The organism is Streptomyces sp. NBC_00631 (assembly GCF_045206895.1).
Lineage (GTDB): Bacteria > Actinomycetota > Actinomycetes > Streptomycetales > Streptomycetaceae > Streptomyces.
Genome location: NZ_CP107734.1, coordinates 909318 through 1832063, shown reverse-complemented (window position 1 = coordinate 1832063; position 922746 = coordinate 909318). Strand labels below are relative to the sequence as shown.

Sequence of the window (922746 nt, the reverse complement as noted above, 5' to 3'; positions counted from 1 at the left end):
CTGCGCGATGTCCGCCACGGCACGCTCGGCGACCAGCGTGAGCAGCCCCCGCGGCCGTTCCTCGATCACCAGCAGCCGGCGCCTGCGCGGCTCGGCGGCCGCCGTCGGCGCGGTCAGCGCACGCGGCGCCGACGGCTCCTCGCCGTCGGCCTCGTCAGGGGACTGCTCCACCGGCCGGACCCCGGTCTCCAGGAGTTCCTCGAAGTCGGCGCGAGCGACGGGCAGATACAGCGTGAACGTGCTGCCCTGACCGGGCGTGCTGTCCACGGTGACGGCACCGCCGAGCAGATGGGCGATCTCGCGGGTGATGGACAGGCCGAGCCCGGTGCCGCCGTACTTGCGGCTGGTGGTGCCGTCGGCCTGCTGGAACGCGCCGAAGATCGTCTCCAGCTGCTGCTGGGGGATGCCGATGCCGGTGTCGACGACCCGGAAGGCCACCGCGGGACCGCCGCGCTGGACCTCCGGCGGCACCTCGCGGTCGGCGGCCGGCTCGATCCGCAGCTGCACACCGCCCTGCTCGGTGAACTTCACCGCGTTCGACAGCAGGTTGCGCAGGATCTGCCGCAGCCGGGAGTCGTCGGTGAGCAGGTCGGCGGGTGTTCCCGGGGCGGTGGCCACCGCGAAGTCCAGGCTCTTCTGGGAGGTCATCGGACGGAACGTCGCCTCGACGTACTCCAGCAGCTGGCGCAGCGGGACCCGCTCCGGAGCGACGTCCATCTTTCCGGCCTCCACCTTGGAGAGGTCGAGGATGTCGTTGATCAGCTGGAGCAGGTCCGAGCCCGCCGAGTGGATGATGCCCGCGTACTCGACCTGCTTGGGCGTCAGGTTGCGCGACGGGTTCTGCGCCAGCAACTGGGCGAGGATCAGCAGGCTGTTGAGCGGTGTGCGCAGCTCGTGGCTCATGTTGGCCAGGAACTCCGACTTGTACTTGGAGGCCAGCGCGAGCTGCTGCGCCCGGGTCTCCAGCTCCTGCCTGGCCTGCTCGATCTGGAGGTTCTTCGCCTCGATGTCCCGGTTCTGGTCGACCAGCAGGGACGCCTTCTCCTCCAGCTCCGCGTTGGAGCGCTGCAGTTCCTCCTGCTGCACCTGCAACTCCTCCGACCGGGACTGCAGTTCGGCGGTCAGGCGCTGGGACTCCTCCAGCAGCTCGTCGGTGCGGGCGTTGGCCACGATGGTGTTGAGATTGACGCCGATGGTCGGCATGAGCTGCGCCAGGAAGTCCTGGTGGATCTGGGTGAAACGGGTCAGCGAGGCCAGTTCGATGACGCCCAGGACCTGCTCCTCGACCACGATGGGCAGCACCGCGAGGGCGCGGGGCAGCGCCTGCCCGAGGCCGGAGGAGATGGTGACGTAGCCCTCCGGGAGCTCGTCCACGGCGATGGGACGCCGGTTGCGCGCGGCCTGCCCGACCAGGGAGCGGCCGACCGGGATCCGGGTCGGCCGCTCCGCGTCGTCCGGAGCTCCGTACGAGCCCACCAGCCGCAGTTCGTGCCCGCGCTCGGTGTCCTCCGCGAGGTAGAACGCGCCGTACTGGGCCGACACCAGCGGGGTGAGTTCGTCCATGATCAGCTCGGCCACGACGGGCAGCTCGCGATGGCCCTGCATCAGGCCGGAGATGCGGGCGAGGTTGGTCTTGAGCCAGTCCTGCTCCTGGTTGGCCCGGGTGGTCTCGCGCAGGGACCCCACCATGGCGTTGATGTTGTCCTTGAGCTCCGCGACCTCGCCGGACGCCTCCACGGTGATCGAGCGGGTCAGATCGCCCTCGGCCACGGCGCTGGCGACCTCCGCGATCGCGCGGACCTGCCGGGTGAGGTTCCCGGCCAGCTCGTTGACGTTCTCCGTCAGCCGCTTCCAGGTGCCCTCGACGCCCTCCACCTCGGCCTGGCCGCCGAGCCGGCCCTCGCTGCCGACCTCGCGGGCGACGCGGGTGACCTCGGCGGCGAACGAGGACAGCTGGTCGACCATCGTGTTGATGGTGGTCTTCAGCTCCAGGATCTCGCCCCGGGCGTCCACGTCGATCTTCTTCGACAGATCGCCGCCCGCCACCGCGGTCGTCACCAGGGCGATGTTGCGCACCTGCCCGGTGAGGTTGTTGGCCATCGAGTTGACGTTGTCCGTCAGGTCCTTCCAGGTGCCGGCCACGTTCGGCACGTGCGCCTGCCCGCCGAGGCGCCCCTCGGTGCCCACCTCGCGCGCCACCCGGGTGACCTCGTCGGCGAACGCCGACAGCGTGTCGACCATGGTGTTGATGACGTCCGCCAGCGCGGCGACCTCGCCCTTGGCCTCCACGGTGATCTTCTGCGAGAGGTCGCCGCGCGCCACGGCCGTGGCGACCTGGGCGATGGAGCGGACCTGCCCGGTCAGGTTGGACGCCATCACGTTGACGTTGTCCGTGAGGTCCTTCCAGGTCCCGGAGACGCCCCGGGCGATGGCCTGCCCGCCGAGATTGCCCTCGGTGCCGACCTCGCGGGCGACGCGGGTGACCTCGTCGGCGAACGCGGAGAGCTGGCCGACCATCGTGTTGATGGTGTTCTTGAGTTCGAGGATCTCGCCGCGGGCGTCGACGGTGATCTTCTGGGAGAGGTCGCCCTGCGCGACCGCGGTGGCCACCTGGGCGACGTTGCGGACCTGCGCGGTGAGGTTGCCCGCCATGAAGTTCACGGAGTCCGTGAGGTCGCGCCAGGTGCCCTTGACGCCCTTGACGTCGGCCTGGCCGCCGAGGCGCCCCTCGGTGCCCACTTCCCGGGCGACGCGGGTGACCTCGTCGGCGAACGCGGAGAGCTGGTCGACCATCGTGTTGATGGTGTTCTTGAGTTCGAGGATCTCGCCGCGGGCGTCGACGGTGATCTTCTGGGAGAGGTCGCCCTGCGCGACCGCGGTCGTCACCTGGGCGATGTTGCGGACCTGGGAGGTGAGGTTGCCGGCCATGAAATTGACCGAATCGGTGAGGTCGCGCCAGACACCGCCGACCCCGGGCACCTGCGCCTGGCCGCCGAGGCGCCCTTCGCTGCCGACCTCGCGGGCGACGCGGGTGACCTCGTCGGCGAACGCGGAGAGCTGGTCGACCATCGTGTTGACGGTCTCCTTCAGCTGCAGGATCTCGCCGCGGGCGGGCACGTCGATCTTCTGGGACAGGTCGCCCTTGGCCACCGCCGTCGCCACCTGGGCGATGTCGCGGACCTGCGTGGTGAGGTTGCCCGCCATGGCGTTGACCGACTCGGTCAGGTCCGCCCAGGTGCCGGAGACCCCGGGCACCTCGGCCTGACCGCCCAGCGTGCCCTCGGTGCCCACCTCGCGGGCGACCCGGGTCACCTCCGAGGTGAAGACGGACAACTGGTCGACCATGCCGTTGAACACCGTGGCGATGTCACCGAGCAGCCCCGACCCGTCGGACGGCAGGCGGGTGCCGAAGTCACCGTCGCGTACCGCCGTCAGCCCGGCGAGCAGTTGCCGGAGCTCCTGCTCACCCGGGCCGCCCTGCACCTGGGCGTCCATCGCAGTGCCGGTCATCCCCACCCTCGTTCCACTTCGCAGGGTCCCCACCCCGAGGACCCGGGACCAGGCCGGCGCCGTGAAGCCCCACCACCAGGTGGCGACGCCCGTTCGACGGCTCCGGACCGACGAGAAATCGATCGCAGACTAACTCAGTTGTCGTGCGGCAACAAAAGCCTGGCCGGAAAGCCCTGGCCCGCACAAATGACCCCGGAAACAAGCGGCATGACAAGGCGGAACCGGGGTACTCGGCTTGTTTTCGGCCACGGGGCAGGCCGACGCCGGCCGGGCGGATCGGGCGGCTCACGAGGTCCCGGGCGTCACGCCGCGAGGGCCTCCTCGACGGTCGGATGACAGGGGGCGACGGCGTCGAGTCCCACCAGCTGCATGGTGCGCAGCACAGCGCCGTGGGCGCCCGCCAGACGCAGCCATCCGTGCGCGGCCCGCGTGGCGTGGTGGGCGGCGACGAGCGCGTTGATGCCGCTGGAATCCATGAAGGTGACCCCGCTCAGATCGACGACGACCCGGGAGCCGGAGCCGGTGGCGGGATCCGCGGGAGGTATCGCCCGCGTCAGTGCGCCCACACTCTGGTAGTCGATCTCTCCGCGGACGCCGAGCACGACGATGCCGTCGACATCCGCGCGGACCACGGACAACTGGCCGCGTCCCACTGCTTCCTGGTTGCCTGCGTTGTCTGTCACTGCCGTCCTTCACACCCTCGGTCCGGGCTGAGCCCCCTTCCTGTAGCCAACGTTGCCCCGGATTCCCCGGGTGATGCGCCCGCTGCCCCGACCGACTTCCGGGGCACAGGCATACGGTCGCGAGTACCGGGTAGACGCGCGCCCATGAACGGGGTATCGCATGTCAGTGGCAGGGCGGAGCCTGTCCCGCCCGAGGAGTGTTCCCGGATGCCGGATGCCGCACCTGCCGACGTCACCATCGCTCTGGACGGGGCGGCCGGCTGTATCGCCGACGCGCGGGACCGGACGTCGGAGTTCCTGACCAGGGCCCAGACCGAGCACGGGCTGCCGGTCACCTCACGCACCATGGACCTGGCGCAGCTCGTGGTCAGCGAACTGGTCACCAACGCGCTGAAGTACGCACCCGGACCGGTGCTGCTGCACCTGCGCGTGGTCGACGGCATGGTGGAGATCGAGATCTGGGACACCGATCCCACGCTGCCGCTGGCCCGGGCCGCCGACGCCGGACGGGTGGGCCAGCACGGTCTGGAGATCGTGCTCGCGGTGGTGCAGGGCTTCGAGGCGCGACGCGAGCCCGTGGGCAAGTGCGTCACCGCCCGGCTCGCGCTCTTCGACGATCCGCTGCTGGGTTTCGGCCGGCCGACTCATGGCGGGGGCCGCGCGGCCCCCGGGTGACAGCCGTCGAAGGAATGAAGTTCCGGGACCGGGGCAGCCGGGCCGTTGCATGATCCATGCGAACCGTTGACAGGCAGGAGGCTTGCGATGCTCATGGCACACCCCGCAGTGCTGACGGACCTGATGGAGCAGTACGAGGCGCTGCGCACCCTGCACGCGGACCAGGGCGACGAGGCCGTACGCCGACGGATGGCCGACATCGCCTACACGCTGTGTGTGGCGACCGGTACCAGTGACGTCGACGCCGCCCTCGTCGTGGCGCGGTACCGCCTGCCCGGCGCCCGTGTCGAGGACGACTCACTGCTGTCTGCCTGACCGCGTACGTGCACGGGCGCTTCGCTCAGTCGTGCAGATGCTGTGGAGGCCGAGGGCTCCGGGGGCTTGCCCCGCCGTCGGCCGGGTACCGCGCGAGGAGACAAAGGTGGTACCCGCATGGGCGGGGCGATGTCTGAAAGCGATGCCTCGTGACTGGTCTGGATGGTTCCGCTGACGGCCGATCGGGCGGACCGCGGGACGGCCCCATGGCACTGGCCCAGGCGATGGCCGACGCCGTGGACAGTCTCGCGACCCTGTGGGCGGTCGCCGCGCAGGGCGCGAGTCCGCGCCTGTCACCGCACCAGCTGCGCGCCCTGCGGACCCTGGAGCGGGAACCGGGACTCAACCTCACCGCCCTCGCCGGGGCCATGGACATCGGGCCGCCCACCGCCAGCCGGCTCTGCGACCGGCTGGAGGCGGCCGGCCTGGTGGAGCGGGAATCGCATCCGCGCAACCGGCGTGTGGTGCGGCTGCACCTGACGAGACAGGGCCGGCAGGCGCTTGAGGAAGTGGCGCGGCGCAGAACCCGCAGGCTGGCCGTCGTGCTCGGCGCCATGGATCCGGCCGAGCGGGAAGCCCTCGGGCGAGGGCTCCGGGGATTCCTCGACGCGCAGGACACCAGGACCGGAGAAGAGAACGGCACCGGATCCTGACGTGCGGTCCCGCGCCGACCGCCACGAGACGCACGTGCCCCCGCAGCACCACCTTCAGCCGCCGGCCCGGGGTTCCCCGGGCCGGCGGCCGGCGTGTCACGACCGCTGCCGTCCCCGCCAGTCCAGGCAGACCACCAACGCGTCGTCCTCCGCCACGGCGGCCGCGCCGCGATGACCCGCCAGTTCGCGCAGAATGGCGCGCGGCACCTCGGCGGCAGGCAGCAGCCGAGTGGAGTGGATGGCCCGGGCGAGCGCCCGCTCGCCGTACGTCTCGCCCTTGGGCGAGTGCACCGCGTGGACGCCGTCGCTGACGAAGATGAGCCGGTCCCCGGGCTCGGCGGCGAATTCCTGCGCCACGTAGTCCGTCTCCTCGAACATGCCCAGCGGCAGCTGGGCCTCGAAGGGCACGTGCTCGACGGTGCCGCCGCGCAGCCGCAGCAACTGCGGGGAGCCGGCGTCCACGACACTGCCCCGGCCGGTCGCCAGGTCGAGGTCCAGCATCAGGACGGACAGGTAGCGGTGGCCCTGGTAGTGGGCGTAGACGGCCTGGTCGGCCAGGGCCGCCTGGTCCGCGATGGGGATTCCGGCGCGCCGCGCGTTGCGCAGGGCGTTGACGGCGAGGCTGGTCAGCAGGGCCGCCTCTATGCCCTCGCCCATGCCGTTCGTGACGTACACCATCAGCCGGTCGGCCGTGGCGGACCAGTCGAAGTTGTCGCCGTAGACGGCATAGGCCGGCTCCAGCTGACAGGCCAGGTCGTACTCGGGCCGGGAACAGGAGCGCCCGGGGAGCAGGTGCCACTGCATCTCCGCGGCCAGGGTGAGCCGGTCCTTGCGCCGGGCCTGGAGGTACAGGTCCGTGTCGCGCTCGGCCACGACCACCTCGTGCGCCAGCGCGTCGGCGATCTCGGCGAGTTCCGCGACGCACGCGGATGCCGCCTCGCTGTCGCGCAGGGTCACGGACAGCACGCCGAGCCGGTCGCCGCGCACGCTCACCGGCAGATGGACCCGTGTCGGCCGGCCCCGGCCGTCCTCGCGGTAAGGCACCTGAGAACCGAAGGCGCGGCCGGCCGGACTGCCGTGCACCGGGACCGGTTCCAGGTTGTGCGGCGCCACCGACACCGGCTGAAGCACGGTCAGGCCGTAGTCGGCCATGAACAGCTCGACGTCCTCCGCGTCGTATCGCTCGGTCAGCACGACGCGGACGACGTCCAGCAGTTCGTGGGGAGCCGCTGTGCGCAGGGCGCGTTCAGCGGTTTCGAATCTGTTCACGACGGTGAGTGCACCATTCCTTCTCCTGACAAGGGCCCGGCCGAGACCGGGCTCCGCGACGAGCCGCGTCTGTCGTCCCGGGCTGGCCGTGGCCGGCGTCGGCTGCTAGTACGCTGAGAGGCGCCCCAGTGCCTGCGAGAGTGTGACCGTGACTGCCTTCCGCCGCCGCGCAGAGCCCGACGAGGTGGCACGCGTGACCACGCGGGCCGTCGAGCTGCTGGAGGTCGTCTGGGGGCGGGCCTCGACCGCGCCCACCTCCGCCTCCCAGCTGCGCGTGCTGCACATCCTTGAGCACCACGACGGCATCAATCTGCGCACCCTCGCCGAGTTCCTCGCCTCCACCCCTCCGTCAACGAGCCGGCTGTGCGACCGGCTGCAGGCCGCGGGGTTCGTCGAGCGCGTGATGAGCCCGGAGGACCGGCGCGAGGTACGGCTCCATCTCAGCGCCCGGGGGCGCATCTTCCTCGCCGATCTGCGCGCCCGCCGGGAGAGCGAGTTGCAGAAGGTGCTGGCCGACATGCCCGCGGCCAAGCGTGTCGCCCTGCTGGAGGGCCTGGAGGCGTTCTGCGCGACCGCGGCCACGCAGATACCCGACGCGGCCCCGGACTCCGGCAGCCGGACCGCCTGAAGAGCCTTCACGGCACCGGTGCCTCCACCTCTTCACGAGGGTGGCGGAGGGTGCCGGAGCGGTCTCCGTCCACCGGATCATTCCAGGTCCTTCCCCGTGTACGTCCGACGCGGCTACTCTCTTGCCTCATGGCTATTGTTGTCAAACGGCAACTGTTCTTCGGATTGCCCTCACATCCTTCGGCTGTGTCCCGTCGGCACGAGCGACGGTGACCGTGCGGTACGTCTCGAACGCCCGAGACCTGGAAGCGATGGGAAGCGCTTCCCGGCATACGGCCGTGACGGCCGCCCACGCGCCGCGCTCGGACGACGGCGTTCGCCTGCCTGGGAACCTCGCAGCCATCCGTGTACCCGCAGAGACGGTCCGCATGACGATCGTCGCCCCGTCCGTGGCGACGCCCGGAGGAGACGGCCCGGCCGGCCGGTCCGGCCCCGCCCGTGCGTCCGAGACCGGTGACGGGAGGATGGCGCCATGCACCCGGCCTGTTGTCTGAGTGTGCGCATCGACCGTGGTGAGCAGACCTTCGTGCTCACCGTGCGAGGCGAGGTCGACTACGACGACGCCGGTGAGTTCGAGCGGGCCTGGGAGGCGGCCGACCGGGCGGCGATGCCCGTCACGGCGGTGGACCTCGCCGAGGTCACCTTCGCCGACAGCATGCTGCTCAACGCACTCATCCGGGCCCGCCACCGTCACCAGGCCGACGGCAGGACCCTGGTGCTCGTGGGCCCGCTGCAAACCGCCGTCAGCCGGCTCCTGGAGATCAGCGGCACCCGGGAGCTGTTCACCGTCACCGACGCCCGTCCCCGGGAAGACGGCGCGGACCCCTCATGAAGAACGCCATCACGGGTATCCGAACCCGGAACCACCAGTACACGGGGTGCACACACGACACGGACCACACCTGCCGGAGACAGATCCATGGCCGTCCCGATCAGGAAGCAGGAAGCGGATGAAGAACCCCTTGCGCGACCGGGGCGGTGCAGCGTGGCCTGGGGCGGAGCCCGCACGTCCGTCGCCGAGGCGCGATGCGCGGTACGCGCCTTTCTGGCCCGTCAGGGACACCGTCCCGAGGACCGGACGAGCCAGGACGCCCAGCTCGTGGTCAGTGAACTCGTCACCAACGCGGTCCGGCACGCGCCAGGCCCGGGGGAGCTGGTCCTGGAACTGGAGCCCGGAGCGGGGCGCCTGCTGATCGCCGTCCGCGACTGTTCCCCGGCCCCGCCCGCCCTGCGCCAGGACGACCCGGCCCGGGTGGGCGGCCACGGGCTGCGTCTGGTCCGGCGGCTGTGCAGCCAGGTATGGACCGTTCCCGCACCACCGGGAAAAAGGGTCGTGGCCGTCCTGGATCTGCGTGGCCACGGATAGCGTCACGGCCATGGCGAAGGCACGGCACGGCTCCGCGAACACCGGCTCACCGTTGGATCGGGGAGGTGCTGCCGGACCCTCGATGTCCAGTGGCGCGCTCACGGTGCCGCCGGCTTGGCCACGCCGACCATCGCGTCCCTGGTGATCAGTGAGGCGCTCGGTGCCGGGTGGGCGCTCGGGCAGTACGAGCCAGCCCACCTCGCTGGTGGAGTCCCGGACGATGATCTGCACGTCGTCGTCGAGCGTGAGCCCCATCCCGGCCGGCACCGCACGCGGCTCCCCGACCACGCGCGCGGTGGGCGGGGTCCTTGTACCAGCTCGGCGGCAGGCCGGGGACCGGCCAGGGGCAGCACGGGCACAGCGTGCACACCACGACGTTGTGGACGGTCGGGGGGTTCTCGACCACGGCGATGTGCTCGCCCTGCTGTCCACGTGTTTCGCCGTGGAGGTCGCGGGCGCGGGCCGCGGGAGCCCGTCTGCCGGCGAGCGCTTGCACAGGGGCCGGCGACCACGTCTGGGACGTGTCGGGCCGCCCCGTGCTACGGCGTGGTGGGCAGGTGCGGGGAGCGGAGTACCAGCAGGGTGATCTCGCTGGGGGCGAAGACGCGGAACGGCGGGCCCCAGAAGCCGGTGCCGCGGCTGGTGTAGAGGAGGGTGCGGGCGCCGTGGTGGCTGAGGCCGGCGAGGACGGGCTGGTCGATGCGGACCAGGTGGTGGAAGGGCCAGATCTGGCCGCCGTGGGTGTGGCCGGAGAGCTGGAGGTCGACACCGGCGGCTGCCGCCCGGTCGATGAACTTGGGCTGGTGTGCCAGGAGCAGGACGGGAAGGTCGGGGTCGGCGCCGTTCAGGGCTCCGGCGAGATGGGCGCGGTGCCCTGCCAGGCCGGAGGACTCGGCGGTGACGTCGTCCACGCCTGCCACCACGAGGGTGTCGCCGCCGCGTTCGAGCAGCAGGTGGCGGTTGCGCAGCGGCTCCCAGCCCAGCTCGTCCATCAGGTCGACCCAGCCCTGGGCCTCGCTGTAGTACTCGTGGTTGCCGGTGACGTATACCCGGCCCCAGGTGGCTCGCACGGTACTGAGGGGGACGGCCTGGGCGCGGCGGCGTTCGGCCGTGCCGTCCGCGATGTCGCCGGTGTGGCAGACCAGGTCGGCTTCCAGGGTGTTCACCGTTTCGCATACCCGTGCCGACCAGCGGGCGCGATCGAGCGGGCCGTAGTGGGTGTCGGTGATGAGGGCGACCCGGACACCGTCCAACCCGGCGCCCAGCCGTGGGAGTTGAACGTCGAGCCGGCGCACCCGTGGCACGCGGCGGGCCTCGGTGTATCCCCAGGCGAGCAGCCCGGCGGTTACGCCGAGGACGGCCCAGGTGACGATTCGGGCCCGGTCCTGACTTGCGCCGACGCCGGCCACAGTCAGGGCGAGCCGCAGGAGGACACCGAGCAGAACGGACCAGGTGAACAGCACCCAGCTGGTGCCCAGCAGGGTGTCACCCACGATCGCCGCCCGGTCCTGCTGGCGCCGGCCGTGACCGCGCACCATCGCGAGGGGCATACCGATGAGACCGAGGGTGAACAGCGCGGTGCCGATCAGCGTGACGGTCAGCGGCCAGTGCTGGCCGCTGTACAGGAGCACCCAGCAGGGCACGGCCCACAGCAGCACGGGGGCGATCAGGGGGATGTAGCGCATCAGGCGATGCAGTCGGCTCGGCCGCGGCGCCTGTGCTTCACCTTCGGCGGGCCGGGTGTTGCTGGTGTCGGTCACGGTTTCCCTCGCTAACCAGGCTGCCCTTTCGCGCACTGTATCCGGTCGCCCCCGGGCCGTCCGGACCGGCGGTCACGGGGGCGGCCTCCTCGGGGTGATGCAGTGGCGAGGGCCCTGCTCCGCAGTTCACCGTTCAGGCCACAAGCCGGCCGACGTCATGGCCTGATATGCGAATCGACGACAAAGGGTGTGATCGCCCGCGTGCACGTCCATGGGAAGGGAGACGACCACTTGCCCCCAGGGGTCCGGCCCGTGAGAGCGGCGCCGTTCTCGTCGGCAGGCAGACGCAGGTCGAGTGTCTGTCCGCGGTCGTACAGGATCTGACCGAAGGCCGGGGAGCGGTCCTGGAGGTCCCTGGGGAGCCGGGGATCGGCAAGACCGCCCTGCTCGGCCTGCTCGCCGAGCGGGCGGCGGGGGCAGGGGCACTGGTGGCGCGAGCCCATGCGGTGCGCGGTACGCCACAACTCGGCCAGGTCATCGGAGAGGCGCTGGATGCCCTGGAGACGGGGGATTCCCCGATCACCCGGGAGCTCGGCGTCGGGGCGGGCGCCGAGGGGCGGAGCTCTTCCGCACCGGTCGTCACCGGTCGCCGGCCGTGCGGGCCGTCGGCGTGCGCCCGGAGGGGGGCGTGGAGCCGACCGGTGTCGGTGGAGGCCGTTACCGTACCGGTCATGTCTGATGCTCTTCAGGATCACGGCCCGCGAGAACTCACTCTGGTGTGGGAGAGACCGGCGGGCCGGGTGCGGCCTTCGGCGACGTTGCGCGCGTTCGGGGACGGTCTGGGTGTGGCGGTCGCGGTGCCCGTCGGGGACGGCCGTGTCCTGCTCGCCGCGTCGGGCGACGACGAAGAGGACGACGTGGTGCGGCTGTGGGACCCGGTGACCGGCGAGCAGGTGGGCGGCCCCCTGCGGGAGAACTCGAAACAGGGCGGGCTCGTCGTGGCGATGGCGGCCCTGCCCCTCGTCGGCGGTCACACCAGGCTCGCCACGGCGCACTACGACGAGGTCGACGACGGGCACGTGGTGTACCTGTGGGACACGGTCACCGGCGAGCAGGTCGGCGGTCCGCTGCCGGGCCCGGGAAGCGCAGCGGATCTGGTCGCCGTATCCACGCCGGACGGGCGGAGCCTGCTGGCCGTCACCCCCTACGACGAGGAAGAGGTATGGCTGTGGGACGCGGCCACGGCCGCGCGGGCCGCCGGTCCGCTGAGTGCCCCCGCCGGTGTGGACGGCCCGAGCGCGATGACGGCGGTGACGCTCGCCGACGGCCGCACGCTGCTGGCGACCGCCCATGGTCACGAGGAAGGCGCCGTGCTGTGCCTGTGGGACCCGGTGACGGGCGAGTCGGTGCAGACGCTGCTCTGCCCGCACGAGGACGAGGGCTGGCCGAGCGGACTTGCGGCGGTGCGGCTGCCCGACGGAGGCAGCCTGCTGGCCTTGTCCGTCAATGACGACGACCACGAGACGGTGCGGCTGTGGGACGTCGCGACCGGTGCTCCGGCGGGCGGGCCGTTCACCGGCCGCGGGTTGCGTCCCATCCCGATGGCCGACGGGACGACGCTGCTGTCGATCGGGTCGGGACTGTGGGATCCGGCATCCGGGCGCCGCATCGGTGACCTGGGGACGAACCGTGTACCCGCCGCGGCCGCGGCGGTTCCGTTGCCGGGTGGTCCCACCTTGCTCGCCGGCGAAGTGCCCGGTGGTGCGGTCTGGTTGTGGGATCCCACCACAGTGGAGACGCCGGCCGAGCAGCCGGAAGCCGGCTGGGACGGCCTGGTGACACTTCCGATCGTCCCCGGCGGGCGGACACTGCTGGCCACCCGCAGCGACACCGCTGTCTGGCTGTGGGACCTGCGCACCGGCGAAGCCGCCGGGCAGCTCCACACCGGCGACACGGACGTCCTCACGGCGATGGGGGCCGCGGCCCTGCCGGACGGGCGCACCGTGCTCGTCACCGGCCACAGAAGCGGCGCCCTGCGGTCATGGGACGTGGCGACGGGCGGGCCGGTCGGTTCCCTGCCGCCCGGTCGCGCCGGCGAGATCCGCACCATGGTGCCGATCGCGTCGCCCGACGGGCGGATACTCATGGCCACCGGTAGTCACTCGGGCATCATCCGTCTCCGCGACCCCGAGACCTGCGAAACCGCGAGTGATGTCTTCAACCGGCCCGACCGGATACCGCTGGCACTGGCCCGCGTTCCGATGCCGGACGGACGCAGTCTGCTGGCAAGCAGCGAAGCCACCCCGGCCCGGGGCGGCAGCAGGGCGGTCCGGCTGTGGGACCCGGCCACGGGGCTACCGGTCGGCGCCCCCTTCGAACACCACAGGTACGTGACGCACCTCGTGGCGCTGGCCTTGCCGGACGACCGGACACTCCTGGCGGTTCGGGACTTCGACGACTCGATCCGCGTCTGGGACACCGACAGCCGTGAGCTCGTGGGCGAACTCACCGGCGGCCCGATGGCCGCGGTCGCCCCGGCCGGCGGGCACGGCCTGCTGGCCGTCTCCAGGCGGGGGGCGATCGAGCTGTGGGATCCCCTGACCTGCCGATGGGTGGGCTCCCGTGTGGTGGAGCGACCGATCACGGCCCTGGCAGGTGTCGGCTCGAACCTGGTCGTCGGATGTGCCGACGGCCTCGGCCTCCTCGCCCTCCGCGGCTGAGGGGCGTGATGGTGGCGGATCGGCCCGGTGGGGGAGACCGTGGAAGTACGTATCCCACTACCGAAGTTCGCTTTGGTGTGTGCGGCGGCGCGGGTGATGCGGTTACGGTGCCGGACATGTCTGGTGATCTCCGAAGCGATGGTCCGGCGGCCCGTGAAGTTGCGGGAGCGGGTGGGCGGTTGACCGATCCGGGGTGGCTGGTGAACGGCGACCCGGAGCAGGTCCTGACGGCGTTGGACGGCGCTGCCGGGCGCGAGGAGTTGCTGGCGGCTGCCGTGTACCGGGCGTCAGGGCATGTGCACCGTGACGCCGGTGCGGGCGTGCGGCGGCAGGTACTGGCGCTGGACGCCGCCCGGTACGGAGCCCGGGACCTGGCGAGAGACCTCGCCGACGTGGCGGCCGGTCAGGAGACCGACGGCCCCTGGGCCGTGCAGTGGGCGACCGGTACCGGCCTGGACTCCCGGCTGCGGTATGCGTTGCCCGCGCCGGCCGAGGTGGGTGTGGTGGCGACCGTGGTCGCACGGGGCCGTGGACTCGCTGTCGCCGGTTGCCGGGACGGCACGCTGCACTGGTGGGATCTGGTGACGGGCGGGAAGCTCGGCGAGGTGGTGGCCGGGCAAACCGGCGCGGTGAGTGCTCTGGCGACGGCGGTGCTGGACGGCCGTCCCGTCGCTGTGACCGGCGGCTCCGACGGGACGGTCCGGGTGTGGGACCTCGCCGCGGGAGAACTGGCCGGCGAGATCCGCCCGGAATACGATTCCTGGGTCAGCTCGCTCGCCACCGCGTCGGTCGAGGGCCGGCCGGTCGTGGTCGGCGGCAGCACCGACGGGATGGTGCGGGTGTGGGACCTTGCCACCCTCGCCCGGAGCGGTGAGCTCCTGACCGTTCACACCGGCATCGTGAGTGCTCTGGCGACGGCGGTGCTGGACGGCCGTCCCGTCGCTGTCACCGGCCATTCCCACGCAGCCGTCCGGGCGTGGGATCTGATCACGGGACAGGAGGTCGGCGCCCGCAGCGCCGAAGCCGAGGAGTCCGGCATGGTCACGGACCCGGCCGACGACCACCCGACGACCTCCGGTGGTGACGGTGACGGGGAGGGACGCGTCTGCATCACCCTGGAGGTCAACGCCATGACGCACGTCGTGGCGACGGACCCGACGGCCGAGTGCCCGACGGTCCTGAGCGCCGACGCCTATGACGTGCGCGTCCGGAACCTGGGCACGGGCGAGCAGGTCGGTGAGCCCGTGCCGGTGGGGTTCGTGGAGACGGCGGCCGTCCGGATGCTCCACGGCCGCCCCGCCGCCGTCCTCGGACACGGCGGCGGCCACGGGGCGGTCGGGGTGTGGGACCTGTCCGCCCTCAGGCCTCTGTGCCCACCGCTGATCGGCCATGAGACGAGCGTGCGAGGAGCGGCGACAGCGGCGGTGAAGGAGCGTCACTTCGCCGTCACCGGTGGCGACGACAGATCGGTTCGGATCTGGGACCTCGACGGCGAAAGGGAGCCGGACAGCCGGCCGACCGGACATGCAGGGCCCGTGCAGGAGTTCACCACGGCCGTCGTGGACGGCCGTTCTGTCATCGTCACCTGCGGCTCGGACGGAAAGGTGCGGATCTGGGACCTCGACAGCGGGGGACAGCTCGGTGAGCCGCTGACAGGCCCCACCGGCGCCGTGGACGCGTTGACGGTGGGCCTGGTGGAGGGACGACCCACTCTCATCGTGCGTGACCGGAACAAGGCGGTGCTGATCTGGGACCTGACCACCCGGGAACAGCTGCCCGGACGGTCGACGTCGGAGTACACCAGCTCGTTCATCGAGTTCTTCGCGGTGCTGGAGGGCCGCTTCGTCGCGGTGACCTCGGAAGGGCGCGTGTGGGACCTGACCGCGAGGAAATGGATCGGGGTGCAGCCGCAGCAAGAGGGCGGCCGGGCCTGGGCCATGGCCCTGGCAGAGCTCGAAGGCCGCCATGTCATCCTCACCGGCCGGGGGGAGGAAAAGGTCCGCCTGTGGGACATGGCCACCGGCGAACCGATGGGGCCGCCCATGGCAGGCCCCGCCGGCGAAGCGAAGGCAGCGGCGGCGGGGATGCTGGACGGCCGCATGGTCGTCGCCGCCGGGGGCGGCGACAGGACCGTGCGTATATGGGACGCGACCACCGGGCAGCAGATCGGCGCGTACGCCTTTCCTGCCAATATCAGGCGGCTGGCAGTAGCGCCGGACGGCCGGCTGGTGGTCGGTTTCGGCACGGACATCGCGGTCCTGGCCCATCCTTGCAGCAACAGATCGGTGTGAGGCCTCAGGCACCCGGCGACGGCTGACCGGACGTGCGAGTCGATGTAGTCTCCGGCCCAACGCCCCTGACCTGCACAGACAGGCAGGGGCAGACGAACCGGGAGTTCCCTCATCGCCGCGGGTCGACGGTCCGTGCCGCGGCGGCAGCGGGCGCCCGGCCGGGAAGCGCAGATGCGCGCAAGTCCTCGATCAGCCGCAGCGCCCGCAACTCGCCGTAGCGGGCGATGAGCTCGTCCGCGCAGGCCTCCGCATCGTCCTTCGGGAGACAGCCGAGGGAGCGGGCAGGCTCCCCAGACCGCCAGGCACAGGTGTTGGCCGCGATGCCGGTCACCGTGGCGTTAACCCACTGCGGCGCCCGCAGCAGCGCGTCGGACGCCTGGACGGCGTCGCCGAGACGGGGCCATGTGGCCAGGTACTTGACCTGGGCTGCTCGATCGAGCCGACGTCCGGTCCGCAGACAGGCGACTTCGAGGCCGTATCCGATCACCCCGCGCACCAAGGGCCAGATCCTCGGGCGCACGACGGGGATCCGCCACCTGGTGCACTCGGACGACAACGGTCGTGAGTCGCTTGTCTTCTCCGGCCCCGACGCCTGCATCGTGCCCATCGAGCACCCGGCTTCCGTCTGAGGCCTGTCCACTTCGGTTCAACGCAGGTCGCGCCGGATCGCATCGGCGATGACCTCTCCTATGAGAACGGCGGTGGCGGCCGGGCCGCGCTGCGGTGCGTCGGGAAGGATCGAGGTGTCGGCGACTCGCAGGCCCTTGACGCCGTGTACGCGGCCGTACTGGTCGACGACGGCTTCGGGGTTGTCCTCCGGTCCCATCGGCGCCGTGCCGCAGGTGTGCTGGGCGGTTCCCAGGTTCTCGCCGATCCATCGGTCCAACTTGTCGTCGCGCTCCAGGATTGCACTGCCGGGACCGCGCAGGCCGGGGCCTCGGTCAGTGAACGCGGGCGCCTCCAGCAGCACGGCGGCGGCACGCACGACTTCTCGCATAAGCCGACGGTCCTCGGCGGATCCCAGGTAGCCGTAGGCGATGTCGGGAGCGGTGAGCGGATCGGCGGTCCGCAGCCGTAGCCGGCCGGTCGGACGCGGTGCGAGTGACGAGGCCAAGAACGGCAGCGCGGCACCGTCCGACGCCGTCGTGCCCGACGTGAGTGAGGCCAGGGGAATGAGGGACTGCAGGATCTCAAGCTCGCCCGGCCCGGATCGCGCGTCGCGGGCGCGAAGGTGCAGGCAGCCGCCGAGCCAGGATTCCCGAGGCTCACCCCATTCAGCCCGGCCGCCGCACTCCAGTGCGATCTGGGGATGGTCGCTGAACCGCGTACCGAGACCTGCGGCATGCCGGATCACGGGGATGCCCACCCGCTCCAGATCCGCGCGCGGTCCGACGCCTGAGAGCAGCAGCAGGTGTGCCGTGCCCAGCGCGCCCGCGCTGACGACGACGCTGCCCGCGTCGAGTGTCAGGAGCCTGTCGCCGTGTTCGACGAGCACGCCGGTCGCCCGCCCTCGCGCGAACAGGACGCGTCGGACGGCGCAGTCACCCAGCACCCTGAGATTCGGGCGGGCCCGGACCTCGGCGCCGAGGTAGGTCAACGCCGTGTTCTGGCGAACACCGTGGACGACATTGGAGGGCACGGGTCCGAAACCGGGCTCTGCCTGGTCGTTCTTGTCGGGGTCGTCCAGGTGGTTGAGGCTCCTCGCCGCGTCGGCGAAGGCGACGGCCGCGGGGTGGTCCAGGGCTTTGCGGCGGACGGGCACCGGTCCGGAGCCTCCGTGCACGTCGCTCGCCCCGAAATCCAGGTCGCATTCGAGATCCCGTAGGAAGGGCAGGACGCGCTCGTACGTCCACGCGGGATTGCCCGCGTCCGCCCAGCGGCTGAAGTCCTCCCGCCGGGCCCGGATGAAATAGCCGCCGTTCACAGTCGTCGATCCGCCGAGCACCCGCCCGCGGGGCACCGTCCACGGCCGCTCCGGGGTGAGGCGAACCGGCCATTCGGCGCTCGTCGGCTGCCGCGGTCGCGCCCCGGGCACGAGCCGGGCGTCGAGCAGGTCCGCGCCGAATCCGGCGGCGTCGCGCGGGGCCGGACCGGCCTCAAGCAGTAGCACGCCGCAGTCGGGATCCTGGCTCAACCGAGCAGCCAGCACTGCCCCGGCCGCTCCGCCGCCGACCACGATCACATCGGGTGTTGACACAAGCTGCCCGCCGATCCGTCGCATTCCATTATCACGTCGTCAACGGCCAGTTCGGAGCGCCGGAGTCGGTGCTGGGCAACAGCGCGCCGGCGTCGACCTTCAACTGCTGACGGTCACGTAGCGCGACATGTCCGAGGCGAGGAAGAGAACCGCCTCGGAGATGTCGGACGGCGCGATGGTCGTCACCGGCAGCTTGTGAACCGCACGGACGCCCGGTGCGACATCCTCCCACGCCGGGCTTTCGAGATCCGGTCGGAACAACTGGTACAGCGCGTCGTGGTGGGTCATGGTCGTGTCCACGTTGCCCGGGTGGATCGCGTTGACCCGGATCGACGCCGGTGCCAGCTGCAGGGCGAGATCGTGCACCAACCTCGCGACGTGGCGCTTCGCGTGGGCGTAGCCGGCGCCGCCCGGACCCGCGGTGTCCACGGAACCGGCGAGCAGCGCGGCCATCGAGCCGATGCAGACGATCGACGCACCCGGGCCGAGGTGCGGGTAGGCGGCCTCGACGGTGTTGATCACGCCGACCAGGTTGACGGCGGCGGTGTCGAACCATCCCTTCACCGGCAGGTCGGGGCCCAGCGTCGTGATGCCGGCGTTGGCGATCACGACGTCGAGCCGTCCGAGCTCACTGGCACCGGCGTCGACCGCCTCCGAGAGCTCGCGGCGCTCCCGCACGTCGGCGACGTACGTCACCACGCGCCGGCCGTGCTCCCGGACCAGCCGCGCGGTCTCCTCCAGGCCGTGGACGGGGGTGAGGACCAGGGGGTCGGTGCGCCCGATGGTGTAGCGAGCTACACCATCGGCTCGGGAGCGCGCTCCCTCGTTGCGCCGTGCGGGGGAAGGCAACGTAGACGGCAGAGATTCCGAGAGTGCCGAGCTCCCGTCCCGAAGGAAGCCCCATGAGGTCGAAGTCGCCGCTGGCCCGTGTGAAGTCGTTCATCGCCGATCTGCTGCTCTGGTCGTTCTTCATCGTCGGCCTGGCCGCCGCCACGGGAGCGGCCGGCCTGTTTCTGGACGGTACGGAGAAGAAGATCGCGACGTTCGCGGGTATCGCCGTCTCGCTGGTGACGGGTTCGCGGATCACGAAGAAGCCGAAGATCAAGGCGTTCCTGGCGTCGCGGCCGGTGCTGTGGTTCCTGTTCCTGTTCAACGGCGGTGTGGCCGCGGTCTCGTACTTCACGATGGACGGCGCCAAGGGCATAGCCACCGCCGCCGGTATGGGCCTGGTCTCGCTCGGCGCGCTCGGCGGCCTCATCTCCAACTACCGCCACGGGGCCAAGGCCGCCGCCGAGGCCGCGTACGACGCTCAGTACGAGCAGCCGACATACGGGACCCCTTACCCGCAGCAGTCCATCCACGGCGCTAACCGGCCGACGGACGACTCCCACTGGGCGTGAACCGGTCCTGCGGGTCTACGTCACGATCGAAGTCACCGGTGCCGGGTGATCGACGAGTGCGACCGCCGGGCATCCGAAACCGGCGATGTGCGGCCATGTTGCGCGCCGCCGGATCAGATGGCGGATCTTGTCCGACCTGATGGTCGGGTGGTCGAGCCCTGCTGTGGTGAGCGTCACGACAGTCCTCGGGAGCCGTTGCGTACGCTGATCGCGGCCGTTCGCGAAGACGACCTGTCCTGAAAAACCTGGGGAAAGCTGCCTGGACATGCGACTCGTTGTAGGGTGTGGAAACAGCCCTTGACCTGCAAAAACGCAGGCAGGGAGCCTACCTGTGGGAGTGCTCCGATGTTGCGTACCATGTTCAAGTCCAAGATCCACCGGGCCACCGTCACCCAGGCCGACCTGCACTACGTGGGATCCGTGACCATCGACGCCGACCTGCTCGACGCCGCCGACCTGCTGCCCGGCGAGCTGGTCCACATCGTCGACATCACCAACGGCGCCCGGCTGGAGACGTACGTCATCGAGGGCGAGCGGGGCTCCGGTGTCGTCGGGATCAACGGGGCGGCCGCCCACCTCGTCCACCCCGGCGACCTGGTGATCATCATCAGCTACGCTCAGGTCACCGACGCCGAGGCGCGTACGCTTCGGCCGCGGGTCGTGCACGTCGACCACGGCAACCGGATCGTGGCGCTCGGCGCCGACCCGTCCGAGCCGGTACCGGGCTCGGACCAGGAGCGCAGCCCGCAGGCCGTATCGGCCTGACCGACGGACCAGGAGGGCGACATGAGCGACATCGAGATCCGCGACGACCGGGCGGCCGGCCGTCTGGAGGCGGTAGCCGGCGACGAAGTCGTCGGCCACATCGAGTACTTCGTCCTGGAGTCGCCCTCCCCGGCCCTCGTGCCGGTGCACACCATCGTGGAACCCGAGCACGAGGGAAAGGGCATCGCGGGTTCCCTCGCCCGCGAGCTGTACGCGATCTCCGAGCGTGAGAAGACCCCGGTGGCCCCGCTCTGCCCCTACGTCGTCAGGTGGGCCGAGCGCCACCCCGACGTGGCCCCGGCGCCGGACCCCGAGCTGCTGCGCGCGGCGAAGGAGTGGCTGGTCGCCCACCCCGACCGCTTCTGACCCCGTGCTCGCCCTCCTCCACACCTCCCCCCTCCACGTCCCGGTCTTCGACGCCCTGCGCGACGAACACCACCCGGGCCTGGAGCTGCGCCACTCGGTGGCCCCGGACCTCCTGTCCCGGGCCCGCCGGGAGGGCCCCGAAGCGGTCGCCGCAGACGTGACGGCGGCTTTCCGCCGGGCGGCGGCGGACGGCATACGCGCCGTGCTCTGCACCTGCTCGACGATCGGCGAGGTGGCGGAGCGGGCCGCCGGCGAGGTCGGCGTACCGGTCATCCGCGGCGACCGCCCGATGGCGGCCGCGGCAGTGGCGGCGGGGCCCCGTATCGCCGTCCTGGCGACGGTGGAGAGCACCCTGCCGCCCACCCTGGCCCTGCTCGACGACGAGGCCCGCCGCGTGGGCCGCCCGGTCCGTGCCCGCGCCCAGGTCGTACCGGCCGCCTGGACCCGCTTCGAGGCCGGTGACGTCGAAGGATGCGCCCACCTGGTGGCAGCCGCGGCGGACGCGGTGACCGACGCCGACGTGATCCTCCTGGCCCAGGCCTCCATGACCTCGGCCGCGAGCCTCACGACCACGGCACTCCCGATCCTGTCCAGCCCGCGCCCGGGCCTGGCAGCGGCCGCGGCAGCGGTCCGCACGGGGAGTGCGTGAGCGACGGTCGGGTAGGTGACCCAGTAGACCCCCAGAGGTGACATCGAGCCACTGGCCGGAGGACACCATGACAACCCCCCACCCGGACCCCACCCCTCCCGACCCCTACCCCTCCCCGGTCCCCACCCCCCAACCACCCCCCGCTCCCGAACCAACCCCACCACCCCCGCCCCCCAACCCCACACCCCCCGCCCCGCCAAACCCAGACCCCACCCCCGAACCGGGCCCGCCCCTCACCTGAGCCCCACAAGGCAGCTCAGAGACGCGGCGACCTCCCCGCCGGCCGCCTTCGAGGCGGCACTGGGGCTGCCACTGGCCGTGCGACAGCGCAGAATCCCACCACCCACCCGCCCCCGGGCCACCCCCTTCCAGGAGCGCGGGAAACTACGCAAAACCCCACCCCACACCCGCACCAGACCGACAACCCCAGCCCCCTCAGAGGCCTGGGGAACCGTGCAAAACCCCAAGACGGCCCGCACGGGACCGACAACTTCAGCCCCCCTCAGGGGCGCGGGGAACTGCGCGAAACCCCAAGACGGCCCGCACGGGACTGACAACCTCAGCCTCCCTCAGGGGCGCGGGGAACTGCGCGAAACCCCAAGACGGCCCGCACGGGACTGACAACCTCAGCCTCCCTCAGGGGCCCGGGGAACCGCGCAAAACCCCAAGACGGCCCGCACCGGACCGACAACCTCAGCCTCCCTCAGGGGCGCGGGGAACTGCGCGAAACCCCACCGCGTACCCGCGCCCGACCACCAGGGCCAGCCCTCCCGGGCACGGGAACCCGCACCCGAGAACGACCGGTGCTACGAAGTGACCTCCGAGCGGTCCCCGCCCCACAGCGTGTGGAACGTCCCCTCCCGGTCCACCCTCCGGTACGTGTGCGCCCCGAAGAAGTCCCGCTGCCCCTGCGTGAGCGCCGCAGGCAACCGCTCGGCCCGCAGCGCGTCGTAGTACGCCAGCGCCGCCGAGAACCCCGGCACCGCCACCCCCTCCCGCGTCGCCGCGATGATCACCTCACGCCAGTCGTCCTGCGCCTCGGCGATCTCCCGCGCGAACGTCTCGTCCGACAGCAGACTCGGCAGGTCCGCCCGCGCGTCGTACGCCGCCCGGATCCGGTCCAGGAACGCCGCCCGGATGATGCAGCCGCCCCGCCAGATCGAGGACACCGCCCCGAGGTCGATGCCCCAGTCGTACTCCTCGCTGCCCGCCTGGATCTCGTGGAAGCCCTGCGTGTACGACACGATCTTCGACGCGTACAGCGCCTGCTCCACCCGGTCCGCGAAGGCCGCCGCCTCCGCCTCGGAGAGCGCCGTCGGCTTCGGGCCGGCCAGGTCCCGGGAGGCGGCCCGCAGACCCGCGTGACCCGACAGGGACCGCGCGAACACCGCCTCGGCGATGCCCGACACCGGCACCCCCAGATCGAGCGCGATCTGGACCGTCCAGCGGCCGGTCCCCTTCTGCTCCGCCTGGTCCACCACCACGTCCACGAACGGCTTGCCGCTCGCCGCGTCCACGTGCGCCAGCACCTCCGCCGTGATCTCGATCAGGTACGAGTCGAGCCGGCCCGTGTTCCAGGTACGGAAGATGTCCGCGATCTGCGCGGGGGAGTACCCGGCGACATCACGCAGCAGCTGGTACGCCTCGCCGATCAGCTGCATGTCGGCGTACTCGATGCCGTTGTGCACCATCTTCACGAAGTGCCCGGCGCCGTCGGGGCCGCAGTGCGTCACACAGGGCGCGCCGTCCGCCGCCTTCGCCGAGATCTTCTCCAGCATCGGGCCGAGCGAGTCGTACGACTCCTTCGGCCCGCCCGGCATGATGCTCGGTCCGTGCAGCGCGCCCTCCTCACCGCCGGACACGCCCATGCCCACGAAGTGGATGCCCTGTTCGCGCAGCGCCTTCTCGCGGCGCCGGGTGTCCGCGAAGTGCGCGTTGCCACCGTCGATGATCATGTCGCCGGGCTCCAGGAGAGGCGCGAACTCCTCGATCACCGCGTCCGTCGGACCACCCGCCTTGACCATGATGACCAGCCGGCGCGGCCGCTCCAGCGCCGCCACGAACTCCTTGGCGGTCTCGGCCGCGATGAAGTCGCCCTCGTCCCCGAAGTTCTCCACCAACTCGCGTGTCTTCGACACCGTGCGGTTGTGCAACGCCACCGTGTAGCCGTTGCGCGCGAAGTTCCGGGCGAGGTTGCGGCCCATGACCGCCAGACCCGTGACGCCGATCTGCGCCGAAGTGCTCATACCGCCTGCTCCTCAGGAATCAAGTCGATCCGATAGCACGTGCAAGGGATGCTGCCGCCGCTCATGCCCGCCAGTATTGCCCAAAGGCCATCCTGACTCGCCGTTCGACCGGCCGCACTTGCAGATACGGGCCACAGGGCCCCGACGCCTCAGCAACCTCGTGAAACGCTTTCCCGGGGACGGAGCGCGACCCGCGGAACTGACGGCACGTCAACGCCTTTCCGTCCCGCATGACTTCGGGCCGGGACGGCCGTGCCACGGGAGGCGAGAGGCGGCTGATTGCCGTCTTGTCATGGCCTGTTCGGGACGCTTACTTTTGGCCTTCCTGACGCGCGTGGCGAGGGGGATTCAGACATGGCCGAACGCGGCCGGCACCGCCGGTACCAGCCCAACAGGATCAACCGCGCCTCGCTCACCGTCACGGCGGGCGGCGCCGGCCTCGCGCTCCCGCTCGCCGCCGCCGGCAGCGCCGACGCGGCCTCCGTGTCCACCTGGGACAAGGTCGCCGCCTGCGAGTCCAGCGGCGACTGGGGCATCAACACCGGCAACGGCTTCTACGGCGGGCTCCAGTTCACCCAGTCCACCTGGGAGGCCTACGGCGGCACGAGGTACGCGCCGCGCGCCGACCTCGCCACCAAGGACCAGCAGATAGCCGTGGCCGAGAGGGTCCTCGACGGCCAGGGGCCGGGCGCCTGGCCGGTCTGCTCGGTGCGGGCCGGGCTCAGCCGCGGCGGCGACACCCCCGACGTGCACACCGACAGCGCCGCCACCCACCCCGTGACGCACTCCTCGAAGAGCTCTGTACGGGATGTACAGCCGCAGACCACACCGCAGTCCCGGGCCGGCAGGGCCGAGATGTACACGGTGGTGCACGGCGACACGCTCTCCGGGATCGCCGAGGAACACGACGTGGCCGGTGGCTGGCACCGGCTGTACGCGGCGAACCGCACGACGGTCGGCTCCGACCCCGACCTGATCCTGCCAGGGCAGCGGCTCAGCCTGACGGCCCAGGCCGCGAAGGCCGGGTCCCACCCGAAGACCGAGGCCAAGGGCAAGGCGAAGACCCAGGAGAAGGCCAAGGCCAGGACCACGAAGGCCGCCACCCGCACCGGTCACTCACTCGTCGCCCCGGTCGACGCCCCGATCGGCACCCCGTACCACGCGTCCGGTTCGCACTGGTCGAAGGGCTACCACACCGGCGTCGACTTCCTCGCGCCCACCGGCACCTCCGTCAAGGCGGTAGAGGCCGGGCAGGTCGTCACGGCGGGCTGGGGCGGCTCGTACGGCTACCAGGTGGTGATCCGGCACGCCGACGGCCGCTACACGCAGTACGCCCATCTCTCGGCGATCTCCGTGCGGGCCGGGCAGAGTGTCGCCACGGGCCAGCGGATCGGCCGCTCGGGGTCCACCGGAAACGCCACGGGCCCGCATCTGCACTTCGAGGTGCGGACGGGGCCCGGTTTCGGCACGGACATCGACCCGGTCGCCTATCTCCGGGCCGGCGGCGTCACGATGTGATCCGCGTACGGCGCCGCTCCCGGAGCGCACCGTGCACGTAGTCGGCGGCGGGCAGCAGCACCTCGACCACGTCCGGCGCCGGAGCCGCGGACCCCGTCCGCTGCTGGGGCATCTGGACCAGTGACGCCGGCACCGGACGCGTGTCGCCGTCGACGTCACCCGCCGGCAGGACCTCCGCCGCACCGGCCGGTGCCAGGGCCGCCTCGGCCAGTTCCACCAGCGCCTCGACCAGCGGCTCGGGCGACGCCTCGGCCACGGCCGGCTCCGGCGCGGGGTGGGCCGGGTGCGGGGTGCGCTCGATGCGCTCGGTCGTCAGCAGGATCAGGCCGCCCGCCGCCACCACACCGCAGCCGAGCGCCAGCAGGGTGCCCGTCGCGCCGTAGCGGAACGTCTCGCCGAACATCGTGATGCCGACCGCTGCGGCCAGCACCGGATTGACCACGGTCAGCGTGGCCAGCGGCGCGGCGAGGCCGCCGCCCCGGTAGGCGGCCTGGGAGATCAGGACGCCCGCGACGCCGTAGGCGCCGATCACGAACAGCCAGAGCAGGTCGGCGGTGGCGATCCCGCCGTCCCAGTCGATCGCCACGACCTTGGTGAACACCGAGGACATGCCGAAGGCTATGCCGGACGCGGTGGCGAGCAGCACGCTGCGCGCCGCCGGGTGCCGGTGCGCGGCCCGGCCCGCGATCATCAGCGCGACGACCGCGCCGCCGGTGACCAGCGCGACCCCGATCCGCCCCGCGGATTCCAGGGTATGCGAGTCGGAGGAGCCGACCAGGGAGAGCAGACCGGCCAGACCGACGGTCGCCATGATCGCGCCCCGCCAGGCGGTCGTCCCGGCCCGGCGGCCGACGAAGAGGGCCGCCATGGGCAGCGCGAACACGATGGTGAGCGCCCCCAGCGGCTGCACCAGGCTCAGCGGGCCGTAGGCCAGAGCCACCACGTGCAGCAGGCCGCCGAGGCCGTTCAGCGCCATCGCCCCCCACCAGCTCGGGCGGCGCAGCGGCGCGTACTGCTCGTCGGGGGAGGAGACCGCCACCTGCTCCTGCACGATCGCCCCGCCGGCGTAGGCGACGGCGGAGACGAAGGAAAGCAACACGGACAACGCGAGGGCGCTCATACTCGGCTCCTCTGCGTCTGGCGGTGCCGCTTGGCCCCGCGCGGTGATCGGTCGGCTTCCATGAGCAACACTCTGCCCGCCCGGGTGCTTCCCGTCGTCGTACCTGAGCACCTAATGGGTCCTACTACCGATGGAGTACGGCGGGATCCTGATCATCCCCAGGGTGGGGACCGCCGGGTGGAGAGGGTGTGCGCACGGGATCCGGCGGAGCCTGGTACTACTGCTGTTCGTGGAGCTGTTCGCGGACCTGGACCCCGATCTCGCCGCGCTTCGGCAGGTCGGCGGCTTCTTCGGCCTTCGGACGGTCCGACCGGCGGTCGGAGGTCCCGAGGCGGCGCGGATCGGCGAACTGCCGACTCTGGCAAAGGCGTATGAAAAACTCACATCGGATGTTTACCGAAATGCTCTGACGTTCCGTGTCGATGCCGTTTCGGGGCGTCTGCGCACCGCCGAGCCCCGGGTCGCCGCCTCCATCGCCCACCAGGCGCTCGCCGCCCGGCTCTGGTCCGTCGCCCTCGGCTGCGCCGTCCGCTACGGCCGTCTCCCCGACCTCGACCCGGCCCTGCTCCGCTGGGACCACGGCGCCGCCGCCCCCGACGACCTCTGGCTCACCGAGCTGCGGGTGCGGCCGGGCGGCGCCGACCCGGTCACGCTCGCCGACGTCGTCGGACGCACTGTCGTACACGGCCATCTCGGACCCCTGGGGGAGGCGCTGCGGGACCGCTACGGCCTCGCGGCCGGTCTGCTGTGGGGCAACGCCGGCTCCGCGCTGGCCGGCGCCGCACGGGAGCTGGACCGCTGGGCGCGCGCGAACGGCCGTACGGATGCGGCCACCCGGACCCGCGCTCTCACCGACGCCCTCTTCGCGCACCCGCTGCTGAGCGCCACCGGCACCCGTGCCGGGCCGGCCTTCCGCCGCCGCAGCTGCTGTCTCTACTACCGGGTACCGGGCGGCGGGGTCTGCGGTGACTGTTGTTTCACACAACCACCGCGCTCTTCCCCGCGCGCCGCATCTGGGTGACCATGGAACAACCGGCCGTGGAGAGCGAGGGGTTGCGGGTGCGAGTCGGACTGCTGACCCGGGAGTACCCCCCGGACGTGTACGGCGGCGCGGGTGTTCACGTGGAGTTCCTCGCCCGGGAGTTGCGGCCCCTGGTCGACCTGGAGGTGCACTGCTGGGGGGAGGGCCGCGGGGTCGGCGTCGTCCGGCACCGCCCCTGGTCCGCCCTGGACACCGCCAACGACGCGCTGCGCACCTTCTCCGTGGACCTGGCCATGGCCGCGGGCCTCGAGGGCCGCGAAATCGTCCACTCCCACACCTGGTACGCCAACCTGGCCGGTCATGTGGCCAAGCTGCTGTACGGCGTCCCGCATGTGGTGACCGCCCACTCGCTGGAGCCGCTGCGGCCCTGGAAGGCCGAGCAACTCGGCGGCGGCTACGCCCTGTCGAGCTGGGCCGAGCGCAGCGCGATCGAGGCCGCCGACGGCGTGATCGCGGTGTCCGGGGCGATGCGCGCGGACATCCTCGACTGCTATCCCGCCCTGGATCCGGCCAAGGTGCACGTCCTGCACAACGGCATCGACACCGCCCTCTACCGCCCGGACCACGCCACCGACGTCCTCACCCGGATCGGCATCGACCCGGGCCGCCCCTACGTGCTGTTCGTCGGCCGGATCACCCGCCAGAAGGGCGTGCCCCATCTGCTGCGCGCGGTGCGGGACATCGACCCGGCCGCGCAGGTCGTGCTGTGTGCGGGCGCGCCCGACACTCCGGAGATCGACCGGGAGTTCCGCGAGCTGTTCGCGGAGCTGAGCCGGGCCCGTGCGGGCGTGCACTGGATCCCGCAGATGCTGCCGCGCGCCGACGTCATCCAACTCCTCACCCACGCCGCCGTGTTCGCCTGCCCCTCGGTGTACGAGCCGCTCGGCATCGTCAACCTGGAGGCGATGGCCTGCGGCACGCCCGTGGTGGCGTCCCGGGTGGGCGGCATCCCGGAGGTCGTCGAGGACGGCAGGACCGGCCTGCTGGTCGATCTGGACGACGACTTCGAGGAAGGCCTGGCGCGGGCGCTGGACGCCGTCGTCGGCGACCGGGAGACGGCCCGCCGGATGGGCGAGGCCGGACGGGAGCGCGCCGTGGGGGAGTTCGGCTGGGACGCGGTGGCCCGGCGAACGGTCCGGCTCTACGAGGAGATCCTCAAACAGACGTAACGAACAGGCCGCCTGTTCGACGTGATCCCGGTGCAGGCTTAGCGGATGTGCTCCCAGGGCAGGCATGGAGCACCAGGTGAGGGGAGCGGCCATGCGTCGTGGTGGACCTTCGGTTCTCGGGATCGTGCTGGCGGGCGGGGAGGGCAAACGCCTGATGCCGTTGACCGCGGACCGTGCGAAACCAGCTGTGACCTTCGGCGGTACCTACCGCCTGGTCGACTTCGTGCTGTCCAACCTCGTCAACGCGGACGTGCTGCGCATCTGCGTGCTGACGCAGTACAAGTCGCACTCGCTGGACCGCCACATCACCACCACCTGGCGGATGTCCAGCCTGCTCGGCAACTACGTCACCCCGGTCCCGGCCCAGCAGCGGCTGGGCCCGCGCTGGTACCTGGGCAGCGCCGACGCCCTCCTGCAGTCCCTGAACCTCGTCCACGACGATCAGCCCGACTACGTCGCGGTGTTCGGCGCCGACCACGTCTACCGCATGGACCCGAGGCAGATGCTCCAGCAGCACATCGAGGGCGGCGCCGGCGTCACGGTCGCGGGCATCCGCATCCCGCGCGTGGAGTCCTCGGCGTTCGGTGTGATCACCCCGGGCTCCGACGGGCAGACGATAGAGACCTTCCTGGAGAAGCCGGCCGACCCGCCCGGCCTGCCGGACGCGCCGGACTGCGTCTTCGCCTCCATGGGCAACTACATCTTCACCACCAAGGCCCTGGTCGAGTCACTGCACCGGGACGCCGAGGACGACGGCTCGGTGCACGACATGGGCGGCTCGATCCTGCCCCAGCTCACCGCCCGCGGCGAGGCCCAGCTCTACGACTTCGGCGCCAACCACGTCCCCGGCGAGACCAGTCGCGACCGCGGCTACTGGCGGGACGTCGGCACCCTCGACGCGTACTACGACGCCCATATGGACCTGATCGCCGAGCGCCCCGCCTTCAACCTCTTCAACCGGCAGTGGCCCATCTACACCCACTCCTACCAGCTCTCCCCGGCCCGCTTCAACGCCGGCGGCATGGCGAGCGAGTCCATCATCAGCGCGGGCTGCCTGATCCGGGGCCAGGTCACCCGGTCCGTGCTGTCGCCGGGCGTGCGCGTCGACCCGGGCGCGGTGGTGCAGGGGTCGGTGCTGCACGACAACGTCGTCGTGGGGCGCGGAGCCGTGGTGCGCGGCGCCGTCCTCGACAAGAACGTCGAGGTCCCGCCCGGCGCGACGATAGGCGTCAACCCGGACCGGGACGCGGAGCTGTACACCGTCTCCAAGGGCGGGGTGATCGCTCTCGGCAAGGGGCAGCTGGTCTCCTAGAACCCCGACCCGTGTGCGACCGACTCCTGTGCGACCCCCTTCTGCGTGACCCAACTCGCGGGCGACGCGCTGCGAGTGAAAAACCCTCATTTGCCGGACTTTGCCGCTCTCTCCCCTCACGATGCAGACAGCAATGTCGAGCTTCGGAGGTCATCCGACATGAGAGGGACCCGGCGCACGCGGCTGTGTATCGCCGGGGTGCTGACAGCGTCCGCGCTGTTCACCGCACCCGCCGCAGGGGCCGCCGAACCGGCGGACGGCCGCCTCACCGACCTGGTGAACCCCTTCATCGGCAGCCAGGACGAGGGCAACACCTTCCCCGGCGCGGCCGTGCCCTTCGGCATGGTGCAGCTCTCCCCGGACACCGGGCACAGCACCGGCTACGACCACTCCCAGCACCGGATCCGCGGCTTCTCCCTGGTCCACCTCTCCGGCGTCGGCTGCGCCATCGGCGGTGACCTGCCCGTGCTGCCCACCACCGGAGACGTCACACAGACGGACTACGCCCGGTACGCCGCCGGGTTCGACCACGCCGACGAGGCGGCGAGCCCCGGCTACTACCGGGTCGGCCTCGACTCGGGCGTGACGGCCGAGCTGACCGCGACCGCCCGCACCGGCGTCCAGCGCTACACCTTCCCGGCCACCGGCAAGGCGAACGTCCTGATCGACGCGGCCCAGGCACTGCACAAGCCGGCCGGCAGCCAGGTCGAGATCGTCGACGACCACACCGTGCGCACCAGGATCAGCGGCCACGGCTTCTGCCGCGAGACCGCCCCCTACACCGTCTACACGGTCACCCGCTTCAGCCGCCCCTTCACCGCGTACGGCACCTGGAACGGCACCGCGATCACCCCCGGCTCCCGCACCGGAGCCGACGGCGCCTACGTCCGCTTCGACACCACCCGGGACCGTACGGTCGAGGCGACCACCGCCCTGTCGTACGTCGACGCGCACGGCGCCGAGGTCAATCTGCGCGCCGAAGGCGGACGTTCGTTCGACGCGGTGCGGCGGCAGGCCCGGGAGGCGTGGGAACGGCGGCTCGCCGACGTGCGCGTCCAGGGCGGCTCCCCGACCCTGCGCCGTACCTTCTACTCGTCCCTGTACCGGACCTTCCTCGCGCCCAACGTCGGCGGTGACGCCGACGGCCGTTACACCGGCTGGGACCGCCGGATCCACCGCGCCCGGGGGTTCACCTACTACCAGAACTGGTCGCTCTGGGACACCTACCGCACCCAGGCCCAGGCGCTCGCCCTGCTCGCCCCGCGCGAGGCACGGGACATGGCGCTGTCGGTGCTGAAGATCGACGAGGAGGGCGGCTGGCTGCCCAAGTGGGGCTACGGCACGGTCGAGACGAACATCATGACCGGCGACCCGGTCACCCCCTTCCTGACCACCGCCTACCAGCTGGGCCTGCTCAAGGGCCACGAGGAGCGGGCCTACCGGACGCTGCGGAAGAACGCCGACGGCGTACCGCCGGCCGCCAACGCCGGGGTCGGCCGCGAGGCCAACGCCGAGTACCTCGCCGACGGGTTCGCGCCGTACCTCAAGGGCCGCCCGCACACCAAGGTGGGCGACTCCGACTACGACCACGGCGCCTCCGTCACCCTGGAGTACGCGCTGTCCGACGCGATGCTCGGGCAGATGGCCCGGGACCTCGGGCACGGCGCCGACGCGGCCCGCTATGCCACCCGGGCGCAGAACTACCGCAACGTCTTCGACCCCTCCACCGGCTTCTTCCGCGCCCGCGACGCCTCCGGCGCCTTCGCCGGCGACCCCGACCCGGCCCGCGGCATCGGCTTCCACGAGGGCACCGCCTGGCAGTACCAGTGGCTCGTCCCGCAGGACCTGCCCGGCGTGATCTCCCTGATCGGCGGCGAGCGCGCCACCAACCGGCGGCTCGACTCCTTCTTCGCCTACGACAAGCTGCTCGCCGACCCGGAGAAGACCGCGCGCGAGGTGTGGGTGCACGGCAACGCGTACGCCTACTACAACGCGGCCGTCTACAACCCCATGAACGAGCCCGACCTCATCGCCCCGTACACCTATCTCTCCACCGGCCAGCCCTGGAAGACCACCGACGTGGTGCACGCGGCGCTGACCCTGTTCACCGACGGCCCGACCGGGATGACCGGCAACGACGACCTCGGCACCATGTCCGCCTGGAACGTCCTGTCGTCCCTCGGCCTCTTCCCGGTGCAGCCCGGCTACGGCACCTGGGGCCTGTCCACGCCCGTCTTCGACCGGGCCGACGTCCGTCTCGACCGCCGCTTCTGGCCGAGCGGCGGGTTCACGGTGACCGCGCCGGGGACCTCCGCCGGGCACCGGTACATCCAGAAGGCCCGCGCCGACGGAAAGGAGTACGGCCGTACCTACCTGACGACCGGTGCGCTGCGCTCCCTGCGGTCGCTGGCGTTCACGGTCGGCCCGCGCCCGTCGGAGTGGGGTACGTCACCCGATGCGGCGCCACCGGCGCTGAAGTGACCTCAGGTCTCCCTTGAGCCCCGCCTCTCTCCGAGGAGGCGGGAGTTGATCTGTTGTTAACTGAGCGTAGCCTGATCGTACTTGACCGTAATCCCGAGACGGCGTTTGACTGCTGATCCACCCTCCGTCAACGCGAGGCACCCTTTTCGATGACTGCGACTGCTGACCTGCTCGCCCCGCTGGATCTGGCCTTCTGGAACATCGAGTCCGACCGGCATCCGATGCACCTCGGCGCGCTGGGCGTCTTCTCGGCGCACTCGCCGACCGCCGGCGCGCACGCCGCCGACCTGCTCGCCGCCCGGGCCGCCGCCGTGCCCGGACTGCGCATGCGTATCCGCGACGTCTGGCAGCCGCTCGCGTTCGGCGGCGCCGCCCGTGAGACCGATCCGGACTTCGACCCCCTCAACCACGTCCGGCTGCACGCCCCGACCTCGGACTTCCACGCCGTCGCGAGCCGGCTGATGGAGCGTCCGCTGGAGCGCGGCCGGCCGCCGTGGGAGGCGCATGTGCTGCCCGGCGAGGACGGCATCTCCTTCGCGGTGCTGTTCAAGTTCCACCACGCCCTCGCCGACGGGCTGCGCGCCCTCAAGCTGGCCGCCGGCGTCATGGACCCGCTCGACATGCCCGCGCGCACGCCCCGCTCGATCGAGCCGCCGCGCCCGATGCTCGCGCTGCCCGACGTGCGCAGGCTGCCCGAGCTGATGCGCGGTGCCCTCTCGGACGTGGGCAGGGCCCTCGACATCGGCGCCTCCGTCGCCCTGTCCGCCCTCGGGGTGAGCTCCTCGGCCGCCCTGAAGTCCGAGCCGACCGGTACCCGGAGCATCGCCGGGGTCGACCTCGACATCGACGACGTGCACCGGGTCCGCAAGGCCGTCGGCGGCACCGTCAACGACGTCCTGATCGCCGTCGTCGCCGGTGCGCTGCGCCGCTGGCTGGACGAGCGCGGCGACGGCACCGACGGCGTCGCACCGCGCGCCCTGATCCCCGTCTCCAAACGCCGCCCGCGCACCGCCACCCCACAGGGGAACCGGCTCTCCGGGTACCTGATACGGCTTCCGGTCGACAACCCCGACCCGCTCGCCCGCCTCGACCGCGTTCGCACGGCGATGGTCCGCAACAAGGACGCCGGCCCCAACCGGGGCGCCGGTGCCGTCGCCCTGCTCGCCGACCACGTGCCCGCGCTCGGGCACCGGCTCGGCGGGCCGCTGGTCGGTCAGGCCGCCCGGCTCTGGTTCGACATCCTGGTCACCAGCGTGCCGCTGCCCGGCATCGGCCTGCGCCTCGGCGGCCACCCGCTCACCGCCGTCTACCCGCTGGCCCCGCTCGCGCCCGGCCAGTCCCTGGCCGTCGCGGTCTCCACCTACCGAAACCACGTCCACTACGGCCTGGTCGCCGACGCGAGCGCCGTCCCCGACCTCGACGTGCTGGCCCGCGCGGTCACCGACGAGGTGGACTCGCTGATCGCGGTCTGCGATCCATGATGCGGTCGAGTTTGGAGGTAATGCCCGGCGCTCCGTAAAATTCCCGGTTCGAAAGCGGGCGCGAGTCGGAGCGCCGCTGGTGGACCAGGGAAAGCGGCAGCGCGATGACGGTGACACAGGACGGCCCGGCGGCCGAGGACACGGTGGAGGCCGTGGTCTACGGCCCCGGCATCGACCCCGAGCGGCTCGCCGTCTGCCTCAGCGTGCTCGCGGAGCTGGACGAGCTGGAGGTCGACCACCCGGACGCCATCGCGGTGCGCCGTGCCACGGCCGGCCTCTACCGCACGGTCAAGCAGCGCCGCCGCCAGGAGCGCCGAGCCGCCAAGACCGCCCACGACAAGGCGGTCACGGAGGCCACCGCGACCGGCTCCGCCCAGCGCATCGACGACGAGACCGAGGGCCTGCTGCCCTCATCCCGGACCGACGAGGGCAGGGTCGCGGGGATACTCCAGCGTCCGCGCTCCTGCTACACCTGCAAGACCCGCTACGTCGAGGTCGACTACTTCTACCACCAGCTCTGTCCGGACTGCGCCCGGCTCAACCGCGCCAAGCGCGACGCCCGCGCCGACCTGACGGGCAAGCGCGCCCTGCTCACCGGCGGCCGCGCCAAGATCGGCATGTACATCGCGCTGCGGTTGCTGCGCGACGGCGCCCACACCACGATCACCACCCGTTTCCCGAAGGACGCCATCCGCCGGTTCACGGCGATGGAGGACTCCGCGGAGTGGCTGCACCGCCTGGAGGTCGTCGGCATCGACCTGCGCGACCCCGCCCAGGCCGTGGCCCTCGCGGAGCAGGTCAGCGCGGCGGGCCCACTGGACATCCTGATCAACAACGCGACCCAGACCGTACGCCGGCTGCCCTCCGCGTACGCGGCCCTGGTCGAGGGCGAGAGCGCCCCGCTGCCCGCCGGTGAGCTCCCCGCCCACCACGTCATCGGCGCCTTCGGGTCCGGTGCCGTCGACGGCATCGCCGCGCTGCCGCTGGGCACCGGCGGCCTGGACGCCCAGAAGGTCGCCGACCTGGCGCTCGTCGCCGGCAACGCCAGCGTCGCCCGGCACCTCGACGGCACCGCCATCGACGCGGGCGGCCTCGTCCCCGACGTCGTCGACACCAACACCTGGGTGCAGACCATCGACCAGATCTCCCCGGTGGAGCTCCTGGAGACCCAGCTCTGCAACTACACGTCGCCGTTCATCCTGATCAGCGCGCTCCGGCCGGCCATGGCCGCGGCCGCGCGGAAGGCGGCGCGCGGCCGGTCGTACGTCGTCAACGTCTCCGCGATGGAGGGCGTCTTCGGCCGTGGCTACAAGGGCGCCGGGCACCCGAACACCAACGCGGCCAAGGCCGCCATGAACATGGTCACGCGGACCAGCGCGACGGAGATGTTCGAGTCCGACGGCATCCTCATGACCTCCGTCGACACCGGCTGGATCACCGACGAGCGCCCGCACTACGACAAGCTGCGGCTGGCCGAGGCCGGCTTCCACGCGCCGCTCGACCTGGTCGACGGGGCGGCCCGGGTCTACGACCCGATCGTGCGCGGCGAGGAGGGCGAGGACGTGTACGGGGTCTTCCTGAAGGACTACGAGTCCGGCAAGTGGTGACCCCCGCTTGATCCTCCGGTGGTTCGGCCGCTGGGGTGCGAGCGGCTGCGGCTGCGGCTGCGGGTGCGTGGCGGCCGGCCGCGCCCGCGGCGGAGCCGCACCGGGATCCAGCCCCGGGAGACGGTGCCGGTCCCGCTCACGCGGCGGTGGCCGCAGGTCGGGACGGCACCGCGTCCTAGGGTGCCGTGCGCGCCGCTCGTACCCGGGTGCCGCCATCCACCACCAGATCCGCTCCGGTCACCCACTCCGCAGCGTCCGAGGCCAGCCACAGCACCGCCCCCGCCACATCCTCCGGCTCGCCGATGCGCCCCATCGGCAGCCCCGCCGCGATCTCGTCCTCCCGGGGCTCCCACATGAAGCGGGCCATCTCCGTGCGGACCAGCCCCGGCGAGACCGAGTTGACGCGTACCCGGGGGGCCAGTTCGCCCGCCAGTTGCTGGGTCAGGTGCAGGAGCGCGGCCTTGCTGGTGCCGTACGCGCCCACATGGGGGCCGACATGCGCCGCGCCCTCCGTGCAGATGTTGATCACCGAGCCGCCGTGCTCCCGCATCCAGCCCCGCCACGCGCACTGCGTCAGCCGCAGAGGTGCCTCCACGTTGACCGTGAACGCCTCCCGCCACACACCCAGGTCGGCGTCCATGAGCGGGCCGTACGGGCGGTTGGTCGCCGCGTTGTTGACGAGGATGTCCAGCCGCCCGAACTCGGTCAGGGCCAGCCGGGTCAGCTCCCGGGCGTGCCCCGGCTCGGCGACGCTGCCGGGCAGGCCGACCCCGCCCAGCTCCGCGGCCGTGCGCCGCACCTCGTCCGCGTCCCGCGCGCTCACGCACACCAGCGCACCCGCCGCCGAGAGCGCCTCGGCGACCGCGCGCCCGATCCCGCGCGTACCGCCGGTGACGACGGCCGCCCTGCCCCTGAGCCCGTACGACGACGCCATCGCCGTACCGTCTCATGACGCGTCGTCAGTCAACAGCCCCCAGGCGGGAGTTGCGGGCGGCGACCAGTGCCAGGACGGTCCGCCAGTCCTCCAGGACACCCGCGTCGATGCCCGTGGTGCGGCTCTCCTCGTCGGCCTGGCGCAGTCGCAGCACGTCGTCGTGGCCGGCGGCGCCGTCCTCACGGACGAGGTGGTAGACGCGGTCCCCGAGCAGGTGGCGTACCGCGTGCGCGGCGCCGTCGGCGGGGCCCAGCAGTTCCTCGATGCCGTGCACCAGGCCCGCGACCTGGAGCTCCTTGTCGGCGGGGCGGCCGCGGCGCAGCAGTGCCGCGGTGCGCAGGGCGCGCTGGTGCCGGCAGGCGTACAGCAGATCCATCAGCTCCTCGACGCTGCGCAGCTCCATGCGTCAGTCCTTCCGCGAGACAGCCGTTGTCCTGCGTCATCGGACCATGTGGAGTTTTCGGCCCGGCCAACGCAACCTGAACTGCGCAGCCCTTCACAGCGTGGGACGGCGATCGCACCGGATGGCCGTCCCACGTGTCAGCGCTGGTTCGCTCCGCCGTTCGGGAACGGGCGGAAACAGCGTCAGGAGAACAGCAGACGCCAGGTGAGGGGGCCGGGGGTGCCGTCGGCGTCACCGCGCAGGTTCAGCGCCCTGGGCGCAGAGCCGTCGGCGCCGTCGGACCGGCCGCCTGGCGGTGCCGGTCCAGACGGGCCGGGTCGGTGTCGGCACGGTTCGCCAGCGCACGGGCGAGCGCGGCGTGCCGCAGCTGCCGGGAGGACGGGGACAGGGTGCTCAGCACCACGTCGCGGGGCAGCTCGGGCAGCCGGTAGCGGCCGGTGCCGGCCGTGCCGGGGTCGGCGTCCCAGACCAGGATCCGTGCGGTCACCGCGGCGTCGATCAGGTGCAGCAACTCGTCCGGGGTGAGGCCTTGGACGTCGGCGAGCAGGTCGAGGTCGAGCGGATCGCCGTCGGCTGCGGCGTAGGTGAGCATCGTCCGGGCCGGCTCGGGCAGTTCGACCAGACGCGCGTGCATGACGTTGCGTACGGCGGCCGGGATCTGCGCTTCGGGGCCGAGCCGCCGGTCGGCCGGGAGCTTGAGCAACTCGGCCAGGGCGAACGGGTGTCCTTCGGCGCGCCGGCGCAGGGCCTGTGCTGCTTCGGGCGGCACGTCCTCACCGCTCGCCGAGAGCATGTCGGCCACGTCGTCGGTGGTCAGCGGCTCCAGGGTCAGCCAGGTCGCGCCGAGCAGGGCGAGGTCGGCGAGCAGCACGCTGGAGACCGGGGCGTCGGGGTTGCGCAGGGTGCACACGAAGACGACGGGGGCCTCGCGCAGTACCTGGGCCAGGCGACGCAGCAGACGGTGGAAGCCCTGGGGCGCCCGGTCGAGGTCGTCGACGAGGACCAGGGTGGGACCCTGGGTCAGTTCGCGGACGACCGTGGCGAGGGGGTCCTTCTGGGCGACCTCGTCCTCGGCGGAGTCCTTGCCGTCCTGCCGCAGCGCGTCCAGCAGCTGGACGGTGGGACAGGTCTGGGATATCCCCCGGTTCCCGCTGAGCGCCTGACCGGCCCTGGTGCGGGCGACGGCGAACCCGGCCGCCGCGGCCCTTGCGGCGAGCTCCTCCACCAGCCGGGTCTTGCCGAATCCCTGCTCGCCGTCGAGGACGGCCCACTGCGGCTGGTTCGCGGTGGCGGCCGACAGCAGGGCGGCCAGCTGCGTCATCTGCTCGGCCCGGCCCACGAACGGGGCGAGCGCCGAGGCCGGTTGCGGGTGGGCGCCGACGGCCGTGAGGTCGCCACCGGCGGCCGGGGACAGGGGGCTCGAAGCGCCGAGGACGACGACGTCGTGCCGCAGGATCGCGGTGTGCAGGTCGCGCAGTTGGGGGCTGGGATCCAGGCCGAGCTCCGTGGCCAGCATGTCGCGGAACCGCTCGTACTGCTTCAGCGCGTCCACGGGCCGTCCCGCCGCGTACAGCGCGCGCATCAGCAGTGCCCAGGAGGTCTCACGCAGCGGGGCCTTGAGGACGAGGCCCTCGGCCACGCCGATCGCCTGTTCCGTCTCGCCCTGCTGGGCGAGGATCGCGGCGCGCAGTTCCTTGGCGTCGTGCAGGGCGCCGTCGAGCCGGTTCCGCTCGCGGAGGGCGAAGGCGTGCTCGGCGGCCTCGGCCAGCGCCTCGCCGCGCCACAGCCCGAGCGCCGTGTCGATCTCCTGCCGGGCGAGCGCCGGCTGACGGCTCTTCAGAGCTTCGCGTGCCCTGCTCACGCCCTCCTCGAAGAGGGTGGTGTCCCGGGCCTCGGGGGGGAGTTTCAGGGCGTATCCGGCCGGGCCGCTGACCAGCAGCGTGGACCTGCCCTGCAGTACCGGGTCGAGGACCGCGCGCAGCCGGCTGATGTGGGCGCGCACGGAGGAGCCGGCGCCGGTCGGCCGGTCGGTGGGCCACAGGTCTCGCAGGATGGTGTCCTGCGAGACGGGCCGGCCGTTCTCGATGAGCAGTCGCAGGAGCAGCAGCCGGCGCTGCCGGGGACCCAGGTCGAGGGCGATGCCGGCCCTCTGCACCTCGACGGGCCCGAGCACGCCGAACCGCATCTCCTGTCTGTGCCGGGCGTTCATCGGGGTGGGCCCTCCTGGGCGGTGCTGGGGTGAAGGGCCTCGCCGGTTGGGGCCTCGGGGCATGCGGGGCACGAAGAGTACGCGACGACTTCATGTGACGGTTCGGTAAAGCAGTCAACCAATGCTTGGTTGCTCGCCTGTTGTCGGGATGTTGTTTCCGCGATTGTTCGTGGTCCGGTTCGTGGTCCGGTTCGTGGTTCTGTGATCGGTGTCGTGTGCGGTGGCCGTTGCTCGTGGTCGGTAACTCGGTGCCGCCCAGGCCGGTCATCGGTGTGCGGCGGGCGGCGCGGTTCCCGCGACGACCGGCGCGGCGGATCCCACCGGGCAGCCCGGCGCGGACAGAGGCGAGGGTGACGTCCGCGTCCGAGCAGTGGCCGTTGGCCCGGTCCGCGATCCGCCGGACCTCCTTGACGGAGGGCTTGCCGTCGCCCTTGGCGCGCACGGTCGCCCAGTACTCGTACTGGGCGATGTCGTAAGCGAGGTGTCCGTCCTTCATCTGCGCGTGGCGCAGTTTCATCGTGCTCTTCTCCCACTGGTCGACGGCTTTCCTGCCGCTGGGGAGTCGCTGCGCCTCGTCGGTGATTTTCTGCGCCAGCGCGCAGTCGGCCTTCGACGCCTGGCTGGGCAGACCGTGCCGGTGCCACCAGGAGCCGCCGGCGATGGCGACGGCCGTGCAGAACAGCAGCGCGACGGTGCAGAGAAGAATTGCCTTGTTGTGTCGCCTGGGCGTGGAAACGGTCATCATGACCTCCGGGAATTCACTCCGGCGCTTTTCGCCGTGCGGTATGAGGGAATCCTCGGAGGCCGGGCTCCGCGGCACATCGGTTCGGGACAGAGGCGGGCGGCGATCTCGCTGTTGGACAGGCCTCGGCGACCAGTTCCAGGACTTCCCGTTCGCGCAGGGTCAGCGAGCCCAGCCGCTCGTCGTGGCGTTCGGCGGGCGCCGGCTTGCCCGCGAACCGGTCCAGCAGCACGGCGGCCCCGGCCACATAGGTGTGCCACATCGTCCGGGCGTGGGTGACCACGGACACCATCGCCACCAGCGCCGCCCCGTCGTAGACGGCGGCGATGCCGGCCAGCGACGGGAACGGGAACACCGCCAGCGAGTACTGGACCAGCGCCAGTCCGCAGATCACGGTCAGCACCGTCATGGGCCACCGCCGCCGCCACAGCAGTGCCAGCGCCATCGCCCAGCCGATGACCCAGTCGTACTCCTCGCCGTAGCGTTCGGTCGCCCACACCACCAGCACCACGAGCGCGATGCCGTAGGCCCTGTGCATCCACGGCGGCAGGGTCTGTATCCGGCGCAACATGCCGCACTGGCTACGGAACTCCGTATTTCCTGACGTGAATTGAATTTCCGACAACAAAGGGGCAACCGACGGACAACAGGCGTCTGAGTAGGATCCGAGCGCTGTGATCCACAAGGAAATCAAAGGTACTCATGCGTAAATTGACGTCGGCCGTCGCCGGTACGGTGATGGCTTTCGCCGGAATGGCCGGGATGATGAGCACGCCCGCCCAGGCGGCGACCGGTTCGGAATACGTGGCTCTGGGTGATTCGTACGCCTCCGGGGTCGGCGCGGACTACTACGACAGCGCCAGCGGCGACTGCAAGCGCAGCAGCGTGAACTACCCGGCCCTGTGGGCCGCCGCGCACTCCGACTACACGCTGACGGACGTCTCGTGCAGCGGTGCGACCATCGCGGACGTGCGTGACAAGCAACTGTCCGCGCTGAGCGCCGGCACAGACCTCGTCACGCTCACCGTGGGCGGCAACGACGCCCAGTTCTCCTCCGTGGTCCAGGCCTGCCTCACCCAGAGCGACAGCTACTGCGACACGGCCACGCTGTGGATGTCGTACTACGCCAGGAACCAGATGGCCACGGACCTGGCCGGGCTGTACAAGGACATCAAGACCAAGGCGCCCAACGCCCGGATCATCGTCCTCGGCTACCCGCAGACGCTCTCCACGACCGGGACCTGCCCGGTGATCGACCTGGACTCCGCCAAGCGCACCGCCATGAACGGACTCGCCGACGCGCTGGCCGACGGCACCAAGGCCGCGGCGGCCAAGGAGCCGGTCGAGTTCATCGACATGCGCGACACGTTCAAGGGCCACGGGGCGTGCGGATCCGACCCGTGGATCAACAACCTGAACGCCGGTACCGCGGTGTTCCACCCGACCCTGATGGGCTACCTGGCGGGCTACGACGCCAGGCTCAACGAGGTCACGGGCTGACTCCGGCCCTCCCCGCGGGCCGGCACGGACGCCGGCCCGCCCGTTCTTCCCGCAGGCCGAAGCGGAGGCCTGCGGGAACCGGGGCCGTACCGCCGTTCGCGGCGGGCTTCACCATGGCGTGTCCGCCCGCCGCAGGGCCGGTCCCCGGGCTATCCGATGACGGTGCCGGGGTCGACGCCGGTCAGGTCGCGGCTCGCGTCCCACAACCGCTCCGCCACCGACGTGTCGGCGACATGACTCCACACCGGTTCGGGCCGGGGCTCGCCGCGCAGCCCGAAGGCGCGTGGTCCCCACAACTGCCCGCCACCCACGGACGGGTCGAGAACCGCCCGGACCGCAGGCCACGCGCCGGCGTCCTTGCCGTGGACGAGGAGCGCCGCAGGTGCCGCGCCCAGCCGGGCGCCGACCGTGGTCCGCGGGTGGACCGAGGGCCGTGACGGGGTGAGGGCGTCCAGTGCGCCGCCGGGATGGACCACCACGCTCGCCACCGTGCTGCCGGCCGCGCGCAGCCGCCGGCCCAGTTCGACACCGAAGGACATCTGCGCCAGCTTGGAGCGTCCGTAGGCCCGCTTGGGCCGGTAGCCCTTCCTGGACTGCAGGTCGTCCAGGTCGAGCCGCTCGGACTTGGCCGCGAAGCTGCCCGTGGTCACCACTCGGGCCCCCGGTGCGGCCGAGAGCAGCGGCATCAGCCACCGGGTCAGCGCGAAGTGCCCGAGGTGATTCGTCGCGAACATGAGTTCATGGCCGTCCGCCGTCTCCCGGCGCGGCGGATCGTCGAGGGCGACACCGGCGTTGTGGACCACCGCGTCCAGGCGGTCCACCCCCAGTGCCCCCACCGTCGCTTCGAGCGACGGGAGGTCGGCGAGGTCCAGCGGTACGGCCCGCACCCGCGCGTCAGGGACATGGACGCGTATCGAGGCGATGGCGGCCTCGGCTTTCGCGGCGTCCCGGCTGCCGAGCACGACGGTGGCTCCGGTCGCCGACAACTGCTCCGCGACGAAGTACCCGATCCCGGCGTTGCCGCCGGTGACCAGGAAGACACTGCCGTCGGCACGCGGCAGCCGTCGCACATTCCAGGGCCGGCGGGCGGAGGGGGACGACATGGCGAGGGGCTCCCTTGCGGTCGGAGGCGGTGGGGTCTCGGCTGCTCCACTGGGCAGCTCGGCATCCACGGTTCCAGCTAGCACCGACACAGGGCCGACGGATCACCGACAGTCCCCGCCGACGGCCGACATCCCGCCGACACGCACCCCCGGTGGCCGCCGGCGCAGAGGCATGGGCAAGGGAACCGCGTCCTGTCCGTTCGAAGGTGCGTTCGCATGAGCAGGCCGAGCGGGTGGATCGCAACCGGGGCATGATGGTACGAAAAGGTGTAAGCCTTCGTCATCGAGATGCGCGGCGACTCGCGATAGTTACACCTTGTTTGCACTCCCTATCGAGCGGACCCCTGCTCATTTGGTTAACCTATAGAGGACGGACAGCAACTAGGGGTCCCACCCACACCCACGGTCCGTCCCGGGACAAGCCGGTCGACAACGGCCTGCTCTCTTGTGAAGCACCGGCGCCACCGCGTCCGAACTGGCCTTCCATCCAGACCCGAGCGGGCGCCGAGCACCGGAACGCAGACCGTCCGGTACGCCCCGAGGGTGACCGACACATAAGGAGTGCGCGGTGACACCTGAGAAGACGAATCGCGAGCAGCGCCCCAAGGAACGCACGGAGCGCGCGGGCACCCGGCCCGGACAGCTCGGCAGCCTCGACGTGTGGGCGCGGTCCGCCCCGATCCGCCTCGCGGGTTACGAGGAGGACCTCGCCGAGCCCCACATCCTGCCGAGCGTGGACTGACCGCAGGCCGGTCCTGTCGCGATCGCCGACGTGCATGGGCGTGCGAGACTCACGCCCATGCTGATCAGAGAAGCCACCGCGGCCGACTGGCCGCAGATCTGGCCCTTCTGGCACCGGATCGTCGCCGCCGCCGAGACGTACGGATGGGACCCCGACACCTCGGAGGAGGCGGCCCGCGCCCTGTGGATGAGCCCGGCGAAACGTGTCTACGTCGCCGAGGATCCCACCGGAGCGGTCGTCGGCTCCGCCTATCTGACCCCCAACTACGGGGGCCCCGCCGCCGGCGTGGCCAACGCCGGCTTCATGGTCGACCCCGACCAGGGCGGCCGGGGCATCGGGCGCGCGCTCGCCGAGCACATCCTCACCGAGGCCCGGGCGCACGGCTACCGGGCGATGGTCTTCAACGCCGTCGTCGAGACCAACCCTGCCGTGGCCCTGTGGACCTCCCTCGGCTTCACGATCCTCGGCACGGTCCCGCGCGCCTTCGACCACCCGGCCCACGGACCGGTCGGCCTGCACATCATGTACCGCGCCCTGGACGCCCCCTAGGGGCTCTCCGGCGGCGCGGGGTCTTCCACGTCCTCCCCAGAGGGGGTGCCCCCAGCGGCGTTGTCGTCGGTCGCCGACGTCCCCCGGGCTCGGCCGGGAGGTGCCCCCACCGCGTCGTCCGCCGGGGCAGCGGCTGATGGCCTACGCCTCCTCCGCCTTGCGGTCGGACGCTCCCCCCCCCGGCGCTCGCACACGCTCGCGCGGGAGGGCCCCCATGACCCCGCTCACCTAGGCCGTAAGCCACCGCTGCTTTCCTGCGACCTGATCCGCCGGACAGCCCTAGCCGAGTGGTGCCGTCCGCTGCCACGGTCGCAGGGTCTCCAGTTGCCGGGCCACGTCCAGCAGGACCGCCTCCGAGCCCGGCCGGCCCACCAGTTGTACGGCGCAGGGGGCGCCCGAGGGCAGCGTGCCGAACGGGACCGACATCGCCGGCCAGCCGGTCAGGTTCCAGGCCGGGGTCAGGGGCGAGTAGTTGGACCCGGCCAGGGCGTTGCGCAGCCAGCCCCGCCGGTGCCAGGGGGCGGCCTGCGGAGCGTGCCGGGCCAGGGCCGGGGTGAGCAGCACGTCGTACTCGGCGAAGAACGGGGCGAGCCGGGCGCGCAGCCGCTCGCGGGCGTCACCCACCTGCACCCCACGCAGGAAGCGGCGCCCGACGGCCGCGTGCACGCGGGTCCGCCGGGCCAGCAGGGCCGGGTCCAGACCGGCCGCGTCCACGGCCGTCCCGGCGGTCCAGTGCCGGAGCGCGGTGACCCCGATCGACGCCGGGTACGGCGGCTCGGCGCGCCCCACCTCGTGACCGGAACCCGCCAGCAGACCGGCCGCCTCCGTCACCGCTTTCGTATACGGCCTGCTCACGGTCACCCCGACCAGCGGGCTGCGCAGCGAGACGGCGATCTTCCGCGGGGTGTGCTGTTCGGCGCTCTCGAACTCCTTCCGCGCCAGCACCGTGAGCATCAGCCGGGCGTCCGCCACGGTGGTCGCCAGCGGCCCGTTCTCCGACATGCCGAACCAGTCGCCGTTGCCGATCCCGGCCGGCACCACCCCGAACCCCGGCTTGATGGTGACCAGACCGCAGTTGGCCGCCGGGATGCGCAGCGAGCCCATACCGTCGTTGCCGAGGGCGATCGGCGCGAGCCCGGCGGCGACCGCGGCCGCGCTGCCGCCCGAGGAGCCGCCCGCGCTGCGCCGGGTGTCCCACGGGTTGCGGGTGATGCCGTGAGCCCCCTCGGTGGTGCCGAAGACGCACAGCTCGGGCACGTTGGTCAGCCCGATGACCACCGCGCCCGCCGCCCGCAACCGTGCCACCGTGACATGGTCGGCGTCGGCGGGCGTGTCCGGCATCGCGGCGGAGCCGTCCAGGTGCGCCTCGCCGCGCACCGCCAGATTGTCCTTCACCGCCAACGGCACTCCGGCGAGGGGGAGTTCGGCGAGGTCGGCGCGGGCCGCGACCTCGTCCGCCTCCGCGAGCGCCGCGTCCGCCCGGACCTTGCGGAACGCGCCGATCTGCCCGTCCAGCCGGGCGATCCGCTCCAGATGCCCGGCGACCACCTCCCGGGGAGTGACCCGCCTCTCGCGCACGGCGGCGGCGATGTCGGCGGCGGTCCGGCCGGCCCAGTTGGTCACGGGCGCTCCTCGGGGTGCGGAAAGGCGGCTTACTCGTCGGTACGAAAGGGCACTCTGCCCGGCCGGAGGCTCCGCGTCGAGAGTCTCGGCCGCTGGTCACACGGAGCGGACGCGCCGCGGCGCGGCCGTCGTCAACAGCACTCTTCTCGCAGGTCATCCGATCACTGAGTCAACTCCTGTTGGTGCACGCCCCATTGACAGGATTCAGGGCCCGCTCAATCATCAGACATCCGATGAATGGAGCCGCGCAATGAGCATGTCTCCTTGTCCAAGACGTCAGGTCCTGGGGATAGCGGCGGGCGCCGCCGCGGCGGCCGCCCTGCCCCTCGCCGCGCCGACCGAAGCGTACGCCGCCGCGCCGGACGCGGCCGGCGCGGCCGGGACGCAGGTCCAGGCGGGGGAAGCATCGTCCTGGGTTCCCGTACCCGATCCGATTCCGGTACCGCTCGACTCCCTCTATGACAACGATGGCATCGACACCGCCGCCGCCCGGGGCGGTGACTTCGACGGCTCCGGCTACACGTTCCCGGGCGAGGAACTCCCGGCCGGCCGCATCGAGGTCGACGGCATTCCCTTCGACTTCCCGGCCGCCACGGCGGGCACCAAGAACAACGTTGTCGCGCTGGGCCAGCGCCTGGACCTCCCCAGGGGCCGCTACCTGGCGGCCGTCTTCCTCACCGCCGGCAGCTACGGCAACGCCTCGGGCACGGCCACCGTCCACTACGCCGACGGCACGACCAGCACCGCCTCCCTGAGCGGCGGTGACTGGTACGCGGTGGGCGGCACCCTGTCGGCGCCGTACCGCTATCAGCCGGACGGCGGCAAGGACGAGCACGGCGTCGGGATCGGCACCTCGGAGGTGTGGCTCGACCCGGGCCGCGAGGCCGTCGCCCTCACCCTGCCGGTCACCGGTCCGGCCGAGGCGGGCAGGACCGCCCTGCACGTCTTCGCGCTCTCCCTCCAGCCCGCCGCCCAGGGGCGGGCACTGGTCCTGCGCGACGCCCGGTCCACCAGCTCCCTGCTCGCCGCCACCGGCGCCCAGAGCGTCGAGGCCACCGTCGTCAACGCGGGCACCGTGGCGATCCTGGCGGGCGACGCGGTGTCCGTACGCGTCGACGTCCCCGGCGCCCGCACCGTCGAGCCCGCCCGCATCCGCCGCCTGGACCCCGGCGAGCAGGCGCGCGTCCACGTCGGCATCCGCAACCGCAGGGGCACCGCGCCCGGCACCGCCCAGGACGGCACGGTGAGCGTGCGCGGACGCGGCAGGCAGGTCACCGCCCGCAACAGCACGCTGACGCTCGGCACCGCCGACTACCGGCCCAACGAGACCTCCTTGGCCGGCCACCGGGCGCCGTACTGGTTCAACGACGCCAAGTTCGGCATCTTCATCCACTGGGGCGTCTACTCGGTGCCCGCGTGGGCGCCGGTCGGGGTGCAGTACGCCGAGTGGTACTGGGACCAGATGCAGGACCCGAACAACCCCACCTATGCCTACCACCGGGACACCTACGGCGCGGACTTCGCCTACGACGACTTCATCCCGCGTTTCACGGCCGAGAAGTTCGATCCGCGTGCCTGGGTGGAGCTGTTCCGTGACGCCGGAGCCCAGTACCACGTCCTGACCTCCAAGCACCATGAGGGCTTCGCCCTGTGGGACACCAGGGTCTCCGGCCGCAACGCCGTGCGACTGGGCCCCAAACGCGACCTGGTCAGGGAACTGTTCGACGCGTCCCGGCGCCACACGCCCGAACTCCACCGCGGCCTCTACTTCTCCATGCCCGAGTGGTTCAACCCCGACAGCCCCTGGATGGGACACGCCCCGCGCAACCCGTACACCCTGGACCCGCTGCCGTACACCGGATACACCGCGGGCAAGGACTTCGTGCGGGACTACCAGGCCCCGCAGCTGCTCGAACTGATCCACGGCTACGACCCGGAGATCATCTGGTGCGACATCGGCGGCGCCAACGACAGCGTCGATGTCCTCGCCGAGTACTTCAACCATGCCAAGAACCGGGCCCGCCCCATCGACGTGACCGTCAACGACCGATCGGGCATCGGCTTCCACGACTACACGACGCCGGAGTACACGACATACGCCGACACGGTCGTCGCCAAGTGGGAGGCCAGCCGGGGCCTGGACCCCCGCAGCTACGGCTACAACCGGGAGACCCCGGACGACGCCTACATGACCGCCGAGGAGGTCGTGCACAGTCTCGTCGACATCGTCTCCAAGAACGGCAACTTCCTCCTCGACATCGGCCCGCGTGCCGACGGCACCATCCCGGAGATCATGCAGACACGGCTGCGCGAGACGGGTGCCTGGCTCGCCGTCAACGGCGAGGCGATCTACGACACCACGTACTGGTCGCGGATGGCCCAGCTCGGCGACGACCTGCGGTTCACGGTCCGTCCGAACGAGGCCTTCTACATCCACTCCCTGGCCCGGCCCGGTGCCAGGCTCACCGTCGAGGCACCGGTGCCCGTCCGCGCCGGCGACCAGGTGACCATGCTCGGCCACGGCCGCCCACTGACCTGGACGGTCGCGGGCGGAGCCCTGGTGATCGACGTGCCCGAGGCGGCCCGCAGGGCGGGACGGCATGCGTGGGTGTTCAAGGTGAAGTGGCATGGGTGAGGTCAGGAAGAGGCTGCTGCGCCTCCTCGGGGCCACGGCGGCGCTGACCCTGCTGGTGGCACCGGCCTCGGCGGTGGCGCGGGAGCGGCAGGCGGCCACGCCGGTCACCGTGCCCGCGCTGACCGACTGGACCCCGGCGCGGGGGAGTTACGGGTTCAGCTCGCGGACGCGTCTGGTCGCCTCCGACGCTGCCGGGCGCAGAGTCGCCGACACCCTCGCCGACGATCTCCGGGCGGCCGGACACGGCGTGGTCCCGGTCGTCGGCGGCGCCTCCAGGCCGGACGACATCGTCATCGACGTCCGCCCGTCGGCGCGGCGGGCGTTGGGCACCGAGGGCTACGAACTCGGCTCCGGCCGCCGGCTGTCGATCACCGGCGCGACCGAGACCGGGGCCTTCTACGGCACCCGCACCCTGCTCCAGCTGCTCGCCCAGGGCGACCGGATCCCCGCCGGGCACTCGACCGACGTACCGCGCTACCGCGAGCGGGGCGTCGGCGTCTGCGCCTGCTACATCCATGTCTCCCTGCCCTGGCTGGAGAACCTGGTCCGCGAGATGGCGTACCACAAGCTCAACCAGCTGCTCCTGGAGCTGAAGGTGAAGAGCGACGCCCATCCCGAGGCGAACACCTGGGGCTACTACACCAAGGACGAGATACGGCGACTCGTCGCCCTCGGCGACCGCTACCACGTCGAGATCATCCCGGAGATCAACTCGCCGGGCCACATGGACCCCTGGATCGAGAACCGCCCGGACCTGCAACTGACCGACTCCGACGGGAACAAGCAGCCCGCCCGGCTCGACGTCACCCAGCAGGCCGCCTTCGACTACTACACCAGCCTGATGGACGAGTACGCCCAGGTCTTCACCGCGAGGTCCTGGCACATGGGCGCCGACGAGTACATGCTCGGCTCCGACTACGCCAAGTACCCCCAGATGCTCCAGTACGCGCAGGAGAAGTACGGCCCGGACGCCACCCCGCAGGACGCGTACGTCGACTTCGTCAACCGCGTCCAGGCCTACGCGGCGAGCAAGGGCAGACGGCTGCGCATCTGGAACGACGGCCTCACCGGTGCCAACACCGTTCCCGTGGCCGCCGGCGTCACGGTGGAGCACTGGCTGAACGTGGCCGTGAAACCGAGCCGGCTCATCGCCCAGGGCTACGCGGTGATGAACGCGTCCTATTCCCTCTACCTGGTCCGCGGGGGCTTCCACAGCGACACCGAGGCGCTGTACGACCAGAGTTGGGACCCGCGCTCCTTCGAGGGTGAGAAACTCGCCTCCGCCGACGGCATCACCGGCGCGAAGATCAGCCTCTGGCCGGACAACGGCAGCGGCGAGACCGAGAACGAGGTCGCGGCCGAACTCTGGCCCGCCCTGCGGCACATCGCCCAGGCCACCTGGGGCGATCCGCATCCCGACGCCACCTACGCGCGGTTCACGGCGCGCGGCACGGCGGTCGGCCACGCGCCGGGTTGGCGTGACCTGACCCGGACACCGGTGCCGGACGGCTCGTACACCCTCAGCGCGGACGGGCGGTCCTACCGGGTGGAGGTCACCCGCACCGCCGACGGCTACGCCGGCCTGCGTACCGCCGACGGCTGTCTGGAGATCCGCGGCGGCAAGCTCACGCTCAACGTCCCCCTCCAGCCGGGCGTGACGGCGACCTGGCAGCCGTGCGACAGCGAGAACACCCTGCAGCGCTGGGAGTTGGCGCCCGTGGCGGACGGTTACCGGCTGGTCGACGCGATCACGCAGATGGCGGTGTCCGTGACGGACGACGGCCGGCTCGTCCAGTACCCGCCGGATCAGCGCACCCCCGCCCTCTGGCACCTCTCCTGACCCGAGGAGCACGCCCATGGATCTCTCACGACGTGTCTTCGTCACCTCGGCCGCCGCCCTGGCGGTGACGGCCGGCCTTCCGGCCGTCCCCGCCACCGCCGCCGGCACCGATCTCTCCCGTATTCCGGTCAGCCCCGACGACACCCCGGCCGAGCTGGTCCGCAAGGCCTCCCAAGTCCGCCCCACGGCACGGCAGATCGCCTGGCAGGCCCTGGAACGCACCGCCTTCCTGCACTTCGGCGTCAACACCTTCACCGGCCTGGAGTGGGGCACCGGCGACGAGGACCCGAACGTCTTCCAGCCGACCGGCCTCGACACCGACCAGTGGGCCCGTGCCCTGCGCGACGGCGGCTTCCGGCTGGCCATCCTCACCGTCAAACACCACGACGGATTCGTGCTCTACCCGTCCCGGTACACCAAACACACCGTGGCCTCCAGCAGTTGGCGGGACGGGCACGGCGACGTGCTGCGCTCCTTCGCGGACTCCATGCGCCGCCACGGCCTGAAGGTCGGCGTCTACATCTCCCCGGCCGACGAGAACCAGTACCTGCACGGCGTCTACGCCAACGGCAGCGCCCGCACCGAGCACACCATCCCGACCCTGGCGGACGGCGACGACCGCACCCCCGACCGCTTCTTCACCCTCGACGCCACCGACTACGGCGCCCACATGCTCAACACCCTCTACGAGGTGCTCACCGAGTACGGCCCCGTCGACGAGGTCTGGTTCGACGGCGCCCAGGGCCACATCCCGCCGGACAAGGTGGAGGACTACGACTGGGACAGCTGGTACGCGCTGGTGCGCTCGCTCGCCCCGGCCGCGGCGATCGCGGTCACCGGCCCCGACCTGCGCTGGGTCGGCAACGAGGGCGGGCTGGCCCGGGAGGACGAGTGGAGCGTCGTCCCGGTCAAGGAGAACCAGTACGGACGCACCGACTGGGCCCTGTCCTACGACACCGCCGACGAGGGCAGCCGGACCGCCCTGGTCACGGCCCAGCCCAGGACCGACTACCTCCAGTGGTGGCCGGCCGAGTGCGATGTGTCGATCCGGGACGGCTGGTTCTACCACGCCGACCAGCAACCCAAATCCGTCGACGACTTGGCCGAGATCTATTTCGGCTCGGTCGGTCGCAACGCCGTACTGCTCCTGAACGTCCCACCGGACACGGACGGGGTGCTGCACGCCACGGACGTGGTCCGGCTGCGCGAGTTCCGGGAGCGGGTGGACCGGGAACTGCCCGAGGACCTGGCACGCGGGGCGCGGCGTTCGGTGACGCCGGGCGGGGCCGGCGTGGACCTGGGCCGGGAGCTGGAGGTGGACCGGGTCCGGCTGGCGGAGGACATCCGGTACGGGCAGCAGGTGGAGGGTTTCGTGGTCGAGGCCCACGCGGCCGGCTCCTGGACCCAGGTGGCCGCGGCCGGGACGATAGGGGCGAGCAGGATCCTCCGGCTCACCGAGCCGGTGCGGGCCCGCCGGTGGCGGGTCCGGGTCACGGCGTCCCGGGGCACGGTGCGGCTGGCGGAGTTCGCGCTGTTCCGATCGTCGCTGCACCACGCCCCGTAAGGGGCATGGGCGGTATCAACGTGCGGCTCCGCCGCGTGGGCGCGACCAGCCACGACGATGCCGCAGCCGACAGACGGCATCTCGCGGCACCCCCAGCGGAGCGCTCACGCACGAGCGGGTGCCGTGCTGCCCCGGACCGTCAGCCGGGGCACCGGCACCCGTACCGCCCGTGCCGCACCGCCGTCCAGCAGGGACGTCAGCTCCCGTGCCGCCGTGCGGCCGAACTCCGCGCTGTCCCGGGAGAGGGCGGAGAGCCAGGGCTTGACCATGCGGCACAGGGCCGAGTCCTCCCAGGAGACGACGGAGACGTCGTCCGGTACCGCGTAGCCGAGTTCGGCCGCCGCCGCGACCCCGGCCACCGCCATCACGTCGTTGTCGTAGATCAGGGCCGTCGGGTGCGGGTTCGCGCGCAGGACGCGGCGGGTGACGGCGGCGCCCTCGGCGTCGGAGTAGTCGGTGGTCACCGAGTGGACCTCGCCGAGACCCCGCCGGTCGGCCTCGGCGCGGAGGGTGCGGACCCGGCGCTGGGTGTGCGCGAGGCCGGGCAGGCCGGCGATGTGCACGATGCGCCGGTGGCCCAGCCCGGTCAGCTCGTCGACCACGGACGCCATCGCGGCCGCGTCGTCCGCCCACACCGTGGACAGTCCGGGGTGCCGGTCGTCGGGTGCGCCGCCGATCACCACGGCGGGCAGGCCCAGTTCGTCGAGCAGGTCGGGGCGGGGGTCGTCGGCGCGCGGATCCACCACGAGGACGCCGTCGACGCGGTGCTCCGCCCACCAGCGGCGGTAGACCGCGCACTCGTCGGCCACGTCCTCCGCCATCTGGAAGAGCAGACCGAGATGGCGTTCGGCGAGCACCTCCTGGATGCCCGAGACCAGTTGGAGGAAGAAGGAGTCCACGCCCAGGGAGTGCGCCGGGCGGGCGAGGACGAAGCCGACCGTGGCCGCACCCTCGCCGGAGAGCGCGCGGGCGGCCGTGCTGGGGCGCCAGCCGAGCTGCTCGGCGACCCGCTGGACCCGGGCCCTGGTCGTCTCGGACACCCCGGGGCGGCCGTTGAGCGCGAAGGAGACCGCGCTCTCGGAGACTCCGGCGCGGCGTGCGATGTCCTTCATCGTCGGCCGGCGCGCGGGGATGCGTTTCTCCGCCAACTCACTTCCCCATTCGACTGGCGACCGTGACCTGCTAAAGCGCTTGAGTCCTCACACCCTAAAGCGCATTAGTGATCCCCGGCAATGCATGGGTGTCACTTTTTTGACCAGGGGGTTTGAGCCACTAATGACTTTAGCTGCGCCGAATCCATTGACGTGGTGCGGAAGCGACGTGCAAGGTCTGGCGCGGCACCTTCGGCCGACCCCGCTGCAAAGGAGCAACGGACCATGCGCATCTCCCGCAGAGCCTTCGCCCTCGCCGCTGCCGCCGTCCTCGCCCTGCCGCTGAGCGCCTGCGGTTCCGGGGGAGACGACGGCGGTTCCACCGACGCCTCGGGCAAGGTCGAGGGCGACATCACCTTCCAGACCTGGAACCTGCGCGCCAACTTCAAGTCGTACTTCGACAGCCTGATCGCGGACTTCGAGAAGAAGTACCCGGGCACCCATGTGAAGTGGATCGACCAGCCGGCCGAGGGCTACGCCGACAAGATCAGCGCGGACGCGGCCGGCGGCACCCTCCCCGACGTCGTCAACGTCTCCCCGGACCTGGTCGCCCCGCTCGCCAAGGCGGGCCTCGCCCTCGACCTCGACAAGGTGGCGGCCACGTACAAGCCCGAATATCTGGCAGGCGCCTGGGCCAGCCACCGGATACCCGGCACGAGCGGGACGTACGCCTTCCCCTGGTACCTGAACACCGGGCCGCTGTTCTACAACAAGACGCTGTTCAAGCAGGCCGGGCTCGACCCCGACCAGCCGCCGAAGACCTACGACGAACTCTTCGCCGACGCGCTGAAGATGGCGAAACAGAGCGACGGCAAGGTCGCCACCCTCGCCAACGTGCCGACGATCGAGGACTTCGGGCGGTACGGCTCGCAGCTGATGAACAGGTCCGGGACCGGCTTCGCCTTCAACGACGCCAAAGGCATCGAACTGCTGACCAGGTACAAGGAGTTGTACGACGCGAAGGCGCTCGACCCGCAGGCGCTGACCGCTACCCCCGAGTCCACCGGCAAGAAGTTCCTCACCGGGGCCGTCGCCATGAACCCGGGCAGCGCTCTCGACCTCGACAACTTCAAGAAGCAGGCGCCGAACCTGTACAAGAACATCGGCATCACCGACCAGATCACCAGCACCGGGCACGTCAACATGTACGTGATGGGCGTGATGGTCAACTCGAAGACCAAGCACACTCCGGCCGCCGTCGCCTTCGCGCACTTCGTGACCGACGCGCAGAACCAGATGTCCTTCGCCAAGAAGGTCGCCATCTTCCCCAGCACCGCCGGCTCCCTCGACGACCCGTACTTCACCAAGGAGGACGGCACCGACGAGACCCGGGTGCGCATCGCCGCCGCCAAGTCGCTGAAGAACGCGGTCAACTACACGCCGGTGCTGTTCAGCGACCAGATGAAGACCGCGCTGCGCAACGAGGTCGCCAAGACGCTGCAGGGCAAGGAGAGCCCCAGGACGGCCCTCGACAACGCTGTCAGCGCCTGCGACCGGCTGCTCCAGCAGGAGGGCTGAGGACCCGATGGCCGGCGTGTCTCGCGTGCGGCGCCAACTGCCCACCAGCCCGTGGCTGTTCGCCGCCCCCGGGCTGCTGGTCGTCGGTGCCTTCGTGCTCTACCCGTTCGTCTCGACGGTGGTCAACTCCTTCACGGACCGCCGCACCCTGATCCCGGGCCGGTTCGTCGGCCTCGCCAACTTCCGCGAGCTGATCCACGACGACATGTTCTGGACCGGCCTGCGCAACAGCACCCTGTACATCGTCGGGGTGGTACCCGCCCTCGTCGTGCTGCCGCTGCTGCTCGCCCTGCTGGTCCAGAAGAACATCCCCGGCATCACCTTCTTCCGGTCCGCCTTCTACACCCCCGTCGTCGCCTCGATCGTCGTGGTCGGCCTCATCTGGGTGTGGCTCCTCGACGAACGCGGCCTGGTCAACTCGCTGCTGGAGACCGTCGGGATCGGCCGGGTCGGCTTCCTCAGCGACCAGTGGCTGCTCCTGCTGAGCGCGATGGCGGTCACGGTCTGGAAAGGCCTCGGCTACTACATGATCATCTATCTGGCGGCGCTCGCCAACGTGCCGCGCGAGCTGCACGAGGCCGCCGCCGTGGACGGCGCCGGAGCGGTCCGCCGCTTCCTCACCGTCACCGTGCCCGCCCTCCGCTCCACCATGGTGCTGGTCGCCGCGCTCTCCTCGGTCGCCGCCTTCAAGGTGTTCTCCGAGGTGTACCTGATGGCGGGGCCGGACGGCGGCCCGGCCGGCGAGGACACCACCCTCGTCATGCTCGTCCAGCGCACCGGCACCGGACTGACCGGCCGGGTCGGCTATGCCTCGGCGCTCTCCGTCGTCGTCTTCGTCGTGACGGTCGCGCTGATGCTCCTCGTCCTGCGCGCCGACCGGAGGGAGCGGACATGACCGTCACCGAGGAACGCGTACGGACCCTGCCCCCGGCGAGGGAGGCACGCGTCACCGACGAGCACGGCCGCCGGATCCGGGCGGGCGAACTGGTCTGGCGCTACGTCCTGCTGCTGCTCGTCCTGGCCGTCACCGTCGGCCCCTTCCTGTGGCAGCTGTCCACCTCGCTCAAGGGCCCCACCGAGGACGTCTTCAGCTCGCCGCCCAGCTTCCTGCCGGAACACCCCACCCTGCACAACTACCGGCGGGTCGCCGACACCATCCCCGTCTGGGACTACGCCCTCAACTCCCTGAAGGTCGCGAGCGCGAGCGTGGTCACCAACTGCGTCGGATCGGCACTCGCCGGCTACGCCCTGGCCCGGCTGCGCTACCGCGGCCGCCGGATCGCCACCCTCGTCTTCATCCTCGCGATGCTCGTGCCGGTGGAGGGCATCATCATCGCCCAGTTCACCACCATGCGCGAACTCGGCCTCAACAACACCCTGATCGGGGTGGTCCTGCCCGGCTCCATCGGCGCCATGAACGTGCTGCTGATGCGCAACGCCTTCCTCAACCTGCCGTACGAGATCGAGGAGGCCGCCTACGTCGACGGCGCCAACGCGTGGCAGCGGTTCCTGCGGATCGCCCTGCCGTCGGTGAAGGGCACCCTCGCCGTCGTCGCGATCTTCGCCTTCATGGGCGCCTGGGACGACTTCCTGTGGCCCCTCATCGTGCTCAGCGACCCCTCCAGGTTCACCCTCACCATCGGCCTCAACTACCTGCACGGCACCTTCGCCAACGACGAACGCCTCGTAGCCGCCGGCACCGTGATCGCCGTGGCCCCTCTCATCGCCCTGTTCGCCTGCCTCCAGCGGTACTTCTTCCGCGGGGTCGGCGAAGGCGCCGTCAAAGGCTGAACACCCCCGTTCCCGCGAGGAGACCGCATGCCTCCTGCCGTGCGCTTCGGCGTCAACTACACCCCCAGCGAAGGGTGGTTCCACCACTGGCTCGACTTCGACCTCGACTCCGTACGCGCCGACCTCGACTCGATCGCCGCGCTCGGCCTGGACCACATCCGGGTCTTCCCGCTGTGGCCCTACTTCCAGCCCGACCGCACCCTGATCCGCCCCCGCGCCGTCGAGCAGCTCCTCGCCCTCGCCGACGCGGCCGCCGAGCGCGGCCTGGACGTCAACGTCGACGGTCTGCAAGGACACCTGAGCAGCTTCGACTTCCTGCCGGCCTGGACCCGCACCTGGCACCGGCGCAACCTCTTCACCGACCCGGACGTCGTCGAGGGCGAGGCCGCCTATCTGCGCACCCTCGCCGGGGCCCTCGCGGACCGGCCCAACTTCATCGGGATGACCATCGGCAACGAGGTCAACCAGTTCGCCGCCGGCCCCCACCCGGATCCGGACCGGATCAGCGCGGCGCAGGCCGAACAGTGGCTGGTACGGCTGCTGGCCGCCTGCGCCGACGGCGCCCCCGGCCGGCCGCACCTGCACGCCTCCTACGACGCCGCCTGGTACCAGGACGACCAGCCCTTCACCCCCGCCCACTCGGCCCGCCTCGGCGAGATCACCGCAGTGCACTCCTGGGTGTTCAACGGCACCGCCCAGCGGCACGGCCGCACCGCTCTGCAGACCGAGCAGCACGCCGCGTACCTCGTCGAGTTGAGCAAGGCCTGGGCCGAGGAGCCGCACCGGCCCGTCTGGCTCCAGGAAGTGGGGGCGCCCGCGCCGCTGATCCCCGCCGAACACGCGGCCGCCTTCGCCGAGGCGACGGTCACCGCCGTACTGGACTGCCCCGACCTGTGGGGCATCACCTGGTGGTGCTCCCACGACGTCAGCCGGAGCCTCGCCGACTTCCCCGAACTCGAATACGGGCTGGGCCTGCTGACCAACGACCGCAAGCCCAAGGACATCGCCCACGTCCTCGCGGCGGCCGAGACCACGACGGCGAGGACGCGCGGCACGGCGCTCGTCGTGCCCGCCGACCCCGCGCTGCGCTCCCGGTGCGCGCCCGGCGGACCCGTCTTCGACGCCTGGTTCCGGCTCGCCGCCGACGGCGCCCGCCCCACCACCGTCCTCGACACCCGCGCGGCCGACCGGGACCATCTCACCGCGCGCGGCATCACCCAAGTCGTCACTCCCGATCAGGCACTCCCCACCCCACGAGGAGGCACCCGCTCGTGAACCCCAGCAGACGCACCGTCCTGATCGCCGCCACCGCGGCGGCCATCCTGCCCGCCCCGGCCGCCGCCGCTGCCACCCCGAAGGCAGCGGCGGCGGCCGGGGCGCCCTACGCCTCCTACTGGTTCCCGGACTCGTTCCCCTCCGGCAGCCCGGGCGCCGGCATCACCTGGCGCAGCCTGAAGACCTGGACGGCGGCGGGCGACCCCGACCTCGCCTTCAACACCGCCTCCGTGCCGCTCGCCGCCCGCTTCACCCCGACCCCCGCCAACACCACCGCCCGCTCCGGGCAGGCCCGCGTCCAGGCCCTGGTGTCCTTCGGACCGACCTCCGGCAACCCCTCCCAGGGCTCGGCCACCGCCGACTACTACGCCCTCACCCACTGGGCCTACCTCGACGAGCTGGTCTTCTGGGGCGGCTCGGCGGGCGAGGGGCTGATCCTCGCCCCGAACGCGCCGATCGTGGACGCGGCCCACCGGCACGGTGTGCCCGTCCTCGGCAACATCTTCCTGCCGCCCACCGCGTACGGCGGCCGGCTCCAGTGGACCCGCGACCTGGTCCAGACGGATGCCGCCGGGCACTACCCGCTCGCCGCCCAGCTCGTCGCCGTGGCCGCCGCCCACGGTTTCGACGGCTGGTTCGTGAACGCCGAGACCGGCGGCGGCGACACCGCCCTCGGCACCGCCATGCTCGGCTTCCTCAAGGAGCTCAGGTCCCTCGCGGCGGCCCAAGGACAGCGGATCACCTGGTACGACGCGATGACCGTCAACGGCACGGTCGGCTGGCAGGGCGCGCTCAACAGCCAGAACCAGGCCTTCTTCCAGGCCGCCGACGACATGTTCGTCGACTTCCGCTGGGGCGCCTCGACCCTCGCCTCCTCGGGCACCACGGCGGTCCAACTCGGACGCAGCCGCTACGAGTTGTGGGCCGGGGTCGACGTCGAGTCCAACGGGTCCGACACCTCCGTGAACTGGGACGCGATCGTGCCCAGTGACTCGGCGCACGTCACGTCCATCGGCTTCTACCGGCCCGAGTGGACCCGCAACCACCTGCCGGCGAGCCGTACCCCCGGCGACTTCCACGCCGCCGACGACCGGTTCTGGACCGGGCGGTCACTGGACCCGTCCCGGCCGGACGGCACGGATCCCTGGCGGGCGCCGGCCGTGTCGGTGGCGGACCGGTCGACGGTGTCGGCGGTGCCGTTCGCAAGCGTGTTCAACACCGGGCACGGGCTGCGCTGGTACGAGGAAGGCGAGGTCGTCTCGGACACGGCCTGGAACCACCTGGGCCTGCAGGACCGGCTGCCGTCCCGGCGGTGGGCGGTCCGGACGCGGGTACCGGACCCACCGTGACCTTCGACTTCGCGGACGCCTGGCGGGGCGGCAGCAGCGTGCTGGTCGACGGTGCGCTGGACCGGTCCGTGGTACTGGACCTCTACGCGACGCGGCTACCGGTCACGGCACAGACGGTCGTCGAGCTGACGTACCGGACCGACGCCGGCGGCGTGGCAGCCGAGCTCGCCGTCGCCACCGCCGAGCCGGGCAGCGCCGGTGCGGCACCGCCGTACACCTTTCTGCCGGTGCCGGACCCGGGCGACGGCTGGTCCACCGCGACCGTCCCGCTGACCGGCCTCTCCGGCACCGTCCACGCCCTCGGCGTCCGCCTCACCGCGACCGCCGGGCCCGTGCGGTGGCGGCTCGGCGGCATCGCCGTACGGGAGGCGGTGACCATCCCCGCCGCTCCGGCCGCCCCGCGGATCACCGCGGCCGACGGCGGCAGCCTCCGCCTCGCCTGGGAAGCGGCGCCCGGTGCACCGCGCCACTACACCCTGCACCGCCTCCTGGCCGACGGCACCCGGCGCTTCCTCGGCGCCACCGGGCAGCGGGCCTTCTTCCTGACCGGGCTGCAGCCGGAGCAGGGTGAGGCGACGGCACGGTTCGAAGTGCGTGCCGTAGGGGAGCTGTACACCTCGTCGGACCCCGTGACCGTCACGCACACCTGGTAACCGGTAACCAACAAACGGAGCACCCCACATGCATGACGACCGCAGCCTGGTCGAAGCCCGCCTGAGGCGCGTCCTCGACGAGCGCATCCGTCCCGCCGTGTACCCCGAGTCCGTGCCGCTCGACGTGGCGGTGTGGCACGCGCCCGGCGAGCCCGTGCCGGTCGCCGAGGGGCTGGCGGCCGAGCCCGAACCGATCGTGGTGGGCGCCCGGTGGGGTGCTCCATGGGGCACCAGCTGGTTCCGGGTCACCGGGACCGTGCCCGAGGAGTGGGCCGGGCGGACCGTGGAGGCCCTGCTCGACCTCGGGTTCGACGAGAACATGCCCGGCTTCCAGTGCGAGGGCCTGGTCTACCGGCCCGACGGCAGCCCCGTGAAGGGCCTCAACCCCCGCAACCAGTGGGTCCGTGTCGGCACCCCGGTGGCCGGCGGCGAGGAGGTACGGCTGCACGTCGAGGCCGCCTCCAACCCGGTCATCCTCGACCACCACCCCTTCCGGCCCACCTGGCTCGGTGACAAGGACACCGCCGGGCACCGACCGCAGTACACGCTGACCCGCATGGACCTCGCCGTCTTCGACGAGACCGTGTGGCAGCTCGTCATCGACCTGGAGGTGCTCGGCGAGCTGATGGCGGAGCTGCCGGCCGACGCGCAGCGGCGCCACGAGATCCTGCGCGCGGTCGAGCGGTCCCTGGACGCCGTCGACCTCCAGGACGTGAACGGCACGGCGGCCGGGGCACGTTCACGTCTCACCGACGTCCTGACCACCCCCGCCGTATCCTCCGCACACCGGATCAGCGCGGTCGGGCACGCGCACATCGACTCGGCCTGGCTGTGGCCGCTGCGCGAGACCGTGCGCAAGGTGGCCCGCACGACGGCCAACATGACCGCCCTCATCGAGGACGAGCCCGACTTCGTGTTCGCCATGTCCCAGGCCCAGCAGTGGGCCTGGGTGAAGGAGCACCGGCCCGAGGTCTGGGCACGGGTGAAGAAGGCGGTCGCCGAGGGGCGGTTCGTGCCCGCCGGCGGGATGTGGGTGGAGTCGGACACCAACATGCCGGGCTCGGAGGCGATGGCCCGTCAGTTCGTGCACGGCAAACGCTTCTTCCTGGACGAGTTCGGCATCGAGAACGACGAGGCCTGGCTGCCCGACACCTTCGGCTTCGCCGCCGGCCTCCCGCAGATCATCAGAGCGGCGGGCTCGACCCGGCTGCTCACCCAGAAGATCTCCTGGTCCCAGACGAACAGGTTCCCGCACCACACCTTCCACTGGGAGGGCATCGACGGCACCCGGATCTTCACCCACTTCCCGCCCGTCGACACCTACAACTGCTCCATGAAGGGCAGCGAACTCGCCCACGCGGCCCGCAACTTCAAGGACAAGGGCCGGGCCAGGCACTCCCTCGCCCCCACCGGGTGGGGTGACGGAGGCGGCGGCACGACCCGTGAGATGGTCGCCAAGGCGGCCCGGGTACGGGACCTGGAAGGCTCACCGACCGTCGTCTGGGAGGCCCCCGCCGACTTCTTCGCCAAGGCGGAGGCCGAATACCCCGACCCGCCCGTCTGGGTGGGCGAGCTCTACCTCGAACTCCACCGCGCCACCCTCACCAGCCAGGCGAAGACCAAGCAGGGCAACCGGCGCAGCGAACACCTGCTGAGAGAGGCCGAGCTGTGGGCGGCGACGGCCGCCGTGCGCACCGGGTTCCCCTACCCCTACGAGGACCTGGACCGCATCTGGAAGACGGTCCTGCTCCACCAGTTCCACGACATCCTGCCGGGCTCGTCGATCGCCTGGGTGCACCGGGAGGCACGGGCGACGTACCAGCGGATCGCGGCCGAACTCGACGGCGTCATCGGCGCGGCCCAGCGCGCCCTGGCGGGGGAGGGGGACAGGCCCCTGGTGTTCAACGCGGCGCCGCACAGCAGGAACGGCGTGCCCGCCGGGGGCGCGGGCCTGGGACAGTCGGCCGGCGGCGTCACCGTGTCGGAGCGGCCCGAGGGAGGGTACGTCCTCTCCAACGGCCTCCTGCGCATCGAGATCGACGCCCGCGGCCTGGTCCTCTCCGCCTACGACCTCGACGCCGACCGCGAGACCATCGCCCCCGGCACGGCCGCCAACCTGCTCCAGCTCCACCCGGACTTCCCGAACATGTGGGACGCCTGGGATGTCGACGCCTTCTACCGCAACGCGGTCACCGACCTCACGCGGACCGACGAGCTGACGGCCGGCGAGGAGGACGTCAGGATCGTGCGGTCCTTCGGCTCGTCCCGGGTCACCCAGGTGCTGTCCCTCTCGCCGGGGGAGCGCCGCCTGCTGATCGACACGGAGGTGGACTGGCACGAGACGGAGAAGTTCCTGAAGCTGGCCTTCCCCCTGGACCTGCACGCCGAACGCTACGCGTCCGAGACCCAGTTCGGGCACTTCCACCGCCCGACCCACACCAACACCTCATGGGAGGCGGCGAAGTTCGAGGCCTGCAACCACCGCTTCATCCACGTGGACGAACCGGGCTGGGGCGTGGCGATCGTCAACGACTCGACCTACGGCCACGACGTCACGCGCAGCGTCCGCACGGACGGCGACAAGGGCACGACGACCACGGTCCGGGTATCGCTCCTGCGCGCCCCCCGCTTCCCCGACCCCGAGACCGACCAGGGCATCCACCGCTTCCGGCACGCCCTGGTACCGGGGGCGGGCATCACCGACGCGGTCCGGGAGGGGTGGCGGATCAATCTGCCGGAGCGGAGGGTGACGGGCGCTCGGGAGGTGGCCCCGCTGGTGACGGTCGACAACGACGCGGTGGTGATCACGGCGGTGAAACTGGCGGACGACGGCAGCGGTGATGTGGTGGTCCGCTTCCATGAGGCTCATGGCGGCAGGGCCCGTGCGACGCTGACGACGGGGTTCGAGCTCGGCGGCCTTACGGTGACGGACCTGCTGGAACGCCCGCTGGACGGGCGGACACCGGACCGGGACGGTAACCGCATCTCGCTACGACTACGGCCGTTCGAACTGGTAACGCTGCGCTTGGCGCCCCGCTAGGGGCGCGGGGCCGTATTGATGTGCGGCTCCGCCGCGTGGGCGCGACCAGCCCCCCACTCACCCGCAGCCGTCACACAACCTCACGGCCCCAACTGAGACCGCAGCCACTCCTCGACCTCCCCCACGTGCGCGGCCGCCGCCGCCCTCGCCGCCTCCGGATCCCGGGCGACGAGGGCCCGGTGGATCGCGGCGTGCTCCCGGCGCGTCCGAGCGAACGCCCCCTCCTCCTCGTACCCCCGCCACACCCGGGCCCGGAACGTCCGCGACGACAGCCCCTCAAGGATCGCGGCCATCGTCTCGTTCCCGGCCGCCCCCGCGATCACCCGGTGGAACGCGAGATCGTGCGCGAGGATCTCCTCGGGATCGTCCGTCGCGTTCATCGCCGCCAGGTGTTTCTCCACCTCGGCCAGCTGGTCGGCCGTGATCCGCGCCGCGGCCAGCGCCGTGGCCGTCGACTCCAGGACCCGCCGCACCTCCAGCAGCTCCACCAGCCGCGGCCCGCGGGACAGGTCGGCGACCACGCCGAACGTCTCCAGCAGGTCACCCGCCTCCAGCTGGGTGACGTAGATGCCGGAGCCGTGCCGGGCCTCCAGGACGCCCAGGACCGTCAGCGCGCGGATGGCCTCGCGCATGGAGCTGCGGGACATGCCCAGCTGCGCGGCGAGATCCCGCTCCGTCGGCAGCCGCTGGCCGGGCTCCAGACGGCCCTCCCCGATCATCGCCTTGATGCGCTCGATGGCGCGCTGCGTCACCGTGCCCTTCTGGGGCGCCGTCTCGTCCACACCGCTCCTCCTGTCGCCGGTGCGCCGAAGTCTAACCAGTGAGGTGGTCCGACCACTACGGCTCGTTGGGTGGGAAATTAGCGTCTGTGGGGTGTTGAAAGGGCCGAGTGGTCTGATAAGTATGCGGGCATCTGCTCGAACACGCTCGATGAGGAGCTGCCCAGATGCCCGGCAGAACACTGACGAAGCGGAACAGGTCCCGGATCATCGGCGCGACGGCCGTGGCCGTCGGAGCCTCGCTCGCGCTCGCCGCCTGCGGTAGTACGAAGGACACCGGCAGCGGCAGCGCGGGCGGTGGCGGAACCGGCAAGGTCGGGGTGATCCTGCCCCTGCTGACCTCGCCGTTCTGGCAGTCGTACAACGACTACGTGCCCAAGATGGCGAAGTCCGAAGGCGTGGACGCGCTGAAGACGGTCAACTCGAACAGCGACCCCTCGCAGCAGATCACCGACATCAACAACGAGCTCAACCAGGGCGTGAAGGGCCTGGTCGTGGCTCCGCTGGACAGCGCGGCCATCGAGGCCGGCCTGGACCAGGCCGAACGCAAGGGCGTACCGGTCGTCGCCGTGGACGTGGCGCCCGACAAGGGCAAGGTCGCCATGGTGGTGCGCGCCGACAACGTCGCCTACGGCACCAAGGCCTGCGACTACCTCGGCCAGCACGTCACCAGCGGCAAGGTCGTGCAGATCATGGGCGACCTCGCCTCGGTCAACGGCCGGGACCGCTCCGAGGCGTTCCGCTCCTGCGTGAAGAAGAAGTACCCGAAGCTCAAGGTCCTGGAGATCCCCGCCAAGTGGGAGTCCGACACGGCCGCCTCCCAGCTGGGCACCCTGCTCAACGCCAACCCCGACATCAAGGGCATCTACATGCAGGCCGGCGGCGTCTACCTCGCGCCGACCCTGCAGACCCTGAAGTCCAAGGGCATGCTCAAGACGGCCGGGCAGAGCGGGCACATAGTGATCGTCTCCAACGACGGCATCCCGCAGGAGTTCGACGCCATCCGCAAGGGCCAGATCGACGCGACCGTCTCCCAGCCCGCCGACGCCTACGCCAAGTACGGCATGTACTACATCAAGGCGGCGATGGAGGGGAAGACGTTCAAGCCGGGCCCGACCGACCACGACTCCACGATCGTCAAGCTGCCGAGCGGCATCCTGGAGGACCAGCTGCCCGCGCCCCTGGTCACCAAGGAGAACGTGGACGACCCGAAGCTGTGGGGCAACACCGTCAAATGATCACGCCACTCGTTGAGGCCCGGGACATCGTCAAGCGGTACGGCCCCACCGTCGCCCTCGCCGACGGCCGGCTCACCGTACTGTCCGGCGAGTCCCACGCCCTCGTCGGCCGCAACGGCGCCGGCAAGTCCACCCTGGTCAACGTCCTCACCGGCCTTCAGGCCCCGGACGAGGGCACGGTCCGCTTCGACGGCGAACCCGCGCCCGCGCTCGCCGACCGGGACGCCTGGCGGCGCAAGGTCGCCTGCGTCTACCAGAAGCCCACGGTCGTACCGGAGCTGACGGTCGCCGAGAACCTCTTCATCAACCGGCAGCCGCTGCACCGCGGTTTCATCAGCTGGCGCCGGCTGCGCGGCGAGGCGGCGGCTCTCCTCGACACCTGGGACGTCCGTGTCGACCCCGAGGCGCGCACCGCCGACCTCAAGGTCGAGGACCGGCAGATGGTCGAGATCGCCCGGGCGCTGAGCTTCGGCGCCCGGTTCATCGTCCTCGACGAGCCGACCGCCCAGCTCGACAACCGGGAGATCGAGCGGCTGTTCAGCCGGATGCGGGCGCTGCAGGACTCGGGTGTGACCTTCCTGTTCATCTCGCACCACCTCCAGGAGGTCTACGAGGTGTGCCAGACCGTCACCGTCCTGCGTGACGCGCGCTGGATCACCACCGCCCCCGTCGCCGACCTGCCCAGGGCCGCCCTGGTGGAGGCGATGGCGGGGGAGGCCGTCACCCGGCAGGAGCAGGCGGCACGGGACGCGGTCGCGGACCACGCCCCGGTCGTCCTCGACGTCCGTGGGCTCGGCTCGGAGTCGTACGACGGCATCGATCTCACCGTCCGCAGCGGCGAGGTCGTCGGGCTCGCCGGGACCAGCGGCAGCGGCAAGATCGAGCTCGCCGAGACGATCGCCGGACTGCGCACCCCCGCCGGTGGCCTCGCCGAACTGGGCGGCGAGAGGCTCCCGTTCGGCGACGTGCGGGCCGCCCTGAGGGCCGGCGTCGGCTTCGTGCCCCGCGACCGGCACGAGCAGGGCCTGGTGGCCGGGATGAGCATCGGCGACAACGCCACCATGACCGTGCTGGACCGGCTGGGCCGCGGCGGGTTCGTCGGCACCGACCGCAAACGCGGCTTCGCCACCGGGCTGATCGAACGCCTCGACATCCACGCCGAGGGCCCCGAGCAGCCTGTCTCCGACCTGTCCGGCGGCAACGCGCAGAAGGTCGTCATGGCCCGCGCCCTCGCCTCCGACCCCCGGCTGCTCGTCCTGGTCAACCCCACCGCGGGCGTCGACGTGAAGTCCAAGGAGTCCCTGCTGGCCCGCGTGGACAGCGCCCGTGAGGACGGCACCGCCGTGCTGGTCGTCTCCGACGAACTCGACGACCTGCGCCGCTGCGACCGCGTCCTCGTCCTCTTCCACGGCCGGATCGTCGCCGAACACCCGGCCGGCTGGCACGACCACGAGCTGATCGCCTCCATAGAAGGAGTGGACTCCATGCCCGAAGGAGTGGACCATGGCTGAGACCAAGGCCCCGCCGCTCACCCCGGTGCGCTCCCCGGACCCGCGCGCGGCCCGCACCGTCGTCCTGCGCCGGGCCCGCGAACTCGCCCTTGTCCCGGCCCTGTTGCTGCTGATGGTGCTCGGCGCGGTGGTCAACGACTCGTTCCTCACCGAGCGCAACCTGATCTCCATCCTCGGTGCCTCCGCCGCCCTCGCGATGGTGGTGCTCGCCGAGTCGCTGGTCCTGATCACCGGCAAGTTCGACCTCTCGCTGGAGTCGGTCGTCGGGATCGCACCCGCCGTCGGGGCGCTACTCGTCCTGCCGTCGGCCGAGTCCGGCTGGGGCACCGGGTTCCCCGCCGCCCTCGCCATGGTCGCCATCCTGGTCGTTGGCGCGGCGGTCGGCGCCTTCAACGGCATCCTGGTCGTGAAGTTCAAGCTCAACGCGTTCATCGTGACGCTGGCCATGCTGATCGTGCTGCGCGGCGTGCTGGTCGGCGCCACCAAGGGCAAGACCCTGTTCGGGATGCCCGACAGCTTCTTCACCCTGGCCACCACCACCTTCCTCAACGTCCCGCTCTCGGTGTGGCTCGCGGCGGTCGCCTTCGCGATCACCGGGCTGGTGCTGAAGTACCACCGGGTCGGCCGCGCCCTGTACGCCATCGGCGGCAACGCCGACGCCGCCCGCGCCGCCGGGATCCGCGTCGACCGCGTGATGCTCGGTGTGTTCGTGGTGGCCGGTGCACTCGCCTCCGTCGGCGGGATCATGCAGACCGGGTATGTGGGCGCGATCAGCGCCAACCAGGGCAACAACATGATCTTCACGGTGTTCGCGGCGGCGGTGATCGGCGGCATCAGCCTGGACGGCGGCAAGGGCACCATGTTCGGCGCCCTGACCGGCGTACTCCTCCTGGGTGTCGTGCAGAACCTGCTCACCCTGGCGCAGGTGCCGTCGTTCTGGATCCAGGCCATCTACGGCGGCATCATCCTCGTCGCCCTCATGATCGCCCGTGTCACCACGGGACGGGCCCAGGACTGACCGGCCCGCGTCCCGAACCCCTCCTGACGGAAAGGCAATCCGTGTCTCCGAGCCCGGCCCGCGTGACCGCGGTCGACACCTACGACATCCGCTTCCCCACCTCGCGCGAGCTGGACGGCTCCGACGCGATGAACCCGGACCCCGACTACTCGGCGGCCTATGTCGTGCTGCGCACCGACGCGGCCGACGGGTACGAGGGACACGGGTTCACCTTCACCATCGGGCGGGGCAACGACGTCCAGGTCGCGGCGATCGACGCGCTGCGCAGCCATGTGCTCGGCCGTCCGGTCGACGAGATCTGCGACGACCCCGGATCCCTCTACCAGGTCCTGATCGGCGACAGCCAGCTGCGCTGGCTCGGCCCCGAGAAGGGCGTGATGCACATGGCGATCGGCGCGGTGATCAACGCCGTCTGGGACCTCGCCGCCCGCCGCGCCGGAAAGCCGCTGTGGCAGCTGCTCGCCGACGCCGAACCCGAGTGGATCGTCCGCCAGATCGACTTCCGCTACCTCACCGACGCCCTCACCCCCGAGGAGGCCCTGGCCATCCTGCGCCGGGGCCGTGAGGGCGCCGAGGAGCGCCGGGCCAGGCTGCTGGAGCGCGGCTTCCCCGCCTACACCACCTCCGCCGGCTGGCTCGGCTACGACGACGAGAAGCTCACCCGGCTCGCCGCACAGGCGGTCGCCGACGGCTTCCGGCAGATCAAGCTGAAGGTCGGCGCCGACCTGGCGGACGACGTCCGGCGCTGCCGGGTGGCTCGCGCGGTCGTCGGCCCGGACGTCCGCATGGCCATCGACGCCAACCAGCGCTGGGACGTCGACGAGGCGATCCGCTGGACCAAGGCCCTCGCCGACTTCGACCCGTACTGGATCGAGGAGCCCACCAGCCCCGACGACATCCTCGGCCACGCGGCCATCCGCCGGGGGGTCGCCCCGGTCAAGGTCGCCACCGGCGAACACGTCCACAACCGGATCGTCTTCAAGCAGCTGCTCCAGGCCGGTGCCCTCGACATCGTCCAGATCGACGCGGCCCGGGTCGCCGGCGTCAACGAGAACCTCGCCATCCTGCTGCTGGCCGCGAAGTTCGGCGTCCCGGTCTGCCCGCACGCGGGCGGTGTCGGGCTGTGCGAACTCGTCCAGCACCTCTCGATGTTCGACTACCTGGCCGTCTCCGGCACCACCGAGGACCGGGTCATCGAGTACGTCGACCATCTGCACGACCACTTCCTCGATCCGGTGGTGATCCGCGAAGGTCATTACACGGCACCCACCGCACCCGGCTTCTCGGCCGCCATGCGACCGGAGTCCGTGGTGGAGTACACCTACCCCGGCGGCACCTTCTGGGCCGCCGACCCCGACACGCAGAAGGGACAGGCGGCATGACCGACTTCGAGGGTCTGAGGGCACTGGTCACCGGCGGCGCGTCCGGGATCGGGCGGGCCACCGCCGAACTCCTCGCCGAGCGCGGTGCCCAGGTCGCCGTCCTCGACCTCGATCCGTCCTCCGTCGAGAAGCCGCTGCTCGGCTTCCGGGCCGACGTCACCGACGACGCGTCCGTGCGGGCGGCGGTCCAGAGCGCGGCGGAGGCGCTCGGCGGTCTCGACGTCCTGGTCAACAACGCGGGGATCGGCGCGCAGGGCACCGTCGAGGACAACGACGACGACGAATGGCGCCGCGTCTTCGACGTCAACGTCCTCGGCATGGTCCGCGCGGCCCGCGCCGCCCTCCCGCACCTGCGCCGCTCGCAGAACGCGGCCATCGTCAACACCTGTTCCATCGCCGCCACCGCGGGGCTCCCGCAACGCGCCCTGTACAGCGCCACCAAGGGCGCCGTGTACTCCCTCACCCTCGCCATGGCCGCCGACCACCTCCGCGAGGGCGTTCGCGTCAACTGCGTCAACCCCGGTACGGCGGACACCCCCTGGATCGGCCGCCTCCTCGACAGGGCCCCCGACCCGGCCGCCGAACGGGCCGCCCTGGAGGCCCGCCAGCCCTCCGGGCGCCTGGTCCTGGCCGCCGAGGTCGCCGCTGCCATCGCCTACCTGGCGAGTCCGCTGTCCGGCGCCACCACCGGCACCTCCCTCGCCGTCGACGGCGGCATGCAGGGCCTGCGACTGCGGCCGGTGGGCCAGTGAACGCCCTCGGCCGCAGCGGCGTTTCGGTCAGCCCCCTGGGGCTCGGCGCCGCCGTGATCGGCAACCTGTACACCGAGATCCCCGACCAGCAGGCGTACGACACGGTCTCGGCCGCCTGGCGGCAGGACATCCGCTACTTCGACACCGCCCCGCACTACGGCCTGGGCCTGTCGGAGCGGCGGCTGGGCGAGGCGCTGCGGCTCTACGACCGGGACGCGTACACCCTCTCCACCAAGGTCGGCCGCAGGCTGGAGCCGGGGCCCGGCGACGGCGACGACCTCGCCAGCGGCTTCGCCGTGCCCGACACCTACCGCAGGGTCTGGGACTTCACCGCCGACGGCATCCGCCGCACCCTGGAGGCCAGCCTGGAGCGGCTCGGCCTCGACCGGGTCGACGTCGTCTGTCTGCACGACCCCGACGACCACGCCGAACAGGCCTTCCGCGAGGGCTACCCGGCCCTGGAGAAGCTGCGCGCCGAGGGCGTCGTGGGCGCGATCGGCGCCGGCATGAACCAGACCGCCATGCTCACCCGGTTCGTCCGGGACACCGACGTGGACGTGGTGCTCTGCGCCGGCCGCTACACCCTGCTCGACCAGAGCGCCCTGACCGACCTGCTCCCCGCCGCCGTGGCACGCGGCACCTCGGTGGTGATCGGCGGGGCCTTCAACTCCGGTCTGCTGGCCGACCCGAGACCGGACGCCACCTACGACTACACCCGGGCGCCCGGCGAGCTGCTGTCCCGTGCCCTGCGGCTCAAGGCGCTCGCGGAGCGGCACGGCACCACGCTGCGCGCCGCCGCCCTCGCCTTCTGCGCGGCCCACCCGGCCGTGGCGAGCGTCCTGGTCGGGGCCCGCTCGGCGGCCGAGATCGTGGACGGGGCACAGCAGTTCGCCACACCCGTCCCGGCCGCCTTCTGGCAGGAGCTGCGCGCCACCGGTCTGCTGCCCGCCGACGCCCCCGTACCCACGGAGGACCCGTCATGAGAGTCGCCCTGCACACCAAGGTCCGCGCGGACCGCGTCGCCGCGTACGAGGCCGCCCACCGCGAGGTCCCCGCCGAACTCACCGACGCCATCCGGGCCGCCGGGGCCACCTCCTGGACCATCTGGCGCAGCGGCACCGACCTCTTCCACGTCGTGGACTGCGCCGACTACGGCCGTCTTCTCGCGGAGCTGGAGAAACTCCCGGTCAACATGGCCTGGCAGGCCCGGATGGCCGAGCTGCTCGATGTCGTCCACGACTACTCCGAGGCGGGCTCGGAGGCCGGCCTGCCCGTCGTGTGGGAGCTGCCGTGACGGTCGACGCCCACCACCACGTCTGGGACCTCGCGGTGCGGGACCAGGACTGGATCCCCGAAGGCAGCCCGCTCAGGCGGGACTTCACGGTCGCCGACCTCGCCGCCGAGGCGCGGGCCGCGGGTGTCACCCGCACGGTCCTCGTCCAGACCGTCACCGTCCCCGAGGAGACCCCCGAGTTCCTCGCCCTCGCCGACACCCACGAACTGATCGCCGCAGTCGTCGGCTGGACCGACCTGACCCGCCCGGACGTCGCCGACGAACTCGCCCGCCTGCGCGAACTCCCCGGCGGCTCCTTCCTGAAGGGCATCCGCCACCAGGTCCAGGGCGAACCCGACCCGGAGTGGCTGCTGCGCCCGGACGTCGGCCGGGGCCTGACCGCGCTCGCGGACGCGGGCCTCGTCTACGACCTCGTCGTCCAGGCCCATCAGCTCCCGGCCGCCGCCAAGGCCGCCGAGACCCACCCCCGACTCACGTTCGTCCTCGACCACTTGGGCAAGCCCCCCATCGCGTCCGGCACCCTCGAACCCTGGGCCACCGCGGTACGCGCCCTCGCCGCCCGGCCCAACACCGTCTGCAAGCTCTCCGGCATGGTCACGGAGGCCGACTCCGCCTCCTGGACCGTGGACGACCTGCGCCCGTACGCCGACACGGTCCTGGACGCCTTCGGCCCGGACCGCCTGATGTTCGGCTCGGACTGGCCGGTGTGCACCCTGGCCGGAACCTACGGTGAGATCCTCGACGCGGCCGCCCAGCTGATCGGGCCCGGCGAACGCACCCGCGTCTTCGAGGCCACCGCCGGCCGGGTCTACGGCCTCTGAGCCGTCCCCGCAAGCCGCGTCGGCGGCAGGTACTCCCTCACATACGTCCGCTCCCAGCACGCGCCCGTCTCCCGCAGCTCCCGCCAACTGGTGTAGCGGTAGCGGAAGAGGCGGGCGCGGACGAAGCGCGGGGGCTCGTCGGCCGGGAAGGGGGAGCGGCGCAGCAGCCGCAGCGTGTCGCGGTCGTTCTCCAGAAGGCGTTCCACCAGGCCGCCGAACCAGTCGCCGGCGTACGCGGGGGAGAGGGCGGCGAACCACATCAGCCAGTCCAGGCGGAGGTGGTAGGGCGCGAACTGGCGCGGCCAGTGCCGGGGATCGCCCGGCTTGCCCCTGAACTCGTACTCCCGCCACTCCGAGTCCTCGCGCGGCGTGCCGTCCAGCGTGCCCTCGACCACCACCTCGTAGCGCACCCGGCTGACGCTGCCGAACGCGCCGTAGGTGTTGACCAGGTGGAGCGGGTCGAAGGAGCGGTTCATGACCTGGCGGCGGGAGACCATGTTCACCACCGGGTGGTAGCTCAGGAAGAGGAGCAGCGCGGTCACGGCGAGGACGACCACCTCGTACCAGAGCGGGGTGGGCGGTGCCGCACGATGATCCGTCGGGAGCCGGAGAGCGGACACGGCCAGGACGATGGTGATCCAGTTCAGCCAGGAGAAGTTGCCGGAGATCACCAGCCACAGCTGCGTGAGGATCATCAGGGACGCGGCCGCCGTCGCGATCGGCTGCGGGGTGAACAGCAGGACGGGCACCACCAGCTGGGTGAGGTGGTTCGCGGCCACCTCCGCCTTGTGCACCGGCCCCGGCAGATGGTGGAAGAACCAGCTCAGCGGACCCGGCATCGGCTGTGTCTCGTGGTGGTAGTGCAGGCAGGTCAGCTTGCGCCAGCAGGCGTCCCCGCGCATCTTGATCAGACCCGCCCCGAACTCCACCCGGAACAGGATCCAGCGCAGCAGGAAGAGCACGAGGACCGGCGGGGCCACCTCGTCGTTGCCCAGGAAGACGGCCAGGAAGCCGGTCTCCAGGAGCAGGGACTCCCAGCCGAACGCGTACCAGGTCTGGCCGACGTTGACGATCGAGAGATACAGCGCCCAGGGGATCAGCCACAGCACCATCGCCGCCCACAGCGGGAGTTCGGCGTCCGCTCCCGCCAGCAGCGCCGCCGACACCGCGCAGCCCGCCCAGGCGCAGCCCGCGAAGAAGCGGTCCGAGTAGTGCAGATGGAACAGGCTCGGCGCCCGGCGGAACGGGGCCCGGGCGACGAACCTCGGGATCGGCAGCATCCCGCGCTCGCCCAGCAGGGCCCGGAACTGCAGCGCCGCCACCAGGAACGCGAAGAGGTACACACCGGCCAGAGCCCGCTGGAAGACCAGCCGGCTCAGCCAGTACCCGGGTGCGGTGAACCAGTCCACGGTCGTGCGCTCCTGCCTGTCTCCATGGTGCGGCCCCGGCTCGGCAGGGGCCTGTCACCCTGTGTACCGCGCCGTCGCGCTTGCGTAACCCGAGCGAGTGAAGCGGACAATCAGGGAGAAATTGCCCGACGGGGGTTCCCCTGGCATGGTGGCCCCATGGCTGATCGGGGAGCGAGCGCTCCGTCACTCCCGGACGACTGGCCCGCCCACCCGGACCACCCGATCCTGGCGCTCAACCGCATGGGCACCTTCGACTGGGACCTCGACGCCGGCCTGTTCCACATGGACGCCCAGGCGTACGAGGTGTTCGACCTGACTCCCGAGGAGTACGACGGCCGCCCCGAGACCCTCGCCGCCCGGGTGCCCCCGGCCGAGTCCAGCAGGCTGGACGCGGTGGTCTCCCGGGCCATCAAGGACGGCAGCGAGAACTACGGGACGTACTTCCGCATCCGCCGCCGCGACGGCACCCCGCGCTGGACCCACACCCAGGGCTACATCCGGCGCGACGAGACGGGCCGCCCGCGCCGGGTCGTCGGGATCGTCCGGGACGCCACCCAGGAGCTGGAGGACAGCGAGGCCCGCAACCTGCGGGACGCCCAGGGGCAGGCGCTGCGCCGGCAGACCGGCGTCGTGCAGGCGGTCACCGCCGCGCTCGCCCACGCCAGCAACGTCCAGGAGGTCATCGACGTCCTCAAGGACACCCACGGCATCCCCAACCTGGGCGCGACCAGCCTGGTGATGGGCCTGGTCGAGGCCGGCCGGATCCGGCTGGTCGCCGAGGGGCCGGCCGGCAGCTTCGTGCCCGGCACCCGGGTCACCCGGATAGAGGAGCCGTACCCGATGGGCGAGGTGGTGCGGACCCTCAGCCCGTGCTTCATCGAGTCACCGGAGGAGTTCGCCGAGGGCTACCCGATCCTGTGGCCGCACATCACCGGCCTGCACATCACCTCGGCGGCCTATCTGCCGCTGATCGCCCAGGCCCGCCCGATCGGCGCCATGGGCCTGCTCTACAACGACCGGCTCGGCTTCTCCACCGAGGAACGCGCCGTCCTGGTCGCCCTCGGCAGCAGCATCGCGCAGAGCCTGCAGCGGGCCATGCTCTTCGAGCAGGAGAAGGACCTCGCCCAGGGCCTCCAGCAGGCGATGCTGCCGCGCACCATCCCCAGCGTGCGCGGCGCCGACGTCGCGGTCCGCTACCGCTCGGCGAGCGCGGGCGGCTCCCTGGGCCGGGACATCGGCGGCGACTGGTACGACCTGATCCCGCTGCCCGGCGGCCGGGTCGGCGCGGTCATCGGCGACGTCCAGGGCCACGACACGCACGCGGCGGCCGTCATGGGCCAGCTGCGCATCGTGCTGCGCGCCTACGCCGCCGAGGGCCACGCCCCGGCCACCGTGATGGCCCGCGCCTCCGTCTTCCTGGACGAGCTCGACACCGACCGCTTCGCCACCTGCCTGTACGCCGAGGCCGACCTGGCCACCGGCGTCGTCCAGGTGGTCCGCGCCGGGCACATCGACCCGCTGGTCCGCACCGCCGACGGGAGCTGCCACCGGGTGCCCGTCGAGGGCGGGCTGCCGCTCGGCCTGTCCGCCGAGTTCCGGAGCCTGGAATACCCGGTGTCCACCCTGGAGCTCGACCCCGGCGAGATGCTGCTGCTGTGCACCGACGGGCTCGTCGAGCAGCCCGGCGCCGACCTCGGGGACGGCATGCGGGCCCTGACCGAGCAGGTCGCCAAGGGGCCCGAGGACGTGCGCGACCTCGCCGACCGGCTGATCGAGATCGCCGACGAGCGGGGCGGTGACGACGACGTGGCCCTGCTCCTGCTGCGCCGCCGCGGCTCCGACACCGCGCAGGCCGTCGGCCGCCTCCAGCAGCACGTGGCCTCGGGCGACCCCGAGGCGCTCGCCCTGGCCCGGCACATGGTCCGTGCCGCCGTCCGCGCCTGGGGCGCCGGGGACCGCGCCGACGAGATCGAGCTGGTCGCCGACGAGCTGATCACCAACGCCCTGATGCACACCGAGGGCTCCGCGATCGTCACCCTCAGGGTCCTCGGCGGCAGCGACCGGCGGCTGCGCGTCGAGGTCGAGGACTCCTCCAGCGCCCTGCCGCGCCGCCGCGAGGCCGGCGAGGACGGGGTCTCCGGGCGGGGGCTGCTGCTCGTCGACCGGATCGCCGACGGGTGGGGCGTGGAGGCCCGCGGCGGCGGCAAGGCGGTCTGGTGCGAGTTCCGGATGCCGGAGAAGCCGGACGGGACCTGATCCCCTGGCCGAGCGGCAGCCCCCGAAGGGGCGCGGGGAACTGCGCGACCAGCCCCCGTGGTGCCGCAGTCGTCATACGACCCGACGCGGCACTTCCGGCGGAGCGTAGGCGCAGCGGATGGCACGCTGGACCCATGCCCGAACTGCCCGAGGTCGAAGCGCTCAGGGAATTCCTGACCGAGAACCTGGTCGGCCGCCAGGTCGTGCGCGTGCTGCCGGTCGCCATCAGCGTCCTGAAGACGTACGACCCGCCGGTCGGCGCCTTCGAGGGCAGCGAGGTCGTCGCCGTCCACCGGCACGGCAAGTTCCTGGACATCGAGGGCGACCGCGGACTGCGCTTCGTCACCCACCTGGCCCGCGCGGGCTGGCTCCAGTGGAAGGACCGGCTGCCGGACGGTCCGCCCCGGCCCGGGAAGGGCCCCCTGGCCCTGCGGGCGGCCCTGGAGACCGGTGCGGGTTTCGACCTCACCGAGGCCGGCACCCAGAAGAAGCTGGCCGTGTACATCGTCCGCGACCCGCAGGACGTCCCTGGTATCGCCCGGCTCGGCCCCGACCCGCTCGCCGCGGACTTCGACGAGGCCCGTCTGACGGCCCTGCTGGCGGACGAGCGGCGCCAACTGAAGGGCGCCCTGCGCGACCAGAGCCTGATCGCCGGGGTGGGCAACGCCTACAGCGACGAGATCCTGCACGCGGCGAAGATGTCCCCGTTCAAGCTGGCGGCGTCCCTGACCCCCGAGGAGGCGCACCGGTTGTACGAGGCGCTGCGCGCCACCCTCACCGAGGCGGTGGAGCGCTCCCACGGCCTGGCGGCGGGGCGCCTCAAGGCCGAGAAGAAGAGCGGGCTGCGGGTCCACGGCCGGACCGGCGAGCCCTGCCCGGTCTGCGGCGACACCATCCGCGAGGTCTCCTTCAGCGACTCCTCGCTGCAGTACTGCCCGACCTGCCAGACCGGCGGCAAGCCGCTCGCGGACCGCCGGATGTCCCGGCTGCTCAGATAGCCGGAGCTCACTTGGGGTCCAGGGCGACCAGGAGCTGTCCGTCGGCGTTGCGCACCTCGTAGCGGTCGATCTCGTCCGGGTGCATCGAGGAGCCGCCCGTCATGGTGCTCACCCGGTCGTCGTGGTCCCGCTCCGCCCAGGTGGTCACGATCTGCTCGGAGCCGTCGTCGCCGACCGCGACCAGACGGCAGGAGCGCGGCCCGTCCGGGTCCTTCACCTGCAGCTCGATGGTGCTGCCCGAGTCCGTGTCCTCGGACTTCACCTGCGCCCAGATGCCGGACTGCGCGTCGGTGGCCGCGGTGACCTGCACGGACGGGGGGGCGTCGTGACCGGCGTAGGCCGCGATGCCGGGGCCGGCGACGGCGAACACCACCGACGCGGCCAGGCCGTACAGCAGTTTGCGGCGCTTGGCCCGGTGCCGGGTCGCCACCTCGGCGAGCAGCCGGTCCAGCAGCCGGGGGCCGGGCTGGGCCATGGGGTGCACGAAGCGCGGCGTGGCCCGGCGGTACAGCATCAGCTGCCGTGCCGCGGGGCCGAACTCGGTCACGTGTGCCGTGCAGCTGGGGCACTCCATGAGATGGTCCTCGAAGCGGAAGGCCTCCGCCTCGTCCAGCACGCCGAGCGCGTACGCGCCGACGTCGCGATGCCTTTCCAGGGACCTCATGCCGAATCCTCGTGCCGATGGGTGCGGGTGGGGGTTACTCGTTGTTCCTTGCTCCCACCCGTACGCAGTCGGCAGCCGTTTCACTCAAGCCACGTACAGAATCGTAATCAACGGATTCGGAGCGGCCGGGCCCGCGGATTGGTCCTGAATCAAAAAAGATGGATGGCGAGATGCCCGAGGGGCAGACCGAGCCGCCAGGCGGGGGTCCACACCTTGGGCCCGTCGTCCTCGCCGAACACCGACCCGCCGCCCGGCACCGCGTCCAGGTCGGGCGCGAGCAGCTCGGTCTCCTCCAGCCAGCGCCAGGCCGCCGCGGCCAGATCCAGGTCCGGTGACGGCCCGCCCGACTCGGCGACCAGCCCCGCCATACGCTCCCGCACCCAGGCCTGCCACGGCTGGTCGTACGCCGTGAGCGAAAGCCAGGTCTCCAACTGGGACACGACCCGGATGCCCGACAGTTCGCCGTCCGTGTCGGAGAGGAAGATGGTCAGCGCCAGCGCGTCACGGCCGGCCCGGAACTCGAAGGACGTCGGTGGCATGAGATCGCCGGTGCGCAGCAACTCGTCGGCGATGTACTCGGCGTACAACCAGGCCATCGGGACCGCCAGTTCCCCGCTTCCGGCCCCGTCCGTGCTCTCTTGACCTCTGTGCAGCATCCCGTCCTGCCTTCCTCCGGTGCGCGCGTGGCCCCGACCCCGGGTCCGTCCCTCTCCCGGTGCGGAACACGGATGAAGACAGCAGATTGCTCGAACACGGTCCTCAGCAAGGCGCTTTACCGAGGTTTGACCTGGCTTACGGTTTCATCGCAGGTCGGGTGCATAACCGGGCAGAACCCGGCGCAGGGCGCGCAGCGCGTAGTACGCGCGCGACTTCACGGTACCGGGTGGAATCCCGAGGGTCTCGGCGGCTTCCGCCACACTCGCCCCTTGGAAATACACCAGCACCAGGACTTCACGGTGTTCCGGAGTGAGAGTCTTCACAGCCTCCCTGACGTCGAGCGTCGCGGCCGCGCGTTCGGCGTGGTCACCGATCGCCCGGGCGTTCTCCAGTACGGCGTCGTGCACCTCGGCGGGGCGCGCCTGCCGGGCCCGGCGCGCGTCGATGGCGAGCCGCCGGCCGACGGTCAGCAGCCAGGGCAGCACGGAGTCGAAGGCGTCGGCGCGCAGCGCCTCGGGGTGCTGCCAGGCGCGTACGAGGGTCTCCTGGACGAGGTCCTCGGCCCGCTGCCGGTCCCCGTCGCTGAGTCGCAGCAGCAGCGCGAAGAGCGGTCGGCCGTGCTCGCGCTGGAGCGCGACGAGCTCGTGCTCGGCGGTCGTCGTCCCGTGGGGAAGGGTGGTTCCGGCCGTCATGGCCGTATGGCATCGCAGGGTCCGGCCCGGGGACAGGGGGCGCACAGGGATGTGCGGCGGACGGTCGATCGTGTCGGTGAACGGTGCGACGAACGGTCCGTCACACCGCGTACCCGACCCGGATGGGTCAATCGGGGCGCCTGAGTTGTTTGCGGTCGCCTCCACCTTCGTACCCATTGATCTGTAAATCGGACAAGGCTTGCGACTCTGGGGTGCTCCTGATGATCAATCGCAGACGCCAGGCGGCCCTGGCCCTGACCGCCCTGCTCGCCGCCGCGGCCGCCTGTCAGAACCACGTGCGGGAGGAGCGCGCCGCCCCGCCCCCGCACCCGGCGCCCGCGGTGCCCGCGACCGGCTTCACCCTCGTCGCCTCCGGCGACGTCATGCCGCAGAAGTCCGCGACCGACCACGCGAACTTCGACGCGGGCGGCAACGGCTACGACTTCCGCCCGATGCTGGCCGGCGTCGCACCCGTCGTCGCCGGAGCCGATCTGGCGCTCTGTCACCTGGCGACCGTCACCGGCACGGACGGCGGCCACGCCGGCCTCACCTCCCCGCCTCAGCTCGCCGACGCCCTCGCCGCCACCGGGTACGACGGCTGCTCCACCGCCTCCGACCGGGCCCTCGACGACGGCGCCGCGGGTATCCAGCGCACCCTCGCCGCCCTGGACCGGGCGGGCCTCAGGCACTCCGGCACCGCCCGCACCGACACCGAGGCCGGCACCCTCACCCTGATGAACGCGGGCCGCGCCAGAGTCGCCCAGCTCTCCTACACCTACGACGTCAACGGCAACTCCCTGCCGCCCGGCCAGCCCTGGGCGGTCGGCCTCCTCGACGAGAACCGCATCCTCGCCGACGCCCGCGCCGCCCGGCAGGCCGGCGCCGACGTGGTCGTCGTCTCCGTGCACTGGGGCACCGAAGGGGCCGACGCCCCCGACCAGCAGCAGCTCACCCTCGCCAGGAACCTCACCGCCGCGCGCACCGGCGGCCGCCCCGACATCGACCTGCTCCTCGGCACCCATGCCCACATCCCGCAGGCGTACGAGAAGGTCAACGGCACCTGGGTGGTCTACGGCCTCGGCGACCAGCTGGCCGGCGAGATGTACAACCGCCAGGGGCACCAGGACCCGCGCGGCAACGAGTCCACCCTGGCCCGGTTCACCTTCAGTCCGCCCACCCGGCCGGGCGGCCGCTGGGAGGTCGCCAAGGCCGAGTTCATCCCCCAGCTGTACGACCTCGACGCCGGCCGGGTCGTCGACCTCAACGCGGCCATCGCCCAGGGCGCCGACTTCGCCACCGCCCGGGACGCCATCCGCGACGTCGTGCTCAGCCGCGGGGCGGCCAAGGACGGCCTGATCATGGGGGAGTAGCGGTGGTGAGCGGTGCCGGTCACTCCACGTCGACGTGGTCGAAGGCCGCCAGCAGCTGCTTGAGAACCCGTACGCACGCCGTGATCTCGGCGCCGGTCAGATCGCCGCCGACCTGCCGGTTCAGGGCGTGCTCGCGGGCGAGGACCGCGGTGATGGTCGCCCGGCCCTCGTCCGTGAGCCGGATCAGGGAGGAGCGCTGGTGTGCCGGGTTGGGGGTGACCTCGGCCCAGCCCCGCGCCACCGCGTCGTTCACCATGCGCTGCACGAACTGCCGGCTCAGCGCCATGATCCGGCCCATCTGAGGCACCGTCATGGGCTCGTACCGGCGCAACAGGTCCAGCACCGAGCGCACCCCGACCGAGGCTCCCTCGATCTGCTCGCCCTGTTCGATCTTGCGGAAGGCGCGCCGGTAGAGCGGGCCGATCAGATCGAACACCTCGGTGATGCGCTCGCCCAGCTCGTCCGGGGCGAGGGGTTCGTCGATGTCGTTCACCCGGCCATCATGCACCTCCGGCGAGATGACAACCCAGTTGTCAAAAATCGGCGAAGATGACACCTTGGTTGTCATGACTCGTGCTGCGGACGTCCGCTTCCTCCCCTCCTCCGACGGCGACCTGGCCTACCTCGACACCGGCTCCGGCGACCCGGTGGTCCTGCTCCACGCCGGGTACGTCGACCACCGCTTCTGGTACCCGCAGGTCCCGGCGCTCGCAGCCGAGTACCGGGTGATCGCCCCGGACGTCCGCGGCCACGGTTGCTCCGACAACGCGAGCAGGCCGTTCCGCTGGGCCGACGACCTCGCGGAGCTGCTGCGCCACCTCGACGCCGGGCCCGCCGTTCTCGTCGGCGTCTCCATGGGCGGGGTCATCGCCACCGACACCGTGCTGGAACACCCCGAGCTGGTCCGCGCGGTGGTCACCTGCGGGGCGGTGACGGGCGACTTCCGGTACACGGACCCCTGGCACACGGAGCTCCAGGCCGAGTACGCCCGCACCCTGGGCGCCGGTGACGTCGAAGGCTGGCTCGACGCCTTCCTGAAGGTCGTAGCGGGCGAGCACCGTACCCTCGACGCCGTCGACCCGGAGATCCCGCGCCGGCTGCGGGAGATGGCCCGGCACTCCATCTCCAAGCACACGCCCGACGAGCCCGACCGGCTGGTGCGAGTGACCGACTCCTGGCCCCGGCTGCCGAAGATCGACGTCCCGGTGCTCACGGTCAACGGCGGCCTGGAGCCCGCCGATCTGCTCGCCGCCGCCGACCGCCTGGCCCGCGAGGTCCCGAACGGCCGCGCCGAGATCGTCGCGGACACGGGCCACTACCCCAGCCTGGAACGGCCCGAGGAGTTCAACGCCCTCCTGCTCGGCTTCCTCGGTGGGCTCTAACGCCCCGCCAGCCGCGAGTTCTTGTACGAGTAGCCGAAGTAGATCACGCACCCGATCACGAACCAGACCGCGAACCGCACCCAGGTCTCCCACTTCAGGAACGTGATCAGCCAGATCGAGAAGACGACACCCAGCGCCGGCAGGAACGGCATCCACGGCGTACGGAAGGTGCGCGGCAGCTCCGGCTGCCGGTAGCGCAGCACGATCACCGCCGTGCACACCACCACGAACGCCAGCAGGATGCCGATGTTGGTGAGTTCGGCCGCCTCGCCGATCGGCACGAACCCCGCGAGAAGCGCCGAGGCCACCCCGACGATCCAGGTCACCCGGGTCGGCACGTGCCGCGTCGGGTGCGTCTTCGCGAACCAGCCGGGCAGCAGCCCGTCCCTGGACATGGAGAACCAGACGCGGGTCACGCCCAGCATGAACGTGAACATGACGGTCAGGATGCCGATGATCGCGCCCACCGCGATCACGTCCGCGAGACCGCTCAGCCCCACCGACTTGAACGCCGTCGAGAACCCGCTCTCCGGGTCGATGTCCTTGTAGTTCTGCATGCCCGTCAGGACCAGGCAGGCCGCCACGTACAGCACCATCGAGATCGCCAGCGAGTAGATGATCGCCTTCGGCATGTGCCGCTGCGCGTCCTTCGACTCCTCGGCCGCCGTCGACATCGCGTCGTACCCGAAGACCGCGAAGAACACCGTGGCCGCGCCTGTGAACGCGCCGCTGATGCCGAACGGGAAGAACGGGTGGTAGTTCGCCGAGTCGACGTGGAACACACCGACGCCGATCACCACCAGAACCACCAGCACCTTGAGCACCACCACGAAGGTCTCGAAGCGGGCCGCGCTGCGGATGCCGAGGTTGAGCAGATAGGCGATCAGCAGACAGAGGATCGCGGCGAACAGGTCGACGCGGTGACCGGCCCCGGTACCGGGGGCGCCGAGCATCCAGTGCGGCAGGTTCGCGCCCATCTCCTCGACCAGGAAGCCGAAGTAACCGGAGATGCCGATCGCGACCACCGCCACGATCGCCGTGTACTCCAGCAGCAGGTCCCAGCCGATGAACCAGCCCGCGAACTCGCCGAGCACCGCATAACCGTACGTGTACGCCGACCCCGCCTTCGGGATCAGCCCGGCGAACTCGGCGTACGACAGCGCGGCGCAGGCGCTCGCCACACCGGCGATGAGGAAGGACACCAGTACGGCGGGCCCCGCCGTCTCGTTGGCGACCGTGCCGGCGAGGGTGAAGATGCCCGCGCCGATGATGCCGCCCACGCCGATCGCGGTCAGCTGCACCAGCCCGAGCGATCTGTCGAGCCGCGGGCCCTCGGTGACCTCCGTCTCCTCGATGTGTTCGATGGGTTTGCGCCGGAGAATGCCTTCACCCATGCGGAGCTTGGCCATGTGCCTCACCTCTTCGCCGATCGCGAACGGCTGACGGCCGATCATGATGGCCCAGGGGCGTCAAGGACGGAAGACGCCACGCACGGTCTCGGCCCAGTCCGGCGTCCAGGTACGGGCGGCGGTGTGCGGCGGGCGGGCGCCGCTGAGATGGGTGCGCAGGGCGGGGAGCGCCGGGTGCGGGTTGGCGGCCGCCCAGAGCAGGGAGTGCGGGTAGAGGGGGGTCGGGCCGAGCAGCGGGATCCGGCGCAGATCGTGGCCGTCCGGCCAGACCAGCCGGGTCCGCTCGCTGACCAGGGTCGCGAGAGTGCCGGAGCCCGCGAGCGCCTCCTGCAGCGCCCCGGAGAAGTTGGGGCCGGAGGAGTCGATGGTGAGCCCGAACTCGGCGGCGAGACAGGCGTAGTACGCGGCCCACTCGGTGCCCTCCACGATCCCCGGCATCCAGATCCGGTGCCCGGCAAGCTCCGCGGGCGCGACCGAGCCCCGGCCGGCCAGGGCGTGCCCCGGGCCGGTGAGCAACTGGACCGGCTCGTCGTACACCCGGGCGGCCTCGACGCCCCGGGGCAGCGGCCGGCCGGGCATGGCGACCGCCCGGAAGGAGGCGTCGATCGCGCCGGAGCGCAGCGCGGTCAGCGCCGAGTCCACGTCGAAGAGGGTGACGACGTCCAGGGCGAGATCCGGGTGCGCCTCATGGAAGCCCCGCAGCAGCGCCGCCGGGGCCAGCCGGGCGCCGACCACGTCGACCCGCAGGGGGCGCCGGCCCCGCCGTACGGAGGCGGCCGCCCGCTCCTCGGCCAGCAGCAGCTCGCGGGCGTACGGCAGGAAGGCCCGGCCGTCGACGGTCGGCTCGGCTCCCCGGGCGGTCCGGGTGAACAGGCGCACCCCCAGCTCCTTCTCCAGCGCCGCGATCCGCTTGGACACGGCCTGCTGGGTGACCGCCAGCACGGCCGCGGCCTCCTGGAACTGCCCGGAGTCGGCCACGGTGACGAAGGTGCGCACGGCGGTGAGATCCACCGCCACACCGTACAACCAGTGGTTGTGGCAGGATGCCCGGAGGTTGTTTGATTCGGCGGTCACCTGCACGTTTTCATGTCCCGGGGCAACGGGAGGTTGTGCATGGGGCGGCGGTTCGGGTGGCTGTGGGCCGCGTACTCGGTGAGTGCGCTCGGCACCTATCTCGCCTTCGACGCGTTCTCGGTGATCGCCGTCATCGCGCTGCACGCCGGGTCCGCCGAGGTGGCGCTGCTCGCCGCGACCGGGCCCGCCGTGGGCGCGGTCGCGGCGGTGCCGCTCGGACCCTGGGTGGAGTTCCGGCGCAAGCGGCCGGTGATGATGGCCATGGACCTGGTCCGGTTCGCCGCACTGCTCACCATCCCGGCCGCCTACGCCCTCGGCGCCCTCGGCCTCGGCCAGCTGCTGCTCGTCTCGGTGATCGTCGCGGCCGCCGACATCACCTTCAACGCGGCCTCCGGCGCCTTCCTGAAGGCCCTCGTGCCGGCCGACCGGCTGCTCACCGCGAACGCCCGGTTCGAGTCCACCAACTGGACCGCGCTGGTCCTCGGCCCGCCCCTCGGCGGCGCGGCGATCGGCCTGTTCGGCCCGGTGACGACCGTCGCGGCGAACGCGGTCAGCTTCCTGCTGTCGGCGCTCGGCATCCGGGCCGTCGGCGGCGGTGAACCCCGCCCCGCATCCCGGGACGTGCCGCGGCTGCGCGCCGCCGACCTGCTCGACGGCTGGCGGCACATCCTCGGCAGCCCCACCCTGCGGCCCCTCTTCTTCAACAGCCTCGCGGGCAACGCCCTGATCATGGTCGCCGCCCCACCGCTGGCCGTACTCATGCTCGGCCCGCTCGGCTTCACCCCCTGGCAGTACGGCCTCGCCTTCGCGGTGCCCTGCCTCGGCGGCCTCCTCGGCGCCCGGATCGCCCGGCCGCTCGTCGCCCGGTACGGGCAGTGGCGGGTGCTGCGCACCGCGAGCGTCCTGCGCGCCGTGTGGCCCGTCGGGCTGGCCTTCGTCGGGCCCGGGCTGCCCGGACTGCTGCTGGTGATGGTCCTGGAGTTCGGCGTGATCACCTGCTCCGGCGTCTACAGCCCGGTGTACGCCACCCGCCGCCTGGAGCACACCCCGGACGACCGGGTAGCGCGCACCCTGTCCGCCTGGTCGATCACCGGCAAGGCCACCACGGCCGTCATGACCGCCCTGTGGGGCCTGCTGGCGAGCCTCACCGACCCGCGCACCGCGATCGCCCTCGCCGGGGTACTGCTCCTGGCGACCCCCCTGGTGCTCCTGCGGGAGAAGACCGCTACGGCACGACCGTCACCGGCCACCGTCCCGCCTTCACCAGACGGATCGCGACCGAGCCGATGAAGCGGTGGCCGGCCTGCTCGGAGGCGCCCACCACGACCGCGTCGGCCTTCAGCTCGTCGGCCGCCTTCACCAGCCCGTTGTAGGCGTCCCCGCGGAAGGTGTGGAACTCCCAGCGCACCTCGAATATCCCCTTGAGTCGCTCGGTCGCGTCCCGGATCTGCGCGACCAGGTCCTCCGCGATCTCGTCGGTGGTCTCCGCCACCGGCGCCCCGAGCGCCGCCCCGGCCGCCAGCACCGGCTGGACGTACACGACGGCCAGCAGCGCGTGCTGCCGCCGGGCCAGACCGGCGGCGTAGGAGGCCGCGCGCCATGAGGAGTCCGAGCCGTCCATACCGACCACGATGACCTTGGGACCGTCCGTGCCCCGCTCGAACTGGTGTTGTTCAGCCACGTTCCGAGGCTATCGGAATCCGCAGGTCCGGTCAGTGCCCGGGGCCTCCCGCCGGTCGACCGTGCGCCGTACGGGTGCGGGCCGTGGGTGGTTGCTCGCGCAGTTCCCCGCCCCTGAAGGGCGCCAGGTGCACGCCCCTGAAAGGGGCGCGGGGAACTGCGCGACCGGCCCCCACCGGCCCGCAGCCGCTTGTCGGGCCCAGGCCGCTCGACGGGCGGGCCGGGCGGGCTCTTCCTACAGTCGGAAACATGAGTGCCGCCGTGCAGCCCGCCACGGGCAGAGAGCCGGCGGGGCCGATACGCCCGCCTCGCGGCGGGCGGCTGACCTGGGTGCCGGAGGCCTTCGGGACGTTCTTCGGCGCCCTCGCCCTGCTGTGCGCCCTGCTCTCCTTCATCGCGCCGCTGCGCGTACTGCTCCTCCCGGTCGTGCACTTCCTCAACGCCGTCGTGGTCCCCGTCAGCCCCAACCTGGCCTACGCCGTCTTCCTGTTCCTGCTCGGCGGCGCCACCGCCGCCCGCAAGAAGGTCGCCTGGTGGCTGGTGGTGATCTACCTCGGCCTGCTGGTCCTGGCCGACATCCTGACCGTCGCCTTCGGCTTCGACTGGTACTCGTTCAGCTCACTGGTGGTCTGCGGACTCGCCCTGGCCCTGCTGATCGTGGCCCGCCGGGAGTTCTACGCCGCCTCCCGGAGAGCCGCCGTACGCCGCGCCCTCGCCGTCCTGCTGGTCGGCCTGCTCGTGGCGATCCTGGCCGGCTGGGGCCTGGTCTCCCTCTTCCCCGGCTCGCTCCCGCACGGCCAGCACCTGGCCTGGGCGGCCGACCGGGTCTGCGGCGGACTCGTCTCCGTCCACACCTACGCCGGCCGGCCACCCCGCTTCGTCTCCTTCCTCCTCGGCCTCTTCGGCGCCCTGGCCCTGCTCAACGCCGCCGCCACCCTGTTCCGTTCGCAGCGCCTGGAAGCGGCCCTGCACGGCGACGAGGAGGCCCGCATCCGCGCCCTCCTCAAGGCCTACGGCGACCGGGACTCCCTCGGCTACTTCGCCACCCGACGCGACAAGGCCGTGGCCTTCTCGCCCAGCGGCAAGGCCGCCGTCACCTACCGGGTCGAGGCCGGTGTCTGCCTGGCCAGCGGCGACCCGGTCGGCGACCCGGAGGCCTGGCCGCACGCCATCGGCGCCTGGCTGGACGTGGCCCGCCGGCACGCCTGGGCGCCCGCCGTGATGGGCGCCTCCGAGGACGGCGCCAGAACCTACGCCCGCGCCGGTCTCGGCGCCCTGCAACTCGGCGACGAGGCGATCCTGCACGTCGCCGACTTCGACCTGGGCGGCCGCGAGATGCGCGTCACCCGGCAGGCCGTCAACCGGGTCCGGCGCACCGGCGCCAGCTGCCGGATCCGGCGCCACGCCACCCTCACGGAGACGGAGATGGAGGAGGTCGTCGACCGGGCCGACGCCTGGCGCGACACCGAGACCGAACGCGGCTTCTCCATGGCCCTGGACCGGCTCGGCGACCCCGCCGACGGTGACTGCCTGCTCGTGGAGGCCATGGCCGAGGACGGCCGGCTGCTCGCCCTGCTCTCCTTCGTGCCCTGGGGCGGCGACGGCATCTCCCTCGACCTGATGCGCCGGGACCGCGCCGCCCCCAACGGGGTCATGGAGTTCATGGTCGCCGACCTGTGTGCGGCCGCCCCGAAACTGGGCGTGCGCCGGATCTCCATGAACTTCGCCGTCTTCCGCTCGGTCTTCGAGGAGGGCGCCCGCATCGGCGCCGGGCCGGTGCTGCGGCTGTGGCGCCGGCTGCTGCTGTTCTTCTCCCGCTGGTGGCAGTTGGAGGCCCTGTACCGCTCCAACGCCAAGTACCGCCCCGAGTGGTACCCGCGCTTCCTCTGCTACGGCGACGCCGGCTCCCTCGCCCGGATCGGCCTTGCCTCGGGAATCGCCGAGGGCTTCGTCTCCGTACCGTCCCTGCGCAAACTCTGGGGAAAAGGGCACCCGCAGACCGGACCGCGGCCCCTCGGGGCGCCGCCGTCCGCGCCGGTGCCCGGTCTCGACGGAGGGGCCGGAACCGGGGCCGGCGCACCGGAGGCCGGCCTGCCGGACCAGTTCCGGGTCCGGCGCCGCAAGCTGGACCGGCTGCGGGCGGCGGGCGCCGACCCCTACCCGGTGGCGACCGTAGGGCCCACCCGGGCCCTCGCCGACGTGCGCGAGGGCGAGAAGGCCACCGTCGCCGGGCGGATCATGCTGGTCCGCGACTTCGGCGGCATCGTCTTCGTGACGCTGCGCGACTGGTCGGGCGACCGCCAACTCGCCCTCACCCGCGACCGGTCAGGACCCGCCCTCGACCGGTTCACCGCCGACACCGACATCGGCGACCAGATCACCGCCACCGGCCGCATGGGCGTCAGCGACCGGGGCGAACCGACCCTCTTCGTCAGTGACTGGCAGCTCACCGCCAAGTGCCTGCGCCCGCTGCCCGACAAGCACCGCGGCCTCACCGACCCCGAGGCCAGGGTCCGCCGCCGCTACCTCGACCTCGCCACCAGCCCCGCCGCCCGCGCGGTGCTCCGCGCCCGCTCCGCCGCCGTACAGGCGCTGCGCCAGGGCCTCCTGGACCGCGGCTACCTGGAGGTCGAGACCCCGATCCTCCAGCAGATCCACGGCGGCGCCAACGCCCGCCCCTTCACCACCCACAGCAACGCCTACGACCTCGGCCTCCACCTGCGCATCGCCCCCGAGCTGTACCTCAAGCGGCTCTGCGTCGGCGGTCTGGAGAAGGTCTTCGAACTCGGCCGGACCTTCCGCAACGAGGGCGTCTCCCCCAAGCACAATCCCGAGTTCACCATGCTGGAGGCCTACCAGGCGTACGCCGACTACGACGTGATGCTGGACCTCGCCCGTGAGCTGATCCAGGGCGCCGCGACCGCCGCCCTCGGCGCACCGGTGGCCCGCAGGGACGGACGCGAGTACGACATCTCCGGCACCTGGCCGGTCAGGACCGTGTACGGGGCGATCTCCGCGGTGCTGGGGGAGGAGATCGGCCCCGGCACCGAACTGCTGCGGCTGCACCGGCACTGCGACCGGACCGGGGTGCCGTACACCGCCGACGACGGGCCCGGTGACGTCGTCCTGGAGATGTACGAGCGGCTGGTGGAGGAGCGGACCCAGCTGCCCACCTTCTACAAGGACTTCCCCACCGACGTCTCGCCGCTGGCCCGGCAGCACCGTACGGACCCCAGGCTGGCCGAGCGCTGGGACCTGGTCGCCTTCGGGACCGAACTCGGCACCGCCTACTCCGAACTGACCGACCCCCTGGAACAGCGCCGCCGGCTCACCGCCCAGTCGGTGCTCGCCGCCGGCGGCGACCCCGAGGCGATGGAGCTCGACGAGGACTTCCTCGACGCCCTCGAATACGCGATGCCGCCCACCGGCGGGCTCGGCCTCGGCGTCGACCGGCTGGTCATGTTCCTCACCGGCCTGACCATTCGCGAGACGCTGCCCTTCCCACTGGTCCGCCGCCGCTGATGTTTTTTGGTCTTTTCTTACCGAAACCTCCCCTTGCTGGTCCGTGCGGGTGTTTTCCCACCGCCGCACCGGTGTTGATGTGCTGCGGCGGAGCTTCGCCGGGCGACTGATGAGTCATGCAGAAGGATCAGTTGTTCACCCGACGCCGGCTGCTGCTCGCCGGTGGCGCCGCTCTGGGAGCCGCCGGCACCGCGGGCATCGTGCTGGCGAGCAGCGCCGAGGAAGCGGCCGACGGGGTCGTCCCGGCCGCGGGGGCGCAGGCCCGCCCGGCGCTCAGGTCGTCCGCCTTCCGGCTCCAGCCGCTCACCGGATACGGCCCGCCGCCCACCGCGCCGCGCAAGCTCAAGGTCCGCAAGGAGCCCATCACGGAGATCTCCCGCAGCGGCAGGCGCATGATGCTCACCTTCGACGACGGCCCCAACCCGAACTACACCCCGCACATCCTGGACACCCTCGCCAAGTACGACGTGCGGGCGATGTTCTTCCTGTGCGGGGAGTGCATCGTCGTGAACCGGGAGCTGGTCGCGCGGATGGCCGACGAGGGCCATGTGGTGGGCAACCACACCTGGACGCATCCCCTGCTGACCACCCTGAACCGCCGCGAGATCCGCGACGAGATGACGAGCACCAGCGACGCCATCGAGGACACCTACGGCGAACGCCCGCAGTGGTTCCGCGCCCCCTACGGCGCCTGGAACCGTGCGGCCTTCCAACTCGGCGCCGAGATGGGCATGGAGCCGATGGCCTGGACCGTGGACAGCACCGACTGGACCGAACCGGGCACCCGCACCATCGTCGAGACGATCGAGAACGGCGCCGCCCCCGGTGTCGTGGTCCTCTCCCACGACGCCGGGGGCGACCGCTCGCAGAGCGTCCAGGCCCTGCGCGAGTATCTGCCCTACCTGCTGGACAACGGCTACCACCTGACCGTGCCGCGCCGCCGCATGTGAACGGGCCGGCGCCCGCCCGGTGGTGGCCTCAGCGGGCCTCGACCAGGCGGGCGAAGACCACGACGTTCCCGTCGTAGCCGTTCTGCTTCGAGAAACCGCCGCCACAGGTGATGACCCGCAACTCCGGGGTGCCCTTGGAACCGTAGACCCGGTCGCCCGGGAATCCCGCCTTCGCGAAAACCTCGATTCCGTAGATCTCGAAGACGGCCGTGCGGCCGTCCTGGCGGTCGACCTCGATCCGGTTTCCCTTCTTCAGGGAACCGAGACCGTAGAAGACCGCAGGCCCCTTCGTGTTGTCGACATGGCCCACGACGACGGAGGTGCCCTTCTCCCCGGGCGAGACGCCGCCGGTGAACCAGCCCGCGAGATTCGGGTCGTCCGGCGGCGGCGCCGCGATCCAGCCGTCCGTGTCCAGACCCACCGGCATCACCGGGGCGTCGACCCGGATCGCCGGGATCCGGATCCGGTCCGCCGCGGCGAACGGCAGCGGGGCGGGTGCTGTGGCGAAGGTGCCCGGGACCGTGGTACGGCTGTCCGGGGCGGCGGCCGAGGCCGGCTGTGGCGGACCGACGTCGAACTCGCCCGAACCGTTCCGAATGAGCGCCAGACCGGTCAGCAGGACGAGCGCTATCACGCCCCAGGGGGCACGCTTCCGCCGCCGCTCCTCCTCTTCTGCCACCTCGGAAAGTTCGGACGCAGACATTCGCCATCCCCTCTCGACGCGGCCGCCTTCATGTCCGTATCGCGCATGGGAAAAAACTAAGTCCCCCGCGCGCGTGCGGCGACGGGGCGACGGGCGAACGGGTGGCCCGCGGGTATTCCGGTGCGCCATCCGAGTTGCCGTTCTCAGGAATTTTCTGACGGTCCGTGACCTGCGGCAATATCCGATTGTGCGCTCTTCGTTCGGCGTGTCCCCTCACCAGGACGGACCATTCTCGACATGCGGGCGTGTTCAGGGCGTCTGAGGGTCTAGTCGGGAGGTGCTTTCTCGCCGATCCACCGGGGACCGTTCCCGGGGCGCCTTCCGCGGAGGAAGAGATGCGAAACTCACGTGCGCTGGCGGCCGCGTGCACAGTGGTCGCCGTTCTCGGAGCCGCCGCCCCCACGGCCGTCGCGGACGGCATGGGAAACGGCGGCGGCCCGGCCAACACTCAAGCCCCGGTCGTCGGGGGGGTGGGCGTCGCCCCCGGCACCGGGGTCGCCCCGGCCACCGGCGTCGCTCCCGGTGTCGGCGGGGTGGGAGTGGCCCCCGGGGTCGCGGTCCCCGGAGTAGTGGTCCCCGGTTTCGGGGTGGGCGGATTCGGTGGTGACGGGCGTTTCAACAACGGCTTCGGCGAGAGGGGCGGCGAGGGCAGGGGCGGCGAGGGCAGGGGCGGCGAGGGCAGGGGCGGCGAGGGCAGGGGCGGCGAAGGCCGGGGCGGCGAAGGCCGGGGCGGACGCGGCGGTGAAGGGTTCGACGAGGGTTTCGGCGGCCGGGGTGACGAGGCGCGCAACATCTCCGTCGCGCCCCGCGCGGTCCGGAGAGGCGAGCAGCTCACCGTCACCGTCAACGGCTGCCACCGAGGCGACATGAGGTCCGCCGCCTTCGGGACGGCGCCGCTGTCCCCGTTCGGCGGGGACATGGCGCGCGGTGTCGCCACCATCCGCCGGAGCGCCCACCCGGGACCGTACGACCTCACCGTCAGCTGCGACGGCCGGTTCCTGACCCGGCAGTCCGCCTTCACCGTGCTCGACGAGGGTCCCGCGCTCGGCGGATCGGAACACGCCGCCGACTCCGACGGATGGGAGAACGACCCCGGGGCCGACGGGTGGCCCGGTGGGGTGCGGGCCGGGCTGGGCGGCAGCATCTCCAGCGGGGCCACGCCGACCGACATGGCGATCGGCGGCGGCCTGGTGGGCGCGGCCGTGCTCGCCGGCTGCGGGTTCTGGCTGCGCCGCCGGCACGAGAGGCGGATCTGACCGAGCGGCCCTGTGCCCCCGTCCCCCGGCGGACAGGGGCACAGATCCGCCCGGCAGCGCGGGGTTCAGGCGTCGTCCTCGCCGGCGTGCCTGCGTGAGCGCCGGTACGCCGTACCGACCGAGCCCACCACGAGCGCCGCGCCGAGGCCGATCTCCTGGAGGTCGAACCCGCCGAGGCTGCCGCCCTCCCCGGCCTGGACACCGTGTCCGGGCGGAAGCGGCTGCGGATTGAGCGGGTCGAGCTGCTCGCCACTGTCCGAACGACCGTTTGTACGCCCGCCGGTGCCGCCGTCGACGCGACTGTCCGTGCCGCCGTCGGTGCGACTGTCCGTGCCGCCGTCGGTGCGTCCGTCGCCGTGCTCGTCGGTGGCGCTGTCGGTGCGGCCGTCCGTATGTCCGTCCGTGCGCCCGCCGGTCCGGCCGTCGGCGTGCCCGTCTCCGGCTGGTGCGGCGTGTTCGTCGGTGCGGCCGTCCGTGTGGCCGTCACTGTGTCCGGCCGCCGACACGGCGCTCGCGATGGCCAGTTCGGTCGACGCGCTGGACCCGTCGCAGTTGAACGTCACCCGGTACGACGCCTGCGACTTCGCGTCCGGGTCGACAGTGGCCGTCACCGAGTCCCGCTCCGACGGGATGCGGACCGTGTCGAACGCACCCGAAGTGACCGTCGCGGCGCCCCGGCAGCCGCCGTCGCGGTCCAGGTGCAGACTCACCCGGCCGCCCGCCGTCACGGTGGTGGGCGTGACCCTGAAGCCGAAGGGCGTGCCCTTCCGGCCCCCGCCGCCCCTGTCGCCGCTGTCGCTCGCGAGGATGACCGGAGCGGAGAGGGCGAGAGCGCCGACACCCAGCAGTGCGGCCGAAGTGACGCGTATCGCGCGCATGGTGGTTCCTCCGGTCCCGAGGAGCAGCAGGCGGACCCGTTCCGCCGGTGCCGGGAATGCACCTCGATGATCGGAACGCTAGAAACCTCCGCACATGCGCGCGAACGCAGTAGCGCGAACGGGGGAGATGCGTGGGCCGTCCGGGGGACACCGGCGGCGTGGCGCGGTGCGGAGCCGTGTCCCCCGGGGCGCCCCCTACCCCTTGAGGTGCGGGAAGAGGTTCAGGAACGGTTGCGCCGTCGCCGTGATGCCCCGGCTGTACGGTTCGTCGAAGTCCCAGATCAGGAACAGCATGAAGGTGATGGTCGCGGAGAACAGGCCGGCCAGGATCAGCTCGCGCCGGGTGCGCCTGATCTGCAGCGCGAAGACCATGCCGATGGTGATCGCGGCGCCGGTCAGCAGTCCGAACCACACCACGTTCGGCATGGTCGCCCCGGTCGAGTCGGCCCGTGCGCTGCGCGCCTGGTCGAGAGCGGCCACCTGGTCCACCAGCGGCTGGTAGGCCTGCGCCTGGAAGTCGGTCTTCGGCTGGTAGTCGGTGACGTCCTGACGGATCTGCGCGAGCAGCTCCGCGCCGTGCTGGGAGAGCCGGCCGTGGTCGGCCATCTCCTTCCATTCCTTGTCGACGACCTGCGTGACGTAGGCGTCGACGTCCGCCCGGATCCGGTCACGTGTGTCGGGCGGGTACACCCGCACCCGTTCATAGATCTCGTGCAGTGCCTGCGCCTCCGCCTGCACGTGGTCCTGGGCGGCGCTGCGGGCCTCCCACACGCCGGCCACCGCCAGACCGAGGACGATGGCGTAGATGACGCCGATCCACATGGTCATGTACTCGATGACGTCCGGCGTCTCGGAGGGATCCTCGTCCTCCGCCGCCCTCTTGTCGCGAGCGAGGGTGATGATGACGACCACGCCAACGGCCGCGAGCATCGCGAGGACGAGAACAAGCCAATCCGGCAACGGAAGCCTCCAGGAATCAGTGGGCCGGCCGTCAGCGCGCGCGGAACGCGGCGACGGCGATGATCGCGGGTACGGCGATGAGCAGGACGTAGGTGACCGGGGAGGTACGGTTCGGGGCCGTCGCGCCGGTCGACTGGACGCGGTACGGCGGGTAGGTCACCGGGGTGGGTTTCGGGGTCGGGGTGGGAGTGGGCGACGGGGTGGGGGTCGGCTTCGGCCTGGGCCGGGGAGCCGGTGGCGGGGTGGGGGGCGGTGTGGGCTTCCGGACCGGCCGGGGCGGCGGCGGTGGGGCCGGGCGCGGCGCGGGCGGGGTGGTGCGCGGTGGTGCGGGCGTCGGGGTGGGTCTGGGTTTGGGGGTGGGCTTCGGGGGCGGGGTGGGCGTCGGAGTGGGCGTGGGCGTCGGGGTGGGCGTGGGGCAGGGCGGCGGGGTCGGGGCCGGACATGGCGGGGGAGTGGGCCAGGAGCCGCCGGCGACGGCCACCGCGTGAATGCCGTCGGGGCCCGTCGAGGCGGAGGCGCAGGCGTCGGCCGACGCCGTGCCGACCGGGCAGCCCACCAGGGTCCACGTCAGCGTCAGCAGGGCCAACACCCTTGGGACGGGCGCGAGTCTGGTCGCTTCGGGTGCATGCACGACGGAGATCATGGAGCGTCGGGCGCCGTCGCACGCCGGAGTACCGGATGATTGATCCGAACGGGGGACATGCGACGTAAACCGGTTTGAATCACACCGCCTCGCGCATGGCTCGAACCGTACGTCCGTGCGGGGCGCGGTCCTCGGCCACAGTGTCCGGAAAGAAATTTGTGCGCCCGTTGAACACTTCGGCCCCCGGCATCCGTACCTGGTGTCGTGCGGCGGCGCAGAGGCGCTGCAATAACCAGGCGATTATGGGGAGTTGACGATGAAGACCTCGTGGAGGAGTGCCTCGCTGGTGGCCACGGCCGCGGGGGTGATGGTGTTCGCGACGGCGTGCGGTCAGGGCAACACGACCACTCCGTCCTCGGCGGCCCAGAACGTCGGTGCCACGGCGCCTGCCGGCATCGGCAGCATCACCAACCCCTCCGCCTCCACCGGCGCCGGCAACGGCTACGGTGCCGACGGCAACCAGGCCTCCAGCTCCCCGGCCGTGGTCGCGCCCGCCGGCAAGCTGAGCGTTGCCAGCAACCCGGATCTGGGCAAGGTGCTGACCGACGGCAGCGGTCTCACCCTCTACCGTTTCGATGCCGACACCGCCAATCCCCCCAAGTCGAACTGCGACGGCGACTGCGCCACCACCTGGCCGCCGGTGCCCGCCGACGACGCCTCGGCCGGTGCCGGCATCGACAAGTCGCTGCTCGGTGAGGTCACCCGCTCCGACGGCACCAAGCAGCTGACCGTCGCCGGCTGGCCGGTGTACCGGTACGCCAAGGACGTCAACGCCGGTGACGTCAACGGCCAGGGCGTGGGCGGCAAGTGGTTCGCGGCCGCCCCCGACGGCAAGAAGGCCACCCTGGCCGACCTGCCCGGCCTGTCCGTCCGCAAGGACGCCAAGCTCGGTGACATCGTCGTCGACAAGAACGGCATGACGGTCTACCGCTTCATCAAGGACAAGGCGTGGCCCAAGTCCGTCTCGAACTGCACCGGTGACTGCCTCGCGAAGTGGCCGGCCGTCGCCGAGGTCGCCTCCAGCGACACCAAGGGAGTCGTGAAGAAGGGCCTGATGGGCTTCACCCGGCCCGACAACGGCGAGAAGCAGCAGACGGTCGACTGCTGGCCGATCTACACCTTCTCCGGTGACAGCAAGGCCGGGGACACCAACGGGCAGGGCGTCGGCGGCACCTGGTACGCCGTCTCGCCCGAAGGAAAGCTGGTCGGCGCGCCGAGCAACTAGGGATCACCTCCCCAGGGTTGATCGCCCCGCCCATGTCCACATTCGCACATCGCGGAAGGGAGGGCAGAGGCCAGCGAGAGTCCCGGACGACGACACAACGGCGCACGACCGCCCGCCCCCTCCACACCGCACGGAGGGGGCGGGCTCCTTGGCGTCCTGGGGGCCTTTTGGCGCCCTCGCCGCAATCCGCCCCGAACCGCACACCGAATCCCCAGGCAGTGACCAGGAACGGATGGTCAATTTCCGGTTCGGCTACCCCTGTTCGCAGGCGATCAGTAGCCTCAGCTCGAACACCGGATCGCCTCAGCCTTGGAGAGATACATGGAGCGTCCCGCCTGGGCCCCACGGAGCATCGACATCTCGGTGCCGAGCGTTTCGCGTATCTACGACTACTACCTGGGCGGTTCGCACAATTTCGAGGTCGACCGGGAAGCGGCCCGCAAGGCGATGACGCACCTGCCCGGCCTGCCGAAGATCATGCAGGCCAACCGCGCCTTCATGCGCCGCGCCGTCCGCTACGCCGTGGGCACCGGCATCGACCAGTTCCTGGACATCGGTTCCGGCATCCCCACCTTCGGCAACGTCCACGAGGTCGCGCAGGCGGCGCACCCCGGCGCCCGTGTGGTGTACGTGGACCACGACCCGGTGGCCGTGGCGCACAGCAACGCGGTCCTGGAGGGCAACGAGCACGCGGGCGTGGTCGCCGCCGACCTCCGCAAGCCCCAGGAGATCCTGTCGAGCCCTCAGGTGGAGCGTCTCATCGACCTGAATCAGCCAGTCGCCTTGCTTCTCGTTGCCATACTGCACTTCGTGGAAGACGCGGACGACCCGTACGGGGCAGTGGCACAGCTGCGCGACGCACTCGCGCCCGGCAGTCTGCTTGTTCTCACGCATGCCTCGTACGAGGGAATCCCGTTGCCGGCCGAGCGGGCCGAGGGCGCGGTGGACGTATACAAGGACATTCGCAACCCGCTGATCATGCGCTCGCGCGACGAGGTCGCGCGGTTCTTCGAGGGGTACGACATGGTGGAACCCGGACTGGTGCCGATGCCGCACTGGCGGCCGGAGTCGGCGCCGGAGGACGAGGATCCGTATGCCTTCGCCGGATTCGCCGGCGTGGGGATCGCCGCGTGACCGCGGAGCCGGGCGGCCCGGAGGACAGACTGCGCAGGTTCGCGACGATCTGGAGCCGGGCGGTGTTCCCGGTCACCTCGACGTCCCTGACCCGCCCGGAGTTCGAGGAACAACTGCTGCCGCTGGCCCGTCGGCTGAGCGAGATCCTGCTGGCGCACGGCTTCGACGCCGACGAGGCCCGGCAGGTCGGCGCCGCGCTGATCGACGCGCACTGCACCGACCCCGAGGCGCTGACCCGCTCCCTCGACTGCGTCGACGCGTACCTGGTCCTGTACTGCGGTGAGGACGGCCCCCAGGAGGAGCTGCGGATGCGCTCCTCGCGGATCCAGCACGCGATGGCCGCCGGGTTCGCCCAGGCCCTGCGCGAGCGCACGCTGGCCGAGCAGGAGGCCATCGCCCAGGCCGCGTTGCGCGCCCAGGGTGTGGTCGCCCAGGCGCTGCACGCCAGCGAGGCCCGTTTCCGCGCCGTCTTCGAGGGCGCGGCGATAGGGGTCGGCATCGCCGACCTCGAAGGCAACGTCCTCCAGGTCAACGGCGCGCTGTTGCGCATGTTCGGCGGCTCCGAGCAGACCCTGCGCGGCCGCAACGTCATGGAGTGGACGCACCCCGAGGACGCGCCGCAGACCTGGCGGCTCTACGAGGAGCTGGTGCGCGGCGAACGCGAGCACTACCACGTCGAGAAGGCGTTCAACCGCTCGGACGGAACAGTCCTGTGGACCAACCTGACCGTCTCCCTGCTCCGGGACGCGGACGGCGAACCGCAGTACCAGCTGGCCCTCATGGAGGACACCACCGAGCGCCGTCTGCTCAACCTCCGGCTGCGCTACGAGGCCACCCACGACGCGCTCACCGGTCTGCCCAACCGGACGCTGTTCTTCGAGCGGCTGGAGAAGGCCCTGTCGGCCGGCGAGGGCCAGCGCTTCGGCCTGTGCTATCTCGACCTGGACGGCTTCAAGACCATCAACGACAGCCTCGGCCACTCGGCCGGCGACCGGCTCCTCGTGGAGGTCGCCGACCGGCTGCAGTCCTGCGCGACCGCGCCCCGGGAGATGGTCGCCCGGCTCGGCGGCGACGAGTTCGTGGCGCTGACCACCGGACCGGCCACCCAGCGCGAGGTCGACGACCTGGCCGACCGCATCATGAACGCCCTGGTCACCCCGATCAGCATCGACGGCCGCGAACTCATGGTCCGCGGCTCCATCGGCATCGTCGAGGGTCCGGCGGGCGAGCGCACCCCGGCCGAGGTGCTGCGCAGCGCCGACATCACGATGTACCGGGCCAAGTCGGCGGGCGGCAACCGTTTCGAACTGGCCGACCCGGAGGCGGACGCCCGCGCGATCACCCGCCACGGCCTGACCACGGCGCTGCCCGCCGCCCTGGACCGGGGCGAGTTCTTCATCGAGTACCAGCCGCTGGTCCACCTCGGCGACGGCACGGTGCGCGGCGCCGAGGCCCTGGTCCGCTGGCTGCACCCGCAGCACGGCGTCCTGGGCCCCGACCGGTTCATCCCGCTCGCCGAACACACCGGTCTCATCGTGCCGTTGGGCCGCTGGGTCCTGGAGGAGTCGATCCGCCAGGCCCGCGAATGGCGGGAACGCTACGGTGAGAACGACAGCACGGGCCCCCTGCGGATCAACGTGAACCTCTCCCCGTGCCAGCTCAGCCACCCCGGCCTGGTCCAGGACACGGTGGACATCCTGGAGCGGACCGGAGTGGCCCCCGACGCCCTCTGCCTGGAGGTCACCGAGTCCGCGCTCATCGGCGCCGACGACGACCTCCTCAAACCGCTGCGGCGCCTCGCCGAGATGGGTGTGGACATCGCTCTGGACGACTTCGGCACCGGTTACTCGAACCTCGCCAACCTCCGCCGTCTCCCGGTGAGCATCCTCAAACTGGACCGCTCCTTCACCCAGAGCATGCAGCAGTTCCCGGCGGACCCGGTCGACCTCAAGATCGTGGAGGGCATCGTCACCCTGGCCCACAGCCTGGACCTCGCGGTCACGGTGGAGGGCGTGGAGACCGGCGCCCAGGCCGAACAACTCCGCATACTCGGCTGCGACACCGCCCAGGGCTGGTACTACGCCCGCCCGGGCCCACCGGAGCGCCTGCACGACCTGGTGCTGGTGGACGCGACGGGCTGACCCGCCATCGGCATGGACCGGTGGGTGCGGCGCGGGCTGCGGGCGGTTGCTCGCGCAGTTCCCCGCGCCCCTTTCGGGGCGCGCACCTGGCGCCCCTTTGGGGGCGCGGGGAACTGCGCGACCAGCCCCCACGCGCCCGCACTCGACCACGCTCCGTCACCTCTCCAACAGCATCCTCTGAAGCTCCCGAGCGGCCCGAGGCGGCGCCACATCGCTCCGGTGCGCCAACGCGATGGTCCGGTGCAACCCCGGCCGGGCCAACGGAGTGACCCGCAACCCCCGCCCCGACCGAGCGGCGACCATCCGAGGCACCACCGCCACCCCCAGCCCCGCCCGCACAAACCCCAGCACCGCGTCCATCTCACCCCCCTCGACGGCGAAACCCGGCTCGAACCCGGCGGAGCGACACGCCGCGACGGTCAGTTCCCGCAGGTCGTACCCGTGCCGGAACATCACCAGCCGCTCCCCCTCCAGGTCGGAGATGCTCACCCCACCGCGCCCCCGCCCCGGCGCCGTCGCCTCGGGCGAGGACACCACCACCAGGTCCTCCCACAGCAGCTCCACGGTGGTCAGCGCGGGCGACGCCGGCGGCAGCGGCAGCACGATCAGCGCCAGGTCCAGCGCCCCGCGCGCCAGCTCCCGTACGAGGTCATGGGACCCGCTCTCCTCGATCAGCAGCTGGATCCCCGGATACCGGTCGTGGAACGCCCGCAGGACGTCCGGCAGCAACCCGGTGCACAGACTCGGCGTCGCCCCCAGCCGCACCCGGCCACTGCGCAGCTGCACCAGCTCCTGCACCTCGTACCGGGCGGTGTCCGCGTCCGCGAGGATCCGCCGGGCCAGCGGCAGCAGCGCCTCGCCCGCGTCGGTCAGGGTGATGTTGCCACGGGCGCGCAGGAACAGGTCCGCGCCCAGCTCCCGCTCCAGCGCCTTGATCTGCTGGGACAGCGACGGCTGGGCCACATGGACCAGCTCGGCGGCCCGGGTGAAGTGCCGGGTCTCGGCCACGGCGACAAAATACTGAAGCTGCTGGAACTGCATGGTTACACGATAGCTTTCAGCTATGGAATCCAGCCGCTCCATGTCTTGGACCGATCGGGTCCTCCGGCCCTAGCGTCGTCCCCATGGCTCTGGCAACGCGGACGGATCGACGGCCGTCCATGGCACGCACGATGTGGGACAGCTCCGTCGGCAAGAAGACCGTGATGGCCGTCAGCGGCCTGATCATGCTGCTCTACCTGGTCGCGCACATGATCGGGAACCTGAAGATCTACTTCGGGGCGGGCGAGTTCAACAGCTACGCCCACTGGCTGCGCACCGTCGGCGAACCGTTCATGCACTACGAGTGGACGCTCTGGCTCATCCGGATCGTCCTGGTCGTCGCCGTGGTCGCCCACGCCACGTCCGCCTACCAGCTCAGCCGCCGGGACATCAAGGCACGCCCCACCAAGTACGTGCACGGCAGGCCCCGGGCCAGTTACGCGACCCGGACCATGCGCTGGGGCGGGATCATTCTCGGCCTGTTCATCGTCTGGCACATCCTCGACCTGACCACGGGCACCGTGCACTCCGGCGGCTTCCAGGCCGGCCACCCGTACCAGAACGTCGTGGACACCTTCTCCACCTGGTACGGCGACGTCATCTACATCGTCGCGATGCTCGCGCTCGGCCTGCACATCCGGCACGGCTTCTGGAGCGCCGCCCAGACCCTCGGCGTCGGCAGCCGCACCCGCGACCGCGCCCTCAAGATCGTCGCCGACGTCCTCGCGCTGCTGCTCACGGCCGGCTTCATCGCCGTACCCGTGGGCGTCATGACCGGAGTGGTGAGCTGACATGACCGACTACGTGAACTACTCGACCGGCGCACCCGTCTCCGACGGCAAGGCCCCCGACGGCCCGGTCAACGAGCGCTGGGACAAGCGCCGTTTCGAGGCGAAGCTGGTCAATCCCGCCAACCGGCGCAAGCACACGGTGATCGTCGTCGGCACCGGCCTGGCCGGCGGCTCCGCCGGGGCCACCCTCGCCGAACAGGGCTACCACGTCGTCCAGTTCTGCTACCAGGACTCCCCGCGCCGCGCGCACTCCATCGCCGCGCAGGGTGGGATCAACGCGGCGAAGAACTACCGCAACGACGGCGACTCCGTCCACCGGCTCTTCTACGACACCGTCAAGGGCGGCGACTTCCGGGCCCGCGAGTCCAACGTGCACCGCCTCGCCCAGATCTCCGTCGAGATCATCGACCAGTGCGTGGCACAGGGCGTGCCGTTCGCCCGTGAGTACGGCGGGCTGCTCGACACCCGGTCGTTCGGCGGTGTCCAGGTGTCCCGGACCTTCTACGCCCGCGGCCAGACCGGCCAGCAGCTGCTCCTCGGCGCCTACCAGGCGCTGAGCCGGCAGATCGCCGCCGGGAACGTGGAGATGCACCCGCGCACCGAGATGCTCGACGTGATCGTGGTCGACGGGCGGGCCCGTGGGATCGTCGCCCGGGACCTGATCACCGGCAGGATCGACACCTACTTCGCCGACGCCGTCGTCCTCGCCAGCGGTGGCTACGGAAACGTCTTCTACCTGTCGACGAACGCCATGAACTCCAACGCCACCGCGATCTGGCGGGCGCACCGGCGCGGCGCCTACTTCGCCAACCCCTGCTTCACGCAGATCCACCCCACCTGCATCCCGCGCACCGGTGACCACCAGTCCAAGCTCACCCTGATGAGCGAGTCGCTGCGCAACGACGGGCGGATCTGGGTGCCCAAGGCCAAGGGCGACACCCGACCGGCGAACCGGATCCCCGAGGACGAGCGCGACTACTACCTGGAGCGCATCTACCCGTCCTTCGGCAACCTGGTCCCGCGCGACATCGCCTCCCGAGCCGCGAAGAACGTCTGCGACGAGGGCCGGGGCGTCGGCCCCGGCGGACAGGGCGTCTACCTCGACTTCGCCGACGCGATCGAGCGGATGGGGCGGAAAGCCGTCGAGGCGAAGTACGGCAACCTCTTCGACATGTACCAGCGGATCACGGACGAGGATCCGTACCAGGTGCCGATGCGGATCTATCCCGCCGTGCACTACACGATGGGCGGACTGTGGGTCGACTACGACCTCCAGACCACCGTCCCCGGTCTGTTCGCGGTCGGCGAGGCCAACTTCTCCGACCACGGGGCGAACCGCCTGGGCGCCTCGGCCCTGATGCAGGGTCTGGCCGACGGGTACTTCGTCCTCCCGGCCACCATCAACGACTACCTCGCCCGCAACCCGCACCAGGAGGCGGTGACGGCCGGACACCCCGTCGTGCAGGAGGTGCTGGCCGAGACGGAGGACCGGCTGAACCTGCTGCTGTCCGTCGACGGCGACCGTACCCCCGACTCCTTCCACCGCGAACTCGGCGAACTGATGTGGGAGTTCTGCGGTATGGCCCGCACGGACGCGGGGCTGCGCAAGGCACTTGAGCGCATCCCGCAGATCCGGGAGGAGTTCTGGCGGCGGATCAAGGTGCCGGGGACCGGCGAGGAGTTCAACCAGTCCCTGGAGAAGGCCAACCGCATCGTCGACTACCTGGAGCTCGCCGAGCTGATGTGCCTCGACGCGCTGCACCGCGCCGAGTCCTGCGGCGGCCACTTCCGCGAGGAGTCCCAGACGCCGGACGGCGAAGCCGCCCGCAGGGACGACGAGTTCGCGTACGCGGCCGCCTGGGAGTTCACCGGCACCGGGGACGCCCCGGTCCTGCACAAGGAAGACCTCGTCTTCGAGTACGTCCACCCCACCCAGCGGAGCTACGCATGAAGCTCACCCTGCGCGTCTGGCGCCAGCCGAACGCCGACGCCGACGGCGCGATGTCCACGTACGAGGTGGACGGCATCTCCTCCGACATGTCCTTCCTGGAGATGCTCGACACCCTCAACGAGGAACTCATCCTGCGCGGCGAGGACCCGGTCGCCTTCGACCACGACTGCCGCGAGGGCATCTGCGGCGCGTGCTCCCTGGTGATCAACGGGGACGCGCACGGGCCGGAGCGCACCACCACCTGTCAGCTGCACATGCGGTCCTTCAAGGACGGCGACACGATCGACATCGAGCCGTGGCGGGCCTCCGCGTTCCCGGTGATCAAGGACCTGGTGGTGGACCGGTCGGCGTTCGACCGGATCATCCAGGCCGGCGGGTACATCACCGCGCCGACCGGGGCCGCGCCGGAGGCGCATGCCACGGCGGTGCCCAAGGCCGACGCCGACTTCGCGTTCGAGCACGCCGAGTGCATCGGGTGCGGGGCGTGCGTCGCCGCCTGCCCGAACGGGGCGGCGATGCTGTTCACGTCCGCCAAGGTGAATCACCTGAACGTGCTGCCGCAGGGGGCGCCCGAGCGGGAGACGCGGGTGCTGGACATGGTGGGGCAGATGGATGCGGAGGGGTTCGGGGGGTGCACCCTGACGGGGGAGTGCGCGACCGCCTGCCCGAAGGGGATTCCGCTGGTGTCGATCACCAGCATGAACAAGGAGTGGCTGCGGGCTGCCCGGAAGGCGGGGAAGCGGTAGCGCCGTCGGGGAGCGCGGGTGCGTGGGGGCTGGTCGCGCCCGCGCGGCGGTGGCCGCATATCGAATACAGCCCCGCGCCCCTGACGGGGCGCTGTCCTTCGGGGCGCTGAAAAGTGAAAGTCGTTCGCCGGAAGGTGCGGACGGGCGGGGTCGGTGTGGTGCTCACCGGCCCCGTCTCGCTTTTCTTTACCGCCGTCTGATCATGGTTGCGTTACCCTCGGGCGTCTGTGAGTGACCGGAAACGGTCCGACCCCCGGCATTCAGCAGTCCCACATCCACGGGTCCCGCGCACGTCACGCCGAGTCCAGCCTGCCGCGGAAGAAAGCAGGTGCAGATTTCCTCAGCTTCCGCTCGGCGCAGGAGACCTCCCTATGACCGCGATGCCCGCCTCACCCCCCGCCCTCGCCGCCCCGCCCGGGGGCTCCGGCTACCTGGTGCAGCTCGCCCGTGACGTGGACGACGTCCGGGCCGCGCAGCGGCTGCGCCACCAGGTGTTCGCCGGAGAGATGGGCGCCCGGCTCGACGGGCCGGAGCCGGGGCTGGACGTGGACGCCTTCGACGCGTACTGCGACCACCTCCTCATCCGCGAGGCCCTGACCGGCGAGGTCGTCGGCACCTACCGGCTGCTGCCGCCGGAGCGTGCCGCGGTCGCCGGCCGCCTGTACTCCGAGGGCGAGTTCGACCTCGGCCCGCTGGCCGGCATCCGTTCCGGCCTCGTCGAGGTCGGCCGCTCCTGCGTGCACCCCGCCCACCGCGACGGCGCCGTCATCGGTCTGATCTGGGCCGGCATAGCCCGGTACATGGTGGACCGCGGCCACGAGTGGCTGGCCGGCTGCTGCTCCGTCCCGCTCGCCGACGGTGGTGCCCTCGCCGCCGCCACCTGGGACCGGGTCCAGGCCAAGCACCTCGCGCCGGAGGAGTTCCGGGTACGGCCGCTGCGGCCCTGGGTGCCCACCGGCCCGGCGCCCGTGGGACGCACCGAGCTGCCCGCTCTGCTGCGCGGCTACCTCCGACTCGGCGCCTGGGTGTGCGGGGAGCCCGCGCACGACCCGGACTTCGGGGTCGCCGACATGTACGTGCTGCTGTCGATGCGCCGGGTCAATGCGCGCTATCTGCGGCACTTCCTCTCGCTCGTCCCGGCGTGATGAGCGTCTGGCTGCCCAGCGCGCCCTGCACTCCGGGCGCGTGCGTGGAGCGCGCGGGATCCCTCACGGCGCTGCCCCGGGCCGTGCTGCGGTTCGTCACGGTCGTGGCCCTGATGCTCGTCGCCATCGCGCTGCTGCCGCTCGGCTGGGGGTGCCCCCGCTTGCGGGGGAGGATCCCCGCGGCCTGGGTGCGCCGGTTCTCCCGGGCGCTGGTCCGGGCCGCCGGGGTCCGGATCCGGATCACCGGCAGTGCCCCTGGCGCCGGCGGGGTGTTGCTCGTCGCCAACCACATCTCCTGGATGGACATCCCGCTGCTGGCCGCCGTACGGCCCGCGCGGATGCTCGCCAAGAAGGAGATCCGCGAGTGGCCGGTGGCCGGCGCGCTGGTGGCCGGGGCCGGGGCGCTGTTCATCGACCGGGACCGGCTGCGCGCGCTGCCGGACACGGTCGGCCGGATCGCCGGGGCGCTGCGGGAAGGGGCCGCGGTGGTCGCCTTCCCGGAGGGCAGCACCTGGTGCGGCCGGGCCCAGGGGCGGTTCCGGCGGGCCGTGTTCCAGGCCGCGCTGGACGCCGGTGCGCCCGTGCAGCCGGTGCGGCTGCGTTACCGGCTGCAGACGGGAGCGGCCAGCACCGTGCCCGCCTATGTCGGCGAGGACACGCTGCTGGCCTCCCTGTGGCGAGTGGTGACGACCCGCGGCCTGGTGGCCGAGGTGGACATACGTCCGCTGATACCGGCCGGCAGCCACCCGGACCGTCGTAGCCTCGCCCGCGCCGCCCAGCCGGTGACCCACGAGCCGGCCTGGACGCACGCGGCTCTGGTGAGCCCTGAGCGGGCGGCTCAGTGGTCGGTCTCCAAGTGGAGCTTGAGCAGGTCCACGCCGTAGTCGCCGCCGTTGGGCGTGCGGATGATGGTGTGGATGTGCTGCTGGGTGGGCGTGCCGTTCGGTCCGCCCATGCCACCGCCGCCCGGCCCGCCGGAGGGCATACCGCCGGTGGGCTGCCCGGTCATCCGACCGGTGGGCTGCCCCGAGGGCTGCCCGCCGCCGGTGCCGGTCTTCGTCCCGTAGGCGAGCGGCGACTGGGCGTCGTACTCGATGAGGACGACCGGGCTGTGCACCCGGTAGTAGAAGGCCGAGGTGTCCTCGGTCTCGCCCAGCCAGTAGAAGTACGTCTGGTCCAGGTGCTTCTCGACCTCCGCCATCTTCACCTCGGCGTGCCCGGCGTCCATGTAGCCGACGTAGACGCGGACCAGATCGAGGAGCTTGTCCCGCTGGGCCGAGGTGAGTTCGGAGCCGGGCAGGCCCTGGTAGGCGAGCTTGAGGTTGTCGGAGCCGGCGCCCGCCTTCATGTCGGTGCCGGACTTGCTCACCTTCGAGTCGATCACCTTGGCGCGCTGGGCCGAGGTGAGGGAGCGCAGCAGGGTCAGACCGGCCCTGGTCTCCGGCTTGAAGAGGGTGATCTTCTCGCCCTTGTAGGTGGCCGAGGTCGGCTCGGAGCCCATGAAGGTCGGTGTCATCACGACCTGGTCGCCGAGGACGAAGTAGTTGATGGCGACATGGTGGCCCTCGTACTGGAAGCCCCACGGCTTGCTGGTCGACGGCGTGCCCATGAAGGTGAAGAAATAGGCGCCCTCGGTGAGGGTCTCCCGGTTGCCGCCGTTGTAGTCGCCCAGGAACTGGTTGAGCTTCATGATGTTGCGGGTCTGGGTGAGACCCTTCGCGGACAGCGCGGCACCGAGCAGCGCGTAGCCCGACTCCCGCTTGCTGTCCGTGATGTCGCCCATCCGGACGCCCTTGCGCTCGTACCCGTCGACGTTGCTCCAGGCCAGCCACTCGTCGTCGTCCATGTCGAAGGTGCAGGAGGCGCGTTCCTTCGCGCTGAGCCCGTCCAGGAACGCCTGCGCAGCCTTGACGACCCTGTCCGTGGAGACGCCGGTGGAGTGGATCGAGTACAGGTCGTGCACGACCTTGCCGTCCGTGGTGACGCCCACGAAGTCCTTGTACTCGACCTCGCTCGGGCCGGGGCCCATGCCGCCGGGGCCGCCCGAGGACATGCCGCCGTTCGGGGCACCGGAGGGCGAACTCGACGCGTTCGAGGAGCCGTTGGAGCAGCCGGTCATGGTCGCCAGCGCGGCGACACCGCCGGCGAGCAGCGCCGTGTTCATGAACCAGCGACGGCTGCGCTCGGCTTCGGGGGTGCGGGGGTGGTGTCCGTGCATGCGCCCAGGTTTCCGGGCCAACCTGAAGCGTTCCTGAAGGTCGTCAGGGGAGGGAACGGGACAGATAGGGCGCGGTGGCGCTGGTCGCGGCCCGGGCCACCTCGGCCGGCGGGCCCGCCGCCACGATCCGGCCGCCCCGGTCCCCGCCGCCCGGCCCCAGGTCGATCACCCAGTCGGAGTCCGCCACGACCGTCATGTCGTGCTCGACCACCACGACCGTGTTTCCCGAGTCGACCAGCCCGTGCAACTGCCGCATCAGCACCTCGACATCGGCCGGGTGCAGTCCCGTCGTCGGCTCGTCGAGGAGATAGAGCGTGTGGCCGCGCCGCCCGCGCTGCAACTCGCCTGCCAGCTTGATGCGCTGGGCCTCACCGCCGGACAACTCCGTGGCGGGCTGCCCGAGTCGCAGATAGCCGAGGCCCACCTCCAGCAGGGTGGCCAGGCTGCGTGCGACGGGCGGGGTGTCCGCGAAGAACTCCGCCGCGCCCGCCACGGTCAGGTCCAGCACCTCGGCGATGTTCCGTCCCCGGTACGTCACTTCGAGCGTCTGAGGGTTGTAGCGCGCCCCGCCGCAGTCCGGGCAGGGCGCGTAGGTGCTCGGCAGGAACAGCAGCTCCACGCTGACGAACCCCTCGCCCTGGCAGGTCTCGCACCGGCCCCCGGCCACGTTGAAGGAGAACCGTCCGACGCCGTAACCGAGCTCCCGTGCCTGCCCGGTGTCCGCGAACACCTTCCGTACGACGTCGAACAGGCCGGTGTAGGTGGCGAGGTTGGAACGCGGGGTGCGGCCGATCGGCTTCTGGTCGACGGAGACCAGGCGGCCGACGCCGTCCACTTCCCCGGTGATCTCGCCGATCAGCGTCGACTTGCCGGATCCGGAGACCCCGGTGACGGCGGTGAGGACACCGAGCGGGAACGTGGCGGTGACCGCGCGCAGGTTGTGCCGGGTCACCGGGCCGACCGTCAACCAGCCCTTGGCGGGCCGCAGCCGGCGCGCCGGGACGGAGTCCCGCGCGAACAGGTAGCGGGCGGTGGCGGAGTCCGCGACCCCGGCCAGCTCCGCCACCGGTCCGCTGTGCAGCACCTCGCCGCCGTGCTCGCCGGCCCGCGGGCCCACGTCCACCAGCCAGTCGGCCCCGCGCACCACGTCCAGGTGGTGCTCCACCACGAACACCGAGTTCCCGGCCGCCTTCAGCCGCTCCAGCACCATGAGCAGCGCCTCGGTGTCCGCCGGGTGCAGTCCGGCCGAGGGCTCGTCCAGGACGTAGACGACACCGAAGAGCCCGGAGCGCAACTGGGTGGCCAGACGCAGGCGTTGGAGCTCGCCCGCGGAGAGGGTGGGCGTGGCCCGGTCGAGGCTGAGATAGCCGAGGCCCAGCTCGACGACGGGGGCGATGCGGGAGGTGAGGTCCGCGGTGAGGACCCGTACGGTCTCCGACTCGCCCTGGTCGCCGAGGAGCTGGGACAGCTCGGTCAGCGGCAGCGCGACGAGGTCCGCGATCGTACGGCCAGCGAACGTCACCGCGAGGGCCTCCGGCCGCAGCCTGCTGCCGCCGCACACCGGACAGGGCGCACTGGTCAGGAATCGCTCCGCCTTCGCCCGCAGAGCCGGGCTCTTGGAGTCCGAGAAGGTCTTGAGCACGTACCGGCGGGCGCTCGTGTACGTGCCCTGGTACGGCCGTTGGATGCGGTCGGCGTCCCGGACCGGGTGCACGGTGACCACCGGCTGCTCGTCCGTGAAGAGGATCCACTCCCGCTCGCCGGCGGGCAGCTCGCGCCATGGCCGGTCGACGTCGTGGCCGAGCGCGTCCAGGACGTCCCGCAGGTTCTTGCCCTGCCAGGCGCCCGGCCACGCGGCGATCGCGCCCTCGCGGATCGACAGCGACGGGTCGGGGACCAGCGACTCCTCGGTCGTCCGGTGCACCCGGCCGAGGCCATGGCACTCGGGGCAGGCGCCCACGGCCGTGTTGGGGGAGAACGCGTCGGAATCGAGCCGCTGGGCGCCCGGCGGATACTCCCCGGCGCGCGAGAACAGCATGCGCAGGGAGTTGGAGAGGTTGGTGACCGTGCCGACCGAGGAACGGGAGGTGGGGGCCGCGCGGCGCTGCTGGAGCGAGACGGCCGGCGGCAGTCCGCTGATCTCCGCGACCTTCGGTGCCCCGACCTGGTGGATCAGCCGGCGCGCGTACGGCGCGACCGACTCGAAGTAGCGCCGCTGGGCCTCGGCGTAGATCGTGCCGAACGCCAGGGACGACTTCCCCGAGCCGGACACACCGGTGAAGACGGCCAGCACGTCCCGGGGGATGTCCACGTCGACGCCCTTGAGGTTGTGCTCTCGGGCGCCCCGGACGCGGACGTACGGGTCGTGGGGGCTGTGCATCGGACGGACTCTCCGTGACGGGCGGCTCGCGGGGCAGGGACAAACCCCGCGATCCTAGCCCGGGGCGGCTCGCTACTGCGGAGGGTTGCCCTGCCTCCGCTCCCGCTCGATGTAGTCGTCGGCCTGCTTCTGGCCCATGTCGACCTGGGACTGGTACTTGTTCCCGGTCCGCTGGTCGATCATGTCGCCGCCCTTTTGGACGCCCTGTTTGGCCTGGTCCTCGTGGCCCTTGAGCATCCCCTTGAGCTTGTCCAGCATGGACATGGCAGCCCTCCTCGCTGGTTGCGGCTTCCACCCCCAGGGTCACCGGCCGGGGCGCCGTCCGCATCTCGGCGGGCGTCCCCGTGCGGGCCCGGCGCGCCTGTGCGAGCTTGGAAGACGCGGATTCCCGCCGTCCGCGGAGCCGACCGCCGAGCGCCCTCGGAGGCTCCCGCACAGCCGACCACAGAGCCGCCCGCAGAAAGGCCCGGCCTCATGAGCACTTCCGGTTTCGGATTCGGACGCAGCCCGTTCGAGGAGTTCGACGAGCTGATGTCCCGCTTCTTCGGCGGATCCGGACCGGGCGCACCGGCCCGCCGTCCGCAGCGTGTCGACATCGGCAGTCTGCTGTCCGAGCGGGCCCGGGAGCTGGTCGCCGAGGCCCGGGACCTCGCCGCCGTCGAGGGCAGCGAGGAACTGGACGCCCGGCATCTGCTGGCCGCCGCCGCCACCCACGACTCCACCCGGCGGCTGCTCAGCGAGGCGGGCGCCGACCCCGACCGGCTCCACGAGCGGCTCACCATCGGCCACGGCGGCGGCGAGAAGACCGAACCCACCACCCTCACCCCGGCCGCCAAACGTGCCCTGCTCGACGCGTACCAGATCTCCCGCGCCGAGGGCGCCTCCTACATCGGCCCCGAGCACCTGCTGCGGGCGCTCGCCGCGAACCCGGAGTCCACGGCCGGGCGGGCGCTCGGCGACAGCGGCTGGGAGCCGACCCGGATGCCGGCCGAGGGCGCGGCGGAGCGCAGGAGGCCCAGCACCACGCCGACCGTCGACGAGTACGGCCGCGATCTCACCGAGGACGCCCGGGCCGGGCGCCTGGACCCGGTGATCGGGCGGGACGAGGAGGTCGAGCAGACCATCGAGGTGCTCTCCCGGCGCAGCAAGAACAACCCGGTGCTGATCGGTGACCCCGGTGTCGGCAAGACCGCCATCGTGGAGGGCATCGCGCAGCGGATCGTCGCCGGGGAGGTGCCCAGGACCCTCGAAGGCAAGCGGCTGGTCTCCCTCGACCTGGCCGGGATGGTGGCCGGCACCAAGTACCGGGGCGAGTTCGAGGAACGGCTGAAGAAGCTCCTCGACGAGGTCCGCGAGCACAGCGGCGAACTCGTCCTGTTCCTCGACGAGGTGCACACCGTGGTGGGGGCAGGGGGCGGCGGCGACGGCGCCCTCGACGCCGGCAACATCCTCAAACCGGCCTTGGCCCGCGGCGAGTTGCACCTGATCGGTGCGACCACGGTGGACGAGTACCGCAGGCACATCGAGAAGGACGCGGCCCTGGAACGCCGGTTCGCGCCCATCCTGGTCGGCGAGCCGACCGTCGACGACACGGTCGAGATCCTGCGCGGCCTGCGCGACCGCTACGAGGCCCACCACCAGGTCCGGATCACGGACGAGGCGGTCGTGGCGGCGGCCGAGCTGTCCGACCGCTACATCACCTCCCGGTTCCTCCCGGACAAGGCCATCGACCTGATGGACCAGGCGGCGGCCCGGGTACGGCTGCGTTCGAAGACCCCGCCCACCGACACCCGGGACATCGAGGACCGGATCGCCGCCCTGAACCGGGAGAAGGACCAGGCGGTCGCCGACGAGGAGTACGAGCGGGCCAAGGAGCTCCGCGACCGGATCAAGGTGACCGAGGCCGAGCTGGAGCAGGCCGGCACCACCGAGGAACACGCGCCCAAGGTCACCGCCGAGGACATCGCCGAGGTCGTCTCCCGCACCACCGGCATCCCGGTCGCCCAGCTCACCGAGGAGGAGCGGGAACGGCTGATGAAGCTGGAGGAGCACCTGCACGAGCGGGTCGTCGGCCAGGACGAGGCGATCACCGCCGTCGCCCGCGCGGTCCGCCGCGCCCGCGCCGGCATGAGCGACCCGGACCGCCCGGTCGGCAGCTTCCTCTTCCTGGGCCCGACCGGCGTCGGCAAGACCGAACTGGCCCGCGCCCTGGCCGCCGCTCTCTTCGGCGACGAGACCCGCATGATCCGCCTCGACATGAGCGAGTTCCAGGAGCGCCACACGGTCTCCCGGCTGGTCGGAGCCCCGCCCGGATACGTCGGCCACGAGGAGGCCGGCCAGCTCACCGAGGCGGTGCGCAGGCAGCCGTACGCCGTGCTGCTCCTGGACGAGGTGGAGAAGGCGCACCCGGACGTCTTCAACACCCTGCTCCAGCTGCTGGACGACGGCCGCCTCACCGACTCCCAGGGCCGTACCGTCGACTTCAAGAACACCGTCGTCATCATGACGTCGAACATCGCCGCGGACCGCATCCTGGCCGCCGGTACCGAGGACTACGCCAAGGTCCGCGAGGCGGTCATGCCGGCCCTCCAGCAGCACTTCCGTCCGGAGTTCCTCAACCGCATCGACGAGATCATCGTCTTCCGCGGCCTGGACCGCACCCAACTTCGCCAGATCGTCGGCCTGTTGCTGGAACACACCCGGCGCCGGCTGCACGCCCAGAACGTCGCCCTCGAAGTCACCGACACCGCCGCCGAGTTGCTCGCCAACCTCGGCCACGAGCCCGACTTCGGCGCCCGCCCGCTGCGCCGCACCATCCAGCGCGAGGTCGACGACCGCCTCGCCGACCTGCTGCTCTCCGGCCAACTCGTGCCCGGCGACCGCGCGGTGGTCGACGCGGCGAACGGCGAGATCATGATCAGGTCGGACAAGCCGGCCGAGGTGAGCTGATCAGGCGCCGTGCACGACGGCTGCCAGCCGCCGGTAGGACTCCAGCAGCGCCGTACGGTCGTATGTGCTCGTGGTGACCAGGATCTCGTCGGCGCCGGTCTCCTTGAGGACCGTCTCCAGTTCGTGCGCGACCTGGTCCTCGGTGCCGGCGATGTGCCCGGTGAGGCCGGACTCGTAGAAGCCGCGTTCCCTCGCGGTCATCGTCCGGGCCTCGACGGTCTCGGCCTGGGGCAGCGGCGGGAACGTGCCGTGGGTGCGTGCGTACGCCATCGACCAGGCCTCCGGGACGAGCAGCCGGCGCGCCGCCTCGGGGGTGCCGGCGACGGCGATCGTCCCGGAGATCACGACGTACGGTTCGGTGGCCCAGGGGGAAGGGCGGAAGCCGTCGCGGTAGCGTTCGATCCCTCGTCGCATCTTCTCGCGGCCGCGCAGATCGCCGATGACCATGGGCAGCCCGGCCCGGGCCGCGATGTCCGCGCCCTCGCCCATCGCCAGCACGAACGGCGGCACCCGCAGCCCCTCCGCGGGACGGGCCCGCACCCCGGTCGGCGAGGTCCCCTCGAACCAGCCGAGCAGCTCGCCGAGGTGCGCCGCGAAGTCGTCGGCGTCGCCCTTGTCGCGGCCCAGCGCCCGGCGCACGCCGTCGGTGAAGCCCACCGACCGGCCGAGCCCCATGTCGATCCGCCCCGGGTACAGCGACTCCAGCACGCCGAACTGCTCGGCCACGACCAGGGGCTGGTGGTTGGGCAGCATCACACCGCCGGTGCCGACCCGGATGGTCCGGGTCGCACCGGCCACGGCGGCGGCCAGCACGGTCGGCGCCGAACCGGCGACGCCGGGCACCCCGTGGTGCTCCGACACCCAGAAACGGTGGTAACCGAGCGCCTCCACCTCCCGCGCCAGCGCCACGGTGTCCCGCAGTGCCTCGCCGGGCGCGTGCCCCTGCCGGGTCCGGGAGCGGTCGAGGACGGAGAAGCGGGTCCCGGCGATGGTTGCGTTCACAGAGGGTTCAACAGTCCCGCGGGCACAGGATTCCCGCCGGGGCGGGGCGCCGCGAGGCCGCCGTCGGCCGTCCGGCGGTCCGGGGTCATCCCCGTTCTAGGGTGGCCGGGTGACAGAGAGCAGTACGCGGCCGATCGCCGTGTTCGACATCGACAACACCCTCGCCGACACCGCCCACCGGCAGCGGTTCCTGGAGCGCAGGCCGAGGGACTGGGACGCGTTCTTCGCGGCCGCGCCGCACGACCCGCCGATCGCCGAGGGGATCGCGCTGGCCGTGGCGTCCGCCGAGGAGTGCGAGATCGTCTACCTCACCGGGCGGCCCGAGCGCTGCCGGCGCTCCACGCTGGACTGGCTCGCCGCCCATGGGCTGCCCGAGGGGCGGGTGCACATGCGGCGCAACGCCGACCGCAGGCCCGCCCGGCACACCAAGCTGGAGATCCTCGGCCGGCTCGCCGAGCGGCGCGAGGTCCGCTTCCTGGTCGATGACGACGAATTGGTGTGCGACGCCGCCGAACGGGCCGGGTTCACCGTCGTACGGGCCCGCTGGGCCGACCGCTCGGCGGCGCTGGAGCAGGCCCAGGAGGGGGAGGGACGGACCTGACGGTGGCCCCCTCAGTCCTCGTCCTCGATGCGGAAGCCCACCTTCAGGCCCACCTGGTAGTGCTCGATCTGGCCGTTCTCGATCTGCCCCCTGACCTGCGTCACCTCGAACCAGTCGAGGTTGCGCAGGGTCTGGCCGGCGCGTGCGACACCGTTGCGGATGGCCTGGTCGATGCCCTCGTGCGAGGTGCCGACGATCTCGGTGACCCGGTAGGTGTGGTTCGTCATCGAAAAGCTCCTCTCGTCGTCACTCCACCGTGCCGCATCCTCAAGCGGAGCGCGAGGCGTCGGTTCCGAAACGCCTACAGCTCTTGACCCTCCGTATTGGTCCATACCAAAATCCCGTACACCCGTATGAGCACCTGGTGCTCCTTCCCCCACGCCGGGCCCCTTCGCCTGTCCACAGACAGAACAGGAACCGCCGTGAGACCTCGCCGACCGCTCGCCCTCGTCTGTGTGTCCGCCGCCCTGCTGAGCGCCTGTGGAGTGCTGCCGGGCCAGGGAGGCGGTCGGCACACGGTCACGGTGTGGCTGATGCGGAACAGCGCCTCGGCGGACTTTCTGCGCCGGTTCACCGCGGACTTCGAGCGCACCCACAAGGACATCCGCCTGGAGATCCGCATCCAGGACTGGACCGGCATCGTGGACAAGGTGCAGACGGCGCTGAAGAGCGACGCCGACGACGCGCCCGACGTCATCGAGGTCGGCAACACCCAGGTCCCGCAGTACGTCGAGGACGGCCGGCTCACCGACCTCACCCTGGAGTCGATGCGCGACTGGGGCAAGGACCACTGGCTGCCCGGCCTCGCCGAGCCCGGCCGGGACGACTCCCGCCAGTACGGCATCCCCTGGTACGCCGCCAACCGGGTCGTCATCTACCGCAAGGACCTCTTCAAGAAGGCCGGGATCACCGCCCCGCCGAAGACCCGTGAGGAGTGGCTGACCGACACCGAGAAGCTCAACTCCGGTGGCAGGCAGGGGATCTACCTCGCCGGACAGGACTGGTACACGCTCTCGGGGTTCATCTGGGACGAGGGCGGCGACCTTGCCGAGGAGACGGACGCCGGCTGGAAGGGCACCCTCGACAGCCCCGCCGCACTGCGCGGGATGGACTTCTACCGGCGGCTGCAGGCCCTCGGCAGGGGGCCCGTCGACGCCGACGAGGAACACCCGCCCCAGGCGCAGGTGTTCGCGGGCGGGCAGGTGGCGCAGATCGTCGCGGTGCCCGGCCTCGCCCAGTCCGTCGTGCAGGAGAATCCCGAACTCAAGGACGAGATCGGGTACTTCCCGGTGCCGGGTCTCAGTGCGGACCACCCCGGCGCCGTCTTCACCGGCGGCTCCGACCTCGTCGTACCGCAGAACACCGACCGGCCCTACGACGCGACCGCCGTCGTCGGCGCGCTGACCGGTGCCAAGTGGGACACCGAGCTGGCCCGCACCATGAACTACGTGCCCAACAAGACCACGCTGGCCGGCGCGGTGGCCGGGGAGGAGGGGGTCGCCGCCATGGCGGCGGGTGCCGCGCGAGGGCGCGCGACCCCCCACACCCCGGACTGGCCGGCGGTGGAGGCCGACAACCCGATCAAGGGCTACATGACCAAGGTGCTCGGCGGAGCGGACCCCGCGACCGAGGCCCGCCGCGCCTCCCGGCGGATCACCGAACTGCTCGCGCCGGACTTCGGGTGAGCGCCCCACAGGGGCGCGGGGCCGCATTGCATGTGCGGCTGCCGCCGCGCGGGCGCGAGCAGTCACGACGGCGCCGCGGACGACCGACGACGTGGCGCGGCACGTCCAGCGGAGCGCACGGCGGTCGACTCAGCGGGCGACGCTCAGGGAGAGCGCGAAGCGGCCCTGTGAGTCGGTCCACCAGTTGGTCAGCTCCAGCCCCGCGCGTGCCAGCTCGGCGGTCACTCCCTCCCGCCGGAACTTCGCCGACACCTCGGTGCGCAGTTCCTCGCCCGCCGCGAAGTCCACCGCGAGGTCGAGCGCGGGCACCTTCACGGTCTGCGCCACCCGGGAGCGCAGCCGCATCTCGATCCACTCGTTCTCCGCGTCCCACAGGGCGACATGGTCGAAGGCGCCCGGGTCGAAGTCGGCGTCCAGCTCCCGGTCGACGACGGCGAGGACGTTCTTGTTGAACTCCGCCGTCACCCCGGCCGCGTCGTCGTACGCCCGGACCAGCACCTCCTCGTCCTTGACCAGGTCGGTGCCGAGCAGCAGCGCGTCGCCGGGCGTGAGCAGCGCGCGTACCGAGGCCAGGAACGCGGCCCGCTCGGCGGGCAGCAGGTTGCCGATCGTGCCGCCGAGGAACGCCAGCAGCCGGGGCCCCGGCGTGTCCGGCAGCTTCAGCCGGCCGGTGAAGTCGGCGATCAGGGCGTGCACGGTCAGCCCCGGCCGCTCGGCGACGAGCGCCTGGCCGGCCTGCGTCAGCGCGCTTTCGCTGACGTCGACCGGTACGTACACCTCAAGTGCGGTGAGCGCGTCGATGAGCAGCCGGGTCTTCTCGGAGGAGCCCGAGCCCAGCTCGACCAGAGTGCGGGCGCGGCTCGCGGCGGCGATCTCGCCGGACCGGGCGCGCAGGATCTCCCGCTCGGCCCGGGTCGGGTAGTACTCGGGCAGCTCGGTGATCTGCTCGAACAGCTCGCTGCCCCGGGCGTCGTAGAACCACTTCGGCGGCAGCGTCTTGGGGGTGGCGGTGAGGCCGGTCAGGACATCGGCGCGCAGCGCGGCGTCCGTCGCGTCCTCGGGAAGGGTGCGGGTGACACGGAAGGGACTCACGTACAGGGCTCCTTCGGGAATGTGGGCGCCCCCGCCCGGACGGAGCCGGGAGCGGGGGATGGTGCCGGGTCCTCGACCGGGTTCTCGACGTGTTTCTCGACCGGGTTCTCGACGGGCGCGAGTGTGACGCCCGCGCGGCTCGCGGTGAGCAGCGTGCGGTCGGGGACCTCCTGCCAGCGCGGGTCGTCGTCGTACGGCTCGGAGGCGACGACGGTGCGCCGGCCGGGTTCCGAGAGATAGAAGAGGCTGTCGCCCCAGGCGGTGGCGGCGATGGTCTCGCCGTCGGTGAGGAGCAGGTTCAGCCGGGCGGAGGGAGCCGCCTCGGCCACCTGCTGAACCGTTTCGGCGAGGGCTGGGCCCGGTGCCGTGCCGGAGCGCAGCCGGTCGAGGGCAAGCGCCCAGACGAACGCCGAGTCGGTGCGTGCCTCCATCGACAGCAGGTCGGCCGGGGGCAGCAGCGGGACCAGGGGCGCCAGGGACCGCGGCCAGCCGGGGACGGCCCCGTTGTGGCTGAACAGCCAGCGGCCCGCGGCGAACGGCGCCGCCGCGGCCTCCGCGTCCGCGCCCGCCAGGGTCGCGTCCCGTACCGCGGCCAGCAGCGCGCCGGTCCGTACGACCCGGGCCAGGTCGGCGAAGGACTGGTCGGCCCAGATCGGCCCCGCCCGCCGGTACCGGGCCGGCTGCGGATCCGCCGGGGCGTACCAGCCCACCCCGAAACCGTCCGCGTTGACCGTCCCGTACCGCTGCCGCCGGGGTGCCCACGACTGCCGGTAGAGGGAGTGCTCGGGATCCACGAGGAGCCGGCCGAGCGGCTCCTCGGGCCCCAGGCAGGCCAGGTGACGGCACATCAGGCGGCCTCCGCCGTGCGGGCGGTGCGGAAGCCGGAGAAGATCTGCCGCCGGATCGGGTAGTCCCAGTTGCGGAACGTGCCCCGGCAGGCCACCTGGTCCACGGCGAACGAACCGCCGCGCAGCACCTTGTACTCGGGGCCGAAGAACACCTCCGAGTACTCCTTGTACGGGAAGGCGGCGAAGCCGGGGTAGGGCAGGAAGTCGCTGGACGTCCACTCCCAGACGTCACCGATCAACTGCCGCACGCCCAGCGGGGACTCGCCCTGCGGGTAGCTGCCCGCCGGAGCCGGGCGCAGATGCCGCTGGCCCAGGTTGGCATGGTGCGGAGCCGGGTCGGCGTCGCCCCACGGGTAGCGCCGGGACCGGTTCTCGCCCGGGTGATGCCGGGCGGCCTTCTCCCACTCGGCCTCGGTGGGCAGCCGGCGCCCGGCCCAGCGGGCGTAGGCGTCCGCCTCGTACCAGCACACGTGCAGGACGGGCTCCTCGGGTGGCACGACCTCGGTGACCCCGAACCGGCGGCGCAGCCACTGGCCGCCCTCCCGGTGCCAGAACTGCGGCGCGGAGATGGAGTGCTGCCGGATGTGCGCCCAGCCCGCCGGCGTCCACCAGCGCTCGTTCTCGTAGCCGCCGTCCGCCATGAACTCCAGGTACCGGCCGTTGGTCACCGGGACGGTGTCGATCCAGTAGGGCGCCACCTCCCGCCGGTGCGCGGGGCGTTCGTTGTCCAGCGCCCAGGGCTCGGTGGAGGTGCCCATGGTGAACGGGCCGCCGGGGACCAGGACCTCGGCGGGGCCGGTGAACGGCGGCGCCGGGGCGGGGTCCGGGGCGGTCAGGGCCTGAGGGCCCTTGCGCAGCTGATGGGTGATCAGCATCGTCTCGTCGTGCTGCTGTTCGTGCTGCGCGATCATGCCGAAGGCGAACCCGGCCTCGGTCAGCCGGGTGCCGCTGAACGCCGTGCTCTCCAGCAGGTCGAACGCCCGGCCGCGCACCTCGGCCGCGTACTGCCGGGCCTCGGCGGGCGGCAGCAGCGGCAGCGAGGGCCGCTCGGAGCGCGGATGCTCGAAGGCGTCGTAGAGGCTGTCGATCTCGGGGCGCATCGCCTCCCGCCCGCCCACGTTGCGCAGCAGCCAGAGTTCCTCCTGGTTGCCGATGTGCGCGAGATCCCAGACCAGCGGGGACATCAGCGGGGAGTGCTGGGCGGTGAGGTCGGGCCCCTCCACGCAGCTGGTCAGCAGCGTGGTGCGGTCGCGGGCCGTGGTCAGGGACTTCAGTGCCCGGTCCCGCAGGGTCTCGATATCGATGTCGACGTCGGTCTCGGTCATGCGCTGATGTCCTTCCCATGGGCGCGACCGGCCGTGCCGCGCACTCCGTCCAGCAGGTCGTCGGCCGGGCAGCGGCCCCGCAGCACGTACCGGTCCCGGTACGCGGCCACCGCGTCCATGACCTCGGGGGTGGCGCCGAGCCTCGGCAGGGCCTCCAGCGCCGCCGTGAAACAGGCGACGGCGGCCTCGTGCAGCTCCGGGTCGCCGAGCCCGGTGCGGGCCGCGTCGAGCCACAGCGGGTTGTTCGGGGCGGGCCGCGGCCCCGCCCGCTCGGTCAGCGGTTTCACCGTCCGGTACGCGGTCTCGGCGGCCTCCGGGTCGTCGAACAGCGCCGCCGTCACCGCCAGCGGCACGATCCACCCGTCGTCGCCGGGCTGCGCGTCGATCATCCGCAGCTCCAGATGACCGCGCGGCCTGACCGGCGGGAACAGCGTGGTGAGGTGGTACGCCAGGTCAGTGCCGGTGGGCGGCGTCCCCGACCGGGTCCAGGCCCGGAAGGTCATGCCCTCGGGAACCTCCCAGGGGCCGCCGTCCCGCCGTACGCACATCACCGGTGCGTCCAGGACGTGCCGGGCCCAGGCGGTGCGCGGGTCGCCGTCCAGCGGGGGCGCGCCCGCGCGGCCCGCGCCGATCTCCATCCACAGCAGCTGCCGGGTCGAGACCCAGCCGGTGGGCCGGTTGCCGACCAGGGGGGAGTTCGCGAACGCGGCCACCAGCACCGGGCCCAGCTGATGGGCCAGCCACCAGCGCCGGGTGTACCCGAGCGGGCCGGGCTCCTCGTGGCCGGCGTCCAGGCAGACCTGGACGGACGCCGAGGCGCACATCATGTGGCGGCCCGCCGTGCCGGTGCGGTCCAGGCACGCCTCCATCGCGTCGTAGCGCGGCTCGCGCAGGAAGCGGCGGGGTGGGTGCCAGGGGTCGTGACCGACGCCCAGTATTCCGAGGTCCTGTTCGGCGAGGACCTTGCGGACGGCGTCCAGGTCGGCGGAGACGGTGCCCATGCACTCCATCAGGGAGGCGGCGGGCGGCGAGCTGAGCTCCAGCTGGCCGCCGGGTTCGACGGTGAGCGCCGACCCCAGGGGCACCGTGCGCAGTGCGGCGTAGGCCGCTTCGAGTCGTTCGGATGTCACCGGGAGCTGCGGCCCGCGCAGCTCGTGGACCAGCCATTCCACTTCGACCCCGAGGGTGCGGGGCGGGCCGGTCTTGAAGCAGATGCCCTTGACCAGAGCCTCCACCTCGGCCTCGGTGACAGCGGTGCGGTCGTCCGAGAAATCGGTCTTCACGGAGCCGTCGGTACAGTGACCGCCGTCGGATATCGCGTCGGACATGTAGGGATCCTCCTGAGATTCCACCATGCCACCGCCCCGGCCGTGGACGCGTCCGGGACGGCATCGTCCGTTCCACCCAAGACCGTCGCGTCCATTCGCACAAGGGCACCTATAGGGACGTTCTGGATCGGTAACCTCTGCTTCCTTCTGCGTTTCCGGCCGTTTCAGGCCAGGGAAACTCCGTTGCACGGCACCACCAGCATCGCCCAGGATGCGTGCATGAGCACGACGGGGGAGGCCGCGCGGGCCGCGGTCATGGCGTCCACGGGGGTGGCGCCATGAGCGCGCGCCTGCGCGGTGTCGCACGGCAGACCGAGGAGATCGTGGCGGCCGGGCGCTACCGCGCGCCCGACGGCCGCGAGGTCCACCTGGCGGCCGGCATCGCGGCCGCACGGGCGGGAACACGGCTCTACGGCCCGGACCCGGTCCCTGTTCCGGACCCGGTCCCTGTTCCGTCCGTCCCCGGCCTGGACGCCGTCTTCGAGGTCACCGGTGAGAGCAGCCTGGAGGCCGCCCGCCGCCTCGCCGACGCCCCGGTGGCCGTCCTGAACTTCGCCTCGGCCCGCAATCCGGGCGGCGGCTACCTGAACGGCGCGCAGGCGCAGGAGGAGGCCCTGTGCCGTGCCTCCGCGCTGTACACGTGCCTGCGCGAGGCCGCCGGGTACTACGAGCACCACCGCGCCCACCGCGACCCCTTCTACACGGACCGCGTGATCCACTCACCGGCCGTCCCGGTCTTCCGCGACGACCGCGGCGCGCTGCTCGCCGAGCCCTACCGCGCGGGCTTCCTGACGGCCGCCGCGCCCAACGCGGGCGTGATCCGCCGTACGGCCCCGGAGCGGGCCGGCGAACTGCCGGACGCCCTCGCCGTACGCGCCGAACGGGTGCTGGAGGTGGCCGCCGCGCACGGCTACCGGCGATTGGTCCTCGGCGCCTGGGGCTGCGGGGTGTTCCAGAACGATCCCGCACAGGTGGCGGGCGCCTTCCGGGAACTCCTGGGCCCCGGCGGGCGGTTCGCGCGAACTTTCGACCACGTGGTGTTCGGGGTCCTGGACCGCACGCCGGGATCCGTGGTCCGGGCCGCCTTCGCGGAGACGTTCCGGACCGCTGAGGTTTGAAGTCGGCTGCGGGGCTGCGCCTCTTAAGGGGCGCAGCCCCGCAATCGATATGCGGCTAACGCCGCGTGGGCGCGACCAGCCCCCACCGGCCCGCGGTAGGCCTACTGCGCAACCAGGGGAGCGCCCGGCTCAGTTCCAGCCGTAGCGCTCGTGCAGCCGGTGGCGTACGAGGTTGAAGCGGCCCCGGTCGAGGGCGCAGGCCTCTCGGCGCATGCCGTCCTCGTGCAGGCGCAGGACGCGGTCCACGTCCACCCAGGAGTCCCGCCCGGTACGGTCCCAGGGGCCGCTGCCGATCGCCACCCACTCGCGGTCGTTGTCGTGCTGCTTGCTGGACAGCTGGACGGCGAGCAGAGTGCCGGCCGGCTCCCGGGCGACGACCAGTACCGGCCGGTCCTTGCCCCGCCCGTCGTTCTCCTCGAAGGGCACCCAGGTCCAGACGATCTCACCGGGGTCGGGGTCGCCGTCGTGGGCGGGGGAGTACTCGGTGTGCACCTTGCCGACCTCGTGCGGGTCGGCCTCGGTGGTCGCGGTGGGGCCGTACCGGCCCGGGATGTTGTCGTCGTCGATAAACGCAGTCACGAGGGCACCCTAAGGGGCCTCAGCCTGCGAGGACAGGCGGGGTGCCGGTGCGGCGCAGCTCCGCTTCGATCAACCCGGCGGTCACGTCGGGGCGTTCGATGTGCGGAAGGTGACCGGCCTCCGGGATCGGCTCGAACCGGCCCTGCGGGAAGGCCTTGGCATAGGCCGCGCCGTATGAGGGCGTGACGATGCGGTCGCTCTCGCCCCAGATCACCAGCGCGGGCTGCCGCACCCGCCCCAGCCGGGGCAGCAGCTTCGGGTCGGTCATCCGGCCGCCGTCGGTGAGCAGCCGCATGGTCGCCATGTTGGCCTGGCGGCGGGCGAGTTCGGTGGCGGGGAGGGTGGCCGGGTCGACGTAGAAGCGGTCCGGGTCGTGCCAGGAGTGCTCGGCCTGGGCGCGCGCGTCCAGCGCGAAGAAGTCCGTGACCGGCTCGCCCTCGATCTCCGCGCCGACCGCGTTGACCAGGACCAGGCCGGTGATCAGCCCCGCCGTGTCGCGTACGGCCATCTCGGCGGCGAGTCGGCCGCCGAGCGAGGAGCCGATGACCAGGACGTCGCTCAACTCACTGTCCAGGAGCAGGTGGAGGTAGGCGACGGCGAGGTCGTCGACGCTCGTCAGCCAGTCGGGGCGCGGTGTGCCGTCCCAGCCGGGGTGGACGGGGGTGACGGTGTGCGCCGACTCGGCGAGGCGGGCGGCGAGCCCGGCGACCGTGGCGGGGCCGCCGCCGCCGTGGAGGACGAGCACCGGGCGGCCGGAGCCGGCCTCGGTCAGGGAGAGGGGGAGGTCGGGATACACGTGGGCGATGCGGTTCGTCGTCATGCCGCCAATCTAACTAAGGATGTTTACTTAAACAAGCTTAGTCATCGGTTACAGTGGAGCCATGCACGATGACCTGCACGTTCTCGGAAGAGCGGTGAAACAGGCCCAGTACCGGCAGCACCGGGCGCTGGACAGCGCGCTCGCGGCCGTCGGCACCACCCTCGCGCAGTGGGACGCGCTGCGTGCCATCGACCGGTCGCCGGGCGCCTCGGCGCGCGAGCTGGCCGCGGCCACCTTCCAGAGCGAGCAGGCCTTCGGCACGCTGGTGGGCCGGCTGGCCGCGCAGGGCCTTGTGGAACGGCGACCGGGCCACGGGCGACGCATCCGACACCATCTCACCCCCGACGGGGAGCGGACGCTGGCGGCCGGGCACGGCGTGGCCGGCGAGGTGCTCGCCGACTGCTTCGCCGGGCTGTCGGCGGCGGAACGGGCGACGCTGCTGGAGCTGCTGCGGCGGCTCAACGCACAGGAGTGAGCGCGCGGGTGCCCCCGGCCGCGGCCGAGGGCACCCGCTGTCTCGCGGCTGCTACTCGCCGTCCTGCTCCACCGGAACCTTCTGGGACTTCGGGGCGGTGACCCCGTTGAGGATGGGCGAAGTCCCGGCCGGGTCCTGCCCGTTCGGGTTCATCGACGCGAGGAGCTGGCGGGCGAGACCGAGCCCCGTGCCGCCCATCGTGAGCGCCTTCGCGAACAACTCCGCCATGCCGTCGGCGCCGTTGAGCAGCACCATGTTGTCGACGTTGCCGAAGGCGGAGGCCCCCGCCTTGACGATCTCCGGCCAGTTCTCGGCGAGTTGCTGGGCGACCACGGCCTCCTGGTTCTCCGCGAGGGCGGCGGCGCGCGCCTTGATCGCCTCCGCCTCGGCGAGCCCCTTGGCCCTGACCGCCTCGGCGTCCGCCAGACCCCTGGCCTGCGCGGCGGCCGCCTCGGCCTCACCGGTGGCCCGGGTCGCCGCCGCGGTCGCCGTACCCCGGGACTTGGTCGCCTCGGCGTCGGCACCCGCGGCCGCCTTGACCCGGGTCGCCTCGGCCGCGGCCGCCAGCTCCGTCTCCTTCGCCTTGGCCTGGGCCGCCGAGATACGCGCGTCACGCTCGGCCTCGGCCAGCGTCCGCTTCTCATAGGCCTTGGCGTCGGCCGGCTTGCGGACGTCCGCCTGGAGCTGCTGCTCGCGCCGGTGCGCCTCCAGCTCGGCGACCCGCGTCTCCTGGACCACGACCTCCTGCCGGGCGGCCGCGTCGGCGAGCGGACCGGCCTGACGGGACTGGGCCGCCGCCTTGTCCCGCTCGGCCTGGTAGCCGGCCTGAAGGATCTCGCTGTCCCGGGTGGCCTCCGCCATCCGGGCGAACGACTGCTGCTCCGCCTCGGTGGCGAGACGGTTCGCCTCCGCCTGCGCGATCCGCGCGTCCCGCTGGACGGCGGCCGCGTGCGGCATCGCCAGGTTCTGGATGTACCCGGTCGGGTCCTCGATCTCATGGATCTGCAGGGAGTCCACGATGAGCCCCAGCTTCTCCATCTCCGTGCCGCAGGCGGCCCGGGTCTGTCCGGTGAGCTTGTCCCGGTCGCGGATCATGTCCTCGACCGTCAACCCGCCCACGATGGACCGCAGATGACCCGCGAACACGTTGTGCACCCGCTCGGACATCATCTTCTGCTGGTCCAGGAAACGGCGGCCCGCGTTGGCGATCGACACGAAGTCGTCGCCCACCTTGAAGATGACCACACCCCGCACCTTCAGCGGAATGCCCTGCTGGGTCACGCAGTCCACCGACAACTCGGTCTCGTTCAGGTCCAGGGAGAGCTTGCGCACCGCCTGCACGCCGGGCAGCACCAGCGTGCCGCGCCCCGTGACGATGCGGAACCCCATGCCTTCCTCAAGACCCTCGGTCCGATGCTTCGAACCGGAGATGATGAGCGCCTCGTTCGGCTCGGCCACCCGCCACATCATCTTGAACACACCGATCAACACGAGAACGGCGAGAACCGCCGCCCCCGCAACGACGCCGACAACCATCGGCATACGCCCCCTTTGCATGGTGCCCTTTCGGCACCGAACGAAGGGAGTGTGCGCCTGTGCGAGCGCCGGGTGAAGACGCGGGCGATTCCTTGTTGCAGTCTTGACGCATACGCCCCTCACCTGGGGCTATGCTCGCTCAACTGTCGTACGCGGGCGTGACGTAGACCGTCCGTGGCGGCAGGTACTCGACCACCATCACGACCGTGCCCCGCTCGAACCGGCCGGTGCCGTCGGCGGCGTACGCGAGGAAGTGCTCGGCGCCCCCGCGGACCCGGACCATCACCTCGCCGACGAGCCCGGGCCCGACCGTCCCGGTGACCCGTCCCATGAGCCCGACCATCGACGCATCGTCCATGGTCAGAGGGTACGGTCAGGTCAAGCGGGAGGAAAGCCGCCTGCTCCGGCGTGGCCGGCGGTTCCGCCTTGTGCGGCCGGGGACCTCGCCCTGTCCAGCCGAAGACTTCGCCCTATGCCGCCGGGGAGTCCGCGGGCACGGGCTGCGACGGCCAGAGGTCGTGCCAGCGCAGTTCCGCCTCCAGCTGGGCGGCGACGGAGACGAGCAACGGCTCGCTGTCCGCCGGGCCGAGCAACTGGGCGCCCACCGGCAGGCCGTCCCCGGTGAATCCGGCGGGCACGTTCACCCCCGGCCACCCCAGCACGTTCCACGGCCAGGCGTAGGGGCAGGCGGCGATCATCGCCCGGTCGGTGGCGAACTGGCCCAGCCCCAGCAGCGCGCCGACGCGGGGCGGGGGAGCGGCGGTGGTCGGGGCCAGGATCACGTCGTACGACGTGAAGAAGCCGCCGATCCTGGCCCGCAGGGTGGCCTCCGCACGCCGGGCGGCCCGCAGCGGGGCTCCGCCGAGCAGCCGGCCCAGGCGGGCCGCCTCCAGGGTGCGCCGGTCGAGAAGGTCCGGGTGCGGTGCCTCGCGGACGCGTTCGGCGATCCCGACCGTGGCGCGGGGCACGAAGGTGAGCCCGATCTGGCCGTAGGGGGGGTCGGCCTCCTCGACGGTGTGGCCCAACGCGGCCAGCTTTCCGGCCAGTTCGAGGACGCGGGTGCGCACCTCCGGCTGGAGGCGGGCGGGCAGGGCGGTGAACGGCGGTTTGAGGGAGAGGGCGATGCGCAGCCGCCCGGGGTCGCGGCCGACCGCGTCGGCGAGCGTCAGCCGGCCCGGCTGGTGCGGGTCCTGCGGGTGGTTCCCGCCGGCCGCGTCCAGCAGCAGGGCGGCGTCGGCGACCGTGCGGGCCAGGGTGCCGTTGACCGTGATGCCCTGGAAGGACTCGCCGCGTGGCCAGGTGGAGATGCGGCCGCGCTGCGGTTTGATGCCGACGAGGTGGGTCCACGCGGCCGGGATGCGCACGGATCCGGCGCCGTCCGAGCCGAGCGCGGCCGGTACCAGCCCCGCGGCGACGGCGGCCGCCGACCCGCCCGAGGACCCGCCCGGGGTGTGCTGCGGCTGCCACGGATTACGGGTGGCGCCGAAGGCCGGCCCCTCGGTGAACGGCCATTGGCCGAGCTCGCAGGTGTTGGTCTTCCCGACGATCACCGCCCCGGCCGCGCGCAGCCGCCGTACCGCCTCCCCGTCCTCGGTCACCGGCGGGAAATCGCCCCGGCAGCCGAAGGCGGTCGGCTCACCGGCCACGTCCGTGTCGTCCTTCACCGCGACGGGCACCCCGAGCAGCGGCCGGCGCACTCCGGCGGCCAACTCCCGGTCCGCGGAGTCCGCTTCGGCGAGGGCCGCGGTACGGCGCACGATCCGGAAGGCGTTGAGGGAGCCCTGGGTGGCATCGATGCGTGCGAGACACGACTCGACGAGTTGACGTGACGTCAGTTCACCTTCGGCCAGGGCGCGTACGGACTCGGCGAGGCCTGTGGAACGGTCGTACGGCATGCGGGGACCCACCTCCGGGGCGCTGCGTTTACCGGAGAGTAACGTCGATCGGGCCTCCGCAGGACAGGTTTCGCACAGTCGGCGTTCAGCCGGGCCCCAGTCCTGTGCAAGGTATTGACGTGAACCTGCCGCAACTTTTACTTTTGCGCGACTTATCGAACCAAGTTCGAAATGCCGAACGCGTCGCTGTGTCCGCGTCTGCACGAGCCCCCGGAGAGCCGCCGTGACCACACGTCCCCCCACCCCCTCCCGCCGCACCCTGCTGCGCGCGCTGGCCGCCCTGCCCGTGACGGCTCTGGCTCTGGGCGAACTGCCCGGCCTGCTCGGCGCGGCCGAGGCCACCGCCCCCGCGAACGGCTACGCCACCCGTTACACCATCGTGCCGTTCCTCGACAGCGACGACGGCACGGTGAACGTCTACCAGTCCGACGACGCCACGGATTTCCGCCTCCTGCAGGCCTCGGCCTACACCCCGCCCGGCAACCGCATCCGCGACGCGAGCGTCTTCAGGCACACGGACAGCTACTACTACATCACCTACACCACCCACACCTGGCAGGACGAGAGCACCACGATCGGCTTCGCCCGCAGCGCCGACCGGGTCAACTGGACGTTCCTGTACGACTACACGATCCCGATCACGGACCTGTCCCGCGCCTGGGCGCCGGAGTGGTTCGTGGACAGCGACGGTAGTGTCAACGTGATCGTGTCCTGCTCGACGACGGACGACGAGTGGATCTTCACCCCGTACGTCCTGACCGCGACCGACTCCGCCCTCACGGCGTGGACGTCACCGACCGCCCTCTCCGGCATCGGCGCGAACCACATCGACACGTACATCGTGAAGGCCGGCTCGACGTACCACGCGTTCACGAAGAACGAGACGGCGAAGTACATCGAGTACGGCACGGCCACCAGCCTCAAGGGCCCCTACACGATCTCCAGAACCGGCGACTGGGCGGGCTGGGGCAGCTACCGTGAGGGCCCCTCCGTGATCCAGCTCGACAACGGCGGCTGGCGGATCTTCTTCGACGGCTACGGCGACGGCAACTACTACTACAGCGACAGCTACGACACGTTCGCCACCTGGACCACCCCCACGGCCCTGCCCACGCTCTCCGGCACGGCCCGCCACTTCACGGTCGTCAAGGAGACCGTGGCCGGCGGCGCGTCGCCGACGAAGAACGCGACCCGCTCCTTCCAGTCGGTCAACTACACCACCAGGTACTGGGAGGAGGTGTCCTCCCTCCTCAACCTCCCCGTGGTGACCGGGTCCAGCGCCACGGCCGACAAGCAGGCGGCCACCTTCACCATGGTCGCGGGTCTCGCCGACGCCAACGGCTACTCGTTCCGCGACGCCGCCGGCAACTACCTGCGCCACTACGGCTTCCGGGGCCGCTTCGACGCGAACGACGGCACGACGGCATTCGCCAGGGACGCCACCTTCATCGCCCGCACCGGCACGACCACCGGCTCGGTCCGTTTCGAGTCGTACAACTACCCCGGTTACTACCTGCGCCACTACGACTACCAACTCCGCGTGAGCCTCTCGGACGGCACCGACCTGTTCCGCCAGGACAGTTCGTTCACGCCGGTGACCTCCTGGGCCTGACCTGCGGGTCTCCCAATAGTTCCGCGTTCTGCTCGATTTCCCGATTTCCCGCGGAGATCTGCAGTTGTGGTCCACTGGGCCTGGCGAGTACCGGAACGCTCGCCGGGTCCTGGCCGCCACGGCTGCGAGGCGGCCGCCGTGGCGGTCGGTGCTGGTGACCTTGGGAGCGTTCACGCCTCCGCGATGATCCGGATCTTCAGGCGGTCGTATTCGGCAACCGCGTCCGGCACGTGATCGAAGTAGTCGTCCCAGAAACCCGGCCGCTGCCACTCCCGGGGCGCGAGGGTCAGCCAGCCGTTCCCCAGCCCGGTGACCCAACAGGTCGGCATCCGGTCGGACACGATCTCGAACATGTCGGCGTCCCACAGTCCGGGCGAGTCGACATCATCCTGCCTCGCACTGCGGTCAGGAAGGCGGAACAGAATCCGCGCCCGGGCCGCGGACACTTCGAGGACCGGATACTCCTCGCCGATCCGCACACCCGGATGCTCGCTCACGACCGTCGAGGTCCCGGGCTGGATGATTCTGACGCATCGGACGATCACCGCCACAGCCTACGGAGTCCCGACTCGGTCAGCCTCACGGCCCGCGGGCGATGACACCAGCGTCGTGTCCAGGTGCCGCTCGACACCCATGAGGGCTCTGTCTGGCTTGCAGGTCTCTTTCCGCGAAGCCGCTCTTTCCGTGCTGGCGCGGCTCTGAGCGGTCTTCGACTGACCGGGTGCTGGTGGTCTTCCAGCCCACCGGCGTCCGGTTGTTCCTGCACCTGCTGTGAGTGCATCCACCCGCTTTTCGTTCTGGATACGGGGTGGCCCCGCGCCGGCCGGGGAGGGCGGGCGCGGGGCCGTGGTCGGCTGGGTCAGCGGGCAGTGAGCTTCCAGAGGTGGTCGGCCGTGCCGTTGTCGGTCCACTGCAGGACCTGGGCGCCGGACGACGTGCTCATGCTGGTCACACCCAGCAGGAGGCCACTGTTGTAGTTGGCGATCTTGTAGTAGCCGCTGCCGTCCGGAATCAGCTGCCACAGGTGATCGGCGGTACCGTTGTCGCCCCAGATCAGCGCTGTTCCGCCGTCGCTGGTGCTCATGCCGTTGATGCCGAGCAGCAGACCGCCGGCCTGCTGCTGGATCTTGTAGAGGCCGTTTCCGGCGGACACCAGGGTCCAGTTCTGGTCGGTGCCGGTGGTGGAGGTGGCCTGGACGACGGCGGTGCCCTGGGCGGTGCCGGCACCGGTGGTGTCCAGGGCGAGGCCGCTGTTCTTGTTGGTGATCTGGTAGCGGCCGGCGAGTGAGGTGGAGGTGCCGGTCGGGGTGATCACCAGGTGGTAGCCGTCGGTCGCGTTGGTGGCCACCGGAACGGTGATCTGGCCGTTCGAGACCGTGTAGTCGGTGTCCGAGATCGTGATCGGGGCGGACACCGCCGTCGTACGTCCCTTGGACGGCGTGTACTCCAGCTTCACGTGCACCGTGCCGCTCAGCGCCGACACCGAGCCGAGGCCCTTGACGGTGACCGCGCTCGCCCCCTTGCCGCCGCCGAAGATCACGCTGAGCTGCCTGCCGTCACCCGAGAGCGAGGCGGCGCCGTCTATGCCGGTCTGGGCCGGCGGCGTGGTGACGAGCATGTTGCCGGACATGTCGCCGTACCACTTGTAGAGCCAGTACGAGCCGTTGGGCGAGCCGCCGGTGTCGGTCAGGGTGTCGCCGAGGGTGCCGTAGTGGTTCCAGAAGGCCAGCTCGGCATCGTGCACGCCCGCACGCTCGAACTTGGCGACATAGCCGATCAGCGATCCGGGCACGCCGATCTCGCTCGTGGTGCCGTACTCCTCGATGGCGATGGGCCGCGGGCTGATGCCGAGGCTCGATTCCAGCGAACGGTACGCCGCCACGTGCGCGGCGATGTCCTGTGAGCCCTGCAGCTCATGCCAGGAGATGATGTCCGGGACCGTGCCGGACGCCTTGGCGTCGGTGAGGAAGGTGCTCATCCAGCTCTGGTTCCAGGCCGAGTAGCTCGGCCCCTGGACGGGAGTCGTGGAGTCCTTCGCACGGACCTCGGCGTACGTACGGGCCCAGCCGGCGTCGAAGGAGCCGGCGTCGGTGGTGTCCCAGGTCCAGTCGGGCTCGTTCCACAGCTCGTACGCGGCGATGTTGGTGGCGCCGGAGGACTTCACCGAGGCGACCTGCTTGTCCACGGCGGACAGCCAGTCGCTCCAACTGACCCACTTGTAGGGGAAGTCCGGGTACCAGTCCGGCATGCGTACGACCACCTTGGCGCCCGCCTTGGCCGCCTTGGCGGCCACGACCAGGGCGTCGCCTGCCGGTTTCGGCTCTCCGTTGGGCAGCTGCGAGCCGCCCGGGGCCATCTGCACGAAGGTGTTCGGCTTCAGCGGGGTGACCAGGCTGTCCGCGGGGGTCGTGGCGTCCGCCAGGCCGTACAGGCTGCCGGTCGCCACATGGGTGACGGAACGTAGGGTCTGGTCGGCGTTGACGACCAGGGTGGTGGCGGACGTGGGGGCGGCGTGGGCGGGGCCGGCCGCCGCCAGGGCGGCGGTGAGCGCGGCCGCGCCCAGGAGGGCGAGGGGTCTTGTGCGGCTCATGGCGAGGTTCTCCTCGAATGACGCGGGAAAGGGATGCGGCCCCCGGAGGGCGGGGCCGGCGGCTCAGTCCTTGACGGCGCCCGCGGTGACACCCGCGGCGACGTAGCGCTGGGCGAGTACCAGCAGGACTGCTGCGGGGATCGACGCGACGACGGCGGTGGCCATGATCGCGTTCCATTCCTGGTTGTTGTTGCCGATGTACTTGTAGATGCCGAGGGTGATCGGCCTCAGGTCGCCACCGCCGTCGAGGGTGTTGGCGAAGACGAAGTCGGACCAGGCCCACAGGAAGCTGAAGAGCGAGACGGTGACCAGTGCGTTGCGGCTCACCGGCAGCACGACGGACCAGAAGGTGCGGAAGGTGCCGGCGCCGTCGATCCGGGCGGCCGAGACGAGTTCGCCGGGGATGCCCGACATGAACGCGGTGAAGATCATGACGCCGAAGGGCACGGCGATGGTGGAGTCCGCGATGATCAGTCCCCACCAGGAGTTGAGCAGACCGAGGTCCAGGAAGATGCCGTAGAAGCCCATGGCCATGACGATCCCGGGGATCATCTGGGCGACGAGCAGGGTCAGACCGAGCGCCCCGCCGCCGCGCGGACGCAGCTTGGCCAGGGAGTAGCCGGCCGGGGCGGCCAGCACGAGGGTCAGGGCGACCGTGCCCAGGCCGATGAGCAGGCTGGTGCCGAGGTAGGGCATCTGGTCGTCGAGGACGGCCTTGTAGCCCTCGAAGGTGGGGTGCAGGGGCAGCAGGTCGGGCGGGCTCTTGCGCATGTCCTGCTGCGGGGTGAGGGAGACGTTGACCATCCAGTACACCGGGAAGAGCATCACCGCGGTGAGCAGCACCCCGATGACCGTGTACGTCCTGCCGCGCATGGGGGAGTTCACGCTTCCTGCCTCCTCTGGACGCGGATGTACAGCAGCCCGAAGACGAGGGCGATGAGGATGAGGATGTTGCCGACGGCCGCGCCCGGACCGAACTTGGGGAGCAGGGTGCCGAAGCCGAGCTGGTAGGACCAGGTGGCCAGGGTGGAGGAGGAGTCGCCGGGACCGCCCTTGGTCATGATCCAGATCAGGTCGAAGACCTTGAGGGTGTAGACGAGCCCGAGGAGCAGGGTGATCGCCGACACCGGGCGCAGCAGCGGGAAGGTGATCCGGCGGAACTGCTGCCAGGCGCTCGCCCCGTCCAGGGACGCGGCCTCGTAGAGCTCGCCCGGGATGTTCTGCAGTCCGCTGTAGAGGATGACCAGGTTGAACGGGATGCCGATCCAGATGTTGGCGATGATGACCGAGGTCAGCGCCCAGCTGGGCGAGTCGAGCCAGTCCACCGGTGCCACACCCACCAGGTGCAGGGCGTAGTTGATGACGCCGGACTCGCTGTTGAACATCCATGACCAGGTCGACGCCGACACGATCAGCGGCAGCAGCCACGGGATCAGGAACAGTGCCCTGAGAGTGCCGGCCAGCCGGAAGTGCCGGTTGAAGAAGACCGCGAGGGCGAGCCCGGCCGCGTACTGGAACGCGATCGACACGAAGGTGAAGACCAGCGTGTGGCGCATGGCCGGACCGAACGTCGGGTCGTCGAGGACGGTCCGGAAGTTGTCCAGACCGGAGAAGGGCGCGTCGCCCGCCACGAACGACCGGACGGTGTAGTCGCGCAGGCTCAGGTCGAGGTTGCGGTAGAGGGGATAGACGTAGAAGGCGGCGAGGTAGACGGCCAGCGGCGCGAGGAACGCCAGTGCGGTCAGCCGGCTCCTGCGGCGCTGACGGCGCCGGAGTTCCGGCACGGTCGGCGACGCGGCGGTGCGGGTCGCCCCGGAGCCGGCCGGGGACCGCTGGGCGCGGCGGTCGACGCGGGCGATGGTCATGCGATCTCCTGAATGCGGGCGGCCTGCCCGGAGCGGGAGGGATCCGGACGGTCACGGTTGCCGTGGGACCGTCGGACGGACGGACCCGGGCAGGCCGCGGGGCAAGGGCGTCGAGGGTCAGCTCGTGCCCTTGCCGGCGGCGGTCTGCGCGGCGTCGAGAGCGGCCTGCGGGCTCTTCCCACCGGACAGGGCGGCCTGGACGGCGTTCCACATCGGCTGCGAGATGGTCGGGTACTTGGTGCCCAGACCGCCGCTGGTACGGCCCCGTGCCGCCGCCACCGCACCCACCCACGGCTTCAGTTCGGAGTTGGCCTTGACCTGCTCGGCCTGCACCGTGGCGGTGGGAGCGACGTACGTCAGGGTGGTGTCCGTGGACAGCAGGTTGGCCGAGCTGGTCAGACAGGTGACGATCTTCTTGCTGACGTCGTAGCGGGAAGTGTCCTTCTGCACGGGCACGGTGACGAACTCGCCGCCCGTCGGCACCGGTGCCGAGCCGCCGTTCTGGCCGGGAATGTTGATCACGCCGTACCCGAATCCGGCCTTGTCCGCGTTGCCGAGCTGCCAGGTGCCGTTCTCGCTGAAGGCGTAGTCGCCGGTGGCGAACTCCTGCCAGCTGGTGGTCTGGGTGTTCTGCAGCACGTCCTTGGGCGCGTACCCGCTGTCGACCCACTGCTTCCACAGCGACAGCGCGGCCACGCCCTTCGCCGAGTTCAGCTTGGTCAGGTCGCCGCCGGCACCCCAGAACCAGGGCAGGAACTGGAAGCTGCCCTCCTCGGTGTTGATGGCGGAGAAGGTGATGCCCTTCTTTCCGGCGGCCTTGACCTTCTTCAGAGCCGCCGTCAGGGACGCCCAGTCCTTGATGGCGGCGGGGTCGACGTGAGCGGCGGACAGGATCTTCTTGTTGTAGTAGAGAGCGAGTGTGTTGGCGCCGATCGGGACACCGTAGGACGCCCCGTCGATCTCGCCCGCGCCCAGGATGTTCTTCTGGATCGCCGTGGTGTCCAGCCCGAGGTCGCTCGTCTTGTTGAGGATCCCGGCCTCCACCAGGGTGGAGACGACCGGGTTGTCGACCAGCATCACGTCCGGCGCGTTGCCCTGCTGGGCGGCGAGCAGCGCCTTGTTGCCCAGGTCCGTGGTGTCGTAGGCGGTGCGCTTGACGGTGACCCCGGCGTCCTTGCCGCACTTGGTGACGAGCTTGCCCCACGCCGAGGAGGCGTCGAACTGCGGGTACGGGTCCCAGAAGGTGTACGAGCCGCCCGCGCTCCCGGAGCCGGAGGCGGAGGAGCCGGAACCGCCGCCACAGGCGGCGACGGAGGTGAGGGCGCCGACGGTGGCGAGTGCGGCGAGCAGAGTACGACGGGACTTTCTCACGGATGACCTCATTGTCTGGGGACGGGCGCGGGGATCGGATGGGAGGGACGGAGCATGAGAGGCACAGGGCGGGCGGTGAAGCAGTGGGGGTTCAGGAGGTGGGCAGCCAGACGCGCATGCTGCCGTCCTGGCGGTTGGCCCACGCGTAGTAGGGAATGGCGGTCAGTTCGAGGAGGTCGGCGCTCAGCGGCGCGTCGGCGGCCGCCGCGTTCCGGTAAGGCCACCAGCCGGAGTCCGGGACACGGCGCCGCCGGCCCGCGGCCACCACGGTGGTGACACCGCCGAGCAGGTCTGGGCGGTGCTTCACGGCGAGCGGGCGGGTGGTGTCGATGACGATGTCGTCCAGTCCGCCATCGGGATGGTCGACCTGTTCCAGGCAGTGGACCAGGGGGCCGCGCTCGATCGTCACACAGCCGCGTACGGCGTCGACGCGCGGGTCGGCAGCCGTCAGCCGGGGTTCCAGGTCGAGGTCCAGGACGATCCGGTCGCCGGGCGCCCAGGTGCGCTCCAGCCGCAGCCAGCCGTCGTCCGCCGCGGAGTCGTACGTGTCCTCCCCGCACCGCACCCGGAAGTCGCGGCACCACTGCGGGATGCGCAGGGACAGCGTCCAGGGGCGGTCGGCGGGGGTCTCCTCGACGGTGAGGGCGATGGCACCCTGCCAGGGGTACTCGGTCTCGGCGCGGACGGAGATTCCGTCGGCAAAGTAGCGGCCGGTGACGTACTGGTGGATCTGCAGGCCGCCGCCGTCGGTCGAGGCGAGGTAGTGCTCCAGACTCGCCAGCAGCCGCATCACGTTGGGCGGGCAGCAGGCGCAGCGGAACCAGCGGGTGCGGCGCGCCGACTGGTCGCCGCCGGTGTCGGTGTGGCCGTCGCGGACCTGGAGCGGGTTGACGTACAGCCACCGCTCGCCGTCCAGCGAGACCCCGGCCAGGAAGCCGTTGTAGAGGGTGCGTTCGATCAGGTCGGAGTAGCGGGCCTCGCCGGTGAGCAGGGCCATGCGCCAGCTCCACTGGATCGAGGCGATGGCCGCGCAGGTCTCGCAGTAGGCGCGCTCGTTGGGGAGCTCGAAGGGGTCGCCGAAGTCCTCCTTGTCGTGGTGCGCGCCGAGCCCGCCGGTGACATGGGTCTTGGTGGTGGTCATCGCCGTCCACAGCCGCTCGGCGGCGGACCGGAGCTCGTCGTCCCCGGTCTCGGTGGCCAGGTCGGTCGCCGCGGCCAGCAGGTACAGCTGGCGTACCGCGTGCCCCTCCACGTTGTCCGCCTCGCGCAGCGGCACCCGGTCCTGGCAGTAGGCCTCGCCGCCGAGCAGGCCGTGGCCGAAGCGGTCCACGAAGTAGCCGGCCAGGTCCAGGTAGCGGCGCTCGCCCGTCTCCCGGTACAGCTCGACCAGGGCGGTCTCCACCTCGGGGTGGCCGTCGATGCCGTCGATGGGCTTGCCGCTCCCGGGCGCGCCGAAGACGGTGTCGATGTGGTCGGCGAACTTCCTGGCCACATCGAGCAGTTCGGTGCGCCCGGTGGCCCGGTGGTGGGCCACCGCGGCCTGGATGAGATGGCCCGCGCAGTACAGCTCGTGGCCCCAGCGCAGGTCCTTGTACCGCTCCCCGCCCTTGGTGAGCTGGAACCAGGTGTTGAGGTAGCCGTCGGGCTGCTGGGCGCCGGCCACGAGGGCGACGATGCGGTCGACATCCGCGGCCAGCGCCTCGTCGTCCTCCTGGCCGAGCTGCCAGGCGGCGGCTTCCAGCCACTTGTACACGTCCGTGTCGACGAAGGGGTAGGCGCCCCGGAACTCCCCCTCGGCCGTGCCCGCCGCCAGCCGCAGGTTGTGCAGGTTGCCGGCGGACTCCAGCAGGCCGGGACCCTGCGGGATGGAGGTCCGGGCGTTGACCTCGCGGCGAGTGTCCCAGAAGCCGCCCCGCACCTCGACGGCGGCGGGGGCGAGCGCGGCCTTGGCCCCCGGTCCGGGGTGGACCGGCCCCAGAGGGGCGGCCGCCGCTCCGGACGGAGACGGGGAGGAGGAGGGCACGGTGGAACGTGGGCGAGGCATGGCTCTCCGAAAATAGGTGGGGACGGACCGGGAGTTGAGCACTCCGTCGGGGTGCCATGGCGGCGCCGTCGGACCGGCGGTGTTCCGCATCCCGGACCGGAATGCGCAAACGTTTTTCTTGCCGGAAACGTAGAAAGGTCAGGAGGTGTGCGTCAAGAGGTGTGCGCAAGTATTTTGGAGACCGTGCTGGCCTGTTCAGTCAAGGGGAACGGTGCCAGGATGTACGTCGCCGACATCACCTAGGAAAAGGATTGCGCGTGACCGCCGCTCCAGAGTCCCTGCCTTCCGGGCGCGCCAAACTCGCCGATGTCGCCAGGCTGGCCGGCGTCAGCGTCGGGACGGCCTCGAAGGCGCTGAACGGCAGCGGCAGGATGCGGCCCGAGACCCGGCAGCGGGTGCTGGACGCGGTGGCGGCGCTCGACTTCCGCCCCAACCAGCATGCGCAGAGCCTGCACACCGGCCGGAGCTGGACGGTGGGCCTGATGACGACGGACGGCATCGGCCGGTTCAGTACGCCCGTCCTGCTGGGGGCCGAGGACGCGCTCGGCGCGGGGAAGATCTCGGTGCTGCTGTGCGACACCCGTGGCGACGCCATCCGCGAGCAGCATCATCTGCGCAACCTCATGGACCGGCGGGTGGACGGCATCATCGTCACCGGTCGGCGCACCGATCCCCGTCCGCCCCTGAAGGGCGTCGAACCGATACCGACGGTCTACGCCCTGTCGCCGTCCACCGACGCGGACGACATCTCCGTCGTGTCCGACGACCGCAGTGGAGCCCGGCTGGCCATCGAGCACCTGCTGGCCACCGGCCGCACCCGGATCGCCCATGTCACCGGTCCGGCCCACCACGCGGCCGCCCGCGACCGGGCCCGCCACACCGTCGAGCTGCTCGAAGCCTCCTCGCTGGAGCTGGCCACCGGCCGGGTCCACTTCGGTGAGTGGAGTGAGGCGTGGGGACGGCGCGCGGCCGAAGCGGTGCTGCGAACCGCACCGGACACGGACGCCTTCTTCTGCGGCAACGACCAGATCGCCAGGGGCGTCGCCGACGCCCTGCGCGAGAACGGCGTGGACGTCCCGGGCCGGGTGGCGCTCGTGGGCTACGACAACTGGGACGTCATGGCCCTGGCCAGCCGGCCGCCTCTCACCACCATCGACACGGACCTCGCCGAGATCGGTCGGCAGGCCGCCCTGCGGTTGCTGGACGCCATCGCCGACAAGCCGGAACCCGGTCGGCACATCGTTCCCTGCCGTCTCGTGGTCCGCGAATCGACCTGAGCGGGCGTCCAGCGCCCACCGGGTGTGAGATCACCGCCCGGTCGGCGGGGGACCGTCCAAGCCCGGGAACAGCCCGGCCGCGCGGTGTCCCGCCGAGCTGCTCCTCGACTTCCGGATCCACGGTGTTCTTCGAGTTCATCGAGTTCATCGAGCGCCATGGCTCCCCGGGCTTGGGCAGGGGGAACTTCCAGGCGCTCTTCGAGGTGATCGAGCGCGAGCAGGCCAGGCGCGGCAACTTCCAGGACCTGTACGGAGTCGTGACCAGCCGCGGGGTGCAGACCGCTGGTGTGCCAGGAGTCTCCGCCCCGCTTCGGCGTTCCCTGGGGGAGCGGCGACACCGGCAGGCGCCGATTTCCGATGAGGTCCATGCCTTCGGCAGGATGGACGCCATGACCGAGATCCGCACCCCCCGCCTCCTTCTCCGCCGCTGGCACGACGACGACCTGGTGCCCATGGCGGACATCAACGCGGACCCGCGAGTCATGCACTGGGTCGACGACGGCTCGGTGCGCGACCTGGAACACACGGCAGAGGACATCGAGAGGTGGGAGGAGGAGTGGGACGACGAGGGCTTCGGCATTTTCGCGGTCGAACTGCTGGCCTCGGGTGAACTGGCCGGCTTCACCGGTCTGTCCGTGCCCGAGTTCCTGCCGGAGGTGCTGCCCGCGGTGGCGATCAGCTGGCGCCTGGGCGCACAGTTCTGGGGCCAGGGGTACGCGTCCGAAGCGGCCCAGGCCACCCTGGAGTTCGCCATCCAGGACCGCGGCCTCGACCGTGTGATCAGTGTCAACCGGGTGGGCGACGACCGTTCCGAGAACGTCATCCGGAAGCTGGACATGGTGCCGGAACGCGTGACGGCACACCCTGTGTACGGCTGTCCGCTGCGCGTCCACACCATCGATCTGACCCAGTTCCAGGCGTGACCCGACGCGGCTGCCCGGCCGCCCACGACCCGGGACGACTCCGGTGCCCCGCTGTCCGGACCCACCCCTGTGGTTCGTACAGCGGGGCTGGGAGCTGGCGGGGTCGCCCGGGCCCGCGATGAGCACCCGGTGACCGGCTGCCAGGGCCAGCCGTCCCAGTGCGGTGCCGACGTTGCCCGCACCGAGGATGCCGACGGTGTTCACGGCCTTGGTGAGCATGTCCTCTTCTCCGCTCACGGTGTCAGCTCGCGAGGAGGTCACGGACCATCGGCAGCACCTTGGTGCCGTACAACTCGACGGCGCGCAGGCGGGCGCTGACCGACTGGTTGCCGTTGATGAGGTCGAAGCGGCCGACGCCGAGTGCCTTGATGGCGCGGGCCATCTTGCGGGCGACCGTCTCCGGGGAGCCGATGTAGAGGGAGCCGTGCTCGATCTCGGAGTCGTACTCCTCCTTACGGACGTTCCGGACGGGCGGCGCCGGTTTCTGGATCTTGCCAGGGCGCTGGAGTGGGAGAAGAGCCGGATGTCCCATCACATCGCCCGGATGGTGAAGCGTGGGCTGGTGGTGCGGGACGAGTGTCCCGAGGACGGCCGTGGCGCGTTCGTTGTGATCACGGACGAGGGGCGCGCGATGATCGAGGCCGCCGCCCCGCGGCACGTGGAGGCGGTGCGCGAACTGTTCCTCGACAACGTCACGCCGGCGGAGCTGCGCTTGCTGGCCCGGGTCTCCGAGCGGGTGGTCGAGAGGCTCGACGAGGATCCGAGCTGATCGGAACGGGTGCAACCTTCTGAAGTGCGCGGTGCGTCGGCCAAGTCGCCGCACCCTGATCGGTGCCTGGTGCTTCGCCGATCACTACGGCCCGCACGAGGTCGCCGGGTCGCGGGCCGTGTCGTCGAGCAACCGGACAAGTGGGCCGAGCGGCCCCGCGCCCGCGGAAGCGGAATAGGCATGACACGGCCCGTGTTCCAGCGGAATAGTTGATGAATCAACCATATGGAAAGGCTGAACACGATGCAGTTCGGCATCTTCACCGTCGGTGATGTGGCCACCGACCCGAACACGGGTCGTACGCCGACCGAGCACGAGCGGATCAAGGCGATGGTCGCCATCGCGCAGAAGGCCGAGGAGGTGGGGCTGGACGTCTTCGCGACCGGGGAGCACCACAACAGGCCGTTCGTGCCGTCGTCCCCGACCACGATGCTGGGCTGGACAGCCGCGCGCACCGACCGGATCATCCTGTCCACGTCGACCACGCTGATCACCACCAACGACCCGGTGAAGATCGCCGAGGACTACGCGATGCTGCAGCATCTGGCCGACGGACGCGTCGACCTGATGCTGGGCCGGGGCAACACCGGCCCGGTCTATCCGTGGTTCGGCAAGGACGTCCGGCACGGAATCGGCCTCGCCGTCGAGAACTACGCGCTGCTGCACCGGCTGTGGCGGGAGGACGTCGTGGACTGGGAAGGGAAGTTCCGTACGCCGCTGCAGGGCTTCACCTCCACCCCGCGCCCGCTGGACGGCATCCCGCCGTTCGTCTGGCACGGTTCGATCCGGTCCCCGGAGATGGCCGAGCAGGCCGCCTACTACGGCGACGGCTTCTTCCACAACAACATCTTCTGGCCCAGGGAGCACACCCGGAAGCTGATCGACCTGTACCGGCAGCGTTACGCGCACTACGGTCACGGCACCCCCGAGCAGGCGATCGTCGGCCTCGGCGGCCACGTCTTCATGCGACGCAACTCCCAGGACGCCGTCCGCGAGTTCCGCCCGGTCTTCGACCACTCACCGGTGATGGGCGGCGGGGTCTCCATGGAGGAGTACATGGAGCAGACCCCGCTGACCGTCGGCACCCCCGAGCAGGTCATCGAGAAGACGCTCGGCTTCCGCGAGTACGCGGGCGACTACCAGCGTCAGTTGTTCATGGTGGACGGCGGCGGGATCCCGCTGAAGACCGCCCTGGAGCAGATCGACATGCTCGGAGAGGAGGTCGTACCGGTGCTCCGCAAGGAGTTCGCCGCGATACGGCCCGCCGGCGTCCCCGACGCCCCCACCCATGCCTCGCTGCTCGCCGCACGCGATGCGGCGGGCACACCGGGCCGCCACACCGGCGGTCTGATCCAGGACCCGCGCACGGCGCTCAGGAACGGAGGGAAACGATGACGGACAACGTGAACGAATACCCGGCCAGTGGCGGAGTGGCGCCCGACCGGTGGGCAAGCGCTCTGCACCTTTTCGACAGCGGCGTCGGCGGACCGCACGAGGAGACCACCAACGAGCGCTGGGAACGAGCCCAGCTGCTGTTCGAGGCCAGGGACTACATCGGCGCGGCACGGCTGCTCGCCGACGTCGTCCAAGAGGCTCCGGAGCAGACCGGCCCCAGGCTGCTGCTGGCCCGCGCCTACTATCACTCGGCACAACTGCGGCGCGCCGAAGAGCAGTTGCGCGAGATCGTCGAGCGTGATCCGGTGGAGCACTACGCCCACCTGATGCTGGGCCGGGCCCTGCAACGCCAGGGCCGCCACGAGGAGGCGGAGCCGTGGCTGCGTATGGCAGCCGCGTTCTCCGGGGAGTTTCCCGACGACGACTGAGCGGCGCGACGGCGAAGGAGTGAGCGGTGGGGCACCGGTCGGCCGGTGCCCCACCGCTCACGCGTGTGATCGACGACGGCGCGTGGATTGAGCCGACACACCCCTCACGACCACCTGACCGCGGCGTCCTTTCCCGGAGGCCGGCTTCAGTCGGTCATCGCCTCGCGGACGAGCGCGGTGTCGACGAACTGCTCGAAGCGGACGATCAGTCCGCCCCGTACGACGAAGTGGTGGGCGACGCGCACGCCGATCGCCTTGCCGGTGGCCTTGTTGACCGCGTCGTAGCGGGCCAGCACGACGACGTTCTCCCCGTCGACGACGTACGTGTCGTCGTGGGCGATCCAGTCGTCCCAGTCCTTGCCCAGCCGCTCCATCACGTTGGACGTGACGCCCTCAGGCGTGCGGTAGGTGCCGGCCAGCGGGAAGCCGGCCATCTCGGTCCACTCCACGTCCGGGGCGAGGGTGGCCCGCAGCGCCGCCAGGTCACCGGCCGCGGAGGCCAGGTACTGCCGGCGGACGACATCGGCCGGTGCGGTCGATGTGGCGAAGTCGGTCATGGTCAGCCCCACTTCATCTCGCCCTTGGCGACCTTGGAGCCGATCTGGGCGGCGATCTGCATGCCGTTGGCCGGGTAGCGCTTGAGCAGCGCGTCGTTGAGCGCGGCGCCGTCGGTGGCGTCGGCGAGCTCCTCCTCGAAGGCGAGGAGGTAGTCGCGGGTGGCGGCGATCGCGGAGGCGTCGGCGGGCGCGGAGGGCAGGCGGTGGCCGGGGACCACCAGCTCCGGGTCGAGGGCGGCCATTTCGTCCAGGAGGTCGATCCAGGCGGCGCGGTCGCCGGGGGTGGGGGTGTCGGCGACCCAGACGTGCTCCTGCTGGAAGAGCAGGACGCCGCCCAGGAGGGCGCGGTGCTCGGCCTGCCACAGGTAGTGGCGGTCGGGCAGGCCGGCCGGGCCGCCCTTGAGCTGGAAGGTGTGGCCCTCCAGGGTGAGGTCGCCGGTGAGGGGTTCGATGTCGACCAGCCGGGTGGGCAGGTTGGGGCCGAGGGCGGCCCAGGCCTTGAGCTTGCCCTCGTAGGAGTGCTTGATGTGCTCGATGACGATCGGGGTGGCGACGAACCTGGCGTCGGGGAAGGCGTCGGCGATCACTTCGGCGCCGAAGTAGAAGTCGGGGTCGCCGTGGCTGATGAAGACGGTGGTGAGGGCCTTGCCGGAGTCCAGGATCTCGGCGGCGAGGCGGTGGCCGTCGGCGCGGGTGAAGGCGGCGTCGACGAGGAGGGCCTCGGTCTCGCCCGTCACGAGGGTGGCGGTCTTGTTCTTGCTGCCGGCGGGGAAGTCGAGGTCGAGGACCTTGAAGGACAGGGTGCTCATCGATGGCTCCTTGACGGGCGTTGAGGGGGCGGGGACGGGGATGACGTCAGGGCGTGTGCAGGGCGGCGAGCTGCCGGTCGACCTCGTCGGCGGTCGCCCGGCCGTGCGCGAGTGGGCTCACCCGGTCACCGTCCACGGCGAGCAGGGTGGGAAAACCCCTGACACCGAGTGCGGCGGCCCGGCGGAAGTCGGCCTCGGCCGCCTCCGGCGCGGCGGGGGACTCGAAGGCGGCGACCACGGCGTCGGCGTCGAGCCCGGCCGCCGCGGCGACCCTCCGGTAGGTCGCGGAGGTGGAGAGGCTGAGTCCGTCGACGTAGAAGGCGTCCTGCAGAGCGGTGGCCAGCTCCGCCGCGCGGTCGGGGGCGGCCTGGCGCAGGGCGGCCATGCCACGGGCCGCGGCCTCGGAGTCCATCACGAACGAACCGTCGGCGATCAGCCGGTCGTACGCCTCGCCGAAAACGGCACCGGTCAGCTCGGCGATGTCGGCGTTCGCGCCCTGGACGTAGCCGAACTCCCGGATCGGTACCCGGCGCGAGCCGGTGAACAGGCCCCCGGAGACCACCTCGACAGGCAGGTCCGGGTGACGGGAGACGACCTCGCGCAGGGTCGGGGAGAACCCGTGCGACCAGCCGCAGTAGGCGTCGAAGACATAGACGAGCTTCATCGAGGACCTCGGCAGACTGTGGTGTGCTCGCCGATTGCGAGCAACTCGCCTGATGAAACAGTAACTGACTCGTCAGATATTTCCGCGCATGTGTGATGCCGGTCACAACGCAATGGGTTCTCAGGGCAGGCGGGGCAGCACGTCCCGGGCCGAGTGGCTGAGGGTGCGCAGGTTCTCGGCGAACCGTTCGCGGTCCTCCGCGGGCAGCGGGGCGAGGAAATAGCGGCGGATGTTCTCCACGTGCAGCCGGGAGGCGCGCACGCTGGTCTCCTCGCCGAGCGCGGTGAGGCGCACCAGCTTCCCGCGCCGGTCGTCAGGGTCCTCGACGCGCTCCACCAGCCCGGCCGCCTCCATCCGGTCCACCAGGCGCGTGGCGCCGCCCGTGGTCAGTACCTGCTCCTGGGCGATCGCCCGCATGGACAGTCCGGCCCCTCCCGACCGGCCGAGAATGAGCAGCACCTCGAACATGAGGTGCGTGATGCCGCACTCCTTCTCAAGTGCCCGTCCCAGGATGTATCCGAGCCGGTTCGCGGCCCCCTGCAACCTCCCGAACGCCAGCACAAGCGGGTCGTTCGCGGCCTCCGCCGCCGAGGAGATGTCACTCTGCTCATCCACGTCGCCACCGCCTGTCCGGTCCTGCACGGTCCCCATCCACTGATCATGCCGTGCCGGCGCCCCGGACGAGGAGACCGCCCGGCAGTCGCCGCCGCTCGGCAGTGGCGCGGTGGCACGGGTTCCCCCGCGAACCGCGCCAGGCGGCCGACGGCCGCCGCGGTGCGGCAGACGTCGGCGCCTGCCCGGCGCGATGCCGGACAGGCGCCGGTCGACCACCCCGACGTGCCCGGGCGGCCGTCAGAGCTGGTGACTGCGGCCCGGGCCCGACGTCACATCAGGATCCGGTGGTGGCCGTCGGGTTCTGGGCACGCGGTCCGGGCGAGGCCGCGCCGTCGCGCACCCAGAGGGGCTTGAGACGGTAGGTGAGCAGGTAGAGGATCGCGCCCGCGCCGGCCGCGACGAACATGCTCAGGTCGCCGGCGCCCGGGAAGGCCTCGGAGAACGGGCCGCGCCATCCAGTCCGACCAGGAGCACCACCTCGTCCTGGAGCTGATCCTGGCGAAGGACGGCGACAGCGCCGAGCGCGTCATGCGTGAGCACGTCAGGGCCAGCCGGCGTGCTCTGCCGGCGGGTCTGCCCATCGCGGGCCGGCACGAGAACGGGGCGGCACGTTCAGGGACCAGCGGAGACTGACTCATCGCACCGCTCGCGCGTACGGTGCGACGGCGATCCGGTCGATCAGCGGTGCGAAACGGGAGCGGAGCAGCACCCCGGGGAAGGTGTCCGAGGCGTAGGTGGTGCCGTCGAAGTCCGGCAGTTCCTCGGAGCGGAAGACGATCGTGTTCTGTCCCTTCTTCAGGTGCACAGGGACGGTCAGCTCCCAGAAGTTGTTCTGGTGGAAGGTGTGCGGGAAGCCGACGCGGTGCACCTCGCCGTCATTGACGGTGATGTCGGCGTGGCGGGCCAGCGGGTCCGGGTTGTAGTGGGTGGCCTCGGACTGCTCGGGGTTGGAGTAGCGGATGCGCAGCGCGTACAGGCCGGGCTCGTCCGCGGCGACCGTGAACGTCGCGGTGTTGCCGTTGCCCGGGTCGCCGCCGATCCCGGTGATCGCCGTGCCGTCGGTGGCCAGGGAGAGCGGGGCCAGCGTGGCCGTGCCCGCGAGCCTGGCGTCCTGCGCCTCGTACGTACGCGCCGTGAGCGTGCCGTCGGTGGGCGTGACCGTCAGCCGGTCGACAAGGGTGGCGGCCGAACGGCCGGTCACCGTCACCTTGTTGATGCCGCCGGAGAGGGAGACGGCCACCTCGTGCCTGGTCCTGGTCACGTGCAGGACGTCATGCCCGTTGACGGACAGCCGGGCGTCCGCGCCGCCGAGGGTGTCGACGTCGAGGGTGGCCTCGCGGTCGGCGGGGGAGTACACCCAGAACGTGGCCGTCTGGCCCTTCGCCAGCCGGACCGCGCCCGAGCCCGTGGCCGGGGTCCCGGCCCGCCTCGGCAGGTCGTAGACGGGCTGGGCGCCGCCGCTCGTCCAGGCCAGCTCGCCCTCGTGGACCTCGGTGGCCGCCGACGCGTCCGGCAGGGACAGGGTGAGGCGGTCGACGATGGCGTCACCCCTGGTGGCGCGCTTGCCGTCGAGACTTCTCGCGGCGAGCGTCAGGGTGTGCCTGCCCTTGGTGAGATGCACCTTGGTGTCGGTGTGGTCCCACACCACCCACTTGTAGCCGAGCGGCATGTACAGCTCCTGTTCGCCGGCCGCCTGGCCGTCCACGCGCAGGAAGACGTTGGTGGGTCCCTGGTCCTTCACCTTGTCGAAGGTGTTGAGGGAGTTGGCGAAGACGCTCAGGTCGTAGGTGCCGTCCGCGGGTACGTCCACGGCGAAGTCGAGCGTGACGTCCGAGCCGGTGCGCAGGCCGCCGACGTCGTAGCCGCCGGAGGTGTAGAACTTCGACACGTCGCTCGTCGAGCCCTCCGGGCCGTTCTTCGAGTAGCCGGACCCGGTGTGGGCGGCGTCCTCCGCCTCGTACGATCCCTGCCAGCGCACCGGCGCCGCCTGCGTGCCCTTCGCCTTGCCGGCCGGGCTGAGGACGATCTCGTACGCCGAGGACTCCTTCAGCTTCGGCAGTGTGCCGTCACCGAAGTCGATGACGACCTTGCCGTCCTCACCGACCTTCAGGTTCGTCTCCGTGAGCAGCTTCGGGCCGGAGTTGTCGCCGACCTGCCCGCTCCAGTCGATCTCGCTGACCCAGGCGTGGACGCTGTCCCCGAAGACCTTCCTGGGCACGTGGTCGAAGGTGATGTGCCCCTTGCCGGTGGACCCGCCGAAGATCAGCCGGGACTGCTTCTTCTTCTCGTCGAACGTGGCCACGCCCTGCATGGTGTAGTTCTGGCCCGGGAAGGGCGGGGTCACCGTCACCGTGTGCCCGCTCATCGAGGCGTACGAGTTCAGCAGCCACCACTGTCCGTTGGCGCGGTTGGACTGCACCGCCGAGTCGGAGAGATTGCCGTCGATGTTCCAGTACGCGATGTCGGCGTCCACCTTGGACTCCTCGATCGCGGAGACCCACTGGATCATCTGGCCGGGCACGGAGGTGTGGTAGTTGAAGGCGTACTCGTTGATGTTGATGGGGAGTCGGGTGCCCTCGCGGTCGGTGCCCTTGAACAGGTCCTTCTCCCACACCCGGTACCTGGCGACGTTCTGGCGCACCGCCTCCGGGTGGCTCAGCTCGTGCCAGGTGATCACGTCGGGGAGCGTGCCGGCCGCCAGGGTGTGCGTGAGGAAGCCCTTCACCTGGTCGTACAGGACACTGGTGTTGGGCCCGGCGATGCGGGCGTCCGGCATCCTGCCCTTGATGAGCTTGTAGGCGGAGTCCCAGGCGGCGAAGAAGTCCTTCGGGTCGGTCAGCCAGCTGACCTTGTCGTAGCTCCAGTCACCGGTGCCGAACATGTTGCCCTCGGGCTCGTTGAACGGCACGAAGACGATGTTGTCCTGGTACTGCTTCGGCAACTGCAGGACCTGGTCGACCTGCTTGCCGATCTTCTCCTCGTAGAGCTTCAGCTTCTCCGCGGGGGTGTCGCCCGGCCACTCGTACGGGAATCCCCGGTTGATGTCGGTCATGTAGATGTACACGTCACCGTCGGTGGAGTCGGCCAGCGGCCTGACCACGTCCAGCGCGTCGGCACCGGGGTGCTGCGGGCCGTCCTGCGCCTTGGTGGAGACGGTGCGCAGGCCCATGCCCTCGATGAGGTTGCCGGTGGGGACGTCCGGTCCGTACACGCCGTAGAGGGTGCCGGAGGCGCCGCCGTGGAAGGCGCCGGTGTCCGAGGCGAGGTCGACGGTGAGGGCTCCCTCGCGTACCACGGTGACCGTTGCCTGCACGGCCCGTCCGGCCGCGGTTCCGGCCACCGTGAAGGTGCCCGTACCGGCGTACTTCTCCGGCGGTACGGCGTCCCAGGTGATCGGCGTGTCGCGGTCGTAGCCGTCGGAGAAGGCGGAGCGGACCGAGACGGGCAGGGACGGGGCGGTCCCGGTCGTCGTACGGACGTCGAAGGCCGTCTGCGAGAGCTGCTGGAGGGCGGGCAGGGTGGCGACCGTGCCGGCCACCTGCTCGGCGGTGAGCGCCGCGTGCCAGACCGTGAAGTCGTCGATCGAGCCGTTGAGCAGCGGGTCCTGGTAGAAGGACCTGCCGATGTAACCGGCCGCCGTGGCCGAACTGTCCAGCAGATCCTTGGCCTTGACCGTGGTCGCGGCGGAGGAGACCGCGACGCCGTCGAGGTAGGTGGTGACCCGGTGGGCGGTGGTGTCGAGGGTGACGGTGACCGTACGCCAGCCGTCGGCGGGCAGCGGCGCGTAACCGGAGACCTGCGCCTCCGCGCCTCCGCCGCCGGTGGTCACGGCGGTGCGCAGCACGCTGCCGTTGTCGGGCGTGGTGAACAGGTACTTGCCGGTGTCGGTGCCCAGGTCGAAGATCCGCTGCCAGGCCGCCTTGTCACCGCTCCACTTCACGCGGGCCGAGACCGTCAAGTCGCTCGCGTCACCGAGGACTTCCCGGGGCAGGCGGACGTACGCCCCGTCGGAGGTGGGTGCCCCGCCGGGCAGGGACAGCGCCTTGCCACCGTCCGTGCCCGCGACCGACTCGGCGGTGGGGGCGTTGACCAGGGTCGCCGTCAGACCGTTGCCGGAGCTGTCGGTGATCCTGCCGGAGGCGAGGTCGTCCTGGTCGAAGGTGTAGTGCGCGGTGGGCTGGGGAATGCCGGCCGCCTGTGCGGGCACGGCCGGAGCGGCCAGCAGGCCCGCACCGAGGGTCAGTGCCACTGCGGCGGGTGCCCGGCGCCGGGCGGATCTGTCAGCGGATGGCATGGATCGCGTCCTCAATCCTTGAGTGGGGGCAAACGTCGAACCGGTTCGATCATGGCGCCGCAGTCTCACAGGTGTTCGTGCGGTGGGCGGGGATGGCGGCCCGGCGGTTCCAAGGAAAGTGCGGAATCGGCCTGCGGCTCTCGGAAGGATCACTTCATCGAACCGGTTCGAGGAAGCTAGCACCGGCAAACCTGGGCAGCAATCCCTCGCGACACGAAGAAATCCGGACCTTCCGCGGTCGCGAAAGCGGTGCCGGAGGTGTTGACAGGTGTCCGCTCTGTTCCTACCTTCACTTCACGCGAACCGGTTCGACGATCGGTCTTCGCTCCCCCCGTCATCCCACACCCTCACCACCGGCGAGTACTCTCTCCACCGAGAGGTCGAACCGGTTCGAGCAAGGAGCCGCCGTGAACATCGGTGAGATCGCCCGGCGGGCCGGTGTCTCGCGGAGCACCGTGTCGTACGCGCTGAGCGGCAAGCGCCCGGTCTCGGACGACACACGCCGGAGGATCCAGCAGGTCATCGACGAGTTGGGCTACCGCCCGAACGCCAGCGCACGCGCCCTCGCCAACGGCCGGACCAACACGATCGGGCTGGTCTTCCCGCCGGCGGGCAACCACTACACCGGGATGCAGCTGGATTTCATCGGCAGCGTGGTGGAGGCCGCCGCCACCTATGACTACGACGTACTGCTGTCACCGAGCGGCGTGGACAGCGACCGCTCGTTCCAGCGGCTGCTGGCGGAACGCCGCGTCGACGGCGCGATCCTGATGGAGATCAGACTGGCGGACGACCGGGTCGACCACCTCGCGGAACTGGACTTTCCCGCGGTCGCCATCGGCCGCACCGCCCACCCGGAGGGCGGCTGGTGGGTCGGCCTGGACCACACCGCGCTGGCCGCGGCGTGCGTGCACCACCTGGCGGACCTCGGCCACCGCAGGGTCGCCTTCGTGAACCGGCCCGAGCAACTGCTGCGGGCCGGGTACGAGTCCGCGCACCGCGGCCTGGACGGCTTCACCAAGGCCGCGGCCGAGCGCGGTCTGACCGTGCGGACGTACTGCTGCGGGGACGACGCGGCATCCGGCGAGGCCTGCCTGGAGCAGATCCTGCACGACGACCCGGCCACCACGGCCCTGGTCACACTGAACGAGGCCGCGCTCGGCGGCCTCTACCGGGGGCTCGCCCAGGCAGGCCGCCATGTGCCGCGCGACTTCTCCGTCACCGGGGTCGTCGCCGGCCGGTGGGCGGAGACGGTGACCCCGCAGCTCACCGCCGCCGACGTACCGGCGGAGGAGATGGGCCGGCGCGCCGTCGACCTGCTCGTGGAGCGCCTCGACCATCCCGACGCGCCGCCCCGGCACCACCTCCTCGCCCCGCCGATCTCCCTGCGAGCCAGTACCGGGCCCGGTACGGCCTCCTGACCGCACCCGCGTAGCCGTCCCGCCACCTCACTCTCACCTCACCTCACCTCACCTCACCCGCACCGGACGCCCGAACCGCTCGACCGTGCCGTTCGCCGTGCCGGCTTGCGCTCATCACCCGTGCGCTTATCACCCGTGCCCTCGGCACCCGCATGCCCAGAACAAAGGAACCCTCGCGATGAACAGCACCTCCAGACAGCGCCGTCTGACGGCCGCAGCCGTCACCGCCCTCGCGGTGGCCGTCACCGCCACCGCCTGCTCCTCCGGCTCGGGCGGCGGCGACACCACGAGCGCCGGCGACAGCACGTACACCATCTGGGACCCCTACCCGCAGTTCGACAAGGCCTCGGACTGGGCGAAGCTGCTGGACCAGTGCGGCACCAAGGCCGGAGTCAAGATCAAGCGGACCGGCTTCGACACCAGCGACCTGGGCAACAAGACGCTGCTCGCCGCCCAGCAGGGCAACTCCCCGGACGTCCTCATCGTCGACAACCCGGTGGTGTCGACCCTGGCCGAGGCGGGAGTCCTCACCACGACCGCCGACAACAAGCTGGACACCTCGAAGGCCGACCCCAACCTGCTCGCGGCCGGCCAGTCGGGTGGCAAGACCTACGGCACTCCGATCGGCGCCAACACCCTCGCCCTCTACTACAACAAGGAGGTGCTGAAGAAGGCCGGTGTGGACATCTCCTCCGTCAAGGACTGGAAGTCGCTCACGGCAGCGCTGGCCAAGGTCAAGAAGGCCGGCAAGAAGGGCATCACCTTCTCGGCGATCGGCACGGAGGAGGGCAGCTTCCAGTTCCTGCCCTGGTTCTGGGGAGCGGGCGCCAAGCTGACCGAACTCGACTCCGCCCAGGCCGTGTCCGCCCTCTCCCTCTGGAAGGACTGGCTGAAGAACGGCTACGCGCCCAACTCGGTCCTCAACAACACACAGACCACCAGCTGGCAGGAGTTCGCCAGCGGCGACTACGCGTTCAGCGAGAACGGCACCTGGCAGCTCGCGAACGCCAAGAAGGCCGGCTTCGACTACGGGGTGCTGCCCATCCCCGGCGCCACGGGCGGCAGCGCCTCGGCCCCGACCGGCGGCGAGTTCGTGACCATCCCCGTCCAGAAGGACACCGGGCGCTACGCCACCTCGCAGAAGCTGGCGACCTGCCTCACCAGCACCGGCAACCTCCTCCAGACCGACACCACGCTGTCCTACGTGGCCCCCACCGCCGAGGTCCAGGACAAGCAGGTGGCGGCGAACGCGGAGTTGAAGCCCTGGGTCGACGCGGTCAAGGCCGCCAAGGGCCGCACCAGTGACGACCTGGGCACCAGGTATCCCACGATCTCCGAACAGATGTGGAAGGCCGTCCAGTCCGCCCTCAGCGGATCCAAGTCGCCCAAGGACGCGCTGTCCGAGGCGCAGTCCGCCGCCAAGTGAGCCGACCACAAGGGTCGTTGATGAACCACACGACAAAGCTCCCGGACCACAGGTCCGAACGCGCCCGGAACGGGGCGGCGCACGCCGCCGCCCCGCCCCCGGGCCCCACACGCCGCCGGTCCACCTCCACCCAGTGGGCCGCCTGGGCCTTCCTCGCCCCGGTGACTGTCTACCTCGCCCTCTTCTACGCCTATCCGCTCTACCGCAACCTCGACCTGAGCCTGCGTGACTACACCGTCCGCTCCTTCGTCCAGGGCGACGCGCCGTTCATCGGCCTGGCGAACTACCGCAAGGTCCTCGCCGACCCGGTCTTCGCCCCCGCCCTGCTCCACACCGTGGTCTTCACCGCCGTGTGCCTGGTCTTCCAGTACGCCGTCGGGCTCGCCCTCGCGGTCTTCTTCAACCAGAACTTCCGGCTGTCGGCGACCCTGCGCGCCCTGTTCCTCGTCCCCTGGCTGCTGCCGCTGATCGTCTCGGCCTCCACCTGGTCGTGGCTGCTGAACAGCGAGTCGGGCGTCGTCAACGCCGGCCTGCACGCGGTCGGCATCGCCCCGGTGAACTGGCTGACCTCCCCGTCCTGGTCGCTGGCCTCGGTGATCATCGCGAACATCTGGATCGGCGTCCCGTTCAACCTCGTCGTGCTCCACAGCGGACTGCAGTCCATCCCGGCGAGCCTGTACGAGGCCGCCGCGATCGACGGGGCGAACGCCTGGCAGCGCTTCTGGCGGATCACCTTCCCGCTGCTGCGACCCGTGTCAGCCATCACGCTGCTGCTCGGGCTGATCTACACCCTCAAGGTCTTCGACATCATCTGGATCATGACGAAGGGCGGCCCGGCGGACTCGTCCACCACCTTCGCCACCTGGTCCTACCAGCTCGGCTTCGGCAACCTCCTGCCGGCCTTCGGCCCCGGCGCGGCCGTCGGCAACCTGCTCGTGGTCGCCGCCCTGGTTTTCGGCCTGGTCTACGTCCGGGCGGAGAGAAAGCAGGCGTCGTCATGAGCCGAACCCGCAGTCGCAGTCGGGCGAAGACCACGATCGGCGTCCTGCTGACCGGGATCATGCTCTTCCCGGTCTACTGGATGGTCAACGTCTCCCTCACCCGCGACCAGGACATGCGCAAGAGCCCGCCGGACCTGCTGCCGCTCCACGGCACCCTGGCCGGCTACCGCACCGTCCTCGACGAGCAGTTGCCCTACCTCGGCACCAGCCTGGTCATCGGACTGGGCACCGTCGCTCTGACCGTGGCCCTGTCCGCCCCCGCCGGTTACGCCCTGGCCAAGCTGCGCCCACGCGGCGGCGGCATCCTCAACTTCGTCCTGCTGGCCGCCCAGATGATCCCCGGCATCATCATGGCGATGGGCTTCTACGCCATCTACCTCCAGCTCGGACTGCTCCAGTCCGTGCCCGGGCTGATCGTCGCGGACTCCACCCTGGCCGTCCCGTTCGGCGTCCTGATCTTCACCGCGTTCATGTCCGGTATCCCCGGCGAACTGCTCCAAGCCGCCACCACCGACGGCGCCGGGCCGCTGCGCACCTTCTGGTCCATCGTCCTGCCGATCAGCCGCAACGCCGTCGTCACGGTGTCCCTGTTCGCGTTCCTGTGGTCCTGGTCCGACTTCGTCTTCGCCAGCACCCTCGTCAACGGCGGCGCCCACGAACCGATCACCCTCGGCATCTACCACTACATCGGCAACAACAACCAGCAGTGGAACGCCATCATGGCCACCGCCGTCGTCGCCTCCCTGCCGGCCGCCGTCATCCTCGTCCTCGCCCAGCGCTACGTCGCCGCCGGCGTGACGGCGGGTGCCGTCAAGGACTGAGTCCCCCCAGCTCCGGTACGACGGCTGACCCGACGGTGCGTCGGCCGGCCGTCACCCCTGCTCCAGAATCGAGTCACGCCACATGACCGCCGCCCGATCCGGCCCGGCCTTCTCCGTCCACGACATCCCGTTCAGCACCTACGGATCCTGGTTCGACATCTCGCCCGTGATCGCGGAGCAGACCTACGCCGAGGACCTCCACCTCGTCTCGCACCAGAACGGCATGCACGGCGTCCTGCGCCTGGTCCCCCTGCACCCGACGACGGGCGACCGCGCCGAGACCCGTGTGGAGGCGACTCCGGGCCGGCTGAGCTGGATCGGTGAGAGCGGCCGCGTCGACCTCGCCTACGAGTCGCCGGACACGGTACGGCTGCGGGGGAGCGGTCTGGGCTTCGGTGCCTTCGCCGCCACGCAGGCCCTGACCCCGTTCAGCGGGACGTACTTCTTCCACGACCCGGCGGCGGGCGCGCACGTGTTCACGTCGTACGAGACCGGGCGCCGCTACCGCGTCACCGTGCTGTCCGGCACCCTCGCCGAGGCGGTCGGCGCCCAGGCCCTGGGCAGCGTCGACCGCGGTGTCGTCGTGACCGCGGACACGGACGCGGTCTGGGAGGTCGCGGTCGAGGAACTCGACACGGCCCGCCCGCCGTACACGTCCTCGGCGGCCTTCGACGACATCGTGGGGTCCGCGCGGGGCCGATTCGCGGACTTCGTGGACGCGGTGGCCCCCTGGCGCTCGTCCGCCACCCCGGCGGCCGAACTCGCCGCCTACGTCGTCTGGTCGGCGACCGTACGGCCGACCGGCCTGGTCACCCGGCCCGGCGTGCTGATGTCCAAGCACTGGATGGACAAGATCTGGAGCTGGGACCACTGCTTCAACGCCCTTGCCCTGGCGCCGGGTGCTCCGCAACTGGCCCTCGACCAGTTCCACCTCCCCTTCGACCACCAGGACGACGCCGGCGCCCTGCCCGACTCGGTCACGCACTCCGAGGTCCTGCGCAACTTCGTCAAGCCGCCCATCCACGGCTGGGCCTTCGGCCACCTGCGCCGCCGACTGCCGGCACCGCCCAGCCGGGCCGAACTCGCCGAGGCGTACGAACGGTTGGCGCGCTGGACCGACTTCTGGCTCACCGCGCGCCGTGCCCCGGGCGCCGAACTGCCCTACTACCAGCACGGCAACGACAGCGGCTGGGACAACGCCACCGTGTTCGACCCCGAGCGGGTGGCCGTCACCGCCGACCTGGCCGCCTTCCTCGTCCTCCAGATGCATGAACTCGCGGCACTGGCAAGGGAGTTGGGCAGGCCGGACGAGGCGATCCGGTGGACGCGCGGAGCCGCGGAGACACAGACGGCACTGTTCGACCAGCTCTGGACCGGTGACCGGTTCGTCGCCCGAGGCGTCGCCGGCGGCGACACCTGGAGCAGCGCCGGCCTCCTCGACCTGATGCCCGTGGTCCTGGGCGAGCACCTGCCCGACGAGGTCGGCAGCGCGCTGGCCGACCACATCAAGGCCCACCTGACGCCGTACGGGCTGGCCACCGAACTGACCACCTCGCCGCACTACCTCGCCGACGGCTACTGGCGCGGTCCCATCTGGGCCCCCGCCACGGTGCTCGTCGAGGACGGTCTGCGCCGCGCCGGTCACCAACGGCTGGCCGACGACATCAGCGCCCGCTTCCGGGCCCTGTGCGAGACCCACGGCTTCGCCGAGAACTTCGACGCCGTCACCGGCACGGGCCTGCGCGACCGCGCCTACACGTGGACCGCCAGCAGCTACCTCCTGCTCGCGGAGGCGTACGCACACCGAGACGGTCACTGACCGGCCGCCTCCCACCCAGCCCCGGGGCCGGACGGGCCCCGGTCCCCTCCCTCCTTCCCCCAGGAGCCGCACAGTGAAGCCGTTCACAGCACTCCCCGGACCCACAGCCCGCACCAGACGCCGGGCAGTCCTGTCCGGCGCCGTCCTCATGGCCGCCCTGGCCTCGACCCTGGCGCCCTCCGCTCCCGCACAGGCCGCCGACACCAGCGTCACCGTCGACTTCGCCACCGCCGGCGGCGCCCCCACCTATCACGCCTCCGGCATGATCTACGGCATGACGCCGGACGGCTCGCTCCCGCAGGACCACTTCTTCAAGGACATCAAGTGGCACTTCATGCGGGCCGGCGGCGCACAGCTCAACAGCGGCGGCTACGCCACCAGCCTCGCCGACTACCAGACCCGCTGGAACTCGACGCTGGGGCAGTACAAGCGGACCGTCGCCCTCGGCGGCACCTTCGTGCTGCTTCCCCATGACCTGTGGGGCGCCGACGGCACCACGAGCCAGGGCTGGCCGGGCGACAACGGTGACTGGACACAGTTCGACAACTTCGTCACCCAGCTCATAGGCGACGTCAAGGCCAACAACATGACCGTCGAGTGGGACCTGTGGAACGAGCCCGACGGCGCGGGCTTCTGGGGCGCGTCGCAGGCGCAGTACCTGCAGATGTGGTCGCGGTTCTACGCCCGGGTGCGGGCGGCGTTCCCCAGCCAGCTGATCGTCGGCCCCAGCATCGCCGGCCAGCCGAACTCGTCCAACACCTGGTGGACCACCTACCTGAACTACGTCAAGGCCAACAACGTCGCCCCGGACATCTACAGCTGGCACGACGAGCCGGGCGACCCGGCCACCGACGTAGGCCGTGCCGACGCCACGCTCTCCGCGGCCGGTCTGACCAACACCCGCGCTTACCAGATCAACGAGTACGCCACCCTGTCCATGCAGTCCCCGGGCGGTGGCGCCTGGTTCATCGGCCGCCTTGAGCGGGCCGGCGCCGACGGTCTGCGCGGCAACTGGGCCTCCGGCACGGCTCTGCACGACGACGAAGCCAACCTGCTCACCAAGAACAGCGCGGGACAGTACCTGCCGCTGGGCGAGTGGTTCATGTACCGCTACTACGGCTCGCAGACCGGCAACATCGTCAACCTGATCCCGGGCACCAACACCGACGGCCTCGCCACCAAGGACAACACGGCCAGGAACGCCAGGATCCTGCTCGGCAGCAACGGCAACACCGGTACGGTCACCGTCAACCTCACCGGCCTGAACACCACGTCGGTGGTGGAGAACAGCAAGGTCCGCGCGGTCGTCCAGCGTGTCCCGTACAACAACGGCGGCGCCGTGGCCGGACCGGAGACGATCTCCGACACCACCCTGAACGTCAGCAACAACGCGGCCTCGGTGAGCATCCCCTGGAGCAGCGCCAAGGACGGCTACACCGTCACCCTGCTGCCGCCGTCCGACACCACCGTCTCCACGGTCGCCGTCAGCGAGAACAGCGGGCAGTGCCTTGACGACACCAATCTGAGCACCGCCAACAGCACCCAGTACCAGCAGTGGTACTGCGAGGGCGGCTACCAGCAGATGCTCGACCTCAAGCCGGTCAGCGGCAAGACCAACACCTACACGGTGGTCAACGAGCTGAGCGGCAAGTGCCTCGACGTCTCCGGTGCCTCCACCGCCGACGGCGCGGCCGTCATCCAGTACACCTGCAACGGAGGGACCAACCAGCAGTTCACGCTCAACCCCGTCACCGCACTGGGCAACAGCAAGGATTACCAGCTGATCGCCGTGCACAGCGGCAAGTGCGTCGACGTCAGCAACGTCTCCACCACGGCAGGCGCGCTGGTCCACCAGTGGACCTGCGACGCGGCGAGCGTGCTGAACACGAAGAAGAACCAGATCTGGCGGCTCGTCGGCAAGAGCTGACGGATCTCCTCGGACATGTGGCCGTCCGGTGTTCCGCACCGGACGGCCACGCTGTCCGAGGGGCCGGAGCAGGGGGCCAGGGCTGCATCGCGGTGGCGAGTTTCGTGGCGTGCACTGCGCAGTACGCGGGCGTCACCGTCGGCGAGGCCGCCCTGCCGCTCACCGCGTACGCGAACCGTTGCCGTGCCCGGCTCACCGAGACCGCCCGCGGGCTGGTCAGCCGCGCCATGGAGTCCGCCGCCGCCCTTGGGACGCAGCCCCACGGCTGAAACGTGGTCGGGCTACCGGGGCCGGGGCTTCAGGAAGGCGAGGGCCCTTGGCCGCCGGGCGAGCGGTGGCCGGCGCCATTGGACTCGACCTGGGCAAGCAGGGCCAGCAAGGACGCCACGGTAAGTCCGGATTCAGCCGGGTGCCGAAGTGCCTTTCCCGGTTCGATCCGGTAGAGATTGCCGCGCCCCTCACGGGTGTGGGAGAGGAAACCGCTCTGCTCCAGATCGGAGATGATCTTCTGGACTGCTCGCTCCGTGAGCCTGCAACGAGCGGCGATGTCCCGGACGCGGGCGCTCTCGTCGTCGGCGATGGCGGCCAGGACACGGGCGTGGTTGGTGATGAACGTCCACCCCGTGTGAGGTTCCGGTGCTGCTCCAGCCATGGGTCAATCGTACGCCCCATGGTTCGCGTTCAAGAACACACGAATTTGATTTCCTGTTTTTCTTGACGTATATCGATGTCGGGGTGAACCTGGAGGTGGACAGCGCGAGCGCCACGGGGAGTGAGACCATGGCGGAACCAGTACAGCCCTGCGCCGGGCGGACACCCGACCGAGCCCGTGCGTGCGTGCTGCCGGATCTCACCATCCGCAGCCGCGACGAGGGAGAGCGCACCGTCGTCACGGTGTGCGGTGATCTCGACCTCACGAGTGACCCGCAGCTCCGGCGTGCCTTGCGGGCGGCGCTCCTGCGCTCGCCGCACGGCATCGAACTGGACCTGCGCGGGGTCGGATTCTGTGACTGCTCCGGGCTCAACGTCCTTCTGAACGCGAGGCGGCAGGCCCTCAAGGAGTCCAAGGACGTCACGCTCCGGCACGTCAGCCCGGCCGTGGAGCGGATACTGGAGATCACGGGCGCCCTGCCTCTGTTCACGCGGGACACCGTGCCCGGCGCACGCGAGGATGCCGAGGACGCTCGGCCCACCACGGGCGATCCCGGAGCCGACCTGCGCGCCGAGGTCGTACAACTACGGCGGGCGCTGCAGACCCGGGACACCATCGACCTGGCCCGCGGCATCCTGATGGCCGCCTTCGTCCTCACCCCCGAGGAAGCGTGGAGTGTCCTGGTGGCCACCTCCCAGAACACCAACACCAAGCTGTACCGGACCGCCGATCAACTGGTGGACTCCATCAGAGGCGGCCCGCTGCCCTCATCCACTCAGAAGCAGTTGTCCGCCGCGGTCGCCCGGGTCGCCGACGCGCGCGTGACAGCAGTGGCTCTCGACTGAGCCGAGCGGCGGCAGCGGGGTCACTCGGAGGCCGGCGGCGGTGGCTACCACGTCTCGGCGGCCCTCCGCAGGGTCTCGGGCACCCGGAGGACGGCCGGGTTGGCCTCGGCGCCGGGCCGCTGGACGAGGAACAGGGTGTGCAGCGGGGATTCGTCCGGCTCGTGCAGGAGGGTGAGGCGGCCGGTGTCGATGTACTCCTGGCACGGCGAGCGGGGGAGCACGCTCACGCCCGCGCCGGCGTGGAACGCCGGCACGGCTGGGGCGCGCACCGCGCGCGACAGCGACCAGGCGTTCACCGGCTGACGGCTCATCTCACGCCGTTCGGCGGGGCGGTCGTGCCCCGGACGACGAGGTGGGGGGCGATGACGGCTTCCCCGGCGGGGACCTCGTCACCCTCCAGGCGCGCGACGGCCCGGCCGACGGCGAGGGCGGCGAGGCGTGGGATGTCCTGTCCGACGGTGGTCAGGTCGATGTGGGCCAGGCGGGCCAGGTGGCTGTCGTCGAAGCCGACGACGGAGATGTCCGCCGGTACGGCGATGCCGCTGCGGAGGAAGGCGTCGAGGACGCCGGTCGCGCAGTGGTCGTTGAAGGCCAGGACGGCGGTGGGGCGCGGTGCGGCGGCTGCCACGGAGCGGGCGGCGGTGGCGCCGTCCTCCTCGGTGGGGCCGCCGGGGACGACGCGGATGCGGGCGCCCAGGCCGTGCCCGTTCATGGCGGTGCGGTAGCCGCGGCGCCGGTCGGCCGCGCCCGGTGCCCGGCCGCCGTCGATGTGGGCGATGTCGCGGTGGCCGAGCGCGACGAGGTGGTCCACGGCCTGGCGGGCGCCCTTGGCGTCGGCGGTCCGTACGACCTCCAGACCCGGAAGGGCCGGGCGCAGCCGGCGGGCCACGGAGACGACGGGCAGCTGCCCGGCGAGTTCCGCCAGCCGTGCGTCCGGGGCCTGCGGGCCGAGCAGGATCAGTGCCTCGCAGCGGTCGGCGAGCAGTGACTCGACCGCCCGCTGTTCGCCGCGTCCGGCGGTCACGGCGCTCAACGCGATCTGGTAACCGGCCGGTTCGGCCGCCGCGTAGATGCCCTCCACCAGGTCCGCGTGGAAGGGATGCTGGAGGCTGAACTGCACGCCGAGCAGCCGTGAACGGTGGCTGCGCAGCAGCCGTGCCCGGATGTCCGGGCGGTAACCGATCTCTCGCGCGGCCGCCTGGACGCGCTCGCGGCTGGCCGCGCTGGCGCCCTTCGCGTCCCGCATCACGATGGAGACCAGTGCCGTGGACACTCCTGCCCGTGCCGCCACGTCGGCGAGCGTCGGCCGCTTTCCGCCGGGGGCCGCCGGGGGGTTCGTCGGCACTCTGTCCTCCCTGGTCCCGGGGTCGCGTCCCGGGCGACGATCGTAGAACGTTCCGGCCTCGTGCCGTGCCGGGGAAGGGCCCCGCGACCGAAGCGCGCGCCGCAACCCGCCGTCGCCCGTGCCTGACGGACCTCCGTCACCACAGACACAGCTCGCGACCCCCGCCGCCCCCGGCCCCTGCTGCGCCAAGACGGAGACGGAGACGGAGACGGAGACGGGGCGGGGGCGGGGGCGGGCAAGCCATGGCAGGTGCTGCGTGATCTGCCTGGTGGCTCTGGCGGCGGCGATCGCCGTGGTGGGTGGAGACGACGCGGACGGACGGCCCGCGCTTCAGAGGGCGAAGGCGGCGCGGAAGCGCTCCAGCGCGGCCTCGCTGTCACCGGAGGCCCACGCCTCCATGGCGACGGTGCCCTCGTAGCCGATGTCGGCCAGCGTCCGGGCGACGGCCGGATAGTTGATCTCTCCCGTGCCCGGCTCGCACCGGCCGGGGACGTCCGCGACCTGGATCTCGCCGATGAGTCCCGCCCCGTGGGCCCGGCGGACCAGCTCGATCAGGTTCCCCTCGCCGATCTGGGCGTGGTAGAGGTCCAGGTTCATACGCAGCCCCGGCCGATTCACGGCGGCGACCAGCGTCATGGTGTCGGCGGCCTTGGCGAAGGGCACGCCGGGGTGGTCGACCGCGGTGTTGAGGTTCTCCAGAGTGAAGGTGACGCCGGCGTTCTCGCCGAGCTCGGCGATCCGGGTGAGGGTGCGTTGCGCGGCCAGCCACATCGCCCCGGTGGGTTCCCCGGGCACCGGCAGCACGGGCAGCCCCTGGCCGTCCAGCCCGGTCCCGTGGAGGTTCAGCCGGGTGCAGCCCAGGTGCTCGGCGGCCTGGAGCGACTCCTCGGCCGTGCGCAGCAGTTCGGCGGCGCCGTCCTCGTCGGTGAGGCTTCCGCTGACGTATCCCGTCATGGAGACGATGTCGGCGGGCGTCCGGGCGAGGGCGTCGAGGTCGTGCTTCGTCCAGTCCCAGATCTCGACCTGGAATCCGGCCTCGTGGAGGCGCCGGGCGCGCTCCTCGATCGGCAGGTCGCAAAAGACCATCTCCGCACAGACCGCCAGTGCGTACATCGCGGCTCTCCTCTTTCGGCCACCCAGAGACTAGAACGTTCTAAATCTCCCGGAGCAGTACGCCAGCCGGCCCAGGGCCCTGTCAAGGGTCGGGCCGGCGCAGCGTCTGTAACGTTCTAGCGACCTGATGTGGGCATCCCCTCCGACCGGCCGCCGACCCAGGTCGAACGCCGGTGCGCCCGTGGGCGGAAACGTGGTCCACCCTGTGACAGCGGGGCAATTACCTTGCGGATTCGGCAATCCGGTGCGACAAGCGGGAAAGACGGCCACAATGTGGCGGTGAGGGCGGTGGCGTGCGGCGCCGACTGTCGCGTGCCGTGAAAAGAGACTCCTTTCTCCAGGCAACGGCGTACGCTCCGCGTCGAAGGGGGTGCCATGGCCGCTCATGCGAAAGCGCTCGGGATCTGGTGGCTGGCCACGATGGCTGCCCTGACCACGGCGGTCATCGCGGTCGTCCTCGTCGTCCAGGCCGACTCGGGGGAGGCGTCCCCACCGCCGGCGTCTCCCCTCACCGCCCCGCCGGCGAACCTGCCCGGCACGGCGATCCCCTCACCCTAGGACCGTCACCGGACGTCGAGCCGGGGCCTAAGCGCCGGCCGGGTCCGAATCCGGGCCGACAAGGGATATGACGTCACGTCACGCACGAGTGGGCCGCCCGGCCGCAGGGTGCGGCTTATGTCGCTTATTGTGGCTTTTGGTGGTGTGACCCGGTGGATGGGACGGAGGGGGCCGTGGCGTTGGCGGAGTCGGCCGGGCGGCGGTCCTGGGCACCGCTGCCGGCGGTGTGCGCCGGGTATTTCATGGTGATCCTGGATGTGACGGCCATCAACGTCGCCGTGCCGGTGATCGGCCGGGAACTGTCGGCCTCGCTCACCGGCATCCAGTGGATCACCGACGGGTACACGCTGGTCTTCGCCGGGTTCCTGCTGACCGGCGGCGCGCTCGGCGACCGGCTGGGCAACCGCCGGGTCTTCTGCGCCGGCGTGGTCGTGTTCACCCTGTCCTCGGCCGGCTGCGCGCTCGCCCCGAGCGCTCCCTTCCTCGTCGTGGCGCGGCTGGTGGAGGGGCTCGGCGCGGCTCTGATCGTGCCCGGCTCCCTGGCCCTGCTCCAGCAGGCCTACCCGACGCCGCCCGCCCGCTCGCGGGCCTTCGGGCTGTGGGGTTCGATGGCCGGCATCGCGGCCGCCGCCGGTCCGCTGCTGGGCGGGCTGCTCGTCTCCACGTTGGGCTGGCGCTGGGTGTTCCTCGTCAACCTGCCCGTCGGCGCGACCTGCCTGGTGCTGACGCTGCGGCATGTGGCCCGCTCGCCCCGGCGCGCCGACCGGCCCCTGGACTGGCCGGCGCAGTGCGCGGTGGTGCTGACGGCGGCGCTCCTGACCGCGGCGCTCAACGAGGCCGGCCGGCGGGGCTGGTCGGATCCGGCGGTGCTCGCCGGGGTGTGCCTGGCCGTGCTGGCCGCCGCGGCGTTCGCGGTGCGCGAGCGGCTGGCCCGCGCTCCCGTCCTTCCGCCGAGCCTGCTGCGCTCCCGCGCGATGAGCGGTGGAGCCCTCATCGGCCTGCTGTTCAACCTCGGCTTCTACGGCATGGTGTTCACCGCCAGCCTCGAATTCCAGCACCAGCGCGGCTTCAGCGCCCTGGGCACCGGGCTGGCGCTGTTCCCTGCGGTCGCGATGACCATGTTCGCCTCCGTCCTGTCCGGGCGCCTGACCCGCCGCACCGGCGATCGCCCGCTGGTGGTCTCCGGGATGCTCCTGGCCGCCCTGGGCCTGGCCGGCTGGGCCGTGGCGGGAGCCGACCCCGCCTACCCGCTGCTGGTGGCCCCGATGATGGCCGCGGGATTCGGTACCTCTTTCGCCCTCACGGGCTCCACCGCCACCGTGATGGGTGCCGCACCCTCGGCGTACTCGGGCGCCGCCTCCGCCCTGTTCAACACCACCCGCCAGATCGGCAGCGCCACCGGCGTCGCCCTCGGCGGCAGCCTGCTCGCCACGGCCACCGACTACACGACCGGGCTCCGCACCAGCATGGCCGTCGGCGCACTCGCCTACCTGGCCGCCGCGGGCCTCGCCTGGTGGTGCGTGCCGACGCTGCCGAAGAAGACCCAGGACGTCCTGTCAGGACCTCGCGCAGGGTGAGCGCACCGGTTCCGCCCCACTCCGAACGGCGGTCCCTGTCCAGCTTCTTGACCCGGTGAATGTTAGCGCTCACACTCTCACACGTGCACGCACGCATCACCCTGTGCACGCGTGCCCATGAGCCTCTTCGCCCCCGCAGATGCTCACGGCGTCAACGGCATCGACCTTCTCTCTCCCCCCGCCCCGCCCGCCAGGAGTCCGCCACCATGCAGCAACCCGTCCCGGCCCGCCCCGGCAGGGAAACCGTCGAGCAGGGTGCCGACCGGCACCGTCCGGTCAGCATCTTCGACGTGGCCAAGGCGGCCGGGGTCTCCCACCAGACCGTCTCCCGCGTGGTCAACGGCAGCCCGAAGGTGCGCAAGGCGACCAGGGACCGGGTGCTGGAGGTCATCGACGAGCTGGGCTACAAGCCCAACCGGCTCGCCCGGGCGCTGGCCGGTGGAGTGGTGCGCTCGGTGACCGTGCTGACCTCGGACACCACCCTGTACGGGGCGTCCTTGACACTGCGCGGCATCGAGGAGGCCGCGCGGGCCGCCGAGTTCACGGTGGCGATCAGCGTTCTGGACGAGCATGCGCCGCCGACGCCTCAGGACGTGGCGAACCGGCTGGCCAGGCCGGGCGAGCCGGTGCTCGTCATCGCCTTCGACGCGCTCGGGGAACGCGCCTGGCGCACGCTGCCCGCCGAGTTCCCGGCGGCCGCGGTCGTGGAGCGGCCGCAGGACGGGCGCCGCGGCAGCCGGCCCGAGGCATGGCTGGACGACCGGGCCGCGGCGGCCCAGGCCACCCGCTGCCTGCTCGGTCTCGGCCATCGCACCGTCCACCACATGGCGATCCCCTCCTCCACCGCCAGGGTCGGCCAGCGGGCCCAGGGCTGGCGGGATGCCCTGACGGGCGCCGGACGGCCCGTCCCCGAGCCGCTCGAAGGCGGCTGGACCCCGCGATCCGGGTATCTGGCGGCCCGCTCCCTGGTGGGCGATCCCGAGGTCACCGCGGTGCTCTGCGGCAACGACGAACTGGCGTTGGGCGTGCTGCGCGCGGCGCGGGAGGCCGGCCGGGACGTGCCGGGGGACCTGAGTGTGGCCGGCTTCGACGACGCGCCCTACGCGGGGTACACCCACCCGGCGCTCACCACCGTACGACTGGACTTCGAAGGACTCGGGCGCGGCGCCTTCGGGATGCTGCACCGGCTGCTCGACCCGGACAACGCGCCCGCGCCGCCCCTGTGGGCGGAACCCGAACTGATCGTCCGCGAGAGCACCGGCCCGGCACCCGGCCGCGCCCACCACTGACCACCGCCGAACCCGAGTGCGCCACGCCGCTCCGTCCGCGGGGGCGCGAGCGCCGGCCGCGAAATGTGAGCGGTAACACCAACGTCCTCCCGCAGTGTGGCGGGAGGGGAAAGCCAGGTACCCATGCTCTTCCAGGCCCGCACATCCGAGGCGGCCCCGTCGCCCCGCCGCCGTACGAGAACGCGCCTGACCGGAACGGTGCTGGCGGTGGCCGCGCTCGTCGGTACGGGGCTCGCCGTACCGCAGCCGGCCGCGGCGGCCACCCAGACCTTCACCGTCGACCTCGGCACGACCACCGGAGCCGTCCTGCACGGTTCGAACGGCGCGCTCTACGGGCAGAGCGACGACGGGGTGCCGGGGGACAACCTGCTGGCACCACTGAAGCTGACCACCGGTTCGCAGAAGCCCCCGGGCGGTGCCCAGCACCCCAACGGCGACATCCTCCACGTCGCCCCCTCGTTCTTCCGCAACGGCGGCGGCACGATGTACACCAACATCCAGGACGAGTACTCGGACTGGCCGTACCAGAAGCTGGGCATCGACGACTACCTCACCAAGGTCGACACCGCCGTGAACGCGGTGAAGGCGACGTCGTACGCGGCCGACGTGGTCTTCGTCCCGTTCAACGAACCGGACGGCAACTGGTACACCGGCCTGACCAGTTCGAACTCCAGCACCTACGCCTCGGCGCTCAGCAGCTTCGAGTCCGACTGGAGCACGGTCTACGCACGCATCAAGGCCGACTACCCCGACGCGCGGATAGCGGGCCCCAACACCGCGGGCTTCAACAGCAGGTTCTTCGGTGACTTCCTCACCTACACCAAGGCGCAGGGGCAGTTGCCCGACGTGTTCACCTGGCACGAGCTGGACCCGTCCTCGCTCTCCGGCTACCGTGGCCGCTACGCCGCCTACCGCGCGCTGGAGACCGCGCGCGGCATCAGCCCGATCACCATCAACATCGACGAGTACGCCAACCGGCGCGACCTGTCGGTGCCGGGGCAGATGATCCAGTGGGCCGCGATGTTCGAGGACACCAAGGTCTACGCGCAGCAGCCGTACTGGGACATCGCCGGCAACATGTCCGGCAACACCGTGCACACGAACGTCCCCAACGGCTCGTGGTGGTTCTGGCACTGGTACGCCGGGATGACGGGGCAGACCGTCAGGACGACCCCGCCGCAGGCCGGCGTCCAGGACACACTCCAGGGCATCGGCTCCCTCGACACCAGCCGCAGACAGGCCCAGGTGATCGTGGGCGGCTCCTCGGCCGACACGAACGTGGTGATCAACAACATCCCCGGCGCCACCTTCGGCAGCAAGGTCGAGGTCACGGTCCAGGCCCTGAACTGGAGCGGTTACGAAGGCGCCTCGGCCCCGCCGCAGACCATCTCCCGGACGGCATACACCCCGTCCGGCGGTTCCGTCACCGTGCCGCTGACCGGCCTCGACTCCATGTCGGCGTACCGGATCACGGTCACCCCGAACGGCGGTGGCACCGCGACCGCGCCCGGCGTCCCGTCGTACTCCTCCTACGAGGCCGAGAACGCCGCCATCACCGACGGCACCGTCGTGCAGCAGGCCACCGGCGCCAGTTACTCCACCGCCCAGCTGTACGCCACCTCCGGCACCAAGGACGTCGGCTACCTGACCAAGAGCGACAGCAAGGTCGTCTTCACGGTCAGCGTCCCCTCGGCCGGCAGCTACAACCTGCGCATCTTCTACGGCAACCAGAACGGTTCACCGTCCCAGCAGGTCCTGCGCATCGACGGGGCGAACCCGCAGTTCGTGAACTACCCGTCGACGCTGAACTGGCAGTACCGCTCCACGGTCACCGTCCCGGTCACCCTCAGCGCCGGCAGCCACACCGTCTCCCTCGCCGTCGCCGACTCCGATCTGGGCACCTCCGCCGGGCAGGTCACCCTCGACAAGATCGACCTGACCGCCGTGGCGAGCACACCCGAGACGGTGTACGAGGCCACGTTCGCCGACGTCGGCGGCAGCCCGACGTACTCCTACAGCGATGTCGGCGAGACCGGCACCGGCCGCCTCGTGATGACTTCCGGCGACAAGGCCACCTTCGACGTCTACGCGCCCACCGACGGCTACTACAACGTCAAGACCGACTACACCTCCGCGGGCGGCAGCACCACTCTGGCCCTGAACGGCACCACGGTCGCCGGCTACGCCTCCTCGGGCGGCACGGCCACCACCTCCAGCACCCGGCTGTACCTGACCGCCGGCATCAACCGGATTACCGTCGGCCCGAACAGCGGCACCACGCTCACCCTGCGCGACCTGAAGACGGACGGTTCCGGTGACACCACCGGCGTCACCACGTACGAGGCCGAGAACGCGACGTTGGCGGGGCAGGCCAAGACGCAGTCGGACACCTGGGCCTCGGGCGGCAAGAACGTCGGCTACGTCGGCAACAGCAGCTCGAACACGCTCACCTTCGCGGACGTGAGCGCGTCCGCAGCCGGCCGCTACACGGTCGTCGTCCACTACGCCCAGAACGACCGGGCGGGCTCGGACAGTTACAACACCAACGTCGAGTCCCGCACCGCCCAGCTGTCCGTCAACGGCGGCACCGCCACCACGCTGACCTTCCGCAACACCTACAGCTGGAACGACTACTGGACGCTGCCGACGACCGTCACCCTCACCGCCGGCACCAACACCCTGAAGTTCTCCAACTCCTCGTCCTGGGCCCCCGACTTCGACTACATCGAGGTCGCCCCGGTCACCGGCTGACCATCCCGTCTGACGGGCCGCCGCCGGGACGGCACCAGCTCCGGCGGCGGCCCGATGCCTTTTCCCCCACTCTCGCCGGGATGCACCTTTCCACCTCCCCATTGGCGCGGCCCTCGGCTGCCCGACCGCCTGGGTCCGGCCAACCCCGTCGCCTGCGCGGCGGACAGCGCGGGGACCCACACGTCCCAGCTCCTTGTGGTGCTCGGCACCACCGCCTTCCTCGCCACGGCCTGGCCGGCCACCACCGGTGGCCGACACCGCCAACGGCTGGACCTCCGGCAAGGCCCTCAGGTTCCCGAGCGGTTCCGGCACGCCCGACGACGAGGGCGTCACCCTGGCCGGCGCCGGATCCAGCGGGGGCGTGTACGTGGCCAGTGAGCGCAACGCCGACTCGTCCGGCACCAGCCGCCTGTCCGTCCTGAAGTACGACGTGAGCGGCACCGGCACCGCGCTCACGGCCACCACCGAGTGGAACCTGACCCCCGACCTGCCGTCGGTGGGCTCCAACCTCGGCCTGGAAGGCATCACCTGGGTCCCCGACGCCACCCTGACCGCCGCCGGGTTCAAGGACGCCTCGACCGGTGCCGCCTACAACCCGGCGAACTACGGTTCGCACACCGGCGGGGTGTTCTTCGTCGGCGTCGAGGGCACTGGCATGATCTACGGCTACGTCCTCACGGACGGCGGCACCTTCACCCGCGTCGCGTCCGTCAGCAGCGGCATGGCCGGCGTCATGGAGCTCCAGTGGGAGCCGCAGGCCTTGCGCCTCTGGGCCGTCTGCGACGACACCTGCTCCGGCCGGCACCGCACCCTGCAGATCAACTCCTCCGGTGTCTTCGCCACCACCGCCGTCCACAACCGCCCGTCCGGCATGGACAACTTCAACAACGAGGGCTTCGCCGTCTCCGGCTCCGACGCGTGCAGCGGCGGCAGCAAGCCCGTGTGGTGGTCCGACGACAGCAACGACAACGGTCACGTGCTGCGCAGGGGCACGATCACCTGCTGAGGCCCTGCCCGCGCGCGACACCGCGCTGTATCGTACCCGCGGCACCACACGCGCCACCGGCTCACAGCGTCAACTCCCTTACCGGCACGTCGACTTCACCGACGTGCCGGTTCCTTACGCCGCCCCCGGAGGAACCGTGGCAACCAGCCGCCCGCACCGTTCTCGGGTGCCTCTGACCCGACGCAGATCCCTCGCCGTGACGGCCGCCCTCGCCGCCGTCTGCTGTGCCGCCCTCACCCGGCCGACCCCCGCCGCCGCGGACGCCGCGACCGACCGCGCCGCCCTCGCCCGGTGGTGGGCCCCGGTCAACTTCCAGGACGTCGACTCCACCGGCGAGACGGCGCTCGGCGGCAAGTCCGACTACATCACGTCGTACGACTACGACGGCGACCTCAACGGCCGGAACAACTGGGAGAACACCAGCCAGTTCCCACTCGCGGCGCACGTCTACTACTCGGTCGTGCAGACCCCGACCTTCTCGTACCTGCTGTACATGTACTTCCACCCGCGCGACTGGTCGGACGGAGTCCTCGACAACTACCAGGAGGACCTCACCGAACACGAGAACGACGCCGAGGGCGTCCTGGTGGTCGTGGCCGACGACGGCTCCGCGCACGGACAGCTGAAGGCCGCGATCACGGTCGCGCACAGCAACTTCTACTCCTGGGTGCCCTCCGGCAGCGACTTCAGCAGCGGGCAGGAGAGCGTGGACGGCACGCTCAAGCTGCAGGGCGACCCGCACGACGACGGCCACGGCCGCCCGTTCACCACCCAGCAGCCCAACACCCACGCCGCATGGGCCGAGGGGTACCTGTCCCAGGAGCGCAGCCAGTACGCGAGCGGCGACGGCATCGTCTACTACCCCGGCGGCACCGCCGAGGTGCCGTCCGGTGCCAACGACCGTGACGTGCAGTACACCCTGACCGACATCTTCGCCGCCGACGGCATGTGGGCGAACCGCACCCTCACCACGCTGTTCGCGACCACCGACAACTTCGCCGGCGACGACAGCTCCGACCCCTACGGCGCCAGGTGCGGCGCGGGCGGCGTCCTCGGGCCGGCCAACGGCGCCTGCGACACCGACGCGGCCAACCCGCCCTGGGCCTGGGACGACGCCGACGACCTGCCCGGCCGCGGCTACCTCGCCACCAACCCCGCCGAACTCGTCTGGGACTACTTCGACTGGTCCGGCAAGCCCTCCGCGCCGGACCTCGCCTACACCTGGGACCAGTACAACGGCATCACCTCCTGATGGCACGACGGGGCGCCGCCGCGGTACCGGGCGCTCGACGCGCGGGATCAGCCCGGAACTGGTGTGCTGGGTGAGGGGGCTTCGGACCGTACCCGTCGTACCCGTTCCGGGAGTGACCCATGAGTATCTACCGAGTCGCGCAGGTGACCGCTCCGGGCGGGCCCTTCGAGATCGTCGAGCGGGAGGTGCCGAGGCCGGGCCGCGGCCAGGTGCGGATCGCCGTGGAGGCCTGCGGCGTCTGCCACAGCGACACCTTCTTCGTCACCGCCGCACTGCCCGGTGTCACGTTCCCGGTGGTCCCCGGCCACGAGATCGCCGGGCGGATCGAGGAGCTCGGCGAGGGCATCGAGGACTGGGGCTGGCAGCTCGGCGACCGGGTGGCGGTCGGCTGGTTCGGCGGCAGCTGCGGCCACTGCGAGCCGTGCCGCCGGGGCGACTTCGTCGTCTGCGAGAACCTGAAGACGCCCGGCTGGAGCTACGACGGCGGCTTCGGCGAGCAGGTCGTCGCGCCGGTCGACGCGCTGGCCCGCATCCCCGACGGGCTGACCGCGGCCGACGCGGCACCCATGGGCTGCGCGGGCGTGACCACCTTCAACGGCCTGCGGCGCAGCCCGGCCGAGCCCGGTGACCTGGTCGCCGTCGTCGGGCTCGGCGGGCTCGGCCACCTCGGGGTGAAGTACGCGGTGGCCATGGGCTTCGAGACGGTGGCCGTCGCCCGCGGCGCCGAGAAGGCCGACTTCGCCAAGCAGCTCGGCGCCCACCACTACGTCGACTCCACGGCCGCCACCCCGGTGGGGGAGGCCCTCCAGTCGCTCGGCGGTGCCAAGGCCGTGCTCGCCACCGCGGGCAACTCCCAGGCGATCACGGCGGCCGTGGACGGGCTGGCACCCCGTGGCGAACTCGTGGTGATCGGGGCCGACCCCGAGCCCCTCGGGATCAGCCCGCTCCAGCTGCTCATGAGCGGCCGGGTGGTCCGCGGCCATCCGTCCGGCACCGCGCGGGACGCGCAGGACACCATGGAGTTCAGCGCCCTGCACGGGATCCGCCCGACGATCGAGACCGTACCGCTGGAGCAGGCGGGCGAGGCCTACCAGAGGATGCTCAGCGGGGCGGCGCGCTTCCGGATGGTGCTCATCTACGACTGAGCGTCACGCACCGACCGCTCGGTGAGGCCGAGCGCGGCCGCCGGCAGCAGGTACCCGGCGGTGGCGGCGGGGACGGCCGGCGCGGCGCCGAGCGCGGTGAGGACCGGGGTGACCACCAGGTCGTACGGGCGCAGCGTCTCCAGATGACCGGACAGCCGTGTCCTCACCCGGCACCGTCCGGGCACCACGGCTCGGGTGTCAGCGCCTCGGCCGTCCGGTGCAGCGCGGCCCGGTGCGGGCCCCGCGGCAGCGCGTCCAGCTCCCGGCGGGCCCGCTCCGCGTACCTGCGCGCCAGCCGCGTGGACTCCTCCAGCGCGCCCGTCTCCACCAGCAGCCGCCCCACCTTCTCCGGATCCTTCGAGACCGGCCCGGCCAGCAGCAGGGGCAGGCTGGGCCGGCCGTTGCGCAGATCGCTGTCGGCGGGCTTGCCCTCCCGCCCGGCCTGCGGGCCGTACGGCAGCAGGTCGTCACGGATCTGGAACGCCACCCCGAGCGCATCCCCGTACCCGGCCAGCGCCCGCGCCTGCGCCGGCGAGCCGCCCCCCAGCACCGCGCCCACCTCGCAGCACGCACTCAGCAGCGCCGAGGTCTTCAGCCGGACCATCTCCAGGTACCCGTCGACCGCGTCCGGCGCCCGGACCGGGTCCAGCTCCCGGGCCACCCCCTGCGCCATCCGCCGGCCGGCCCGCGCCAGCGTGCCCACCGCCCGGGTCACGGCGGCCTCCGGCACCCCGCGCCGACCGCACTCGACCACCTGCTCGAACAGCGCGAACATCAGCGCGTCACCGCCGAGGACGGCCGCGCCCGGCCCGAACCTGACGTGCCCCGACGGCTTGCCGCGGCGCAGCCGGTCGTCGTCGAGGATGTCGTCGTGCAGCAGGCTCGCCACATGCACCAGTTCCACCCCGACCGCCGCGGGCATGACCCGCTCGCACGACCCGCCCACGGCAGCCGCCGACTGCAGCAGCAGCACCGGCCGCAGCAGCTTTCCCGGCGGGTGCAGCGCCCAGCGGTGCACCTCCGTCAGCGGACCCCCGGGGTCCCGGTCCAGCCAGTCCCGCAGCGCCTGCTCCACGGCGGCCGCCGTGCCGTTCTCCTCGTGCCGCATGCCCGGTCCTCACTGCTGATCGTTTCCCTGGCGGTGAACGAGCCACGCCTCGCGCTGTCACACGGCGGCCAGAGGCGCGGCGGGCGCGCGCCCGGGCGTACGGACGTGGCGCTCAGCCTCGTACCGCACGGGCCGCGAGCAGCGCGATGTCGTCCTCCGAGCCGCCGGCGAGGCGCGCGAGGACGGTGTCGAGGATCTTGTCCAGCGGGTCGGTCGGGCACAGCGACAGGCCCGTCAGCCGCGCCAGGCCGCAGTCGATGTCCTCGCCGCGCCGCTCCACCAGCCCGTCCGTGTACAGGAGCAGCACCCCGCCCCGCTCCGGGGTGACGCCCTGCTCGTACCGGCCCAGCCCGCTGCCCAGCGGCGGGCCGACCGGCACCGGCACCAGCCGTATCTCGCCCTGCGGGGTGAGCCAGGCCGGCGGCAGATGCCCGGCGCTGGCGTAGGTGAGCGTGGCGACGTCCGAGTCACCGAGCGCCAGGAAGCAGGTGGCCACCCGCTCGAAGCCGGAGTCGGCGACCATGCGGTCCGCGTGCTGCAGGATGTGGCGCGGCGAGAGCCCCGCGAGCGCCAGGGCGCGCAGCGTCGAACGGTAGTGGCTCATCGCCACCGCCGCGTCCACGCCATGGCCCATCACGTCCCCGATGACCAGCATGGTGCGGCCGTCGGGCAGCGCCAGCACGTCGTACCAGTCGCCGCCGATCATCGAACCGTCGTCGGCGGGACGGTAGCGCGCGGTGGTCTCCACACCGGCGTGCTGCTGCAGCTGGCCGGGTTCGGCCAGCAGAGCCCGCTGCAGCTCCAGAGCCATGGTGTGCTCGCGTTCGAAGCGGACCGCCCGGTCCAGGGCGCGCGCGGCGCGGGCGGCGAGCTCGCGGGCCACCGTGGCGTCCTCGTTCGAGAACGGCCCGGAGTCCCCGGCCCTGGCCAGCAGCAGAATGCCCAGCACCCGGCCGTCCGCGACCAGGGGGGCGAGCAGCACCGAGTGGACACGGGCGGTCAGACACGCCTGGGCCGGCGCCCAGCGCGGGATCAGCGACCGCCACTGCGCCGCCGTGATCGCGTTGCGCCGCCAGATCCGTCCGGCCGCCAGGTTCCGCCGGGACCCGGTGCCGCGCGGCCAGCCGACCAGCTCGCCGCGCGCGTCAAGGGCCGCGAGACCGGAGACGAGCCCCGGACGCGTGGCGTACGCCGCGAGCCGGGTCGGGGTCCGCCGCGCCGACACCGTGTCCGGTGGACTGAGCTCCACCCCGGCCGCGTCCGCCAGTTCCGGTACGACGAAATCCGCCAGCTCGCGGCAGGTCCCGGCGACATCGGTGCCGGTGCCGATCCGGGACGCGGCCGAGTCCAGCAGCGCCAGCCGCCGGTGCGCGCGCTCCAGCTCGTACACGTACTGCTGCGGCTCGCTGATCTCCAGGCCCACCGCGGCGACGCCCACGACCTTGCCGGTGCCGTCCACGAGCCGGTGGTACACGCACCGCCACTCGCGGACCTGGTACGGCGAGTCCACCCAGGTGCGCCCGGTGACGACGGCCTCGCGCGGCCGTCCGTCGCGGATGACGTCCCGCAGCACCTGGTCGGGCCGCTGGATGTGCGGCAGTACCTCGTGCTGGGTGCGGCCGAGGTAGGCGGCGGCGGGCAGGCCCGTCGACCGGGCCATGTGCGGATTGACGTAGAGATAGCGCAGCTCGGTGTCGAGGACCGCGAAACCGACGGCCGCGTCCTCGACGATGCCGCGCAGCAGGTCGACGTACCCGACGTCGACGGGGGGCACGCCCGGTGCCGCCGATGCCGTAGGAGAGCCCCGCGCGACCGGTCCCGGCGGTGCGGCCGGGAGCCCCGGTGCGGCCGGTGGCGCCGGTGCGGCCGGTGGCGCCGGTGCGGCCGGTCGTCGTGAGGAGGCGTACCTGTCCACCCGGTCCTCCTCGCCTGCCCCCTCCCTCGGCCGCCCTCATCCTGCAACAGGTCCCGGCACCGCGCATCCCGGGACCGGCCGGGGCCGTCGTGCGGGGCGCCCCGGGAGCGGTCCTGGGGCGGGGCCGGCCGGCGTCCCGGGCGCTTCCGCTCACAGCGACCGGACCGGGTCTGTGCGGCGGCCTTAACCCCCGTCGATCGGGAGCGGTGACGCCGGCGTAATCAGCCGTACATACGGTCGAGGTCGAATGGAAGAGGCTGACCAGCAGGAACAGGGGGCGCCCGTGGCCGCGCCGGACTCGCGCAGCACCGACACCGGCAGGGTGCGGACCGTCTGCTCGTACTGCGGGGTCGGCTGCGGCATGGTCCTGGACATCGGGATGGGACCGGACGGCCGCCGCACCGTCCTCAAGGCCTCCGGGGACAAGGAGCACCCCGCGAACTTCGGCAGGCTCTGCACGAAGGGCGCCACCACCGCCGACATGCTCGCCGCGCCCGGCCGGCTGACCACCGCCCTGCTGCGGCCCGAGCGGGGCGAGGAGGCGGTGCCGTCGGCCGTGGACGCGGCGGTCGCGGAGACCGCGCGACGCCTGCGCGCGATCGTCGACGAGCACGGCCCCGACGCGGTCGCCCTCTACGTCTCCGGCCAGATGAGCCTGGAGGCCCAGTACCTCGCCAACAAACTCACCAAGGGCTGGCTCCGCACCAACAACATCGAGTCCAACTCCCGGCTCTGCATGGCCAGCGCCGGCACCGGCTACAAGCTCTCCCTCGGCGCCGACGGCCCGCCCGGCTCGTACCAGGACCTCGACAAGGCGGACGTCTTCCTGGTCATCGGCGCCAACATGGCCGACTGCCACCCGATCCTCTTCCTGCGGCTGATGGACCGGGTGAAGGCGGGCGCGAAGCTCATCGTCGTCGACCCGCGCCGCACGGCCACGGCCGCCAAGGCGGACCTCTTCCTCCAGATCAGGCCGGGCACCGACCTCGCGCTCATGAACGGCCTGCTCCACCTGCTGTACGAGAACGGCCACACCGACCCGGAGTTCATCGCCGCGTACACCGAGGGCTGGGAGGCGATGCCGGAGTTCCTCGCCGACTACCCGCCCGCCGCCGTCGCCGACATCACCGGGATTCCCGAGGCCGACCTGCGCGCGGCCGCCCGGCTGATCGGCGAGGCGGGGGAGTGGACCAGCTGCTGGACCATGGGCCTCAACCAGTCCACGCACGGGACATGGAACACCAACGCGCTGGTCAACCTGCACCTTGCCACCGGGAAGATCTGCCGCCCCGGCAGCGGCCCGCTCTCCCTCACCGGCCAGCCCAACGCCATGGGCGGCCGGGAGATGGGGTACATGGGACCGGGCCTGCCCGGCCAGCGTTCGGTCCTCGTCGACGCCGACCGCGCCTTCGTCGAGGAGCGGTGGGGGCTCGGGCCCGGCACGATCCGCGCCGACGGCGCCGGCAAGGGCACGGTGGAGATGTTCCAGAAGATGGCCGACGGCGAGATCAAGGCCTGCTGGATCATCTGCACCAACCCGGTCGCCTCCGTCGCCAACCGCCGGACCGTCATCGAGGGCCTGGAGACCGCCGAGTTCGTCGTCACCCAGGACGTCTTCACCGACACCGAGACCAACGCCTACGCCGACGTCGTCCTGCCCGCCGCCCTGTGGACCGAGACCGAGGGCGTTCTCATCAACAGCGAGCGCAACCTCACCCTCGCCCGCCCCGCCGCCGACCCGCCCGGCGAGGCCACCGCCGACTGGCGGCTGATCGCCGGTGTCGCCCGCGCGATGGGCTTCGAGGACGGCTTCTCCTACGACAGCGCGGAGGAGATCTTCGAGGAGATCAAACGCTTCCACAACCCGCAGACCGGCTACGACCTGCGGGGTGTGACCTACGACCGGCTGCGCACCGCCCCCGTCCAGTGGCCGGCCGCCACCGCCGACGGCCCCGACCGCAACCCCGTCCGGTACCTCAACCCCGACGGCTCCCTCACCTTCGCCACCGCCTCCGGGCGCGCCGTCTTCCACGCCCGGCCGCACGTGGACCCCGCCGAGATGCCGGACGACGACTACCCGTTCGTCCTCAACACCGGCCGTCTCCAGCACCAGTGGCACACCCTGACCAAGACCGCGAAGGTCGCCAAGCTGAACAAGCTCAACCCCGGCCCGTTCGTCGAGGTGCACCCCGAGGACGCGGCCGCGCTCGGGCTCGCCGACGGCGACTCCGTGGAGGTCGCCTCGCGGCGCGGCCGGGCGGTGCTGCCGGCGGTCGTCACGGACCGGGTGCTGCCGGGGTCCTGCTTCGCGCCGTTCCACTGGAACGACCTGTTCGGCGAGTATCTCAGCGTCAACGCGGTGACCAGCGACGCGGTCGACCCCCTGTCCTTCCAGCCCGAGTTGAAGGTGTGCGCGGTGTCGCTGACCAAGGTGTCCACGCCCGTCACCGTGCAGGCGCCCGGTACCGAGGAGACCCCGGCCGCCGTCCTCGCACCGGCTGCCGCCGCTGTGGCGCCCACCGCCGTGCTGCCGTCCGCCGCCTCCGTCTTCGGCCTCGACCCTGCACCCCCGCCGGTCCTCACCGACCGCGAACGGCAGTACCTGGTCGGCTTCCTCGCCGGCATCCCGGTCGGCGCCCCCGGCGTCCCCGTGCTGCCGCCGGACGCGCCGTTCAGCCCCGAGCACGCCCTGTGGGTCAACGGCACCCTCGCCGGCATGTACTCCCGCACCGGCGCGGCCCCGGTCACCGCGTCGGCGTCGCCGACCCGCCAGGTGGTGGTGCTGTGGGCCTCGCAGACCGGCAACGCCGAGGACTTCGCCGCCACCACCGCCGAGCGGCTCACCGCCGGCGGCCACGCGGCCTCCCTCGTCGCCATGGACCAGGCCGACCCGGCCGCCCTGCCCACCGGCGCCGACCTGCTCCTGATCACCAGCACCTTCGGCGACGGCGACGCCCCCGACAACGGCGCCGGCTTCTGGGACGGCCTGGCCGCCCTCGACACCGGCCGTCTCGCGGGCCGCCGGTACGCCGTGCTGGCCTTCGGCGACTCCACCTACGACGACTTCTGCGGGCACGGCCGGCGCCTGGACAGCCGTATGGACGAACTCGGCGCGGTCCGGCTCGCGCCGCGCACCGACTGCGAACCGGACTACGAGAACCAGGCGGAGGCCTGGCTCGATCAGGTGCTCACCGCCCTCAAGGACGAGTCCCCGCCTTCCCCCGCGGCGGACCCCGCGCCCGCCAGGTCCCGGCGCCCCGCCCCCGTCACCGCCCGGCTCGTCGGCAACCGGCTGCTCAGCCTGCCCGGCGCCGGCAAGGAGGTCCGCCGCTTCACCTTCGACAGCCGAGACAGCGAGACCCCGCTGGTCTACGAGGCCGGCGACGCGCTCGGAGTCCGCCCGCGCAACTCCCGTGACCTGGTGGCGGAATGGCTGGACGTCACGGGTCTCGACGCCACGACCGGCGTGGAGATCAGCGGAGTCGGCGAAGTCCCTCTCGCCGAAGCGCTCTCCCGCCATCTGGACATCACCCGCGTCACGCCGGACCTGCTCCGCTTCGCCGCCGAACGCACCCGTGATCCGCGCGAGTTGCGCAAGCTGCTGCGCCCCGACAACAAGGACGAGCTGGCCAAGTGGTCCTGGGGCCGGCAGGCGGTCGACGTCGTCACCGAGTTCGGGATCCGCGCCGACGCCGGGGAATGGACGGATGTCCTCGGCAGGCTCCAGCCGCGCCTGTACTCCATCTCGTCCAGCCCGCTCACCGACCCCCACCTGGTCTCGCTCACCGTCTCCGTCGTCCGCTACGAGAACCTGCACGGCAGGCCCCGGCAGGGCGTCTGCTCACCGTTCCTGGCCGACGCCGAACCCGGCACCGAGGTGCCGGTGCACGTCCAGCGCTCCCCGCACTTCCGGCCGCCCGCCGATCCGGCGACCCCCATGGTCATGGTCGGCCCCGGCACCGGCGTGGCGCCGTTCGTGGGCTTCCTGGAGGAGCGCCGCGCCCGCGGCCACCGCGCCCCCAACTGGCTGTTCTTCGGCGAACAGCACCGGGCCACCGACTTCTACTACGAGGAGGAGCTCAGCGCCCTGCTCGCCGAGGGCACTCTGAGCCGCCTCGACACCGCTTTCTCCCGCGACCAGCGCGCCAAGGTCTACGTCCAGGACCGGATGCGCGAACACGGCCCGCTGCTGTGGTCCTGGCTCCAGGACGGCGCCCACTTCTACGTCTGCGGCGACGCCTCCCGGATGGCCAAGGACGTCGACCGGGCCCTGAAGGACATCGTCACCGTGCACGGCGGACTGACCGAGGACGAGGCGACGGTGTACGTCAAGCAGCTTGCCGCGGACCGGCGTTACGTCCGGGACGTCTACTGACGCGCTACTGGTTCGCCATCAGATGGCGCATGGTGAGGGCCAGTTGCAGCCGGAACCGGCCCTGCGGGGTGCGCACCGACCAGCCCAGCAGATGCTCCGCGTGCGTCAACCGGTCCTGGAGCGTGGAGTGATGCACGTTGACCTCGGCGGCCGCCGCCCGCAGGCTCGCCGTCGACGCGACCGCGTGCAGCGTGCGCAGCATCCAGGGCGCGTCCGCCGCGGCGGCCTGCACGGCACGGACGTCCGGCGCCGGTTCCGCACCGGGTACGACGAGACCGGCGAGCAGCGCGACCCCGCCCAGCTCGTCGGCGTGCACCACGGGCGGGCCGCCGGACTCCTGCGCGCCGCCGTCGGAGGTGAACCGCAGCGCGGTGCGGGCCGCCGCCCAGGACCGGGGGAGGTCCACGACGGGCACCGAGGTCCCCACGCCCGCCCGTCCCGCCGGCGGCACTGGTGACGGGACGTCCGCCACGATCCGGGGCGGCCCGTCGGCGGCCGCCACCGCCCGGAACCGGGCCGCCGGGTCGGCGGTGTCCAGGCCGAGCCGACGGGCCGCGTGCAGCCGGGCCGCCGGCGGGGCGCCGGCGTCCAGGACCGTCTCGACCAGTGCGGGGTCGTCCACCGGCGGCCCCGGGGCCCGCCCGCGGGTGCGGTCGAGCACGGATCGTACGGCTGCCGAGGCCCGCTCCAGGATCACCGCGTCGACGACGCTCGGACCGTCGCCCCCGGCCCGCTCCAGCCACAGCCCGGGCGGCCCGCCCGGCACCAGCGGCGCGCACGGCCAGCCCGGCTCGGGCGCGCCCGCGGCGTCCGTCCGCCGTCCGTCCGGCTCCACCCGCAGCCGGACCCCCCGCTCCTCGTCGGCCAGCCGCGCCGGACACCCGGCGAGCACGGCGGCCCCGCGCACCAGCGCCTCCAGACCGGCCCGGGTCTCGGCCAGCCGGTCGAAGTACGCGATGACCGCGACGGCGGCCCCGGCATCCGGGTCCACCGCGGCCAGCCGCCCCGCCAGCTCTTTCATACGGCCATGATGCGCCATCCGACCCCGCGGCGAGGAGAGCCCGGTGCGGCAGGCAACCCCCGCGGACGCCCGCCCCTCCTAGCTGTCGAGACCCGGTGCCGCACAGTGCCGGCACAGGAACCGACCGACAGGAGTCCCGCTTGGAACGCAACGAGCCCTCGCGGGCCGCCGGACCGTCCCGCCGGAGATTCATGGTGTACACGGTCGCCGCGACCACTCTCACGGTGGCCGCCCCGCTCGGCTGCGACACCTCGGTGGCCGACGGCGCCACCGCGGCCCCCGGAGTCCTGGTCACCGGCACCGACGAGGAGATGCTCGTCCTGGAGGTCACCGCGGCCAACGAGGTCGTCGTACGGCTGCCCCGGGTCGAGGTCGGCCAGGGCATCACCACCGCCGTCGCCATGATGATCGCCGAGGAGCTGGACGCCCGCCTCGCCGACGTGCGGATCCCCCTCGCCGACGCCCGCACCAGGGGCAACCAGTACACCGGGGGCTCCAGCTCGGTCAGTTCGCTCTACGGCCCCGCCCGGCAGCTCGCCGCCACCGCACGCGCCCGGCTGGTGACCGCGGCCGCCCGCCGCTGGCGGCTCCCCGCGCGCATCCTGCGCACCTGGAACACCATGGTCGTGGCCCCCGACGGCCGGACGGCCACCTTCGGCTCCCTCACCGTGAGCGCCGCCCGGATCCGCACCCCGGACGTGCCGGGCAAGCCCAAGCCGGCCGCCCGGCACCGGGTGATCGGGAAGCCGACGACCAGGATCGACGCCCGGGACATCGTCACCGGCGCCGCGAAGTACGCCGGTGACCTGGCGGTGGCGGGCGCGAAGCCGACCGTGGTGGCCCGGCCGCCGACCCTGCGCGGCACACTGGTCTCCCTCGACGACACGGCCGCCCGCGCTCTGCCCGGCGTCCACGCGGTCGTGCGGATCCCCGGCGGGGTCGCCGTCGTGGCGGAGACCTTCCACCACGCCTTCCAGGCCCGGGACGCGCTGAGGATCACCTGGGCCGACGGGCCGCTCGCATCCCTGTCCGACAAGGAGATCCGCGCCCGGCTGCGGGCCGCGGTACCCCGGCTCGGCTCTCCGCCGCGCGGTTCCACCCAGGTCGAGGGCGAGTTCGCGTTCGCGTTCGTCAGCCACGCCCCGATGGAGGTGCTGACCGCCGTCGCCGACGTCCGCTCCGACCGGGCCGAACTGTGGTTCGCCACCCAGACACCGATGGACGCCCGCGACACCCTCGCCGACCTGCTCGGGCTCCCGAAGACCGTCGTACGGGTCCATGTGATGCGCGGAGGCGGTTCGTTCGGGCGGCGGCTCACCTTCGACCAGGCGATCGAGGCGGCGCTCGTCTCCAAGGCCGCCCGCAGACCCGTCAAGCTGATGTGGAGCCGCAACGACGACACCCGGCACGGCAGGATGCGCCCCGCCGACCACCACCGGATCCGGGCCAGTCTCGCCGGGGGCCGGGTGGTGGCCTTCCAGCACATGTCGGCCTCGGTCGGGGAGTCGTCCGACGAAAAGGGCGTGGCCGTGCGGACCGGTGCGGTACGGCCGTTGCCCAGCGACAGCGGGCTGTACGACTTCGGCCGGGTGAGCGGTGACTCGGGCGGCATCGAGCTGCCGATACCGCTCGGCGCCTGGCGCTCGGTCGACTCCGGGACCATGCGCACGGCGGAGGAGATCGTCGTCGACGACATCGCCCGCGCGCTGGGCCAGGACCCGGTCGCCTTCCGCCGTACCACCCTGCGCGGCAGGACGGTGAAGGCCGTGCTCGCCAAGGCGGCCGCCGCCGGCCACTGGGGCCGCCGCATGCCCGCGGGAACCGCCCAGGGCGTCGCCGTCCACGAGGAGTACGGGTCCGCCGTCGCCTGCCTGGCCGAGATCGACGCCACCGACCCGAGGAACCCCCGGGTCACCAAGGTGGTGATGGCCGCCGACGTCGGTACGGCCGTCAACCCGCGCGGCCTTCAGGCGCAGTTGATGGGCACTGCCGTCGACGGCATCTCCACCGTGCTGCGGGCCGGACTGCACATCGACCGGGGAGCGGTCCGTGAGGGCAGCTTCGCCGACTTCCACTACGCCCGCCAGCGCCACGCCCCGCTGGAGTTCGAGGCCCACATCCTTCCGTCCGGCGGGGATCCGGGCGGCGCCGGTGAACTCGGTGTCCCCGCGGCGGCGGGCGCCGTCGCCAACGCCTACGCCCGCGCCACCGGCAGGAAGCCCCGCAGCTTCCCGCTCGACTTCTGACCCGCTGCTTCCCGACTCACCGAAGGCACCGATGCGTTCGTATTCGTTCGTCCTCAACGGCAGACCCGTGACGGTCGAGGCCCCCGCCGACCTGCCCCTCCTGTGGGTCCTGCGCGACATGCTCGGCGTCACCGGGCCCAAGTACGGCTGCGGGGTGGGCGTCTGCCGCGCCTGCACCAGCCACCTCGACGGCGAGGAGATCCAGCCCTGCGTCGTCCCGGTCGCCGACTGCGCGGACCGCGCGGTCACCACCATCGAGGGCCTCGCCGACGGCGACACCCTGCACCCCGTCCAACAGGCCTGGCTGGACTGCGACGTGGCCCAGTGCGGCTTCTGCCAGCCCGGCCAGATCATGGCAGCCGCCGCCCTGCTCAAACGCACCCCGCATCCGACGGACGCCGACATCGACGACATCGAGAACGTCTGCCGCTGCGGCACCTACTCCAGAATCCGAGAGGCGATCAAGAAGGCGTCGGCGAAGGGTGGTTGAGCCCCGAACGCGGCTGCCCCCGGGCGAAGCCGGTTCGGCCGACGCCCTCGCAGGGGCCTCACGCCCCGCCCGTCCGGCCGGTCCTCACCGCGCCAGCAGCCGGCGCAGCCACTCCATGTGGGCCGCTCGGGCCGCCTGGGACAGGGCGGACTGGGGGGCGAAACCGTCGAAGCCGTGGAAGCCGCCGGGCCAGACATGGAGTTCGGCGATGCCGCCGGACTGCCACAGGCGGGAGGCGTAGGTGACGGTCTCGTCGCGGAAGGTCTCGGCGGAGCCGACGTCGAGGAAGGCCGGGGGGAGGTTCGTGAGGTCGGTGGCGCGGGCCGGGGACGCGTAGGGGGAGACGTCGGGACCGCCCCGGCGCTCGCCGAGCAGGGCGGTCCAGCCGGTCTCGTTGGCCGTGCGGTCCCAGACGCCGAGGCCCTTCATCTGGTGGCTGGAAGGGGTGTCGTTGCGGTCGTCGAGCATCGGGCAGAGCAGCATCTGGCCGATCACCGACGGACCCTGACGGTCCCTCAGGAGGAGGGCCAGGGCCGCGGTGAGGCCGCCGCCCGCGCTGGCGCCGGCGATCACGATACGGTCCGGGTCGCCGCCGATCTCCTTCGCGTGCTCCGCAGTCCACAGCAGTCCCGCGTACACGTCCTCCACCGGCGCCGGATGCGGATGCTCGGGCGCCAGCCGGTACTCCACCGACACCACCACCGCGCCCAGCTCCTTCGCCCAGGCCAGCGGCGCGTCCACGCCCACCCGGTTGTTGCCGAGCACCATGCCGCCGCCGTGCACGTGGTAGATCACCGGCAGCGGTCCGGGGGCCGCCGGGGCGACCGGGCGGCAGATCAGCAGCGAGATCTCCGGCGCGTCCGCCGGGCCGGGGACCGCGCGGTCCTCCACCTCAAACGTGCCCCCCATCGTGAGGTCCAGCTCGGCGAGGAGCTGTATCCCCGCGCCCTGCCGGATCGTGGCGATGTCCGCCATCGTGAACGCCGGGGAGATCACGTCCTTGATCAGCTCCAGGGCGGCGGAGAGCTCGGGGTCGAACGGGGGCGGTACGGAGGTCATGGCGGCTCCTTGCGGTGGTGCGCTGCGGCTCGTACGCCTATGATCCGCGCGGTCGTGCGCTCCCCGTGGCCGCCGGACGGCGGAAGCTCCCCGCCGTCCGGCGGGTGCCTGTCCGCACACCCGTCCCGGACCCGCCGGGCCGCCCGCGCCGGGGCTTGACTTCGAGCGCTCTCGAAGACCTAGCGTCGAGGGGGCAGACGACGATCAGGGCGGAACGGAGAACGGCCATGCGCGTGGGCGTGCACATCAACCGGTTCAACCATTCTGGCGGCGGACCCGCCCTCGGCGCCGAACTCGCCGCCGCCGGTGCCGCGGCCGAGGCGGCGGGCGTCAGCTGGGTCTCGGTGATGGACCACTATTTCCAGATGGAGTTCAACGGCGGCGCCGAGGACCCCATGCTGGAGGCCTACACCACCCTCGGCTACCTCGCCGGACGCACCTCGACCGTGCGGCTCGGTGCCCTGGTGACCGGAGTGACGTACCGGCATCCCGGACTCCTCGCCAAGATCGCCACCACCCTCGACGTGGTGTCCGGCGGCCGGGCCACGCTGGGCATCGGCGCCGCCTGGTACGACCGTGAGCACCACGGCCTCGGCGTGCCCTACCCGCCGCTCGCGGAGCGCTTCGAGCGGCTGGAGGAGACGCTGAGGATCTGCCTGCAGATGTGGGACCCGGAGAACAACGGCCCCTTCGAGGGCCGGCACTACCAGCTCGCCGAGACCCTCTGCGTGCCCGCCCCGTTGAGCACTCCGCATCCCGAGATCATGATCGGCGGGCAGGGCGAGAAGAAGACCCTGCGCCTGGTCGCCCAGTACGCCGACGCCTGCAACCTCATCCCCTCCTCCCCGGAGGAGCTGCGGCACAAGCTGGACGTGCTGCGCGGGCACTGCGACACCGTCGGGCGGGACTACGACACCATCCGCAAGACCATCGCGTACGGCGCCGAACCGGCCACCGCGGGCGACCTGGACGCCTTCACCCGGGACATCGAGGGCTACGCCAAGCTCGGCGTCGACACCGTCATCCTGTCCCCCCGCCTGGGCGAGACCTCGGGCTGGATGGAGACCTTCGCCGCCCCGGCCGTGCGGCGGCTCGCCGGGATCGAGTGACGAGGCCGGAGGGAGCGGGGGCGCGCAGGACGTGAAGAGGGACCGGAGCTCACCGGCTCCGGTCCCTCTTCACGGGGTGCTCCAGGCGGCGACGCCCGGGGGCGCGCGGGTGCCTCAGGCGGCCACGGCCACATTGCCGTGCAGGCGGGCGACGACCTCGGTCAGCTGGGCCGCGACCTCGGCGTCGTCGGCCGGGTGGGTCTCGGCGAAGCGGGTCACCGAGCCGGGGATCGACAGCTTGATGTCCTCGATCACCTTGCCGCCGGCGATGCCCACGGCCTTGCGGGCCTCGTCCTGCGCCCACACGCCGCCGTACTGGCCGAAGGCGGTGCCGACGACGGCGACCGGCTTGCCGCCGAAGGCGCTCGCGCCGTACGGGCGGGACAGCCAGTCGATGGCGTTCTTGAGGACGGCCGGGATGGTGCCGTTGTACTCGGGGGAGAAGAGCAGGAACGCGTCGGCGGCCTGGGCGGCCTCGCGCAGCTTCGCGGCGACGGCCGGGACGCTGCCCGCGACGTCGATGTCCTCGTTGTAGAACGGGATGTCGGCCAGGCCCTCGAAGACCTCGACCACGGCACCCTCGGGGGCGAGCTTGACGGCCGCCTCGGCGAGCTGGCGGTTGTGCGAACCGGCGCGGAGACTGCCGACGAGCGCAAGGATGCGGACAGACATGGGGAACTCCAGGGGGGTGCTGAAACACTGCCGTTACGAATACGGACCGAGGTCCGCTTAATTTCTAACATCCTAAACGGACCCCGGTCCAGTTCTGTTCCCCATGCTTTACGCTGTCTTCATGTCCAGCGTCCTGCCGCCTCTCCCGCAGCCCCAGGAGCCCTTCGACACGCCGCAGTTGCTTGAGGTCGGGCCGGCTCCCGAAGAGCCGTGCCTGCGTGCCGACGCGGCCCGGAACCGCGCCCGGCTGCTGGAGGCCGCCGCCCGGCTGATCGCCGAGCACGGGGTGGCCGGCGTGACCATGGAGGCCGTGGCCGCGGCGGCCGAGGTGGGCAAGGGCACGGTCTTCCGCCGCTTCGGCGACCGCACCGGGCTGCTGATGGCCCTGCTCGACCACTCCTCGCGGCAGCTCCAGGCCGACTTCCTCGGCGGTCCCCCGCCGCTGGGCCCCGGCGCCCTGCCGGTCGAGCGGCTCCGGGCGTTCGGCGTCGCCGTGCTCTACCGCGCGGCAGAGCAACTGGACCTCCAGCTGGCCGCCCAGCCCGAGCCCACCCGGCGCTATGCCAATCCGCCGATTCAGGCGCTGCGCACGCACGTCACGATGCTGCTGCGGCAGATCCAGCCGGACGCCGACTGCGAACTGCTCGCCCAGACGCTTCTCGCGTACCTCGACCCCGCCCAGATCCACCATCTGACCAGGCAGTGCGGGATGCCGCTGGAGCGCCTGGAAGCCGGCTGGATCGACCTGGTCGACCGCGTCACACGGACGGCGCCACCCCACTGACGTCCGTCCCGCCGACGCCCTGCTTGCCGCCGTCCTGCTCGTCGGCGCCCGGCTCGTCGGCGTCCGGCTCGCCGCCGGTGAACATGTCGACCAGCCCCCGTGGGGCGTCGGCGCTGAACAGCATCGCGCCGCTCCGCGCGGAGTCCGCCGCGGAAAGCTCGGCACGCGCGAACATCCTCTCCTCGTAGGCGGCCACGGCGGCCTCGGTGTCGCCGGGGTGGGCGACGAGCGCGAGGCCCAGGTCGGCCCCGTCGATCAGCGCCAGATTGGCGCCCTCACCGGCGAACGGCGACATCAGGTGCGCCGCGTCGCCGAGCAGCGTGACCCCCGGCGCCCGGTCCCAGCGGTGGCCGACCGGCAGGGCATGGATCCGCCGCGGCACCAGCGTGCCCTCGGCGTCCCCGACCAGCGCCCGCAGGCTCTTGTCCCAGTCGCCGAAGTGATCGAGCACGGCCCGCTTGGCCGCCTCGGTGTCGGTGAAGTCGATCCCGTCCAGCCACTCCTCGGGTGCCTTCATCGCCGTGTACACATGCAGGCTGCCGTCGCTCTCCCGGTGGCCGAGGAAGCCCCGGCCCGCGCCGAGCGCGAACAGCATGCCGCCGCCGACCACCTCGGCGCTCACCGGATGGCGTACGTCCGCGTCCGGCAGGTCCGCCTCCACGAACGAGATCCCGGTGTACGCGGGCCGCGCGTCCGAGACCAGCGGACGCACCCGGGACCAGGCGCCGTCCGCACCGACCAGCAGATCCGTGGTGAAGGAGCCGCCGTCCGCAAGGGCGACCTCGTGCCGGCCGGCACCGAGCGGGCGGGCCCCGGTGACCTTCGCGCCCCAGCGGATCACGCCCTCGGGCAGGGAACCGAGCAGCAGCTGGCGCAGATCGCCCCGGTCGATCTCCGGCCGCCCGCCGGCGCCGTCGTCCGGCATGTCCAGCAGGACCCGGGCGTCCTTGTCCAGCACGCGCGTCGCCTGGCCGCCCGGATGGACGTGCGTCAGGAACGCGTCGTACAGCCCGGCCGCGCGCAGCGCCACCTGGCCGGAGTCGTCGTGGATGTCGAGCATGCCGCCCTGGGTACGGGCCGCGGGGGAGGCGTCGAGGTCGAAGACGGCCGCCTCGACGCCGTGCACCCGCAGCACGCGGGCGAGCGTGAGCCCGCCGAGGCCGGCTCCGACGATGGCTATCGGGTGGTGGGGAGTGGACATGACGGTCTCCTAGTCGCGCGGCGCGTGCGGCGCCTGTTCGGGTACGGCGGTGTGCTCGATGCCGTTGATCAGGGCCTGGAACGCCCACGACACCCGGGCCTCGGGCGCGCCCGACAGGAGCGTCCCGGAGGCGGCGGCGATGTGCGGATGGGTGCGGCCCGACACCTGGCGCAGCGCCCGGCCGAGGGAGTCCCAGTCCTCCTGGGACGCCTCGCCCGCGTGTTCGGCGGCGGTCGCGGTGGCACGCTGGAGCAGCAGGTCGACCCCCCAGGCGGCCCGCTCGCGCGCCACTCCGCCCTCGTCGAGCAGGCCCAGCAGGGTCTCGATCAGGTTCAGGTAGTGCGGGCCGCTCGGCCACGAGGTCAGCGCGGAGCGGGCCAGGCTCGGATGCTCCAGCAGCATCGTGGTGTAGGCGACGAGCACCTGCTCCAGCCGTTCCCGCCAGGTGCCCTCCGCCGGGGCCGGGCCCACGGTGCCGAGCAGCTCGTCCAGGACCGCCGCGTGCAGTTCGGCGGTGTTGCGGACGTAGACGTACAGGGAGGCCGGGCCGGTGTCGAGCTCCTGGGCCAGGCGTCGCATGGTGACCTTCTGCAGCCCTTCGGCGCGCAGGATCCGCACGGCGGCGGCGACGATGCCCTCCCTGGTCAGGGCGGGCTTGGCGGGACGCTCCCGGCGGGAACGGGGGGTTGCTGGCATGCGTCCAAGGTAGCGAACATGTTCGTTGCGAACAAGTTCGCTACAAACGTGTTCGCCGAACGTCGGTCAGCACGCGCACCGCCTCGTCGACGCCCGCGCCGGGCCGGGTGGCCGAGGCCCAACTCGTCGAACCCTCAACCACCTTGCCCCGCCGGTCCCCCCTGTGCGGGCCTCTGCCAAGATGCCGTACGTCATGGTGCAGATCCCCCAAACGCCCTCGGCAGCGTCGCCGGTCCCGCGCTCGGTCCCCACGAGCGCCGATGTGGCCCGCCTGGCCGGAGTCTCCCGCGCGACCGTCTCCTACGTCCTGAACAACACCAGCGCCGTCCGGATCAGCGAGCCCACCCGCCGCCGGGTCCACGAGGCCGCGAAGGAGCTCGGGTACGTCCCCCACGCGGCCGCCCGCACCCTGCGCGCCGGACACAGCCGGATGGTCCTGATGTCCGCCCCGGCCATCGCGATGGGCCCGTTGTACGGGCAGTTCATCAACGACCTCCAGTGGGCCCTCAGCCGCCTCGACTACACGGTCGTCCAGTACGGCAGCGCGGGCCTGCGTGGCGACGAAGCGGCCCGCGCCTGGGCGGAGTTGAGGCCGGTGGCCGTGATGGTGCCCGGCGCCGAACTCGGTCCCGAGGGCGTCGCGGTCCTCAAGCGGGCCGGCGCCCGCGCCGTGGTCACCATCGGCCCCGAGCGGGTCGACGGCGCCCACGCCCTGCTGATGGACCACGACGCCGTCGGCAAATGCGCCGGCAGTCATCTGTACGCCCGCGGCCGGCGCCGGATCGGCGTGCTCGTCCCCGAGGAGACCGGCCTGGAGACCTACTCCCGGCCCCGCCTCGAAGGCGTACGCCAGGCCCTGTACGGCACGGACGCCGAGGTGACCGGGCTGCCGCTCGGCTACACCGAACAGTCGGCGGCCGAACTCGCCGCCCGCTGGCCGGAGTTGGGCATCGACGCGGTGTTCGCGTACAACGACGAGTACGCGATGCTGTTCATGCGCGCCCTCCAGGACGCGGGCGTGCGGATCCCCGAGGACACGGCGGTGCTCGGCGCCGACGACCTGATGCTCGGCCGGCTGCTGCGGCCCCGGCTCTCCACCATCCACATCGACCTGCCCTCTGGTCGCGACCTCGCCGAGCTGGTCGACCGCGTGGTGCGCGATCCGGGCGGCGAACCGGAGCTGCACCGGGTGCTCGGCGCCACGGTGGTGCAGCGCGACTCCAGCTGATGGGCCACCCTGGTCGGGGGCGTGCTTTTCCGGGCTCCCTGGCTAAGATGTTGCGCGCTCAACCAAACGGCTCATAGGAGCGCTGTGGGCCGCGCAACCCCGGTGATCGATCGGAGAGCCGTCATGCCGTTGCTCGACCCGAAGACCTGGCAGCCGAGCGTCCTGTCCGGCGCACAGTACGAAGTCACCGAGCCCGCCACCGGCGACGCACTCGGCACGGTCACCCTGGCCGCCCCCGCGGACGTCTCCACGGCCGCCGCGGCCGCCCGCGCCGCACACCGGGACTGGGCCCGCGCCCCGCACTTCGTCCGCGCCCAGGTCCTGCGCAGGGCGGGCGACCTGTTCACCGAGCACGCCGACGAACTGCGCGAGTGGATCGTCCGCGAGTCCGGCTCCATACCCGGCAAGGCGGACTTCGAACTGCACGTCGCCGCCCAGGAGTGCTACGAGGCCGCCGCCCTCGCCTCCCGCCCGGCCGGCCAGGTGCTGCCCAGCGAGGCGCCCCGGCTGTCGTACACCCGCCGGATCCCGGTCGGTGTCGTCGGGGTGATCTCGCCGTTCAACGCGCCGCTGATTCTTTCCATCCGCTCGGTCGCGCCCGCCCTCGCCCTCGGCAACGGGGTCGTCCTCAAGCCCGATCCGCGCACGGCCGTCTGCGGCGGGCTCGCGCTCGCCGCGGTGTTCGCCGAGGCCGGACTGCCGGAGGGGCTGCTGCACGTGCTGCCCGGCGGGGCCGACGTCGGCGCCGCGCTGGTCGAGGACCCGCTGGTGCCGGTGATCTCCTTCACCGGCTCGACGGCGGCGGGCCGCGCGGTCGGCGAGGCCGCGGGCCGCCATCTCAAGCGCGCCCATCTCGAACTCGGCGGCAACTCCGCCCTGATCGTCCTGGAGGACGCCGACCTCGACGCCGTGATCTCCACGGCCGCCTGGGGATCCTTCTTCCACCAGGGCCAGATCTGCATGACCACCGGCCGGCACCTGGTCCACGCCTCGCTCGCCGAGGAGTACGCCGAACGCCTCGCCGCCAAGGCGGACTCGCTCGCCGTCGGCGACCCGCACCGCGAACAGGTCCACCTCGGACCGGTCATCGACGCCGGTCAACTCGCCAAGATCCACGGCCTGGTGGAGTCGAGCACCGCCCGGGGCGCGCGACTCGCCGCCGGCGGCACCCACGAGAACCTCTTCTACCGGCCGACGGTCCTGACCGGCGTGGACGACCGCACACCCGCCTACGTCGAGGAGGTCTTCGGGCCGGTCGCGCCCGTCCGGTCCTTCGCCGACCTCGACGAGGCCGCCGCGCTCGCGGCCGACAGCTCCTACGGCCTCTCGCTCGGCATCGTCACCCGGGACACGGCGCGCGGCCTGGACCTCGCCGAACGCATCCCGACCGGCATCGTCCACATCAACGACCAGACCGTGAACGACGAGGCCGTGGCCCCCTTCGGCGGAGTGGCCGCCTCCGGGACCGGCGCCCGGTTCGGCGGCGAGTCCAACCTGGAGGCGTTCACGGACGTGCGCTGGACGACCGTACGCGGGGACGTGGCGACCTACCCCTTCTGACGTCCGGCAGCGGGTCTCACTCGCCCTCGGTGGCGCCCTGCTGTGCGGCGATGCTCTCGCGGACCTCGTCCATGTCCAGCTTGCGGGCCTGGCCGATGACGTCCGTCAGGGCCGCCTCCGGCAGGGCACCAGGCTGGGCGAAAACCGCGACCTGGTCGCGGACGATCATCAGGGTCGGGATCGACTGGATGCCGAAGGCCTGGGCCAGTTCCGGCTGCGCCTCGGTGTCCACCTTGCCGAACACCAGGTCGGGGTTGTCCTGCGCGGCCTTCTCGTAGACCGGGGCGAACATCCGGCACGGGCCGCACCAGGACGCCCAGAAGTCGATGAGGACGAACTCGTTCTCCGTGACCATCTGGTCGAAGTTCTCCTTGGTGAGCTCCACGGTGCTGCTCATGCGTGCTTCCCTCTTCCTGATGCGGGGGGCACCCCGGGGCGGGGCGGAACCGTCCGCACAACATGTCCGGCCTGGCAGGTATTCCGCCCCTTACCCGTGTGGCCCGGGCGCACACCACCAGCAAGACTGGCCCCATGACGGAAACGGAAACCATCGCTTATGACGTCGTGGTGCTCGGGGCCGGGCCCGTGGGGGAGAACGTCGCCGACCGCACCCGTGCGGCCGGCCTCTCCACCGCGGTCGTGGAGAGCGAACTCGTCGGCGGCGAATGCTCGTACTGGGCGTGCATGCCCAGCAAGGCCCTGCTGCGCCCGGTCATCGCCCAGGCCGACGCCCGACGCCTGCCCGGCCTCGCCCAGTCGGTCCAGGGCCCCCTCGACACCCCGGCGGTGCTCGCCCGCCGCAACTACTTCGCCTCGAACTGGAAGGACGACGGCCAGGTCGCCTGGCTGGACGGCATCAGCGCCGACCTCCATCGCGGCCACGGCCGCCTCGCCGGGCCCCGCACGGTCACCGTGACCGGCCCCGACGGCACCCTCACCACCCTTACCGCCCGGCACGCGGTGGCCGTCGCCACCGGCACCCGCGCCCAGCTGCCCGACCTGCCGGGCCTCGCCGAGGTGAAGCCCTGGACCAGCCGCGAGGCGACCAGCGCCCAGGAGGCACCAGGCCGGCTCATCGTCGTCGGCGGCGGTGTCGTCGCCACCGAGATGGCGACCGCCTGGCAGGCCCTCGGTTCCCGGGTCACCCTGCTGGTCCGCGGCAAGGGGCTGCTCAACCGCATGGAGCCGTTCGCCGGCGAGCTCGTCGCCGACGCGCTCAAGGAGGCCGGCGTCGACGTCCGCACCGGTACGTCCGTCCAGTCGGTGACCCGCGAGAACGGCACGGTCGTGGCCGTGACCGACAGCGGCGACCGTATCGAGGCCGACGAGATCCTCTTCGCCACGGGGCGCGTCCCGCACACCGACGACATCGGCCTCGACACGGTCGGCCTGGAACCGGGGTCCTGGCTGTCGGTCGACGACACCCTCCTGGTCGAGGGCACCGACTGGCTCTACGCCGTCGGGGACGTCAACCACCGGGCGCTCCTCACCCACCAGGGCAAGTACCAGGCCCGGATCGCGGGCGCGGCGATCGCGGCGCGTGTCGCGGACACGCCGCTGCTGGACGCGCCGTGGGGTGCGCATGCGGCCACCGCCGACCACCACGCCGTGCCGCAGGTCGTCTTCACCGACCCGGAGGCGGCGGCCGTCGGGCTCTCCTTCGCGGAGGCGGAGCAGGCGGGCCACCGGGTACGGGCGGTCGACGTCGAGTTCTCCTCCGTCGCCGGGGCGGGCCTGTTCGCCGACGGCTACAAGGGGCGCGCCCGGATGGTCGTCGACCTGGAGGCGGAGATCCTGCGTGGGGTCACTTTCGTGGGGCCGGGGGTGGGCGAGCTGATCCACTCGGCCACGATCGCCGTGGCCGGGGAGGTGCCGATCAGCCGGTTGTGGCATGCGGTGCCGTCTTATCCGACGTTGAGCGAGGTCTGGCTGCGGCTGCTTGAGGCGTACCGGGGGTAGGGCCGAAGGGGGGCTGAGGGCGCGGGTCGTGTGCGACGCGGTGGGGGCTGGTCGCGCAGTTCCCCGCGCCCCTGGGGCGTCACGCCGACGGCGGTGAGAGGCGCCGTCGGCCGCGTTCGCGTGGTGGTTGCAGCAGGTTGGTGCGGCCGCGCGTTGTGGGGGGCGCGGGTGGTGCTGAGAGGCGCTGTCGGTCGCGTTCGTGGAGTGGTTGCAGCAGGTTGGTGCGGCCGCGCGTTGTGGGGGGCGCGGGTGGTGCTGAGAGGCGCTGTTGGTCGCGTTCGTGGAGTGGTTGCCGCACAGCGATACAGCCTCGCGCCTCTTGCGGGGCGTTGCCGGTCCCTCCGCCGGGCGGGCGTCGTCCGCCTACGGCAGGTCGAAGCCCAGGGCCTCCGCCGCGGTGGCCGGGGTCGGCTGGGCCCAGCGCATGGCCATCGCCTCGCTCGACGACAGTGAGCGCAGCTCTGCCTTGTCCAGGTACAGCGAGCCGTCGAGGTGGTCGGTCTCGTGCTGGACGATGCGGGCCGGCCACCCGGTGAAGACCTCGTCCAGCGGGTGGCCGTGCTCATCCGTGCCGGTCAGCCGTACGCTCGCGTGCCGGGACACCACCGCCTGCCAGCCCGGCACGCTCAGGCAGCCCTCGAAGAACGCGGCGCGGGCGGTGCCGACGGGCTCGTAGACCGGGTTGACCAGCACCCGGAACGGCTGCGGGACCCGGCCCCGGGCCACCGCGATCTCCTCCGGTACCGGCGCCGGGTCCTCGATCACGGCGATGCGGAGTTCCACGCCGACCTGGGGTGCGGCCAGGCCCACGCCCGGGGCCGCGTGCATGGTGACGCGCAGCGCCTCGACGAACCGGGCCAGCAGGGCCGGAGCCAACTGGCCTTCGTACGGCTCGGTTCCGCGCCGCAGGACCGGATCGCCGGCCGCGACGATGGGCAACGGCCCGCCGGGGGCGAGGAGTTCCTCGATCCGCTCGGCAAGGGGCGCGCGATCACTGGGAGATGCCATCGAGCCAGGATGCCACGACCTGGCGTGTGACACAGGTCACTTCGCATCGCGGGAACTCGGCCTGAGCGCGCTCCGACTACTGGACCGTCCCCACCCCCGCGCCAGTCCCCGGAGATGCCCACGATGTCCATCGCCCCCACGACGGCCAAGGACGAGGTCCCGCAACCCACCGCCCCGGCCGCGTCCCCCAGCCGCTGGGCCCCGCTGCGCCCCCTCGTCCTGCGCCTGCACTTCTACGCCGGCGTCCTGGTCGCCCCCTTTCTGCTCGTGGCCGCCACCACCGGCCTGCTGTACGCCTTCTCCTTCCAGGCCGAGAAGCTGGTGTACGCCCATGAGCTGACCGTCCCGGTGGGCGGGACCGAACTGCCGATCTCCGAGCAGGTCGCCGCCGCCCGCAAGGCGCACCCCGAGGGCACGGTCTCGGCGATACGGCCGTCGCCCGAGGCGGACGCGACCACCAGGGTGATGCTGGCGGGGGTTGAGGGGATCGACCCGGACCACACCCTCGCCGTGTTCGTCGACCCGTACACCGGCAAGGTGCGCGGCGCGCTCGAACAGTACGGCTCGTCGGGCGCGCTGCCGCTGCGCACCTGGATCGACGAACTCCACCGGGACCTGCACCTCGGCGGCACCGGACGGCTCTACAGCGAGTTCGCGGCGAGCTGGCTGTGGGTGATCGCGGGCGGCGGCCTGGGGCTGTGGTTCTCCCGGCGGCGGGCGCTGCGCAAGGTGCGTGGCACCAGCGGGCGGCGGCGCACGCTGGGCCTGCACGGCACCGTCGGCGTCTGGGCCGCCGCCGGTTTCGTCTTCCTCTCGGCGACCGGCCTGACCTGGTCCACCTACGCCGGTGCCAACATCGACGAACTGCGCACCTCCCTCGGCCAGGCCACCCCGGCCGTCTCCGCGGCCGCGAGCGGCGGCGAGCACGCCGGACACGGCACGGCGGCCGGAACCGGCGGCGACGCCGAGCACGGCGTCGGCCTGGACAAGGTGCTCGCCGCCGCCCGCGCCGAGGGCCTGGGCGACCCCGTCGAGATCGTCCCGCCCGCCGACGTGAACAGCGCCTACGTGGTCCGGCAGGTCCAGCGCAGCTGGCCCGAGAAGCAGGACTCCGTCGCCGTGGACCCGGGCACCGGCGAGGTGACCGACGTGCTGCGCTTCGCCGACTATCCGGTGCTCGCCAAGCTCACCCGCTGGGGCATCGACCTGCACACCGGCATCCTCTTCGGCCTCGTCAACCAGTTGGTCCTGGCCCTGCTCGCGCTCTCGCTGATCCTGCTGATCCTGTGGGGCTACCGCATGTGGTGGCAGCGCGGCCGCGGCTCCGCCTTCGGCCGGCCGATCCCGCGCGGGGCCTGGGCCGAGGTCCCGCCGTACCTCCTCGTCCCGGCGATGGCGGTGATCGCGGTCCTCGGCTACTTCGTGCCGCTGCTCGGGATCCCGCTGGCCGCCTTCCTCGCCGTGGACATCGTGCTCGGCGAGCTGGCGCATCGTCGCGGGCGGCGGACCTACGGGGGCAGGGCCGGCGTGAAGTAGCGTGGTCAGACACGCCGACGTGCGTGTCACCACACGCCGACGCCGGAGGGAGACGGGGACTATGACGCGGGCCCGGCGGGGGCAGGGGGAACTGGAGGGCCAGGTGCTGGGCGCGCTGCGCGAGGCCGGCGGTCCCGTCACCGCCGCCTGGGTGCAGGAGCGGCTCGGCGGCGACCTCGCCTACACCACCGTCGTGACCATCCTGACCCGGCTGCTCGCCAAGGACGTCGTCGCCCGCGAGCGGCAGGGGCGCTCCTTCCTGTGGACCCCGACCGCCGACGTGGCCCGTCTCGCCGCCCTGCGGATGCGCCGGCTCCTCGACGGCGAACGCGACCGCGAGGCGGTGCTCGCCAGCTTCGTCACCGCCCTGCCGCCCGCTGACGAACAGGTGCTGCGGGTCCTGCTGGAGGCCGCCGGACCGGGCCGGATGAACCCTCGGAACGCCGCGCCCACCGACCGCGGTGGCACGGAAGACTGACCGCCCAAGGGCGCCGAGGTGCACCCCGCCAAAACACGCAAGTATCCGGCGCTCCGTCCGGACCGCCGCACGGACCCGGGGGCAGGCACCGTCCCGGCGCTCCGCGCCGCGATGATTGGCGCGTATCGGATGCACCGAATCACCCTCCCGTCACTCCGCCCGCCGAAACTCTCGGCCAACCACCGATTTCCGGCCCTCGCCTGCGCAGGCCGGTCGCGTCAGTGCTGGCAGGCCGGGCACCAGACCGTGCGGCGGCCGGAGACGCGGCGTGAGCGCAGACGGGTGCCGCAGCGAGGGCAGGCGGCCTCGGTGTCCTCACGGTGGCCGGTGAGCCAGCTGGGGCGCGGTGGTACGCGGGCGGCGCGGCAGGAGGAGGCGAGCACCCGGCGCATCGCGGTGAACACCCGACGGGCCTCGGCCTCGTCGAGATCCCGGGCGGGACGCCCCGGCGCGACCCGGGCCCGCCACAGGATCTCGTCACAGAGCAAATTCCCGAGACCGGCGAGCGCGGACTGGTCCATCAGCAGGCCCTTGACGGCGCCCCGCCGCCCGGCGAGCAGCGCCAGGAACTCCTCGCGGCCGATGGCGAGGGCGTCGGGCCCCAGTCCGGCCAGCATGTGCTCCACCGCCTCGGGTCCGTCGGCCAGCCGTATGCCCTGGAGTTTGCGCTGGTCGCTGTAGCGCAGCTGGCGCTCGTCGTCGAGCGTGAGGACGACCCGGTCGTGCCGGTCCGGCGGGTCGTCGGCCGAGGCCGCTGTCAGCCGGCCGGTCATGCCGAAGTGCCACACCAGGGCCGGGCCGTCGCCGACCGGCGCCACCAGCAGCTTGCCGTGACGGCGTGGCCGGCCCAGCCGCCGGCCCTCGACCTCGCGCCGCAGCCGCCGCACACCGACGCCGCGCAGGACACCCGCGTCCCGCACGTCGACCCGCCGGACGCGGTGCCCGCGGCCGCAGGAGTCCAGCACCTCGCGAAAGCCCTCGACGTCCGGCAACTCCGGCATGGTTCCTCCCGGCGGCGGTCCCGGCACGCCCGCCGTACCCCGGGTAGCCGCCTTCGCTCCCGCCAATCGTCGCTAGAAGCGGAAGGGCGGAAGCGGGAGTGCACGAGCGGGATCGTGCCCGGTCCGCCGCATGATCCGCGCCGCTGGGGGGCATGCGGTCACTATGGAAGGCGCGCCTGTGATCGTGCAGCCGCCGGGCCCCGACGGCGGCCGGCGGGTCACCATCCGCGGGGAGTACGTCGGCATCGCGTACCACCTGCTCGACATCGTCGAGTTCCTGCGTCGCGCGGGTCTGCCCGAGGCCAGCACGACGGTCGACGACCCCGAGCTGATCGAGTGGCGCGGCATCGGCCCGAAGGCCTGGACCGCCACCGGCTGACCCGCTTCGGGGACCCCGGCCCGCCCCGGCGGACTTGGCCCTCGGGGAGTACCGAACGGACATCAGCGGTAGCGGAGCGATCTTGATTCCGGTTCGGTGACGTGCCCGTTCTGCCTGGTCAGCGGGGTCTGCGGTCCTCGGCGTGCCTGTTGAGTCTGCTGAGCAAGCTGTGCCGTCACCCGGCCCCTGGGCGAGGCCGAGTGACGGAGGCGCCGCACGATGCCTGGTCACTTCCACCCGCACCAGGGAGGTGGCCGCGGCCGTCCGCATGTGCCGCACGGTTCCTGGCCGGGCCTTGCTCGAACTTGTACGGCGCCAGTAGGTGGCGGGCCAGGGCGAGTGCGGCAAGCAGCGCGACGAGCACGCACACGCCCCACCAGCCGGCCTGGCTCCAGACGCGTGTCCCGAGCCAGGAACCTGCGCTGCCGCCCAGGTAGGCGCAGGTCATGTAGGCGGTGTTGAGCCTGCTGCGGGCGTCGACACGCAGGGCGTAGACGCGGACTTGATTGGCGACCATGCCGGACTGCATCGCGGTGTCGAGGAGCAGCGTGCCGAGTGTCAGGGCGGCCAGACCCAACGTGCCGCCCCGGGCACCCAGGGTGAGGATCGCGGCCGAGACGAGGACGCCGAGCATGCAGACCAGGTTCACTGGATCGGGGCCGTAGCGGTCCACCAGACGGCCGGCGAGCGGTGTGCAGACCATGGTTGCCACGCCGGCCAGGGCGATCATTCCTACCGCCTGGGCGCCCAGCCCGTAGGCCGGTCCGGAGAGCAGGAGCGCCAGGCAGGTCCAGACCGCGGAGAACCCGGCGAAGACGGTGGCCTGGTAGAAGCACGAGCGGCGCAGGTCCGGCTCGGTACGCAGCAGGCGCAGCGGCTCGGCCAGGAGCGCTGTGTACCGCTGACGGGAGGACGGGGTCGTGGTCGGCAGCGCGAACGCCAGGACGGCGGCGAGGATCAGGGCCAGGACCGCGGCGACCAGGTAGGGGGCCCGCCAGCCCAGCCACTCACCGAGCGTGCCGCTGAAGGTCCGGGCCAGCAGCATGCCGCCGGTCGATCCGCTCAGCAGGGTGCCGATCACCGCTCCTTGGCGGTCGGCGGCCACGAGACCAGCCGCCAGGGGGCCGACGATCTGCGCGCCCACGGTGGTCAGGCCGACAAGGGTGCTGGCGGCCATGAGGGCGGGCAGAGCCGGTGCGCAACCCGCGGCGAGCAGGGCCAGGCCGGTCAGGGCGAGCAGGACGACGAGGAACGAGCGGTGCGGGAGCCGGTCGCCCAGTGGCACCAGCAAGAACATCCCGGCCGTGTAGCCGGTCTGCGTGGCGGTCACCACCGCAGCGGCCGAATCGGGCGACACGTGCAGCCCGGCGGCGACCAGTGGACCGATGGACTGCGGAAAGTAGATGTTGCCCACCGCCACGGCGCATGTGACAGCCAGGAGGAGGAGCATCCGGTGGCTCATCCTGCAGTCCACCCGCCCGTCCGCGACGTACCGGCGGTATGTGCGATGTCGTCAGGCGGGCCGAGCCGCCGGGCCGAGGTCCTGGACATGTCGCTCACGACGAATCCCGGCGCGCCGGCCTCCACGGTATCGGCGCAGTCCGTCCCGTCCGGATCGATCGCGCCGGCCGCCAAGCCGCCGCCCGCCGGGCGCCTGGCGACAGCGGCGCCGATACCGCGGGCAGCGCCAGTGACAACCGCCGTCCGCCGCACATGAGTTGTGGGTGTCATGGGAGGAAGTCCACGGCATCGACGTCGCGTCGCCAATCGATGTAGCGTATGGCTTAATGATCAGCTTTGTGCTCGGCGTCGAGGACCTCGCGGACACCCGCTTCGCCCTCTCGCCCCTGCACGAAACCCTGTTCAGCCTGCGGGTGCTGCAGGATCCGGGCCTGTCGGCGCTGCATCTGCCCTGGCGCAGGTCCGTACTCGGCAGACTGGGCACGCTCGACACCGGTCTGCTGATGTCCTTGGTCGCCCAGCGGCGTACCCTCCCCGACTTCCTCACCCCGAATCCCGCGAGCTTCGCGCCGGCCTTCGAAGAAGAACTCCTCGTCGTCCGCCAGGCGTCCTGCGCTCGGGTCCGCCACGACCTGCTGCTCGCGCACGCGCCCGACCCTGTTCCCGAAGCGCTCCGCGACGCCACCGCCGCCGAAGACGCACCTGTCGCCGGACTCCGCGACGCCATCTGCGATCTCCTGCGGCAGTACTGGGAGGCGGCCATCGAGCCGGTGTGGCCGCAGCTGCGGCTGGTGCTGGAAGCCGACATGACCTACCGCGCCCGCCGGCTCGCCCTGGGGGGCGCCCGACTGCTGTTCGCCGACATGCACCCGAACCTGCGCTGGCAAGGCGGAGAGCTGTACATCCACAAGATGATCAGCAGGCACCGGGTTGTGGCATCCGGACGGGGGCTGCTGCTCCTGCCGTCCGTGTTCGCACACAAGCCCGCGCCCCCCGTGAGCCCGGACGAGCCGCCGAGCCTCGTGTATCCCAGCCGGGGCGTAGCCACGCTGTGGGGCTCGGAGATGCCGACCGTCGACACGACCGCCCTGGTGTCTCTGCTCGGTTCGTCCCGAGCGAGACTGCTCAGCCTCCTGGAAGAGCCGTTGCCCACCGTGGAGCTCGCCCGCCGTCTCGGGGTCACCCCAAGCGCTGTCTCCCAGCACCTGCGTGTCCTGCACTCCACAGGACTGGTCACCCGGACACGTGACGGACGGCATGTGCTGTACCGGAGAAGCGCGCTCGGCGACCGACTCACCCCCACCGCTACCGGACCCCGAACTCGCGGCAGCTGAGGTTCAGCAGCCCGGCTCCGCCTTGTTCGACCCTACGAACTTTCGGTGTGACGGGTACACATCAGTCGGATCTACTGATAGGAAACCTTCCTATCGATGACCGATCGCAACCCCCCACTGGAGTCCCTGTGCGGAACCCGAACGACACCACCCCGACGAACCCCGTCATGACCTCCCGCCGCACCCTGCTCGCCCTGCTCGGCGCGTCCGCCGTCGGTGCCGGCGCCGTGCTGCTGCGCCCCGGGCACGCCGCCGCGGCCGCGACGGCCGCGAGCTGCGCGGGCCTCGACGACCCGGCGAAGAAGGAGATCGCCATGAAGCTGGTGTCGAGCGCGGAGAACTCCTCGCTCGACTGGAAGGCGCAGTACAAGTACATCGAGGACATCGGCGACGGCCGCGGCTACACCGCCGGGATCATCGGTTTCTGCTCCGGCACCGGCGACATGCTCGACCTCGTCCAGCTCTACACCGACCGCAAGCCCGGCAACGTGCTCGCCAAGTACCTCCCCGCCCTGCGCCGGGTCAACGGCACCGACTCGCACAGCGGTCTCGACCCGAACTTCCCCGCCGACTGGCGCAAGGCCGCCCAGGACACCGCCTTCCAGCAGGCCCAGAACGACGAACGCGACCGCGTGTACTTCAACCCGGCCGTCCAGCAGGGCAAGACGGACGGGCTGGGCACGCTGGGGCAGTTCACCTACTACGACGCCATCGTCATGCACGGCGACGGCGACGACGCCACCAGCTTCCGCAACATCCGCAAGCGCGCCCTCGGCCACGCCAAGCCGCCGGCGCAGGGCGGCAACGAGACGACGTACCTCAACGCCTTCCTGGACGCCCGGGTCTGGGCCATGAAACAGGAGGAGGCCCACAGCGACACCACCAGGGTCGACACCGAGCAGCGGGTCTTCCTGAAGAAGGGCAACCTGTGCCTGAACACCCCGCTGGACTGGAAGGTGTACGGCGACAGCTACCACATCGGCTGACCGGCGCCCCGGGCTGTCGTACCGCACCCCCATGCGGTACGACAGCCCAGGGGCTTCCCCCCTCTCGGAAAAAGCGCTACGGCTTTATGCCCACCCCGGTCCACAGGCTGACCTCCGCGTCGGTGTCGGTCGGCTCGGTGTCCGGGCGCCAGCGGTGGCCCACCGAGACGCCGGGGTCGAGCAGTTCGAGCCCGTCGAAGAACCGCGCCACGTCCGCGCGGGAACGGAACTGCACCGGGGTACCTGCGTTGTTGTAGATGTCGGTCACCTTCTGCCAGGTGTCCGGGTCGAAGTCGGGCGTGCAGTGGCTCAGGGCGAGCGCGCTGCCCGAAGGGAGCACGTCCAGCAGCCGGCTCACGATGCCGTACGGGTCCTGGGCGTCCGTCACGAAGTGCATCAGGGCGTTGAGGGACAGCGCCACCGGCCGCCCGAGGTCCAGCACGTCGGCCAGCTCGGGGGCGTCGAGCAGCGACTGCGGGTCGTTGACGTCCGCCTCGATGTAGGTGGTCCGCCCCTGTGCCGTGCTGCGCATCAGGCGCTCGGCGTACTTGAGCACCAGCGGGTCGTTGTCGGCGTACACCACCCGGGCCTCGGGGACCACGGACTGGGCCACCTGGTGCAGGTTCGGCTCGGTGGGGATACCGGTGCCGATGTCGAGCCACTGCCGGATGCCGTGCTCGCGTGCGAGGACCCTGGTGGCGCGGTGCATGAAAGCACGGTTCTCCCGCGCGCACACGAAGATGCCCGGGTAGGCCGACGCCACCGTCTCGGCGGCCTGCTTGTCGACCTCGAAGTGGTCCTTGCCGCCCAGGTAGTAGTCGTACATCCGGGCGGAGTGGGGCCTGCTGGTGTCGATGTCCCGGGCCACGGGCGAGTTGGTCATCCTGAACCTTTCAGAGGGGGTGCGTGGGGGAGAGGTCAACCGGTGGTCAGATGGTCGGCGAGGCCCCGTTTGACCCCCGCCACGAACGCGGTGATCTCCTCCGGGGTGTAGATCAGCGCGGGGCCGGCCGGATCCGTCGACTGGCGCAGCGCGATCCGGCCGTCGGCGAGCTGCTTCGTCTGCACGCACTGACCGCCGTTGGGGCCGCTCCAGGGCGACTCCCAGCCCTGCTCACCCAGCTCCGACGCGGGCATGCCGTTGTACACGTCGTGGACACTGCCGTCGAAGGTGGTCATGAGTACTCCTTGCGCATGCGGTCCAGGAGCGCCCTGCTCTGCGCGTCGGAGGTCAGCAGGGACATGCGGTTGTGCGCCTCCAGGTGGGCGACGACGTCGGAGCGCTGGTCCAGGTACATCGCGCCGGAGAGGATCTCGGTGTAGACGACGTCCGGCAGCTCCGGCTCCGCGAACCGGAAGTAGGTGAACGGGGCGCACGCGCCCACATGGGCACCGGCGGTGAACGGAACGACGTCGACGCTGACGTGCGCCAGCTCCGAGACCTCCAGCAGCCGTTCGATCTGCCCCCGCATCACCTCGGGCCCGCCGACGACCCGGTGCAGGACAGCCTCCTCCATCACCACCCACAGCGTCGGCGCGTCGGAGCGCTCCAGCAGGGCCTGGCGGCGCAGCCGCAGGTTCACCCGCCGCTCCAGGTCCTCGTCGCTGTCGTTCGGGAAACCGCCGCTGAGCACCGAACGCGCGTACTCCCGGGTCTGCAGCAGCCCCGTGACGTAGTGCGGCTCGTACGTGCGCAGAGTGGTCGCGCCGGTCTCCAGGCTCACATAGGCGCTGAACCAGGTGGGCAGCACATCCCGGTACGTGTGCCACCAGCCGGGCTCGTTGGCCCGCTCGGCGAAGGCGACGAACTCGTCCCGCTCCTGCCGGTCGGCACCGTAGGTCTCAAGCAGCTTCTCCACGTAGAGCGGCTTGAGCGTGACCTCGGCCTTCTCCAGCCGGCGGATGGTCAGAGGGGTGACCCGAAGCGCCCGCGCCGCGTCCTCCAGCGACACGCCCGCTCCCTGGCGCCGCTCCTGGAGCCTGCGGCCCAGGATCATGCGGAGAACGGTGGGCGCACTGGTGCCGCCCGCGTTCGAACGTCCTTCGCTCACGCCCTACCTCCTGAGGGACTGTCACCCCCACGAGTGTGACAGGCACTTGATGAAGCGACCAGACCGAATCCGTCATGCTGAAATTATCAGGGAGTCGGTTGCAGCCTGAACTTGCATGCGCGCATGATTACTTGAGTAAATCGCGGCCACGATCACGGGCGATGCCCCACCCCGGTGCGGCCGTTGCCCTGCCCTGCCCGTTCTCCGCCGCGCCCGCCTTACGGAAGGCAGCCATCGTGTCCCCCCACACGACCTCCCCCCGCGACCTGTTAGACGTTGTCGCGCCCGACCGGGCGCACTGGATCGAGCTGCCCTCGCACCGCTCCAGCGTCAGAGTCGCCCGCCGCTCCGTGAGAGCCCGGCTCAGCGAGTGGGGACTCTCCCGCGAGCTGTGCGAGGACGCGGTACTTCTCGTGTCCGAGCTGGCCACCAACGCCGTCATCCACACCCTGAGCGTGCGGATCCTGTGCGGCATGGGACTGGTCGCCGACGGATGCCTGCGGCTCGAAGTCCACGACCACGACTACTCCGGCCGCGACCTGCCACGGCGCGAGCCCGGCCCCGACGACGAGGGCGGCCGGGGGCTGCTCCTCGTCGGGCAGCTCGCCGACTCCTGGGGCGTCGACCGGTCGAGGCTCACCAGCGGCCACGCGGTCTGGGCGGTGCTGACGGCCTGACGCGGGTGCCAACGGGGGGTGTGAACAGGGCTTCGAAGAGGCGGAGTTGCCGATTTCACGGGGGTGCGTCGGCCTGCATATGATCTTGGTCGTGACTGTGCAGAACTCTGACAAGACACCTTCTCGCAAGCAGCGACTCCAGGAGAAGCAGCGCCGCCAGCTGGCGGTGGTCGACACGGTGGACAAGGCCGAGGTCAAGGTCCGCAAGGCGGAAGCCGAGCTGGCGGTCGCCGTCGCCGAAGCGGTGCAGGTGTTCGGTGACGAGCGCGCCGCCTCCGAGGGGCTCGACATGCCCGTGGAGGCCGTACGCCGCTTCGTCGGCATGGCGGCATACGAGACCGCCGCGACGGCGGACGCCACCGACGACTGACGTGCCCTGAGGAACTGGGCCCCGCGCCGCCGCCGAGGCCTCCCGCCGACGCGGGCCGGATCCGCGTGCGTCCGCCGCACCCGCGCGGTGACGCAATTCCGCGAGCCCGTTCCCTGGGGCCATTCCGTGGCGCCGGTCCGCGGTCGCGCCCCGAGGCTGTCGGGGCCGTGAAGACCGGACGAGGCGCACACGCCCGTCGGGTCACGGCGGGGAGGCGAGCCGCGACGGCCGGTCGGTCCGCCCGCGGGGCGCGCTGCCGGCCGGGGGGCCGCCGTTCGGGTGATTCGCACGCTCCCCTTCCTGGCGTGAAACCAAGGGAATGCGGGCCTGACGGCTCATGACGGGCACTCGGCCGAGCTCCAGTGACAAGTGGCAGGTAGCGCTCTTCTCCGGACAAACTGAATCCGCCGGTTCGTGATCAGGAACATCCACGTTCTCCAGGAGATCGCATGGTGGAACAGTCCTCCGAGGTCGTGTCGGAGCCGGATGAACCTGCCGTCGCCCTGACCGGCACCCACCCCAGGGGGGCGGAGACCGAGCGGAGGCTCGCGCAGGCGCTGGCCGACCTCCTCGATGCCGAGAGCGTCCCTGTCGACGGCCACTTCTTCGCCGACCTCGGTGCCAACTCCCTGGTCATGGCCCAGTTCTGCGCACGAATACGCAAGACGGCCGATCTGCCCTCGCCGTCCATGCGGGACATCTACCAGCACCCCACGATCCAGAGCCTGGCGGCGGCCCTCGCGAAGACCGCTCCCGCCGCTCCGGTGTCCACCCCGCAGCCGTCCCCGCCGACCCGGGCACCGGACCCACGCGTCGGCCGGCGCAACCATCTGCTCTGCGGAACCGTCCAGTTGCTGGTCTTCCTCGGCTACTCCCTGCTCTCCGGATTCGTCACCGCCGCGGGATACGAGTGGATCGCCACCGGCAAGGGACTGGCCGACGTCTATCTGCGGTCGCTGCTCTTCGGAAGCGTCGCGTTCGTGGCGCTGTGCGCGTTCCCCGTCGTCGCGAAGTGGGTGCTCGTCGGACGCTGGCGCCCCCGTGAGTTCCCCGTCTGGGGCCTGACGTACCTGCGCTTCTGGCTGGTCAAGGTGCTGCTGCACGCGAACCCGATGGTCTTCCTCACCGGGACGCCGCTGTACGTGCTGTACCTGCGGGCCCTCGGCGCGCGCATCGGCAAGGGCGTCACGATCCTCTCCCACTCCGTCCCGGTCTGCACCGACCTGCTGACGATCGGTTCGGGCACGGTGATCCGCAAGGACTCCTTCTTCCTCGGCTACCGGGCCCACGCCGGACACATCCAGACCGGCCGCATCACCCTCGGCGCGGACGTCTTCGTCGGTGAGAAGACCGTGCTGGACATCGACACCTCCCTGGGCAACGGTGCCCAGCTCGGCCACTCCTCCGCCCTGCACCGCGGCCAGGCGGTCCCGGACGGCGAGCACTGGCACGGTTCCCCGGCCGAGCCCACCCGGACCGACTACCTCCGGGTGGCCCCGGCCAGCTGCGGCACCCTGCGCCGCGCCTGGTTCGGCCTCGGCACGCTGCTCCAGATGGTCCTGCTGTACGTCCCGCTGGCCGTCGGCGGCGTCTACATGCTGTTCACCGAGATACCGGCGATCGGCAAGCGACTCGACCCGACGACGGCCGCGCTCGGCTGGTCGCAGCTGCTCCCCGACGCGCTGCTGCTCTCCCTCGTGCTGTTCTTCGGGTTCGTCGTCCTGGGGCTGGCGGCCCTGTGCACCCTTCCGCGGCTGGTGGGCCTGGTGGTCAAGCCCGACAAGGTCTATCCGCTCTACGGGTTCCACTACGCGCTGCAGCGGGCCACGGCCCGCATGACGAACCTCAAGTTCTTCGCCTGGCTCTTCGGCGACAGCTCCTACATCGTGAGCTACCTACGAGGCATCGGATACGACCTGTCCCAGGTGGAGCAGACCGGGTCGAACTTCGGCACCGAGGTGCAGCACGAGACACCGCTGCTGGTCACCGTCGGCAGCGGAACGATGGTGGCCGACGGCCTCTCCGTACTCAACGCCGACTTCTCCAGCACGTCCTTCCGGCTTTCCCGGGCCTCGATCGGCGCGCACAACTTCCTGGGCAACAACATCGCCTATCCGGCCGGCGGCAGGACCGGCGAGAACTGCCTGCTCGCGACCAAGGTGATGGTTCCCCTCGACGGCGAGATCCGGGAGGGCGTGGGGCTCCTGGGCTCACCGTGCTTCGAGATCCCCCGCTCGGTGGACCGCGACGCCCGGTTCGACCATCTCCGCACTGGAGAAACGTTTCATCAGCGGCTGGCCGCGAAGAACCGCTACAACCTCCGCTCCATGGCGCTCATGCTGGGCGTCCGCTGGCTGCACACCTTCGCGCTCACCCTGTTCGGACTCGCCTCCGTGGACCTGTACGGCGTGGTCGGACAGATGGTGATCGCCGGCTACCTGGCGCTCACCCTCGCCTTCTCCGCCGCCTACTTCATCCTGGTGGAGCGCTGCCTCGCGGGATTCCGCGCGCTGCGCCCCCGGCTGTGCTCCATCTACGACCCGTACTTCTGGTGGCACGAACGCCTGTGGAAGGTGCCGGACCACTTCCTCAACATCTTCAACGGGACCCCGTTCAAGAGCCTGGTCTGGCGGCTGCTGGGGGTACGCATCGGCCGCAGGGTGTTCGACGACGGCTGCTACCTGACCGAGCGGACCCTCGCCACCATCGGCGACGACTGCACCCTCAACGCCGGCAGCAAGATCCAGTGCCACTCGCAGGAGGACGGCACCTTCAAGTCCGACGTCACCACGCTCGGCGCCGGCTGCACCCTGGGCGTCGCCGCCCATGTGCACTACGGCGTGACCATGGGCGACGGCTCCGTGCTGGCGCCCGACTCCTTCCTCATGAAGGGCGAGGAAGTCCCCCCGAACGCCAGGTGGGGCGGCAACCCCGCGGTGGACACACCGGACCGCGACAGCCGGTCCGCCGGCGTCGGCCGGACCACCCCGGCAGCCGACGCCGCCAACGCGACCGTGAGCTGAGGAAGGCCATTCGATGGGAACGCGCGTGGAGACGGACCGGGAGTTCTGGACCCGGACACTGACCGCCGGCGGTGCCACCGCCGTGCCCCGGTGGGTCCGGGAACCGGCGCCGGGAACGGCCGGCCACGAGACACCGCTGCCGGACGACGTGACGCGGGCCGTACGTGAACTCGCCGGGCAGCAGGGCCTGCCGGCCGGCGCGGTGCTGCTGGCCGCCCACCTCAAGGTGCTGGCCGTGCTCTCCGGCGAACCGGAGGTGGTCACGGGCCACGCCACCGGTGCGGACGGCGAGCCGCTGCCCTGCCGGGTGTCCGTCCCCCCGGGGAGCTGGGCGGACCTGCTCGCGGCCGCCGGGCACGCCGAGCGGGAGGTGCTGGCGCACCGGGACCACCCGGTGGCCGCGCTGCGGCGCGAACTCGGCCTGACGGAGCCGCCGTACGAGGTGGTCTGCGGCCCCCTCGGAGCCGCGGAGACCGTCGCCGGCGACGGCGTCCTGCACGTGCGCTGGTCCGACCGGGACGGCCGGCTGACGCTGCGCCTGCGGTACCGCACGGACGTCCTGGACGCCGGGGCCGCGGCCCGCATCGGCGGCTACCACCTGACCGCGCTGCGGCTGATGACGGCGGACCCCGCCGCCGACCACACCGGGCAGAGCCTGCTGTCGGCCGAGGAACAGCGCGAGCAGCTGGAAGACCTGGCCGGACCGGACCGCCCGCTGCCGGACGCTCGCGCGCACGAACTGTTCGAGCAGCGGGTACGGGCGCATCCGCAGGCCGTGGCGGCCGTGCACGGCACGCGGGAGTGGACGTACGACGAACTCAACCGGCGTGCCAACAGGCTGGCGCGCGCCCTGCTGGCCAGGGGCCTGGGCCGGGAGGACGTGGTCGCCGTCGTCACCGAGCGCACCCTCGACTGGCTGGCGGCGGTACTGGCGGTGTTCAAGGCGGGCGGCGTGTACCTGCCGATCGAACCGCACTTCCCGGCCGGCCGGATCGAGGCCACCCTGGCGCGCGCCGGATGCCGGCTGGCCCTGACCGAACCCGGCAGCACGGACACCCTGGACCTGGCGCTGGCCACCTTGCCGGACGTCGAGAAGCTGCCGTTCGACACGGCGTACGCCGAACCGCACCCCGACGACGACCCCGGGATCGGCGTCGCCCCCGGCCAACTCGCCTACATCTACTTCACCTCCGGCTCCACCGGCGAGCCCAAGGGGGCGATGTGCGAGCACGCGGGCATGCTCAACCACCTCCACGCCAAGATCGACGACCTGTCGATCGGCGAGGGAACCGTGGTGGCCCAGACCGCGCCGCAGTGCTTCGACATCTCCCTGTGGCAGCTCGTCGCCCCGCTGCTGGTGGGCGGACGGACCCTGCTGGTCGAGCAGGACGTGATCACCGACGTGGCACGGTTCACCGACACCCTGGAGCGCGCCCGGGTCGGCGTGGCCCAGTTCGTGCCGTCGTACCTGGAGGTCGTCGTCTCCTACCTGGAGCAGCACCCCCGTACCCTGCCGGACCTGCGCTGCGTGTCGGTGACCGGTGAGGCGCTGAAACGCGAGCTGGTCCAGCGCTGGTTCGCCGTCCAGCCGGGCATCGGGCTGCTCAACGCCTACGGTCTGACCGAGACGTCGGACGACACCAACCACGAACTCCTGCGGGAGGTGCCCGAACGGGTGCTGCTCGGCCGGGCCGTCAACAACGTCCGCGTCCTCGTCGTCGACGAGCACCTGTCGCTGGTACCGCTCGGCGCCCCGGGACTGATCGCCTTCTCCGGCGTCTGCGTGGGCCGGGGATACGTCAACGATCCCGAGCGCACCCGGGAGGCGTACCGCACCGACCCGTACCGGCCCGGTGAGCGGCTCTACCTGGGCGGCGACTGGGGGCGCTGGCACCCCGGCGGCAAGCTGGAGTTCCTCGGCCGCCGGGACAGCCAGGTCAAGATCCGCGGCTTCCGGATCGAGATCGGCGAGATCGAGAACTGCCTGCTGCGGGTGACCGGTGTCCGGGACGGCGCGGTGGTCGTCGCCGAGCGGTCCCGCGGCGGCAAGCAGCTCGTCGCCTTCTACTCCGGCGGCCGGCAGCGCCCGGACGCCCTGCGCGAGGCGCTCGGCGCGGCACTGCCCGCCTACATGGTCCCCGCCGCCTTCCACTGGCAGGACAGCCTCCCGCTGACCGCCAACGGCAAGATCGACAAGAAGGCCCTGACCAGGCTGGCCGAGACCGCGCCGAACGGCGACGCACACCGGACGGCCACGGACCGACTCACCGCGACCGAGCGGAGACTGGCCGCCGCCTGGGCCGACCTGCTCGGGGTACCCGAGGAACAGGTCGGTCGCACCGACCACTTCTTCGACTCCGGCGGCACCTCCCTGACCGCGGTCAAGCTCAGCCTCGCCCTCGACCGCGCGGTGTCCCTGAAGGACATCACCCGGCACCCGGTCCTCGCCGACCTGGCCACCCTCCTCGACGGCCCGGCCCGGCAGCGCCCGGAGCTGCTGCTGACCCTGGCGGACGGGACCGGCACGCCCGAACGCGCCCTGGTGTGCTTCCCGTACGCGGGCGGCAACGCGGTCAACTACCAGCCGATGGCGAGCGCCCTGGCCGGCAGCGGCCTCGCGGTCCTCGCCGTGGAACCGCCCGGCCACAACCTGGCCGCGGCCCCCGAACCGTTCGCGCCCGTCGAGGAGGTGGCCGAACAGGTCGCCGCCGAGATCACGGCACGCGGACTCACCCGGGTCATGCTGTGGGGCCACTCCTCGGGAGCCGCTCCGGCCGTCGAGACGGCGCGCAGACTCCAGCAGCGCGGCGTACCCGTGGAACGGCTCTTCCTCGGCGCCCAACTGCTCGGCACCGCCGCCGCGCGGCACGCCGGGGTCGGCGAACTGGCGCACCTGAGCGACACCGAGATCGCGGCGCGTCTGGCCGCGGACGGCGGCCACCCCGAACTCGCCGAGCTGAACCCGCGGCACGCCGCGCACATCGCCGCCGCCTACCGGCACGACTGCATCGCGGCCCACCGCTACTTCGGCGCGGCCCTCGAAGCCCCGCCGCCCGTCAAGCTGTCCGCCCCGGTCTCGGTGGTCGTCGCCGCGGACGACCCGCACACCGCCGGCCACACCCGGCACCACCGGGACTGGCTGCTCCTGGCCGACCGCGTCGAGCTGCACGAACTCGCCGGCGGAGGCCACCACTTCCTGCGCACCCGCCCGGCCGAGGCCGCGCAGGCCCTCCTGACCACCGTCCTCCCCCTCGCCTCCTCCTGACCCGTCACACCCCAGGCGGTCGACCGAAAGGAACCCGAGATGCCGTTCTCCTCCCTGGCATCACCGCTCGACGTGGAGCTGCGGCCGGACAGACCGGCACTGCTGTGCGTCGATCCCCCCGACGATCCCCCGAAGTGGGCGGCCGACCACCGCGAGGCGCTGCGCGCGCAGGTCACCGAACACGGCGCACTGGTCGTCCGCGGCCTCGGTCCGAGCGACCCCGACCAGGTGGGTGCCGTCTTCCGGCACCTGGCCGGGGAACTCATGACGGAGCGAGAGGCCTTCGCCCCCCGTGAGGCCCACCGGCCCGGTGTGTACACGTCCACGCCCTGGCCGGCCAACCAGCCCATGTGCATGCACCACGAGCTGAGTTACCCGCTCCAGGTGCCCGGCCTGATGCTGTTCGCCTGCCTCACCGCGCCCGAGCAGGGCGGCGCGACGGCGGTGGCCGACGCCGAAGAGGTGCTGCGGGCACTGCCCGCCGGACTCGCCGAACGGTTCGAGCGGGAGGGCTGGATCCTGACCCGCACCTACAACGACGAGATCGGCGCGAGCCTCACGGAGTCCTTCGGCACCGGCGACCGCGCCGAGATCGAGCGCTACTGCCGGGCCAACGCCATCGACTTCACCTGGCAGCCCGACGGGACCCTGCGCACCGAACAGCGCCGCAACGCCGTCGTCCGGCACCCGGTCACCGGCCGGCCCTGCTGGTTCAACCAGATCGCCTTCCTCAACGAGTGGACCCTCGCCCCCGAGGTGCGCGAGTACCTGGTGGACGTCTACGGCGCCGACGGACTGCCGTTCAACACCCGCCACGGCGACGGCACTCCGATCACCGAGGACGTCATCCAGACGATCAACAGCACCTACGAGGCACACACCCGGCGCGAACCCTGGCAGCCGGGCGACCTGCTGCTCGTGGACAACATCCGCACCGCGCACAGCAGAGAGACGTTCACCGGAGAACGGCAGGTGCTCGTCGGTATGGGCGAACCCGTCCGGCCCGCCGAGGACTGCCCGGCCCTGGAGGCGAGCGAGCGATGACCGATGTGCTGTCGTCGGCCGCGCGGGCGGCCGCATCCGAGCGGAGAGCCGCACCGACCTTCGCGGTGATCACCGGTGAGCGGGTCAAGCGTGCCCTGAGCGGCCGCGAGAAAGAGCTCGTCGAGCTGATCGAGTCCGTCTACCGGCTGCACGACGCCGGAGACTCGGTCAACCCGCCGTCCTACTTCCTGCGCTTCGCCGACCGGCCGACCTCGCGAATCATCGCGCTGCCGGCCTCCCTCGGCGGAACGGTCCAGGTGGACGGCCTGAAGTGGATCTCCAGCTTCCCGGAGAACGTGACCGCCGGGCTGCCGCGGGCCTCCGCGGTGCTGGTCCTCAACGACCACGACACCGGCTACCCGTTCGCCTGCCTGGAGAGCTCGATCATCAGCGCCACCAGGACCGCGGCCTCCGCCGCCCTGGCCGCCGACTGGCTCAGCCGCGGCCGCACCCGCCCCACCCGCGTCGGGTTCTTCGGCACCGGCCTGATCGCCCGCTACATCCACACCTTCCTGGCCGGCACCGGCTGGGACTTCGACGAGATCGGCGTGCACGACCTCGCCGCCGACAGCGCCGGCGGCTTCCGCGGCTACCTGGAGCAGACCGGCACCGGCGCGCGGATCACCGTCCACGAGCGTGCCGAGGACCTGGTCCGCGGCAGCGACCTCGTGGTCTTCGCCACCATCGCCGGCCGGCCCCATGTCACGGACCCGGCCTGGTTCACCCACAACCCGCTCGTCCTGCACGTGTCCCTGCGCGACCTCGCCCCCGAGGTCCTGCTGGGCGCGGCCAACTTCGTCGACGACGTCGACCACTGCCTGCAGGCCGACACCTCACCCCATCTGGCCGAACAGCTCACCGGCAGCCGTGACTTCCTGAACGGGACACTCGGCGACGTCATGTGCGGACGGGCCGCCCCGCCGGCCGACCGCCCGGTGGTCTTCTCGCCCTTCGGACTCGGCGTCCTCGACCTCGCCGTCGGCAAGTACGTCTACGACGAGGTGTCCCGGGCCGGGGACCTCTGTCTCATCGATGACTTCTTCCACGAACTGCGCCGCTACGGCTGAGGCCGTCGTCCTCGGCCCGGCACCAGGAGGCCCGCCGTGCCTGTCATCTCCGCTCCCTACGCCTTCAACGAGGGCGATCTCTTCGTCGACCTGGAGTCGATCTGCGGACACCCGCTCTACCTGAAGTGCGAGGCCTTCAACTTCGCCGGATCCATCAAGCTGAAGGCCGCGAACGAGATGGTGGAGAACGCCGAGCGGGACGGAATCCTGAAATCGGACTCCGTCCTGGTCGAGTCCTCCTCCGGCAACCTCGGCGTCGCGCTCAGCATGATCGCCGCGAGCAAGGGCTACCGGTTCCTCTGTGTGACGGACTCCCGTTGCAACCTGTCGACCAGGCTTCTGATGGAGGCGCTCGGCAGCGAGGTGCACATCGTGGCCGACCAGGACTCCAACGGCGGGTTCCTGGGCACCCGGATCGAGTACGTCCGCTCGCTGTGCGCGTCGGACGACCGGTACGTCTGGCTCAGCCAGTACACCAACGCGGGCAACTGGACGGCGCACTACCGCACCACCGCCCCGGAGATCGCCCGCCGGTTCCCCGAACTGGACGTCCTGTTCGTCGGCGCGGGCACCACCGGAACCCTGATGGGCTGCGCCCGCTACTTCCGCGAGTGGCACCGGCCGGTGCGGATCGTCGCCGTGGACGCGGCGGGCTCGGTGGCGTTCGGCGGCGAACCGGGCCGCCGGATGATCCCGGGCCTCGGCATGAGCATGCGCCCGCCGCTGCTCGACGAGTCCCTCGTCGACGAGGTGATCCGGGTGGAGGAGCCGGACACCATCCGGATGTGCCATCGCATGGCCCGGCACGGCTTCCTGTTCGGCGGCTCCACCGGGACCGTGGTCAGCGGCGCGACGGACTGGCTGTCCCGGCACGAGGCCGGTGACCTCACGGCGGTCGCCATCGCACCGGACCTCGGCGAGCGCTACCTCGACACCATCTACCAGACCAACTGGCTGCAGGACCTGTACGGCGACCAGGTGCTCGCCGCCGAGGACGGCGACCGGGTGCCCGACACCGGTGACGGCGACGAGGTCCTCGACACCAGGGACACCGCACCGCCGAAGCCACTGCCCCGGGAGCCCAGGTCCGCCTCTCGCGCACCGGCCCGCCGGCGCGGCACCTGACGGCGGCACCCGGCGGCACGGCACGCCGAAGCGCAGCCCCTCGGAGACGCCCCAGCGGCGGCACCCGAGGGGCCGCCGCGGCGTGCCCGCCGCCGGGCCGGGGCCTTATCAGTAGCGCACGGGCAGGGCGAGCAGCCCACGGGTGCGCATCGACGGACGCCAGCCCAACCGGTCCGCCGGTCCGTCGAGTTCGAGGCGCGGGAAGCGCTCCAGCAGCGCGCCGAGGGCGATCTCGGTCTCCAGCCGGGCCAGCGGTGCGCCCAGGCAGTAGTGGATGCCGTGGCCGAGGGCCAGATGCCCGGTGGCGTCCCGGCCGAGGTCGAGCCGGTCGGGCTCGGGGAAGCGGCGCGGGTCGCGGTGGGCCGACGCCAGGGACAGCAGCACCGTCTCGCCCGCCGGGACGGTGACCCCGCCGATGACGACGTCCTCGGTCGGGAAACGTCGGATGGCGAGCGGGGCGGGCCCGTCGAAGCGGGCCAGCTCCTCCACGGCCGGACCCAGCCGGGCCGGATCCGCCCGCAGCGCGGCCAGCTGGGCGGGGTTCCGCAGCAGGGCCAGAGTGGCGTTGCCGATCAGATGGACCGTGTTCTCGTACCCGGCGAACAGGATCAGGAAGGCCAGCGACATCAACTCGTCCTCGCTGAGCCGGTCTTCCTCGTCCCGTACGGCGATCATGGCGGAGAGCAGGTCGTCGGCGGGCTCGGCACGCTTGCGGGCGAGCAGCAGGGCGAAGAAGGCCAGCAGCGCCCCGACGGCCTCCTTCGCCCGCTCGGGACGGGCCGGGTCCGGGATCACGAGGGCATCGGTCCAGGACCGGAAGTCCGGCCGGTCCGCCTCGGCCACGCCCAGCAGCTCGCAGATCACGGCGATGGGCAGCGGAGCCGCGTAGGCCGCGATCAGATCGGTACGGCCGAGGGGAGCCATGGCGTCGAGCAGCGCGCCGGCGGTCCGCCGGACGGGTTCGCGCAGCAGGGCGACACGGCGGGGCGTGAACGCCCGGGACACCAGGCGCCGGACGCGGGTGTGGTCCGGCGGGTCCATGTTCAGCAGGTTGGCGTCGAGCGCGGGCGGCAGCGCGAGCCCCCGATAGCCGCCCGGCGCGGCGTTGGCCTTGTCGAGGGAGAGCCGCGGGTCGGCCAGGGCCTGCCGCACGTCCTCGTACCGTGTCACCAGCCAGGCCGGCAGCCCGTCGGTGCCGGCGACCCGGTGCACGGGCCCGGCCTCCCGCAGCCTCGCGTACCCGGCGTACGGGTCGGCGAGCAGCTCCGCGGGGCCAACGGCGGCCGGGGCGGGGGGTGTTGTACTGGCGTCCATGCCCCAACCCTAGACAGCGGACGAGCCGGTCCACACCGCGCAACACCCATCCCCGCACCGCACGGGGGCGGCGGCCGCGCGAGGTGCGGTAGCGCCCGAAGCTCTCCCGTGCCCGCTCGGTCGCGGCCCCCGGCGGGTGGTCGACCCGAGGGCCGGTCACCCGGTGACCGGGTGCCCTGCTCGGCGGAACGCGCGGCGGGGGTCACTCGCATGCGCGGTCCTGCTCGGCAGGGCAGGCAGTCGCGCACCGGCGGCGGGATAGGGTGCCGCGGTGGATCGGATCCTGGTGGTGGGAGTCACGGGTGCGGGCAAGTCCACGCTCGCCCGGACGTTGAGCGGCCGTCTGAGCCTGCCGTACCACGAGATGGACGCGGTGTACTTCAACGGCCCCGGCTGGGCCGTCAATGACAAGTTGACCGCGGACATGGCACGGCTCACCGCCGGGCCGCGCTGGATCGTCGACTCGCTCGGCTATCCGGAAGTCCGTGACCTGCTGTGGGACCGGGCCGACACGGTGATCTGGCTGGACTATGCCAGACGCGTCATCATGCCCCGAGTCCTGCACCGGTCCCTGCGGCGCACCGTCAGACGCGAGGTCCTCTTCGGCGGCAACCGGGAGACCTGGACGGGGTGGCTGAGCCGCGAACATCCGGCCTGGTGGGCCTGGTCGCAACACGGGGCGCGGCGGGTCGAGGTCGAGCGCCGTGTCCGCGATCCCCGCTTCGCGCCGCTCGACACCCTCCGCTTCGGTCACCCCGATGAGACGGCGGCCTGGCTGGCATCCCTGTGACGAGACCGCTCAGGGCTGCGGCGTGAGCGGCTGTCCGGGGCGTCGGCCTGCGAACTTCTCGACAGCCGCCGGGGTGACGGGGGTGAAGAAGTTGACGAGGTTGCCGTCGGGGTCGCGGAACAGCAGCGACCGGTTGCCCCAGGGCATCGTGGTGGGCCCGCTGACGAAGTCGGTGACGAAGCCGGTCAGGTCCCGGTGCACGCGGTCCACGTCGTCGACGAGGAACTCGGTGATCACGCTGTGGTTGTCCGCCGGGCGGGCGGAGCCCGGGGCGAACAGCGGGACGGTGCGGGTGCCGGCGATCGCGAGGACCGCGCCCGCGGTCCGAAGCTCGGCGAAGTCCTCGGTGGCCCAGGCCGCCCGTGCCCCGGTGGCCCGCTCGTAGAACGCGACGAGGCGCGCCACGTCGCCGGTGATGATGCGGATCGAGACGAAGTCCATGGGATCTCCCTGGCTGGGTGCGGAAGCGGTGCACCACGCAGGCTAGGAGAAATAGTGGACAGAAACGGTCCGGTATTCCGCGTTAGGTTGTGCCCATGTCCCGACCCACCGGCCGCGTGCTGACACTCCTGGAACTGCTGCAGTCGGGCGGCACCCGGACCGTCGCCGAACTCGCCGACCGGCTCGGCGTCGAAGGGCGCACCGTGCGGCGCTACGTCGACCAGTTGATCGACCTCGACGTGCCGGTGGAATCGGTACGCGGCCGCTACGGCGGCTACCGGCTCGCCCCCGGCTACCGCCTGCCTCCGCTCATGCTCAGCGACGACGAGGCGCTGGCCGTGCTGCTCGGCCTCGTCGCCGGCCGCCGGGCAGGGCTGACGACGACGCAGCAGACGGCCGGCGAGACGGCAGCGGCGAAGATCCGGCGGGTGCTGCCCAAGCACACCGCCCGTCGTCTCGACACCCTCCTGGAGGCACTCGCCGTCACGGACCGGCCCGGCGAGTTCGAGGCCCCCGACGCCGACGTCCTGCTCACCCTCGCCGACGCGGTGCGCCACCGCCGGCCCGTCTGCCTCCACTACACCGACCGCGACGCACGGCGCAGCGAACGCACACTGCACCCCTACGGGATCGTCGCCCACGGCGGCCGCTGGTACGTCACCGGCAAGGACGCCCGGATCGGCGAGGACCGCACCTTCCGGCTCGACCGCATCGCCGACGCGCGGACCCTGCCCGGCTCCTTCGAACCGCCCGTGGGCCCCCCGCCGGCACAGCGGGTGCTGTCAGGGTTCGCCACGGCCGAGTACCGGCACGCGGTGACCCTCAGGATCCACGGGACGGCCGAGCAGATCCGCGCCCGCCTTCCCGCAGGCGTCGCCATCCTTGAGGAGCACGAGCCCGCGGCTGCCCAGGACCGGGCGGCCGAGCGCTGGCTGCGCGTCGAACTGCGGGCGGAGCGGCTCGACTGGTTGCCCCCGGTACTCGCCGCGCTCGACCGGCCGTTCGTCATCGAGCGCTCCGACGAACTGCGCGACCTCGTCATCGCCCACGCCGACCGACTCGCCGCCAACGCCCGCCGAACCCGACAGCCAGGAGCCGGCGGCTGACACTCGGTCCGGGGCGCTGTCCCGCCGACGCCCTCGAAATCCCCGCCGATCCCGGCCTGACGGTCGTCACCTACACCCTCACCGTCGACTCACCGCACGCCCCCGCGTTCCGCCGGCTTCGGCAACACGCCGAGGCACCGAGCCGGACAACGGGCGGCAACCCGTCCTGAGGAAGCCGCCCGCGTGTACCGCCCGAAGCCGAGCAGATCGGTAGCCGCCACTTCGGCCGACGGTGCCGTCGTGAGCAGTTTCGACGTCAACCCGCCTGTTTCCGCAGCCAGTTCGAGGACCTGCCGAGGGTGGAGCGCCGCCGCCCTCGCGGTCAGGTCCTCGGCGAAAGGCCGAAGACCACCGGCACGAGGTACTGCTCATAGGCCGCCGGCATGGACTCGGACCACAGCTGGTCGGCGCTGATTCCCGTCACCCTCATGACGGTGGTGCCGCGCGCCCCGCCGCGGCACCAGCGTGGCATTCACCCCGAGCGCGAGGTCAGCGCCGCCTCCGGTACGTCCAGCTGCTGCCGATTCCCGCCACGTGCAGAGCCAGAGCGGTCAGCCCCAGCAGCATCACGTTCGTGGAGGTGAACGTGTCGTTGGTGCTGATGTCCGCCGCGTTGATCAGAAAGGCGATGAAGAACAGGACTGCCGCGATGATGCCGGGCATGAGCGGGACTCCTCTCGAAGGAATGAATCCCGTATGCCCGCACATCACCTTCACACGCCACCCCCACATACCCGTCGCAGGGTGACCGCGAGGAGCGGCCCGCGCTCGCCCGGCGACGGCGTCACCCCGGCGGGCGACGCGTCCTCTCACGGAACGGAGCCGCAGCGGGCCCTCGATGGACAGGTTCGGACGGATGGGGGCAGTAACCGACATGCCGCCCTGCTCTCCTTCCCGATGCGCTGAGATGACCTGATTCATCGCTGCCGGCGGGAGGGGGCGGACATGGGCACGTTTGCCGAGTCGGGTCTGGCTTGTTCGGTGACCGGCGCGGACCGGGAGGCCTGCCGGTGCGGCGCGGGTGTGGGCACGGACGGGCCGAAGGCCGCCGAAGAAAGGTTCCGCGGCCTGCTGGAGGCGGCACCCGACGCCATGGTGATCGTGGACGACACCGGAACCATCCGACTCGTCAACGCCCAGACCGAGGCCCTCTTCGGCTACGGACGCGAGGAACTCCTGGACCGACCCGTCGAGTTGCTGATGCCGCATCGTTTCCGCGGCCACCACACGGTGCACCGCGACGGATACGCCGCCAACCGCCAGGTCCGTCCGATGGGCGTGGGACTCGACCTGCACGGGCTGCGCAAGGACGGCACCGAGTTCCCCGTCGAGATCAGCCTCAGCCCGCTGGAGACCGCGGACGGACTGCTGGTCTCCGCCGCCGTCCGCGACGTCAGCGACCGCAAGGCGGCCGAGGCCCGCATCAACGAACTCGCCGCGCTCGTCGAGTCGTCCCAGGACGCGATCCTGGCGAAGACCCTCGACGGCTACATCACCTACTGGAACGCGGCAGCCGGGCGGCTGTACGGCTACACGGCCGAGGAGGTCATAGGCCGGCACGTGTCGGTGCTCTCCCCGCCCGAACTGCGCGGCGAGATCAGCGCCCTCCTGGAACGGCTGCTGCACGGCGAGAAGGTCGAGCACTTCGAGATGCTCCGGATGACCAAGGACGGCAGTCTGCTGGACGTGGATGTCACGCTCTGGCCGACCCGGGACACCGACGGCACGGTCGTCGGGGCCTGCGCCATCGTTCGGGACATCAGCGACCGCAAGCGCGCGGAGGCCGAACTGACCGCGCTGTACGAGCAGCAGCGGCACATCGCGCTCACCCTGCAGCGCAGCCTCATGGGCACCCCGCCCGCGATCCCCGGCCTGGCCACGGCGAGCCGCTACCGGCCGGCCACGCAGGGCGCGGGGGTGGGCGGCGACTGGTTCGACCTGATTCCCCTGGGCGCGGGCCGGGTCGGCGTCCTGATCGGAGACGTGATGGGCCGCGGCCTCGAAGCCGCCGCGGTGATGGGCCAGTTGCGCTCGGCCGCGCACGCGCTGGCCAAGACCGGCATGCAGCCCCGGCAGCTGATGCAGGCCCTCGACACCTGCGTCGAGGACCTCGACGTACCGGACCAGCTGGTGACCTGCTGCTACCTCACCATCGCCCCGGACACGGGCACGGTGACCGTCTGCTCCGCGGGTCATCTGCCGACCCTGGTGGCCGACCCCGGCGGCACCGTCGGCAGACTCCCGGCGCCGGTCAACGCCCCGCTGGGGGTGGGTGACGTCCTCTACGAGCAGTCGTCGACGGCCGTGCCGCCCGGTGCCACCCTCATCCTCTACACCGACGGCCTGGTAGAGACGCCCGGCAGCGACATCGAGTTCCGGATCGCCGAACTCACCTCGGTGCTGGGTGGGTTCTTCACCGCCCCACCGAGTCTGGAGAACGCCGCCGACCACGTCCTGACCCGGCTGCTGCCGGAGGCCGACAGTCATGACGACGATGTGACGCTCCTGTTGGCCCAACTGCCTGCCGCGCCCCCGGCGGCCGTCACGACCGACCTCCTGGCCGTCCCCTCGTCGGTGCCCGAGGGCCGTGCGTTCCTCAGCAAGGCGCTGCTCTCCTGGGATTGCACGGGCCCGGCGGACGAGGCACTCCTGCTGCTGTCGGAGACCCTCACCAACGCCGTGCAGCACGCCGAGGGCCCCATCGGTCTGCACCTGTGCCGCACCGCCACCGAACTCACCGTCGAGGTCAGCGACCGCAGCCCACACCTGCCCCAGCCCCGTAACGCGGCCGGGGACGAGGAGTCGGGCCGCGGCCTGTTCCTGGTCCGCACTCTCGCCGACACCTGGGGCGTGCGCCCCACCGACGAGGGCAAGACGACCTGGTTCACGCTGAAGCTGTGACGCGGCCCGGTCGAGATGCCCGGCCGACGGTCCCGGGCCCCGGCCCCGTGGCCGGCGTCAGCCGCCAAGCTGTTGCTCCGGCCGCTGCTCGCGCGGGGCCCCGGGGCGGTCTGGCCTGCCCAGTTCCCGCCCGGTGATCATCTCGGACTCGATGCGGACGAACACGGGGTCCCGGATCGGCATCCATGAGCGGGGGCCGGCCTGCGACAGCCGCGCGTGCTCGGCGGGATCGCTCACCAGGGCGGCCCGTCCGGTGACGACCACGCTCCAGCCGGACCGGTTCCCGGCGTCGAACTCGTCCGCCTGGAAGGCCACCACCACGCCGCCGATCGCACGGACCAGATCCGAACCCGCGGCGGTGCACAGCACCACCGAGGCATCCGCGTCCAGCGCGAAGTTGACCGGGAGGACCGCGGGCAGCGCCTGCTGGGTGTAGACCACGCGACCGACCGGCATCTTGGCGAGCAGGCGGAGGCACTCCTCGCGGTCGAGTGCGCGAAAGCCGTCGTTCCGGAACATCCGTCCATACTCCTCCTGCCCTGTTCGTGGCTGTAGGGCCGACAGGCCCTGTCTCGGGCCCCTCGTAGGGACTCACGGACCGTGCCGAGGGGCGTGTCCATGCGGCGCGTGCACGGGAACGCCGGAACGCAGCGCTCACCGCTCGTACGCGAGCGGGCAGCGCTGCCGTCCTCGTGCCTCACACCTCTTGCTCGGCCAGTTCGAGCTCGGCCCAGATGGTCTTGCCGCCCGGCTGGTGACGGGTGCCCCAGCGCGAGGCGAGCTGGGCCACGAGCAGCAGGCCGCGGCCGCCCTCGTCGTAGGTACGGGCCCGGCGCAGGTGCGGGGCGGTGCCGCTGGCGTCGGAGACCTCGCAGATCAGCGTGGCGCCCCGGATCAACCGGAGCTGGGCGGGCGGTTGCCCGTAGCGGACTCGGCTGCCAGGTGCGTGACGAGGTCGTCGAGGTGGGTGAGCAGTGGCGAAGGGCCGGGCCCGGGACGGCAGGGTGTGTGCTTCAACGGCGGTGCATGGTCTCCAACGCGGCTGCCAGGACATGGGGATCGTGGTGGCCCTTGTAGACGGCCGGCGGCCGCTTGTCGAGGTGGAGCAGCTGGGAGACCGCCGTCCACGCCGTGCGGACGGAGTACTCGACCGTGAAGACGACGTCGTCGGGCACCTCGGCGAACTGGCCGATGAAGGCGAGGTTGACCGAGCCCTCGGGTACGACGTCGGGGCGGTCGTCACGGCGGCGGTTCAGGAACTGGCTGGTGATGTAGGGCATCAGGCACGGGATGACCGTGGACGTGTCGAGGACGCGGGCGCGGGTGCGGTCGTCGAAGCGGAGATGGTGCAGGACCTCTTCGAGGATCTCCCGCCCCGAGCACATGGTCATCGGCTTGGGTGTGCTGTTTCCGGCCCGGCCGGGGAAGAGGCCGTAGCCCCACCAGACCGAGACGTCCTCGGGCTGGTCGCGGTAGACGGGCTGGCGGTTGGCGACGACGGTGAGCAGCCAGTTGGAGTCGGTGAAGGTCATCAGCCCGCCCCTGCCGGTCTCCCGGCCGCTGAACTCCGCCAGCGCGTCCAGGAACACCGGGTCCTTCGCGGTGACCGTGAACGACTCCCAGCGGGATTCCTTCACGTGCTTGTCGAAGGCGCCGGGGTTCCCGAAGTTCTCGCGGCCACGGGCCAGCCGGTGCCAGAGCAGCCAGGCAGCCGAGCGCTGGGAAGGCGGAGGCGGGGGAGAGGTGTGCGTGCCCCGGCTGGAGGCGTCGGTCATGGAGCCGTTGGTGACCAGGACCAGATCGTCGGGGGCGACGGCGATCTTCTCGTCCTGGCCGGCCCGGGACACGGTGATGGTCTCCACCGTGCCGCTGCCGACGCCGGGGGCGAAGCCGAGGCCGGTGACCGTGCATCCGGGGTGAATCGTCACGCCGTGCCGGCGCAGCCAGGCCGTCAGCGGCCGCACGATCGAGTCGTACTGGTTGTACCGGGTCCGGTGGATGCCGGACATGGAGCCGAACTCCGGGAACAGGTGGATGAAGCGGCGGAGGTAGCGGCGGAACTCGATCGCGCTGTGCCAGGGCTGGAAGGCGAACGTGGTGCACCACATGAACCAGAAGTTCGTGGTGAAGAAGTGCTCGCCGAAGCAGTCGGTGATCCGCTTGTCGTCCAGGTGTGCCTCGGGGATGGCCAGACAGCGGACCAGCTCCAGTCGGTCGCGCTCGGAGAAACCCATCGAGCCGACGTCGACGATCTTGCCGTCACCGTCGACCAGCCGTGCGATGTCGTCCCAGGCGAACTCCTCGTGCCCGGCCAGGATCTCCTGCGTCACCGACACCGAGGGGTCGTCCAGGGTGGGAATGCCGGACAGCAGGTCGTAGGTGCAGCGGAACTCGGCCTCGAACATCCGCCCGCCGCGCATGGTGTAGCCGGCCTCCGCCGTGCCGCCCGCGTCCAGGCTGCCCCCGATGCCCATCTGCTCCTCGAAGAGATGGATGTCCGATCCGTCGAAGCCGCCGTCACGGATCAGGAACGCCGCCGCGGCGAGCGCCGCGATCCCGCTGCCCACCAGATATGCCTTCGCCATCACAACACTCCTCGTCGCTCGCGTCCGTGGATCGGGACCGCGTCTCCCACGTTTTCCTGTGCGAGCAGGGCTGTCAGTGGGCCATTGGTCACCGGCCGGGCCCGGACGGCACCGGCCCACCGGCGTGCACCGCCTCAGGAGAGGTGCCACGGGGGCGGTAGCGTCCGTTCGCCGGCGGGATCAGCCGAGCGCGCGGGCCGGGCCGTACCCGTGCCTGGTGGAGCAGCGAGGCTCGCGTGCCGTGCGCGGTGGCCAACAGCAGGACGTGTTCGAGAGCCTGTCCGGCGCGCGACAGGCCGGCCCGGCGGTCACGGTCGGTCGACCGCACGACGAGCCGGGGACGGTCTTCGAAGGGGACGGCTTACGAGAGGGACGGCGGTCAGCGCGCCCGGATGCCGACGCGCGCCGAAGTCCCGCAGCGGGAGCGCTCCAGGAAGTCGTGGGGGCCGAGGACCGCGAGCGTCGGGCCGCCGGTCGCACGGCCGGTCGCGCGGACCCGGCGGCGGCTTTCCACCGCTCGGTAGGCTCACCTCGCCGGACGGTCTCCTGGCTCCGGCTGCTCCAGGTGGGTGGCGAGGACGGCGGCCTGGACGCGGCGCTGGACGCCGAGCTTGGCCAGCAGCCGGGAGATGTGGTTCTTGACGGTCTTCTCGGAGAGGTAGAGCTTCTTGCCGATCTCGCGGTTGGTGAGACCGTCGCCGATGAGAGCGAGGATGTCCCGCTCACGGGGGGACAGGCTCGCCAGCTCGGCCGGCACCGTCGGCGCCTCGGCGGGGTCGGCGCGCAGTGAGCGCATGAGGCGGGCGGTGGTCGCCGGGTCCAGCATCGACTGGCCCGAGGCGACGGTACGCACCGCGGAGACCAGGTCGGAGCCCTTGATCTGCTTGAGGACGTAGCCGGAGGCCCCGGCCATGATCGCGTCGAGCAGGGCGTCCTCGTCGTCGAAGGAGGTGAGCATGAGGCAGGCCAGGTCGGGCATCTGGTCGCGCAGTTCGCGGCAGACGGTGATGCCGTCGCCGTCCGGCAGGCGGACGTCGAGGACGGCGACGTCCGGGCGCAGGGCGGGGCCGCGGGCGAGGGCGTGCTGGACGGTGCCGGCGTCGCCGACGACCGAGATGTCGGGCTCCGCGTCGAGGAGGTCGGTGATGCCGCGCCGGACGACCTCGTGGTCGTCCAGCAGGAACACCCGGATCGGGTCCTGTTCCGTGAAGGTGCGTGGCTCTGCCATGACGTCCCCTGGTTCCCCGGCTGCCCTCGGTCGGAGGGCAGACTGCGTACTGCCCGAGACGATCATCACCCGCCGGGACCGGTTGCACTAGGGCCGACCGGCCCCACTTGCCTCCTCCGGACAACCGGCCGTCAGCTCGAATTCCACGTCCACCACCCCTTCGACGGCCCGGATCAGCCGCGCCGCGACGGGGACGAGGGCGGTGTCCCGGATCCGGCCGACGAGCTTCACCACACCCTCCTGGACGTCGACGCGCAGCGCGGAGGAGGGCGGCGGGAAGAGGTAGGAGACGACCTCGCGCCGTACCTCCTCGGCGATCTCCTCGTCGCCGCGCAGGAAGACCTTGAGCAGGTCGGCCCGGCTGACCACACCCTGGAGCAGACCGAGCTCGTCCACCACGGGGAGCCGCTTGACCTTGGCCTGTGCCATGGTGCGGGCGGCCTCGGCGAGGGTGGCGTCCGGGCGGGTGGTGAGGGCGGGGGAGGTCATGAGCTGTTCCGCCGTCACCGCGCCGGCCTTGGTCAGGCCGGCGAGCCCGCGCGGCTGGGCGTACCGCTCGGGGGCGCCGAACCGGAACTCCTCCTTGTGCAGGAGATCCGCCTCCGAGACGACACCGACGACGCGGCCCTCGCCCTCGACGACCGGCAGGGCGCTGACCCGCCAGTCCCGCATCAGCCGCACCACCTCCTTGAAGGGCGCCTGCCGTCCGACGCTGACGACGGTCTGTGTCATGACGTCACTCACGATGTGCGGTGTGCCGTGCATGGTCACTCCCAGGGAGCCGAAGGTGCCGGGACACGCCGTCAGACGCCGGCGCCGTACGGGGCGAACAGGTCCAGCAGCCGGGTGCGGGTGGCGCGCAGGCGGTGGGCGATCACCTGGCCCACCCACTGGCTGACGGCGTTGCCCAGCGCCGGATCGTCCTGGCACAGGGACCGGACGGCGACGGCGTCGAACTCGTAGGCCCGGACCGGCGTGGTGGCCTCGGCGCCCAGGTGCCACACATACGGTGCGAACAGCCAGGACCAGCCGATCAGTTCGTCGTGTCCGAGGTTCTCGATGACCGCCGCCCGGCGGCCGGGAACGTGCATGTCGAGTTCGACGCGGCCGGAGCGGATGATCCAGAACCGGTCGGCGCGAGCGCCTTCCTCGAAGAGCCGCGTCCCCTGCGGGAAGGAGACCTCCCGGGCGAGGCACATCAGCTGTTCCCGGTGCGCGCGGGACAGGGCCCGCAGTGTGACTGGGGTCGGTGCGGTGCTCATGGCGTGCCTCCCGGCAGGGGTATGGGAACTGCCGTATCCAGCGTCCGTCCGCTGGACGGCGACACACCATGGGCCACCTGGTCCTTCGGCCGGGCCCATCGGCTCCGACCGGGAACCGTTCGGCACCCCGGAGCAGCGTCCGCCCCTCGACGCCACGCCGGCCGGGCTGCGCCGCGGCGGCTGCCCCGACGGCTCCATGGGACCGACGGCTCCATGGGACCGACGGCCGAGGCGGCGTCGCGGTTCGTCGAGCACACGGGCGGGCCGGCCGCCATCGGGGCGCTGGACGCGGCGTCCGAGATCGTCCACGGCCGCTCGGGCACGCTGGCCCGCCCGGATCCGACCACCGTCTGACGACGGGCGCGATCCGCCCCGACGGGGTCGTGAGGCCGACGGGCCAGGAGGCCGTACGGCCCTGGTTGCGGGCCCCGGTCGGCACTCCCCGCACCCACCACCGCCCGCCAGGATCCGAAGGACAAGGAACGAGCAGGGGAGAGAACCGGCGATGACCGTCACCGTGACAGCAGAGAACCGGACGGCCGGTGCCTGGCGAGGCTTCGCGGGAACCGGCTGGCGCGACCACGTCGACGTACGCGACTTCATCCAGGCCAACTACACACCGTACGAGGGTGATTCGTCCTTCCTGACCGGCCCCACCGGGCGCACCCGCACCGTCTGGGAGAAGGTCAGCTCCCTCTTCCCGGAGGAACGGCGCCGGGGTGTGCTCGCCGTCGACACGGCCACCCCGTCCACGATCACCTCGCACGGGCCCGGGTACATCGACCGTGACCGCGAACTGGTCGTCGGACTCCAGACGGACGCCCCGCTCAAGCGCGCGATCATGCCGAACGGCGGGCTGCGGATGGTGGAGAACGGGCTGCGGGCGTACGGCTACGAGCCGGACCCGTTCGTGACCCGCGTCTTCGGCAGCTACCGCAAGACCCACAACGACGGGGTCTTCGACGCCTACACCCCCGAGATGCGCGCCGCTCGCAAGGCCGGCGTCATCACCGGACTGCCCGACGCCTACGGCCGGGGCCGGATCATCGGCGACTACCGGCGCGTGGCGCTCTACGGCACCGACCGGCTGGTCGAGGCCAAGAAGGCCGAGCGAGCCATGCTCGACGCCTGCGCGTCCACCGTCAATGTCATCCGTGACCGGGAGGAACTCGCCGAGCAGACACGGGCGTTGGAGGAGCTGACGCGGATGGCGGCGACATACGGCTGTGACGTCTCCCGGCCCGCCGGCACCGCGCACGAGGCCGTGCAGTGGCTCTACCTCGGCTACCTGGCCGCGGTGAAGGAGCAGAACGGCGCGGCGATGTCGCTCGGGCGCACCTCAACCTTCCTGGACGTCTACCTCCAGCGGGACCTGGAGGACGGCGTCCTCGACGAGACGCGCGCCCAGGAACTGATCGACGACTTCGTGATCAAGCTGCGGATCGTCCGCTTCCTGCGCACCCCCGAGTACGACGCCCTGTTCTCCGGCGACCCCACCTGGGTGACGGAGTCCATCGGCGGCATGGGCGAGGACGGCCGGACCCTGGTCACCCGCACCTCCTTCCGCTTCCTGCAGACCCTCTACAACCTCGGCCCCGCCCCTGAACCCAACCTGACCGTGCTCTGGTCGCCCCGGCTGCCCGCCGGCTTCAAGGAGTTCTGCGCCCGGGTCTCGATCGACACCAGCGCCGTCCAGTACGAGTCCGACGAGCTGATGCGCCCCCGGACCGGCGACGACACCGCGATCGCCTGCTGCGTGTCCGCGATGCGGGTCGGCAGGCAGATGCAGTTCTTCGGCGCCCGGGTCAACCTCGCCAAGGCGCTGCTGTACGCGGTCAACGGCGGCCGCGACGAGATGACCGGCGAACAGGTCGCGCCCCCGGCGCCCCCGCTGACCGGTGAGTACCTCGACTACGAGGAACTGTCGGCGGCCTACGACCATGTCCTGGACTGGCTGGCCCGGACGTACGTCAACGCGCTCAACGTCATCCACTACATGCACGACAAGTACGCCTACGAACGCGTCGAGATGGCCCTGCACGACTACCCCGTGCACCGCTTCATGGCCTGCGGCATCGCCGGCCTGTCGGTCGCCGCCGACAGCCTGTCCGCCGTCAGGTACGCCCGGGTGAAGGTGTTCCGGGACGCCACCGGACTCGCCGTCGACTTCCGCACCGAGGGCGAGTTCCCGGCGTACGGCAACAACGACGACCGCGCCGACGCCATCGCCGTCGGCCTGGTGGAGTCCTTCATGGCGAAGGTGCGCCAGTACCCCACCTACCGGGAAGCGGAGCACACCCAGTCGGTCCTCACCATCACCTCGAACGTCGTCTACGGCAAGCACACCGGCAACACCCCCGACGGCCGCCGTGCCGGACAGCCCTTCGCGCCCGGCGCCAACCCGATGAACGGCCGCGACCGCCACGGCGTCGCCGCCTCCGCGCTCTCGGTGGCCAAACTGCCCTACGAACAGGCCCGCGACGGCATCTCCCTGACCACGACCGTCACCCCCGAGGGCCTGGGCCACAACCCCGCCGAACGCGCGGGCCACCTGGTCGGCATCCTCGACGCCTCCACGGCGGCCGGCGGCTTCCACATGAACGTCAACGTCCTCGACCGGGCCACCCTGGAGGACGCGATGGAACACCCGGAGAAGTACCCGGACCTGACCATCCGGGTCTCCGGGTACGCCGTCAACTTCGTCCGGCTGACCCGTGCGCAGCAACTCGACGTGATCAGCCGCACCTTCCACGGATCGCTGTGAACCCCGAGGTGCGGGGCCGGATCCACTCCTGGGACCTGTCCACCGGCGTGGACGGTCCCGGGACCCGGTTCGTCCTCTTCGTCTCCGGCTGCCCGCTGCGCTGCCTGTACTGCGCCAACCCCGACACCTGGCACATGCGCGACGGCAGGGAGACGACCGTCGGCGAGGTGATGGCGGAGATCGAGAAGTACCGCGCCTTCGTCACCACGGCCGGCGGCGGAGTGACCGTCACGGGCGGCGAGCCGCTCCTGCAACCCGCCTTCACCGGGGAGATCCTGCGCCGCTGCAAGGAGGCCGGACTGCACACCGCCCTCGACACCTCCGGCTTCCTCGGCGCCCGCGCCTCCGACGAACTCCTCTCCCGCACCGACCTGGTCCTCCTGGACATCAAGTCCTTCGACATCAGCACCTACCGGCGCCTCACGGGCGGCGAACTCGCCCCCACCCTGAGCTTCGCCACCCGGCTCGACCGGCTCGGCGTGCCGGTGTGGATCCGGTACGTCCTGGTCCCCGGCTGGACCGACGACCCGAAGGCCGTCGAGGGCCTGGCCCGGTTCGTCGCGGGACTCGACTCGGTCGACCGCGTGGACGTCCTGCCGTTCCACAGACTCGGCGCCGCGAAGTACGAGGCCCTCGGCGTTCCCTACCCGCTGAAGGACAACCCCGTTCCCACCCCCGAACTGGCCGAACGCGTCCGCGGACTGTTCCGGGCGCACGGCCTTTCAGCCTACTGACACTGCCCGCTGACGCTGGCCGTCCGAGTCCCCAACGGCCCTTGGAAACAGGGCCGTTCAGCCCTGCCGGCGTGGACCTTCGGCATCCGGCGGTATCGGCGCCGCGAGACGAGAGTGAGTGGCGTCGGACAGCGAACGGACAACCCACTCCTCCCTGAAGGGATCACCGCCATGGCCGTGCACGAGCACCCGCACCGGAGTTCAGGAATGCGCGTCTCCTTCCGCAGGAACCGGACCGGCTCCACCTCCGTGCCGGCCGTGTCGGCGGTCAGCGGCACCCGCACCGCAGGTGCGTACGCCCTCGCCGCCCTGCGTCTGCTCACCGGGTTCGTCTTCCTGTGGGCGTTCCTCGACAAGACCTTCGGCTTCGGCTACGCCACCCCGTCCGGCAAGGGCTGGACCGACGGCGGCTCGCCGACCAGGGGCTTCCTCAGCTCCGTCGCCGCCGGCCCGCTGGAGTCCACCTTCCACTCCTGGGCCGGGGACCCCTGGGCCGACTGGTTGTTCATGCTCGGCCTCCTCGGCATCGGACTGGCCCTGACCGCGGGTGTCGCGCTGCGGCCGGCCGCCGTCGCGGGCACGGCGATGATGGCGCTGATGTGGATGGCCGAGTGGCCGCCCGCCCGGCACCTCTCGGACGGCTCACCGAGCATGTCCAGCAACCCGTTCGCCGACTACCACCTCATCTACGCCGTGGTCCTGATCGCCCTGGCGGTCACGGCCGCCGGCGACACCCTCGGCCTGGGGCGGCGGTGGGCCCGGCTGTCCCTCGTCCGCACCAACGGCTGGCTGCGCTGAACGCCCGCCGGGTGGCGGGACCGCCATCGGTCCCGTCACCTGGAGCCGGGCAGGGAGTCGAACGGCCCCCGCCCGGGACTTGTGGCCCCTGCCCCGGAAAGCCCCCGAACACGATGCTGGAACCGGATCCGCCGAAGGAACCCGGCGGTATCCCTCGCGCCAGGAGGTGGACATCATGACCCGTACTGTCACCGCAGGTCTCGACGGCTCGGCCGAGAGCCGGGCGGCCGCGGTGGGGACACCTCCCACGCCTTTTGGGCAGTGGGGGAGGGCCGCTCGCGAGGCGAAGCTCCGCGGCCTGCCGTTGAAGATCGTCCACGTCTGGGAACCCGTCCCCGACCCCATGGCACAGGCCCCGCTGCTCGGCCCCGAGACGCACCGGCGCTGGACCGAGAAGATCGTGCTGCGTGGTCAGGTCAAGGCCCGGATCGTGTTCGACATGGCGATGGGGCGGTGAGCACGGTGGATCTGCCGGTCGTGGTCGGAGTCGACGGCTCCGAGTCCAGTCTGCGGGCCGTCGACTGGGCGGCCGACGAGGCCGACCTGCGCGGGGCACCGCTCCGGCTGGTGTACGCCTCGCTGTGGGAGCGGTACGAGGGCGAATCGCTCACCGACGATCTCACCAAGCCGTCCGACCAGCTGATGGCCGAGGACGTCGTCGCTGTCGCAGGCCGGCGGGCCCACCGCCGCCGGCCCGGCCTGAAGGTCACCACCGACGTCCTGCCGGAGGAGCCGGAGTACGCGCTGGTGCACGAGAGCCACGAGGCCACCGCGCTGGTGCTGGGCTCCCGGGGGCGCAGCGGTTTCGTCGAGATGCTGCTCGGTTCGGTCGGCCTCGCTGTCGCCGCACGCTCCCACTGCCCGGTGATCATCCTCCGTGGCGGCCACGACAACCAGGTCCGCACCGGGGCCGGCGGCCGGATCGTGCTCGGCGTCGGCGGCAGGGAGGCAGTCGACTTCGCGGTCCAGGAGGCCGGGCTGCGGGGCGCCGAGGTCGACGCCGTACGGGCCTGGCGATGCCCCGCGCGCGAGACCACCGATCATCCTCCCCCAAACTTCGTCCGGGGGTACCCCCAGCTCTCCGGGGAGCCCGCCCGGTTGCACGAGCAGCAGGCCTCGGACGCCCTGGAGGAGGCGCTGCGCGACGTACCGAAGGAGGTGCGCGTGCACCGGCAGACCGTCGAGGGCCCCGCCCGCCAGGTGCTGCTGGCCGCCTCCCGCGGCGCCGACCTGCTCGTGGTCGGTGCCCGGCGCACCACCGGGCACCTCGGGCTCCAGCTGGGCCGGGTGGCCCACGGAGTCCTGCACCACGCCGCGTGCCCGGTCGCCGTCGTCCCCGAACGGATGTGACACCCACCCACTCCTGCGGCCGCACCAGCCTGGCCTGTCCACCCCCCGATGAACTGACTCACGGAGCCCTCTCATGTCCAAGGCCGAACACCAGGACGCCATCGCACTGTCCGACGAGGAACTGCGCACCCTGGACGCGCACTGGCGGGCCGCCAACTACCTCGCCGCGGGCCAGATCTACCTGATGTCCAACCCGCTGCTCACCGAGCCGCTGCGTCCCGAGCACATCAAGCCCCGGCTGCTCGGCCACTGGGGTACCTCGCCCGGCCTGAACCTCGTGTACACCCACCTCAACCGGGTGATCAAGGCTCGCGGACTCGACGCGCTGTGCGTGTGGGGGCCGGGTCACGGCGGTCCGTCGGTGCTGGCGAACTCCTGGCTGGAGGGCAGCTACAGCGAGACCTACCCCGACGTGCCCCGGGACGGGGCGGGGATGGGACGCCTGTTCCGGCAGTTCTCCTTCCCGGGCGGGGTGCCCAGCCATGTGGCTCCCGAGACGCCCGGCTCGATCCACGAGGGCGGCGAGCTCGGCTACTCCCTCGCCCACGCCTACGGCGCCGCCCTGGACCACCCGGATCTGCTCGTCGCGTGTGTGATCGGTGACGGGGAGGCGGAGACCGGGCCACTGGCCGCCTCCTGGCACTCCAACAAGTTCCTCGACCCGGTGTACGACGGGGCGGTCCTGCCGATCCTGCACCTGAACGGCTACAAGATCGCCAACCCGACCGTCCTGGCCCGGCTCCCCGAGGCCGAACTCGACTCCCTGCTGCGCGGCTACGGCCATGAGCCGATCCACGTCACGGGTGACGACCCGCGTGAGGTCCACCGGGCCATGGCGGCGGCCATGGACGACGCCCTGGACCGGATCGCCGTCATGCAGCGCTCGGCGCGCGAGGACGGGGTCACCGAGCGGGTGCACTGGCCGGTGATCGTGCTGCGCACGCCCAAGGGGTGGACGGGTCCGGCGGAGGTGGACGGTGTGCCGGTCGAGGGCACCTGGCGGGCCCACCAGGTCCCGCTCGCCGGCGTCCGCGAGAACCCCGAGCACTTGCGGCAGTTGGAGGCGTGGCTGCGGTCGTACCGGCCCGAGGAGCTCTTCGCCTCCGACGGGCGGCCGGTCGCCGACGTGCTCGCCTGTGTCCCCGGCGGTTCCCGCCGTCTGGGTGCGTCGCCGTACGCCAACGGCGGCCTGCTCGTCCGCGATCTGCCCCTCGCCGACCTCGACGAGTTCGCCGTCCCCGTCGACAAGCCGGGCACCACCCTGCACGAACCCACCCGTGTCCTCGGCGACTTCCTCGCCCGGGTCATGAAGGACACCCGGCTGCGCCGCGACTTCCGGCTGGTCGGCCCGGACGAGACCGCGTCCAACCGGCTCCAGGCCGTCGTCGACGTGAGCGGCAAGGCCTGGCAGGCCGGGCGGCTGCCGGTCGACGAGCACCTCGAACACCATGGCCGGGTGATGGAGATCCTCTCCGAACACCTCTGCCAGGGCTGGCTGGAGGGCTATCTGCTGACCGGCCGGCACGGGCTGTTCTCCTGCTACGAGGCGTTCGTCCACATCGTCGACTCGACGGTCAACCAGCACATCAAGTGGCTCAGGACATCACGGCAGTTGCCCTGGCGGGCGCCCATCGCCTCCCTCAACTACCTCCTCACGTCCCACGTCTGGCGCCAGGACCACAACGGCTTCTCGCACCAGGACCCCGGCTTCGTCGACCACGTCCTCAACAAGAGCCCGGAGGTGGTCCGGGTGTACCTCCCGCCGGACGCCAACACGCTGCTCTCGGTGGCGGACCACGCGCTGCGCAGCCGGGACTACGTGAATGTCATCGTGGCCGGCAAACAGCCCTGCTTCGACTGGCTCTCCATGGACCAGGCCCGTGTGCACTGCGCGCGCGGCGCCGGGATCTGGGAGTGGGCCGGCACCGAGAACGGCTCCCGCGAGCCCGACGTCGTACTGGCCTGCGCCGGGGACGTGCCCACCCAGGAGATCCTCGCCACCGCCCAGCTGCTGCGCCGGCACCTGCCCGAGCTGGCCGTGCGGGTGGTCAACGTCGTCGACATGACGAAGCTGCTGCCCAAGGACGAACACCCGCACGGCATGAGCGACTTCGAGTACGACGGGCTGTTCACCGCCGACAAGCCCGTCATCTTCGCCTACCACGGGTATCCGTGGCTCATCCACCGCCTCGCCTACCGCCGCACCGGGCACAGGAACCTGCACGTGCGCGGCTACAAGGAGTCCGGGACCACGACGACCCCGTTCGACATGGTCGTCCGCAACGACCTGGACCGCTACCGGCTGGTCATGGACGTCATCGACCGCGTCCCCGGTCTCGCCGTCCGCGCGGCCGGCGTCCGCCAGGCCATGGCCGACGCCCGCACCCGTCACCAGGCCTGGATCCGCGCGCACGGCACCGACCTGCCCGAGGTCGCCGACTGGACCTGGAACGGCTGAACACCCCCGACCCCGTCACGGCCCTGGTGGCGGAGGACTGACCCGACCCCCCCGGCACCACCTCGTCCTGCCCTCGCCGGCCGACCGACTCCCGGTCGCCGGCGGAGGCAGCCGCGTTCGGCGGTCCCGGTTCCGACCAGTCCTGCTGATCAGGGCCGATCGGCCCCCACCTCGCCCCGGACAGCCCATGGGGCCGCGGCCCGGCGCGCCGGATGCTCGTAGTGCCAACCGGTTTGGAGGAGAACCGCGATGACCGACTCCCTGCTCGAACGACCCCCCGCCCACGCACTGCTCGCGGACGGGACCACCGTGTGCATCCGGCCCGTGGCGCCCGGCGACCACGACCGACTCAAGTGGTTCTACGACGAGATGTCCTCGGAGAACCTCCGGCTCAGGTTCTTCTCGGTGAGCCGGCGCTCGGCCGCCATGGCCGCCGACCGGGCGTGTGCCCCGGCCCGCCCCGGTTACCGGGCACTCCTCGCCGAGGCACGGGGCCGGGTCCTCGGCCTCGCCGAGTACGAGACCGGAGACGACGGACACGATGGAGACGGCAAGGGCTCGGCGGAGATCTCCGTCGCCGTGGCCGACGGACTGCATCACCGAGGCGTCGGCACTCTTCTCGTCGAGCACCTGGTCTCGGCCGCCCGTGCCGACGGCATCACCACCTTCACCGCCGACGCGCTCAGCGAGAACCGTGAGGTGCTGCGTCTCTTCGCCGACCTCGGCCTGCGCACGTCCCGCCGCTTCGACGGCCCGGAGACCCGCTGCACCATCCACCTCGACCAGGACGACGCCTACCTCTCCGCCGTCGAGTCCCGGGGCCGCGCCGCCGACGTGGCGAGCCTGCGGCCGCTGCTGTGCCCGGAGGCGGTCGCCGTCGTCGGCGCCGGACGCAAACCCGGCTCCGTCGGCCGGGCGATCCTCCACCACATCCACACCGGCGGCTACACCCGCCGCCTCTTCGCCGTGAACCCCAGCGTGAGCTCGGTCCTCGGTGTGCCCTGCTACCCGTCCGTCAGCGCCCTGCCCATGACCCCGGACCTGGTGGTCCTGGCAGTGCCCGCCGCTGCCGTCGAGGTGAGTGCCGAGGAGTGCGGCAAGGCCGGCGTCCGCGCCCTCCTCGTCGTCACCTCGGGTCTCGACCCCGAGGAGGCACAGGCGCTCCGCACCGCGTGCCGCACCCATGGCATGCGCCTCGTCGGCCCCAACTGCCTCGGCATCTCCAACACGGAGGCCCGGCTGAGCCTCGACGCGACCTTCGCCGCCGGGCACCCCAGCCCGGGGGCGGCCGGCGTCGCCGTCCAGTCCGGCGGCATCGGCATCGCCCTGCTCGACGGCCTGTCCCGGCTCGGCATCGGTGTGTCGTCCTTCGTCTCGCTCGGCGACAAGTACGACGTCAGCGGCAACGACATGCTCCAGTGGTGGGAGACCGACGGCCGTACCGACCTCGCCCTGCTGCATCTGGAGTCCTTTGGCAACCCGCGCGCGTTCTCCCGTACCGCCCGCCGGGTCGCCCGCCGGATGCCGGTGCTGACCGTGGACGCCGGCCGGTCCGCGGCCGGCCGCCGGGCCGCCGCCTCGCACACCGCGGCCGCCGCCACCCCCACCATGACCCGCCGGGCCCTGTTCACCCAGGCCGGCATCACCGCCACCCGCTCGGTCGGGGAACTCCTCGAAGCGGCCGCCCTGCTGCACTCCCAGACGCTGCCGGAGGGCAATCGCGTCGCCATCGTCACCAACGCGGGCGGCGCCGGGGTCCTGGCCGCCGACGCCTGTGCCGAGGCGGGGCTCGCCCTGCCGCCCTTCACCCCGGCGATGACCGACGAACTGCTCGCCGTGCTGCCCGGCCAAGCGGCCGTCGGCAACCCGGTCGACGCCACCGCCGCCGTGACCGAGGAGCAGCTCACGGACTGCGTCGACGCGCTCATGGAGTACCCGGGCGTCGACGCGGTCCTGGTGGCCCTGGTCCCGACGGCCCTCGCCACCGCCACCGGCGACGACCTGGTACGGGCCCTCACCGGGGCGCCCGGCCGCAGGCCCAAACCGGTCCTCGCCGTCCGTCTGGAGCAGGACCTGCCGGTGAGGCTGCTGCCCGCCGCCGACGCGGGCGGCACCGTACCGTCCTACGCCGAACCGCAGGCGGCCGCCCGCGCGCTGGCCCACGCGGCCGACCGCGCGGCCTGGCTGGCCCGCCCGGCCGGCACCGTACCGGCCCTCGACGACGTCGACACCGAGCGAGCCCACGCCCTGGCCGACGCCCACCTGGCCGCGCACCCGGACGGCGGCTGGCTCGACCCGCGCACCTGCGCCGACCTGCTCGCCTGCTACGGCATCCCGCAGATCCCGTGGGCCTGGGCCGAGACCGAGGACGACGCCGTCCGCGCCGCCGAACGACTGCGGGGCGCCGACGGCCGGGTCGTCATGAAGGCCCACTGGCCCGGGCTCGTCCACGAGAGCGAGGAGGGCGCGGTCCACCTCGACCTGCGCGGCGAGCCACAGGTCCGCGCCGCCTTCCGGGACCTGGAGACGCGCTTCGGCGGCCTGCTGACCGGCGTGGTCGTGCAGTCGCTCGCCCGGCGCGGCACCGAACTGTTCGCCGGCGTCGTCCAGGACGAGGTGTTCGGCCCGCTGGTCCTGTTCGGGCTCGGCGGTACGGCCACCGAGGTGCTCGCGGATCACGCCGCCCGGCTCGCCCCGCTCACCGACCACGACGTGCACGACCTGATCACGGCCCCCCGCTGCGCGCCCCTGCTGTTCGGCAGCCGCGGCAACGGACCCGTCGACCTCGAAACCCTGGAGCAACTGCTCCTGCGGCTGTCCCGGATGGCGGCGGACCTGCCGCAGCTCGCCGAGGCCGACTTCAACCCCGTCCTGGCCGCACCGGGCGGAGTCACCGTGCTCGACGCACGGATACGACTGCTGCCACGCCGGCCCCAGGACCCCTATCTGCGCCGGCTCCGCTGAGAACCGAGGGAGGAAACCGGGATGAGGCACAACAGAGTGGGCTCCGTGATGACCGCGGACGTCGTCCACGCCGGTTACAGCACACCTTTCAAGGAGGTCGCGCGACTCCTCGCCGAGCACCGGATCAGCGGGCTCCCCGTGATCGACGAGGACGACAAGGTCATCGGGGTCATCTCCGAGACGGACCTGATGGCCCGCCAGGCCGTCGTCCCGGACCCTCGCGGGGCGAAGCACCGCGCGGGGCTCGGCCGGCAGACGCGCGGTGGCAGGAGGCAGGCGGTCAAGGCCCGGGCGCGCACCGCCGGGAACCTGGTGTCGGACCCGCCGGTCACGGTGCACGCCGAGAACACCATCGTCGAGGCGGCCCGCACCATGGCCGAACGGCACGTGGAACGGCTCCCCGTCCTGGACGAGGAGGACCGGCTGGTCGGCATAGTCACCCGCCGCGACCTGCTGCAGGTCTTCCTGCGCCCCGACGACGACATCCGCGACGAGGTGACCGGGGAAGTCGTCGTCCGCGCCCTGTGGCTGCCGCCCCGCACCATCGACGTGTCCGTGACGCAGGGCGTCGTGACGCTCACCGGCCACATGGAACGCAGGACCGAGACCGAGATCGCCGTCTCCATGACCCGTCAGATCGACGGCGTGGTCGACGTGGTCGACAAGCTGACCTACCGCCTGGACGACGCCCGCGTCCGCGAGCAGCAGGCACTGCACGGCGCGGCCGACGGCCGGCTGCGCGGACTGTGAGAGGAGGCCGTCCCCATGACCGGCACCGTATTGGTCACCTACGGCACGAAGAACGGATCGACGGCGCACATCGCCGAGTCGATCGCCGACACCCTGCGCCGGCACGGGCTGACGGTCGAGACCATGCGGGCCTCGTCCGTCCCCTTCGTCACCCGGTACGACGCGGTCGTCGTCGGCGGCGGGCTCTACGCCGGTCGCTGGCACAAGGACGCCCGCGCGTTCGTCCGCCGCCACCGCCCCGACCTCGCCCAGCGGCCCGTCTGGCTCTTCAGCAGCGGCCCGCTCGACACCTCCGCCGCCGAGCGGGAGCTCCCGCCCGTGCGCGGGGTACGCCGCGCGATGCTGGAGCTGCACGCCCGCGGACACGCCACCTTCGGCGGCTGCCTCGACGACGACGCGGACGGCTGGCCGGCCCGCAGGATCCTGCGCTCGGGGAACGGCGGCGACTTCCGGGACTTCGAGGCCGTGGCGGCGTGGGCGTCCGGGATCGCCGCAGAGCTGAAGCCCTGAGAGCGGCGGACCGCCTCGGGTCTCTCCCGGCGTGACCAGCCGCGGTCTGCCGACACGCGAGACAGACAAGGAGCCCACCGACGCCGTCGTGCGCGTGGACACCGTCACGATCTGCGGGACGGACCTGCACGTCCTGAAGGGCGACGTCCCCGAGGCTTGCGGTGCTCGGGGCCTCGGCGCGCCCGTCGACTTCCTGTTCGGGCCGGTGGCATCGGTGGTGGCCCCCGGTCCGAGCAGCCGGTCGTCCTCGTCCGCCCGGGAGCCGTTCGCCGCGGCGGCCGGCCGGGGCGCCGTGGGCGGCAGCCCGGGTTTTCGGGCAGCGGTCAGGTCTTGGGCAATCCGTCCGGCATGGCCGGGTGGCTCCGCCGCAGGTGTCGACGACTTGACCCGATCCGGGTGTCCGCGCCGGTCGCCGCGCATTACGGTGGCACTGACCGGACCTGCCGGTGTACGAGTCGACGGGATCGGGAGGAGCGCTGTGGAGAGCCCTGGGGTGGCCCGCCTACGGTTGCCGCAGCTCAGGCTGGACGAGCTGCTGGAGGAGCTGCAGGCCCGGCTGGATGCCGCGCGCGGCACCCGGGACCGAGTGCACAGCCTGCTGGAGGCGGTGCTCTCGGTCGGCAGGGAACTCGACCTGGAGCAGGCCCTGCACAGCATCGTGGAAGCCGCCGCGGTACTGGTGGACGCCGAGTACGCGGCCCTCGGCGTGATCGGGCCGGACGGCAGGCGGCTGTCGGCGTTCCACACGGTGGGTGTCACCGAGGAGGAGATCGCCCGGATCGGGCCCTTCCCGGAAGGGCACGGGATCCTCGGCGAGCTGATCCGCCACCCCGAGCCGCTGCGCCTGACCAAGCTCTCCGAGCATCCGGCGTCGTACGGCTTCCCGCCGAACCACCCGCCGATGAACACCTTCCTCGGGGTGCCGATCCGCGTCCGCGACCAGGTCTTCGGAAACCTGTACCTCACCGAGAAGCGCGGCGGGGCGCAGTTCGACGAGGAGGACGTGTCGGTGACGTCGACGCTGGCCGTGGCGGCCGGTGTGGCGATCGACAACGCCCGGCTGTACGAGGAGTCACGGCTGCGGGAGCGCTGGCTGCGGGCGAGCGCCGAGATCACGAACAGCCTGATGTCCGGCAGCGCGAGTGCCGAGGCTCTCGGGCTGATCGCCGAGCAGGCCAGGGAGATCACCGGCTCGGCTCTGGCCGCCGTAGCGACCCCGATGGAGAACACCGACTCGCTCACCGTGGAGATCGCCGTCGGCACGGACGCGGACGATCACCGGGGGCTGGTGCTCCCCCTGGACAGGACGCTCATGGGGCTGGCGTTCTCCCAGAGCGCGCCGGTGACCACCGCGGACGTGATCCGCGACGCACGGGTCTCGCCCGAGCCTCCGCGATTCAGCGGACTGGGACCCGCGGTGGCGATCCCCATCGGCACGGGTGGGGCGGGTGCGCGCGGTGTGGTGCTGCTGGCGCGGGAGTCCGGCGGTCCGCCGTTCAGCGCGAAGGAGACCGAGCCGCTTCAGGTTTTCGCCGCGCAGGCGGCTCTCGCTATGGAGCTGGCGGAGCGGCGGCGGGACGCCGCGGAGATCGCGGTGCTCAAGGACCGGGACCGGATCGCCCGGGATCTGCACGATCTGGCGATCCAGCGGCTCTTCGCCACCGGGATGACGCTGCAGAGCGCCGGGCGTTTCATAGAGCACTCGGAGGCGTCCGAGCGGGTGCTGCGGGCCGTGGACGACCTGGACGAGACCATCAAGATCATCAGGTCGACCATCTTCGGGCTGCGGGCCCGGGAGGGCGGTGCCGGCACCGGGTTGCGGGCCCGCGTGGTGCGGGTCGCGGGTGAGGCGGCCGGGACGCTCGGGTTCGCGCCGAGCGTGCGGATGGAGGGGCTGATCGACACCGACGTGCCCAAGGAGATCGCCGATCACGCGGTCGCCGTCCTGTCCGAGGCCCTGACCAACATCGCCCGGCATGCCCGTGCCGACCGCGCGGAGGTCGTGCTGGCGACCGACGGCCGGGAGCTGGTCCTCACGGTCAGGGACAACGGCGTGGGCATCCCGCCCGGTGGCCGCCGCAGCGGGCTGCGCAACATGGCGGAGCGGGCGGCGGAACTCGGCGGCCGACTGGAGTGGGACTGCCCGGCAGGCCCCGAGGGCGGCGGTACGACGCTGGTGTGGCGGGTGCCGGTGGGGGAGCCGTAACCGCAGGCCGGGACCGTCATCGCGGGTCGTCTCGCAAGGACATCGGCGTGAGGTGGCAGCGGACGTCGATCACGCCCTCGACGGTGCGGGCCAGCCGTTCGGCCACCCCGGCCAGGCCGTTGTCGTCGACCCACCCGGTGAGGGTGACGACGCCTTCGGCGACCTCGACCTGGATATGGTCGGCGGAGAGCGGGAAGAGACGGTCCACGACCTCGTGCCGTACCTCCGCGGCGAGTTCCTCGTCGCCGCGGAGGAAGACCTTCAGCAGGTCGGAGCGGCTGACGACGCCTTCGAGCAGGCTCTCGTCATTGACGACGGGCAGCCGCTTGACCCTGCGCTGGGCCATGACGCGCGCCGCCTGGGCGAGCGTGGCGGTCGGGTGAACGGTCACGGCGGGCGCGCTCATCAGCTCTCCGGCGGTCACCGCGCCGGCCTTCGCCAGGTCGTCGAGGCGCTGCCGCTGCGTGAACCGGTCCGGGTCGCTGTCCCGGAACTCCTCCTTCGGCAGCAGATCGGCCTCGGAGACGACGCCGATCACCCGGCCGTCGCCCTCCAGCACGGGCAGGGCGCTGACCTTCCACTCCTCCATCAGGGTGACGACATCCTTGAACGGGGCGTCGCGGCCGACGGCGGCGACGGTGCGGGTCATCACGTCGCTCACGGTGTGCGGTGTGCCGGACATGGTCTCCTCCTGGGAAGGACGGGCGGGACCGAGGGGGCCCCTGATCCCAGGGTGTGCGCGGGCGGACCCGGCCGCCACGGCCCATACGGGCCGGGCCAGGGGTCGTTCGGCCCGTATGGGCCGTCGGCCCGAGGGCCGCTCAGCCCCGTCGCGCGGGCCAGGTGGCAGCGGAGCCGTCCGGACACCGGACCGACCGGGCCGTCGTGGGAGCCAGGCCCCGGCAGGGACACATCGGTCTTCAGCTGGGCCGGGTGGCCCACACTCTGCTCACCACGCGGCGTGCCCGGTGGCGATCGTGCCGCAGACGGGGTGATCGTTGAGCGCGCGTCGAGGACCGGGAGCCGAAGTGAGCGGCTGGACATGGGAGTACGAGGGTTACCTGCCCGCCGACGAGCGGCTGCGGGAGTCGCTGTGCACGGTGGGCAACGGCTACTTCGCCACCCGCGGCGCCCTGCCCGAGTGCACCGCCGACGACGTGCACTGTCCCGGCACCTACGTGGCCGGCTGCTACAACCGGCTCACCTCGGACGTGGCGGGGCACCGGGTCGAGAACGAGGACATGGTCAACCTCCCCAACTGGCTGCCGCTCCGGTTCCGGCTGCCGGGCGGCGACTGGCTCACCCCGGACACCTCCAAGGTGCTCCACCACCGGCAGGTGCTGCATCTCGCCACCGGCCTCCTGGAGCGCCGGACCCGCTTCGCCCTCGGCGACGGTGGAGTGCTCTACGTCCGTCAGCAGCGCGTCGTCCACATGTCCGACCCGCATCTGGCCGCCCTGCGCACCGAGTTCACCGCCGAGGGCCACGCCGGGGAGCTGGAGGTCGAGGCCGCCCTCGACGGGAGCGTCATCAACGCCGGGGTGCCGCGCTACCGCGACCTCGACGGCCGTCATCTGACCGACGTGCACACCGGAGTGGCCACCCCGGGCACGGTGTGGTTGCACTGCCGTACCAGGACCTCGGACATCCGGATCGGCCTGGCGGCCCGGCTGGTGGCCGACGCACCGATCACCGATGCGACCTCCGCACCGCTTCGCGCCGTGCAGCACCTCATGCTCCCTCTCACCCCCGGACGTACCCTCGTCGTCGACAAGACCGTGGCCCTCCACACCTCACGCGACCCCGCGATCGGCGATCCCCTGCGGGCCGCCGTCGACCGGGTCGCCGCCGCTCCCGGCTTCGGCTCTCTCGTCGAATCGCACCGTAAGGCATGGGAACACCTCTGGCGGCGAGCCGAGCTGGACGTCCCCGGCCGGGCCGGCCGGATCCTGCGGCTGCACCTCTTCCACGTACTGCAGACCCTGTCCCCGCACACGGCTGACCTGGACGTGGGCGTACCGGCCCGCGGACTGCACGGCGAGGCGTACCGCGGCCACGTCTTCTGGGACGAGCTCTTCGTCCTGCCCTTCCTCAACCTGCACTTCCCGGAGGTCTCCCGCGCCCTGCTCCACTACCGGTACCGGCGACTGGGCCAGGCCCGCGCGGCCGCCGGCGCGATCGGCCGGCGCGGTGCGCTGTACCCCTGGCAGAGCGGCAGCGACGGCCGTGAGGAGTCCCAGGAGCTGCACCTCAACCCCCGCTCGGGGCGCTGGCTCCCCGACCACTCCCGGCTCCAGTGGCACGTGGGCTCGGCGATCGCGTACAACGTGTGGCAGTACTGCGAGGCGAGCGGCGACACCGGCTTCCGGGACACCGAGGGCGCCGAGACACTCGTGCAGATCGCCCGCTTCTGGGCCGACTCGGCCACCTGGGACGACCGGCTCGGCCGCCATCGCATCCTCGGTGTGGTCGGCCCCGACGAATACCACGACGCCTACCCGGAGGCACCGGAACCCGGCCTCGACGACAACGCCTACACCAACATCAGCGCCGCCTGGGTGCTCATCCGCGCCCTCGAACTGCTGCGCACGCTGCCCGAACCGCGTCGCCGTGAACTCACCGGCCGCACCGGCCTGGACGACGGCGAACTCGAACGCTGGGAGGACGTGTCCCGCACCTTGCACGTTCCCTTCCACGACGGCGTCATCAGCCAGTTCGAGGGCTACGGAGATCTCGCCGAACTCGACTGGGCCGCGTACCGCGGGCGCTACGACGACATCCGTCGCCTGGACCGGATCCTGGAGGCGGAGGGCGACACCGTCAACCGCTACAAGGCGTCCAAGCAGGCCGACGTCCTGATGCTCGGCTACCTCTTCTCACCGGCGGAACTCCGCTCACTCTTCGAGCGGCTGGGGCACCCACTGGACGACCGGGCCTGGGCCCGCACCGTCGACTACTACCTGCGCCGCACCAGCCACGGCTCCACCCTCAGCGGTCTGGTCCACGGCTGGGTCCTGGCCCGCGCCCGGCGCGCGCACGCCTGGACCTTCGTCCAGGAGGCCCTGCGCGGTGACATCGCCGACCTCCAGGGCGGCACCACCGGGGAGGGGATCCACCTCGGTGCGATGGCGGGCACCCTCGACCTCGTCCAGCGGGGACTGACCGGGCTGGAGACCCGCGAAGGAGCGCTCTGGCTCGATCCCGTGCCGCTCCCGGAACTCTCCTCGTACGCGGTCTCCCTCCGCTATCAGGGGCACTGGGGCGTACGGCTGCGCCTGCGGCGAGGACGGCTGGAGATGCTGGTGCCCGCCTCGGACCGGGCGCCGATCGACATCCGGCTCCCGGACCGCGCGATCCGCGTGGAGCCGGGAGACACCTGCCGGCTGGTGCTTCCGGACGGTGTCTGAGGAGTAAGAGCGGGCTCAGAGGTCACTGAGAGGTTCCTGTGCAACGCTGACGCGCCTTCGTACCTGCTCGTGACCATCTCATCCGAGGACCTGTTCATGACCTTGATAAACGGCCTGCCCGCACATGTCCTGCTCGTGCACCTCGTCGTGGTGCTCGTCCCGCTGACCGCGCTGGCGCTCGTGGTCGCGGCGATCTCCCCGCGAGCCGCCCGGCGCATGGGCGTGGTGCTGCCGCTCCTGGCCCTGGTCTCGCTGGTCAGCGTGCCGCTCACGACACAGGCCGGTGAATGGCTGGAGCGACACGTCACGGACGACGCCCTGGTGCAGCGGCACGCCGAGCTCGGAGACGGTCTGCTCCCGTGGGCCGCGGGCCTGTTCGTCCTGGCGGCCCTGGTCTGGTGGGCCACCCGCGCCACCGCCGAGCCCCGGCCGGACGCCACGGGCACAGCCGTCTGGTCCGGTGTGCCGGTGCGGGTGGCGGCGGTGGTCCTCTCGCTCGTGGTGGCCGCGGGTGCCGTGGTGGACGTCTACCGCATAGGCGACTCGGGCGCGAAGGCGGCATGGCACGACGGCTTCTCCCAGACGGCCTCGCACACGGGTGCGGAGCGCTGAGGTTTCCGGCTCAAGCCGTCGCCGGGGCCGCACCCCGGTGCGATTCAGCGTGCCATGATCAGGCTCATCGCCTCCGCGCGCGTCGCCGGCCTGCGCAGCTGTCCGCGTACGGCCGAAGTCGTCGTCCGTGCGCCGGGCTTGCGGATGCCGCGGGCCGACATGCACATGTGTTCCGCTTCGATGACCACTATCGCGCCGCGCGCGTCGAGTATGCGCATCAGGGCGTCGGCGATCTGGCCCGTGAGCCGTTCCTGGACCTGAAGGCGGCGTGCGTACACCTCCACCAGGCGGGCCAGTTTGGACAGCCCGGTCACTCTGCCGTGATCGGCCGGGATGTAGCCGACGTGGGCAGTGCCGCGGAAGGGCAGGAGATGGTGCTCACAGAGGCTCACGATCTCGATGTCCTTGACGAGCACCATCTCGTCGTGACTGAGTTCGAAGGTAGTGGTCAGCACGTCCTCCGGCTCCTGGCGCAACCCACCCAGGAGTTCGCGGTACGCCTGTGCCACGCGCGCCGGCGTCGCGCGCAGCCCTTCGCGGTCCGGGTCCTCCCCGACGGCGATGAGCAGTTCGCGGACGGCGTTCTCGGCCCGTGCGGCGTCGAACTCGCCGGTGCGCGGGGCGATGAGTGGCACTTCGAGCTCGGTCATGTGGTGTCTCGTCTCTGCGTTCGGGTCCGCGACGGCGGAAGGCCTGCCGCGTTGCATCACCGACCCGTGGGGCCAGGGCGGGCGGCCCGAACGGGAAGGAACGCCCGCTCCGGCCGCCTGCCCTGTTGTTCACAGCGGCTGGGTGAGGGAGGTCAGTGCTTGTCGCTGGCGAAGGGCCTGCGGGAGACGGTGGCGCGGATCGTCGTCTGGGAGTGGCGCTCCACCGTGGGGTTGGCGGAGCCGCCGTTCGGCTCGCCCCAGACCAGCTCCACTTCCTGGCCGTAGGTGAGTTCGTCCTCGTCGATCATGCAGACGGAGATCCAGCCGCGGACGTTGGAGGTGTAGCTGCACAGCGTGGACAGGCCGATGAGGCGGCCGTTGCTCTCGATGCGGTCGAAGTGCGAGGCCGCGTAGAAGGCCGCGGGCATCTCGATGTGCTTGAAGCGCCGCTCGCCCTGCTCGTACTGGCTGGCGAAGATGCGGGCGACGTCGTCGCGGTGCCAGGACAGCCATGCCTTCCTGCGGTGCTTCCGGCCGCGCATCGCCTCCAGGGCGCCGCGGCCGATGAAGTCGTGGTCGAACTTGAGTATGTGGCCGTAGCCGAGGTCCCAGGGGGTGACGTAATAGTCCTCGACCCGGTCCGAGACGAAGCTGCCGCCGAGGGAGAGGTTGGCCTCGAAGCTCCGTGCGTTCACCCACTCGCGGTAGGGCCTCATCGCGTCGCCGGAGTAGACCGCGGGGACGGTGTTGGCGATCCAGCCGGACTCGGTGGCCACGGACGCGTAGGCGCGGCCGCCCACCTGGCGGACTCCGAAGGACTCGCCGGCCTCCAGGATGGCGTCGCGGACGTCGTCGATGTGCTCGTAGGGGCCGAAGAACTCCAGGCCGGGGAAGCCGGACATACGGTGGTTGAGCGCGGTGACCTCGTGCTTTCCGATGTGGAACTTCCCCATGGAGAAGAACGGGATGTCGGGCATGGGGCCGCCGTTGACCTTCTCGAAGATGGCCGCCGCGTGCGGGCCCTGGAGCTGGAGGCGGAAGAACTCGCGGCCGTTCGGGTTCTGCGCGGTGCGCTCGTCGCGGCGCAGGGTGACGTCGTATCCGCCGGTCTCGGCGTGGAACTGGACCCAGTTCAGGGCCGGCGGCCGTCCGACGAGCCGGACCAGGTTGTCGGCCAGGCAGAACAGGATGCAGTCGCCGACCATGTAGCCGTCGTAGTTGACGGCGACGAACTGCTTGGCCTTCATCGGGCCGAAACCGGCGAAGGTGTTGGCGCCGACGTCCGACAGGAGCCGGTAGCAGTCCGGGCCCTCGACCGTCAGGTCGGTCATGTGGTGGGACAGGTCCATCAGCGCCGCCGAGTTGCGCCATGACTCCTGCTCGTCACGCCAGTTGGTGAACTCGGCCCTGATCGGGAAGGGGTAGGCGCCGGAGCGGCCGCTGCGCATGAGGGCCAGCGGGCTGCCACTTGCCTGGATCTGGTCTTCGAGGTGTGCCATCGGGTTCTCCATGTCAACGCGCGATGAGCTGAAAAGGCGGCGAGGGCCGGCGGCCGTCGCTGTGTGAGTCGACCGGCTGGCGGGCGGCCTGATGTTCTGAACCAACTGGCGCGGATGGCGTCGTCCGGCTGAGACCTCGGCAGCCCACCGCGGGGACGGGGGTACGCCGAGGGCGGGTGCCTGCGCCGGCGCTTGCTGAACCGTACCGTACGGTACTGCTTTCGGCACTCACAAGACACCGGCGGGAACGACATGCGCCGACGGTTGGATGCGCCGGCCGCGGCTCGTCGGCCGAGGCGCTTGTCACGCCCCTGAGCTGCTCGGATACCGCTGGCTGCGCACGGTGCAGACTTACCTTGCGCGTTGCGGGGAGGTCGGCGCCCCGTGGTCCGGCGGAAGGCCGGTCAGGCCGACTCGCGTACGACGACCCGCGCGGGCGGTGGACGCAGTCCGCCGGTCTCGTGGCCCAGGGCGAGGCGGGCGCTGAGCCGGCCATGAGCCTCGGCATCCACGCTGACCGTGGTCAGTGCGGGACTGGCGTACGCCCCGTACCCGTTGTCGTCGAAGCCGATGACGGCGACCTCGTCCGGCACCCGGCGGCCGAGGTCGCGCAGAGCCATGAGCACGCGCAGCGCGACATCGTCGTTGAACCCGGCGATGGCGGTCACCTGGGGAGCGTCCCCGAGGAACGCCCCGACGGCTTCGGCGCAGGCGGCCCGCCCCTGCGGGACGGCGAAGGAGCCCGGGACCGGGACGTCCATGTTCATCGCGGCGTGGCCGGTGAACTTCAGGCGGGCCGCGGTCAGCGGGGAGTCGGTGTCGGGCAGGGCCACGGCGACCTGGGTGTGACCGTGATCCACCAGATGGCGGAGCTGCAGCGCGGAATGGGCGGCGAGTCCGTCACGCCAGCCTCCTCCGAGGTCGTCGAGTTCGTGGCCGGTCAGATACATCTCGCCGAAGTGAAGGACGGCGCGTGGGGCGATGGCGTCGAGGATCTGCCGGGTGGACCGAGGTGTGTGCCGGCCGTGCCGTACGAGCAGGACGTGGTCGTGAGCATCGAGTTCGGCGTCGAGACCGCGGACGTAACTGCGGGAGTAGTTGCCCTCCATGCCGGTGTCGATGGTCAGGACGACAACGCGGGAGGACCCCTCGCGCAGGGCTTTGGCGACACCGTGGGGTACGTAGCCGAGCTCGCGGGCGGCCTGCTGGACGCGGTCACGCGTCGCGGCGGAGATCGTCTGACACGGGTCGTCGTTGAGGACGAAGCTGACGGTGGCACGTGAGACGCCGCTGGCCGCCGCCACGTCCTTCAGTGTCACTCTTCGGGAAGCGCCCATCACCCCTGCTCAGATGCGGTCTGCGCACCGCAGCCCCACGGGCCGGCGCACCGTCATTCTAGAGACCGGCTCGGCGCCGGTACGCCACGGCCGATGACGCCGGGGCCCGGCCGGCAGCTTCTCGTGCGGTCGCGAACGCTGTGATCCGCCCACTGCCGCCCCTGGCGAGAAAGTTGCGTCGCGCGCCTCGCCAAAGGAAGCGGCCTTCTGCTAGCTTTCGCTAGATCGATTTAGCTCCTCTTTGGCCCGGACTTGCCTCCGCGCCCGCCGTAGCCGCTTCAGGCCCGTTACTAGATCGATTTAGTACATCGAGTGGATCTCCGTGAAAGAAGGAGTCGCATGGCAATCCCCAGCCTTCAGGACGGCATCGACAAGGCCGGCTCTCCCATCGACCTGCTGTGGAAGCCCGGCGCCGAGCCGTGGACTCCCGAGGTCGTCGCCCGCGAGTACACCGGTTGGCGGCAGGAGCAGGCGGCCTGGCACGAGGGCGTCGCGCTGCTGAACCTGTCGCACCACATGTACGACCTGTGGATCGAGGGCCCCGGCGCCACCCGGCTGCTGGCCGACCACGGCGTCAACAACTTCGAGAAGTTCGCCGTCGGCCAGGCGAAGCAGTACGTGCCGGTGACCCGCCACGGCCACATCGTCACCGACGGCATCCTCGCCCGGGAAGCCGAGAACGCCTACCTGCTCAGCGGCATCCCGGCCGCCCAGCACTGGGTGCAGTACCACGCGGAGAAGGGCGGCTACGACGTCGCCTTCGAGACGGACGCCTCCAGCGCCTTCCGGCCCGGCGGCGGCGACCCGAAGCTGTTCCGCTACCAGATCCAGGGCCCTGGTGCGCTCCAACTCATCGAGAAGGTCTTCGGCGCTCCGATCCCGGAGACGAAGTTCTTCCACGCCACCCCGGTCACGCTGGACGGCCGTGCCTTCAAGGCGCTGCGCCACGGCATGGCGGGCCAGGCCGGCTACGAGTTCATCGGTCCCTGGGAGCATGCCGCCTTCGTGCACGACGCGTTCCTCCGGGCCGGCGAGCCCCTCGGCCTGATCCAGGTCGGTGCCCTGGCGTACGCCACGCCGAGCGTGGAGAGCGGCTGGATCCCCTCGCCCGTCCCCGGCATCTACACCGACCCGGAGCTGGCGGAGTACCGCAAGTGGCTCCCGCTGTTCGGGATCGAGGGCAAGCGTCCGCTGAACGGCAGCTACTTCTCCGGGAACATCGAGGACTTCTACGTCTCCCCGTACGAGCTGGGCTACGGCAAGATGATCCACTTCGGCCACGACTTCCACGGCCGCGACGCCCTGCTCAAGGCCAAGGACGACGAGAGCCTGCGCAAGAAGGTGACGCTGGTCTTCGACCCGGACGACGTGCGCCGTGTGCTGGGCGGGGGAGCGGACCCGGGCTTCGTGCTCAGCTACGCCCGCCATCGGGTGGAGACCTCCGCCGGCCTCGTCGGCGTCACCATGCAGACGGCGTCCATCGACCCGGTCGGCACCCTCCTGTCCCAGACACTGATCGACGCCGCGCACGCCGCGCCCGGCACCGAGGTGGTCGTGGTCTGGGGCGAGCACCCCGGCACCGGTACCGACCCCGGGGCCGACCTCGGGTTCCCGCGCCTCCGCGCCACTGTCCAGCCCAGCCCGTACGACCGCCACGCCCGTACCGAGTACCGCCGCAACGCCTGACGCGGACGCCACCCGGTGGTCCGGGCCGGCGGCCCCGCCCCGCGCGGCCGCCGCCCGGACCACCCGTCGCCGCCCTGGACAGGTCGGCCGCACCGCGTCCGCAACGACTAGGAGCACGATGAACCCCCTCAGCACAGCCTCCGCGGCGGTCAGCACGTCGCTGCTGGAGGACTTCTCCCTGGAAATGACCGGCAAGGACGTATCCAAGCTGGAAGAGGCCAGCAGCCTCATTCCGCAGGGCACTCGGATCAACGTCACCTTCCTCGGCAACGAGAACCTGCGGATGCGGCTCGACGCCGCTCGCGCGGTCAAGCGCCTCGGCTTCGTACCGGTCCCGCACTTCTCCGCCCGCCGCCTGGGCTCCCAGGCCGACTTCGAGCAGTTCCTCGGCGGACTCCGGACCGACGGGACCGGCGCCGACATCTTCGCCATCGGCGGTGACCCCAGCCGTCCCGAGGGCCCCTACGAGGACTCCCTGGCCCTGATCGAGACCGGCCTGCTCCCGGAGTACGGCGTACGGCACGTCGGTATCAGCGGCTACCCGGAGGGCCACCCCGCCATCAGCGCGGAGACGTTGTGGTCCGCACTGCGTGACAAGAACGCGGCCATAGCGGCCCAGGGCCTGGACGGCAGCATCATCACCCAGTTCGGCTTCGACGTCGACCCGGTCCTCGCCTGGATCGAGCGGGTCCGCGCCGAGGGCATCGAGCTGCCGATCCGCATCGGCGTCCCCGGACCGGCCGGGGTACGCCGGCTCATGGGCTACGCGGCCCGGTTCGGCGTCGGTACCAGCACCTCCATCGCGAAGAAGTACGGTCTCTCGCTCACCAACCTGATGGGCACGGCGGGACCCGACAGGTTCCTGCACGCCCTGGCCGAGGGCTACGAGCCGTCCCGGCACGGCGTGGTGAAGATCCACTTCTACACGTTCGGAGGGCTCAGCGCGACCTCCGAATGGATCACTCAGTTCAAGAAGGAAGCTCTCGCATGACGATCACGCAAGCCGTAGCCGGCGCAAACGCCAGGAAGGGCAAGGAGGCGGACCATCAGGCGTCACTGATCGTCCAGGGTGCCGACGCCACCGGCATCGTCGCGGCCGTCACCTCGGTGCTGAGCGAGCACAGCGCGAACATCGTGTCCCTCGACCAGTACTCGGACAATCCGCAGGGCGGCGCCTTCTTCCAGCGCACCGTCTTCACGCTCCCCGGCCTCCAGGCCACACTGCCCGCGCTGCGCGCCGACCTCGACGAGCACCTGGTGAACAGGTTCGGGCTGCGCTACACCCTGCGGGACATGTCCGCGCCCAAGCGGGTCGCGATCTTCGCCAGCAAGTCCGACCACTGTCTGCTCGACCTGCTCTGGCGGCACCGACAGGGTCAACTCCCCGTCAGCATCCCGATGGTGATCTCCAACCACCCCGATCTGGCCGAGGAGGTCCGCTCGTTCGGGATCCCGTTCTTCCACGTCCCCTGCCAGGGCGCGGACAAGTCGGAGGCCGAGACCGAGCACCTGCGCCTGCTCAAGGACAACGTCGACTTCGTCGTCCTCGCCCGCTACATGCAGATCCTCTCCGGCGACTTCATCGAGCAGGCCGGTGTGCCGATCATCAACATCCACCACTCCTTCCTGCCGGCCTTCATCGGCGCCGGGCCGTACGCCAAGGCCAAGCAGCGGGGCGTGAAGCTGGTCGGGGCCACCGCCCACTACGTCACCGAGGACCTCGACGAGGGCCCGATCATCGAGCAGGACGTCGTCCGCGTCACCCATGCGCACACCGCCGCCGACCTCACCCGGCGGGGCGCCGACGTGGAGCGCGCGGTGCTCTCCCGCGCCGTGCTCTGGCATGCCGAGGACCGGGTGATCCGCGACGGCAACCACACGATCGTCTTCGCCTGACTCGCCGTTCACTCGCACACCCCCGACAGGGAAACCCGCCCGGAACAGGGACAGGTGGTCTTGTCGTGCGCCGGAACAGGCCGTCGGGGCGGCGGACGCGGCGGACTTCCGCACGGTCCGCAGCGGTGCCCGCCGCCGCCCCGATCCCCGGCGCCGTACACCGTGGCCCCACCAGGCCGCGGTCCCCGCACGCAGTCCTCTCCACCGGGCGAATCGTTCACTGACAGAAAGCGGTTCGCCACCATGACACACACCATCAAGGGCGCGGAGATCGCCCGCGGCATACGGGCCCGGGTCGCCGAGCGGGTGGCCGCGGCCGCGGCCACCGGACAGGTACCCGGTCTCGCGACCATCCTCGTCGGCGACGACCCCGCCAGCGCCGTCTACGTCGCCGCCAAACGCCGCGCCATCCGCGAGGCGGGCATGCGGGACGTCCACCGCCATCTGCCGCACCACGCCACGCAGGCCCAGGTGGCGACGGTCATCGACGAACTGGCGGCCGACACCGGTGTCTCCGGCATCCTCCTCCAACTGCCGCTGCCCGCGCAGCTCGAAGCCGCGCCCCTGATCGACCGGATACCCGTCACCAAGGATGTCGACGGCCTCACCACGGCCAGCGCCGGCCGGCTGTCCCGGGGCGAACGCGGGCTGCGTCCGTGCACACCCACCGGCGTCATCGAACTGCTCGACGCCGAAGAAATCGAGTTGAAGGGCGCCCGTGTCGCCGTGGTCGGCTGGGGTGAGCTCGTCGGGCGCCCCCTGAGCCAACTGCTGCTGCGGCGAGGGGCGACGGTGACCGTCGCCCATGAGTTCACCGCCGACCTCGCCGCCGTCACCCGGCCGGCCGACGTCGTCGTGGTCGCCACCGGTGTTCGCGGGCTGATCGGCCCGGAGCACGTCAAACCCGGCGCCACCGTCATCGACGTCGGCATCCACCGCACTCCGGACGGCCTGACCGGTGACGTCCGCGCCGCGGAACTGGACGGCATCGCCGGCCGCATCACACCCGTCCCCGGGGGCGTGGGGCCGATGACCATCGCCATGCTGCTGGTCAACACCCTCCAGGCCGCCGAATGGGGCGCCGAACGCGAGGCCGTCTCCGCGTAGCCGGTTCACGCCCGCGTGCCGGCCGACGGCACGCGGGACCACCGTGCCGTCTCTCGGCGTACAGGAAGGCGCTGGACATGCAGGATCTCCCACCACTGGCCCGGTTCGGAGGCCGCGTCATGAGCGGACTCCTCGACGTCACCTCGGACCCGGAGGCACTCGACTCCCAGGGGCTATGGGCCGTCGTGGCCGGCTTTGAAGGCCGACTGACCTGCGCACGCTTCCGCGACGTGCGGCCGATTCGGCACCTTCCGGCGCCCGAGACCCGCTGGCACGGGCCCCGACGGGCCCAGTGGAGCACCTCGCTCGATCGCGCCGCCTACACCGCGGGCGTACGCCGGATCCGCGAGCACATCGCCGCCGGTGAGGTGTACCAGGCCAATCTGTGCCGGGTCCTCTCCGCCCCCGTCACCCCCGACGCGGACATCGAGGCCCTCGCCGACCGCCTGGCCGCGCGCCACCGGGCGCCGTACGCAGGGATGATCAGACTGCCGGAACACGGCGTCGAGGTGGTCTCGGCCTCCCCTGAGCTGTTCCTGCGCCGGACCGGGCGGGTGATCGAGTCCGGCCCCATCAAAGGCACCGGACGCACCGAGGCCGACCTGCTGGAGAAGGACCACGCCGAGAACGTCATGATCGTCGACCTGGTGCGCAATGATCTCGGCCGGGTCTGCGCGACCGGCAGCGTCACCGTCCCCGAACTGTGCGCCGTCGAGAAGCACCCCGGACTCGTCCATCTGGTGTCCACCGTCCGTGGCGAGCTGCAGGACGGTGCCGGCTGGGCGGAAACCCTGTTCGCCACGTTTCCGCCCGGCTCGGTCACCGGCGCGCCGAAGTCGAGTGCCCTGCGGATCATCGAGGCACTGGAAACCGCCCCGCGCGGCCCGTACTGCGGCGGCGTCGGGTGGGTCGACGCCGACCACCGTACCGGCGAACTCGCCGTGGGCATCCGCACCTTCTGGGTCGACCGGGCCCGCAGCCGTCTCCTGTTCGGGACCGGAGCGGGCATCACCTGGGGATCGGATCCCGAACGGGAGTGGGAGGAGACCGAACTCAAGGCGGCCAAGCTCCTGGCCCTCGCGTCCCACGGCTCCTCGGCCGAGGACGGCCCGCAGGAGCCGCCCGCAGCCCTGGGCGGGACCCGGCCATCCACCTCCTGGGACCGGCCCGACGGCAGACACGCCCGCCGGCCGTCAGCCACCTGATCACCGGCTCGAACGACGGTCGCGGCGTGAGGGCAGCCCGTCAGCCCCACACGAGGCGTGCCGTCTCGGCCACGAGCTCCAGTTTGCGGCGCTGGTCGTCGACGGTCAGCAGGTTCCCCTGGCTCGTCGAGGCGAACCCGCACTGCGGGCTGAGCGCGAGCTGCTCCAGGGGAATGTACTGGGAGGCTTCGTCGATACGGCGGCGCAGCGTGTCGACCGACTCCAGCTCCGCCACTTTGGACGACACGAGCCCCAGCACCACGGTCTTGGTGGGCGGAACGAACCGCAGGGGCTCGAAGCCGCCGGAGCGCTCGGTGTCGTACTCAAGCAGAAAACGGTCGACCTCGACCTCGCCGAAGACGCGTTCCGCGATCGGCTCGTACCCGCCCTGGACGGACCAGGCGCTGCGCATGTTCCCGCGGCAGAAGTGCATGGCGACGGTCATGCCGGGCCGCTGGGAACGTGCGGCGCGGATCAGCGAGTTGTCCGTGTCGATGACCTGGCCGAGATGGCCGTGCAGGTCGGTCACCCGGCGCATCCGGGCGGCCTCGGGATCGATGTTCGACCAGTAGGCCAGCGAGTCGAGCTGAAGCCAGGTGACTCCGGCGGCGGTGAGCTCGGCGATGTCCTGCCGGTAGATCTCGGCCAGCGCCGCGACCGCGTCCTGGCGCGTCGGGTAGACGCTGTCGGACACTCCCGGCCGCCAGAAGCCCGCCAGCATGGTGGGACTCGCCATGGTGATCTTGTACGGGCCCGGGGAGTTCCCGGCCAGCCAGCGCGCCTCGGTGAGCGACAGGGGAGTACGCCGGTAGAGCGGGGCGCCGATCGTGACGGAGGCGACCTCGCCCTCCAGCTCGGCGTTGTCCGTGTCACGGTGCCAGCGGGGCCGCGCCGCGGACTCCTCGGCAGGTACCAGTCCGCCGACGGTCTCCACCACCGCGGCCATGAAGTCGTCACGCCGGACCTCGCCGTCGGTGAACACCTGCATCCCGGTGTCCTGTTGCAGCTTGAGCGCGGCTGTCGCGGCGGCGTCCTCCAGCTCCCTCAGACGTTCCGCCGGCAACCTGCCGCGCCGGTGCTCGGCACGCGCCGTCAGCAGTTCCGCGGGTCGCAGCATGCTTCCCACGTGCTCGGCCCGGATCGTCGCCTTCGGCATAGGCCTGCCCTCCGTGCGGTGCCTGGTGTGCTCGTGCAGCCCTCCACCACCCGGTGGCGGTGACCGTACGGTACGGTCCGGTACACCGCTGGGCAAGGGGCCGGACCGCAAAGGGCCGGTCAGCTCCCGCCGTCCGTGTGCGGGGCGGACACCCCGCGGAGGAAGACCCGCACCGCCTCGGCGATGGACGCGTGCACCTCCGCTTCCGTCAGCTTGTGCGGTGCATCGGTGAGCAGCCTCATCTGGGCGTCGCCCAGCATGGCCTGGTACAGCTGCACCGCCGCGCGAACCGGATCCTCGACCTCGATCAGGCCGCCGTCGGACGCCTGCCGCAGATAGCGCCCGAGTACCGCATACCCGGCGGCGGGCCCGTGTGCGAAGAACGCGTCTCCGATTCCCGGGATGCGGCCGGCCTCCGCGGTCACCAGACGGTGCAGGGCGATGGCCTCGGGGGTGAGGACGATCGAAGCGAAGTGCTCGCCCAGGGCCACCAGGGTGTCGGGAAGGCTGGTGCCGCTCGGTGAGAAGGCGTGCAGGGGATGCGACCACTCGTCGCAGAGCGACTCCACGGCGGCGCGGAAGAGCGCGCTCTTGTCGGCGAAGTACCGGTAGAGCGTCCCTTTCGACCCACCCACCACGGCCAGGACATCGTCCATGGAGACGCCGCTGTAGCCACGCACGATGAAGAGCTCGCCGGCTGCCCGCACAATCAGCCGCCGCCGGTCCGTCGCGGTCATTCTCCGCTCGCTTGCCATGTCCTGGATGTTATGGGACGCCCGAGGACCGGCTCCCGGCGGTTCGCTCCGGACCCGGGGCAGGAGGCAGGGCGGCGGCCGGTCGCGTCGGCTCACGGGCCGGCGCGACCGTCGGTCCGGTCGGCTTCGCCGGAGAGTCCGCCGACCGCGTGCAACGTTAGCTTTCGTCCGTCGCGCGTCCTTGCCGCTTAATATCCCCCCACCGCAAGAGCGACCGAACACCCTCGCCCTCAGCGACAGCCCGGCGCGTCGACGACGTGCGGACACCGTCGTCGGCACACCGACGCGGTCCCGGCAGGAGCGGCGAGGCCTACCCAAGCCCTCTTACGGCAGGAAGCCCGGAACGTGACCACGCACTCGCCAGGCCCCGATACCCACCACTACGTCGTGATCGGCGAAACACATGTGGCCAGTCGCGTGTGCGCCACGCTGCGCGACGGACGCCGGGTCGTGGAACATCTTTCCCGGCCCGGTGACGAGGACCTTCGCACCGCGATGAGCACGCGCCCGAGGGGCGTGGCCGTCCTCCTGCACGACGACGTGGCGGCGGTGCGGTACGCGCTCGCCGTCGCTCACCTCTCGCCCGCGACCCCGCTGGTCGCCACCATTTTCGACCGCACCGTGGCCGACGAACTGCGCCGCCTGCTGCCGCAGTGCGACATCACCTCGCCGGCGGATCTGGTGGCGCCCGCGCTGGCCGGCCCGTCCCTGGACCCGGGGATCGTCGCGGTGTGGCGGCACGGGGGCAAGGTCCGGGCCGTGCGTCAGAAGAACGACGGCCTGTACGTCGAGGACTGGCAGCAGAAGCCGCAGGCGCGATGGCGGGACCGAGTGGGCAGAGCTCTGAGCCAGTTGCGGCCGCACGATGCCGGCACCCGCCTGCTGGTCCTGGGGATGCTGGCCATGCTGGCAGTCCTGGCCGCCGACTGGGCATGGCTCGCCGGGCACGGCCACCCCGCGGCAGAAGCGTTCTTCGACGCGGCGCGGGTGGTCTCGGGTGTCGGTCCTGCCGTGGCTCCGCCGGAGGCTCGGGAGTACCAGATCCTCTCGGCCCTGGCCATGCTCGGGACCATCGCCTTCACCGCGCTGTTCACGGCCGGGGTGGTCGAGCGGATGCTCGGTCCGCGGCTGATCGGCCTCATCGGGCCGCGCACGCTGCCGCGCACCGGACACGTCGTCGTGGTCGGCATGGGCCAGGTCGGCATGCGCCTCTGTGTCGAACTGCGGCGTCTGGGCGTCCCCGTCGTCGGCGTCGAGCGTGACCCGCAGGCCTCCGCCGCGCGGCTGGCGCGCAGTCTGGGAGTGCCTGTCATGACCGGAAACGGGGGCGACCGCCACCTACTGGACCGGGTGCGCCTGCGGCATGCCCGTGCACTCGCCGCGGTCGGTTCCGACGACCTCGACAACATCGCCGTCGCCATCGCCGCCCACGGTGTCGCCCCTCATGTCCGTGTTCTCATCAGGGCCGGCGAACACGAGGCCATCGCCGAGACCCGCTCACTGCTGCCGATGGGAACGGTCCGAGACGTCACCGGGATGGCTGCCGCCTACGTCGTCGCCCGCCTCCTCGGCGAGCCGGTCGCCGGAGTGGTCGCCCATGGGGAACACATCTATCTGCACGACTCCGAGGACGGCTTCAGGCGCGGCGAGTTGCTCGCGCAGGCCCGTTGCGGCCACCCGTCCGCGGGGCATCAGGAAAGGCCGGCTCGCCCGGAGCCGGACCGTGCCGGCCGCCCAGCGGGATCGGGCGTCTGAAGCTGAATCGATGCGGTCACGTAGAGTTGGTGGACAGCCGCTTCATCGCCTCCCGCGGGCCGGGCTGCCGGTGACCGCTCGGGCCGATGCGCACCGATGAGAGGGAGCCTTCCGACATGGCCCGTTCTGGCCGGGTGACGTTGACCGATGTGGCCAAAGCGTCGGGCGTGTCGCGGGCGACGGTGAGTTTCGTGCTGAACGACGACCCACGGCAGACCATCTCCACTGCCACACGTGAACGGGTCATGGCGGCTGCCCACGAGCTGGGGTACGTCCCGCACGGGATTGCCCGGGCGTTGCGTGAGGGGTCGTCACGTATCGTCGTGCTCAACGTCGACCACGGGCTTGAGGGCAACTTCTCCCGGAGCTATGTCATGGGCCTGGACGAGGAACTGGCCGAACACGACCACGTGCTTCTCGTGCGGCACGGGCGTGCGGCGCCGGAGAGCCTGCGGAAGATCCTCGACACCATCGCCCCGCGAGCGGTCCTCCGGCTCGGTGAGGCCTACATGCAGGGTCGCGAGCCCGACGACGAAGACCGGGAGCGTGGGTTCGCCTTCAACGCCGGCCTGCAGATCGGTTATCTCGCCGACCGCGGGCACCGTCACATCGCCATGGCCATGCCCGACCATGACTTCCCGCTGACCGAGGCACGCCTCGGGTTCGCCCGGGAGGCAGCTCGGCGCCTGGGGCTGCCGCCCCTGGAGCGTTTCGTCGTACCGCGGCCTCGAAAGGCCGGTGCGGCCGCTGTCGGGGCGGCGCTGGCGGCGCACCAGGACGTGACCGCCTTCGCCGCGTTCGACGACGACATCGCGCTGCGCAGCCTCACAGCCCTGCGGGACCTCGGACGGCGGGTGCCCGACGAGGTGGCCGTGATCGGCTTCGACGAGACAGAGCACGGCTCCTTGTCCACTCCCGCCCTCACCACCGTCCGTATCGATGCCGAAGTCCTCGGGAGGATCGCGGCGCGAGAGGCCCTCGGCCTGGACACCACGGGCCTGGCCCCGGCACCCGGCCGGATCGTGGTGCGGGAGTCGGCATGACGTCCTGCGGCCGCCTTCGGCCGCAGGACGGCGAACCGGTCCGGAAGGCCGGATGTTGTCCGGCAGGACCCGCGAGGTGCACGCGGTGACGCCTTCGATCCGCCGGCCGGTCACCGGTCGGCAGCCTCCGCGGGCCTTCGCGGACGCCTGAGGCGGCAGCGAGAGCCCTCTCGGAGCGACGCGGGAAAGGCCGGAACAGCGGGCCGCCGCGGTCTGGACCCGGGTGACCTCGGTGTCAACGCGACCGTCTCGCACGTCGCGCCGCTCGGAAGGACCCGCTCGGAAAGACGATGTCCGCCGCGGCCTTCGCCGTGAGTGGAAGCGTCTGCTACGGTCCTACTTAACCGATCTAGTTGCTTCTTCGTCATGGACGGACGAAGAGGTGGCCCCGATCCGAGCGGCGTCGGCGGTTCGCTCCTCGCCCCCCACCCGCCCGCGACGGATCGTTGCAGGTAGTCGCCCTTTTGTGGCCGGTACGACCGGACCGGGCCGGCGAAGATCAGAAGCGCTCCCGAGCAGGAGAACGTCATGGGCACAGCCGACATCCAGCGCACCACGTACGACGCGGTCCAGCGGCTGAAGGGCGCCCCCTTCATCGCTCGACGGCCCGCGTATTTCAGCCCCGCCGCGGCGGCCCAGGACGAGAGCAACGCCCACGGCGGCTTCGGTGAGTTCGCGCAGGCCCTCCTGCCCCTGGAGTACACGAACTGGACCGAGGAGGCCGCGGCGCATGTGAGCGCGTGCTACCTCGGAGACTGGTCCAGCCTGCACAAGGTGGTCGTCAGGGGACGGGAGGCCCGGGACTTCCTCGCCTGGCTGGGCATGCGCGACCTGGCCCGCTTCGAGGGCGGGCAGATCAAGCACCATGTCCAGCTCGACGAGCACGGCCGGGTGGCCTCGGAAGGAATCCTGTGCCGCCTGTCCGAGGAGGAGTTCCTTTACACGGCCGGCAGCGCGGACTGGCTGATGTGGCAGCTGAGCCAGGGCGGCTGGGACGCCGAGGCGGAGGACGTCAGCCCGGAGCGGTTCATCTTCGGCGTGCAGGGGCCGGCGTCCCTGGCGACGCTGGAGAAACTGACCGGTGAAAGCCTCCGTGACATAGCCTTCAGCCGCAGCCGGATGTCGCAGCTCGCCGGAGTCCCCGTGCGGCTGCTGCGCACGGGCATCTCGGGCGAGCTCGGCTACGAGATCCACGGTCCGGCGGAACAGGCCAACGAGATCTGGTCGGCCACCGTCGAGACCGGCCGTCAGTTCGGGATCTGCCAGCTGGGTCTGAGGTCCCAGCCGGTGCAGCACATCGAAGCGGGCATCGCGACGAACGGGCTCGACTACCTTCCGGCCTCGATCCTCACCCCCGGTGCACCGAGGCAGTTCAGGACCGGCAGGCCCGGCGGCAGCTACGTGCCGACGAACGGCATCACGGACTACTTCCGCAAGCCCGGTGAACTCGGCTGGGACTTCCGCAACGGGGTGCCGGGCCGGGACTTCCTGGGGCGCGACGCGCTGGCCGCCGAAGCGGCCGGCGGCGAACCGCGACGGACCCTGACGGGGCTGCGCTGGAACACCGCGGACGTCGTCGACATCCTCGCCGCGTCGCTGGGTGCGGGCGACCTGCCCGACCCGATGGAGCTTCCGCGCGGCCGAGGCCCCGTCTTCGACCAGGTTCTCGCGGGCGGACTTCCCGTAGGTGTCTCCACGGGACGGACCGTCAGCGTCAATCTGCGCTCGACCATCTCGCTCTGTGTGATCGACGAGACTCATGCGGCACCCGGGACCGATGTCGTCGTGCTGTGGGGCCGGCCCGGGACGGCACAGCGTGAGGTCAGGGCGACGGTGACCGCGCTGCCCTTCAAGCCGGACCGACGACGAACCGACGTGTCGGCGCTGTGAGACGCGGGCGGGCGGATCCGGCCCGGCAGCGTGCGGAGGGCGGGGAACGCGCCTGACGGAGAGTCGCCGTCCCGCTTGCGTGATATGCGTCATTCTTGCGGTTCGCGCACTGTGCGGCTACATTCCATCCCGCACGCACTAGAACGATTAAGTGAGACCCCCGCACTCGATCTGGTCGCAGAGGGTGCCGACGCCCGGGTCGAGAGGAGGAACGCCATGGATCGCATACTCCTGATGAACAGCTTCGTGACCGTCGCGCAGGCGGGCAGCTTCAGCCAGGCCGCCAGGACTCTCAGTTCCTCGGGATCGCTGGTGTCGCGCCATGTCGCGGAGCTGGAGCGGCAGGTCGGTGTCCGGCTGGTCAACAGGACGGCCCGTTCGGTCAGCCTCACCGAGGCCGGAGTGCGCTACGCCGAGTTCGCCACCCGCATCCTCAAGGAGATCGAGGCCGAGGACGCCAGCATCGCGTGCATCCACGACCGTGCCGAGGGCAGCCTCGGCGTCGTCTCGCCCAAGTGGATCGGCAGCCTCGACCTCGGCGACGCGATCGCCGCCTTCTCCACCGCCCATCCCAAGATCTCGGTACGGTTCGAGCTGGGCGGGCTGTCCGACCGCACCTACGAATTCCTGGACAGCGGCTTCGACGTCGCCCTGCACACCCGGGACCTGCGGGATTCCAGTGTCCACCTCAGAAAGATCACGTCGTTGCCCTTCGTGCTCTGCGCGTCGAAGGAGTACATCGACAGGCACGGGGTGCTCAGCCATCCGAACGACCTGGCCGCACATGACTGTCTCGTGCACGTCAATGAGCCCGTGTGGCGGCTCGGGCACGGGCCCACCTCCACCCTGCACAAGATCCGTAACGTCGCCTACTCGTCCAACTCCTACATCGCCCTGCAGAAAGCCGCCGTACACGGCCGGGGCATAGCCCTGCTTCCGGAGCGGTCGGCCCACGACGACCTGGTGTCCGGCAACCTGCGCGCCGTGCTTCCCGGACGCACGGTCCCCGAGCGGCCCCTCTACGCCATCTACGGTCCCGGGCAGCCCACCCCTCGCAAGATCACCGTGTTCCTCGACTTCCTCGCCCGCTGGTACAAGGACAACCCCGTCCCCGGCAACGAGGAACGCGGGAAGCCCGGGTGAGTGGCGCTGCGCCGGGTCGGCCCCCAGGCCCCGGCACTCTCCAGTAGCCGCACCGGCCTCCCGCGTTAGCCTGTCGGTATGTGCCCGAACGGCCTGGACGGAGCGGGACCCGAGGCGTCCCCGGCTGGGGAAGCGCCGACGGGGACCGTGGCGATGGCTCTGCGGCAGGCGACGGTGAGCGTCGGGGGGCTGGGTGCCCTGCTGCACCGTTGGGAGCCCGATCCCGGCGCATTGGTCCTGGTGGCCGTGGACGGTGTCGCCGCCGACGCCGCCCGGTCCTGGGCGGAACTGCGGGAGGAGCAGGACGCGCCGCCGGCCCGGACCCTGCGGCTCGGTGTCGTGGTGCGGGCGGCCGGGGACGACCTCGGGGTGGGGGCGGCCGGAACACTTGCGGTACCTCTCGTCGCGGCCGGCGGACCGATCGGCGCACTGTCCGTGCTACTGGCCCGACCTGGTGAGCCGGACGAGGCACAGCTGTCGTTTCTGCATACGGTGGCGGCCTGGACAGCCGAACGGCTGGAGTGCGCGGCCGGCAGGCCGCCGCACCGGGAGCCGGCGTCGGAGCGGGAACGGACGATCCGGACGGCGGAGCTGACCACGGCGCTGGCCCAGGCGATGACCGTTCAGGACGTCGTGGCGGCCGTCGCACAACACATCCTGCTGCCCGTCGGCGCCGACGGATTGGTCGTCATCTTGTTCGAGAACGGCCGGCTGACCCGGGTGGGGCTGGTGGGCTACCCGGAGGAGTACTCGAAACGGTTCGACGGCCCCCTCAACCGCGCCGGGCTGCCGGTGACCGACGTGCTGCGGACGGGAAAGCCCCGGTTCGTGGAGTCACCGGCGGAGATGTACGACCTCTATCCGGCAGTAGAGGACAAGATCTCGATGGGGACGGTCCCCAAGATGGCGTGGGCGTTCCTGCCGCTGATCGCCTCCGGTCGGGCGGTCGGCGCGTCGATCCTGTCCTTCAACCGGCCGCGACCCTTCACCGAGGAGGAGCGGACCCTGCTGACCACGTTCAGTGCTCTGGTGGGTCAGGCGTTGGAGCGGGCTCGGCTGTACGACCTGGAGCATGCCCGTGCGCAGGAGCTGCAGAGTGCCTTGTTGCCCCGGGTGCTGCCGCGGTTGCCCGGTGCTGTGGCGGCGGCGCGGTATCTGCCGGCGGGGCGGGGTGAGCAGGTGGGCGGTGACTGGTTCGACGTGATCCCGCTCTCGGCGGACCGGGTCGCGCTGGTGATCGGCGACGTGATGGGGCACGGTATCGCCGAGGCCGCCACCATGGGCCGGCTGCGTACCGCCGTGCGCACCCTCGCCGACCTCGACATGGCTCCGGACGAGTTGCTGGGTCACCTCAACGACCTGGTCAGCGACCTGGGTGAGGACTTCTACGCCACCTGCCTGTACGCCGTCTACGACCCGGTGGGCCGCACCTGCTGCTACTGCCTGGCCGGGCATCCGCCGCCGGTGTTCGTGCAGCCCGACGGCACCGTGCACCGTCCGGTCGTCAGTCCCGACCCGCCGCTGGGCGCTGCCACTCCGCCGTTCGCCGTCCACGAACTCCCGCTCCCCGACCAGAGCCTGGTCGTCCTGTGCACCGACGGGCTCATCGAGTCCGCCGCCCAGGACGCCGAGCAGGGCCTGGTGCAGCTGGAGCGCGTGGTGGGCGGGGCCGGTGTCCGTCCGGCCGGTTTCACCGGCACCGGCCAGGAGGCGGACCTGCGCGGTGTGGAGGAGCTGTGCGACACGGTCGTCGCGCGGCTGGTGCCGGACCGGGAGCACACCGCCGACGACGCGGCCCTGCTCATCGCCCACACCAGGGCCATGCCCGCCGAGGACATCGCCTCCTTCGGTCTGCCCGACGACCCGCGGGCGGCCGGCCAGGCCCGTGAACTCGTCCGCGGCCAGCTCTCCCGGTGGGGCCTGGACGACCTGTCGATGACCACCGAGCTCCTGGTGAGCGAGCTGGTCGGCAACGTGATCCGGCACGCCAAGGGGCCCCTGCGGCTACGGCTGCTGCGCAGCCGCATCCTGACCTGCGAGGTCTACGACGGCAGCCTGAGCACCCCGCGGATCCGCCACGCCACCTACACCGACGAGGGCGGCCGCGGACTCCAGCTGGTCGCCGCGCTGTCCCGGCGCTGGGGCGCCCGCTACCTCAGCGACGCGAAATGCATCTGGACCGAACAGGACATCCCCGACGACTCCCGGGGATCGGCCGGTGCCGTTGCCTGAGCCGTTTCTCCTTGAGACACGCTCTGCGAACCGCACGCGGCCGACGGTGCCGCTTGCACACCTGACAGACGCTCATCGATCCCATCGGTTGGGGGAGTTCGCGACCACCAGGCGCCCGGGCGCGGTAGGGTGAAACCTGACCGTTACTAAATCGATCTTTCCATACATATTCACATAATCTCTGTAACCGGTATCGTTTCGCCTCACCGAACGGACTGTATGGAGTCCGTCACTCCGAGCACGGTGGGGACATCCGTGGCAGTGCACGCGCGCGCGTCGAAGAGACAAGGCCGTTCCGAGGCCGGGGGAGGTCGGCAACTGTCGCTGCGTACAGCCCTGTTGGTGCTGGCCCTGGTCCCCTGTGTGGCCCTCGTGGCCCTGTGGTCGACCACCTCCGTACAGCTGTACTTGGACTGGCACCGGCAGAAGGAGCGCAGCGAGTCGTCACAGCAGTCCTCCGTGCTGGTGGCGGTCGTGTTCTACAACCTCCAGGAGGAACGCCGGCTCAGCGGTGCGGTACTGGCGGCTCCCGACCAGTACCGGGCGCAACTGGCGGCCCAGCGTGACCGTACCGACGCGGCGGCCAAGAAGGTCGAGAACCTCCCGGCCAGTGGCTGGAGCGGCCCGTCCGACCTCAGCCGTGACGTGGCCGAAGTGATCCAGGGCCTCGGAAAGCTGGAGGGCTATCGGTCCGCCGTCGACCGCAGGACGGCCTCCCCGCAGCGGGCGTACGACGACTACACGGGGCTCATCGCCAACGACCTCAAGCTCTTCTCGTCCATGAGCTACCTCGGCATCGCCGACGTCGACTACCGCATCCGGCCCGCCAACGACGCGATCTGGGGTATGGAGATGGTCGCCCGCGAGGGCGCGATCGTCACCCGGGCCGGCGCCAAGGGCCGGCTCACGGACGACCAGCGCGGCCAACTCGCCGAGCTGGTGGGCGCCCAGAATTTCATCTACGAGAACAAGATCCTGCCCAACATGCCCGCCGGCCAGGTGGCGCTCTACCAGAAGCTGATGGCGGGCAGCGCCTGGAAGCAGAAGACCGCGAGCGAGCAGCAGGTCCTGCACGGTTCGGCACCCGTCGACGACGCCTTCTCCGCCTCCCTCGCCAAGACGTGGAGTGCGAGCCTCGGCCAAGTCGCGCCCTCGCTCCAGCAGTTCAACCAGAAGTACTGGGTCACCATCAACGCCGCCATCGCGGACGAGCTCGGCTCGATGCGGATGAAGCTGATCCTCACCAGCGTCCTGGACGCGGCGGCCGTCGTCCTGGTCGTCGTGATCAGCGCCCTGCTCACCCGGATGCTGCGGCGCCGGATATTCGCACTGCGACAGGCGGCCCTGGACCTCCAGGCCCGGATGCCGGACGTCGTGGAGCGCATGCGGCGCGGTGAGCGGGTCGATCCTGATGCCGAGCTGCCGCCGATCCAGCACAGCGACGACGAACTGGGCCAGTTGGGGCAGGCGCTCAACCTCGCCCGGCACAGCGCGCTGGACACCACGGTGACCCAGGTGAGCCAGTTCCAGGGATTCGAGAAGCTGCTGCAGCGCATCGCCCGCCGCACCCAGCTGCTGATCGGACTGCAGATGAAGAAGCTCAGCGAGCTGGAGCGCCGGCACGAGGACCCCGAGGTCCTTGAAGGGCTGTTCGACCTCGACCACCTGACCGCCCGACTGCGCCGGTACGAGGAGAACCTGGTGATTCTGGGCGGTGGGCAGCCGCAACGCCGCTGGCGCAAGCCGGTGTTGATGGTGGACGTGCTGCGCTCGGCGCAGAGCGAGGTACAGGACTACCGGCGGATCCAGATCGAGGTGCAGGGGCGGGTCTGGCTGTCGGAACGCGCGGTCGGTCTTGTCGTGCATGTGCTGGCCGAGGTGATGGAGAACGCGGTGGCGTTCTCCAAGCCGCCGACGCCGGTGGAGGTGTACGCCTCGCGGGTGGGGCGCGGTCTCGCCGTGGAGATCGAGGACCGCGGTATCGGCATGCTGCCCGAGGAGTACGAGGCGGCGAACCGGCTGATGGCCGAGCCGCCCCGGATGGATGTGCTGTCGCGCGCCGAGGACGTCCGGCTGGGCCTGTACGTGGTGGCGCGGCTCGCCCACAGCCTCGGTATCCAGGTGGAGTTGCGGCCGTCGTCGTTCGGCGGCACCCGGGTGGTCGTCCTCATCCCCGCGGAACTCGTCATCGACGACGACCAGTCGGCCGAGCCCGCGCCCGAACCGGTCGGTGCCTCGCGATGGCCCGTGCCGCCGGACCGGACGCCGACGGTGGCGCCGGGCCCCACACCCCACTCCGGTCCGTACCCCTCCGCCCCCACCCATGCCGTCCCCGCCGGCACCGGTTCCCCTTCCCATGCCCGTTCCGGCTCCGACGGCACTGCTCTGGCCGGTGTCCGGCCGGGGCAAGAGCGGGCCGGGACGCACGACCGCGCCAAGACACCCGTGCCCCTGCGGTCGACCAGGGCCGCGGCGCCGCTGCCCAAGCGGGTGCAGGGGGCCAGCCTCGTGGACGAACTGCGGGATCCGGACGCGGACATCCGCTCCCACTCCGCCGTCCCGCAGGCCCCGGCCCGACCGGCGAGTCCAGGTCGTTCCGGCGCGACGATCGGAGCCTTCCAGCGCCAGTCCCGGCTGTCCCGGCAAGGAGCCGTCAGCACGCACCCGGCGACCGCGGATCCTGGCTCCGCCACAGACCGTTTCGGCACCGACCACTCCGGCACAGGCAACGCACCAGCAGAAGAGCAGGGCCGCCCCGGCGTCCTGCCGTACCGCAGACGGAATCAGACGGAAGACTGACCATGACACAACGAACGACCGCCACGCTTCAGGACCTCGACTGGTTGCTGGACGGCCTGGTCGAACAGGTTCCCGGCACACTGCACGCCATCGTGCTGTCGGACGACGGGCTGGTGGTGAGCCAGTCCCGTTCCATCGCCCGTCGGGACGCCGAACGCCTGGCCGCGGTGGCCACAGGCCAGCAGAGCCTGGCCCGCGGTGCCGGAAAGCTCTTCAACGGCGGTCCGGTACAGCAGGTCATCGTCGAGATGGCCGACCTCTGGCTGTTCGTCTCCGCCGCCGGCCAGGGCACCCACCTCGCGGTCGTGGCGACCCAGGAGGTGGAGGCCGAGGTGTTGGCGCTGGCCATGCACACCCTGATGCAGCAGGTGGGCCGCCGACTGGGTGCCGAGGCCCGGGTCGAGCCGGGGAGCCTTGAGGGCGGTGTGCGTGAGTGAGCCACTGGATGGACGATCTGGAGGCGGACGCGGGTGACGCGGAAGATCTCTCCGTCCGCCCGTACACGATCACTCAGGGCCGGACGGCCCCGGCCCGGGACGACCTCACCCTGATCACCGTCGTCACCACGGTGGAACCGGCGTCGGGCCGGGCCGCCTCCCGCGGTCTCCAGCCCGAGCATGTCGCGATCCTGCGGCAGTGCCAGGGCTCGGCAGCGGTGGCGGAGATCGCCGCGGAGCTGAACCTCCCGGTCTCGGTGACGAAGATCCTCATCGACGACCTGGTCGTACGCGGCCAGGTCACCACCCGCGCACCGCTCGCCGTGGCGGCCGGAAACGAATCGGACATGACCCTTCTACGAGCGGTGAGAGATGGTCTACGCAGACTCTGAGCCGATCGGCGGTGTGCGGCAGAGCACGTCGCCCGCGGCCGTCAAGATCCTGGTGGCCGGCGGCTTCGGCGTGGGCAAGACGACCCTGGTGGCCGCGGTCAGCGAGGTGACGCCGCTGCGCACCGAGGAGTTCCTGACCATCGCCAGCGAGGGCGTCGACGACACGGGCGGGGTGGAGGAGAAGACGACCACCACGGTGGCGATGGACTTCGGCCGCATCACCGTCAACCCCCGACTGGTGGTCTACCTCTTCGGGACACCGGGTCAGGAACGCTTCTGGTTCATGTGGAACGACCTGGTCCAGGGCGCCCTCGGCGCGGTCGTCCTGGCCGACACCCGCCGCCTGGAGACCAGCTTCGCGTCCATCGACTTCTTCGAGAGCCGCGGTATCCCCTTCGTCATCGGCGTCAACTGCTTCCACGGCCGGATCGACCGGAGCGAGCAGGAGGTCCGCGACGCCCTCAGCATCGGCCCCGAAGTACCGCTGGTCATGGGCGACATGAGGCAGCGTGAGGTCGGCCGGGACCTGCTGGTCTCTCTGGTCGATCACCTCATCGCCGTCATGTCGGTCCACTAGTCCCGAGGTGCCGTCGGAGGAGCCGCTGCCCGCGACCTGCCCGCCGCCGACCGAAGCGGCGCGGCCACGGCTCTCTCCAGGCGAATGGCGCGAGCGTCAACCGGCGTCGATGACCAGGCACTTCACCTGGGTCCAGTCCTCCAGGTAGTCGGGGCCCATGGAGCGGCCGAACCCGCTGTGCTTGTAGCCGCCGAAGGGTGCGCCGATCGCCCCGCCGGGTCCGCCGTCGCCGAGGGTGTTGACGGCGACCTGGCCGGCCTGGACGCGGCGGGCGAGGCGTACGGCGCGTCCGACGTCCTGAGTCCAGAGGGTGGCGGTGAGGCCGTAGCGGGTGCCGTTGGCGATCGCGACGGCCTCCTGTTCGTCCTCGTAGGTGAGGACGGACAGGACCGGTCCGAAGATCTCCTCCTGGGCGATGCGCATGCCCGGGGTGACCCGGTCGAAGAGGGTCGGTTCCACGAAGTACCCGTCGTCGTACGGCTCACCGGTGAGCTTGCCGCCGCCCACGACGACTTCGGCGCCCTCCTCCCGGCCGATGGCCAGGTAGTCCAGCACCCGCTTCTCCTGCCGGGCGTTGATCAGCGGACCCATGTCAACAGGCTGGTCCCACAGGCCGACCCGGACCGCACGGAAGGCGTCCGCGACCTCGGTGACGAGCCGGTCGTGGAGGGAGGGATGGACCAGGACGCGGGAGCCGGCGGCGCAGACCTGGCCGCTGTTCATGACGATGCTGCGCACGATCGCGGGGACGGCTTTGGTGAGGTCGGCGTCGGGCAGCACGATCTGCGGGGATTTGCCGCCCAGTTCCAGTTGCAGGGGGATGAGGTTGCGGGCGCAGGCCTCCATGACGGCGGTGCCCGTGGCGGGGGAGCCGGTGAAGCTCACTTTGCGGACGCCGGGGTGGGCGGGCAGGGCGGCTCCTGCTTCGGTGCCGTATCCGGTGACGACGTTGAGGACACCGGGCGGGATGCCCGCTTCCTGGGCGAGCCGGGCCAGGTAGAGGGCGGTCAGCGGGGCGTCCTCGGCCGGTTTGAGGACGACGGTGTTGCCGGCGGCGATCGGGGCGGCGGTGTTGAAGACGGTCATGGGTCCGGGCGCGTTCCAGGGGATGATCGCGCCGATGACGCCGTACGGCTCGCGCAGGGTGAGGCCCAGGACGTCCGGCGAGCGGGTGGGCAGGGTGTCCCCGAAGACCTTGTCGGCCTTGCCGGCGAGGTAGGTGAGGCGGGCGGCGATGGGGGAGGGGCCGACCGGGTGGCCGACCTCCATGGCCTCCAGGCGGTTGATGTCGTCGTCGTGCTCGCGTACCAACTCGGCCCAGCGGTAGAGGAGTTCCCCGCGCACGGCAGGGCTGGTGTCGCGCCAGGCGGGCAGTGCGGCCTCGGCGGCGCGTACGGCGTCGTCGATGTCCTCGGCGCTGCCGCGCGGGACGCGGGCGAGCGGAGTGCCGGTGGCCGGGTTGACGACTTCGAGTACGGCTTTGGAGCGGGCGGGGACCCACTCGCCGTCGATCAGGTGCGTGCCGTCGGGCAGCAGCGCGGCGATGTCGAGGGGCGCGGGGGCGGTGGTGGTCATCGTGCTCCTGTGAGACGGGGTGGGGCGAGGGGTGTCTGCCGGGCGGTCAGGCGGCCCCGGCGGGCGTGCGGTCAGGGAGGGCCGTGCCGGCCGCGATCTCCTCGTGGCGGTGGCAGGCGACGGTGACGCCGTCCTGTTCCACGAGTTCGGGCTGGACGGACCAGCAGGTCTCCTGCGCGAACGGGCAGCGGGGCGCGAAGGCGCAGCCCGCGCTGATGCGTCCCGCTGCCCTGTCGGCCGTGGCCGTCAGGCGCCGCTCGGCCTGGCGGCGGCGCTGTACCACCGGGTCGGGCACCGGTGCCGCGGCGAGCAGTGCCCGGGTGTAGGGGTGGACGGGGCGGCCGGCGACCAGTGCCGCCGGGCCGCGCTCCACGACCCGGCCGGCGTAGAGGACGACGATGGTGTCGCTGAGGTAGCGCACCACGGCCAGGTCGTGCGAGATGAACAGGTAGCTCAGCCCTCGGCTCTGCTTGAGGCGGGCCAGCAGGTTGAGTACCTGCGCCTGCACCGAGAGGTCGAGCGCGCTGACCGCCTCGTCGCACACGATGAAGTCCGGCTCCATGACCAGCGCCCGGGCGATGGCGATGCGCTGGCGCTGCCCGCCGGAGAAGGCGGCCGGGTAGCGGTGCGCGGCGCCGGGCGGCAGCCCGACGTCGTCGAGGGCGCGCAGGACGCGCTCGCGGATCTCGGCGGCGGGCAGTCCGAGGTTGTGGCGCAGCGCCTCGGCGAGCGTGTCGCCGACCGTGTGGGCGGGGTTCATGGAGCCGTACGGATCCTGGAAGACCACCTGCATCCGGCGGGCCAGCAGCCGCCGCGCGTCGCGCGAGCTGTGCGTGATGTCGGCGCCGTCGAACTCGACCCTGCCGCCGGTCGCGGGCACCAGCCCCAGCACCGCGGAGCCGATGGTCGACTTGCCGGAGCCGGACTCGCCGACCAGTCCGACGGTCTCGCCGCGGCCCACCATGAGGTCCACGCCGCGTACGGCGTTGACGTCGCCGCCGCGCAGCCGGGACCGACGGTAGGTGACGTCGAGTCCCCGGACCCGGAGGAGGGGGCCGTCCGCGGCGGGGGACGGCCCGTTGGCGCCGGTCTGCTCAGTCATGGGCCGGTCCTCCGATCAGCTCCAGCGGGCGGATGCACCGCGCCGAGCGTTCCAGCTCGACCAGGTGGGAGATCACGACGGGTTTCTCCTTGCAGGCGTCGGTCACCCGCGGGCAGCGGTTCTGGAAGTGGCAGCCGACCGGCCACTGGGCCGGGGGCGGTACCGCGCCCTCGACGGCGGGCAGCGGCTCGCCCGGCAGCGCGTGGTGGGGGTCGGAGCCGAGCAGCCCGGCGGTGTAGGGGTGGGCCGGTGCGGTGACGAGCGCGGTGACCTCGGCCTCCTCGACGACCTCGCCGGCGTACATCACCACGGCCCGGTCGCACAGGTCGGCCAGTACGCCCCAGTCGTGGGTGATGAGGACGACGGCCGTGCCGGAGGCCTGGAGTTCGCGCAGCAGGTCGAGGATCTCGGCCTGCACGGTCACGTCCAGGGCGGTGGTCGGCTCGTCGGCGATCACCAGGGCCGGGTCGCCGGCCAGCGCGGCCGCGATGCCGACGCGCTGGGCCATGCCGCCGGACAACTGGTGCGGGTAGCTGCCGGCGACCCGGGCCGGGTCGGGCAGCCGTACCTTCTCGAAGAGCTCAAGGGCCCGTTGCCGGGCTTCCTTGCGGGTGCAGCCGGTGTGCAGGCGCACCACCTCCGCGACCTGGGCTCCGGCGGTGAAGGACGGGTCGAGACTGGAGACGGGGTCCTGGGAGATCCATCCGATACGGCGTCCGCGCATCCCGCGCAGTGCCGCAGCGTCCGCCCGGGCGAGGTCGGTGCCCTCGAAGAGGATGGTGCCGGAAGCGATCCTGCCGCCCGCGGGCAGCATGCCGAGGAGGGAGGTGGCGGTGATCGTCTTGCCGCAGCCGGTCTCGCCGACGATGCCGAGCACTTCCCCGGCCCGCAGGTCGAAGGAGACGTCCCGGATGACGTCGGTGGGTGTGCCCTCGATGGGCAGGGAGACCGTCAGACCGCGCACCGACAGCAGGGCGTCGGCGTCGGGATCCTCGATCACCCGTGGGGTGGCGGAGACCTCGGTCCGCACGGGCCGGGGTGCGGCTCCCCGCGGCCGGCCCGTGCGGCGGGACGGCGGCTTGTCGGCCGGGGGCGCGTACCGCTCGGCGAGGGTGTCGCGCAGCCCGTCGCTGAGCAGGCCGAGCGCCAGGATGAAGCTGATGATCATGAAGCCGGAGGGGATAAGGAGCCACGGGTCGGTGCCGATGTTCTTGGACGCCTCGGCGATCATGCTGCCCCAGCTGGCCTCGGTGGTGCCCAGACCGAGGAAGCCGAGGCCCGTCTCCAGCAGCACGGCGTAGGCGCCGAACACCGATGCCTGGACCAGGATGGCGCCGGTGACCCGGGGGAGCACGTGCCGGCGGATGATCACCCGGTCCCGGATGCCGCCCGCGATCGCGGCGCGGACGTAGAGCTCCTCCTTGACGCCGAGTGTGGCGGACCGGACGACCCGGGCGAGCAGGGGGGCGCCGAGGAGGCCGTTGGCGGCCATGGCGGCGCTCTCGTTGCCGGTGAAGACCGAGAGGACCACCAGCAGGACGATGATGACGGGCACGGCGGAGATCAGGTCGGCGGTCTTGAGGACGAGCCGGTCGAACCAGCCGCCCCGGTAGCCCGCGATCATTCCGGCCGGGACGCCGAGGGCCAGATACACGCCCAGCGTGATCACCACACCGAGCAGGGTGATCTGCCCGCCGTGCATCAGCCGGCTGAGGACGTCACGGCCCAGTTCGCCGGTGCCCAGCCAGTGGGTGCCGCTGGGACCCTGGAGGGCGGCGGTCAGGTCCTGCGCGTCGGGGTCGTACGGGGCGAGCGGACCGGCCAGCAGAGTGACCAGGACGACGAGGAGGAGATATCCGGCGGAGCCGGCCGCGGCCGGCTTACGCAGCAGCCGGGCGGCGAAACCGCGCCGGGCGGTGTCGCGTCGCGAGTGTTCCCGCCCCGCCCCGGAAGCGGTCTGACGTGCGGTCGGTGTCTTCATGTCCGCACCTTCGGGTTGAGCATCGTGTACACCACTTCGATCAGCAGGTTGATCAGCATCACGATGACCGTGAAGACCAGAGCCACGCCTTGGACCATGGGGATGTCCTGGGTCTGCGCGGCGGTGACGGCCAGGCCGCCCAGTCCGGGCATGACGAACAGCGTCTCGGCGAGCACGGTGCCGCCGAACAGGGTCACCACGACCACGCCCAGCACGGTGACGATCGGCGCGGCGGCGTTGCGCAGCACATGCCGGAAGATCACCGAACGCTCGGGGACTCCGCGCGCCCGCAGGACCCGGACGTAGTCGCGGTCGAGCTGGGTGAGCACGCCGTCCCGGGTCTGCTTGGCCACCGGCGCGGTGGCCGGCACGCCCAGGGTGAGCACCGGCAGCACCAGTGACTCGAACCACTGTGCCGGGGAGTCGGTGAGCGGCACGTATCCCGAGACGGGGAAGACCGGCAGCTGTACGGCCAGCGCGCTCATCAGGACCAGCCCGAACCAGAAGTTCGGCACCGCGAGGCCGACCAGTGCGATGCCGTCCACGGCCCGCCCCAGCCGGCCGCCCTTGAGCGCGCTGAGCACACCCAGGGCGACACCGGCGACGGCGGCGACCAGGATCGCGCCGCCGATGAGGGAGAGGGTGATCCCGACCCGGGAGGTGAGCTGGTCGCTCACCGGCACGCCCGAGGTGATCGAGTCACCGAGGTCGCCGTGCAGGGCGGAGGTCAGCCAGTCCCAGTAGCGGACCGGCAGGGAGTGGTCGAGGCCGAGCTGGGCGTCGAGTGCCTTGACCTGGGCGGGACTCGCGTTCGCGCCGAGGATGGTGCGGCCGGGGTCACCCGGCACCAGGCTGGTCAGGACGAACGTCAGGACGGTGACCCCGAACACCACCGGGACGGCGCCGAGCAGCCAGCGCAAGAGGATCCTGTGCATCTCACCTCACTCCTTTCTCGGACCGGGCGGCCCCCGTCGTCAGGAACGGGGGCCGCCCGGAGTCGCTTACTTGGTGGCGTAGATGGCGAGCGGGCTCACGAAGGGGGCGCCCGCGCTGACCTTCACCCCGCCGATGCCGGGCCGGACGTAGTAGTTGACGGGGGTGAAGGCGACCGGCGCGTACCAGGCGTTCTTGACCAGGTATTGCTGCATCTGCTGGTCGAGCTTCGCGCGTTCGGCCGGTTCGGCGGCGGCCGCCTTGTTGAAGAGGGTGGTCAGTTCGGGTGCGGTGCTGCCGAAGCCGTTGAACACCTTCGAACCCGGCATGAACAGGTCGAGGCCCTCCAGGTACATGGGCTCCTCGGTGAAGCCACCGGAGACCGCCGGGTACTTGTGGTTGGTCTGGTTCTCGACGAAGGAGGTGATGCTGGTGACGGCGGTGACCTTGACCTTGATGCCGACCTTGGCGAGTTGGCCGGCGATCGCCTCGGCCATGGTGTCGAAGCCGACGAACGTGGCCGCGAGGACGGGCAGCGTGAAGCCGTCGGCGTAACCGGCCTCCTTGAGCAGTTGCTTGGCCTTGGTGGGGTTGTAGGTGTAGTAGTCGGCGAGGTCCGCCGAGTAGCCGTCGCCGCCCTTGATGACGGTCTGCACGGTGGGTGTGCCGGCGGAGCCGAGGAGGGCCTTGGTGACGGCGTCGCGGTCGATGGCGTAGTTGACGGCCTGGCGGACGCGGACGTCACCGAGGGGCTTGGACACCTCGCCCGCGCGGTCGATGAGGCTGAGCCCCTGCAGGATGACGGGGAGGCCGACGGTGGACATGCCGGCGGCCTTGGCGGAGGCGGCGGAGGTGTAGTCGCCCTTGTAGACGTCGATCTGGCCGGTCTTCATGGCGTTGACCGCGGTCTGGCCGTTCTGGACGATCCGGATGACGATCTTCTTGTAGTGCTGCTTGGATTTGTCGTAGTAGGCGGGGTTGGCGGTGTAGGTGTAGTGGTCGCCGGCCACGCTGTCGGAGGGCTGGTAGATGTAGGGCCCGGCGCCCTGGCTGGTCTTGGTCGGGGTCAGGCTCGATGCCGACGCCAGGCCTTTGGGGCTGATGATCTGGCCGATGCCGTAGGACTGGGTGAGCAGGGTGGGCAGGATCGGGTTGGCCTTGGCCAGCTTGATGGTCAGGGTGAGCGGGCCGGTGGCGGTGATCGTGGCGTCGGTGAGGTAGTGGGCCTGGTTGCCCTGGGCCTTCTTGGCGTACTCCAGCGAGGCCTTCACGGCGTCGGCGGTCACGGCCTCGCCGTCGGCGAACTTCACCCCGGAGCGCAGGGTGACGGACAGCTCGGTGTTGCCGGTGCCGACGTACTTCCAGGACCTGGCGAGCGCCGGCTGCACGGTGCCGTCGGGGGAGAGGTAGAACAGCGACTCGTACGACAGCATCGTGAAGTCGACGAACCCGAGGTCGAGGCTGCCCGGGTTGAGGGTGGGCGGGGCCTGCTGCTCGGCGACGGTCAGGGTGTCGCCCGGCACCGCCTTGCCGGTGCTCTGGACGCCCGCGGTGCCCTTGCCGCCGCCGCAGGCCGCCAGGGTGAGGGCGAGCGCGGCCGTCAGCGCCACGAGGCCACCGCGGTTCAGGTGGGCGGACCGGCGTGCTCTCGGGCCGGCCAGGCGGGAGGTGGAGTCGAGAGGGTGCATGTCTTCTCCTTGCGCCACGGGAGATCCGCCACGGCGGCGGAGACCGGAAGGCAGGCAGCTGAATGAGGTGGGGAACATCCGCACACGCCGGGCACGGACGACGGATGCCGTCGAGCCCGGGTGGCGCCCGGAAACGGGGCCCACCCGCGCGTGTCGCGGGGAGGATGCGAGTCGGCCGGCAGAGGGCCGGGAGGGGAGCAGGGTCGGGTGCGTCGCGGTGGACCGTCGTGTGGCGACGGCCGAAGACGGGCCGGGCCGTACCGGCGGTCTTCAGGGATGAGCGGCGACGAACCGGAGGTGCTCCCGCTGCTCGCGAGGATCAGGCTCAGGTGCTGCGGTGGTGCGGGCTCTCCGGGGGCTGGCCGGTGAACCGTGGCGCGGGCGTCTCCTGCCGCGGTGCGGACGAGACGCGATCGGCCCAGTGCTGTAACCCTGCTGAAACGGCGCGCTGCTGTCCAGCGTTGGCGCAAGGCGATTTGGGCGACGGGTGCGCAGGATAAGCGTGCGGATCATGTTCTGGTGCGCGGGCCCGGAATGGTGTACGCGCGGGCGGAGCAGGACCCGCCGCGGCTCAGCCCAGCAGGCCGTGCAGGGCGTCCGCCGTGGTGCGGACCAGGTCGACCCGGCTCAGCAGGGCTTCACGGGTTTCCAGGAAGGCGATCGTCGAGACGTTCACGGCGCCGATGACCACGCCCTTGGCGTCGTGGACCGGTACGGCGAGACAGCGTACGCCGATCTCGTTCTCCTCGTCGTCGAGGGCGAAACCCCGCTCGTGGACCTTGGCGAGTTCTGCGCGCAGTTCGGCGGGATCGGTGACGGAGTTCTCCGTACGGGGCGGCAGTCCCACTCTGCCGACCAGCGAGGCGAGCTGCCCGTCGTCGAGGCCGGCGAGGACGCACTTGCCGATCGCGGTCGTGTGCAGGGGCAGTTGCATGCCCACCCGGGAGGAGTCCTGTACCGGGTTCGGACCGGCCACCTTGACCAGCAGCGTGACCACGTCGCCGGTCCGCACGCCCATGTGGACCGTGTGCCCGATTCTCCGGCCGAGCACCTCCAGCTCCGCCCGCATCACCTGGTCCTCCTCGCAGCCCTGGGTGATCCGGGCGGCGAGCGCCCGGATCCGCGGTCCGGGGCCGTAGCCGCCGTTGCCGTCGGAGGCCAGGAAACCGGTCACCACCAGGTTCTGCAGGATGCGGTGCGCGCTGGCCTTGGGCACCCCGGCGGCTGCGGCGACATCGCCCAGCCGGTGCGGATAGCCAGGGGCCGAGGCCGCCTCCAGCAGGTTGAGTGCCTTGTCGGTGGCGTTCCCGGCGAGGGAACTGCGGCCCCCGCGGGCGTCGGTCTGTGAGTCCGCTGAAGTTTCGATCCCGGCCATTGACAGGCTCCCGTCGCACGGTTTCACTGATGAGCGTTCCACAAGAGAATACGTCATTCCACGTAATGGAACAACCGGGTTGGTGGGTCGGAGGGCTGCCGCACCTGCCTCGGAGGACCCGGGAACCGCACCACGACCATCCCCGAGAGGACAAGCCCCGTGGCAGAGAAGGTCCACAAGGTACGCACGACCCCCGAGCAGATGGCAGAGATCGAACAACAGTGGATCGACGAGGTCCAGGAGGACCAGGAGCTCACCACCTTCGGTCTCTACCCCCAGCCCTCGCGCGGCAGCGCGGACGCCCAGGGCAGCTACCAGCTCTATCTCCCGCCGCAGTACGAGACCGAGCCGGAACGCCGCTTCCCCGTCATCTACTGGCTGCACGGCGGGTTCGGCAACGCCCGCCAGGGTTCAGAAATGGTTGCGCGGATCGACAAGGCGATCCGGGGCGAGGTCATCCCGCCCACGATCGTGGTCGTACCGCAGATCCTGCCGATCGGCTGGTACGTCGACTCCAAGGACGGCGCCCGCCCGCTCGCCCAGATCACCGCCTTCGACCTGGTCGAGCACGTGGACTCCAGCTACCGCACCATTCCCGAGGCCGCCGCCCGCACTGTCGAGGGCTTCTCCATGGGCGGGTTCGGCGCCCTCCACCTCGGCCTGAAGTACCCGAAGGTCTTCGGCAAGGTGTCCGCGGTCGCCCCCGCCATCCTGCGCGATCTGAAGGACGAGCCGGAGGACCGGGTCAACAACACCTACTTCGGCGACCAGGAGTACTACGACCTCTGCCACCCCTGGAGCCTGGTCCTGGCCAACGCCCCCGAACTGCGGCGCACCAGCCAGGTCCGGCTGCTGTCCGGCCGCCTCGACACCCGCCTCGCGCCCACCATCCGCGACCTGGACATCCGCTTCACCGACCTCGAAGTCCCGCACGACTTCTTCGAGTTCCCGGACGCCGACCACGAGTACGCCGACATCATGGACGGCTACGGCGACAAGTACTACGCCTGGTGGCGCACCGCCTGAGGACCGCCTCCCTGCTTCCCGAGGCGGTCCCACCGCACCGCGCGCGCCGGCTACGCCCGCCCTCACCCGGCTCTGCGGGCGGGGGAGCAGCGCGTGGGGTGTTCCACAGCCGCGGCCCGCATCCGACCGGCCGCGCGCCGCGGCCCTGCCGAGCGGTCATGTCCCGCTCGCCCGGCCACTCTCCTCGGGCTCCGCGCCGGTGCGGCGCGGTCGCCCCCCACGGCTCGTTCCCCAGGACCCAGGACACCGCCCGGTGATCCCTGCGGCACCTTCATGCCTCCGAAAGGCCCAGCACCCGTGCGTCTGACCCCCCTCACCAGCCTGACCCCCGAACAGACCGAACTCCTCGCCGCCATCGTCGGCCCCGGAGTCGAACCGCCACCGCCCTTCCTGGCCTGGGCGCGCAACATGCAGCTCGCCCCCTGGGTCGAGCACCTCGGCCGCTACTGCCGCAACGAGTCCCGGTTCCCGCAGCGGCTGCGCGAGCTGAGCGTGCTGATCGCGGCCCGCCACTTCGACAGCCAGGCCGCCTGGAACGCCCACATCCAGCAGGCCGTCGAGAAAGGCGTCCCGGCCGAGTGCCTCGACCGCCTCGCGCGCGGCGAGGACCCCGGATTCAAGGCCGAGGACGAGCGCGTCTTCCACGCCTTCGCCCACGAGATGCTCTACGACCACTTCGTCACCGACGACACCTACACCGAGGCCGTCGCCCTGTTCGGCGAGGAAGGCGTCCTGGACCTGATCGGCTGCATCGGCAGCTTCAGCATGTCCGCGATGATGCTCAACACCTTCCACATCCCGCTCCGGCCGCACCTGCCCCGGCCCTTCGCCGACGTCGACGGATTCCGGCGGGTTCCGGCACGGGACTGACCTCCGCACACGGAACCGGCCCGGACGTACCGACGCTCGTATCGACCTCGAAAGGGTGTGGCCCGATGCCGCATTCCCCCCTGCAGTTGCTCGACGGACTCCTCGACGAGGAGGGCCTGGCGAGCACCGCGCACCGATTCGTCCTCGGCGGCCCCTTCGGAGCGGAGCCCGCCGAGACCACCGCCGAGCGCCTCGCCCACTTCGCCGACGCGGGCGGGCTCCTCGTCGAGACCTCGCACAGTTACGCCGGCGGCAGAGCCGAGGCGGCGGTCGGCCCGTGGCTGCGCGCGAACCCCGGGACGCTCGGCGTGACCACCAAGGTCGGTCACGACTCCACCGGCGGAGACATACCGCTGAGCCGGGACACCGTGTTCGCGCACGTACGGTCCGCGCTGGAGAACCTCGGCGTCGAGACCATCGACATCCTCCTCTACCACTGCGACGACCCCATCCGGTCCGTCGCCGAACTCGCGGACACGCTCGTGAGTCTGGTGGAGGCCGGACACGCCCGCCGCGTCGGCGTCTCCAACTGGCGCCCCGAGCGGCTGTCGGAGCTCGCCACCGAATTGGGCGAGCGGGGCCACACCCCGGTGGCCAGTTACCAGTTCAGCCTCGCCGAACCCGACCCGGCGCTGCTGGAAGGCAGCCTGCACGCCGGCAGCGCCGTACTCGACGTCGTCCGCGGACACCGACTGCCCCTGCTCGCCTGGTCCTCACAGGCCCGCGGCCACTTCGCACGCACCACACCGAAAGAGCACCACGGCAAGCCGGACCCGTACGACACCGCGGAAAACCGCGACCGCCGCGTCCGCTGCCGCGAACTCGCCGCGCAACTGGGCAGCCGGCCCGAGACCGTGGCCCTGGCCTGGACCCTTCACCATCCCGGCGTGTGGCCGTCCATCGGCCCGAGGACCACTGCCCAGATCGACAACTCGCTCCAGGCATGCCGCCTCACGCTGACCGAGGAGCAGGTCCACTGGCTCCGGGACGGCCGGTGACCGTCGAAGGCCCGCGCGTCTTCGGGAGCCGGATCTCCGCCAAGGCCGCCGTCTGCGGGGTGTTCGTCGCCGCGAACTTCATGGCGATCATGGACACCACGATCGTCAACGTGGCCCTCCCGGCCATCGGCCGCGACTTCGGTGTGGACGCCTCCGGCCTGAGCTCCGTCAATGTCGGCTACCTCGTGGCGCTCGCCGTCTTCATCCCCCTCTCGGGCTGGCTCGGCCGACGCTTCGGCACCCGGCGCACCGCACTCACCGCCCTGCTCCTGTTCACCCTGGCCTCCGGGCTGTGCGCCACCGCCGGCTCCCTCGAAGCACTCACCGGGTACCGCGTCCTGCAGGGAGTGGGCGGCGGTCTGCTCGCCCCGGTGGGCATGACGATGATGCTGCGGGCGTTCCCCGTGGCCGAGCGGCTGCGCGCACAGCGGTACGTCATGCTGCCGACCGCCGTCGCTCCCGCTCTCGGACCCGTCCTGGGCGGCTGGCTCGTGGACACCGCCTCCTGGCACTGGGTGTTCCTCGTCAACCTGCCCGTCGGCGTCCTCGCTCTGCTGTTCGGCCTGGTGACCCTGCCCGACTTCCCCGGTCCGGGGGCGGACCGCTTCGACGTGCCGGGTTTCCTCCTCGCGGGAGCCGGGCTCGCCGCGGTCCTGTACGCCCTCACCGCGGCCCCGGACCGGGGCTGGACAAGCGCCGACACCGTGGCTCCCCTGGCAGCCGGCGTCACGTTCCTGGCCGTGGTGACCCTCTGGGAACTGCGCACCCGGCATCCCATGATCGATCTGAGAGTGGCCCGGGACCAGCTCTTCCGCACGACCCAGCTGGTGCTGCTGCCCACCGGGGCCGCCTTCATGGGCGTCCTGTACCTGTATCCCCAGTTCCTCCAGACCGACCTGGGCTACGACGCGCTCCACTCGGGCCTGGCCACGTTCCCGGAGGCGCTCGGCATGCTGACCGCCTCCCAGGTCGTGCCCCGACTCCACGAGCGGACCGGCCCCCGCCGCCTGATGGTCGCGGGCGGCGCCGGAGCCGTCGTGGTCATCGTCCTCCTGGCGCTCCTCACCGCCGCCCCGCACCCCCTGGCCCTCTACCCGGCGCTGTACCTGCTCGGCACTTCCGTCGGCCTCCTCTTCGCGAGCGCGCAGAACGCCGCCTTCGTCACCGTCCCGCCCTCCCGTACGGCCGACGCCACCACCCTCCTCAACATGCAGCGGCAGACCGCGGGCGCCTTCGGAGTGGCCCTGGCCGGCACACTGGTGGCATCCCTCGCCCCACCGGCCGGTACCGACGGCGACGACACCTACCCCTACCGCATCGCCTTTCTCACCCTGGCCGCCCTGTGCCTGTGCGCCGCCCTTCTCGCCCTGCGTGTCAGCGACCGACGCGTCCGGGACGCGTACCGCGCCGCCGCCCCGGACCCCCGCCCTGCCGGGTCCGCGCGGCCCGGGCCGGCCGCAGGATCGTGAGACATCCCGCACCGTGCGCCGAACCGGATCGTCGACATGGCGCTGCACGGCGCCGGAGAGGTCTGGTGGCAGGGGCAAGTGTTCTGCTGTCGGCCAAGACCGCCCCGCCTCCCACGGCACGGGCGGCAGGATCGTCACATGCAGCCGATCTTCGTTCTCGTGCACAGTCCGTCCGTGGGCCCCTCGACCTGGCGCCCCGTGGCCGAACACCTGACGGCGGCGGGACACCAGGTGCGGGTGCCGTCCCTGCTGCACATCGGTGCCGGTGCTCCGCCCTTCTGGCCGCGCGTTGTGGACGCCGTCCGCGACGACCTGCGGCAGGTCCCGGCCGACAGTCCCGTCACGCTGGTGGTACACAGCAACGCCGGCTTGTTTCTCCCGGTGATTCGATCGGGCCTCGACCAGCCGGTGGCCGGCTCGATCTTCGTCGACGCCGCTCTGCCTGCCCGAATCGGACCAACACCTGTCGCCACGCCCGAGTTGCTGGAGTTCCTGAGCCCGATGGCGGTGAACGGCAGGCTGCCTCGCTGGACCGACTGGTGGGAGGAGGCCGACGTCGCACCCATGTTCTCCGATCCGGTGGTCCGCAGGACGGTCACCGAGGAGCAGCCCACCCTGCCGCTGTCCTACTACGAGCAGCACATCCCGACCCCCCGCGCCTGGGACGACCATCCCTGTTCCTACCTGCTGTTCGGCCCTCCGTACGACGACCTTGCCGCCGAGGCGCGTCAACGCGGCTGGCGTGTGGCACACCTGCCCGGCGCACACCTCCACCAGATCGTCGATCCCGCCGGCACAGCCCGGCACCTCGTCGCATTCGCCACCACTACGTGATCCACTTCCGGCCCGAACGAGATCCTTCGTCGAGGAGGGCGCGGTCTGCCGCGGATCGCCCAGCTCGGCGAAGAGGAGCCTGCCGGACTCGCGATGCGGGCCCCTTGAGGCGCAGGTGCTCATGGAGTGATCAGCGGTGGCGCGCGATGGGCTGTTCGGACCAGATGGTCTTGCGGTTGTGGCCATGGCGGCAGCCCCAGCGCTCGGCGAGCTGGGCGACGAGGAACAGGCCGCGTCCGCCCTCATCGGTGGTGCGGGCGCGGCGCATGCGGGGCTGGGTGCTGCTGGAGTCGGTGACCTCGCAGACGAGAACGTCGTGGCGGATCAGCCGCAGCTCCGCCGGCGGACGGCCGTAGCGGATCGCGTTGGTGACCAGTTCACTGACGATGAGTTCGGTGGGGAAGAGGAGGTCCTCCAGCCCCCATGCGGTGAGTTGGCCGGTCGCCCATGCCCGGGCGTCCGAGACAGCCGCCGGGTCGGCCGGGATCGGCCAGTGGGCGGTGTCCTTGGCCGGTACGGCGCGCGTACGGGCCAGCAGCAGGGTTGCGTCGTCGCGCGGTGCTTCGTCGACGAGAGCGTCCAGGAGATCCCTGCCGGTCTCGTCCAGAGCGCGGTCCGGGCGGCAGGACGTGGTGAGCGCGTCGGTCAGCCGGCGGAGCCCGTCGTCGATGTCGTGCGCGCGCCGGTGGACCAGGCCGTCGGTGTAGAGCGCGAGGACGCTGCCCGGCTTCAGGTCGATCGTGGTTGTCTCGTACGGCATGCCGCAGACGGCGAGGGGTGGGCCCGGAAGAAGGCCGACGGCTTCGGCGGTCCCGTCGGGCCGGACGAGCACGGGCGGCGGGTGCCCGGCACTGGCCATGGCGCACCGTCGGGTGACCGGGTCGTAGACCGCGTACAGGCACGTGGCGCCCATGACGTCATGGCCGCCGGGTGGTGCTTCCGCGGCGAGGCGCTGGACCAGGTCGGCGATGCGGGTGAGCAACTCGTCCGGTTCCAGTTCGAGGTCGGCGAGTGTCTGGATGGCGGCGCGCAGACGGCCCATGGTGGCGCTCGCGGGGATGCCCTGGCCGATCACGTCCCCGGCGACGAGAGCCAGCCGGAGTGAGGGCAGGGCGATGGCGTCGTACCAGTCGCCGCCGGTGCCCGCTCCACGGCCGGTGGGAAGGTAGACGCCGGCGGTCTCGGCTGCCGGGGTGTCGGTCATGGCCGGCGGAAGCAGGCTGCGCTGCAAGGCCATGGCCGCTCTGTGCTCGCGCGTGTGACGGCGGGCGTTGTCGATGGCGAGCGCTCCCCGTGAGGCGATCTGCCTCATGAGGTCGATCTCGTCCTCGGTGAACGGTTCGGACAGGCCGGTGCGCCAGACCACGATCGCGCCGAGGGTGAGGCCGCGGGCGTGCAGCGGTGCCACCATCACCGCGTGGGCGTTCGGTGGGAGGAGCTGCTCGACCAGCTGCGGACCGCCGATCAGGGCGATGAAGTCGTCCCGGCCGTAGACGACCGTCTCACCGTGCTGGAAGCGGCGCAGAAGGGGGTGGTCGGACAGGGGTGGGACGAGGTTGCCGCGCTCGATGCCGGGCGGCCAGGCAGCGGCGGCCGGCGCCAGGGCCGCGTTGCGCAGATGCAGATCTCCTCCGCCCAGCCGTTCGGCGGGTTCGTCACCGTCGAAGACAGCCTGCGCGAGGTCGACCGCGGCGCGGTCGCCGAAGGCCGGTACGAGGACGTCCGCGAGATCCTGCGCGGTCCGCACGACGTCCAGGGACCCTCCCACCCGCTCGGCGACCTCACTGGCGAGATCCAGCTGCCGGCGGGCACGCGCCTGGCGGGTGTCGTCCACGTACAGGGCGGCGACTCCCGTGGGGTGTCCGCGCGCGTCCTCCAGACGGAAGGCGGACAGCGACAGCGCGTGCCGCACCGGACGGTGCCGCCAGCTCACGTGCTGGTTCCTGCCGAGCGCCGGGACACCGGTCGCGAGGACCTGGCGCAGTACCGCCTCGATGCTCTCGGCGTCCTCGGCGCACAGCACGTCACCCAGCCGGGTGCCCGGCTGTACGGGACGGCCGTCGAGCGGGTCCGGCATGGCGTTCGTCCGCACGGTGGTGAGATCCAGGGCGTGCAGAGCGAGTGTGATCCGGTTCTGCGCGGACAGTGCGCGCAGCAGCGCTGCCCCGTGCTGGTGCCCGACGAGGTGATGGGTGGGGGCCGCGAGCACGAGGATGTCCGCCGAGCCGCTCACCCGTGTGGTCCGGAAGGTGACGTCGATCGTGTCGCCGCACCGGTGCCGCAGGCGTACCCGGCCGGTCGCCGGCAGCCGTGCGGCCCTGCGCAGGTCGTGCGGGAGGCCGGTGACCAGCTCCTGTACGGGGCGGCCGTGGACCTCGTCGGCGCGGAACCCGGTCAGGTCCTGTGCCGTCCCGGTCCACCCCGCCACCACGCCTCGCTCGTCGAGCATGGCGGCGGCAAGACCGTCGAAGGCGCACGGCCTGCCGCGGAGAGCGGCGCCGAAGACACTCGTCGCTCCTTCCCAGACGCCTGACGGGTCGGTGTTCTCAGCATTCGCGATGTCCATGTGTCCGGCTTCCATCAAGAGGGCCCGCGGCTGCGGGAGAGAGGATCTGTGGCGGCTGTCGGCCGCCGGCGCGTCAGAGGGCGACGGCCGCGGAGGGGAGGTCTTGTTCGGCCCAGACGACCTTGCCGTCCGTCGCGGAGCGGGAACCCCACCTGCGTGACAGCCGAGCGACGAGGTAGAGGCCGCGGCCGTGCTCGTCGAGCGGGCGGGGATGACGGGATCGTGGCCGGCCGGTGCTGGTGTCGGAGACTTCACAGGTGAGCACCCGGTGCTGGATGAGTCGTAGGCGGCTCGGGCCGTCGCCGTGCCGGATCGCGTTGGTGACCAGTTCACTGACGATCGACTCCACGGGCGTCACCAGCGGCTCCAGACCCCATTCCCTGAGCTGACGGGCTGCCAGGTGCCGGGCTGCCGGGACGGTGACGAGTCCGTTCGGAAGGTCCCAGGAGGCGACCTGGGCCGGTGGCAGTGCGCGAGTCCGCGCAAGGAGCAAGGTGACGTCGTCGGCGGGTGCCTGAGCCGACAAGGTCTCCATCGCACGCGAGCACAGTTCCTCCAGGGAGGCGCCCGGCTGGGTCAGGGAGGCGCCCAGGCGCTGCAGGCCGACGTCGATGTCCTCGTCGCGGGACTCGACCAGGCCGTCGGAGTAGAAGGCGAGCACACTTCCTTCGGGCAGTTCCAGTTCCACCGACTCGAAGGGCACCAGGCCGAGGCCGAGGCCGAGCGGGGCTCCTGCGGGCAGGTCGGGGACGGAGACCCCGCCTCGCGCGTCAAGGATCAGGGGCGGTGGATGCCCGGCCCGCGCCATGGTGCACCGTCGGGTGACCGGGTCGTATACGGCGTAGAGACAGGTGGCACCCACCACCGCGGGGACGGGGTCGCAGACGTCGTCGTCCTCGTCGTTCAGGCGTCTGACCGTGTCGTCGAGGTGCGCCAGCAGTTCGTCCGGTGGCAGGTCGAGGTCCGCGAGGGTGCGCACGGCGGTGCGCAGCCTGCCCATGGTCGCAGCGGCGTTGATGCCGTGGCCCACCACGTCGCCGACGACCAGGGCCACCCGGGCGCCGGACAGTTCGATCACATCGAACCAGTCACCCCCGACCCCGTGGTCCAGGTCGGCCGGCACATAGCGCGAGGCGACCTCGACGGCGGCACCGCCCCGTACACGGTGGGGGAGCAGGTCGCGCTGCAGTGTGAGGGCGGCGGTGCGCTCGCGCGCGTACTGGAGCGCGTTGTCCAGGCAGAGTGCGGCCCGGGTGACCAGCTCCTCGGCGAGGAGCAGGTCGTCCTCCTGGAACGGTGTCTGTTCCGAGGAACGGCCGAACAGCGCCAGCCCCAGCACGCAGCGTCGCGCACGGATGGGTACGACCATCAAGGAGTGGACGCCGCTGTCGCGTACCTTCTGTGCCCGCACCGGGTCGTGGTCGACCCAGGGGCCGGAGCGGGTGTCCAGCACCGGCTCCAGATACGAGCGGCCCGTGTGCATGGCGGCGGAGAACAGCGAGTCCGGGTGGGCGTGGACCACCTCTTCACGTACCCATGGCAACTCCAGGACGTCCAGGTCGACGGAGGCCACGCCGGCCCGGCGCAGCAGCTGCGGGCGGCCACTGGGCGTGCCGGTCCGTGCCGACGGCTCGACGCCGAACGGAACGGACTCCACGAGATCGACGAGGGCGTGGTCGGCCAGCAGGGGCACGGCGAGCTCTGCCAGCTCCTGCCCGGTCCGCATCACGTCGAGGGTGCTCCCGATGTGCGTGCCGGCCTCGCTGAGGATGGCGAGGCGCTCGCGCGCCCGCCGGTTCCCGGTGACGTCCACGGTCATGGAGCACACGCCCACCGGCGCGCCGTCCGCGCCCTGGAGACAGAAGAAAGAGGCCGCGAACGCGTGCTCACGGGGCCGGTCCGCGGGCGGCCACGCACGGTACTCGTGCACCGTCGTCGCGCCGCTCTCCAGCACCTGCCGCATCACCACCTCCAGCGCTTCGGCCTCGACGGCGGGCAGTGACTCCTTCAGCCCGCGCCCGAAGCGCCGGTGATGGGGAACGCCGTCCTGACGCTCCAGGACGTCGTTCACCCACGCACAGCGCAGCTGCGGGTCATAGACGGCGATGCCGATCGGGGCTCGGGCAAGGAGGCACTCCCGCACCGGTCCTCCGGTCATCCCCGACGACAGGGCACCGATGTCCGTCACGGACACCAGCCACCGGATGCCCGCGTCCCGCCCCCGCAGCAGCGAGACGCTCAGCGTCATCCGAAGCGGGTGGCCGTCGCGGTGGCGTATCTCCACGGTGCCGGACCAGCCGCCCCGCGTACGGCACCGCTGGGAGAACTCCGAGACCCTCCGCACGTCCTCGGAGGTCGCCAGGACGTGTGCGGCGGACCGGCCCACCATCTCCTCGGCCGGGTGACCGACGAGCTGCTGAGCGGCGCGCGTCCACCCCACGACGATCCCCTCGGCGTCGAGCATCGCTATCGCGGCGTCGGGCATCTCGCGGGGTTCACCGGCCCGGGCGGGGCGGGTGGGGCCGGGGGTTCGGTCAGTGCTGGTCATCGCGGTCGTCCCATCGGTGCGGAAGGGAGAGCGTCGGCGCATGGCGCGGCGCCCTGTGTGCAGCCGGGGTGAACGGCGATGTCCTGGTGAGCGGCACACGGTCGGCATGTCTCTTAATAGAGCAAAACGCCCATTTCTGATGAAATAATCAGATGCCAGTGCTCGTACGTCAAGCCCCTCACGGGTGATCGAATCATCAGGAAGGGTTTCAGGGCGCCGTGGCCATGCGGCCTCACAGTTGGACGGGCAGGTGGCGGGGTCCGCGGAGCATGGCGTTCTGCCGGTACGGGGGCGGGTCCTCGACCAGACCGGCCCCGCCGAGGTGGGGAAGGAGCGCGCCGAGCGCGGCCTGCGCCTCGATGCGGGCCAGGGGCCCGCCGTAGCAGATGTGGATACCGCTGCCGAAGCCGAGGTGCTGGTTGTCCGGGCGGGTGGGGTCGAACCGGTCGGGCTCGTCGAACCGCATGGGATCGCGGTTGCCCGAGGCCAGCGCCAGAATGACGGACGCGTGCTTCGGGATCTCGGTGCCGGCGACGTCGATGTCGGCGTGCGGGACGCGCCCGCGCATGTGGACCGGGGGCTCGTAGCGCAGTAGCTCCTCCACCGCGCGCGGCAGCAGTTCGGGTTCGCGTCGCAGCCGGTCCAGCTGCTCGGGGTGACGCAGCAGGGTGAGCGAGCCGTTGGCGATCAGGTTGACCGTCGTCTCGTGCCCGGCGATGAGCAACAGCACGGCGGTTTCCGCGAGTTCCTCCTGGGTGAGACGCATGGCCGGGTCCGGTTCGTTGACGAAGGCGGAGAGCATGTCGTCGCCCGGATCGCCACGACGCTGCTCGGCGAGGTTCACCAGGTACCCGCCCAATTCCATCCGCGCCTGGTCGCCGGCCTTGTCCTCCTCGGCGGACTCGTCCTCGGGCCTGACGTCGGCGGCCGCGACCAGCGCGTCGGACCAGGCCCGGAACAGCGGTTCGTCCTCGCGCGGCACGCCGAGCAGCCGGCAGATCACCGTGACGGGCAGCGGGTAGGCGAAGTCGTCGACGATGTCGATCCGCTTGCCCGCCTCGAAGGGCTCCAGCAGTTCCTTGGTGATCCGGTCGATCTCACCGCGCATGGAGTCGACCCGGCCGGGGCTGTGCGGGGGCCCGAAGGGCCGCATGGCCAGCGTGCGCAGCCTGTGGTGCTCGGGGTCGTCGAGCCGGAGGAAGGGCGGCTTGTGCGCCACTTCGCCTCGGGTACGGGGGTCGACACTCATCCGCGGATCGTGGAGCAGAGCGGCGATCTCGTGGTAGGTGCCGATCAGATAGCTGCCGTCTTCCTGCCGCACCACGGGACCGGCCTCGCGGAGTTCCGCGTACAACGGGTAGGGGTCGGGGCGGCTGGCGTAGTCGGTGATCCGGGCCAGCAAGGTGGCGGAGTCCATGACGGCTCCTCGGGGTCGGGCGGGACGCGGGCTACACCACCGTCAGCCGGCGGTCGGGAAGATGGCCGGTGAGAGCGACGGTCGGGCCGTGGGACAGCCCCGACGGATCCGGCACGAGAGAGGGGATCGGGATGTCGGCCGCGATCGCCCGGTCCTGCGCGCCGGGCGGCGGCGGGAACGGCGCGGCCGTCTCGATCAGGTGCCGGTAGTAGTCCAGCGCCTTGGCCATGTCGACGGTGACGGCGGCGGTGACCCGGCCCTGGTAGCCGTAGACCATGGCCAGCCGGCGTGCCTCCAGGGATCCCTGGGCGATGACCACGTGGTCGGAGTAGGCGGGTACCCCCACGGACTTGATGTTGAGTCCGAACTGGGTCGACCAGAACGTCGGGACGGACAGGTGCGGGCGCTGCATCGGCCCGGGGTTGACCATGTTGTGCGCCGCCACCGCGGCCTGCTCCACCGCGTTTCCCCAGTGCTCCAGGGACAGCATCTGGTAGCCGAACAACGGGTGGGGGAAGCGGGAGACGTCGCCGGCCACGAAGACGTCGTCGGTGACGATCCCGTACATGTTGAAGGCGCGGCACCCGGCGTCGCAGGCGATGCCGCGCGGGCCCGCCGCCAGGCCGGAGTCCGCCAGCCACTCGACGTTGCGGACCGCACCCAGCGCGACGACGCAGACGTCCGCGTCCACGCGGCTGCCGTCGGACAACTCCGCGCCGGTGAAGCCGCCGTTTCCGCGCAGGGCGGTGACCGTCACCCCGGTGCGCAGGTCCACGCCGTGGTTGCGCTGCATGACCGCCGCGAGTTTCGACAAGGTGCCGCCGAGAGCGCCGACCAGCGGTGCGGAGCCGCGTTCGGCGACCGTGACCTCAAGTCCCAGTTCCCGGCAGGCCGAGGCGATCTCCGAGCCGGTGAAACCGCCGCCGATCACCAGCACCCGCTGCGGCCTCGCATCCAGCCGTTCGGCCAGGCCGGTGGCGTCCTCCCGGGTGCGCAGGGTGAAGACCCCGTCCAGGGCGGCTTCCGCCGGGTTCGGCCAGGGCCGCGCGCGGGTCCCGGTGGCGATCAGCAGCCGGTCGTAGGGCAGTGACTCCCCGTCGGCCAGGAGTACCCGTTTCCCCAGCAGGTCCACACCGGTGGCAGGCACGCCGAGGCGCCACTCGGCGTCCGGATCCCGGCGCATCGGCAGCCCCGTGGTCTCCGCCGTCGCCTGCCCGAGCAGCACCTGCTTGGACAGCGGCGGCCGGTCGTAGGGCGGGTGCGGCTCGTCTCCGACCACGGTCAGTGAGCCGGTGAAGCCCTCCTCGCGCAGCGCCTCCGCGGCTCTCAGGCCGGCCAGCGACGCGCCGACGACGACGATCCGGCCCTCTTTCAGGTCACCGGACACCACTGCTCACCTCTTCCCCGAGGAGGATCGCCTGGACCGGGCAGGCCGCAGCGGCCTCGCGGACGCGTTCGGCCTGGTCATCGGGGACAGCCGTGGCGTACAGCAGTCCCTCCTCGCCGTGCAGCTCGAACACCTGCGGCGCGAGGAACACGCACTGGGCGTACCCCTGGCAGCGCGTGAGGTCGACAACGGTCCGCATCTCCACCACTTCCTCCGCTGCACCCCCTCCTTTCCAGCATGGGCCGGGAGCCGCGGGCCCGCACGTTGCGACCACGGCAAACACCGCTGCGCCGAGGGGACGGTGATGGCCAACTCGCTTGTGAAGAAAGGAAGTTGCTGACACGCGTCCGCGGCGGCCATCCCGTGGCCTTCGTCACCTCGACATTTCCATACATCGTATGGCAATAATGGGAGGGTCATTCCATACAACGTACGGAACTGTTTACCCCGACCACCTCAGGCGCCGCACATCGCCTGACCGAACCGCCGTTGGCGCAGATCACGCCACCGGGAAGGAAGATCATGAAGAAGCTCACGAAGCGCATCGCCGTCGCTGTCTCCTCCGTGACGGTCGCGAGTGTCACCGTCCTCGGTGCCGGGGGCACCGCTGCGGCCGCGCCCCTTGCGCCCGCGCACGCCCCGCGCCCGGCTGTCCGGGCCGAGACCACCGATCACAGCTGGGACCACGGCGTCGGCTACCTGCTCGAACAGGGCTACTCCTGCGACGCGACCCGCGGCTGGCACCAGGACCACCACGGCACCGATTCGCCCCGGCACGACTGCGACGGTCTCTTCTACCGCGACGGTCGCTTCTACCGCGGGGAGGGCGGCGGACACCGCTGGACGTCCGACACGTCCCACCGGTACGACGGGACCCGCCACGAGCTCGACGGCCGGGCGCGAGGTGCCGAGTCCGGGCACATCGGCTGAGACACCGAACTGGCGCGCCTTCTCTCCCCAGGCTGACCGCCGACCCTCCGTGCTCAGCAGAAAAGGAACACATGTCATGCCCCAGTACCAGCTTCGTGTCTACACTCTGCGCAGCGCCGACGCGCTCTCCGCCTACGAGAAGATCTGGGCCAACCACATTCCCGGTATGGCCAAGCACCGGATCACCACACACGGCGTCTGGACGGTGCCCACGGCGCCCGGAAACGGGACTTTTCAGCTGTACGCCCTCGTTTCCTACAGGGACACCGACGACGGGCAGGAGCGGCTGGAGGCGTACCTGTCGAGCCTTGAATTCCGCGCGGACATGGAGGGCTTCGACATCAGCCACATCGTCGGCGTCGACCAGACCCCGCTGACGCCCACCGCGTACTCGCCCTTGCGCTGACGACCCGAGCGTCGCGCTGTCCGCCGCCACCGTGGCGGCGATCCGTGAGCCGGTGGCTTCACCCCGCCCGTGGCCGGGCCTGTTCCGCCTCGCGGGTCAGGGGGCGGAACAGGGCCTTCGAACCCACCGGCGCCGCCGTCGCGGCCAGGGGCGCCTTCCCTGGAGTGCGGGCTGAGGTCAGTGACAGCGACGTGCACCGCATCGGCCGTACGCCAAGGCTGAGGATGTATCGGCCACCGCTATGGCGCAGGGCGTTGATGGCGAGCGTGAAGACCGCAAGCGCGAGTCGAAGGCCTGGGCGGCATCACGGGCGCGAGCGACGTTGAAGGTGCTGCCGCCCTCGGCAGCCACCGGAGGCCCACGCGCCTGCGTGCGCATCGCCTCCATGCCGCTCATGCGCTACCGCCCTGACCGGCTTTCGGAGGGATCGGCGGCTCCCTGTGCGTCGCGGTGTCGTACCGCGGCCTGAACCCGTCCATCCCTGGACGCGCCCGGGCCGCGACACCCTGGCGCCACGGACTCAGCGACCGGCGCCGTTACGACCGGCGGCGAACCGGCCCTCCAGTCCCGTGATGAGCGTGTCGATCGCCAGCCGGAACATGTGGTCCTGATCAGGGCCTGTACGGTCCGGGTCCGTGGCCTCGTCCGTGCCGGCACCGGCGCCGGGGAACTTGAGGCTCGCCCACTGCTGGAGCAAGCCGTTGAGTTCGGCGCTCAGGACACCCATGACGACGGCGACCGTGAGAGCGGCGATCTCCGGGACCTCCGGCTGCGACACCCCGGCAGCGGCCACGATCGCGGTGAGCGCGGTCCAGAACGGGTCGTCGGGCTGGACGAAGTCCGGCTGGCTGAAGGAGTAGGCCATCAGCTTCGGGTGACGGTGCGCCAGCGTCCGGAAGTCCGTGGCGAGCAGACGGATGCGCTCCTGCCAGGGAGCGTTGTGAAGCGTCACGGTGCGGAACTGGGCGCCGACCATTCTCGCCACGCCGCGCAGCACGGCTTCCTTGTTCGGCACGTGGTGGTACAGCGACATCGGGTTCGCGTCGAGCGCGGTGGCGAGTCTGCGCATGGTGAGCGCCTCGACCCCGTCCTCGTCGATGAGCCGAAGGGCGGCGGCATGGATCCCGGCCTCGGTCAGAGGCACGTCTCTTTTCCTCGTGCCCCGCGGGGGACGCTTCGTCTGCTTTTCCATACCCCGTACGGTACCAGTTTCATACATCGTACGGAAATGACCCCGATTGCGGCGGCGGAGTGGAGGGGCGGGGGTTGCGTCGAGTTTCCGTACGCCGTACGGTACCAATTCCATACGGCGTATGTTTCCTTGCGGCGCCACTGCATTGACCAGCGCTACGCGCCCTTGCCCATCACCTCAGCCCCCCCTCCACGCAGAGGAGCAAGTCATGACCACGCACTCCGCGAACGACCTTCGCCCCGTCCGGTCCCCGCGCGGGATCCCGCTGCTCGGCCACACGCCGCAGATCCCCGACACCAACCCGGTGGAGTACTTCAACGAGCTGTCCAAGCAGTTCCCCGAGGGCATCTACGGCATGGACATCGCCGGCATCCAGCAGGTCTTCGTCTACGACCCCGACCTGGTGGCCGAGGTCTGCGACGAGACGCGGTTCTTCAAGCAGATCGAGAAGACGCCGCTGAGCCATGTACGGGACTACGCGGGGGCGGGCCTGTTCACGGCCCACCAGCACGAAGAGGAATGGGCCATGGCCCACCGGATCCTGCTGCCGGCCTTCAGCCAGCGGGCCATGAAGACCTACTTCGGTCAGATGCTGGAGATCGCCCAGAACCTGGTCGGCAAGTGGGAGAGCCGGGAGGGCCGGCCGGTCGCCGTCACCGACGACTACACCAGGCTCACACTGGACACCATCGCCCTGTCCGGTTTCGGCTACCGCTTCCGGTCCTTCGGCAAGGAGGAGCTGCACCCCTTCCTCAACTCGCTGCTGGAGGCGCTGATCGAGTCGATGCGGCGCTCCCAGGAGCTGCCGATGATGACCAAGCTCCGCAAGGCGGACGACAGGAAGTACCGCGCGAACATCCAGCTGATGCGCGACCTGGTCGAGAGCGTGATCAAGGAGCGCCGTGAGGGAAAGGGCACCGGCGAGGAGGACCTGCTCGGCCTGATGCTGGAGGCCACCGACCCGGAGACCGGCAAGCTGCTGGCCGACGACAACGTCCGCGATCAGGTGGTGACCTTCCTGATCGCCGGTCACGAGACCACCAGCGGCCTGCTGTCGTTCGCCACGTACTCGCTCATGCGCAACCCGCACGTCCTGGCGCAGGCATACGCCGAGGTCGACCGCCTGCTGCCCGGTGACACGGTTCCGGACTACGACACGATCATGCAGCTCGACGTGATCCCGCGGATCCTGGAGGAGACCCTGCGCCTGTGGGCTCCCATCCCGCTGATCGCCAAGGCACCCATCGACGACACCGTCATCGGCGACCGGTACGAGCTGAAGAAGGGAACCAGGGCCAACATCCTCATGGGCGCGCTGCACTCCCACCCCACGGCGTGGGACCGGCCGGAGGAGTTCGACATCGACCGGTGGCTGCCGGAGAACCGCGCCGAGCAGCACCCGCACGCCTACAAGCCGTTCGGCAACGGCGTGCGTGCCTGCATCGGCCGCCAGTTCGCGCTCACCGAGGCCCGCCTGGCGCTGGCGCTGGTGCTGCAGAAGTTCAGGTTCTCCGACACCACCGACTACAAGATGGACGTCCGCGAGGCCCTGACCCGTAAGCCCGGCGACTTCCAGCTGGTCGTCCGCAGGCGTCAGGAGCACCAGAGGACCGTCTTCGGCGCCGCCGACCTGCAGACCGGTGACACGCAGGCGCAGACAGCGGTCAGCGGCGTCGGGGTGAACCTGACCGTCGCCTACGGCTCCAGCCTCGGCTCCTGCGAGGACCTGGCGCGCACCATCGCCGACCGCGGTGAGCGCTCCGGCTTCGGCACCACGTTGATGAGCCTGGACGAGCTGGGCGACAACCTGCCCACCGAGGGCCTGCTCGCCGTCGTCGCCGCCAGCTACAACGGCAAGGCGCCCGACAACGCCCAGCGCTTCGACGACCTGCTCGCCGCCGGACTGCCGGAGGGTGCGCTGTCGAATGTGCGGTTCGCGCTGCTGGGCGCCGGCAACACCCAGTGGGTGGCCACCTTCCAGGCATTCCCCAAGCGGATCGAGGAAGGTCTGCTGGCCGCGGGCGCCATCCCGGTCGTGGAGCGTGGCATCGCGGACGCCGCCGGTGACTTCGACGGCATGGCGAGTCGTTGGACGGACACCCTGTGGGCCACCCTGGCCGAGGAGTACGCCGCCGACACCTCCGCGGCGAGCGGCCCGCGCTACGAGGTCCAGCTGCTCACCGAGTCCGACGTGCGTCCCGCCATCGTGTCCGAGCAGGCGTACCCGCTCACGGTGGTGGCCAACGAGGAGCTCGTGGCGGACGCGACCGGCCTGTGGGACTTCAGCGTCGAGCCGCCGCGCCCGTCCGCGAAGTCCATCACCTTCGAGCTGCCCGACGGCGTCAGCTACGACACCGGCAACCACCTGGCCGTCTTCGCCAAGAACGAACTCGCCCTGGTGGAGCGCGCACTGAGGCGGCTTGGTGTCGAGTACGACCAGGTGCTCCGGCTGGAGCAGCCCGGCGGCGGCCGCACCCACCTGCCGGTCGGCACTCCGGTCACCGCCGGCATCCTGCTCACCGAGTTCCTGGAACTGCAGGACGTGGCCACCCGCTCCCAGATCCAGACCCTGTCCGAGTACACCCAGTGCCCCTGGACCCGGCCGCAGCTGCAGGCGTACACCGCCGAGACGGAGGAGGCCGAGGAGCGCTACAGCAAGGAGATCCTCGGCAAGCGGGTCTCGGTGCTGGGCCTCCTGGAGCGCTTCGAGGCGGTCGAGCTGCCGCTGGCGGTCTTCCTGGAGATGACGGGCCCGATCCGCCCCCGCTTCTACTCCATCTCCTCCGCCCCGTCGGCCAACCCGCGCCATGTGCGCCTGACCGTCGGCCTGCTGGAGGGCCCGGCCCTGTCCGGCGACGGCCAGTACCGCGGCACCTGCTCCTCCTACATCGCCGGCCTCGAACCCGGAGACGTCGTCCACGGCTACGTCCGCGTGCCCTCCCCGGCCTTCGCCCCGCCCGCCGACCCCGCCACGCCGCTGATCCTCATCGGCCCCGGCACCGGCATCGCGCCGCTGCGCGGCTTCCTGGAGGAGCGGGCCTGGCAGCACGCCAACGGCACCGAGGTCGGCCTGTCGCAGGTCTTCGTCGGCTGCCGCCACCCGGAGCACGACTACTTCTACCGTCAGCAGATGCAGGACTGGGAGCAGGCCGGGATCGCGCACGTCCACACCGCGTTCTCCGCGGTGACCGGCCACCCGGCCCGGTTCGTGCAGAACGCCATCGCCCATGCCGCCGACACGGTGTGGCAAGCCATCGAAGACGGCGCGTACGTCTACGTCTGCGGGGACGGCCGCCGTATGGCCCCCGCCGTCCGCGAGGCCCTCGCCGCCATCCACCGCCAGAAGACCGGCAGTGACGACGAGACCGCCCAGCAGTGGCTCGCCCAGCTGGAGGCGGAGGAGCGCTACCAGCAGGACGTCTTCGCCTGACCCACGCACGGCGTCAAGGCGCGTGCCCCCCAGCCGCCGGGAGGCGTGCGGCATCCCCCGCCGCCCGCCGCCCGGCCACCGCAAGCCCTCAGACACCACACGGCACCCGTGTCCCGAACCACCGGGCGGTGCCGCTCAGAGAAAGCAGGTCGTCATGGACACCATGCTCGCCGGACGCTTCCACCTGGACAGCAAGAAGTTCGCCGTGGAGGAGGTCCCCATCCCCGTGCCGGGCCCGGGCGAGGTCCTCATCGAGGTGAAGGCCGCGGGCGTCTGCCTGTCGGACGTCCACCTCCTCGACGGCTCCCTCGTCCCGCTGTTCGCCACCTCCGACACCGTCACCGTCGGCCACGAGGTCGCCGGTGTGGTCCACACCCTCGGCCCCGATCTCAGGCGCGGCCTGACCATCGGCACCGGCGTCACCCTGGAGGCCGGCAAGACCTGCGGCAAGTGCGCCGGATGCGTGCGCCGCCGCCCCTGCACCCAGATGCTCACCGCCGGCATCGACTACGACGGCGGCTGGGCCGAGTACGTGACAGCCCGCGAGGACACCCTCATCCCCATCCCGGACAGCCTCCCCTTCGACCAGGCGGCGATCATCCCCGACGCGGTCTCCACCCCCTACGCCGCCGTCGTCACCACCGCGGGCGTCCGTCCCGCCCAGTCCGTGGGCGTGTGGGGCGTGGGCGGAGTCGGCGCGCACAACGTACGCCTCGCCCGCCTGGTCGGCGCCGCGCCGATCATCGCCGTGGACCCGCTGCCCAGCGCCCGCGAGCGCGCCCTCGCCTTCGGTGCGGACCACGCCCTGGACCCGGCCGCCCCCGACTTCGCCGACCAGGTCCGCGCGGCCACCGAAGGACGGGGCCTGGACTTCGCCTTCGACTGCGCCGGCGTACCCGCCGTCCGCGAGCAGGCAGCTTCCGTGCTCGGCCTGGGCGGCTCCCTGATCCTGGTGGGCATCACCCCGAGGCCGCTCACCATCACCGAGGGTCTGACCTTCAACTACCTGCAGAAGCAGGTGCGCGGTCACTACGGCGGCACCCCGGAGTCGGTCTCCGAGCTCGTGCGGCTGACCGCGGCCGGCCGCCTCGACCTGGCCCCCTCCATCACGGATCACATCCCGCTCATCGACGCGGCCGACGCGGTCAACCGTCTGGAGAACAAGATCGGCGACCCGATCCGCCTCATCCTCGTCCCCTGAACCCCCGCCGGCAGGACACCAAGCCACCTCGGGAAGGGGTGAGTGGGCTCCGGTGCTTGAGGGAGCGCCGGAGCCCACGCTTCTCCGGCAACCGTGGAGAGAGGCAGCCATGCAGACGACCGACCGCCCGGGCCGCACTCCGCAGCGCAGGGACGCTCACTCCAACCACAGACGCATCCTCGCGACCGCCCGGCAGCAACTGCGGGACGACCCGGACACGTCTCTTGACAGCATCGCCAAGGCGGCCGGCGTCGCCCGGCGCACCCTCTACGGACACTTCCCCAGCCGGGAGGCCCTGGTCGCCGAGCTGACGCAGGGAGCAGAACAAGCGCTGCAGCGGGCGTTCGCCGCAGTTCGCATCCCGGATGCCGATCCTGTCGAGGCGACGGCGCGCATGGTGCTGGCGGCATGGGCGATGGGTGACCAGTACCGCATGCTCATCGCCCTGGGACGCCGCCACCCACAGGAGACAGCGATCCGCGCCACGCTGGCACCCGCCCGCGAAGAGGCCGTCGCGAACATCCGACGTGGTCAACACCAAGGCGTGTTCGCAGACCATGTCCCGGCCCCCGTCCTCGCCCAGGCGCTGGAAGCACTGACGCTGGCCCTCGCCGAGGAGAACGCCGCGAACAGGTGGACGGACCCCACGGGCGTGGCCGCGGCCACCGCCTGCCTCGTCGCCGCCGGCGTGGCACCACAGGCGGCTGCGTTCCAGGTGCAGGACGTTGTCAGGCGGCTTCGGGCAGCGGTCGTCGTGTGACCTCATGGGCGCCGTCCGGGGCGAGGCCGAGCCCCAGCTCGTGCTCCTTGCCGGTCTCGGCTCGTCAGCTGCTGCGCGCAGGCGGCGGACGCCCCTGAGTCCTGTGAGCGAGCCCACGCCGTCGCTGGCACACTGAATGTGTGGTTCCGCTGACGGCCGCGACCGATCAGGCCGCGTCCTCATCACTCACAGGCGCCGGCGTGGTGTCGACCTGCGCATTGCTCTTCACCGTCGCGTCGTTCTGGTGGCTCAACGCCAGGCAAGGGCACCTGAGGACGTGGGAACCTCACGCCTTCGCCGCGATCGTCCACTCTTCCACGGCCCGCCTGCGGCTCCCGCTCGTCCTTCACAACACCGGCCCCAAACCGATCGTCGTGCAGGACCTCCTGCTGACCTTCCCTGACGAGCCCGCTTCCCACCTGCCGCTGCTGTGGGTGTCCTCACCGTCCCGACTCCAGCCGGGGCCGGACGAGGACGCGAAACTGCCCGCCGGCTTCGTCGTTCCCGGCAGACAAGCGCAACAACTCTTCATCGAGTTCGAGGCACCCTTCTCCGGGTTCCTCCCGGAAGCCCGTGACTACAAGGTCCAGCTGCAAGCGAGGGTCGGCCACCGCAAGGGGTGGCGCCGCCTGCTGACGTTCACCCTGCGGGCCGCCAACATCGTCGACCCGGATCGCTACAACGTCTACAACAACGCACCGGTCGAACTGACGAAGGAAGACCGGAAGAGAGCAGACGCTGCGCTGCTGGAGCTGTTGGACGAGCATGGGGACGCCTCCGCCACCGGCGGCAGGAACCAGCAGGACCCACCAGACGATGAGGGCGACACCGGCGCGAAGCGCTAGAGCCCGGCTTCACGCCATCCTGATCGGCTGCCGTGTTCCCCCTCCGGCCCTGGGCCCTCCGGCGCCTGCTGGGGGGCGTCAAGAAACCATTCGATCGGCGGGGGGGCGTCGACGGCTGTGTCGGTGTGTCGGAGGACGTCGTGGGTCGGGTACTTTGCGGTCGACGCCGGGGTTGTGCTCAGCTGGACTGGCGTGCGCGGCGCTCCGCCGGTGAACAGTGGCGTCCCGGCGCCCGGATCGACGGGCGCGTGGACCAGCCGGCAGCGGAAGCTTCGAAGTCCTGCCCGGCAGCCGACATCTTGAGCCAGGAGCCGAGTACCGTGACCGACCTCGATCCGTTCTCCGACCTGCTTGACTATCCGTTGTACGTCGTGACCGCGGAGGCCGCCGGTGAGCGGGCGGGCTGTCTGGTCGGATTCGGCTCGCAGTGTTCGATCAGGCCGCCCCGGTTCATGGTCTGGCTGTCCAGGGCCAATCGGACGTTCCGGGTGGCCGAGCAGGCCGAACGGCTCACGGTTCATCTGCTCCGAGGGGACCAGGACCGGTTGGCCCGGCTCTTCGGCGGCGAGACCGGCGATCACATCGACAAGTTCGCCGACGTCCCATGGCACCCAGGGCCAGGCGGATCTCCCGTCCTCGACGAAGCTCCTGCCTGGTTCGTCGGTCGCGTGCAGGACCGGATCGACGGCGGCGACCATGTCGGTTTCCTGCTGGCCCCGGAGACGGTGAGCAGCGTCGCGGGCAGCCGGACCACTCCACTGTCCCTGAACGACGCGCTGGACATCACGCCTGGCCATCCCGTGAACTGATCTCCTCGTTTCCGATGCCGGCCACAGCACATGGAGTGCGTCAGCGTCGGGTGATCCGTGGGATGGCGTCGTCGACGATCAGTCCGACGGGCCTGGGGATCACTCCGGGCGTCCGTCCACCGCTGGCGACGCCGGCGCGGGGCACCCGTCAGCCGCGGCGCAGCATCATGACGACCGCGACGATGACGATGATGAGGACGATGGTTCCCAGACCTATGTACATGACGGTTTCCTTCCCCAGGTGATCGGCACCACCAGCGGTGGCGTGCAGATCGAGTGCCCCTCCGTACGGGCGGCGCAGCACGGTCCAGCGGTTCCTTTGCCCAGCCGTGACCACCCGGTGGTGGTCGTCCGTTTCTCGGACTGTGGGGGAGCGGGAGCCGGGTCTCATCGCGAACCGTCGCGAGGACGAGGTCAGGGCTGTCCGCGGCCCCCTACGGGAGGCGGCTCCGGCCCACCGAAAACGGCCCTGCCCTGACGGTCGGTGAGTGCGATCACCCAGAACGCCGCCTGTCGCCGTCGTCCGGCGGTGGACCGCACCATCCCACCTGCCGGATCCGATGCTCATAGTCGTTCGGTCGCCATCGGCTGGGCGCGGGCTGTTTCCCCGACTCGTCGAGGAGGGCGGCGTCAGGCGCTCTCGCCCGGTGCCGGTGCCGGTGCCGGCGCCGTGGGGCCCGGCGGGCTGGTGCGGAGCATGGCCCTGAAGAGGGCGTCACGACGAGGCAAGACTGCACGAGCTGCCGCTTCGGCGTCGATTGCGTGGGTCTTGCCGTGACGCCGTCGGGCGGCCTTGTCGGGCTGATCGACCTCGGTCACCTCGATACCTTCGGCCCGCAGATGCCGGGCCAGGGCGGCTCCGTAAGAGCCGGTGCACTTCACGACGCCAAGACCGACGGCAGACAGACCTTCCTCACCCCGGAAGGACTCGGCGGCGTACGCCGCCACTACGACATCAGCCGCCCCAGCGAGTCGGCCTGGCGAGCCTGGGGCGGATATCCGAGCGAACCGACGCGGACTCGGGGCTCCTTGGTTGCATCATGTGCAAGGTTGCATCGACTGCAATGTTGGGGGTACCGTCGTGGTGTACGAAACGGTTTCGTTTGGATCCGTGGTCTGGGCTCCGCGCTGTCGGGCTGTCCGGGCCGGTTTCTCGTGTGAGAGAGAGGAGTGTGGGATGACTGAGACCGCAACGGCGCGAAGCAGTCGACTCACGCCCGAGCGTGAGGCGGATCTGTACAGGGCCGTGCTCGACCGGCTCCGGCAAGTCGGTTACGAGGCCCTGACCATGGACGCCGTCGCCGCCCTCACCCGCTCCAGCAAGGCCACCCTCTACCGCCAGTGGGGTGGCAAGGCCGAACTGGTGGCGAAAGCGATGCGGTTCAGCAAGCCGGGCGGCATCGCCGACGTCGACACCGGCTCGTTGCGGGGTGATCTCCACGCACTCGCCCAGCGCGTGGACGACTGCGCAATGGAACAGCACTCCGCGCTGATGCGGGGCCTGTTCATGGTGGTGCACACGAATCCCGAACTCCTCCGGGCCTTCCGGGAGTTCCTGGTCGATCCGGAGACGGCGGACTTCCGCCAGGTGGTGCAGTGTGCCATCGACCGCGGAGAGGTCCGTGCGGACAATCCGGCGATCGAGTACGTGCCGCACATGATGCTCGGTTCTTACGTCACCCGGATGCTGCTCGACGAACTGCCACCGACGCAGGAGTTCCTCCTTTCGTACATCGACGCCGTGGTCCTCCCCGCCCTCGGCGTGCCAACGCGGTGAAAGACAGCACGGTCACTGCCTGACCGGCAGCTGAGCACCACCTGACGCGACTGCTCACGTCGTCGGGCGGACCAGTTTTCTGTACGGAGGGCCGATCGACCCTGCCTCCCCGTGGGCCGATCAGTCCTGCCCTTGTACGGGCTGGTCCATCCTGCCTTGCTCATCCTCGACCTGATCGGGAGTACGTCCCGTGGCTACCTTCCTGTACAAACTCGGCCGATTCGCCTTCCGGCGACGGCACTTCATCGCCCTGTTCTGGGCGGCCCTGCTGGCCGCCGCCTGCGTCGCGGCCTTCAACGCGCCCGCCGCGGGTGCATCGTCCTACTCGATCCCCGGCATCGAGTCCCAGAAGGCCTATGACCTGCTGGCGCAGCGCTCGCCAGGCTCTGACGCCGACGGAGGGAGTGCCAACGTCGTCTTCAAGGCTTCCGCGGGCGAGAAGATGACGGACGCCGACAACAAGACGCTCGTCGAGCAGACCGTGAAGAAACTCGGCACGGGCCCCGAGGTCGCTTCCGTCACCGACCCGTTCACGCAGCACAACGCGGTGAGCAAGGACGGGACGATCGCCTACGCGCAGGTGAAGTACACCGCCCCGGCCAAGGAACTGAAGGACTCCACCAAGGACTTCCTGAAGAAGACGGTGGAAAAGTCCCGGGACTCCGGGGTGACCGTCGAGATCGGCGGTGACGTGCTCGACGACTCGCCCTCGTCGGGTGCCGGAGAGCTCATCGGTGTCGCCGTCGCCGCGGTCGTCCTCGTCATCACGCTGGGCTCGCTGGTTGCGGCCGGGCTGCCGCTGCTGACCGCCCTCATCGGGGTGGGTATCGGCTACGCGGGCATCACGGCCCTCGCCAACGCGCTCGACCTCGGGGACACCACCTCCATCCTGGCCATGATGATCGGCCTCGCCGTCGGTATCGACTACGCCCTGTTCATCCTCTCCCGCTACCGGTCCGAACTGGCCGAGGGCCGCGAACGCGAGGACGCGGTCGGACGGGCCACGGGCACGGCGGGCTCGGCAGTGGTCTTCGCCGGGCTGACGGTCGTGATCGCACTCGTCGGCCTCTGGATCGTCGACGTCCCGGTGCTGACCAAGATGGGTTTCGCGGCGGCGTGCACGGTCGTGCTCGCGGTGCTGATCGCCCTCACGATGATCCCCGCGATGATCGGCTACGTGGGCCGGAGGATCCAGCCGACGGGCAAGAAGAGCAAGCGGTTCGGTGGCAGGAAGGCGCGGGAGAACACCGAGGGCAAGCCCAACATGGGCACCCGCTGGGGAAGCTTCGTCGTCCGCCGTCCCGCCGCCGTCCTGGTGCTGGGCGTGGTCGCCCTGGGGGCCATGGCCATCCCGGTGACCCAGCTGAACCTCGGGCTGGGCGACGACAGCACGAAGCCGGCGTCCACGACGCAGCGAAAGGCCTACGACCTCCTCTCGGAAGGCTTCGGCCCCGGCTTCAACGGCCCGCTGATGATCGTCGTCGACACGAAGGACAGCAGTGCCCCGAAGGCGGCCGCCACCACGGTGGCCGACGAGGTCAAGGGCCTGAAGGACGTCGCGACGGTCACCCCCGCGATGTTCAACAAGGCCGGCGACACGGCGACGATCACCGTCATACCGGACTCCAAGCCGTCCTCGACGAAGACCGAGGACCTGGTGCACGACATCCGTGACAAGGCCGACGGCATCAGGGCCGACACGGACGCCCGGGTGCTGGTCACCGGCACGACGGCGATGAACATCGACTTCTCGCAGAAGCTGAGCGACGCGCTGATCCCCTACCTGGCGCTGGTGGTCGGCCTGGCCTTCCTGCTCCTGATGGTGGTCTTCCGCTCGATCCTGGTGCCGTTGAAGGCGGCCCTCGGGTTCCTGCTGTCGGTGCTGGCCGCACTGGGCGCCGTGGTCGCGGTCTTCCAGTGGGGCTGGCTGGCCGGTCTGCTCGGTGTCGAGGAAACCGGCCCGATCATGTCGCTGGTGCCGATCTTCATGATCGGCGTGATCTTCGGCCTGGCGATGGACTACGAGGTGTTCCTCGTGACCCGGATGCGCGAGGCCTACGTCCACGGCGAGGAGCCCAAGCAGGCCGTGGTGACCGGCTTCAAGCACAGCGCACGCGTGGTCACGGCCGCCGCGATCATCATGATGTCCGTCTTCTCCGGCTTCATCAGCTCCAGCGAGTCCATGATCAAGATGATGGGCCTCGGGCTGGCGGCCGCGGTCTTCTTCGACGCGTTCATCGTCCGCATGGCCATCGTCCCGGCCGTCCTCGCACTGCTCGGGAAGAGCGCCTGGTGGCTGCCGAAGTGGCTGGACCGCGCGCTGCCCAACGTGGACGTCGAGGGCGCAGGCCTGCGCACACAGGGCAACGACAGCGGCGCGGATCCGGACGAGGAGCGGGCGCTGGCACGCGTCTGACACGACGGCGTCGAAGCAGACCAGCCGGTGAGGGCTCCGTGAAAACGGGGTGCCCTCACCGGCTTCCTCCACACCGTTGGCAGTGTGTGCCGGAGGACGGGTCTGACCGCTCTCCCCGCCGTCGCCACCCTCACCTGCGCCGGCAAGCGCAACACCGGCACCGCCATCGACATCCCTGCCTTCGTGGCAGGTGCGAGCGAGTACCTGGAGGTCGGACCGCTGAGCAGGGCGGCGAGATACGGGGAGCCGATCCGGTAGACGCCCGCGCGGTCCACGGTGAGCCGCGTACCGTCACCGAGGTCGGCTGGAACACCCGGACGACCCATTCCGCGGCGCCGGCGCGGATGACGGTGGCGAGCCGGGACACCAGCGGTACGGCTTTGTTTCCAAGTTCAGTGAGGTTCTGGGAAGTTCCTGGGAAAAAGTCCATCCCTTCGGCCATGGGCCTCCGTGATCTGCATCGTTTCTCTCCGCTTCTCAGAAGCCTCTCAGAACCTCTCGGGAACGTCGTACCCGGAACCGCCAGCGTGTGCGGCGTCCCCAGGGCACGCGGCGCCGTTACTCCCCCGATCGGCGCCGCGTGCTTCCCGCTCGACGAGCGAAGCGGAGCGTTTCCTGCATGGTTGCCACCACATCCCGGGGTCACGCTGGTCGGCACCGTCGCGCTGTGGTTCGTGTTTGCGGCACGCAGTCGTCACAGCGGTCGTCCTGGGCATGGCTGCCTGGCTGGTGGGTGCGTCCGGGCATTTCGGCGTCAGCGTGCTCGGCAGCGAAATGGGAGGAATGCGGGCCGAGCTGAGCGGCGGCGTGCTGCGGACGGTCGTCTTCGGGCTGCTGGTCGGCGCGCTGGCCGGGAGCGCTGGAAGCCTGCTGTCCGCGGTTCGCGGTGGCCGCTCGTCGCGTTGACAGAATGACTTTGTACGGTGAAGACAGCGCGCTTGCGAAGTCTGCCCGGCAGGATTCCCGCTGCCGTGGGCCGCGCTTTCTGCCATGACCCTCGTCTCCCGGTGAGCCGGAAGAGAGTTCCCCGCTCGCCTGGAGGTTTGCTTTGACAGCTGTTGAGCCCTCTGCCCTGCCTGGTACGGGTGGCGAAACTGAACTCGACGCGATGGCCGTCACCGGCGTGAACCTTCTGGTCGTGGAGGACGAACCCACCGTGCGGGAACTGCTGTGCGCGGCGCTTCGGCACGCCGGTTTCACCGTCGCCTCGGCCGGGACGGGCCAGGAGGCCCTGGACCGGGCGCGGGAGACCTCGCCGGATCTGGTCCTGCTGGATGTGATGCTCCCCGACCTGGACGGCTTCGAGGTGATCCGCCGGCTGCGCGAGCTGCACCGCGCGGCCGCAGCGTGTCGTACTGGACACATCCCAGTCGTGTTTCTCACCGCCAGGGACGCGACCCAGGACAAGATCGAAGGGCTGGGACTGGGCGGCGACGACTACGTGACAAAGCCGTTCGACCTCCAGGAGCTGATCGCCCGCATCCGTGCAGTGCTGCGCCGCACCAGCGGCGACCCCACTGCACTGCTGCGCGTGGCCGACCTGGAGCTGAACGCCGATGGTGTCCAGGCGACTCGCGCGGGTGAGCCCTTGCGCCTGTCACCCACCGAATTCCGGCTGCTGCACTACCTGATGACGAATGCCGGACGCACGGTCTCCAAGCCGCAGATCCTCGGGCGCGTATGGAACTACGACTTCAACGGCGACACCGGGATCGTCGACACCTACATCAGCTATCTGCGCCGCAAGATCGACAACGGCGGTCCCAGGCTCATCCACACCGTGCACAGTGTGGGCTACGTGCTACGCGGACCGAAGCCGTGACCGGGCCCCGCCGTGTCCGTGCGCTGTGGGCGCGCGCGTCCCTCCGCAGCCGGGTGCTGCTGCTGGCCGTCGCCTTGTCGGCGGCCGGGTTCACGGCGTTCGCCCTGCTCACCGGCAGCGCCCTGCGCGGTTACATGGAGGACCGCGTCGATGTCCAACTCCGTGCCACCGCACAGGTGTTCGCCGCGTTGCCGCCAAGGGCCGCAGAGCAGGGCGCCTAGCAGAGGCCGTCCGCAGGACTGCCGGACTCAAGCACGGACGTCCTCAGCGACACCGTCATCACGTATCTCGCGAAGGACGGCACCAGCGGGAGCAGCATCCACTCCCTCGCAGTGGCGAACCGGGCGCGGAACACGGGCGGACCGGCCCTGCCCCGGCTGGAGACGGCCGCGGTCGCCGCCCGCGGCGGCCGACCGTTCACCGTCGCCAGCAGGGCGACGCACGCTGGCGGGTGATCGCTGTGCCCCGAGTGACGCCCGCCGAACTACCCGGGACGACTCTGACGGCGTGGGGAGCCCGGCAGCCTGACCACGGGCCTCGGTCTGCTTGCGGTCCTCGCGGTCGCGGGCTGGCCAGCAGCTCGGCAGAGGTGACTCGTAGGTACCGGGCGAACGCGTGGCGGCGTCGACGTGCCGACAGCAGTTCTGATGAAGCTGTCAGTTTTCCTGGGGATTGCCATTGACGACTTATTCAGCAGGATTGATGATGTCATCAATCGATCTGTGTTTTCTCGGAGGGCATCATGTCCAGAACCGGCGTCGGCGAGGTCGAACGCACGCGCCTCAAGACGCCCCGGCAAGATCTCCGGAGCGAGAGTGGCGCCCTGCGCAGCGAGCGCCTCGGGTGCTGCGCGAATCCGGTGATCAAGGTGGCGGACCTGGTGTGGCTGGACTTCGAGAAGCCGGACCTGGGCCGGCCCGAGGTGTCCGCGTGGTACTTCGGTTTCGTGATCGCCGCCCGCACCGAGTCGGAGCTGTGACGACGAGGTGCCGGGGCAGCCGGCGTTTCGCTGGGTCTGGCCGTACCCGTACTCGGCATCCTGGCCGCTGCCGGGTCGTTGCTCCTGATGGCCGGACCGGTGATCACCCACGGGCGCAAGGGCGACGGCATCCGTGGCATGGCTCCCGCGCTCGCCTGCGCCGTGCTCGTCGTCTGTCTCGCAGCCCTGATCGCCATGTGAATCACCTCGGAATGGACCTGTGATGCCTGCCCGCACTGACGTCCCCGTCTACCGCGCCGACATCTACTCGGCCGCGGCGATCCGCGACACCCACACCCACTACGCCGCGCTTCGCGCCCTCGGCCCCATAGCGTGGCTGAACAAGCACAAGGTCTACGCCCTGCCGCGCTACGCCGAATGCAAGGCCGTCCTCCTCGACGAAGAAACCTTCATCTCTGGCGAGGGAGTCGCCCTCAATCCCCTCGCCAACCGCGTGGGACGAGGCACCACCCTCTTCAGCGACGGTGAGGACCACTCCCGCCGCCGCGGCCAGGTCGCTCACCGGCTCACTCCCAGGGCACTGCGCGCGATGACGGCCACTGTGGAGGGGCAGGCTGCCGCCATTGTCGAGGCCGCGGTCGCCGCCCGGAACATCGACGGCGTGGGACTCGCCGCGGCCCTGCCCATGTCCGTCGTCCCCGACCTCATCGGCTGGCCCGAGGAGGGCCGTGAGCACCTGCTGCGCTGGGCCGGCGCCGCCTTCGACAGCCTTGGCCCGCTCAACCGCCAGTCGGTGCGTACCCTTCCCTCGTCTCTCGGCATGATGCGCTACGCCCGCCGTGTCGTCCGCGATCGATCCGTACTGGACGGCAGCATGGGCCACGATCTGGTCTGTGCGGCCGACGAGGGCCGTGTCCCGCGCGCCGAGTGCGCCACGATGATGATCGACTACCTCGCGCCGTCCCTTGACACCACAATCAGCGCCATCTCCAGCGCTCTGTACCTCTTCGCCACCCACCCCGAACAGTGGAACCTGCTGAAGGCGGACCCGAGCCTCATCCCCAACGCGGTCAACGAGGTCGTCCGTTACGAGTCCCCGATCCGGGCCTTCTCCCGCAGCGTCGCCCGCGACACGGAACTCGCGGGCACCCCACTTCCCAAGAGCTCCCGGGTACTGGTCGTCTACGGTTCCGCCAACCGCGACCCGCTGGAATGGGACGAGCCGGAGACCTTCGACATCCGCCGCGACGCATCCCGTCAACTCGGCTTCGGACAGGGCACCCACGGTTGCGCCGGACAAGGCCTGGCCCGCATGGAGACCTCAGCGATGCTCCGAGCCCTGGTCAACCGCGTCGAGCGGATCGAGTCGACCGGCACGCCCGAATGGGCTCTCAACAACCTCATCCACCGCTACGAGTACCTCCCGCTCGCGCTCATTCCCGCCTAGGCGGCTGCCCGTTCCTCCGGTCACAACCCCTTGTCCAAGGACACCACCATGAAGATCTCCGTCGACTACGCCCGCTGCGAAGGACACGGCTTGTGCGCGGACCAGGCCCCGCACGTTTTCAGCCTGGACGGCGAAGCCGAACTCATCTATCGCTTCGACGGCGCCGATGTACCCGACGAGCACCGGTCAGCAGCTCGGACCGCCGTCAATGTGTGTCCCGTCGCCGCACTGCGGGTGGTGTCGTGACGGCCCCTTCGGTGCTCATCGTCGGGGAGTCGCTTGCCGGCACGACCGCTGCACGAGAACTGCGGACGCTGGGCCACGCCGGCCCGGTCACGGTCATCGGCGCCGAAGGGCACGGGGCCTATTCCAGGCCGCCGCTGTCCAAGGCCGTCCTCAGGGGCCCCGGCGCCGACGACTCGCTGGTACAGGACATCGACGGGCTTGAGATCGGCATCGTCCGCTCAGCCGCCATCGCTGCGGACTTGAGCCGGCGCACCGTCATCACCACGGACGGGCGCGAATTCCGCTACGACGCACTGATCATCGCCACAGGTGCTGAGGCCCGTCGGCTCGCCGAACCCGGCCAACGCGGCGAACTGGTCCTGCGCACATTGGATGACGCCCGCCTGTTGCGCAGCCGTCTGGAAGCCGCCGCCTCCGCGATCGTGGTCGGTGCGGGCTTCCTGGGCATGGAGGTGGCCAGCGCGTGCGCGGCCCGTGGCATACCAGTCTGCATCGTGGACATCGACCGGCCTCTGGAGCGGCTCCTCGGTGGCTATCTGTCAGCTGCGATCACGGCGCGCGCCGAGGCGTACGGCATCCAGTGCGTGCGGACGTCCGGCCTCGCCATGCTGACGGGCGACCCCGTGCACGGGGTGACGCTGCCCGGTGGTACGGAGCTCACCGCCGACCTGGTGGTGACCTGCGCCGGGGAGACACCCTGCACGGGCTGGCTCGCGGGCACAGGTCTGGCCGATGAGCTGGGTGTCGGGATCGATCACACCTGCGCCACTCTGGTGCCGGGTGTGTTCGCCGCCGGCGACGTCACGTATCTCCGCGCCGACGACAGTGGCCCCGACCGGCGTGCGCCGTTCTGGTCCAACGCTGTCGCTCAGGGCAAGGTCGCTGCCGCCTCCGTCCTCGGACTTCCGCCCGCAGGACCGCCGCACGACGACTACTTCTGGACCGAGGTCGCCGGACTCACCCTCAAGGTCGTCGGCCCTCTGCCCCTCACTGCTGGACCCACCGCTGTGGAGGGCCGGATGGGCGAGGGGCGTGCCCTGCTCACCTGGAAGCATCCTGATGGCCGTTCGACCGTTGTCGCATACGGCATGCGCAAGTCTGTCACCGCACTCCGGGTCCGTGCCCTGGGCCAATCCGTCTCGACGCTGTGAGGCCACCGTGCCCTTTCTCCTGCTGATCGGGTGCCACGAGCCGACTACACCGTCCGCGCCGTCCGACGGTGCGCTCCCGAGGGCATCTCCCGGCACCAACTGCATGCCGAGCACTTTGCCTTCCGCTGACCGTCCACACTCCGGCGCCGACATCGATCACTCGCGGGTCGAAGCCGCAATCCCACCGGCCGCCCGTCCCATCGCCCCCCCCAGGGACCGGCGGACGGCTCAACCGGAATCGTCCGCGTGGCTCGGGCGACCGAATCCGTGTCCACGCCGACATGATCGACACCGCGACCTTGACCGGCCGGATCCGGCGCGGTGCCCTCGGTGACTGATGGGCACCGCCAAAACGTTCAATCGGGCCGGGCTACACCAGCCGCGCTACCGCCGTGAGGGTCGCGACAGCGCGGTCCAGGGTCGCGTGATCGGCCCAGTTGCCGTGGAAGCCGAAGGGGACGCGGCTGGGGAGCCTGACGCGGGCGAGCGGGGTGCGCCCCAGGTCGGTGGCATGGTCGATCAGGCCTGGGCCGGGGGTGACTGAGGTCATTGGAGTGCTCCGGGTGCGGGGTGGGAGCTTCGGTCTGCTGGAACGAGGGCCGCTTGCCGGGCGGCTCTCCCCATGGCCGGGCCGTGCGGCCAGGGCAGCCACGGTCAGAACGGATAAGCAGGTATCTCGCTTCGGACTGTGACCCACTGCTGCTCAGTGAAGGCTTCGAGGTTGGGGACGATGCCGCCGTGACGGGATCCGTTGCCGGAGTCGCCGACGCCACCGAACGGGACGGTCGCCTCGTCGTTCACGGTCTGATCGTTGATGTGCACCAGCCCGGTCGGGATTCGGTCGGCCAGCGCCAGGCCCTTACCGATGTCGCGGGTCAGGATGCCGAGGGAGAGGCCGTACTCGGTGTCGGCGGCCAGCCGAGCGGCCTCGTCGAGATCGTTGAAGGCCACCACGGGCGCAACGGGCCCGAAGATCTCCTCCGCGTAGGCGCGGGCGGTGAGCGGTACTTCGGCCAGGACCGTGGGCCGATAGAACAGGTCCTCGTGGGTGCCACCCGCGGCGAGCCGTGCGCCGGCGGCCAGAGTGGCGGAGACGATGGCGTGGGTGGCTTGCAGCTGATGCTGATCGATCATTGGGCCGAGGAAGACCTCGCCCTTCATCGGATCGCCCACGGGCGCCGCGTCGGCGCGCTCGGCGAGGCGGGCCGTGTACTCCTCGGCGATCGAGGCATGTACGAGATGGCGGCTGGAGGCCATACAGATCTGCCCGGAGTGGTGGAAAGAGCCGAACGCGCCAGCGGACACGGCCTTGTCCAGGTCGGCGTCGTCCAGGACGATCAGCGCCGAGTTGCCGCCCAGCTCCAGATGCACCCGCTTCAACCGCTGCGCGGCAGCCGTTGCGATCGCCTTACCCGCCCGCGTGGACCCCGTGAAAGCGATGACGGGCACGCGCGGGTCGTCCACCAGTGCGGCTCCGACGTCGGTGCCACCGGGCAGGACGTGCAGAACTCCCTCGGGAAGCCCCGCCTCCTCGAAGACACGCGCGATGATGACGCCGCCGCAGATCGAGGTGCGCGGATCGGGCTTGAGGACGACCGCGTTGCCGAGGGCCAGCGCCGGGGCCACCGCCCGCATGGCCAGCACCAACGGCGCGTTGAACGGGGAGATGACACCCACCACGCCCACCGGGCGTCGTCGCGAGAACGAGAGGCGGTCCTCGACCGAGCGGAGGACTTCGCCAAAGGGAGCCGCTGCGAGCGCCGAGGCCTCGTAGCACTCCTCGGCTGAACCGTGCGACGTCTGGAGCTCCGCGAACGGCCGCAGTGCGCCCGACTCGCGCACGACCCACTCCGCTATCTCCGCCTGGTGCCTCTCGAACAGGGCTGCGGCGCGCCGCAGGACCTGCGCCCGATCGACATACGGGAGCGCCGCCCACGCGCGCTGGGCCCGCACCGCGTGTGCCACGGCCCGGTCCAGATCGTCGGGCGTGGCTGCGCCGACACGGCCCAGCGTCTTGCCGGTCGCCGGCTCGACGGAGTCGTACGGCTCGCCCGAGCCCTTCGCCCACCCGCCGGAGAAGATCCGCCCCTGCCAATCGGCTGTGTTGAGAAAGGTCATGATGTTCCGTTCTGCATAGTCTGAATGTGAGGGTCGGCCATTGGCTGGCACTCCTGCGGGTTGAGTTGCTGGGGGCCCACGCCCAAGGCGCGCCTCGAACCACACGACTCAACCGAGTCGCCCCGCCTCTACCTGCAGGGCATCGACCCACCGGCCCAGCTCGTCGCTGGAAGAGGAACGGGATCCGCCGCGCTTCCGGGACCGGCATCACCTTCAGGGCCGTCAGGACCTGCTTGAGCGCCTGCACCGAGCGCGGGCCCACCGCCACACCGCCGGCAACTGGCGAACCCGGCCTGCTTGTACAGCCACTCCCGGTACACGTAGGAGATGGCGTTGAGCAGCGAGGCAGGCGGACCGTAGTTGTGCACTTGGTGGGCGCCGCAAACGTGGTGGGCGCTTGGACCGCTGCTGTCAGGTGGGGCCCGGGCCGCGGTCTCCTGAGGGCCCGCGTCTCGTCCTGTAGATCGCCCCGAGAGGTTCCTGTCCCCGCGCGCGGGCCAACCGGATTGCCATGGAAATCTCACCTTCACTGTCCCGTTAAGCAGGACTGACATTTTGATATCTAGGACGTTTCCTTGATGGGTGTCAGATGTCAAGAGGTGTGCCGGCGGGCCGGCGTTTCTTGGGCGCGCAGAGTTCGCTGACCGCGTGATCGCTCCCGTCGGCGGAGGTGCCCCAGCCGCGCACTTGGAACATGTCCAACCGATGCACGATGTTGTCACGGCCCATGATCGTATGGTCGCCGACTGGGCTGGCCTTGTTCCTCCGGTTCGAGATCGCAGGCGGGTGCCCACTGCGCTCCTTCCCGCGTGACTCCCAGCGGCGCGCGATGGTCGTGGCCTTCACGCCGTCTGCATGACTGTGAGCGTTGCAGACACTCCCAGTCATGCCATTGGGGACGAGAATTGCGACGAGCGTAGTATTTGCATTGCATGCAAGAAGCAGTAGGGTCTCGATGGTGGCTGGGCGGCTTCGGGCGTCCGCGGTGACGTCTGCCGGAGGTCGCAGTCGAGGTCGGCAGGCCGCTCTGGTCCTGGCGTCGGCCCCGGGCGCGCTCGGCTCCCTTCCCTCTCTGTGCGAGGGGGCGCATGTGTGACACGGGCAACATGTTCGGTCGGCATGCGCGTGGCCGTGCTCTTCTGCTTCTGCGAAGGGAAAATTGATCTACTTATGTCCACATTCCTGCTGGTGCACGGTGCTTGGCACAGCGGACGGTGCTGGGAGCGAGTGGTGCCGCTGCTGGAGGCTGCCGGACACCGGGTGTTCGCGCCGTCCCTGACCGGCTATGGCGACAAGGCGCACCTACTGGGTCCGGAAGTGGGGCTCGATACGCACGTCGACGACGTGGTCGGGCTCCTCACCGAGGGGGACCTCAGCGACGTCGTGCTCGTCGGCCACAGTTACGCGGGCCTGGTGATCTCCTCCGCGGCCAACCGGACCCCCGAACGCATCGCGCACCTGGTCTACCTCGACGCCATGGTCCCGGAGGACGGCGAGTCTGCGCTCGATGCCCAACCTGTCACGCGACAGCTGATGGAGCTCGCCGAGAAGTCAGAGAGCGGCTGGCGCGTGCCGCCGATGCCCGAGCAGCCCGCGCCTCTCGGCCTGTTCGGCGTCACCGACCCGGCGGACGTCGCCTGGCTGCGCGGGATGCTCTCGGACCATCCGGTGCGCTGTCTGCAGCAGCCGGTGCGGTTGGACAACCCGGCCGTGAACGCGATCCCGCGTACGCACATCCACAGTGTCGGCGCCGCGCCGGCGGGCGTCACCCGTCGTCCTGTCCTCCCGATCCAGCCCAATGGCACTGCCGCGCGGGTCTGGGAGCTGCCGACCGGCCACGACTGCATGATCACCATGCCGAGCGAACTCAGCGAACTGCTGCTCAAGCTCTCCTAGCCAGGGGCTGTCGTCCATGTGTCACGCCCACATCAGAAGCGGTGCGAGGGTGATGGTGGCCTCGTAGGACTCGGCGGATGTCAACGGCCATCGAGATACCCAACTGCTCTCTTCCCGGCAAGTGCTTCGGCGAGGCGGTGCGAGTCGCCGGTGGTCGTCTCGATCGAGGCGAGCATGGTGCGCGAGACGGTCGGTGCGGGCGCCGGCGAGGATCTTGGGCATGATCGTGTCGAGGCTGACGGGTGGATGCTGCGGGGGCAGGAGTGGACGGCCGCCGCGGAGGCAGCCGCCGACCCGGTCATGCTGACCACGGTCCTGGTGTCCGACGCGAGTGACACACCGGTGTGCGTCAGGAATGGCGGGGAACCCGTCACGCCGGGCAGGGTCGGCGATCCCCCCGACTGCCGCGGTCACCCGCCTGCGGTTCACCTCGACCGTCGGTGTCAGCCCCCGACGGCGATCAGCCGCTCGCTGATCTTCTGCGCCGTCTCTTGAACCTTCCGGGCGAACTCCGCCTCGGCCTCGGGGAACACCCGGGAGGCCAGGGCCGCGACACTCACCGCTGCCACGACCTGTTGCCGCTCGTCGCGGACGGGAGCGGCGATGCCCATCACGTCGGGGTCGAGCTCGCCCCGGGTGACCGAGTAGCCGGCGCGCCGGATGTGGTCCAGTCGCTTCATGAGGATGTCGACGTCCGTGAGAGTGGCAGGCGTGAAACGGTGCAGGCTTGCGGATTCAAGAAGCCGCCTGGCTTCCTCCTGGGGAAGCCAGGCCAGCAGAACCAACGCCGACGCGCCGGCGTTGAGGGGGAGGGTGCTGCCCCGCTCGTAGGAGATGCGCACGGCACGCGTGCCGGTCTGGGCCATGTCGACGCACACGACGAGCTCTCTGGTTCGCCTGGTGAGCAGAACCGTCTCGTGCACGTCCTCGGCGAGCTCCGTCATCACCGGGAGAGCCACCTCGGACAGGCCGTAGCTGCGTCGTGCGAGTCGGGCGATCTCCATGACGCGCAGTCCGAGACGGAATCCTCCTCCGGGTGCTTCTTCGAGGAAGCGGCTGCTCACGAGGCTCTGTAGATACCGGTAGGCGGTCGAGCGCGCCACGCCCAGCCGCTCGGCCACCGCACTACCGGAAACGACGAGCTGTGTGTCGGTGAACATGAGAAGGATGTCCAGGGCCCGGTCGGCCGTGGAATTGCGCTCGCGATAGCTGGGGGACGCGGATCCTGACATGTGAGACACCTTAGCGCGTTGGGTGGCCGTAGGGGATGCCAGGAGTCACAACTGGTCCTTGACGACCGTATTGCGAATCTCACCAACCCCTTCGATGGTCGTGACGAGTTCCTGCCCTGGGCGGAGGAAGACCTTCGGATCACGGCCGACACCGACACCTCCCGGGGTACCCGTAGCGATCAGGTCGCCGGGTAGGAGTGTGATGATGGTGCTGACATAGGCGATGATCGACGCGACATCGAAGAGCAGGTCCGCCGTGTTGGACTTCTGCATGGTGTGACCGTCCACGCTGCAACTGATCGTCAGGCCGGAGGCGCCGGGTGGCAGTTCGTCCGGCGTGACGAGCGAAGGTCCCACCGGAGTGGTGGCCTCGAAGGTCTTGCCGGACAGGAACTCGCGGGTGCGGTGCTGCCAGTCCCGGACGGTTACGTCGTTGACGACGGTGTATCCGGCGACGTGCGCCAGCGCTCGGTCCTGGGACACATGACGTGCGCGGCGCCCGATCACCACCCCCAGCTCCGCCTCCCAGTCCAGGTCATCGCTCACCGGCGGCATGTGGACGTCGTCGTACGCGCCGACGAGCGAGCCGTCGTACTTGGCGAACAGGGTCGGGTGGGCCGGGGTCGGACGGCCCATCTCCTTGATGTGCGTGGCGTAGTTGAGTCCCAGGCACACGATCTTGTTGGGGTGGGGGACGACGGGGGCCAGGGAAGCCGTCCCGACCGGGAAGCGGTAACCCCCCTCGGCGGCTGCGCGCTCCGGCCAGTCGTCGCCGCTCGACAGCAGCTTCCCGACGTCGGGGTAGGGCAACAGAACGAGTTCGTCTCCTTCCTGGCGCGCGGCGGCCGTGCCGCGGTTGTCCTGTAGGCGGATGGTGCTGAGCCTCATCGGGGTCCTCCTTGAATCTCGGCGGCGTCGTGGGTGAGGGAGTGCGTGGTCCGGGCGGCCGACGGTCTGCCGTCCTCCAGGTTGATCTCTGCCGGGCTTTCCGTGTCCGGAACGGAGACACCATGGCTTGGGCCGGGTGCGAACCGTTGGAGGCTTCGGGAAACCAGGTCGATCTGGCCGGGCTCGAACACAGCCGCAATCAGCCGGTCCGGGCGAACGAGCACGAAGCGCCCGGTGTGCCTCTCGAAGAGGGCCTGGAGCCGGCCGTCGGCGTCGGCGACACCGACGCGCCCCGGATGGTCGCGGGCGGAGCGGTCGTCGAGGACCACGTCGACCCGCGTGCCTGCGGGGAGGTCGGCGCGTTCCGCGGCGTCCCAGTCGGCTTCGGTGACCCGTACGCCGAGCAGGCTCCAGCCGCGGCCGAGTACGTCGTCGAACGGGGTGACCCGGTGCTGTGGGCCGTAGAGGACGCGCGGCTGCGGAAGCACCGTACCCACCGGTGACTTGGCCTTGGCGTCAAGAGAGACGATCGCGCCCGACCGTACGCGGGTGTTCGGGCGGTAACGCATCTCGGTGAGGTAGCGGCGCCCGGGCGACGTTCGCATGGCGGTGCGTACCAGCAGGTCCCGCAGCCGCGCCCGGCCACGGTTGGTGGTCATCACGATGCGGCCGAGCCGGACAGAAAGGTTGATCACAGCCTGGGCGTGCGGGCGACGCTCGACGTCGTATGTGTCGAGCAGCGCTTCTCCGGCTCGCCCGGCTACGACTTCGGCGATCTTCCAGCAGAGGTTGGCCGCGTCCCGGACACCGGAGTTGAGGCCCTGGCCGGCGAAAGGCGGCATCATGTGTGCGGCGTCGCCCAGGAGGAAGCAGCGTCCGTCGCGCAACCGGTCGGCCAGCAGAGCATGGAATGCGTACGCCACAGCGCGCTCGACCTGGTCCGGAGTGATCGCTCGGTACGGCCGCAGCAGTTCGCGCACCAGCTCGAAGGGCGGGGGAGCACCAGGTGTGCCCTCTCCGGGGCGCAGCAGGAACTCGTATCGGCATCGCCCCTCGCGGCCCGGCACAATGACTGTGGGTCGGCCGGGGTCTCCGAGGTGCATACCGTATCGCTGGTCGTGGGGGTCGCCGAGCGTGTCGGCGACCAGCCATACGTCTGGAAAGCTGCCCCCACGCATGGGTATGGAGAGCAGTTCCCGAACGGTGCTGCGTCCGCCATCGCAGCCGAGGACGTACGAGACGGCGAGGTGCTCGGCCGCTTCCGGTTCGTCGCTCGGCCCGACGCCGACCCGGACGTGGTCGGCGTGCTGTTCCAGCGAGAACAGCCTTGTGCCGAAGCGGGTTTCGACGTCGGGGCGGCGGCGTAGCTCCTTGAGCAGCACCCGTTCGAGGTCGGGCTGGGCAAAGGGGTTCTTGAAGGGGTGCCCGAAGCGCTGGTCGCCGAGTCCGCGGGCGTGCACGAGGGGCCGCCCGTCGACGCCGAAGTACTTCGTGCCCGTACCGGGCACGATGATCGGGTATACGGCCTTGTCGACACCGACCGACTGCAGCGTGCGCAGCGACTCGTCGTCCAGGCTGATCGCCTTGGCGTCGTCGCTGGTGGTCTGGTTCCGTTCGACCAGCATGACGCGTACGCCGAGGGAGCCGAGCAAATGCGCGGCTGTGAGGCCCGTCGGGCCGGCGCCGACCACAAGCACGTCGGCTTGCACCGGCGAGGCGGCGGAGGGGGATCCTCGCTGCGGTTCCGGAGGCGGCGTCTGTGGGTTGCTCATGGGCAGGGCTCCATTGGTCGGCGGTGGGTGCGGGGCGCGGTGGGTTACTGAGCCGGCTGGTATGCGGGGCCGCCCTCGGTCAAGAGCCGTTCCACCTCGGCGAACACGTCGGCGGGGTCCTGGTCGAGGTTGAGGGACTTGCGGAACGGCTGCCGCACATCGCGCTCGACCCGCAGGTAGACCTCGTTGCGGTTGCCCTCGGGGTCGAAGAAGTAGATGCCTATCGCGTTGCCGTGGGTGACCTCCTGCTGTACCTCGATGCCCTCGGCGCGGAACCGGTGGTGGAAGTCGATGATCGACTCCAGTGAGTCCACTCGCCATGACACCTGATGCGTGAGTTTGGTGCCTTGCGGCGCGGTCCGGCCACGCTGGAGGACGAACTCGTGGTGCTCCTCCTCCGGGCAGGAGGAGAAGAAGACGATGCCCAGCTCCTCGTCCTCGTCGGTCACGGTCAGACCGAGGACCCGCGTGTAGAAGTCGCGCATCGCGTCGAGGTCCTGCACCCAGAAACCCGTGTGACCGAGGCCAGTGATCGCCATCGCGTGTCCCTCTTCTCAGGATTATAGTTTCGTTTTACAGGACAATAGGCAGGCGGCGTTCAGGCGTCAACTGTCGCTGTGGGAGGCCCTGGGGGTGTACGAAGGTGCAGCGTGTAGCTGTCACGCAGCCCGACACCGTGCGTTCGCTGGTTCTGCGGCATGCCGCATGCCTACGGACCTGTGTTCCGTCCTGCGGCCTTACCGACACCGGCGACTGGCCGCCGGTCTTGGAGGGGGCCCGTCGCCCACATCCACGGCCTACCGCGACCGCGGTAGTGCTCAATGCCACGTTCAGGCGACGAGCGAGGGCCGTACTGATGCCTACGCTGCGACCATGAGAACCAATGGCCGCTGGGGCCGGGGCACGCGCCGCGTCAGCAAGGTGAGGTGGATCCGGCTGTTCGAACCTGGCCTGGTCGGGGGAGTGATCGTCATCTCCGTACTCTCCGCGTTCGTCGATCCGATCGCGGGGGGCCTGCGACGGCCGGATGCTGTGAGTGTCACCTTCGCATTCGCGTACGGCGCGGTCCTGCCGGCCCGACGGCGTGCGCCGATGGCGACAGCGGCCGCGCTGTCAGTGCTGACCTTCGTCCAGCAGGCGTTCGGTGGTACACCCACGCCCGCACTGCCCGCCCTCATGGTCTGCCTCTACGCTCTGGCGCTGCGCATGGGACGGCGGGCGGCGTGGATCGCCGCTGCCCTGGTCGCCACCAGCACGGTCGTGGCAGCACTTCTCTTCCAGCCGGGGCCGGTGCTGGGACCGCAAAAGGTGGGTGCCGTGGGCTGGATCGGGCTGGCCACCGCAGTCGGTGACGCGGTCCGCAACCGCCGCGCCTACGTCCGGGCATTGGAGGAGCGGGCCGAACGTGCCGAACGGACCCGCGAGGAAGAGGCCGCTCGCCGGGTGGCGGCCGAACGGATGCGCATAGCGCGCGAGTTGCACGACGTAGTCGCCCACGAACTCACTCTGATCAACGCGCAGGCAGGAATCGGCGTCCACGTGGGACGGGACGACCCGGTGCAGATGGCCGAGTGGCTCACCGCCATCCGTGACGGGTCGAAGGGTGCCCTGGACGAGCTACGCTCCATCGTAGGACTTCTGGCGCAGCCGGAGGAGGCCGCGCCACCACTGGAGCCCGCTCCCGGGCTGGGCAGGCTTGACGACCTGGTGCTCTCGTTCGAGCGGGCTGGATTGACGGTGGAGGTCGTCCGGCGGGGCGAGGAGCGCTTCATCCCTTCGGCCGTGGACGTGACGGGCTACCGCATCGTCCAGGAGGCACTGACCAATGTGCGCAAGCACGCCGGAGTGGACACCGCGCGGGTCGGAATCGACGTCGGGCATGACTCGCTGCGCATCACAGTGGACAACGAAGGCCCCGCCGGACTGTGTCCGCCGAACGGTGGAGGGACAGGCCGCGGTCTGATCGGGATCCGGGAGCGGGTTGCTGCCGTCGGCGGCACCGCCGATATCGGAGTGCGATCCCAAGGCGGGTTCTGCGTCGCGGCCCGGCTGCCGCTGAGTCGCACCGCCACTTGGCGGGCAGAGCCGAAGCAACAGAGGGGCCTGTGCTGATGATCAGTGTCCTGTTGGCCGACGACCAGGCCCTGCTGCGCGGCATGTTGCGGCGCCTCCTCGACAACACTCCTGACATGGAGGTGGTGGGTGAGGCCTCGAACGGCGCCGAAGCCGTCGCTCTCGCCCGGCAACACCGTCCCGACGTGGTGCTTATGGACATCCGGATGCCTGGCACGGACGGCATCGAAGCGACCCGGGCGATCACCGCGGATCCTGACCTGTCCGGCGTCAAGGTACTGATCCTGACGACGTTCGAGGTCGACGAGTACGTTGCTGAGGCGATCGGCTCGGGAGCCCTGGGCTTCATCGGCAAAGGTGCTGACCCGGAGGAACTCCTGGATGCCATCGAGAAGATCGGCGCCGGCCGGCCCTTGCTGTCGGCGGCCGCGACAGCCGCCCTCATGGCCCGCTTCCGGCTGGGTTCGACCCGGTCCTGGGACAGGGAGACACGGTTGCTGGAGGACCTGACACCGCGGGAGCGGGAAGTGCTGACGCTGCTGGCGACCGGACTGACCAACGACGACATCTCCGACCGGCTGAGGCTCAGCCGGCACACGGTCAAGACGCACCTCAACCGTGCCATGGCCAAGCTCGGTGTCAGCGAGCGCGCCCAGCTGGTCACCATCGCCTACGAGACCGGTCTGGTACGGCCCGGCGAGGCACTGTGAGGGTCCGCGAACGCGGTAGCCGATCGGCCGGGTTCCGCGTCCGCAGTACGTGGAATCACCGCGGCCGGGCGACGACGGACACAGCAGGAGGCGGGCAGGCTGGGACCTGCCGTCCCGGGGACCCCATGGCCCGGGACGGTTTGCTTTTCTTCCGTCCGACCGCAGAAGTGAGACCGTCCCCATGTCCTGGCTGTCCAGGCTGAGCCTCGCTAATCGCAAGCTGGCCGCCCTCATCACATTGCTCGTCATCGCCCTGGCGACGTACGCCATACCGTCCCTCAAACAGCAGCTGCTGCCCGACCTGTCCTTTCCCGCCGTCACCGTGACCGCCACCTACCAGGGCGCGTCTCCCGACGTCGTCGAGGAGCAGGTCGCCAAGCCCATTGAGGACGCGGTCAAGAGCGTCGACTCGGTGCAGACGATGACCTCCACCTCGCGGACCGGCTCGGCGACCGTCCTTCTGCAGTTCGACTTCGGTGCCGACACCGACGCGAAGGCGAACGAAGTGCAGCAGGCCCTCGACAAGAGCACCGTGAAACTCCCGGACGGCGTCGACCCTCAGGTCGTCACCGGCGGCACCGGTGCCCAGGCGACCATCACCCTGGCCGCGACCTCCGACGCGGATCAGCAGCAGCTCGCCAACGACCTGTCGGACAAGGTCGAGCCCGAACTGAAGGCCGTCGACGGCGTCAACCAGGTCACCGTGTCCGGGGAAACGGACCAGGTCGTCACCATCACCCCCGACTCCGACAAGCTGGAGAAGGCGGGCCTCACCGTTCAGTCGATCAAGTCTGCGCTGACGTCGAACGGCACGACCAGCGCCGGCGGATCCGTCGATTCCGACGGCAAAAGCCTGAGCATCGAGACCGGTGGGTCCATAACCTCGGTGCGGCAGGTCGAGGACCTGTGGCTGACCTCGTCGTCGGGATCGAGCACAAGCACCACGAGTGGCTCGGGCGCGGGTGCCGCCTCCGGCATGGGCGGTGGCTTCACCGGAAGCACCGGTACGACGTCCACTGGTTCCGGTTCCCAGAACCCGGTCCAGCTCAAGGACGTCGCCTCGGTGAAGATCCAGGACGCGGACGCGACCACTCTGACCCGGACCGACGGCAAGGAGAGCCTGGGCATCTCCGTCACGATGGACCACGACGGCAGCTCCGTCTCCATCTCCGACGACGTCCGCGCCAAAATCCCGGAACTTGAGAAGTCCCTCGGTCACCACGCGAAGCTCACGGTCATCTCCGACAACGGCCCGCAGGTGAGCAAGTCGGTGAACGGTCTCCTTGAGGAGGGCATCCTCGGAGTGCTCATGGCGATCATCATCATCGTCATGTTCCTTCGCTCCATCCGTTCCACGCTGGTGACGGCGGTGTCCATCCCGCTGTCCCTGCTGATCGCACTCATCGCGCTGTGGATCGAGGACTATTCGCTGAACGTCCTCACGCTGGGCGCCCTCACCATGGCCGTCGGCCGGGTTGTGGACGACTCGATCGTGGTCCTGGAGAACATCAAACGGCACCTCGGATACGGCGAGGACAAGCGCACCGCCGTTCTCACCGGCGTGCGCGAAGTGGCGACCGCGGTCACGTCCTCCACACTCACCACGGTCGCTGTCTTCCTGCCGATCGGCCTGGTGAGCGGCATCGTGGGCGAACTGTTCTCGCCGTTCTCCGTCACCGTCACCGTCGCGATGGTCGCCTCCCTGGTGGTGGCCCTGACCATCGTGCCCGTCCTGGCGTACTGGTTCCTCAAGCCGCCGAAGGAAGCCGCGGGCAAGGAGCCCGAGCAATTCCGCGCCCACGTGGAGGAAGAGGAGCGCAACGGCCGTCTGCAGCGCGTGTACGTTCCTGTCATCGAGTGGGCCACCCGGCGCCGCAAGTCCGTGCTCGGCCTTGCCGTCGTGCTGCTCGTGGTGACCTTCAGCATGGTCACGGGGCTGAAGACCAGCTTCCTCGGTGATTCCGGATCGGGCTCCCTCAGCGTCACCCAGACCATGCCGGCGGGAACCAGCCTGAACGGGACCAGTCAGGCGGCGAAGAAGGTCGAGGAGGTGCTTGCAGGTGCGGACGGTGTCGACTCGTACCAGGTCACGATCGGCTCGGCGGGCGGCTTCTTTTCGACGGGCTCGGTAGCGGACAGCGCCACCTACAGCATCGCCCTGAAGGACGACGCCGACTCCACTGAGGTGGAGGACTCGCTGCGCGGCAAGTTCGACGAGCTCCACGGCGTCGGCGACCTGACGTTCGGCTCCACCACCGGCTTCGGCACCAGCAGCGATGTCGAGGTCACGCTCAAGGGTGATGACAACGCAGCGCTGGCCACGGCCTCCGACCGCGTCGTGACGGCGCTGAAGAAGGTCGACGAGGTCACCGCGGTCACGAGCGACCTGTCCCAGGAGGCGCCTCAGATCACCGTACGGGCCAAGGGCGAGGCGGCCGCCGAGCACGGACTGACCGAATCGAGCATCGCCTCGTCGGTCGCCGAGGCCGTCCAGGGCTCCACGGTCACCCAGATCACGGTCGACGGCACACAGCGGGACGTGGTGGTCAGGACGGCCTCCGACGCACCGAACTCCGTCAGTGAACTGCGCGCGCTGAAGATCTCCACATCCTCCGGCGACATTCGGCTCGACGCGGTCGCCACGGTGCAGCAGACCGAAGAACCCGTCGAGCGGTCACGTGTCGACGGTACCGAGTCCGTCACTGTCTCGGCGACCCCGGTCGGCGACAACACCGGTGCCGCCAGCCGTGCGGTGGAGGACGCGGTGAAGAAGGCGGACCTGCCCTCGGGCGTCTCCTACGAGATGGGCGGCATCACCTCAAGCCAGAGCGACGCCTTCACCCAGCTCGCCCTGGCCATCGTCGCGGCCATCGCCATCGTGTTCCTGGTACTGGTCGCAGTCTTCCGCAGCATCCGGCAGACCCTGATCCTTCTGGTGTCGATACCCTTCGCCGCCACCGGGGCAATCGCACTGCTGCGTGTCACCGGCACCCCGCTGGGCGTCGCGGCACTGATCGGCCTGCTCATGCTCATCGGCATCGTGGTGACCAACGCCATCGTGCTGATGGACCTGATCAACCAGTACAGGGCCCAGGGCATGGGCATCCCGGAGGCTGTCCGAGAGGGCGGGAGCCGCAGGCTGCGGCCCATCCTGATGACGGCGCTCGCCACCATCTTCGCCCTGACCCCCATGGCTCTCGGTATCACCGGCTCGGGCGGCTTCATCTCCAAGCCCCTCGCCGTGGTCGTCATCGGCGGACTGTTCAGCTCCACCGTACTGACACTCATCCTGATCCCGACCCTCTACACGATGGTCGAGACCCGGCGTGAGCGCCGTGCCGGCCGCCGAGCCGAGCGGAACAGGGCGGCAACGCCCGACACGAAGGAGACCGCGCTCCAGTCGCAGACCTGACGGAAGGCCCGGCACTGGCTCGGTCCTGATCTGCCGTGACCTGATGGCACGTTCGGCCGCATGCTGTAGGGGAGGCATGCGGCCGACGTGTGTGCTCGATCGAGTGTGCTTGGCGAGTACTTCTTCATGCCGAGCCTTCCCGCCATCCGCCGGCTCAGCTGCGCCTGATCCCCGTCCCTGCGCGAAGGCTGCCTGTGATCGCACCCCGCTCACGTCCGCTACCGCTCCGCGTCGAGGCCGTGGGCAGGACCCACCAGGGCAAGAGGGGGAGGTTCGACCCACCGGGCTGCCCCCTGGGTTGGCTGCAGACCGACAGAGGTGTCAGGTGCGTGTGGCCGTCTGCTCGCCGTCCTGTGCCTGCTCGGGGTCGGAAGCCGGCTCGGCGTCGTCGTCCGCGGCGTTGGTGCGGGCGAGTTCCTTCTGCGGCAAGAGGAAGCCCAGTAGGAAACCGATGGCCAACAGAGCGGCCATGTACCCGAAGATCGGCGTCAGAGCGTGCTGGTATGCGGCGATCACGGAGTCCTGGATCCGTTCCGGCAGTGAGTGCACCAGCGACGGAGTGAGGGAGTTGGTGCCGCCCAAGCCGCTCACGCTGCTGCTGTCCAGCCGCGCGGAGAGTTGGTCGGTGAGACGTTGGGCGAAGACCGCTCCGACCACCGCGGTGCCGACCGTGGCGCCGATCTCGCGGAAGAAGTTGTTGGCGGAGGTCGCGGTGCCGACTTCACTGGTGGGGAACGCGTTCTGCACGGCCAGGACCAGGTTCTGCATCACCAGCCCAACGCCGACGCCGAGCAGGAAGGTGTATCCGGAGACCAGTGCTACCGGAGTGTCGACACCCAGGGTGGACAACAGGACGGCGGTGATGGCCACCAGCAGTGAGCCCACGAGGGGGTATATCCGGTAGCGGCCGGTACGACTGATCAGCTGACCGGAGGTGATGGCGGCGCCCATGAGGCCGACGATCATGGGGAGAAGGAGCAGCCCTGACTCGGTCGCCGAGACGCCGTACACCATCTGTAGGTAGGTGGGCAGATAGGCGACGACCACGAACATGCCGACGCCCACCACGATCAGGCTCATCAGCGTGGCGATGTTGAAGATCCGGCTGCGGAACAGCCACAGCGGGACGATCGGCTCCGCGGCTCGGCGCTGCGAGAGGAAGAACAGGATCCAGGCGACAACGGCGCCGGCGGCCAGGCCGAGGACCAACGGGTCCGTCCAGCCGTATTCGTTACCGCCCCAGTCAGCGACCAGCACCGTCGCAGCGACGGCGACAGCCATCAGAGTGATGCCGAGGTAGTCGATGGTGACCTTGACGTACTTGCGAGGCGTACGCAGGGCGAAGGCGGCGACCGCGAAGGCGGCGGCACCGACAGGCAGATTGATCCAGAAGCACCACCGCCATGAGACAGTGTCGGTGAACCAGCCGCCGAGAAGCGGGCCGGCCACGGCGGAGAAGCCGAATACCGCGCCCATAGGGGCCATGAACCGCGCACGCTCTCGCGGTGGAACAAGCTCGGCCACGATCGCCTGACACGTGATCATCAGCCCGCCGCCGCCAAGTCCCTGAACAGCCCGCCCGATGATCAGCATGGTCATGTTGGTCGCGGCCCCGGCGAGTACCGACCCGGCGACGAAGATGCCGATCCCGCTGAGGAGGAGGGCCTTGCGGCCGATCAGATCGCCGAACCGGCCGTAGAGGGGCATGCCTATCGTGGCGGCCATGATGTAGGCGGTGGTGACCCACGCCATGTGATTCAGGCCGTGCAGTTCACCGACAACGGTCGGCAGCGCGGTGGAGACGATCGTCTGGTCGAGTGAGGCGAGCAGCATGGTCGCCATGAGGCTGGCGAACAACAGGCCGAATCGCTGGGGCAGTGTGGAGGAGCCAGGCTGCTCGGTCTGCTCCGTATGAGAGGGGTGGGTCATCGAGTCACTCCAGAGAGGTGAACGCGTCGTGGCGGTGGCCTGGGCGGGGCGAGCCGACAAGGGACCATGCCGAGGTCAGGGGCCGAGGAAGGCGCGGAGCAAGGTCATCACGCGCTCCACGTCCGGCAGCGCGCTGTCGTCCTTGTCCTGCAGGCCTTCGGCCACCCAGCCCTCGATGCTGGTCCTGAGGACGGTCATCGCCAGAGCGGCGATCAGACGCGGCGCGTCGTCCTCCGGCAGCTCTCCCGTGCGTGATGCCACGACGCCGGCCAGGAACTGTTCGAACTCCGCGAAACTGGCCAGCATCGCGGCCAGCACTGACGGGTGCTCGCGGGTCAACAAGAAGGTGGCGGCGAATTCGTCCCGTTGCGGTGGACGCTCGGCCGCGCCCCGCAGGAGCAGCTCGGTCAGGTCTGCCAGGATCCTGCCGGGATGCGCGGGACCGGCGGCGGTGAAGGCCTCGACCTCCTCGTCCGCCAGTTGTGGCGGCGGGGGAATGACGGCCGCCTCTTTGTTCGGGAAGTAGTTGAAGAAGGTCCGATGGGAGACGTCGGCTTCGGTCGTGATCATATCGATGGTGATCTTGTCGTAACCGCGTTCTCCGGCCAGTCGCAGTGCGGCGGCCCGGATCTCTTGCCGCGTCTCACGGCGCCTGCGCTCGCGCAGGCCTCCTGTCTTTTGAGTCATACAAACATAGTTGCACTCTGTGCAACATTACTCAATGTGTAAGTCTTGCGCAAGGTGCAACTCAAAGGGGTCACCCGCGTGAGCGCGGCAGAGTTCCCGATGCTGACGAGGCGTGTGTGAGGGGCGACGTTGTCGTCATGGTCGGCACCTCGATCAGGTCATACTTTCCGTGTGACAGCGCAGCGCAGGGATGTGCAGGCAGGTGGGCCGTCGCCTCGGCGCTCGCCGGGGCGACCGCCCGTCCCGTTGGAGCGGATCATCGCCGCGGCGATGGAGATCGTGGAGGAGGACGGGGCCGAGGCGCTGTCCATGCGCGCCCTGGCCCAACGTTTGGGATCTGGTACGGCGACCCTCTACCGACACTTCGGCAACCGTGCAGCGCTCGTTGCGCACGTCGTGGACGGCATGTTCGGCGCAGTCGAGGTCACAGCGGAGGAATTCGCCGCAATGGGCTGGCGGCAGGCCTGCCGGACGATCGCGAACGGGATGTTCGACATCCTGCGCCGGCACCGGAACGCGGCCCCGCTGCTCGCGGAGCAGGATCCGATGGGCCCCAACGCCATGGCGCTGCGCGAACGCTGCATCGCGGTACTGCTCGACAATGGTTTCCCGCCACGGACGGCGGCACACGCCTACGCGACCCTGGCTCACTATGTCCTGGGCTTCGCAATCCAGCTCAAGGGGCATGGCGGTCCAGATCGCGACGACGCGCGGGTGGCCGCCGCCTTCCGTGAGGTGGACCCACATGTCTACCCTGCGACCGCAGCGGTCGCCGACGCCTTGCCGGTGCGGCTGGAGGACGAGTTCTCCTTCGGTCTCGACCTCGTCCTGCGCGGACTGGATCAGCTGCGAAACGGCGAGTGACGATTTGGCACGGCCGGCCGGGAGGGGCCTCTCGGCGGGACTGCCGCGGGTTGTCGGTGAGTGGCAGCGCGATTGGATCGCCGCTTTGACGAGCATGCCAGGGCGATGATCGGCATGCCCGACGTGGGCGCGATTGTCGGCACCAGCACCGACCGAGGCGGGTACTGGCGAGTTCGTGTGGGGGGCCGGAGTCATGGGCTGGTGGTCGCAGGTCCCGTCTGGCGGCACAGCTCCCTGTGAGATGGGTGGTTGCACGCGTCGTGGCTCGCCCGACGGCGACGATGCGATCTGCTCAGGTGCCGCAGCGAGTGCCGTGGGTTTCCCCGAGCGCCTGGGCGAGGTTCTCCATCATCGGTCTCAGTCGGGCGCGAATGTCTGAACGGCCCGCCCCGGCCACTCGCACCAGTTCGGGGCTGATGCGGACGAGACCGGTGGCCGACGCGGTATGAGCGCACTCCGCCCGAGGCATGGGAGCGAAACTTGACGCGTCGGCACCTCCTCGACTTCACTTGTTCTGCTAATCGAGAGTACGGTTCGATTATGCAGGACATTGTGGCGTGCTTGACGAGGAGGTCGTGCGCACATGAGAGACCTTGCAGGCAGGGTTGCCTTCACCGCCGGAACTGGCAGTGGCATTGGTCCGGGGACGGCGTCGGCGCGGACATCAGGGATGACCGTCCGGCAGGGGCTGAAGAAGCCCTGGCGGTGTGAGGAGCTGAGTTCTGGCCCGGGCGGGCCTTCTCCCAGTTCCATGTGCTGGCCCGCGGCCCGCAGAATCGGCGTGAACGCTACGGAATCCTCGGCTCTCCTCAGCGGTTCGGGGTCGCGATGACGACGTTCGGGTTGGATCGAGTGAGCGGGCTTGATGAGACGTTGTTCCGGGCAGAAGCGATCACACCGGAAACAGCCGATTTCAACCTGCAGCTTCGCGAACGGCTGAAGGGCCTGCATGGTCCCGTGGCGGGCGGTGGCGGCCTTCCAGTGCCTCCCACGCCGCCTTCGGAACGTGCGCGCACCATCCGGATAACGGGACAGGGCGGCCACGAACTCGCTCTGCGGGTCATCGCTCCGGACCGCCCCAAGGGTGTCTATCTGCACTTCCACGGCGGCGGTTTCGTCGGAGGCAGCGCCGCGCAGTCGGATCAGATGATGGAGCGGATAGCGCGGAACACCGACCTCGCCTGCATCGACGTGGACTACCGACTGGCTCCCACGAACCCTCACCCGGCGGCATGGGATGACGCCGAGGCCGCGGCGATATGGCTTATCGAGAACGCTCAGTCGGTATTCGGAACCGACGCGCTCGCGATCGGCGGCGAGTCCGCGGGCGCGACCCTCGCGGCCTCCGTCCTGGTCCGGCTGCGCGAACGGCGTGGGACCACCGGCTTCCAGGCGGCGAACCTGGTTTTCGGGAACTTCGATCTCTCGATGACCCCGAGCCAGACGCTGCTGGGCGTCGGCGCGGTACCGGTTTCGACCGAGATCATCCGAGCGTGCACCGCTGCGGTCGCGCCCCGCAGCGAACATCGCCAGGACCCGGATCTGTCCCCCCTCTTCGCGGATCTGCGGGATCTCCCGGCGGCGCTGTTCACGGTGGGCACCCTGGACCCGTTCCTGGACGACTCGTTGTTCATGCACGCCCGCTGGATCGCGGCCGGCAGCCCGGCCGGACTGGCCATCTACCCCGGCGGCGTACATGGCTTCACCTCATTCCCTCTCTCCCTTGCGGATCAGGCGAACGATCGCATCGATGCCTTTCTCCGCCAGGTCGGGCAGGCAGCGACCGAGCCTTTGGCGGGACTGCGTTCCAAGTGAACAAGTGCTCCTGCCGACGAGTCTGAGACGGCTGATGATGACCGCCACGGCGGCCTGCCCGACGGAGCTACTCCCATGTTCATCGGAGTGAGTGTGGTGAGCCGCCGCAGTTCGTCTGCCCGGCCCGTGACGCGGGAGCTGCCTTGCACTCCGTTCACGCAGTGGGTCTTCCCGGGAGTCCGCGCGGTGGTGGCACCCGCCGCGCGGACTTGAGCGTCGTGGACCCGTCCGGCCGGTTCGGCGTCAACATTCTGGGCTCGGTGCACTCGGATGCGGCCCTGGGCTTCGGCCGCAAAGGCAGAACCGCCAAGTTCGCGGACACCCGGTGACTTCTCGACCGTGCACTGCCGCGGTTGCCGATCGCGCTTGGCCGGCTGGCATGTGAGGTCGAGTCGATGGTCCGTGTCGGAGACCATATGGTGTTGCTGGGCAACGCCCTGCACGCCCACCATCGCGACGGCGCGCCGTTGACCTATCACGCGCAGAGATTCGGCACCCACACAGCTTTGGACAGCGACCTGGGGTCGTAGCAGCATGCTGGGTTCGCGCTGACCGATTTGGCGAGCGAGCTTCAGGTGGGTCGGTCCACCACCAACCGTGTCTTGGCCAACTGCGGGGCCATCGCGTGCCGAGCAGATGCGGCAGCACGAGGTAACGGTGGTCGAAGGCCTGCCGACGTCGCGGAGTTCGGCACGGCCGCGAGCCCGTCCAGGCCGGGGGGCGGAAAAGACTCGGACGGCGTCGCATCGCCGTTTGACATGCCGGTTCAGCTGTTCCAGCGGGTTAGTCGACCAGATCTTCTTCCAGTGCGCCGGCGGAAAGTGCGCGAACGCGGCACCGTTGCCAGGCTGCGCCGAGGAAGACAGCGGGGGTCGCGGCCACCAGGGCGCTGTGGCTGTCGGGATGACCAGTATGCGCGGCCAACGGATGCACGCTCCGAGCGGACACACGCGCGTTCCGGGACCATGCTCGGCTACATCAGTTCATGAGACGCGCTCCGCCCGGCCCACGACTCTGCGACCTCCCCCCAACCAGGGTGTCCTACAGGTCGAGGGTGAGGCGTGGGGTCCGGGCTCGGGAGACGCAGATCATCAGGGTTTCACCGGTGGCTTGCTCGTGTGGGCTCAGGATGCTGTCGCGGTGGTCGACAGTGCCGGCGAGGACTCGGGTTTCGCAGGTGCCGCAGATGCCCTCGGTGCATGAGAACGGGATTTCCACGCCTGCGGCCAGCAGAGCCGTCAGGATCGACTCGTCCGCGGAAACGGGCAAGGTCCGGCGCGATCGGGCGAGTTCCACCTCGAAGGCGGTGTCAGCGGCGGAATCCTGCACCACGCGCGGCGTGAAGCGCTCTGTGCGGAGCGATTCCGCAGGGACGAGGGGCTCGACTGCCTGAAGCAGTGAAGCGGGGCCGCAGGCGTAGACGAGCTCGCCCGGGCGCAGGTCCGCAAGGTTGCCGCGCAGATCGAGGAGGCCCTCGTGGATGACGATGCGGCCCCCCGGGTGACGGGCCGTCAGCTCGTCGGTGAAGGCCATGGTGCTGCGGGAGCGCCCACCGTAGAGCAGCCTCCACGGGGCTGGGGAGGCTGCGTCAAGCATGGGAAGAATCGGAGTGATGCCGATGCCGCCGGCTATGAAGCGGTAGGCGGGCGCGGCTTCCAGGGGGAATTGGTTGCGGGGACCACGGCCCCGTACCCGTGCACCGCGCTGGAGCGTCGTATGGACGAACTCGGATCCGCCCCGCCCGTCGGGCTCGCGCAGGACAGCGATGCGCCATGAGTATGTGTCGCCGCCGCAGAGGGAGTACTGGCGCTCCAACCCGTTGGCGAGCGCCAGGTCGATGTGGGCGCCGGGTTCCCAGGTGGGCAGTGGACGGCCGTCGGGGGAACGCAGGGTCAGAGATACGACATCGGATGCCTCTTGGCGGCGATCGGCCACAACGAGGTCGAACAGGTCGGTCATGATGCGGATCCTCTTGGCGGACTTCGACAGCAGGGCTGGACGCTGAATCACCCTGCCGCTCGCGGAACAATCGGAGGGAACCGGGGGACCGGGCCGCCCGGCGTCGTGGAGAGCCGTGGCCCGTACCGAACGTGCGACGGTTTGCCGTACGGGGTGCGCCCCCCGGGGCCGTACGTCGCCGTCATTCGTGCGTACCAGGGCCAAGCGGCTGAGGCACCGGTGCGGTGTCGCCGGTCTCTTTGACGGCGGGATGGGGGAGGGCGTACAGCACGCGCGGTGCCACGCTGATCGCGAGAGACCGGCAGTAGCCGTCGGCGATCCACACACCGCCCAGCGTCATGACGACGGCGAGGCTCTGCCCGGCGAGGAGGATCGCTACCGAGATCACGGTCACCACGGCGGTAGGAACGGTGAACAGGAGGAACGCGGAGGTGGCCCGGACGGTCTGCCACAGGGGAGTGCGTGTCTCTCTGCGGTGGATCGCCACACCCGATATGGCGAACAGCGCCAGGACCGCGCCCGCGTTCAGTGCCGTGTTGAAGCGCAGGTCCGTGGAGTGGAGTGCGATAAGGCGCGAGCAGGCGATGAGGTTCACCGCGACCAGGGCGACGCCCACCCCCATGATGAAGCGTCGACGGGGCTCGCGTTGTCCTGCCTGATCAGGGGCGAGGTTGAATGTGTCAGAACCGCGGGGCAGCAGCCGCGCGGACAGGGCGAGGGCAGCGATCCCCAGGCCTGCTCCCATGGCTGTGAGGAGACGCCAACCGTGGTGGACCGGCAGTGCGCCCGCGACATTTTGCGTGAAGATCCCCGCGATCGGCATTCCGAGCAGTACGAACGGAAGCATGCCCTTGGCTCGGGCGGCGACATCGCCGCGGGCGCGTGTGGCTCGGCCGGCGGCGTCGTGCAGGAAGCTGAGGATCAGTGGAAAGGCGACGCCCATGCCGATCCCCGCGATCATTCTGAGCAATCCCAGTTGCCAGGGGGCGGCGGCGAGCGCGCCGGCTCCGGACCAGATCGTGAGCCACAGGAACGAGGCGAGCGTCGCCCGTCGGCGGCCGAGACGGCGGGCCAGCGGCACAGCCGCGACAGCGCCTGCCAGGATCCCGGGGAAGACGGTGCTCCCGACCAGACCCGCACCGCCCGGCGACAGGTGCCAGCCGGGCTCGGCGAGCAGGGATTGGAAAAAGTTGGGGAACGCGACGATCTGGTAACTCTGTGCGGTCACGAGAAGTGTTGCGAGCGGTACCAGACCGCGGCTTACCGGGGGTGTGACGGTGCCGGACGACATACCAGACCTCCAGACGGCGAACGAAAGACAAGGACCGGTAACGGCACGGCCCAGCGGCCACGGTGAAAAGGTGTCTCGCGGCCGGGAGGTGTCCTGCCACATGCAGGGAAAGCCCGGGGGGCAGGACTTTCGGTGCCGCCAGATCCTCTGGGCGTTGCCGAATGATCCGAGCGCGGGCATGCGCTGGCCGGCGGGGAGCTCTGGCACCCCGCCGGCCAGCGGATTCGCCGGGGACTCAGGCGCCGTGCACGGCGGCGTCGAGCTCGGCTGCGTCGGACCAGCTGCCGTGGAAGCCGATGGGGACCCGGTGGTTGAGCTTGATCCGGGCGATGGGCGTGCCGGTGAAGTCCTGGGCTTCCTGGACGATGACCTCGCTGCGGTCGGTGGTCGGGTCCCACCAGATCGACAGCAGCCAGCCGTCGTCCTCGGCCTGGGCGCCGGGGCGGGGCACGAAGACGGGTTCGCCGGGGGAGGTCAGTGCACCGTCGAGTGTCTGCATCGACGTCTCGCCCGTGACGTAGTCGTGCTTGGCCAGGCCGTCGGTGAACCAGTCGCCGGCTCCGCGTGACGTCGAGTAGTAGCCGTACTGGTGGGACAGTCCGGTTCGCTGATCGTTGATCCGGGGGAACTCACCCTGAATGTCGGTGATCTCGCTGTCCTTGCTCGTCCCCGTGGCGAGGTCGAGTTCCCAGCGCCAGGGGGTGGTGAAGATCTTTTTGAACCACCAGTTCCAGTCCCCGCCCGGCGGCGGTGACTCCAGGTCCTTCAGGGTGGGGCCGAACTGGCCGACGCGGTGCCCGTCGACGATGATCTTCGTGCCGTCCTGGTAGGCGTTGAGGAAGTGGGTCACGGAGAAGGCGTCGGAAGCCTCCACCCACGTCACCTCGCCAGTCCTGCGATGCAGGACGGCCCAGCGGCATGTGTCCAGTTTCTCCGGCTCCCAGACCGTCGAAGGCTGACCGGTGAGTATGCGCTCGAAGCTGGCCGTCGCCGGGCTGACCGAGAAGATCGCATAGTCGGTGGTGACGGCGTAGTCATGGGTGAAGGCGGGGAATCCCAGATCGAGCGAGTGGCGGTCGAGGATGTTCCCGTCACGGTCGGCTCGATACCACGTGACCGCGCCGTCCATGTTGCCGAAGGTGAGGAAGTCGCCGTTCGTCGGATCGACCTTGTGGTGGGCGGTCAGGGGGCCGACGACTCCTCCGCGGAAGTTGTACTGCTCGCCGACCGTCTCCAGGGTGTCCGGCCGCAGCTCGTGCGGAGGGAGGCCCTCGCAGAAGACCAGCAGACGGTTGTCGTACATCTGTACGTGTGTGTTGGCGGGGTTCTTCGGGAACTTGCCGGGCGGCAGGGGGGTGTCCCTGCCGTTCATGAAACCGCCGTAGATCCCCCGGCCCAGTTCCATCTCCTCCTTCAGGCCCGCGGTCTGCACGTAGCGGTTGCGGTAGCTCGCCCGGCCGTCACGCAGGAAGATGGCGTGGACCATGCCGTCGCCGTCGAACCAGTGATATCGGCTCGGGTTCTCCGGGCGGTAGAGCGGGCTGGGGCCGACCCGGAACAGCGCACCGCTCAGCTCCTCGGGGAGCCGGCCCTCGATCTCCAGGTCGAAGGCCTCGCCCTGCTCACGCCAGGGCGCGTAAGGCCCGTTGAGAAACATGTTGCTGGGGTCCCACATGGACGCCCCTCCTTGTCATGAGGTTGATTGTGTCCTGATATTCAGGAAATGCCTCTGTTCATTGGGACACTAGAGGGACCGTATAGCCGCACATGGAAGAGGTCAAGCCGGGCTGAGGTGCGGTCCTGATGTGGAGCGGGTCAATTTATGTGCAGGTAAAAGGCATTTAAGGTCGCCCTGCTTGTCAGGTGGTCTCACCTTCCCGTACTGTCCCCTATGACAGGACTAGCGTCCTAACTTATGGAGCTCATATGTCTGAAGCCGCTGTCAGCCCTGCTTCCCCACTCGCCGACGGGACCCCGTCCGCACCCAATCCGTTCGCCGGCCTGCGTGATGTCGTGTCCGTCAAGGACAAGTTGACGCAGGAATATCACGACGCGGTCGTCGAGAAGGTCTTCCGTCCGTCGTGGTTCCTGGTCGGAAACGTCAACGACCTGCCGAAGCCGGGCAGCTACTACGTCCTGGACGTGCCCACCTTCGGCATCTCGGTGCTGGTGCAGCGTGGCCGGGACGGGGAGGTGCGTGCGTTCCACAACGTGTGCCGTCACCGCGGCAAGAAGGTGATCCCCACAGACTGCGGTTTCGCCGAGGGGACGTCGTCCGCGCACACCTGCTGGCTCCACGGCTGGTCGTACACCAGTGATGGATCACTGCGTTCGGTGCCGGACGAGAAGCAGTTCCGCTCCGTCGACAAGTCCCGCCTCGGGCTGGTACCGATCCACGTCGAGGTCCGGTATGGCCTCATCTATGCCAACTTCAGCGACAACCCCGAGCCGCTCGACGGCTGGCTGGGGGAGCTCGCCGAGGGCTTCGATGACTACTACAGCGAGATGGAGAAGATCAGCTGCTGGTCCATCGACGTCCGGGCCAACTGGAACATCGCCATGGACTCCTTCTCGGAGGGGTACCACACCGTCTTCCTGCATCGGCGCACCCAGCCGAAGCTGGCCGGCAAGAGCAACCCGATGCGGCACAAGCCCGTGATCGACATGTACGACCGCCACATCCGCTCCAGCAACCCGTCCAACCCCGACTACGTCAGCCCGCCCGTCGAGGGTGCCCTGTTCGACCTCGGGCGCAAGCAGACACCGGCGGTGGAGACCGACTTCTCCATGCTGCCGCCGGGGGTGAACCGCACCCGCCACCACCCCTGGTTCTTCGACATCGTGTGGCAGTTCCCCAACGTGGCCATCCTCAACGGCTCGCACTGGTACAGCGTCGTCACGGTCTGGCCGATCGACCGCAACCACTCCCGAGTCGTCTTCGACGTCTACGCCCGCAAGGCTCGCCACGCCGGCGACCGCCTGGCCCAGGCCTACAGCCGGGCCCTGCAGTACACCGTGTCCCGCGAGGACCTGGCCGCCATGGAAGACGTACAGCGCGGCCTGGAGTCGGGTGCCATCAGCGACGTCTATCTCTCTTTGCAGGAGTTCGCGCTCCAGCACCGCTACGGACTCGTCGACGAACTGATCGGAGCCAAGTGATGGAGCTCTCCACAGCAGTGGGACTTCCCGAAGGATTCGCCGACCTGGAGCGTTTCCTGGAGCGGTGGCGCCTGCGCGACGCACAGGCGCGGATGGAGGCGATGCGCGCCGCCGACATCGAGGACCTGCGTGAGCTGTGCGCCGCGATGCTCCCCCGTATCGAAGCGGTGGTGAACCATCTCAACGCCTTCCCCCTCGACGACATGCCCCCGCGGGAGCAGGCCCTCTTCGAGCTGGCCCTGACCTTCGCCGAGGTCACCCACCCGGTCGACCTCGGCTGGGCCACACCAGAGGTCAGCGACCTGTATCCGCTGGACCGGATGAACCTGGTCGGGCCCGCACGCGCCTGGTGAGTGCGCGAGTCCCGTATCCCCGCACAGAGACGGACCGCTTCATGACTGACCCCTTCGCCAAGCTGACCCAGGTCGGCCCAGGCAGTCCGACCGGAGAGTTCTTCCGCCAGTTCTGGCTGCCGATAGCCCGGTCCTCCGAGTTCGAGGCCGACGGCGCCCCGGTCCGCCTGATGGCCCTGGGCGAACGTCTGGTCGGCTTCCGCGACAGCGGCGGCCGGATGGGCATCTTCGACCACCGCTGCCCGCACCGCTGCGCCTCCCTGTTCTTCGGCCGCAACGAGAACGGCGGCCTGCGCTGCTCCTACCACGGCTGGATGTTCGACGTGGAGGGCCGCGTCACCGACATTCCGAGCAGCGCGGGAGGACGCGTGCCCACCCGCGTGCGGGCCAAGGCCTACTCGGTGCGGGAACGCAACGGCCTCGTCTGGATCTACATGGGGTCGCGCGAGACCCCGCCGCCGCTGCCCGTGATCGGCGTGGTCGCCGACGACGAGGAGCTGGAGATCCAGATGTGGCTGCGCGAGTGCAACTGGCTCCAGGGCATGGAGGGGGACATCGACGCGGCCCATCTCTCCTTTCTCCACCACGGCGGCCACGACCCCGAGGACGTCGGCGAGCACTTCGTCCTCAGGTGGGTCACCAGTGGCAGGGCCGTGGAGACCAAGGTCGTCAACACCGTCGGGGGCACCATGGAGGCCCACCGCAGGCCGGAGAGCTTCGCCCCCGACTACTGGCACTACACCCAGCAGCTGCTGCCGTCCTGGACCATCCCCGGTCAGAACCCCTTCGAGGTCGAAGAGCCCGTCGTGCGGTTCTGGCTGCCGATGGACGACACCCACTCCATGATCTTCCAGCTCAGCCGGCCTCGAGCGCTGGTGGACGGCAGGTCCGCGTTCCACTCCTCGGCGGGGGAGCTGCCGGGTGTCAAGGTCCGCATGGCAGACCTGCTCCAGCCCAACGACCAGGACTGGTACGGCAGGTGGCGGCTCAGCCCGTCCGAGGAGAACAACTACTTCCTCGACCGGGACGCCCAGACGAAGGGCAACTACACCGGAGTGCAGGGTATCCAGATCCAGGACAAGATGATCACTGAAAGCATGGGACCAGTCGTGGACCGGACCTACGAGCACCTTTCCGCCTCGGACCTGATGATCAGCCGGACCCGGCGGCGCCTCCTGAAGGCCGTCGACGCGTACGCAACGACCGGGGAACTCCCGGCCACCCTGAACGACACCGAGCTCACCCGCGGCCTCATGGCCGGCGGCGGTCACGTCCCCGAGGGCACCGACTGGCTGCAGTACTACCGGGACGTGGCAGAGGCGGCGGGCGCCGATCCGCGGATCCTGGAGAGCGACCTCGCCGAGGCCGCCGAGGGGGTGGGGGCATGACCGCGAAGCAGTATCCCGTCCTTCCCTTCGACGCCCGCGACCTGCGCTGGCAGCGCACGCGTGCCTTCATGCGGGACAAGGACCTTGACTGTCTGCTCGTCTTCGGCCTCAAGGGCCGCGAGCGGTACGAGGGTTACCTCGCCAACGAGGTCCTCGACGGCGTGGTCGTCTTCTTCGCCGACCGCGACCCCGTGCACCTCACCTGGACTCATCACCGCTACACCCGCCGCCTGGCCGCGAACATGCGGGATGTGCGCTTCTGGATCGACGACGTACGCGTCGGTCCGTTCGGCCGCGGGGTGGTCCAGGCACTCACCGAAGAGGGACTGACGTCGAGTCGTATCGGCGTGGTCGGCATGACCGGGAGCTCGGCGGGGGAAATGGAGGGCCTCATCACCCACATGATGTGGGACTACGTCCTCAACAACCTGCCCGAGGCCGAATTCGAGGACATGTCCCTCGACTTCGCCCAGACGATGCTGCCCAAGACGCCGCAGGAACTGGAACTGGTCCGCTTCGCCGCCCAGGCGGCCGAGGAAGCGTGCCAGACCATGCTGGAGATGATCCGGCCCGGCGTACGCGAGGCCGAGATCTACGCGGCAGCCGTGGAGGTCCTCCACCGCAACTCGTGCACCACCACCTACCCCCACGTCATCATGAGTGTCGGCGCGGACGACCCGGGTTGGGCACCGCCCTACTGGACCTACGCCGGCGGCCCCTCCCGGACAGTCCAGCCCGGCGACCTGGTCCAGGCCGAGATCATGTCCTGCTACGGCGGATTCGAGACACAGGTCCAGATGTCCGTCGCGGTCGAGCCGGTACCGAAGGTGCTGCACACGCTCCACGACGTCGCCCGTGACTGCTACGACGCCGGCCTGCGGGCCCTGCGTCCGGGAGCGGCCTTCCTCGACGTCGCCCGGGCCATGAGCGAGCCCCTCCTGAAGGCCGGCCACTACAACATGACCCCCCTGGTGCACAGTCTCACTCCCGCGGCCTTCGCGGGGCACATCGCTCTGAACGCCGAACAGATCCCCGGTCAGGACACCCGCCGTGTCTTCCGTACCGTCGAGCCGATCTCCGACCTGGAACTCGTCCCAGGCATGGCGTTCGCTTTCGAACCCAACGCCTGTACGGGACAGCACCGTGTCAACATCGGCGGAACCGTCGTCGTCGGCGAGAACGGACCGGACGAGTTCAACGCCGTTCCCTGCCGCATGCACGTCGTGTCCTGACGGAGCTGAACCCCGTTCCCTCCGCGGTACTCGCTCTTCCCACCATCACGCTCCTCATATTCCGGACGGCACCGACCGCCCCGCACTCCAGGAGACAACGTGTCCGAGCAAAACCACCCGATGACAGTGGGCGGCAAGGACGTTCACACCATCGACACCTTCGGGGTGCGCAACCCCGCCACCGGCCGGGTCTTCGCCCAGGCCCCCGAGTGCTCACCAGCTCAGCTGGACGACGCGGTGCAAGCGGCTGCCGACGCCTTCCCGCTCTGGCGCGACGACATCGGCGCTCGCCGCAGCGCGCTGCTGGCCGCGGCCGCACGCATCGAGGAGAGCGCCGAGGAGCTCGCCACCCTGCTCACAATGGAGCAGGGCAAGCCCCTGGCCGACGCGCATTTCGAGGTTATGGTGACCGCGCTGACCCTGCGGGGTACGGCCGCCCTCGACCTGCCCCGGGAGGTGATCCGGGACGATGACGAGGAGCGGATCGAGGTGCTGCACCAGCCCATGGGCGTGGTCGCGGCGATCACCCCTTGGAATGTCCCGCTGATCCAGGCCGCGATGAAATTCGCGCCGGCCCTGCTGGCGGGCAACACGGTGGTAGTGAAACCGTCTCCTTTCACGCCGCTGTCCTCGCTCGCACTCGGAGCCGTTCTGCGTGACGCGCTGCCGCCGGGCGTGCTGAACGTCGTCAGCGGCCGGGACCCGCTGGGTGCGCAGCTCGCCGAACACCCCGCAGTTCGCAAGGTGTCGTTCACGGGTTCGGTCGCCACCGGAAAGCACGTGGCGGCGTCGGCTGCGCCCGACCTCAAGCGCCTCACCCTGGAACTGGGCGGCAACGACGCGGGCATCCTCCTCGACGACTTCGACCTCGACGTCCACGCCGACAAGTTGTTCTGGAGCGCGTTCGTCAACTGCGGGCAGATCTGCGCGGCGCTGAAACGTCTCTACGTACCACGCGCCCGGTACACCGAGGTGGTCGACGCCCTGGCGGACCGGGCACGGTCGGTCCAAGTGGGTGACGGCATGCTCCCCGGCGTCCAGATGGGACCGCTCGCCACCGCGCCGCAGTTCGCCAGGGTCCAGGAGCTGGTGTCGGACGCGCTGGCCGGCGGTGCCACCGCGGCCGCCGGAGGCCGGCGCCTGGACGGTGACGGCTCCTTCTTCGCGCCGACCATCCTGAGGGATCTCGAGGACGGCGTGCGCGTCGTCGACGAGGAGCAGTTCGGGCCCGTTCTGCCGGTGATCCCGTACGACGACGTCGAGGACGCGGTGGCCCGGGCCAACCGTACCCACTTCGGGCTCGACGGCTCGGTGTGGAGCGCGGACCCGGAGCGGGCCGCGGCGGTGGCGGCCCGGCTGGAATGCGGGACCTCCTGGGTCAACACGCACGCCTTGCCGGCACCGGGCGTGCCTTTCAGCGGGCACAAGTGGAGTGGTCTTGGCGTGGCCGGCGGACTGGCCGGCCTGCTGTCCTACACCGAGACCAAGGTGCTGCACGTCGTCCGCGGAAGCTGAACCCCGCGACGGCGGGGACACTCCCGTACCGCACCGCATGTACTTGTTACGCCGCAGCAGCCTGTTGCCATGACGGTCACGGGGTCGGCGATGGTCGTGATCAGGCAGGCCGATTTCACCAGGGGCGACGCCGCCACCAGCAAACGGCGCGGCGTCGTCCCCGTCGGCGTCGCCTGCGGAGACCAGCACGATCGACCTCCGGGTGTCGATCAGTGCCGGAAGACAGAGCCGGGTTGTCACACAAGCCGTGTCGAGAGTGACGCGGAGCGTCTTGTACCCCTGCTCCGCATCGTCCAGGACGGTCCCGAAGGTGCCCACGCCGGCACAGCAGGCGACCGCGGTCAGTCGGCCCTATCGGCCGAGGGCGGTGTCCAGCGCCCGCAGGACACCGTCCTCGGCCGCCGCGTCCCCGACGACAGCGACCGCCCCTTCGCGTCCCCGCACCTTCGACCGTTGAGCCGGATCAGGCAGGCCCCAGGGCCACGACCGACGCCCTCCGTGCCGGCAGCAGATCCACGGTGGCGAAGCCGATCCCTCCTCCTCCGCCGGTGGCGAGGAGCACTTCTCCCGCGCACTCTTCCCGCGCCGTCACGCGTGCTCCAAGGCTCGTGCGGCGCTGTCGCTGTCCGCCACCAGGGCCTCGTCGCTGAACAGCCCCGCCGGATCGCGCCGCTGCAGGAGATGCGTCCGCGGGACAGGACGACCGCGTGGCCGGAGATGCCGAGAGCCCGGTTGACGCTCTGTTCCACCAGGACGATCGCGACGCCCTGCGAGTTGATCTCGAAGAGTGCCCGGTACAGCGCGTCGATGGCCACGGGCGCGAGGCCGAGTGAGATCTCGTCGCAGACCAGTACCTTGGGGTCTGCCATCAGAGCGCGTCCCACGGCGAGCATCTGCTGCCGGCCCCCCGACATGGTTCCGGCCTCCTGCGTGGCGCGCTCGGCCGGGACGGGGAAGACGACATGGACACGCTCCATGCGTGCCCGTAGTCGAGGACCAGGACCCGCTCGACGAGTTCCCGTACGACCCGCTCTATGTGCTCGACCAGGAGCACGGTGATCCCGAGGCCGTGCACCTGGCGGATGAGGTCGATCGCCTCGTCCAGTTCCCGGCCGACGAGGCCAGCCGCGACCTCGGATGAGCACCTGGGGACGGGTGGCCAGGGCCCGCGCCACCTCCAGCCGCTTCAGATCGAGGACGCGAAGCGAGTCGGCCGGACGGGATGCCTTGGTATGGACCCCGCCGGCGTCATCACCCCGGAGAGGTCCCGGGAACTGCTCACTCCACTGCTCGACGCACAGCCGTGGGTGCTGTAGACGCGGTCGCCGCGGCCGTCCGCCCGATGAGCAGAACAGTGCTGGTCGTCGAGGTGCCCTCGGCCTGGTGACGCTGGGCCCGGCGGCGCCCCACGAGGCTGCCGGCCCAGCCGAGCAGGAAGGCGGCCGGGACGGAGACCAGAACCGGGGTGCTGTGGTCGAACCAGGCGATGTCGGAGTTCGGCAGGAACGCCTGAGGGCCGCCCGAGACGGAAGGCGAGGAGACCTGCAGACCCACGCTCAGGATGATTCCGCCGTACACGGTCCACAGCAGACCGGTTCGGTTGAAGCGGTCCCAGTAGAACGTGTAGATCAGAACCGGCGCCACGGTCGACGCGGCCACGGACGTGGCGAACTGGGCGAGGAGAGCGGCAGAGTGTCCCTGCGAGACTACGGCGAGAAGGATGCCGAGGCTGCCGAAGAGCAGGACGGCGACACGCGCCACCATCAGTTCACGCGCCGGATCCGACCGTCTGTGCTGGACGAGGTGGTAAGCGTCCCGGGCGAGGGTGCCGGCCGCCGCCAGCGTGATGCTTCCGACGACGGCGAGCACGCTGAGAAAGATCGCGCAGGCGAGCGCGGTGAACAGCAGGCGGCCCAGTCCAGCTCCGAGGCCGCTTTCGAGGCTGCCGGCCAGGAGCATCAGGGAGTCGTCCGCGTTCGACTGGGCGCCGAGGATGGTGTGAGCGCCGACTCGCGCGGAAGCAGCGAAGCCCAGGATGACCACGGTCACGCACACGAAGGCGACGACTCCGGCTGCGTAACGGACGGAGCGGCGTGCCGTGGCGGTGTCCTTCGCCGCGGCGACGCGGTTGAGAACGTGAGGCATGCACGCTCCGCCGAGGATGGTCATGACCTGGCCGGCTGCGAAGTCCAGACGCGGTGTTCCCCCGGTGTTGAAGAGACCGCCCGAATTCAGGTACCGGCCTGGGCGGGTGCTGTGTGCGTCCGCGGTGGCGATGAGGGAGCCGACATCTCCGTGGAAGAGTCGGAGCACGGCCACGGACGCGAAGATCATGGCCGTGAGCGTGATGACTGCGGCGAGTACCTGTACGACGGTGATCCCCTTGGCGCCGCTCAGCATGCCGCAGGTGACCACCAGGCCTCCGATCAGCACGGTGCACATCTGTTGTATGCCGAGGCCGGAGAACCCGAGCAGAGCGGCGGTGACGCTGCCGGCGGCGATGAGCTGCGCCACGAGAAAGGGAGCAGTGACCACGAGAACGGTCACCGCGGCGGCCACCCGAGGTGCGATGCCCGGTGCCCGGAGCGTGAACAGGTCGCCGAGCGTCAGGGCGCCACTGAGCTGAACGGGCCGGACCAGCAGCAGGAGCACACCCAGCGACAGAAGCACGTTGGTCGTGGTGGTGATGCCGTCGAAGCCGATGGTCGCCACGACACCGGTCACGCTGAGGAGAAGGGATGTGGAGACATAACATCCCACCAACGCCAGACCGTTCTTCCATGCCGAACTCTGCCGGTCGCCGATGTAGAACTCCTTCGGGGCATCTCCGTTCAGGCCCGCGAAGACCGAGCCGAAGAGTGCGACAACCATGAAGAGCATGAAGGAGCTCAGGACCAGGGCATGGTGGTCACCTGCTGCCGCGAGGACGGCGCTCTTGCCGTTCATCTCCGTCCCCGGATCTGCCCGACGGGCATGGTGGGCGCGTCCGCTTCCGCGGGTACGCGCTGCAGCGGGTCCAGCAGGCGTGCAGAGCCGCGGTCGAATCGGCGGGCCGTCGCCAGCAGGACCACGGCCTGGAGCAGGTAGAGCGACAGCCCGAGGGTCAGGTCGGTGCCGAAAAGCCGCGTGGCGAGCGGGTCGCCGGGAACCGCTCCCAGGACGACCGCGGTGCCGAAGCACGCGGCGTTGGGGGCGAGGAAGGTGCGGTCCAGGCGGACCGCCCGTCGGTGCGCTTCGGACAGCGGCGAGGGGGCGGGGTGATCGGTAAGGCCGTGGTGCTGCGGGGGCTGAGCGGAGCGTTGCATGCGCCACCTTCATGTGCTGGTCGGGGAGTGAGTCGGCAGGCGGCCGCTCTGGACGCGGACCCCGGACCGCGGGGCAGCGCTTTCCCAGGAGGGCGGCAGCGCGCGGCGGCCGGGCGTGGGGGAGCGCTGTCGTCGTCGATCAGCTGGAGCGGCAGGCATGAGCATCATGGCGCCGCCGACGATGCTGCCGACGCAGGCGTTGACGATACCGGAAGTCGTCCAATCATGTCCTCTCATGTGAAACTTGAGTTCTGCTAGGTCGGACATTACGGTTCGGTAGATGTAGAGGGGGACGATCGCTGACCGAGGAGAGTCCGGCACTCTCCGGCTGGGAACGGCGGCTTCTGGCCGTAGTGCCCTGATCAGTTCCCTGCGTTCCTGACTCTCTTTCAGTTCTGGCTTTCCTCCCTCCGTCCTCCCATCCGGCTCGGTGAAAGTCGTGTCCTGTTCGCGATCAGCCCTTTGGAGCGAACGTGCTCAGGCCAAGTTCTGTGTCAATGCCAGCAGAAAGTAGGTGTCCGCATGCCTTACCAGTGGAAGCTCGCCCCGGAGGACCTCTTCGCAGAGCGGTACCGGCAGATGGTGAGCAGCGGTCTGCCGGCCGAGGATGTCGACACCGTCCGATCCGCGGTCGCCGATATGTGGCTCGACCAGCCGGGGGGATGGGTGTACGAGTGGTCGCGACTCGCCGCCGGGTATGTCCGGCACCATCGGCACCAACTTGCGGCGCTGGCCTACGGATGGGCGAAGTTCCCCGCCTTGACGGACGACGCGAGGCGCATGGCGCTGGAGCGGCAGCTTGAGCAGTACATGCTTGCCGTTCCCGGTTTCAAGGTCGGGTTCGAGCGCCGTATGGTCCAGGTGCTGGGTGAGCATGGGGGCACGGTCGTACCCGTGCACCTTCTCACACCGCCCGGCTGGTCCGGTGACGCCCCCATCCTGCTTGCCAGCGGTGGAGTGGACACCTGGAAAATGGACTTCCACGGGCTCTTCGAGGAGGTCGCCCTGCGCACCGGCATGGGCGTGCTGACCTTCGACATCCCCGGCACCGGTGAGTGCGCCGGGCCCATGGACTCGGAGGACGGCGCCGACATCGTACGCGCACTGGCCGCCGATGCGCGGGCGCTGGGCAATGGGCGCGTACTGCATCTGGGCATCTCCATGGGCGGGCATTTCTCGGCCTGTTCGGGCCTGGCCGGCGATGTCGACGCAGCGGTCGTCATCGGGGGGCCGGTCGAGGCGGCGTTCGCCCGGGGCCGGACCTTCGCGCACGGCATGGACGGCATCGTCGGCAACGCGTTGGGATTCGACCACGAACCGACCCACGCCGAACTGGCCCAGAGTTGGCCGTCGTTCGCACTGCGCCCGCTACTCGACCTCGACGTCAACGTTCCGATGCTCGTGATGAACGGTGCCGAGGACGTTCACGTTCCCCAGCACGACACTCTCGTTTTCGAGGGCCGCCGGGACACGGAAGTCCACCTGCTTCCGGACACGGGACACTGTGCCGTTTCCAAGTTGCCCCAGGTCCTCCAGCTGATGTTCGAATGGATGGAGCGCCACAAGGCCAACCCCCGCTGATGCGCGACGACTGCGGCTCGCCTCGGCAGGCTGAGGGCCTTGCTCGCGTCGCGCCGCGAACGACGGGCCGCGCCTGAAACCCCTCGCGAACCACCCGTGGTCAGACGCAGACTCCTGGGGGGCATCGCGGCGACGGAGGCACCGAGAGCAAGCGGGGTTTACCGTTCACGTCGGCCTCGACGCAGAGCCATCAAGGCGCTGGAGGCCAGCAGGGACACCGCCACGCTGAAGCCGATCCCGGCTGTCCGAAGGCCCACCACGTCGGCCATCACCCCGACGCCCACCACGGGCAGGGAGATCGCGACGTAGAGCAGGATGAAGTACGTCGAAGCGATCTCCGCCCGCTGTCCACTGGGCGCTTCGGCGTTGATCGCGGTGAGTCCGGCGCGAAAGCTCACTCCTTGCCCGAGACCGGCCGTCACGGCGGCGCCCACCAGGAGCACCAGCGACCCCGCGGCGAGTCCCGCGATCAGCAGGGCCATGCCTCCGATCAGCAGACCGCACCCGACGGGCAGGGCTGCTGGGCCCAACGGTCGTACGAGCGTGACCTGACCGATGGCCGAAGCAGCGAATACCGCGCAGACCACGGAGCCGGACAACGCGGCACTGTGCAAGTGCAGGAGATGCCCCAGGAAGGACGGTGCGACAGCCGTGAACAGCCCGAGCACCGAGAAGCCGGCGAAACCGGCGATCGATGCCCGCGCGAAGGTGGCCCGCGCCTCCTCGGGCACCCGCGGTCGGGTCATGCTCAGCCGCAGCCGTCCGGTGACCTTGACCGGCTCCGGCATGAGCCACACACCGACCGTCACCAGGGTGAGCATCCCGAGGTGCACCTCGAACGGCAAGCGCAACGGCATGGGGGCGAGTTGGGCGAGCAGCCCGGACAGCAGAGGTCCTGCACCCAGTCCGCCCATGTTCGCGGCCGTGGCCACCAGGGTGGCGCGTTCCTTGTCGTCCGCGTCGGCGAGGTCGACCAGTGTCGCGGTAGCAGTGCCGGTGAAGATGCCTGCGGAGAGTCCCGAGAGCACGCGTCCGGCGATCAGCAGGGGCAGGTTGTCCGCGCCCAGGAACAGCAGCCCGCTGAGTGCGGCGCAGGCGAGTCCGGGGAGCAGCGTGCGCCGTCGTCCGACGGCATCCGACGCACGTCCGAACAGCACCAGCGCGGTCAGGATCCCCACCGCGTACGCGGCGAAGATCACTGTGGTCATGGCGGTCGAGAAGCCCAGGCGATGCTGGTAGAGCACGTACAGCGGGGTCGGCAAAGTGGTGCCCAGCATCGTCACGGCGAAGGCCAGGGCCACCAGCCAGAACGCCGCCCCGCGTGGTGGGGCTGGTCGGCGTGGACGCTCGCCGAAGCGCGGCTGCCCGGATGTCTCGGGCAGCCGAGGACGAGTTCTCACGCTGCGCCCATCGCGTGGAGGAGCCGTTGGCCTGAATCCAGGAGCCGGTCCTTGACCTCGTCGATGTCCGGGTGAAGCAGGACGTGGTCACGCTTGCGCCAGCGTCCGGCGATCATGACCGCCTCGATGTTCGCGATGTCCGAGTGCAGGACAGCAGCAATCGGGTTGTGGGCGGGCCATAGGTTGAGGGCGCGGCTGTCGACGGCTACCAGATCGGCCTGCATGCCCGACTCGATGCGGCCGACCCGGTCGGCCAGGCCGAGCGCCTTCGCCCCTTCGATGGTGGCCCACTCCAGAGCCTGCTTGGCGGTGACCGACGGCCTGTCGGCGAAGGTGCCGGTGGTCTGGCGGTGCTGAGCGTGATCGAGGCTGCGCTGGTGGGCAAGGGCGACGCGGGCGGCGGTGAGGACCTTGCCGGGTACGACGGTGTCGACGTCGGTGCCGAGCGAAGGAGCCCCCCCGAGGCGCAGCAGGGAGCCGGTGACGGGGGTGCCGTGGCCCTGGCCGAGTTCGTTCTCGGGTGTGCTGGTGAAGGTGACGCCGGCCTCGACGAGCGTCTTCATCCAGCCGTCGGGCAGGTCCGAGCCGTGCACCACGTTGGTATGAGGGCTGAACAACCCGGCATCGCGTACGGCGTCCCAGCCGGGCGCGAGGCCCCCACCGCTCTGGTGGAGGGACACGACGAGACCGCGTTCGGCCGCGGCCCGGAAATCGGCCACCGCGGTGTTGGGGGAGGAGTATTGCGGGCCCTGGACGGCCATGCCGAGCGTGAGCAGGGCATGGCCGCGGACGGGGCCGTCAAGGAGGCGGTCTGTCTCGGCGAGCGGATGGGGCAGGTCCGGGTCCCGGTAGGGGGTGCCGTGCAGGAAGACGGCGCGTATGCCGGCTCGCACGAGCCCTTCGACGGCTGCGTCGGCGTGCTCGGGCGTCAGGCTGTTGTGGCACCAGTCGCCGAGAGTGGTGGTGCCGCAGTTGATCTGGTTCAGGGCACCGGCGAGATTGCTGATGTACATGTCGTCGGGCCTGTAGTGCTGGACGGCGCCTCCGTGCAGATGCGTGAGGTACTCCATGAGCGTCCAGTCGGCACCCACGGACCGCAGCCCGGTCTGCCAGGTGTGCAGGTGGGCGTTGACCAGGCCGGGGATGACCACCCGTCCGGTGAGGTCCACGGGTTCGGCATCGGGCGCGTCCAGATCCTCGCCGATCATGGCGATGCGGTCGCCTTCGACGAGGATGTCGACGCATTCGGCGTCGGGGCGGCCGGGCGCCATGGTGATGACCTGTGCACCGCGCAGCAAGGTGCGGCTCATTCGGCGACTCCTGTACCGGCGGAGGATTCCGACACGATGCGACTCCTTGCGGGAGGTGTCATCGCCTCGATGGCGGTGCGGGTACCGGTGAGGAAGTCCTGGGTCGCGATGTGACCGATGTAACCGTCGGGGCGGACGAGCAGCAGGGCCTCCCCGGCGATCCCGTGCACCTGCCCGAGCGTCCCCGCGGAGTCGGTGAGGAAGTGGTCCGCGCTATCGGCGGGGGAGCCTACGGCGATCCGCTTCACCTCTGCGCCGGCTGCCGGCCATTCGAGCCGGTCCAGGGCCTCGGCGGCGCGGCGGCCGTGGGCGAGGGCGGTGAAGTGCGTTCCGCGGAAGATGTCGAAGAGCCTGACCTGTTCCCCGTCGCGGCCCGTCAGGACGGCGTCCGGGGCGCGGTCACCGACGCGCAGCTTTTTGGTGCGGTCGCTGTCGTGGGGCGCGAGGGGGCCGCCGAAGTAGCTGAGGGCGAGCTGCTGTTCGTCCTTGCCGCGGCTGATGCTCGACGGGTCGAGCTTGGCGATGCCCTCGTACTTCTTCGCCGACATGCCGAGCACTCCGGCGGCGATCGGCATCCGTTCGGCCTCGTAGGTGTCCAGTAGCCCGGGGGCGGCGCCGGCCAGGACCTGGGCGAGCTTCCAGCCGAGGTTGTAGGCATCTTGGATGCCGGTGTTCAGTCCCTGGCCACCGGCCGGGGGATGTACATGCGCGGCGTCGCCGGCGATGAAGACCCGTCCCTGGCCGTAGTTCTCAGCGAGGCGGATGTTGGGACGGAACACCGACGTCCACTGAATCTCGCTCAGTGTGATACGCCGGTTGCCGGTGGCCGAGCGGATCTGGTCGTTGAGCCGCGCCACGTCGGGCACGGGCTCCTCGTCGATCGGCGGTCGGATCATCCACTGGAAGAGGTTACTGTGCGGCAGGGGGCAGGCGCCGATGAACTTCCCCCCGGTACGGGGCCACATGTGCCATCGGTCACGGGACAGGCCCGTGGTGACGGCGTCCACGACGAGCATCCGGTCCTGTTCGTCCGTCGATCCGGCGAAGCCGATCCCGAGCTGTTTGCGGACGGTGCTCGAACCGCCGTCGGCGCCGACGACATACCGGGCGGCGATCTCCTCGATCCCTGCGGGGCTCGACACCCTGGCGCTGACGAGGTCGGTGTCCTGGTCCAGTTCGACCAGCTCCGTCGCGAACTCGACGTGGTGCCCGAGCTGTGCGAGGCGGCTGTGCAGCGCGCGGTCGGTACGGTACTGCGGTATCAACCATGTGTTGGGATACGGAACGTCCGTGCTCGGCTGCCGGTTGCGCATCATCGGCCACGGGGCTGCGAGAGGGCCGAGATGGATCCCGGCGAGCGGATAGGTGCTGCCGCCGGCGATGACGTCGTCGAGCGCTCCGAGGTCCTCCAGGACCTCCAGGGTGCGGGGCTGGATGCCCTTGGCCCGTGAGCCGTCGAAGGCGTGATCCGACTTGTCGACGATGCGGATGTCGAGGCCGCGGCGTGCGAGGTCGATCGCCAGCGTCGTCCCTGCAGGCCCGGCACCGATGATCAGGATGTCGAGAGGTTTGTGGTGTTTCATCAGTCCTGCCTTTCCACGCGCGTTGCCGTGAACGACGCGATCCGTTCGGCGACTTCCCGGGGCTGTTCATAGGGGGCCATGTGGCCGCAGTCCTGGATGACATGGCACTGCTGCGGCTTCAGCAGGGAGCGCGCGGCAGCGAGTTGACCGATCGGCGTGACTTTGTCGTCCTCGCCCCAGAGCAGCAACGTCGGTATCTCCAGCGTTCCCGCGCGCCGGAACAGCTCGGTGCGGCCGGACAGCGGCAGATGCTGGAGTGTGTCGAAGAACGCGTAGAGCGAACCTTCGTAGCTGTAGGCTTCGAGAACCATCGCCGTCAGCTCGGCGGAGCGCTCCGGATCACGCACGTTGTGGCCCAGGTGGCTCTCCAACAGCCGGCGCCCGGACCGCCGGGCCACGAAACCGGCCAGCAGGTCGCTGGCGAGCAGTCGGTGCGGCGGCAGCTTCTGCCGGATGAGTCCCGCAGGTCCCGCCAATGTCAGGGTCGCCAGGGACTCCCGATGCCGCGTGGCGTACTGCATCGCGACAAGGGCGCCCATGGAGGTGCCGACGAGGTGCACCGGCCGGCCGATGCCGAGCCGGTCCGTCAATTCGGCGAGCTGGCGGACGAACAGTGTTTCGTCGTACGTCGCCCGCACCCGGTCGGAGTAGCCGCGCCCGTAGGCGCTGCAGGCCAGGGTACGCAGCCCCCGGGTGTGCAGTTCCGCCGCCAGGCCGTCCCAATAGAACAGCGGGACCGTCAGCCCGCCGGCAAGCAGGACCACCTCGCCGCCGTCGGGCCCGGCCAGCGCGTAGTGGGTGACACCGTCGGACAGCTCGACGAAGCTACCGCGCAGGTCCTGCCGCGAGACCGGGTCGAGGCGGTGGTCCTCGCCGGCGGCTATGAAGTACTTCACGCTCGTTCTCCTTGCTGCGCGATGTCCTCGCGGGAGTCGAGGAACTTCGCTATGGCGCCGCCGACCCATTGCGGGTCTTCTTCCGGCAACAGATGGCCCCCTTCGCTGTGAACCATTTCCTGAGCGCCCCGGATGTCACGGGCGAAGTGCTGGCCGTCGACGCTCGCGCTGCGCAGCACCAGCGTCGGCACCGCGATGCACGGGATGTCCGCACTGCGGTCGGGCTGGTCCGTATTGACGAAGTCGATGAAAGCCGACCGGTTTCCGGGTCGGCTCATGAGCTGGTGCGCCCGCTCCACCATCTCCTCGTCGACGATGTCCGAGTGCGGGCCGACGGCCGAGCGCAGGTTCCGCTCGATCACGCGGCGAGGCATTGCCAGGCGCAGCACGGGACGCAGCAGCGGGCTGCGTGCCAGTCGCAGACCGGCCGGGACCGACTTCTCCGGGTAGCCGGTGGCGTTCACGAGCACCAGGCCGCTGACCCGATGCGGATGCTCCAGTGCGTAGTTCCAGGCAATGTTGCCGCCCAGCGAGTTGCCGACCACAGCACTGCTGCGCACGCCCAGTACGTCGAGGAAACGGGCGACCGTCGCCGCGTACGTCGGGACGCGGTAGTCCCGGTCGGCGCGTGGCCCGGTGAGGCCCCACCCCGGCAGATCGGGGCGGATGACGTCGAACGACGCCGCCAGCGCGCCCGCCACGTCTTCGAAATGGTGCAAGGACGAGCCGCTGCCGTGCAGCAGCACGACCGTCGGCCCGTGTCCGGCGCGTTTGTAGTGGACCCGTAGATCATCGACGACCACGAATCGCGAGTCGGATTGGGGTTCGGACCAGAGTTCCATAATGGCTACAGTGTTGCCGTTATTTTTGGCTCGGGTCAAGTGACAGGCAGCACAGGGCGAACTTGCGGATCCGGACGTGACGGGGGGGCGACGAGTACACCGACGGTCCGAGGCGAGGAGCCTGGGCCGGTCGGAGTCGCTCGGTGAGCTTGAGAGCGGCGAGGACTGCTGTGGCGTCCGCCGGACCGTTTCTGCCTGGAGCGCGCGGAAGGGATTGTCCGGGCGCCGTCACGCAGGCGGTTATGGGCGAGATCATGGCCGGGAAGCCGCAGACGCAACTGATCTGCTGGGCCTGTCTGGGCCCGGCCTGCGGCTCCAAGGCCTTGCCCGGTGCCTATCGCCCGGCACGTGCGATACCGCGTGTCTGATCTTCGCTGCCCGGCATCCTCGGGTCCGTATGCCTTCAAGCGATGCATATGCCCTCGTTCGGCGTAACGTCGGTGCTGTGGAGCCCACAGTGGACAGCGTTGTGTCCAGTGCCGTGCATGAGCTCAGCCTGGGAGCGGAGCGGCTGATTCACGACGTGGAGCGATGCCTGCAACGTGAGGTTCCCGAACTTTGGGAGGATCCGGACGTAGCACGGCTGACCAGGGAAAACATAGTCAAGTACTTTGCTGCCGCGTTGCCCGGCCTTGAGCAGGGCAGCGACCCGAGCGAGATCCCACTGCCGGCTATCGGCGGGGAGGGTGCGCGTCGGCTGGCCCAGCGGGGGAAGTCGGTCAGCTCGACGTTGCGGGGACTCCGGCTCGCGCAGAGTTGCGTCGTCGACAGGCTGCTCGAAGAGATCACTCGACTCACCGACGACACGGAACTTGCCGGCGCGGCGATGCGCAAACTGGTCGCGCTCGTGGCCGCGTACGTGGACCGCTTCTCGGAGCAAGAGGTCATAATGTTCCACGAGGAGCGAGATCGCCACCTTCGGCAGCGAATGTCCGTGGTGAACGAGGCGGGCATGCGCGTCGGCACCACCCTGGACATCGTCCGTACCTCCCAGGAGCTGGCGGACCTGGCTACCGGGTATTTCGCCGACGCCGTCACCGTCGACATGCTTGACTCGGCCCTTGGAAACTGCCCCCAGCGGGGCGGGGTACCGGTCGTGCGCCGGGTGGCGCAGCAGTCGGTGATGGAAAACGGTCCGGAGCCTTCTATACCGCCGCAGCAGCTCCATAGTTTTCCGGACGGATCACCACTGGCTCTCGCCCTCGATTCCGGCCGGCCTTCGCGTCACATCCATGCGTCCCTGCTTGAGGACCGACAGGCGGCGCGGCCGGCCCACGGCCCTGACACCGATGCTCGGCGGATCCACTCGACACTGGTAGTGCCGCTGCGCGCCCGAGGTAGCACGCTGGGTGTCGCACAGTTTTTCCGCCACTGCACCCCCGACCTCTACGACGAGCAGGATCTCCTCCTCGCTCAGGAGATCGCAGCCCGAGCAGCGGTAGCCATCGACAACGCCCGCCGTTACACGCAAGCCCACAGCACAGCTTTGACGCTGCAGCGCAGCCTTCTCCCAAGGGTTACGCCGTCGCAGTCCGCCGTGGAGGTGGCCTGCCGCTATCTTCCTGCGGCCGCCCAACTCGGCGTCGGCGGCGACTGGTACGACGTGATCCCGCTGTCCGGTGCCCGCGTCGCCCTGGTGGTGGGTGACGTGGTCGGCCACGGTATCCATGCCGCCGCCACCATGGGCCGCCTGCGGACCGCCGTACGCACGCTGGCGGACATAGACCTGCCGCCCGACGAACTCCTCACGCACCTTGACGACGTCGTGCTCCGCCTGTCTGCCGAAGCCATGGCCGAACCGGACGTCGCATCAGCGGGGGATATCGGCGCCACCTGCCTGTACGCCGTTTTTGATCCAGTCGCCAGCTGCTGCACCCTCGCTCGTGCGGGGCACGTGCTCCCCGCCGTAGTCAGCCCAGACGGAATCGTGACCCTTCTTGACCTGCCGGCCGGCCCGCCGTTGGGCCTGGGGGGCATGCCGTTCGAAGCGGTGGAGGTCGACCTGCCGGAGGGCAGCCTCCTGGCCCTGTACACCGACGGCCTGATCGAGTCCGCCGACCACGACATCGAGGCCGGTCTCACCCGGCTGCGCCACGCCCTCGCCCAGCGCACCCCCTCACTGGAAGCCGCCTGTGACACCGTCCTCGAAGCCTTGCTGTCCGCCGATCGGCCACGGGACGACGTAGCCCTCCTGCTGGCCCGCACCCAAGCGCTCGGGGAGCGCCAGGTAGCCACCTGGTCCGTTGACGCTGATCCGGCCGCGGTCGCTCTCGCCCGGGCGGACGTTTCCGCACAGCTGTCCGTTTGGGGGCTGGAAGACCTGGACTTCACGGCGGAACTGATCGTCAGCGAATTGGTCACCAACGCCATTCGCTACGGTCGTCCCCCCATCCGTTTGCGGCTCATCCACGATCGCACCCTCACCTGCGAGGTCTCTGACGCGAGCAGTACCAGCCCACACCTGCGCAGGGCCCGTATCTTCGACGAAGGGGGGCGCGGTCTGCTACTCGTCGCCCAACTCGCCGAACACTGGGGAACACGCCACGCCCGACAGGGTAAGACGGTGTGGGCCGAGTGTGCCCTGAGCCCGCCGGACATCGTCCCCAGCACACTTGGGCTGGATTCGTAGGAGCACCTCGGCTCAGCGAATCCAGGTGTGCAACAACCTGGTGGCACCCGCTTCGGAGCGCTGGTGCAATGACATTGCGGGGCCACGAAGACGGTCGTGGGGAGCCGCTGCCGGACCCGGCAGCGAAGACCCCTTGTCGGGGACAGACGACCGGATGAAATTGCCTTTGCGGAGCACGGCTGAGAAACGTCGTTGTCGCCCGGACCGGCTTCTACGGGTTCCTTGTGGCCCAGCACTATGTCGACGCACTGCTGGCCGGAGAGTCCGGTGCGGGAGCAGCTTCCGTCGACACTGGTCGTGCGGGTGCCGACAGCGTTGCCGGCCGCATCGATCAGGGTGACCTGGGCGTCGTCCAGCCCGCGGTCGGCTTGGGCCACCTGGCGGTCGGCCGTGTCCAGAAGGGTGATCGCCGCGTGTGGCACAGGCGCACCCGCTCAGTCCCGTATCCGTCCGCGGACGGCGGCTGCATCCGCCCAGCCCGAGTCATCGGCTCCGGCGGACGAGAGGGTGGCCGCGGGGTTGGTCTGTCCGACTGTATCGGCCTCGGGTGCGGCCGTGGCCCGGGAATCCTCTGTGGGCGCGCTTGCGCGCCTCCTGCGGCGGAACATCAGTACGGTGACGATCAAGGCGACGGCGAAAAAGCCGGCCGACCACCAGTAGACGACGGAGTAACTGTGCAGCGCCGCCTTCTCCTGGACCAGCGGGTCGGTGAGGTGGCCTTTCACGTAGTCGGCGACAGCGCTTGCGGCCAGGGTGTTGAGCAGCGCGGTACTGATCGCACCGCCCACCTGCTGCGTGGTGCTGACGGCCGCCGAGGCCACGCCCTGATCGTCCGCGCGCACGCCCAGGGTGGCGTAGCTCATCGCCGTGGGCGTGACCAGACCGAGACCCGCGCCCAACAGCAGCATCGGCGGCAGCACGTGTGCCGCGTAGCCGCTGTGCATTCCGAGGCGGGTCAGCCAGACCAAGCCGCTCGCGGCCAGCAGCGTACCGAACGGCACGGCCACCTTGGGGCCGAGCCTGGGCACCAGCCAACGGGTTGCCGACTGCGACATCACCATCAGCGTGCCCACCAGAGGCAGGAAGGCCACGCCGCTCTTCACGGGCGAGTAGCCCAGCGTCGACTGCAGGTAGTACGTGAGGAAGAGGAAGACGCCGAACATCCCCGCATTCGAGATGAGAAGAGCCGACAGGGAGGCGGCGCGGTCGCGGTCGGCCAGCAGGCGCAGCGGCAGGACAGGGTTCTTCGCCCGGGTCTGCCAGACGAAGAACGCCAGTAGCAGGGCGGCACCTGTGGTGAGGAACCCCCAGGTCATCCAGTTTCCCCAGCCGTGTGTCTCCGCGTTGGCGAAGCCGTAGACGATGCTGAACAGGCCGCCGGACACCAGGACCACTCCCGGAATGTCCAGCTGGGGCCGCTTGGCCGGGACGGACTGGCGGATCAAGAGAATCGCACCGATCAGCGCCGGAGCGGCGAGGACGTCGTTGACGTACAGCGTCCAGCGCCAGTTCAGGTACTCGGTGAGCATGCCTCCGAGGACAAGGCCTATGGCGGCGCCTGAGCCGGAGAGGGCACCGAAAACGCCGAACGCCTTGGCGCGTTCCTTGGGGTCGGTGAACGTCGTGGTGAGCAGGGAGAGTGCCGACGGTGCCAGCAGTGCGGCGAACAGCCCCTGCACCGCGCGGGCGATGACCAGCATGGTCAAGCCGTTGGCCGCGCCGCCTACCGCCGAGGCGGCGGCGAAGCCGGCGACGCCGATGATGAAGGTCGTCCTGCGGCCGAAGAGGTCGGCGAGTCGGCCGCCCAGCAGTAGCAGACTACCGAAGGCCAGGGAGTACGCGGTGACGACCCACTGCCGCCCGTTGTTGTCGAAGTCCAGCGCTTTCTGCGCAGATGGCAGCGCGATGTTCACGATCGTGGCATCGAGCACCACCATGAGCTGGGCGAGGCTGATCACGGCCAGTGCCCACCATCGGTGCTTGGATTGCGCGGGGTTCTGGCCGGACGGCCTGGTCTGGACTGTGTCGACCGAGGTGGATGACATGGCAGGACCTGCCCCTCATGGGTTCGGGTATCGGTTGCGGGTCCGCACCGGCAGGACGGCCTTGTCCGAACAGCGCGTATGAGACGACATGTCGGCGTCGACTCGGTTGTGGCTCACGCTCCGGCCGACGTCTGACCCAGGCGTCGACAGGGTCCTCGTGGCGAGAACGGGGGCGCAGCCGCCGGCTGGGCCGCCTTGCGTCTCATCCACGGCATGGAGACCGCGCGTGCAGGTCACAGCCGCAGCCCGATGTCGTCTCCGGCAAGGATCAGTTCCGACGCGCTGCGGCGTCGAGATCAACCCCCGACGCCCAGCCGTCATCCTCGCTCGTGGCCCCCTCGCGGGCAGAACACTGCTCCGCTGGGCCAGGTCAGACCGGGGATGGTCGGTGTTTCGGTGCGGTCGGCCCGGAAGTCGTGCTTGGCAAGGCCATAGGTGTGCCAGGGGCCCCGGCCGGACGTGGCGTAGTAGCCGAACCGGTGAGCGCGCCCCATGCGCTCGTTCCGATCTCGAATTCGTGGACGTCGAGCACATTGCCGTGCCGGTCTGCCCGGTACCAGGTCATCGGGCGTCACCGGGCCGCCGGTGAGCGCTCACTTCAAGTCGTACCGTTCGCTTACGGTCTCCAGGGTGTCGGGAGCGCCATCCTTGAAGGGCGGGCGGCCTGATCGCATGGCCGGAGGGTTGGAGCCGCCGTTCATCAACGGTCCCAAGAGGGCCCGGCCTTCCTTCGTCTCCAGCTTCAGCCCGGCTGTGGCCGGCCACGTGTCGCTTGCGAGAACTCGCGCTCCCGTCACGCAGGTGGACGCCGCACACCATGCCGTCACTGTCGAACCAGTGATGGCGGTCTGGCTCGATCGGCCGGTAATACGGGCTGGCGCTCGTCTGGAACAGAGCACCGCTCAGCTCGTCGGTCAGCGCACCCTCGATCTCCAGGTCGAACGCCACACCCTCCTGGCGCCAGGGCGCGAACGGGCCGTTGAGGAACATGCTGTCGGTACCCCACATCTGACTGGCCTTCCTGCCGGGCGTCGATGGCCTGTGCGGTGAGCTCCGTGACCGCGGCGAACCTCTCGCTGAGGTTCGGGCCCCAGCTTTTCGACGGCCCTCGCGTCGGCGGGCAGGGCCCCCTGCTCGCCGGTTCCCGCGGCTTGGGCGGCCGCGACTGGCGCAACGGGTGCGATCTGTGCGCTCATGCCCGCTCGATGGCTTCACGGAAGTCCGCACAGCTCTATATTTGCATCAAATGCAAGTTGCATCAACTGCAAAATGGAAACCGGTCAACTTTGGCTCGGACTCATGCCGACGTCAGTCCCGCACGACCTGAGATTGACGGCTGCCGGATGGACCGGTCACCTCGCGAGGTGACCGGTCCCGGGCAGATCAGGGTTGCCGGACCCCTTCTTGCTGCATGCCGCCGACCAGGGTGAGCTCGCCGAGAAGCGCGAAGGCCTCCTCGACGTACACGCCTGCCGGACGCCGCTGCCCGTCGGCGATCCACTGGCGGGTGCCGGCGCGGAGGGCGATCATGGCGGCGCCGGCGATCAGCTCTGCCTGCATCCGTGCGGAGGGTCCGTCGTCCAGGCGGGCGGCGACGGCCTCTGCGAGCACCGCCTCGAACTGCATGAAGCGTCCGTGTTGCCGAGCGACAAGCGCGGGGGTGCGCTCCTGCAGTTGCAGCAGCCGCGGCAGCTCGGTGATCTCCTGGGTGGTGCGCTCCGCGGCGTCGGCGAACAACTTGCCGAGCTCGGTCCACAGGCCCTGGCCCGAGGGTGCGGCGCTGAGCGTCTGCAGATCCTGCTTCTCGATGCCAGGCGCGTCGATGAGCGCGGCGTCCTCCTTCGTCTCGAAGTAGTTGAAGAAGGTGCGCGGGGATACCCCGGCGCGCGCCGTGATCTCGTTGATGTGGACCGAGTCCAGTCCTCGCTCCAAGGCGAGGTCGAGTGTGGCGGAACGCAACGCCCGGCGTGTGGCCCGCTTCTTGCGCTCCCGCCCGTCGAGTATGTCCGGAGGTCTAGTCACGTCGCAATCGTCGCACGGCCGGGCCATCGCCTGATCGTGCGACGATCAGGCAGGCGCCGACAAGGCTGCAGATCGCGGCCTCAGGGAAGGCCGCGGCCGTGCTGCTGGGCGGCGCCCCTGCGGACCAGCCGCTTGCGAACGGACAGGACCTCTGCTGGTCCAGACAAACCGTCTTGCGTTCCCCTCAGGATGCGCGAAGCTGATCTGATTGGCCTGTTATCGCGCAGATTCGAGCAGTAGGCTCACGTGGTGTGATTCTTCCTAAGCCCCAGCGCCTCGACCGTCACGAGCATGACGGTGCCTTCCGCCTGACCGGTACCACATCGGTCCGCTCCGACGCCGCCTCGGCCCCCGCAGCCGACGCTCTCCGCCGTGCGCTGCGACCCGCGACCGGGTTTGCCCTGCCGGATGCCGATGGCGGGCAGGCCGCGATCACTCTGTCCGTCGCCCCGAGGGCCCTCGACGCCGAGGCGTACGAACTGACCGTCACGTCCGACCACATCACCATCACCGGCGGCGACCCGGCAGGTGTGTTTTACGGCGTCCAGTCGCTGCGGCAGCTCCTTCCGGCCGAGGTCTTCTCGGCGACGGCCGTCGAACGCGACTGGACGGTGCCGGCCGTCAGCGTCACCGACGGGCCCCAGCTCGGCTGGCGCGGCATGATGCTCGATGCCGCGCGGCACTTCATGCCAAAGGAGTTCATTCTCCGGCTGATCGACCTCCTTGCCCTCCACAAGCTCAACGTCCTCCACCTTCACCTCACGGAGGATCAGGGCTGGCGGCTCGCGATCGAGAAGTACCCACGCCTCACCGAAGTCGGCGCTTGGCGACGCGAGACGCTCATCGGCCATGCCGACCGGCCGGAGGATGAGTACACCTTCGACGGCACGCCGCACGGCGGTTTCTACACCCAGGACGACATCCGCGAGATCGTGGCGTACGCAGCGGAACGTTTCATCACTGTCATCCCCGAGATCGACATGCCTGGCCACATGCTCGCCGCCATCACGGCCTATCCCGAACTGGGCAACGGCCTGAGACCGCCCCAGGTCTGGACCGTATGGGGGATCAGTGAGCAGGTGCTGAGCGTCGACGACCTTGCGCTCGACTTCTGCCGCGACGTTCTCACCGAGGTGATGAGCCTGTTCCCGAGCCGGCTCATCCACTGCGGCGGCGATGAATGTCCCAAGGAGGAGTGGAGGGCCAGCCCAGCCGCACAGGCGCGGATGCGGTCGCTCGGCCTCACCGACGAAGACGCCCTGCAGGCGTGGTTCACCGGCCAGATGGCGACGTTCCTCTCGGACAACGGCCGACGCTTCATCGGTTGGGACGAGGTACTCGAAGGCGGCGGGCCGGCCAACCTCCCCAAGGACATCGTGGTCATGTCATGGCGCGGCGAGGAGGCCGGCGTCGAGGCGGCACGCGGTGGACTCGACGTGGTGATGGCGCCGTGCGAGTACCTCTACTTCGACCGCTACCAGAGTGAGGACCACGACAGGGAGCCGCTCGCGATCAGTGGCTTCGTCCCGCTGTCCAAGGTGTACGACTACCGCCCCGTGCCCGCGGCGCTCGCCGACGAGCCCGAAGCGGCGCGGCATGTCCTGGGCGCGCAGTGCCAGCTGTGGACGGAGTACGTTCCGACGCCCAAGCACGCGGAGTACATGCTGTTCCCGCGTCTGTGTGCGTTCGCCGAGGCGGTGTGGCGGAACGACGGGAACGGCGTCGACGACTTCGCGGACTTCGTCACCGACCGGCTGCGTCCGCACCTGGAGCGTCTCAATGCCCTCGGTGTCAGCCATCGCGCCCTCGACTGAGAGCGTGACACCTCCACCGATCCCCGAGCGCTTCAACCGCGTTCCCGCACCAGGTCCGGCGGTAGATCTGACCCCGTCGGTAAATGCGACAAGGGGCTTACCCGGTAGGGAGTTGATGGGAGGCCGGCGCTTTCCGGGAGGAGGCTGTGCATCCGGACGCGTGATGCTCCGGTCCGCCCTCCGGCCGCCCCGGACCGCATGACGAGTCGACCGCTGATGAGGAGCTGCGAGCTCACGGGTATCGCTGAGTAGGCCCATGCCGGCAGGTCGGCCGGATGCGCGGAGTACGCCGAACGACCGGAGGAGCCTCATGGCCCGGCACTGGGCGGGTGCCGGCATCGGCAAGGCCCGCTACCACACCGTCGTCCTGGACGCCGAGGGCGAGGTCCCTCACAACGATGTCGACCACGCCGCCAAACATCGCCAACGACTCCGACTACGGGCTGGGCGGTGCCGTCTGGACCGCCGACCCTGATCCCGCCGTACCATTCGGCCGGGTTTAGGCCAGCGGCCTGGGCCGTGAGCTCGGCCCCGAAGGCCTTGCCGGGTACCTGCACTGCAGTCCGTCTATCTCTGATCCACTGCCGACGAACGACGTATGGGGGGCGCCCATTGGTACCCCCTTCTGCGGCGGCACTTGTGCTCACTCCCTCGCCGCCGTGATGGACCCTTGTGGGGCAGACGCGGCATTGTCGGTGTCTACACTCGGGCGAGACCGCCTGGACGCTTGAAAGGGGCCGGGATGCCGCGGAACCGCCAACAGATCCCCCGCGAGGAACGGGAAGGCGATCTGCTAGCCGCGGCTACAGAGCTTTTTCTTGCCAAGGGCTACGCGGGATCCACGATGGCCGACATCAGCGCTGCTGCCGGCGTGGCCAGAGGCAACATCTACTGGTACTTCAACTCGAAGGACGACATCTTTGCCGCGGTCATGGACCGGATGCTCAGTCGCGAGATCCGGATCCTCGGGGAGGAACTGGCGCACGCCGATCCACTGAGCCGATTGGTGCGCGGGCTGTCCGACATGCGTCTCTACAGGCCGCTGCACCAGGCCATGCACGACCGGCTTCCACACTCCGACGCGGTTCGCACCACCCACAACACCTTCCTGGCCTGGATCGTCGGGATGGTCGATGAGGTCATGGCCGAGCACGGTCTCGACGGTGGCGCGGTTGCCGATGCCGCGCTGGTCCGCGACATCGCCGTCGCTGTATTCGAAGGTGCGAACGTGCCCAACGACCGGAACCGACCGGCGCACGAGATGATCCGTTTCCTGATGGAGTCCATTCTGGCCGGGCGCGGATCGTTCGAGGGGCGCGATCACTGAACGGGGCACTTCAGACCTGGTGCGTGTCGAGTCTCCCTGATGCCTGCGGCATCATGCGTGGACCAGTCGCGTGACGACTGCCCTCTGCCCCGCGCAGCCGGTCCAGCACCGCGTCCGGGTCGGCAGGAGCCTGCTCGCCCCGCCACCCGACGTGTCCATCGGGGCGGACCAGCACCAGCGGCCGCTCGTATGCTCTCGCCGCGGCTGAATCGGTAAGGCGCAGCACCGTCAAGGGGACGCTACTGTGGTAAGCGGCCTCCACCAGCGCGGAGGGGTCCGCCGAGCCCGAGACCACCAGCACGAAACCGCGGCCGAAATGGTCGAGTACGGAGGTGCCGTCGGGCAACCAGACGTGTGGTGCCCGGCAACCCGGCCAGGTCGACGGGACATAGTCGTCCGGCTCACAGGGCGGCTCCGGGCTGCCGTCCGGCATGCAGATCGGGGAACCGCTGTAACGGTATCCGAGCTGAACGCCGATGCTGCGGAACTCCTTGCCTCTCGACCGGCGGATCAGGTCGCCCATGTCACTTCGGGCCCGTTCGCCCTCTGCGCCTGCGCTGCAGAGCACGGCATCGGCCACGAGGCCGGAGTCGGCCTTCCAATTGCTCGATGCTTCCGTGACGTTGCGAACGGCGATCGGTCGCCGCTCCAGCTCGTAGCTGTCCAGCAGCGCCGGGCCGCCCCACCCCTGGAGGGTCGCGGCGAGCTTCCAGCCGAGGTCAACGGCATCGCCGATTCCGGTGTTGGCGCCGAAGCCCCCCTTGGGCCACAGAAGGTGCGCGGAATCGCCCGCGAGGAACACCCGCCCCGACCGGTACCTACGAGCCACGACACAGTGCCCGCTCCAGGGCTGCGCGGCAAGTATCTCCACGTCGATCGGCGCACCCACGGCTTCGTGCACCCAAGCGACCGCGTCCGCGGGCTCCGGCTCTTCCTCCAGGTAGACGGAGAGCCGCCACTCGTCCACGCCGTCGACCACCGTGATGTACGGCCTGCGCTCCGACGACAGGGTCTGTATCTGCGCCGCTGGGCCACCCAGACGCTCCCTGAGCAGTTCCAGCAGTTGCGGGGAACGAAAATGCACCGCGAAGTTCTGGCCCTGCGCGAACATGCCGTCGAACGCGACGCCCAGTGCCCGGCGGACACCACTACGGCCCCCGTCACACGCCACGAGATACGCGCCGGCCAATGTCTCGGCAGCGCCGCTTTCCAGGTCGCGCACCACGGCAGAAACTCCGTCGGAGTCCTGCTCGAACGTTTCCAGGCGGGTACCGAACCTGATCTCGACCCCAGGCAGGTCTCGTGCGGTCCGTTCGAGCAACGGCAGGAACGAGAACTTGGAAAGGAACGCGGGGCCTTCCGGCGTCAGCAGACCGTACTCGCCGGGGGAGCGGTTCGTGACCCCGTAGTCGAACTCGGCGAGAATGTGGCCCGTCACAGCCGTGGCGAAGACGATGCGGTGTGGGTAGTCCGTCGGCGGTGCTGATTCCGTGCGTGCCTGCTGCGCGCAGCCCCAGCGCCGAAGGTGCTCCATCGTGCGGGAGAAGATCGCCTCCCCCGCGGGGAAGGGCACCCCGCCATCGCCCTGATCTATCACAGTTACGGGCACACCGCGCCAGCCCAACTCGATGGCAAGCGAGAGACCCACGGGCCCCGCGCCCACAACTAGGACACGCCGTGAACCGGTTCTCCCGTTCTGGTCAGACATGGGCGGACCTGCCTTCCTGTGCATGGTTTGGATCCTCTCTCTTGAACCCGGGTCAGACTGTCATACGGGGGATGGCGTCGGGTAGGGCGCAGCAAACACTGGACTGTTGATGAGCTGCGGTGGACTGCTACGCTCGACTCAGGTTCAAGAGATGGGGAGCGTCATGGTCACTCCAGCCGAGCGAGGGCGTGCTGTGAGCCACTGTCGGACCCTGGTTGTCGGCTACCACCGAGACATCGACAGCGGCCGGGCCACCGCCGGGATCGGCGCGTTCGCCGAGGACGCCGAGTTCGAGGCGCACGGCCGGATATTCCACGGGCGTGCTGAGATCCTTGGCTTCCTCAGCGCGCGAGAGGCCGACACCGGACGGCAGACCGTCCACGTGCTCGCCAATGAGGTCGTCACAGATCAGGGCGACGGTCCCCACGGCAGGCGAGCCGAATTGCGGGCGATGATTCTGCTCCACGTCCGGCAGGCCGACGGAGCGTATGTCTTGGACCGCGTTCTCGACACCGTCCATCAGTTCCGTTGTCGCGGCGGGGAATGGCGGATCACGCGCCGCACCTCAAGGCCGCTGCACGCCACCGCCTGACGGGCAAGGAGGCCTTCACGATGAAAACCCGCGCAGCGGCTCCCGCGGCCGCCGAAACCAAAGCCGTCGCCCTTCAGCTCTCCGAGTTGGTACTCAAGACCGGGCGCTTCGACGAAATGTATGCCTTCTACACGCATGTGCTGGGCCACGGCCCGTTCTACGAGCGGACTCCCGACCCCGACGCCCCGCCGCGGCCCACCGGAATGCCGGAGCGAGCGGTCGATGTCCGACTGGGCTTCTTCCGCATCCACGACGCTCCGTACAGCCAGGTCCTCGCCCTGTTCGGCATCGACAGCCTGACAGGGACCGAGGCCGCCGGGCCGGGCCTGCATCATTTCCAGTTCGGTGTCGGCTCGTTGGGTGAACTGGTCGATCAGCACGAGCACATGGTGGCCAACGGCGTGCATCCGCATCGCGCGGCCAACCACGGTCAGGCCACCAGCTTCTACTACCGAGATCCGGATCGGAACATCGTCGAGTTCTCCTGCCCCAACTTCGCCACCACGGAGGAGGAGGTGGCCTTCATGTCCGGGCCTGTCTTCGCGGCCAACCCTTCCGGCCTGGAGCTCGACGCCGACCGCTTCGTCCTTCGCTACCGGGCCGGTGACCCCAGGGAAGAGCTGCTGCGTCTCGACAACGAGGCCGTGGCCCAGTGACCCGGCTCGTCAGCACGGTCAAGGGAATCGGCAGACTGGAGGACGACGGCGAAGTCGTCGCTCTCCTCCACCTCGACGCGGCGGACCTCGGCGCCGCCCTGCAGGCCGGCCTCGACATCGCATCCATCAGCACGGCCGAGGTCCGCGAACGTGTACCCGCGGCGCAGGCACAGCTCATCGCTCCGATCCCCAGACCGTCGAAGATCTGGGCAGTGGGTTTCGCCTACGCCGATCACCGATACGAGGTGGGCTACACCGGCGCGGCGCAGGAGCCGGTCATCTTCCTGAAAGCGCCGTCCTCAGTGATCGGCACAGGAGGGCGGATACGCTTCCCGAAGGCGGCCCCGGACGAGGTCGACTACGAAGGCGAACTCGCCGTTGTCATCGGCAGGCGAGCCACCGACGTATCGGCGACCGACGCCTACTCGTTCGTGGCCGGTTTCACCATCTGTAACGACGTCAGCGCACGGGACGTGCAGAAGGGGCGCGTTCCCGGCCGGGCCGCAGATGTCACGGCGGCCAAGAGCTTCGACACCTTCACGCCGATGGGCCCCGCCCTCGCAACGCTCGACGAGTTCGACGATCCCGACGACCTGCACCTGCGTACTTGGGTTGACGGCGAGCTGCGCCAGGACGCGCGCACCTCCCAGCTGATCCACCCGGTTCCCGCGCTGGTCTCCTACCTCTCACGACAGACGACCCTCGAACCGGGTGACGTGATCGCCACCGGAACTCCGTCCGGCGTCGGGCACAAACGCGGCCAGTTCCTCCGGTCGGGCGTCGAGGTCCGGATCGAGATCGAGAATATCGGCGCCCTCGTGAACACCTGCGCCTGACGCCCGCCGGGACTTCGACGGGAAGTCTCCGATCAATCCTGAATCACGTGGAGTTGAAGTCGCCGTTCCTCGGCTGTCGCAGGTCACGCAAGGGGCGTTCCATCTCGCCCGGGTGCCACCGTCTGCGACGGCGTGGTGGGCACCGATCCTGACATGTTTCTTCCGCCGACCGCAGGAGTTGGTCAGTCATGAGTAGCCCAGCACTCGCCCCGTACACCACCCAAGACGGCTTCGGCGTTCTGCGCGAGGTGGAAAGTCGTGTGCTCTGGCTGTCGACGGCCATCATCCACCACGCGAACCGTGTTCGCGCGAACCCCTCGGGGCTCAAGGTCGGCGGGCATCAGGCATCGTCGGCTTCCATGGTATCGATCATGACGGCGCTGTGGTTCCGGCATCTGCGGCCGCAGGACCGGGTGTCGGTCAAACCGCACGCCGCTCCCGTACTGCACGCGATCAACTACCTGCTGGGCGAACTGGACGAGGCCCAGCTGCCGAGGTTGCGCGAGTTCGGCGGACTGCAGAGCTACCCGAGCAGATCCAAGGATCCGGACCCGGTCGACTACTCGACCGGGTCCGTCGGCATCGGTGCGACGGCTCCGATCTGGGGCGCGCTTTCACGGCGCTACGTCAACGCCACCATCGGCGACGTGGGGACCGGGCGGCAGTTCTCGTTGCTGGGCGACGCCGAACTGGACGAGGGCGCGGTGTGGGAGGCGGTGCTCGATCCCGCGGTCGGTGACCTGGGAGAGGTGGTGTGGGTGGTCGACCTGAACCGGCAGTCGCTGGACCGGGTCGTACCCGACATCGCGGCTGACAAGTTGCAGGGCATGTTCACGGCGGCCGGCTGGCAGGTGATCACACTCAAGTACGGGCGCCTGCTCGAAGAGCTGTTCCTCAAGCCCGGAGGGGAGGAATTGCGGCAGCGCATCGAGGTGATGACCAACCCGGAGTACCAACGGCTCTTGCGTTGCGATGCCGGGCAACTGCGCAGGCGGCTACCAGAAGGCCCGGGCGCCGACCGGATCCGCGCGCTGGTCGACCAGCTCGATGACTCGGCGTTGGTGGAGGCAATTGCCAATCTGGGGGGCCACGACCTGCACGCGCTGGACGCGGCCTTCTCGTTGATCGACGACAGTCGCCCCACGGTGATCTTCGCCTACACCATCAAGGGATACGGGCTGGCCACCAGGGCGCACCCGCAGAACCATTCGGCTCTGCTGACCGAGGAGCAGATGGCAGAGCTCGCCGATCGGCTTGGAGCCGACCCGGCCCATCCCTGGCGTGCCTTCGACGAGGGCACCGAAGCCCAGGACACATGCCTGCAAGCCGCGCAACGGCTGCGACGGAGCGACACGTTGCGTCATGCACCTCCGCCCGTGCCGACCGACATCGGGCGGACCCCGTCCGGGACGGCCACCACGCAGGCCGCGCTCGGTCGTGTCCTGCTGGATCTGACCAGGGCAGCTCCGGACGTGGCGGCACGGGTGGTCACGGTGAGTCCGGACGTCAGCTCCAGCACGAACCTGGGCGGGTGGGTGAACAAGGTCGGCGTATGGTCGTCGACGGAACGACGCGACTGGTTCGCCGATGACGCGGAGACTGTTCTGCATTGGCGGGAACGCCCGTCCGGCCAGCACATGGAACTGGGTATCGCCGAGACGAACCTGGTCGGTCTGATCGGCGAGCTGGGGGCCTGCTGGAGCCGCTGGGGGGAGCCGCTCCTACCGATCGGTGTGCTGTACGACCCCTTCGTGGAACGCGCCCTTGAGCCTTGGTCCTTCGGTATCTACGCGGGCGGACAGTCCCTTCTGGTCGGCACGCCCTCCGGGATCTCTTTGGCACCGGAAGGCGGCGCGCACCAGTCGATCAAGACCCCGTCCATCGGATTGGAACAACCCGGCTGTGTCACCTACGAACCGGCGTTCGCCATCGATGCCGAGTGGACCTTGCTCGCCGCCATGGCCCGGCTCGGCAGACCGGACGGCGGCTCCGCGTATGTGCGGCTGTCGACGAGGCCAATCGACCAGACACTGGCCGCGGTGCCCACGGACCCGGCCGCGCGGGAGCGCCGCCGACGCCAAGTCGTCGCCGGTGCGTATACCTTGGTGCGCACCGCAGGCGCCCAGGTCACCATCGCCGCGATGGGCGCGGTGGTGCCGGAGGCGCTGGCAGCGGTCGATCGGCTGGCACAGGTCGGCGTCCCGGCGGACGTTGTGTGCGTGACCAGCCCCGATCTGCTGTACCGGGCGGTGCGAGCCAGGCAGGGCCATGAACAGGCCGAGTCCTGGGTGCTGGACCAGGTCTTTCCCGCCCAACGGGCCACGCCTTTGGTCACCGTCCTCGACGGTCATCCCCACACGCTGGACTTTCTGGCCACCATCAACCGGGTGCCCGTTTCATCCCTCGGCGTGACCCGGTTCGGGCAGTCCGGATCGCTGGAGGACGTCTACCACCATCACGGGCTCGACGCGGACAGCATCGTCCGCGCCGCCCTCGATCTGACGGGCTGAGCCCACAGCAGCGCATTGCCGCTCCGCCCGCAACCGTGTCCCCGTCCGCTGTGCCACCTGGTTCTCGCCGGAACGCGTGAGAGTCGTGTGCGCCCGCACAAGGGCCACGCAGTCCCTTCACCCCCACAGGAGCTCAAGGACGGTGACCGTGCTCAGCGTCGGCTTGACCTGGCTTGATGCGAACAGCTTTCTCGACTCGTTCGGCATCTTGGGCCTGCTCCTGTCGCGGCCCGAGCCTTCGAGCTGCTTGCATCCGGACCGTCGCCGGCACGAACCGGGGGGTTGACGTGCGTGCCTGGAAAACGATGATGGCCAGGTGAGGACAGAGAATGGCGAGTCGGTTCTCGCGCGGATCGTGCGGATCTTCGAGGCGTTCACGCCGGAGGAGTCAGCCCTGACGGTCTCGGCGATCTCCCGGCGCACGGGGCTGCATGTGGCGACAGCCTCGCGGCTCGTGGCCGAGCTGGTCTCGTGCGGGTTCCTGACGCGTGACGCGGACCGCCGTGTCCGTATCGGCATGCGGATGTGGGAGCTTGCGACGCGTGCCCTGCCGACTCTGTCACTGCGCAACGCCGCGATGCCCTTTATGGCGGGTGTCCACGATGTGGTCGGCCAGCATGTGCAGCTCGGCGTGCTGGAGGGCAGCGAGGTGCTGTTCCTGGAGCGTCTGTCGGTGCCGGGCGCGGTCATCAACTACACCAGCATCGCCGGTAGGCTTCCGTTGCACGCCTCCTCAAGCGGCCTGGTCCTTCTCGCTCACGGCCCCGCCGACCTGCGGGAACAGGTACTCAAGGGGCCATTGAAGCGTTACACCTCGCACACACCGGTCACAGGCGCGCAATTGAGGGCCGTGCTTGCCGAGGTTCGGCGGCAGGGGTACGCGTACTGCTCGGGGTTCGTGCACCAGGACGCCTTGGGTATCGCCGCGCCGGTGCGCGATGCACGCGGTGACGTGGTGGCGGCACTGGCCGTGATCGTGCCGAACGAACCTCGGGCCGCCGCCGTCGTGCCGGTCGTGCGAAGCGCGGCGCGAGGTGTCTCCCGTGCGCTGTGCGCGCCGGGCACGCCGGCTCTGTATGCAGAGCCTGGTGATCCATGTGATGGCAGTGCGACCGCTGTGTGACAAGTACCGGAAGTTCGTCTCTCACTGTTTGAGAATGCCGTCGCGGCAGTACGTCAGCGCCGCGCATCCTGCCTGGCAAGCCAGAGACGGGAGGCGACGACGTGGTCGCAGACAGCGCGGAACTGCGGGTCCCGAAGAGCGCGACGAATGCGGCGACTTTGACGGTCGTCGCGAAGGAGCGGGCGGCCGAGGGCATCGTGTCCTTCACTCTTGCCCACCCGGACGGTGCTCGGCTCCCGGACTGGACGCCGGGCTCTCACATCGACGTCGTACTTCCGAACAGGACGACCCGGCAGTACTCCCTCTGCGGCGACCGCTGGGACGCCCACACTTACCGGATCGCCGTGCTGCGGGAGCCCTGGGGAAGAGGCGGATCCGCTTATATGCACGACGAGTTGAAGGTGGGAGACCGTGTCGGGGTCGGCGGCCCACGCAACAACTTCCCTCTCGTGCCCTCGCAGAAGTACCTTTTCATTGCGGGCGGTATCGGTGTCACGCCGCTGCTGCCCATGATCCGCCAAGCCGAATTCCTTAGTACCGACTGGCAGTTGCTCTACGGAGGCCGTACTCGGGAGTCGATGGCGTTCTGCGAGGAGCTGGCGACCGCCTACGGCGAGCGGGTGCACATCGTCCCGCAGGACGAACGGGGACTGCTGGACCTCGCGGCCTGGCTGGGCACCCCGCGACCCGCCACCAAGGTGTACTGCTGCGGTCCTGCACCTCTGCTCACGGCCGTCGAAGCCGCATGCGCCGCCTGGCCGTCGTACGCAATGCGCGCCGAGCGCTTCACTGCCGCCGCACAGACCGCACCGGTGCAGCGGGCCTCCTTCAAGGTCGAGCTGCGGCGCACCGGGCGGACGGTCATCGTCACGCCGGACGTCTCGGTCCTTGAGTTGGTGCGCCGGGCCGGAGTGGAAGTGCTGTCCTCCTGCGAGCAGGGCACCTGCGGCACCTGCCTGACCCCGGTGCTGGAGGGACGGCCGGATCACCGGGATTCGGTGCTGGCCGACCACGAACGCGCGGCGAACGACTGCATGTTGGTGTGCGTGTCGCGATCCTGCGGGGATCGACTCGTGCTGGATCTGTAGGACGCCGCACCCATCTTCAGGAATTTCAAGGAGCCGCGATGACTGAGGCGCTGGAGCGTGCCGTCGTGCCGCCCGTCAGTGACGCCGACCCGTTCGACCACGACATCCTGCTGGATCCCGAGCCCTTGCACCAGGCCCTGCGCGAGGCCGGTCCGGTCGTGTACCTGTCGCGCTACGACGTCCATGCGCTGTCGCGCTACGAGCATGTGCACGCTGCCCTTCTCGACTGGCAGCACTTCGAGTCCGGCGCGGGCGCCGGCCTGTCCAACTTTCGGCACGAGAAGCCGTGGCGGCCGCCGAGCCTGCTTCTTGAGGCCGACCCGCCGCTGCACGACGCCCCGCGCCGGGTGCTGCGCGAGGTCCTCGCCCCGCCCGCGCTGCGAGGTCTGCGCGAGGGCTGGTCCGCCGTGGCCGAGGAGACAGTCGACCGGGTCCTCGCAGCGGGGACCGAGTTCGACGCCTTCCCCGCGCTGGCGGAGGCATTCCCGCTGCGGGCCTTTCCGGACGTGGTGGGTCTCGGCCCCGACGGCCGGGAGAACCTCCTGCCGTACGGCAACATGGTCTTCAACGCCTTCGGTCCCCGTAACGACCTCGTCGAGGCGGACGCCCCGCGGCTGGCCGGTCTCTCGGCGTGGGTGAACGCCCAGTGTCAGCGGGAGGCGTTGCGCGAGGGCAGCTTCGGGGCGCAGATCTGGGCCGCGGCCGACCGTGGTGATCTGACGTACGAGCAGGCGCCGTTGGTGGTGCGTTCCGTGCTGTCCGCCGGGTTTGACACCACCGTGCACGGACTGGCGGCCTGCCTGTACGCCCTCGCCGCCCATCCCGTGGAGTGGCAACGTCTCCGGGAACGTCCGGAGTTGGCGCGGGTGGCGTTCGACGAGGCGATCCGCTGGCAGTCCCCGGTGCAGACCTTCTTCCGTACCGCGACCGCCGATGTCACTGTCGCCGGCGCGGTGATCCCGAAGGGCACGAAGATCCTGATGTTCCTGGGCGCCGCAAACCGCGACCCGGTCCGCTGGCACGACCCCGACCGCTTCGACCTCACCCGTGACCCCTCAGGTCACGTCGGCTTCGGCATGGGTATCCACCAATGCGTCGGCCAGCATGTGGCCCGTCTGGAGGCCGAGGCTCTGCTGTCGGCTCTGGCCCGTCGCGTCGAGCACCTGGAACTCGCCGGCACACCCCGTCGTCACCCCAACAACACCCTGCGCTCCTGGACATGCCTGCCCCTGCGAATTCGGCCAGTTGCCTGATCAGCTGTCTTCGTCAGAACGAGGGCAACCCGACCATGTCCCAGAAGGCACGAGGTTTCGCCGCACGGGTGCAGGGCGAGCCGGTCGTCATCGACCAGGAACGGTGGGGTGTGCAGGTCTCACGGCCGCCGACAGTGCAGCGACCTGACGGCCGGTGCGAGCATCCCGCAGCCGGAAGCGGTAGCCGGAGCCGATGGGAGTCCCTCCACCCGTCGAGCGAAGCCGAGAGTGAGGGAGCTCGGTGGTGGCCGGCAGGCGGTCGTCCGGGCTGAGCACCTGTCCGGCCGGGGGCCGGTCGAGCCGGCCGGAGGCGAACTCTCGAAGCCCCCTCGATCGGATTGCCGTCGGACGACAGTGCCGTCTCGTCGGCAATCGCAGCCGTACCTTCAGGGCAGTTGAGTTCGCCGCGCTGCCGAGATTAGTCAGCGCTGGGTCGGCATTCGTCCTGGCACGCTGCCCACAGATGCCCACACCCTGGAATCGAGAAGCCCCTCGGAGGCGCTGATGCACAGGCCTCGGAGGGGACTTGCGCCAGTGAACGTCAGGGTGTGGCGGGTGGGCGGGTAACTCGCCGGCGACGCTGTGTGCCTCGATCACCTCCGCGATCGCACCGAGATGCGTCGTGACCTCCTGCGCGACCACGGGGTAACCCATTCCGGCCGGGCTGAGCCGAGGCGCCAGGCTGGTGATCAGGCCCTCGCGCTCCAGGCGGCCCAGTCTGCTCTGCACCGTGCCCTGGGCCACCCCAAGGATGCGTGTGAGGGCGCGCAGTGGATCGGGATGGCGCCCTTCACGGACCACAAGCACTTCGTGCAGAACATCGGTGACGGCACGTTCACGCACTCAGGAAGTCTCGCCGTGCGCGCGACGCGGTCGGCGCGCTGCTCGTCGACCGGGTGGCGCGGCTGCTGTTCGCCGAAGGCGCCGCCAAGGTGATCGTCACCACGGAGAGTCCCGAGCGACTGCGCAAGGCCAGGATGCCCAGGCGGGTGGAGGTGCGTCACCGTGAGGAACTGATGTGCAGCGAGCCACCGGGCAGACCTGGTACGACGAGTGGTGCCATCCGACGCCGATCCGAAACCTCCCCCGGCTGCGGGCTCTTGACCTGCTCTACCGGGAAGCCGGTTCCCGAGGTCAGTTGCTCTTGCCCGTGGTCGGCGCGGAGGTGCCCTGGCCGGCGCGGAGCATGGCCTTGTAGAGGGGTTCATGCCCGGGTGAGGGGGGCAGGGGGCCGCGTCCCGGGGTCTCAAGGGACTGGATGAGCAGGGCGACGACGCGTCGCCACGCGTCGGGGGCGGCGTCGCCGGTGGCGTTGACGACACCGGCGTTGGCCATGTGGATCAGTACCAGGTCCGAGGGGTCGAAGTCCTCGCGCAGACGGCCGGTGGCCTTGGCGCGGTCGATGAGGCGCAGCATGCCCTCGTAGGCCTCACTTCGGCGTCGCTCCAGGACCTTCGCGGTGGGGAAGGTCATGGTCAGGACGTCGGCGAAGCCGCTGTCGGCGGCCTGCATGGCGCAGGCGGCCTCGATGTATCCGACGAAGCCGTTCCAGGGGTCGGGGTCGTCCAGGGCGGCGGTGACCGCGTCGGCGTAAGCCCCCATGCGGTCGGAGAAGACGGCGTCGACCAGTTCCTCCTTCGTGGGGAAGCGGCGGAACATGGTGGCGATGCCCACACCCGTCTCGCGGGCCACGGAGGCCATGGAGGCGTTCAGACCGTCCCGCGCGAACACCGTGCGCGCGGCAGCGATGATCCGCTCCCGATTGCGCTCGGCGTCACTGCGCAGAGGCTGAGCGGCGTGACCGTCGGAGTGCTGGGCGCCTGGGTTCATAGCGGCCAGTCTAGCAATCGGATCACCCTATCCATTTATGGTGTGCTCTGACCGTTCCGAATCGATGCTGCGACCCCTGCCGCCGAGGTGGTGGCGCCGGCACCTCGGCGTCGCGGCGTCCTCGCCGGTCCGATCCGCCGTGCCCCCAAGACGTTTCTGCGAACGGATCCACTGTGGCCGGCATGTCGTTCACCGACGCGGTACGCACGTGCCTCGCGCCCGCCAGGAACATGGGCCGTCTGCCGAGCCGGACGGCCAGCCGGGCGGCGGGGATGGTCGTGGCGGCGGCAGCGGCGGCACCGACGCTCGCGGCGCCCAGCATCGTGTTCTGGGAGATACCGAGGGCCTTCGGCCCGTACGAGAGGCTGTAGACGATCGTCAGGTAGGAGACCGACCGCAGCCGGCACTGCGGTGCGTCCCCGCTCCGCGAACACAGGTGATTCGGTGATCCTGCGCCATGTCCCGGCCGCGAAGCCGTCGGGGCCGGCGATGGAGTGGGTCAGCAGAATCACCGCGTTGGACAGCAGGAAGCTCAGCACGGGCCCGACCTGGGGAATTGCTGCCCGAGCGGCCCAGCGACGACGTGGCCCTGTTGCTGGCCCGTACCCGTGCCCTGGGTGCGGACCAGGCGGTGTCCTGGGACCTGCCCTCCGATGCTGCGTACGTCGCCACCGCCCGTCAGAACGCCACCGAACAACTGGCGCGGTGGGGACTGGACGACGCGTCCTTCGTCACCGAACTGATCGTCAGCGAACTCGTCACCAACGCCATCCGCTACGGCGCTCCGCCTGTACGCCTGCGCATGATCCGCGACCGCGCGCTGATCTGCGAGGTGTCGGACGGCAGCTCCACCTCACCGCACATGCGCCGCGCGCACGCCTACGACGAGGGCGGCCGTGGCCTGATGCTGGTCGCTCAGCTCACGCAGAGGTGGGGGAGCCGGCAGACCTCCGCCGGGAAGACGATCTGGGCCGAACAGCCGCTGCCGCCGGCACACCCCGGCACGTGACGACGACCTCCTGGACAGACCGCAGGCCGGAGGGCATCCGGGTGGGCCGGGACTCCCCGCACCCAAGAGACACTCACCCTGTTGGGTATCCTCACCGGCGCCGGTCGCGGGACGGGAGAAGCATGCGCGAGGCGTCTCGCCGACATGGTGGACGTGTTGTTGCCGGCCGGCCGGAACCAATCGGCCGTCACCGCGGTCGCGAAGGACCTGTCCGGCCACGGCACGGAGGCTTCACCAGGCTGTCCAGCCCCCGTCCACGGTGACCGTCGTGCCCGTGACGTGGCGGGTGCAGCGCTGGAACCCGTGCTCAAGGAACTCCCGCGGTGGGCGAAGAGGCACCTGCGCGAGAGTCTGCAGGCGGTCGGCCGCTGACGGCAAACCTGCGGCCGTACGACATGGCGTCAGGTTTGCGGGCCTTTGGCCTTGCAGCACGAGCTGTGGACAAAGCGCGGTGGTCTGACCACCCACTGTCCGTCCCCGGCCCGGTCTTCTGTCCCAAGGCGGGCGAGACCTTCGAGGTCGAGGTCCCCACGTACGTCAGCGCCCTGGTCCACTTCGAGGGCGGAGCGTCCGCCCACAGCCTGTACAGCTTCGAGTCCCCGCACACGCGCTACGGCTTCGTGGAGATCTCGGGCACCGAGGCGACGCTCCGGCTGCCCGACCCGAACTACTTCGACGGCGTCATGTGACCTGAAGCCCTGCCTCAGACAGGTGGTGTCTCATGGATTTTGCGGACCAAGATGTTCGATGCGAGGAGTGTGGTGGCACGCCGGGCAGCCGGGCCCCGACAGCCGATTTGTGCGAGAAGCGACGGAAAGACGGTGGTCCTGCTCCGGCGCGGCGGGCCGGGGCGGCTGTTCGCCGGTGAGCCACGTTGGTGCTCCGGCTCGGCAGACGGTGACCGGCCGAGCCGGCTGATGTCAGCGGCGCCGCTGGTCGACCCGCAGCTCGAAGTCTCCGTAGCTGTTGTCGACCGGGTTGACCGTGACGCCCGGGGCGACGATCTCGTCGATGGCGTCGAGGACGTCGGAGGACAGGGTGATGTCGGCAGCGGGCAGGAACGCCTCCAGCTGCTCCATGGTGCGAGGTCCGATGATCGCCGAGGTGACACCGGGGTGGTTGATGACGAAGGCGACGGCGAGTTCGATCAGGGAGATGCCGGCCTTCTCCGCCAGGACAGCGAGTTGTTCGACGGCGTCGAGCTTGCGCTGGTTGGCGGGGGTGTTCATGTCGAAGCGGGCCTGGGGTCGGGCGGCGGAGGCGGGTCCCTCGGTGGCATTTTTGCGGTAGCGGCCCGAGAGCCAGCCGCCGGAGAGCGGGCTGTAGGTGAGGGTGCCCATGCCGTGGCGCCGCACGGTGGGCAGCACGTCCTCTTCGATGCCGCGGACGAGGATCGAGTAGGGCGGCTGCTCGGTGACGAAGCGCTCCAGGTTCCGCTCGCGCGAGGTCCACTGGGCTTCGACGATCTGCGAGCCGGAGTAGGACGAGGAGCCGATGTAGCGGACTTTGCCCTGGCGGACGAGGTCGGTGAGGGCGCCGAGGGTCTCGGAGACGTCCGTGTCGGGGCTGGGGCGGTGAACCTGGTAGAGGTCGATGTGGTCGGTACCGAGCCGCCGCAGGGAGTTCTCGACCGCGCGGATGATCCACCGGCGCGAACCCCCCCGCTGGTTGGGGTCGTTCTGGTCCATGGGCATGAAGAACTTGGTGGCCAGGAAGACGTCCTCGCGACGGTCCTTCAGCGCCTTGCCGACGATCTCCTCCGAGACGCCGGCGGAGTAGACGTCTGCGGTGTCGACGAAGTTGATGCCCGTGTCGATGGCGCGGTGGATGATTCGGATGGAGTCGGTCTCGTCCTCGTTGCCCCAGGGGCCGAACATCATCGCGCCCAGGCAGAGCGGGCTGACCTGGACGCCGGTACGGCCCAGCGGTCGGTACTGCATGGAGTGGTTCTCCTGTTTCGTGTGGGGGTCAGTCGTTGCCGGAGGGCACGACCGTGCCGGTGGTCGTCCAGCTCGCGAGCAGGTTCAGGGCCTGCTGTTCGGGGGAGTCCGGCTCGGGTGTGTAGAAGTTGAGGCGCAGGCCGGGGTCGGAGGGCAGTTCCATCGCCTCGTAGGGCAGGGCAAGATCGCCGACGAGCGGGTGGTGGAGGTTCTTCAGGCCGGAGCGGTGGAACTTCACGTCGTGCCGTGCCCACCTGTGGGCGAAGTCGCTGCTGCGGGTGGTCAGTTCGCCGATCAGGTCGGTGAGGGCCTTGTCGTGCGGCGCGCGGCCCGTCTCGGTGCGCAGGAAGGCGACGGCGTCGTCGGCGCCCTTGTCCCAGTCGACCCAGAAGTCCTGGCTGGCGGGGTCGAGGAACAGGAAGCGGGCGCTGTTGACCGGCCCGCGCTGCGCGAACAGCGGTGAGTCGAACAGCGGCGCGTACAGCGCCCGGCCGAGGGCGTTGGCGGCCATGATGTCGAAGCGGGCGTTGCGGACGAACGCCGGCACGCCGGTCATCGAGTCGAGCAGCCGCAGGATCGTCGGCCGGACGCGCGAGGAGGTCACCGCCGGCCGCCGGCCGGACGGGCTGGCGGCGCGGGCCAGATCGTAGAGGTGGGTGCGTTCGGCCTCGTTGAGCTGCAGGGCGTGCGCGAGGGCTTCGAGGACTGAGTCCGAGGCGCCGGCGAGGTTGCCGCGCTCCAGGCGGACGTAGTAGTCCACGCTCATGCCTGCCAGCAGGGCGACCTCTTCGCGCCGCAGGCCCGCGACGCGGCGGTTTCCGCCGTAGACCGGCAGTCCGGCCTGCACGGGGGTGATCCTGGCCCGCCGGGTGCTGAGGAACTCCCGCACCTCGGCGGCCACGTCCTTCTTGGTGCGGTCGCTCATGCTCATTTCCTGATGTCTTTGACTGTCCCGCCCTCAGCGGACAGCTCCCGGCGCGAGCCGTCACGGAGGAAGCGCATCTCGGACGTCCCCGAACGCCGGCTGGTACTGCGGTCCTGGAACGGGGGCGCGTGGACCGGTCGGGCCGGACCTGACATCGAGACGGGGGGCACGGCGGGCTCCTCTCGATCGGCCTGATCGGTGTGCCGGCTCATCCACGGTAGGTCGGCCTGGACGGACCTGCGAGGTACTGCCAGTACCTGGAAGAGCAGTGACTCTCACTGCCCCCTCAAGGTGCCGTTACCTGGAAGACGCCACAGACCGGCGGCCCGGGATCGGGTCGCACTCCCGATCGACGCGAGGAAGACCGTGCGTACAGCAGCCACCCACGACACCGGCGACGCCCTCGCCGTGCCGGTCGCCGACCCAAGCCGTGCGGGCGGCCCGAGCGGCGACAGGACCACCGCCGCGCGCCTCCAGCGGTCCGGCGCCTACGTCACCCGGATGCTCTACATGGGCGCGATGATCGGGTTCTTCTTCACCGCGCAGTTCGTGCAGAGCGTCTACCACTGGACGCCTTTGCAGGCGGGCCTGGCCTTTCTGCCGATGACGCTGGTCAACTTCGTCTTCGCGGTCCGCGTGCCCCGGCTGCTGGAGCGGTTCGGCAGGCCCCAGGTGCTGGCTGCGGGGGTCGTGCTGACGACCGTGGGCATGGCCTGGCTGAGCCGCCTGGACCTGCACACCCCCTACGTGACCGGTGTGGCCCTGCCTATGGTGATCATCGGCGCCGGCCAGGGCCTGGCGCTGGCCCCGATGACCTCCAGCGGCGTCGACGGCGTCGCACCCGAGGACGCGGGGGCCGGCTCGGGCCTGGTCAACACCGTGCACCAGATAGGCAGCGCACTGGCCCTGAGCATCCTGACGGCCGTGGCCGCCACCGTCTCCACCGCTCACGAAGCCGCCGACATCGCGGCCCGCTCCGGCACCGCGCTGACGGGCTCCGCCGTCCTGCTCGCGCTGGCCGTCGCCACCGTTTCCATCCTCATCCTGCCCGTACGGGCATCCCGCAAGGAAAGGTCCCTGTGATGAAGACCCTCACCCTCAACAACGGCGTCGAGATGCCCGCTCTTGGCCTTGGCGTCTTCCAGACCCCGCCCGAGGAGACGATCGCCGCGGTCACGGCCGCCCTGGAGCTGGGCTACCGGCACATCGACACCGCCGCCGCCTACGGCAACGAGCGCGAGGTCGGCCAGGCCCTGCGCGACTCCGGCGTCCCGCGCGACGAGGTCTTCGTCGAGACCAAGATCTGGATCAGCGACTACGGCTACGACGAGACCCTGCACGGCTTCGACAAGAGCGCCGCCAAACTCGGCCTCGACCACATCGACCTGCTCATCCTCCACCAGGCACTCCCCTCGGACTTCGACAAGACCATCGACGCCTACCGGGCGCTGGAGAAGCTGCTGGGCGACGGCCGTGTCCGCGCCATCGGCGTCAGCAACTTCCTGACCGACCACCTCAGCACCCTGCTGGATGCCACCGATGTCGTCCCGGCCGTCAACCAGCTGGAGATCCACCCCTACTTCCAGCAGCGCGCCGTCCTCGACTTCGACACCGCCCACGGCATCCTCAACCAGGCGTGGTCCCCCATCGGCGGCATCACCTTCTACCCCGGCTACGGCGACCACCACACAAGCGTCCTCGAAGACCCGGCCGTCACACAGATCGCCGACGTTCATGGCAAGAGCCCCGCCCAGGTGCTGCTGCGCTGGGGCATCCAGCAGGGCCGCTCCGTCATCCCGAAGTCCACTAAGCGGCACCGCATCGCCGAGAACATCGACGTCTTCGACTTCGATCTCACTGCCGCCGAGCTGTCGGCCCTGGACGCGCTGGAGACCGGTCGACGCGGCGGGCCCGAGCCCGAGGCCATCACCCTCGCCGCCCACGGCCGCGCCATCCCCGAAGCCTGACTTTCACCCCCGTACCACTCGCAAAGGAACCACCGTGCCCACCACCGTCAACGCCTTCGGCGCCCACGAGGCCGGTCAGCCACTCGCCCCGGTCACCATTCAGCGCCGCGACGTCGGCCCCCACGACGTCAAGATCGACATCCTGTACTGCGGGATCTGCCACTCCGACATGAACTTCGTCGACGGCTCCTTCGGCCCGCTCCCGGTCAGCCCGCTCGTCCCCGGCCACGAGATCGTCGGCCGCGTCACCGAAACCGGTGTCGAAGTCACCCGTCACCAGGTCGGCGACCTGGTCGGCATCGGCTGCATGGTCAACTCCTGCCGCGAGTGCGACAACTGCCGGGCCGGGCAGGAACAGTACTGCCTGAGCGGTCACACCCTCGTCTTCGGCAGCCCCGATCCCGCCGAGCCCGGCGCCCATACCCAGGGCGGCTACTCCGAGGCGATCGTCGCCCCCGAGGACTTCGTCGTCCGTGTCCCCGACGGTCCCGACCCCGCCGCGGCTGCGCCACTGCTGTGCGCGGGCATCACCGTCTACGCCCCGCTCAAGCGGTTCGGTACCGGCCCCGGCACCAAGGTCGCGGTCGTCGGCCTCGGCGGCCTGGGTCACCTTGGCGTGAAGATGGCCAAGGCCATGGGCGCCGAGGTCACCGTCCTGTCGCAGTCGGAGCGCAAGCGGGACGCCGCCACCGGGCTGGGCGCCGACCACTACGCCGTGACCGGCGATGGATCCGCCTTCACCGAGCTGGCCAACACCTTCGACATCATCCTCAACACCGTCAGCGCGCCCATCGATCTGGCGGACTACCTCGGCCTTCTGCGTCTGCACGGCACCATGATCAGCGTCGGCGTGACCACGCAGCCGATGCCGCTGGACGTCTTCCCCCTGCTGCAGAACGGGCGCACCTACGCCGGTTCCCTGTTCGGTGGTATCGCCGAGACCCAGGAGATGCTCGACTTCGCCGCCGAGCACAAGGTCACCGCCGACATCGAGCTGATCGGCGCGCAGGACATCAACACGGCCTACGAGCGGATCAACGCCTCCGACGTCCGCTACCGGTTCGTGATCGACGGCTCGACCTTCGCGAGGCTGACGGCATGACGCAGCCAGCCGGTCCGAGCATGAACCGCGTCCTGATCATCGGGGGGACGGGCAGCATCGGACGCCTCGTCGCCGCCCACCTGCTGGAGCTGGGGCACCTGCCGCGCGTGCTCACCCGCGACCCCGCCCGCGCCCGGCGCTCGCTGCCCAGCGGCGTCGAGGTGGCGGCAGGCGAGCTGGCCGATCCGACGGCCGTGCGCGCCGCCGTCGCCGGCGTCGACGCGGTCGTGATGACCCATGGTGCGCCCTACGGGTCCGGCGACTACGCCGCGGTCGACTACGGCGCCGTGCCCGCGGTGCTCGACGCACTGGACAGACATCGCGTGCCCGTGGTGCTGATGAGCTCAATCGGGGTCACGGCGACCGGCGGGCAGTCGCGGGAGCTGCTGGAGTGGAAGCGACGCGGTGAGCGCCTCCTGCGGGTCAGCGGCCTGCCGTACACAATCGTCCGGCCCGGCTGGTTCGGCGGCGGCAGCGGCTCCCACCAGCGCGTGGACCTGCGCCAGGGCGACCTGACCGAGTACGGGCCCGTCCGCCGCGAGCACGTCGCCGAGACGATCGTCCAGGCCCTGCTGACCGAGTCGGCGACGGGCCGGACCGTGGAGGTCTTCTCGGCCGACGGACCGGCCCTCACCGACTTCCCGGGGGCGTTCCTCGCAACCGAACCCGACCGGCCAGGCGACCTGGACGGCGCCCGCGACCGGCCCGGACCACGGCCGGAGACAGAACCCGAGCGTGTCCGCGCCGACCTGCGACGTCACGCCCACATCCCCCTGACACCCGATATCTGACATCTGAGGAGACCGTCATGAAGGCAGCCATCTTCCGGGGCGAGAAGCACATCGAGCTCGGAGAGCGCCCCGACCCCACCATCCAGGAGGCGACCGACGCCGTCGTCCGCGTCGTGCGGGGCTGCGTATGCGGCTCCGACCTCTGGTACTACCGCGGCATCAACTCCCACAAGGTGGGCAGCATCGGCCACGAGTACGTCGGCGTCGTCGAGGCGGTGGGCGACGACGTGCGAAACCTGACGGTCGGCGACTTCGTCATCGCCCCCTTCACCTACAACGACGGCACCTGCCCCGCCTGCCGGGCCGGCTTCGAGTCCAACTGCGAGCACGGAGGAGCCTTCGGCGACGGCGACAGTGACGGCGGCCAGGGAGAGAAGGTCCGCGCACCTTACGCCGACACGACCCTCGTAAAGGTCCCCGCGCCGGCCGACGGGTTCACCGACGCTCAGCTCGCCTCCTTCACCGCACTCTCCGACGTCATGTGCACCGGCTACCACGCCGCCGTGAGCGCGGGCGTGAAGCAGGGCGACACCGTCGCCGTCGTCGGTGACGGCGCAGTCGGCCTCTCCGCCGTGCTGGCCGCCAAGCTCCTCGGCGCGGGCCGGATCATCGCGCTCAGCCGCCATGCCGACCGGCAGGCTCTCGCGAAGGAGTTCGGCGCCACCGACGTCGTCGCCGATCGCGGCGACGACGCCGTCACGGCCGTCCTCGACATCACCGACGGCGCCGGCGTCGACGCCGCGCTCGAATGCGTCGGCACCGACCAGTCCATCGGGACAGCCGCCGGCATCGTCCGCGCCGGCGGCATGATCGGCGCCGTCGGCGTCCCGCTCTACGAGGACTTCGACTACAAGACCCTCTTCTGGAAGAACGTCGGCATCAAGGGAGGCGTCGCCCCCGCCCGCCACTACATCCCCGAGCTGCTGCAGCACGTCCTCGACGGGACGATCAACCCCGGACTCGTCTTCAACTACTCCACCAACCTCGACCACGTCGCCGACGCCTACGCCGCCATGGACGAGCGCCGCGCGATCAAGTCACTCCTCACGGTCAGCCGGCCGTGAATCCGTGACCCTGCTCCAGTTCGGTCCAGGGGAAGACCAGGTCAGGCACCCACAAGGCCGGCGGCTCGGATTACCAGGTGGCGGCGACGGTCCGTTGCGACCCACGCATCGTCATGACAGGCGTAGACGGTGGCCAGGCCCAGACGCCAGTCCGCGCGAGTGCCGTACACGGTGGCATCGGCCAGGGTCCGGGCCGTCAGGCGGGCCGTGCCGTCGTCATCGACGTCGAACGCGGTGTCCTTCTCCTCGATGGAGTGGTAGACGAACCGCCCCTGACGCATCTGCGCCAGCCACTCGGCCTTCGGCTGCACATATCCGGTCACGTGGGTGAGGGTGAAGTCCTCCGCGAGCAAGCCTTCGAGAGTTGTGGTGTCACCTTCGATCTCGGCGTCCAGGCAGGCGCGGTGGGCCTCCCTGAGGCCCGTGGGGGCCGTTGCGTCGGCGGTGGGCATGTGACTCCTTGGCGGGCCGTGAAGATGAATGGGTCCGCGACCACGCCGACCTCTTCGACGTGGCGCGCTGAGACCGCGCCGCCGCGGTGTTTCGCCGGCTCAGCCGACGGGCTGGCCGACGGCCTTGGGGGAGGGGCCGTACTCGTTGGTGGCCGGGACGCTGTCCACCGTCATGCCCACGAGGTAGAGGATCGGCCCGGCCACGGGAATCAGGGCGATGAGCATCCTCCAGCCCGACCTGCCGGTGTCGTGCAGTCGGCGCACGGAGACGCTCAGCATGGGCACGATGAACAGCAGGAGGAGGATGCCGGGCAGCACGCTCCCGGCCGCGAGGCAGATCCCGGCGACCACGACGGCGGCGATCATGTACACCACTGAGAACCACCAGTACTCCGCGCGCCGGGCGCGACCGGAGAACGTGGCGTACTTGGCAGTGAGACATATGCGTGCCGCGTCGGCGAACGACATGCTGGTCATGGGGATCCTTTCGCAGAGGCGTGGAGGGGGCGGTCGGGGGATGCACGACCGCAACCAAACGGAACCGTCTATCCGTTTCTTGATCCGGATAGGCCGCTCCGATTCGCTGGCCACGCTACCACCAAAAAACGGAAAGGGCGATCCGGTGAGCCGGCCTCGTCGGCCGCACACCGGTTCGCCAAGCGCCCCTGCCGCGAGCGGCAGGGGCGCCTGGTGGTACGCGCGAGTTGCGTTCAGCCCGCGGTGATCCGGGAGTTGACCCGCCGCATCCAGTCCCGGTCGGTGTGCCACATGGGGTGGTGCGGGGCCGCGTTGGAGGTAAGGACGGTGCCGTGGAACCCCGCGGCCAGGCAGTGGTCGACGACGAACTCCGCGATGTCCTTGCCGACGGCGTCCTCCTCGAAGCGTGTCAGCAGGGGGGTGTAGCCGACGACACCTTCGCCGAGGACGGCGGGGACGCCCCGGCGGCGGGCGAAATCGGCGACGGAGTCGACCCAGGAGGCCAGCGTCTCCCGCATGGCCTGCCGGTGCGCCGGATAGTTCTCGTAGAGCCACAGGTCCCAGCGGTCGGGGTCGACCCAGTCGTGCGCGTAGAACAGTTCGCGCGGAATCCCCGTGGCCGCCAGCCGCCAGGGCTCGTCCGGCTGGTAGTCGGCGAAGGCGGGCGCGTCGGGGCGCAGCATGGCGGCCAGTTCCGGGGTGGGCCAGGTGGCCGTCTCGGGCGCCGCCTCGGTGCCGTGGCCGAGGCCCACCGCCTCGTACAGCGCGCCGAGCACGCCGTAGACGTAGAAGTGGAAGTGCGCGATCTGCGCCTGCTCGGGCAGTTCGTCGAGTTCGTCGGGCCAGGGCTCGCCCAGCGAGTAGGTCACGGGGACGGCGGGGTGGCGCGCCTGCAGCAGCTTCACCGCGCGTTCCAGGGGTCCGCGCAGCCGGGCGTAGTGGCCGGGGGTGCCGTCGGCCGGTACCAGGTCGCAGTTGTCGACCTCGTTGTGGACCTCGACGTAGGCGACGGGGCCGGCCAGGCCGCGCTCGGTGAGGAAGTCCAGCAGGTCGGCGAGCGCTTCGGCCACCGCCTCGGCGCGGTCCGGGCCGGGCACCTCCGCCAGGGCGCGGTGCCAGGTGTCGGTGTCTGCGAAGCTCGGGGACTGCTGGTACTCCCAGGAGGACACGATCACCTTGCAGTCGTGGCGGGCGGCCGCCTCGAACAGCTCGACGAGGCGCCGGCGGCCGTCCAGCGGATAGCCGCCGCGCACGTCGTACCAGCGGGTGCGCTGGCCGAACTGCTCGCCCAGGCCGCGGACCTGGATGGCTTCGGCGTCCTGGACGCGTCCGGAGAACAGCAGGAAGGGCATGGCGCAGATCCGCACCGTGTTGAAGCCCCGGTCCACCGTCTCGGCGAAGGCGCGGTCGAGATCGGCGAAGGGTTCACCTGGTCCTGCCTGCGTGTACCAGCTGAAGTCCCAGAGTGTGATGGCGAGTCGACCCGTGGTCTCGCGCGGGGTGGCTTGCTGCTGTGCGGTCATGAGGTCACCCGTCGTTCGTGTGCTTGGGGGGCCGTCGGCGGCTCGGCGGCATCACCCTAGCTCAATTCATTATTTATGAATAATCCTTGACCGGGGATGACCAGGTTGTCCAGGCTGTGGGGCGAACACACACGCACATGAGGAGCCGCCTGACATGACCGAATCCCTCCGTCCCTCCCGGCGTGCCGTCGTCACGGCACTGGGCGCCGCCGTCGTCGTCGCTCTGCCGGCCTGGCCCGAGACGGCGCGAGCGGCGGACGGCACGGCCGTCGCCGGGAGCAGCCCGGTGCTCGACCCGCACCCGGCCACCGAGCCCTCCGGCACTCATGTGCGCGAAGTCGGCGGCACCAACGTCGTCTTCCAGTACGGCACCGTGCTTCCCGCCTTCGACGGTTGGCGCACCCAGGAGCCCACCCGCGACTACCTGTCCCTGGACAAGCGGTGGCGCTTCCGCTTCGACCCCGCCGACCAGGGTCTCGACGAGGGCTGGCAGTCCCCCCACCACGACGACCGGGCATGGGACCACATCGACGTCCCGGCCGCCTGGGATCTGCTGAACACCCCCGGTTTCGGCTCGGAGACGGCCACGTTCGGCACGGGAACGGCGTTCGCCGACGGGTACGCCTGGTACCGCACCACGGTCGACGTACCCGCCTCCTGGCGTGCCCGGCACGTGCGCATCGCCTTCCTCGCCGCCGGGTACAGCGCCGAGGTCTGGCTCGACGGCACCCACCTCGGCAAGCACGAAGGCGCCAACTCGCCCTTCGCGCTCCCGGTCGCGGGGGCGCTGCGGCCGGGAAGACGCCAAACCATCGCCGTGCGGGTCTTCCGGCGGGCGAGCTACACCGACTACACGGCCCCGGCCGCGCAGCCGGTCACCGACGACCACGAACTGCCGTACAAGCCCGTCGACTACTGGCCCTACGCGGGACTGACCCGGTCCGCCTGGATCGAGGCGGTCCCGCAGGTCACCGTCACCAAACTGCTCGTGACCGCCGCGGACGGGCTGCTGGAGGCGCGTGCGGTCGTCGAGAACCACGGTGACTCCGACTTCGACGGCCGGCTCATCCTGGAGCCCGGCCGGGGGAGCGGCGGCAGCCCCACGGGGGTCGCGGTCAGGATCGCGGCCCGATCGGCGGGCGTCGTGCGGGTCGTGGTCCGCATACCCGATGCCCCGCGATGGAGCCCGGCCTCCCCGCACACGCTCACCGCCCGCGCCACGCTGACCGCCGGCAGGTCCGGGGGCCCGCGGGTGGATACCCTGTCCACGGTCTACGGCGTGCGCGAACTGACCATCAACGGCGCGCAGTTGAGGCTGAACGGCAAGCCTCTCTTCCTCAAGGGCCTCAACTGGCACGAGGAGACGGCCGCGCACGGCAGGGCGATGACGCCGGCCGAGTACGACCGGGAACTGGGCCATGTCACGGCCCTGGGCGCCAACTTCGTCCGCAACTGCGTCTACAACCGCCACCCTTACGTCTACGACTGGGCCGACGCGCACGGCGTGCTGGTGATGGACGACATCGACACGATGTGGCTCAACACCGCCCAGGAGAAACTCCAGACCGAGCGCTACGGCCTCGCCCGCGCCCTGGCGCTGACCATGGCGTGGAACCAGCACAACCACCCCTCGGTCATCCTGTGGGGCCTGCAGAACGAGTCGGAGATCGACGCCGGCGGCGCCCCGGTCTACCGGGCCTGGCTCGCCGACCTCAAGGCGGCCGTGAAGGCGGTCGACCTCACCGCCCGCCCGGTGACCTGGGCGTCCAACACCAGCAACGACCCCGCCTTCGACCTCGCGGACGTGATCGGGTTCAACGAGTACTTCGGCTACTTCTACGGCAAGGACGCCGACCTCGGCCCCACCCTGGACGCGGTGCACGCGAAGTACCCCGACAAGCCGATCCTGATCACCGAGAACGGTACCTGGTCCGTGGCCGGCACCCACGGCCCCGCCACCACGCAGGGCACGGAGGAGTGGCAGGCGGCGAGCTTCACCGCGCACTGGGCGCAGGTGAGCGCGCGCAGTGAGTTCGTCGCCGGGTTCACCTACTGGGTCCTCAAGGACTACAAGCAGCGGGCCGGCTACAACCAGGCCTACAACGGCATCTCCGTGATGGGCCTGCTCACCTTCGCCGAGGAACGGCCCAAGCTCGTCTACGAGGCGTTCCGCGAGGCGGTGAACCCCAGGGGCAGGTGACCTGACTCGGTACGGCAGAAGGGGGAGGGCGATCCGTCCCTCCCCCTTCTGCTGCGGGCGCTCAGCCCACACCGTTTATTTTCTCTGGGGCTCGTTCGGTGTCCGCGCCTCGACCAGGACGGCCACTCCTGCTCCCGGCAGCGTGACACGGTCGGCGGGGCCCCCGTCCTGAGCCAGGGCGTCCGTCATCGGCTCGGCGAGCCTGATCTCCACCTCTGCCTGACCGTGGTTCAGCAGAAAGACGAACCGTCCGCCGTCGCCCTCGCGCACGGTCGCCTGCACGTGTTCCGGAAGATCAGGAAGAACGGGGCCGGCGTTCGCCGTACGGCAGACGTCGTCGGTCAGTGCTCGCATGGCCTCCGGCGCGAGACGCGTCGCGACGTGGCGGCCGCGCGAACTGGCCGAGGAACTGTTCGGCGACGACCAGTGCCCCGGCATCTTGCTTCTCCGGGCTGCAACCGGGTCACCCCTTTACGCTGCCCTCGGTCAGACCGCTGCGCCAGAAGCGCTGCAGGGCGACCATGGCGATCATCAGCGGGACGACGGAGACGAAGGCGCCTCCGACGGTCATCTGGTAGAGCTGCGGTTGGCGGTCGGCGAAGGACTGCCACGACGTCAGACCGAGGGTGATGGGGTACAGCTTGGAGTCGGACAGCATGACCAGCGGCAGGAAGTAGTTGTTCCAGATGCCGACGAACTGGAAAAGGAAGATCGTCACCAGGGCGGGGGTCATGATGCGCAGGGCAACGACCGTGAAGATGCGGACCTCTCCCGCGCCGTCGATGCGGGCCGCCTCCAACAGCTCGTCCGGTATGGATGCCGCGGCGTAGATCCGGCACAGGTACACGCCGAAGGGACTGACGAAGCTCGGCAGGAGTACGGCCCAGTAGGTGTTGGCCAGGCCGGCCTTGCTGAACAGCAGGTACATGGGCAGCGCCAGCGCCGTGGCGGGGATGAGGACGCCGCCCAGCACGATGTTGAAGATCGTGTCGCGGCCGGCGAAGGAGAACTTGGCCAGCGCGTAGCCGGACATCGCGGCCAGCAGCGTCGCGACGCCTGCGCCGACGCCCGCGTACAGCAGGCTGTTGGCGGCCCAGCGCAGGTAGATCGCATGGTCGTAGGTGACCACCTGGTGCATGTTGCGCAGGAACTGGGGATGGGAGAACCACAACCCGAAGCTGCCGAAGAGGCCGCCGGTGGACTTCGTGGACGCCACGACCAGCCAGTACACCGGGAGCAGGAAGTACCCTGCGGCTGCCACGAGCAGGCCGGTGACCAGGATACGACTGCGTGTGGTGACCCCGGTGATGCCGCCGCGCTGCGTCGTGCCGTCGTCGGAGGCCGGCGTCTCACCCCTCGGCGGGACGGTGCGGGCCGGTGTCTGGAGACTCACGCGTCCCCACCTCTCTTGTTGATCAGCCGCAGGAAACCGAAGGAGAGCACGAACGCGGCGAGCGCGAGCAGCACTGCCTCGGCAGCGGCGAGGTGGTAGTTGTCGTTGGTGAACGCCTCGTTGTAGGCGCTGAGGTTGGGGGTGTAGGCGCTGTCGATGCTCGACGAGACGGGCTTGAGCACCAGTGGTTCCGCGAACAGTTGCAGCGTGCCGATGATGGTGAAGACCGTGGTGAGGATGAGCGCCGGCCGCAGCAGCGGCAGCTTGACATGCCGGACCGTCATCCACGCACTGGCGCCGTCGATGCGGGCGGCCTCGTACAGCTCCGCGGGGATGGTGCGCAACTGGGCGACGAGAACCAGGACGTTGTAGCCGGCGAACTCCCAGGTGACGATGTTCGCGATGGACCACAGAACGGTGTTTCCGCCCAGCAGGTCCACCGACACCCCCAGGTGCCGCATGCCGTCCACGAGAGGGCTGACTCCCGGGACGTACAAGAAGCCCCACAGGATGGACGCGATGACCCCCGGGACGCCGTAGGGCAGGAAGAAGGCGGCGCGGAAGAACCGCACGCCTCTGGCCGAGGCGGTGTCCAGCAGCAGCGCGAGCCCGGCGGACAGCACGACCATCACCGGCACCTGGACGACCGCGAACAGCAGTACGCGACCGATGCTGTGCAGGAAGGCGGAATCGGACAACGCGTCGGAGTAGTTGCGCAGCGCTACGAAGACGGTACGGGTGCCGCCGAGCCCCAGGGCTCCGGTGTGCTCGTCGTCCATGACGCTCTGGTAGACGGCGTAGCCGATGGGGACGGCGAAGGTCAGGAGGAACAGCAGGAGGAACGGCGCGACGAAGGCGAAGGGCGCCAGGTTTCTGCGGCGGCGGGGCGCTCGGGTGCGGGTGAGCATCGGGGTACTTTCTGGAGTCCGGAGGGGAGAACGGCGGCGGCCGTCTCGCGCCGTCCGGAGGTGGTCACTGGCCGGTGGAAACCTTCAAGCCCTTCCTCTTCAGGTCCTCGACGGTCTGCTTCTGCGCCTGCTGGACCGCCGAGACGAACGTGCCCTTGCCCGCCACAGCGGCCTGGAAGCCGTCGTTGAGGTGCTGGTAGGCGGCGTCGATCGTCGGTATCCACTTCCACGAGTTGTCGATGCTCTTGTCCGACTTCGCGAAGACCTCGTTGTACTTCTGGCCGCCGAAGAACGGTGACGGCTTGTCCAGCGAGGAGCCCTTGTACCCGTCGGCCGCCGCGGGCCAGCCGTATCCGCCCTGCAGCAGCAGGTCGACGCTCGTGGGGTCGGTGTTGAGCCATTCGGCGAACTTCAGGGCCTCGGGGATGTGCTTGGCGCCCTTGAGGACAGCCGTGGAGGAACCTCCCCAGTTCGCGGACGCGTTCGCGCCCTTCGTCCACTGCGGCATGGGCGCCACCGCCCACTTGCCGGTGGTCTGAGGAGCGTTTCCGCTGATGATGGCGTCGCCCCACTGGGCACTGACCCACGAGGTGATGGCACCGGTCTGCAGGTCCTTGTACCAGCCGTTGGCGAAGTCGGGTTCGGTCTTGATCACTCCCTTGCTGCGCAGCTTGTCCCAGAAGGCGGCGACCTTGAGGGTCTGCGGGGAGGCGATGTTCACCGACCAGGTGTCGCCGTTCACGCCGAACCACTTGGCGCCGGCCTGCCATGCGAGGGCGGTGAACCAGGCGGAGTTGCCGGCCGGGAAGGTGCTGATGTACGCCTTCGGATCGGCGTCGTGGATCTTCTGCGCCGCCTGGGCGAACTCGTCCCAGGTGGCGGGCGGCGCGATGCCCCACTTCTTGAACAGGTCGGAGCGGTAGAACAGGCCCATCGGACCGGACGCCTGGGGGATCGCGTAGACCTTCGAGTCGAAGACTCCCTGCTGCCACTGCCAGTCCACGAACTTCGACTTGTCCTTGTCCGCGCCGTACTGGGACAGGTTCACCAGGCCGTTCTCCAGCAGGAACGAGGGGATCTCCTGGTACTCCACCTGCGCCAGGTCGGGCGCGTTGCCGCTCTTGAGCGCGGCGCGCATCTTCGCGTAACCGCCGCTGCTGCCCGAGGGGATCTTCTCCAGTTTGACGTGGATGTCCGGGTGGGTGGCGTTCCACTTGTCGACGGCCTTGTCGACACCGGGAACCCACGACCAGAAGCGCAGGTCGACCTTCTGGCCGGGCTTGGCAGGTGCCTGTGCCTTGTCCTGCGAACCGGTCGAGCCCCCGCAGGCGGAGATGAGCAGGGATGCGGCGGCAAGGGTCACTGCGAGTGCGCCCCGACTTCTGTGGCGGGGTGTGGTGCGGCTCATGGGAGAAGGTCCTTCCTGGCTTCGTGCTGAAGCTGTTTGGTGCGTGCCGGTCAGTTTCGGAGTGGCATCGCCATGCCGTCAAGATATATTCATAATTAATTGAAACAGCTATGGTGGGCGCGTAGGCAGAAGCGAGGGGAGACACACGTGATGACGGAATGCCGCAGGATGACGGGGCGCGTGGCGGTGATCACCGGGGCGGCGCACGGGATCGGCGCGGCCACGGCCCACAGACTCGCGGCCGAAGGAGCGGTGGTCGTGGTCACGGACGTGGACGACGCGGCCGGCAAGGCCGTCGCCGCAGGCATCGTGGACAGCGGCGGACACGCGGAGTTCGTACACTGCGACGTGACCTCGGCCGCCGACTGGGAGAACCTGGCCCGTCACGTCGACGAGCACCACGGCCGGCTGGACGTGCTGCACAGCAACGCCTTCGCCCAGCTCAACAAGCCCGCCCACGAACTGAGCGAGGCCGAGTGGGACGGTCAGATGGCGGTGCTGCTCAAGCCCGCCTGGCGCGCGATGAAGACGTTCGCGGCCATGCTGTGCGAGGCGAAGGGCTCCGTCGTCCTGACCTCCTCGGTGCACGCGGTCATCGGCCTGCCGGGCCATGCGGCCTACGCCGCCGCGAAGGGCGCGCTGTGTTCGCTGGGGCGGCAGTTGGCCGTCGAGTACGGTCCCGACATCCGGGTCAACACCGTGCTGCCCGGACCCATTCTGACCGCCGCCTGGGACGGGATCCCGGAGCCCGACCGGGAGCGCAGTGTGGCGGCCACGGCGGCCAAGCGGTTCGGACAGCCGGAGGAGGTGGCAGCCGCCGTCGCCTTCCTGGCATCGGCGGACGCCGCCTATGTGACCGGAGCCAGCCTCGTGGTCGACGGAGGATGGAGCGTCATGAAGGAGTCCTCGTGAGCGCCGCGCACCGTGCGGTAAGCCCTACGAGGCCTCCGCGAACAGGACCGAGACGGAAACGGAGAACGTGGTGACCCATCCCGGTAGGGGGCTGCACGGCCAGGCGGTGGAGGAGCTGGGCCGACGCATCATCCGCGGCGACTACTCCCCGGGCTCCGTCGTGGACCCGGCCAACTTCGAAGCGGAGCTCGGCGTGAGCAAGACCGTGGTGCGCGAGGCGCTGCGCGTGCTCGCCTCCAAGGGCCTGCTGGAGTCGAAACAGAAACGCGGTACGACCATCCGGCCCCGCGCCGACTGGAACCTGCTCGACAGTGACCTGCTGCGCTGGCAGGGCAGCAGCGCGCCCACCGACGGCTTCCTCGGGGACCTCGCCGAGGTCCGCGCGATCGTGGAACCGGCCGGAGCCAGGCTCGCCGCCGCCCGCCGCACCCCCGCCGACCTGGACGCGCTGCGTCAGGCGCTGGAGGCGATGGCGGCGGCGGACAAGGACGCGGAGGCGATGGTCGAGGCGGACCTGGCTTTCCATCGCGCTCTGCTGGACGCCGCGCACAACGAACTGCTCAGCCGTATGGAGGTCGTCATCGAGGCCGGTCTGCGGGTGCGCGACCGGATCGTGCACGGCGCGCGGCACTTCTCCGACTCCATCCCCGTGCACCAGGAACTGCTGGACGCGGTCGAGGCGGGCGATCCGGACGCCGCCGTGGCCGCCGTCGAATCCCTCCTGGCGCAGGCCTCCGACGACCTCGCGGCCGTACGCGGGAACCAGGACGCAGCCGGCACCGACCCGCTTCCGAAGGAAGTGCCTTGAAGATAACCGCACTTGAGACGTCCCTGGTGGCTCCGCGCTGGCTGTTCCTGCGCGTCGCCACCGACGAGGGAATCACCGGCTGGGGCGAGCCCGTGATCGAGGGCCGCGCCGAAACCGTGCGTGCCGCCGTCCACGAACTGGCCGACCACCTTGTGGGCCGCGATCCGCTGCGCATCGAGGACCACTGGCAGGTGCTCACCAAGGGCGGCTTCTACCGGGGCGGCCCCATCCTCTCCAGCGCCGTCGCCGGCATCGACCAGGCCCTGTGGGACATCGCCGGCAAGACCTACGGCGTCCCCGTCCACCGCCTCCTCGGCGGCCCGGTGCGCGACCGCGTCCGCATGTACGCCTGGATCGGCGGCGACCGCCCCAGCGACGTGGCCGAACTCGCCGAGGAACAGATGAAGGCGGGCTTCACCGCCGTCAAGATGAACGCCTCCGCCGAACTCGCCCCGATCGACACCCCGGCCCGCACCGCCGAGGTCGTCGAACGCGTCGCGGCCGTCCGCGAGGTGCTGGGCGACGAGCGGGACATCGCCGTCGACTTCCACGGCCGGGCCTCCACCGCGATGTCCCGCCGACTGCTGCCCCAACTGGAGCCGCTGCACCCGCTGTTCGTCGAGGAACCCGTCCGGCCGGAACACTCGGCCAACCTGCGCAGCCTGGTGGAGTCCACGAGCATCCCGCTCGCCACCGGCGAACGCCTCTACTCACGCTGGGACTTCCGCGAGGTCATGGCCAGCGGCATCGCCGTCGCGCAGCCCGACCTCTCGCACGCCGGCGGCATCTCCGAGGTCCGCCGCATCGCCGCCATGGCCGAGACGTACGACGTCGCCCTGGCCCCGCACTGCCCCCTCGGCCCGATCGCCCTGGCGGCGAGTCTCCAGATCGCCTTCTCCGTGCCGAACTTCCTCATCCAGGAACAGAGCATGGGCATCCACTACAACCAGCAGTGCGACCTGCTGGAGTACGTGATGGACCCCGAACCCTTCCGGTTCCAGGACGGACACGCCGTCGCGAGCCCCCGGCCCGGACTCGGCGTCGAGATCGACGAGAGGGCCGTTCGCCGGGCCGCCGAGACCGGGCACCGCTGGCGCAACCCCGTCTGGCGCGGCTCCGACGGCGCGTTCACCGAATGGTGATGGCCGCGCAGCCGCCGTCCCCTGAACCGAACCCGCAAGGAGAGCCCGCTTTCATGAACCTGGTGGAAACCCTCCGACACCACCGCCTGCTGGCGATCGTCCGGGGCAAGGACCCCGTCGCCGCCCTGCGTACCGTGCGCACCCTCGTGGAAGAGGGCATCGCCGCCGTCGAGATATCGCTCACCACCGCCGACGCCCTGGACGTGATCAGGCAGGCCCGCGCCGAGCTGGGCCCCGACGCTTTCCTCGGCGCCGGCACGGTGCGTTCCGCGGCGGACGCGGCCCGCGCGGTCGACGCCGGGGCGTCGTACCTCGTCACCCCGGCACTGGTCGACGATCTGGCGCAGTACGGCGTACCCGTGCTGATGGGCGCCCTGACACCGAGCGAGATCGAAGCGGCCCTCGCACGCGGCGCCGACGCGGTCAAACTCTTCCCCGGCTCGCTCGGCGGCCCGGGCTATCTGCGGGCCCTGCGCGACCCGTTCCCCGAGGTGCCCTTCGTGCCCGTCGGGGGAGTGGACGCGCAGGCCGCCCGCGACTACCTGGCCCATGGCGCCCTCGCCGTCGGCATCGGCTCACCGCTCGTCGGCGACGCGGCCGACGGCGGCGACCTGGACCAACTGCGCGTCCGAGCAGCCGAGTTCCGCACGGTGGCCGCCGGAGGCACGCCGTGAGCGCGGACCGCAAGGGGCCACCCGAGGTGGTGACCTTCGGCGAGACGATGGCGGCGCTGCGTGCCCACGGCGCCCTGCGGATGGGTGGCAGCCTCGGCCTCTCCGTGGCGGGAGCCGAGTCCAACGTCGCCATCGGCCTCGCCAGGCTCGGGCACCAGGTGCGCTGGGCGGGTCGGGTCGGCGCGGACGAACTCGGTGCCCTGGTCCTGCGCACCCTGCGCGCCGAGGGCGTCGACCTCGACTACGCGGTCACCGACGACAGCGGCCGCCCCACGGGACTGCTGCTGACAGAGCCCCGCCTGGGCACACTGACCCGCGTCAGCTACTACCGCGCCGGTTCGGCGGGCTCGGCCGTCACAGCGGCCGACGTGCTGCCCGCGCTGGCCTCCGGATCCCGCGTCCTGCACCTGAGCGGCATCACCCCGGCTCTCGGTCCGTCGGCGGCCGAGACCGTCCTGGCCGCCGCGACGACCGCCCGCGACGCCGGCATCACCGTCTGCCTCGACATCAACTACCGCTCCAGGCTGTGGACGGCCGATCGCGCCCGCGCCGCCCTGCGGCCGCTGCTCGTCCACACCGACCTGCTCGTCGCCTCCGAGGACGAGTTGCCGCTTGTGCTGGAACAGCCCGAAGCAGGTGAAACGGAAGCTGTGAAGAGCCTGTTGGACGCAGGCGTCCAAGAGGTGATCGTCAAACGCGGCGCACACGGCGCGACGGTCGTCACCGCCGACGGAACAGCCGACCGCGCCGCACGGCGGGTCGACGCCGTCGACCTGGTCGGCGCGGGCGACGCCTTCGTGGCCGGATACCTGTCCGGACTCCTCGACGGCGCGGACGTCCGGGCCCGTCTGGACCGGGCCGTCACCACCGCGGCCTTCGCCGTCGCCACCCGGGGCGACTGGGAAGGATTCCCCACGCGTGACGAACTCGGACTGTTCGACGAACCCGACGGCACGACCGTCCGCTGACCGAAACGAGGTGACTCATGACCTTCACGACAGCCCCCGTCACGGTCGTCGTGGACGGCGGGTACGAACTCGCCGAGGGCGGCCGCTGGACCGACGGGAGGTATGTGTACGTCGACATCCTCGCCGGCCGGCTCTACGAACTGCGCGACGGCACCGGTACTGCGGCCCCGCGCCGACTGACCCGGCTCGACGTTCCGCTGGGCGCAGTCGCCCCGGTGCGCGACGAGCCGGACGTGTGGATCGCCGCCGCGGGCACCGGCATCGCGTTGCTCACCCCGGACGGCGCGCTGGAGTGGCTGGACCGCCCCGAGGACCGCACCCCCGTCCCCAGCCGGATGAACGACGGCGTCGCCGACCCGGCCGGCCGCTTCTGGGCGGGCAGCATGGCCTACGACGGCACCCCAGGCGCGGGCTCGCTCTACCGGACCGGCCCCGACGGCACGGTCGTACGCGTCCTCGACGGGCTGACGATCGCCAACGGGCCCGCCTTCAGCGCCGACGGCACGACCATGTACCTCGCCGACTCGGCCGCCGGCACCATCCTTCGCTGCGGTGTCGATCCCGTCTCGGGCGACCTGTCCGGCGGCCCGGAGAGCTTCGTCCGTCTGGGCGGCGACGAAGGCAGCCCCGACGGAATGACCGTCGACGAGGAGGGCTGCCTGTGGGTCGCGATGTGGGGCGCCGCCGCGATACGCCGGTACCACCCCGACGGTCACCTGCTGCACACCCTGAGTGTCCCCGCCCCGCACCCCACGTCGGTGTGCCTCCACCCCACCGACAACCGCCTCTACGTCACCACGGCCCGTCACGGGGTGCCCGACCCGACCGCGGCCTCCGGCGCCGTGCTCACCGTCCCCGTAACGGTCAGCGGAACGGCCGCCTGTTCCTGGCGGGGCCGGTACTGACACACCCCCTCGACACCTTGCCGTGACGGCGTCGGGGTTGCAGGTCGTCGAGCTCGAAGGAGCCGGCCGTACGCGTCAGCCGCCGCGTACACCGAGGCCGCAGGACGCCGGGGTACAGGGCGAGTTCGGTCGGGACGTCGGCGTGGGCGAGGCGCTGGGCGTAGTCGACGTCCCCGGCGCGGAACGCGTCGTACTGGCAGGCGGTGACGAACGCGGGCGGCAGCCCGGACAAGTCCTGGGCGCGGGCGGGTGCGGCGTAGGGGGAGACGTCGGTGCTGCCCCTACGGCCCTCGCCGAGGTAGTGGTCCCAACCCACCTCGCCGGCACGGATGTTCCACAGCGGGACGTCGTCGTAGTCCCACATCGACGGCGTCTGGAGACGGTCGCCGAGTTCGGCGACCCCAGGTGCTGGAAGCAGAGTGCGGGCCCGCCGCGATCGCGGGCGAGGAGGGCCACCGCGGCGGCGAGGGCGCCTCCCGCGCTCTCCCCGGCGACGCCGAGCCGGACGGGGTCGATGCCCAGTTCGCTCGCCGACTTGGCGGTCCGCGTCAGGGCCGCGTGGCAGTCCTCCAGCCCGGCGGGGAAGGGGTCCTCCGGGGCGAGGCGGCATGTGACGGTGACCACGACCGTGCCGACCTCCGCGGCGATGCGGGTGGCCTGGGCGTCGAACTGCGCGACACCGCCCATGATGAACCCGCCACTGTGGATGTACAGCAGGCCGGGCAGCAGGCCGTCGCGCTCGGCGGGCGTGTAGCCGCGGACCATCACGTCAGGTGCGCCCTCGGGCCCGGGGACGGTGACGTCGCGAGAGCTGATCGCGATGTCCGGCTCGTAGGACGGCAGTCCGTTGCGGACGGCTGCCTCGCCCATGGCGCGCAGTTCACGGAAATCCGCGAACGGCCCGTTCGGGAGCATCTCGACGAGCCAGGGCGTGATCTCGGGGTCGTATGCGCAGGTCAGGAAGTCTCCTCGGCGGGACGGGCCGAGGGTGGCGGCGGCCTTGTTCCGACGTCTCGGCGTCTGAACGTTCCGTAGCGCGCCGCCGCAGTGGTCGACCGCGGCGGCGCTACGGCTTCGACGAAGCAGCGGGGCCGGCTCCTCTAGAGGCTGAAGACGAGTTCGGCCTGGTCGCGTTTGGTGGTGTGCAGGTCCCAGTAGACGGGGGAGATCTCCTCGGGCTGGGCCGTCGGGAAGCCGGGGATGGCCGGGGTGCCGATCGAGACGTCGATGCCGATGTGGGCGGACTGGATGCCGGTGCCGTCGAGTTCCTTGTGGAGGTTGATGGCCCAGTTGCGGAGGGCTGCGGCGGCGGCGTTGATGTTGCCGACCTGGGGGACGGGGTCGACGGAGCCGGCGCCGGTGGTGTAGAGGAGGGTGCCCGAGCCGGCCTCGCGCATTGCCGGCAGCACGGCCTTGGTGGCGGCGATGGCGCCGTAGAGCTGGAACTCGATCTCGTGCTGAACGTGGGCCGGTTCGGCTTCGGAGGGGCTGACCATGGCAGTGGTGAGGCCCGCGACCGGGGAGTACTCCAGAACGTCGATGCCGCCGAACTGGGTGGCGGCGTCCTTGAGTGCCTGGGTGAGCGCGTCGCGGTCGAGGACGTCTGCGGGGAAGGCGGCGGAGGTGATGCCCTCGGCGGTGAGCGTGCTGACGAGACCGTCGAGATTCTCGCGGTTGCGGGAGATCAGGGCGACGTCGAGGCCCTGGGAGCCGAAGGTGCGAGCGATGGCCAGGCCCAGCTGCGGGCCGGCCCCGACAATGGCGATGCTGGTCACAGTGATCCTTTTCGTAGGGCGGACAGGGAGTGGGGGCATTCGGAAAGGTCTATCCGATTAGAGATCCGGATATGGCCTTCCGTTTCGCTGTGCCCAACCGTACCACTCAAACTGGATAGGGCAATCCGATTGTCGGACTGGCCGGTGTGACTCCTGGTGCCCGGCATCCCGACGCCCCTGCAGCCCAAACTTCGCGCAGTGACGCCGAGCGCAACCGGGAACGGATCACCGCCGCCGCACGCACGGTCTTCGCAGGGGACGGCCTCAATGCCTCCACGGGGTCCGTGGCCCGCGAGGCAGGGGCGCGGGGATCGCCACCATGTTTCGCCGCTCCCCGCCAAGGTCGAGCTGCTCGACGCCCGTCTTCATTGACCGCATGTCCGCCTACGCCGACGCGGTCACCGCCGCCCTCGACGATCCCGCCCCCTGGAACGGCTTCGGCGGCTGCGTCGAGACCGCCTGCGCGATGCAGGCCGCCGACTACGGCTTCGCCGACGTGCCGGCTACTCGCTCGTCCTTGCTCCACCGGAGCTCGACCTGCTGTTCGTCGCCGACGACATGCAGGGACGGGGTATGGGCGGATGCTCGTCGCGCACATGCAGTCCGAGGCCCGCGCCGTCGGGATCGACCGTCTCAAGGTCGTGTCGCATGTTCCCGCCGAGGACTTCTACCACCGCGTCGGTGCGGTGCGGACCGGGACCGTGCTCGCGAACCCGCCCGCCGTGCCGAGGGGCCGTCCCCTGTTCGAGTTCCGCATTCCTTCACATGAGGGCGCGGAGGGTGAGTCGTCGTGACAGGGCTGCGGGCAGTGGACGCGGTATGAAGCAGGGATGGCCGGGCTCGCCGACCAAGTCGGTGAGCCCGGCCGGCGGGATGCCGGTCATCCTGCCTTTCGTTGGGTCAGTTGATGCGGACGATCTTCCAGAGTTGGTCGTCGACGGTGAGGCTGTTCCACTGGATGACAGGTGCGCTGTCGGCGGTGGAGGACTGGCCGACGCCGGCGACGAGGCCGCTGTTCACGTTCTGGAGTTTGTAGTAGCCGTTGCCGGCGTCGGTGAGGGTCCACTTCTGGGAGCCGGCGGTGGAGGGTGTGTTCTGGACTATTGCGGCGCCTGCGGTGGTGGAGGAGTTGCTGATGTCCAGGTTGAGGTTGCTGTTGGCGTTCTTGATGTTCCAGGTTCCGTTGCCGGCGGACTGGAAGGTGAACAGCTGGCAGGGGCAGGCGGAGTTGTGGTACTGCTGCGCGGCTGTGCCGGCGGTGGTGGAGCCGGCGGGGATGTCGATGTACTTGCCGCTGTTCTTGTTGACGAGGACGTACTGTCCGGTGCCCAGCGGGGGCAGGGCGGTCTGGGTGAGGTTCCAGCGCTGGGAGGCGGAGCCGCTGCTGCCGGACTGGTCGGCGGCGGTGCCGGCGGTGGTGGAGGAGTTCGGGATTTCGAGGAGTTTGCCGCTGATGCGGTTGGTGATGGTGTATCCGCCGGCAGGGCTGGGGGCGACGGCCCATTCGTGGTCGAGGGTGCCGTTGTCGTCCCACTGCAGGACGGCGGCGCCGTCGGCGGTGGACTGGCCCTGCACGCCGAGGACCTTGCCGCTGGCTACGTTGAAGATCTTGAAGTAGCCGGAGGGCTGTTGGACGAACTTCCACTGCTGGTCGGTGGCGTTGTCGGTGTTCTGCTGGGTGGCGGCGGTGCCGTTGGTGGTGGAGCCGCCCGGGATGGTGAGCAGCAGGTTGCTGCCCGCGTTGGAGGCGGTGTAGGTGGCGCCGTCGGAGATCCCGCCGCCCAGATCGATCGTGCTGTACTGGATGGGGTTGAGGGTGCTTCCTTGGTTGCGGCCCCCGCTGAAGACCTCCAGGCTGTGTCCGTCGGCCAGGGGGAGCATGCCGCGGCTGTAGCCGCGGGGGACGTTGGACTGGATATGGGTCCAGGCGTTCGAGGCGCCGCCTTGTGAACCGCCCCGGGTCGGGTGGAGGCTCGATTCCATGTAAGGATTGAGTCATGGCACGACCCTCCCGTTACCCGCTTGAGCTGCGCCGTCGTGCGGTGCGCATGGTCGCCGAAGTGCGCGACGACTACCCGAACGAGACGGCCGCCCTGCAGGCGGTCGCGGACAAGCTCGACATCGGCTCCCGCGAGACGCTGCGGAACTGGGTGAAGCAGCACGAGATCGACGCGGGGCAGCGTCCGGGGACGACGACGGAGGAGTCCGCCCAGCTCAAGGCATTGAAGAAGGAGAACGCCGAGCTGAAGCGGGCGAACGAGATCCTGAAGGCCGCGGCGAGTTTCTTCGCGGCCGAGCTCGACCGGCCACACACGCGCTCGTAGCGTTCATCGACGAGCACCGGGACCGCTTCGGCGGGGTCGAGCCGATCTGCAGGACGCTCACCGCACACGACTGCAAGATCGCCCCTTCCACGTACTACGCCCACAGGAAACGCCTCGACACTCCCTCTGCCCGTTCCGTGCGCGACGAGGAGCTCAAGGAGAGGATCCAGGAGGTCTACACGTCCAACTACCGTGTCTACGGAGCCCGGAAGATCTGGCGCGAGCTGAACCGGCAGGGGCATGCGGTGGCCCGCTGCACCGTCGAGCGCCTGATGCGCGAGCTCGGTATCCAGGGAGCGGTGCGCGGGAAACGCGTCATCACCACGATCCCCGGCGGGCAGGCTGAGCGGGCCCCCGACCTTGTCGACCGCGACTTCGTCGCCAGCGCCCCGAACCGCTGCTGGGTAGCCGACTTCACGCACGTGAAGACCTTCGCCGGCGTCGTCTACGTCGCGTTCGTCGTGGACACCTTCTCGCGCCGGATCGTGGGCTGGTCCGCGGCCACGGTGAAGGAGACGGTGTTCGTGCTGGACGCCCTGGAGATGGCCATCTGGCAGCGCGACCGCGACCAACGCCCCATCCAGCCGGGCGAGTTGATACATCATTCGGACGCCGGGTCGCAGTACACGAGCTACCGCCTCGCCAAGCACCTGGACGCCGCCGGCATCGCGGCGAGCATCGGATCCGTCGGTGACGCGTACGACAACGCCCTGATGGAGTCCACGATCGGCCTGTTCAAAACCGAGCTGATCAAGCCCCAGCGGCCCTGGAAGACGCTCTCCCAGGTCGAGCTCGCCACCGCCGAGTGGATCGACTGGTACAACCACCGCCGACTTCACGGTGAGATAGGGCACATCCCGCCCGTCGAATACGAAGCCAATTACTACACCGAACTCGCGAAACCCCAGGTCATCACCACAATCTGAGATCTCTACCGAACCCGGGGCGGTTCATTGGGTGTTGACGAACACGTCCTGCACGGTGTCGCCGCTGACGACGAGGGTGCCGTTGGGGCCGCCGGTGGGCAGCCAGGTGACGTAGGGCGCCCCGCTGGGGATGGTGCCGTCGGTCGCCCGCAGCACCTGGTCGGTGGCGGAATTGAACGCCTCGGGGTCGGCGGAGATCTTGTAGTAGACGGAGCAGCCTCCCTCGGGCGCACCGCAGTACTCGTGGGTCATCACGTAGTTGCCGTTGGGCAGCCGGGTCACCACCGGCATGCCGGGCCGGTCGGAGTAGGTCGGCTTCGTCACGTCGTCCACGACCGGGCCCCAGGTCCGCAGGTCCGTGGTGACCTGATGGTCGATCTTCTGCCCGTAGGCGGTGTCACGCTGGTCGGAGTAGTAGACGATGAGCCGGCCGTTGGCGAACAGGAAGTCCGGTTCCCACACGGGGGTGTAGCCGTTGCTGGAGATCGCCTTGCCACCGGTGGCGATGTTGCTGACGAAGGTCCAGGTCAGTCCGCGGTCCGTGCTGGCGTACAGGTCGATCTTGGTCGCCGAGCGGTCGCTGGGGACGGAGTCACCGGCGACCAGGATGGTCCCCGCCGGGAAACCTCCCATCGCGGTGGGCAGTTCGAACAGGTCGGGCTCCCAGCGCATGCCCCAGCCGTTCTGGGTGTCGGCGACGTCGGAGATCTTCGTCCAGGAGTTGCCGTTGTCGGTGCTGCGGTAGATCGGGAAGACCGGCGTGCCGTTGGTCCACTGCTCGAAGGTGGCGAGGATGGTGCCGTTGGCCGAGCCGTTGTGCTGCAGACGCACTGCGCGCGGGTAGAGCGAGCCGGGGGCGGGCGCGTCCGACGGCGGGGTGTACATCGTTTGCGAGGCGCGGGAGACGGCGTCCGCCCTGCCCGCGGCGGGCAGCACCAGCGTCGCCGCGGCCAGCGCCAGGGCGAGCAGCAGGATCAGGAGAGCGGTGGGACGGGGGCGTGGAACGGCGCCGGGTCTGGCGCCTGCTTGTGCGGTGGACATGTGCGGCTCCCAAGCGGGAAAGGGAAGGGGGTGTTTCGGTGTCCGCCGCCCTGGTGCGGATCCGGAGTGACGCGGCGGAGTTCTTTGGGTGCGTTGCCTGGGAAACGATCGGGCGACGCTGCCGGGCGCGGCTCGCGAGCACAGGCATCGCGGTGGGACAAGCGCCGAATGCCACAGGCGCGATGGGTGTTCCCGGCGGATGTTCCTACGCCTGAGCAGTGGTAGCGAGTATGGGTCAGAGGGAGGGCGGGGGCGCGGTCGAGCCGCGGACGATGAGTTGGACGGGTGGGTCACTCGCCGGCGGTAGTTCGACGTCGGGCTTCTCGATGGCGTGGAGGAGAAGCCGGATTCCTTCCCGTGACGCGGCCTCGAAGGGCTGACGGACCGTAGTCAGGGGAGGCGAGACGTAGGCGAAGACGGGGTTGCCGTCCAAACCGATGACGCTGACGTCCTCCGGGACCCGGCGCCCGGCTTCCCGCAGGGCATGGATCAGTCCGATGGCCATCTCGTCGCCCGCCGCGAAGACCGCGGTCACCGAGCTCTCCGAGGCCAGCTCACGGCCCGCGGCGTACCCGGAGGCCGCCGACCAGTCACCGTTCAGCACGGGCGGTTCGTGCGCGTCCCGGGCCACCAGTGCCGCCCGCCATCCCTCGATGCGGTCCTTGGTGGCGTACCACCGCCGCGGCCCGGCGAGGTGGTGGACGGTCGAGTGCCCCAGGTCCAGCAGGTGTTCTGTGGCCGCGCGCGCCAGCTGATGGGCGCCCACGCCGACGGTCAGTGTCCGGGCGGCAGTGAAGGCGGGTGGTGCTCCGAGGAAGAGGACCGGCACGTCGACACCGAGCGGGACTTCTCCTTCGACAATGGGTTCGGAGACGACGACGCCGTCCACGCCCTGTTCGAGGAGCGAATTCACGGCGCCGGTGATGCTTTCCGGGCTGCCGTCCGGTGTGTTGACCACACGAAGCGCGTAGCCGGCGTCTCGTACGGCCTGCTCAATGCCCACGAGCAGGGAGGCGGTTCCATAGCCGGCGGTGCCCAGAGCGACCACGCCGATGGAACGGGTCCGTCCCGAGGCCAGTGCCCTTGCCGCATGGTTCAGCCGATAGCCGAGTTCCTCGGCGGCCGCCAGGACGCGTCGGCGGGACTCGTCGGAGACGTACGGCTCGTTGTTGAGGACCCGGGAGACGGTCTTGCGTGAGACGCCGGCCAGCGTGGCCACGTCCGCACTGCGCGGCGCGGAGGAGCTCGCACCGCCCCCCACCCCTGCTGTCATGAACTCTCCTCACGGTGTGTGCCTGCACGAGCCAGGTCAGGGACATGACCGCGCGGTCTGACCGCGCGGTCAATGTCTACGCATCCTCCGAACGCACGTCAAGAGTTCTCGCGATGCCACTTGCGTCCGGTGCCGGCCGCCGTCGAAGCCCGTGGCCGGGCGGAGCGAGGTGCCACAGGCGCTGAGAAAGGCGTGGCCACCGTGCGTTCCTGCACCTCAAGGGGGACTTACTCCGTCCGGGACGGCTTGAGGGACAGTCATGTCAGCCTTCTCCTCTGGTCCGGCTGCGCGCATGCGGCCTACTGGCAGGGCTCGATGACTTGCTGAACACGGAGGCTTGACAGTGAGCTCGCAGAGCGTTCACGCTTCCTGGCGCCGGTGATTATGTTTGTTCGATCGCGTTTGTTACTGGTCGTTTCGATAGGCCCGTACCCTCTCCTCCCGGGCCGCCAGGCCTGTTTGAGGGGCCGCCATGAACTGCTCCTCATTCTCGGCGCGCAGGCCGACCGGTGCGTGCCGGAGGAGGTCAGCGTCGTCGGGTTCGGAAACCGGGCTCGGGCCCCTGGCAGGGCCGTACGCGGGCCGGTCTGTACCGCACCGGAGTGCCGCCGGAGCGGATCGGCGTGAGCGCGCGACCGGACGGCCACGTCACCACGCTGAAGGTGGCCCGGCGAGGAGGGGGTGGCGCCCGGACGGGTGCTCCACGCGGACGTCGGCGTCCTGGACCGCGCCCTGCCGGTCACCACCGGCGCCCAACTCCCGTACGGGCACGCGGGACCCGGCGCGGTCGCGGAGCGACAGCTGTCCGTCGCCCCGGCTCCGATACGGCTCGACGTGACGACCCCGGGCTTCGTGGTCCGCGCGGACCACGGTCTGCTGCAACTGGACGCCCTGTTCGGGCTTTCCAGGGCCGCGGACGCCCGCGAGTGCGGGACCTGGCGGTGATCGGCTTCGACGGCCTTCACCTGGGCACGCTGGTCGAGCCACCGCTCACCATGGTGGCCCTGGACATGCGCGGTCTCGGCGCGCTGGCCGTCGAAGAGGCTGCCAGACTCCTGACCGGAAGCGGCCCACTGCGCACGGACGAACTACGGTGGGGGCGGAGTTGCGGCTGCGGGAGTCGGCGGAGAGGGGACCTGGCAGCCGCCGAGATCGCGCCGCCGACGTGCGCAGGCCGGCACGAACGGATTCGCGGGAGATCCAGCCTGCTTGAGCGACGACGCTGAGTGTGGTGGCGGGTTCAGATCCTGGGGATGCCATTGGTCAGGGCTGCCGCCGGCTCGGGGCGGTGGACGCCGCGGGGGCGATAGCCCAGAAGGAATCCTTGGTCGACGATCTCAAGCGAGGTGAGACGGGGCTGCCGCTTGTGGCGCGGAGGACGGAGCGGGGCGGCCACAGTGTGATGGTGCCCCGCTCCGGTTCGGGGAGGTCCGGCGATGGTCAGCCACCGGTGACGGTGAAGCCCTGCCGGTTCCCGTAGTCGGCGATCCGCTTCTGCCAGGCGGTGAGACCGGCCGACAGGTCGGTGCGGCCGCTGACGGCCTGCCCGGCGGTGTCCTTGAACACCGAGTTCGCGTAGACCTGGAAGGGCAGGTACTGCCAGCCGGGGTTCACCTGGGCGGACGAGCCCGCGTAGACCTGGTTCGCCTGCTGGCCACCGAGGATGGCGATCTTCTTGTTGAGGAAGGCGGGGTCCTTGAGGAGCGCCGTGGTCGCCGGGAAGAGTCCGACGTCGGACAGCGCCTTGGTGGCGGCCGGGTCGGAGTTGAGCCATTCGGCGAAGGCCACCGCCGCGGCCTTGTTCTTGCTGGTCACCGGGACGGCGTTGGAGGAGCCGCCGTTCTCGGCGGACGCCGTCCCACCGGCCTCCCACTGCGGGACCGGGGCGGCGGCCCACTTACCGGCGGTCTGCGGAATGGTGGCGGCGATGGGCCCGGCGCCCCAGGCGCCGGCGATCCACATGGCGTACTTGCCGCTGGACATGCCCTGCCACCACTCGTTGGTCCAGCCGGCGGTCGGGTCGACGAGGTGCTTCGACAGCAGGGAGGTCCACAGGGTGCTGACCTTGGTCGCGCCGGCGTCCTTGAGGTTGATCGAGACCTTGGAGGATCCCGAGGTCTGGAAGGGCTTGCCGCCCGCCTGCCAGATGAGGCTGTCGACACCGCCGGCGTCACCCGGGTCGATGGAGGTGATGTAGTGGGTGGGGTCCGCCGCGTGGATCTTGGCCGCGTCGTCGGCGAACTCCTTCCACGTCTTGGGGGCTGCAGCTTGAGCTTCTTGAAGACGTCGGTGCGGTAGAACATGGTCAGCGGACCGGTGTCCTGGGGGACGCCGTAGACCCCGCCGTTGGTGGTGACCTGCGACCAGGCGGAGGCGGTGAACTTGTCCTTGAGGGACTGGACGTTGTAGTCGTCGAGGTTCACCAGATCCTTCGACAGTGCCATTTCCGGCAGCGCGAAGTACTCGACCTGGGCGATGTCGGGGCCGCCGGTGCCGGCCTTGATGGCGGTCTGGAGCTTCGTGTACTCGGCGGGTCCCTGGCCCGCGTTGACCACGTTGACCTTGATCTTGGGGTGGAGCGCCTCGAACTTGGCGACGATCGGCTTGAGGTTGGGCGCCCAGGTCCAGAAGGTCAGCGTGGTCGGCTTGTCGAGCGCGCCGGCGGTCGGGGCCGCGTTCGGGTGATCGGCTCCGGAGCCGCCGCAGGCGGTCAGTGTGAGAGCCAGCGCGGCAACGGGCGCGGTGGCGAGGAGGATCCGTCTGCGGGACGGGCGGGGTGTGAGGGGTGGCGTCGCTCGCGGGCCTGGATCGCAGTCCTCTCACGTCGATGGCCAGCACGATCGCGCCCTTGGGCTGCGTGCGGTACAGGGCGCAGACGTCCTGGACGCGGTCCCAGAAATCGGGGGTGTCGCGCCGGGTGAGCCAGCCGCGGACCTTGTGCGGCTTCAGGTCCAGGCCGGCCAGGATCCGGCCGACCTGGGAGGCCGATATCGAGGCGAAGACGGAACCCGCGACCTGGGCGGCGATTGCCGTGTGGGTCCAGGTGGCGGCGGGTGCGGGAGGGATGCCGGTGGCCGCGGCGACCACCGCGACGCGCACCAGGTCGTCGTAGCGGCGCGGCCGGCCTGAGCGGACGGCGTCCTTCAGGCCCTCCAGCCCGCGTCCGGCGAACCGTCCGCGCCACTTGCGGACCGTGTTCACGCCCACCGCCAGGCGGCGCGCGATCCCCGCGTTGCCTGCCCCGCCCGCTGCGGCCAGCACGATCCGGGCCCCCAGGACCTGCCTCACCTGTGCCTTCGCCGAGGAGGCGATCCGCTGCGGCGCACCGCGCGTCTCCTCGTCCAGCACCACCGGCACCACCGGCACCACCGGCACCGCCGGACATCGCCCCGAGCCCTCGGTCATGAGCAGTGATCATGACCGAGGACCGGTCAGGGGCGGCAGGATGGGGCCGTGCCGAAGAACCCGCCCGAGTCCATGCAGCACCACCTTCGCCAACGGCTCAACGCCCACACCACCGAGCACTGGCCGCAACTCACCCGGGTCCACGTCCGATTCCGAACCGGTTTCGCCTACGTAGACGGCGAGTTGAAGGACGGCGAGCGACTGCCGCTGTGCCGTCTGCGCTTCACCGGCGTCCTGCACACCTGGGGCTTCGCCCTCTACGAGGCCGGCAATGACAGCTACCGGGACGACATCCTCCCCAGCGGCCTGTCGGCCGGCTCGGCGGAAGAGGCCCTGGACTGCGCGTGCGACTTCTACCTCGCACCTCACCCGCCAGGCGGCCCCAGGCCGACCCGCGTGCCAGCGGGACTCGTGCTCCTCGTCGGCCCACCGGCTTGCGGCAAGACCAGCTTCGTGCGGGCACTGATCGCGCACGGCCAGATCGACGAGGACGCCGTGGTCTCCAGCGACGAGATCCGCACGGAACTCTTCGGCACCTCACCCGCCGACGCGGACCTCGACGCGGCGGACGCTCGAATCTTCGAGGAACGCGACCGCAGGATCGTCGCCCGGCTCGCCGCCGGACAAACAGCAGTCGCGGAGTCTACGAACGTCACCCCACAGGCGCGCGCCCGACTCATCGCCATCGCCAGGCGCTTCAACGCCCCGGTGACCATGCTGCGATTCACCCTGGACCTCGGCCTTCTCCTCCAACAGCACGCAGAGCGAGGCCGTACTGACATCACCGCCGCAGAAGTCCGCGCCTACGCCGCGGTCATGGCCCGCCACGCCGGGGCTGACCAACTGCGCACCGAGGGCGCAAACGCCGTCCACGACGTCCCCGGACGCCCGCAAGGGGCCACGCCCGCCGAGGCCGCAGCCCACTTCTCATTCACCTGACAACCCGACACATCCGGACTCGCCTGCCCGCAGCCCGCACGAACTTCTGCGGAGCAGCGCTAGTAGGACTCCGTTAGGTCTGTCTGGCTCTTGGAGCCGTGGGTGGCTTGGCGGGACGGTTCCTCCATCGTTCTCGACCGGGACGTCATCGCCGCCCTTCCCACCGTGCGCGAACTCCTTGTACGGCAAGAAGACCCCCCGCGCGAAGAGGCCCTTCGGGGCCTGGTGGCGAGCCTTCACCAGGACGTGTTCGACGATGAGGAGAGCGCCGAGGCCACTGTTCAGGCCGACGTGCGCGGACGCGTCAGGAACGTTCGGGGCGCAGGTACGGAGCTTTCTGTCGCACAGGCCGCATTGACCACTCTCACCTCAGCAGCCACAACCCCGCCCACGAAGCGCCACCAAACAACCTCGCCGGGATAAAACGCTCTTTAACTGATCGTTTCAGAATGAGATGTGCAAGCCGGGCGGTTGTCAGTCGTCGAGGCGATCAAGGATCTGTGTGAACTCGCCGTTCGTGATCAGACCGGTGAGGACCTGGGTCATGTTGCTGAGGGGATGGTCCCCGATGGCGATCTCCTCGTCGCGGACCTGGAATTGCTCCCCGCACCTGCGGGGATATGGTCCCATCAACCGTTCCCATGAGGGGCCTTGATGGGACGGCTCCCTGCGCCCGCAGGGATGTTCCCGTGCCAGTCCTGCAAGGACGCCCACGCTGCTCTGCTCCCCGCCCCCGCGTGTATGTTCCCGTGATCGGTTCGCCGAGATCGGCGGGTTGGACCGTTCCTTGAGCCTGCGGGGGAATGGCCCTGGCTTTGATCGAGACCCTCTGGTTGTTCTCGCCTCTTGCCTGCTCCGCGCCCGCAGGGCTGGCTCCGATCGGGCAGCGCTTGGGACCCGCCGGCCAGTACCGGTGGATGTCTCGCACGCGCGACCGCTCATGACCGTCGGTTGTTGGTGTTCGTGCAGGCATCCTCGCTTCGTTGGACCCCCGCACTCGTAATGCGTAGGTCTCGGGTTCGAATCCCGGACATGGCTCCATGGTGAACCGACGGTCGGATCTATGAATTGCGATTTCTTCGCTTTGTTGACCTTCGGCCTCGGTCACGGCAGTGGACTCGGCCGCGGAGACAGCCAGCGCCTCGACCAGCTCCTCCCGCGCGATCACCCGCCGGTCCAGCTCGATCTCCGCGGCCTCCAACACCCCGGCCGGCCTTGCGGCTTCCTCCCGCAGGCCCTCCACCCGCACCCGGGCAGCCGCCTCCCGCTCCTCCAGCATTCCCAGCACCGACGCCACCGCGCACCCCTCGGCCATGAAGCGAACACAAGACGCCGCATCCCTGCCTCACCCGAGCGACACCATGCCTGACCAGCAGAAATCAAACGATCACGTTCGGTTGAGATACGGCTTCTCAGACCTGCAATCCGCATACCGAGTGGAGCCGATCTGGAAGGCCTCTCGACCGGCACGGTACGTGTCCGCAGTGTCGATCGCCCCAACGGATTGACACAGGTGCTGCACCCGGTCGTACACGTCGAGGCTGGACCGTCGCGCGGGCCGCGCCGAAGCCTCGGGAGTGCCGATGTCCAGGGCGCCCAGGAGTCGTTCACCCGGGCCGACACCCAGCAGTTCCCGAGCGCCGGGACTCTCGCACAGCCGTCCGGTGCGCCACATGGTGCCGAAGCCTCGCGCGTGGAGCAGCAGCATCAGTCCGTACGCGACGGAACTCGCCGCGGCCAACTGCTCCCACTCCGGAACCTGGTTGTGCGCTGTGGGAGAGAAGACGAGCACCGCCTTCAACGGGGCGCTGGTGGTGTGGGCGCCCCTGTCCCGCGGGCCAGATTCCGCTTCGGCGGACAGGCGGGCGGTGAGTGCCTCCATGTCTGTGCCCCGCAGCACGATCCAGCGCCAGGGGCGTAGTCTGCCGTGGTCGGGGGCGGCCGCAGCGCCCTTGAGCAGATAGATGAACTCTTCGTCCGAGGGGGCGGGGGCGCGGAGTGTGCGGATGCTGCGCCGCGTCAGGATGGCCGTCATGACGTCCAAGGCGTCACGTCCACCGGACGAGATCGGCACCGATCAGACCGGTGAAGCAGGTGAGCAGCAGCCTGCCGCGGGGTGCGTCCGGTCCGCCGCCGAGGACAGCGTGCACCAGGTTTCCGTTGATCACGCAGAGGTCGCCCGTCCGCACCGGGATCTCCAGACTCGGGTGGTCTGTGAGCAGTTCGTGAGGATAGGGGTAGCCGCTGTGCGTGAGGCCGAGCGCTGTGCGGGCGGCGTCGTCCGGAGCGACGTTCCAGATGCGGAGCTGGCCGCCGTCACCTGGCACGTGGGGATAGACGTTCACCGCCATGACGCGGCGGATTTCCTGAATCTCGAATCCGGACTGCAGCGGGTCGCTCAGTTGCGCGAGGTCCTCGTGCGGCAGCAGGAGGTACTCGCCGGTGTTGTTCCAACAAACCGCTTTCGAACCGCCCGCGGATCTGCCGTTGTGTTCGGCGGGGCGAGTCCCCGCCACGGCGCCCTCCGCCACGAGCGTGGTGACGAAGGCCTCAATGGGGTCTTCTGCATCGTGGTACAGGGCCTGCACGGCGTCGGCGGCGCCAGCGGCATCGGACAGGTACGCATCGGTGTCCTTGTCGATGTGCGAGGCACCAACCAGGTATGCCTCCACCCCGTCCGCACCCTCGCCGTACCGTGGTGTGCGCTGTGGAGAGAGCCGGAAGTTGTCTGTGATGGCCTCGCAGTGGCGTGGGGGAACGAAACCGGGCACCCGGTAGGCCGCTAGTCTGCCGTGCAGGACGTCGAGCACCTTGCCGGTGTCGAGCCGGCCCGGCGTCTCGCACACTGTGAACCGGTCCGCGGGCAGAGCCTCGCCCGTGATCCGCGGGGTGGCCGTTTCGGCGATCAAGGTTCCTCCCTGGGGCTGCGATGAGTCCGGATTCCTCCGATGGTGACCGGCGGCCCTGGTCGGGAGCCGACGTCTGGCTGTTCGGCTGGCTAGAGCGACGCCGCACGTTGCGGGCATGTCCGCGGGACGGCGCAGGGGACAGTACGGTCTTCGTACGGAACCACGCGCGGCGTTGTGTTCTGCCTGCCACGGCTGTTGGCCCCCCGGCGCTGCTCTTCCACAGTTGGCAACGCGCGGTTGGCACGCGGAACACCCGCTCCCCGTAGCGGACCCACTGCTGGTCCGCGGCCATGGCATCTACCTGGGCGACCACCGGCAACCAGGTGCCAGTCACGTGCCCGTGCCCCGCCAGCCGGACACGTCAGCATCGAAGAGTTCGCCCATCCCGCGTCCGAAAGGATCGCCATGCCTGGCAACATCGTTCTCAAGGCCGATGCCCGCGACGTGATTCAGCCGCTGACCGACGTCGGCGAACACCTGGTGCCTGCGAGCAGGCTCTCGGACGTCCTGGGGGTGGGGTCCGAGGACTGGGCCCGCTTCGCACGGAACTGGGAGGATCTCAGTCTCGACACGTACATGGCGGACGGCGGCACGTACCGCCATCGCCGCTACGGGCGGTTCGAGCTGGACCCCCACACAGGCGAACTCACCGCGTTGCCCCACGAGCCCTACCGGCAGGAGCGCTACTACAACCGGCTCAACGGCGGCGTCGACCGTGTCTACGACCCCCTCACCCAGGCCTTCGCGGATGACCCGCTGTTGCGCGGCCTGCTCGTCTGGCTGGGCCGGGTCTTCACCACGATCGACGACACACAGCGGTGGCTGGTCAAGCTGCACCCGGTGCGCATCACCGCGGGCGAGCAGATCGGCAAGCCCGCACCGGAGGGCCGGCATCGGGACGGTGAGACTTTCGTCGGATCGCTCCTCGTCGACAGGTTCAACATCACCGGCGGGGAGAGCTCGACGTTCGACGAGGCGGGCAAGCGGCTGCGGACGGTCACCCTGTCCGAGCCCGGTGACCTGCTCCTCAACGACGATCAGCGGACCTACCACGCGGTGAACCCGATCGAGGCCGTCGACAAGGAGCAGCCCGCCCACCGCGACGTCCTGGTGCTGAACTACTCCGCGCTCCCCGGCCGACTGGCATGACCAGTACGGCGACGACCATGAAAGGGGAGTTCTCATGAGCACACGCCGACTGGGTGGCCAGGGCCTGGCCGTACCCGCCATCGGCCTCGGGTGCATGGGGATGTCCCAGGACTACGGTCCTGCCGACGATGGCGAGTCCCTTGCCGTCCTGCGGCGCGCCCTGGACCTCGGTGTCACGCTGCTCGACACGTCCATGAGCTACGGCGCCGGTCACAACGAGCAGCTCGTGGGCCGTGCGATCGAGAGTCGGCGGGCCGAGGTGACCGTGGCGACGAAGTTCGGCATCTTCCGGGAACGGCGCGGCGATCCCGCGACGCTGGCCGCCCGGCCGGCGGACATCCGCAGGTACTGCGAGGCCTCGCTGAAGCGACTTGGCACCGACTACATCGACCTGTACTACCTGCACCGCGTCGATCCCGAAGTCCCGATCGAGGACAGCGTGGGGGCGATGGCCGAGCTGGTGGCCGAGGGAAAGGTGCGCTATCTCGGACTGTCCGAGACCAGCGGTGAGGAGCTGACGCGCGCCGTCGGCGTGCACCCCATCAGCGCCGTCCAGTACGAATGGTCACTGTGGTGGCGGGAGGTCGAGGACGACGTCGTCCCGCTGGCACGCAAACTGGGCGTCGGGCTGGTGGCGTTCAGCCCGCTCGGCCGTGGCTTCCTCACCGGGGCGCTGAACCTCGACACGTTGACCGAGGACGACGACCGGCTGCCCGACCAGCGTTTCCACGGTGAGCACCTGGCCCGTAACGCTGCACAGGTGGAGCGCCTTCGGGAGCTGGCCGATGCGCGCGGGGTGACTGCGGGGCAGCTCGCGCTCGCCTGGCTGCTCGCGCAGGGCGACGACGTCGTGGCGATCCCCGGTACCCGCAATGGACAGCGGCTGATGGAGAACGTCGCGGCCTCCGAGTTCACCCTGACCGAGTCGGAGGTCCAGGAGATCGAGTCGGTCATTCCGCGGACCGCCTGGTCGGGCGACCGGCACTCCTTCGCTGTGCCGCGCACTCAGCGGGCAGCCGGGTAGGCGACCGTGCGGTCCGGCGGACCAAGGTCCGCCGGACCGCACGACGCCCGGCTTCAGGTGGGGCGCCGGTACAGGCTCAGGGGACTTCGGAGCGATGCCGTGGGGCGGGAGTGGGGTCGGGGTTGGCGCGGGGCGCCGGCCGACGGAACAGCCCTAGGACCAGCGAGCAACTGCCCACGACGATCACCGTGCCCAGAAGCTGGACCGCGGACAGACGTTCGTGCAGAACGACCGAGCCGACGAGCACCGCCACGGCTGTCACGGCGAATTCGACACTGAGCGCCTTGGTGGGCCCGACTTCGGCGACGAGCCGGAAGTAGAGCACGTACATCAGGCCGCTCATGACGCCGCCGAGCAACAGGAGGTACACGTAGTCGGTGAGGCCGGGCACAGCTGCCACCGGCACCAGGAAGAGCAGCGGGAGGGTCAGCACTCCGCCGAAGAAGAAGGACCCGATGGTCAGTTCCCAGGAACCGGCATCGTGCATCCGGGCTCGGGCGTAGTTGCTTCCGTAAGCGGCCGAGAGCGCTCCGACCATCGAGCCGGCGCAGCCGAGGCGGAAGGAGTCGGTGATCGGCGCATCCGGAAAACCCACTAGCAGGACGATGCCGCGATGCCGAGCAGCAGTCCGGCCCAGCCCCGCACCGTCATCCGCTCCAGCCCCCACAGATGGCCGATGACCATGGAGAACAACGGGATCGTCGCCACGAAGATGGCGGCCATGGCCGATCCGATGCGCGGAGTGGCGTAGGAGACACCGATCAGCTGACCGGCGACGGTCGTCGCACCGATCACGGCAAAGGGCCACCAACCGGCCGTGAAGTCGAGCCTGCGTCTGCCCAGTAGCGCGACCAGAGCCACGACCGCCCCGGCGATGAGCGCCCGGAAGGCGACAGCCCCCACCCAGCCGAAGGTCCGTTCCGCTCTTGCCAGCACCGCGAACGAGACGCCCCAGACCGTCGCAAGGGTCCCGTAACGAGCCACGTCAGCGCCTCGCATGTACTTCCTCTCCATGTACGGCTCGTCGCACGGACCAGAGCAGCACTCCGGTCCGTGATCACCGTATCTCGCGGCCCCTCGACACCCCCGCAATCAGACGTAGTTGGCCTCAATGCGCAAGCGCTCGCCGGTGAACCGGCCCACGTTCAGGGGCGTGATGTCGACGAAGGGCTGCCGGTTGAGCACGAGATCCCGGACTACCTCGCCGACCGCCGGAGCCTGGAGGAAGCCGTGCCCCGAGAAGCCGCAGGCGTACAGGAACCGGCCCATGTCGGTGGCCTCTCCAATGAGTGCGTTGTGGTCCGGGGTGATCTCGTACAAGCCCGTCCAGCCTCCGGCGAGACCGGCGTCGAGCAGCTTGGGCACTCGCCGGGTCAGCACCTCGGTCAGCCGTGGCAGCCAGGTCTCGGAGGGCTTCAGCCGGAAACCCGGGGGTTCATCAGGATCGGACATGCCGAGCAGGAAACCGCGGCCCTCGCGCCGGAAGTGGAAAGCGGAGGAGAAGTCGATCGTCATCGGCGCTGGGAGCTCGGGGGCGTACGGCTCGGTGAAGACGATCTGCCGCTGGTAGGGAACGACCGGGAGCGTGGTTCCGACCATGTCCCCTACGGCCGCCGACCAGGCCCCGGCGGCACACACAACGGTCGAGGTCGCGATCGTGCCCCGGCTTGTCCGGACGGCGCGGACTTCCCCTCCCAGGGTATCGATCCCGAGCACTTCGCAGTGCGTCTCCAGATGTGCGCCGTATCTGCGGGCAGCCGTCGCGTACCCGAGGACCACCGACTCCGGCGAGCAGTGCCCGTCGTCGGGTGAGTACGCGGCGGCCAGTAGCCCGTCCTCCTCGCTGCTGGACAGCATGGCACGGACGACGTTGCTCATCGCCGACGAACGTGATGACGACGAACTGCGCGCAGGGGCGCAGGGCATGCTGCGCACGGCGGTGCGGTCCCATCGGCTCTCGCGCCAGTGCAGTTGGAGGCAAGCGTGCTCTGGGGCGATGTGGCGGCGGCCCGAAAGAAGTGGCCCGAAGCCACGGTGGCGTACCAGGAGGGCATCATGGCCCTCCGTACGCTGATGGACCGACAGCTCACCCGGGACGTCCAAGACCGCCGGGCCGCTGAGTTCGCGGGACTGGCCGAAGATGCGGCGGCCTGCTCGCTGCACGCGGAAGTCGAGGGAATGGCTCTGCTGGCATTGGAGTTCGGTCGTGGCGTCATTCTGGGCAGCCAACTGGACCTCAGCGTGCAACAGCGGTATCTGGCGACCGGCGATCCCCGGCACGCGACCCGCATGACCGAACTGCTCGACGAGCGACGGGACGCCTCGGGAGTCCTGGCCGAGATGCACGCACAGCGCGGCTTCCTGCCCCGCCTCGCCGCCGACGCGGCTCGCCGGTCCCGCGAGGCGTCCGAACAGATGGACCGACTGCTGGCCGAGCAGCGGGACCTCCTCACCGGTGACCTCGGCCGGGTGGCGACCGCCGAGCAGATGGCCGCGGCGGCCCGGCACGGCCCGCTGGTTCTGCTGAACATCAATCGGTACCGGTCCGACGCGATCATCGTCTCCAGGTCAGTGACAGTGCGCCCGAACCGGACCCCTTGGAAGGTGTTGGCCAGGTCGATCTCGCGAGGGCCGAACGCTGCCTCGTCCCAGTCGCCGAGCCGTACGCCGTCACTACTCCAGAGCGTGTTTCCGGGATAGGCGTCGCCGTGGATGTGACCCTGGCCCAGAGGGAAGTCGAGCTTGCCGTATCTGTCCAGAAGCTCCTCCCGCCGCGCGGCCAACCACTCACGCTGGGCCGAAGGTAGGTAGCAGCTCGACTCCACGGAGCTCTTGAACGAGGTGAGTGTCTGAAACCGGGCGAGCGGGATCGGCGGCGTCGGCAAGGAGTGGAGTTCACGTAGCAGGGCGCCCAAGGGGCCGGCCGGTGGCCCGCTGCCTTCTGGCTGCGGGTAGTGGCGCCAGAACGTCACCGCATGCGGAGCGTAGATGAGCGGCTGGGGGAGATCAGCGGGCTCCGTCGCCGGGAAGCCGTTCGCGACGAGCCAGCGGGTCAGCGCCACCGCCGTGTCGAGACGTGGCCGTTGGGAGAGGGGGCTGACGCGTACGACGATGCCTTCGTCGGCAAGGAGGACCACGGACGTGGCGTGGTCGTGGAGTCGGGTGAGTGACTGGTCTGTCAGGCCTGAGGCTCGGCAGGCCATGCCGGCGGCGGACTCGGGAGAGACCGTCGTCGTCATGGGGCAAGGACCTTCGTTCGGGTGTCTATCGCCTGGTATCCGCGGGCCGCTTCGGCGAGTTCACGCGCGACGGGGTTCCGGGCGAACCGCGGTTGCTCCAACAGCCTAGCCACTGACTGCACGGCGTCGCCGAGTTGCCGAATGCGTTGGTCCACCGGGAGATCCAGGACGGGCCGAAGGTGCTCTCCGGCTCCCTCGATCTCCCCTGCGGTGATGCGCGCTGTCGCGATGTCGAGGCGCGTCAGAGCTTCGTCGCCGTACGACCTCTGCTCCGGAGGGCCGGCCTCGTAGAGTTCGATGGCCGTGGCCGCGTGCTGCTCGGCCAGTCGATGCTCGCCAAGCAGCGCGAAGGTTCCGCCGATGTAGTAGTGCTGCTTCGCTTCGGGGAACGTGAGGAGGCCTCCGAACCGGGTCAGGGCGTCTGGAGCCCCATGCCGGTCTCGGGCCCGTTTGAGTTCCTCGATGGCGTCCATGGCAGTCCGGCGGTCGCCGATGCGAGCCGCCGCCCGGGCTTCGATCGCCGCTATCCGGGTGCGCGGACATCCCAGGCCTACATCGGGATTCCCCGGGCGTGTGCCATGCGCCGTCCTTGTGGAGATTCCACAACCAGGAGTGTGGTGAGTCTTCTTCCCAAGAGGGCGGGATCTGCCACTGCTGAGGAAGGGCGTTTCGGCGGCGACTCGCGGCGCGAGTTCGGAAGCGCGGAAGTGAGGGGGGACGCGGGTAGGGCGAGCGGAGCCCTCTGTAAGGACCTAACTCCTCGTCAGCAAAGTCAGCATTGGGTCAGCATCGGTCCGGCCAAAGCTGACCACGGTTGGCGAAACCTGCACTTCGAGGTGGGGTGGAACGGGTGGCGGGAAAGGGCTTTGCTCATGCAGTCTGAGTGAACCGGGCGAGGCCTGTTTCGCCTCGCCCGGCCATGCGGGTGCGGGAGTGGAAATACCAGGTCAGCGCAGTCTGCCCCGTGGTTTCAGTGGCGTCGGCGGCAGTTCGGGGGCGGGTAGGGGTGCTCCGTCATAGCCCTTCACTTCCCCAAATCTCGACCCGCTCATCCAGTCCTCACGGGCCTGCACGATCTCGTCCTGGGTGCGTCCGACGAAGTTCCACCACATACCACGCAATCGGCGGTTCTTCCCAGGTCAGGGCTATCGCACACCCTCGGACGTCAGCAAAAGGTCAGCATCGGACGCCGAGGAGTCAGCACCACATGGCGGCACCCAAACTCGCCCGCGGGATGGGCACCTTCTTCAAGGACTGCGAGCACCCCGAGTCCCGTTGGTCGAAGTGCCCGCACGAGTACACGATCCGCTACCGGAACCCGGCGGGCAGGCAGACCGAGGAGTCCGGCTTCGCGAGGCAGGACCGGGCGATCGAGCGTTTGACGGAGATCTACAACGAGAAGAGGGCGGCCTCGGCGCGCTCCCAGTCGAAGGCCGAGCGCATCCAGAAGTACGGGACGATGCGCTTCGAGGAGTACACCGAGGAGTGGAAGGCCGGGCAACGGCACTTGGCCGTCTCGTCGCTACGACACCTCGACTCACTCCTGGAGCATCACCTCTACCCGGCGCTGGCCAGCCGACGGATGAACTCCTTCGACCACAAGGTGGTCGACGGTTTCATCCGCACGATGGAGCGCGCGGGAGCGGGACTGGCCACGCAGGCCAACGCCTTCGACAAGCTGCGCGCGATTCTCCTCGACGCACATCGCCTCGGCATCTACTCCGAAAACCCCGTGGCCGGCGTGAAACCGCCGCAGTATGACCCTGCTCGGGCGGTGATCCCGTCCCTCGAACAACTCCACGCCATACGAACCGCAGGTGACGACGCATTCACGCTGATCGTCGATCTCATGAGCGGCTGCGGTCTGCGGAACGGCGAGGCGGCCGCGGTGAACCTCAAGAACATCGTGGCCGACGACGTGTACCGGGTCTCGGAGCAGGTCATCCTGTCGACCCGCCGGTACGGACCGCTCAAGCACCGCAAGGCGGGGGACTACCGTGACGTGCCTCTGCCCGCACGAATCAGGGAGACGATCGAGTGGTACGCCGAGAAGTACGGCACGGTCGACGGCTACCTGCTGCGCCAGCAGACCAACCCCCGTCAGCCTTATCCGCATTGGGGGATGGACAACCAGTGGCGGCGGATCAGGGCATCGGGCCGGGTGGACATCCCGGAAGGGATGGTTCTTTACGGCAACCGCCACTTCTACGCGTCGAACTGCCTGAGCAACGGGATCCCGATCACGGATGTCGCCGAGTGGATGGGGCACAAGAGCGTCGACGTCACGTTCAAGATCTATCGCCATCTCCTGCCGGGGTCGATCGGCAAGGCGGCGCAGCTGCTGGACATGGCACTCGCGGCCTGAAGTGACAGCGGGTCCTGACCGCGCCGCGGTCAGGACCCGCTCAAAGTGGGCGGGGTCAGCCAAGCTTTTGCTGCTGAGCCCAGGCACATACATCGCTGATCTTGAACTGCAGTTTCGCACTGCGGCCGGCCCCGAACTTGTAGGGAGTGAGCCCCAGTTTGGGCGCATCCCGGTAAACCCACGTGATCGACATGTTCAGGTACTCGGCGGTCTGCTTGGCGTTCATGAACTGCGTGGGCATGCAAGGTCCTCAAGGTCATACGGGTCGACTGCAAGGACTGAGCCTCCGCCGGAGACCACGGTTTGCCGAGGCAGCGGATCGAGTGGTAGGGAAAAGATCCTCGTGGTCTCCAAGCACCGTCATCTGAGCCCTTGGCTCAGGCCGCCGCTGAGTAGGTGACTCGGCAGGAGGGACAGGCTCTCGTCTTTGGCCCTGCACCTTTGTTCCAGTAGCTGACCGGCAACCGCAGGGACTGCCGAAGTGCGGCCCATGCCAAGGTCATCTTGCTGCGGCGGCTGGTGTCACTCGCGGTGGACGGGAACGTTGACGTCATCCACGTTGATATGGCCCCAGCCCCCCGTCCCACGATCGACGACCTCGACGTAGACTCGCTCCCCGATATGGGGGGCCAGGTCGAACATGACCCTGCGGTACTGTTCGGTGCCGCGGCCGGTGGCCTTGGCCAGCACCTTGCCGTCGTCGGCGCGTACGACGGCCGCGAAGAGCCGGTCGGGATCGTTGCCGCCGGAGACGATCACGGTAGTTGGCGGACAGGGAGCACATGGATCCGTTCGGCCCGGCAGGTGAGGGTGTCGAGATCGACCAGTGGACCCGCGATTACCACGACAGCCAAGGACGACTTCGATGCTGCGGAATCAGCGCGCGTTTCGCGTCAAGGTAGCGCAACCGGTGGCCTGGACGGTGATGATCGGCGAGCCTGGGCTGACTGCGGACGGCTCCGCGTTCTCAGGCCTGTTGTTGGTGACTCTCCCTGCCCAGCCTCAAGTCATGGCGAGGTGGCGCCGGTGCCGGTGCCGGTGCCGGTGACCATGGGGAGGGTGTGACCGTCCGGGGTGGTGAGGGCTACCAGCCAGCGGTCGGGGGAGGGTTGGTTGGGCAGGCAGTTGAGGCGGAGTTCGGGACCGGGACCGGTGACGGACGCGGACGGGGGTGCGGCCGTCGGCCCGGACGCGGGGGCCGTGGCGATGAGTGTCCAGGGCGGGGCGGCGGGGTGGATGACCGGGACGGTGATGGCGAGGCTCGCGGGTCCGCGCACCCTACCCGTCGAGGAGACGTGCCGGCCAGCCGGAGCCTGCTCCTCAACGGCCCGCCGCCCCAGTTGATCGACAGCACGATCAGCCTCCTCCGCCATGCCGAAGCCCTACGCCTGCCGCGGGCCGTCGCCTCCGCCGCGGCCGGAGTTCTCATCCATCCCGTCATCGACCGGCTCGGCCTCGGCGCGCTCCTGCCGGTCGTGGTGACGGCCGAGTCGGTGGCACGAGGGAAGCCAGCCCCAGAGGCGTATCTGGAGGCCGCACGGCTGATCGCCCGAGCACCAAACTGGTGCCTTGCCGTGGACGACGCGCCGGACGGCATCACCTCGGCGCTGACTGCGGGCATGCGGGTCCTCGCCGTCCGAGAGGGCCTACTCGTACCCGTGCCCGGCCAGACCCAGGAGTGAGCTCGCGTTGCCTCAGGCGACCCGGCCTGAGGCAACCCGGAAACCGGGCCCACCCGACTGCTCGTCCACGTACCCGCCACATGTTGCCCCTCCCGCCCTCTGCCGCGCATCCCCCATCTGGACGCACCGGCGGCAGCCCATCCGACCGGACTGCCTCGGCTGCTCGCACCCTCGGAGTGACATGACCAGCAACGCCGTAACTGATCAAGAACCGTGGTGGATCACCAACTACCGTGGTCACGGACCAGTCCAGCGCTACAGCCACCACGACTTCACCAAGACGCGCCGCGCCATCGAGCTCTACACCATGGTGGTGGGGACGTTGCAACTGTCCCGCGCCGTCTCCGACCGGAAGCTCGCCGAAGAGGTCCTTGAACAGGGGATCGGGAACGCCCTCACCTTCATGAAATGTGGTAGGTGAGTACCGCTGCCTTACGAAGGCGCCAGGAGGAGGGTAAGGCAGCAGGTCACCGGAGGCGCGGCCGAGCGGATCGGAGCCGATTTCGCGTCGGCTATCGCCCGGAGCTGGATCATCTTCCGCCGACCGCCGTCCTCCACGCCCTGTGGAAGCCCACCGAAGTCATCAGCTTCACGGTGCTCACATCCGGCACAGGGAACCGCCGCAACGCAGCGCCAGCGGACGGGATGCCCCCGCAGAATGCCCGACCACCCCTTGGAGCCACTCGGCCGACCTCGCCGGGACAGGGCTCGAGCGACCCGCCACCGGGTCCGAACGATCAGCGTCCGAGCCCCACGAGTTGCATGCGCACGCCCTTCACGGCGTACCGTGCGAGGACTCTGGCGGTCCCGCTCGCCTCATCGTCGGGATGGTCAGTCAGTCTTTACGGGCTTTTCGGCTCGCTGCGCCGACCTGAGCGTGGCCGGCGCCTGGTGACACTTTCCGGACCGTGCGGGCCCCCTGCTGCCGGGCGGGTCCGGGCAGCAGGATCTTCTGCGCGAGCGTGTCGCCTTCGACGTCGAGGTTGGGCAGGAGCCGGTCGAGCCACCTGGGAATCCACCAGGCCTTCTCACCTGCGAGTGCCATGGTGGCCGGAATGAACGCCATACGGACCACGAAGGCGTCGATGAGGATGCCCGCCGCCAACGCCAGTCCGGCCTGCTTGATCATGGGCTGGGGGTTGAAAATGAATCCGGCGAAGACTGAGACCATGATCGTGGCCGCGGCCACCACGACGGCACCGGCGTGCGCGATACCGGAAACAGTCGCCCGGAACGGGGTGTCGCCGTGCATGCGGGCCTCGCGTATGGAGGTGACCAGGAACATCTGATAGTCCATGGCCAGTCCGTAGAGCACGCCGGTGACGATGATGGGCAGCAGGCTCACCACGGGCGCTTTGGCGTCGAGTCCGAACAGGGTCTGCAGCCAGCCCCATTGAAAGACGGCCGTGGTGATGCCGAAGGTGGCGGCGATGCTCAGCAGGAAGCCGAGAGTGGCCATGGTCGGGACTACGACGGAGCGGAAAACCAGGAGCAGCACCATCAGGGACAACCCGAGGACCGTGATGACGTAGAGCGGCAGGACGTCGGCGAGGCGGTCGGAGACGTCGGTGGCCAGGGCGGTGAAACCGGTGATGCCGATCCTGACGCCGTACCGGTCGCCGATCTGGGCGCTCTTGGCGCGTACGGCGGTTACGAGGTTCTTGGTGCCGTCGTCGTTCGGGCCGGCGCCAGGCACGAGGCCGAGCACCGCCGTGGTGCCATTGCTGTTCATGCCGGCCAGTGACACCGACACGACGTCCTTTGTGCCCTTCAGGACGGAGGCGACGGTGGTGAGAGTGGCGGGGCTGAGAGGCCGGCTGGCGTCGACGGAATGGACGACGATCATGAGGGGTCCGTTGTAGCCGGGCCCGAAGGCCGCACTGACCACGTCGTAACTCTGCCGTTGCGCGGTGTCGGGGTTGTAGCTGGCGCCGGACGGCAGGCCCATCTTCATGCCGAGAGCGGGCACGGCGAGAACCAGCGGTATCAGGAACGCCGCCACGAGAGTCGGGTACTTGTGACGCGCCACGAGTGAACCCCACACGGCGGCCCGCGTCCGCGCGGTGGAGGTGTGCTGCTGAAGCCTACTGCGGGCCGTGTCCGAACAGATGCGCTCCCCGACCAGGCCGAGCAGCGCCGGCAGCAGGGTAAGGGCGAGCAGCACCGAGATGGCAACGGTGGCCGCGGCCGCGAGGGCCATCGTGGTGAGCAGGGTGATGCCGACCACCAGGAGGCCCGCCAGGGCGATGACGACGGTCGCGCCGGCGAAGAAGACGGCGCTGCCCGCGGTGCCGGTGGCGCGCCCGGCCGCCTCGTGTGCATCCAGTCCCTGGTGGAGGATCAGGCGTCGCTGCCGGGTGACGATGAACAAGGCGTAGTCGATACCGACCGCGAGTCCGAGCATCAGGGCCAGTACCGCGGTCAGGGAGTGGATCTCGAAAACCCTGGACAGGGTGAAGGTGCCGCCCACGCCCACGGTGACGCCCATCAGCGCGATGATCAGGGGCAGCCCGGCCGCCACCAGCGAGCCCAGGGTGACCAGCAGGACGACGGCGGCCACGACAACCCCGGCCACCTCGCCGACCCCCATGATCTCGGGCAGTTCCATCATCGACGCCGAGGGAAGGACGTCGAGGTGGGCGCGGTCGGCCTGCTGCTGGGCGGCTCGCACGGTGCTCTCGATCGTCCCGGTGGGCAGCTCGTAGGTCTGTTGGTCGAACTGGAACTGCATCAGGGCGGTGGAGCCATCGGCCGAGACGATGACGCCCGGCACCGGTCGGCCGTCATCCTGCAGAGCGACCGGCGATTGGTCCGCGGCCGGTTGCCCAGCAGCCCCGGTCACCGCTGCCTGAGCCCGTACGAGTGGGCTCTTCGCACCCTTGGCCAGTTCACCGGCGAGAGCTTTGCGCGGATCAACGACGTGGTCGTGACCGTAAACCGCGTTCACGGCGGCAAGGAGAGCGACGCGGCTCTGCCCGCCGTCGATCCGTCCACCGCCTCGGACGTGAAAGGCCACCATGCCCTGTCCGCCGGCAGCTTCGGGAAGTGACTTCGCCAGGTCGTCGATGACCGCCTGGGCGGGGGTGCCGTCGATACGCACCTCATTGCTCAGCTTGGCCGGATTGACCGCCAACAGGGTGACGACCGTGCACACAACGGCCAGCCAGCCGACGACGACGTACCAGGGGCGGCCGTAGGCGAGACGCCCCAGCCGGTACAGCAACACGGACAACACCGATCTCCCTCATCTCCGCCGCAGGACGGCACCATCAAACCGATAGGACACTATCGATCTGATAGACAACTATCAAACCGGTAGCGGTCCATCACGAGGCACGGGGTCGGATAGCCTGCGGGTCCAGCAGGAGAGGAGTCGAAGATGGCGGACACCACACCCCGCTCAGGCCGCGCCCGCAGGGTCGACGCCCGGTCGAGCGCGGAGCGCATCGTCGCGGCTGGGCGGACCGTGCTCGGCGCGGGCGAAGGCTCACTGGAGCAGATCGCCGCCGAGGCAGGCGTGGGCATCGCCACGCTCTACCGACACTTCCCCAACCGGGAAGCGATAGTTCGCGCCGTCCTCGCCGACTTGCTGGAGACGGACCTCCTGCCGCTGATCACTGACGCAGAGGCCTCCAGCCACCCCCGCAGGACCCTGCTGGACATCGCCACCCGACTACTGGAACTGATCACCGAGGAACGCGGGCTCGTCTCGTTCGCCGGCAACTTCGCCGACGCCGCCGTCGAAGCCCTCCAACGGCTCAGCGACTCCCTGGGGCCCCTCCTCAAGAGCGCCCAGGAGCAGGGCGAGATCCGCGCCGACCTGACAGCAGACGACATTCCGCAGTTCCTGGTCATGGGAATCGCGGGTCTCGCGCTGCCCGGTACCGTGCCGTCCACCCGCGCACGCTTCATGGCCCTGCTCTTCGACGCACTCAACCCAGCCAGCGCCACACCACTCCCGCCCTCGCAAACGGGCAACAGTGACCTCCGCACCGCCATAAGAAACGTCACGCACAGCTGACGGCTCGCAACGGGGTGGCCGCGCCCGACGCAAACGATCAACTCCCGTGGACGTTCGATGTGGACAAGGACGACGTCGACGAGTTCGCCGAAGCCGCGGTGGTCGACGAGGCCGAAGACCGATGCCTCAGCACCATGATTGACAGTGAGGACGATGTCGGAGGTCTGCGTGCAGGCGCGGCGCTGGGCGGCAGGCCGCCAGACGACTGCGATTGCGGCGTCGGCCGGCAGGCTGCCTGCGCCGAGCGGCAGGCACGGGCAGCGCCTTCAGACTGCGGGGAAACGGTGTGATCGGTGGCGTCTTCCTTGACGCCCGGCGCAGTGGTCTGCGGTCGGCCCGTTGGTGCGTGAACCGATCATCGCCTACACCCTCATCCCCGCGCGGGGCGGGTTCGCGCCGGGGACGGAGCAGGTCAGGGCGGCGGCGCGGGCGGCGAAAATGCAGGAGTGGGTGACGTCTTCGAAGGTCAGTGTGTCGAGGCGTCCTCCGAGGTGTCCGAGGGTGGCGAGGTGGTGGAGGAGTCCGGCGGTGAAGGAGTCTCCTGCGCCGACGGTGTCGACGACGTCGACGGGCGGTGCGGGGACGGTGGTGCGATGGCCGTCGAGGGAGGCGAGGGCGCCGCGTTCGCCGAGGGTGATGACGACGAGGCGGGCGCCTGCGGCGTGCCAGGTGTCGCACGCCTGCTCGGGGCTGGTGTCGGGGAGGAGCAGGGCGAGGTCGTCTTCGCTGAGGCGAAGGATGTCGGTGAGGGTGCACCACCGGGGGAGGCGTTCGCGGTAGAGGGCGAGTGGTACGAGGTGGGGGCGGACGTTGGGATCGATGGATATCGTGGCGTGCTCGCGCGCCTGGGCGAGGTGGTCCTCTATACGGCTGCCGCCGGGTTCACGGATCAGGGCCAGGGAGCCGGTGTGCAGACAGAGGGTGTCGTCGTACGGGGTGGCGGCGAGTTCGTCGGCGGTCCACTGCCAGTCGGCGGCGTTCTCGGCGTAGAAGGTGTAGGCCGCCTGACCGGTGTCGTCGACTGCGGCGATGGCGAGGGTGCTGGGCTCGGGGGCGCTCACGCTGCCGATCAGGTCGACGCCGGATTCGCTGAGGCGGTTTCGGAAGAGGGCGCCGAAGACGTCGTGAGAGAGGCGGGCGCGGAAGCACGTGGGCGTGCCGAGCCGGGCGAGGGCGACGGCGGTGTTGGCGAGGCCGCCTCCGGGCAGGACGCGCAGGGCGAGTTCGTCCGGGCCGCAGTTGGCGGGGTTGGTGAAGGCGTCGGCGACGCACTCGCCGAGGACGGTGACCGTGCCGGGTGAGGTGGATCGAGTCATGGGAGGGCTGTCTCTCTGGGTGGGCAGTGAGGTGCCGCCCGACGCCTGCTGCCCGCTGTACGAGCTACTTCGCGCATCGGTGGGCTGGGGTCGGGCGGCTGGTCGGTAGCCGGGGTGGGCGTCAGTTCCGGCGGACGGGTACGTTGACGTCGTCGATGTTGATGTGGCCCCAGCCGCCCGTTGCCTGGTCGACGATCTCGATGTAGATCTGCTCGCCGATGTGGGCGGCCAGGTCGAAGACGACGCGGCGGTACTGTTCGGCGCCGCGGCCGGTTTCCTTGGCCAGTACCTTGCCGTCGCGGGCGCGCACGACGGCGGCGTAGAGGTGGTCGGGGTCGTTGCCGCCGGACACGAGGAGATCGACCACACCGTCTCCGCCGAGGACCACGGTGGCGGAACGCAGGACGCCGGTGGCCTGGTCGCCGCCCGTGTCGGCGTTGAAGCCCCACAGGTGGTGGCCGGTCGGGTCGTCCTGGGTTTTAGCCTGGTAGAAGGGGCCGCCCCAGCCCCAGTCGGTGCGGGCGGTGATGTCCGCGTCGCTGAAGGTCGTGCCCGAGATCACCGTCCAGCCGGTCAGGTCTCCGGTGGCGAAGTCGTGGTTCGGCAGGGCGTCGACGTTTGTCGGGCGCGGTGGGTCGTAGGCGGCCGGGGTGACCGGGGTGCCGTAGGCGCTGTTCATCGGCCAGACGTCCAGCTCCAGGACCTGGGCGGCGCCGCCCTCGGCGGTCAGCCGCAGGCCGGTGGCGTCTTTGCGGGTGGGGTAGACGCGGCTGGTGAGGCTGTTGGTTTCGTTGACGTACGCCTCCAGCATCGAGCGGTCGAGCAGAACCCTCAAGTGCAGTCTTCCGCCGTCCAGTTCGACGGTGCCACCGTGCACACCCTTGCGGGTGTCCGGGTCGAGGCTGGAGCGGCTACGGTCGATCCAGAAGCGGTGCTCGGTGGTGTCGTATGAGAGCAGTGTCCGCTCGGTGCCGTCGGGGCAGGCCCTGACCGCCAGGGTGATCGTCTTGGCGCCGCGCGGTTCGATGACGGCGCTGATGTCCAGCAGGTCGCCGGAGACCTCGGCGAGCCGGCGGTTCGCTTCCTGGACGGAGGTCTGCCGGATGCGGGCGAGCTGCTTGCCGCGGAGGCCGGCCGCTTCGGCGATGGGCTCGACGCCGAGGGTGCCGTCTTCGCGCAGCCAGACGCTGACGGGCATGCCGGCGTTGTGTGCCCAGCCGGACTGGGCATGCTGTTGTTCGCTGCGGCGGTCCTGGGTGATGCTGAAGAGCACGGAGCGGCCGTCGGGGGTGACGAAGCCGGAGGGGCCGGTGAAGTGCTCGCCGAAATCGAACTCGTCCGGCTTGTCGTGGTCGGGCGTGAAACGGCAGGTGGTCTTTTCGAAGGTGCCGATCCAGTAGTAGGTGTGCCTGACGGCGTCCGGGTTGAACGCCGACCACCACGGGCTGACCAGGAGGATGTGCTTGCCGGTGCGCTTGCCGTGGGGGCCGGGGAGGGGCAGGAGGACCGGCAGTTCCCACACTTCTCCGGGCTCGGGCACGGTGGTGAGGTCGTTGTGGTGCAGGGGACCGCGGTAGGTCCAGGGGCCCTCGGGCCTGCGGGCGGTGTGGACGAGGGCGGTGCCGCCGTACTTCTTCGTCACCTGCGTGCCGTCGTAGTCGACGATGCCACTGCCGGTCAGCTGGTACCAGACCCCCTCCTCCTCCCAGACGAACGGGTCGCGGAAGTTCTGTGCCCACGCGGTGCCGGGGCCGGCTGGGAGTCCCGCCGGGGCTTCGGTGACGGGCGTGGATCCCATGGTCCAGGTGGGCAGGTCCGTGTCACCGTCGACCGGGTAGGAGGAGACGGCGAGGCAGGTGCGCTGGCCGGAGGGCAGGCTGTCGTCGCCGCCGGTGAAGAAGAGCACCGGGCCGCGGTCGCCGTCGACATGCGCCGAACCGGACCAGCAGCCGTCCGGGGCGACCGAGTTGACGGCAGGCGCGAGGGCGATGGGCTGGTCGCGCCAGTGGACCATGTCGGTGCTGACGGCGTGGCCCCAGTGGATCTGGCCCCAGTACGGGCCGAACGGATCGTGCTGGTAGAAGATGTGGTATTTGTCCTTGAAGTAGACGGGCGCGTGCGGCTCGTTCATCCAGTGCCAGGGCGGCAGCATGTGGAACTGGGGACGATGCCGGTCACCGTCGTAGCGGCTGCGGTTGTGGACCAGGTCGGGCTGCGGTAGGCGATGGCCGGGCAGCGCCGCGATGATCTCGGCGTGCTCGTGGAGCGCGGTCGCGTCGTCCAGGGTGCCGGGGCGGATGACGAGGCTGTCCATCAGGCCGAAGTACATGTTGGCGTGGAATTCGCCGTTGATCAGTGAGGGCCGGTTGTGCCGGCCGATGAGCAGTTGTTCCGCCGATGCGAGGACGGGGGCCGTGGCTGGCGTGGTCGCGGTGCCGATCAGTCGGCCGTCGCGGTAGACGCGGAGCCGGCGGGCGTCCGGGTCGTAGGTGGCCGCCGCGTGGGTCCATCTGCCCTTCACGGCGGGCCTGTCCGCCGCTCCCCTGACCTCGATGAGGTCTGTGCCGAAGCCGAGTTGGAAGACGATCTGCCCGAAGCGGCGCAGTCCGAGCAGGAAGCCGGTCTTCGCGTCCGGGTCGTGCTGGTTGACCAGGGCCTGCGGCTTCCCGTCGATGCCCTGCTCGTAGGCGTACGGTGCGATCCACACGTCGAGGGTGAAGCCCGCGGCGAGGTCCAGCTCGCCGGGGCTGTCGGCGGTGACGACGGTCGAGTAGCCGTCGAAGTACAGTGCGCGGCCGCGCACGCCGCGACGGCGCACGGGATCGCTGTCGGGCTTGTAGCGGGCGTCATTGAAGACGTACTCGATGCGGTCGGCGGCGCCGGAGGCCATCTCGCGGGTGACCGTGCCGGCGTGCTCGTCGAACTCCCAGCGAGCGGAAGGGGCTTGGCGGGCCGACCGGCCCTGGGCGGCGGCGGCCACGGTGGCGAACGAGAGCGGGAGGAGGGTGCCGCCGACGGCGGCGGAGACGACACCGAGCGCTGTTCTTCTCTTCATGACTGGCTCCTGGGTTGAGCGGCAGGCTCGACGCGATGCCAAATCGGTTTAGGTAACAGCTCGGAATCGTTCGGCGGACGCAGCAGCTAAAACAAGAGCTAACGAACGTTGCGTTACCTGAGCGTTACTGAATGGGTGGACAAAATGGCACATAAGTGCGCTGTTTTGTATTCGAGATGTCCCTGGTGTTGACATCAGCCGACGAGCGCCGCAATCTCATCGCACCTTGCTAATCCGATTTAACAACGGAGCTGAGCCGCTGATGTCTGAACGCCGCGTGACCATGGCCGACGTTGCCCGCAGGGCAGGCGTCTCGCCGACGACCGCGTCGTTCGCCCTGTCCGGCCGCACCGACATGCGCATCTCCGCCGCCTCCCGCGAACGGGTGCTGGAGGCCGCCCGGGAGCTGGGCTACCGCCCGAACGTCACCGCGCGCAGCCTGCGGACGAAGTCGACCCAGACCATCGGCTTCGTCTCGGACCGGATCACCACGACCCCGTTCGCGGGTGACGTGATCCGCGGCGCGATGGAGGCCGCCCGGGAGCGGGAGCATCTGCTGTTCATCACAGAGGCGGGGGGAGACCGTGACGCGGAGGAGTCGCTGGTCCACGCACTGCTCGACCGCCAGGTGGACGCGGTGATCTACGCGTCCATGTTCACCCGGTACGTCACTCCGCCCAAGGAGCTGTTCGGACGGCGGGTGGTCCTGCTGAACTGCCTGGCCCCGGGTTTCGACGCGCCCTCCGTGATTCCGGACGAGCCGGAGGCCGGCCGGGACGCCGCCCGCGCCCTGCTCGCGGCCGGCCACACCGAGGGCATCTGGGCGATCGGCGGTCATCAAGCCGTGCCAGCCACACCGGAAGGGATCATCGCGGGCAACGAGCGGATGCGCGGCCTGGAGGAGGTCCTGCGCGCGGGCGGTGGCCGACTGGACGGTGTCATCGAATGCGACTGGGACACGCACGACGGCTACCGGGAAGTCTCCGCCCTGCTCACGGCCGGTCACCGCCCCCGGGCGCTGGTGTGCCTGACCGATCGGGTGTCCATGGGTGCCTACCAGGCGCTCGGTGAGGCGGGTCTGTCGGTGCCCGGCGATGTGTCGGTGGTCTCCTTCGACGACCAGGACATCGCTTCCGTGCTACGCCCGGCGCTCACCACCCTGAAGCTGCCGCACTACCGCCTCGGCCGTCTCGCCGTGGAGCTGATCCTCGGCGAGGGGGCGCTCGAAGACGCCGTCCACCGTGTGCCCATGCCGCTGCAGGAACGTGCCTCCATCGGCGCCCCTGCCGAGAGCTGAGCCGGGCATCCGCAGACCGGTTGCCCTGCCGCCCGGACCTGGACCCGGGCGGCGGGACGACCACCAAGAACAGCGACCGTCGCAACCGGTCGCACCGGCGGGTCCGGCAAGACCCGCCTCAGTGAGATGGAGGAACCTCGTGGTGTTCAGAATCAGGCGCCTCGCCCTGGCGAGTGTAGCGGCAGCGGCGGCGACCGCGCTGGTCGCCGGATGCGCGACCGGAAGTGGCGGCAGCTCGTCCGGAGCCAGTGGCGACACGATCACCTTGTGGACGCACAACGCCGGCAACTCGGCCGAGCTTGACGTCGTCAAGAAGATCATCAATGACTTCAACGGCTCTCAGAGCACGTACAAGGTCAAGCTCCAGGCGTTCCCGCAGAGCGACTACAACAACTCCGTCGTGGCCGCCGCCTCGGCCCACAAGCTGCCCTGTCTGATGGACGTGGACGGCCCCAACGTGGCGAACTGGGCCTGGGGCGGATACCTGTCCCCGATCGACGTCTCCGGCAGCCAGGTCCCGCTCTCCGACCAGCTGGCCAGCACCGTCGGCCGCTACAACGGCAAGGTCTACGGATTCGGTTTCTACGACGTCGCCCTCACCTTCTTCGCCCGCAAGTCGGTACTGACCAAGTACGGCATCCGCATCCCGACCATCGACAAGCCCTGGACCAAAAACGAGTTCGACTCCGCCTTGGCCAAGCTTAAGAAGAGCGGCAAGTTCCAGTACCCCCTGGAGATGGGCACCGGCGGCAGCGGCGAGTGGTGGCCGTATGCCTACTCCCCTCAGCTGGAGAGCTTCGGCGGCGACCTGATCAACCGCGACGGATACAAGAGCGCCTCCGGCACGCTTGACGGCAAGAACTCCCTTGCCTGGGCCACCTGGTTCCGCTCGCTGGTGACCAAGGGCTTCATGGCCAAGAAGTCCGGGGCCAGCCCCAACGACGATTTCCTCAACGGCAAGAGCGCCATCCAGTGGGACGGCAGCTGGGACGCGGCCAAGAGCGCCAAGAAGCTCGGCGACGACCTCGCGATCATCCCGCCGGTCGACTTCGGCAACGGGCCCAAGATCGGCGGCGCGTCCTGGCAGTGGGCGATGAGTTCCAGCTGCTCCAACAAGGCCGGCGCGCAGGCGTGGCTGAAGTTCTCGCGCCAGACCAGGTACTTCGTCGACTACGCCAAGGCCACCGGCACCCTCCCCGGCACCGAGGCCGCCGCGAAGCAGGTCGACGGCTACCAGGCGGGCGGGCAGTTCAACGTGCTCGTCCAGTTCGCCCGCAAGTACGCGGAAGTGCGCCCGGTCACCCCGGCCTACCCGTACATCTCCACCGTGTTCGAGAAGGCGGCCGAGGACATCCTGGCCGGCGCCGATCCCAAGAGCGCGCTCGGCCAGGCCGCGAAGGACATCGACAACAACCTCAAGACGAACAACTACTACGCCGGCTGACCCGCCCCGGTCCGGCCCGGGCCCCGACCCCGCGTTGCCCGAGCCGGACCGGCTCCCCTGGAGCTACCGTGACCACCATGATCGCAGCCCTTGAACGGCTGCGTCCGGTCCGTCGAACCCGAACGACCAACGCCCGCCGCCGAGAGAGCCTCACCGCCCTCGGCATGGCCACCCCGGCCGTCGTGCTGCTGATCGTCTTCCTCGTCGTACCGGTCGCCCTCGCCTTCGGCCTGGCGTTCACCGACGCCCGGCTCATCTCACCCACCCCGGCCCGCTTCGTGGGCCTCAGGAACTTCACCCTGCTCTTCCAGGACCCGGTCTTCTACAAGTCCCTGCGCAACACCGTCTACTTCGCCGTCGTCGTCGTACCGCTCCAGGCCGGGCTCGCCCTGGTGCTGGCACTGCTGGTCAACGCGGAGGTGCGGGGCGTCAACTTCTTCAGGACCGTCTACTTCCTGCCGGTCGTCACCTCAATGGTGGTCGTGTCCATCCTGTGGACCTTCCTCTACCGGCAGGACGGCCTGATCAACCGCGTCCTGTCGGCGCTCACCCTCGGCCATGTGCACGGCCCGGACTGGCTGGGCGACCCGGCCACCGCCATGCCCGCCATCATCCTGATGTCGGTGTGGCAGGGCGTCGGCTTCCACATGATCATCTGGCTGGCCGGCCTGCAGACCATCCCCGCCGAGCTGTACGAAGCAGCCGACCTGGACGGGGCCACCCGCTGGGACCGCTTCCGCCACGTCACCTGGCCCGGCCTGCACGACACCCGCACCTTCGTGCTGGTCACCATCACCATCTCGGCATTCAGCCTGTTCACCCAGATCCGGGTGATGACCCAGGGCGGCCCGCTCGACTCCACCACCACCGTGGTCTACCAGGCCGTGCACACCGGCTACGACCAGCAGCAGACCGCCTACGCGTCCGCGATCTCGCTGGTCTTCTTCGTCCTCGTGCTCGCCGTCTCCCTCATCCAGCGATTCCTGACCCGGGAGAAGGACTGACATGGCCTCCCTCCGCCCCAAGCACCTCGCCGGTCACGTCGGCAGAGTCGTACTCGCCCTGGTCTTCGTGCTCCCGCTCGTCTTCATGTTCGTCTCGTCGTTCAAGGCGGACGGCCAGATCTTCGGCGACCTCGGCTCCGTACGCGCCTTCCTGCCGGTCGGCGCCCTGTCCCTGGACAACTACACCGGCGTCTTCGACCGCGTCCCGGCAGCCCGCTTCCTGCTGAACTCCGTGCTGATCTCCTCGGTCACCGTCGTCCTCGGCATCATCGTCAACAGCCTCGCCGCGTTCGCCCTCTCACGGATGCGCTGGCCCGGCCGCAAGGTGGTGCTGACCGCGATCATCGCCACCCTCATCGTGCCGTTCGAGACCTTCGCCCTGCCCCTGGTGTGGTGGGTCAACCAGCTGCCGCTGCTCCGCGTCAACGGCTTCCACCTGGAGTGGACCACCGGCTGGATGGACACCTACCAGGTACAGATCGTGCCGTTCGTCGCGAACGCCTTCTCGATCTTCTTCTTCCACCAGTACTTCCAGAGCATCCCCAAGGAACTCGACGAGGCGGCCGTCGTCGACGGCGCCGGCTGGTTCACCATCTACCGGCGCATCGTCATGCCGCTGTCCGGCCCGGCCATCGCGACCGTCGCCATCCTCACCTTCCTGCCCGCCTGGAACTCCTACCTCTGGCCGCTCATGGTCGTACAGAGCGAGAACCTGCGTCCGGTCATGGTGGGCATCTCCTACTTCTTCCAGCTCAACGTGGGCTGGGGCCAGGTCATGGCCTACTCCTCCATGATCACCGTGCCCATCCTCGCCCTGTTCGTGGCCTTCCAGCGGTCGTTCGTCAACAGCATCGCCTCCACCGGCGTCAAGGGCTGACCCCGCTCTCACTGCCCCCACACCGAAAGGACCCCTGCGTGTCCGTCCTGCCCGCAGACCCCCACCTGCCCGCCGCACACCTGCGCCCGCCCCGCAACTGGATCAACGACCCCAACGGGCTGGCCTACCACGACGGCCACTACCACGTGTGCTTCCAGTACAACCCGTACGGGCCCGAACACGCGAACATGCACTGGGGCCACTTCCGCAGCCCAGACCTGCTCACCTGGGAAGAACTCCCCGTCGCCCTCACCCCCACACCGGGCGGCGAGGACGCCGACGGCTGCTTCTCCGGCAACGCCGTCTCCGACGGCGACCGCATGGTCGCCTTCTACTCCGCCTTCCGCACCGACCGCTGGGCCCAGCCCGTCACCACCGCCGAATCCCTGGACAACGGTGTCACCTGGACACCTCGCGGCAGCCTGCTCATCCCCGAACCGCCCGAGGGCACCACCATGTACCGCGACCCGTACGTGTGGCGGGAAGCCGGCCGCTGGCGCATGCTGGTCGGCTCCGCCCAGGCCGACAGCCGCGCGGCAGCCCTGCTGTACGAGTCCCTCGACCTCGAACAGTGGGCATACCGTGGGCCGTTCCTGGACCGAGCCCCGCAGGCAGTGGCACCGGGCGCCGACACGGGACTCGGCTGGGAATGCCCCCAGTACCTGCACGCCGGCGGACGCGGTGCCCTGATCCTCAGCGCCTGGGACCCCGAGCGGGGACCACGCCGGACCGTGGTCTACTCCGGCCGCGAGCAGGACGGCCACTTCCTCGCCGACGCCCCCACCCTCCTCGATCACGGCCCCGACTTCTACGCCCCGGCGCTGCTGCCCGCCCCGGACGGCCGGTGGCTGCTGTGGGGCTGGTCATGGGAAGCCCGCGACCCCGCATGGGTACGCGAGGCCGGCTGGGCCGGACTGCTGACCCTGCCACGCGAGGTAACCCTCACCGAAGACGGCACCGTACACCAGCAGCCGGCCACAGAACTCCTCGCGCTGCGCGCGGGGCGTGCCGTGACTACGACCGGGAAGACCGCGGGACCGGCCGTCCTCGGTACGGTCGGCACGAGCTTCGACCTGACAGCCCGCCTGGAGGCTCACACCGCCGGGACGGCGGCGGGGCTACGGCTGGTGACCTCCGCCGACGGCACCGAGTATCTCGACATCAGCCTCGACCCGGCCACCGGTGAACTCGTCGTGGACCGCGACCACGCCTCCCTCGACCCGCGTGCGCACGGCGGCACGTACCGCGTCCCGATGGCGCCCGGCGCCCCCGTCGAATTCCGCGTCGTGGTGGACCGTTCCGTGGCCGAGTTCTACCTGCCGTCGGGCCGGACGCTGACCCTGCGCTTCTATCCGACCGGCAGTGCTCCCTGGCGGATCGAGGCTCGTGCCGGAGATGCAGGCGGACTCGGGTACACGGTCGAGGCGTGGAACCTACGGCCCTACACGACGAGGTACGCGGACGACGCGAGCGCTGAGTCCTCGCTCACCGACGTCGGTCTCGTCCACCCCTGATCCTGTGACCGCGCCCGAGACTCCTGGTCCCCTTCTCCAGGCCCGGAACGACCGTTTCCTCCCCTTGATTAGGGGCCCGATTGGAGGGTTGTCGCCAGGCCCCCGAGCAGCGGCAGACGGGCCTACGCCGACCTGACTGTGGCACGGGCAAGATCTGCAACGGCTTCACCCATCCCTAGGTCGTCATGGGACGGGGCGTGCCATCGCGGACACTGGTGGCCGTACGCGCGTCACCACCTACGGAACACTTCGCGCCTGTAACCCTCGGCCTCCGGAGTGCGAACGACAGCTGCAGGATGTTGACGGCGCTCTGGGCGCCCGTGACGGGGATCTGGGCGGTGGGCCAGGCGAGGTTGAGGTCGGCGCCCAGGTGCTTGGAGCCCATGACGTCGTAGGCGCCGCCGAAGGCCTTGCGGGTGATGACGGTGATGAGGGGGACGGTGGCCTCGGCGTAGGCGTAGATCAGCTTGGCGCCGCGGCGGATGATGCCGTCGTGCTCCTGGTCGACGCCGGGCAGGAAGCCGGGGACGTCGACGAAGGTGATGACCGGGACGTTGAAGGCGTCGCAGGTGCGGACGAAGCGGGAGGCCTTCTCGCTGGCCTTGATGTCCAGGCAGCCGGCGAACTGCATGGGCTGGTTGGCGACGATGCCGACCGGGTGGCCCTCCACGCGGCCGAAGCCGGTGACGATGTTCGGGGCGAACAGGGCCTGCGTCTCGAAGGACTCGCCGTCGTCGAGGACGTGTTCGATCACCGTGTGGATGTCGTACGGCTGGTTGGCGCTGTCCGGGACCAGGGTGTCCAGCTCGCGGTCCTCGTCGGTGACGGCGAGGTCGGCCTCCTCGGGGAAGACCGGGGGCTCGGAGAGGTTGTTGGACGGCAGGTAGGGCAGCAGCTGCTTGACGTACTCGACGGCGTCCTTCTCGTCGCCGGCCGTGTGGTGGGCCACGCCGGAGACGGAGTTGTGGGTGCGGGCGCCGCCCAGCTCCTCGAAGCCGACGTCCTCGCCGGTGGCCGTCTTGATGACGTCGGGGCCGGTGACGAACATGTGGGCCGGACAACGCCCAGCACGCGGTGACCCCGCTATCGCTGGCTGCCTTGCGGGTGCCCGCCCGAGCCGGCTTCACCCTGCCGCCCGCGCTGGCCAACAATGCCACCGCCACCCTTCCCGGGCTGCGCTGGGTGGTCACCTGCTTCTTCAGCGCCCGGCGCTTCGCGGACGCCATACCGATGATCGAGGACATCGCGGGGGAACTGCTCGACGCGACACAGGCCCGGATCGACTCGACGGGCAGCTGTGTTCTGCTCGCCGCCTTCGCCCAGCCGCTGCCGTGCCGGGTGCTGATGGAGCTGCCGGGTATCCGGGGCATCGCTCCGGCCACGTTGATCCGCCGGGGCGACGCCGCACTGGAGCCGTTCTACCGACGGGCTGTCGTCCTCCTGATCGTGAATCAACCTGAGTCCAGCTGGTGTGGGGTCCTGGGAAGTAATTTCCTGGCTGAACTTGCGTCTGGAAACCGATCGGTTTACGCTCGTTGAAACTGATCGGTTTCTCATTCTGTGGAGACAGTCATGACCGCTTTGAAGGACGCGCACGTCTTCGTCACCGGCGGCAGCCGGGGCATCGGCAAGGCGCTGGTGGAGGAGCTGTACGCGCGCGGGGCCGGCAAGGTGTACGCCACCGCCCGTGACCCGCGCACGGTGACGCACCCGGACGCGGTCCCGGTGGCCCTGGAGGTCACCGACCCCGCCTCCGTTACGGCGGCCGCCGCACAGGCGCAGGACGTCACCGTGCTGATCAACAACGCCGGCGCCTCGGTCGGCGCCTCCTTCCTCGACTCCCCGGTCGAGGACGTGCGCCGGGAGTTCGAGACCAACTTCTACGGCCCGCTCCTCCTCACCCGCGCGTTCGCGCCGGTCATCGAGGCCAACGGCGGCGGCCACCTCCTCAACGTGCACTCCGTGCTGTCCTGGATCGCACTCAGCGGCTCCTACAGCGCCTCCAAGGCCGCCCTGTGGTCACAGACCAACTCCCTGCGCCTGGAACTCGAACCGCGCGGCATCACGGTGACCGGACTGCACGTCGGCTACGTCGACACCGACCTGACCGAAGGCGTCGACGCACCCAAGTCCGACCCGCGCCATGTCGCCGCCCTCGCCCTCGACGGCATCGAGACCGGCGCCCACGAGGTCCTCGCCGACGACATCTCCCGCCAGGTCAAAGCCGGCCTCGCCGGCGACCTCACCGCCCTGTACCCCCAGCTGGCCAAGTAGGCCGCGGACCACAGTGAGGGGCGTGGCCGCGTGTCACCCCGCCTGCCTGACCGTGTCCACATCCCTCATCCGCAGTTCACACAGAAGGAAACGGCGACATGCCCGACCGCGAGTCACGTCCCGCGATCCATATTCCGGGGACCACCAGCCACACCATCGCCCCGCGTGCCGGCCGTCACGGCAGCGAGGGAACCCTGCGCTACCTCAAGGCGGGCACCGGCGCTCCTCTGGTCCTGCTGCACACTCTGCGCACGCAGGCCGAGCACTTCCGCTTCCTCATGCCGATGGTCTCGCACCATTACACCGTGTACGCCCTCGATCTGCCGGGGATGGGCCACTCCGAGATCGTGCCCGGCGCGTCGTACGAAGAGCCGGCGCTGCGCGCGGGCGTCGAACGGCTGCTGACCGAACTCGACCTCTCCGACGTGACACTGGTCGGGGAGTCGTTGGGCGGGGTACTCGCCCTTACCACCGCGGCCGATCTGCCCGGGCGGGTGCGGCGCGTCGTCGCGGTGAACGCGTACGACTACCGCGACGGAATCGCCCGGTCCAGTGTCCTCGCCCGCGTGGTGATCGGCGGAATCATCGCTCCGGGGGTGGGTCCGGTGATCGCCCAGCAGGAGCCCAAGCCCGTCCTGCGCAGAATCCTGCAGGGCGGCGTGGGCGACAAGGCCGCTTTCCGGGAGGACTACCTGGACGAGCTCCTCCGGTCAGGCCGGCGTCCCGGCTTCCCGACTGTCGCCCGCGCTCTGTACCGGAACATGCCCAGCCTCATCGCGGCCCGCTCCCGCTACCCCGAGGTCAAGGCCCCCGTCCACCTCGTCTACGGCGAGAAGGACTGGTCCCGGCCCTCCGACCGGGAAGCCAACAAGAAGATGCTGCCGGCCGCCGAATTCACACAGGTGCCGGGAGCGAACCACTTCATCGCACTGGAGAGGCCGGAGGTGGTGGCCGACCTGTTGACCGCGGTGGCGTGATCGCCGCACTGTGGCATGGTCACCCCCTTCCGTTCGGCGTGGAGCGGGATGCAGTTCGACTCCACGGTGCCGCGCGCCGGCGTCGTGGTGGGCGAGGGACCGGTCGTGGGAAGCCGGCACTCGAGTCCCGACGCGGGTGGTTGACCTTCCGCCGAATCCTCGGTTACAGGTCGAGCTGCTGGGCTCGCCGCCCACCCCGGGGTGAGCGACCTCACCCCTCAAGCTGTCAGTTGCTTGACGCAACATGCTAGATTCGCAGCATGTTGGGCCGAACCTACGACAGTCAACTGTGCTCCATCGCCCGGACTCTGGAGATTGTGGGCGAGCGCTGGACCTTGCTGATCATCCGCGACGCCATGCTTGGCCTGCGCCGGTTCGAGGAGTTTCAGGACAGTCTCGGTATCGCCCGCAATGTACTCACCAATCGCCTCTCCAAGCTGGTCGACGACGGGCTGCTGGATCGGGTCTGTTATCAGGAGCGGCCCGCTCGCTATGAGTACCAGCCGACGAACAAGGCCAAGGACTTGCTCACAGCGGTGCTTTCTTTGATGCACTGGGGCGATAAGCATGCCGAGGGCCCGGGCGGTCCGCCGCGCATCACGAGTCACGCGGGATGCGGAGGCAGCGTTCGGGAACAGCTCGTGTGCGCCCAATGCGGACAAGTGGTGGGCCCGGATGCCGTTGACTTGCTTCCCGGGCCGGCGCTCACCGACTTGCCGGTCTGATATCCGAAGCGTCGCAACAGGTTCGCCACTACAGGCTGGGCACGTACCGAGTCGCGATCAGTGAGAAAGAAATTGCCGTTGCCGGCCACCCAAGCCGTCGTCGTTTCCCGTCGGCGGCGAAGTTGACCTTGCTGGTCGCTTCGCTCCTGGAGTACGCGCGAAGAGCGGCCCACAGCCGGAGTGCACGCTGACGCCGCGATAAGCCTGCGCCGGAAGCGGGGGTGTCGGCCGACTGGGTGATGCCCTCCTGCGGCCCCATCTCCCACCCCTCCTGCCGGGCGTGAACTACCGCGCACCCGTTTACCGCTGCCGTAGCTGCCTGGAGTACGGGCCGTTTCGGTGGTTCGGCGAAAGCGGCCCTCCGACCTCCCCTTCCATGTCGGTCCGTTGCAATCGGGTCAGCAGAAGTCTCAACGGAATGCTCACAACCGGGAAGCGAGTTGCTTCATGAAACTCGCACGGCTAGGGTTCGAGTTGCTTCATGAAACTTGTACGTCCCCCGCCCCGTGAGGTGACACTCGATGGCAAGGAACAGGCTCGAAGACCATCCCACCGTCGTCCAGGCCCGCCGACGCGAACGTACCGGCGACCGGCCCGCCGAACCGCTGGATGCGTCGTGGCTGCGCCAGTTGTGTCTCGACGCGGGTGCGGACGACGTCGGCTTCGTCGAGATCGACCGGCCGGACATCGCCGAACAGCGAAATGACTTGAACGCCGCGCTGCCGGGTGTCCGGACGTTGATCAGCATCGTGACCCGAATGAACAGGGAGAACATCCGCACTCCCGCACGCTCGGTCGCCAACCTGGAGTTCCATCACACCGGCGACCACACCAATGAGGTCGGCCGACAGGTGGTGGGCGAACTGGAAGCGATGGGCGTGCGTGCCATCAACCCAGCGATGGGTTTTCCGATGGAGATGGACAAGTTCCCCAGAAAGGCGTGGGTCGTCTCGCACAAGCCGGTCGCCGTGGCGGCGGGGCTCGGCAAGATGGGCATCCACCGCAACGTCATCCACCCCAAATTCGGCAACTTCGTCCTGCTGGGCACCATCCTCATCGACGCCGAGGTCAGCGAATACAGCCGGCCCATCGAGTACAACCCCTGCCTGGAATGCAAGCTGTGCGTGACAGCCTGCCCGACCGGGGCGATCGCCTCCGACGGTCACTTCAACTTCTCCGCCTGCTACACGCACAACTACCGCGAGTTCATGGGTGGCTTCGGCGACTGGGCCGAACAGGTCGCCGAAAGCCGTGACGCCCACGACTACCGCTCACGAGTGAGCGACAGCGAGAGTGCCTCGATGTGGCAGAGCCTGTCCTTCGGCGCCAACTACAAAGCGGCCTATTGCATGTCCGTCTGCCCGGCCGGCGAAGACGTCATCGGCCCCTGGCTGGACGATCGCAAAGCACATCTGACCCAAGTCGTGCGTCCACTGATGGACAAGGAAGAGACCGTCTACGTCGTCCAGGGTTCCGACGCCGAGCAGCATGTGGCCGACAGGTTCCCCAACAAGAGGACGAAACATGTGGCGATGAGCCTACGCGCGAACAGCATCGACGGCTTGGTGGAAGGCCTCCCGCTGATCTTCCAGCGTGAACAGGCCAAGGACATGTCCGCCACCTATCACTTCACCTTCACCGGCGACGAGTCCCGGCAGATCACCGTGACCATCCGCGACCGCGCACTCGATGTCGCCGACGGTCATCATGGTGAGCCGGATCTCAGGATCACCGCCGACACGCGTACCTGGCTGCGCTTCCTCAGCAAGCCTTCGCTGTTGGCGTGGGCGCTGGTGCGTCGCCAGATCAAGCTGCAGGGCTCTCCTCGATTGCTGCGCGACTTCGGCCGCTGCTTCCCGGCCTGACCTCTCGGCAACGAACGCATCACCGAATCATCACTGTGAGAAATGAGAGGCGGATCATGAGCACCATCGGCGCGGAAATCGAGGTCGACCTCGTGCTGGAACGCAAGGAGACGATGGCCGAAGGTGTCGTGCTGCTGACGCTGCGCGACCCGAACGGCCGCCCATTGCCGGAATGGCAGCCGGGCGCCCACATCGATCTGGTACTGAGCGCCGGCCTGGTCCGGCAGTATTCACTGTGCGGGGACCCGGGAGACCGGTCCCGCTTTCAGGTCGCGGTCCTGCGTGAACCGGAAAGCCGGGGTGGGTCGAGCCATGTGCACGACCTGCTCACGGAAGGCGAGTCGGTGCGCATCCGCGGGCCACGCAACCACTTTCCGCTGGTGAAGGCCAAGAACTACCTGTTCATCGCAGGCGGAATCGGAATCACCCCCATCCTGCCCATGATCGCGGCAGTCAACGCGAGCCGCGCCGACTGGCGCCTCGCCTACGGTGGCCGCACCCGAGCGTCGATGGCGTTCGGCGAGACCTTGCAACGGGCCTACGGAGACCGGGTGAGCCTGCGGCCGCAAGACGAGTACGGGCTGCTGGACCTGCCTTCGCTGCTCGGCAAGCCGCAACGGAAGACAGCCGTCTACGCCTGCGGCCCCGAGCCGCTGCTCGCGGCGGTCGAGGCCGGCTGCGCGAAGTGGCCGAGCGGGTCTCTGCACCTGGAGCGCTTCGCCCCGAAGAAGGACGTCGCCGCCGGACTGCTCACGACCTTCGAGGTCGAACTCGCCCGGTCGGGCAAGACACTGACGATCTCTGAGGACATGTCCATTCTCGAGGCCGTCGAAGGCGCTGGTGTGTCGGTGATGACGTCGTGTGAGGAGGGAATCTGCGGAACCTGCGAGACGAAGGTGTTGTCCGGGCAGATCGACCACCGCGACTCGGTCCTGGACGAAGAGGAACGCGCCGCGGGCGACACCATGATGATCTGCGTCTCCCGAGCCAAGGGCAACCGCCTGGTCCTCGACCTCTAGCTGCGCGGGCAGCTTGCCCGAAATAGACGATTATCGAAACAAAAAACAACATGTGGTGAAGTAGGACTCATGCGGCAATTGGACGTGCCGGGGCATGCGCGTGCTGGTGGCTCTTGACCCGCTTCTTCAGCTCGGTCGGAGCCCGGTCGACGATGGTCCTCATGCAGCGACCGAGAGCCTATGCCAACCCCTAGGTGATCCGGGTGCATTACGTCCTGCGGAACGTCGCCCGCGGCTGGTAGGCGAGCCTGACCCGGACTCCCGTGGGACAGGAGTCTGCGTTCTTGGCTTGCGGCTCATGGTGTCGTCATACAACTCATCGGTCTCTGCCCTCAGTCCGCTGGCAGATCCGCTTCATACCACCCCGTTCCATGCCCCAGGTGGCGCGGTGTCCGAACAGCGCGGTCCATGGCAGCGGCTCGTGTTCCTCCGCTTGCCTGCCTCCTTGGCTCGCTCGTCCGCCTGGATGTAGGCGGGTCCCTCGGCGGGCAGCCGCGGGTGTTGGGGTCGCGGTGGAACTCCGACCAGAACGAGCCGGGACTGGAGCAGCGAGGCTCAAGGGCGGCAAGGTGCCCTGGTGGTGCTTCGTATGACGAGGTGTGGTGTGACGACGACTTCTCGTTCGTCGTCCGTCGCCTCACCCTCCAGCCGGGCGACGGCCCGGCTCACGGCCCGGCGCGCCAGCTGGGGGGCTTCTTGCCCGACCGTGGTGAGTTGGACGTGGGCGAGGCGGGCGAGGTGGCTGTCGTCGAAGCCGACGACCGAGACCTCTTCGGGCACAGGGATACGGGCGCGCAGGAAGGTGTCGAGGACGCCGATGGCGCAATGGTCGTTGAAGGCGAGGACGGCGGTGGGGCGGGTTGCCTCGGCGAGGAGTGTCCGTGCGGCTGCGGCGCCGTGGTCCTCGGTCAGCCCGCCCGGCACGAGGCGGACGCGGTCGGTGAGGCCGTGGTGCTTCATGGCCGCCCTGTAGCCGCGGCGCCGGTCGGCCGCGCCCGGCGCCCTGCCCCCGTCGATGTGGACGATGTCGCGATGGCCCAGTGCCACGAGGTGGTCGACCGCCTGGCGGGCGCCCTCGTCGTCGGCCGCGCGGACGACGTCGACGCCGTCCGCGAGCGGGTGCAGCCGGCGGGCCACGGAGACGACGGGCAGCTGCGCCGCGAGTTCTGCCAGCCTGGCCGCCGGGGCATATGGGCTGAGCAGGATCAGTGCCTCGCATCGGTCGGCGAGCAGCGTCTCCACCGCCTCCTGTTCGCTGCGGCTCGCGGCGACGGCACTGAGGGCGATCTGATAGCCGGCCGCCCCCGCCGCGGCGTAGAGCGCCTCGACCATGTCGGCGTGGAAGGGCTGTTGCAGGTCGAACTGCACTCCCACCAGGTGCGAGCGGCTGCTGCGCAGGAGGCGGGCCCTGCTGTCCGGCCGGTAACCGATCTCGTGCGCGGCTCGCAGCACCCGCTCGCGACTTGCCGCGCTGGGACCCTTGGCGCCGCGCATGACCATGGAAGCGAGCGCCACAGAGACACCTGCCCGCGTCGCGAGGTCGCTGAGCGTCGGCCGCTTTCCGTCCGGGACGGCAGAGCGCGATGGCACCGTCGGCCTTCCTGATCGAGGGTCTTCTCCGAGGTGATCGTAGACCGAGCCAAGCAGGACACGCACTGGTCAACGTTGTTAGAGCGTTATAAATCAAATGTCCGCACAAACCCTTGACAGGCTGCCCGGCGCCTGGCGTACTGCTCCTGTTCTCTTAGAACGTTATAAGTATGGAGCTGCGATGTACACGTTGGCGGTCTGTGCCGAGATGGTCCACCGCGACCTGCCGATCGAGGAGCGGACCCGGCGCATCCACGAGGCGGGCTTCCAGGTGGAGATCTGGGACTGGACCCGGCACGACCTGGACGCACTGGCCCGGACTCCCGCCGAGTTCTCCTCGATGACCGGCTACATCCGCGGCACCCTGACCGGCCCGGACGGTGCAGCCGAACTCCTGCGCACAGCCGAGGAATCCATCAAGGCCGCCGAGCATCTCGGCTGCCCCCGGCTCAACCTGCACGGCACTGGTCTGGACGGCGAGGGCCTGCCCGTGGTGCCGGTGACCAACGAGGCCACCGGGGAGATGTGGATCACCGCTCACCGCACGCTCACCCGTCTGGCCGAACTGGGCGAGAGCGCGGGCGTCACCTTCACCTTGGAGAACCTCAACACGGCCGTCGACCACCCCGGTGTCCCGTTCGCGCGGGCCGCCGACGCCTTCGCCCTGGTCGCGGCGGTTGATCGGCCCGGTCTGCGGATGAATCTGGACCTGTACCACGCCCAGATCGGCGAGGGAAACCTCATCGAGCTGGTCCGCCGCGCGCACGGCGCGGGCCTGATCGGAGAGATCCAGGTCGCCGACGTGCCCGGCCGCTGCGAACCCGGCACCGGAGAGATCAACTATCCGGCCGTCGCCCGCGCCCTTACCGACCTCGGCTACGACGGCACGGTCGCCCTGGAGGCATGGCCCTCCGGCGACAGTCACACCGCCATGGAGCGGTTCCGCGCCGCGTTCACCCTCTGATCTCCACCCTGAACCGCACAGCAGGCCACCCAGTAGCTCCCCGTCCGACCCACACCGGGACGTATTGCGTCCCGCCGGTGGATCACCCCTTCCCGCAAGTCAGCACAGTGAGGTGCCGAAATGAACCGCTCGCTTCCCTCCCGCTCCCGCAGACTCACCGTCCTGGTGGCCATGGCCGCCAGTACAGTCCTGGCACTCGCCGGCTGCTCCAGCAGCTCGGGCGGCAAGAAGTCGGAGGAGAGCACCGGTGGCGTCTCTGCCGGAAAGGCCACCACGCCCCGCATGACCATCGCGATGATCACGCACGCCGTCCCCGGTGACACGTTCTGGGACACCATCCGCAAGGGCGCCCAGGCCGCCGCTGCGAAGGACAACGTCAAGCTGATCTATTCCTCCGACCCGAACGGCGGCAACCAGGCCAACCTGGTGCAGAACGCGATCGACCAGAAGGTCGACGGCATCGCCGTCACCCTCGCCAAGCCCGACGCCATGAAGGGCACCGTGGCCAAGGCGGTGCAGGCTGGCATACCCGTGGTCGGCTTCAACTCCGGTGTAGACGACTGGAAGAAGCAGGGCCTGCTGGAGTACTTCGGCCAGGACGAGACCGTCGCGGGCGAAGCGGTCGGGAAGAAGCTGAGTGCCCTCGGTGCCAAGAAAGTCGCCTGCGTCATTCAGGAACAGGGCCAGGTCGCCCTCGAGGCACGCTGCGCGGGCGTCAAGAAGGGCTTCTCGGGCACGACGGAAAACCTGTTCGTCAACGGCGCCGACATGCCGTCCGTGCAGTCGACCATCACCGCCAAGCTCAAGCAGGACCCGTCCATCGACTACGTCGTCACCCTCGCCGCCCCGGTCGCGCTGACCGCCACGCAGGCGGTGTCCGACGGCGGCAGCAAGGCCAAGGTCGCCACGTTCGACCTCAACAAGGACCTCGTGAAGGCGATCCAGGGCGGCAGCATCCAGTTCGCCGTCGACCAGCAGCCCTACCTGCAGGGCTACCTGGCGGTCGACTCCCTGTGGCTCTACAAGAACAACGGCAACTACAGCGGCGGTGGCGTGGCACCCGTGCTGACCGGCCCGGCCTTCGTCGACAAGACCAACGTCGCAACCGTCGCCACGTTCGCCGCCAAGGGCACACGCTGACGCGTACGACCCGGGTCACGGCCGGACCCGCGTGGGTTCGGACGGCCCACGGCTGACCGTCACGGCCGCCCCCCACCCCCAAGGCAAGGAACCACATGACCTACCACGCCTCCCTCGGAGTCGCAGTGATCGGCGCCGGCCGCATGGGAGCCGACCACGTACGCCGGATCAGCGAGGTGACCAGCGGCGCCCATGTGGCCGCCGTCATCGACGTCGACATCGATCGCGCCAAGACGGTCGCCGCCGACGTCGAAGGATGCGCGGCCTACACCGACGTCGCCGAAGCGATGGCCTCACCCGGCGTCGACGCCGTGCTGCTCGCATCCCCGGGCATCGCCCACGAGGCGGCACTGCTCACCGCGTTCGCGCACGATCTGCCCGTCCTGTGCGAAAAACCGCTCACCCCCGACGCCGCCTCGGCCCTGCGTGTGCTGGAGGCCGAGCAGCGGCTTGGGCACCGCCGGGTGCAGGTGGGCTTCATGCGCCGCTACGACCACGAGTACATCAGGCTCAAAGCGCTGCTGGACAGCGGGGAACTGGGCCGGCCGCTGATGCTGCACAACCGGCACCGCAACCCGTCCTGCCCGCCGGACTTCACCAGCGCCATGCTCATCAACGACTCCGTGACCCACGAGATGGACATCACCCGCTGGCTGCTCGGCCAGGAGATCACCGCCGTCACCGTCATGCGCCCCCGATCCTCCGGCAACGCGCCCGAAGGACTGGCCGATCCGCAGTTCGTCGTCTTCGAAACCGACGGCGACGCCCTGGTCGACGTGGAGATCTACGTCAACGCCCGCTACGGCTACCAGGTCCAGGCCGAAGCGGTGTGCGAACACGGCACCGCCCGCATCGGCGACCGGCACGACATGCTCGTCAGCACCAGCGGACGCTGGGGCGGCACGGTCACCCCCGGCTTCGTCGAGCGGTTCGAGGAAGCGTACGACCGCGAGGTCCAGGCATGGGTCGACGCCACCCGGCGCGGTGAGGTCACCGGCCCCAGCGCCTGGGACGGCTACGCCGTGGCCGCGGTCTGCGAGGCGGGCGTCCGCGCCCAGACCGTGGGCCGCCGTGTCGAGGTGGAGCTCGTCGACCGCCCCGCCCTCTACAGCTGACCCCTAACGCCGGCGCACCGAACCTGCGGGGAAGGGCCACTCCCCGCCTACGACACCGTAGACAGGACGCATCATGAAGATCGGTCTGAACACCGACAGCGTCGGGCAGCTCACGCTCGACGAGACACTGGATCTGGCTGCCGAACTCGGCCTGGAACACGTGGAGTTCGCCACCGGCGCCTGGTCCACCGCCCCACACGTCGACATCGACCGGCTTCTCGACAGCGACGGCGCACGCCGCGAGCTGCTGGCCAAGGTCGCTGACCGGGGACTCGCGATCAGCGCCCTCACCTGCTCGGGCAATCCCCTGCACCCAGGGCCCAGCGGCCGCGAGCACGATCAGGTCGCGCGCAGGACGATCGCTCTCGCCCCGCTCCTCGGCGTCGACCGCGTGGTGATGATGTCCGGGCTGCCGGGCGGGCCGGGCGACGCCAACCCCAACTGGATCACAGTCTCTTGGCCGCCGGAGACCACACAGATCCTCGACTGGCAATGGACCGAGGTCGTACTCCCGTACTGGCGAGACCTCGTCGCACACGCTCGTGACCGTGGCGTGCCCAAGCTCGCCCTGGAGATGCACGCCCACCAGGCGGTCTACAACGTCCCCACACTGCTGCGCCTGCGCGAGGAGGTCGGTCCTGCGGTCGGGGCCAACTTCGACCCCAGCCACCTGATGTGGATGGGTGCCGACCCGCTGGCCGCCATCGAAAGCCTGGGCGACGCGATCTATCACGTGCACGCCAAGGACACCCGGCTGGAACCCTCCCGCCAGGCCCTCACCAGCAGGTTGGAAACCCTCCCCGTCATGGCCGCCAGGGAACGTTCCTGGAACTACGTCACCCTCGGCTACGGCCACGACGACGCGTTCTGGCGCGCTTTCTGCCTTGCCCTGCGCCGAGCCGGTTACGACGACGTCCTGAGTATCGAGCACGAGGACGTTCTTGTTGCCCCCGTTGAGGGCGTCACCAAAACCGTCGACCTCCTGCGTCGCGTCGTCCTGCGCGACCCCAGCTCCTACGAGCCGCAGGAGATCTGAGCCCTTCTAGGTCGCACGGACACGGGTTCCGCGCAGCTCGGTCCGTCAGGTCGAGGTCGACCCGACGAGCGGGACGACCGGCTACCGACCGCCGAACACGAGAAACTGAAACAACTCCGCCAGGCAAAAGGTCGAGTTCAGGCGGGCAAGCGAGACTCTCAGAACGGCGAGTGTCTCGGACGTCGGTTTCTTTGGTGGCGGAGTCGTTTCGGCGGGTGGTGCCCGAGACGGTGGTAGCGCGGTCCGCAAGGCGGGAGGGGGGCGTGGGCGGCCCGGGAACCGTGAATGCCTGACATTCATCGTGTTAGTGGCCACGTCGAGGGTGTTCCTGGCGGCAGTTGCCGCCACTGTTCGGGCCGTGCCTGGCTCACCGTGTATCGGCGTTTTGCCCGGTGGAGCCGGCAGCGCGTGCGGGCCCGGCTGCACCGGGTCAATCTCGATGAGCTCGGCGCCCACGGGGCATGGGGTGGTCGCGCTTCGAGTCGATTTCGTCAGCGTCCGGGCACTCAAAGGTGTACTGCCCGAATAGGGTGTAGCTCTTTCTGAGTGAGATCGCTGGTCAGCCCAGGAGGGGCGCGGACGACTTCGGCACGTGTGGTGATGAGTTCCGCAGGCCGCTGAGTGCCAGGACTGTCATCACCGCGGCGGCGCCCGCCGCCACACTGAAGCCGCCGTGCGCACCTCCCGCGTCCACAACCCGTCCCGCGATCGCCGCGGCACCTGCTATTCCTGCCGCGCTCGCGGAGTTGCCCCAGGTGAACGCCTGGGTGAGGACGGCGCGCGGGACCGACGACTCGGTGAGGACGGAGGTGAGGATCAGTAGGACCGGCACGGCGAGTCCGGTCAGGGCGAGGGTGGCGCCGATCGCGAGGGGTGCGTCGAGGAATGTCAGCGGGAGGCTCGTGAGGGTGAGGCAGGCGGCGGCCGCGGCCTGGCGTCGGCGGGGTGAGCCGCCGGGGCGCCATGCTCCGTAGGCCCACCCACCCACCAGGTTGGTGCAGTTGGAGGCGAAATAGAGCAGTGCTGCCGCGTCCGGTGTGCCGCGTTCGACGGCGTATGCGGCGACGGATACCTGCATCGCGCCGAAGAACACCCCGAGCGTGAGGCCGAGCGCGACCTGCCGCAGGAATGCGGAGCGGAGCAGGGCGCGTCCGGCGTGCCGGCGTTCGGCGCGGCCGGTTGGGGGCGGCGTGGTGCGGCGCTGGGTGGCCAGGGCGAGTCCGCCGCCGACGACGAGCGCGGCGGCGAGCAGCACCCCGGCGCCCGGGCGGCCCGCCGCACCGAGGACGCTCACCAGGGCCGGGCCGGCCATGTAGGACACGCCGTTGGCGAGGGCCTCCAGGGCGAAGGCGGTGGGCAGCGAGGCAGCCCGTTCGCCGGACAGCAGGGCGGACCAGCGAGCGGCGGACAGGGCACCGAGCTGGGGCAGGGTTGCCCCGACGAGCACTCCGGCGACGACGTCCGGAACGGCGCCGGCGAGCAGCAGCGCCACGGCCCCGGCATGTGCGCCCAGCGCCCAGGGGAGCACCCGCGCCTGCCCGAACCGGTCGACAAGCCGCCCGAGTTGGGGCCCGGCGATGGCGTCCGCGACAGCGAACCCGCCGGTGACGAGACCCGCGGCGGCATACGACCCGGTGCGTGCATGCACCAGCCAGACGATGCCGATCCCCGTCATGGCGATGCCCAGACGCCCGACAGCAGCGGGAAAGAAGAAGGCCGCAGCACCCGAAGTGTGCAGCAGGGTGCGGTAGTTCGCCGACGCCGAAGGCACGACGCATCCCTTTCGCCGCCCGGCGGGACGCGCCACGCGGGGTCGTCGGCGTCCGGATGTGCCGACCCGTGGCTGCGCCTGAAGCCGTCCAGTGGTGGCGTGGAGCGGGGACGCGCACCCCACGCCGACTCCGTCACCGGGCAGATGTCATGCAGTAGTTGATGACCTCCTTGAGGATAGAGGAACGGCGCGGCCCTTCTCCAGCGAGTTGTCTTGACCTGCCTGGTTGCTGACCGGGGTGTGGTTGCTCGATCGTCGTGGTGTCGGGTGTCCGGATTCCGGGGGTGGCGGCGGTGGTGTCGTGGCTGGAGGAGCTCGAGCGGCGGGAGGCTGCCGCTCGGGAGCGGATCGAGGAACTGCGGGCTCGGATAGCGGAGTTGACCGAGAGCCTGGCCGCGGAGGAGGCGGTGCTGTCGCGGCTGGAGATCACTCGGGAGACGATGTCGGAGATCCTGTCGGGCGAGGGGACGGCCGCTAAGCCGGAGCCGGAGACCGTTGGTCCGCAGGAGCTGCCGGGACCCCGGGCGGAGGCGGAGGACCGCTTGGGGGCGGGATCACCGGTCGGGGTGAAGCTGGTACCGCAGTGGTCCGACGGGCTGCAGGTGGGGGTGTTGCCACGGTCGTACCAGGACATCGTGGAGGTCCTTCAGGACGCGGTGCATCCGATGCGGGCGCATCACCTGTGCGGCGCGTTGGGATTGTCGACGGACAAGACCAAGGTGGAGGGCTTCCGGTCGAAGCTGAAGCGCCTGGTGGAACGGGGCTGGCTGGTGGAGGGTGAACCGGGGCTGTTCGCCTGGCGACAGGCCGCCGCGGGCGATGCGCCGGGCCCGGGTGCGCCGGAGCGGGGCCGGGCTGCCGCCGACGGCGGCCGCGCCGGTGTGGCATCGGGCCCTCGTCCCTAGCGTCGAAGGTGCCACCCAGTCGACACTTGAAGGCGAGAGCCCGATGAATGGAGCGTATGCGGCCGCCGCGGCGGCTGACCCCTTTGACCGAGCCGCTTCTTTCCTCACTTTCCTCATCTCCTCCCTCTCCAGCCCCGACGCCCTGCAGCTGCCGCACGAGCGGGTGGAGGAGGCTGCCGAGGACGGGGCCAGGGAGCTGGCCCGGCTGCTCCTGCAGGCCCACCTCGATCTCCGCGCCCAGGCGGAGGAAGTCGCCCTGAATAGCCTGGACACACTCGCTCGGGCCGCGCTCGCCGGCGGCCGCACCCGGCTGGAGAAGGGCCACCGGCGCCAACTGGCCACGGTGGTCGGAACGGTGACCGTCGCCCGGTGCGCGCTGCGCTGCCCGGGCGAGGCGAACGCGTATCCGGCCGATCGGGTATTGAACCTGCCGCACGGCCGGCACAGTCTGGGCCTGCGGAAACTCGCCGTCCTGGAAGCCTGCCGCGGCTCCTACGACACTACGCTCGAGGCGATCGACCGCCGTTGCGGCACACGGGTGTTGGGCAAACGGCAGGCCGAGGAGCTGGTCAAGGCAGCCGCGGTGGACATCGACGCCTTCTACGCCTCCCGCTCCCCCGAACCCGCGGGCAGAAGGACGCTGTTGGTACTCAGCTTCGACGGCAAGGGCATCGTGATGAGGCCGGGGCATCTCCGCGAGGCGACCCAGAAGGCCGCCGAGCGGGCGAAGCGGACCTGTCGCACCCGCCTTTCGGCCGGGGAAAAATCGGGCCGCAAGCGGATGGCCACCCTCGCGGTCGTCCACGACGCCGACCCGTCCGTTCGCCGTCCGCACGACATCATCGCGCCGCCCGGTGGCCGCACCGGCAACCGCACCGTGCGCAAAGGACCGAAAGCCCGCGCGAAGTGGCTCACCGCCTCCGTCGAGCACGACCCCGACCACGTCATCAAGACGGCGTTCGACCAGGCCGAGGCCCGCGACCCTCAGCATCAGCGGTGTTGGGTGGTCCTGGTCGACGGCGCCACCCACCAGCTCGACCTCGTCCGCGCCGAAGCAGACCGCCGAGGCGTCGCCCTCCACATCGTGCTCGACATCGTGCACGTGATCGAGAAACTCTGGACGGCCGCACGCTGCTTCCACACCGCCAGCGATCCGGAGGCCGAAACCTGGGTCGGGGCGAAGGCCGCCCGCATCCTGGCCGGCGACGCACCCGGCGTTGTCGCCGGCATCCGCAGCGAAGCCGACCGCCAGCGTCTCACCGACGATCAACGCGCTGCCGCGGACAAAGCCTGCCGCTACCTGACCAACAACGCCGATCACGTCCACTACGACAAGGCCCTGAAGGCCGGCTGGCCGATCGCCAGCGGAATCGTCGAGGGCGCAGCACGCCACCTGATCGCCGACCGCCTCGACATCACGGGCAGCAGGTGGAGCGTTGCCGGCGCCGAAGCCGTCCTCACCCTCCGTACCGTCATCAGCAACGGCGACTTCGCCCGATACTGGATCTTTCACACCGCGAGGGAGCGCGAGCGCCTCTATCCCCACCCCGACCAGCACGACTACGGCCTCTCGGCCTGACCAGCGATCTCACTCAGGAAGAGCCACACCCGCCCGAATACGAGCCCGGCAAGCACCAGCAGCACCAGCAACAGCAGACGGAACGCAGGAGGCGACGCTGGCTTGCCCGGGGGTGCCGCCGGTGATCATCAAGGGAATAGGCTCGCGGCGTGACGGATGAGACGCTGTTTGCCGATGTGTGCCAAACACTGGCGCGTGCTGGCTTCGACATCACCTCGGCCCAGGCAGGAGAGGGGACGGGGCTGCGGATCCGCCAGGAGGGAGACTTTGTGGTGGTGAGCTGGGTGCCCTCCAGTGAACTAGATCCTGCCCACCGTCAGGATGCGGAGTATGAGGGCATCCGCGCTGCCCTGAGGCAGGCCCTGACGGAGATCCTCACACAGGCCGGGTATGTGGCACGGCCGAACGAGGACAGCAGCGAAGGATGGGTGAGCCGGGCTTGATCCGTCGATGAGGCGGAAATGTGCCGGCGGCGGGTGAAACGAGTCGGACTCCGCGCCGCGCTGCCCGTACGACGCAGCGGCACTATGCGCCTGGTGGGTGCAGGCGACGGCCTTGACAGCCTGGACCTGCTCGCTGGTCCCGGCCACCGGTCGCAGCTGGTCGCGGTCGACGCGGACCATGTCCGCGAACGCGTGCGCATCGCCCTTGTCGCTCTTGGCGCCGGAGGAGGCATGGCGTTCCTTGAACCGGGCGGCCTGCCGCGGGTTGACGGCATACAGCCGGTAGCCGGAGGCGGGCAGCGCCTGCACCCACGTGCCAGGGTCGGTCTCTAGCCCGATCATCACCCCGGCCGGATCCAGATCCTCGCCGCCGAGCTTCGCGAAGAGTTCGTGCAGCTTCGCGATCCCCTCCACGCCCTCGGGCAGCCTCGCCATGGCCAGTTGCCGGCCTGCCTCTTCCTGGACCTCGATATCGTGGTGGTCCTCGGCCCAATCATCACCGGTAAGCAGGAACTCACCCTCCCAGTAGGGCACTTCGCTCCCTTTCAGCCTGCGGAAGGTGCGGCACGCGGCCTAATGGATCCAGTGCTCACGCCCCGCTGCCCGGCGGCCACGCCACCCCATCAACGGTCTGGCCTCCCGGCCGACCAGCAGGGGCACGGTCCGACCCCGGAAGTCACATGCGCTTCCGGAAGCGTGACTGCTCACCTGCTGGCGGCTACGGCATCGAGTCTCTAGGCCCCGACAAACCATCAGGCCACGTCGAGGAGGATCCGTGCCATGTCGTCGGGGCGTTCCAGCGCGGAGAAGTGGCCGGTGCGGGGCAGGGTGATGCGATGGACGTCTGTCAGTGCGTTGGCCACGCGGTCTCGTTCGGCGGGCCGGGACCAGTCGTTTTCGCTGTAGACGAGGGTGACGGGCGCTGACACGCGCGGGTAGCGCTCCCGGGCCCGGTCGAATCCCTTGAGGCTGCGGAAGATTCCGCGGGACACCTTGTCGTAGCCCGTGCGGCGGCCGCTCCGCAACAGCTCGGTGAGGAAGTCCTCGGGCAGCCTGGTCTTGTCGACGTAGCCGCCCTGAAGGATGGCCCGGACGACGGGCCGCGGCTCGAGGGGGGCGAAGACGGGGCCGAGCACGGGCATCCGCACGCTGGACATGATGATGCGGGAGACCCAGTTTCCGCGTTCGCCGCCCTGGGGGTAGTCGTAGCTGTTGAACGCCACGACCCGGCTGACGCGGTCCTTGAGGTCGATGGATGCCTGCAGGGACAGGGCGCCGCCGAGCGATTCGCCGGACAGGGTGACGTCGTGCAGGTCCAGTCCGCGGACGAACTCGACGACCGCGGCCCGCAGTTGCGGCTCCTCGTACTGGGCGCCGGGGACGATGTCGGACCATCCCATCCCGGGCAGGTCCAGTGCATAGATGGTGTAGTGGTCCCACAGCTGCGGGATCACGCGCTGGAAGTAGTCGAGCTGGCCGCGCACGGTGTGCATCAGGACGAGGGCGGGGCCGGTGCCCACGGTGTAGTAGCGCAGCCGTGAGCCGTCGGGCCGGGTGAAGAAGCGCACCTCGCCGCGGCCGTTGCTCCATGTGGTCGTGTACGTCGCGTCGGGGAACTCGTTGCTCTGCATTTTCTTTGTCCTTCCGAGGAGCTGTGTGTCGCTGTCGCTGGCAGCCGGGCCGCCGCAGAGCACCTGCGGAAACCGATCGGTTTCCCCGACTGTAAACCGATCGGTGTCCTGCCGCAAGTCGAGCCGCCGGGCGGGTCGCCCTCCGTGGGGGCGGTCACTCCTCCGTTCATCGGGAAACCGATCGGTTTTCTTTTCCTTGGAAGCGAGTTAACCTCGTGGTATGACCACCGAAGTGAAGGCGAGTCCCAGGGAGCGGCTGTTGGAGGCGACGGCTTCGCTCACCTACCGAGACGGCACCGGCATCGGCATCGAGGCGCTGTGCAGGGCGGCGGGGGTGTCGAAGCGGTCCTTGTACAAGCTGTTCGACGGCAAGGACGAACTGCTGGCGGCGAGCCTGGAGCGGAGTTCTTTCGCTTACGTGGCGGCGCTCCTGCCCGCGGCTGCTGACGGACGCTCACCCCGGGAGCGGATCCTGCACCTTTTCGAGCAGGTCGAGTTGCAGGCGGGCGCGCCCGAGTTCCTGGGCTGCCAGTACCTTGCTGTGCAGATCGAGCTCAAGGATCAGAGCCATCCGGCGAGCCGCGTGGCCCACCGGGTCAAGGAGGAGCTCACGGGCTTCTTCCGCGACGAGGCTGCCAAGGGCGGCGCGTGCGACCCCGACCTGCTGGCCCGTCAGCTCAGCCTCGTCTTCGATGGTGCCAGCGCCCGCGCAGGGATCCGAGCCGACAACCTCACAGGACTCATCACTCCCACGGTGGCCGCCTTGCTCGACACAGCAGGCTTGCGCTGACGTCAGCCCTTCCTCCTCGCAGATGCGGTGGCTACCAGGTCCGCGATGTTCGGACGGCGCCTTTGAGTACCGCGGGAAAGCCTGGGTCCCGCGCCACGTCCCCGTTTCGACGGCGTCAGTGAGCTGAACTGATGCCATGGGGCACACCGGTGTCAGGGGCGGGCGCGACCGTTCTAGCTAATCGCGGACAGGTGGAGGCGGATGGTCGTGCGGGGGCGGGGATGGATGAGGCCGGTCAACGGGTTGGCGCGGAACCCTCGCCGGCTCAGGACGGGCCGCGGCGCGTCCGCGCCGCACTCGCCTGTCGCGGACATCGAGGCAGCGTCGGCAAGGACGGCGCCGCCACTGGCAGTCTCAACTCGCTCATCTGAATTTCCCAGGCACTCAGGTACCGACTCCAGACGCAGCAATTCTATGAGGTGGGCGTCACACATCTTATGGTCGTAGTGCAAATAGGGCCCCGCGACCGTCGAAGGAGACGTCAATGCCGTACTGGGAAGTTTTCACGCCGGAGAACGCCTACACCGTCGAGGACAAGAAGGCGTTTGCCACGGCCATCACCAAGGCGTGTGTCGACTTCGCCGAGATTCCGGCCTTCTTCGTGAATGTCAGGTTCCAGGAGATTCCGGCGGACACCATGTTCCTCGGTGGTGAGTCCAAGAGCAACTTCATTCGAATCGTGGCCGACACCATCGCCCGCCAGATGCCCACCGCCGAGGAGCAGGCTGCCTGCATGGCTGCGATCGGAGCGGCTGTGGCTCCTTTCACCACGGATCGCGGCTACGAGTCGGAGATCCACATCGACGAGACGCCGATCGGGCTGTGGCGGGTGAACGGTATTACCGCCCCTCTGGAATACCCCGACATCTTCGCACAGTGGATCAAGGAGAACCGGGCCGTCCCCTACGAAGTTCCCGCCTCCTGACCGATCCCGAATTCGCCTGCAGAATCCCGGGAAGAAGCATCGGGCCGGTCTCCTCAATGGGCACGTAGGCCGATCTCGGGTGGCGGCAGGTTATGGCCGGGTATGGGTACGGTTGGGCCACGGAATCGTCTTTCCCTCTTCGCCGTCAGCGAGTTGGAATCAACCAGGTCTGCCGTAGCTCCGATTACCTTCAACTGCTGGAGTTGGAGCAAGCGATTATGGCGGCATGGCCCCGGAGAACCCCCCCGGGGCCATGCCGCCATTGCGCGGCATCCAGACCCGTCTTACGGATCGTCTCCGCCGTGAGCCCGGCCCTGGTCTGCGAGACCACAACCCATGATCGGTGCCCTCACCCCCGACGAGCTCATAACACGATCTCGTTGAAGTGTCGTGGGGCCTTGCCCCCTGATCAAGGCGGACGCGGTCGCGCTGTACCGGTCGCGGCCCGAGGCGACGATCCGGCGTTCGCCGCCGATCTGGGGATCCACCCCGAGACGCTGCGGAACTGGGTCCGGGCGGCTGGTGCGAGCCGGCCGCGGGGCGCCGGGCGGAGCTGCCTGCCAAGCCACCGACGCTGTCGGAGGCGGAGAACGCCGCTCTGCGCCAGAAGGTGCCCGAGCCGGAGGAGGAACGCGAGATCCCGCGCAAGGCGGCGAAGTACTTCGCCGGGGAGACGCGCTGGTGAACCGCTTCCGGTACGTCGCGGACCACCACCGCCGCTGCGGCGTGAAGTGGCGGTGCGCCATCGTCGGCATCGCCCGCTCCAGCTTCTCCTACTGGTGCCGGACGGCCGCGGACCGCGCCGCCCGGCCAGGATTCGCGGGCAAGACCCGTGGTCGGGCATGACCCATCGGCCCGGGCGAGAAACACCCGAGCCGCCGACAGGTCGCCGTCCTGTCTACTGATGTGCCGCCGAATCCGCAGAGCGACGCTCGAGCGCGTACGAGGCGGAGACCAGCAGGCTCCACATGTTGCCGTGGTGAGGGTACTTCGCCACCATGGCGGCGACGAGGCCCTCCACGTCCGTCGCGGTCTCGTACGCGGCCGCGAAGTCCTGAATGTACGAGCGCGTCTGCGCGATCATCGTTTCGACCGCGTAGTCGTCGCCGTCGGGCCTGCGATGTCCGGCCACGATCATCCGGGGACGCAGATCCTCGACGACCTTCACCGTGTCGAGCCAGTCCTGCCACTCGTCGGGGGTCGAGAGGGCGAGCATCGGATAGATCTCGTTGTAGATGGAGTCACCGGCCACGACAACATCAATCTCCGGAACGTGCACGATGCTCGTCGGATGGATATCCGCCTGCTTCACCTCGATGATGTTCACCGGGGAGCCGTCGACGTACAGGGTGTTCCCCACCATCTCCTCGGGCAGCGGTCCGGGCGTCACGCACTGGTCGCCGAAGAACATCTTCCATTGCTGCCTCTGCGCCTCCATGGTCTCCTTCATGGAGCTCAGAATGCTGGGCAGTGTTACACACCTGGCCTCCGGGAACCGCTCCAGGAGCGGGCCGGAGCCAAGGTAGTGATCGGCGTGGTCGTGGGTGATGTAGATGGTGGTGAGCCGCTTGCCCGTGCGTTCGATCAGGTCTCCGAGGGCCTGGACCTCATCCTTGAGGTGGAGCGCATCGATGAGAACCGCCTCCGTCGCGCCGCTGATGAGGGTAGCGGTGCTGGGGGAGAAAGTGCCCGGAGGGACTTCGTCGGAGCCTTCCGCCGGGATGGCGGGCCATCGCCCTACAAAAACGGTCGCCCGAACAGGCGGGTTTGTTGCAGCGGATGAAAGCGGGGTGGTCTCCACGAGTACCTCCGGTTGGGGATCGGGTCGGGCCGGCCGGCGTGGCCGAGCTGTCGGCACCGTTGATCACACGCTAAGAACGCGGTGGCGGACACTGCTAGAACGAATGTGCCCGGCCTCGGTACACAAGCGCCAAGGAACCATTTGCCGCATCGACGGAGACCGGATTCACCGGACTGGTCCTCGTCCTCATGGCGTATGGCGACTCAGGACACGGTGGCTGTCGCGCCGACGACAACGCATGACCTGGCCGATCGGTCGCGTGCACCCCTGTGGGACGGCAGGCGGGCTCGTTCCCGCACAGCGACACCCGCTCCGGCTTCCGGTACCTGCCGGACGGGCTGCTGACGGAGCAGGAGACCCGTGCCTGCTGGTCGGTCGTGGAGGCGGTGGGAGGGCGCGGCGCACGACCCGTACCGTGCAATGAACGCATGGCGGACGTCTGTGGAATGCGCAGGGTGCGGGTACGGGCGCGCCACCGGCTGCGAGCAGGAGGTCAGGCGAATCCGTGGGCGTCGCGGTAATCGCCCGGCGACACCGAGAAATCGCGACGGAACTCCCGACCGAAGTGGCTGGCATCGCAGAAGCCCCACCGGTGCGCGATCGCCGCAATGGAACTGTTCGTATTCACCAGGTCATCTCTGGCCGCCGCCAGGCGGTGTTTGCGAATGACCGATCCGGGGGTGTCTCCCGTCGATGCGAAAGCCCGGTGCACGGTCCTTGGAGCAACGCTGTGCGCGGCGGCGAGGTCGCCTACTCGGATCGCTCCTTCGGCGAGATGGTCGATGACCCATGCCTCCAACTGCTTTCGCAACAGCGGCAGGAACTCGCTGTCACCGATGTCGGAGTGGCTCGCACGGATCAGACCGGCGATGAGGACGAGCAGGGTATTCCGCGTGCCCTCGACCTCCGCGGCGGACATCCTTTCGACGTGACGGTCCATACCCATGAGGAAGTCCTGGAAGAGGTTGGCCAACGGGTTGCGCGCGGTCTCCAGAAGCAGGCACCCCGGCACGCCGCCCCCCGTGTCGTACCGGGACAGAGCGGTCATCGGCACCCTGACTGTTCTTTTGGTCAGCTGGTGCGGGACGACGAACTTTCCAGTGGCGCGGCTGCTCATGAGCAGAACCGTCCCTGGCCGGAGGACGACGGTGCCCTCCGGCGTCTCGATGACCTGACGGCCGGCGGACGCGGTGCAGAGCACCATCATGTCCTCATCGCGGTGTGCAACATTGCTGCCCCGGGATCCTGCGGACGGCGGGCACACCCAGTCGGTGATACGGAGGTCTCCGAGGTCTCGCTCCTCGATCGAGCCGAGGAACCTTGCCGGACCTGTCGACCGCAGGTCCACACTGAAGAGGCGGTCACGGACGGCCAGCCTCCAGCGGTGGTCGGCCTCCTCGGGTGTCGTCTGTAGATCAGCCCGGCTCAAAACGGATTGTGTGAGGGTCACGGTCTAGCTCCGGCTTCTTCGACGGGGGGCTCGACATGGTCGTGAATGTGCAGTCTGATTTGCGGCATGGCCGAATACTTGCCCTCAAACGACGAGAATTTGCCCGTACACGACACCGGCCTGCCCATCCGGGCCTCCGTCCTGCGAGGTCTGCCTGCGCTGGTGGGCGGAGACCGCGGCGCGAGCCTCCTCGCCGCGTACGGCTTCGACGAGGCGAAGATCGTCGAGGGCAACTCGTTCATCAGCTTCAGACAGGTCGAGCGGGTTCTCGAGGCAGTGGCCGACCGGTTCGCGCTTCCGGACCTCGGTCTGAGGATGGCGGCGCAGCAGGATTTGCACGTCGTGGGAGCGCTGGCGATCGCCATGGAGAACGCACGCACGATGGGCGAGGCCATCAGCTGCTCGAGCCGGTACCTGTTCGCATACAGTCCTGCCATCTCGGTGGAGGAGATCGAAGATCCGCTGGGAAACCCGGCGGTGGCCGGGCTTCGCTACGCGACCCGCACGATGACGAAGGCATCACCGCAATTGCTCGACTACGGCATCGGGATCGTTCACCGAATGCTGGTGCTGGTCAATGCTGGCGCGCCCTACGGGCTTCAGTCGGTGCAGCTTCCGCACTCTCGCGTGGCCAAGGACAGCGCCTACCGGGCATTCTTCGGGGCGGCGGTCACGTTCGACTGCCCGAGCGCGGTCCTGCGTATCCCGAGCCGACTGGCCTCGATGCCGGTCAGTGGTGGCAACGACCTGCTTCGCGCAATCGCCATCGACTATCTCGAGACGCACTTCGGCCACAAGGACGTACCCATCTCGGACCTGGTGACGGCGATCCTCAGCGAGCAGCCCGGATTCGATGGTCCGGACCTGGCGAAAGTCGCACGCCTGCTGAGTCTCCACCCACGTTCACTGCAGCGGTCCCTGTCCCAAGAGGGCATGACCTTCACCGGCGTCGTCGATCGCGTTCGCCGGAGCCAGGCCCTGGACCTGATCACGACGACGAACCTGCCGTTCTCGCAGATCGCGGCCAGACTGGGCATGCGCGAACAGTCCAGCTTCACTCGTGCGGTACGTCGATGGTTCGACACATCGCCCTCGAAACTGCGCCGCGCGGCACAAACGCCGAAAGGTCAGTTCATCCGGGTCCGGTGACCGTCGCTGCGCTGGAACGATCCTGGCACTCGCGTGGCCGGACTGGGCAATGCTCGTTCCTGACGTGTGCTGTCTACGGGAAATGGCAGGCCTGGGTCGATACCGAGAAGGGCGCGACCGCCACGTCGCCGGAGTCACGGCACTGCGTTTCAGGGGGTGACACCGCTTGGCGCCTGTCCACAACGTGGCACCCGGGTACCAGTACCCGACGCCCTTGTTCTACCGACGACCGGAGCTCGCTCATAGCTTGGGGGCTGCGAAGCATCACACGCGAGGCCCAGAACACAAGATGAACGGGAATCACATGAGCCGCGAAAACATCGCGTTCGAGGGCGAGGGTGGCGTCACCCTGCGGGGCAGGTTCTATCCGGCCACAAACAACAGCGGCCCCGCTCCGGTGATCGTGCCGGCACAAGGGATGTCGGGCGTCAAGGAGATGTACCTCGACGACTTCGCGGCTGTCTTCGCCGAGGCAGGCCTGAACGCCCTCGTCTACGACCACCAGAACTTCGGTGACAGCGACGGCACTGCTCGTCAACAGGTTGACCCGATCGTGCAGGACGCCTCGAAGGCGGGTGTCCTCCGCGACCACAGGCCAGACACCCTGACGGAACTCCCGGCCGCGCCGGAAACCCCTTCTTCACCAGGCTCCGAGGACGGATCATGAAGGCCATCATCTACCGCGACAAGGGCGGCCCCGACGTTCTTCAGCTCGTCGACCGTGACCTGCCAAGGCCCGGCCCCGGCGAGGTGCGCGTCCGGGTCGCCGTGTCCGGGGTCAACCCGACCGACTGGAAGTCCCGCTCCGACGCCACCCAGCCCAAGCTTTTCTCCGAGGTCACTCCGCACCACGACGGCGCCGGCACGATCGATGCCGTCGGGGAGGGGATCGACCAGAGCCGGGTCGGTCAGCGGGTCTGGCTGCTCATGGCCGCCGCATGGCGGCCCACCGGCACTGCCGCCGAGTTCACCGTCGTGCCCGCCGAGCAGACCGTGCCGCTGCCCGACGGGGCGGGCTTCGACGTCGGCGCCTCGCTCGGCGTCCCCGCGATCACCGCACACCTCGCACTCACCTGCGCCGAGGGCGGGCCGCGCCGTCTGCGGCCCGGCGCGCTCGACGGCAGGGTAGTGCTCGCCGCCGGCGGGGCCGGAGCGGTCGGACACGCGGTGATCCAACTCGCCCGATGGGCCGGCGCCACCGTGATCAGCACGGTCAGCGGCCCGGAGAAGGCACGGCTGGCCACCGCCGCCGGTGCCCACCACGTGATCAACTATCGCGAGGGCGATCCGGCCGCCGAGATCCGCAAGATCGCTCCGGACGGCGTCGACATCGTCACCGAGGTGGCGCTGGGCGCGAACCTTGCACTGGACCTGGCCGTGCTGCGGACGCGCGGCACGATCTCGACCTACTCCAACGACGGTGGCAAGCCGGTCGAACTGGACGTGTTGCAGAACATGATGCTGAACACACGCTTCCAGTTCCTGGTGCTCTACACGGTCGGTTCGCAGGCGCTCGCCGTGGCTGCCGAGGACGTGGCCGCCGCGGTCCGCGACGGCGCCCTGCCGGTCGGTGAGGAGCACGGCCTGCCCCTGGTCCGCTTTCCGCTCGACCGCACCGCCGACGCGCACAGAGCGGTGGAGAACGGCGCCGTCGGCAAGGTCCTGGTGGACGTCACGTCGTGACGTCCAGCCGGTCCTGGCCGACTCCCATCAGCCCGCTCGCGGGTGCCGACGAAGCGGTACGTCCAGGACCGCTCCCACGATCGCGGTCACGGACGTGAGGAGGTGCGCGAGGCCAAGGTCGCCTCCGTCGAGGGCCTGCTCTTCCCGCACGCCGGTCAGGTCGCGCGCATCCGCCGCAAACGCCGCCGCCCCGGCACGAAGACCGCCGCCTGGGCCCGCGGCCACCGGTGTCATAGGGGAGTCGAACCGCAGCGAGGCGGGCGGCAGCGCGTGGCCGTCACGCCAGCGCAGGGCTCCGTCCATGTCCCAGTAGTAATGGTGGACCCAGACCTGGCGGAGGATCTCCACCTGTGGCAGCAGCCGGAGGTGAGGTGGGGCGTTGGAGGCCCAGGCTGTGGTGAGGATCTTCTGTCCGTCCCTGCCGAATTCCTCGGCCCGGGCGGTCACGGCTGCCTTCCCGCCCGGCAGCTTGCCGATCTCCACCCGGCGTCCGTACCGCTTGGCCCACTCGGGCTCGATCAGCGGAGTCAGCCAGGCGGGAGCGGCCTCGGTCAGTTCCTCCAGCGCCGCCCGCAGCGTCTCCCCGACCAGTTCCAGGCGGCTGAGCGTGCGAACCGCGGCCAGCACATGAGTGGCGTCGGTACGCTGCCGGCCCCCGGCCTTGAGCAGGCCGGCCTCCACCAGGCGGTCCAGCATCACCTGCAGCAACCGGTCGGCGGCGCCGTCCTGTTCGGCCAGCCGGGCCCGGAACTCGCACAGCACCGAGTGGTCGAACCCCGGATCCTCCAGCTCAAGGCCGAGGGCGTACTTCCAGTCGATCCTGGTGCGGACGGCGTCCGCCGCCGCGCGGTCGGAGAGGTTCTCCGCGAACTGCAGCACCGACACCAGCGCCAGCTGCCCGGGTGACAGCCCCGGCCTGCCGTCGCAGGGATACAGGCCGACGAACGCGTCGTCCGCGAACAGGACATCGAGCCGGTCCCGGATGAGCATCGCCGCAGTGCCCTTCGGACACGCCGCCCGCGCTGTCCGCACCGTCCTCACCGGAATCCGCTGGAAACTCCCCGGCCGTAACGGCACTGCCCCCACACCCCGAAATCCGAGGCCACCCCGCACTCCTCCAGCGAACCATCCGACGTCCCCACCCTCAGTAGCCCGGACAAGATCACCAACAGAGTCACGGCATTGGCCCTAGCCGTCGTCCTCTGGCGGGAGGCGTCACCGACCAGAACCGCCGCTATCTGGTCACCAAGATCGTGCGGAGGGGCCGCACACGGGAGGCGATGGAAAGCCGCCGACCTGACGGTCCTGACGCGGCGGCTTGCGCCGCGGCGATCGCCCTGGCGCGCCGGCCGGCGCGCCAGAGGACCTGAGCTGCTCCTTCTGAGCGCAGGCATCCAGAAGGAGCAGCTCAGGTTCCATCACCGGGAGAAGCCCACCGGCAGGGGAACGCCCAGGTGAGTCAGGAGGTCGGCCACCTTCGTGTCGAGGAGGTGCCCGACCTTTTCGATGTCGGCGTCACCGAAGCTCGCGAAGAGGTTGCTCGGCCTGTCGAACGAGATGACCGCGTTTCCTTCCCCATTTTCGTAGACGAGAACCCGGAGGGGCGCGTAGAGGATCGCATTGGGATTGTGGCGGTACATCGTCTCGGCAATCGTGTGATTGCCCATCAAGTAGGCGATTGAGCGGGTGTCGTCTTTACCGACCCCACTGATCCGAAATACCGGGCTGGGATCGATCCTGGAGTAGATGAGGAATCCCCAGGGGGCGGCCTCCTTCACATTCGCGAGAGCCTGGTCCCAATTCTCGACGCCCAATACCATCGCTGGGTCGAAGGCGGGAACCGCCTTCTCGTACTGTGCCACGAAGGCGTCGAAACCCTGACCGGTGTCGATGGCGTACCTGGTGGTCTCGAAGGTCACATGAGAACCGGCCGAGGGGCTCGTCGATGCGCGCTCGGACCCTGGTGACGTAGCGCCCGCACTCACGCGATCACAGCCGCGGCGATTGCGAAGCTCTTGCTCGAACTGAACATGGAAACCTTCATTCACTGTCCTGATGAAGCGCGAACCTGGCCGGTGCCTCCCGGAGCTGTCGTGCAGCGGGCCCCGGGAGGTGACCGGCAAGGAAGGAGACCGGGCGGCCCTGAGATGTCCTGATCCTACTAGGGCCGTCCGGTAGGGGCTGGTCAGGCGGACACGGGCGCTTCCCACGGAACAGGGCGGTTCTCTTCGACCCACTGCGCGAAGATCTCGGGGTGTGCGACCGGCGCCTTGATGCCGTTCACCCGCCAGAGACCGATCGGAGTCTCGTCGAGGTGGATCTCGGTATCGAACCCGCGACCGACGGTGAAGGGCTGGATGGTCTCTTCGATCGACGCCATGCAGGCCTCCTGCTCCTCGGGCGTGGGCAGGTGGCGGGCGATGATGTCAGTGACGATCCGGATGAAGCCGGACTTCGCCTCACCGCCGATGTAGGTGTCATCGACCGGCACCTCGAAGAAGTAGACGTTGACGAAGAACGCCGGAATCTGCGCGAACTCCACGTTGTTCTTGGTGATGGCCTCCGCGAGCGCTTTCTTGTCTTCGTTCGTGTAGGCGCCCGGAGGTGTGTAAATGTGCCAGAGTGGCATGTCTCGATTCCCTTTCGTTGCCCATCGTAACCGGTGATCCCAGCTGCTGTGATGCGACGTTATGGAGAAATCGAGGGTTGGCGGTAGGACGGACGCGCCTTGCCTTAGTACAGGCGCGCCCTGCCCCGAGCCATATTTCGGGTCGAGGGCCGGCCGAGCCGAATCAAGATGACGCTGCCGACCATTGAGGCGTTTGAGAACACCGACCGCCTGAGATTTCGTCACACGATCACGGTCGGGCTTTCTTGAGACGTCGAGGCGTCGTTCCCAGCGGACGGTCAGGCGCTTGAAGTGGTGCCTGGGTCCTTGATGTTCGGGGCGCCCTTGCGGGAGATCACCGGCAGGATGCGGCGCCTGCGCAGTTCTCGCCGGTTGGGGTTGCTGTCGTAGCCCGTGTCGCCCAGAACGGACTCGGGGCGCCGTCGCGGTCGGCCTGGCTTCCCGGCGATGGGAGGGATGTCGTCGACCAGGTTGAGTGTCTGGGCGATGTCGTTGACGTCGGCGGCGGTCCTGATGACGAGCAGCGGGGTGCCCTTGCCGTCACAGACTTTCGCGCGGACGTGCGAGTCATCCACGCATGCGCGGGTCCAGTTTTGCTGGCTGCGTGCAGCTCGGCGAGCAGGACGCGGTGCAGGTGGTCGAAGACGCCGACCTTCTGCCAGTGGCCCAGGCGGCGTCGGCAGTTCTGTCCGGATCCGATCCCAGTTCCAGGGGCAGGAGTTGCAAGGAGATGTCCTGGTGCAGGACGCACAGGATGCCCTGCAGACACAACCGGTCGTCTACCGGTTCGGGCCCGGGTGACCGCTCGGGCCAGGGTGGGTGCAGCGGTTCGATCCGTGCCCAAAGCCGTCGTCCACGTTCCAAGGCCGAGTCGTCACGTGACGCGAACCAGGGCACCTCAACAAGATCTTGCTACGAGCTCTCAAGGCCGGCGTCGGGTCGCACCGAGCACCAGACCTCGGTTCCCAGTTTCATGATCGAGGTCGTGCAGGGGTGAGTCGCGAGGATCGCGGCAGGACCTTTGACGATCGTGGTCCAGCCGTTGGAAGAAGGCGACCTTGGCTGCCTCGTCCTCCATGACGGCTTCGAGACACGCGCTCGCGGTCGAAGACGGCGTCAAGGTCCGCGACCAGCTGAACGCAGGGGCACGTCGGCAGACTCCGTCCTGCCTCGTGGCTCCGCGCGTCCGAGCGATCGTTCCAACCGGCCGGACGTTTTCGCGAGGCCAGAGCCCATCGGTCCGCCGTGACGACGACCCGCACAACCAGGCTGCCGTCGCCATCGGCGATGCCGCTCCGCGGTGCGGGTCAAGCACCCAGGTGCTTGAGGAAGTGTTTCCGCGCCGCCGCGGCACACTCGTCGAAGCCCGGCCCGGTGTAGGCGTCGAAATGCCCTCCGGAGATCACTCGGATCTCCTTCGGCTCACGGGCTTCCGCGTAGGCGTCCAGAGCCAGCTGGACCGGAGCTACGACATCGTCGGCAGCGACGACCATGAGCAGGGGAGTTGGCGCTATGCGGCTGATGTAGCTCACCGGCTCGTACTCCGTGACCAGCTCGAGGCTGCGTGCGGTCATCTCGTTCTTCCAGTTGGGCGCGCGATCTGCCGCGGTCTTGGTGAACCACTCGTAGGCGTCGCTCGAGGCCATGACCGCCTGGGCGGTCGGGTCGGGTGTGACCACTGGAAGCATGTTCGGCTCGCCGCCTGCGAACCGGTGCATACGGTCGCCGTCCATCATGCCCAGGACGTGCGGGATGAAGTCGGGCCGCACGGTGCGATTCAGCATGCCGGAACCCGAGACGCCAGGTACCTGGGAGACGACTGCCTTCACCCGGCGGTCGAGGGCCGCCACCACCAGTACGTGGCCGCCCGAGAAGCTGGTGCCCCACAGCCCGATCTTCGAGGCGTCGACCTCCGGACGAGTGATCGCATAGGTGATGGCGTTGCGGATGTCGCGGTACTGCAGCACCGGGTCGCCCTCCAGGCGGGGCATGCCGTCGCTGTCGCCGAAGTTCTGGTGGTCGTAGACCACTACGTTGAGACCGGCGTCCGCGAAGTACGCCGCGTAGTCGTCGAGGTACATCTCCTTCACGCCGGTCAGGCCGTGTGTGACGACGATCGCCGGAGCCGGATGCTCGGCGTTCTGAGCCGGGTAGAACCAACCCCGGAGGGTGACGCCATTTTCACCGGGGAACTCGATGTCTTCGCGAGTCATGGTCGTGAACGCCTTTCGTTACGGGTTGGGATGTAAGTCCACGCTGAGGCCGGGCGGCATGCCGGCCGTAGAACGATCGCGCCCGGCAGAGGTATCCACGTGCCGGGCCGGTCCCGAGGCCATCCGTTGAGCCGTTTTCGGTGGTGATGATGGCCCCGTCCTGAACCACATCAGGCGGAGGACTCGACGGAAGGGCGTCTCACCATGTTGCGCGAGCATCACGTCAAGCTGGGACCGGTGCGGACCCGCTACTTCGAAGGCGGGGATCCGTCGGGGCCGACGGTGGTCCTGGTGCACGAGGGCAGCTTCGGTGGAGACGCACCGAACACGTTCGGACGCCTGGTCGCACACCTGGAGGCCGACTACCACCTGGTGCTGCCCGAGATGCTGGGCTTCGGGGGCACCGACAAGGCGGTCTTCTTCGGGGAGAACCCGTACGAGCCGCGCCTGCGTCATCTCGATGCGTTCCTGGATGCCCTCGACCTGCGGAACGCGCACTTCGTCGGCAACTCGTTCGGCGGTGGCATGGTGCTGCGACTCTCGATCCGAGAGGACACCGCCTGGCGCATGAGGTCGGCCACCAGCATCTCGGGGACGGGTGGCCCTTTCCGAACGCCCGACGCGTTGAAGGACATGGCCGAGTACGTGCCGAGCATCGAGGATGCTCGGCGGATCGACGGTTGGATCCTGCCTCCGGGTGCTGACGACGCGGACCACGCCGAGGCCCGTTTGGAGAGCAGCCTGCGTCCCGGCCAGTGGGAGTCCATGATGGCGCCCACGCTGCGCAGCCCGGCCCAGCCCGAGAAGGCGCGCCCCTGGGACTTCCCGGCCGCGCTGTCGCGCAGTGTGGTCCCGACTCTCCTGGTGGCCGGCACCCTCGACCGGATGCTCGAGAAGGGGTGGGAGAACAAGCTCTCCAAGCGCCTCAAAGACGTACGGGTCGAGCATCTTGAGGCCGGCCACTCTCCGAACATCTCGCATCCGGTAGAGACCGCGGGCCTGCTGCGCGACTTCTTCGACCACATCGCCAACCGCTGACCCGCTCGGCGCCCATCACCTGAAAGGGACCTCGCACGCATGTCTAGTGTCACTTATCAACTCGTGGACGGCCTGGCCGTTCTGAGCCTGGCTCACGAAGGTCCGCCGGTCCTCGGCCGCGACCTGATGGCTCACCTCGGCGCAGGAGTGGACAAGGCGCAAGCCGATGGGTGCCGCGGCCTCCTCCTGCGCGCCGACGGACCGATCTTCCTGGCGGGAGCCGAGGCGTCCGACTTCAAAGGGATGAGCGAGGCCGAGGCGCGGGCCATGTTCACGGACTTCATCAGCGTGGTGCACGCCATCGAGGGCCTGGACGTGCCGACCGTCGCGGCGGTGCAGGGGATGTGCCTCGGGGGCGGGCTCGAACTGGCTCTGGCCTGCGACCTGATCGTGGCGCAGAAGAGGACCTTGCTCGGCCAGGTTGAGGCGAGGATCGGCGGAGTGACCTTCCTGGGGGGCACCCAGCGGCTGGCCGAGAGGTGCGGCACCGCGCGTGCCCTGGAGATCACCTACTCGGGGTTGCTGTACTCCGCCGACGCCTTCGAGTCGTGGGGGATCGTCTCGCGAGTCGTCGATGCCGACAACTTCGAGGCGAAGGCCAGGTCGCTCGCCACTTCCCTGGCCAGTGGGCCGACGGCGGCACACCGGGTCACCAAAAAGGTCCTCCGCACCGCGAGGGCGCAGGGCGTGCGTGAGGCCGACGAGCTGCTCCTGCAACTCGGTCCGGCTCTCCTCGAAACCGCCGACATGCAGGCAGCCGTCGACACGATCACGACCATGGGCTCGCGGGAGTTCATGGCGAATCCCGCACCGGTGGCCTTCCGTGGCGAGTAGGCGGGTCGTGGAGAACACGGTGCCGACCCACGTCGTTCACCTCCTGGAGGGACAGGCGGCGCGAACGCCCGACCACCCCGCGCTGTCCTGGCTGGAGGGCGACAGCCTGCGCAACCTCACTTGGGGGCAGTACCGCCACCAGGTGTGGGCAGTGGCCTCCCGGTTGCTGGAGATGGGAGTGCGATGCGGCGAGACGGTCGCGATCCTGGCACCCAACATCGTCGAGCACTACGTGGCGGACCTCGCCGCAGTCCTCTGCGGAGGAGCCACGGTGAGCCTCTATCCGACCTTGGTCGACGAACAGCTGGCGTACATCCTGGCGGACGCCAAGCCGGCCGTTGTGATCACCACCGACGAGACCACCGCCGACCGGCTCCGGCGCGTACTGCCGGACGGCTCGAACGCTCATCTGGTCTGTGTGCAGCAGACAGGTGAGGGGGCAGGTGCAGGTGCACCGTACGTCTCATGGGCCGAGGTCCTCGCGGACGGGGCGGCGTCCCTGGAGGCGAACAGGGCGGAGCTCAGCCGCCGTCTCACGGATTCCGGCGACAACACGGCGACCTACGTCTACACGTCAGGCACCACCGGCACGCCGAAGGGGGTGACACTGACCCACGCCAACCTCCTGTTCGAAATGGAGGCCTTCGACCGGATGGGGTTCTTCATCGGCGGATACCGGGTGATCTCCTACCTCCCCCTCGCTCACATCGCCGAGCGACTCTGGAGTCTCTACTTCCCGCTGCGCACCGGTGGCAACGTCCTGCTCTGCCCTGACCAGGGCCAGCTGCTCACCTACTTGAAGATCCAACGCCCGAGCTACTTCATGGGCGTGCCGAGGGTCTGGGAGAAGCTGCGCGACGCCGCGGAAACGATCCTGTCGACAGAGCCGTACGCCAGCCGTAGCGCCGAAGTCGCGACCGACCGCGACGTACTCGTAAGGGCCTGGGCGCGGTCCCAGGACGGCTCTCTCGGATCTGTGGACCGCGTCCGCGCCCTCAAGGCCCGCGAGGGCATTCTGTACGACCTTCGTCGCGAACTCGGTCTTGAATGGACCGTCAACCCCAACAGCGGTGCCGCTGCTCTGCCCCAGGACCTTCGCGACTTCTGGCGCTCGATCGGCGTCGACCTCACCCAGGCCTACGGCCTCTCGGAGACGACCGGGGTCGCCGTGTGGGAGCGCATCGGCGGTGCTCGCAGAGGAAGTGCGGGCTTCGCGGTGCCCGGGTGCGAGATCGCCATCGCAGACGACGGCGAGATCCTCGTGCGAGGCCCCGGTGTCACTCCCGGCTACCGCAACATGGATCCGGAGAAGTCGGGGCTGATGGTGGGCGACTGGCTCGCGACCGGCGATGTGGGTCACCTCGACGAGGCCGGTCGCCTGTACGTGACGGACCGTAAGAAGGAGCTCATCGTCAACGGCTCCGGGAAGAACATCTCGCCCACGGCGATCGAGGAGAAGATCGCCGGCCGCGGGTTCATCAACCAGGCAGTCGCGATCGGTGACGGAAGGCCTTACATCACGGGGTTGATGACGGTCAAAGAGCCGGACCTGATCTCATTCGCCCGGGAACGCGGTATCGAGGACGCGGTCCCGGACCTCCTCTCTCATCCGCTCGTGCTGCAAGAAGCCCAGCGCGTTGTGGATCAGGCCAACGAACGTCTGTCCCGACCCGAGCAGATCAAGAGGTTCCGACTCGTGCCCGATCAATGGTCGGTCGACTCCGGAGACCTCACGCCCACCTCCAAGCTGCGACGGCGGGCCATCATCGGGCGCTACTCCGCCATCATCGACGGCCTCTACGCAGAGTCGAAGGACACAGCACGATGAGCTACGAATACATCAAGCTGGAGCGACGCGGCGAGGTGATGCTCATCGGCATCAACCGCCCCGAGAAGGCCAATGCCTTCAACCGTCAGGTGTTCAGGGAGCTTTCCAGCGCCTATGCGGATTTCGATACGGACGACTCCGTGCGCGTGGGTGTGCTCCACGGAATCGGTCGGCACTTCACTGCGGGGATGGACTTGCGAGAGGTCGCGCCCGATGTGTCACGCGGCAACTCGCTGGTCGCACCCGGCGGCATCCATCCGTGGCAGGTCGAGGGCCGACGACTGTCCAAGCCCCTGATCGCGGCCGTGCACGGGAAGTGCCTGACTCTGGGGGTCGAACTGGTGCTGGCGGCGGACATCGCGATCTGCACCGCCTCATCCGCCTTCGCCACACTCGAGCCGCAACTCGGGCTCTTCCCGTTCGGAGGAGGCACGGTTCGGCTTCCCCAGAGGGCCGGCTGGGGGAACGCCATGCGCTGGCTTCTGACGTGTGAGGAGTACGACGCGCAGGAGGCCTACCGCATCGGCGTGGTCCAGGAGGTCGTGGATGACGGCGACCACCTTACCCGCGCCATGCAACTCGCGGACAAGATAGCTCGCCAAGCCCCGCTGGTGATCAGGGCCGTGCTCGACAACGGCCGTCGGGCACTACGGGACGGCGAGGCAGCCGCCGAGCTGGAGATGGCTCGGCTGGCCCGGGAGACCTTCAGCTCTGAGGACGGCAAGGCCGGCATCGATTCGTTCAGGGAGCCCGGCGGGCCTCCTGTCTTCGTCGGGCGCTGAACACCATGTCGACAAGAGATGCGGGACCACGAGACGCCTGCGGACTGGTCTCGATGCTCTTCTCCGATCCGCCCGCCGTCGCCGAGGTCCCGCCGTCCGCCTGGGGGTTCGGAGGACTTCACGGTGGTCTGGCGCTGGGCCTTGTCGCCTCGTCGGTGCGGCGAAGTCTTCGGGGTCATTCCCTCCGCTCGATCACGGGGCAGTTCCATCAACCGGTTCGCGAGACGTTCGCCATCGACACGCGAGTGATCAGATCCGGCCGGAACGCGAGCGCCGTCCAAGCCACCGGCTCGGACTCTGCCGGGATGTGCCTGACCGCCACCGCCATCCTCGGCGTCGACCAAGAGGGCACCGTGCCGACGTACGCCCCCGACGCGCCGGACACGCCGGGGCCGCATGCGCTCGCCTCGCTGGAGGGGCTGACGCACCAGGTGCCGGTGCTGAGCCAGGTCGATGTGCGGCCGGTCGGTTCGATCCGGCCGTACTCCGGTGCCGAGAACCCCACGATGACCGCGTGGATGCGGGTGCGGGGACACGACGTACCGGTCGACCCGAGCGCGGTGGTCTTCCTCCTCGATGCCCTCCCGCCTTCGTACACGGCGGTCCTGAGACAGCCCCGACCGGTGCCCACGATCGAGTTCTCCGCTCACCTCACCGCGCATGTCCCCACCTCGCCCTGGGTGCTTGTCCGGTCCCGGACCGTTCGCGCCGAAGCAGGGGGATGGGTGACGGAGTCGATCGACGCATGGGATCTCGAAGGCACTCACCTCGCGTCGGCTCAGCAGCTCCGCCTCGCCGTGGCTGCGCGGCCCTCTCCCCGACGCGCATGACCCACGCAGTCAAGGCGGCCTGTAGTGGAGAAGGCCCTGAGTACGCACAACGAAAAGTGAATGCGAGAGCGGCATGACGAACAACGCAATGGACGTCGACGAGGTGGTGAGGGCGGGGGAGTTGATCCCTCTCCTGTGCGCGGTCGCCGAGCTGACAGGTGACCGTGCCCTGCTCGCCGAGCGGTTCCGGCCCACGCTGGACCCGGAGATGATCGTGGTCCCGGAGGCCGGCGGTCTGCCTCCGGACGTCGCCCGTGAGGCTTTCGAACGCGTCGCACGTGCGCTGAAGCGACACCTCGCCGCCGACGATGCGGCAACCAAGGACGACCTTTCCGTGGAGGACATCGTCGACTTCCTCACCCATGGCGACAACGCCCACGCCGAGCTCATGCGGCACGAACTGGGCCATGCCGACGAGCACGTGTGGGCGAAGGCTGAGGTCGCCTCCGATCGCGACTTCGTCGTGGGGGTGGTGGGAGCCGGCCAGGCAGGGCTCGCGATGGCGAGGTCCCTGCGGCGCTCGGGAATCGACTTCGTGATGTTCGAGTCCGCCGACAAGGTCGGCGGCACCTGGAGGTGGAACGCCTACCCGGGGTGCCGCTTGGACACCAGCACCCTCGCCTACAGTTACTCGTTCTTCCAGAAGAGCGACTGGCGGCACCACTTCGCGGTGAGGGAGACGCTCGAGGACTACTTCCTGGAGTTCGCCGAGCACGAACAACTGCTGGACAGCGTGCGGTTCAACTCACGAGTCGTCCGAGCGACCTGGGACGAGCGGGACGCCAGGTGGGTACTGGACGTGCACGATCTGCTGTCCGGCCAACGATCCACGGTTCGGGTGCACGCGCTGATCAGTGCGGTCGGGTTCCTCAACCAAGCCAAGATCCCGACCTTCAAGGGCCTGGAGCAGTATCGCGGTGAGAGCGTCCACTCCGCCGACTGGCACCCCGGCGTCGAGTACCGGGGAAAGCGGGTCAATGTCATCGGGACCGGCGCGAGCGCCTATCAGATCGCGCCCGCCATCGCGGACGAGGTCGCCTCGCTCACCATCTTCCAGCGCAGCGCCCCCTGGATGCTTCCCGCGCCGCTCTACCAGGCAGAGGTGGGGCAGGAACGGCAATGGCTGATGGAGAACATCCCCTCCTATCACCGGTGGCTCCGGCTGTGGGAGTTCTGGCACTCCACGATCGGCAAGTACGCGCTGACCAGAGCCGATCCCCAGTGGGCGTCCCCGGAGTCGGTCTCGGAGCCGAACCAGCGTTTCCGCGATGCTCTCGTCGAGAACATCCGAGGCCAGTACGTCGGGCACGAACAGCTGCTCGATGCGGTCATCCCGCGCTACCCCGTGGGCGTCAAGAGAATGCTGCGGGACAACGGGGTGTGGGCCAAAACGCTCCAGCAGCCTCACACCGCGCTGGTGACTGACGAGATCGACTCGTTCGACGAGCACGGGATCCGGACCACCGCAGGAGACCAGTACCCGGCCGATCTGACGATATTCGCCACCGGATTCCACGGTACGAACTACCTGGGGACCATCGACATACGGGGTCGCGGCGGACTGAGGCTCAGCGACTTCTGGGGTGAGGAGTCCCGGGCCCACAAGGGGGTCACCGTCCCGGGATTTCCCAACCTGTTCTGCCTCGCGGGCCCGAACACCGGACTGGTCGCCATCGGTAGTCAGACGTTCATGGCCGAGTGCGGAATCCACTACGTCTCCGAATGCCTGCGCCACCTGCTGACGACCGGCGCGGCGGCCGTCGAACCGACGCAAGAGGCCTACCACGCCTACGTGCAATGGGTCGAGCAGGGCAACCGCGGCATGGCTTGGGCAGCCGTGCCCGAGGCGAGCTGGTATCGCAACGCGAGCGGCACCAACACCGTGGTGTGGCCCTACCCTCTGCTCACCTACTACGAGATCACCCGGACGATGGACGAGGACGAGATGATCGTCTCCCACGCCGCGAGCGAAGAGGTGCCGGCGTGAGCCCGGACCCGAAGTCGTCGGGGCGTGAGCACGTGCTGAATCACCATCGCGGCTGGCGCGGCTATTTCGCGGCTGCCCCGACGCCCTTCGAGCGCGACGGCGCGCTGGATCCGCGACGGCTGCGGGACGTGCTGGAATGGTTCGTCGGCGAGCGCGCGCACGGTGTGGTGGTCAACGGAACCACCGGAGAATGGGTGGCGCAGTCGGTGGACGAGCGCCAGCGCGTGCTCGAGATCGCACGGGAGACCGTGGCCTCCGGTACACACCTGCTCGTCGGGATCGGCAGCATGCGACCCGAGCACAGTCTGGTCCTGGGCCGGCATGCAGCCGAGGTCGGCGCCGACGGGGCACTCCTCACGATCCCCCCTGCCAGATGGCTCACCCACGACGAGATCTTCGATTTCTACGCGACGATGGCACGACAGATTCCGCTGCCCCTGCTCGTCTACAACGTCCCCGCAGTGGTGGGAACCGATCTTCCGCCTGAGCTGCTCGCCCGCCTCCTCACGATCGACGGAGTCGTCGGGGTCAAGGACAACACCCCATCGCCGGAACGGCGGACCACGACCTTGCGCCTTCTCGGTCACGACCACGCGATCTTCTCCGACGTTCTCGACCCGACGGCTCTCCCCGTGTTCGCCGGCGAACAGTGCGGGCGTGGGCAGATCGGGAGCGCAATGCCCTTGGGGAGACGTCTCGCGGACGCGTTCGAGATGGTCTGGCGTGGTGAGGTCGACGAAGCCCGCCAGATCTCCGAGGACCTCACCCGGTTCAAAAGAGCCGTACTGAAGGTTCTTGGCCCCGGACAGCCCTGGCACGCCCAGATCAAGGCCCTGATGTTCGCCGCCGGGATCGACGCCGGCTTTCCCCGTTTTCCGACCACATCCATCCGGGACGACGAGCACGCCATGGCACAACTGCGTGCAATCACCCACACATTCATGAGGTGAACATGATCCACGTAAAGTACGCGGCATCCAACCCTGGGGGAGCACCGACACTCATCCTCGCAGCCTCCCTCGGCACCGACCGTGAGATGTGGCGCGAGCAGGTGCTGCTCCTTCCTAGTGCCTGGAACGTGGTGACCTTCGACCTCCGGGGCCACGGAGCCTCGCCGCTGACCTCGCGGATACCGACGATCGACGACTTCGCCGATGACGTGGTCTCGATCGCCGACGACCTGGGCGTCGACCGCTTCGCGTTCTGCGGACTGTCCATCGGCGGTGCCATCGGACAGAGCCTCGGCGCCCGCTACCCGGACAGAGTCAGCTCGCTGGTGCTGGCCTCCACCGGCCTGACGATCCTGACCAGGGCCGCTCTCATCGAGCGCTCCGAGCGGGTGCTCCGTGAAGGGACTGCCTGGATCGCCGACGCGTCCGCGCCTCGCTGGTTCACCGAGCGGTTCCGGGATGAGCACCCGGACATCGTCGACGCCAAGATGGACCACCTTCGGCACATGGCGCCGCGCGCCTACGCGGATGCATGCCTCGCTCTGGCCGGCTTCGATGGTCACGCGATCGCCCGGTCGATCTCCGTGCCGACACTCGTCCTGTCGGGGGAAGACGACGTGGCCACCCCTCCATCGGGCTGCGCCGAACTCGCGGCCGCCATCCCCGGCGCCAAGCTTGGTTCATTGCCTGGCTCCGCACACCTGTGCAGCGTGGAGCGGCCGGAGCTCTTCACCGAGTTCGTTCAACGACATGTCGAAGCCCACCACTAGCCCAGGGCCTGTTGCGGGTCGGGATCACGGTGTGACTGGGAGGCTGCGGATCCAGGTGAGTGCACCGTAAGTGCGGTCCGGCTTCACCGCCCTCGGGGGTGTTGTCGTAACGGGGGGCCGGGTCCCTCACCGCTTGAACATGTTGATGGCGCGTTCCACGGTGTTGCGATCTTTGAGAGTGTGGCGGCGTGGGCGATCAGGCAGCCACAAACGACGCCACTGCGGCAGCGACGGCTGAGGTCGCGGGCCTGGTCGACCCGAGCGGGACGACCTCCCGCAAGGGCCAGCAGAAGCTACTCGACGACGCGACCGCCGACTTCCGCTCGAGCCGCAGGAGCAGACCGGCCGAATTTCCGCCGACACCGTCCAGAACAAGCAGGTCCCCGATGCCGAACCGCAGCTAACGCGTTCGGGTTGACCTGCGGCAGCACGGCGACCGATGGCTCGCGTCCCCATGGGAGTCCCTGGCATGACGAGGTGACGCGTCATGACCGTCAGCGCGGTGCCGGTCCCGCTGACACTGGCCGTGGTCGCCGGCGTCGATGCCCACGTCGCCGAGGAGACGACGTACGCCCGTAGAACGTACTCACCGCCGCCACCAGCGTTACCGACCTGGTGAGCTGTCGGTCCACATCCCTCGACGAAGACCTGAAGCGAGCCCTCGATCAGACGACGGGATCCATCCCCGCCGACTTCCGCGAGATCCTCACCGACGTCGTCGAGTCAGCGGCCAGGCGCAAAGGCATCAGCACCGAGGCCGGAGCGAGCGCCGCCGGTGTAGTTTCCGGCGGCGTGAAGGTCGCCCGGCTCGAGCCTGTGTGAGCGACGGCACGGGATCAGCCGAAGACCGGCCTGCGCTTGGCGAGGAAGGCGTCGACACCCTCGATGCCGTCCGGCGAGACGATCGCCCGACTGATCGTTGCGGCTTCCAGGTCCAGCTGATCGACGAAACCCCTGCCCGTCGACTCGGCCATGAGCCTCTTGGTGTCGGCCAGCGCGCCGGTCGGCCCGACGCGGAGAGTGGAGACGACCGCCTCAACCGCCGCATCGAGCTCAGCTGCAGGGACAGCGCGGCTCACCAGGCCCCACTCGGCCGCCTCGGCCCCCGTCACGACCCGGTTGCTGAGCGCGAGGTCCATCGCCCGCGGCCATGACACCCGTGCGGCGACCAACCAGGTCACGCCACAGTCCGGGGTCAGGCCGGACGCGGTGTAGGCCATCACCAGCTTCGCCTCGTTGGCCGCGATGACTATGTCGCCGATCAGCGCGAAGCCGAGCCCACCTCCCGCCGCGGTCCCGTTGATCACGGAGACGACCGGGACCCTCAGCCTGCGGATCATGGCGAGGGCGGCATGCAGTTCGTCGGCGGTCGCCTTGATCTGCGCGCCACGGTCATCGGCTCCGGCGAAGTCGCTCAGGTCGCCACCGACGCTGAATACCCGGCCCTGGGCGCACACGACCACGACCCGGGCATCACCGCGGTGCGCGTCGTCGGCGGCACGTCCGGCCGCGATGCGCAGGGCTTCGCCCATCGGCCTGTCCAGGCTGTTGTGCCCTCCGCTGTGAGCGAGCTCGATCCGCGCGACGTGGTCGACGAGCTGGTAGGCGACGCGGTCATGGATCACGTGGGTCACGGTCTTCTCCTCGGGCTTGATGGACGCTTCGTCGTTCCAGAACGCGACGGGCATGGGCGAGCGAACGACAAGCTCCCCGGCGCTTGCGAAGATCTCTGGCCATCGTCGTCGCGATGGACGGGAAGCCAGGGGTTGCCCGGCACGGGGTGGGAGCAGATGTCGGTGCCCCCTCTGGGAGTTCACGAAAACATCGGGGTCGAGCACGTCGTACAACCAGTCGTAGGCCTCGGACGGCGGAACCGCTCCAGTGACCGCCACCGTCCGCAACGCGGCGAGGCCGTCGCCTCATAGAAAGGCTGCGCCCGGCGGTGATACGCGAGTGCCACCGGTGAGGCCGTGAGCTGCCCGGTAGTCGCCGGGGGACATCGAGAACTCGCGACGAAACTCCCGGCTGAGATGGCTCGCGTCGCAGAATCCCCAACGGTGTGCGATCGCCGCGATCGAGGCGGATGAGTGGACAAGATCGTTCCGCGCCGCGGCGAGGCGGTGAGCTCGCACCACGGCTCCCATGGTGTCGCCGGTGGTGGCGAACGCACGGTGCACCGTGCGAGGCGCGACGTTGTGGGCAGCGGCGAGATCAGCCACCCGGATCGCGCCCGCTGTGAGATGTTCGGCGATCCAGCTCTCGAGCTGTTGCCGCAGGAACGGAAGGAAGCCCGTCTCACTGAGGTCCGGGGCATGGGCGGAGCGCAACATCCCGACGATGAGCATGAGAAGGGCGTTGCGGGCGCCTTCGACGTCGACAGGGGACATAAGCTCCAACTGCATGTCGACGGCTGTGAGAAATTCCTGTGTGAGCCGCGCAAGGGGATTCTCAGCCGTTTCGAGGCACAGCACGCCCGGTACGCCCCGCCCCGTGTCGTAGGGAGCGAGCGCCGTCAGTGGCACGCGCACCGTACGCTTCGCCAGCTTGTCGGGGATGACGATCCTGCCGGTCGTCCGCGAGCTCATGAGTAGGAGAGCACCAGGACGAAGCACCACCGTTTCGTCGGATGTCTGGAGGATCTGCCGGCCTTTGGTCACCATGATCAGCAGGAGAGACTCTGCTTCCCTCGCAGCCATGCTGCTCTCGCGCACGCCTTCCAGATCGGGGCATCCCCAATCTGTGATGAGGAGATCGCCGATGTCGCGCGTCTGGAGGGTGCCGTGGCCCGGGACACGGTGGGTTCGTCGGATGTGCATGTCACCCAAGCGGTGTTGAACGGCTGTCCGCCAACGGAAGTCGCGCTCCTCGAGAGAGACATCGGGGACGGGCTCGGAAGTCGTTTGGACGAGTGTCACGGTCTCACTCCATCTCTGGCGGTCGAGACGGCCTTGGCGCACGAGGCCTCGACTTCGTAGATGTCTTGTAGTTTGCTTCGATGTGACGTCCGTGACTTGCCTTTACACGACAAGGATTTGGCTTTGCGTCACAGCGATGTGCCGATTCGGGCATCGATCCTCCTGGGCCTGCCCGCCCTGATCACTCGTCTCGGGGGCCACGGGGACGAGTTCCTCGCGGCGTACGGGTTCGACGAAGAGCTGACAGCGCAGTCCGACGCCTTCGTCAGCCTGCGGCAGATGGAGCGCCTTCTCGAGGAGGCCGCCCGGCGGTTCGAGGTTCCTGACTTGGGGTTGCGGATGGCCGCACAGCAGGACCTGCAGATTCTCGGGCCGCTCGCGATCGCGCTGGAGAACTCGTGCACGGTGGGCGACGCCCTGGAGTGCACGAGCCGGTTCCTGTACGTGTTCAGCCCAGGGTTGTCGCAGGAAGTCATTCCCGATCCGCTGGGCAACCCGGATGTGCTCGCCATTCGCTACGCCAGCACAACGGGCACTGCCTCGCCTCAGTCGGTCGACTACGGGCTCGGCATGGTCCATCGGGTCGTGACCCTCGTGAACGGCGGGGGATTCTATGGACTCCGTTCAGTGCAGCTCCCCCATCCGCCCCTGGCCCCGGAGGCGGTCTACCGGGCGCACTTCGGCGCAGAGGTCGCCTTCGACAGCGCTCTGGCTTGCCTGCGGTTGCCCCGACATCTCCTGAACGTGCGGGTCAGCGGAGGCAACGAACTCCTGCGTGACATCGCGGTCGACTACCTCGAGTCGCATTTCGGTCATGGCGAGGTCCCGGTCGCCGACCTCGTCACGGCGATTCTCGCGGGCCAGCAGGGACCGGATCGACCGGACCTGGCCAAGGTCGCGCGGATCTTGAACCTGCACCCACGAACCCTCCAGCGATCGTTGGCCGCGGAGGGAGTCGGCTTCAAGGACCTGGTCGACCTGGTGCGACGGGATCAGGTCCGCAAGTTGATCACGACCACGCACCTGTCGTTCTCCCAGATCGCCGTCCAGGTCGGCCTGCGGGAGCAATCGAGCCTGACGCGTGCCGTGCGGCGGTGGTTCGGTACGTCGCCCTCCCGGCTGCGCAGGGCGGCGAGCGACCCGCCGTAGGTCATGGCGGTCGGCGGCACGTCAGTCAGACGCGGTGTCGACCGAGTAGCTCTCGTCAGACAGGGCGCATGCCACCAGGTCGGGCAGGTTTGGGCGGCGGCCGGGTCGTCAGGCAGCAGGCCCCTCGTGCTGTCCAATCTCGACGCGGCCGCCTTCCGGACACCTGATGGCACAGCGCCGGCAGGTCCTGGGCGCCGCCCTCGACGACCTCCTGCGCTCCCACCCCTGTCACCGGCTGCTGTCGTATACAAGGACTGATAGGTCAGCTCAGCCGGCTCACCGCGATCCACCGTGGGCAGCAGGCACGTGACGATCAAGGCCCTCGTCAACTGGCTGTCCGATGTCGAGTGCAACGTCAGCCGCAACCACGGCGACCTTGCGCGCCGTATGCACGAACGTACGGTCGTCCCCGCCGCCCCAATCCCTGACCGCAGCAACGCGGCGAGTACGAGATCAGCGGCATCGTCATGACCGGCGACGACGAACGAGAACGCGGAACCCGGGCTGCCGCGCCCTTGCGTATCGACGGCAGCCGGGGCCACTGGGGCGAGATCGAGGAGCTCTGGCTGGCCGGCGAGCTCACCGACGACGAGTTCGAGGACCACTTCATCGACGACGTCATCGTGGAAGGCATCGGCGAAGGCACCGGCGGGTGGGAGTATCCCGGCGCCTCGTACTTCGTCGAAGTTAGGTGGCAGCACCAGTCGAACCGCCCGCCGCAGTAGAGGAATTCGCATCATGAGCCACCACCCAACTGCGGAAGTCACCGCTGATCACGGTGTAGGGGGAGACTGTCACGAGCGCCGTGCAGCGGGTGGGAGCTCCTCGGCGCCGCGGGCGCGACCACTGGCCTGGCCTTCGAAGGCGCCGTGCCGGGCACGCGCCCGGGAGATCGCCGCGGTGGCGGGCACCTCCCATGACCTCGCCACCCGCGCGACCACGCCAACCCCTCCACCAGCAGCCGTGTGACCTCCTCATGCGCCTGGCCCGAAAACAGACACATCGCCAGCACGAAGTACATCGTCATCCGTGCCGGCAGCAGCCGGTTCCGCTTCTCCATTGCCGGCGCGAGTGAGATCGAGCCGGGCCTCGGACCCTGGGCCGCTACCCGAGGCCGGACGGGACAGCTGTACCACCACGGCGGGGACGTTCGAGAACTACGGCGTCCTGCCGAGTGGTGCAGCGGAGGCTGGTGAGCACGGACTCCGGCCGACCAGACCACGATGCCGCCGGACTCTCCATGCGCCCGGCTGGTCCGGCACCGGCCCCCGGTTGGTTTCTTACCGGCTGGCGGTCGTGTCGGCGAGAACGGGCCACAGGGCCGCGACGACCCGGTCCGCGAGGCCTGGGTCCCGGTCGCCGGTGCGGAGGTAGGACGAGTAAATGCTGCCGGTCATCATGTCCGCGACGACGAGCACATCCATGTCCGGGCGCAGGGCACCCTCCTCGCGCAGCCGCCGCAAGGTGTCGATCAGGGGCTGCATACGGGGGCCGATCGCGTGGCGCCGTACCAGCTCCAGGAGACCGGCATTGTGCTCGGTCTCGGTCAGAACATGCCCGATCACCGTCATCCCGCGGCCCGGGGGAGCGTACGGAACCGCGTACCGCAGGGCCCTCCCCAGTGCGTCGGCGGGCAGAAGGTCCTCCAACGGGCCGATCGGGTCGCGCTCGCGCTCCTCCTGGAAGTTGAAGTCCAGAGCGTCCACGATGAGATCGTGCTTGTTCGCCCAACGCCGGTAGACGGTGGGCCTGGTGACACCCGCGTCGGCAGCGATGTCACCGATCGTCATGCGAGCATAACCGTCCGCAATGAACCGCTCGACGGTCGCTCGCAGGATCGCCTTCTCAACGGACGGGTCGCGCGGTCTGCCGGGGCCCTTGCCCCCCGAGGCTTCCTTCTTGTCCTTTTCGGCCATATTCTGCGCTCTCCCTGTCATTACTTTACTTGACAGTCACGTAACGATACTAAGATTGTTGCTGTGTGCACGGAGATCCGAGCCAAGGAGAAATGGTGCCACCTCCCCCCACAGGCACAATCGTTGAGCACCCCGCTGCGTCTGGCGCCGACCCGGTCCGCCCGGTGCGACAGCAGGAGCCTTCCTGCATGATCCCAGGTGCGGCCTCCGGCGAGCACTCCGAGAGACCTGCGCGCCGCAGGCAGGTGTTCATCCGCCCATAGAGCGGGACGCCCGCCGGCCGGCGAGGCGGCACAAGGGGACCCCCCCACCCCACCGCCCACCGTCGCGCGGGCCGTGACATCCGTCGACACCCCCTGTCCGCGCCGGCGGGTCTGCTGCCGTTCGCTCCCGGGTCCGGTGCGCCTCCGCACCCGTGCAGCCCTTGTCGCCGGAGGTCCTGGCCCTCGCACCGGCACCGAGGCAAGGGCGTGCTGCCACCCCCTGACGCGAGACATTCCCTGCGCGCACATATGCCGCGCACTCCGATGCGCCGCACCCGCGAGGCAGCGCGGCCCGGCAAGAGTCCTTCCGGCACCCGGGATGCAGTCCAGCGCCGCACACCTGCCCAACTCCCCACCCCCACCCCCTGACGGAAAGTCGGTGAGAACCGGTGTCTTCGGCACCCGAGGTCGGTTCGATCGCGAACGACAAGCAGCTGCACGACAGGCTCCCGCTGGAGTCGGTCACCGCGGCCACCCGCGACTGCACGGAGGGTCTGGCGCGAGCCGTGGCCCTGATCATGGAGGGGTACTCCGAACGGCCGGCCCTCGGTGAGAGGGCCCACGAAACGGTGACCGACCCGGTGACCGGCCGGGCATCCCTGCGACTGCTGCCGCGGTTCACGGAGATCACCTATGCCGAACTGTGGGAACGGGCCGGCGCGGTCGCGGCCGAGTGGCGCCAGGACGCCCGGCATCCGGTCCGCCCGGGGGACTTCGTCGCGGTCTGCGGCTTCACGAGCGTCGACTACGCGACGCTGGACATGGCATGCCTGCGGCTAGGCGCGGTGGCTGTGCCGCTGCCGGCGAACGCACCCCTCGCCCGGCTGGAGCCGATCGTTGCGGAGACCGGGCCGCGCGTCCTGGCAGCCAGCATAGAAGTCCTGGACACCGCGGTGGAGATGGTTCTTTCCAGCGCCTCGAAACCTCGGCTCGTGGTGTTCGACCACCACCCGGAGGTCGACGAGGAGCGGGAGAGGTTCGAGGCGGCGCAGCGGCGACTGGCCGAGGCGGGCCTCACCGCCGTCGACTCCCTCGCCGCGGTGACCGGCCGTGGCCGCAGCCTGCCGACGGTGCCGCTCTTCCAGCCGGATAGGGACGACGACCCGATGCGGCTCCTGCTCTACACCTCCGGCAGCACAGGCACGCCGAAGGGCGCCATCTACACCGAAACGATGCTCCGTAGACTCTGGGCGGGCCTGATGCCGACGCCTGCCGACGTTCCCTCCGTCGGCATCAACTACATGCCGATGAACCATGTGGTCGGCCGGGTGAATCTGTACTCCACGCTCGGCCGGGGCGGCATCTCGTACTTCACTGCCCGAAGCGACATGTCCAGCCTGTTCGACGACATGGCACTCGTCCGGCCGACCGAGCTTCTGCTGGTGCCGAGGATCTGCGACATGCTGCAACAGGAGTACCAGAGCGAACTGGTGCGCCGCACCGCGGAGTTCACCGACCGCGAAGCTCTCGACGCCGCAGTGAAGGCGGACCTGCGGGAGCGATTCGTCGGCGGCCGAGTGCGCACTCTCGTGAGCGCCAGCGCGCCCGTCTCCCGGGAACTGAAGCGATTCGTGGAGTCGTGTCTGGAGCTGCCCCTGCACGACGGCTACGGGTCCACCGAGAGTGGTGTCGTGGTGTTCGACTCACGCGTGCAGCGGCCTCCCGTGATCGACTACAAGCTAGTCGACGTGCCGGAACTCGGATACTTCACCACGGACTCCCCGTACCCCCGGGGCGAACTGCTGATCAAGACGGAGTCCGTGACGCCCGGGTACTACATGCGGCCCGAGACGACGGCCGAGGTGTTCGACGCGGACGGCTTCTACCGGACGGGCGACGTCATGATGGAGACCGGCCCTGACCAGATCGTCTACCTCGATCGCCGCAACAACGTACTGAAGCTGTCCCAGGGCGAGTTCGTCGCGGTCTCCCGTCTGGAGAGCGTCTTCGTCACCGGCCCGCTGGTACGGCAGATCTACGTCTACGGCAACAGCGAGCGCGCCTACCTGCTGGCCGTGGTCGTTCCCACCGAGGAGGCCCTCGCCCGGTCCGCGAACCACGACGAGCTGAAACGGTCGCTGAACGAGTCGCTCCAGCACGTCGCCCGCCAGGCCGGCCTGGAACCGTACGAGATCCCCCGTGACTTCCTGGTCGAGCTCGAACCGTTCACCGCGGAGAACGGCCTGCTGTCGGACATCCGCAAGAATCTGCGTCCGCAGCTCAAGGAGCGCTACGGGGACCGTCTCGAAGACCTCTATGAGGAGCTGGCGAGCGGCCGCGAGGACATGCTGCGCTCGCTGCGCGAGGCGGGCCCCGGCCAGCCGGTGTTCGAGGCCGTCCGCCGCGGGCTCGTCGCGCTGCTGGGCTGCTCGGAAGCGGAACTGAACGAGAACGCGCGCTTCACGGACCTTGGGATCGACTCGTTGTCGGCGCTGTCCTTCTCCCGGCTGCTGCGGGACGTCTTCGAGGTGGAGGTGCCGGTCGGGCTGCTGCTCAGCCCGGGCAACGACCTGAGGGCCGTCGCGGACCACATCGAGGCCGAGCGAGCCTCGGGGGCACGGCGGCCGACCTTCGCCTCGGTCCACGGTGCCGACAGCACCGAGGCACGTGCCGCCGACCTCACGCTGGAGCGGTTCATCGACGCCGGGACGCTGGAAAGGGCTGATTGGCTGCGGCGTCCGACGGGACAGGTGGCCCCGCGTACCGTGCTGCTGACCGGGGCCAACGGCTATCTGGGGCGGTTCATGTGCCTGGACTGGCTGGAACGGCTGGCCGGCACCGGGGGCAGGCTGGTCTGCGTCCTACGGGGCCGTGACATCGAGGACGCCGGGCGCCGCCTGGAGGCCGCCTTCACCAGCGGCGACACGGGCCTGCTGAGCCGCTACCGCGAACTGGCGGCGACTCATCTTGAGGTGCTCGCCGGGGACATCGGCGAGGAACGGCTCGGCCTGGATCCGGCCACCTGGAGGCGGCTGGCCGAGGACGTCGACCTCATCCTGCACCCCGCGGCCCTGGTCAACCATGTCCTGCCGTACGACCAGCTGTTCGGCCCCAACGTCCTCGGCACCGCCGAGCTGATCCGCCTCGCCCTCACCGGGAGGATGAAGCCGCTCGCCTACCTGTCCACCGTCGGCGTGGCCGCCGGGTCCGACTTGGCGCGGTTCGACGAGATCACAGACATCCGCGCACTGAGCCCCGCGCGCACGCTCGGCGACGGCTACGCCACCGGCTACTCGACCAGCAAGTGGGCGGGCGAGGTCCTGCTGCGTGAGGCCCATGACGCCTATGGCCTGCCGGTGACGGTGTTCCGCTCGGACATGATCCTCGCCCACACCCGCCACACGGGTCAGCTGAACGTGCCCGACATGTTCACCCGCCTGCTCTTCAGCATCCTGGCCACCGGCATCGCCCCGGAGTCCTTCTACCGCACCGACGACCGGGGCGGCCGACGGCGGGCGCACTACGACGGGCTGCCCGTCGACTTCGTCGCGCAGGCCGTCGACGCCCTCGGCGCACGCAACACGGACGCCCACCGCACGTACAACGTCGTCAACCCCCACGCTGACGGGATCTCACTGGACACCTTCGTCGACTGGCTGATGGAGGACGGCCACACGATCCGGCGCGTCGCGGACTACGACGAGTGGTTCACCCGGTTCGAAACCGCCCTGCGGACGCTGCCGGAACAGCGACGCAGGCACTCCCTGCTACCGCTGCTGCACGCCTTCGCGAAGCCGGGCGAACCGACACCCGGCTCGGCCGTCCCTGCCGACCACTTCACCGACGCCGTCCGCGAGACGGGCATCGGCGAGGACGGGGCCATCCCGCACCTGTCCGCCGACCTCATCACCAAGTACGCGAACGACCTGCGCGAGCTCGGCCTCGTCTGAACCCTCGGCCGTGTCCGACACCGCGTCGCCGCCGGGACGCACCCGCCGGGGGCCGTAACATCCCCGGCAGCAGCTACCGGCGACGATCGCGAACGTTCGACCCATCGCTCTGCATGTACCGAACCGTCATACCCTGAGCCTTTCCAATCTCAGCCTGAGGTTCAGGGTGGTCTGCCTGCTCGCCGACGGCACGGACCCTGGCATGGATGGGAGACGTTGACAGCGCGCTGCCCCTCGGACAGCTTCCTGGTGCGCGTCAGACCACGGCGTCGATGAGCATGACGGCGGCCACCGCCAGCAGTGCCAGGGCGAAGACATGTTGCAGGCTCGTCCCCTTCGCTTTCGACGCCAGGCGCCTGCCGTCCCACGCTCCCAGGACCGCGGCGCCGGCGAAGGGCGCGATGACCGCCCAGTCGAGTCGGCCCACCGTGCCACCGCGCATTCCGAGCGCCGCGAGCGAGTTGACGGTGATGACCAGCAGGCTGGTGCCAACCGCCTCGCGCATCTGAAGTCCCAGTACTCCTACGAGAGCCGGTACGGCGAGGAAGCCGCCGCCGACGCCGAGGACTCCGGTCACCGTGCCGAGTCCCGCGCCGGCCGCCGCCACGTGGCCGGGCCGGGTCTTCCCGGTGGCGTCGCCCTCTCCTTCGGGTCTCAGCATGCGTATCGCCGCTACGGCCGCGGTCATCGCGAAGGCCGCCTGCAGAGCCCTTTCGGGGAGGTGCACGGCGAGCGCGGAGCCCAGCATCGCCGGGCCGATGCCGGCCGCGGCGAAGAGCAGTCCCGTGCCCCAGCGGACATGTCCGTCACTAGCGTGCGAGCTCAGAGCGGTCGCGGAGGTGAGGGCCACGATCAGCAGTCCGGCGGTGGTGGCCGCCACGGGGGTGAGGCCGAGCAGGTAGATCAGGGCGGGTACGGCCAGCACACTGCCACCGCCGCCGAGCGCGCCGAGAGACAACCCGATCACCGCGCCGGCTGCGAGGGCGAGGATCAGGGTGCTCACGCGACTGTGCCGCGCAGGCCTTGTGAGTCCACCACGGGCAGCCCGGCCTCTGCCCACTCCAGCATCCCGCCGATCACGTCCACGGCTTTGGCGCCGCGCGCGGTCAGGAGTTCGGCGGCGCGTCGGGATCGGTTGCCCGAGCGGCAGATGACGATCAGCGGCCGCTCCTGGGCCCTGGTCGGCAGCGGTATGCCTTCGGAGAGCTCGGCGAGGGGAATGTGTACGGCCCCGGGCACATGGCCGGCCTGCCATTCGCCGGGCTCGCGGACGTCCAGGACGAGGGACGCCTCGACGTGGCCGGCCGCCTTGTCCTCGCGGCCGAACCCGGTGCGTTCGGCCGCTTCATCCACGGTGACCCGGCCGGGGCCGGAACGGGATGTCTTCATGGGGGTCCTCGCCTTCTGCGTGGTGGTGGGTTGATCCGGTCCGGTAGGGCTCAGGCGGTACGGAGGGGGAGTCCGGCCTGGTCTGCAGCGGTGAGGGAGTCGTCCACCGCGACGACGTCGCGGCCTGCCGCGTCGAGCAGTGAGGCGGCGATGGCGGCGCGCATGCCACTCACGCAGTGCACCCACACCTCACCGGGCGGCACTTCGCCCAGGCGCCGGTGCAGGGTGTGCAGCGGCACGTGGACCGAGCCCTCGATCCACCCGGCGGCCCGCTCGGAGGCACGCCGGACGTCCAGCACGACCACGTCCTTTGCCCAGTGCCGTCCGGCGAGGTCCGCGAAGGTGGCGCGGGGGAAGGTGGCCAGGGCTTCGCCCTCGGCCGTCCAGGCAGACGGCCCACCGGTGGCAGCGGCGGCCGGACGGTCGATGCCGACCCGCACCAGCTCACGCTGTGCGCGAGCCAGTTGCCCGGCCGACTCGGCGAGCAGTGTCACCGGTTTACCCCAGGGGATCAACCAGGCCAGGTAGGTGGCGAGTTGCCCGTCGGCTTCGAAGTTGCAGGTGCCGGTGACATGCCCTTCAGCGAATGCGATCCGGTTGCGCAGGTCGACCACCCACTCCCCGGCGGCCAGTCGCGCGGCGATCTGTCCGGGGTCGGCCATCGCAGGTGGGGTGAGGTCGACCGGAGCGGGTCCGGCGGAGTTGGCGGGACCCATGTGCGTGTAGTACGCGGGGATGTCGTCGAGCCCCGTGAGCAGATGGCCGATGAAGGTGTCGACGTCCTGGGTGAGGGCGTCGTTCGACGCCTTCTCCTTCCCGATGGTGGTCTCGTTCCCCCCGGCCTGGCCGACGGAGCAGAAGCTGCCGAATCCGTGCGTGGGCAACACGGCGGTGGCGTCGGGCAGTTCCGCGGCGAGACGGCGCGCGGAGGCGTGCTGGGCGCGGGCCAGGCTCTCGGTCAGGCGCGGCTCGACCAGGTCGGGGCGGCCGACCGTGCCGATCAACAGCGAACCTCCGGTGAACACCGCGACCTCCACCCCGTGCTCCTGAAGGACGTACGCGGTGTGGTGCGGGGTGTGACCGGGCGTCGCCAGTGCCTGCAGCGTGAGATCGGCGTCGATGACCGTGCTGTCCCCGTCGTGCACGGGTATCCGTCGGAAGGAGACGGCGGCCCCGGCCGGCACGAGATAGGCAGCGCCGGTGAGGCGGGCCAGTTCCAGGCCGCCGGTGACGTAGTCGTTGTGGATGTGGGTCTCGACCACATGTGAGATCCGTACCCCACGGCGCGCCGCGGCCTCCAGCACCTGGTCGGCGTCGCGCGGCGGGTCGATGGCCACCGCCGTACGCTCACCGCCCGCCAGGTAGCTGCGGTTGCCGAGCCCCGCGACCTCGATCGTGTCGACGAAGAACATTGCGAACACTCCCTCTGGCACCCCGTGGGGCCATGGGGCCCGGGGTGTGAGCGTTGACAGTCGGCTGTTTCTGGACAGAGTCCGCAGAGTCCCCTCAATGCACCGGTCCGAGCCGCCGTACGCGCCGGCCCGGGCGGTCCGCGAACGGCATCCCCGTGGGGGTGAGCCGATAGCCGGCGCGGGCGTCGAACTGGGCGACGAGACCGAACCGGTCGCTGCGGATGAGGGTGGTGCGCCACTCGACGGTGCGGCCGAGCGCGCGCCCCGTCCGTTCGATGGAGAACGCCGCCACGCCCTCGGGGAGGTCGAGCAGTCTCTGTTCGGCCGGGGTGGGAACGACCGCTTTGATGCGCTCCTCTCCGCCGGTGAGACGAATGCCGCAGCGGTCGGCGAGTTCGTCATAGAGCGCCGTGTGGCCGAAGTCGACGTCGAGCAGTGCCCGGGCGTCCGAGGCCAGCAGCCATACCTTGTCATGGGCCAGGGGTTCACCGTCGGCGAGGCGGATGCGTTCCAGGTACAGCAGCGGCGTCGACTCCTCCATGCCGAGGCGCACCGCTACGTGCGCGTCGGCACGAACGTCGAGATTGCGCACGACACTTCGCTGTTCGAGACCGGACGCCTCGACGGAGGCGAACAGGCTGTAGATGGCGCCGACCGGCTGCTCTATCACCGCTTCGCCCACCGGTCGGGGCCGTCGGCCTCGCGCCGCGGTGACCAGCCCTTCCTCGCGCAGTTCGCGCAGCGCCTGGCGAACGGTGTGCCGGCTCACCTCGTACCGCGCCGCCAGCTCGTTCTCGCCGGGGAAGGAGTCGACGAACTCGCCTCGTTCCAGCCGCGCCCGGAGGTCGTCACGCACATGACGCCAGAGCGGAGTCCCGCCCAGGCCCTCCCGGGAACGCCCACCCGGGCCGTCCGGAGGAGTGTGGTCCGTGTTCATGCTTCCCTCCTTGTGTACGTACATTTTAAAAGTTAATGTACGTACATTCCTTTGGCAAGCGAGGCGAGGAAGCACGGGCCCGCATTTGCCGTCGACACGGCCCTTCGAACCCCAAGGAGCACGGGTATGACCATGGAGGCTCACCACAAGGTCGTTATCGTGGGCGGAGGAACCGCAGGCGTCAGCGTCGCAGCCCGCCTGCAGCGCCTGGGCATCCGCGACATCGGGCTCATCGAGCCCTCCACCACGCACTACTACCAACCTCTGTGGACCCTGGTCGGCGGCGGGCGGGCCAAGGCCACGGAAAGCGTCCGTTCCCAGCAGTCCGTCGTCCCGAGAAGCGTCGCCTGGATCCGCAGCCGAGTGGAGAGCGTGAACCCCGAGGAGCGGACGGTCGGCACTGCCGACGGCAGGAACATCGGCTACGACAAACTCGTCGTCTGCCCCGGCATTCAGCTCGACTGGGACACGGTGCCCGGCATGGCGCAGGCCGTCGCCGCACCGCAGACCTCCAGCAACTATTCCTACGAACTGGCGCCCAAGACCTGGGACCTGATCCGGTCGATGCGCTCGGGCACGGCTGTGTTCACCATGCCCTCGGGTCCGATCAAGTGTGGCGGGGCACCACAGAAGATCGCCTATCTCGCCGCCGACCACTGGCGCGAGCAGGGCGTCCTGAAGGACATACGCGTGGTCCTCGTGTTGCCCACACCGAGCATGTTCGGGGTTCCCGTCTTTGCCGCGGAACTCGAACGGGTCGCGGCCGGCTATGGCATCGAGGTGCGCAGGAACAGCGAACTGGTCGAGGTGGACCCGGACGGCCGCGACGCCGTCGTCGTCGACCACGAGTCCAAGACCAAGGACCGGATCCGCTTCGACATGATGCACGTCGTGCCGCCCCAGTCGGCACCCGACTGGCTCAAGGCGACTTCACTGGCAGATCCGGCGGATCCGGCCGGCTACGTGGAGGTCGACAAGCACACCCTGCGTCACGTGCGTCACCCCGACATCTTCGCCCTCGGCGACGCCGGATCGTCACCCAACTCCAAGACCGGAGCAGCGGTCCGCAAACAGGCTCCCGTCGTCGCCCGCAATGTCGCCGCCGCCCTCGCGCAGAGCGATGCGCTGCCCGCTTCGTACGACGGGTACTCCTCCTGTCCGATCACCACCTCACGACACAGGATGCTGCTGGCCGAGTTCGACTACACCTTGCAGCCCCGCCCCTCGTTCCCCCTCATCGACGCGACGCGCGAGCGCCGGGACATGTGGTATCTCAAGCGTTACGGACTGCCGTTCCTCTACTGGAACCTCATGCTTCGCGCTCGTGCCTGAAATCCGCCTAGTGGGCGCCCAGTCCGGTCATGAGCCGTACCCGGTCGACAACCCGCGGCGAAGGGGGCGGCCGGTGCGCGGAGTGTGGACAGACCGTCGTACCTGAGCGTGACGAAGACCTCGGAGGCCGGATCGCTGCGCCGTTGGGTGAGTGATGAGGGGTTCGGGTGACGAGAGTGTCGTCGGACGCCGGGAAACGTATATCGGAGGTTGTGAGTGCTTGCGGTGGAGCGGAGCGGTAGCGGAGTGCCTGTGCTGTGCCTGCACGGGTGGCCTGGCGGAGCGTCGGACTACCGGCTGCTGACGCCGTTGCTGGCCGACGTGGCCGATGTGGTGGTGCCGCACCTGCCGGGGTTCGGGAGGTCGTTCGCGGCTGAGGACGCCGACCGGCCGGCCTCCGACTTCGACCGGGACCACATGGTCGCGGCGCTGATCGAGGTCATGGAGGGATTGTCGCTCGAGCCGGCGGTGGTGGTCGGCTACGATGTCGGGGTGACGATCGCGGTCGCGCTCGCCCGCCAGGCCCCCGAACGGGTCCGCGCCGTGGTCACCGGCAACCTGCTCGGCCCGTCGGCAATGGTGCCCGCCGCCCTGGATCTGCGTCGCCGCTCCGAGTACTGGTATCAGGACTTCCACCAGCTTGAGCTGAGCTCCCGGCTGATGGACGGTAACCCCGCCGCGGTGCGCACCTACCTGGAGCACTTCTGGTCGCACTGGGGAGCGCGGCCGGAGGCCTTGGTGCACGAGCAACTGGTGGAGGACTATTCGCGAACTGGGGCGTTCACGACCTCGTTGAACTGGTACCGGTCGGGGACCTCCACGCTCTACGGAGCGCTGGCCCTGGCGGAGGGTGGACCCACGCCGCCCCCTGTCGAGGTGCCGTCATCGGTGCTCTGGGGCGCGAAGGACCCGCTGTTCCCGGCGGAGTTCGCTCCCACTGCCAGGGAACTGCTGCCCAACGCCGATGTGCGGGTACTCGACGAGGTCGGCCACTTCACGCCGATCGAGGCGGCGGCCGAGATGGCCGCGGCGATCCGCTCCTACCTGCCCTGACAGCTGTTCCGAACTCCAGTGGTGTACCCACCACTTCAGACCCCGGACGCTCATGAGATGGCGTGCCGGTACCAGGTGGTGGACGCGGGCGTCCTACAGTCGGCGACGGATCCGCCGCTACCGTCGAAACCACCCACCCACCGGAAGGCACGGGCTCCTGTGATTGCTGCTGACGAGACGTTCGACGGTACATGGCCGTATCCCGCCCGCTTCAACGAGGCGGCCGGCTTCCGCCAGCATTATGTCGACGAGGGCCCCGAACAGCCCGATCAGACGATCGTCATGCTGCATGGCGAACCCACGTGGGGCTACGAGTGGCGCCACCTGATCGGGCCGCTGTCGCGGCACCACCGCGTGATCGTTCCCGACCACATGGGCTTCGGCAAGAGCGAGACACCGCAGGACCGTACCTACGACGCGAGCGAACACATACTCAATTTCGAGTCGTTGCTGGTCGACACGCTCAACATCACGGACATCACCCTGGTGCTCCGTGACTGGGGCGGCCCCATCGGCACCGGGTTCGCGTTGCGTCACCCCGATCGGATCTCCCGGATCTTCGCTACGAACACCGTGCTGCCTCTCGCAGACGGCATCACCGATCTCATGAAGGCCAACGTCGTCGAGAGCCGTTGGTTCCAGTGGGTCCGGTCGGCGCTCTCGGACGGTTCGTTTGAGCAGATCCTCGGAAACGCGGGTCGCACCATCGCCCACCTGATGATCGACCTGCAGCATGTTGCCCGACCCGAGATCGCCTCGCCGACCTGGATCCGCGCGTACTCCAGCCCCTTCCCGACCCCGGCGGAGTGCCGCGGTGTCATCGCGTTCCCCCGGCAGATCGTGGAGGGCCCGCAGGGCTCCTTGTCCGGTCCGCCGCCCATGGAAGCCGTCGCTGCGCTGCGGGCCGTGCCGGCGATGCTGGCGGTCGGGATGCGGGACACCGCACTGCTGCCCGAGTACGTGATCCCGGCGTTCAGGCTCAGCTACCCCGACGCACCCGTGGTCGAGATCCCGAGCGCCGGCCACTTCCCGACTGAGGATGCTCCCGAGACGCTGCTGGCACTGCTCGAGCTGTTCCTGCAGACGCCCGCTCGCACCTGAAGAATGCTGTCCTGAATCCGAACGGCCGGCTCCGCACCCGCGGAGCCGGCCGTTCGATGTGGGAGAGGTTGTCGGTGGCTATGAATCCGAGCCGTTTCGCTGCATCGCCGCGTGCGCCGAGACCAGCAGACTCCAGTCGTTGGCGTGGTGCGGGTACTTCGCCTTCATCATGCCGAAGAGATCACCGGTGTCCTTGGCGACCTCGGATGCGGCGGCGAAGTCGTGGATGAACGAACGGGTCTGACTGATCATGGCCGTGACGGCGTGGTCGTCGCCGTCGGGACGACGGTGCCCAGCCACGATCATGCGCGGCGCGAGGTCCTCGACTACCTGGATCGTGTCGAGCCAGTCCTTCCACTCGTCAGGCGTCGAGAGCGCGAGCATGGGGAAGATCTCGTTGTAGATCGAGTCGCCCGCGACAACGACGTCGATCGCCGGGACGTGGACGATGCTCGTGGGGTGGATGTCGGCCTGCTTGACCGGGATGACGTTGATCGGAGAGCCGTCGACGTACAGGGTCGTGCCTTCCAACGGTTCGGGCATCGGCCCGTGGGGCACGGTCCTGTCGCCGAAGAACAGTTTCCACTGCGCCGTCTGGGCATCCCAGGTCTTGCGCATCGATTCCAGGATGTGCGGCAGCGTGACCGCCTTCGCGCCAGGAAAACGTTCCATGAGCGGGCCGATGCCGAGGTAGTGGTCGGCGTGGTCGTGGGTGAGATAGATGGTAGTGAGGCGCTTACCGGTCCGCTCGATGAGATCACCCAGTTCCTGCACCTCAGCCTTGAGGTGCAGAGCGTCGATCAGGACGATCTCGGTGGGGCCGCTGATCAGCGTTGCGGTCGTCGGTGAGAACGTGCCGGGCGGGACCTCGTCGCTCTCCTCGGCCGGGATGGTCGGCCAGTGGCCGACGAATACGGTCGCCCTCAGGGGCACGTTGCCCGAAGCAGACGAGTGCGGGGTGGAGACCACGGTGAAACCTCCGGTTGCGGGGTGAATGGCTGCGGCCGAATCTGCTCAGCGCCGAACCCTCACTGTAGGAACGTCGCCGTGACCACCTGTAGAACAACGGTGCCCGGTCCGCGGTACGCGCGCGCCGGGACACGGCTCACCGGGTCACCCAGCCGCCGGAGAACGGAAAGGTCTGGCCGACGAAGAAGTCGCTCTCGTCCCCGGCGAGGAACAACGCAAGGGCTGCCGACTCCCAGCCGTGGGCGAGTCGCCCCAGGGGAGCACCCTTGATCCGGTCCTTGAACTCCTGCGTGGACTGGTAGCTGGGGGGGAAGTAGGTCGGGTTGTCGACGAACGTCTGGGCGATCGCATTGACGTGGACGTTGTGCTCAGCCACCTCGATGCCGACGTCCTGGACGTACGCCAGCTGCGCCCCGCGGGCGGAGCCGTACGCGGAGTAGTTGGGCATGCCCTTGAGCGCCGACGCACTGCCGACTACGACGATCTTGCCGCGGCGTCGCTCGATCATCTGTGGCAGAACCGATCGCACAAGGCGGTGCAACGGGAACACCATGGCCTCGTACATGGCGCGGAAGGTGTCGTCGTCGGTCGCCAACACCGAGGTACGCGGCTGCTCCGCCGCGAGGTTGGCGATCAGGACGTCGACCTGTCCGGCCTCTGCCACGAGTGACTCGGCGGCGCCTGGCACGGTCAGGTCACGATCATCCGCGACGAGGTCGGCCCCCTCTCGGTCGAACAGTTCCCTCAGGTCCTGTCCCATGAAAGCGCCGACTTGCGTGATCACGACACGTTTGCCGCTCATCCGGCCCATGAAGTGTCCTCCTTCTTGCGGATACGTGGTGAGCTCAGGTCGGGCGGTTCACGCGCCGCGGGTGAGTTCTGTCACCGCGTAGGCGTCGCGATAGTCACCCGGAGACATCGAGAACTCGCGCCGGAACTGTCGACTGAAGTGGCTGGCGTCGCAGAACCCCCACCGAAGGGCGATCCGTGCAATGGGCAACGACGTGTTGACCAGATCGGATCGAGCGGCGGCGAGACGATGCCTGCGCGCCACCGACCGCACCGTCTCACCGCTCTCGGCGAAGGCCCGTTGCACCGTACGGACCGCGACGTTGTGGGTCGCGGCCAGCTCGCTTACGCTGACGGCCCCCTGTGGCAGGCGCTCGATGACGGTGGCCTCGAGGCGTGTGCGCAGGAACGAGAGCACACTGGTCTCAGCCAGGGGCGGCGGCTGGGTCGACCGCAGCAGGCCAGTCACCAGCACCAGCAGAGCGTTGCGCGCCGTTTCGATCTCGAGCGGTGACATTCCACCCAGGTGCTGATCGATTCCGGCGGTGTACTCGTGGAGCAGGGTGGACAGGGCGTTGTCGCGGGCCTCGAAGACGACCGAATGCGGGGACCCATGTCCGGTGTCGAACGGAGTGAGTGCCGTCAGCGGAATGCGGATAGCCCGCTTTGTGAGCGTCGCCGGCGCCACGATCCTGCCAGGCTGGCAGGTGTTGATGAGCGCGAGGCTACCCGGGCGCAGGACGAGCGTGTCGTGGGAGGTCTCGATGATCTGGCGCCCCTCGGAGACGGTGAGCAGGATGATCGAGTCGGCCTCGGCGTCGGCCATCTCACGGGTGCGGACGCCCTCGAAGTCAGGGGTGCTCCAGTCGGCGATGACGAGGTCGCCGAGCGTCCGGGTGCGCACGGCGGCCCTGAGGCCGTGCCGACCCGTGGGCCGAACGTCGACGGTGGCGAAGGCGTTCTCGGCCCTCTGCCATGCCTGGACGACCTCGTCGGCGCTCGAAGCGTCGTCGAGATCGAGGTCGAAGGGGTGATCGGCGACGACTGTCATTGACTGCTCCTGACCGGTTGGAAGGGATGGGCGGCCGCGTTGCGCCGGAATCTGCGGGTCAGAGGCTCGCGGGGGCCCATGGCAGGGGTGTTCCAGCGTACTTGTGTGCCCGCACGTCTCCCGATCGTGCATGCCCTTCGAAGAACTCCACGCGAGCAGCGCGGCCGCACAGCTCGCCGAGGGCGGCGCTGGCAGCCGGGTCGGTGACCTCCTGGTATGTGACGGTCTTGAGGTACTTGCCGACCCACAGTCCGCCGGTGTAGTTGGCCGCGCCGCGCGTGGGGAGGGTGTGGTTGGTGCCGATCACCTTGTCGCCGTAGGAGACACAGGTGCCTTCGCCCAGGAACAGGGCACCGTAGTTGCGCATCGCGCGGAGGGCGGCGCGCGGGTCCTCGGTCAGCACCTGGACGTGCTCGGACGCATACCGGTCGGCCAAGGCATAGGCGCTGTCGAGGTCTGCCACCAGGACGACCTGACCATGATCGCGCCAGGCGGGGGCCGCATAGTCCGCGGTCGGCATGTCGGCGAGGATGTCGTCGACCAGGTCCAGGACGCGTCGAGCCAGGACCTCCGACGTGGTGATGAGCACCGCGGGGGAGTCGGGACCATGCTCTGCCTGGCTGAGCAGGTCGACCGCCACGATGAACGGATCGGCGTGCTCGTCGGCGATGACCATGGTCTCGGTGGGGCCGGCGAACAGGTCGATACCCACCTCGCCGAACAGCTGCCGCTTGGCCTCGGCGACGTAGGCGTTGCCGGGGCCCGCCAGCATGTCGACCTTGCTGATCGTCTCGGTGCCGATCGCCATTGCTGCGATGGCCTGGGTGCCGCCGAGCATCAGGATCTCGTCGGCGCCCGCCATGTGCATCGCCGCCACAGTTGCTGCGGGGATCTCTCCGCGGATGGGCGGCGTGCAGGCCGTGACGCGCTCGACGCCGGCCACCTTCGCCGTGACGACGGTCATGTGCGCCGACGCGGTCAGCGGGTACCGACCGCCGGGCACGTACGCCCCGGAGGACCCCACCGGGATGTTCTTCTGGCCGAGCAGCACGCCCGGCTCGGTCTCTATCTCGAAATCGCGCAGCGACTCCTTCTGGTGCTGGGCGAAGGTTCGCACCCGCGACTGGACGGCGCGGATGTCCTCGATGACCTGCTCGGGGACGCTGCTGATGATCTTGTCGATCTGCTCCTGGTCGAGCTTGAAGCTCTCGGGTGACCAGTTGTCGAACCTCTCGGAATACATCCGTACAGCTGCGTCGCCGCGCTCGCGGACGTCGGCGATGACGTCGAGCACGGTTGCCCGTACCCCTTGGAGGCGATCGGTGTCGCTGTCCTTTGAGGTCTGGGTCTTCGACTTCAGGTACCGGATCATGACTTTTCTCCTGCACGTAGGGCCTGGCGATGCCATGGGCGTTGTATACGTATACATCGAAGCTGTCGAGCAAAACTAGAGGCGAGAGGCTGAAAATTCTTTCCTGGGCCAGCGATTCTGAAGTCGTACACGTGCTGTGAGCCCGGTTCCCCGGCAGACGAGGGAGGTCGGGTACGCCGTGCTCCGGCGGGCGGGAAGTGAAGCTGTGCGCTCCACGCGGATGCCCGGGCCGTGAGGGCCAGACGCACGAACACATCGGCGTGGCCGTGGCAGACCTGCGCGACCCCTTCTTCAGAGAGCTGTCGTGCGATTGGGGCGTGAGTGGCGACTTGGCGGATGCCATGGACGTCGCCGACCTGTTCGTCCGGCATGGCAACGTCGACGCGGCCAGTGCATGGAAGGTCGCATCGGCCGTCAATCGATCTTCTGCGTCGACGACTTCGCGGCCTTTTGGGCCCTCGGCATCCCTCGGCCCCACGGCGCCGACGCTTCCCGACCACGCTGATCGTGCGGGAACACAGGTCGGCATGAACGGCGGATGTCGCGTCTGTACCGATCCTGGGTCCGATTGGTTATATGAGGCGCTCGTCACCCGCCCTAGCGTGTGGCTGTCCCGCTGAGTGCGAGCGAAAGGAAGCCATCATGCCTCTCTGGCAGATCTACCACCCTGAGAACGCCTTCACCGATGAGCAGAAGGAGAGCCTGGCCGGGGTGATCACTGAGGACAATCACCGCTTCGTCGGCATCCCGCGCTTCTACGTCAACGTCTTCTTCCACGAGACGAAGTACATGTACATCGGCGGCAAGCGCACCACCAACTTCATCCGCATCACCACCGACACGATCGCTCGTGCGATGCCGACACCTGAGATCCGGGCCCAGGCCATGGCGGGCACCGAGGCATTCCTCGCGCCGTTCATCAAGGAACGCGGCTTCGACTGGGAGATCCACTTCGACGAGACGCCGAGAGACCTGTGGCGGGTGCAGGGCCTGATCCCACCTGAGAGCTTTTCCGACGCCGAGAAGATGTGGCTGGAGGAGAACCGGCCCGTCCCCTACTACGACGTCGACCCGATCGTACCGTTTGCCGGCTGACGTCCGGCCCGGCTTCGCCGACGGCGTCCCCGCGGTCACTCGGTGGACCCCCGAGGACGCCGTCGGCCCACCCCTGCCGATCCCGGCGCCGCAATCACCGCTCGACGCGAAAGGCTCCACCCGTGATCACGGAGCATCACATCATCCTCGGGCCCGTGCGAACGCGGTATTTCGAGGCAGGCAGTCCCAGGACAACCTCCGTCGTCCTGATCCACGAAGGTGGATTCGGCAGCGACGCACCCAACACCTTCGGCCGTATGGCCGACTCGCTCGCGAGCACCCACCACGTGTTGATGCCGGAGATGCTCGGGTTCGGCGGGACGGACAAAGCCGTCTTCTTCGGCGAAGACCCCTATGAGCCCCGCCTGCGGCACCTCGCCTCGTTCCTCGCCGCCCTGGACGTCCGGTCCGCCCACATCGTCGGCAACTCGTTCGGTGGCGGCATCGTCCTGCGCATGTCCATCCACCCGGAAACGGCCTGGCGCATGAGGTCGGCCACCAGTATCTCGGGCACAGGCGGCCCGTTCCGCACGGCCGAGGCCATCAAGTACACCAGCCAGTACGATCTCACCCTCGATGACGCCAGACGACTCGACGGCTGGGTGATCGACCCGGGTCTGAGCGACGAGGAACACGCCGTGGCCCGTTACGAAAGCAGCCTGCGGCCAGGGCAGTGGGAGTCGATGATGGCGGGCACGCTGCGCAGCCCAGCCGCTGCCGCGCCATCGCCTGCTGCGCCGGACTACCCGGCGGCCCTGTCGGCCAGCACGGTGCCGACCCTGCTGGTGGCCGGCATCCTCGATCCGATGTTCGAAAAGGGCTGGGAGGACGAAATCGCCTCCTACCTGAGCGACGTGCGGATCGAGCGTCCCGACGCCGGGCACGCCCCCAACATCTCGCAACCTGCCATGACCGCCGAACTACTGCGGGGCTTCTTCGACGAGGTCGACGCCCGATGGCCGTCGTCGCCGGCCTCACCTCACCCGCAGCTCTCTGACCACCGGGAAGGGCCACCGATCCACCGTGGAGAACGTCCAGAACCTCCTCCTGCCCACCGACCCCACAACGGGACGGTGACGAAGCAATGAGCGCGCCTGAAGTCGCCCACGTCCTGCACCTGATGGAGCGGCAGGTTGAGAGAGTGCCCACCCATGCGGCCCTGAGCTGGGAGTCCCCCCAGGGCCTGCAGACCCTGACCTGGTCCGACTACCGCCAACGGGTCTGGGACGCCGCCTCGGGCCTGCTCGACCTCGGGGTGGCGCCGGGTGACACGGTCGCCATCCTGGCCCCGAACGTTGCCGACCACTACGTCGCCGACCTGGCTGCGCTGCTGTGCGGCGCCGCCACGGTCAGCCTGTACCCGACGCTGGTCGAGGAACAGCTCGCATACATCCTGGGCGACGCACGGCCCACGGTGGTCATCACCGTCGACGCATCGGCCGCCGACCGTATCGAGCAGGCGCTGCCCGCCGACGTCGACGCGCACATCGTGTGCCTCGAAGGAGCTGAAGCCGCGCGTGTCTCGTGGGCGGCGGTGCTGCATTACGGTGCGGAGCGCCGGACGGTCAACGAGGCCGAGCTCTCGGCACGGCTCGCAGCCAGCGGCGGTTCCGACACCGCGGTCTACGTCTACACGTCCGGGACGACGGGCATGCCCAAGGGCGTGGTCCTGACCCACGCGAACCTGCTGGCGCAGATCGGCGCCTTCGACCGGATGGGATTCTTCCTCGGCGGCTACCGCACGATCTCGTACCTGCCGCTCGCCCACATCGCCGAACGCCTGTGGAGCCTGTACTTCCCCCTGGCCAACGGCGGCAACGTGCTGCTGTGCCCCGACCAGTCGCAACTGGCGGCGTGCATGAAGCGTCAGCACCCGACCTTCTTCATGGGTGTGCCGCGCATCTGGGAGAAGTTGCGCGACACCGTGCACCAGCTCCTGGCCGGCCCCGACTACGCGCCTCGGGCCGCCGAGGTCGCCGCCGACCGCGAGATCCTGATGGACGCGTGGACGCGACGGCAGGACGGACTCATGCCCGCCGACGAACGCGTGCGGGCCATGCGGGCTCGCGAAGGAGTGTTGAGCGAGATACGTCGTGACCTCGGACTCGACTGGACCATCAACCCCGGGTCTGGTGCGGCGGCCCTGTCGGATGACCTGCGTGACTTCTGGGCTTCGTTCGGCATCGAGCTCATCAACGGGTACGGCCTCTCCGAGACGACGGGCGTCGCCGTGTGGGAGCGGGTCGGCGGCAGCACACGGGGGAGTTCGGGGTTCGCCATCCCCGGATACGAGGTCCTGATCGCCGAGGACGGCGAGATCCTCCTGCGGGGCCCGGGCAACACCCCCGGCTACCGCAACGTCGACCGGGCCGAATCGCAGCTCTTCGTGGGTGACTGGCTCGCCACCGGCGACATCGGGTACCTCGACGCCGCAGGACGGTTGTTCGTGACCGATCGCAAGAAGGAGATCATCGTCAACGCCTCGGGCAAGAACATCTCCCCGACGGCGATCGAGGAGAAGATGGCGGGCAACGGCCTGGTCAACCAAGCCGTCGCGATCGGCGACAACCGGCCCTACATCGTCGGTCTGCTGACGATCAACGAACCGGCACTCCAGGCATTCGCCCGCGCGCGCGGCATCGAGGGGCCCGTGTCGACGCTCATCGAGCACCCCGACGTCATCGATGCGGTCCAGCGGGTCGTCGATGCCGGGAACGCGCGCCTGTCGCGGCCCGAGCAGATCAAGAGCTTCCGGGTGCTGGCCGAGCAGTGGTCCGTCGACTCAGGTGAGCTGACGCCGACCCTCAAGCTGCGCCGACGCGCGATCGTTGCGCGTCACGCCGATCTGATCGACTCCCTCTACGCGCAGCCGGCCGGAAAAGCACTGGCTGCACCGCCCGGAGGCACGGCATGACCTACGAGAACATCGTGATCGAACGACGCGGTCACATCATGACGATAGGGATTAACCGACCGGACAAGGCCAACTCGCTCGACCTGCATGCCTTCAGGGAGCTGTCGCTGGCCTACGCCGAGCTGGAGGCCGACGACTCGATCCGCGTCGGCGTCCTGCACGGTGTCGGGCGGCACTTCACGGCAGGCATGAACCTGCCGGAAGTTGCGCCAGAGGTGTCGGCAGGCCACTCGCTGCAGGCCTCCGGCGGCATGAACCCTTGGCAGGTGTCGGGCGACCGGCTGTCGAAGCCGCTCATCGCGGCCGTCCACGGCAAGTGCCTGACGTTGGGGGTGGAGCTCATCCTGGCCGCGGACATCGTGGTCTGCTCTGCGTCGGCGACGTTCGCCCAACTTGAGCCGCAGCTGGGCCTGTTCCCGTTCGGCGGCGTGACCACGAGGCTGCCGCAACGAGCCGGGTGGGGCAACGCCATGCGCTGGCTCCTGACCTGCGACGAGTACGACGCACAAGAGGCGTACCGCCTGGGCGTGGTGCAGGAGGTCGTCGACGACGGAGACCACCTGACGCGAGCCCTGCAGCTGGCGGACCGGATCGCCGGCCACCCGCCGGCCGCGATCCGGATGCTGCTGACCAACAGCCGCCGCAGCATCCGCGAAGGCGAGGCCGCTGCCGAGGCGGACATGCTGCGTCTCGCCAGGGACAGCTTCAACTCCGAGGACGGACAGGCCAGCATCGCCTCGTTCATGCGGTCGGGCCGCTGAGCCACCGTCGAGGTGAGGGCACGACCGTGGCTGCCCACACATAAGCCGCCCGGTCCCACGCTGCGCGTGGGACCGGGCGGCTTCGTCGGTGGGATCAGGGGTTCAGATGGCTCAGAAAGTGGTCCCGTGCCGCTGCCGCGCTCTCCTCGAACCCGGTACCTTCGTACGCGTCGAAGTGTCCGCCCCGCATGAGCAGGAGCTTCTTGGGCTCCTTGGCCAACTCGTACGCGTCGAGCGCCAGGGCGACCGGCGCAACCACGTCGTTGTCCGCGACGATCATCAGCAGCGGCGTCGGCGAGATGCGGCTGATGTAGCTGATCGGCTCGTACTCGCCGGCCATCTCCATCGAGCGCACCGTCACCTCGTTCTTCCAGTTGGGGGCACGCTTGGCGGTCTCGGTGAACCACGTCCAGGCCTCCGCGTCGGGCATCATCGCCGGACCGGTGGGGTCGGGGCTGACCGCCGGCACCACGGCCGGCTCGCCGCCCGCGAAGCGGTTCATCCGGTCGCCGTCGAGCATCTCGCGCACGTGGGCCGCGAAGTCGGGTCGCACGGCGCGGATGGCCATGCCGGCGCCCGAGGTGCCGGGCACCTGCGAAACGACGGCCTTGACGCGGCGGTCGACGGCGGCCACCACCAGGGCCACGCCGCCGGAGAAACTGGTTCCCCAGAGGCCGATCCTGTTCTCGTCGACGTCGAGACGGGTCGAGGCGTACGAGATGGCGTGGCGCATGTCGCGCTGCTGCATCACCGGGTCCGTCTCCTGGCGGGGGGTCCCGTCGCTGTCGCCGAAGTTGCGGTGGTCGTAGACGAGGGCGTTGAGGCCGGCCGCCGCGAAGTAGGCGGCGAAGTCGTCGAGATACATTTCCTTGACGGCGGTCAGGCCGTGGGACATGACGATCGTGGGCGTGGGCCCGGTCGCGCCGCTTGCGGGGTAGAACCACCCGCGGAGAGTGACGCCACCCTCGCCCTGGAATTCGATGTCCTCGCGCGTCATGGTGTGGGTCGCCTTCTGTCGTGATCGATGGAGATGTCCATCGTCGATCGTGCCGCCGCGACCTCATAGGACGGGGACGCCGGGGGAGGGGTACACGGGCGCCATCCGCCGTGACGGGGTGCTGGTCGGCAAGGTGCGACGGGGGCAGTCGCCGGGATACCAGCACCCAGTCAGTTCGGTTCTAGGCCGAGGACACCTCCGCTCCTACGGTGATTACGTCCACGTTGCCCTGGCGGACCACCTGCCGCCGTCGCGTACGGCCCTCCCCAAGGCATATGGCCCACGTCACGATCGGAAGCCTCACCGGTGTCCAAGGTCAAGTACCAGCTCAACGACGGCCTCGCCGTGCTCACGATTGTTCACGAGGGGGCGCCGGTCATCGGCGACGACTTGATGGCGGGCCTGCTCGACAACGTTCGTCGAGCGCGGGCCGAGAGGTGTCGCGGCCTCCTGCTCCGCGCTGAGGGTCACGTCTTCCTCGCCGGTGCCGAAGCAGGCGATCTCCAGGGCGTACGGGAGTCCGAGGCCAGGGCCACCCATACCGATTACCTGGCGGTGGTGCACGAGATCGAGGACCTCGACGTCCCCACACTGGCCGCAGTCCAGGGCATGTGCCTGGGCGGCGGTCTGGAGCTTGCCCTGGCGTGTGACCTGATCGTCGCGCAGAAAGGGACGAAACTGGGGCAGGTTGAGGCCCGTCTGGGCGGCACGACGTTCGTGGGTGGTGCTCAGCGTCTCGTCGAGCGTTGCGGAACCTCGCGCGCGCTCGAGATCACCTATTCCGGCCGGCTGTACTCCGCCGACACCTTTGCCGCGTGGGGGATCGTGTCGAGGGTCGTCGTCGCCGACAATTTCGAGGACGAGTCGGCGGCATATGCCCGGGAACTGGCCCAAGGTCCTACCGCAGCCCACCGTGTCACGAAGTCGATCGTGCGGATGGCACGTGCCGAAGGCGTGCGCGCCGCAGATGAGTTGATGCTGCAGACAGCACCCTCGCTGGTCGAGACGACCGACATGCAGACCGCGGTGGAGGCCATCTTGGCGATGGGCCCTCGCGACTTCATGGCGAGCCCGTCTCCCGTCGATTTCGTCGGGAACTAGCCGTGTCTCCAGCGACTCCAGAGCATGTGGTGCCCCGAATGAGCACGACCGGCCCGCCCCGGACGGACACCGCTGCGGACAGCGACCACCACGATCTCGCGTCGCTGCTGTTCTCCCAACCGTCAGCGTTGACCAGGGTGCCGTCGTTCGCGTGGGGATTCGGTGGCTTGCACGGTGGCGTGGCGCTCTCTCTGGCCGTCGCACGGATGGCCGCCAGCGTGCCCCACCACAGCTTGCGGTCTGTCGTGGGCCACTTCCACCGGCCGATCCGCGAGGCGTTCGTCCTGGAGCCGCAGGTCATCCGCTCGGGCCGATCGGCCGGCGCCGCCCAGGTCACGGTGACCGGTGCGGCGGGCGTGTGCTTCACCGCCACTGCGGTGCTCGGATCCGAGCAGCCCGGAGTGGCACCGGCTTGGGCGCCGGTCATGCCCCACGTTCCGCACCCTGACAGCCTGTTGTCGCTGCGCGGCCTTGAGGAACACTCACCCGTACTCGGACAGGTCGACGTGCGGCCGGTGGGGTCCATCGATGCCTATGGCGGCTCGTCGGAGGCGGTGATGACGGCTTGGGTGCGGATCAAGGGCAGCGACGAACCGGTGTCTCCGTCCGCCGTCATCTTCTTCCTGGACGCCCTCCCGCCGTCGTACACGAGAGTCCTTACACCAGCTCTGGCCCGTCCCGTCCCGACCGTCGAGCTCTCGGTCCACCTCGCCGCGCAGCGATCGGCCTCGCCGTGGGTGCTGGTGCGATCGCGCACCGTCCGCGCCGACGAGGGCGGGTGGGTCACCGAGGCGATTCACGCCTGGGACGTCGACGGCGTCAACCTGGCCTCGGCCCGGCAGCTGCGTCTTGCGATGTCGAACTCGGGATCGGGGAGCGCGTGAGGACCCGCATACATCGGCACACAGTCCTTGCACCGACAGCGCGCCGTACACCGAGCATGCGGATGCACGACGATCAGCACTTCGAAGGAGAAGCATGACGACCGACGCACACGATATCGAACGGTTTGTGAAAGCAGCAGAACTGATTCCGCTGCTGTGCGCCGTCGCCGAGCTGACCGGAGACCGGTCGCTGATTTCCGAGGACCTGCGCCCCAGCCTCGATGCCGAGATGATCGCGATCCCGGTGGCCGGCGGACTCTCCGAGGAGGCAGCAGACCGGGCCATCCAGCGCGCGACCGACGCCCTGGCGCGCCACTGGTCCGACGAGCCGTCGCCGCGGGGAGCGGTGACGCCCGCAGAGATCGTCGAATTCATGACCGACGGCGACAGCGACTACGCGGACCTGATGCAGCACGAGCTCGGCCTGGTAGAGCCGGTCGGCTGGACCAAGCAGGACATCGATGACCGGCGTGACTTCATGGTCGGCATCGTCGGTGCCGGACAGGCCGGTCTGGCGATGGCCCGGGACCTGCGACGTCGCGGCATCGACTTCGTCATGTTCGAGAAGGCCGACAAGGTCGGTGGCACCTGGCGGTGGAACGCCTACCCCGGCTGCCGCCTCGACACCAGCACGCTGGCCTACAGCTACTCGTTCTTCCAGAAGAACGACTGGCGGCACCACTTCGCGGTGCGGGAGTCCCTGGAGGACTACTTCCGCGACTTCGCCGAGCAGGAGGACCTGCTGAAGGCGATCCGGTTCGGCTCCGACGTCGTGCGCGCATCATGGGACGAGAACGACTCGCAGTGGGAGCTTCTGGTCAAGGACGGCCGCACAGGGGCCGAGTCGACGGAGCGGGTCGACGCGCTCATCAGCGCCGTGGGCATTCTCAACCAGCCCAACGTCCCGCAGTTCGCCGGCCTCGACTCCTACCGCGGCGAGATCGTGCACTCGGCCGAGTGGACCCCCGACGTCGACCACCGTGGCAAGCGGGTGAACATCATCGGCACAGGTGCCAGTGCTTACCAGATAGCACCGGCCATCGTCGACGAGGTCGAGTCCCTCACCATCTTCCAGCGCAGCGCCCCCTGGATGCTGCCGGCACCCCTGTATCAGGCCGAGGTCGGTGTCGAGCGTCAGTGGCTCATGGACAACATCCCCGGCTACCACCGGTGGCTGCGGCTTTGGGAGTTCTGGCACTCGACGATCGGCAAGTACGCCCTGACGCGGGCCGACCCCGACTGGTCGTCCATCGAGTCGGTGTCCGAACCCAACCAGCGTTTCCGTGACGCTTTGGTGGCCAGTGTTCGCGAACAGTACGTCGGTCACGAGGAGTTGCTCGATGCGGTGATCCCGCGCTACCCCGTGGGCGTCAAGCGCATGCTGCGCGACAACGGAGTGTGGGCCCGGACCCTGCAGCAGCCGCAGACGACGCTGGTGACGACCGCGATCGACCACTTCGACGCCGACGGCATCACGACGGTCGACGGCCAGCACCACTCCGCCGACCTGACTATCTTCGCCACCGGCTTCCACGGCACCAACTACCTCGGCACGATCGACGTGCGCGGCCGGGACGGGATCAGCCTGCGGGAGTTCTGGGGCGACGAGTCGCGGGCGTACCGCGGCGTGCAGGTTCCGCACTTCCCGAACCTGTTCTGCCTCGGCGGTCCCAACACAGCCCTGGTCGCCATCGGCAGCCAGACGTTCATGTCCGAGAGCGCGATCCACTACGTCGGCGAATGCATGCGGCACCTTCTGGAGACGGGGGCGTCCTCGATCGAACCAACCGAGGACGCGTACGACCAGTACGTCGAGTGGGTCGACAGGGGAAACCGCGGCATGGCGTGGGCGGCGGCGGCCGAGATGAGCTGGTACCGCAACGCCAGCGGCACCAACACCGTGGTCTGGCCCTACCCGCTGCTGACCTACTACGAGATCACCCGATCGGTCGACCTGACCGACATGATCGTGCACAGCGACGCCGGTCGCGAGGTGACGGCATGACCGAGCAATCCGTGCAAGGGCAGCCCATGAGTGACGAGAACGTCTCCTGGAAGGGATACATCGCCGCCGCACCGACGCCGTTCGACCGCAACGGCGGCCTCGACACAGGGCGTCTGCGAGACGTCCTGGCCTGGTTCCAGCAACAGAGGGCCCACGGTGTCGTCGTCAACGGGACAACAGGTGAGTGGGTGGCGCAGACGGTCGAGGAGCGGCAGACGGTCCTCGAGACCGCCCGCGACGCCGTCGCGCCCGACACGCCGCTGCTGGTGGGGATCGGAAGCATCCGTCCCGACGAAAGCGTCGTGCTGGGACAGCACGCCGCGTCCACCGGCGCCGTCGGCGCCCTGCTGACCATCCCGCCGTCGCGGTGGTTGCGCGATGACGAAATCTTCGACTTCTTCGCCGAGATGGCCCGGCAGATCCCTCTGCCGTTGGTGGTCTACAACGTGCCGGCGGTGACGGGCTTCGACATCCCGACCGAGCTGCTGGCTCGTCTGCTCACGATCGAAGGCATCGTCGGTGTCAAGGACAACACCCCTTCGACCGAGCGACGGGTCTCGACCCTGCGCCGGCTGGGTGGTGAGCACGCCGTCTTCTCGGACGTCCTGGAGGCATCGACGTTCCAGGTGTTCGCCGAGGAGCAACGCGGCCGCGGGCAGATCGGCAGCGGCATGCCGTTGGGGCACCGGCTGGCCGACGCCTTCGAACTGGTGTGGGCGGGTGACGTCGAAGAGGCCCGGGTCGTCGTTGACGACCTCACGGCGTTCAAGGCCGCGGTCGTCGAGGTGCTCGGTCCCCGGCAGCCGTGGCATGCCCAGAGCAAAGCGTTGATGGTCGCTGCTGGGGTGGATGCGGGCTACCCGCGCTTTCCCACGGCGTCGATCCGTGACGACGAGTCGGCCATGGCTCGTCTCGAGACCCTAGTGAAGAGGTACCTGTAATGACCGCATCGCACCTTTGGTACCAGTCGTCCAACCCTCAAGGGCCGGTGACGGTCATCCTGGGCTCGTCACTTGGCACAGACCGTGCCATGTGGAGCGAGCAGGTCGAGCTGCTGCCGCGAGAGTGGAACGTCGTCCCGTTCGACCTGCGGGGCCATGGCCTCTCACCCTTGAGTCCACAGACACCGACGATCGACGACTTCGCCGACGACGTGGTCAGCATCGCCGACGAACTGGGCGTCGACCGTTTCGCCTTCTGCGGTCTGTCGATCGGCGGAGTGATCGGCCAGAGCCTCGCGGCTCGGTACCCCGACAGGATCAGCTCGTTGGTCCTGGCCTCGACCGGCCTGACGATCCTGACCCGCCAGGGACTCCTCGACCGGTCCGCCCGGGTGCTCAACGAGGGCACCGCCTGGATCGCGGAGCTCTCGGCGCCGCGGTGGTTCACCGATCGCTTCCGGGCCGATCACCCCGACGTCGTCAGGACGAAGATGCAGCACCTGCGCCGCATGCCGGCGCGGGCGTACTCCGACGCCTGCCTGGCCCTGTCGGAGTTCGACGGTCACGTGATCGCATCGGACATCGTCGCGCCGACCCTCGTGCTGGCCGGTGACCAGGACCTGGCCACGCCGGCGGCCGGCAGCGCCGAGCTGGCGAAGGCGATCGCGGGGGCCGAGCTGCGCACCCTGCCCGACAGCGCCCACCTGTGCAACGTCGAGCAGCCCGAGCTGTTCACCGATCTCGTGCGCGAGCACGTCGAGGCGCACCGCTAGGGGCTTTCGTTTGTCCGCGGGCGGACCACCGGAAGATGCCGGCGGTGTGGAGTCCGGCCAGGTAGATGGTGGCGGTCTTCTCGTAGCGGGTGGCGATGCCGCGCCACTGCTTCAAGCGGTTGATACACCGCTCGACGGTGTGCTGCTTGTAGGCCTCGGGGTCGAAGGCCGGTGGCCTGCCGCCTCGGCTGCCTCGGCGCAGCCGGTGGCCACGCTGATGTGCCGGGACCGGAATCACCGCCCGGTGCCGCGCTTGCGCAAGTGGTCGCGGATCGCACGGGACGAATGGGCCGATGGACGTCCGATGTCGAGTGGAGTCGGCCACGGGATGGCTGCCCGCAGGATTTTCGCCGTCTGTGAGAAGACGTGCCTGATCAGAGCGTGCGTGGCTTGTTGGTGTCGATAAGGGTGAGCTTGAGTCCGTACTTTGCCTCCAGGACGGCCTTGCGCTCGTAGAGGGCCTCCTTTCGGTGGCCGACGCTGATCGCGACCTCAGTCAGACCGATCTCGGTGACGTTGCCGAGGGCGAGGTCGAGCATGGAACGCCGTCCTCAATGCCCGTCGGCCCCGGGCACTGGCACCAGAGTCTTGGGAAGGCTGTCGGTCTAGCTACTTGCCCCTGAAGAAGTCCGGGGTGCCTGTGGGTTGTCCCTTGGGGAGAGCTGGTGAGGGCCGGGCTATGGCCGTCACAGTGGGTGCAGGTCTTGGCGGCCGGGGGTGGGGCGATGTTGCGTGTCGCGGGAGTAGAGGACACCTGGTGGGAGGTACTGCCGGAGCACGCGCGGCAGTTACCCGCCGAGTTGGCTCGGGTGGATGCGTTCTTGGACGACGAGCGATTCATCGCTCCCTGGCGGGCGGTGTTCGCCGAGCGGCTGGGGCGGCCGGCGGTGCCGGTGGAGACGCTGCTGCGGCTGCTGTATCTCAAGTACCGCTACCAGCTGGGTTACGAGACCCTGTGCCGTGAGGTCGCGGACTCGTTGAGCTGGCGCCGGTTCTGTCGCATCCCGCTGACCGCCCCGGTGCCGCACTCGGCCACGCTCATCAAGCTGGTGCGCCGCAGCGGAGCGCAGGCGGTGGAAAAGCTGAACGCCGCGTTGCTGGGCAAGCTGGTCGAGGACAAGCTGCTGCGGTGCCGCAAGCTCCGCATCGACACGACCGTGATGGAAGCCGACATCGATCACCCCGCGGACGCTGACCTGCTCGAACACGGGGTACGGAAGCTGGGCCGGCTCGTGGGGCGGATCAAGGCGTCGGGGGCGGCCAAGCGCACCCGCTTTCGTGATCGCAGCCGGTCAGCGGGGCGCCGTTTGAAGGAGATCTCGCGCACGCTGCGGCGGCGCACCGGCCAGGCGCTGGGCGAGATCGACCGGCTCACCGGTGAAATCGCCGCCGTGGCCCGCGCGACCTTGCGGGACGCGGAGGCGGTGGAGCGCAATGCCCGACGCATGCTGGGCAAGCGGCCCTCCGGACGACTCGCGCACCTGGTGAGCGTGCTGGCCGAGACCGTCGCGGGCACCCGCCGGCTGCTGGAGCAGACCGCCCTGCGCCTGGCGGGCATCCGCACCATCCCCGACCGGCTGATCTCGTTGGCAGATCCCGACGCGCGGCCGATCCGCAAGGGCAAGCCCCAGCACCCCACCCAGTTCGGCTACACCGCCCTCGTGGCCGAGGACGAACGCGGCTTCATCGTTGACCACCAGGTCCAGCGCGGGAATCCGGCCGATGCGCCGCAACTGGTTCCCTCGGTCAAGCGCGCCGCGTCACTGACCAGCCGCCCGCCCGGCACGGTCGTCGCCGACCGCGGCTTCGGCACCGCGGCCAACGACCTCGCCCTGGCCGAACTCGGTGTCCAGCGCATTGGCCTGCAACGTGCTGGAAAACCTGGAAAGGCACGGCGTGAGTACGAGCAAAGTCGCCCATTCGGGTCGGTGTCGAGGCCCGTATCAGTCACCTCAAGCGCAGCTTCGGCTTCCGTCGCACACGCCTGCGCCGCCTGGCCGGCGCCCGGACCTGGGGCGGACTGGGGATCTTCGCCTACAACCTCCAGCGGATGACCGTCCTCAGCCGGTGAGGGACATGTACCGACCGCCCAGCTGCACAGCGTCATTCTGCAGCGCCAGCCCGGTCACCAGGCAAAACACTTTTTCAGGGGCAAGTAGCTAGGGCCGAAGACGCTGTCCGGCCCCGGCCGCCGGTACGGGGCCGATCACGCGGTTTCTCCTTCGTCATGCATGGCGGGCGCGTCCCTCAGATGAGGGGTCGTCCAGAAGCGGATGCTCTGGGCGAGCGCCACCAGGGCCACGTACATGGCGAGGACTGTGAGCGCGACCGTGAACTGCGAGCCGGTGAGCAGCGCGGCCAGGACGGTGACGGACAGCGTCCGCCCCTCCTGACCTCCGATCGCGCGCACCAGTCGGGCCGTCGGCGCTCCGGCGTTGCCGCGGATGCGGTACACAGTGTCGTAGTGATGGTAGGCGACGGCGGCCACCAGCCCGAAAGCCGCAGGAAAAGCTCCGTTCACTTTCGCTTCAGCGGCGAGGACCAGGACGGTGCCGTATTCGGCGGCCCGGAAGAGCGGGGGGACGAGCCAGTCGAAGGTGCCCTTGAGGGGCCGGTACAGCGCCAGTCCCGAGGTCACGGCGTAGACGACGGCGCCCGCAACGGGGGCCCACGCCACACCGGAGAACAGGGAGACTGCCAGGACCGCGATGCCGGCCAGCGCCACCGCGGACGGGGAGCCGAGGCGGGCGCGCGTTGCACGGGCCACCAACCCGGCGAGGGGTCCGTTGTCCGCGAGGTCGGCGAGCGCCCGCGCGGCGCGGTCCGTGCGCTGCGCCTTGCGGGTGACCGAGCGGAGCACGCGGCCGGTCGTCGTGTATGTCGCCGCGAGTGCGCAGCCGACCAGCAGGGCGTAGAAGGTGATGCGGGGGGTGGTGAGAGCCGTCAGCACGGCGATCATGGCCCATCGTTCGCCGATGGGCAGCACTATCATCCGGCGCACCCATACGGTCCAGCCGACGCTGTCGAGCTTGCCGGAGAAAGCGGCGGTGCGGCCGGTGTCGGCGGTCGCGGCGGCATCTCCGGCGTTGGCCTCGTTGAAGGAGAAGTCGACCACGTGCCGGCAGGTCTGCAGGACCATCGCGCCAAGGGCCAGGGCCCACACGTCGTCATGGCCGCCGCGGGCCGCTCCCAGCGCGAGGCCCGCGTAGTAGGCGTACTCCTTGGCCCGGTCGAAGGTGGCGTCCAGCCAGGCGCCGAGCGTCGAGTACTGCAGCGAGTAGCGGGCCAGCTGACCGTCGGTGCAGTCCAGGACGAACGAGGCGATCAGCAGGACGCCGGCGGCGACGAACCCGGCGCGGGTGCCGGTGGCCGCGCTGCTTGCCGCGACGAGGGCGGTGAGTAGGGAGGCGGTGGTGACCTGGTTCGGGGTGAGGCCCCGGCGAGCGCACCAGCGGGCGATGTAGCGGGAGTAGGGGCTGATGAAGAACGTGGTGAAGAAGCCGTCGCGGGCCTTCACGGCCGACTTCAGGCGCACGGCCTCGTCGTTGACGGCGGCCACGGACTGGCGTGCCTCGTCGCGGGCCTGGGGGTCGGTCGGGACGGCGGCGATCAGGCTGCCCAGCTCGGGGTGGTGCACGGTGGCGCCGTCAGCGTTCAGGGCGGTGACGACGCGATCGGCGAGGCTGTCCACGGCGAGGGCTGTGCCGCCGCCCGTCGAGGTCTCCCGGGCCACCGCGCGGGTCAGCGCCTGCCGGACGGCCGGCTGGGCGGTCACGGCGCCGGCGACGGCGGCCAGTGGGAAGCGTGGGTCGGTCAGGCCGAGGCGCAACGCGTGCGGGTGGCCCACGAAGCGGGCGTCGACGATGGCCACGCGTTCACCGGCCGGGACCGCCGCGAGGAGGGTCCTGGCGTCGGCGGCGTCCGAGGCGCTCCGCACGTCGAAGCCGAGGGACCGCAGATCGCGCTCGAGCGAGGATCCGGGAACCGGCTGGCCGGTCACGATGGCGGTCGACAACTGAACTCACTCCCTGGGTGCCGACGCTCCGGCGCCGGTCTTCTGCGTGGTGTGGCGCCTTCTGCCAGCGGCACCCGGGCGGCATGTGGGCAGAGGCTATCGATGACCGGAGCGGTCTTGTGCGCCGACCGTTCACGGTCAGGTCGACGTGGCCTGCCCCGGGCCTTTGCCGTGATCATCATGGGTGATCGGGTGCCCGGTTAACAAGCCGCGTCCCTCGTAACCGGGCCTCGTGCGGATCATCCGGACATTGGGTACGGTCTGTGGGCGTCGGTACAGGGTGCACGACCATGACCCGGCTGATCACCGGCGAGCCGGATGTATCGAGGCGCACCTGGCGCGGGCCATGGCCAACGCCAGGGCACGGGTCATGGCACCGGACGACCTGTCATCCAGGGCGCCCGCCGTGACCTCCGGTGGACGTCCCGCTGTCGAGGGATCCACGCTGGACTGCTCGAGCGAGTCCTCGCGGATTACGGCGTGACGGAGGCCGACCATCTCGCGGTGCACAAGCAGGCCGCCGATTCCGCGATACGGCCCACTCGTTGGCACCGGGAGAACCCGGGCGGTCTCGCCATGCTCCTGGAGGCGCATGGATGGCGCCCTTGTTGATTGCCGCCTGCACCTTGCACGGAGCCTCAGACCACACCAGTGGCTGAGTCGGGGCACCGGTCGTCACATCCCGTCACCCCGTACCGGCGTGTCACCCCGTACCGGCGTGCTCCCGCGGACGAGCAGTGCGGCAGGGTAGCTCTGTCGACGCGGTGGCAGCGTGGGGTCGTTGATACGCTCCAGCAGCATCGCGACTCCCCTCACGGCCATGTCCTTGATCGGTTGCCGGACCGTCGTGAGATCAAAGCTGTCCCAGGAAGCCATCTCGACGTCGTCGTAACCGACGATCCAACATTCTTCCGGAGCGAGGGCTCGGCTGCGGCGGGCGTCCAGGGCTCCGAATGCCATGTAGTCGTTGACACAGAAGATCGCCGAGGGCCGGATGCCCCGCGCCAACAGCTTGTGGGTGATCTGGTAGGCGACGTCGTGCGAGAAATCGGCCTCGAACCGAAGGTGCTCCGGGACGGGGAACCCGAGATCGCTCATACGATCGAGGAAGCCTCGAGCTCGATCCCGTGAAGTTGCCGCGTCCGGGCTTCCTCCGATGAACGCGGCGTCTCTTCGTCCGTGACGCACGAAGAACTCGGCGACATGCGCTGCTCCGGCCACGTTGTCGCTCACGATCCTGTCGCAGTCGAGACCGTCCACCTCGCGGTTGATCAGCACCACCGGACTCTGGCGCTCCACCGCTGCCGCCAGCTCAACGCTGGACGGCGTCGCGGTGGTGAAGATCACTCCGTCGATGGCGGACGTTCTGATCGACTCGAGCGCATCGGTGTGATTGTTGCTCGAGCTGTTCCAGATGACGACACGCTGCCCGGCATCATCAAGCACCAAGGTCAGTTCTTGGAGCAGCTCGGTGAAGAAGGGATTGGAGAGGTCCGCCACGACGACCCCAACCGTATTGGTGCGACGGGTCTTCATCGCCTGAGCGCCGGCGTGCACGGAGTAACCCAGCGTGGTCATCGCTGCCAAGACCTTGGCTCGGGTTGCCGGTGCGACGCTAGAGGAGGATGACAGGGCCCTGGAGACGGTCGCTTGCGAGACTCCCGCCAAGCGCGCGACGTCCCGGCTCGTCGGCATGGGTCTCCCACCTTCTCCGGTCCCGAGTTGCATGCGGCTATGAAATGGTCGACGCCCCGCCTGACGAGGCAGAACATGGCAATCGCATCCTCCCAGCAACCTATCCCCTCAGGCAAGACTCGCGCATACGTATACAAACGATCGAGGGAGCCGGCGCGGGTCAACGCACGTCGAGGCGGTGCCGGTGAAATGCAGGTGGATGGAGGGCGGTCTGGTGTGCGTCGCGGCCTGCGCCCGCGAGTCCGGGTGGCGTGTCCGGGCTGCGGTCGGGGTTCTGTGCAGGTCCACAACACCAATACCGCAGCTGGCCGATGCCGTTGCTGGTAGGCGTCAGGTGCCGATCGGGTTGTCGGTTGCGGCGGTTGTCCTGTGACAGTCCCGGCTGTGGCCGTCAGACGTTTGCTGAGGAGGTGGGGGTGTTGACGCTGCGCTAGCAGCGCCCCAGTCCGCTGCTGCAGCTGGCGGATACGGCCGGAGACCTTGAAGGTGCTGCCGTGAATGTCTTGAGTGGAACCGGCTCGGCCCGGGCGTTGGCACCGCAACACGCCCCCGCTCACAAGATCACTACGACTGTCCTCCACCACGAACCCGCCAAAGGTAACGCACGCTTCGGCGACCGCAAGCGCGGCAGTACCCCCCTCGACCGCGCTTCGGCCGAGGCGCAGGAGTGGACAGGGTGCTTTGAATGAGGTTGTATACGTACACATTTTTTTCGGAACGTCTTTGCTGGGTGATATGGATACGTATACAGTCGTCCCAGTCCCGACCACGTCTGCAGTTCCTGGGGCGGGCCTGCAAGGGAACCCACCGGTCGATCGACAGCGCCGAGGGATCTCTACTTCTCTCCCGCCGCGGGTCACCGTATCCATGAGCGGGCCTGCGGGATTTCGTATGCAGGAACTCACCTGACGGGACGGACTTGGGCGCGATCAGTCGCCCATCAATGACCATGGAGGTGTAGTCCATGAGAGCCGCAACCGCCAAACCTGGCCCGGTGTCGGTGCAACTGAAAGCGCCCACCCAGGACGGCGGCGGCCGCGACAGCACTCCACAGGTGCGTGCGACCGTCGAGGCCATGATCGCGGACATCCGCAAACGGGGCGACGCCGCCGTCCGGGAGTACTCGGAGAACTTCGACAACTACTCGGCCGAGTCGTACTTGCTGACCGAGACCCAGCTCAACAGGATCGTGGCTCGGGTTCCCACGCATGTCATCGAAGACATCCATTTCGTGCAGGAGCAGGTCCGTGTCGTCGCCCGGAAACAGCTGAAGTCGATCACGGAATTCGAGATCGAGACCCTTCCGGGCGTGTTTCTGGGCCAGAAGCAAGTGCCAGTGCGGGCGGCGGGTGCCTACGTCCCTGGGGGTAAGTATCCGCTGCTGGCCAGCGCGCACATGACCATCGTTACCGCCAAGGTCGCTGGCGTGGAGCGCGTCGTGGCCTGCACCCCGCTGATCCACGGTGAGGTGCCCGACACCACTGTGGCCGCGATGCGGCTTGCCGGCGCCGACGAAATCTACCTGCTCGGCGGCATCCAGGCCGTCGCCGCGATGGCAGTGGGCACCGAGACCATCGCCCCGGTCAACATACTGGCCGGCCCGGGCAACGCCTTCGTCGCAGAGGCGAAACGGCAGCTGTTCGGCGAAGTCGGCATCGACCTGTTCGCGGGCCCCACCGAGGTTCTCATCGTGGCCGACGAGCACGCCGACCCGTTCATCGTCGCCGTCGACCTGCTCTCCCAGGCCGAGCATGGCCCGGACTCCCCGGCGGTGCTCATCACGACCAGCTCGGAGTTGGGCCACGCGGTCATCGAACACATCGACACGCTGCTCATCGACATGCCCACCCGTGACTATGCCGGCGCCGCCTGGCGTGACTGGGGCGAGGTCCGTGTAGTCGAGACCTTGGACGATGCCTATGAACTCGCCGACGGCTACGCCTTCGAGCACGTGCAGATCCTCACCAAGAACCCGCGCGAAGCCCTCGAGAAGATGCACGACTACGGCGCACTGTTTCTAGGCGAGGGCACCTGCGTCTCCTATGGCGACAAGGTGATCGGCACCAACCACGTCCTCCCGACGCGGGGCGCGGCCCGATACACCGGCGGGCTCTGGGTTGGCAAGTTCCTGCGCACGGTGACGTACCAGGAGGTCACCAGCCGCACCTCCAGCGCGTACTTGGGCGAACTGTGCGGCCGCGTCTCGCGGGCCGAGCGGTTCGAGGGTCACGCGCGGTCAGGTGACGTGCGCGCGGCGAAATACCGCGGGACCGCGCTGTCGTGGAGTTCGCAGCATGCCTTCCGTGGGTGAGCCGGTGGTGAATCCGAAGCCTCTGGCTGGTCGCACGGCCTTGGTCACCGGCGCCGGCCGGGGACTGGGGCTGGCAATCGCCGATTCCCTGGCCGACGCCGGCGCGACCGTCTACGGCAGCAGCCGCGACCTCGATACGGCCGAGAAGATCGCCAAGCGGTACCGAACCGTCCCGGTGATTCTCGACGCGCGTTCCGGCGAATCCGTCCGGGCGGGCGTCGCCGCAGCACTGGAGCACGCGGGCCGCATCGATCTACTGGTCAACAACGCCGGGGTCAACGTTCCCAAACGCGCCGTCGATCTCACCGAGGCGGACTGGGACACCGTCCTCGACACCAATCTCAAGGGAGTATTCCTGCTCACCACCGAGCTCGCGCGGCACTGGATCGCGACTGGCACGCGGGCGGCGGTGGTAAACGTCGCCTCGCAGGCAGGGGTCGTGGCCATCGAGGAACGGGCCGCCTACGGCGCGAGCAAGGCCGGGCTCATTCACCTGACAAAGGTGCTCGCACTGGAATGGGCGGGCGCGGGGATACGGGTCAACGCCGTCGCACCCACCTTCGTCCGGACCGATCTCACCGCCTCGACTCTCGAGCGGCCAGAGTGGGCGGCCGATCTGCTCAGCCGGATTCCGATCGGTCGATTCGGCGAACCCGAGGATATCGCCGGTGCGGTGGCGTTCTTGCTCGGCGGCTCGGCGTCTCTGATCACGGGCCAGACACTGGTCATCGATGGCGGTTACACCATTCACTGACGGGAGAGGGCCTTGGACGACAGCATTCGGATCGAGCGGGTCGCGGTCACCGGATCCGGCTACATGGGCGGGGGGATTGCGCAGATGTTCGCCCTGCGCGGCCACCGAGTCACCCTCGCCGACGTCGACGGCGCCACCGCACGCCGCGCTTACGATCGCCTCACGACTCAGGCTGCGGAGTTCGAACGGGCCGGTCTCATGCCGGTCGGAGCGGGCGAGATGATCGCGGCCAACCTGACCGCAGCGGAGTCGATCGAGTCGGCCGTCGCCGAGGCTGACTACGTGACCGAGGCCGTTCCCGAGGATCCCGAAATCAAGAAGGCCACCCTGACGCGCATCAGCAGCGCGCTGCCGGACGCGTCGATCGTCGGAACCAACACCTCGGCGATTCCCATCGCCCGCCTCTCCGCGTGGGTCAGCGCTCCTGAGCGCTTCCTCGGAGTGCACTGGATGAACCCCGCCCCCTTCATCCCGGGCGTCGAGCTGATCCCCGGGCCGCGCACCAGTCCCGAGACCATCGACCATGCCGAGCGACTCATCGGCAGCCTCGGGAAGGTCACCGCCCGGGTCACCGACTCACCCGGGTTCGTCGCCAACCGCCTGCAGTTCGCCCTCTTCAAGGAGGCGAGCCGGATAGTCGAAGAGGGCATCGCTACACCGGCCGAGATCGACGCCATCGTGTCGAGCACCTTCGGTTTCCGGCTGGCGCTCTTCGGGCCCTTCGCCATTGGTGACATGGCCGGCCTCGACGTTTACGCGTCCTCCTACCGCACTCTCGAAGATGCCTTCGGCGAACGCTTCGCGTGCCCGAAAGCCGTACGCGAGGCCGTGGAGGACAACAATCTGGGGGTGAAGGCGGGCGGCGGCCTGCGGGGTGTCGATCAGTCGCAGGTGCACGCGCTGCTGGGCTACCGGGACGCGGCTTACGTACGACTCTCCGCTCTGAGGTCAGAGCTGGGTGCAGCGCCTGGGCTCTGACGCGCAAATAGGTCCAGGTCAAATGACGTTTGGGCAGACCCCGGCCCAGGACAGCGAGGTGCCCGGCCGAGGCGAACCTACCGGGCACGATATCGAGCAGGCTGAGGGCGGGACGAAAGGGGGTCATCGCCTCCTCGATCCGTTCCGAGAGGGAGTTCCGCGAGAGCTCGCCGTCGCGGTAGTGCTTGACGGCGGGCTCTCCGGTCCCGGTCTCCAGGCCGTATCCGGCTGGTCGCTCGGGAAGAGGGCCGTCCACTACTACGCCGCCACAGTGTGGCGCGCATACGGTGTTCAAGCGGCGAGACGACTCCACCGGCGTGGTCCCAACCTGGCGCGAGCCGCCCGCCCGGCAGTCCGCTCCTTGAACGGAAGCGCCCGGGAAGGTACCTCCTGGGCGGGATCGATCATCGGAGCAGCAGTTGGTGAGGGCCACGGAGGGTCACGCAAGCACATCGCCCGGTTCAACTAGTAACTCTCGACCGCCGAACACCGCCGTGATCTGTTGGCTTCCGCGTCAAGAAATCACGGCCCGTCGCATGCGTGGTCGCCGATCACGACAGCCGTTCCACGAGCGGCACTCAGCCCGGTTGTCAGGGCTGCGGTCACGGTATCCCGTACTTGATTTTCAGTAGGCGTGGGCCGCCCGCTTTCTTCGGCGAGTGCCGCCAGCGACGTCATGCGGACGTCCGGCAGCGCGCAGGACATGAATGTTGAGTAGACGTCGAGATCAGGGGCGATGTTGAGGGCGAATCCGTGGCTTGTCACACTGCCGCTGATACGCATGCCGATGGAGGCGAGTTTGCGGTGGTCGGGCGTCCATACGCCTGCCAGGCTTTCGGATCCTCGCGGTGTGTCCCGTCGTACCGCCTCGAAGCCAAGCGATCGCACCGCGTGGATCAGAGCGTGCTCGACCCGGCGTACCAGGCCATGGGGGCCGAGGTCGCGCACGTTCACCACCAGATAGCCGATGAGCTGTCCAGGGCCGTGGTACGTGGCATGACCGCCCCTGTCGACTTCGACAAGGGGTATCGGTGAACTCGGATCCGGGAGCTGGCTGACCGGAGTCCGCGCGGTGTAGGTAATCACCGGCGGGTGCGTCAACAGGAACAGCCGGTTCCCCGCACGCTCCTCCTTCCGCTCGGTGACCCACCGGGCCATGTCGGCCTGCGCCACCTCGTACGGCACTTCACCCAGATCGATTACTTCCAGACTCGTCGATCTCACGATGTTCCTTCGTGTTGCCGGATGTCATGGCCGCCTGTGGACGGTGACGTCGTGCCAGAGACGTGATCAGTTCTCGGAGCGGAGCTGTCGTAGAACACGCCGCGGCGGTCGGGACGCAGTCGCATGCCTCCGGCGTCCAGAGTGACGGTTGCCCTCGTCCGGATCGACGGGATGGCGACGGTGGGGGCGTGGTAGCTGGCCAGTGCGGTGCGGAGGTTGCCGCGAGGCTCAGGGGCCTGCCCTTGGTGGGGCTGTGAGACAGCGACGGCAGCACCCTCAGTCCGCGAGACGCCTGCGAAGACGGGGCGCGTCAGTGCATGCCTGCTGTGCCGAGCAGGGTGGCCACCGTGGGCGTGATGAGCCCCGTCAGTCTGTCGGCTCCGATGCCCGCGCGGGCACTGGCGCCGTCGAAGACCAGGATCAGCTGCCGGGCCAGCAGGTCAGGGTCGCTTGCCCCGCCCCGTTCGGCCTCGGCACGGAAGAAGGATGTCAGGTTAGCCTTGACCCGGTGGGCCACCCGGCTCGCGGGGTGGTTTTGGTCTTTCAGCTCGATCTGAGCAGCCAGGTACCGACAACCTTGGAAGCCGGGCATACCCGCCTGCCTCTCCAACTGGTCGAAGACGTGCAGGATCCGCTCTCGGGGTGAGTGGCTGTCGTCCGTCGCAGGCAGAAGGCTCGTCACGAAGGCGGCGGAGCGTTCCTCCAGGCTCGCCGCGAGCAGTTCGTCCTTGCTCTCGAACAGTTGGTACAGGGAGCGCTTCGACACCCCTGCCGCCTTGCACAGCGTGTCGACACCGATGATGACACCGTCTCGGTAGGTGAGTGCGGCTGCTGCCTCCAGCAGCCTGTCTCTGGTGCTTGGTTTCACTTGGGTGGTCATACCGCGAGAGTAACTCCCTGTCGCCGAAATGAAAACCGATCGGTTTACGACGCTTTTCCGGTACCACCCTTCGCGTTGCCCACCGTCGAGCTGGACGTGCGTACGGTTCCGCTCTGCCGGGCGGCGGTGATCCGCCACCGACGTTCGAATTCCACGAGGAGGTGGTAGCAAATGGGCACCACCTAGAGGGGTTCGCGGCGCAAAGCAGCGGCAGACACGGACTGTTCTGAGGTGCCCCGCCTCCCTGCTTTGATCCGTGCCTTGCGGGCACCGGCCGGCGAAGGAAGACGGGGCGCTTCCCGCAGTCCACTCGTCGTGTGATCGACCGCGTGTCCTCGGTGGATTCAGGTTCAGTGGGCGATCACGCGCTCGCCCTCCGACGGCGCCAGAGCTGCATTCGGCATCAGGAACGCCGTCAGCACCGCGCCGACCACGAAGATCCCGGCGCCCCACGCCAGGGTGGCCGTGTAGCTCTCGACCCCGGCCTGGGCCATGGTCAGTGCGCCGGGCTTGTGCGAGGACAGGTAGTCGGTCGCGGCCGATGAGGCGACGGTGGTCAGCAGTGCCGTGCTGATCGAGCCGCCCACCTGCTGGCTGGTGTTGATCAGCGCGGAGGCGACACCCGCATCCTCGTGGTGGACGCCGGAGGTCGCACCCTGGAAAGCGGTGGTCATCACCGCACCGATACCGAGACCCAGCAGGATCATGCCCGGCATGATGTCGGCGACGTAGGCGCTGTCCAGCGTGAGCCGGGTCAGTAGGGCCATGCCGGATGCGGAGACCAGGAAGCCGGCGCTGACCACGATCTTCGGGCCGACCTTGGGCAGCAGCAGCGAAGGCACCGTGGTCGACGAGGCGACGATGCCCCCGACCATCGGCAGGAAGGACAGGCCGGCCTCGATCGGCGAGTAGCCGATGCTGGCCTCCAGGTAGTAGGTCAGGAACAGGAAGATGGAGAACATTCCCATGCCCAGGACGAACACGGCCAGGAACGAACCGCCTCGGGTCCGGTCCAGCACCACGCGCAGCGGCAGCAGCGGATGCGCGACCCTGGACTCCAGCCAGGCGAACACCGTGAGCAGCACCACGCCGCTGATCATGGAGCCGAGGGCGACCGGGTCGGTCCAGTTGGTGGATTCCACGTGTGCGAACCCGTAGACGATGCCGAACAGCGCGGCGCTCACCACGACGGTGCCAGGAATGTCGATCTTGGGTCGCTCGGTGTGTGCGGGCTCGGCCAGCAGCAGCAACGCACCGGCCAATGCGACGCCCGCGAAGACGACGTTCACGTACATCACCCAGCGCCATGACGCCCATTCGGTGAGCATGCCGCCGAGCAGGAGCCCGACCGCGGCGCCCGCACCGGACAAGGCGCTGAAGATGCCGAAGGCCTTCGGCCTCTCGGCCGGGTCGGTGAAGGTCACACTCAGCAGTGAGAGCGCCGCGGGTGCGAGCAGCGCGGCGAACAGGCCCTGGGCCACGCGTGCCGCGACGAGGATCTCGAAGCTGCCGGCCGCGCCGCCGACCACGGAGGCCGCCGCGAAACCGAACAGGCCGGTCACGAAAGTCGTACGTCGGCCGAACAGGTCGCCGAGGCGCCCCCCGAGCAGCAGCAGGCTGCCGAACGCCAGGGCGTACCCCGTGATGACCCACTGCCGGCTGCCGTCACTGAAACCGAGGTCGTGTTGTGCTTCGGGCAGTGCGATGTTCACGACGGTCGCGTCGAGCGTGACCATGAGCTGCGCCACGCCCAGCACGACCAGCACCCACCAGCGCACGGCGTGTGAGCCGCGACGGCCCGAGTCTGTCTTCCCGGAGGCGTTCGCTATGCGGTCGAGGGTGGCAGTCAATGTCTTCCCTTTGCTGCTGGTCATAGGTCGGCCCTGATCGGAAACCGATCTGTTTCCCCTCAGGAAAACAGATCGGTTTCCATGGTGCAAGTACACACTGGTCGTCTGACCTGTGAGGGATCCGACAGTGCGGTCGGCGATCCGCGTCGGCTGCCGTTGTCATCTGGACGTGGGACGTTGCGCCCCACGCGGCCCTTCGAACGTCAACGCCTTCTCGCCGCGTGACGGCCGACCGAAGAGGATGCGGCTGCCAGTGCGCCGCGTCCGGGCTCACCGGGCGGCACCTGAAGATACTGACCGCGCTCGAGCAGAAGATGGGCTGGCGCTACCGCGTTACCGCCACCAGTATTCGCCGCGTTCGAGGCGTCGCCGCCTCCCGCACGCCCCGTTCCTGGAAGGGCTGCACCGCTGTCGCGTCGGCGTGGAAGACCGGACGCACGCCGACGAGGCCATGGGGCTGGATACCTTGGCCTCCGCATCGTGGAAGGTGAAGCGGGTGCGTGCTCGCCGCGACATGTGCGTGCGTCACCGTCACCCTGCGTGCCCGCCATGTCGATTACGCCGTCGCGGCTGGGCGGGGGCGTTCCCGTCTGCTCGTGCTGGCGGACGGCTCGGCCTGTCGTCACCTGACGGCCAGACGCTTACTCGGCCCGATGTGGAAAGAGCAAACCAATCGAGGCCTGCCTTCCCGTCGGTCGGGGTCGGCCGACGCCGAACCGTGGCAACGCCAGGCCCGCAGAAGGGTGCACTGTGTGCCATGAGCTGTGGACGCGAAATTTCCCGGTCAGGGTCCCTGCGCATGCACCCGTCGAACCCGGATGCGGGAACACTAAATCGGTGATTGGCCTTCAGCGATCAGGCCGCTGGGCGCGACAAGGAGGCCTGGGTGCCTGTGTCGGAGACTTGCCACCTGAAAACCGATCGGTGTATCGTGACGGAAACCGATCGGTTTCCGTTTCTCGTGGTCCGTGGGCAGTGGCACAGCGTCAGCTGGTCGCCGCCGTTGATCGCCAAACTGATGCAGGGACAAGCCTCGATCGCGCCGCGTCGGACGCGTGCTGATCGCGTGCGTACTCAACCTCTGGAGTCAAAAACCATGTCTTCTCATGCCACCTCTTCCATCTTCGTCATCGGTGGTACAGGGGCCCAAGGGATGCCCATCGTCCGTGCTCTTGTCGCAGACAAGAAGTATTCGGTCCGGGTCCTCACCCGGGACGCCACGTCCCCCCGGGCCCAGGAACTCCTCGCGCTCGGCAACGTGTCCATCATCGAAGGATCGTTCGCCGACGAGGACGTGCTGCGGGAAGGATTTCGGAGCTGCGACGGGGCCTTCGTCAATCTCGACGGGTTCAACACCGGCGAGAAGACCGAGACCTACTGGGCCATCCGTAGTTACGAAGTAGCGATCGAAGAAGGGATCAAGTTCTTCGTCTACGGAAACCTCGACTACGCTCTGAAGAAGTCTGGCTACGACTCCAGGTTCCGCACCGGCCACTATGACGGCAAGGGGCGCATGGCTGAATGGGTGCTGTTCCAGAACCAAAAGAACAGGGACCGGATGGGAGCTGCGGTCTTCACTTCGGGCCCCTACATCGAGATGGTGATCTCCCCACTCACGCCCATGACGCCCAGCATCGAGGACGGCGTCGTCACGTGGCGGGTCCCGCTCGGCGAGGGAGCCGTCCCGCACGTAGCTCTCGACGACTGTGGATTCTATGTCCGCTGGCTCTTCGACCACCCGGAACGGGCCAATGGCATGGACCTCGAAGTCGCCATTGAGCACATGACCTACACCGATATGGCTGCGGCATTCGAGAAGGTCACCGGGCACCCGGCGCAGTACATCGACACGGACCTGGAAACCTATTGGAATGGTCCGGATCTGAAGAATGTTGCTGATCATCCCGCCGGATACAATGCCGATCCCAATGACAAGAGCACCATGAGCTTCCGTGACAATTTCACCGGCTTCTGGAACGTGTGGAAGCACGGAATCATCACCAGGGATTACGCCCTGCTCGACGAAATCCACCCCAACAGGATCAGAAGCGCTGAGGAGTGGTTCCGCCGCGAAGACCAGTTGGGGAGGGAGCTCGGCAAGGGAAGTCTTTGGGAGAGGGTTCAGTCGGAGAACTGGACCATGGACTCCGCGGTCCTCAAGAGCAGTGCGGACTTCAGGACGGGCAAGTTGTAGAAGGACGCGATCGGCGCCGCCCATGGCCCGGCCAATGCGGGGTCATGAGCGGGCGATCGGTATTCCGGTCGGAGGATGTGCCCAGATCACTCATGTCCCGAACCGAGCCCGTCCAGGAGAAGGTCCCCGAGTTCGGAGAAGGCGTCGCCGGCGGTGAGGCCGGTGCTCTCCAGGAGGACCCCTGACTGGAGTGCGTCGATGGTCACGGCCACGACCTGGGCGGCGAAATGCCCGTTGAGCGAGCGGAAAACGCCGGTGTGCACACCTTCCTCGATCAGTTGGTGGACGCGGTGCGCGGCGGCGGCGGAGTTCTTGCGGTAGATCTGTGCGGTCGGTTCGTAACCGACCATGTCGTCGTAGAAGGCGTTCGAATGCCGGCGCATGGCCGTGCCGACGCCGGCGAGGTAGACCCGGATGCGCTGCCGGGGGTCGGGCTCGGCCTGGACGGCCTGCTCGATCTCGGCTGTCGCGTCCCGGAAGAAGGCGCGCGTGACCGCCAGCACCAGCTGTTCCTTCGTGGATGCGAGGCTGTACAGCGTCGCCTTGGAGCACTCGAGCCGTTGGGCGAGCTCGTCCATGGTCACCGCGGTGAAGCCTTCGGCCAGGATGATCGCCTCGGCCTGGCGCAGCAGTTCGTCCCGCCGACGGGTGTCGACCACCCGCCTACGTGCCGTTCGGCGCGGGCGTCGGTCGCGTGAGTCAGTTTGGGCCGTCACCGCAGCAGTCTCCCATGCGCGTCTCTGCCGAGGCGGCGGGTGGTCGTCCGACCGGAAACGTCTACGCGCGTGGGTGCCAAAGTACCATATAACGTACCCAGGGTGCTCGGCTTCGTCGCGCTGGTGCCAGCCAGGACATAATGAGAGAGTTCGCTCCGTAAGGGGATGAAGCCAGATGAGCCGGTCTGCTCTCCACATGTCGTTCGGATTCGACGGCATCGCGACGGCCCTGCTCGACACCCGGGGCACGGTGGTGGGCTGGTCAGCCGAAGCCACGGAGCTCGTGGGCTGGACGGCCGCCGAGGTCCACGGCAAGCCGGTCGGGGATCTGCTCGTCGGCCCCTCCGAGCAGCGCTGGAGGGCGGACGCCGACAACCTTGTGGGGCCGACGTCAGGGGAGGCGCGGCTACGGCACCGCTCCGGCCGCTCGATTGAGGTCGCATTCCGGGTGCAGCGGTTGGGAGGGTGCTCTCAGTTTTTCGTTCTTGCCGCACCGCTGCGCTGGGCAACGGATTGGGAACACGGCACACGCGTCCTGCAGGCGCTGCTCTCCCAGGAACGGATCGGGATTGGCATCCATGACACGGATCTGCGGGTGGTGCGAACCAATATGGGCCCCGATCTGTCCGTGGGCGGGTGTCTGGCGGACCTGGTGGATCCGCGGGACGCCGGGGAGGCCAAGGCGACTTTGAGTAAGGTGCTCTCCACAGGAGTGCCGCTGGTGGCTTACGAGCGGAGGAGACGCTCGACCCAAGGCCTTGAATTCCAGGGGCATTTCTACCTGTCCGCCGTCCGGCTGGAAGACGCCCGGGGACACCCGGCGGGAGTGGTCACACTCGTCACGGATGCCACCGAGCGGTGGCGCGCCCGGCGTGACCTCGAGCTGCGGCACCGGGCGTCTGTCCTGATCGGCGCCTCCCTCGACGTCCAGCGCACGGCTCAGAGCCTTGTCGACGTGCTCGTCCCCGCTCTCGGAGACCTGGCATGGGTGGAGCTGGCCGAGGCGGTGTTCGAAGGGGATGAGCCCCTCAAGACTGTCGGCGGAGGGCAGCTTCACCTGCGCAGGGCCGCAGTGGCTTCGGCTGACGGGGCCTGGCCCACGGCGCTCCTCCAGCCCGGAGAGGCAGTTCCCTGGTTCCCGGACCTTCCTCTTATGAGGGCTCTTCAGCAGGGGACCGTCTTCACGATGCTCGATCGCACGGAGGTCACCGACATGGGTGATCCGGAGCTGGATCGTCTGTTCGTTCCCGAGAAGGCACACTCGTGTGTCGCAGCACCCCTGTACGCACGAGGCCTCATGCTTGGCTGCGTCATTCTGTTCCGCACCGGGGAATCACGGACCTTCGATCAGCAGGAGGCGGAGCTGCTGACGGAGGTCGCGACCAGGGCGGCGCTGAGTGTCGACAACGCCCGCCGATACACACGTGAGCACCGTGCGGCCGTCGCCCTGCAGCAGCGCCTTCTTCCTCGCTTCACCACCGACAGCCCGGCGGCGGAGACAGTGGGCCTCTATCTGCCTGCTGCCGGCGGTGCCGAGATCAGCGGCGACTGGTTCGACGTCATTCGTCTGCCGTCGCTACGTGTGGCCCTCGTGGTCGGTGACGTGATCGGTCACGGCCTGCACGCCACAGCCACCATGGGCCGCCTGCGTACCGCTGTCCAGACTCTTGCCGACCTGGAACTCGGGCCCGACGAGCTCCTCACCCATGTCGACGACCTGGTGATCCGCCTCGCGGCCGAAGCCGAACCCGCGCGCCAGGACGCCATCGGCGCCACCTGCCTGTACGCCGTCTACGATCCGGTGACCCGCCGCTGCACAGTGGCCAGTGCCGGTCACCCGCCGCCCTTTGTCCTACGGCCTGATGGCACCGTCCGCGACGTCGAGCTCGCCCCCGGTCCGCCCCTGGGGGTCGGGGGCATGCCTTTCGAGACAACCACCGTCGATCTGGAGCCGGGCAGCATCCTGGCCCTCTGCACCGACGGGCTGATCCACCGCCTGCACCCAGACCCGTACGTCGGCCTCCAGCGTCTGGCCGATCGTCTTGCTGCGCCCTCCAGCCGAGACTCCTCGCTGATCGACATCGGTCGTTCCGCGCTCGCAGATGCCACGGATCCCCCGCCCCGCGACGACATCACCCTTCTCCTCGCCCGCGTCCGCGCCTTGCCCGAGGGCACAACGGCGTATTGGGAGTTTCCGGCCGATCCAGCTGTCGTTTGCCAAGCCCGCGACGTGGTTGCCCGCCAGCTTGTCGAGTGGGGGCTAGAGGACATTGCTTTCACCACGGAGCTCGTGGTCAGCGAACTGGTGACCAACGCGGTCCGCTACGCCGGCGGACCGGTCGGCTTGCGCCTCATTCACAACGAGAGCCTCGTGTGCGAAGTGACGGACCCCAGTAATACCCAGCCGCGTCTGAGACGAGCGCGTACGACTGACGAAGGCGGTCGCGGTCTATTCCTCGTCGCCCAGCTCACCAGCCGATGGGGCAGCCGCTACGGGAGCCGCGGGAAGACTGTCTGGGCCGAACAGGCCATCACCTCCGATGCCCCGTTCTCAGCGGTTCCCACCTGACGTCGGACGGCCAGACCGCTCTTTCGGTCTGCCGGGCTCAGAGATTGAAGTCAGCCAAACCGGCTCGCCGTCCCAGGCGTCAAGCCGAGCCGCTTCTGGGCGGAACGTTCGGCTGTGATCGAGCCGTCCGGCTGCGTACCGAGGACCCGGTACGCAGCCGTGGTGGCGATGGTCCGCACGCCCAGCAGCGGTACGAGCGGTGCGGGAAAGGTATCCAGTCGGCCGCCTCGTGGACCACCGTTTGCCGGAGCCGGATGCTGAACGCCAGCCGGTTCCTCACCGCTGATCGCCGCGTGTCCTACGGAGCTACGTCGTGACGTCCTTGCGCTCGAACGACGCGGTGGGGGCGTCGGCGATGTCCAGGTGCAAGCCCACGAGGCGCGGAAACCACCGGGCTGCGGATAGCGCAGCATGCCCTCCTCACGGATGCCCGCGAACACATGGGGCGGGAGCAGGTGCTTCAGATAGAACGGGGCTCGCTCGCCGCGTGGGAGACTTCGCTGTCCGCCAGCCGAGCACCGAGACGGCACTCTCGGACGAATCGTCCTGGTGGCTGTCGCCGTCGGCGCTCACGATGGCACCGCTGGTGGAGAACACCACGAACATGTCACCGCGCCCCGGTAAGCATGGGGCAGCTTCCCGGTGGAAGAGTAGTCGACGGCTGGTACGCGGGCGCCCTCCACGACGGTGCTCGCGTTGCGGGCCGGAGCGGTCAAAGGCTTGCCCACGGCGGCGAGGGCGGCGACGACAGGGGCGCCCTGGGCGCCGGTGGCGTCATAATTTCTCCCGGGGGACGGCGTCGCTCGGTTCCTCACCCTGCTCGATGGGCCGTGGGTCACCCTGATCGTGCGCGTACTCCTGCGATGACAGCATCGCTTCACCGAGTTGCGCGACGCGCTGCCCAGCCTCAGCCCGCACACCCTGACCAGCCGGCCGCGCCGGTTCGAGCGGCACGGCATCGTTGCGGGAGGGCTGCGCGGGGTTCTCGATGCCGTGGCGCCTGGGCCGTGACGGTTTCCGACGGTGAGGCCGAGCGGTCACCGCGTGACCGTCGGATCAGCGTTACCGGATCGAGGATCCGATGGAGATGCCGCCGTCCACGTCCAGGACGACGCCGGTGATGTAGCCGGCGGGTTCGCTGGCGAGGAAGGCCGCGGCTTCGGCGATGTCCTCTGGCCTGCCGGTGTGGCGCATCGGGATCTTGTTCGTGAGTTTGTCGCGTGCGGGGCCGTTCATGGAGGCGAGCATGGGGGTGTCGATGAGTCCGGGGGCGATGGCGTTGGCGGTGATGCCGTGGCGGGCGCCTTCGAGCGCGAGGGTGCGGGTCATGCCGACGATCCCCGCCTTGGCGGCCACGTAGTTGGTCTGGCCGAAGTTCCCGCGCCATGACATGGAGGAGAAGCTGACGATACGTCCGTAGCCCTGGCGTTTCATCGGGCCGAACGCGGCGCGGGCGCAGTGGAAGCCGCCGGTGAGGCTGACGTCGACGACGGCGTGCCAGTCCTCGTCGGTGATGTCCTCGACGCGGTTGTCACGGATGATGCCGGCGTTGTTGACCAGCACGTCGAGGCGGCCGGGTCCGGCGGTGACGCGGTCGATCCAGGCATTGACCTGGACGGAGTCGGTCACGTCCACCACGTCGGTGCGCAGTTTCGCGTCGCGGGCATCGGTGATGGTCTGGGCGGCGTGGGTGAGGGCCTGTTCGTTGACGTCGGCCAGGGCGACCGTGGCGCCCTCCGCTGCGAACCGGGTCGCCATGGCGAGGCCGAGGCCCTGTGCGGCCCCGGTGATGGCGACGACGCGTCCGTGGTAGCGATTCACTTGTTGTCTGCTTTCGTGGTGTGGGGAGCGAGGAAATCCCGCAGGGCGTCGGCCACCGAACTCGCCGACCAGTTGTCGGCGAACGTGGCCAGTTCCTCGCGCAGGGCCTGCTCGGGGGCTATGCCGTCGATCCGGTGCAGCAGTGTCTTGAGCCCTTGCTGAGCAGGGCTGTGGCGGTCGGCCAGTTGGTGGCAGATGCGGGTGGCGGCGGCGTTGAGGTCCGCCTCGGGCACGATCGCGCGGATCCAGCCGGTGTGCTCGAAGGCGGTCGCGGGCAGGAGTTCGCCGGTGAGCAGGAGCCAGCGCGACAGACCGCGTCCGACCGCATCGGGCAGCCGGACGCTCGACCCACCTGCCGGCACCAGGCGCCGCTTGAGGTGGCCGTCGCCGATGAGCGTGGTATCGGCGGCCACGACGACATCGCAGGCCAGTGCCAGTTCGAGGCCCCCGGCGACAGCGTGACCGTGCAGCACGGCGACCCATGGTTTCGGGCTGGCCGCGATGCGACTGAAGCAGGCCGACACGTCGGTCAGGAAGTCGACCGGGTTGTTGCCGTGGTCGTGCAGTTGGAGGAACTGGTGGAAGTCTCCGCCGGCACAGAAGCTCGGTCCCTTGCCAGCCACGGCGATGACCGCTGTGGCAGGGTCGGCCTCGGCGCTGGTGATCTGCTTGTCCAGGGCTTCTATGAGGGTGGTGTCAAGGGCGTTGCGCCGCTCGGGGCGGTTGAGCAGCAGCCACCGGACGGGACCGCGTTGTTCGACGAGCAGAGGTTCGGGGTCGGTCAACGTGGCTCCGAGGTGGCGAGTTCGGTGCGTCGGCGGTTGCGCAGCAGGTAGCGCTGGGTCTTGCCGCTGGGGGTCTTGGGCAGGGCGTCGATGAAGTGGATCCGACGGGGGTAGGCGTGGGCGGCGTAGCGGGTCTTGACCAGCAGTTGGAGTTCGGTGGCCAGTTCTGGCGAGGCGTCGTGGCCGTCGCGCAGGACGACGTATGCCTCGATGACCTCGCCGCGGACCTCGTCGGGTGCGCCGATGACACTGCACTCGGCGACCGCGGGATGCTGGGCGAGGACGCTCTCGATCTCGAACGGGCCGATCCGGTAGCCGGCCATGATGATGACGTCGTCGTCGCGGGAGGAGAAGAAGAAGTCGGCGTCGTCGTCGACCCGCCCGGCGTCGCCCGTCAGGTAATAGCGGCCGTCCGCAGTGAACTTAGAGCCGCTCTGGCCGGGGATCTGGTAGTCGCGGAAGGTCATCAGCGGACTCGCCGGGACATCGATCGCGACTCGGCCGAGGACGCCCGGCTCGGCGGGCTCGTCCTTCTCGTCGCCCAGGACGGTCAGGCTCCAGCCGGGTACCGGCCGGCCCATGGACCCCGTCTTGAGGGGGCGGGTGAGTTCGGGGTGGTGGTGGTTGGCCAGGGGCATGCCGACCTCGGTCTGCCCGAAGTGGTCGTGTACGGCCAGACCGAGCACAGTGCTGGCCCACTCGTTGACCTCAGGGGTCAGGGGCTCGCCCGCGCTGGACGCCCGTTGCAGCCGCAGGCCCTGGGGCACCGGCACCGAGGAGGAGCGCAGTCCCCGGTACACGGTGGGGGCGGCAGCGAAGTCGGTGACCTGGTGGTCGACGAGGGTGCGCCATGTCGTCTCGGCGGAGAAGCCGCCGGACAGCAGCAGGCTCGGGATCCCGGCGGCCATCGGAGCGACGATGGCGGAGTACAGCCCGTAGGCCCAGCCCGGGTCGGCAGCGCACCAGTAGCTGCTGTCCCGGGTGACGCCAAGGCCGTACTCCAGGTAGATCTGCCACCCCGCGATGTAGGAGACGGGGTGGATGACCCCTTTGGGCTTGCCGGTGGTGCCGGAGGTGAACATGTGCACCAGGGGGCCGTCGCCGCTCGTGGTGACGGCGGGCACCGGCTCCGGCGACGCGGCTGCGATGAGGTCGGCCAGCGAGGTGTCACCGGGTGAGGCGGCGTTTCCGGTGACGATGATGCGGCGCTGTGGGTCGTCCGGCATGTCGGGGCCCGGGTCGAGTTTGTGGCGCTGGCCCGGCTCGACGACCACTACGTGCGCACCCGCTCCCTCCAGACGCAGGGCGATGGCCTGGGGCGCGAAGGCGGTGAAGAGCGGGACGTAGACCGCGCCGAGCCGCCAGATCGCCAGGATGACGGTGACCAGGTCGGAGCTCTTGCCCATCAGGGTCGCCACCCGGTCACCCGGGCCGATCCCGAGTTCTTGCAGCGCCCGCGCATGGCGATGCGAGTTCTCTGCGAGCTCGCCGTAGGTGAGCTCGGAACTTTCACCGGTGCCGTCGGCGACAATGAACGCGACGCGGTCGGCAGGGTGTTGGTCGCACAGCAGCCGGGCCACGCTTAGCGACGGCGCCGCGAATGTCGCGGTCAGTTCGGCGACGCGGTCGGCGGCGCTCATCGCTGGTCCTTGCGGTCGATGATCGGCAGGACCAGGCGGCTGGGGTGGTTCGGACCGTGATGGATGTGGTTGATCGCGGGGATCATCTGTTCCTCGCTCTCACGGGCGATGACGCCGCCGGTGTTGGTGTTGCGGTCGTAGCGGGGGAAGTTGCTGCTGGAGACGTCCACGCGGATGCGGTGTCCGGGCAGGAACACATTCGAGGTGGCCGTCATGTCGACGGTGATCTCGTAGACCGTGCCGGGTTCCATCAGCTCTTCCGTGGCGAGGCCGCCCCGGTAGCGGGCGCGCAGGATCCCGTCACACAGGTTGATCGCCCTGCCGTCGGGGAACACGTCGACGAGCTTGGCGGTGAAGTCGGTATCCACAGCCGACGAGGAGACGAACAGGGTCAGGCTGACCGGGCCGGTGACCTCGACAGCCTCGTCGAGTACGGGGGTGGCGAAACACAGCACGTCGTCGCGACTGGTGACGGCCCGTTGGTCGACCGGGCCGCAGAACCCCGGTGTCGTCGGCATGGACGCCCCACCGGCCGAGGGAACAGGGCGGCGCGGGTCGTAGAGGTAGGTGTCGCGCTCGACGACAGCCGGCGGTTCGGTGGTCAAAACGCCGTCGCCGTCCGCGGTATTGGCGTGACCGGCGCTGGTGAGGTGGAAGTCGGTCCACCGCGTGTCGGGCAGCGGCCACTCCTGCTCGTCGCGCCACTGGTCGAGACCCATCACGAAGATCTTCACCGGCGCCACGCCGTCCAGAGCGGTGGTGTCGCCGCGGAGCCAGCGGTCGAAGAACTTCACATGCAGGCCGGTCAGGTCCATCATCTGTGTACTGGCCAGCGGGCCGAAGGAGCGGTCCGGATAGACGCCACTCGCGGACAGGTGGTCCCACGGGCCGATGACCAGCCGCTGCCCCTCGCGTGCCTGCGCGCTGCCTGCCTTCTGGCGGGCGGTGGTGTAGGTGCGCACGGTCTGGCCGATGTAGAGGTCGTACCAGCCGCCGATGTTGAGCGCCGGGACGGTGACGTTCTTGAGTTCGGGCGTGAGCTCCATCGCATCCCAGTACTCGTCGTGGGAAGGGTGGGCCATCCAGTCGTCCCACCACTTCCCGTACGCCTTGAGGACCGGAACCTCAGCCGTCGGCAGCACCTCGTTGAGCGACTCGGCGGACAGCAGCGCCTGACCGAGCTGCTGCACCTGGGCCAGGGTGCCCTCGCCGGCCGCCAGAGACCGCTGAGCGTCGGCCGTGTACATCATGGCGTTCCACAGCGTGACCAGGCTCAGCGAGAGCGCACCGCCCGCGGAGTACCAGGGCGCCTCATAGTTGTCGATCGAGGTGACGGCCGGCGCGATCGCCTTGAGGGCGGGGGCACCGGCCACGGCGGTCTCCCACTGGACCATCCCGAGGTAGGACCCTCCGTACATGCCCACCGTGCCGTCCGACCACGGCTGCTCGGCGATCCAAGCGACGGTGTCCTCGCCGTCGGCCCGGTCGGCCATATGCGGAACGAACTCACCTTCCGAGCGGTGGGTGCCCCGGCAGTCCTGCACCACCACCGCGTAGCCGGCCTCCACCAACGCCAGGAGGCTGGGCATTGGGGTGCCCGCCGAGACGTCGCCCATCACGTCCTTGCCGTACGGGAGGCGCACGAGCAGCGTCGGAGCCGTCCCCTCCGCTGGATGCCACACGTTGGCGGCGAGGGCTACGCCGTCACGCATGGGAACCCGTACGTCTATGTCGTATATGTGGTGCATCGGTGCTCCTCGTTGAGCGACGACGTTGCGTCCGGGTACGTTAAGAGGTACGTGCGTACCCTGTCAATTACCAGCCGGAAGGCTGACCTCGCGTTATCCACCTGCCTGAGTTCCCCCTGAGGGCGCCGACGGCGGATTGGGCCGACGACGGATCCGCTAGGTGGGGCCTAAGGCAGAGTCGGCGCGCCATGGGGCCGCCAACGCCGCGCCACCAGCGCATCAAGGAGGGGACCCGGCGCTCTGCAGGGTGAGGAGGTCTCCGGCTACCCGCACGGCGGTTTTCCGGACCAGCCTTCGTATGACTCGACCTGCGTGCGGCACGCCGACCCGGCCGGGCGCGTGGCTGCGCGGCTCTCCTGGGAACGGCGGGGTACTCGGCTTGGGCGATGTGTTCGCCGGACTCATCGACCACAGAGGGCCCGGCGCGTCCTGATGCGCCACAGTGCGCCCTTCTCCGCGCTTCCGAAGGATCGGTCGGCCGAGGGTTTCAGGTGGTGCCCCGCAGAGCGCAGAGTGGAGTAGTCATCAGGACCGTGCGGTTGCGTTCAGCGCCGTGGCGCACGCACCGGCCGGCCCCTCTCTCCGGTTCTCTGCGCCGTTCACAGACGTCATCACCGTCATCCGGCGCGGAATCGACTACACCACCCCATTGAGCTGCGGAGTGCGAACTCCGCAATGTCGCGGGACACGACCCCGGAGATCCGGCAGCGTCATCGTCAGCCGGTAGAGCGGAACCTTCTGTCTGCTGACCGAGGATCTTCACCGCTTTGCTGATGGCGGGCGCCCTGGTGGGAGGTCATCGCCTCCGCCGCAGGACGCCACGGAGCCAACATACCGATTTTGGCGACTTTGCCCACCGGAGCAACAGATCGGCGGGCTCTCCCATCGCTTCCGGTCAGGCCGGAGGCACCACGGGCAGGGTGATGCGGGAGGGTCGGATGGGGTCGTGGAAGACCTGCTGGCGGGCTGTTCGGGGTGTGGTCGCGGTCTGTTCGGGTTCGCCTGTGTTGAGGTTGCGGTCCCAGCGGGGGAAGTTGCTGGAGGTGATCTGTACCCGTATGCGGTGCCCTGCTCGGAAGACGATGCTGGTCGACCACAGGTCCACGACGTGCTCGGCCGCCTCGCCGGGTGTCGCCGCGCGCACGCGCACGATGCCGTCGGTGACGTTGCGGGAGACGCCGTTCTCGTCGACGTCGCACAGGCGGGCCACCCAGTCGGTGGAGGGGCCATCGGTGGCGGCGTAGAGAATCGCCTTGACGCGGCCGGTCACCTCGGTGTCCTCGGTGAGCGGTTCGGTGGTGAAGCCCACGACGTCGTCGCGCGCCTCCACGGCCGCCTGGTCGAGCGGCCCGGGACGGAACTCGTCGGTCCCGAGGAGCCCACCGCCCATGAGGATGGCGCCGCCCGTGGTGGGCACCGGGTTCATGGGGTCATAGGTGAATTCCTCGGGCTGCTCCGGGGTGGACGGCGGCTCCTGCGTCAGGCGTCCGTCGGCGCGCAGGTGGAAGTCCGTGTCCACGGCCCGGGACAGGGGCCATTCCGTCTCCTCGCGCCACTGGTTGATCCCCATGACGAACAGCAGCACCCTGCCCGTGTCCGGCTCCAGTGGTTCGCCGTCGCCGATCGTGCGCCGGAACCAGTCGTACTGCAGGTCGTGCAGGCGTCCCCGCATGCCCATGAAGTCGGAATTGCCGCCGAACCCGAAGTTGACGTCACCTACCACGTGCCGCCAGTTGGTGTGGGTCCACGGGCCCATGACCAGCGTGGCCGGTCGGCCGGCGCGGCGCATCGCGGTGAAGTTGTCGAGCGTGCCCTGGCTGAAGATGTCGAACCAGCCGCCGACCTGGAAAGTGGGCAGATCGACCTCGCCGTGCCGGCCTGCGACCCGGGCGGACGCCGCCCACTCGGGCTCTCGCCGGGACCGCTCGTAGCCCAGCTCGGGCAGGCCGTGCCGGGCGAACGCGGGAAACCGCCCGGCCGGCAGCTCCCCGTAACCGCCGTCCGCCAGGCCGTCGAAATCCTGCAGGAGCCCGGTGATACCGGTCACGAGCCCGTCGAGGTCGGTGGCGTGTCGGCGCATCAGGGTGTCGGCGCCCTGCAGGAGGGACCAGGGCACGCTGATGCCGAGTTCGATGGCGCCGCCGCGTGTCCACAGCCCGTCGTCCGGTTCGGACCACGTGATCATCGGCGCGATGGCCTTCAGCTCCGGCGGCTTGGACAGCGCCGCCATCCACTGCGTGTTGCGAAGTAGCTGCCGCCGATCATACCGACCGAGCCGTTGGAGCCGGGGAGGGCGGCGGCCCAGCGGACGGTGTCGTAGCCGTCGCTCTCCTCGTACGTCCAAGGCTGCCACTCACCGTCGGAGGCGAACCGGCCGCGGGTGTCCTGGATGACGACCATGAAACCGTTCCGGGCAGCCGCCAGGGGGTCGAGCACGACGCCCATCATGGGGGTCTGCTTGCCGTACGGCAGCCTGCTCAGCAGCACCGGCCACGGCCCCGTGCCCCCGGGCCGGTAGACATCGGCCCGCAGCACGGTGCCGTCACGCATCTGGGCCGGGACATCGAGCTCGATCTGGATCTCTGCCATGTATTGCTCCTTTGCGTACCACGACGCTGTCACGCGTCATGGTCGAACAGGGTCCCCTCGGGCACTACACCCGAACAGGGGTGGCCACGGCACTCTCGGGCGGTCAGGTCACCGAGTTCAGCAGGCCGGCCAGCACGTCTGGCCGTTCGAGGGCGATGAAGTGCCCCGCTCCCGGCACCTGTGTGAAGTCGGCGGTCGGCAGCATCTTCTTGTTGGCTTCTCGGTCGGAGGGGCGAGACCAGTCTTTCTCGCCGTAGACGAGGTGGACGGGGGCCTTGACCTCGGGGTAGCGGGAGCGGGCCGCGATGAGGCTGGGAAGGGCCTGGTACACGCCACGGGCGACGGTCGGGTAGCCGGGGCGGCGGCCCACCTGGAGGAGTTCGTCCAGGTAGTCCTCCCGCAGTGCGCTCCTGTCGCCGAGGCCGCCCTGGAGGATCTTGCTGAGGGCGGGCTTGGGCTCCACCCCGGCGATCACCGGACCCACTCCGGGCGCGAGGACACCACTGACCACTACGCGGGCGAGGAGGCTGGAGCGGGCGATTCCGCCGCGGAAGTCGTAGGCATTGACCGGGACGACGCGCCGGACGCGCTCGGGGAGATCGGCCGCGGTGGTCAGGGCGAGCACCCCGCCCATGGACTCGCCGACCAACGTGACGTCGTGGAGGTCGAGTTCGGTCAGCAGCCGTTTGACGCCCGCGCGCATGGCCGGCTCGTCGTACGAGGCACCGGGCACGATCTCGGAGTGGCCCATCCCGGGCAGGTCGAGGGCGTACACCGTGTAGTGGTCGGCGATCAGCGGGATGAGGTGGCGGAAGTGCTCGGCCTGGGTGCGCACGGTGTGCAGCAGGACCAGGGGGGCGCCGGTGCCCGCCTTGAGGTAGCGCAGGGTTCCCTCGCGGCCGTCGGATCCTGCGCGTGGGGCGATGGTGTGGCTGGTGGTCCCTGGGATGTAAATCGTGGGACGTGGCTCGTGGGTGGGCATGTCGCCGACTCCTTGGTGCGAAGGGGGTCACTTGGCCAGCTGGGGGTACAGGGCGGTGAGGTCGCCGGCCAGGCCCGCCTTGACCTGCCGGGAGATGTCGTCGGCGAGGACCTCGTGGGCGCCGGCCTCGATGCCGTCGAGGGCGAGTGCGGCCACGTCACGGGGGTCGGACTTGGGGGCGTCGACGCCTGTCGTCAGGTCGGTGTCGACGTAGCCGACGTGCAGTCCGGTGACGGCGATGCCGCGCGGCTGCAGCTCCAGGCGCAGGGAGTTGGTCTGCGACCACAGGGCGGCCTTGGATGCGCTGTAGGAGCCGCTGAGCGCGATCCAGGAGAGCACGGAGTGCACGTTGAGGAGGTGGCCGCCGCCGTTGCGCTCGATGACCGGCACGAAGGCCCGGGCGACGAGGAGCGGGCCGTAGAAGTTGGTCTCGAACTCCCGGCGCACGTCGTCGACCGGGGAGTCGAGGAAGGAGGCGCCGACCGAGGCACCGGCGTTGTTGATCAGCACGGTGACGTCCTGGGCCTGTGCGGCGGCCGCGGCCACCGAGGCCGGGTCGGTGACCTCCAACGCCACCGGGACCGCGTCGGGGTGCGTCACGGTGCGCGGGTCGCGGGCGGTGGCGTAGACCTTGCCGGCGCCGCGCGCGTACAACTCCTCCACCAGGGCCTTGCCGATGCCCCGGCTGCCGCCGGTGACGAAGACGTGCGCGTCCTTCAAAGCGGTCATGACTGTCTCCACAGACTGAGAAACCGGTCAGTTTCCATGAGGGTAAACTGACCGGTTTCCAGGTGCAAGCCCCTCAGCGTCCCGGCTTCAGCGGGAGGTGCCGTACCCGTGGATCCCTGGGATGACGAGCTCTCCACCTGTCTGTCCGGCCTGGTCGATGTCGGCGTCGTCCAAGCTGAGTTGAAGCTTGACGCCGAATTCCCCGAGCGTGTCGTAGAGCCACTCCGGGACGGTGTCGGGGGTGAGGTGGAGGCGGAGGGCCGGGGGTAGGGGGATGCCCTCGACGCCGGAGAGGGTGCCCGTCAGGCTTTCGACGTACATGGTGATGCGGTGGCCTCGCAGCGCGGACGTCGAACCAGGCACTCCGTCGATGTGCTGGATCTGAGGGCCGACGGGTACCGCCATGTTCAGGTCGCGGATCGTGACGGCCGCCGCGGAGAACTTGAGCACCCGCTTGGGCCCGGCGGCCGTGTCCACGGTCACCACGCCGCCGAAGATGAGGTCGTGCAGTTCGAGGTGGCTGCCCTTCATGTTCCAGGACTCGGCGGCGAATCGGCCGGCACTCATCTCCTCGGGTGCCTTGAGGTCGCTGATGTCGCAGGTGCGGGCGCCTGAGTGGGGCGACTCGGTGGGCCCTGGCGTGGGTGATGGGGCCATGGTCTGGTGGCTGGAGGTGGGTGATGCGTGAGGCGCTGGTGGCGGTGGGTCGGATGGTTCCGTGGCCTCGGGCGTCGGAGCGGCCAGGCTCATTGAGGGGCCCGTGTCGGGTGCCGGACTTCGCTGTCCGGTGTCGCCGCCCAAGAGGGCGCCGAGGATACCCGCGAGGCTGCTGGAGGCGGCACTCGCGCTCGGTGAGGGGGGCGGAGCGGACGGCGGAGCCGGGATGTGTGTCGCTCCCTCGTCGGCCACGTGATCCGGCGGCTTGATGGAAGTGTCTCCGCTGGGGGTGCCGGGCGCGCGGGGAGCGGTGGACGGAGTGGGTGCCGTGGCCGGGGATGCCGTGTCGTCGGGACGGGCGCAGTCGACACCGTCGGTGGTCCCTTGTTCGGGAGCGGAGTGAGCCGCGGTGGCACTCGTGTCCACGGCGGACACGCGCTGACTCCCCAGGACCAGTGCAGTCGGCAGCGCGGTCAATGCGAGAGCCTTTCCCAGCGGCAGGCGCAGGCGGGTCAGCGCGGGCGTACGAGGAAGGGCGTGGCGGCCTCTCGGAGGCCGGACGAAGAGGGGTGCTACGGCCTCGCCGGCGTCGGGTGACTGGTCGGACTGGTCAACCATTGCCCGGCTCTCCCTCCGCGCCGACGGTGTCGCCAGGTGTGTCCTCGTCCACCGGACCCCAGGCCAGGGCGAGCAGTCCGCCCGTGGCCGCGAACAGGGTGCCGAAGAGGAATCCGCCGAAGTTGGAGATGGGGAGCGACAGCACGCCGAGGAAGACGGCGACGCAGCCCGCGAAGAACCTGATGATCGGCTGGAACCAGAGAAGTCCGCCGAGGACGATCAGCGTCAGGCCGATGGCCAGGGATCCCGCCCCCGCGGTGGTGGACATCGCCACGGACAGGCCGCCCAGGGAGAGGTTGAAGTACGGGAAGTAGATGATCGGCGCGGCGGCCAGTAGCACCAGCAGACCCGCCCAGAAGGGGCGGGTGCGCCGCCAGGCGCGGAAGTTACGGCGAGCGCGGGCGAAGCCGTCGTCACTGTGGGGGCGCGCGGGCGCGTCGGCGCTCGTCATGTGGTAGCTCCCAGATCGTTGCGGGGGGAGAGGGGAGGGCAGGAGTGAGGTCAGAAGCAGTCGTGGCGGCCTGCCACGATGTTCATGTGCAGGCCTGACAGTTCGAACGTGCCCGCGGTCGTGGCCCAGACCGTCTGATGGGCGTCGATGATCTCGACCTTGTCCGCCTGCTGGGCGTACCCGTTGGGATCGATGTGGTCCTTCGGGTTGACCTGACCCTTGGTCATGGCGCCGGTGGCGACACCGATGTCGACGTTGGTGAAGGTGCCCTTCTTGGCCTTGAGGTCGGTCATGTCGATGTACAGGTCCTTGGCGTGGACCGGCGTGCCTGACCCTCCGGCCTTGAGCGTCATGGTGTAAGTCCCGAGCACGGGAATGTCCACCGGCACGGACTGGCACATGTCGGTGACCTGCGCGTCCTTGATGGACGACACGGCGACGGGCACGTGCTTGCCGTTCTTGGCGACGTCCACCGTGGCGTAGTTGCCGAACCCGGTGCCGCTCAGCTTCCCGGCCGAGACCTTGAAATCGGAACCGGAGATGCTGAATGAAGCGGCCAGCGCGCCCTGGGCCATGGAGACGGCGACCGCCGCCGTGGCGGCCACCGTCGGCACCGCACCGACGGCGAATCGCTTCCAGTGGATCTTGCCGATGCGCTGGGACATGGTGAGTTTCTCCATTGTCGAGGCGTACGTCGAGCCGTACGAGGTGGGTTGAGGCCGGGTGCGAAGGAGTGCACGCCGGAGAGGCACTCGATAGCTCCGCTACCGAGTGCCTGATAGTGGCACTATCGGACTGGGCGGGGCAACCCCCGGTAACGCGATACTGGAAGGACAGTTGAGCGTGAGGGAGCGCATGAGGATTTCGGAGCTCAGCCGACGGTCCGGGGTGCCGGTGGCGACCATCAAGTACTACCGACGGGAGGGGCTGCTCGCCGAAGGGCGCGCACTGAACCCGACCACGGTCGAGTACGAGGAGGAGCACCTTCAGCGCCTCCGTCTGATTCGTTCCCTCATCCAGCTCGGCGGGCTGTCCGTCGCCCGCACCCGGGAAGTACTCGAAGCGGTCGAGCAGCCGCTGGACGCATTCGAGACCCTGGCGGTCGTCCATCACGCCCTGCCCGTTCCTTCCGTGGAGACGAGCGCGAAGGGCGGCGAGGATCCCCAGGACGCCGCCGACGAGGGGGCGTCCGTCACGGCCCTGGCGAGGGTCGAGGCGCTCATCGAGAACATGGGCTGGCGGATCTCGGACGCCTCACCGCACCGTCCGGCGCTCGCCGAGAGCCTTGCGGCACTGAGCCGCCTCGGCACCGACTACACGGCCGCCGACCTCATCCCCTATGCACGGCTCGCCACCTTCACCGCGGACCTGGACTTCGCGCAGCTCGACGGGATCGATGACCAGATCGCCCTCGCCGAACGGGCGGTGGTCCTCAGTGTGCTGTTCGAGCCGGTCGTCAGGCTGCTGCGGCGCCTGGCCCAGGAGGACGCGAACCATCGCCGCCACGATCGCCATGCGTGCGCACGCGGAGACCGGCCTGCGAGATAAGACCTCATCAGCACCCGCACCTCGCTCGCGGTCGTCCGGTCTTCGACGCCGTACGTCGCGGGCAACTTGCCGGGCAGGTCGGTCCTGCGTCCGACCCCCGAGGTCATCGCGCTGTCCGTGGCAGGAACGGCTCACGGCCTGGTTTCCCTCATGGTGTCGCCGGGGCTTGGTCACCGACGCCTACAAGTGGGCGTTGCGGGCGCTGGTGGTGGGACGTCGGGGAGTCGGCTGCGGGGTTCACGGGGTGGCGGTCCCGGCCGGAACGTGCGGGACGCGATGCCCTGTGCGGCAGGGTGCCGCCCGGGGCATCGGCGCCCCCTGGGGCGGCCCCCCTGAGGTGGCCCTCACTGGGTTGAGCGGGGCCGGACGCCCTGTCGTCGACGGCGCGGACGAACGTCGACTGCAAGGCGTGCCTCGAAGAGGGGCAGGCCGAGGCCGACCCGTAGTTCGGGCTTGCGCGAAAAAACCGATCAGTTTACGGTGGGGAGACTGATCGGTTTCTCGCTGTGCAGGCGAGCCTACGAACCAGAAACACCAGGAGTATCGGATGACTGCCGTGCGTGACGCCGAGGGGCAACCGACGGCTCCGGCTCCTAGGCTTCCGGCGAAGCTGGCCGCCCATCCTTCGGTTCAGGCCGTGCTCGCCCGGCGCAGGGCCGGTGACGGGACACGCCCGCCGGCGGTGATCGAGGCGGCCTGGCTGCGTGAGCTGTGCCTGGCGGCCGGGGCGGACGACGCCGCCGCGGTCAGCCTGGACCATCCCGACCTGGCCGGCGAGCGTGAGTACGCGCAGTCCGCGCTGCCCGGCACCCGCACCCTGATCGCGATGGCGGTCCGGATGAACCGCGACAACTGCCGCTCCCCGGCCCGCAGCGTGGCCAACCAGGAGTTCCACCAGGCCGACGAACAGGCCAACCATGCCGCCCGCAGCGTCACTCGGGCGCTTCAGGACGCCGGCTACCGCGCGCTCAATCCGTCGGTCGGTTTCCCCCAGGAGATGGACCGCTTTCCCAGGGAACGCATCTGGGTGGTGGCGCACAAGACGGTCGCGGTGGCCGCCGGGCTCGGTGTGATGGGCCTGCACCGCAATGTCATCCACCCGAAGTTCGGCAGCTTCGTCCTGCTCGTGACGGTCCTGGTGGACGCGGAGGTGAGCGAGTACGGGCAGGCGCTGGACTACAACCCGTGCATCGACTGCAAGTTGTGCGTCGCCGCCTGCCCGGTCGGCGCCATCGCCAAGGACGGCGCCTTCGACGCTCTGGCCTGTACCACGCACAACTACCGCGAGTTCATGAGCGGGTTCACCGACTGGGCGCAGACCGTGGCCGACAGCGAGGACGCGGCCGACTACCGCTCACGGGTGAGCGATTCCGAGAGCGCCTCCATGTGGCAGAGCCTGAGCTCGCCTCCCGGCTACAAGTCCGGCTACTGCGTGGCTGTCTGCCCCGCCGGTGAGGACGTCCTGGGCCCGTACCTGGACGACCGCAAGACGTTCATGGACACCGTGCTGCGGCCGCTTCAGGACAAGAAGGAAACCCTGTACGTGCTGCCGGGCTCCCACGCGCAGGAGTACGCCCGGCGCCGCTTTCCCCACAAGCCCGTCAAGGAAGTCACCGGTGGCTGGCAGCCCCCGGCGAAGCGTTCAGCGTCCATCGATCGAGAGGCACGTACGTCATGAGTGGCACTCACCCCTTCCGGGCGCTGCGCGCCAGACCTCTGTGGATCGCGAACGGCGTCATAACGGGGGTGCTGGCGCTGCTGTTCGCCGTGTTCTACGTCGGTGCCAACATCGACCCGGTCGGCCACATGAAGGAGCTGCCGGTCGGACTGGTCAATGCCGACACGGGAACCGCTGCCGGTGGCAAGCAGGTCAACCTCGGGGCTCAGATCACCGAGGCGGTCAAAAGGTCGACCGCGAGCGGGGACAAGATCGACTGGAAGGTGATGGGCGAGAAGCAAATGAAGGAGGAGCTGGGCGAAGGCAAGCTGTTCGGCGCGCTCGTCGTACCCGCCGACTTCACCTCCTCCATCACCGCCCTGACGGGCACGGCGCCCACCGGTACCCCGGTCCGCCCGACACTTACGGTTCTGACCAACCAGTCGGCCGGCAGCCTGGGCTCCGGTCTGGCCCGGACGGCGACGACCCAGGCGGCAGCCAACGCCTCGCTGCAGGTGGGCAAGGAGTTGATCGCTCATGCGGGGCCTGTGCAGGCCAAGCTGCCCGCCGCGGCCCGCCTCCTGCTGGCCGACCCGGCCACCGTGACGGTCGAGGACGGCCACCCGCTCGACTCCCACAGCGGCCTGGGCCTGACGGCGTTCTACTACGCGCTCACCCTCGTGGTCGTCGGCATGCTCTCCGCCAACGTCATCAGCGGCCAGGTCGACCACGCCCTTGGATACACCCACAACGACATGGGCCCACTACGTCTGCACCGTCCGCTCATCAGGGCGACCCGGGTCCAGACCCTCGCCATCAGCAGCACCGTCCTGGCCGGACTGTCCCTGCTGATGGGCACCCTGGTCATGGCCGGCGCGGTCGGCATCATGGGCATGGATGCCTCCCACCTTGCCCTGCTGTGGCTGTACTCGGTCTGTGCCATAGCGGTCTCCGGGATCGGCGCGCTCACCCTCCTCGCGGTCTTCGGCACGCCCGGCATGCTGGTGGTCACGCTGGTCTTCATCGGGATGGCGGTGCCGACCGCCGGGGCCACCACCCCGATCGAGGCGCTGCCCGGCTTCTACCGGTTCCTCGCGGAGTTCGAGCCGCTGCGGCAGATCACCGGCGGCGTCCGCTCGATTCTGTATTACGGCGCCCAGGGCGACGCGGGTCTGACGCGGGGCTGGGTCATGATGGCGGCCGGCTTCATGGCGGCCGTGCTGTTCGGCTTCGGCGTACTGGGCTGGTACGACCGCAAGGGGCTGCACCGCATCCCGGCCGAGACGAAGGCCGAGAAGAACGCCGTACCGGCATAACGACAGGGTCACCCAGGACGGGCCATTACTCGGAGTGGCCCCCGGTGTGTGTCGCCCTGCCGGGAACGACAGGCTCGCACACCATCATGGCCCGGCGACGGCCCCTTCCCCAGGCCGTTGCCGGGCCTCTCCATGAGGACCCCTGAAACCGGTCGGTTTCCATTTCGCTGGTTCCGAGTTAACCTCGCGGTATGACCACCGACGTGAAACTGAGCCCCAGGGAGCGCCTGCTGGAGGCGGCGGCCACGCTCACCTACCGAGACGGCGTCAACATCGGCGTCGAGGCACTGTGCAAGGCGGCGGGAGTGTCGAAGCGCTCCATGTACCAGCTGTTCGAGAGCAAGGACGAACTCCTGGCGGTGAGCCTGAAGGAGCGCGCCGCCGCCTACGTGGCAACTCTCCTCCCTGCGGCGGACGACGGCCGGTCGCCCCGCGAGCGGATCCTGCACGTCTTCAAGCAGGTGGAATCGCAGGCAGGAGCGCCCGAGTTCCGAGGCTGCCGGTACCTGGCCGTGCAGATCGAACTCAAGGACCAGAGTCACCCCGCGAGCCGGGTCGCCCACCAGGTCAAGGAGAATCTGACTGGCTTCTTCCGCGGCGAGGCGGAGCAGGGCGGGGCGGGCGATCCCGACCTGCTGGCCCGACAGCTCAGCCTTGTATTCGACGGCGCCAGCGCCCGCGCCGGCATCGGAGCCGACAAATTGACCGGGCTCCTCGCGCCAACCGTGACCATCCTGCTCGACGCGGCGGGCCTGCGCTGACGCGTCACCATTTCGGGGTGGCCTTTCAGCGCCCGGCGCCTGGAGGAAGCCCGAGGGCCGTCAAGGTGTTTCCCAGCATGCCGCAGGCGAGGAAGCTCGCGGTCTTGTCGGCGTCGGCGCCCAGTGGCCGGTGCACGGTTTCCCAGATGCTCATCCACCCGGCCCGGACGACCTCGCCGATTAGGTCATCACCCAGCGCCTCGGCGGCCGCCACGGCGGCGTACCCCTGCATCTGCATCATGAGAACTTCGGGACGCGTCGACATCAGGTGGGCGTGAGTGTCCGCCATTGCCCGAAGTGCCCGCTCGGGATCCTCCGCTCCGTCGGCGGCTTTCTCGAAAGCCAGGCGGGTGTCTTCCGTGCTTCGTACCAGAGCGCCGACGAAGACCGTCTTCTTGTCTGGGAAGAGTCGGAAAAGGTACGGCTGCGTGATGCCGGCTCGCCTGGCGATCGCCGCGGTTGTGGTGCCCCGGTAGCCCTTGATCGCGAACTCGGCGATCGCCGCCCGAATGACGTGCTCGTGCCTCTCCAGCGCACTTGTCCTGCCCACGGCGTCATCCTCTCTGCGAACTTGCACCTCGAAACCGATCGGTTTACTGTACTGGAAACTGATCGGTTTCGAATGAATGCGGAGTCCATGATGACGACAGACCAGAGGGTGGCACTCGTGACGGGCGCCTCCTCCGGCATCGGGAAGGAAACCGCGCTGGCGCTGCTCGCGGCCGGATTCACCGTGGTCGGCACGAGCCGCGACACCTCACGCGTCACCCCGCTCGACGGCGTGACGTTCCTCGACCTCGACGTCGCCAGTGACGCCTCCGCCGCGGCCGCGGTCCAGGAGGTGAGCGAGCGGTTCGGGCGGATCGACGTCCTGGTCAACAACGCCGGCGTCGGCTCGACGGGCGCGGCCGAGGAGACCTCCGTCGACCAGGCCCAGGTCATCTTCGACACCAACGTCTTCGGGGTCATGCGCATGGTGAACGAGGTTCTGCCGCACATGCGCGCCCAGCGACGCGGGCGCATCATCAACATCTCGTCCGTGCTCGGGTTCCTGCCCCAGCCTTATATGGCCGCCTACGCCGCCTCCAAGCACGCGGTCGAGGGTTACACCGAGTCCCTGGACCACGAGGTCCGTGACCAGGGTGTCCGGGCGCTCATCGTTGAACCCGCCTATACCAGGACCGGATTCGAGGCCAACAGCGCGAAGCCTGACACCCCCCTGCACGCCTACGCCAAGCAGCGGCAGGCCGTCGACCGCGTCATGGCGGAGGCCGTCAGAAACGGCGACGCCCCCAGCGTCGTTGCCCAGACGATCGTCACGGCTGCGACCGACACGAGGCCGAAGCCGCGCTACACGGCCGGCCCCCTGGCCCGGCGCGCGCGCGTCCTGCGCCGTCTCGCTCCCGCTGGGGTCTTCGACCAGCAGATCCGCAAGATGAACCACCTGGTCGGCTGACACAGGACGGCCACCCCATGGCCTTTCCGAACAGTCGGCATATCTCAACCACACAGAGGACACTTTGATGCCAGAGCGCAATCCCATCCTGATCACCGGTGCCGCCGGCGAAATCGGCGGCGTGAGCCGCACGATGGTCGACATGCTGCTTGAACAAGGCCACCCGGTAAGGGCGTTCGTACGCCAGGACGACGAGCGCGCCCAATCGCTACGCCAGGTCGGCGCTGAGGTCTTCATCGGCGACCTGCTGACCATCGCCGATGTGACCGCCGCGCTGAAGGGGGTGCGGCGCATCTACTTCAGCATGAGCCTGTCGCCGTACTACACCGACGCTGTCAGCCTGATGGCAGCGGCGGCACGGGCCCAGGGCGACATCGAGGTGTTCGTCAACATCTCCGAGTACGAACAGTCGTTCATGACCTTCGAGAAGATGACCGCGTCGGAGAGGGAACGGCGTGCGTGGCTCGGCGGACTCATCGCCAACTGGTCGCCGCAGCAACGGGCCCACTGGGTCGCCGAGCAGGTGCTGGACTGGTCAGGCCTGCCGACCGTCAATATCCGCGGAGCCATGTTCGTCGAGAACCCCCTGATGACGTGGCTGGCGCTGGAGCCGCTGAGCCGGGGCGAACTGCGCCTGCCCTTCGGCGGGCACCGGCTCGCGCCCATCGCCGGGTACGACGTGGCGGAACTGTGCGTGAAGATCCTGACCGACCCCGAACCGCACATCTCCAAGTCCTACGACCTCACCGGCCCGGAGCTGAAGGACATGCACGGCTTTGCGGAGGACTACGCGGCCGTGCTGGGACGCCCGGTCACCTACGTTCCCGAAGATGTCGAAACCTGGAACGAGACGTACGTCGACACCGCACTGGCGGCGTTCCCGCACACCGCGGAACACCTGAAGACTCTGACCCGGCTCATGGGCGGCGGCGGGTACCGCGGCACCACCGATCAGCTGGAAAAACTGCTCGGACGCCCGCCGAAGACCGTGCGGTGGGCACTCGAGAACCACCCGCGCATCCGGAAGCTGGCGGCGGCCTGAGCCGCTGAGCGGCCCAGCGATGAAGTCGGTCGCCGAACCCGTTGCGCTGAGCGCGTCCGGTTTTCCGGTTCCACTCAATCCGGCTGGAGAATACGGCGAGTGCGCCCTGCGCGGTGCAGAGCAACGCCGTGGGCAGGGCGCTCGTGCCAGTGGCTGTGGCCAAGTGATCAGGTGCAGGTGCCGTGGCTGGAACACCGTGGTGCGCCGACTGTAGCGGACCTGTGGTCGCGGGCGAGGAGGCGAGCGGTGAGGCTGCTGGAGTCCGCCGCCCAAATCTGGCCCGCCGCCGCGTGCTGACCAGCTGGGTGGGCACCTTGCGTGACCGGAGATGGTGAGTGTCGCCGGGTCTGCTGCACGATCGGGTGACATCTGAACTGGCTTGCCCCGTAGGGCGGGTGGAAAGGATGTCGCTGTGCCCAAGCCTTATCCCGAAGAGTTCCGCCAGGACGTCGTGCGGGTCGCGAGGAACCGCGGCCCGGGTGTGACCGTGGAGCAGGTGGCCACCGACTTCGGGGTCCACCCGATGACGTTGTGGAAATGGATGCGCCGGGCGGACATCGACGACGGCGCCAAGCCCGGAGTGACCAGCCAGGAGAGCGCGGAGCTGCGGGAAGCTCGGCGGCGGATCAAGCTGCTGGAGCAGGAGAACGAGGTTCTGCGGCGGGCCGCGGCCTATCTGTCGCAGGCACATCTGCCGGGAAAAGGGTCTACCCGCTCGTGAAGGAGCTGGCCGCAAACGGGACGCCCGTGGCGGTCACGTGCCGGGTGCTGAAGCTCGCCAGACAGCCCTACTACCGCTGGCTCGACAAGCCGGTCACCGACACCGTGAGGTGCCCCCGGCGGTGTGGACACCCTTCCTCGGATCTTCAAGATCCATTGTCAGCGTGTCCACACCGCCGGGGGCACCTCACTCCCACGTCGACGGCGGGACATCCGGGTTCTTGGGACGGACCGGGGGTGCTTCCTGTGCTAACGCTGCTGTGCCGTTCACTGGACCCCCTCGATGACGGTGTCTTCGCTGACGCCTTGCGCGGACGTTTTCCTGTCGATGGCGGGCCCCTCCAGCGATCACGCGGGGAGCGCCTGCTTCACACAGGTAACCGCCCAACTACCGACGGTGGACAGGCAATTCCGCTGAGGCTTCGCTGGCGTACGACCGGAAGTTTTTACCGACGAGGATGCTCAGGGTCGGTGGACACAGCTACTTTGACGCCATGACGGGGAACCCGCACCTTGCAGCTCGGCTGGAGAAGGCAGGAATGAAGCAGGCCGAGCTGGCGGACCGACTCAACACCAGGCTCGGCGCACTGACGGGCCGCCCCGGCAAGCTCACCGACCGCCACGTCCGGAACTGGTTAACCGGAAAAACGCGCTGGCCGCAGGCAAGACAACGCGCCGTTCTCGAAGAAGAATTCGGCGTGTCAGCGGAGCAACTGGGCTTCGTCCCTCCCGCTGCACGAGAGCGAGCACCTTCGGAGGACCCAGTGCGGCGACGGACCTTCACGACAGCGACGGCGTCTCTGACCGCCGCCGCCCTTCTGCCCGCGGTCCCTTCCAACGGATCGGCACGGTTGGGCATGAGTGACGCCGACAGGCTGGAACGCAACTTCGCCGAGCTGGTCAAGGGCGACAACGAAGGCAGCAGTACCGGCATCCGGCTGGAGACACGTGCCCTGGCACACGCCCAGCACGCCCTGGACTTGCAAGCAGTGGGCCAGGCCAGCGCCCGCGTCCGCCGCCGTCTGTACTACCTGGCTGCCGCGTTCACAGGCACCGCACTCTGGGCCGCCGTCGAGGCACAGGAGCCCCAGCGAGCTCAAGGACACCTGCACAAGGCTATGACGCTGTCTGGTATGGCGGGCAGCAGCGAGATGCAGATGCGGCTGTGGGGACACGCGGCCCTGCTCGCCTTCCAGCAGCGGCACATGCATGACGCCCTGGCGGCGGCGGAGGCCGGCAGGCGCTCGCACGTGTGCCGCAGCGACGCCCTCTTCCGCTCCCTGGCCAGCGCACGCCTCGCCGGGATCCAGTCCGCGGCGGGCGAGGACTCCGCAGCCTTGCGCACCCTGGCCCATGCCGAGCAGACGTACGAGCAGGCTGACTTCGAAGAGCAGCGACCTGCCTGGATGTCCTTCTTCGACCGCGCTGAACTGGAAGGTTTGGCCGCCCTCGTCATGGGGCGGATCGGTCGGCACGACGAGTCCGAGGCCCGTCTGCACCGTACCCTGTCGCTGCTCCGCCCAGAGTTCCACCGCAACCGCACCTACTACTCCGTCCAACTGGCGCTGGCCCAACTCGCACAGGGCGAGGCGGACCAGGCCGTGGCCACTGCGCTGCCCCTCCTGCCAGAAGAGGGCGAACCGCTGATGGCCGGAAGGAACAGGAGGCTTCTCCGCCAATTCGACCGCGGGCTTCGCCGGTTGGCCCCCGGGGCAGGGTTCGTGATCGAGTGGCAAGAGCGCTTCACTGAAGGAGAGAAATCACTGTGAGTACGGTCGACGTAAAGCACTTCGTTGCTGCGGACCTCCCCGAGATCCGGCAACAGATACTCGACATCCACGTTGAGGTCCGACACCGCGACTTCGGACTCACGGGCCCGTTCTACGACGTCGACCGATTCGACGAGCGGTTGTCGTCCTACGCGTCCCGACCCGGCTGGACTGCGGCGCTGGGCTACGAGGATGGTGAGCCCGTCGGCTTCTGCTTCGGCACCACCCTTGCACCCGACACCAGGTGGTGGAACAGCATGCTCACGCCACTGTCCGAGGACACGACCACCGAAGACGGAAAGCGTACCGTCGCACTCAACGAGATCGTGGTTCGTAAGCCTTGGCGGGGCCGAGGTGTCGCATGGCAACTCCACGAAGCGTGGCTGACCCACCGGGCGGAACAGCGGGTGACACTCCTCGTGAATCCGGCGAGCGGAGACGGGGCCGTGCAGGCTGTATATGAGGCATGGGGCTATCGCAAGATCGGCGACCAGAAGCCCTTCGCGGACTCTCCCGTGTTTTCCGTGATGCTGCGCCCCGTCAAGCAGAGCTGAGACGTCCCGCCGACCGCGCGGCGGCTGCACCAGGAGACAAGCCCCGCTGGCGCGGTACTGCCGACAGCGTCGGAGGGGCATCGGTCACTTCTTGGGAAATCAGGGTTCCGCTTGCCGTGAGGCCCCCACAATCGCCCCTGCACGGGCCACACCTCAGTGGGGGTGGGCCCCCGTTCGTGCCCTGTCGTCCTCGTCATGGACGCGGCGCAGCCGCGACGCGCGCCGACCGCCTACTATCTGCTCAGGCAGGGCGCCTTGACGGCGTCGGCTGGGAAAGGCTAGCCAGTCCCATGGCCCGAGTAATCGTGATTTCGATGACGACGCGCTCCGGATCCGGCGCCGGGGTTCGTCCATATCGGTCGGCGTAGCGGGTGACAGCGTCTGCCACCGCAGCAGTGCCGGTGAGGATCTCGGCTGTGCCCTCCAAGCTGGCCCAGCGTCCTCCGTCGACCTGGCAGACAGCCACATGGGCTTCACCGGGCCGGGACGCCCGGATGTTGGCGACCTTCGTGCTGGATTTGCGTGTGATAACGCGTGCGATGCCCGCATCAATGTCGAGGGTCACGCCAACGGGTACTACATGAGGGCTTCCATCAGGGCGGAGAGTTGTCAGTGTGCACAAATGGTGCTCATTCCAAAACTCTGAGTAGCCCAGTGGGTGGCTCGATCTATCCGCATACATGGCCAAGAGGGTAACGCGGCTGAGTAAGCGGAATTGCGCACCCGTGACAACTCCACATCTCGATGGCGACACGCTAGCGGTCTGCACAGTATGGGCAGATAGCGCCCTGTATAGGTGGAACGCCCCAAGGTAAATTATCTCGAAATGATAACGAAACCGCAGGATGGGTGGACGGGTGTGACCAAAATTATCGGAAGGGTAACGGGCGGCTCGGGGCCTTGGTCGATGCATCGGATGGGATGATTTGATACGTTTCGGTTAGGTGTTTTTCAGTCGCCTTCATGGCCGCACGGAGAGCCCTTCGGTTCTTGATCTTTTGTGAGTCGCGTAAGGTCCGAGAGGTTCCCCGGAGCCACCTCGAAAGGCTCCGATCGGTTGACTTCCGTTCGCTATTGCGATCAAGTGCGTCCAGGGGGGCTCGTACGCCCTCGCAGCCCAATCGCTTCGGCTGGCCCGCACGCGGACGGTTCCGGTCTCGGAGCCTGCGATCACCTTCATGAGCGCCGCCCCGGGGACAGAAACGTCTTTGACCCGTGGGGCTGACGAACGGCTCGAGCGCGAGCCCTGTCGGCTGGTACGAAGGGATTGCGCAATGTCTCCGGGAGGAAGCCGCCGTGGCGAGCCGGAATCTACGGTTCCCGTGAGGGGACGGGCGTGGCGCCGACGGCTGGGGCGGTGGCGTACGGCCGAGAAGCGCACTGTGGAGCGTGGCCTGCACCGACGCCTGCGGCAGGAGCTGCGCAGCCTCGGCATCGTCGCGCCTCTGGACGTGGACGAGCTTGCCAGGGCGCTGGGGGAGCGGCGCGGACGTCCGATGGTCCTGCGTCCTTTCGCGCTGGAGAAGCCCGGTCCTTCAGGGTTGTGGGTCGAGATGCCGAAGACGGACGTGATCCTCTACCAGGAGGAGACGACTCCGTTGCACCAGCGGCAGATCATCCTGCACGAACTCCTCCACATCCTCGTCGATGAATGGGAGGAAGGCCGTGACGCCGCCGAGGAGTCCCGGGACGAGTTCGTCGAGGAGTGGTCAGTCCTGATGCCCGTCCTGGACCCCAAGCTGATCCGGCGGGTCGCCGCCCGATGCTCGTACGAGGACGCGGAGGAGTGCTCGGTCGAGCTGGCGGCCACGATCATCCTGGAGTGGTCCTCGGTGGTGGACGCGCTTCCTCCGTTGTCGGAGGACCCGCGAGTGCGTCGGGTTCAGTCCGCTCTGGGCGATCGGCGAGGGTGGTTGTAGGTCGTGGCGAAGTACCTTCTGCTGATCATCGCTGTCGCGGTCGCGTGGCGGCTCTACCTGTGGATCCGTGCTCCGCACGACGCTCCCACGCGGTCGGTGGCACTCGCCTTCCTGTTCATGGGGCTGTCGTATCCGGCGGCCATGCCGGGAGGCGCCAGCGGCATCGACACCCTCGCCGGGCACGGCATGGCCCGGCTCGCCCAGAACCTGTTGCTGTTGCTGGCGGTCTACTTCCTGATGTGCTTCTACCTGTACTCGGCGGACGGGCCGGGAGCGCGTCGTCGTGCCCGGTGGGAAGGCGTCGTCATGGCCTTGGTCGCGGTGGGGATCACCCTGGCCGCCGTGACCGTGCCGCGGGATGAACTCGGCAAGCCGTATGTCACCGTGGACATGACGGTCCCCCAGATCTTCCTCTTCTACACCGTCGCCGGCCTGTACCTGATGTACGCGATCGGTGCCGCCGCATGGTGGTCGGCCGCCTACGCGCGCATGTCACGCCGGCCGCATGCCACGGGCCTGTGGATGGCCGCGATCGGCCTGGTCGGGATGGCCGCGGCCTCCGCGATCCGCGCGGTCTTCGTCACCGTGCGGTGGAGCGGTGGTTCTGTGCCGTATCGGGTCAACACCTACGCGTCGCTCTTGCTGGTCGTGTCCAGCCTCCTCTTCGCCGCGGGCGTCACGTACTCGGTTGCCCGCGCCAGGGCCACTGCCATGCGGCTGTGGCTGCGTCGGCGACGCGATCACCGTCGGCTGGCCCCCCTGTGGCAGCTCCTGTTCGAGGTCTATCCCCAGAACCACCTGGGTCCCGCTTCGTTGGGGTTCTGGGATCGGTGGCGGGCCCGTGGTGTCCACCGCCGGTACCACCGCCGGATAGTGGAGTGCCGGGACGGACTGGTCGACATCAGCCCCTACGTGGTGGGCAGGGGAGAAGACGTGAACCTCCTGGACCTTGAGCCCGCTCAGCTGGCCCAGCGTCTGCGCGTCGCCGCCGACATGATCAAGAACGATGTTCCGGCACCGGGGCCGGCTGTCGCCCTCGCGATGCCGAAGGGGGAAGACCGGGACGAGGACGTCCGTCAGCTGATCGCGGTTTCGGACGTACTCCGGCTGACCGCGTGACCACGAGAGAACGAGGAGACGACACGACATGCTGATCACGGCCGACCGGATCCTGACCGGTTCCGGGATGTACCTGGAGGACGGCGCCATCCTCGTCGAAGGCGCCACGATCACCGCGGTCGGACCCCGCACGCAGCTCGCCGTCCGTGCCGACGCGGACGAGACGCACCTCGCGTTTCCCGAGGCGACGGTCGTTCCCGGGCTCATCGACACCCACGTCCACCTGGTGTTCGACGGCAGCAGCGACCCGGTGGCCGCTCTCCGCGCTTCGGACGACGAGCACCTCCTGTCGGAGATGCGCCGACGCGCGGAGCAACTCGTCCGCAGCGGTGTGACGACCGTTCGGGACCTGGGCGACCGCAATCACCTGGCTCTGCGTCTGAACGAGGAGATCGGCCGCGGCGACACACCTGGGCCTCGTGTCGTGTCCGCGGGCACCCCGTTGACCACGCCCGGAGGCCACTGCTACTTCCTGGGCGGCGAGGTCTCCGGCGAGGCGTCAGTCCGCGACCTGGTGCGGCGCAACCTGGCGGCGGGTGCCGGCGTGATCAAGGTCATGGCGACCGGCGGCGGCCTGACCAAGGACGGGCCGAAGAGCTGGCAGAGCCAGTTCTCGACGGACGAGCTGCGCGCTCTGGTGGACGAGGCGCACCAGGCCGGCGTACCCGTGGCTGCGCACGCGCACGGGGTGGACGGTATCTCGGCGGTCGTGGACGCGGGTGTGGACACCATCGAGCACTGTTCCTGGATGACGGAGGACGGCTTCGGCCTGCGCCGAGACGTACTCAAGAAGATCACCGATCGGGGCATCGCCGTCTGCCCGGCTGTCAGCCCCCACTGGCAGATGGTGCCGCGTGTCTTCGACGAGGAGCGGGCGAAGGTCCTTTTCGGGCAGGTCCAGGAGATGGCCGAAACCGGAGTCAAACTCATCGCCGGCACCGACGCCGGGGTCCAGCGGACCGGGTTCGACGGATCGCTCGTACCCGCCCTCGCGTTCTACGCGCACCTGGGCATCACGAACGAAAGGATCATCGATATGGCCACCGTCCACGCGGCCGATGCTCTGGGACTCGGCAGCTCGACCGGCCGCATCACCCCCGATTTCCGTGCCGATCTGCTGGTCGTCGGCGGAGATCCGCTGACCGACCTTGATGCACTCCAGGAGATTCGCGCGGTGATCGCTGCCGGACAGGTGCGCGAGTCAGGCTCTGGGACCGATCAGCTTTAACCCCTTCGGCGCCCGGACTCACGGAGGGCGGTCCTGGCCAAGCTGAGCCGCCGTCATCGTCCGCCGATTCCAACGCGATGACGATGGCCGTCATCGTGATCTTCGGTGACGAGCCGTAGGCAGTCAGTCCCCAGCCGGGGAACGGCGGTGATGGTACGTCGGCCGCCCTCCGCCGACTCCGAGCGGCCGCAGCCGAGCTGGACGGGGGTTCGTCGGGGCCTGACGTTCGAGCGTACGGCTGGCGTGTCCTCGCGCTGACCTGTGTAGTTGTGCTGTTCCATGTGCGGGGGCACGGATGACGGGACGGAAGTCCATGGTGCAAGAGCTGACCGCCACGTTGCATACGACGCTGGGACAGATCGTGGTGCAGCTGTTTCCAGAGTCCGCGCCGGAGACGGTCGCGAGCTTCAGTGGCCTGGCCCGGGGGACCTGGACGTGGCGAGACCCACGGACGGGCGAACTGGGCTTCGGGCCGCTCTACAGCGGAACGATCTTCCATCGTGTGGTCGCCGGCCTCATGATCCAGGGAGGCGATCCGCAAGGCGACGGCACCGGGGGACCGGGCTGGGAGTTCCCGGACGAAATCGACCCGGCTGTCACATTCGAACGGCCGTACATGGTGGCCATGACGACCGCAGCTCCGGACTCCGTCGGCTCGCAGTTCTTCATCACCCTCAGGCCGGCGCCGCATCTCAATGGCCGGCACACGATCATCGGTGAAGTGGTTCAGGGACAAGAGGTCGTCGACGCCATCGCGAAGATCCCTACCGGCAGCAACGGCCGTCCCATCACGGATGTCGTCGTCCAGTTCATCGAAATCCACCGACACCAGGCCTGAGTCCATCCCACGCGGCTATGGACGCAGTGGCTCCTCAGCCGTTGCATGGTCACAGTGCCGTCGAGTGGTTACCTGACGGCGGTCCCTGCGCCGACTGGCGTTGGGTCAGGCCGGCAGATAGCCCAGTCTGACCGTCACCGTCAGGAGGCGGCCGGCCCTGCGCACCGTGACCCGAACCTGATCGCCGGGACGGTGGCTGCGGACTGCAGCCTGGACATCCTTGACGTTGGCGACCGGCGTGCCGTCGACGCTGACGAGACTGTCATCAAGGCGTATGCCGGCGATGTCGGCTGGGCCTCCCAGAACCGGGGATACCGTGAGCGGCGCGGGTCCGGACGCGCCGGTGAAGTGCACGCCAACCGAGGCCACGGCGCCGGGCACCGGGCCCGCGCGGGTGTCCGCGACGCCGCCGGCGTACAGGGTAAGGAGGTCCGGTGGGATGACTTTTGCTGGCTGAGCGGATCCGGCCGGCTCGGCGAGGCCGAGGAGTGGGAGGCGGTCGCTGTGTCCGTCGAGGACCACCGGTGTCAGCCCGGTCAGGGGCCGAGCCGTGGCCCTGTGGGCTGCCAGCACGTCGAAGGAGCCGGTGGCGCTCTGTATGTGCACCGGGCTCACTGATCCTGCCTCGACCCGGGTGTGTCCGCCGGTCCGGGTCAGGAGCAGTGCCGCGGCCGGGTGGGTGCCGTGGAAGGAGACGCCGCTGAAGAACCAGCGGAAGCCGCCCGGAGCCGTGCGGCCGGTGAGCCGGGCTTCGGCGATGCAGAGGACACCGCCCATCACCCCTCCGCAGTGGAGGATCGCCGGCACGGAACGGCCTTTGTAGGACAACCGGGCGGGGCCGTCGCGTCGCCCGTGCTCTGGAGTGGGTACGGCGAAGGCGTACCACCCGTCGAGTGCGTGCGGTGTCTTGGGCCGCAGTGTGGCCTTGAGCAGGTTCTCCTTGCCCTGGACCACCGGGGAGCTGTACACGGCGGACAGGGGAGTGAGCAGCACCGCGGGGTAGCGGGTGCCGTCGGCGGTCAGGAGGTCGCCGGTGACCGTGCCGGCGGCGCTGGTGAGGGTTCGGGCGTTGGGCGGAGCAGTGTTCGCGGTGTGCAGAGCCGCGGTGGTGGCCACGGCGGCCAACAGGGCGAACCCGAGCAGCAGCCGCCCGCCGCGTTTCACGCACCAGTGCAGTGCGGCCGCCGCGGCCATCCCCACGAGCAGCAACACGTCGCGTACGGGCCCGAAGACGAAGTCCTCCTCACGTGTTTTCTGCAGGGGTTCCTCGACCTCGGCGCCGAAGAACAGCGCGGCCACGGCGGCGGAGCACGAGGCGGTGGCGGGAGCGGTGGACCGAGCGCGCGCCCAGCGGGCCCCGCCGCTGCCCTCGACGGCCAGGACGGCGGCGGCGACGTGCGCGATGGTGACGCGTGTGTGGCCGAGCCGGAAGCACAGGCGCTGGGCGAGTTCGTACGCCTCGGCCATCCGGGGGCTGACGGTGACGACGCGGGTCGGGGTCAGCGCGAGGCCGCGGCCTCCGCGGTGGGTCGGCGTCCAGGTGCCGTCCTCCTGTTCGGGGGCGCGTATGGGAATGCCGAAGTGGGCGTGCACGTCCGAGTCGTGGCGGACGGCCGCGCGCAGGAACGCCGTGGTGGTCAGCACCCCGCCTGCGCGTTCGGTGACGGCCGCCGCGACGGCTGCGAGGAGGTCCTCGTCGACGGCGAGCCGGTGGTCGGAGCGGGCCAGTCCTACCGGGACGGGTGCCGGTGCGGCGGGGCGCAGCTGCGGCGTGGGCGGGAGGGTTTTCGGGGCGGGGAGGAAGGAGGGCAGCATGTGACGCGCGAGCAGGTCGCGCAGGCTGGCTGCGGCTCCGTTCCGGCCGGTCGCCAGCCAGCGGGCGGCGGTGTTCTCCTCGTGGGCGATGAGGCCGTAGACGACGTGGGCAGGCGCGACTTCTGTGTCGCCGCGGTAGCCGGCGAGGCGCTTGGCGACTTCGAAGGCTGCGTCCAGCGGCTCGTTGAACGCGAAGCTCTCCCCGTCGCGCCACGTCACGGTGTCCCCCCGGACCGTCGTCTCATCGGTGTCAGCCGGTGGCCGACCGGTGAGCCCGGCGTCCGCGAGGAAGGCAGACCAGTCCGCGGCGTCGGCGGCCAGTGTCGCGGTGAGAAACTCCGTGGTGGTGAAGGGCACATCGCCGTAGGCGTCCCTGGCCCACCTCAGCACGCGCCGCATCGTCGTCGACGTCTTGAACGTCCCTTGCCGATTGGGGTCGTAGTCGGGTATTGGGCTCAGCAGGTCCTCGACGGAGGGTGTCCTACGGAGAGAGAAGAGTCCGCCGGCACGGCTCTGCGCGAGGTTCCACGCCGTACGCCAGGCCCGTGGGTTCGCCCGCTCGCCGCTCGGTGCGGCGGGTGGCTGCGTCGTCCACACCACCAGGTTCGCCCAGTTCGCAGGAGGCGGCCATGCCTGGCCGTCCGCTCGCAGCCCCAGTACGGCCGAACGCAGCGCGACCGCGGGGTGCGTACCGTGCACGGTGGCGATGGTGACCTGTGCCAGCAGCCGCCCGGCTTCCCGTGTGTACGCCGGCGCCTGGGCCCCCAGCACGTTGCCGGCCCCGCCCAGCAGGCAGGCGGTGGCCATCGCCAGCGGCTCCTCACCGGTGGCGACGGTCAGGCTGCTCGACCAGCACGAGCCGAGGATGACCTGGCGTGGCCAGCGCAGGCTCCACGCGGTGGTCGCCGAGAGAATCCGCTCGTCGTTCATCCGGACGTGCTGGTCGACGCGGGTGTCGGCCGGGAGGCCGTGGTGGAAGACGACGGCCACGTCGTCGCGGGACAGCTTGGGCAGCCCGCCGATGAACTCATCCCGTCCCGAGGTGTCCCGGACGCTCACATGGCCGACCAGGGGATCCAGGGCACGGGCGCCGGCGAAGGCCTCGGCGAAACCGGGCTGCCCGATGTTCACCAGGATCTGCGCCGGTTCGCTCGCCGTGCGGCACGGCGTGGTCTCGTCGGTAAGCATGTCGAGGCTCGGCATCCACACGGGCACCGACCGCTCGATGAGAGGCATCCCCGCACTGAGCGGCAGCCCTGCGAAGGGGACAGCTGACAGGGGACCGTCCGGCACGATCACGACGACCGGCGGATCCGCCGCGTCGGCCGACCGCTCCAGCTCTTCTTGAAAGACCTTGGGAAGTAGCGCCTCGGACAGTTCGTGCCAGACCCGCGCGCTGAGGACGGCAGAGCGGTGGACGCGCGCTACGGCGTCGTGCCCGCCGGAGTGCAGCGCGTCCAGCAGCAACGCGGGATGCAGGCGGAAGGAGGCCGAGGGGTCGTCAGCTCCGGGAAGGGTGAGGACCCGGCGCACCAGGTGCGGACCGTCAGGCAACAACGCTACGCAGGTGACACACCAGGCGTCCGCGGTGCGCTCGCAGCGGTAGTACAGCGCCAGGCGCCCGCCCAGGCGCTCACCGATGTCTCCCAGGTGTACCGGGTCCGGCACCAGGGCCTCGGCCAGTTGCCGGGAGAACTCGGCGCTGATGTCGGTGCGCAGGCGCGCCCACTGCTCGCCGGAGGCATCGTCGGCGCTGGGTGGATCGCCTTCTTCCGACCCCGTCGGCGCGGACCTGTGCGGAGTTGCGGACTCCGCACGTTCGTAGCGCCGTCGCAGGTCGCGCAGCGCCGGGCTGGTCGCGGCGTCCAGGCCGCGTTTGATGGTGGCCGCGGTCGCGCTGCGGTGCAGTGACTCCATCAGCCACAGGGCGATCTCCGCCGCCCGGTGGTGTTCGCGGCGTACGTCGCGGGCCAGCGTTGCGAAGACGTCGCGGTAGAGGCGGTTGCGGTCGCCGGCGATGGCGGAACGGTGGCGCCGTTCCCTGAGCAGACCCCGGTCGTATTCCAGCATGCGCAGCCCGCGCAGCAGCAGGTCGAGTTGCAGAGATTCACGGCCGGCCGCCGGATCCGTGCCGGCCAGGGCGGCGAGAGCGGCGCGGACCAGCGCCACTCCTTCGGGCGCTCGATAGCGCCGGGACTGATAGAGACCGGCGGCGGTCAGGTACCCGTAGACCGCGTCACCGGTCCTCAGCAGCCCGGCGTCGATCTCACCGGTGAGCTCGCAGAACTCGGCCCTCGTCCGTACCAGGAGGGAGGCCTCACGGCTGCTGAGATCGGAGAAGAAGAACCGCTCGGGCAGCAGGCCGGCCAGCCACACCATCCGCTCGGCGAGGAGCAGCGCGCTGTCCGGGTCCGTCTCGGCCAGTCTTCGGGCGCGGACCAAGACGTGGCGCAGCACCAGGGAGGGCTGGCGGAACCACACCAGGCGGGCGAGCCGCGCCGACCCCGCCTCCTCGACGCCGATGCCGTCTGGCCCGATGGCGCGTGCGGCGGCGCTCTGGGCAGCCAGCCTGGGCGGCACCCGCCGTCCCCTCGCGCGCAGGGTTCTGATGGCCTCGTCGAAACGCTGCCGCGCCCCGGCGACATCGCCGACCGTTTGGAGGAAAAAGGCGTGAGCGGTCAGGACGGCCGGCTCGGCGGCCAGCGGCCAGTCGCGGCCGGCGGCCGCCGCAAGTGCGCCGCTGCCGGCCTGCTCCAGGAGTTCCTCCGCCCTGTCCAGGGCACTGACGTGCAGGTGGTACCCGACTTCAGCCGCGACGCACCAGGCGACGCCCTCGCGGCTGCCGTGACGCGCGAACTCCGCCGTCGCTGCGGCGAACGCGGCCATGGCCGCCTCGGCGGCGTCCTGCGAACCGAGGTCGACGTACACCGTGCGCCGTACCAACCGCCGGGTCCTGAGTCGCCACCAGGCCGAGCGCGGCGGCCGGAACCCGCCCTCGGTGACGGCCTGGCCACCCATGCTGCCGTAGACGGCCAGCCGTGCGGCACATGCCAGTACCGCGGCGGCGGCACAGGGAGCGAACCGCTGGACCACGCTGCCGGGCAGGAAGTACGCGTTGGCCAGGGGTATCGAGGACTCCAGCACCACCAGGCCGACGGTCGGAGCCCGGTATATCGCCCCGGGCAGCCGTCCGTTCTTGGATCCACGGTCGTTGCGCCCCGTCCGCAGCAGGATCAGGCACAGGATCAGCCCCACCAACGTCGGGTAGTAGCGGGAGACGTCGTGGGCCAGCAGAATCCGCTGGAAGCTGTCGGCCGAGTCGTTGTCGGTCAGACGCAGATCGGCCCCGCCCGGCCCGCGGGACCACCACACGCCGACCGCAGCGGCAACGGCCAGCACGACAGCGTCGAGCCCCCAGTGGCGTACCGCGTTCACGATCCAGTACGGCCACGGTTCGGCGAACACCGTCCGCGCGTCCCGCCGCGGCCTCAGCCATTGTCTCCCCGGCGACTTCATGTGCGTCCCCCCGGCACGAAGAGCATCACGGTACGCTCAAAGTCCTGTCACGGAGGGGGACTTCGGTAAATGACGGAAAAACTGGTACGTGAGACACCGGACACCGCTCCTGTCATCCACGTGATCGAACTGGTCCCGGGGGACAACGCGGTGGTGCTGTTCGCCCGCAGCGACGACGACCTGCCGGACCCCGACGTGGTCGACGAGTTGCGCATGACGGCCTACGAGCGGGCCGGCGCGGCCGATCTGGGAGCATCAGAGGCAGCCCACGACCTGCTGAACCTGGCTCAGGTGATGGCGGATGGCGTTCTCGGCGCTGCCGCCTGGGAGGGCCTGCTGGCGACGCGGCGTTTCGTGGACCGGTGGCGGGCCTCCCATCGCAGTGAACCACTGCCGTCCGCCGAGGCCGCTACCTCGCAAGCGCTGCGGGCAGCCGACATCGCCGGTTACTCCGTCGAAGGCGAGGCCGGCGTACGGGCCGCGACGCGCGAGTCCAATGGCTGGTCCGTGACTGTGGATCTGTCCGATGGCCGGTGCGTAAGGATCACCCTGGACCCGGCGGGCTCCGTCGCGGACGTGCAGCGTGTGGAGACCTGAGTGAGCCGGTCGGTGTCGGTGTCAGACGGCAACGCCACCTTGGACGGCGCGACTGAGTGAGCTCGCGGTCTCGCTCCTTGCCTGCGGCGGACGCACCTCGATAAGAGTTCCGTCCAGTGAGGATGTTTCATCGTGATTCGTGCAAGTCACCGGGCCTGGTGTGACACGTCGTTGGGGTGCTCGCGCAGGTCATCACGGTGATCGTCGCGGGGAGACCGTCCGTCGCTCGGCGTCGGGTCGTCTTCCCGGATCTCCTGCACACTGCGTACTCGTCCCCCCCTGCGGGCAGGTGCGGGTGATGCGGTCGGGGACGAAGGTGGGGACCAGGGTCGGATCGTTGAAGGACGTGATCCGGGCGATGCGGTCCCCGAGCAGGGTCAGGACCTGGATCCCGTAGGGCGCGTAGCGGCCGTCGTCCGCGTGGTGGTGGACGACGAGGGCGGGCTGGCCGTTGGCGTGGGTGGGGGTCATCCGCCACAGGTTCGGGCGCAGGACGCGGGTGGACAGGAAGCCGAGGACGGCCCGGCGGCCGGTGAACCAGGTCGGGGTCGGCGGCATTTCCAATTCGACGTCGGCCCGCAGCAGGTGCACCAGCGCGTCGGGGTCGGCCCGGATGAAGGCGTCCACATAATCGTCGAGGAGATCTCGCCGGGTCCCTTCGTCCGGCTCGGCCAGGTCGTTTACGACCGGTCCAGCCTCGGCCAGCCGGGCCCTGGCGCGGCGGAGCGCGCTGTCCACGGCCGCGGTGGTCGTGTCCAGGACCTCGGCCACTTCGGCCGTCCGGAATCCGAGCACGTCGCGCAGGGTCAGTACGGCGCGCTGGCGGGCGGACAGGTACTGGAGCGCGGCGACGAAGGCGAGGCGCACGCTCGTCCGCGCGGCGACGATCGCCGCCGGGTCGCCGGTGCCGAGCAGGGCGGCGTCGGGCGCCGGCTGGAGCCACGGTACGGACGGCTCGCGCGGAGCCACCGCCACCCGATGGTCGTCCGAGGGCGTGCCCAGGCCCGACGGCAGTGGGCGCCGGGAGCGGGTCTCCAGGGCCGTGAGGCAGGCCATGGTGGCGATCTTGTACAGCCACCGCCGCACCGAGGACCGGCCCTCGAAGCCGTCGAACCCCCGCCACGCCCGCAGGTAGGTCTCCTGGACCAGGTCCTCGGCATCGTGGATCGACCCGAGGATCCGGTAGCAGTACGTGAGCAGCTCTGGCCGGAACGGCTCGGCCAGGGCGGTGAATTCGGCGTTCGTCGGCATCGCGGATCCTCTTCGGGGTGCGGCGGGGCCACTGTAGGCGAGCGGTGGGCGGTGGCTCGGCTGATCGGGCTCAGGCTCGGTTGATCGGGCTCAGCCCGGCGCCGCCGAGCCGGTACTCCGGGCCGGTGTCCGGGTTCCCGGCGAGCTCCACGACGGCTTTGCCGACCTGCTCCAGGGTGAGGATCGGCTGCCGCCCCGCGATGAAGGTCTCCCGGTCGACGCCCACGCGCGCGGCGTAGCCCGTGACCCCGGTGTCGCCCACCCCGCCGACCGGGGTCATGTCCGGCAGCACCGTGACGAACCGGATGCCCAGCCCGGCCCGCTCGGACTCCTCGGCGCCGTACTGCTGCAGGTACCGGACGGCGGCCTTAGCGCTGGCGTACCCGCCACTGAGCGGGGAGCCGCCGAGCGCGGCGCCGCTGGACATCGAGATGACCACACTGCCCGGGGCCAGCGGCTCGCGCAGGGCCGCACCGGTCCAGGCGAAGACGTGGCGGGTGTCGACCTCCCAGTTGCGGCTGAAGGTCTCCCACGTCTGCTCCTGCACGGGCGCCATGTGCGGCACAGCCCCGGCATTGAGGACGAGCAGGCTGGGACCGTGGGCGCGGATCACTTTCGCGGCGAGCGCCTCGTCGGTGGCGTCAGCGGCGAGGGGCGTGAAGCCTTCGCCGAGTTCGTCGCGGACGGCGCGCAGCTCGGGCTCATTACGGGCGATGCCGATGACGCGGGTGCCTTGGGCGACGAGCGCGGCGGCGATCGCGCGCCCGAAGCCGCGGCCGGCACCGGTGACGACGGCAATCCGGGTGAGATCTGACATGGGGGCTCCACAGTGCTGGTCGGGTTCGGTCACCAATCAAGACCAGCGGGAGGCGGGAAAACCGTCGCGTCCGCGGGGAGAATTTTTTGGCGGATCGGGGGCCGCGGTGGTAGCAACATTGCTCCTGGCTGCCGCCTCCTGATCCACCGCGCCCGGCCCGGGGACGTAAGACCGCAGGGTAGGAGGACGAGTACGCAGTGTGCAGGAGATCCGGGAAGACGACCCGACGCCGAGCGACGGACGGTCTCCCCGCGACGATCACCGTGATGACCTGCGCGAGCACCCCAACGACGTGTCACACCAGGCCCGGTGACTTGCACGAATCACGATGAAACTTCCTCAGTAACCCACCTGCCCGGTGAAGCCCCCACCAGCGGTACCGCCGGTCCGCAGTGTGCCCGACCTACGGACAGGCGTCACTCGTCGGCGCCCGTCTCCTTCTCCTCCAGCTCCGCCACCAACTCGTTGACCAGCGCCATCGCTTTCGGCGACAGCCCCTGTGCGCCGAGGCCACGAGCCCTCACCCGGCCCACGGCTCCCTTCTTGGCGGCGGCCAGGAGCTGAAGACCCTCGTAGACCTGGGCGGCCACGGTGTCATCCGGTTCGAAGTACATCCGTGAGACGCCGACGACCGCCGCCAGTGCGTCCAATACGGCAGGCGGCGCGGATTCGGCGACGCCGGTACGGAGGTCCCGGAACTCCTTCTCGGTGATGATCTGAGCCCCGGCGTGGGCGTTCACCGCGCCGGCCATTTCCGCGTCGGAGGGAGGACCAGGGGGGCTGGGGTACGAGTTGTCGAGGAGCAGAGCGATCTTCTCGGCCAGTGACTCGGGAGGGCCGCCGGGAAGCGAGCCCGCGCTCTCTCCCGACGGCTCGGGTTCGTCGACATGCACTCCCTGTGCTTTGGCGATTGATCTGGCCTCAGCTCGCCGAAGCTCCTTCTCGCTGACCCCGTATGCCGACGCCAACGCCGGGACGTACTTGTCCTTGAGGCGTCGCTCGCCGCGTTCGGCAGCCGCCACTGGCCCGGCGCTCCGGGTTCCGATCAGTTCGGACGTCTCGTACTGGTAGTAGCCGGCGTCGCAGCGCAGATCGGTCAGGTCGGGGGGGCCGGACCGCGGGAACAGGTCGTCCAGCTCCCGGCCGAGCGCGCGGGCCAGGGCGGGAAGCTTCTCCGGATCGGGAGTCTGCGCACCGCTCTCCCAGCTGGCGACCGCGGAGTCGGAGACACCCAGGGCCTCGCCCACGGCGGCCTGGTAGATCTCAGCGGCTCGCCGGACCGCACGCAGACGGCCTCGGTCGAAGTGGCGGGCAGGCATCTGACCTCGCTTTTTATGCAAGCTGGAGTCGATCCAGTGTGTTGACTTTTTCTCTAGCCGGGAATAGCTTCAGCTTAACGAAGAGCGAGCGGCATCGCACGCGGCTCGGTCTTCCTCTTCGACCCCGCCAACGCTCCCGGCCGAGGTGGGGCTGTCGGAGTGCAACCGCGGCATCCCGCGCGCGGAGGGCTCCCGGAAGGAATCGGTACCGAGGGCTCCGTCCCTCGGGCGTTGGAACGTGTGCGGCTTCGAGCCTTGAGTGGGCGGAAGGCGCACCCCTCGGCCACTCCCTACCCAGAACGGGACCTGTGAGTGGCTGTCACGTGAGGAGTGCCGCATGTCTCTGCTGCGTCGAACGGACGTCGGAAACCACATCTGGATCCAGATCTCGGGAACTGTGGATATCCGATCCCGCGCCAATCCCCGCGCCTGCTGAACCTCGCTCACCCAGCGGTGGGGGATTCGGTCCGGAGTGCTATACCCGGCACGACCTTCCGCCGGGAGCATTCTCCAGCCCCAGCGGTATATGTCGAGTTGGCGTCGGCTTCCCACAGTGCCCGCTGTCCGCTGGAGTGTTCACCACGTGTTGCATATGTTGCTGGTCCAACGCCGGCACCGTCGAGTGACGACCCCGCAATGGAGGAAAGCGAAACCACGCCCAGCGTCAACTCTGCGATTTTCAGCAGGAAATGAGGACGGCGCCCAGGAGTTAGTGGCTCCCGGGCGCCGAGCCCGCCACCCCTGAGGGTGCGGATTCATAACCGGGGCGAGTCGGCTGGCCTTTTCGACGAGAACGGCCGTCCCACCCCACCTACGAGTGAGGAATTGTCGCATGCCCGCGTCCCGAAGCGGAAGGGCGGTCACCGCCCGGCCCGCCAAGGCTGTTGAACCTCCGGACGGTATCCGTCAGCACCGCCTGGCTGTCCTCCTGGCGGACATGGTGCCTGGTGCCCGCATCTTCCGCGTCTCGCAGCGCCAGCCCGGTCAGACCTGGCCGAGTCCCTATACCCGCGCGTACGACGAGCGGGGACAACCCATATCTCTCAACCGGACCCAGCGAACCGCCGCCGCCCGCTGGGTGATCCGGGCCTTTCCCGGGGCGAACTGGGACGGGGCGCATGACCTCGACCTGACCACCGGGTCCCTGCGTCCCACGGCGGGGGCCTGCGCTCCATCGGACGGGGGCCGCTGACCCGTGGCCCGGATCCGAACTATCAAGCCCGAAGCCTTCGCGTCCGAGTCACTCGCCGCCGTCTCCCTCGCCGCCGAGCGGACCTTCTTCGGCCTCCTCACCCAGGCCGACGACCACGGCCGCTTCCGCGACCAGCCTGCCGTGATCACCGGACTGCTGTGGTCGCTGCGCCCGGAGCACGGACCCGTGGACGTCGAGGACGACCTGACCCAGCTCGCCGCCGCCCACCTGATCTGCCGCTACGGAGGTGACGACGGCAAGAGGTACCTGCACGTCGTCACCTGGCGCCAGCACCAGAAGATCAACCGGCCGAGCGGCGTCCGCTTCCCGGCCTGCCCGCACCACGATGTCGAGCAGCCCGTTCCGGACGCACCGCGAGCTCACGGAGACGGCACTGAGTCCTCCGTGAAGACCCACGGAGGGCTCAGTGAGGGCTCATGTACCCGGGACGAGATCCCCAGCCCTCACAAAACCGCAGCTCAGAACACACTTCGTGAGCCCTCGCGGAGCGCTCACGGAGGACTCAGTGCGCCCTCGATGAGCCCTCACGGTCCGGATCTAGGACCTAGGAACTTGGATCTAGGAACTACTTCTCCTTCGGGGGGCGCAGGCACCCCCGCACCGGAGACCGTCTCGACTCAGCAGCTCATGGCCGAGTACGCCGCTGCCTGTGCCCACCGCCCGCCCAGCGGCGTACTCGGTCACCTCGGACGGGAGACCGCCAAGCTCCTCGCGGAGGGCATCGATCCGGACCACGTCCGGTCCGGTCTGGCCCGCCACCGGGCGAAGGGGCTGCACCCGAGCACCCTGCCGAGCCTGGTCCACGAGGCCATGAACGCCACCCCCACCAATTTGGTGCGGACGGAATCGCGGCCTAACGTGCCCGGTCACCGGGCCTGGGCCAATCCCGCCGACCCTGCCGCCGCCTACGCCGAGGAGCTGTGATGCGCGACCACGACGCCCAGCCCGTCGGCGGCATCGCCCGACGCCTGGCCAACATCCTCACCTCACGGGGTATCGACCCGGCCGCGCAACTCACCGACCCGGTGGAACCGATCCCCGCCCTCCAGGCGGCACAGGCCCGAATCCCGGCCCGCTACCAGGCAGCCGTCGCCGACCACCCGGCGGTCGCCGCCTGGGTCCGCGAGATCGCCGAGGCCGGCCGTCCCGGGCCCGAGGGAGCCCGGGGCATCGCGCAGGGCCGCTCGCTGCTGATCGTCGGCACCACCGGCACAGGCAAGACCCACCAGGCGTACGGCGCGATCCGCTCGCTGCTCATCGCCGGCGTACGGCTGCGCTGGAAGGCGACCACGGCCGCCGACCTGTACGCCGAACTGCGACCCCGCCCCGGGCACGACGGCGAGCGGGAGCTGATGGACCTCGCCCGCTGCCCCCTGCTGATCATCGACGACCTCGGCGCGGCCAAGAACAGCGAGTGGACCGAGGAGATCACGATGCGGCTGATCAACCGCCGCTACAACGAGATGCTCCCGACGCTGATCACCACCAACCTCGGCATGGCCGACCTGCGTCAGCACATCGGCGACCGGGTCGCCTCCCGGCTGACCGAGATGAGCGACAAGGTCATCCTCCACGGCCCCGACCGCAGACGAGCCCTCGCAGCCGGGCGTCGCCGCGTCCCCGCCGTCTGATCCCCGCCGCGACCGGCTGCCACCACCCCCGCCTCCTTCACGCACCAACCCTTGGGACGCGCCTGCCCAAAACGCGCCCGGGGCGACCGGAGACACCCACATGCACAGCACCGAGAACCAGACGCCGCGCACCCTCGGCGACCTCACCTGGCACGACAGCGCCGCCTGCCGCTCGACGACCCATCACCAGGTCGATCCGGACATCTTCTTCCCCGAGCCCGACGAGATGGACCGCATCCGCGCCGCCAAGGCCCTGTGCGCGCAGTGCCCCGTCCGTGCCACCTGCCTGGACGCCGCCCTCGAAAACGGAGACCGCGACGGCATCCGGGGCGGCATGACCGAAGAGGAACGCGACCCCCTGCACCGCAAGCTCCACCGCCGCTGCGACTACGCCCGAGTCAACGCCGTAATTGCCGGCCGCGACATCCACCTCACACAGGCCGAGCGCGACGCCGTCGTCATAGCCGCCTACCACGCCAAGGTGCCGGCCGAGCGCCTCGCCTGGCTGCTCAAAATCACCGAGGAGCACGCCGAGAAGCTCTACCGACGCACCCGCCGGAAGATCCGCAACCGTGCCGTCGACCACAAGAAGAAGGTGAACGAGGGGAAGAAGAAGCCCAAGGCCAGCCCCACCACGGAGCTCAAGGCACCCGCAGCCGAGACCCCCGCACGTGGCGACCTCGGGACGGCCGCGTGAGCCACAACGCCCCAACGCCGGCGCGGATCACCGGCTGGGACCGAGCCGCGATCGTCGCGCTCGGCGGCGCCGGATGCGCGCTCTCGTACGACGCCCTGCAGCAGATGGCCACCGCCATCCACGTCCGAGGACCCCTCACGTTCCTCTTCCCCCTGGTGATCGACGGCTTCATCGCCTACGGAGTGCGCGCCCTCCTGGTCCTGCGCACCGCCGCCTTCGCCGCCCGCCTGTATGTCTGGACGCTGTTCGGCACGGCGACCACCGCCAGCATCTGGGCCAACGCGCTGCATGCCGTACGCCTCAACCAGCAGCATCCCGGAGGCGGCGGACTCCGACTCGGCGACGTCACCGTCGGCGCCCTGTCCACCCTCGCCCCGCTCGCCCTGGCCGGAGCCGTCCACCTGTACATCCTCATCGCCCGCCGGGTCACCGAGGCCGGTCACCACGGACACCCGGACACCGTCGCCGTCCGCACTGACCGGATCACCACTGACCGGCCGGAGACTCCGCGGGCGGCGGACGGACGTCGGCCGGTCCCGGTCACCTTCGGGCACTCGGCCGCGCTCTCCCGGCCGCAGAGCGGCCGTCCGGCGGTCGCTTCCGGCCCGGACGTGTCGCGAATGGCTGACCGGGAGGAGGCGTCCGGACACCACCCGGAGAGCGTCCCGGAGCCGGAGTCCACGCACGGCGGAGACACCACTGACCTGGGCGGACAGCCGGTCAGCAGACCTGCCCCGATCACCCGCCTGGGGCTCGCCGCCCCCACGGCCACCGAGCCGGAGACCAGCCGGGGCACCGCCTCGGAGGCCTCGGACACCGGCGGCCCGGACACCGCCGCGTCGGCGAACACCCTCCTGCCGATCGCCCGCCAGGCGGTCGCCGACGCGGGCAAGGTCACCCGCGAGGTGGTCGCGGACGCCATCCGCGGACAGGGCAAGACGCTGTCCAACGACCGACTGACCGCCCTGATGCGACAACTCCGTGCCGAGAGCGGCCAAAAGTCGGCCACCAGGACCGGCTGACCGACCGGCCCGGACAGGCGGGCGGCCAGTGGCCACAACTTGGCCGCCCGCCCGCACCCCACCAACTCTCCTCCACACACCGGAGACACACATTGCGCACCACACCGACCACCCCGGCCGAAGCGGACGCCTGGATCACCGTGCTCCGGCGGTACGGCCACCTGCACCGTGCCGAACCCGGCCCGGACGGAACCTGGACCGTGCAGCGAACCCCCGCCAGCACGCCCCGCACCCTGCATCACCCGGTCCTCGCGATCGACTTCGTCGCCGAGATCCTCCGCGACGTGCGCCGTAAGAAGGCCCGGACGCACTGATGGCAGGCTCCGAATCACCCGAAACAACCTCTGACCTGCGGCAAGGTGACTGCCCGGCACGAGGCCGAGCAAGCTGTACCTTCCGAAACTCCTCCGCCGCCACGGGCTGCGCAGGAGTTTCGGAAGGGCTTACCCCCGCCCCAGGAGCGGCGGGGGAGGCCCGGCACCAGGGGGTGCCGGGCTCGGAGGCTGCGACCGGGGGCGGATCGCAGCCAGGAGGGGAACCGACCCCGCCCGCCGCACCGCGTACGCGACCTCGCCTGCGTCAGCGTGTGCACCGTGACCAAGTCCGCAGCGTCCGCCTGACCTCCGACGAACTCACGCTGGTGAAGCGTGCGGCGGAAGCCGTCGGTCTGAAGACCGCCGGGTTTCTTGCCGACGCGGCGGTAGCGGTCGCCCAGGCTCAAGGAGGCCCCCAGCCTTGGCTGTTGGACCAACGCGGCCGGGTCGAAGAACTGATGGCCGCCAGCGCACAGCTCGCCCGCGTCGGCGGCAACCTCAACCAGGTGGCCCGCATCCTCAACTCCGGCGGTCAGGTGGAATACGTGGACGCCGCGGTCGCCCGTGTCCTGCGGGTCGCAGACCGGGTCGAGGCCGCCGCGATCGAGATCGCGCGGCGCTGACGATGGTCCCCGACATTTCCACCGGCAGCCGCACGTACGGGCTCCTCAACTATCTCTACGGCCCCGGCCGCCGTGAAGAGCACACTGATCCGCACCTCGTTGCAGCCTGGATGACCGAACTCGCCCCCGACCCCGGACGTGACCCGTCCGCCACGCTCAAGCAACTCACCGACCGACTCGACCTCCCCGTCCTCGCCCTTCCGAAGGACCGGCGACCGGCCCGGCACGTCTGGCACTGCCCCGTCCGCACCGCCCCCGGCGACCGCCACCTCACCGACGCCGAATGGGCGGAAGTCGCCCGCCGCATCGTCCACGCCACCGGCATCGCCGAATACGGTGACGACAAGGCCTGCCGGTGGATCGCCGTACGCCACGCCGACGACCACATCCACCTCGTCGCCACCCTCAAACGCGAAGACGGACGCAGCCCCCGACGTCACGAAGACGGCATCCGCGCCCAGGCCGAATGCCGCAAGATCGAGGAGGAGTTCGGCCTGCAGATCCTCAACGGCGGCGACCGCACCGCCGCCCAACGCCCCACCAGCGCCGAACGCTCCAAGGCCGAACGAACCGGCCGGACCGAGACTCCCCGCGAGACCCTGCGGGAGAGCGTCCGCCACGCCCTGGCCGGCGCCGCCAGCGAGGAAGAGTTCTTCCACCGCCTCGCCGAGGCCGGCCTGCGGGTCGAACATCGCATTGCCCCATCCGGCGACACCCTCGGATACAAGGTCGCCCTCCCCGGCGACCGCAACCGCGACGGTGAACCCATCTGGTTCTCCGGCTCCAAACTCGCTCCGGATCTCTCCCTCCCCAGGATCCGCCAGCGCCTTCATGCCGGACGCCCTGACGACGAACCCGTCACCGACCACGGTGATGAACGAGTACTTCCCCCCGCCCGCGCCCGGCGCCAGGCAGTCCCGGCCGCCGAACGAGCGGCATTGATCCTCAACGAGGACGACGACGAATGCTCTGCCGCCCAACTTGTCGGCGCCGGCGAACTCCTCGACGCCATCGCCCAGACCGCCCCGGCCTCCACCCGCAAGGAACTCGTTGAGGCCGCCCGCGCCTTCGAACGCGCCACCCGGTCCCACGTCCGCGCCGAGCGGGCCGACAACCGGGCTGTTCGCGCCGCCGCTCGCGGCATCATCCGCGCCGGCAACGCCCTCGGCAAAGGCGAAGACGGCGGCGCTACCGCGATGGTCCTGTCCACGATGGTCCTCGTCACCATCGCCGCCGCGCGCTGGCACTCCGCCCGCGGCCATGCCCAGCAGGCAGCCGCCGCCCAACGAGCCGCACAACACCTGCGCAGCGCATACCGATCGGCCGCCGCTGCCCCCATGAACACGATGCGCGAGCACGGTCGACTTCTCCCCGAACCCGTACGAGAGCGGTACGCCGGCACTCTCGAAACCGCCCTGCCCGACCAGGCCGACGTGATACGCCACGAACCCGGCTGGGACGCCCTCGCTGCCACCCTGGATCAGGCCGAGCGCGTAGGACACGACCCCGATGCCCTGCTCCAGCAGGCTGTCGAATGGCGTGAACTGGAAACCGCCGACAGCGTCACCGACGTCCTCGTCTGGCGACTACGACGTATCGCCAACCTGCCCGCCACCATGGCGCCACGGCGGGCCCGCGCGGACACGTGGGCGGCGCAATCGCGCTCTCACCCATCTCTGCCACCAGCGCCCGAAGCGTCGGCCGTGACCCACCGTGCGGACCCTCACCCCCGAGGACCAAGGCGCTGAGCAGCGCAAAGAGCTGGACATCGGCGGTCGGCGCCTGTTAGGGCTGGTTGATATGGAGAAGGAGACAATGCAGATACTCGACGAAGGCCTTCACCCTCAGAGAACTGTTCTGCCGGAGACGGCCCTCGGCGACGATCCGCTGTGGCGCCTCCAGGAGGAGATGCAACTCGGCGACGGCAGCATCGACCTTCGCGCCACCACGCACCCCGAGGAAATCGTCATCACCGGGATCCCGGTGATGTGCCCGAGGTGCGGCGCCCGGCGCGACTGGATGGTCATCTGCGACCGCAACGAGATCAGCATCCGTTGCCGCTGCGCACACCAGTGGGTCGAGCGCGAACTGACCCGCGCGGACTACGAGGCGATGATCGACGTCGGAGGCCAGGACTACCCGAGCCTGGAGGCCGCGGCCCAGGCCGCGGGCTACGACGGCACGCTCGCCGGCATCTATCTGACCGAGCCCAGGCCCGACTAGATCCTGCGGCCAAGCACCGCAGACGACGTCCGGTGGTGCATGCACCGGGCTCATAAGGCTCACTGCGAACGACCAGGTCTCGCTTCTGCTCGCACCTCAAGTAGCCCTGGACGTAGGAAGAATGGGGCGATGGACGCTGGACTCGCCGCTCTGCTCGGTGCCGCCGTAGGCTCACTCGCCACCCTCGGCTCCGCGATGGTCACCGGACGCGCGGCGGCGCGTTCGCAGTTCGTCCAGTGGCGTCGGCAGCACCGCCGGGACGCCTACGCGAACTATCTGGGCGCGGTGTACGACCGCGACGTCGCCCTGGACGCAGTGCGTGACGCGCTACGGGTGGACCGGCCGGACATGAGGGACGTCGACCAGAAGATGGATCGCTTCGTCGCCCAGGCCCGCGACGCCCACCGGGCCGCCGAGCTTGTCCTCCTGGAGGGGCCGCCTTCCGTGGTGGAGGCGCTTTACGGGGTGGTCCGCGCGGCTGCCGACCTCGCCGAGGTCGTGCGGCGGATGGTGCGTGACGCTCACGCGGAAGACACCTCCCGCAAGGCCGAGGACACCGCGCTCGCCGCCGAGCGGGAGCACTTGCTCTACCAGGCCGTGAAGGGACTTCGCACGGCAGCCGCCGACGTCCTGGGTGACAGTGGGATACGCCTCTAACAGCCGCGCTCGTGGGTACACCAGCGGTCGGCAGTAAGAAGCACCCCGCCGTCCGACACTAGCCTGCGATGTCCCAACGCCACGAGGGCTGCCCCCAATCTTGGGGGCAGCCCTCGGAAGTTCGCGGCGAACGGGTCGTCAGCGGGGCGCCAGGTGGTTGGCGAGGTGCAGCGCGTCGGTGGCGACGGACAGGGCGGTGTGAAGCCCAATGACCTCGTGAAGGGTGGGGTGCACGACCGTGGTCCAGTCGCCACGGAGGTCCGGCCAGCTGGCGAGGAGAACCTCCGCCGAGGCCAGACGGAGACGAGCGGTCACATCCATTCCGCCTCCGAGGCCGGGCTCCCAGCTGAGCAGGATGGAGCCGGGAGGGAGACGCTCGGGCTTCAGGTCGCTTATCCACACCGTGCGGATCGGCTGGGCGGGACGAGGCGGCACGCAGCGGAGGAGAGCGCCGCGCACCGACCGTGGCATGGGGTGATGGACCAGGTCACTGAGGAGCAGGTGGTGCGAGGAGTCGGAGGAGTTGATCGGCGGCCCGGTGGGCCGCGTACGCGGGTGGCACGTCATACGTCGGCCCAGTCCAGCTGGTTGCGTACGGCGGGTGGCAGTACGCCCTGCTGGCCGTTTTCAGCGATGTAGACGGCTCCGGTCGCCCCGGTGATTTCCATGGTGCGGCCGATGCGGTGGGCGTAGGGCCAGTCGGGATTGATGGCGAGGTACACGGGCAGGTCGGGGTCGAAGGTCCGGAGCTGGTGAACCAGTTGGCCAACGGTGATCTCGGAGGGCAAGACGTTCTCCAGGGCGATGAGAGTGCGGAGCAGGTGTCACGCGCAGGTGCAGTAGCGGGCGGGGAAGGCGATCAGAGCGGCGAGGAACCCGGCGATGGCCTGTGCCGGGGTATCCGCTCCGAAGGTCTGGCGCCAGGTCCTGGTGCCGCTGTTGTCCGTGACGTGGATGTGCCACAGCTCGCCGCGTGCTGCCTCCTGGCTCTCGGGAAGAAGGCCCACGTACACGCGTCGGTCGGGGCTGGAGCAGTGGACGTTGCAGTCCAGGTCGGCGACGACGTCCCATCCCTGGGCCTTGAGGAGGTCGGTCACGGGTCGGGCGCAGTGGCATTCGAGGAGCCACTCGCGTTCGCCGAGGGCAGGTGGAGGAAGCTCTGCGAGAGGCTGGAACATGGTTGTGGTGGTGGGCGTCACGAACAGAGAACCCTTCGTTGACCTGCGGTTTTTCCGGGCTCCCGTACGTTGACATGGTCTTGGCCGGTGTCTCCAGTCGTTGCCCGCGGTATGCGTCTGCCGTGGGCGAACTGGCCGCGGATGCGGCGACTGATGTCCGTCCGACGCGGAATGAAACGGTCGTCCGCTCAGCTGGTGCGGGAGCGGCCGCTTGCGTGGCCGGATGGAGAGAAGGGGAGGAGCGGGCTTGAGCAGCGAGGAGATTCGCGAGCACGACGAGGCTGTCGACGACGTTGAGGCGGCGTCGTTGGGCCGGTCCCGGATGGCTGATGGGCGGCGGATCGAGCTGAGCGTAGGGGAGCTGGTGCGGTTGGTGGACGCCGGGGCTGACGGTTCCCTGTGAGTGAGTAGGTGTCAGCGTGCCTCTCCCAGCGGAAACCACGGCCGCACGCCGACAGCACGCGGGATCACGAGGCATGAGTCCGGATGGCCGGCACCTCACCGAAGACGTCGACGACTTTCTCGCTCGTGCCGGAGACTTCCTGCGCTCGCGTCCCGTCCTGCACACCGTCCCGCTGACGGTGACCGAGGCACTGCGTACGCGCGGGACGGAGGCGTACGGCGACGACGCCCCCGTCTTCGGCCTGCTGGAGCGGGCGGGCGAGGTCCGTGCGACCTTCTTCCGTACCCCGCCCTGTCGGCTGATCCTCACCCCGCTCACCTCCGAAGAGGCCGACAGCCTTGCTGCCCACCTAGCTGACCTCGGCCATTCCCTCCCCGGCGTCAACGCGGACCACGACACCGCCACCTCCTTCGCCGAGGCTTGGCAGCGGCACACGGGCGCGATACGGCGTTGGACGAGCGGGAGCGTCTGTACCGCCTGGGCACGCTCACGCCACCGGAGCCGTTCCCTGAGGGCCGCGGGCGAATCGCGGGTGAGGAAGACCGTGAGCGACTCATGCTCTGGCACCGCGAGTTCGTCTCCGACATCGGGGGAACTCCCGCTGCGGACAACGGCTCATGGGCGGACACGCGTATCGCCGACGAACGCGTCACGCTATGGGAAGCCCCGGACGGCACCCCCGTCTCCATGGCGGGCAGGACCCCCATGGTTGCGGGCCAGATCCGGGTGGCCCCCCAGTCGATCCGCGCTCGCCGCAGGCGCAGCGGAGGTGCTGCTGTTCGCGGACCTGGCCAACCCCACCAGTAACGGCCTGTATCAGAGGATCGGGTACCGCCCGGTCGCCGACTTCGCGGTGTACGACTTCTAGCGCGTCGCTCCGGAGAGCTGGCGAAGTGTGGGGTACGTCGGTTATCGACGCCGGTGGGCGCGGGCCGGAAGAACGGCGCTGGGACCGGATGCTGTCGCCACTGTGGGGGCACGCACGACAGCCCGGGGAATGGTGGTGCGAGCGCGGGCTGCAGCGGCTCGCCGGACATCCAGTGGAGTCGGTACCGGCGGTGTGACTGGAGTGATGTGGGCCGCTTCGCGGTTTCGGGACGGGACCTCGGACGCGTACCGGAGAACGGGTGTGGGGTTGGCAAGACGCGCGGTGGTTGCCGCGATCAGGTGGATGGGCGTGTGGGAGGTGAAAGAGGCGTACCACCGTGAGTGGTAACCGTCCTTGCCGCCCCACAGCAGCCATCGGTGCGTGACGGAGTGCAGCTCAGCCTGCGCGTCGGGGACTCGGCGCGAGTAGGTGAGGCCGGCCAGTTGGTCCGGGGCGGTACACGTGGTGGCAGCCCACGTGTCCGTGCGCTGCCACCCTGCTCGTGTCAAGGGCCGCAGGGCCTCGTCGATCGGATGGTCCACGCCGGACAGGAAGGCGTACGGCCCCTTGGTGTAACTGCTGGCGAGGGTGGTGGTGAAGGCGGTCACCAGCTCGGTGGGGGTGGGCGTGTCGAAGGTGGCCATCCAGTGCGGAGGGCCGAAGGGATCAGCGTGGACGGTGACTTTCCACAGCGTGTTGTCCTCCCCCTCGGGCAGATAGCCCAGGCGTATGTGCCGTTGTGGGGACGAGACGTACACGTTCGCCAACTCGTCGTCATGCAGGGCGAAGCCGTGATCGAGGAGAGGTGCGAGGGCCGGGTCGCCGGTGACGGTGCAGCCGGCGAGGTAGAGCGGGGAGACGTACAGGTCCCCGTCGGGGGCGATGATCGGCACGGTGGGACTCCGGGGCTGAGGGGGAGGGTTAGCGCTGCCGTCGGGAGCCGACGTGCGTGGCGAGGGCGGTTGGCGGGGCCTGAGGCGGAGGGACGTGCGTCGCCTGTGCTTGGGTGCTACGCGCGAGCGCCGCTGCGGTCCGCGGGCCGGGCCCGGCCGCGTCCTCGCGGGCGACCGAGACAAGTGAGCGGTGCCGGTCGGGGATCTGGTCCAGGGCACGCGGCACGGGGGTGGGGTCCGTGAACACGGCGGTGGAGGCCGTGATGAGGTGCTGCGGGGTGTACCGGCTGAAGAAGGCCTGCCAGCTCGGCGTGTTCACGGGTTCGGGGCCGGCGGACATGCGCCACGTCGACTTCTCGGGCGTGAGCAACTCGTCGTACTCGTGCAGCCAGCCGACGCTCATCTGGTAGGTGGCGTGGCCGTCGGGGGAGACCGTACGGAACGGTCGGGTGCCGTGTACCGGCTCCCACCGGCGACGCGCGGTGAGGGACGCGGGGCTGGTGCCCGTGTAGCGCCGGCCACCGCTTAGGTAGTCGGAGAAGTTGTTGTGCACTCCCGCGACGAGGGTCTCGGTGAAGGCGGCCACGATCTCGTGGGGTGTGTTCCGATCGAACGTGGTGATCCAGTCGGAGACGCCGAGCGGGTCCTCGGCGTAGGAGATGGTCCATCCGCCGTAGAAGCTCTCCAGGGCGTTGGCGACACGTACGCGCTGGCACGGGCTCGTGTAATACGTGTCGGTGCCGAAGGCGACGGTCTTGGTCCAACCGGGAGCTAGATCGAGGGAGTTGAAGATGCTGTGGCTGTCGCCAGGACCGGCGAGGTAGCCGGGGCTGACCAGGACGTCCGCGTTCGGGTGGAGGGCGGGGGGATCCAGGTTGGGCATGAGAGGGCCTTCGGGCCGGTGGGGCACGGGCGGCTGAGCGGCTCGTATGGGGGCACGTGGGCGCGGTCGCGCGGCGGCATCTGGCTGTGGGCACTGGGGTCACCTGCTCCGGGACGCATGGGAGAGTGCGGTGACGTACGCCGGTACGCGCGGGTGCGAGTCGGGGACGTGCGAGAACAGCTCGGAAGAGGCCATCGGACTGCGGTGCACTGCCGCGCTCGCGCGTATGGCGTGCCGCGCTGTCGCACCGTGCTGGTCCGGGAGGGATGTCGCTGGGTTTGCCTTGTGGGCGAACTCCGCGAGTTCGACGTACACCGACGTGAGCCCACGGGCCGCGGACGTCAGGGTGTACTCGGCGCCCCGGCCGGAGAAGGGGCTCGTGCGGGTGATGAGCTGGTCGGTCTGGAGCTGCGTGATGCGGTAGTGGAAGGAACCGGTGGCGAGCCCGGCTTCGTCTCGCAGCGCACCGTTGGGCAGGGGACCGTGCTGCGCGAGGGCGTGGAGGAGGGGGATCGTGCCCTTCCCGCGCAGTCGGCCGAGCGCGTCTTCTACGCGTTCTGCCTCAGCGAGTGACGCCGTGCGGTCGCAGAGGTGGGCACGGTGCCAGGCCGAGAGCGCACGGTGGACGTGTTTGGTGTCGCGGCCGATCGGTGTGAGGTCGTATACCCCGACCTGAGGGCGGTCGAGGAGGTTGCTGGTCTGCATGCGGCGCACGATCTGGGCCATGGCGTGGACACCGACCCACGGCAGCGCGGAGTTGATTTCGGTCAGGCGCATGGGGCCGTGCTGCTGGATGGTCTGCAGGGTCCAGGTGGTCCAACGCGGTGAGAGGCGGGCGACGGCTTGGTCGACGAGTTCGGTGTGACGGGTGGGCGTGGTGGAGAGGTCGGGCACGGTGGGGTTCTCCGAAGGGTGGTTGAGTGCCGTCAGCGGGACCGTGTGGCGCGGTTCGTGGCGGAGGTCGTTGCCGCGGGTTGCTGGGTAGTGGCGACCGGCTGCCCGCCGTGGTGCTGAGGGGAGCGGGCCTTGGCGGCTTGGGCCCGCCGGTCGTGTGGGGACGTGGTGGCGGCCGCCCGTTCGCGTTCCAGCCGGAGGGCTGCGGTGCGGTAGGCGGCCTGGTCCTGGCGCTCGCCGACGGCGAGGAGGTAGATCTCCCGTTTGTGCTGGGAGGAGGCGGGAGCGTCGCGGTACTGGATGACCAGCCGCCAGCGTGTTTCCGGGTCGACGTAGACCTTGTGGCAGCCCGCCAGTTCGCGCTGGAGGGCGGCACCGCGTTCGTTGCCGTGGACTAGGTGCTGCAGTTCGAGCAGGGCCAGGTCGCGGATGTTCTCCGGGACGGCGCGCAGGTCGGCGAGCGCCTCGGGATGGGCGGCGAAGGCGTACCGTGCCCGGCTCATCGCGCGCGTCCACGGGAGTGCGTCTGGGCAGGCCCTGTCGCTGACCGCGGTGGTGATACGGGTGCCGGAGCTACGGCGAGGTGGTTGCCCGTGACCGTGGAGCGAGCGCGGGCGGCTGCCGCCCTGCGGCCGACGGAACCCGGTGGGGCAGGTGCCAGGGGGAGCGGCGAGTCCCGTTCCATGATCCACGTATCGGCCTCTTCGGCGCTGGTGAAGGCGCCCTCCCGCACGGTGTAGGAGCGCATGTCCTTGGTCGTCTCTTCGAGGAAGAGGCGATACGGCGCATCTGCAGAGTCGGGATGGCTGTCGTAGACGAGCGTGCGTACCTCGACTCCGGCGTCGAAGGAGCATGGGTTGTCGGTGTAGTGATCGAGGACGTCGTACCGGTTGTCGGAGTTGGCCCGGAGCAGGTCCTCAAGACGTGCCGTGAGGCCGTCGGCAGGGCGGGGCCCGTGGGGGTGGGATCCACTGGCGACTTCCGGCGGGCAGCTCCGGCGGATCAGCCAGTTCTGCGCCAGCGGAACGACCGGGTGACGCTCGGAGGCGAAGTCGAATGTGCGCTGCTCGACGTCGCGGGTGATGTGCAGCGTGATGTACTCCGCCATCCCCGGGATGTCCCAGATCGCGGACCGGTCGTACAGCAACAGATGGCTGTCGCGGCCGTCGGCGCTGTGGTGCTCGGAGAGGGGAACGAACAGGTCGTCCGAGAGCGTGACGGAGGAGAAGTCGTCCTCGATCTGCTCGGTGGCGGCCTGGAAGCCGTCGAGCCGGTAGTCCGGCGCAGGGGGTTCGTGTGCGCGGGCCATCTCAGACTCCGGTGGGCTGGGGCGAGGCCAGCAGCCGGTGATGAGGTCGGGCCGCACTGGTGGTGCATGCGCCGAACGGGCCGTCTGGGGTGCGGAGTTGGAGCAGGGTCGGGTCGAGGTGGTCGCGGTGCCAGGTGGAGGGGCCGGTGAGGCCGGCCTGGACGTCGGTGAGTTGCTGCCAGGCGAGCCAGAGGGCGTGCAGCCGGGCCACGGCCTCGGGGTGCTCCTGCCACTGATGGCACCACGGGCGGCCGGTGGTGATCTCCCGTCCGTAGACCGGCAGGAGCAGGTTGTGCACCCAGTTGGTCAGGGCGGCCAGTTCCACGGCGTACGCCTGGGCGCCGAGCGCCAGGATGAAGACGGAGGATGCTCCGTCGTTCTTGGCGCCGTCGGCGTTGGCTTCGGCCGGCGAGGTGGCGGTCGCCGGGCTTTCAGGGTGCTCGGAATCGGCTGGTTCGCCGTCCTGTGGGGCGGGCTGGTCGTCGGTGAGCCGGGCGAGCGTCTCGCCCTGCTTGCGGCTCTCGGCGACGAGCCGGGTGACCGTGGCGACGAGGTCGTCGAGATCGTGGTCCGGTATGCGCACCGGCTCGCTCTCGTGGGCGGGTTCGGACATGGCTACCCCTGGTGCAAGTTCTGGTGGGTGGGGTGACGAGGTTCCGGAGAAACGGGGGTTTGGCCCGGCCGGGAAAGTGGGTGTAGAAGGCCCAGATCAGCGCGGCGCGTGATGGCGGCACACGGTCCCATGCGGGGCCAGGATCTGCAGGGCACGGGCGGCCTGCTGGGGCACAACTCCGTTGCCCAACACGGTCAGTTGGGCGGGGCGTCCCAGCCCCGGGGTGCCGGTCACCCAGCCGGGCGCAAGGCCTTGCATCCACTCCACGAACCGCGGGCTGAGGCGGCCGGCGTCGTCGGTCGGCCGAGGTGCGGGACGGGTGGCCCGCTCCCAGCGGGTGATCGCGGCGGCGTACGGACCCCAGATCTCGGCCCGTCCCCCGGGGCCGACGGATCCCCGAACAGCGGCAGCGACTGTGTGAGCGGAGTGCTGCCCATCGAGCTCTTCCGCTGCCCGGCCGTGCGTGTGGGCGTGGCATCCGGAGTGGGCCGTAGGCGTGCCGCCGCCGAGGGCAGGGTCAAGTCCCCATTGCCGTGGCGCTGGTTGGGCGAGCCCTTGGTTCCGTCGGAGGCCTTCGGGGTGGGTAGGAGCCACTCGACCTCGTCCGCCAGGTTCGGGCCGTGGCCGCCCTGCTTGCGTTTCGCCGGGTGCTGGCTGCCACCGTTGGCCCCCAGGTTGCTGGTCGGGGTCTTGAGCAGCGGTGATCCGTCCGGAGGGCCAGGCGACGGTGTTATCTGGACACTCCACTCTTCCTGGTGACTGTGTGTGCTGCTGTCTATGCATAGGGTTCCGGCCGTGCGTGTCATCAAGGTGGTGGATCCGAAGCCCGGCCAGCCGCAGGTGCGTCTGGTCAATGCGTCCGGTGAGCCGGTGAACGAGGTCAACGAGTTCCTGCGGTTGCTGGCGGTCCGCGCGTACTCGCCCAACACGGTGCGGGCGTACGCGCATGACCTGCAGAAGCTGCTCCTTTTCCTCACCGAAATAGGGCTTACGGCTTCGGAGTTCACGCCGTCGCGGGCCATGGAGTTTTTGCGGTGGCTGCGTCTGGTCTCCTCGTCGCGTCGGGCCCAGCGTCTGGAACTGGGGCTCGCGACCACCGCGGGCAGAGTGCTGTCGGCGAAGACGTGTAACCGGATCATGGCGGCGGTGTCCTCGTTCTACGAGTTCCTGATCGCCAGCGAGCAGTACGCGGGCCGGGATAACCCCATCGTCAAGGTCGTCGACCAGGCGGCAGCCCGGGTTCCGGGGCGGTACCGGCCGCCGCTGGCCAATGCGGCCCAACAGCGCCCGGTGCGCCGGGTGTTGCGGGTGAAGACGGTCGAGGCGATGCCGCGGCCCATGGCTGCCGAGGTCTACGCCGCTCTCCTCGCCGCCCTGCGGACGCGCCGTGATCGGGCTCTGTTGGAGGTGATGTGGGAAGGCGGGCTGCGGCCCGGCGAGGTGCTCGGGCTGCGGCTGGAGGACATCTCCTACGGCCGGCGCCGGATCACCGTCCGCAAGCGGGACGACCATCCGCGCGGGGTGCAGCAGAAGTCGCGCCGGGACCGTGTCGTGGACCTGCTGGAGGACCGCGCTCTGCCTGCGCTGAACGACTACGTGCTGCGCGAGCGGCCCACCGACACCGACAGTGCCTGGGTCTTCCTGGTCGGCGGGCGGGGCCAGCGCCGCGCGGAGCCATTGAGTTACGACGGGATGGTTCGGATGTTCGCCCGGGCCGCCACGCGGGCGGGAGTCCGCGACGCCTGGCTGACGCCCCACAGCCTGCGGCACACCCATGCCACGCGGATGTTCGAGGGCGGGATGCGGGAGCTGACCTTGATGACCCGGCTGGGCCATGCGACTCCGGACTCGATGAAGGTCTACACCCGCGTCAGCGACCCGGACGTCATCAAGGACTACCGCCAGGCGATCGGGGAGCAGACGCCGTGAGCCAGCACCCGTCACTGAGGGCTTCATCGCCGGCCCCCGATCCTCAGGCTCCGTACCACTGCCCCATGCCGGAGTACACGGCCTTCATCACCCGGCTGGATGTCAGCGCCGAGTGGCGCCGCAAGCACGCCGCCTACCACCGGCGCTTCGTGCGCAGCTACCCCGAGCTGACCGCCTGGTTCGCCCTGCCGCTGCGGCAACGCCTGGGCTGGCGCACCGGAGAAGAACAGAGCCAGCGCAGCGGCCCCGCGGACGGCTTCGATCCGACCGCCGGATGGATCAACTTCAACGCCCGCCACTACTTGATCTACCTGGCGTTGACCGGAAGGCTGCGTCTGGACTGGGGATGGCTGCTGGGTATCGGCGTGCTCAAACCGTTCCTCATCGCCGACCAGTTGGGGCTGCCGTTGCGCCATCAGGTCGACGAGATGCGAGAGTGCTTGATCTCCCTTGGGCACGCCCGCCGGGAGGAGAGCTTCCGCATGCCCTGGGCCCTGATCCGGCTCGTCCTGCACCGCGGCGCCCCAGACCTCGGCGCGATCACCGCCGACGACGTGGAGGAAATGCGCCGGGCCATTCGTAACCTCGACCAGATCCCCGGCATGGACCAGGTCATCGCCCCAGAGCGCCTGTCCAACATCAAGAGGGCCTGGGGAACCAGCGCCTTCCGCGCCGGCATGGCGCTGTTCCACGCAGGCATCATCGACACCCGCCCGCCCCGGCTGGAGGCCGTTCCGCCGCCCTCGCTGAGCGGCAAGCCGCGCATCAACGCCGTCATGGAACGCTTCCTGACCGAACGCGCCCTGGTCCTGCGGCCCGAGTCCATGAGCAGTACCCGTGGCGGACTGCGGCGCTTCGGGCTCTGGCTGGACACAGAGCGTCCCCACATCGACAGCCTGGACCAGCTGCACCGCGCCGACCTGGTCGCCTTCATGGAGTCGGTCAACCGTCTGCGGAAGATCAAGCATCCTGACGAGCCGCTGAGCCCGGCCTACCGCGCGGGCATCATCTCGACCGTCGCCGTGTTCTTCCGCCATGCCGCCCTCGCCGAGTGGGACGACGTCCCAGCCCGCCCGCTGATCACCCACGCGGACCTGCCGCGCCGCATCGAGAAGGTCCCGCGCTTCATCCCGGAGCATCAGCTCGAACCCGTGATGGAGCAGGTGCGGGCGCTTCAATGCCCGCTGCAGCGGTGCGCGTTGCTCGTCGCGCGCTGGAGCGGCGCCCGCCGCACCGAGATCCGCAAGCTCCACCTCGACTGCCTGGACGCCTACCCGGACGGCACCCCGCGCCTGCGGCTGGCGGCCGGCAAGGCCCTCAAGGAGCGCACTGTCCCCCTGCACGAGGAGGCGGCCGAGGCCATTCGCGCTCTCGTCGCCCTGCGCGAGCCCCAGCCCGACCGGGGCATTACGATTCCGACCTGGGACGGCCGGTGCGCTACCTGTTCCTGCGCAACGGCGGACTCGCCCACCCCGACTACCTGTTCGCCAACCCACTCGGCGAGATCTGCCAGCAGCTGGCGATCTTCAACGGGGAAGGGAAACCGGCGATCCACCCGCACCGTTTCCGGCACACCCTGGGCACCCAGCTCGCCGAGAAGGGCGCCCGCATGCAGACCATCATGAAGGTCCTCGGACACAAGAGCCCGGGCATGTCGATGACCTACACGCACATCTCGGACCCCACCGTCCTGGCCGACTACCAGGCCGTCCTGCAACCCGGCGCCGTCATCGCCGGCCCCCTCGCCGACACCCTGCGCGCCGGCCGACTCGACCAGGACGCCCTGGACTGGCTCAAGACCAACTTGTACAAGACCGAACTGGAGCTGGGCCGCTGCCTGCGCCTGCCGCAGGAAGGTCCCTGCGAGTGTGAGCTCTACCTGAGTTGCGCGAAGTTCATCACCACACCGCAGTACGCGCCACGACTGCGTGAACGTCTGTGCGTCGAACGGCAGCTGGTCGCCGACGCCGAGGCCCGCGGCTGGGAGCGCGAGGTCGAACGGCATCAGCGCACCGCTGACCGGCTTCGAAGCCTTCTGGACGATCTGGGCGAACCCCATGACGCCACGGCGGACGAAGACCACTGAGAACGCAAACGCGTGGACCAGCGACGACGCCCCAGCGAGAATGCGGTCATGCGCTATCCCAACGCCAGCGACCCCGAATTGATGGACGCCGTCCGCCGCTACGTGATCCCTGGCGAGGGAGAAATCAAGCGATACCTGAAGCTCCTCCACGGAAACTTCGTGACGCTGGAGGCGGCAGAACGGGCGGACTTCCTCCGCTCGCTGGCGGAAGACGCCGAGCAGATCACCGACCACGAACTCGGAGTCCTGCTCGACAGTGAGTGGCGATCCCGGATCACCGCGGCCTGGCTGATCGGACTGAGCCGCCGGGAGCAGTTCCGCGGACGACTTGGAGAGCTGCTGCTGGCCAGCGAGCTCACCTACGCTGGCCAGGGCTACTGCTTCGCGCTGGCTCGCCTCGGCACGGCAAAGGACGCCGAGCTCCTCGTCGCCTACCTGGACCGATACCTCCGGCGACCAGACTGCCGATACGACCAGCACTGGGCGCTTGGCGCCCTCCAGCACATCGACGAGCGTCTTCGCACCAACTACGCCACCCAATTCACGCAGGCCAATGGACTTTGGGAGCAATGGGCGTGGAACGGGCACAACCCTGCGGACGAGAAGGAGCGGATCGACAAGCTGTGTTCGTTCGCAGATCAAGCCTCCCGCACTGCAGGTGCGGACCGGGGCGTCAGCTGGCGCCCAGAGCTGCTTGCTGACCCGTGGATACGGGCCACTCCAGAGCAAGAGTCCCGGCTCACGACAGAGCTTCGAGCAGAGCTCGGACCCGGCCATGTTCTGGAAGGGCGTCCCGCGAACGTGATCGCCCGCTGCGAGGGTTGTGACCACGTATTCGCTCGCATCGACGAGACGCCGACCAGCTGGGCAGTCGTCCATCTCACCTGGACCGGGCAACCTGATCAGGCCCCATGGCCCATTACTGAGGTCTTCAACTCCCTGAGTACGGCTAAGGCCGAGCTCGCAGAGCACGAGCACTGACCGGACCCCGCCTGATCGAGTGACACTCGGACGAGGGATATCGCCCCCACAGGACATGAAAGTGTCCAGATAAGCGAGGAAGATCCGCTCGCGACGGTGCGGGGCTCCGACGTCAGCGGCGCGAAGCACACACCATCGTGCATCGAACCGGATGTCGGCCAGGGAGCCGAGTACGGCACCGAGTGCGCGCACAGCAGGCTGGCCTGCGGTGTCTCCCAGACACCACGGGCAGAGTTCCACGTCGCCAGGGGAACCGGCGGGCGAGGTGAGGAGCCCTCGGACATTCTCGATCACCACCAGGCAGGGGTTGAGGGTTTCGATGGCGCGAACGACGTGGTGCCACAGGCCGGACCGGGTGCCATCAGCCAGTCCGGCGCGACGGCCGGCGACCGAGACGTCTTTGACAGGGGAATCCGGCTGTCAGGACGCACACCTCCGGGACTTTGGCCCAGTTCACGGCCGTGATGTCGCCGAGGTTCGGCACGGCCGGCCAGTGCCGGGACAGGATCCGGGCCGCTCCCGGATCGATCTCGGCATGCCAAACGACCGTGCCGCCGAGCACTTCCCGAACGCCGAGATCCAGACCGCCGTACCCGGAACACAGGCTCCCGATCGACGGCGGAGCCTCCGCCGAGGTCAGGTCAGCGGCCATGGCGGGGCGCCGAAGTGTAAGCGAGCCGTACTGGAACCGGGGCGGGCGGTTCCACGGGCAGGCGGTAGATCGAGTTCGTCGGTCGTGCGGGGTGGCTCAGCGCGGAGAGAACACGAGGTGGAGTGCTGTCGATCCGGTCAGCAGCACGCCGCAGCGTGACGAAGGTTTCCTGCAGCGAGTCCACGGTGAGTTCCAGCCGGTCCTGCGTGACGTCGAATGCGGACTGGCGAGCGTCGCGCAGATTCGCCGAGCCTGGAGCTTTCGCGTACCTGCGCAGGAATCCGAGCTGTTCGAAGGCTCCGGTGTAGTTGTTCATGGCGCGTCCCGCCGGGGCGGACGCGCTGGTGTAGGCGTCGATGACCGGGCCGAAGGCGAGTCCCGGATCCTTGTCGGTGGCGCGGAGGAGGACCTCGTCGGACAGGTCCTTCAGGAGTCCTGTCAGTGTGCCGAGGTGATGGGATGCGGTGGCGAGGTCGGGCAGCGAGCTGTGGGTGTACGACCGGACCACTTCAGTTCGGAGCTGCTCGAATTCCTTGGCCAGCGCGTACAGTTCGTCCTTTTCCAGGCCCGCGCGGCCGGTGCGGTCGGTCATGACGGACTCCGATGGTTGTGTCGGTCGGGAAGCGCGGCGCACGAGGCAGCGACCGGCGCAGAGGCGGCTGGGGTAGCTGTAGGGCGGCTGCGGGCCCGGGCCGCCTCGATGCGGGCGGCAGGCGGTGACGCACCCGGTCGACTGGTCGGTCGCTGCGGCTCGGGATCGGCTGTGTGCGTTCGGTGCAAGCGTCGGCGTACGTCGTCCAGCGGACCGAGAGCGTGCAGGGCGTAGCCGATCAGCCGTCCTGGGGCCAGGGCTTCGTCGTCGGCGAGCGCGCGCACCTGCCAGGCGACGGTGGCGGCTGTGCGGACGAGCGAGGCCTGGACGACCTGCTTGCCGAAATGCTCGGCCACACCGGAGAAGGACAGCGGGTCGCAGATCCTGAGAACGCGTTCGGCGTTGAGCGTCCCATCGGATAGCGCGCCCCGGCGCTGGGTCTCCCACAGCACGGTCAGCTGGTCGATGGGCTCGCTCCGGTGATGCAGGGCGCCCAGGGCACGGTAGATCTGCTGATGACCGATGTCCGCGAAGTCACCCGGACGCAGCCAGTCGACGACGTCGAGGAGTTGCTCGGGCCGGGCGCTGATGCACCCGAGGAGGAATTCCTCGTCGGCGAGAACCTGTTCGTCGACAGCTTGCGGCTGCTGGGCGGGCGACGTGATCGGCTCTGGGGGCGGTACCGGGCGCGGCTCGGTTCCCCACCGGTGAGCGAGATCGGCGAGCACGTCGGACAGGACGTGGGCGTGGTGGACCGTCTCCTCGACTCCACCGCGGACGGCGTCGGCACGCGCCGCCTGGTGGAGGCGGATGGCGTGCTGGGTGACGCTGCGGTGGATGGCGCCCTCCAGGACCATCCGCCCGTAGACGGACGCATGGGTGGGGCGCGGACATGCGGAGATCAAGGAGTGGGCGTACGACGCGGTCAGTCCACGGGCCCGGGTGCTGGCCTCTCGCACGGTGTCCGTCACCCAGGACAACGGGATCGGGTCTCCGCTCTTTGCCGCTGTGGCTGGGTGACCGTCGGCGTGGAGCTTGAGCATCGCGGCGTAGAGGGCCGCGTGTACCGGACGGTAGAAGTGATCGGGTCGTAGCCAGGGCGAGAGCTGGTCGATTTGGCCGGGATCCAGGAGGACCGAGCCCAGCACCGCCTGCTCGGCTTGCATGAGCGGAGTCACGGCTGGTCCTCGTGTACGGCCAAGCGCTCGCTGCGCAGCTTCGCGACGGCGCGGTCGGCGGCGGCCATGTCGGCGGCGAAGCGGTCCAACTCGCCAGTGAGGCCGGGGTCCGAGGCGGGCATGGCGCCAGCCGGGGTGACCAGCCACCAGCGACCGTCTCGGCGTACGGCGGGAGTGCCGGCGAGCCGCTCGGACGGGCAGATGGATGCCCAGGTTGGTACGGGGTGGGACACGGAAGCACCTCAAGAACAAGGGGGTGGTCGAGCAATGGCTCGGGGACGCGACAGGGGACGGGGACGCCTGTGCGTGCGTCTCGTGCGCGCGGCGTGCCTGGTTGGCGCTGTCATGCGGCCGGGCCGAACTCGTCGCGGTGCAGTTGCTTGGCCAGCGCGCGCTCGGTGATGGCCGCGGTCGCCTGGGCGGAGGCGGCGCCGAGCCGGTCGGCGTCCGGCTCGCGATACCAGGGCTTGAGCTCCAGGAGGGCGGGGCGCACGCCGGTGGCCAGCAGCAGTGCGGAGCCCTTGGGTAGGGCCCGGATCGCGTCTGCCGGCAGCACCCGCTCCTGACGCATCGACACCGACGTGGACTTGCCCGACTCGCTGGTGGACACGGAGACGGTGCGTACGTCGTGGTCGCCTACGAGGCGGGAGAGCTTGTCCGCGAAGTCGGCGTCGTCGATGCCGGAGCCGACCAGTTTGATCGTCGCGGCGGACCACAGGGCGTCCATGCCGGCCTCGCCCCAGACCCGGACACCCTGGCGGTAGGACTGCAGGATCGTGATCGGGATGACGCCCCGGGACCCGAGGTGGGAGTAGAGGTCCGGGAGGTCCGCGATCTTGCAGACGTTGGCGGCCTCGTCGAGGATCGCGAGCAGCGGGGCGTCGAGGCGCCCGCCGTCGCGCTCGGCCTGGACGACAGCCGCGCGCATCACCGCGTCGGCGGCTACGGCGATGATCGCCGAGGCGGAGCCGCCGCCGTCCTTCGACAGCAGGAACAAGGTGTCCTTGCTGGTCGCGAACGCCTCCGGTTGGAACTTCCGTACCTTCTCCAGGCCGTTGGGAGGGGTGACCCAGGCGGCGATGCCCGGGTCGAGGAGGCAGCTGGCGTACTGCCGGGCGGTCTCGAAGATGCCGTCGCGGGTCTCGACGGCTCCGGCCACGGTGCCCTGGAGCTGGGCGGCGACGGCGTCGAGGCCAGCGTCCTGGAGAAGGTCGATGGGGGTGCGGTCGGCGGGGGAGGCGAGCCAGGCCAGCACGTCGGTGATCGGCCGGTGGTCGCGTGCCGCGGCGAGGAACAGCGCGGTGAGGGTGTTGGCGGCGGCGGTGGACCAGAAGTCGCCCGCGTTGGACTCGTCCACCGAGGCGGTCACGAAGTGCCCGGCCAGCCGACGGGCCCCGGCGAGATCGTGGGCGTCGGCGAGGATGTCCCACCACATGGTCTGCGGGGCGTGGGCGATCTGCTGCGGGTCCAGGGTCCACACCGTGCCCACGCGGGAGCGCTCGTCGAGGGTCGCGGTGTAGGCGTCGCGGGCTGCCTTGTTCGAGGTCAGCAGCACTGGACCGGGGGCGCGGAGAATCGCGGGGATGGCAAGTCCCGAGGTCTTCCCGGAGCGGGGCGCCATGATCGCGAGGAGTACGTCCTCCCAGGACGAGCGGATCTCGGTGGCTCCCGGTTTCAGCGTGCCGAGAAGTACGCCGCGGTCGTCCGGGGTGACGTCCTTGGGCTTGGTGCCTTTCAGGCTGGTCCGCAGGTCGATGGCCTTCGCGGCGATCTTCTTGGGCATGAGGTCGGCCAGGTCGCGCTGATCGGCCAGTCCGCTGGGGTTCCGGCGAAGGCGCAGCCACAGCCGGCCGCCGAGGATGGCCGCGGCGGTGAGCGTGGCAGCGGGCAGCAGGTAGCAGCTGGTGAGGATGGCGGGCCGGGCGAGATGGGGCCAGAGGAGATCGGGGTGCAGGAGCGCGCTGGTCGGCTGGAAGGCGGCCCAGGGATCGGAGCCGACCAGGGCGTTGGCGAGATTGCCGAACAGCCAGGCCAACGAGCCTCCCGCCATGCCGAGAGCGGCGATGCCGATCAGGAGGTAGAGGAGGAAGTCGGTGCCGGTGGTGGTCGAGGGCGAGCTGGTTCGCGGAGATGGCAAGGCGGGATCCAGAGGGGTGCGGACCTACGGGTGGCGGCGGGGCGGCGAATGGCTCTGGTGATCACGACCGGCTCCTGGCGGCTGTGGCGGTGAGCAGGGGGAGTTGGGCGGCGCGGCGGGGGAGCGGTCAGCGAGACCGGCCCGGCCGGGGCGTATTGGGCGGTGTGACGGAGGGCTCTTCTGCGGCGGGCGTGGCTCCGGTGCGGGGGCTCGGGGCCGTCGCGTAGTAGGTGGCGACGCCTTCCTGCCAGCTCCGCTTCTGGGGTGGTCCGAGCCTCTGCATCTGGTGGCCGGCGTCGCGCACGTCCTCGGCGAGAGAAGTGAGCGTGGCAGCGGCGTCCTCGCAGAGGTGGGACAGGTACCAGCCGTCATCGGTGTCGGCGACGTTGGCCTGCACGGCCGCGGCCTCGAAGAACTCTCCGAGGCGGACGAGGACGCCGTCGTCCGGGTCCACGACGTGCTCGATGAGGTCGGCCGCTCCCGCGTATGTCTCGGCTCCGTTGAGCTGGTCGGTCAGGGAGAGGATCTGCTGCCCGTATACGCGCGTGCCGAGGGGGTCGGTGGGCGTGGTGATCCGCGTGAGGTCGAGGCCGGGATCGAGTTCGACCTGGTAACCGACCGCGGTGAGCATCCGGGCGGCGTGGCTGGCCAGCTGATTCTCGCGCTCCTCGCCCATGTCCCAGGGCAGGCGGTACCAGAAGGAGAGCGGGGTGGTCTCGATGACGAAGCCCGCGCGCTTGAGGATGGTGACAGCCAACTCGTCCCCGCCCTCGGCGATGACGTTCCCGGTCGGCTCGCGGGTGATGACGACATGGGGCGTGGTGGACATGGAGGCCTCCGCGGGCGGGTCAGAAGTGAGGGTTCTCGGTGGGCCGATCGCCCGCGGTGGCGGCTGCCAGCAACTCGGGCAGGTCGGCGGGGTCGGCGTCGCGCTGGTCCAGCCACCACCCGGCACGCGTCAGGGGGCGCGCGGCGTCCTCGATGGCGCCCCACTCCTCCTCGCTGGTGGTGCCTTCGGCGACGAGGGCGGTGTACGCGGCGGCCATGAGCTGACGGCGGCATCGGGTCCCCCAGGCGATGGCACGGTCGGTGCCCTCCAGCGGAGGCATCCGATACCGCGCCGACCACTCCTCGGCCTCGGCCTGCTCCGCAGCCCGCTTCTTCGCGAGCCACTCGGCCTTGGACTCGGTGTCCTCGCCCTGGGCGGCGCGCCAGCAGTCGGTGCAGTCGCGCTCGGCGAGCCAGCGGGCGTAGCCGGCACGGCGGTCGGCCGGACGGTCGGAGAGATCGACCTGCGTGGTGTCTCCGCAGGTGTGGTTGGTGGTCCAGATCTTCTTGACGGCCATGAGCCGGACTCCTTCGTGGGATCGGGAGGAAGGTCAGGGCGTACGACGGGGGCTGGACGGGGCAGCCGGTGAACGGGCTGCTTCGTCCGGCGAAGTGGATTGTGCAACCGGGCGGTTCGGGGAGGACGAGAGAGCGGCGCGGGCGCGGGCGGTGTGCGTGACCGACGGGAGCCCGTACCGGGGGAGCAGCGGTACGTCGGCCAGTGCCAGCGCGCCTTCCGGGGGCACGTCCGGCATGACCGCCAGGTCGAGCTGGGCGGTGACGAGCTGATCACCGAGGAACGCGACGTGGTGGGCGATGGTGCGCAGGTGCTGGCCCAGCTCGCGGCCGTTGGCGGTGCCCAGCCGGTCGCACCAGGCGGCGGCCGTGTCGATGAACTCCTCCAAGTCCCCGACAACGCCGTGGTGTTCATCGAGGATCTGCTCCAGAACATCGGCGACATCGGCCGAGTGGCGCAGCTCATGCAGTTCCCCGGTCAAGGCGGTCAGCGACTGCCCCGGCAGCGCCTGACGTGCGGGCACCCCGTCCGACGTCGGGATCGGCGGCGGCAGCATGATGCGCGGATCGGCGGCGACCGAGAGGCCAACGTCCTGGAACTCGAGGCTGGCACGAGCCACGGCCCGTACCGCCGTGTTGTGCGGGGTGTCGTCGGCCAGCGTGTAGAGGTCGAGGGTGCCGTTGTGGCGGAAGTGGTGCTTGCGCAGCACTTCGTCGAGGAACGGGTGATCGTCCGATACGGCGGCGACCACACCGAATTCCGGGTGGACACCGAAGGCGACGTCGGGTTCGAGTTGCAGTTTCATGCTGAAGATTCCTTCGGGTTCGGATGGCCTAGCGGGCGCGGGCCGGCTGCCGGGGAGCCTGGGCCGGGCGGAAGGCCACGGTGACGTCGGGCCGCTGCAGCACTGAAGTGCTCGCGCGGGCCGGGGAGATGGCGGTGGCGGCCTGGACCCGGCGCTGCGAGGTCGCGGGAGTCGGATCGGGACGTCCGTTGCCCCGGATGTAGGAGAACGCGTCGAATGCGAGGGCTGTGCTGTCCAGCCGCGTCTCGACGTAGCGCAGATCGCCCTCGCCGTGCAGCAGTACGCCTTCGCCGGTGCGAATGTCGGTGGCGACCGCGCGCAACGTGCCGTCGGGATCGCGGACCTGGTCGTGCACGACGATCCGGGCGGCCCGGATGTCGGCGTCGAGCGCGCGGGCGGAGGAAGAGACCGCCTCCCCGGCGCCGAGGGTCACTGGGGTAGCCCGCACGTCGAGCGGATCTTGGGCAGCGATGGGTCCGATGGCGGCCTTGATGTCGTATACGGCGTCGGAGGTGACGCTGTACCGCGCGGCACGCAACGACTGAACGGCCTGCTCTCCGCGCCGCGTCAGATCACGGTCCGGCTCGGTCAGGGCGTACAGGCAGCTGCCAGGCAGTCGCTCGAAGCCGACCCGCCGCAGCATGTGATCGGCGACGTGGTTGTCGTGGGACATCGCGGCCACGACGCCGTACTGGGCGTGGTGGGCGACGGTGATGTGAGGGCGTATTTCCGCCACGAGAGGTGCACCTCGGAGAGGTCGGGGCCATGCGGAGGACGAGGATGTGGCCCGAAGACGGATTTGGTGGGGCCGGGAGTTGTGCGCTAGCGCGATCGGCGCACGCGGTCGTGCGCGAGGAGACCGGGCGGCGCCACAGTGGCGGACACCGCTGTCGTCGCGAGGCTCTGGTGGGCCGCATGAGGCGACTGGGCGCGGGCGGCCTGGACCTGCGCGGACTGCTGCGACTTGACTGGCTGGCCGCGCTCGGTTCGTGCCATCTCGACGAGCACGTCGCCGCTCTCCACCCAGGTCAGGGAGTAATGCCAGCCTTCGGCATTGCGCTGGACGACAGCCTTCGCGTACGCGGCCCCAGCGCGAGAGTGATCTGGCAGGAGCGCACCGGTGACGAACTCGAAGTCAGCCTGAACAGGCGCGCCGCCCTCCAAGGCCTCGCGTAGCACGCGAAGCCGGTACGGCCACTGCCCCTCCGCACGATCCTGCGGATCCAGGAACGGGAGCATCTCCTCGGCGTGGGCGACCAGAGCAGGGCCGTAGTTGAGGAAGGGAGCGAACAAGGCCCACATCTCCGCATCCCGTTGCTGCTGGCGCAGGTCGTAGCGCTCATCGAGCGGCCAGTGATCGGCGTCGCACAGGCTGTCGGAGATCGCGTCCCACTCGGCAAGAACTCGCTCACCGGCAGCTACCGCCACGGCGACCTGTTCAACGCGTGCCGCACGTACGGCCTGCTCGTAGCGGGGAAGTAGCCGGTTGGCCACCGCCGATGCCGCGCGCGCCGGGTCCGCGTCGACGACGATCCCGTCGGGTGCCTTGACCCGGTCCGTGACGTCACTGCCGCCCGGCTGCAAGGCGGCGACCAGAAACTCCCGTGTGCGCCGCGGGCGGTCGACGACGACCAGCTCGCTACCCGTGCCGCTGGTGAGCACGGCGTGGCGGGACAGCACGAACTGTTCGAGAGCCCACTGTGCATGGCCGTCGTCCCAGAGTCGCTCCGCAAGCGGGGACTGACCGGCGTACGCGGCGTGCTCCTGGGTGACGGCGGTCCAGGAACCGGGCAGTCGGGCGGCGAGATCCTGGGCGAACGTCGCAAGGTCCGCACGCTCGCTGGCCTTGCGGGCAGCGAGGGAGACCGGGTGGTCTGCAGAAGGAGACGCAGGAGTGCCGGCGGCGGGCGTCGGTATTCGTTCAGACATGACGCAAGCCCGATTCCTGCCGGGCGCCGAGCCGCCGGGATTCATCGAGAGCGCCGAACGGGCCTGTGGCCAGGGGGATGTAGCCGTGAGAAGCGTTGACCGTGGTGGCGCGGAGGTAGCGCTGGACGAGCCGATGCATCGCGCGGCGGATCTTGTACTGCTGAGACATGAAGGGGGACATCCTAGAAACGCTCGGAGCGGGAAGACGCGGGGGCCGGGACGTGGCGCCGGCCTCCGGAGGGCGGGATTGATCAAGGACGAGTGATCGCGCCCATCCGGGCGTCCGTGTCGAACAACTCGCGCTCCCGCGGATGCAAAAGATGTTGAGTAATGAACGATCGACCCGCCACCTTCCACAGGCCACGCCCCTTGGTGAGAGCGGAGACAGCCTGCGTCTCGACGCCGGTGAGCCCCAACAAGGCTGCGGCGGAAGCGAGTTGGTCGGCTTCCTGGCGATAGATGATCCGAGTGGAGCAGTCGGTGAGCAGGCCCTCGGCCAGGGCCCGACCCCGGGAGCCGGCATCACCGGCGGCCAGCAGGTCGCTGAGGCGGTGGATGACCATCAGGTTCGCGATGCCCAGGCCGCGGGAGAGCTTCCACTGGCTCTGCATCCGCTCCAGCAGCGCGACGTGGCGCATCACGCGCCAGGCCTCGTCGTAGATCACCCAGCGCCGTCCTCCGGAGGGGTCGGCGAGGGCGGATTCCATCCAGGCGGAGGCGCAGGTCATGGCCAGGACGAGCGCGGTGTCGTCGCCCGCGCCGCCGAGGCGGGACAGGTCGATGGACAGCATCGGCGCGCTCGGGTCGAAGGCCACGGTGCTCGATGCGTCGAACATGCCGGCCAGGTCGCCGTGCACGAGCCGGCGCAAGGCGTGGGCGAGGTCCTCGGCGGCATGCCCGAGTCGGCCGGACAGCTCGCCGAGCGCGGCATCGAGGCGCTCGGGGGAGCCGAGGACGTAGGCGACCTCGCCCAGCAGCGGCGTGGTGCCGTTGGCCTCGGCGTAGGCGACGACCTGGTCGAGCGCCACGTCAAGGGCGGTGTGCTCCATGGGGTGCAGCTCGCGTCCCAGGACCGTCTTCGCGAGCGAGCCGAGCAGCAGGAGGCGCCGCTTGCGGACCTCGGTGGTCCAGTCCTCCTCGCTGACGCCGTACGGCCGGGCGGGCGCGTCCAGGGGGTTCAGGCGCCCGGGCAGGCCGGGGCCGAGCGCGATGGTCTGCCCGCCGAGCTCCTGTGCGACGACGGTCCACTCGCCCTTGGGGTCGCAGGGCACGTAGATCCGGTAGCCGAAGGCCACGGCGCGCACCGCGAGGGACTTGGCCAGGGCGGACTTGCCCATGCCGATGATCCCGGCCAGCAGGATGTTGGGATTGGTGAAGCCTTCGAGACGCCCGTACAGGGCGAACGGGTCGTACGTGAAGGCCGCCTCCGCGTGCACGTCGCGGCCGATGTAGATGCCCTGCGCGCCGAGACCGCCCTCCGCGAGAAAGGGATAGGCCCCCGACGCGGTGGCCGTCGTTATCCGGTGGGCGGGCAGCTTGAGACGGCCACCGCGAGCGGAGGCCGGCCCGGGACGGCCAGCGGCCGGGTAGGTGGCCCGCAACTCGGGGTCGAGCCCAGGCGCGGTCGGGCGGGCTGCGGGGCGCGCGGCGTGCCGGGCCTGGTCCCGGGCGGCGGCGAACTGATGACGGGCGGTGCGCGCCGTACGGCGGTCGCTCTTGCGCGGGACGAACAGCGGGCTGGCGCTGGCGCGGGTACGAGAGGCCATGAGGGTGGTGCTCCTGATGGTCAGTGGCGGGTGAGGCCGGTGAAGGGGTCGCGCAGATCGGCCGGGGTGTGGTCACGGCGGACGCGGGTGGCGGTGGCCAGGTGGCGCTGGCACACGGTGAGTTCGGGCGTTCCCTCGGGCCGCCGGGCCCGGCATGCCTCCCGGGTCGGAAGGCGGCCGGAGCCGGGGTGTGGGGCGGTGTGGAAGGCGGCGTGGAGGTGTTCGGCTGCCTGCCACAGCCGGATTCGGCACGCCCGCAGGTGGTCGCCCTCCGCCCTGGCCACCGGGGTGGTGCGGGCGGTGTGGGCGTCGAGCAGCCCGTACAGCGCGACGACGTGGGCGTGCAGGGAGTCGAGTTCGGCACGGCCGGCGGCGATGGGGGCGACCGGCATGTTGATCGCCTGGTGGAAGTCGAGCGCGGCGGTGGCGAACGGGACGAAGTCCGGAGGCAGTTCGGGCAGGGGCTCGGTCGGCATGGGGGTGCCCTTCGGTAGAGCGCGAGTTGGTGGTGCGGGTGCGCTATGGGCGGGCGAGCGGCAGGGCGGCGTTGGTGAAGGCCTCGGCCTGCTGCCAGGTCAGAAGGCGCAGGTCGACGAGGGCGGCGACGGCGGCTGTCTCGATCGCGGCGCAGGCGGCGTTGAGCTGCTCGTCGGTGTCGGCGCTCACGGTGAGTAGGCCGGTGAGGGCGACATCGGCGTGGCCGGCGATCAGCTGGCGCTCGCGCTGCTTGATGTCGGCGTACTCGACTGAGTCCTCTTCGGAGTCGACCTGTCCCTTGCGCTGCCGCTCGGCGGCGTCCGCGATCACGGTGGCCTTGCGGCGCTGTACGTCCTTGAGTGCGGAGTCCAGTTCTTTGGGCTCGTATGTCAGGGACAGCGTGCGGCGGACACCGGAGGTGAACAGGAGCTGGTGCAGGAAGCCCGGCGAGGTCTCGATGCGCGGCCAGTTCTCGATCCAGAACGTGGAGTGGTGGGCCGAGTCGGTCTGGATCCGGTCGGCCTTCTCGATCAGGACGACGGGCCCGGCGGCAGCGGGGTTAGCCTGCGCGCGGCCGGAGGAGGACCACTGGTCCAGCGCGGCCGACGCGGCGGGGTCGTACGCGGTACGGATCACGGCGGCGATTTCGGAGGCGCCCAGCCAGTTGCCGGGTGTGAGGCCGGAGTTGCGGGCGGCCTGGTCGAAGGCGGAGGTGAGCTGGCTCAGGACAGCGAAGCCGCCGGTCAGTCCACCTCCGGCCTGGTTGATCAGTCGGCGGGCGGCCTTGAGGTCGAGGGCGAGCGCCACGTACGCCTCGTGGGGCGCGGCGGCGGGCCCGGCGGCGGCCAACAGGTCGCCGTAGATGGGGCCGGCCACTTGTGTCTGGGCGTCGCCGTGTTCGTGCCAGTAGCGGTTGAGGCCGTCGCCGGAGTCGGGCACCGTGCGCTCCAGGACCTGGACCCGGGCGATGTGGCCGGTGCGCGCCAGGGCCGCCAGCGTGCGTCCCCAGCCCGCGACGTTGTACGTCTGGGTGGCCGGGTCGAGCAGGGCGAAGGCACGGGAGGAGACCTTCACGACGGTGGTGAGGGTGCCGTGGTGCGGATCGTGCACGGCGCCGAAGCCGCCGCGAGGGGCGGAGACCACCCGCAGCGAAGCCGCGGTGCCGGGCAGTTGGAGCAGGCCCTCACGCCGTGGCCTGGTGGACGGCCGGGCGAGCCAGATGAGCTGGCCCCGGACGCTGCGCAGCGCGAACCCCGCGGCGATGGGTGCCCAGTCAGACAGCGACCGCCCGTGATGGCGGATGAACACAGCCGCCAGGATCACCGTCCACAGCGGTATGAGCTTGAGCGCGCCGGTGACGCCCGAGGTGAGCAGCACCGCGAGCAGCAGCAGCCCGGTGATGGTGACGACGATCAGCTGAGGTGTCGAAAGGCCGAGCAGTACACCGCGCCGCGAACGGTGCGGGAACTTCACGGTGGCCGGGCCGTCGGAGGGGGAGGTGTTGGAAAGCATGGCGAAGTCGTCCTTGGAACATGGAGAGAAAGAGGAGTCGAGGCGGCGAGGGCGGGGTGGGCGGCGCCGGACGCGACATGCGCCGCCCACCCCGTCGGGCGAGGACTACGAGCCCGATCCACCCGGCGGCGTGGGGTAGACCCACCGCTGTGGTGTGGCACCACCCTGGGGAGAGGGCCCACTCGCCGTCGACGGTCCGGCGCGCCTCGGTGTCGGCGGGTCCAGATGCGTGACCTGCGGCTGCCCGACGGAGGCGCCCTGAGGCGTCGGCCCGGAGGAGACCGGCGCTGCATCGGCCGCCGTCCCATGGCCAGGGCGCTGGATCAACGGCTGACCGCGGTCACCGTCCGCTGGAGGCCGCCGGATCAGGGCAGTGCCCTTGTCGCCTGTGGCGTTCTGGTCCTCGCCGAAGCGGAAGTGGGTCTGCTTCGGCTTGCTGGTGCCGCCCGATCCGCCGGTCGGGTCGATGCCGGACGCGACGCCACCCGATCCCTGGCCCGGAACTTTCGCGGGACCCTGCGGGGCAGGCATACCGGTGCCGACCTGCATCGCGAGCTGACCCGCGGTCTTCGCCGCACCAGCGGCCACCGCCATCCCGGCGACGCCCGTTCGGTGCAGATCGTCTTGACCGCCGCCGTCGGCAGCCCAGTGCACGAACTTGTACGTCGCGTAGGGGCACAGCATCACCAGGACCATCACTACGATGCCCGCCATCGCGTCCGACAGAGCGGAGAGCCCGTCGGAAGCGTCGCTCTTGCCCATGGCCGAGACACCCAGCAGGAACACGATCGTCATGAGCAACTTGCTGACGACCAACGTGCTGGTCGCCTCGATCCAGCCTCGCCGCCAGCGCCGGGCCACCTCCCAGCCGCCGCCGGCGCCAGCGAACACTGCGAGCGTCACCAGGACCAGGATGCCGACCTTGCGGGCGACCATCACCGTCCAGTAGAGGAACGCGCCGATCGCGCACCCGAGGCCGACCATGGCTGGGATGGCCCAGCCCAACTCGTACATCGTGCCGAGGTTGTTGACCTCGATGATGCGGCGTATCGAGTCGTCGATCGACGTGTTCGCCGCCTGGAACAGCCCGGCGGAGAGTGCGTCGACCACGGTCAGCGCGACCGTGGTGCAGGCGATGGCCGCGAACGCGAACAGGACTCCCGCCACCGTTCCGGTGACCGCCTGTACGAGAGCACGTTCGTCACGGCGCCAGGCCGCGCGCATCAGCTGGAGACAGAACGTGGCGACGGTCAGGACGAGGCCTATGGGCAGCAGCAGTTCGTAGTTGTCGCGGAACCACTCGGCGTTGAGATCGACGGCTGTGGTCTTGTCGACGGCCGTCGCGGCGAGGGCGGCGGCGGACTGGGCGAGTTCGCCCATCGACTTGGCGATCCAGGCGCCGATGCCGTCGGTGATCGCCTCGCCGGTCGAACCGACGACGCCGCCGACGGTGTCGCACACTGTGCTCATCAGGGGAAGGTCACAAGCCCCCATGAGGGCACCTCCTTTCGGGGATTGGGGGCGGTCAGGGCGCGACGCTCGGGAGCACGCCGATCAGGGTGCAGGCCTTGTCGGGGCGGCACTGGACGGCGAGCGTCGTGGAGCGGGACTCGGCTCCGGCCCCGGAGCCCTTCCAGGCGATGGCCTGCTTGCCGGTGACCGTGACGGCGTAGACGTACGCCTCGGTGATCGCGCCGGGGTCCTGGGCTAGGGCGGTCTTGAACGCCTGCGGGAAGTGCCCCTCGCCGACCGTGGCGGTCGCGCGCTGACGGTTGTCGTGCATCCGCGACCACAGCACCGGGCTGGGCACCTGATCGGAGACGGACTCCCAGTCCGCGTACTTCTTCTCACTGGTCATCCACCGCCTGAGCCCAGCCACGTATTCGGTCCGGGAGAAGGACCGGGTGTCGTACGTCCACAGGACCTTGGTGGCCACCTTGGCGAAGGCGATCGGATCGCTGGTCCGAGGCGGTGACGCGACGGCCTCATGCTCGCCGTCGGTCGCCTCCGGCGAAGCCGCCCGGGGCGCGGACTTCGACGTCGCGGGGGGCCGCGCCGAGGCCGGGTTCTCCGCGCGGGTCAGATACGCGAGGAGACCGGCGACGGCCAGGAGCATGGCGAGCACGAGGCCGCCCAGCAGGACACGGCGCAGGACAGAGGAGGGCGCCCCGTACGAGCGCTCCTGGGTGTGGAGGGAACGTTTCCTCGACATTAGTGGACCTGCGTCCCCATGGCTGAGAAGAACGCGACGATGCCGTTGGCCGCCCCGAGCAGCAGCGCGCAGCCGGCGGCGATGACCGTCCCCTTCTTCCCGTTCGCCTCGGCTTGGTGCCCGCCGCTGTGGTGACCCCAGGCCCAGACCATGGCGGAGATGGCCAGGGCGCCCACCACCGCGATGATCCCGAAGAGGTTGATCGAGGAGACGATGTTCTTCAGCACGCTGAGGCCGGGGAGCCCGCCCTCCTTCGGTGTGATGCCGGGGTTGTAAGCCAGGAACTGGGCGTGCTGCATGAGCTTCAAGTGGAACTCCAGATAGTTTTTGGGCGTGCGGAAGCCCGGAAGGGCGAAGCGAGTGAGGGGAGGAAGAGAGAGGAGGAACCGGTCAGACGACTCGGCGGGCGGCGACGATGTCGGCACGCCAGCTGGCGAGGGTCGAGATCTTGACCACGTCCCCGGTATGCGGCGCCTGCAGGACCAGGCCCTGGCCGATGAACATGCCGACGTGTTCCGGCGCTGCGGCGGTGCCGCGGGTGAATAGAAGATCGCCCGGCTTGAGGGCGTCGACGCTGACCGCCTTGCCCTCCTTGACCTGCGTGTACGTGGTCCGGGAGAGCGAGATGCCGCCAGCCTTGTAGGACGCCTGCATCAGGGACGAGCAGTCACAGCGGCCCATCGGATCCTGGCCGTGCGGGGCAGTACACGAGCCGCCCCACTGGTACGGCGTGCCGAGCTGGCCAAGCCCCCAACGGATCGCTGCACGAATCGACTTGGGCGCGCCGGACGGGATCTTGTAGCTGGCAGGTACGGACCCTGCGGGAATCGAGCCGAACTCGGTTGCGTCCGAGTCCGTTCCGCAGGTGGAGACCGATGAGGCGGCCACCTGCTCGGACGTACCGTCGGCGCCGCTGTCCCCGTCGGAACCGTCCTTCTGCGACAGCGACTTGGCGATGGCCTTCTGCAGGGCGGAGGCCAGCGGCTCCCACTGAGCGTACGCCTCCGGGTAGCCGCTCTTCTGGACGGCTTGCGCGGCCTGGGCGACGGTCATCGACTGCCGGCCCGAGACCTTGAGCAACGCCTCGTAGAACTTCGTCGAGGCGTACACCGGCTGACGGATCTCCGCCGCCGAGCCCCAGCCCTGGCTAGGACGTTGCTGGAAGAGGCCGAGCGAGTCCCGGTCGCCGTAGTCGAGGTTCCTCAACCTCGACTCCTGCAGAGCCGTGGCCAACGCGACGACCTGTCCCCGCGCCGGCACCTTCATCGCCACGCCGGTCGCCTGGATCGTCGCGGCATTCGATATCTGCACCTTGGGCTCATCCAGCCCCGAAGCGAAAACGGAGACTTTGCCGCCACCCTTGAGGATGGACTTCACCTGCTTCGCGACCGCTGCACTGTCCACGGTCTGTGCACCGTCTACGGCACAGGAGGCCTGGGCGCTGCTGGAACCAGCGAGAGCAACAGCGACCGGGGCGACCAGCAGGGTCGGGCCGAGCGCCACGGCCCCGGCTATAGCGACGACCTTCTTCACAGGCGCGGTCCGAACGTCGATCGGCGGGACGGAGAACTCGGTCCCGGTGACGGGCGCGCCTGGGCATGCCGCATCAGCAGCTCCTTACTCGTAGGCAGCGCGGCACAGGCGTTCTCGTCGAAAGGCTCCCAGCACCACGCCGGTTAGGAATTAGCAGTTCCTAGGGGAAGCTGAGGCCAGGGCCGGGAGCTGTTAACTCCCGGCCGCTGGCCCCCTCATGGGAAAGCGGCAGCCAGCCGCGCTCGTAATCTCACGTGCCGCATTGAAAGTGCCCTCCGCCCTGATGGAAGTTATCCAGTGAAGTGCCGGGAACGCTGTCCTTTGGGCGGGACGGCATGCATGGGCACAGCTCAGCAGGGACGGGACCGGAGTCCGTCCTGCGAACACGGCGAGACTGTAAGGACGGATTCCGGCCGCGCCAAACGGCCCGAGCCTCGGGCGGTTTCGGGCCGTCGAGCGGAGGGTCGCCTCATTGGGTGTGGCCGGAATTCGCGGTTAACCTCCAGCGCATCGCCCGCACTGACGGCTGCTTCAGCAGTTCAGCGGAGCGACCCATGCCGACATACGCAGCCCTCCGGGATCGGAGAGAACGCGCGTATGCCCGCCCTGCTGAAAGAGAGAACCGCGCAATGCCGTACACCCTGTACCGAGGCGACGCGCTGACCGCCCTCGCCGGCATCCCCGACAACAGCGTGGATGCCGTGATCACCGATCCGCCCTACAACAGCGGCGGCCGTACGAGCAGCGAGCGCACCGGCCGTTCCGCGCGCGCGAAATACACGTCGGCCGACGCCGTGCACGACCTCGCCAACTTCCCTGGAGAGAACCGCGACCAGCGCTCGTACGGATTCTGGCTCACCCTCCTGTTGACCGAGTCCTACCGTGCGACAGTCGAGTCCGGCAGCGCGCTCGTTTTCACCGACTGGCGGCAGCTGCCGACGACGACCGATTCGCTCCAAGCTGCCGGGTGGACCTGGCGGGGCATCGCGTCCTGGCACAAGCCGGTCTCCCGGCCGCAGAAGGGCCGGCTCAAGCAGTCCTGCGAATACATCGTGTGGGGAACCAAGGGACCTGTCGACGCCAACCGCAACCCCGTCTACCTGCCTGGCCTCTACACGGCGAGCCAGCCCAGGAAGGGACGCGTGCACATCACGCAGAAGCCTGTGGAAGTGATGCAGGAGCTGGTCAAGATCTGCCCGCCAGGCGGAACGGTGCTGGACCCCTTCACCGGTTCCGGGACGACCGGTGTTGCCGCCTTGCGAGAAGGCCGCCAGTTCGTTGGCGTCGAGCTCTCAGAGCACTACGCCGACATCGCAGAACAGCGGCTGCGAGGCGCACTGAACCGGGACGACTTCAAGCTCGCCGGGCCAGAGGAGTGAATGGGAGAAGCCCAGAGTACGGGCACAGATCTCAGAGAGGTGTGGCCGTCCCACCAAAACGGCGGGACGGCCACACCTCACGTGCGGGTGTCATCCAACGTCAATGCTCCCCTGGATGAGATCGGTAGCCCGTACGAAATCCTCGCGCGAGCCGATCCTGATCTCGACGCCGCCACGGATTCCCAGGACCCCCACGCCTCGCATGTCCCTGGAGAATCCGCTGTGCAGCTCCACCGTGTCCGGATCCAGCTTGAGGTTGACCACGAGCAGCTGGTTGCGTGGCTGCAAGCGCACCGTGGCTACGTTGTTGATCCGCCGGTATGCGATGTAGTGGAGCTGCGGCTCCTTGCGTATATCCGGACGTGACAACAGCAGTTCGTCGAGGTCTGCGTACAGGTTCTTCAGACCCTCGGGCGACTCCTCAAGGTACTGCTGGACCGACTTCGGCGCAGTAGACGCAGCGCGGACCGAACCCGATGTTCCTCCCCGTGGCGAAGTGCGGGTCCCGCCGGTCGAGGCGATGAGCTGGAGCGTGAGTACATCCTCGAAGACCCGGTACGTCACGAGGTCGATCCGGTGGCTGATCATCTCCACCGCCACCGTGTCGTGGTGGGTGAAGGCTCCGGCGACGCAGACGATCCGGGGGGCGCTCCAGTCGATCTCTCCCGCAGCCTGGTCGCCGACCTTCTCCCGGGCAAGACTCTCGAATTCGTGGTGGTGATCCTGGAGCCACCACAAGTATGAGAGCCCCTGGCTCATGACGTTCTGATCGCGGTTTCGCTTGTACTCGACGATGACTGGCGAGCCGTTCTCGTCCAGGCCGAGGGAGTCGATCCGGCCCCCGTGATGGCCGGTGCGGTACTCGGTAGCCAGAAACCGGATCCCCAGCATGGCCTCCATGTTGCCCTCGATCAGCCGCTGCAGCTCCACCTCCACCCCAACGCCCGCTCCCGGCACTTCTGTGACCTGCCCGCCTCTCATCCTGAAGACCTTCAGGTTGCTCACGGTCCTCCCCTGGCCTCGCCTTGATCAATGGAAGGGGAATCGAAGCCACGAGGCGTTTATTCCACGCTCCAAGGAACCAACGTGCTCCTCAACCGTGCAGGAGCCGAGTAGGCAAGCCAAGATCGTCAGGATCGCCGCGCCCACTTTCTGTGCGATGCATGGTGGGCCTCTTCCGCCGGACGACCTTCTGAGCGGGGACGCCGCGTCGAATGAACCAGGGCACGGTGGCCCCTGGTGGCCCTAGGTAGGGTCGTTACATCGGACCAGGAGGGGAGCCGCATGACGAGCGACACTGTGGTGGCGCAGACGACTATCGATGACGAGGCCAAGGCAGCGGAGCTGGCGCGAGGCGCGGTCGAGAACCGACTGGCCGCCGGCGCCCACATCGACCCTCCGCTGACCGCGGTGTATTGGTGGAAGGGTGAGATTGAGACCGCCCGCGAGTGGCGGATTTCGTACAAGACGACTACTGATCGCCTCCCGGAGCTTGAAGCGTGGGTGGCGCAGGAACACACCTATGAGGTTCCAGAGGGGGTCGTCCTGCCGATTATCGGGGGTTCTCCGGCCTCAGACCGCGTTTGAGATCTGCCGTGGCCCGTTGGAGGTGTGGTCGTTGAGCATGCCGTGAGCAGTGCTGGGGGTGGGTATCCGTCGGACTTGACGTACGAGCAGTGGGCGTTGGTGGAACCGTTGCTGCCGCCCGCGAGGGTGGGGCCCAAGGGCGGGCGGAGGGAGAAGCATCCGCGGCGACGGATCGTGGACGCGATCTTCTATGTCGTGCGGACCGGCTGCGCTTGGCGGCAACTGCCGAAGGACTTCGCGCCGTGGCCGACGGTCTACTGGTACTTCACGTGGTGGCACGACGACGGCACGGTCCAGCGCATCCACGATGCCCTGCACCGCCAGATCCGCGAAGCCGATGGCCGCAACGTCGAGCCGAGCGCAGGCCTGATCGATTCGCAGTCTGTTCGTACTGCCGACACCGTTCCCGCCGCCACCAGGGGATTCGACGCGGGCAAGAAGGTCAAGGGCCGAAAGCGGTTCATCGTCACCGACACTCTCGGCCTGCTGCTGGCCGTGCACGTCGTCGCGGCCAGTGTCCAGGACCGCGACGGCGCCCGCCGACCGCTGTTGTGGACCCGCCTCGACCATCCAGGTGTCAAAAAGATCTGGGCGGACCAGGGCTTCGCCGGCCGACTGGTCGATTGGACCACCACCGTGCTCGGCCCCGATCTGGAGATCGTCCGTAAAGACCCCGACCAGCAGGGGTTCCAAGTCCAGTCGAAGCGGTGGGCGGTAGAACGCACCTTCTCGTGGATCACCGCCCACCGACGCCTGGCCCGCGATTACGAGACCAGTCCCGCCCGCTCCGAGACGATGATCCGCTGGGCGATGATCGGCATCATGGTCCGCCGCCTGACCCGAGTGGGGCCGGTATCCCGGGCACGTCGACGCCCGTTGACCCGAACTTCGGCCTGATATCTAGGCGCGGGACAACATCAGTCCAGCTCACCTTCGTCTCCGATGAGCAACGTCACCATCGCTTCGAGGCGCTCGTCGCTGACCTGCGGAACAGTCCAGTCCTTGCTACGCGCGTGCTCGATGAACGCCGGGTCGAGTTCCACGTGATAGCGCCCCACGTAGTGGGCCAGGTCGGAGTACCACAGCCAATGTCCGTCTGTGAGCAGGTGCAGCCCTCCGATGAACGCCCCAGTCTCGCTCAGCACGTCAGGCACAGCTGAAGGCGTGGCGACCAAGGCCGTACCGGCGCGCAGGTACCGAACCAGATCGCCTTCATACCCCGGCGCAGCCATGCGCGCTGCAGCTCGGATCGACGGCCCGTCCGGACTGCCGTACTCCAGCTCCCTGAAGCCGCCGAGGAAGGGGAACTTGTCGAAGCTCACCTGGCCGAGCCTAGAACACCCTCCGAGAGGCCACCGAACCAGATCTCAAACGCGGTCTCAGAGTGATCATGCCGACGGCCACCGACTGTCAGTGGCGCGTGCTTCTCTGTATGTACTTCCGTCTTCGATGGGAAGATGCGCGAGAAGAGGGCATATGGCCATCTCTGACACAGAACGCTTGAAGGCTTGGGTCCGAGCCGGGGGAAGGTGCGAGTTCTGCGGCAACTACCTGCTCGAAGGCAAGCTCACGTACAAGGACTTCACCCTCGGGGAACTGGCCCACATCGTGGGCCGTGACATAGCACCTGGCTCTCCACGGGGCATGGACCCGCTCCCGGAAGACAAGCGCGACCTCGCTGACAACCTGATGCTTCTGTGTCGAGGTGAGCACAATGAGATAGACCGCAAGGGGTCACTCGACCTCATGACGGTGGAGCGCTTGCGGACGATCAAGCGCGAGCGCGAGGCATGGATTCGGCGCATGACTGGCCTCAGCCCTCAAAACGGAACCGCGGTGATCCGATTGATCGGGCCGGTGCGGGGCTACGAAGTTGAGCTGACCAAGCCGACGGCCGCCGAGGCGGTGATCCGCTCAGAGGGACGGTTCCCCGATTTCCCATTGAGCCTGCACAGCGACGGCTTCGAGATCGACCTCCGTAACGTGATCGGAGAGGAGGAGTCCGAGCCGGCCTACTGGGAACAATGCAAGCGGCAGATCGATCGGATTCTTGAACGGCGGCTCGCCGAAGCACTGCGCGAGGACGCCGTGCAACACGTGAGCGCCTTCGGCTTCGCGCGTCTGCCGTTGCTCGTCTACTTCGGCTCGCGCCTCGACGACACCTTCGCCGTCACTATCTACCAACGGCACCGCAGTACAGAAGCTTGGAACTGGCCCGACAACCCGGCGCCCAGCACGAGCTTCACCACCACCTCACCGCAGAACACCCCGCAGGAGGCCGAGGAGGGAGTCCTGGTACTCAACGTCTCCGGCTCAATCCAGGCTGACGAACTTCCCGAGAATCTCAAGGAACTACCACGCTGGGTGATCAACCCTGCTGGCAGGGTGCCCTCCGTCGATGTAATTGACTCCCTGGAAACGCTGAGCGAATTCACAAACTCGCTGCGCTCAATGCTCTCCACCATGGAAGCCCAGCACAAGCACATGCGAATCCTGCACGTCCTAGCCGCAGCCCCGGTTTCGGCAGCCGTGGCGTTGGGGCGGGTTCACGACGCTCATGTGCACCCGAAGATGGCCATCTACGACCGAACCGACGGATGCTACACAGTCGCGCTGGAGATTTCATGAAACTGCTGGCCTACTTCAGCGCATTCCTTACGGACACTGTGAATCTCAACCAGACACGCCTCGATCAACTCGATGACCGCGTGGCCGCGATTACATCAACCCTGAAGGCTGACAGTCAGATCGGCGACCTCTACAGGACGCACATTCCGCAAGGGTCCTGGGCTCACCGCACAATCATCAGGCCATTCAACAATCATGAGTTTGACGCAGACTTCCTCCTCCATCTGGACGAGGTGGAGGACTGGAAGCCAAAAGACTACTTGCGGGAGGTCCGGGCTGCGTTCAAGCGATCCGCCACCTACAAGTCGAAGGTAACCAAGAAGAACCGGTGCTGCCGCATCGTCTACGCGGGTGACTGCCATGTCGACGTGGTGCCCTACATCACTCTGGCGGACGGCCGCGAGGTCATCGTCAACTACGCCGAGAATGATTTCGAAGATACCAACCCTCAGGGATTTACGGACTGGATGAAGGAGAAGGATAGTCTGGCCAACGGCCAACTGCGGCGTGTCATCAGGCTGATGAAGTACGTCCGAGACTACAAGCAGACCTTCAGCGTACCGTCCGTAATTCTCACGACTCTGCTTGGCGAACGAATCCAAACCTGGCACGAAGCTACGCGCTACAGCGACACTCCCACAGCCCTAAAGGTAATTCTGGCCGATCTGAGCGCTTGGCTAGACCTGTACCCGCTCATGCCGACCCTTGCCGACCCAAGCTGTCCGGAGACAACGTTCAACCACCGCTGGAACCAGGAGCAATACGAGAACTTCCGAAAGAAGATTAAGCTGTATAGCTCATGGGTAACCGAAGCCTATGACGAGGAGGATAAAGCGCTGAGCCTTGCAGCATGGCAGCGCGTCTTTGGCGACTCGTTCCAGCAACCTAGCTCGGTTCAGAAGTCCCTGACGGCATCTTCGGATATTCAACCGACCCGCGAAGCCCGTGCCCCGCATGAGCAGTACATCGAGGAGTTTGGCTTCAGCTGGAGAGGAGGATATAAGGTACGGATCAACGCTCGGGTTCTCCCGAAGAGTGGTTTTCGGCACGGGCCCCTGCGCCGTCTCCGTCGAGTGAGCGTCCTTCAGAGCCTGCGCTTCACCATCACCACCGATGTTCCGGAGCCGTACGACCTCTATTGGAAGGTCAGGAATCGCGGACCCGAAGCGGCTGCGCTCGATCAACTCCGAGGCGAGATCGTTCTCGATGAGGATCGAAGCAGAACCCGCGAGGAGTCAACATCTTGGAAAGGGCAACACTACGTGGAGGTCTACATCGTCAAAAGCGGCCGTGTCCTAGCCACTGATCACCACGATGTCATCATCAGCTGAGCTAAAGATCAGGTGACCCTTCGTGGTCGTACGACGGGGCCAGCGCCGGGCAGAGCTGAGCGGGAAACCTCGCGCCGGGCCCCGTTCGTCCTTCCTTCTCTGTGGCTGCGGTTTCGGACCGAGCCCAATTCCCAACGGAGGTAGGGATTGCCTCAGCCCGTAGGCCGGTACGTCTACTGGTCCCAGCGCCTCGTCACCGAGGTGATCGACGACAACGGGGTACGGCTGGCCCCCCGCATCAAGCCCGCCCTCAATCTCGGTCTGGCGGGCAACGGCATCAGCCTCGCTGGCAGGGGCCAGGAAAACACCACCTTCGATACCGCCGAGAAGCGCATCCACAGTGATCTCTGCTTCTGCTTCCGATGAGGGCACTACATGATCCCCTTCCAGTGCCAAGGGCGCGGCTCTGCACGGCCGCGCAGGCAGTCGACGCGGTATTGGGCCTCGGCCTGCCACTCGGGCCGCGTGGCGGCGTGCTGGGCGGCGTAGGTGGTCATGCGCAGTTCGCGGGCCCCGGCGAGGAGCTCGTAGCCCTCCCACTGGGTGACGTCCGTGCCGTACGCCTCGCAGAATTCGGCGTATTCAGACGGAGTGACTTCGCGGGTTGTGGTCATGGTGACCGCGGTGGACACGAGATCCCACTCAGGGGGACCGACAGAGGCCCGTTCGAAGTCGAGCAGCACCGGCCCGCCCGGGGTGCGTGCGACGTTGCCCACCCAGGCGTCGCCGTGCACCACGCACTCTGGAAGGCCATCGGGTCGGCGCTCCCACTGCTTGCGGAGTTCCGTGAGCTGGCCTTGCAACCACCCGCGGTCACCCTCCGACAACGACGTGGCGGCCTCGATCCGCTCGGCGATCCGGACGAACGGGTCCAGCCGGTCGAGCGGCAGATCTGGGACCGGCAACAGGTGGAGCTGCTTCAACAGGCTGACGACGTCCTGTACTGTGCCGATCTCGTGAGGTGGGAGCTCGACCCAGAACGTAACCGGGTGTCCCGAGGCATCGACGGGTTGGTCAACCGGCAGCGCGCGGACGGCCGGTACCTCGTTGTCGGCGAGCCAGCGGGCCACGCGGACCTCACGCACGGCCGCCTTCCACTGGCCGGCGCGCGCGATGCGGACGATCACCTCTCCAGGGAGACGCCATATCTCGTTCTCGGCGATACGGATCGGCTCGGCGTCTGCCGGGTCGAAGCCTGCGAGGGCGCAGGCTTCTTTGAGGACAGAGCGGGCGGGGACAGCCGAGATCGTCATGCTTGCAAGGTAGTCGTGATCCGCTGGCGCAGGTGTGCCGCTTCGTCCAACTTGCGGTGGTGCCCGGCGAATCGGCGGAGCTCCTTGAGGTCGTCGACTGCCCTTCGTGAGGTGAGCCGGCCGACGTCGTTGAGGGCCTGGTGGCCGATGGCGATGGCCTGCGTCGGGTCGCCCTTCGCCATGACCAGTGACGCCAGCTTCGTAGCAGAGATCCCGCGCGAGCGGGCGTAGTTGTCGCCGTGCCCGGCGACCGCCGTCGCGAACCGCTCGGCGGCCCGGCCGGGGTCCTGGTCGGCGTGGATGGCCAAGTCCCACAGTGCATGGGCTGTGTCGCCGTGGTGCTGGGCTTCGTCGTAGTAGTGCATCCACGCCGGATCTTCGGTGGGGTTGGAGTGGGCGAACACGTCATCGGCCGCGCCGACTGCGGCCAGCGTGCCCTGTACGTCGTGCATCTTCCCGAAGGCGCGGGCGCGGGCACTGTGAAGCGTGGCCTGAATGGTCGGGGTGAGCCGATCGGAGCGCACCAAGCCCTTCTCGGCGTACGTGAGGCCTTCGTCCGGATCGCCGATCCAGATCGCCTGACGGGCCAGGAAGGAAAACGTCTGGGCGCGCAGCCACCAGTCCCCGGCCTCCTCCGCGCACTCGGACGCGATCTTGAAGGCGATCCGGGCTTCGTCGTGGGCATAGGCGTCGAAGTGAGTGGCGCCTGCGACGATGCCCAGCCGTGCTACGCCGGCGAGGAGTTCCGAGCGCAGCCGTGCCGGGCAGTCGATGGACAGCAGTCGCACGGCCCACTCCATCGAGCGGCTCGCGAAGTCGCCGACCAGGCCCCCGCCGCCCTGGGCGTTGTCCCAGCGGTGAATGCCGTCGGCGATGTGTCGCAACTGCTCAAGCTCCGTGGGGCGGATTCGCTTCGGGAGCTCTGGCGGTGCGGTCGGGGCGACGAGGTGGGCGAGGTCTATCGGGGCGATGGCACCCAGGCTGGTGGCAGCGAGGAAGGCGCGTCGGTCCACTGACGAAAGGCTCCCAGGTAGCTGGGCTGAGGTCTCTCTGTCCAGCATGCGGCCTTGAGGGACCTGAATAGCTCCTTCCGCCGGGCGCCTGCGTGCACTATCCGCATCGTCCCGCTTTTTATCCGCATCGCCGAACACCATCCCCCAAGCGCGGAAGAGGACTCCGCCCGTTCCGAGGACGACGTCCAGGCGCTCGGCGAGGTCGCGGCTACACCGGTATACGCCCTTCTCGATCTTGGAGATCACAGATGGGCTGACCTGCACCATCGGGCCTAACTGAGCAGCAGTCAAGCCCGGTTGGCGCTTGCGCCAGTAGCGCAGTTCGGCGCCGAACCACTCTGGTGGTGAGGCGTCTGGGTTGAGCTCCTTCTCGGGCTGCGGCATCAACGTTCCCTGGGTCGTGATGCGGATATCTCAGCTCTCCGCATCCGGATCTGCACGCGGGTCTCGCGACCTGACTGAATGGTTGCCGACCGCTTCCGCACCAGTACACACCGCAAGTCAGCCCCGTTGGTGAGGATTCCGCCAGACCTCCTTGGACGTGTGATGGCCAAGCTCTTGGAACTGTCAGCTCCGCCGACCCCTGGAGTGCGCGCGACGACGCGCGGCAATCCGGGGCATCTCTCGATAGACCTCGACGTCACCCCGGGAGCCGTGCCCATCGTCCGTACGATCGTGCGCGCTCACTTGACGCTGTGGGGCCTGTCCGGCCTGAACGATCGCGTCGCGCTGACGGTCTCGGAGCTGCTGACCAACGTTGTGCGGCACGTAGCGGCTGACGTTCGTACGGGTGCACCGAGCGCGCGGCTGACGGTCACACGTCTCCCTGGAGCGCTGAACGTCTGCGTACGAGACGCCAGCCTCGCGCTCCCGCAACTCTCCTACGCCGACCTTGACGCCGAGGCTGGTCGGGGTCTGTCGCTTGTCATGGCGTACGCCGACTACTGCGGCTCCTCGCCAGTCTCAGGCGGTAAGGATGTCTGGGCGAACTTCCTGATCAGCGACAGCGACACGAGCGAGCGCGGGCGGGGGCAGGCGGCGTCGTGATGGCTACGGAGACGGTCCCGCGCTGGGAGCACTCGGTGCGGCTGGCGGAAACGCGCTTTGACCCGGAGCGGCTCAGGTGGGTGCTTGAGAAGGTCCAGCGGTGGGCGCCGTACGTGGATGGCCTCCTGCTCGATGACCTCGCGCTCGTCCTGGACGACTACATGCCGGCCGAGGAGGAGGTGGAGGACATGGCACTCCGGCTCCGCGGCCACTTGATGCGGCTCGTGAACGTTGCACTGACCTCGCAGGTCTACAGGCAGGACTCGGAGGTCGCCGAGCTCATAGGGAGCGGGCGCGCCATCCGGGACGAGGAGCTGCCCGGTGGCCACCGGAAAGCCGTCGGCCACGTGCGCCGGATGGCGTGGACCGTGAACGAACTCCTTGAGCGCCTGGTGGCGAACGAGTGTCTCAAGGCGGCGACATGACGCCAGCACGCACCGCCGAGACGGACAGGAAGAAGACGCGCCCCGTGCGAACCTCAAGCGAGCCAGCCCTCATCCCGTTCATCACCCAGCGGGGAGGGGAGGAGGCGGCACCGGACAACCTCGTCATCTACCGGCAGGGCTCTGGGCTCCGGCTCAGCTACAAGGATGAGGACTCCCGGGACCGGGACCTGCGGGGCGTCCTGTGGGCGCGATGTGGGTTCAACCCGGTGAACGAGGACAAGCAGCCGACCGGCACTCCTCAGTGGAAGCTGATGCACCCGTACCGCCAGATGGCGACGATGCAGATGATGCGCTGCCAGGTGTGCACCGAGCCCGCGAGGACTCCGCTCGGGTACATCTTCCTCGCCGGGCCCAACGACCAGGGCCCGAACGAGCATCGCGTCATCACCAATCAGCCGCCAGTGTGCCCGAGGCACGCCCGTGCCGCAGCCAAGCTGTGCCCGCACCTGGCCGGCGACCCGGTGGTGTTCCTGGCCCCGAGCGCTCCCCTGTACGGGGTCCACGGCGTGTTGTACGGCCTCAATGACAAGGGCGTGCACGTCGTTGCGCAGCCGGACAGCCCCCTGCCGTACGGGCACCCCAATCTGGGCACGTTTCTCGCGTCCCAACTCGTCCGCCGGCTCGGTTCGTTCCGGGTCGTTGACCTGGAGGAGTTGCTGCGAGAGCTGCGGATGCCGCATAGACCCCTGCCGGGCGACTGAGAGATGCCGTGCCCGGCACAGCGGGCGGCGCAGACAAGTTGCGCCGAGCCACTGAGGAAACACAAGCAACCGATATGACAAGGGAGATACACGTGGCCGTTGCCACCCCCACCCTGATAGAGCAGCAGGCGGCCATGCTCCGTGAACTCAACGAGGTGCTGAATCGGCACGTCGTCGGAGGAGCATTCCGGCTCGTGTACTCGCCGCAGGACCTGGATCTCACCGAGGGCGAAGTCCTCGTTCAGGTGGTCAACGCCGAACGGCGCATCATGGAGCTGCACCCGCGCCGGCTGTCCGAACTCGGCGACGGGGAGGTTCTGCACGAGACCCAGACGGTCGACCCCTCGGACGGCTTCCTGACGAACTACCTGGCACAAGCCCGCGCGAGCGACTGCTACGCGACCACGCATCCGAACGGCACCAAGGGCCACCTCTACGTGCTATAAGGAGCCGTGCTCATGCAGGCACAGCATGGCTGCTCGCCTCACGCCGCGGCTGCACGGTTCCTCGCCGGGCTCGGGCCAGCCGTTTTGCCGGGGATCAAGCTGACGCCCGAGCGCCTACGGCACGTGAGCGGTGCGTTCGATGCCGAGATGATCGAGAGCATGGTCCTGCCCGTGGCAGAGGGGAAAGCGCCGAGCCAGACGGTTGCCCTGATGGACGGCGTGGACTTCGAGCGGAACACCCGCCTGGATGCGGTGGCACTCGCCTACCAGGAGCGGCCACGCACGCGCGTCTACGAGAGCCTGCACCTGAGAAGTGACGGCTGGTTCAGCCTGGTGACGCTTCACCTCGCAGGGATGCTGAGCCGACACGTGATCTGTACGGCGTATGAGTCGCAGGCAGGTGACCGCAACCTCGGCGCGCACGATGACCAATGGCTCGGCGTGGTCGTGCAAATGCGGGGCGCGAAACGGTGGCTGGTCTGGACGTCCAAGGGCAGCGACCCCGAGGAGATCACGATGCGGGCCGGGGAAGTGCTGATCCTGCCGCAGGGCATGACGCACGAAGTGACCACTCCGGATCACCCCGGCCACTCAGTGCACCTGCTTTTCGCTGTCACAGACCATCCCGCCCACCCGCGCCCGGAACGTGACCAGCTGCCCCTGGGCGGCGCCGAATAGAGCCCCTGCCTGGAGGCCCGGACGCCTGCGGGCCCTGGCCATCGGGCAGGTAACAAACTCCGTCCGTACGACAAACGGCGTTCGGCGCGGGCGGAGAAGGCGCTGGGGCCACGTCCCCCTGTGGCCCCAGCGCCGCGCAGCTGCACCAGCAGATGCCCGGAACCACGATCGATGAGGAGACAAGCCCGTGACGACAGCACTTGAGCGTGAGGCGTTCCCCCTCACCCTGCCCGGGGGACGCACCCCCTACAGCACCGAGGCGCCGTCGGGTGAGCACACCCGGCCGTGGGCGCTGCGGTTCGCCCGCGTCCCCGACTCCACCGGGGCCGTCCGCATCCCGGCCCACGTCTACGACCACGGCCAGCAGGTCAACCTGTCCGACGGCGGCGGCCTGCTGACGTGCATGGCGGGCACCCACAGCCCGACGGTGCCGGACGGCTCGACGGAGAACCCGCCGCCGCTGGACGAGGGGGCCAAGGACTGATGACCTCGCCCGTCCTGATCATCGCCGCCGTGGACGACTGGCCCACAGACCGTGTCGTCGTTGAGCTGGAGAGCCGCGGAGTGGAGGTGTTCCGTATGGACGCTGCCGACTTCCCGCAGAGGCTCACCCTGGCCGGACGTATCGACCAGGGGCATGCGTGGACGGGCGCCCTCACCACCGAGCACCGGACGGTGGAGCTGTCCCGGGTTGGCGCGGTTTACTACCGCGCCCCCGGGGCGTTTCAGTTCCCGGAGGGGATGTCTGGCCCGGAGGAGAGGTTCGCCGCTGCTCAGGCCCGCGCTGGCGTGGGTGGCGTCCTGTCCGCGCTGGAGTGCCGTTGGGTCTCCCACCCGACCGCCATGGCGCGCGCAGAGTTCAAGCCCGTTCAGCTCGCCGCCGCGCGCGCGTGCGGGCTGTGTATCCCGGCCACCCTGATCACCAACCGGCCGGAGGACGTCCGCGCCTTCGCGGCTGACATCGGCGGGGACGTCGTGTGCAAGCCGGTTGCCTCGCCTGTGCTGATCGAGAGCGGGCAGCTCAAGTCGGTGTACACGCGACGCTTGACCCCGGATGACCTTGCGGACCTGCGGGGGATCAGCACCACCGCGCACCTCTTCCAGGAGTGGGTCGACAAGGAGCACGAGGTACGTCTGACTGTCGTTGGGGAGCGGATGTTCGCTGCCGCCATCCACGCCGGCAGCGAGGCCGCGCACGAGGACTGGCGCAGCGACTACGGGGCGCTGACCTACACCATCACCACGGTGCCCGACGAGGTAGCCGCCGGAATGCGACGCCTGATGAAGCAGCTCCAACTGTGCTTCGGGGCGGCAGACTTCATCGTGGGCCCCCGCGGGGAATGGACGTTCCTGGAGGTCAATCCGTGTGGCCAATGGGACTGGATCCAAGGCGCGACCGGTCTGCCGATCGCCGAAACCATCGCCGATGAGTTGCAAGGAGCCTGTTGATGGACTGGAAGCCGCACGCCGCCGCCCTCGCCCGCGCGAGCGTGCACCCCATCTCCCCGTGGCGCGGGCCCCTTTTGGAGACTCCCCGCCATCTGTGCGTGCCTCGCTGGTTGACCGCCGGTCCGGATGGCTGGACACCCTCCGACGGCCCCATGGACGAGGAGGCGTGGGCGCGCGCCGCGTACACGGACCAGACCCTCGTCACCAAGATCGGGCTGGTCCACGCCGACCACGCCACCGACGGAGAGCCCGTGACCGGACGACCCACTTCGTCCAGCACCCTGCCGAGTCTGGTGGTCAAAATGCTCGAATTCGCGCGGCTGCGTGAGGGGCTCACGCTGTTGGACGTGGCCACCGGCTCCGGCTACAGCGCCGCCCTGGCGTGCGCACTGCTCGGGGACCGCAACGTGACCACTGTGGATGTGGACCCCTACCTGACCGCGGCCGCAGGCGAACGGCTCGACCTCATCGGCCACCACCCGCAAGTGTTCACGCAGGACGCCACGGCCGCGATCCCCGGCATGTACGGCCGGATCGTCTCCATGGTGTCCGTGCCTTGCGTTCCCGTCTCCTGGCTGCGTGCACTGCGGCCGGGCGGACGGCTGGTGACCACCCTCGCCGGAACCGGGCTGATCCTGACCGCAGACAAGAACGACGACGGCGGGGCCACTGGCCGGATCGAGTGGGACCGGGCCGCGTTCATGGCGACCCGCACCGGACACGACTACCCGCCCCTGCTGGACGAGGTGTTTCAACAGGCACGTGACCAGGAAGGCGAGGCTGTCACCGATTCCCCGTTCCCGGTGCTGGACGTCATGCAGGCCTGGGAGGTGTGGTCGATGCTCTCCGTTACCGCACCTGGTATCGAGCACCGCACCGGCACCGACGGTGAGGGCAACCCCATGGCGTGGATGCTGCACCCGGACGGCTCATGGGCGCGTGCTGAGACTAAGCCCGTCAGCCGCACCGCGACCGTCCACCAGGGCGGCCCGCGACGCCTGTACGACCTCTTGGACGGCATCAGGTGGCGGTGGCTCGAACATGGCGAACTGCCCGTGTACGGGGCCCGGGTGACCGTCACCCCGGACGGGGCGACGACCCTAACCCGAGGCGGCTGGACCGTCACCCTCTGACCTGCCAGGGTTTCAGCGGCGCCGTGCCCCCGGGCAGACTGGCACGAGGAGCAAGGAGGGAAGCCCGTGGATGACGAGCCGCTGGAGGAGTGGGCCGCGCGCCGCGAGGCGCACCGGCCGAAGCTTGGAGATCACAAGGCCGTCCCTCTTAGCGACGGCCCCGAGCGTGGGAGGCACGTAGAGCCGGGCGCCCCGCGCGGGATGCTGGAGTGGGACGGCCACGAGTGGACGCCGAGCGGTGTAGCCGACGACCACGCCACGGCTGCACAGGAGACCGGGCCGCAGGATGAGGCGGAGCGCGTTCCCCTCCCGCGTTTCCCTGCCCTGCCACCGGCCCCGGAACGGCCGTTCCGGCCTACGCAGGAGTGGCGCCGCATCTGAGCTGGTACGCCAGCGGGCCTGGCCTCCAGAGGGGGCGACGACGCCGCTTTCCTCGTGGACGGCGTCGAGGCTCTGACGGCTGACACGCTGCCGGGCTGCGCGGTGACAACCCGTACAACTCACCAACCCGGAGCCGGGTGGGACGGCGCACCGCCGCTTTCCCTAGCACGTCGATGATGTTCACCGCGAGCCCGCCCCGGGCCGTCTCCTTGTACTTCACGTACATGCCGGCGCCTGGAGCCATTGGTCTGCCGAGGTTGTGAATCTTGGGTCGACGCTGGCCTGTTATCCAGACGGGGCGGCCAAGTCTCGCGGCTCCGTTACATGGTCTGCTGCTTGGTTCGTGTCGGGCTGCGAGGCGCATCTGGGTGGCGAGGGCAGGTCCCTTGTCGGAGCCGGGCGGCGGACGCTGTGCACGATGTCAACGTCGGCTGCGACGGAATCACGGGTGTTGCCCAGTGCCGGGGCGCAAGGATGTGCCACGGGCTGTCCTTGTGGAGACCTCACAACTGTGAGTGCGGCCAGTCCGGTTCCCAAGGGGGCGGGGATCTGCCCTCGCCGAGGGATGGGCGATTCGGCGGTGGCCCGCGGCGTGAGTTCGGAAGCGCGGAAGCGAGGGGGACGCGGGAAGCGCGAGCAGAGCCACCCCCAGAGAGCTGACTACCTGTCAGTAAAGTCAGCATTGGGTCAGCATCAGTCCGACCAAAGCTGACTACGGTTGGCGAAACTTGCACTTCGAGGTGGAGTGGAACGGGTGGTGTGAAGGGGCTTTGCTGGCGCAGTCTGAGTGAACCGGGCGGGGCGCGTTTCGCCTCGCCCGACCACGTGCGTTCCGGATTGGAAAATGCCAGCTCAGCGTACTCGGCCCCGCGGTTTCAGCGGCACCGGCGGCAGTTCAGGAGCAGGTAGAGGTGCCCCGTCGTAACCCTTCACTTCCCCAAATCGCGACCCGTTCATCCAGTCCTCCCGGGCCTGTTTGATATCGTCCTGGGTGCGTCCGACGAAGTTCCACCACATGATCAGTTCTTCCTCGAACGGCTCGCCGCCCAGGAGCATGACCGACGCGTCCGACTCCGCGCGCAGAGGGAGTTCGGAGCGGCCGCAGCCCAGGTAGAGCATGGAGCCCGGAAGCACCGGAACGCCGTCGACATGCACCTCACCGGACATCGCCAGGACGCCGTACTCGAAGTCGGGCTCCAGGGGCAGGCGCAGGTCGGTGCCCCGGGCGAGGGCCAGGTCCGCACCGACGATGGGGGTGAACGTCGTACCGGGGGACGTCGCGCCGTCGAGGGAGCCGAGGATCACCGTGGCCCGCAGGCCGGGGGCCGTGACGGCCGGCAGGTCGGGGTGGTGTTCGAACCTCGGGTCCGTGTGGCGGTGGGAGTCCGGGAGAGCCACCCAGAGCTGTGCCCCGTGCAGGTAGCGGGCGTGCGCCCGGGGGCTCTCCTCGGAGTGGCTGATCGCCCGGCCCGAGGTCATCAGCCCGAGCTCGCGCGGGCGGATCGTCTGGAGGCTGCCGGTCGAGTCGCGGTGCAGGACTTCGCCCTGGTGCAGCCAGCTGACCGTCTGCAGCCCGATGTGCGGATGCGGCGGCACCTGCATCCCGGGCTCGTCGGCGATGTCGTCGGGGCCGTAGTGGTCGACGAACGCCCAGGCGCCGATCATGCGGCGGCCGAGGTTCGGCAGCAGCCGGCGCACCTCGGTCGACTCGCCGAGTCGAACGTGGCGGGGGCTCAGCAGCTCGCGGACGGGTTCGGCGACGACGAATCCGCGGCCGCCGCACACGCTCGGAACGGGCGCGCGGTCAAGGTTGCTCATGTCGGACAACTTAGCGGCCGAAGGTCCGCGTTGCCGAGCGGTCAGCCGGTCGTACGGAATCCGTCCCTCACGTTGTCGAAGACCGGTCGGTAGGTGTCCCACTTCGCGTCCGGCGCGGAGAGGTAGATGTCGTACTCCCGGCCGCCGTCCCGGCCGTAGCCCAGGTCGATGGCGCGGAAGACGCGAGCCCGGCCCTGGAAGGTGAACTCCCAGATCGCGGCCGGCTGCCCGCGGAAGGCGGTCCGCTGCATCCGCAGCCTGCGGTAGGTCGGGTAGTTGACCTTGGTGTTGGCCTCGATGTCGGCGAAGTGGGTGACAGGGTTCGCGCCAGCCGGTTCCACCATGCCGATGGTGACGCCGGCCAGGCCGGTGGGGTCCTTGTAGGTGACCTCGTCGGAGGCCCGGGTGGCGGTCCAGCCGTCGGGGACGGGGAAGGAGGCGCCGAGGGCCTTGTCCGTGACGAGGTGGTAGCCCTGGGGGAGGGGGGACGGTGTCGAGCTCGTCGTCGGCGTGGTCGTCGCCGGGTGCTTGTCCGCCGGTGTGCGGGGGAGCGTGAGGGCCGCCGTGACCGCGGCTGCTGCCGCGAGGGCGGTCGCCCCGGCCGCCAGGGCGAGCCGGCCACGCCGGGCGCGCCGCCGCCGGCGGCGGCCGGCAGAGGCAGCCGCGCGCACCGTGCCGGCCGGTACCGCCCCGGTCGGCGTCGGGCCGGCCGCCTGCGTCTCGGCCGGCACCTGCTGCGTCGGCTGTCGCCGGGGCGCCGGCGTCACCGCTCCCGACCAGGTCCCCAGCAGTGCCCGTTCCGTCTGCTCGGCCGAGGGGCGGTCCGCCGGGTCCTTGGCGAGCAGCAGCTGGACGAGCGGCTCCAGCGGGCCCGCCTGCTTCAGCGGCTCGACCGGGTCGGTGACGATGGCGTAGGCCGTCTCCATCGCGGTCTCGCGCCGAAACGGCGGCCGGCCCTCCACCGCCTGGTAGAGCGTGGCTCCCAGCGACCACAGGTCCGAGGCCGGCCCCGGGGTCAGCCCGCGCAGCCGCTCGGGGGCCATGTAGGGGATCGAGCCGACCATCTGGCCGGTCTGGGTGAGCGTCGACGAACCGGCGGTCAGGGCGATGCCGAAGTCGGTGAGCACGACCCGGTCGCCCGGACCGAGCAGCACGTTGCCGGGTTTGACGTCCCGGTGCAGGACACCGGCGACGTGCGCGGCGCGCAGTGCGCCGATCATGCCGAGGCCGATCCGGGCCGCCTCCTCGGGCGGGAGCGTCCTGCCGCCGTCGAGGACGTCGGCGAGGGTGGGCGCCTGGACGTACTCCATGACGACGCAGGGGCGGCCGTCGTCGTCCACCACGTCGTGCACGACGATGACGTTGGGGTGGACGACCCGGGCGGCGCTGCGGGCCTCGCGCCGGGTGCGCTCGTAGAGGATGGCCAGCTCCTCCTCGGACAGGTGCGGGCGGGGGTGCAGCTGCTTGAGCGCGACCTGCCGGCCCAGCACCTCGTCCTCGGCCCGCCACACGGTGCCCATGCCGCCGCGTCCGATCCGCTCGGTCAGCCGGTACCGCCCGGCGACCAGCCGCCCCTCGTCCGACACCGCCCGTCCTCCGCCAGCTCTGTCCGCGTTCGATCAGCCCCGTCACGATAACTGCCCGTTGCTGGCCACCTGATCGGAACTGCCGGCCCGCCGGAGCCGCGCTCCTGGGAAGGCGAGGTCGGCCAGGTCTTTCCGGCTGCGAACCAAGGGGAAAGGGCCGTGCGGGGCAACGAATGCGGCCTGTCGCCCCGTACGGGTGTGCTCGGGTTCACTGCGGCACACGTCAGCGCGCCGTCGGGCACGGTGCCGTTCGCAAGGACGGACGCGAGATCGACTGTTGCTTAAGTCAATCAATTGACTTACATTCGGGAGGGTCGCGCAGACCCGAGCGGCCCAACGGAGGCCCGACCATGTCCCATGCACAGCCCCGGCCGACAGGTGCCGGGGACTCGCCCGCGCCGCGGGCCAACGCCGTCGTCGCGGTGCTCGCCTTCGGCGGGATCGTGGTCTCGCTGATGCAGACGCTGGTGATCCCCATCGTGCCAGAACTGCCGAAGCTGCTCAACGCCTCGGCGTCCGACGCGACCTGGGCCGTCACCGCCACCCTGCTCGCGGCCGCCGTCGCCACCCCCGTGATGGGCCGGCTCGGCGACATGTACGGCAAGCGGCTGATGCTGCTGACCAGCGTGGTCATGCTGGTCGCCGGTTCGGTCACCGCCGCGCTGAGCGACGCCCTCGTCCCGATGATCGTCGGGCGGGCCCTGCAGGGTCTTGCCTCCGGCGTGATCCCGCTCGGTATCAGCATCATGCGGGACGAACTCCCCGCCGAACGGCTCGGCTCCGCCACCGCGTTGATGAGCGCCTCCCTGGGCGTCGGCGGCGCCCTCGGCCTGCCCGCCGCCGCGCTGATCGCGGACCACTTCGACTGGCACATGCTGTTCTGGACCTCGGCCGCGCTCGGCGTCGTCGCCGCGCTGCTCGTGCTGGTCCTCGTGCCGGAGTCGAAGGTGCGCACCGGCGGCCGTTTCGACCTGGTCGGCGCCCTCGGCATGGCGGCGGGCCTGGTCTGTCTGCTGCTCGGCATCTCCAAGGGCGCCGACTGGGGCTGGGGCAGCGGCTCCACGCTCGGCCTGTTCGGCGCCGCCGTGGTGGTCCTGGTCGCCTGGGGCCTCTACGAACTGCGCACCCGGGAACCACTGGTCGACCTGCGCACCACGGCCCGCCGCCAGGTCCTCGTCACGAACCTCGCCTCGGTCGCCTTCGGGTTCTCGATGTTCGCGATGTCCCTGGTGCTTCCACAGCTCCTGCAGTTGCCTGAGGCGACCGGCTACGGCCTGGGCAAGTCACTGCTCGACGCCGGACTGGTGATGGCCCCGACCGGCCTGGTGATGATGGCGACGGCGCCGCTGTCCGCGCTCATCTCCAAGAACTTCGGCCCGAAGATCACTCTGATGTGCGGCGCGGTCATCGTGGCCGCCGGATACGGGCTCAACATCGTGCTGATGGACGCCGTCTGGCAGCTGGTGCTCGTCTCCTGCGTCATCGGCGCCGGGATCGGATTCGCCTACGGTGCGATGCCCGCGCTCATCATGGGCGCCGTCGACCCGCACGAGACGGCCGCCGCGAACAGCCTCAACACCCTGATGCGGTCCATCGGCACGTCGACCGCGAGCGCCGTCGCCGGGGTGATCCTGGCTCAGATGACCATCGACTTCGGCACGGCGACCGTACCCTCCGAGAACGGCTTCAAGGTGGTCATGGCAGCGGGCTCCGGCGCGGCGGTCCTGGCCCTGCTCGTGGCCGCGTTCATCCCGCGCCGCAAGCCGGTCGCGGCGACTGCCTCAGCGGCGCGGACCGAAGCGGGCCAGGCCGGGACGGAACCGGGGCCCGAGGCGCCGCCGGTCTCGGCGGAGGTTCGCGGCGATGCCTCCGCAGACGTCTCCGCCGACGTCTGCGGCACCGGTGACGAGGGCATCCAGGTGCACGGCCGGGTGCGCGGTGCGGACGGAACCGGTGTCGGCCGGGCCGCCGTCACCCTGATCTCCCTCGGCGGCCGTCAGCTCGGCCGTGTGGTCGCGGACGCCGACGGCGGCTACGCGGTGATGGTGCCCGGCGAGGGGTCGTACGTCCTGATCGCCTCCGCGGACGGCTGCCGGCCGCAGGCCACCACCCTCGTCGTGGGATCCGGGCCGGTCGCGTACGACGTGCTGCTCACCGGCGCCGGCGGTCTGGCCGGGCTGGTACGGGCCGCCGACAGCGGGGCACCGGTCGCCGGGGCGACGGTGGTCGTCACCGATGTGCGCGGGGACGTGCTCGCCACCCAGCGGACCGACGGGCTGGGCGAGTTCACCGTCGGCGACCTGGGGCCGGGCACCGTGACCCTCGCGGTCAGCTCGCCCAAGCACCGGCCGCAGGCACTGCCCGTGGAGATAGCCGCGGCCGGGAACGCCCGGGTCGAGGTCGAGCTGCGGCCCGGGTCGCATGTGCGCGGCACCGTTCGCGGAGCCGGCGGGCCGCTGGGCGACGCCCGGGTCACGCTGGTGGACGCGGCCGGCAACGTCGTCGGCACCACCACCACCGGGGACGACGGCGCGTACGCCTTCTCCGACCTGGACAGCGGCCAGTACACGGTCATCGCGACCGGCTACCCGCCGCACGCCGCCGGGGTGGCCGTCTCCGGCGCCGACATCCACGACCACGACATCGAACTCGCCCACCCGGGAGCGTAGTTCGTCAGGAGCTGTCAGCCGTGCTCGGGCTGCCGGGCCGCCCACAGGCCGCGCACATGGCCCAGGTGGCGGGTCATCACCTCGCGCACGGCCTGCTCGTCGCGGGCCAGCAGGGCGTCGAGGAGCTCCAGATGCTCCTCGGCGGAGGCCTTCAGACGTCCCGCCGCCACCAGCGCCGTCAGCCCGTACAGCCGCGAACGGCGTCGCAGGTCCCGTACCACCTCGACGAGATGGCCGTTGCCCGCCAGCCCCAGCAGCCCCAGGTGGAAGGCCAGGTCGGCCTCGACGTACGCGATGAGGTCGCCCTTCACGGCCGAGGTGACGATCTCCAGGGCGAGCGGGCGCAGCGCCTCCAGGTCGCCCGGATCGGCGGTGGCCGCGAGAGCGACGGTCGTCGGGATCTCGATCAGGGACCGGACCTGCGTGTACTCGTCGAGCTGCTGCTCGGAGACGGCGGTGACCCGGAACCCCTTGTTCGGAACGATCTCGACCATGCCCTCCTTCACCAGTTCGAGCATGGCCTCGCGCACCGGGGTCGCGGAGACACCCAGGCGGGGGGCGAGCCCCGGCGCCGAGTACAGCTCGCCGGGTCGCAGCTCACCGGCGATCAGTGCGGCCCGCAGGACGTCCACGACCCGTTCCCGGAAGTTCGGTTTCCGGCCGCCGAGCGACGGAATGGCGGGAGCGCCGGTGGACGCACTGCTGGGCTGGTCGGCCATGGGGGAACTCCTGGGACGGGTACGAAGAGGATCAGAGTACGAAGCCGGCCGGGAACGGGTCGGCCGGGTCCAGCAGATACTGGGCGGTGCCGGTGATCCAGGCCCGGCCGGTGAAGCTGGGCAGGACGGCGGGGCGGCCGGCCACCTCGGTGGTGCCGAGGAGCCGCCCGGTGAACCGGGTGCCGATGAAGGACTCGTTCACGAACTCGGTGTCCAGCGGGAGTTCGCCGCGGGCGTGCAGCTGGGCCATCCGTGCGCTGGTGCCGGTGCCGCAGGGGGAGCGGTCGAACCAGCCGGGGTGGATGGCCATCGCGTGCCGGGAGTGGCGGGCCGTGGCGCCGGGGGCGACCAGGTGGACGTGGTGGCAGCCGCGGATGGACGGGTCCTCGGGGTGGACGGGCTCCGCCTCGGCGTTGATCGCCGCCATGAGGGACAGGCCGGCCTGGAGGATGTCGTCCTTCCGGGCGCGGTCGAAGGGGAGACCGAACTCGTCCAGCGGGAGGATGGCGTAGAAGTTGCCGCCGTACGCCATGTCGTAGGTCACCGACCGCCCGTCGGCCAGCACGATCTTCCGGTCCAGCTCGACGGAGAACGACGGCACGTTCCGCAGCGTGACGTTCCTCGCCGCGCCGTCCTCCACCGCGACCTCGGCGACCACCAGACCTGCGGGGGTGTCGAGCCGAATGGTGGTGACCGGCTCCACCACCTCCACCATCCCGGTCTCCACCAGCACGGTCGCCACGCCGATCGTGCCGTGCCCGCACATCGGCAGATAGCCGGAGACCTCGATGTAGACCACGCCCCAGTCGCAGTCGGGCCGGGTCGGCGGCTGCAGGATCGCGCCGCTCATCGCGGAGTGCCCGCGCGGCTCGTTCATCAGCAACTGCTTGACGTGATCGCGGTGTTCACGGAAGTACAGCCGCCGCTCGTTCATGGTCGCGCCGGGAATGGTCCCGATCCCGCCGGTGATCACGCGGGTGGGCATGCCCTCGGTGTGCGAGTCGACGGCGTGCAGGACGAGTTTGCTGCGCATGACGCTCCTGATGGGTCGGGAGTCCGGGCCGGTCCGGGGCCGGTCACGCCAGTCCGGCCGCGACGGCCTTCTCGGTGGCCGCGCGGACCGCGGCCTCCTGCTCGGGCAGCAGCGGGACGCGCGGCGGCCGGCAGGCGCCGCCGTGACGGCCGACGATGTCCATGGACAACTTGATGGCCTGCACGAACTCGACTCTGGAGTCCCAGCGCAGCAGCGGATGCAGTTGCTCGTACAGCCGCCTGGCGGTGTCCAGGTCCCCGCCCACCGCCGCGCGGTACAGCTCGACCGTCGAGGCCGGCAGCGCGTTCGGGTAACCGGCCACCCAGCCCTTGGCGCCCGCGATCGCCAGCTCCAGCAGGACGTCGTCGGCGCCGATCAACAGGTCCAGGTCCGGGGCGAGTTCGGCCAGCTGGTAGGCGCGCCGGACATCGCCCGAGAACTCCTTGACGGCGTGGACGTACCCCTCGCCGTGCAGCTTGGCAAGGAGTTCCGGCACCAGGTCGACCTTGGTGTCGATGGGGTTGTTGTAAGCGACGACCGGCACCCCCGCCCGCGCGACCTCCGCGTAGTGCGCCAGCACCGAACGCTCGTCGGCACGGTAGGCGTTGGGCGGCAGCAGCATCACGGCCGCGCAGCCCGCGTCCCGGGCCTGCTCGGCCCAGCGGCGGGCCTCGGCCGAGCCGTAGGCGGCGACCCCGGGCATGACCCGCGCCCCGCCGATCGCGGCCACGGCGGTCTCCACGACCTTGGCGCGTTCCTCGGGGGTGAGCACCTGGTACTCACCGAGCGAGCCGTTCGGTACGACGCCGTCGCAGCCGTTCTCGACCAGCCAGGCACAGTGTTCGGCATACCTGTCGTGGTCCACGGAGAGATCGTCGCGGAGCGGAAGCGCGGTTGCTACGAGGACACCGCGCCAGGGGCGGGGGTGCAGGGCGGTCATCGGGGAACCTCCATGGTGGTGGAATGTGACATATCACTGTTCGTCGTCGGTACCGCCGGCCCGCGCGAGCACCCCGAGCGGCACCGGCCGGGCGAACGGTCTGCGTGCCGCCGTCTCCGGACAGCCGGCGAGCCCGGCGACCGCCGGCCCGCACATCCGGCCCTGGCACCAGCCCATCCCGGCCCGCGTGAGCAGTTTGACGGTCCGTACGTCTCCCGCACCCAACTCGGTCACGGCCCGCCGGACCGCCCCGCCGGTGACCTCCTCGCACCGGCAGACGACCGTGTCGTCGGTGACCTGCTCGGCCCAGTGCGCGGGCGGCGCGTAGACGTCGTCCATCGCCGCGGCGAACCGCCGCAGCCCCGCACGGACCCGGGCCGCCCTCGCCCAGCCAGGTGCGTCCGGCTCCCGGCCCGACAGCCGCGCGGCGGCCGACCGGCCCGCGACGTGCCCCTCGGCGAGGGCGAGTTCCGCGCCGCCGATGCCGGTGGCCTCGCCCGCCGCCCACACCCCCGGGACATCGGTGCGCTGCTCGTCGTCCACGTGCACCGCGGCACCGTCGATCCGGCAGCCCAGGCCCTCCGCGAGATCGGTGTGCGCGAGCATGCCGTGCCCGACGGCCAGGGTGTCGCAGCCGATGCGCCGCCGGGTGCCCGGCCGTACCCGGCCCGTGGCGTCGAGCGCGGCGACGGTGACGGCTTCGAGCCGCTGGTCGCCGTGCGCCTCGACGACGGTGTGGTGGACCAGGGGGCGCACCCCGTGCCGCAGCAACCGGGCCGCGTAGAGGGCGCCTTCGGCGAGCTTGGCCGGCTGGGCGGCCAGCGCGGGGGAGCGCCGCACGAAGGCCCGTGGGTCCGCGGAGTCCACCAGGGCCGCCACCCGGGCGCCGACCGCCGCGAGCCCGGCGGCGACCGGCAGCAGCAGTGGTCCGGTGCCGGCGACGACCGCCGTACGGCCCGGCAGCACCAGTCCGCCCTTCAGCATGGCCTGCGCCCCGCCCGCCGTGACGACACCGGGGAGCGTCCAGCCGGGAAAGGGCAGCACCCTCTCGTAGCCGCCGGTCGCGAGCAGCACCGCGTCCGCGCGCACCTCGACGGGCTGTTCCTGCTCGGGGCCGAGCAGCGCGTGCACGGTGAAACCGGACCGCCGTCCGCGCGTCACACACCACACATGGTGGTCGCGGAGATGGGTCACCCGCCCGGCCGTGAGCTGCCGGTCGAGGCCGGCGCGCAGCCGTTCCCAGTCACGCCACCGGTGGTGCAGGGCCTGCGGGCGGAGGGCCCTGAGCCCGGCGGCGGGCTGCCGGTAGAACTGACCGCCCGCCTCGGGCGCCGCGTCGATCAGGGTGACGCGCAGGCCGTGCCCGGCGGCGGCCAGGGCGGCGGCGAGACCGGCCGGGCCCGCGCCGATCACGGCGAGACGGGGTGACGTCTCCTGGCGGCTTGTGTCAGTCATGGTGACCCGTGCCCTCCTGCGTACGGATCGCATCGCCGGGCTCGACGGGCACGACACAAGCCCGTTGATTGGGGCGGCCGTTGACGGTGACCAGGCAGTCGAAGCAGACGCCGATCCCGCAGAAGACCCCGCGCGGACGGCCCTCGCCGCGGGTGGTCCGCCAGGATGTGACACCGGACGCCCAGAGGGCGGCGGCGACCGTCTGGCCGGGCAGCGCCACGAGCTCCCGGCCGTCGAAGGTGACGGTGAAGGCGGGGCCCGGCCGGGCCCGTACCAGCTCCAGGGGGTTCACGGGGCCTCCTCGCCGAAGCGCTCGGGACGGAACGGGGTCAGGTCCAGCTCGGGCTTCTCGCCGCTCAGCACCTGCGCGATCAACTGCCCGGTTCCGGTGGCGAGGCCGATGCCCGCGCCCTCGTGACCGCAGGCGTGGAAGAGGCCCGGCGCCCGCGGATCCGGGCCGATCGCGGGGAGGTGGTCGGGCAGATACGGGCGGAAACCCAGGTAGCTGCGCATCGCGCGGACCCCGGACAGGAACGGGAACAGCCGGGTCGCGCCCGCCGCCAGCGCCCGTACGGCCGGCAGTGAGAACGACCGGTCGAAGCCGACCCGTTCCCGGCTCGCGCCGATCAGGACCGGCCCGGCCGCCGTGCCCTCGACGACCGGCGAGGTCTGCAGGGCGGCCGAGTCGCTGGCCACGTCGGCCACGTAGTCGGCGGCGTACACCTTGTGCCGTACTCGGCGCGGCAACGGCTCGGTGACCAGGACGAAGCCGCGCCGGGGGAGGACGGGGAGGCGCACACCGGCGCGGGCGGCCACCTCGCCGCCCCAGGTCCCGGCCGCGTTCACGACGGCGGGGGCCTGGATGTCGCCGTGGTCGGTGCGGACTCCGCGTACGGCACCGTCGGCGCCGCGCACCACCTCCGTCACCGTGCGGCCGGCCGACAGGCGGGCACCGGAGGCCCGTAGCAGATGTGCGGCGGCCAGGGTCGGCATGACCTGTGCGTCCTGGGGGTAGCGCATCCCGCCCGCCAGGCCGGGGGCCAAGTACGGCTCCAGGTCGCGGAGTCGGTCCGCGTCGACGTTCTCCGCGGTGATCCCGGCGGCCCGTTGCCCGGCCGCGAACCTCTCCAGGGCGGCCAGTTCCTCAGGTTCGGCGGCGACGACCACCCCGCCCTTGGGTTCGTACTCGATCCGGTCACCCAGCTCCGCCGCCAGGCCGGCCCACAACCGGGCAGAAACCAGAGCGAGTTCGAGTTCCGGCCCCGGCTCCTTGTCGGACACCAGCAGATTGCCCTCGCCCGCCCCGGTCGTGCCGCCGGCCACCGGACCGCGGTCCACCACGATCACGTCCAGACCCGCCCGGGACGCGTACAGAGCGCAGGCGGCACCCACCATGCCCGCCCCGATCACCACGACGTCGCAGGTCAGTCGCATGCTCACGCCAGTAATATGTCACATGGCACAGCGCGAGGGAAGACCGCCGAATGGCGCCCCCGAGTTGACAGGAAGACGATGGAGTGGTGGACGGGAGTTCGAAGGGAGGACACCGTCATGCTGGAGATCAAGACGGTCGACAAGCCGGACGAGCGGCGCGACTTCCCCCGCGGCCACCTGGAGGCCGTGCACCTGACCGGCCTCGACTTCGCCATCGCCACCTTCGAGCCGGGCTGGCGCTGGACGGAGTCGGTGGGGCCGATCGCGGGCACCGAGAGCTGCATGGTCCACCACAACGGCTATGTCGTGCAGGGCAGGATGCACCTGGCCATGGACGACGGCGGTGAGGGCGAGATCGGCCCCGGTGACGTCTTCGTCTGCCCGCCGGGACACGACGCCTGGGTCGTGGGAGACGAGCAGGTCATCCTGTACGACTTCGCCGGCGGCATGGCGACGGACTACGCGAAGGCCAAGGAGACCTGAGAGCGGCCGACGGGTGCCGTCACCCCCCCCCGCGGGTGACGGCACCCGGTGTGTCACACCGGCAACAGTCGCCCTATCAGCCCGCCGAGCTGGCGCGCGGTGCGGCACTCGTGCATCTCGACCAGCTCCGCGTACTCCGGAGCGGCCGAGTCGCCGGTGCCCCACAGGGAGTGCGGTTCGGGGTTCAGCCAGTAGACGCGCCGCGCCCGTGCGGTGATCTCGCGGACGGCGGCGAGGTTCGGGTCGAGGTTGTTGGTGCGGGCGTCGCCGAGCACGAACACCGTGGTCCGGGGGGTCACCGCGGCGCCGTACCGCTCCGCGAACTCGCCCAGTGCCATGCCGTAGTCGCTGCTGCCGTGCCAGCCGGTGAGCGTCGCCTCGGCGCGGATCCGGGCGCCCAGCCCCTCCGGATCCGCCCGGCCGTGCTCCAGGAGGCCTGTCACCTCGTCGATCCGGTTGACGAACGCGAACACCCTGACCTTGCTGAACTGGTCGTGCAGCGCCTGCACCAGCAGCATGGTGAAGTCGGAGAACCCCGACACCGAGCCCGAGACGTCGCACAGCAGCACCAGCTCGGGGCGGACCGGCCGGCGCCGGCGCAGCACCGGCCGCATCGGCACCCCGCCCGTCGACAGCGACCCGCGCAGGGTGCGCCGCAGGTCGATGGTGCCCCGCGCGGCCCGGCGGCGGCGCGCGGCCAACCGGGTCGCCAGCTTCCGCGCCAGCGGCTGCACGGTCCTGCGCAGCTCGGTGAGCTGGTCGCGTCCGGCGGAGAGGAAGTCCACCCGGTCGGCGCTCGGCGCCACCGCCCGCCGCGCGATCCGGTCCCGGCCGCGCCGCTCCGCCACCCGCCGCCGGGCCTCCGCCGCGACCATGCCCCGGAAGGCCTCGATCCGCCGCCGGATCTCGTCGTCGAGCAGCCGGTCCGCGAACCCGGAGCCGCTTCCACCCCGCGCACGGACATCCGTCCGCACCCGCGCGAGCAGCGTCTGCGGCCGCAGCCGGTCCAGGGTCTGGTACGACGACCAGCCGTCCGAACCCGGCGAACTCCCGTATCCGCCCAGGCCGTCCACGGCCTCGGCCGCCAACTGGCGCAGCAGCGCGGTGTCGTCGTCCGCCAGCGCGGCCGCGAGCCGCTCCCGCAGCTCCTCCCGGTCACCGGACCGGTCGCCGGATCCACCGCCGGGCCCGCCCACCGCGCGCGGGAAGTAGAGGTCGAAGACCTGGTCGAACACGGCCCGTTGGCCGGTGCCGTGCAGCAGGGTCGCGGCCAGCCCCTCGCGCAGCAGCTCGCGGTCGGCCAGCCCCAGCGCCGCCACCGCCCGGCCGGCGTCCACGGTCTCCCCGGTGCCGATCCGCACCCCGTGCGCCCGCAACGCGCCGACCAGCGCCGTCAGCCGGGCGGCGAGGCCGGCCGGGGCCTCGGCCGGTGTGCTCACAGCGCGTCCAGGTCCAGCTTGGCGGCAGCCTTCTGGATGTCGTCCTGGTGCTTGAGGATCACGCCCAGGGAATCGCGTACGACCTGCTCGTCGAGCGTGTCGGCGCCCAGGGCCAGCAGGGTGCGGGCCCAGTCGATCGTCTCCGCCACCGAGGGGACCTTGCGCAGGTCCATGGCCCGCAGCGCTCCGACCACCCGGACGACGGACTCGCCGAGCGCCTCGGTGAGCTCCGGCACCTTCAGCCGCACGATCCGGCGCTCCAGCTCCTCGTCCGGGAAGCCGATGTGCAGGAACAGGCAGCGGCGGCGCAGTGCCTCGGACAGCTCACGGCTGGCGTTGGAGGTGAGCACGACGAAGGGGCGGCGGGTCGCGGTGACCGTGCCCAGCTCGGGGACCGTCACCTGGAAGTCGCTGAGCACCTCCAGGAGCAGGCCCTCCACCTCGACGTCGGCCTTGTCGGTCTCGTCGATCAGCAGCACCTTCGGGTCGTCGCCCCGGATCGCGGTGAGCAGCGGGCGGGGGAGCAGGAACTCCTCGCTGAAGATGTCGGTGCGGGCCTCGTCCCAGGTCTCGTCCCGGCCCGCGCTGATCCGCAGGAGCTGCTTGGCGTGGTTCCACTCGTACAGCGCCCGGGACTCGTCCACCCCCTCGTAGCACTGCAGCCGTACCAGCCGGGCCCCGGCGACCTCGGCCACGGCCTTCGCCAGCTCGGTCTTGCCGACCCCCGCGGGGCCCTCGACGAGGAGCGGTTTGCCGAGCCGGTCGGCCAGGAAGACGGTGGTGGCGACGGCGGGGGAGGCGAGGTAGCCGGTCTCCGCGAGGCGCGCGGAGACGTCGTCGACGGAAGTGAACAACGGAGCCTCCGGCGGATCAGGGCGTGGAACGCAGGCGGTGAACAGGTCAGGGTTCCTATCTAAGCGCTTGTTCACCTCCCCTGTCACCGGCATCGAACTACTGGACGACGGACTGGCCGCGGAAACGGCCGACGCCCTCATGGACGCGGCCGGGACGGAGTAGCGGGGAGGGGCCGGCCGACCCGGACGGATCACCACAACGCGCCGGGCCCGTCGCCCACCGGTGCAATGGACGCGTGACCGCGCCCCCGGACGACTGCCTCGCGCGCAACGAGTGGATCTGCGGTGCCTATCTGACCAGCCGCCGGCAGATCCTCCTCGACGCCGTCGGCCAGCACCTCCGGCTCACCGCGGTCTCGGTGCTCATCGCACTGGCCATCGCCGTTCCACTGGCCGTACTGGCCCGCCGCCGGCGCTGGACGGCCGGACCCGTCCTCGGTGTCACCACCATCCTCTACACCGTCCCGTCCCTGGCGATGTTCTCCCTGCTCCTGCCCCTGTACGGACTCTCGGCCACCCTTGTCGTCGCCGGTCTGGTGCTCTACTCACTCACCCTGCTCGTGCGCAACATCCTCGCGGGTCTGCGCGCCGTCCCCGAGGAGACCCGGCAGGCCGCCCGCGGCATGGGCTACGGCCCGATCCGGCTCCTGCTCACCGTCGAACTGCCCCTCGCCCTGCCCGCCGCGATGGCCGGCCTGCGCATCGCCACCGTCTCCGCGGTCTCCCTGGTCACCGTCGGCGCGATCGTCGGCTTCGGCGGCCTCGGCAACCTGATCTACGCCGGCATGAACACCTACTTCAAGGCCCAGGTCCTCACCGCGTCCGTGCTGTGCGTGGTGATCGCCGTCGCCGCCGACCTGCTGCTGCTCGGCGTGGAGCGGCTGCTCACCCCGTGGACGCGGGCGGCCCGGGCGTGAACACCCTCGCCGACGCCTGGGCCTGGCTCACCGACTCCGCGCACTGGGCCGGCGACGACGGCATCGGGCACCGGCTGCTCCAGCACCTCGCCCTCACCATCGTCTGCCTCGTCATCAGCTGCCTGATCGCGCTCCCTGTCGCGCTGGTCCTCGGCCACCTCGGCAAGGGCGGCGCGCTCGCCGTGAACATCTCCAACGTCGGCCGGGCCGTCCCCACCTTCGCCGTCCTGGTGCTGCTCCTGCTCACCCCGATCGGCAGCTGGGGCGAGGGCCCCACGGTGGTCGCCCTGGTGCTGTTCGCCGTACCGCCCCTGCTCACCAACGCCTACGTCGGCATGCGCGAGGTCGACCGGAGCATCGTGCGGGCCGCGCGGGGGATGGGGATGACCGGGCGACAGATGTTGTTCCACGTGGAACTGCCCCTTTCGCTCCCCATGCTCCTCACCGGGGTGCGCATCGCCGCCGTCCAGCTCGTCGCCACCGCCACCATCGCCGCGCTCGCCGGCGGCGGCGGCCTCGGCCGGATCATCACCGCCGGATTCAACCTGGCCAGCACACCCCAGGTGGTCGCCGGAGCGATCCTGGTCGCCGGGTTCGCCCTGATCGTCGAGGGCGTCTTCGCACTCGTCGAACGGCTCGCCCCGGTCCGGACGCGGGGCTCGCGATGAGAGCCCGCACGGCGGCCGGCACCGTACTCCTCCTCGCCCTCACCGGGTGCGCCACCGGCCCCGCCCTGGAGAACCGCGGCGAGGTCACCGCACCCCCGGGCGACAGCCGGCACCTGACCATCGGCTCCGCCGGGTTCACCGAGAGCGACCTGCTGGCCCAGATGTACGCCCAGCTCCTGAACCAGGCCGGATACCGCACCTCCCTGATCACCGTCGCCAACCGCGAAATCTACGAACCCGCCCTGGAGTCCGGGCAGATCGACGTCGTCCCCGAATACGCGGCCACCTTCGCCGACTGGCTCAACGCCAGGACCAACGGCCCGGACGCACCCCCCGTGGGCTCACCCGATCTCACGACCACGATGAAGGCACTGCGCCGCCTCGCCACCCCCCGCGGCCTCACCGTCCTCGACCCCGGCAGGGCGGTGGACCAGAACGCCTTCGCGGTCACCGCCGCCTACGCCCGGCGGCACCACCTCAGGACGCTCACCGACCTCGGCGCCTCGGGGCTGAAGGTTCGGCTCGCGGCGGGCGACGAGTGCGTGCAACGGCCGTACTGCGAGCCGGGGCTGAAGAAGGTCTACGGCATCGACATCACCGGCGTCGACCCCAAGGGCGTCGGCACCACCCAGGCCAAGCGGGCCGTGCAGAGCGGGCAGGACCAGATGGTGCTGACCACGACCACCGACGCGACGCTCGGCCAGTTCGGCCTGGTCCTCCTCGCCGACGACAGACATCTGCAGAACGCCGACTACGTCGTCCCCGTCGTCAACCGGGCCCGGGCCGGCAGCGAGCGGGTGACGAAGGCGCTCGGCAAGCTCAACGACATCCTGACGACGGCCGACCTGGCCTCGATGAACCAGCAGGTCGACAGCTGGCGGCGGCTGGCCCAGGACGTGGCCCGGACCTACCTGCGGGACAGGGACCTGCTGAAGTGACGGCAGGCGGCGGCCGGGGCTGTTGTCAGTGGCGGCCGGTACGTTCGGGGTATGGGGATCTATCTGGTGAGTGTCGGTGCGCAGGACTGGCTCGACGGCGACGAGGACGAGGGCGGCAAGGGCGTCCTCGCCGCGGCCCTCGACGAGGAGCTGAGACGGCGCGGGCTGGCGCCGTACGAGTCGGTGCCCGAGGCGGCCGCCTTCGTGCGCGGCTCGGGGCTGTCGTTCGAGGAGAAGCTGGTACCGGCCATGGACGGGTTCGGCGCACTGTGCCGAGAGCACCTGTCACCGAAGGAAGGGGAACTGCTGCTCGGATGGTCGGTGCTGGTGCCCTTCTCGCTCGACGAGGAGATCCGGCTGCCCGTCGAATCCGCCTACACCGACGAGACGGTGATCGCCGGCGCACCCGAGGTGCTCGCCCTCGCGCAACGGCTCGCGGCGGCGATCGGCCTTCCCGTCGAGTCGATACCGGAGGCCTGCGACAACCTCGATCTGACGATGTGGTTCCTGGAGGGCCCGGCCAAGGAAGCGGCCGCCGTCCGTCCCGGCCCCTGGGGCGAGGACCTGGACACCGCCTTCTACGTCGCGCTCTACCTGCGGGCCGCCCAGCACTCGCTGCGCCGCGGCTGCCCGATGACGTACTGCTGACGACCACCGGCCACCGATCACCGGCCGCGCTCCGTCGGTCAGGCCTCCGACACCGAGTCGAACGGCACCTGACCGCGCGGGACGCCACGCGCGTCCGCGTCCACCGAGCGGCGCAGCGCCTCGTGCAGCCTGGCCGGGGTCAGCACGCCGAGGAAACGCGAACCGTCCAGCACCGCGACCCACCCGGCGTCGTGCTGCAGCATGACGCCGAACGCCTGTCTGAGCGGGGCGCCCACCGGTACCCACGCGGTCATCCGATGGGCGAGGTCGCCGATCGCGCCGCCCGCCGCCAGCTCCTCCCGGCCCACCCAGCCGTGCAGGTCGCCGTACGGGCCCAGGACCACCGCCCACCGGGCGCCGGCCGTCCGCAGCCGGGCCGCCGCGCTCGCGGCGGGCTCGTCGAGGCGGACGACCGGCGGCTGCTCCAGGTCGTCCGGTTCGATGTCGGTCACGGACAGCCGCTTCAGCCCGCGGTCCGCCCCCACGAACCCGGCCACGTACGGGGTGGCCGGCCTGCCCAGCACGGCCCCCGGAGTGTCGAACTGCTCGATCCGCCCCTGCCCGTACACCGCGATCCGGTCGCCGAGCCGTACCGCCTCCTCGATGTCGTGCGTGACCAGCAGCACCGTCTTGCGCACGGCGGCCTGCATCCGGAGGAACTCGTCCTGCAACTGCTCCCGCACCACCGGGTCGACGGCGCCGAACGGCTCGTCCATCAGCAGCACCGGGGGGTCGGCGGCGAGCGCCCGGGCCACGCCGACGCGCTGCCGCTGGCCGCCCGAGAGCTGGTCCGGGTAGCGCGGCCCGTACGTCTTCGGGTCCAGGCCCACGAGGTCCAGCAGCTCTGCGGCGCGGGCCAGGGCCCGCGCCCGTTTCCAGCCGAGCAGCGCCGGGACGGTCGCGGTGTTGTCGAGGATCGTGCGGTGCGGGAACAGGCCCACCTGCTGGATGACATAGCCGATCCGGCGCCGCAGCCGCACCGGATCGACGTCCGCGACGTCCGCGCCGTCGACGAGGATCCGGCCCGAGGTCGGTTCGATGAGCCGGTTGACCATCATCATCGTCGTGGTCTTGCCGCAGCCGGAGGGGCCCACGAGCGTGACGAGTTCACCCTCGGCCACCTCGAAGGAGAGGCCGTCCACCGCGGTCGTGCCGTCCGCGTACCGCTTGGTGACCTGCTCGAACCGGATCATTCCCTCACGTTAACCGCGACCGTCACCGATCGCCCGCATCGGCGATGGGGACCGGGCGGTCTCCGCTGACCAGGACCACCTCCAGGGTGCGCGGACCGTGCACCCCCTCGACCCGGTCCAGCTCGATGTCGCTGGTGGCAGAAGGACCGGAGATCCAGGTCAACGGCAGGGCCGGGTCGAGCCGTTCGAGAGCCTGGGGCACGGAGGACACGACCTGCTCCGGGACCCGTACGACACAGATGTGGTGGTCGGGCACGAGGGTGATCCGACGGCGGCCCTGGTCCGGGCCGCCGTCCAGCACGATCGTGCCGGTCTCGGCGACCGCCACCGCGCAGCCGGTGACCACGCTGCCGACCCGGTCGAGTTCGCGCGGCGTGCTCTCGCCCCGGTCCGTGACCTGCTCGGCCTCGGTCGCCGAGAGCCACTCGGGGGGCAGCCCGGTAGGCACGGCCACTGTCCTCGAACCACGCGCGGCGACCAACCCCCCGATCGTGGCTGCCAGTTCCTCCTTCGTGCACCGGTGCACGATCGCCCGGTAGTCCGCCAGGTTCTCGGCGAGCAGGTCCACCGTCTCCGCGACGCTCCGGGCCCCGTGCTCGCGCAGATACGCCCGCTCGACGGGCGTGTCCTCGTCCCGTACCTCGGCCAGTGCCCGTCGCACCCGGCCGAGGATCCGCTCCCTGCTGCTCACTTCGCACCGCCCTTTCCGCCGCCGGTCCGCTGCCACCAGTCCCGGAACGGCTCCGCCGGTACGGCCGGCAGGTCCCGGGTCCCGCTCCACGCCCGGCCGGGACCCGGCAGGGTACGGGGATGCAGGCGGCGGCTGCGGGAGGCGAGCCGCTGGCCGGTGCGCAGGGCGGCCGGGTGCGTGAACGCCCACCGGGCCGCGCGCATCGCCGCCCGCTCGGCCGCGTGCCCCTTGGCCGGCTTGAGCACCACCTTGTTGCCGTCCCGGACCGCCTCGCCGCCCTCCACGACCCGCTCGCGCAGATGCACCAGCACCTCGGGGATGTCGATGGCGACCGGGCAGACGTCGTAGCAGGCCCCGCACAGCGACGAGGCATACGGGAGCGAGGCGTCGATCTCGCTCTGTGTGCCCCTCAGCTGGGGGCTGAGGATGGCGCCGATCGGGCCCGGGTAGACCGAGCCGTAGGCGTGGCCGCCGGCCCGCTCGTAGACCGGGCAGACGTTCAGGCAGGCCGAGCAGCGGATGCAGCGCAGGGCCTGGCGGCCGACCTCGTCGGCGAGGGTGTCGGTACGGCCGTTGTCCAGGAGCACCAGGTGGAAGGTCTGCGGGCCGTCGCCGTCCGTGGTGCCGGTCCACATGCTGGTGTACGGGTTCATGCGCTCGGCGGTGGAGGACCGGGGGAGGGTCTGCAGGAAGACCTCCAGGTCCTGCCAGGCCGGCACGGTCTTCTCGATGCCGACGACCGAGATCAGCGTCTCGGGCAGGGTCAGGCACATCCGCCCGTTGCCCTCGGACTCGACGACGACCAGGGTGCCGGTCTCGGCGACCATGAAGTTGGCACCGGAGATGCCGACCTTCGCACGCAGGAACTTCTCCCGGAGGTGGAGCCGGGCCGCCTCGGCCAGTTCGGCCGGTGTGTCGGTGAGGCCCTCGGGTGCGGGGCGCCCCCACTCGCCCATCTCCCTGCGGAAGATGTCCCTGATCTCACCACGGTTGCGGTGGATGGCGGGGACCAGGATGTGCGAGGGCCGGTCGTGACCCAACTGCACGATCAGTTCGGCCAGATCGGTCTCGTAGGCCCGGATGCCCGCGGCCTCCAGCGCCTCGTTGAGCCCGATCTCCTGCGTGGCCATCGACTTGACCTTCACGACCTCCGACTCACCGGTCTCCTTGACCAGTTCGGTGACGATCCGGTTCGCCTCGTCGGCGTCGGCGGCCCAGTGGACCGTGCCGCCCGCCGCCGTCACGGCCTCCTCCAACTGGACCAGATAGCGGTCGAGATGACGGAGTGTGTGGTCCTTGATCCGTTTGCCCGCCTCGCGCAGCGCGGCCCAGTCGGACACCTCGGCGACCGCCTTGGCCCGCTTGGCGCGGATGGTGTGCGTGGCGTGGCGCAGGTTCCCGCGCAGGACGGGGTTGCTGACGGCCTCGTGCGCGGCCTTCGGGAAGGCCGGCATTCCTACGAACGTCCCGCTCATACGGCCGGCTCCTCCTTGGTGCTCGCCAGGATCTCCGCGATGTGCACCGGCCGCATGCCGCTGCCCAGCCGGGTCATGGTGCCGCCGATGTGCATCAGGCAGGAGTTGTCGGCCGCGCACAGCACCTCGGCGCCGGTCGACTCGGCGTTGCGCACCTTGTCGGTGCCCATCGCCGCTGACACGTCCGCGTTCTTCAGCGCGAACGTGCCGCCGAACCCGCAGCACTCCTCGGCGCCCGGCAGCTCCACCAGCTCCAGGCCCTCGACGGCCTGCAGGAGGCGGCGGGGGCGGTCGCCGAGGCCCAGACTCCGCAGCCCGTGGCAGGTCGGGTGGTAGGTGACAGGGTGCGGATAATATGCCCCGACGTCCGTCACCCCCAGGACGTCCACCAGGAACTCCGTCAGCTCGTACGTCTTCGGCACCACCGGCGCCAGCGCAGCGGCCAGCCCGCTCCCGCGCCCCTCCGCCCGGGCCCGCTCGCCCATCCTCGGATACAGCTCCCGCACCATCGCCCCGCAGGACCCGGACGGGGTCACGATCGCCTCGTACTCCGCGAAGACATCGGAGAAATGCCGGGCCAGCGGCTCCGCCTCATGGCGGTAGCCGGTGTTGTAGTGGGCCTGCCCGCAGCACGTCTGCGCCATCGGGAAATCGACCTCGACGCCCAGCCTGGTCAGGAGTTTCACCACCGCGCGGCCGGTGTCCGGATAGAGCGTGTCGTTGACGCAGGTCAGGAAGAGAGCGACACGCATCGCGGCTCCTAGAGGTCGATCATCGGATGAGTGCAGGGTAATGGGCCGGTGCGGCCGGCGGGAGACCCGGTCGCGGTGCGGCGGGTCGGGAGCCGCCACCGGGTGACCGGTGCCGCCGGCTCACCGTGGGGTCAGCCGCGCCTCGGCCGCCTCCCAGCGGGCGGTGTCGCCGCTGGGCGCGTACCGGGTCAGCGGCTGGCTGCGGGTGAGCAGCCGCCGCATGTCGGCGAGATCACCGAGGAGGCCGTGCGCACGGGCCTGCACGAGAACGTTCCCGAGGGCGGCCGCCTCCGCCGGGCCCGCCACCACCGGCAGCCCGCAGGCGTCGGCGGTGAGCTGGCAGAGCAGCGCGTTGCGGGTGCCGCCGCCCACCACGTACACGGTGTCCACCGGATGGTCGGCGAGCCGCTGCGCCTGAGCGACCGCCCGCCGATGGGCGAGCGCCAGCGAGTCGAGAATGCACCGGGTGATCTCACCGCGCGTCCGTGGCACGGGCTGTCCCGAGACCCGGCAGGCCTCCGCGATCCGCTCCGGCATCCGCCCGGGAGCCAGGAACCCGGCATCCCCCGCGTCCACCACCGAACGCAGCGCCGGCACGGTGGCCGCCGCCCGCAGCAGCTCGCCCAGATCCGGGTCGCCCCAGGCCCGTACGCACTCCTGGAGCAGCCACAGCCCCATGATGTTGCGCAGATAGCGGACCGTGCCGTCCAGCCCCAGTTCATTGGTGAAGTTGGCGGCCCGGCTCTCCTCGGTCAGCACCGGCGCTGCCAGCTCCAGCCCGGCCAGCGACCAGGTCCCGGTACAGATGTACGCGAACCGCTCACCGTCCGCCGGCACGGCGGCCACCGCGGACGCGGTGTCGTGCGAGCCGACAGCGGTCACCGGCACCGGCCCGGCCAGCCCGGTCTCCTCCAGCACCTCGGGCCGCAGCAGCCCGGCCGGATCCCCGGGCCGCCGCAGCGGTGCGAACAGCCCGAGGTCGATCCCCAGCCGGTCCGCGACCTCGTACGACCAGTCGCGCGTCCGGGGATCGATCAGCTGGGTGGTGGAGGCGTTGGTGAGCTCGGTGCCCTGCTCGCCGGTCAGCCAGTACGACAGCAGGTCGGGGATGAGCAGCAGCCGCTCGGCGTGTGCGAACTGGGCACTGGATCGGGCGGCCACCAGCTGGTAGAGGGTGTTGAAGGGCGCGTACTGGAGCCCGGTACCGGCGTACAGCTCCGCCGCCGGCACACTCGCCCACACCTTCTCCGCGACGCCCTCCGTGCGGGCGTCCCGGTAGTGCACGGGGTTGCCGAGGAGCGCCCCGTCGGCGTCCAGCAGCCCGTAGTCCACGGCCCAGCTGTCGATGCCGACGGAGTCGACCTGCCCGGTCGCCCGCAGCCCGTCCAGCACACCCCCGTAGAGGGCGAGTACGTCCCACCGCAGCCCCTCCGGCACCCGCACCGGCCGGTTCACGAACCGGTGCGCCTCGGCCAGCTCCAGCGAGTCGGGGCCCACCCGGCCGACCATGACCCGCCCACTGGACGCGCCGAGGTCCACCGCTGCGTAGGACCTTGGGGCGGTCATCGCAGGAACGCGGCCGCCACACCCGCGTCGACGGGGACGTGCAGCCCGGTGGTGTGGGTCAGTTCGCCACCGGTCAGGGCGAACACGGCGTTCGCCACATGCTCGGGCAGCACCTCACGCTTGAGGATGGTCCGCTGCGCGTAGAACTCGCCCAGCTTCGACTCCGCAACCCCGTAGACGGCGGCCCGCTGGGCCCCCCACCCGCCGGCGAAGATCCCGGACCCGCGCACCACACCGTCCGGGTTGACCCCGTTGACCCGGATCCCGTGCTCGCCCAGCTCGGCGGCGAGCAGCCGCACCTGGTGCGCCTGGTCGGCCTTGGTCGCGGAGTAAGCGATGTTGTTGGGCCCGGCGAACACGGCGTTCTTGGAGGCGATGTAGACGATGTCGCCGCCCAGCCCCTGGGCGATCATCACCCGCGCGGCCTCCCGCGAGACGAGGAAGGACCCGCGGGCCATGATGTCGTGCTGGAGGTCCCAGTCCTTGGCGGAGGTCTCCAGGAGCGGCTTGGAGATCGAGATCCCCGCGTTGTTGACGACGAGATCCACCCCGCCGAAGGCGAGCGCGGCGGCCCGGAACGCCCCCGCGATCTGCTCCTCGTCCGTCACGTCCACGGTGACCGCGACGGCCTTGTCGGGCCCGCCGAGCTCCTCCGCCACCGCGGCCGCGCCCTCGGCGTTGAGGTCGGCGACGACGACACAGGCCCCCTCGGCCACCAGCCGGTGCGCGATCGCCTTGCCGATCCCGCTGCCGGCCCCGGTCACCAGGGCCACCCGGGTGGCCAGCGCCTTCGGCTTCGGCATCCGCTGGAGCTTGGCCTCCTCAAGGGCCCAGTATTCGATCCGGAACTTCTCCGACTCCTCGATCGGCGCGTAGGACGACACCGCCTCGGCCCCGCGCATCACATTGACGGCGTTGACATAGAACTCACCCGCGACCCGGGCGGTCTGCTTGTCCTTGCCGAAGCTGAACATGCCGACGCCGGGCACGAGCACGATCGCCGGGTCGGCGCCGCGCATGGCGGGGGAGTCGGGCAGGGCGTGCCGCCGGTAGTAGGCGGCGTACTCCTCCCGGTACGCGGCGTGCAGCTCACGCAACCGCGCGACCGCCTCGTCCAGCGGGGCAGCCGGCGGGAGGTCGAGCACCAGCGGCCGTACCTTCGTCCGCAGGAAGTGGTCCGGACACGACGTGCCCAGCGCGGCGAGCCGTGGATGCTCGGCCCGCGCCAGGAAGTCAAGGACGACATCGGAGTCGGTGAAGTGCCCGACCTGCGCCCGGTCCTGGGAGGCGACGGCCCGGACGTACGGCGCGAGCGCGGCGGCCCGCTCCCGCCGCTCGCCCTCCGGCAGCGCGCCGTACCCCTCGACGAGGGCCCCGAACGGCTCGGCCTTCCCGCGTTCCGCCAGGAACTTCTCGGCGGTGCGGATGATGTGCAGCGAGTTGCGCTCGCACTCCTCGGAGCTGTCGCCCCAGGCGGTGATCCCGTGCCCGCCGAGCACACACCCCACGGCCTGCGGGTTGGCCTCCTTGACGGCGGCGATGTCCAGGCCGAGCTGGAACCCCGGCCGCCGCCACGGCACCCACACCACGGTGTCCCCGAAACACTCGGCCGTGAGCTTCTCCCCGTCGGCTGCACACGCCAGCGCGATACCGGAGTCCGGGTGCAGATGATCGACGTGCGGGGCGTCGACGAGCCCGTGCATGGCGGTGTCGATGGAGGGCGCGGCCCCGCCCTTGCCGTGCAGGCAGTAGTCGAAGGCGGCGACCATCTCGTCCTCGCGCTCCACCCCCGGGTACACCTGGGTGAGCGCCTTGAGCCGATCGAGCCGCAACACGGCAAGCCCGCCCGCCGTGAGCGTCCCGAGGTCACCACCTGACCCCTTCACCCACATCAGCTCCACATCACCACCGGTGACGGGGTCGGTGGCGGTGCCTTTCGCGGACGCGTTGCCGCCGGCGTAGTTCGTATTACGAGGATCAGCACCGAGCCGATGGGACCGGGAGAGAAGCGCGGAGGCTTCGGGATGGGTGGACACGAGGATTCCTAACTTGTCGAAGACGGCGAGTGGATTCACCTGAAGGGGCGCGGGGAACTGAGCGACCAGCCACACCCGGCCCGCACCCTGCGACGCAACAGATCAAGGCAGACGCTTACGCACCCCACCCCGCCTGTTCCCCTCCAACTCGCTCGGCGACGATCTTCTCGGCCCACCCGGACCGGCGGTACGCCGCGATCGGGTCGGGGTCCAACCCCATCTCGTCCCGCACCTCCCTGAGCAACGGCCGCACATCCGTGTTGTAGGCATCCATCACCACGGCATTCGCGGCCAGCACGTCCCCGGCGGCCTGCGCCTCCGCCAACGCCGCCCGGTCCACCAGCAGCGCCTTCGCCGTGGCCTCCTGCACGTTCATCACCGACCGGATGATCGCCGGGATCTTCGCCTCGATGTTGTGGCACTGGTCGAGCATGAAGGCCACCTCGGCGGTGAACCCGCCCCCACGCGCCACCTCGTACATGATCCGGAACAGCTGGAACGGATCCGCGGCCCCCACCATGAGGTCGTCGTCCGCGTAGAACCGCGAGTTGAAGTCGAACCCGCCGAGCTTCCCCTCCCGCAGCAGCGTGGCGACGATGAACTCGATGTTGGTGCCCGGTGCGTGGTGGCCCGTGTCGACGACGACCTGCGCCTGCGGCCCGAGCTTCAGGCAGTGGGCGTAGGCCGTCCCCCAGTCCGGCACGTCGGTCGTGTAGAAGGAGGGCTCGAAGAGCTTGTACTCCAGCAGCATCCGCTGCCCGTCGCCCAGCCGCGCGTACACCTCGGCCAGCCCCTCGGCCAGCCGGTCCTGGCGGGCCCGGATGTCGTCCTGACCGGGGTAGTTGGTGCCGTCGGCGAACCACAGCTTCAGGTCCTTCGACCCCGTCGCGTCCATGATGTCGACGCACTCCAGCAGGTGATCGACGGCCTTCCGGCGCACCGCCGCGTCCGGGTGGCAGATGCTGCCCAGTTTGTAGTCGTCGTCCTGGAAGGTGTTGGAGTTGATCGCCCCCAGCCGCAGCCCCCGCTCCTCGGCGTGCTTGGCCAGGCCGGCGTAGTCGTCCACCTTGTCCCAGGGGATGTGCAGCGCCACCGTCGGCGCGACCCCGGTCACGGCGTGGACCTGCGCGGCGTCGTCCAGCTTCTCCTTGGGCGAGCGCGGCACGCCCTGCTGGGCGAACACCTTGAAGCGGGTCCCCGAGTTTCCGTACGCCCACGACGGCGTTTCGACGGCCTGGGTCTTCAGCGCGGCCTTCACCGCGGCGAGGTCGGTCACTTCGGGGCTCCTGAGGGATCGGAACAACTGAGTGGTGAAACGATTCAGAACGGCAAAGTATGAGCCCCTCGCGGGGGTGTCAAGCTTTCCGACCAACCCCGTTTTCCGTGACTCCGCCGTGACCTTTGGCTATCGAAATTTTTTCGACACGGACCCATTGACGTGACATGCCCGTGGTGCCTACGGTCCCGGCAATCCAGTTGAAACCTTTCACGACGCCGTGAGGTCCGGTGCCCACCGTCTCGCCGTGTCGTCGAGGAGCCCTCATGACCCACCCGTCCGACACGGGACCGGCCCCGGTGCTGGCGCTGAAGGACGTCTCCAAGTCCTTCGGTGCCGTACGCGCCCTGCGGGACGTCTCCCTGGAGCTGTTCCCCGGCGAGGTGCACGCCCTCGCCGGGGAGAACGGCGCGGGCAAGTCGACGCTGATCAAGACCCTCGCCGGAGTGCACCGACCGGACGCCGGCCAGGTGCTGCTCGACGGCGAGCCCGTCGTCTTCCACGGCCCCGGCGACGCCCGCGACGCCGGAATCGCCGTGATCTACCAGGAACCCACGCTCTTCCCCGACCTGTCGATCGCCGAGAACATCTTCATGGGCCGCCAGCCCCGGCGCGCCCTCGGCCGGATCGACCACAAGGCCACCCACGCGGCCACCGCCGCCCTGATGAAGCGGCTCGGCGTCGCCCTCGACCCCGACCGCCCCGCCCGCGGCCTGTCCATCGCAGACCAGCAGATCGTCGAGATCGCCAAGGCGCTCTCCTTCGACGCCCGGGTCCTGATCATGGACGAGCCGACGGCCGCCCTCACCGGCAGTGAGGTCGCCCGCCTCTTCGGCGTCGTCCGCACCCTGCGCGACCAGGGCGCCGCCGTGCTCTTCATCTCGCACCGGCTGGAGGAGATCTTCCAGATCTGCCGGCGGGTCACCACCCTCCGGGACGGCGCCTGGATCGCCAGCGAGCTCGTCGACGGCATGACCGAGGACGATCTCGTACGCCGGATGGTCGGCCGCGACCTGGCCGAGCTGTATCCCAAGCAGGACGTCCCCACCGGCGAAGTCGCCCTGAGCGTACGGCGCCTGACCCGCGAGGGCGTCTTCACCGACGTCTCCTTCGAGGTGCGGTCCGGCGAGATCGTCGGCCTCGCCGGACTCGTCGGCGCCGGCCGGACCGAGGTCGCCCGCGCCGTGTTCGGCGTCGACCGCTGGGACGCCGGCGAGGTCGAGATCAGGGGACGGAAACTCACCAACGGCGCCCCGTCCGTGGCGATGTCCGCCGGCCTCGCCCTCGTCCCCGAGGACCGGCGCGCCCAAGGCCTCGTGATGGACATGTCCATCGAGCGGAACATCGGCCTGACCGGCCTGCGTACGACCGTGAAGGCGGGCCTCGTCGACCGGGGCGCCGAGCGCAGCCGGTCCCTCGACTGGGCCGTCAAGCTCCAGGTGAAGTACGCCCGGATCGCCGACGCCGTCTCCACCCTCTCCGGCGGAAACCAGCAGAAGGTCGTCCTCGCCAAATGGCTCGCGACCGGCCCGAAGGTACTGATCGTCGACGAGCCGACCCGTGGCATCGACGTCGGTACCAAGGCCGAAGTCCACCGGCTGCTCGGCGAGTTGGCCGCCGACGGGGTCGCCGTTCTGATGATCTCCTCCGACCTGCCCGAGATCCTCGGCATGGCCGACCGCGTGCTGGTGATGCACGAGGGCCGGATCACCGCCGAGATCCCGCGCTCCGAAGCCAGCGAGGAAACCGTGATGGCCGCAGCCACGGGGAGGGCCGCCGCATGACGGTGACCACCTCCGAACAGACCCCCGTCGCCGAGGCGCCCGAGTCCAGCGGGACCCGGCTCGTCGACCGCGTCTTCAAGATGCGCGAACTCGCCATCCTGGCCGTCTTCCTGGTGATGATCGCCGTCACCCAGGCCGGCAACAGCGAGTTCCTCTCCGAACAGGGCATCAAGGACCTGCTGCTCAACGCGACCATCCTGGTGCTGGTCGCCACCGGACAGTCCCTGGTGGTCATCACCCGGAACGTCGACCTGTCCGTCGGGTCCACCCTCGGCATCACCGCCTTCGCCACCGGCGACTATCTGCACGGCGGCGGCAACCCGGTCGTCGCCATCCTGCTCGCGATACTCCTCGGCATCGGCTGCGGACTGCTCAACGGCCTGCTGGTGAGCCTCGGTCAGGTGCCCGCGCTCGTCGTCACCCTCGGCACGCTGTACATCATCCGGGGCGTCGACTCCATCTGGGTCGGCTCCCGGCAGATCACGGCCGCCGATCTCCCCGGCTCCTTCGTCGACTTCGGCTCCGGCGGCCTGGCGGCCATCCCCTGGCTGGCCATCATCGCCCTCGCGGTCCTGGTCGCCACCGCCTACTACCTCAAACACTTCGGCAGCGGACGGGAGTTGTACGCGCTCGGCTCCAACCCCGAGGCCGCCCGGCTGGCCGGCATCCCGGTCCGCAAGCGGATCCTCATCGCGTACACCTTCTGCGGCGCCCTCGCGGGGCTCGCCGGGGCGATGTACCTGGCCCGGTTCGGCAACGTCGACTCCGGCACCGGCACCGGCTACGAACTCACCGTGGTGAGCGCCGTGGTGGTCGGCGGCGTGGTCTTCACCGGCGGCTCCGGGAGCGTGTACGGCGCCGCCCTCGGCGCGCTGCTCCTGACCTCGGTCAACAGCGTGCTGCCGGCCCTCGGGGTGAGCTCCGTGTGGGTGCTCGCCATCAACGGCTTCCTGCTGCTGCTCGCCATCGCCGTCGACCGGATCGTCGCGCTGCGGGTGGCGGCGGCACTGAAGAAGAAGTCGGCCCTGACGAGGACCGCGACCAGCAAGGAGAACGCCAGCCATGCCTGAGTCCTTGACGCGTGCGGTGCGATGGGACACCGTCGTCGGCGCCCTGCTGATCGTCCTGCTGCTGTTCTCCTTCGGCTTCGTGGACGGCTTCGGGAACTCGCTCAACCTGTCCTTCCTGATCGGCAACACGCTTCCCATCGCGCTGATCGCGCTGCCGATGACCCTGCTGGTCGTCGCCGGCGAGATCGACCTGTCGGTCGCCTCGACCGCCGGGCTCTCGGGCGCGGTCATGGGCAAGCTCTGGAACGAGGGCATGGCGATCGAGACGATCATCCCGCTGTGCCTGCTGCTGGGCGTGGTCTGCGGGCTGGTCAACGGCCTGCTGGTGACCCGGCTGGGGCTGCCCTCGCTCGCCGTCACCATCGGCACGCTCGCGGCCTACCGGGGCATCGCGCAGATCGTCCTCGGCTCCGACGCGGTGACCGACTTCCCCACGCAGTACCTGGACTTCGCCGCGGGGCGGCTCGGCGACACGTTTCTGCCGCGGGCCTTCCTGCCGTTCCTGGTGCTGCTGGTGATCGCCGTGGTGGTGCTGCACGCCACGCCGTTCGGGCGGTCGCTGTTCGCGGTGGGGGCGAGCGAGGAGGCGGCGCGGTTCGCGGGAATCCGCGTCAAGCGCAACAAACTGATCCTCTTCGTGGCCACCGGCTTCATGGCCTCGCTCACCGGGATCTTCTGGGCCCTGCACTACGCCAGTGCGCGGTACGACAACGCGACCGGGCTCGAACTGAGCGTCGTGGCGGCGGTGCTGCTCGGCGGCATCGACTTCGACGGGGGCAAGGGCACGCTGGGCGGCGCGATCGCCGGGGTGTTCCTGCTCGGGGCGTTGCAGAACGTGATGAGTCTGCTCAATGTCTCCGCGCAGTCGCAGATCGTCGTGACCGGTGTGTTGCTTGTCGTCTCGGTGCTCGGACCTCGGGTTGCCCGTCAGATCTCGTTGGCACGGCACAGGGCGGCCAAAGCCGTCTGAACACTGCGGGCCGTGTGTGTCTGGTCGCGCCCACGCGGCAGTTCCGCACATTCAATCCAGCCCCGCGCCCCCAGGAGGGGGCGCCTCCAGAGCCGTTACTCATAAAGGAACCCAACATGCGTAAGTCATCCCTCCGGCGTGTCTGCGTCGCCGTCGCCGCTGTCTCCTCCCTCGCGCTCTCCGCCACCGCCTGCGGCGGGACCACCAAGAACAGCTCCGCCAGTGACGAGTCGGCGGCCGCCACCTCCACTGCCAAGGCCGATCCGAACGCGGCGCTCAAGAAGGGGCTCACCGTCGGGTTCCTCCCCAAGCAGGTCAACAACCCGTACTTCACCTCCGCCGACAAGGGCGGTGAGAAGGCGCTCACCGATCTGGGCAGCAAGTACAAGGAGGTCGGCCCCTCCAGCGCGACCGACACCTCGGGGCAGGTCAGCTACGTCAACACCCTCACCCAGCAGCAGGTCAACGCCATGGCCGTGTCGGCCCAGGACCCCGGGGCCCTGTGCACCGCGCTCAAGCAGGCCATGAGCAACGGCATCAAGGTCGTCACCTACGACTCCGACACCAACGCCGGCTGCCGCAACGCCTTCGTCTCGCAGGCCAGCGCCGAGGACCTCGGCCGTACCGAGGTGCAGCTGCTCGCCGAGCAGATCGGGTACAAGGGCGAGATCGCGATCCTCAGCGCCGCGCAGACCGCCACGAACCAGAACACCTGGATCGGCTTCATGAAGGACGAGCTGAAGGACCCCAAGTACAAGAACGTCAAGCTCGTCAAGATCGCCTACGGCAACGACGACGCCCAGGCGTCCTTCCAGCAGACCCAGGGCCTGCTCCAGCAGTACCCGAACCTCAAGGGGATCATCTCCCCGACCACCGTCGGCATCAAGGCGGCCGCCCAGTACCTGTCCGGCTCCAAGTACAAGGGCAAGGTCAAGCTGACCGGCCTCGGCACGCCCAACGACATGCGCCAGTACGTCAAGAACGGCACCGTCGACGCCTTCGAGCTGTGGGACCCGGCCAAGCTCGGCGACCTCGCCGCCCGCACCGCCGTGGCCCTGGTCTCCGGGCAGATCACCGGCAAGGAGGGCGAGACCTTCAAGGCCGGCGACACCACGTACACCATCGGCAAGGACGGCGTGATCAACCTCGGCAAGCCGACCGTGTTCGACGCGAAGAACATCGACCAGTTCAACTTCTGAGGCGGGAGCGGTACTTCATGCAGCGTGTCTGTTTCCTCCTCAAGGTCCGGCAGGACCGCCTCGCCGAGTACCGCGAACGCCACGCCGCCGTGTGGCCGGAGATGCGCGCGGCGCTCTCCGCCACCGGCTGGCACAACTACTCCCTCTTCCTGCGCGACGACGGCCTGCTGGTCGGCTATCTGGAGACCGAGGACTTCGCGGCCGCCCGGGCCGGCATGGAGGCCACCGAGGTCAACGCCCGCTGGCAGGCCGAGATGGGCCCCTTCTTCGAAGCCCTCGACGGCGCCCGTCCCGACGAGGCGATGAAGCCGCTCACCGAAGTGTTCCACCTCGCCTGACACACTCCCGTCCCCTCAGGAGCCGCTCGTGAAAAGACGCACCGTGCTCGGCGCCGCCCTCCTCGGCGCCGTGGCCACCCCCGCCCTCGCCGCCGGCACCGCCCGCGCGGCCGACCCGGGGCCGTCGGTGAACAAACAGCAGAGCACCCAACTCGACGCCCAGGCCATCTTCTTCGTCTCCTACGACGGCCTCGTCAACAACAACTCCTTCCAGAAGAACGGCCTGTTCACGTACAAGGGCTACCAGTACGCCGGCTGGTACACCTCGACCGGCTCCGCGGTCATCGGGCGCCGGGTGCTCGGCGGGTCGTCGTGGTCGACCGTCACCCTCGCCCACCAGCTCAAGTCCAGCGACTCGCACAACGTCATCTCGATGGGCGTCTCGAAGACCGACGGCCGGCTGCACATCAACATGGACTCGCACAGCGACGGCTTCTTCTACGTGAAGTCGGTGGCCGGGCTGCTGGACAACCCCGGCTCCACCGCCTGGACGTCGGCCGTCTTCGGCGCCGTGCAGACATCCCTCGACGGGGTGTCGCTCACCTCGCAGTTCACCTACCCGCAGTTCATCTCCACCCCCGAGGGCAAGCTCCAGCTCAGCTACCGGGTGGGGATCTCCGGGAACGGCCGCAACGCCCTGGCGGAGTACGACGGTTCGAGCTGGACCGCGCTCGGGGAGTGGAGCAGCTCCACGGGCACGTACACCAGCACGCACGGCTCCAGCACCGCCCGGAACATGTACCTGCACGGCATCGACTACGACGTCAACGGGCGGCTGCACTCGTTCTTCACCTGGCGTGAGCAGAACGCGGCGGTGATGTGCAACAGCGGCGGCATCACCAACCACGACACCGGCTACGTCTACTCCACGGACCGTGGGCGGACCTGGCGCAACGACGCCGGCGCCCTGGTAGCCACCACCGGCAGCTCGGACACCGTCGCCGTCACGGACTCAGGGCTGGTCGTCGACTCCCTCAACCCCGACCACTCCCTGATGAACCAGGAGAGCCAGTGGACCGACTCCACCGGCCTCCCGCACGCGATCATCAGCTATGTCCCCGGCCGCTTCGGCCAGTGCACCACGAACTACGTCAGCGACCGCACCGCCAACGGCCGCGCCTTCCACCTCCGCAAGAACTCCACCGGCAGCTGGCAGAAGACCGAGATACCCGTCGTACTGAACTCCAGCCAGCGCACCAAGCTGGTCCTGGACAAGTACGACAACGCGTACGCGGTGTTCCCCTACGGGCGGATCGCCGGCGCGTCGAAGGCCTCCGGGTACTCCGACTGGGCCTTGCTCTACGACGGCAGCGGTCTGAACGCCTTCGGCGAGGTCGTGATCGACGAGATGCGGGTCAAGGCGGACAACGTGCTGTCGTTCATGTACCAGGAGACGTCGAGCGGTACGACACCCTCGGCTCTCCACGTCGTGGACTTCGCGCTGCCCGGCTGACCCGGAGCGGCGTGCGAGTCATGTCGTAATGTGAAGCCCTTCCCGATGTGCCCTTCCGTGCTGTGAAGGCGCCGTCCATGTTTCCTGGAGGTCTCGCCCGATGGCCCAGTCGGTGGGTATCAAGGACGTCGCCCGCGCCGCCGGAGTATCGGTGGGCACGGTCTCGAACGTCATCAACCGCCCGGACACCGTCGCGGGCGAGACCCGGGCGCGGGTGCAGTCGGCGATCGACCGGCTCGGCTACGTCCGCAGCGAGTCCGCCCGCCAGCTGCGCGCGGGCCGCAGCCGGATCATGGGCCTGCTCGTCCTCGACATGGGCAACCCCTTCTTCGTGGACGTGGCCCGGGGCGCCGAGCGGGCGGCCCGGGACGCCGGACTCGGTGTGATGGTCTGCAACAGCGCGCAGAACGCCGGCGAGGAGGCCGAGTACCTCGCGCTCTTCGCCGAGCAGCGGGTGCGTGGCGTCCTGCTCACCCCGGCGGACGCCACCGGCCGCAACATCGAGACCTTCCGCCGGCACGGCATCCCCTTCGTGCTGGTCGACCGGGTCGCCGAGGGCACCACCGAGTGCTCGGTGAGCGTCGACGACGTGGCGGGCGGCGCGTTGGCGGTGCGTCACCTCGTCGACGCCGGGCACCGGTCCATCGCCTACGTCAGCGGCCCGCCGGGCTTCAACCAGGTCCGCGACCGGCGCACCGGCGCCCTGAACGCCCTCGCCGAGGCCGGACTCGGCCCCGACGCGCTGCGCGAGCTGCCCACCGAGCGGCTCGACGTGGCCGCCGGGCGGGACGCGGGCGCCCGCCTGCTCGGCCTCGCGGACCGGCCCACCGCCGTCTTCTGCGCCAACGACCTCCTCGCGCTCGGCGTCCTGCAGGCCATGTACGCGGCCGGGGTGGTCGTCCCGGACGACCTCGCGATCGTCGGCTACGACGACATCGAGTTCGCCGCCGCGGCCGCCGTACCGCTGACCTCCGTCCGCCAGCCCGCCGTCACCATGGGGGCGATGGCCGCGGATCTGCTCCTGGAGGAGACCGAGGAACGGGAGGGCCCGACGGGCCACGAGCACCGCCGCGTGGTGCTCCAGCCGGAACTGGTGGTGCGCCGCTCCAGCCTCGCCGCCCGCTGATCGGGTATTCAGTAACGATTTCATGATCCCGGGGGCGGGCCCACCCCGGACCTGTGCTGAACTGGGACGCGACCAGCCGTCCGTCCCAGGAGAAACGTTGAGCCTCAGCTACCGCCAGCCCGGCGTCGTCCTTACCGACCGCTACTTCACCGTCCCCCTCGACCACGCGGATCCGGACGGCGAGACCATCGAGCTGTACGCCCGGGAGGCGGTCGCGAGCGACAAGGCGGACCAGGAGCTGCCCTGGCTGCTGTATCTGCAGGGTGGTCCCGGATTCGGAGCGAATCGTTTCGTCGGGCGGCAGGCCTGGCTCGACCGGGCCCTGCAGGAGTACCGCGTCCTGCTCCTCGACCAGCGCGGCACCGGCCGCTCCACCCCGGTCAACCGGCAGACCCTGCCGCTGCGCGGCGGCCCGGCCGCCCAGGCCGACCACCTGACCCGGTTCCGCGCCGACTCGATCGTCCGGGACTGCGAGGCGATCCGCCCGCAGCTCACCGGCGGCGCCCCCTGGACGACCCTCGGCCAGAGCTTCGGCGGCTTCTGCACGGTGACGTACCTGTCGTTCTTCCCGCAGGGCCTGAAGACCTCCGTGATCACCGGCGGTCTGCCGTCCCTGGACGCGCATGCCGACGACGTCTACCGGGCGGCCTATCCGCGCATCGAGCGCAAGGTCGCCGCGCACTACGACCGCTACCCGCGGGACGTCGAGCGGGCCCGCCGGATCGCCGAGCACCTCCTGGACGGCCGGACCGTGCTGCCGAACGGCTACCGGCTCACCGTCGAGGCCTTCCAGTCCCTCGGACTGATGCTGGGCACGAGCGACGGCAGCCACCGCCTGCACTTCCTCCTGGAGGACGCCTTCGTCCGCACCCCGGCCGGCCCCGAACTCTCCGACGCCTTCCAGGAGCAGGTCCAGGGCCTGCTGTCGTACGCGAGCAACCCGCTGTACGCCCTCGTCCACGAGCCGGTCTACGGCCAGGACGCCCGCCCCACCGCCTGGGCGGCCGAGCGGGTCCGCGCCGAGTTCCCGCAGTTCGACGCGGCCAAGGCACTCGCCGGTGACGCCCCGGTGCTCTTCACCGGGGAGACCGTGCACCCCTGGATGTTCGAGACCGATCCGGCCCTGCGGCCGCTGAAGGCGGCGGCGGACCTGCTCGCCGCCCGCACCGACTGGCAGCCGCTGTACGACCCGGCCCGCCTGGCCGTCAACGAGGTCCCGGTCGCCGCCGCCGTCTACCACGACGACATGTACGTCGACACCGGGCACTCGCTGCGCACCGCGCGGGCCGTCCGGGGCCTGCGTACCTGGGTCACCGACGAGTTCGAGCACGACGGACTGCGCACCGGAGCCCCCCGGGTCCTCGACCGGCTCCTCGCGCTCGCCCGCGACGAGGTGTGAGCGCCGCGGGGAAAAGAGGTTGCGGGCACGGCTGGTCCGCATAGTCTCGCGGCAGTGGAGGAACGGGGGACATGACCATGGACACGGAACTGCTGGCCGACCGCTTCCAGGAACACCGCGGCCAACTGCACGCGGTGGCCTACCGGATGCTCGGTTCGCTCGCCGAGGCCGAGGACGCCGTCCAGGAGGCCTGGCTCAAGCTCGGGCGCGCGGACGCGGACGAGATCAGGAACCTGGGCGGCTGGCTGACCACGGTGGTCGGCCGGGTCTGCCTGGACATGCTGCGCTCCCGTACGGCGCGCCGCGAGCAGCCCATCGACGAGACGTTCGTACCCGACCCGGTGATCAGGCCGCTGTCGAGCGTCGACCCCGAACGGGAGGTGCTGGAGGCGGACTCCGTCGGGCTCGCCCTCCTCATCGTCCTGGAGACGCTGGAGCCCGCCGAGCGGCTGGCGTTCGTCCTGCACGACATGTTCGCGGTGCCCTTCGACGACATCGCGCCCATCGTGGAACGCAGTTCGGCGGCCACCCGCCAGCTGGCCAGCCGGGCCCGCCGCAGGGTCCAGGGCGCCACCCCCACCGGCGACCCCGACCTGGGCCGGCAACGCCAGGTGCTGGAGGCCTTCCTGGCGGCCTCCCGGGGCGGTGACTTCGAGGCACTGGTCGCCGTGCTCCACCCGGACGTGGTGCTGCGGGTCGACTCCGGGGCGCTGGTGCGCGGTGCCGCCGCCTCCAAGGTGGTGCGCGGGGCGCGGTCGGTGGCCGAAGGGGCGTTCAGCTTCCGGCAGTTCGCGGGCTGGGCGCGGCTCGTGCTCATCAACGGCGCCGTCGGCGTGGTCACCGCGCCCGAGGGGCGCCCGCTCTCGGTCACGGCGGTCACGGTCGCCGACGGCCGGATCACCGAGATGTACATCCTGGCCGACCCCGAGCGGCTCGACCGCCTGGACCTCGCCGCAGGGGAGGACTGACGGCCGCTCAGACGGCGGGCGCCGTGGGCCGGCGGGGGCTCACGCTCCGCCCGTCGGGCAGGAGTTCACCGGTGTCGTCGAAGACGATCGTGCCGTCGCACAGCAGGCTCCAGCCCTGTTCGGGATGGGCCGAGACGATGACGGCCGGGTGGCGGTCGGGGTGGTCGGCGCCGGGGCACGGGGGCTGATGCCTGCACATGGTCCGTCTCCTGTCGTACGGGTCCTGCCTCTGTGATAGCCCGGCTTGTTTTCCGCCGGATGAAGAGGACCCCCACAGGGCGGGATTCCCAGCGGTGAGCTTCCGGCCGTCGTATGGCGAGGAGGGCTCGGGCGGCAGGGCCCGGATCAGTAGCGGGCGGCGCTCGCCAGCAGAGGCGGATACACCGCGCTCGGCACCCCGTCGACCGTGGCGCCCGCGTACTGGAGCATGGCGCCGACACGGTGGTTGAGGTCATGGGGGAAGTTGAGAGCCGGGGCCGACACCTCGTCCAGCCGGGCCGTCTGCTCCGGTGTCAGACGGACGTCGAGAGCCGCGATGTCGGCCTCCAGATGGCCGAGGGTGCGCGGGCCGACGAGGGTGGAGGTGACACCGGGGCGGTTGTGCACCCAGGAGAGGGCCACCGCGGCCGGGCTCGCGCCGACCTCCTCGGCGACCGCCGCGAGCACCTCGATCACGGTGAACTCGGCCTCGCTGGGCTGCCCGATGACGGCGGCCCGCGGGGCGTCGGCGGGTGCGGGCCGCCCCTTGCGGTACTTCCCGGAGAGGAAGCCGTTCTTGAGCGGGCTCCAGGGCAGCAGGCCCATCCCCGCGTCCTGCGCGAGCGGGACCAACTCGCCCTCGATGGTGCGCTCCAGCAGCGAGTACTCCATCTGCAGCGCCGTCACCGGGGTCCAGCCGCGCAGCAGCGCCGTGGTGTGGGCCTTCGCGGTGAACCAGGCCGGGGTGTCGGAGAAGCCGACGTACCGGATCTTGCCGGCCGTCACCAGGTCGTCGAGAGTGCGCAGGGTCTCCTCGACCGGGGTGGACCGGTCGTGGTTGTGCAGCCAGTACAGGTCGACGTGGTCGGTGCGCAGCCGGCGCAGCGAGTCCTCCAGCTGGCCGATGATCGCCTTGCGGCCGGCGCCGCCGCCGTTCGGGTCGCCGAGGTGCAGGTTGCCGAAGAACTTGGTCGCCAGCACCAGGCGGTCGCGGCGGCCGGGACGGGCGGCGAGGAAGTCGCCGAGGATCGCCTCCGAATGGCCGTTGGTGTAGAAGTTGGCGGTGTCGACGAAGTTGCCGCCGAGGCCGAGATAGGTCTGGAGGATCTTCTCCGACTCCTCGACCGAGCAGCCGAAGCCGCCGTCCTCGCCGAAGTTCATCGCGCCGAGGCAGAAGGGGCTCACCCTGAGCCCGGACCGGCCGAGAGAGACGTACGAGTCGAGTGCCATGAAGTGCTCCGTGGAAGACGCGTGGGGATTTCGACGCTTCGAGCAAACCAGGCTGAGCTGCGGCAACGTTAGGGCGATCGCACCGGTGGCTTGCACGATCCTGCCGGTTATCCGGGGGAGGGCGTTGCGGCCGTCCCTCGGCCGGCGTTTGAATCGGGAGCGTGTCCTTCGACGAACTGCGCTCCCTGATCGACCGGCACGCCCCGCGCGACGCCGACGTCGTCCACGCGATCGACGGCCTGATGCTGACCCGCGCCGAGCGGCCCACCGGGCCGCGCTCGGGCATCGCCGACCCCGTCCTCGCGCTGGTCGCCCAGGGCGCCAAACGGCTGACCCTGGGTGGCCGGATCTACGACTACGAGACCGGCCAGTACCTGGTCGTCTCGGTCGATCTGCCGGTCAGCGGGCAGTGCACCCGGGCCAGCCATGAGACGCCGTTCCTGGGGTTCGGCTTCCGGCTGCGGCCCGCCCGCATCGCCGCACTGCTCCTGGAGACCGGCACCGACCCGCACGCGGGCGGTGTGCGCCGCCGCACCGACCTGCCCGCGCTCGCGGTCGGCGACGCGCCCGCCGACCTGGTGGACGCCGCCGTCCGGATGGTCCGGCTGCTCGACCGGCCGGCCGACATCCCGGTGCTCGCCCCGATGATCGAGCGGGAGATCCTGTGGCGGCTGATCACCGGTGAGCGGGGCCCGCTGGTCCGGCAGATCGGGCTCGCCGACAGCCGGCTCACCCAGATCGGGCGAGCCGTCCGCCACATCCGCGAGCACTACACCGACGCCCTGCGCGTCGAGGACCTGGCCCGGCTCTCCGGGATGAGCGCCTCGCCGTTCCACCGGTACTTCCGCGCGGTCACCGCGATGACCCCGATCCAGTACCAGAAGCACATCCGCCTCCAGGAGGCCCGGCTGCGCCTGATGAGCAGCACCGACGACGTGGCCGACGTCGGCTACGCGGTCGGCTACGACAGCGCCTCCCAGTTCAGCCGCGAGTACCGGCGCCAGTTCGGCAGGCCGCCGGGGGCGGACGCGGTACGGCTGAGAAACGCGGACGACGAGGTCCTCACCGGTCAGTAGGCTGACCGGATGCCAGAACAGATATCCGAACGGGCTCGGCTGACCGGGGACTGCGCCCGCTGCTTCGGGCTGTGCTGTGTCGCCCTGCCGTTCGCCGCCTCGGCGGCCTTCGCGGTCAGCAAGCCCGCCGGAAAGCCCTGCCACCACCTCGGCGGTGACCACCGCTGCGGCATCCACTCCGAGCTGCGGCAGCGCGGGTTCGCCGGCTGCACGGTCTACGACTGCCTCGGCGCCGGGCAGAAGGTCTCGCAGGTCACCTTCGGCGGCCGGGACTGGCGGAGCGGGTCCGGGCAGGACGCCCGCCGGATGTTCGACGCGTTCCCGGTCGTACGGCAGCTGCACGAACTGCTCTGGTATCTGACGGAGGCCCTGAACCTGGACGCGGCGCGCCCCGTCCACGCCGGTGTGCGCGGCGCGCTGCACAGGACCGAGGAACTGAGCCTCGGCACGCCCGAAGAGCTCGCCGCCCTGGACGTGGCCGCCCATCGGCAGGAGGTCGATGTGCTGCTGCTGCGGACCAGCGAGCTGGCCCGGGCAGGGGTGCGCGGCAGGAAGAAGGACCGGCGGGGCGCCGACCTGATGGGCGCCCGGCTGAGGGGCGCCGACCTGCGCGGGGCGAGTCTGCGCGGCGCCTTTCTCATCGCCGCCGACCTCACCGGGGCCGATCTGCGGGACGCGGACCTGATCGGCGCCGACCTCCGGGACGCCGACCTCGGCGACGCGGACCTCACCGGCGCCTTCTTCCTGACCCAGCCCCAGCTCGACGCGGCCCGGGGCAACGCGGGAACGCGCCTGCCGGCGTCAGTCGCCCGCCCCGCGCACTGGACAGCCGCCGCTCTCTGACGCGGGTGCCTCCGGCACGGACACCGGTGCCGGGGCGGGGGCGCGCCGGTCCAGCCGCAGCCGCAGCCCGTCCGGCATCAGGGTGAGCCGCTCGGTCACCCGCAGCCGGTAGTCCGGGTCGGCCCGCAGGGTGTAGCGGCGCAGCAGCAGGCCGAGGACGAGGGTCGCCTCGTGCAGCGCGAACTGACGGCCGATACAGGCGCGCGCACCGGTGCCGAACGGCTTGAAGGTGTGCGGGGCCCGGCCCCGCGCGGCCTTCGCCTCGAACCGGTCCGGGTCGAAGAGCTCGGGGTCCGGCCCCCACACCTCGGGGTCCCGGTGCAGCATCGCGGTGAGGACCAGCGCCCAGGCGCCCCGGCGCATCGGATGCTCCCCGCCCAGCACGGTGTCCCGGCGGGCCTCGCGGGCGAAGGCGGGGGCCGTCGGCCACAGCCGCAGTGACTCGTCGAGGACCCGGCGTACATAGCGCAGCTTCGCCACCTGGTCGTAGCCCGGTGCGGGCGTGTCGCCCCAGACGCGGTCCACCTCGGCGGCGGCGCGGGCCGCGATCCCGGGGTTCAGGGCGAGGTAGTGCAGGGCGAAGGAGAGCGCGCCCGAGGTGGTCTCGTGCCCGGCGACCAGGAAGGTGATCACCTGCCTGCGGACGTTCTCCGCGGACAGCCGCTCCCCGGTCTCCGGGTGGGCGGTCTCCAGCATCCGGTCCAGCAGGTCGCCGTCCGCGCGGCCGCTCCCGCGCCGCTCCTCGACCAGATCGTCGACCGTGCGGTTGAGGTAGGCGATGTCGGCCGCGTTGCGCCGGCCGGTCTGCCGCAGCAGCAGCGGGGCCAGCGGCCCGGGCACGCTGTTCAGGCGCTGTGCGTAGGTGAGCGTGCCGATCATCGCGGTCACGAAGGGGTGCGGCCGGCTCCGCTCGAACGAGCCGAAGTCGTGGCCGAACCCGGTGCGGGCGATCGTCTCCAGGGTCAGCTTGGTCATGTCGCCGGGCACGTCCACCCAGCGGCCGGCCGACAGCTCGCGGTCCCAGTGGTCGGTGAGCCGCCCGGCCACCGCCAGCATCATCCCGTGGTAGCCCTCCATGGCCTCCCGGCTGAAGCCGGGTGCCAGGACGTCGTGCGCCAGCTGCCAGTTCGGCTCGTGGTTGTACGCGGTGAACAGGCCGTCCCCGGCGACCGGGCGAAGATTGGCGACCCCGAGCCCCACGTGCTTGGCGAACCGGGACTCGTCGGCCATGTCGGCGGCCAGTGCGGCGCCCCACACGAAGACGAACTCGTTGCCGAACGCCTTGCGCCGGAAGATCGGGCCCAGCTGGGCGCCGAGGCGCATCGAGTCCTGCAGGGGCGTGCGCCGGTCGACACCCAGGACGTCGCCGAGCAGGGGCAGCCGGCGCGGCGGATGGGGGATGCGGCTCAGTTCGGGCCAGCCCTGCTCGGCACCCCGGAACCCCTTGGGCAGCGGGGCCTCCGCTTCCGTCCGCGTGACCGTCTCCGCCATGACGCGATCTCCCTCGATGCTGCGGCACGTGAGCTAGTTGTACATGGGTTCAATAAGCGGTTTCAGTCTCGTCCCGTTGCTGAACCCACGTCAAGTAAGGTGCGGGTATGGCCGCGAATCCGAGTGGGCGCACCCGCCGCAGGCTCAGTACCGCGGAACGCCGTGAGCAGCTCCTCTCGGTCGGGGCCAGGCTCTTCTCCGAAAGCCCCTACGACGACGTGTGGATCGAGCAGGTCGCCGAGATCGCCGGCGTCTCCCGGGGCCTGCTGTACCACTATTTTCCGACGAAGCGTGATTTCTTCGCGGCGGTCGTGGCGCGGGAGAGCGAGCGGATGCTGCGGATGACGGCGGCCGAGCCCGGTGTGCCGGCCCGTGAGCAGCTCACGGCGAGCCTGGACATCTACCTCGACTACGTCCACACCCACGCGCACGGCTTCCGGGCGTTCCATCGCGCCGAGGCCTCCGGTGACCAGGCCGTTCGCCGCGTCTACCGGCAGGCGCAGGCGGCCCAGGAGCGCCAGATCCTCGCCGCCCTGGCCGCCGATCCCGAGTTCGGGCCGGCTCTCGACCGGCGCCCGGACACCCGCCTCGCGGTGCGCGGCTGGCTCGCCTTCACCACGCACGTCTGCCTGGAGTGGCTGCGCACCGAGGAACTGACGCGGGAACAGGTGCGGGATCTGTGTGCGCGGGCCCTGCTGGGTGTCATCTCCTGAGCCTGCCGGTCCTTTCCGCAGCCCCTCTTGACGTGCGAAGGGCCCGCCGTGCTTGGCGTACTCCCGGAACTTCGATAGGTTAAGTTAGGCTTACCTAAGGAGATTCGGGATGGGTGACGGACAGGCAGCGTGGGCGGCCGGACCCGGGGCGGCGGAGCAGGCCCGGTCCCTGCTGGCCGTCGCGTGGTCGTGCTTGGTGACCACGGACGGCGGACGCGAGGAGTACGTCGGCGCGCACGCCGTCGCCGACGACGGCCGGGTGCTGCTGCACGTGCCCGAGGACAGCGCCCTGTTCGCGGCCGCGATCTGCGCCCCGCGCGGCGAGCCGTCCGCGGTGCTGGAGTTCGCCGACGTCGCGCCCGTCCCGGTGCGCGGCCGGATCCGGGCCCGGCTCTGGATGGCCGGCTGGTTCACCCCCGGTGACGGGTACCTCGTCTTCCGGCCCACTCGCGTGGTGCTGCGCCGGCCCTCCGGCGCGGTGGTCGTCGACCTCGACGAGTTCGCCGCCGCCGGCCCGGACCCGCTGGCCGGCGCCGAGGCCGGACTGCTGACCCATCTCGCCGACGCCCACCCGGACGCCGTCGAGCGGCTCACCCGGCTCGTCGAGCCCGAGAGCCTGCACGCCGCGACCCGCGTCCAGCCCCTCGCCGTCGACCGGCACGGGCTGACCCTGCGCATCGAACGCACCCGCGCCCACCGCGACGTACGGCTCACCTTCCACGCGCCCGCCGACGACGTCGCCCAGCTCACCGAGCGCATACACGTCCTGCTGGCCCAGGCGAGCGCGGCCGCCTCCTGCCCGCGGACGCTACAGCGGCAGCGCGCAGACGGCGACCGGTGACGCGAACGGCTCGCCGGCGAGCCGGAGTTCACCGCTCGACGGGTCGACGGTGAAGACGCTCACGGTGCCGGACCGCTGGTTGGCCGCGAACAGCAGCCGGCCGTCGGGGGAGAAGGCGATCTGCCGCGGGAAGTCCCCGTGCGCCGGCACCGTGTCCAGCAGCCGCAACCGGGCCCCGGCGGCCTCGATGGCGTACCGCGCGAGCGTGTTGTCGCCCCGGTTGGCCAGGTAGGCGAAGGCGCCGTCCGCGGTGACCAGGAACTGGGCCGGGTAGTTGGTGGTGCCGGCGGCGCTGCCGGTGGACTGCGGCTCGCCGATCGTCAGACGGCCGTCGGCCGGGTCGTAGCCGCAGACCGTGACCGTGTCGCCCACCTCGTCGGCCAGGTACGCGTACCGGCCGCCCGGATGGAAGGTCAGATGGCGCGGGCCCGCCCCCGGCTTCGTGTGCGCCTGGGCGACCTCGGTGAGCGTGCCGCGCGCGGGGTCGAGTCGGTAGCTGTAGACCGTGTCGGTGCCCAGGTCCACGGCGAGGACGTGGCCGCCGTCCGGGCTGGTGATGAACTGGTGGGCGTGCGGGCCCTGTTGGCCGGGACCGGGGGCCGGGCTGGAGTGCGTGACCAGGTCGGTGCGCTCGCCGAGGGCGCCCGAGGCGTCGATCGGGTGCACGGCCACGCTGCCCGAGGTGTAGTCGGCGCTCAGCAGCCACCGGCCGGTGGGATGGACCGAGAGGTGACACGGGCCCGCCCCGCCCGTGCTCCGGCCGCCCAGGATCTTCCGGTCCGCCAGGCGTACGGCGGTCACGCTCCCGTCCGCCCGCTCGTTCACCGCGTACAGCGTGCGGCCGTCCGGGTGGACGGCCAGGTACGACGGGTCGGCGACCCCCGTCAGCGTGCCGGTGCCGGTGATCCGGCCGGTAGCCGGGTCGTACTCGGCGAGGCCGATGCCGGTGCCGCCGCCGGCCACGGAGGTGTACGTGCCGAGGAAGAGCGGGCGGGGCGCCGCCGGTGTCTTCGCCGGGGCGCCTGCCGCCGGGCCCGCCGCCCGGCGTGGCCGCTCCGTGGGCGGTGCCGCCGGTGCCGGGACCGCGACCACCGCCGCCGTGCCCGCCACCGCGCCGACGAACCGGCGCCTGCTCCAGCCGCCGCGCGTCCCTTGCGTACCACTGCCCATGCCACGCACCTCAGTCGTGAGTCACCCCGGACCTGACACACCCTGACGTGGACCCTGGGGTCGACGCAAGAAAGGCAACGCCCGTTGCGTGTGGTGCAACGACGTTTACCAGTCGCCGTCCGTCACGGGCTCGCCGGGCGCGTCCTTGAGGGGGACCACCTGCCCCGGGGCCGGCTGCTGCCAGGTTTCCAGGTCGTCGCCGAGCCAGTCGCCGACCGGCTTGACCGCCTCCAGGGTGTCGGTGGGGGCGAGATCCCGGGCGTCCTCGTCGTAGTAGTCGTACCAGGGCAGCCCCGCGCGGGTGTAGGCCGCCCGGTCCACCGGTGACGGCGGGGGCGCCTCACCCGTGATGCGGCGCCACTGCGGAGGTGTGACCAGGTGTACGAAGACCCGTCCGGCCGGGGACTCGGCCCAGTCCCGCAGCGGACGCTCGTCCAGGTACACCTCCTGGCGCATCGAGCCGCCGACACCCAGCCCCATCGCCGCCGGGGCGGACCTCCGCCCCGGGGCCGCCGGAGCCGCTCCCGGTGCGGCCGCCGCCAAGGGCGGTGCCCCACCGAAGGCGCCGGCCGACCGGGTGCTGCGCATCCGCTCCCGGCCCAGCCGCTCCCGCCGCAGCCGCTCCTGACGGCGGTACTCGGCGAGCGCCTCCCCGGACAGCGGGAAGGACTGGAGCTGCACCCCGCCCCACACCTCCTCGCCGGTGACCTGCGCCTCGACCGTCGCCCCCAGACCGAGCGGCACCGCCACGAACTGGCGGACCGTGCCCTTCCCGGAGTTGATGCCGTCCAGCCACGGCTGCCGGGGGAGTGCCAGATAGTTCTGCGGCCGCTGCGACAGCCGGTCGCTCCACGGCTTGCCGGACACCGCGCACACCTTGCCCACGCCGACCTGGAGAGCCGCCGGCCGCGCCGTGCCCGCGAAGCTCAGCCACATCGCCTCGCGCAGGTACACCGGCAGCATCACCCCGCCCCGCGCCCGCCATTCGGCCGGAACCGTGTCCGGGTAGTCGCCCACCCGCCGGACCGGGAACTCGCCGAGTCCCGGCGGCAGTGGATGGGTGCCCGTCTCCGGCAGTCTCAGGGTGCGCACGAAGCGCACCGCCACCCCGCCCGGCAGCCGCAGCGTGTTCCCGTCGATCCGTACCGCCGTGTCCGTCATCGGCGTGCCCCCTTCCCCGTCTGTGACGGAGAACGCCCCGCACCGCCGCTCTGGTTCCGCCGCAGCCGCTCCGGTACGCCCACCCGCTCCCGCAGCCAGGTCAGCCGCGGCCGCTTGGCGCGCTGCTCGCCGGAGACCCGGTCCAGCTCCTCCAGCAGGCGGCGGGTGCGGTACTCGGTGTCCAGCTCGTCGAGGAGCCGGTTGACCTCGGTCAGGACGGCGCCGAGCAGCTGCCAGTTCCGGTCGTCACGGTGGATCTCCTCCTGGAGCAGGTCGGCGAGCTTGTCACGGGTGCCGCGCGCGGTGTGCAGCTCGGCGGTGAGCCGCGCCTCGGCCGACTCGGCGTTCTCGCTGATGCTGGTGGTCACCAGAACCGCGAAACTCACCACGGCGTCGGCGATCTGGGACAGCAGCTGCTCCACGGCCGCGCCCGCGTCCGATGCGAACAGCGGTTCGGGTTCGCGGGCCTTGGCGAGGTCGGTGAAGGTCCGGGCCAGCACGCGCAGCACGACCGTGCAGATCTCCAGTGTGTCCAGGCCGGTGCGCAGCACCACCCGGTGCAGCAGGCCCTCCTTGACCCGCGGATTGAGCCGCAGGCTGTCCTCCGCCTGCCGCAGCGCCGCGTCCACCTCGACGATGGCGTGGTCCAGGCGGCGGGCCTCGTGCAGCCGTGCGGCCGCCTGCTGCCAGGGCATGATCTCCGCCGCCTCCTCGCCCATCCGCAGCATCAGCTGCCGCAGCCGGCGGGCGAGGCCCTCGATGGACTCGCCGGCCTCGTCCACCCACACCGGGGGCGGGAGCAGAAGGTTGCAGCCCATGCCGACGACCGCGCCGATCAGGGTCTCCACGATCCGCGCCCACGCGGTGCTGCTGATGGTGGTGACCCCGAGCACCAGCATGGCGCTGATCGCCACCTCGGGGATGTACTCGTCGACGCGCACCAGATGCCCCACCGCCAGCGAGGCCACGATCAGCAGGGCCAGGCTCCACCAGGTCAGCCCCACCAGCTGGCTGAAGGCGATGGCTACCAGCACCCCGGCCACCACCGCGTTGACCCGGCGGAAACCGTTGGTCAGAGTCGCGTACAGGGTCACCTGGACGACCAGCAGCGCGGTCAGTGGCGCGGTGAGCGGAGCCGGTTCCGGACTCAGGTGGAGCGCGACGACGTAGGCGATCGTGGCCGCGGTGGCCGACCGCAGCGTCTGGACGACCACCGGGTCCCGATGCCGCCGCAGCAGCAGCGACAGTCCCTCGGTCCACTTCCGTACGTGTTGCATCCCTTGGCCTGTTCCCGCTCGCGTGTCACGTCGAACGTATTGTCCACGGATCACTCGCGCGCGCTAGTGCCTTGCTGACCAGAGCGGATCACGGAGCGTCTCCCGAAGCACCGCGCAGCCCGTAGCCGCGGCGCCGGTGATCGGCCAGGGCGCCCCCGGCGAAAACGCCGAAGAATGACTGAACTCCTCGCCTACGCCGGGCCGTTGCGTGGAGGATGGGTACTCGGCTTCCTGGTGGACGCCCCTCGCCTTCGGCGCCCCGAAAGGGGTGCGGGGAACTGTGCGAGCAACCGCGACGATCCGGCCGCCCGCGAACCACGCGGCCTCCCGCGGCGCGACCCGGCACGATCCCCTCCTTAGCTCACAACGTGAACTAAGGGTTGGGGAAATATCGCTTCCGGCTCCCCGAAGGAGTATGTTGCAGGTCGGGCAGGGTTCGTGAAGGGAGCCACATGGCGGGGCGGAACGGGCGCACGGTACGCGACCTCAGGAGGGCCAACCGCACGGCCGTGCTGCAGCGGCTCTATTTCGACGGCCCCCTCAGCCGCTTCGAGCTGGGCCCGGCCACGGGCCTGAGCTCCGGTTCGGTGAGCAACGTGGTGGCCGACCTGGTCACCGACGGCCTGGTCGAGGAGGCCGGCAGCGTCGACTCCGACGGCGGCCGCCCCCGCACCCTGCTGCGCGTCGCCCCGCACAGCGGGCACATGATCGGCGTGGACGTCGGCGAGACCCGGGTCCGGGTCGAGCTGTTCGACCTCAACCTCACCGAACTGGCCCGCGTCGAGCGCCCGTTGGAGCAGCAGGGCTACGACGTCGAGGTGATCGTCGGCCACATCCGGGACGGCATCGACGAGGTCCTCGCCACCGAGGGCGCCTCGCCCGAGCTGCTCCTCGGCGTCGGCGTCGGCGTCCCCGGCATCATCGAGCACACCGCGGACCGCGGTGCCGTCGTGCACGGGCAGACCATCGGCTGGGACGCCGTCCCGCTGGAGGACCTGCTCCGCACCGGCTGCCGACTGCCGGAATCCGTGCGGTACTTCATCGACAACGGCGCCAAGACCCTGGGCCAGGCCGAGATGTGGTTCGGCGCCGGGCGTGGCGCGGACAACGCGGTCGTGGTCCTGTTCGGCTCCGGCGTCGGCGCCTGCCTGGTCACCGCCGAGGTGGAGCACGGCCGGGCCGTCGAGTGGGGACACCTGACGGTACGGGTGCGGGGCCGCCGCTGCCGGTGCGGCGCGCTCGGCTGCCTGGAGGCGTACGCCGGTGCCGAGTCGCTGCTCGCCCGCTGGCGTGAGGAGGGCGGCCGGCCGGCCGAGGGTCTCGACGAGGAGTCGGCGCTCACCGCGATGCTCGCCGCCGCCTACCCGCCCGAGGGCACCGACGCCGATCCCGTGGCGCTCGCCGTCCTGGAGGAGACCGCCGAGTACCTGGGCGCCGGCCTCTCGGACCTGATCAACCTCTTCCAGCCCGAACGGATCCTGATCGGCGGCTGGGCCGGACTCCAGCTCGGCGCCCGCTTCCTGCCCGCCGTACGCCGGTACGCGACCACGTACGCGCTGCGCCACCCCGCCGAGCGGGTCACCATCGACCTCGGCCGGCTCGGCCCGGACGCGGTCACCGTCGGGGCCGCGATCCTGCCCCTCGCCGACTTCTTCGGCCGCGGCGGCCGCCGCGCGGAACCGGCGACCGAGGACCGGCTCCCCGCCTGGCGCACGGCCCTGGAGGAGCGCAGCCCACGCTGACCCCGCGTTTCGCCCGGTGCCGCCGAGGTACTCGCCTGGCGCCCGGAAGGAGACCTCGGAACGAGGCGAGGGGAGTACGCCGTGGGCGACAAGCAGGACGGCAGGCCGGTACCCCGGGACCTGCCGGACCAGCAGGCCGGGTCCGGCCAGGACCCGTGGGAGGCGGCGGAGCACCGGCCGCCGCAGGAGGACCGCGACGACGGCGGCCTCCCCGACACCGACGAGGCCGGCTCGGGCCCCCGCGGCGCCCCGAGCTCGGGATCGGTGCACCCCGAGAACCCGGTGCCCGACGAGCCGTCGGCCTGAGCGACGGGAGGAACCCGCGCGAGCGCCGAACTCAGCCGGCCTTGCGGCCCTGCATGGGCTCGGTCGGTGCTCCGGCGCCCTCTCGCATGCCCGCGAGGAACTCCTGGAGCACCTCGGTCGAGGTGCGGCGCGGTCGCCAGCCCAGTTCCTCGTGGGCCCGGGAGCAGTCCATCAGGGGCAGCCGCAGCACCGCGTCGAAGAGGTGCGGGGAGGCCGGCAGCAGGTGCAGTCCCCACGCGGCGGCGATCGCCGACCGGGCCGCCGAGCGCGGCATCCGGACCGGACGCGCGCCGAACAGCTCACCCAGCACGCCCGCGTCCAGCGGGGGATCGGCGGCCAGGTTGAAGGCCCCCCGCACGTCGGCGCCCAGCGCCAGCCGGAAGGCCTCGGCCGCGTCGTCGGTGTGCAGCGCCTGCACCCGCAGGCCGGGCACGTCCGGCAGGAAGTGCAGCAGCTCGGGCCGGGCGAGCGGCCCGGGCAGCAGCCGTCCGCCGAAGATCCGGCGCTGCTCGCTCGCCGACTCCCGCTTGAACAGGAAGGCCGGCCGCATCCGCACCACCCGCACCTCCGGGTGGTCGCGCTCGAAGACGTCCAGCGTCCGCTCCAGGTAGGCCTTCTCCCGGCAGTAGGCGGCGTCCGGCCAGCCGTGTGTGGGCCAGGACTCGTCCACCGCCCGGTCCTTGGGACCCGGCGCGTACGCACCGACGGACGAGGTGTGCACCAGCACCGGCACCCCGGCCGCCGCCACCGCCTCCAACACCCGGATGCCGCCGAGCACGTTGGTGCTCCAGGTCCGCGCCGGATCACGCGTCGGCTGGAACGCCCAGGCGAGATGGATCACCGCGTCGGCGCCCGCGAACAGTTCGGCCAGCGGCGCCTGCTCGGAACCGATGTCGACCTGCGACCACTGCGTCTTCGGCGGTGTCTCGTCGGGCACCCGCCGGGCCAGCCCCCGGATCGCTCCGACTGCTGGGTCCTCGGCCAGCGCGCGCAGCACACTCGTGCCGATGTTTCCGGTGGCTCCCGTGACCACGACCTTGCGGGACGCTGAGCTGTTCACCTTCGGCTCCTCTCGCCGGCGGTTCCGCCCCGGGTACCCGGCTGCCGGGGCCGGCACACCGGGCGCCTCAGGCGAACGCGTTCACGCCGGTCAGCTCCGCCGACAGGTCCCACAGCCGGGCCGCCTGTTCCGGGTCGACCGCCCAGGACTTCACGCCGGTCGGCTCGCCCTCCACGGCGGGCTCGGCGATGTCGCAGTCCTCCAGGTACACCCCGCCCATGTCCGCCAGCTGTGCGGAGGTGGCCGCCCAGGTCTGGGTGGCCGCACCCTGCTCGGGCGTCTTGAGGCCCGCGACCTCCAGCATGTTCCCCTGCTCGTCCATCCAGCCGCGCTCGATCTTCTCCTCGCGGGGGATGTGCCGCTGCAGCGGGGTCATGATGCCGCCGGGGTGCAGGGCGAAGGCCCGTACGCCCGCGTCCCGGCCGAGTCGGTCGAGATGAACGGCGAACAGCACGTTCGCCGTCTTGGCCTGGCCGTACGCCTGCCACTTGTCGTAGCCGTGCTGCCACTGGACGTCGTCCCAGCGCATCCCGGAGAAGTGGTGGGCGCGCGAGGAGACCGACACGACGCGGGCGCCGCCGGGCTCGACGGCCGGCCAGAGCCGGTTGACGAGGGCGAAGTGGCCGAGGTGGTTGGTGGCGAACTGGGCCTCCCAGCCGGGGCCGACCCGGGTCTCCGGGCAGGCCATGATCCCCGCGCTGTCGATCATGAAGTCGACGGTCCGGCCGGTGGCCAGGAACCGCTCGGCGAAGCCGCGCACGCTCTCCAGGTCACCGAGGTCCAGCTCGTCCACCTCGACCCGGTCGAGGCCTGCCAGCGCCTCACGGGCGGTCTCGGTGCGCCGCGCGGGGACGACGACGTGGGCGCCGGCCCGGGTGAGGGCCCTGGTGGTCTCCAGGCCGATCCCGGAGTAGCCGCCGGTCACGATCGCGAGCCGGCCGTCGAGGTCGACGCCGGTCAGGACGTCGCCCGCCGTGCTCTCCGCGCCGAAACCGGAACCGATCTTGTGCTGAGGTGTCGTAGTGCTCATGACCTGAACGCTACGAATTGGAGTGCTCTCGAAGTCAAGCGGGCGTTCCGACCGTCCTGTGCCCCGTCCCGAACGGCCCTGGACAGGGGAAAGCCCCGGTCGCGACGGGGGATTCGCGGCCGGGGCAGCCAGGTGGTGGGCACGGATGGCGGTCGCCTCTCGGCGAAAGGCTCCACAGGGCTTCAGCCGAACGATCGTCCCTGTGGGCAAAAGGTGAGGCCCGGGGACACTGTCCCATCCGCACCCACGGCTGGTTCAACGGACAAGCACTCCTGGCTGTTCCGGCCCTGCGCGTGATGCGCGTCACGAGGCGAAGGGGGTGTCCGCCAGGGAGTCGAGCAGGTCGGAGGGGTCGGCGTAGATCTGCTCGGCGCCGGCCGCCACCAGGTCCGAGCGCGGGATCCCGCCGCACAGCACGCCCACACAGCGCACCCCGGCCTTGGTACCCGCCTGCATGTCCCACACCGTGTCCCCGACGAACACCGCCCGGTCCGCCGGCACCCCCGCCAGCTCCAGGGCGTGTTCGACCGGCTCCGGGGCCGGTTTGCCCTGCGCCACGTCGTCTGCGCTCGCGGTGGCGGCGATGGCGTCGTCGGCGTCGATCGCACGGCGCAGCGCGGCCAGCTCGGGGCCGCTCGCCGAGGTGGCCAGCACCACCCGCCAGCCGTCCCGGTGCAGGCGGCGCAGCAGCTCGCCGGCGCCCGGCAGCGGCGCGAGCCGGTCGAAGTACTGTCCGTACAACGCGGTGTGCGCGGCGCTGAGCTCGCCGTCCCGGCTCTTGTCGCGGTCCTCGCCCAGAAGGTGAGCGATCAGGTCGTCGGACCCGAGCCCGACGGAGTGGTGCACGGCGTGCATGGTGACCTGGTGACCGGCCTGCCGGAAGGCCTCCCACCAGGTCGTGACGTGCAGGTGGTTGGTGTCGACGAGTGTCCCGTCGACGTCGAACACGGCCGCCCGGTCCATCGTTCGGTGCCCCTTCCTGTCGTACGGCCCCGGGTGACCGGGTACCGCGTCAGGCGCCGGTCACGCGCGCCGGGAGCCGTCCCTCCCGGGTCCAGGCCAGCAGCTCCTCGGCGGACCACGTGGTGACCACCCGGTCGGCGGGCACCGCGCACTCCTCGGCCCGGGCGCAGCCCAGGATCTGCCAGTCCAGCTGGCCGGGGGCGTGGGCGTCGGTGTCCACCGAGAACAGCACTCCGGCGTCCACGGCCCGGCGCAGCAGCCGGCGGGGCGGGTCGAGCCGCTCCGGGCGGCTGTTGATCTCCACGGCCGTACCGGAGCCGGCGCAGGCGGCGAACACCTCGTCCGCGTCGAACTCGGACTCCGGCCGGCCCCGCCCGGTGACCAGGCGGCCCGTGCAGTGGCCGAGGACGTCGGCGTGCGGATCGCGGACCGCGGTCACCATGCGCCGGGTCATCGTGCGGGCGTCCATGCGCAGCTTGGAGTGGACCGAGACGACGACCACGTCGAGCCGCTCCAGCAGCTCCGGCTCCTGGTCCAGCGAGCCGTCCTCAAGGATGTCGCACTCGATGCCGGTGAGCAGCCGGAACGGCGCCCAGGAGGCGTTGAGCCCCGCCACCACCTCCAGCTGCTCGCGCAGCCGCTCCGGGGACAGCCCGCGCGCCACGGTGAGCCTGGGGGAGTGGTCGGTGAGCACCGCCCAGTCGTGCCCGAGGGCGGCCGCGGTGCGGCCCATCTCCTCGATCGGGCTGCCGCCGTCGGACCAGTCCGAGTGCAGATGGCAGTCCCCGCGCAGCAGCTCGCGCAGCCCGGACCCGGGGCCGGTCGCGGGTTTGCCCGTCTCTTCCTCAAGCCGGCGCAAATATCCGGGCAAATCTCCGGCCAGCGACTCGTGGACCACCTGGGCCGTCTTCGGGCCCACGCCCCGCAGCGACTCCAGCGTTCCGGCCCGTGCCCGCGCGGCCACCTCGTCCGCGGGCAGGGCCGCCAGGACCCGGGCGGCGGTGCGGAAGGCACGCACCCGGTACGTGGGTGCCAGCGACCGTTCCAGCAGGAAGGCGATGCGTTCCAGCGCCTCGACGGGGTCCATGGCCACCTCCACCGTCAGGGTGACTCAGGCCGGTCACTTCCGCCCGGGGAGATCTACCCTCGATTGCATGACCGAGATAGCGAGCCCGTTCATCTCCCAGCCGCGGATCCTGGTGCTCGGGGTCATGACCGGCAAGCCCGGCGCCCCGCCCTTCCGCATCGTGGAGATCGACGGTGAGGTGGTCTGCCAGGCGCGCGCGATCACGGACGTGCTGGAGGTCGCCGCGTCCCACGGCATCAAGGTCCACGACCTGGACGACCCGGCCGTGGTCTGCTGGGTGGGCGGGGACAAGTTCACCTGGAGGCCCCGCCCCTCGCGCCGCTAGCGCGAGCACTGTTCTCAGCCGACCGTCCACTTCTGGTTGGCGCCGCCCGAGCAGGTCCAGATCTGCAGCCGGGTGCCGTTGGCCGAGTTGTCGCCGGTGACGTCCAGGCACTTGTTCGCCTGTGGGTTCACGATGTCGTGCGCCGCCGAGACGGCCCACTGCTGGGCGGCGGTGCCGTTGCAGTCGTAGAGCTGGACCGTCGTGCCGTCCGCCGTTCCGCCGCCGGTGACGTCCAGGCACTTGCCGAGCGCGCGGACGGTGCCGTCGCTGCCGACCGTCCACTGCTGGGCGGCGGTGCCGTTGCAGTCGTAGAGCTGCACCGGCGTGCCGTTGGCGGAGTTCGCCCCGGCCACGTCCACGCACTTGCCTGCCAGACCCCTGATCGCGACCCCGGTCGCACTGCCACCGGTCGTCACCGACACCGAGTCCACCACCAGCTGGGCCGGGAAGGCCGTGGAGCCGTCGGGGTCTCCCGGCCAGTAACCGCCGACCGCCAGGTTGAGGATCAGGAAGAACGGCTTGTTGAACGCCCAGGTGTTGCCGCCCACGTCGGCGGGCGTGCGGGTCTCGTAGACGACGCCGTCGACCGACCACTTGACAGAGTCGGGCGCCCAGTCGACGGCGAACGTGTGGAAGGCGTCCGCGAAGGCCTGGCCGTTCGGCAGTGAGTAGGCGGCGCCTATCCCGTTGGAGCCGGAGTAGCCGGGTCCGTGGATGGTGCCGTGCACGGTCGACGGCTCGAAGCCGACGTTCTCCATCACGTCGATCTCGCCGGAGTTCGGCCAGCCTACCGACCCGATGTCGGTGCCGAGCATCCAGAACGCCGGCCACATGCCCTGCCCGCGCGGGATCTTCATACGGGCCTCGACGTGCCCGTACTGGGCGCTGAACTTCCCGGAGGTGTTCAGCCGGGCCGAGGTGTACTGGCAGGTGCCGTACCAGCACTGGTAGTTGGCGGGGTTCTCCTTCCTGGCCGTGATGACCAGGTGCCCCTGGCCGTCCAGGGCGGCGTTGCCGGTGCCCGAGGTGTAGTACTCCCTTTCGTGGTTGTTGACGTTGTCGCCGGTCTCCATCGTCCATTTCGAGGAGTCGACCGGCGAACCGGCCGCCCCGTCGAAGGTGTCGGAGAAGGTCACGGCGGCCGCGCTCGCGTCGGCTGACGCGGACGCGGCTCGCGCGGGTCCGACGGCGGCGGTCGCGACCAGCGCCGCGGAGAGCGCTGCGAACAGACATCTGCGGAGCAATCGTGGGGAGGCCACGGCTCTTCCTTCCGTACGGCGGCCGGGCGCGGGGAGGCAGCCGGCCGGGGTGGGGGGTGAAGGCGTCGCCTCTTGATTTAAGGAGTGAGATAAGTCTGCGTCAATACCTTGGTACAGACCGGTATTCGAGCGATCGGACGGCCTCCCCCGAGGGCCGCCCCGCCGGGTCAGGCCTTGCGCTTGCGGGCGTGCACCGCCCGGCCGAGCCGCCGGCCCAGCAGCAGCCAACCGACCAGTGCCCCCGTCGTGTTGAGGATGACGTCGTCCACGTCGAAGGCCCGGCCGGTGACCAGTGCGCCCTGCGCCATCTCCACCAGCAGCATCACGATCGCGGTGAGCAGCAGCACCCGCAGGACGCCCCGGGCGCGGGGCGCGAGGACCGGCACGAGGATCCCGAACGGGACGCCGAGCAGGATGTTCCCGCCGATCTGCTTCACGGCGTCACGGAACACGGGCTGGTCCAGATAGATCTTGAGGGTGGCGCCGGGATGCAGGTTCGTGTGGGCGATCGACACGGACGCCGGGGACGGATCCAGGGTCAGATCGGCCAGTACGACGGCGAAGGCCACCATCGCGGCGAAGGCACAGGCCATGGCCAGCAGCCGCAGCGGGAGGGGGAGCGGGCGCCGCTCGGTGGCGGTCCTGGCGGCGGACGTACCCGCCTTGCCTGCGGCGCCCTTTCCGCCGGTGTCGCTCTTCCCGGCGGACCCGCCCGGCTTGGCCGCGCCGCCTGCCGCGCCGGAGCCGCGCAACCTGCCGATGAAGCTGTTCTTCCCGGCATCCGCCGGTTCAGCCGTGCCGCCCGGTCGGGCGGTGCCGCCCGCTGCGCCGGAGCCGCGCAACCTGCCGATGAAGCCCTTCTTCCCGGTGCCCGTCGGCCCGGTGGAGCCTTCCCCCTTCGTGACGGCGCCCGGCTGGTCGCCGCGGACGCCGACGACGCGCGCGGCCCTGCTGAACAGCCTCGCCCTCGTGCCGGTGTCCCCGTCCTTCTTCGTCTCCTCGGTGGTCTCGCCTTTGGTGATGCGCAGGCGCGAGGCGGCGCTGGCCATTGAGTCCTCCACTCTCCAACCTTGCGGCGTGATGAGCCAGTTACCCCCGAAACGCCGGGCGATGCCGTGGCCCGGAGGTCGGCCGGAGCAGACCGCTGGTTTCCGGGTGCGCTCCCTGGGCACTCCGGGTGCGTTCCGCGTGCCGCCGCTCCCGGCGACGGTCGCGATGCTTGGATGCACAAGCGGCGAAGAAGCGGCGAATCGGACATCGCGCCGCTCGGTGACCGAGGAGGCGGCGTATGAGCAGGCGTACGGCGCTCGTCGCCGCGGCCGAACTGCTGGCGTGGTGGGCCGTTCTCGCCCTGCTGTGGCTGGTGTTCATCAGCAGCGTCGACACCCTGGAGCGGATCGTCGGCGCGAGCGTGGCGGCGATCGGTGCGCTGGTGGCGCGGGCCGGCCGGCGGGCGGTGAGCTGGCGGTGAACGGCTGGATCCTCGCGGCGACCGTGCTGCTGGCCGGGGGCGCGGGCACGGCCCTGTGGGGCGTGGCCACCGGCCCGCTGAGCCGGCGTGTGGTCGCCCAGAACCTCTCCACCTCGGCGGTCTGCGCGAGCCTGCTGCTGCTCGCCCAGGGCTACGGCCGTACGTCCTACGTCGATCTCGGCCTGCTGCTGGCCGTACTGGGCCCGGTCGGCACCCTGGTCTTCGCCCGGCTGCTCGCCGGCGACCTGACGGACGACCGGGCCGCCGCCTGGGGTCTGACGTGGACGACGGTCGGCGTGGACGTGGCCGTCGTGGTCGCCCTGTGCGTGGCGACCGGGCCGGGCCGGGCGATGGTGAAACTCCTGGTGATCGGGGCGCTGCTGATCGGCGGGAACGTGGTCGCCTCACGGGCCCTGTCCGGCGGCTTCCGGGGGGTGCGCGGTGGCTGACGCGGTGATCGTCGTGGCACTGCTGCTCACCGCGGGAGCGGCGACCGCGGCCGTGGCGACCCGGGACCCGGCCCGCCAGGCCCTGGTGCTGTCCCTGCTCGGCCTGTTCCTCGGCGTCGTCTTCACCGTGCTCCAGGCCCCCGACGTCGGCCTCTCCCAGCTCGCCGTCGGCTCGGCGCTGACTCCCCTGCTGATCATGCTGTCGGTGCGGAAGGTGCGACGGCGCGGGAAGGAAGGCGAGAAGTGAGCCGCTCCTTCAGGCTCTGGGTGCTGGCGATCGGCGGGGCGGGCCTGGCGGCGCTGCTGGTCGCCGCCTGCTTCGACCTGCCCGGCTTCGGCGGCACCCGCCACCCCTACGGTGACCGGGCCGTCCGTGCCTCCCTCGCCCGGCGCACCGCCAACGTCATCTCCTCCGTCAACTTCGACCAGCGCGCCTACGACACCCTCGGCGAGATGAGCATCCTCTTCGCCGCCGTCCTCGGCTGTGTGGTCCTGCTGCGCCAGAACCGGGACGAACACCGGGATCGCCCGAAGCCCACCGAAGTGGCCCTGCCGGTCCGCCGGTACGCCCTGCTGGTGCTGCCCGTCGCCCTGGTCACCGGCCTGTACGTCATCGCGCACGGCCAGCTCAGCCCCGGCGGCGGCTTCCAGGGCGGGGTCGTCGCCGCGACCGCGCTGCACCTGATGTACCTGGGCGCCGACTACGGCGCCCTGGAACGCGTCCGCCCCATCGGCGTCTTCGAGGTCACCGACTCCCTCGCGGCCTGCTCCTACCTGGTCCTGGGGCTCGCCGGGGTGCTGACCGGCACCGCCTTCCTCGCCAACACCCTCCTGCCGTACGGCACCTTCAACACGCTGTCGTCCGGCGGCACGGTCCCCCTGCTGAACGCGGCCATCGGCATGGAGGTGGCGAGCGCGGTCGTGGTGCTGCTCGCCCGCTTCCTCGACCAGGCCGTCGAGATCGAGGACGAGAACGGGAGTTGAGCCCGCAGTGATGCACTCCGTGATGCACGTCTTCCCCTATCTGGTCGCCGTCTGGATCTTCCTGACGGGTTGTTACGGCCTGGCCACCAGCCGGAACCTGATCCACGCCGTCGGCTGCCTGGCCGTCGTGCAGTCCTCGACGTACGTCCTGCTGCTCGCTGTCGGCTATCGCGACGGCGGCACCGCACCCGTCTTCTCCGACCTCAAGCCGGGCAGCCGGCCGCTGGTCGACCCGGTCGTGCAGGCCCTCGCCCTCACCGATGTGGTCGTCGGTGCGACCGTCACCGCGCTGCTGCTCGCACTCGTGCTCCAGATCGCCAAGCGGCACGGCACGGTCGACCCCGACGAACTGACGGAGCTGCGCGGCTGATGCACCACCTGCTTCCGCTGCTCGCGGCCGGCCCCCTGCTCGGCGCCACCCTGCTGGTGGCCGCGGGCCGCCGGCTGCCCAGGGTCGTCGCCGAGAGCTTCGCCTGCGCGGTCTGCGCGGGTACCTGCGCCCTCGCCCTGTTCCTGCTGCTGAACTCCTCGCCCCCGATGACCGAGTGGGTGGGCGGCTGGCGACCGGTCCACGGGGAGAGCGTCGGGATCGTGGTGATCGGCGACGGACCGTCCCTCGGCATGGCCGCGCTCGCCTCCCTGCTGACGCTCGCCGCCCTGGTGTACTCCTGGCACTACTTCGAGGAGCCGCCACGCGGCCACGCCGGCTCCTACCCGGCGCTGATGCTGGCCTTCCAGGCCGGCATGTGCGGGTTCGCGATCGCCGGCGACCTGTTCAACATGTTCGTGTTCTTCGAGCTGATGAGCGTGGTCGCCTACGCGCTGACCGGCTACCGCATCGACGAGGCCAAGGCGGTGCAGGGCGCGCTGACCTTCGGCGTGGTCAACTCCTTCGGCGCGTACGCGATGCTGATGGGCATCGGACTGCTGTACGCCCGCACCGGCGAACTGGCCATGTCGAAGATCGGCCGTGGTCTGGACGCGCACGGCCGCCCCGACGCGCTGGTCCTCGCCGCGTTCGTGCTGGTGCTCACCGCGCTGCTGGTCAAGGCCGCCGCCGCCCCCTTCCACCTCTGGCTCCCCGACGCCCACGCCGTCGCCCCCACCCCGGTGTGCATGCTGCTCTCCGGGGTCATGGTCGAACTCGGCGCGTACGGGGTGTGGCGGGTGTACGGCACGATCTTCGCAGGACCCGGCGGGATTCCGGCGGCCGACCTGGAGCGGGCCCTGGTCGTCCTGGGCGTGCTCACGGCCGTGGTCGGCGCGGTCATGTGCTGGCACCAGCGGCACATCAAACGGCTGCTGGCCAACTCCACCATCGCCCACACCGGGCTGTTCCTCGTCACCCTGGGCGTCCTCACCCCGGAGGGCGACGACGGGGCCGCGCTCTACATCCTCGGGCACGCGGGGGTGAAGGCCGCTCTGTTCGCCTGCACGGGCATCCTCCTGGACCGTTACGGCAACGTCGACGAACGCGCGCTGCACGGGCGGGGCCGTGACCTGCGCACGGTGGGTGTCCTGTTCGGCGTCGGAGGGCTGGCCCTGGCCGGCCTGCCGCCGTTCGGCACCGGGATCGGCAAGGCGGTCTCCGAGGAGGCGGTGGGCGGACCGCTCACGGTGCTGTTCGTCCTCGCGTCGGCGGTGACGGCGGGCGCGGTGCTGCGGGTCGCCGCCCGGGTCTTCCTCGGCCTCGGCGCCCCGCCGCCCAAGGGCGCCGCCTACGAGACCACCGGGACCGGCGAGGAGCCCGAGACGGAGGGCAGGCTGGACCGGATCCCGGCCACCATGATCCTCGTACCCGCGGTCCTGCTGGCCGGCGCCCTTGCCGTCGGTGTCGCCCCCGGCTTCCCCGAGGTGCTGTCCCGTGCCGTCGCCGCGGCCGGAACGGGCAGGATCCCGGCCGCCGTCCACTGGACGGCGGCCGGGATCCTGCTGGGCCTGCTCTCCACCCTCCTCGCCGTGGGCCTCGCCGCCGCAGCGATCGTCCGCCCCGGCCTGCTGACCGCCCCGAACTGGGCGCTGCCGCTGCGCCGGCTGCAGTCCGGGCACATCGGGGACTACGTGGCCTGGCTGCTGGTCGGCGCGGCCGCGCTCGGCGCGTTGGCCCTGCCGGGGGTGCTGGGCGGCTGAGCCGACGGCGCCGGAGGCACGGTCACACCGTCCCGTAGGACACATGCACCTCCGTGAAGCCGAGGGAGTGCAGCAGCCCCTCCAGCATGTCGGTGGTGTTGGTCTCGGCCCGGGTGGTCAGCCCGCTGTCCTTGGCCGCGGAGTCGATGTGCTTCACGGCCAGCTTCTGCACCGCCTGCTCGCTGTCGGGGTTGTCGGAGAACAGGTCACCGAGCCGGTCGAGCAGGCCGCGCTGCTTGGACACGGCGTAGGAGTGGTCGGGGTCCAGTGTCGCCTTGCCGAGCTGCGCGTGCGGCAGCCGGATGGTGGCCTCGGTGCGGTCGCCGTTGACCGTCACGTCCTTCTGGGCGATCCGGCCGAGGTCGACGTAGGCGTCGACGGTGCCCGCCCCGACGTACAGGGTGCGGGTGCCGCGGATCGCGCTGGGCAGGTACTTGGCGTCCTTCTCCAGGTCCACGACGACCTGGAAGTTGCCGGAGGCCGCGTCGTAACGGCTCATGTCCTGGATGGACTTGAGCAGAGCCGGGCCGGTGTTGTCGCGGGTCTCCGTGCCGAACAGGTCCTTGATCCCGGGCAGCACCGCCAGTTTGATCCCGGCGAACAGCACCACGAGCACCAGCACCAACGCGGTGACCAGTTTCGCCCAGCCGGGCATGCGCCGGGGCCGGGCCGTGACGGGAGCGTCCTGCGTGGAGCTCGCCTTGCTCTCCTTGGTGGAACTCGCCATGTGACGGTCCTCCTTTCCAACGACACGCATGCCCGCCAGAGGGCCTGCCAGACCGTGTTGTTGGCCGATTGGGACAGCTGAGGCAGGACTGATACACGCGGCGGCGTGACGCGCCCGGCGGCAACCTGCCACCGGATCGCCCGGACGGCCGGTCAGGACCGTGCGGCCAGCTCCGCGATCCGGCGGGCCGACGCCGAACCCGGGTCCGCGGTGACGAGGACGACCTCCTGGTCGTCCTCCGGCACCAGCAGGACGTCGCAGTTCAGGCGCAGCCGGCCCAGTTCCGGATGGTCGAGGACCTTGGTGCGATGGCCCGGGGCGTGCACCGGATGGCTGGTCCAGATCCGCCGGAACTCCTCGCTCCCCGCGCGCAACTCGCCCAGCAGCGAGGTGATGTGCGTGTCGTGCGGATAGCGCTCGGCGGCCCGCCGCAGCCGGGCCACCACGATGTGCCCGAACTCCTCGGCGCTGGAGCTCTCATGCATCCGCCCCTGGCCGAGGAAGCGCCGGCGTGCCAGGTTGGTCGTACCGCCTCCCAGGTCGCCGCCGAGCAGCAGCTGGGCCAGCGGGTTCCAGGCCACCAGGCCGTAGGCCGCGTCGGTGACGATCGCCGCGGTGTCGGGGAGCCGTTCCAGCATCCGGACCACGTGGGGGCGCACCTGCCGGACCGCCAGGGTGCCGGGCGGGGGCGCGGCCGAGCCGGCCAGCCGGAAGAGGTGGCTGCGCTCCGCGGGGGCCAGCCGCAGCGCCCCGGCCAGGGCATCCAGGACGCGCGGGGAGGGGCGGGGGCCGCGGGCCTGCTCCAGGCGGATGTAGTAGTCGACGGAGATATGGGCCAGCTCGGCGACCTCCTCGCGGCGCAGCCCGGGGGTGCGACGGTCGGTGCCCGGCGGCAGGCCCACCGTCTGCGGGCGCAGCCCTGCCCGGCGCTCGCGCAGGAAGCGGGCCAGTTCCTGCCTCGCCATGCCGTCGCCTCCTCGTCCGCCTGGTACAGGTGGTCCCTGGCAGGGCGGACGCGGCCGCGGGACCGTGGCTGTCATGAACGATCGCACAGCACTCGTCACCGGTGCCAACAAGGGCATCGGGTTTCATGTCGCCAGGCTGCTGGCCGAGGAGGGTTTCCTCGTCCATGTCGGTTCCCGGTCCGCCGAGCGCGGCGAGCGGGCCGTGGCGGAGATCGGCGGCGACGCGCGGCTCCTCGTGCTGGACGTCACCGACCCCGGCAGCATCGAGCGCGCGGCCGCCCGCGTGAACCGCCTCGACGTCCTGGTCAACAACGCCGGGGTCCAGCCGGTGACCGGCACTCCTGCCGAGACCGGCGTCGACGGCTTCCGGCAGACCTACGAGACCAACGTCTTCGGCGTCGCCGCGGTCACCAACGCCTTCCTGCCCGCCCTGCGCCGCTCCGCCCACCCGCGCATCGTGAACGTCTCCAGCGGCACCGCGTCCCTCACCTGGAGCACGTGTCCCAACCCGCAGTTCGCCGAGGGCGTCCCCAGGTCCGCCGCCTACCGCACCTCCAAGGCCGCGCTGAACGCGCTGACCGTCCTGTACGCCCAGGAGCTGGCCGGCGACGGGATCAAGGTGAACGCCCTCGCCCCGGGGCGGCGGGCCACCGACCTGGTGCCGGGTGCGGTGGCCGGGGGCGGCGATCCGGCCGAGGGCGCGCGGGGGGCCGTACGGCTGGCGCTGCTGCCCGACGACGGCCCCACCGGCGGGTTCTTCTCCTGGGACGGCACACCGGTGCCGTGGTGAGCGCGGCACGGTCCGTAGCATGAGCCCGTAGCCCGTATTGATCATGCGAGGAGCGGATCGTGCGAGACATCGCCGTCTTCAGCGGCAGCGCCCATCCCGAGCTGGCCGAGGAGGTCTGCGCGCACCTCGGGGTGCCGCTCAGCCCGACCCGGGTCAGCCGGTTCGCCAACGACTGCCTGGAGGTACAGCTCCAGGCCAACTGCCGGGAGCGGGACGTCTTCCTGATCCAGCCCCTGGTCCGGCCGGTGCAGGAGCACCTGGTGGAGCTGCTGCTGATGTGTGACGCGGCCCGCGGCGCCTCCGCCGGCCGGATCACCGTCGTGATGCCGCACTACTCCTACGCCCGCTCCGACAAGAAGGACGCCCCGCGCATCTCGCTCGGCGGCCGGCTCGTCGCCGACCTGCTGGTGGCCGCAGGTGCGAGCCGGGTCCTCGCCATGACCCTGCACGCCCCGCAGGTGCACGGCTTCTTCTCGGTGCCCGTCGACCATCTGCACGCGCTGCGTGAACTGGCGGCGCACTTCAGGCGGTACGACCTCTCCCGCACCACCGTCGTCTCGCCCGACCTCGGCAACGCCAAGGAGGCCGCAGCCTTCGCCCGGTTGATCGGCGCCCAGGTGGCGGCCGGCGCCAAGCAGCGGTATCCGGACGACCGGGTCACCATCAGTTCGGTGATCGGCGAGGTGGCCGACCGGGACGTCATCGTGCTCGACGACGAGATCGCCAAGGGCAGCACCGTCATCGAACTCCTTGAGAAAATCCGGGAGTTGGGTCCGCCACGGTCCATCCGGATAGCCTGCACGCACGGGCTGTTCGCGGCCGGGGCGCTCAAGCGGCTCAGTGAGCAGCCCGATGTGCTGGAGATCGTCTGCACCAACACGGTGCCGGTGCCCGTCGAGGAGCACACCGACAAGCTGCGGATCCTGTCCATCGCACCGGCGCTGGCGGAGGCCGTACGCCGTATTCACAACGGTGAGTCCGTGAGCGCCCTGTTCGACGAGCCGCGCAACCTCTAGACAGGAAGGAGGAGTTGCAGCGCTGACCCGCGCTCGGCGGCACCGACGCGATCAGGAGGCCCCCAGTGGCGAAGGCCAGGTTCGAGCGGACGAAACCCCATGTGAACATCGGCACCATCGGGCACATCGACCACGGCAAGACAACACTCACCGCGGCCATCACCAAGGTGCTGCACGACAAGTTCCCCGCGCTCAACCCCTTCACGCCGTTCGACCAGATCGACAAGGCGCCCGAGGAGCGGCAGCGGGGCATCACCATCTCCATCGCGCACGTCGAGTACCAGACCGAGCGCCGGCACTACGCGCACGTCGACTGTCCCGGTCACGCCGACTACATCAAGAACATGATCACCGGGGCCGCCCAGATGGACGGGGCGATCCTGGTGGTCGCCGCCACCGACGGGCCGATGCCGCAGACCAAGGAACACGTGCTGCTGGCCCGCCAGGTGGGGGTGCCGTACATCGTCGTCGCGCTCAACAAGACCGACATGGTCGACGACGAGGAGATCCTGGAACTGGTGGAGCTGGAGGTGCGCGAGCTGCTCACCGAGTACGAGTTCCCCGGCGACGACGTCCCGGTGGTCAGGGTCTCCGCGCTCAGGGCCCTGGCGGGCGACCCCCAGTGGACCGCGGCACTGCTCGAACTCCTCGACGCCGTCGACGAGTTCGTGCCCGAACCGGTGCGGGACGTGGACCGCCCGTTCCTGATGCCGATCGAGGACGTCTTCACCATCACCGGGCGGGGGACCGTCGTCACCGGCCGGATCGAGCGCGGTGTGCTGCGGGTCAACAGCGAGGTCGAGATCATCGGCATCCACCCGCAGAAGACGCGGACCACGGTCACCGGTGTCGAGATGTTCCGCAAACTGCTCGACGAGGGCCGGGCCGGGGAGAACGTCGGCCTGCTGCTGCGCGGGGTGAGGCGGGACGACGTCGAGCGCGGCCAGGTCGTCATCAAGCCCGCGTCGGTCACCCCGCACACGGAGTTCGAGGCGCGGGCGTACATCCTCTCCAGGGACGAAGGCGGCCGACACACCCCGTTCTTCGAGAACTACCGTCCCCAGTTCTACTTCCGCACCACCGACGTGACGGGAGTCGTCACCCTGCCCCCGGGCACCGAGATGGTGATGCCGGGCGACAACACCACCATGCACGTCCAGCTGATCCAGCCGGTCGCGATGGAGGAGGGCCTGAAGTTCGCGATCCGCGAGGGCGGCCGGACCGTCGGCGCCGGTCAGGTGACGAAGATCCTGAAGTAGGGGTCCCGAAGCAGGAGTTCCGCGAGCAACCAGGGTGGCAACGGTGTCATAAGGTGCCGGACGTGGACTCGGGCTGGCCCAGGGCCGCCTCCAGCGTCGCCTGGGGCGGCAGCAGCCGCGACAGCCCGGTCACCTTCAGCACCCGCAGGGTCAGCGGGTGCGCGCAGACCAGCTGGAGCTGTCCGCCGCGCTCCAGCACCCGGCCGCGCGCCCGGTACAGCAGCCGCAGGCCCGAGCAGTCGAAGAACTCGACGGGCAGGAGGTCGATCACCACCCGGGCGCTCTCCTGGCCGGTCACCCGGTCCAGGTAGGGCGCGATCTCCGTCGCCGCCGCGATGTCGATCTCACCCCGCAGCTCCAGCACCGTGTGGCCGCGGTCCTGGTGGATGCGCAGGTGCCGGGAGAGCGGCGCGGGATCCTGCCGGGGTTCCTGGCGCACGACGACCTCACCTCCCACCCCTGCCGGTTCAATTACGTTCCCCGCACTGCAAGTTACCCTCGATGGAGGGAATTTGAGCATGTTCGATTGACATATGTCTGCCGCTTCGGCTCGCCATTTTCTGTGGCGTGCGCGACAGTCGGGGAACGGGCACGTGAGAGCGCTGCTTGCCTAGGAGAGTGCGTGCCACGCCTTGCTCAGCGCCTGGCGGAACTGCTCCTCCTGGTGTGCGGTGAGCTCGCGGACCATCCGCTCCTCCAGCTCCCGCACCGGCCCGGCGACCCCGGCGAGCAGTTCGCGCCCGGCGTCGGTCAGCAGGATCAGCAGCTCGCGCCGGTTGCGCGGATTGCGCTCGCGCCGGATCAGCCCACGTGTCTCCAGGGAGCGTACGAGGTCGGCCATCGACTGGGCGGTGACGAACGAGTCCCGCGCCAGCTGGGCCGCCGAGAGGCCGTCATGGCGTTCCAGGACGGTCAGGGCCGTGTACTGCAGCGCGGTGATCCCGGCGGGCTTCACCAGCTCGTCGAGGTGTGAGCGCACCACCAGCTCCACCTGCTTGACCATGTACAGCAGTGAGGGGCGTGTCTTTGTACCGACCATGTGTTCACCCTAGACCATTGACAGGAATCCTGTCTGTAATGAGACTGCGGACCAACAGGAATCCTGTTTGTTGAAGGCTAAGCGATCAACGCTGGGAGTGGGCAATGACGACCACCTTCGAGACCGGCCCGGGGCAGCTGTTCATCGGCGGACAGTGGCGGGAGGCCGCCGACGGGGCCCGGACGGAGGTGACCGACCCGGCCACCGGCCAGGTGATCACCACCGTCGCGGAGGCCGGCGCCGCCGACGTCGACGACGCCGTACGCGCCGCCCGCGCGGCCTTCGACGCGGGGGAGTGGTCGGGACTCAGCGGCCGGGAGCGCGGCCGCGTGCTGCACCGCGTCGCCGAGCTGATCCGGGAGAACGCCGAGGACATCGCCGCCCTGGAGAGCCTGGACGTCGGTAAGCCCATCACGCTCGCCGGAGCCGTCGACGTCACCAACGCGGCCAACGACTACGAGCACTTCGCGGCCCTCGCCCACTCCCTGGACGGCGCCGTCCGCGACGTCCCGCTCAACGCCCTCGCCTACACCCGCCGCGAACCCCTCGGTGTCGTCGCGGCCATCACCCCCTTCAACTTCCCGCTGATCCTGGCCGGTTCGAAGATCGGCCCAGCTCTCGCCGCCGGCAACACGGTCGTCCACAAGCCCGCCGACGAGACCCCGCTCAGCGCCCTCTACATGGCCCGCCTCTTCCAGAAGGCCGGCGTACCCGACGGTGTCGTCAACGTCGTCACCGGCACCGGACCCGTCGCGGGCGAAGCCCTGCTGCGCCACCCGGGCGTCGACAAGGTCGCCTTCACCGGCTCCACCGCCATCGGCCGGCACGTCGCGAGCACGGCCGGGGAGGCACTCAAGCCGGTCACCATGGAACTCGGCGGCAACGCGGCCCACCTGGTCTTCGAGGACGCCGACCTGGAGAAGGCCGTCGGCGCGGTCATCAAGGCGTTCGTCTTCAACACCGGCCAGTTCTGCATGGGCGGCCCCCGTCTCCTGGTCGCCCGCCCGGTCTACGCCACCCTGCTCGGCATCCTCGCCGAAGCCGTCCCGGGCGTCCCGGTCGGCGACCCGCGCGATGTGGCCACCGTGGTCGGCCCGATGGCGGGGGAGAAGCACCTGCGCAAGGTCGAGGAGTACGTCGAACTCGCCCGCAAGGACGGCGGCCGTATCGTCTGCGGCGGTGAACGCCTCGACCTGAACGGCGGCTACTACTACCGGCCGACCGTCATCGCCGACCTGCCCAACGACTCCCGGGTGATCCAGGACGAGATCTTCGGTCCCGTCCTGACCGTGCAGCCCTTCGACTCCGAGGACGAGGCCGTCGCCCTCGCCAACTCCACGCCCTACGGCCTCGCCTCGGGCATCCAGACCGGCAACCTGGCCCGCGCCCACCGTGTCGCCGCCCGCCTCCAGGCCGGCATCGTCTGGGTCAACGACTGGGCGATGCTCGACCCCGCCGTCCCCTTCGGCGGCGTCAAGGCCTCCGGCTTCGGCCGCGAGTACGGCCCCGAGTCCCTCACCTCCTACACCAAGGTCAAGTCCGTCGTCGTCTCGCTCGACTGAGCCCCGCAGACCAGGAGTTCGTACGATGTCCTTCCCCACCCGTGCCGCAGTGGTCGAGTCCGGCGGCGCGCCCTTCACCCTCAGCGAGGTCGAACTCGACGCGCCGGGGCCGTACGAGGCGCTCGTCCGCATGGTGGCCACCGGTCTGTGTCACACCGACCTCAGCGTGGCGAGCGGCGGACTTCCCTTCCCGCTGCCCGGAGTCCTGGGCCACGAGGGCGCCGGCGTCGTCGAGGCCGTCGGCTCCGCCGTCACCGGCGTGGCCCCCGGCGACCACGTCGTGCTGTCCTTCACCTCCTGCGGCACCTGCCGCAACTGCCACGGCGGCCACCCCGCCTACTGCACCACCTGGCTGCCCCTCAACCTCATCGGCGGCCGGCGCGCCGACGGCACCGCCACCGTCAGCCGGGACGGCGAGCCGCTCGGCGGGCACTTCTTCGGCCAGTCCTCCTTCGCCGAACGGGCGCTGGTGGACGAACGCAGCCTGGTCAAGGTCGACCCGGACGTGCCGCTGGAGTCGATCGCCCCGCTCGGCTGCGGGGTGCAGACCGGGGTCGGCGCCGTGTGGAACGTCCTGGAACCGGCCGCCGGCAGCACGATCGTCGTCCTCGGCGCCGGAGCGGTCGGCCTGTCGGCCGTCATGGCCGCCGCGCTCACCCCCGCCACCACGATCGTCGCCGTCGACCGGGTGGCCGAACGCCTGGAACTGGCACGGGAGGTGGGCGCCACCCACACCGTCGACGCGACCCGCGAGGACGTCCCCGAGGCCATCCGGCACATCTCGGACGGAGCCGGCGCCGACGGCATCGTGGAGACCACCGGTAACGTCGGTGTCCTGCGTCAGGGCGTCGACGCGCTGGCCGCCCGCGGCACCCTGGTCGTGGTCGGCGCCCCGCCCTTCGGGACCGAGGTCCCCCTGGACGTCAACGGGTTGCTGGCCGGCAAGCGCATCGTCGGCCTCACCCTCGGCGACAGCGAGACCCAGGCCTTCATCCCGGCCCTGGTCCGGCTGGTCCGCGAGGGCCGGCTGCCGCTGCACCGGCTGATCAGCACCTACCCGTTCGCCGAGATCGACCGGGCCGTGCGGGACATGAGCACGGGCAAGGCGATCAAGCCCGTGCTCACCTTCTGACCCGCGCGGGTCAGTCCACGACCAGGACCAGCTTGCCCGTGGTCCGGCCGGTGCCGCCCAGTTCGTGTGCCTTGGCGGCATCGGCCAGCGGGAATGTCCCCGCGACCGTGGCCCGCAGCTTCCCCTCCCCGACCAGTCCGGCGATCGCGCGCATCCCGGCCCGGTCGGCGTCCACCAGCATCCGTACCGCCCGGACACCGAGCCGCTCGGCCTCCTCGTACAGCAGGGGGGTGCCCACCGGCAGGATCGACACCAGGGTTCCGCCCGGCCGCAGTGTCCGCAGCGAGGCAACCGAGGTGTCACCGCCGACCGTGTCCAGCACGACGTCCACGTCGCGTACCGCCTGTGTGACGTCCACCGACCGGTAGTCCACCGGTTCGTCCACGCCGATCTCCCGCAGGAAGTCGTGCTTGCCGGCGCTCGCCGTACCGATCACGTAGGCCCCGCGCGCCTTGGCGATCTGCACCGCCACATGTCCGACCCCGCCGGCCGCCGCGTGGATCAGTACCCGCTGCCCCGGCTGTACGTCGGCGTTCTCCACCAGGGCCTGCCAGGCCGTCAGGGACACCAGGGGCAGCGCGCCCGCCTGGACGTGGTCGATCGCGGCCGGCTTCGGCACCAGGGCGCGGGCGGGGGCGATCACGTACTCGGCGTGCGTGCCGTGGCCGAACGGGTAGGGCACCATGCCGAAGACCTCGTCACCGGGCTTGAAGGCGGCGACGCCGATCCCGGTCTCCTCGACCGTGCCGGAGACGTCCCAGCCGAGGACGAAGGGCGGCTCGCCCAGGAAGATCCCCAACTCCCGGTGCTTCCAGTCGGTCGGGTTCAGCCCGGCCGCCCGCACCCGGACGAGTACCTCGTTGGGGCGCGGCTTCGGCCGCGCCACCTCGATCACCTTCAGAACCTCGGGGCCGCCGAGGACATCCTGGCTGACCGCACGCATCGTGTTCACATCGTTCATGGTCACCCAGCCTGCCGGGACGCGCTCGGCGGGGAAATGGCACGATGGCCAACATTCGATGGAATCGTGCCAGCCTCGCTCTCCCCCTCTCCTGGCGGGCGTGAACGTTCCGGCCCGCTCCGCCGTCCAAGGACGACAACGGTGGCGAGCGGCGGGGGCGGGCATGCGCAGAGAGCTGGCGGCGGTGACGGTACTGGTGGCGGCCGCGGCGGTGGGCTGCGACCGTGAGGGCGGGTCGGAACTCGTGGTGGCCGGGACGCCGCCGGCGACGCCGTACCGCGGGCCGCTGGACATTCCCACCGAGGAGGTCGACGCGAACACCCCGCAGGCCCTGCGCGCAGCGTCCGGCGCGGCCGGCCGCGCGCTGGAGTGCGACGGGGAGATCTACTGGGGCACCGGGCCGGACGGCTGGAGCAAGGACGACGGCGGCGGCTCGCCCGAGGACGGTCTGCGGCTCTTCTTCGAGATGTACGACCCGGAGGCGCCGCGCGGCGGCTACCGCGTGGAGCGCCGGGAGGCGGACCGCGTGCTCTACTCCTACGACGTGGGCGGGCGCACGAAAGTGGCCGTCGTGGTCGCCAAGGACCAGAAGGGCCGGCCCGGCTGGGGGCCGGAGACCAACGCCTCCTGCGATCCGTCCGAGCTTCCGGCGAGTGTGACGTCGGGCCCGGGATGGCCCGAGATCTGGACCGACGCCCGTGGTCGCCGGGTACCGGTCTCGAAGATCACCAGTTCCGCCGGCGCCGAGCACTGCGGCTGGCAGTCGGCACACTTCCTGACGTTCGGCGGCAGGACCTACGTCCGCGATCCGCACGGCGTGTTCGCCGAGGACTCGGCGCTCGCCGGGCGCTACGACGGTGACACCACGATGCCGGGCGGCGCGCACGACACCGGCTACCGGCTCCGTGACTGGCGGCTGTGGCTGGCGGACGACGGCGACACGGCCTACGTCCGCGCCTCGCACGGCGTGGAGGCCTGGCCCAGGGAGCGGCGCGCCTTCGCCTGTGCCTGACCGGTCAGCGGCTCATGTGCAGGGCGACCAGCAACTGCCAGACCTGGTCCGCCACTTCGTCCGGACCGGTGTCGAGTAGGCCGTGCAGCCAGTCGGCCAGCACCCCGGCGAAGGTGGCGGCCACCGCCGACGCCACCAGCGGCGCGTCCGCCGCGCCCACCAGCTCCCGCTCGGCGAGGCTGCGCGCCCGCAGGTCCCGGTGCAGCACCCGGCCCAGCGGGCCCCCGCCGCCCGGCGCGAGGAGTTCCCGGTACAGGGCCGCGTGCGGAACCAGCCCGGCGAAGAACACCCGCAGCGCGGGCGGCGCGTGCACCGGGTCCGGTCGGCCGCGCCATGCGTGCAGCGCGTCCACGGCCTCCCGGACCACGTCCGCGCAGGCGTCGACGGCAAGCGCCTGAAGGCCGTCGTAGTGGACGTAGAAGGTGGCCCGGCCCACCCTCGCCCGGCGCGCCACCGCGGCCACCGTGGCCTCGGCGAGCGGGCGTTCGGCGCACTCGTCGAGCAGGGCCGCCCGCAGCCGCGCCCGGGTGCGGGCGGCCCGTGGATCCTCCACGGCCGGGCGGTCGCTCATCGGGCGGCGAGGACGGCGGCCAGGGCGAGCGCGCCGGGCAGCGCCTGCGCGAACAGGATCCGCCGGTTGGCCGTGACCGCGCCGTACACCCCCGCCACCACCACGCACGACAGGAAGAACACCTGGGCCCCGAAGCCCGTCGGATCGGCCGCGACCAGCCCCCACACCAGGCCGGCCGCCAGGAAACCGTTGTAGAGGCCCTGGTTGGCGGCGAGCGGCGCGGTCCGCCGGGCCAGCTCCGGGTCGAAGCCGTGGAAACGCATCCCGGGGCTCTTCTGCCACAGGAACATCTCCATCACCAGGATGTACGCGTGCAGCGCGGCCACCAGCCCCACCAGCACGTTCGCAAGGATTTCCATGATCGACGGACTCTCCCCATGTCTTGAACAGGTGTCCACCATAGCTGGACACCTGTACAGGAGCCTTGGGGGGTCGTGGCAACCCGGGGCGTGGGGCGCATGTCGGGAAGGCGCGGTCAGGAATGGGTATTTGTTGATTTGCCGCCAACTGGCTGAGCGTGACGGAACCCTCACTTCCTCTGCTCGTTCGGGTTGATCCTTTCGGGTTCAAACCCGATAAGCTCCCTTCCGTCACAGCGAGTTGACGCACCCCAGGGTGGGTCCGTCCCGCCGTGCGTACTCATGAGTGCGGCCTTCGCACACTGCCCTTGTTCGCTGTTGTCCGATTGTGTTGCTTCGAAGGATGCAGATGGAACTCGCCACTCCGCCGCCGGCGGCGCGGGCCCCTGTCGCCTGGTACAGCTGGTGGCTGATGCCGCTGGCCTTAGGGGGAGGGACGGTCGCCGCCACGTTCATGAGCTCCGAGCGAATAACCGCGGCCGTGGCCGGTGCCGCGGCCACCGTCGCGAGCTTGGTGTGCGTACGCCTGCTGATCCGCTCCCAGCGGCAACTGCGGAGCGCAGAAGGGTCGTTCCGCAGCTCGCAGGCCGAGCACTCCCAGCAGTGGCAGCAGCATGTCTCGGCCCTGGAGCGCAAGTTCTCCGCCGAGCGCGCCACGCTGGAGGGCCGGCTCAACGAGCAGTCGGCCGCGTTCGACGCCCAGCTCGGTGAGCAGGCGTCCGCATTCGAGGCCCAGCTGGCCGACCGGACCGCCCACTACGACGCCCAACTGGCCGAGCAGGCGCGGGCGTACGAGGAGCGGCTCGCCGACCAGCTGACGTCCTCCGAGGCACAGCTCGCCGACCAGGCCGATGTCTGGCAGGAGCAGGTCACGCATCAGCGGGCCGCGATCTCCCGGCTGGCCGACGAGCAGCTGCCCGAGGCGTTGAAGCGGCTCCTCGACGGCGACGCCGTCGACGACCTGCTGCCCGTGGCCGACCAGTGCGCCAAGGTGGACAAGGAGCTCCAGGCCGACCTGCGCCGCATCCTGCGCACCGCGCTGATCGGCGTGGAGGAGGAGTTCAACCGCTCCACCTCCGCGGAGCAGGCCGTGATCAGCATCGGCAACCGCATCCACGTCCTGACCAGCAAGCTGCGCGGCCGGCTGCACGAGATGCAGGGTGAGCACGGCCGGCTGCCGGCCGTGGCCCGCGGTCTCATGGAGCTCGACCAGGAGCTCGGCCCCGCCGACTCGCTCGCCGCCAGCATCGGCGTGCTGGGCGGCTCGGACCGCCCCGGCCGCCAGTGGCAGGAGCCCCAGCGGCTGCTCAGCGTGGTGCGCGGCGGCATCGGCCGGATCAAGGACTTCCACCGCGTCGAGGTCCGGCATCTGCCCGAACTCGGCGTCGACGGCGGCCTGGTGGACCACCTCACGCTGATCTTCGCCCACCTGCTGGACAACGCGGCCCGCTACTCGCCGCCCACCGAGCCGGTCGTGGTCTCCGGCAAGGAGGTCCCCAACGGTGTCGGCATCGAGATCCAGGACTCCGGCAAGGGCCTGAACGAGGAGAAGAAGCGCGAGGCCGAACACTCCCTGGCGGGCACCGGGGCCGGACCCGGTATCGGCGGCATCTCCGAGGACGCCAACATCGGCCTGCGGGTCGTCGGCATCCTCGCCCGCCGCTACGGCATCCGGGTCACCTTCTCGGACTCGCCCTGGCTCGGCACCTCGGTGGTCGTCGTGGTCCCGCACAAGTTCTTCAGTCCGCTGCCCGCGGCCGGCCCGGCCCCGGTCCCCGCGTCGGCCGCCCCCGCCGCCGCGTCCCCGGTGCAGGCGCACGGCCCGGTCGCCGTCGAAACCGTCACTCAGCCGGAATCCGGCGAGGCCCTGGACACCACCCCGGGCGGACTGCCCCGGCGGCGCAGCCAGCGCCGCGCGGACGAGCAGCCCGGGGAGCGCGTCACCCGCACGGAGGGCACGGCGTTCACCGCGGTCCCGCCGGAGGAGTCCTTCGCGGGCCTGGCCGCCTTCGCCACCGCGGGCCGCGCGCCCGTTGCGGACGAAGGGTCCGGCAGCGAGGCCGAGTTGACCGGAGACCAAGACGTAGTGGCACCCGCGACCCCGGCCGGCACCGATGATGCCGCCGCCGGACGCGAGTCCACGGAGCACCGCACTGAAGAGAGCGACTAGTCCACATGACGCAACAGGGAACCGACGTGAGCTGGGCGCTCCGTGATCTGGTGGAGAGCATCCCGGAGATCCGTTTCGCCCTCGTGGCCTCGAGCGACGGCAAGGCCATCACCTCCTTCGGCGCCGAGGACCCCGACGACGTGGACCGCTTCGCGGCCGTGGTGGCCGGGCTGCAGGCGCTCGCCCAGCCGGTCGCCGAGCAGTTCCCCAAGTACGCGGGGCAGCTGCGGCTGGCGATGATCGAGGTCGACGGCGGTCACCTCTTCGTCGTGCGGGCCGGTGTGGAGACGTACCTCGGGGTCCTCGCCCGCGAGGGACTCGACCAGGGGTTGCTCGGGCATCAGATGCGGGACCTCTCCCGGCGGATGGGCGAGCTGCTCGGCACCTCTCCGCGCCTGGAGGAGCACTCTGGATGAGTGCTCCCCGCCGGCCCACGGACCCGTCCGGTCTAGAGCGTTATTACGTCCTCACCGGGGGGCGCAGCGGACCGGGCGGGGCGGCGTCGAGCCTCGACGTGGCCACCCTCGTCGTCTCTCGCACCGCCCCTGTCCCGGGGATGCAGCACGAGTACGAGGAGATAGTCCGGCGCTGCCGTGATCCGCTGTCGGTGGCCGAACTCACCGCCCATCTCGGATTGCCCTTCAACATTCTCGCGGTGCTGTTGGCGGATCTGCTGGACGCAGGCCGTATTGAAGCCCGTGATCCCATTCCGGCGCACCACGCCGGACGCGGGCCTGACCTCGCGCTCCTCCAGGAGGTACTCAGTGGACTTGAAAGGCTTTGACCATCCCGGCGACCCTGGTGCCGGGGGGACCCGCTCGGTCAAGGTGATGATCGCCGGGGGGTTCGGCACCGGGAAGACCACCATGGTCCGCTCCGTCAGCGACATCAAGCCGCTCACCACCGAGGAGACCCTCACCCAGGCGACCGTCGGCGTCGACAACCTCATCGGGGTCGCGGACAAGGCCGAGACCACGGTCAGCCTCGACTTCGGCAAGATCAGCCTCAACGAGAGCCTGATGCTGTACCTGTTCGGCACCCCCGGACAGGAACGGTTCTGGTTCCTGTGGAACGGCCTGTTCAAGGGCGCGCTCGGGGCTGTGGTCCTGGTGGACACCCGGCGGCTGGCCTCCAGCTTCCGGGCGATCGAGGAGATGGAGCGGCAGAACGTGCCCTTCGTCATCGCCCTGAACGTGTTCCCGGACTGCAGGGAACACCCCATCGAGGAGATCCGGGACGCGCTCGACATCTCCCCGCACACCCCGATCGTGGCCTGCGACGCCCGTGACCGGGCCTCCAGCCGTGACGTGCTGATCACCTTGATACGCCATCTGAAGGAACGCTCCGCCGTCGCCCTGGAGCACCGATGAACGACCAGAACCTCGACAGTCCCGACGCGCCCCGCGGCTGCCCGGTGGCGCACGGTTCGGCCGAACTGGCCCGGCTGTACGGGCCCGAGGCGGCGACCGACCCGCTCGGCATCTACGAGCGGCTGCGCAAGGAGCACGGCTCCGTCGCGCCGGTGCTGCTGGAGGGGGACATCAACGCCTGGCTGGTGCTGGGCTACCGGGACAGCCGGCGGGTGCTCGACAATCCCCGCCAGTTCGCCCGGGACGCGCGGATCTGGCGGGACTGGCGGGAGGGCCGGGTCGCGGAGAACCATCCGCTGGTTCCGATGGTCGCCTGGCGCCCCGACTGTGTCTCCCAGGACGGCGAGGCGCACCGCCGGCTGCGCGGTGCCGTCAACGACGGGCTCCAGGCCGCCGTGGGCCGCGGTATCCGGCGCCATGCCACGCACTTCGCCAACAAGCAGATCGACGCGTTCGCGGACAAGGGCCGCGCCGATCTGGTGGCGGACTACGCCGGTTACCTGCCGATGCTGATCCTCACCCGCATCCTGGGCCTGACCGAGGCGGAGGGGCGCCGGCTGGTCGAGTCCAGCGCCATGGTGTTCCAGGGCGGCGAGGACGCGATCCTGCACGACGGCATCATCAGGGAGATCCTCGGCGAACTCGTCGAGCGCAAGCGGACCGAGCCAGGATCCGACTTCACGACCGGTCTGCTGGAGCATCACGCGGCCCTCGACCACGACGAGGTCGTGAGCCATCTGCGCCTGGTGCTGGTGGCCGGGCACAGCACGACCAGCAATCTGCTGGCCCGGGTGCTGCAGCTGGTCCTAACGGACGATTCGCGGCTCTCCGGCCTGATCAGCGGTCAGCTGACCATCTCGGCGCTGGTGGACGAGGTCATGTGGAACTCTCCTCCGCTGTCCGTCCTGCCGGGGCGCTTCGCCGTCAGCGACGTCGAACTGGGCGGCCACCGCATCGAGGAGGGCGACCTGCTCGTCCTCGGCCTCGCACCGGGCAACCTCGACCCCGAGGTCCGGCCCGACCCGGGCGTCTCGGTGCAGGGCAACGGGTCGCACCTGGCGTTCAGCGCCGGCCCGCACGAGTGCCCCGGGCAGAGCATCGGGATGTCCATCATCGAGATCGCGGTGGACGTCCTGCTGCACCGGCTGCCTGGCCTGCGCCTGGCCGTGCCGCCGGAGGAGCTCACCTCGACCGCGTCCACCTGGATGTCCCTGCTGGACAGCCTGCCGGTCGAGTTCGCGGTATAGGCCCGGACACGCCGCTGCCCGGTCGGGTCACCCGACCGGGCAGCGGCGTCGTCCCACCCGGCGTCAGCCGTCGAGCCAGTCTCCTGTGACGCCCGTGGGGCGGTGTCCCGTCGCGTTCCAGAGGAAATGCGGGTGGGCACAGGCGAACATGTAGGCGAGCAGTGCGGTGTCCTCCCTCCCGGTCTCAGGATCGTGCAGGGCGTGAAACCTCTCGGACCCGACCACGCCGGCGTCCTGCTGGACCTGACGAGCGCGGTCCGTGGACGGTGCGGTGCCGGATGCCTCCACGGCGGCGATGTAGGTGCGGCGCAGGATCTCCCATGTGCTGTCGGTGTTGCCGTGCCACGGGCCGTGCAGTGCTTCGAAGGCATGGAGCTCGGCGTCGAAGAGGGGCCATGTCCGGGGGAACTGGGCTCGGCAGCGCGCGGACAGCTCGGCGGTCCGGGTGCTCAGTGCCGGTGCGGAGGGCCGCGGGGCGATGGTGAGGGTGGTGCCGTGGGTGAGGATGCCGGTGCACGGGTTGGGCCGCAGGTCGCAGAGCGAGCACCCCTGGGCCGGGGGCAGGCCCTGGGTGATGCCGTCGAACCACAGGGCGTGGCGGCCCGTGAGCCCCATCCAGACTATGGTGGTGGTCATCAGCCAGGTGTTCCACATCGGGCGGTGCGCCTCGGGCATGCAGCCGTACTTGACGAGGGCTATGGCGCAGGCAGCGTAGAAGGCCTTGGTGTGGGTGGGCATGTCGGCGAGCCAGAAGTTGCTGATCTCGCCGGTGAGGGCGTCGGCTCGTACGTCGGCCATGTCGTCGATGACGCGGCACAGCAGCAGGGAGGCGAGGTTTTCCTCCTGCCAGAGTTCGGTGTCGGGTGCGACGTGCCAGAACAGGCAGTCCAGCACCTGCAGGGCCGAGTAGGTGCTCTGGCCGAGCGGGTTGGTCTGGGGGAGCACGACATCGCCCGCGTGGTGCTGTCGGAGCCAGTACTCGTCGACGGACCGCTTGTGGGCCGCGAAGAGTCCGGAGACCAGGGCCCGTGCGCTGTTGGTGCTGAAACTCTCGGCCAAGCGGTCTTCGACGTGTTGGGTGAGGCGTGCGGTGTCGATGGTGTCGATCACGCGTTTGTATTCGTGGAAGACGAGGATGTCGTCTTCGAAGCGGTGCCGGTGGCCGAGGTCCCGCTCAAGGTCGTTCATCTGCCGGGTCCATGACCAGCCACCGGTCAGGACGCTGTCGAGTTCCCGGCGGTACGGCCAGGTCTTCTCGGCGAGGGGACGACCGGCGCTCTGCCGCCAGCGGTAGTCACCCAGCGTCCGTGCGGGGGGCGTGGGCAGCTGCCGGCACAGCGGGCAGGCGCAGGCGGCGGTCTGCTCCTCCTCGCGCGGTGGGACGAGTGCCCGGCTCCTCCAGGCCCCCTCCAGCATCAAGCAGGTCAGCCGGCAGAGCTCGACGTCGGTGCTGACCTGGGGGAAGGCTGCTTCGATCATGCGCAGGCTGGTGTCGAGACGCCTCAACCTGGCGTAGCCCTCCTCGTCGGGCGGGAGGAGCGCACGCGCCGGCATCTGGAGGGCCCCCTCCAGATGCACCGTGGTACCGGCGTGGGGGGATCCGCACGCGTCCAGCCGCTGCTGAGCGGCGTTCTGGCACCTTCGGTACTCCTCCGTGCTCCCGTTGATGCGTTCGACCAGGAAGCCGGCCAGGGTGTCTGCCGCCTCCGCGGGCTGGAGCCGGGCGCTTGGCTGCGCCGGGAGCAAGCTGTCGGCGGACGCCTTCGGAACAGCACCTACGCCTCGGAATTTCACACCGGTCTCCTTCGAACTGTGGTCCTGGCGACGGAATCGACCGACCCCGTCGTCGGCCGGGAACGTCCGGGGATCTCGCTGTCCCTTCGGGGACGGCCTCGGCCCGGACAGCCGGACTCACGCGACCGGCTCCGGCTCCTGCCGCGAACGACCGCGAGGGGTACGACTGCTTGGTGACGGCCGCGGACGGAGCGGGCCGCCCACCTGGCCTGCTGGGACGAACTGCTCCGTGGCCGCCCGGTTCTCGAACGCAGCGAGCCGCTCGTCCACGGCGGATTCGTCCTCGACATCGCCGGCCTTCGCCGGCCGGCTCCACCCCTGTCGAGGCACTCCTGCTACCGGACGAGCACCTGCGTCGCCGCGTCAGCCGTGTCGATCAGCAAGGCCGGCGGATCCAGGACCACCTGCTGCTGCCCGCGGGGCGCGGCGGGGCGGCGACGGGCTCACGCGCCACCTCGGCTCTGCCGGCCGACGCGGCTTCGCCGTGCGCCAGGTCCATGTCGAGGAGCCGGCGCGGACGGCGGACGCGCGCGAACTCCGGATGCTCACCGACGGGGGTCTGGAAGGGCAGGTCGAACGTGACGTCCTGAGGCATGTGTTTCCTTTCGGGCGACAGTGCGCAGAGCCCCCCGTCCCTGCGAACGGGTGGCCTGTCGGCCACCCGTGCACTCGAACTGGCCTTCGTGACTCGAAAGTTGAGCCGTGAAGCGCTACGAGGCTGCCCAGAGCGTAAATGATCTACGCGTGGCCTGGCCGTGACGTGTGTTACTGCTCACGCCTCCTGAGCCGAGTACACTCGCGCGCCCCCGACGTATGTGTGCGCGACGCGTGTGTCCGCGATGCGCTCCGGGGGGCCGGCGAACGGATCGCGGTCCAGGACCACCAGGTCCGCGAGCGCGCCTACCGCCACCCGCCCGGTGTTGTCGAGGTGGTTCACATAGGCCGAACCGGCCGTGTACGCACCGATCGCGTCGCCGAGCCCCAGCCGCTCGCCGGGCAGGAACACCGGCGCGTCGCCGCCCGGTTCGACCCGGTTCACGGCGACATGGATGCCCTGGAGGGGGTCGGGGCTGCTCACCGGCCAGTCGCTGCCGCCCGCGAGCCGCGCCCCGGAGCGCAGCAGCGACCCGAACGGGTACTGCCACCCGGCCCGTTCCGAGCCCAGGAAGGGAATCGTCAGCTCGTCCATCTGCGGCTCGTGCGCGGCCCACAGCGCCTGGATGTTGGCGGTGGCCCCGAGCCGGGCGAAACGCGGTACGTCGGCGGGGTGCACGACCTGGAGATGTGCCAGGTGGGGCCGCGTGTCGCTGGGCCCGTTGGCGGCCCGCGCGGCCTCGACGGCGTCCAGCGCGTCCCGCACCGCCCGGTCGCCCAGCGCGTGGAAGTGGCACTGGAAACCGAGCGCGTCCAACTCGGTCACGTACTTCGGCAGTTGCTTCGGTTCGATGAAGCTCTTGCCCCGATTGCGTGTCGCGCAGCCGCACTTGTCCAGGTAGGGGTCGAGCAGCGCCGCCGTGCCGTTCTCGGCGACCCCGTCCAGCATCAGTTTCACCGTGCCCGCCCGGAACCGGCCGTGGCTCAACGCGGCCCGCTTCTCCACCAGTTCCGGAATCTGCTCGGCCCCCCGCTCCCGGTCCCACCACAGCGCGCCGACCACCCGCGCGGTCAGCGAGCCGTCCCGGGCGGCGGTGAGATACGCCTCGGACGGGTCGTCCATGCCGAGGAACTCCCCGACCAGCGCGTCCTGCCAGGCGGTGATGCCGAGCGCGTGCAGATGCCGCTGGGCGTGCAGCAGCGCCGCGAGCCGGTCAGCCGGGCCGGCCGGCGGGGCGAGCCGGCCGACCAGCTGCATCGCGCCCTCCTGGAGTGTGCCGCTCGGCGCTCCGGAGGCGTCCCGCTCGATCCGCCCGTCGGCCGGGTCGGGCGTGTCGCGGTCGATCCCGGCCAGCTCCAGCGCCCGGCTGTTGACCCAGGCCCCGTGATGGTCCCGGTTGGGCAGATACACCGGCCGGTCCGGTACGACCGCGTCCAGCAGCTCCTTCGTCGGCGTACCGCCCTCGAACGCCTCCATGGACCAGCCGCCGCCCAGGATCCAGGCCCGCTCCGGGTGCGCCCCGGCGTAGGCGCGGACGGCGGCCACGGTCTCCTCGGCGGTCCGCAGTCCGGTCAGGTCGCACTGGGTCAGTTCGAGGCCGGCCGGGACCGGATGGACGTGCGCGTCCTGGAACCCGGGCAGCAGCAGCCGTCCGGCGAGGTCGACCACCTCGGTGCGCGGTCCGGCGAGTTCCCGCAGCTCCCCGGCGGAGCCGACGGCGGTGATGCGCTCACCGGTGACGGCGACGGCGGCGGCCGTCGGGCCCTCGGGGGTGAGGACGGGGCCACCGGTGAAGAGCATGTCTGCGTGCATGTTTCCTGTTCCTCAGTTGGGGGTCGTGAGCAGCTGGGGTGCGTCCGCGTCCGTGCCCTCGCCGGTGCGGAAGTACGGTGAGCGGCGCACGTACTTCGCCCAGCCGGCGGCGACGAACCCGGACCCGATCATCGCCAGCGGGGTGGCCAGCAGGAACCAGCCGTTGTCCGCGCTGACCTCGAAGTGGTCGGTGGAGGTGTAGAAGGACCAGCCGAGGTAGCCGCCGAGGCCCAGCAGGGCGAGCGCGCTCAGCGCCGGCAGCACCACGGCCCGTAGGCCCTGCCGCCAGTCCTCGCGCAGCAGCGAACGGAAGCGCGCGGCGGCGGCGAGCGCGGTGAGCGCGTACGACAGGGCGACGACGATGCCGACGGCGTTCACCGTCGCCATGATCATGTCGGCGAGGCGCGGGATCACCAGGGCGAGCGCGGCGACCGCCGCCGCCAGCACGCCGATCAGCAGCGTGCCGGCCGCCGGGGTCCCGTACCGGGCACTGACCGTGGACCACACCGGCCCGAGGGTACGGTCCCGGCTCATCGCGAACATGCCCCGGGCCGTCGGGATCACCCCGGCCTGGAGCGAGGCCACCGCCGAGAACATCAGCGCAACCAGCGGCAGCGCGGCCCACGGCTGGGAGGCCAGCCGGTCCCCGAAGAACGCCAGCCCCTCGGCCCCGTGCCCCGCCAGCTCCTTCTCGGAGAGCACGCGTTGGAACGCCACCGAGCCCAGCAGGAACAGCCCCAGCATGGTCACCAGGGTGATCAGTCCGGCCCGGGAGGCGTCCCGGGGGTCGCGGACCTCCTCGTTGACGCTGAACGCGGCCTCGAAACCCCAGTAGCAGAACACCGAAAGGAGCAGGCCCTGGGCGAGCGCGGTGGCCGACGGGATCGCGAACGGGTCGAACCAGCTCAGCCTGAAGGGGTGGGATCCGGTGACGATGCCGTACCCGCAGAAGCCGAGCAGGACCACGTACTCGAACACCAGCAGCCCGGCCTGCAGACGGGCGGCGGTGCGGATGCCGGTCACGGCGGTGAGGGTGACGGCGACCAGGACGACGATGCCGACGGCCGTGGTCTGAGCCGTCGAACCCGGGTCGAGGGCGAGCGAGCCGAGCCGGTGCACTCCGGCCTCTCCGGCCAGTTGCAGCATCGCCGATCCGGTGACCGCCGTGGTGTACGCCAGGAAGGCCACCGTCGCCACGATGTTCACCCAGCCGACCATGAAGCCGAGCCACGGATTGAGGGAACGGCCCACCCACACATAGCCGTTGCCCGCGTTCGGCTCCACCCGGTTCAGCCGGGAGTAGGCGCCCGCGATGCCGAGGACCGGCAGGAACGCCAGCAGCATGATGGCCGGCAGATGCAGCCCGACCACCCCGGCCGTCACCCCCAGACCGATGCCGATGCTGGTGGTCGCGGCCGTACTGGACGCGGCGACCGCGACGCCGTCGAGGACGCCGAGGGATCTGCGCAACTCAGGGGGGTCCGCTGTGTAGGGCTGGTCGGTCATGGCCGGCACACTCCGCTCGCACCTGGGGGCCCGGCTGGTCGGCCCCGGTGACGGGACATGAAACTGCCGGTTCGCTTCACAGGTCAACGGTGTTGTCATAAGGTGCGCCTCCAGGAAGGGAGACCCCATTGAGCGAACGTGTCGTCCCGGCCGCCGCCCGGCAGCGTCGGCGCCCCACCAAACAGGGGGTGGTCCTCACCGAGGAACTGATCGTCGAGACCGCGATGCGGCTGATCGAGGAGCACGGCGCCGAGGCCCTGTCCGTGCGCCGCCTCGGCCGCGCCCTGGGCGCCGACCCCAGCTCGCTCTACCGCTACTTCCGGCACACCGACGACCTGATGCTCGCCATCGCCGACGAGCTGATCGGCCGTACCCTGCGGGTCTGGCGGCCCACCGGCGACTGGCGCGCCGACCTGCGCGACCTCGGCCTGCGCATGCACGCCGGTGCCCTCGCCCACCCCCGGGCGGCGGTGCTCAGCGCCCACCGGGTGACCGGGCGGACGTACGAGATCCAGGCCGTCGAGACCATCCTCGGGATACTCCGGAACGCCGGTTTCCCGGACGCCGAGGCGGTCCGCGTGTACCACGCCTTCGTCGACCAGGCCCTCGCGTACGGCGCCCTCGACTCCGCCAACACCGCCCTGCCCAAGCCCGCCCGTGACGCCGAGGCGGACGTGTGGCGGGCCACCTACGCCCGGCTGCCCGCCACCAGCCATCCGCACATCGCGGCCACCGCCCGCCATCTCGTGGCCTCGATGCGGGGCAGCTCCTATCCCGCCGCCCTCGACCTGCTGCTGACGGCGGCCGGGGCCCGGCTCGCGGAGCTGCGCGCCGGGAAGCGGCTGGTCGGCGACTGAATCCGCTGATCGGGGACAGATGTGCGGGGGAGAACCTTCCGAGGGAGGAAGCATGGCACTGGTGACCGCGGCCATCGTGGTGCTCGACTGCGCAGAACCCGAGAAACTCGCCCAGTTCTACCGGGAGTTCCTGGACGCCGAGGACGGCGAGGCCTCGGCCAACCTGGTCGAGATCCGGGCCACCGGCGGCTTCCGGATCGCCTTCCGACGCGACGTCAACGCGACCCCGCCGAGCTGGCCGCGGCCCGAGAACTCGCTCCAGGCCCATCTCGACTTCCTGGTCGAGGACCTCGACGAGGCCGAGCGCCGGGTGGTCGGCCTCGGCGGACGGCCGATCGAGACGAAGGACCCGGCCGGGCCGTACGAGGAACGCGGGTACGCCGACCCGGCCGGACACTCCTTCACCCTGCGGCTGCTGCCGCCCTCCGCACCCAAGCAGGGCTGAACGCGCTCACTCCCGGCCGCCCTTCCGGGTCGCCGGCCAGACCCCGGTGGAGCGCTCTATGGCCGTCGCGCCGGTGCGGTCCACGGCGCTGCGCACCACCGCGAAGACCGCGCCCTGGACCGCCGCGGCCAGCAGCACCTCGCCCCAGCCGCGGTCCCGGTCCAGGGCGTCCGGCGCGTCCTGTTCGCCGCGCAGCGCCATCCAGGTCCGGCGGAAGACCAGCGCGCCCAGCGCCCCGCCGGCCCAGCTCAGCACGAACCCGGCGGGCGCGTAGACGAGGGGGAGCTTCAGCTTCTTCGTGCTCTTGGCCATGCCTGCCTCCGCGTTGTCAGGGCCGTCCCGCCACCGCGACCTCCTCGGCCGCCGGCACCGGGCCGGGCGGCGTCCCGTCCCCGAAGGGCCGGCCGCCGAGCTCCTCCCGGTGATGGGGCGTCAGCCACCCGGCGAGATCCGGGCCGAGGGGCACGATACGGGTCGGGTTGATCCCGGTGTGGACCTGGTAGTAGTGCCGTTTGATGTGGTCGAAGTCGACGGTGTCACCGAATCCCGGCGTCTGGTAGAGGTCCCTGGCGTACGCCCACAGCACCGGGTTCTCCGCGAGCTTGAAGCGGTTGCACTTGAAGTGGCCGTGATAGACGGCGTCGAACCGCACCAGTGTCGTGAACAGGCGGATGTCGGCCTCGGTGATCGTGTCCCCGACCAGGTAGCGCTGCCCGGCCAGCCGCCCGGCGAGCAGCTCCAGCCGCCGGAACACCCCCGCGCACGCCTCCTCGTACTTCTTCTGCTCGTGCGCGAACCCGGCCCGGTAGACCCCGTTGTTGACGTCCTCGTACACCTCGGCCATCACCACGTCGATCTCGTCGCGGTGCCGTGCCGGGTACAGGTCCGGTGCCCCTTCCCGGTGCAGTGCCGTCCACTCGGTGGCCAGGTCCAGGGTCAGCCGCTGGTAGTCGTTGGTCACCAGCTTCCCGCTCGGCACGTCCACGACCGCGGGCACGCTCACCCCGCCGGGGTAGCCGGTCTCCCGGCGGTCGTAGGCCTCGGCGAGGTACCGGATGCCGAGCACCGGGTCACGGCCGTCGGGGTCGAGGGTGAAGCGCCAGCTGCGGTCGTCCTGGATCGGGTCGGTGACGGCCATCGACAGAGCGTTCTCCAGGCCGAGCAGCCGCCGGGAGATCACCGACCGGCTCGCCCACGGGCAGGCGCGGCTGACCACCAGCCGGTACCGTCCGGCCGCCACCGGCCAGCCGTCGCGTCCGTCCGCGGTGATCCGGTCCGTGAAATGGCTGGGGGACCGGCTGAATGCCTTGTGCCCCAGCGCGCTGTTGCCGTCGCCGCCGCTCATCACGTCCTCCTTGCCGAGGGCCCGCCCACGGTCTGCCGGGGGTCCTGAGGCAATGCGTTCCCCCATTTCCGCCTTTCGCACGGAGTGATCAGCCCCCGTCGGGGCAGTCGGCGGTGGTGAGCAGGACGTCGTCGCAGAAGCACTCGGACCGGAAACGCTCGGAGCGCGAACGCGCGGGGGAGGGGAGCACGCAGGAGATGAGCCCGGAGCAGCAGCATTCGGACCAGCCGAAGGCGGATCGCAGGACGCGTGTGACCGTGTTCGTGGCGCTGGCCGCCAATCTGGTGATCGCGGCGGCCAAGGGTGTCGGCGGTGTCGTCGCCGGCTCGCCCGCACTGCTGTCGGAGGCCGCGCACTCCGTCGCCGACAGCCTGAACGAGGTGTTCCTGCTGGCCGCCCTGCGCCGCAGCCGCCGCCCGGCCGACACCCGGCACCCCTTCGGCTACGGCAAGGAGCGCTTCTTCTGGGCGCTGCTCGCCGCCGTCGGGATCTTCGTCATGGGCGGCTGCTTCTCCTTCTTCCAGGGGGTCGAGGCACTGCGCGACGGCGCGCAGGAGAAGCTCAGCGGCTATGTGGCCGGCCTGATCGTGCTGGGAGTCGCCCTGCTCGCCGAGGGCGCATCCCTGTTCCGGGCGCTGCACCAGGCCCGCCGGGAGGGCCGGGGCGTGCGGGATCCGGCCCTGCGGACGGTGATCGCCGAGGACGGCACCGCGGTGGTCGGCGTCTGCCTCGCGATCGTCGGCATGGTTCTGCACATGGTCACCGGCCAGGTCGCCTGGGAGGCGTCGGCCTCGCTGGCGATCGGCGTACTGCTGGTGTACGTCGCCTACCGGCTGGGCGCCGACGCCCGCGACCAGCTGATCGGGGAGGCGGCGGATCCCGAGCTCAGTGACAGGATCCGGGAGCAGCTCGCGGCGGAGCCCGAGATCGACAGCGTGGAGGCGCTCTTCACGATGCAGCTGGGCCTCGATACGACCCTGGTGGCGGCCCGGGTCGACCTGGTGCCGGGCCTCGACAGCGAGGACGTGGAGGAGGTCCTGGTGCGTATCAAGGGGGCGCTCGCCGAGACGTTCGACGAGGCCCTGCAGGTCTTCCTGGACGTGACCGACCGGTCCGCGCGGGAGGCAGTGGAAAGCCCCGCCGCGACGGGGGAACGCGGCGGGGCCTGACATTCGGCTGCCCGGCCCGGAGCCGGTTCATGCCTCCCGGAAACAGATTTTTCTAAATTCCGACGGTCCCAGGCCGGAATGGATTCCCGGAACCGTCACTTCCCCCTACTTCGGTTCCGGCTACTTCGGTTCCAGTACGAACACCGGGATCTCCCGGCTGGTCTTCTCCTGGTACTCGGCGTAGGGCGGATACGCCGCGACGGCCCGCTCCCACCATTCGGCCTTCTCCGCACCGGTGACCTCACGGGCGGTCATGTCCTGCTTGACCGGCCCGTCCTGGAGCTCGACGACCGGGTGCGACTTGATGTTGAAGTACCAGACGGGATGCTTGGGCGCCCCGCCCTGGGAGGCCACCACGGCGTACGCCCCGTCGTGCTCCACCCGCATCAGCGGCGTCTTGCGGATCTTCCCGCTCTTCACACCCAGGGTGGTCAGCACGATCACGGGCAGCCCCGTGTCCATCAGGGTGGTGCCCTCCTTCCCGCCCGAGCTCTCGTACAGCTCGACCTGTTCACGTACCCAGGCGGTCGGGCTGGGCTCGTACTCGCCCTCAAGAGGCATGAGGTCCGTCCCCTCGTCGCTTCCATGACTGACGCCACGATTCAACACCGGGAGTGCCCCGGATCATCCACGCGACACCGGTCTCCCCGACGGGACCTCGCCCGCGGCCCGGGCGCGCCGGCCGTCAGCCCGGCGCCAGCGCCATCCGGGCCGCCAGCCCCAGCATCACGCAGCTCGACAGCAGCGCCGTGACCAGGCGCCCACGGTGGCCGGTCAGCGCCCTGCCGAGGAGCGCGCCGCCGCTCGCCAGCAGCAGCTGCCAGCTCGCGGACGCGGCGAAGGCCGCGAGGACGAAGACTCCCTGCTCCAGCGGTCGTACCGCCTCGGCGGAACGGGTGCCGACCACCAGGGCCGCGAAGTAGATCACCGTCGTCGGGTTGAGCAGCGTGATCCCCAGGAGGCCGAGATACGCCCGCCCGGGGCCGGGTACCGGCCGCTCGGCCCGGGTCGCGAGCCGCCGCTCCCGGAACTGGCGCAGCGCGAGGGCCGCACCGCGCACGGCCAGCGCCACCAGCACCAGCGCGGAGGCCAGCCGCAGGGGACCGAGCACCGGCAGCAGCGCCGCCGCCAGCGCGGCGCCGCCGACCGCCGCGAGCAGGGCGTACAGGCCGTCGGCGGTCGCCACGCCGAGCGCCGCGCAGGCGCCGGTACGCAGTGACGTGCGAGCCGTGAGGGACACTAGATATGTGCCGACCGCGCCGACCGGGACGGCGATCCCGTACCCGGCGAGCAGGCCGGCGACGAGCGCGGCCGTCACGGGCGTGCGGGCTCGGGCCTCCAGGGACGCCCCGGCTGCTGCTGGACCCGCACCCGACGGAGGGTCGCGGTGGTCAGCGGCACGATGGCGTCAGGAGAGTTCATGCGCAGATCCTGGGGGCCGCGTCGCCGCACCGGCAAGCGAATTTCGGCGCGGAATCGCCCCCCGACCGCGTGCGGTTCGGCCAGATCATCCGATTCACCGATCTGGCTGAACTTGCGGTCGCCCCATAGGTGCCCCGGGCATCTAATGAAGATCGGCACGACGTACGACATTCGTCTGCGAGGTCTTCGATGAACGAACTGACGGACGTGACGGAACCCACTGTCCATCCGGCCGACCCTGTGGCCTGGCCGCAGGACCGCACGTGCCCCTACCACCCACCCGCCGGCTACGACCCGCTGCGCGACGGCGCCCAGCTGTCCCGTGTCACCCTCTACGACGGCCGTACCGCCTGGGCGGTCACCGGCCACGCCACGGCCCGGTCGCTGCTCTCCGACCCCCGGCTCTCCAGCGACCGCCGGCGCGAGGACTTCCCGATGCCGAACGCCCGGTTCGCGGTGGCCCGGGAGCGCCGCCAGGTCGCCCTGCTCGGCCTCGACGACCCCGAGCACCAGACGCAGCGCCGGATGCTGATCCCGGACTTCACCCTCAAACGCGCGACCGGGATGCGGCCGGCGATCCAGCGGATCGTCGACGAACTGCTCGACAGGATGATCGCCGCGGGGCCGCCCGCCGACCTGGTGAGCTCCTTCGCGCTGCCCGTGCCGTCCATGGTCATCTGCGACCTGCTGGGTGTGCCCTACGCCGACCACGAGTTCTTCGAGGCACAGTCCCGGCGGCTGCTGCGCGGCCCGGCACCCGCCGACTCCCTGGACGCGCGCGACCGGCTGGAGGCCTATCTGGGCGACCTGGCCGACCGCAAGAGCCGCGACGAGGCGCCCGGCGAAGGCGTCCTCGACGACCTCGTCCACGAGCGGCTGCGCGCGGGCGCCCTGGACCGCCAGGAGGTCGTCGCGCTCGCCCTCATCCTGCTGGTCGCCGGGCACGAGACCACCGCCAACATGATCTCGCTCGGCACCTTCACCCTGCTCCAGCAGCCCGAGCGGCTCGCCGAACTGCGCGCCGACCCCGCCCTGGTGCCGGCCGCCGTCGAGGAACTGATGCGGATGCTCTCCATCGCCGACGGCCTGCTGCGCGTCGCCCTGGAGGACATCGAGGTGGCCGGCACCACCATCCGCAAGGGCGACGGCGTGCTCTTCGCCACCTCGGTCATCAACCGCGACGAGACCGTGTACGACGACCCCGACACCCTCGACTGGCACCGCCCGGCCCGCCACCACGTGGCCTTCGGTTTCGGCATCCACCAGTGCCTGGGCCAGAACCTGGCCCGCACCGAGCTGGAGATCGCCCTGCGCACCCTGTGGGAGCGACTCCCGGACCTGCGGCTCGCCGCACCGCCGGAGGAGATTCCCTTCAAACCCGGCGACACGATCCAGGGGATGCTGGAACTCCCCGTGACCTGGTAAGAGGCTCCTGCCATGCACATCGAGATCGACCGGGACGTCTGCATCGGCGCGGGGCAGTGCGCCCTGACCGCCCCGAACGTCTTCACCCAGGACGACGACGGCTTCAGCACCCTGCTCCCCGGAAAGGAGGACGGCGGCGGCGACCCACTGGTCAAGGAGGCGGCCCGGGCCTGCCCGGTGCACGCCATCACGGTCAAGGAACCGACGGGCTAGCGGGCAGCCACCGGTACGTCGAGCACCGCCAGTTCCAGCCCGCGCAGCCGCGCCGGGTCGGCGACGACCTCGTACGCCGCCACCCGGTCGCCCTCGACGATCACCCGCAGGACGTACCGCAGCCGTCCCCGCGGGGCGACGACGAGGCCGACCCGGCCGTCGATCAGGGCCGGCACGGCGAGCCGGGCGCGCTCGCGCAGCAGCACCGTGCCCTCCGCGACCGCCCGCGCGCCCCGCAGATCCGCCGCCACCCCCGGCGGCAGGGTCGCGGGGTCGGCGCGCCGGACCACGTCCGGGGCGAGCAGGCCGAGCAGTGCGCCCAGGTCCCCGCCCCGGGCGGCGGCCAGGAACGCCTCCACGACCCCGCGGTGCCGGTCCTGCTCGGCGGCCGGCAGCGCGGGCGTGCCCCGCACCTTGTGCCGGGCCCGGCTGGCGAGCTTCTTCGCGGCCGGCAGCGAACGGTCGGTGATCGCCGCGATTCGCTCGAACGGCACCCCGAACAGGTCGTGCAGCACGAACGCGACCCGCTCCGCCGGGCTCAGGGTCTCCAGCACCACCAGCAGGGCGAGCCCCACCGACTCGGCCAGCACGGCCTCCTCCTCGGGCCCGGCACCGGCCGCGCGCTCCGGGAGGTCCTCGCCGTACGGCTCCTCACGATGGGCGGTCCGGGCGCGCAGCATGTCCAGGCAGACACGGGAGACGACCGTCGTCAGCCAGGCGGTGAGGTTGCCGACGCCCGCGCCGCCCGCCCGGCTCAGCCGCAGCCAGGCCTCCTGGACCGCGTCCTCGGCGTCCCCGGCCGAGCCCAGCATGCGGTACGCGATCGCCCGCAGCCGACCGCGCCGCGCCTCGAACTCGGCCGCCAGCTCGTCGTGCCGGTCCATGGGGTCACCTTTCCGCCGTGTGCGCCGTCACCCCTTCGACGTATCCGGACCGACCGAGGTGACCACCCCATGCTGCTGCACATCGACTCCAGCGCCGACGCGACCGCCGACTCCGTGACCAGGCGCCTCACCGCCGACTTCGCCCGCGCCTGGCGCGCCGGGCACCCGGCGGCGGAGTACCGCCACCGCGACCTGACCGCCACTCCGGTGCCCCCGCTCACCGGCGCCTACGCGACCCTGGGGCGCCGGGTGGAGCGGGAGGGCTTCGTGCCGCCCGCCAAGGTGTCCGCGCTGATCGACAGCCCGGCCGAGGCCCGCGAATGGGAACAGACCCTGCCCCTGATCACCGAGCTGGCCGTCGCGGACACGGTGCTGCTCGGCGTCCCGATGTACAACTTCGCGGTGCCCGCGGCCCTCAAGGCATGGATCGACCGGGTGACCTTCCCCGGTGCCTTCGCCCACCCGGACACGGGGGAGAGCCTGCTGTCCGGCACCCGGGTGGTGGCCGTCCTGGCGCGCGGCGGCGCCTACGGCCCGGACACCGGCCGGGCGGCCCTGGACTTCCAGGGCCCGTACCTGAAGGCCTGGACGGGCCGGCTGGGCGTCCGGCCCGAGCACCTTCACCCGGTGGCCGCCGAGCTGACCCGCGTCGACGTGCTGCCCCTCCTGGCCGGCCAGGAGGAAGCCGCCGCCGCCTCCCTCGCCGAGGCCCGCGCCTCGCTCGCGCGGCTCGCCGCCGCGAGCTGACGTCACCCGGCGCGCAGCAGCACCCGGGCCGCCGCGCGGGCCTCGGCCGCGGGCTCGGTGCTCCCGCTGACGCCCGCGGTGACCATCGCACCCTCGGCGAGCAGGAACAGCGGTCCGGTGAGCGCGGCGTCCAGCCCGGCGTCGGCCACCAGCTCCGCGAGGTACTCCCGGAACGCCCGCTTGTGGCCCCGCACCTGGGCCACCACCCGCGGCGAGGTGGCGCCGAGCTCGCCGTACGCGTTGATCCAGGCACACCCCCGGAAGTCCGCCTCGCCGAACCACCCTTCCAGCCAGTCGAAGACCGCGAGCAGCCGCTCCCGGGGATCCTCGTGCCGCCGGACGTGCTCGGCGAGCCGCTGCCGCCAGCGCACGTCCCGCCGCTCCAGGTAGGCCGCCACGAGCTGCTCCTTCGCGGGGAAGAGCTGGTAGAGCCGCTTCAGGGAGACGCCGGAGGCGCCGCGTATGTCGTCCATGCCGACGGACTGCACCCCGCGCCCGTAGAACAGCCGCTCGGCGGCGTCCAGAGCCTGCTCACGCGCGACCGCGCTGTCCATGGGCCACTCCTTGACGAGAGAACGTGCGTTCTCCTACGGTAGCAGCGATCGTGAGAACGTACGTTCTCTCATTGAGGAGGAGACCATGGCCGACCGTCCGCCCCTGCCGCCCTTCAGCCGGGAGACCGCCGTGCAGAAGGTCCAGGCCGCCGAGGACGCCTGGAACACCCGCGACCCCGAGCGGGTGGCGCTCGCCTACTCCGCGGACTCGGTCTGGCGCAACCGCGGCACGTTCGTCACCGGCCGCGCCGCGATCGTCGAGTTCCTCACCGCCAAATGGGCCCGGGAACTCGACTACGCCCTCCGCAAGGACCTGTGGTCCTTCGACGGCAACCGCATCGCGGTCCGCTTCCAGTACGAGTGCCACGACGCGGACGGCCGGTGGTGGCGGTCGTACGGCAACGAGCTGTGGGAGTTCGACGAGCACGGACTGATGACCCGGCGCGAGGCCAGCATCAACGACGTCCCCATCGAGGAGCACGAACGCCGGATCCACGGCCCGCGCCCCGAGTCCGAGCGGGGCCTGTCCTTCCCGCTCCGGTAGCGCCCGCATAGGGTTCGCGGATGACCGATGAGCCCCGTAAGCCCTTCCTCTGCCTCGTCGTCTGCGCCGCTGGCATCGCCGCGGGCGTCGGCAGGCTCATCACCGCCGCCCAGGAACGCGGTTGGGAGGTCGGGGTCATCGCCACACCCGTCGCCATGAACGGCTTCTTCGACACCGCCGCGGCCGAGGCGTGCACCGGCCGCCCCGTCCGGTCGGCCTGGCGGCGGCCCGCCGATCCGCGCCCCTTCCCCGCGCCGGACGCCGTGGTGGTCGCCCCCGCCACCTTCAACACCGTCAACAAGTGGGCCGCCGGGCTCGCCGACACCCTCGCCGTCGGCACCCTGTGCGAGGCCCTGGGACTGGGCGTCCCGATCGCCGTCCTGCCCTGCGTCGCCGACGCGCTGGCCGCACACCCCGCCTACCAGGAGAGCCTGACCCGGCTGCGCGCGCTCGGCGTCCGCTTCGGCGACCCCTGTGCCGGCGAGGCCGAAGCGGACGGCGGCCGCCCCGAGTTCGCCTGGGAACAGGCGCTCGACCTGCTGGAGCGGCACTGACATCGTCCGATAACCGCCGCCACGACACGAGACCGGCCGGCCGGCCGACGTACGCTCGCCTCTGTACGACGTGATCTCGACGGTGGGAGACAACGATGGAGTACGTGAAGCTCGGCCGCACCGGCCTGGACGTGTCCCGGATCTGCCTCGGCTGCATGACCTACGGCCTGCCCGACCGCGGCACCCACGAGTGGACCCTCGACGAGCAGGCGTCCCGCCCGCTGATCCGGCAGGCGCTGGAGGCGGGCATCAACTTCTTCGACACCGCCAACGTCTACTCCGACGGCACCAGCGAGGAGATCGTCGGCAAGGCGCTGCGCGACTTCGCCCGGCGCGACGAGATCGTCCTCGCCACCAAGGTGCACGGCCGCATGCGCCCCGGCCCCAACGGCGGCGGGCTGTCCCGCAAGGCGATCCTCACGGAGATCGACCACAGCCTCAGCCGCCTCGGCACCGACCACGTCGACCTCTACCAGATCCACCGCTACGATCACGCCACGCCGATCGAGGAGACGATGGAGGCGCTGCACGACGTCGTCAAGGCGGGCAAGGCCCGGTACATCGGGGCGAGTTCGATGTACGCCTGGGAGTTCTCCAAGGCCCAGTACACGGCCGAGCGGAACGGCTGGACCAAGTTCGTGTCGATGCAGGACCACTACAACCTCCTCTACCGCGAGGAGGAGCGCGAGATGCTGCCGCTCTGCGCTGACCAGGGTGTGGGCGTGCTGCCGTGGAGCCCGCTGGCCCGGGGCCGCCTCACCCGCGACTGGGGCACGGTCACCGAGCGCAGCTCCACGGACAACTTCGGCAACCGCCTCTACCAGGAGGGCGACCGGGCGATCGTGGAGGCGGTCACCCGCATCGCCGAGGCCCGAGGCGTCCCCCGGGCCCAGGTGGCCCTCTCCTGGCTCCTCCACCAGAACACGGTGACGGCCCCGATCATCGGCGCGTCGAAGCCGAACCACATCGAGGACGCGGTGGCGGCGGTGGAACTCGAACTCAGCGACAAGGAGCTGGAGCAGCTGGAGCAGCCCTACGGTCCCCATCCGATTTCCGGCCACTGAGGCGCGCCCCCTGGGGGCGCGGGGCTGTATTCGACGTGCGGCGCCGCCGCGTGGGCGTGCTCAACCCCCGCTCACCCGCACCCGAATCACAACCGCGACGTCCCGCAAGGACCGCCGCCTGCGCTCTCCAGCAAGGAAACGGGGTCCCCGCTCATGCTCAACGTCCGGTAATACCCCCCGATCCGCTCCGCCGACCGCCCCACATAGTGGCCGATGAACGACCGCCGGAACCGGTTCGCGGAGTGGTTGGGCTGTGACCCGTGCACCAGACTCCCGTTGAAGAACAGGACGTCCCCCGGCTCCATGTCGACCGGCACCGCCGTGAGCCCCTCCGGCGGTGCCACGTACTCCCTGGCGAACGACAGCCCCGCGTCCGACTCCTCCGGGCAGAACAAGTCCATCCGATGCGTTCCCGGCACCACCTCAAGCCCGCCGTTCTCCCGGTCGATCGCCTCACAGGCGACCCACGCGGCGACGCACGTCCCCGGCTCCACCCGCAGATAGAAGTTGTCCTGGTGCAGCGCCTGCCCCCGGGCCCCCGGCGGCTTGAAGTAGAACATGCTCTGCGCGGCCAGCACCTCCTCCCCGAACAGCGCCTCCAGGACCACCCGGAGCCGCGCGTCGAGCAGGAACCGCAGCGCCGGCGCGCTGATCTCGTGGGGCTGCATCACCCGGGGATAGCGGTGCAGCGGATCCGCCGTCGGCTTCGGCTCGAAGTGCCCCGGCACCACCCGCCCCGCCGCGTGCAGCGCCGCGAACTCCGCGCACAACCGGTCGATCTCGTCGTACCCGAACAACCCCCGTACGACGGTGAACCCGTCCTCCTCGAACTGCCGCAGGACGGTGGTGTCGATGCCCATGGCTGTCATGCTCGTGCTCCTCGGTCCGGTGCTCTGGACCTGTCACGCTAGGCCGACGCACCGACGGGGAGGATGCCCATGAACGCTGCGGAGTTGCCCGGCACTGCTGCCCCGGCCCCACCGCCGGGCATGGTCGTCACCGGCCGCTACGACGAGGGTCCCGGCTACCGCATCAACCGCCCCGGGGGATCGGGCAGTTGGCTGCTCACCTGGACGACGGACGGCCGCGGCCTGCTGCGGCAGGGGGCGGTGGAGACCGCCGCGCGCCCCGGAGACCTCGTCGTCCTGGCCCCCGGCGTCCCGCACGGATACGCCGTCGGGCCCGGCGCGCGCCACTGGCGGTTCTGGTGGACCCACTGCCAGGTGCGCCCCCACTGGACGCAGTGGCTGACTCCCCACGCCCTCGGCGACGGCGTGTACGCCGTGCGCGCCACGGAGGACACCCACGCCCGGATCGACGCGGCCTTCCAGCGCGTACTCGCCGACTCCCGCTGGACCGGCACCGGTGCGCCGCCCGTCCCGGCGCCCGGCGACGACCCCGTCGCCGTCGCGCACGGCGGCGCGGCGCGCGAACTCGCCCTGTGCGCGCTGGAGGAGGCGGTTCTGCTCGCGACCGCCGGCCCGCCCCGGGCGGCACCCGGCCGGGACGAGCGGGACGAGCGGGTGCGCCGCGCCGAGGAACTGATCGCCGCCGACCCGGGCGCCCCGCACACGGTCCGCTCGCTCGCCGCGCGTGTCGCGCTGTCGCCGTCCCGGTTCGCCCACCTTTTCACCGGGCAGACCGGCGTGCCCCCGATGCGCGCGCTGCGCGAGGCGCGGCTGCGACATGCCGCGCGGCTGCTGGAGAGCACCGACCTGACCGCCGAGCGGGTCGCCGCCGCGTCCGGATTTCCCAGCCCGTTCCACTTCAACCGGGTTTTCCGAGAAAGATACGGTGTCCCGCCCGGCACCTACCGCTCCGCCGAACGCCCTTAATGTACCCGGTCATTGGTTTCACGAGCGCCGGTGGCGGGCGGCTTGTGCAGGTCGGGCCGTGGTTCAATGGTTGCTGCCGATACCGGGGCGGTCGGCCCCGAATCCCCGCGTCAATTGCGATGTCGATACGGCGACATAGCGCGGACTCTGTCATTGACGTTTCGTCAAATTACCGCAGCCACCGGGCAATGCGCAAAACCCCGAGATCTCTTGTTCTGCCCTGCTGGCCTGTGCAAAGGTGTGGCGTGTCGGCATGCGGACCATTATTTTTCACCGCCGCATGCGCGAGGCCGCTCCCGTACGCCCCCCACGCTTCAAAAGAGCTGCCGTCGGCGGACGTTCGAGTGCCGAACCCCCCATCACACCCATCCGGCCCCTCGGTGCCGGCGGGTCGTGTACCGGTTGCATACCAGACGGTATGGGCCGAATCCCGCGTTGCGTCTGGAGGAATGCCGCCGTGAATGACGCAGGCCTGGGGAATTCCCCTACCCCCGCCCGGCCGTTCGACGTCACCGACGAGCAGCTCAGCACGGAGCTCAAGCAGTGGACGGGCACCGCACCCGCCCTGCACCCCGTCGGTGAACTTCTCGACCGGCACTGGGAAGCGGCCTTCGCCTACGCCCGTCTGTGCACCGACGGGACGCGCGGTGCGGGAATGCTCACCACCGCCGCATTCACCCGGCTCTTCGGTGAATCCCTCCGCCAGGCCGGCCCGACTGCTGCCTGGCGCCCCCAACTCCTTGTCACCGTCCGGCGCATAGCCGCCGAATGGGACAACGACGGCCGCGGCGAACTGCTCCACCCCCAGCTGCGCGTCGGCAAGGGCGAGCGGGCCGCCGCCCGGCTGCTCCCGCCCGCGAACCGACGGCTGCTCTCCCGCGCCTTCCAGCGGCTCACCCCGTCCTCGCGCACCGTGCTGTGGCACACCGAGGTCGAGTCGGAGCCCCTGGCGGCACCCGCCGCACTGCTGGGCCTCGACGAGCAGGACGCGCGGGTCGAACTGCGCCGGGCCCGCGAGCGGATGCGCGAGGAGTGCGTCCAGGTGCACCGCGAACTCGCCCACGAGGACGAGTGCCAGCGCTACGTGCGGATGATCGACGTGACCTTCCGGCGCGGCGGGGTCGACGTCGACCGGGACCTCCAGCAGCACCTGAACGGCTGCAAGCACTGCCGGTACACCGCAGACCAGCTCCACCAGTTCAACGGAGGCCTCGGCATCGCCCTCGCCGAGGCCGTGCTCGGCTGGGGCGCCCGCGCCTACATGGAGTCCCGGGCCGGCCTGACCGAACAGCCCGCCGAACCCGCCACCGTGCCCGGCGGGGGGTTCGCCGGCGGTGAGGCGTTCGCGGCGCCGGCCGCCCAGGGCAAGGACCTGGTCGTGCACCCCGCCGCCTCCCGCCGCGCCAAGCAGCGCGCAGCCCGCCGGGTGCGGCGCCGCAACCTCACCGTGGCCGTGGGCACCGTGAGCGGCCTGGTCGTGCTGCCACTGGTGCTGTGGTCGGTGCTCGGCTCCGGCGACGACACCACCTCGGCCACCGCCAAACCGTCCGCCACACCGGCCGGCGCCTCCACCTCGGGACCGTCCTGGATCGGCACCAGCCAGACCACGCAGGGCACCCTGCGCGGCCGGCTGCACAACATCGCCTCCGGCCTGTGCATCGGCGTCGTCGGCAAGAAGGCCGTCAAGGGCGCCGAGACCGAGCTCGCCGAGTGCTCCTCGGCCGCCAGCCAGCAGTGGACGTACGAGGGCGACGGACTGCTGCGCAACGCCGCCGCCCCCGAGCTGTGCCTCGACTCGCACCTCGGCTACTCCGTCCAGCTCGCCCCGTGTGCGGCCGCGAGCGGGACCAAGGCGAAGAGCGTCCACTACGACTTCACCCTGCAGGGCGTGCTGGTGCCCCGCTGGAACCAGGACCTGGCGCTCGCGCCGGCCGCCACGGACGGCGGCGGCGCCCTGGTCGTCAAGACCCGGGCCGACGTCAGCTCCCAGCGCTGGGTGATGGACACCTCCCAGCCCGACCTGCAGATGCAGATCGTCAACTGGGACGCCGACACCACGCCCACCCCGACCGCGTCCGCCACCCCGGCCACCAAGGCCGCGAAACCCGCCACGCCGACGCCCACCCCGTCCGCGTCGAAGACGACCGCGCGATCGACACCGTCGAGCACCCCCAGCTACAACCCGTGCGTCGAGTACCCGGGCTACTGCTACGGCTCCGGGGACGGCCAGTACGGCGGCGGCTGGGGCGGCGGCTACGGCGGCGGAGGCTACGGCAGTGGCTACGGCGGCGGGGGGCACCACGCCCCCTGACCCGGCGCGGGCTCAGGGGTGCGGCGGCGGGGGCGGCATCGTCGTCAGGTCCGGCGCCGTCTCCGGCCACACCAGCAGAACCGGGCAGGGCGCGTGGTCGACGACGAACCGCACCGCCTTGCCCAGGCTGTGCGGCCCGAGCCGGGACCGGTCGCCGTCCCGGGCCAGCACCAGCAGGTCGGCGTCGTCGGCGGCGGCCACCACCTCCCGCTCGACCCGGCCGATCCGCTCCAGCCGGGTGCACGGCCGCCCCAGCCGGGCCGCGGCCGCGTCCAGCAGTTCCGCCGCGGACGTCCCGCCGAGCTCCACCAGCCGCCGCTCCGGGTCCGGTTCCGAGCCGGCCCGGCCCAGCAGCCCCGCGAAGGCGCCGTGCGCGAGCCCGGCCACCCCCGGCTCGTCCACGTGCAGCAAGACCACCTCGGACGCGCCCTGCGCGTAGCCGCGCGCCGCGTCCACACAGGCGGGCCAGGTCCCCTCGACCAGCCAGACGATCACCCGCATGTCCATGGCCTCCCGTCTAGATCCCGACCACCTGCAGTGCCCCCCACAGTGCCACCACCGCCCCGCACAGCGCAGCCGGCACGGCCAGCAGGCCCAGCCGGGTGAACTCCCCGAGGTCCACCCCGTGGTCGTGCTGGTGGACGATCCGGCGCCACAGCAGCGTCGCGAGCGACCCGGCGTAGGTGAGGTTCGGTCCGATGTTCACGCCGAGCAGCACGGCCAGCACCGCGCCCGGCCCGGCCGGCGCCGCCAGCGGCAGCAGCACCAGCACGGCCGGCAGGTTGTTCACGATGTTCGCCAGGACGGCGGCCAGCGCGGCGATGCCGAGCAGCGCCGGCAGCCCGGTCCCGCCCGGCAGCACATGACCGAGCGCGTCCGCGAGCCCGTTGTCCACGACCGCCCGCACCACGATCCCGAGCGCCAGCACGAACGCCAGGAACGCGGGCGCGGCCGCCTTCACCACGGTCAGCGGGGTCGCGCGCCGCCGGACCAGCGCCCGTCCGGCCAGCACCAGCGCGCCCGCGCACGCTGCCCACGCCGGGTCGATGCCGACCGCGGAGGTGAGCACGAACCCGGCAAGGGTGCAGCCCACCGTCACCAGCGCGAACAGCGGCAGCCGGGGCGGTTCGCCGGGATCCTCGGAGCCCGGGGCCGCCGAGGACAGGTCCCGGGCGAAGAACCGCCGGAACACCAGGTACTCGGCGCCGATCGCCACCAGCCAGGGCAGCACCATCAGCGCCGCGAAGCGGGTGAAGCTCAGTCCGCTCGCCGCGAACGCCAGCAGGTTCGTCAGATTGGAGACCGGCAGCAGCAGCGAGGCGGTGTTGGACAGGTGCGTGCAGGCGTAGACGTGCGGCTTGGCCCGCACCCCGGAGCGGGCCGCCGTCGCGAACACCACCGGCGTCAGCAGCACCACCGTCGCGTCCAGACTCAGGACGGCCGTGATCACCGAGGCCAGCGCGAACACCGCGGTCAGCAGCCGCACCGGCCGCCCGCCCGACCACCGGGCCATCCACGCCCCGCAGGCCTGGAACAGGCCCTCCACGTCACAGAAGTGGGCGAGCACCAGGACCGCGGCGAGGAAACCGACGACCGGCCCCAGCTGCTCGGCCTCCGCCCGCGCATGGTCGAGGGAGATCGCGCCGGTGGCCACGACGACTCCCGCCGCCGGCACGGCGAACACCGCCTCCGGCCAGCCGCGCGGGCGGATCACGGCCCAGGCGAGGACGGCGGCGAGCAGGAGGACGGACAGGGTCTCGGCGAGCGGGGTGTTCAGGGGGCGTTCCTCAGCGGTGTGATCGAGTACGGCCCGCCCATGAAAGCAGATGAAAGCAGACGGACCCGATCACGGGGACTGGGTATCCGCCGCCCCCGCCGCCCCCAGGAACTCCTGCCAGCCGCCCACCGGCTCCTGCCCCGGGTTCAGCGTGCGCAGCTTGCGGAGCACCGCCGGGTCCTGCGCCTCCAGCCACGCCACCAGCTGCTTGAAGGAGACGAAGCGCACGTCGTCGTGCTGGGCCATCCGGCCGATCGCCTCCTCGACGGCGTCCATGTAGATGCCGCCGTTCCAGCGCTCGAAGTGGTTGCCGATGAAGAACGGCGCCCGGTTCGTGGTGTACGCCCGCTCGAAGCCGGCGACATAGGTGTCGCGGGCCTGGGTGCGCCAGGCGTCGTACTGGGTCTTGTCGCCCAGCGGATTGCCGGCGGACTGGTTGAACATCATGTTGTAGTCCATCGACAGGACCTGGAAGGAGTGCCCGGAGAACGGTATGGACTGCAGCGGGAAGTCCCAGATGCGGTTGCCCTGCACCTTGGCCGGCCAGATCTGCAGGCCGCCGGGGGAGCTGGCGTCGTACTTCCAGCCGAGCGCGGCGGCCGTGGGCAGCAGGTTGGCCTGGCCCTCCAGACACGGGGTGCGGCCGCCGATCAGCTCCTTGCGGTAGTCGAAGGGCAGCGGCTCCAGGTCGGTGAAGCCGGTGTTCGTCTTCCACTTGGTGACGAAGTCCATGGCCTGGTCGATCTCGCTGCGCCACTCGGCCGGGGACCAGTTGCGCACCCCGTCGGAGCCGCAGAAGTGGCCGTTGAAGTGGGTGCCGATCTCGTGGCCCTCCAGCCAGGCGGCGCGCACCTGCTGGAGCGTGTTGTGGATGTGCCGGTCGGAGAGGTAGCCGATCGCGGAGGCGCCGACCGGGTGCTGCGGGGGACGGTAGAGGTCCTTCTTCGACTCGGGCAGGGCGTAGATGCCGGAGAGGAAGAACGTCATCTTCGCGCCGTGGTCCGCGGCCACCTTGCGGAAGCGGGAGAACAGCTGGTTGCTGAGCTCGCCCGCGCCGTCCCAGGAGAACACCACGAACTGCGGCGGCTTGGTGCCGGGCGCCATGCGCGTCGCCTTCGGCTGGTGCGGCTGCGCGCCGGTGTCGGCGGTGGAGCCGTCACCGATGAGCTTCAGCGGCCTGGCCGACGCGCTCCCGTTCGCGCCGCCGTCCTTGACGCCTTCGGCCGAACTGCTGCCGCCCAGCGTCCAGTTGCCGTTCGAGCACGCGGAGAGGGCACCCAGGGCCCCCGCCGTCGCGCCCGCCGTCAGCACCCGCCTGCGAGAGATGCCGCTCATGTCCGCCCCGATTCCGTCGTCCCGGCCCCTCGTGGAGCCGCGTTGCTGTGTTGTCGACGGATTCGATGGGCGGTCCGGCGAAAAAGATCGGAGCCGGCCGCGCGTGTTGCACGTCTGTGACAGTTGTGCCCCGGACATGACGGACCCCGCTGCCCGGGGGAGAGGGCAGCGGGGTCCGGTCAGGGGGTGATCAGGCGCCGGTACCGGCGCTGAACACGTTCAGACGCACCGAGGAGGCGTTTCCGGAGACCGGGACCGCGCCGTTGGTCCAGGTGACCTTCAGCGAGTCCTTCTCGTCCGGCGGGGTGACCAGCAGCGCGGCCGGCGTCGCCGTCTTGGCGCCGCTGATCTCCGGGCTGGAGAAGGTCAGTCCCGCCCAGGCGCTCTGACCGGGCTTGAGGGTGACCGTCGCGACGGTGGTGCCGGACTCGCGCTGCGGGTCGGGGCCGAGCTGCTTGCCCGCGGCGTTCACGAAGGCGGCGCCCGGGTAACCGCGCACGGTGCAGGTGCGGCCCGACTTGTTGGTGAGCACGATCGGGAAGTTCTCCTGACCGGCCCCGGGGTCGTTCGCGCCCACCGAGGCGGACAGCTCCGAGGTGTGGCAGCGGGTGCCGGCCGCGGTGGTGGTGCCGGTCTGTGCGGAGCCGGTCGACGTACCGCCGGCCGACTCCGGGCCGCCGGTCGGCGACGCCGGCGAGGACCCGGTGCCGGACGGGACGGCGGAGGTGTCCGAGCCGTCCGTGCTCGACGCGTTGCCGGTCGCGGGCGCCGCCGTGCCCGAGACCGACTCCGGAGACTTGCCCTGGCCGCCGTTGCCGCAGGCGGTCAGCAGGCCCAGGGCGGCGACCGTGCTCACGAGCAGGGCCGCCCCGCGCCGCGAGGACTGGGACGTGTGCGCCATGTGGATCAACACTCCTGGATGTCGTGGCACGCCTGTGCGGCGTGCCCGAGGCGCTCCGTGCGCCGTCACCTCCATCCGATGCGACGGACGGCGGAAAAGTTCGGGGGCACGCCGAGATTCACCGGGTCAGGTGACCCGGAGGGACCGGAGTATGCCGTCCGTGGCGCTCTTGTCGACGGCGCCCTTCTGCCGCACCTGCACGTACACCTGGGGCCGGCTGTCCCCGCCGGCCGGGCCGAGGGCCGCCTCCTGGATCGAGCCGCCCGTGCCGGAACAGTCGCTCCAGCTGCGGACCCGGCCCTTCCAGTCGGCGCCGGTGAAGGCGCGGCTGCCGTCGTAGTGGCAGCCGGAGTGGGTCAGGGCGTTCACCTTGGCGGTGACGTTCCCGTGCTCGCTCACGCCGATGAACACGCCGTTCACCGCGGCCGACAGGTCCTGCCACTCCGACACGTCGTCGGCGACCTCCAGGCCCGGCTCGTGCCCGGAGGCCAGCCCCAGGGCCTGCGGGTTCCAGCCGGAGTTGCGCAGTTCGCCGGCCCATCCGGACGGCACCTCGGCCACCACCCGGCCGGTGGAGTCGGCGACCCGCGTCTGGTCCCCCGCCGACCCGTTCCGGTCGACCATCGTGACGGCGAGGGCCGTGCCGCCGGCCGCCAGGACCGCGGCGACGGTCAGGGTGACCGCGTTGAGCCGCCTGCGGACACCGTCCAGGCGCTTCGGCCGGCGGGCCGCCGCGGCCGCCGACAGCCGGTCCAGCTCGTCCGCGAAGGCCTGCGCGGACGGCCAGCGCCGCTGCCGGTCCGGCTCCAGGGCCCGCATCAGCGCCCGCTGCACGTCGTCCCCGAGGTCCGGCCGCAGCCGCTCCGGCCGGACGACCTGCCCGGGCGCCGCCGGCACCGTCCCGGTGACCAGCTCGTAGCCCACCGCGCCCAGCGCGTACACGTCGGCGCGGGCGTCGATGCCCTCGCCGGGCCGGGCCTGCTCCGGCGGCTGGTACCCGGCCGAACCGGCGGCCAGCGTGAGCCCCGACGCCTGCGCAAGGCTCTTCGCCAGCCCCAGGTCCGCCAGCAGCACCCGGCGGGTGCCGTCCTGCGCCGTGCGCAGCAGCACGTTGGTCGGCTTGATGTCCCGGTGCACGATCCCCGCCCCGTGCAGGTCCGCCGCGCCGCGCGCCGCCAGCGCGGTCAGCCGCAGCGCGTCGGGCACCGGCAGCGGGCCCGCCCCGAGCAGATCGGCGAGGGTGCCCGCGTCGGCGTACTCCATCACGAAGTACGGCCGCCCGTCCGGGAGTTCACCGATGTCGTAGACCTGCACCACGCGCTTGGAATCGGCCCGGCGCAGCAGCCGCGCCTCGGACAGGAAGCGGTCGTGGATGTCGAGGCGATGGGACCAGTTGTCGGCGAGCACCTTCACCGCCACCGGGGCGTCCAGCTGGTCGTCGTAAGCGAGCCAGACCGTCCCGAAGGCACCGGTGCCCAGGCGCCGTTCGAGGCGATAGCGGCCGATCCGCTCCAGGGGTTGCATACGACTATCATGCCTGTCCTGAGATCGACTTCGAGGGGGACCTCCCGTGCCGGACGCCGCGCTGACCGAAGACCTCGCCCGGCGGGCCGCCGGCGGGGACCAGGTGGCCCTGAACCAGCTGCTGACCGAGGTCTGGCCCGACGTCGTACGACGCTGCGGGCGGTTCCTGCCGTGCCGGGAGGACGCCGAGGAAGCGGCCCAGGACGTCCTGCTCCAGATCTCCCGGAAGATCTCCACATTCGAGGGCCGCAGCCGCTTCAGCACCTGGCTGTACACGGTCGTCGCCAACTGCGCCCGGCAGAAGTACCGGGACCTGAAGCGGCGGGCGGCGGAGCAGCCGGCGGCCATCGAGCCGACGGAGCACGTCGACCCGCGGACGACGAGTGTGATCGCCGGGTCCCGGATCGACCTGCTGGAGGCGCTGGACCGGCTGGAGCGGGAGCACCCGCAGCTGGTCGCGCCGCTCGTGTACCGGGACATCTGCCAGCTGGACTACGCCGAGGTCGCCGAGCGGGTGGGGATACCGCTGGGCACGCTGAAGTCCCGGCTGCACGAGGCCCGCAAGCAGGTCCGGCCCTGGCTGAGCGCGCCGTGACAGCAGAACGGGCCGCGCATCGGCGGCCCGGAAAATAACACAGGGCGAGGAGTTCTTCTCCTTGCCCTTCTTAACGTATAGCGCACTGGGGGGCTTGCGGCAAGGCCCCCCTCGTCCCGCAGAATCGCAGGCCGAAGCCAGGAACCGCGGTATTTGGGGGATGCGCGACATGCGTGTGCTGTTGATGGGATATGGGTCACGCGGCGATGTGGAACCGCTGGCGGGACTCGCGGTGGCGCTGCGGAAGCTCGGCGCCGAGGCGCGGGTGTGCGCCCCGCCGGACGAGGAGTACGCGGAGCTGCTGGGCCGTGCGGGCGTGCCGCACGTGCCGTTCGGGCCGTCGGTGCGGGCGCTGGTGACCCGGCCGAAGCCGTCACCGGAGGACGCGTTCAAGCTCGCGCCGGAGCTGGTCGCGGCGCATTTCGACACGGTCGGCCCGGCGGCCGAGGGATGCGACGCGCTGGTGGCGAGCGGCCTGATGCCGGCCGGCGCGCGGTCGGTGGCCGAGAAGCTGGGCATCCGGTACGTGCTGGCCTGCTTCCGCGCGGCCGGGCTGCCGTCCTCGCGGTTCCCGCCGGCCGGCCGGCCGGGCCGCCCGGCTCCTGCCGACGCCGACGTGGCGACGCTGTGGAAGGTGGATGCCGAGCGGGTGAACGCCCTGTACGGGGAGGCGCTCAACACCCACCGGGCCGCGCTCGGCCTGCCCCCGGTGGAGAACGTCCGTGACCACGTCCTCACCGACCGGCCGTGGCTGGCGGCCGACCCGGGGCTGGTCGCCTGGCAGGAGATGACGGATCTCGACCTCGTGCAGACCGGCGCGTGGCTGCTGCCGGACGAGCGCCCGCTCCCGGCCGAGCTGGTGGCCTTCCTGGAGGACGGCGCACCGCCGGTGTACGTCGGCTTCGGCAGCATGGCCATGCGCGGCGTGCCGGACGCTGCCCGGGTGGCCGTCGATGCGGTGCGCGCCCGGGGCCGCCGGGTGCTGGTCGGGCGCGGCTGGGCGGACCTCGCCCCGGCCGACGGCGACGACTGCTTCGCCGTCGGCGAGGTCAACCACCAGGCGCTGTTCCGCCGGGTGGCCGCCGTCGTCCACCACGGGGGCGCGGGCACCACGACGACGGCCGCCGTGGCCGGTGTGCCCCAGGTGGTCGTCCCCCAGATCGTGGACCAGCCGTACTGGGCCGCCCGGGTGGCCGCACTGGGCATCGGCGCGGCCCACGAGGGCCCGGTGCCGACGGTCGACTCGCTCTCGGCCGCGCTGGCGACCGCCCTCAGCCCCGAGACTCGCGCCCGCGCCGCCACCGTGGCCGTCGGGATGCGCCGCGACGGGGCGACCGTGGCGGCACGGATGCTCCTCGACGGGGTCTGAGCCGCGCCGAATCGCCGGGCAAGCTCTGCGAGCCCGCGCCGGGTGGAGCCCGCCTCGCGAGATCCGAGGCGCGCGGGAGCCGCTCGCCAGGCCCTTCGGCACCCCCGCCCGCATCGCCGCGACGGCGTGCTCCCACCCGTACATCCCCTCACCCTCCCGAACCCGCACACCCTCGCGGCTCGATCCGGCGACGACCCTTGCCCCGGCCGGCCGGCCGGGCTGCCGGCCGATCCGGCCACCCCATTCGTCACGCCGGTCCGGCCGCCCCGCCGCAGACACCCCGGGCCGCCCGGCCTCCCCACGGAGCTGATGCATTGAACCCCCTGACCACCAGCGCCTTCGATCTGCCCGAAGGCCTCTCCGCCAAAGCCGACCCCGCCCTGATCGCCGACGACGAACGGCACCTGGCCGCCGTCGCCGAGTGCCTCGCGCAGTCGATCGCGGAGCTGTCCGACCGCCTCGACACCGAGCTCAGGGCGCCGGGCGGCACCGGCCGCGCGGCGATGGACCGGGACATCGAGGTCCACCGGCTGAGCGGACGCCTGCGCACCCTGCGCCGCTTCGGCCTGGATCTCTGCCTGGGACGCATGGTCGGCGCCGACGACCCCGGGCCCGTCTACATCGGCCGGCTCGGCCTCACCGACAGCGCGGGCCGCCGGCTGCTGATCGACTGGCGGTCACCCGCGGCCGAACCGTTCTTCGCGGCGACCCACGCCGACCCGATGGGCCTGCGCAGCCGCCGCAGGTACCGCTGGCGGGACGGCCGGATCGGCGACTACTGGGACGAGGTGTTCACCGCCGACGGGCTCGACGGCCACGCCGCGCTGGACGACCAGTCCGCGTTCATCGCCAGCCTGGGCGCCGACCGGTCGGAGCGGATGCGCGACGTGCTCGCCACCATCCAGGCCGACCAGGACGCCATCATCCGCGCGGGCTCCCGGGGCGCCCTGGTCGTGGACGGCGGCCCGGGCACCGGCAAGACGGTCGTCGCCCTGCACCGCACGGCCCACCTCCTGTACTCCGACCCGCGTCTCGGCCACCGGCGGGGCGGGGTGCTGTTCGTCGGCCCGCACCGGCCCTACCTGAACTACGTCTCCGACGTCCTCCCGAGCCTCGGTGAGGAGGGCGTGCGGACCTGTGTTCTGCGGGACCTCGTCGACGAGGGCGCCGCCGCGGCGGTCGAGGCCGACCCGGAGGTGGCCCGCCTGAAGTCCTCCGCGGACCTGGTCCGGGCGATCGAGACGGCCGTCCGCTTCTACGAGGAGCCTCCCGCCCGGGGCATGACGGTCACCACCGACTGGGCCGACCTCCGGCTCACCGCCGACGACTGGGCCGACGCGTTCCGGGCACCGGGTCCCGGCACCCCGCACAACGAGGCACGCGACCAGATCTGGGAGGAACTGGCCGCCATCCTGCTGGACAAGTACGACGGCGACGACGTCCCGCCCGAGGAGTTCCGCAGGTCTCTGCGGCAGGACGCGGAGCTGGCCGACACCCTGAACGGCGCATGGCCGCTGCTGGAGGCGACCGACCTGGTCTCGGACCTCTGGTCGGTCCCCGCCTACCTGCGGCTGTGCGCCCCCTGGCTGGACCGCGACGAGGTCCGGCTGCTGCAGCGCGCGGACCCCCGGGCGTGGACGGTCTGCGACCTGCCGCTCCTGGACGCGGCCAGGCAGCGGCTCGGCGACCCGGAGGCGGCGCGGCGCAAGCAGCGGCACGAGGCCGTCCTCGCCGCCCAGCGCGAGCGCATGGCGCAGGTCGTCGCCAACCTGATCGGGGCCGCAGCCGACTCCGGCGCCGACGGGGACGACGGCGAGGGCCTGGTGAGGATGCTCCGCGGCGAGGACGCCAAGGTCAGCCTGGTCGACGAGTCCGAACTGCCCACCCCCGCCCCCGACCTGCTGGCCGGCCCGTTCGCGCACATCGTCGTCGACGAGGCCCAGGAACTCACCGACGCGGAATGGCAGATGCTGCTGCTGCGCTGCCCCTCCCGCAGCTTCACCATCGTCGGGGACCGCGCCCAGGCACGGCACGGATTTCCCGAGACCTGGCGGGAACGGCTGGCACGGGTCGGGTTCGACCGCGTCGACCTGGCCTCGCTCAGCATCAACTACCGCACCCCGGAGGAGGTCATGGCGGAGGCCGAGCCGGTCATCCGGGCCGTGCTCCCGGACGCCAACGTGCCGACCTCGATCCGCGGCGCCGGCCTGCCCGTGGTCCACGGATCCGTGTCGGAGCTGGACGGCATCCTCGGCACCTGGCTCGCCGCCCACGCCGAGGGCGTCGCCTGTGTGATCGGCGATCCCCGCTTCACACCGACGTCCCGGGTCGGTTCACTCACCCCGGAGCTGTCCAAGGGACTCGAATTCGACCTGGTCGTCCTGATCGACCCGGAGGAGTTCGGTACGGGCGTCGCGGGCGCTGTCGACCGTTACGTCGCGATGACCCGCGCGACCCGGCAGCTGGTCGTCCTGACGAGCGGCTAGGACGAGGCCCGACCGGGGCGGGCGGCTAGGGGACGTCGTCCTCGTGGAGGGACAGCTCGGCCCAGATGGTCTTGCCCTCCGCGGTGTGTCTGGTACCCCAGCGCTGGGTCAGCTGGGCCACCAGCAGCAGACCGCGTCCGCCCTCGTCCCAGGTCTTGGCCCGGCGCAGGTGCGGAGCCGTGTGGCTGGTGTCCGAGACCTCGCGGATCAGGGTGGCCGAGTCGTGGATCAGACGGAGCCGGATGGGGTGGGCGCCGTAGCGGATGGCGTTGGTGACCAGCTCGCTGACCACCAGCTCCGCCGCGAAGGCGGCCATGCTCAGGTTCCACATGTCGAGCTGCTCCACGACCTGCTTGCGGACCGGGGCGACCAGGGCGGGGCCGGCGGGGACGTCCCAGGACGCCACCCGGTCCGGCGGCAGGCCCTGGGTGCGGGCCAGCAGCAGCGCCGCGTCGTCGGCCGCGCCGCCCGGCGGCAGCAGGACGTGCAGGATCCGGTCGCAGGTCTCGTCCAGGGAGTCGCTGTACGCCGCCAGCGCCTCGTGGAGAAGGCGGCGGCCGGTGTCCGGGTCCCGGTGCCGGGAGGTGATCAGACCGTCCGTGAACATCGCCACCACCGTGCCCTCGTCCAGCGCCACCTCGGCCGACTCGAACGGCAGCCCGCCCAGGCCCAGTGGGGGACCGGCGGGCAGGTCCAGCCGGTGGGGCTGGTGGCCGGGGCGCAGCAGGACGGGCGGCGGGTGGCCCGCGCGGACCAGTGTGCAGCGCCGCGACACCGGGTCGTAGACGGCGTACAGGCAGGTCGCGCCGACCTCGCCGTGGCTGCCTTCGCCGCCCTGCTCCTCCGAGAGCCGGAGCACCAGGTCGTCGAGGTGGGTCAGCAGTTCGTCCGGGGCCAGGTCGATGTCGGCCAGGGTGCGTACGGCGGTCCGCAGCCGGCCCATGGTCGCCGACGCCTGCACTCCGTGGCCGACGACGTCCCCGACGACCATGGCGACCCGCAGTCCGGACAGCGGGATCACGTCGAACCAGTCGCCGCCCACCCCGGCCCGCGCCGCCGGCGGATAGCGCGAGGCGGCCTGCAGGGCCGCGGTACGCGGCAGCAGACTGCGCTGCAGGGCCAGGGCGGTCTCGCGCTCGCGCGAGAACCGGCGGGCGTTGTCGATGCAGACGGCGGCCCGGGCCGTGATCTCCTCGGCGAGCAGCACGTCGTCCGGGCCGAACGGGTCGGGCCGCCGGTGCCGCCTGAACACCGCGACGCCCAGCGTGGTGCCGCGGGCCTGGATCGGCACGGACATCGAGGAGTGCACGACGAACTCGCGCACCCGCTCCCCGCGGAGCTTGTTCCAGGCCAGAAACTGGTCCAGCTCGCCGGAGGCCACCGAGGCCACGATGGTGTGCCCCGTGGTCAGCGAGTCGGCCTGCGGCGAGCAGGCCGGGTAGACCTCGGTCTGCCCGGGCTTGAGGACCGCCTCGGGGATGCCGGGCAGCACGGACCGGTGCGCGGTGCGGCGCAGGGTGACCGGTGCGGTCAGCCGGGTCGGGTGGTCGCCGCCGCTCTCCGGCGGGTCGAGCAGGTCGACGGTGACGAGGTCCGCGAGCGCGGGGACGCAGACGTCCGCCAGCTCCTGAGCCGGGCGCCGACGGGCGCGCGCGGTGTCACGTCCCCGGCGAGCAGGAGCGCCGCGGGCCGGCCGACGACCTCCTCGGCCGGGTGCCCGAGGAGCCGCCGCGCGCCCTCGTTCCACTCGGTCAGCGTGCCGTCCTCGTCGATGACGGCCCGGGCCGTCGCCGCATCGTCGAACGGATAGACCCGGCTCATCTCGCCACTCCCAAGCGCACACTCACAGTCAACAGGTGCACCACTCGTGTTCAGGGTAGTGCTTCGGACCCTGTCGCGACCGGCAAGCGACGGCGGCCGGTCGGTCGGGGGCCGGGGCTGTCCGGGGTGCCGAACGGGGACCGGGCGACGGGACGAAAGGGGTGGGAGACGGCTTCCGGACCCTTGACGGGCCCACGTGTCGCCCCGTCAGAATCTGTTTGTTCACGATCAGTTGTGAGTAGTTCTGGGTCCTGATGAGGGAGAGCCGCACCATGACGGTCACTCGCAGATCGGTTCTGGCAGCCGCCACGGCAGCCCCGACGGCCGGCGCCCTTACGGCCGCTCCGGGCGCCTGGGCGGCGCCGGAGACAGGTACGTCCTCGCAGGTCACCGGCCGCCGCACGGTCGCCCTGCGGGACGGCTGGCGGTTCGCGCTGGTCAACCCGGGCGGGATCACCGACCCGACCGGCGCCTACGCGGACGCCGCCGACCCCGGCTACGACGACTCGGCCTGGCGCCAGGTAGCCGTACCGCACGACTGGAGCATCGAGCAGACCCCCACCACCGACCACGGCACCACCAGCGGCACCGGCTTCTTCCCGGGCGGCCTCGGCTGGTACCGGCTCGCCTTCACCCTGCCGCCCGGCTACGCCGGCAAGCGGATCTCGGTGGAGTTCGACGGCGTCTACATGGACTCGTACGTCTACTGCAACGGCACCCAGGCCGGCCATCACCCCTACGGGTACACCGGCTTCGCCTTCGACCTCACCGGCCTGCTGCACACCGACGGCAGCACCGAGAACGTCCTCGCGGTCAAGGTGCAGAACCAACTGCCCAGCAGCCGCTGGTACTCGGGCAGCGGCATCTACCGCGAGGCCCGGCTGGTGGTGACCGACCCCGTGCACGTGGCGCGCTGGGGGACGTATGTCACCACCCCGGACATCACAGCCGAGCGGGCCGTGGTGCGGGTGCGGACGGCCGTCGTCGACGAGTCCGGCGCGGGCGCGGACGTCACCGTCCTGACCCGGATCGCCGACCCGGACGGCCGCACGGTCGCCCGTACCACCTCCACGGTCGCCGTCACCGGCTCCGGCGGGACCACCGCCACCCAGGAACTGACCGTTGCGAAGCCGAGGTTGTGGGACATCGAGACCCCGCACCGCTACACCCTGCACACCGAACTCCGGGTCGGCGGCACCACCACCGACACCTGCCGCACGGTCTTCGGCATCCGCAGCTACCGCTTCGACCCCGACGAGGGCTTCTCCCTCAACGGCGTCCCCACCAAGATCAAGGGCGTCGACCTCCACCACGACCAGGGCGCCCTCGGCGCGGCGATCAGCGCCGACGCCGTGCGCAGACAGATGACCATCATGAAGTCGATGGGCGTCAACGCCTTCCGCACCTCGCACAACCCGCCCTCGCCGCAGATGGTCGAGGTCTGCGAGGAGTTGGGCATCGTGATGATGGTGGAGGCCTTCGACTGCTGGCGGACCGGCAAGACCAGGTACGACTACGGCCGCTTCTTCGACGAGTGGTGCGAGGCCGATGCCACCGAGATGGTCCTCGCCGCGCGCAACTCGCCCGCCGTCGTCCTGTGGTCCATCGGCAACGAGATCCCCGACTCCACCTCCACCGCAGGCCTCGCCATGGCCGACCGGATCATCGCCGCCATCCGGGCCGCCGACGACACCCGCCCGCTGGTCATCGGCTCCGACAAGTACCGCAGCGTGCCGAAGCAGGGGTCCGCCGCCGACCTGATGCTGGCCAAGCTCGACGGGCTCGGCCTCAACTACAACACCGCCAAGTCCGTGGACGCGCTGCACGCGGCCTACCCGCACCTCTTCCTCTTCGAGTCCGAGTCCTCCTCAGAGACCTCGACCCGCGGCGCCTACCAGGAGCCGGAACACCTCAACACCGGGGAGAACCACACGCCGGGCCGCCGCGCCACCTCGTCCTACGACAACAACCTCGCCTCCTGGACGATGAGCGGCGAGTACGGTCACAAGAAGGACCGGGACCGCAAGTGGTTCACGGGCCAGTTCCTGTGGTCGGGCATCGACTACATCGGCGAGCCGACGCCGTACGACGTGTTCCCGGTGAAGTCGTCCTTCTTCGGCGCCGTCGACACGGCCGGCTTCCCGAAGGACATGTACCACCTCTTCCGCAGCCAGTGGGTGAGCGAGCCGATGGTGCACCTGGTGCCGATGACCTGGAACCACGAGGCGGGGGACACGGTCGAGGTGTGGGCGTACGCCAACGTGCCCTCCGTCGAGCTGTTCCTGAACGGAGAGTCCCTGGGGACAAGGGAGTTCGACACCAAGACCACCACCGACGGCCGCACCTACCTGGAGACCACCGAGGCGACCGGCGACGACAAGACCTTCACCACCGGCCCCTACCCGGGCAGCTACACCAGCCCCAACGGCAGCGCGGGCAAACTGCACCTGACCTGGAAGGTGCCCTATCGGCCGGGCGAGTTGACGGCGGTGGCCCGACGCGGCGGAAAGACGGTCGCGACCGACGTCCTGCGCACCGCCGGCGCCCCGCACGCCGTCCGCCTCACCCCCGACCGCAAGTCCCTGGCCGCCGACGGGCGTTCGCTGGTCTTCGTCACCGCCGAGATCGTCGACGCGCACGGAGTGGTGGTCCCCGACGCCGAGCACCTCATCTCCTTCGCCGCGGCCGGCGGTTCGCTCGCCGGACTCGACAACGGCCGTGAGGAGAGCGCCGAGCGCTACCAGGCCGGCACCCGTACCGCCTTCCACGGCAAGGCGCTCGCCGTCGTCCGTTCCGGTACGAAACCGGGCGCACTCAAGGTGACCGCGCGGGTGGACGGCCTGCGCGCGGACACCGTCACCGTGCACACCACCCCCGCCCGCTCGGTGGCCCGCACCCCCGCCCCCGACTTCGGCCCGGACCACCCGGCGCCGCCGGACTACCCGTACCCGGACGCCAGTTACTCCGGCCGCCCGGACACCCTCCCGGCAGCCATGCTGGACGGCGACCCGGCCACCGGCTGGTCCAACGCCTTCGCCAAGTCGGCCACCGCCCTGCTGCCCGCGTTCAGTGGCGCCCGCACCTCGGACTGGGTGTCGGTCGACTACGGGCGCACCCGCACCTTCGACCGGGTGGACGTCTCCTTCACCGTGGACGCGACCCACGCCCTGCCCGCCTCGGTCGAGGTGGCCGTCTGGGACGGCACGGCCTACCGGGCGGTGCGGGACACGGCGGTGGACTGGGCCGCCTCCTCGGACACGCCGACCGTCATCACCTTCGGCCAGGCACGGGGCTCCCGGATCCGGCTGACCCTGACCAGCGCCCACCCGGGTCAGACCTCGGGCGCGGTACGGATCAGCCGCCTCGACATCTGAGGCCGCGGGCGGTCCGGGCAGCCCCTGGGCCGCGTCGTGGAAGACCAGTCCCAGGGTGCGGCGGCGACCGGAGCGGACCGTGCTCACGCCGTGCCGCATCGCCCCGGCCGACCAGCCGCGTCGGGTGCGCACGGGGTGGTCGCGGGTGGTGAAGACCAGCCCGTGGCCCTGCCGGAGAGGGGTCGCGGTGCCCCGGGACTGGGCGCGCGGGCGCTGCTCGACCATGAGGAACTCGCCGCCCGTGTAGTCCTCGCCGTGCACGTCCAGGGCGACGACCACCTGGAGCGGGAAGACCAGGTCGCCGAAGACGTCCCGGTGCAGGGCGTTCCAGTCGCCGGGGCCGTAGCTCAGCAGGATCTGGGCGGAGCGGTCCTGGCCGGCCGCGTGGCAGCGCTCCAGCCACTCGTCCAGAGAGTCGGGCCAGGGAGCCGGGCGGTCCAGGCGGGCCGCCCAGTCCCGGGCGACCGGCAGCAGCCGTGGATAGAGCGCGGCGCGCAGCGCGGCCACCGGTGCGGGCAGCTCGTGGGTGAAGTAGCGGTACTCGCCGGATCCGAACCGGTGCCGGGCGAGGTCGACCGTGGTGCGGAACAGCTCCGGCTTCTCGTACAGCGCGGCCAGTTCGCGGCACTCCGCCGGGGTGAGCAGGGCAGCGGTCGGGGCGCTGCCGAGCTCGTCCAGCCCGGCGGCCAGCGCCGCCCAGTCGGTGCCGGCCACGCGCCGGCGGGCCTCGGTGCGGGTGACGGTCATGGCGGTTCCCTTCGTCAGCGGTCGCTCAGCCGAGCATCGGCTGATGGCAGGGCCGGACCAGCGGCAGGAGGCCGGCGCCGACCGCCGCGCCCACCGCCCGGCTCTCGGCCGGGGCCGTGCGGTCTCCTGATGTCGTGACACCGAGTCTGGTGCGGCGGCGCGCCGCTGACCGGCGGAAAACGGACATGGCCGTCAGGCTCCTCAGGTACCTTGACGAGCCTGTCTTGACCTGCGGGTATTTACGGTGGAGTACCCGCGCGGTACGGTGAAGGGCATGCCAGCTCTCAACGTGGAGTTCAGCGACCGCGAACTTGAGGACCTCAGGCAGATAGCCAAGGAGCGCGGTACGTCCATGAAGGCCCTCGTCCGTGAGGCGGCCGCCGCCGACATCGCCCGGCACCGGGCCCTGCAGGAGGGGGCGGAGGAATTCCGCCGCTTCTTCGCGGCGCACGCCGCCGAGTTCGCCGCCGCGTTCCCCGACGACGAGCCGCCCGCGAAGGGCGAGGCCGCCTGAACCATGCCGCCGGTCATCCATATCGACGTGCCCTGGCTGCTCCAGCGCCATGAGGAAGTCATGCCGGAGCAGCCCACCATCAACGACTTCTCCGCGCTGGTCGCCGCCGTCGCCCGGCACCGGGTCGACCCGCCCAGGCTCGGCGTGGACTCCGACGCGGCCTGGCGGGCCGCCGCCCTGCTGCACACCCTCGCGCTGCTCAAGCCGCTGCCGGCGGCCAACGCCCGGTTCGCCTGCGCGACCGCCGTGGCCTACATGTACGTCAGCGACGTCGGCATCGACCCGCCCTACGGCGCCCTCGTCGACCTCGCCCGCGACCTGATGAGCGGCAAGGCCGACGTCTACGCGGCGGCGGACCGGCTCCGTTCCTGGCAGCTCTGACGCCTGCCCGGACGTGCAGGCAGAGCTGCCCCCACGGCTCTCGGGGCCGCCGGCCGAGGGCGGGAGGAACGGGGCCGGCGGCCTGTTTCGCGCGGAAGAGCCGCCGTTCCGCGCGGGGCCTCGTGAGGAGGGCCGGGCATCAGTGGACCACCCGGGCGGGCGGGCCGGGAGCGTGCGCGCGGGACCCGCGCGGGCGCGCGGTTCACACGGGGTGCGTGGAAAGGTGAATGCGGCCATGCAGGGGCAACAGCCACGGCCGCCTTTCTGACTTTCTGTCAATGCTGTCGATGTTGTACGGGCGCCTTGTTGCTTGTGTGAGACTTGTGCGAGGGTGAATACCCGCGCGGGGGTAATGGCCTGGTCCATTTCGGCAGTTGGGGAACGCGACCGACACCGCGTCGGCGAATTCCCGCTCCCCGCAGGCGCACCGAAGAGGTACGCACCACCGCACCAAAGGAATCCGCTCCGTGCCCACCCCCCACCCGCCTCGCCCTCCCTATCCGCCGCCGGGCGGTGGTACGGGGGAGTCCGACGAGTCCCTCGCCGCCCCGCTGCGAGCCGGATCCGACATCGAGGCCTCCCGGTCCGCCGCGCTGCTCATGGCCCGGCACTGGCGACCCGTCCAGGAGTACGCGGCCATCTGCCTCGCCGTCTCCGGGCCCATCGCGCACATGGTCGCGGCCGCCGCCTTCCATCAGGTCCTGGACCGGGTGGCGCTCGGCGAGACGGCGGACGCGATCCGGCCGCGCCTGCTGGTCTCCGTCCGCGACACGGTCGCCAACTGGTCCGCGGAGGACCGAATAGCGGAGGTTCTTCCCGACCTCGGGAAACCGGCCGGCGGCCGCGGTATGCGTGCCACGAAGTCCCTGACTCCGGAAAACCGCGCCCTCGCGGAGCGTTCATTCCTGGGCCTTCCGGCGCTCGCCCAGAGCCTGCTCTGGCATGCCGAGGTGGAGGCGGAACCGATAACCGTACCGGCCGGTCTGTTGGGCATGGACACGGCAACCGCATCGGCGGCTCTCGAAGACGCCCGGGAGAAATTCCGCGAGGGCTGTGTCCGCGCCCACCGGGATCTCGCGCCGTCCCAGGAGTGCCGCTACTACAACCGGCTGCTGGATGTGCCGATCCGCCGCGGCGGCGCCCTGCTGCCGGACGTCCAGGAGCACCTGGCGCAGTGCCCGTACTGCCGGGCCGCCGCCGAACAACTCGGCCATGTCGACGGCGGATTGGGCGTGCTGCTCGTGGAGGCGGTGCTCGGCTGGGGAGCCCGCCGCTACCTCGACTCGCGCCCGGGCCGCAAGGGCGGCGAGGAAGCTCCCGGTACCCGCGCCGCCGCCCGGCGCGCCGGAGGCGGCGGCCGCCGCCGCGCGGCCGCCCGGACCCGGATCCTCGCCCGCATCCCCGTGCCGGTGCGCCGCCCGCCCGGCTCCTGGTCGTCGAAGACGCTGCTGACCAGTGTCGGCGTGGCCGGCGCGGGGCTGCTCGCCTCCGTCCTCGCCGTCAGCACGCTGTCCGGCGGCGGTGACGGCAGCGACGCGGTCGCCACCGCCGGACAGGTGCCCGGCGGCTCCGAGCCCGAGGCGACGCCCACCTCCGGGACGGCCGGGCTGCCCGCCGCCGACCACACGACCCGGCTGCGCAACGCCGCCGCCCAGCTCTGCCTGGACATCAACGGCGACCCGGCGGCCGGGGCGAGCGTGGTGCTCGCGGTGTGCTCCTCTGCCTCGACCCAGCAGTGGACGTACGAGAGCGACGGTGAACTGCGCAGCGCGGCGGGCAAGGATCTGTGCCTGGACTCGCACGCGGATGCCGGTGTGGTCATCCTCGGCACCTGCGCCGCGGCCGGCGCCGAGCGCGGCGAGGACGTGCGCTACGACCTCACCGTCCAGGGCGAGCTGCTGCCCCGCTGGGACGAGACCCTGGCCCTCGCCACGGGCGGTGTGGACCCCGGCTCGGACATCGTGGTCAAGGTCCGCGACCACACCAGCGGTCAGCACTGGCTGACCGACGCCCCGGCGCCGTCCCAGAGCCGCGGCTCGCTCTCCATCGCCGGAACCGGCGGCCCGTCCGCACAGCCGGCGGAACTGGCCGGCCACTAGACGCTCAGCTGGAATCGCCGCGAGGCGCCATCGTTCGTCTGCGGCGCCGTCGCGGCTGGTCGCTCCCCCAAGTTCTCGGCTTCGCTCGAACCCGGGGGGACCCCCAGCGCGGCGGTAGCCGCACATGCAGTACGGCCCCGCGCCCCTTACGGGGCGCTGCTGTCGGCGTCCGGGCCCTGGGCCCGGACCCGCTCGACGTGCTCCAGCGACTCCCGCAGTTCGGTCAGCCAGTCGTCGGTGTGCCGCTGGACCAGCCGCACGCACCAGGCCAGCGCCTCACTGCGGCTGCGTGCCACACCGCCGGCGATCAACGTGTCCAGCACCTGACGCTCGGGCTGGCGCAGCCGGGTCATCACCGGCGCGGCCACATGCGTGAACAGCGCCCGCTGCCCGGCGCACTCCACACCCCAGGAGACCTTGCGCCGGAACTGGTGCTCCGCCTCCCTGGCCACGGCCATCCGGCTCTCCCGGGTGCGCTCCCGGAACTCCTGGATCCGGCCCTGCACGGCCGACTCCCGCTCGGCGTCCGACGCGTCGTCCGCCGGGTCGGGTCCGGGGATCCGGCCGATGACGGTGACCTCCTCGCGGTCGACCGTGACCTCCACCAGCTCCTCGAAGAGGTCGTCGGGCAGGCGGCCGGTGAACCAGCCGCGAAGCTTGTCTCGCTGCTCCTGCGTAATCATGTAATGACGATTACTCCGTAGCGGCACGAAGGCAAGGGCTTGCGGGAAAGTCCGCCGACAGCGGAAGCGGAATGTTTCAGGACGATTAACGAGGCGGTGAGATCCGGCCATCCAGCCGCTTCGGGCGATCAAGACCCGCTCCGTTGTGCGGTCGACGCGTCCCCGTTCCGTGACTTCGCGCCACTGATTCAATACGCAATGTTACTGAAACCTGTGGGTGGGATGTGTGTTTCGGCTGCGGACTCGGCAGAGTGGCGCCCGCCGTCCCCGGCACCCACCGGGCCGAGGGGCGGCACCCGTCGAATCGAGCGGAAGGATGCACACAATGCGAACCACCGCGCGCTGGGCAGCGACCCTCGGCCTCACGGCCGTCGCCGTCTGCGGACCCCTGACGGGGGCCGCCGTCGCCGCCCCGAGCTCGCTCTACGCCCCCTCGGCCCTGGTGCTCACCACCGGCCACGGCACAGACGCGGCCACCGCCACGCCCGAGCGCGCCGTCACCCTGAACTGCGCCCCGAGCGCCTCCGGCACCCACCCGGCCGCCGCCGAGGCCTGCGCCGAACTGCGCGGCGCCGGCGGTGACTTCGACGCTCTGGCGCCGAACAGCGACGTGTGGTGCACCAAGCTCTACGACCCCGTCGTGGTCACGGTCGAGGGCGTCTGGCAGGGCAAGCGCGTCTCCTACGAGCGCACCTTCGGCAACCAGTGCATGAGGGACGCCTACGGAACGCACGTCTTCGCCTTCTGAGCCCGGGATCGCACGGTCCTCGTGACTGCCGGACAGGTCCGCAACTGGGGAGTGCGGCCCCTGGAGCGGGGAACCTGCGATCCCGCACCGGGGGGCGGACGGGTGGTGTGGGGCTGCCCGTCCGACCCCCGGCATCACCGCCGCTCCCCGGCGTTCCCGTCCCGGGGAACGCCGGGGAGCGGCGGAAACCGCCCCAGCAGCCCCGTGGCCCGTAACAGCCGCGGAAACCGGGGCCCTTCGCACACCAGCCGCAGCCGCCCGCCCCGCTCCCTGGCCCGCGCCTCGGCCCGGCACAGCACCCGCAGCCCCGAGCAGTCGAGAAAGTCCAGCCGCCGCAGGTCGACGAGCACATCGGGCTCGACTCCGGCGGTCGCCGCGAGCAGATGCTCGGCGAGCAACTCCGCACTGGCGATGTCGACCTCGCCGTACACCTCGACGACCAGACATGTCCCGCTGCGCAGGGTGCGCGCACAGGAGTTGACGGCGGGCAGCCCCGGATCGTCGGCTTCCGGCGTCATCTCGGAGCCCCCCCTCGCCGGGGCGGATATGGGCCGAGTTGTTACCCGCTGGGAGCGCGAGCCATCCCTGGTGCGGGCGGCGCAAGATCAGGTTCACTCGACAGTGTGAACTTCAATGAAGTGGCTTGACCTGGCGCCCCTTTAGGGGCGCGTGACTGTATCGACATGCGGCTCCGCCGCGTGGGCGCGAACGGCCCCCACCGGCCCGCGGACAACAACGGTGAGGGGCCGCCGTCTCCCTGCTGACGGTGACCCCTCGGTCCGTGCTGCGGCTCCGCGCACGTCACATGTGAACAACCGGCGCCGCGTCCGCGTCCTGCTCCGGCACCCCCTTGCGGAACAGCAGGAAGGCGATGACCGCGCCGGCCGCGAACATCCCGGCCGACCACCAGAAGGCGGTCGTGTAGCTCTCGATCGTCGCCTGCGCCTGTACCAGCTTGCTGGTCGCGTCCCGGCCGGCCAGGTAGTCCGTCGCCGCGCTCGCCGCGAGCGTGTTGAGCAGCGCCGTACCGATCGAACCGCCCACCTGCTGCATGGCGTTGACCGTGGCCGAGGCGACACCCGCCTCGTCGGCCGTCACTCCGCCCGTGGCCAGCTGCATGGCCGCGGGCATGACCAGGCCGAGGCCGAGGCCGGTGATGATCAGCTGCGGGAGCACCGCGCTGACGTAGCTGGAGCCGACGCCGATGTCGGTCAGCCAGGCCATGCCGGCCGCGGAGACCGCGAAGCCCAGCGGGACGACCGCCTTCGGCCCGATCCGCGGCACCAGGATCTGAGTGCCGGCCTGTGCCGTCACCATGAGGGCGCCGATCATCGGCAGGAACGCCACACCGGTCTTCGTGGGGCTGAAGCCGAGGTTCAGCTGCAGGTAGTAGGTGAGGAAGAGGAACACACCGAACATGCCGCCCGCGGAGATCAGCACGGCGAGGAACGAGGCCGCCCGGTTGCGGTCCAGCAGGATGCCCAGCGGCAGCAGCGGGTGCTTGGCCTTGGTCTGCCACCAGGCGAAGGCAGCGAGCAGCATGACACCGGCGACCAGGAAGCCCCAGGTCAGCGGCGAGTTCCAGTCGTGCGTCTCGGCGTTGGAGAAGCCGTAGACCAGTGAGAACAGACCGGCCGCCACCAGGACCGTGCCCGGCACGTCCAGCTTGGCGTTGCCGGCGTCACGGTGGTTGGTCAGCAGCAGCCAGCCGCCCGCGAAGGCGACGACGGCGATCACGACGTTCACGTACAGGGTCGAGCGCCAGTCGAACGTGTCGGTGAGGACACCGCCGAGCAGCAGGCCCACCGCGCCGCCGGCGCCGGCGATGGCACCGTAGACACTGAAGGCCCGGGCCCGCTCACGGGCGTCGGTGAACGTGGTGTTGAGCAGCGAGAGCGCGGTCGGGGCGAGCAGCGCGCCGAACGCACCCTGCAGGGCGCGCGCGGTGACCAGCATCCCGAAGCCGGTGGCGGCACCGCCCAGGGCGGACACGGCGGCGAAGCCGACGACGCCTATGAGGAAGGCGGTCTTGCGGCCGAACAGGTCGGCGATCCGCCCGCCGAGCAGCAGCAGGGAGGCGAAGCTGAGGGCGTACGCGGTGACGATCCACTGCCGGTTGCCGTCGGAGAACCCGAGGTCGGCCTGGGCGGACGGAAGGGCGATGTTCACGATGGTGGCGTCGAGCACCACCATCAGCTGGGCGACGGCGATGACCGCGAGGATCCACCACCGCTTCGAGGAGGCGACCGGCGGTGCCTCCTCGGCACCGACGCGGGTGTCGTCGGTCAGAGTCTTCTCAGACATGCGGGAACCACTCCAGGGAAGTCGTTCGGGAGTTATCAAGAAGCCGCTTCAGTGACGCGGCGCCTACAGAACCGCGAACGAAACGGTTTCGTACACATCGAGCGTAGACCACTTTCAGCGAAACGGCAACGTTTCGCTGCCCTGTCCGGCGAACTCCCGCACCGGACAGGGAACGGCGAGTGTGCCCACCGGGCGGCGCGGGGAACCGCGCGCGCAGGCCCCACCGGCCTGGACTGCGCGCACGACAGTCTGGCGCTTCGTCACCGCACGGGGCCGTGCTCGCCGTCGATCGGCCCCGGAGCCTCACCTCCGACCGGGGCGACGACGAGATCCGCTTCGACCTGGAGGGAGCCCGCAAGAGCGCAGTCATCGCGACCTGGAAGGAGTACTACCGAAGCTGTCCCGACGCCGGCCTGCCCGCAGGCGCCCCCACCCCGGGCGCCTGATCTGTCAGGCGAGCTGCCGCCGCACCAGCTCGTGCAGCCGCCCGCCGGTGTCGGCGAGCAGCTGGGCCGGCGGGCCCTGCTGGGCTACCTTGCCGTCCTCCATCACGATGACCCGGTCGGCGTCCATGACCGTCGACAGCCGGTGGGCGATGACGATGCGGGTGGCGTTCAGCTTGCGGGTGCTCTCGATGACCGTGCGCTGGGTGTCGTTGTCGAGCGCGCTCGTCGCCTCGTCGAAGAACAGGATGCGCGGGCGCCGGATCAGCGCCTGGGCGATCATCAGCCGCTGCCGCTGGCCACCCGAGATCGCGCCGCTGCCGGCGACGATCGTGTGCAGCCCCATCGGCATCCGCCTGATGTCCTCCGCGAGCCCCGCCATCTCGGCCGCGGCCATCGCCTCCTCGGGGGTGTACGGTTCGGTGCCGCAGATGACGTCCAGGATCGAGCCGGTGAACGGCTGCGCGTGCTGGAGCACCACCCCGCACTGCCGGCGGACCGCCGACTGGTCCAGCGCGCCCAGGTCCTGGCCGTCGTACAGCACGCTCCCCGAGACCGGCTTGTCGAAGCCGATCAGCAGCCGCAGCAGCGTCGACTTCCCGCAGCCGCTGGGGCCGACGACCGCCACGAACTCACCCGGGCGGATGGCGAACGAGACGTCGTCCAGGACCAGGGGACCGTCGTCCGCGTACCGGAAGGAGAGACGGCGGGCCTCGACGGCGCCCGACAGCGGGCCGGGGCGGGTGCTGGCGGTGCGGACCTCCGGGGCGGCTTCCAGGACCGGCTTGATCTCCTCGAAGAGGGGGAGCGCGGCCACCGCCGACACGAAGGAGCCGGTCAGCTGGGTGACCGAGGTGAGCAGCATCGTCACCGACGTGTTGAAGGTCAGGAAGGCCGCCGCGTCCATGGCGCCCTTGGCCGGACCCGCCAGCAGCATGAACATCAGCAGAGTGCAGACCGGGAGGTAGACCGAACCCAGCACCGAGGTGAGGTTCTTGATCCGGCCCACCTTCTGCTGGAGTTCCCGGCTGCGCGCGAACTCGCCCGCCCAGGCGGCGTACGCGTAGTTCTCGGCCGCCGCAACCCGCAGTTTCGGCAGCCCGCGCAGGGTCTGGAACGCCTGGTTGTTCAGCTTGTTGCCGAGCACCACGAGCCGGCGCTGCCAGCGCACCTGCCACAGCCCGAGCCCGAGGAACAGGGCCGCGATGACGACGAGCATGGCAAGGGCCGCCAGCGCCATCGGCACGCTGTACCAGAACAGCAGGCCCAGGTTCATCGCCCCGACGGTCAGCGACTGGGCGACCACGGGGCCGACCCCCGCCAGCAGCCGCCGGATCGCGCTGACGCCCATCGCCGCGCTGGCCAGCTCACCGGTCGAGCGCTGGGTGAAGAACCTGGTCGGCAGCCTCAGCAGCCGGTCCCAGACGGCCGGCTGCAGGGTCGCCTCGATACGGCCCTCCAGGCGGAGGATGGTCAGGTTCTCCAGGAGCGTGAACGCGGCCGACACCACCGCGCTGATCATCACCGCCAGGCAGACCTGCACGATCAGGTCCGTCTGGGCCTTCGGCACGTAGTCGCCCAGCACCTTGCCGGTCGCGATCGGCACCAGCGAGCCGATCGCCACGGTCACCAGCCCGGCAAGGAGCAGGCTGCCGAGGTCGCCGCGCGTGCCGCGCATGCTGAACCGGAGCAGGCCGAGCGGGCTGAGCGCCTTGTCGGGCAGCGGACGGTAGAACATCACCGCGCGCGGCTCGAACTCCGCCGCGTTCGCCTTCTCGATCGGGGTCTCGCGACCGGTCGCCGGATGGACGGCCACATAGCCGCCGCGCCGCCACAGCAGCGCGACGGGAGCGCCGGACAGGGCACGGTGTCCGACCAGCGGGCCGACGTTCTCCCGCCACCAGCGGCCGTCCAGGCGTACCGCCCGCGTCCGCACCCGGGAGGCGAGGGCCACTCGCTCGACCGGGTCGATGCGGTCGCTCTCGGTGCCGGACTGCGCGGGCTCCGCGAGGGTGATGCCGGCCGCCTCGGCGACCAGCCTGCAGGCCGCGTAGGAGGCGTCGGCGTCGGCGGCCGTGGTGCGCTTGGCCGCCTTGCCGATGGCGGCGAGGAGTGTGCGGTCGGCCTGGGCCCGGACCGCCTCACCGGCCTTGATGCCGGCCGCCGCACGCGTCTCGTGGGTGCGTTCCGTCTGCTCGATCCACCGGTCCAGCGTGGTGAGCAGCCGGTACTGCTGGTCGACCATGCTCTGCCACAGCGCCGGGTCCATCAGCAGGTCGGCGGCCGCCTCCGCGCCGTACAGCGAGCCGTACTGCACGCTGCCCGGCGGCACCTGCATCCAGAAGACGTCGTCGTCGGTCGGGGCCGCGGCGCGCTCGCTCGCGGTCATCGGGGCCTGGAAGAGGATGGACAGGCCACGGCCGACGCCGAGGGCGAGGGCGTACTCCAGGGGACTGCTGGCCGGCGGGACGTACTGGGGGTTGCCGTACTCGTCGTAGGACCAGGTCTGGGTGTTGGAGGGCTGGTACAGCTCGCGCAGGCCGACGCGGTGCACGACGCAGTCGCGCAACGGGCGTGCCACCAGGGTGTGTTGTGGTCCCGTGACCGGGCCGAGCAGCAGTGAGCCGGCCTCCAGACGGCCCAGGTGGTGCCAGTGGCCCTGCTGTTCGGCGTCGACCGCGAACAGGTCCAGGGCGCCGGCCGCCACCAGCCACAGCGTCTGCGGGCCTTCCAGGTCGAGGCGGTTGAAGCCGGTGCAGTCGATCCGGGCGCCCAGGGAGCCGAGTGCGCCGAGAACCAGGTCGCCGCCGTCCACAGTCGTCATCTCATCGCTCCCTGACCAGCGCGGCGTACGACCCGCCGTGTGCCACCAGCTCGTCGTGCCGCCCGCGCTCCACGATCGTGCCGTGCTGCAGCACGACGATCTCGTCGCTGTCGCGCACCGTGCTCAGCCGGTGCGCGATGACGACGCAGGCGCAGCCGCGGCGGCGCAGGTTGTCCATGACGACCAGCTCGGTCTCGGCGTCCAGGGCGCTGGTCACCTCGTCGAGGACGAGGATGCTCGGCCGGCGTACCAACGCCCGCGCGATTTCGAGGCGTTGACGCTGGCCGCCGGAGAAGTTGCGGCCGTCCTGCTCGACCTTGCTGTGGATGCCACCGGGCCGCCGCGTCACCACGTCGTAGAGGGCCGCGTCCCGCAGCGCCTCCACCACCGCCTCGTCCGGGATGGACGGGTCCCACAGCGCCACGTTGTCGCGCACCGAGCCCTCGAAGAGGAAGACATCCTGGTCGACGAAGGAGACGGAGGCGGCGAGGGCACCGCGCGGGATGTCCTCCAGGCGCTGTCCGTCGATGCGGATCACGCCCTCCCAGGGGGCGTAGAGACCCGAGATCAGCCGGGACACCGTGGACTTGCCGCTGCCCGAGCCGCCCACCAGAGCGACCTGGCGGCCGGGGCCGACGGTCAGGTCGAAGCCGGTGAGCAGCGGCTTGTCCAACGGGCTGTAGCCGAAGGTGATGTTCTCCAGCTCGACGTGGCCCTGCAGCCGCCGGGTGGACTCACCGGCGCCGGGGCGCGCGTAGACCGGGTCCGCCTGGAAGTTCTCCACGTCCTTGAGGCGGGCCACGTCGGCCGCGAAGTCCTGGATGCGGCCCGCGACGCCGTTGAGCCGGGTCAGCGGGGCGGTGAAGCGGGTGACCAGGGACTGGAAGGCGACCAGGAGACCGACCGAGATACCGCCCTCGACCGCCCGCATGCCGCCGATCCACAGGATCAGCGCGCTGTTGAGAGTCGCGAGCGTCGGCGCCACCACGCCCAGCCAGGCGCTCGGCACACCGAGCCGCTGCTGCTCCTCCAGGGTGGCCGCGTGCTGCCCGGCCCACCTGCGGAAATAGCCGTCCTCGCCGCCGGTCGCCTTCATCGTCTCGATCAGCTGGAGACCGGTGTAGGAGGTGTTGGTGAGCCGGGCGGTGTCCGCGCGCAGCTTGGCGGTCCGGGTCGCGCGCAGCCGGACGACGAGCCGCATGGCCACGATGTTCAGCAGCGCCACGCCGATGCCGAGGAAGGTGAGCTGCGCGTCGTAGGTGTAGAGGAGTACCGCGTACAGGACGACGACCACCGCGTCCACGCCGGCCGCCGCCAGGTCGCGGGCCAGGGTCTCGGCGACCTGGTCGTTGGACTGCAGGCGCTGGACCAGGTCGGCCGGGCTGCGCTGGGAGAAGAAGGTCACCGGCAGCCGCAGCAGATGGCGCAGGAAGCGGGCGCTGGACAGGGTGGAGGAGACGATCCGGCCGTGCAGCAGGTTCGCCTGCTGCAGCCAGGTCAGCACCAGGGTGAGCAGGACACAGGTGCCCATCGCGGCGAACAGCACGGTGAGCAGCGAGGTCTGGCCGCCGATGAGGAAAAGGTCGATGTACTGGCGGCTGAGCGCGGGCACCGCCGCGCCCACGACCACCAGCAGCAGGCTGGCCAGGACGGCGGCCGGCATGGTGCCGGCCGTGCCGCGCAGCCGGGCCGGCATCGCGCCCAGGACGCCCGGCCGCCGGCCGCCCCTCTCGAAGCCGTCGCCCGGCTCCAGGACCAGCACGACGCCGGTGAAGCTGCCGTCGAACTCCTCCATGGGCACGAACCGCCGGCCCTTGGCGGGGTCGTTGACGTAGACGCCCCGGCGGCCGAACCGGCGGCCCATGCCGTCGAAGACGACGTAGTGGTTGAACTCCCAGAACAGGATCGCCGGCCCCTGCACGTCGGCGAGGGCGGCCAGGTCCATCTGCATGCCCTTGGCCGTGAGGCCGTAACTGCGGGCCGCCTTCAGCAGGTTGCTGGCGCGCGAACCGTCGCGGGAGACACCGCAGGCGATGCGCAGCTCCTCCAGCGGGACATGCCGCCCGTAGTGGCCGAGGACCATGGAGAGGGAGGCGGCGCCGCACTCGACGGCCTCCATCTGGAGCACGGTGGGCGTGCGCACCGTCCGGCCGCGGCCCTTGGGGACCGGACGCTTGGGCGGGGCGGCGCGCCGGCGGCCGCGGGTCTCCTGGGCGGTGGTCACGGGAGCAGCCAATCGACGGGACGCTGGTCGGCCAGCCGGATCGCACCCGAGGCCAGGGTCATGGAGTCGAGCCTGAACGGCGGCCCGTCGGCCGAGGACCACTGGTAGCCGCTCTTCGTCTTCCCCGACGGGTCCAGCCGGACCAGTACGGCCACCGGGCGGCCCTTCTTCGTGAACTGCTCGCCGAGCTGGCTGTCCCCGAGGAACGCCGAGATCGACTGGGCCGACTGGGCGCTGCGGTCCACCGACTTCACATGGCCGCGCAGCACGCCGTACTCCTGCGTCGACACCGACGACACGGTCAGGTCGACCGGGGCGTTCGCGGGGATGGCGGAGGCGTTCTCGGCGGGGACGTAGACCGTCGCGTACAGCGGGTCCGAGCCGTGGGCGATCTTCTCCACGGCGGCGACGTTCGTACCGGTCTGGATGATCTGCCCGATGGTCGCGGCGAGCGCGCTGATCCGGCCCGCGGCGACCGTGCGCACGACCGAGTCGCCCTGACCGGTGTGCACCTTCAGGACGGGGGAGTTGGCCGGCAGCCGTTCGCCCTGCTCGGCGAGGACCGCTGTGACCTGCCCGGCGACCGGGCTCTGCAGGATGTAACTGCCCTGCCCGTGGGTGAGGATCGCCTGTGCGCTCACCGTGGAGGCGACCGAACCGGTCACCGCCCACACCGAGGCAGCCGCCATCACGACGACCGAGACGGACAGCGCGAGCCAGCCCTGCGGTCGGGCGAACCGCACGGGGAGATCGAGTTCCTCGGGCGACTGGAGCTTGGCGAGGGCCTGTTGGCGGAACTGCACGGAACTTCCCTCACAGGGCAACGGGATGTTTCAGAGCGCCCGAGAGCCCCGGGGCCGGGATCCGGCTCCGGGACTCAGCGGCAATGAGGTGCGATCAGATACCGGCGACCAGGTTCGTGACCGGCTGGGTGTTCAGGCCGGTGACACCCTCGACGGTGCCGACAACCGTGTTGACCAGACCGGAAACCGGGGCGACGCCGTCCACCAGGCCCGTGACGGTGCCGAGGGCGTTCACGGAGAGGCCGCCGGAGACGTTGTCGAGCTCGGCGTCGGAGATCTCGACGGTCTCGACCTGGGGGGTGGAGTTCATGGTGGAACTTCCCTTCATATGGATATTCACAAGGGGGAGAGCGGCCCCCGACGCCCTTCAGGGACGAACACGGCCCTTGGGGGGACGAGCGAACGGCCGCGACCGCGAGCGCCGGGCGCCCGTTTCCGGGAGCCCTTGGCGGCCCCCGCGGTGCGATGGATCAAAGCACGCCCACGGTCCGCGCTTCCAATCAACCAGGCGTCTCACCTGGGCACTTGAGTCCCAGAAGGGTTCATCCGTGCAGGCGCGCGCACCGCTTGTCGGCGACTCCTTCACAAGCCGCACCACTTTGCCCCCGCCGCACGGCTTGCCCACCCGGCGGCGAATCCGGCACTCCGGGCCAAGGGCGCGGCAGGGGGCGTGCGGTTGTGCAGATCCGCCCTTCCCCGTGACTCGCTTGGGAATGGGATGTGCAGATTCCCTGAAGCAAGGATTCCGGTCCGTGATCGCAACGGATCGTCAGTGATCGGTTGCTTACCGTGTCGGCCCGGTCACCCCAGCAGCGCGTAGACCGTGCTCGCCCGGGCCGCGAGCGCGCCCGACCTCTGGTCGCGCATCGTGATGTCGGCGAACGCCATCCGGCGGCCCAGTCTGGTCAGCACCGCTTCGATCAGGACATCCGAACCGCTCACCGCACGCTGGAACGAGGTCGACTGCTGCACCGTCGTCATCGGCACGAAGCCGCCCCGGGCCACCGAGACCGCGATCACCGTCGCCGTGTCGGCCGCCGCCATCAACGCCTGCCCCGACAACCCGCCACCCTCCCGGGACAGCCGCTCCGACCAGGGCAGACGCAGCGTCGCCCGGTCCTCGTCCACCGCCTCGACGACCAGCTGGAGGTCGAGCACCCAGGGGGCGAAGTTGGCGGAGAGGATCTTGTCGGCTTCGGCGGTGGTCATCGTCATATGGGGGATTGTTCCCGGTCCGGCGCCCTGGCACGCGCAACCACTCCGCGACCTGCGCCGCGTGGCCGATTCGCCGCCGGTGAAAGGAAGTTAAGAACCGGAATTGAACGCACCACGTGACCCGCCCGTACCTATGGCCATCCAGGCGCCGCTCACGAACGACTGCCCCGCAACGGCAGACACTCCGTCCCTTGGAGGTCGAGAAGTTTGAGTCACAAGCGAATTCCGAAGCGCAAGGCCGCTATCGCGGTGGGCGGTGTCGCGGCGCTCGGCGCTGCGGCCTTTCTGCTGCCGATGGCCAACGCGTCCCAGGACAACGCCTCCGGCGCCACTGCCACCGCTCCCAAGACGCTCAAGTCGGCGAACGACGCCTCGGACCTTGCCGCGCAGCTCCAGGACCTCCTCGGGCAGGCCTTCGCCGGGTCCTACTACGACAGCGGCAAGCAGCAACTCGTCGTCAACGTCATCAGCGGCGACAACAACGTGGTCGTCCAGGCGGAGAAGGCCGGCGCGGTCGTCCGCCAGGTGCAGAACAGCAACTCCGAACTGGCGGCCGTCGCCCAGACCCTGAAGACCAAGGCGACCATCCCGGGCACCGCCTGGGCCGTCGACCCGAAGACCAACAAGGTCGTGGTCACCGCCGACTCCACCGTCACCGGCACCAAGTGGGACACGCTGCAGTCGACGGTCCAGAGCCTCGGCTCGAACATGGCGACCCTCAAGAAGTCGTCGGGCACCTTCAAGACCCTTGTCTCCGGTGGCGACGCGATCTTCTCCCAGGTGCAGGACGGCACCGTCCGCTGCTCGCTCGGCTTCAACGTCACCGCCTCGGACGGCAGCCCCGCCTTCCTGACGGCTGGTCACTGCGGGGTCGCGGCCAAGGACTGGTCCGACTCCGAGACCGGCCAGCCCATCGCCACCGTGGACCAGGCGCAGTTCCCCGGCAACGGCGACTTCTCGCTCGTCAAGTACGACGACGCCACCACCCAGGCGCCGAGCGAGGTCAACATAGGCAACGGCCAGACCGTCGCCATCAACCAGGCCGTCGACGCCACCGTCGGTGAGACCGTGTTCCGGATGGGCTCCACCACCGGGCTGCACGACGGCCAGGTCACCGGCCTCGACGCCACCGTCAACTTCCAGAGCGAGACCGACCCCAACGGCGTCGACACCGTCACCGGTCTCATCCAGACCAACGTCTGCGCCGAGGCCGGTGACAGCGGCGGCTCGCTGTTCACCCAGGACGGCGGCGCGGTCGGCATGACCTCGGGTGGCAGCGGCGACTGCACCTCCGGCGGCGAGACCTTCTTCCAGCCGGTGACCGCCGCTCTGCAGGCGACCGGCGCGACCCTGGGCGACGCGGGCGCGGGCGCCGGTGACGCCGGTGCCACGGCCGACCCGTCCGCCACCGCCGGTGACGAGAACGGTGCCGGTGACCAGGCCGGCGGCGACCAGATCGGCGGCACCGCCGACCCGTCCGCCACCGCCGCCGACCCGTCCGCCACCGCCGGCGACCAGAGCGGCACCGGTGACGCGACCGGCACGGGTGACGAGTCCGGGACCGGCGACGCGTCCGGCACGGGCGACCAGTCCGGGACCGGAGCGGACGGCACCTCGTCGTCCAACTGACCCATCGCGCGGCCTACCAGCGGTTCCCGGCCGACGGTGGACGGCCCGGCCCTCCGGCGGGGGGGCCGGGCCGGATCGCTTCCGGTGAGGATCAGCCGTCGGACTCGGCCCGCAGCAACAGCACCGCCACATCGTCGACCCGCTCCTGCGCCGCCGCACTGTGCCGCACGAGCGTGTCGGCGAGCTTGTCCAAGGGCTGGTCGCCGCTCTCCGAGAGCAGTTCCCCCAGATCGACCAGGGCGTCCTCGATGTCCACACCGGGGGACTCGACCAGCCCGTCGGTGTAGAGAGCGAGCACCGAGCCCGGCGCCAGCGACACCTCGGTCGTCGGGTAGGTCGCCTCCGAGTCGATGCCCAGCAGCGGGCCCCCGGCCAGGTCGAGCACCCGTACCCGCCCGTCGGGGCGTCTCAGCAGGGGCGGCGGGTGCCCCGCCCGGGCCATCACGGCACGTCCCCGCTCCGGATCCAGCCGCAGGTACAGACAGCTCGCGAACAGATCCGCGCCCAAGTCGATGAGCAGCTGGTTGGTGCTGCGCATCACCTCCTCCGGCGCCTGCCCGACGGTCGTGAAGGCCCGTACGCCGGTACGGATCTGGCCCATCAGCCCGGCCGCCGTCACGTTGTGCCCCTGCACGTCCCCGATCACCGCCGCCGCCAGCGGCCGGGTGGGCACCAGGTCGTAGAAGTCGCCACCGATCTCCATGCCGTGCATGGCCGGCAGATAGCGGGCGGCCGCCTCGATGCCGGACGGCGGGGCCAGCGAGTGCGGCAGCAGGGCCGCCTGCAGACCGTGCGCCAGCTGGTTCTTCGCGTCGTAGAGCAGGGCCCGCTCCAGCGCCTGCGAGATCAGTCCGCCGAGGCTGGTGAGCACGGCACGCTCGTCGGTGGGGAAGGCGTGCGGCTCGGCGTAGGCGAGGACACAGGTGCCGACCGGACGGCCCGACGCGATCAGCGGCAGGAACGCCCAGGCGGCGAACCCGTCCGGGGTCTCCTTGTGGTCCGGATACAGCCGTTCCAACTGCTGCTTCGACTCGAAGAACGCCGGTACGCCGGTGTTCAGGACATGGGCGCCGGGGTTCCGCTCGGCCAGCGGAAGGCCGTCGAAGCGCTCCACGATCCGCGGATCCTCGTACCCTCGATGGCCCAGCACGTGCAGCCGCCCGCCCCGGGAGCCGAGGACCACCAGGGCCTGGCTGCCGACGGCCGGGACGACCTCGTCCGCCACCAGCTGCACCACGTCCTGCACCCCGACGGCCTCCGTCAGCGCCCCGGCCAGACTCAGCACCTGCGAGATGGTGACGAGCCGATGCGCGGGCGTCGCGTCCGCGCGCGGCGCCGCGCCCACCATCTCGGCGACCGCCCGCGCCCGGCTGATCCGGGTGGTCAGCCCCGTCGTGCTCGGATACATCCGGAACGACAGCCAGTCGCCCGGCGGCTTCAGCGCCACGAACGACGTCACATGCTGGCTGATCAGCGCCGCCCGGTAACGGTCCTCGTACATCGGGTCGTTCAGCCACGGCACCGAGACCCACGGCTGGGTGCCCAGCAGATCGTCGACGGGCACCCCGAGCAGTTCGGCCGCCGCCGCGTTGGCGAAGCCGACCCGCCCGTGCAGATCGAGCGAGGCCAGCCCGTACGGGAGCCGCCCCACCATCCGCGCCGCCTCCACCGTGCCCAGCGAGCCCGCCGTCCCCGAGGGCGCCGCCAGCAGATCCGGCTCGGCGCGCAGCGCCCGGTTCTTCCGGGCGGCCCGCTCCAGCCGCACCGCCAGCCGGTCGCACGCCGAGGTCAGCGAATCCCGCTCCCGGTCGGACAGCACCGTGGGATGGGCGCCGGGCCAGGTCACGTACACCGCCCCGTACAGGGTGTCCGCCGTGGCCACGGGCAGCGCGGCCAGCGCGAACGGGTACGGCAGCACCACCGCGATGCGCGGATACCGGCGCACCATGTCCTCCTCGCCGCCCACCCACACCAGCCGCCGGTCGCGCGCCGCCTCCGCGACCGGGATCGGCGCGCTCAGCCCGACCCGCTCCCAGGGCGCCGCGAAGGCCCGGGGCAGACCCGCCGTCACCGCCATCTCCAGGACCGGCTCGTCGGCCGCCAGCAGGTAGACCGCGCCGGAGTGCGCCTGGACCTCCTCCATCATCGAGGCCAGCGCCAGCGACAGCAGGGGCCGGCCGGACCGGGTGTCGTCGGCCGCGGGCACCCCGGCGCCCGGCTCCGCTCCCGCCGAAGGCGCCCCCATCCCGTCGGACACGCCCGACCACCTCCTCGTCCGGCCGCAGGTCGCGTCCTCGGGATCAAGGCTCCCTCCTGGCGCCGACCGGCGCACGGCGAGAGCGGCGCGGGCCTCCGCACCGGGCGGCCCCCGTGTACCCCGTTCGCCCCGGCACATGCCCCCGCAACCGATGCGCGCCGCGGGGCCCGGGCGCCGGTTGTGCGCCCCCACGCACCCCGTTGGCCGGATCTTCGCGCCCATGAGAGGTGGCGGACGTCAACAATGGGGCACGCGTTCCACACCTTGAACCGAAGAACCGACGGACGGCTGAGGGGGCGGCGGTGATCCGGGTACTTCTGGTGCACGACGCGTGTCTGGTGAGATCGGTCCTGGCGGAGTGGTTACGCCGGGAACCCGGTTTCCGCGTGGACGACACGCCGTGGCACGGCGCGCGCGGACGGGTCCGGGCGGTACGGCCGGACGTATGTGCGGCGGACCTCGAAAGCTCCGGCACCCACGGCGTGCCGCCGCTCGCCGACCTGCGTCCGGCGGAGGCCGGCGCACCCGTACCGAGGCTGGTGGTGCTCGCCGGTGCGAACAGACCCGGCCTGCTGAAACGGGCGGCCGAGGCGGGGGCGCTCGGCTATGTCGACAAGTCGGGCGCGCCGGAGCGGCTGGTGGACGCGATCCGGCACGCCGCCGAGGGGGAACGTTTCGTCGACGACTCGCTGGGCTTCGGTTTCCTGAAGGCCAGCGAGATTCCGCTCACCAGACGGGAGCTGAGCGTGCTGGAGCTGGCGGCCGGCGGGGCGTCCGTCGCGGAGATCGCCGGCAGCCTGCACCTGTCCAACGGAACCGTGCGCAACTACATGGCCGCGATCACCCGCAAGACCGGGGCCCGCAACCGCGTCGACGCGATCCGCATCTCACAGGGCGAGGGGTGGCTGTGACACGGCGGCGCTCCCGGGCGCTGCCAGGTCCTGGTAGAGGGCGCAGGTGCGCAGCAGGTCCTCGTGGGTGCCGTAGGCCGTGCGGGAGCCGTCCAGCACCAGGATCCGCCGGGCGCGGCGGGCCGAGTCGATCCGGTGCGCGACGACCACCAGAGTGCCGCCGGGCCGCGTGGCGAACGCCCGTTCGGCGCGGGCCTCGGCCTCCGCGTCGAGATGACAGGTGGCCTCGTCCAGGAGAGCGAGCGGCGCGGGGGAGAGATAGGCGCGGGTGAGCGCGACCAGTTGCCGCTCACCCGCCGACAGCTCCGCCGGCCGCACCGGTGCGTCCGGTCCGCCCAGCCGCTCCAGCAGCGGGGTGAGACCGACCGCCTCGGCGGCCGCCAGCAGCTCCGGTACCGGGACGGGCCCCGGGCGCAGCAGCCCGAGGTTCTCCGCGAGAGTGCCCGTGCAGACGTACGCCTCCTGCGGGATCAGTACCCGCGCCGCCGCCGCCCGCGCCCCCGGCACCGGGTGGCCGCACACCCGGACCGTGCCGTGCGCCGGGTGCAGCAGCCCGGCGGCCACCGCCGTCAGCGTCGACTTGCCGATCCCGCTCGGGCCCACGACGGCGAGGTGACCGCCGGGCGGGACGACGAGGTCGAGCCCGTCGAGGACGGGGGTGCTCGCCGGGCCGTAGGCGAAGGTGACGGCGGCGAGGGAGAGGGCCGGGGCGTCGTCGGCCGCCGCCTCTCCCGTGGGTTTCGGGAGCGGCCCGGGCGCCGGGGGCGGCCGCAGCCTGCGCAGTACGACGGTGAGACGCGCTCCGCCGGCGCCCAGCCCGTGCACCAGGTTCTGGAGGGCGGGGAGCAGGGACTGGGTGACGTAGGCGAGCGCGCCGACCAGGGCACCCGCGGTCACGCCGTGGGCGAGCAGCCAGGGCGCGGCGGCGAGCAGCAGCACCAGGGGCAGCCGGCCGCCGACCGCGAGCGCCGCCACCCGGACGACACTCCAGCGGGCCAGGGCCCGGGCGGCCCGGAACTCGGCGTCAACGCCCTCCCCGACACGCGCGGCGACCTGCGCCTCGGCCCCCGCCGCGGCGATGTCCCGCAATCCCGGGCACACCTCGCCCAGTTCCGCCGCGAGCGCCTCGTCGGCGACCAGGAAGGCCTCCTGGCGGCGGGCCAGCGGCCGCAGGGTCGCGGCGAACAGGCCCAGACCCGCCAGCAGCGGGGGCAGCACCACCAGCAGCAGCGGGGGCGCGAGGGCACACAGCCCGGCGAGCGCGCCGACGACCGCGAACACGAACGACCGGGACACCAGCACCAGCCCGGCGAGAGTGTCCCGGGCGATCTCCACCTGCTGGGTCAGTCCGGACAGCGCCCCCCGGTCCGCCTCCCGCACCCCGCGCGCGACCACATCCGCCACCAGGCGGTCGCGCACCGGTTCCACGAGGTCGGCGACCACCCCGTACACCCGGCGGGTCCCGTACGCCCCGGCCCCCACCCCGCCCGCGGCCGCGGCGAGCCACCACAGCCCGGTCCGCGCGTCCCCGGCGAGGAACCCGGCGTCCAGCGCGCGGGCCAGGGCGTATCCGAGGAGAAAGGTCTGCCCGGCCTCCAGCACCGACCAGCCCACCAGCCGCACCAGCGCCGCCCGGCGCACCAGCGGCGCGAGGGCGGTCACCGTGCCGTCCGCTCGGCCGCGCGTGCCCCGAACACCGCCCGGTACTCCGGGTCCCGCCACAGCTCCGCATGGGGCGCCACGGCCCGTACCCGCCCCGCGTCCAGCCAGGCCACCGCGTCCGCACGGGCAGCGGTCGACGCGCGGTGCGCGACGACCAGCCGGGTGGGGCCCGGAGCCAGCAGGGCCTCGGCGACGCGGTGCTCGGTGACGGTGTCCAGGCTGGAGAGGGCGTCGTCGAGGATCAGCAGGCGGCCGGGGTGCGCGAACGCGCGGGCGAGACCGAGGCGCTGGGACTCGCCGCCGGAGCAGGGGGCGTCGGTGAGCAGGGTGGTGTAGCCGTCGGGCAGGCGCCGGATGTAGGCGTCCGCCTGGGCCTTGCCGGCGGCGGCACGGACCTCGGCGGGGGAGGGGGTGGTCAGGCCCAGGGCGATGGTGTCCCCGACGGTCCTGCCGAGCAGGGCCGGGCGGGCGAAGGCGCAGGTGACGGACGTGCGCAGCTCGTCATGGCGGAGGGCGGGCAGCGGGACCCCGTCCAGCAGGACCTCCCCGGCGTCCGGATCGGCCAGCCGGCCGGCGAGAGCGGCCAGCAGGGACTTGCCGGTGCCCGAGCGGCCCACGACGGCCAGAGCGGTGCCGCCGGGCACGGTCAGGTCGACGCCGTCCAGCACCGTGCGGTCACCCCGGCGGGCGGTCACCCCGCGCAGTTCCAGCCGTCCGGGGCCGGGCGGCAGCGGCCGGTCGCCGTGGGCCGGTGCGGGAAGCGCCAGCACCTCGGCGAGGCGCCTCGCGGACGCGCGCGCCCGGGTGGCGGCGGCGAGCTGTCCGACCAGCACGCCGACACCGGTCGCGAGGACGGCGTAGCGGGAGGCGGCGAGCACCTCGCCGACCGAGATCCGGTGCCGGGAGAGCAGCAGGCCCGCCACCGCCACGACGGCGAGTTGGAGCAGGGGGCCCACGGTCACCGCCTGGGCGGCGGCCCGGCCCTGTACCCGCCACATGCGGTGCCCGGCGCGGGCGAGGTCCGGCAGCGGGCGCAGCACGCGCTCGGTCTCGCGGTCCTGGAGGCCGGCCGCCACGATCGTCCGACGGCCCTCGGCCGCCTCCGCCAGCGCGGCCGCGATCCGGCCCTGCTCCCGCTGGTACGCGGCCACGCACGCCGAGGTGTCCCGGGTGAACGCCCGCAGCAGCAGGACGAGCACGGGTGCCCCGGCCAGGAACACGGCCGCCAGCCAGGGGTCGACGAGAGCGAGCGCGACCACCCCGCCGACCGGACCGGCCAGGGCGGCGAGGAGCGCGGCCAGGGCGGCGGGCCCGGTCCCGGCCTGCGCGGCGTTCCCGACCAGCCGGGCGACCAGGTCGCCGGCACCGAACCGGGTCCCCGCGCGCGGGCCCAGCGCCAGCACCTGCCCGGTGACCTGCTTGCGCAGCCCGGCGGTGGCCCGCGCGTCGGCGGTACCGGCGAGCACGCTCGCGCAGCCGTCCAGCAGGGCCGACAACAGCACCAGCCCGGCGGCGCGGACCACCCACGCGGTCGCCGGGGCGCCCGCCAGCAGCAGGTCCAGGGCACGGCCCAGCGCGGCGGGCAGCAGCAGCCCCGCCGCCGTGGCCGCCGTACTCACCAGGCACAGGGCGGCACACCGCCCCCCGGCGTGGCGCAGGGCGGTGCGCATCGGATCACGGTGCGGGGGTCGGGCCATCGCTGCGGTCCTCGTATCGGCGAAGGCCCCGGACGGCCCCTCCCGAAGGAGCGGGCCGCCCGGAGCCGGTTTCGCGGTGCCGGTCAAAGACGGAGCGGTCAGAGACAGAGCAGAACGCTCGCCGCCGAGACGCACGACAGCAGGCTCACCGTGCTGGCGCCGCCGCCGTCGTGACGCTCCTCGGACTCCATCGTCTGCAGGTCGAGCAGTGCCATAGCGTGTCCTTTCCGGGGACCGAGCGGCCCCCCGGGTGTTGTCGGGGACGGGGTTGTGTCACGACTCCGCCGAAGCAGGGAGCCGCGTTCTGGGGGCCGCCGGTGGCGGCGGGAGGAACGGCAGGTGCGCGGCGCGGTCGCCGTCGAGGGCGGCCGTGAGCGCCAGCAGGCACCCGGCGGTTCCGGTGGCGAGGTCCATGGACAGCCGCATCATCTGGTGTCCGGGGAAGGCGAGTTGGCCCTGGTAGGCCATGGCGAGCCAGCCGAGCCCGTCGATCTGCGCGGCGAGCCGGTCTGGTTCGGCGCCGCTGCGGGCGAGGTGCAGGATCATGCCCGCGCGGCCCTGGAAGAGGCCCGGCTGGGCGTAGAAACGCGAGGTCGCGGCCGTGCGGACGGCGGCCCGGGCACGCTCGAAGTCGCCGGTGTCGTCGACCCCGTGGGCGAGCCAGTCGTCGAGCACCATGCCGATGCCCACGCTGCCGTCGCCGAGGTAGGGCAGGGTCCGCCACCCCTCGTCCACTTCAAGGCCACCGCCCTTCTGCACGACACAGCGGTCCAGGTCCCGGCGCAGGGCCCGACCGGCCGCCGTCAACAGCGCGGCGTCGCCGGTCCGTTCGTAGCGCCGGAGCAGGAACAGCGCGGGCCCGGTCGCACCCCGCAGCAGCCCGGCGCGCTGCCGGGACGTGTCCGGGAGCGGTTCGGCGAGCCGTCGTACGAGGATCCGCGCGGCCTCGGCGGCTCGCTCGCGCAGCTCCGGCTCGCCGGTCGTGTCGGCCAGGGAGTCCAGGACCAGGCCCAGACCGGCCAGGCCGCCGTGCAGGTCGGAGGAGAGGTTGCGCCAGTTCTCCCGGAGGACGCCGTCGACCAGGTCCAGGGCGCGCTGCCGGTGGCCGAGCAGGTCCAGGACGTGCGCCACGCCCGCGAGACCGTCGTACAGGCCGAGCGGGGTGCCCGGCGGCGGCGGTGCGGTACGGTCGAGCAGCCAGCGTTCGCCCTCCTCGTACCGTCCGGCGCCCGCCCGGTCCAGGGCGTACAGCACCCCGGCGGCACCATGCGCGATTCCGAGGCCGCCGCCGTCCCCGAACTGGGCGATGTCACCGGGGAAGAGCCGGTCGTCGCGCTCGGGGGTCGCGGCGGCGAGGATCGCCTTCACCATCGAGTCCCGGCTGTGCGGCCAGTCCGCCGGTACGACCGGACGCAGGGCCGGGGCGCCCCGGGTGATCTCCGCGACGGCCTCGTCCAGGAACGTGCCCGGCACGTCGGGGAACTGATCGGCGATCACGTCGGCGAGGTGCGCCGCCTTGCCCCGGTCCACCACGAACAGCGTGGTCACCGGCAGGAACAGCGCGAGGCGCAGACAGGCCAGCGCGTACCGGTCGACCTCGGCGCCCCGGCGGTCCGGCGGGGCGAAGAAGCCGGGATGGGCGACGACCTGCCGGCCGTTCTCCTCGACCGGGGCGGCCGCCTCGAAGTCGACGAGGAACACCGACTCCTCGTCGGGCCCGACCATGATGTTGAAGACATGCAGGTCGTTGAAGACGATGCCGCGCGCGTGCACCGCTGCCACGGCTTCCTCCACCTTCCGATGGATGCGCAGCGCCCAGGACGTGTACTCCCGTACCGCCTCGGGATCCGGGTCGGCGGTGAGCAGCGGATGCCGTTCGGCGAAGAAGGCGTTGAGGGGGCGGCCCGCCAGGAAGTCCATCACCAGGAACCGGTGCTCGCCCAGCGTGAACCAGTCCCGGACCTCGGGCACCACCCCGGTGCCGGCCACCGCCTCGAGGGCGGCCTTCTCCCGGCCCAGCCGGGCGACGGCGTCGGCCCCGTCGGCCGCGAGCCCCGCGTGCGGCCGGCCCTCCTTGAGCACCACCCGCCGCCCGTCCCGGGTGTCGGTGCCCGCGTACACCCCGCCGCCGTTGGAGAAGTGCAGCGCCTTCTCGATCCGGTACGGCAGCTCGCCCACCGTCGTCGCCTCCCGCGCGGCCAGCTGCGGCCGCAGGAACTCCGGCAGGCTCACCCAGTCCGGGACCTGGAAGGCGGGCGCCCGCCGGTCCGGGACCAGCTTCCCCGCGCCGTCCCGCACCGCCGTCACCAGCGCACCGCGCTCGTCCACGACGTACCTGCGCGCGAAAGCGCCGTAGCGGACGTACAGCGGTCCGTCGTCCCACCGCAGGTCGGTCAGGATGTACGGCCCCTCGAACCCCTCCAGGAGCGCGCCCAGCTCGCGCAGCACCTCCTGCAGCCGGCCCTCGTCGGGCGGGTACACCGTGACGAACTTGCCGCTGGTGTCGCGCCCCGCGTACTTGGCGTTGCGCAGATGCAGCAGACGCGGTCCCGGCACGAACTTGAACGGGATGCGGCGCGGCACGCAGTAGTCCCACACGATGGCCGCGATCCGCTCCGCGTTCGCCCGGGTGGCCGAGGAATGGATCTTCCAGCCCTGGGCCGGCGACGGCAGCGGCGCGCCGTCCGGCCCGAGCGGGGTCATGGTCAGCCAGTCCCCGGAGCGGGCCGCGTGCCAGCCCTCGGGCAGCGCGCGCCGCGCCGTCGCGAACAGCGGCTCCGCCTCTGCGCCGGCCGCCCCGAGCCGGTCGGGCGCGTCGTAGAAGTGGCCGTCCGCCAGCGCGTACACCTCGTACCGTCCGTCCATCCGCCTCCCCCTCCGTGGCCAGGACACGACACTTTCAGGTGTCGCACGGTCGCGGACAGTCACGCCTGTCACGAGATCGCCGTGCACAACGCACGGGTCAAGTCATGTTCGGTGTGTTTCGAGCGCCTCGGCCCCTCACTCTCCACGGAACGGTCACAGGGGCTGCGCAGACGCCTCATAAGCGCTGTAATGGCGGCGTGGTCAGTGAGGGCGCTGCGGTACGCGGAACGAGAACGGATCGCGCCGAAATCGCCCTCGAAACGCTCACTGGCGATCCCGGCGCACCCGATCGGCTCCGTCGCGTGCTCGAACAGGCGCTGGTGTTCGCCGGCGCGGCCTTCGCCGGGGTGTACACGCCCGGCGACGACGGCACCGTGCTGCGCCTCGCCGAGTCGGCGGGCCTGCCCCGCACCCTGTACGGGCTGCGCGACGCCTACCCGGCCGCCGGGCGGTCCCCGGTGGCCGAGGCGTACGGCAGCGGGCGGCCCGTCCGGCTCGGCCCCGACCAGCTGGCCGGCGGCCCCGAGGCGCGGCGGACCCCGTCCCAGGAGTTCTGGCTGGCCGTCCTGCCGGTGCCCGGCGGCGCCGGACTCCTCGTCGCCGTCAGCGAGCGGGACGACGGATTCGGCCCGGAGGACCGCGCCTGCCTGGACCTGGTCGCCGAGGCGATCACCCTGCCCGCCCCGCACCCCGTGACCGCGGACACCGGCGAACTGCCCGCCGACGCCTTCAGCCTCGCCATGGACACCGGCCGGATCAGCGTCGGCGACGCCATCCTCGACCTGTTCCGGATGGGCCGGGACGATTTCGACGGCAAGGTCGAGACGCTGCTGGGCCGTACCGTGCCCGAGGACCTGCCCGCCCTGATGTCCGTCGTCGAGGCCGACCACATGTCCATCGGCGACCGGGAGCTGGAGTTCCGGATCCTGCAGCCCTCCGGGCCGCCCAAGTGGCTGCGGCTGCGCGGCCGACTGGTGCCCGGTGGCGAGGGGCGCCCGGCCCGGCTGGCCGGTACCGTCGCCGACGCCTCCACACTCCGCTCCGACGTCACCGACGTGGCCCGCGTGCAGCAGCTCGCCGCCGCCCTGGCCACCGCCGGTACGGTCAAGGACGTCAGCCAGGCCGTCGTCACCGCCCTGCGCGGACCGCTCAAGGCCGACCGGATCGCCCTGGCCGAACTGGAGAACGACCGCCTGGTCGTCACCGTCCTCGACCCGCCCGAGGCCGAGTCCTGGCCTGCCGTGTGGCGCAGCGAATGGCGCACCGAATGGCCCGACGCGCCCGTGCGCGCCATGCCCACCCTCGCCGCGGCCCTGCGCGACGGCCGGGCCCAGATCTGGCCGGCCCGGGCCGCCCTGGAACCCGCGCTCGCCGAGGTCGGCCCCGGTGCCCTCGCCATCCTCCCGCTGCCCGCCGGCGGCCGGATGGCCGGCGCCTGCCTGATCGGCTGGGACACCCCGCACGACTTCGGCCACGACGAACGCGCGCTGCTCACCGCCTCCGCCGGCCTCGCCGGCGAGGCCCTGATGCGCGCCCACGCCTTCGACGCCGAGCACGAACTCGTCGGCATGCTCCAGCGCTCTCTCCTGCCGCCCAGGCTCCCCCTGCTGCCCGGCGCCGAGGCCGTCGCCCGCTACCTGCCCACCACCGAGGGCCTGGAGGTCGGCGGTGACTGGTACGACGTGATCCCGCTGACCGACAACCATGTCGCCCTCGTCATCGGCGACGTCCAGGGCCACAACGCGAGCGCCGCCGCCCTGATGGGCCAGATGCGCACGGCCCTGCGCGCCTACGCCGCCGAGGGCCACACCCCCGACGTGGTCGTCTCGCACGCCAACCGGCTCCTCCTGGACATGGAGAGCGACCTCTTCGCCACCTGCTGCTACGTGGACGTCGACATGGAGTCCGGCACCGCCTGGTGCGTGCGCGCCGGGCACCTGCCGCCCGTGCTGCGTCACCCGGACGGCACCACGTCCATCACCGAGACCGAGGGCGGTCCCCCGCTCGGCGTGCTCGGCCAGACCGAGTTCCCCATGACGCAGCTCGGCCTGCGCCCCGGCACCCTGCTCGCGCTCACCACCGACGGTCTGGTGGAATCCCCCGGCGCGGACATCGACGACGGCATGGAGCGCTTCGCCCGTGACCTGGCCGGCTGCGACCCGGCCCACCTCGGCCTGGCCGCCGACGCCCTGCTCGGCAGCGCCCACCGGGCCGACGACGTCGCCCTGCTGCTGATGCGTTACGACGGCATGGCCGTCCGCCCGCTGCGCGAGAGCTGGACGGTGTGGCGGGTCCCGGAGGCCGCCCGGCACGCCCGCCGCTTCAGCCGCCGTGTGCTGCGCTCCTGGGGCGTGGCCGACGAGGCGATGGACACCGCCCTGCTGGTGGTCTCCGAACTCGTCACCAACGCCCTCATCCACACCGACGGGCCCGTCCGGCTCGACCTGACCCTCGTCGACCACCGGCTGCGGATCGCCGTCGCGGACGCCTCGCCGCGCAGCCCGGTGAAGCCCACCAGCATCGGCTGGGAGGCCACCGGCGGGCGCGGCATCCTCCTGGTGGAGGCCATGTCGACCGGCTGGGGGACGGTCCCGGCCAGCGGCGGCAAGCAGGTGTGGGCGGACCTCGTCCTGGAGGGCTGAGGGCTGCCCCGCCACTCTCGACAGGCGGCGCGCGCCGACCCTCCTTAATGTCCTAGACGTGGCACACACCTTCGATGAACTGGTGGCGAAGCACCGCGCGGCCGATGCGGCCCACGAGAAGGTCCTGGAACTGCGGGACACCTACGGGCCACCGGCCGCCCGGCAGCAGCCGGGCGGCGCCCAGTCACAGACCTACGAGACCGCCCTGCGGGCCTGGCGCGACCTGGCCCGCGACGAACTGACCGCGGTGAACGAGTACGCCCGCGACGAGGGCCGGTCCAGAGCCGAGGTCGAGGCGGAGGTGGAACGCGCGGCGGCCCGGGCGGAGGGCTCCTGAACCAGGAGACAAATCGGACAGGATGCCGCTGTGGGGCACCTGGTGGTCACATGACGTCCGGACCAAAGCCATACTGTCGTAACCAGTCAGGAAAACAGAAGAACGTCTCAATCGGATGTTCACCTATAAGGTGTAGCGAATGAAGGCTTTGGTGCTCTCCGGCGGTGCCGGAACCCGGCTGCGGCCGATCACCCACACATCGGCGAAACAGCTCGTGCCGGTGGCGAACAAACCCGTGCTGTTCTACGGGCTCGAATCCCTTGCGGCCGCGGGCGTCACCGAGGTCGGGATGATCGTCGGCGACACCGCCGCCGAGATCGAGGAGGCGGTCGGCGACGGGTCGAAGTTCGGCCTGAACGTCACCTACATCCCCCAGGACCGGCCGCTGGGCCTCGCGCACGCGGTGCTCATCGCCCGCGAGTTCCTCGGCGACGACGACTTCGTCATGTACCTCGGCGACAACTTCATCGTCGGCGGCATCAGCGGGCTCGTCGAAGAGTTCCGCGAGACCCGCCCCGACGCCCAGATCCTCCTCACCCACGTGCCCAACCCGCGGGCCTTCGGTGTCGCCGAGCTCGACGCCGACGGCCAGGTGATCGGCCTGGAGGAGAAGCCGCAGGAGCCCAAGAGCGACCTCGCGCTGGTCGGCGTGTACCTCTTCACGCCCGCCATCCACGACGCCGTACGCGCCATCAAGCCGTCCTGGCGCGGCGAGCTGGAGATCACCCACGCCATCCAGCACCTGATCGACCAGCGCGCCGACGTGCGCTCCACGGTCATCAAGGGCTACTGGAAGGACACCGGCAACGTCGTCGACATGCTGGAGGTCAACCGGACCGTCCTGGAGGCGCAGGAGCCGCGCATCGACGGCGAGGTCGACGAGGCCAGCCAGATCGTCGGCCGCGTGGTCGTCGAGGCCGGCGCGCGCGTCACGGGCTCCCGGATCGTCGGCCCGGTCGTGATCGGCGCCGGGACCGTCGTCAGTGACTCGTACGTGGGCCCCTTCACGTCGGTCGCCGAGAACTGCCGGATCACCGCGAGTGAGCTGGAGTTCTCCATAGTGCTGCGGGACTCCTCCATCGACGGGGTGGGCAGGATCGAGTCCTCGCTGATCGGCCGGCACGTCGAGGTGACCCCGGCACCCGGCACCCCCAGCGCCCACCGCCTCGTTCTCGGAGACCACAGCAAGGTGCAGATCCGTTCATGAATCTCCTCGTCACCGGCGCCGCCGGCTTCATCGGCTCCACGTACGTCCGCGGCCTGCTCGCCGCCGACGCCCCCGACGCGCCGCACGTCACCGTGCTGGACAAGCTGACCTACGCGGGCACCCTGACGAACCTGCCCGAGTCGCATCCCCGCCTGACCTTCGTGCAGGGCGACATCTGCGACGCCGAGCTGGTCGACAAGCTCATGGCCGAGGCCGACCAGGTCGTGCACTTCGCGGCCGAGTCGCACGTCGACCGCTCCATCGACGGCGCGGGCGCGTTCGTCCGCACCAACGTGGTCGGCACCCAGACGCTGCTCGACGCGGCCCTGCGGCACGGCGTCGGCCCGTTCGTGCACGTCTCCACCGACGAGGTCTACGGCTCCATCGAGACCGGCTCCTGGCCCGAGAGCCACCCGCTCCAGCCGAACTCGCCGTACTCCGCCTCCAAGGCCTCCTCGGACCTGCTGGCGCTGGCCTTCCACCGCACCCACGGCCTGGACGTCCGCGTCACCCGCTGCTCCAACAACTACGGGCCGCACCAGTTCCCCGAGAAGGTCATCCCGCTCTTCGTGAGCAACCTCCTCGACGGCAAGAACGTGCCCCTGTACGGCGACGGCAGCAACGTCCGCGACTGGCTGCACGTCGAGGACCACTGCCAGGGCATCGACCTGGTCCGCACCGGCGGCCGGGCCGGCGAGGTCTACAACATCGGCGGCGGCACCGAGCTCAGCAACAAGGAGCTCACCGGGCTGCTCCTTGAGGCCTGCGGCGCCGACTGGGAGCGGGTGGACCGCGTCGCCGACCGCAAGGGCCACGACCAGCGCTACTCGGTCGACTGGAGCAAGATCCACAACGAGCTGGGGTACACCCCCAAGCACGACTTCACCTCGGGTCTCGCCGACACCGTCGCCTGGTACCGCGACAACCGCGACTGGTGGGAGCCGCTCAAGGAGCGCGCCGCCCTGGAGTCCCGCAAGGAGCAGGAGAAGCGCTGATGAAGTGGCTCGTCGCCGGAGCGGGCGGCATGCTCGGCCACGACGTGACCGAGGAGCTCGCCCGCCGGGGCGCGGAGGTGGTGGCCCTCGGCCGCGCCGACCTCGACATCACCAGCGCCGACTCGGTCGCGGCGGCGCTCGCCGCGCACCGGCCCGACCTGGTGGTGAACTGCGCCGCGTACACGGCCGTCGACGACGCCGAGACCGACGAGGAGCGGGCCCTGCTGATCAACGGCGAGGGCCCGCGCCTGCTGGCCCGCGCCGCCGCCCGGCACGGCGCCCGCCTCGTCCACGTCTCGACGGACTATGTCTTCGACGGCGAGGCCCGCACCGACCCGTACCCGGAGGACCACCCGACGGCCCCGCGCACCGCCTACGGGCGCACCAAGCTCGTGGGCGAGCGGGCCGTCCTGGAGGAACTCCCGGGCAGGAGCGCGGTGGTCCGCACGGCCTGGCTGTACGGCACGCACGGGAAGAACTTCGTGCGCACCATGATCGAGCTGGAGTCCCGCCGGGACACCCTCGACGTCGTCGACGACCAGCGCGGCCAGCCCACCTGGAGCGCCGACCTGGCCCTCCGCATCGCCGACCTCGGCCCCCGCCTCGGCCGGGACGAGCGCGCGCACGGCGTCTTCCACGGCACCAACTCCGGTACGGCCACCTGGTGCGAGCTGGCCCGGGAGGTGTTCCGCCTGCTCGGCGCCGACCCCGAGCGGGTACGCCCCACCACCAGCGAGGCGTTCGTCCGCCCGGCCCCCCGTCCCGCCTACAGCGCCCTCGGCCACGACCGGTGGGCCGAGGCCGGTCTGGACCCGCTGCGGGACTGGCGGCAGGCCCTCGCGGAGGGGCTGCCACAGCTTCGCAAGGAGATGTCCGCGTAAGGTACTTCGCACCAACGCGCCGCAGGGCGGCCGACGGCTCACCGGGCCTGTCGGCCGCCCTGCGGCGTATGGAAATAGCGGAGTGCGACGGTCTTTTTCACGGGTCGCCGTGTTCGCCCCTTGTGGGCCGCCCCACATCACTACGATGATGCTTTGAATGTCTTGTGAGCCGGGTAGGGAAAGGATTTGTCCCGCGATGTCGATGCGAGCGACCGTGAAGTCCGTGCTGGGTAAGAAGAATGTGCGGATCCTGCGACGACTGAAGCGGCGCCTGTCCGCCCGGCCGGCCCAGCCGGCCGAGTCGGCCAAGCCGACCGGGCTCGACGCGATCTCCGGTGATCTCAACAAACTCGCCCAGCACTTCAAGACGGACAAGTGGGGAATACACCGCTACACCCAGCACTACCAGCGCCACCTCGGGCACCTGAAGGACGAGTCCTTCAATCTGCTGGAAATCGGCATCGGCGGCTACAACAGGCCAGGTCAGGGCGGGGCTTCGCTGCGTATGTGGAAGCAGTTCTTCCCCAAGGCGCAGATTTTCGGAATGGACATCCAGGACAAGTCATTTGTCGACGAGGAGCGCATCACGACGTTCATCGCTGACCAGTCCGACCCGTCGTCCCTGAACGCCGTCGCCGACAAGATCGGTGAACTGGACGTCATCATCGACGACGGCAGCCACCGCAGCCCCCATGTGCTCACGACCTTCGCCACGCTCTTCCCACGACTCAAGGACGGTGGCATCTACATCGTCGAGGACACGCAGTCGTCGTACTGGCCCGAATGGCAGGGCAGCGAGGACCTCGACGCACAGCACACCAGTATGGGGATGCTGAAGCGGCTGACGGACGGCCTGAATTACGAGGAATTCGTGACCGAGAACTACCAGCCGTCATACACCGACCTCAATGTCGTCGGCGTGCACTTCTACCACAATCTGGTGATCATCGAAAAAGGCCGGAATGCCGAGGGCAGCAACAAGCGGAGCGCACTGAAGCAGCGCTACGCGAAGTCCTGACACCGCACACCGCTCAACGGGGAGCCGGGCCCTGGCCCGGCTCCCCGCCGTGGGTCAGCCGCGCAACTGCTCGTAGTAGGCCACGCAGTCGGCGTACGACGGCAGCAGCCCGGACTCCGCCGCCTCGGCCAGCGAGGGCGCCTCGGCGTCCTTCTCCGACAGCACCGGCGCCACGCCCTCGGGCCACTCGATGCCAAGGGCGGGGTCGAGCGGGTTGATGCCGTGCTCACGGCCCGGCGCGTACCCCGTCGAGCACAGGTAGACCACGGTGGCGTCGTCGGTCAGCGCCATGAACGCGTGCCCGAGGCCCTCCGACAGGAACACGGCGTGCCGGTTCTCGTCGTCCAGCCGGACCGCCTCCCAGCGGCCGAACGTGGGGGAGCCCACCCGGATGTCCACGATCACGTCCAGCACGGCGCCGCGTACGCACTTGACGTACTTGGACTGGCTCGGCGGCACGTCGGCGAAGTGGATGCCACGCAGCACGCCCCGCCGGGAGACCGAGCAGTTGGCCTGCGCGAGGTCGAGGTCGTAGCCGAGGGCCTCGCGGAACTCCCCGGCCTTGAACCACTCGTGGAAGCTGCCCCGGTCGTCGGGGAAGACCTTGGGCTCCTGGACCCACGCGCCTTCGATGCTCAGCGGTCGCACGGTTCTTACTTGCCTTCCTGTCGTGCGGGCTTCTTCCCCTTGCCCAGGGCCCTGACCAGCGCCCGGCGCACGGGCAGCGGGAGCTTGCGGGCCAGCCGTCGGGCGACGCCCGGCCGGGACTTCGGCGCGGCCGCTGCCGCCGCGGGCTTCTTCCCGGCCGGCTTGGCGACCTTCAGGCCCTCGGGGGAGTTGCGGACGACGAGCGGCAGCGTGAAGAAGCGCGGCTCGGCCGCGTCCGCGACCAGGCACAGGGCGAGCCGCCAGCCGCCCTGCTGCAGCGACCGCACCGGCAGCGGGGCGTCCAGCACGGCGTGGCCGCCCTCGGCGGGCGACAGCGTGGCCGGCACCTCCAGCACCTCGGCGGCGGGCTTCGGACCGGTCAGCCGGATCGCCGCCTTGACGTCACCGGTGACGTGGAACGGCAGCACGGCGCGCAGCCGGTCGCCGGCGACGGTGAAGTCCGCGGGCTTGAACTCGCCGAAGCCGAGCCGCTTGCCCGCCTGGTCGACATCGAGGGCGAAGTTGTTCTTGACGGTCCAGTACGGCAGCACCCGGCGGCCGCCGACGACACCCGGGACGGGCAGCGCGGGGAGCGGGTCCTTGGACACCGGGAACAGCCGGTGCTCCCGCGTCCAGCCACCGATGGTCAGGCGGACGAACGCGTCCCACAGCCCGGCCGGCAGCGGGACGCCGCCGGCCGCGGTGGCCGGGTCCACGGTGGCCGTGGCCTTCACGACCAGGCGCACGCGGTCCGGCTCGCCCTCGACGGGCAGGGTCTCGCGGGTGATCTCGACCGGCTGGAAGAACTGGGCGTGCGTCTCGCGCTCGCGCATCATCAGGTCGACGTTGGCCTTCCCGAAGCGGGCGGCGGTGCCGCGCTCCAGCCGGGCGATGGCATCCGCGACGTCCGCTGCCGGGCCGTCGGGCTCGGCGCCGGAGGTGTCGGCCGGGTAGGTCTTGGGCGTGCCGTCGACGGCGTACTCGGCGCTGAACTCGATCTTCAGGGCGTCGCCGTCCCAGGTGACGCTCCGCGCGGACGTCGAGGGGGCGATGGCCGCCTCCCACTCGGCGAGGGCGAGCACGTCGTCGTAGCGGCCGGCCGCGGCGAGCTCGGTGACCACCCGGTGGGCCGGTTCGAGCAGGGCGAACACGGAGGGGCCCATGCGTTCGGCGATCACCTTGTGGATCTCGTCGAAGAGCTCCCTGCGGTAGTCGTCCGGCAGCTTGAGGAACCGCTTGCTGCGCAGCCGCTCGCCCATCTCGCTGCGCAGCCAGCGGCGGAACATCCGGTCCCGCTTGGGGCCGGGCTCGGTGTAGCGCTCGACGACGTCGAGGGCCTCCCGGAGGTTCGCGAAGTAGCCGACCGGGTCGAAGCGCTGGAAGCCGGCGTTGGAGGCGTCGTCGCGCTTGATGTGGTAGTAGCAGACGTAGTCGCTGAGCACGGAGATGTTCGACGCCCGCAGGTACGCCTCGGCGACGAAGACGTGGTCCTCCAGCCGCCTGCGGCCCTCGGGGAAGCGCAGGCCGATGCGGTCCAGGAAGGAGCGGCGCAGCATCTTGTGCGGGGTGAGGCTGTCCATCAGCGGGGCGTTCTCGACGGTGGCCCGCGGGTGGTTGCGCCGGAACAGCTCCACCGGCACCGGGCGGCCCTTGCCGGCCATCTTCCCGATGATCAGGTCGGCCTCGTTCTCGACGCCGTAGTTGTACATCCGCTCCAGGGCTTCGTCGCCCAGGAAGTCGTCGTTGTCGACGAACATCACGAACTCGCCCTTGGACGCGGCGATGCCCACGTTGCGGGGCTTGCCGGACCAGCCGGAGGGCTCCTGGTGGATGACGTGCACGTGCGGGTGCTCGGCGGCGACGGCGTCGAGGCGGGCCGGTGTCTCGTCGCTGGAGCCGTCGTCCACGAAGATCACTTCGTACTCGTCGCGCGGCAGCGACTGCCGCAGCACCGAGGCGATGCAGTCCTCGATATAGGGTCCCGGGTTGTACACAGGGACGACAACACTGACTTTGACCGGCATCCGGCTTCCTAGCCCCCTGGATAAGCCGCCCATTTGCCTGGACGGCACCTTCATGTGGCCGAATGCTAACCCGGCCCTGGCCTCGGGCGTGTCCCACCCCTCGGTCAAGACCGGGTCGTGAAGTGTCATCCGTGCGTCAAAGGGCCTGCCCAGTCGCGGTCCCGGCCGTGGTCCGGGTGGTGGCCATGGTCTCAGCCATGGGTTTTGGCGAGCAGCTCCAGGACCTCCGCCGTGCTGCCGGACTCGCCGAGCCGGGGGAAGATCCGCTCCACGCTGCCGCGGTGCGCCTCGCCGTCGGCGTCGGCCATGGCGTCCGTGGCGAGCGTCACGTGGTAGCCGTGCGCGTAGGCGTCACGGGCGGTGGACTCCACGCCGATGCTGGTGGCGATGCCGGTCAGCACGATCTGGGTGACGCCCCGGCGGCGCAGCTGTACGTCCAGGTCGGTGCCGTGGAAGGCGCTCCAGTTGTGCTTGGTGACGTGGATGTCGCCGTCATGGCCGGACAGCTCGTCGACGACGACGTCCCAGCCCTCCGGGAAGGCGAGACCGCGCGCCTGGCGCTCGGTGCGGCCCGGGACGGCGTCGGCGAAGTCGGCCGCGAAGGAGACCCGGACCAGGACGACGGGCAGGCCCTGGGCGCGGAAGGCGTCGGCGAGCTCCACCGCGCGGGCCACCACCTCGGCACCGGTGTGCGGCTGGGTGGGCATGCCCACGATGCCCTGCTGGAGGTCGATGACGACGAGGGCGGTGCGCGGGTCGAGCGTGCTCAGAGACATGGCGCGGATCAGGCCTTTCGGGGGGCTTGAGGGGGCTGGGGGGTGAGCCGGGCCAGGGAGCGGTCCGGCAGGGTGATCGCCAGCAGCAGTGCGGAGCCGGCGAGCATGAACAGGGCCAGGCCGTGCAGGCCGCCCGTGTCGGCGCGGTGCGGGTAGAACGCCGCGGTGGCGGCGGAGGCACCCAGCGCGCCGAGGTACATGAAGGTGCGCAGCAGTCCGGCGGCGGAACCGATGCGTTCCGCGTCGGCCTGCCGGTACAGCGCGGTCTGCCCGGCGAGTCCGAGCAGACCCTGCGGGATGCCCAGCAGCGCGCCGACCGCGAGCAGCAGCCAGACCGGGCTGGCGGCGCCGACCGGCAGCAGGGCCGCGCAGCCCGCGATCTGCAGCACGGACCCGGCGACCAGCTTGGTGCGGACGGCCTCCCGGCGGCCGGTGAGCGTGGCGGTCACCAGCGCGGCGGCCGACAGCGGCAGCAGCGCGAGCCCGGCCGTGGAGGCGCTGAGCCCGCGGCCCTGCTCCAGCCACTGCGTGTAGCCGTACAGGAAGGCGTACGAGGTGGTGTACGCGAGGAGCTGGCGCACGTAGGTGACGACGAGCGGGACGTTGCCGCCGAGGACCCGCAGGTCGACGAATGGGTCGGGCACCCGCAGCTCCCGGGCCGCGAACGCGCCGGCCGCGACCACGGTCAGTGCCGGCAGGTACCAGCGGTCGGGCCGCGGGCTCATCAGGAACAGCATCAGGGAGAGCAGCAGGGCGGCGAACAGGGCCATGCCGGCCAGGTCCATGCTCTGGCGGCGTGCGGAGGCCGCGGTCCGTGGCAGCCACTTCACGCCGAGCACCAGACAGGCCGCGGAGAGCGGCACGTTGACGGTGAACACCAGGTGCCAGCCGCCGGCGCCGATCAGTATCCCGCCCAGCGTCGGACCGATCACGGCCACCGTCTGGGCGGAGACGGCGAGCGCGGTCAGCACCCCGGCCGGGCTGTCCTGACCGGTGCGCTCGGCCTCGCTCCGGGTCAGCCGCATCGCCGCCGGATACGCCGCCGAGGTGCCGAACCCGAGCAGCACCCGCGCCGCGATCAGTACGCCCAGCGAGGGCGCCAGCGCACCCATCAGGCCGGCGACGCCCACCAGCCCCGTACCGGCGAGATAGAGCCGGCGCGGACCGTACATGTCCACGAGCCGCCCGATCACCGGCTGCCCCACGGCGGTCGCCAGATACAGCGCGGTGACCAGCCACACCGTCTCGGCGGGCGGGGCGCCGAAGGCGATGCCGATCGGCACCAGGGCGACCGCGATCATCGAGGAGTTGATCGGGTTCAGTACGGAACCCAGGACCATCGGCGCGATCAGCCGCCGGTCGAACCCGGCCGGCGCCGGACGGGTGTTCCCGCGGGTGCCTGCCACGAGCCTCGGTATCACGGCCGCGACAGCCGTTCGAGCAGCTCGATCGCGGTCAGGAGGGTCCGGCGTTCGTCCTCCGTGTACCGGTCCTGGAAGGCGCGGGCCAGCCATTCGTCGCGCGCCTGCCGGTTGCCCTCCACGCGGGCCTGCCCGGCCTCGGTGAGGGTGACCAGCTGCCGGCGGCCGTCGGTCGGGTCGGGGCTGCGGCGGATGAGCCCGTGCTGGTCGAGCGCGGCCAGGGTGGCGGCCATCGACTGCGGCCGCACCCCTTCGGCGGCGGCCAGCGCGCTGGCCGTGGCCGCGCCGTGCTTCGACACCAGCGTGAGGGCCGACTCCTGCGACGGGGTGAGGTCCGTGTCCTGGGCGACCTCCCGGATACGGCGGCGCATCCGGCTGAACATCACGCGCAGGTCGCGCGCCGCGCGGGTCGCGGAATCGGAGATCTCTGCCATGCGCCCACGGTAGAACCATCAGCTGAAACTGTCCAGTCGAACCTGTCCAGTCGAACCTGTGCAGCCGGAGCTGCACAGCCAGAACTGCCAAGGCTGAACTGAAGATCACGGTATGGCCTCTTGGCCTACGCTGGCCGGGTGCGCCTGCTCCTGACCTCCGACACGCACCTCCCGTCACGCGCCAAGCGGCTCCCGGACCGGCTCCTCGCCGAACTCCCGCGCGCGGACGTCGTCCTGCACGCCGGCGACTGGGTCGACGAGGCCACCCTCGACCTACTGGAGAGCCGCAGCCGCCGCCTCATCGGGGTGTACGGCAACAACGACGGCCCCGGCCTGCGCGCCCGGCTCCCCGAGGTGGCCTACGCCGAGCTGGGCGGCCTGCGCTTCGGGGTGGTCCACGAGACCGGCGCCGCCCAAGGTCGCGAGGCACGCTGCGCCGCCCGTTTCCCGGACCTGGACGTCCTGGTCTTCGGGCACAGCCACATCCCCTGGGACACCACGGCGCCGGGCGGTCTGCGCCTCCTCAACCCCGGCTCGCCGACCGACCGCCGCCGCCAGCCCCACTGCACCTACCTCACGGCGACCGTCACCGGCGGCGCCCTCACCGACGTGACCCTCCACCGGCTGCCGCCCCGCTGACGACCGCTGCGGCAGGACGTGGCCGGGTGCAGGGGCGTGTCGGTTTCTGCTGCCGGGCGGGTGGCGGGACGCCTAGTCGTGTGCCGAGGGCTGTTCGTCGGCGGCTGCGGCGCCGTCGTGGCCGGTCGCGCAGTTCCCCGCGCCCCTGGGGCGTCGTGGTGGTGCGGTGTGGAAGGGCGTGGGTGTGCCGTGTCCTTGGGGCGTCGTGGTGGTGCGGTGTGGAAGGGCGTGGGTGTGCCGTGTCCTTGGGGCGTCGTGGTGGTGCGGTGTGGAGGGGGCCGGCGGTGCCGTCATCGGCGTGGAGAAGTCCGGTGTCTCCGCCGCAGCCTTGTCAGCGCCCAGGCGACCAGGGCGGCCGCCGCTGCCGCCACCGCCACCCGCTTGGCCACCGGCAGGCCCGCCGTGCGCAGCAGGTTCAGCGGCTCCGGCTCCCGTTCTTCGACCGGCTCAGGGCTGTCGTCGCGCCGCTCGGCCAGACGCTCCGCCAGGCAGGTCGCGAACTGGCCCACCAAGCGGTCGCCCACCTCCGACAGCACGCCGCGCCCGAACTGGGCCGGGCGGCCCGTCACCGTCAGGTCGGTGTGGACGGAGACCGCCGTGCCGCCGTCGTGTTCGGTGAGGGTGCCGGTGACCGTGGCCCTCGCCGTGCCCTGCCCGCGGGTCTCCCGGCCGTTCGCCGCCAGGACCATCCGGTGCGCCGACTCGTCCTGTTCCTCGAACACCGCCGTGCCCCGGTAGGTCACGGTGACCGGGCCGACCTTCACCTTCACCGAGCCGGTCACGGTCCTGCCGTCGTAGTCCTCCACGACCGCGCCCGGCAGACACGGCGCGACCCGCTCGATGTCGAGGAGCGCGGGCCAGGCCTCGTCGACCGGGACGGGGACGGTGAACTCGTGGTGCAGCTCCATGACTCACTCCTCCTTGCAGTCAGCGGACGGCGGGTGCGTGGATGGCGCCGGTGGTCGTGGCCAGAGGCGCGCCACTGCCGCCCCAGCGCAGGGCGACGATCTCCGCGGCGACGGACACGGCGACCTCCTCGGGGGTACGGGCGCCGAGGTCGAGGCCGAGCGGTGAGCGCAGCCGGGACAGTTCGGCCTCGGTGAGACCGGCCTCGGCCAGCCGTGCGCGCCGCTCGTCGTGGGTCCGGCGGCTGCCCATCGCCCCGATGTAGGCGGCCGGGCGGCGCAGGGCCTCCTCCAGCAGCGGCACGTCGAACTTCGGGTCGTGGGTGAGGACGCAGATCACGGTGCGGTCGTCGGTGTCCGTGCCGCTCAGGTGGCGGTGCGGCCAGTCGGCGACGACCTCGACGGCGGCCGGGAAGCGCTTGGGGGTGGCGAAGACCGGGCGGGCGTCGCAGACGGTGACCCGGTAGCCGAGGAAGTCGCCGATGCGGGCCACCGCGGCCGCGTAGTCGATCGCGCCGAAGACCAGCATCCGGGGCGGCGGTGCGAACGACTGGAGGAACACGGTGACCGCGTCCTCGCGGCGTTCGCCGTGCGGACCGTAGTGGCGCAGGACGGAGGCGCCCAGCGCGAGTTCGCCGCGCGCGTCGGCGGTGACGGCGACGTCGAGACCGTCCGTGCCGAGGGCGCCGGCCGTCCGGTCCGGCCAGACGGCGAGCGTGGCGCCCCGCGGTGCGGGTCCGTCCACCACCGTGGCCACGGTGACCGGCTCGCCCGCTGCGACCGACCCGGCGACCGCGCCGAACGCCGGGTCGGAGCCCGCGGTCACCGGCCGGACCAGCAGGGTGATCTCGCCACCGCAGGTCAGCCCGACCGCGAACGCGTCCTCGTCGCTGTAGCCGAAGGTCTCCAGCCGCGGTTCGCCGGTCGCGACGACCTCCTGCGCCAGCTCGAAGACGGCGCCCTCGACACAGCCACCGGACACGCTCCCCACCACCTCGTCGTCCGGTCCGACCGCCATGGCCGCACCTGGACCGCGCGGCGCGCTGCGGCTCACCGCGACCACCGTGGCGAGACCGAACGGGACCCCGGCCGTGTGCCAGCCGGCCAGCGTCGGCAGAATCTCACGCATCGTCCGCTCCCTTCCCCGGCTCGGCGCCGGCCCGTGCCCCGCGCACCACCGCGGCGAGCCGCTCCAGCGCCGCCAGGCTGTGTCCCGCGACGAAGGAGTCGACGCTCGGCAGCGCCGCCGCCATCCCGGCCGCCAGCGGCGCGTAACCGGGCCGTGCCTTGCGCGGGTTCGCCCAGACCACCTGGTACGCCAGGGCGTGCAGCAGGCGCATCTGCCGCCCGAGCAGCTCCGGATCGCCGCGCTCCCAGCCGTCCGAGAGCAGCACCACGATCGCGCCCCGCGCCATGCCGCGCCGCCCCCACCGGTTCAGGAACTCGCGCAGCAACTCGCCGAGGCGGGTGCCGCCGCGCCAGTCGGGGACCGCGGCCGCGACCTGAGCCATGGCCAGGTCGGGGTCCCGGTGCGACAGTTCGCGGGTGACGCGGGTCAGCCGGGTGCCGACGGTGAACACCTCCGTGCGGCCCGTGCGCACCGCCGCGTGCGCGAACCGCAGCAGCGCGTCGGCGTACGGCCCCATCGAACCGCTCACGTCGACGAGGAGTACCACCCGGCGCGGCCGGGCCACCCGAGCGTGCCGCCGGAGCAGGGCCGGCTCCCCGCCGCGCCGCAGCAACTCCCGTACCGTACGGCGCGGGTCGACCTCCCCGCGCCGCGCGGGCCGCCGCCGCGCCGAGCGCCGGGTCTGCCCCGCCAATGTGAACGCGGCCAGCAGTCTGCGCAGTTGGGCCCGTTCGGCCGGGTCCAGCTCGGTGACGTCGCGGTGCCGCAGGACTTCGGCGGAACTGGCGAGAGCGGCGGTGGGCGGCCCCGGCGGCTCGCTCTCACCATCGGTACGGGGTGCCGTGGCCGTCTCCCGGGCGACGAGCCGCAGCCGCGGCGGGGGAGCGGTGCGCACCGGCTGCCGGGCGGGGGCGCCGGCCGGTCCGAAGTACGCGGCGAACACCCTCTCGTACCGCTCCAGGTCGTCATGGCCGCCGCACAGCGTCGCCCGCCCCGCCCAGTACACGTCCGACCGCATTCCCGGCCGCAGGGCGGCCACGGCGCGCAGGAACGCGTACCCGCGCTCGGCGCTCGCGTCCACTCCCGCCGCCCGCAACGCCCGTACGAAACCCAGGAGTACGGCATCGGCCGGCACTCCGGCGGTCCTGGACAGCGCCGCGCCCATGCCCGGTCACCCGCCCCGGGCCGCGAGGACCGCCGACAGATCGAGCCCCCGCGCCCGCTCCGTGTCCTCCCGGTACTTCAGCACCGACCCCAGCGTCGCCACGGCCAGTTCGGCGTCCACCTCGCTCGCCCCCAGCGCGTCCAGTGCCTCCGCCCAGTCCAGCGTCTCGGCCACCCCGGGCGGTTTGACCAGGTCCGCGCCCCGCAGCGCCTGTACCAGCGCCGTGACCTGCTCGGCCAGCCGGGCCGACACCTGCGGCAACCGGCTGCGCACGATGGCCAGTTCACGGGCGAAGGAGGGATGGTCGAACCAGTGGTAGAGGCACCGCCGTTTCAACGCGTCGTGCACCTCGCGGGTCCGGTTCGAGGTCAGGACCACCACCGGCGGCACCTCGGCCCGCAGCGTGCCCAGTTCGGGGATCGTGACCGAGTACTCGGACAGCAGCTCAAGGAGGAACGCCTCGAACTCGTCGTCGGCCCGGTCGATCTCGTCGACCAGCAGCACCGACGGATGCTGCTGGAGAGCCAGCAGCAGGGGCCGGGCGATCAGGAAACGGCGGGCGTACAGCTCACTCTCCAGCCGGTCCGCGTCCTGCACGCCCGCCGCCTCGGCGGCCCGCAGGTGCAGCAGCTGGCGCGGGAAGTCCCAGTCGTACAGGGCCTGCGAGGCGTCGATGCCCTCGTGGCACTGCAGCCGGATCAGCGGCGCGCCCAGCGCCTCGGCGAGGGCGGCGGCGAGCGCGGTCTTGCCCACCCCGGCGTCACCCTCGCAGAACAGGGGCCGGTGCAGTCTGAGGGCCAGGAAGCAGGTGACGGCCAGCCCTTCGTCGACGAGATACCCCGTCTTGGCCAGGCGGACCCCCACCTGCTCCGGGTCGTCCATCGGGGGAATCGGCGCTCACCCCATTCCACCGGCGGTCAGTACCGCCCGTCTGGTCAGCACCCGTGCGAGGTGCTCCCGGTACTCGGGCGAGGCCGACAGGTCCTGGGACGGCCGGGTGCCCTCGGCCGCCGCCTCGGCGGCCCGGGCCACGGCCTCGGGGCCGTCGGCACCGGCGAGCGCCTCCTCGGCCGCCGTCGCCCGCAGCGGGGTCGAGCCCATGTTGGTGAGCCCGACGCGGGCCTCGGCGATGGCGCCGTTGTCGCGCCGTACCAGTGCCGCCACCCCGACGATGGCCCAGGACTGGGCGACCGCGTGGAACTTCTCGTAGTGGAAGCCCCAGCCGTCCGTCTTCGGGATCCGCACCTCCACCAGGAGTTCGTCGGGCGACAGGGCGGACTGGAGGTAGTCCAGGAAGAACTCCCGGGCGGGGATCGTGCGCCGGCCGCCCGGCCCGACGGCGACCAGTTCGGCGTCGAGGGCGAGCGCCACGGCGGGCAGGTCCCCGGCCGGGTCGGCGTGCGCGAGGGAGCCGCCGAGGGTGCCGCGGTGCCGTACGGCGGGGTCGGCGACGGTGGCCGTCGCCTCCGCGAGCAGCCCGGCGTGCCGCCGCACCAACGGGTCGTGGACGACGTCGTGGTGCGTGGTCAGCGCGCCGATGACGAGAGTGTCGCCGTCCGCGCGGACCCCGCGCAGCTCCGGGATCCGGCCGACGTCCACGACCAGCTCCGGGAAGGCGAGCCGCAGGCGCAGCAGCGGCAGCAGGCTCTGCCCGCCGGCCAGCACCTTCGCCTCCTCGCCCGCGTCGGCGAGCACGCGCACCGCCTCGTCGACTCCGGTCGGGCGGGTGTAGTCGAACGTGGGGGGAATCATCCGGAACCCTCCTCACCGTACTGGCCCAGGTCTCCGGACCGGGCGGCCTGCCCGGACTGCCCCGACCGGGCCGGACCGGTCCCGCCGGCCTCCTCGCCGGCACCGCCCCGGCCGGCGCGGGCGTCCCGCACGGCCTGCCACACCCGGTGCGGCGAGCACGGCATCCGTACGTCGGTGACACCGAGCGGACGCAGCGCGTCCACCACGGCGTTGACCACCGCGGGCGTCGAGGCGATCGTCCCGGCCTCGCCGACTCCCTTGACCCCCATGGCGTTCGAGGCCGCCGGGGTCTCCGTCCGGTCGGTGACGAAGTCCGGCAGGTCCGCCGCCGACGGCACGAGATAGTCGGCCATGGTGCCGGAGACGAGGTTGCCCTCGTCGTCGTAGACGGCCTCCTCGTACAGCGCCTGCGCGATGCCCTGCGCGAGACCGCCGTGCACCTGGCCCTCGACGATCATCGGGTTGACGACATGGCCGACATCGTCCACGCAGACGTACGACCTGATCCTCGTCCTGCCGGTCTCCGTGTCGACCTCGACCGCGCACAGGTGGGTGCCGTGCGGGTAGGAGAAGTTCTCCGGGTCGACCACCGTCTCGGCGTTGATGGACGGTTCGACGCCGTCGGGCAGGTCGTGGCTGGTGAACGTCTCGAAGGCGATCTCCTGGATGGTCCTGCGCGCCTCCGGGGAGCCCTTCACGGCGAACACGCCGTCCGTGAACTCCAGGTCCTGCTCGCTGGCCTCCAGCAGGTGCGCGGCGACCTTCCGCGCCTTCTCGACCACCTTCACGGCCGCCCGGTGCACGGCCTCGCCGCCGACGGCCAGCGACCGCGAGCCGTAGGTGTCCATGCCCTGCGGGGAGGACCGGGTGTCGCCGTGCACCACCTCGACGTCCTCGAACGGCACGCCCAGCACGTCGGCCGCGATCTGGCTCCAGCAGGTCTCGTGGCCCTGCCCGTGCGGACTGGTGCCGGTGACCACCTCGACCTTGCCGGTGGGCAGCATGCGGATGCTCGCCGCCTCCCAGCCGCCGGCCCCGTACCTGAGGTCGCGCAGCACCCGGCTCGGCGCCAGCCCGCACATCTCCGTGAAGGTCGACACGCCGATGCCGAGGCGTACGGTGTCGCCGCGCTCGTTGCGCTCGTGCTGTTCGGCGCGCAGCTCGTCGTAGCCGAACAGGTCGAGGGCCTTCTCCGTGGCCGCCTCGTAGTTGCCGCTGTCGTAGGTCAGCCCGGCGATCGTGGTGTACGGGAACTCCTCGTGCCGGATCCAGTTCCGGCGCCGCAACTCCACGGGATCCAGGCCGAGTTCCGCGGCCAGCTCATCCATGATCCGCTCGATGGCGAAGGTCGCCTCGGGGCGCCCGGCGCCGCGGTAGGCGTCGGTGGGGGTGCGGGTGGTGAAGACGCCGGTGCAGTTGAATTCGTACGCGTCCATCTTGTAGATCGCCGGGTACATGAAGGCGCCGAGGATCGGGATGCCCGGGGTGACCAGCATCAGGTAGGCGCCCATGTCGGCGATCAGGTCCACCTTCAGGCCGAGGAGCCGGCCCTCGCGGGTCGCGGCGACCTCGATGTCCTGGATCATGCCGCGGCCGTGATGGGTGGCGAGGTAGCCCTCCGAGCGGGACTCCGTCCACTTCACCGGGCGGCCGAGCTTCCTGGCGACCGTCAGCGCGACGGCCTCCTCGCCGTAGACCTGGAGCTTGGAGCCGAAGCCGCCGCCCACGTCCGGGGCGATCACCCGGAGCTTGTGCTCGGGGATCCCGGTGACGGTGGCCAGCATGATCCGCAGGATGTGCGGGATCTGCGTGGCGGAGTAGACCGTGTACTCGCCGGAGGCGGCGATCGGCGTGACGACGACGGCACGGGGTTCCATGGCGTTGGGGATCAGCCGCTGCTGGTGGTAGCGGCGCCTGACCGTGACCTCGGCGCGCTGCCGTACCGCCTCGAAGCTCTCGCCGGTGGCGAGCGGCCAGGTGTAGCAGCGGTTGGTGCCCTTGCCGGCGTGGACCAGCGGGGCGTCGTCGGCCAGCGCGGCCTCCAGATCCAGGACCGGGGGCAGTGGGTCGTAGTCGACCTCGATCGCCTCCAGCGCGTCGGCGGCGGCGTACCGGTCGCGGGCCACCACGACGGCCACCGGGTCGCCGGCGTGCCGGACCTCGTCGACGGCGATCGGCGGGTGGTCGGGCAGCACGATGTCCTCGGTGACCGGCCAGGCGCAGGGCAGCGAGCCCAGGCCCTCGGCGAGGTCGCGGCCGGCGTACGCCGCGATGACCCCGGGGCGTTCCAGGGCGGGGGAGACGTCGACGCGGGTGAGCCGGGCGTGCGCCATCGGGCTGCGCAGGAAGGCCAGGTGGAGCAGTCCGGCGACCTGGATGTTGTCGGTCCAGTTGGTCTGACCGGTGATCAGCCGGGCGTCCTCCTTGCGTAGCCGGGCGCGGCCGATCTCGTGTTCGACGGCCTGGTCGGTCATGCCGTGGCCTCCTCGGGTACCGGTTGCCCGGCGGCGGCGAGCACCGCCCGGACGATGTTCTGGTAGCCGGTGCACCGGCACAGGTTGCCCTCAAGGGCCTGCCGGACCTCGTCGGAGGACGGGTGCGGGTTCTCACGCAGCAGATCCCGTGCCGCCATGATCATCCCGGGGGTGCAGTAGCCGCACTGCAGCCCGTGCCGCTCGTGGAACGCCCGCTGCAACGCCGTCCACTCCCCGTTTTCGGCCAGACCCTGGACGGTGGTCACCGTGCAGCCGTCCGCCTGGACGGCCAGCACCGAGCAGCTCTTGACGGTCGCCCCGTCCAGGTCGACCGTGCACGCGCCGCAGTTCGAGGTGTCGCAGCCGATCGGGGTGCCGGTCAGGCCGAGACGGTCGCGCAGGTAGTGGGCGAGCAGCAGACGGGGTTCGACCTCGTCCGCGTAGGGCGTGCCGTCCACCGTCACCTTGATGTGGGTCATGTGGCCTCCAGACCGTGCGGCGGGAACGAGGAATTCAGCCAGACGACGTGATGTAGGTCACTCTAGAACCGCGGCAAGGGGGCGGCGAGTGCTGGGGCGGGGGCTTTCGTTGAGCGTTAATCCATTGCCGTCGCCGGGGCTGTCCTGCTGCACTGCTCCTCACCCGACGTCACAGAGAGAGGGCCACCGATGCGCGCTGCGTGCATGTCCACCCAGGAAGGAATCCCTCCCATGCCGAAGGACGTCACGCTCAGTGCATCTGCTCAATCTCGGAATTCTCGCGCACGTCGACGCAGGTAAGACCACTCTGACCGAACGGCTGCTGCACACGGCCGGCGTCATCGACGAGCCCGGCAGTGTCGACGCCGGCAGTACCCGCACCGACACCCTGGCCCTGGAGCGGCAGCGCGGCATCACCATCAAGTCCGCGGTCGTGTCGTTCCCCCTCGACGGTGTCACCGTCAACCTCATCGACACTCCGGGCCACCCGGACTTCATCGCCGAGGTGGAGCGGGTGCTCGGTGTGCTGGACGGCGCGGTCCTCGTCGTCTCGGCCGTGGAGGGTGTCCAGGCGCAGACCCGCGTCCTGATGCGGACCCTGAGACGGCTGCGCATCCCCACGCTGGTCTTCGTCAACAAGATCGACCGGCGGGGCGCCCGCGACGACGCCGTGCTCGCGCAGCTGGCCCGCAGGCTCGCCGTCCCGCTCGTCCCCATGGGCCGGCCCACCGGGCTCGGCACCCGTGCCGCCCGCTTCCTGCCCGGTCTCGGCCCGGACGCGCTGGACGCGCTCGCCGACCACGACGACGCGCTGCTCGCCGCCTACCTCGACGGCGGTGTCACCGGCGACCGGCTGCGCGCCGCCCTTGCCCGGCAGACCCGGCGGGCCCTGGTCCACCCGGTGTACTTCGGCTCCGCCGCCACCGGCGCCGGCGTACCCGATCTGGTCACCGGCATCGAACGGCTGCTCCCGGCCGCCGCCGGCGACCCGGCCGGGCCGCTGTCGGCCACGGTCTTCAAGGTGGAACGGGGGCCGACGGGGGAGAAGATCGCGTACGCGCGCGTCTTCTCCGGCGTCCTGCGGGTCCGGGACCGGATCCCGTTCGGGGACGGCCCCGAGACGGGTGGCGCCGCCGCGACCCGCGCGGATGACCGGATGACCGGCACACATGGGGAGCGGCGTGCCGTCGCCGGTCGCGCTGGAACGGAGGGGGATGTCGCCGCCCGCGCTGGAGCGGAGGGCCGGGATGCCGTCGCACGCGACGGGGGCCGGAGCGTCGACCGCCGTGCGGTCGGCCGCGCCCCGGACGGGCGTGCGGAAGGCCGGGTCACCGGGCTCAGCGTCTTCGAGCGCGGCGGGGACCTGCGGCAGGAGAGCGCCGGTGCCGGGCGGATCGTCAAGGTGTGGGGACTCGGCGGCATCCGGATCGGCGACGCCCTCGGTCTGCCGGGACGGGCGTACGAGCACCACTTCGCGCCCCCGACCCTGGAGACCGTCGTGGTCCCCGGACCGGGTACCGGCCGGCGCTCCCTGCATGTCGCCCTCACCCAACTCGCCGAACAGGACCCGCTGATCGACGTCCGGCACGACGAGGTACGGCAGGAGACCTCCGTATCCCTCTACGGCGAGGTGCAGAAGGAGGTGATCCAGGCGACCCTGGCCGACGAGTACGGCCTCGACGTCGCCTTCCGGGAGACCACCACCATCTGTGTCGAACGGGTCGTGGGCACGGGAGCCGCCGTCGAGTTCAACAAGAAGGACGGCAACCCCTTCCTCGCGACGGTCGGCCTGCGGGTGGAGCCGGCCCCGCCGGGCGCGGGCGTCGGCTTCCGCCTGGAGGTGGAGCTGGGCTCGATGCCGTACGCCTTCTTCAAGGCCGTCGAGGACACCGTGCGCGAAGCCCTCGGCCAGGGCCTGCACGGCTGGCGGATCCCGGACTGCACGGTGGCCATGACCCACTCCGGCTACTCGCCCCGGCAGAGCCATGCCCACCAGGGCTTCGACAAGAGCATGTCGAGCACCGGCCACGACTTCCGCGGCCTGACCCCGCTGGTGCTGACCGAGGCGCTGCGGCTGGCCGGCACCCGGGTCCACGAGCCGATGCACCGCTTCCGCCTGGAGGCCCCCGCGGACACGCTGGGCGCGCTGCTGCCGGTGCTCACCCGGCTCGGTGCGATGCCGCAGCGGACCGGGACGGAGGGGCCGCTCGCGGTACTGGAAGGCGCGCTGCCCGCGGCCCGGGTGCACGGGCTGGAGCAACGGCTGCCGGGGCTGACCCGCGGGGAGGGCGAACTGGAGACCGCCTTCGACCACTACGCGCCGGTGGAGCGGGGGCCGGTCCCCGAGCGGCCGCGCACCGACCACAACCCACTGAGCCGCAAGGAGTACCTGTTGAACGTGACAGGCCGAGTGACCGGCTGAGGGGGCCGGTACTCAACTTACTCGTGAGTCAGAAGTATTGACTGTGTCCGGAAATCACCCGACTGTAATGGACATGACGAATATCCGGGCACGTCTGATCGTTGTCCTGGTTGTCCTCTGTGGATTCCTCGCGGTGGCGGGCACCCCGTCCGCCACCGCCGCCACCCCGTCCGACTCCCTCTGGTTCGACGGCACCGCGCTCACCGTGCAGAACGGCCGTTTCGTCGACGGCCAGGGCCGTGAGGCCGTGCTGCGCGGCTACAACGTCTCCGGCGAGACCAAGCTGGAGGAGAACAGCGGCCTGCCCTTCGCCTCGGTCGCCGACGCGAAGAAGTCCGCCACCGCGCTGCGCGCCCTCGGCGGCGGCAACGCCGTGCGCTTCCTGCTCTCCTGGGCGCACGCCGAACCCGTCCAGGGTCAGGTCGACAGCGGCTACCTGGCCGCGGTCACCGCGCAGATGCAGGCGTTCCTGGACGCCGGCATCCGCGTCTTCCCCGACTTCCACCAGGACCTGTACTCCCGCTACCTGTTCAACTCGGGCAGCTGGTACACCGGGGACGGCGCCCCCGCGTGGGCGGTCGCACTGGGGGGCTACCCCGCCGAGTCCTGCGGCATCTGCCTCTTCTGGGGCCAGAACATCACCCAGAACGCGGCCGTCCAGAAGGGCCAGTACGACTTCTGGCACAACAACTACGGCCTCCAGGACGCCTTCCTGGCCACCGCCCAGACCACCATGGCCTACCTGGCCCAGCACCTGACGTCCGACGAGTTCGCGGGCGTCGTCGGCTTCGACCCGTACAACGAGCCGTACGCCGGCAGCTACGACTCCGGGGAGACCTCCCGCACCTGGGAGCAGAACCGGCTGTGGCCCTTCTACCAGAAGTTCCGGGCCCGGATGGACGCGGCCGGCTGGAGCAGCAAGCCCGCCCTCGTCGAGCCCAACCTCTTCTGGAACGCCAACATCTCCTCCCAGCAGCAGGAGGGCGGACTGCTCGACGCGGGCACACTGGGCTCGCGGTACGTCTTCAACACCCACTTCTACGACCAGAAGGCCATCTCCGGCATCCTGATGTGGGGCAACGCCTCCGACGGCCAGTACAGCACCGACTTCGGCACCGTCCGGGACCGCGCCTCGGCCGCCGGCACGACGGCGATCGTCAGCGAGTTCGGGCATCCGCTGTCCGGTACGACCTCGGGCAAGGCGCCGACCGTCGACAAGGCGATGTACCAGGCCCTCGACTCCCGCCTCTCCGGGGCGAACTGGTGGTCCACCCCGGCCTCCTCCGGACCGGTCCTCTCCGGCACCCAGTGGCAGTGGGACATCTACAACGGCCGCCACCACGAGCTGATGAACGGCAACGCTGACAAGGTCCTCACCTCGGGCGACGCCTGGAACGACGAGGACCTCTCGGCCGTGAACATGACCGACTCCGGTACCGTGACGCTCCGTCAGGACGCCCGGCTGCTCGACCGGATCTATCCGTCCGCCACCTCCGGCTCCACCCTCGCCTTCACCTACGAGGACCGCTCCCGGGACGGCTCCACCACCCTGACCTGGAACCCGGTGCCCAGCTCGCTGCCGAACGTGGCCGCGCTGGTCGGCTCCGGACAGTACGCCGTCCAGGTCTGGCGCTCCGGCAGCGCCACCGCACCCACCGAACTCCATCTCCCGGCCTCCTTCCCGACCGCGTCCACGACGGTCGTATCCGACCTGGGCACGGCCTACGGACCCCCGTCGTACTCGTCCTCGACCCCGGTCGGCGTGGCGGCGGAACCGGGTGGGACGGGCAGCCGCCGACTGCTGCTCACCGACTCGGACTCCGGCGTGCTGCACTTCGCGCTGGTGACCAACGGGGCGGCCTCGCCCAGCTCCACCCTGCTGAACGCGGCCAAGGCGGAGCTGGCCGCCTGGGTGGCGGCGAAGTTCTGAGCAGTGCTTCGGCCTCCGGGGTGCCGCGCACCCCGGAGGCCGAAGGCCCTGATGATCCGTCAACTACCGGACGCACCAGTCCAGTCGGCCTGCACATGGCCGAGCCGGACGCGCTGTGGGTGGTCGCCGACGGGCACCGAGGTCACCTTCTGGCCGGTGCCGAAGTCGATCGCGGTCACCTGGTCGGCACCGCTCTCCGAAATGACGCAGTCCTTGCCGTCACCGCTGACCGTGGCCCAGTACGGCGTGGACGCCGTGATGAGCGGCCCCTCCTGCAGAGTGGCACGGTCGACGATCGTGGCGTAGTTGTCCATCGTGCCGGCGACGCACAGCTTGGTGCCGTCCGGCTTCATCGAGATGCCGTGGTGACGCGAGTCGAGGAGCCAGGTGGTGCGGTCGGTGCTGGTCGCCGGGTTCGCCGGCAGCGTCTTCACCCGGGTGATCTTGTCGCTGGCGATGTCGTACTCCAGGAAGCCGTTGAAGAACGACACCTGGAAGTACATCTTCGACCAGTCGGGTGTGAAGGCCGCGGGCCGGATCGCGTCAGAGAAGTCCGTCAGGCCGATCGCGTCCAGCCGGGACCGCATGTCGATGGTCTTGACCTGCTGGTAGGTGGTGGCGTCCGCGACGGTGATGTGGCGGTCGCCCTTGGTCCAGTCCCAGGCGGGGTCGTCGAGCGAGGTGGTGACCTCGCCGATCGACATGTTCCAGATGTACTTGCCGTCGGGGCTGAAGACGTTCTCGTGCGGCTTGTCGCCGGTGGCGAACTCGCCAAGCTCCTTACCGGTGTTGATGTCCAGCACCTGCACCTTGTTCGCGGTGGACGCCGAGACCGCGACCTTCGTGCCGTCGGGGGAGACGGCCATGTGGTCGGCGCGGTAACCGGCCACCGGGAACCGCCAGTTGATCGTGTCGGTGGCGAGGTCGATGGAGACGACGTCGGCGAAGCTCGGCCGGGAGACGACCACGGACCTGCCGTCCGGCGTGGAGTACATGTCGTCCACGTACTGGTCGTGGCCCTGGCCCACCTCGTTGCGGATCGACGTGTAGTAGATCCACTTGATCGGGTCGGCGTTGATCTCCGCTATCCGCGCGTCCTTGTCGGGGATGACGTTGATCTGGCCGACCTTGGCGAAGTCGCCGGACGAGTTCAGGACGGTCGCGGTGCCGTCCCAGTTGTTGCCCACGAACAGCACCTCGCGCAGGGACGCGTCGGCCGCGGCGTCGGCGGCGGCCGCGGGAGCGGCGACGGTCAGGACGAGGGCGGCGGCCATGGAGCAAAGGTGCCTGGGTCTGAAGGCAGGCATGAGTGCTCTCTCCTCTGAGGGGGGTGGGGACGCGCGCGTGCGGTCGCAGGGTCACGGAGTCTGAACACGAGCGCGTTCAAAATGAACTTACTGAAAAGTAAGGAGGGGGTGGATGACTCCACAAGAGGCGTACGCGAGAAAATTGGCCATCGGGCGGTCGACGGAGGGGGCAATCTTGGCGGGCAGGCTCAAGGCGCCGACGGGTCGCTACGGCGGCCGGTCCGCCGAGGAACGCAAGGCGGAGCGGCGTCGGCGCTTCCTGGACGCGGCGCTTCAACTCTTCGGCGGCACACCGGGGTTTCGCGCCACCACGGTCGCCGCGCTGAGCCAGGCGGCGGGCCTGTCGACCCGTCAGTTCTACGAGGAGTTCCAGACCCTGGAGGACGTCCTCGCCGCGTTGCACCTGGAGGTCAACGGGTGGGCGGAGCAGGCGGTGGCCGAGGCGTTCGCCGAGGCGGAACCGCTGCCGCTGGTCGAGCGGGTGACGGTGCTGTTCCGGGCGTACGCCCGTGATGTCACGTCGGATCCGCGGCGCATCCGCATCGCCTTCGTGGAGATCATCGGGGTGAGCCCGAGGCTGGAGGAGCAGCGGCTGGCGCGGCGGGCGCGGTGGGTGGAGCTGATATGCACCGAGGCGAACGCGGCCGTCGCGCGTGGCGAGGCGGCTCCGCGTGACTACCGGCTGGCCGCGACGGCGTTCATCGGCAGCGTGAACGGGTTGCTGCACGACTGGAGCGCGGGGTGGGTGGACGCGACGCTGGACGACGTCGTGGAGGAGCTGGTGCGGTTGCTGGTGGGGATCTTGCGGCCGGAAGGGTGGGTACCGCGGGGTTCGCTGTAGCTGTCTGTGTGCGGGTGCGTGGTGGCTGGTCGGGGCACGTGCCTTGCATCGCCTGGCGCAAAGCGTCCGCCAGCGCGTTGACGCTCGGCCCCCGCACCGGAACGGCAGTCGGCGCCACCCCGAGGGCCACCAGCCGCGCCGCCCGGAACGCCTCGTCGCACTGGATCGCCGCTGCGGGGGCAGCTCCAGGCGGGTGCGCAGCGCGGGGGAAGCCGACACCGGAGCCCTCGACGAGCCCGGCGAAGCGGCCGTGGTCACCAGGGTGACCTCGTGCCCGGCCCGGCTCAGCCCGTGTCCGAGACCGGTGTAAGGGGCCACATCGCCCCGTGAACCCGCCGACATGATCGCTACCCGCCGACCGGACCTCTGGCGGCGCACGGTCCGCCATGGGGTGAACGACTCGACGGCAAGGGCTACTTGACGCTTGTCACAGCCGTTGACTTCATCCTCCGGCGGCTCTACGGTCGGCCCGCGACGCGTTCGGGGCATCGATCTGTGTTCGTAATGCCGAACGAAGGCGCGTCGCGCACCCTCGTGCACCCCCGTGGAGGAGCCGCATGTACCCCCCGCCCAGATCGACCGGCAGCGGTCTCGTACGACATCTGTGGGCCACCGCCGTACGCACCCTCGCCCTGGCCCTCACGGCCGCCGCCGCACTCCTCTTCGCCACGCCGGGACCGGCCCAGGCGGCGACGGTCGCCCAGGTCTCCGTGCCCACCGCCCCGATGGGCTGGGCCTCCTGGAACAGCTTCGCGGCGAAGATCGACTACAACGTCATCAAGGCGCAGGTCGACGCCTTCGTCGCGGCCGGGCTGCCGGCCGCCGGCTACAAGTACATCAACATCGACGAGGGCTGGTGGCAGGGCACCCGCGACAGCGACGGCAACATCACCGTCGACACGAGCGAGTGGCCCGGCGGCATGAGCGCGATCGCCGACTACATCCACAGCAAGGGCCTGAAGGCCGGCATCTACACCGACGCGGGGGCCAACGGCTGCGGGTACTACTACCCGACCGGCCGTCCCGCCGCCGCCAACACCGGCAGCGAGGGCCACTACGCCCAGGACATGCTGCAGTTCTCCAAGTGGGGCTTCGACTTCGTGAAGGTCGACTGGTGCGGCGGTGACGCCGAGGGCCTGGACGCGGCCACCGCCTACAAGTCGATCAGCTCGGCCGTCACCGCGGCCGCCGCCACCACCGGCCGCCCGCTGACCCTGTCGATCTGCAACTGGGGCTACCAGAACACCTGGAACTGGGCGACGGGCCTGGGCGCCATGTGGCGGACCAGCACGGACATCTATTACTACGGCGGCACCGCGTCGCAGTCGGCCGCGCTGTCCAACTTCGACCAGACCCTGCACCCGGCCGCCCAGCACACCGGCTACTACAACGACCCCGACATGCTCACCGTCGGCATGACCGGTCTCACGGCGGCCCAGAACCGCACCCACATGGCCCTGTGGGCGATCTCCGGCGCCCCGCTGCTCGCCGGCAACGACCTCACCACGATGACCAGTGAGACAGCCGCCATCCTCAAGAACTCCGACGTCATCGCCGTCGACCAGGACCCGCGCGGCCTCCAGGGCGCCAAGGTCGCCGAGGACACCACGGGTCTCCAGGTCTACAGCAAGGTCCTCGCCGGCACCGGCAACCGCGCGGTCGTCCTGCTCAACCGCACCTCCTCCGCCGCGAACATCACCGCCCGCTGGTCCGATCTGGGCCTGACCAGTGCCTCCGCCACCGTGCGGGACCTGTGGGCGCAGTCCAACCTCGGGTCGTACGGCACCAGCTACACCGCGAGCGTCCCGGCCGGCGGGTCCGTGATGCTCAAGATCAGCGGCGGTACGGAGGCGTCGAGCACCAGCTACAGTGCTTCCTCCACCGGCAAGTACACCGGCGTCAGCGCCGCGAGCACCGGCCTGGACGTCGTCGACGTCGCCTACACCAACACCGGCTCCACCGCTGTCACCGGCACCCTCCAGGTCAACGGCCAGACCTCGACCACGGTCTCCTTCCCGCCGACCGGGTCCTCGCAGGGAACCGTGTCCGTGCAGGTCGACCTGAGCAAGGGGTCGGGCAACTCGCTCACCTTCACGGGAAGTTCGCTGCCGGCCCTCGGCTCGATCACGGTCAGCCCGATCCCCGGCACCAACGGCACCCTCCTCGTGGGCGGACAGTCCGGCCGCTGCGCCGACGTCTACAACAACACCATCACCAACGGCACCCAGGCCGAGATCTGGGACTGCAACGGCGGCCAGAACCAGGCCTGGACGTACACCTCCCGCAAGGAGTTCGTGGTGTACGGCAACAAGTGCCTGGACGCCTACAACCAGGGCACGACCAACGGCACCAAGGTCGTGATCTGGGACTGCAACGGGCAGAACAACCAGAAGTGGAACGTGAACTCGGACGGGACGATCACGAACGTCAACGCCGGGTTGTGCCTGGATGTGTACGGCGCGGCCACGGGTAACGGGTCTTCACTGGTGCTGTGGACCTGCAACGGCGGGAGCAACCAGCAGTGGAGCCGGAGTTGATGCGGTAGATCTTCGGGCACGGGTGGGCTGTGGCTGGTCGCGCACACGCGGCGGCAGCCGCATATCAGTCACAGCCCCGCGCCCCTGAAGGGGCGCTCATGCAGACAGTGTCAGTAGAGTGGTTGCCGTCAGCAGCGCGCAGGTCAGCAGGAAGAACGCCACGAGGCGTTGGCGTAGAGCCTGGTATCTGGTCTCGTACTCACGCCTCAGTTGCTCACCGCGTTCCGATGTGCGCTGCCAGGACGTTCTGGCCAGGCTCAGGTATTCGGCCTCGAAATGGGCTTCGAGATCCGCCCGTTGGGTGTCCGTGAGCCAGCCGATGCGGTCTGCCAGCCGAGCCGCTGCCCGGCGCCCCTCCTCGCGCGTCGCCGCCAGCAGCAGATGTCCCTCGACCTGGCCGACCAGTGCGCGTTCCTCCTCCCGTGCCGTCATCGCGTGCTCAACTCCCGCTCCACGGTGGAATGGTGCAGATCGAACGCGGGTGACTCGCTGCGGATCCGCGGCAGGGACACGAAGTTGTGGCGCGGCGGCGGGCACGACGTCGCCCACTCCAGCGAACGGCCGTATCCCCACGGGTCGTCCGACTCGACCTTCTCCCCGTACTTGGCCGTCTTCCAGACGTTGTAGAAGAACGGGAGCAGCGACGAGCCCAGCAGGAACGAGAAGATCGTCGAGACCGTGTTGAGGGTGGCGAAGCCCTCCACCGCAAGGTAGTCGGAGATCCGGCGCTGCATGCCCTCGGCGCCCAGCCAGTGCTGGACCAGGAACGTGCCGTGGAATCCGATGAAGAGCGTCCAGAAGGTGATCTTGCCGAGCCGCTCGTCGAGCATCTTGCCCGTCATCTTCGGCCACCAGAAGTGGAAGCCTGCGAACATCGCGAAGACGACCGTACCGAAGACCACGTAGTGGAAGTGGGCGACCACGAAGTACGAGTCGGAGACGTGGAAGTCGATCGGCGGGGACGCGAGCATCACACCGGTCAGGCCGCCGAAGACGAAGGTCACGAGGAAGCCCGTGGTCCAGAGCATGGGCGTCTCGAAGGACAGCGAGCCCTGCCACATCGTGCCGATCCAGTTGAAGAACTTCACTCCCGTCGGGACGGCGATCAGGAAGGTCATGAAGGAGAAGAAGGGAAGGAGGACGCCGCCGGTGACGTACATGTGGTGCGCCCACACCGTCACGGACAGACCGGCGATCGAGATCGTCGCGGCGACCAGACCCATGTAGCCGAACATCGGCTTGCGCGAGAAGACCGGGATGACCTCGCTGATGATGCCGAAGAACGGCAGCGCGATGATGTAGACCTCCGGGTGGCCGAAGAACCAGAACAGGTGCTGCCAGAGCAGCGCCCCGCCGTTGGCCGCGTCGAAGACGTGGGCGCCGAACTTGCGGTCCGCCTCCAGCGCGAACAGGGCCGCCGCCAGGACCGGGAAGGCGAGCAGCACCAGCAGCGCGGTGAGCAGGACGTTCCAGACGAAGATCGGCATGCGGAACATGGTCATGCCGGGCGCGCGCATGCAGATGATCGTGGTGATGAAGTTGACCGCGCCGAGGATGGTGCCGAAGCCGGAGAGGGCCAGACCCATGATCCACATGTCGGCGCCGACGCCCGGCGAGCGGACCGCGTCCGAGAGGGGGGCATAGGCGAACCAGCCGAAGTCGGCCGCGCCCTGCGGGGTGAGGAAGCCGCCCACCGCGATGGTCGAACCGAGCAGGTAGAGCCAGTAGGCCAGCATGTTCAGCCGTGGGAAGGCCACGTCCGGGGCGCCGATCTGGAGCGGCATGATCCAGTTCGCGAAGCCCGCGAAGAGCGGGGTGGCGAACATCAGCAGCATGATCGTCCCGTGCATGGTGAACGCCTGGTTGAACTGCTCGTTCGACATGATCTGCAGACCGGGGCGAGCGAGCTCGGCGCGCATCAGCAGGGCCATCACCCCGCCCACGCAGAAGAACGAGAACGCCGTGACCAGGTACAGCGTCCCGATCGTCTTGTGATCCGTGGTCGTCAGCCACTTGAGGTTCCTCATGCCCCGCCTGTGTCCGGGCCGTGCGCACCGGTCACACTCGACCGATGCGACGAGCGTCACGGAGAAGGGTGTGACGATCGGGGTGGTGCCGGACACGGACGGGACATGAGCAACGACGAGATCTTCGCCGCTGCCTATCGCGAGCACTACTGGGCGGTCAGCCGCTATGTCGCGCGGCGACTGGACGGGCGGACCGGTGAGGTGGAGGAAGTGGTGGCGGAGGTGTTCACGGTGGCCTGGCGCCGCCGCGCCGACCTGCCCGCGGCCCCGCTGCCCTGGCTGTACGGCGTGGCACGCAACTGCCTCGCCAACGCGGTACGCGGCTACGGGCGCCGGCGCCGGCTGGTGGACCGGCTGGGCAACGACGACACCGCGCACGGCCGGCACGTCGTGCAGAGCCCCGGCAGCGAGCGGCCCGGCGCCTGGGTGCACGAGGCGCTGGCCCGGCTGTCCCCGGCCGACCAGGAGGTGCTGCGGCTGACCGCGTGGGAGGAACTCGACGCCGACGAGGTCGCCGTCGCCCTGGGCTGCGGGAAACGGGCGGCGGCGATGCGGCTGCACCGGGCCCGCCGCCGGCTCAGAGCCGAGATCGACCGACTGCGACCCCCCGCCGCCGAGGCTCTTCCCGAGGACCACCGCCATGGCTGACGAAATCGACCTGCTGCGCGCCGCCGACCCGGTGCCCGCCGACGGCGCCCACTTCGGTGACGGCCCGCTCGACCACACCGCCGAACGGCAGCTCAACCGGCTGCTGCACGACTCCCGCTCCGGCCGCCGGACCTGGTCCCGGCCGCGACTGCTGTGGGCAGTGACCGCGGCCGCCGTCGTCACGGCCACCGTGCTGACCGTGCTGCTCGGCGGCCCGTCGGGCACCCCGGCCGTCGCCGCGCCCCGGCCGCTGACGGTCCGCGCCCACTCCGTCGCCGTATCGCTCGACCAGGTCGCGCAACTCGCCGCGGTGGCGGCGACGGACGGCTCCCCGGTATTGCGCCAGGGCACCCATGTGCAGTCCTGGAGCCTCGCCATGAGCGACGACAAGCCGCCGGTCACCCTGCCCGAGGAGCGCGTGGTGCGCTGGCGGGCGGACGACACCCACACCGAGGTGGTCGTGGCGACCGACCCGGACCACACCGGCCGGCCCGTCCTGACCGACACGGGCCGGGTCGAGGACGGACATGTGCTCAGCCGGCAGACGTTCCCGCCGATGTGGGGCGACGCCCCGCCGCTTTCCACACCCCCGAACGACCCCGCACATCTGCGCGCCTACCTCACCGACCTGATCCACACCGGCACCGGCTCCCTCACCACGTCCCAACTCCTCGATGCCACCGAGGAGTTGCTGGACAACTGGACGCTCGGGGCACGTGAGTCGGCGGCCCTGGCCGAGCTGCTCGCCGACGCGAAGGGCCTGCGACCCGCCGGCCAGGTCACCGACCGGCTGGGCCGCACCGGGCAGGCGTACGTCCTCGACGAGGGCACCGGCGGACGGCGGATGCTGATCCTGGACCCGGCCACCGGCACCGTACTCGGCCTGGAGACCACGTTCACCCGGGACGATCCGGAGTACGGGGTGCGGGCCGGGGACGTCATGGAGTACCGCGCCTGGATGCGCTGACCCTCACGCCCCGAGCTGCCGGGCGGCCGCCGTCACCGTCTGCTCCAGCAGCACGGCGATGGTCATCGGGCCGACCCCGCCCGGCACCGGCGTGATCAGCGAGGCTCGCTCGACGGCGGTGTCGAAGTCGACGTCACCGACGTTGCCCTCGTTGTAGCCGGCGTCGAGGACCACCGCGCCCGGCTTGATGTCCTGGCCCCGGATCAGCCGGGGCCGGCCGACGGCGGCGACCACGATGTCCGCCTCGCGGACGGCCGCCGAGAGGTCGCTGGTGCGGGAGTGGCAGTAGGTGACGGTGGCGTCGCGGGCGAGCAGCAGCATGCCGGCCGGCTTGCCCAGGATCGCGCTGCGGCCCACGACCACCGCCCTCTTCCCCGCCGGGTCGACGTCATAGGCGTCGAGCAGGCGCAGGATGCCGCCGGGTGTGCAGGAGACGAAGCCCGGCAGGCCGAAGCTCATCGTCGCGAACGACGCGAAGGTCACGCCGTCCACGTCCTTCTCCGGCGCGATCGCCTCGAACGCGGCCCGCTCGTCGATGTGTTCGCCGACCGGGTGCTGGAGCAGAATGCCGTGCACCGTGGGGTCGGCGGACAACTCCCGCAGTGCGGCCACGAGTTCATCGGTGGTCGTGGTGGCGGGCAGGGCCACGTGCCGCGAGGCGATGCCCGCCCTGCGGCTGCGGTTCTGCTTCATCCGGACGTAGGTGACGGAGGCGGGGTCCTCGCCGACCAGCACGGTCGCCAGACACGGCGTGACACCGGTCCGTGCGGTGAGGTCGGCGGCCTGCTTCGCGGTCTCCTCGACGATCCGGCGGGCGACGGCGGTTCCGTCCATGAGGCGGGCCTGGGTCATGCGGCAACTCCTGAGCTGGTTCGACCTTGATCGCCCAGGCGCACGGCATCGACAGTGCGGACCGCTCCCCGGTGGTGCTCCACCTCAGCGCCAGTCACGGCCCGCCTTCAGCGTAACCGAGACGCTCGGCGCCTCCTGCGGCAGTGCGCGGTCCGCAGGAGGGTACGCAGCAGCGCGGTGCACGCCCGAGGCCGCGGGCGGCGGGTGTGCCCCAGCCCCGCCCGCGCCGAGAAGGTCCAGGTCAACCGGGAGCTGACCTGGACGCGTCCCATCCTCCCGACTACTCGTCCCATGCCTGGATCATGATCTGCTCGGCGATCTTGCCGTCGCGCAGCGTGATCATCGACTCGGCGAGCACCCGGACCCCGTCCCCGTACTCGCAGGACTCGCTGTAGGCGGCCTTGTCGCCCTGGACGATGCACTGGTCCAGTGTGTGCGTCATGTCGCGGCTGTAGACGTCGTCCAGCAGAGCGGCGATGTCCTTGCGGCCGTGCAGGACCTTCGGGTGGCTGGGCTGGGTGTTGCGGTCGATGATGCGGATCTCCGCGTCGTCCGCGTAGAGCGCCAGAAGGCTGTTCCCGGTGTTCCCCTCTATGGCCCGGCGCAGCGTGTCGGTGTCGAACGTGGAACCGGTCGCGGTGCCCATGGTGACCTCCTGCGGGAGCCCGCGACCCGATGCGGAGCGGGCCGCGTGAGCCCCTCACATCGAGCGTCCTCCGCCCCGCCGGGCTCGGCAAGCGCAGGCCGCGCACTCCGCCTGACGGGTGAGGGGGACCGGCTGCCCGTGTCCGGCCCGGCGCCGGGGCCGTTGCTGAAGACATGATCTCAACACGACGTATCGTCGCCGCCGTCGGTCTCGCCGTCGGGGTCACCGGCCTCGCCGCGCCGCTGGCGAACGCGGCCGACGCGAGCGCGCAGCACCCCGGGAAGCTCACCGCACTCGGCGTACTCGACTCGCTCGCCCGCAGTGACATCCCGGCGCCGTACCAGGACGAGATCCCGAAGGTCTCGGACCAGGTGCAGGGACTGAACGGAGTCCAGAAGCTGGGCGAACTGCACCAGATCACCGACCTGGCCGCGCCGGTCATGGGACTGGTGCCGGGCATCCAGTACTGACCCCCGACCGCAGCCCGAGGGCCGGCCCGGGACCGGGGCGGCCCTCCGCCGCACCCGGTGCCGGGCCGTGGTGCTCAGTGCTCGGAGGCCAGGAACTGCGTCGCCGCCAGCTCCGCGTACAGCGGATCCGCCGCCACCAGCTCCCGGTGCGTGCCCACGGCGCGGACCCGGCCCGCGTCCATGACGACGATCCGGTCCGCCATGGTCACCGTCGACAGCCGGTGCGCGACCACCAGCACCGTGGTCGACCGGGCCACGTCGGCGACCGTGTCCCGCAGCGCCGCCTCGTTCACCGCGTCCAGCTGCGAGGTGGCCTCGTCCAGGAGCAGCAGCCGGGGCCGGCGCAGCAACGCCCGCGCGATCGCCACCCGTTGCCGCTCTCCACCCGACAGCTTGGTCCCGCGATGGCCGACCAGCGTCTCAAGCCCCTGCGGCAGCCGGGCGACCAGACCGTCGAGGCGGGTCGTCTTCACCACCCGCGCGACCGCGTCCTCGTCCGCCTCCGGGTTGCCGAGCAGCAGATTGTCCTTGAGCGTGCCCGACAGCACCGGCGCGTCCTGTTCGACGTAGCCGATGGCCGAGCGCAGTAGCGGCAGTTCCCAGTCGGCGACCGGGCGGCCGTCCACGGCGATCGTGCCGGACTCGGGGTCGTAGAACCGCTCGATCAGCGAGAACACGGTGGTCTTGCCCGCGCCGGACGGCCCGACGAACGCCGTCATGCCCCCCGCGGGGATGTCGAAGCTGACGCCGTGGTGGACGTACGGCAGGTCGTCGGCGTAGCGGAAGCGCACGTCGGTGAAGGCGACGGCGGCCGGCCGGGCGCCCGCGGACGGCAACTCGGCCGGCGCGGACGGGGGTTCGGCGGGCAGCCGCAGCGCCTCCTGGATCCGGGCGAGCGCGCCGGCGCCGGTCTGGTACTGGGTGATCGCACCGACCACCTGCTGGATCGGCTGCATCAGATAGAAGACGTAGAGCAGGAACGCCACCAGCGTGCCCACGCCGATCGCGCCGGTCGCCACCCGGGCTCCGCCCGCCGCGAGCACCGTGATGAACGCCAGCTGCATCGCCAGTCCCGCCGTGTTCCCCGCGGCCGCCGACCACTTGGCGGCCCGCACGCTCTGCCGCCAGGACTCCTCGGCCGCCTGGTGCAGGGCCAGCTCCTCGCGGTGTTCGGCGCCCGACGCCTTCACCGTGCGCAGCGCGCCCAGCACCCGTTCCAGCGAGGCCCCCATCACCCCGACCGCGTCCTGCGCCCGGCGGCTCGCCCGGTTGATGCGCGGCACGATCATGCCCAGCACCGTGCCCGCCGCGGCGATCACGACGAGGGTGACGGCCAGCAGCACGGGATCGACCACCCCCATCATCACCACGGTGGCGACCAGGGTGAGTCCGCCGGTGCCGAGCGCGACCAGCGAGTCCGTGGTGACCTCGCGCAGCAGGGTGGTGTCCGAGGTGATCCGCGCCATCAGGTCACCGGGTTCGGTGCGGTCCACGGCGGTGATCCGCAGCCTGAGCAGATACGACGACAGGGTCCGCCGGGCCCCGAGCACCACCGACTCGGCGGTGCGCCTGAGGACGTACGAACCCAGCGCGCCCACCCCGGCGTTGCCGACCACCAGACCCGCCATCGCGAGCAACTTGCCGGTGATGGAACGGTCGTGGGACAGGTCGTCGATCAGCCCCCGGGCCACCAGCGGCAACAGCAGCCCGGTCGCGCCCGTCACCAGCGAGAGCACCGCGCCGGCCAGCAGGGCCCAGCGGTGCGGCCGTACATAGGAGAGCAGCAGCCGGAACACGGAGGGGCCGGTCCCGTCTCTCGTCGGAACTGTGTCTGCGGCGGTCACGGCGCTCCTCGTCCGGGCGGTGGGCGGCGCACCCAGGCTACGACGGCTGCTTTACGCCCCGGGGCCGGGTCATCCGCGGGCGGAGCCGATCTTCGCCAGGGTCGCGTCCAGATCGGCCGGGCGCGGCCGGTTGTGCGGGAGCCTGGCCAGCACCGCGGCCATTCCGCAGGTGTCGGTGAGCGCCGAGAACACCAGGCCGCCCGCGACGCCGGCGGACAGCAGCAGCCAGGCCGGATGGAGCTGCCCGAGGGCCAGTCCGGCGAGGACGGCGGTCCCGGCCGTGAAGCGGACCTGGCGCTCCATGGCCCAGGTCGCGCGGGACGCGCCCTGCGGGCGGCGCAGTTCGTGACCGCGCCCGGCCCAGCCGTTCGTGCCGCCGGTCAGGGTGACCGCCGCGATGCCGTGTTCGGCGAGGACCGCCCGTGCGTTCTCGGCGCGGGCGCCGGAGGCGCAGACCAGGAGGAGTTCGCCGTCCGCGGCGCGGAGCGCAGGCAGGGCCCGGCGCAGGGCGTCCAGGGGGATGTTGTGGGCGCCGGGAATGTGGCCGGAGGCGTACTCGCCCGGGGTGCGGACGTCGACGACGGTCAGCTCCGCGAGACGGGCGAGGGCGTGGTCGGGGGTGAGGCTCGGGGGAGTGCTGGTCATGGTGGTGCGATCCTTTCCGGAGGTGTTGAACGACGGGGTGCCCGGGGGCGGGGTAAAATACCCCTACGGGTATGTGAGGAGTGGGTCGTGGAGCTTCAGTTCGAGGGCGATGAACTCAAGTCGGTGCTGAACCGGCTGCGCCGGGCGCAGGGGCAGATCTCCGGAGTGATCAAGATGATCGAGGAGGGCCGGGACTGCGAGGACGTGGTCACGCAGCTCGCCGCCGCCTCGCGCGCCCTGGACCGGGCGGGCTTCGCGATCATCGCGACCGGGCTCCAGCAGTGCATCGCCGATCCCGGACGGGGTGGCGCGGACGGCGAGACCACCGAGCAGATGAAGGCCCGGCTGGAGAAGCTGTTCCTGTCGCTGGCCTGAGTGGGTCCGGCGAAGTCCGCTGCGGTTCGGCAGGGCCCCGAAGGGGCGCGGGGCTGTGTCCCTGTGCGGCTCCGCCGCGTGGGCGCGACCGGCCACAACGGCGCCGCGGTCGGCGGACGGAAGGTCGCGGCACTTCCAGCGGAGCGCTCGGCGCGTCAGCCGACCGCGTCGGCCAGCATGAACGCGGCCACCGCGAGCAGAGCGCAGGCGAAGAGCCGTTGGAGCGTGCCCGCGGACAGCCTGGCCGCGAGCCGTTTGCCGTCCCAGGCACCGAGGATCGCGGTCGCGGCGAACGGACCCACGGTGGACCACTCGACGTCCATCGCCGAGCCGGACCGTGCCGCGAGCGCGGTGAGCGAGTTGATCGTGATGACCAGCAGGCTCGTACCGATCGCCGCCCGCATCCGCAGCCCCACGACGTTCACCAGGGACGGCACGGCGAGAAACCCGCCGCCCACGCCGAGCACACCGGTCACCGCGCCGAGACCGGCCCCGGCCCCCGCGACCCGGGACGCCCGCACGGGGCCCGGCCCGCCGGCCGAGGTTGCCGCGGGCCGCAGCATGCGCACCGCCGCCACGGCGGCCAGCACCGCGAACGCCCCGGTCAGCAGCGCCGCCGGAAGATACCGGGACAGCAGCCCGCCGACCGCTGCGGGCCCGATGCCCGCCGCCGCGAACACCGCACCGGACCGCCACCGCACGGTGCCCTCGCGGGCGTGCGCGGCGAGCGCGGTGGCGGAGGTGACCGTGACGACGACCAGGCTCGCGGTGGTGGCCGCGGCCGGGGTGAAGCCGAGCAGATAGATCAACGCGGGCACGGCCAGCACACTGCCGCCCCCGCCCAGGGCGCCGAGCGCCAGACCGGTGACGGCCCCGGCGCCCAGGGCGAGCAGGAGGACGGTCATTCCGGGGTGCCCTCGGTGCTCACCGCGAGACCCGCCGCGCTCCAGGCCCCCATGCCTCCCACGACGTCCACCGCGTCCAGGCCACGGGCCGTGAGCAGTGCCGCCGCCTCCCGCGACCGCTTGCCCGAGCGGCAGATCACGACGATCGGACGGTCCTGTGCGGCGGACGGGAGCGGGGCCCCGGCCGCCAGCGCGGACAGCGGGGCGTGCAGGGCCCGCGGCGCGTGACCGGCCGACCATTCACCGGCCTCCCGGACGTCCAGGAGGACGGCGCCGGCGTCCGCGCGCTCCCGCGCCTCGGCGGGGGTGAGCCGGGCCATCGGCAGCCCCGCCTCGCGCGCCGCGGCGAACCCGTCGTCGACGGCGACCACGTCCCGCCCGGCCGCGTCCAGGAGCGAGGCGGCGACGGCCGCCCGCATCCCACCGGCGCAGTGCACCCACACCGTGCCCTCGGGTATCTCGCCGAGCCGCGCACGCACCTGGTGCAGGGGTATGTGGAGCGAACCCCGGATGTGGCCGCCGACCCGCTCCGTGTCCCGGCGCACGTCCAGGACGACGACGTCCGCCGTACCGCGGTCGGCCAGCTGCGCGAACGTGGCGCGCGGGAAGGAACGCGGCCGGTCGCCGGCGCGCAGCCAGGCCTCCGGTGTCCCGGTGGCGGCCGCGGCCGGGCGGTCGATGCCGACCCGGGTCAGTTCCCGCTGGGCCGCGGCGAGCTGGGCGGCCGACTCGGCGAGCAGCGTGACGGGCCTGCCCCAGGGCAGCAGCCAGGCCAGATAGGTGGCGAGCTGTCCGTCGGCCTCGAAGTTCAGCGTGCCCGGCACATGCCCCTCGGCGAACGCCACCCGGGTGCGCAGGTCCACCACCCACTCCCCGGCGGCCAGCCGCGCCGCGATCTGAGCCGCGTCCGCCGGGCGTGGCGGCGTGAGGTCGACGGGTGCCGGACCCCGGGAGTTCAGCGGGGCCATGTGCGCGTAGTACGCCGGCACGTCGTCGAGCCCGGCCAGCAGCTCGGCGACGAACGTGTCGACGTCCTTGACCAGCGCCTCGTTGACCGCACGCTCCCGGCCGACGGTGGTGGCCCGGCCGGTGGCGTCCCCGGCCGAGCAGAAGCTGCCGAAGCCGTGCGTCGGCAGCACCGCCGTCTCGTCCGGCAGCTCGGCGGCGAGCCGGTGCGCCGAGGCGTGCTGCGCCCGGGCCAGCTCACCCGTGAGCCGGGGCTCCACCAGGTCGGGCCGGCCGACCGTGCCGATCAGCAGCGAGCCGCCGGTGAAGACGGCCACCGGGCGGCCGGTCTCCTCCAGGACGTACGACGTGTGGTGCGGGGTGTGCCCAGGGGTGGCCAGCGCGCGCAGCGCGAGCCCGGCCTCGATCTCCAGCACGTCCCCGTCCGCCACCGGCACCCGCTCGTACGCCACCCGCGCCCCCGCCGGCACCGCGTATGCGGCCCCGGTCAGCCGGGCCAGCTCAAGGCCGCCGGAGACGTAGTCGTTGTGCACATGTGTCTCCACGACATGGGTGAGCCGCACCCCGCGCCGGGCGACGGCCGCCAGCACCCGGTCGACGTCCCGGGGCGGATCGACCGCGACGGCGCCGTGCGCCCCGCCCGCCAGATAGCCGCGGTTGCCCAGTCCGGGCACCTCGATGGTGTCGACGAAGGACATGGCAGCACACTCCTCTCCTCGATCCCCGGTCAATTACCCCCGGGGGTATGTGTGCCACCGTAGCAGAGGTACCCCCGGGGGTATCTGGCACGTATCTGGCACCGGTGGTGGGCAACGCGAACGGCGTAGGTACGGGAAGATCCGCATCGATCGATGCGTGCCCTTGCTGATCGTTCCCGCGTAGGGTCGGAAGACAGCACGTCAGCAGAGCGACGAGAGGGCAGGCCCATGGCGCAGGAAGTACGCGGCGTGATCGCACCGGGCAGGGACGAGCCCGTGCGGGTCGAGACGATCGTGGTGCCGGACCCGGGGCCGGGCGAAGCCGTCGTACAGGTGCAGGCCTGCGGGGTCTGTCACACCGACCTGCACTACAAACAGGGCGGTATCACCGACGACTTCCCCTTCCTGCTCGGCCACGAGGCCGCCGGTGTCGTGGAGTCGGTCGGCGAGGGCGTCACGGATGTCGCGCCCGGTGACTTCGTGATCCTCAACTGGCGGGCGGTGTGCGGGAGCTGCCGGGCCTGTCTGCGCGGCCGGCCCTGGTACTGCTTCAACACCCACAACGCCAAGCAGAGGATGACCCTCGCCTCGACCGGCCAGGAGCTCTCCCCGGCGCTCGGGATCGGCGCGTTCGCCGACAAGACGCTGGTCGCCGCCGGGCAGTGCACCAAGGTCGACCCGGCCGTCTCCCCGGCGGTCGCCGGGCTGCTCGGCTGCGGGGTGATGGCGGGCATCGGCGCCGCGATCAACACCGGCAACGTCGGCCGGGGCGACTCGGTCGCCGTGATCGGCTGCGGCGGGGTCGGCGACGCCGCGATCGCCGGGTCCCGGCTGGCGGGCGCCGCGAAGATCATCGCCGTCGACATCGACGACCGGAAGCTGGAGACGGCCCGCTCCCTGGGCGCCACCCACAGCGTCAACTCGCGCCAGAGCGACCCGGTCGCGGCCATCCGCGACCTGACCGGCGGCTTCGGCGCCGACGTCGTCATCGAGGCGGTCGGCCGTCCGGAGACCTACCGGCAGGCCTTCTACGCCCGCGACCTGGCCGGCACTGTCGTCCTGGTCGGCGTGCCCACCCCCGAGATGAAGCTCGAACTGCCGCTCCTCGACGTCTTCGGGCGCGGCGGCGCTCTCAAGTCGTCCTGGTACGGCGACTGCCTGCCCTCCCGGGACTTCCCCATGCTGATCGACCTGCACCTGCAGGGGCGGCTGCCCCTGGACGCCTTCGTCACCGAGACCATCCAGCTCGACGAGGTGGAGAAGGCGTTCGAGCGGATGCACCAGGGCGACGTGCTGCGTTCGGTGGTGGTGCTCTGATGACCACGCGCATCGAACGCCTCGTCACCTCCGGGCAGTTCACCCTCGACGGCGGCACCTGGGACGTCGAGAACAACGTGTGGATCGTCGGCGACGAACGCGAAGTGATCGTCATCGACGCCGCCCACGACGCCCAGGCCATCGCCGAGGCGGTCGACGACCGCGTCCTGAAGGCGATCGTCTGCACCCACGCCCACAACGACCACATCGACGCCGCGCCCGCCCTCGCGGACCTCACCGGCGCCAAGATCTGGCTGCACCCCGACGACCTTCCGCTGTGGAAGCTCACCCACCCCGACCGCGACCCCGACAACCACCTCTCGGACGGGCTGGTCATCGAGGCCGCCGGCGCCGATCTGACCGTCCTGCACACGCCCGGCCACGCGCCCGGCGCCGTCTGCCTCCACGACCCCGGCCTGGGCGCCGTCTTCACCGGCGACACCCTCTTCCAGGGCGGCCCCGGCGCGACCGGACGGTCGTACTCGCACTTCCCGACGATCATCGACTCCATCCGGGACAAGCTGCTCACCCTCCCGCCCGAGACGAAGGTCCTGACCGGGCACGGCGACCCCACCACCATCGGCGCCGAGGCGCCCCACCTGGCGGAGTGGATCGCCCGGGGGCACTGAGCCGACAGACGCCACGTGATGTCAGGTGTCCGCGGGAGGCCGGCCGTCGGCCACCGCGGAACCGGCAGCCCTCAGTCGTCGGACACCGGCCGGGTCGGCCACAGCGCCGGGTGCCCCGGAGGCAGCGCGAGATCCTCGCGTACGGCGGTGTAGTAGCGCTCCCGGCAGGCCCGCTGCCGTGCCAGCAGGTCCTGCCAGGCGCCCGGGTCGACCGTCCCGGAGCGCATGAACCGCTCCATGGCCATCACCGCGGTCACCCACTCCCGTGCCTGCTCCACCACCTCCCGGCTGCCCAGCATGATCAGCGCCTCCCCGGCCGGATCACGGCCGTCGGTGGCCGCCGCCAGCTGCGGCTCGGCCTCGGCCGGGGAGATCGGGTGCGGGTGCGGGTCGTTGCCGAGATGGGCCGCGACGCGGTAGGTGAGGTTCACCGTTTTCTTCAGCGCCCGCGCATAGTCGCTGTACACCGCCAGCCGCCGCTCCTCCCAGCGCGCCTCCTGCTCTCGCCGGAACCGCGCCCGGTCCCCCCGCACCACCGCGAGGTACGAACCGAGCGCCCCGATCACGACGCCTATCAGGGCCGGGAGTTGCTGCAGGAACGCGGTCATGTGCGCACGGTATCCGCCCTGTTGATCGTCCGGACCGTACGGTCGTCGTCATGACCGGACTCGACCGTTTCACGGGATACGGGGTTCTCGTCACGGGCGGGGCCCGCGGCATCGGCGCGGCCGTCGCCCGGCGGCTGGCCGAGGAGGGCGGCCGGGTGCTGGCGGCCGACCGGGACCTGGCCGAGGCGGAGCGGACGGCGGCCGCGCTGCGCGAACGGGGGCTGGCGGTCGAGGCGTTCGCCTGCGACGTGGCCGACCGGGGCTCCGTGGAGGCGGCCGTGGACCGTGCCGTCGTGGCCTTCGGCGGCCTGGACGTCCGGGGTGAACTGCGCCGCGCACTGCACCCCGGACGTCCCTCTCTTCGAGGACCAGCCGGACGACGCCTGGGACCTGGACCTCGACATCACGCTCACCGGCGTCCACCGCTGCTGCCGCGCCGCCCTTCCGCACCTCGCCGCCCGCGGCCGGGGTGCGATCGTCAGCATCGACCCTGCGTGTCGACGGCGGACTCACCGCCGTGCCCAGCGGATTCCACGCGGCGCTGCGGCCGCACCGGGAGGCCCGGCGCGGGTCAGAGAGCCGCTGAGGCGGTCGCGAGCACGGCCAGCACCCGCCGGGTGTCGGCCTCGGTGGTCCGCCAGTTGCTCAACGCCGCCCGCAGCGCCGGCACCCCGCCGTGGACCGTCGGCGTCACGAACGCCTCCCCGGACGCGGTGACCGCCCGGGCCAGGGCGTCCACCCGCGCCGGCGTGGGGTCGTCGGCCAGGGTGAAGCAGACGACGTTGAGCCGGACCGGGGCGAGCAGGCGCAGGGCGGGCAGTTGCTCGATGCCGGCGCCGAGCCGGCGGGCCTCGGCGACATTGCGCTCGACGATCTCGCGGTGCCCGTCCCGGCCGTACGCCGTCAGCGAGAACCACGCCGGCAGCGCCCGCATCCGCCGGGAGTTCTCCGGGGTGAGGTGCAGGAAGTCCGGGGTGCCGGTGGGCGGGCCCAGGTACGGGGACTCGTTGTGGAAGACGGCCACCTGGAGGTCGCGGCGGCGGGTGAACTGGACCGCCGCGTCGTAGGGGACGTTGAGCCACTTGTGCAGGTCCACACAGACCGAGTCGGCCGCGTCGAGACCGGCGACGAGCGGGGCGTGGGCGGGGGAGAGGGCGGCGAAGGCGCCGAACGCGGCGTCCACGTGCAGCCAGAAGTCGTACCGGTCCTTCAGGGCGGCGATCGCCCGCAGGTCGTCGAAGTCGACGGTGTTCACCGTGCCCGCGTTGGCGACGACGATCGCGGGCCGTCCGCCCAGTCCGGCCAGCGCCGCCTCCAGCGCAGTCACGTCCACCGCCTCCCGGTTGCCGGGCAGCAGCGGCACCGGGCGCAGCCGGTCCCGGCCGATGCCCAGCACCGACAGCGCCTTGCCGACGCTGGAGTGTGGGCTGCCGGACAGTACGTCGACGGGGCCGAGCGCGGCGGCGCCCGCCCTGGAGACGTCCACCCCGAGCCGCTCGCCGAGCCAGGCACGGGCGATCGCCAGACCGACCGTGTTCGACATCGTGGCCCCGGTCACAAACGCCCCCGAGTGCCGGTCGCCCAGCCCGAACAGCTCGGCCAGCCAGGCCACGGTCTCACGCTCCAGGGCGGCACCCCAGGAGCCGATGTCGCCGGACAGGTTCTGGTCATAGGCCGAGGTCAGCCAGTCGCCGGCCAGGGAGGCGGGCGTCACACCGCCGGTGACGAAACCGAGGTAGCGTGGCCCGGCCGAGGCGGACAGACCCGGCGCCCACCGCTCGGTGAACCGGGCCAGCGCGCCGTCACCGCCCTCCCCCCGCTCGGGCAGCGGCGCCCGCGCGGGTGCGGGCCCCGGCACGGCCACCGGCCGCTCGGCCGACCCGGCCGCCGCGCGGGCGGCCACGTCGCGGGCGGACTGGAGAAGTTCGGGAAGCCGGGCGAGATCGTCGGCGAGTGCGGGCTGCATGAACCGCACACTAGGTCGGCCACGACGCTGTGGCGCGGTCCACTTCCGGGTAAGTGGACCGATGCCGGCAGGGCGGTCGCGGCGGCGAAGTTAACCGTTTCGTCACGGCCTGCCCCGGGCTACAACCAAAGCCGCGCATCGGGCAGTCCAGTACGACGAGACCACAGGACAGAAAAAGGAGACGAACGTCATATGGGGGACATACGCCGACGAAGTGCCGTCGTGCTCGGTGTCACCGGGCTGGTGGCGCCGCTCACGCTCGCTCTCACCTCCGCTCCGGCGCAGGCCGCGAGCTGCACCACGCAAGCCGGTCCGTACCAGAAGCAGGTCGAGAAGTTCCTCGGGCGGCCGGTGGACGGCAAGCAGTCCGCCGCCGACTGCAAGGCGATCCAGAGCTTCCAGAACAAGCACGGCATCACGCCGGCCGTCGGGTACGCGGGTCCCGTCACCTGGGGCGTGATGGACCTGATGAACAAGCAGAAGGCCGTCGGGAACAACCCCAACAAGGACGGCAAGTGCCCGACCAACAAGGGGCGCATCGCCTGCGTCAACCTCACGCTCCAGCTGAGCTGGATCCAGGACGGCGGCAGGCTGGTCTACGGCCCGGTCCCGGTCCGTACCGGCCGTGACGGGTTCGAGACCCGGACCGGTCTGAAGAAGATCTACTGGCGTGACATCGATCACGTCTCGTCGGTCTACAACGTACCGATGCCCTACAGCCAGTTCTTCGACGGCGGCCAGGCCTTCCACTCGGTGAATCTCAGCATGTGGAACCCGCCGGGCTCGCACGGCTGCGTCAACATGACGCCTGCCACCGCCAAGAAGTACTGGTCGCTGCTGAAGACCGGCGACGACGTCTACGTGTACGGCCGCAAGCCGGGCACCTGACGGCACCCGGCCCGGCCCCGGCCGACGGCCGCGGGTCAGCTCTCCGGGGCGTCCCCGAAGTCCGGGATCTCCAGCCTGGCCCCACCCTGCCGCGCGGACTCGTGCGCGATGATGCCCGGCAGGGTGTAGCGGGCGGCCACCCAGGCGTTGACAGACGGCAGGGCGCGCGTGTTGACGGCGGTCACGAAGTCGTCCACCAGGAAGTGGTGGCTGCCCTCGTGCCCGTTGTGCAGCGCGTCGAACTCCCGCGGCAGCCGCGCCCGGTCGTGCACCGGCGCCGACCCGGAGGTGAAGGCCGCCCGCAGCTCGGGCGCGATGTGCTGGAGCGACGGGTCGTCAGGGGACATGGTGGGCTTGGGTTCGAGCAGCTCACTGATGTCCTTCACGCCCTTCTTGTCCTGCCACAGGGCCACCGTGGCCAGCTGCTCCATGCTCGCCTCGGTGCCGAAGAACCGGAAGCGGGACTCACGGATGTGGGACGGGTAGCCCACCCGCCGGAACTCGTTGGTGCGGAACGAGCCGCCGCCGGCCACCTCGAACAGCGCGGTCGCGTTGGAGATGTCGTTGCCGAACTGGCTGACCTCCTTGTCGAAGACGCCGTCGCCCCGGTCGTCCACGACCCCGATCGCCGACACGCTCACCGCGTGGGTCTGCCAGGCGCCGAGCACCCCGCCCACCGCGTGCGTCGGGTAGAGCAGCGGGGGATAGCTGGCGGTCGCCTTCCAGTTCTCGCCGCCGCTGTAGCGGTAGGCGTCGTAGAAGCCGAGGTCCATGTCGTGGACGTAGTCGCCCTCGGCGTAGAAGAGCCGCCCGAAGGCGCCCTCGGCGATCTGGTTGCGGGCGTGCACGGTCGCCGGGTTGTACTGGCTGGTCTCGCCCATCATGTACGTCAGCCCGGTCGCCTTGACCGTGTCGATGATCGCGGCGATCTCCTCGGTCGTGATCGCCATGGGGACCGCCGAGTACACGTGCTTGCCGGCGTTCAGGCCCTGCAGGACCAGGGGGCCGTGCGTCCAGCGCTGGGTGAATATCGCGACCGCGTCGACCTGGGACTCCAGCATGGCCTCGTACGACGGGAAGGTGCCCGCCAGTCCCTGGGCGGCGGCGAGCTTCTCCGCCCGCTCGGGCAGCAGGTCGGTGACGTACACGTCGCCGACGCCGGGATGGGCCTGGAACAGCGTGGCGAACTGGCCGGAGAACTGTCCGGCGCCGACGATGCCGAGTGAGAAAGTCATGAGGGTTACTTTTGCGGCGGAAGAATCATGCCGTCAAGGGGCGGATGGTAGTCGGAAAGATGCGGGGAGGGCGCTTATGCGGCGCATCCGGCGCACAGTAGGGTGGCTTGGTTGCTTCAGCTTCGGAAGAAAAGGGATGCCGTGACCGACTGGCTGCCGCTGAGCTCCGCGGAGCGCTCCGTGGCGATCGAGGTGCTCGTGCACGGCCCGCTGTCGCGTACCGAGCTGGCCCGCCGCCTGAACCTCTCCCAGGCCAGCCTCACCCGCCTCACCAAACCGCTCATCGAGTCCGGCCTGCTCGTCGAGGCCCCCTGGACCGGCGCTCCGGCGGAGGCGCGCCAGGGCCGTCCCTCGCAGCCGCTCGACGTGGTCGCCGAGTCCCGCTCCTTCCTCGGTTTCAAGATCACCGAAGAGATGGTCTACGGCGTCGTCACCAGCCTCAGGAGCGACATCGTGGCCCGGCTCGACCGGCCCCTCGCCGGTCACGACCCCGAATACGTGGCCGACCTGCTGGCCGAGATGACCGCCGAACTCGCCGGCCGGCACCCCTCGGTCGCCGGTATCGGCATCGGTGTCGGCGGGTTCGTGCGCGAGTACGCGGTGGTCGGCGAGTCGCCCTACCTGCGCTGGCATGACGTCCCGCTGGCCGGGCTGGTCGCGGAGCGCACCGGCCTGCCGGTCGTCGTGGAGAACGACGTGGCCGCCCTGGTCGAGGCCGAGACCTGGTTCGGCGCCGGCCGCGGACTCGACCGCTTCGTCGTGCTCACCATCGGAGCCGGCATCGGCTACGGGCTGGTGCTCGGTGGCCGACGCGTCCCCTACGCCGGGGAGGACCGCGGCTTCGGGCGGCACTGGATCATCGACCCGTGGGGCCCGCTCACCCCGCAGGGCGAGCGCGGCAGCGCCGTGTCGCTGCTCACCATCCCCAGCATCCGCTACCAGGTCCGGGCCGCCACCGGCCATGACGCGTCGTACGAGGAGATCCTCGCCGGCGCGGCCGCCGGCGAGCCGATGGCCGCGCGGGTGATCGGCGAGGCCGGCCGGGCGCTGGGCGCGCTCCTCGCGCAGATCGCCAACTTCGTCATGCCGCAGAAGATCCTGCTGGCCGGGGAAGGGGTCGGTCTGATGGAGGTGGCCGGCGACACGGTGCGGGAGACGGTCCGCGCCCACCGGCATCCGCTCGCCGCCCCGCTCGGCCTGGAGACCAAGGTCTCCGACTTCCACGACTGGGCACGGGGCGCCGCCGTCCTCGCCATCCAGGTGCTGGTGCTCGGCCGGACCGGCGGCTGAACTGCCGTTTCCGCTCGTGCGGCCGCTACGGCGACACATCGAACTCCCGCCGGTGGTTGACATATTGACGTGACGAGTAACACGGTCCGATATGTCCGTATCGGTCGTACTTACTCACGGCGCCTTCACGGCGAGCGGCATATGCTTCACACCATGTCCACCACTGTTGAAGCCGTCACCGAGCGATCGGCCGACGAGGTCAACGAGGAGATCCGGGCCCTGTGGCTCCGGTCGGGCGGGACACTGAGCACCGAGCAGCGCGAGGAGTACCAGCGGCTCGTCCTCGAATGGGCGGCGGCGACCCCGTAGCAGCCGGACCACCGCCCGTCCCGGGCACCCGCACGGACGGGTGCCCTTCTCGTAGGACCTCGCCAGGCCTCTGTCAGCCCCAAGTCGCCGAGTAGTAGCGCTGGTACGCCTTGCGGTCCTGTTCCGCGCGGAAGTAGCGCGTCCCCACCAGCGCGATCAGACTGCCCCCGATCACCAGCAGACCCGGACCGACGTTGCGGGTGTCCGTGATCCGGGCCACCAGACTCGTGTCGTCCCCGGTGACCGGTGCCGTCGAACCCGGCGAGGCCGCGCTCGGCGCGATGGCACTGTGGTTGGCCGACGCGGACGGCGCCGGCGTGGCGCTCTGTCCGCCGGCCGCGGCCTGCTTCGTCACGATCAGCTGCACGTTCAGCGCCGCCATCGCCCGCGTCACCGGCTGGAAGAACGTCACCCCGCCCGAGGTGCAGTCACCGCTGCCACCCGAGGTCACCCCCAGCGCGATGCCGTTGGAGAACAACGGACCCCCGCTGTCGCCCGGTTCGGCGCACACGTTCGTCTGGATGAGCCCGGTGACCGTGCCCTCGGGGTAGTTGACGGTCGCGTTGAGCGCGGTCACCGTGCCGTCGTGCAGCCCGCTGGTGGAGCCGCTGCGGAACACCTTCTCGCCGACTGTCGGATCGGCCGCCCCCGTGATCCGCACCCCCTGGCCGTTGCCGATCGCGACCACGTCCGCGTTGTCACCGGCCTTCCCGGACGCGTACTGGATCAGCGAGAAGTCGTTGCCCGGGAACTGCGTGTTGATCGTGGTGCCCAGCTGCTGGTTGCCCTGGCTGTCGTCGAACCAGATGGTGTTGGCGGGACCGCAGTGACCGGCGGTGAGAATGAAGTCGGTCTGCCCGTTGGTGACGTTGAACCCCGCCGAACAGCGGCCGCCCGTCGACAGGATCGGCTGCGCCCCGTTGAGCCGGGTGGTGAACGTGCCCTCGGAGCGCTGCATCTGCACGAAGCTGCCGATGCCCGCGGCGACCCGGCTCAGGTCCGACCAGTCGGAGGCGGAGACCGTGCTGTCGGCCTCCACCATCACCCGGTTGGTCTTGTAGTCGACCGCCCACGCGGTGCCGGCCACCCGCGGCGCCGCCTTCAGCGTGGCCGTGGCCGCCTTCAGCTCGTTCATGCTGTGCGACACCATCTTGGGCTCGGCGCCCGCCTGCTTCACCGTCGCCGCGGCCTGCGCGTCGATGACCGCGACCACCGGCTTCCCGTCGGCGCCGATCCAGCTGCCCGCCGTACGGGCCGTACCCAGCTTCGCCACCAGCGCCGCGCCGGTGTCACCGGCCTCGGTCGCGGTACCGGAGCTGAACGGGACGGCGGACGTGCCGGGAGTCTCGCTCGCCATGGCCGTGGTGACCATCGCGCCTCCCAGAAGGAGTCCGCCGACCGCCGCCAGCTGTGTTCCCCGCCGGACGACCCGTCGTCGTGCGTGCCTCATCCATGGCTCCCGAACCCCGAACGCGCGGTGCCTGCACCGCGGGGCCCTCCGGTCGTCGAGCGCCCTGCTCTTCATACGCGGGCGGCCTCCGGGGTGTTCACGACGGCGGTGATCTTTACGATCCCGTGGCAGTGCGGCGCGGCCGTACGCCTCGTTCCCGGGGCCGCCGCAGCCGCCTATCTTGAGCCCATGACCAGCATCCCGCAGGAGAATCCGGGCGAACCGAACCCGCTGCGCGCCCTCACCCTCGACCGGCTGCGACGTCGTACCAGCATGAAATGGCGCACCTACCCCGAGGACGTGCTCCCGGTGTGGGTGGCCGAGATGGACGTGCCGCTCGCCGCCCCGGTCGTGCGCGCGGTCACGGACGCGATGGAACTCGGCGACACCGGCTACCCGGCGGGCACCGCCTACGCCGAGGCGCTGGCCGCGTTCGCCGCGAAACGCTGGGGCTGGGACGGCCTCGACGTGGGCCGCACCGCGATCGTCCCCGACGTGATGCTCGGCGTCGTCGAAATGCTGAAACTGGTCACCGGGCCCGGCGACCCGGTGGTCGTCAACTCGCCCGTGTACCCGCCGTTCTACCAGTTCATCGAGCACCTGGACCGGCGGGTCGTGGAGGCCCCGCTCGGCGCCGGCGGGCGTATCGACCTCGGCGTCCTGGAGGCGGCGTTCGGCGAACTCGGCGGCGGGCGGGCCGGCTATCTGCTGTGCAGCCCCCACAACCCGACCGGCACCGTCCACACCGCCGACGAGCTCGCCGCCGTCACCGCCCTCGCCGAGCGGTACGGCGTCCGGGTCGTCGCCGACGAGATCCACGCCCCGCTCACCGCCCCGGGCGTCGCCTTCGTGCCCTACCTGAGCGTGCCAGGCGCCGAGCGCGGGCTGTCCCTGATGTCGGCGTCCAAGGCCTGGAACCTCGCGGGACTCAAGGCCGCGCTCGCCGTCGCCGGGCCAGGGGCCGCCGCCGACCTCGCCCGGCTGCCGGAGGAGGTGAGCCACGGCCCGAGCCATGTCGGCGTCATCGCCCACACGGCCGCCCTGAGCGACGGCACCCCCTGGCTGGACGCCCTGCTCGCGGGCCTCGACGAGAACCGGCGCCTGCTCGCCGGCCTGCTCGACCGCCACCTGCCCGGCATCCGGTACCGGCCCGCCGAGGCCACCTACCTCGCCTGGCTCGACTGCCGCGCCCTCGGCCTCGGCGACGACCCGGCCGAGGTCTTCCTGGACCGCGGCCGGGTCGCCCTGAACTCCGGCCTCCCCTTCGGAACCGGCGGCGCCGGGCACGTGCGCCTCAACCTGGCCGCCTCACCCGAGGTGATCACGGAGGCGGTACGGCGCATGGCGACGGCGCTCGCCTGAGCCGTCACCCCCCGGCTGACCTCACAGCCGTGCGCATGTGCCGATGCCGCTTGCCGACCACCGGCGCGAGGCCGCCTAGAATTCCGGCATGGACGACACCACCGGGACGGCGCTGGACCGGCTCGGCGCCGGCAAGTACCTGCTGGTCACCAGCTACCGCAAGGACGGCACCCCGGTCCCCACCCCGGTATGGGTGGTCCGGGACGGGGACACGCTCGGCCTCTGGACGGCCGCCGACACCTGGAAGGTCAAGCGCATCCGCCGCCGCGCCGACGTCGAGGTCGGCCCCTGCGACCTGCGGGGCCGCCCGACCGGCGACCCGGTCCCGGCCACCGCCGAGATCGCCGACGCGGCCACCACCGCCCGCTACCGCGACCTCATCGCCCGCAAGTACGGCCTCACCGGCCGCCTCACCCTCCTCGGGAGCAGGCTGCGCCGCGGCCTGGACGGCACGGTCGGCATCAGGGTGACCCTGACGCCCTGACACCTTGAGGAAGCCGCGGCCACGCCCTGGGGACGCCGAGGCCTCCCCAGGGCGGGCGGGGCGTCAGGAGGCGTCCGTCACCGTCCCGGTGAGCACCAGCCCGCCGGGCAGCGGCCTGCCGTCGTCGTCCGCCTGCTGGAAGGTCACCGACTCGGCCGGCTCCTCGACCTGGTCCCGCACGGTGGGGAGGCTCACGTCGAGGCCGGTCTGTCCGGCCGGCACATCCAGCCACAGGTAGAGGCCGTCCACCTGGGACAGCGGCCGCTCCGGGTCCGGTCGTGCGCCGGAGGCGTCGGCCAGCCAGCCCGGGTCGACGTCCTTGGTGGACAGCTCCGTACCGCCGCTGCCGACCGGGACCGGGACGAACAGCGCGCCGATGTCCGTGTCCGCGGCCTCGGACAGCGAGATCCGCCACTTCAGGGCCGAGCCCTCGGTCACCTTGTCCGCGACCGGAGTCACGGTGACGGTGGGCGCCGGGTCGTCGTCGTGCACGGTCAGCCCGCCCCGGTAGGAGCCGACGACCGCCCCGTGGACGGCCTTGACCAGCACGTCGTACGGCACGTCGGTGCCGAAGCGCGTGTTGCCCCTCACCTCGACCGGGACGTCGATGCCGTGGCCGCCGGGCCGCACGGTGACCAGGCGGTCCTTCGCGGTGCCGGTCGCCGGGTCGACGACGTACACCCGGACCTGGCCGCTGCCCCGCCCGGACACCCGCACCGGAACGTGGTAGGTGCGCACACCCGAGTCGCCCTCGTCGACCGTGAGCCGGCCGACGTCGACGCGCGGCAGCTCGGCCGCGCGGACCGCGGGGGTGCCCGGCCGCCAGCCCCAGGCGTCCATCAGCCAGGCCCGTCCGGATCCCGAACGCGGCGTCAGCGCAAGGGACGTGACGGACCGCAGATCGATCCCGGCCCGGTGGGCGGCGGTGAGCGGTACCCGCAGCTCGCGCGCCCAGTAGGACGCGGTGCGGTCGCTGCCGGGCAGCCCGTCGACGCGGAGCCGGCCCAGCGTCGCCCGCCGGCCGCGGCTGTCGGTGACGGACACGTCGAGGCCGGTGCCCTGGGAGTTCGGCGGCACGAAGATCCGCAGCGCGAGCGCCGCGGCGCCGGAGAGCGAGACCGGCCGCGCCACCCGGACGCGCGTCGGGGAGCCGGCGGACGTCCAGCGCAGCGCGACCGCGTGCCGGCCGGTCTCCCGGCCCGTCTCCCACTGCGCGAAGTGCGGCGAGAGGCCCGTGGCGCCCTCGCCCAGGCAGGCCACCGCCGGATCGGGATCGACCGCCGAGCACAGCCGGCCACCGGTCACCGTCATCCCGCCGTCCGGCAGGAACCCGGCACCGCGGTTCGCGCCGACCGCATGAGCGAGCACGCGCGCCGGGTCGGCCGACGGCGCCCGCCGCCCCGAACCGTCCAGCAGCGGACGCACCTTGTCGTCACCGGCCACGAACAGGCGGGCCGCCGCCGCGATGTAGGCCGAGCCCGCCCGGTGCTGCTGGTCGGCCGTCAGCCGGGTCGCGGCCCGCGGGGAGCAGACCGCGTCCGGGTGGTCCGGGTCGTCGTAGAAGTCGTCCTCCGCGGGGGCCTGCGCCTGCCCCGGCGTCCACTGGGAGTTGAAGAAGTTGTGGTCGGCGCCGATCACGTACACGGCGCTGTGCAGAGCCCTGCCCCTGCTGACGGCGCGGGTGCCGTCGACGTACACCTCGCCCTGGAGGTCGGAGACATCGCCGTCGCAGCCCGGCAGGACGGTGAGGGACGGCACGTCCGGCACCGGGTTCTGGCCGAAGACGGTCGGGCCGATCAGGACGGTGCCGCTGATGTGCCAGCGCACCCTGCCGTGATAGCCGTCCTGGCCGGCCGGCGGCGGGTAAAGGCTGTCCAGCGCCGCCCGGTTGACGCCCTCGCCGCCCCGGGAATGGCCGATCAGCAGCACGCGGGACAGGTCGGCGCGGGGTGCCCGGCGCACGATCGGGGGCGCGAGGCGCGGGTTTCGCGCCCAGTCGGCCCAGTGCGCGAGGTGCAGCCGGATCAGCGACGAACGGGCCTGCGCGCCGCCGTCCTCGGCCTGCCAGTCCTGGCCGTTGATCCCGTTCGCCGAGATCGACACCGTCACATAGCCCTGGGAGGCCAGCAGTTGCTGGTCGCGCAGGTAACCCCGGTGGCTCGGCACCGGGAGCGTTCCGGCCGGGCACGGCCAGGCGCCGGAGGCGTCGTCGGAGCCGCCGTGCGGGGCGTAGCAGGTGGCGTGGCGGCCGTGCAGGAACAGCGCGAGCGGGCGGGCCACGGAGACCCCCGTGGGCGCGACCACCACGGCCTGCATCTCCACCGGGACGGAGAACCCGGGCAGCCGCACCGACGCGAGCCGGTACGAGCCCGTCTTCGTGCCGTAGGGGCCGGGCCGGCCCGGGTCCACGGGGTTGGCGGGCAGCGGGGCCGGTGGCCGGGCCGCCACCGAGGGAACGGAGGCGGCCGGGCGGGTGTCCAACCGCCGCCCGCCGCCCCAGACTTGGAGGTTCTTCAGGGCCCCCGCCCGCGCCCCGTCCAGGCCGAGCCGGAAGGTGTGCCCGTCCCGCTCCGGCTTCGGCACTCCCAGCAGCCGCCCGTCCGAACGGAATTCGACCCGCGCGTCCCCCATCGGCACCCGTCTGCCCGACCGCCACACCAGCTGTGACGCCGACCGCCCCTGGTCGATGTGCCAGCCCGGCGGCAGCTTCCCGTCGGCTGCGGCCACGGCTGCGGCCGGGGCCTGTTGAGCGTGTGCGGTGGTGCCGGACACTCCTCCCGCGAGCGCGAGCACCGCCGCCGCGGTGACCCATATGCGCCGGGTACGGACCAATGTTCCCTCCTCCTCGGATGGCGAGCACGGGCCACCCGGGCCGTCCCGGGGAGCCCCTCGCCCTCCGGAGGACGGGGAGTTGAGTCTGTGGGTTGCCTGTGAGGCCGGAGTGAGGGGGGCAAGCGCGCGAGAAACGGGGCCTGTCCCGGTCCCGCCGCGCTACTCGACGCCGGGCGGTACGAGGGTGGCGTGGTGGTAGTACATCCGCCAGCCGCTCGCCTCGTCGCGCCGGCGCCACAGTGAGCTGTGCCGGGAGCGGCGGTCGCCCAGGCGGGCCTCGAAGGTCACCTGCACCAGCCCCGGAGCGAGGACGACGCCGGTCATGCCGGCGGGCTCGTAGCGCGGGCCGTTCTTCGACGCGCCCGGCTTGTCCGGCAGTTCGGCGAGCACCTGCTCGTACGTGTACCGGCGGCCGGACGCGCCCACCTCCACGAACTCCGGGTCCAGCAGCTCGCCCGCCAGCTCCCGGGAGGCGCGCACCTCGGGATCCAGGAGCCGCAGCTCGCCCGCGACGGCGGCCGCGACCTGGGCTGATTCATCGCTCATGGGCTCATCCTCGCCCAGGGTCCCGGCCGCCGGGCAACCGGATTTCCGACCGTCAGCTCCAGGCGCGGTACGGCTCGTCGAGCAGCTGGAAGACCGGCTCGCCCCGCACGGGGTCCTTGGCGGTGGAGAGCTTGACCCGGTCGCCGCTGTGGATGCCGATCGGCGGGCCCATGACCCGGCCCCGCACCACGAACCCCTCGGCCATCTCGATCAGGGAGACGTTGCGCGCGGCGGGCGTGTTGCGGTGCACCACCGTCGAGTGGCGCACCGTCCCCGTGCCCTCGCTGCGCTCCGTCCGCAGCTCGCTGCCCTGGCAGACCGGACACAGCAGCCGGTGGTACATCGCGGTGCCGCACCAGGTGCAGCGCTGGTAGACGATGGCGTCCCTGACGCGCTCCGCGGGCGCGGGGTCGAGAACGCCCGTCGCGAATCCGACCGCCGACTGCGCGGCGCTCGTCGAGTGGTGGTACACGCTGGTCAACTCCCTGCGCTCGCCCGGAATCCCGCGTGTCCGGACCCGGCCGGGCACGCCTGTGCCCGGTTCGCGGTGCCACCGTGCACGCCGAAAGAGTATGGCACTCAGTGTCAGTCGTAAAGGCACTGCGTACCCCCAATATGGATTTCTCGAATCTCAGGCACGGCTCTTGTGCGTGGCTCTCAGCCTCGGCCGAACGCGGTCTCGATCTCCTGCACCACCCGCCACAGCGGGGCGTCGCGCCGTGAGACCAGGACGACCACGTCGTCCGGGTGTTCCACCGGGCCGCCGAACAGCGCGGCCGACGTCCCGCCCGCGGCGGGCGCGGCGGGCTCGGTGCCGAACGCGGCCTGCACGTACCCGAGGGCGTGGTCGACCGTCTCGTCCGGGTTGCCGCGTCCGTCCGAACGCAGCCAGGAGCGGAGCGCGTTGTTGTGCGCCGCCACCACGGCCGCCGCGATCACGTCCGCGCGCAGCGTCCCGTCCGGGCGGCCGGCGCAGCGGCCGCGCAGGTAGTCGGCGAGCGCCCGCTCGTAGCGCCACACCACCGACAGCTCGTACGCGCGCAGCCCCGGGACCTGCTTGGTGAGCCGGTAGCGCTGCACGGAGAACGTGGGGTTCTCGGCGTACATCCGCAGCACCAGCCGCGCCGCGTCGCACACCCGCCGCACCGGCTCGCACTCGGGGTCGCCCGCCGCCAGGAAGTCGGTCATGTCGGACAGACACCCCTCGTGGTCGGGGAAGACCACGTCCTCCTTGGACGGGAAGTAGCGGAAGAACGAGCGCCGTCCCACTCCGGCGAGGGCCACGATGTCGTCGACGGTCGTCTGCTCGTAACCGCGCTCCAGGAAGAGCCGGAAGGCCGCCGCGACCAGGGCGTCCCGCATGGGCGGCTTGGCGGGCGGTGCCACGCTGCTGGAGCTCATGGACGCGAACGTAGCATTCCGTCCGCCTTCTGGCACTCAGTGCCCTAGACCGGGGGACTGAGTGCTCACCACCCGTCCCCGGCGCGGCTCGCGCCGCCGGACTGAACCGGTGGGCCGGTCCTGCCGTATGTGTTCTCGGGGATCGCGGGCACCCGTGCCCACGGCAGGTGGAAGGAGAGCAGTGTGTCGACACCGCCCGACCCTGAACAGCCGCACCGCGGACCGGTGCTGGAACCGGTCCGGGTCCTGCGCCCGCGCCGCCTGGACACCCTCGCGGAGCTGATGCGCGAGTTCCACGAGGGGGCGCAGGCCGACGCGAAGGCGAGGGCGCCGAAGAGCCGTGGCCCCGCGGACTTCGAGGCCTTCGACGCGGCCCCCGCTCCCGGCACCGGGGCCTTCGGCTCCGGCACGGAGGACGAGACCCAGGAGCTGCCGCCCGTCACCGACGGCCCGCGCACCGCGCCCGGCGGCCGCGGTCACGGCTACGGCCACGGGCCGGGCGCCGCCCCGTCCCGTGCCTTCGGGTTCGGACCGGGACTGCGCCGGGCCGCCGTCGTGGTGGCCGTGGGCGCGGCCGCCCTGGTCGGCTTCGGCTGCGCCCTGCTGCTGCCCGGCCGTGAGGGCACCGCCGAGGCCGCCCAGCCGTCCGAGTCCGCCACCACGGCACCGGCCACCACCCCGCCGGCCTCCGACACCTCCACCGACCCCGACGGCGCCGGCACCCTCCGCCAGGGCGACACCGGGCCCGAGGTGGTCGAGCTGGAGCAACGCCTTCTGCGTATCCCGGACGTCTACCACGGCGGCTCCACCAGCGGCACCTACGACGCGGCCCTGACGGCGGCCGTGGAACGCTTCCAGGTCTGGTACGGCATCAGCGGCGACGAACGCGGTGTCTACGGCGACGACACCCGGCGCGCCCTGGAGTCCCGCACCAGCCTCACCGACGGCTGACCGGCGGGTTCGGACGGCGGCCAGTGGATCAGGAAGGCACCGGGAACATGCGACGGGCAGACGTCACGACGGCCGGCCGGCGGCCGCCGCGTGCCGCCGCCCGCCCACCGGACGCCCGCGAGGGCCGAGCCGACGAACGGCTCCCGCGTCCCGGCCCGCTTCTGTCCGCCGCGTTCCTGCCGGTCCTGGTGGCGGCCCTGACGCCGGACCGCTCCGGAACTGGCTCCACCGCGACGACCGGCGATCCGGCTACTCCTCGCCCGCCAGCGGCACCCGGATGTCCAGCACGCACACGTCGTCGCGCCGTTCGCCCGTCAGCATCGCCGCGAGGAGGGCGTCCAGGGAGGCGGGACCGGCGGCGAGGGCGGCCTCGGCCAGGCGGTCCAGCCCGGCGTCGATGTCCTCACCGGGCCGTTCCACCAGGCCGTCGGTGTACAGCAGCAGCCGGTCGCCCGGCTCCAGCCGGAACTCGGCGGACTCGTAGACCGGGTCCGCGCTGGCGCCGAGCAGCATGCCGGCCGGACGGTCCAGGCGGTAGGCCTTGCCCCCGCGCACCAGCAGGGGCGGTGGGTGACCCGCCTGGGCCCAGGCGAGCCGGCGCTCGGCGGGCTCGTAGCGGGCGAGGACCAGGGTCGCGGTGGACTGGGCGTCGCGCGAGTGCAGGAGCAGGAAGTTGAGCCGGGCCAGCGCTCCGGTCAGGGAGGATCCGGTGGTCACCATGCCCTTCGCGGTGAACCGCAGCTGGGCCATCGTGGCGACGGCGTCGACGCCGTGGCCCGCCACGTCGCCGATCACGAACAGCGCCGCCTCGTCGGGCAGTTCGATGGCACTGAACCAGTCACCGCCGACATGCACCCCCGCCTGGGCGGGCAGATAGGCGACCTCGACGCGCAGCCCGCGCAGCCGCACCGGCCTGCTGGGCAGTGGCAGCAGCGCGTGTTGCAACCGGGCGGCCAGCGCGCGCTCCGCCTCCAGGACGCCGCGCTGCGTGAGGATCGCGCGCTCGCTGTCCACCAGGGCGAGTTCGGCGCTGCGCTGCGCCGTGAGGTCCTGCACGAAGCCGTGCACCTCGACGACCGTGCCGTCGGGCGCGGTCACCGCCTCCGCGACGGCCCGCAGATGCCGTACGTCGTTCGCGGACCTGATCCGGAACGGCACGTCGAACTGGCGGCCGGTGCGGGCGAGTTCGGAGACGGCACGGGCCAGTGCGTGGGCGTCCTCGGGCAGCACCAGGTCCGGCAGCAGGTCCAGTGGCACCGCTCCGCGGTTCGGGTCGCGGCCCAGGATGGTGTACACCTGGGACGACCAGTTGACCTGGCGGGTGACCAGGTTCCAGTTGGCCCAGCCGAGGTTGCCCAGCCGCTGCAGCTCCGACAGCCGCTGCTCCTGCCGCTCCTCCGTGTCGTGCCGCAGCCAGGTCACCAGCAGTCCGTCGCCGAGCCGGGCGGCACGCACCGAGTAGGTGGCCGACACGGTCACGCCCGCGAGAATCTCCTCGTAGACGAACGGCTCGCCCTCGTACGGCTCTCCGTCGAGCGCCTGCAGGTATCCCTGCCACAGCGCCTCGCCGGCGACCGAGGGGTAGCTCTCCAGGATGTGCGAGCCCACCAGCTCGTGGCCGGTGCGGCCGAGGATGTCGACCGCGGTCGGGGTGGCCGCCTCGATGCGGTAGTCCTCCACCTCGCCGCCGGCGCTGCGCAGCGGGGTCAGCAGGACCGTCGCTCCCGGCAGGGCGTCCAGTACCGTCTGGACCGACCGGGACAGCTCCGAGGCCACCGGCTCGGCAGGGGCGCCGAGGGCGCTGAGCCGGCCGGCGCTCAGCCGGGCGACGGACTGCAGCAGTTCGCGGTCGGCGAGGTCGAAGGCGGCCGCCGGCCGACGCAGGACGCCGAGGACCAGGTCGCCACGGGCAGGTACCCACGCCCGGGACAGCCAGCGCCCGGTCGGCTCGTCGATGAGCTGGAAGGTCTGCCGGTCCTCGGTGAAGTGCTCCAGCCAGAGCGGCTTGCCGGCCCTCAGCGCCTCCAGCGGGGCGATCCCCTGCAACGGCGGTACCTGGTGCCACTGGGCGGCGAGCGTCGCGTCCAGCCCCGCGTGCCCGACGAGTCCGAGCCCGTCGCCGGGCAGCCGCCGGTAGAGCAGCACCGCGTCGGCGTCGACCTGCGGCGCCAGGTGCTCAAGGAGCGTCGCGCCCAGCTCCTGCGGGGAACCGACGGTCAGCAGGGCCTTGCCGAGGCGGCCGAGGAACTCGGCGGCGTCGGACGCCGCGGGCGACTCGCGGGGCACGGCCGCGGCGGGCGGTTCGGTGGCGGGGGTCCCGGTGGCGGGCGCGGCGGGCATCAGGGCGCCGAGGGTGAGCCAGCTCTCCTCAAGCAGCGTGCGGCCACCCGCCTCGGCCCGTTGCAGCAGGGCCTCGTGCGCGGCGTCGGGGGAGCAGCCCGTGGCGGCCATCAGGGCCCCCTTCGCCCGCTCCACCGCCGCGGACGTGGCCGCCGCCTCCCGCAGCCGGTCCAACTCGGCGCGCTGCCTGGCCACGATCCTCGCCAGCGCTGCCAGCTCGGCGACGGCACCGGTGTCCAGGGAAGGCACGTACTCGCTCGTCACGGGTCGAGCATGGCACAGGAAGGGGCCTCCGATCACACTGGTGCCCGAACCGTGAAGGATATGGGCATCGGTGAACGGGTATGGTCAGCGGCCTGTGCTGTGTCCGACGAGCGCCTCGGTGACCGCGCGGACGCTGCGGGCGATGTGCTGCAGCTGCATGACCTCCGCCGCGTACAGCTTGATGGTGTGCTCGATGACCGACTCCGGCAGACCCAGCAGGGGCAGTTCGGCGCGCGCGGTCTGCAGCGCCGTGCGCGCCACCCGGACCTCGTGCTGGACCTGGATCTGCGCGTGCCGGGCGAGCAGGACGGGGTGCCGGATCAGCGCCGGGTAGCTGGCGTAGCGGGCCGGGACCAGTTCGCGCAGCCACTTCGTGGCGGAGCGCTCCCAGTCGTAACTGCCCGGTGCCTTGACCTGGCAGGGCCAGTCGGGGCTGATGCGCGCGGTCGTCGTCAGAGTCATGATCATCGCTTCCGGGTGTGCGGCGTCGTGAGGGTGACCGACGGAGGTCTGGGCGGCTCCGGCCTAGGGGATGGCCGGAGCCGCCGCGGGCGAATCGCGCAGGCGATGCCCGTTCGAACACCCCGGGCGCCGACGCGGGTAGGAGACGGCGGCTGGGGGTGCCCGTGCGAGGCCCCGCGCGTCGGCCGCCGGCACTGCGGATGGTGCTGCGTGCGCATGGGCGGTCCGTCGGCTTTCTCGGGGCGGGTGCGAGCGGTGCGTCCTCGGGTGCGGAACGTGCCCGGAGTGGGCCGGGGGTGATCCGTGAGCAGTATTTATATATGCCGTCCGGTTTGCAAGACGTATGAAAACATTCATGCGCGAAATGAGGTGAATACTCCCCCTACGAGGCCATGCGGAGGGAGGCCGGATCCCGGGTTCAGTCCTTGAGGAAGAACTGGTGCTCCTCGGCGACCTGCTCGTACTCCTCCAGGCGCGCCTGGGTGCGTTCCGGGTCGGCGTCGGTCATCGCCTGGAGCAGCGCGGCGGCCATCAGACCGGGTGCCGCGTAGGTGTCGAAGACCAGGCGGGACCCGATGCCGGTGCTGAAGGTGACGTCCGCCTCGTCGGCCAGCGCGCCGAGCGCCAGGTCGGTCACCAGCGCCACCCGCAGGCCCGCGGTGCGCGCCACCCGGATCGCGGTCAGCGTCTCCTGTGCGTGCCGCGGCATCCCGAACGCCAGCACCCAGGTGCCGCCCGCCTCGCGCGACTGCAGCAGCGCGTCGTAGGCCACACTGCCGCCCCGGGTCACCAGCCGAACGTCGGGATGGATACGGCGGGCGGCGTAGGCGAAGTACTCGGCCAGCGAGACGGAGATACGCAGGCCGAGCACGGTCAGCGGGGACGACTGGGAGAGCTCGCGGCCGATCCAGATCACCCGGTCCGGGTCGGCGAAGTCGCGCCGCAGATTCTCCAGGTTCTCGATCTCGGCGTCGACGGCGGCCTGGAGCTCGTTGCTGCGGTGCTCGGTGGCGGCCCCGGTGCCGCCGGCCAGGGTGCGCAGCGCGATCGACTGGAGCCGCTCCCGCAGCGCGGGGTAGCCGCTGAAGCCGACCGCCCCCGCGAACCGGGTCACCGACGGCTGGCTGACCCCGACCCGCTCGGCCAGGTCGGTGATCGACAGGAAGGCCGCCTCGGTGATGTGGTCGATCAGGTACTGGGCGATGCGGCGCTGACCGGGGGAGAGCCGGGGGCCGTCGAAGAGCTCGCGGAGCTGGGAGGTGGGCGCGGCCTCGGCCTCCGGCACCGTTTTGCCCGAGGTGATGGCGGATGCCTGTGCGCGGGCCTGCTGCGGCGATGGCACCGAAGCGCCTCCTTTGTCTCCCACGAGGACTCAACATAGCTCACGGACCGTGGTGACCAGGGGTGGTGCGGTACGCCGGACCGTCCCGGCGGCCGAAGGCCCAGGATGCGGAGCCGGCACCGGGATTGCGCTGCTCACCGGCGACGGATGCGGTGGTCGTCGCCGGCGGATCGTGCGGTCACCGCCGGTAGATGGTGATCGAATGACCCACATCATCGATCGGACGGCTGGTGTCGATCAATTCCGCGAGTTCGCCCCGGGCCTTGGCGGCCCACGAGTCCGAGACCACCAGCAGACCGTGCACCCTCCCGGCCGGCACCTTGCGGGGGTCGGCGGCGTGGATGCCGTAGTACCCCGGGACGCCACTTCCCTTGTAGACCAGCCAGATCCGCTCGCCCGGATAGCGCTCCTTGAGCCGGTCGGCGAGCCGGCCCAGGTCCTGCCCCCAGTCCACGTTGGAGTCGTGCAGCCACAGATGCGTCTTCGCCGGCCCCCCGAACGCCTCGTTGGCGTACGGCAGATAGAAGGGGAACGTGCGCAGCGAGCTCACCGCGACGAACAGCACCAGCGCCCCGCCCACCGGCCGCGCCCACCGCCTGCGCACCGTCAGGACCGCGGCGCCGGCCACCGCGAGGAACATCGGCATGAAGACCGCGTACCGGGTTCCGAAGTCCCGTGACCCGGTCATCGCCGAGGCCAGCAGCACGGCGGGCGGCAGCAGCAGGTACGGCGCGGCCGGCCGCAGCCGCCGTACCGCCACCAGCGCGACGGCACCTGCCGCCCACAGCGCAAGCATGCCGAGCGGGGTCTTCACCAGCAGGGCGGCCGGCAGGTAGTACCAGCGGGAGCCGGTGTAGAGGTGCCCGAACAGGTACCCCTGCCAGGGGAGGTCCTCCAGGGCGAACTGCATCCGCATGCCGTCCCGGTAGGACCGGGGAAAGGGCATCAGGTCGACCAGGAGGCCGCGCAGCCCGTGGACGGCCGGGACGGGCGCGGCGGACAGGAGACGCAGCCGGGGATCGACCGCCAGATAGGAGAGCCACACGACGGCGACCGCGGTCACCGCCACCACGGCCGCGGCCGCCAGGGCGCGCAGCACACGGCCCGGACGCGCACCCCACACCGCCACCACCGCCAGCGCCACCAGCACCGGGATCGCGGGCAGCGCGCTCATCTTGGTCGCCACCGAGGCTCCCGACGCGGCTCCCGCCAGGGGCAGATACAGCCGGGGCCGGCGCCGGGCCCGCCACACCAGCCAGGCGGACGTCAGCACGAACCCGGCCGACGGCACGTCCAGGGTGGCCAGCGAGCCGTGCGCGATGACGTCCGGGGAGAAGCAGTACAGGGCGAGCGCCAGGAGCCCGGCCGCCGTACCGAGGACCTCGCGGGCGAAGGCGAGGACGACCAGACCGAACAGCAGCGTCAGCACGATCACCGGCAGCCGTGCCCAGAGCATCACCCGCCAGGGGTCGTTGCCCGACGAGTACAGCAGATGCCGGCCCACCTGCCCCTGGTCGCCCCGGTACGACGGGTCGTAGTGCGGGTCGGCGACGGCGATGCCGGCCATGATGACGAGCTTGCCGAGCGGCGGGTGCTCGGCGTTGTAGCGCACCCGGTGCTCGTGCAGGTAGTCGGTGGCCGTGGCCACGTAGACGGGCTCGTCGATGGTGGGCGTCTGCTGGACCGCGGTGGTCACCATCGCCACCGCCATCTGGGCGAGCAGCAGCACCGCGAGGACCGGCACCAGCCACCGGCGCCGGGCGCGCAGGGCCGCGGTCAGCCGGGCCGCGGGCCGGGGGAGGGGCCCGGGGCCGTCGGGGACGTGGGGGACGTCGGGTTCGAGGACCGACTGCTGTTCGCTTGCCATCATCCGCCCCGCGGGGACACCGGGCCCGCGGTGACGGGAACGATCACGAGCCACCATGGGCCCTACTGTCGCATCGCTCCCGCCACCGGGCGCGTCACCGCTTCACGAGTCGTACCGACAGGCCTTCTGCCGTGTACACGGGTACGGCTCGCAGGGTGGCGGAGTTCAGCTCCACCGTGTCGAACTGTCCGCGCAGCCGCGGTGCGGCGACGACCGGGAGGGTGCTGCCCGCGGCCGGCGGGTGCTCGGTGCCGAGGTTCAGGGACAGGGCGCTGCCCCGGCCGAGGACGGCCAGGTGCTTCACCGTCAGCGGCGCCTTGCTGCCCTTGGCCAGAGTGACCTCCAGGGTGCCCGCGTCCTGCGTGTAGGTGCCGCGCACGAACAGCTCCTGGGCGACCCGCAGGGTGCCGGCCGAGACCCGCACGTCACCGCGGCCAAGGGCGTCCTCGGCGGCGGCCACCAGAGTGCCGGCGGCCAGCACGGTGCCGCCCCGGTAGCGGTTGCTGCCGGTCAGGGTCAGCGTGCCGGTGCCCTTCTTGGTCAGACCGCCGTGACCGTCGATGTCGTTGCGCCAGCTGTCGGCCGCCGCGAAGCCGCCGGCCGCCGCGTCCAGGGTGACCGTGACGTCCGCGTCGAAGGCGCCGTAGCCGTCCGCCGCGGCGAACAGGTTGAGGCGGCCCCACTGCTCCGGGCCGTCCAGCAGCACGTACCCGGAGGGCAGACCGGTGGTGCGCAGCACCTCGCGCCGCTGGTCGGCGGACAGGTACGGCTGACGGGTCTCCAGCAGCACCTCGGCGCCCTTGGGCACGGTGAGCGGGAGGTCGCGGCCCTCCCGGTCCAGGATGTACGTCAGCCGGGGCGTGGCCGCGCGCTCGGTGGCCTCGCGGTCGGCGTACGGGTCGGTCGCGACGTCGGCCGAGTGGGCGTAGGCGTACAGGGTGTCGGCGGTGGTGCCGGTCTGCGCCTCGAAGTAGGCGAGGGCCTGGGCGCGGGCGGCCGCCTTCAGGTCGGCGTTGGCCGGGTCGGCGAGGGTGGCGGCGGCCAGGGCGGTGGCCATGATGCGGCCGCCGATCACGTCGACCGTGTTGTGCATACCGGCGATGATGCGGGTGTCGCTGAGCTCCAGGGCACGGGCGACCAGCTCCTGGAAGCGCTCCGGCACCGCGTACGCGTAGGCCAGGCCCGCCAGGTGGAAGGCGTTGGTGTGGCCGGACGGGAAGCCGCCGTCGTCGGTGGGGGAGGTGCCGCGCTGGCGCAGCAGCTGCGGAGCCACGACCACGTCGGACTCGTAGACCGGGAAGCCGTACGCGTCGGTCGTGCCGGTGTCGACGACCTCGCTGTCCTCGTTCATGCGCCACGGACGCGGGTACTGGTAGGCGTACTTGGACGGGTTGCCGGACGCGTAGTTGCCGCGCACGGTGTCGACCAGGGTGGCCACCTTGCCCAGCGCCGAGTCGTGCGAGCCGGCACCGAGCGCCGAGCCCGCCGGGGCGCCCGCGGGGACGGCGTCGCTGATGGTGGTGGCGGGCGTGCCGTCGGGCGCGCTGGTGATCGAGGTGACCGCGAGGGAACCGGCCCTGTACAGGTCGGCGAGCGGGCCGAGACCCGCGATCATCGCGTAGCTCTGGTGCTGGCGGTCGTAGAGGAACGCCTTCTTCGCGTCGGCGGCGCTGCGCTTCCTGGTGATCTTGGCGCAGTAGCGCATGTTGGCGCGGAGGACGTCGGCGCGCAGCACGGCACCGGTGTTCCAGGCGGAACCGGTCTTCCAGACCTGCGCGAAGCCGCCGAGGATGCGGACCACCGCGTTGGTGTCGGCGGTCAGGTTGGTGCTGATGTTCGTCTTGTAGTCGTCGACGAACGCCAGGGCCGTCGCGGCCTTGGCGTCGGCGGCCGCGAGCCAGCCGACGAAGGTCGGGGCCGCCAGCACACCCGCCGACGCGCCGAGCGAGGTCTTCAGGAATCCCCGTCGGCCGACGGCGAGTCCACGGGCCGGAGAAGCGGGGTGGTGCCCGGCAGGTGACGGCATGGAGGTGCCTCTCTTCAGTTCTACGGCGCGGCGGCCGGAGGGAGTGGGCACGAACCCCCGGTGCGCGCGATGTGCGTGAGCGGGTGGGTTCGCGTGGGAAAAGTGTCGAACGAGCGAAGTTCTAAGACCGGTCCGTGTCCCGGCGGCCATGCTCCAACGACCGGAACATGGACCGTAGTTGAACGGCAGCCCAGTGGTTCACAGGAAGAACCCGCCGGGACCTGCGCGTTCGCCGCGTCGAACGGCCCGTGGGCCGGGCGCACGGAACCGGACGGGCCGCGGACGGGTTTCTCACAGGATCGAACGCGCCAGCGCCACCGCTCCCTCGACCGGCGGAAGCCGCAACGGCTGCGGCCGGGCTCCGGGTACGGCCTCGGCGAGCGCGGCCGCGAAGGCGTCGTACAGGCGCGGCTGGGAGAGGATCGTGCCGCCGGCGACCACCACGTCGTCCACGGCGAGACCGCGGGCGGCGAGCCGGGTCACCAGGCCCGCGAGGGCCCGGCCGCCGTCGGCTATCACGTCGGCGGCGAGCCGGGAGCCCGCGTCGGCCGCGGCGAAGAGCACCGGGGCGTGCCGGCCCCACTGGGCGGAGACGTCGGAGGCGCTCTCCAGCGCGGCGCCGAGTGCGGGCACCTCGGCCACCTCGAACGCGGCGACGAGCCCCTTCGCGAGGGCGTCGGGGGCCTCGCCGCGGTCATGGGCGGCCCAGACGGCGCGGGCGGCCTCCCGGACGAGCCCGGCGGCGCCGCCCTCGTCACCGAGGACCGCACCCCAGCCGCCCACCTGCACGGGGCTGCCGTCGGCCGCCCGGCCCACGGCCACCGAGCCGGTGCCGGCCACCAGGCCGACGCCCTTGTCCAGGCCGGCGGCGGGGACGAGGAGCTCGGCGTCGCCCACCACCCGGACAGGCACGTGGAGGAGGTCCCGCAGCGCGGCGGCGATGCCGGAGCACTGGCGGGGGGTCTCACAGGCGTGCCCGCCGACGGCCAGGGCGGCCGGGCGGGTGCCGGGGGGAAGGGCGTCGTGCACGAGCGCGGTCAGCCAGCGGGCCGCGGCGGCGGAGTCGTGCGGCCGCCAGCCGCTGCTCGCGCGGACGTGGTCGGCGACCCGGTCCACGCCGGCGAGGGCGCGGAGCTGGGTCTTGGTGCCGCCCACGTCGATACCGACCACGAGCGGGGAAGAAGGAGCGTCCTGCACGGATCCTCTTTCGTCGTCTGGGCGAACAGCGCCGAAGAGCCTGGCACTGTGCTGCGACGGCGGGCGAACCGTTTCCGGCCGAACAGGAGTTGGGCAACTAGGGAAGCCCCGGGACGGGCTTCTTGCGGAGCACGGCAGGCGAGTACCGTGTACTTCGTTAGGAAGTTAACTAACGAAGTACAGTGCGTCAAGAGTTGCCGCGGACCCGATCGACGGGACCCTGTCGAGGCCTGAACCGCGCGGCACACCGGCACCGCATCGCCGCATCCCACGACACCCGGGGAGCGCGGCCCCTGACCCCTGGGGGAACTGTGGAACACGTCGTGGCTGAGGCCCCCCGGCTCACCGAGAGCGCGGGCGCGGTCTTCGCCGTGCTGGCCCAGGCCGGCAGCGCCACCCGGCCGCAGCTCGCGAGCCTCGCCGGCCTGTCCAAGCCGACGGTCTCCGCCGCCGTCGCGGAACTGGAGGGGGCGCGGCTGGCCACCCACTCGGGCACCGCCTCCAGCGGCACCGGCCGCTCCGCCGCCGTCTACGGCCTCGGACCGGCCTCCGGCTCGGTCCTCGCCGTCGACCTCGGACCGTCCCGCACCAGGGTCCGCGGCTGCGCCCTGGACGGCACCCTGCTCGCCGAGGCGGACACCCCTCGCACCCGGGCCGCCGACGCCGTCCGCGAGGCCCTGGCCGCGCTGCCCGCCGGGGCCCCGCTGCGGGCCATCGTCGTCGCCATCGGTGATGTCACCGCCGCCGACCGGGCGGGCGCCGGGATGCGCCCGGCGACCGCCAAGGCCGGGCCGGTCTTCGACGCGGTCTCCGTCGCCCTGCCGCCGGGGGTGCCCGTCCACCTGGAGAACAACGTGAACTGCGCGGCCCTCGCCGAGCTCCACGAGGGCGCCGCCCGTGGCCGGCACACCTTCGGCTACCTGCGGATCGGCGTCGGTATCGGTCTGGGCATCGTCATCGGCGGCCATGTGCTGCGCGGCGCCAACGGCGCGGCCGGTGAGCTCGCCCGGCTGCCCTACCCCTGGGACGACGACCGTGAGCCCCGCCAGGAGGCACTGGAGGCCTACGTCGGCTCGCACGCCCTGCTGCGCCGTGCCGCCGAGGTCTGGCGGGAGGCCGACGGTCCGTGCCCGCGCACCGCCGACCGGCTCTTCGCGCTGGCGGCCCAGGGCCGGGAGCCCGCCCTTGCCGTGGTCGCCCGGCACGCCGCCGACGTGGGCCGGCTGGCCGCCGCGGTGGCCGCCGTACTGGACCCGGGGCTGATCGTCCTGGGCGGCAGCACCGGCGCGGATCCCCAGCTCCTGGCCGGGGTGCGGGCCGAGCTGGGGCGGCTGAGCTGGCCCACCGAGGTGGTCAGCAGCCAGATCGGCGATCTCGGTACCGTGGTGGGTGCCGCCCGGCTCGCCGTGGCCAAGGGAGTCCAAACCGTGACCGAAGGCGCGCAGGTGAAGGATTGACGGCCTCCATAGTGGTCTGCCAATGTCCGGACAAGCGCTTTCTAAGTCGGCCGGGACGCCGGCTTGGGGTGAGCCTCCCAGCCCGTACACGACGTACGGCAACCGCACGAGGGCGTGCCTGTGCGGTGACGGCCAGGACGGCCGGGGATCTCGCCCCGCGTGGACGATGCGGCCGGGCGAGGCCGCACCCCCGGAAAGTGACTTTTCCTTCAAAATGCACCAGTGCCGCCTCAGACGGCGCCGTGCTCCGTCCCTCCGAAGAAATGGGATCGAAGATGACCACTGTGGGTGCGCGGCGCTCTCGCCGACTCGGCCGCGGCGGTATGCGCCGCCTTGTTCCCCTCGCCGCCGCGACCGCGGCAGGTGCCCTGCTGCTCTCTGCCTGCGGATCGGGCTCCGGCTCGGGCGGGACCGCCAAGTCGCTGACGTTCTGGATCTCCACGGTTCCGGGGCAGGACGCGGGCTGGAAGAAGCTGGTGGCGCAGTACAAGAAGGAAACCGGCGTCAACGTCAAGCTCGTCAACATCCCCTACGACGGCTACACGACGAAGCTGCACAACGCCGCGCAGGCGAACTCGCTGCCCGACGTCGCGGACGTGCCGGCCCTCGACCCGATCTGGTCGAACAAGCTGATCGACCTCAGCTCCATCGCCAACAACAAGAGCTACAACATCAACAGCAACTTCCTCGCCAAGGACTCGTCCGGCAAGGTGCTGTCCATCCCCTCGGACGTCACCGCGTCCGGCCTGTTCATCAACAAGACGCTGTTCAAGAAGGCCGGGGTCGCCGTCCCGGCCTCGCCGTCGAACACCTGGACCTGGACCGAGTTCATCGCGGCCGCCGACAAGGTTCGGGAGAAGACCGGCGCCAAGTACTCGCTGACCTTCGACCAGTCGCCGTCCCGGCTGCGCGCCATGGTGTACGAGATGGGCGGCAAGTACGTCCACGCGGACTCCTCCGGCAAGTTCTCGGTGGACGCCGCGACCAAGAAGGCCGTGAACACCTTCGTCGGATGGAACGACGACAAGACCATGCCGAAGTCGGTGTGGACCAGCGGCGCCGACCCGTCCGCCATGTTCCAGAGCGGTGACGTGGTCGCCTACTGGTCCGGCGTCTGGCAGGTCGCCTCCTTCGCGGACAGCATCAAGAAGTTCGACTGGGCCAGCGTCCCGACCCCCGCCCAGCCGGTGCAGGCCAGTGACGTCAACAGCGGCGGCATGATGGTGGGCTTCAACAACAACGGCGCCGCCTCCACCGCCGCGAAGAAGTTCATGTCCTGGGTCTACGACCCGAAGCAGTACACCGAGCTGGTCGAGACCTCCGGCTTCCTCCCGGTCGAGAGCGGCCTGAGCCCGAAGTACCCCTTCACCTCCGACGCGGCGCAGGCGGCCTTCAAGCTGTACAACGAGGAGATCCCGCTCTACGCCCCGATCTCGGGCTACTTCAACAGCGCCCAGACGGCGTGGGTGCTGAAGGGTAAGAGCCTCACCACCGACCCGACCAAGACGGAGCTCGGCAAGGCCGTCAACGGCCAGCAGTCGGCCGACAAGGCCCTGGAGAACATCGTGGCCGGCTACAACCAGCAGGTCGGCGGCTGATCGCAGGCCCCAGGGCCGGGCGGCGGGATCGAGCCCCCGCCGCCCCGCCCTGGCCAACCACGTGATGCCGGGCTCATGGCGTGAGCCCACCGCAATCCATCCCCACAGCACGGAGTCAGGAAGATGACCAAACGCGCCTCGGACGTGTCCGGGAGCCCGCCCGGGCGACGCCGCAGCAAGTACACCTTGGCGCCGCTCGTCCTCATCGCGGCCAACGTCGTGCTCTTCGCACTGTTCTTCGTGTGGCCGGCGGTGATCGGGCTCGTCTACTCCTTCACGAACTACACGGGTGTGGGAGCGTTCCAGTTCGTCGGACTGGACAACTACACGAACCTGTTCGGTGACTCGACCTTCTACGACGCGCTGTTGCGGACGCTGCTGTACACCGTGCTGGTCGTTCCCCTGAACTTCGTGCTCTCGCTCCTCATCGCCAACCTGGTGGTGAGCAAGCAGGCCAAGGGCGCGTCGATCGCCCGTGTCGTCTTCTTCATCCCGTGGCTCATCTCGCCCATCGTCGTCGGTGTCCTGTGGCGGTGGCTGTTCGGTGAGAACTTCGGACTGATCAACTACGTCATCGAGAAGCTCGGCGGGCACGCGATCGCGTGGCAGTCGAACGCGGACCTGTCGCTGGGCGTGGTCGTGATGGCGGGCGCCTGGTGGGGAACGGCCTTCTCGATGCTGCTGTTCATCGCGGCGATCAAGAACGTGCCCACCTCGTACTACGAGGCGGCCTCGCTCGACGGCGCGGGCCCCTGGCGCCAGTTCATCAGCATCACGCTGCCGAGCATCGCGCCGACGTCCTTCATCGTCATCCTCCTCAACACGATCAACGCGATGAAGGAATACCCGCTGTTCGTCTCCCTCAACAACGGCGGACCAGGCACGTCGAACAACCTGCTTGTCCAGTACATCTATCAGACCGGATTCAACCGGGGCCAGATCGGCTACGCGAGCGCCGCGTCGTTCGTGCTCATGCTCATCCTGATGGCCGTCGCGATCATCCAGCTGATCGCCAACCGGCGGATGGAGAACCGATGACAACCACAGACACGCCGCGTCCGGTCGACGCCGGTCGCCGACGGGCCGTCTCCAAGAAGCGGCCTCGCGGGGCGGGCAGCGGGGGGCTCCGGCGCGCGGTACCCGCGACGACACTGATGTGGATCCTGGCCGCCCTCTACGGGCTGCCGGTGCTGTGGTTCGTCCTGAGCTCCTTCAAGCCGGCGGGAGACCTGTTCTCCCTTCCGCTGACGGTTCTTCCGCACCACCCCACCCTGTCGGGCTACAAGGCAGCGTGGGACAGCGCCAATTTCTCCCAGTACTTCATCAACACGGCCCTCGTGTGCGTGATCACGACGATCCTCACGGTGGGCGTCAGCTGCTGCACCGGGTACGCGCTGGCCAAGTACGACAACAAATGGCTCAAGGCCTTCTTCATCTGCATCCTGGCCACCACGATGCTGCCGTCCGAGGTCATGCTCGCCCCGGAGTTCCTGGTGGTCCGTGACCTCGGCCTCTACAACTCGTTCGGCGGCATCATCCTCCCGGCCGTGCTCACCGCGACCGGATGCTTCATGTTCCGCCAGTTCTTCCTGACGGTCCCCGACGAACTCGTCGAGGCCGCCCGCATCGACGGCGCGCGTGAGCTGTCCATCTTCCTGAGGATCATGGTGCCGATCTCCCGGCCCATCATGCTGACCCTCGCCATCCTGTCCTTCCAGTGGCGGTGGAACGACTACATCTGGCCGCTGCTGATGCTCAACGACCCCAACAAGTTCACCGTGCAGATCGGCATCCAGAGTCTCGTCGGGGCGCAGAACATCAACTGGTCGGTGCTGCTGGGCGGATCGGTCATCTCCATGATTCCGCTGATCCTCGTCTTCCTGGTGTTCCAGCGGTACGTCATGAGCGCCGACATCAACGCAGGACTGAAGGACTGACCTTGCCCACGCCGCTCGACCACGAGTTCGTCCGCGCGGCGGCCCGCGCCGCCGACCGGCGGGCCGCCCCGCTGGCGGCCGACCCCGACGAGGAACCCGCCGGTGTGACCCACCGCGCTCTGGCACGCCGGGTGAAGACTCTGGTCGCGGCGTACCGGTCCCCGGACTCGGCACTGCACGGCAGCGGGCAGGCCGCCGCCGCCGCGCTGACCCACCTCCGCGCCCTGCGGGCCGCGCAGACCGCCTCCGGCCTCTTCGCCGGCGGCGACAACGTGCAGTCACCGCCGGACTCCGCGTTCACCGTCAACGACGTGTGCGACGCGCATGTCCTCGCCGCCGGCGCGGGGCCGGAACTGGCCGAGGTGGCGGCCGGGGTCGCCGAGATCGCCGGCGCCGCCACCGCCAGTCTCCTGACCGGTGGCGTGCACACCCCGAACCACCGCTGGGAGCTGAGCGCGGCCCTCGCCCGGCTGCACCGGTCCTTCCCCGACGACCGACTCCTCGACCGCGTCGAGGAGTGGCTCGCCGAGGGCGTCGACATCGACCCGGACGGCCTGTACTCGGAACGCAGCGCCGTCTACGCGTCCATCGTGACCAACCCGGCGCTGCTCCTGCTGGCCGAGGCGCTCGGCCGGACCGACCTGTCGGCCGCCGTCGAACGCAACCTCGCCACCACCCTGGACCTGATCAGACCGGACGGCACGGTGGAGACCCTCCACTCGCGACGGCAGGACCAGAAGCTCACGTTCGCCCTGTGGCCCTACCTGCCGCACTACCGGCTCCTCGCGATCCGCACCGGCCGGGGCGACTTCGCCCGGGCGGCACGGCTGGCGGCCGCCGCCGGTATCGACGACCCCGACCTGCTCGCCCAGACCCTCCTCACCCCGGACCTGAGCCGCGAACTGCCGTCCCCGCACGCGGAGAAGCTCCCGCGCGCCCGGTACCTGAGCACCGCACGCCTCGCGTACCAGGCTTCGGCCACCGCGCACACCGTGGTGTACGGCGGCTCCGACGTGCCCGAGCACCGGCGCATCCGCTCGGGCCTCGCCTGCAACCCCACCTTCCTGCGGCTGTTCGCCGGTGCCGCCGTCCTTGACGCGGTCCGCCTCTCGCGCGGCTTCTTCGACCTGGGCCCGTTCCGCGCCGCCGACATGGAACGGCTCGCCGACCACCGGTACCGGCTCACCCAGCGCCTCACAACCGCCTACTACCAGCCGCTCCCGAAGGACCACAGGCGCGACGACGGCGCCTACCGCCTGGTGGACGAGGGTCGCTTCTCCGCGGCGATGGCCTTCCCGGACCGCCCTCAGGACGAGGCCTCCCACACGACCCGAGTCGAAGTCGACCTGCGGGAGGACGGAGCCGACCTGCGGATCGACATCAGCGGCCCATCGGTGCCCTGGGCCCTCGAACTGACCTTCCGGCCGGGTGGCGAGCCGCAGGGCGCCGTACCGATCGGCGACGGGCGCTGGTGCCTGACGACCGGGCCGCTGACCTACCGGGTGGGCGACGACGAGATCCGCGTCGAGGCCGCCGTCGAGGCGGGCGAACCCCTCGCCGGGCCGGACCGGACCGAGGTGCTGCGCTACGACCCGGGCCAGGACTACACCGTGGCCGGCGGCACCGACGCGACGACCGGGAACCGCGTCTACCTCGGCGGGCACGGCCCGCAGACACTGACCGTCGCACTGCGCGCCCGACGTCCCTCGCCCGTCGCCCGCCCCTGACCCACCCCGCCAGGCCACCTCCGGAACGAAGGGCTGACCACCTCCCATGCACCTGCCGCGCCAGCTCGGCCCGCTGCACGACCTGCCGGCCACCCCCGAGGCGTACGACGCGGTCCTCGCCGACGTCGTGGCGCAGGCCCTGGCCCGCCTCACCGCCGAGGGCAACCTCGAACACCCCGACGCCGACGACGACATCGGCGACACCTCCCTCGGCATCACCTCCCTGCTGGCCCTCGCCTGGCAGCGCTCCAAGGACCCGCGGCTGCCCGAGGCCGTGCGCCGCAGCCTCGCCTTCCATCTGCGCGAGCGGGTCTACACCGAGGACAACCCCGGCTACCCGAACCTCACGGTCCGCGACTCCGGACTGCCGTACGCCCGTTACGTCCTTGAGGCGGGCGCGCACCCGATCGGGGACTGGCCCAGCACGGTGTGGGCGCTGCTCCAGGCCGTGAACGTCCTCGACCTCGCGGACGGCCTGGTCGACGACGCCCAGCGCGCAGAGCTCGTCGAGGTGAGCCGCGGCTACTGGCGCTGGCTGACCGAGGCCACCTTCTTCAACCCGCAGGAGGCCGGCAACCAGGCGATCGGATGCGTGGTCGGCGGGCTGATGCTGGCGCGCCATCTGCCGCCGGAGGAGGCGGCGCCGCTCCGCGAGCGGGCGCTGGCCCTGTACGCCGAGAAGATCCGGGCCCACCGGGTGCTCGACCGGGGTGCCCTGCTCCCGCCCGAGCACGGCGGCGCCTACGACAACAACTACGGCCCGATCTCCCTGTCCTTCCTCGCCCAGGCCCACCGGATCAGCGGGGCGGAGATGTTCGCCGAGGACGGTGACGCGCTCGCCCGGTACATCGACGCACGCCTGCCCAACGGCGGCTTCGACAACGGCGGCCCCCGCTACAGCGAACAGCACTCCGCCTTCGAGTCGGTGCTCGGCCTGCGCTACTTCGGCGCCCGGATCGGCTCCGACCTCGGCCGCTACCGGGGCGACACCCACTGGGGCCGGCACGCGGTCAAGCCCGACGGCGGGGTCGACGGGCACTTCGCCTGGATGCTGGTCTGGCAGATCCAGGACACCACCCCCTGGCACCGCACCCCGTCGACCGCCCCGGCCCGCCACCGACTCCGCGCGGGCTCCGTGTCGGTCGCCTTCGACCACCACATGACCCCCGCCCTGGTCGAGGCGGCCGGCACCTACTACCTCCAGGCCGCGGTGAACCGACAGCACGGCTTCGGTCCCGTCCTGGACGGCTTCCTGTACTGCCGGCCGATGGGCGAGATCCGGGTCCGGGACGTCCACGCCGACGGCCTGACCGCCAAGCTGGTCAGCAAGCCGGTCGTGGGCCCCGACCATGTGCTGCGCCATGTGCGCTCGCTCTACGTCACGGACGGCACCAGCCTGTGGGTGACGGTGGCCGTGGAGCGCTTCGACGGAACGCCGTACCTGCTGTCCGGGCTGCCGTACGCGGCGGACGACGGCGACCGGGTACGCCGGATCGCCGAGGGCCAGGTCGCCTCGGCGGGCGCACTGCGGCTCACACATCCCGCGCCGCGGGGCACCGACCACTTCGACGCGCGCGGCGAACTCACCCAGGAACAGGCCGCGTTCGCGCTCGCCGCCGACCCGCGCGGCTACGGCAACCCGGACGTGGGCTGGCGCCACCTGGTCTCCAGCACCGCCTACGAGGCCGCACCGGCACCGGGCGCACCGGAGCACCTGCATGTGTTCGCCGTACGGTACGGACCCGGTGGGAACTTCACGCCGTCCTTCGAAGGCGACCTGACCGTGCACACCGAGGAGTTCACGGCCGCCATCGGGGCCGAGGACGCCCACGGGGTGCCCGAACTGGCCCTGACCGCCTGTTAGCGCTGTCCCGCGCGTGGCGATGAGTCCTGCGGTCTCCGGCGGTCGTACGGTCGAACCCGTTCCCGAGCAGGAGGGACTCCCGATGCGCAGCGTGACCTATTCGATGAGCATGTCACTCGACGGCTACATCGTCGGGCCGGACGGCACGTTCGACTGGACGGCGCCCGACAAGGAGGTCTTCCGCTTCTGGATCGACGAGATCCGTGAGGTCGGCGTCCACCTGATGGGACGGCGGCTGTACGAGACGATGCTGTACTGGGAGACCGCCGACCAGGATCCCGCGCTCGACGACGCCGAGCGCGAATGGACCGCGCTGTGGAAGCCGCTCCCGAAAGTGGTGTTCTCCACCACCCTCCCGGAGGTGCGGGGCCGGGCCCGGCTGGCCTCCGGCGGGGTGGCGGAGGAGATCGAGCGGCTGCGCGCCGAGCCGGGAGAGGGCGCCATCGCGATCGGCGGCGCGACGCTCGCCGCCGAGGCGGCCGAACGGGGTCTGATCGACGAGTACCGGACCATGGTCCACCCGGTACTGGTCGGCGGCGGCATTCCCTTCTTTCCCCGGAAAGAGCGCCGGGTGGATCTCGAACGCGTCGAGACCCGCACCTTCGGTTCGGGGGTCGTCTACCTCCGCCACCGCGTGGTGCGTTAGACGGCCCCGGCCCAGGCCGCCCCGGAGTTCACCGAGGGTGACCTGGACCGCGAGCACGTCACCTTCGCCAGAACAGGTGATGGGTCACGCCGCTCGGACTGGGCACGACCTCCAGGTGGAACCGGTCGAGTAGTTCGTCGGGGGACTCCCAGAGCCGTAGGCCGGCCCCGAACCTCACCGGCGAGACCGCCACGTGCAGGGTGTCGACGAGGTCGGCTTCGAGGAACTGCCGGACGGTGGTGACCCCGCCGCCGAGCCGGACGTCCTTGCCCTGCGCGACTTCCCGCGCCTGGGCGAGGACCGTGGCCGCATCGCCCTCGACGAAGTGGAAGGTGGTGTCGGAGAGCGTGAACGACGGACGCTCGTGATGGGTCATGACGAACACCGGAGTGCGGAACGGGGGCTCGTCGCCCCACCAGCCGCGCCACTCGTGGTCATGCCAGGGCCCGCGCTGGGGCCCGAACTTGTTGCGGCCCATGATCTCGGCGCCGATGTTGCGGGCGAAGTCGCGGGTGAAGTAGTCGTCGAGGCCCCGGCTGCCCCCGGCATCCGTGCGGTTGGGCCAGCTCGCGGTGGCGCCGGCCCAGGCGAACAGCCTCTCGGCACGGTCGAGGCCGAACGGCCGCTCAAGGCTCTGGTGCTCACCGGCACCGGCAGCGACTCCGTCGGCCGAGACGACGAAGTTCATGACTCTCAGCAGTTGATCCACGTGTTTCCTCGCCAGGTTCGGTTCGTGTCCTCGTGGGGCGAGACGCCGCACATCATGATGTCGAACGGGACGCGGCCGGATCGACAGCGGTCCGTGACTTTGTCCGATCCGACCGCCGCACCTTCCCGGTCAGCACCGTCCGGGGCACCACCAGGTCCGCCCGGTCCCGGGTGGTCGCGACCAGATCGGCGTTCAGCTGGTCGGTGCCCGCCACCCAGGCCACCGCCTGGTCGTGCCCCTTGCCGAACTCCTCGTGCCGGGCGACCAGCCGCCGTACCCGCTCCGCCTCGTCGGTCTCGCAGAACCACACCTCGTCCAGGGCCGGCCGCACGCGTGCCCACAAACCGTCCGCCAGCAGCAGGTAGTTGCCCTCCGTCACCACCAGCCGGGCCGTCGGCGGGACGGGGATCACGCCCGCGAGCGGCTGCTCCAGGACCCGCTCGAAGCCGGGCGCGTACACCACGACGTCCGTCTCCGCGCGCAGCCGCCGCAGCAGCGCCGCGTACCCGGCCGCGTCGAAGGTCGCGGGCGCCCCCTTGCGGTCCCTCAGACCGAGGCGGTCCAGCTCGACGTCGGCCAGGTGGAAGCCGTCCATCGGCACGTGCGCGGCCCACGGCTCGCCGGTGCCGTTCAGCTCCCGCACCAGATGTTCGGCGAGGGTCGTCTTGCCGGCACCGGGGCTGCCCGCGATGCCGAGGATCGCGCGCGGACCGCGTCCGGCGAGTGAACGGGCGCGGGCGAGGAGGTCTTCGAAAGTCAGCGGCACGCAAAAAGTGTGACACCGGGCCCGGAATGTGGCGGGCGCCACCCCCTGGAAACCGTCCAGTGGGGAAGATGCCGGACATGACTGCACCAGGGCTGCCCGACACCATCCAGGCCTGTCTCTTCGATCTCGACGGGGTCGTCACCAAGACGGCCGTCGTGCACGCGGCGGCCTGGAAGGAGACCTTCGACGCCTTCCTGCGCGGCTACGAGGGGCAGCGGCCCTTCGACTCGGTCGCCGACTACGACGAGTACGTCGACGGACGCCCCCGCGCCGACGGGGTCCGTGCCTTCCTCGACTCCCGCGGCATCCACCTGCCCGAGGGCGCCCCGGACGATCCACCGGACGCGCCGACCGTGCACGGCCTCGGCAACCGCAAGAACGAACTGCTGCTGGAGAAGATCCGTACCGAGGGCGTCGAGGCCTACGACGGCACCCTGCGCTACCTGGCGGCGGTCCGCGCGCACGGGCTGCGCACCGCCATCGTCTCCTCCAGCGCCAACTGCCGTGACGTGCTGCGCTCGATCGGCGCCGAGCACTTCTTCGACGTCCGCATCGACGGAGTCGTGGCCGCCGAGCGCCGGCTGCCCGGCAAGCCGCACCCCGACACCTTCCTGGCAGCCGCCCACGAGCTCGGGGTCGAACCCGCCGGTGCCGCGGTCTTCGAGGACGCCCTCGCCGGAATGGACGCGGGTCGCGCGGGCCGGTTCGGGTACGTCGTCGGCGTCGACCGCGTCGGGCAGACGGACGCCCTGTACGCACACGGCGCGGACACGGTCGTGAAGGACCTCGCCGAGCTGGGAGGCAAGGAGTGATCACCCACCGGTCGTACGCCGTGGAACCCTGGACGGTCCGCGAGACCGCGCTCAACCTGGACGTGCTCGCGCAGAGCGAGTCCGTGTTCGCGCTGTCCAACGGGCATGTCGGCTGGCGCGGCAACCTCGACGAGGGCGAACCGCACGGCCTGCCCGGCAGCTACCTCAACGGCGTGCACGAGGTGCACCCGCTGCCGTACGCCGAGGCGGGCTACGGCTATCCCGAGTCCGGGCAGACCGTCATCAACGTCACCAACGGCAAGATCCTGCGGCTGCTGGTCGACGACGAGCCCTTCGACCTGCGCTACGGCCGCCTCGCCGGCCATGAGCGGGTGCTGGACCTGCGCCGGGGCGTCCTGGAACGGACCTGTGAGTGGACCTCGCCGGCCGGCTCCACCGTGCGGGTGCGCTCCACCCGGCTGGTGTCCCTGACCCAGCGGGCCATCGCCGCCGTCTCCTACGAGGTGGAGGCCGTCGACCGGCGCTGCCGGATCGTGGTCCAGTCCGAGCTGGTCGCCAACGAGCAGCTGCCCGGATCCAACGGCGATCCGCGGGCCGCCATGGCACTGGAGTCGGCGCTGGAGCAGGAGGACACCTTCGCCTCCGGGCACCGGCTGCGCCTCGTGCACCGCACCCGGCGCAGCGGCCTGCGGGTGGCGGTCGCCGCCGACCACACCGTCTCCGGTCCCGAGCGGACCTCGACGGAGGCCGAGAGCGGTGCGGACGTGGCCCGGCTCACCGTCACCTCCGTGCTGGAGCCGGGGCAGCGGCTGCAAGTGCAGAAGCTCGTTGCCCACGGCTGGTCCGCGGTGCGCTCGCTGCCCGCCATGGCCGACCAGGTCGACGCGGCCCTCGCGGCCGCCGCCCACGAGGGCTGGCAGGGGCTCGCCGACGAACAGCGCGGCTACCTGGACGACTTCTGGTCCCGCGCCGACGTGGAGGTGGACGGCGACGAGGAGGTCCAGCAGGCCGTCCGCTTCGCCCTCTTCCACGTCCTCCAGGCCGGGGCCCGCGCCGAACAGCGGGCGATACCCGCCAAGGGCCTCACCGGCTCCGGGTACGACGGGCACGCCTTCTGGGACACCGAGATGTTCGTGCTGCCCGTCCTCACCCACACCGCCCCCGGCGCCGTCGCCGAGGCGCTGCGCTGGCGGTACAACACCCTGCCCGCCGCCCGCGAACGCGCCGCCCAGCTGGGCCTGGACGGAGCCGCGTTCCCCTGGCGGACCATCGCCGGCTCGGAGGGCTCGGCCTACTGGCCGGCCGGTACCGCCGCCTTCCACGTCAACGCCGACGTCGCCGACGCGGTGGTCCGCTATGTCGCCGCCACCGGCGACACCGACTTCGAACGGGACACCGGCGTCGAACTCCTCGTGGAGACCGCCCGGCTGTGGCGCTCGCTCGGCCATCACGACAGCCGCGGCGCCTTCCACCTCGACGGCGTCACGGGCCCCGACGAGTACAGCGCGGTCGCCGACGACAACACGTACACCAACCTGATGGCGCGGGCGAACCTGCTGGCCGCCGCCGACGCCGTCGGACGCCACCCGCGCCAGGCGGCCCGGCTCGGTGTCGACGCGGAGGAGTCCGCCGCCTGGCGGGACGCCGCCGAGTCCGTGCACATCCCCTACAACCACGAGCTCGGGGTTCACGAACAGCACGCCGGATTCACCCGGTACCAGCGCTGGGACTTCGAGAACACCCGCCCCGAGCAGTACCCGCTGCTGCTGAACTTCCCCTACTTCGACCTCTACCGCAAACAGGTCGTCAAACAGGCCGACCTGGTGCTGGCGATGTACACCTGCGAGGCCTATTTCGACGAGGCGCACATCGCCCGCAACTTCGCCTACTACGAGCCGCTGACCGTCCGCGACTCCTCGCTGTCCGCCTGCTGCCAGGCCGTCGTCGCCGCCCAGGCCGGGCACCTGACGCTCGCCCACGCCTACACGGCCGAGGCCGCGCTGATGGACCTCGACGACCTGGAGCACAACACCCGCGACGGACTGCACATCGCCTCCCTCGCCGGCACCTGGATGGCACTGGTGGCCGGCTTCGGCGGGCTGCGCCACTACGACGACGGCGCCCGCTTCGCCCCCCGGCTGCCGGAGCGGCTGCGCCGGCTCGCCTTCAGCCTGCAGTTGCGCGGCAGCAGGCTGCGCGTGGAGATCGGCGCCGACAAGGCGACGTACACCCTGCTGGACGGCCCGCCGCTGACGGTGCACCACCACGGCGAGCCGGTCACGGTCGGCACGGACGGCCCGGCGGTACGGGCGGTACCGCCGGCGAGGCCGGGGCCCACGCCGGCCCAGCCGCCGCACCGGGCGCCGAGCCGGCCGAGCTGAGCTGCAGCGTCCCGTAAGGGGCGCGGGGAACTGCGCGACCAGCCACGACGGCGGCGCGGACGACCGATAGCGCCGCAGGGGTCCGGATGCACTGCGAAGTGCCGGTCGAGTGCGGCTGGTCGCGCCCGCGCGGCGGCAGCCGCACATCGATACAACCCCGCCCCCCAAAAAGGACGGGGCGCTTCACGTCAGGGCGTTGAAAAGGAGCCGTACCAGGTCGCTCGTCGCGTCCGCCGCGAACAGGGCCGCCAGGGCGCCGAGCGCGAGAACGGCCGCGGCGGCCGGCCACAGTTGCGGCGGCGGGGTCGTCTGCAGCGCCGCGATGCGGCGGGTGACCGCGCGGTCCGTGAAGTTGAGGGCGCAGGCCGGGCGGGTGGCGCGGCCCGCGCTGAGTGCCGCACGGGCCAGTGCCCGGGCGGTGGTGCCGCGGTCTCCGACCTCGGTCGCCGCCTGCTCGTCCGCCCACCGTTCCACCAGGAAGGTCACGGCCGCGCGGACCGGGCCGAGCAGCGGGTTGGCGGCCGCGGCGAGCGTCACCGCGGTCACCAGACGGCCGTGCCGGTGGCGGAGATGGGCACGTTCGTGCGCGAGCAGCACCCGCCGCTCCGCCGGCGCCAGCGCGCCCAGCATCGCCGAGGTGACCAGGATGCGGCCCGGCCGGCCCGGGATCGCGAAGGCCTGCGGCACCTCGCAGGCGGCCACCACCAGCTCGGTGTCCCGCGGATGCCCCTCGCAGAGCCGCCGCAGCGCCCGCCGGGTGTGCCGCTCGGCCCGCACCGCCCGCTGCACCCGCCAGACCACCACGGCCAGCGCGACGCACGCGGCGACGCCGATCACCTCGGGCACCGGGTCGGCCAGCGGGCGGCCGTCCTCGTGGGCCTCCCGGACCACCGGCGGGGCGTCGCCCAGCAGGGCCGTCGTCAGCAGGACCAGCGACCAGGCGGTCGCGGCGGCGGTCAGCACGGCGGCGGACGCCAGGACGCGCGCCGCCAGTGCGGGCGCCACCCGGCGGCCGATCACCGGGCTGACCAGGGGCAGCAGCAGCGAGACCAGCAGCGGAGTGTAGACGTCGAACCTCATGCGCCGCCTCCGGCGAACAGGCTCCGCAGCGCCCGCTCCTCCTCCGGGCTCAGCCCGGACACGAACTGCTGGAGCGCCGCGATCGGGTCCGGGCCCCGGTCCAGGGCCTCGTGCATGGCCTCGGCGGTCAGCTCGGCCGCGTTCTTGGCCGGCCGGTACGCGCCGCGCCGCCCGTCCGCGTCCCGCAGTACCAGGCCCTTGTCGTACAGCCGCTTCAGGATCGTGTGCACCGTGTTGTACGCGAGACCGCCGCCGATCTCGGTCTGGATCTCGGCCGGGGTCAACGGGCGTTCGGTCGCCCACAGGGCTGCCAGGACCTCGCTCTCCAGCTCTCCGGCGCTGCGCCGCTCCGCCCTGCCGCGGGACCCTGTGCCAGCCATGGCACAACCTTACAGCGCGTAGTGCCGCCGTTCGCATGGCCGTATCAGCGCTGCCTCCGTCGGTAAGTCCGGTTAGTTTGTCAGTGTTTGTCCCTGAAGCCCATGGAGGGTCCTGCGCGTCGCAGAGGAACAGGGGTGGGTGCCTCGATGGTCCCGAACGTGAACGCCACGCCCGTCCTGGGCCGCCGGGGTCTCTACTGGCAGAGCGGTGCCTGCCTGGTGCTGCTGCTCGGCGCGGGCTGGCTGGTCCGGCGGCACTGGCCGGCCGTGACGCACGGGGCGCTCCGGCTCGCCGTGGCCGACCAGGGCTGGCTGCTGGTGGCGGCGACGGCGGCGGTCGGCACCTGGGCGTCCTCGGCGCTCGCCCAGCAGGGCGCGGTCACGCGCCGGCTGCCCGGCGGGCGGCTGGTCGCCGCTCAGTTCGCCGCCTCGGCCGCCAACCACGTGCTGCCCGCCGGGCTCGGCGCGGGCGCGGTGAACCTGCGGTTCCTGGTGCGCTGCGGACTTCCGGCGGGCCGCGGAGCGTCGGCCCTCGCGGTCAAGGCGGCCGCCGGTGCCGTGGTCCGGCTGGTTCTCATCGCCGTGCTCGCTCCCGCGTGCCCGGGGCTGCTGCGGATCCCGCACGTGCCCGTGGCCGCGCTCCTCGCCCTGGCCGGGACGGCCGCCCTGGCCGTGGCGCTGTTCCGGGCCCGGGTGTGGCCCCGCTGCCGGGGCGCGGTGGCCGCCGTGGCCGCCGACATCCGGGCCCTGCACGCCCGGCCGGTCCGGGCGGCCGCACTGTGGGGCGGGTCGCTCGCCTTCGCCGGGCTGCACGCGCTGGTGCTCTTCGCCGTGACCCGGGCGGTCGAACTGCCGCTGTCCCCGGCCCGGGTGGCGCTGCTCTACCTCGCCGCCAGCGGTGCCGCCGCGCTGCTGCCCACGCCGGGCGGCCTCGGCTCGCTCGACGCGGCCCTCGCTTTCGCCCTCACCGCCTCCGGGACCCCGGCCGCCGCGGCCGCCTCCGCCGTGCTCGGCTACCGGCTGCTCACCGTCTGGCTGCCGCTGCTGCCGGGCCTGCTGGTGCTCGGGATGCTGATCCGGCGCCGGGCGCTGTGACCGGGCGGGCGTTTCCCGGCGGCCCGCATCAGGTAGGAGTCCGGTGTCGTCGGCCGACAGGAGGGGGACCGCCATGCCAGGGCACGAGACCGAGGGCCGGCTGGGGGAGGAGTTCTTCACACCGGGGACCTCGTCCTTCGCCGGGTTCCTCGCCGCCCACCGGCCCGAACTGCTGCCCACCCGCAGCCCGCTGCCTCCCGGCACGGTCGCCGCGCCCGGCGCCTTCCCGCACGGCACCACCGTTCTCGCCCTCGCCTACCGCGACGGCGTGCTGATCGCCGGCGACCGCCGGGCCACCATGGGCAACCTCATCGCCCAGCGGGACCTGGAGAAGGTGCACCCCGCCGACGACCACACGGCGGTCGCCTTCGCCGGCACGGTCGGGCTCGCCCTCGACATGGTCAAGCTCTATCAGGTCGAGCTGACCCACTTCGAGAAGATCGAGGGTCTCCCCATGACCCTCGACGGCAAGGCCCGCCGACTCGCCACGATGATCCGCGAGAACCTCGGCCAGGCCATGCAGGGCCTCGCCGTCGTCCCCCTGCTCGCCGGTTACGACCCCAAGGCGCCGGCGGGGTCGCGCGGCCGCATCTTCGGCTTCGACGTCGCCGGCGGCCTCTACGAGAAGCGCGCGTTCCACGCCGAGGGCAGCGGCTCGCCGTACGCGGGGGGCGCCCTGAAGAAGCTGTACCGCACCGGCCTCACCCGCCGGGAGGCCGCGCTGGCCGCACTCCAGGCGCTGTACGACGCGGCCGACGACGACTCGGCGACCGGCGGCCCCGACCTCGGCCGCCGTATCTTCCCGCTGGTCTCGGTCATCACGGCGGACGGCTTCGAACGGCTGCCGGAGGCCGAGACGGCGGAGCTGACCCGGGAGATGGTCGACCAGCGCCGCACCCGCCCGGACGGACCCGCCGCCACCCCCTGACTCAGGGCGCGGCCACCGGTCTCCCCGGTGCGTCGTCCGGCGCCCCCGTGTCGGGGACCCACCGGGACGCCACGCACACGCACAGCCCGAGCCACCCGGCCGCGAACAGCCAGCCGCCGAGCACATCGGTGCACCAGTGCACGCCCAGGAACACCCGGGTGGCACCCACGGCGAGCGCCCAGCAGGCGACGGCCGCGCACCAGGGCGTACGGCCGCGCGGGGCCCTCGTCCAGATCGCCAGGATCACGAGGCCGGCGGCGAGTGCGGCCGTGGTGGTGTGGCCGGAGGGGAACGACCAGCCGGAGGCCGACGTCTGCCAGTCGGCCTGCGGCGGCCGGGGCCGGGCGACCAGCTCCATCACGGCGCGCCGGGCCGTCTGGCCCAGGGCCAGGCAGCCGGCGCCGAGCAGCGCGGCCACCAGCCGCTGCCGCCGGGTGCGGCCCACCACCAGCCCGGCCGCCACGGCCAGGGCGTACGGCACGATCCCGGTACCGGTCGCGGTGATCCCCCGGGCCACGGCCACCGCCACGTCCGGGCGGTGCCCGAGCGACCAGGTCAGCAGCGCGCGGTCCGGGGCGAGCGGGGCGCCGTGCCGGCCGGTCACGATCAGAGCCAGCACCACGAACGCCGCCCATGCCCCGAACGCGACACTTCCTGCGAACTCCGCGGTCCTCTTGCGGTCCATGACGCCGACGCCGGCCCTCCCGATGCGGTGACTACGAAGATGTAGACGGTCTACCCGAATGTAGACGATCGCCGTCCGGCCGGTGTCCCCGGGTGCGCGCGTCCGTGTCCGGTCGCTGCTTTTGCCGCACCATTGCCAGTTCATGACCGGCTGACTACATGGGTGTAGTCATCATGGTCGGCGGAGTAAGGCATGCCTTCACTAAGTTCGAGCCAAAGGGCGGGGACGGGCCTGCCGGGGAGGGCTGGGGCGGATGTGGGACGACGCGTTTCCTAGTTTCCTGATCGGGCTGAGGGAAGGTCTCGAAGCCGGACTGATCGTCTCGATCCTCGTCGCCACGCTGGTGCGGGCCGGGGCCAGGAACCGGCTGACGCAGGTGTGGACGGGCGTCCTGGCCGCGATCGCGCTGGCGATGAGCTTCGGCGCGGTCCTCACCTTCACCGCCGCCTCGCTCTCCGCGACCGCGCAGGAGGCCTTCGGCGGCACCCTCAGCGTGATCGCGGTCGCCTTCGTCACCGCGATGGTCTTCTGGATGCGCCGCTCGGCCCGCAGCCTGGCCGGCGAGATCAAGGAGAAGGTCACCGGCGCCCTGGCCATGGGCTCGGGCGTGCTGATCCTGACCTCGTTCCTCGCGGTCGGCCGCGAGGGCCTGGAGACCGCGCTGTTCCTGTGGACCACCGCACGCGCGGCCGGCGAGTCCGCGGGCCCCCTGACCGGCGCCGGGATCGGCCTGGTCCTGGCGGCCGGCCTCTGCTGGGGCCTGTACCGCCGCGTACTGAAGATCAACCTCACCCGGTTCTTCACCCGCACGGGCGCGGTCCTGATCGTGATCGCCGCCGGCGTCCTCGGGTACGGACTGCGCGACCTCCAGGAGGGCGGCGTCCTTCCGGGCGACACGGCGTACGCCTTCGACCTCGGCGCCCACATCGACGCGGGCTCCTGGTACAGCACTCTCCTCCAGGGCGTCCTCAACATCACCCCGGCGATGACCTTGCTCCAGGTGATCGGCTACGCCGGCTACCTCGCCGTGGTGATGACCCTGTTCGTCCGGGGCGTGCGTGCCGCCACACCGAAGCCGGCCGCCGGGAAGCCCGAGCCGGGGGCCGCCGCCGACGTGTCCGAGCCGCGGCAGGCCGCAGGGCACCCGGCGCCCGCGACCGACAAGCCGGAGCCGCAGGCCCAGCCGGCCGGCCCCGCCGCCGACCGGGCCGAGCCGCGACTCGAAGCCGACGGGGCCGAGCCCCGGCCCGCCGGGGAGGTGGAGCCCTCCGCGGGGAAGCCCGAGCTGCGGCCCGCCGGGAAGGTGGAGCCCTCTGCCGGGAAGTCCGGGTCGCAGGCGCAGCCGGGTCCCGCGGCCGGCCGGCCGGGCCCCGGTCCGAAGGCCGTCGGCGGGCCGCGGCGCCGTCCCGCCTGGGTGGTTCCCGTCGCCGTGGTCGCCGTCCCCGCCGTCCTCGCCGGGTTCGTCGTCGCCCTGGCCCGGCCCAAGCCGAGCAGCGGGCAGACCGTCGCCGTCTCCGAGACCGAGTGCGGCAAGGGCTTCACCGCGCCGAAGCCGGGCCGGCAGACCTTCCAGATGCAGAACACCGGCAGCAAGACCGCCGAGGTGTATCTGATCGACCCGAGCACCGACGCGGTCTACGGCGAGATCGAGGGCCTCGCCCCCGGCACCACCCGTGACCTGGTCGCCACCGTGGCCGGCGGCACCTACGCCTGGCGCTGTGTGCCCTCCAGCGGCAGGGCCGTCACCTCCGCATCGGTCACCGTCAGCGGGGGCGGAAGCAGCGCCAAGGCGGTCGTACCGGTCTCCGAGAACGACCTCGCGGCGCCGCTGAAGGCCTACAAGGCGTACGTCGAACAGGGCCTGGCCACCCTCGTCACCCAGACCCGCACGCTCGACGACGACATCGCGGGCAACCACCTCGACAAGGCCCGCACCGACTGGCTGACGGCCCACCTCACCTACTCCTCCCTCGGCGCCGCCTACGGCACCTTCGAGGACTTCGACAAGAAGATCAACGGCCGCGCCGACGGCCTGGCGGGCGGGGTCGCCGACAAGGACTTCGCCGGTTTCCACCGGGTCGAGTACGGGCTGTGGCACGGCCAGACGGCCGAGCAGCTGAAGGCTCCGGCGCAGGCGCTCGCGGACGCCGCGGCCGGGCTCCAGAAGGCGTTCCCCACCCAGGACTTCGATCCGGGCGACCTGCCGCTGCGAGCCCACGAGATCCTGGAGAACACCCTCCAGTTCGAGCTGACCGCCGACACCGACGAGGGCAGCGGGACCAACCTCGCCACCGCGAACGCCAATCTCGCGGGCACCCGCGAACTGCTCACCGTGCTGCGGCCGCTGCTGACCAGCCGGGCGCCGAAGCTGCTCCCGGCCGTCGACGCGGACATCGCCCGCCTGCAACAGCTCCTGGACGCCGAGCACCGGGGCGCGAGCTGGACCCCGGTCGAGCAGCTCGACACCGTCACCCGGCAGCGGATCGTCGGGGCCACCGGACAGCTCCTTGAGGACCTCGCCCCGGTGCCGGACCTCCTGGAGATCAGGAAGTCCGCCTGATGAACCCCGCAGAGCACCCGCACCCGTACCACGAAGGGAACCCTCCGATGTCCGCTGCCGACACCCCGTCCTGCCCGATGGGCACGGGCCGCCGCTCCTTCGTGCGGACCGCGCTGGGCGCCGGGGCCGCAGGCGCGGTCCTGGCCGGCGGCGGCTTCGCGCTGAGCCAGGCCGGCGGCACCGCCGAGGCCCAGGCCGCCGACGCGAGCGGCACCACCAAGATCCCCTTCCACGGCGTCCACCAGGCCGGCATCCTCACCCCGGCCCCGGCCGCCGCGACCTTCGTCTCCCTCGACGTCATCGCCGGCAACCGGCAGGAGCTCGCCGACCTGCTCAAGACGATCACCGCCCGGGCCCGTTTCCTCACCTCCGGCGGCACCCCCGAGGACCTCGGCGTCGGCGCGCCGCCCTCCGACAACGGCATCCTCGGCCCCGACGTCCCCTCCGACGCGCTGACGGTCACCGTCGGCGTCGGCGCCTCCCTCTTCGACGACCGCTACGGCCTGGCGAAGGCGAAGCCCGCCCGGCTGACGCCGATGCGGAACTTCCCCAACGACAACCTCAACGCCGCCGAGTGCCACGGCGACCTGTCGCTGCAGATCTGCGCCGACAGCACCGACACCGTGCTGCACGCCCTGCGCGACATCGCCAAGCACACCCGCGGGGCCATGCAGATCAAATGGCGGATCGACGGCTTCCAGAACGCCCCGCGGCCGACCGGCGCCCAGCGCAACCTGCTCGGCTTCAAGGACGGCATCGCCAATCCGGACGTGAACTCCGCCCGGGAGACCAACCGGCTGATCTGGGTCGGCGACGGACAGGGCGAGCCCGCCTGGGCCACCGGGGGCAGCTACCAGGTGATCCGGATCATCCGGATGCTCGTCGAGTTCTGGGACCGCGTCTCGCTCAGCGAGCAGGAGCTGATGTTCGGCCGCCGCAAGGACACCGGCGCCCCGCTGGACGGCGCCAAGGAGACCGACATCCCCAACTACGCCAAGGACCCGAAGGGCAACGCCATCCCGCTGGACGCCCACATCCGGCTCGCCAACCCACGCACCGTCAAGACCGACAGCTCCCGCATCCTGCGCCGCGGCTACAACTACGACCGGGGGATCGACAGCGTCGGCAACCTCGACATGGGCCTGGCCTTCTGCTGCTACAACCAGGACGTCCAGCGCCAGTTCGAGGCCACCCAGACCCGGCTCATCGACGAGCCCCTCGTCGACTACATCTCCCCGACCGGCGGCGGCTACTTCTTCGCCCTGCCGGGCGTGAAGAACGCCAAGGACTGGCTGGGGAGCGGACTGCTGGCGACCTGACCGCCGGACCCGGTCTTTACCTTCTCATGAAGATCTCTTGGTGAAGGTCTGCCGCGGGCGTTGCTGCGAACGATGTGCAAGTGCGGGAGGATGGCACAAGGCTGCCGATGGCAGCTGCCCATCGCTCGACCGAAGGATGTCACCCCCCGATGACGGCCGCCCCTGGTTCCGCTCCGTCCCTCCCCGCCCAGGCCGAGACCAAGCGCTCGGCCTGGCGCCGTGTCCGGGGCTCCATGACACGCCAGGAGTGGATCAGGGTCGGCGGGATGGCCGGTTTCGTGCTGGCCCTGCACGTCATCGGCTGGGGCACCCTGGTCGGGATCATCGCGCCACAGCACTTCAGCGTGGGCACCGAGTCGTTCGGCATAGGCATCGGCGTGACCGCGTACACGCTGGGCATGCGGCACGCCTTCGACGCCGACCACATCGCGGCCATCGACAACACCACCCGCAAGCTGATGGGCGAGGGGCAGCGCCCGCTGTCCGTCGGCTTCTGGTTCTCCCTCGGCCACTCCAGCATCGTCTTCGGCCTCGCCCTGCTGCTCTCGCTCGGCATGAAGACCCTGGCCGGACCGGTCCAGGACGACGGCTCGCACCTCCACGAGGTCACCGGCCTGATCGGTACGACGGTCTCCGGCACCTTCCTCTACCTGATCGCCGGCATCAACCTCGTCGTCCTGGCCGGCATCTGGAAGGTCTTCCGGCAGATGCGCTCCGGCGCCTACGACGAGGCCGCGCTGGAGACCCAGCTGAACAACCGCGGCTTCATGAACCGCTTCCTCGGCCGGGTCACCGGCTCGATCAGCAAGCCCTGGCAGATGTACCCGCTCGGCCTGCTGTTCGGGCTCGGCTTCGACACCGCCACCGAGATCGCCCTGCTGGTCCTGGCCGGTTCCGGCGCCGCCTCCGGCCTGCCCTGGTATGCCATCCTCACGCTGCCGGTGCTCTTCGCGGCCGGGATGTCGCTCCTCGACACCATCGACGGCTCGTTCATGAACTTCGCCTACGAGTGGGCGTTCTCCAAGCCGGTCCGCAAGGTCTACTACAACCTCACCATCACCGGTCTGTCCGTGGCCGTCGCCCTGATCATCGGCACCGTGGAACTCCTCGGCCTCCTCGCCGACAAGATGGAGCTGCACGGCGTCTTCTGGGACTGGATCTCCGGCCTCGACCTCAACACCGTCGGCTTCGTCATCGTCGGCCTCTTCTTCGCCACCTGGGCGATCGCCCTGCTGATCTGGAAGGCGGGCCGCATCGAGGAGAAGTGGACGGCGGGCCTGGCCCCCCGGCCCGCCGAGCAGGCCGAGGGCTGAGCAGCGCCCCGAAGGGGCGCTGGGGGTACCCCCGCCGAGGCTGCGGGAGGAACTGCGTGAGCAGCCACGACGGCGCCGCGGCCGACATACGGCGTATCAACCACGCAGCTTCAGATCCGCGCGCCACTTGACGATCTGCTTCTCCGCGTCGCCGGTGTACGACCACGGGGTGCGGGTCGCGCGTCGGCCCTGGAGCCGCAGCAGGTCCGCGGCGATGTCCGTGACGCCCGCCTGGCAGGCCGCGTGCGTCAGGTAGTTGAGGTCGCGCAGCTCGCCGGGGGCGACCGGAGCCTCGCCGCGCTGGGCGATCCAGCGCTCCCAGGTGCGCCGTACGTCGCTGACCGCGCCGTCGTGCTTCCAGTGCTGGCTCAGCGCGACCGAGTTCTGCTGTCCCTGTGCCGTGTCCAGGGCGTACCGGAACTCCTCGACGCGGGCGTACTGCACCAGGACGGGCAGCGGGCACCCCGGCGGGGCGACCCCGGCGGCGTCCCGGGCGAAGTCGTACATCAGGCCGTGGGTGCCGTGCCAGCGCGCGGAGTAGTAGTGGAGGACCTGGAGATGGCCCTCCACGTTGTAGGGGTCCCGCCGGTGCAACTCGTCCCACCAGCGGGCGAGTTCCTGCCGGCGCACCCCGGTCGGATAGAGCCGGGCCACCGAGATCAGGGAGACCCAGGGGGTCGGGTCCTGCGGGTAGGCCTCGGCGGCCGCCAGGCAGGCCAGCACGGCGGTGTCGATCCTGGCCCGGTCGATCGGGACACCCCGGCCCGCCGAGATGGCCAGGGTGAACGCCCGGGCCGTCTCGGTCGCCGCCCGCAGCACCAGCGCGTCGGCGCCGTGCGGCTCGGCGGCCAGCCAGGACTCGGCCGTCGAGTTGCCCGAGCAGGCCTGTGCCAGCAGCCGTACCCGGTGCCCCCGGACCAGCCAGTCGGGGCCGGTGGTCCTCAGCAGTTCCCTCAGTCCCTGCCAGCGGCCGATGACGATGTCCTGACGGGCCGTGGTGAGGGATTCGTCCCCGCAGTCCGGGTCGAAGTCGGGGGCGAAGCGGTCGCGCGCCATCGGACTCGTCCCTCAGAAATCGGTGGGGAGGCCTTCGTAGGCCTGGGCCTGTACGGTGACGTGGTCGTCGGGGACGTAGTCGGCCTCCACCGTACGGGTGGCGTCCAGCTTGGCCGGCCGGTAGTAGTCGCTGCCCTGTCTCCAGTACCAGAGCATCGGGATCAGGCCGACGGCCAGACCGCCGATGCCGATCGAGATCGCCGCGCCGCTGAGCTCGCCCAGCGACTCGAAGAAGATCCAGAACATGAACAGCGCGCCGAACAGCGGCCAGACCCCGCCGAGCAGGAAGTTCCCCGCCGACTTGAACAGCATCTTGCGGTAGGCGACGACCACCGCGAGGCCCGCGAGACCGTAGTAGACGGCGATCTGCAGGCCGATCGCCGAGATGGCGTCGTAGAGGATCTCGCCCACCGAGCCCAGCGCGTTGGAGGCGATGAACAGCGTCAGCGCCACCGCGCCGACCACGCTGATCGCCACGTGCGGGGTGTTCCAGGTGCGGTGCACCTTGCCCAGCGCGCTCGGCATCGTACGGTCGCGGCCCATCGCGAACAGCGAGCGGGTGACCTGGATGAGGGTGGTCTCCAGGGTGGCGATGGTGGACAGCATCACGGCGACGATGAGCAGCTTGCCGCCCCACCCCGGCCAGACCTGCTCGCCCAGCACACCCAGCACGTTGGCCTTGTTCGCCGCGATCTGGTCCGAGGACAGGATGACGTTCACGGCGATGGTGAACACCTCGAACAGGGCGAAGACGATGCCGACGCCGATCAGGCCCGCGAGGCCGGTGGTGCGGCGGGAGTTGCGGGTCTCCTCGCTGAGGTTGCTGGTGACGTCCCAGCCCCAGTAGTAGAAGGCGGCGATCAGTGCGCCCGAGGCGAACCCGGAGACGCCGTCGAAGTGGGAGAAGCCGAGCCAGGACCAGTCGAAGGTGCGGGCGTTGCCGGTGTGGAAGAGGGCCAGCACCATGAACAGCAGCAGGATCGCCAGCTCGATGCCGGACATCAGCAACTGGGCGCGCACGGTGAGGCGGGCGCCACCGAGCACCACCGCCAGCATGATCAGGAACCAGGCGGCGCCGACCGCGGTCGACAGGGCCACGTTGCCGGCGAGGTCCGCGTCGAAGAGGGACAGGGTCATGGACCCGGCGGGCAGGGAGCCGGCCACCATGAAGATGGTCGCGGACACCACCAGCGCCCAGCCGCTGACGAAGCCGAGGAACGGGTGCAGGGTGCGGCCCACCCAGGAGTAGCTCGCGCCCGCGTTCACGTCGATACGGCCCAGGTAGCTGAAGGCGAGCGCGATGCCCAGCATCGGTATCGCACACCACAGCAGGGCGGCCGGACTGGCCAGTCCCACGGCTCCGACCAGCACCGCGGTGGTCGCGGCCAGCGAGTACGCGGGGGCGCTGCCCGCGACGGCCATGACCACGGTGTCGAACGTGCCGAGGGCGTTGGCCTGGAGCCCTCTGCCCCTGATGTTGCTCATGGTTGTGCTGCTTTCCGGTCGTGCAGGGCGCACGGGAGTGCAGACCCGCGATGGTACGGGTGGGGGGTGCACGACCCGCTCCGTACCCGGTGAGGGATGGCCTCGGGCAGGGGGCCGGTCAGAAGAAGAAAGGGTGGTGAAGGCCGCGTGCCCAGAGTCGGCGAACGGTCACACCGCGTGTGTGGGTGTGACTATAGCGGCACTCTTTGACCTTTCAAGCTGACCGACCGGTAATCACATATGCCGACTGAGGCTGACAATCCTCACGCCGGAAGCAGTGGTTCCGCCGGTCCCCTCAGTCCTCCAGCCGGTCGAGCTGCCGCAGCTTGTTGGTGGCGTCCAGGGCCGCGACCTTGTAAGACTCCGCGAGCGTCGGGTAGTTGAACACGGCGTCCACCAGATAGTCGACCGTGCCGCCGCAGCCCATCACCGACTGACCGATATGGATCAGTTCTGTCGCTCCGCTGCCGAAACAGTGCACACCGAGCAGCCGCCGGTCCTCGGGGGAGACCAGGAGCTTGAGCATGCCGTGCGAGTCGCCGATGATCTGGCCCCGGGCCAGCTCCCGGTAGCGGGCCACCCCGACCTCGAACGGCACACTGTCCCCGGTGAGTTGGTCCTCGGTCCGGCCGACGAAGCTGATCTCGGGGATGGTGTAGATGCCGATGGGCTGAAGGTTGTCCATCTGCCCGACCGGCTCCCCGCAGGCGTGGTACGCGGCGGCCCGGCCCTGTTCCATCGAGGTCGCGGCGAGCGCCGGGAAGCCGATGACATCGCCGACGGCGTAGATGTGCGGCACCTCGGTGCGGAAGTGGTCGTCCACCGTGATCCGGCCGCGCCGGTCCGCGGACAGGCCCGCCCTGTCCAGGTCCAGTCCGTCGGTCAGGCCCTGGCGGCCCGCCGAGTACATCACCGTGTCCGCCGGTATCTTCTTGCCGCTCTCCAGTACGGTCAGCGTGCCCCGCGGGTGCCGTTCGACGGCGGCGACGGTCTCCCCGAACCGGAAGGTGACGGCCAGGTCCCTCAGGTGGTACTTGAGCGACTCCACGACCTCGACATCGCACATGTCGAGCATGGCGGCGCGCTTCTCGACGACGGTGACCTTGCTGCCGAGCGCGGCGAACATGCTGGCGTATTCCATGCCGATGACACCGGCGCCGACGATGACCATGGAGCGCGGCACCCGCTCCAGGGACAGCACGTTGTCCGAGTCCATGATGGTGCGGCCGTCGAACTCGACGCTGTCCGGGCGGGCCGGCCGGGTGCCGGTGGCGATGATGATGTGCTCCGCGCTCAACAGCCGTTCGTTGCCCGTCGGTTCGCGCAGGGCGACGGTGTGCGGGTCGACGAACCGGCCGGTGCCGGAGCAGAGGGTGACGTGGTTGCGGGAGAGCTGGTTGCGGATGACGTCCACCTCGCGGCTGACCACGTGCTGGGTGCGCGCGGTCAGGTCGGCGACGGTGATGTCCTCCTTCAGCCGGTAGCTCTGGCCGTACAGGTCGCGCTGGGTGAGACCGGTCAGGTAGAGGACCGCCTCGCGCAGGGTCTTGGAGGGGATGGTCCCGGTGTGGATGGACACACCGCCGACCATGTCGGGGCTGTCGACGACGGCGACCCGGCGGCCGAGCTTGGCCGCGGCGATGGCGGCCTTCTGGCCGCCGGGTCCGGAACCGATGACGAGCATGTCGAAGTCGGGCACCCTGGGAAGTCTGTCAGCAGCCGCCCCCGCTTCGAAAGGGTGAACGGGCAACCTTCGCGTGAAATCCGGTACGGACCTGGGCCGTTGCGCGCCTCACCGGCCCCGGCAGCCACCTCGGGCGCCGGCACCGGTGGGGCGGCGCCGGGCACGCTCGCGCATGCCCGCCGCCTCGGTCAGGGCAGGAGCCGCTCGATGCAGTTCGGCCCCTCGCGCTCCATCTTCTTCCTGGCCCATTCGAGCGTGGCCGGGGTGACGTCCCGGCCCGACGCCATCACCAGGTCTTCGGGCGCCACCCCGGTGCCGGGGGCGCTGTGCAGCAGGGAGTCCGGGGTGGCGCGGTCGTCGGGCGACCGGGACGCTTCGGGTTCTGAGGTCGACATGGTCCCTCCTTCGCGGAGCGGGTGCACACTCTCACGATTGCCCGCCCGGCGGCACCCCGCATCCCGGGAAGCAATTCGTCCCTTTTAGGCTGTAAGGTGACCGTACATCCGTTCCGGGGAGGCCGTCACGATGGCCGAACAGCCGTTCTACCAGAATGCGCCCGGGAGCCCCCGCTACCTGCCGATCGCCGAACACGGGCTGATCGGCAATCTGCGCAGCGTGGCCCTGGTGGGCAGCAACGGCACGATCGACTGGTACTGCAGCCCGTCCTTCGACGCCCCCAGCGTCTTCGCCGCCGTCCTGGACGCCGAGCGCGGCGGATTCTTCGCCATGGCCGCGACCGTACCGGCCCGGACCAAGCAGTTCTACTTCCCCGACACCAACGTGCTGATCACCCGTTTCTACACCGACGAGGGCGTCGGCGAGGTCCAGGACTTCATGCCGGTGACGGGTGAGTCGGCGGAGTGCGAGCGGCACCGGCTGATCCGCCGCGTGCTGTGCGTGCGCGGCACCGTGCCGTTCCGGGTCCGGGTCGCCCCCCGCTTCGACTACGGGGCCGCCCCGCACACCCTGCGCCTGCTCGGCGACACCGCCCTCTTCGAGTCCGCGGACAAGTCCTTGCTGCTCACGTCCACGGTGGCCCTGGAGGGCGACGGCCCGGACGTCTGCGCCGACTTCAAGGTGTCGGAGGGCGAGTCCGCCGTCTTCGCCCTCGACCAGGCCGGCGAGGAGATCGTCCCGCGCGGCTGTGCCCGCGCCGAGGCCGAACGAGAGTTCGAGGCTACGGTCCGCTACTGGCGCCGCTGGCTGCACCAGTCCCGCTACCGGGGCCGCTGGCGTGAGATGGTGCACCGCTCCGCGCTCACCCTCAAGCTGCTCACCTACGCCCCCACCGGCGCCATCGTCGCCGCACCCACCACCAGCCTCCCCGAGCAGCTCGGCGGCGAACGCAACTGGGACTACCGCTACGTCTGGATCCGCGACGCCGCCTTCGCCGTCTACGCCCTGCTGCGGCTCGGCTTCAGCAGCGAGGCGGCGGCCTTCATGAAGTTCGTGACCACCTACATCAGCCCCGGCGACGGCTTCGCCTCCGGCCCGCTGCAGATCATGTACGGCATCGACGGCCGCAGCGACCTGCCCGAACGCGAGCTCGGCCACCTGGAGGGCCATTGCGGCTCCGCCCCGGTCCGCGTCGGCAACGGCGCCGCCGGCCAGCTCCAGCTCGACATCTACGGCGCCCTCATCGACTCGATCTACCTCTACGACAAGTGGGCCGAGCCCATCTCCAGCGCCCAGTGGGACGACGTCACCCGGCTCGTCGGATGGGTCTGCGACCACTGGGACCAGCCCGACGAGGGAGTCTGGGAGACCCGCGGCGGCCGCAAGAACTTCCTCTACTCGCGTCTGATGTGCTGGGTCGCCATCGAGCGGGCCATCCGCCTCGCCAACCAGCGCGGCCTGCCCGCCGACCTGCCCTGCTGGCGGCAGTGCCGCGACACCATCTACCGGCGGATCATGGACCGCGGCTGGTCCGAGCGACGCCACGCGTTCGTCCAGCACGAGGGCGGCGACGTCCTCGACGCCTCGGTCCTCATGATGCCCCTGGCGAAGTTCATCGCCCCGACCGACCCCAAGTGGCTGTCCACCCTGGACGCCCTCACCGAGGACCTCGTCTCCGACTCCCTCGTCTACCGCTACGACCCGCAGGCCAGCCCCGACGGACTCCGCGGTGACGAGGGCACCTTCTCCATCTGCTCCTTCTGGTACGTGGAGGCGCTGGTGCGCGCCGGACGCGTGGACGAGGCCCGGCTCGCCTTCGAGAAGATGCTCACCTACGCCAACCATCTCGGCCTGTACGCCGAGGAGATCGGCCGTACCGGTGAGCAACAGGGCAACTTCCCACAGGCGTTCACCCATCTCTCCCTCATCAGCGCCGCATTCAACCTGGACCGCGCGCTGGGCTGACGCCTCACCAGGTCAGTGCAGCGGCTGCTCCGCCCAGATGACCTTCCCGGCGGGCGTGTAGCGGGTGCCCCAGCGCTCGGCGATCTGCGCGACCAGGAACAGGCCCCGGCCGCCCTCGTCGGTGCTCGCCGCGTACCGCAGGTGCGGCGAGGTGGTGCTGGCGTCGCAGACCTCGCAGATCAGCGTCCGGTCGCGCAGCAGCCGTACCCCGATGGGCGCCCGGCCGTGCCGGATGGCGTTGGTGACCAGTTCGCTGAGGATCAGCTCGGTGGCGAACGACAGCTCGTCCAGGTCCCAGTCGGCAAGCTGTCGGGTCACCTTGGACCGTACCTCGGAGACGGCCGCCGGATCGGCCGGCACCTGCCACTCGGCGATCCGGTCCGCGCCGAGCGCCCGGGTGCGGGCGACGATCAGCGCCACGTCGTCGCTGGGGCGGGCCGGGAGCCGCTCCAGCACGGCCGCACAGGTGTCGTCGGGGGTGCTGCCGGCCGCCGACTCCAGGGCACCGGCGAGCAGTTCCAGGCCCTCGTCGATGTCCCGCTGCCGGTCCTCGACCAGCCCGTCGGTGTAGAGCACCAGACTGCTGCCCTCCGGCAGCTCCAGCTCGGCCGTCTCGAAGGGCAGCCCGCCCACCCCCAGCGGCGGACCGACCGGCACGTCCGGGAACTCCACGCTCCCGTCGGGTGCGGCCAGCGCCGGCGGCGGATGACCGGCCCGGGCCACCGTGCAGCGCCGCGACACCGGGTCGTAGATCGCGTACAGACAGGTCGCCCCGGTGATCGTGGCCGCGGCGTCCGCGGGGGACTCGTCCTGGTCGATGCGGCTCACCAACTCGTCCAGCAGACCCAGCAGCTCGTCGGGCTGCAGGTCGAGCGCCGCGAAGTTGTGCACGGCGGTGCGCAGCCGCCCCATGGTCGCCGCCGCGTGCAGGCCGTGCCCCACCACGTCCCCGACCACCAGCGCCACCCGGGCGCCGGACAGCGGCAGCACGTCGAACCAGTCGCCGCCCACGCCCGACTGGGCCGGCAGATAGCGGTAGGCGATGTCCAGGGCGCTCTGCGCGGGCAGGCTGCGCGGCAGCAGACTGCGCTGCAGGGTCACCGCCATGCTGTGCTCGCGCGTGTAACGGCGGGCGTTGTCGATGGAGACGGCGGCCCGCGTCACCAGCTCCTCCGCGAGGGCCAGCTCCTCGGTGTCGAACGGCGCGAGCTTCTCCGAACGGCAGAAGTTGGCCAGACCCAGCACCACGTTCCCGGCCCGCAACGGCACCGTGATCAGCGAGTGGATGCCGAACTCCAGGATCCGCCCGGTCAGTTCCTCGTCCTGAGCCCGCCAGCCGGGCGAGTCCCGCAGCCGGGGCTCCACGACGGACTCGCCGGTCCGCAGACTGCGGCCCTGCGGCGAGGAGTCCACGAACTGAAACCGCTCGCCGACCGGGTACAGCGGGGCGTCCTTGCGGACACCGGCGGACGCCACCCGGCGCAGCGCGTCCCCGGGCTTGGGCTCGTCGCCCTTGAGGACCGCGTCGTACAGGTCCACGGTGGCGTAGTCCGCGAACCGCGGCACGGCCAGCTCCGTCAGCTCCTCGGCGGTGCGGGTGACGTCCAGACTGGTGCCGATGCCCACCCCGGCGTCGTACAGCATGTTCAGACGCTCGCGGGTCACCTCGGCGCGGCCGGAGAGGGCGCGCAGCTCCGTGGAGTCGCGCAGCGTGATGACACTGCCGGGCGGCCCGCCGCGCACCTCGATGGGACGCTGGTTGACGGCCAGCAGCCGGTCCTTGACCAGGTGCACCTCGTCGGTGGCGACCCGCCCGGAGGCGATCAGCGTCGACGTCTCCGCGTCCAGGCCGAGGTCCGGGACCCGGCGGCGCTCGGCGTCCGCGGGCAGGCCCAGCAGGCGCCGGGCCTCGTCGTTGGCGAGCATCAGCCGGCCGTCGCCGCCGACGATCAGCACACCCTCGCGCACGGAGTGCAGCACCGCGTCGTGGTGCTCGTACATCCGGGTCATCTCGTCCGGGCCGAGGCCGTGGGTCTGGCGCAGCAGCCGCCGGCTGACCAGTGCCGTGCCCGCCGTCGCCAGGGCCAGTGCGGCGGCGGCCGCGGCGAGCAGCAACGGCAGCTGCTGGTCGGCGGTGCCGCCCACGTGCGCGGTGGTGATGCCGGCCGACACCAGGCCCACCACCGCGCCGTTCGCGTCCCGGACCGGGACCACCGCCTGCACCAGCTCGCCGATGGTGCCGTGGACCTCCTCGGTGACGGTCCCGCCGGCCAGCGCCGGCCCGATGGTCCCGACGAACTTCTTGCCGATGCGGTCCGGCTTGGGGTGCGTGTACCGGATCCCTTCGGTGTTCATGACGACGATGAAGTCCACGCCGGTCGCCTTGCGGGCCGCCTCCGCCCGCGGCTGGAGCACCGTCGTCGGGTCGGGCAGCCGCAGCGCGGCCGCCGTGCCGGGGGCGTCGGCGAAGGTCTGGGCGACGGCCAGCGACCGGTTGCGGGCCTCCATGGTGCTGTCGCGCCGCACCTGGAGCACCAGGGCCACCACGGCCGACACCACCAGGAGCAGCACGATCACGACTTGCAGGACGAAGACCTGTCCGGCCACGCTGCGTCCGCTCAGCGCGGACCACAGCCGCCCGGACCGGATACGGCCCGGCCCGCCGGGCTCCCGCTCCCGCTGGGCGAGCGGCGCGCGCGGAGCCCCGGGACGGGACGGCCGAGTGTCGGACCGGCCGGGCTGACGGACCATGAGCCCATGTCTACACTGCCCGGCCCCGCGAGGCGAGAGCGTCCCCCCAGGCAACCCGCCCGATACCCCGTTGTGTCCCGGTCACCACCGGTCTGCGGGCCCCGGGCGGCGGGTCGCGACCAGCAGCGCCACGTCGTCCGGGCGGTCGGTGGCGTGCCTGGCCATGGCGGTGAGCCGGTCGGCCACCCCGGCGAGGGTACGGGGACCGCGCCGCCCCGGCGCCGCCCCGGCCTCGGCCAGGGCCGCCCCCAGCGCCGAGATGCCCTCGTCGATGTCGGCGCCCGGCCGCTCCACCAGCCCGTCCGTGTACAGGGCGAGGATCGCGTCCGGCGCCAGCTCCAGTTCGGTCACCGGATACCGGGCCCGCGGATCCACGCCCAGGACGACACCGCCCGGGATCTCCAGGACCCGGATCCGACCGTCCGGGGCGCGCAACAGGGGCGGCAGATGACCGGCCCGGGCGATCCGGGCGCGCCCGGTGGCGGGGTCAAGACGCACGTAGCAGCAGCTCGCGAACTGGCCCGGGTCGAGGTCGATGAGCAGCCGGTTGGTGCCGCTCAGCACCTCGTCCGGCGGCCGGTCGCTGAGCGCGAACGCCCGGACCGCGCTGCGTAGTTGCCCCATGGTCGCGGCCGCCTGCACGCCGTGCCCCTGGACGTCGCCGATGACCAGGGCGAGACCGTCACCCGCCCCGACGACGTCGTACCAGTCGCCGCCCACGTCCATGCCCTGGGTGCCCGGCAGATACCGGCCCGCGGTCTCCACCTGGGGGTGCGCCGACAGCCGGCGGGGCAGCAGCGCCTGCTGGAGGCCGCGGGCGAGGGCGGCCTCGCTGTCGTAGCGCCGGGCCTTCTCCATCGCGTGCGCGATCAGGCCGGCGAGCGCCGTGAGGACCGTGCGCTCCTCGGTGCTGAAGCCGCGCTCCACGTCGAAGCCGAGAATGCAGGTGCCGACCGGGCGTCCCGAGGCGATCAGCGGCAGGAAGGCGCGGGCGCCCACGTCGGCGTCCAGGGCGAGGCCCGGGTAGGTGTCCGCCAGCTGCCGCATCGACTCGAAGAACAGGGGCCTGCCGGTGGTGAGGGTCTCGACACCGGGGATGGGGGCGTCCAGGCCGACCCCGTCGAACGGGGCGAGGAAGCCCGGCGGGAAGCCGTTCTCCCAGGCCAGGTAGAGATGCCGGTCCTGGAGCAGGTAGATGGCCAGCCGGCCGCCGCCGAACGCCGGGAGCAGCTCCTGGGTCACCACCGCCGACACCTGCCGGGCGGTCACCGCGTCGGTCAGCGCGATCGCCAGGGCGATCGGCCGGTACAGCGGGGCCATCGAGGGGCCGCCGGGTACGCCGGGTACGCCGGGTACGCCGGGTACGCCGGGCCGCCCGGGCCCCGGGGTCGCGCCGAGCTCCGCCGTCGTGCCGGGTGCCGCCGGCGTGTCCGGCTCGGCCGGGCGTGGCAGGTGCATGGCCGGGCCGAACCGGTTGGCCGGGTCGACCGTGCAGGTGATCAGGTCCGGGCCCGGATGCACGGACAGGGCGAGGAAGTCGCCCTCGGTGGCACCCCCGCGGCGGACCCGGAAGTGCACGGAGCCACGGGCGAGCAGCGCGCCCCGCCAGTGGTCGTCGTAGGGCGGCCCGCTCAGCCACGGCATCGCCTCCCACACGGACCGTCCGAGCAGCTCGGCGCGCGGCCGGCCCGTCAGCCGGACGGCGGCCGGGTTGGCGTAGCGGACGACCCCGGACCGGTCCAGGCAGAAGACGCCCTGGGGGAGCAGATCGGCCGCTCCGTCGGCGGCCGCCACCGGACCCGGGTCGACGACGATCCCGGAGACCAGGGAAGGCCCGGCGGCGCCGGGCGGCGGCCACAGCTCCAGGAGGAGCGGGGCGCCGTCCGCGGCCCGCACCCGCAGCGGGGCGTACGGCGGCCTGCCTGCCGCCGTACGGCGCAGCGCGACCAGCACGTCGTCGGCGTCGTCGGGCGTCACGGCCGCGGCCAGCTCGGCCCCGGTATGGGGGAAGTCCTCCGGCGCCACGCCGAGCAAGGCATGCAGACGGTCGTCCACGCGCACCGCCGAGGTGGCCGGATCCCAGGTGAAACGGCCCACCCGGGCCGCCCCAGGCCGCGTCGCGGGCGGCCGTACGCACACCGGCTCGCCCTCCCACGCGACCGCCGCGTCGCCCTCCTCGGCCACCAGCTCGCGCAGTCCGACGCCCAGCGTCTCGGCCAGCCGGCCCAGCCGGTCCAGGTCGGGCAGCTCGTCCACGGTGTCCGGGGTCCCGGGAAGCAGCACGGTGAGCACCCCGAAGGACGGCTCCGCGCCGGGCACGGGCGTGTACACGGACCCGAACTGGAACGGCAGGCCCGCCGCGAACTGGGGATAGCGGCGCACCATCTCGGTGGCGTTGGGCAGCACCACCCGCACCCCGAGCCGGTAGGCGTCCGCGACCGGGAACGGCCGGTCCACGTGCAGCCGCCACCAGGGCCTGAACAGCGGGCCGGGGAGCCCCACCAGCGTGGCCAGCCGCAGCAGTCCGGGGGTGCCGGAGCGCAGGTACACCCCGGCGACGTGGCAGCCCGCCGCGCCCAGGGCGCCGGTCGAGGCCTCGACCAGCAGCGCGGTCAGCCGCTCACGCGCCCGGCCCACGTGCTCGCCGCTCCGAGTCATCGGGTCCTACCTCGTCCGTGCACCGCCGGGTGGGTGACACAGCAAGAATGCGTCACGACGGCCCGAAAACGCACCTCCGCGACCCGGACCGGACGGCGGTTGCCGCGGCTGCCGGCCCGCTCAGCCCGCGCCCACCGGCCGCAGCACCAGGTGACCGTCCTCCCGGGCGGCCACCATGGCGAACGGGAAGGTGTCCGCCTCCAGGCACAGCGGTACGTCCTCCGGATGGACGCCCTCCCAGCCCAGCCGCAGCCCCTCGGCGAGCCGCGCCGCCCCACCGGAGTTCCGGGCCCGCTCCACGTACGGATCCGGGCCGACGGAGTCGTCGGCCACCAGATCGGCGATGTACTCGGCGCAGGCCAGGTCCTCCTCGGCCCGCCCGTCCTCCCCGGTGACCACGAAGGTGACCGCCGCGGGCCGCTCGCGGCGCAGCACGGCGGCGGTGGCCCCGGCGACCACGAAACTCGCGCACAGCAGCAGCCGGGCCCCGGCGGCGGCCAGCGCCCCGGTCGTCCCGGCGGTGGTCTTCTGGACGACCGTGCGCCCCGCGACGTCCAGCGAACGCAGCTGGGCCGGTGAGTTGGCCAGGTCGAAGCCGGGCACCACCGGACCGTCCTGGAAGGCCAGCCAACCGGGATGACGGGCCTTCAGCTCCAGTGCCCCGTCCAGGGTTTCGGCGAACACGATCCGTTCGGCGCCCCGCCGGAACGCCCAGGCCGCCACGGTGAACGCGCGCATCACGTCGACGACCACGGCGACTTCGGGCGTGGCGGACAGACCGGGGACCCCGGTGAAGGTGGCTCGCATCCCCCCATCACGCCCGGCGCGTCAGAGTTCCGGGTCCTCGGCCGGCAGGGCCGCGCGCATCGAGCGCAGGGCCAGCAGCAGGACGCCGATGTCGTCCAGGTAGATCGGGTCGGGCAGCAGGTCGGTGGGCAGCACGAGATACAGCACGGCACCCCAGAACACCCAGCGCGAGCCCGTCGGCAGCCCGGCCCGGCGCAGGGTGCGCCGGGTGCGGACCAGCCGTACGAGTACGGCGACCGCGCCGGCGAGCAGGGCCGCGGCGACGATCGCGCAGATCACGAGCACGGTCGTGGTGGTGTCCATGGCTGTCCTGTCGTCCGGCCCCGATCCGGCCCGGGGTCTCTCACTGCTCCGTCTTCCCGGATTCGTCCTCGGGCATGGCCGCCGGTCCGGAACTCTCCTTCGGTGGCCGCAGCCCCTTGAAGGCACGGGTCAACTGCTGGAAGGGGGAGGCGGACCGGGGTGCCGGGGCGGCCGGGGCGGGGGTGTCGCGGAGGGCGGCGAGCGCCTCGCCGGCCCGCTCGGCGGCCTCCCGGTACAGGTCGCGGGACCTGGTCATGGCCTCCAGCGCCTCGGCGTACTGGGCGACGCGCCCCCGTTCGCGCGCCAGCTCCTCCTCCAGTGTCATCAGGGTCCAGTTGTCGCGCAGATCGGCCAGCGCCTCCTCGGCGCCCTGCGGCGCGGGCTTGGGCAGGGCGGCGAACCGGCGCAGGGCGGCGAACAGTTCGGCGGGCTCCGAGCCGTCCAGGAAGACGCTGCGCACCGCGTACTCCTGCGGGTCGTAGCCGTCCGGCGCCGGGTCCGGGGGCAGCAGCACGGCGCCGCCGCGCGGGACCTCGGCATCGAGGTCGCGCAGCGCCCAGTTGACGGCACGGAACTGCTGGGGCGCGGCCCGGTGCTCCACCACGCGGTGCGCGAGGCCGGGCGGCAGCTGCCGGACCAGCGGCAGCCGGCCGAGCGTGTCGGGCGTCATCGCCTCGTGCACGACGAGGTTGACGCACCAGCTGTCCTTCGCCGCGTCCCGCAGCACCCGGCGCATGTCCTTGTCGTCGGCGGGCAGCGGGTTGACCGTGCGCAGCCGCACGCCCGCCACGGCCGGGAGGTAGTCCCAGGCGGCCTCGCCGCCGTCCCCGGCCTCCTCGCCGTCGGGCCAGAACATCGCCGCCGGGGAGGGCCAGACCTCGTCCCAGGGCCGGTCGGCCTCGGCCACGAGCTGCCACTCGCGTCCCGCCTGGCGTCCCTGGAGGTCGACGAGGGTCAGCCGGGCGCGCACCGTCACGGTGCCGTCGTCGACGCGCCAGCGGGCCTCGAAGACGCGCCGGGTGAGCTCGTCGGGCACCGGGGGTTCGGCGAAGTCGTCGAGGGCGCCGGTCTCCTTGCGGCGGCGCAGGATCCTGCGGATCACCTCCTCGGAGTCCGGGCCCGTATGGCGGCCACGGGCGGGCCAGACGGTCGGCGGAAGGACGGCACGGTCGGCGGCGGAGTTCGACATGGGCCAATCTGCTGGTGGAAGGCGGGTGCGTCTTCCAGTATCGCCGCCCCGGAGCGTGTCTCACAGAGCGGGGGCCGCCCGCGCACGGGGAGTGCGCCCCGCACCCGGGGTGCGCACCGTGTGCGTCGTACGACGCCGGTTCACCCGTGCCCCTGATCCGGCCCGCCCCGCACAATGGTGCGGCGAACGGGGCCCGCCCGCCCATCCGCTTCGGGGCGGGCCCCGTTCACGCCGCCGGGAAGCGTGCGGGAGGGGCCGGCGGCAGTCCGCCGGCCCCTCCCGGTCCGCACCGTCTCAGCGCCTCACGCGCCGCTCTCGCGGAGCATGTCCTCGCGCTCGACGAGCTTGACGCGCTCGCGGCCCTGCGGCTCGCCCAGCGCCTTCTCGGCGGCGTCCAGCCTGTACCAGCCCTCCCAGGTGGTGAAGCGGACCTCGCGCTCGGCGAGGAAGGCGTCCACGGCCTCCGGCGCGGGCGCCTCGGGGGTGTGCAGCCGTCCGGCCGCGTAGTCGTCCAGCAGGTTGGACACCGTCTCGTTGGCGTCGCCCTTGGTGTGGCCGATCAGACCGACCGGACCGCGCCGGATCCAGCCGGTGACGTACGTCGACCGGAGGTGGCTGCCGCTCTCCTCGACGACCCGGCCGCCCTCGTCCGGGACGGTGCCCGACTCGATGTCCCAGGGCAGCTTGGGCAGCTTGTCGGAGAGGTAGCCGACCGCGCGGTAGACCGCGGTGACGTCCCAGTCCTTGAACTCGCCGGTGCCCTTGACGTTGCCGGTGCCGTCCAGCGCGGTCCGCTCGGTGCGCACGCCGGTGACCCTGCCGTCCTCGCCGAGGATCTCGGCCGGCGACTCGAAGAAGTGCAGGAAGAGTTTGTGCGGGCGGTCGCCGACGTCGCGGATCGCCCAGTTCTCCAGGGTCTTGGCGACCATGTCGGCCTGCTTGTTGCCGCGCCGGGTCTCGATCGAGCCCTCGTCGTAGTCGATGTCCTCGGGGTCGACGATGACCTCGATGTTGGGGGAGTGGTCGAGCTCGCGCAGCTCCATCGGGGAGAACTTCGCCTGCGCCGGGCCGCGGCGGCCGAAGACGTGCACTTCGAGGGCCTTGTTGGCCTTCAGGCCGTCGTAGACGTTCGGCGGGATCTCCGTCGGGAGCAGCTCGTCGGCGGTCTTGGCGAGGATGCGGGCCACGTCCAGGGCCACGTTGCCGACGCCGAGTACCGCGACCTTCTCGGCCTCGAGCGGCCAGGTGCGGGGCACGTCCGGGTGGCCGTCGTACCAGGAGACGAAATCGGCGGCACCGTAGGAGCCGTCCAGCTCGATGCCGGGTATCCGCAGCTCGCGGTCGGCGGTCGCGCCGGTCGAGAAGATCACCGCGTCGTAGAACGAGCGCAGATCGTCGAGGCTGATGTCGGTCGGGTAGTCGACGTTGCCGAAGAGGCGGATCTGCGGCTTGTCCAGCACCTGGTGCAGGGCCGTGATGATGCCCTTGATGCGCGGGTGGTCAGGGGCCACGCCGTACCGGATCAGGCCGAACGGGGCGGGCATCCGCTCGAAGAGGTCGATGGACACGCCGGGCTCGGCGGCCACCGCGGACTTGAGCAGGGCGTCGGCGGCGTAGATCCCGGCGGGGCCGGCTCCGACGATGGCTACCCGCAGGGGGCGCGGCATGATCAGGTTCCCTTCGAGTGAGGACAAGCGATCTCGAACGGGAAGCCTAAGCTAAGGCAGTCCTAAGTTTGTACGCGGGTCCGCTCTATGACCTCATAAGGCGATCTTATGAGGTGTATCGGGCCCGGCTCATGGCTGCCCAGGCCGCACCGCGGGCGACCGGTGCTTGGCGGACGCCCGGCCCATGCACCAACCTGTCCTCTTGCGGCGCACCGAGGCGCGGTGGCCCGAGGGCGAGGGGTGAGAGCGTGGACGCACGCGGGGAGACGACCGTCGCGGTGACCGGCGGCAGCGGATTCGTCGGCAGCCATCTGGTACGGCGGCTGCTGGAGCGGGGGTACCGGGTCCGCGTGACCGTCCGCCGGGCCGGTGACGCGGCGAAGGTGAGGCCCCTGTGGGAACTCCAGGAGGCCTTCCCCGGCCAACTCACCCTCTTCGAGGCCGACCTGCTCAAGGACGGCTCCTTCGACGAGGCCTTCCGCGGCTGTGCGACCGTCTTCCACGTGGCCTCGCCCTTCCTGATGCCCGAGCGGATCAAGGACGGCCAACGGGACGTCGTGGACCCGGCGTTGCTCGGCACCCGCAACGTCCTCGGCAGCGTGGAGCGCACCCCGGAGGTGACGACCCTGGTCCTCACCTCCACCGTGGGTGCGATCTTCGGCGACTACGCCGACGTGCGCGAGATGGCCGGCGAGGTGCTGACCGAGAAGTACTTCAACACCACCAGCACGGTGGCCGACAACCCCTACCACTACGCCAAGACGGTCGCCGAGCGCGCAGCCTGGGACGCCGAAGCCGCCCAGGACCGCTGGCGCATGGTCTCGATCAACCCCGGCCTGATCCTGGGCCCCTCCCTCACCCCCGCCTCCGAGTCCGGCAGCCTCTTCCTGCTGGACGAGCTGTTCAAGGGCTGCTTCTGCTACGGCGCCCCGGACTTCAGCTTCACCACCGCGGACGTCCGCGACGTGGCCGACGCGCACATCGCGGCGGCGGAGAACCCGGCGGCCGGAGGCCGTTATATCGTGGCCAACGAGACGATGACGTCCTTCCAGGAGATGTCCCGGATCATCCGCACCCGCCACCCCTGGGACCCGCGCCTGCCGCGCACCGCGCTCCCGCACGGGCCGGTACGGGTCCTCGGCCCGCTCTTCGGCCTCAGCCAGGACTACATACGCAAGCACCTCGGCATCCGCTTCCGCGTCGACAACGGCCGCAGCGTCGACGAACTGGGCCTCGTCTACCGGCCCGTCGAGGAGACCCTCCTTGACCACCACGCGAGCTGGCGCGCGCGGCGGCGGAGGGTCTGAACCCAGGGGCCGCCCGGTCAGGCCGGGCGGATCACCCGGTGGATCGCCGACTCCCCGGCGTTGTAGATCGACTCCTCGCGGATGAGCGCCCCGGGGCTCGGCGCGTGCACCATCGTGCCGCCACCCGCGTAGATCCCGACGTGGCTGTCGTCGTCGAAGAAGAAGATCAGGTCACCCGGCTCGACGGCGGCCAGCGTCAGCGGGGTGCCGGCCAGGGTCTGCTCCGCCGCGGTACGGGGCAGCGTCACACCGGCGGCGCGCCAGGCGGCCTGGGTGAGGCTGGAGCAGTCGTACGCGCCCGGCCCGGTCGCCCCCCAGACGCACGGCCGCCCGATCTGCTCCCGCGCGAACGCCAGCGCCTTCATGGCCTTGCCCGGCTCGGCGAACGCGCCGGGCGTGGGCAAGGGCGCGGCGGGAGCCGGAGTGGTGACCTGCGGGGGTGCGGTGGGCAGGGGGGTGACGGGAAGCGGAGCCGTGACGACCGGCGCGACGGTGGGCACCGCCATGGCCGGCGCGGGCGCGGCCATCATCGCCTCGGGCTGCGCGACCATGGCCGTCGGCGCCGCGGCCATCGCCACCGCGGGGGCCGCGGCCATCGGTGCCGCCATGGGCGTGGGCATGGGCGGCGCCATCGGCGCGGGCATCGCGGCGGTGGCGTAGGCGTAGAGGGCGTCGGCGGACTGCATGCCTGCCGCGTAGGCACCGGCCATGTCGGCGGTGGGCGCCGCGGCGTAGGGGGCGGCCGGCGGCATGGCGGCCATGGGCGGTGCGGGGGCGGCGGGGGCGGCCGCGGTGTACGCGTACGCGCCGGCGGCGTAGGCGGTGTCGGCGACGGCCTGGGGCACCTCGGTGTAGGCGGCTGGCGCGTTCGGCGACATGACCCGGAAGCCGCCGGCGTCCATCGGAGCCGGGGCGGGAGCGGCGGGCGCCGAGGTCGGGAAGGCACCGCTGTTCATGGTGGCGGCGGTGGGGAAGGCGCCGCTGTTCGTGGGAGCCGCGGTCGGGAAGACGCTCGTGCTCATGGCGTCGGCGGTCGGGAAGGCGCCCCCGTCGGCCTGGGTCGGCATCGGGAACGAGCCCGTGGCGCCCGGGGTCATGATGCGGAAGGAGCCGGTGTCCCCCGGCGACGGGACCGGAGCCTGCGCGGCGCCCGCGTCCATGGGCGACGCGGTCTGGTAGGTCCCGCCGCCCGAGCCGCCGGGGGTCATGACGCGGAAGCCGCCGGAGTCGGCGGGGGTCTGTCGTGGGGTGTTGTCGGTGCTGCCGGGGGTCATGACGCGGAAGCCGCCCGAGTCCGCCGAGGCCCGGCGTGGGGCGCTGTCGGCGCCCCCCGGGGTCATGATGCGGAAGGTCCCGGTGTCCGACGGGGACACGATCGGGATGCCGCCCGTCTCGGTCACCGCCGGGAGCGCGCGCGTGGCGGCGAGGGCGTCGGTCCGGAAGGAACCGCTGCCGGTGCGCTGGGTGGGTATGCCGACGGCGGGAGCCTGCCACGGCTGCGCCGGGACCTGGGCCTCGGGCGTGGCCCACGGGGCCGGTGCGGGCTGGGCGGCCGGCGCCGGTTCGAGCGCGGGGACGGCGCGCTGCCCGGTGCGCTGGGAAAGCACCTCGCGCGCCTTGGCGAGCTTGAGCTGGTTCCTGGTCTTGAAGGTACCCGGCGCGGGCCGCTGGGGCGTGGCGGCGGGCAGCGCCCTGGGCGCACCGGACGGCCCGGCGGGAAGCGCCGCGGCGGGCCCCGCCGTCAACTCCAGCTTCGGGCGCGCCGGCAACTCACGGACGACCTCGATCTCGCTCTGCGCGGACGGCCCCGCGGTCAACTCCAGCCGCGACGGGCCGGAGTCCTCCAGCTGGGCGAGCAGGTCGGCCGCCATGGCGCTGACGGGCCGCCGTGGGCCGGGCCGTTCGGGCATCCGGTCGGAGGGCAGCGCGGCCGGGACGCTCGGCCCCAGCTTCGAGCGCGCGCCCTCGAACCACTCTCTGGCGATGTTGTCGAGGCCCGGGTCGTCGCGACGGGGCCGCTTGAACAGCGGGACACCACGTGAGCGCGAGCCCCCGCTCGCCGCACGAGTGGCGTTGTAGTTCCCGGTGGCGTTCTCGGCCTGGTCGTAGAGGCTGTCGATCCGCTGTCGAACCTCGTCACGGCTCTCGGGCGCCATTGAGGGGTCGTGCTCCTTCCGTACTCCGCCTACCGGGTTAGCTGTCGGGTTCGGGCGGTGACGTCCGGAAGGCATGCCCTACGGCCTCTGTCCTCGCGGACGGTCGGCCGATTCACCCCAGTGATCGGTTGGGTCCCCGGCTCCGGACTCGCCCCTGGGGGCACCGGATTCGGCGGAGGCCGCGCGGCCCGACGGGATTCGCCGGGGGGAGCCGAACGGCTTAAACGTCAACTTAGCCAACTTGTGTCACTCGTGTGAAGGTTGACGTGCGTAATGTCCGATACGTATTTGTGATGTTCGTCGTAGCGTTCGGAACTCGACCGTACCGGACGGCATTTCGCGCGCATCCAGTGCGTTCGCAGGGTCACCGGGGCGTTGCCGTCGGTCGCGGCTCCCTGCTCCCGGCCGCTGCGGAACTCCCGGTTTCTGTGAGGTCACCGTGAATTCGCGGGTCTGTTGAACACGGTGGCCCCGCGGGCCGTATAGGGCGGGGGATTTCCATGTCCGGCCGCTCACGAGACGCAGGGGAACGACCTTGAGACGCAACAGGCGCAGACGCCCGACCGGCGCACGACGCGCGACCTTCGCAGCGGTCGCGCTGATGCTCGGCGGCGGTGGGCTGGTCGCGGTGAACGTCTACGCCTCGGCCACCGAAGGCGGCGGGGACCAGCAGGCCCAGGTCGCCACCGGCCAGGTGCTGTCCGCGCCCACCATCTACTGCCCCGACGTCGGCAGCCGGCTGACGGCGGTGCCCGACGGGGCCCGTGCCGACGTCGACGGTGAACTCGCCCGGCTGGACCAGCAGGTGGCGGCCGCCTACCAGCAACTCACCCAGTCCGCCGCGGCGATCGAACAGAACCCCGATCTCGCCGACCAGACGATCATGAACCCGCTGAAGGAGAAGCGGTCCGAGTCGATCCGGCGCATCGCCGACGCCATCGACCGCGAGGGCGACCGCCCGCAGGGCCTCGACGACCTCGCCGCCTGCACCCTGCGCTCCTCCAACCAGGGCGCCGGGCAGTCGGCGGCACCCCAGGGCAGTGCCACGCCGAGCCAGAGCGGCCAGGGCAGCGCCGCGCCGAGCCAGGGCACCGGCGCCGGCGGCCAGGGCGGCAACGGCCCGGTCGCCGCGGACTACGCGGACATCACCTCCGTCCAGCCCGACGTCACCACCCCCGCCGAACGGCCCGGCGGCTCCACCGGCACCTTCAGCTCCAGCTGCGGTGTCAACGCGAACGGCCTGTTCAACTCGGACAACGTGATCGTCGCGCCCGGTGTCTCCAACGGCGCCCACCACTTCCACGACTACATCGGCAACCAGTCCAACAACGCCTTCGCCAGCGACCAGGACCTCGCGAACGCCGACACCAGCTGCGCCGACAGGGGTGACAAGTCCACGTACTACTGGCCCGTGCTGCGCCTGCAGAACGGCAAGCAGGAGCGGGACGCCGACAAGCCGGGCGGCGGCACCGAGGGCAACGCCGGGCAGATCGTCACGGCCAAGCAGGTCACACTGACCTTCGAGGGCAACCCGACCTCCAAGGTCACCGAGATGCCGCGGCTGCTGCGCATCATCACCGGCGACGCCAAGGCCTTCGTCAACGGCCCGGCCAACGCCAACGCCTCGTGGAGCTGCACCGGTTATGAGAACCGGCAGCTCAAGGACAAGTACCCGCTGTGCCCCGCGGGCAGTGACGTCGTGCGCACGTTCAAGTTCCAGAGCTGCTGGGACGGCCGGAACATCGACAGCGCCAACCACCGTACCCACGTGGCGTTCGAGGCTCCCGACGGCAGCTGCCCGGCCGGCTTCCAGGCCATTCCGCAGCTGGTGCAGCGCATCGTCTACGACGTGGACGCGCCGAGCCTCGCGGACGGCGGCCGCACGGTCCCGCTGTTCGCGGTGGACTCGTTCCCCGAGCAGCTGCACAAGCCGGTCACCGACCACGGCGACTTCATCAACGTCTTCGACGAGAGCCTGATGCGGACGATGGTCGACTGCATCAACTCCGGCCGGACCTGCGGGGCGGGGGCCGGCGAGCAGCCGCCGTCCGAGAGCGCGGAGCCGACTCCGAGCGAGACGGCGAGCCCGGTCGCACCGCCGGCCCAGAGCCAGAGCGCCGAGCCGTCCGAGCCGGTGACCGAGCAGCCGTCGTCGGAGCAGACTCCGTCCGAGCAGCCGTCGTCCGAGCCCCCGGCCGGCACCCCGGCCACGGAGACCGCCCCCGCCTCCGGCGGCACCGAGCTGCCGAGGGTCGACGCGAGTGTGTCACCGAGGAAGACGTCGACCACGAAGTCGTCGGGCGGCGGTGTGATCAGCAAGCCGACACAGCGGCCCGACACCGAGGCGCCGACCACCGGCCCGGCCGCCGCGCCGACCGGCACCGCGGTCGCCGCTCCGGCCGGTCAGCAGACCCCGGCCACCGGCTCCGGGACGCAGCCCCAGACCGAGCCCCAGGCGGTCCAGGGCGGTCTCGCCGAGACCGGTGCCCACCTGTGGCCCGCGGTCTTCGGCGGGCTGCTGCTGGCCTTTGGGGCCGGGCTGCTGTGGTGGACCCGGCGAAACCCGGCCTGATCCTTCTCCCGCACCGCGCAGCATGTCCTGGGCGGGCTCGGACCGGGAGCATCTCATCGTGCTCCGCGCTGTCCAGCCCGCCCAGGTGCGGTACGACGGGGCCGCGCCGGCTGACCGCGGCCAGCTCCGACTCCTTCTCGGTCCTGCCCGGGAGCTCGCCGGTGCGCACCTGGTCGACCCGCACTCCGGCCGTCCCGACGGAGGTGAAGCTCCGGTACGTGCCCCGGCCGGTGCCGCCCTCGGCGGCCACGAACGGCCCGCGGGACCGTGCGAGCGTCACCGCTGCCCGGCCTGCGGTCGGCGCCCGCGGGAAGCCGACGGCACCGGCGGCCCTGGCGGCCGGCTCGCGACCGAACGTCACCGGACCCTGCCGCATCGGCTGCCCCCGGCCGTCGTGCGGATGCACGCTCGGCGGGTCCCTGTTGACCCTCGGTCATATTACTGAACCGTAACCTCACGGCTGCTACCGCCGGTAATGCGTTGCTCGTTACCGTCGGGTAAACCGCACCTTCCCCCGTCGGCCGCTCCGGGGTCCCCCACCGCACCTCCCACGTCCAGGAGGTTCCCCATGCCTGTCCGCGTTCGCCTGCTGGCCACCGCCGTCGCCGCGGCCGCCTGCCTCTGCCTGCAGACCCTGCAGGCCACGGCCTCCCAGGCCGAGGTCTCCCGGGGTGTCGGCATCCCCGCCTTCTACGACCCGCCGGCCACCCTGCCCACGGCCGACGGAGCTCTCGTCCGCACCGAACCCCTCACCCTGGCCCTGAGCCTGCCGAGCCTGCCCGGCCCGCTGCCGGGCACCGCGACCCGGCTGATGTACAAGTCCACCGACTCGGCGGGCGGCCCCGTCGCCGTCACCGGCGCCTACATCGAGCCGACCGCCCCCTGGCTCGGCCCCGGCGCCCGCCCGCTGGTCGCGCTGGCCCCCGGCACCATGGGGCAGGGCGACCAGTGCGCCGCGTCCATGGGCCTGGAGCACCCACTCGTCCTCAACGGCCAGACGGTGTCCGTCGGTTACGAGGACCTGTCGATCTACCGGCTGCTCGCCGAGGGCGTCGCGGTCGTCGTCACCGACTACGTCGGGCTCGGCGCGACGGACCGGCTCCACACCTACGTCAACCGGCTGGACGGCGCCCACGCCGTCCTGGACGCCGTACGCGCCGCCCGGCGCCTGCCCGGCTCCTCGGTCACCGCCGCCTCACGCGTGGGCCTGTTCGGCTACAGCCAGGGCGGCGGCGCGACCGCCGCGGCCGCCGAGCTCCAGCCCTCCTACGCCCCGGACATCACCCTCTCCGGCACCTACGCGGGTGCGCCGCCCGCCGACCTCACCGCCGTCACCGCGGCCATCGACGGCAGCGATCTGGCCGGCGCCCTCGGCTGGGCCGTCAACGGGTTCGTCCAGTCGGACCCGGCGCTCAAGCCGATCGTCGACGCCCATCTCGGCACGGCGGGCCGGGCCGCCCTCGCCGACCTGTCGACGATGTGTGTCGGCGACGCGATCCTCGCCTACGGTTCCCAGCACAGCACCGCCTGGACGAACGACGGCAGCTCCATCTCCGAGATCGTCGGCGAGGAGCCCGCCCTCCAGGCCTTCCTGGCCGAACAGCGCATCGGCAGGACCGCGCCGGCGAGTCCGGTCCGGGTGGCGACCGGCGTCAGCGACGACCTCGTCCCGCACGCGCAGGCACGGCGGCTCGCCGTCGACTGGTGTGCCGAAGGCGCCGACGTCACCTATGTGCCCGTCGTCCTGCCGGACGCGGGCCGCGCCCTGCTGAACCACCTCGAACCCCTGCTCACCGACCAGGGCGACGCCATCGCCTGGCTCACGGCCCGCCTCTCCGGCGTGCCGGCCGTCTCCAACTGCTGGAGCCTGCCGGTACAGCCCTGAACCCCGCCCGCCGCCGCTTGCCGTCGGCGGGCACCGCACGGCAGGGTGCCGGTGTGCCCACCTTGCTGATCGTCCACCACACTCCCTCACCGCACTGCCAGGCCATGTTCGAGGCCGTGGTCTCCGGGGCGACCACCCCGGAGATCGAGGGCGTGCGGGTCGTACGGCGGGCGGCGCTGTCCGCCACCGCGGCCGACGTGCTCGCGGCCGACGGATACCTCCTCGGCACCCCGGCCAACCTCGGCTACGTCTCCGGCGCCCTCAAGCACTTCTTCGACCAGATCTACTACCCGTGCCTGGACGAGACGCGCGGCCGCCTTTTCGGTGCCTATGTGCACGGCGGCAACGACGTCACCGGCGCGCTGCGCGCCCTCGACTCCATCACCACCGGTCTCGGCTGGCGCCGGGCGGCCGAGCCGCTCGCGGTGACCGGCGAGCCCGGCAAGGCCGACCTGGAGGCGTGCTGGGAACTGGGCGCCACGCTCGCCGCCACGCTCGCCGCCGGCCCCTGACCTGTTCCCGGGCGCCGGTCACCCGGATGGACGAAGGTGCGGGCGCCGGAGCCAGGGCACACGATGGGAACAGGCCATGTCGTCGATCCGAGGGAGCGCCGGATGGCAGCGCAGCGCCGTGCCTGCGGGCCGCCCGCGGAGGAGATGCTGCGGGAGTGCGCCCGCGACGTGGTGGCCGTCGCCGAGGGCATCCGCGAGGTCTCCGCACGGACCAGCTCCGTCCTGTTCGCCCCGGCGCTGACGAGTTCCGCGCGCCGCCGGCCGCGTACCGGACTGGCCGCCCGCTGGGCGCTGCTGCGGACGCTCACCAACAAGCAGGGCCTCGGCGGCTCGGCGATCGTCGCGCCCGACGGCGTCGGCCATCTGCTCGGCGCGGCGGGGGAGGCGCTGGGCCGGGAGAGTCTGGCCGCGCTGGTGGCGGTGACCTCGCTGCGGCTCAGGATCGCCGCCGTCCTCCTCGACCACCCGGAGTTCGGGCACGACCCGGGGATGCGCCGGCTGACGGACGCCGTCACCGCCGACCGCGACCCGGAGGCCGTCCGCGCGCTGCGGGCCCTGTTCAAGGACCAGGGCGCCCAGCGCTCGCTCTCCGCGCTCGCCCCGATCCTCGCCGAACTCCTCGCCATCCGGGGCCTGCTGGACGAGGACCCGCTGAGCGACGAGACCGCCTGGGCGCTGGCGGCCGGCCGGGAGCTGACCGCCGGCCCGGCCAGGGGCCTCGACGGGTCCCACCTCTGCGGCTCGGACAAGGGCGAGGGCGAGGGCGCCGCCCAGGCCGTCGAACTCTCCGCCCAGGAGGCCCGGTCCATCGCCACCGAGGGGTCCTTCCTCGGCTTCCTGCGCAACATCGACGTGCTCGCCGGCGACGGCCGCGTCCTGGTCCAGGAGGTACGCGGCCCCGACGGCGTGCTCCGGTACGTCGTCCAGGCCCCCGGCACGGCCCCCGGGCGCCCCCGCGACGACTCGCCGCAGGACTTCACCGGCGCCTGGCGCAACCTGTTCCTGACCGACTCGCCGTACACCCGCTCGATCCAGCTGGCCATCCGGCACCACGGCGTCCCGCACGGCGCCGACCTCGCACTGGTCGGGCACGGCGAGGGCGCGATCGCGCTGCTGAACCTCGCGCAGGACGACGAGTTCTGCCGCGCCTACCGGGTCACCCACGTGGTCGCCGTCGGCGCGCAGGCCGACGACCGCCGGCCCGCCGACCCGCGCACCTGGGTCGCCGGCATCACCAACCGGCACGACATCGTCCCGGCCCTGGACGGCCCCGGCGCCCCGCACCCCAACCGGTACCGGGTCGACTACGCCGGTCCCACCCACGAGTTCCCGGGCTGCCACCTGCTCGGTGTCTACATCGACCACCTGGAGACCGTGATCCCGCAGGCCCGGGCCGACGTCGACCGCGCCCTCGCCCCCTACCGCGGCCCGGTCGAGCGCAGCCGCGCCTACCGGCTCAGGGACCGCGCCCGCCCGCCCGAGGGCTACCCCTTCCTGGCCGTCCCCACCACGAGCCTCGCCACTTCGGCGGGCCCGGTCGAGCTGCCGGTGCGCTACTACGACTCCTCCGCCGCGCACCTGTGCTTCCCGGTCGACACCGACGTGGCCCGCAGCCTGCTGCCCGACGTCGCCTGGCTGGTCCCCACCCGGCTCGGCCGCCGCGCCCTCGCCGTGCTCTCCGTCTACGAGCACCGCTGCACCACCATCGGCCCCTACACCGAGCTCGGCCTGTCGGTGCTGGTCGACGACCTGTGGCGGCCGCACGCGTACGACCTCGCCGCGGACCTGCTGCGCCGTGCCGACCTGCGCCGCACCGGACGGTACGTGGTCTCGCTCGCCGTCGGCACGGAGGAGGCACGGGCGGTGGCCGAGGAGGTCTGGGCCCAGCCCGCCGTCCGCGGATCCGCCGACGTCGAGCTGCAGGGGCGGGAGCTGCGGGTACACGCCCCCGAGCTGGGAGTCTCCGTCGAGGGCCGCCCGGGGCCCGGCGCCCGCTGTCCCGAGGCGGACTGGGTGCTCTACGGGCGCCGCGGCGAGAGCACCGTACGGACCCTGGTCCGAGCCCACGGCCGGCCGCGCATCCATGCCCGCCCCCGGCTGCGGCTGCGGCTCGACGGCGCCCACGGTCCGCTCGCCCGGTACCTCCAGATCCTCGAACTCGACGCCGTGCGGCCCGGGTTCGTCCTGGCCAGCCCCCGGTTCGTGGCCCACAGAAGCGCCGGCGCGGTGCTGCCGCGCTAGGCATCCCTCCGAGTGCAGGTGAGCCCCATGGCGATCGAATCCCGTGCCACCGCCGCCCCCGAACTTCTCGCGTACGTGGACGGCCTGAGAGTCGACGCGGACCGGATGGACGGCTACGCCGGCCGACTGCGCGGCGCCGCCGAGACGTTGGGCAACTGCGCCGAGGCGCCGGAGTGGAGCGGCGCCGTCCTGGAGCAGCAGGCGACGGCCTGTGTGGCCGCGGCGATACAACTACGGGCGGCTGCAGCCGCGTTGCTGGCACACGCGGCGGAGTGAGCGGCGGCCCCGAACACGCGGAGCGGCCGGGACGATCGCGTCCCGGCCACGGCGTGACCGGCTCAGCCGGCCGGAGCGGTGTGGGGTTGTTCCGGGCCGGGCTTGGGGCGGGTGCGGGTCCAGGACGGGTCGGCGGCGGGATCGTCAGGAGTGGGGGGACGGTCCATGGGTCGGGGGGCCTCCTGCGGTGTGGGGGGTGGTGAGCGGTGCGTCGGGAGCCGTCGACAGCTCGGCCCAGACGACGCGGGTGGAGGGCCGTCCCTCCGGCGCGGCCGTGACGCCCCAGTCGAGACTGAGGGCGTCGACGAGGAACAGGCCGCGCCCGTTCTGCTCGTCGGGTCTGGCCCGCCGGGGCGCCGGGAGCGTGATGCTCCCGTTCTGGTCCTCGACCTCGATGCGGATCCGGTCGGCGTCGGCGTGCACCCGGCAGACGATCCGCCGGCCGGCCGAGTGCACGATCGCGTTGGTGACCAGTTCCGAGGTCACCAGGACCGCGTTGTCGCGGGCCTCCTCGCCCACGCCCCACATCCCGAGCAGCTCGCCCACGCTCCGGCGGGCGTTGCCCACCGCGCGCGGTGTCGGCGCCAGGTCGAAGGCGCGGCTGCGCGGGGCGGGACGGTCCCCGGAGGCGAACCGGTCGAGGCCTTGCGGCCCAGGGAGTCGACCGAGGCGTTCGCCTCCGGGTGGTCCGGGGACACCCGTCGCTTCGGACGGGCGGTAGGGGCCCTCGGCGGCGGCCGCCAGGGCCGGCCGGGGCAGGCCGGGTATGTGGTCCTCGGGTAGTCGGTCGAGCGGCTGGGGGAGAGAGGGCGGGGCCATCGCCGTGCGCCTTTCGTCCGGCTTCGCAGCGTAGGGCTGAGCGGGTCGGGTCCGCGCCGGGCCGCGCTGGAGGCAGACGACGACCCGTGCCTGGGCGGCGCCGGGCCGCAGCTCAGTCTCCCCCAACTGGACTGCTTCGCCTGCTCCTTGGTCGACCGGAGCAGTGAGTCCACTCTGGCATCTGCCAACATCGTCTCGCAACCGGCAAGTTGAAAATTGCAAGAAGTGAAGTGCATGCTGCTCCCGACAAGAACTGATCGAATGAGTCCGTGAACCGACCACGCCCGCGTGAGACGGTGACCCTGAAACCTGGTGTGAGGGGGTAGGGCGTGACCTCGGAGACCGACTGGGGCGGAGCCCCTTCCGTCCTGCGCATGATCCTCGGCCGCCAACTGGAGGAGATGCGGACCAGGGCCGGCCTGACCTACGAGCAGGCGGCCGCCGCCATCGGGGTCAGCCACTCCACGATCCGCCGGATGGAGGCCGCCAAGGTGGCCCGGCTCCGGCTGGCCGACGCGGAGAAACTCCTCCAGGTCTACGGCGTGACGGACCGCCAGGAGGTCGACACCTTCCTGCAGTCGGTGCGCGAGGCCAACAAGCGCGGCTGGTGGCACACCTACCGCGACGTGATGCCCGACTGGTTCGCCGCGTATCTCAGCCTGGAACAGGCGGCGCTGCAGATCCGCGCCTACGAGAACCAGTTCGTGCACGGCCTGCTGCAGACCCGCGAGTACGCCGCCGCCCTGCTCGGCGCCGGCAACCCGCACGCCCCGTCAGAGGCCACCGAGCGCATGGTGGCACTGCGGATGCGCCGCCAGGAACTGATCACCCGGCAGGCGCCGCCCCGGCTGTGGGTGGTGATGGACGAGACGGTACTGCGGTGGCCGGTCGGCGGTGCCGCGGTCATGCGCGCCCAGATCGACCATCTGATCGAGGTCAACCGGCTGCCCAACGTCACCTTGCAGATCATGCCGTTCGCCAACGGCCCGCACCCCGCCATGCGCGCGGGTGCGTACCACCTCTTCCGGTTCAAGGCACCCGAACTGCCCGACATCGTCTATCTCAACGGCCTGGTGGGCGCTGTCTACCTGGACAAGAGCGACGACGTCGTGGTCTACCGCGAGGCCCTGGACCGGTTGGGCGCCCAGGCGGCGCCCGCCAGAAAGACCGAGGTCTTCCTCGGTGCGATTCGCAAGGAGCTCTGACGTGCACCACCCCGTACACAACGGCATCCCCTCCCGGCAACTCGGCGCGCGCGGCTGGTCCAAGCCGTGGAGCGACGACGCCGGCGGCGCCTGCGTCGAAGTGAAGAAGCTCGCCGACGGCCGGGTGGCGGTACGCCAGTCGACCGACCCCGACGGTCCGGCGCTGGTCTTCACCCCCCGTGAGATGACGAGTTTCCTGTCCGGTGTGAAGGCGGGTGACGCCGACTTCCTGATGTGACCTGTGTTTCCGGAACTTCCTTGGTATAGCTGATCGTTCAACCAGCCCCCCACCCCTGACGCACCACCCGCAGCCCCCGAACACCCCCGCATCCCCCTCACCTGAATGGGAGACACGGCGTTGCCCGACAACGGATGGCCGGCCGACCGCATCGACACCGAGAACGCGCACTCCGCGCGGATCTACGACTACATCCTGGGCGGCAAGGACTACTACCCCGCCGACCAGGAGGCGGGTGACGCGATGTCCCGGGAGTGGCCCGCGCTCCCGATCCACATGCGCGCCAACCGCGACTGGATGAACCGCGCCGTGCGCTGGCTCGCCGAGGAGGCGGGGATGCGCCAGTTCCTGGACGTCGGGACCGGCATCCCCACCTCCCCGAACCTCCACGAGATAGCCCAGGCGGTGTCCCCGGACTCCCGGGTCGTCTACGTGGACAACGACCCCATCGTGCTCACCCTGTCCCAGGGCCTGCTCTCCAGCACCCCCGAGGGCCGGACGGCGTACATCGAGGCGGACTTCCGGGACCTGGCGGACATCTTCGACGCCCCCGAACTGCGCGAGACCCTCGACCTCGACCAGCCGGTGGCGCTCACGGTGATCGCCATCGTGCACTTCATGCTCGACGCGGACGACGCGGTGGGCGTCGTACGGCGCCTCCTCGAACCGCTGCCCTCCGGCAGCTACCTGGCGATGTCCATCGGCACCGCCGAGTTCGCGCCGGACGAGGTGGGCCGGGTCGCCCGCGAGTACGCGGCCCGCAACATGCCGATGCGGCTGCGCACCATCGACGAGGCCCACGAGTTCTTCGAGGGCCTGGAGCTGGTCGAGCCGGGCATCGTCCAGGTCCACAAGTGGCACCCGGACGGCACCGGCGAGCAGGGCATCCGCGACGAGGACATCGCGATGTACGGAGCGGTCGCCCGCAAGCCGTGACACCGGCTCCGTGCCGGGGCCCGGCTCACCTTCCCGGCCCCGGCACGGTCGTTTCGCGGGTACCGTCGAGTCCATGCACACCACGCGTGTCACCAGACGGGTACGGGCACCGGCGGCGGCCGTCTACCGGGCCCTGCTCGACCCCGAGGCGGTCGCCGCCTGGCGGGCCCCGGACGGCATGACCGCCCGGGTACTCGCCTTCGACGCCCGCGAAGGCGGCGAGTTCAGGGTGTCACTGGACTACGGCGACCCGGGCCGCGCCGGGAAGTCCGGCGGGCACACCGACACCTACCGGGGTCACTTCGCGCGGCTCGTGGAGAACCGGCTCGTCGTCGAGGTCATCGAGTTCGAGACCGGCGACGACGCCGTGCGCGGCACCATGACGATGACAACCACGCTCACCGGGGCGGACGGCGCCACGGATGTCGAGGTCCTGCACGAGGACCTCCCCGAAGGCATCCGCCCCGAGGACAACGAGCTGGGCACCCGGATGGCCCTCGACAACCTGGCCCGGCTCGTCGAGGGCCCCGCCTGACTCAGGCCTTCGGGTTGAACGAGATCCCGGACGGCACGGAGTACGACAGGGTGGCGTTGAACGAGCCGTCCTTGTTCTTGATGGTGGCGTCGCCGAAGTCCTGGGCATGTCGGCTCCCTGTCGGTGGAAGGCGAAGCGGAGTCTGGCAGTCAGCTCCGGCCAGGGACCACCCTTACGACTTGGCTTTGACCCGAAGACAATTGGACACTCAATCAACTCCGTTGCTGTCAGACGCTGTTGACCTGCTGTGAGTCAACCGGACGCGGTTGCCGCGCGGGTCCGCCCGGCGCCAGGCTTCTCGTCGGCTCGTCCCCCACCGGCCGAAAGGGAACCCGTGAGCGACACAGACATGCCTTCCGCCCCGCTGAACCGGCGCGGCTTCCTCGGTGCCGCCGTCGCGGCCGGGCTGCTCGGCACGCCGGCCACGCCGGCCGAGGCGAGGACCGCGGCCCCGACAGCGATATCCACGGAGTCCGGACAGATCACCGGAGTCCAGGGCAGCCTGCGGGGCGTCACCGTCTACAAGGGCGTCCCGTACGCCGCCACCACCGCCGGTGCCAACCGCTGGCGCCCACCGCAGCCGGCCCCCTCCTGGGACGGAGTCCGGGCCGCCGATTCCTGGGGCCCGGCCTGCCCGCAGCCGGTCACGGGCATCCCCGGTGACCAGCTGCCCGAGTTCGGTGAGGACTGTCTGAACCTCAACATCTGGACGGCGGCGTCCGGTTCGGGCGACAGCCGCCCCGTCCTGGTCTGGCTGTACGGCGGCGATCGCGCCCTGTGGTCGGGCCAGGAGATCTACAACGGCTCCCTGCTCGCGTCCAAGGGCGTGGTCGTCGTCACCCCCGACTACCGGGTCGGCCCGCTGGGCGGTCTCGCCCACCCCGGGCTGACCGCCGAGTCCGCCTACGGAGGCTCCGGCAACTGGGGGATCCTGGACGTCGTCGCGGCGCTGGAGTGGGTCCAGCGGAACATCGCCGCGTTCGGCGGCGACCCGGACCGGGTCACCCTGGCGGGCTGGGCGCAGGGCGCCTCCATCGTGAACATCCTGCTCGCGTCCCGGCGCGCCAGGGGCCTCTACCACCGCGCGCTGCTCTCCTCAGGCGTCCGGTACACCAAGGACCCGGCGCTCGCCCGGGGAACCGGCCGCTACCGGAGCCTCGCCGACGCCGAGGCCGACGGCATGGGCTTCGCCGCCCGGGCGGGGGCCGCCGATCTCGCGGCCCTGCGCGCACTGGACGCCGACGACATCGTCACGAAGGCCGCCGCCGACACCAGCGCCGACTTCGGCCACGTCCTGGACGGATACGTCCTGCCCGACACCTACACCGCCGTGCTCAAGGCCCATGCCGAGACCGACGTGCCCGTCCTCACCGGCGTCTGCAAGGACGCGAACGGCGCCGCGCCCGACCTGTTGCTGACGGTCGACGCGTTCAAGGCCTACGCCCGTTCCGAGTTCGGCCCGCTGGGGCTGGCGGACACCTTCCTGAACCTGTACCCGGCGGACAGCGACACCGCTGCCGCCCAGCAGTACAGCGCCTACGCCAGGGACGAGGAACGTGTCTCGGCCTTCCTCTGGGCGACCCAGTTCAAGGACACGGCCGCCAACGCCGGCGCCGTGCACACCTACTTCTGGACCCGTGTCCCGCCCGGCTACGACGACACCAACCCGGTCATCGGCACCACCGCGACCGGCGCCTTCGAGGGCTCCGACGTGTACTACCTGCTCGGCTACCTCTACAACACCGGCCGTCCCTGGACCTCCAAGGACTACGACATCGCCGACACCACCGCCTCCTGCGTCGCCCGTTTCGCCGCCACCGGCGACCCGAACGGCGGCTCCCTCACCAGCTGGCCGGCCCTCGCCACGGACATCCCGCGGACCATGGAACTGGGCGCGGACTTCGGCACGCTCGCGGTGGCCGACAGCGACGCCAAGTTCGCCTTCCTGAAGACGTACCTGGAGTCACAGACCAGGGAGTTCTGACGTCCGCTGAGCCTGGGCGGAGCCGCGGGCCGAGCCGTGGCGGAGGACGCCGTGGTGGTGACGGCGCTGCACGGTCGGGGTGCGGTGCAGGGCGATCATGGCCGCGTCGTCGCCGAGGTGGCCGCCCGCATGCGCCAGCAGGTCGCGTCGGATGCGGTGCATCAGCGCCTCCGGAGCGGCGTCGGTCCACTGTGCGACCCGCTCGGCCAGCGGGTAGAAACGGCCCTGGGCGTCCCGGGCCTCGACGACACCGTCGGTGTAGAGCAGCAGGGTGTCGCCGGGCTCGAACGAGAACACGTCCAGGGTGTGCTCGGTGCCGCCCGCCCCGGGCACGCCCAGCGGAGGCGACGGGTGCAGGCTCGGCACGGTCACCGCGTGCCCCGGGCTCAGCAGCAGCGGCGGCGGATGGCCGCTGCTGGTCATGCGGGTGACCGGGTCCTCGTCGGGGATCTCGATCAGCAGCGCGGTGGCGAACCGCTCGCCCGCCTCCTCCGCGGGCTCCAGATCCGCCGCGTACCGCTGCACGCTCTGCTCCAGGGCGGCGGCGAGGTCCGGCAGGGTGACGTGCCGGTGGGCGGACTCCCGGAAGGCGCTGAGCAGCAGCGCCGCCTCGCCGATCGCGGACAGCCCCTTGCCCCGCACGTCGCCGATCAGGACCCGGACCTCGCCCTCGCAACGGGTGGCCGCGTACAGGTCGCCGCCGATCTGCGCCTCGTCCTCGGCGGCCAGGTACATCGAGGCGATGCGGAGCAGCCCGATGTGCTCCGGCAGCGGCCACATCAGGACGTGCTGCGCGGCCTCGGCGACCGTCCGCACCTGAGCCAGCTGGGCACGGCGCCGCTCGCGGACCGCGCTGTAGACCACCACGATCACCGAGAGCACCACCAGGGTGACGATCTGCACGATGTGGTTCGCGCTGGACAGCCCGCCGTGGAACAGGGCGATCGCCACCTGGGCGGCCACCGCGAGCGCCCCGACCAGCGCGGTCGACCGGGGGCCGGCGAACGACGGGGTGAGCGCCGGAGCGATGACGAGGGCAGGGCCCAGATGGATGTCGTCGGGCGCGCGGAGGTCCGCCACCGTGATCACCACGATGAGGGCGATCGGGAGCAGCAGCAGCGCGTGCGACGACTGCCACGACCGCCGCAGCCCCGCCGCACAGCTCTGCAGCCTGCCCATGCCACCAGCGTGCGCCACCGCCGGGGGACCGGCCACCGCGAGCCCGGCGGCTCCCCGGCCGTGCACGGCCCCCCGGAGGTTCACGCTAGAGGTTCACGGAACGCATTCCGGCCTCGTCGTAGCGCTCGCCCGCCGCCCGGGGCACCTCGGCCTCGATCCGGGCCAGGTCCTCCTTGGTCAGCTCGACGTCGACGGCGCCCGCGTTCTGCTCCAGGTAGCTGACGCGCTTGGTGCCGGGGATCGGGACGATGCCGTCGCCCTGCGCCAGCACCCAGGCGAGGGCCAGCTGAGCCGGGGTCACGTCCTTCTCGGCGGCGATCTCCTTCACCTTGGCGGCCAGCCGCAGGTTCGCGTCCAGGTTGTCGCCGGTGAAGCGGGGGCCGGAGCGGCGCCAGTCGTTGGGGTCGAGGTCGTCCGGGGAGGAGAACCGGCCGGCGAGGAAGCCGCGGCCCAGCGGGGAGTACGGGACGAACCCGATGCCCAGCTCCCGGCAGGCGGGCAGCACCTCGTCCTCCGGGTCCCTGGTCCACAGCGAGTACTCGGTCTGCACGGCCGCGATCGGGTGCACGGCGTGCGCCCGCCGGATCGTCTCGGCGCTCGCCTCGCTCAGCCCGATGTGCCGCACCTTGCCCTCGGCGACCAGCTCGGCCAGGGCACCCACGGTCTCCTCGATCGGCACGTTCGGGTCGACGCGGTGCTGGTAGTACAGGTCGATGTGGTCCGTGCCCAGGCGCTGCAGCGAGCCGTGGATCGAGCTGCGGACATGCTCGGCCGAGCCGTCCTGCGGGCCGATGCTGCTCATGTCGCCGGGCACCGCGTGGTCCATGCGGTAGTTGAACTTGGTGGCGATCACGTACTCGTCCCGGTGCCCCCGGATCGCCTCGCCGAGGAGGGTCTCGTTGGTGAGCGGCCCGTAGAGCTGCGCGGTGTCGAGGAAGGTGACGCCCAGTTCCCGCGCGCGGTGGATGGTCCGCACGCCCTCGTCCTGGTCGGCGGTGCCGTAGAACGCGGACATGCCCATGCAGCCGAGGCCGATGGCGGAAACCGACAGATCTCGAAGATTGCGCTGTTGCATGCGACTCCAGCCTTTCCCGCTGACTCGTTCTCGTCATGGACGCTACGACTTGGAGAGCACTCCAAGTCAAACGGGCACCGCCGATCCGGTAATCGTGGACCCGGAACCCGTGCCCGTCGCCCAGCCCGCCCACGGAGGCCGCATGCTGCTGCGCCGGCTCGAATACCTCGTCGCGCGGTCCGTGCTCGCCGGGGTCCTGGTGAGGGTCGCCCGGGAGGCAGGGCTCAGGGACGCCCTCGACAGCCGCCCGCACGCCGTCCTGGACGGCCGCGGCGGATGATAGAAGGCGGCTCTCACGGCATAGCAACGTTCACCTTGACCTGCGCAGTTGCCCCCGAGGATCGTGAAGGTCACCCATCCGCGGTACCCGCAGCCCGCGCCCGCCGACCACCCCTGGCGCACCATGTCGCACCAGGGGATGACCCCGCGCATCTCCGGCTCCAGCCTCTCCGCGCAGGCCCGCTACGCGGCCGGCACCCGGGAGATCCTGGAGTCCTGGCCGGCCGGCCCATCCGCGACGAGTATGTGATCGTCGACGGCGGCAGGCTGGCCGGCACGGGAGCCAAGTCGTACTCGGTGAGCGCCCGTTAGGGGTTGAGCCTGACGGGCAGTTCGAACAGGTCGTTCTGGGTGACCACCGGCTTGTTGCGCAGCTGGGACGCCGGTACCGCCAGATCGAGGCCGGGGAAGCGGCCGTAGAGCGCGGGCAGCGCGACGCCGGCCTCCAGCCGGGAGAGCGCCGCACCCGGGCAGACGTGCGGGCCGTGCCCGAAGGAGATGTGCCGGTTCGGCGACTCCCGGGTGATGTCGAACTCCCCGGCGCTCGGCCCGTGCGCGCTCTCGTCGCGGCCGATCGCGGCGTACGACACGATGAGCGCGTCGCCCGCCGGGAGCACCTTGTCGCCGACCGGCACGTCCTCGGTGGCGAAGCGGATCAGGACGTGCGAGGTCGGGGTGGACCAGCGCAGGGTCTCCTCGACCACCGCCGACCAGTCCACCTCGCCGGAGAGCACCCTGGCCCGCTGGTCGGGGTGGGTGGAGAGGTTGACCACCGCGTTGACGATCAGGGAGATCGTCGTCTCGTGCCCGGCCGCCACCATCAGCTGGAGGGTGGAGACGATCTCCTCGTCGGTGAGGTGGTCGCCGTCCTCGGAGGCCAGGATCAGCGCGCTGGTGAGGTCGTCGCCGGGCTCGGCACGCTTGGCGGCGACCGTCGCCGCCATGATGCCCGCCAGTTCGGTCAGGGTCGCGACGACCTCCGCGGGCGGGGTCTGGGTCGAGAAGAACTTCTCGAACAGCACCTGCAGACGGGGCAGTTCGGCCTCGTCGATGCCCATCAGGTCGGCGACCACGTACATCGGCAGCGGGTAGGCGAAGGCCGCCTTGAGGTCGATGCTCTCCTCGTCCTCGGGGAGCGCGTCGAGCAGGTCCTGGGTGAGCTTCTCGATGCGCTCCCGCATCTGCTCCACCCGGCGCGGGGTGAGCGCCTGCGCGACCAGGGTGCGCATCCTGCGGTGGTCGGCACCGTCCACGGTCAGCATGGAACGGCCGGGGTTGGCGAGGCCGATCAGCGGCCAGTCCGGCGCGATCTCCCCGCGCTGCCAGGCACCCCACACATTGATGTCCTTGACCAGCCGCGGGTCGGTGAGCAGCGCCTTGGCCTCGGCGTGGCGCGTGACGGCCCAGACGGGCACCCCGCCGGGCAGCTCCACGGCCGCGAGCGGACCGGCGGCGCGCAGCCGTGCGCTCTCGCCGTCGAGGTCGGTGACGAAGGGGTCGAGGGCGATCCGGGCTTGTTCGGTACCGGTCGTCATCGTGACGTGCCTCCCAGGGCAGGGTCGGGTAACTGCGCCATGCGGTGTGCTGCGCCTGTCTCTCGATGCGGAGGTGCGGATCAGAGGGCGGGAACGGGCGTGAACCTGACGGGCAGTTCGGTCAGCCCCCGCAGCCACGGCGAGGGCCGGCGGGTGAGGGACTCGGCGGGCACCGCGAGGTCGATGTCCGGCAACCGGTCGAGGACGACCTCGATGCCGGTCCGCGCGACCACCTCGGCGACCTCCTGGGCGGGGAACGGGCAGCGGTGCTCGCCGTGCCCGAAGGAGAAGTGCGCGTTGTTGCCGCCGGTCAGCGCGGAGGCGTCGGTGCGCACCTGCGGATCGGAGTTGGCGCCCTGGAGGCCGAGGATCAGCAGGTCGCCGGCGCGGATCCGGCGGCCGCCCAGCTGGGTGTCGCGGGAGGCCCAGCGGCCGGCGATGTTCTGGCTGGGGGTGTCCTCCCACAGCACCTCGTTCATCGCCTCGGCGACACTGTTGCGGCCGCCGAACAGGGAGGCGGCGAAGCGGTCGTCGGTGAGCATCAGGCGCAGCGAGTTGCCGATCCAGTCGGCGGTCGGCTGGTGCCCGGCCGCCATCATGACCATCAGGTCCTGCATGATCTCTTCGTCGGTGAACCCGCTCGGGTCCTGGAGCATCCGCGACACCACGTCGTCGGCCGGGTTGGCCTTCCGGTCGGCCAGCAACTGCGCCATGGACGTGGCCAGATGGGTCTGACCCGCAAGGGCCCGCTCCCGGCCGTCGATCATGTCGTTGAGGGCGGTGACCAGGCCGGGTCCCTCCTCCTCGGCGAAGCCGTACAGCTGCGCCAGCACCCGCACCGGCAGCAGCATCGCGTACTGGCCGATCAGGTCCGCCTCGCCGCTCGTGCACACTCCGTCGATCAGCTCGTCCGCGAACCGCTCGGCGTGGCCGCGCAGCTCGAACGGGTCGACGGCCTCCAGCGCGTCGCTGATCATCCCGGCCCGCTCGCGGTGCCGCTCACCGACGGTGTACAGGATCGACGGCTGCTTGCGGCCGATCATCGGCAGCAGCGGCCAGTCGTCGGGGATCAGGTCCCACTGGTTCCACAGCTCCGAGTCCCGGCTGAACAGCACCGGGTCCCCGGTCACCTGGTGCAGCTCGCGGTAGCCGACCACCAGCCAGGCGGGCACGTCCCCGTCGAGCACGACGGGGGTGACGGCGCCGTGGTCGCGCCGCATCTCGCGGTACAGACGCGCCGGTTCGGTCTGGAACCGGGGGCCGCCGAGCGGTACGGCTTCGGGGGTCACACGAACTCCTGTCGGGGCAGGTCCGCCGGTGCGGAGGGGCCGGCGTACCGGTTCTTGACGTGCTGGACGAGCGTGATCAGCACCTGCTTGCCGGACTCCCGGGAGCGGGCGTCGCAGTTCACCAACGGGACGTGCGGGTCCAGGTCGAGGGCGTGCCGGACGTCCTCGGGCGTGTGCACGGGGCCGCCGAAGTGGTTGCAGGCCACGATGAACGGGGTGCCGTGCTTCTCCAGCCGGTCGATGGCGTACCAGGAGTCGCCGATCCGCCGGGTGTCGACGAGCACGACCGCGCCGAGGGTGCCGGAGAACAGCCGGTCCCACAGGAACCAGAACCGCTCCTGGCCGGGCGCCCCGAACAGGTACAGCACATTGCGGGCGTCCAGCGTGATCCGGCCGAAGTCGAAGGCGACGGTGGTCGCGGACTTGCCGCGCACCTCGCGGATGTCGTCGACCTCCGCGCCGGCCTGGGTCATCGTCTCCTCGGTGTTGAGGGGACGTATCTCGCTGACCGAGCGGACCAGGGTGGTCTTGCCGACGCCGAAGCCGCCCACGACCACGATCTTGAAGCCGTGGTCGGCGGAGGCACCCAACGGGGTGCGCGCGTCAGAGGTTGCGGAGTCCAACGAGCACCTGCTCCAGGATGTCGGGGTCGGTGATGGCCGGCCGGTAGGGGTGGCGGGCGCTGACTCGGCCGGCCGCCTGCAGGTCGCACAGCAGGACCTTGGTGATGCTCACCGGCAGCCTGAGCTCCGCTGCGATCTCCACCACGGAGGTCGGGAACTCGGCCAGGCGCAGGATCGCCGCGTGCTCCGACTGCATGCCGGGAGCCGGCTCCGACTCCGCGACGACCAGGGTGACCAGGTCGAAGGGGCTGTCGGGGCCGGTGCTGCTGCGGCCGCCGGTGATGGTGTACAGGCGGTCGGGCGCGTCGTCCCTGCCCGGCCGGCTCATGACGTGCGGGGCTGCGCGGTGAGGTGCTCGCCGAGCTGCTCGACCAGTTCGCTCATGTTGTGCCCGACCAGCCCGGGGTCGGCGTCCTCGCTGGTCACCACGGCCAGGTGGGCACCCTCGCCGGCCTCCACGATGAACAGCACGCCCCCGTAGAACTCGGTCATCGCCGACCGCACGCCGCCGCTGCCGTCGCCGAACTCGACGGACGCCCCGTGCGACAGCGACTGGATGCCGGCGGCGATCGCCGCGAGCTGGTCGGCCTGGTCGACGGAGAGCTCGGGGGTACGGCAGAGCTTCAGCCCGTCGCGGGAGAGCACGAGGGCGTGCCGCGCGCCGGGGGTGCGCTCCAGGAGGCCCTCGATGAGCCAGGTGAGCTTGGAGTCGGCGGTGGTCCTGCCGGTCATGAAGTGGGGTCGCCTTCCGGGTACGCGTGCGGGTGGGACGTGGGCTCTGGGCCGGACTCCGGGTGGGGCGCGGGGACCGGGTCGTGCGCGGGGACGGGGGCGTACGGGGCTGCTTCGCCGGCCGGGCCCGAGGCCTCGGCGGGACTCGTGGCGGAGTCGGGCGTGGCCGGGCGGACGGCCTGCCGGAAGCTGTTGAAGCGGGCGGCGCGGACCTGGGCGTCCGCCGCACCGGGGGCGGGGCGCGGCTCCGCGGGCTGGGGCGCCGACCGGCGCTCGGCCTCGGCGAGGGTCCGGCCACGGCGGCGCCTGGGCAGCCCGGTGGGCCCTTCCTCGAACTCGTCGGGTAGGTCGGACTCGGCGGACGTGTGCTCCGGTTCGGGGTCCGCGGCGACCGGCACCGGCTGGGCCGGCTCCGCCTCCTGCGCGGGCGCGGGCTCGTCGGCGACCGGGCGGGTCAGCAGGTCCTGCGGGACCAGCATCAGCACCCCGGTGCCGCCGCGCGCCGACGGCCGGAACGACACCTTGAGGCCGTGCTTGCGGGCCAGCCGGCCCACCACCGCGAGCCCGAGCCGGGTGCCGGTGAGACCGCCCAGCTCGGTGCTGTCACCGGCGACCGCCCGCTCGGCGCGGCGCAGCTGCACATCGCCCATCACCAGCCCGCTGTCCTCCACGGACACGATGACCCCGGCCGGTACCTCCTCCACGTACACATGGACCTCGGCCGTGGGGGGCGAGAAGTTGGCCGCGTTGTCGAGGAGTTCGGCCAGCGCGTGCATGACCCCCTCGGCGGCGTGTCCGGCGACGGCCGTCTCGCTCACCGAGTGCACCCGCACCCGGCGGTAGCCGCTGATGCGTCCCATGGCGCCGCGCAGGATCGACTCCATGCTGATCGGACGTGCCCAGCGGCGGCCGGAGCGCGCCCCGGTGAGGACGGCGATGGAGTCGGCGAGCCGGCCCGCCTGAGCGGTGCGGTGGTCGAGGTGCAGCAGGTCGGCGAGGACGTCCTCGCCGGTGTGCCGCTCCTCCATGGCCCGCAGGTCGGCGAGGGTGGCGGTGGCGATGGCCTGCATCCGGCCGGCCGCGTTGCCGGCGGCGGCGATCGCGGCGGCCCGTTCCCGCAGGGCACGCTCCAGTTCGGCGGTGAGCCGGGCGTGCTCCTGCCGGTACCAGTCCAGTTCCTGGCCGCTGTCCTGCTGGACCCGGGCCCGCTCCTGCTCGAAGGTGTCGGCGAACTCGCTGCGCTGGTGGGCCAGTTCGTCGATCAGCCGCTGCTGCTCCTGGCGCGCCTCCTCGGTGGTCCGGGCCTGCTGCTGGAGCAGCCGCCCGATGTCCTGGCTCACCGCCTCCAGCCGGCGCCGGGCGCCGCGCGCGGCCCGCGCCGCGTGCACGGCCCAGGTCACCGCCGTGCAGAGCAGCAGCGCGGCCGCGCTCGCGCCGAGGGCGAGGGGTGTGCGTACCGACGCGGGCGCGGCGGTCACCGCGGCGACGACCACGAGGGCCGACACCACGGCGGTCAGCGCGAAGGTCGGAACGAGCGTACGCGGGGAAGGTCGTTCGCCGGGATGCGTGGGCGCGGTCATCAGTCCGGTCTGGTCCTCGGAGCAGGTAGGGATGTGTGTCCGGTGAAGGAGTTGTGACGCTCGGTGCTGAACTGGGCGTCACTATACGAGAGTCCGTGATCGAAACAGAACGGTTCCGGTCTCATTGCAGAAAACCGGCTGTCGGGAAGGTGACTTGCTGTGTGCCGACTGTGAACGATCTTATGCGTCACCGTGCTCGAAGACGTCCGCCACGATCGCGGCGGCCTTGCTGACCAGCGGCGAGTCGGCCTCGGCGGCGGCGTCGGCGTGGGTGGAGAGGACGGCGAGGACCAGGGGCGCACGGCCAGGGGGCCGGGCGACCGCGACGTCGTTGGCGGTGCCGTACCCGCCCGTTCCGGTTTTGTCGCCGACCGTCCAGTCGCCGGGCAGCCCGGCGCGGATCCGTTCGCCGCCGGTGGTGTTGGCGAGCAGCCAGCCGGTGAGCCGCCGCCGTTCGGCGGCGTCCAGGGCGTGACCGACGGTCAGCCGCGCGTAGGTCGTCGCGATCGCCAGGGGAGTGGTGGTGTCCGTCACCCGCCCCGGCTCCGCCGAGTTCAGCTCCGGCTCCCACCGGTCCAGGCGCGTCACCTCGTCCCCGAGCGAACGGCACAGCCGCGTCACCGCCACCGGCCCGCCCAGTTGCTCCAGCAACAGGTTCGCCGCGGTGTTGTCGCTGTACGAGATCGCCGCACCGCACAGCCGGCCGACGGTCATTCCCGCGGCGAGATTCTCGGGCTTTCCGGTGACCGGAGCACCGCCCGCCCGCTCGACATCGCCCTCGTCGTAGTGCACGACCTCTCCGAGCACGTCCTCGCCGAGGTAGCGCAGGACGGCGGCGACCGCGAGCGTCTTGAACACCGAGCACATCGCGAAGCGTTCGCCGGACCGGTACCCGAGCCGGGCCCCCGTACCGGTGTCCCAGGCGAACACCCCCAGCCGGGCGCGGTGTTCGCGCTCCAGGGCACGCAGTCTCGTCGTCGCCACCGGAGCCGGTCCAGTGGGCACCGCCGCACCCAGAGCCGTGGCCAGCACCACGCGACGCGAAGGTTTCCGCATTACCGCTCCTTTACCGGGACGACGCTGAGGGGGACGCGACAGCGGGCGTGCGGGTTCAGCCGTGGACGGGTGATAAATCCGACGCTGATATCCGACCAGCCGTAGCTCCCGCATCGTCGCAAATGATCCAAACGTCTATACGATGACGCGTGGAACGGCCCGGGCACGGAGAGCCTCTTGGAGGGCGCAGGCCGATGACGGGGACGGTGTCGAGGGGGCGATGCCTTTCATGAAAGGCGACTGGAGCCGGGTTGCCGCGCGGATGGTCCGCTTCGTGCGGCGCACGCTGAGCGACGAATGGCAGGCCATCGTCGTGGAACCGGTACGGCAGCTGGTGCGGCGCGGACTGTCCGGGCTCGTGCTGGCGTTCGTCGCCGCGTTCGGCGTCATCTTCTTCCACGGCATCGCCCAGCACCCTTTCGGCAGGAGGCTGGTGTGGCACCTCGGCGGTGTCACCGCCGACATCCCGCTGTGGCTCTCCCTGCTGCGCACCCCGGTGTCGCTCTACGTCCCGGCGCTCGACCTGCCGGTCTGGGCGGGCATCACCCAGCTCTTCCTCGCCTTCGCGCTCGCCGAACTCACCCTCGGCCGCGGCCGAACCCTCGCCGTCGCCTACCTCACCACTCTCGCCGGCACCATGACCGCCCGGGTGATGGTCGCGCTGGGCCCCGGCTGGTGGGGTTTCGGCCTGCCCCCGGAGGTCGGCCGGGTCCTCGACACGGGGCCGTCCGCCGCCGTGGTGGGCCTGTTCACCTACTTGGCGGTGGTCCGGCGCGCCCCGGTCGTCTTCGTCCTCACGGGCGGCTCGATGGTGTGGGAGTCCATCGCCGTACCGAACCTCGCCGGCCGCGAGCACCTGATCGCCGTGGGCTCGGCGATCGTCCTCGGCCTGCTGCACGGCCGCCGCCTGCCGCTCCCCGCCCGCCTCGCCGAACGCCTCGACAGCACACCGCCGCCACCCCGGTCCGACCCGCCGGTACGCCACCCGGGCCCACCGCGCCACCCCGTACCGTCCTTCCGGCTGCCCTGAAACTCCCCAACCCTCTCGGCTTCCCCGAAACCCCATATGTCACGCGGCCGACCCGCCGAACTGCTCAACGACGTCAATGTGATGGTTTTCGCACTTCAGCCGGTTCAGGCACCCCCTAATGTTGCGGCGAGCCAGGGGGTGCCCGGCGGATCAGGTCGGCTGGAAGGGCCGGCGTTTCTCGGCCGACCGGCGCGGGGCCCGGTGCCGGCAGACGTGCGTGCCAGGACTCGCTTCGCCGACATGATCCGCCGGAGACCCCCTGAGGACGGGCGCGGCTGACACCATGGTGTTCGTCGCCGGCAGGCTGAAGGGATCCAGGGATGTTCCGCAAGGTGCTGGTCGCCAACCGTGGAGAGATCGCCATCCGCGCTTTCCGCGCGGGCTATGAGCTGGGGGCGCGCACGGTCGCCGTGTTCCCGTACGAGGACCGCAACTCGCTGCACCGGCTGAAGGCCGACGAGGCCTACGAGATCGGGGAGCCGGGACATCCGGTGCGCGCCTATCTCTCCGTCGAGGAGATCGTGGGCGCGGCCCGGCGGGCCGGGGCCGACGCCGTCTACCCCGGCTACGGGTTCCTCTCCGAGAACCCCGAACTCGCCCGCGCCTGCGAGGAGGCGGGCATCACGTTCGTCGGCCCCAGCGCCCAGACGCTGGAGCTGACCGGCAACAAGGCCCGCGCGGTCGCGGCCGCCCGCGCGGCCGGCGTACCCGTCCTCGGGTCCTCCGCGCCCTCCAACGACATCGACGAACTGGTCCGTGCCGCCGACGAGATCGGCTTCCCGGTGTTCGTGAAGGCCGTCGCGGGCGGCGGCGGCCGCGGCATGCGCCGCGTCGAGGACCCGGCGGCGCTGCGCGAGTCCATCGAGCAGGCCTCCCGTGAGGCGGCCTCCGCGTTCGGCGACCCGACGGTCTTCCTGGAGAAGGCTGTCGTCGACCCGCGCCACATCGAGGTGCAGATCCTCGCCGACGGCGAGGGCAACGTCATCCACCTCTTCGAGCGCGACTGCTCGCTCCAGCGCCGCCACCAGAAGGTCATCGAGCTGGCCCCCGCGCCCAACCTCGACCCGGAACTGCGCGACCGCATCTGCGCCGACGCCGTCCGCTTCGCCCGCGAGATCGGCTACCGCAACGCCGGCACCGTGGAGTTCCTCCTCGACCGCGAGGGCAAGCACGTCTTCATCGAGATGAACCCGCGCATCCAGGTCGAGCACACGGTCACCGAGGAGGTCACCGACGTCGACCTGGTCCAGGCCCAGATGCGCATCGCCTCCGGCGAGACCCTGGCCGGCCTCGGCCTCTCGCAGGAGACGGTGAAGCTGCACGGCGCGGCCCTCCAGTGCCGTATCACCACCGAGGACCCCGCCAACGGCTTCCGCCCCGACACCGGCCGGATCAGCGCCTACCGCTCCCCGGGCGGCTCCGGCATCCGGCTCGACGGCGGCACCACCCACGCCGGCACCGAGATCAGCGCGCACTTCGACTCCATGCTGGTGAAGCTCACCTGCCGGGGCCGGGACTTCAAGGCCGCCATCGGGCGCGCCCGGCGTGCCGTCGCCGAGTTCCGCATCCGCGGCGTGGCCACCAACATCCCGTTCCTCCAGGCGGTCCTGGACGACCCGGACTTCCAGGCGGGCCGGATCACCACCTCGTTCATCGAGCAGCGCCCGCACCTGCTGACCGCCCGCTCCTCGGCCGACCGCGGCACCAAGCTGCTCACCTACCTGGCCGACGTCACCGTCAACAAGCCGCACGGCGAGCGCCCGCACCTGGTCGAGTCGACCACCAAGCTGCCCCCGCTGCCGGCCGGGGAGCCGCCGGCCGGATCCCGGCAGCGGCTGGTCGAGGCCGGCCCGGAGGGCTTCGCCCGCTGGCTGCGCGAATCGCCCACCATCGGCATCACCGACACCACCTTCCGCGACGCCCACCAGTCCCTTCTCGCCACCCGTGTGCGCACCAAGGACCTCCTCGCGGTCGCCCCGGCCGTCGCCCGCACCCTGCCCGAACTGCTCTCCCTGGAGTGCTGGGGCGGCGCCACCTACGACGTGGCGCTGCGCTTCCTCGCCGAGGACCCCTGGGAGCGGCTCGCGGCCCTGCGCGAGGCCGTACCCAACATCTGCCTCCAGATGCTGCTGCGCGGCCGCAACACCGTCGGCTACACCCCGTACCCGACCGAGGTCACCGACGCCTTCGTGCAGGAGGCCGCCGCCACCGGCATCGACATCTTCCGCATCTTCGACGCCCTCAACGACGTCGGCCAGATGCGCCCCGCCATCGAGGCGGTACGCGAGACGGGCACCGCGGTCGCCGAGGTCGCCCTCTGCTACACCGCCGACCTGTCCGACCCGGCCGAGCGGCTCTACACCCTCGACTACTACCTGCGGCTCGCCGAGCAGATCGTCGAGGCCGGCGCCCACATCCTCGCCGTCAAGGACATGGCGGGCCTGCTGCGCGCCCCGGCCGCGGCCAAGCTGGTCTCCGCCCTGCGCCGCGAGTTCGACCTCCCGGTCCACCTGCACACCCACGACACCGCGGGCGGCCAGCTGGCCACCTACCTCGCCGCGATCCAGGCGGGGGCCGACGCGGTGGACGGCGCGGTGGCCTCCATGGCCGGTACGACCTCGCAGCCCTCCCTGTCGGCGATCGTGGCCGCCACCGACTACTCGGAGCGTCCCACCGGGCTCGACCTGCGCGCGATCGAGGACCTGGAACCGTACTGGGAGAGCGTCCGCAGGGTCTACGCCCCCTTCGAGGCGGGCCTCGCCTCGCCGACCGGCCGCGTCTACCACCACGAGATCCCCGGCGGCCAGCTCTCCAACCTGCGCACCCAGGCCGTCGCGCTCGGTCTCGGTGACCGCTTCGAGGACATCGAGGCGATGTACGAGGCCGCCGACCGCATCCTGGGCCGGCTGGTCAAGGTCACCCCGTCCTCCAAGGTGGTCGGTGACCTCGCCCTGCACCTGGTGGGCGCCGGAGTGAAGCCGGAGGACTTCGAGGCGACCCCCGACCGGTTCGACATCCCGGACTCGGTCATCGGCTTCCTGCGCGGCGAGCTGGGCACCCCGCCCGGGGGCTGGCCGGAGCCGTTCCGCACCAAGGCCCTCAAGGGCCGTGCCGCCGCCAAGCCGGCGCCCGAGCTGACCGCCGAGGACCGCGAGGGCCTCGCCAAGGAGCCGCGTACGACCCTGAACCGGCTGCTGTTCCCGGCCCCGACCCGCGAGTTCGAGACCCACCGGCAGACGTACGGCGACACCAGCGTCCTCGACAGCAAGGACTTCTTCTACGGCCTGCGCCCGGGCAAGGAGTACGCGGTCGACCTGGAACCCGGCGTCCGGCTGCTCATCGAGCTCCAGGCCGTCGGCGAGGCCGACGAGCGCGGCATGCGCACGGTGATGTCCAGCCTCAACGGGCAGCTGCGGCCGATCCAGATCCGCGACCGGGCGGCGGCCTCCGACATCCCCGTCACCGAGAAGGCCGACCGCGCCAACCCCGGCCACGTCGCGGCCCCCTTCGCCGGCGTCGTCACCCTCGCGGTGACCGAGGGCGCGGAGGTCGAGGCGGGCGCCACGGTGGCCACGATCGAGGCCATGAAGATGGAGGCCACCATCACCGCCCCGAAGGCCGGCCGGATCTCCCGGCTCACCATCAACCGCATCCAGCAGGTGGAGGGCGGCGACCTGCTGGTCGAGATCGCCTGAACGCGGGCAGCCCCTGAGGGCGGGGAGGGCCGGCCGGTGCCGGCCCTCTTCGGCTACGAGCGGGAGAAGTGCGCGCCCAGCCGGGCCTTCAGCAGGTTCGGGTCGCGCTGGGTGAAGTAGGCGGCGTTCGCCACGAACACGTCACGGCCGCTGACCGCGAGCGAGGTCGGGTTGGAGAGCCCCTCCTGCACCGTCAGGACGCCGCTGTGGCTGCCGTCCGGGCCGATGAGCGCGATCTCGTTCGACGGGTTCAGCGCGGCGAGCACCAGGTCCGAGTGGCCGGGGAAGACGAAGTCGTCGACCCCGGTGAGACCGGTCGCCCGGGTCTCGGCCGAGCCTGCCGAGCCGTCCGCACCGACCGGGATGCGCAGCAGCGTGCCCCGGTCCGTGTTGGTCACCCACACCGCGTCCTGGTGGACCTTGATCCCGTTGGCACCGAAGCCGGTGGCCGAGGTGAGCCCGGCGAGCGCGGTGCCGGTGGCCCAGGCCGTGGGCGCGCCGCCCGACCGCGGGATGCGCCACACCGTGCCCAGCGCGGAATCGGCCGCGTAGAGCACGCCGTGCTTCTCGTCGAGCGCCAGGCCGTTGGGCAGGCTGTCGGCCGGCAGCTGGGCGATCTGCTCGGGGGTGCCGCCGCCGGCCGGGATGCGCCAGACACCGGTCCTGTCGGTGCCGGTGGCGTAGTTGACGTACAGCGTGCCGTCGAGGGCGCGGGCCAGGCCGTGCGTGACCGCGCTGTTCACCAGGGGCGTCCGGGGGTTCTTCTCGTCGGGCAGGGTGGCGAGGACACGGACCCGGCGCTCCCGGGTGACCTTGACGACCTGCCGGGCGAACGCGAAGGACATGTCGACCGCGCCGCCGCGCTCGGCGACGACGCTCTCGGGTGTCTGTCCCTGGGTGAGATCGAAATGGGCGACGGTGTGCGGACGGGAGAGGACCGGCTCGTCGCTCGCGGCCGGAACCGCCGCGAGCAGGCCGATCGCGACCGCGGCCGGGGCGGCGACGGCCCGGCGGGAGAATCGGGGCATGTGACCTCTTTCGACGGGAGCGCAAGGCTCCGGCGTACCGGTCACATCAACATGACGCTTAACCGTCCCCGGGCGGCGGCAGCCGTGGCCGCGACGTCGCCCGCCCGGCGCACGGCGTGGCCCCGCATGTCGCCCAGCCGGGTGACGGTCCCGCTCAGTTCCACATGGGGTAGCTCATGACCTGCGTGTATCCCTCCGGCCTGGCACCGGAGTAGGTCAGGTTCATGCGCGTGAAGTGCTGTACGTTCGGGTGCTTCGTCCAGGCCGTCGGGCGGTCGAGCCGTACGGTCACCGAGTACTTGTGGAACTTCCCCGCCGCGCAGTACGGCTTGCAGTCGTTCACCATGTTCACGCCCTGGGCGACCGCCGTGCGGTCGTTCCACTGGGTCCAGCGCATGCCGGTGAGGAGGCTGTTGCCGTCGCCGCAGGCCAGTATGAAGTCGGTCGGCCTGAACCGCTGGTGCCAGAGGCAGTCGACGAGCACCGGGTGCTGGGCCGACGCCCGCGACGGGGACGGTGTCGGCGGCGTCGCGGAGGCCGTCGTCATGCCTGCCGTCAGGAGCAGGGCCGCCCCGAGTCCGATCGCCGTTCCCACCACTGGTCTGCGCATGGTCGCTCCCGCCCGTTCCGCCGTACGTGTTCCCTTCGACGCTACGACCGTCCTGCGAGATGTACCACTTGCGGCGTATTCGCCGGGCCGTTGTCGTCGTGGTCGCCGGTGCTGCGGGAAGCGACCCGGGTGACGTTGAAGGAGGACGGAACGGCGTAGTGGCAGTACCGCTCCACCAGCGTCTTGGTGGACGAGCCGCCGGTGCCGGCGTGGATAGGTCCGGACCAATCCCGTTTCAAGGGTTCGTGGGCAGCGGCTTGGGCGGGTAGCCGCGCAGTACGAGGGAGGTGGTGACCGGGCCGTGGCGGGCCAGGGAGTCCACGATCTCTTCGAGGCGTTCGGCGCGGGTGCAGTGCACGTCGAAGAGCAGGCAGTCCTCGCCGGTCACCCGGAGCGTCGACACGACCTCCGGGGTCCGGGCGGCGAGGGCGAGCGCCATCGGCAGTTGCGCGTGCGTGCTGCGCAGCCGGACCACGGCGTGGATGTTGAGCCCGAGCGCGGCGGGGTCGACCACGGCCCGGTAGCCGGCGATGACACCGCTCTTCTCCAGCCGCTGGATCCGGGCGCCCGCCGCCGGCTGGGAGAGCCCGACCCGCCGTCCGACCTCGGCGCCGGTGAGCCGGCCCTCGGTCTGGAGCAGCTCCAGGATGGCCCGGTCGATGTCGTCGAGTGATTCCATCGTCGTCGTCCCCACTTTCCTCTGGATCACTTGCCGGGCCGTGCCGGCGCCACTGGTCCGTCCACAATCGCCCCCAGGAGAGACCCGGAGTGCGCCGGGTCACGACGGAAAGGGCGGTCGGCGTGGTCGCGTACGTCATCATCCCCGGGATCGACGGGTCGGACGGCAGGCACTGGCAGAGCCGGTGGGAGCGTGCATGGGGCGACGCGGCGGTGCGGATCGCCCCGGGATCCTGGACCCGGCCCGAACTGGGGGACTGGGTCGCCGCGGTGCAGGCCGCCCACGACGTCGCCGCCGCCCGGGACGGCCGGGTGGTACTGGTGGCGCACAGCCTCGGCTGCTGGGCGGCCGCCGAGTGGCTGGCGCGGGCGCGGCCCCGGCAGGTCCCGGCGTTCCTGGCCGCACCGCCCGATCCCCGGGGGCCGGCCTTCCCGGCCGGGGCGGCGCCGACATTCGTGGAGCTGGCCGCCCGCCCGCTGCCCGGCCCGGCCCTGGTGGTGGCGAGCGACGACGACCCCTACGGCGATGCCACGGCCTCCGGCGCGCTGGCCGCGGGCTGGCGGGCGCCGTGGCACTCCGTGGGCGCGCACGGGCATCTCAACTCCGCGAGCGGCCTCGGCGACTGGCCCGTCGGCCGGGAGCTCCTGCGGACCCTGGTGAGCGGCTGAGCGGCTGAGCGGCCCCGGCGCCCCCGACACCCCGGGCTGTGCGCCCCCGTAGGACGGTTCGCGATAGGTTGACCTGCATGAGCGACAACGTTTATTTCGACATCTCGATCAACAACGAGCCGGCCGGCCGGATCGTGTTCAACCTGTTCGACGACGTGGTGCCGGAGACGGCCCGCAACTTCCGCGAGCTCGCCACCGGGCAGCACGGCTTCGGCTACGCCGGTTCCGGCTTCCACCGGATCATCCCCCAGTTCATGCTCCAGGGCGGTGACTTCACCCGTGGTGACGGCACCGGCGGCAAGAGCATCTACGGCGAGAAGTTCAAGGACGAGAACTTCCAGCTCAAGCACGACCGGCCGTACCTGCTCAGCATGGCCAACGCGGGCCGGAACACCAATGGCTCGCAGTTCTTCGTGACCACCGTCGTGACGTCCTGGCTGGACGGCAAGCACGTGGTCTTCGGCGAGGTCGTCGAGGGCCAGGACATCGTCGACAAGATCGAGAGCTACGGCTCCCAGAGCGGCGCCCCCAAGGCCAAGGTCGAGATCACGGCGAGCGGCACCGTCTGATCCCGGACCGGCGTTCTTCCGAGGGGGACCGGGCGCTCGCCCGGTCCCCCTCCGCCGTCGGTCACCGGGTGCCGCGCTCGTGCCGCGGTTCCGGCGCCCGGGGCGGGGCGCGCCCGGCCGGGGAGTCGTGCGCGGTGAGGTGTTCCAGCGCCTCGGCGAGTTCCTTGCAGGCCTCCGCGACGGAGAGCCGGGTGTCGTGCTGCTCGGTGATCACGGCCGACAGCAGCAGTGAGGTCAGGGCCGGCGCGCAGCGGGCGGGCGCGTACCGGGCGGCCAGATGAAGCGCGGGGTCTCGGGCAGGTCCCGGGGCGGCATGCCGCGCTGGAGCGCGATGGCCGGCTCGACCTGCGAACGCTGGTACTCGGCGCGCTCCCGTGCCTGGGCGGTGAGCGACCTGACTCTGGCCAGCAGCTCGCCGTCGTCCGTCGCGCGCTTGCGGGGCATGGATCGCTCCAGGGCAGACCCCCAGGTTTTCACCTTTACAGGATCATAGTGCGAACGGCGGGCGAGCGACCGGCCGCGGCGGTGACGACCGGATGCGGTCGGCCGTCACCGCCCCGTCCAGGGGCGGGTCGGTCACCCCTGGCGCAGACCGTCCGGGCGGCGGGACGCGCGCAGCGTGCCGACCGTCTTGAGCAGCCGGTCCGCCGGGTCGCGCAGCCGCGGATGGGCGAGGACGGTGTTGCGCAGCCCGCGGACCGGCCGCCGCCACAGCCGGTGCGCGGCGGCCATCGGGTGGGCGCGGGTCGCGAACCCCTCGCCCACCCGCAGCTCGCGGGTCTTGAGCCAGTCCTTGTACTCCTTGTCGCCGCGCCCCAGGTCGACGAGGGTGACGCCGCCCCGCGCCGCGGCCTCCGCGGTACGCAGATGCATCATCAACCCCGGTGAGTAGTAGTGCAGTCCGGGGTCGTAGGCGGTGAACCAGGCGGCGAGGACGGTGCCCGAGCGCGGGCCGAAGTGCGCGGCCACCGGCCGGTCGCCGGCGTAGAGCACGGACAGCACGCCGGTGAAGTGCTCCTCGCGGACGTGGAAGAGGTGATCCACGAGGTCGACGATCCAGGGGCGGGCGAAGCGGTCCATGCGGCCGGTGCGGCGGTACTGGGCGGACTTCCAGCGCATCAGGGTGCGCAGGGCCGCGGGGTCGCGCTCGTCGAACTCGAAGCGCAGGTCGCCGATGTCGCGGCCGAGGCGCCGTTCCTTCTTCAGCGTGGTCTTCGCCAGGCCGGGGTAGGTGGCGCGCAGCCACTCGGGGTAGCCGGCGTCGCCGGGCTTCACGTCGATCACCGGTGAGGCGAAGGTGCCGGTGACGTGGGGGGCGAAAGGTCTCTGCTCGGCGACCAGGTGGTCGAACTCGAAGATGGACATCCCGCAGGCGCTCAGCAGCTCCTGGGGGTCCCAGGTGACTCCGGGCCGGTGGACCAGTGCCTGGCAGTCGGAGAGACCGAGGCCGACGGCCCGGCCGACGCCGAGGGCGTTGCGCTCGTACGGGAGGAAGCCGACGGCTTCCCCGCCCTCGCGCAGGACCGCCACCCGCACGCCGGCCCGGTGTCTGCCGACGCCGATCGTGAACTCCGGGGCCAGAAAGGGATTCGCGTACTCCGGCGACTCGTCCATCGCGTGATGCCAGGCCCCGCGGAGCGACTGGGTGAGCTCGCCGGGTCTGTGGATCGTGATGTCCACCTCAGATCAACCGCCCTTCGGCTGACGAGGTGTGTGACGCATGACTGCACTGGCCTGTGGATCGCATGGGCGACCGCTCCCCCCATAACGCGTGTTCCGCGTTCTGCCGTTGCTACGAGCAGCTCCTGTTCCCCGCCGTACACCTTCGTCCCGGGACCGGTGACGGGGTCGCCGGTCCGGAGGTGTCGCTCAAACGTCGCGAAACAGTACGCACGCTGTCAAGGGTGCCACTGCCGGGGCGCGTTGGGGGTGGGGTGACTCGGACTTTCCCGGTCCTTTCCGTCAGGTCGCCGTCGCCGCGGCCGCCGCGCGGGCCGCCTGCCGGCCGGAGAAGAGGCAGCCGCCGAGGAAGGTGCCCGCAAGCGAGCGGTAGCGGTGCACCCCACCGCCGCCGGAGCCTGCCACCTCACCGGCGGAGTAGAGGCGAGGGACGGGAGAGCCGCTGCTGTCCAGGACGCGTCCGGAGAGGTCGGTCCGGAGCCCGCCGAGGGTCTTGCGGGTGAGGATGTTCAGATGGGCTCCGGGGTCTGCCAGATCCGGGAGAGCAGCTGCCAGACGTCCTTGTTGGTGCGGTCGGGGTTCGGCCCGGAGCCGGAGAGGGCGAACGCACGGGGGGCGCCCCGCTCTCGCGGAACCCTCCCGTCGGCTCGCACTGGCGTGCTATCAAGCTGCGTCATGGAGACCGTGGCGACCGAGGCCATAACCCCGTCCACCCCGCGGCCGGTACGGCGGCCGACGATGGTGCAGGGGTGGTACGACCTGACCTTTCTGCACTGGCCGGTGGAGCCGGAGCGGGTGGCGGCGCTGCTGCCCGCCGGCACCAGGCCGGACACCCTGGACGGGGTCACCTATGTCGGCCTCGTCCCGTTCCTGATGCGGGGCACCGGGTTCGGGCCGGGGCCGGGACTGCCGTATCTGGGCACCTTCTGCGAGACGAACGTACGGCTGTACTCGGTGGACGAGCAGGGTCGGCGCGGGGTGGTGTTCAGGTCCCTGGACTCGGCCCGGCTGCTCCCGGCGCTGATGGGCCGGTACGGGTTCCGGCTGCCGTACATCTGGTCCGCGATGCGGCTGCGCCGCGAGGGCGATGCGATCACCTACACCTGCCGCCGGCGGCGCCCGGCTGTCGCGAGCCGGGCGGTCGTGCGGACCGGGCCGCCGATCGCCGAGCCCTCGCCGCTGGAGCACTTCCTGACCGCGCGCTGGGGGCTGCACGTGACCTGGCGCGGCCGTACCGCGCACCTGCCGACCGAGCATGCTCCCTGGCCGCTGCATCGGGCCGAGCTCCTGGATCTGGACGACGGGCTGGTCGCGGCGGCGGGCGTGCCCGCGCCGTCCGGTCCGCCGGTCAGCGTGGTCTGGTCGCCCGGCGTGAAGGTGCGGTTCGGCTCGCCGGACCTGCTCCGTCCCACCAGGTAAAGAAATCGCATGGTCTAGTCCAAAGGGGACTTTGGTCCAGTCCAATTCATTGACGTGACCGCGACACCTCCGGAAGCTGGGAGCCACCCCACCTCCCCGGCCCCCCTGGAGGCACCAGTGAGACCCCTTCGCGCATGTCTGGGCGCGGCTGCCGCCGTCACCCTCGCCGCCGCCGGCACCACCGCGCTCGTCGCGAGCAACGCCTCGGGTGCGACCACCGCGCTGAGCAATCGGTGGTACGCGGCGGCCCCGTACCTGATGCCGCTGGACAACAACCCGCCGAACGCGGCCACCATCATGGACGCCACCGGCCTCAAGGCCTTCCAGCTGGCGTTCGTCCTGGCTCCCAACGGCGGCGGCTGCACCCCCACCTGGGGCGGCACGGCCGCGGTCTCCTCCGACACCGCCGTCCAGTCGGTGATCAACGCGATCCGCGCCAAGGGCGGTGACGTCTCGGTCTCCATCGGCGGCTACGGTGGCACCAAGCTGGGCCAGACCTGCGCGGACGCGGCTTCCACCGCGGCGGCCTACCAGCAGGTCATCACCAAGTACGGGCTGCACGCGATCGACTTCGACCTGGAGGAACCGGAGTACGAGAACACCGCGGCGATCAAGAACGAGATAGGCGCCGCGAAGATCCTCCAGCAGAACAACCCGGGCCTGTACGTCTCGGTCACCACGCCCGGCACGGCAGACGGGACCGGCTGGTTCGGCAAGCAGATGCTCCTGGAGGCGAAGTCGCAGGGGTTCACGCCGAACAACTTCTCCATCATGCCGTTCGACGGCGGTTTCAGCGGGGCGGCCTCGCAGACCAGCGCGCTCACCAACTTCAACTCGATCCTGCAGTCCACGTTCGGCTGGGACCAGGCGACCGCCTACGCCCACGAGGGCTTCTCCGGGATGAACGGCCGCAGCGACACCGGCGAGTACTTCACGCAGACCGACTTCCAGACCGTGCTCGACTACGCGACCAGCCACAACATGGACCGCTTCACGTTCTGGTCCCTGAACCGCGACCGCCAGTGCAGCCCGGTCGACAACAACGGCACCACGTCCGGGACCTGCTCCAGCGTGGCCCAGGGCGACTGGGACTTCGCCAAGTACTCGGTGAAGTTCGCCGGGGTCACCCCACCGACCACCACCCCCACCCCCACACCGACACCCACGCCCACCTCCTGCAAGACCGCGTGGAGTTCGACGGCGGTGTACGTGAAGGACGACGAGGTCTCGTACAACAGTCACAACTGGAAGGCCAAGTGGTGGACCCAGAACGAGGTGCCCGGCGCCTCGGAGTGGGGTCCCTGGCAGGACGAGGGCGCCTGCTGAACCGTTCCCGGAACCGTGGTCCGGGGGGCGCGGAGGCGGCCGGCCGCCGCAGGAGGGTCCTCGGCGGCCGGCTGCCCACCACCCCCGGCTAGTGGCGCCGCTCCAGCCGGTCGAGCACGGCCTGGGCCATGGCTGCCTCGCCCTTGGCGTTGGGGTGGGCGGGGGCGGCCGGGGAGGTCGGCTGGAGGGGTTCGATCCAGCGGTCGGCGGGTGCCTTGCACATGTCGTGGCCGACGGTCGGACCGTACGTGTCCACGTACCGGGCGCCGTTCCAGGCCGCGACCATGCGCAGCATGAGGTTCAGCCGCTTCCCGGTGTCACGCAGGTAGGGGAAGTCCTTGGCCGCGAAGGGCACCGTGGGATAGTAGCCGCTGCCGTCGTCGGGCAGCAGGTCGGGGTATCCGACGACCAGGATCCTGGCGTGCGGGGCCCGGGCGCGGATCGCCCGCAGCACCTTGTCGACCTTGGGGGCGGTCTGCGCGATGGCGAGCACCAGCTGGTCCGTGCCGGACGCGTTGTAGTACTGCTGGCACGGGTTGCCCGTCAGGTCCTTGGAGCTGAGGGCCGCGCAGGTGCCGATGATCGAGCTGAAGCCGATGTCGTTGCCGCCGATCTGGACGGTCACCAGGTCGGTGCCGCGCTGCACGGCGTCGAGCTGGGGCCCGTTGGTGCCCTGCGCCTTCCACATCTCGGCGGTCGTCGCACCGGCACAGCTCACGTCCTTGAACGCGCTCACGTGCCGGGCCGCCGCCACCAGCGAGGGGTAGTCGTGGTCGGAGCGGGCGCAGTTCGCGTCGACCTGGGTCGGGATGACCGGGCCCGAGGTGTAGGAGTCGCCGAGCGCCACATAAGCGGTGCCGCGGTCGTGTCCGGAACCGTGACCGGGGCCGCCGCCGTGTGCCGCGGCCGGTGTCGTGGACGCGGCCACCAGGGCGCAGCCGCCCAGCGCCGCCGCCACGGTGGCCTTCCGCCGTCGCCGTCTCGCCGAACCGTCGGACCGGATGCCGTACGCCATGGAGATCCCCCCTGGAACCAGGACGCGCACGGAACCGGTCCCGGCGGGCGGTCCGTACGCGTGTGTCGGGTCTGTATACCGCCCGGTAGGAGTCCGTAGCCAGAGGTCGGACGCAAGGAACTGGATCGAGTAACTGCCCCTGCCGGTACGGAGATCCGGTCCGGCCGGCGACCGGGTGCCGGTTGCCGCGCCCGAAGCGGGAAACCGATTGGTTTTCGTTGGACGGCGATCGATGGAAGCCGATCGGTTTCCGATTCGCCGCGGTCCGCCGCTGCTCACCCGCGCCTTCGTCCCGGTCGTCGAGCGCAACGGCGGCGGCCGCATCCTGAACGTGCACTCGGTCCTGTCCTGGATCGCCGAGGGCGGCACCTTCGAGGCGCTCGCCGACGACCTCGCCCGCTGGGCCAAGGGCGCGCTGTCGGGCGACCTCGCCGCCATGTACCGGCAGTTGGCCCAACGACGAGGAGCCGGCATCCTGAGCGGCCTGTCGGCCGGCGGCTCCGGGCCGGTGGTGGAGAATTCTGCTGCCGAAGGGTTGTCGGCAGATTGCCTCATCACTTAAATCAAACCCTGAACTAAGTAGAGGGGTGCGCCGGTCGTGCGCACCCCGTGCCCACCTCAGGAGCCGCTGATGAGACTGAGATCCTTGGGCGTGGTGCTCGCCGCCCTGGCAGCACTGCTCGCCCTTCCCGCCGCCCACGCGCCAGCGGCCCGTGCCGCCGACGCCCCGTTGTCCCAGGGCAGGACGGCCACCGCCTCCTCCGCGGAGAACGCGGGGACCGCCGCGGCCAACGCGGTGGACGGCGACGCCGGAACCCGCTGGTCGTCCGCCTTCACCGACGACCAGTGGCTCCAGGTCGACCTCGGCGCCACCGCACAGGTCAACCAGGTGGTCCTCACCTGGGAGACCGCCTACGGCAAGGACTACAAGGTCCAGATCTCCCCGGACGGCAGCAACTGGACCGACCTGCAGTCCGTGACCGGCGGCGACGGCGGCACCGACACTCTCTCCGTGTCCGGGCAGGGCCGCTATGTCCGGATGCTGGGCGTGCACCGGGCCACCCAGTGGGGCTACTCGCTCTGGGAGTTCCAGGTCTACGGCACCACCACCGGCACGCCCCCGGTCCAGGGCGGCGGCGACCTGGGCCCGAATGTCATCGTCGTCGACCCGTCCACGCCGAACCTCCAGGCGAAGTTCGACTCCGTCTTCGCCCAGCAGGAGTCGGCCCAGTTCGGCACCGGCCGCTACCAGTTCCTGCTCAAGCCGGGTACCTACAACGGCATCAACGCCCAGATCGGCTTCTACACCTCGATCTCCGGGCTCGGCCTCAACCCCGACGACACCCAGATCAACGGTGACGTCACCGTCGACGCCGGCTGGTTCAACGGCAACGCCACGCAGAACTTCTGGCGTTCGGCGGAGAACCTCGCCGTCACGCCGTCCAACGGCACCGACCGGTGGGCCGTGGCTCAGGCGGCCCCCTTCCGCCGTATCCACGTCAAGGGCGGCCTCAACCTCGCGCCGAACGGCTACGGCTGGGCCTCCGGCGGCTACATCGCCGACTCGAAGATCGACGGCACCGTGGGCCCGTACTCCCAGCAGCAGTGGTACACCCGGGACAGCTCGGTCGGCGGCTGGACCAACGGCGTGTGGAACATGACCTTCTCCGGCGTCCAGGGCGCCCCCGCCGGCAACTTCGACTCCGGCCCCTACACCACGCTGGACACCACCCCTGTCTCGCGTGAGAAGCCGTTCCTCTACCTGGACGGCAGCGCCTACAAGGTCTTCGTCCCCGCCAAGCGCACGGACGCCCGGGGCGTCTCCTGGCCGGCGAACGCGGGTACCTCCGTCCCGCTGGACCAGTTCTACGTCGTCAAGCCAGGGGCCACCGCCGCCACCATCAACCAGGCCCTCGCCCAGGGCCTCAACCTCCTCTTCACCCCGGGCATCTACCACCTCGACCGGACCATCGACGTCACCCGGGCCAACACCGTCGTCCTCGGTCTGGGCCTCGCCACCCTCGTCCCGGACAACGGCGTCGACGCCATGCACGTCGCCGACGTCGACGGCGTCAAGCTCGCCGGGTTCCTCATCGACGCGGGCACCGTCAACTCCGACACCCTGCTGCGGATCGGCGACCCCGGCTCCACCGCCGACCACTCCGCCGACCCCACCTCCATGCAGGACGTGTTCGTCCGCATCGGCGGCGCCGGACCCGGCCTCGCCACCAACTCCGTGGTCGTCAACAGCAACGACGTGATCATCGACCACACCTGGCTCTGGCGCGCCGACCACGGCAGCGGCGTCGGCTGGGACACCAACCGCGCCGACTACGGCCTGCGCGTCAACGGCAACGACGTCCTCGCCACCGGCCTGTTCGTCGAGCACTTCAACAAGTACGACGTCTACTGGAACGGCGAACGCGGCCGCACGATCTTCTTCCAGAACGAGAAGGCGTACGACGCCCCGAACGCCGCCGCCATCACCCATGACGGCGTCGTCGGGTACGCGGCCTACAAGGTCGCCGACACCGTGACCACCCATGAGGCGTGGGGCCTGGGAAGCTACTGCAACTACACGGCCGATCCGACGATCGTGCAGTCCAACGGCTTCCAGGTGCCGACCGGTCCGGGGATCAGGATGCACGACCTGCTGGTGATCTCCCTCGGCGGCATGGGCCAGTACGCCCACGTCGTCAACACCACCGGATCACCGACGTCGGGGACCAGCACGACCCCCTCGAAGGTGACGCAGTTCCCGTAGCAGGCCAGTTCCGGCTAGGCCGTCCGCCGCCGTGCCGGACGCCGTAGCAGCAGCCGGCGCGCGGGCCGCTCCACGCCTTCGTAGAGGAGCCAGGACAGGCCCAGCGAGACGGTGAACGCGACGGCGACGACGGCCGCACCGGTGAGCAGGTCGTAACGCGGGCGGGTGCCGAGCAGATGGGTGCCCGCCCGCAGCACCAGCAGATGGACCATGTAGAACGCGAACGACAGCTCGCCGAGGCGGACCAGCCACCGGCGCCGCCACAGCGAGGGCAGGCCGTGCAGGTCCGCGATGGCCGCCGCCGGGATGAGCAGCGCGAAGCCCGTGATGGTGCAGGCGGTGGCCGCGTAGTCGGCGGTGACCTGCGGGACCAGGAAGTAGCCGATGACCGCCAGCGCCAGCGAGGCCTCCAGACCGGGGCCGCGCCACCGGCCGAGCAGCACCAGCCGCGCGGTGGCCGCGCCCAGGACGAACTCCGGCAGCCGGGCGGCCGGGAAGGAGCTGATCGGCTGCGCCCACCAGTGGTGCGCGTCCGTCCAGGCCAGCGCCAGCACCGTCAGCGCGGCCAGCCCGGCCACCGCCGTGGCGCCCCGGGCGCCCAGGCGGCGCAGCAGCAGCGCCAGCAGCGGGAACGCGGCGTAGAAGAAGGCCTCGCAGGCCAGCGACCAGCTGACCGGGTCCAGCGTCTGCCACCACGGCCGCCACCAGGAGTGCACCAGGAAGACGTCGGCCAGGCCCTGCACGAGGGTGGGTTTCGGCTGGCGGGGGAGCGTGCACACCATCACCAGCGCGACGGCGGCGGTGACCAGGTGCACGGGGTAGACGCGGGCGACCCGCCGCCACCAGAAGCGGGGCGCGCGGTCGCCGGGCCGCGCGGACCACATCAGCACGAACCCGGAGAGGACGAAGAAGAACGAGACCCCCGAGGCGCCGGCCTCGAACCCCCAGGACACGAAGCGGCCGCCGGTGCCGCCGAAATAGCGGAAGTTGTGCACGTGCAGCCCGAAGACCAGCAGCGCGGCCATCCATCTCAGTCCGGTCAGCGAGGGCAGTGCGGGGGCGGGGGCGGACGGCAGGGTGCGGGAGGGTGGCGCGGCGGCCGGAGCGGTCGGAGGGGCCTGGGTCGCCGTCGTCATCGAGTCACCTGCCGGAGGGTTCGCGCGTGGAGCATGAAACGGAGCGTTGCCCGTTCCGCACCTTTCATTCCGGCCACGGACGAAACATCACACCAACGCCGAGGGAAGGCCTCGGCCATACGGGCCGCGGGGGCCGGACGGGCGGGTGCGACCCTACCCGGACGCCCGACGCGTCCTGTGGCCTTCGCCGGGCGCCGCGGTGCCCGGCGCGACGCCGTGGCCCGTGCCTTTGGGCTGCGCGCGGCGCGCCGAAACCGGCGGGCACGAACGTGTGACCCGGCCGTCAGCGCGTTGACGCGGCTACGAGCGGGCCGACGTGGCGACGGCGCTCGGCCGGCTCTCCGACGGTGTGACCCGGACCGCCGACGGAGTCGCCGACCGGCCGGGCGTGGTCGCCTGTGTGGTGTCCCGGGTCGGCGACCCGGGCGTGGGCTCCAGCGAGGTCCCGCCCCGCGTCGGTGCGACGCTCGGGCTCGGACTGGGTTCGGCCGGTGCCGGAGACGTCGAGGGGCGCTGCGGCGCCGTCGGGCTGACGGCCGGCGGTGCGAGCGGCAACCGGGGCGACGTCGGCGCCGCGGGTGCTGTCAGATGCAGCGACAGGGCGACGCAGACGGCGACGGCACAGGTCACCCCGGCTCCGGCCGCCGTGCGGACCAGCCGGCGCCGGCCCGCCGCCCGGCGGATCTCCTCGTAGCGGCCCGGCGGCGGACCGAGGTGGGCCGCGGGCGGCCGCAGGACGACCGCGAGGGGATCGTCGGGGCCGTCGGAACCGGGCTCGTCGTCAAAGCGTGTGGTCAAGGCTTCTCCTCAGATGACCGCGGAGCAGTTCTCGGGCCGCGTGCAGGTCGGCCTTGACGGTTCCTTCCTTGCGCCCGGTCAGCTCGGAGACCTCCCGGATCGGCATGTCAGCGTAGTAGTGCAGCAGGATCGGCACCCGCAGCCGCTCGGGCAGCGACTGCACCAGCAGCCGTACCGAGGGGTCCGTCGGCTCGGTGTGCGGGCGGGTCGCGGCCTCCGAGCCGACGCGGCGCACCGCACGGCGCTCGCGCTCCAGCTTGCGCCAGTGGTCCCGGACGAGATTGGCCGCGGTGACGTAGAGGAAACCGCGCGGCTCCTCCACCTTTGTCCACCGGGCCCACAGCCGGGTGAACGCCTCCGAGGCGATCTCGTGCGCCGTCTCGTCGTCGTCGACCAGACGGCGGCACCAGCCGGCCAGGCGCGGGTACAGGGCGGCGAACAGCTCGGAGGCCGCCTTGTCTCGGGACCGTTTCAACGTTCTCCAGGGTCGTGGGGGGCGTGGGCTCACGAAGGAGGATGTCGGCCCGGCGGCGTACGTTCCGCCGGGCCCGCATCCCGGTGGGTCAACCGGTTCCGGTCAGCGTGGCGAAGACGATCACGTTGTCGAGGTAGCCGTGCCCGCTGCGCGGGCCGCCGCAGGTGATCAGCCGTAGCTCCGGGTGGTCCACGTCCCCGTACACGTCCTCGGTCGGGAACGCGGCCTTGGCGACCGTACGCACCTCACCGACGGTGAACACCGCCGACCGGCCGTTCTCCAGACGCGCCACGACCTCGTCGCCCCGGTGCACCTGGGCGAGGTGCCGGAACACCCCGTCCCCGTAGGCGCCGACCGTGACATGGCCGAGGATCACCGACGGGCCGACCTGCCCCGGCGTGGGGGACCGGCGGTACCAGCCCGCCCGGTCGTGCGCGGTGATCGGCGGTACCTGCACGGTGCCGTCGGCCGCCAGGCCCAGCCGCAGCAGCGGGGTGTCGACGTTGATCGCCGGGATGCGCAGCCGGACCGGCGCGGACCGGCCGAGCGTGCCGGGCCCGGTCGGCGTGGCGGACGGCGCGGCCGCGGCGCGCGGCTGCCCGCGGTGCGCGGTGGTCACCGTCCGGTGCGGAGCCTGCCCGGCACAGCCGGCCAGCAGCGAGGCCGTCGCGGCGGTGACGAGGGCACGCCTGGAGAGCGGGGTCATGCCCTGGTCGCCCGGCGGCGGACGGCGAACACCGCCGCGCCGGCGATGAGCACCGTGGCGGCCGCGCCGCCGCCGATCAGCGCGCCCTCGGAGCCGGAGCCGGAGGACGACTCCGTCACCCCGGTGTCGGGCGCGCCCTTCGGTACCTCCGCGACCTGGCGCGAGTCCCGCGTCGGTACGGGGGTGGCCACCCGGGTGGGCGCGGCGGACGGCACGGCGGACGGTTCCTGGGACGGAACGGCCGACGGCTCGGCCGAGGCCACCACGGTGGGGACCGGGCTGGGGGCGGTGCCGTCGGCGAACGCGGGCACGGTGCCCGCGAGGACGGCGGTGCAGGCCAGGGCCGTGGCGCTCAGGACAGTTCGGCGCATGGAGATGCTCTCTTTCGTCGGCCCGCGGTGGTCGGGGCGGGCTGAGTTACGGATCGAGCGGAGAGACGATCCGGGCCGGGGCCGGGTTGTAAAGAGATGGCAAAGTCATGCGGCGGGGGAGCGGTGGGGCGGGTGTTGTCCGGTTCGCCACCAAACTTGAGTGGTTTGTTTTCTTGAACCACTCGTGTTTATGAGGATAGGTTGGCGGCATGACCGCATCCCAGTCCCCGACGACCGCCGAAGAGCTGCGCGGTGCCGGCCTGCGGGTGACGGCCGCCCGCGTCGCGCTCCTGGAGACCGTCCGCCACGGCGACCACCTGGACGTCGAGGCGATCGCCTCGGGTGTCCGCGAGCGCGTAGGCCACATATCGCTCCAAGCCGTGTACGACGCGCTGCACGCGCTCACCACGGCTGGACTCATACGCCGTATCGAACCGGCCGGCAGCCCGGCCCGGTTCGAGGGACGCGTCGGCGACAACCACCACCACGTCCTGTGCCGGTCGTGCGGTGCCGTCGCCGACGTGGACTGTGCGGTCGGCGACGCCCCGTGCCTGACCGCTTCGGACGACCACGGCTTCGCGATCGACGAGGCCGAGGTCATCTACTGGGGTCTGTGCCCCGCCTGTTCCACCGTCAGCAGTTCCTGAGTACGTCGATAGTTCCTGAGTACGTCGATCCGCCCATTCCGGAAGGATTTCCCCCATGTCTGAGGCCCAGGAGAACGCGGGCAAGTGCCCGGTCGCGCACGACCGCGCGCCCCACCCCACCCAGGGCGGCGGCAACCGCCAGTGGTGGCCCGAGGGGCTCAACCTGAAGATCCTTGCCAAGAACCCCGCCGTCGCGAACCCGCTCGACGAGGGTTTCGACTACGCCGAGGCGTTCCAGAACCTCGACCTCGCGGCCGTGAAGCGTGACATCGCGGAGGTGCTGACCAACTCGCAGGACTGGTGGCCGGCCGACTTCGGCAACTACGGCCCGCTGATGATCCGCATGGCCTGGCACAGCGCGGGCACCTACCGCATCTCCGACGGCCGCGGCGGCGCCGGCGCCGGCCAGCAGCGCTTCGCCCCGCTCAACAGCTGGCCGGACAACGGCAACCTCGACAAGGCGCGCCGTCTGCTGTGGCCGGTCAAGAAGAAGTACGGCCAGGCCATCTCCTGGGCCGACCTGATGATCCTCACCGGCAACGTGGCCCTGGAGTCGATGGGCTTCAAGACCTTCGGCTTCGGCGGCGGCCGCGAGGACGTCTGGGAGCCGGAGGACGACGTCTACTGGGGTCCCGAGAAGGTCTGGCTCGACGACCAGCGCTACACCGGCGACCGTGACCTGGAGAGCCCGCTCGGCGCCGTCCAGATGGGTCTGATCTACGTCAACCCGGAGGGCCCCAACGGCAACCCGGACCCGATCGCCGCGGCCCGCGACATCCGTGAGACGTTCCGCCGGATGGCGATGAACGACGAGGAGACCGTCGCGCTCATCGCCGGTGGCCACACCTTCGGCAAGACCCACGGCGCCGGCCCCGCGGAGAACGTGGGCGTCGAGCCCGAGGGCGCCCCGATCGAGCAGCAGGGCCTGGGCTGGAAGTCCACCCACGGCACCGGCAAGGGCGGCGACGCGATCACCAGTGGTCTGGAGGTCACCTGGACCACCAAGCCCACCCAGTGGAGCAACGATTTCTTCAGCATCCTCTTCGGCTACGAGTGGGAGCTGACCGAGTCCCCGGCCGGCGCCAAGCAGTGGGTCGCCAAGGACGCCGAGGCGATCGTCCCGGACGCGCACGACCCGTCGAAGAAGCGTCTGCCCACGATGCTCACCACCGACCTGTCGCTGCGCTTCGACCCGATCTACGAGCCGATCTCGCGCCGCTTCCACGAGAACCCCGACCAGTTCGCGGACGCGTTCGCCCGTGCCTGGTTCAAGCTGACCCACCGCGACATGGGCCCGAAGTCCCTGTACCTCGGCCCGGAGGTCCCGGAGGAGACGCTGATCTGGCAGGACCCGCTGCCGGCGCGTGAGGGCGAGCTCATCGACGCGGCCGACGTCGCGGCTCTGAAGGCCAAGCTCCTCGACTCGGGTCTCACGGTCTCGCAGCTGGTCTCCACCGCCTGGGCGTCGGCCTCGACGTACCGCGGCAGCGACAAGCGCGGCGGTGCCAACGGCGCCCGCGTCCGCCTGGAGCCGCAGCGCGGCTGGGAGGTCAACGACCCCGACGAGCTCGCCCAGGTCCTGCGTGTCCTGGAGGGCGTCCAGCGGGACTTCAACACCGGTGCCAAGCAGGTCTCCCTGGCCGACCTGATCGTCCTCGGCGGTGCCGCCGCGGTGGAGAAGGCCGCCAAGGACGCCGGTGTCGACGTCGAGGTGCCCTTCGCTCCGGGCCGTGTCGACGCGACCGACGAGCACACGGACGCCGAGTCCTTCGCGGCCCTGGAGCCGACGGCCGACGGCTTCCGCAACTACGTCGGCAAGGGCAACCGCCTGCCCGCCGAGTACCTGCTCCTCGACCGCGCCAACCTGCTCGGCCTGAGCGCCCCCGAGCTGACCGTCCTCGTCGGCGGTCTGCGTGTCCTCGGCGCCAACCAGGGCGGGTCCAAGCACGGTGTCCTCACCGAGACGCCGGGCGTGCTGACCAACGACTTCTTCGCCAACCTGCTCGACATGGGCACGACCTGGAAGTCGACCTCCGAGGACCAGTCCACCTTCGAGGGCCGCGACGCGAGCGGCGCGGTCAAGTGGACCGGCACCCGTGCCGACCTGGTCTTCGGCTCCAACTCCGAGCTGCGCGCCGTCGCGGAGGTCTACGCGAGCGACGACGCCAAGGAGAAGTTCGTGAAGGACTTCGTCGCCGCCTGGACGAAGGTCGCGAACGCGGACCGGTTCGACCTGGTCTGATCACCTGGTACCCGATGCCCGGACCGGCTCCCCGTGGGCCGGGCCGGGCATCGGCGTCTTTACGGCTCCGTGGCCGACTCCGCACCGGGACACGTGCGTAGCGCGCTGCACATGAGTCGTTCTTTACCCCACCATGACCTCGACCCCCGTGGTTCACGCGACCTTCGCAGACTCGGCACGTCCTGAGTCCCCTGTACCGGCCGCCCGCGGGAGTTCCGAGCATGAGTCACGGTCACAGCCACGACCACGGTCACCATCACCACCACCACCACCACGGGGACGGCGACGCCGCCTCGTCGCTGCCGCCCGCCCTCGATCTCTCCGTCCCCGACGCGGAACTGACGCCCGGTCAGCTGTCCCGGCGCTCGATGCTGCGCCGCACCGGCCTGCTCGGTGCCGGCCTCGCGGCGGGCAGTGTCCTCGCCGGCGCCGGCCAGGCCGCCGCCGCGGCCTCCTCCGCCCACTCGGGCAGCGGCCGTTCCGGCGGCTACCTGTGGCTGGCGGGCGACCACCACATCCACACCCAGTACAGCTCCGACGCCAAGTACCGGGTCATCGACCACGTCCGGCAGGCCAACGCGCACGGCCTGGACTGGATGGTCATCACCGACCACGGCAGCGAGACCCACGCCAGGATCGGCGTCGAGAAGGTCAACCCGGACATCGTCGCCGCCCGTGACCAGATCGACGACACCCTGGTCTTCCAGGGCCTGGAGTGGAACATCCCGGCCGCCGAGCACGGCACGGTCTTCGTCCACCCCGGCAAGAACGAGGTCGCCGTCCTCAAGGAGTTCGAGAACTCCTTCGACGGTTCGGTGAAGGGCGCCTCCGCCGGCACCCCCGCCAACGAGGCGCTGGCCATCTCCGGCCTCAACTTCCTCGCCGAGCAGGTGCGGCGCCGCAAGGTCAAGGACGCGCTGTTCCTCGCCAACCACCCGGCGCGCAAGGGCATCGACTCCCCGCACGAGATCCGCGCCTGGCGCGACGCCCAGCCGTCGATCGCCGTCGGCTTCGAGGGCGCCCCCGGCCACCAGGCGGGCGGCCTGCCCAAGCCGAACGGCCCCGGTTCGGCCCGTGGCATCTACGACAACAGCCCGAGCGCCGACTCCTTCGCAGGCTACCCGCTGGAGAGCTACCGCACCTGGGGCGGCTTCGACTGGATGACCGCCACCGTCGGCGGCCTGTGGGACAGCCTGCTCGCCGAGGGCAAGCCCTGGTGGATCACCGCCAACTCCGACTCCCACAACGTCTACGCCGACACCGCGGTCCGCGGTCCGAACAGCGACTTCAACGCCAACGGCCGCTACGACGACCCGGTCTACGGCACCGGCATCAGCCTCACCGACACCGACTTCTGGCCGGGCCAGTACTCCCGTACCCACGTCGGCGCCGCCTCCTTCTCCTACAAGTCGGTCATGGACGGCATCCGTGCGGGCCGGGTCTGGGTCGACCACGGCGGCCTGATCAGCGGCCTGAACGCCCAGCTGCGCTCCGGTTCCCGCGCGGTGACCCTCGGCGGGGTGCTCCAGGTCCACAAGGGCAGCCAGGTGGACCTCGTCATCGAGATCAGCCTCGCGGGCGGCCCCAACTGGGCTCAGTTCGTGCCCTCGCTGGCCCGCGTCGACGTCATCCAGGGCGACGTCACCGGCACGGTGAGCGACCGGGACACGTTCGCCACGCCCGCCACCAAGGTCGTGAAGTCCTTCGAGGTCAACAAGTCGACCGGCTCGGTCAGGCTGACGTACGCCCTCGGCCGCCTCGACAAGCCGGTCTACGTCCGGCTGCGCGGCACCGACGGCAACCGCTCCGCGGTCGGCATCAACGGTGCCGCCGTGGACCCGGCCGGCCCGGCCATCGACGTCCTCGGCGACGCCGACCCGTGGAAGGACCTGTGGTTCTACTCCAACCCGATGTGGGTCCTGCCCGCATGACCTCCGCGCACCACGCGTCCGGCGTCCACCCCGTCATCGGGGTGGACGCCGGTACGGCGACGCTGCGTGAGGCCGACCGCCTGATCCACGCGCTGCGGGACCGGCTCACGCTCCCGGCGGGCACGTTCGCCTGCACCCACCTCTTCCGCACCGACCAACGCCGGGGTGTGACGATCTCGCTGACCCTGCCGGACGCGGACACGGACGCCGGCATGGTGTGGCAGGAACTGGCGGCGACGCTGCCGCCGGGGGCCGGTCTGGCCCTGGGCGACCGCGCGCACGGCCCGGCCGAGGCCGTCGGCACCGCCCGGCAGGCGGCGGCCGCGCCCCCGGGCTCCGGCCGGGCGGTCCTCTACCCCGGCGTGGAGCGGCTGACCGGCACGGTCACCGTGGCGGACGTACTGGACCGGACCGCCATCGAACACCTCGCTCTGCTCGGCTCGCCGGCCGGCGAACTCCCCGGCACCACCCAGGTGTCGACTCAGGACCACGTACGTCCGGAGTGGCGCGCCGGAGTACTCACCCTCGCCCTGGTTCCGGCGGCGGGCGGCCTGCTGGCCCCCTTCGAGGTCCCCAATCCCACCCCGTGCTGCGCGGACCACATCTGACGCGAGGGTATCCCCTTAGTGACATGGCCTGGTCAAGTCTGTCAGGCTTCCGACTCGCACCACTCATGACGCGTGACCTGAGGCCACCCTGGCGCACCCCAGCCGGAACGGCGGTCACCGAGCAGGCCGGAACCCCGGCCCCTGCAAAGGAGTTTCGTGTGAGATCGACCCCCCACAGGGCCTTCGCCATCAGCGCGTCGGCCGTCATGGCACTGGCCGCGGCCCTGCTGCCCGGCACCACGGCGTCGGCAGCGACGGCATCCGCCGCCGCCTGCACGTCGAGCCAGCTGATCACCAACGGCGGTTTCGAGAGCGGCACTTCACCCTGGACCCAGTCGTCGACCAGCGTGATCACCAACCGTACCGGCCAGTCCGCCCACGGCGGCACCAGCTTCGCCTGGCTGGACGGCACCGGCTCCACCCACACCGACACGCTCTCGCAGAGCGTGACCATCCCCTCCGGGTGCGCCGCCACGCTCTCCTTCTGGCTGCACACGGACACCGCGGAGACGACGAGCTCGACGGCGTACGACAAGCTCACCGCGAAGATCGGCAGCACGACGCTGGCGACCTACTCCAACCTGGACAAGAACACCGGGTACGTGAAGAAGTCGTTCGACGTGTCCGCGTTCGCCGGCCAGACCGTGACCGTCGCCTTCTCCGGCACCGAGGACTCCAGCCTCCAGACCAGCTTCGTCCTGGACGACATCGCCCTGGACACCTCGGCCGCCACCACTCCGGGCGACACCACCCGCACCCCGGCCTCCCCGTCGTACACGGTCAGCCTGACCAGCAACTCCACCGGCACCGGCTGGACCGGCCACGAGAGCGTGACCTTCACCAACGCCTCCGCGACCGCGCTGAGCGAGGTCTACCTCAGGCTGTGGGACAACTACCACGGCACCTGCTCGGCCCCGCCGATCACCGTCAGCAACGTCACCGGCGGTACCGCGGGCGCACTCTCGGTCGCCTGCACGGCGCTGGAGGTCGCCCTGCCGACACCGCTGGCGCAGGGGCAGAGCACCACGATCGGCTTCGACCTGGGCATCACCGTACCCAGCGGCGCCGACCGCTTCGGCTACGACGGCTCCTTCAGCATGATCGGCAACGCCCTGCCCGTCCTCGCGGTGCGGGACGGATCCGGCTGGCACCTGGACCCGTACACCAACAACGGCGAGTCCTTCTACTCCCTGGCCGCCGACTTCAAGGTGACCCTGGACCACCCCACCAGCCTGCTGGTCCCGGCGACCGGTACCTCCACCGACACCCCCGGCTCCAGCGGCCGTACCGTCACCACCGCGACCGCCTCCAAGGTCCGTGACTTCGCCTGGGCGGCCGGGCCGTTCACCAAGATCTCCGGCACCTCCCCCGGCGGGGTCCCGATCAACATCTACTCCGTGTCGGGCATCAGCTCCTCCAGTGCCCAGTCGATGCTCACCACCGCCAAGTCGGCGGTCGACGCGCACGCCGGCCGTTTCGGGGCCTACCCGTACGGCGAGCTGGACGCGGTGATCGACAACAACTTCTGGTTCGGCGGCATGGAGTACCCCGGCTTCGTCCTCGACCTCGTCAGCACCACCGCGCTCACCCACGAGATCGGTCACCAGTGGTGGTACGGCATCGTCGGTGACGACGAGTACAACAGCCCCTGGCTGGACGAGGCGTTCACCGACTACGCCACCGACCTGGCGCAGGGACTGTCCGGCACCAACTGCTGGAACAGCGTGTCCTGGGCCTCGTCGGCGGAGAAGATCACCAACTCGATGGCGTACTGGGACGCCCACTCCTCCCGCTACTCGACCGTCGTCTACGGCTACGGGAAGTGCGCCCTGCACGACCTGCGGCGCCTGATCGGCGACACCGCCATGACCAGCCTCCTGAAGAGCTACGCCAGTTCGCACTGGTACGGCGTCTCGACCACCGCCGAGTTCAAGGCGGCGGCCCAGGCGGCCACCAGCACCGACCTGACGTCGTTCTGGACCACCCACCGCATCGACGGCTGACACCTCCGGCCCACGGGGCCGGCCAGGCGCGCGGGACGGCCGCAGGCACAGGCCGTCCCGCGCCGCCCAGGTCAGGGAATGGCCAGTTCGGCCCAGATGGTCTTCCCTGAGCCCGTGTAGCGGGTGCCCCAGCGCTGGGACATCTGGGCGACGAGGAACAGGCCGCGGCCACCCTCGTCGTCCCGGCGAGCCCGCCGTAGATGGGGTGCCGTGTGCGCGTTGTCGGAGACCTCGCACAGCAGGCTGCGGTCCTTGATCAGCCGCAGCAGCACGGGCCCGGTGGCGTACCGGATGCTGTTGGTGACCAGCTCGCTCACCACCAGCTCCGCGGTGAAGGCCAGCTCGGACAGCCCCCAGGTCTCCAGCTGGCGCTCGGTGTCGGTGCGGGCCCGGGCCACCATCGCCGGGTCGGGCGGCAGCTCCAGGTCCGCCACCTGGCCTGCGCCCAGCCGCTGGGTGCGCACCAGCAGCAGGGTGGCGTCGTCCGCCTGCGGCCCCGGCGGCAGGGTCGCGAGCGCCCGGTCGCACAGCTCCTCCAGCGGGCAGCGCTGCCAGGTGAGCACATGGGCGAGACGGTCGATACCGCTGTCGATGTCGGTGCGCCGGTCCTCCACCACGCCGTCGGTGAAGAACGCCACCACACTGCCGCTGGACAGGTTCAGCTCGACGTTCTCGTAGGGCAGGCTGCCCAGTCCCAGGGGCGGTCCCGGCGCCAGCGCGGACAGCGCCACCGCGCCGTTCGCGTCGGCCACGACCGGCGGGGGATGGCCCGCGCTCGCCCAGACACAGCGGCCGCTGACCGGGTCGTAGATCGCGTACAGGCAGGTCACCCCGAGCGTCTCGTCGCCCAGCCCGTCGTCCGCGTGGGGTTCGGAGTCCTGCGCGACCAGGGCGTCGAGCCGGGTGAGCAGCTCGGCCGGGTCCAGGTCCAGCAGGGCCAGGGTCCGTACGGTGGCGCGCAGCCGGCCCATGGTCGCGGCCGCGTGCACGCCGTGACCGACCACGTCGCCGACGGTCAGCCCCACCCGGGCCCCGGAGAGCGGGATCAGGTCGAACCAGTCCCCGCCCACGCCCACCCGGCTGTCGGCGGGCAGATAGCGGTACGCCACGTCGACCGCGCTCTGCTCGGGCAGGTGCTGCGGCAGCAGGCTCCGCTGCAGGACCAGGGCCGCCGCGTGCTGGCTGGTGTACCGGCGGGCGTTGTCGATGCCGACGGCGGCGCGCTCGGTCAGCTCCACCGCCAGGGTCTGCTCCTCGGGTCCGAAGGGGTCGGGGTTGCTGTTGCGCCGGAAGGTGGCGAGGCCGAGGACCGCGTCCCGGGCGAGCAGCGGGACGAACAGACTGGAGTGGCGACCGTCCGGGGCCGGCTCGTCCGGTGCCCCGGGCGGGGCGGCGTCGACGACGGGCCGGCTGGTGGCCAGGCTCAGCGCCTGCGGGGACGAGGGCGGATAGGAGACGGGACTGGTCCGGAACTCCTCCGGGGTCCGGCCGTGCATCCGCAGCAGACTGTGCCCCGGCGCCGAACCCGTCGGCGGCTGCCGGCCCTCGATGACGGCCGGCGGCAGGTCCACCAGCACCTCGTCGGCCAGCTGCGGCACCGCGACGTCGGCGAGCTCCGCGGCCGTACGGCGTACGTCCAGCGAGGCACCGATGCGCTTGCCCGCCCGCACGAGCAGCGAGAGCCGTTCCTGGGCCCGGTAGCGGTCGGTGATGTCCAACGACTCCTCGAACAGCCCCAGCGGCTCGCCCCGGGCATCCAGCAGCCGGTGGTAGGAGCAGGACCAGACGTGCTCGCGCACCGGGTCGGCGGGAGCCCGCCCGCGATAGTGCATGCCCGTGATCGGTTCGCCCGTGGCGAGCACGTGCGCCATGATCTGGTCCTCGTCCGGAGGGTGGTGGCGGGAGATGAACTCGCCCTCGGGAAAGAGATCCCCGGCCGGACGGCCGACGTACTGGGCGACCCCCGCCAGCTCCTGGTCGGTGGAGACGTTCCCCCAGACGACGCGCATGTCGGTGTCGAAGATGGTCAGGCCCACGGAGGACTCGGTGGCCAGCCCCTGCAGCATGGCCAGCTGAGCCTCCCAGGCGCGCAGCGCCTCCAGCTCCGCCGCGACCACGACGGTCGCGGCCATGCCCCGGGGCGCGAGCGGACTGAAGGTCACGGCCGCGCGCAGGGTACGCCCGTCCCTGCAGGACAGGTCCAGGACCGTGCTGCGCGGCTGGGGCGCCTTGCAGAGCGCGGAGAGCCGCTGTCCCGGCTCGGCGAGCAGGGAAGCCGCGGGCCGGCCGAGCACGTCCTCGGGCGGATGTCCGAGGAGACGCCGGGCCGAGGGACCCCACCCCGAGACGCGGCCGTCGGCGTCCAACACCGCGACCGCGGCCTTGGTGAGGTCAAGAGGACTGTGGAATTCGACGTCGGCCGCGTTCGGAAAACGATCCATGGGCACCGCTTCCCTCCGTGCTCCCTCAGGATCCCGTGCCGCACGACGGACGACAACCGCGCGCACCGTCGCCGCCTCCGGGTACCCGGCGGACACCGTTGGCCGACGGACCTCACCGCACGATGTCGGCCGCCGACTCGCACAGCCCGGGGTGCCCGGTGACGCGCGGGGCCGGCGGGCGACCGCGAAGCGGGCTGCGCCCGCGTTCTCGGCCAGGAAGGACGCGGTGAGCGGCACCGAGCCGGCTGTCGGCGCTCGCACGCGCCCCACGCCGGTCCCCGAGGTGGCACGACCGACGGCCCTCCCGGCGGCACCGGCGGCGCGGACGTCCCGGCACCACCACGATCGGCACCACCATGACCGGTTCCAACGGAGCCGTGCCGGCACCCGGACGACCGCCGGGAGCCGGCGTGCGGCGCGTCGCGGGGTCAGCCGCTGTGGCCCTCTCCGTGGCCGCCGTGGGCCGCGCCGTGGTCGAACCTCATCGCCTCCTCGGGCATGACCACGAAGGGCCGCATCATGCCCATGTCCTCGTGTTCGAGCAGCTGGCAGTGGTACATGAAGCGGCCGTACGCACCGTCGAACTGCCCCATCACCCGCAGCACCTGACCGCCCGGCACCCGGAAGACGTCCTTGTGGCCGAGCCCGTTCGGCGTCGGCGCAAGCCGCGTCGCCGGGTCGAACGCGATCGGCCTGGTGGTGGCGTCCACCGCCGGGTCGAAGCCGGAGACGTCGTAGGCGTCGCGGCCCAGCAGCTGGAAGTCGGCCCGGTGAACGGAACGGTGACCGGCTTGCCCGTCTCCGGGTTCTGCTGCTGGACGATCACGGTCTTGTGCAGCAGCCGCCCGTTGAGGCGGCCGTCCTCGTCGGTGTCCAGGTTCCGGTCGGCGAGCAGCAGCGGGATCTCCCGCTCCCCGCACGGCAGTCCGAGGGCGTCCTCTTCGTCGTCACGGACGAGGTAGGTCCCGTACAGGCCGGTGTGCACGTTCCACCGGGTGATGTTCATGGCGTGGTCGTGGTACCACCTCCGCACCGCCTGGCGGTCGTTCGGGTACTCCGAGAGCTGGGCGTCGCCGGAGCCGACGGCGTTGTCCGCCCAGCCGTCGTTGCCCCCGCCGGTCTGGGCTGCGTGCAGGTGGGTCACCGTCCAGGCGGGCAGGGCGGCGACGTCCTTGTTCGGCTCGGCGCCGCTGGTCCCGCGCCGTTCTCGGTGATCCTGTCGATGATGTCGGTCAAGGTCGAGCACCCCCGTGTTGTTCTGTGGTTCGTGCCTTTCACTCGACAGGACTTCCGAGACGCGGCCGACGTTCCAGGAATGCCGCGTTCCGTCCGAAAGGGGGAATATGTCCGGCCAGCCGCAGTGCTGGGCGGCAGAACCGGGCGCGGAAACGCCGCTCGGCACGGTCCGGGGAGGTGGACCGTGCCGAGCGGGTCGGGGCGGGGTGGTGTCAGGCGGCCGTGCGCTGCCTGCGGCGCAGCGTCAGGTACGTGCCCGTGGCGCCGGCGGCCAGCAGGGCGCCCACGCCGAGGCTGACCGGAAGGGCCGGGAACTGGCCGGAGCCGGTCGTCGCGGCCGTGTTCACCATCGCCGGGCCCGGGGTGATGTGGGTGCTCACCGGGGAGACGTGGCGGATCGGGCCGATGTGCTTGACGGAGCCGTCCGAGTTCAGCAGCACCTGCTTGTTGTTGGGGTGCCGGAAGTCGAGCATGTTCGTCAGCGAGCCCGCGGTGGCGTCGAAGGAGTGGTCGCCGACGCGGCCGGTGTGCCAGTTGTCCTCGATGAAGCGGGTGATCGAGGACTGGTCGGTCTGGGTGTGGTCGACCTTGTTCACCTTGCTGTACGGCGAGATGACCAGCAGCGGCTGCCGGGTGCCGGGGCCGCAGCGGTCGGCGTAGCCGCCGGACGCGGCCGGGCCGGCCTGGCAGGCGGCACTGTCGAGGGCCTTGCCGTTGGAGCCGACCGTGGTGTCCTTGGAGCCGTTGCGGGGCTTGGCGTAGGCGTGGTCGTACCAGCCGTCGGAGTCGTCGTAGGCGACGACGATCGCGGTGGACTTCCACTGCGGCGAGCTCTGGATGGTGTTGATCTCGTTGACGAGGAAGTGCTGCTCGTCGGTCGGGTCGGAGTAGCCGGCGTGGCCGTCCTGGTACTCACCGGCCTTGAGGAAGCTGACGGCCGGCAGCTTGCCCGCCTTGGCGACCGCGGTGAAGTCGGTCAGGTCGTAGTTGTGGTTGGCCTGGCCGTTGTGGCCGATCTCGTTGACGTTCTTCGGCGCCAGGTGGTGCGGGTTGGACGTCGACTTGTAGTACGAGAACGGGTTGTGGTGCGGGCTGTAGTCGACCACGGAGGCGCCGCCGACGTTGGTGTGCGTGGTGTCGCACTTCGCGTAGGAGCCGGACGCGCCGTTGTAGGCCGTGGACGGGCGGAAGCCGCCCTGGAACCAGCCCCAGGTGACCTTCTTGGCGTTGAGCAGGTCACCGATGTTCCTGCCCTGCAGCGACGCCAGCGCGCTGGTGCTGGTGTGGTCCTTGTCGGAGCAGTCGTCGTAGGCCGGGTCGGGGTCGTTGACGACCGTGCCGACACCCTTGGCGTTCGGGGAGGCGATGGCGTACGAGTCCGGGGTCGACGTCTGCTTGCCGGTGACCGAGTCCACCGAGATCGCGCCGTGCGTCTGACCCGAGACCAGGTTGAGCGCGCCGGGCGTGGACGGGCCGTAGACCGAGCTGTAGGAGCGGTCGTTGAGGGCGTACTGCTGGGCGTAGTTCCACAGACCGGTGACGGTGTTGCCGTCGTAGTAGTCCATCACCAGGCCCGGCTCGCCGAACAGGCCGCCGCTGCACTTGTCGACCTCGGTGTTCTGCACGAACTGGTCGGCCCTGCCGCCGTCGTAGGCCAGCTGCTCGGGCCCATAGGAGTGGTTCTGGTCGCAGGTCATCGCCTGCGCCGGGGTGAGCCGCTTGGGCAGGTACTGGTTCGGGTTCTTCGTCAGCAGCCCGGCGTGCGCGAGGGTGTCGATGTCCTTCGGGGTCTTCTTGGACGCCGTGAACTTCGTGCCGTCGGTGTTCGCGGCCTTGGGGTAGGTCGCGAAGTAGTGGTCGAAGGAGATGTTCTCGTCGAACAGCACGACCACGTGCTTGATCGGGGTGGCGGTCGACGAGCCGCCGCTGTGCCCGGCGGGTACGGCGGCCCAGCTGGGCGCGGTACCCCCGAGGACCGTGAGTGCGGCGGCCCCCGCGAGAGCGCCGAGGCTCCTCATCGCCGTTCGTCTTCCTGTGCTGGCCATGCTGGTTCCCCTCCGGGCATGAACGTCACTGCGTCGTACAGGCAGGGATGCTTCGCTCGTTTGCGGGCGTTCCGGCGGAGTCATGATGGCGGGTGAATGAACACCGGGTCAGGGATGCTGGGGCAAATCTTGACTGTGTGTTGACTGTATGGGTTACGGAAATGCCCTGAAGTTGTTCGGACAAGCTCAGGTCAGCAAGGCGCGTCCGTACCAGTCGTTCCGGTCCCGCACGCCGGGCAGGGCGAAGAAGTAGCCGCCGCCGAACGGGGAGACGTAGTCGACCAGCGGCTCCCCGGCCAGCCGCCTCTGCACGGTCTCGAACTGCCGGGCCAGGTCCTGTTGGTAGCAGCTGAACAGCAGGCCCATGTCGAGGTTGCCGTTGCTGTCCATGCCCCGGTCGTAGTTGTAGGCACGGCGCAGGATCCGCTGGTCGGCGGTGGCCGTGGTGCGCGGGTCGGCCAGCCGGATGTGCGCGTCCAGCGGGATGACGTCACCCTTCGGGTCGTCGGCGTAGTCGGGCGTGTCGTGCTCGGCGTTCCCGTCCAGGGGCGCCCCGGACTCGCGTGAACGGCCGAACATCCGCTCCTGCTCGCTGAGCGAGACCCGGTCCCAGAACTCCACCAGCATCCGGATCAGCCGTACCACCTGGTAGCTGCCGCCGACCGCCCAGCCGGGTTCGCCGGAGTCCTCGCCGACCCACACCAGCCGGTCCATCTCCCGGGCGTCGGCGGTCTGCGGGTTGGCGGTGCCGTCCTTGAAGCCGAACATGTTGCGCGGGGTGCCGGTCGGGCGGGGCGGGCTGGTGAAGCCGTCCAGCCGCCAGCGGACCTGCATACCGCCCCGGGTGTGCCGGGCGATGTCGCGCAGCGCGTGCAGCACGGTGTCGGTGTCGTCCGCGTGCAACTGCAAACTGAGGTCGCCGTGGCACCACTCGGGCCGCAGGTCGTCGTCCGGGAAGGCCGGCATCGTCGTCAGCCGGCGCGGCCTCAGTCTCCCGAGCCCGTACCGGTCGTCGAAGAGCGAGCCGCCTACGCCGACGGTCACCGCCAGCGCACCCGACGGCAGTTGCTCACCGAGGACGCCCGAGTCGGCGGGCGGCCCGGTGACGCCGACCGGGTCCGGGGTGCCGCCCGAGGTGAGGAAACGGGCTCGTTCGGTGAGTGTGCGCAGCAGCTCGGTCAGGTCGGCGCGGCTCTCGGCGGTCACGTCGAAGGACGTGAACACGGTCGTCCGGCGGGGCGCGGCGATCGCGGACCGCTGGCGGACGCCGTGGAAGGGAGCGATCGCGGTCGTGGCGGCGGCGGCAGCGGTGGCGGTGTCCGTGGCGGGGGCGGCCGGGCCGCCGGCCGCCAGCCCCGCACCCGCCAGGGCCGCGCCGCGCAGGAACCCGCGGCGGCCCACTCCGCCCCGTCCGCTCGTCTCGTTCACGCTCATACCGTCCTCCGCGGATCGCACAGGGTCGCCACCGACGCCAGCCGCTCCACCAGGTCGCCGAGGACCGCGTCGACGTCCTCGCGCTGCCGGTGGCCGAGCTTGCCCAGGGGCGTCCAGGTGCCGCCGTGGCCGAAGCCGTCGAGGCTCGTGCCGGCCCGCTTCAGCTCGCTCTCAAGACCGGCCAGACCGGAGTACCGGCCGGCCAGCAGCGGGTGCAGCCGGGACATGACCTCCACCGTGCCGTCCAGGTTGGCGCGGGCGGTGGCGAGGTTGCTGCCGCTGCCGTAGTCGGTACGGCCGGTCAGCTCGAACTGCACCGTGTTCTCCAGGATCTCGTGCGCCCGCAGCCCCAGCTGGGCCGGGTCCATCCGGGTCTGCGCCCAGTCGTCGCGCAGCGCGGTGACCGCCTTCACCAGCGCGGCCGCCGGACCGCGCAGGCCGGCGGCGGACTCGCCGTGCCACAGCCCGTACTCGATGCGGTGGAAACCGGTGAAGTCCTTGTCGTGCACCCCGCCGGGCAGCCCCGCGTCCGTGCCGTTGATCGCGCCGTCGGCGTCGCCGAAGGCGTCGTACGCGGCGCCCAGCCGCTCGTACTCCAGATGCGCCGGCAGCCAGGCGGTGCGGGCGGCGGCGAGATCGCCGCGGTCGATCGCGGCCCGCAGGGTCGTCGTCAGCCGTACGACGTCGGACAGGCCGCCGCCCACCCACTTCTGGTAGGCGAGCGCCGGCGGGATCAGGTCGTGCTCGGTGACCGGGGCCGCGGCCGGGCCGCTGCGGCCCCTGGCGATGCGGACGGTCGGCCCGGTGACGGCGTCGGCGTCGTCGGGCACGCACTTGAACGCGTACGCGCCCTTGCCGAGCCGGACGGTCAGCTCCCGGGTCGTGCCCGGCCCGATGTCCTCCACCTCGCCGTACACGGCCTGGCTCTTCGGGTCCTCCAGGAGGACCTCGGCCGACCCGTCGGTCGGGTTGTGCAGGTCGAAGACCTGGACACCGGGCACCGGCGTGCTCCATCCGCGGCCGCAGCGGCTGGCGGACACCTCCACGGTGGTGTGCGGCAGCGCGGCCGGGGCGGCGTGTGCGGGGCGTGAGTCGTGCGTGAGCGCCAGAAACCCGGCCACCAGGCATACGACGGCGACACCGACGACCGCCCAGGGACGCAACGACCTCCAGCTGAGGCCGGACAACACCATCCCGAGCTCCCGGGGATTCGTACCGTTCGTGATCGCCTCATGTTAGGCAGCCCTTTGTACTCGAACGGCCGTCCAGGGAAACCCATGACCAAGAGTTCCCTGCGGGTTCACCGGACCTCCAGGGGACCCGCTCCGTCGGTACCGGCCGAATGGACCGGGCTCGGTGCCGGGCCGGTGATCGGCGAAGCGGTCGTATTCGCCACCTGGCAGGCGTACGCGCTCGGCCACGGCGAGCCGTGCCTGCTGTGGTCCTTCCTCGTGGTCGAGGCGGCCTTCGGCGTGGCCCGGCTGTGGCCGGGACGGTGGACCCCGAGGACGCGGCGGCCGCCGGGCACCGCCTGGTCTCCCCAGCGATGCGCGAAGGGCCGGTGTGTCAGGGACCGGACGGTCGCGAGATGATCGTCCGTGACCCACCCGTCCAGCGACCCCGGAAGGAACCGACGAGACCATGCGCCTCATCGTGGCCCGCGGCCCGGCGGAGGTGTCCGGATGACCGGCGCCGAGGAACACGTCCTGCTGCACGTCAGCGGACGGGCCGCGCACATCACGCTCAACCGGCCGAAGGCCATCAACGCGCTGTCGCACGCGATGGTGCGCCGCGTCGACGAGGCACTCACCGCCTGGGAGCACGACCCTGCCGTCCAGACCGTGGTCATCACCGGAGCAGGGGAGCGCGGCCTGTGCGCCGGGGGTGACATCCGTGCCGTCCACGACGACGCCCGGGACGGTGACGGGTCGGCCGCGGCCGCGTTCTGGCGGGACGAGTACCGGCTCAACGCGCGCATCGCCCGCTACCCGAAGCCGTATGTCGCGTTGATGGACGGGATCGTGATGGGCGGCGGCGTCGGCGTCTCGGCGCACGGCGGCGTCCGGATCGCCACCGAGCGGTCGCGGATCGCCATGCCGGAGACCGGGATCGGCTTCGTGCCCGACGTCGGCGGGACGTATCTGCTCGGCCGGGCGCCGGGCGAACTGGGCACCCATCTCGCGCTGACCGGCGGGCAGATCGGCGCCGCCGACGCCCTGCTGTGCGGACTCGCCGACCACTACATGCCGTCCGGCTCGCTCCCCGCGTTCGTCGCCGACCTCGCCGTCCTGCCCGTGCCCGAGGCGCTCGCCCGGCAGGTGCGGCAGGCGCCGGACGGGGAGTTGGCCGGGCACCGGGCGTGGATCGACGCCTGCTACCCGGCCGCCACGGTCGAGGAGATCGTCCAGCGGCTGCTCGCGCACGGCGACCCGGCGGCGAAGGAGACCGCGGACACCCTGCTGTCCAAGTCGCCCACCGCCCTGAAGGTCACGCTCCAGGCACTGCGCCGGGCCCGGCGCCTCGGCTCGCTGGAACACGTCCTGGACCAGGAGTTCCGCGTCTCCTGCGCGGCTCTCGCCACCCATGACCTGGTGGAGGGCATCCGAGCCCAGGTCGTCGACAAGGACCGCACCCCGCACTGGTCGCCGGCCACCCTCGCCGAGGTCACCGATGCCGTCGTCGACCGCTTCTTCGCCCCGCTCGGCGAGCGCGAACTGGGTCTGGCCCCGCCCGCCTGACCCGCCCGGGCGCCGCTCACCAGGGGCGAGATGAAGATCACGGCTGGTGAGGCGGTCTTGGCCGTGCCCCTGACACGCGGTACGGTCTGTCCGATATCGACGACGGCGAGACGGAAGCCGGTGGAAATCCGGAACGGTCGCGCCACTGTGTGCAAGAGCCCGAGGGCTGCTTGTGAGTCAGACCCGTGGCCGTCGTCCTGTGCACCACCGAGATGGGACGCGAACTCCCAGAGGAGGTCCTGCCATGGCGCAGACCGTCGCTCCGCCGACAGCCACCACCCCCGCCGTTCCCGCCAAGCTGCCGCTGTCCGCGATAGCTCCCTGGGCGGTCTTCTTCGGCATCCTGATGCTGGTCCTGCTCTACTTCGTCGGCGCCGAACAGGGCGCCACCTCCGTGTTCAGCGGCACGGACGTCCACGAGTGGGTGCACGACGCCCGCCACCTGCTCGGCTTCCCCTGCCACTGACGCGAGGGACGCCGTACCACCCATGAACTCCGCAACGGTCCGGAGCCTCCTGGTGCGGGGCATGCTGGCCGGTCTGGCCGCCGGTCTGCTCGCCCTCGTCGTCGCCTGGCTGCTCGGTGAGCCGAACGTCGACAAGGCGATCAGCTTCGAGGACGCCCACTCGCACGAGCACGAGATGGAGGTCGTCTCCCGCTCCCTGCAGTCCACCGCCGGCCTGGCCACCGGTGTCCTGGTCTACGGGGTCGCCTTCGGCGGCATCGCCGCCCTGGCCTACTCCTTCGCCCTCGGCCGCGTCGGCCGCTTCTCGCCACGGGCGACCGCGCTGCTGCTGTCCGGCTGCGCGCTCGTCGCCGTGTACGTGGTGCCGTTCCTGAAGTACCCGGCCAACCCGCCGTCGGTGGGCGACCCGGACACCATCGGCAAGCGGACCACGCTGTACTTCCTGATGATGCTGCTCAGCGTGCTTCTCGCGGTCGCCGCCACCATCCTCGGCAAGCGGCTCCGGCCACGGCTGGGCACCTGGTGGGCGACCGTGCTCGCGGTGGTCGCGTTCGGCGTCGTCATCGGGCTGGCGTACCAGTTCCTGCCGGTCGTCAACGAGGTGCCGAAGGACTTCCCGGCCACCCTGCTGTGGCGGTTCCGGCTCTCGGCGCTCGCCATCCAGGTGTCGCTGTGGGGCGGATTCGGCCTGCTGTTCGGCGAGTTGGCCGAGCGCGTCCTCAACCCGAAGCCGGCGAAGGCGCCGGCCGCCGCGCGCACGGCGCCCGCTCCACGCTGACCGGCACACCGAACGACACGCGAGGGCCCTCCGGATCCGTCCGGGGGCCCTCGCGCGTTCGCTCACCCGTCCCGCCCCGACGCGTCCGTCGACTCGGCCCGCACGTGCCGGTCTCAGGCCCCGACGGACGGTCCGACCCGCACGGACAGCTCGGTCGAGCCCTTGAGCGGCAGGGAGAGGGTGCGGAAGCCGTTGGCCGGGTCGCGGACGTAGTCCAGGTAGTCGGGCTCGGCGTTGTCGTTCATCACCAGCGCGCCCGGGCGCAGTTGAGGTGCGATGTTCTCCATGACCTGGCGGGCCAGCGAGGGGCCGGAGTCGACCGGCCACCCGTCGATGAGCGCGAAGTCGACGGGCCCGCCCAGGTCGCGCAGCGTCTCGCGGGCGTCCCCGATCCGGAGGTCCACCAGGTCGGCGAGGCCGGCCTCGGCGAGGTGGCCCAGGGCGGCGGCCGCCTTCTCCGGGACGATCTCGGAGCCGATCACCGTGCCGCCTCCGTTGTCCCGGACCGCGGTGGCGAAGTAGAGGGTGGAGACGCCCAGAGAGGTGGCGAACTCGACGACCCGGGTGGCGCCGACGGCCCGGCACAGCAGATAGATCAGGTCGCCCTGGGCGGGGTGGATGGAGAAGCCGACGTCGGTGAAGGCGTACGGATCCCGGGTGCCGCCGCGCGGCCCGCCTCCGGCGGGACGGCGGCGCTCGGCCTGGATCCGGTCGAGTACGGCCTGGACCCGGGGATCCTGCAAGGGACTGGTGGCGTGCTCGGTCGACATCCCGAACCCCTCGATTCCTGCGTCAATGTCATCGATACAGTCTGAGCAGTATCACGATATATCGATGCGGCGGGCTGTGGTCCTGGCGGGGTGATCTCCTCCGCAACCAATGCTTGCGGCCGGTACGCCGTCGTATCCTGCGGGCCGTGACGGAGACCTACGTACTGGACGGCACCGCGATCACGACCCTGGAGGACTTCTGGCGGGTGATCGGCGAAGCGGTCAACGGGCCCGGCGGCTACTTCGGCCGTAACCTCGACGCGTTCGCCGACTGCCTCAGCGGCGGCTTCGGCACGCCCGACGACCGCGACTTCGTCTTCGAGTGGCGCGACCACGACACGTCCCGTGCGTATCTGGGGCATGCGGAGACCGCCCGCCAGCTGGAGATCCGGCTGGCCCGCTGTCACCCGTCCAACCGCGCCGCAGTCGCCGCGGAGTTGGCCGAGGCCCGCGCCGGGCGCGGAGCCACCGTCTTCGACTGGCTGCTCGACATCTTCGAACAACGGGCCCCGAACGCGGTGAGACTGCTGTGAACCGGTCGTGAACCCACCGTGTCTTCGGCGCGCGACCGGCGCCGCACTCGCGTCCGCGGCCGCTGACAGGGAAAGATGGGCCGCGAGCGATCGATCAACGACTGCGGAGGAAGTGGACTCATGCCGGATGAGCGAGCGGGCCGGCCGGCGGCTCCGGAGGACCTCGTCGACGTGGCCCGGCTGGTCACGGCCTACTACGCACTGCACCCCGACCCGTCCGACCCGGGCCAGCGGGTGGCGTTCGGCACTTCGGGACACCGCGGATCGTCGCTGACGACCGCGTTCAACGAGGACCACATCGCGGCCACCAGCCAGGCCATCTGCGAGTACCGGAGCGGCCAGGGCACCGACGGCCCCCTCTTCCTGGGCGCCGACACCCACGCCCTGTCCGAGCCCGCCAAGGTCACCGCCCTTGAGGTCTTCGCCGCCAACGGCGTGACCGTCCTGATCG

Annotated in this window: 805 protein-coding genes, 35 pseudogenes and 3 riboswitches (2 of these 843 running past the window's edge); of the genes and pseudogenes, 442 read left to right on the top strand and 398 right to left on the bottom strand. The window is 70.7% G+C overall.

Annotated features, from left to right (window positions below):
- Positions 1-3510 carry the 5' portion of a HAMP domain-containing protein gene (locus OHB00_RS08510; protein WP_406432861.1) on the bottom strand. The gene continues 768 nt to the left of window position 1, outside the view, so only the first 3510 of its 4278 coding nucleotides appear in the window; the start codon lies at positions 3508-3510; its stop codon lies beyond the left edge, outside the window.
- Positions 3511-3812: 302 nt separating this feature from the next.
- Positions 3813-4193, bottom strand: a complete 381-nt coding sequence (locus tag OHB00_RS08505) for an STAS domain-containing protein (protein WP_406432859.1) — start codon at positions 4191-4193, stop codon at positions 3813-3815.
- A gap of 207 nt (positions 4194-4400) precedes the next feature.
- Here OHB00_RS08505 and OHB00_RS08500 point away from each other — a divergent pair, with 207 nt between their 5' ends.
- The 3 genes from OHB00_RS08500 to OHB00_RS08490 all read left to right on the top strand — a co-directional run bounded on the left by OHB00_RS08500 (position 4401) and on the right by OHB00_RS08490 (position 5836).
- The gene (locus OHB00_RS08500) at positions 4401-4868 is read left to right on the top strand and encodes an ATP-binding protein (protein ID WP_406432857.1); all 468 of its coding nucleotides are present in this window, start codon (positions 4401-4403) and stop codon (positions 4866-4868) included.
- A gap of 87 nt (positions 4869-4955) precedes the next feature.
- Positions 4956-5183: a DUF5133 domain-containing protein gene (locus OHB00_RS08495; protein WP_406432855.1), complete on the top strand. Its 228-nt coding sequence runs from the start codon at positions 4956-4958 to the stop codon at positions 5181-5183.
- Between the two features lie 206 nt (positions 5184-5389).
- Complete coding sequence (locus OHB00_RS08490) at positions 5390-5836, top strand: MarR family winged helix-turn-helix transcriptional regulator (protein WP_406432853.1); 447 nt, start codon at positions 5390-5392, stop codon at positions 5834-5836.
- A 96-nt stretch (positions 5837-5932) separates the two neighbouring features.
- On the opposite strand, the gene OHB00_RS08485 is transcribed toward OHB00_RS08490, so the two are convergent.
- The gene (locus tag OHB00_RS08485; protein WP_406432851.1) at positions 5933-7105 is read right to left on the bottom strand and encodes a PP2C family protein-serine/threonine phosphatase; all 1173 of its coding nucleotides are present in this window, start codon (positions 7103-7105) and stop codon (positions 5933-5935) included.
- Between the two features lie 193 nt (positions 7106-7298).
- Between OHB00_RS08485 and OHB00_RS08480 the strand changes: the two genes are divergently transcribed.
- From OHB00_RS08480 to OHB00_RS08470, 3 genes are all read left to right on the top strand, one after another.
- Positions 7299-7733: a MarR family transcriptional regulator gene (locus OHB00_RS08480; protein WP_406432849.1), complete on the top strand. Its 435-nt coding sequence runs from the start codon at positions 7299-7301 to the stop codon at positions 7731-7733.
- Between the two features lie 495 nt (positions 7734-8228).
- The gene (locus tag OHB00_RS08475; RefSeq protein ID WP_406432847.1) at positions 8229-8564 is read left to right on the top strand and encodes an STAS domain-containing protein; all 336 of its coding nucleotides are present in this window, start codon (positions 8229-8231) and stop codon (positions 8562-8564) included.
- 153 nt (positions 8565-8717) lie between these two features.
- Positions 8718-9098, top strand: a complete 381-nt coding sequence (locus OHB00_RS08470; RefSeq protein ID WP_406432845.1) for an ATP-binding protein — start codon at positions 8718-8720, stop codon at positions 9096-9098.
- Between the two features lie 198 nt (positions 9099-9296).
- Here OHB00_RS08470 and OHB00_RS08465 read toward each other — a convergent pair.
- A pseudogene (locus tag OHB00_RS08465) lies at positions 9297-9504 on the bottom strand (nitrile hydratase subunit alpha); the annotation flags it as partial.
- A gap of 133 nt (positions 9505-9637) precedes the next feature.
- Positions 9638-10858: a metallophosphoesterase gene (locus OHB00_RS08460; protein ID WP_406432843.1), complete on the bottom strand. Its 1221-nt coding sequence runs from the start codon at positions 10856-10858 to the stop codon at positions 9638-9640.
- 167 nt (positions 10859-11025) lie between these two features.
- Here OHB00_RS08460 and OHB00_RS08455 point away from each other — a divergent pair.
- From OHB00_RS08455 to OHB00_RS08445, 3 genes and pseudogenes are all read left to right on the top strand, one after another.
- Positions 11026-11343, top strand: a pseudogene (locus tag OHB00_RS08455) (ATP-binding protein); the annotation flags it as partial.
- A 186-nt stretch (positions 11344-11529) separates the two neighbouring features.
- A complete protein-coding gene (locus OHB00_RS08450; RefSeq protein WP_406446372.1) occupies positions 11530-13518 on the top strand; it encodes a WD40 repeat domain-containing protein in 1989 nt (662 codons plus the stop codon).
- A gap of 179 nt (positions 13519-13697) precedes the next feature.
- The gene (locus tag OHB00_RS08445) at positions 13698-15809 is read left to right on the top strand and encodes a WD40 repeat domain-containing protein (RefSeq protein ID WP_406432841.1); all 2112 of its coding nucleotides are present in this window, start codon (positions 13698-13700) and stop codon (positions 15807-15809) included.
- A 109-nt stretch (positions 15810-15918) separates the two neighbouring features.
- Here OHB00_RS08445 and OHB00_RS08440 read toward each other — a convergent pair whose 3' ends face one another.
- The 3 genes from OHB00_RS08440 to OHB00_RS08430 form a co-directional block, all read right to left on the bottom strand.
- A complete protein-coding gene (locus tag OHB00_RS08440) occupies positions 15919-16305 on the bottom strand; it encodes a hypothetical protein (RefSeq protein ID WP_406432839.1) in 387 nt (128 codons plus the stop codon).
- A 150-nt stretch (positions 16306-16455) separates the two neighbouring features.
- On the bottom strand, positions 16456-18030 hold the full coding sequence (gene mftG, locus OHB00_RS08435) for a mycofactocin system GMC family oxidoreductase MftG (RefSeq protein ID WP_406432837.1): 1575 nt from the start codon (positions 18028-18030) through the stop codon (positions 16456-16458).
- 75 nt (positions 18031-18105) lie between these two features.
- Complete coding sequence (locus OHB00_RS08430) at positions 18106-18855, bottom strand: SDR family oxidoreductase (protein ID WP_406432835.1); 750 nt, start codon at positions 18853-18855, stop codon at positions 18106-18108.
- A gap of 53 nt (positions 18856-18908) precedes the next feature.
- Between OHB00_RS08430 and OHB00_RS08425 the strand changes: the two genes are divergently transcribed.
- Entirely contained in the window at positions 18909-19406 is a 498-nt protein-coding gene (locus tag OHB00_RS08425; protein WP_406432833.1) for a hypothetical protein, read from the top strand.
- Between the two features lie 15 nt (positions 19407-19421).
- Here OHB00_RS08425 and OHB00_RS08420 read toward each other — a convergent pair whose 3' ends face one another.
- On the bottom strand, positions 19422-19673 hold the full coding sequence (locus OHB00_RS08420) for a hypothetical protein (RefSeq protein WP_406432831.1): 252 nt from the start codon (positions 19671-19673) through the stop codon (positions 19422-19424).
- Positions 19674-19751: 78 nt separating this feature from the next.
- On the opposite strand from OHB00_RS08420, the gene panD reads away from it, so the two are divergent.
- The 3 genes from panD to OHB00_RS08405 are packed head-to-tail and all read left to right on the top strand — an operon-like array spanning position 19752 to position 21186.
- Positions 19752-20171, top strand: a complete 420-nt coding sequence (gene panD, locus OHB00_RS08415; RefSeq protein ID WP_234532103.1) for an aspartate 1-decarboxylase — start codon at positions 19752-19754, stop codon at positions 20169-20171.
- 21 nt (positions 20172-20192) lie between these two features.
- The gene (locus tag OHB00_RS08410; protein WP_406432829.1) at positions 20193-20537 is read left to right on the top strand and encodes a GNAT family N-acetyltransferase; all 345 of its coding nucleotides are present in this window, start codon (positions 20193-20195) and stop codon (positions 20535-20537) included.
- 4 nt (positions 20538-20541) lie between these two features.
- Complete coding sequence (locus tag OHB00_RS08405; protein ID WP_406432827.1) at positions 20542-21186, top strand: aspartate/glutamate racemase family protein; 645 nt, start codon at positions 20542-20544, stop codon at positions 21184-21186.
- Between the two features lie 806 nt (positions 21187-21992).
- On the opposite strand, the gene gndA is transcribed toward OHB00_RS08405, so the two are convergent.
- Entirely contained in the window at positions 21993-23432 is a 1440-nt protein-coding gene (gndA, locus tag OHB00_RS08400) for an NADP-dependent phosphogluconate dehydrogenase (RefSeq protein WP_406432825.1), read from the bottom strand.
- A gap of 354 nt (positions 23433-23786) precedes the next feature.
- Between gndA and OHB00_RS08395 the strand changes: the two genes are divergently transcribed.
- A complete protein-coding gene (locus tag OHB00_RS08395) occupies positions 23787-24950 on the top strand; it encodes a transglycosylase family protein (RefSeq protein WP_406432823.1) in 1164 nt (387 codons plus the stop codon).
- On the opposite strand, the gene OHB00_RS08390 is transcribed toward OHB00_RS08395, so the two are convergent.
- Positions 24940-26070, bottom strand: a complete 1131-nt coding sequence (locus OHB00_RS08390; protein ID WP_406432821.1) for a DMT family transporter — start codon at positions 26068-26070, stop codon at positions 24940-24942. The two genes, OHB00_RS08395 and OHB00_RS08390, sit on opposite strands and share 11 nt — an antisense overlap.
- A gap of 211 nt (positions 26071-26281) precedes the next feature.
- Here OHB00_RS08390 and OHB00_RS08385 point away from each other — a divergent pair, with 211 nt between their 5' ends.
- From OHB00_RS08385 to OHB00_RS08360, 6 genes are all read left to right on the top strand, one after another.
- Entirely contained in the window at positions 26282-27091 is an 810-nt protein-coding gene (locus OHB00_RS08385; RefSeq protein ID WP_406445672.1) for a (2Fe-2S)-binding protein, read from the top strand.
- Between the two features lie 38 nt (positions 27092-27129).
- Complete coding sequence (gene glgA / locus OHB00_RS08380) at positions 27130-28281, top strand: glycogen synthase (RefSeq protein ID WP_406445671.1); 1152 nt, start codon at positions 27130-27132, stop codon at positions 28279-28281.
- A gap of 91 nt (positions 28282-28372) precedes the next feature.
- Entirely contained in the window at positions 28373-29593 is a 1221-nt protein-coding gene (glgC, locus tag OHB00_RS08375; protein WP_406432819.1) for a glucose-1-phosphate adenylyltransferase, read from the top strand.
- A gap of 159 nt (positions 29594-29752) precedes the next feature.
- Complete coding sequence (locus OHB00_RS08370; protein WP_406432817.1) at positions 29753-32074, top strand: GH92 family glycosyl hydrolase; 2322 nt, start codon at positions 29753-29755, stop codon at positions 32072-32074.
- 149 nt (positions 32075-32223) lie between these two features.
- Positions 32224-33555, top strand: coding sequence for a wax ester/triacylglycerol synthase family O-acyltransferase (locus tag OHB00_RS08365; RefSeq protein WP_406432815.1), 1332 nt, complete (start codon positions 32224-32226; stop codon positions 33553-33555).
- A gap of 104 nt (positions 33556-33659) precedes the next feature.
- Positions 33660-35162, top strand: coding sequence for an SDR family NAD(P)-dependent oxidoreductase (locus OHB00_RS08360; protein WP_406432813.1), 1503 nt, complete (start codon positions 33660-33662; stop codon positions 35160-35162).
- 175 nt (positions 35163-35337) lie between these two features.
- On the opposite strand, the gene OHB00_RS08355 is transcribed toward OHB00_RS08360, so the two are convergent.
- From OHB00_RS08355 to OHB00_RS08340, 4 genes are all read right to left on the bottom strand, one after another.
- Entirely contained in the window at positions 35338-36096 is a 759-nt protein-coding gene (locus tag OHB00_RS08355) for an SDR family oxidoreductase (protein WP_406432811.1), read from the bottom strand.
- A 25-nt stretch (positions 36097-36121) separates the two neighbouring features.
- A complete protein-coding gene (locus tag OHB00_RS08350) occupies positions 36122-36499 on the bottom strand; it encodes a hypothetical protein (RefSeq protein WP_406432809.1) in 378 nt (125 codons plus the stop codon).
- Between the two features lie 244 nt (positions 36500-36743).
- Complete coding sequence (locus OHB00_RS08345; RefSeq protein ID WP_406432807.1) at positions 36744-38708, bottom strand: BTAD domain-containing putative transcriptional regulator; 1965 nt, start codon at positions 38706-38708, stop codon at positions 36744-36746.
- A 758-nt stretch (positions 38709-39466) separates the two neighbouring features.
- Complete coding sequence (locus OHB00_RS08340) at positions 39467-40021, bottom strand: hypothetical protein (protein WP_406432805.1); 555 nt, start codon at positions 40019-40021, stop codon at positions 39467-39469.
- A 131-nt stretch (positions 40022-40152) separates the two neighbouring features.
- Here OHB00_RS08340 and OHB00_RS08335 point away from each other — a divergent pair, with 131 nt between their 5' ends.
- A complete protein-coding gene (locus OHB00_RS08335) occupies positions 40153-40950 on the top strand; it encodes an SGNH/GDSL hydrolase family protein (protein WP_406432803.1) in 798 nt (265 codons plus the stop codon).
- Positions 40951-41099: 149 nt separating this feature from the next.
- Here the strand turns inward: OHB00_RS08335 and OHB00_RS08330 are convergent, their stop codons facing one another.
- The gene (locus OHB00_RS08330; RefSeq protein ID WP_406432801.1) at positions 41100-42053 is read right to left on the bottom strand and encodes an SDR family NAD(P)-dependent oxidoreductase; all 954 of its coding nucleotides are present in this window, start codon (positions 42051-42053) and stop codon (positions 41100-41102) included.
- Positions 42054-42621: 568 nt separating this feature from the next.
- On the opposite strand from OHB00_RS08330, the gene OHB00_RS08325 reads away from it, so the two are divergent.
- Both OHB00_RS08325 and OHB00_RS08320 read left to right on the top strand, forming a co-directional pair.
- Positions 42622-42795, top strand: a complete 174-nt coding sequence (locus OHB00_RS08325) for a hypothetical protein (RefSeq protein WP_107436349.1) — start codon at positions 42622-42624, stop codon at positions 42793-42795.
- Between the two features lie 57 nt (positions 42796-42852).
- On the top strand, positions 42853-43344 hold the full coding sequence (locus OHB00_RS08320) for a GNAT family N-acetyltransferase (RefSeq protein WP_406432798.1): 492 nt from the start codon (positions 42853-42855) through the stop codon (positions 43342-43344).
- A 279-nt stretch (positions 43345-43623) separates the two neighbouring features.
- Here the strand turns inward: OHB00_RS08320 and OHB00_RS08315 are convergent, their stop codons facing one another.
- Entirely contained in the window at positions 43624-44967 is a 1344-nt protein-coding gene (locus tag OHB00_RS08315; RefSeq protein WP_406432796.1) for an amidase, read from the bottom strand.
- A gap of 256 nt (positions 44968-45223) precedes the next feature.
- Between OHB00_RS08315 and OHB00_RS08310 the strand changes: the two genes are divergently transcribed.
- From OHB00_RS08310 to OHB00_RS08300, 3 genes are read left to right on the top strand one after another with little or no spacing between them, the layout of a single operon-like run.
- Positions 45224-47602 carry an alpha-L-fucosidase gene (locus OHB00_RS08310; RefSeq protein WP_406445669.1) on the top strand — a complete coding sequence of 793 codons (2379 nt, stop codon included), beginning with the start codon at positions 45224-45226 and terminating at the stop codon, positions 47600-47602.
- Positions 47595-49442, top strand: a complete 1848-nt coding sequence (locus OHB00_RS08305) for a family 20 glycosylhydrolase (RefSeq protein WP_406432794.1) — start codon at positions 47595-47597, stop codon at positions 49440-49442. The genes OHB00_RS08310 and OHB00_RS08305 overlap by 8 nt, the downstream gene beginning before the upstream one ends.
- A 16-nt stretch (positions 49443-49458) precedes the next feature.
- Entirely contained in the window at positions 49459-51006 is a 1548-nt protein-coding gene (locus tag OHB00_RS08300) for an alpha-L-fucosidase (protein WP_406432792.1), read from the top strand.
- Positions 51007-51110: 104 nt separating this feature from the next.
- Here the strand turns inward: OHB00_RS08300 and OHB00_RS08295 are convergent, their stop codons facing one another.
- On the bottom strand, positions 51111-52154 hold the full coding sequence (locus tag OHB00_RS08295) for a LacI family DNA-binding transcriptional regulator (protein ID WP_406432790.1): 1044 nt from the start codon (positions 52152-52154) through the stop codon (positions 51111-51113).
- 228 nt (positions 52155-52382) lie between these two features.
- Here OHB00_RS08295 and OHB00_RS08290 point away from each other — a divergent pair, with 228 nt between their 5' ends.
- The 6 genes and pseudogenes from OHB00_RS08290 (at position 52383) to OHB00_RS08265 (ending at position 61783) form a co-directional block, all read left to right on the top strand.
- A complete protein-coding gene (locus tag OHB00_RS08290) occupies positions 52383-53675 on the top strand; it encodes an ABC transporter substrate-binding protein (protein WP_406432788.1) in 1293 nt (430 codons plus the stop codon).
- 7 nt (positions 53676-53682) lie between these two features.
- Positions 53683-54570, top strand: a complete 888-nt coding sequence (locus tag OHB00_RS08285) for a carbohydrate ABC transporter permease (RefSeq protein WP_406432786.1) — start codon at positions 53683-53685, stop codon at positions 54568-54570.
- Positions 54567-55466, top strand: coding sequence for a carbohydrate ABC transporter permease (locus OHB00_RS08280; RefSeq protein ID WP_406432784.1), 900 nt, complete (start codon positions 54567-54569; stop codon positions 55464-55466). Before OHB00_RS08285 ends, OHB00_RS08280 begins: the two co-directional genes overlap by 4 nt.
- A 27-nt stretch (positions 55467-55493) precedes the next feature.
- Positions 55494-56741 carry a glycosyl hydrolase gene (locus tag OHB00_RS08275; RefSeq protein WP_406432782.1) on the top strand — a complete coding sequence of 416 codons (1248 nt, stop codon included), beginning with the start codon at positions 55494-55496 and terminating at the stop codon, positions 56739-56741.
- Positions 56738-58743, top strand: a pseudogene (locus OHB00_RS08270) (endo-beta-N-acetylglucosaminidase). The gene OHB00_RS08275 and the pseudogene OHB00_RS08270 overlap by 4 nt, the downstream one beginning before the upstream one ends.
- A gap of 28 nt (positions 58744-58771) precedes the next feature.
- On the top strand, positions 58772-61783 hold the full coding sequence (locus tag OHB00_RS08265; protein ID WP_406432780.1) for an alpha-mannosidase: 3012 nt from the start codon (positions 58772-58774) through the stop codon (positions 61781-61783).
- 80 nt (positions 61784-61863) lie between these two features.
- Here the strand turns inward: OHB00_RS08265 and OHB00_RS08260 are convergent, their stop codons facing one another.
- A complete protein-coding gene (locus tag OHB00_RS08260; RefSeq protein WP_406432778.1) occupies positions 61864-62565 on the bottom strand; it encodes a FadR/GntR family transcriptional regulator in 702 nt (233 codons plus the stop codon).
- A 164-nt stretch (positions 62566-62729) separates the two neighbouring features.
- Between OHB00_RS08260 and OHB00_RS08255 the strand changes: the two genes are divergently transcribed.
- The 8 genes from OHB00_RS08255 to OHB00_RS08220 are packed head-to-tail and all read left to right on the top strand — an operon-like array spanning position 62730 to position 70578.
- Positions 62730-63800, top strand: coding sequence for a sugar ABC transporter substrate-binding protein (locus OHB00_RS08255; protein ID WP_406432776.1), 1071 nt, complete (start codon positions 62730-62732; stop codon positions 63798-63800).
- On the top strand, positions 63797-65311 hold the full coding sequence (locus tag OHB00_RS08250; RefSeq protein WP_406432774.1) for a sugar ABC transporter ATP-binding protein: 1515 nt from the start codon (positions 63797-63799) through the stop codon (positions 65309-65311). The genes OHB00_RS08255 and OHB00_RS08250 overlap by 4 nt, the downstream gene beginning before the upstream one ends.
- Complete coding sequence (locus OHB00_RS08245) at positions 65304-66329, top strand: ABC transporter permease (RefSeq protein WP_406432772.1); 1026 nt, start codon at positions 65304-65306, stop codon at positions 66327-66329. Before OHB00_RS08250 ends, OHB00_RS08245 begins: the two co-directional genes overlap by 8 nt.
- Before the next feature lie 41 nt (positions 66330-66370).
- Positions 66371-67711, top strand: a complete 1341-nt coding sequence (locus tag OHB00_RS08240; protein ID WP_406432770.1) for an L-fuconate dehydratase — start codon at positions 66371-66373, stop codon at positions 67709-67711.
- Entirely contained in the window at positions 67708-68463 is a 756-nt protein-coding gene (locus OHB00_RS08235) for an SDR family NAD(P)-dependent oxidoreductase (RefSeq protein WP_406432768.1), read from the top strand. The genes OHB00_RS08240 and OHB00_RS08235 overlap by 4 nt, the downstream gene beginning before the upstream one ends.
- Positions 68460-69446: an aldo/keto reductase gene (locus OHB00_RS08230; RefSeq protein WP_406432766.1), complete on the top strand. Its 987-nt coding sequence runs from the start codon at positions 68460-68462 to the stop codon at positions 69444-69446. Before OHB00_RS08235 ends, OHB00_RS08230 begins: the two co-directional genes overlap by 4 nt.
- Positions 69443-69757: an L-rhamnose mutarotase gene (locus tag OHB00_RS08225; RefSeq protein ID WP_406432764.1), complete on the top strand. Its 315-nt coding sequence runs from the start codon at positions 69443-69445 to the stop codon at positions 69755-69757. Before OHB00_RS08230 ends, OHB00_RS08225 begins: the two co-directional genes overlap by 4 nt.
- Positions 69754-70578: an amidohydrolase family protein gene (locus tag OHB00_RS08220; RefSeq protein WP_406432762.1), complete on the top strand. Its 825-nt coding sequence runs from the start codon at positions 69754-69756 to the stop codon at positions 70576-70578. Before OHB00_RS08225 ends, OHB00_RS08220 begins: the two co-directional genes overlap by 4 nt.
- Here OHB00_RS08220 and OHB00_RS08215 read toward each other — a convergent pair.
- The gene (locus OHB00_RS08215) at positions 70566-71987 is read right to left on the bottom strand and encodes a lipase maturation factor family protein (RefSeq protein ID WP_406432760.1); all 1422 of its coding nucleotides are present in this window, start codon (positions 71985-71987) and stop codon (positions 70566-70568) included. The two genes, OHB00_RS08220 and OHB00_RS08215, sit on opposite strands and share 13 nt — an antisense overlap.
- Before the next feature lie 156 nt (positions 71988-72143).
- Here OHB00_RS08215 and OHB00_RS08210 point away from each other — a divergent pair, with 156 nt between their 5' ends.
- Both OHB00_RS08210 and OHB00_RS08205 read left to right on the top strand, forming a co-directional pair.
- Entirely contained in the window at positions 72144-74243 is a 2100-nt protein-coding gene (locus OHB00_RS08210) for a SpoIIE family protein phosphatase (protein ID WP_406432758.1), read from the top strand.
- 134 nt (positions 74244-74377) lie between these two features.
- The gene (locus tag OHB00_RS08205; protein WP_406432756.1) at positions 74378-75241 is read left to right on the top strand and encodes an Fpg/Nei family DNA glycosylase; all 864 of its coding nucleotides are present in this window, start codon (positions 74378-74380) and stop codon (positions 75239-75241) included.
- A gap of 7 nt (positions 75242-75248) precedes the next feature.
- On the opposite strand, the gene OHB00_RS08200 is transcribed toward OHB00_RS08205, so the two are convergent.
- From OHB00_RS08200 to OHB00_RS08190, 3 genes are all read right to left on the bottom strand, one after another.
- On the bottom strand, positions 75249-75905 hold the full coding sequence (locus tag OHB00_RS08200) for a zf-HC2 domain-containing protein (RefSeq protein ID WP_406432754.1): 657 nt from the start codon (positions 75903-75905) through the stop codon (positions 75249-75251).
- 149 nt (positions 75906-76054) lie between these two features.
- Positions 76055-76561, bottom strand: coding sequence for a hypothetical protein (locus OHB00_RS08195; protein WP_406432752.1), 507 nt, complete (start codon positions 76559-76561; stop codon positions 76055-76057).
- Positions 76562-76705: 144 nt separating this feature from the next.
- Positions 76706-77254, bottom strand: coding sequence for a sigma-70 family RNA polymerase sigma factor (locus OHB00_RS08190; RefSeq protein WP_406432750.1), 549 nt, complete (start codon positions 77252-77254; stop codon positions 76706-76708).
- A 221-nt stretch (positions 77255-77475) separates the two neighbouring features.
- Here OHB00_RS08190 and OHB00_RS08185 point away from each other — a divergent pair, with 221 nt between their 5' ends.
- Positions 77476-78624, top strand: coding sequence for a CapA family protein (locus tag OHB00_RS08185; RefSeq protein ID WP_406432748.1), 1149 nt, complete (start codon positions 77476-77478; stop codon positions 78622-78624).
- 19 nt (positions 78625-78643) lie between these two features.
- On the opposite strand, the gene OHB00_RS08180 is transcribed toward OHB00_RS08185, so the two are convergent.
- Positions 78644-79117, bottom strand: a complete 474-nt coding sequence (locus OHB00_RS08180; RefSeq protein WP_406432746.1) for a MarR family winged helix-turn-helix transcriptional regulator — start codon at positions 79115-79117, stop codon at positions 78644-78646.
- A gap of 73 nt (positions 79118-79190) precedes the next feature.
- Between OHB00_RS08180 and OHB00_RS08175 the strand changes: the two genes are divergently transcribed.
- Entirely contained in the window at positions 79191-80006 is an 816-nt protein-coding gene (locus OHB00_RS08175) for an alpha/beta fold hydrolase (RefSeq protein WP_406432744.1), read from the top strand.
- On the opposite strand, the gene OHB00_RS08170 is transcribed toward OHB00_RS08175, so the two are convergent.
- Both OHB00_RS08170 and OHB00_RS08165 read right to left on the bottom strand, forming a co-directional pair.
- Positions 80003-81415: an amino acid permease gene (locus tag OHB00_RS08170; protein ID WP_406432742.1), complete on the bottom strand. Its 1413-nt coding sequence runs from the start codon at positions 81413-81415 to the stop codon at positions 80003-80005. The two genes, OHB00_RS08175 and OHB00_RS08170, sit on opposite strands and share 4 nt — an antisense overlap.
- Before the next feature lie 60 nt (positions 81416-81475).
- Positions 81476-82426, bottom strand: coding sequence for a LysR family transcriptional regulator (locus OHB00_RS08165; RefSeq protein WP_406432740.1), 951 nt, complete (start codon positions 82424-82426; stop codon positions 81476-81478).
- 102 nt (positions 82427-82528) lie between these two features.
- Here OHB00_RS08165 and OHB00_RS08160 point away from each other — a divergent pair, with 102 nt between their 5' ends.
- Positions 82529-83779, top strand: a complete 1251-nt coding sequence (locus tag OHB00_RS08160; RefSeq protein WP_406432738.1) for an MFS transporter — start codon at positions 82529-82531, stop codon at positions 83777-83779.
- On the opposite strand, the gene OHB00_RS08155 is transcribed toward OHB00_RS08160, so the two are convergent.
- On the bottom strand, positions 83715-84170 hold the full coding sequence (locus OHB00_RS08155) for a universal stress protein (RefSeq protein WP_406432736.1): 456 nt from the start codon (positions 84168-84170) through the stop codon (positions 83715-83717). The genes OHB00_RS08160 and OHB00_RS08155 overlap by 65 nt on opposite strands.
- A gap of 248 nt (positions 84171-84418) precedes the next feature.
- On the opposite strand from OHB00_RS08155, the gene lysX reads away from it, so the two are divergent.
- Complete coding sequence (gene lysX / locus OHB00_RS08150) at positions 84419-87691, top strand: bifunctional lysylphosphatidylglycerol synthetase/lysine--tRNA ligase LysX (RefSeq protein ID WP_406432734.1); 3273 nt, start codon at positions 84419-84421, stop codon at positions 87689-87691.
- Between the two features lie 116 nt (positions 87692-87807).
- Entirely contained in the window at positions 87808-88641 is an 834-nt protein-coding gene (locus OHB00_RS08145) for a polysaccharide deacetylase family protein (protein WP_406432732.1), read from the top strand.
- A 28-nt stretch (positions 88642-88669) separates the two neighbouring features.
- Here OHB00_RS08145 and OHB00_RS08140 read toward each other — a convergent pair whose 3' ends face one another.
- Positions 88670-89344 carry a class F sortase gene (locus tag OHB00_RS08140; protein ID WP_406432730.1) on the bottom strand — a complete coding sequence of 225 codons (675 nt, stop codon included), beginning with the start codon at positions 89342-89344 and terminating at the stop codon, positions 88670-88672.
- A 335-nt stretch (positions 89345-89679) separates the two neighbouring features.
- On the opposite strand from OHB00_RS08140, the gene OHB00_RS08135 reads away from it, so the two are divergent.
- The gene (locus OHB00_RS08135; protein WP_406432728.1) at positions 89680-90600 is read left to right on the top strand and encodes a hypothetical protein; all 921 of its coding nucleotides are present in this window, start codon (positions 89680-89682) and stop codon (positions 90598-90600) included.
- Positions 90601-90665: 65 nt separating this feature from the next.
- Here OHB00_RS08135 and OHB00_RS08130 read toward each other — a convergent pair whose 3' ends face one another.
- The 3 genes from OHB00_RS08130 to OHB00_RS08120 all read right to left on the bottom strand — a co-directional run bounded on the left by OHB00_RS08130 (position 90666) and on the right by OHB00_RS08120 (position 92598).
- Positions 90666-91478, bottom strand: coding sequence for a hypothetical protein (locus OHB00_RS08130; protein WP_406432726.1), 813 nt, complete (start codon positions 91476-91478; stop codon positions 90666-90668).
- 195 nt (positions 91479-91673) lie between these two features.
- Positions 91674-92438: a DUF4239 domain-containing protein gene (locus OHB00_RS08125; RefSeq protein WP_406432724.1), complete on the bottom strand. Its 765-nt coding sequence runs from the start codon at positions 92436-92438 to the stop codon at positions 91674-91676.
- Positions 92439-92469: 31 nt separating this feature from the next.
- Positions 92470-92598, bottom strand: a complete 129-nt coding sequence (locus OHB00_RS08120; RefSeq protein ID WP_293996114.1) for a hypothetical protein — start codon at positions 92596-92598, stop codon at positions 92470-92472.
- Positions 92599-92602: 4 nt separating this feature from the next.
- Between OHB00_RS08120 and OHB00_RS08115 the strand changes: the two genes are divergently transcribed.
- The 4 genes from OHB00_RS08115 (at position 92603) to OHB00_RS08100 (ending at position 97581) form a co-directional block, all read left to right on the top strand.
- Positions 92603-92926: a hypothetical protein gene (locus OHB00_RS08115; RefSeq protein ID WP_406432722.1), complete on the top strand. Its 324-nt coding sequence runs from the start codon at positions 92603-92605 to the stop codon at positions 92924-92926.
- Positions 92927-93337: 411 nt separating this feature from the next.
- Positions 93338-94306, top strand: a complete 969-nt coding sequence (locus OHB00_RS08110; RefSeq protein WP_406432720.1) for an SCO0930 family lipoprotein — start codon at positions 93338-93340, stop codon at positions 94304-94306.
- Positions 94307-94627: 321 nt separating this feature from the next.
- Positions 94628-95440 (top strand): SAM-dependent methyltransferase, encoded by an 813-nt coding sequence (locus OHB00_RS08105; protein WP_406432718.1) that lies wholly within the window; start codon positions 94628-94630, stop codon positions 95438-95440.
- Positions 95437-97581: a putative bifunctional diguanylate cyclase/phosphodiesterase gene (locus OHB00_RS08100; RefSeq protein ID WP_406432716.1), complete on the top strand. Its 2145-nt coding sequence runs from the start codon at positions 95437-95439 to the stop codon at positions 97579-97581. The genes OHB00_RS08105 and OHB00_RS08100 overlap by 4 nt, the downstream gene beginning before the upstream one ends.
- A 156-nt stretch (positions 97582-97737) precedes the next feature.
- Here the strand turns inward: OHB00_RS08100 and OHB00_RS08095 are convergent, their stop codons facing one another.
- Positions 97738-98622: a LysR family transcriptional regulator gene (locus OHB00_RS08095; protein ID WP_406432714.1), complete on the bottom strand. Its 885-nt coding sequence runs from the start codon at positions 98620-98622 to the stop codon at positions 97738-97740.
- 119 nt (positions 98623-98741) lie between these two features.
- On the opposite strand from OHB00_RS08095, the gene OHB00_RS08090 reads away from it, so the two are divergent.
- The 5 genes from OHB00_RS08090 (at position 98742) to OHB00_RS08070 (ending at position 104139) form a co-directional block, all read left to right on the top strand.
- The gene (locus tag OHB00_RS08090; protein WP_406432712.1) at positions 98742-99413 is read left to right on the top strand and encodes a succinate dehydrogenase; all 672 of its coding nucleotides are present in this window, start codon (positions 98742-98744) and stop codon (positions 99411-99413) included.
- Between the two features lies 1 nt (position 99414).
- The gene (locus OHB00_RS08085; RefSeq protein WP_406432710.1) at positions 99415-101364 is read left to right on the top strand and encodes a fumarate reductase/succinate dehydrogenase flavoprotein subunit; all 1950 of its coding nucleotides are present in this window, start codon (positions 99415-99417) and stop codon (positions 101362-101364) included.
- Positions 101361-102110 carry a succinate dehydrogenase/fumarate reductase iron-sulfur subunit gene (locus tag OHB00_RS08080; protein ID WP_406432708.1) on the top strand — a complete coding sequence of 250 codons (750 nt, stop codon included), beginning with the start codon at positions 101361-101363 and terminating at the stop codon, positions 102108-102110. The genes OHB00_RS08085 and OHB00_RS08080 overlap by 4 nt, the downstream gene beginning before the upstream one ends.
- 380 nt (positions 102111-102490) lie before the next feature.
- Positions 102491-103255: a GNAT family N-acetyltransferase gene (locus OHB00_RS08075; RefSeq protein WP_406445667.1), complete on the top strand. Its 765-nt coding sequence runs from the start codon at positions 102491-102493 to the stop codon at positions 103253-103255.
- The gene (locus OHB00_RS08070) at positions 103255-104139 is read left to right on the top strand and encodes a lysophospholipid acyltransferase family protein (protein WP_406432706.1); all 885 of its coding nucleotides are present in this window, start codon (positions 103255-103257) and stop codon (positions 104137-104139) included. The genes OHB00_RS08075 and OHB00_RS08070 overlap by 1 nt, the downstream gene beginning before the upstream one ends.
- Here the strand turns inward: OHB00_RS08070 and OHB00_RS08065 are convergent.
- The 3 genes from OHB00_RS08065 to OHB00_RS08055 form a co-directional block, all read right to left on the bottom strand.
- The gene (locus OHB00_RS08065) at positions 104094-105473 is read right to left on the bottom strand and encodes a DUF3500 domain-containing protein (protein ID WP_406432703.1); all 1380 of its coding nucleotides are present in this window, start codon (positions 105471-105473) and stop codon (positions 104094-104096) included. The genes OHB00_RS08070 and OHB00_RS08065 overlap by 46 nt on opposite strands.
- 43 nt (positions 105474-105516) lie before the next feature.
- Entirely contained in the window at positions 105517-107853 is a 2337-nt protein-coding gene (locus tag OHB00_RS08060) for an ATP-binding cassette domain-containing protein (RefSeq protein ID WP_406432701.1), read from the bottom strand.
- 72 nt (positions 107854-107925) lie between these two features.
- A complete protein-coding gene (locus OHB00_RS08055; protein WP_351500267.1) occupies positions 107926-108117 on the bottom strand; it encodes an antitoxin in 192 nt (63 codons plus the stop codon).
- A gap of 210 nt (positions 108118-108327) precedes the next feature.
- Here OHB00_RS08055 and OHB00_RS08050 point away from each other — a divergent pair, with 210 nt between their 5' ends.
- Positions 108328-110802 (top strand): ATP-dependent Clp protease ATP-binding subunit, encoded by a 2475-nt coding sequence (locus tag OHB00_RS08050; RefSeq protein WP_406432698.1) that lies wholly within the window; start codon positions 108328-108330, stop codon positions 110800-110802.
- Here OHB00_RS08050 and OHB00_RS08045 read toward each other — a convergent pair whose 3' ends face one another.
- On the bottom strand, positions 110803-111804 hold the full coding sequence (locus OHB00_RS08045; RefSeq protein WP_406432696.1) for an LLM class flavin-dependent oxidoreductase: 1002 nt from the start codon (positions 111802-111804) through the stop codon (positions 110803-110805).
- Between the two features lie 109 nt (positions 111805-111913).
- Between OHB00_RS08045 and OHB00_RS08040 the strand changes: the two genes are divergently transcribed.
- Positions 111914-112405 carry a hypothetical protein gene (locus OHB00_RS08040; protein ID WP_406432694.1) on the top strand — a complete coding sequence of 164 codons (492 nt, stop codon included), beginning with the start codon at positions 111914-111916 and terminating at the stop codon, positions 112403-112405.
- Positions 112406-112416: 11 nt separating this feature from the next.
- Here the strand turns inward: OHB00_RS08040 and OHB00_RS08035 are convergent, their stop codons facing one another.
- Complete coding sequence (locus OHB00_RS08035; RefSeq protein WP_365701560.1) at positions 112417-112632, bottom strand: dodecin; 216 nt, start codon at positions 112630-112632, stop codon at positions 112417-112419.
- A 228-nt stretch (positions 112633-112860) separates the two neighbouring features.
- Here OHB00_RS08035 and OHB00_RS08030 point away from each other — a divergent pair, with 228 nt between their 5' ends.
- Positions 112861-114090 carry an extracellular solute-binding protein gene (locus OHB00_RS08030; protein WP_406445665.1) on the top strand — a complete coding sequence of 410 codons (1230 nt, stop codon included), beginning with the start codon at positions 112861-112863 and terminating at the stop codon, positions 114088-114090.
- A gap of 129 nt (positions 114091-114219) precedes the next feature.
- On the opposite strand, the gene egtD is transcribed toward OHB00_RS08030, so the two are convergent.
- The 4 genes from egtD to egtA are packed head-to-tail and all read right to left on the bottom strand — an operon-like array spanning position 114220 to position 118683.
- On the bottom strand, positions 114220-115182 hold the full coding sequence (egtD, locus tag OHB00_RS08025) for an L-histidine N(alpha)-methyltransferase (protein ID WP_406432692.1): 963 nt from the start codon (positions 115180-115182) through the stop codon (positions 114220-114222).
- A complete protein-coding gene (gene egtC / locus OHB00_RS08020) occupies positions 115179-116030 on the bottom strand; it encodes an ergothioneine biosynthesis protein EgtC (RefSeq protein ID WP_406432690.1) in 852 nt (283 codons plus the stop codon). Before egtC ends, egtD begins: the two co-directional genes overlap by 4 nt.
- Positions 116030-117355: an ergothioneine biosynthesis protein EgtB gene (gene egtB / locus OHB00_RS08015; protein WP_406432688.1), complete on the bottom strand. Its 1326-nt coding sequence runs from the start codon at positions 117353-117355 to the stop codon at positions 116030-116032. Before egtB ends, egtC begins: the two co-directional genes overlap by 1 nt.
- Positions 117352-118683, bottom strand: coding sequence for an ergothioneine biosynthesis glutamate--cysteine ligase EgtA (gene egtA, locus OHB00_RS08010; RefSeq protein WP_406432686.1), 1332 nt, complete (start codon positions 118681-118683; stop codon positions 117352-117354). Before egtA ends, egtB begins: the two co-directional genes overlap by 4 nt.
- A 278-nt stretch (positions 118684-118961) precedes the next feature.
- On the opposite strand from egtA, the gene OHB00_RS08005 reads away from it, so the two are divergent.
- Positions 118962-119801, top strand: a complete 840-nt coding sequence (locus tag OHB00_RS08005; protein ID WP_406432684.1) for a TIGR02452 family protein — start codon at positions 118962-118964, stop codon at positions 119799-119801.
- A 129-nt stretch (positions 119802-119930) separates the two neighbouring features.
- Here OHB00_RS08005 and OHB00_RS08000 read toward each other — a convergent pair whose 3' ends face one another.
- On the bottom strand, positions 119931-120380 hold the full coding sequence (locus tag OHB00_RS08000) for a type II toxin-antitoxin system PemK/MazF family toxin (protein ID WP_406432682.1): 450 nt from the start codon (positions 120378-120380) through the stop codon (positions 119931-119933).
- A 19-nt stretch (positions 120381-120399) separates the two neighbouring features.
- Complete coding sequence (locus tag OHB00_RS07995) at positions 120400-121200, bottom strand: alpha/beta fold hydrolase (protein ID WP_406432680.1); 801 nt, start codon at positions 121198-121200, stop codon at positions 120400-120402.
- Positions 121201-121261: 61 nt separating this feature from the next.
- On the opposite strand from OHB00_RS07995, the gene OHB00_RS07990 reads away from it, so the two are divergent.
- Positions 121262-121675 (top strand): MarR family winged helix-turn-helix transcriptional regulator, encoded by a 414-nt coding sequence (locus tag OHB00_RS07990; protein WP_406432678.1) that lies wholly within the window; start codon positions 121262-121264, stop codon positions 121673-121675.
- 51 nt (positions 121676-121726) lie between these two features.
- On the opposite strand, the gene OHB00_RS07985 is transcribed toward OHB00_RS07990, so the two are convergent.
- The 3 genes from OHB00_RS07985 to OHB00_RS07975 all read right to left on the bottom strand — a co-directional run bounded on the left by OHB00_RS07985 (position 121727) and on the right by OHB00_RS07975 (position 125106).
- On the bottom strand, positions 121727-123217 hold the full coding sequence (locus OHB00_RS07985; RefSeq protein ID WP_406432676.1) for a flotillin family protein: 1491 nt from the start codon (positions 123215-123217) through the stop codon (positions 121727-121729).
- A 133-nt stretch (positions 123218-123350) separates the two neighbouring features.
- Positions 123351-123569: a hypothetical protein gene (locus OHB00_RS07980; RefSeq protein WP_365683335.1), complete on the bottom strand. Its 219-nt coding sequence runs from the start codon at positions 123567-123569 to the stop codon at positions 123351-123353.
- A gap of 112 nt (positions 123570-123681) precedes the next feature.
- On the bottom strand, positions 123682-125106 hold the full coding sequence (locus OHB00_RS07975) for an amidase (protein WP_406432674.1): 1425 nt from the start codon (positions 125104-125106) through the stop codon (positions 123682-123684).
- A gap of 223 nt (positions 125107-125329) precedes the next feature.
- On the opposite strand from OHB00_RS07975, the gene OHB00_RS07970 reads away from it, so the two are divergent.
- The gene (locus OHB00_RS07970) at positions 125330-126718 is read left to right on the top strand and encodes a glycoside hydrolase family 43 protein (protein WP_406432672.1); all 1389 of its coding nucleotides are present in this window, start codon (positions 125330-125332) and stop codon (positions 126716-126718) included.
- A 170-nt stretch (positions 126719-126888) separates the two neighbouring features.
- Here the strand turns inward: OHB00_RS07970 and OHB00_RS07965 are convergent, their stop codons facing one another.
- The 6 genes from OHB00_RS07965 to OHB00_RS07940 form a co-directional block, all read right to left on the bottom strand.
- Entirely contained in the window at positions 126889-127215 is a 327-nt protein-coding gene (locus OHB00_RS07965) for a hypothetical protein (RefSeq protein WP_406432670.1), read from the bottom strand.
- Between the two features lie 362 nt (positions 127216-127577).
- Positions 127578-129308 (bottom strand): RICIN domain-containing protein, encoded by a 1731-nt coding sequence (locus tag OHB00_RS07960; protein WP_406432668.1) that lies wholly within the window; start codon positions 129306-129308, stop codon positions 127578-127580.
- 63 nt (positions 129309-129371) lie between these two features.
- A complete protein-coding gene (locus tag OHB00_RS07955; RefSeq protein ID WP_406445663.1) occupies positions 129372-130181 on the bottom strand; it encodes a carbohydrate ABC transporter permease in 810 nt (269 codons plus the stop codon).
- Positions 130182-130189: 8 nt separating this feature from the next.
- Positions 130190-131173 carry a carbohydrate ABC transporter permease gene (locus OHB00_RS07950; RefSeq protein ID WP_406432666.1) on the bottom strand — a complete coding sequence of 328 codons (984 nt, stop codon included), beginning with the start codon at positions 131171-131173 and terminating at the stop codon, positions 130190-130192.
- A 117-nt stretch (positions 131174-131290) separates the two neighbouring features.
- Entirely contained in the window at positions 131291-132544 is a 1254-nt protein-coding gene (locus OHB00_RS07945; protein WP_406432664.1) for an extracellular solute-binding protein, read from the bottom strand.
- A gap of 91 nt (positions 132545-132635) precedes the next feature.
- On the bottom strand, positions 132636-134588 hold the full coding sequence (locus tag OHB00_RS07940; protein ID WP_406432662.1) for a glycoside hydrolase family 127 protein: 1953 nt from the start codon (positions 134586-134588) through the stop codon (positions 132636-132638).
- Between the two features lie 257 nt (positions 134589-134845).
- Here OHB00_RS07940 and OHB00_RS07935 point away from each other — a divergent pair, with 257 nt between their 5' ends.
- Together OHB00_RS07935 and OHB00_RS07930 are read left to right on the top strand one after the other, a co-directional pair.
- Entirely contained in the window at positions 134846-135865 is a 1020-nt protein-coding gene (locus OHB00_RS07935) for a LacI family DNA-binding transcriptional regulator (RefSeq protein ID WP_406432660.1), read from the top strand.
- Between the two features lie 389 nt (positions 135866-136254).
- The gene (locus tag OHB00_RS07930; RefSeq protein WP_406445661.1) at positions 136255-136788 is read left to right on the top strand and encodes a GNAT family N-acetyltransferase; all 534 of its coding nucleotides are present in this window, start codon (positions 136255-136257) and stop codon (positions 136786-136788) included.
- A gap of 241 nt (positions 136789-137029) precedes the next feature.
- Here OHB00_RS07930 and OHB00_RS07925 read toward each other — a convergent pair whose 3' ends face one another.
- On the bottom strand, positions 137030-137320 hold the full coding sequence (locus OHB00_RS07925; protein WP_406446370.1) for a hypothetical protein: 291 nt from the start codon (positions 137318-137320) through the stop codon (positions 137030-137032).
- Between OHB00_RS07925 and OHB00_RS07920 the strand changes: the two genes are divergently transcribed.
- The 3 genes from OHB00_RS07920 (at position 137213) to OHB00_RS07910 (ending at position 139380) form a co-directional block, all read left to right on the top strand.
- Entirely contained in the window at positions 137213-137557 is a 345-nt protein-coding gene (locus OHB00_RS07920) for a MarR family winged helix-turn-helix transcriptional regulator (RefSeq protein WP_406432658.1), read from the top strand. The two genes, OHB00_RS07925 and OHB00_RS07920, sit on opposite strands and share 108 nt — an antisense overlap.
- Before the next feature lie 243 nt (positions 137558-137800).
- The gene (locus tag OHB00_RS07915) at positions 137801-138952 is read left to right on the top strand and encodes an LLM class flavin-dependent oxidoreductase (protein WP_406445659.1); all 1152 of its coding nucleotides are present in this window, start codon (positions 137801-137803) and stop codon (positions 138950-138952) included.
- Positions 138949-139380, top strand: a complete 432-nt coding sequence (locus OHB00_RS07910; RefSeq protein ID WP_406432656.1) for a tetratricopeptide repeat protein — start codon at positions 138949-138951, stop codon at positions 139378-139380. The genes OHB00_RS07915 and OHB00_RS07910 overlap by 4 nt, the downstream gene beginning before the upstream one ends.
- Before the next feature lie 146 nt (positions 139381-139526).
- Here OHB00_RS07910 and OHB00_RS07905 read toward each other — a convergent pair whose 3' ends face one another.
- The 5 genes from OHB00_RS07905 to OHB00_RS07885 form a co-directional block, all read right to left on the bottom strand.
- Positions 139527-139937: a nuclear transport factor 2 family protein gene (locus OHB00_RS07905; protein ID WP_406432654.1), complete on the bottom strand. Its 411-nt coding sequence runs from the start codon at positions 139935-139937 to the stop codon at positions 139527-139529.
- 2 nt (positions 139938-139939) lie between these two features.
- Entirely contained in the window at positions 139940-140746 is an 807-nt protein-coding gene (locus OHB00_RS07900; protein ID WP_406432652.1) for an MBL fold metallo-hydrolase, read from the bottom strand.
- Between the two features lie 46 nt (positions 140747-140792).
- Positions 140793-141410, bottom strand: coding sequence for a DsbA family protein (locus tag OHB00_RS07895; protein ID WP_406432650.1), 618 nt, complete (start codon positions 141408-141410; stop codon positions 140793-140795).
- Positions 141411-141530: 120 nt separating this feature from the next.
- Positions 141531-142025, bottom strand: a complete 495-nt coding sequence (locus OHB00_RS07890; protein WP_406445657.1) for a MarR family winged helix-turn-helix transcriptional regulator — start codon at positions 142023-142025, stop codon at positions 141531-141533.
- A 274-nt stretch (positions 142026-142299) separates the two neighbouring features.
- Positions 142300-142431, bottom strand: coding sequence for a hypothetical protein (locus OHB00_RS07885; RefSeq protein ID WP_406432648.1), 132 nt, complete (start codon positions 142429-142431; stop codon positions 142300-142302).
- 47 nt (positions 142432-142478) lie between these two features.
- Between OHB00_RS07885 and OHB00_RS07880 the strand changes: the two genes are divergently transcribed.
- A complete protein-coding gene (locus OHB00_RS07880) occupies positions 142479-142658 on the top strand; it encodes a hypothetical protein (protein WP_406445655.1) in 180 nt (59 codons plus the stop codon).
- A gap of 1 nt (position 142659) precedes the next feature.
- Here the strand turns inward: OHB00_RS07880 and OHB00_RS07875 are convergent, their stop codons facing one another.
- Positions 142660-146319 (bottom strand): LamG-like jellyroll fold domain-containing protein, encoded by a 3660-nt coding sequence (locus OHB00_RS07875; protein ID WP_406432646.1) that lies wholly within the window; start codon positions 146317-146319, stop codon positions 142660-142662.
- A 407-nt stretch (positions 146320-146726) separates the two neighbouring features.
- Between OHB00_RS07875 and OHB00_RS07870 the strand changes: the two genes are divergently transcribed.
- The 7 genes from OHB00_RS07870 (at position 146727) to OHB00_RS07840 (ending at position 155003) form a co-directional block, all read left to right on the top strand.
- Positions 146727-147740 (top strand): LacI family DNA-binding transcriptional regulator, encoded by a 1014-nt coding sequence (locus OHB00_RS07870; RefSeq protein WP_406432644.1) that lies wholly within the window; start codon positions 146727-146729, stop codon positions 147738-147740.
- Positions 147741-147918: 178 nt separating this feature from the next.
- A complete protein-coding gene (locus OHB00_RS07865) occupies positions 147919-149166 on the top strand; it encodes an extracellular solute-binding protein (RefSeq protein ID WP_406432642.1) in 1248 nt (415 codons plus the stop codon).
- A 20-nt stretch (positions 149167-149186) separates the two neighbouring features.
- The gene (locus tag OHB00_RS07860) at positions 149187-150167 is read left to right on the top strand and encodes a carbohydrate ABC transporter permease (protein ID WP_406432640.1); all 981 of its coding nucleotides are present in this window, start codon (positions 149187-149189) and stop codon (positions 150165-150167) included.
- Positions 150164-150988 (top strand): carbohydrate ABC transporter permease, encoded by an 825-nt coding sequence (locus tag OHB00_RS07855; protein WP_406432638.1) that lies wholly within the window; start codon positions 150164-150166, stop codon positions 150986-150988. Before OHB00_RS07860 ends, OHB00_RS07855 begins: the two co-directional genes overlap by 4 nt.
- Before the next feature lie 82 nt (positions 150989-151070).
- On the top strand, positions 151071-152807 hold the full coding sequence (locus OHB00_RS07850) for an amylo-alpha-1,6-glucosidase (RefSeq protein ID WP_406432636.1): 1737 nt from the start codon (positions 151071-151073) through the stop codon (positions 152805-152807).
- A 73-nt stretch (positions 152808-152880) separates the two neighbouring features.
- Entirely contained in the window at positions 152881-154734 is a 1854-nt protein-coding gene (locus tag OHB00_RS07845; protein ID WP_406432634.1) for an RICIN domain-containing protein, read from the top strand.
- A gap of 104 nt (positions 154735-154838) precedes the next feature.
- Entirely contained in the window at positions 154839-155003 is a 165-nt protein-coding gene (locus OHB00_RS07840) for a hypothetical protein (RefSeq protein ID WP_406432632.1), read from the top strand.
- 29 nt (positions 155004-155032) lie between these two features.
- Here the strand turns inward: OHB00_RS07840 and OHB00_RS07835 are convergent, their stop codons facing one another.
- The gene (locus OHB00_RS07835; protein WP_406432630.1) at positions 155033-155386 is read right to left on the bottom strand and encodes a helix-turn-helix transcriptional regulator; all 354 of its coding nucleotides are present in this window, start codon (positions 155384-155386) and stop codon (positions 155033-155035) included.
- Between the two features lie 62 nt (positions 155387-155448).
- Here OHB00_RS07835 and OHB00_RS07830 point away from each other — a divergent pair, with 62 nt between their 5' ends.
- Positions 155449-156231 carry an anti-sigma factor antagonist gene (locus tag OHB00_RS07830; protein ID WP_406432628.1) on the top strand — a complete coding sequence of 261 codons (783 nt, stop codon included), beginning with the start codon at positions 155449-155451 and terminating at the stop codon, positions 156229-156231.
- A gap of 44 nt (positions 156232-156275) precedes the next feature.
- On the opposite strand, the gene OHB00_RS07825 is transcribed toward OHB00_RS07830, so the two are convergent.
- The 3 genes from OHB00_RS07825 to OHB00_RS07815 form a co-directional block, all read right to left on the bottom strand.
- Positions 156276-156542, bottom strand: a complete 267-nt coding sequence (locus OHB00_RS07825; RefSeq protein WP_406432626.1) for a LysR substrate-binding domain-containing protein — start codon at positions 156540-156542, stop codon at positions 156276-156278.
- Positions 156539-157576: a LacI family DNA-binding transcriptional regulator gene (locus tag OHB00_RS07820; RefSeq protein WP_406432624.1), complete on the bottom strand. Its 1038-nt coding sequence runs from the start codon at positions 157574-157576 to the stop codon at positions 156539-156541. The genes OHB00_RS07825 and OHB00_RS07820 overlap by 4 nt, the downstream gene beginning before the upstream one ends.
- 330 nt (positions 157577-157906) lie before the next feature.
- A complete protein-coding gene (locus tag OHB00_RS07815) occupies positions 157907-158689 on the bottom strand; it encodes a TIM barrel protein (protein ID WP_406432622.1) in 783 nt (260 codons plus the stop codon).
- Positions 158690-159064: 375 nt separating this feature from the next.
- Between OHB00_RS07815 and OHB00_RS07810 the strand changes: the two genes are divergently transcribed.
- From OHB00_RS07810 to OHB00_RS07780, 7 genes and pseudogenes are all read left to right on the top strand, one after another.
- Complete coding sequence (locus tag OHB00_RS07810) at positions 159065-159247, top strand: hypothetical protein (protein ID WP_406432620.1); 183 nt, start codon at positions 159065-159067, stop codon at positions 159245-159247.
- A gap of 173 nt (positions 159248-159420) precedes the next feature.
- Positions 159421-160824, top strand: a complete 1404-nt coding sequence (locus tag OHB00_RS07805) for an MFS transporter (protein WP_406432618.1) — start codon at positions 159421-159423, stop codon at positions 160822-160824.
- Between the two features lie 206 nt (positions 160825-161030).
- Complete coding sequence (locus OHB00_RS07800) at positions 161031-162113, top strand: LacI family DNA-binding transcriptional regulator (RefSeq protein ID WP_406432616.1); 1083 nt, start codon at positions 161031-161033, stop codon at positions 162111-162113.
- 123 nt (positions 162114-162236) lie between these two features.
- Positions 162237-164864 (top strand): carbohydrate-binding protein, encoded by a 2628-nt coding sequence (locus OHB00_RS07795; RefSeq protein WP_406432614.1) that lies wholly within the window; start codon positions 162237-162239, stop codon positions 164862-164864.
- Between the two features lie 253 nt (positions 164865-165117).
- A pseudogene (locus OHB00_RS07790) lies at positions 165118-165870 on the top strand (hypothetical protein); the annotation flags it as partial.
- 166 nt (positions 165871-166036) lie between these two features.
- Entirely contained in the window at positions 166037-167122 is a 1086-nt protein-coding gene (locus OHB00_RS07785) for a hypothetical protein (protein ID WP_406432612.1), read from the top strand.
- A 119-nt stretch (positions 167123-167241) separates the two neighbouring features.
- On the top strand, positions 167242-168267 hold the full coding sequence (locus OHB00_RS07780; RefSeq protein WP_406432610.1) for an alcohol dehydrogenase: 1026 nt from the start codon (positions 167242-167244) through the stop codon (positions 168265-168267).
- On the opposite strand, the gene OHB00_RS07775 is transcribed toward OHB00_RS07780, so the two are convergent.
- From OHB00_RS07775 to OHB00_RS07765, 3 genes are all read right to left on the bottom strand, one after another.
- The gene (locus OHB00_RS07775; RefSeq protein WP_406432608.1) at positions 168258-168434 is read right to left on the bottom strand and encodes a hypothetical protein; all 177 of its coding nucleotides are present in this window, start codon (positions 168432-168434) and stop codon (positions 168258-168260) included. The two genes, OHB00_RS07780 and OHB00_RS07775, sit on opposite strands and share 10 nt — an antisense overlap.
- A complete protein-coding gene (locus OHB00_RS07770; protein WP_406432606.1) occupies positions 168431-169375 on the bottom strand; it encodes a polyprenyl synthetase family protein in 945 nt (314 codons plus the stop codon). The genes OHB00_RS07775 and OHB00_RS07770 overlap by 4 nt, the downstream gene beginning before the upstream one ends.
- 112 nt (positions 169376-169487) lie before the next feature.
- Positions 169488-171149, bottom strand: a complete 1662-nt coding sequence (locus tag OHB00_RS07765; RefSeq protein ID WP_406432604.1) for a SpoIIE family protein phosphatase — start codon at positions 171147-171149, stop codon at positions 169488-169490.
- A 502-nt stretch (positions 171150-171651) separates the two neighbouring features.
- On the opposite strand from OHB00_RS07765, the gene OHB00_RS07760 reads away from it, so the two are divergent.
- Positions 171652-175665: a molybdopterin-dependent oxidoreductase gene (locus tag OHB00_RS07760; protein WP_406445653.1), complete on the top strand. Its 4014-nt coding sequence runs from the start codon at positions 171652-171654 to the stop codon at positions 175663-175665.
- Between the two features lie 4 nt (positions 175666-175669).
- On the opposite strand, the gene OHB00_RS07755 is transcribed toward OHB00_RS07760, so the two are convergent.
- The gene (locus OHB00_RS07755; RefSeq protein ID WP_406432602.1) at positions 175670-176686 is read right to left on the bottom strand and encodes a helix-turn-helix domain-containing protein; all 1017 of its coding nucleotides are present in this window, start codon (positions 176684-176686) and stop codon (positions 175670-175672) included.
- 191 nt (positions 176687-176877) lie between these two features.
- Here OHB00_RS07755 and OHB00_RS07750 point away from each other — a divergent pair, with 191 nt between their 5' ends.
- Positions 176878-178932, top strand: coding sequence for a molybdopterin cofactor-binding domain-containing protein (locus tag OHB00_RS07750; RefSeq protein WP_406445651.1), 2055 nt, complete (start codon positions 176878-176880; stop codon positions 178930-178932).
- A gap of 31 nt (positions 178933-178963) precedes the next feature.
- Complete coding sequence (locus OHB00_RS07745; protein ID WP_406432600.1) at positions 178964-179422, top strand: (2Fe-2S)-binding protein; 459 nt, start codon at positions 178964-178966, stop codon at positions 179420-179422.
- A gap of 84 nt (positions 179423-179506) precedes the next feature.
- Here the strand turns inward: OHB00_RS07745 and OHB00_RS07740 are convergent, their stop codons facing one another.
- Positions 179507-180481: an alpha/beta hydrolase gene (locus OHB00_RS07740; RefSeq protein ID WP_406432598.1), complete on the bottom strand. Its 975-nt coding sequence runs from the start codon at positions 180479-180481 to the stop codon at positions 179507-179509.
- 227 nt (positions 180482-180708) lie between these two features.
- Here OHB00_RS07740 and OHB00_RS07735 point away from each other — a divergent pair, with 227 nt between their 5' ends.
- Positions 180709-181590, top strand: coding sequence for an LLM class F420-dependent oxidoreductase (locus tag OHB00_RS07735; protein ID WP_406432596.1), 882 nt, complete (start codon positions 180709-180711; stop codon positions 181588-181590).
- 114 nt (positions 181591-181704) lie between these two features.
- Here OHB00_RS07735 and OHB00_RS07730 read toward each other — a convergent pair whose 3' ends face one another.
- A complete protein-coding gene (locus OHB00_RS07730; protein ID WP_406432595.1) occupies positions 181705-182262 on the bottom strand; it encodes an NADPH-dependent FMN reductase in 558 nt (185 codons plus the stop codon).
- Between the two features lie 103 nt (positions 182263-182365).
- On the opposite strand from OHB00_RS07730, the gene OHB00_RS07725 reads away from it, so the two are divergent.
- Complete coding sequence (locus tag OHB00_RS07725) at positions 182366-183046, top strand: TetR/AcrR family transcriptional regulator (RefSeq protein WP_406432593.1); 681 nt, start codon at positions 182366-182368, stop codon at positions 183044-183046.
- Here OHB00_RS07725 and OHB00_RS07720 read toward each other — a convergent pair.
- Positions 183021-184247, bottom strand: coding sequence for an FAD-dependent oxidoreductase (locus OHB00_RS07720; RefSeq protein ID WP_406432591.1), 1227 nt, complete (start codon positions 184245-184247; stop codon positions 183021-183023). The two genes, OHB00_RS07725 and OHB00_RS07720, sit on opposite strands and share 26 nt — an antisense overlap.
- A gap of 9 nt (positions 184248-184256) precedes the next feature.
- On the bottom strand, positions 184257-184943 hold the full coding sequence (locus tag OHB00_RS07715; RefSeq protein WP_406432589.1) for a TetR/AcrR family transcriptional regulator: 687 nt from the start codon (positions 184941-184943) through the stop codon (positions 184257-184259).
- A 181-nt stretch (positions 184944-185124) separates the two neighbouring features.
- On the opposite strand from OHB00_RS07715, the gene OHB00_RS07710 reads away from it, so the two are divergent.
- Complete coding sequence (locus tag OHB00_RS07710) at positions 185125-186171, top strand: LacI family DNA-binding transcriptional regulator (protein WP_406432587.1); 1047 nt, start codon at positions 185125-185127, stop codon at positions 186169-186171.
- A gap of 123 nt (positions 186172-186294) precedes the next feature.
- Positions 186295-187731 carry a benzaldehyde dehydrogenase gene (locus OHB00_RS07705; RefSeq protein WP_406432585.1) on the top strand — a complete coding sequence of 479 codons (1437 nt, stop codon included), beginning with the start codon at positions 186295-186297 and terminating at the stop codon, positions 187729-187731.
- Between the two features lie 16 nt (positions 187732-187747).
- Here the strand turns inward: OHB00_RS07705 and trxA are convergent, their stop codons facing one another.
- The gene (gene trxA, locus OHB00_RS07700) at positions 187748-188128 is read right to left on the bottom strand and encodes a thioredoxin (RefSeq protein WP_406432583.1); all 381 of its coding nucleotides are present in this window, start codon (positions 188126-188128) and stop codon (positions 187748-187750) included.
- A gap of 134 nt (positions 188129-188262) precedes the next feature.
- Here trxA and OHB00_RS07695 point away from each other — a divergent pair, with 134 nt between their 5' ends.
- Complete coding sequence (locus OHB00_RS07695; RefSeq protein ID WP_406432581.1) at positions 188263-189690, top strand: dihydrolipoyl dehydrogenase family protein; 1428 nt, start codon at positions 188263-188265, stop codon at positions 189688-189690.
- Between the two features lie 363 nt (positions 189691-190053).
- On the opposite strand, the gene OHB00_RS07690 is transcribed toward OHB00_RS07695, so the two are convergent.
- Positions 190054-190698 (bottom strand): peptide deformylase, encoded by a 645-nt coding sequence (locus OHB00_RS07690; RefSeq protein WP_406432579.1) that lies wholly within the window; start codon positions 190696-190698, stop codon positions 190054-190056.
- A gap of 123 nt (positions 190699-190821) precedes the next feature.
- On the opposite strand from OHB00_RS07690, the gene OHB00_RS07685 reads away from it, so the two are divergent.
- Together OHB00_RS07685 and OHB00_RS07680 are read left to right on the top strand one after the other, a co-directional pair.
- On the top strand, positions 190822-192234 hold the full coding sequence (locus tag OHB00_RS07685) for a PepSY-associated TM helix domain-containing protein (RefSeq protein WP_406432577.1): 1413 nt from the start codon (positions 190822-190824) through the stop codon (positions 192232-192234).
- A gap of 61 nt (positions 192235-192295) precedes the next feature.
- Positions 192296-192712: a BlaI/MecI/CopY family transcriptional regulator gene (locus OHB00_RS07680; protein WP_406432575.1), complete on the top strand. Its 417-nt coding sequence runs from the start codon at positions 192296-192298 to the stop codon at positions 192710-192712.
- A gap of 218 nt (positions 192713-192930) precedes the next feature.
- Here OHB00_RS07680 and OHB00_RS07675 read toward each other — a convergent pair whose 3' ends face one another.
- Positions 192931-193713 (bottom strand): Fpg/Nei family DNA glycosylase, encoded by a 783-nt coding sequence (locus OHB00_RS07675; protein WP_406432573.1) that lies wholly within the window; start codon positions 193711-193713, stop codon positions 192931-192933.
- Positions 193714-193891: 178 nt separating this feature from the next.
- On the opposite strand from OHB00_RS07675, the gene OHB00_RS07670 reads away from it, so the two are divergent.
- Positions 193892-194092, top strand: a complete 201-nt coding sequence (locus OHB00_RS07670) for a hypothetical protein (protein WP_393719511.1) — start codon at positions 193892-193894, stop codon at positions 194090-194092.
- Positions 194093-194267: 175 nt separating this feature from the next.
- On the opposite strand, the gene OHB00_RS07665 is transcribed toward OHB00_RS07670, so the two are convergent.
- The gene (locus tag OHB00_RS07665) at positions 194268-195554 is read right to left on the bottom strand and encodes an MFS transporter (RefSeq protein WP_406432570.1); all 1287 of its coding nucleotides are present in this window, start codon (positions 195552-195554) and stop codon (positions 194268-194270) included.
- 325 nt (positions 195555-195879) lie between these two features.
- On the opposite strand from OHB00_RS07665, the gene OHB00_RS07660 reads away from it, so the two are divergent.
- Together OHB00_RS07660 and OHB00_RS07655 are read left to right on the top strand one after the other, a co-directional pair.
- On the top strand, positions 195880-196887 hold the full coding sequence (locus OHB00_RS07660; RefSeq protein WP_406432568.1) for an ArsR family transcriptional regulator: 1008 nt from the start codon (positions 195880-195882) through the stop codon (positions 196885-196887).
- Positions 196888-197054: 167 nt separating this feature from the next.
- Complete coding sequence (locus OHB00_RS07655; protein WP_406445649.1) at positions 197055-197873, top strand: chitosanase; 819 nt, start codon at positions 197055-197057, stop codon at positions 197871-197873.
- 76 nt (positions 197874-197949) lie between these two features.
- Here OHB00_RS07655 and OHB00_RS07650 read toward each other — a convergent pair whose 3' ends face one another.
- The 3 genes from OHB00_RS07650 to OHB00_RS07640 are packed head-to-tail and all read right to left on the bottom strand — an operon-like array spanning position 197950 to position 199924.
- Complete coding sequence (locus OHB00_RS07650) at positions 197950-198756, bottom strand: SAM-dependent methyltransferase (RefSeq protein WP_406432566.1); 807 nt, start codon at positions 198754-198756, stop codon at positions 197950-197952.
- 35 nt (positions 198757-198791) lie between these two features.
- Positions 198792-199052 carry a DUF397 domain-containing protein gene (locus tag OHB00_RS07645; RefSeq protein WP_406432564.1) on the bottom strand — a complete coding sequence of 87 codons (261 nt, stop codon included), beginning with the start codon at positions 199050-199052 and terminating at the stop codon, positions 198792-198794.
- The gene (locus OHB00_RS07640) at positions 199049-199924 is read right to left on the bottom strand and encodes a helix-turn-helix domain-containing protein (RefSeq protein WP_406432562.1); all 876 of its coding nucleotides are present in this window, start codon (positions 199922-199924) and stop codon (positions 199049-199051) included. Before OHB00_RS07640 ends, OHB00_RS07645 begins: the two co-directional genes overlap by 4 nt.
- A 236-nt stretch (positions 199925-200160) precedes the next feature.
- Between OHB00_RS07640 and OHB00_RS07635 the strand changes: the two genes are divergently transcribed.
- The 7 genes from OHB00_RS07635 (at position 200161) to sbnA (ending at position 210495) form a co-directional block, all read left to right on the top strand.
- Positions 200161-200601, top strand: coding sequence for an ATP-binding protein (locus OHB00_RS07635; protein WP_406432560.1), 441 nt, complete (start codon positions 200161-200163; stop codon positions 200599-200601).
- 91 nt (positions 200602-200692) lie between these two features.
- Positions 200693-200971: a hypothetical protein gene (locus OHB00_RS07630; RefSeq protein WP_406432559.1), complete on the top strand. Its 279-nt coding sequence runs from the start codon at positions 200693-200695 to the stop codon at positions 200969-200971.
- Positions 200972-201420: 449 nt separating this feature from the next.
- Positions 201421-203994, top strand: a complete 2574-nt coding sequence (locus OHB00_RS07625) for a Pls/PosA family non-ribosomal peptide synthetase (protein ID WP_406432557.1) — start codon at positions 201421-201423, stop codon at positions 203992-203994.
- A 13-nt stretch (positions 203995-204007) separates the two neighbouring features.
- Positions 204008-207259 (top strand): non-ribosomal peptide synthetase, encoded by a 3252-nt coding sequence (locus OHB00_RS07620; RefSeq protein ID WP_406432555.1) that lies wholly within the window; start codon positions 204008-204010, stop codon positions 207257-207259.
- Between the two features lie 39 nt (positions 207260-207298).
- Positions 207299-208303: a TauD/TfdA family dioxygenase gene (locus OHB00_RS07615; RefSeq protein ID WP_406432553.1), complete on the top strand. Its 1005-nt coding sequence runs from the start codon at positions 207299-207301 to the stop codon at positions 208301-208303.
- Positions 208300-209370 (top strand): 2,3-diaminopropionate biosynthesis protein SbnB, encoded by a 1071-nt coding sequence (gene sbnB / locus OHB00_RS07610; RefSeq protein ID WP_406432551.1) that lies wholly within the window; start codon positions 208300-208302, stop codon positions 209368-209370. The genes OHB00_RS07615 and sbnB overlap by 4 nt, the downstream gene beginning before the upstream one ends.
- A gap of 36 nt (positions 209371-209406) precedes the next feature.
- Positions 209407-210495, top strand: coding sequence for a 2,3-diaminopropionate biosynthesis protein SbnA (gene sbnA, locus OHB00_RS07605; RefSeq protein WP_406432549.1), 1089 nt, complete (start codon positions 209407-209409; stop codon positions 210493-210495).
- A gap of 108 nt (positions 210496-210603) precedes the next feature.
- Here sbnA and OHB00_RS07600 read toward each other — a convergent pair whose 3' ends face one another.
- Positions 210604-211809, bottom strand: coding sequence for a cytochrome P450 (locus tag OHB00_RS07600; protein ID WP_406432548.1), 1206 nt, complete (start codon positions 211807-211809; stop codon positions 210604-210606).
- A 271-nt stretch (positions 211810-212080) separates the two neighbouring features.
- Here OHB00_RS07600 and OHB00_RS07595 point away from each other — a divergent pair, with 271 nt between their 5' ends.
- Positions 212081-212599 carry an adenylate kinase gene (locus OHB00_RS07595; protein ID WP_406432546.1) on the top strand — a complete coding sequence of 173 codons (519 nt, stop codon included), beginning with the start codon at positions 212081-212083 and terminating at the stop codon, positions 212597-212599.
- A gap of 9 nt (positions 212600-212608) precedes the next feature.
- Here OHB00_RS07595 and OHB00_RS07590 read toward each other — a convergent pair whose 3' ends face one another.
- Positions 212609-213040: a VOC family protein gene (locus OHB00_RS07590; RefSeq protein ID WP_406432544.1), complete on the bottom strand. Its 432-nt coding sequence runs from the start codon at positions 213038-213040 to the stop codon at positions 212609-212611.
- A gap of 95 nt (positions 213041-213135) precedes the next feature.
- On the opposite strand from OHB00_RS07590, the gene OHB00_RS07585 reads away from it, so the two are divergent.
- On the top strand, positions 213136-214146 hold the full coding sequence (locus tag OHB00_RS07585; protein WP_406432542.1) for a helix-turn-helix transcriptional regulator: 1011 nt from the start codon (positions 213136-213138) through the stop codon (positions 214144-214146).
- Positions 214147-214635: 489 nt separating this feature from the next.
- On the opposite strand, the gene OHB00_RS07580 is transcribed toward OHB00_RS07585, so the two are convergent.
- On the bottom strand, positions 214636-214809 hold the full coding sequence (locus OHB00_RS07580) for a hypothetical protein (RefSeq protein ID WP_406432540.1): 174 nt from the start codon (positions 214807-214809) through the stop codon (positions 214636-214638).
- Between the two features lie 282 nt (positions 214810-215091).
- Here OHB00_RS07580 and OHB00_RS07575 point away from each other — a divergent pair, with 282 nt between their 5' ends.
- Entirely contained in the window at positions 215092-217047 is a 1956-nt protein-coding gene (locus OHB00_RS07575; protein WP_406432538.1) for a PAS domain S-box protein, read from the top strand.
- A gap of 57 nt (positions 217048-217104) precedes the next feature.
- Here the strand turns inward: OHB00_RS07575 and OHB00_RS07570 are convergent, their stop codons facing one another.
- The 7 genes and pseudogenes from OHB00_RS07570 to OHB00_RS07540 form a co-directional block, all read right to left on the bottom strand.
- Positions 217105-217566 (bottom strand): pyridoxamine 5'-phosphate oxidase family protein, encoded by a 462-nt coding sequence (locus OHB00_RS07570; protein ID WP_406432536.1) that lies wholly within the window; start codon positions 217564-217566, stop codon positions 217105-217107.
- Positions 217567-217744: 178 nt separating this feature from the next.
- Positions 217745-217978, bottom strand: a pseudogene (locus OHB00_RS07565) (ATP-binding protein); the annotation flags it as partial.
- An 82-nt stretch (positions 217979-218060) separates the two neighbouring features.
- Positions 218061-219752: an oleate hydratase gene (locus tag OHB00_RS07560; RefSeq protein ID WP_406445647.1), complete on the bottom strand. Its 1692-nt coding sequence runs from the start codon at positions 219750-219752 to the stop codon at positions 218061-218063.
- A gap of 259 nt (positions 219753-220011) precedes the next feature.
- A complete protein-coding gene (locus tag OHB00_RS07555; RefSeq protein ID WP_406432534.1) occupies positions 220012-220146 on the bottom strand; it encodes a hypothetical protein in 135 nt (44 codons plus the stop codon).
- A 12-nt stretch (positions 220147-220158) separates the two neighbouring features.
- Complete coding sequence (locus OHB00_RS07550; RefSeq protein ID WP_406432532.1) at positions 220159-220860, bottom strand: response regulator; 702 nt, start codon at positions 220858-220860, stop codon at positions 220159-220161.
- An 87-nt stretch (positions 220861-220947) separates the two neighbouring features.
- Positions 220948-221625 carry a CBS domain-containing protein gene (locus OHB00_RS07545; protein ID WP_406432530.1) on the bottom strand — a complete coding sequence of 226 codons (678 nt, stop codon included), beginning with the start codon at positions 221623-221625 and terminating at the stop codon, positions 220948-220950.
- Positions 221626-221663: 38 nt separating this feature from the next.
- Positions 221664-222122, bottom strand: a complete 459-nt coding sequence (locus tag OHB00_RS07540) for a cyclic nucleotide-binding domain-containing protein (protein ID WP_406432528.1) — start codon at positions 222120-222122, stop codon at positions 221664-221666.
- Between the two features lie 213 nt (positions 222123-222335).
- Here OHB00_RS07540 and OHB00_RS07535 point away from each other — a divergent pair, with 213 nt between their 5' ends.
- From OHB00_RS07535 to OHB00_RS07485, 11 genes and pseudogenes are all read left to right on the top strand, one after another.
- Positions 222336-222476, top strand: coding sequence for a hypothetical protein (locus OHB00_RS07535; protein ID WP_406432526.1), 141 nt, complete (start codon positions 222336-222338; stop codon positions 222474-222476).
- Positions 222477-222627: 151 nt separating this feature from the next.
- Positions 222628-224886, top strand: coding sequence for a formate C-acetyltransferase (gene pflB, locus OHB00_RS07530; RefSeq protein ID WP_406432524.1), 2259 nt, complete (start codon positions 222628-222630; stop codon positions 224884-224886).
- Positions 224883-225620 (top strand): pyruvate formate-lyase-activating protein, encoded by a 738-nt coding sequence (gene pflA / locus OHB00_RS07525; protein WP_406432522.1) that lies wholly within the window; start codon positions 224883-224885, stop codon positions 225618-225620. Before pflB ends, pflA begins: the two co-directional genes overlap by 4 nt.
- Positions 225621-225791: 171 nt before the next feature.
- Positions 225792-226418, top strand: coding sequence for a hypothetical protein (locus tag OHB00_RS07520; RefSeq protein ID WP_406432520.1), 627 nt, complete (start codon positions 225792-225794; stop codon positions 226416-226418).
- 175 nt (positions 226419-226593) lie between these two features.
- A pseudogene (locus OHB00_RS07515) lies at positions 226594-226818 on the top strand (hypothetical protein); the annotation flags it as partial.
- Between the two features lie 62 nt (positions 226819-226880).
- Positions 226881-227768 (top strand): universal stress protein, encoded by an 888-nt coding sequence (locus OHB00_RS07510; protein WP_406445645.1) that lies wholly within the window; start codon positions 226881-226883, stop codon positions 227766-227768.
- Between the two features lie 73 nt (positions 227769-227841).
- On the top strand, positions 227842-230226 hold the full coding sequence (locus OHB00_RS07505; protein ID WP_406432518.1) for a phosphoketolase: 2385 nt from the start codon (positions 227842-227844) through the stop codon (positions 230224-230226).
- Between the two features lie 249 nt (positions 230227-230475).
- On the top strand, positions 230476-233190 hold the full coding sequence (locus tag OHB00_RS07500) for a GNAT family N-acetyltransferase (protein ID WP_406432516.1): 2715 nt from the start codon (positions 230476-230478) through the stop codon (positions 233188-233190).
- Positions 233191-233211: 21 nt separating this feature from the next.
- Positions 233212-233940, top strand: a complete 729-nt coding sequence (locus OHB00_RS07495) for a CBS domain-containing protein (RefSeq protein ID WP_406432514.1) — start codon at positions 233212-233214, stop codon at positions 233938-233940.
- Between the two features lie 15 nt (positions 233941-233955).
- Positions 233956-234450, top strand: coding sequence for a flavodoxin domain-containing protein (locus tag OHB00_RS07490; protein WP_406432512.1), 495 nt, complete (start codon positions 233956-233958; stop codon positions 234448-234450).
- A 478-nt stretch (positions 234451-234928) separates the two neighbouring features.
- Positions 234929-236656, top strand: a complete 1728-nt coding sequence (locus OHB00_RS07485) for a GAF domain-containing protein (protein WP_406432510.1) — start codon at positions 234929-234931, stop codon at positions 236654-236656.
- A 16-nt stretch (positions 236657-236672) separates the two neighbouring features.
- On the opposite strand, the gene OHB00_RS07480 is transcribed toward OHB00_RS07485, so the two are convergent.
- Positions 236673-237338 carry a CBS domain-containing protein gene (locus tag OHB00_RS07480; protein ID WP_406432508.1) on the bottom strand — a complete coding sequence of 222 codons (666 nt, stop codon included), beginning with the start codon at positions 237336-237338 and terminating at the stop codon, positions 236673-236675.
- A 182-nt stretch (positions 237339-237520) separates the two neighbouring features.
- Between OHB00_RS07480 and OHB00_RS07475 the strand changes: the two are divergent.
- The 3 genes and pseudogenes from OHB00_RS07475 to OHB00_RS07465 all read left to right on the top strand — a co-directional run.
- Positions 237521-237651 (top strand): annotated as a pseudogene (locus tag OHB00_RS07475) (universal stress protein); the annotation flags it as partial.
- A gap of 33 nt (positions 237652-237684) precedes the next feature.
- Positions 237685-240063 carry a glycoside hydrolase family 65 protein gene (locus tag OHB00_RS07470; protein ID WP_406432506.1) on the top strand — a complete coding sequence of 793 codons (2379 nt, stop codon included), beginning with the start codon at positions 237685-237687 and terminating at the stop codon, positions 240061-240063.
- A 96-nt stretch (positions 240064-240159) separates the two neighbouring features.
- Complete coding sequence (locus tag OHB00_RS07465) at positions 240160-240675, top strand: DUF2231 domain-containing protein (RefSeq protein WP_406432504.1); 516 nt, start codon at positions 240160-240162, stop codon at positions 240673-240675.
- A 44-nt stretch (positions 240676-240719) separates the two neighbouring features.
- On the opposite strand, the gene folE is transcribed toward OHB00_RS07465, so the two are convergent.
- From folE to OHB00_RS07450, 3 genes are all read right to left on the bottom strand, one after another.
- Positions 240720-241325, bottom strand: coding sequence for a GTP cyclohydrolase I FolE (folE, locus tag OHB00_RS07460; RefSeq protein ID WP_406432502.1), 606 nt, complete (start codon positions 241323-241325; stop codon positions 240720-240722).
- 152 nt (positions 241326-241477) lie between these two features.
- The gene (locus OHB00_RS07455; RefSeq protein ID WP_406432500.1) at positions 241478-242824 is read right to left on the bottom strand and encodes an aminomethyl transferase family protein; all 1347 of its coding nucleotides are present in this window, start codon (positions 242822-242824) and stop codon (positions 241478-241480) included.
- A 404-nt stretch (positions 242825-243228) separates the two neighbouring features.
- Positions 243229-244128: a LacI family DNA-binding transcriptional regulator gene (locus OHB00_RS07450; RefSeq protein ID WP_406432498.1), complete on the bottom strand. Its 900-nt coding sequence runs from the start codon at positions 244126-244128 to the stop codon at positions 243229-243231.
- 372 nt (positions 244129-244500) lie between these two features.
- On the opposite strand from OHB00_RS07450, the gene OHB00_RS07445 reads away from it, so the two are divergent.
- From OHB00_RS07445 to OHB00_RS07425, 5 genes are all read left to right on the top strand, one after another.
- On the top strand, positions 244501-245847 hold the full coding sequence (locus OHB00_RS07445; protein ID WP_406432496.1) for an aminomethyl transferase family protein: 1347 nt from the start codon (positions 244501-244503) through the stop codon (positions 245845-245847).
- A gap of 118 nt (positions 245848-245965) precedes the next feature.
- Positions 245966-246838, top strand: coding sequence for a methylenetetrahydrofolate reductase (locus OHB00_RS07440; RefSeq protein ID WP_406432494.1), 873 nt, complete (start codon positions 245966-245968; stop codon positions 246836-246838).
- The gene (purU, locus tag OHB00_RS07435; RefSeq protein WP_406432492.1) at positions 246835-247743 is read left to right on the top strand and encodes a formyltetrahydrofolate deformylase; all 909 of its coding nucleotides are present in this window, start codon (positions 246835-246837) and stop codon (positions 247741-247743) included. The genes OHB00_RS07440 and purU overlap by 4 nt, the downstream gene beginning before the upstream one ends.
- Positions 247744-247986: 243 nt before the next feature.
- Positions 247987-248850 (top strand): bifunctional 5,10-methylenetetrahydrofolate dehydrogenase/5,10-methenyltetrahydrofolate cyclohydrolase, encoded by an 864-nt coding sequence (locus OHB00_RS07430; RefSeq protein ID WP_406432490.1) that lies wholly within the window; start codon positions 247987-247989, stop codon positions 248848-248850.
- 77 nt (positions 248851-248927) lie between these two features.
- A complete protein-coding gene (locus OHB00_RS07425) occupies positions 248928-250055 on the top strand; it encodes a chorismate-binding protein (protein WP_406432488.1) in 1128 nt (375 codons plus the stop codon).
- Between the two features lie 40 nt (positions 250056-250095).
- On the opposite strand, the gene OHB00_RS07420 is transcribed toward OHB00_RS07425, so the two are convergent.
- The gene (locus OHB00_RS07420; RefSeq protein ID WP_406432486.1) at positions 250096-251211 is read right to left on the bottom strand and encodes a cobalamin-independent methionine synthase II family protein; all 1116 of its coding nucleotides are present in this window, start codon (positions 251209-251211) and stop codon (positions 250096-250098) included.
- 119 nt (positions 251212-251330) lie between these two features.
- Complete coding sequence (locus OHB00_RS07415) at positions 251331-251966, bottom strand: TetR/AcrR family transcriptional regulator C-terminal domain-containing protein (protein ID WP_406432484.1); 636 nt, start codon at positions 251964-251966, stop codon at positions 251331-251333.
- Between the two features lie 345 nt (positions 251967-252311).
- On the opposite strand from OHB00_RS07415, the gene OHB00_RS07410 reads away from it, so the two are divergent.
- The 9 genes from OHB00_RS07410 (at position 252312) to OHB00_RS07370 (ending at position 264234) form a co-directional block, all read left to right on the top strand.
- On the top strand, positions 252312-253721 hold the full coding sequence (locus OHB00_RS07410) for an NAD-binding protein (protein ID WP_406432482.1): 1410 nt from the start codon (positions 252312-252314) through the stop codon (positions 253719-253721).
- A 116-nt stretch (positions 253722-253837) separates the two neighbouring features.
- Positions 253838-254764, top strand: coding sequence for a LacI family DNA-binding transcriptional regulator (locus OHB00_RS07405; protein ID WP_406432480.1), 927 nt, complete (start codon positions 253838-253840; stop codon positions 254762-254764).
- A 528-nt stretch (positions 254765-255292) separates the two neighbouring features.
- Entirely contained in the window at positions 255293-256654 is a 1362-nt protein-coding gene (locus OHB00_RS07400) for an aminomethyl transferase family protein (RefSeq protein WP_406432479.1), read from the top strand.
- Between the two features lie 216 nt (positions 256655-256870).
- Positions 256871-257797 carry a LysR family transcriptional regulator gene (locus OHB00_RS07395; RefSeq protein WP_406432477.1) on the top strand — a complete coding sequence of 309 codons (927 nt, stop codon included), beginning with the start codon at positions 256871-256873 and terminating at the stop codon, positions 257795-257797.
- A gap of 153 nt (positions 257798-257950) precedes the next feature.
- Positions 257951-260029, top strand: a complete 2079-nt coding sequence (locus tag OHB00_RS07390; RefSeq protein WP_406432475.1) for a SpoIIE family protein phosphatase — start codon at positions 257951-257953, stop codon at positions 260027-260029.
- Positions 260030-260371: 342 nt separating this feature from the next.
- Positions 260372-262828 (top strand): nitrate- and nitrite sensing domain-containing protein, encoded by a 2457-nt coding sequence (locus tag OHB00_RS07385; protein WP_406432473.1) that lies wholly within the window; start codon positions 260372-260374, stop codon positions 262826-262828.
- Positions 262829-262830: 2 nt separating this feature from the next.
- On the top strand, positions 262831-263265 hold the full coding sequence (locus OHB00_RS07380; protein WP_406432471.1) for a roadblock/LC7 domain-containing protein: 435 nt from the start codon (positions 262831-262833) through the stop codon (positions 263263-263265).
- An 8-nt stretch (positions 263266-263273) separates the two neighbouring features.
- Complete coding sequence (locus OHB00_RS07375; protein WP_406432469.1) at positions 263274-263657, top strand: DUF742 domain-containing protein; 384 nt, start codon at positions 263274-263276, stop codon at positions 263655-263657.
- Positions 263638-264234: a GTP-binding protein gene (locus tag OHB00_RS07370; RefSeq protein ID WP_406432467.1), complete on the top strand. Its 597-nt coding sequence runs from the start codon at positions 263638-263640 to the stop codon at positions 264232-264234. The genes OHB00_RS07375 and OHB00_RS07370 overlap by 20 nt, the downstream gene beginning before the upstream one ends.
- Before the next feature lie 96 nt (positions 264235-264330).
- On the opposite strand, the gene OHB00_RS07365 is transcribed toward OHB00_RS07370, so the two are convergent.
- From OHB00_RS07365 to OHB00_RS07340, 6 genes are all read right to left on the bottom strand, one after another.
- The gene (locus OHB00_RS07365) at positions 264331-265809 is read right to left on the bottom strand and encodes an aldehyde dehydrogenase family protein (RefSeq protein ID WP_406432465.1); all 1479 of its coding nucleotides are present in this window, start codon (positions 265807-265809) and stop codon (positions 264331-264333) included.
- Between the two features lie 46 nt (positions 265810-265855).
- The gene (locus OHB00_RS07360) at positions 265856-266911 is read right to left on the bottom strand and encodes an oligopeptide/dipeptide ABC transporter ATP-binding protein (RefSeq protein ID WP_406432463.1); all 1056 of its coding nucleotides are present in this window, start codon (positions 266909-266911) and stop codon (positions 265856-265858) included.
- Complete coding sequence (locus OHB00_RS07355) at positions 266904-268892, bottom strand: dipeptide/oligopeptide/nickel ABC transporter permease/ATP-binding protein (RefSeq protein WP_406432461.1); 1989 nt, start codon at positions 268890-268892, stop codon at positions 266904-266906. The genes OHB00_RS07360 and OHB00_RS07355 overlap by 8 nt, the downstream gene beginning before the upstream one ends.
- Positions 268889-269827, bottom strand: a complete 939-nt coding sequence (locus OHB00_RS07350) for an ABC transporter permease (RefSeq protein ID WP_406432459.1) — start codon at positions 269825-269827, stop codon at positions 268889-268891. The genes OHB00_RS07355 and OHB00_RS07350 overlap by 4 nt, the downstream gene beginning before the upstream one ends.
- Positions 269828-269893: 66 nt before the next feature.
- Positions 269894-271513, bottom strand: a complete 1620-nt coding sequence (locus OHB00_RS07345; protein ID WP_406432457.1) for an ABC transporter substrate-binding protein — start codon at positions 271511-271513, stop codon at positions 269894-269896.
- Between the two features lie 571 nt (positions 271514-272084).
- Positions 272085-272888: an IclR family transcriptional regulator gene (locus OHB00_RS07340; RefSeq protein ID WP_406432455.1), complete on the bottom strand. Its 804-nt coding sequence runs from the start codon at positions 272886-272888 to the stop codon at positions 272085-272087.
- Between the two features lie 159 nt (positions 272889-273047).
- Here OHB00_RS07340 and OHB00_RS07335 point away from each other — a divergent pair, with 159 nt between their 5' ends.
- The 5 genes from OHB00_RS07335 (at position 273048) to OHB00_RS07315 (ending at position 278085) form a co-directional block, all read left to right on the top strand.
- Positions 273048-273914, top strand: coding sequence for an alpha/beta hydrolase (locus OHB00_RS07335; protein ID WP_406432453.1), 867 nt, complete (start codon positions 273048-273050; stop codon positions 273912-273914).
- A gap of 297 nt (positions 273915-274211) precedes the next feature.
- Entirely contained in the window at positions 274212-274784 is a 573-nt protein-coding gene (locus tag OHB00_RS07330; RefSeq protein WP_406432451.1) for a carboxymuconolactone decarboxylase family protein, read from the top strand.
- Between the two features lie 65 nt (positions 274785-274849).
- Positions 274850-275782 (top strand): aldo/keto reductase, encoded by a 933-nt coding sequence (locus tag OHB00_RS07325; RefSeq protein ID WP_406432449.1) that lies wholly within the window; start codon positions 274850-274852, stop codon positions 275780-275782.
- Positions 275779-277251, top strand: a complete 1473-nt coding sequence (locus tag OHB00_RS07320; protein ID WP_406432447.1) for a DHA2 family efflux MFS transporter permease subunit — start codon at positions 275779-275781, stop codon at positions 277249-277251. The genes OHB00_RS07325 and OHB00_RS07320 overlap by 4 nt, the downstream gene beginning before the upstream one ends.
- 138 nt (positions 277252-277389) lie before the next feature.
- Positions 277390-278085 (top strand): alpha/beta hydrolase, encoded by a 696-nt coding sequence (locus OHB00_RS07315; protein WP_406432445.1) that lies wholly within the window; start codon positions 277390-277392, stop codon positions 278083-278085.
- A gap of 130 nt (positions 278086-278215) precedes the next feature.
- On the opposite strand, the gene OHB00_RS07310 is transcribed toward OHB00_RS07315, so the two are convergent.
- From OHB00_RS07310 to OHB00_RS07290, 5 genes are all read right to left on the bottom strand, one after another.
- The gene (locus tag OHB00_RS07310) at positions 278216-280651 is read right to left on the bottom strand and encodes a SpoIIE family protein phosphatase (protein WP_406432443.1); all 2436 of its coding nucleotides are present in this window, start codon (positions 280649-280651) and stop codon (positions 278216-278218) included.
- A gap of 73 nt (positions 280652-280724) precedes the next feature.
- Entirely contained in the window at positions 280725-283199 is a 2475-nt protein-coding gene (locus OHB00_RS07305) for a SpoIIE family protein phosphatase (RefSeq protein WP_406432441.1), read from the bottom strand.
- 232 nt (positions 283200-283431) lie between these two features.
- A complete protein-coding gene (locus OHB00_RS07300) occupies positions 283432-284616 on the bottom strand; it encodes a cytochrome P450 (protein WP_406432439.1) in 1185 nt (394 codons plus the stop codon).
- A gap of 31 nt (positions 284617-284647) precedes the next feature.
- Positions 284648-286003, bottom strand: coding sequence for an NAD(P)/FAD-dependent oxidoreductase (locus OHB00_RS07295; RefSeq protein WP_406432437.1), 1356 nt, complete (start codon positions 286001-286003; stop codon positions 284648-284650).
- Positions 285993-286202: a ferredoxin gene (locus OHB00_RS07290; protein ID WP_406432435.1), complete on the bottom strand. Its 210-nt coding sequence runs from the start codon at positions 286200-286202 to the stop codon at positions 285993-285995. The genes OHB00_RS07295 and OHB00_RS07290 overlap by 11 nt, the downstream gene beginning before the upstream one ends.
- A 323-nt stretch (positions 286203-286525) precedes the next feature.
- On the opposite strand from OHB00_RS07290, the gene OHB00_RS07285 reads away from it, so the two are divergent.
- On the top strand, positions 286526-286933 hold the full coding sequence (locus OHB00_RS07285) for a hypothetical protein (protein ID WP_406432433.1): 408 nt from the start codon (positions 286526-286528) through the stop codon (positions 286931-286933).
- A 76-nt stretch (positions 286934-287009) separates the two neighbouring features.
- Positions 287010-287339 (top strand): NIPSNAP family protein, encoded by a 330-nt coding sequence (locus OHB00_RS07280; protein ID WP_406432431.1) that lies wholly within the window; start codon positions 287010-287012, stop codon positions 287337-287339.
- 520 nt (positions 287340-287859) lie between these two features.
- Here OHB00_RS07280 and OHB00_RS07275 read toward each other — a convergent pair.
- On the bottom strand, positions 287860-288483 hold the full coding sequence (locus OHB00_RS07275; RefSeq protein WP_406432429.1) for a TetR/AcrR family transcriptional regulator: 624 nt from the start codon (positions 288481-288483) through the stop codon (positions 287860-287862).
- A gap of 256 nt (positions 288484-288739) precedes the next feature.
- Here OHB00_RS07275 and OHB00_RS07270 point away from each other — a divergent pair, with 256 nt between their 5' ends.
- From OHB00_RS07270 to OHB00_RS07250, 5 genes are all read left to right on the top strand, one after another.
- Entirely contained in the window at positions 288740-291961 is a 3222-nt protein-coding gene (locus OHB00_RS07270; RefSeq protein WP_406432427.1) for a bifunctional cytochrome P450/NADPH--P450 reductase, read from the top strand.
- A gap of 154 nt (positions 291962-292115) precedes the next feature.
- Positions 292116-293162, top strand: coding sequence for a zinc-binding dehydrogenase (locus OHB00_RS07265; protein ID WP_406432425.1), 1047 nt, complete (start codon positions 292116-292118; stop codon positions 293160-293162).
- A 109-nt stretch (positions 293163-293271) separates the two neighbouring features.
- Complete coding sequence (locus OHB00_RS07260) at positions 293272-293922, top strand: TetR/AcrR family transcriptional regulator (RefSeq protein WP_406432423.1); 651 nt, start codon at positions 293272-293274, stop codon at positions 293920-293922.
- A gap of 140 nt (positions 293923-294062) precedes the next feature.
- On the top strand, positions 294063-294767 hold the full coding sequence (locus OHB00_RS07255) for a hypothetical protein (RefSeq protein WP_406432421.1): 705 nt from the start codon (positions 294063-294065) through the stop codon (positions 294765-294767).
- A gap of 320 nt (positions 294768-295087) precedes the next feature.
- On the top strand, positions 295088-295576 hold the full coding sequence (locus OHB00_RS07250) for a flavin reductase family protein (RefSeq protein WP_406432419.1): 489 nt from the start codon (positions 295088-295090) through the stop codon (positions 295574-295576).
- A gap of 148 nt (positions 295577-295724) precedes the next feature.
- Here the strand turns inward: OHB00_RS07250 and OHB00_RS07245 are convergent, their stop codons facing one another.
- Entirely contained in the window at positions 295725-295880 is a 156-nt protein-coding gene (locus OHB00_RS07245) for a hypothetical protein (protein ID WP_406432417.1), read from the bottom strand.
- A gap of 873 nt (positions 295881-296753) precedes the next feature.
- On the opposite strand from OHB00_RS07245, the gene OHB00_RS07240 reads away from it, so the two are divergent.
- The 11 genes and pseudogenes from OHB00_RS07240 to OHB00_RS07190 all read left to right on the top strand — a co-directional run bounded on the left by OHB00_RS07240 (position 296754) and on the right by OHB00_RS07190 (position 305375).
- The gene (locus OHB00_RS07240; RefSeq protein ID WP_406432415.1) at positions 296754-297353 is read left to right on the top strand and encodes a TetR/AcrR family transcriptional regulator; all 600 of its coding nucleotides are present in this window, start codon (positions 296754-296756) and stop codon (positions 297351-297353) included.
- Between the two features lie 190 nt (positions 297354-297543).
- Complete coding sequence (locus OHB00_RS07235; RefSeq protein ID WP_406432413.1) at positions 297544-299769, top strand: MMPL family transporter; 2226 nt, start codon at positions 297544-297546, stop codon at positions 299767-299769.
- Positions 299770-299853: 84 nt separating this feature from the next.
- Positions 299854-300027, top strand: a complete 174-nt coding sequence (locus tag OHB00_RS07230) for a hypothetical protein (protein WP_406432411.1) — start codon at positions 299854-299856, stop codon at positions 300025-300027.
- 420 nt (positions 300028-300447) lie between these two features.
- The gene (locus OHB00_RS07225) at positions 300448-300675 is read left to right on the top strand and encodes a hypothetical protein (protein ID WP_406432409.1); all 228 of its coding nucleotides are present in this window, start codon (positions 300448-300450) and stop codon (positions 300673-300675) included.
- 202 nt (positions 300676-300877) lie between these two features.
- The gene (locus tag OHB00_RS07220; protein ID WP_406432407.1) at positions 300878-301591 is read left to right on the top strand and encodes a response regulator transcription factor; all 714 of its coding nucleotides are present in this window, start codon (positions 300878-300880) and stop codon (positions 301589-301591) included.
- Positions 301588-301812, top strand: coding sequence for a hypothetical protein (locus tag OHB00_RS07215; protein ID WP_406432405.1), 225 nt, complete (start codon positions 301588-301590; stop codon positions 301810-301812). Before OHB00_RS07220 ends, OHB00_RS07215 begins: the two co-directional genes overlap by 4 nt.
- A gap of 521 nt (positions 301813-302333) precedes the next feature.
- Positions 302334-302567 (top strand): annotated as a pseudogene (locus tag OHB00_RS07210) (2,3-dihydroxybiphenyl 1,2-dioxygenase); the annotation flags it as partial.
- A 24-nt stretch (positions 302568-302591) separates the two neighbouring features.
- Positions 302592-302771 (top strand): annotated as a pseudogene (locus OHB00_RS07205) (invasion protein); the annotation flags it as partial.
- A gap of 22 nt (positions 302772-302793) precedes the next feature.
- The gene (locus OHB00_RS07200) at positions 302794-303978 is read left to right on the top strand and encodes a cytochrome P450 (RefSeq protein WP_406432403.1); all 1185 of its coding nucleotides are present in this window, start codon (positions 302794-302796) and stop codon (positions 303976-303978) included.
- A gap of 48 nt (positions 303979-304026) precedes the next feature.
- Positions 304027-304224 carry a ferredoxin gene (locus tag OHB00_RS07195; RefSeq protein WP_406432401.1) on the top strand — a complete coding sequence of 66 codons (198 nt, stop codon included), beginning with the start codon at positions 304027-304029 and terminating at the stop codon, positions 304222-304224.
- Positions 304221-305375, top strand: coding sequence for an NAD(P)/FAD-dependent oxidoreductase (locus tag OHB00_RS07190; protein WP_406432399.1), 1155 nt, complete (start codon positions 304221-304223; stop codon positions 305373-305375). Before OHB00_RS07195 ends, OHB00_RS07190 begins: the two co-directional genes overlap by 4 nt.
- A gap of 370 nt (positions 305376-305745) precedes the next feature.
- Here OHB00_RS07190 and OHB00_RS07185 read toward each other — a convergent pair whose 3' ends face one another.
- The 3 genes from OHB00_RS07185 to OHB00_RS07175 form a co-directional block, all read right to left on the bottom strand.
- Positions 305746-305925 (bottom strand): carotenoid oxygenase family protein, encoded by a 180-nt coding sequence (locus OHB00_RS07185; RefSeq protein WP_406432397.1) that lies wholly within the window; start codon positions 305923-305925, stop codon positions 305746-305748.
- A 104-nt stretch (positions 305926-306029) separates the two neighbouring features.
- Positions 306030-307493 (bottom strand): benzaldehyde dehydrogenase, encoded by a 1464-nt coding sequence (locus tag OHB00_RS07180; RefSeq protein WP_406432395.1) that lies wholly within the window; start codon positions 307491-307493, stop codon positions 306030-306032.
- Between the two features lie 585 nt (positions 307494-308078).
- Positions 308079-308339, bottom strand: a complete 261-nt coding sequence (locus OHB00_RS07175) for a hypothetical protein (RefSeq protein ID WP_406432393.1) — start codon at positions 308337-308339, stop codon at positions 308079-308081.
- Positions 308340-308663: 324 nt separating this feature from the next.
- Here OHB00_RS07175 and OHB00_RS07170 point away from each other — a divergent pair, with 324 nt between their 5' ends.
- On the top strand, positions 308664-309389 hold the full coding sequence (locus tag OHB00_RS07170) for an alpha/beta fold hydrolase (RefSeq protein WP_406445643.1): 726 nt from the start codon (positions 308664-308666) through the stop codon (positions 309387-309389).
- A gap of 443 nt (positions 309390-309832) precedes the next feature.
- Here OHB00_RS07170 and OHB00_RS07165 read toward each other — a convergent pair whose 3' ends face one another.
- From OHB00_RS07165 to OHB00_RS07150, 4 genes are read right to left on the bottom strand one after another with little or no spacing between them, the layout of a single operon-like run.
- Positions 309833-310621 (bottom strand): IclR family transcriptional regulator, encoded by a 789-nt coding sequence (locus tag OHB00_RS07165; protein ID WP_406432390.1) that lies wholly within the window; start codon positions 310619-310621, stop codon positions 309833-309835.
- 45 nt (positions 310622-310666) lie between these two features.
- Positions 310667-311509, bottom strand: coding sequence for a fumarylacetoacetate hydrolase family protein (locus tag OHB00_RS07160; protein ID WP_406432388.1), 843 nt, complete (start codon positions 311507-311509; stop codon positions 310667-310669).
- The gene (locus OHB00_RS07155) at positions 311506-313281 is read right to left on the bottom strand and encodes a bifunctional 3-(3-hydroxy-phenyl)propionate/3-hydroxycinnamic acid hydroxylase (RefSeq protein WP_406432386.1); all 1776 of its coding nucleotides are present in this window, start codon (positions 313279-313281) and stop codon (positions 311506-311508) included. The genes OHB00_RS07160 and OHB00_RS07155 overlap by 4 nt, the downstream gene beginning before the upstream one ends.
- Before the next feature lie 44 nt (positions 313282-313325).
- Complete coding sequence (locus OHB00_RS07150; protein ID WP_406432384.1) at positions 313326-313820, bottom strand: VOC family protein; 495 nt, start codon at positions 313818-313820, stop codon at positions 313326-313328.
- Between the two features lie 424 nt (positions 313821-314244).
- Here OHB00_RS07150 and OHB00_RS07145 point away from each other — a divergent pair, with 424 nt between their 5' ends.
- From OHB00_RS07145 to OHB00_RS07135, 3 genes are all read left to right on the top strand, one after another.
- Positions 314245-315393 (top strand): sensor histidine kinase, encoded by a 1149-nt coding sequence (locus tag OHB00_RS07145; protein WP_406432382.1) that lies wholly within the window; start codon positions 314245-314247, stop codon positions 315391-315393.
- On the top strand, positions 315390-316064 hold the full coding sequence (locus OHB00_RS07140) for a response regulator (protein WP_406445641.1): 675 nt from the start codon (positions 315390-315392) through the stop codon (positions 316062-316064). The genes OHB00_RS07145 and OHB00_RS07140 overlap by 4 nt, the downstream gene beginning before the upstream one ends.
- Before the next feature lie 181 nt (positions 316065-316245).
- On the top strand, positions 316246-319476 hold the full coding sequence (locus OHB00_RS07135) for an efflux RND transporter permease subunit (RefSeq protein WP_406432380.1): 3231 nt from the start codon (positions 316246-316248) through the stop codon (positions 319474-319476).
- Positions 319477-319797: 321 nt separating this feature from the next.
- On the opposite strand, the gene OHB00_RS07130 is transcribed toward OHB00_RS07135, so the two are convergent.
- Positions 319798-321405 (bottom strand): MDR family MFS transporter, encoded by a 1608-nt coding sequence (locus OHB00_RS07130; protein ID WP_406432378.1) that lies wholly within the window; start codon positions 321403-321405, stop codon positions 319798-319800.
- A 75-nt stretch (positions 321406-321480) separates the two neighbouring features.
- Positions 321481-322092 (bottom strand): TetR/AcrR family transcriptional regulator, encoded by a 612-nt coding sequence (locus tag OHB00_RS07125; RefSeq protein ID WP_406432376.1) that lies wholly within the window; start codon positions 322090-322092, stop codon positions 321481-321483.
- Positions 322093-322338: 246 nt separating this feature from the next.
- Between OHB00_RS07125 and OHB00_RS07120 the strand changes: the two genes are divergently transcribed.
- The 3 genes from OHB00_RS07120 (at position 322339) to OHB00_RS07110 (ending at position 325301) form a co-directional block, all read left to right on the top strand.
- Complete coding sequence (locus OHB00_RS07120; protein WP_406432374.1) at positions 322339-322956, top strand: TetR/AcrR family transcriptional regulator C-terminal domain-containing protein; 618 nt, start codon at positions 322339-322341, stop codon at positions 322954-322956.
- Between the two features lie 828 nt (positions 322957-323784).
- Complete coding sequence (locus OHB00_RS07115) at positions 323785-324771, top strand: alpha/beta hydrolase (RefSeq protein ID WP_406432372.1); 987 nt, start codon at positions 323785-323787, stop codon at positions 324769-324771.
- 353 nt (positions 324772-325124) lie between these two features.
- Positions 325125-325301: a hypothetical protein gene (locus OHB00_RS07110; RefSeq protein WP_406432370.1), complete on the top strand. Its 177-nt coding sequence runs from the start codon at positions 325125-325127 to the stop codon at positions 325299-325301.
- A gap of 186 nt (positions 325302-325487) precedes the next feature.
- Here the strand turns inward: OHB00_RS07110 and OHB00_RS07105 are convergent.
- From OHB00_RS07105 to OHB00_RS07090, 4 genes and pseudogenes are all read right to left on the bottom strand, one after another.
- Positions 325488-325604 (bottom strand): annotated as a pseudogene (locus tag OHB00_RS07105) (transposase); the annotation flags it as partial.
- Between the two features lie 208 nt (positions 325605-325812).
- Positions 325813-326730 (bottom strand): PDR/VanB family oxidoreductase, encoded by a 918-nt coding sequence (locus OHB00_RS07100; RefSeq protein WP_406432368.1) that lies wholly within the window; start codon positions 326728-326730, stop codon positions 325813-325815.
- Positions 326731-326911: 181 nt separating this feature from the next.
- Positions 326912-328021 (bottom strand): MFS transporter, encoded by a 1110-nt coding sequence (locus OHB00_RS07095; protein WP_406432366.1) that lies wholly within the window; start codon positions 328019-328021, stop codon positions 326912-326914.
- Positions 328022-328256: 235 nt separating this feature from the next.
- Positions 328257-329696, bottom strand: coding sequence for a carotenoid oxygenase family protein (locus OHB00_RS07090; RefSeq protein WP_406432364.1), 1440 nt, complete (start codon positions 329694-329696; stop codon positions 328257-328259).
- Between the two features lie 251 nt (positions 329697-329947).
- Here OHB00_RS07090 and OHB00_RS07085 point away from each other — a divergent pair, with 251 nt between their 5' ends.
- From OHB00_RS07085 to OHB00_RS07065, 5 genes are all read left to right on the top strand, one after another.
- The gene (locus OHB00_RS07085; RefSeq protein ID WP_406432362.1) at positions 329948-331180 is read left to right on the top strand and encodes an aromatic ring-hydroxylating dioxygenase subunit alpha; all 1233 of its coding nucleotides are present in this window, start codon (positions 329948-329950) and stop codon (positions 331178-331180) included.
- On the top strand, positions 331180-331533 hold the full coding sequence (locus OHB00_RS07080; protein ID WP_406432360.1) for a hypothetical protein: 354 nt from the start codon (positions 331180-331182) through the stop codon (positions 331531-331533). The genes OHB00_RS07085 and OHB00_RS07080 overlap by 1 nt, the downstream gene beginning before the upstream one ends.
- A gap of 41 nt (positions 331534-331574) precedes the next feature.
- A complete protein-coding gene (locus OHB00_RS07075; RefSeq protein ID WP_406432358.1) occupies positions 331575-332921 on the top strand; it encodes a Rieske 2Fe-2S domain-containing protein in 1347 nt (448 codons plus the stop codon).
- The gene (locus OHB00_RS07070) at positions 332918-334153 is read left to right on the top strand and encodes a M24 family metallopeptidase (protein ID WP_406432356.1); all 1236 of its coding nucleotides are present in this window, start codon (positions 332918-332920) and stop codon (positions 334151-334153) included. The genes OHB00_RS07075 and OHB00_RS07070 overlap by 4 nt, the downstream gene beginning before the upstream one ends.
- A 120-nt stretch (positions 334154-334273) precedes the next feature.
- Positions 334274-335668, top strand: coding sequence for an aldehyde dehydrogenase family protein (locus OHB00_RS07065; RefSeq protein ID WP_406445639.1), 1395 nt, complete (start codon positions 334274-334276; stop codon positions 335666-335668).
- A gap of 463 nt (positions 335669-336131) precedes the next feature.
- Here the strand turns inward: OHB00_RS07065 and OHB00_RS07060 are convergent, their stop codons facing one another.
- Both OHB00_RS07060 and OHB00_RS07055 read right to left on the bottom strand, forming a co-directional pair.
- Positions 336132-336260 (bottom strand): hypothetical protein, encoded by a 129-nt coding sequence (locus tag OHB00_RS07060; RefSeq protein WP_406446368.1) that lies wholly within the window; start codon positions 336258-336260, stop codon positions 336132-336134.
- A gap of 256 nt (positions 336261-336516) precedes the next feature.
- Positions 336517-336645 (bottom strand): annotated as a pseudogene (locus OHB00_RS07055) (ABC transporter ATP-binding protein); the annotation flags it as partial.
- 2 nt (positions 336646-336647) lie between these two features.
- On the opposite strand from OHB00_RS07055, the gene OHB00_RS07050 reads away from it, so the two are divergent.
- Positions 336648-336809, top strand: coding sequence for a hypothetical protein (locus OHB00_RS07050; protein ID WP_406432354.1), 162 nt, complete (start codon positions 336648-336650; stop codon positions 336807-336809).
- 137 nt (positions 336810-336946) lie between these two features.
- Here the strand turns inward: OHB00_RS07050 and OHB00_RS07045 are convergent, their stop codons facing one another.
- The gene (locus tag OHB00_RS07045; RefSeq protein ID WP_406432352.1) at positions 336947-338614 is read right to left on the bottom strand and encodes a sodium:solute symporter family transporter; all 1668 of its coding nucleotides are present in this window, start codon (positions 338612-338614) and stop codon (positions 336947-336949) included.
- A complete protein-coding gene (locus tag OHB00_RS07040; protein WP_406432350.1) occupies positions 338611-338973 on the bottom strand; it encodes a hypothetical protein in 363 nt (120 codons plus the stop codon). The genes OHB00_RS07045 and OHB00_RS07040 overlap by 4 nt, the downstream gene beginning before the upstream one ends.
- 522 nt (positions 338974-339495) lie before the next feature.
- Here OHB00_RS07040 and OHB00_RS07035 point away from each other — a divergent pair.
- Entirely contained in the window at positions 339496-340554 is a 1059-nt protein-coding gene (locus OHB00_RS07035; protein WP_406432348.1) for an alpha/beta hydrolase, read from the top strand.
- Between the two features lie 158 nt (positions 340555-340712).
- Here the strand turns inward: OHB00_RS07035 and OHB00_RS07030 are convergent, their stop codons facing one another.
- The 5 genes from OHB00_RS07030 to OHB00_RS07010 are packed head-to-tail and all read right to left on the bottom strand — an operon-like array spanning position 340713 to position 346585.
- Positions 340713-341954, bottom strand: a complete 1242-nt coding sequence (locus tag OHB00_RS07030; RefSeq protein ID WP_406432346.1) for an MFS transporter — start codon at positions 341952-341954, stop codon at positions 340713-340715.
- On the bottom strand, positions 341951-343264 hold the full coding sequence (locus tag OHB00_RS07025; RefSeq protein WP_406432344.1) for an amidohydrolase family protein: 1314 nt from the start codon (positions 343262-343264) through the stop codon (positions 341951-341953). The genes OHB00_RS07030 and OHB00_RS07025 overlap by 4 nt, the downstream gene beginning before the upstream one ends.
- Positions 343261-344847: an FAD-dependent oxidoreductase gene (locus tag OHB00_RS07020; RefSeq protein ID WP_406432342.1), complete on the bottom strand. Its 1587-nt coding sequence runs from the start codon at positions 344845-344847 to the stop codon at positions 343261-343263. The genes OHB00_RS07025 and OHB00_RS07020 overlap by 4 nt, the downstream gene beginning before the upstream one ends.
- Positions 344847-345743, bottom strand: coding sequence for an alpha/beta fold hydrolase (locus OHB00_RS07015; RefSeq protein WP_406432340.1), 897 nt, complete (start codon positions 345741-345743; stop codon positions 344847-344849). Before OHB00_RS07015 ends, OHB00_RS07020 begins: the two co-directional genes overlap by 1 nt.
- The gene (locus tag OHB00_RS07010) at positions 345740-346585 is read right to left on the bottom strand and encodes an alpha/beta fold hydrolase (protein ID WP_406445637.1); all 846 of its coding nucleotides are present in this window, start codon (positions 346583-346585) and stop codon (positions 345740-345742) included. Before OHB00_RS07010 ends, OHB00_RS07015 begins: the two co-directional genes overlap by 4 nt.
- A 397-nt stretch (positions 346586-346982) precedes the next feature.
- Between OHB00_RS07010 and OHB00_RS07005 the strand changes: the two genes are divergently transcribed.
- Positions 346983-349214 (top strand): SpoIIE family protein phosphatase, encoded by a 2232-nt coding sequence (locus OHB00_RS07005; protein ID WP_406432338.1) that lies wholly within the window; start codon positions 346983-346985, stop codon positions 349212-349214.
- A 434-nt stretch (positions 349215-349648) separates the two neighbouring features.
- Here the strand turns inward: OHB00_RS07005 and OHB00_RS07000 are convergent, their stop codons facing one another.
- From OHB00_RS07000 to OHB00_RS06990, 3 genes are all read right to left on the bottom strand, one after another.
- Positions 349649-351259: an MFS transporter gene (locus OHB00_RS07000; RefSeq protein WP_406432336.1), complete on the bottom strand. Its 1611-nt coding sequence runs from the start codon at positions 351257-351259 to the stop codon at positions 349649-349651.
- A gap of 561 nt (positions 351260-351820) precedes the next feature.
- On the bottom strand, positions 351821-352249 hold the full coding sequence (locus OHB00_RS06995; RefSeq protein WP_406432334.1) for a carotenoid oxygenase family protein: 429 nt from the start codon (positions 352247-352249) through the stop codon (positions 351821-351823).
- Positions 352250-352642: 393 nt separating this feature from the next.
- A complete protein-coding gene (locus tag OHB00_RS06990) occupies positions 352643-353281 on the bottom strand; it encodes a TetR/AcrR family transcriptional regulator (RefSeq protein WP_406432332.1) in 639 nt (212 codons plus the stop codon).
- Between the two features lie 251 nt (positions 353282-353532).
- Between OHB00_RS06990 and OHB00_RS06985 the strand changes: the two genes are divergently transcribed.
- The 3 genes from OHB00_RS06985 (at position 353533) to OHB00_RS06975 (ending at position 356422) form a co-directional block, all read left to right on the top strand.
- The gene (locus OHB00_RS06985) at positions 353533-355095 is read left to right on the top strand and encodes a beta-N-acetylhexosaminidase (RefSeq protein ID WP_406432330.1); all 1563 of its coding nucleotides are present in this window, start codon (positions 353533-353535) and stop codon (positions 355093-355095) included.
- 310 nt (positions 355096-355405) lie between these two features.
- A complete protein-coding gene (locus OHB00_RS06980; protein ID WP_406432328.1) occupies positions 355406-355570 on the top strand; it encodes a hypothetical protein in 165 nt (54 codons plus the stop codon).
- A 123-nt stretch (positions 355571-355693) separates the two neighbouring features.
- Entirely contained in the window at positions 355694-356422 is a 729-nt protein-coding gene (locus tag OHB00_RS06975) for a TetR/AcrR family transcriptional regulator (protein WP_406432326.1), read from the top strand.
- Positions 356423-356432: 10 nt separating this feature from the next.
- On the opposite strand, the gene OHB00_RS06970 is transcribed toward OHB00_RS06975, so the two are convergent.
- Complete coding sequence (locus OHB00_RS06970; protein ID WP_406432324.1) at positions 356433-358130, bottom strand: FAD-dependent monooxygenase; 1698 nt, start codon at positions 358128-358130, stop codon at positions 356433-356435.
- A 109-nt stretch (positions 358131-358239) separates the two neighbouring features.
- Between OHB00_RS06970 and OHB00_RS06965 the strand changes: the two genes are divergently transcribed.
- The 7 genes from OHB00_RS06965 (at position 358240) to OHB00_RS06935 (ending at position 366188) form a co-directional block, all read left to right on the top strand.
- Entirely contained in the window at positions 358240-358722 is a 483-nt protein-coding gene (locus tag OHB00_RS06965) for a nuclear transport factor 2 family protein (protein ID WP_406445636.1), read from the top strand.
- Complete coding sequence (locus OHB00_RS06960; protein ID WP_406432322.1) at positions 358674-359378, top strand: VOC family protein; 705 nt, start codon at positions 358674-358676, stop codon at positions 359376-359378. Before OHB00_RS06965 ends, OHB00_RS06960 begins: the two co-directional genes overlap by 49 nt.
- The gene (locus OHB00_RS06955; protein ID WP_406432320.1) at positions 359375-360214 is read left to right on the top strand and encodes a fumarylacetoacetate hydrolase family protein; all 840 of its coding nucleotides are present in this window, start codon (positions 359375-359377) and stop codon (positions 360212-360214) included. Before OHB00_RS06960 ends, OHB00_RS06955 begins: the two co-directional genes overlap by 4 nt.
- Before the next feature lie 188 nt (positions 360215-360402).
- Positions 360403-362724 carry a transketolase-like TK C-terminal-containing protein gene (locus OHB00_RS06950; RefSeq protein WP_406432318.1) on the top strand — a complete coding sequence of 774 codons (2322 nt, stop codon included), beginning with the start codon at positions 360403-360405 and terminating at the stop codon, positions 362722-362724.
- 316 nt (positions 362725-363040) lie between these two features.
- A complete protein-coding gene (locus OHB00_RS06945) occupies positions 363041-363847 on the top strand; it encodes an IclR family transcriptional regulator (RefSeq protein ID WP_406432316.1) in 807 nt (268 codons plus the stop codon).
- A 101-nt stretch (positions 363848-363948) separates the two neighbouring features.
- Complete coding sequence (locus OHB00_RS06940) at positions 363949-364935, top strand: PDR/VanB family oxidoreductase (RefSeq protein WP_406432314.1); 987 nt, start codon at positions 363949-363951, stop codon at positions 364933-364935.
- Positions 364936-364973: 38 nt separating this feature from the next.
- On the top strand, positions 364974-366188 hold the full coding sequence (locus OHB00_RS06935) for a cytochrome P450 (RefSeq protein ID WP_406432312.1): 1215 nt from the start codon (positions 364974-364976) through the stop codon (positions 366186-366188).
- A 1134-nt stretch (positions 366189-367322) separates the two neighbouring features.
- Here OHB00_RS06935 and OHB00_RS06930 read toward each other — a convergent pair.
- Positions 367323-368018 carry a TetR/AcrR family transcriptional regulator gene (locus OHB00_RS06930; RefSeq protein ID WP_406432310.1) on the bottom strand — a complete coding sequence of 232 codons (696 nt, stop codon included), beginning with the start codon at positions 368016-368018 and terminating at the stop codon, positions 367323-367325.
- 182 nt (positions 368019-368200) lie between these two features.
- Between OHB00_RS06930 and OHB00_RS06925 the strand changes: the two genes are divergently transcribed.
- From OHB00_RS06925 to OHB00_RS06915, 3 genes and pseudogenes are all read left to right on the top strand, one after another.
- Positions 368201-368389, top strand: a complete 189-nt coding sequence (locus tag OHB00_RS06925) for a hypothetical protein (protein WP_406432308.1) — start codon at positions 368201-368203, stop codon at positions 368387-368389.
- 185 nt (positions 368390-368574) lie between these two features.
- Positions 368575-369027, top strand: a pseudogene (locus tag OHB00_RS06920) (ATP-binding protein); the annotation flags it as partial.
- 437 nt (positions 369028-369464) lie between these two features.
- Complete coding sequence (locus OHB00_RS06915; protein WP_406432306.1) at positions 369465-369716, top strand: hypothetical protein; 252 nt, start codon at positions 369465-369467, stop codon at positions 369714-369716.
- A 231-nt stretch (positions 369717-369947) separates the two neighbouring features.
- Here the strand turns inward: OHB00_RS06915 and OHB00_RS06910 are convergent, their stop codons facing one another.
- Both OHB00_RS06910 and OHB00_RS06905 read right to left on the bottom strand, forming a co-directional pair.
- Positions 369948-370967: an aldo/keto reductase gene (locus OHB00_RS06910; protein ID WP_406432304.1), complete on the bottom strand. Its 1020-nt coding sequence runs from the start codon at positions 370965-370967 to the stop codon at positions 369948-369950.
- A gap of 28 nt (positions 370968-370995) precedes the next feature.
- The gene (locus OHB00_RS06905; protein ID WP_406432302.1) at positions 370996-371892 is read right to left on the bottom strand and encodes a helix-turn-helix transcriptional regulator; all 897 of its coding nucleotides are present in this window, start codon (positions 371890-371892) and stop codon (positions 370996-370998) included.
- A 366-nt stretch (positions 371893-372258) separates the two neighbouring features.
- Here OHB00_RS06905 and OHB00_RS06900 point away from each other — a divergent pair, with 366 nt between their 5' ends.
- Genes OHB00_RS06900 through OHB00_RS06880 form a run of 5 tightly spaced genes read left to right on the top strand, consistent with a single transcriptional unit; the run spans position 372259 to position 376816 of the window.
- Positions 372259-372975 carry an MFS transporter gene (locus OHB00_RS06900; protein WP_406432300.1) on the top strand — a complete coding sequence of 239 codons (717 nt, stop codon included), beginning with the start codon at positions 372259-372261 and terminating at the stop codon, positions 372973-372975.
- On the top strand, positions 372975-373859 hold the full coding sequence (locus OHB00_RS06895; RefSeq protein ID WP_406432298.1) for an aldo/keto reductase: 885 nt from the start codon (positions 372975-372977) through the stop codon (positions 373857-373859). The genes OHB00_RS06900 and OHB00_RS06895 overlap by 1 nt, the downstream gene beginning before the upstream one ends.
- A 34-nt stretch (positions 373860-373893) precedes the next feature.
- Positions 373894-374961, top strand: a complete 1068-nt coding sequence (locus OHB00_RS06890; RefSeq protein ID WP_406432296.1) for an NAD(P)-dependent alcohol dehydrogenase — start codon at positions 373894-373896, stop codon at positions 374959-374961.
- Positions 374958-375752, top strand: a complete 795-nt coding sequence (locus OHB00_RS06885; RefSeq protein ID WP_406432294.1) for an NAD(P)H-binding protein — start codon at positions 374958-374960, stop codon at positions 375750-375752. The genes OHB00_RS06890 and OHB00_RS06885 overlap by 4 nt, the downstream gene beginning before the upstream one ends.
- Positions 375753-375769: 17 nt before the next feature.
- Complete coding sequence (locus OHB00_RS06880) at positions 375770-376816, top strand: zinc-binding dehydrogenase (protein ID WP_406432292.1); 1047 nt, start codon at positions 375770-375772, stop codon at positions 376814-376816.
- Positions 376817-376857: 41 nt separating this feature from the next.
- Here OHB00_RS06880 and OHB00_RS06875 read toward each other — a convergent pair whose 3' ends face one another.
- The 3 genes from OHB00_RS06875 to OHB00_RS06865 all read right to left on the bottom strand — a co-directional run bounded on the left by OHB00_RS06875 (position 376858) and on the right by OHB00_RS06865 (position 379268).
- Positions 376858-377268: a nuclear transport factor 2 family protein gene (locus tag OHB00_RS06875; protein ID WP_406432290.1), complete on the bottom strand. Its 411-nt coding sequence runs from the start codon at positions 377266-377268 to the stop codon at positions 376858-376860.
- A gap of 99 nt (positions 377269-377367) precedes the next feature.
- A complete protein-coding gene (locus OHB00_RS06870; protein ID WP_406432288.1) occupies positions 377368-377745 on the bottom strand; it encodes a DUF805 domain-containing protein in 378 nt (125 codons plus the stop codon).
- A 233-nt stretch (positions 377746-377978) separates the two neighbouring features.
- Positions 377979-379268 (bottom strand): cellulase-like family protein, encoded by a 1290-nt coding sequence (locus tag OHB00_RS06865; RefSeq protein ID WP_406432286.1) that lies wholly within the window; start codon positions 379266-379268, stop codon positions 377979-377981.
- Positions 379269-379422: 154 nt separating this feature from the next.
- Here OHB00_RS06865 and OHB00_RS06860 point away from each other — a divergent pair, with 154 nt between their 5' ends.
- Complete coding sequence (locus OHB00_RS06860) at positions 379423-381468, top strand: glycoside hydrolase family 2 protein (protein WP_406432284.1); 2046 nt, start codon at positions 379423-379425, stop codon at positions 381466-381468.
- A 75-nt stretch (positions 381469-381543) separates the two neighbouring features.
- Here the strand turns inward: OHB00_RS06860 and OHB00_RS06855 are convergent, their stop codons facing one another.
- The 4 genes from OHB00_RS06855 to OHB00_RS06840 all read right to left on the bottom strand — a co-directional run bounded on the left by OHB00_RS06855 (position 381544) and on the right by OHB00_RS06840 (position 385177).
- A complete protein-coding gene (locus tag OHB00_RS06855; protein WP_406432282.1) occupies positions 381544-381822 on the bottom strand; it encodes a Beta-galactosidase C-terminal domain in 279 nt (92 codons plus the stop codon).
- Positions 381823-381931: 109 nt separating this feature from the next.
- Entirely contained in the window at positions 381932-382861 is a 930-nt protein-coding gene (locus OHB00_RS06850; protein WP_406432280.1) for a carbohydrate ABC transporter permease, read from the bottom strand.
- On the bottom strand, positions 382858-383769 hold the full coding sequence (locus OHB00_RS06845; protein WP_406432278.1) for a carbohydrate ABC transporter permease: 912 nt from the start codon (positions 383767-383769) through the stop codon (positions 382858-382860). Before OHB00_RS06845 ends, OHB00_RS06850 begins: the two co-directional genes overlap by 4 nt.
- 64 nt (positions 383770-383833) lie before the next feature.
- Positions 383834-385177: an ABC transporter substrate-binding protein gene (locus OHB00_RS06840; protein ID WP_406432276.1), complete on the bottom strand. Its 1344-nt coding sequence runs from the start codon at positions 385175-385177 to the stop codon at positions 383834-383836.
- A 168-nt stretch (positions 385178-385345) separates the two neighbouring features.
- Between OHB00_RS06840 and OHB00_RS06835 the strand changes: the two genes are divergently transcribed.
- The 6 genes from OHB00_RS06835 (at position 385346) to OHB00_RS06810 (ending at position 390586) form a co-directional block, all read left to right on the top strand.
- Positions 385346-386089, top strand: a complete 744-nt coding sequence (locus OHB00_RS06835) for an SDR family NAD(P)-dependent oxidoreductase (RefSeq protein ID WP_406432274.1) — start codon at positions 385346-385348, stop codon at positions 386087-386089.
- A 67-nt stretch (positions 386090-386156) separates the two neighbouring features.
- The gene (locus OHB00_RS06830; protein WP_406432272.1) at positions 386157-386897 is read left to right on the top strand and encodes a FadR/GntR family transcriptional regulator; all 741 of its coding nucleotides are present in this window, start codon (positions 386157-386159) and stop codon (positions 386895-386897) included.
- Complete coding sequence (dgoD, locus tag OHB00_RS06825; protein ID WP_406432270.1) at positions 386894-388039, top strand: galactonate dehydratase; 1146 nt, start codon at positions 386894-386896, stop codon at positions 388037-388039. The genes OHB00_RS06830 and dgoD overlap by 4 nt, the downstream gene beginning before the upstream one ends.
- Before the next feature lie 53 nt (positions 388040-388092).
- Positions 388093-388713: a bifunctional 4-hydroxy-2-oxoglutarate aldolase/2-dehydro-3-deoxy-phosphogluconate aldolase gene (locus tag OHB00_RS06820; RefSeq protein WP_406432268.1), complete on the top strand. Its 621-nt coding sequence runs from the start codon at positions 388093-388095 to the stop codon at positions 388711-388713.
- A gap of 47 nt (positions 388714-388760) precedes the next feature.
- Complete coding sequence (locus OHB00_RS06815) at positions 388761-389681, top strand: sugar kinase (RefSeq protein ID WP_406445634.1); 921 nt, start codon at positions 388761-388763, stop codon at positions 389679-389681.
- Positions 389682-389698: 17 nt separating this feature from the next.
- Positions 389699-390586, top strand: coding sequence for an SMP-30/gluconolactonase/LRE family protein (locus OHB00_RS06810; RefSeq protein WP_406432267.1), 888 nt, complete (start codon positions 389699-389701; stop codon positions 390584-390586).
- Here OHB00_RS06810 and OHB00_RS06805 read toward each other — a convergent pair.
- From OHB00_RS06805 to OHB00_RS06795, 3 genes and pseudogenes are all read right to left on the bottom strand, one after another.
- Complete coding sequence (locus OHB00_RS06805; protein WP_406432265.1) at positions 390546-390950, bottom strand: alpha/beta hydrolase fold domain-containing protein; 405 nt, start codon at positions 390948-390950, stop codon at positions 390546-390548. The two genes, OHB00_RS06810 and OHB00_RS06805, sit on opposite strands and share 41 nt — an antisense overlap.
- A 66-nt stretch (positions 390951-391016) precedes the next feature.
- Positions 391017-391351, bottom strand: a pseudogene (locus OHB00_RS06800) (alpha/beta hydrolase); the annotation flags it as partial.
- 335 nt (positions 391352-391686) lie between these two features.
- On the bottom strand, positions 391687-392361 hold the full coding sequence (locus OHB00_RS06795; protein ID WP_406432263.1) for an SDR family NAD(P)-dependent oxidoreductase: 675 nt from the start codon (positions 392359-392361) through the stop codon (positions 391687-391689).
- Between the two features lie 504 nt (positions 392362-392865).
- On the opposite strand from OHB00_RS06795, the pseudogene OHB00_RS06790 reads away from it, so the two are divergent.
- Positions 392866-393155, top strand: a pseudogene (locus OHB00_RS06790) (GNAT family N-acetyltransferase); the annotation flags it as partial.
- Positions 393156-393261: 106 nt separating this feature from the next.
- Here OHB00_RS06790 and OHB00_RS06785 read toward each other — a convergent pair.
- Positions 393262-394344, bottom strand: a complete 1083-nt coding sequence (locus OHB00_RS06785; RefSeq protein ID WP_406432261.1) for an RICIN domain-containing protein — start codon at positions 394342-394344, stop codon at positions 393262-393264.
- Positions 394345-394358: 14 nt separating this feature from the next.
- Here OHB00_RS06785 and OHB00_RS06780 point away from each other — a divergent pair.
- Positions 394359-395611 (top strand): IS3 family transposase gene (locus tag OHB00_RS06780; RefSeq protein WP_406430441.1). Its coding sequence is split into 2 segments (ribosomal slippage): positions 394359-394641 and positions 394641-395611, totalling 1254 coding nucleotides; the frame shifts between segments, so codons are not numbered across the junction.
- Between the two features lie 24 nt (positions 395612-395635).
- Here the strand turns inward: OHB00_RS06780 and OHB00_RS06775 are convergent.
- On the bottom strand, positions 395636-396652 hold the full coding sequence (locus OHB00_RS06775; protein ID WP_406432259.1) for a sialidase family protein: 1017 nt from the start codon (positions 396650-396652) through the stop codon (positions 395636-395638).
- A 235-nt stretch (positions 396653-396887) separates the two neighbouring features.
- Positions 396888-397925, bottom strand: a complete 1038-nt coding sequence (locus OHB00_RS06770; protein WP_406432257.1) for a LacI family DNA-binding transcriptional regulator — start codon at positions 397923-397925, stop codon at positions 396888-396890.
- Positions 397926-398606: 681 nt separating this feature from the next.
- Between OHB00_RS06770 and OHB00_RS06765 the strand changes: the two genes are divergently transcribed.
- On the top strand, positions 398607-398870 hold the full coding sequence (locus tag OHB00_RS06765; RefSeq protein ID WP_406432255.1) for a hypothetical protein: 264 nt from the start codon (positions 398607-398609) through the stop codon (positions 398868-398870).
- Complete coding sequence (locus OHB00_RS06760) at positions 398852-399151, top strand: substrate-binding domain-containing protein (RefSeq protein WP_406432253.1); 300 nt, start codon at positions 398852-398854, stop codon at positions 399149-399151. Before OHB00_RS06765 ends, OHB00_RS06760 begins: the two co-directional genes overlap by 19 nt.
- Positions 399152-399365: 214 nt before the next feature.
- Here OHB00_RS06760 and OHB00_RS06755 read toward each other — a convergent pair.
- Together OHB00_RS06755 and OHB00_RS06750 are read right to left on the bottom strand one after the other, a co-directional pair.
- Positions 399366-400480, bottom strand: a pseudogene (locus tag OHB00_RS06755) (extracellular solute-binding protein).
- Positions 400481-400898: 418 nt separating this feature from the next.
- Positions 400899-401330, bottom strand: a pseudogene (locus OHB00_RS06750) (helix-turn-helix domain-containing protein); the annotation flags it as partial.
- Between the two features lie 48 nt (positions 401331-401378).
- Between OHB00_RS06750 and OHB00_RS06745 the strand changes: the two are divergent.
- Positions 401379-402269, top strand: a complete 891-nt coding sequence (locus OHB00_RS06745; protein ID WP_406432251.1) for an AAA family ATPase — start codon at positions 401379-401381, stop codon at positions 402267-402269.
- Positions 402270-402743: 474 nt separating this feature from the next.
- Here the strand turns inward: OHB00_RS06745 and OHB00_RS06740 are convergent, their stop codons facing one another.
- The 3 genes from OHB00_RS06740 to OHB00_RS06730 all read right to left on the bottom strand — a co-directional run bounded on the left by OHB00_RS06740 (position 402744) and on the right by OHB00_RS06730 (position 405178).
- On the bottom strand, positions 402744-402899 hold the full coding sequence (locus OHB00_RS06740) for a hypothetical protein (protein WP_406432249.1): 156 nt from the start codon (positions 402897-402899) through the stop codon (positions 402744-402746).
- Between the two features lie 757 nt (positions 402900-403656).
- Positions 403657-404304 (bottom strand): nitroreductase, encoded by a 648-nt coding sequence (locus tag OHB00_RS06735; protein ID WP_406432247.1) that lies wholly within the window; start codon positions 404302-404304, stop codon positions 403657-403659.
- Positions 404305-404317: 13 nt separating this feature from the next.
- Positions 404318-405178, bottom strand: a complete 861-nt coding sequence (locus tag OHB00_RS06730; protein ID WP_406432245.1) for a hypothetical protein — start codon at positions 405176-405178, stop codon at positions 404318-404320.
- Between the two features lie 405 nt (positions 405179-405583).
- Between OHB00_RS06730 and OHB00_RS06725 the strand changes: the two genes are divergently transcribed.
- Complete coding sequence (locus OHB00_RS06725; protein WP_406432243.1) at positions 405584-406327, top strand: 2OG-Fe dioxygenase family protein; 744 nt, start codon at positions 405584-405586, stop codon at positions 406325-406327.
- Between the two features lie 34 nt (positions 406328-406361).
- Complete coding sequence (locus OHB00_RS06720) at positions 406362-407351, top strand: aldo/keto reductase (protein WP_406432241.1); 990 nt, start codon at positions 406362-406364, stop codon at positions 407349-407351.
- Positions 407352-407427: 76 nt separating this feature from the next.
- On the opposite strand, the gene OHB00_RS06715 is transcribed toward OHB00_RS06720, so the two are convergent.
- From OHB00_RS06715 to OHB00_RS06690, 6 genes and pseudogenes are all read right to left on the bottom strand, one after another.
- Positions 407428-407946, bottom strand: a complete 519-nt coding sequence (locus tag OHB00_RS06715; protein WP_406432239.1) for a DMT family transporter — start codon at positions 407944-407946, stop codon at positions 407428-407430.
- Positions 407946-408350 (bottom strand): EamA family transporter, encoded by a 405-nt coding sequence (locus OHB00_RS06710; protein WP_406432237.1) that lies wholly within the window; start codon positions 408348-408350, stop codon positions 407946-407948. The genes OHB00_RS06715 and OHB00_RS06710 overlap by 1 nt, the downstream gene beginning before the upstream one ends.
- 93 nt (positions 408351-408443) lie before the next feature.
- Positions 408444-409187: pseudogene (locus OHB00_RS06705) on the bottom strand (NAD(P)/FAD-dependent oxidoreductase); the annotation flags it as partial.
- Between the two features lie 38 nt (positions 409188-409225).
- The gene (locus OHB00_RS06700; protein WP_406445633.1) at positions 409226-410554 is read right to left on the bottom strand and encodes an aminoglycoside phosphotransferase family protein; all 1329 of its coding nucleotides are present in this window, start codon (positions 410552-410554) and stop codon (positions 409226-409228) included.
- Positions 410555-410586: 32 nt separating this feature from the next.
- Positions 410587-411063, bottom strand: coding sequence for a hypothetical protein (locus OHB00_RS06695; protein ID WP_406432235.1), 477 nt, complete (start codon positions 411061-411063; stop codon positions 410587-410589).
- A gap of 474 nt (positions 411064-411537) precedes the next feature.
- Positions 411538-411702 (bottom strand): annotated as a pseudogene (locus tag OHB00_RS06690) (pirin family protein); the annotation flags it as partial.
- A 95-nt stretch (positions 411703-411797) separates the two neighbouring features.
- Between OHB00_RS06690 and OHB00_RS06685 the strand changes: the two are divergent.
- Positions 411798-412955 carry a tyrosine-type recombinase/integrase gene (locus tag OHB00_RS06685; protein ID WP_406432233.1) on the top strand — a complete coding sequence of 386 codons (1158 nt, stop codon included), beginning with the start codon at positions 411798-411800 and terminating at the stop codon, positions 412953-412955.
- Positions 412956-413010: 55 nt separating this feature from the next.
- On the opposite strand, the gene OHB00_RS06680 is transcribed toward OHB00_RS06685, so the two are convergent.
- The 3 genes from OHB00_RS06680 to OHB00_RS06670 form a co-directional block, all read right to left on the bottom strand.
- Positions 413011-413196 carry a hypothetical protein gene (locus OHB00_RS06680; RefSeq protein WP_406432231.1) on the bottom strand — a complete coding sequence of 62 codons (186 nt, stop codon included), beginning with the start codon at positions 413194-413196 and terminating at the stop codon, positions 413011-413013.
- A 281-nt stretch (positions 413197-413477) separates the two neighbouring features.
- Positions 413478-413714, bottom strand: coding sequence for a hypothetical protein (locus tag OHB00_RS06675; RefSeq protein ID WP_406432229.1), 237 nt, complete (start codon positions 413712-413714; stop codon positions 413478-413480).
- 248 nt (positions 413715-413962) lie between these two features.
- On the bottom strand, positions 413963-414232 hold the full coding sequence (locus OHB00_RS06670) for a hypothetical protein (protein WP_406432227.1): 270 nt from the start codon (positions 414230-414232) through the stop codon (positions 413963-413965).
- Positions 414233-414250: 18 nt separating this feature from the next.
- Here OHB00_RS06670 and OHB00_RS06665 point away from each other — a divergent pair, with 18 nt between their 5' ends.
- Both OHB00_RS06665 and OHB00_RS06660 read left to right on the top strand, forming a co-directional pair.
- Complete coding sequence (locus OHB00_RS06665; RefSeq protein ID WP_406432225.1) at positions 414251-414637, top strand: HAD family hydrolase; 387 nt, start codon at positions 414251-414253, stop codon at positions 414635-414637.
- Between the two features lie 286 nt (positions 414638-414923).
- Positions 414924-415058: pseudogene (locus OHB00_RS06660) on the top strand (TetR/AcrR family transcriptional regulator); the annotation flags it as partial.
- Between the two features lie 414 nt (positions 415059-415472).
- On the opposite strand, the gene OHB00_RS06655 reads toward OHB00_RS06660, so the two are convergent.
- Positions 415473-417863, bottom strand: coding sequence for an MMPL family transporter (locus tag OHB00_RS06655; protein ID WP_406445631.1), 2391 nt, complete (start codon positions 417861-417863; stop codon positions 415473-415475).
- 153 nt (positions 417864-418016) lie between these two features.
- Between OHB00_RS06655 and OHB00_RS06650 the strand changes: the two genes are divergently transcribed.
- Together OHB00_RS06650 and OHB00_RS06645 are read left to right on the top strand one after the other, a co-directional pair.
- Positions 418017-418658 carry a TetR/AcrR family transcriptional regulator gene (locus OHB00_RS06650; protein WP_406432223.1) on the top strand — a complete coding sequence of 214 codons (642 nt, stop codon included), beginning with the start codon at positions 418017-418019 and terminating at the stop codon, positions 418656-418658.
- A 59-nt stretch (positions 418659-418717) separates the two neighbouring features.
- Positions 418718-418948, top strand: coding sequence for a hypothetical protein (locus OHB00_RS06645; protein ID WP_406432221.1), 231 nt, complete (start codon positions 418718-418720; stop codon positions 418946-418948).
- Between the two features lie 72 nt (positions 418949-419020).
- On the opposite strand, the gene OHB00_RS06640 is transcribed toward OHB00_RS06645, so the two are convergent.
- Both OHB00_RS06640 and OHB00_RS06635 read right to left on the bottom strand, forming a co-directional pair.
- Entirely contained in the window at positions 419021-419974 is a 954-nt protein-coding gene (locus tag OHB00_RS06640; RefSeq protein WP_406432219.1) for a carbohydrate kinase, read from the bottom strand.
- Between the two features lie 121 nt (positions 419975-420095).
- The gene (locus OHB00_RS06635) at positions 420096-423029 is read right to left on the bottom strand and encodes a GH32 C-terminal domain-containing protein (RefSeq protein WP_406432217.1); all 2934 of its coding nucleotides are present in this window, start codon (positions 423027-423029) and stop codon (positions 420096-420098) included.
- 262 nt (positions 423030-423291) lie between these two features.
- On the opposite strand from OHB00_RS06635, the gene OHB00_RS06630 reads away from it, so the two are divergent.
- The 5 genes from OHB00_RS06630 (at position 423292) to OHB00_RS06610 (ending at position 429165) form a co-directional block, all read left to right on the top strand.
- Complete coding sequence (locus tag OHB00_RS06630) at positions 423292-424326, top strand: LacI family DNA-binding transcriptional regulator (protein ID WP_406432215.1); 1035 nt, start codon at positions 423292-423294, stop codon at positions 424324-424326.
- Between the two features lie 142 nt (positions 424327-424468).
- Positions 424469-425770, top strand: a complete 1302-nt coding sequence (locus tag OHB00_RS06625) for an extracellular solute-binding protein (protein WP_406432213.1) — start codon at positions 424469-424471, stop codon at positions 425768-425770.
- Positions 425771-425847: 77 nt separating this feature from the next.
- Positions 425848-426774 carry a carbohydrate ABC transporter permease gene (locus OHB00_RS06620; protein WP_406432211.1) on the top strand — a complete coding sequence of 309 codons (927 nt, stop codon included), beginning with the start codon at positions 425848-425850 and terminating at the stop codon, positions 426772-426774.
- A gap of 1 nt (position 426775) precedes the next feature.
- Entirely contained in the window at positions 426776-427651 is an 876-nt protein-coding gene (locus OHB00_RS06615; protein ID WP_406432209.1) for a carbohydrate ABC transporter permease, read from the top strand.
- Between the two features lie 38 nt (positions 427652-427689).
- A complete protein-coding gene (locus OHB00_RS06610; RefSeq protein WP_406432207.1) occupies positions 427690-429165 on the top strand; it encodes a glycoside hydrolase family 32 protein in 1476 nt (491 codons plus the stop codon).
- A gap of 292 nt (positions 429166-429457) precedes the next feature.
- On the opposite strand, the pseudogene OHB00_RS06605 reads toward OHB00_RS06610, so the two are convergent.
- Positions 429458-430219: pseudogene (locus OHB00_RS06605) on the bottom strand (acyl-CoA carboxylase subunit beta); the annotation flags it as partial.
- A gap of 20 nt (positions 430220-430239) precedes the next feature.
- Between OHB00_RS06605 and OHB00_RS06600 the strand changes: the two are divergent.
- The 6 genes from OHB00_RS06600 to OHB00_RS06575 all read left to right on the top strand — a co-directional run bounded on the left by OHB00_RS06600 (position 430240) and on the right by OHB00_RS06575 (position 436025).
- A complete protein-coding gene (locus tag OHB00_RS06600; protein ID WP_406432205.1) occupies positions 430240-430704 on the top strand; it encodes a hypothetical protein in 465 nt (154 codons plus the stop codon).
- A gap of 33 nt (positions 430705-430737) precedes the next feature.
- Positions 430738-431439, top strand: a complete 702-nt coding sequence (locus OHB00_RS06595) for an SDR family oxidoreductase (protein ID WP_406432203.1) — start codon at positions 430738-430740, stop codon at positions 431437-431439.
- A gap of 98 nt (positions 431440-431537) precedes the next feature.
- Positions 431538-432416, top strand: coding sequence for an alpha/beta fold hydrolase (locus tag OHB00_RS06590; protein WP_406432201.1), 879 nt, complete (start codon positions 431538-431540; stop codon positions 432414-432416).
- A 260-nt stretch (positions 432417-432676) separates the two neighbouring features.
- Positions 432677-433141: a winged helix-turn-helix transcriptional regulator gene (locus tag OHB00_RS06585; protein ID WP_406432199.1), complete on the top strand. Its 465-nt coding sequence runs from the start codon at positions 432677-432679 to the stop codon at positions 433139-433141.
- A 521-nt stretch (positions 433142-433662) separates the two neighbouring features.
- Positions 433663-435006, top strand: a complete 1344-nt coding sequence (locus tag OHB00_RS06580) for an SCP2 sterol-binding domain-containing protein (RefSeq protein WP_406432197.1) — start codon at positions 433663-433665, stop codon at positions 435004-435006.
- A gap of 56 nt (positions 435007-435062) precedes the next feature.
- Positions 435063-436025 (top strand): PDR/VanB family oxidoreductase, encoded by a 963-nt coding sequence (locus tag OHB00_RS06575; RefSeq protein WP_406432195.1) that lies wholly within the window; start codon positions 435063-435065, stop codon positions 436023-436025.
- Between the two features lie 555 nt (positions 436026-436580).
- On the opposite strand, the gene OHB00_RS06570 is transcribed toward OHB00_RS06575, so the two are convergent.
- Positions 436581-437615, bottom strand: coding sequence for a LacI family DNA-binding transcriptional regulator (locus tag OHB00_RS06570; protein ID WP_406432193.1), 1035 nt, complete (start codon positions 437613-437615; stop codon positions 436581-436583).
- A gap of 181 nt (positions 437616-437796) precedes the next feature.
- Here OHB00_RS06570 and OHB00_RS06565 point away from each other — a divergent pair, with 181 nt between their 5' ends.
- The 4 genes from OHB00_RS06565 (at position 437797) to OHB00_RS06550 (ending at position 441870) form a co-directional block, all read left to right on the top strand.
- A complete protein-coding gene (locus OHB00_RS06565) occupies positions 437797-438579 on the top strand; it encodes a TIM barrel protein (RefSeq protein ID WP_406432191.1) in 783 nt (260 codons plus the stop codon).
- Between the two features lie 120 nt (positions 438580-438699).
- Positions 438700-439719, top strand: a complete 1020-nt coding sequence (locus OHB00_RS06560; RefSeq protein ID WP_406432189.1) for a sugar ABC transporter substrate-binding protein — start codon at positions 438700-438702, stop codon at positions 439717-439719.
- Between the two features lie 95 nt (positions 439720-439814).
- Positions 439815-440834: a Gfo/Idh/MocA family protein gene (locus OHB00_RS06555; protein WP_406432187.1), complete on the top strand. Its 1020-nt coding sequence runs from the start codon at positions 439815-439817 to the stop codon at positions 440832-440834.
- Between the two features lie 73 nt (positions 440835-440907).
- Positions 440908-441870 carry a sugar phosphate isomerase/epimerase family protein gene (locus tag OHB00_RS06550; RefSeq protein ID WP_406432185.1) on the top strand — a complete coding sequence of 321 codons (963 nt, stop codon included), beginning with the start codon at positions 440908-440910 and terminating at the stop codon, positions 441868-441870.
- 559 nt (positions 441871-442429) lie between these two features.
- On the opposite strand, the gene OHB00_RS06545 is transcribed toward OHB00_RS06550, so the two are convergent.
- The gene (locus OHB00_RS06545; protein WP_406432183.1) at positions 442430-443641 is read right to left on the bottom strand and encodes an MFS transporter; all 1212 of its coding nucleotides are present in this window, start codon (positions 443639-443641) and stop codon (positions 442430-442432) included.
- A 284-nt stretch (positions 443642-443925) separates the two neighbouring features.
- Between OHB00_RS06545 and OHB00_RS06540 the strand changes: the two genes are divergently transcribed.
- Both OHB00_RS06540 and OHB00_RS06535 read left to right on the top strand, forming a co-directional pair.
- Positions 443926-444546 carry a hypothetical protein gene (locus OHB00_RS06540; RefSeq protein ID WP_406432181.1) on the top strand — a complete coding sequence of 207 codons (621 nt, stop codon included), beginning with the start codon at positions 443926-443928 and terminating at the stop codon, positions 444544-444546.
- A gap of 43 nt (positions 444547-444589) precedes the next feature.
- The gene (locus tag OHB00_RS06535; RefSeq protein WP_406432179.1) at positions 444590-446125 is read left to right on the top strand and encodes an ISKra4 family transposase; all 1536 of its coding nucleotides are present in this window, start codon (positions 444590-444592) and stop codon (positions 446123-446125) included.
- Positions 446126-446424: 299 nt separating this feature from the next.
- Here OHB00_RS06535 and OHB00_RS06530 read toward each other — a convergent pair whose 3' ends face one another.
- Both OHB00_RS06530 and OHB00_RS06525 read right to left on the bottom strand, forming a co-directional pair.
- A complete protein-coding gene (locus OHB00_RS06530) occupies positions 446425-447102 on the bottom strand; it encodes a transposase (protein ID WP_406432177.1) in 678 nt (225 codons plus the stop codon).
- A 218-nt stretch (positions 447103-447320) separates the two neighbouring features.
- Positions 447321-448199: an alpha/beta fold hydrolase gene (locus OHB00_RS06525; protein WP_406432175.1), complete on the bottom strand. Its 879-nt coding sequence runs from the start codon at positions 448197-448199 to the stop codon at positions 447321-447323.
- 220 nt (positions 448200-448419) lie between these two features.
- Here OHB00_RS06525 and OHB00_RS06520 point away from each other — a divergent pair, with 220 nt between their 5' ends.
- From OHB00_RS06520 to OHB00_RS06510, 3 genes are all read left to right on the top strand, one after another.
- Positions 448420-448989, top strand: coding sequence for a TetR/AcrR family transcriptional regulator (locus OHB00_RS06520; RefSeq protein ID WP_406432173.1), 570 nt, complete (start codon positions 448420-448422; stop codon positions 448987-448989).
- 484 nt (positions 448990-449473) lie between these two features.
- Entirely contained in the window at positions 449474-449914 is a 441-nt protein-coding gene (locus OHB00_RS06515) for a tautomerase family protein (RefSeq protein ID WP_406432171.1), read from the top strand.
- 681 nt (positions 449915-450595) lie between these two features.
- Positions 450596-450760 carry a hypothetical protein gene (locus OHB00_RS06510; protein WP_406432169.1) on the top strand — a complete coding sequence of 55 codons (165 nt, stop codon included), beginning with the start codon at positions 450596-450598 and terminating at the stop codon, positions 450758-450760.
- 52 nt (positions 450761-450812) lie between these two features.
- Here OHB00_RS06510 and OHB00_RS06505 read toward each other — a convergent pair whose 3' ends face one another.
- Both OHB00_RS06505 and OHB00_RS06500 read right to left on the bottom strand, forming a co-directional pair.
- Complete coding sequence (locus tag OHB00_RS06505) at positions 450813-451715, bottom strand: MBL fold metallo-hydrolase (RefSeq protein ID WP_406432167.1); 903 nt, start codon at positions 451713-451715, stop codon at positions 450813-450815.
- A gap of 493 nt (positions 451716-452208) precedes the next feature.
- Positions 452209-453165: an AraC family transcriptional regulator gene (locus OHB00_RS06500; RefSeq protein WP_406432165.1), complete on the bottom strand. Its 957-nt coding sequence runs from the start codon at positions 453163-453165 to the stop codon at positions 452209-452211.
- 66 nt (positions 453166-453231) lie between these two features.
- Between OHB00_RS06500 and OHB00_RS06495 the strand changes: the two genes are divergently transcribed.
- The 3 genes from OHB00_RS06495 to OHB00_RS06485 all read left to right on the top strand — a co-directional run bounded on the left by OHB00_RS06495 (position 453232) and on the right by OHB00_RS06485 (position 455997).
- Positions 453232-454314 carry an AraC family transcriptional regulator ligand-binding domain-containing protein gene (locus OHB00_RS06495; protein ID WP_406432163.1) on the top strand — a complete coding sequence of 361 codons (1083 nt, stop codon included), beginning with the start codon at positions 453232-453234 and terminating at the stop codon, positions 454312-454314.
- 304 nt (positions 454315-454618) lie between these two features.
- On the top strand, positions 454619-454981 hold the full coding sequence (locus tag OHB00_RS06490; protein WP_406432161.1) for an alpha/beta hydrolase: 363 nt from the start codon (positions 454619-454621) through the stop codon (positions 454979-454981).
- Positions 454978-455997 (top strand): NADPH:quinone reductase, encoded by a 1020-nt coding sequence (locus OHB00_RS06485; protein WP_406432159.1) that lies wholly within the window; start codon positions 454978-454980, stop codon positions 455995-455997. The genes OHB00_RS06490 and OHB00_RS06485 overlap by 4 nt, the downstream gene beginning before the upstream one ends.
- A 27-nt stretch (positions 455998-456024) precedes the next feature.
- On the opposite strand, the gene OHB00_RS06480 is transcribed toward OHB00_RS06485, so the two are convergent.
- From OHB00_RS06480 to OHB00_RS06460, 5 genes are all read right to left on the bottom strand, one after another.
- The gene (locus tag OHB00_RS06480) at positions 456025-456987 is read right to left on the bottom strand and encodes a transposase (RefSeq protein WP_406432157.1); all 963 of its coding nucleotides are present in this window, start codon (positions 456985-456987) and stop codon (positions 456025-456027) included.
- 428 nt (positions 456988-457415) lie between these two features.
- Entirely contained in the window at positions 457416-457916 is a 501-nt protein-coding gene (locus OHB00_RS06475; RefSeq protein WP_406432155.1) for a DUF302 domain-containing protein, read from the bottom strand.
- A 266-nt stretch (positions 457917-458182) separates the two neighbouring features.
- Entirely contained in the window at positions 458183-458626 is a 444-nt protein-coding gene (locus tag OHB00_RS06470) for a tautomerase family protein (protein ID WP_406432153.1), read from the bottom strand.
- Between the two features lie 278 nt (positions 458627-458904).
- Positions 458905-459201: a transposase gene (locus OHB00_RS06465; RefSeq protein WP_406432151.1), complete on the bottom strand. Its 297-nt coding sequence runs from the start codon at positions 459199-459201 to the stop codon at positions 458905-458907.
- Between the two features lie 732 nt (positions 459202-459933).
- Positions 459934-460839, bottom strand: a complete 906-nt coding sequence (locus tag OHB00_RS06460) for an alpha/beta hydrolase (protein ID WP_406432149.1) — start codon at positions 460837-460839, stop codon at positions 459934-459936.
- A 204-nt stretch (positions 460840-461043) separates the two neighbouring features.
- On the opposite strand from OHB00_RS06460, the gene OHB00_RS06455 reads away from it, so the two are divergent.
- The 10 genes from OHB00_RS06455 to OHB00_RS06410 all read left to right on the top strand — a co-directional run bounded on the left by OHB00_RS06455 (position 461044) and on the right by OHB00_RS06410 (position 470680).
- A complete protein-coding gene (locus OHB00_RS06455; protein WP_406432147.1) occupies positions 461044-461877 on the top strand; it encodes an alpha/beta fold hydrolase in 834 nt (277 codons plus the stop codon).
- Positions 461878-461916: 39 nt separating this feature from the next.
- Entirely contained in the window at positions 461917-462711 is a 795-nt protein-coding gene (locus OHB00_RS06450; RefSeq protein WP_406432145.1) for an enoyl-CoA hydratase/isomerase family protein, read from the top strand.
- Between the two features lie 19 nt (positions 462712-462730).
- Entirely contained in the window at positions 462731-464539 is a 1809-nt protein-coding gene (locus OHB00_RS06445) for an AMP-dependent synthetase/ligase (protein WP_406432143.1), read from the top strand.
- Complete coding sequence (locus OHB00_RS06440) at positions 464536-465321, top strand: crotonase/enoyl-CoA hydratase family protein (RefSeq protein WP_406432141.1); 786 nt, start codon at positions 464536-464538, stop codon at positions 465319-465321. Before OHB00_RS06445 ends, OHB00_RS06440 begins: the two co-directional genes overlap by 4 nt.
- 5 nt (positions 465322-465326) lie before the next feature.
- Positions 465327-466151: an acyl-CoA thioesterase gene (locus tag OHB00_RS06435; protein ID WP_406432139.1), complete on the top strand. Its 825-nt coding sequence runs from the start codon at positions 465327-465329 to the stop codon at positions 466149-466151.
- Between the two features lie 73 nt (positions 466152-466224).
- Positions 466225-468138 (top strand): flavin-containing monooxygenase, encoded by a 1914-nt coding sequence (locus OHB00_RS06430; protein WP_406432137.1) that lies wholly within the window; start codon positions 466225-466227, stop codon positions 468136-468138.
- Positions 468135-469088, top strand: a complete 954-nt coding sequence (locus tag OHB00_RS06425; protein WP_406432135.1) for a dihydrodipicolinate synthase family protein — start codon at positions 468135-468137, stop codon at positions 469086-469088. The genes OHB00_RS06430 and OHB00_RS06425 overlap by 4 nt, the downstream gene beginning before the upstream one ends.
- 2 nt (positions 469089-469090) lie before the next feature.
- Complete coding sequence (locus OHB00_RS06420; RefSeq protein WP_406432133.1) at positions 469091-469858, top strand: alpha/beta fold hydrolase; 768 nt, start codon at positions 469091-469093, stop codon at positions 469856-469858.
- A gap of 487 nt (positions 469859-470345) precedes the next feature.
- Positions 470346-470477 carry a hypothetical protein gene (locus OHB00_RS06415; RefSeq protein ID WP_406432131.1) on the top strand — a complete coding sequence of 44 codons (132 nt, stop codon included), beginning with the start codon at positions 470346-470348 and terminating at the stop codon, positions 470475-470477.
- Positions 470474-470680: a hypothetical protein gene (locus OHB00_RS06410; protein ID WP_406432129.1), complete on the top strand. Its 207-nt coding sequence runs from the start codon at positions 470474-470476 to the stop codon at positions 470678-470680. Before OHB00_RS06415 ends, OHB00_RS06410 begins: the two co-directional genes overlap by 4 nt.
- Before the next feature lie 14 nt (positions 470681-470694).
- Here OHB00_RS06410 and OHB00_RS06405 read toward each other — a convergent pair whose 3' ends face one another.
- Complete coding sequence (locus OHB00_RS06405) at positions 470695-471546, bottom strand: enoyl-CoA hydratase/isomerase family protein (protein WP_406432127.1); 852 nt, start codon at positions 471544-471546, stop codon at positions 470695-470697.
- Between the two features lie 231 nt (positions 471547-471777).
- Complete coding sequence (locus OHB00_RS06400; protein WP_406432125.1) at positions 471778-472773, bottom strand: helix-turn-helix domain-containing protein; 996 nt, start codon at positions 472771-472773, stop codon at positions 471778-471780.
- A 123-nt stretch (positions 472774-472896) separates the two neighbouring features.
- Between OHB00_RS06400 and OHB00_RS06395 the strand changes: the two genes are divergently transcribed.
- Both OHB00_RS06395 and OHB00_RS06390 read left to right on the top strand, forming a co-directional pair.
- The gene (locus OHB00_RS06395) at positions 472897-473922 is read left to right on the top strand and encodes an AraC family transcriptional regulator (RefSeq protein ID WP_406432123.1); all 1026 of its coding nucleotides are present in this window, start codon (positions 472897-472899) and stop codon (positions 473920-473922) included.
- Between the two features lie 467 nt (positions 473923-474389).
- A complete protein-coding gene (locus OHB00_RS06390) occupies positions 474390-474647 on the top strand; it encodes a hypothetical protein (protein ID WP_406432121.1) in 258 nt (85 codons plus the stop codon).
- A 38-nt stretch (positions 474648-474685) separates the two neighbouring features.
- Here OHB00_RS06390 and OHB00_RS06385 read toward each other — a convergent pair whose 3' ends face one another.
- Positions 474686-474943, bottom strand: coding sequence for a hypothetical protein (locus OHB00_RS06385; RefSeq protein WP_406445630.1), 258 nt, complete (start codon positions 474941-474943; stop codon positions 474686-474688).
- Between the two features lie 259 nt (positions 474944-475202).
- Positions 475203-475838: a TetR/AcrR family transcriptional regulator gene (locus tag OHB00_RS06380; protein ID WP_406432119.1), complete on the bottom strand. Its 636-nt coding sequence runs from the start codon at positions 475836-475838 to the stop codon at positions 475203-475205.
- A gap of 652 nt (positions 475839-476490) precedes the next feature.
- Between OHB00_RS06380 and car the strand changes: the two genes are divergently transcribed.
- Complete coding sequence (gene car / locus OHB00_RS06375; RefSeq protein ID WP_406432117.1) at positions 476491-479991, top strand: carboxylic acid reductase; 3501 nt, start codon at positions 476491-476493, stop codon at positions 479989-479991.
- Between the two features lie 256 nt (positions 479992-480247).
- Here car and OHB00_RS06370 read toward each other — a convergent pair whose 3' ends face one another.
- The 4 genes from OHB00_RS06370 to OHB00_RS06355 all read right to left on the bottom strand — a co-directional run bounded on the left by OHB00_RS06370 (position 480248) and on the right by OHB00_RS06355 (position 483729).
- Positions 480248-480994 (bottom strand): sulfite exporter TauE/SafE family protein, encoded by a 747-nt coding sequence (locus tag OHB00_RS06370; protein ID WP_406432115.1) that lies wholly within the window; start codon positions 480992-480994, stop codon positions 480248-480250.
- Positions 480991-481380, bottom strand: coding sequence for a rhodanese-like domain-containing protein (locus OHB00_RS06365; protein ID WP_406432113.1), 390 nt, complete (start codon positions 481378-481380; stop codon positions 480991-480993). The genes OHB00_RS06370 and OHB00_RS06365 overlap by 4 nt, the downstream gene beginning before the upstream one ends.
- Positions 481381-481430: 50 nt before the next feature.
- On the bottom strand, positions 481431-482792 hold the full coding sequence (locus tag OHB00_RS06360) for a rhodanese-like domain-containing protein (RefSeq protein WP_406432111.1): 1362 nt from the start codon (positions 482790-482792) through the stop codon (positions 481431-481433).
- A gap of 94 nt (positions 482793-482886) precedes the next feature.
- Complete coding sequence (locus OHB00_RS06355; protein WP_406432109.1) at positions 482887-483729, bottom strand: GntR family transcriptional regulator; 843 nt, start codon at positions 483727-483729, stop codon at positions 482887-482889.
- Positions 483730-483855: 126 nt separating this feature from the next.
- On the opposite strand from OHB00_RS06355, the gene OHB00_RS06350 reads away from it, so the two are divergent.
- The 3 genes from OHB00_RS06350 to OHB00_RS06340 all read left to right on the top strand — a co-directional run bounded on the left by OHB00_RS06350 (position 483856) and on the right by OHB00_RS06340 (position 487215).
- Positions 483856-485061 carry an FAD/NAD(P)-binding oxidoreductase gene (locus OHB00_RS06350; RefSeq protein WP_406432107.1) on the top strand — a complete coding sequence of 402 codons (1206 nt, stop codon included), beginning with the start codon at positions 483856-483858 and terminating at the stop codon, positions 485059-485061.
- A 246-nt stretch (positions 485062-485307) separates the two neighbouring features.
- Positions 485308-486114 carry an alpha/beta fold hydrolase gene (locus OHB00_RS06345; RefSeq protein ID WP_406432105.1) on the top strand — a complete coding sequence of 269 codons (807 nt, stop codon included), beginning with the start codon at positions 485308-485310 and terminating at the stop codon, positions 486112-486114.
- A 159-nt stretch (positions 486115-486273) separates the two neighbouring features.
- Positions 486274-487215 (top strand): alpha/beta fold hydrolase, encoded by a 942-nt coding sequence (locus OHB00_RS06340; protein WP_406432103.1) that lies wholly within the window; start codon positions 486274-486276, stop codon positions 487213-487215.
- Between the two features lie 78 nt (positions 487216-487293).
- Here OHB00_RS06340 and OHB00_RS06335 read toward each other — a convergent pair whose 3' ends face one another.
- The 4 genes from OHB00_RS06335 to hisD (OHB00_RS06320) all read right to left on the bottom strand — a co-directional run bounded on the left by OHB00_RS06335 (position 487294) and on the right by hisD (OHB00_RS06320) (position 491396).
- The gene (locus tag OHB00_RS06335) at positions 487294-488184 is read right to left on the bottom strand and encodes an MBL fold metallo-hydrolase (RefSeq protein WP_406432101.1); all 891 of its coding nucleotides are present in this window, start codon (positions 488182-488184) and stop codon (positions 487294-487296) included.
- 136 nt (positions 488185-488320) lie between these two features.
- The gene (locus OHB00_RS06330) at positions 488321-488995 is read right to left on the bottom strand and encodes an SDR family NAD(P)-dependent oxidoreductase (protein ID WP_406432099.1); all 675 of its coding nucleotides are present in this window, start codon (positions 488993-488995) and stop codon (positions 488321-488323) included.
- A gap of 48 nt (positions 488996-489043) precedes the next feature.
- Entirely contained in the window at positions 489044-490024 is a 981-nt protein-coding gene (locus tag OHB00_RS06325; RefSeq protein WP_406432097.1) for a helix-turn-helix domain-containing protein, read from the bottom strand.
- A gap of 58 nt (positions 490025-490082) precedes the next feature.
- A complete protein-coding gene (gene hisD / locus OHB00_RS06320; protein ID WP_406432095.1) occupies positions 490083-491396 on the bottom strand; it encodes a histidinol dehydrogenase in 1314 nt (437 codons plus the stop codon).
- A gap of 642 nt (positions 491397-492038) precedes the next feature.
- Between hisD (OHB00_RS06320) and OHB00_RS06315 the strand changes: the two genes are divergently transcribed.
- From OHB00_RS06315 to OHB00_RS06300, 4 genes are read left to right on the top strand one after another with little or no spacing between them, the layout of a single operon-like run.
- Complete coding sequence (locus OHB00_RS06315) at positions 492039-492491, top strand: tautomerase family protein (protein WP_406432093.1); 453 nt, start codon at positions 492039-492041, stop codon at positions 492489-492491.
- On the top strand, positions 492425-493579 hold the full coding sequence (locus OHB00_RS06310; RefSeq protein WP_406432091.1) for an alpha/beta fold hydrolase: 1155 nt from the start codon (positions 492425-492427) through the stop codon (positions 493577-493579). Before OHB00_RS06315 ends, OHB00_RS06310 begins: the two co-directional genes overlap by 67 nt.
- Positions 493576-495405, top strand: a complete 1830-nt coding sequence (locus tag OHB00_RS06305) for an AMP-dependent synthetase/ligase (protein ID WP_406432089.1) — start codon at positions 493576-493578, stop codon at positions 495403-495405. Before OHB00_RS06310 ends, OHB00_RS06305 begins: the two co-directional genes overlap by 4 nt.
- Positions 495402-496166 (top strand): crotonase/enoyl-CoA hydratase family protein, encoded by a 765-nt coding sequence (locus OHB00_RS06300; RefSeq protein ID WP_406432087.1) that lies wholly within the window; start codon positions 495402-495404, stop codon positions 496164-496166. Before OHB00_RS06305 ends, OHB00_RS06300 begins: the two co-directional genes overlap by 4 nt.
- Positions 496167-496260: 94 nt before the next feature.
- Here the strand turns inward: OHB00_RS06300 and OHB00_RS06295 are convergent, their stop codons facing one another.
- Positions 496261-497163, bottom strand: coding sequence for an alpha/beta hydrolase (locus OHB00_RS06295; protein ID WP_406432085.1), 903 nt, complete (start codon positions 497161-497163; stop codon positions 496261-496263).
- Positions 497164-497469: 306 nt separating this feature from the next.
- Here OHB00_RS06295 and OHB00_RS06290 point away from each other — a divergent pair, with 306 nt between their 5' ends.
- The 5 genes from OHB00_RS06290 (at position 497470) to OHB00_RS06270 (ending at position 502867) form a co-directional block, all read left to right on the top strand.
- Entirely contained in the window at positions 497470-498264 is a 795-nt protein-coding gene (locus tag OHB00_RS06290; protein WP_406432084.1) for an enoyl-CoA hydratase/isomerase family protein, read from the top strand.
- A gap of 38 nt (positions 498265-498302) precedes the next feature.
- Positions 498303-499148 carry an acyl-CoA thioesterase gene (locus OHB00_RS06285; RefSeq protein ID WP_406432082.1) on the top strand — a complete coding sequence of 282 codons (846 nt, stop codon included), beginning with the start codon at positions 498303-498305 and terminating at the stop codon, positions 499146-499148.
- Between the two features lie 94 nt (positions 499149-499242).
- Positions 499243-501153, top strand: a complete 1911-nt coding sequence (locus OHB00_RS06280; protein ID WP_406432080.1) for a flavin-containing monooxygenase — start codon at positions 499243-499245, stop codon at positions 501151-501153.
- Positions 501150-502094: a dihydrodipicolinate synthase family protein gene (locus tag OHB00_RS06275; RefSeq protein WP_406432078.1), complete on the top strand. Its 945-nt coding sequence runs from the start codon at positions 501150-501152 to the stop codon at positions 502092-502094. The genes OHB00_RS06280 and OHB00_RS06275 overlap by 4 nt, the downstream gene beginning before the upstream one ends.
- Positions 502094-502867 carry an alpha/beta fold hydrolase gene (locus tag OHB00_RS06270; RefSeq protein ID WP_406432076.1) on the top strand — a complete coding sequence of 258 codons (774 nt, stop codon included), beginning with the start codon at positions 502094-502096 and terminating at the stop codon, positions 502865-502867. The genes OHB00_RS06275 and OHB00_RS06270 overlap by 1 nt, the downstream gene beginning before the upstream one ends.
- Here the strand turns inward: OHB00_RS06270 and OHB00_RS06265 are convergent.
- Positions 502827-503158 (bottom strand): annotated as a pseudogene (locus OHB00_RS06265) (hypothetical protein); the annotation flags it as partial. The gene OHB00_RS06270 and the pseudogene OHB00_RS06265 overlap by 41 nt on opposite strands.
- A gap of 98 nt (positions 503159-503256) precedes the next feature.
- Positions 503257-503472, bottom strand: a pseudogene (locus tag OHB00_RS06260) (phosphocholine cytidylyltransferase family protein); the annotation flags it as partial.
- Between the two features lie 120 nt (positions 503473-503592).
- On the opposite strand from OHB00_RS06260, the pseudogene OHB00_RS06255 reads away from it, so the two are divergent.
- Positions 503593-504938: pseudogene (locus tag OHB00_RS06255) on the top strand (ISNCY family transposase).
- A gap of 135 nt (positions 504939-505073) precedes the next feature.
- Here the strand turns inward: OHB00_RS06255 and OHB00_RS06250 are convergent.
- Together OHB00_RS06250 and OHB00_RS06245 are read right to left on the bottom strand one after the other, a co-directional pair.
- Positions 505074-506882 (bottom strand): DUF5941 domain-containing protein, encoded by a 1809-nt coding sequence (locus tag OHB00_RS06250; protein ID WP_406432074.1) that lies wholly within the window; start codon positions 506880-506882, stop codon positions 505074-505076.
- A 675-nt stretch (positions 506883-507557) separates the two neighbouring features.
- Positions 507558-508577, bottom strand: coding sequence for a LacI family DNA-binding transcriptional regulator (locus tag OHB00_RS06245; RefSeq protein ID WP_406432072.1), 1020 nt, complete (start codon positions 508575-508577; stop codon positions 507558-507560).
- A 964-nt stretch (positions 508578-509541) separates the two neighbouring features.
- On the opposite strand from OHB00_RS06245, the gene hisD (OHB00_RS06240) reads away from it, so the two are divergent.
- The 3 genes from hisD (OHB00_RS06240) to OHB00_RS06230 are packed head-to-tail and all read left to right on the top strand — an operon-like array spanning position 509542 to position 512620.
- Positions 509542-510888: a histidinol dehydrogenase gene (gene hisD / locus OHB00_RS06240; RefSeq protein ID WP_406432070.1), complete on the top strand. Its 1347-nt coding sequence runs from the start codon at positions 509542-509544 to the stop codon at positions 510886-510888.
- A complete protein-coding gene (locus OHB00_RS06235; RefSeq protein WP_406432068.1) occupies positions 510881-511642 on the top strand; it encodes an SDR family NAD(P)-dependent oxidoreductase in 762 nt (253 codons plus the stop codon). The genes hisD (OHB00_RS06240) and OHB00_RS06235 overlap by 8 nt, the downstream gene beginning before the upstream one ends.
- A gap of 12 nt (positions 511643-511654) precedes the next feature.
- The gene (locus OHB00_RS06230) at positions 511655-512620 is read left to right on the top strand and encodes a 3-hydroxyacyl-CoA dehydrogenase family protein (RefSeq protein WP_406432066.1); all 966 of its coding nucleotides are present in this window, start codon (positions 511655-511657) and stop codon (positions 512618-512620) included.
- A gap of 522 nt (positions 512621-513142) precedes the next feature.
- On the opposite strand, the gene lipB is transcribed toward OHB00_RS06230, so the two are convergent.
- The 3 genes from lipB to OHB00_RS06215 all read right to left on the bottom strand — a co-directional run bounded on the left by lipB (position 513143) and on the right by OHB00_RS06215 (position 516598).
- Positions 513143-513844, bottom strand: coding sequence for a lipoyl(octanoyl) transferase LipB (gene lipB, locus OHB00_RS06225; protein ID WP_406432064.1), 702 nt, complete (start codon positions 513842-513844; stop codon positions 513143-513145).
- A gap of 310 nt (positions 513845-514154) precedes the next feature.
- Positions 514155-514724 carry a TetR/AcrR family transcriptional regulator gene (locus OHB00_RS06220; protein ID WP_406432062.1) on the bottom strand — a complete coding sequence of 190 codons (570 nt, stop codon included), beginning with the start codon at positions 514722-514724 and terminating at the stop codon, positions 514155-514157.
- Positions 514725-515074: 350 nt separating this feature from the next.
- Positions 515075-516598 (bottom strand): MFS transporter, encoded by a 1524-nt coding sequence (locus OHB00_RS06215; protein ID WP_406432060.1) that lies wholly within the window; start codon positions 516596-516598, stop codon positions 515075-515077.
- Between the two features lie 862 nt (positions 516599-517460).
- On the opposite strand from OHB00_RS06215, the gene OHB00_RS06210 reads away from it, so the two are divergent.
- Entirely contained in the window at positions 517461-518768 is a 1308-nt protein-coding gene (locus OHB00_RS06210; protein ID WP_406432058.1) for an NmrA family NAD(P)-binding protein, read from the top strand.
- Positions 518769-518854: 86 nt separating this feature from the next.
- On the opposite strand, the gene OHB00_RS06205 is transcribed toward OHB00_RS06210, so the two are convergent.
- The gene (locus tag OHB00_RS06205) at positions 518855-519427 is read right to left on the bottom strand and encodes a TetR/AcrR family transcriptional regulator (RefSeq protein WP_406432056.1); all 573 of its coding nucleotides are present in this window, start codon (positions 519425-519427) and stop codon (positions 518855-518857) included.
- Between the two features lie 253 nt (positions 519428-519680).
- On the opposite strand from OHB00_RS06205, the gene OHB00_RS06200 reads away from it, so the two are divergent.
- Both OHB00_RS06200 and OHB00_RS06195 read left to right on the top strand, forming a co-directional pair.
- Positions 519681-522053: a SpoIIE family protein phosphatase gene (locus OHB00_RS06200; RefSeq protein ID WP_406432054.1), complete on the top strand. Its 2373-nt coding sequence runs from the start codon at positions 519681-519683 to the stop codon at positions 522051-522053.
- 885 nt (positions 522054-522938) lie between these two features.
- Positions 522939-523064, top strand: a complete 126-nt coding sequence (locus OHB00_RS06195) for a hypothetical protein (protein WP_406432052.1) — start codon at positions 522939-522941, stop codon at positions 523062-523064.
- A gap of 51 nt (positions 523065-523115) precedes the next feature.
- Here OHB00_RS06195 and OHB00_RS06190 read toward each other — a convergent pair whose 3' ends face one another.
- The 10 genes and pseudogenes from OHB00_RS06190 to OHB00_RS06145 form a co-directional block, all read right to left on the bottom strand.
- The gene (locus OHB00_RS06190) at positions 523116-523874 is read right to left on the bottom strand and encodes an SDR family oxidoreductase (protein ID WP_406432050.1); all 759 of its coding nucleotides are present in this window, start codon (positions 523872-523874) and stop codon (positions 523116-523118) included.
- A complete protein-coding gene (locus OHB00_RS06185) occupies positions 523871-524659 on the bottom strand; it encodes an enoyl-CoA hydratase/isomerase family protein (protein WP_406432048.1) in 789 nt (262 codons plus the stop codon). Before OHB00_RS06185 ends, OHB00_RS06190 begins: the two co-directional genes overlap by 4 nt.
- Positions 524656-526299 carry an AMP-binding protein gene (locus tag OHB00_RS06180; protein WP_406432046.1) on the bottom strand — a complete coding sequence of 548 codons (1644 nt, stop codon included), beginning with the start codon at positions 526297-526299 and terminating at the stop codon, positions 524656-524658. The genes OHB00_RS06185 and OHB00_RS06180 overlap by 4 nt, the downstream gene beginning before the upstream one ends.
- Positions 526296-528047, bottom strand: coding sequence for a CocE/NonD family hydrolase (locus OHB00_RS06175; protein WP_406432044.1), 1752 nt, complete (start codon positions 528045-528047; stop codon positions 526296-526298). Before OHB00_RS06175 ends, OHB00_RS06180 begins: the two co-directional genes overlap by 4 nt.
- Before the next feature lie 895 nt (positions 528048-528942).
- Positions 528943-530597: pseudogene (locus OHB00_RS06170) on the bottom strand (CocE/NonD family hydrolase).
- Positions 530598-530739: 142 nt separating this feature from the next.
- Positions 530740-531618, bottom strand: a complete 879-nt coding sequence (locus tag OHB00_RS06165) for an alpha/beta fold hydrolase (RefSeq protein ID WP_406432042.1) — start codon at positions 531616-531618, stop codon at positions 530740-530742.
- 27 nt (positions 531619-531645) lie between these two features.
- The gene (locus OHB00_RS06160; protein WP_406432040.1) at positions 531646-532347 is read right to left on the bottom strand and encodes an SDR family oxidoreductase; all 702 of its coding nucleotides are present in this window, start codon (positions 532345-532347) and stop codon (positions 531646-531648) included.
- A gap of 87 nt (positions 532348-532434) precedes the next feature.
- Positions 532435-533004 carry a hypothetical protein gene (locus OHB00_RS06155; protein WP_406432038.1) on the bottom strand — a complete coding sequence of 190 codons (570 nt, stop codon included), beginning with the start codon at positions 533002-533004 and terminating at the stop codon, positions 532435-532437.
- Between the two features lie 610 nt (positions 533005-533614).
- Positions 533615-534073 carry a DUF6114 domain-containing protein gene (locus OHB00_RS06150; RefSeq protein WP_406432036.1) on the bottom strand — a complete coding sequence of 153 codons (459 nt, stop codon included), beginning with the start codon at positions 534071-534073 and terminating at the stop codon, positions 533615-533617.
- Between the two features lie 50 nt (positions 534074-534123).
- Positions 534124-534738, bottom strand: coding sequence for a DUF6230 family protein (locus OHB00_RS06145; RefSeq protein WP_406432034.1), 615 nt, complete (start codon positions 534736-534738; stop codon positions 534124-534126).
- 190 nt (positions 534739-534928) lie between these two features.
- Here OHB00_RS06145 and OHB00_RS06140 point away from each other — a divergent pair, with 190 nt between their 5' ends.
- The 4 genes from OHB00_RS06140 to OHB00_RS06125 all read left to right on the top strand — a co-directional run bounded on the left by OHB00_RS06140 (position 534929) and on the right by OHB00_RS06125 (position 539355).
- The gene (locus tag OHB00_RS06140; RefSeq protein ID WP_406432032.1) at positions 534929-535621 is read left to right on the top strand and encodes a MerR family transcriptional regulator; all 693 of its coding nucleotides are present in this window, start codon (positions 534929-534931) and stop codon (positions 535619-535621) included.
- A 547-nt stretch (positions 535622-536168) separates the two neighbouring features.
- Positions 536169-537299, top strand: a complete 1131-nt coding sequence (locus tag OHB00_RS06135; protein ID WP_406432030.1) for a 4Fe-4S binding protein — start codon at positions 536169-536171, stop codon at positions 537297-537299.
- Positions 537296-538594, top strand: a complete 1299-nt coding sequence (locus OHB00_RS06130; protein ID WP_406432028.1) for a DUF3533 domain-containing protein — start codon at positions 537296-537298, stop codon at positions 538592-538594. Before OHB00_RS06135 ends, OHB00_RS06130 begins: the two co-directional genes overlap by 4 nt.
- 191 nt (positions 538595-538785) lie before the next feature.
- Positions 538786-539355, top strand: a complete 570-nt coding sequence (locus OHB00_RS06125; RefSeq protein ID WP_406432026.1) for a TetR/AcrR family transcriptional regulator — start codon at positions 538786-538788, stop codon at positions 539353-539355.
- A 25-nt stretch (positions 539356-539380) separates the two neighbouring features.
- Here the strand turns inward: OHB00_RS06125 and OHB00_RS06120 are convergent, their stop codons facing one another.
- Positions 539381-539905 (bottom strand): TetR/AcrR family transcriptional regulator, encoded by a 525-nt coding sequence (locus OHB00_RS06120; RefSeq protein ID WP_406432024.1) that lies wholly within the window; start codon positions 539903-539905, stop codon positions 539381-539383.
- Positions 539906-539995: 90 nt separating this feature from the next.
- Here OHB00_RS06120 and OHB00_RS06115 point away from each other — a divergent pair, with 90 nt between their 5' ends.
- From OHB00_RS06115 to OHB00_RS06095, 5 genes are all read left to right on the top strand, one after another.
- Positions 539996-540811, top strand: a complete 816-nt coding sequence (locus OHB00_RS06115; protein ID WP_406432022.1) for an oxidoreductase — start codon at positions 539996-539998, stop codon at positions 540809-540811.
- Between the two features lie 67 nt (positions 540812-540878).
- Entirely contained in the window at positions 540879-541853 is a 975-nt protein-coding gene (locus tag OHB00_RS06110) for an NmrA family NAD(P)-binding protein (RefSeq protein WP_406432020.1), read from the top strand.
- 412 nt (positions 541854-542265) lie between these two features.
- Positions 542266-542574: a transposase gene (locus OHB00_RS06105; RefSeq protein ID WP_360903365.1), complete on the top strand. Its 309-nt coding sequence runs from the start codon at positions 542266-542268 to the stop codon at positions 542572-542574.
- 538 nt (positions 542575-543112) lie between these two features.
- Complete coding sequence (locus OHB00_RS06100) at positions 543113-544342, top strand: Tat pathway signal protein (RefSeq protein ID WP_406432018.1); 1230 nt, start codon at positions 543113-543115, stop codon at positions 544340-544342.
- A complete protein-coding gene (locus OHB00_RS06095; protein ID WP_406432016.1) occupies positions 544339-544896 on the top strand; it encodes a GNAT family N-acetyltransferase in 558 nt (185 codons plus the stop codon). The genes OHB00_RS06100 and OHB00_RS06095 overlap by 4 nt, the downstream gene beginning before the upstream one ends.
- A 241-nt stretch (positions 544897-545137) precedes the next feature.
- Here OHB00_RS06095 and OHB00_RS06090 read toward each other — a convergent pair whose 3' ends face one another.
- A complete protein-coding gene (locus tag OHB00_RS06090; RefSeq protein ID WP_406432014.1) occupies positions 545138-545578 on the bottom strand; it encodes a pyridoxamine 5'-phosphate oxidase family protein in 441 nt (146 codons plus the stop codon).
- 700 nt (positions 545579-546278) lie between these two features.
- Here OHB00_RS06090 and OHB00_RS06085 point away from each other — a divergent pair.
- The 4 genes from OHB00_RS06085 to OHB00_RS06070 all read left to right on the top strand — a co-directional run bounded on the left by OHB00_RS06085 (position 546279) and on the right by OHB00_RS06070 (position 550000).
- Positions 546279-546815 (top strand): hypothetical protein, encoded by a 537-nt coding sequence (locus OHB00_RS06085; RefSeq protein WP_406432012.1) that lies wholly within the window; start codon positions 546279-546281, stop codon positions 546813-546815.
- Positions 546816-546818: 3 nt separating this feature from the next.
- Complete coding sequence (locus OHB00_RS06080) at positions 546819-547934, top strand: MAB_1171c family putative transporter (protein ID WP_406432010.1); 1116 nt, start codon at positions 546819-546821, stop codon at positions 547932-547934.
- 28 nt (positions 547935-547962) lie between these two features.
- Positions 547963-549162, top strand: coding sequence for an amidohydrolase family protein (locus OHB00_RS06075; protein ID WP_406432008.1), 1200 nt, complete (start codon positions 547963-547965; stop codon positions 549160-549162).
- Between the two features lie 313 nt (positions 549163-549475).
- Positions 549476-550000 carry a peptidylprolyl isomerase gene (locus OHB00_RS06070; protein WP_406432006.1) on the top strand — a complete coding sequence of 175 codons (525 nt, stop codon included), beginning with the start codon at positions 549476-549478 and terminating at the stop codon, positions 549998-550000.
- A 105-nt stretch (positions 550001-550105) separates the two neighbouring features.
- Here OHB00_RS06070 and OHB00_RS06065 read toward each other — a convergent pair whose 3' ends face one another.
- Entirely contained in the window at positions 550106-555280 is a 5175-nt protein-coding gene (locus tag OHB00_RS06065) for a CHAT domain-containing protein (protein ID WP_406432004.1), read from the bottom strand.
- A gap of 171 nt (positions 555281-555451) precedes the next feature.
- On the opposite strand from OHB00_RS06065, the gene OHB00_RS06060 reads away from it, so the two are divergent.
- On the top strand, positions 555452-555928 hold the full coding sequence (locus OHB00_RS06060) for a hypothetical protein (RefSeq protein WP_406432003.1): 477 nt from the start codon (positions 555452-555454) through the stop codon (positions 555926-555928).
- A gap of 192 nt (positions 555929-556120) precedes the next feature.
- Here the strand turns inward: OHB00_RS06060 and OHB00_RS06055 are convergent, their stop codons facing one another.
- The 3 genes from OHB00_RS06055 to OHB00_RS06045 all read right to left on the bottom strand — a co-directional run bounded on the left by OHB00_RS06055 (position 556121) and on the right by OHB00_RS06045 (position 559315).
- The gene (locus tag OHB00_RS06055; RefSeq protein ID WP_406432001.1) at positions 556121-557179 is read right to left on the bottom strand and encodes an RNA polymerase subunit sigma-70; all 1059 of its coding nucleotides are present in this window, start codon (positions 557177-557179) and stop codon (positions 556121-556123) included.
- A 70-nt stretch (positions 557180-557249) separates the two neighbouring features.
- Positions 557250-557996, bottom strand: coding sequence for an SDR family NAD(P)-dependent oxidoreductase (locus tag OHB00_RS06050; protein ID WP_406431999.1), 747 nt, complete (start codon positions 557994-557996; stop codon positions 557250-557252).
- Between the two features lie 416 nt (positions 557997-558412).
- Positions 558413-559315, bottom strand: a complete 903-nt coding sequence (locus tag OHB00_RS06045; protein ID WP_406431997.1) for a helix-turn-helix transcriptional regulator — start codon at positions 559313-559315, stop codon at positions 558413-558415.
- 1195 nt (positions 559316-560510) lie between these two features.
- Here OHB00_RS06045 and OHB00_RS06040 point away from each other — a divergent pair.
- The 9 genes from OHB00_RS06040 to OHB00_RS06000 all read left to right on the top strand — a co-directional run bounded on the left by OHB00_RS06040 (position 560511) and on the right by OHB00_RS06000 (position 567695).
- Positions 560511-561452 (top strand): hypothetical protein, encoded by a 942-nt coding sequence (locus OHB00_RS06040; protein ID WP_406431995.1) that lies wholly within the window; start codon positions 560511-560513, stop codon positions 561450-561452.
- The gene (locus tag OHB00_RS06035) at positions 561452-562159 is read left to right on the top strand and encodes an ATP-binding protein (RefSeq protein ID WP_406431993.1); all 708 of its coding nucleotides are present in this window, start codon (positions 561452-561454) and stop codon (positions 562157-562159) included. Before OHB00_RS06040 ends, OHB00_RS06035 begins: the two co-directional genes overlap by 1 nt.
- A gap of 100 nt (positions 562160-562259) precedes the next feature.
- On the top strand, positions 562260-562856 hold the full coding sequence (locus OHB00_RS06030) for a WhiB family transcriptional regulator (protein ID WP_406431991.1): 597 nt from the start codon (positions 562260-562262) through the stop codon (positions 562854-562856).
- Entirely contained in the window at positions 562853-563878 is a 1026-nt protein-coding gene (locus OHB00_RS06025; RefSeq protein WP_406431989.1) for a DUF2637 domain-containing protein, read from the top strand. Before OHB00_RS06030 ends, OHB00_RS06025 begins: the two co-directional genes overlap by 4 nt.
- Before the next feature lie 92 nt (positions 563879-563970).
- A complete protein-coding gene (locus OHB00_RS06020) occupies positions 563971-564192 on the top strand; it encodes a hypothetical protein (RefSeq protein ID WP_406431987.1) in 222 nt (73 codons plus the stop codon).
- Positions 564193-564464: 272 nt separating this feature from the next.
- Complete coding sequence (locus OHB00_RS06015; protein ID WP_406431985.1) at positions 564465-564815, top strand: plasmid mobilization protein; 351 nt, start codon at positions 564465-564467, stop codon at positions 564813-564815.
- 2 nt (positions 564816-564817) lie between these two features.
- Complete coding sequence (locus tag OHB00_RS06010; protein ID WP_406431983.1) at positions 564818-566563, top strand: relaxase/mobilization nuclease domain-containing protein; 1746 nt, start codon at positions 564818-564820, stop codon at positions 566561-566563.
- Between the two features lie 67 nt (positions 566564-566630).
- The gene (locus tag OHB00_RS06005) at positions 566631-567038 is read left to right on the top strand and encodes a hypothetical protein (protein WP_406431981.1); all 408 of its coding nucleotides are present in this window, start codon (positions 566631-566633) and stop codon (positions 567036-567038) included.
- A gap of 129 nt (positions 567039-567167) precedes the next feature.
- Entirely contained in the window at positions 567168-567695 is a 528-nt protein-coding gene (locus OHB00_RS06000) for a proline dehydrogenase (RefSeq protein WP_406431979.1), read from the top strand.
- A gap of 138 nt (positions 567696-567833) precedes the next feature.
- Here OHB00_RS06000 and OHB00_RS05995 read toward each other — a convergent pair whose 3' ends face one another.
- From OHB00_RS05995 to OHB00_RS05985, 3 genes are read right to left on the bottom strand one after another with little or no spacing between them, the layout of a single operon-like run.
- On the bottom strand, positions 567834-568262 hold the full coding sequence (locus OHB00_RS05995) for an esterase (protein ID WP_406431977.1): 429 nt from the start codon (positions 568260-568262) through the stop codon (positions 567834-567836).
- Entirely contained in the window at positions 568259-568483 is a 225-nt protein-coding gene (locus OHB00_RS05990) for a hypothetical protein (RefSeq protein ID WP_406431975.1), read from the bottom strand. Before OHB00_RS05990 ends, OHB00_RS05995 begins: the two co-directional genes overlap by 4 nt.
- 36 nt (positions 568484-568519) lie before the next feature.
- Positions 568520-568873: a DUF317 domain-containing protein gene (locus OHB00_RS05985; protein WP_406431973.1), complete on the bottom strand. Its 354-nt coding sequence runs from the start codon at positions 568871-568873 to the stop codon at positions 568520-568522.
- 247 nt (positions 568874-569120) lie between these two features.
- Between OHB00_RS05985 and OHB00_RS05980 the strand changes: the two genes are divergently transcribed.
- Together OHB00_RS05980 and OHB00_RS05975 are read left to right on the top strand one after the other, a co-directional pair.
- A complete protein-coding gene (locus OHB00_RS05980; protein WP_406431971.1) occupies positions 569121-569276 on the top strand; it encodes a hypothetical protein in 156 nt (51 codons plus the stop codon).
- Positions 569277-569349: 73 nt separating this feature from the next.
- A pseudogene (locus OHB00_RS05975) lies at positions 569350-570144 on the top strand (GNAT family N-acetyltransferase).
- Between the two features lie 41 nt (positions 570145-570185).
- Here OHB00_RS05975 and OHB00_RS05970 read toward each other — a convergent pair.
- The 6 genes from OHB00_RS05970 to OHB00_RS05945 form a co-directional block, all read right to left on the bottom strand.
- On the bottom strand, positions 570186-571037 hold the full coding sequence (locus OHB00_RS05970; RefSeq protein ID WP_406431969.1) for a DUF317 domain-containing protein: 852 nt from the start codon (positions 571035-571037) through the stop codon (positions 570186-570188).
- Positions 571038-571065: 28 nt separating this feature from the next.
- Positions 571066-571920, bottom strand: coding sequence for a DUF317 domain-containing protein (locus OHB00_RS05965; protein ID WP_406431967.1), 855 nt, complete (start codon positions 571918-571920; stop codon positions 571066-571068).
- A gap of 99 nt (positions 571921-572019) precedes the next feature.
- Positions 572020-572814, bottom strand: coding sequence for a winged helix-turn-helix transcriptional regulator (locus OHB00_RS05960; protein ID WP_406431965.1), 795 nt, complete (start codon positions 572812-572814; stop codon positions 572020-572022).
- Positions 572815-572846: 32 nt separating this feature from the next.
- Positions 572847-573317, bottom strand: coding sequence for a type II toxin-antitoxin system RelE/ParE family toxin (locus OHB00_RS05955; RefSeq protein ID WP_406431963.1), 471 nt, complete (start codon positions 573315-573317; stop codon positions 572847-572849).
- Positions 573314-574123 (bottom strand): hypothetical protein, encoded by an 810-nt coding sequence (locus tag OHB00_RS05950; protein ID WP_406431961.1) that lies wholly within the window; start codon positions 574121-574123, stop codon positions 573314-573316. The genes OHB00_RS05955 and OHB00_RS05950 overlap by 4 nt, the downstream gene beginning before the upstream one ends.
- Position 574124: 1 nt before the next feature.
- Complete coding sequence (locus OHB00_RS05945; protein ID WP_406431959.1) at positions 574125-574736, bottom strand: DUF4913 domain-containing protein; 612 nt, start codon at positions 574734-574736, stop codon at positions 574125-574127.
- A 795-nt stretch (positions 574737-575531) separates the two neighbouring features.
- Between OHB00_RS05945 and OHB00_RS05940 the strand changes: the two genes are divergently transcribed.
- From OHB00_RS05940 to OHB00_RS05925, 4 genes are all read left to right on the top strand, one after another.
- Positions 575532-576665 carry a tyrosine-type recombinase/integrase gene (locus tag OHB00_RS05940; RefSeq protein ID WP_406431957.1) on the top strand — a complete coding sequence of 378 codons (1134 nt, stop codon included), beginning with the start codon at positions 575532-575534 and terminating at the stop codon, positions 576663-576665.
- A 65-nt stretch (positions 576666-576730) separates the two neighbouring features.
- On the top strand, positions 576731-578290 hold the full coding sequence (locus OHB00_RS05935; RefSeq protein WP_406431956.1) for a tyrosine-type recombinase/integrase: 1560 nt from the start codon (positions 576731-576733) through the stop codon (positions 578288-578290).
- Positions 578182-578751, top strand: coding sequence for a tyrosine-type recombinase/integrase (locus tag OHB00_RS05930; RefSeq protein ID WP_406445628.1), 570 nt, complete (start codon positions 578182-578184; stop codon positions 578749-578751). Before OHB00_RS05935 ends, OHB00_RS05930 begins: the two co-directional genes overlap by 109 nt.
- 48 nt (positions 578752-578799) lie before the next feature.
- A complete protein-coding gene (locus OHB00_RS05925; RefSeq protein WP_406431954.1) occupies positions 578800-579732 on the top strand; it encodes a DUF6000 family protein in 933 nt (310 codons plus the stop codon).
- Between the two features lie 135 nt (positions 579733-579867).
- Here the strand turns inward: OHB00_RS05925 and OHB00_RS05920 are convergent.
- From OHB00_RS05920 to OHB00_RS05830, 19 genes and pseudogenes are all read right to left on the bottom strand, one after another.
- Positions 579868-580077, bottom strand: a pseudogene (locus OHB00_RS05920) (C-5 cytosine-specific DNA methylase); the annotation flags it as partial.
- Between the two features lie 16 nt (positions 580078-580093).
- On the bottom strand, positions 580094-580384 hold the full coding sequence (locus OHB00_RS05915; protein WP_406431952.1) for a DNA cytosine methyltransferase: 291 nt from the start codon (positions 580382-580384) through the stop codon (positions 580094-580096).
- Positions 580374-580976 (bottom strand): hypothetical protein, encoded by a 603-nt coding sequence (locus OHB00_RS05910; protein WP_406431951.1) that lies wholly within the window; start codon positions 580974-580976, stop codon positions 580374-580376. The genes OHB00_RS05915 and OHB00_RS05910 overlap by 11 nt, the downstream gene beginning before the upstream one ends.
- The gene (locus OHB00_RS05905; RefSeq protein WP_406431949.1) at positions 580973-582154 is read right to left on the bottom strand and encodes a DnaB-like helicase N-terminal domain-containing protein; all 1182 of its coding nucleotides are present in this window, start codon (positions 582152-582154) and stop codon (positions 580973-580975) included. The genes OHB00_RS05910 and OHB00_RS05905 overlap by 4 nt, the downstream gene beginning before the upstream one ends.
- Positions 582151-582387, bottom strand: coding sequence for a hypothetical protein (locus OHB00_RS05900; protein WP_406431947.1), 237 nt, complete (start codon positions 582385-582387; stop codon positions 582151-582153). The genes OHB00_RS05905 and OHB00_RS05900 overlap by 4 nt, the downstream gene beginning before the upstream one ends.
- 110 nt (positions 582388-582497) lie before the next feature.
- Positions 582498-584291, bottom strand: coding sequence for a type IV secretory system conjugative DNA transfer family protein (locus OHB00_RS05895; RefSeq protein ID WP_406431945.1), 1794 nt, complete (start codon positions 584289-584291; stop codon positions 582498-582500).
- 127 nt (positions 584292-584418) lie between these two features.
- Positions 584419-585120: a hypothetical protein gene (locus OHB00_RS05890; protein ID WP_406431943.1), complete on the bottom strand. Its 702-nt coding sequence runs from the start codon at positions 585118-585120 to the stop codon at positions 584419-584421.
- Between the two features lie 19 nt (positions 585121-585139).
- Positions 585140-585637 carry a hypothetical protein gene (locus OHB00_RS05885; RefSeq protein WP_406431941.1) on the bottom strand — a complete coding sequence of 166 codons (498 nt, stop codon included), beginning with the start codon at positions 585635-585637 and terminating at the stop codon, positions 585140-585142.
- A gap of 33 nt (positions 585638-585670) precedes the next feature.
- Complete coding sequence (locus OHB00_RS05880) at positions 585671-586441, bottom strand: hypothetical protein (protein WP_406431940.1); 771 nt, start codon at positions 586439-586441, stop codon at positions 585671-585673.
- 28 nt (positions 586442-586469) lie between these two features.
- A complete protein-coding gene (locus tag OHB00_RS05875) occupies positions 586470-587177 on the bottom strand; it encodes a hypothetical protein (protein ID WP_406431938.1) in 708 nt (235 codons plus the stop codon).
- A gap of 86 nt (positions 587178-587263) precedes the next feature.
- Positions 587264-588370, bottom strand: a complete 1107-nt coding sequence (locus OHB00_RS05870; protein WP_406431936.1) for a hypothetical protein — start codon at positions 588368-588370, stop codon at positions 587264-587266.
- Positions 588363-588539, bottom strand: a complete 177-nt coding sequence (locus OHB00_RS05865; protein ID WP_159058896.1) for a hypothetical protein — start codon at positions 588537-588539, stop codon at positions 588363-588365. The genes OHB00_RS05870 and OHB00_RS05865 overlap by 8 nt, the downstream gene beginning before the upstream one ends.
- 82 nt (positions 588540-588621) lie before the next feature.
- On the bottom strand, positions 588622-590136 hold the full coding sequence (locus tag OHB00_RS05860; RefSeq protein ID WP_406431934.1) for an ATP-binding protein: 1515 nt from the start codon (positions 590134-590136) through the stop codon (positions 588622-588624).
- A 20-nt stretch (positions 590137-590156) separates the two neighbouring features.
- Entirely contained in the window at positions 590157-590612 is a 456-nt protein-coding gene (locus tag OHB00_RS05855; protein WP_406431932.1) for a DUF6238 family protein, read from the bottom strand.
- Positions 590613-590655: 43 nt separating this feature from the next.
- Positions 590656-592125 carry an SCO6880 family protein gene (locus tag OHB00_RS05850; RefSeq protein WP_406431930.1) on the bottom strand — a complete coding sequence of 490 codons (1470 nt, stop codon included), beginning with the start codon at positions 592123-592125 and terminating at the stop codon, positions 590656-590658.
- A 105-nt stretch (positions 592126-592230) separates the two neighbouring features.
- A complete protein-coding gene (locus OHB00_RS05845) occupies positions 592231-593619 on the bottom strand; it encodes an ATP-binding protein (RefSeq protein ID WP_406431928.1) in 1389 nt (462 codons plus the stop codon).
- Positions 593620-593650: 31 nt separating this feature from the next.
- A complete protein-coding gene (locus tag OHB00_RS05840; protein WP_406431926.1) occupies positions 593651-594337 on the bottom strand; it encodes a hypothetical protein in 687 nt (228 codons plus the stop codon).
- On the bottom strand, positions 594337-594636 hold the full coding sequence (locus OHB00_RS05835; RefSeq protein ID WP_406445626.1) for a DUF6112 family protein: 300 nt from the start codon (positions 594634-594636) through the stop codon (positions 594337-594339). The genes OHB00_RS05840 and OHB00_RS05835 overlap by 1 nt, the downstream gene beginning before the upstream one ends.
- Before the next feature lie 91 nt (positions 594637-594727).
- Complete coding sequence (locus OHB00_RS05830; RefSeq protein WP_406431924.1) at positions 594728-595870, bottom strand: C40 family peptidase; 1143 nt, start codon at positions 595868-595870, stop codon at positions 594728-594730.
- A gap of 629 nt (positions 595871-596499) precedes the next feature.
- Here OHB00_RS05830 and OHB00_RS05825 point away from each other — a divergent pair.
- Positions 596500-597249 carry a DNA-methyltransferase gene (locus OHB00_RS05825; RefSeq protein ID WP_406431922.1) on the top strand — a complete coding sequence of 250 codons (750 nt, stop codon included), beginning with the start codon at positions 596500-596502 and terminating at the stop codon, positions 597247-597249.
- Between the two features lie 90 nt (positions 597250-597339).
- Here the strand turns inward: OHB00_RS05825 and OHB00_RS05820 are convergent, their stop codons facing one another.
- Complete coding sequence (locus OHB00_RS05820; RefSeq protein WP_406431920.1) at positions 597340-598254, bottom strand: transporter; 915 nt, start codon at positions 598252-598254, stop codon at positions 597340-597342.
- 279 nt (positions 598255-598533) lie between these two features.
- Between OHB00_RS05820 and cutA the strand changes: the two genes are divergently transcribed.
- Complete coding sequence (gene cutA / locus OHB00_RS05815) at positions 598534-598836, top strand: divalent-cation tolerance protein CutA (RefSeq protein WP_406431918.1); 303 nt, start codon at positions 598534-598536, stop codon at positions 598834-598836.
- Between the two features lie 42 nt (positions 598837-598878).
- The gene (locus OHB00_RS05810) at positions 598879-599733 is read left to right on the top strand and encodes an IS5 family transposase (RefSeq protein WP_406431916.1); all 855 of its coding nucleotides are present in this window, start codon (positions 598879-598881) and stop codon (positions 599731-599733) included.
- Between the two features lie 20 nt (positions 599734-599753).
- On the opposite strand, the gene OHB00_RS05805 is transcribed toward OHB00_RS05810, so the two are convergent.
- A complete protein-coding gene (locus OHB00_RS05805; RefSeq protein WP_406431914.1) occupies positions 599754-600158 on the bottom strand; it encodes a hypothetical protein in 405 nt (134 codons plus the stop codon).
- Between the two features lie 154 nt (positions 600159-600312).
- On the opposite strand from OHB00_RS05805, the gene OHB00_RS05800 reads away from it, so the two are divergent.
- The 3 genes from OHB00_RS05800 to OHB00_RS05790 all read left to right on the top strand — a co-directional run bounded on the left by OHB00_RS05800 (position 600313) and on the right by OHB00_RS05790 (position 603161).
- Entirely contained in the window at positions 600313-601464 is a 1152-nt protein-coding gene (locus OHB00_RS05800; RefSeq protein WP_406431912.1) for an HNH endonuclease, read from the top strand.
- Complete coding sequence (locus tag OHB00_RS05795; RefSeq protein ID WP_406431910.1) at positions 601461-602795, top strand: SMODS domain-containing nucleotidyltransferase; 1335 nt, start codon at positions 601461-601463, stop codon at positions 602793-602795. The genes OHB00_RS05800 and OHB00_RS05795 overlap by 4 nt, the downstream gene beginning before the upstream one ends.
- A gap of 147 nt (positions 602796-602942) precedes the next feature.
- A complete protein-coding gene (locus OHB00_RS05790) occupies positions 602943-603161 on the top strand; it encodes a hypothetical protein (protein WP_406431908.1) in 219 nt (72 codons plus the stop codon).
- Between the two features lie 5 nt (positions 603162-603166).
- Here OHB00_RS05790 and OHB00_RS05785 read toward each other — a convergent pair whose 3' ends face one another.
- Together OHB00_RS05785 and OHB00_RS05780 are read right to left on the bottom strand one after the other, a co-directional pair.
- A complete protein-coding gene (locus OHB00_RS05785; RefSeq protein ID WP_406431906.1) occupies positions 603167-604048 on the bottom strand; it encodes an aminoglycoside phosphotransferase family protein in 882 nt (293 codons plus the stop codon).
- Entirely contained in the window at positions 604045-605445 is a 1401-nt protein-coding gene (locus OHB00_RS05780) for a helix-turn-helix transcriptional regulator (protein ID WP_406431904.1), read from the bottom strand. The genes OHB00_RS05785 and OHB00_RS05780 overlap by 4 nt, the downstream gene beginning before the upstream one ends.
- A 162-nt stretch (positions 605446-605607) precedes the next feature.
- On the opposite strand from OHB00_RS05780, the gene OHB00_RS05775 reads away from it, so the two are divergent.
- The 9 genes from OHB00_RS05775 (at position 605608) to OHB00_RS05735 (ending at position 611342) form a co-directional block, all read left to right on the top strand.
- On the top strand, positions 605608-606108 hold the full coding sequence (locus OHB00_RS05775; protein WP_406431902.1) for an ATP-binding protein: 501 nt from the start codon (positions 605608-605610) through the stop codon (positions 606106-606108).
- Complete coding sequence (locus OHB00_RS05770) at positions 606108-606533, top strand: DUF6415 family natural product biosynthesis protein (RefSeq protein ID WP_406431900.1); 426 nt, start codon at positions 606108-606110, stop codon at positions 606531-606533. Before OHB00_RS05775 ends, OHB00_RS05770 begins: the two co-directional genes overlap by 1 nt.
- Entirely contained in the window at positions 606530-607255 is a 726-nt protein-coding gene (locus OHB00_RS05765; protein ID WP_406431898.1) for a hypothetical protein, read from the top strand. The genes OHB00_RS05770 and OHB00_RS05765 overlap by 4 nt, the downstream gene beginning before the upstream one ends.
- Positions 607256-607347: 92 nt before the next feature.
- Positions 607348-607701: a hypothetical protein gene (locus OHB00_RS05760; protein WP_406431896.1), complete on the top strand. Its 354-nt coding sequence runs from the start codon at positions 607348-607350 to the stop codon at positions 607699-607701.
- Between the two features lie 12 nt (positions 607702-607713).
- Positions 607714-608379 carry a JmjC domain-containing protein gene (locus tag OHB00_RS05755; RefSeq protein WP_406431894.1) on the top strand — a complete coding sequence of 222 codons (666 nt, stop codon included), beginning with the start codon at positions 607714-607716 and terminating at the stop codon, positions 608377-608379.
- A gap of 187 nt (positions 608380-608566) precedes the next feature.
- Positions 608567-608863, top strand: a complete 297-nt coding sequence (tgmA, locus tag OHB00_RS05750) for a putative ATP-grasp-modified RiPP (protein ID WP_406431892.1) — start codon at positions 608567-608569, stop codon at positions 608861-608863.
- Positions 608863-609828, top strand: a complete 966-nt coding sequence (tgmB, locus tag OHB00_RS05745; RefSeq protein ID WP_406431890.1) for an ATP-grasp ribosomal peptide maturase — start codon at positions 608863-608865, stop codon at positions 609826-609828. The genes tgmA and tgmB overlap by 1 nt, the downstream gene beginning before the upstream one ends.
- Entirely contained in the window at positions 609828-610961 is a 1134-nt protein-coding gene (locus tag OHB00_RS05740; RefSeq protein ID WP_406431888.1) for a protein-L-isoaspartate(D-aspartate) O-methyltransferase, read from the top strand. Before tgmB ends, OHB00_RS05740 begins: the two co-directional genes overlap by 1 nt.
- Positions 610962-611027: 66 nt before the next feature.
- The gene (locus OHB00_RS05735; RefSeq protein ID WP_406431886.1) at positions 611028-611342 is read left to right on the top strand and encodes a DUF6087 family protein; all 315 of its coding nucleotides are present in this window, start codon (positions 611028-611030) and stop codon (positions 611340-611342) included.
- An 852-nt stretch (positions 611343-612194) separates the two neighbouring features.
- Here the strand turns inward: OHB00_RS05735 and OHB00_RS05730 are convergent.
- Together OHB00_RS05730 and OHB00_RS05725 are read right to left on the bottom strand one after the other, a co-directional pair.
- Complete coding sequence (locus OHB00_RS05730) at positions 612195-613160, bottom strand: pirin family protein (protein WP_406431884.1); 966 nt, start codon at positions 613158-613160, stop codon at positions 612195-612197.
- A 41-nt stretch (positions 613161-613201) separates the two neighbouring features.
- The gene (locus OHB00_RS05725; protein WP_406431882.1) at positions 613202-614746 is read right to left on the bottom strand and encodes a protein kinase domain-containing protein; all 1545 of its coding nucleotides are present in this window, start codon (positions 614744-614746) and stop codon (positions 613202-613204) included.
- Positions 614747-615096: 350 nt separating this feature from the next.
- Here OHB00_RS05725 and OHB00_RS05720 point away from each other — a divergent pair, with 350 nt between their 5' ends.
- The gene (locus OHB00_RS05720) at positions 615097-617415 is read left to right on the top strand and encodes an MFS transporter (protein WP_406431880.1); all 2319 of its coding nucleotides are present in this window, start codon (positions 615097-615099) and stop codon (positions 617413-617415) included.
- Positions 617416-617429: 14 nt separating this feature from the next.
- On the opposite strand, the gene OHB00_RS05715 is transcribed toward OHB00_RS05720, so the two are convergent.
- The 6 genes from OHB00_RS05715 to OHB00_RS05690 are packed head-to-tail and all read right to left on the bottom strand — an operon-like array spanning position 617430 to position 623002.
- A complete protein-coding gene (locus OHB00_RS05715; protein WP_406431878.1) occupies positions 617430-618134 on the bottom strand; it encodes a GntR family transcriptional regulator in 705 nt (234 codons plus the stop codon).
- Positions 618135-618165: 31 nt separating this feature from the next.
- A complete protein-coding gene (locus tag OHB00_RS05710; RefSeq protein ID WP_406431876.1) occupies positions 618166-619167 on the bottom strand; it encodes a proline racemase family protein in 1002 nt (333 codons plus the stop codon).
- A gap of 43 nt (positions 619168-619210) precedes the next feature.
- Entirely contained in the window at positions 619211-620107 is an 897-nt protein-coding gene (locus OHB00_RS05705) for a dihydrodipicolinate synthase family protein (RefSeq protein ID WP_406431874.1), read from the bottom strand.
- A 33-nt stretch (positions 620108-620140) separates the two neighbouring features.
- Positions 620141-621562 (bottom strand): NAD(P)/FAD-dependent oxidoreductase, encoded by a 1422-nt coding sequence (locus OHB00_RS05700; protein WP_406431872.1) that lies wholly within the window; start codon positions 621560-621562, stop codon positions 620141-620143.
- Entirely contained in the window at positions 621555-621854 is a 300-nt protein-coding gene (locus OHB00_RS05695; protein ID WP_406431870.1) for a (2Fe-2S)-binding protein, read from the bottom strand. Before OHB00_RS05695 ends, OHB00_RS05700 begins: the two co-directional genes overlap by 8 nt.
- A complete protein-coding gene (locus tag OHB00_RS05690; protein WP_406431868.1) occupies positions 621851-623002 on the bottom strand; it encodes an NAD(P)/FAD-dependent oxidoreductase in 1152 nt (383 codons plus the stop codon). The genes OHB00_RS05695 and OHB00_RS05690 overlap by 4 nt, the downstream gene beginning before the upstream one ends.
- Before the next feature lie 111 nt (positions 623003-623113).
- Between OHB00_RS05690 and OHB00_RS05685 the strand changes: the two genes are divergently transcribed.
- Entirely contained in the window at positions 623114-623479 is a 366-nt protein-coding gene (locus OHB00_RS05685) for a cupin domain-containing protein (RefSeq protein WP_406431866.1), read from the top strand.
- Between the two features lie 53 nt (positions 623480-623532).
- Here OHB00_RS05685 and OHB00_RS05680 read toward each other — a convergent pair whose 3' ends face one another.
- Both OHB00_RS05680 and OHB00_RS05675 read right to left on the bottom strand, forming a co-directional pair.
- Positions 623533-624918 carry a VWA domain-containing protein gene (locus OHB00_RS05680; protein WP_406431864.1) on the bottom strand — a complete coding sequence of 462 codons (1386 nt, stop codon included), beginning with the start codon at positions 624916-624918 and terminating at the stop codon, positions 623533-623535.
- The gene (locus tag OHB00_RS05675; protein ID WP_406431862.1) at positions 624915-625772 is read right to left on the bottom strand and encodes an AAA family ATPase; all 858 of its coding nucleotides are present in this window, start codon (positions 625770-625772) and stop codon (positions 624915-624917) included. The genes OHB00_RS05680 and OHB00_RS05675 overlap by 4 nt, the downstream gene beginning before the upstream one ends.
- 236 nt (positions 625773-626008) lie before the next feature.
- Here OHB00_RS05675 and OHB00_RS05670 point away from each other — a divergent pair, with 236 nt between their 5' ends.
- From OHB00_RS05670 to OHB00_RS05655, 4 genes are read left to right on the top strand one after another with little or no spacing between them, the layout of a single operon-like run.
- Complete coding sequence (locus tag OHB00_RS05670; RefSeq protein WP_406431860.1) at positions 626009-626689, top strand: ABC transporter permease; 681 nt, start codon at positions 626009-626011, stop codon at positions 626687-626689.
- Positions 626686-627357 carry an ABC transporter permease gene (locus OHB00_RS05665; protein ID WP_406445624.1) on the top strand — a complete coding sequence of 224 codons (672 nt, stop codon included), beginning with the start codon at positions 626686-626688 and terminating at the stop codon, positions 627355-627357. Before OHB00_RS05670 ends, OHB00_RS05665 begins: the two co-directional genes overlap by 4 nt.
- Positions 627354-628295, top strand: a complete 942-nt coding sequence (locus tag OHB00_RS05660; protein WP_406431858.1) for an ABC transporter substrate-binding protein — start codon at positions 627354-627356, stop codon at positions 628293-628295. Before OHB00_RS05665 ends, OHB00_RS05660 begins: the two co-directional genes overlap by 4 nt.
- Positions 628296-628346: 51 nt before the next feature.
- Entirely contained in the window at positions 628347-628943 is a 597-nt protein-coding gene (locus tag OHB00_RS05655) for a hypothetical protein (RefSeq protein WP_406431856.1), read from the top strand.
- Between the two features lie 38 nt (positions 628944-628981).
- Here the strand turns inward: OHB00_RS05655 and OHB00_RS05650 are convergent, their stop codons facing one another.
- The 7 genes from OHB00_RS05650 to rhaI all read right to left on the bottom strand — a co-directional run bounded on the left by OHB00_RS05650 (position 628982) and on the right by rhaI (position 637932).
- A complete protein-coding gene (locus OHB00_RS05650; protein WP_406431854.1) occupies positions 628982-630136 on the bottom strand; it encodes an ATP-binding cassette domain-containing protein in 1155 nt (384 codons plus the stop codon).
- Between the two features lie 22 nt (positions 630137-630158).
- Positions 630159-630827 carry a lactate utilization protein C gene (locus tag OHB00_RS05645; protein WP_406431852.1) on the bottom strand — a complete coding sequence of 223 codons (669 nt, stop codon included), beginning with the start codon at positions 630825-630827 and terminating at the stop codon, positions 630159-630161.
- The gene (locus OHB00_RS05640) at positions 630824-632302 is read right to left on the bottom strand and encodes a LutB/LldF family L-lactate oxidation iron-sulfur protein (protein WP_406431850.1); all 1479 of its coding nucleotides are present in this window, start codon (positions 632300-632302) and stop codon (positions 630824-630826) included. Before OHB00_RS05640 ends, OHB00_RS05645 begins: the two co-directional genes overlap by 4 nt.
- Complete coding sequence (locus OHB00_RS05635) at positions 632299-633054, bottom strand: (Fe-S)-binding protein (RefSeq protein ID WP_406431848.1); 756 nt, start codon at positions 633052-633054, stop codon at positions 632299-632301. The genes OHB00_RS05640 and OHB00_RS05635 overlap by 4 nt, the downstream gene beginning before the upstream one ends.
- A gap of 120 nt (positions 633055-633174) precedes the next feature.
- Positions 633175-634620, bottom strand: a complete 1446-nt coding sequence (locus OHB00_RS05630; protein WP_406431847.1) for a rhamnulokinase family protein — start codon at positions 634618-634620, stop codon at positions 633175-633177.
- Positions 634617-636656 (bottom strand): bifunctional aldolase/short-chain dehydrogenase, encoded by a 2040-nt coding sequence (locus tag OHB00_RS05625; protein WP_406431845.1) that lies wholly within the window; start codon positions 636654-636656, stop codon positions 634617-634619. The genes OHB00_RS05630 and OHB00_RS05625 overlap by 4 nt, the downstream gene beginning before the upstream one ends.
- A gap of 115 nt (positions 636657-636771) precedes the next feature.
- Complete coding sequence (gene rhaI, locus OHB00_RS05620) at positions 636772-637932, bottom strand: L-rhamnose isomerase (RefSeq protein WP_406431843.1); 1161 nt, start codon at positions 637930-637932, stop codon at positions 636772-636774.
- Positions 637933-638198: 266 nt separating this feature from the next.
- On the opposite strand from rhaI, the gene OHB00_RS05615 reads away from it, so the two are divergent.
- The 9 genes from OHB00_RS05615 to sigJ all read left to right on the top strand — a co-directional run bounded on the left by OHB00_RS05615 (position 638199) and on the right by sigJ (position 648239).
- Positions 638199-639716, top strand: coding sequence for a sugar ABC transporter ATP-binding protein (locus OHB00_RS05615; protein WP_406431841.1), 1518 nt, complete (start codon positions 638199-638201; stop codon positions 639714-639716).
- The gene (locus OHB00_RS05610; RefSeq protein ID WP_406431839.1) at positions 639713-640786 is read left to right on the top strand and encodes an ABC transporter permease; all 1074 of its coding nucleotides are present in this window, start codon (positions 639713-639715) and stop codon (positions 640784-640786) included. Before OHB00_RS05615 ends, OHB00_RS05610 begins: the two co-directional genes overlap by 4 nt.
- Positions 640779-641756: an ABC transporter permease gene (locus OHB00_RS05605; RefSeq protein WP_406431837.1), complete on the top strand. Its 978-nt coding sequence runs from the start codon at positions 640779-640781 to the stop codon at positions 641754-641756. Before OHB00_RS05610 ends, OHB00_RS05605 begins: the two co-directional genes overlap by 8 nt.
- 116 nt (positions 641757-641872) lie before the next feature.
- Positions 641873-642955, top strand: coding sequence for a rhamnose ABC transporter substrate-binding protein (gene rhaS / locus OHB00_RS05600; RefSeq protein ID WP_406431835.1), 1083 nt, complete (start codon positions 641873-641875; stop codon positions 642953-642955).
- Positions 642956-642972: 17 nt separating this feature from the next.
- Complete coding sequence (locus OHB00_RS05595) at positions 642973-643293, top strand: L-rhamnose mutarotase (RefSeq protein WP_406431833.1); 321 nt, start codon at positions 642973-642975, stop codon at positions 643291-643293.
- A 28-nt stretch (positions 643294-643321) separates the two neighbouring features.
- Positions 643322-644746, top strand: coding sequence for a BNR repeat-containing protein (locus tag OHB00_RS05590; protein WP_406431831.1), 1425 nt, complete (start codon positions 643322-643324; stop codon positions 644744-644746).
- Between the two features lie 100 nt (positions 644747-644846).
- A complete protein-coding gene (locus tag OHB00_RS05585) occupies positions 644847-645872 on the top strand; it encodes a LacI family DNA-binding transcriptional regulator (protein ID WP_406431829.1) in 1026 nt (341 codons plus the stop codon).
- Between the two features lie 97 nt (positions 645873-645969).
- On the top strand, positions 645970-647271 hold the full coding sequence (locus tag OHB00_RS05580) for an alpha/beta fold hydrolase (RefSeq protein ID WP_406431827.1): 1302 nt from the start codon (positions 645970-645972) through the stop codon (positions 647269-647271).
- A gap of 71 nt (positions 647272-647342) precedes the next feature.
- Positions 647343-648239, top strand: coding sequence for an RNA polymerase sigma factor SigJ (gene sigJ / locus OHB00_RS05575; protein ID WP_406431825.1), 897 nt, complete (start codon positions 647343-647345; stop codon positions 648237-648239).
- A 7-nt stretch (positions 648240-648246) separates the two neighbouring features.
- Here sigJ and OHB00_RS05570 read toward each other — a convergent pair whose 3' ends face one another.
- Positions 648247-648438, bottom strand: a complete 192-nt coding sequence (locus OHB00_RS05570; RefSeq protein WP_406431823.1) for a DUF5999 family protein — start codon at positions 648436-648438, stop codon at positions 648247-648249.
- Between the two features lie 146 nt (positions 648439-648584).
- On the bottom strand, positions 648585-649667 hold the full coding sequence (locus OHB00_RS05565) for an aldo/keto reductase (RefSeq protein WP_406431821.1): 1083 nt from the start codon (positions 649665-649667) through the stop codon (positions 648585-648587).
- A gap of 161 nt (positions 649668-649828) precedes the next feature.
- Between OHB00_RS05565 and OHB00_RS05560 the strand changes: the two genes are divergently transcribed.
- Together OHB00_RS05560 and OHB00_RS05555 are read left to right on the top strand one after the other, a co-directional pair.
- Positions 649829-650743, top strand: a complete 915-nt coding sequence (locus tag OHB00_RS05560) for an AraC family transcriptional regulator N-terminal domain-containing protein (RefSeq protein WP_406431819.1) — start codon at positions 649829-649831, stop codon at positions 650741-650743.
- A gap of 9 nt (positions 650744-650752) precedes the next feature.
- A complete protein-coding gene (locus OHB00_RS05555) occupies positions 650753-651586 on the top strand; it encodes a pentapeptide repeat-containing protein (RefSeq protein WP_406431817.1) in 834 nt (277 codons plus the stop codon).
- Here OHB00_RS05555 and OHB00_RS05550 read toward each other — a convergent pair.
- Positions 651545-653077: a cytochrome P450 gene (locus OHB00_RS05550; protein ID WP_406431815.1), complete on the bottom strand. Its 1533-nt coding sequence runs from the start codon at positions 653075-653077 to the stop codon at positions 651545-651547. The genes OHB00_RS05555 and OHB00_RS05550 overlap by 42 nt on opposite strands.
- A 107-nt stretch (positions 653078-653184) precedes the next feature.
- Here OHB00_RS05550 and OHB00_RS05545 point away from each other — a divergent pair, with 107 nt between their 5' ends.
- Both OHB00_RS05545 and OHB00_RS05540 read left to right on the top strand, forming a co-directional pair.
- Positions 653185-653790 carry a TetR/AcrR family transcriptional regulator gene (locus tag OHB00_RS05545; protein WP_406431813.1) on the top strand — a complete coding sequence of 202 codons (606 nt, stop codon included), beginning with the start codon at positions 653185-653187 and terminating at the stop codon, positions 653788-653790.
- 109 nt (positions 653791-653899) lie between these two features.
- Positions 653900-654631 (top strand): DUF2470 domain-containing protein, encoded by a 732-nt coding sequence (locus OHB00_RS05540; RefSeq protein WP_406431811.1) that lies wholly within the window; start codon positions 653900-653902, stop codon positions 654629-654631.
- Here OHB00_RS05540 and OHB00_RS05535 read toward each other — a convergent pair.
- From OHB00_RS05535 to OHB00_RS05525, 3 genes are all read right to left on the bottom strand, one after another.
- Positions 654599-655801: a lactonase family protein gene (locus OHB00_RS05535; protein ID WP_406431809.1), complete on the bottom strand. Its 1203-nt coding sequence runs from the start codon at positions 655799-655801 to the stop codon at positions 654599-654601. The two genes, OHB00_RS05540 and OHB00_RS05535, sit on opposite strands and share 33 nt — an antisense overlap.
- A gap of 105 nt (positions 655802-655906) precedes the next feature.
- Complete coding sequence (locus tag OHB00_RS05530) at positions 655907-656962, bottom strand: hypothetical protein (RefSeq protein WP_406431807.1); 1056 nt, start codon at positions 656960-656962, stop codon at positions 655907-655909.
- Positions 656959-658239, bottom strand: coding sequence for an FUSC family protein (locus OHB00_RS05525; RefSeq protein ID WP_406431805.1), 1281 nt, complete (start codon positions 658237-658239; stop codon positions 656959-656961). The genes OHB00_RS05530 and OHB00_RS05525 overlap by 4 nt, the downstream gene beginning before the upstream one ends.
- 452 nt (positions 658240-658691) lie before the next feature.
- Between OHB00_RS05525 and OHB00_RS05520 the strand changes: the two genes are divergently transcribed.
- Entirely contained in the window at positions 658692-659981 is a 1290-nt protein-coding gene (locus OHB00_RS05520) for an ROK family protein (protein WP_406431803.1), read from the top strand.
- Between the two features lie 81 nt (positions 659982-660062).
- On the top strand, positions 660063-660287 hold the full coding sequence (locus OHB00_RS05515; protein ID WP_406431801.1) for a hypothetical protein: 225 nt from the start codon (positions 660063-660065) through the stop codon (positions 660285-660287).
- A 31-nt stretch (positions 660288-660318) separates the two neighbouring features.
- On the opposite strand, the gene OHB00_RS05510 is transcribed toward OHB00_RS05515, so the two are convergent.
- From OHB00_RS05510 to OHB00_RS05495, 4 genes are all read right to left on the bottom strand, one after another.
- Positions 660319-661347: an SDR family oxidoreductase gene (locus OHB00_RS05510; protein WP_406431799.1), complete on the bottom strand. Its 1029-nt coding sequence runs from the start codon at positions 661345-661347 to the stop codon at positions 660319-660321.
- A gap of 67 nt (positions 661348-661414) precedes the next feature.
- Positions 661415-662377 (bottom strand): SDR family NAD(P)-dependent oxidoreductase, encoded by a 963-nt coding sequence (locus OHB00_RS05505; protein ID WP_406431797.1) that lies wholly within the window; start codon positions 662375-662377, stop codon positions 661415-661417.
- Between the two features lie 303 nt (positions 662378-662680).
- Positions 662681-663340 carry an HAD family hydrolase gene (locus OHB00_RS05500; protein ID WP_406431795.1) on the bottom strand — a complete coding sequence of 220 codons (660 nt, stop codon included), beginning with the start codon at positions 663338-663340 and terminating at the stop codon, positions 662681-662683.
- Positions 663341-663389: 49 nt separating this feature from the next.
- Entirely contained in the window at positions 663390-664427 is a 1038-nt protein-coding gene (locus OHB00_RS05495) for a PHP domain-containing protein (protein WP_406431793.1), read from the bottom strand.
- A gap of 67 nt (positions 664428-664494) precedes the next feature.
- On the opposite strand from OHB00_RS05495, the gene OHB00_RS05490 reads away from it, so the two are divergent.
- The gene (locus OHB00_RS05490) at positions 664495-664752 is read left to right on the top strand and encodes a hypothetical protein (protein WP_406431791.1); all 258 of its coding nucleotides are present in this window, start codon (positions 664495-664497) and stop codon (positions 664750-664752) included.
- Positions 664753-664766: 14 nt separating this feature from the next.
- Here OHB00_RS05490 and OHB00_RS05485 read toward each other — a convergent pair whose 3' ends face one another.
- Both OHB00_RS05485 and OHB00_RS05480 read right to left on the bottom strand, forming a co-directional pair.
- Complete coding sequence (locus OHB00_RS05485; RefSeq protein ID WP_406431789.1) at positions 664767-666011, bottom strand: RICIN domain-containing protein; 1245 nt, start codon at positions 666009-666011, stop codon at positions 664767-664769.
- Between the two features lie 167 nt (positions 666012-666178).
- Positions 666179-667060: a VanZ family protein gene (locus OHB00_RS05480; RefSeq protein ID WP_406431787.1), complete on the bottom strand. Its 882-nt coding sequence runs from the start codon at positions 667058-667060 to the stop codon at positions 666179-666181.
- Positions 667061-667299: 239 nt separating this feature from the next.
- On the opposite strand from OHB00_RS05480, the gene OHB00_RS05475 reads away from it, so the two are divergent.
- Genes OHB00_RS05475 through OHB00_RS05450 form a run of 6 tightly spaced genes read left to right on the top strand, consistent with a single transcriptional unit; the run spans position 667300 to position 671045 of the window.
- Positions 667300-667482 (top strand): hypothetical protein, encoded by a 183-nt coding sequence (locus OHB00_RS05475; RefSeq protein WP_406431785.1) that lies wholly within the window; start codon positions 667300-667302, stop codon positions 667480-667482.
- The gene (locus OHB00_RS05470; RefSeq protein WP_406431783.1) at positions 667479-667931 is read left to right on the top strand and encodes a monovalent cation/H+ antiporter complex subunit F; all 453 of its coding nucleotides are present in this window, start codon (positions 667479-667481) and stop codon (positions 667929-667931) included. Before OHB00_RS05475 ends, OHB00_RS05470 begins: the two co-directional genes overlap by 4 nt.
- Positions 667924-668178: a Na(+)/H(+) antiporter subunit B gene (locus OHB00_RS05465; protein WP_406431781.1), complete on the top strand. Its 255-nt coding sequence runs from the start codon at positions 667924-667926 to the stop codon at positions 668176-668178. The genes OHB00_RS05470 and OHB00_RS05465 overlap by 8 nt, the downstream gene beginning before the upstream one ends.
- Entirely contained in the window at positions 668175-668915 is a 741-nt protein-coding gene (locus OHB00_RS05460; protein ID WP_406431779.1) for an MnhB domain-containing protein, read from the top strand. The genes OHB00_RS05465 and OHB00_RS05460 overlap by 4 nt, the downstream gene beginning before the upstream one ends.
- Before the next feature lie 22 nt (positions 668916-668937).
- Entirely contained in the window at positions 668938-669285 is a 348-nt protein-coding gene (locus OHB00_RS05455; protein WP_132892608.1) for a sodium:proton antiporter, read from the top strand.
- On the top strand, positions 669285-671045 hold the full coding sequence (locus OHB00_RS05450) for a complex I subunit 5 family protein (RefSeq protein ID WP_406431777.1): 1761 nt from the start codon (positions 669285-669287) through the stop codon (positions 671043-671045). The genes OHB00_RS05455 and OHB00_RS05450 overlap by 1 nt, the downstream gene beginning before the upstream one ends.
- A gap of 22 nt (positions 671046-671067) precedes the next feature.
- Here OHB00_RS05450 and OHB00_RS05445 read toward each other — a convergent pair whose 3' ends face one another.
- Both OHB00_RS05445 and OHB00_RS05440 read right to left on the bottom strand, forming a co-directional pair.
- Positions 671068-671700, bottom strand: a complete 633-nt coding sequence (locus OHB00_RS05445) for a DUF4230 domain-containing protein (RefSeq protein ID WP_406445622.1) — start codon at positions 671698-671700, stop codon at positions 671068-671070.
- Between the two features lie 224 nt (positions 671701-671924).
- Complete coding sequence (locus OHB00_RS05440; protein WP_406431775.1) at positions 671925-672737, bottom strand: helix-turn-helix transcriptional regulator; 813 nt, start codon at positions 672735-672737, stop codon at positions 671925-671927.
- A 73-nt stretch (positions 672738-672810) separates the two neighbouring features.
- Between OHB00_RS05440 and OHB00_RS05435 the strand changes: the two genes are divergently transcribed.
- From OHB00_RS05435 to tuf, 3 genes are all read left to right on the top strand, one after another.
- A complete protein-coding gene (locus OHB00_RS05435; RefSeq protein ID WP_406431773.1) occupies positions 672811-673527 on the top strand; it encodes an SDR family oxidoreductase in 717 nt (238 codons plus the stop codon).
- Positions 673528-673586: 59 nt separating this feature from the next.
- Positions 673587-674543, top strand: a complete 957-nt coding sequence (locus tag OHB00_RS05430; protein WP_406431771.1) for a ribose-phosphate diphosphokinase — start codon at positions 673587-673589, stop codon at positions 674541-674543.
- 65 nt (positions 674544-674608) lie between these two features.
- Positions 674609-675802, top strand: coding sequence for an elongation factor Tu (gene tuf / locus OHB00_RS05425; RefSeq protein WP_406431769.1), 1194 nt, complete (start codon positions 674609-674611; stop codon positions 675800-675802).
- Between the two features lie 46 nt (positions 675803-675848).
- Here tuf and OHB00_RS05420 read toward each other — a convergent pair whose 3' ends face one another.
- Positions 675849-676241, bottom strand: coding sequence for an anti-sigma factor antagonist (locus OHB00_RS05420; RefSeq protein ID WP_406431767.1), 393 nt, complete (start codon positions 676239-676241; stop codon positions 675849-675851).
- 171 nt (positions 676242-676412) lie between these two features.
- On the bottom strand, positions 676413-676841 hold the full coding sequence (locus OHB00_RS05415; RefSeq protein WP_351486588.1) for a MarR family transcriptional regulator: 429 nt from the start codon (positions 676839-676841) through the stop codon (positions 676413-676415).
- A 104-nt stretch (positions 676842-676945) separates the two neighbouring features.
- On the opposite strand from OHB00_RS05415, the gene OHB00_RS05410 reads away from it, so the two are divergent.
- Both OHB00_RS05410 and OHB00_RS05405 read left to right on the top strand, forming a co-directional pair.
- Complete coding sequence (locus OHB00_RS05410; RefSeq protein WP_406431764.1) at positions 676946-678403, top strand: aldehyde dehydrogenase family protein; 1458 nt, start codon at positions 676946-676948, stop codon at positions 678401-678403.
- A 25-nt stretch (positions 678404-678428) separates the two neighbouring features.
- On the top strand, positions 678429-679535 hold the full coding sequence (locus OHB00_RS05405; RefSeq protein ID WP_406431762.1) for an NAD(P)-dependent alcohol dehydrogenase: 1107 nt from the start codon (positions 678429-678431) through the stop codon (positions 679533-679535).
- Between the two features lie 10 nt (positions 679536-679545).
- Here the strand turns inward: OHB00_RS05405 and OHB00_RS05400 are convergent, their stop codons facing one another.
- Entirely contained in the window at positions 679546-680496 is a 951-nt protein-coding gene (locus OHB00_RS05400; RefSeq protein WP_406431760.1) for an NADP-dependent oxidoreductase, read from the bottom strand.
- Between the two features lie 163 nt (positions 680497-680659).
- Here OHB00_RS05400 and OHB00_RS05395 point away from each other — a divergent pair, with 163 nt between their 5' ends.
- Positions 680660-681508, top strand: coding sequence for a hypothetical protein (locus OHB00_RS05395; RefSeq protein ID WP_406431758.1), 849 nt, complete (start codon positions 680660-680662; stop codon positions 681506-681508).
- A 4-nt stretch (positions 681509-681512) separates the two neighbouring features.
- On the opposite strand, the gene OHB00_RS05390 is transcribed toward OHB00_RS05395, so the two are convergent.
- Both OHB00_RS05390 and OHB00_RS05385 read right to left on the bottom strand, forming a co-directional pair.
- Positions 681513-682079, bottom strand: a complete 567-nt coding sequence (locus OHB00_RS05390) for a TetR family transcriptional regulator (protein WP_406431756.1) — start codon at positions 682077-682079, stop codon at positions 681513-681515.
- Positions 682076-682438, bottom strand: coding sequence for a DUF1304 domain-containing protein (locus tag OHB00_RS05385; RefSeq protein WP_406431754.1), 363 nt, complete (start codon positions 682436-682438; stop codon positions 682076-682078). Before OHB00_RS05385 ends, OHB00_RS05390 begins: the two co-directional genes overlap by 4 nt.
- A gap of 349 nt (positions 682439-682787) precedes the next feature.
- Here OHB00_RS05385 and OHB00_RS05380 point away from each other — a divergent pair, with 349 nt between their 5' ends.
- From OHB00_RS05380 to OHB00_RS05360, 5 genes are read left to right on the top strand one after another with little or no spacing between them, the layout of a single operon-like run.
- Positions 682788-684608, top strand: coding sequence for an ATP-binding protein (locus OHB00_RS05380; protein ID WP_406431752.1), 1821 nt, complete (start codon positions 682788-682790; stop codon positions 684606-684608).
- A gap of 5 nt (positions 684609-684613) precedes the next feature.
- On the top strand, positions 684614-685024 hold the full coding sequence (locus OHB00_RS05375; protein WP_046733906.1) for a roadblock/LC7 domain-containing protein: 411 nt from the start codon (positions 684614-684616) through the stop codon (positions 685022-685024).
- Complete coding sequence (locus tag OHB00_RS05370; RefSeq protein WP_132892406.1) at positions 685021-685392, top strand: DUF742 domain-containing protein; 372 nt, start codon at positions 685021-685023, stop codon at positions 685390-685392. The genes OHB00_RS05375 and OHB00_RS05370 overlap by 4 nt, the downstream gene beginning before the upstream one ends.
- Positions 685373-685978 (top strand): GTP-binding protein, encoded by a 606-nt coding sequence (locus tag OHB00_RS05365; protein ID WP_406431749.1) that lies wholly within the window; start codon positions 685373-685375, stop codon positions 685976-685978. Before OHB00_RS05370 ends, OHB00_RS05365 begins: the two co-directional genes overlap by 20 nt.
- Positions 685975-687225 carry a cytochrome P450 gene (locus OHB00_RS05360; RefSeq protein ID WP_406431747.1) on the top strand — a complete coding sequence of 417 codons (1251 nt, stop codon included), beginning with the start codon at positions 685975-685977 and terminating at the stop codon, positions 687223-687225. The genes OHB00_RS05365 and OHB00_RS05360 overlap by 4 nt, the downstream gene beginning before the upstream one ends.
- 63 nt (positions 687226-687288) lie before the next feature.
- Here the strand turns inward: OHB00_RS05360 and OHB00_RS05355 are convergent, their stop codons facing one another.
- The 4 genes from OHB00_RS05355 to OHB00_RS05340 form a co-directional block, all read right to left on the bottom strand.
- A complete protein-coding gene (locus OHB00_RS05355; protein ID WP_406431745.1) occupies positions 687289-689019 on the bottom strand; it encodes a hypothetical protein in 1731 nt (576 codons plus the stop codon).
- A gap of 376 nt (positions 689020-689395) precedes the next feature.
- Complete coding sequence (locus OHB00_RS05350; protein WP_406431743.1) at positions 689396-689614, bottom strand: hypothetical protein; 219 nt, start codon at positions 689612-689614, stop codon at positions 689396-689398.
- 177 nt (positions 689615-689791) lie between these two features.
- Complete coding sequence (locus OHB00_RS05345) at positions 689792-691426, bottom strand: amidohydrolase (protein WP_406431741.1); 1635 nt, start codon at positions 691424-691426, stop codon at positions 689792-689794.
- A 12-nt stretch (positions 691427-691438) separates the two neighbouring features.
- Entirely contained in the window at positions 691439-692932 is a 1494-nt protein-coding gene (locus tag OHB00_RS05340) for an APC family permease (RefSeq protein WP_406431739.1), read from the bottom strand.
- A gap of 128 nt (positions 692933-693060) precedes the next feature.
- Here OHB00_RS05340 and OHB00_RS05335 point away from each other — a divergent pair, with 128 nt between their 5' ends.
- On the top strand, positions 693061-693789 hold the full coding sequence (locus OHB00_RS05335) for a TetR/AcrR family transcriptional regulator (protein ID WP_406431737.1): 729 nt from the start codon (positions 693061-693063) through the stop codon (positions 693787-693789).
- Positions 693790-693841: 52 nt separating this feature from the next.
- The gene (locus tag OHB00_RS05330) at positions 693842-694234 is read left to right on the top strand and encodes a VOC family protein (RefSeq protein WP_406431735.1); all 393 of its coding nucleotides are present in this window, start codon (positions 693842-693844) and stop codon (positions 694232-694234) included.
- Positions 694235-694240: 6 nt separating this feature from the next.
- On the opposite strand, the gene OHB00_RS05325 is transcribed toward OHB00_RS05330, so the two are convergent.
- Together OHB00_RS05325 and OHB00_RS05320 are read right to left on the bottom strand one after the other, a co-directional pair.
- A complete protein-coding gene (locus tag OHB00_RS05325; RefSeq protein ID WP_406431733.1) occupies positions 694241-694546 on the bottom strand; it encodes a DUF4235 domain-containing protein in 306 nt (101 codons plus the stop codon).
- A 16-nt stretch (positions 694547-694562) separates the two neighbouring features.
- On the bottom strand, positions 694563-695579 hold the full coding sequence (locus tag OHB00_RS05320) for a glutathione S-transferase family protein (RefSeq protein ID WP_406431731.1): 1017 nt from the start codon (positions 695577-695579) through the stop codon (positions 694563-694565).
- Positions 695580-695776: 197 nt separating this feature from the next.
- On the opposite strand from OHB00_RS05320, the gene OHB00_RS05315 reads away from it, so the two are divergent.
- The gene (locus tag OHB00_RS05315) at positions 695777-696748 is read left to right on the top strand and encodes a cation diffusion facilitator family transporter (RefSeq protein WP_406431729.1); all 972 of its coding nucleotides are present in this window, start codon (positions 695777-695779) and stop codon (positions 696746-696748) included.
- Between the two features lie 120 nt (positions 696749-696868).
- Here the strand turns inward: OHB00_RS05315 and OHB00_RS05310 are convergent, their stop codons facing one another.
- The 3 genes from OHB00_RS05310 to OHB00_RS05300 form a co-directional block, all read right to left on the bottom strand.
- Positions 696869-697309, bottom strand: a complete 441-nt coding sequence (locus OHB00_RS05310) for a nitroreductase family deazaflavin-dependent oxidoreductase (RefSeq protein ID WP_406431727.1) — start codon at positions 697307-697309, stop codon at positions 696869-696871.
- Between the two features lie 124 nt (positions 697310-697433).
- A complete protein-coding gene (locus tag OHB00_RS05305) occupies positions 697434-698066 on the bottom strand; it encodes a LysE family transporter (protein WP_406431725.1) in 633 nt (210 codons plus the stop codon).
- Complete coding sequence (locus OHB00_RS05300) at positions 698063-698341, bottom strand: hypothetical protein (RefSeq protein ID WP_406431723.1); 279 nt, start codon at positions 698339-698341, stop codon at positions 698063-698065. Before OHB00_RS05300 ends, OHB00_RS05305 begins: the two co-directional genes overlap by 4 nt.
- A gap of 18 nt (positions 698342-698359) precedes the next feature.
- On the opposite strand from OHB00_RS05300, the gene OHB00_RS05295 reads away from it, so the two are divergent.
- Complete coding sequence (locus tag OHB00_RS05295) at positions 698360-699595, top strand: cytochrome P450 (protein ID WP_406431721.1); 1236 nt, start codon at positions 698360-698362, stop codon at positions 699593-699595.
- A gap of 12 nt (positions 699596-699607) precedes the next feature.
- Positions 699608-699808, top strand: a complete 201-nt coding sequence (locus tag OHB00_RS05290) for a ferredoxin (protein WP_406431719.1) — start codon at positions 699608-699610, stop codon at positions 699806-699808.
- Here the strand turns inward: OHB00_RS05290 and OHB00_RS05285 are convergent.
- On the bottom strand, positions 699805-700692 hold the full coding sequence (locus OHB00_RS05285) for a sigma-70 family RNA polymerase sigma factor (protein ID WP_406431717.1): 888 nt from the start codon (positions 700690-700692) through the stop codon (positions 699805-699807). The two genes, OHB00_RS05290 and OHB00_RS05285, sit on opposite strands and share 4 nt — an antisense overlap.
- Before the next feature lie 69 nt (positions 700693-700761).
- Between OHB00_RS05285 and OHB00_RS05280 the strand changes: the two genes are divergently transcribed.
- A complete protein-coding gene (locus OHB00_RS05280; protein WP_406431715.1) occupies positions 700762-701439 on the top strand; it encodes an FMN-dependent NADH-azoreductase in 678 nt (225 codons plus the stop codon).
- Between the two features lie 2 nt (positions 701440-701441).
- Here OHB00_RS05280 and OHB00_RS05275 read toward each other — a convergent pair whose 3' ends face one another.
- Positions 701442-701993 (bottom strand): TetR/AcrR family transcriptional regulator, encoded by a 552-nt coding sequence (locus OHB00_RS05275; protein ID WP_406431713.1) that lies wholly within the window; start codon positions 701991-701993, stop codon positions 701442-701444.
- A gap of 85 nt (positions 701994-702078) precedes the next feature.
- Here OHB00_RS05275 and OHB00_RS05270 point away from each other — a divergent pair, with 85 nt between their 5' ends.
- From OHB00_RS05270 to OHB00_RS05260, 3 genes are all read left to right on the top strand, one after another.
- Positions 702079-702537, top strand: coding sequence for a DUF1348 family protein (locus tag OHB00_RS05270; protein WP_406431711.1), 459 nt, complete (start codon positions 702079-702081; stop codon positions 702535-702537).
- 20 nt (positions 702538-702557) lie between these two features.
- Entirely contained in the window at positions 702558-703091 is a 534-nt protein-coding gene (locus OHB00_RS05265) for a flavoprotein (RefSeq protein WP_406431709.1), read from the top strand.
- A gap of 95 nt (positions 703092-703186) precedes the next feature.
- The gene (locus tag OHB00_RS05260; protein WP_406431708.1) at positions 703187-704155 is read left to right on the top strand and encodes an aldo/keto reductase; all 969 of its coding nucleotides are present in this window, start codon (positions 703187-703189) and stop codon (positions 704153-704155) included.
- 86 nt (positions 704156-704241) lie between these two features.
- Here the strand turns inward: OHB00_RS05260 and OHB00_RS05255 are convergent, their stop codons facing one another.
- On the bottom strand, positions 704242-705024 hold the full coding sequence (locus OHB00_RS05255) for a phytanoyl-CoA dioxygenase family protein (protein ID WP_406431706.1): 783 nt from the start codon (positions 705022-705024) through the stop codon (positions 704242-704244).
- A gap of 69 nt (positions 705025-705093) precedes the next feature.
- On the opposite strand from OHB00_RS05255, the gene OHB00_RS05250 reads away from it, so the two are divergent.
- Positions 705094-705990, top strand: a complete 897-nt coding sequence (locus OHB00_RS05250) for a helix-turn-helix domain-containing protein (RefSeq protein WP_406431704.1) — start codon at positions 705094-705096, stop codon at positions 705988-705990.
- 457 nt (positions 705991-706447) lie between these two features.
- Positions 706448-708301, top strand: coding sequence for an RICIN domain-containing protein (locus tag OHB00_RS05245; RefSeq protein WP_406431702.1), 1854 nt, complete (start codon positions 706448-706450; stop codon positions 708299-708301).
- A 12-nt stretch (positions 708302-708313) separates the two neighbouring features.
- On the opposite strand, the gene OHB00_RS05240 is transcribed toward OHB00_RS05245, so the two are convergent.
- The 5 genes from OHB00_RS05240 to OHB00_RS05220 form a co-directional block, all read right to left on the bottom strand.
- Positions 708314-708802, bottom strand: a complete 489-nt coding sequence (locus OHB00_RS05240; RefSeq protein WP_406445620.1) for a universal stress protein — start codon at positions 708800-708802, stop codon at positions 708314-708316.
- Between the two features lie 16 nt (positions 708803-708818).
- Positions 708819-710078 (bottom strand): arsenic transporter, encoded by a 1260-nt coding sequence (locus OHB00_RS05235; RefSeq protein WP_406445618.1) that lies wholly within the window; start codon positions 710076-710078, stop codon positions 708819-708821.
- A 69-nt stretch (positions 710079-710147) separates the two neighbouring features.
- On the bottom strand, positions 710148-711413 hold the full coding sequence (locus tag OHB00_RS05230) for a hypothetical protein (RefSeq protein ID WP_406431700.1): 1266 nt from the start codon (positions 711411-711413) through the stop codon (positions 710148-710150).
- 190 nt (positions 711414-711603) lie between these two features.
- Positions 711604-712314, bottom strand: coding sequence for a DUF4232 domain-containing protein (locus OHB00_RS05225; RefSeq protein ID WP_406431698.1), 711 nt, complete (start codon positions 712312-712314; stop codon positions 711604-711606).
- A gap of 126 nt (positions 712315-712440) precedes the next feature.
- Positions 712441-713838 carry a serine/threonine-protein kinase gene (locus OHB00_RS05220; protein WP_406431696.1) on the bottom strand — a complete coding sequence of 466 codons (1398 nt, stop codon included), beginning with the start codon at positions 713836-713838 and terminating at the stop codon, positions 712441-712443.
- A gap of 46 nt (positions 713839-713884) precedes the next feature.
- On the opposite strand from OHB00_RS05220, the gene OHB00_RS05215 reads away from it, so the two are divergent.
- From OHB00_RS05215 to helR, 3 genes are all read left to right on the top strand, one after another.
- Positions 713885-714433, top strand: a complete 549-nt coding sequence (locus tag OHB00_RS05215; protein WP_406431694.1) for an RNA polymerase sigma factor — start codon at positions 713885-713887, stop codon at positions 714431-714433.
- Between the two features lie 169 nt (positions 714434-714602).
- The gene (locus OHB00_RS05210; protein WP_406431692.1) at positions 714603-715802 is read left to right on the top strand and encodes a glycosyltransferase; all 1200 of its coding nucleotides are present in this window, start codon (positions 714603-714605) and stop codon (positions 715800-715802) included.
- A gap of 314 nt (positions 715803-716116) precedes the next feature.
- Complete coding sequence (helR, locus tag OHB00_RS05205; RefSeq protein WP_406431690.1) at positions 716117-718288, top strand: RNA polymerase recycling motor ATPase HelR; 2172 nt, start codon at positions 716117-716119, stop codon at positions 718286-718288.
- Positions 718289-718313: 25 nt separating this feature from the next.
- Here the strand turns inward: helR and OHB00_RS05200 are convergent.
- Together OHB00_RS05200 and OHB00_RS05195 are read right to left on the bottom strand one after the other, a co-directional pair.
- Positions 718314-719927, bottom strand: a pseudogene (locus OHB00_RS05200) (SpoIIE family protein phosphatase); the annotation flags it as partial.
- Positions 719819-720109 carry a PAS domain S-box protein gene (locus tag OHB00_RS05195; RefSeq protein WP_406431688.1) on the bottom strand — a complete coding sequence of 97 codons (291 nt, stop codon included), beginning with the start codon at positions 720107-720109 and terminating at the stop codon, positions 719819-719821. The gene OHB00_RS05195 and the pseudogene OHB00_RS05200, both read right to left, overlap by 109 nt.
- 272 nt (positions 720110-720381) lie before the next feature.
- On the opposite strand from OHB00_RS05195, the gene OHB00_RS05190 reads away from it, so the two are divergent.
- Positions 720382-723483, top strand: coding sequence for a glycoside hydrolase family 2 TIM barrel-domain containing protein (locus tag OHB00_RS05190; protein ID WP_406431686.1), 3102 nt, complete (start codon positions 720382-720384; stop codon positions 723481-723483).
- Between the two features lie 27 nt (positions 723484-723510).
- Here the strand turns inward: OHB00_RS05190 and OHB00_RS05185 are convergent.
- Positions 723511-724161, bottom strand: a pseudogene (locus OHB00_RS05185) (2OG-Fe(II) oxygenase); the annotation flags it as partial.
- On the opposite strand from OHB00_RS05185, the gene OHB00_RS05180 reads away from it, so the two are divergent.
- The 4 genes from OHB00_RS05180 (at position 724064) to OHB00_RS05165 (ending at position 727224) form a co-directional block, all read left to right on the top strand.
- Positions 724064-724360, top strand: coding sequence for a hypothetical protein (locus tag OHB00_RS05180; protein ID WP_406431684.1), 297 nt, complete (start codon positions 724064-724066; stop codon positions 724358-724360). The pseudogene OHB00_RS05185 and the gene OHB00_RS05180 overlap by 98 nt on opposite strands.
- A 144-nt stretch (positions 724361-724504) precedes the next feature.
- Complete coding sequence (locus OHB00_RS05175) at positions 724505-724744, top strand: hypothetical protein (protein WP_351711856.1); 240 nt, start codon at positions 724505-724507, stop codon at positions 724742-724744.
- 3 nt (positions 724745-724747) lie between these two features.
- Positions 724748-725125, top strand: a complete 378-nt coding sequence (locus OHB00_RS05170; RefSeq protein ID WP_406431682.1) for a toxin Doc — start codon at positions 724748-724750, stop codon at positions 725123-725125.
- Positions 725126-725592: 467 nt separating this feature from the next.
- Complete coding sequence (locus OHB00_RS05165; protein ID WP_406431680.1) at positions 725593-727224, top strand: RICIN domain-containing protein; 1632 nt, start codon at positions 725593-725595, stop codon at positions 727222-727224.
- A gap of 146 nt (positions 727225-727370) precedes the next feature.
- Here OHB00_RS05165 and OHB00_RS05160 read toward each other — a convergent pair whose 3' ends face one another.
- Entirely contained in the window at positions 727371-727907 is a 537-nt protein-coding gene (locus OHB00_RS05160) for a hypothetical protein (RefSeq protein ID WP_406431678.1), read from the bottom strand.
- 325 nt (positions 727908-728232) lie between these two features.
- Between OHB00_RS05160 and OHB00_RS05155 the strand changes: the two genes are divergently transcribed.
- A complete protein-coding gene (locus tag OHB00_RS05155; RefSeq protein ID WP_406431676.1) occupies positions 728233-728655 on the top strand; it encodes a protease inhibitor in 423 nt (140 codons plus the stop codon).
- A gap of 134 nt (positions 728656-728789) precedes the next feature.
- On the opposite strand, the gene OHB00_RS05150 is transcribed toward OHB00_RS05155, so the two are convergent.
- Positions 728790-729173: an STAS domain-containing protein gene (locus OHB00_RS05150; RefSeq protein ID WP_406431674.1), complete on the bottom strand. Its 384-nt coding sequence runs from the start codon at positions 729171-729173 to the stop codon at positions 728790-728792.
- Positions 729174-729456: 283 nt separating this feature from the next.
- Positions 729457-730959 carry an MFS transporter gene (locus OHB00_RS05145; protein WP_406431672.1) on the bottom strand — a complete coding sequence of 501 codons (1503 nt, stop codon included), beginning with the start codon at positions 730957-730959 and terminating at the stop codon, positions 729457-729459.
- Between the two features lie 275 nt (positions 730960-731234).
- Between OHB00_RS05145 and OHB00_RS05140 the strand changes: the two genes are divergently transcribed.
- Entirely contained in the window at positions 731235-731405 is a 171-nt protein-coding gene (locus OHB00_RS05140; protein ID WP_406431670.1) for a hypothetical protein, read from the top strand.
- A gap of 4 nt (positions 731406-731409) precedes the next feature.
- Here OHB00_RS05140 and OHB00_RS05135 read toward each other — a convergent pair whose 3' ends face one another.
- The 5 genes from OHB00_RS05135 to OHB00_RS05115 all read right to left on the bottom strand — a co-directional run bounded on the left by OHB00_RS05135 (position 731410) and on the right by OHB00_RS05115 (position 738468).
- Positions 731410-734226, bottom strand: coding sequence for an NHLP bacteriocin export ABC transporter permease/ATPase subunit (locus tag OHB00_RS05135; RefSeq protein ID WP_406431668.1), 2817 nt, complete (start codon positions 734224-734226; stop codon positions 731410-731412).
- 1 nt (position 734227) lies between these two features.
- Positions 734228-736450, bottom strand: coding sequence for an NHLP family bacteriocin export ABC transporter peptidase/permease/ATPase subunit (locus tag OHB00_RS05130; RefSeq protein ID WP_406431666.1), 2223 nt, complete (start codon positions 736448-736450; stop codon positions 734228-734230).
- On the bottom strand, positions 736447-737253 hold the full coding sequence (locus tag OHB00_RS05125) for an HlyD family efflux transporter periplasmic adaptor subunit (RefSeq protein WP_406431664.1): 807 nt from the start codon (positions 737251-737253) through the stop codon (positions 736447-736449). Before OHB00_RS05125 ends, OHB00_RS05130 begins: the two co-directional genes overlap by 4 nt.
- A gap of 94 nt (positions 737254-737347) precedes the next feature.
- Complete coding sequence (locus tag OHB00_RS05120) at positions 737348-737563, bottom strand: type A2 lantipeptide (protein WP_351327472.1); 216 nt, start codon at positions 737561-737563, stop codon at positions 737348-737350.
- Between the two features lie 491 nt (positions 737564-738054).
- Positions 738055-738468, bottom strand: coding sequence for a PaaI family thioesterase (locus OHB00_RS05115; RefSeq protein WP_406431662.1), 414 nt, complete (start codon positions 738466-738468; stop codon positions 738055-738057).
- A 207-nt stretch (positions 738469-738675) separates the two neighbouring features.
- On the opposite strand from OHB00_RS05115, the gene OHB00_RS05110 reads away from it, so the two are divergent.
- On the top strand, positions 738676-740097 hold the full coding sequence (locus tag OHB00_RS05110) for a S1 family peptidase (RefSeq protein ID WP_406431660.1): 1422 nt from the start codon (positions 738676-738678) through the stop codon (positions 740095-740097).
- Between the two features lie 91 nt (positions 740098-740188).
- Here the strand turns inward: OHB00_RS05110 and OHB00_RS05105 are convergent, their stop codons facing one another.
- Complete coding sequence (locus OHB00_RS05105) at positions 740189-742342, bottom strand: SpoIIE family protein phosphatase (RefSeq protein ID WP_406445617.1); 2154 nt, start codon at positions 742340-742342, stop codon at positions 740189-740191.
- A gap of 314 nt (positions 742343-742656) precedes the next feature.
- Here OHB00_RS05105 and OHB00_RS05100 point away from each other — a divergent pair, with 314 nt between their 5' ends.
- Positions 742657-743265: a response regulator transcription factor gene (locus tag OHB00_RS05100; protein ID WP_406431658.1), complete on the top strand. Its 609-nt coding sequence runs from the start codon at positions 742657-742659 to the stop codon at positions 743263-743265.
- Here OHB00_RS05100 and OHB00_RS05095 read toward each other — a convergent pair.
- From OHB00_RS05095 to lanKC, 4 genes are all read right to left on the bottom strand, one after another.
- Positions 743242-744927 carry an ATP-binding cassette domain-containing protein gene (locus OHB00_RS05095; protein WP_406431656.1) on the bottom strand — a complete coding sequence of 562 codons (1686 nt, stop codon included), beginning with the start codon at positions 744925-744927 and terminating at the stop codon, positions 743242-743244. The two genes, OHB00_RS05100 and OHB00_RS05095, sit on opposite strands and share 24 nt — an antisense overlap.
- Positions 744924-746597 carry an ATP-binding cassette domain-containing protein gene (locus OHB00_RS05090; protein ID WP_406431655.1) on the bottom strand — a complete coding sequence of 558 codons (1674 nt, stop codon included), beginning with the start codon at positions 746595-746597 and terminating at the stop codon, positions 744924-744926. The genes OHB00_RS05095 and OHB00_RS05090 overlap by 4 nt, the downstream gene beginning before the upstream one ends.
- A 125-nt stretch (positions 746598-746722) precedes the next feature.
- Positions 746723-746839 carry a SapB/AmfS family lanthipeptide gene (locus tag OHB00_RS05085; RefSeq protein WP_046732101.1) on the bottom strand — a complete coding sequence of 39 codons (117 nt, stop codon included), beginning with the start codon at positions 746837-746839 and terminating at the stop codon, positions 746723-746725.
- A gap of 58 nt (positions 746840-746897) precedes the next feature.
- Complete coding sequence (lanKC, locus tag OHB00_RS05080) at positions 746898-749489, bottom strand: class III lanthionine synthetase LanKC (protein WP_406431652.1); 2592 nt, start codon at positions 749487-749489, stop codon at positions 746898-746900.
- Between the two features lie 197 nt (positions 749490-749686).
- On the opposite strand from lanKC, the gene OHB00_RS05075 reads away from it, so the two are divergent.
- From OHB00_RS05075 to OHB00_RS05050, 6 genes are all read left to right on the top strand, one after another.
- Complete coding sequence (locus OHB00_RS05075) at positions 749687-752131, top strand: SpoIIE family protein phosphatase (protein ID WP_406431650.1); 2445 nt, start codon at positions 749687-749689, stop codon at positions 752129-752131.
- 58 nt (positions 752132-752189) lie between these two features.
- On the top strand, positions 752190-752468 hold the full coding sequence (locus OHB00_RS05070; protein ID WP_406431649.1) for a hypothetical protein: 279 nt from the start codon (positions 752190-752192) through the stop codon (positions 752466-752468).
- Between the two features lie 139 nt (positions 752469-752607).
- Positions 752608-753675 carry a glucose-1-phosphate thymidylyltransferase gene (locus tag OHB00_RS05065; protein WP_406431647.1) on the top strand — a complete coding sequence of 356 codons (1068 nt, stop codon included), beginning with the start codon at positions 752608-752610 and terminating at the stop codon, positions 753673-753675.
- The gene (gene rfbB / locus OHB00_RS05060) at positions 753672-754670 is read left to right on the top strand and encodes a dTDP-glucose 4,6-dehydratase (RefSeq protein WP_406431645.1); all 999 of its coding nucleotides are present in this window, start codon (positions 753672-753674) and stop codon (positions 754668-754670) included. The genes OHB00_RS05065 and rfbB overlap by 4 nt, the downstream gene beginning before the upstream one ends.
- Positions 754670-755551, top strand: coding sequence for a dTDP-4-dehydrorhamnose reductase (gene rfbD / locus OHB00_RS05055; protein ID WP_406431643.1), 882 nt, complete (start codon positions 754670-754672; stop codon positions 755549-755551). Before rfbB ends, rfbD begins: the two co-directional genes overlap by 1 nt.
- Positions 755552-755747: 196 nt before the next feature.
- On the top strand, positions 755748-756569 hold the full coding sequence (locus OHB00_RS05050) for a hypothetical protein (RefSeq protein WP_406431642.1): 822 nt from the start codon (positions 755748-755750) through the stop codon (positions 756567-756569).
- A 54-nt stretch (positions 756570-756623) separates the two neighbouring features.
- Here the strand turns inward: OHB00_RS05050 and rfbC are convergent, their stop codons facing one another.
- From rfbC to OHB00_RS05025, 5 genes are all read right to left on the bottom strand, one after another.
- Positions 756624-757217 (bottom strand): dTDP-4-dehydrorhamnose 3,5-epimerase, encoded by a 594-nt coding sequence (rfbC, locus tag OHB00_RS05045; protein WP_406431640.1) that lies wholly within the window; start codon positions 757215-757217, stop codon positions 756624-756626.
- Between the two features lie 5 nt (positions 757218-757222).
- Complete coding sequence (locus OHB00_RS05040; RefSeq protein WP_406431638.1) at positions 757223-759241, bottom strand: glycosyltransferase family 2 protein; 2019 nt, start codon at positions 759239-759241, stop codon at positions 757223-757225.
- Between the two features lie 191 nt (positions 759242-759432).
- Complete coding sequence (locus OHB00_RS05035; RefSeq protein ID WP_406431636.1) at positions 759433-760017, bottom strand: hydrolase; 585 nt, start codon at positions 760015-760017, stop codon at positions 759433-759435.
- 8 nt (positions 760018-760025) lie between these two features.
- Positions 760026-761438: an MFS transporter gene (locus tag OHB00_RS05030; RefSeq protein ID WP_406431634.1), complete on the bottom strand. Its 1413-nt coding sequence runs from the start codon at positions 761436-761438 to the stop codon at positions 760026-760028.
- Entirely contained in the window at positions 761435-761872 is a 438-nt protein-coding gene (locus OHB00_RS05025; RefSeq protein ID WP_406431633.1) for a MarR family winged helix-turn-helix transcriptional regulator, read from the bottom strand. The genes OHB00_RS05030 and OHB00_RS05025 overlap by 4 nt, the downstream gene beginning before the upstream one ends.
- Before the next feature lie 138 nt (positions 761873-762010).
- On the opposite strand from OHB00_RS05025, the gene OHB00_RS05020 reads away from it, so the two are divergent.
- The gene (locus tag OHB00_RS05020; protein WP_406431631.1) at positions 762011-762511 is read left to right on the top strand and encodes a metallophosphoesterase family protein; all 501 of its coding nucleotides are present in this window, start codon (positions 762011-762013) and stop codon (positions 762509-762511) included.
- A 290-nt stretch (positions 762512-762801) separates the two neighbouring features.
- On the opposite strand, the gene OHB00_RS05015 is transcribed toward OHB00_RS05020, so the two are convergent.
- From OHB00_RS05015 to OHB00_RS04985, 7 genes are read right to left on the bottom strand one after another with little or no spacing between them, the layout of a single operon-like run.
- The gene (locus tag OHB00_RS05015) at positions 762802-763419 is read right to left on the bottom strand and encodes an SRPBCC family protein (protein ID WP_406431629.1); all 618 of its coding nucleotides are present in this window, start codon (positions 763417-763419) and stop codon (positions 762802-762804) included.
- Between the two features lie 19 nt (positions 763420-763438).
- Positions 763439-764545 carry an XdhC family protein gene (locus tag OHB00_RS05010; RefSeq protein ID WP_406431627.1) on the bottom strand — a complete coding sequence of 369 codons (1107 nt, stop codon included), beginning with the start codon at positions 764543-764545 and terminating at the stop codon, positions 763439-763441.
- Complete coding sequence (locus OHB00_RS05005) at positions 764538-765710, bottom strand: vWA domain-containing protein (protein WP_406431625.1); 1173 nt, start codon at positions 765708-765710, stop codon at positions 764538-764540. Before OHB00_RS05005 ends, OHB00_RS05010 begins: the two co-directional genes overlap by 8 nt.
- 6 nt (positions 765711-765716) lie before the next feature.
- Positions 765717-766592 carry an AAA family ATPase gene (locus tag OHB00_RS05000; protein WP_406431623.1) on the bottom strand — a complete coding sequence of 292 codons (876 nt, stop codon included), beginning with the start codon at positions 766590-766592 and terminating at the stop codon, positions 765717-765719.
- A gap of 15 nt (positions 766593-766607) precedes the next feature.
- On the bottom strand, positions 766608-767462 hold the full coding sequence (locus tag OHB00_RS04995; RefSeq protein ID WP_406431621.1) for an FAD binding domain-containing protein: 855 nt from the start codon (positions 767460-767462) through the stop codon (positions 766608-766610).
- The gene (locus OHB00_RS04990) at positions 767459-769936 is read right to left on the bottom strand and encodes a xanthine dehydrogenase family protein molybdopterin-binding subunit (protein WP_406431619.1); all 2478 of its coding nucleotides are present in this window, start codon (positions 769934-769936) and stop codon (positions 767459-767461) included. Before OHB00_RS04990 ends, OHB00_RS04995 begins: the two co-directional genes overlap by 4 nt.
- Positions 769933-770415, bottom strand: a complete 483-nt coding sequence (locus OHB00_RS04985) for a (2Fe-2S)-binding protein (RefSeq protein WP_406431617.1) — start codon at positions 770413-770415, stop codon at positions 769933-769935. Before OHB00_RS04985 ends, OHB00_RS04990 begins: the two co-directional genes overlap by 4 nt.
- 253 nt (positions 770416-770668) lie before the next feature.
- On the opposite strand from OHB00_RS04985, the gene OHB00_RS04980 reads away from it, so the two are divergent.
- Together OHB00_RS04980 and OHB00_RS04975 are read left to right on the top strand one after the other, a co-directional pair.
- Positions 770669-772837, top strand: coding sequence for a GTP-binding protein (locus OHB00_RS04980; RefSeq protein WP_406431615.1), 2169 nt, complete (start codon positions 770669-770671; stop codon positions 772835-772837).
- Positions 772838-772904: 67 nt separating this feature from the next.
- The gene (locus OHB00_RS04975; protein WP_406431613.1) at positions 772905-774767 is read left to right on the top strand and encodes a cellulase family glycosylhydrolase; all 1863 of its coding nucleotides are present in this window, start codon (positions 772905-772907) and stop codon (positions 774765-774767) included.
- A 59-nt stretch (positions 774768-774826) separates the two neighbouring features.
- On the opposite strand, the gene OHB00_RS04970 is transcribed toward OHB00_RS04975, so the two are convergent.
- Entirely contained in the window at positions 774827-776074 is a 1248-nt protein-coding gene (locus tag OHB00_RS04970) for a YncE family protein (RefSeq protein ID WP_406431611.1), read from the bottom strand.
- Between the two features lie 175 nt (positions 776075-776249).
- Between OHB00_RS04970 and OHB00_RS04965 the strand changes: the two genes are divergently transcribed.
- Positions 776250-776915 carry a TetR/AcrR family transcriptional regulator gene (locus tag OHB00_RS04965; protein ID WP_406445615.1) on the top strand — a complete coding sequence of 222 codons (666 nt, stop codon included), beginning with the start codon at positions 776250-776252 and terminating at the stop codon, positions 776913-776915.
- Between the two features lie 208 nt (positions 776916-777123).
- Here OHB00_RS04965 and OHB00_RS04960 read toward each other — a convergent pair.
- A pseudogene (locus OHB00_RS04960) lies at positions 777124-777257 on the bottom strand (glycosyltransferase); the annotation flags it as partial.
- Between the two features lie 215 nt (positions 777258-777472).
- On the opposite strand from OHB00_RS04960, the gene OHB00_RS04955 reads away from it, so the two are divergent.
- The gene (locus OHB00_RS04955) at positions 777473-779452 is read left to right on the top strand and encodes a ricin-type beta-trefoil lectin domain protein (RefSeq protein WP_406431609.1); all 1980 of its coding nucleotides are present in this window, start codon (positions 777473-777475) and stop codon (positions 779450-779452) included.
- A gap of 96 nt (positions 779453-779548) precedes the next feature.
- Here the strand turns inward: OHB00_RS04955 and OHB00_RS04950 are convergent, their stop codons facing one another.
- Positions 779549-779884 carry a hypothetical protein gene (locus OHB00_RS04950; RefSeq protein WP_406431607.1) on the bottom strand — a complete coding sequence of 112 codons (336 nt, stop codon included), beginning with the start codon at positions 779882-779884 and terminating at the stop codon, positions 779549-779551.
- Positions 779881-781479 (bottom strand): cytochrome c oxidase subunit I, encoded by a 1599-nt coding sequence (gene ctaD / locus OHB00_RS04945; protein WP_406431605.1) that lies wholly within the window; start codon positions 781477-781479, stop codon positions 779881-779883. Before ctaD ends, OHB00_RS04950 begins: the two co-directional genes overlap by 4 nt.
- 105 nt (positions 781480-781584) lie before the next feature.
- Between ctaD and OHB00_RS04940 the strand changes: the two genes are divergently transcribed.
- On the top strand, positions 781585-782127 hold the full coding sequence (locus tag OHB00_RS04940) for an RNA polymerase sigma factor (RefSeq protein WP_406431603.1): 543 nt from the start codon (positions 781585-781587) through the stop codon (positions 782125-782127).
- A complete protein-coding gene (locus OHB00_RS04935) occupies positions 782120-783094 on the top strand; it encodes a CU044_5270 family protein (RefSeq protein WP_406431601.1) in 975 nt (324 codons plus the stop codon). The genes OHB00_RS04940 and OHB00_RS04935 overlap by 8 nt, the downstream gene beginning before the upstream one ends.
- A gap of 3 nt (positions 783095-783097) precedes the next feature.
- Here the strand turns inward: OHB00_RS04935 and OHB00_RS04930 are convergent, their stop codons facing one another.
- A complete protein-coding gene (locus OHB00_RS04930; RefSeq protein WP_406431599.1) occupies positions 783098-783946 on the bottom strand; it encodes a bifunctional 5,10-methylenetetrahydrofolate dehydrogenase/5,10-methenyltetrahydrofolate cyclohydrolase in 849 nt (282 codons plus the stop codon).
- A 25-nt stretch (positions 783947-783971) separates the two neighbouring features.
- A riboswitch (ZMP/ZTP riboswitch) is annotated at positions 783972-784054 on the bottom strand.
- 172 nt (positions 784055-784226) lie between these two features.
- Positions 784227-784592, bottom strand: a complete 366-nt coding sequence (locus tag OHB00_RS04925) for a nuclear transport factor 2 family protein (RefSeq protein WP_406431597.1) — start codon at positions 784590-784592, stop codon at positions 784227-784229.
- Between the two features lie 173 nt (positions 784593-784765).
- Between OHB00_RS04925 and OHB00_RS04920 the strand changes: the two genes are divergently transcribed.
- The gene (locus OHB00_RS04920; RefSeq protein ID WP_406431595.1) at positions 784766-785062 is read left to right on the top strand and encodes a hypothetical protein; all 297 of its coding nucleotides are present in this window, start codon (positions 784766-784768) and stop codon (positions 785060-785062) included.
- 74 nt (positions 785063-785136) lie between these two features.
- Here OHB00_RS04920 and OHB00_RS04915 read toward each other — a convergent pair whose 3' ends face one another.
- Both OHB00_RS04915 and OHB00_RS04910 read right to left on the bottom strand, forming a co-directional pair.
- Positions 785137-786906 carry an ABC transporter ATP-binding protein gene (locus OHB00_RS04915; RefSeq protein WP_406431593.1) on the bottom strand — a complete coding sequence of 590 codons (1770 nt, stop codon included), beginning with the start codon at positions 786904-786906 and terminating at the stop codon, positions 785137-785139.
- A 69-nt stretch (positions 786907-786975) separates the two neighbouring features.
- A complete protein-coding gene (locus OHB00_RS04910) occupies positions 786976-787551 on the bottom strand; it encodes a rhodanese-like domain-containing protein (protein WP_406431591.1) in 576 nt (191 codons plus the stop codon).
- An 87-nt stretch (positions 787552-787638) separates the two neighbouring features.
- On the opposite strand from OHB00_RS04910, the gene OHB00_RS04905 reads away from it, so the two are divergent.
- Positions 787639-787926, top strand: a complete 288-nt coding sequence (locus OHB00_RS04905; RefSeq protein ID WP_361291823.1) for a metal-sensitive transcriptional regulator — start codon at positions 787639-787641, stop codon at positions 787924-787926.
- A 155-nt stretch (positions 787927-788081) separates the two neighbouring features.
- On the opposite strand, the gene OHB00_RS04900 is transcribed toward OHB00_RS04905, so the two are convergent.
- Positions 788082-788831, bottom strand: coding sequence for a sulfite exporter TauE/SafE family protein (locus tag OHB00_RS04900; protein ID WP_406431589.1), 750 nt, complete (start codon positions 788829-788831; stop codon positions 788082-788084).
- The gene (locus OHB00_RS04895; protein ID WP_406431587.1) at positions 788828-790495 is read right to left on the bottom strand and encodes a rhodanese-like domain-containing protein; all 1668 of its coding nucleotides are present in this window, start codon (positions 790493-790495) and stop codon (positions 788828-788830) included. The genes OHB00_RS04900 and OHB00_RS04895 overlap by 4 nt, the downstream gene beginning before the upstream one ends.
- 228 nt (positions 790496-790723) lie before the next feature.
- Between OHB00_RS04895 and OHB00_RS04890 the strand changes: the two genes are divergently transcribed.
- Together OHB00_RS04890 and OHB00_RS04885 are read left to right on the top strand one after the other, a co-directional pair.
- Complete coding sequence (locus OHB00_RS04890) at positions 790724-791812, top strand: S-(hydroxymethyl)mycothiol dehydrogenase (protein WP_406431585.1); 1089 nt, start codon at positions 790724-790726, stop codon at positions 791810-791812.
- Complete coding sequence (locus OHB00_RS04885) at positions 791812-792441, top strand: MBL fold metallo-hydrolase (RefSeq protein ID WP_406431583.1); 630 nt, start codon at positions 791812-791814, stop codon at positions 792439-792441. Before OHB00_RS04890 ends, OHB00_RS04885 begins: the two co-directional genes overlap by 1 nt.
- Before the next feature lie 71 nt (positions 792442-792512).
- Here OHB00_RS04885 and OHB00_RS04880 read toward each other — a convergent pair whose 3' ends face one another.
- The gene (locus OHB00_RS04880; RefSeq protein WP_406431581.1) at positions 792513-793049 is read right to left on the bottom strand and encodes a hypothetical protein; all 537 of its coding nucleotides are present in this window, start codon (positions 793047-793049) and stop codon (positions 792513-792515) included.
- A 50-nt stretch (positions 793050-793099) separates the two neighbouring features.
- Between OHB00_RS04880 and OHB00_RS04875 the strand changes: the two are divergent.
- A pseudogene (locus OHB00_RS04875) lies at positions 793100-793535 on the top strand (SDR family NAD(P)-dependent oxidoreductase); the annotation flags it as partial.
- Between the two features lie 85 nt (positions 793536-793620).
- Here the strand turns inward: OHB00_RS04875 and OHB00_RS04870 are convergent.
- Entirely contained in the window at positions 793621-795015 is a 1395-nt protein-coding gene (locus OHB00_RS04870) for a pyridoxal phosphate-dependent decarboxylase family protein (RefSeq protein ID WP_406431579.1), read from the bottom strand.
- Between the two features lie 192 nt (positions 795016-795207).
- On the opposite strand from OHB00_RS04870, the gene OHB00_RS04865 reads away from it, so the two are divergent.
- On the top strand, positions 795208-795903 hold the full coding sequence (locus OHB00_RS04865) for a L,D-transpeptidase family protein (RefSeq protein WP_406431577.1): 696 nt from the start codon (positions 795208-795210) through the stop codon (positions 795901-795903).
- A gap of 35 nt (positions 795904-795938) precedes the next feature.
- On the opposite strand, the gene OHB00_RS04860 is transcribed toward OHB00_RS04865, so the two are convergent.
- Positions 795939-797138: a Gfo/Idh/MocA family protein gene (locus tag OHB00_RS04860; protein ID WP_406431574.1), complete on the bottom strand. Its 1200-nt coding sequence runs from the start codon at positions 797136-797138 to the stop codon at positions 795939-795941.
- A 141-nt stretch (positions 797139-797279) separates the two neighbouring features.
- Here OHB00_RS04860 and OHB00_RS04855 point away from each other — a divergent pair, with 141 nt between their 5' ends.
- Positions 797280-798428 carry an ROK family protein gene (locus tag OHB00_RS04855; RefSeq protein WP_406431572.1) on the top strand — a complete coding sequence of 383 codons (1149 nt, stop codon included), beginning with the start codon at positions 797280-797282 and terminating at the stop codon, positions 798426-798428.
- Positions 798429-798581: 153 nt separating this feature from the next.
- Positions 798582-798737 (top strand): hypothetical protein, encoded by a 156-nt coding sequence (locus tag OHB00_RS04850; protein ID WP_167450010.1) that lies wholly within the window; start codon positions 798582-798584, stop codon positions 798735-798737.
- 73 nt (positions 798738-798810) lie between these two features.
- Here the strand turns inward: OHB00_RS04850 and OHB00_RS04845 are convergent, their stop codons facing one another.
- On the bottom strand, positions 798811-800187 hold the full coding sequence (locus OHB00_RS04845) for a S1 family peptidase (RefSeq protein ID WP_406431570.1): 1377 nt from the start codon (positions 800185-800187) through the stop codon (positions 798811-798813).
- Positions 800188-800376: 189 nt separating this feature from the next.
- Here OHB00_RS04845 and OHB00_RS04840 point away from each other — a divergent pair, with 189 nt between their 5' ends.
- Both OHB00_RS04840 and OHB00_RS04835 read left to right on the top strand, forming a co-directional pair.
- Positions 800377-801549, top strand: coding sequence for a MalY/PatB family protein (locus tag OHB00_RS04840; protein ID WP_406431568.1), 1173 nt, complete (start codon positions 800377-800379; stop codon positions 801547-801549).
- Between the two features lie 88 nt (positions 801550-801637).
- Complete coding sequence (locus tag OHB00_RS04835) at positions 801638-802033, top strand: PPOX class F420-dependent oxidoreductase (RefSeq protein WP_406431566.1); 396 nt, start codon at positions 801638-801640, stop codon at positions 802031-802033.
- A gap of 63 nt (positions 802034-802096) precedes the next feature.
- Here the strand turns inward: OHB00_RS04835 and OHB00_RS04830 are convergent, their stop codons facing one another.
- The 4 genes from OHB00_RS04830 to OHB00_RS04815 all read right to left on the bottom strand — a co-directional run bounded on the left by OHB00_RS04830 (position 802097) and on the right by OHB00_RS04815 (position 806812).
- On the bottom strand, positions 802097-804865 hold the full coding sequence (locus OHB00_RS04830) for a hypothetical protein (protein WP_406431565.1): 2769 nt from the start codon (positions 804863-804865) through the stop codon (positions 802097-802099).
- A gap of 159 nt (positions 804866-805024) precedes the next feature.
- Entirely contained in the window at positions 805025-805411 is a 387-nt protein-coding gene (locus tag OHB00_RS04825; protein WP_406431563.1) for a DUF4440 domain-containing protein, read from the bottom strand.
- Positions 805412-805463: 52 nt separating this feature from the next.
- On the bottom strand, positions 805464-805883 hold the full coding sequence (locus OHB00_RS04820) for a Zn-ribbon domain-containing OB-fold protein (RefSeq protein WP_406431561.1): 420 nt from the start codon (positions 805881-805883) through the stop codon (positions 805464-805466).
- 185 nt (positions 805884-806068) lie between these two features.
- Complete coding sequence (locus tag OHB00_RS04815; RefSeq protein WP_406431559.1) at positions 806069-806812, bottom strand: TetR family transcriptional regulator; 744 nt, start codon at positions 806810-806812, stop codon at positions 806069-806071.
- A 183-nt stretch (positions 806813-806995) separates the two neighbouring features.
- On the opposite strand from OHB00_RS04815, the gene OHB00_RS04810 reads away from it, so the two are divergent.
- Entirely contained in the window at positions 806996-807763 is a 768-nt protein-coding gene (locus OHB00_RS04810; protein ID WP_406431557.1) for a peptidoglycan-binding protein, read from the top strand.
- A gap of 249 nt (positions 807764-808012) precedes the next feature.
- Here the strand turns inward: OHB00_RS04810 and OHB00_RS04805 are convergent, their stop codons facing one another.
- The 6 genes from OHB00_RS04805 to OHB00_RS04780 all read right to left on the bottom strand — a co-directional run bounded on the left by OHB00_RS04805 (position 808013) and on the right by OHB00_RS04780 (position 817261).
- Positions 808013-810367 carry a SpoIIE family protein phosphatase gene (locus tag OHB00_RS04805; RefSeq protein WP_406431555.1) on the bottom strand — a complete coding sequence of 785 codons (2355 nt, stop codon included), beginning with the start codon at positions 810365-810367 and terminating at the stop codon, positions 808013-808015.
- An 84-nt stretch (positions 810368-810451) separates the two neighbouring features.
- Entirely contained in the window at positions 810452-810835 is a 384-nt protein-coding gene (locus OHB00_RS04800) for a hypothetical protein (protein WP_406431553.1), read from the bottom strand.
- A 412-nt stretch (positions 810836-811247) separates the two neighbouring features.
- Complete coding sequence (locus tag OHB00_RS04795) at positions 811248-812171, bottom strand: MurR/RpiR family transcriptional regulator (RefSeq protein ID WP_406431551.1); 924 nt, start codon at positions 812169-812171, stop codon at positions 811248-811250.
- Between the two features lie 178 nt (positions 812172-812349).
- Positions 812350-814041: a phospholipid carrier-dependent glycosyltransferase gene (locus OHB00_RS04790; RefSeq protein WP_406445614.1), complete on the bottom strand. Its 1692-nt coding sequence runs from the start codon at positions 814039-814041 to the stop codon at positions 812350-812352.
- 91 nt (positions 814042-814132) lie between these two features.
- Positions 814133-816064 (bottom strand): phosphatase PAP2 family protein, encoded by a 1932-nt coding sequence (locus OHB00_RS04785; protein ID WP_406431549.1) that lies wholly within the window; start codon positions 816062-816064, stop codon positions 814133-814135.
- Positions 816065-816355: 291 nt separating this feature from the next.
- A complete protein-coding gene (locus OHB00_RS04780) occupies positions 816356-817261 on the bottom strand; it encodes an N-acetylglucosamine kinase (RefSeq protein ID WP_406431547.1) in 906 nt (301 codons plus the stop codon).
- 323 nt (positions 817262-817584) lie between these two features.
- Between OHB00_RS04780 and OHB00_RS04775 the strand changes: the two genes are divergently transcribed.
- From OHB00_RS04775 to OHB00_RS04745, 7 genes are all read left to right on the top strand, one after another.
- Positions 817585-818718, top strand: a complete 1134-nt coding sequence (locus tag OHB00_RS04775; protein ID WP_406431545.1) for an ROK family transcriptional regulator — start codon at positions 817585-817587, stop codon at positions 818716-818718.
- A gap of 275 nt (positions 818719-818993) precedes the next feature.
- Complete coding sequence (locus OHB00_RS04770; protein WP_406431543.1) at positions 818994-820316, top strand: extracellular solute-binding protein; 1323 nt, start codon at positions 818994-818996, stop codon at positions 820314-820316.
- Positions 820317-820439: 123 nt separating this feature from the next.
- Positions 820440-821354: a carbohydrate ABC transporter permease gene (locus tag OHB00_RS04765; protein WP_406431541.1), complete on the top strand. Its 915-nt coding sequence runs from the start codon at positions 820440-820442 to the stop codon at positions 821352-821354.
- Positions 821351-822253, top strand: a complete 903-nt coding sequence (locus OHB00_RS04760) for a carbohydrate ABC transporter permease (RefSeq protein ID WP_406431539.1) — start codon at positions 821351-821353, stop codon at positions 822251-822253. Before OHB00_RS04765 ends, OHB00_RS04760 begins: the two co-directional genes overlap by 4 nt.
- Before the next feature lie 2 nt (positions 822254-822255).
- Complete coding sequence (locus OHB00_RS04755; RefSeq protein ID WP_406431537.1) at positions 822256-823980, top strand: hypothetical protein; 1725 nt, start codon at positions 822256-822258, stop codon at positions 823978-823980.
- A 46-nt stretch (positions 823981-824026) separates the two neighbouring features.
- Positions 824027-825844 carry a hypothetical protein gene (locus OHB00_RS04750; protein WP_406431535.1) on the top strand — a complete coding sequence of 606 codons (1818 nt, stop codon included), beginning with the start codon at positions 824027-824029 and terminating at the stop codon, positions 825842-825844.
- A gap of 82 nt (positions 825845-825926) precedes the next feature.
- Positions 825927-826490, top strand: a complete 564-nt coding sequence (locus tag OHB00_RS04745; RefSeq protein WP_406431534.1) for a dihydrofolate reductase family protein — start codon at positions 825927-825929, stop codon at positions 826488-826490.
- A gap of 58 nt (positions 826491-826548) precedes the next feature.
- On the opposite strand, the gene OHB00_RS04740 is transcribed toward OHB00_RS04745, so the two are convergent.
- The gene (locus OHB00_RS04740) at positions 826549-827199 is read right to left on the bottom strand and encodes a dihydrofolate reductase family protein (RefSeq protein WP_406431532.1); all 651 of its coding nucleotides are present in this window, start codon (positions 827197-827199) and stop codon (positions 826549-826551) included.
- Between the two features lie 52 nt (positions 827200-827251).
- Complete coding sequence (locus OHB00_RS04735) at positions 827252-827965, bottom strand: nucleoside/nucleotide kinase family protein (RefSeq protein WP_406431530.1); 714 nt, start codon at positions 827963-827965, stop codon at positions 827252-827254.
- A 77-nt stretch (positions 827966-828042) separates the two neighbouring features.
- On the opposite strand from OHB00_RS04735, the gene OHB00_RS04730 reads away from it, so the two are divergent.
- Positions 828043-828777 carry an HAD family hydrolase gene (locus OHB00_RS04730; RefSeq protein ID WP_406431528.1) on the top strand — a complete coding sequence of 245 codons (735 nt, stop codon included), beginning with the start codon at positions 828043-828045 and terminating at the stop codon, positions 828775-828777.
- Positions 828774-831119, top strand: a complete 2346-nt coding sequence (locus OHB00_RS04725; protein ID WP_406431526.1) for a glycoside hydrolase family 65 protein — start codon at positions 828774-828776, stop codon at positions 831117-831119. The genes OHB00_RS04730 and OHB00_RS04725 overlap by 4 nt, the downstream gene beginning before the upstream one ends.
- A 183-nt stretch (positions 831120-831302) precedes the next feature.
- On the opposite strand, the gene OHB00_RS04720 is transcribed toward OHB00_RS04725, so the two are convergent.
- Together OHB00_RS04720 and OHB00_RS04715 are read right to left on the bottom strand one after the other, a co-directional pair.
- Positions 831303-832199 carry a M56 family metallopeptidase gene (locus tag OHB00_RS04720; protein WP_406431524.1) on the bottom strand — a complete coding sequence of 299 codons (897 nt, stop codon included), beginning with the start codon at positions 832197-832199 and terminating at the stop codon, positions 831303-831305.
- The gene (locus OHB00_RS04715; protein ID WP_406431522.1) at positions 832196-832579 is read right to left on the bottom strand and encodes a BlaI/MecI/CopY family transcriptional regulator; all 384 of its coding nucleotides are present in this window, start codon (positions 832577-832579) and stop codon (positions 832196-832198) included. Before OHB00_RS04715 ends, OHB00_RS04720 begins: the two co-directional genes overlap by 4 nt.
- Positions 832580-832726: 147 nt before the next feature.
- On the opposite strand from OHB00_RS04715, the gene OHB00_RS04710 reads away from it, so the two are divergent.
- Both OHB00_RS04710 and prcB read left to right on the top strand, forming a co-directional pair.
- On the top strand, positions 832727-833674 hold the full coding sequence (locus OHB00_RS04710; RefSeq protein WP_406445613.1) for a lysylphosphatidylglycerol synthase domain-containing protein: 948 nt from the start codon (positions 832727-832729) through the stop codon (positions 833672-833674).
- A 73-nt stretch (positions 833675-833747) separates the two neighbouring features.
- Positions 833748-834602 carry a proteasome subunit beta gene (gene prcB / locus OHB00_RS04705; protein WP_406431520.1) on the top strand — a complete coding sequence of 285 codons (855 nt, stop codon included), beginning with the start codon at positions 833748-833750 and terminating at the stop codon, positions 834600-834602.
- Position 834603: 1 nt separating this feature from the next.
- On the opposite strand, the gene OHB00_RS04700 is transcribed toward prcB, so the two are convergent.
- The gene (locus OHB00_RS04700) at positions 834604-835287 is read right to left on the bottom strand and encodes a phosphatase PAP2 family protein (RefSeq protein ID WP_406431518.1); all 684 of its coding nucleotides are present in this window, start codon (positions 835285-835287) and stop codon (positions 834604-834606) included.
- 253 nt (positions 835288-835540) lie between these two features.
- On the opposite strand from OHB00_RS04700, the gene efeU reads away from it, so the two are divergent.
- The 3 genes from efeU (at position 835541) to OHB00_RS04685 (ending at position 840479) form a co-directional block, all read left to right on the top strand.
- Complete coding sequence (efeU, locus tag OHB00_RS04695) at positions 835541-837847, top strand: iron uptake transporter permease EfeU (protein ID WP_406431516.1); 2307 nt, start codon at positions 835541-835543, stop codon at positions 837845-837847.
- A gap of 47 nt (positions 837848-837894) precedes the next feature.
- Positions 837895-839166: an iron uptake transporter deferrochelatase/peroxidase subunit gene (gene efeB, locus OHB00_RS04690; RefSeq protein ID WP_406431514.1), complete on the top strand. Its 1272-nt coding sequence runs from the start codon at positions 837895-837897 to the stop codon at positions 839164-839166.
- A 149-nt stretch (positions 839167-839315) separates the two neighbouring features.
- Positions 839316-840479: a HoxN/HupN/NixA family nickel/cobalt transporter gene (locus tag OHB00_RS04685; RefSeq protein WP_406431512.1), complete on the top strand. Its 1164-nt coding sequence runs from the start codon at positions 839316-839318 to the stop codon at positions 840477-840479.
- 96 nt (positions 840480-840575) lie between these two features.
- On the opposite strand, the gene OHB00_RS04680 is transcribed toward OHB00_RS04685, so the two are convergent.
- The 4 genes from OHB00_RS04680 to OHB00_RS04665 all read right to left on the bottom strand — a co-directional run bounded on the left by OHB00_RS04680 (position 840576) and on the right by OHB00_RS04665 (position 845099).
- The gene (locus OHB00_RS04680) at positions 840576-841535 is read right to left on the bottom strand and encodes a hypothetical protein (protein WP_406431510.1); all 960 of its coding nucleotides are present in this window, start codon (positions 841533-841535) and stop codon (positions 840576-840578) included.
- 12 nt (positions 841536-841547) lie between these two features.
- Complete coding sequence (locus OHB00_RS04675) at positions 841548-843020, bottom strand: APC family permease (protein ID WP_406431508.1); 1473 nt, start codon at positions 843018-843020, stop codon at positions 841548-841550.
- A gap of 295 nt (positions 843021-843315) precedes the next feature.
- A complete protein-coding gene (gene sthA, locus OHB00_RS04670; RefSeq protein WP_406431506.1) occupies positions 843316-844719 on the bottom strand; it encodes a Si-specific NAD(P)(+) transhydrogenase in 1404 nt (467 codons plus the stop codon).
- A 173-nt stretch (positions 844720-844892) separates the two neighbouring features.
- Positions 844893-845099 carry a hypothetical protein gene (locus tag OHB00_RS04665; protein ID WP_365796449.1) on the bottom strand — a complete coding sequence of 69 codons (207 nt, stop codon included), beginning with the start codon at positions 845097-845099 and terminating at the stop codon, positions 844893-844895.
- A gap of 130 nt (positions 845100-845229) precedes the next feature.
- On the opposite strand from OHB00_RS04665, the gene OHB00_RS04660 reads away from it, so the two are divergent.
- Positions 845230-847065 (top strand): glycoside hydrolase family 15 protein, encoded by a 1836-nt coding sequence (locus OHB00_RS04660; protein ID WP_406431504.1) that lies wholly within the window; start codon positions 845230-845232, stop codon positions 847063-847065.
- 12 nt (positions 847066-847077) lie between these two features.
- Here the strand turns inward: OHB00_RS04660 and OHB00_RS04655 are convergent, their stop codons facing one another.
- The 6 genes from OHB00_RS04655 to OHB00_RS04630 form a co-directional block, all read right to left on the bottom strand.
- A complete protein-coding gene (locus tag OHB00_RS04655; RefSeq protein ID WP_406431502.1) occupies positions 847078-849816 on the bottom strand; it encodes a SpoIIE family protein phosphatase in 2739 nt (912 codons plus the stop codon).
- A gap of 81 nt (positions 849817-849897) precedes the next feature.
- A complete protein-coding gene (locus tag OHB00_RS04650; RefSeq protein ID WP_406431499.1) occupies positions 849898-852474 on the bottom strand; it encodes a SpoIIE family protein phosphatase in 2577 nt (858 codons plus the stop codon).
- A 120-nt stretch (positions 852475-852594) separates the two neighbouring features.
- On the bottom strand, positions 852595-853281 hold the full coding sequence (locus tag OHB00_RS04645) for a 2-phosphosulfolactate phosphatase (RefSeq protein ID WP_406431497.1): 687 nt from the start codon (positions 853279-853281) through the stop codon (positions 852595-852597).
- A 21-nt stretch (positions 853282-853302) separates the two neighbouring features.
- Entirely contained in the window at positions 853303-853584 is a 282-nt protein-coding gene (locus OHB00_RS04640) for a YkvA family protein (protein WP_089103535.1), read from the bottom strand.
- Between the two features lie 40 nt (positions 853585-853624).
- Positions 853625-854773 (bottom strand): hypothetical protein, encoded by a 1149-nt coding sequence (locus OHB00_RS04635; RefSeq protein WP_406431495.1) that lies wholly within the window; start codon positions 854771-854773, stop codon positions 853625-853627.
- Between the two features lie 302 nt (positions 854774-855075).
- Positions 855076-856440 (bottom strand): FAD-dependent oxidoreductase, encoded by a 1365-nt coding sequence (locus tag OHB00_RS04630; RefSeq protein ID WP_406431493.1) that lies wholly within the window; start codon positions 856438-856440, stop codon positions 855076-855078.
- 248 nt (positions 856441-856688) lie between these two features.
- Here OHB00_RS04630 and OHB00_RS04625 point away from each other — a divergent pair, with 248 nt between their 5' ends.
- Positions 856689-857747, top strand: coding sequence for an NAD-dependent epimerase/dehydratase family protein (locus OHB00_RS04625; RefSeq protein WP_406431491.1), 1059 nt, complete (start codon positions 856689-856691; stop codon positions 857745-857747).
- 17 nt (positions 857748-857764) lie between these two features.
- On the opposite strand, the gene OHB00_RS04620 is transcribed toward OHB00_RS04625, so the two are convergent.
- The gene (locus OHB00_RS04620; protein WP_406431489.1) at positions 857765-859903 is read right to left on the bottom strand and encodes a C40 family peptidase; all 2139 of its coding nucleotides are present in this window, start codon (positions 859901-859903) and stop codon (positions 857765-857767) included.
- 10 nt (positions 859904-859913) lie between these two features.
- Positions 859914-860088: riboswitch (cyclic di-AMP (ydaO/yuaA leader) on the bottom strand.
- Between the two features lie 416 nt (positions 860089-860504).
- On the opposite strand from OHB00_RS04620, the gene OHB00_RS04615 reads away from it, so the two are divergent.
- The gene (locus tag OHB00_RS04615; RefSeq protein WP_406445612.1) at positions 860505-862475 is read left to right on the top strand and encodes a DUF1996 domain-containing protein; all 1971 of its coding nucleotides are present in this window, start codon (positions 860505-860507) and stop codon (positions 862473-862475) included.
- Positions 862476-862527: 52 nt separating this feature from the next.
- Here the strand turns inward: OHB00_RS04615 and OHB00_RS04610 are convergent.
- Positions 862528-862851: pseudogene (locus OHB00_RS04610) on the bottom strand (lipoprotein); the annotation flags it as partial.
- Between the two features lie 192 nt (positions 862852-863043).
- Between OHB00_RS04610 and OHB00_RS04605 the strand changes: the two are divergent.
- From OHB00_RS04605 to OHB00_RS04590, 4 genes are all read left to right on the top strand, one after another.
- Positions 863044-864360, top strand: coding sequence for a lipase family protein (locus OHB00_RS04605; RefSeq protein ID WP_406431487.1), 1317 nt, complete (start codon positions 863044-863046; stop codon positions 864358-864360).
- A gap of 53 nt (positions 864361-864413) precedes the next feature.
- Positions 864414-864872, top strand: a complete 459-nt coding sequence (locus OHB00_RS04600) for a flavodoxin family protein (protein WP_406431485.1) — start codon at positions 864414-864416, stop codon at positions 864870-864872.
- Positions 864873-864974: 102 nt separating this feature from the next.
- Positions 864975-867113, top strand: a complete 2139-nt coding sequence (locus OHB00_RS04595) for a hypothetical protein (protein WP_406431483.1) — start codon at positions 864975-864977, stop codon at positions 867111-867113.
- A 27-nt stretch (positions 867114-867140) separates the two neighbouring features.
- Positions 867141-867389, top strand: a complete 249-nt coding sequence (locus OHB00_RS04590) for a hypothetical protein (RefSeq protein ID WP_406431481.1) — start codon at positions 867141-867143, stop codon at positions 867387-867389.
- Positions 867390-867533: 144 nt separating this feature from the next.
- On the opposite strand, the gene OHB00_RS04585 is transcribed toward OHB00_RS04590, so the two are convergent.
- On the bottom strand, positions 867534-868208 hold the full coding sequence (locus tag OHB00_RS04585; protein WP_406431479.1) for an ATP-binding protein: 675 nt from the start codon (positions 868206-868208) through the stop codon (positions 867534-867536).
- Positions 868209-868537: 329 nt separating this feature from the next.
- On the opposite strand from OHB00_RS04585, the gene OHB00_RS04580 reads away from it, so the two are divergent.
- From OHB00_RS04580 to OHB00_RS04560, 5 genes are all read left to right on the top strand, one after another.
- Positions 868538-869413 (top strand): helix-turn-helix domain-containing protein, encoded by an 876-nt coding sequence (locus tag OHB00_RS04580; RefSeq protein WP_406431477.1) that lies wholly within the window; start codon positions 868538-868540, stop codon positions 869411-869413.
- Position 869414: 1 nt separating this feature from the next.
- Positions 869415-869651, top strand: coding sequence for a DUF397 domain-containing protein (locus tag OHB00_RS04575; protein ID WP_406431475.1), 237 nt, complete (start codon positions 869415-869417; stop codon positions 869649-869651).
- Between the two features lie 120 nt (positions 869652-869771).
- Positions 869772-870587 (top strand): SAM-dependent methyltransferase, encoded by an 816-nt coding sequence (locus OHB00_RS04570; RefSeq protein WP_406431473.1) that lies wholly within the window; start codon positions 869772-869774, stop codon positions 870585-870587.
- A 73-nt stretch (positions 870588-870660) separates the two neighbouring features.
- The gene (locus OHB00_RS04565) at positions 870661-871122 is read left to right on the top strand and encodes an SRPBCC domain-containing protein (protein WP_406431471.1); all 462 of its coding nucleotides are present in this window, start codon (positions 870661-870663) and stop codon (positions 871120-871122) included.
- 334 nt (positions 871123-871456) lie between these two features.
- Positions 871457-873106, top strand: coding sequence for a carboxylesterase/lipase family protein (locus OHB00_RS04560; RefSeq protein WP_406431469.1), 1650 nt, complete (start codon positions 871457-871459; stop codon positions 873104-873106).
- Here the strand turns inward: OHB00_RS04560 and OHB00_RS04555 are convergent.
- Together OHB00_RS04555 and OHB00_RS04550 are read right to left on the bottom strand one after the other, a co-directional pair.
- Positions 873086-874285 (bottom strand): PP2C family protein-serine/threonine phosphatase, encoded by a 1200-nt coding sequence (locus OHB00_RS04555; RefSeq protein WP_406431467.1) that lies wholly within the window; start codon positions 874283-874285, stop codon positions 873086-873088. The genes OHB00_RS04560 and OHB00_RS04555 overlap by 21 nt on opposite strands.
- Before the next feature lie 85 nt (positions 874286-874370).
- A complete protein-coding gene (locus OHB00_RS04550; protein WP_406431465.1) occupies positions 874371-875360 on the bottom strand; it encodes an aldo/keto reductase in 990 nt (329 codons plus the stop codon).
- A 94-nt stretch (positions 875361-875454) separates the two neighbouring features.
- On the opposite strand from OHB00_RS04550, the gene OHB00_RS04545 reads away from it, so the two are divergent.
- Together OHB00_RS04545 and OHB00_RS04540 are read left to right on the top strand one after the other, a co-directional pair.
- Positions 875455-875640, top strand: a complete 186-nt coding sequence (locus OHB00_RS04545) for a hypothetical protein (RefSeq protein WP_406431463.1) — start codon at positions 875455-875457, stop codon at positions 875638-875640.
- 84 nt (positions 875641-875724) lie between these two features.
- Positions 875725-875951: pseudogene (locus tag OHB00_RS04540) on the top strand (NAD-dependent formate dehydrogenase); the annotation flags it as partial.
- On the opposite strand, the gene OHB00_RS04535 reads toward OHB00_RS04540, so the two are convergent.
- The 7 genes from OHB00_RS04535 to bla all read right to left on the bottom strand — a co-directional run bounded on the left by OHB00_RS04535 (position 875948) and on the right by bla (position 882454).
- Positions 875948-877174 (bottom strand): cytochrome P450, encoded by a 1227-nt coding sequence (locus tag OHB00_RS04535; protein WP_406431461.1) that lies wholly within the window; start codon positions 877172-877174, stop codon positions 875948-875950. The pseudogene OHB00_RS04540 and the gene OHB00_RS04535 sit on opposite strands and share 4 nt — an antisense overlap.
- 80 nt (positions 877175-877254) lie before the next feature.
- Complete coding sequence (locus OHB00_RS04530; RefSeq protein WP_406431459.1) at positions 877255-878463, bottom strand: cytochrome P450; 1209 nt, start codon at positions 878461-878463, stop codon at positions 877255-877257.
- A complete protein-coding gene (locus OHB00_RS04525) occupies positions 878460-879086 on the bottom strand; it encodes a GTP-binding protein (RefSeq protein ID WP_406431457.1) in 627 nt (208 codons plus the stop codon). Before OHB00_RS04525 ends, OHB00_RS04530 begins: the two co-directional genes overlap by 4 nt.
- Positions 879067-879414 carry a DUF742 domain-containing protein gene (locus OHB00_RS04520; protein ID WP_406431455.1) on the bottom strand — a complete coding sequence of 116 codons (348 nt, stop codon included), beginning with the start codon at positions 879412-879414 and terminating at the stop codon, positions 879067-879069. Before OHB00_RS04520 ends, OHB00_RS04525 begins: the two co-directional genes overlap by 20 nt.
- On the bottom strand, positions 879411-879818 hold the full coding sequence (locus tag OHB00_RS04515) for a roadblock/LC7 domain-containing protein (protein ID WP_093506900.1): 408 nt from the start codon (positions 879816-879818) through the stop codon (positions 879411-879413). The genes OHB00_RS04520 and OHB00_RS04515 overlap by 4 nt, the downstream gene beginning before the upstream one ends.
- Positions 879815-881398 carry an ATP-binding protein gene (locus OHB00_RS04510; RefSeq protein WP_406431453.1) on the bottom strand — a complete coding sequence of 528 codons (1584 nt, stop codon included), beginning with the start codon at positions 881396-881398 and terminating at the stop codon, positions 879815-879817. Before OHB00_RS04510 ends, OHB00_RS04515 begins: the two co-directional genes overlap by 4 nt.
- 180 nt (positions 881399-881578) lie before the next feature.
- Entirely contained in the window at positions 881579-882454 is an 876-nt protein-coding gene (gene bla / locus OHB00_RS04505) for a class A beta-lactamase (RefSeq protein ID WP_406431451.1), read from the bottom strand.
- A 220-nt stretch (positions 882455-882674) separates the two neighbouring features.
- Between bla and OHB00_RS04500 the strand changes: the two genes are divergently transcribed.
- Positions 882675-883484, top strand: a complete 810-nt coding sequence (locus OHB00_RS04500) for a hypothetical protein (protein WP_406431449.1) — start codon at positions 882675-882677, stop codon at positions 883482-883484.
- 320 nt (positions 883485-883804) lie between these two features.
- Positions 883805-887179 (top strand): pyruvate carboxylase, encoded by a 3375-nt coding sequence (locus OHB00_RS04495; RefSeq protein ID WP_406431447.1) that lies wholly within the window; start codon positions 883805-883807, stop codon positions 887177-887179.
- A gap of 53 nt (positions 887180-887232) precedes the next feature.
- On the opposite strand, the gene OHB00_RS04490 is transcribed toward OHB00_RS04495, so the two are convergent.
- The 3 genes from OHB00_RS04490 to OHB00_RS04480 form a co-directional block, all read right to left on the bottom strand.
- Positions 887233-888207, bottom strand: coding sequence for an SMP-30/gluconolactonase/LRE family protein (locus OHB00_RS04490; protein WP_406431445.1), 975 nt, complete (start codon positions 888205-888207; stop codon positions 887233-887235).
- A gap of 154 nt (positions 888208-888361) precedes the next feature.
- Positions 888362-888817 carry a hypothetical protein gene (locus tag OHB00_RS04485; protein ID WP_406431443.1) on the bottom strand — a complete coding sequence of 152 codons (456 nt, stop codon included), beginning with the start codon at positions 888815-888817 and terminating at the stop codon, positions 888362-888364.
- Between the two features lie 235 nt (positions 888818-889052).
- The gene (locus OHB00_RS04480) at positions 889053-889496 is read right to left on the bottom strand and encodes an Lrp/AsnC family transcriptional regulator (protein ID WP_406431441.1); all 444 of its coding nucleotides are present in this window, start codon (positions 889494-889496) and stop codon (positions 889053-889055) included.
- Positions 889497-889585: 89 nt separating this feature from the next.
- Between OHB00_RS04480 and OHB00_RS04475 the strand changes: the two genes are divergently transcribed.
- Together OHB00_RS04475 and OHB00_RS04470 are read left to right on the top strand one after the other, a co-directional pair.
- Entirely contained in the window at positions 889586-890164 is a 579-nt protein-coding gene (locus OHB00_RS04475; protein WP_406431439.1) for an RBBP9/YdeN family alpha/beta hydrolase, read from the top strand.
- Positions 890165-890241: 77 nt separating this feature from the next.
- Complete coding sequence (locus OHB00_RS04470) at positions 890242-890733, top strand: peptidylprolyl isomerase (protein WP_365709377.1); 492 nt, start codon at positions 890242-890244, stop codon at positions 890731-890733.
- Between the two features lie 61 nt (positions 890734-890794).
- Here OHB00_RS04470 and OHB00_RS04465 read toward each other — a convergent pair whose 3' ends face one another.
- The 4 genes and pseudogenes from OHB00_RS04465 to OHB00_RS04450 all read right to left on the bottom strand — a co-directional run.
- Positions 890795-890947, bottom strand: coding sequence for a hypothetical protein (locus OHB00_RS04465; RefSeq protein WP_406446366.1), 153 nt, complete (start codon positions 890945-890947; stop codon positions 890795-890797).
- A gap of 39 nt (positions 890948-890986) precedes the next feature.
- Positions 890987-891177: pseudogene (locus OHB00_RS04460) on the bottom strand (serine/threonine-protein phosphatase); the annotation flags it as partial.
- Between the two features lie 132 nt (positions 891178-891309).
- Positions 891310-892413 (bottom strand): GNAT family N-acetyltransferase, encoded by a 1104-nt coding sequence (locus tag OHB00_RS04455; protein ID WP_406431437.1) that lies wholly within the window; start codon positions 892411-892413, stop codon positions 891310-891312.
- Positions 892414-892695: 282 nt separating this feature from the next.
- Positions 892696-893024 (bottom strand): annotated as a pseudogene (locus OHB00_RS04450) (FAD-binding protein); the annotation flags it as partial.
- Between the two features lie 64 nt (positions 893025-893088).
- Between OHB00_RS04450 and OHB00_RS04445 the strand changes: the two are divergent.
- Positions 893089-893832: a YqjF family protein gene (locus OHB00_RS04445; RefSeq protein WP_406431435.1), complete on the top strand. Its 744-nt coding sequence runs from the start codon at positions 893089-893091 to the stop codon at positions 893830-893832.
- A gap of 117 nt (positions 893833-893949) precedes the next feature.
- The gene (locus OHB00_RS04440; protein ID WP_406431433.1) at positions 893950-895158 is read left to right on the top strand and encodes a carbohydrate-binding protein; all 1209 of its coding nucleotides are present in this window, start codon (positions 893950-893952) and stop codon (positions 895156-895158) included.
- Positions 895159-895246: 88 nt separating this feature from the next.
- Here OHB00_RS04440 and OHB00_RS04435 read toward each other — a convergent pair whose 3' ends face one another.
- Positions 895247-896173, bottom strand: coding sequence for an SGNH/GDSL hydrolase family protein (locus OHB00_RS04435; protein WP_406431431.1), 927 nt, complete (start codon positions 896171-896173; stop codon positions 895247-895249).
- A gap of 232 nt (positions 896174-896405) precedes the next feature.
- On the opposite strand from OHB00_RS04435, the gene OHB00_RS04430 reads away from it, so the two are divergent.
- Both OHB00_RS04430 and OHB00_RS04425 read left to right on the top strand, forming a co-directional pair.
- Positions 896406-896735 (top strand): hypothetical protein, encoded by a 330-nt coding sequence (locus OHB00_RS04430; protein WP_406431429.1) that lies wholly within the window; start codon positions 896406-896408, stop codon positions 896733-896735.
- Positions 896736-896804: 69 nt separating this feature from the next.
- Positions 896805-898937 (top strand): discoidin domain-containing protein, encoded by a 2133-nt coding sequence (locus OHB00_RS04425; protein WP_406431427.1) that lies wholly within the window; start codon positions 896805-896807, stop codon positions 898935-898937.
- Between the two features lie 14 nt (positions 898938-898951).
- Here OHB00_RS04425 and OHB00_RS04420 read toward each other — a convergent pair whose 3' ends face one another.
- The 5 genes from OHB00_RS04420 to OHB00_RS04400 form a co-directional block, all read right to left on the bottom strand.
- A complete protein-coding gene (locus tag OHB00_RS04420; RefSeq protein ID WP_406431425.1) occupies positions 898952-900073 on the bottom strand; it encodes an acyltransferase family protein in 1122 nt (373 codons plus the stop codon).
- A gap of 300 nt (positions 900074-900373) precedes the next feature.
- A complete protein-coding gene (locus OHB00_RS04415; protein ID WP_406431423.1) occupies positions 900374-900871 on the bottom strand; it encodes a hypothetical protein in 498 nt (165 codons plus the stop codon).
- Positions 900855-901346 (bottom strand): RNA polymerase sigma factor, encoded by a 492-nt coding sequence (locus OHB00_RS04410; RefSeq protein WP_365701740.1) that lies wholly within the window; start codon positions 901344-901346, stop codon positions 900855-900857. Before OHB00_RS04410 ends, OHB00_RS04415 begins: the two co-directional genes overlap by 17 nt.
- An 88-nt stretch (positions 901347-901434) precedes the next feature.
- Positions 901435-902052, bottom strand: coding sequence for a class F sortase (locus OHB00_RS04405; RefSeq protein WP_406431421.1), 618 nt, complete (start codon positions 902050-902052; stop codon positions 901435-901437).
- Positions 902049-902423 (bottom strand): sortase-dependent protein, encoded by a 375-nt coding sequence (locus OHB00_RS04400; protein ID WP_406431419.1) that lies wholly within the window; start codon positions 902421-902423, stop codon positions 902049-902051. The genes OHB00_RS04405 and OHB00_RS04400 overlap by 4 nt, the downstream gene beginning before the upstream one ends.
- A 209-nt stretch (positions 902424-902632) precedes the next feature.
- On the opposite strand from OHB00_RS04400, the gene OHB00_RS04395 reads away from it, so the two are divergent.
- From OHB00_RS04395 to OHB00_RS04375, 5 genes are all read left to right on the top strand, one after another.
- Entirely contained in the window at positions 902633-903070 is a 438-nt protein-coding gene (locus OHB00_RS04395) for a Fur family transcriptional regulator (RefSeq protein WP_406431417.1), read from the top strand.
- A gap of 55 nt (positions 903071-903125) precedes the next feature.
- Positions 903126-905312 (top strand): catalase/peroxidase HPI, encoded by a 2187-nt coding sequence (gene katG / locus OHB00_RS04390; protein ID WP_406431415.1) that lies wholly within the window; start codon positions 903126-903128, stop codon positions 905310-905312.
- 221 nt (positions 905313-905533) lie between these two features.
- Positions 905534-907243, top strand: a complete 1710-nt coding sequence (locus OHB00_RS04385; protein WP_406431413.1) for a PHP domain-containing protein — start codon at positions 905534-905536, stop codon at positions 907241-907243.
- Positions 907240-907851 carry a hypothetical protein gene (locus OHB00_RS04380; protein WP_406431411.1) on the top strand — a complete coding sequence of 204 codons (612 nt, stop codon included), beginning with the start codon at positions 907240-907242 and terminating at the stop codon, positions 907849-907851. Before OHB00_RS04385 ends, OHB00_RS04380 begins: the two co-directional genes overlap by 4 nt.
- Before the next feature lie 158 nt (positions 907852-908009).
- On the top strand, positions 908010-909854 hold the full coding sequence (locus OHB00_RS04375) for a M1 family aminopeptidase (RefSeq protein ID WP_406431409.1): 1845 nt from the start codon (positions 908010-908012) through the stop codon (positions 909852-909854).
- A gap of 71 nt (positions 909855-909925) precedes the next feature.
- Here OHB00_RS04375 and OHB00_RS04370 read toward each other — a convergent pair whose 3' ends face one another.
- From OHB00_RS04370 to OHB00_RS04350, 5 genes and pseudogenes are all read right to left on the bottom strand, one after another.
- Positions 909926-912295: a SpoIIE family protein phosphatase gene (locus OHB00_RS04370; RefSeq protein WP_406431407.1), complete on the bottom strand. Its 2370-nt coding sequence runs from the start codon at positions 912293-912295 to the stop codon at positions 909926-909928.
- Between the two features lie 428 nt (positions 912296-912723).
- Positions 912724-913493, bottom strand: a pseudogene (locus tag OHB00_RS04365) (multicopper oxidase domain-containing protein); the annotation flags it as partial.
- Positions 913494-913743: 250 nt separating this feature from the next.
- The gene (locus OHB00_RS04360) at positions 913744-915549 is read right to left on the bottom strand and encodes a phospholipase C (RefSeq protein ID WP_406431405.1); all 1806 of its coding nucleotides are present in this window, start codon (positions 915547-915549) and stop codon (positions 913744-913746) included.
- A gap of 213 nt (positions 915550-915762) precedes the next feature.
- Positions 915763-917010, bottom strand: coding sequence for an iron uptake transporter deferrochelatase/peroxidase subunit (gene efeB / locus OHB00_RS04355; RefSeq protein ID WP_406431403.1), 1248 nt, complete (start codon positions 917008-917010; stop codon positions 915763-915765).
- The gene (locus OHB00_RS04350) at positions 917007-918203 is read right to left on the bottom strand and encodes an EfeM/EfeO family lipoprotein (protein ID WP_406431401.1); all 1197 of its coding nucleotides are present in this window, start codon (positions 918201-918203) and stop codon (positions 917007-917009) included. The genes efeB (OHB00_RS04355) and OHB00_RS04350 overlap by 4 nt, the downstream gene beginning before the upstream one ends.
- An 84-nt stretch (positions 918204-918287) precedes the next feature.
- Between OHB00_RS04350 and OHB00_RS04345 the strand changes: the two genes are divergently transcribed.
- The 4 genes from OHB00_RS04345 (at position 918288) to OHB00_RS04330 (ending at position 920992) form a co-directional block, all read left to right on the top strand.
- Entirely contained in the window at positions 918288-918602 is a 315-nt protein-coding gene (locus OHB00_RS04345) for a hypothetical protein (RefSeq protein ID WP_406431399.1), read from the top strand.
- 90 nt (positions 918603-918692) lie between these two features.
- Positions 918693-919748 carry an enoyl-CoA hydratase/isomerase family protein gene (locus OHB00_RS04340; RefSeq protein WP_406431397.1) on the top strand — a complete coding sequence of 352 codons (1056 nt, stop codon included), beginning with the start codon at positions 918693-918695 and terminating at the stop codon, positions 919746-919748.
- Between the two features lie 66 nt (positions 919749-919814).
- A riboswitch (cobalamin riboswitch) is annotated at positions 919815-919956 on the top strand.
- 36 nt (positions 919957-919992) lie between these two features.
- Positions 919993-920214, top strand: coding sequence for a CbtB-domain containing protein (locus tag OHB00_RS04335; RefSeq protein ID WP_365805408.1), 222 nt, complete (start codon positions 919993-919995; stop codon positions 920212-920214).
- 22 nt (positions 920215-920236) lie between these two features.
- Positions 920237-920992: a CbtA family protein gene (locus OHB00_RS04330; RefSeq protein ID WP_406431394.1), complete on the top strand. Its 756-nt coding sequence runs from the start codon at positions 920237-920239 to the stop codon at positions 920990-920992.
- A 113-nt stretch (positions 920993-921105) separates the two neighbouring features.
- Here OHB00_RS04330 and OHB00_RS04325 read toward each other — a convergent pair whose 3' ends face one another.
- Entirely contained in the window at positions 921106-921762 is a 657-nt protein-coding gene (locus OHB00_RS04325) for an O-methyltransferase (RefSeq protein WP_406431392.1), read from the bottom strand.
- A 146-nt stretch (positions 921763-921908) separates the two neighbouring features.
- On the opposite strand from OHB00_RS04325, the gene OHB00_RS04320 reads away from it, so the two are divergent.
- Entirely contained in the window at positions 921909-922295 is a 387-nt protein-coding gene (locus OHB00_RS04320) for a barstar family protein (RefSeq protein WP_406431390.1), read from the top strand.
- A gap of 120 nt (positions 922296-922415) precedes the next feature.
- Positions 922416-922746, top strand: partial view of a phosphoglucomutase (alpha-D-glucose-1,6-bisphosphate-dependent) gene (gene pgm, locus OHB00_RS04315; RefSeq protein ID WP_406431388.1) — the 5' portion only. The gene runs 1310 nt beyond the window's last position; the window shows 331 of its 1641 coding nt (coding positions 1-331); its start codon is at positions 922416-922418; its stop codon lies beyond the right edge, outside the window.

Excerpts from the sequence above, each read along its gene's own strand:
- OHB00_RS08500 (WP_406432857.1), top strand. The coding sequence starts at position 4,401 with ATGCCGGATGCCGCACCTGCCGACGTCACCATCGCTCTGGACGGGGCG.
- OHB00_RS08495 (WP_406432855.1), top strand. The coding sequence starts at position 4,956 with ATGCTCATGGCACACCCCGCAGTGCTGACGGACCTGATGGAGCAGTAC.
- OHB00_RS08490 (WP_406432853.1), top strand. The coding sequence starts at position 5,390 with ATGGCACTGGCCCAGGCGATGGCCGACGCCGTGGACAGTCTCGCGACC.
- OHB00_RS08450 (WP_406446372.1), top strand. The coding sequence starts at position 11,530 with ATGTCTGATGCTCTTCAGGATCACGGCCCGCGAGAACTCACTCTGGTG.
- mftG (WP_406432837.1), bottom strand. The coding sequence starts at position 18,030 with ATGCGACGGATCGGCGGGCAGCTTGTGTCAACACCCGATGTGATCGTG.
- OHB00_RS08425 (WP_406432833.1), top strand. The coding sequence starts at position 18,909 with ATGAGGTCGAAGTCGCCGCTGGCCCGTGTGAAGTCGTTCATCGCCGAT.
- OHB00_RS08420 (WP_406432831.1), bottom strand. The coding sequence starts at position 19,673 with ATGTCCAGGCAGCTTTCCCCAGGTTTTTCAGGACAGGTCGTCTTCGCG.
- panD (WP_234532103.1), top strand. The coding sequence starts at position 19,752 with ATGTTGCGTACCATGTTCAAGTCCAAGATCCACCGGGCCACCGTCACC.
- OHB00_RS08410 (WP_406432829.1), top strand. The coding sequence starts at position 20,193 with ATGAGCGACATCGAGATCCGCGACGACCGGGCGGCCGGCCGTCTGGAG.
- gndA (WP_406432825.1), bottom strand. The coding sequence starts at position 23,432 with ATGAGCACTTCGGCGCAGATCGGCGTCACGGGTCTGGCGGTCATGGGC.
- OHB00_RS08395 (WP_406432823.1), top strand. The coding sequence starts at position 23,787 with ATGGCCGAACGCGGCCGGCACCGCCGGTACCAGCCCAACAGGATCAAC.
- OHB00_RS08390 (WP_406432821.1), bottom strand. The coding sequence starts at position 26,070 with ATGAGCGCCCTCGCGTTGTCCGTGTTGCTTTCCTTCGTCTCCGCCGTC.
- glgC (WP_406432819.1), top strand. The coding sequence starts at position 28,373 with ATGCGTCGTGGTGGACCTTCGGTTCTCGGGATCGTGCTGGCGGGCGGG.
- OHB00_RS08370 (WP_406432817.1), top strand. The coding sequence starts at position 29,753 with ATGAGAGGGACCCGGCGCACGCGGCTGTGTATCGCCGGGGTGCTGACA.
- OHB00_RS08365 (WP_406432815.1), top strand. The coding sequence starts at position 32,224 with ATGACTGCGACTGCTGACCTGCTCGCCCCGCTGGATCTGGCCTTCTGG.
- OHB00_RS08360 (WP_406432813.1), top strand. The coding sequence starts at position 33,660 with ATGACGGTGACACAGGACGGCCCGGCGGCCGAGGACACGGTGGAGGCC.
- OHB00_RS08355 (WP_406432811.1), bottom strand. The coding sequence starts at position 36,096 with ATGGCGTCGTCGTACGGGCTCAGGGGCAGGGCGGCCGTCGTCACCGGC.
- OHB00_RS08350 (WP_406432809.1), bottom strand. The coding sequence starts at position 36,499 with ATGGAGCTGCGCAGCGTCGAGGAGCTGATGGATCTGCTGTACGCCTGC.
- OHB00_RS08345 (WP_406432807.1), bottom strand. The coding sequence starts at position 38,708 with ATGAACGCCCGGCACAGACAGGAGATGCGGTTCGGCGTGCTCGGGCCC.
- OHB00_RS08340 (WP_406432805.1), bottom strand. The coding sequence starts at position 40,021 with ATGTTGCGCCGGATACAGACCCTGCCGCCGTGGATGCACAGGGCCTAC.
- OHB00_RS08335 (WP_406432803.1), top strand. The coding sequence starts at position 40,153 with ATGCGTAAATTGACGTCGGCCGTCGCCGGTACGGTGATGGCTTTCGCC.
- OHB00_RS08330 (WP_406432801.1), bottom strand. The coding sequence starts at position 42,053 with ATGTCGTCCCCCTCCGCCCGCCGGCCCTGGAATGTGCGACGGCTGCCG.
- OHB00_RS08320 (WP_406432798.1), top strand. The coding sequence starts at position 42,853 with ATGCTGATCAGAGAAGCCACCGCGGCCGACTGGCCGCAGATCTGGCCC.
- OHB00_RS08310 (WP_406445669.1), top strand. The coding sequence starts at position 45,224 with ATGTCTCCTTGTCCAAGACGTCAGGTCCTGGGGATAGCGGCGGGCGCC.
- OHB00_RS08305 (WP_406432794.1), top strand. The coding sequence starts at position 47,595 with ATGGGTGAGGTCAGGAAGAGGCTGCTGCGCCTCCTCGGGGCCACGGCG.
- OHB00_RS08300 (WP_406432792.1), top strand. The coding sequence starts at position 49,459 with ATGGATCTCTCACGACGTGTCTTCGTCACCTCGGCCGCCGCCCTGGCG.
- OHB00_RS08290 (WP_406432788.1), top strand. The coding sequence starts at position 52,383 with ATGCGCATCTCCCGCAGAGCCTTCGCCCTCGCCGCTGCCGCCGTCCTC.
- OHB00_RS08285 (WP_406432786.1), top strand. The coding sequence starts at position 53,683 with ATGGCCGGCGTGTCTCGCGTGCGGCGCCAACTGCCCACCAGCCCGTGG.
- OHB00_RS08280 (WP_406432784.1), top strand. The coding sequence starts at position 54,567 with ATGACCGTCACCGAGGAACGCGTACGGACCCTGCCCCCGGCGAGGGAG.
- OHB00_RS08275 (WP_406432782.1), top strand. The coding sequence starts at position 55,494 with ATGCCTCCTGCCGTGCGCTTCGGCGTCAACTACACCCCCAGCGAAGGG.
- OHB00_RS08265 (WP_406432780.1), top strand. The coding sequence starts at position 58,772 with ATGCATGACGACCGCAGCCTGGTCGAAGCCCGCCTGAGGCGCGTCCTC.
- OHB00_RS08255 (WP_406432776.1), top strand. The coding sequence starts at position 62,730 with ATGCCCGGCAGAACACTGACGAAGCGGAACAGGTCCCGGATCATCGGC.
- OHB00_RS08250 (WP_406432774.1), top strand. The coding sequence starts at position 63,797 with ATGATCACGCCACTCGTTGAGGCCCGGGACATCGTCAAGCGGTACGGC.
- OHB00_RS08245 (WP_406432772.1), top strand. The coding sequence starts at position 65,304 with ATGGCTGAGACCAAGGCCCCGCCGCTCACCCCGGTGCGCTCCCCGGAC.
- OHB00_RS08235 (WP_406432768.1), top strand. The coding sequence starts at position 67,708 with ATGACCGACTTCGAGGGTCTGAGGGCACTGGTCACCGGCGGCGCGTCC.
- OHB00_RS08225 (WP_406432764.1), top strand. The coding sequence starts at position 69,443 with ATGAGAGTCGCCCTGCACACCAAGGTCCGCGCGGACCGCGTCGCCGCG.
- OHB00_RS08210 (WP_406432758.1), top strand. The coding sequence starts at position 72,144 with ATGGCTGATCGGGGAGCGAGCGCTCCGTCACTCCCGGACGACTGGCCC.
- OHB00_RS08205 (WP_406432756.1), top strand. The coding sequence starts at position 74,378 with ATGCCCGAACTGCCCGAGGTCGAAGCGCTCAGGGAATTCCTGACCGAG.
- OHB00_RS08200 (WP_406432754.1), bottom strand. The coding sequence starts at position 75,905 with ATGAGGTCCCTGGAAAGGCATCGCGACGTCGGCGCGTACGCGCTCGGC.
- OHB00_RS08195 (WP_406432752.1), bottom strand. The coding sequence starts at position 76,561 with ATGCTGCACAGAGGTCAAGAGAGCACGGACGGGGCCGGAAGCGGGGAA.
- OHB00_RS08190 (WP_406432750.1), bottom strand. The coding sequence starts at position 77,254 with ATGACGGCCGGAACCACCCTTCCCCACGGGACGACGACCGCCGAGCAC.
- OHB00_RS08185 (WP_406432748.1), top strand. The coding sequence starts at position 77,476 with ATGATCAATCGCAGACGCCAGGCGGCCCTGGCCCTGACCGCCCTGCTC.
- OHB00_RS08175 (WP_406432744.1), top strand. The coding sequence starts at position 79,191 with ATGACTCGTGCTGCGGACGTCCGCTTCCTCCCCTCCTCCGACGGCGAC.
- OHB00_RS08170 (WP_406432742.1), bottom strand. The coding sequence starts at position 81,415 with ATGGCCAAGCTCCGCATGGGTGAAGGCATTCTCCGGCGCAAACCCATC.
- OHB00_RS08160 (WP_406432738.1), top strand. The coding sequence starts at position 82,529 with ATGGGGCGGCGGTTCGGGTGGCTGTGGGCCGCGTACTCGGTGAGTGCG.
- lysX (WP_406432734.1), top strand. The coding sequence starts at position 84,419 with ATGAGTGCCGCCGTGCAGCCCGCCACGGGCAGAGAGCCGGCGGGGCCG.
- OHB00_RS08145 (WP_406432732.1), top strand. The coding sequence starts at position 87,808 with ATGCAGAAGGATCAGTTGTTCACCCGACGCCGGCTGCTGCTCGCCGGT.
- OHB00_RS08140 (WP_406432730.1), bottom strand. The coding sequence starts at position 89,344 with ATGTCTGCGTCCGAACTTTCCGAGGTGGCAGAAGAGGAGGAGCGGCGG.
- OHB00_RS08135 (WP_406432728.1), top strand. The coding sequence starts at position 89,680 with ATGCGAAACTCACGTGCGCTGGCGGCCGCGTGCACAGTGGTCGCCGTT.
- OHB00_RS08130 (WP_406432726.1), bottom strand. The coding sequence starts at position 91,478 with ATGCGCGCGATACGCGTCACTTCGGCCGCACTGCTGGGTGTCGGCGCT.
- OHB00_RS08110 (WP_406432720.1), top strand. The coding sequence starts at position 93,338 with ATGAAGACCTCGTGGAGGAGTGCCTCGCTGGTGGCCACGGCCGCGGGG.
- OHB00_RS08105 (WP_406432718.1), top strand. The coding sequence starts at position 94,628 with ATGGAGCGTCCCGCCTGGGCCCCACGGAGCATCGACATCTCGGTGCCG.
- OHB00_RS08095 (WP_406432714.1), bottom strand. The coding sequence starts at position 98,622 with ATGCAGTTCCAGCAGCTTCAGTATTTTGTCGCCGTGGCCGAGACCCGG.
- OHB00_RS08090 (WP_406432712.1), top strand. The coding sequence starts at position 98,742 with ATGGCACGCACGATGTGGGACAGCTCCGTCGGCAAGAAGACCGTGATG.
- OHB00_RS08085 (WP_406432710.1), top strand. The coding sequence starts at position 99,415 with ATGACCGACTACGTGAACTACTCGACCGGCGCACCCGTCTCCGACGGC.
- OHB00_RS08080 (WP_406432708.1), top strand. The coding sequence starts at position 101,361 with ATGAAGCTCACCCTGCGCGTCTGGCGCCAGCCGAACGCCGACGCCGAC.
- OHB00_RS08075 (WP_406445667.1), top strand. The coding sequence starts at position 102,491 with ATGCCCGCCTCACCCCCCGCCCTCGCCGCCCCGCCCGGGGGCTCCGGC.
- OHB00_RS08070 (WP_406432706.1), top strand. The coding sequence starts at position 103,255 with ATGAGCGTCTGGCTGCCCAGCGCGCCCTGCACTCCGGGCGCGTGCGTG.
- OHB00_RS08065 (WP_406432703.1), bottom strand. The coding sequence starts at position 105,473 with ATGCACGGACACCACCCCCGCACCCCCGAAGCCGAGCGCAGCCGTCGC.
- OHB00_RS08060 (WP_406432701.1), bottom strand. The coding sequence starts at position 107,853 with ATGCACAGCCCCCACGACCCGTACGTCCGCGTCCGGGGCGCCCGAGAG.
- OHB00_RS08055 (WP_351500267.1), bottom strand. The coding sequence starts at position 108,117 with ATGTCCATGCTGGACAAGCTCAAGGGGATGCTCAAGGGCCACGAGGAC.
- OHB00_RS08050 (WP_406432698.1), top strand. The coding sequence starts at position 108,328 with ATGAGCACTTCCGGTTTCGGATTCGGACGCAGCCCGTTCGAGGAGTTC.
- OHB00_RS08035 (WP_365701560.1), bottom strand. The coding sequence starts at position 112,632 with ATGACGAACCACACCTACCGGGTCACCGAGATCGTCGGCACCTCGCAC.
- egtC (WP_406432690.1), bottom strand. The coding sequence starts at position 116,030 with ATGTGCCGTCACCTGGCCTGCCTGGGGCCCGAGGAGCCGCTCGGCCGG.
- egtB (WP_406432688.1), bottom strand. The coding sequence starts at position 117,355 with ATGACCGAGACCGACGTCGACATCGATATCGAGACCCTGCGGGACCGG.
- egtA (WP_406432686.1), bottom strand. The coding sequence starts at position 118,683 with ATGTCCGACGCGATATCCGACGGCGGTCACTGTACCGACGGCTCCGTG.
- OHB00_RS08005 (WP_406432684.1), top strand. The coding sequence starts at position 118,962 with ATGAGCGCGCGCCTGCGCGGTGTCGCACGGCAGACCGAGGAGATCGTG.
- OHB00_RS07995 (WP_406432680.1), bottom strand. The coding sequence starts at position 121,200 with ATGACGACGAACCGCATCGCCCACGTGTATCCCGACCTCCCCCTCTCC.
- OHB00_RS07990 (WP_406432678.1), top strand. The coding sequence starts at position 121,262 with ATGCACGATGACCTGCACGTTCTCGGAAGAGCGGTGAAACAGGCCCAG.
- OHB00_RS07985 (WP_406432676.1), bottom strand. The coding sequence starts at position 123,217 with ATGCCGATGGTTGTCGGCGTCGTTGCGGGGGCGGCGGTTCTCGCCGTT.
- OHB00_RS07980 (WP_365683335.1), bottom strand. The coding sequence starts at position 123,569 with ATGGACGATGCGTCGATGGTCGGGCTCATGGGACGGGTCACCGGGACG.
- OHB00_RS07975 (WP_406432674.1), bottom strand. The coding sequence starts at position 125,106 with ATGCCGTACGACCGTTCCACAGGCCTCGCCGAGTCCGTACGCGCCCTG.
- OHB00_RS07960 (WP_406432668.1), bottom strand. The coding sequence starts at position 129,308 with ATGAGCCGCACAAGACCCCTCGCCCTCCTGGGCGCGGCCGCGCTCACC.
- OHB00_RS07955 (WP_406445663.1), bottom strand. The coding sequence starts at position 130,181 with ATGCGCGGCAGGACGTACACGGTCATCGGGGTGCTGCTCACCGCGGTG.
- OHB00_RS07950 (WP_406432666.1), bottom strand. The coding sequence starts at position 131,173 with ATGACCATCGCCCGCGTCGACCGCCGCGCCCAGCGGTCCCCGGCCGGC.
- OHB00_RS07940 (WP_406432662.1), bottom strand. The coding sequence starts at position 134,588 with ATGCCTCGCCCACGTTCCACCGTGCCCTCCTCCTCCCCGTCTCCGTCC.
- OHB00_RS07930 (WP_406445661.1), top strand. The coding sequence starts at position 136,255 with ATGACCGAGATCCGCACCCCCCGCCTCCTTCTCCGCCGCTGGCACGAC.
- OHB00_RS07925 (WP_406446370.1), bottom strand. The coding sequence starts at position 137,320 with ATGGGACATCCGGCTCTTCTCCCACTCCAGCGCCCTGGCAAGATCCAG.
- OHB00_RS07915 (WP_406445659.1), top strand. The coding sequence starts at position 137,801 with ATGCAGTTCGGCATCTTCACCGTCGGTGATGTGGCCACCGACCCGAAC.
- OHB00_RS07910 (WP_406432656.1), top strand. The coding sequence starts at position 138,949 with ATGACGGACAACGTGAACGAATACCCGGCCAGTGGCGGAGTGGCGCCC.
- OHB00_RS07905 (WP_406432654.1), bottom strand. The coding sequence starts at position 139,937 with ATGACCGACTTCGCCACATCGACCGCACCGGCCGATGTCGTCCGCCGG.
- OHB00_RS07900 (WP_406432652.1), bottom strand. The coding sequence starts at position 140,746 with ATGAGCACCCTGTCCTTCAAGGTCCTCGACCTCGACTTCCCCGCCGGC.
- OHB00_RS07895 (WP_406432650.1), bottom strand. The coding sequence starts at position 141,410 with ATGAAGCTCGTCTATGTCTTCGACGCCTACTGCGGCTGGTCGCACGGG.
- OHB00_RS07885 (WP_406432648.1), bottom strand. The coding sequence starts at position 142,431 with ATGTTCGTCGCGGCCGGCGCGGGCGCGATCCTCTACCTGCTCACCTAC.
- OHB00_RS07875 (WP_406432646.1), bottom strand. The coding sequence starts at position 146,319 with ATGCCATCCGCTGACAGATCCGCCCGGCGCCGGGCACCCGCCGCAGTG.
- OHB00_RS07865 (WP_406432642.1), top strand. The coding sequence starts at position 147,919 with ATGAACAGCACCTCCAGACAGCGCCGTCTGACGGCCGCAGCCGTCACC.
- OHB00_RS07860 (WP_406432640.1), top strand. The coding sequence starts at position 149,187 with ATGAACCACACGACAAAGCTCCCGGACCACAGGTCCGAACGCGCCCGG.
- OHB00_RS07855 (WP_406432638.1), top strand. The coding sequence starts at position 150,164 with ATGAGCCGAACCCGCAGTCGCAGTCGGGCGAAGACCACGATCGGCGTC.
- OHB00_RS07850 (WP_406432636.1), top strand. The coding sequence starts at position 151,071 with ATGACCGCCGCCCGATCCGGCCCGGCCTTCTCCGTCCACGACATCCCG.
- OHB00_RS07835 (WP_406432630.1), bottom strand. The coding sequence starts at position 155,386 with ATGGCTGGAGCAGCACCGGAACCTCACACGGGGTGGACGTTCATCACC.
- OHB00_RS07825 (WP_406432626.1), bottom strand. The coding sequence starts at position 156,542 with ATGAGCCGTCAGCCGGTGAACGCCTGGTCGCTGTCGCGCGCGGTGCGC.
- OHB00_RS07815 (WP_406432622.1), bottom strand. The coding sequence starts at position 158,689 with ATGTACGCACTGGCGGTCTGTGCGGAGATGGTCTTTTGCGACCTGCCG.
- OHB00_RS07810 (WP_406432620.1), top strand. The coding sequence starts at position 159,065 with ATGGCCGCTCATGCGAAAGCGCTCGGGATCTGGTGGCTGGCCACGATG.
- OHB00_RS07800 (WP_406432616.1), top strand. The coding sequence starts at position 161,031 with ATGCAGCAACCCGTCCCGGCCCGCCCCGGCAGGGAAACCGTCGAGCAG.
- OHB00_RS07795 (WP_406432614.1), top strand. The coding sequence starts at position 162,237 with ATGCTCTTCCAGGCCCGCACATCCGAGGCGGCCCCGTCGCCCCGCCGC.
- OHB00_RS07780 (WP_406432610.1), top strand. The coding sequence starts at position 167,242 with ATGAGTATCTACCGAGTCGCGCAGGTGACCGCTCCGGGCGGGCCCTTC.
- OHB00_RS07770 (WP_406432606.1), bottom strand. The coding sequence starts at position 169,375 with ATGCGGCACGAGGAGAACGGCACGGCGGCCGCCGTGGAGCAGGCGCTG.
- OHB00_RS07760 (WP_406445653.1), top strand. The coding sequence starts at position 171,652 with ATGGTCCTGGACATCGGGATGGGACCGGACGGCCGCCGCACCGTCCTC.
- OHB00_RS07755 (WP_406432602.1), bottom strand. The coding sequence starts at position 176,686 with ATGAAAGAGCTGGCGGGGCGGCTGGCCGCGGTGGACCCGGATGCCGGG.
- OHB00_RS07750 (WP_406445651.1), top strand. The coding sequence starts at position 176,878 with ATGGTGTACACGGTCGCCGCGACCACTCTCACGGTGGCCGCCCCGCTC.
- OHB00_RS07745 (WP_406432600.1), top strand. The coding sequence starts at position 178,964 with ATGCGTTCGTATTCGTTCGTCCTCAACGGCAGACCCGTGACGGTCGAG.
- OHB00_RS07740 (WP_406432598.1), bottom strand. The coding sequence starts at position 180,481 with ATGACCTCCGTACCGCCCCCGTTCGACCCCGAGCTCTCCGCCGCCCTG.
- OHB00_RS07735 (WP_406432596.1), top strand. The coding sequence starts at position 180,709 with ATGCGCGTGGGCGTGCACATCAACCGGTTCAACCATTCTGGCGGCGGA.
- OHB00_RS07730 (WP_406432595.1), bottom strand. The coding sequence starts at position 182,262 with ATGTCTGTCCGCATCCTTGCGCTCGTCGGCAGTCTCCGCGCCGGTTCG.
- OHB00_RS07725 (WP_406432593.1), top strand. The coding sequence starts at position 182,366 with ATGCTTTACGCTGTCTTCATGTCCAGCGTCCTGCCGCCTCTCCCGCAG.
- OHB00_RS07720 (WP_406432591.1), bottom strand. The coding sequence starts at position 184,247 with ATGTCCACTCCCCACCACCCGATAGCCATCGTCGGAGCCGGCCTCGGC.
- OHB00_RS07715 (WP_406432589.1), bottom strand. The coding sequence starts at position 184,943 with ATGCCAGCAACCCCCCGTTCCCGCCGGGAGCGTCCCGCCAAGCCCGCC.
- OHB00_RS07710 (WP_406432587.1), top strand. The coding sequence starts at position 185,125 with ATGCCGTACGTCATGGTGCAGATCCCCCAAACGCCCTCGGCAGCGTCG.
- OHB00_RS07705 (WP_406432585.1), top strand. The coding sequence starts at position 186,295 with ATGCCGTTGCTCGACCCGAAGACCTGGCAGCCGAGCGTCCTGTCCGGC.
- trxA (WP_406432583.1), bottom strand. The coding sequence starts at position 188,128 with ATGAGCAGCACCGTGGAGCTCACCAAGGAGAACTTCGACCAGATGGTC.
- OHB00_RS07695 (WP_406432581.1), top strand. The coding sequence starts at position 188,263 with ATGACGGAAACGGAAACCATCGCTTATGACGTCGTGGTGCTCGGGGCC.
- OHB00_RS07690 (WP_406432579.1), bottom strand. The coding sequence starts at position 190,698 with ATGGCATCTCCCAGTGATCGCGCGCCCCTTGCCGAGCGGATCGAGGAA.
- OHB00_RS07685 (WP_406432577.1), top strand. The coding sequence starts at position 190,822 with ATGTCCATCGCCCCCACGACGGCCAAGGACGAGGTCCCGCAACCCACC.
- OHB00_RS07680 (WP_406432575.1), top strand. The coding sequence starts at position 192,296 with ATGACGCGGGCCCGGCGGGGGCAGGGGGAACTGGAGGGCCAGGTGCTG.
- OHB00_RS07675 (WP_406432573.1), bottom strand. The coding sequence starts at position 193,713 with ATGCCGGAGTTGCCGGACGTCGAGGGCTTTCGCGAGGTGCTGGACTCC.
- OHB00_RS07665 (WP_406432570.1), bottom strand. The coding sequence starts at position 195,554 with ATGAGCCACCGGATGCTCCTCCTCCTGGCTGTCACATGCGCCGTGGCG.
- OHB00_RS07660 (WP_406432568.1), top strand. The coding sequence starts at position 195,880 with ATGATCAGCTTTGTGCTCGGCGTCGAGGACCTCGCGGACACCCGCTTC.
- OHB00_RS07655 (WP_406445649.1), top strand. The coding sequence starts at position 197,055 with ATGACCTCCCGCCGCACCCTGCTCGCCCTGCTCGGCGCGTCCGCCGTC.
- OHB00_RS07650 (WP_406432566.1), bottom strand. The coding sequence starts at position 198,756 with ATGACCAACTCGCCCGTGGCCCGGGACATCGACACCAGCAGGCCCCAC.
- OHB00_RS07645 (WP_406432564.1), bottom strand. The coding sequence starts at position 199,052 with ATGACCACCTTCGACGGCAGTGTCCACGACGTGTACAACGGCATGCCC.
- OHB00_RS07625 (WP_406432557.1), top strand. The coding sequence starts at position 201,421 with ATGGTGGAACAGTCCTCCGAGGTCGTGTCGGAGCCGGATGAACCTGCC.
- OHB00_RS07620 (WP_406432555.1), top strand. The coding sequence starts at position 204,008 with ATGGGAACGCGCGTGGAGACGGACCGGGAGTTCTGGACCCGGACACTG.
- OHB00_RS07615 (WP_406432553.1), top strand. The coding sequence starts at position 207,299 with ATGCCGTTCTCCTCCCTGGCATCACCGCTCGACGTGGAGCTGCGGCCG.
- sbnB (WP_406432551.1), top strand. The coding sequence starts at position 208,300 with ATGACCGATGTGCTGTCGTCGGCCGCGCGGGCGGCCGCATCCGAGCGG.
- OHB00_RS07600 (WP_406432548.1), bottom strand. The coding sequence starts at position 211,809 with ATGGACGCCAGTACAACACCCCCCGCCCCGGCCGCCGTTGGCCCCGCG.
- OHB00_RS07590 (WP_406432544.1), bottom strand. The coding sequence starts at position 213,040 with ATGGACTTCGTCTCGATCCGCATCATCACCGGCGACGTGGCGCGCCTC.
- OHB00_RS07585 (WP_406432542.1), top strand. The coding sequence starts at position 213,136 with ATGTCCCGACCCACCGGCCGCGTGCTGACACTCCTGGAACTGCTGCAG.
- OHB00_RS07580 (WP_406432540.1), bottom strand. The coding sequence starts at position 214,809 with ATGCCCGGCATCATCGCGGCAGTCCTGTTCTTCATCGCCTTTCTGATC.
- OHB00_RS07575 (WP_406432538.1), top strand. The coding sequence starts at position 215,092 with ATGGGCACGTTTGCCGAGTCGGGTCTGGCTTGTTCGGTGACCGGCGCG.
- OHB00_RS07570 (WP_406432536.1), bottom strand. The coding sequence starts at position 217,566 with ATGTTCCGGAACGACGGCTTTCGCGCACTCGACCGCGAGGAGTGCCTC.
- OHB00_RS07550 (WP_406432532.1), bottom strand. The coding sequence starts at position 220,860 with ATGGCAGAGCCACGCACCTTCACGGAACAGGACCCGATCCGGGTGTTC.
- OHB00_RS07545 (WP_406432530.1), bottom strand. The coding sequence starts at position 221,625 with ATGCACGGCACACCGCACATCGTGAGTGACGTCATGACACAGACCGTC.
- OHB00_RS07540 (WP_406432528.1), bottom strand. The coding sequence starts at position 222,122 with ATGAGCACCGCACCGACCCCAGTCACACTGCGGGCCCTGTCCCGCGCG.
- OHB00_RS07535 (WP_406432526.1), top strand. The coding sequence starts at position 222,336 with ATGGGACCGACGGCCGAGGCGGCGTCGCGGTTCGTCGAGCACACGGGC.
- pflB (WP_406432524.1), top strand. The coding sequence starts at position 222,628 with ATGACCGTCACCGTGACAGCAGAGAACCGGACGGCCGGTGCCTGGCGA.
- OHB00_RS07520 (WP_406432520.1), top strand. The coding sequence starts at position 225,792 with ATGGCCGTGCACGAGCACCCGCACCGGAGTTCAGGAATGCGCGTCTCC.
- OHB00_RS07505 (WP_406432518.1), top strand. The coding sequence starts at position 227,842 with ATGTCCAAGGCCGAACACCAGGACGCCATCGCACTGTCCGACGAGGAA.
- OHB00_RS07500 (WP_406432516.1), top strand. The coding sequence starts at position 230,476 with ATGACCGACTCCCTGCTCGAACGACCCCCCGCCCACGCACTGCTCGCG.
- OHB00_RS07495 (WP_406432514.1), top strand. The coding sequence starts at position 233,212 with ATGAGGCACAACAGAGTGGGCTCCGTGATGACCGCGGACGTCGTCCAC.
- OHB00_RS07490 (WP_406432512.1), top strand. The coding sequence starts at position 233,956 with ATGACCGGCACCGTATTGGTCACCTACGGCACGAAGAACGGATCGACG.
- OHB00_RS07480 (WP_406432508.1), bottom strand. The coding sequence starts at position 237,338 with ATGTCCGGCACACCGCACACCGTGAGCGACGTGATGACCCGCACCGTC.
- OHB00_RS07465 (WP_406432504.1), top strand. The coding sequence starts at position 240,160 with ATGACCTTGATAAACGGCCTGCCCGCACATGTCCTGCTCGTGCACCTC.
- folE (WP_406432502.1), bottom strand. The coding sequence starts at position 241,325 with ATGACCGAGCTCGAAGTGCCACTCATCGCCCCGCGCACCGGCGAGTTC.
- OHB00_RS07455 (WP_406432500.1), bottom strand. The coding sequence starts at position 242,824 with ATGGCACACCTCGAAGACCAGATCCAGGCAAGTGGCAGCCCGCTGGCC.
- OHB00_RS07445 (WP_406432496.1), top strand. The coding sequence starts at position 244,501 with ATGGCAATCCCCAGCCTTCAGGACGGCATCGACAAGGCCGGCTCTCCC.
- OHB00_RS07440 (WP_406432494.1), top strand. The coding sequence starts at position 245,966 with ATGAACCCCCTCAGCACAGCCTCCGCGGCGGTCAGCACGTCGCTGCTG.
- purU (WP_406432492.1), top strand. The coding sequence starts at position 246,835 with ATGACGATCACGCAAGCCGTAGCCGGCGCAAACGCCAGGAAGGGCAAG.
- OHB00_RS07430 (WP_406432490.1), top strand. The coding sequence starts at position 247,987 with ATGACACACACCATCAAGGGCGCGGAGATCGCCCGCGGCATACGGGCC.
- OHB00_RS07425 (WP_406432488.1), top strand. The coding sequence starts at position 248,928 with ATGCAGGATCTCCCACCACTGGCCCGGTTCGGAGGCCGCGTCATGAGC.
- OHB00_RS07420 (WP_406432486.1), bottom strand. The coding sequence starts at position 251,211 with ATGCCGAAGGCGACGATCCGGGCCGAGCACGTGGGAAGCATGCTGCGA.
- OHB00_RS07415 (WP_406432484.1), bottom strand. The coding sequence starts at position 251,966 with ATGGCAAGCGAGCGGAGAATGACCGCGACGGACCGGCGGCGGCTGATT.
- OHB00_RS07405 (WP_406432480.1), top strand. The coding sequence starts at position 253,838 with ATGGCCCGTTCTGGCCGGGTGACGTTGACCGATGTGGCCAAAGCGTCG.
- OHB00_RS07400 (WP_406432479.1), top strand. The coding sequence starts at position 255,293 with ATGGGCACAGCCGACATCCAGCGCACCACGTACGACGCGGTCCAGCGG.
- OHB00_RS07395 (WP_406432477.1), top strand. The coding sequence starts at position 256,871 with ATGGATCGCATACTCCTGATGAACAGCTTCGTGACCGTCGCGCAGGCG.
- OHB00_RS07390 (WP_406432475.1), top strand. The coding sequence starts at position 257,951 with ATGGCTCTGCGGCAGGCGACGGTGAGCGTCGGGGGGCTGGGTGCCCTG.
- OHB00_RS07380 (WP_406432471.1), top strand. The coding sequence starts at position 262,831 with ATGACACAACGAACGACCGCCACGCTTCAGGACCTCGACTGGTTGCTG.
- OHB00_RS07375 (WP_406432469.1), top strand. The coding sequence starts at position 263,274 with ATGGACGATCTGGAGGCGGACGCGGGTGACGCGGAAGATCTCTCCGTC.
- OHB00_RS07370 (WP_406432467.1), top strand. The coding sequence starts at position 263,638 with ATGGTCTACGCAGACTCTGAGCCGATCGGCGGTGTGCGGCAGAGCACG.
- OHB00_RS07365 (WP_406432465.1), bottom strand. The coding sequence starts at position 265,809 with ATGACCACCACCGCCCCCGCGCCCCTCGACATCGCCGCGCTGCTGCCC.
- OHB00_RS07360 (WP_406432463.1), bottom strand. The coding sequence starts at position 266,911 with ATGACTGAGCAGACCGGCGCCAACGGGCCGTCCCCCGCCGCGGACGGC.
- OHB00_RS07355 (WP_406432461.1), bottom strand. The coding sequence starts at position 268,892 with ATGAAGACACCGACCGCACGTCAGACCGCTTCCGGGGCGGGGCGGGAA.
- OHB00_RS07350 (WP_406432459.1), bottom strand. The coding sequence starts at position 269,827 with ATGCACAGGATCCTCTTGCGCTGGCTGCTCGGCGCCGTCCCGGTGGTG.
- OHB00_RS07345 (WP_406432457.1), bottom strand. The coding sequence starts at position 271,513 with ATGCACCCTCTCGACTCCACCTCCCGCCTGGCCGGCCCGAGAGCACGC.
- OHB00_RS07340 (WP_406432455.1), bottom strand. The coding sequence starts at position 272,888 with ATGGCCGGGATCGAAACTTCAGCGGACTCACAGACCGACGCCCGCGGG.
- OHB00_RS07325 (WP_406432449.1), top strand. The coding sequence starts at position 274,850 with ATGCCGCATTCCCCCCTGCAGTTGCTCGACGGACTCCTCGACGAGGAG.
- OHB00_RS07315 (WP_406432445.1), top strand. The coding sequence starts at position 277,390 with ATGCAGCCGATCTTCGTTCTCGTGCACAGTCCGTCCGTGGGCCCCTCG.
- OHB00_RS07310 (WP_406432443.1), bottom strand. The coding sequence starts at position 280,651 with ATGGACATCGCGAATGCTGAGAACACCGACCCGTCAGGCGTCTGGGAA.
- OHB00_RS07305 (WP_406432441.1), bottom strand. The coding sequence starts at position 283,199 with ATGACCAGCACTGACCGAACCCCCGGCCCCACCCGCCCCGCCCGGGCC.
- OHB00_RS07300 (WP_406432439.1), bottom strand. The coding sequence starts at position 284,616 with ATGGACTCCGCCACCTTGCTGGCCCGGATCACCGACTACGCCAGCCGC.
- OHB00_RS07290 (WP_406432435.1), bottom strand. The coding sequence starts at position 286,202 with ATGCGGACCGTTGTCGACCTCACGCGCTGCCAGGGGTACGCCCAGTGC.
- OHB00_RS07285 (WP_406432433.1), top strand. The coding sequence starts at position 286,526 with ATGAAGAAGCTCACGAAGCGCATCGCCGTCGCTGTCTCCTCCGTGACG.
- OHB00_RS07280 (WP_406432431.1), top strand. The coding sequence starts at position 287,010 with ATGCCCCAGTACCAGCTTCGTGTCTACACTCTGCGCAGCGCCGACGCG.
- OHB00_RS07270 (WP_406432427.1), top strand. The coding sequence starts at position 288,740 with ATGACCACGCACTCCGCGAACGACCTTCGCCCCGTCCGGTCCCCGCGC.
- OHB00_RS07265 (WP_406432425.1), top strand. The coding sequence starts at position 292,116 with ATGGACACCATGCTCGCCGGACGCTTCCACCTGGACAGCAAGAAGTTC.
- OHB00_RS07260 (WP_406432423.1), top strand. The coding sequence starts at position 293,272 with ATGCAGACGACCGACCGCCCGGGCCGCACTCCGCAGCGCAGGGACGCT.
- OHB00_RS07240 (WP_406432415.1), top strand. The coding sequence starts at position 296,754 with ATGACTGAGACCGCAACGGCGCGAAGCAGTCGACTCACGCCCGAGCGT.
- OHB00_RS07220 (WP_406432407.1), top strand. The coding sequence starts at position 300,878 with ATGGCCGTCACCGGCGTGAACCTTCTGGTCGTGGAGGACGAACCCACC.
- OHB00_RS07200 (WP_406432403.1), top strand. The coding sequence starts at position 302,794 with ATGCCTGCCCGCACTGACGTCCCCGTCTACCGCGCCGACATCTACTCG.
- OHB00_RS07195 (WP_406432401.1), top strand. The coding sequence starts at position 304,027 with ATGAAGATCTCCGTCGACTACGCCCGCTGCGAAGGACACGGCTTGTGC.
- OHB00_RS07185 (WP_406432397.1), bottom strand. The coding sequence starts at position 305,925 with ATGACCTCAGTCACCCCCGGCCCAGGCCTGATCGACCATGCCACCGAC.
- OHB00_RS07180 (WP_406432395.1), bottom strand. The coding sequence starts at position 307,493 with ATGACCTTTCTCAACACAGCCGATTGGCAGGGGCGGATCTTCTCCGGC.
- OHB00_RS07170 (WP_406445643.1), top strand. The coding sequence starts at position 308,664 with ATGTCCACATTCCTGCTGGTGCACGGTGCTTGGCACAGCGGACGGTGC.
- OHB00_RS07165 (WP_406432390.1), bottom strand. The coding sequence starts at position 310,621 with ATGTCAGGATCCGCGTCCCCCAGCTATCGCGAGCGCAATTCCACGGCC.
- OHB00_RS07160 (WP_406432388.1), bottom strand. The coding sequence starts at position 311,509 with ATGAGGCTCAGCACCATCCGCCTACAGGACAACCGCGGCACGGCCGCC.
- OHB00_RS07155 (WP_406432386.1), bottom strand. The coding sequence starts at position 313,281 with ATGAGCAACCCACAGACGCCGCCTCCGGAACCGCAGCGAGGATCCCCC.
- OHB00_RS07150 (WP_406432384.1), bottom strand. The coding sequence starts at position 313,820 with ATGGCGATCACTGGCCTCGGTCACACGGGTTTCTGGGTGCAGGACCTC.
- OHB00_RS07135 (WP_406432380.1), top strand. The coding sequence starts at position 316,246 with ATGTCCTGGCTGTCCAGGCTGAGCCTCGCTAATCGCAAGCTGGCCGCC.
- OHB00_RS07130 (WP_406432378.1), bottom strand. The coding sequence starts at position 321,405 with ATGACCCACCCCTCTCATACGGAGCAGACCGAGCAGCCTGGCTCCTCC.
- OHB00_RS07125 (WP_406432376.1), bottom strand. The coding sequence starts at position 322,092 with ATGACTCAAAAGACAGGAGGCCTGCGCGAGCGCAGGCGCCGTGAGACG.
- OHB00_RS07115 (WP_406432372.1), top strand. The coding sequence starts at position 323,785 with ATGACGACGTTCGGGTTGGATCGAGTGAGCGGGCTTGATGAGACGTTG.
- OHB00_RS07100 (WP_406432368.1), bottom strand. The coding sequence starts at position 326,730 with ATGACCGACCTGTTCGACCTCGTTGTGGCCGATCGCCGCCAAGAGGCA.
- OHB00_RS07095 (WP_406432366.1), bottom strand. The coding sequence starts at position 328,021 with ATGTCGTCCGGCACCGTCACACCCCCGGTAAGCCGCGGTCTGGTACCG.
- OHB00_RS07090 (WP_406432364.1), bottom strand. The coding sequence starts at position 329,696 with ATGTGGGACCCCAGCAACATGTTTCTCAACGGGCCTTACGCGCCCTGG.
- OHB00_RS07085 (WP_406432362.1), top strand. The coding sequence starts at position 329,948 with ATGTCTGAAGCCGCTGTCAGCCCTGCTTCCCCACTCGCCGACGGGACC.
- OHB00_RS07080 (WP_406432360.1), top strand. The coding sequence starts at position 331,180 with ATGGAGCTCTCCACAGCAGTGGGACTTCCCGAAGGATTCGCCGACCTG.
- OHB00_RS07075 (WP_406432358.1), top strand. The coding sequence starts at position 331,575 with ATGACTGACCCCTTCGCCAAGCTGACCCAGGTCGGCCCAGGCAGTCCG.
- OHB00_RS07070 (WP_406432356.1), top strand. The coding sequence starts at position 332,918 with ATGACCGCGAAGCAGTATCCCGTCCTTCCCTTCGACGCCCGCGACCTG.
- OHB00_RS07065 (WP_406445639.1), top strand. The coding sequence starts at position 334,274 with ATGACAGTGGGCGGCAAGGACGTTCACACCATCGACACCTTCGGGGTG.
- OHB00_RS07045 (WP_406432352.1), bottom strand. The coding sequence starts at position 338,614 with ATGAACGGCAAGAGCGCCGTCCTCGCGGCAGCAGGTGACCACCATGCC.
- OHB00_RS07040 (WP_406432350.1), bottom strand. The coding sequence starts at position 338,973 with ATGCAACGCTCCGCTCAGCCCCCGCAGCACCACGGCCTTACCGATCAC.
- OHB00_RS07035 (WP_406432348.1), top strand. The coding sequence starts at position 339,496 with ATGCCTTACCAGTGGAAGCTCGCCCCGGAGGACCTCTTCGCAGAGCGG.
- OHB00_RS07025 (WP_406432344.1), bottom strand. The coding sequence starts at position 343,264 with ATGAGCCGCACCTTGCTGCGCGGTGCACAGGTCATCACCATGGCGCCC.
- OHB00_RS07020 (WP_406432342.1), bottom strand. The coding sequence starts at position 344,847 with ATGAAACACCACAAACCTCTCGACATCCTGATCATCGGTGCCGGGCCT.
- OHB00_RS07010 (WP_406445637.1), bottom strand. The coding sequence starts at position 346,585 with ATGGAACTCTGGTCCGAACCCCAATCCGACTCGCGATTCGTGGTCGTC.
- OHB00_RS07005 (WP_406432338.1), top strand. The coding sequence starts at position 346,983 with ATGCCTTCAAGCGATGCATATGCCCTCGTTCGGCGTAACGTCGGTGCT.
- OHB00_RS07000 (WP_406432336.1), bottom strand. The coding sequence starts at position 351,259 with ATGTCATCCACCTCGGTCGACACAGTCCAGACCAGGCCGTCCGGCCAG.
- OHB00_RS06995 (WP_406432334.1), bottom strand. The coding sequence starts at position 352,249 with ATGTTCCTCAACGGCCCGTTCGCGCCCTGGCGCCAGGAGGGTGTGGCG.
- OHB00_RS06980 (WP_406432328.1), top strand. The coding sequence starts at position 355,406 with ATGGCCCGGCACTGGGCGGGTGCCGGCATCGGCAAGGCCCGCTACCAC.
- OHB00_RS06975 (WP_406432326.1), top strand. The coding sequence starts at position 355,694 with ATGGGGGGCGCCCATTGGTACCCCCTTCTGCGGCGGCACTTGTGCTCA.
- OHB00_RS06970 (WP_406432324.1), bottom strand. The coding sequence starts at position 358,130 with ATGTCTGACCAGAACGGGAGAACCGGTTCACGGCGTGTCCTAGTTGTG.
- OHB00_RS06965 (WP_406445636.1), top strand. The coding sequence starts at position 358,240 with ATGAGCTGCGGTGGACTGCTACGCTCGACTCAGGTTCAAGAGATGGGG.
- OHB00_RS06960 (WP_406432322.1), top strand. The coding sequence starts at position 358,674 with ATGGCGGATCACGCGCCGCACCTCAAGGCCGCTGCACGCCACCGCCTG.
- OHB00_RS06950 (WP_406432318.1), top strand. The coding sequence starts at position 360,403 with ATGAGTAGCCCAGCACTCGCCCCGTACACCACCCAAGACGGCTTCGGC.
- OHB00_RS06935 (WP_406432312.1), top strand. The coding sequence starts at position 364,974 with ATGACTGAGGCGCTGGAGCGTGCCGTCGTGCCGCCCGTCAGTGACGCC.
- OHB00_RS06930 (WP_406432310.1), bottom strand. The coding sequence starts at position 368,018 with ATGAACCCAGGCGCCCAGCACTCCGACGGTCACGCCGCTCAGCCTCTG.
- OHB00_RS06925 (WP_406432308.1), top strand. The coding sequence starts at position 368,201 with ATGTCGTTCACCGACGCGGTACGCACGTGCCTCGCGCCCGCCAGGAAC.
- OHB00_RS06910 (WP_406432304.1), bottom strand. The coding sequence starts at position 370,967 with ATGCAGTACCGACCGCTGGGCCGTACCGGCGTCCAGGTCAGCCCGCTC.
- OHB00_RS06905 (WP_406432302.1), bottom strand. The coding sequence starts at position 371,892 with ATGAGCGACCGCACCAAGAAGGACGTGGCCGCCGAGGTGCGGGAGTTC.
- OHB00_RS06895 (WP_406432298.1), top strand. The coding sequence starts at position 372,975 with ATGAAGACCCTCACCCTCAACAACGGCGTCGAGATGCCCGCTCTTGGC.
- OHB00_RS06885 (WP_406432294.1), top strand. The coding sequence starts at position 374,958 with ATGACGCAGCCAGCCGGTCCGAGCATGAACCGCGTCCTGATCATCGGG.
- OHB00_RS06880 (WP_406432292.1), top strand. The coding sequence starts at position 375,770 with ATGAAGGCAGCCATCTTCCGGGGCGAGAAGCACATCGAGCTCGGAGAG.
- OHB00_RS06875 (WP_406432290.1), bottom strand. The coding sequence starts at position 377,268 with ATGCCCACCGCCGACGCAACGGCCCCCACGGGCCTCAGGGAGGCCCAC.
- OHB00_RS06870 (WP_406432288.1), bottom strand. The coding sequence starts at position 377,745 with ATGACCAGCATGTCGTTCGCCGACGCGGCACGCATATGTCTCACTGCC.
- OHB00_RS06865 (WP_406432286.1), bottom strand. The coding sequence starts at position 379,268 with ATGACCGCACAGCAGCAAGCCACCCCGCGCGAGACCACGGGTCGACTC.
- OHB00_RS06860 (WP_406432284.1), top strand. The coding sequence starts at position 379,423 with ATGACCGAATCCCTCCGTCCCTCCCGGCGTGCCGTCGTCACGGCACTG.
- OHB00_RS06855 (WP_406432282.1), bottom strand. The coding sequence starts at position 381,822 with ATGCGAGCACTGACCGACGACGTCTGCCGTACGGCGAACGCCGGCCCC.
- OHB00_RS06845 (WP_406432278.1), bottom strand. The coding sequence starts at position 383,769 with ATGCTCACCCGCACCCGAGCGCCCCGCCGCCGCAGAAACCTGGCGCCC.
- OHB00_RS06840 (WP_406432276.1), bottom strand. The coding sequence starts at position 385,177 with ATGAGCCGCACCACACCCCGCCACAGAAGTCGGGGCGCACTCGCAGTG.
- OHB00_RS06835 (WP_406432274.1), top strand. The coding sequence starts at position 385,346 with ATGACGGGGCGCGTGGCGGTGATCACCGGGGCGGCGCACGGGATCGGC.
- OHB00_RS06820 (WP_406432268.1), top strand. The coding sequence starts at position 388,093 with ATGAACCTGGTGGAAACCCTCCGACACCACCGCCTGCTGGCGATCGTC.
- OHB00_RS06815 (WP_406445634.1), top strand. The coding sequence starts at position 388,761 with ATGGCGGCGCTGCGTGCCCACGGCGCCCTGCGGATGGGTGGCAGCCTC.
- OHB00_RS06810 (WP_406432267.1), top strand. The coding sequence starts at position 389,699 with ATGACCTTCACGACAGCCCCCGTCACGGTCGTCGTGGACGGCGGGTAC.
- OHB00_RS06805 (WP_406432265.1), bottom strand. The coding sequence starts at position 390,950 with ATGTGGGACTACGACGACGTCCCGCTGTGGAACATCCGTGCCGGCGAG.
- OHB00_RS06785 (WP_406432261.1), bottom strand. The coding sequence starts at position 394,344 with ATGGAATCGAGCCTCCACCCGACCCGGGGCGGTTCACAAGGCGGCGCC.
- OHB00_RS06775 (WP_406432259.1), bottom strand. The coding sequence starts at position 396,652 with ATGTCCACCGCACAAGCAGGCGCCAGACCCGGCGCCGTTCCACGCCCC.
- OHB00_RS06770 (WP_406432257.1), bottom strand. The coding sequence starts at position 397,925 with ATGACAGCAGGGGTGGGGGGCGGTGCGAGCTCCTCCGCGCCGCGCAGT.
- OHB00_RS06740 (WP_406432249.1), bottom strand. The coding sequence starts at position 402,899 with ATGGGACCATATCCCCGCAGGTGCGGGGAGCAATTCCAGGTCCGCGAC.
- OHB00_RS06735 (WP_406432247.1), bottom strand. The coding sequence starts at position 404,304 with ATGACGGCCATCCTGACGCGGCGCAGCATCCGCACACTCCGCGCCCCC.
- OHB00_RS06725 (WP_406432243.1), top strand. The coding sequence starts at position 405,584 with ATGCCTGGCAACATCGTTCTCAAGGCCGATGCCCGCGACGTGATTCAG.
- OHB00_RS06720 (WP_406432241.1), top strand. The coding sequence starts at position 406,362 with ATGAGCACACGCCGACTGGGTGGCCAGGGCCTGGCCGTACCCGCCATC.
- OHB00_RS06710 (WP_406432237.1), bottom strand. The coding sequence starts at position 408,350 with ATGCGAGGCGCTGACGTGGCTCGTTACGGGACCCTTGCGACGGTCTGG.
- OHB00_RS06700 (WP_406445633.1), bottom strand. The coding sequence starts at position 410,554 with ATGGCCTGCCGAGCCTCAGGCCTGACAGACCAGTCACTCACCCGACTC.
- OHB00_RS06695 (WP_406432235.1), bottom strand. The coding sequence starts at position 411,063 with ATGGACGCCATCGAGGAACTCAAACGGGCCCGAGACCGGCATGGGGCT.
- OHB00_RS06685 (WP_406432233.1), top strand. The coding sequence starts at position 411,798 with ATGGCGGCACCCAAACTCGCCCGCGGGATGGGCACCTTCTTCAAGGAC.
- OHB00_RS06680 (WP_406432231.1), bottom strand. The coding sequence starts at position 413,196 with ATGCCCACGCAGTTCATGAACGCCAAGCAGACCGCCGAGTACCTGAAC.
- OHB00_RS06650 (WP_406432223.1), top strand. The coding sequence starts at position 418,017 with ATGGCGGACACCACACCCCGCTCAGGCCGCGCCCGCAGGGTCGACGCC.
- OHB00_RS06640 (WP_406432219.1), bottom strand. The coding sequence starts at position 419,974 with ATGACTCGATCCACCTCACCCGGCACGGTCACCGTCCTCGGCGAGTGC.
- OHB00_RS06635 (WP_406432217.1), bottom strand. The coding sequence starts at position 423,029 with ATGAAGAGAAGAACAGCGCTCGGTGTCGTCTCCGCCGCCGTCGGCGGC.
- OHB00_RS06630 (WP_406432215.1), top strand. The coding sequence starts at position 423,292 with ATGTCTGAACGCCGCGTGACCATGGCCGACGTTGCCCGCAGGGCAGGC.
- OHB00_RS06620 (WP_406432211.1), top strand. The coding sequence starts at position 425,848 with ATGATCGCAGCCCTTGAACGGCTGCGTCCGGTCCGTCGAACCCGAACG.
- OHB00_RS06615 (WP_406432209.1), top strand. The coding sequence starts at position 426,776 with ATGGCCTCCCTCCGCCCCAAGCACCTCGCCGGTCACGTCGGCAGAGTC.
- OHB00_RS06595 (WP_406432203.1), top strand. The coding sequence starts at position 430,738 with ATGACCGCTTTGAAGGACGCGCACGTCTTCGTCACCGGCGGCAGCCGG.
- OHB00_RS06590 (WP_406432201.1), top strand. The coding sequence starts at position 431,538 with ATGCCCGACCGCGAGTCACGTCCCGCGATCCATATTCCGGGGACCACC.
- OHB00_RS06585 (WP_406432199.1), top strand. The coding sequence starts at position 432,677 with ATGTTGGGCCGAACCTACGACAGTCAACTGTGCTCCATCGCCCGGACT.
- OHB00_RS06580 (WP_406432197.1), top strand. The coding sequence starts at position 433,663 with ATGGCAAGGAACAGGCTCGAAGACCATCCCACCGTCGTCCAGGCCCGC.
- OHB00_RS06575 (WP_406432195.1), top strand. The coding sequence starts at position 435,063 with ATGAGCACCATCGGCGCGGAAATCGAGGTCGACCTCGTGCTGGAACGC.
- OHB00_RS06565 (WP_406432191.1), top strand. The coding sequence starts at position 437,797 with ATGTACACGTTGGCGGTCTGTGCCGAGATGGTCCACCGCGACCTGCCG.
- OHB00_RS06560 (WP_406432189.1), top strand. The coding sequence starts at position 438,700 with ATGAACCGCTCGCTTCCCTCCCGCTCCCGCAGACTCACCGTCCTGGTG.
- OHB00_RS06555 (WP_406432187.1), top strand. The coding sequence starts at position 439,815 with ATGACCTACCACGCCTCCCTCGGAGTCGCAGTGATCGGCGCCGGCCGC.
- OHB00_RS06550 (WP_406432185.1), top strand. The coding sequence starts at position 440,908 with ATGAAGATCGGTCTGAACACCGACAGCGTCGGGCAGCTCACGCTCGAC.
- OHB00_RS06535 (WP_406432179.1), top strand. The coding sequence starts at position 444,590 with ATGAATGGAGCGTATGCGGCCGCCGCGGCGGCTGACCCCTTTGACCGA.
- OHB00_RS06525 (WP_406432175.1), bottom strand. The coding sequence starts at position 448,199 with ATGCAGAGCAACGAGTTCCCCGACGCGACGTACACGACCACATGGAGC.
- OHB00_RS06520 (WP_406432173.1), top strand. The coding sequence starts at position 448,420 with ATGACCACCGAAGTGAAGGCGAGTCCCAGGGAGCGGCTGTTGGAGGCG.
- OHB00_RS06515 (WP_406432171.1), top strand. The coding sequence starts at position 449,474 with ATGCCGTACTGGGAAGTTTTCACGCCGGAGAACGCCTACACCGTCGAG.
- OHB00_RS06495 (WP_406432163.1), top strand. The coding sequence starts at position 453,232 with ATGGCCGAATACTTGCCCTCAAACGACGAGAATTTGCCCGTACACGAC.
- OHB00_RS06490 (WP_406432161.1), top strand. The coding sequence starts at position 454,619 with ATGAGCCGCGAAAACATCGCGTTCGAGGGCGAGGGTGGCGTCACCCTG.
- OHB00_RS06485 (WP_406432159.1), top strand. The coding sequence starts at position 454,978 with ATGAAGGCCATCATCTACCGCGACAAGGGCGGCCCCGACGTTCTTCAG.
- OHB00_RS06480 (WP_406432157.1), bottom strand. The coding sequence starts at position 456,987 with ATGCTCATCCGGGACCGGCTCGATGTCCTGTTCGCGGACGACGCGTTC.
- OHB00_RS06470 (WP_406432153.1), bottom strand. The coding sequence starts at position 458,626 with ATGCCACTCTGGCACATTTACACACCTCCGGGCGCCTACACGAACGAA.
- OHB00_RS06460 (WP_406432149.1), bottom strand. The coding sequence starts at position 460,839 with ATGACTCGCGAAGACATCGAGTTCCCCGGTGAAAATGGCGTCACCCTC.
- OHB00_RS06455 (WP_406432147.1), top strand. The coding sequence starts at position 461,044 with ATGTTGCGCGAGCATCACGTCAAGCTGGGACCGGTGCGGACCCGCTAC.
- OHB00_RS06450 (WP_406432145.1), top strand. The coding sequence starts at position 461,917 with ATGTCTAGTGTCACTTATCAACTCGTGGACGGCCTGGCCGTTCTGAGC.
- OHB00_RS06440 (WP_406432141.1), top strand. The coding sequence starts at position 464,536 with ATGAGCTACGAATACATCAAGCTGGAGCGACGCGGCGAGGTGATGCTC.
- OHB00_RS06435 (WP_406432139.1), top strand. The coding sequence starts at position 465,327 with ATGTCGACAAGAGATGCGGGACCACGAGACGCCTGCGGACTGGTCTCG.
- OHB00_RS06430 (WP_406432137.1), top strand. The coding sequence starts at position 466,225 with ATGACGAACAACGCAATGGACGTCGACGAGGTGGTGAGGGCGGGGGAG.
- OHB00_RS06420 (WP_406432133.1), top strand. The coding sequence starts at position 469,091 with ATGATCCACGTAAAGTACGCGGCATCCAACCCTGGGGGAGCACCGACA.
- OHB00_RS06415 (WP_406432131.1), top strand. The coding sequence starts at position 470,346 with ATGACCGTCAGCGCGGTGCCGGTCCCGCTGACACTGGCCGTGGTCGCC.
- OHB00_RS06405 (WP_406432127.1), bottom strand. The coding sequence starts at position 471,546 with ATGCCCGTCGCGTTCTGGAACGACGAAGCGTCCATCAAGCCCGAGGAG.
- OHB00_RS06390 (WP_406432121.1), top strand. The coding sequence starts at position 474,390 with ATGACCGGCGACGACGAACGAGAACGCGGAACCCGGGCTGCCGCGCCC.
- OHB00_RS06385 (WP_406445630.1), bottom strand. The coding sequence starts at position 474,943 with ATGTACTTCGTGCTGGCGATGTGTCTGTTTTCGGGCCAGGCGCATGAG.
- OHB00_RS06380 (WP_406432119.1), bottom strand. The coding sequence starts at position 475,838 with ATGGCCGAAAAGGACAAGAAGGAAGCCTCGGGGGGCAAGGGCCCCGGC.
- OHB00_RS06365 (WP_406432113.1), bottom strand. The coding sequence starts at position 481,380 with ATGAAGACATCCCGTTCCGGCCCCGGCCGGGTCACCGTGGATGAAGCG.
- OHB00_RS06360 (WP_406432111.1), bottom strand. The coding sequence starts at position 482,792 with ATGTTCTTCGTCGACACGATCGAGGTCGCGGGGCTCGGCAACCGCAGC.
- OHB00_RS06355 (WP_406432109.1), bottom strand. The coding sequence starts at position 483,729 with ATGAACACGGACCACACTCCTCCGGACGGCCCGGGTGGGCGTTCCCGG.
- OHB00_RS06350 (WP_406432107.1), top strand. The coding sequence starts at position 483,856 with ATGACCATGGAGGCTCACCACAAGGTCGTTATCGTGGGCGGAGGAACC.
- OHB00_RS06330 (WP_406432099.1), bottom strand. The coding sequence starts at position 488,995 with ATGGGCCGGATGAGCGGCAAACGTGTCGTGATCACGCAAGTCGGCGCT.
- OHB00_RS06325 (WP_406432097.1), bottom strand. The coding sequence starts at position 490,024 with ATGACAGTCGTCGCCGATCACCCCTTCGACCTCGATCTCGACGACGCT.
- hisD (WP_406432095.1), bottom strand. The coding sequence starts at position 491,396 with ATGATCCGGTACCTGAAGTCGAAGACCCAGACCTCAAAGGACAGCGAC.
- OHB00_RS06315 (WP_406432093.1), top strand. The coding sequence starts at position 492,039 with ATGCCTCTCTGGCAGATCTACCACCCTGAGAACGCCTTCACCGATGAG.
- OHB00_RS06305 (WP_406432089.1), top strand. The coding sequence starts at position 493,576 with ATGAGCGCGCCTGAAGTCGCCCACGTCCTGCACCTGATGGAGCGGCAG.
- OHB00_RS06300 (WP_406432087.1), top strand. The coding sequence starts at position 495,402 with ATGACCTACGAGAACATCGTGATCGAACGACGCGGTCACATCATGACG.
- OHB00_RS06295 (WP_406432085.1), bottom strand. The coding sequence starts at position 497,163 with ATGACGCGCGAGGACATCGAATTCCAGGGCGAGGGTGGCGTCACTCTC.
- OHB00_RS06285 (WP_406432082.1), top strand. The coding sequence starts at position 498,303 with ATGAGCACGACCGGCCCGCCCCGGACGGACACCGCTGCGGACAGCGAC.
- OHB00_RS06280 (WP_406432080.1), top strand. The coding sequence starts at position 499,243 with ATGACGACCGACGCACACGATATCGAACGGTTTGTGAAAGCAGCAGAA.
- OHB00_RS06275 (WP_406432078.1), top strand. The coding sequence starts at position 501,150 with ATGACCGAGCAATCCGTGCAAGGGCAGCCCATGAGTGACGAGAACGTC.
- OHB00_RS06270 (WP_406432076.1), top strand. The coding sequence starts at position 502,094 with ATGACCGCATCGCACCTTTGGTACCAGTCGTCCAACCCTCAAGGGCCG.
- OHB00_RS06245 (WP_406432072.1), bottom strand. The coding sequence starts at position 508,577 with ATGCCGACGAGCCGGGACGTCGCGCGCTTGGCGGGAGTCTCGCAAGCG.
- hisD (WP_406432070.1), top strand. The coding sequence starts at position 509,542 with ATGAGAGCCGCAACCGCCAAACCTGGCCCGGTGTCGGTGCAACTGAAA.
- OHB00_RS06220 (WP_406432062.1), bottom strand. The coding sequence starts at position 514,724 with ATGACCACCCAAGTGAAACCAAGCACCAGAGACAGGCTGCTGGAGGCA.
- OHB00_RS06215 (WP_406432060.1), bottom strand. The coding sequence starts at position 516,598 with ATGACCAGCAGCAAAGGGAAGACATTGACTGCCACCCTCGACCGCATA.
- OHB00_RS06200 (WP_406432054.1), top strand. The coding sequence starts at position 519,681 with ATGTCGTTCGGATTCGACGGCATCGCGACGGCCCTGCTCGACACCCGG.
- OHB00_RS06180 (WP_406432046.1), bottom strand. The coding sequence starts at position 526,299 with ATGAGCGCCGCCGACCGCGTCGCCGAACTGACCGCGACATTCGCGGCG.
- OHB00_RS06175 (WP_406432044.1), bottom strand. The coding sequence starts at position 528,047 with ATGCACCACATATACGACATAGACGTACGGGTTCCCATGCGTGACGGC.
- OHB00_RS06165 (WP_406432042.1), bottom strand. The coding sequence starts at position 531,618 with ATGCCCACCCACGAGCCACGTCCCACGATTTACATCCCAGGGACCACC.
- OHB00_RS06160 (WP_406432040.1), bottom strand. The coding sequence starts at position 532,347 with ATGACCGCTTTGAAGGACGCGCACGTCTTCGTCACCGGCGGCAGCCGG.
- OHB00_RS06155 (WP_406432038.1), bottom strand. The coding sequence starts at position 533,004 with ATGGCCCCATCACCCACGCCAGGGCCCACCGAGTCGCCCCACTCAGGC.
- OHB00_RS06150 (WP_406432036.1), bottom strand. The coding sequence starts at position 534,073 with ATGACGAGCGCCGACGCGCCCGCGCGCCCCCACAGTGACGACGGCTTC.
- OHB00_RS06145 (WP_406432034.1), bottom strand. The coding sequence starts at position 534,738 with ATGTCCCAGCGCATCGGCAAGATCCACTGGAAGCGATTCGCCGTCGGT.
- OHB00_RS06140 (WP_406432032.1), top strand. The coding sequence starts at position 534,929 with ATGAGGATTTCGGAGCTCAGCCGACGGTCCGGGGTGCCGGTGGCGACC.
- OHB00_RS06135 (WP_406432030.1), top strand. The coding sequence starts at position 536,169 with ATGACTGCCGTGCGTGACGCCGAGGGGCAACCGACGGCTCCGGCTCCT.
- OHB00_RS06130 (WP_406432028.1), top strand. The coding sequence starts at position 537,296 with ATGAGTGGCACTCACCCCTTCCGGGCGCTGCGCGCCAGACCTCTGTGG.
- OHB00_RS06125 (WP_406432026.1), top strand. The coding sequence starts at position 538,786 with ATGACCACCGACGTGAAACTGAGCCCCAGGGAGCGCCTGCTGGAGGCG.
- OHB00_RS06115 (WP_406432022.1), top strand. The coding sequence starts at position 539,996 with ATGACGACAGACCAGAGGGTGGCACTCGTGACGGGCGCCTCCTCCGGC.
- OHB00_RS06110 (WP_406432020.1), top strand. The coding sequence starts at position 540,879 with ATGCCAGAGCGCAATCCCATCCTGATCACCGGTGCCGCCGGCGAAATC.
- OHB00_RS06100 (WP_406432018.1), top strand. The coding sequence starts at position 543,113 with ATGAAGCAGGCCGAGCTGGCGGACCGACTCAACACCAGGCTCGGCGCA.
- OHB00_RS06090 (WP_406432014.1), bottom strand. The coding sequence starts at position 545,578 with ATGTATGCGGATAGATCGAGCCACCCACTGGGCTACTCAGAGTTTTGG.
- OHB00_RS06075 (WP_406432008.1), top strand. The coding sequence starts at position 547,963 with ATGCTGATCACGGCCGACCGGATCCTGACCGGTTCCGGGATGTACCTG.
- OHB00_RS06070 (WP_406432006.1), top strand. The coding sequence starts at position 549,476 with ATGGTGCAAGAGCTGACCGCCACGTTGCATACGACGCTGGGACAGATC.
- OHB00_RS06055 (WP_406432001.1), bottom strand. The coding sequence starts at position 557,179 with ATGCCGACGAACGCCGAATTCACCGCCCTGGCCGAGCCGTTCCGGCCA.
- OHB00_RS06050 (WP_406431999.1), bottom strand. The coding sequence starts at position 557,996 with ATGTCAGATCTCACCCGGATTGCCGTCGTCACCGGTGCCGGCCGCGGC.
- OHB00_RS06045 (WP_406431997.1), bottom strand. The coding sequence starts at position 559,315 with ATGCCTGCCCGCCACTTCGACCGAGGCCGTCTGCGTGCGGTCCGGCGA.
- OHB00_RS06035 (WP_406431993.1), top strand. The coding sequence starts at position 561,452 with ATGCGCGACCACGACGCCCAGCCCGTCGGCGGCATCGCCCGACGCCTG.
- OHB00_RS06030 (WP_406431991.1), top strand. The coding sequence starts at position 562,260 with ATGCACAGCACCGAGAACCAGACGCCGCGCACCCTCGGCGACCTCACC.
- OHB00_RS06010 (WP_406431983.1), top strand. The coding sequence starts at position 564,818 with ATGGTCCCCGACATTTCCACCGGCAGCCGCACGTACGGGCTCCTCAAC.
- OHB00_RS06005 (WP_406431981.1), top strand. The coding sequence starts at position 566,631 with ATGCAGATACTCGACGAAGGCCTTCACCCTCAGAGAACTGTTCTGCCG.
- OHB00_RS06000 (WP_406431979.1), top strand. The coding sequence starts at position 567,168 with ATGGACGCTGGACTCGCCGCTCTGCTCGGTGCCGCCGTAGGCTCACTC.
- OHB00_RS05995 (WP_406431977.1), bottom strand. The coding sequence starts at position 568,262 with ATGACGTGCCACCCGCGTACGCGGCCCACCGGGCCGCCGATCAACTCC.
- OHB00_RS05985 (WP_406431973.1), bottom strand. The coding sequence starts at position 568,873 with ATGTTCCAGCCTCTCGCAGAGCTTCCTCCACCTGCCCTCGGCGAACGC.
- OHB00_RS05965 (WP_406431967.1), bottom strand. The coding sequence starts at position 571,920 with ATGCCCAACCTGGATCCCCCCGCCCTCCACCCGAACGCGGACGTCCTG.
- OHB00_RS05955 (WP_406431963.1), bottom strand. The coding sequence starts at position 573,317 with ATGAGCCGGGCACGGTACGCCTTCGCCGCCCATCCCGAGGCGCTCGCC.
- OHB00_RS05950 (WP_406431961.1), bottom strand. The coding sequence starts at position 574,123 with ATGGCCCGCGCACACGAACCCCCTGCGCCGGACTACCGGCTCGACGGC.
- OHB00_RS05945 (WP_406431959.1), bottom strand. The coding sequence starts at position 574,736 with ATGTCCGAACCCGCCCACGAGAGCGAGCCGGTGCGCATACCGGACCAC.
- OHB00_RS05935 (WP_406431956.1), top strand. The coding sequence starts at position 576,731 with ATGCCGGAGTACACGGCCTTCATCACCCGGCTGGATGTCAGCGCCGAG.
- OHB00_RS05925 (WP_406431954.1), top strand. The coding sequence starts at position 578,800 with ATGCGCTATCCCAACGCCAGCGACCCCGAATTGATGGACGCCGTCCGC.
- OHB00_RS05915 (WP_406431952.1), bottom strand. The coding sequence starts at position 580,384 with ATGGCCGCTGACCTGACCTCGGCGGAGGCTCCGCCGTCGATCGGGAGC.
- OHB00_RS05910 (WP_406431951.1), bottom strand. The coding sequence starts at position 580,976 with ATGACCGACCGCACCGGCCGCGCGGGCCTGGAAAAGGACGAACTGTAC.
- OHB00_RS05890 (WP_406431943.1), bottom strand. The coding sequence starts at position 585,120 with ATGTCCACCACGCCCCATGTCGTCATCACCCGCGAGCCGACCGGGAAC.
- OHB00_RS05885 (WP_406431941.1), bottom strand. The coding sequence starts at position 585,637 with ATGGCCGTCAAGAAGATCTGGACCACCAACCACACCTGCGGAGACACC.
- OHB00_RS05880 (WP_406431940.1), bottom strand. The coding sequence starts at position 586,441 with ATGAAACTGCAACTCGAACCCGACGTCGCCTTCGGTGTCCACCCGGAA.
- OHB00_RS05870 (WP_406431936.1), bottom strand. The coding sequence starts at position 588,370 with ATGTCTGAACGAATACCGACGCCCGCCGCCGGCACTCCTGCGTCTCCT.
- OHB00_RS05865 (WP_159058896.1), bottom strand. The coding sequence starts at position 588,539 with ATGTCTCAGCAGTACAAGATCCGCCGCGCGATGCATCGGCTCGTCCAG.
- OHB00_RS05860 (WP_406431934.1), bottom strand. The coding sequence starts at position 590,136 with ATGGCCTCTCGTACCCGCGCCAGCGCCAGCCCGCTGTTCGTCCCGCGC.
- OHB00_RS05855 (WP_406431932.1), bottom strand. The coding sequence starts at position 590,612 with ATGCCGACCGAGCCCCTGCCCGAACTGCCTCCGGACTTCGTCCCGTTC.
- OHB00_RS05850 (WP_406431930.1), bottom strand. The coding sequence starts at position 592,125 with ATGCTTTCCAACACCTCCCCCTCCGACGGCCCGGCCACCGTGAAGTTC.
- OHB00_RS05845 (WP_406431928.1), bottom strand. The coding sequence starts at position 593,619 with ATGGGGGCTTGTGACCTTCCCCTGATGAGCACAGTGTGCGACACCGTC.
- OHB00_RS05840 (WP_406431926.1), bottom strand. The coding sequence starts at position 594,337 with ATGTCGAGGAAACGTTCCCTCCACACCCAGGAGCGCTCGTACGGGGCG.
- OHB00_RS05835 (WP_406445626.1), bottom strand. The coding sequence starts at position 594,636 with ATGCAGCACGCCCAGTTCCTGGCTTACAACCCCGGCATCACACCGAAG.
- OHB00_RS05825 (WP_406431922.1), top strand. The coding sequence starts at position 596,500 with ATGCCGTACACCCTGTACCGAGGCGACGCGCTGACCGCCCTCGCCGGC.
- cutA (WP_406431918.1), top strand. The coding sequence starts at position 598,534 with ATGACGAGCGACACTGTGGTGGCGCAGACGACTATCGATGACGAGGCC.
- OHB00_RS05800 (WP_406431912.1), top strand. The coding sequence starts at position 600,313 with ATGGCCATCTCTGACACAGAACGCTTGAAGGCTTGGGTCCGAGCCGGG.
- OHB00_RS05795 (WP_406431910.1), top strand. The coding sequence starts at position 601,461 with ATGAAACTGCTGGCCTACTTCAGCGCATTCCTTACGGACACTGTGAAT.
- OHB00_RS05785 (WP_406431906.1), bottom strand. The coding sequence starts at position 604,048 with ATGACGATCTCGGCTGTCCCCGCCCGCTCTGTCCTCAAAGAAGCCTGC.
- OHB00_RS05780 (WP_406431904.1), bottom strand. The coding sequence starts at position 605,445 with ATGCCGCAGCCCGAGAAGGAGCTCAACCCAGACGCCTCACCACCAGAG.
- OHB00_RS05775 (WP_406431902.1), top strand. The coding sequence starts at position 605,608 with ATGGCCAAGCTCTTGGAACTGTCAGCTCCGCCGACCCCTGGAGTGCGC.
- OHB00_RS05770 (WP_406431900.1), top strand. The coding sequence starts at position 606,108 with ATGGCTACGGAGACGGTCCCGCGCTGGGAGCACTCGGTGCGGCTGGCG.
- OHB00_RS05765 (WP_406431898.1), top strand. The coding sequence starts at position 606,530 with ATGACGCCAGCACGCACCGCCGAGACGGACAGGAAGAAGACGCGCCCC.
- OHB00_RS05755 (WP_406431894.1), top strand. The coding sequence starts at position 607,714 with ATGCAGGCACAGCATGGCTGCTCGCCTCACGCCGCGGCTGCACGGTTC.
- tgmB (WP_406431890.1), top strand. The coding sequence starts at position 608,863 with ATGACCTCGCCCGTCCTGATCATCGCCGCCGTGGACGACTGGCCCACA.
- OHB00_RS05740 (WP_406431888.1), top strand. The coding sequence starts at position 609,828 with ATGGACTGGAAGCCGCACGCCGCCGCCCTCGCCCGCGCGAGCGTGCAC.
- OHB00_RS05730 (WP_406431884.1), bottom strand. The coding sequence starts at position 613,160 with ATGAGCAACCTTGACCGCGCGCCCGTTCCGAGCGTGTGCGGCGGCCGC.
- OHB00_RS05720 (WP_406431880.1), top strand. The coding sequence starts at position 615,097 with ATGTCCCATGCACAGCCCCGGCCGACAGGTGCCGGGGACTCGCCCGCG.
- OHB00_RS05715 (WP_406431878.1), bottom strand. The coding sequence starts at position 618,134 with ATGGCCGACCAGCCCAGCAGTGCGTCCACCGGCGCTCCCGCCATTCCG.
- OHB00_RS05710 (WP_406431876.1), bottom strand. The coding sequence starts at position 619,167 with ATGCGCAGCAAACTCGTCCTGCACGCCGTCGACTCGCACACCGAGGGC.
- OHB00_RS05705 (WP_406431874.1), bottom strand. The coding sequence starts at position 620,107 with ATGACCGCCCTGCACCCCCGCCCCTGGCGCGGTGTCCTCGTAGCAACC.
- OHB00_RS05700 (WP_406431872.1), bottom strand. The coding sequence starts at position 621,562 with ATGACTGACACAAGCCGCCAGGAGACGTCACCCCGTCTCGCCGTGATC.
- OHB00_RS05685 (WP_406431866.1), top strand. The coding sequence starts at position 623,114 with ATGCTGGAGATCAAGACGGTCGACAAGCCGGACGAGCGGCGCGACTTC.
- OHB00_RS05660 (WP_406431858.1), top strand. The coding sequence starts at position 627,354 with ATGAGAGCCCGCACGGCGGCCGGCACCGTACTCCTCCTCGCCCTCACC.
- OHB00_RS05655 (WP_406431856.1), top strand. The coding sequence starts at position 628,347 with ATGGGGATCTATCTGGTGAGTGTCGGTGCGCAGGACTGGCTCGACGGC.
- OHB00_RS05650 (WP_406431854.1), bottom strand. The coding sequence starts at position 630,136 with ATGATCCGGTTCGAGCAGGTCACCAAGCGGTACGCGGACGGCACGACC.
- OHB00_RS05640 (WP_406431850.1), bottom strand. The coding sequence starts at position 632,302 with ATGAGCGGGACGTTCGTAGGAATGCCGGCCTTCCCGAAGGCCGCGCAC.
- OHB00_RS05635 (WP_406431848.1), bottom strand. The coding sequence starts at position 633,054 with ATGCGTGTCGCTCTCTTCCTGACCTGCGTCAACGACACGCTCTATCCG.
- OHB00_RS05630 (WP_406431847.1), bottom strand. The coding sequence starts at position 634,620 with ATGACCGCCCCAAGGTCCTACGCAGCGGTGGACCTCGGCGCGTCCAGT.
- OHB00_RS05615 (WP_406431841.1), top strand. The coding sequence starts at position 638,199 with ATGACCCACCCGTCCGACACGGGACCGGCCCCGGTGCTGGCGCTGAAG.
- OHB00_RS05610 (WP_406431839.1), top strand. The coding sequence starts at position 639,713 with ATGACGGTGACCACCTCCGAACAGACCCCCGTCGCCGAGGCGCCCGAG.
- OHB00_RS05605 (WP_406431837.1), top strand. The coding sequence starts at position 640,779 with ATGCCTGAGTCCTTGACGCGTGCGGTGCGATGGGACACCGTCGTCGGC.
- rhaS (WP_406431835.1), top strand. The coding sequence starts at position 641,873 with ATGCGTAAGTCATCCCTCCGGCGTGTCTGCGTCGCCGTCGCCGCTGTC.
- OHB00_RS05595 (WP_406431833.1), top strand. The coding sequence starts at position 642,973 with ATGCAGCGTGTCTGTTTCCTCCTCAAGGTCCGGCAGGACCGCCTCGCC.
- OHB00_RS05585 (WP_406431829.1), top strand. The coding sequence starts at position 644,847 with ATGGCCCAGTCGGTGGGTATCAAGGACGTCGCCCGCGCCGCCGGAGTA.
- sigJ (WP_406431825.1), top strand. The coding sequence starts at position 647,343 with ATGACCATGGACACGGAACTGCTGGCCGACCGCTTCCAGGAACACCGC.
- OHB00_RS05570 (WP_406431823.1), bottom strand. The coding sequence starts at position 648,438 with ATGTGCAGGCATCAGCCCCCGTGCCCCGGCGCCGACCACCCCGACCGC.
- OHB00_RS05565 (WP_406431821.1), bottom strand. The coding sequence starts at position 649,667 with ATGGCACTCGACTCGTACGTCTCTCTCGGCCGGTCCGGGCTCAGGGTG.
- OHB00_RS05555 (WP_406431817.1), top strand. The coding sequence starts at position 650,753 with ATGCCAGAACAGATATCCGAACGGGCTCGGCTGACCGGGGACTGCGCC.
- OHB00_RS05550 (WP_406431815.1), bottom strand. The coding sequence starts at position 653,077 with ATGGCGGAGACGGTCACGCGGACGGAAGCGGAGGCCCCGCTGCCCAAG.
- OHB00_RS05545 (WP_406431813.1), top strand. The coding sequence starts at position 653,185 with ATGGCCGCGAATCCGAGTGGGCGCACCCGCCGCAGGCTCAGTACCGCG.
- OHB00_RS05540 (WP_406431811.1), top strand. The coding sequence starts at position 653,900 with ATGGGTGACGGACAGGCAGCGTGGGCGGCCGGACCCGGGGCGGCGGAG.
- OHB00_RS05535 (WP_406431809.1), bottom strand. The coding sequence starts at position 655,801 with ATGGGCAGTGGTACGCAAGGGACGCGCGGCGGCTGGAGCAGGCGCCGG.
- OHB00_RS05530 (WP_406431807.1), bottom strand. The coding sequence starts at position 656,962 with ATGACGGACACGGCGGTACGGATCGACGGGAACACGCTGCGGCTGCCG.
- OHB00_RS05525 (WP_406431805.1), bottom strand. The coding sequence starts at position 658,239 with ATGCAACACGTACGGAAGTGGACCGAGGGACTGTCGCTGCTGCTGCGG.
- OHB00_RS05520 (WP_406431803.1), top strand. The coding sequence starts at position 658,692 with ATGGCGGGGCGGAACGGGCGCACGGTACGCGACCTCAGGAGGGCCAAC.
- OHB00_RS05505 (WP_406431797.1), bottom strand. The coding sequence starts at position 662,377 with ATGAGCACTACGACACCTCAGCACAAGATCGGTTCCGGTTTCGGCGCG.
- OHB00_RS05500 (WP_406431795.1), bottom strand. The coding sequence starts at position 663,340 with ATGGACCGGGCGGCCGTGTTCGACGTCGACGGGACACTCGTCGACACC.
- OHB00_RS05495 (WP_406431793.1), bottom strand. The coding sequence starts at position 664,427 with ATGGACCCCGTCGAGGCGCTGGAACGCATCGCCTTCCTGCTGGAACGG.
- OHB00_RS05490 (WP_406431791.1), top strand. The coding sequence starts at position 664,495 with ATGACCGAGATAGCGAGCCCGTTCATCTCCCAGCCGCGGATCCTGGTG.
- OHB00_RS05480 (WP_406431787.1), bottom strand. The coding sequence starts at position 667,060 with ATGGCCAGCGCCGCCTCGCGCCTGCGCATCACCAAAGGCGAGACCACC.
- OHB00_RS05475 (WP_406431785.1), top strand. The coding sequence starts at position 667,300 with ATGAGCAGGCGTACGGCGCTCGTCGCCGCGGCCGAACTGCTGGCGTGG.
- OHB00_RS05455 (WP_132892608.1), top strand. The coding sequence starts at position 668,938 with ATGCACGTCTTCCCCTATCTGGTCGCCGTCTGGATCTTCCTGACGGGT.
- OHB00_RS05450 (WP_406431777.1), top strand. The coding sequence starts at position 669,285 with ATGCACCACCTGCTTCCGCTGCTCGCGGCCGGCCCCCTGCTCGGCGCC.
- OHB00_RS05445 (WP_406445622.1), bottom strand. The coding sequence starts at position 671,700 with ATGCCCGGCTGGGCGAAACTGGTCACCGCGTTGGTGCTGGTGCTCGTG.
- OHB00_RS05440 (WP_406431775.1), bottom strand. The coding sequence starts at position 672,737 with ATGGCGAGGCAGGAACTGGCCCGCTTCCTGCGCGAGCGCCGGGCAGGG.
- OHB00_RS05435 (WP_406431773.1), top strand. The coding sequence starts at position 672,811 with ATGAACGATCGCACAGCACTCGTCACCGGTGCCAACAAGGGCATCGGG.
- OHB00_RS05415 (WP_351486588.1), bottom strand. The coding sequence starts at position 676,841 with ATGGTCGGTACAAAGACACGCCCCTCACTGCTGTACATGGTCAAGCAG.
- OHB00_RS05410 (WP_406431764.1), top strand. The coding sequence starts at position 676,946 with ATGACGACCACCTTCGAGACCGGCCCGGGGCAGCTGTTCATCGGCGGA.
- OHB00_RS05405 (WP_406431762.1), top strand. The coding sequence starts at position 678,429 with ATGTCCTTCCCCACCCGTGCCGCAGTGGTCGAGTCCGGCGGCGCGCCC.
- OHB00_RS05400 (WP_406431760.1), bottom strand. The coding sequence starts at position 680,496 with ATGAACGATGTGAACACGATGCGTGCGGTCAGCCAGGATGTCCTCGGC.
- OHB00_RS05395 (WP_406431758.1), top strand. The coding sequence starts at position 680,660 with ATGCGCAGAGAGCTGGCGGCGGTGACGGTACTGGTGGCGGCCGCGGCG.
- OHB00_RS05390 (WP_406431756.1), bottom strand. The coding sequence starts at position 682,079 with ATGAGCGACCGCCCGGCCGTGGAGGATCCACGGGCCGCCCGCACCCGG.
- OHB00_RS05385 (WP_406431754.1), bottom strand. The coding sequence starts at position 682,438 with ATGGAAATCCTTGCGAACGTGCTGGTGGGGCTGGTGGCCGCGCTGCAC.
- OHB00_RS05380 (WP_406431752.1), top strand. The coding sequence starts at position 682,788 with ATGGAACTCGCCACTCCGCCGCCGGCGGCGCGGGCCCCTGTCGCCTGG.
- OHB00_RS05375 (WP_046733906.1), top strand. The coding sequence starts at position 684,614 with ATGACGCAACAGGGAACCGACGTGAGCTGGGCGCTCCGTGATCTGGTG.
- OHB00_RS05370 (WP_132892406.1), top strand. The coding sequence starts at position 685,021 with ATGAGTGCTCCCCGCCGGCCCACGGACCCGTCCGGTCTAGAGCGTTAT.
- OHB00_RS05360 (WP_406431747.1), top strand. The coding sequence starts at position 685,975 with ATGAACGACCAGAACCTCGACAGTCCCGACGCGCCCCGCGGCTGCCCG.
- OHB00_RS05350 (WP_406431743.1), bottom strand. The coding sequence starts at position 689,614 with ATGCCTCAGGACGTCACGTTCGACCTGCCCTTCCAGACCCCCGTCGGT.
- OHB00_RS05345 (WP_406431741.1), bottom strand. The coding sequence starts at position 691,426 with ATGCACGCAGACATGCTCTTCACCGGTGGCCCCGTCCTCACCCCCGAG.
- OHB00_RS05340 (WP_406431739.1), bottom strand. The coding sequence starts at position 692,932 with ATGACCGACCAGCCCTACACAGCGGACCCCCCTGAGTTGCGCAGATCC.
- OHB00_RS05330 (WP_406431735.1), top strand. The coding sequence starts at position 693,842 with ATGGCACTGGTGACCGCGGCCATCGTGGTGCTCGACTGCGCAGAACCC.
- OHB00_RS05325 (WP_406431733.1), bottom strand. The coding sequence starts at position 694,546 with ATGGCCAAGAGCACGAAGAAGCTGAAGCTCCCCCTCGTCTACGCGCCC.
- OHB00_RS05320 (WP_406431731.1), bottom strand. The coding sequence starts at position 695,579 with ATGAGCGGCGGCGACGGCAACAGCGCGCTGGGGCACAAGGCATTCAGC.
- OHB00_RS05315 (WP_406431729.1), top strand. The coding sequence starts at position 695,777 with ATGAGCCCGGAGCAGCAGCATTCGGACCAGCCGAAGGCGGATCGCAGG.
- OHB00_RS05310 (WP_406431727.1), bottom strand. The coding sequence starts at position 697,309 with ATGCCTCTTGAGGGCGAGTACGAGCCCAGCCCGACCGCCTGGGTACGT.
- OHB00_RS05300 (WP_406431723.1), bottom strand. The coding sequence starts at position 698,341 with ATGTCGTACGTCGTGCCGATCTTCATTAGATGCCCGGGGCACCTATGG.
- OHB00_RS05295 (WP_406431721.1), top strand. The coding sequence starts at position 698,360 with ATGAACGAACTGACGGACGTGACGGAACCCACTGTCCATCCGGCCGAC.
- OHB00_RS05290 (WP_406431719.1), top strand. The coding sequence starts at position 699,608 with ATGCACATCGAGATCGACCGGGACGTCTGCATCGGCGCGGGGCAGTGC.
- OHB00_RS05285 (WP_406431717.1), bottom strand. The coding sequence starts at position 700,692 with ATGGACCGGCACGACGAGCTGGCGGCCGAGTTCGAGGCGCGGCGCGGT.
- OHB00_RS05280 (WP_406431715.1), top strand. The coding sequence starts at position 700,762 with ATGCTGCTGCACATCGACTCCAGCGCCGACGCGACCGCCGACTCCGTG.
- OHB00_RS05275 (WP_406431713.1), bottom strand. The coding sequence starts at position 701,993 with ATGGACAGCGCGGTCGCGCGTGAGCAGGCTCTGGACGCCGCCGAGCGG.
- OHB00_RS05270 (WP_406431711.1), top strand. The coding sequence starts at position 702,079 with ATGGCCGACCGTCCGCCCCTGCCGCCCTTCAGCCGGGAGACCGCCGTG.
- OHB00_RS05265 (WP_406431709.1), top strand. The coding sequence starts at position 702,558 with ATGACCGATGAGCCCCGTAAGCCCTTCCTCTGCCTCGTCGTCTGCGCC.
- OHB00_RS05260 (WP_406431708.1), top strand. The coding sequence starts at position 703,187 with ATGGAGTACGTGAAGCTCGGCCGCACCGGCCTGGACGTGTCCCGGATC.
- OHB00_RS05255 (WP_406431706.1), bottom strand. The coding sequence starts at position 705,024 with ATGACAGCCATGGGCATCGACACCACCGTCCTGCGGCAGTTCGAGGAG.
- OHB00_RS05250 (WP_406431704.1), top strand. The coding sequence starts at position 705,094 with ATGAACGCTGCGGAGTTGCCCGGCACTGCTGCCCCGGCCCCACCGCCG.
- OHB00_RS05240 (WP_406445620.1), bottom strand. The coding sequence starts at position 708,802 with ATGCGGGTGATCGTCTGGCTGGTCGAGGGGACCTGGCCCGCCTGTGTG.
- OHB00_RS05230 (WP_406431700.1), bottom strand. The coding sequence starts at position 711,413 with ATGAGCGGCATCTCTCGCAGGCGGGTGCTGACGGCGGGCGCGACGGCG.
- OHB00_RS05225 (WP_406431698.1), bottom strand. The coding sequence starts at position 712,314 with ATGGCGCACACGTCCCAGTCCTCGCGGCGCGGGGCGGCCCTGCTCGTG.
- OHB00_RS05220 (WP_406431696.1), bottom strand. The coding sequence starts at position 713,838 with ATGCAACCCCTGGAGCGGATCGGCCGCTATCGCCTCGAACGGCGCCTG.
- OHB00_RS05210 (WP_406431692.1), top strand. The coding sequence starts at position 714,603 with ATGCGTGTGCTGTTGATGGGATATGGGTCACGCGGCGATGTGGAACCG.
- OHB00_RS05195 (WP_406431688.1), bottom strand. The coding sequence starts at position 720,109 with ATGAGCCGGGTCTATCCGTTCGACGATGCGGCGACGGCCCGGGCCGTC.
- OHB00_RS05190 (WP_406431686.1), top strand. The coding sequence starts at position 720,382 with ATGACGGTCACTCGCAGATCGGTTCTGGCAGCCGCCACGGCAGCCCCG.
- OHB00_RS05175 (WP_351711856.1), top strand. The coding sequence starts at position 724,505 with ATGCCAGCTCTCAACGTGGAGTTCAGCGACCGCGAACTTGAGGACCTC.
- OHB00_RS05170 (WP_406431682.1), top strand. The coding sequence starts at position 724,748 with ATGCCGCCGGTCATCCATATCGACGTGCCCTGGCTGCTCCAGCGCCAT.
- OHB00_RS05160 (WP_406431678.1), bottom strand. The coding sequence starts at position 727,907 with ATGATTACGCAGGAGCAGCGAGACAAGCTTCGCGGCTGGTTCACCGGC.
- OHB00_RS05155 (WP_406431676.1), top strand. The coding sequence starts at position 728,233 with ATGCGAACCACCGCGCGCTGGGCAGCGACCCTCGGCCTCACGGCCGTC.
- OHB00_RS05150 (WP_406431674.1), bottom strand. The coding sequence starts at position 729,173 with ATGACGCCGGAAGCCGACGATCCGGGGCTGCCCGCCGTCAACTCCTGT.
- OHB00_RS05145 (WP_406431672.1), bottom strand. The coding sequence starts at position 730,959 with ATGTCTGAGAAGACTCTGACCGACGACACCCGCGTCGGTGCCGAGGAG.
- OHB00_RS05135 (WP_406431668.1), bottom strand. The coding sequence starts at position 734,226 with ATGACGACTGTGGACGGCGGCGACCTGGTTCTCGGCGCACTCGGCTCC.
- OHB00_RS05120 (WP_351327472.1), bottom strand. The coding sequence starts at position 737,563 with ATGAACTCCACCCCCCAGGTCGAGACCGTCGAGATCTCCGACGCCGAG.
- OHB00_RS05115 (WP_406431662.1), bottom strand. The coding sequence starts at position 738,468 with ATGACGATGACCACCGCCGAAGCCGACAAGATCCTCTCCGCCAACTTC.
- OHB00_RS05105 (WP_406445617.1), bottom strand. The coding sequence starts at position 742,342 with ATGGGGGCGCCTTCGGCGGGAGCGGAGCCGGGCGCCGGGGTGCCCGCG.
- OHB00_RS05090 (WP_406431655.1), bottom strand. The coding sequence starts at position 746,597 with ATGCGCACCGCCCTGCGCCACGCCGGGGGGCGGTGTGCCGCCCTGTGC.
- OHB00_RS05085 (WP_046732101.1), bottom strand. The coding sequence starts at position 746,839 with ATGGCACTGCTCGACCTGCAGACGATGGAGTCCGAGGAGCGTCACGAC.
- lanKC (WP_406431652.1), bottom strand. The coding sequence starts at position 749,489 with ATGGACGGACGGTACGAGGTGTACGCGCTGGCGGACGGCCACTTCTAC.
- OHB00_RS05065 (WP_406431647.1), top strand. The coding sequence starts at position 752,608 with ATGAAGGCTTTGGTGCTCTCCGGCGGTGCCGGAACCCGGCTGCGGCCG.
- rfbB (WP_406431645.1), top strand. The coding sequence starts at position 753,672 with ATGAATCTCCTCGTCACCGGCGCCGCCGGCTTCATCGGCTCCACGTAC.
- rfbD (WP_406431643.1), top strand. The coding sequence starts at position 754,670 with ATGAAGTGGCTCGTCGCCGGAGCGGGCGGCATGCTCGGCCACGACGTG.
- OHB00_RS05050 (WP_406431642.1), top strand. The coding sequence starts at position 755,748 with ATGTCGATGCGAGCGACCGTGAAGTCCGTGCTGGGTAAGAAGAATGTG.
- OHB00_RS05040 (WP_406431638.1), bottom strand. The coding sequence starts at position 759,241 with ATGCCGGTCAAAGTCAGTGTTGTCGTCCCTGTGTACAACCCGGGACCC.
- OHB00_RS05035 (WP_406431636.1), bottom strand. The coding sequence starts at position 760,017 with ATGTCTCTGAGCACGCTCGACCCGCGCACCGCCCTCGTCGTCATCGAC.
- OHB00_RS05025 (WP_406431633.1), bottom strand. The coding sequence starts at position 761,872 with ATGGCAGAGATCTCCGATTCCGCGACCCGCGCGGCGCGCGACCTGCGC.
- OHB00_RS05015 (WP_406431629.1), bottom strand. The coding sequence starts at position 763,419 with ATGGAGCTGCACCACGAGTTCACCGTCCCCGTCCCGGTCGACGAGGCC.
- OHB00_RS05010 (WP_406431627.1), bottom strand. The coding sequence starts at position 764,545 with ATGCGTGAGATTCTGCCGACGCTGGCCGGCTGGCACACGGCCGGGGTC.
- OHB00_RS05005 (WP_406431625.1), bottom strand. The coding sequence starts at position 765,710 with ATGGGCGCGGCGCTGTCCAGGACCGCCGGAGTGCCGGCCGATGCCGTA.
- OHB00_RS05000 (WP_406431623.1), bottom strand. The coding sequence starts at position 766,592 with ATGGACGACCCGGAGCAGGTGGGGGTCCGCCTGGCCAAGACGGGGTAT.
- OHB00_RS04995 (WP_406431621.1), bottom strand. The coding sequence starts at position 767,462 with ATGATTCCCCCCACGTTCGACTACACCCGCCCGACCGGAGTCGACGAG.
- OHB00_RS04990 (WP_406431619.1), bottom strand. The coding sequence starts at position 769,936 with ATGACCGACCAGGCCGTCGAACACGAGATCGGCCGCGCCCGGCTACGC.
- OHB00_RS04985 (WP_406431617.1), bottom strand. The coding sequence starts at position 770,415 with ATGACCCACATCAAGGTGACGGTGGACGGCACGCCCTACGCGGACGAG.
- OHB00_RS04975 (WP_406431613.1), top strand. The coding sequence starts at position 772,905 with ATGGACATGACGAATATCCGGGCACGTCTGATCGTTGTCCTGGTTGTC.
- OHB00_RS04970 (WP_406431611.1), bottom strand. The coding sequence starts at position 776,074 with ATGCCTGCCTTCAGACCCAGGCACCTTTGCTCCATGGCCGCCGCCCTC.
- OHB00_RS04955 (WP_406431609.1), top strand. The coding sequence starts at position 777,473 with ATGTACCCCCCGCCCAGATCGACCGGCAGCGGTCTCGTACGACATCTG.
- OHB00_RS04950 (WP_406431607.1), bottom strand. The coding sequence starts at position 779,884 with ATGACGGCACGGGAGGAGGAACGCGCACTGGTCGGCCAGGTCGAGGGA.
- ctaD (WP_406431605.1), bottom strand. The coding sequence starts at position 781,479 with ATGAGGAACCTCAAGTGGCTGACGACCACGGATCACAAGACGATCGGG.
- OHB00_RS04940 (WP_406431603.1), top strand. The coding sequence starts at position 781,585 with ATGAGCAACGACGAGATCTTCGCCGCTGCCTATCGCGAGCACTACTGG.
- OHB00_RS04935 (WP_406431601.1), top strand. The coding sequence starts at position 782,120 with ATGGCTGACGAAATCGACCTGCTGCGCGCCGCCGACCCGGTGCCCGCC.
- OHB00_RS04930 (WP_406431599.1), bottom strand. The coding sequence starts at position 783,946 with ATGACCCAGGCCCGCCTCATGGACGGAACCGCCGTCGCCCGCCGGATC.
- OHB00_RS04925 (WP_406431597.1), bottom strand. The coding sequence starts at position 784,592 with ATGGGCACCGCGACCGGTTCCACGTTCGACACCGACACGCTGCGCCGG.
- OHB00_RS04920 (WP_406431595.1), top strand. The coding sequence starts at position 784,766 with ATGATCTCAACACGACGTATCGTCGCCGCCGTCGGTCTCGCCGTCGGG.
- OHB00_RS04910 (WP_406431591.1), bottom strand. The coding sequence starts at position 787,551 with ATGACCAGCACTCCCCCGAGCCTCACCCCCGACCACGCCCTCGCCCGT.
- OHB00_RS04900 (WP_406431589.1), bottom strand. The coding sequence starts at position 788,831 with ATGACCGTCCTCCTGCTCGCCCTGGGCGCCGGGGCCGTCACCGGTCTG.
- OHB00_RS04895 (WP_406431587.1), bottom strand. The coding sequence starts at position 790,495 with ATGTCCTTCGTCGACACCATCGAGGTGCCCGGACTGGGCAACCGCGGC.
- OHB00_RS04890 (WP_406431585.1), top strand. The coding sequence starts at position 790,724 with ATGGCGCAGGAAGTACGCGGCGTGATCGCACCGGGCAGGGACGAGCCC.
- OHB00_RS04885 (WP_406431583.1), top strand. The coding sequence starts at position 791,812 with ATGACCACGCGCATCGAACGCCTCGTCACCTCCGGGCAGTTCACCCTC.
- OHB00_RS04880 (WP_406431581.1), bottom strand. The coding sequence starts at position 793,049 with ATGACCGCGTTCCTGCAGCAACTCCCGGCCCTGATAGGCGTCGTGATC.
- OHB00_RS04870 (WP_406431579.1), bottom strand. The coding sequence starts at position 795,015 with ATGCAGCCCGCACTCGCCGACGATCTCGCCCGGCTTCCCGAACTTCTC.
- OHB00_RS04865 (WP_406431577.1), top strand. The coding sequence starts at position 795,208 with ATGGGGGACATACGCCGACGAAGTGCCGTCGTGCTCGGTGTCACCGGG.
- OHB00_RS04860 (WP_406431574.1), bottom strand. The coding sequence starts at position 797,138 with ATGACTTTCTCACTCGGCATCGTCGGCGCCGGACAGTTCTCCGGCCAG.
- OHB00_RS04850 (WP_167450010.1), top strand. The coding sequence starts at position 798,582 with ATGTCCACCACTGTTGAAGCCGTCACCGAGCGATCGGCCGACGAGGTC.
- OHB00_RS04845 (WP_406431570.1), bottom strand. The coding sequence starts at position 800,187 with ATGAGGCACGCACGACGACGGGTCGTCCGGCGGGGAACACAGCTGGCG.
- OHB00_RS04840 (WP_406431568.1), top strand. The coding sequence starts at position 800,377 with ATGACCAGCATCCCGCAGGAGAATCCGGGCGAACCGAACCCGCTGCGC.
- OHB00_RS04835 (WP_406431566.1), top strand. The coding sequence starts at position 801,638 with ATGGACGACACCACCGGGACGGCGCTGGACCGGCTCGGCGCCGGCAAG.
- OHB00_RS04825 (WP_406431563.1), bottom strand. The coding sequence starts at position 805,411 with ATGAGCGATGAATCAGCCCAGGTCGCGGCCGCCGTCGCGGGCGAGCTG.
- OHB00_RS04815 (WP_406431559.1), bottom strand. The coding sequence starts at position 806,812 with ATGAGCTCCAGCAGCGTGGCACCGCCCGCCAAGCCGCCCATGCGGGAC.
- OHB00_RS04800 (WP_406431553.1), bottom strand. The coding sequence starts at position 810,835 with ATGATCATGACTCTGACGACGACCGCGCGCATCAGCCCCGACTGGCCC.
- OHB00_RS04790 (WP_406445614.1), bottom strand. The coding sequence starts at position 814,041 with ATGATGGCAAGCGAACAGCAGTCGGTCCTCGAACCCGACGTCCCCCAC.
- OHB00_RS04785 (WP_406431549.1), bottom strand. The coding sequence starts at position 816,064 with ATGCCGTCACCTGCCGGGCACCACCCCGCTTCTCCGGCCCGTGGACTC.
- OHB00_RS04770 (WP_406431543.1), top strand. The coding sequence starts at position 818,994 with ATGACCACTGTGGGTGCGCGGCGCTCTCGCCGACTCGGCCGCGGCGGT.
- OHB00_RS04765 (WP_406431541.1), top strand. The coding sequence starts at position 820,440 with ATGACCAAACGCGCCTCGGACGTGTCCGGGAGCCCGCCCGGGCGACGC.
- OHB00_RS04760 (WP_406431539.1), top strand. The coding sequence starts at position 821,351 with ATGACAACCACAGACACGCCGCGTCCGGTCGACGCCGGTCGCCGACGG.
- OHB00_RS04750 (WP_406431535.1), top strand. The coding sequence starts at position 824,027 with ATGCACCTGCCGCGCCAGCTCGGCCCGCTGCACGACCTGCCGGCCACC.
- OHB00_RS04745 (WP_406431534.1), top strand. The coding sequence starts at position 825,927 with ATGCGCAGCGTGACCTATTCGATGAGCATGTCACTCGACGGCTACATC.
- OHB00_RS04730 (WP_406431528.1), top strand. The coding sequence starts at position 828,043 with ATGACTGCACCAGGGCTGCCCGACACCATCCAGGCCTGTCTCTTCGAT.
- OHB00_RS04720 (WP_406431524.1), bottom strand. The coding sequence starts at position 832,199 with ATGAGGTTCGACGTCTACACTCCGCTGCTGGTCTCGCTGCTGCTGCCC.
- OHB00_RS04715 (WP_406431522.1), bottom strand. The coding sequence starts at position 832,579 with ATGGCTGGCACAGGGTCCCGCGGCAGGGCGGAGCGGCGCAGCGCCGGA.
- OHB00_RS04710 (WP_406445613.1), top strand. The coding sequence starts at position 832,727 with ATGGTCCCGAACGTGAACGCCACGCCCGTCCTGGGCCGCCGGGGTCTC.
- prcB (WP_406431520.1), top strand. The coding sequence starts at position 833,748 with ATGCCAGGGCACGAGACCGAGGGCCGGCTGGGGGAGGAGTTCTTCACA.
- OHB00_RS04700 (WP_406431518.1), bottom strand. The coding sequence starts at position 835,287 with ATGGACCGCAAGAGGACCGCGGAGTTCGCAGGAAGTGTCGCGTTCGGG.
- efeU (WP_406431516.1), top strand. The coding sequence starts at position 835,541 with ATGTGGGACGACGCGTTTCCTAGTTTCCTGATCGGGCTGAGGGAAGGT.
- efeB (WP_406431514.1), top strand. The coding sequence starts at position 837,895 with ATGTCCGCTGCCGACACCCCGTCCTGCCCGATGGGCACGGGCCGCCGC.
- OHB00_RS04685 (WP_406431512.1), top strand. The coding sequence starts at position 839,316 with ATGACGGCCGCCCCTGGTTCCGCTCCGTCCCTCCCCGCCCAGGCCGAG.
- OHB00_RS04680 (WP_406431510.1), bottom strand. The coding sequence starts at position 841,535 with ATGGCGCGCGACCGCTTCGCCCCCGACTTCGACCCGGACTGCGGGGAC.
- OHB00_RS04675 (WP_406431508.1), bottom strand. The coding sequence starts at position 843,020 with ATGAGCAACATCAGGGGCAGAGGGCTCCAGGCCAACGCCCTCGGCACG.
- OHB00_RS04665 (WP_365796449.1), bottom strand. The coding sequence starts at position 845,099 with ATGTCGACCTCAGAACCCGAAGCGTCCCGGTCGCCCGACGACCGCGCC.
- OHB00_RS04660 (WP_406431504.1), top strand. The coding sequence starts at position 845,230 with ATGGCCGAACAGCCGTTCTACCAGAATGCGCCCGGGAGCCCCCGCTAC.
- OHB00_RS04655 (WP_406431502.1), bottom strand. The coding sequence starts at position 849,816 with ATGGTCCGTCAGCCCGGCCGGTCCGACACTCGGCCGTCCCGTCCCGGG.
- OHB00_RS04650 (WP_406431499.1), bottom strand. The coding sequence starts at position 852,474 with ATGACTCGGAGCGGCGAGCACGTGGGCCGGGCGCGTGAGCGGCTGACC.
- OHB00_RS04645 (WP_406431497.1), bottom strand. The coding sequence starts at position 853,281 with ATGCGAGCCACCTTCACCGGGGTCCCCGGTCTGTCCGCCACGCCCGAA.
- OHB00_RS04640 (WP_089103535.1), bottom strand. The coding sequence starts at position 853,584 with ATGGACACCACCACGACCGTGCTCGTGATCTGCGCGATCGTCGCCGCG.
- OHB00_RS04635 (WP_406431495.1), bottom strand. The coding sequence starts at position 854,773 with ATGTCGAACTCCGCCGCCGACCGTGCCGTCCTTCCGCCGACCGTCTGG.
- OHB00_RS04630 (WP_406431493.1), bottom strand. The coding sequence starts at position 856,440 with ATGCCGCGCCCCCTGCGGGTAGCCATCGTCGGAGCCGGCCCCGCCGGG.
- OHB00_RS04620 (WP_406431489.1), bottom strand. The coding sequence starts at position 859,903 with ATGGCGCCCGAGAGCCGTGACGAGGTTCGACAGCGGATCGACAGCCTC.
- OHB00_RS04615 (WP_406445612.1), top strand. The coding sequence starts at position 860,505 with ATGCTCGGCGGCGGTGGGCTGGTCGCGGTGAACGTCTACGCCTCGGCC.
- OHB00_RS04605 (WP_406431487.1), top strand. The coding sequence starts at position 863,044 with ATGCCTGTCCGCGTTCGCCTGCTGGCCACCGCCGTCGCCGCGGCCGCC.
- OHB00_RS04595 (WP_406431483.1), top strand. The coding sequence starts at position 864,975 with ATGGCAGCGCAGCGCCGTGCCTGCGGGCCGCCCGCGGAGGAGATGCTG.
- OHB00_RS04590 (WP_406431481.1), top strand. The coding sequence starts at position 867,141 with ATGGCGATCGAATCCCGTGCCACCGCCGCCCCCGAACTTCTCGCGTAC.
- OHB00_RS04585 (WP_406431479.1), bottom strand. The coding sequence starts at position 868,208 with ATGGCCCCGCCCTCTCTCCCCCAGCCGCTCGACCGACTACCCGAGGAC.
- OHB00_RS04565 (WP_406431471.1), top strand. The coding sequence starts at position 870,661 with ATGCACACCACGCGTGTCACCAGACGGGTACGGGCACCGGCGGCGGCC.
- OHB00_RS04555 (WP_406431467.1), bottom strand. The coding sequence starts at position 874,285 with ATGGGCAGGCTGCAGAGCTGTGCGGCGGGGCTGCGGCGGTCGTGGCAG.
- OHB00_RS04550 (WP_406431465.1), bottom strand. The coding sequence starts at position 875,360 with ATGCAACAGCGCAATCTTCGAGATCTGTCGGTTTCCGCCATCGGCCTC.
- OHB00_RS04535 (WP_406431461.1), bottom strand. The coding sequence starts at position 877,174 with ATGACGACCGGTACCGAACAAGCCCGGATCGCCCTCGACCCCTTCGTC.
- OHB00_RS04520 (WP_406431455.1), bottom strand. The coding sequence starts at position 879,414 with ATGAGCCGGCCGGGCAGGGACGACGCGCCCGACCGCCTGTACACCATC.
- OHB00_RS04515 (WP_093506900.1), bottom strand. The coding sequence starts at position 879,818 with ATGACCGGCAGGACCACCGCCGACTCCAAGCTCACCTGGCTCATCGAG.
- OHB00_RS04510 (WP_406431453.1), bottom strand. The coding sequence starts at position 881,398 with ATGACCGCGCCCACGCATCCCGGCGAACGACCTTCCCCGCGTACGCTC.
- bla (WP_406431451.1), bottom strand. The coding sequence starts at position 882,454 with ATGCGGAAACCTTCGCGTCGCGTGGTGCTGGCCACGGCTCTGGGTGCG.
- OHB00_RS04500 (WP_406431449.1), top strand. The coding sequence starts at position 882,675 with ATGCCTTTCATGAAAGGCGACTGGAGCCGGGTTGCCGCGCGGATGGTC.
- OHB00_RS04495 (WP_406431447.1), top strand. The coding sequence starts at position 883,805 with ATGTTCCGCAAGGTGCTGGTCGCCAACCGTGGAGAGATCGCCATCCGC.
- OHB00_RS04490 (WP_406431445.1), bottom strand. The coding sequence starts at position 888,207 with ATGCCCCGATTCTCCCGCCGGGCCGTCGCCGCCCCGGCCGCGGTCGCG.
- OHB00_RS04485 (WP_406431443.1), bottom strand. The coding sequence starts at position 888,817 with ATGCGCAGACCAGTGGTGGGAACGGCGATCGGACTCGGGGCGGCCCTG.
- OHB00_RS04480 (WP_406431441.1), bottom strand. The coding sequence starts at position 889,496 with ATGGAATCACTCGACGACATCGACCGGGCCATCCTGGAGCTGCTCCAG.
- OHB00_RS04470 (WP_365709377.1), top strand. The coding sequence starts at position 890,242 with ATGAGCGACAACGTTTATTTCGACATCTCGATCAACAACGAGCCGGCC.
- OHB00_RS04445 (WP_406431435.1), top strand. The coding sequence starts at position 893,089 with ATGGAGACCGTGGCGACCGAGGCCATAACCCCGTCCACCCCGCGGCCG.
- OHB00_RS04435 (WP_406431431.1), bottom strand. The coding sequence starts at position 896,173 with ATGGCGTACGGCATCCGGTCCGACGGTTCGGCGAGACGGCGACGGCGG.
- OHB00_RS04430 (WP_406431429.1), top strand. The coding sequence starts at position 896,406 with ATGGAAGCCGATCGGTTTCCGATTCGCCGCGGTCCGCCGCTGCTCACC.
- OHB00_RS04425 (WP_406431427.1), top strand. The coding sequence starts at position 896,805 with ATGAGACTGAGATCCTTGGGCGTGGTGCTCGCCGCCCTGGCAGCACTG.
- OHB00_RS04420 (WP_406431425.1), bottom strand. The coding sequence starts at position 900,073 with ATGACGACGGCGACCCAGGCCCCTCCGACCGCTCCGGCCGCCGCGCCA.
- OHB00_RS04405 (WP_406431421.1), bottom strand. The coding sequence starts at position 902,052 with ATGACCCCGCTCTCCAGGCGTGCCCTCGTCACCGCCGCGACGGCCTCG.
- OHB00_RS04400 (WP_406431419.1), bottom strand. The coding sequence starts at position 902,423 with ATGCGCCGAACTGTCCTGAGCGCCACGGCCCTGGCCTGCACCGCCGTC.
- OHB00_RS04395 (WP_406431417.1), top strand. The coding sequence starts at position 902,633 with ATGACCGCATCCCAGTCCCCGACGACCGCCGAAGAGCTGCGCGGTGCC.
- katG (WP_406431415.1), top strand. The coding sequence starts at position 903,126 with ATGTCTGAGGCCCAGGAGAACGCGGGCAAGTGCCCGGTCGCGCACGAC.
- OHB00_RS04385 (WP_406431413.1), top strand. The coding sequence starts at position 905,534 with ATGAGTCACGGTCACAGCCACGACCACGGTCACCATCACCACCACCAC.
- OHB00_RS04380 (WP_406431411.1), top strand. The coding sequence starts at position 907,240 with ATGACCTCCGCGCACCACGCGTCCGGCGTCCACCCCGTCATCGGGGTG.
- OHB00_RS04370 (WP_406431407.1), bottom strand. The coding sequence starts at position 912,295 with ATGGATCGTTTTCCGAACGCGGCCGACGTCGAATTCCACAGTCCTCTT.
- OHB00_RS04360 (WP_406431405.1), bottom strand. The coding sequence starts at position 915,549 with ATGAGGAGCCTCGGCGCTCTCGCGGGGGCCGCCGCACTCACGGTCCTC.
- efeB (WP_406431403.1), bottom strand. The coding sequence starts at position 917,010 with ATGAGCGTGAACGAGACGAGCGGACGGGGCGGAGTGGGCCGCCGCGGG.
- OHB00_RS04350 (WP_406431401.1), bottom strand. The coding sequence starts at position 918,203 with ATGGTGTTGTCCGGCCTCAGCTGGAGGTCGTTGCGTCCCTGGGCGGTC.
- OHB00_RS04345 (WP_406431399.1), top strand. The coding sequence starts at position 918,288 with ATGACCAAGAGTTCCCTGCGGGTTCACCGGACCTCCAGGGGACCCGCT.
- OHB00_RS04340 (WP_406431397.1), top strand. The coding sequence starts at position 918,693 with ATGACCGGCGCCGAGGAACACGTCCTGCTGCACGTCAGCGGACGGGCC.
- OHB00_RS04335 (WP_365805408.1), top strand. The coding sequence starts at position 919,993 with ATGGCGCAGACCGTCGCTCCGCCGACAGCCACCACCCCCGCCGTTCCC.
- OHB00_RS04330 (WP_406431394.1), top strand. The coding sequence starts at position 920,237 with ATGAACTCCGCAACGGTCCGGAGCCTCCTGGTGCGGGGCATGCTGGCC.
- OHB00_RS04325 (WP_406431392.1), bottom strand. The coding sequence starts at position 921,762 with ATGTCGACCGAGCACGCCACCAGTCCCTTGCAGGATCCCCGGGTCCAG.